Below are 922746 nucleotides of genomic sequence, written 5' to 3'. Positions count from 1 at the left end.
TGGCCGCACTTTCGGTGGAGTTTTTAGGCGGTACGCTAGAGGTGAGTCACGCCTGCGTAAGCCACCTAAGCCGCCTTGGCGAGTACCGTTATAATGTGGTGGTCGGTGAGCAGCGCCATTTCCGTTGGGCCGAGTGGCAAACGCCACAGGCGGTTAGCGAGTGGCTGAGCGCAGGGGCCGAAGGACTGCCATCTGGGGACCTTTACGCCTGCCGCTCAGACCATCCGCTACTGCTGAGTTCACTTTAATTTTTAAATATCCTACAGGCACGTCACACAATGATTCACCACTGGCAAACACTTACCGCTCCACAGTTAGCCGAGTTCGCTCAGCTCGACCCAGTCGCGGTGTTGGTACTCGGGGCCATTGAACAGCACGGCACTCACCTTCCTTTAGCCACCGATCTCACCATTGGCGAGGGTCTCCAGGCCGCTATGCTGGAGCAACTAGATCCCTCACTTAACGTGATCTGCCTACCGCCAATTGCGGTAGGCGCTAGCGATGAGCACGCCAGCTTCCCCGGCACGCTCAGCCTGCCCGCTTCGCTTTCGATTGCCACCCTGGAAGCCTACGGCGACAGCTTAGCTCGCGCTGGTATTCGCCGCTTGGTACTGCTTAACAGCCACGGTGGAAATAAAGCGGTGATGGATTTGGCCGGACTAACACTGCGGCGACGCCACGGGATGCGTGTAGTCAAAGCCACTTACACGCGACTACCCGCACTGGAAGGGGCCATTGAGCCTGATGAGCTACGTCATGGGTTACACGGCGGGCTACTCGAAACCGCGATGATGCGCTATTTAGCGCCAGCGCTGGTACAGCTAGATGACTATCAGGCCACCCCGCCTGCAGCGCCCCAAGGCGACGCATTAGTGAGCGCAGAAGGTGCTGCAGCGTTTGCCTGGCTGGCAGAAGACTTAAGCACCCAAGGCGTAGCGGGCGATGCCAGCAAAGCCAGCGCTGAACTAGGCGAGCAGCTGGTTCAACACTATGCCCGCCATCTGGCGGCCGTAGTGACGGAAACCGCCCACCTACCACCGCTAACCCAAGCTCGCTGCACCAGTGGGAGGCAGCTTTAGCTCGCGACCGTTGTGCGTTTAACGCTGGCCACTGAGCACATCTTCCAACAAGTGCCCGCCACGGGTTGCCTTGGCGTTGAGGTAGCGCTGGTTGTGGTCGGTAACGCTGCCGTACAGCGCCTGGCGTGAGACCACCTCGATACCGCCCTGACGCAACGCCTCCATCTTCAAGGGATTATTGGTCAGCAACTGCACCTGATCAATGTTAAGCGCGTTAAGCATGTCGACCGCCACCGCATACTGGCGCTCATCGTCACCAAAACCAAGCACTTGATCGGCATCCACGGTATCCAGGCCACCATCCTGTAAAGTGTAGGCGCGCAGCTTATTGGCCAGACCAATGCCTCGGCCTTCCTGTGCCAGATAGAGCAACACGCCGCCGCCCATGGCCTGAATATCCGCCACGGCGTTGCGCAACTGCTCGCCGCAGTCGCAGCGCAGACTACCGAACAGGTCGCCGGTTAAACACGCCGAGTGCAGGCGTAGCGGCACCGCGCCTTCCCAGCGTTCCGGCTTACCGATCACCACCGCAACGTGCTCGCGCAGGCCGTCCGGCTCACGGAAGAGGACAAAGCGGCTGTCGGCAGCATCCTCGAGGGGAATATTTGCCTCGCTCACCCGTTTGAGCATACCCGGCGCCCCGGCAAGGCACTGCGTAGCGTCTTCAGCGCTGACCTGCAGCAGGCGTCCTTCAGCCAGTTGCTGCTCAATAGCCGCTGTGGCCTCTTCGCTAACAAAAGCGCAAAGCGCTGCGGGAATCAGCAGGGCGCGGCGCATCAGCGTCACCGCGCCTAGTTCGGCTATTCCGGCGGGCTTTAAACCGCTAAGCAATCCACCCGCGGGTTGTGAAAGCGTTTCCGCCGTGGCCAAGCCATGCAGCTCATTGGTGCTAATGTGGGCAGCCAACGGCAGGCTGGCCGCCTCGGTGGATAGGCTCATGCCCATCGCCGCCAGCCGGTGACGGGTAAGCACCAGCGAAGGCCGATCACCCGCTAGCAGAGCCAGCGCTTCGACCGATTCACTGCCTTCCAGCGCCTGCACGAGCAAACGTTGCTCACCGGCATTGACCACTACGGGTAATCCACGACGGATATCGAAAATAGCGCGTTCAATCTGGTACATGTAGGCCTCCTGGCTTCCTTACGAGGGGGATGGCGCACGCTTGCGCTGAGCTATTTGCTCTGAACTGAATGAATGGCTGCCCCGAACGGCTTGCTCTCAACCAAGAAGCGCCCGCATGATGAAGCGAATCTTTAAGCGCGGAGGCGTCATGCCCGAATCTCATGTCAACACGATTGCACTGGCCGATGCCTGGAATTGGCTGTTGGCACTGCGTCATCGGCGTTCTTGCGATGTGGCGATTAACGTGTCGCCAACCGGTGAGTGGCAAACGGCCAAAGCGGTCACCGCTGAGGCGCGAGAGCTGCTCGACTGCCTGACCCCGCTGGCCAGTCGAGCGGCGTGGGTAGTGGCGCAGTTGGGGCAAAGTATGGATGGCCGCATCGCGACGGAAAGCGGCCACTCCCACTACATCAACGGCCATGAAAGCTTGGTTCACCTGCACCGCCTGCGTGCATTGGTCGACGCGGTGGTGGTCGGTGCGGGCACCGCCAGCGCCGATAACCCGCAGTTGACCGTGCGCCACGTTAGCGGCACCAACCCGACGCGGGTGGTGCTGGATCCACGCGGTCGCATTCCCAACGACTTGGCGCTGCTGAACACCGATAGCGCCCCGACGCTGCATATCGTGGGGCCTGACGTAAGGTCTGAGCTGCAGGCAACGACGAGCCTGGCCCACGTTGAACGCTGCGTACTGCCCCTGAACGCCAGCGGTCAGTTCGCTCCCCATGATGTTGTCACCCTGCTGGCCGAGAAGGGCCTGCCGCGGGTGTTGATAGAAGGCGGCGGCATTACGGTGTCTCAGTTTATCGAAGCGGGAACCGTTGATCGACTGCATCTGCTGGTCGCCCCGCTGCTGATCGGCTCCGGTAGGCCAGGGCTGCAAATGACGCCCATCGAGACCCTTGAGAGTGCGCTGCGCCCGCCCGCGCGAACTTTCCGCTGCGGTGACGACACGCTGTTCGACCTGCGACTGAGGGATACCACCGCCTGAAGGCTGCGCTTTTTCACGACGACTCAGCGCCACCCAGATGCCCGGTAGGCTCGCCAGCAACACCAGCACCCCGTAAGCCAATGACACCGCCACCCCTTGGGCGGGCGGCAGGCCGACCAAGGCCCAAACACCGGCAGCGGCGCCTTCACGCAATCCCCATCCGGCTACCGAAAACGGGATCAGCATAGCCAGTAGCAGTACCGGTGTCAGCGCCAGCACTTGCAGCGACGGTAGCTCAACGCCAATCGCCCGAGCCGCACAGACCATTACCAGACCATAGCTCAACACAATCACCAGAGACGAAAGCAATTGCTGGGGCCACACGCCGTGCCGCAACAAACCACGCCTTACATCGCGCGCCAGGGCTTGGCACCAGCTCGGCAGCCTTGTCAGCCCATGGCTAAAACGTTGGCGCAGCAGCAGGCCGCTGGCGATGAGCGCCGCAAGAGCGGCGAATGCGCTTAACCCTACCGCTGTGATCACTGACTCACCCAGCGCGGCATGCCAGAGCGGTGAGAACAGCAGCGCGTTTAGTGTTAACACCACCACGGCGACCTGCCCTGAGGCGCGCTCGATAATTACCGCTCGCCAGGCGCGCCCCCTAGACTGCGCTTGGGTGGCATGGCGGTGCGCCCGCCCGGCGTCGCCTAATACACCGCCGGGCAACAGTTGATTGACCAGCAGAGCCAGGTAGTACTCCCGTAGCGCGTATGTAAACCGCAGCGGTACATCAATAAGCCCCGCGGTAAACTGCCAACGCCAGGCACAAAGCATGATCTGTAGCGTGCTGATGGCTAACGCCAGCACGACCCACTCAGCGGAGAAGCGCTGAACCTCAGCCACAATCGCCTGGGGCTCTACCCACAGCGCCACCGCACTCAGCAACGCTATGCTAATCACCACGCGGCGAAGCCATGGGTTTCGCCACGCTAGCTTTTTAGAACAAGCACTTAGCCGAGTGAACATCCCCTTAACAGGCCCCATAGGCTTAGGCCTCTACCCTGGGCGTGGAAAGCAGGCGCGTGGCAAACAGATCGCGGTGCGCCACCCAAATACCCAGCTCGCCATTAGCCACCGCTTGCTGACGCTGCTGTAGCCAGATGGCAGTGCGCGCCGCCGCTTCCGGAGCTTGCTCGGTGGCGGCTTCAGCCCAGCCTTCGAGTAGCGCCATCATTAACGGCTGCTGTTGTTGACTACCCGCAGCAAGCTGCCACGGTGTTTCAGCTTGTTCAATGCGGTAATCAGCATGCTCTAACGCAGCAACTAATGCCTCGTGCGCCTGTCCACCCAGCGCATCACCCAAACCTTTATCACGCTGCTGGTGAGCCATAAACATCGCCAGCAGCCAGCGGTCTTCGTCATCCAGCACCGGCGCGCCTTGAGGGTCAATAAAGTGCCACTCACCGGTCACGCTTAGCGCTATCAACAACGCCTGTTGCTGCCCGGCAATGCGAGCCACCAAAGCATCGATCCACTGCTGGGAGACCAGATCCAGCAGCGCCGATGCGGTGACGAGGTGCGCGCCGTCGAGCGGCACCTCAGCAAGCGGTTCCAACGATACGCAGTGCGTCTCAACGGCCACGGGCTGCCCTTGGCTATTGCTTAATCCGGCAGCACGCTGGCGCGCCTGGGCTAACAAAATGGCGTCGTGATCGATCAGCTTCCAGCGCTGGTGACCATTCAGGCGCGGCGCCAGAAAGCGCATATTACTACCCCGGCCGCAGCCAAGATCCGCTATCAGCGGCGCCTGCGTACGCGCGCTCAGCCACTCCGCGGCAAGCTCAGCCAAGGGCTGGCTACGGGAATCGATATCAGCCGCCTCTCGCAGCGTCAGCCAGTCGGACGCAAACTGGCTGCCTGGGCGTAAATTGGGAGAGTCGGCGGGCGCAGTTAACGCCGCAGCAAACTTTGCTCCCGCTTCTTGCCAGTCGCTTAACGCTTCCCGGGCCAGGGCGGCTCCCTGGCGCAGTTGATGGCGTAGCTCGTCGTCATGGCAAAAACGGCTTAGAGCACCTTGCAGCGCATCAACGTCACCCGGTTCAACGCTCAAACCGGCGCCTGCTGGCAAGGTATCGCGAAGCGCACCACCGGTGGTGGTAATTACCGGCAGGCCGTGAGCCAGGGCTTCGGTGACCACCATGCCGTAGCCTTCATACCAGGAGGGCAGTACCAGCGCGTGGGCGCTGCGATAGGCCGATTCCAGGGTCTCGCTATCGCACTCGCCGTGGAGGTGTACGCTGCCCTGCAAGCCGTTTTGATCAATCAGTTGTTGCACGCGCTGGGTGAAGGCGGCATCCCGCGCGCCGCCGTAGCAGTCGCACTGCCAGTGATCACCGGCAACGCCCGACAACGCTTGAACAAGAATATCCTGTCCTTTGCGCGGCGTTAGCGTTGCCACACATAGCAAACGTAGTGTCTCAGCCGATTCTGCTGCGGGGCTGATCGACGCCTGGGCAACGCCCGGTTCGACCACAGTGACACGGGGAATGAGTGGCATTTCATAGTGGGCCGCCAGCTCCAGTAAGCGCCGAGCGGTAAAGTGACTGGTGACGATAATCCGCGCCACGTGGGCAAGCGCGTTTAACTCACTGCGATGAAAGCGCTGCTGATCGGCATCGTTAAGGCCCTGTTCATCGCCTAAGGGGTGGTGCAGCAACGCTGTGATTTGCAGCCGCTGGGCATGCTGGGCCACCACCTCCGGCAGCGCTCCCATGGCAAGGCCATCAATCACCACCTCCGCCTGATCGGGAAGCAACGCTAGGGCCTGAGTGAGCGCTTCTGCCGCCTCGGCATCCGCATCAGGAAACGTGCCTGCCAAGCCGACGACGTCAATTTCCCATCCCTGGACACGTAAGGCCGAGACAATTTGTGCATCATAGATATAGCCGCCGGTGCGCTGAGCAGGATCACCAGCAACGACAAGGGTAAACCGCTTACTCATAGCGCGCCTTCGTAGCTGGCCCAGGCCACATGGGATTCATGTAGCTTAATCTCCATATGGGTAATCCCTTTGGCGGTGATGCCCATTTTGCCCTCACCAATCGCCTTGGCGAGCTGGTCAAAGATCACCTTGGCCATAAACTCGGTGGTGGTGTTTTTACCGGCAAATTCAGGCACTTCATCCAAATTACAGAAGTTGTATCCCGCTAGTACCGATTTAACTGTTTCACTGGCAAGGCCGATATCGATCACCAGGCCGTCCTCATCCAGCTCGGGGCGCTGAAAAACTACATCGACAACATAGGTAGCCCCGTGGGTACGCTGGGCAGGGCCAAAGATCTCACCATTAAAGCTATGGGCAATCATAAAGTGGTCACGAACACATAAACGGAACATAAAAACTCCAATGATAAGTAAATAGGTTATGAGGAGTAGCGCAGGCGGTGGCAGAGCTCAGCGCTACCGCGGCCAAACAGCTTAGGGGCCAGCGTGGGCAGCTGATCAAAATCGCTTTCACCGCTGATTAGCGCATCCAATCGCTCGTCTGCCAGCAGGTTCAGCGCTAATTGAAGGCGGCGCTGGTAGTCCCAGCGGGGACGAAGCCTGGGTGGCAGCTGGCCTACCTGGCTAGCCTTAAGCGTTAACCGCTGGGAGTGAAAAGCACCGCCTAACGGTATCGCAATATCCCCCTCGCCAAACCAGCTCATTTCGATAATGCGACCTTCGCTGCCCACTAACGCCAGTGCTTGGCGCAAGCCGGCAGACTGGCCGCTGGCGTGAATCACGCAATCTTGATCATGGAGAGCTTGTTCGGGAGTGCAGAATGCCACGCCTAACTGTTCGGCCAGTTGGCGACGCTCTGGGTTGATATCGACCAACTGGACGGTAACGCCGGGCACCTGAGCGCATAGATACGCCACCAACGCGCCCACCACACCGGCGCCAATCACACTGATTCGCTCACCCAGCATCGGCTCGGCGTCCCACACGCCGTTAATAGCCGTTTCCATATTGGCAGCTAATACAGCGCGTTTAGCGGGCACGTTGGTAGGCACTTCCAGCACTGCCGAAGCAGGCACGATGTAGTGATCCTGATGGGGAAACAGGCAAAAAACGGTTTTATTTAACAGCGCGTCTGGCCCTTGTTCAACGCGGCCAACACTGCAGTAGCCGTACTTGACCGGAGCAGGAAACTCGCCCGCCTGAAAGGGCGCACGCATGCGCGAAAATTCGCTCTCAGGGACGCGACCATTGAACACCAACGATTCTGTGCCGCGACTGATACCGCTGTACAAGGTACGTACACGCACCTCATCCTGAGCAGGAGAGTCAAGTGGTTCTCGCCGCAGCTCGCCTTGTGCTGGGTTAGCCACCCAAAAGGCTGTGGCCCAGGTTTTTTTAGCGGCATTAGGGGCATTGCCAACATCGTTAGGCGCCGACATGAGCGTTCCTTTTCGTTACGAGCCCACTTGAACCGGGCTCTTTTTCATTCCGTTGAATGTGGCTTGGCACCATTGCGCTGCAAGTTAGGAATAAGAGACACGCCGTGTGACTCAGCCCCCTAGCGTAATATGTGACCATGCTTTGCATGGCCCTAGGCAGAACAGTTTTCAATGGTTCACCATCTTCAGCGTAGCGGGTGAAAAGAAAATATTCGATTAACCATTTGGAACAATTGAAACTAACCCGTCTATTTCTTGATCTTATGGACAACCCTACCTTCTTCTACAAGAATGGTACATATAAAAATAGTTGCATCATTTATTTCAACTGCGGACAGCGACGCCGCTTCGTGAGCCACCATGCCGCTTTTTTCCAACGCTTCTTCGTACACCCTGCCTAAACGTCTCTATGGCGCTTTAGAACTACTGCTAGGCGGCTTGCTGCTAATTGCCGTAGGCAAAGGCTTACCACTCTTAATGGCCACCCCGGCTAATTGGTGGGTGTCCTTTGCCTTCTATACGTTTATTTCCACCTTGGTCATCATCTTCTGGCCCTACGGCGCTCTGGGTTGGGCTAACCGAGTTACGTTGGTTCGTGCGGTTTTGGTTGCAATAGTGGCAGGTGCGCTCGCCGCCAATGCCTTTGTAGGAGCCATTTGGCAGTGGTTGGCGATCGCGGTGATCGCCCTACTGCTGGATGGCGTTGACGGCTGGATTGCCAGGCGCACGCAAAGCCACACCCGGTTCGGTGCTCGCTTTGATATGGAGTTGGATGCCCTGCTGATATTGCTGCTTTGCGCGGGATTGCTGAGGTTGGAGTCTTTAGGTCTTTGGGTGCTGATGATTGGCGGCATGCGCTATCTATTTGTGGCCGCCAGTTGGCCGTTCCCCTGGCTTTCAGAACCGCTGTTCGAAAGTCTTCGTCGTAAGGCCGTATGTGTCTGGCAGGTAGTGGCGCTGCTATTGGCGCTAACGCCACTGACCTCGCATCTTGTGGCCAGCCTTTTGGCCATTAGTGCGCTGACCTCTTTAATCTATTCGTTTGGGTTTGATGTATGGTGGCTATACCGAAATGCCAAACAGAGCAAGAGGCATTAACGCTCTAACCCCAGGCGCTGATGCCACTCGGCCAGGCTTTCATCCGGGTACTCATCGAAGCATTTGTCTTGAAACTGAGCATTAACCTCGACCCAGTCGGCCCGGCTTCCCAGCATCATGTGCGTTTTCCGGGGTGGGGTCGGTAAGTCCGAATCAATCGCCGAGGCGAAGGGGTGCACCAGCTCGGGCCAATCGGGGTCGTAAACCCACAGTGAGGTGGCGCAGTGCTTGCAGAAATGCCGCTCTCCCGTGCTTTGCACGCCGTTGATGACTGCACGATAGATGGAGATATGCTCATCACCACTTACATTGAGCGTTTTGCTTTCTCCGCTGAGGTTGATGGCGTAACCTCCACCGCCGGCCGTTTTGCGGCACACAGAGCAGTAACAGCGATTGAAAGGATAGGGATGGTGAGACTTCACACTGAACGACACCGCCTGACAGTGGCATGATCCTTTGAGCAGCATAGTTACCTCCCTTTGCAGCGGTTACTCAAAATGAGTATTGAAACGCGGCTGCATAAACCGAGTGCAGTCTTAAGCTCTCTCTTAAGTACGCTCTTAAGTTCTCTCTCAAGCCCTCTCTTAATATCTTAGCTTAGCGCATAGGATCTAGACCGCTTTCAACGGGGATAATTGACGCTGGTTTTAAGTCAATGCCTAAGCGTTCAGTCTCTAAAGCCTGAAGCAATTCAGCCACGGCCATCTCACCTTCAGGCTCGTCAAACGCTTGGGCCAGCGAACCTTGTACATAGCTCAAAAAACGAATGGCGGCGGGGGGTAAGCGGCGTTGCCGTCTGACCACAAAGTGCCAACGACTTTTCAGCGGAAAGCCCTGCAACGGCAGCTCTTGAACGCCATTGGGCGAATCCGCAACAACGTGGCGAGACAGCACCGCTAGGCCCATGTTTGACGCCACCGCTAGCCGAATCGCCTCATTACTGGCGATCTGCTGGGTAGAGCGTAGCTCAATACCCGCACTGTAGAGCCAGGCATCAAAGGTATGCCGAGTTGCAGAGCCCGGTTCGCGCAGCAAAAATCGCTCCTCTTTGAGTGCGTCCATGCTGAGACCTTCTACGCTTGCCCAACGGCAATGCTGCGGCCCTACCACTACCAGTGGATTACTCAGAAAAGGGGCGGCTAATACATCGTCATCAATGGGCGGGTGGCTAAATACGTAGATATCGTCCTCATGGCGCTCAAAACGATTGAGCATCTGTTGGCGATTACCTATCTCCACCGTGACATCTACCTGGGGATTAGCCTGACCAAACGGCCCTAATAGCCGTGGCAGTACATATTGTGCGGTGTTCACCAAGCCGATGCTGAAGTGCCCGCGCCCTCCGCGGTTGTACTCTTCCAGGTACTGACTAAACACATCGGCACGGCTAAGCAAGTCCTGACTGAGTTGATAAAGCGCCTGGCCGACCTCAGTGGGCACCAAGCGCCCTTCCTCGTGGCGCACAATTGATTCACCGACAATCTCTCTCAAGCGCTTTAGCTGCTGTGACACCGTGGGTTGGGTCAGGTGGAGTCGATTTGCCGTGGCCGTCAGTGAGCCTGTGCGAACCACGTCGGCATAGACCTGTAGCAAGCGAAAAGTGAGTTGTCGTACTTTCATAACCAGCACCATAGATAATCACCTATGACTGTATAAAGTTTATTTGTTTTCATCAATCTCTTTGAATCGCTAAAGTAGCTGCTTTAAAACCCATCAAGGAGATTGGCCGTGCCGGATATTGTGGTGATGTTTTTTGTACTAGGTGTGGTTGCCGGTGTGGTGCGCTCCGATCTCAGTATTCCCAAAGCCGCTTATGACATATTGAGCCTGCTGCTGATGCTGACCATTGGCCTTAAAGGTGGCATGGCGCTGCATGGTAGTTTGAGCATATCGCTGCTGGTCGAGTTAGCGGGTGTCACTCTGCTGGGGGTCATCATTCCACTGATTATCTTTCCGGTGGTTCACTATTTGGTGAGGCTATCCATTGCCGACAGTGCCAGCCTTGCGGCCCACTACGGCTCCGTTAGCGCCGGTACGTTCGCCGTGGCGCTGGCGTATACCGAAGCGCATAGCCTAATAACCGGTGGCCAGGTGACACTTTACCTGGTACTGCTCGAACTACCGGCCATCATGCTGGGCCTGTTGCTCTACCGGCGCTTCAGCCGTCAAAAGGCCTCTGACACAACATCGGAGCCGATCAAAACTTCCGGACTGTGGCACGAAACTCTGACCAATCGCGGCGTGATCCTGTTGGTGGGCGGTGTCCTTATTGGCTGGCTATACGGCCCCGATGCGGGTGAGTCGGTGACTGGCCTGTATACCAAAGCCTTCCATGGCATTCTGGCGCTGTTCCTGTTGGAGATGGGCCTGGTCGCGGCAGAAACACTGCGCAGCCTGCGGTGGGGGCACAGCCGTCTGATTATATTCGCGCTAACGGCACCTATCGTGCTCTCTTGCTTCGGCCTAGGAATGGCTTACTGGCTGGGGCTACCCGCTGGTTCGGCGGTTATTCTGGCGAGTCTTACCGCCAGTGCCTCTTACATTGCCGCCCCCGTTGCCATTCGCGCCGCTATCCCAGACGCCAACATTGGCCTGGCCATGTTGGCGTCATTAGGACTTACCTTCCCCTTTAACGTGCTAATCGGCATTCCGCTCTATCATCAACTTTGGGCATGGCTGGTAGGGTGAGATGAAGTATCCAACGTAGCGCTGTGATGGCTGACCAATGGGCCAGACAGTTTACGCAGCGCCACGTAGAACACCGGCGTGAGGAACAAGCCAAACAGGGTGACGCCAATCATGCCGGCAAACACCGCAGTTCCCAGCGCCGCCCGTACCTCGGCGCCTGCGCCGGTGGCAACTACCGAAGGCAGCACCGCCGCCGTGAAGGCGATCGAGGTCATGATGATCGGCCGCAGCCGCAGCCGGCAGGCCTCCAGGGCCGCTTCCACTACTCCCTTGCCCTGCAGTTCCAGCTCCCGGGCGAACTCCACAATCAGGATGGCGTTCTTACAGGCCAGGCCAATCAGCACCACCAGCCCCACCTGCACGAAGATGTTGTTATCACCCCCGCCAAACCAGACACCGATCAGCGCCGCGAGCATCGACATGGGCACGATCAGAATTACCGCCAGCGGTAGCGTCCAACTCTCGTAAAGGGCCGCCAACACTAGGAATACCAGCAGGATCGACAGCGGGAAGACCACCAGCGCCGCATTACCCTGGGTGGATTGTTGATAGCTCAGGTCGGTCCACTCCAGCGCCATGCCCGGGGGCAGCACCTCTTCCGCCAGAGCGTTGATGGCGTCCATCGCCTGGGCGGAAGAAAGTACGCGGGGGTCAAATTCGCCGGCCAGGTCTGCCGCCGGGTAGCCGTTGTAGCGCAGCACCGGGTCTGGCCCGAAGGTTTGCGTGATGTTCACCATCGTGCCGATGGGTACCATTTCCCCCTGGTCGTTGCGGGTGCGCAGGCGGGCGATGTCCTCCACGCTGGCCCGGAAGGGGGCGTCCGCCTGGGCGATCACCTGCCAGGTGCGGCCAAAGCGGTTGAAGTCATTCACATAGGTCGAGCCAAGGTAGGTTTGCAGGGTGTCGAACAGTTCGGTCAACGGCACACCCTGGGCTTTGGCCCTCAGCCGATCCACCTCGGCATCCAGCTGCGGCACGTTGGCCTGGTAGCTACTGATCGGAAAACCCATTCCCGGCGTTTGCGCAATCGCCCCCTGGAGTTGGTTCACCGCCTGCTGCAGCGCCCCATAGCCAAGATTGCCGCGATCCTCGATGAACAGCTGGAAGCCCGACCCATTGCCTAGCCCCAGAATAGGGGGTGGCATGAAGGAGAACGCAAAGCCCTCTTTCAAGCCGCCAATGCCCTGGTTTATTCGCGCATTTATTTCCGCAGCGCTAAGGCTGCGCTCACCAAAGGCGCTGAGGGTAAGAAACGCCACCCCGGTGTTGGAGGTGTTAGTGAACTGCAGCGCGTTCAGACCGGGAAAGGCAATGGCGTGCTCCACGCCCTCGGTCTCCATGGCGATGTCCACCACGTCCTGAAGCATCTGGTCGGTTCGCTCCAGAGACGCCCCTTCCGGCAGGATGACCCCGGCAATCAGGTAAAGCTTGTCCTGCACAGGAATAAACCCAGGTGGCACCGCCTTGAACATCACCCCGGTTCCCAGCAGCAACAGCGCGTAGACCACAAACACCGCGCCACGATGCTTCAGGGAGCGGGCCACGCCGCCCTGGTACTTGTTGGAGCTGGCGTTAAAGAAACGGTTGAAGGGCCGGAAAATCCAGCCGAACAGCGTATCGATCACGCGGGTGAGTCGATCTTTGGGCGCGTCATGGGGCTTGAGCAGCATTGCGGCCAGCGCCGGCGACAGGGTCAGCGAGTTGATGGTGGAGATCACCGTGGAGATGGCAATCGTCACCGCGAACTGGCTATAGAATTGACCGGTCACCCCCGACAGGAAGGCCATGGGAATAAACACCGCACACAGCACCAGCCCCACGGCGATGATAGGGCCTGATACTTCCCGCATGGCCTGATGAGCAGCAGCCTGGGGTTTTAAGCCCTCCTCGATATTGCGTTCCACGTTTTCCACCACCACGATGGCGTCATCCACCACGATACCGATGGCCAGCACCAGCCCAAACAGAGTGAGCGTGTTGATGGAGTAACCCAGCAGGTAGAGCGCGCCAAAGGTGCCGATCACCGATACCGGCACCGCCAGCAGCGGAATAATGGAGGCACGCCAGGTCTGCAGAAATAGCGTGACCACCAGTACTACCAGCAGCACGGCTTCCAGCAGAGTGGCTATTACTGACTTTATAGAGTCATTGACGAAAATCGTGGTGTCGTAGACCGCTTCATACTCCACGCCTTCCGGGAACTGCTCGGACAGCTCGTCCATGGTGGCGACGACCTGCTCGCGAATCTCCAGCGCATTGGCACCCGGTGCCTGGAAGATCCCCACACCCACCGCGTTGTTGCTATCCAACTGCGAGCGCAGCGTATAGTCCCCGGCGCCCATTTCCAGCCGGGCCACATCTGCAAGCCTGAGTATCTCGCCGCTCTCGCCGCGCTTTAGCACGATGTCACCAAACTCCTCCACCGTTTCCAGCCGCCCTTGGGCATTGATCAGGGTGAGAAAGTCACTATCCTCAATGGGTTCGGCCCCCAACTGCCCGGCGGAGACCTGCACGTTCTGTTCGCGCATGGCGCCGACCACATCACTGGCCGTCAGGCCACGGGCGGCTATCCGATCAGGATCGAGCCACGCCCGCATGGCGTAGTCACCCCCACCGAAGATTTGCGCGTCCCCGATCCCTTCGAGCCGGGCCAGACGATCGCGGACATTCAGCCGCACATAGTTGCGTAGGTAGAGGGTGTCGTATTCGCCGCTGGGAGAGGTCAGGTGAACGACCATCAGAAACGTAGGCGACTGTTTCTGGGTGGTAACGCCTTGACGACGCACGGCTTCCGGCAGCCGGGCCTCGGCCTGACTGACCCGGTTCTGCACCCGGACGGCAGCCTGCTCAGCATCGGTACCAGGGCGGAAGGTAACGGTCATTTGCAGCACGCCATCAGAGCCCGCGACGGACTTGAGGTACATCATGTCCTCGACACCATTGATGGCTTCTTCCAACGGCGTCGCCACGGTCTCGGCGATCTCCTTCGGGTTGGCGCCGGGGTAAACCGTGCGCACCACCACGGAGGGCGGCACCACGTCCGGGTACTCGCTGATGGGCAGGTTGGGAATGGAGATCAGCCCCACCGCCAGAATAATAATCGACAGCACCGCCGCAAAAATTGGTCGGTCAACGAAGAAACGCGAAAAATTCATGGCAGATTAGTCCTCTCTGGCAGCAATGGCGGGTTGAGCATCAGCCGCCGGTGCTGCTGGCACCGTTTGAGGGCTCACTTCCATGCCCGGCATAAAGACTTTTTGCACCCCGTTGACGATCACCCGGTCGCCGGCAGCGACCCCTTCGCTGATGACCGTGCGCTCATCCACCTGGCGCCCTGTGTTGACCTGACGCCGCTGGGCCAGGTTGTTATCATCCACTACATAGACGTAGCGGCGATCCTGGTCGGTCAGGATCGCCTTGCCATCCACCAGTAGCGCTTGCGCCAACCGAGCGACCGGCATTTCGACCCGCGCAAACTCACCTGGCCGAATGCGGCCATCAGGGTTGGCCAGCACCGCCCGGAATTGCAGGGTGCCCGTATTGGGGTTCAAGCGATTGTCGATAAAGTCCAGGGTGCCAGTGAACTGCCGCGTGGCGTCACCACCCAGTTCGATCTGCAGACTGTTCGGCTCCTCTCCACTCAGTAATGCATGGCTGGCAAACGCAGCCTGCTCGTCCGCTTCGAAGTAGACATGAATCGGATCGATGGTGACCAGCGTGGTCAATAGACTCTGGTCGGCGTTGGCTAAGTTACCGCGAGTGACCATCGCCCGACCGACGCGGCCACTGACCGGCGCTGTAATGCGGGTGTATTCAAGATCAAGCTCGGCGGTCTGCAACGCTGCCTCGGCGGCATCGACCATGGCACGAGCGTTACTCAGGGCTGATTGACGCTGGTCATGCACTTCCTGGGAAATGGCCTGACGCCCTAGCAACACCCGGGCGCGTTCAGCTTCACTGCCAGCCTGAGCCTGCTGGCTCCTGGCCTGGGCAAGATCCGCTTGGGCGGCGTTAACACGGGCCTGGTATGGACGTGGATCGATCAAGAAAAGCAGATCTCCCTGCTCTACCAGCTCTCCCTCCTCGAAGGCGACTTCCTGGATATAGCCGCTGACTCGCGACCTTAGTTCAACCGTTTCCGCGGCTTCCACCCGCCCGGTGAAAGACTCACTCAGCACTATCGGCTGAGCCACCATACTCACCACCTCCACTTCTGGCGGGGGTGGTGGCGCAGCCGCTGCTGCTTCCTCGCTCTTGGCTTCGCAACCGGTAAGCAAAGCCGCTATTAGCAGTCCCAGGAGGATTCCCCGACTGCTTGCCGAAAGCATGGTGTGAGCCCCCCTTCTTCTAGGGGCATCTTCTCGAGAGATAGCTCTTCGAGAGAGAGTATTTGGAAAAAGAGTACTTGCAGCGAGTACTCTTTGAGACAGGTTTCCCATGATGAATTGCTCCAATGGCTACCGGAAACCGATAGCCACATTGGTTATATAATTTTCGCCTCACGTTGGCGATTGGCGTTTAACTAGACGGTTCAGCAGCGCCAAATTCGACATCACCCTGGAATCTCGAACGCAATTGAAAGCAACCGATCAACAGTAGGTGTTGTCATTAGGGAGGGTTAAATAGATTGGCCATACCGAGCAGCGCGCTGACTGTCTACCAGATGCTGCTTACAATAGGGCGTGCAAAGGCGGTGGGGGTAGCGGGTTTCTGCAGCAAGATTGCCTAATTCTGTCGTGGAAGTGGAAGACTCAGCTAGGTAAGGTGATCAAAAGACCGCCCTGCTTCAGTGTTTAAGCATAATGACCGTTTAATGACACACGGCGCGGGTTGCCGGTTCCTGCGCAGTGCTTGCCCAATCCTGCAAAACGCACTGAAAAAGCCTTCGCTCCACGAAACGAAGGCATATACTGCGAGCTGTTAGGGAGGAGAGCCTTTGAACGATATCGTGCCTGAGCAGGTCACTCATTTGAGCGACAGCCTGCCGCAACAATTGAGCAAAGTCGCCCGCCGTTGGGCACTCTTGGAAGAGCTTCAGGACACAGCGATTGCTGAGGTTCAACTGATACGCGCAGATTCCGCGACTAGCTTTCACTGTGCCGTATATGAGCCGTGCCTATGCTTTGTCATTCAGGGCAGCAAGACCGTCCAATTGGGTGACAAGGAGATCGCTTACAGCAGCCTAAGCTACATGGCAAGCGCCGTGCATCTGCCGGTGGTGGGCAGGATAGATCATGCCACTCCAGAGCAGCCCTATCTGGCGGTGAAGGTTTCAGTAGATCCTCAAGAGGTCGCCGGGCTGATACTGGAACTGGGCGACAAGGCACCGGCAGCAGGCCAGGATGCTATCTGCCCCGATATGGACTGCGGACTTTGCTCTGCGCCCATGAATACGCGAATGCAGGGCGCGCTTTATCGGCTGCTGAGCCTACTCGACTCACCGGAAGATATTCCAATACTTTCGCCCCTAGCTAGGCGCGAGCTAATCTACCGGGCACTGATGGGAGAAATGGGGCCTCAAATGCGCCGGTTTGCCGCCTCGGACTCTCAGGCGAATCGGATTGCGCGGGTGATTTACGCCCTTAAAGAGCGCTACGCCCAACCGCTTAAGATCCGTGATCTGGCAGATGCCGCCAATATGAGCGAGTCGACGCTTTATCACAGCTTCCGCCAAGTCACTCGCATGTCGCCTCTGCAGTATCAAAAGAAGCTTCGCCTACATGAGGCCCGGCGGCTGATGCTGGCAGAAGGACTGGAAGCGGCCACCGCCAGCTATCGTGTGGGTTACGAAAGCCCTTCACACTTTAGCCGCGAATATAGCCGCATGTTCGGCGCGCCACCTCGCGCTGACGTCAGCCAATTGAGAGGGCAACACGCGGTACCCCAGCCCGCCTAAACAACAGCGTGGTCTGCAGCAGTTGCAACCGGGCAGAAACGCCTTAGTAGACAAAGAAAATTTAGAACAAAGCTGCGTCTGTCTTATCAAAGGAATCGTAAAAACACATCTGGTTTGAGCCGAATTTCTTGGCTCTATACATGGCCTGATCCGCCGCTTCTAGCAGCGCACCTGGGGAGCATGCGCCCTGGGGATACGATGCAATTCCAATGCTGACAGAAACCAGGACAGGTTTGGGCGCCAAGTAAAAAGGCAACGCTAGTGTATCCACAATGCTCTGGGCTACACGTTCAACATCCTCATGGTGTTCAGTACCGGTAAGCATGACGGTAAATTCATCCCCACCTAAACGAGCCACCGTATCGCTTTCCCGGACACATTCAGTTAGACGTCCAGCAACCGCTGAAAGTAACCGATCCCCCGTTTCATGACCAAGTGAATCATTGACTTTCTTAAAGCCATCAAGATCCATGAAAAGTAGCGTAAGAGGCTGGCTACTGCGTTTGGCATGCTTAATTTCCTGCTCCAGACGATCCAGGAATAAACGCCGATTCGGCAGCCCGGTGAGAAGATCGTGGTGAGCGTTATGCCATATTTTCTCTTCAGCGAGTGCCTGCTCGGTAATATCTCGGAGCATACAAACGGTTGCTTCGGTATTTAAATGCTCGTCCAACACGGGCGCAAGTAGATACTCAAACCTTTCACCCTGGTCTGAAGCAAAGGTATGAACGAACTTACCTCGGAAACTGGACTGCTCAGCAATCACCTTCTCCAAGTTGCGCTGGAACTCTGAGGCAAACGGAAATTCGAGGTCAAAGTTGGACTTTCCTATGATCTCCTCTGGCTTGATAGCGAAAAGATCGGCAGTGGCCTTGTTGGCATACGTAAATCTACCGTTGAGATCCAACACATAAATCGGATCCGGCGAGGCAACCAGAATGGCGCCGAACAGCCGGGTTTCCATCTCTTTGATGGTGGCATAGTGCTCCAGCGATTCGGCAACGGCCTGATCTATCGCTTCATGAAACCGGGTAATATCTTCAAGCTGAGGGCCGGTAACCGCGGGATGCGCTTTAGTCCAGAGCGACATGACGCTCGCGCGCAGGGCTCGAAACTCGGAAACGGTCTCCATAACACTGAAGCCGCTACCCAGTCGATCGGCACCGTGCACTTCCGCCCAGGTCTCGTTACCATCGTCAGGCCCACAGCCTTTTGATTTTGCGGCCTGTTCGAACTCGTTTTGGTCGGAATCAATATCGTCAGTAATCACCAGAAGCATGTTTCTGGCGTGGTCGCGCAGACCGGACGTATCCATATGGTTAGCATGAAGGATGGTTTTGGCGAACTCTTCCCAATCCTGAAGAATCGGTTCTATTTCAGCGCGAATAAACGCCGCTAAGCGTATATTTTTCGACATTGCTTTGGCTCCCAATAGCAGAAAGGATCAAGGGAGACGTACGCCATGCGCGACTTTTCACTTTTAATCCCTGTGATAGTCATGCTCAGCATGCTGACGCAAATCATCAGAAATCCATTGCGCCACACCTTAGCACGAGTGCTGAAGGGCCAAGCATGGCTTCTCCAACGCACATAGCTTCAATCCAGCGGCTAAATGGCTGCCCTGACACATTGCCATTATCAATCCTCAGCTTTAAAAAACTAAAAAAGCCATCTCAAACAGATGAATAAAAAAACTATTGAAACATTAAAAACCAAAAAATAAGCTAACATAAAGATTTTTAGCCAAGGCTACATTAATTCACCACTACAAACTTTATTCTTAATTTTTTAGCTTATTTAAGCATTAAAGCATGCTAGGATTCGCTCTATTAAACGCTCTATATTTACACTCAGACATGGTTTTTTATTGCCATGCTTTTGGGTTTATATACGCGGTACTTTTTCAGCGAGAGCATGCATATTTCATGACACCCATCACCCTACTATTCCTAGCTGTTTCCATGTCAGCGGATGCTTTCGCCGCCTCCATCAGTAAAGGTGCTGAGCTGCAAAAGCCCCGGTTCCGCCATGCTATCGGTATTGGCTTGGTATTTGGCGTAATCGAAGCCATCACGCCTTTACTCGGCTGGGCGGCTGGGATGGTATCGCAACAGTATGTGCAGGCCTGGGATCACTGGGTAGCCTTTACCCTGTTGTCGGTGATTGGCTCGCATATGATTTATACCGGGCTCAAGAAAGAGCACAAGATAGAGCACCGTAAACAAACACTCTGGCTATTAATCCTAACCGCCACTGCTACCAGCATTGATGCCATGGCCGTCGGTGCTAGCCTTGCCTTTATCGATGCCAGTATCATCGCCACCAGCTTGGCTATCGGCCTCGCCACCACCGTCATGGCCTCCATCGGCACACTGCTTGGTCATAAGCTCGGTAAGTTTGTTGGCCACTGGGCGGAGCTTATCGGTGGTGTTGTGCTAATCGGAATTGGCTTGGCAGTATTGGCGGAGCACACAGCTTTTTTTAATGCTTAACTATCAGCCTATAGTCGTGAACCCTTTCAAAACTGGAGGCCCTCCTTGTTAAGCGGTTGAGCTGGTTAATTGGCCCACTCGACCCTGTTTCGGCCTGCGGTCTTGGCTGCATAGAGTGCCTTGTCAGCGCGCTGAATAAAGTCAATTTCGTTCTCTTCACCCGCCAGTTCAGCGACGCCGAAGCTCGCCGTCACATGGCCAACGGTGGGATGTTGGCGATCGGCAAGCGTCTTGCGTAGGCGCTCAGCCAGTTTCTCAGCCTCGTCCAGCGTCGTTTCTGGCGCTAGTATGGCAAACTCCTCACCACCCCAGCGGCAAACAACATCGCTTTCACGAACTGCTTCGCACAGCTCGTGCGATACAGCAGTGAGAACGTTGTCGCCCACCGAGTGGCCGTAGCGATCATTGATGCTCTTAAAGTGGTCGATATCCAGGAAAATCAGCGCTACTGGCCGTCTATAACGCTTGGCGGTGGCGCACACCACCTCCAAGCGTTCGTCGAAGCCGCGCCGATTGAGAGTACCGGTTAAGTGATCCCGCTCAGCACGCTTGAGGTCGCTAATATCCCGCACCAAGGCATAGAACCCTTTAATATCCCCCTGGGCTCCGCGCTCTGGCGTGTAGTCCACCACCACCGGGATGACCCGGCCGTTCGGGTGCGGGAAGAGGCTCTCGAAAGTAACGTGCTCGCCGGCCAGCGCCGCTAGTATATACGGGCGAATATTATTGTATGCCGCCTGACCCATTACGTCGGCCACCGGCCTGCCCAAAATTTGATCGGCGGGGCGATCGTACCAGCGGGTGTAGGTGGCGTTGATTTCGCGGTAGCGCACCTTTTGGTCGATGAACGCAATGAGTATCGGCAAAGAGTCCACCAGCAGGCGGCGCCGGTCACGCTCGCCTTTAAACAGCCGGGCATCGGCGAGTGACGAAGCCAACACTTGGCTAGCCATACTGAGCACTTCCATATCGCTTTCACTGAAAGCGTTGACGCGTGCAGCGTAAACTTTAAGTACCCCAAAACATTGATCTGCGTAGATTAAGGGCACTAACAGGCCCGAGCGAAAGCCTACCCGATCGGCAGCCTCGCGAGCTACGCGCGGCTCGATATGGGTATCGCGACAATGGATTGGCTTTTGAGTACGGTAACAAACGCCCGAAAGGCTAGCACTCACCGGTAGCCGCATGCCAACAGAGCTCAGCGCTGTCCCTGCCGTTGCGGTATAGATCATTTCCTCCCCCATGGCCTCTTCCACTGCGGCGCCATCAGCACCGGTGACGACGAGCCCGATTTGCGCTACTTGCTCGCGCAGGGTTTGCAAATCTAGGCCAGCGGTACCCACCCGAGTCTGTATATCAACCAACCGTTGCAGTTGTCGGCGATGCTGTTCAAGGTCACGTAAAGCAGTGACATCGCGCTGTACCGCGATAAAATATGCTGGCTCTGCATCGTCGGGATAAGGTCGAATCGACCATTGCATCCGAAAGGCAGTGCCATCCTTGCGGTAGTTCACTGTCTCTCCGCGGAACGTCTCGGCGGCCCGAAGCTGGTTTTTTAGCCTCTCTAACAGTTCACGATCAGTGTCAGGGCCCTGGAGTATACGGGGCGTCTGGCCCTCAAGTTCGGCGGCGGTATAGCCGCTCAGTTCGCAAAAAGCAGGATTAGCGTAAACGATCGTGGGGCCGGGCAGATCCAATCGAGCATCGGTGATCAGTACGGCATCCGAGATGGCTTCAAGCGAGGCTTTTAGCAGGTCATTGTCAGAAAAGGGCAAGCTCATGGGCGATCGCCACCATCAAAACGCGTCAGTGGGTTTAACGAGGCTTTTTTGCTTAAACACCTCTGGGCTGACAAAGCCCTAAGTACTATGTCTTTTAATGCAATAATAGCCGACCTTGGAGTACCCGAACACCCGATGTTGCCTAGGCTCTCTGTCTGAAAACTGGCTGCGCTCGATCATACGGCGTTAAAAACCGGCTCAAAGTACTCATTCACACCACGAAAACTCCGTCTTTTCGTCGATTTTTCAGACAGAGCCTAAGAGAGAACATTAATTAGGCCGATTTTGGCGGGGGCTCATCACTTACAAGCCTTCCATATAGTGCGGAATCTGAGACAACACCATCGATTTCCCAGCGCTGCCTTAGCAAGCCCTCTTGTGAAAACCCAAGCTTTTACAGTGCTTGCGCAGAGGAGTGGTTATCTGGGTCAATCTCAGCGCGTCTGGAGTCGCTGTCATAGCTGAACAGCATGCACTTCCCGGCCAACTCACCTGTCGATTTCAGGCCCTGAATTCAAGTATTAAGCCCAGCACCAGTAATTCTTGGCGTCGCATTGAGTCATTGCGGCTATTAACGAAATCCAGGGCATCTTGCATTCCCATCCAGGGTGCTGTGTTCCAGTACTTCATCACCTACGGAGTTGATTGATTGCCACGACCCAAACACCTCGCTGCTTGGCTGGGCGAAGAAGCGCTGCTTTAAGCTGAGATGTCATAGGCTGTTGTGCCATAGCTTTAACCTGGCAATTAACAGCACTCCAGTTAAAAGGAGCAACCCTCTCTCTCCGAGTGGGCTGCCTGTCGCCATGTGCTAATGCTAAGCATACCTATGGCCTTTTCAGGACACGGCGTAGCTGCCCCGCCTGCTGATTCCCAGCGTGCCGGGCTTCAACCTGTACTGTTCGCGCTTAAGGGAGTAGGGTAGCCCTCCGGATCGACTCCCCGAGCGCTTTGTTGCGATTCACTGTGGAAGTCCATCTGCCTCCCTATTTAAGGCGCTTCCAACGCCTGACACTTGCACGACCTGATCGCCAACCGCGATCTCACCTCGCTACAGACATACCTAGAAAGATGTTCTGTTTTTTGCTTACGTCCTGTCGCGGCCACTCCTTTAAGGGAACTGTGGTTGCTATTTAGGATGCTAGGGCTGCAAAGCCTATGGGTATTCAATGAACGAAGAAAATTTCTATCAATTCTCGACCGTGACTGTGCTCGCCTTGTTGGCGTTTTTTTACGGCGGCACTTATCTGCTGACCCTGCTGATCAAGAAGAAAAAGGAAAATACTGACGCCTTTATGGTGTCTAATCACCAGATCGGCTTTGGCCTTGGCGCTGCCAGCATGACCGCCACCTGGATCTGGGCAGCCTCATTCTACGGCGCCGCCACCTCGGGTTATACCTACGGCATTTCCGGCCCTTTGCATTACGGGCTGTGGGGCGCGCTGATGATTCTATTCATCTACCCCTTTGGCCGCCGCTTTCGCAAACTGGCGCCCAATGCGCACACCCTGGGTGAGCTTATCCATGCCCGCCATGGCTCTTCCAGCCAGCTGATTCTTGCCTCCTCCAACATCCTGGGCAGCATCATTAGCCTGATGGTCAACTTCACGGCCTCCGGTGCACTGGTCTCGGTACTCTCGCCACTCTCCTTCCAGGCCGGAGTAATCATCGCTGGGGTCGGGGTACTCGGCTACACGCTGTGGTCAGGCTTCCGCGCCTCGGTACTCACTGACTTTGCTCAGCTAATGGCAATGATGGCGGTCGCGATTCTGATAATTCCAGCGGTGATGTTCGCCCTTGGCGGCCCGCAAACGCTGTCCGACGGCATGAGTCTACTGACGCCCGAACAGGCGAATCTGTTCTCAATGGACGCTATCCTCAACCAAGGTGCGCCCTTCTTTGTGGCGGTGCTGGCCTACGCCATTGGCAACCAGACTATTTCCCAGCGGCTATTCGCCGTGCGTGAAGACCACATCAAGCCGACCTTTATCACCGCCACCATTGGTTACGGTGCGATCGTTATCGGCCTGGGCATGATTGGTTTGATGGCGTTGATGACTGGCATGGAACCCATCGGTGGCGATATGAATAACCTGATTCCGCAGATGGTTTCCATGTACCTCTCGCCGGTGTTTATCGGGCTGTTCTTTATTCTGGTCATCGGTTCGCTCTCTTCTACCGCCGACTCGGATCTCTCCGCCATGTCAGCGATTGTGATGGCCGATGTATATGGCAAGAACATCGCTAAAAACAAACCTAATCCCACCAAGATGTTATTTATCGGCAGGCTGACCATGGTCGTCGCGACACTGATTGGGGTGATTCTCGCCAGCTTCTCCATGGATATTCTGATCATGCTGGTCTTTGTTGGCGCACTTTGGGGCGCAATTGTGTTCCCGGTCATCGCCAGCTGTTTCTGGGATCGTGTTACTAATACGGCCTTCACCTCGGCGGTGATCGCAGGCCTGGTGATGTTCTGCGTCGCACGATTTGAGCTCCTGCCCTTGATCGGTATGGTCGGCGGGCTATTCGAATTACTCGCCGCCGTAGGTGGTGGTGTGGTGCTCGGCTTGATGGCCTTCGGATTCTGTGGGCGTAGAGTCGGTGTGATCTTCGGCGCACTCAGCGCCATCGTGCTGGCCTACTTCAGCATTGGCTTCCTGCGCGACTACACAGTGCTGCTGGCATCACTGATGGCCTACGGCGTCAGCACCATCGTCTGCATCGCAATCAGCCTGATGAGTTCAAACAAGTTCGACTTCTCGCAGATCGATCAGAAAGTAATCAACTACGACCCGGCCAAACCTGCTCCCCAGGCCTAAGCCCTGTGAAAGCTCTTTGAAATAAGCCGAAATAACTTCATCAACTGGTGCGCCATCACGCACCAGCGAGACAATAGGAGAGCATATGCAAACCTTTATATTGGCGGTATATGTACTGATCTGGCCGCTGATCTCACTTGTCATCTTCGCGGTGATTGGCATTGCCACCGTCAAAGATATTCGCGTGGCTAAGCGCGAGAAGCGTGAGCTGGTTTGAAACAGCTGTTAATAGACGGATAGTAACGGTGCCAATTGGAAGAAGTCTGGACGCGGCAAAGGATTGCCGTGGTTTAACGAGGATGGTCTAACCGTCCCCTGTCCTCTTGGCGAGCGCCAGTATTCTTAAACATCATACTCATCATGGCGGCGGTTCCATTCATATGGCTTCGTCTGAGGCCAGCCTTCCGGAGAATCCTCCCACGTTTCCTGGCGACCATAAGGTGTTAAATCCAAGTACGTCCAGAAGCTACCTAAATATTCGACCCCACGCGCCCCGGTAAAATAGGTGCGATATATGTCGTTTCCGTCGCGGAGAAACACACTGGCTCCGTGCCTTTCTCTATCCGCTGTCGTCACCCCAAAATCATAGTTAAAGTCACTCTCAAACGACGAGTACCAGGGAATCGTCCAACCCATACGTGTTTTGTACTGGTTGATTTTCTCTAGAGGAGCCCGTGAAACCATTACCAGCGAAGTATCACGAGCATGTAAATGGGCCGGGTGAGTCATGGCATCGGCAACCCACGAGCACCCGTCACACCCCGCTTTCCAATCAGGCGCGTACATAAAATGATAAACAATGAGTTGCCGACGCCCACCGAACAATTCGAGTAAGGATATGGGGCCTTCGTCGCCATGGAATTCGTAGTTTTTGTCTACTTTTACCATGGGTAGCTTTCTACGCTCAGCGCTCAAGGCATCGCGTGCTCGGGTCAGCGCTTTCTCTTTTATAAGAAGCTGATCCAGCGCTAACTTCCACTCTTCTGAAGATACGATACTTGGTAGCGGCTGTTTAGTGGTTGCCATTGCCCCACCCTCCTATGTATTTCATGGGTGACTTTGAGTTGCGCCAGCACTGACAAACTTCGCCAAGCGGCGATTGTACACATCGAGGCATTTATGCCACGCTGGTCGGTCGTGGCAGCGCGTTAAGCCGGAAATCACATTCGGGAACATATCTAGAAGGTTTGTATGCGGTACCTGACTTAATGCAGCAACCATGAGAATGTCTGCATAGGTGAACTGGTCGCCAAGTAAATAACGATGGCGCCTAATTCGAAAATAATAACGCTGTGATAAGTGAACTGCTTTCAGCAATATTCATTCTGATCGTCAGAACCTTCTCGCTGCCAGATACCAAGACACGCCTCAATAGATTTTCGCAGACACCAGGTGGGCGCCTTGACCTCCCCCTGCTTCTCGTCTCATCGATCCTCTATATTCCCTAGGTAACCTTGCTTAGCGTAGTCCAATAAAGCTGCGTGTTCCTTTGCTAGTTGGCCTTTTGCCCACACCACCGCGACATCTTTTGAAGCAATTTCACCCGTTGCTGCCGTTAGCCCCATACAACAGCAGGCTCTTAACGACCATCTTTTCATAACAATCGCTAGGTAGGGTTCAGCCGACCTCATAACGCCCAATGAAACGCGCAACGCGTTGTAGCCATTGGCAGGGATTATTCAGCATGATCGTAACCGCCTTCAGCAAACACTAGTAGGCAGAACCCATTGCCAAATGGATCACTCATTGTCGCAAGCCTCCCCCAATCAAAAGATTTGATTCCTCCTTCCTGGACAGCACCCACCGAAACTGCCTGTTCGACTGCTGCGTCAATATCTTCAACAATGAAATCCAGATGTACTGGCGTCCAGTGCCGTCTGTAATCACGTTGGAGAGAGGTATCTGGGGCCGCAACGCTCGCATTAGGCTGCTCAATCAGGTAAATGGAGGCAGGCCCTCCCCCCATTTCTGCAACCGTACCGTCAAATAGCCGCCGAATGAGCTGCAAACCGAGCCCGTGCTCGTAGAAGGTAATTGCTTTCCCCATATCCTCTACATCGATGTTTACGATGAATTGCATTCTCCCCCCTCAACTATCTGTACGATTCTTGAATTCACCAATGTCCATCAACACCATGTTACCCAGCGAAAACCCGTAGGTACCCCGCAACGTCAAGTCAATGGCGCCCACATATTAGCGAACCAAGCTAGCCTAATAATGGCCCGGCCAAGCGTTGTTTCTGTTCACGAACAGCTTCTGTTAGAAAGTCCATAAAAGCATGAATCCTCACTACACCACGTAGATCCGGGTGCATCAGAAACCACAAGCCGTATTCCAGCTCGGGGATGGGATCAGTGAGCTGGATAATGTTGGGGTCTTCGTAGGCAAGATAACAGGGCAGAACGGCCAATCCCATACCAGAACGAACAGCGCTGAGTATATTGACCAGGGTATCCACACGGTAGACACAGGCCTTTTTCAGCGCGTGCTTAGCCATCCACTGATCCAGTGCTGAGTCCTGCAATCGTGATCCGGAACCAATCCAAGGTTGGCTAGCAAGAGCCTTGATGGAAGCCCCTGGTGTCACATTGAGGCTCCGGTGTGCGTAGACAGCTTGCCCAATAGCGGTCAGCGGTCGCCCAATCAGATTTTCAGGGGGAGCGTTGGATGGACGGATGGCGACGTCAGCTTCTCGGCGTGTCAGATTGAACAGCTGGTTGGATACGGCGACATCCAACACGATGCCTGGATATTTATGCTGAAACTGCGTGAACAGAGGTGAGAGCAGTCCCATCAACAAAGAGTCCGTTGTGGTAGCCCAAATTTCCCCACTCGGCGCCAAGTCGCGCCCGGCGACTTTACGTTCGGCGTCCAAGGCGGCTTCATCCATTATTCTGGCGGTGCCGGCAAGCTCTTCTCCAGCAAGCGTTGGCCGATAGCCGGTTCGGCTTCTTTCAAAAAGAGACACTCCCAGACGCTGTTCGATATCACCCAGCCGTCGAAAAACCGTGGCGTGACTGACACCCAGAGCGCGTGAAGCACCCGACAGCGACCCTGCGTTCGCGATTGCCAGGACGACCTCAAAGTCATTCCACGCCAAGTGACTTCTTGTTTTCTGTGTCATGGCAGAAGGCTGCCCGAGACTCTTGCCTGTTCGTTTTTGCAAAGTTAATGCTCACTTTTATGGAATACCTTGCAGTTTAGAACAAGACTAGCATGAACTTGAACCTATGAGAGCACGCAATCATCCCGTCACCAGTGACGACGCAATAGAGGCCAGGAACATGTTGAACTCAAGAAAAGAGCAGAACTTTCAACTCCGCGACTTGTTACCCCGGAGCGATAACGATGACATGCCAAAAGGAAGTGCCGACGACTCGCTCAAGGAAAGCATCCCTTCCAGATACCGCGATGGGCGGGGAGGCGTTGATCTTGAGCGGGTGAGGCTGGATCAGCACGAGGCTAAGCGACGGTTCATTCAGTCGATGATACGACGTATCCAACAGTTATGGTCTCGCTGACGAGACACTGCATGGGCAAGTTCGTCAGCCAATGGGTCGAACTTGTCGACAGCGTTATGGTGAGCCATCTCCCCCGCCACCCGAGCAATCCATACTAGACGTATCACCTCCAAAACTCGCTGACGCTGTTATTACGCTTGAACAGTTGAACTCAGTGCTACCCGAAAAGTAAGCACCGCCGACCTCTTCACGCAGCTCTTCATAGCTGAAATTTTCATGTATCTCGCTCTGATAAGCGACAAACTCTGGACGATTAGCATACATCGCCAGCGCGTAGTGCTGATGCTGGCTATTAAGCCCAGCGCGCTCAATACTCCGCCTTACCTGAAGCTGTGTGTAATATTCCTGGCGGCCATAATCGTTGACCAAAACGTTAGGCAATTTCTCTATGTAGCTTTTAATAGCACGCTTCTTCTTAAAGTTATCGAGTAGTCCCACCCTTAACCTCCGTTCTTTAATAAATACCAGGAAACCTCTGGTTAACTATTACGCTTGGCCATACTCTATTAAGAATCAGCTCGTGCACGAGTCCAATCAGAGTACTCATTTACAACCCGTAAATTCGCACGCGAATCCGATTCTTTTTTGTAGATTGTGGCCTTGCATGACCTGCGCACGCCGACTGTTCAAAAAAAAGTCTAGGCATTAGTCTGACTCTATAGGCAGCTGTTTTTAAACTTCCCCTGTGAGCTCGTTAAGACGCTCTGTTTACTCATGGCCCAAGCAAACCCTGTGACACCACAAAGAGTGCGAAGAGAGGAATTGCCACGACCGTTGCGGCCGCATCAAATGTAATGGCAACAGGCGTTGCGATAACACGCCCGGCTGTATCGATGGGGCCCCTGGGCATGCTCATACTGACTTGATACTCGTTTTCTAGCTTTTCAAGCGGCAAACTTCCCTCAATGGTATATCGCTCACCCCTAATCTCGCGTATCAACAGGAAGTCATTCGTGACAGGATTTTTCGTAAAGCCCAATGCGGTTAATTGACTGACAAGCTCGGCTGAAGGGTTCTGTTCATGCAGTGTGAGCTTAATGCTGCCACTCACCACATTGGAGCTAGAGAGCGAGAAGCCGCTAAATTCGGGAAGAAACTCAACTTCTCGGCTAAGCATCAGCGCCTGGCCAAGTTGCTGCTGAGAGGGAAACAAAAAAGCTTCACTCCGCGTGGTAACCACTAAATCGTTCGTTTCTTTATTAACGTAGAAGCCGTTAACAGCCAACAATCTCTCTGGCTTGGGCTCCCATAGTTTTGTGGTGCAGCCCGCTAAAAAAATACATAGAACGATCACTACTCGATACATGCTTCCCTCCTGGTTATGGCTCATGGCAGTCCAAGTAAACTTTACCTGACCAGAGCTTTAAAAAACCAGGTTTTTTATAAGTATAATTTCATATAAACCTGAAATGGGAGGAGAACGACTCTTCATCGCTATGATCAATCCTACGGCGCACCAGCTCATCGCTATGTTTCAACTGCCGACAACCGCACATACTCCGGAACCCTTTCCTTGAGCAAGGTGATGAGTTCAGGCTGCATTAACTCGTAGTGATCGGGAATATCCAGGCAGACGAATCTCTTCCCCTTGAGTAACTCCCCGTACGTCTTGGCGACTTCATCCCGGTGGCTCTTTTCCATCACCAGGACGATGTCAGCCCACTCAATTAAGCGCCAAGAAACGGGCGTTTTAGCACTCGAACTTGTCCCAGCTCCGATTGCTTGAATACCGGGGTAAGCTGAAAAGACACGTTCAGCCGTCGGACTGCGGAGTCTATTTGCGCTGCATATAAACAGAAGATTCAAAGCTCCTCCCTGGCCCGGCTTTACGACGTGCCTAAAGCACAGCATAATTAATTAGCAGTATTTCGAGCCATCTATCTTTGCACTTTGCAACCTTTGTAACTTTCTCACGTTATTATAGTTGCTTAGGGCTAGTTAATTACTTAGGGCCAGCTAATTACTTAGAGCCCGTTAGCTGCTTAGAAGAATTACGGCCCCCACGCCGCCACTCAACCGTAGAAGAGCTGTCATGGACGATAATCGCCTAAATACCCTGGACCGGGCCACCAGTCTGGGCTTGATTTTTCTCGCCTTTGTACAGGGCTGTGCGCTCTATGCGCTGCATTTGGCTATCGACCATGAGTACTGGCTGGTCGCCGACCAGCGCTGGCTTAAGGCGCTCTACACCGTCGCGGTCGCCTTGCCAGCTTTCTATCTGATCAGCATCGTGCGACTGCGTGATCGTATCAACCTCCTACCGCTGCTGCTGGCTCCCCTACTGTTTTTGCTGGGCTGGCACCTTGGCTGGGTTGAGCAGGTGCCCGAGCCGCAGCAGTGGGGAGGTCACCCGTTTACCTTTGCCTTTTGCATGGCCGTAGGAGTTGCCTTGTTTATTCTTGCGCTGTTCTTTCGTAGCAGCGCCGCCAGTGGGACTTGGCCAAAAACCTATCAGCCCATGCTGGATTACTCATGGGAGCACGCCCTGACAATCGCCCAGCTAGGCCTGTTCATTGGCGTTTTTTGGAGCTTGCTATCTTTGTGGGCAGCCCTCTTTTCAGCCATTGGCTTAGACTTTTTCAAAACATTGTTCCAAACACCCGCTTTTTTCTATCCAGACACCTGGCTGGTGATTGGCATGGGGCTGGTGATGATCCGCAATCGCTTTCGCTTTATCGCGAGCGTAAGACTGATGTGCGAAGCGCTTATCAAGGCGCTACTGCCGCTGGTCGCCCTAATCGTATTGATGTTCTTTGCCGTGCTGCCCTGGACCGGGCTACAGCCGATATGGGATACCGGCAGAGCCGCGCAAATACTTATGGCCCTGATGCTGACCCTGCTGCTGTTCTTCAACGCCGTTTTCTATCAAACCGATAACAAGCTGCCCTACCCTATCTGGTTACGCAGCGCCGTTATGCTCGCCGTCGTATTGCTGCCGATAGGTAGCCTGCTGGCTGCCTGGGCGCTCTGGCTACGAATCGACCAATATGGACTCAGCTTGGATAGGCTCTGGGCGGCACTGCTGCAGGCACTGACGGCAGCGTTTACCTTCAGCTACAGCCTGCTTCTGCTCTGGCGGAGACAGGCGGCGCTCCCCAGTATACAGCGCGCCAATATTGTCCTGGCCCTGCTGGTGGCCGGGGCCCTGATCGTAGTTAATACGCCACTGGCGGATATGCGCCACTGGGTGGCCCAGCATCAGGTCAAGCGGTTGATAGACGGACGCACCACTGTGGATGCTTTCGACTACCGCTATCTACGCTTTCACCTCGGCCAGCCGGGCAGTTTGGCATTACAAGCACTCGCTGACAGCGATTTTTCCCAATCGCGACCTGAGCTGACACGGCGTATTGATCTCTCGCTAAAGCAAACCAAGCGCTGGAACCAGGATCCACTAGTGGATACCCACAACCTGGATGATGTCGCCCAGCAGTTTAGCGTGAACCCTGAAGACGCCACGCTACCCGAGCCACTGCTCGCCTTGTTAATTGAGCAGGGCTCAGCCTGCCTAAGCCAGGTTGAACCCTGTCAAGCGTTTCAGGTAAGCAATGAGCATGAATTACAATGGTTTATCTACGCGCCCTACAGCTCGCATGGACAGGTCTATACCAAGCGCAATGCCGAGCAAAATACCGACTGGCTGCAAACGGGCACGCTGACGAGGCTGGGCGCCATGCAGGAACAATATGATGAGGAGTGCCAAGCGACTCGCCCCACCATAGATCTACAGCGCCTACCGGGGCTTGAAAATGCCTACCAGAGTGGCAACTGCCTATACAGCCTGCGGCCCACCCTCGAAAGCGTCAGGCAACAAATACAAGCCCGCGCAGAGGCAAGCGATGTTCGGATTAATTAAGGTGCCGGCTCCCCGCATTGTCGAGGGTTTACGCGGGGGGCTAAAGCCTTACCTCAACGGCTGGATCAGTGCCGGGCTCTAACTGCTCACCGATCCAGAGGCGATGTAGTCGAGTTTTGAGAATATCGCCAGGCCCAGAGATGAATTTAGGCTGGCCGAAGTGAGTCATCACTTTGTGCTGGCGCTCTAATGCGCGACGATCCTGCGAGACCACTGGGGCCAGGAACAACCGAATGGCCGCCTGCTTGAGCCAGCTTGGCGCCAACCCCTTGGGTGTCGAAAAGCGCGCGAAAGGCGTGAAACTGTTTCCCGTCGCTGGCGTGAAAATGGCGGTGACACACAGGGTTAGCTTGGTCTCGCCTTCCCACCGTGCTTGCACCGTGGTGGGCGGATAGTAGCGCGAGACGCTGCGCGAGCGGTCGCGCTCCAAAAAGCGCGACATCAGGCCATAATCGGGCTGGGTTTGCTCGATGGCCATATCGATCCCGTCGCCGTGGCTGGTAACAATCAGCTCCACTGGCAAGCGTCGATCCCGGCGGCGAATAAAACCATGATGGAGGTGATTGGTGTGGAACGGATCCATCACGTTTTCAACCGCATCGTAGGCACGCCCCACCCAGGTACCTTGTTGCCACCAGAAATGATCGAGTTCAGGGTTGCCAAAATCAGGCGGTAATACAGGCTCGGGCGGTGCCGCGTCAGAAAGCGCCACAAAGATCCCTCCGTGCCGCTCAACCACGCGCAGTGCCTCAGCCTTCAGCCGTTGTTCATGGGTAGTATCGACCAGACAACCGGGCACTTCGGCACAGGTTCCATCGCTTGCGAAGCGCCAGCCGTGGTAAGGGCACTCAAGTGCCCCTTTGTGCACACGCCCTTCAGAAAGTGGGTAATTGCGGTGCGGACAGCGATCGACCAAGGCGCCAATTCCCTCTTCGCTGCGGAAGAGTGCAATCGGTGTATCGCAACACATAACCTTTTGCGCTTTGCCGCGTTTCAGGTCTTTCGATAAGGCAACCATGTGCCAAGCATCACAGACTGACTGGGGAAATGTCATTAAGGCAGCTCCTCACCATTCCACTCGAGATCGTAAGTGGCGGCGGCATTAGTCGAGATATTGTGTTTGAAACCCGTCAGGGAGAAGGAGGCGGCGTCGCAAAGCGCACCAAGCAAAGGCCAGCGATCGCCAGGCCGAGACACCACGTCGCGCCCGGTAGCAACGCAGCGCCACCAATCGCGCATACGCGCACCACGCACCGCCTGTGGCAGGCCAAATACGACCATCGCCGGGCCAAGATAAAGAGTGCGTGGCACGGCTTCAGGTGCGGCGATCCCGTCACCGATTGCATGGGCCAGATGACCGGCACCAGTGAGCAGATGCACACCGCTGGTCGCGCGCGGATTGCATTCAAGCAAGTAGGCAACGCCAGCTTCATCGAACATTGCATCGCAGGCGAACTGCCCGTGAATGACAGCACACTGCGCCAGGCGAGCAGCTATTTTGCGTAGCGCTTCGCGATGCTGATCAGCGGCAGGTTCGAAAGAATAGCCAGCTCCCCCGCCCAGGCGCCAGCTGGAACGGTAGGCAGCAAAGGCAACCAACTCTCCCCGATGCGCCACGCAATGAAAGCAGACTTCCTCGCCGTGGATACGCGCCTGTGCCATCCAGGGTGCGTCGTGGCTGGGTGTAATAGCGGCCAACGCACGCCGGTCAGGGGCGACCAGTGCGCTATCACCAAATCGGCTGAAGCGCGGTTTGAATACCCACTTGCGACTTGTGCTAGCGAAGCGTTCCAGCTCTTCTATGCAATCTATCGGATGGCTTTCCGGCATAGGTAGGCCCCATTCGCCGCAGTGGCGTGCAAAGGCGAACTTGTCGTGCAGTTGGCGCAACGTGGCAAGGTTAGGCACAAACAGGCGCTCACCCAATCGGCGTTGAAGGGCGGGCGCCGCAAGATGGAAAACCTCTTCACAGGTCGGCACCACCCGCTCGAAACCGAAGGTATCGACTAGCTCGACAATACGCGCGCGGAAGGCTGCGCCCTGCTGCCGGGGCGCGGGATAGCGGTGAACCTGCGCAGGGGCTTTCGACCAGCTCGCCATACGCACCGGTACACTGTCAGCAAGATGCGGCACCCATCCGGCCGCGGCGAAATCCCGGGCAATATCCAGCGCGGCAACTGCCCGGGCGCCGGTGATAAGCACGCGTCTAGCCATCGCGCCACACCACCTTACGGCGCTTGGGGCCGCTCCACGCGCTTAGATCATGAACGACCTCAACCGGCACCGGCAAATCGCATGCCTGGCTCAATGCCCGTGCAGCAGTCGTTGCGCTTGGGGTGGAAACCGGGGTGGAATTAGCATCTGGGCAAGGCGGCGACAAATGCAGCACGACGCGCTCAGGCGCCGCTTCAGCCTGCCAGATCTTGTCGCCCCCCAGCACCGTCTCAAGCGCGGCTACCACTTGAGGTGGCGTAACGGTGCGACCCTCAAAGCGCCAGATATCGTTCACCCGGCCTTGAGGCGCATGGATGACGCGACCCGCAAAACCGCACGGGCAGGGACAAGCGTCGAGCTCAAGATAATCGTCACCGCGAATGCGGACAATCGGTTGGCTGGTGCGGCGAAGGTCGGTAATGATCGGTCGATAGCCGGGCGTGCCGGGAACCGGCTCAAGCTCGATAGCCATCGCATGATCATTAAGATGCAGCCGGCCGTTCGCACACTCAGCGGCCAAAAACCCTTCGGTCGCTTGGTATATTTGGCGTGGCTTTACCCCCAGCCGCTCAGTAAAGAAGTGGCGCTCCGCGTCACCGGCCGGTTCGCTGCCGCAAAACAGGTATTGCAGCGAGGAGAAATGCGCCCCTGCTTGGGCAAAGGCTGCCAGCCGATGGGGCGGTGCGATCAGGATCGTCGACTCGAACTGCGCCAATTCTGCAACGCTCTGTTCAATCGACGCTTCGAGGGGGAAATGGGCAAACGTAAACCGCCCTCGCCCCACATCGCTGTAGAGCGCATTACTGGCGCGCAAATGCAGAGCGAGCCGCTGGCGCTTGAACAAGGCACGCGCCGGTAGCAGCCGAGCCAGGCTCTGGCCGATGTAGTCGGCACGCTCTGCGGGGCTGGCGAGGAACAGCCCTCGCGCACCGCCTCCCGTTCCGGTCGACCAGCCTGCCGACAGTTCGCCAACGGCTGTGCCTTGCTCTGCGGCGGCGGCCAACCCGCGCAGCTCCCCATCGCTCATACCTAGGCTGTTCCAGGCACCGTAATCAGCACGAAGATCCGCGATGTCAGTGACCGGAAACTCAGCCAGATCGCGCCCAGCATAGTGTGCCAGTGCGGGCGTACGAGCGATGACAGGCTGCAGCTTGCGCCACATGCTTGTTCGTCGCGCAGCCAGTTGCACCGGCGACAGGCTCAGCGCACGCCGCGTTCGTAGCCACGCGGCTAAGACCCGGTCAGTTCGCATCATGGCCGCCAAAGCGCTTGGCACTGGCAGCGCAATGCGAAGGTAGGATGACCAAGTCGCCATTGCAGCACGCCGCCTCGCTCAACAGGTTTAGCGTAGCGCGATAACGCCGGGTATCGCCGAGAAGTGCGGTGGTCAGCCGCGGCGGCGGTCGGCGCTGCGTGATTGACTTGCCAAGCCACACCGCATCGGCAGCCAGCAAGACCTGGCGATCGTCGGTGGTGCGCAGTGCCAGCCCCCAGTGGCCGACGCAATGACCGGGTAGTTCGACGGCGATCAGACTACCGTCACCCAGAATGTCACGACCTTCGCTAAAGGGCGCAAATCCACTGGGTAGCGCCACTGCTGGCGCATCTTCGAAAAAGCGAGCGTTAGCATCGGCCGCCTGGGGAACCAGTGCAGGCAGCATGCCCTGGCGCACGCGGCCAAAGCGACCCGGCCGACGCAATTCGGATAGGCCCGCACGGGCGCAGTAGACCGGCCGCTGGGCAAGGTGGGTCATTCCCGCGACGTGGTCGCCATGAAAATGCGAGATAATGGTGCCAACAATCGCGCTGTCTTCAATCCCATGGGTAGCGAGCCAGGCGCTCCACGCCTGCTGCGCATCGATGTTGACCGGCGTTGTCCAGCGATAGAACCGCTCGGGAAACGTCTCGGTTGCATCAATAAAAGCAGGATCATAGCCAGTATCGAACAACAAAATACCCCGCGTCGGGTGATCAATCACACCCACCATGGCGGGAAAATCAACCGCACATAGGCTCCCACCCGAGAGAGTGGCGATCTCTGGATGGCAGCATAAACCGCGTTCAAGCCAACGGAATCCGACGCGGATCATGACAGCCTTTCCTGCGTGGCAAGCTGCCGCGCTTCGGCCAGCAGGGTCGCCAGCGCATCATGCTGGGGTCGGTAGCCGAGTAATCGTTGAGCAGGCTCGAGATCAAAGGTCTGAGAGTAGGCCAGCGTCGCCAGCTTGTAGCGTGTCAGCATCGGCTCGCGGGTGGAGCGCATCAGCAGCGCAGCGTTTTCACTGAGCACAGCAATAGCGCGCGCCAAACCAACCGGCAGCGAGACAAGCTGCGTTGTTTTTCCCAACGCCTTGGCGAGCTTACCAGCCACTTCACGTACCGCAATAGGGCTACCTCCCGATATGTTGATTTCCTTCCCGACAAGCCCAACCGCCCACTCTTCAGCGGCGCAGATGGCCCATGCGGCGTCGCGCAGATCGGTCAACTCAATCAACGCCCTGCCGCCACGCGGAAGCGGCATCCGCTCACGCCCCGCCAGTTCGGCCAGCTTGGGCAAGATCACCCGGTCGCCCGGCCCCACCAGTGCGCGCGGGCGAATGGCGCAGCAGGCCATGGCGTCTTCCCGCTGTGCAAGCACGCTGCGTTCCGCCGCGAGCTTGGTACGTGCGTAGTGGTTAAGTGGCTGAGGCGCGGGGCCGTCATATTCGCCGATGGCTATCCGGTCACGATACGCAGCAAAAATTGACGGCGAAGAAACAAACACGAAACGCCCAACGCCCGAGCGGCTGGCCGCTTCAAGCAGGCGTTCGGTCAGTTGAATATTGTGGATCTCAAATGCCCGCCGTGGGCCCCAACTGGCCGATAAGGCGGCGGCATGAATCACGCTCTCGACATCCTTTAAGAGCCCGCGAAAATCAGCTTTTGGGTGGGTAAGATCCGCCCTAACGAACTGCGCGCCGAGTGACGTAAGCGCCTCGCCCGCCGCCTGCGAACGCCCTGTGGCTCGCACAGCATGCCCGCGTTTTAGCGCCTCGCGCACCAGCGCCATGCCCAGCCCGCCGGTCGCCCCGGTGATAAGGATGCGTCGTTGACTCATAGCTTGAGCACCATAGCACTGGCACTGATCCCCGCTGCGGTGCCCAGCAGCAGGATATAGTCACCCGGCTTGGCGACACCCGTCGTAAGTGCGTGGGCGAGCACGGACGGGATTGAGGCGGCGATCTGGTTACCGGTCGTTGGAAAGATATTGACCACGCGGTCACTGTTGGGCGCGAAAAGCCGCTTGATATGCTCGACCCCAGGTGCACTGGCCTGGTGGCAAATTACGCAGGCAAGATCATCCTTGCTTATTTCCGCCTGTGTGAGTGCACGCTCGATGACGCCAGGCAACGCTTTGGCAGCGGCCTTGAAGATGCCAAAGGCGTCCATCTCGAAATAGGAACCGGCGACCAGCGCCGGGTAACCTTCAGCGATGCGCAACTTTGTGCCGCCCGCGCGAAGCTGCGCTAGCGCGTGGTGAGCACCATGGGTAACTGTAACGCTTGAGCGCATTCCGCAGGTAGGGTCTGACGTCGCCTCAATCGCCAGTGCCGCTGCGCCATCGCCAAAGATGGAACGCGTTTTCGGTTCATCGGGGTTAAGCCCTGCCGACGCGATATCGCTCGCAAATACAAGCGCTCGCCGCCAGCGCCCGCAGGCAATTCCCATGGCGGCGATATCCAGCGCCACCATAAAGGATAAACAGGTCTGGTTAACGTCAAAGCTAGGCACGCCGGACTGGCCAAAGCCGAGACGGTTCTGGACTAAAGCGGCTGTAGACGGAATCGGTTGCTCCATAACGCCACAACCGCCAATGATGACGTCGGGAGGCGAGTTGCCCCAGCCTGCGCGGTTCAGCGCCTCGCGTGCGGCCTCAGTCGCCATCATTGAGGTTGTCTCATCCCCGCTCGCGACATAGCGCGCGGCAATGCCAAACTGGCATTCAGTCCAGCCAGGCGGATGACCTTGGCGCTCGTCCAGGCTGCGCGAAGTTAGCAGGATACGGGGGCGATAACTGCCCCACCCGGCAATCGTGAAGTTGCTAATCATATGTCCAATTCTAACCGATTCGCTCTCATACTCTAATAAAGCTTAATATCAATCAATTAGAAATTAGATGATGTTCATTTTATGGTTAACCTGGCGGAGCCTGTAAAGGAGATCCAATCACACGCTAAAAGAAACTCGTTGTTTGCGGATAGATGTCTGCTGCTTACGTTTGTTAAATTCCGATTGCACCAACTGTGGCTAAACCCAGGTAGAGAACCAACACTGCTAACAACCTAACCCACCACAGCGTAAACTGCCTGCGAAACAGGTTTATAACAAACAGCATACTTCCTACCATCCCAACTAAAACACCTAATCCAACAACTATCGCCCCTGGCTCGCCACCGAGAAAGTAGGCGCGCATTATTTCGGGAAACAAGCTCCAGGCAAATGGGATGAGCAAAGCAATTACAATACTTGCTAAACCAGTAACTAATGCTGTGAGTTCGATCCTAAACATGGGACTCCAATACGCATTTAACGACGCTTATCTCCGGTGACAAAACCGCCGAGAAGTAGGGTAACAAACAGCACTTCCTCAAGCTGCACAACGCTCTATCAATAGCGATAGCAGGTTTGCGTAAGGTGCTGGTTTTGATCCATGAACTGCAATGGCGAGGGGAAGTCAGAGCCAGTATCACAGCAGTCAATACAGGAGGAGACAGCGGTATGCAGATGATTGAGCTAGGTGGAAAAAGCATACCCCGTATAGGCCAGGGCACCTGGCATATGGGCGAGAATGCCGGGCAGCGGCAGGCTGAGGTCAAGGCGCTGCGTGAAGGCCTGGATCTGGGTATGACGCTGATCGATACCGCCGAGATGTATGCGGAAGGCGGCGCAGAAGAGGTCGTTGGCCAAGCCATCCGCGGTCGGCGCGATGAGGTGTATCTGGTCAGCAAGGTCTACCCCCACAACGCCAGCACCAAGGGTGTTCAAGCCGCCTGCGAGCGCAGCCTGCGCCGGTTGGGCACAGACACTATCGACCTGTACCTGCTGCACTGGCGCGGCCAGTACCCGCTGAGCGAAACAGTGGAAGCGTTTGAGCGGCTGCGCGAGCAGGGCAAGATCCTGCGCTGGGGCGTGTCGAACTTCGACAGTAACGACTTGGCAGAGCTCGACGCGCCAGCTTGCGCCACCAATCAAGTGCTCTACAACCCCGAAGCACGGGGCATTGAATACGACCTGCTGCCCTGGCAAGCACAACACAACATGCCGCTCATGGCCTATTGCCCCATCAGCCAAGGCGGCGCGCTACTGCATGATGCCACACTCCAACACATAGCCGACAAACACCGCGCCACCACCGCGCAAGTCGCCCTCGCCTGGGCACTGCGCCACCCCGGCGTGATAGCAATTCCTAAGGCCGTGAATCTGGATCACCTCAAACAGAACGCCGGGGCAGATAACGTCAGACTCGACGGCGATGATCTGGCACAAATCGACGCCGCCTATCCCCCGCCAACGCGCAAGCAGCCTTTGCAGATGGTGTGAGGACGCGCCATTAACGGATCAGGATTAACGGACTAGGACAGGAGCGCTGTCATGTCACTGCCCGCCCCAAAACCCAATGGCTGGAGCCGCTTCCTCGCCCACCTGCTGTTTATCCTTGCCGCGTGGACGCTGTTCATCAAATACCTGTTTCCCGTTGGTTACGCGCTGGCATACGGCGAGCCCTGGGCACGCTATATCTATTGGGATCTATGGCCATTAGCGCACGTCTGGCTAGGCTGGGCGCTGCTCGAACGGCCTCGCTATACGCGTGCCTTGGCGGTGGGCATGTCCGTCATTGAAATCCTCATCATCGGCACGCTTTTCGCCCGTTTTCTCGCCGACCCTGAGTGGTCGATCTGGCGCACCAACTGGTTTGTGAATAAGGTATTTGTACTGACCTGCTTTGTGCTGGTGTTGGCTGCCACGGTGCCGATTCAACAAAACCTGAAGGAGCGACCGCTATGAACTATCACATCAGGCATCGCATCAAGCATGGCATCACGCGCAGACAAAGCCTTACGCTCATCGGCGCCACGCTCGCCGCCATGGCGCTCCCCACCGCATCGCTTTTTGCCAACACGGGAGGGATGCGCCACAAGACTTTTGCGGGCACGGACAAAACGCTGCCCGTGATTGGCATGGGCACCTGGCGCACATTCAACGTTGGCAGCGACCCTGAGCTGCTCGATGCGCGTACCGAGGTGGTTAAGGCATTCTTCGAGTATGGCGGCGGCCTCATAGACTCTTCGCCCATGTATGGCTCGGCGCCGGATGTGATGGGCTATGCCCTGCAACAGCTCGGCACGCCCGAAAGTCTGTTTTCCGCAGAGAAAGTCTGGAGCCCCGCCGGTGGTTCTGCCGGTGAACAGGTGGCCGAGCTGAAAGAGCGCTGGAAGGTGGAACACTTCGACCTGGTACAGGTGCATAATCTGACCGACTGGCGGGAGCACTTAGCAGCGCTGCAGGAGATGAAAGCCGAAGGCATCATCCGCCATGTCGGTATCACTACCTCCCACAGTCGCCGCCACCGCGAGATCGAGCAGATCATGACGTCAGAGGATATCGACTTCGTTCAGCTGACCTACAACATCACCCACCGCGAGGCTGAAAACCGGCTACTGCCCCTGGCAGAAGAACGGGGCATCGGCGTGATCGCCAACCGCCCTTACGATGGCGGCAGCCTGATCCAGAACCTCAAACGGCGTGACGCGCCATTGCCCGAGTGGGCCAACGAGGAATGTGGCTGCACAACCTGGGCGGACTTTCTGCTGAAATTTATCGTCAGCCACCCAGCCGTAACTTGCGCGATACCCGCCACCACCCAGGTAGAGCACCTGCGCGAGAATATGCGCGCTGGCCACGACCCAATGCCTTCGGCCAATGCCCGGCAACGGATGGCCGCCTATATCGAGTCGCTATGAACGCGTGGACAAGCTACCAGCTACAGGACTTTATTCCCTTCACAGCGGAGGTTTACTTTCGCTTACTGGAGCGAATGGGCGAAACCTTCTGGCCGCTGCACCTGCTGACCTTTGCAATGGGCGCCACCACCCTTTTTCTGGCGCTGAGATACCGCACGCGACTCGCCCGCCTGCTACCCGCCCCACTCTGGGCCTTCGTCGCCGTCGCGTTTTTCATTCAGCGCTATGCAGAACTTAACTGGGCGGGGGGCTATGTTGGATACGCTTTCATCGTCCAGACCGTTCTGTTGGTAGTGATGGCGTTAACGGGCTGGGGAATGGATAAAACTTCGAGCCGCACCAGCCTACCCGTCGTTATGGGCACCGCCATCACCCTCTTCGGCCTGATCATCATGCCGCTGATGGCGCCCCTGAGCGGCGGCTCCTGGTACCAGGCAGAAGTGTTCGGCATTCATGCCGACCCCACGGCGGTGACCACGCTGGGCCTGATGCTTATTATGTTGCGGGGCTTCGCCCTCTGGATCGCCGTCATTATTCCAGCGCTCTGGCTGGTCGTGTCTGGACTGACGTTGCAGGTTCTAGAGTCGACGGGTGCCGCTGTGCTGTTCGCCGTACTGGTGATTGCGCTGGTTGGGCTTGTTTGGAAGAGCATTGCGTCCAAGCGATAGCGACTCAGCACCAGTACTTTCGACACTGAGGCACGAGGACTACCCTATGGGTCTGGATCGTTGTCACTGTAGTTAACTTGGCTACTTTTCAACCGTCGATAATCGTACATACTCTGGCACCCTTTCCTTGAGCAAGTTGATGAGTTCCGGCTCCATGAACTCATAGTGATCAGGAATATCCAGGCAGACCAGCAGCTTCTCCTTCAACACGTCCTTGTACGTCCTGGCGACCTCATCCTGGTGGTGCTTTTCCATCACCAGGACGATATCCGCCCACTCAATCAAACCCCGGGAAACGGGCGTTTGAGCATGTACCCCTGTACCAGCGCCGATTGCCTTGATGCCGGGATAAGCGGCAAAGACACTTTCCGCCGTCGGACTGCGCAGCCTGTTTTCGCTGCATATGAATAGAAGGTTCATAGATGCTCCCTTGTTTACTGTATGTTCCAGCGACAATTTGCCAGAGACGTTGGCATCCATAACAGCACGATCAGTGCAAGTTGCATCGTAACGCGGCCGATCATGATTATGAGCCGAAGCTAGCCCAGCGCCTTAACGCGCTGACAGCGTACCGCCTGGAAGTATGGGAGAGTTGCGTGAGATAAAACGACAGCGCCGGGGCAAGCCCCGGCGCTGATATCGTACATGGCAAAACAGATTGACGGTTAGAAGCGGATACCGGCTGACGCGGTAAAGGTGTCGATCCTGTAGTCGCTGTCAAAGTCGTAGCGCTCGTATTCAGCACGAACCAGGAAGGGGTCGAAGTTGAACTGCGCGCCGACACCGTAGACCGGGTCAGTGCCGTCCTGATCTTCAAGATCAACGCTAGCACCGCCAAGGTTACCGTCGACGTCGGTTTCCCACTTGGCCACACCGGCCTTGGCGAAAGCGGTAAACCAGGAGGTGACGGGCAATTGACCGACCAAGCTCGCCCCGTAGGCGTTGGATTCCAAATCGGTATTGGCGCCGCTGTTACCCTCTAGGCGCGTACGACCCAGATCGGCATAGAAGATTTCGGTAGCGAAATAAGGATTGATTTCGTAGCCGACGAAACCTTTGAAGACGTTGTCTTCGTCATCATCCAGATCAAAATCTTCAGCGCCATCGGAGATGAAATTGTCGACTTCGTCGTCGTCATTCTCCAGCGAGCTGAAACCGGTACCGATGCCCAGATAGAGTCCATCAGCATTGGGTGCGGCGAATGCCGACGGTGCCGCGGCGAGCAGCGCGGTAGAGGCAAACGAGGCGGTAAGTAGGGTTCTGAGTTTCACGTGTCTTCTCCTTGTGACGACTTGCTATGAAAGATTCTATGAATCGTCATGGTATTGAAAGGCGATCCTGCCTTGGTTCACATAATGTGACAGTCGTTTGATTCACACGTATCAAATATAGGAAAAACACTGTTCGATAACAAGGAGGATTCGATTGCGATAGGTAAGTTTTTGTTACAAAAGCGCCTCTACCGGGAAAGTAGAGGCGCTTCGATAATCGACTCAGAGCTGAAAAAAGTTCATCAAAGAGACCCAGCGAGAGCCGTTTGAAGGGGTCGGCAAACCAGCGCCTCTCAAACACAGCCTCGCCGGTTACTCGTCTCGGCGAATCAACGAAGAACCCCGAATGGTTTACAAGTCACGGATGAAGCTTTGCTTATTGCTCAACTTAGGTACCACTACTGATTTAACGCAGACAGCACCTGCGGCTGCGCCATGGAGACGAAGCCCCTATGGAGTAGACGTACCGTGCCTGTGATTGTTAGGAACTGCCCATTCCTGTCATAGTGGGATCATGTCCGCTACGCCACAGGCAACGATTCACTGCTGCCCCATTCGGCCCAAGAACCATCGTACAGCGACAGCTGAGTATACCCGGCCAGCTCGGCCGCCAGTAGGATGATGCAGGCGGTGATGCCAGAACCACAGGAAAACACCAGTTGGTGCCCGTTGCTGGGCTGAAGGGAGGGAGCGAGGCGGGCAAACGTTGACGCCAGCTGGCTGGCTGGCTTGAACCGATAGCCCTCCAGCACCTCTGTAAACGGTAGGTTAAGGGAGTTGGGGATGTGGCCACCGCGCACACCAGGTCTGGGTTCTGGCGCTTGCGCCAGGAAACGTGCCTGTGATCGCGCATCGATGACAGTTACTCGCTCGTCCTCCAGATGCTGGAAAACATAGGCAGCATCTCGAACCAGAGTGTGGTCGAGTTTGCCAACCACGCTGCCATGCTTGGCCGCATCTGCCACCGAAGCAGAATCGACCTCCCGCCCTTCGGCCAACCACAGCGGCAGGCCGCCATCCAGAACAAACACCTGTTTGAGGCCCATAGCCCGCAGAATCCACCAGGCGCGTGGTGCCGAGTAGATCCCCTGATCGTCGTACAACACCACCAGGCTCTCGGGCTCGATGCCCAATCTACGGATCTCCGCAGTGAACTGCTCTTCCGTCGGGAAGGCGTGAATTTGAGAAGCTCCGGTATCGCAAAGCGTTCCTTCCAGGTCGATCCGGAAACTTCCCGGGATCAACATCGGACGGTCATAAACGATCGGCTCCTTGCCAACGACATTGGCGATGCTAGCGTCGATCAGTACCAAATGTTCGTTATCCAGGTTGTCCTGCAGCCAGTCGGTGGTCACAAGGGGGGAAGACATGGCGTTCTCCGGTCTAGGTCGAGAGGTAACAGTACACGATCGCGGACAGGCGCCACCAGCAAGTTGACGCTGCCCACATAATCCACAGCATGCTGATCGACGAACGGCAGAGCGCCGGGCGTGTCGAGCGGATCGGGAGCCGTGTTCATATCGCCTTTTTCTCCAGTGGTGGCGGCTCTTCCATTGAAGTTCTATCAACTCTAGCTTGACTCTACTCCACTCTTTCACAACCAAGCAAAGCCTAATTCGGCAGTCCCCCCTTGCATCTCCCCCACCCGCCTCCTACACTCCACCCACGAACAGCTTGACGGGGTGCCGGTGATATCCGGCTGAGATGGCGCAGGGCGTAGCAATTAATGCTGCCAAGCGCTGGTCCCGCTGAACCTGATCCGGCTAATGCACTGCTACTTACACAAGTCGCAGCGCGGGTACCGGCGTAGGGATCAAGCGATGGCCACGGCTTCATTTCACGCCACCTTTCACGCCATTTCCTCGATCTTTTTCGCCCACCCTCCGGATCATTACCACCGGAGAAGTCATGGGCTACCGCTTTACTGATCTCACCACCGCCTCTCATGAAGATTGGCGCGCCTATATTGAGCACGATTTTGTGCGCCAATTGGGCACTGCCACGCTGCCTGAGGCGTCGTTTCGCCACTATTTAAAACAGGACTACCTGTTTTTGATTCACTTCGCTCGCGCCTACGCGCTGGCTGCCTATAAAAGCCCCACCCTTGCCGACCTTCGCCAGGCCCATGAAGGCTTAAAAGCCATTGTGGATGTGGAGTTGGGCCTGCACGTGGGCTTTTGCCAAGAGTGGGGGATTTCCGAGCAGGAGCTGGAAGCGCTCCCCGAAGCCAGGGCCACCCTGGCCTACACCCGCTATGTATTGGATACCGGCAACCGCGGCGATCTGCTCGATCTGCACGTAGCGTTGGCCCCCTGCCTAGTGGGCTATGGCGAAATCGCCAACTGGTTGAACGCCCAGCCCTCTACCCTACGCGGTAGCCAAAACCCTTTTGACGCCTGGATTGCCATGTACGAAGGCGAGGAGTTTCAGGCCGCCATGCAGGCAGAGCTTGAATGGCTCAATACCCGCTTAGCCGATGTCCCCCCCGCCCGCTTCGCCGAACTCAGCAAGATCTTCCGCGATGCCACCCGCCTGGAAATCGATTTCTGGCAGATGGGCTTAGCGCTGATAGACCAAGACCTGACAGCTTAATACAGCACAACAACAAACTATGGAGACCGTAATGACTAAGTCCGTCAACAATAGAACCAGTCACTTTTTAGCCGAAACCGCCCAGGTCGATGCCGCCGCCATTGCGCCACTGCCCGGCTCGCGCAAGGTTTACGTGGAAGGCTCACGACCCGATATTCGCGTGCCGTTCCGGGAAATTTCGCTTTCACCTACCAAAACCACCGGCATTGATGAAGAGAACCCGCCACTGCTGGTGTATGACACTTCTGGCCCCTACACCGACCCAGAGGCTATCAACGATTTACGCAAAGGCTTACCCGCCCTACGCCGGGCCTGGATTGAAGAGCGCGACGACACCGAATTCCTAACCGGGCCCACGTCAGATTACGGCAACCGCCGCGCCAATGACCCCACCCTTGCCCAACTGCGCTTTGATTTAACCCGCACCCCACGTCGCGCGAAAGCGGGTAAAAACGTGACTCAGCTGCACTACGCCCGCCAAGGCATTATCACCCCGGAAATGGAGTTTATTGCCATCCGCGAAAACCAACGTCGCCAGGCGTTAGGTACGGCAGAAGTAGAGCGTATTCTGGGCCACCAGCACCCCGGCCAGAGCTTTGGCGCCAGCCTACCGGAAGAAATTACGCCAGAGTTCGTGCGCCATGAAGTGGCCCGCGGACGGGCGATTATTCCCAATAACATCAACCACCCGGAAAGCGAGCCGATGATTATTGGCCGTAACTTTCTGGTCAAGATTAACGGCAACCTGGGCAATTCCGCGGTGACGTCTTCAATTGAAGAAGAGGTGGATAAGATGACCTGGGGCATCCGCTGGGGCGCGGACACCATTATGGATCTCTCCACTGGGCAGAACATCCACGAAACCCGCGAGTGGATTCTGCGCAACTCGCCGGTGCCCATTGGTACGGTGCCTATTTATCAGGCGCTGGAAAAGGTTAAAGGCGTGGCCGAAGACCTCACCTGGGAAGTCTTCCGCGATACGCTGATCGAGCAGGCCGAACAGGGCGTGGACTACTTCACCATTCACGCGGGCGTACTGCTGCGCTATGTGCCGCTCACCGCCAAGCGGGTCACCGGTATTGTTAGCCGCGGCGGCTCGATCATGGCCAAGTGGTGTTTGTACCATCACCAGGAGAGCTTCCTGTATACCCACTTCGAGGAGATCTGCGAGATCTGCAAGCAGTACGACGTGGCGTTCTCCCTCGGCGATGGCCTGCGCCCTGGCTCGGTGGCGGATGCCAACGACGAAGCGCAAATGGCGGAGCTGAAAACCCTCGGCGAGCTGACCCATATCGCCTGGAAGCACGACGTGCAGGTAATGATCGAAGGCCCCGGCCACGTGCCCATGCACCTGGTGAAAGAGAACATGGATAAACAGTTGGAGTACTGCGACGAGGCGCCCTTCTACACCCTCGGCCCGCTGGTGACGGATATCGCCCCCGGCTACGACCACATTACCTCAGGCATTGGCGCAGCAATGATTGGCTGGTTTGGCTGCGCCATGCTCTGCTACGTCACGCCCAAGGAACATCTGGGCCTGCCCAATAAAGACGATGTCAAAACCGGCATCATCACCTACAAGATTGCTGCCCACGCGGCGGACTTGGCCAAAGGCCACCCTGCCGCACAGCGGCGCGACAATGCCCTTTCCAAGGCGCGGTTCGAGTTCCGTTGGGAAGACCAGTTCAACTTGGGGCTAGACCCGGATACCGCCCGGGAATACCACGACGAAACCCTGCCCAAAGACTCCGCCAAGGTGGCCCACTTCTGCTCCATGTGCGGGCCAAAGTTCTGCTCCATGAAGATCAGCCAGGAGGTGCGTGACTACGCCAATGAGCACGGCCTCAACGGTGATCAGGAAGCGGTGATGAAAGGCATGGAAGAGCAGGCAGAGAAGTTCCGCAACAAAGGCAGTGAGCTATATCAGGAAGTTTAAAATAGCGACTTACTGAACAGTGTCGTGACTATATGTGGCTCTTGAGTCTTAGCAAAACTCAAGGGCCACTTTACATATCTACTTGCAACGGATCAGACACTGCATGTTTCTCTGGCTTTGCAATTCCTTATAGAGCTCCCGTTCAGCGACCTCAACTGTTGGCGCGATCAGGCTTCTAAGTACAAATAACCATTTACTGAATTTTCTCTAAAAGTATTTATCGCTCAAGTAGATTAATTATACATTGCTCGTGTATGATTATCATTTACGTCGCGCTCTGTTCATAGCGTTCTATTTAAAACCAACACCATTCAAAGAACTGATTCCAGATGAAAACCAAACTTTCCTTGGCGGTAACCGCGGCTCTGCTCAGCGCAGGCCTGTTAACCGGCTGCAGTGATGATAACGAATCAACGTCAGCAGCCACACAGGAGGAAGCGCCGAAAAATAACGCAGCCCCCATACTGAAATATATTCCGGCTGACTCTCCTTACTTTATGGCCTCGCGCGACTCATTTCCGGAACAAGATGTCTTTGATCTTTATCAGCGCACGCAGCCCATAGCTAACCTTGAGTCTGATCTAGATGAATTGCGCGCCTCGCTGGCCGATGTCGATGATGAAGCCCTTCGCTCGATGATGACGTTGTTAATCGCAACGGGTGAAGAACTACTCGATGTTGAAACTCTGGATGATGTCCATGCACTGGGCCTGAAAATAAGCCCCCAAATCGCTATTTACGGGCTAGGTATTTTGCCTGTTATGCGCATACAGTTGCACGATGAAGATGCTTTTCGCGAAACGCTGCAGCGTATCCTGACCAAGGCCGATATCACTCCAAACGAGGCCTCCACCAACGGCACCAACTACTGGGTGTTGACGCCTGAGGCTCCGGTCAAGGCGATCCTCGCTATCGAAGATCAACAACTAGTGCTATCGATGGTGCCACAGGATGCCAGCGACGAGCTGCTCACGCAGGTGCTGGGTAACACGCTGCCCGAAAGTAGCATCGGAGATACCGGCTCGCTGGCAGAACTTGAACAGCGCCATGGCTTCACCCCTTACGGTGCTGGCCAGCTCTCGTTTGCACGTCTGCTTAATGAGTTGAGTAACCCCACTCATACAGGGACTCAGGCAATGCTGGAAGCGACTGATACTGAGCAATTGGATCTGTCCAGCTGCCAGGCAGACATCGACCGTATTACCAGCCGTTTCCCCGGCGTTGTTATGGGGACGCGCGAGAACGATCTCGAAAATATGGAAATGAATCTCATTCTGGAGACCGATGAGGAGATTGTCAGCGACCTCCGTGCCCTGATCACTCAGGTTCCAGGTCTTGGCAATACAGAGGGCATGGCCAGCATTGGTTTGGGCCTGAACCTGCCGGTACTAGTTCAGACCGTACAGAAATATGCTCAGCAAGTGCGCGAAAACCCCTTCAGCTGTGATGAGCTGCAGGAACTAAACAGCGCCTGGAACGAGGCTAACCTAGCGATCAATAATCCGATCATGATGATGATGGGCCCATCGCTGTCTGGCTTCAACGCGCGTATTAACAGCCTGACAATGAAAAACGGCGAACCCTTTGCGACCGGCATCCTCACACTCGCCTCACAAAACCCGCTAACACTGCTATCTACAGCAAGTTCCTTCGCGCCTGAGTTAGGGGCGCTTGGACTGGAACCCGGCGGAGAAGCCAAGCAAGTCGAGAGTACGATGCTGCCACCAGACACACCGGAGCTCTACGTCGCCATGTCGGACACGGCTATTGCACTGAGTGCAGGCATCAGCGATTCGTCGGTACTACAGAAAGAGCTGGAAGCTCCTGCTTCAGAGCGTGACCTGCTGCTTCATGGCCACATGACAGGCGAGTTTTATCAATCAATGGTTAAAGTGATGGAGCAGATGCCAGCAAATGATGCGTCAGAGTTCGATATTGAAATGCTCAAGCAATATGGCGACGTCTACAAGAACATGGAGTACTGGTTCAGAGTGGATGACGCAGGCATCGAAATGAGTTTCTCGCTGGAATTAAACTGATACCTAGCTGTTCTGTCATTTGAAAACCCCGCTACCTCTGGTAGTGGGGTTTTCGCTCATAGCATCGCATTAGACACTATCTGCAAAAGGCAGAAGCTGGCATTAACAAACCCTCAATAAAGCTAATAGCAAGCCATACATACAGAGCAAAACAACAGTTCAAAGCCATTCAAACGCCAACAGGGGGCCGAAGCCCCCTGTTGGTATCTGTGTTACATGATTAGCGCTGTTTTTTCTGGCTCTCCTTGGCGTCGCCTTTGCCTTTTTGCAGTTCGCCTTTCGCCTGCTGGGCCTTACCTTTGGCTTCAGTTTTGGTGCTACCGGTTGCCTTGCCCGCGGCTTCTTTCACTTTACCTGCTGCTTTGTTGGCCGTTCCTTTAGCTTTATCATCTTTACCAGTTGTCATGACGAACACCTCTAATCCGTTAGTAGGGAAAACGCCGTATGTGAAAGGTGCGAATGGCACTGCTGATCACACATCGACACATTCATCAGAGTAGCCTTTATTAAAAAAGTTGCGCTACTTAATTTATGGCGGGTTTATTTGGGGTTGATCGCGGGTAAACGCGTTGGTGCCCAGCGGTTCAAGACGAAGTGCAGGCAAGCCATAGCCAGCAGCGTAAGGATCAGTGCCACACTCATGGAAGAGAAGCGATAGAGCGCGCTGTAAACCAGATCCTGCTGCGGGCCTAGCGACTGGCCGAACAGAATTCCCAAGGTGGTAAGCCCACCAAAGCCAATCCCTGATCCGCCCCCTTCATGAATATGCTCCCGAGCGAAGAGTATTAGCCCCAGCCAGTAGAGCATCACCACCAGCAAAAAATGGTGACTCTGGGTATACAGGAGTAGCTGCATTAGTAGTGCCAAATTACACCCCAGCAGCGTTCCTATAGCTCGCTTACCGGCTGATACTTTCGCGCCAGAGTATCCCAGCGTAAATAGCACCAGGATGGTAGCCATCTGCGCCGAGAGCGACCCCTGCAAGTCGAACACCTGAAACACCACAAACGAGAGCGTGGCGGTTAATCCACCGATTAAGGTTTCATGACGAATTTGCGAGGATGTTTTGGTGGCTCTGGGCGGCGGTTTGCGGGCTTCCACGTCAGGAAACAGCGTATGCATCAGCATGGCAATAAACACCGCCAAACCACTGGCGACGAGATTACAGGCCAGTAAATCGCTCAAGTCTACATTGGGGTAGCTGGCAAAGTGGAGCAGGATGCTGAGCGTCAGCACGCCGTTTGCGCCAAACAGAAACAGGGGGCCTTTCGCCATCAGGTTAAAGCGAAACAGAAACATGCCCATCACCACCAGGGTCATCACTGGCGGCATATGTTTAAGCAGCCCCACCACCAGGCTGACTTCAAGCACGTTAAGCGATACGTTGGCTAAAAACTGGCGAATAATATGGCCATTAAGAATCGGCACCATGCCCAGCAAGAACATTGGAAAAACGGTAAAAAACACCCCGTAGTTCCAGCCCATCAGTTGGCTGACCACAAACCCCAACGTGCCGCCGCCAGCTACCCGCAGGCACTGACGCAGGCCGTTTTGGGTTAACGCCGGGCGAGCAGTTCCCTTGACATTAGCCTCACCGCGCCTCCCCCACCAACCTTTAAACGGGGTCAACAACATGCGCTTAATATACGGGCTGTTAATAAACATAGTGCAGCCAGCTGATGAGATGCGCCTGTAACCATGCAAAAGGCTTGGCCAAAGCAGCATCGCCAGGCTGAAGCTGCACCGTGGCGCGGGCGCCGCTGGGTAACAAATTCTCGATTGGCTGAGTTAACGCTAGGTGTACGCGCATACGCTGGGCATCGCGCACCCAACGGTCGGTGGTGGGAATATCGGCCAGTTGACCATCGGCGGCCAGCTGGCCTTCGCGAACACCGGCATCCATGTTGATTACTTGCGCATCAAATACTTGTCCCGGCCAGGCATCAAACACTACCTGCGCTGAATCACCAGGGGCCGCATGGCGAAGGCTCTTTTCACGAAAATCGGCAATAATATCCATCCCATCGGTCACTATCGCTACTGCTGGCTGCCCCGCCTGAACGTAGTCACCCACCTCTAGCTGCAGATTGGCAACACGACCGGCTTGCGCGGCGCGCACCTGAGTACGGGCAAGATCCAGCTGCGCCTGGGAGAGCGCATTGCCTGCTTGACGCAAACGCAGATTTGTCTCGCCAGCATCGCCCAACTGCACTTCCAGGCTGACGATTTTAGCCCTGGCTGCTGCTACGCTAGCCTGAGCGGTGCGCTCAGCGGCCACCTGCTGTTCGTACTGTTGGCGCGATACGCTCTGCTGCGCCACAAGAGTTTCAGCACGCTGCAGTTCACCCCGCCGCTCGGCAGCCGTCGCCTCAGCAGACGCCAGCTCCGCTTGTGCAGAGGTTAGCTCTGCTTCCAGCTGGGCATTCTCTCGCCCGGCCTGTTCGCGGTTAAGCTCCGCCTGCTCAACGGCTAAGCGAAACGGCGCCGGGTCTATCTGAAACAGCACGTCACCTTTGGCCACATGTTGATGATCACTCACCAGCACCTCACTCACTGGGCCGCTGAGTTCGGGCGCTATACGCGTTACCGGCCGCATCACCCTCGCCTCCGGCGTCATGGGCATAAAGCTATCGGCTAACAGAAAATAGATAAAAAGCAGTACAAAGGCAGCAAGGGCTACCTTCACCCAGCGGGCAAATGTTTGATCAGGGGTCATGCAGAGCTCACTTGTTAGCCACCAGGCAACTACCTGGCCAGCGCCTCTCAACGGGCACGTATCGTGTAGGGAATCGCATAGGGGACTTTAGTCTAACAATTAATTAGCGCGCTAACAATATAGGTGTTGTAATGATGAAAATAAAAACCCCATAGCCAATTTTTAGCTACAGGGCTTTATATCGAATAAATCTCACGGTGATATTTACCGCCCCTTGGATAAACTCAGCACGACAATGCCGCCAACCACGACTGCCCCACCTACCAACTGGCCGGGGCTAAGCATTTGCCCCAACACAAAGTAACCCAGCACCAGGGAGGCAACCGGCTCGATATTCATCACCGGTGCGTTGCGTGCCATATCGAGTCGCGGCACAAAAATAAACAGCGTCGAAAACGCCGAGCCATACAGCAGACCAAGCAGCGTCAGCCCTAGCCAGCCGGTACTGTTATCCGGCAGGCTCATACCCCCTGGCACCACACCGGCGATGCCGCCAATGATCATGACAATAAACACGGTCTGCATGGTCAACAGGCTGCGCAGGGTGCTGCCCACTCCTGCAAGGCGGTGCTCGGTAACCCACAGCGCGCAGGCAAATACGAAGGCCGCCATTAATCCAAAACCAATGCCTGCTATCCACCCCGGCCCCATGCCATCGGCGCTGGCAATCCATGAGGGAATATCCAGCACCACCAGTAAGCCGATTAAAATCGTGCCCATAATCAGACAGCTACGCAGAGTAGGACGCGGGCCGCCCAACGCCCAACTGAGCAGCGCCAGCTGAATAGGAAAGGTATTGACCAATAGCAGTGCGATCACCACCGGCAGTCTGGCCACCGCCGAGTAGAGACTAACGCTCTGGATCGCGATCAACAGCCCCACGGCGAGTTGCCACGGCCAAGAGCCTGCGGGCAGCCACAGTCGCTTTCTCTGTACGATGACTAATGCCACTAAAATCAGGCAGGCCACCCCCGAGCGGGTTAATACCGCCAGTAACAGCCCGGTGCCATTATCAAACGCAAGCCGCGCCGAGACATGATTGGCGGCGAACATAGTGGCCACGGTCATCATTAACAGAATGGCCAAATGGCGCGGCAGTAGTTTAGGCAAAGGGGACGCTGACATAAGAACAGAACGGCTCATTAAGGGAGTTAAGAAAGAGTAAGGCGAAGATCGGGCGTGTAGCCATCGATAGCTCAGCATGCCTCGCAGTTACATAGTAGGCTAACGAATTCCAGGCGCTGCTTTTCCGCAGCGCAGCATGTTAAACTAAAGTCTATCTCTTTGCTCACTAACCTCCTAGCGAAAAGGTTTTTATGAATGCACCGGTGCTGGTAATTAACTGCGGTTCCTCCTCTATTAAATACGCGTTGATTGACTCAGACCCTCAGGCACCACGTCTTGAAGGCATAGCTGAGCGCCTGGGTAGCGATGAGGCTGGCTTAAAGGGCAAAAACAGTACCGGTGAACGTTTTACTCAGCCACTTCCTGGTGCTGACCATACCCAAGCACTGAATGCCATACTTGAGCGTATGGAGGGCCGATTACCCGTGGCAGTGGGCCATCGCATCGTGCATGGAGGCGAGCATTTCACCCAGGCTGCACTCATTGACGACAGCGTCATCGCCGCTATCCAAACTACCGCAGCGCTTGCCCCCCTGCATAACCCCGCGAATTTGGCCGGCATTGCTGCGACCCAAAACGTCTTTCCTGAACTGCCCCAAGTGGCCGTGTTCGATACCGCTTTCCACCAAACCATGCCGCCGCGTGCCTACCGTTACGCCCTGCCAGAAAGCCTCTACGTTGAGCATGGCATTCGCCGCTACGGCTTTCATGGCACCAGCCACGCTTACGTTAGCCAGCGGGCGGGCGAACTGAGTAGCCGTGGCGCAGGCGGCTGGCTGACCGCCCACTTGGGCAATGGTTGCTCCACCAGCGCGGTTTGGAACAATCAAAGCCAGGATACCAGCATGGGCCTTACCCCACTGGAAGGCTTGGTGATGGGCACCCGCAGTGGCGACGTCGACCCCGGCCTGCACGCCCATCTACACCGCCAACTGGGCTGGTCGTTAGACAAAATCGACAACGTGCTCAATAAAGAGAGCGGCCTACTGGGCCTTTCAGGCTTAACCAACGACATGCGCGAAATTGAGGAGGCGGCTGAACAAGGGCACGCCACCGCACAGTTAGCCATGGAGGTGTTCTGTTACCGTATCGCCAAATCGTTAGCGGCACTCTCCTGCGCACTACCCCAATTAGACGGGGTTATTTTTACCGGTGGCATCGGCGAGAACTCGCCTATTGTGCGCCTTCATGTGCTGTCACTTATGCCCCACTTCGGCTTTGCGTTGGATAAAGATGCTAACGAAACGACTATTCGCGGCAAAGAGGGCAAGCTGGATAGCGCTGGTCATGAAGGCCCCCAGGTGTGGGTGATCCCTACCGATGAAGAGGGTCGCATAGCCCTGGAAACCCGTCACTGCTTAGAGACACGTGTATGACTCCCCACCCCGATCAGCCACAAGCGATTCTGTTAGTGCCTACCAGCCAGGGCGTCGGGCTTACCTCCGCCTGTCTGGGTTTAATTCAAGCGCTGGATACCATCGGCCTGAAAGCCGGATTTTTAAAGCCGTTTATGCAGAACGAGCTGAACGGCCCAGGTTTGGATCGTTCCACCGCGTTGGTCTCCCGGGCCCTAAACCAACGCCCGCCGTCGCCGATTTCCCAGGCGCGGCTGGAGCGCTTGCTGCGCGACGACCAAACCGATGAGCTAATGGAAAACGCCGTTGAGCTCTATGAGCAGGTTGTCCAGCAGGCCCACCGCGATGGCAGCACCTTAGACCTTGTCGTGGTAGAGGGCGTGGTGCCCACCCAGCACACCACCTATGCGACTCAAACCAATGCCCAACTCGCCAACGCGCTGAATGCGCGGATTATTCTTGTCGGATCTGGTGACTTAAACGAGCCCCAGGCACTGGCCGAACAGCTTGATATGCACGCACGCAGCTTTGGCGGAGTTAGCTCCAGCCGCACCCTGGGCGGCATTTTGATGCGCATGAAGAACCTGCCTTACGCTCAGGAAGACGATCTTTCTGCCGCGCCGGGCACCTTCAAACCGCAGCTGGAAGAGTCGGTACTCACTGAGCTACGCCAGTACTCCCCTGCCCTGGCAACCGATAAATTCCATCTGATTGGCGTGGTGCCTTACAGCAAAACCCTTAGCGCCTTGCGCACCCTGGATGTGGCCCGAGCGCTTAACGCCAAGCTGCTGAACGAAGGCGAGGCAGCCAGCCGCCGGGTGCTCTCCACCAGCCTCTGCGCACGCAGTGCTGCCAACGCCCTGCATATTTTCACCCCTGGCAGCTTGGTAGTCGCCTCAGGTGACCGCGACGATGTGGTACTGGCCTCAGCGCTAGCGACCATGAACGGTATTCAGCTAGCGGGCGTACTGCTGACCAACGGCTTTATGCCTAACGACAGCATGATTGAAATGTGCCGCCCCGCGCTCAAAACGGGCCTACCGGTATTGGCGGTAGAGACCGACAGCCTGACCACGGCACAGAACCTCAGCCAGTTAAGCAGCGAAATCCCTATGGACGATTTCGAGCGCGCCGAACAGGTGGCTCGTTACGTCGCCGCCCATATAGATCTTGAGTGGTTGAAAGCCCACCTGAGCAGCGGTTATACCCGCCGCCTTTCGCCTTCAGCGTTTCGCCATCAGTTGGTTAAACTCGCTCAATTGGCTAAAAAGCGCGTGGTGCTACCAGAGGGTGATGAGCCACGTACTGTAGAAGCGGCCATTATCTGCCAGCGCCGCGGCATTGCCGACTGTGTGCTGCTGGGTAAGCGTGACGATATCGAAAACGTAGCGCGTAACCGCGGACTCACGCTGCCCAAAGCGCTGACGATCATCGATCCCGAAAGCAGCCGCGCGCGCTATATTGGCCCGATGGTCGAGCGTCGTCGTGGCAAGCTCAACGAGCTAACCGCCGAAGCGCAGCTGCAAGACAACGTAGTGCTCGGCACCATGATGCTGCAGCTGGATGAAGTCGACGGGCTGGTTTCCGGCGCCGTACACACCACCGCCAACACCGTGCGGCCCGCCTTTCAGTTGATTAAAACCGCGCCGGAGTATAACCAAGTCTCGTCGATCTTCTTTATGCTGCTGCCCGAGCAGGTGGTGGTCTACGGCGACTGCGCGGTTAATCCCGACCCGGACGCTGAAACCCTGGCGGAAATCGCCCTGCAAAGCGCCCGCTCCGCTGAAGCCTTCGGTATTGAGCCACGCGTCGCCATGATCAGCTACTCCACCGGTGACTCCGGCACCGGTGCGGATGTAGATAAAGTCCGCGAAGCCACCCGCATTGCTAAAGAACGCGCGCCGCACTTGGCCATCGACGGCCCGCTACAGTACGACGCCGCCGCCATCGAGAGCGTGGGCAAGCAGAAAGCCCCCGACTCGCCGGTGGCAGGTAAAGCCACCGTGTTTGTGTTCCCCGACCTCAACACCGGCAATACCACCTACAAAGCGGTGCAGCGTAGCGCCCGCGTAGTAAGCGTTGGCCCCATGCTGCAAGGGTTGAACAAGCCGGTGAACGACCTTTCCCGCGGCGCATTGGTCGACGATATCGTTTATACCATTGCCCTCACCGCCATTCAGGCCAGCCAGCGGGAAAGCTGAGTTACAGAAACTTTTCCTTAGCCAATAAAAACGCCCCAAGCAGACAACTGCTTGGGGCGTTTTTATTAACAACTTAAAGGTATGAGAGGGCTAGACCCACATCGGCACCATCGATTCCAACACCATGACTAAACTCATCGCGGTGATGGTAAGGATAGAGACGCCAAACACCTTTTTGGCCCAGCGCACATCGTCGTCTAAACGGTAGCCGCGCAGTGCCAAGTAGAGCCAGTAACCGCCCATAGTCAGCGCCACGCACAGATACCCCGCGCCCGCCTGGCTGGCCAGCCCTAGCGCCAGCGAAGCAGGTATAAACGCCACGATATAGCCGAGGATATGGTGTTTCGCCATTTTGACCCCGCGCACCACCGGCAGCACCGGAATCGAGGCGCGGCGGTAATCGGCGTAGCGGAAAATAGCAATGGCGTAGGAGTGCGGCATCTGCCACAGGCAGAAAATAACCAGCAGCATAATGGCACCGCTGTCGAACTGCCCCGTCACGGCGCAGTAGCCCACCACCGGCGGCATCGCGCCGGAAAGGCTGCCCACCAAGGTGCCATACTCTGAGCGGCGCTTCATATAGAGGCTATAAAGCCCCACATACACGCCCCAGCCAATGACTGCCAAGGCAACGGTTAGCCCGTTGGTGCCCAGCGCCAGACACACCACCCCCGACACACCCAGCAGCGCCGAAACGCCCAGCGCTTGGGTGATGGAAATGCTGCCCCTGACCAGGGGGCGATGGCGCGTACGCGCCATCAATGCATCAATATCGCGGTCAATGACGTTGTTACACGCACAGCCCGACGCAATGATTAATGCAATCCCCACCATGACCGCGACAAAGCTGAGCCACTCGAACTGCCCCTGGGCGGCCAGGGAATAGCCGCCTAGAGTAGCAATCAGGTTGCCCCCGATAATGCCCGGTTTGGTCAGCTCAAGCAGATCCCGCCAGCGGCTAGGTGCTGAAATCAGCCGATCATCATGTTGAGATGCAGATGCTGCATGATCCACAGCGAGCCTCCTACCACTAAGACGAGAATCGTCAGTGTGAAGACGAAGGACATCAGATTCCAGCCCTCGTCGGCTTTGGTATTCATATGCATGAACATAACCAGCTGTACCAATATCTGCAGCACAGCGGTCACCACGACCACGATGACGGTAGCCAGTGTGCTGAGTGCGCCACTCATCACTACCGCAAAGGGGATGATGGTCAGTATCAGCGACAATACCAGTCCTGTCACATACGACTTAACGCTGCCATGGGCATTGGGTGAACTAGACGAAGAATGACTCATCTCACAGCACTCCCATCAGATAGACGAATGAGAAGACACAGATCCAGACAATATCCAGGAAGTGCCAGAACAGACTTAGGCACAAAATCCTCGGCCGGGTCATATCGTTCAACCCTTTGGTGTACAGCTGTACCAGCATCACCAAAATCCAGATCAAACCAAAGGTCACGTGTAGCCCGTGGGTGCCCACCAGAGTGAAGAACGACGACAAAAATGCACTTTTATCCGGCCCATAGCCTTCATGAATCAGATGCTGAAATTCGTAGATCTCCATGCCCACGAACCCCGCTCCCAGTAGGAAAGTCACGGCGAGCCACGCTTTTACCTGACCAAGGCGTTCGGCGTTCATCGCCAGCACACCCATGCCGAAAGTAAAACTACTGAACAACAGCAGAAACGTTTCGACCAGTACAAACGGCAGCTCGAAAATTTCCGCCGCTGAGGGGCCTGCTGCCGTGCCCTTCATCAACACGGCGTAGGTGGCGAAGAGCGATCCGAAGATCACCAAATCGCTCATTAAGTAGACCCAGAACCCGAACAATTTCGTGCCCGTGGCATCGTGATGCTCTTCCTCGTGCTCTACCGGGTGGTGTGAGCTATGATTTAGCGTATCAGTCGACATTACGCTTGCGCCTCCACGCCTAGTTTTTGTTCACATTTGAGTTGATGCTCACGTTCGATGCGCTCAACTTCTGCGGCGGGAACGTAGTAATCGATATCGTCGTTAAATACCCGTGCCATAAAGCTCACAAATACACCTACGGCACCTACACCCGCTAACCACCAGATATGCCATACCAGCGCGAAACCAATCACGAGTGCGAACAGGCTAATCACCGGACCTGCCACCGTGTTACGCGGCATGTGAATATCGGTGTAAGGGGCTTCTTCAAGCTGCTCTTCGCCGCGCTGTTTCTGCGACCAGAAGCTGTCGATATCGCCCACTTCCGGCAAACGCGCAAAGTTGTAGAACGGCGCAGGGGAGGAGGTTGACCACTCCAAAGTGCGACCATCCCAGGGATCGCCAGTGACATCCGCATTTTGTTTACGGTCACGGATGCTGACCCAGAACTGAATAACGGTGCAGGCAATACCCATCATGATGATCACCGCGCCTACCCAAGCCAGAATCATCCACGGCTGCCATTCGGGGTTGGCGTATGACTGCATGCGGCGCACGGCGCCAAAGAAGGCCAGCACGTAAAGCGGCATAAAGGCGACGTAGAAGCCGATAAACCAGCACCAGAACGAACGCTTGCCCCACTTTTCGCTCAGCGTGAAACCGAACGCTTTGGGGAACCAGAAGGTCAGACCCGCCATCATGCCGAACACCACGCCACCGATAATGACGTTATGGAAGTGGGCAATAACGAACAGGCTGTTATGCAGTACAAAGTTGGCTGCGGGCACCGCCAGCATAACGCCGGTCATACCGCCCAGGGTAAAGGTGATAATAAAGCCCAGCGTCCACAGCACCGGCGAAGTGAGTTCTAAGCTGCCGCGGAACATGGTGAACAGCCAGTTGAAGACTTTCACCCCGGTAGGTATGGCGATGATCATCGTCATAATGCCGAAGAAGGCGTTGACGTTGGCCCCTGCTCCCATGGTGAAAAAGTGGTGTAGCCAAACAATAAACGACAGCAAGGTGATCGCAATGGTCGCCCATACCATGGTGGCGTAGCCGAATAGGCGCTTACGGGCAAAGGTCGAAATAACTTCAGAGAACACGCCAAAGGCGGGCAGAATCAGGATATAGACTTCCGGGTGGCCCCAAGCCCAGATGAGATTGACGTACATCATCATGTTGCCGCCAAAATCATTGGTAAAGAAGTGCATACCCAAATAGCGATCCAGGGTGAGCAGTGCGATGGTCGCGGTTAAAATCGGGAAGGAAGCGATGATCAGCACGTTGGCGCACAGCGATGTCCAGGTGAAGATCGGCATGCGGAACATCGTCATGCCCTTGGTGCGCATTTTAATAATGGTCACGAAGAAGTTGATACCGGTGAGCGTCGTACCTATCCCGGATATCTGCAACGCCCATATCCAGTAATCGACCCCCACCCCGGGACTAAACTCGATCCCCGATAAAGGCGCATAGGCAAGCCAGCCGGTTTTGGCGAATTCGCCCACCACCAGCGAGATATTGACCAGTATCGCCGCTACGGCAAACAGCCAAAAACTTAAGTTATTCAGGAAAGGGAAGGCGACGTCGCGGGCGCCAATTTGCAGCGGCACCACCAGGTTCATCAGGCCGATGACCATGGGCATGGCGACAAAGAAGATCATAATAACGCCGTGGGCGGTAAAGATCTGGTCGTAGTGTTCAGGGGGCAAATAGCCCGCTGCATCCCCGGCGGCCATAGCCAACTGGGTACGCATCATTATCGCATCCGAGAAGCCACGCAGCAGCATGACCAGGGCAACAATGAAATACATAATGCCGAGCTTTTTATGGTCAACGGAGGTAAACCACTCGTTCCACAGCCAGCCCCATTTACGGTAGTAAGTTATCAAACCAAACAGTGCGATCCCGCCAATGGCCATAAAGGCTGCGACGACCATGATGATCGGCTCATGATAGGGAATTGACTCTAAACTGAGTTTTCCAAACACGGCTTAACCTCCCGCTTCTACGCTAGAGGAGTGGCTGCGCATGGCATGATCCTGACTAGCATGGTTGTTGGTGACATGACCTGATTCGGCCGCGTGATCGGTAGCGTGAGCGCTTTCACCATCGTGCGAGTCAGCATGATCGCCGCTCAGCTGGTGGTCGCCGCCCATAGAGTGTTCACCGCCGGTGTGGAAGCTTTTCAAAATGCTTTCATACAGCGACGGCGAAACGGCCGAGAAGTACTCCACCGGATTCGATTCGCTGGGTTCAGCCAACGCTTCATAACCTTCGGGGTAGGTCAGCGTTTGTGGGGCGCCGCGCACAGTTTCCACCCAGGCATCAAAATCGGCGGGCGTGGTCACCTTGGCGTCAAAGGTCATGCCGGAGAAGCCTGCCCCACTGTAGTTGGTGGAGCGGCCAGGGTAGCTACCCGTTTCATCGGCGATAAGATGAACATCGTTATCCATACCCGCCATGGCGTAGATCTGACTGCCAAGGTGAGGGATAAAGAAGGCATTCATCACCGAGCCGGAGCTCACCCGAAAGCGCACCGGGGTATCCACCGGGAAGGCCACTTCATTAACGCTGGCCACGCCCTGCTCGGGGTAGATAAACAACCACTTCCAATCCAGCGCTACGGCCTGTATTTCGATCGGCGCCACGTCGCTTTCCAGCGGCTTGTGAGGGTCAAGGCTATGGGAGGTTTTCCAGGTCAACAGGGCGAGTACAGCGATAATCGCACAGGGTACGATCCACACCACTGCCTCGATCACATTGGAGTGCGCCCAGTCAGGCATGTAATTAGCTACGCTATTACTGCGCCGGTAGCGCCAGCCAAACAGCAGCGTCATGACAATAACAGGAATAACCACAATCAACATGAGGCCAAAGGCGGTCAGAATCAGCGTTCGCTGTTCAGCGCCAACCTGGCCTTTTGGGTCTAGCAGCGCTGAACTACAGCCTGCTAGAAACAGACACAGCGCAAGGAGCACCAAGGTGCCTCGCCTGCGCCAAAGAGAGCGTCGTTGCATGGTGTGATCTCGTCCAGGTTTTAAAAGTAAGGTTTTAAAAACAACAGGTTGATTAGAAACTAGCCAGCCACGCCATTTATATAAATAGCAGGCTAACTACCACCCCATACTCTTCCCAAAACATGCTCGTAAGCACACAGCTAAAAACGTTGCTAAAAACAATGCGTATCGCAGTGAGCGTCATTGCTCCGGGAAAAATATGCGTCGCCGGATGGGAATTGGCGACGAGCCAAGCTGGCCCAATCACGAAAGATTAGATCAACTAAGACTAAAGTATTTTCTATTGATCGAGATCATGAAAGAAGTGGCGCATTGCCGCACCCAAGGTATTGACTACCATCAACAACGCCCCACTCTCTTAGGCTACCGTCACTTTTGGCACATCACTTCCATGGCCATCTAATAGTTGCGGTGCGCCCTCTTCGTCGGTGACCACCACATCAAAATCGTCCAGTGCGGCGAAATAGGCAGGCCGAACCACACCGAACTTGCTGGCATCTACCACCAACAGCCGCTGTATGGCGGTGGCAATGGCAGCCTGTTTAGGGGCCACTTCGTGAAAGTGAAAGCAACTTACTCCGCGCTCTAAATCCACCCCTGCAGCGGAGATCAGCGCTTTATTAATGCCTAGCCGTTCGACAGCGGCGGCCATATTATCGCTGCCAAAGGATTGAGAGGCGGCATAAAACAGCCCGCCTAATAGTACCAAGCGAACATTGGGGAGCGCGGCGACAGCGTTGGCAACGTTAAGCGCATAGGTGACTACCGTTAGCTCATGAAAATGGCTTAACTGGCTCAGCAACGGCATCAGCGTTGAGCCGCAATCAATAAACAGCGTATCGCCCTCTTCTATATAGGCTAACGCACGCTGGCAGAGCCGATGCTTGGCTTGATAGTGGCTGGCCTGCTGTTCATTCAAGTCATAAATAGGGGTTACGCCTGGGTAATTTGCCATCACTAACCGCCCCCCCAGCAGGCTAATAGTGTTCTTCTGGGTACTCAGATCGCGGCGGATAGTCATTTCTGAAACATCGCACAACTCTGCGGCATCGCGCAGGTGCAGAGTGCCGCCACTGGCAAGCGCTTCCTGAAGTTTGGCAAGGCGCAGCGCGCTTCGGCCATTGGTAGTGGGCATCTCCTTGCAAACCCCTCTTGTTGTGTGAAGCTAAACGTAAATATCGTGTCGATGTCTTGGCGATGCTGCCTTCATAAATAGTCAGCGTTCATTTCTATGCTGCGTGAGCAACGGCGGAATTTCCACTGCTATATCATCATGCGATGTCTCTATGGCCATGTCTCCACGGCTATCACAACCCTTGAACCATCCAGTCTCTGCCTGATTCCCGTGAGAGCTATATGACATTTAAATAGCGTTGATGTGACAATACTTGCAAATCAACGTTAGAAAAATAACACTGAATGTTATAATTTTAACATTAACGCCAGCCCGCACGACTATAACCTCGGATAGCCACACCCAAATGGCTCCGCGACAACCCTTGTTGAGGCTCTCATGACTGCTCGTACACACTCTCGCACCCCTTCGTCTAAGACCGCGCTTGGCGCTGGCGTATTAGGGGCAATGCTGACTACGCCGCTAATGGCAGACGAGGCTGCTCAGCCGCATCCCCTTGATCGGCTATGGTCATTCGCCAACGTTTCAGTTAACTACCTGGATTGGTCAAACGGCACCGAGGCGCGCACCGCGTCCAACGCGGCGAAAAGCGACTTTATGTTTCTCGAAATCGAAGGCGGCGCTGGCTTTAGCTGGGGCGAATTTTACGGCTTCTTTGATTTCGAGAACCCCACCAACGACCAGTTCGATGAGCCCAGCGGTGGTAAAGACAACTTCCGCACCGCGGGTAAAGTGACCTCTCACATTTACCTGGGTGATAGCCCGCTATCGATTTACGCCCACCTGTATGACTTCCGCGATTACGGTTATAACAGCCGCGAGCAGGATCAGATTCTGGGTTTGGGTTACCGTACCACCTTTGATAACGGCCTATGGTTTAAACCCTTTATTGGCGCGGCGCGGGTGCAAAGTAATAGCTATACCGGCATGAACGGCTATATGGCAGGCTGGGTCGCGGGTTATGATTTCAACGCGCTCAACCAGAACTTCAGCGTCACCAACTGGCACGAACAGACGTTTGGCCGTGACGATGAATACCTGGAGCAGAACTACGTGGGCGACACGGCAGGTAGTGTGGGCACCAACGGTGCACTGAGCCTATGGTGGCATCCGAGCGATTTGATCACCACCGGCATTCAGTACCGTTACTCTGAGAATAAGTTGGGCACCCCCAACGATTATCAGAATGCGATGATCTACTCCGTCAAGCTCAACTTACTATAAACGCGCTTCTTACTCGCGGACTCGAAGGATCTCCTTATGACACTCCTTATGAGCTTGGTGGGCATGGTCACTCTGGTGGCCATTGCCCTGATCTTCTCCTACGACCGTAAATCTATCCGGCTGCGTACCGTGCTGGGCGCCTTTGCTATTCAAGCGGGGATTGGTGCCTTTGTACTCTATGTGCCGTTTGGCCAAGCGGTACTACAGGCCATCTCCTCCGGCGTTAGCCAAATTTTGGTGTATGCCAACGACGGTATCGGCTTTCTGTTCGGCGGCTTAGCCGATGTGGATAATGTCGGCTTTGTATTTGCGATCAAAGTACTCCCCGTCATTATCTTCTTCTCCTCGCTGATCGCCGTGCTCTACTACATCGGCATTATGCAGTGGGTGATTCGTATTCTGGGCGGCGCTCTGCAGAAAGCCTTGGGCACCTCACGCACGGAGTCGCTTTCCGCAACCGCCAATATTTTCGTCGGCCAAACCGAAGCACCGTTGGTGGTGCGTCCGTTTATCGCCCGAATGACGCCTTCGCAGCTGTTTGCCGTTATGTGTGGTGGTCTGGCGTCGGTCGCCGGTTCAGTATTGGCGGGCTACGCCGCGCTGGGTATTCCCATGGAGTACTTGGTGGCAGCCTCCTTTATGGCGGCGCCGGGCGGGTTGCTGTTCGCCAAGCTGATCATGCCGGAAACCCAAGACGTTACCGACAGCGACAGCGTTTCCAAGGTGGAAGAAGAGATTGAAGCCCAGGAAGATAAACCTGCCAACGTCTTGGATGCGGCGGCATCGGGTGCCACCTCGGGTCTAATGCTGGCCGCCAACGTGGGCGCCATGCTACTCGCCTTTATCGCCCTGATTGCGTTAGTTAACGGCATTCTAGGCGGCGTTGGCGGCTGGGTGGGCTTTGACTCGCTGAGTCTGGAGCTGATCTTGGGCTGGCTGTTTGCCCCGCTGGCCTTCCTCTTGGGTGTACCTTGGGAAGAGGCTACTCTGGCTGGGTCCTTCATCGGCCAAAAATTAGTGGTCAACGAATTCGTCGCCTATATCAACCTTGCGCCCTACATTGATGGGGAACAGGTGGTGGCTGCGACGGGTCAAATGATGACACCGCACACCATGGCGATCCTCTCTTTTGCGCTGTGTGGCTTTGCGAACCTCTCCTCCATTGCGATTCTGCTGGGTGGTCTGGGTAGCATTGCCCCTACCCGCCGCAAAGAGATTGCTCGTTTTGGCGTCAAAGCCGTGTTGGCCGGTACACTGTCCAACTTGATGTCGGCCTCGATTGCTGGCTTCTTTATCGCCCTAAGTAACGCCACTGCTTAATGCAGCGGGCTTACTGAAGGTGACGGGCACTGCGGCTTTATCCGCAGTGCCCGTTTTTATCTTTTACTGATTTGTGAGAATTCCATGACTGCGACTGCTTCCCCCCATATCGTCCAAGCCGCCCGCCAAGCGCTTACCCTCATGGATCTGACGAGCCTGAACGACAGCGATACTGACAGCACCATTGAAGCGCTCTGCCAGCAGGTAAAGACACCCTTTGGCACCCCGGCTGCAGTCTGTGTCTACCCCCAGTTTATTGTCACGGCCCAGCGTGCGCTCACTGCTCACACACTCAATGACCAGGTCAAGATCGCCACGGTCACCAATTTTCCAGATGGTGGTGATGACATCATGGGCGCTGCTCGGGAAACCCGTGACGCCGTTGCCTCCGGTGCCCACGAAGTCGATGTCGTCTTTCCCTACCGCGCGCTGATGGCAGGCGACGAAGAGACCGGCCTTGAGTTGGTTGAAATGTGCAAAGCCGCCTGCGCTGGCCAAGCACTGCTCAAAGTGATCATTGAGTCCGGCGAACTCAAAGAGCCTGCACTGATCAAACGCGCTAGCGAACTGGCTATTGAAGGCGGCGCGGATTTCATTAAAACATCGACAGGTAAAGTTGCCGTTAACGCTACGCTGGAAGCCGCTGAAATTATGCTCAAAGCCATCAAGGCCAGTGGCCAAGACGTTGGTTTTAAAGCAGCAGGTGGCGTTAAAACCGCTGAAGACGCAGCGGAATATTTGGCTCTTGCCAACGACATCATGGGTCCAGGCTGGGTAACCCCAGCTCACTTCCGCTTTGGTGCCTCTAGCCTGCTGGGTAATCTGCTGGCGACGCTGACCGGCAACACCAACGCGGCCACCACTGACGGAGGTTACTAATGTCTGCCAAACACACCCTACTCCCCCAGGAACTGATTCGCCTAAAGCGTGACAACCAGCCGCTGCCCGCGGAAGAGATTAAAGCCTTTGTGCAGGGCATTGCCGATGATCGCATCAGCGACGCTCAGATTGGCGCCTTCACCATGGCAGTATTTCTCAACGGCATGAGCCGTGAAGAAGTCGTAGCGCTGACCACCGCTACCCGCGACTCCGGCCACGTGATGCAGTGGAGCGACCTCAACCTGCCCGGCCCGATTGTCGATAAGCACTCCACCGGCGGCGTGGGTGACTTGGTTTCACTGGTACTCGGCCCATGGGTCGCTGCCTGCGGCGCCTTTGTACCGATGATCTCAGGTCGTGGCCTGGGCCACACCGGCGGCACCCTGGATAAGCTCGAATCGATCCCCGGCTACGACCCCTACCCCGCACCAGAGCGTTTCCGCGAGGTGGTTAAATCCACCGGTGTGGCGATTATCGGCCAAACGGGTGATCTCGCCCCCGCCGACAAGCGCATCTACGGCGTGCGTGATGTGACCGCCACGGTGGAATCGATTCCGCTGATTACCGCCTCTATTCTAGGCAAGAAGCTGGCTTCCGGACTGGATGCGCTGGTGATGGACGTTAAAGTCGGCAGCGGCGCCTTTATGCCCACGCCGGAAAAATCCCGCGAGCTGGCTAAAAGTATCGCCAATGTGGCCACCCAAGCGGGTACGCCCACGACTGCTCTGCTTACCGACATGAGCCAGCCGCTGGCTCCCTGCGCCGGTAACGCCGTTGAAATCGTCGAGACCCTGGCACTACTGCGCGGAGACCGCCCCAACAGTCGCGTGATGCAAGTCACCCGAGAACTGGCAGTGGAAATGCTGATTGCCGGCAAGCTCGCAGGCTCACGTGAAGAAGCGCTTACTCAGCTTGAGAAGGCGCTAACTTCTGGCGCGGCCGCTGAAGTATTCGCCCGCATGGTGCGCGAACTCGGCGGCCCCAGCGACTTTATTGAGCGCTCGGAGCACTACTTGGCCAAAGCCGAGGTGATTAAGCCCGTGTATGCCGAAAAACCAGGTGTCGTCCAGCGTATCGACACCCGAGCGGTGGGCATGAGCGTGGTGGAACTGGGCGGCGGCCGCCTGCGTAACGACGCCAGCGTCGATCACAGCGTCGGCTTTACGGCTATCGTCGAAATCGGCGAGAGCGTGGATAGCCAGCGCCCCATTGCCATGGTACACGCCCGCAGTGAAGCCGCCGCCGACCGTGCCGCCGAGCAGTTGCGCGCGGCGTTTACGATTGGCGAAGGTACCGCCAGCGCCGATACCCTGCTACAAGACACTTTCCGTGGAGAAGCCTTATGAGCCGCGCGATTGTCCTGGTACTTGACTCCTTTGGGATTGGCGCCGCCCCGGATGCCGCCACCTTCGGCGATGAAGGTTCCGACACCCTGGGTCATATTGCCGCCGCCTGCGCCCGTGGCGAGGCGGATAACGCCAACCGCTCAGGCCCGCTCAAGCTGCCCAACATGGCCAAGCTGGGGCTATTTCACGCCCACCGCGATGCCACGGGAAGCGTTGCCGAAGGCGTCACGCTGCCGGAAAACCTGGAAGGCGCGTACGCCCATGCCAAAGAAATTTCCAGCGGCAAAGACACCCCCTCCGGCCACTGGGAAATTGCCGGCGTTCCGGTACGCTTCGAGTGGGGCTACTTTCTGGATAAAACTGACAGTTTCCCCCTTGAGCTGCTCGATGCCATCGTGCAAGAAGCCGACCTCACCGGGGTCATTGGCAACTGCCATGCGTCAGGCACCGAGATCATCGCCCGCCTGGGTGAAGAGCACATAGCCACCGGCAAGCCCATCGTTTATACCTCGGCGGATTCGGTGTTCCAAATTGCCGCCCACGAAGAGCATTTCGGCCTTGAACGGCTTTATAAGCTGTGCGAAACCGTCCGCGAGCTGCTGGAGCCTTATAACATTGGCCGCGTCATTGCGCGTCCGTTTATCGGCGAAGACAGCAACACCTTCGCCCGCACCGGCAACCGTCGCGACTACAGCGTAGAGCCGCCCTCACCCACCGTGCTGCAGAAGCTTGATGATGCCGGCGGCGAAGTGGTCTCGATTGGTAAAATTGCCGATATCTACGCCCACTGCGGCATTACCCACAAGGTAAAAGCCAGCGGTCACGATGCATTGATGGACGCCACGCTCAAAGAGATCGAGCGCACCAGCCAACGCGACGAAGGCGAGCGCGCCATGATCATGACCAACTTTGTCGATTTTGACTCGGTCTATGGCCATCGCCGCGACGTGGCGGGCTATGCCGCCGCACTGGAAGATTTCGACGCCAAGCTGCCTAAGCTGCTGGCTGCGCTAAGCGAAGATGACCTGCTGATTCTCACCGCTGATCACGGCTGCGACCCCAGCTGGCACGGCACCGAGCACACCCGCGAGTACATACCCATTCTGGTACACGGCCCCGGCTTTACCCCCGGCCCGCTGGGCGAGCGCGGCACCTTTGCCGATATTGGCCAAACCCTGGCCGACTTTTTCCTGCTACCGGCCATGGCCGATGGCAAAAGCTTTCTTCCTGAAGCCGCTTAAAGGAGATATTTGATGGCTACCCCGCATATTAACGCTGCCCCCGGCGATTTCGCTGATACCGTCCTGATGCCCGGCGACCCGCTGCGCGCCAAATACATCGCCGACACCTACCTGGAGAACGTTCGCCAGGTCAATGACGTGCGCAATATGTTCGGCTACACCGGCACCTACAAAGGCCGCGAGATTTCCGTGATGGGCCACGGCATGGGCATTCCATCGGTCTCCATCTACGCCAAAGAGCTAATCACCGACTACGGCGTTAAATCGCTCATTCGCGTGGGCTCCTGCGGCGCGGTGCGCGACGATGTCAACGTGCGCGATGTGGTCATCGGCATGGGTGCCAGTACCGACTCCAAAGTCAATCGTATGCGCTTTAACGATCACGACTTCGCCGCGATTGCGGATTTTGAGCTGACTCAGCACGCGGTGGCTGCCGCCAAGGCCAAGGGCGTGCCGGTCAAAGTGGGCAACATCTTCTCAGCGGACTTGTTCTACAACCCGCAAACCGAAATGGCTGAAATGCTCAAGCGCTACGGCATTGTCGGCGTTGAGATGGAAGCCGCTGGCCTGTACGGCGTCGCCGCCGAGTTTGGTGCCCGCGCCATGACCATCTGCACCGTGTCGGATCACATCCTGAAAGGCGACTCGCTCTCCAGCGCCGATCGTCAAACCACTTTCGACGATATGATGCTGATTGCACTGGACACCGTTCTACGCGACGACGCTGCCCGCGCTTGAAGCGCTGACATGGCCTAAAGCAAGGTTCTTCTTCGCTCAGTATGGAATTATCTCTACCAGCCTGATAGTTGCACCCGTGGGAGATGACGAAGAACCAAAAGGAAAAATGATGGAACAGGTATCGGAAGAGATCGTTCAGAAGTTATTCAGCGCCCGGGCTAACGCCTATGTGCCCTACTCTAATCACCCGGTGGCGTCGGTGATGGTGACCCCTGACGGTCAGCAGTTTGCCGGCACCAACGTGGAGGTGGCGCACTACAAAGGCTTGTGTGCTGAAGCCTCGGCCATTTCCGCCATGGTAACCGCAGGCCAACGCCAGCTGGCGACCGTATTCGTCATGGGCCCAGCTGATCACTTGTGCACGCCCTGCGGCGATTGTCGTCAGCGAATTCGTGAGTTCGCCACGCCAGAAACGCAGATCAAGGTGCTTTCCGGCAGCGGCGAAATGATGAAAACCTACACCATGGAAACGCTGCTGCCCGACGCCTTCGGGCCTGAGCAATTGCCACCGCGTTAACTACCCAGTTTCGCGCACCACCAGCGTCACCGGCAGCGATACGTGCCGGGACGCTTCCCCCGCCCTCGCTTCTGCCAGTAGTGCCATGCTCGTCTCGGCTATCTCGGCAATATCCTGCCGTACGGTGGTGAGCCCAGTGGCGAGGGTGGGCAGGTCATCAAAGCCTGTTACCGCGACCTGAAAAGGCACTTCAATCCCGCGGTCTTCCAGCGCGGCCACACAGCCCAACGCTAGTTCGTCGGTGGCGCATACCAGCGCATCAAAAGGCAGTGGTTGGGCGCCCTCTTCGTCTAAATAGCGATTTAGATAGCGATAGCTGTTAAGGGAGTCTGACGCCAAGCGGTGCGGTAGGCTGATCAAGCGTTCGGCGAGCCCCGCCTCTGCCAACGCCCGCCGGTAGCCCTCCAAGCGGCTATGGGGACGCGGCACCTCTAGCTCGCCGCCCATAAAGGCCAGCCGTTGGCGCCCGTGAGTAATGAGGTGGTGGGTCATCTCATACAGACCCTGCCTATCATCCGGGGCGACAGAAAAGCCTTCCCCGGCGTCACCTATGCGTACAAAAGGAATCGCAGCGGCCTTAAGCAGCGCCGGGCGCTCATCGTCTGGGGCTTCACCAAGCAAAATAGCAGCCCCCGCGCGTTCGGGTAATTCGGCGGTTTGCTGGTGATTAAAGAACACCGGCACCATACCCTGCTGATGAAGGGCCACGGTAAGGTGTTGGTAGAGCAAGATATAGTAAGGGCGCAGCTCGATATCCTGACGTCCGAGAGAGATGCCTACCACCGCCGTTTTACCACTTATTAGCTGACGAGCCGCGGCGCTGGGCTGGTAGGCCACTTCTTGGCTAATCGCCAAAATTTTCTCACGCAGGGCGTCACTGAGCCCTGGTTTGCCGTTCAGGGCCCGGCTGACCGAGGCAATCGATACTTCGGCCCGCCGGGCAATTTCTCGGATGGTGGCCGTTTGGGCGCTTTGATTGCTCTTTATCACCGAATCTCTCACCGGCTATTTCCCGCCCTATTTTTCACCTGGAATGCCTCCAGTGTGCCGAAAAACGCCCGGCGTTGCGACGCTGATTACACTGCAATTTCCAGACTGCGGTCTTCCTGACTGGAGATAACGCAGGCATCAAGCACAGTTTGGATCGCTGCCCCTCGGGCAAAGTCCGGCTGGTCGTTTTCACCACTGCGGATGCTTTCCACAAACCGCTGATAGATACTGGGCGTTGGCGGTGCCTTCACTGTGCCCCAACGCGCTGGGTGAACGTCATCGTCCAAACACACCTGCACGTCGTCTTTTGAGGCGTCTAAATCGACGCGAATAGCACCTTTATCGCCGTGCACGCTCAGGGTTAGCGAGTTATGGTGTCCGGTCGCCCAACGGGTGGCTTGAATGGTGCCCTTGGCCCCATTGGCAAAAGTCACTCGCATTAGCGCGGTATCGTTGGCATCCAGTAGATAGTCGCCGATGCGGTTATTCGGGGCTTTTTCAAAGCAGGTCAGTTCGCAGTTCACGCGACTAATATCGCCCACCGGGAAGCTGGCGAAATCGACAATATGCACGCCTACATCGCCCAATACGCCTTTGCTACCGTGGGCTTCCGAAAGCCGCCAAAGCCACTGACTCTCCTGATCCCAGCGTCCCCACTCATTGCTGACCAACCAACTTTGCCGATAGCTGGCATCTACATGGCGAACCTGACCAATCGCCCCAGCGGTAATCAGCGCACGAGCGTGCTGAATGGCCGGGGCATCGCGATAGCTAAAATTGACCATATTGATGACCTTGGCGGCCTGCGCCGCTTGGGCCATTTCATGAGCATCATCTGCATTCGTCGCCAGCGGCTTTTCGCACAGAATGTGCTTGCCTGCGGCGATCGCGGCCAGTGACGTTAGCTTATGAACGCCATCCGGCGTGACGTTGCTCACAGCTTGAATATCCGTCCGCGCTAGCATGACCCCCAGGTCGTCATACGCATCTGCAATACCGTGACGGCCAGCAAAGTCGCGGGCCTTGGCCAGCTCCATATCGCACACCGCCACCACTTCCACTCCCTCGATCCGGCTAAAGTGCTTGGCGTGCTCACCAGCCATACTGCCAGCGCCAATTATCGCTAAACGGATCATTTGAAGCCCTCCTCGCCGGGTTTATGCAGCCCTTCGCCTTTGATTTCCACCGGGTTGGGTGCCTGGTCAGCAGGAATATTAGGGCAACTGTCGATCCAGCGAGAGCCTTCCGGGCGCGCCCATTTCACAGCGTTCTTCAGTACCGTTTTCACCTGTGCGTCGTAGTAGATTGGGTAGGTTTCGTGACCAGGGCGGAAGTAAAAAATCTTGCCATTGCCGCGTTTGTAGGTCAGCCCTGAGCGGAATACCTCACCGCCCTCAAAGGCGCTGATAAAGATCACTTCATCGGGGTTGGGTACCGCAAACGGCTCGCCGTACATTTCGGTATGCGGCAATTCGATATAGTCGCCCAGGCCCTGAACGATAGGGTGACCAGGGTTAACGACCCATAGCCGCTCGCGCTCTCCCGCTTCCCTCCACTTGAGTGAGCAGGTCGTGCCCATCAGGCGTTTGAAGATCTTTGCGTAGTGCCCAGAGTGCAGCACTATAAGCCCCATCCCCTGTAACACACGCGCCTGAACTCGGTCGACGGTCTCTTCAAGCACATCGCCGTGGGCGGCGTGGCCCCACCACAGCAGCACATCGGTATTTTCGAGAGTATCTTTACTTAAACCCTGCTCGGGATCTTGCAAGGTAACCGCGTTGGCGTGGATACCCTTCGCTTCGTTTAAACCTTCTGCGATGCAGTGATGCATACCTTCTGGATAAATTCTGGCTACAACTTCATTGGTTTGCTCGTGAACGTTTTCACCCCACACGGTGACGTTAATAGTCATATTTTCTCCTTAGCCATGACGGCCTAACAGCGTAAAAGCGGCTTAAAAGTGACACCCAATACATAAAGTAAACGTTTACCTTAATGACGTAAACGTTTACTTACATGCAACTTTAGTCGCCGCCCTCGCCTCTACTGTGGAGGCCATCACTATTGGCATCGCGCCGAGGTTATCCGTATTCTGAAACGCTACCTCACGCTTTAGCGTGGCTAACGATGCGTGTTTAATTATTTGCTTCTAACAACAGGCTGTTCCTAACGACAGGCTGTTTCTAAAAACAGGAGAACGCCATGGCTGGTTTACTGCCAAACGTCGACCCCGAGGGTCTGCTTGAATACTCGGTGGTCTACACAGACCGCTCACTGAATCACATGTCGCAGCAGTTTCAAGGTGTAATGCGGGATATTTCCGCCACGCTGAAAGAGGTGTACAACGCCCATGCAGCGGTGATTGTGCCCGGCAGCGGCACCTTTGGCATGGAAGCGGTGGCGCGCCAGTTTGCCGTTGACCAGAAAACCATGGTTATTCGCAACGGCTGGTTCAGCTACCGCTGGACGCAAATTATTGAGATGGGTCGCTTAACCGACCAGCACTCAGTGCTGAAAGCAAGGCGTCTGAAGGCCAATGACCCGCGTTCGCCTTTTCAGCCGGTGCCCATTGATGAGGCCGTGGCGCAAATTCGTAGCGAGAAACCTGCCGTAGTGTTTGCCCCGCAAGTGGAGACCTCCGCTGGCTTGCTGCTCCCGGACGACTATATTCAGGCGCTTGCCGAAGCAACTCATGAGGTAGGTGGTCTGTTCGTGCTGGACGCTATTGCGGCGGGCACCCTGTGGGTGGATATGCAGGCGCTAGGCATTGATGTGGTGGTCAGCGCACCGCAGAAAGGCTGGAGCGGCTCGCCCTGCTGCGCCATGGTGATGCTCTCAGAGCGTGCCACCCAGCGTTTGAGCGAGACCCAGAGCAACAGTTTTGCCTGCGATTTGGGCAAGTGGCACAGCATTATGCAGGCCTATGAAAATGGCGGGCACGCCTACCACGCCACCATGCCTACCGATGCACTGCGGCAGTTACGAGATATCATGCAGGAGACCCGCGCTTATGGCTTTGCCAAGGTAAAAGAGGAGCAGCAAGCGATTGGCCGGGAAGTCCGCGCCATGCTTAATCGCCACGGTTTTGTGAGCGTTGCTGCGGAAGGCTTTGAAGCCCCGGGTGTGGTGGTATGTTATAGCGACGATAGCAGCTTGGTGGGCAAACTTGCCCAAGCGGGCGTACAAGTGGCGGGCGGCGTACCGCTAATGTGCGATGAAGGCGATAACTTCCAAACCTTCCGCATAGGTCTATTTGGCCTCGATAAACTGCATCACACAGAGCGCAGCGTAAACAGCTTGGAGCAGGCGATTAAAGCAGTGGTTTAAGACAGAGCTTAAGAGAGTAAGGAAGGAAAAGCCCGCTATTTTAGTAGCGGGCCAGATTAATGCCAAACCCATCAACACCTATTTGCTAAGGTCTGCATCAACCCGTAGCGGGGGTTATTCGGCCAGGGATGGCGAATTTAGCGCCCATGGATGGGTCTACAGCGCCCCCGCATAGGGTTGATCAGACCGTTGGGGATGCGCTGTAAAAGGCTACATATAGCCTACGCCTCGCGGCATCATGCCCAGGTGGTTTTCGACTTGGGTGACCCCAGGCACGTTTTCCGCAGCAACGGTTACCGCCTGCTTCTGTTCAAGGGATTCGACCAGCCCCCAGACCTCCACAGTACCGCCATCCACAATCACGCTAATACCTTCAACCTGTACGCCGGTATTATGCTCAACCTCGTTGAGAATAGCCTCGCGAATTTGCCGATCATCCGTGGGTGACTGGGTCGGCGCCACCGCCGCATTGGCAATACCTTGTAGCAGGTTTGCACGGCTCACGATGCCCACCAGTTTACCTTCACGCAACACAGGCACCCGCTTGATATGGTGTTTTTCCAACATGCGCGCAATGGTATGCAGCGGCGTGTTCTCTTCGACGGTCATTGGATTCGGGGTCATGACCTCGTGGGCTTTACGGCCATGGGACTTAACATAGTCCCCAGCATCCTTGCCGCCGGTAAACAGCGATAACCACCAGGAGTCGCGATGGTCACCGTCGCCTTTTACCCGGCGCATTAAATCGCCTTCACTGACAATGCCAATCACCTGGTGAGCCTCATCCACTACGGGAACCGCACTGATACGGTGACTGAGCAACAGCTGGGCAATTTCTCGCACTTCAGTGTCAGGCCCCACACTCACCACTTTGGGCGTCATAATATCGATAGCTTGCATGGTTCTCCTCCTTACGCTCAACCTTTAAAGACTGAGCCGCAGATGCAGGTTAGTCTGCCTGTACTTTGAGACTAGTTCGCTGCTGGAAATTTGCCCATGCCGAGAGGCGATATCAAAGAACGCATTGAGGCTGCGTTGATCTGGCGCAGTTTATTTGCCCCTTTCTTATTTTTGCTCCTTCACCACACTACTCTCTTCGACTTTCTCAACATCGACAATACCCGAGCGGCTAACGACCACCTTCCAACGGGCGAGGTAGGGCGTATCCTCACTCCCTGTCTCCCTAATCACCAAGTTGAACAGATGGCGGCGCTCGACGCCCTCACGCACCGCTTGGCCATCTTTTAAACGGTAGATATGATGCTTGCCCTTACTCATTAACCGCGTCAGCATGGAGATATCCAGATTGAGCGTTTCGCGGGTATGCTCGTAGCCGCTTAAAAAACGCGTGGGCGACATACGTGAACTTGAACGGTAGTGCAGCACCACTTCTTCTCGCTGAGCTACCGTTCGGCGGCGCATCTGTTGAATATCTTCGCCCAGCGATGCAAAGCGCTTGTAGTCAAACCACTCCAATTGGCGTCCCACAACGGCATTGCGAGTGGGGTCTAAATACTGGCGGCGCCACTTGGGGCGGCCTTTACGCAACCAGCGCCAAAGGGTATTGCGTAAATCATCCTTAAACACCTCACGCATGGCGTAGAGCAGCGCCATGGCTAATACGAACAGTGCGGTGATATCTCCCAACGCATTACGCAACTGCAGCACACCTAACGATACAAAAGCCATTACCACTGCCGTGGCTAGCGCTTTAACCGCTTTCTGCTCGCCGCCCCCCAGCTCCAATGCCTCCTGTTTCAGGGTAATCGGGTGCTCAATCAGGCGCCGAAGTAAACGCATTTTATTCGACATTCGCGTCGGGTCGGCCATGACCCGTTCGGCGTTGTACTGCTGTTCCCGTCGATACTCCCCCTCTCGGTGACATACGCTAATAAAGCGTCGACGAATATCGGTAAACTCACCGCCACGGGGCATGTGCGCCACCAGCGCCAGCAACTGCTGTTCGGTAAACCAGGAGAGGTAGTTATCAATATTGGCAAAGTACTTATTAAAGCTTTCATCATCGGGCTGGTGCCGTCTCAACCGCTTAAGAATACCGTCGCTTAGGTCGATCATTTCATGCAGTTGATCGCGCAGGCCGGCGGCACTCTCCTGTACCTCACTGTTCTCTTCCCGCTCCTCTTGGCGAGCATGGCGCAGTTTATTGGCACTCACTAGCATTGACCGGGTAGTGCGCTCCATCGCTTCCACGTATTGGTAGGCATAGAGGCTCAGACTCAATCGATACGAGTCGCTGCCGAGCCGATTACGACTGGCCAGTCGACTATGCACCAGCGGCAGGAGGTACTCGTCACTGTAGTAGGTGCGCGAGACATTAATAGCAGCATGATAAAAGGCTTCTTCTGAGATAAGCTGGGTGCTTAAACCCAAATCGCCAGGCACAAAAAGATAGACGTCAAGGTTATGCGATGTCTCTTCCTTGAGTCGCCGGGTAAGACGCAGCTGAAAGCTGTTTTTACGCTCAACGTTGATCAACTCATCAATCTCCTACTCCTTTGCCTAACGTGATGATATACCATGGCTAAAATGATCATGGTGCCGCATAAAGCCACCGCCCTGTGTTCACCTCTTCATCTGTGGAGCTAGGAAATGTCCATTGCCCGTTTTTCACCCTTTGAGCTGCTGCTGTTAAAGAGCCGCAGCCAAGTGGATACGGCAACCCTGCTGCTGTTGGCCTGGGTGCTGGTGCACCGCCAACACGTCTCGGAAGGTCAGCGGCGGCGCCGTTTGGCCCAGGTGACCGCGCAGTTTCGCCACGGGCATGAGCTTGGCCCGGTGATGAGCATTGCCCATAGCCAAGACCTGCAGGCGATCCAACTAGCCGCAGAGGTCGTTCGCAAAGAGTGCGGCACAGAACGTAGCCTGAGCGTTATTCATCAAGCCATTACCGTCGCCACCGATGACGGCGAGCTGTCGCTGGCCAACCACTATATTTTGCGCTTTTTGGCTGATTTGCTCGGCGTTACACCGATGACCTTAAACACCCTGTTTAAGGAACTCACCGGCACCCCGCTTGGCAACCCCGAAGACCCTAGCCGCGATGTCTACTGGCAAACTCACGATCCAGATTACCATGCTCGCAAAGCACGCGAGGCTGAAGCCGCTGAGCAGCAGCACCAACAGGCCAACGCACGGGCCGAACAACAGCAGCGAAAGAAAGAGCAGCGCCACAAACAGAAGCAGCAAAAACAGCAGGAGAAGCAGCAGCGCCAGGAGCAGGCTCGCCAGGCGCGAGAACAGGAACAGCAGCGCCAGCGGGAACAGACACGCCAACAGGAGCAGGAACGGCAAAGGCAGCAACAGCAGCGCGAACAGGCCGAACGCGAACAACGCCGCTCTCGCGATCACTCTTCTCAGCAACGTTCTCGCCAGCAAGACTCTCGTCAACAGCATCGCCAACAGCGCGCTTCACCGCCACCACCCGACCGCACCACGCGTGCGCTTTCGGTGCTGGGTCTCACCCCAGGAGCTACCCGGATAGAGGTTCGCCACGCTTATCGGCGGATGGCGCAGCTCCACCATCCGGATCGCTTCTATTCGGAAAGCGAACAACAGGTCGCCTTGGCTTCAGCGCGATTTCAGCGTATTAAAAACGCCTATGATTATTTGATGCAAACTTACTAAGAGCATGTAAAGCTAGAGGTTTCGCGCTATGCGCTGGGCCACGAGAATCAAGCCCTATGAGAATCAAGTCCTATGAGCAACAAGTCCCAAGAGAAACAATAGCCCCTTATGCGCGATTTGTACCAGCGCCTCGCGGTTTCCCCCGAGGCCAACGAACAAGAAATAAGTCAAGCCGTTGCTAGCTGCCAGCATAGCGCGCTACGTCAGGATGCCGAGGCGGTTTTCACGGTTGCCGAACGCCGCGAAACCTACGACACGCTGCATGACACCGTCAGCGATATCGGCAAGCTACGAGCGCGCCTGGGACTCAGCCACGGTGCCCACTGGCAGGGCGATGTCGCCAACGACTTTTCGCTGCCTCCGGATCACGCCATTTCCCGTCACGACGAACTGGTCGACCGCGTTAGCCACGCGGTCTCACTGTATAACCGCTGGCGTCGTTTACGCGGGCCATGGCTACTCATCGCCGTGTTCGCCGCCGGTGCTGGCATAGGAATCGCTCTGGGGCTTGCCCTGTGCCTGGGGCTTTTGCCGATGTGACGCAGCACGATTAGCCGTCTCATCATGCTTACGCGTCTGCTCATCCTGGCGAATCTCGGCTTTTGTCGGGCGCGGTGCGGGCTTCGGCGGTGCAGGTTTCTTATGATCTTCGGGGTTTGCATCACCTGTTTGCGTCACCTCCCCCTTGCCCTGCTCATTCTCAGACGAGCCATTTTCTTGCCCGGCTTGCTCTTGCGAGCCCTCTTCTAAAGAGAACGAAGTACCCGCGGTGGCCTCCATGAGGTCTTCGGCACGCGCTTCCATACTGACACTCAGACGCGGCACGCCCAGGTCAATCTCTTGTGCTTCCATACGCTGCTTCAGCAATAGGTTAAACGCCCGCGAGACATCCCACTGCATCTCCGGCGCGGTGCGAAAGCGCATGCGTAAAATGGGGCAGCCATCTTCAAAGCCCTGAACGCCCTGCATTTCCAGCGGCGACCAGATGTAGTGGCGCATCATCGGGTCGCGGCGCAGTTCCTGGGCGGTCTCCTGCATCAGCGTAATCGCATCGTCGATTTTCATATCAAACGGAATGCGGATACGCATCAGCGCAATGCCGAACTGGCGGGACATGTTATGAATCGACTGAATACGACTGAAGGTGATGATATGCACAATCCCATCCAAATCGCGCAGCCGCACGGTGCGCAACGTCAGCCCCTCGACCGTGCCCATATGGTTATTGATCTGTACAAAGTCATCTACCGCTAGCGAATCTTCGATCAAAATAAAAATACCGGTAATCAAATCCTGCACTAACGTTTGCGCACCAAAGCCAATCGCCAAACCGATCACACCGGCACCGGCCAGCAATGGTGTAACGTTGACGCCCAAATTGGCCAACCCGGCGATAACGGCAATAATCAGGATTGTGACAAAAATCACGTTACGAATCATCGGCGTAATAGTTTGCGCTCGAGCCTGATTGACCCGTCGCCCGCGTGAGCGTGCCGACGATGTAAGCGCCCGCTGAATAGCAGTGTCCGCAAAAATCCACACCAGCCACGCCAACAACACTGTGGCGCCAAGACTGACTAGCGCTTGCCCAATACGGGCACTAGCGACTGCTTGCTGACCCAGGCCAAAGAACGAACTGCCCCACACTTGCATCGAGAGCTCGGCAAACACCATCCATGCGAAAATATGCGCGAGAACAAAGCCGAAACGCTCCAAACGTTTACGGTACTGGCTCTGGCGGTGTCGGTGGCGACGCTTGCCCATCCGTTCAGCCTGGCGGCGCAACAATCCAGTGACCACCAGCGTTAGCACCAGCAGGCTGGCTGAAATAATCGAGCGCGCCAGGGCGGTGCCCACATCACCGACAGTAATAAATATCGCCAGCAGCGAACCACTCACCAGAAGCAGCGCGGGTATGTGCCATAGCCCCCCCAGCGAGCGAATCATCTCGACGGCAGTACTGGCATCACGGCGCTGCTTAAACGGCCGGTTGCAAATCAAATGGCGTACGGGCCGTTTGAATTTGATAATAAACCGCGCCGCGAGCAGCGCTGCTAGCATATTTGAAAGCACCGACACTAGGCTCGATAGCTCGCTGCCGAGCATTTCGACCAAGCGTGAGGAGTTGACCGCATCGCCAAGTGCAATCAAGGCACCAATCACAAACAGCCCGCGCAGCGCGCGCTGTTGAAGCAGTTGAACCGCGGTAAAACGGTGGCCACGGCTAAAGAACGCGATGACCGTTTCAAACACCACCGAGAGCGCACGACCACACACGCAAATGTAGGCCACCACCAGTACCAGCGTTCGCCCAGGGCTATCGGGCAGCACTTGTCCGATACCCAACGTAATGGCAAACGACAATGCCCAGGGCAACATACGGCGCAAGAAGTGCACCGCCATCAACCAGCCCTTTGGATCCCTGGGTAGATCCAGCGGCCACTCCCGTCGAGTGGCCACCATACGTCCAAAGGCAATCATTACTACCAGCAGCACGCCCCAAATAAAGGCCAGCACGGCGCCCTCGGCAACTGCCCGCACCGCCTCGCCCTGGTCGGCATCATCGTTAAGCGCGCGCATATCCTCTACGCCCTGAACCAATTGACGTGACCACTGATCAACTGGCGAGTCGCCGGATTGGGCCTGATCCCCCAAGTCACTTAACGTATCGGCGAGTGCGCCCAGCAGCCCTTGATGCACGACCCCTTCATCTTCGCTGGCAGCGCCGGCAGTGACCTGCAACTCACGTAGCGATTTAAGCAACTCGGTGCGCTGCTGCTCATTTTCGAGCATGGTGATGACGTCATTTAGCGACTGCTGAAACTCTTCGCCACTGACCTCGGCCGTTTGCTCTTCGGAACTGCTGCTCAGCCCGGGTAGCGACACCGTTTGCGCCTGAGCCTGGGTTATTGCCATGCTCGTCACTGCTAGGCTTGCCAAGACAAGCAAGACAAAACCTATGAACGATTTAATTAACCAGTGCTGTCGCACGCCTCACTCCTGAAAATTAGCTTTGATGGCGTCCTGCATATCGTTTGCCGCCGCTACGGTTTACTGAAACCACTGATACGCTCAGTCTCAACGCGTGACTATGATAGGCTGGTGGCTTAAACGTTCACCTCAAGGATGCCGAGATGACGCTTCAAGCTCCACCTAATCGCTTAAATAGCCACGGGAAAATCCGGCAAGTTGGCGTCGAAATTGAATTCGCTGGCCTGCCGCCCCGAGACACGGCAATGATCGTACGTGAGCTGTTTGGCGGGGAGCTTAACGTGGTAAGCCCCCATCGGCTACTAGTTGAAGATACCCGTTGGGGTGAATTTGGGATTGAGCTGGACACCCAGTACGCGCACCCCGACAAGTCGCTGGTCGATGACCTTCACGCAGAAGACAGCGAGTGGGCGCGACATCAGCATCAACGGCGAATCGAGTTTCACCAAAAAACCCGCGAACTGATTGGTGATATGGTCACCGGCCTGGTACCTACCGAAATTGTTTGCCCACCGATACCTTGGAATGAGCTGGAAGATTTAGACGCGCTGTTTGAAGCACTGCGTAAGCGTGGCGCTAAGGGCACCGATGCCAGCCTGTTGTATGGGTTTGGGTTGCACCTAAACCCTGAAGCGGAGCGCTTTGACGTTGACTACTTACTCGCCATGCTGCGCGCTTACCTGCTACTGGCTGGCTGGCTGCGCGACGAAATCAAAGTCGATATTACCCGTGAGATGCTGCCCCATGCCAATCCATTCCATAAAGCTTATGCGCTAAAAGTACTGGATAGCCGCTATTCGCCTGATCTGGATACACTGATTGACGACTACTTGCACCACAATCCGACGCGCAATCGCGAGCTGGATATGCTGCCGCTATTTGCCTATCTACGTCCCGACCACTCTCATGAATTGCTGCATACGCAGCTTACCAAGCCGCGCCCCACCTTTCACTACCGCTTACCCAATGCTCAGCTTTCCCAGCCGGGGTGGGGCTCAGTGACTGAGTGGAATCGCTGGGTGGAAGTTGAGAAACTTGCCGCTAATTCTGAGGTGTTGCTTGCTCGCTGCGCTAAGTATATCGCCGACCATAACCGACCGATGCTGACCCGGGTAAAAGAGAAGCTGGTTCGCTGGCTTCGTCGTAAGCGCTAATTTTTAAAGCGCCCAATGTTGCATCTTTCATTTTCTGTCACAGTGAGTAACTACCCGCATGACTCGGCCGCTTATCGGAATTACTACCTCTGACAAAAAAAGCCACTTAGCGTGGTGGTTTGATTGGTTCGCCGTCTGGCGGCATGGCGGCAAACCGTTGCGTTTATCACCTTCGCGCGCGCAGCCGGAAAGTCTGGACGGCTTGATCATTGGCGGCGGCGACGATATCCAGGCCCACCTATACGGGGGCGAAGTGCAGCTGGATGTTCGTTTAGACCCCGCACGGGATGAGCTGGAGCTAGCCCTACTTGAACGCTTTATTCCTCTACATACACCGGTGCTGGGTATTTGCCGGGGGGCGCAATTAATCAATGTGCATCTTGGTGGCACTCTGGATCCGGATATCTACACCACCCATGAAGGGCTAAAACGGCGACGCACCGTTCTGCCGCGCAAAACCGTTGATATCGTGGGAGCGAGTAAGCTGCACCGCCTGCTAGGGGTTACCTGGTGCCGAGTTAACAGCCTGCATCATCAAGCCGTTTATCAGGCGGGCAGAGGGATTGAAATCGTTGCACGCGACAGAGATGGATTAGTGCAGGGCATTGAGTCACGGGAGCACGACTTCTTGATTGGCGTGCAGTGGCATCCGGAGTGGCTGATTTTCAATCGCCCCCAGCAGCGCTTGATTCGCGCGCTGGTGAGGGCGTCAAAACGACATGCTAAACGGCGAGGCTAGCAGTACGAATTAGCCCAACACCGCTAAGGCAGCTTCGTAATCAGGCTCGTTCTTCAACTCGCTCACCAGCTCGCTGTGCAGCACCCGGTTGTCGGCATCCAGCACGACGACTGCACGGGCGCAAAGGCCTTCCATAGGGTTGTTGCACAATGCCACGCCCCAGGCTTCACGAAACTCGGGGTGGCGGAAAGTAGACAGTGTTTCGACGTTATCCAACCCTTCGGCGCCACAAAAGCGTTTGGCCGCAAAGGGTAAGTCCGCTGAGACAACCAATACCACGGTATCAGCAAGGTTAGACGCCAGCTCGTTGAAGTGGCGCGTGGACATGGCACAGGTGGGCGTATCCACACTGGGGATGATATTGAGCACCTTACGCTTGCCTGCGTACGTGTCGAGGGTAACGTCTTGCAAATCGGTGTTGGTCAGCGTCATTTCAGGTGCCGCCTGCCCTTTTGCGGGCAAAGTGCCAGCCACATCCAGCGGTTCGCCTGCGCGGGTAATCTGTTGCATTATTGTCTCCTTATGACGTTAATAATTGATGCGTTCTTACCAGCTCGTTCTTACCAACTCGTTCTTACCAACTGAGAAGCCATGGTAGGCTATCTTCACGCCTTTGCGCTCTTCCTGAAAGGCCTTTGTTCAATGTTTGCGTTTCATCCTACCGAGGGAGTGATATGGCCTGCGTATTAATCGTTAAAACCGGCGACGCTTTTCCGGAAGTTGCCGACCAGCATGGTGATTTTGAAACGCTATTTATAAAGCAGCTTAGCACTGCGCTACCTGCGCATTTAGAATTACAGGTGTGGGATGCGACCCGGCAACCCAGCGCTCCTGAGCTTAATACACTCGCGGGTATTGTGATTACGGGCTCGCACAGCATGGTCAGCGAGGCCGAACCCTGGAGCGAAGCGCTTAAGCCGTGGCTGCAAGATGCATTGGCAAGCGACACGCCGATGCTAGGCGTTTGCTATGGTCACCAGTTAATGGCCGCCGCTTTTGGTGGCGTGAGCGACTACCATCCGGCGGGCCGCGAATCCGGCACACGCACCGTGCGGCTAACTCAAGCAGGCCAAAAAGACCCGCTGTTTAGCCAACTACCGGAAAGCTTTGCCGCCCACCTGACCCACGCCCAGTCGGTGATGCAGGCGCCTCAAGGTTGCACGGTGCTGGCCCATAACAGCCACGACGCCCATCAGGCGCTGCGCTACGGCCCGCGTCAGTGGAGCGTGCAGTTTCACCCCGAGTTTACTGCGCCGGTGATGCGTGCATACCTTGAACGCCAACGCGTTGCCCTACGCGACCAAGGCGAAGAGCCGGATACCCTACTGGCAAACATTGCCGACTGCCACGATGCCTCGAGCATACTGCGGCGCTTTTTGGCGTTTTTATAGCCGACTACCTCCGCTGATCGCGCCGCGAGGCTAAGCGATCCGCCAGGCGCGTTGGCTCAGGTAGCTTAGTACGCCCTAAGCAGCGCAGCACCCAGGTCAGCGAGGTTTCAAGCGTGATGCGGTGCCCAGGCGATACGTACACAGGTTTGACCTTGGTGCGGGAGCGCAAAACGGCACCAATGGTTTCCTGCCCCGCGTAGAGCGGCACCCAGTCGCCACGCTGCTCACCCACCTCAGCATGCTGGCCATATAGGCGTGACTTGGCAATGCCAATGGTGGGCAAATCCAGCCATAGCCCTAGGTGAGCCGCCACGCCTAACCGGCGTGGGTGCGCAATCCCCTGACCATCGACCATCACCAGCTCAGGCATCACGCTGAGTTTTTCAAACGCTTCAAGCGCAGCGGGGATTTCTCGAAACGAAAGCAAACCGGGAATGTACGGCATTCGGGTGGGCTCGCGATGAACCACCTGCTCCACCACGCTTAAATCAGGTGCAGTGGCAGAGTCCCATTTCAATACCACCACCGCTGCCCGGGTGATTTCACCGCCCTCTTCGAACCCAATATCCACCCCGGCGATATGCGTTATCGGCGCCAGGCGATCAGTTAGCTCCAAGCGCTTTGCCAGTTGCGACTGCAGCATCCTCGCCTCTCGCGGAGCCAAACTCCATTCGTGCAGTGGTGCGGACATGGTTTCCTCCTTGAAACGGTTAATGATGAATAAGGTAGCAAAAAAACGCCCCCGCACCAGTAAAGGTGCGGGGGCGTTGAGATGTCCTCAGTTGCCGCTTGGCGGCAGCTGATTAATCCTTATGCGCGTTCGCGACGACGAACCGGCGCATCGCCTTCGTCACGACGACGGCGCGGGGCGCGCTCAGCCGGTGCGCTGTCTTCGCTGATTTCCAGCGGACGGCCAGCCACACGGGCACGGGCCATCTTGGTCAGAATCGTCGAGGGCAAGCCGCTCGGCAGTTCGACCACAGAGAAAGCGTTGCGAATATCGATACGACCGATACGCGCGCCTTCAATGCCCCCTTCGTTGGCGAGGGCACCAACTAGTTGACCAGGCTTGACGCCATCTTTATGGCCAACCGATACGCGGTAGCGTGTCATGCCTTCAGTCGGCGCGCCAGTGCGTTCGCGGCGTGCACCCGGTTTACCACCAGACGCACCTTCACGCATGGGCTTCTCTTTGCGCGGCGCCTGTAGGCGACCGATAGGCGCTTCGTCAGCGCGAGCCATCGCGGCAAACGCACAGGTCAGCTCGATCGGGTCATGGCCCTCTTCGATCAGACGCTCAATCAGCGCACGCTGCTCTTCTGCACCCTTGGTCAGGGAGGCAGTGACACGCTGATAGAAGACGTCATCGCGGTGGGCACGAATAGCGGCTTCGTCAGGCAGCGGCATTTCGGTCATTTTCTGACCAGTCGCCTGCTCCATCCAGCCGACTTTGCGGCCTTCACGGAAGCCAGCAAAGGTAATCGCGATACCGCTACGACCCGCACGACCGGTACGACCGATACGGTGCGTGTAAGCTTCTGCATCCTGAGGCAGATCGTAGTTGATAACGTGAGTGATGCGCGACACGTCAAGACCACGGGCAGCTACATCGGTAGCGATCAGCACGTCTACTTTGCCGCGCTTCAAGCGTGTAATAGTGCGCTCACGCAGGCTCTGATCAAGATCACCCGATAGGCCAGCGGCGTTAACGCCACGAGCAGTCAACTGCTCAACGAGCGTGGTACAAGCTGCACGGGTACGCACAAAGACGATGGCCCCATCGACCGGCTCGACCTCAAGAATGCGCGAAAGCGCTTCAAGCTTAGCGCCGCCATCAACGCGCACGATGCGCTGTTCGATGTTTTCGCCGGTCGTGGTGCCCGACTCAATCGCGACTTTCACCGGGTTAACCAAGTAGCGGTTAACGATGCGCTCGATTTCAGTCGGCAGTGTTGCCGAGAAGAACACACGCTGAGCATCTTTCGGGGTATCGGCAACCACGCGTTTTACGTCGTCGATAAAGCCCATGCGCAACATTTCATCAGCTTCGTCCAGCACCAGGGCGGAGAGGCCATCAAGCTTCAGACTACCGCGATCCAGGTGATCGATAATACGGCCTGGGGTACCGACAACCACTTGCGCACCACGCTTCAGGGCACCTAGCTGTTCACGGTACTCTTGGCCGCCACATAGGGTCGCAACTTCGATACCTTTGAGGTTTTGGCCATACTTACTAAACGAGGCAGCTACTTGCTGAGCAAGCTCGCGGGTTGGTGCCATTACCAACACCTGCGGCTCGCGGCGAGTTAGTTCTAAACGTGACAGTAACGGTAATGCAAACGCTGCGGTTTTGCCGGTACCCGTCTGGGCCTGGCCCAGCATATCGCGGCCTTCAAGCAGCGCAGGAATGGTTTGCGCCTGAATCGGCGAGGGAACTAGGTAGCCCTGTGATTCAACAGCAGACAGAACGGCAGGCAAAAGAGCCAGATCGCCGAAGCTCGGCGAGGCGACAGAAGTCGAGGTCATTAATCACACCTTGGTAGGCCGGCAAGTACCGGCAAAAAACATCATAAGCGTCTCTGACTCAGTCATCGTACAACGACATAAAGTGTGGTCATCGTCGATAACAGGCACCGCCATAGCGGTCAAAGCCATCAGTGGAGTCGGAGACGCCGGTCGCACCTAGCATCCGGTTGGCAAACAACGCATTAGCGGGCCAACCGTTGTGGCGACCTTCTGCGCCGATTTCACCCGTGTGGTGAAATACTGGAGGCGCGCCATCTACACAGCAATGAACATCTAGCAATTGGCGAGATGTTCCCGCAAGCGACACTACATATAACTATCAACATCTACTCATTAATAACTATGCAGTTAAACGCTTACCGTCGTGATGGAGGGGTCAACACATGCGAGGAGGGCGCATCCTACCATTGCATTTGGCGTCTGACCAGTACTTTTAACTTACACCACATTGGAACAAGGACTTGCACTCATGCACATATGGTCTAACCTGGAAAGTGCCTAATCAAGTTCACTATTCTCAAGGAGCGACGCAATGAACTGGGATCAAATCGAAGGCAAATGGAAAGAGATGAAGGGCAAAGCACGTTCTAGCTGGGGCGAGCTTACCGACGATGAATTGGATCAGATCGGTGGTAAGAAAGATCAGCTGGTGGGCAAGCTTCAGCAAAAGTATGGCCTTGAGCGCGAAGAAGCAGAGCGCCAAGCCGATGACTGGGCTGACAAGCAGTAGCATTTTTACTGCACCTTCAATGCTCTGTTTCCGTTTTAAGTAGGTCGGCGATTTTATCCGCACTCAATAGGCGGCCTACCCTCTATCGTAGCCACATGGAGAGATGCTATGCGTAAGACGACTTTAACAAAGACGATCCTGACTAACGCTATCGGCACGGCCTTACTGGGCAGCGTCGCCATGAGCGCCAATGCATCCAACGAACCCCAAGGCATGTATTCTGCCGATGATATTCTCGATGCAGAAGTCTATTTTGCCGGCGGTTCCGGTGAAGAGATTGGCGACGTCGATGACATCCTGTTTGATGAAGAGATGCGCATTACCGCGATTGTGATCGAAAGCGGTTCAGTATTGGGCCTCGGTGGTCGCGAGATCGTTGTGGATACCGATTACTTCACCCTCGAAACCGAAACGGAAGCCGACGGTGATACAGAACATCGCATCATGGTCGAAGCCAGCCAGGAAGAGGTAGAAGGTTTCCCCGCTTATAACAACGAGTGGTGGGAACAGACCAAAGCGAACGCTCGCGACGCTTGGCAAACCACACAAGAAGGCGCTGAAAGCGCTTGGCAGCGTACCCGTGAAGCGTTAGATATCGATGATAATGGTTAACGATGATTTGCAGCGTTTAGGAATATCCTAGCGCTAGCCAAAAATCGTAACGCTATTAAAAAGGGCCACCCAATTGGGCGGCCCTTTTTTGATGGGCTTATTTGATGGGCATCGCTTGGCGATACCCGACCTATTTATACCTCTCTACTAGCCTGTTTACGCCGTACCCCCTTGCCCGGCAAACGCTCGCGGTCATGGGGCCGCTGAAAATCGAGCAGTGGACCTGCTGGCACAATCCGCGTCGGGTTAATTGTGTCGTGGCTATAATAGTAGTGGCGTTTGATGTGATCCATATTGACGGTCTCAGCCACCCCGGGCCACTGATAGATTTCCCTCACGTAATTGGCAAGGTTGGGATAATCCTCAATGCGCTTAAAATTGCATTTGAAATGACCATAGTAAACCGCATCAAAACGGATCAGCGTCGTAAACAGACGGATATCTGCTTCGGTTAACCACTCTCCTGCTAGGTAACGATGTTCGGCCAAACGCGCTTCCATACGCTCTAGCGCGTCAAACAGTGCCTTCACATGCTTCTCATAAACCGCCTGCTCAGTGGCAAAGCCTGATTTATAGACACCGTTATTAATATGGTCGTAGACATCGGCGTTTACATCATCAATGACGCCACGCAGGTCTTCTGGGTAAAAATCCAAATCATTGCCGGTCAACTCATCAAACGCATGGTTAAACATACGCAATAGATCCGCAGACTCATTATTTACGATGGCGCTGCGCTGCTTGTCCCATAGCACGGGCACGGTGACACGACCGGTATAGTGTGGGTCGGTCATGGTATACAGCTGGTGGTGAAAGTCGACGCCGTTAATGGGGTCGCCGCTGGCACCTTCGTCCTGGTTGTACGTCCAGCCTTGGTCGAGCATTAAGGGGCTAACATGGGAAGTGCCGATCATTGGCTCCAGCCCTTTCAGCTTACGCATAATCAGCGCTCGATGCGCCCAGGGGCAGGCGAGCGAGACATATAAATGGTAACGCTCTTTTTCCGCTGGGTAGCAGTCACCCTCTGTTTCGGGCTGGTCACCCACCCAATCGCGTAACTGAGCGGATTCGCGTACAAACTCGCCGCCGTGTTTTTTGGTGTCATACCACTGATCTTGCCATTTGCCGTTTACAAGCAATCCCATGAGGCGTCTCCTGAAAAGTCTTTTGGGGTCTTATATCGCGTTACTTTTTTCAGCATACGCCCGCTTTAGGGAGGCTCAAGCGGATGTTTTACGGCCTTTCATTCGAGTCAGTCGAATCATGCAGCGCGCACTCGCTTACCACAGCTTGTTTCAGAGCGGCGGCCATCGCATGGGCCGCAGGCCCTGCCCGATCACGGTCGCGAAATATCATCTGAATCGGCACTTCACGAATACCGCCCGCTGGCAGGGGCAGCGGCTTTAATTGACCGCTTTTTAACTCATCAGCAATGCGGGTTTCCGGCATCCAGGCAAAGCCTAGACCACGCCTTAGCATATCCAGCGAGGTGTTTAGGTGACTGACGGTCCAGCGTTGTTCAGCTTTTAACCAGCCAGCGTTAGTTGATTGGCGCAGTGCTGAATCACGCACTACCAGCTGCCGATGCTGGGCCAAATCGCGCAGATCCAACGAGCGACCCAACTGGTGCAGCGCATGCTGGGGATGCGCCACCGCAACAAAACGCACGGTTACTAACGGCTCGCCCAAGAAGCCCTGCGCCTCAATCCCGGAGACCACCAAGTCTGCGCGGCCATCGTAAAGCATTTCAATGCCACCATTGAGCACACTTTCGTGTAACTGAACACGTACCTGGGGGAATGTCTCAGAAAAGCGTTCTAACGCTTTGGCTTGGGCGGCGGCAGGAAACACCTGATCGATTGCCAACACCACTTCTGCTTCTAAGCCCGCGGCCAGCCGGGTAGCGACATCTTCCAGTGACGCCGCGCTCTCTATTAATTGACGCGCACGCCGAAGCAGCAGCTCGCCCGCTTCAGTTAAACGCACTTGTCGGCCAATGGGCTCCAACACCTGGACACCTAACTGCTCTTCTAACTTATGAACGGCATGGTTCAATGTGGAGGGGCTTTTATGTACCGCCTCTGCCGCACGCGCAAACCCACCGTGGTCAACCACGGCAGCCAGCATTTGCCATTGTGAAAGTGTTACCCGGGACATTTCGATTTCCTCAACGCAATACAGCGAAACAATGCGCTTAATGTTCGAAAAAACTTGTGTTCGAAAACATGGCTAGGATGCCAGGAAACAGCCAACACTTCCGCCCATGCTTGTAAAATGCTTAAGATTAGCGGCTAGCGGCAGAAAAATATTCGACACAGGTTATATTTGAGTTTTTAAAAACATAGTTTTCGTCTATAGTGCACTCAGAATATTTAGTTAGCACGCTCTATTGGTTACATTTGTTAGCAAACGGTGTTTATAAATAGTAATCTCTATCTATTGTTACCATTTTTGTATTTAATTACATTTTATGTATAGATATACAGTCTATGCACTCCTGCCTTCATGGGGTATGGTTTCCGGGTTTATTCACTTTATAGTTACTTTTAATCACGAACTCGGCGGTCCATTTACCCATGTTGCGAATCCTCCATTCGCTGCCCCGTACGCATAAATTATTACTGTTACCCGTGGCCACAATGGTCACAGTGCTGGGCACACAAAAATTATTGACGACATACCAAGATTTAAATCAAATAAACACACCGCTTGAAAGCGTGCTGGTACCGCTTCCAAGCGACTCTACTCCGGGTGTTCCTTCCCTGCGTCAGGAACGCACTCCGGTGGCAGAAGCGATCGACCGCGCCTCACGTGCCCTCGACGCTACCCGCGAAAATATCCCCCTCAGTGAACTCACCGCAACCGAGATCGTTGATCTTGACGTCATTTCTAGTGCGGAAGCCGATATATCTAGTGCGGAAGTCGATATAGCAGACCAACCTGTTTTGGGCAGCGATACCGCAGTACTGAACACCACAACGCTAGCCAGTAGCGGTATTGATGACGGCGCGCTGCATATGGCGATTGTACTGGGAACGATATCCAGTGGCATGCTGGATGTAGATGACTCCTCCTCCGTGGAAATAGCCGATGCCACTTCTTATGAGGACTACGGGGTTGAGCTATTTGATGATATCTCTTTCCTGGAATTAGAGCTGGCGGCAGAAGAGCCGTTTGTACCTGAATGGGAAACACATATTGTCGAATCCGGCGAAACGTTTGCCGTACTGGCGCAGAATGAACTAGGCCTTGGCTACAGCGAAGTGATGGCCCTACTGGAAGATTTACCCGACCAGCGCATGTTAACTAATTGGCGCGCCGGGCATAGTTTCGATTACCAGTTAGATGAAGATGGGCGCTTGCTATCGCTGCGGATGATGAAAAACACCCGCGATGGCATTTTGTTGGAGAAAGATGCAGACCACTTTGCCATTACCACTATAGAGCGCCAGGGCGAACCTGTTCAGCGTCTCTATGCAGGTAGCGTCAGCGGTAGTTTTGCACGCTCCGCCCAGGCAACAGGCTTGAACAGCGGCTCGGTAACGGAACTAACAAAGCTGCTCGAAAAGAAACTCGATTTTAGGCGTGACAGCCGCCGCGGTGATCGCTTCCAGGTTCTAGTCGAATCAGACATGATCGATGGGGAAACGCTTGATTCTCGCGTACTCGCGGTGCAATACGACGGCGAACGCATGGACTTAACCGTAGTGCGCAATGCCAACGACGATAATTTCTATACCCCTGAGGGCGGAAGTTTGGATCCCGCCTTTGCCCGCCACCCGTTTGAAGGCAGCTATCGGTTAAGCTCAGGTTTCAATCCACGCCGGAAGCACCCGGTGACTGGCCGCATTAGCCCCCATAACGGCACCGACTTTGCTATGCCCATTGGCACGCCGGTAACGGCTCCCGCCAATGGTGTTGTTGAGCGCGTCAGCAACCATCACGCCGCAGGACGCTATATTGTCGTCCGTCATGACAATGGCTACCGGACGCGCTACCTGCACCTCTCCCGCCCGCTGGTGAAGCAAGGTGAACACGTGACCATGGGAGAGCGTATTGCCTTGTCAGGTAACACAGGCCGGAGCACCGGTCCACATCTGCATTATGAAGTCATCGTTAACAATTCGCCGGTGAATGCGATGACCGTTCCCTTACCCGAGAACACCAGTTTGAGCGGCGACACGCTTATTGCGTTCCAGAACCAAGCAGCGCCAATATTAGCCACACTGGAAAGCGGCGAAACAGGGCCGGTTAGCGTGGCTAATTATCAGCAGGAAAGCGACGACTAGCGACCGCTTTATAGCCACCGGAAACTCAAACGCAAAACACCGCCACTAGGCGGTGTTTTGCATTGGCTTACGATGGTTATTCGTCATCTACAGTGGATTTAGTATTAACCAGCACATTTCTCACGGTTCAGACACAAACCACCAAGCCAACTGTCTGTTGTGGGAGGCCGCTTACAGCGGTAGTCCGACACTTCGGCGAAGGGTACCGAAGGTACCCCGATGTTGTCAGGCTGGCAGCCTAAACGGTCGCGAGCTAAAGCACCCTCCCACAGGTTAACTGTCAGGCTGTCAGAAATAATTCCACACTGAATGACGAAGAACCCTTACGATATTTTCACCTATCTAAACTGACCGCTGCAGTGCGGCCAGTAGCGCTGCATCACGGCGGTAGATATCAGGCCTAAACTCCACTTCACCTTCCGCATTCGGCCACGCGGTTAAATAATGCAGTGCAATGGGTATACGCTGGGATAAGTTCACATTACGATCACTCCCCCCATTTAACAGCGAACTCATTTGGTAACGACTGCCGGTATCTTGCAGCAGCATTTGCGCCAGCTCAGCCACACCTTCAACCCGAATACAACCTGAACTGAGTGCACGCTGATCGCGCCGGAACAAGCCACGCGCAGGGGTGTCGTGCAAATAGATCATGTCATCGTTGGGAAACCGCACCACGACGCGACCTAGCGGATTACCCGCACCCGCCACTTGGCGCAACATAACGCCGCCAGGGCGCTGCCAGTCGATCTCCTCTGCAGCGAGCGGTTCGCCCATGGGACTAATCACCTGGATATTTTTACGCGCCAAGTAGTCGATATCGGCACGCACCTGGGGCAATACATCCTCGCGCATAATCGTCGGTGGGATTGTCCAGGAAGGATTAATGGTTAAATGGCTGATCGTGGAATGGATAATCGGCGTCTCACGACGCGGCGTTCCTACCACTACACGGGCATCCCAGTGCTGTCCGTTAGGACGCACGTAGTGCATCCGGTAGCCTGCAATATCAACCCATACCCGTGGCTCGGAAGACTGCATCGGGCGGATCCACCGCGCGCGTTCTAAATTGACCCGCAGCTGATCGATTCGCGACGCCACCGAGGTATTCAACGCCAGGCGAGTTTGTTCGCCTACCACACCATCCTCCTGCAGCAGATGACGGCGCTGAAAACGTCTCACAGCGGCTTCCAGCGGTGCGTCAAAGGTGCGCCGATTAGACGCCGCCTGTACCCCAATCATGGGATAAGCACTGCTGTCAGCTACCTGTAAATCAGCCTCACCCCACAGCGCTAACCGTTGACGCAGCACGCTCACATCGTCGTCTTCATCCCCAGGCCGAAGCGACTCATCCCGCGCGTCCAGGTAGGGCACGCTCCCCAAGTTAACTAGCTGATAATGCTGCTTCAAAGCGTCGCGCAACTGTTGATATGCCGCTGATGAAGGCCGGGCCAGCGCGATAGCGTTATCAAGCGCATAATCATCGACGGCATGCACAACGCGCATCAGAGAGTAGCTACGTTCAGGGCGTGGCGCATCCCACTGGGGCTCAACATCTCTCGGGTTCACCTTGCCGCGCTCTAGATGATCCAGCGCCAGCAGTAGCGACCGCGTCGCTTTAATATCAAACGCCGCCTGGGCGGATTCACTGCTTGCCTGACTGCGCTGAAACTCATCAAGCAGCCTGTCAGCATGGTAATCCTCGGGCGTTAAACCGTCGGTTTCCAAGCTGTTGAGTGCGGCAACCAGTGATTCCACCGCCCTGACTGCCTGCCAAGCGGGCTGACCGTCGCGCAGTTGGTAAAATTCAGCAATGGGTAACGGGTGCGCTTCCACCGCGCTTACTTGTTGATTCAGCGCCTGTTGCAATGGCGCTGAATCCGCATACGCATGGCTAATGCCTAAAGGGCTGTGGGTAAGCGTGAGACATAGAGCGACCCCTATCGCCCATTGTCTTAGTGGCTGTATCTCGTTCATCGCCCTCTCCTTGCGTTACTATAGTCTTCCACATCACCGACCCTGTTTTTTTATCTTAGTCGGCTAATCTTCATAATGACTGATATTGCTTTAAGGATCGACTTTTATGGCTCTGCGTTTAAATGTTGCCACGTTATTATTTTCTCTACCTTTTACATTATTTACATTACCGCTACACGCTGCCAGTTTCTTTGCCCAAGTTGATTCAACGCCGCCCCGCGGCATACTGCCTTTACACCATCAGCTGCAGCAGCTCGCCCCTCAGGCGTCTCCCGATGCGCTGCGTTTAGCCGCTCAAGCCCTTAACTGCGCAGAACCCAATGCCGAGCGCTTGGCGGTGATCGATTACTCCTTACCGTCTACCGAGCCGCGCATGTGGGTATTTGATTTGCACCAGCATAAGTTACTCTTCGAAGAGCTTGTCTCCCACGGCCAAGGTTCCGGCGACGCCCAAGCAGAGACGTTTTCCAACACCCCCGACAGCCACCAATCCAGCATCGGCCTATTTCGCACCATGAACAGCTATTACGGCCGCAACGGCTATTCGCTTCGCTTGGAGGGGCTTGAACCTAACGTTAATGACTTGGCGTTTGAGCGCGCTATTGTGATCCACGGCGCTGACTATGTAAGCGATGCCTTTATCACCCAAACGGGAAGACTCGGACGCAGCCATGGCTGCCCAGCAGTGCGTGAAGACGTCACGTACCCGCTAATAAACAGCTTGAAAGAAGATCAGTACGTTTTCGCTTATTATCCCGATGCCGAGTGGCTGGCCACTTCCGCATTTTTAGGCTGCACGGCCGCCGCGGCACAGCTTGCCCAGCGCTAATGTGGGGCTTTTAGTCAAGGTGAGCGTTAACAACCTCAGTCTCGCAGGCAATTGACAGCTCAATTTCATCATTTACGGCCGTTAGATCAAGCGTAGAGGGGAACCCTCTGCAATACTTCGTGACAAATTAACACAAAGCATTGCTATCTGCCGTAGGTGTCTCTGCCATGTTCACCTTTATTCACCCGTATCAAAAAATTCGTCGCCTGGAGCAGGAAGTTGCCGAGTTACGCACTCAGCTTGACGCTGCCACCCCCAGTTGCCGCCTGTTAAGCCTGATGAAACCAGCACAATCCATTGGCATGCTTCAGGCGAGAGGCGCGGATATGCTGGCTGCGCTAAACAGCGGCATTCAGGAATACGCCGACCAGCTTGCCGGTGAGCGCGCGACCCTGACGGAGACTAGTAATTTAATCGCCGCTGCTGAACTAGCAGTTAATACCCTTGATCAGCGCTGCCTCGACACTACGCATGCCGAAGCATTGCCCCCGTTAGTGCTAGCCAAAACCTTACATACCCTAAGCCAATTGCAGGTTGCCCTCGCACGTAATGCGGGCCACGCCCAAGCGTTAGCAGTTAGCACGGCGCTTGAAACGGCCCATAGCCAAGGTCTACTGGGTAGCGCTGACGCCGCTGCCCAGGAAGCGCCAGGGTTGGCAGCCATTGCTGACGACGTTCACCGCTTAGCACTTAATATGCACCAATTGAGCCACCAGCTCAGTCTTCTGATGGAGCAAATTAATAGCCAGGTAAGAGAGCACTCCCAAGCCGTATTGAAAAAGCGTTTGGCCGACGATGAGATTGCCCACTCGGCACAAACAGCTAAACAGACAGTGGGCCAGCTTGCTGACCAGGCTCAGCATATGCATAAGGTCATTCATCACAGCGCCACCGCTGCTTTTTTACACTCGGCTAAGCTTGATCATGCGGTGTGGAAATGCCGACTTTATAAGCAGCTACTGTCTGCTAATACAGACACCCTGCTAGAAGATCATCACCAATGCCGTTTGGGCCGTTGGCATCAACACGGTGAAGGCCACCAACGCTATGCTCGCACCGATGCTTATCGAGCGCTGGCCGCACCCCATCGCCGCATGCACGAAAGCGGTGCCGAAGCACTGAAGTTTGCCCGCTTGGGCGACCGCAATGGCCAACTGGCTGCCTTAGGTGTAATGGAAGAAGCCAGCCAGCAGCTCGCCCTGCAGTTGGACAACCTCATGGAGCACGCCATATTTGAGGCGCCATACTCAACCAACCATCACTCACCGCTCGCGGGTGCGCCTTAAATAAACCCAGTGCGCTAAATAGCCTTTCGTCTTATCTCGCCGCCTATGCCATGCTGGTGTCACTGGAACCGATTTCCTCACCAGCTGCAATGGGAAAAGCATATGGCAAAGGTCAAAAAGCTAGACCTCGCGTTACAAGGCGGCGGCGCCCACGGGGCTTATACCTGGGGTGTCATTGACTGCCTGCTGGCAGATGACCGAATTGAAATTGAGGGTATCAGTGGTACCAGCGCCGGTGCGATGAACGGCGTAGTAATGGCCGATGCACTAACAAGAGGCGATAAAGAGACCGCACGGCAAGCACTGCACGAATTTTGGCAAGCGGTAAGTCGTGCGGGTATGGCCAGCCCTATCCGCCGTTCCCCCATGGATATATTAACCGGCAACTGGAGCCTGGATCACTCGCCCGGTTTTATTGCGATGGATCTGTTAAGCCGGGTGGCCTCCCCCTATCAACTCAACCCGCTCAACATAAATCCGCTGCGCGATATCGTGGCCGATCACATTGATTTTGAGCGAGTGAGACAATGCCAACAACTTAAGCTGTTTGTGGCGGCGACTAACGTACGCACGGGGAAACAGCGGGTGTTCCGCCGTGAAGAGATGAGCGTTGAAGCGGTAATGGCCTCCGCTTGCTTGCCCTTTATGTTTCAAGCGGTGGAGATCGACGGCGAAGCGTATTGGGATGGTGGCTACATGGGTAATCCGGCGCTATTCCCACTCATGGAGGAGTGCAGCGCAAGGGATATTCTGCTGATACAAATCAACCCGATCAGCCGTAACGAAGTCCCCACTTCAGCCTCGGCCATTATGAACCGCCTCAACGAGATAACCTTTAATTCAGCACTGATTAAAGAGATCCGCATGATAGCCCTGCTAAAGCACGCCCTCGATGAACAAGGCATCGAAAACTGCTACCAACAGGCGTTGTTCCACCGCATCAGCGGCGAGCAGGCGCTTGAGGGGCTCTCTGTCTCGAGTAAATCCAATTCCGAGTGGCCTTTTCTATGCCATCTATTTGAACAGGGCCAAGCCGCCGCTGAACGCTGGCTAAGCGAGCACTTTGAGGCCATCGGTAACCACTCCACCCTTGATATTGATGCCGTCTATTTACATGAATAATAGCTACATGATCGGCTCACGCATCACACCCCTCTAGCACCAAGATGCCGCAAAACAGTCGCTGCATGCCCAATCATGCAGCATAGCCTTGATCACTTGTCGCTAAAACTCACAACAAAAATAAATTAAGATGCTGATTTTTAGAAATAAATATTCAATTGGCAAACTACCTGCATAACTCCTACCAGTGGTGGTAGGCGTGGACCAGGCCCAGCTGGGTACGAGTGCGTCGAACCTGACCTTCAACGATGAAGGCATGTTCTCGTCAATTGTTTGCGTAACGCGCTAACTCGTTTGCGTTGCGTAGCGATCAACTCGTTTTATGCCCCGTGAGGCCATCCCATGGACATACGCAATAAAGCCAACCGCATTCGGTTATTTAACTTCTCTACCCCTCAGATGCGAGCTTTCCACTTCTCATGGTTCGCGTTTCATATCTGTTTCTTCGGCTGGTTCGGCATCGCCCCCCTCATGGCGATCGTTCGTGAAGATCTTTCACTAACCCAAACACAAATCGGCAATACGATTATTGCTTCGGTGGCGATCACGGTGATTGTGCGCCTAGCGATTGGCGTGCTATGTGACCGTATCGGTCCGCGTAAAACCTATACCGGGCTACTGCTGCTGGGCGCTATCCCGGTGATGGGCATTGGCTTGGCCGACAGTTTTGAAACCTTTCTATTGGCGCGCCTGGCCATTGGAGCTATTGGCGCCTCCTTCGTGATTACCCAGTACCACACGTCGATGATGTTCGCCCCCAATGTGGTCGGCACCGCCAATGCAACTAGCGCGGGTTGGGGCAACTTGGGTGGCGGCACGACGCAAATTCTGATGCCCCTGATCTTCTCTGGCATGCTGATGCTGGGCGTTAATGAAGCCTTTGGCTGGCGCTTGGCGATGATGGTGCCTGGCGTAGTGATGTTCTTCACCGGCATTGGCTACTGGTTCTTCACCCAGGATGCGCCCAACGGTAATTTCAGCGATCTACGTGCACGGGGTGAACTGCCTGAAGCTTCAGGCGAAAATGGTGCCGCGCAAAGCTTTCTAGCCGCCGCCAAGGATATTCGTGTTTGGGCGCTGTTCGTTGTCTATGGTCTCTGCTTTGGCGTGGAACTGACGATCAACAATATCGCCGCCATCTACTTCTTCGATAAATTTGACCTTACCCTGGCCACAGCGGGTCTGATCGCTGGTTTGTTCGGGTTAATGAACATTTTTGCGCGTACTCTTGGCGGCGTCTTCTCGGATCTTTTCGCTAAGCAAGGGGGGCTAAAAGGTCGCGTTCGCTGGCTGTTTATTGCCTTGGTTTGCGAAGGTATTGCGCTGGTGGCGTTCTCGCAGATGCACGTCTTGAGCCTCGCAATTGGCATCATGCTAGTGTTCAGTCTATTTGTGCAGATGGCTGAAGGCGCTACCTACGGTGTTGTCCCCTTTATTAACAAAAAAGCTTTGGGAGCTGTCGCAGGGATTGTTGGCGCTGGCGGTAACGTGGGCGCTGTAGGCGCAGCCTTTCTGTTCCGCAGCGAAAGCCTGACCTATCAGCAAGGTCTGTTCTATTTAGGCCTTACGGTACTGATCCTGGCTTCATGTGTGTTGCTGGTACGCTTTAGCGATGCTACCGAAGCAGAAGAGGCTAAAGCGTATAGCGACGCAGTAGGTGATGATGTAGGCGCGGGCGCTCTGTCGTTACGTTAAACGCTTTCCAGTACACTCGCGTACACTCCCATCCAGCTACTTAGCAGTATGGGAGTGTATTCATTTAGGGTTATTCGTCATCTAATGTGGATTTAATAGTAACCGGCACATTTTGTGCTTCACGGTTCAGACAGAAACCACCAAGCCAACTGTCTGTTGTGGGAGGCCGCTTCCAGCGGTGGTCCGACACTTCGGCGAAGGGTACCGAAGGTACCCCGGTGTTGTCAGGCTGGCAGCCTAAACGGTCGCGAGCTAAAGCTACCTCCCACAGGTCAGCTGTCAGGCTGACAGAAATAATTCCATACCGAATGACGAAGAGCCTCATTTAGGTGGCAAGCCACTAAGGAACTTTCTATGTCTTCAGCGCAGCAACTGCTCTTAACCGCCATTCGTTGCGATATCGACAACCTTACTCACCTTGCCACCACCGTCGATATTGTTGGCGACATCAGTCGCTTTATTCATATGCTCCAGCGTGAACGGGGCGCATCGACGATTTACCTGGTTTCCCAGGGGCAACGTTTCAAAACCCGCCGCGATACCTACCGGCAGCACAGCCAGCAAGCCGAAACATTAATGCGCCAACGGCTGGAAGCGCTCAGCGAGGAGGCCCGTCCCCAGGCCGCCGCGCGCTTACTGCGCCGGATCGCCGCCGTTTGGTATGCGCTTGACGAACTTGGCGCCCTTCGCCAAGCCATTGACACCTTTGCAATCACGCCCGATGCGGCGACTCAGGCCTTTAACCAGCTGACCAGCGGACTGCTATCCATTGTATTTGAGGCCGCTGACACCTCTATCGATCCCGACATCACCCGTACGCTAGTAGCCATTTTCCACTTGATGCAGGGCAAAGAGTTGGCGGGTCAGGAGCGCGCCTGCGGCGCCTTTGGCTTCACCCATGGTCACTTCGACGAGCCCCACCGCGCCTTGCTAAACCAGCTAATGACGGATCAACAGCGCTGCTTTGACACTTTTGTAGAGTTTGCGACCCCCGAAGCGCAGCAGGCATGGCAAAAAGAGCTGTCAACGCGCACGCTCTCAGGTATTTGCCACCTGCGTGATATCGCCTGCCAGCGCTCGTCGGCAACGCAATCCCCGCCCAAAGAGACACCTGATAAGCTGGGTGAAACCTGGTACGAATTGACGACTCTGCGTATCGACTCAATGAAAATGGTGGAAGATGCGCTAATCTCACAGCTGAGCGTGCTTTGCCACCGCAAAATTGCTCAAGCCGAGGATGCTTTAGAGAAAGCTAAAACGCAGCCTTATACGTATGCACCGGCTCCGTGCGAACAGCTGCTGGCGCTTAATGATGGGCAACCGTTAGGTGATTTGACCGCCAACGCCTTAACCTCACCATTAGGTCGCTCTCTGATTGAGCTCACCCAGGCACAGGCCAGTCGCTTACAGGGGCTTAGCGATGAACTCGAAAATACCCGCAAAGCGCTAAGAGAACGCAAACTGATTGAACGCGCCAAGGGCCTGATCATGGCTCATCAGGAAATGAGCGAAGAGGAGGCCTACCGCTTTCTGCGTAAAACCTCGATGGATCAAAGCAAAAGCATGGCGGATATGGCCCAAGCTATTCTCGATCTCTCCGCAATGCTAAAACGTAAAGATGCTAAAGCGTAAAGTAGATGGGGTTCCCGTTAGCCGTCAGTTAGCAGCACAGTATCAAGCTGGTTAAGCCTATATTTGCAGTATGCTGTCACCTTAGCCATGCTAAAAGCTCACTTGACTGACCAAGCAAGGAGCGCACCCCCATGCAACACCGCGTGCTATTAATCACCGGCGCATCTAGCGGTATTGGCGCAGCCACCGCCCGTGCAGCCGCGCGTGAAGGCTATAAGTTAGTACTCGCTGCACGTTCTAGCGACAAGCTCACCGCACTGGCGCAAGAGCTAGGGCCGGAAAACGTGCTGACCTGCGGGCTGGACGTGACCAATATGGAACAGCAGCAGGCCATGGTTGAGCAAGCACTGGAAACCTTTGGCCGTCTGGATGGCATTTTTGCCAACGCTGGTCGTGGTGGCTCGCCCGGCGGCTTTAGTGAAGCCGACCACGAAGCATGGCGTGAGATGATTCTCACCAATATCTATGGGGTGGGCCTCACTATTCAAGCTTGTTTGCCCGCCCTTAAACGCAGCAAAGGCCATGTATTGCTCACCGGCTCAGCGGCAGGCCGCACGACCATCCCAGGCTCTATGTATAGCGCGACCAAATGGGCGGTAACGGGCATCGGCTATAACCTTCGTGAAGAACTCCGTGGCACTGGCATGCGCGTGACGCTGATTGAACCAGGGATGGTCGACACCCCCTTTTTTGATGAACCGCCGGCCCATGCCCTCGAAGATCGCGACATCGCCAATGCAGTGGTGTATGCGCTTGCTCAGCCTGCCCATGTAGACGTCAATGAAATCCTTATTCGCCCCACACCGCCGCTTGAGTGAGGATTAGCACTACTCCAATGTACACCTAAGCAGGCAACACCTTGCAATTCATCTGCACTGGCCGCATAACGTGTAATTACCAAGCGCGCTAAGTAATTTTTCACGCTACGCGCCCACGAATTAATTTGCAGGTGACCCATGAGCCAACTAGCTTCCACGGCACTTTCCGTCCTCGATCTGGCACCTATTCGCCAGGGCGGCAGTGCCGCAGAGACCTTCCGGGATAGTGTCGCCTTGGCGCAATTAACCGAGCGGCTAGGCTATACCCGTTACTGGCTCGCCGAACACCACAATATTGCCGGCATTGCCAGTGCAGCCACCGCTGTTCTGATTGGCCACATAGCGGGGCAAACATCCACCATCCGCGTGGGCAGCGGTGGGATTATGCTGCCTAACCACCCGCCGCTAGTGATTGCTGAGCAGTTCGGCACCCTGGAAACGCTCTATCCTGGTCGTATTGATCTGGGCTTAGGCCGTGCGCCTGGCTCAGACGGTGCCACCATGCAGGCCATGCGCCGCAACGCCCACGCAGGGGTCGATGATTTTCCACAGCTGCTGAATGAGCTGCGCAGCTACTTAGCCGATGCAGAGCCCCAACAGCGCGTAAAAGCGGTGCCTGGCCAAGGTACCCATGTGCCTATTTGGTTGCTGGGTTCCAGCGGCTACAGCGCGCAGCTGGCGGCTAAACTGGGCTTGCCGTTTGCGTTTGCCGCGCAGTTTGCACCGGGCTATTTATTCGAGGCCCTGCGCTTATACCGTGACAATTTCCGCCCCTCGGAACACCTCGACAAGCCCCACGCCATGGTCGGACTACCCGTGATGGCCGCCGAGAACGACGCGATGGCCCATTACCTGGCCACAACAGCGCAGCAGAAGTTTTTAAACCTTATTCGCGGCAAGCCGACTCAGTCACAGCCGCCGGTTGAGCAGCTCGATTGGTCGCCGATGGAACAGGCCCAAGTCAGCCAATTTTTAGGCGCAGCCATCATTGGCGGGCCAGAGACAGTTAAAGCAGAGCTTGAGGAGTTCCAGGCACGCACGGGTGCCGATGAACTGATGATTAATAGCGATTTTTACAACCACGCCGACCGTCTACGCAGCTACGAGATTGTGGCTGAGGTCGCCCGATAAGCGCTTAGCTGCACAGGATAGTTATGACCACACTCACGTTTTCCCCAGTAACGGATGACGATTTTGCTGCTTTCTGGCCTACGTTCCAGGCCATTGTTGCAGCACAAGAGACCTATGCGTTTGCTCCGGATATCAGCTTTGAAGCCGCCCGCGATCTATGGTGTAAAACGCCAAACGCCAGTGTGGTTGCCAAAGATGAAAATGGCCAACTGCTGGGCGCTTACTACCTAAAAGCTAACGCGGCTGGCCCCGGCGATCATATATGTAACTGTGGTTATATGGTGACCCCCGCCGCACGGGGCAAAGGCGTAGCGCGTGCCATGTGTGAGCACTCCCAGCAGCAGGCCCGTGAACTTGGGTTTTTAGCCATGCAGTACAACGCCGTAGTGGCCACCAATGAAGTGGCCGTCGCCTTATGGCAAAAGCTTGGCTTTAGCATTGTGGGTACCGTGCCTAACGCTTACCGCCATGCGCGCCATGGCTTTGTTGACACCTATGTGATGTATAAGGCGCTTTAGCGGCAATACACTTACCAAACAGATCTTTACCAAAGAACTGTTTATCAAAGATATTCCACAGCAAGTTAAAAAAAACATTTAACTATACGACTTTATCGTGATTGAGCATTTTTTAATATCACAAACTAAAGATAAGTTAATCAAGCCGCTGTTGTTAACGGTCAATTGATACCTTTTAAAACTCCCCTAAGCACCAATTCAGGTGCGGGGAGTATTAGGAGAAGTATCAATGCGAAACATATCCGTTAAGAGAGTGATTGCTGGGGCACTGATTGTGCTTTTAGCCATGCTTATCCTTTTGGGTGGCATGGGCGCCATGGCGGAACGCGAAGCTGCAAAGCTGCTGGCAGAAATCAATGAGATCAGCGCTCAACAAGCGAGTGCTGCTAACCGTGCAGAAACAAACCTAATGGAAGTACGGGTAAGGCTAGAGCGTATGTCACAGCACTACCGCAATGGCAACGAAAACTATGCTGAGCGTGCGCTAGGAGAAGCACTGGTGGGTTTGGAGAACTCCGACCAACGTATCGCAGAACTTACTCGCCTTGAGCTCCCAAGTGATTCTGATCGTCGCCCACTAATCGATGAAATTGTCGATAGTTACAACCTTATTGTCACTGACACCTTACGAAGTGATTTAGCCAATGAGCGTTATGAGGCACTGGATGAATACCGTGACCCCATTAATCAGAAGTTCTCCAGCTTTAGCACTGCGATCAGTCATTTTAATGATTATGCACTGAGTAGAGGTAACCAAGTTCACTCTGAAGCACAGCGCGAAAGCGTCATTTTTGGCATTACCGTAGGCGTTCTCATCTTAACCGCGATTGTGCTCTACGTTGTTGTGCAAATAGTAATTAATCGGCTTGTTATTAACCCTCTCCAGCGGGCCGTCAGAATATGCGAAAACATTGCAAAGGGAGATTTGACAAGTCATATCGACGTCCTAGGGCGTAACGAGATTGGCCGTCTTTATAGTGCCATGGAAGATATGCAGGAGCGCCTGGAAGAGATGATCGGTACGCTTAATCAAAGTAGCGAGGCCGTCGCCTCTAGCTCGAAGCAAATTGCTAGCGGCAGCCAAGACCTCGCCTCACGCACAGAGCAACAAGCCGCAGCTTTGCAGCAAACCGCCGCAAGTATGGATGAAATTTCATCAATTGTGCGGCAGAACGCTGACACTGCCAGTCAAGCACAGCAATTGACCCAGGACGCCGCGCAACAGGCGAATAGTGGTAAGCAGGCATCTGAACGCACCAGCCTACTGATGCGGGAATTAGAAGAAACCTCGCACAAAGTCCATGACATTGTTCAGGTGATTGACTCTATCGCCTTTCAAACCAATATTTTGGCACTGAATGCCTCGGTAGAAGCTGCTCGTGCAGGTGAACATGGCAGGGGGTTTGCGGTGGTCGCCAGTGAAGTGCGCTCATTAGCAACAAAGACCTCCACCTCGTCAAAAGAGATACGCACTATGATTGAAGATATCTCACAGCGAATTGTCGTCGGCGCAGAGCAAGCAGCGAAAAATGGCCATGATATGGCAGATATCAACGAAGCTATTCGCAAAGTGACGGAAATGATGCAAGAGCTTGCTCTAGCTGCAAAGGAGCAGGAGTCGGGCATTAGCCAAGTCAGCACCGCGGTATCCCAGATGGACTCCGCGACCCAGGAAAATGTATCGCTGGTTGAAGAAACCAGCACCGCGTCAGCCTCACTCCAGGATGAAGCTACTCGTTTGGCCGAGTTAGTCACGACCTTCAAACTGAAGCGAGCAGCTAATAAGGGTACGATCCCCACCGTGACTACTTCACAGCATGCCTTTGCAGCAGCTCACTCTTATCCATCTAAAAAGTTGCCTAGTGCCACGCCAGATTGGGAAGAGTTTTAGTTCCTCCATTTGGGCCAGCAATGCTGGCCCTTTTCTCATTGAAGCACCGCTTAAGTTAATAAAAATTCACAATCAGTTAAATGCAAAAGCCTCCAGGATAAGGTACTTTCCTTCACCTAATCACAATACGCTATTAAGCAACTCCCCTTATCGGTGATGGCTAATTATGTCTGTGCATGCTTGGTTGTTCTCGCGCTTCTCGCTGCGCTCGCGGTTTATCGCTTTGATTGCCACACTGGTGTTTGCCACGACTCTGCTACTTGGCTGGGTGGCGTCGCGAGAGTCGGCTCAGCAAATGGAAGCCAATATTGGTAATGCCGCCTCAGAAGCAGCTTACCAAATGGTGGATAAGCTGGATCGCAACATGGACGCACGCATAAAAGAGGTAAAACTACTGTTGGGTATGCAGGCGCTCACTACTGATACGAACCCTAGCGCGCTGAGGGAACAGCTGGAGCGTTTACAAGACAACTATAACGTTGTGTCGTGGATCGGATTTACTGACCCCGAAGGTACTGTTCAAGCAGCTACTGGGGGAATTTTAGAAGGCGTTTCAATCGCGCAAAGGCCCGTGTTTATTGAAGGACGCGAGTCGCTCTGGATAGGCGATGTTCATGAGGCAGTGCTACTCGCTCAACTGCTGCCTAACCCTAGCGGTGAAGAGCTCCAGTTTGTCGATATTGCGACCCCGGTATATGACCGCAACGAGGAACTACAGGGCGTTCTGGCAGTACACCTGAGTTGGGAGTGGGCCGAATATATCCAGCAATCCATTTTTTCGCCCGCGAAGAAGCGGCAAAATAACGAAATACTACTCCTTTCAGCCGGTGGTACCGTACTGCTAGGGCCAAAGGCGCTGATGGGAAAATCGTTAGACAGCCTTAGGCACATACCTGGCCCCACCAATATATCGCCACAATGGGCCATTGAAACCTGGCCCAATGGCGAACAATTTGTCACCGGCTATGCGCGCAGCAGTGGCTTTGAGGACTTTCCTGGATTGGGGTGGATAGCGATTACCCGTAATCCCATTGCGTCGGCCTTTGCCCCCGTGGAGCAACTGCAGACAGCCATTATGGGCATCGGCACTCTCCTGGCGCTGCTATTTGCAATGATTGGTTGGAAGATTGCCTCTCGAATGGTAACTCCCCTCACCCGCTTAGCCAGCGCCGCCGATCAAATACAGGATGGCGAGCATGCCGACTGTATTCCTCTTGAAAACGGCTCTCCAGAAATGAAGCGCCTATCGACCTCTATGCGTAACATGGTTAGCCGACTACTGGATCAACGTCAAACGATCAACCGTTTAGAGGATCTAGCCAATACCGACCCGCTAACGGGGCTTCCTAATCGCGCCTTTCTTAATCAATACCTGCAGTTGGCCATTCCGGAAGCGGAAAGAAACCAGCAAAGCATGGTGGTCATGTATATCGATCTGGATGGTTTCAAACGGGTCAACGATGAACTGGGCCACCATGCAGGGGATCTGCTACTTATTGAGATCACCCAGCGCCTGAAAAACGCCTTGCGCAGTGGCGATGTTGTGGCGCGCCTGGGTGGTGATGAATTCGTAATGGTGCTCAAAACCAAGCAGGAGTACCTGGAAATGCTTACCCACGAAGTGAGTAGGCGTTTACTTACGGCTATCGCCCAACCGATTTTATTACCCGAAAATAAACGCGCCCACGTGGGCTGTAGTTTGGGCGCCGCTTGGTGGCCGCACCACGGCCTGCATATTGAAACGGTGCTAAAACTTGCAGATAGCGCTCTGTATGCGGCTAAAAGCAAAGGTAAACATCAGCTCGTGATTCACAAGCCTTAGTCGCTTACGTCAAAACAGTGCTGCAACTGCTGCTCCGCGGCGGCACTGCCCATCGCCGTTAACTTAGCGATATTGCGCTCAGGTATCGCGTCGGTATCGCCGTAAAACTCGATCGCCTTTTCGACGCTCTCTTCGCGCAACAGATGCACCATGGCGTAGGGAGAGCGGTTGGTATAGTTAGAGGCGTCATCGAGCTCAGCACCGTCGAAGCAGTAATCGGGATGAAAAGTGGCGAGCTGATAGACCCCTTCATACCCCTGGTCGACAAAAATGCTTTCTGCCAGCTCAACAAAATCCAGGTAGTAATCAAAGCTTTTAAAGAGCGTTGGGAATACCAGCAGCGTCGTTTCTGTTTCTGGATGCTCATCCAGCCACTGGACTTCCACCATCAGCTCCTCAAGTGCCACTTCGATCTTCTTGGAGCGCACTACTTCAACGCGGATGGTGTCACGCGCTAGCTCACGTTGAGCGAACGGGCAAATGTCGTGGGCGACAATGAAGGTGCGCACCCAGTTCAGCGTTTGCGCGGCTACTCGGTAATCTGCGTGTTGGTTATCTGCGTGCATAGCACCCTCTTTACTCATCTGGTCGGCGATGACCGACACACTGTGCGCAGCAGTTTACCAACTGTTCATACCCAACTACACATGCTCTTGGTAGCGCTTCAGAGCGACTTCATAGGATTTATGGATATGGTCGTCCATTAATTCACGTGCTGCTTTAGCCTCGCGCTGTAGCGCCAGCTCCACCAGTTGATGATGCTGCTCGTCCAGCTCTTGACGTATCATCGGCATTTTGGGCCCCAAACGGCGGTAGCGATCGAACTGGTCGTGTAACTGCTCAATAAAACGCAATAACCAGACTGACCCACACGGCGCCACCAGGGTACGGTGAAACTGTGTATGCAGATGCTCCCACTCTTCGCCTTTATCCAGGGTTATATCGGCTCGTTTCAGGCGATGCGCGGCGGCAAGCAAATCAGCCTCCCAAAGCGAGTCACCGTTAGCAATAGCTCGCTCTAGCGCCATCCCCTCCATTTCCAGACGCATTTGGGTAATATCGTCCAGCTCATCCCGCGACAACTTCGGCACCCGAAAGCCGCGCTGATTCTCCTGCACCAGCAACCCATAAGCTGCCAATCTATTGAGCGCTTCTCGTAGCGGGCTCAAGCCGACTTGATAGCGCTCTTTGAGCGCATTGATAGCGAGCTTTTCACCGGCCACAAAACGCCCGCCCACCAAATCCTTGCGTAAATGATCAAACACGCGACTTGATGCGGTACCCGCTGGCCCCACTGGCCCTAGCGACTTGGCTGACGTAGGTAGAGAATTATTCATCACGATGTCCTTTGTTTACCTTAGCTCCCGCTGTCCATTCTGTTTTGAGTGTTGACGTTGGGTCGGGCACTACCTATATTCTATTTTAGACAAGATAATCGATTTTTTAACCTACAAACGATAAATAAGGTCTGGGTATGCTTCTGATCTCCTCGTCGACTTTGCGGGATATGCATTCATGAAACCACCCACTGTCTCCTGGCAACTATTCTGGGCCTTTTTCCGCGTCGGCATCTTTGGTTTCGGTGGTGGGCCCGCCATGATTCCCTTAGTGCGCGCCGAGGTCGTCACCCGCTACCGCTGGCTAACCGATGAAGAGTTTGCCGATGTGCTGGCAATTGGCAATACCTTACCTGGCCCCATTGCCACCAAGATGCCCGGCTATATTGGCTATCGTGTAGGTGGAGTCGTCGGCTGTATCGCTGCCGTAATTGCCATCATCGTACCAATGATTGTGGCGATGATTGTCATGTTAGGCATTTTCAGCCGTTACCGCGATGTGGCATGGATTCGCGGTATGGGCCAAGCGGTAGTGCCCGTCGTCATGGTGATGATGGCGCAACTCACCTGGGACTTTTTTGATAAATCCCAGGCTGCCCTTGGCTGGCTGGTCAGTATAGCCATGGCCATCATTGCCGCCGGGCTGATCTACTGGCTTGGCATTCACCCTGGCTGGGTGATTGGCGCCATTCTAATTGCCGCTCTCCTGCGCCCTGCCGGTAACAAAAAAGCGGAGAGGACGACATGATTTATTGGGATCTCTTCCTGGCGTTTTTTATCCCAAACATTATCGGCTATGGCGGCGGCCCAGCCATTATCCCACTAATCGAAGCCGAAGTGGTTGGCCGGTATGGCTGGATGACCGCGCAAACCTTCGCGGAAACATTAGCCTTGGGTAACGCGCTGCCTAGCCCTATCGCCACCAAAATGGCTGGCTATGTAGGCTATGAAGTAGCAGGCATTGGCGGCGCTTTCATCGCTGTGGCCGCTACCGTGATCCCCACCCTGCTGTTGATGTTAGGCGCGCTAGGATTGCTATACCGTCACCGAGATTCCCCCCGGGTTAAGCGCATGAGCCAGTGGGTGCGCCCTGTCATCGCCATGATGATGGCCTGGCTGACCTTGGGGTTTCTGCTCGAGAGCCTTAACACCAGCGGCACGATTCACACCCTGATCATTGGCATAGTCGCCGCTATTGCACTGATTCGCTTCAAAACGCACCCCGCCTTTGTGGTTATGGGCGCACTGGTTTATGGCGCACTTTTCATCAGTTGAGCGTGAATATAAGCCGAGTCTTAAACCGCTAACCAAAATGCAAGGATTCACATGCACCAGGATGCTCTCTATTACCCCAGCGCCTCGCGCCGGATGGCAACGTTCGGTAAACGCGGCATGGTCGCCACCTCACAACCGCTAGCTGCGCAGGTAGGTATTAGCATTTTGCAGCAAGGTGGCAATGCGATTGATGCAGCCATTGCCACGGCAGCTGCATTAACGGTGGTGGAGCCCACCTCGAATGGGATCGGCAGCGACGCCTTTGCCATTGTGTGGGTCGATGGCAAACTGCATGGCCTTAATGCCAGTGGCCCTGCTCCACAAGCGGCAACCATTGAAGCGCTAAAAGCCCTCGGCCATGACACAATGCCCAACCACGGCATGCTTCCTGTAACGGTACCCGGTGCGCCCGCTGCCTGGGCGGCGCTATCTGAGCGCTTCGGCAAACTTCCGTTCTCAGAGTTGCTGGCGCCTGCGATTGCACTGGCCGATGAAGGGTTCCCGGTTTCTCCCGTCATTCATCAAATGTGGAAAGAAGCCTTCAACACCTACTCGGCTTACGATGAGGCTTCTTTCAAACCCTGGTTTGATACGTTTGCTCCCGAAGGGCGTGCGCCGGAGCCCGGTGAGCTGTGGCGCTCCGAAGGCCATGCGAAAAGCCTAAAAGCGATTGCTGACAGCCGCGCCAAAGCATTCTATGAGGGCGAACTGGCCGAGGCCATTGATGCCTTTTCCCGCGAACACGGTGGCCTATTATGCAAAGAAGACCTAGCAGCTTACCAGCCAGAGTGGGTCGACCCGATTAGCGTGCGCTACAAAGGCCATGATATTTGGGAAATTCCTCCCAACGGGAGCGGTATGATTGTGCTGCAAGCCCTAGGCATGTTGGAACATCTAGGCGAAGAGGGGCGAGATCGAGTCGAAACGCTGCACCGTCGTATTGAAGCCACCAAACTTGCCTACGTTGATGGCTTTGCTCATATCACCGACCTCGACGCTATGCGCCCCAGCATTGCACAGATGCTAAACGATGATTATTTGAAATCGCGTGCCGAACTGATTGGCGAACAGGCCGTTGATCCCGTCCACGGTAACCCTATTAAGGGCGGCACGGTGTACCTGGCAACGGCTGACAACGATGGCAATATGGTGTCGCTGATTCAAAGTAATTTTAAAGGCTTTGGCTCGGGAATGGTCGTTCCTGGCACCGGTATTAGCCTACAAAACCGTGGCTGGTCGTTCTCCCTCGACCCCCAGCACCCCAATGCGCTAGCCCCCGGCAAGCGCACCTATCACACCATCATCCCAGGCTTTATTACTAAAGATAACCAAGCCGTTGGGCCGTTTGGCGTGATGGGCGGCTATATGCAGCCCCAAGGCCATGTACAGGTGGTAACAGCGATGCTTGAGGATCAACTGAATCCTCAGGCGGCGCTGGATATGCCGCGTTGGAAATGGACCAAAGGCAAAACCATCGAAGTGGAAGCCGACTTCCCCAACCACTTAGCGCTTGCCCTGGCACGCCGCGGCCACGACATCGTCAAAGTCGCCGATTCAATCAGCTTTGGCCGTGGCCAAATCATTCTGCGCGATCCTGACACCGGTGTACTCCAAGGGGGTACCGAGCCACGCACCGATGGAGCTGTGCTCCCCTGGTAACAGCTCACCACTGAACTGCGTCTCCGCCGTGTTGCCGTTGAAGGCAACCGGCGGTTGTTAGCTAGCTATCTCCTCTCAATCACAGCATTATGGCTGCTCTTTTTTATTAGAGTTTTGCCTTTTTCACTATGTCACCGCCACCCTCTTCTCAAACCTCCTCCGCCTCACCACTAAGCGGCTTTTTTGGCGTATTTCGCTATAGCCGTCGTGCACTTGGCTTAGTCTGGGAAACCTCCCGTTGGATGATGCTCGGGCTGGCGCTGTGCACGCTGGTGGCGGGGGTTCTGCCTGCCGTGGCCGCCTGGGTCGGCCAACTGATTGTGGACGGGGTGGTAAGTGCGATGGAGTCTCATCAAGCAGCCTCAGATCCCGACCTGCTAGCGTCCATCACACCGGTACTAACGCTGGTGGGGATTGAAGCCGTGATTATTGCGCTCATTGCCCTGGCCCAGCGCGGCCTCTCAGCCCAACAGTCACTGCTGCGTGCGCTGCTGGGACAGAAGGTCAATGTGATGATTCTGGAGAAAGCGGGACAACTGTCACTTAGCCAGTTTGAAGATTCAGAGCTTTACGACCAGCTCACGCGAGCGCGGCGTGAAGCGTCTACGCGCCCCCTTGCACTGGTGAATAAAACCTTTGGCCTGCTGCAAAACGCTATATCGCTGGGCAGCTTTGGTGTGCTGCTGGTGCAGTTCTCCCCTTGGGCGCTACTGATTTTGGTGGCAGGCGCCCTACCGGTATTTATTTCAGAGGCCAAATTCTCGGGCGATGCCTTTCGGCTGTTTCGTTGGCGCTCACCGCAAACCCGTATGCAGATCTATTTAGAGACGGTGCTGGCACGGGAAGACAGCATTAAAGAGGTCAAGCTGTTTGGCCTTGAAGGACTCTTTCTTAAGCGCTACCGGGATATTTTTACCCAGCTGTTTGCTGAGGACAGGCGCTTAACGCTGCGCAGAGAGAGCTGGGGGTTTCTGCTCGGCTTGCTTGGCACCTTAACCTTTTATGCCGCCTACGCCTGGGTGGTCATTGAAACGATTGCCGGGGCGCTTACCCTCGGCCAGATGACCATGTACCTGATGGTCTTCAAGCAGGGACAGGCCGCGCTCTCCGCCAGCCTGACCGCGATCAGCGGCATGTATGAGGACAACCTTTACCTCTCCAATCTTTATGAGTATCTGGAACAACCAGTGGAGGAAGAGAACGGCACACTCACTCAGGGTGCACTGCCCGGAGACGGGCTACGCTTTGAACACGTTAGCTTCTCCTACCCTGGCGGCGACGCTTCTCTCCAAGAGCCGGTTCTCCACGATATATCGCTGCACCTCTGCCCTGGACAGAGCCTGGCTTTAGTAGGTGAAAACGGCTCGGGCAAGACCACTCTGATCAAGCTACTCACGCGACTCTATCACCCAACTCAAGGCCGAATTCTTTTAGATGGTAGCGATCTGCGGGATTGGAGCACTCAGGCGCTACGTGAGCGCACCGGCGTGATTTTTCAGGACTTCGTGCGCTATCAGTTGCAGGTGGGCGAAAACCTGGGCGTCGGCGATACCCATGCCTTTAACGACCAAGAACGTTGGCAGAACGCCGCTCGTCACGGTATGGCGGATGAGTTTATTACCCGCATGGCTAGCGGCTACAAAACCCAGCTTGGCCGTTGGTTTAAAAATGGCCAGGAGCTCTCCGGCGGCCAGTGGCAAAAAATTGCCCTCTCAAGAGCTTATATGCGCGAAAACGCTGACATATTGGTGCTGGATGAACCCACCGCCGCCATGGATGCAGCTGCAGAAGCCGAAATATTCGCCCGCTTTCGCGAACACAGCCGCGATAAAATGGCGATATTGATCTCCCATCGTTTTTCCACAGTGCGCAGCGCTGATCTCATTCTAGTTATTGATCAAGGACATATTATTGAACGTGGCACCCATGAAGAGCTCCTTGCCATGGCCGGCCGTTATGCAAAACTATTCCAACTACAAGCAGCAGGTTATAAATAACCACTTAAACATAAACAATTCTTATTACAATTATGATTAAATCGTTACAACGCTAATTAAAATCTGGAACGTGAACAAAAGTCACAAGCGTTACAAGGCTATCGACCTCTCTAATACTTTAAAGGTAATGTGCTCTCATGGTTTGACACTACAGGAGTGGCACATATGAACCGTCTTCATCAGATAAAAGTTAAGTATGCTCTTGCGTTTATTAGCGTTGCCTTAGCACTACTGGCTATCGTGATAGCCGATGCGCTACTCGTTAATATGGTGAAGGGTCGTTTAGACACTTTCATTAAAAATTATATTCCTGCTAGCTCCACCGTACTCAATGCCGATAGAGACCTGTACCAAGCCCGGGTAGCTGAGATCGAGTATCTGTTAGCAGACCCAGGCACAGAGCGTGCATCGGCGCTAATTGCCGAATTCGAAGAGAATTCACAGCAAGCTTATGATCGTATGCAGGGCTATGCCGAATATATGCAGGACTACCCAGAGTTAACCGCACAACTAGCCAACTTTGAAACGCTGTATAGCGATTGGCAACAAGAGGCAACACGTGTGTTTGAGTTGCATCAAAGCGGCAATAGCGCTGCAGCATTCACAATGCTTTCCGGCTCATCACTAGATAACTTTAATGCTTTACGCGATGTATATGATGTATCAGGAATGAATATTGACACGGCTATTAATCAAGCAGAAGCAGCCGTTGTTGATAGAATCAAAGTACAGCAAACCTCTACTATCATCATTGCTTTAATCATTTTTATAGCGGCAACCCTTATTGCACTATTAGGGCCACTAATGATGTCGCGGGCTATCCGTCAAATCAGTGGGCGTATTAAGGAGATCACCGAAGGTGATGGCGATTTAACCGCGCGGATTGAGAGCCAACGCCGTGATGAAATTGGTGAGTTAGCACAACAGTTCGACGCCTTCATTAAACGTATTGACGATACGCTACAGTCAGTTAGCAGCAGTACTATTAGTCTACAGCATGCCTCGAATGAAATTGCTAAAGGCAGTCAGGAGCTTGCAACACGCACAGAACAAGCTGCCGCGAATTTACAGCAGACCTCTGCTTCAATGGAGGAAATTGCGGCGGTGGTCAACAACGCCTCTGACTCTGCCCAGCAAGCTGACCAGCTGGCACTTTCAACCCGCGACCTCGCTCAGCAGGGCTTGCACTCCATGCACAGCGTTGAGCAGACCATGGATACGATCAACGACTCTTCCTCTGAAATCAGTAACATTGTCAGCCTAATTGATAGCATCGCTTTTCAAACCAACATCCTGGCGCTGAACGCGTCGGTAGAAGCCGCCCGCGCGGGTGAGCATGGCCGAGGCTTTGCAGTGGTCGCCCAAGAGGTTCGGATATTAGCCAGCCGCTCCAGTGATGCATCCAAAAACATTGCCACTCTGATCAATACGTCGTTAAGCCGCACAAAGGCGGGCGTTGACCAAGTGAAACAAACCGGAGCCACCATGCAGGAGATGGTAAAAAGCATCGAGCGTGTGGCCGACGTAATAGCTGAAATTAGCGCCGGAGCTAAGGAGCAGAGTGTGGGTATTGGCCAAGTCAACGACGCGGTCAACGAACTGGATAGCATGACCCAACACAATGCCTCCATGGTGGAAGAGTCCAGCGCTGCGGCGGCGGAGCTAAGGGAGCAAGCTGACCGGCTGGGCGTGCTAGTGGGCGCATTCAAACTCAGCAATGCTAGTGAGCAACCTGCTCTTGTCAAACCAGCTCTTGCCTCTACGATGAAGAAGCCCTCGCCTACGCCTGCTGCCCCGCGTCGTATGCCAAGCTCACAGCAACCTGAGTGGGAGTCGTTCTAAGCAACCTCCTTTAGTTTTCTATGCTTCCTTGGACTTACGCTGAGCCCAAGGAAGTTTTATTACCGGCTTATATAATGTGTATCCATTTCAGCAAGCGCTTTGTCTAACCACAGCCGCTCATCGTAATCGTCAAAGGTACGCGTATGCTGTCTGATGCTTTAATTATTGATGATGATTGTAACGTCCAACTCTTGGGCAGAATGCTATTACGCCAACACGGTTATCAGGTGATGACGGCAAGTAGTTTTGGCGAGCTGGTGCGCCAACCTGACCTGCTCAATGTCGAGCTGATCTTGCTTGATATCGGGCTAGGTGAGTTTACCAGCCTTGATATTCTGGAATATCTGTATGATTTACGCTTAAACGCTTCAATTTTATTAATTAGTAGTTGCACGGAAGAAACTGCCGCGCATGCTCTTGCAGCAGGTGAAGCAAAAGGCTTGAAAATGCTCGGTTTCCTATCTAAATCCAAGCTGCTCACCGGCCTAGCGACATTCCTTGGGCCATTAAAAAAAGCGCCCAAAACGCCTACGGGCGATGAATTGGCGAAGGCCATACGTGAACAACAGCTATTTCTAGCTTTTCAACCCCAAATAAACCTCCAGCAAGGCACACAACACGGTCAGGTTATTGGCGTTGAAGCGCTGGTACGCTGGCAAGACCCTCAACGCGGCGTGCTATACCCCGACAGTTTTATTCCTCTAGCAGAGCAAAACGGCCTGATGCTTCCACTCACTTGGTACGTTATTGAGCTTGCCATCAAGCAGCAAGCCCAATGGCTGTCACTAGGGTGGGATTTAAACGTCTCAATTAATATACCGGCGGCCTTTATTCAAGCAGAAGGCGTACTCGAAGCATTTGATCGACTCACCCAAGAGCATCATGCTGTTATTAGCAAGATCACCCTGGAACTCACTGAAACGGCGGGGGTTGAGTGTTTGGGTTACGCTTGCTACGTGCTCAAAGCATTGCGACAACGGGGCTGCAAACTGGCGCTAGATGATTTTGGTACCGGTCACTCTTCGCTGACACAGCTCTATCGGTTGCCTTTCAGCGAGCTCAAAATTGACCGCAGCTTTGTCTCACTGATCGATCAGGACAAAGAAGCACTGGTAATAACAGAGTCGATTATCGACTTAGGCAAACGCCTGGCGCTGACTGTAGTCGCCGAAGGCATCGAAACATCGGCACAGTTCACCCAGCTTGTTGAAGCTGGATGCACGGTTGGACAAGGCTACTGTATCTCTCATCCGTTGACCGCGGATGCTTTCAACACTTGGTTGCGCGAATACTCACCTTCCGCACCAACAACCCATCAAACGAGCATACTTTCTTGCTCCAAAGCCAGCTGAGTAATGGCCTCAAGAGCAACTAAACGCTCCAGATAGACGGTCAATTCGCTAAGTGGAGCTTTTAGCGCTGCTTGCTCCAATTGGCTTGCTTGCTCAGCAATCGCGGCACAGCCTAGAGAGGAAGCGGCTCCTTTTAGTGAATGGGCTTCTTGGCACAAGGCCTGTCGATCCTCTAACTGCCAGTAGGCATTCAGGCGAGCGATACGCTCACCAAACCGTTTTAAAAACGTGGTTAGCAGCGCATCCAGTGCCTTGGGTTCAAAGGTACTTTGCAGCTCTTCGCAGAGACGCTTATCGAGTACTTGCACTGCCCCAGCGCTATCGCCCAGCGATTCAGTTTTTTTAGCAGGAGCAGCAGCAGCGCGAATGCTGTCAGAATCAACGCTTTCGTCGTTTGAGAGATAGCGGCAGATCACCTGATGCAACTCATCGCGGGTAAAAGGCTTATGGATCATATCGTCCATACCGCTTTGCATGCAGCGCTCGCGGTGCTCAGGCATCACATTGGCGGTCATCGCCACTATGGGCAGCTTGGGCAGTTGATGCACAGTTTCATAATCACGCCAGCGTTGGGTGGTTTCCGTGCCATCCAGCTTGGGCATCTGCATATCCATTAACACCAAATCAAATCGACCATGGTCAGCTTTCAACTGATCGAGCGCCTCCTGACCGTTATCTGCAACTGTTACCTGCTGACCAAGGCGCTCAAGCATGACGCGTGCCACCGTTTGATTTAGCGGATTATCTTCTACCACCAAGATATGGTGATGGGGGGGCATTGCTGGCGGGTGTTCACCGCTTTGGTAAATGGTCAAAGGTTCGGTTTCCGGTAGGCTGACGGTGAACCAGAATCGACTGCCGAGTCCCTGCTGGCTATTAACACCTATCTCGCCCTGCATGGCATCGACCAAGCGCTTACAGATTGCGAGCCCAAGCCCGGTGCCTTCATGACGACGCGCCATGGAGGTATCCACTTGGGAGAACGCCGAGAAGAGCTGCGCTTGATCCGCTTCCGTGATACCACAGCCAGTATCGTGCACCTCCACTAAAATATTATCGTCTCCAAGTGGTTTTACCTGGCACTTAACGAACCCCTCTTCCGTGAACTTCAAGGCATTATTGATTAAGTTCATCATGACTTGGCGTAGCCGCGCGATGTCTCCCAACACATAGCGGGGCAGCGCCGGGTCGATAGCATAACTAAAGGTGACCTTCGCCTTCGGTTCGCGAAGAGCGTAGCTTTCACAAAGCTGGTCAATGCATTGGTGAAGATCAAAAGGCTGGATATTCAGGTCGAGGCGACCCGACTCAATTTTGGTGTAGTCGAGAATATCGTTGATCACCGCGCGTAGGCTCTCTGCACTGCGCTTAAGCGCCGCGAGATAAGTCTTCGCACTTGTTGTTTTAACCTCCTCGCTTAACAAATCCGCCATACCTACGACGCCATTTAATGGGGTTCTAATTTCATGGCTCATCACCGCCATAAACTCAGATTTTGCCAAGCTCGCTTTCTCTGCTTGCTTGGCGGCCTCGTTCAGCTCTTTTCCCTTGGCTTCTAATGCTTGTGCCTTGTGATCACTTGAACGGCTTTCCAGAATCAGCGCACGAACCAGCATGCCACCAGAAAACATTAACAGGACAATAAGCAACAGCACCAATCCGTAGAGACGCGTCAATGCGCGGTGTTCTTCACTATGTAGATGGGAAACATGGGCGTTGGTTTCGATCAAAATGTTACCGGTGAGTTGCTGTAGCTCCGCCGTTTGCTGTAGGAGGGTAGCCGTTAACTCGCTATTTAACTGGGTAGGGCTGTCCCAAACCGTTTCGAGTAGGGTATCCATCTCTAAAATACGGATTTGAGTTTGTTTAATGACCGCCTCAATATCCTCAAGTTTCGCCACGATTTTTCCTATTTCACCTTGAAAAAAAAGTGACTGTCGGCTGAAGAGAATTTCAAAACGCAGCAACACGTCATCAACCGTAGCGTTCCCTGCACTCGTTTCGAATAGCGAGAGGCGCAATTCGCGCACCTCTCGATCAAACTGATACCCGGCCCATAATAAGTTTTCGAGCAGGCGGTTCTCCAACGCATGCTGACGGTTATAAATAACCCCGCCGGTGGTTAGCGCTGAAAGAAAAAAAAGGATCGCTGAGAATGTAGCGACCCTGGTGCTGCGGGAAAAATAGAACTTCAATAAGGCCAGCATGGCAATTGTCCGATTATTTTATTCAACGTCGATGCGCGCCACCTGCCACACAGAGCGCGAAAATATCTCTTCATCTAGCAGCTCGGGATGCTGGTCAAAAGGGTAAATGACAAACAGCGGTCCCTGGTCGCGAATTCGCAGCGCTTTACCGTTTGCCTGCATGGCAAGAATGACATCGTAATTCTCAAAATTACTGATGGGCACTGTCGCGGCGTACTCATTCAACGCTACTACACGAATATCCTCCCCCTCAGCATCGACGGTTTCCAGAATAGTTCGCACCAAGGGGCCAGAGAAGCCAATCACGCCGTCGTGCCAGGGCGTACGCGTAATCGTTTCGTGCTGCCCTAAGCTTTCTAACATCGCTTTATCAAAATGGGCTTCGTCACCGACATTAGTCTGCCCAACCTTTCCACTCACTACCAATATCACCGGGCCTTCAGGTACTTCCAAGGCAATAGCCTGGGATGACAGCAAGGCCATACCCAACGCGACGATGCCCTCCCTGAATTTAAGAACCAAAGAACGACGCATTGGGCTGCACCTCGGTATTAGCGATTAATAGTGCGATGAGTATATATCGGCCGTCTGCGGATAAACTGTGAACCTTTGTGTCAACGCATCATCATCAACTAAACTTAACGTATGAGTTTGCCGCTTCGACGGGTGTGACATTTATAAGACGATAATACGGGAAATCAGCATGCATATTGGCGTACTTGAAGATGACCTCGACCAGCAGGCTTTTATTGAGCAGTGTCTACTTACGGCAGAACACCAAGTTTCGCTGTTTAGTCGCTCCAGCGAGCTTCGCCGCGCGACGCAGCAGCACACCTTTGACCTGCTGATTATCGACTGGCGACTCCCCGACAGCGACGGCATGGATGTCGTTGCCCACCTGCGCCAACACGACAGTTGGCGTGGCCCAATTTTATTTATTACCGCCAGCCAAGGCGAAGACGACGTCGTTAAAGCACTCGAACAGGGCGCAGACGATTTTCTTGCCAAACCCCTTCGCCCCAGTGAGCTCATTGCCAGGGTAAGCGCATTAGGTAGACGGTCAGGGTATGCCACACCGCGCCCAGCATCGACTTGCCCTGAGACCTTTACACTGCACACCGAAGAGCACTATATCAGCGTCGCGGGCAACGCCATTGATTTAACCGAGCGAGAGTATCGGTTAGCCACCCTCTTCTTCTCAAAAATTGGTGAGCTCATTACCCGTGCCCACTTACTAGAGCTGGTATGGGGTATTAAAGGGGATGTTTCGACGCGTACCGTTGACACCCACGTTAGCCGCCTACGCCGCAAGCTGGAGCTGGATGGCCGTCATGGCCTGCGTCTACGCAGCGTTTACCAATCAGGGTATCGCATGGAGACTTGCCAAACATCCCACCTACGACAAGTCGCCGAATAGGTTGACGCTCATATAAGCATCGGTTAAAAGATAAGAGCTGCCTTGTAAAGGCAGTTTGGTTTTATTAACGAGACGTTCTTAAAGTAAGACTTTTCAGAGACCTCATCATGCGCTGGCAAATCCCCGCGACCCGAATGAATAAGCTGCATCGCATTATCAATAATGCGGTATCGGCTAATTATTGTCGCGCGCCAGAGATGTAGAGAGGAAATTGGCCGCGGCAGGTGTCGCGGCCATGTTGTTTTATCGTTACATTTGATACTTACTGCCTGATCGCGATGTTGCCCGGCCTCCTAACCCAGGAGACCGCCCTATGGCAGTAGCAACGATTACCCGCAAACTACTCAACGCCCTACAACACTCGCGCACTCAGCGCCGTCTGTACGAAGACCCGCGCTTTCATGACCCGCACCTGTTAAAAGATATCGGCTTACGCTGGGAGCAGGGCCAGCTGATATCCATTCACGGCGTAGAGGAACCAAGTCAACGCAACCAACGCCATCAAGCTGAAACCCGCGACGCCCACGAAAAATGTCCACACTGCGGGAGTAGTTTGGCATAGCCAACGCCCCGGCCACAGGAAGTGGCCGGGGCCTTTTCACTTTATAAATCCCACAAACGCTCATTTTTACGTGCCAGCCAAGAGCCAGTCTGGTTCTTGGCATTGAAAAAAAATAGAGGTCTTGTTATTTTGAACCGTCATTTCTTTTTTTAGAGAACATCGATTCGGAGTATCTATGGAATTTCGGCAAGCTATCCACAGTGAACATGCGAAGCAACTAGACACCCAAGGGCTTCGCGACCAATTCTTAATCGAAGAGTTATTCGTAAAAAATCAGTTGACGCTGGTATATAGCCACCTTGATAGGCTCATCGTTGGTGGTGTAATTCCGGTCGACCAGCCCGTCCCTATATCTACGTCCATGTGCAAGCATACAGGCACCGATTATTTCCTCGAGCGCCGAGAGCTCGGTACTATTAATATCGGTGGGCCTGGGAAGATTACCGTGGATGGTACGCAGCATTCTGTGAATACCCATGAAGCACTTTATATTGGAAAGGGAGGCCGTGAAGTGCAGTTTGAAAGCACTAACACTTCCAATCCTGCCGCTTTTTATATCTGCTGCACCCCAGCCCATCAGACTTACCCCACACGCAAAGTCACGCTAGATGAAGCATCCCCCCAAACACTAGGCAATGCCGCGAATAGTAACGAGCGCACCATTTATAAATACTTGGTACCCGACGTGCTGCCAACCTGCCAGTTACTCATGGGCATGACGCGTCTGGAAGAAGGCAGTCTCTGGAATACCATGCCTTGCCACACCCATGAGCGTCGTATGGAGGCATACCTCTATTTCGATATGGCTGATGATAGCGTGGTCTTCCATATGATGGGCGAGCCACAAGAAACGCGACACTTGATCGTCCGCAACCGACAGGTGGCCCTTTCACCTAGTTGGTCTGTTCATACGGGTGTTGGCACAGGTAGATATACGTTTATCTGGGCAATGGCGGGTGAAAACCAGACTTTCTCCGATATGGATCATATTGCGATGGATGACCTGCGCTAACGTACAAGGAGCCATAATGAGTAATGCTTTATTCAATCTAAGTGGCAAAACAGCCATTATAACCGGCTGCAATACTGGACTTGGCCAAGGTATGGCCTTAGGGCTCGCGGAGGCGGGCTGTAATATTGTTGGAGTTAATCGACGTTCACCTGCAGAAACCCAGCAACGCGTCGAAGCAATGGGAGTGCAATTCCTGGCGATTGAAGCCGACTTGGGGTGTACCACGCCTATCGCTGAGATCATGCACAAAACCGAGCAGCAATTTGGCACTGCTGACATCTTAATCAATAACGCTGGCATTATACGCCGCGCTGATGCATTGGAGTTTACTGAGAAAGACTGGGACGATGTTCTAGACGTGAATCTCAAGAGCCTGTTCTTTCTTTCACAAGCCTTCGCTCGAGCCTGCATTAATCGCCAAGGCCGAGGAAAGATTATCAACATAGCATCAATGCTATCTTTTCAGGGCGGCATACGGGTGCCATCCTACACCGCCTCAAAAAGTGGTGTACTAGGTCTTACTCGGCTAATGGCAAATGAGTGGGCTCATCTAGGCATAAACGTTAATGCTATTGCCCCTGGTTATATGGCTACGAACAATACGGAAGCGTTAAGAAATGACCCAGAGCGCAGTAAGGAGATTCTAAAACGTATTCCAGCTGGACAATGGGGAGCGCCCGAAGATCTTGCTGGTGCTGCGGTGTTTCTTGCCTCTAACGCATCCAATTATGTACACGGTCATACTCTGGCTGTCGATGGCGGTTGGCTTGCCCGTTAGCCACAGTTTTTCTTCAAACAAAAGGCGCCCACTATTAAGTCGGCGCCTACTTATTTTGAGGCTAGATGCTCTGAGCCCCACATTCTAAATTTAAGAAGCGTCTAACGGGTCAGCAAATTTGTACTCATGAAAACCCAGTCCAGAAGAAACACGCTGCCCAGCCTTAAACAGTAGCTGGACGTACTCGTCACGTTTTTGTTCATCATAACGGACAATAGGGAAAGACAAGCTCAGCGCCGCCACCGCCTTGCCAAACCTATCAAATACAGGCACTGAAAGGCAGCGTACCCCTAATTCAGCCTCTTCTCGATCTTCAGCAACACCCGTTCTACGAATTTCAGGCAATTCATTCATGACAGCTTCAGTGCTAGTCAGCGTATGTGGAGTACGTGCTATGAACTCTGTAGTTTCAAGAATCTGGCGTGCTTTACTTTCATCTATCCACGCTAATAAGGTTTTACCCATGGCCGTTGAGTAAACAGGGCTGCGTCTGCCAATACGTGAATTCATGCACAGGTTGAAATGGGAATCATATTTATGCAGATACACTATATGCTGCCCATCTTCATCCAGGGCACCTAAATGAATAGCCTCATGAGTATTTTCAGACAGCGCCCGCATTTCAGTATTCGCCAGCTGGATCATATCTACGTTTTCGAGAGCCGCCCCTCCCAGTTCAAATAGCTTCAGCGTAAGGGCATATTTTTCCGTCTCCTCTTCCTGCACCACATAGCCTAGCTCTTTCATGGTTTGCAGAAAGCGATACGCCGTGCTTTTGGAAGTAAAAGATCGCTGCGAAAGCTCAGAAAGGCCTATGCTCGGCTGCTCAGCCAGCCCCTCAAGAATAGCGAACACCTTCATGACGGCTGCCACATTATCGGGCTTTTGCGAAGCGACCATATATCTCATACCTCGTTTCATAAAAATTGGACTATTGGTCTGAATTTACATCAAAAAACATCTAATTGCCATCTTCAAACATGAGCGGCCCGATCATAATCAAACAAAAACTCGACCAAAGTATAAAAGAAACGGCGTTTCAATTTTAAAGATACGCTGATACATTTAATACGAACCCGCGGGCCATTAAATGGAATTGTCAGTAATACGTTTGGATTCGCCACGGGATCGGACACTATCTAATAACACTAACAACGGAGAAAATATGACTATATTTCGCCAGGGGAAATGGGTAACAGGCATAGCGGCAACCTGTACTGCACTGACGCTTTCTAGCACCGCATGGTCGGCAGAAAACATTCTGACCATGAAGCTGGAGCAAACCACCAATGACCATGCTTTAACGCTTCCAAAAATTGCAATCACCCGGATATTTGAAGACTCCTCATCGTTAATGTTCGAAAAATCTTGGTTCTGGCAAGATGGCGTCCATGAAAGCGGCTGGCCAAAACACGATGAAGCATTCGTTAATTACTCTTTTCCTTCGTTTCAGCTAGACCAACAAAATCAATGGTCTTTGACACCGCAGGTTGGAGCAAAATTCAGATCTAACGTAACTCGAGCCCTTGCAGGATTGAGGATAGGCTACAAAGGAGATGGCTGGGGATTAGCAGGACGATACCGTTACGAACATGACACTAGTCATGAAACTGCGATAGAAAGCCGTGCGGGGCGGATCGATCTATATGCTACCTATAACGTAAATGACGACTGGATGCTGCTTTACAATCCCCATTACCATTTCAAACATGAAAGCAGCTCTCCAAACTTCGGCACTGGCGACCGCGACTACGTAGAACATGAATTCCTTGTCTTCAATAGCTTGAACGCTAATAACACTATCTTCGGCGGGTATGTTCATAGAGATCGCAATAGCTCAGATGCTGGCATGGATCCTGGGCAACGTAACAGTTCTTTTCTAATTGGTTATCAGTATAAATTTTAGTGTATAAAAAGGTAGGAGGAATTAATTTCTCCTACCAACTATCATCTCTGGACTAGGCAAACTGATAGCTAATTAGCAAACAAAAAGCACTTAAAGCTAAGAGAGAAATTACAATGCTAACAATACACGCCGCCATGGACAAAATATTAAAGCTCACATGCTGCCTACTTTTTATATCGATGGTGGGTGTCGCTAGTTGGCAAGTAATAGCTCGTTATGTACTCAACACACCTAGCACGATATCAGAAGCCCTGCTCAGATTCTCACTGGTATGGTTATCAATGCTAGCAATTGCTTACGTTACCGGGCAACGAGAGCATGTCAGCTTAACGTTACTCACCGACAAATTAACAGGAAAATGGAAAATTGGCTGCGACTTTTTAATGGAGTTTTTATTTATTGGATTCTCTGCCGTAGTACTTATTTATGGAGGCATGCAAGCGACCTCAAATAGCATGAGCCAAATTTACCCAATGCTTAATATACCCAAAGGTCTTCTCTACCTATCACTTCCTGTATCTGGAGCAATTATTATTGTTTACTGCCTTAATAATTGCTGCCTTATTTATAAAAATATATTTTTAACCAGGAGTCAGGCGTCATGATGTTAGATGCTGGCATTATATTAATAGCAGCATTTCTTGGCCTGCTTATCATTGGCGTGCCGATTGGCATTTGTATTGCTGTCTCTTCAATGGCAACCATACTGATAGCCCTACCGCCTGAAATTGCTATTTTCACGACTGCTCAAAAAATGGTATCAAGCTTGGATAGCTTTACACTTTTGGCGGTACCCTTTTTTATTCTTTCCGGGGTTTTGATGAATCATGGGGGGATCGCTTTAAGATTGGTTAACTTTGCCAAGTTGTTCAGCGGCCGGATCCCTGGCTCGCTAGCACATACCAATATCATGGGTAATATGATGTTTGGTGCTATTTCCGGATCCGCGATTGCTGCCTCTACCTCCATCGGTGGTGTGATGGTGCCCATGAGTGAAAAGGAAGGCTATAGTCGCCCTTTTTCTGCAGCTGCCAATATCGCTTCCGCTCCAACGGGTATGCTGATCCCCCCAACTACTGCTTTCATCCTTTACGCGCTAGCAAGCGGAGGTACATCTATTTCAGCGCTCTTTGCTGGCGGCTTGGTCGCTGGCTGCTTGTGGGGGCTAGGCTGTATGCTAGTTGCCTATATGACGGCGAAGTCTCGTGGCTACACCACAAAAATTGATTTACGGAACTCATCAGTGTGGAAGGTAATAACAGATGCCCTTCCAAGCCTGTTTTTGATTGTAATCATTATTGGTGGGATCGTACTTGGCGTTTTCACAGCCGTAGAAGCATCTGCTATTTCAGTTATATATACGATGCTGCTAACTATCTGCTTTTATAGAACTATTAATTTTTCGATGTTTCAGGCAGCGCTTATAAAAGCACTTGAAACGACGGGTGTTATTATGTTTTTGCTAGCAGCCTCTGCTGCAATGTCATTCGCCATGTCGATTACCGGGCTGCCCTCTGCCTTAAGCAGCATTATTCTTGGACTGTCTGACAACCCTGTCATTGTATTGCTAGTCATCACTGTGATGCTGTTAGCTATCGGCTGTTTCATGGATATCGGTCCAGCCATCTTGATTTTCACACCAATACTATTGCCCATCACTAATCAGATAGGGCTTGATCCCGTCCATTTTGGGATCGTGATGGTATTCAATCTTTGTATTGGTACCATTACCCCGCCTGTTGGAACCGGTTTATTTGTAGGCGCTGGCATAGCAAAAGAGAAGGTTGAAAACTTGCTTCTCCCACTATTACCTTTTTATATTATCATTATGTTTACGCTGCTTTTGATCACCTACATCCCACAAATAACGCTATTCCTACCCAGACTCATGGGCCTTTAATCTCATAATCATAAATGGAGCATATCCACATGCAAGTATTTAGTGTAAAGCACAGCGCTCTTTTAAGGCAGGATGAGCGGTTTATTGAAAAAAATGAAGTAACTGATCTGATCAATAAAACCATTCACAACCTGATTAATATACAGGATGAAACGGGTGAATTTCTGCTGCACCTCGATGATGGGAGAACCATAGATACTAAGGGCTGGGCCGGCTGGGAATGGACACATGGCATTGGCCTCTACGGCATTTATAAGTACTACGAACAAACTGGTGATAGCAACGCTTTGGCCATTATTGACAAATGGTTCAAAGAGCGATTCAACGAACGCTTAGCAACAAAAAACGTAAATACAGTATGCCCTTTTCTAACCCTTGCCTACCGCTATGAAGAGACTGGTCGTAAGGAGTGGCTCCCCTACCTTCAAGCTTGGGCCGAGTGGGTGATGTATGACATGCCCCGTACAGAAAAAGGGGGCTTACAGCATATTGTTTATAACAATGAGAACCATCAGCAAATCTGGGATGACACATTAATGATGAGTGTTCTTCCGCTAGCTAAGATTGGTCTCTTGCTAAATAAACCTGAGTACGTAGAGGAAGCCAAATACCAGTTCTTAATTCACATCCAATACTTAATGGATAGACAAACCGGTGCCTGGTTTCATGGCTGGACATTTGACGGCAACCATAATTACGCCAACGCTCTTTGGGCTAGAGGTAATAGCTGGCTCACCATTGTTATCCCTGAGTTTTTAGAACTATTGGATTTACCCGACAGCGATTCTTTCAGACGTTTCCTTATCCATGCGCTTGAGTCCCAGGTAGAGGCACTGGGCAAATGGCAATCAGACTCTGGCCTTTGGCATACCCTGCTGGATGACTCTGACTCTTATCTTGAGGCGTCAGCAACAGCGGGATTTGCTTATGGCCTTTTAAAGGCAGTAAGACTGCGTTATATCGATGCTGCATATTTCCCTATGGCTGAAAAAGCCGTCAAGGGTGTTATCGAAAACATCAATTCAGAAGGTGAACTTGAACAGGTTTCTTTCGGAACAGCGATGGGAGAGAACCTCGATTACTACAGAAATATCCCTTTAACTTCGATGCCTTATGGCCAGGCTATGGCTATTTTGTGCTTATCTGAATACATGCGGACATATCTGTAACTGCAGTAAGTCCATAGGACGCTCTACACCAATAATATAAAACCAAGGAGTTGATCATGATCACGCCACATTACGCAAAAACACTTTTAACTGCTGCGATTGCTGCACTCTCACTAGGTACTGGGGCTGTTCACGCCCAGGACAATATCAATCTTAAGCTAGCCTATGCGCAAAATTCACAACCGGTAAAAGACGCGTTAGCCCTCTTTGGAGAGCTTGTTGAAGAGAAAACGAATGGCTCCATCAGCGTATCTTATTTTCCCGATAGCCAATTAGGGGGCGAAAGCGAACTGGTTGAATTACTCCAAGCCGGCGCTATTGATATGACCAAGGTTTCGGGCGGGCTAATGGGAAGCTTTTCGCCTCTTTATGATGTTTTTTCAATGCCTTATCTATTCGACGACCAAGAACATTTTTATCAAGTCATGAACGATGAAGAAATCATGCAAAATGTTTATCACTCAACAGAAGACCAAGGTTTTGTTGGCGTTGGCTGGTACGACTCAGGCCAGCGTAACTTTTATACTACCGGCGACCCAATAGAGAGCGTTGAGGATCTATCGGGTAAAAAAATCCGCGTAATGCAAAGCCAAACCGCCATTGATACGATGGAGTTACTCGGAGCGTCCCCTGTAGTTATGGCCCAAGAAGAAGTTTACACCGCTTTACAACAAGGCGTTTTAGACGGTGCGGAAAACAATGAATTCGCCCTTACCACCGCCCGCCATGGAGAAGTTGTTGATCATTACACTCTTGATGGCCATACGCGTATTCCCGATATTATCCTCATTAGCAACAGAGTGCTTGAGTCGCTCTCTGAGGAACAGCGTAATGCTGTTACGGAGGCCATCCAGGAATCGACTGAATTCCAGAATGAGCAGTGGCTGGAAGCTATAGCTAGCGCTAGAACTCAAATTAGAGATGAGTTCGGCGTTGAAATTAACGAAGTAGACATCGCTCCTTTCCAGGAAGCTGTACAGCCCATGTATGAAGAACTTGAAAACATGCCAGAGCAGTACGCTATATATCAGCAAATTAAATCGGTGAATACGCAGTAACCATATAGGGCTAAGAGGTGTGGCGCGAATCATCACGTCATACCTCGTCCACTTTTATTACCCTCCTCTCACGATAAACTTCAGCAAACTGGGTCAAAAGTTCGCCATTTCGAGCGTGCTTGTATTTTGGAGATTTTATGAATATTGGCATTAGAGCCCATGACCTGCCTATGCAGTCACTAGAAAGCCTTGTGGAAGATATTTTGCATAGAGATATCAGCTCAGTACAATTAGCGCTAAATAAATCATTTGACTTTAGAACTGACCCCGGCTTTTTAACGCCGGGTTTGGCAAACCATATTAACAACGCTTTTCGCCAAGCTAATATTCAAATTGCTGTCCTTGGCTGCTATGTCAATATCATACACCCAGATATCAACCAAAGGCGGCAAGCCTTAAATCGTTTTAAAGAACACCTGCGATATGTGCGCGACTTTGGCTGCAGCATAGTTGGCACTGAAACGGGTAACATAAACGCTGACATTATATATACGGAAGAAAATTTTGCAGAGGCACCTTTTCTAGCAATGGTGGATAGCGTTAAGGAGCTGGTAGCGGAGGCAGAAAAATTTGGTGCTATCGTGGGTATAGAGCCTGGCGTTAACCACCCGCTTCATAGCCCGGAGAAAGTAAGACGTCTACTTGAAGAGGTAAAATCTAACAATTTACAGATAATCTTTGATCCCGCTAACTTTTTAACAAGTGATAATTATCTTAACCAGAATGAGATACTTCAGGAAGCCATCGACTCATGGGGCGATAGAGTAGTTGTTCTTCATGCCAAAGATTTCATTGTGGAAGAAGGGAATTTACGCTTTGTTCCTCTGGGTCAAGGCTGGCTGGATTACGACCTTATCTTTGAGAAACTAGTTTCCCGAAAGCCACACATAAGTATCATTATGGATGAAATCGATCAAGATGATATAAAGAAAAGCTCTGAATTTATTGCCAAAACAAACAATAAATTCATTTAAATCATTGACAGCTAGAAAAGCGACGGAATAAATCCGTCGCTAATCAAATGACAATATAAGAAAATGCTAAAAAACTATCTTAGTCTGCTGAGTCTTGGCCTTCCCATTTCATCCATAAGGGCGTTGCTACAAACCAAACGACCGTAACTACTAGGATAGCTCCTTTCATTGTTGTTTCATTCACTGCATCAAACAGGTACAGCAGTGGAAACATTACCGTTAAAATGAGCATTGAAAATGAAATAATTTGCAGTAGCGAGCGCATTAGGTTGACTCCTGTGTTGATACAGAAGATGCCATGCCTGTGGATCGGCCGGCCTTTGCCGATGATCGAATACCTTGCTCAGTCCGTTGGCGCTGTGTAATAAAGCTAAGCACAATAAAAAGTGCCGCTGCGATAAACCACCCAGGCAAGGCTACAAAAAATATTTCAATACCGGCAAATTTCGCCATAAACAAGCAAATAACCAAGGTAATTAACCAAGTCCCTATCACCGGCACAGTGAACTTATTTCCAGCATGCTCTGCATAAAAGCTTTTTAACCCAAGCCTTGGTAATACCCAATAGTCGATAAAGATCACGGCGCCAATGGGCATTAGCAACAAACCGTAAAGAGCAACAAAACCCAAGAGCTGCATTGCAACACCAGGGAACAGCGCCACAAAGGTGGTGAGAAGCCCCGTCCCAATCGTGACTTTAAAGCGTGAAACAGTGGGGATAATCGCCTGGAATGCCAGCCCCGCCCGGTAAATAGTGGGGTTAGCCGTTGTCCAGCCGGCAATGATGACGCAGATTAATCCAGCCACCCCGAGCGCTTGGTCAGCAAGTGGCCCTGGCAAGGGGTTGGGGATCTGGCCAGCTTCAGAGGCTGCAATAACCGCAGTATCACTAGTTAGTCCTGCCTCGTACATTTGAAAGGCAAAGAGCATAGAAGCCGACAACCAAGCCATAAAGTGGCCCACATACATTCCTGCGGCCGAGGCTATGCTATACCAACTCTTGCGAGCAAAGCGCAGTATCGTTAAATCAGCCATCCCCACGTGCATGGCCATATTGGCAAACCAAGCAAAGAAAATAACGTGCCAAATTGAAAAACTGGGCTGACCGGGTACTTCAACCCCCGTCCAGATAGCCGTCTCCGCCAGCATCCATAAGTCGCTTGCCGAGCTTGCTTCTGCGCCGGTGGCATCAATAAACCACTTCAAGGAAACAATGCCAAAAGCCAAAAACATCAGCACCATCCAGGGGGCAGCTATGTTGGCAAACCAGGAAACAAAGCGATAACCATAGGCAGCGACCAACGTAATCACGATGCCAACACCGATAACACTAAGTACCCAGCCAAGACTATTGGGCAACAAATCGGCAAGGGTTGGCAGAGGAAAACCAAACCATACGCCGACGGCCGTGGCAGATACGGTAATCATTGCGCCAGCAAGAAAGCAGAAGGCCAGCCCGTTAGCTAAGTTATAGAGTATGACGGTATAGCGACCAGCAATTTTTTCCAGATGACAATACAGTGTTAACCGAACCCGCGTTGCAATCGGTGCAGTGAGTAACAGCCAGCTCAATACCGCTAGTAAGTTACCTATTAAAAGCCCTACTACTACATCGAAAGCGGCGACCCCTGCTAATACAAAGAGCGGACCAATCATTAACTCTGTACCTGCAGTGTGCTCACCTGCATACATACCGATAAAACTTTTGAAGCCCAGCCGAGCCTTTTCTGGCACCGGCGAACGCTCATACTCCCCACCCCCAACAGCAGGCTTTGCTGCTGGGGCTGAGTAATTTGCATTACTCATGGCGTGTACCTCTATTGTTGTTAGCGTTGCGTATCAAGCCTCCAGATACACCACATGGCTATGGGTATATTCATAAAGACCGTGCTTACCATCCGCCCCGCCGATACCTGACTTTCGTACGCCGGCATGGAAGCCTTGCATTGCTTCAAAGTTCTCTCGGTTGATATAGGTCTCGCCAAAATCAAGCTCGCGACAAGCCTGCATAGCGTTATTAAGACTCCGGGTATAAATCGATGAGGTAAGGCCGTATTCACAGTCATTGGCCAGTGCTATAGCTTCATCAAGGTTATCGATGATTTGGATGGGTAGAACCGGCCCAAAAATCTCCTGGCGCATAATGGCCATGTCTTGGCGACAGCCCGCCAGCACCGTCGGCTGATAGTGGAAGCCAGCCCCCAGATCCGCGACATTACCGCCGGTAATCAACTCAGCCCCATTCCCACGAGCGGTTTCTACCATTTGGGCCACTTTATCCAGGCCCGCTCGGTTGATCATGGGCCCCATCTCAACATCGCTATCCACTAGCGGATCACCATAGCGGGTGGATTCCATCGCTTTAGCAATGCGCGCAATAAACTCATCTGCAACGCCACGCTGAACGTAAACGCGTTCGGCGCAATTACATACCTGGCCGGTATTGATAATCCGTGAGCTGCGGATCGCATTCACCGCCAGGTCGAGATCCGCATCATCCAGCACAATAGCTGGTGCCTTACCACCCAACTCCAGATTGAGCTTAGTGATGTTGTTAGCCGCATTGGCCATAATGCGTGATCCCGTTTCCACGCTGCCCGTAAAGCTAATCATATCGACCTGCTGGCTAGCGGTAAGGGCGTTACCCGCTTCAGCACCCGTGCCGCTCACCACGTTGAACACACCTTTTGGCAACCCCACTTCATCTAGCAGACGGGCGAACTCAAAACAGTTATTGGGTGTTTCTTCGCTGGGCTTAATTACGATGGTATTGCCCGTGACTAATGCCGGCGCCATCTTGCGTGCGATCAAGAAAAACGGGAAATTCCAAGGCAAAATGCCCGCTACCACCCCAAGTGGCTTACGGAAAAGGAAAATGTTCTCCTTAGGGCGATCGCTTTGAATGATTTCACCTTCAATGCGGCGCCCCCATTCGGCCATATAATCCAAATAGTCGGCGGTAAAGTTAACTTCTACTTCCGCCAACCCACTGATTTTGCCCTGCTCTTCCGTGATGGTACGTGCCAAATGGGCAACGTTATCGCGCAGCTTATTGGCTAAACGGTGTAGAAATGCAGCACGCTCAACGGCTGGCGTCGCGGCCCAGCCCTTTTGCGCTGCACGCGCGGCATCTAACGCTCGCTCGACATCGTCAGCATTGGAAGCGGGAACACGCGATAGTAATGCCTGGTTGGCGGGGTTAAATACCTCCAAGTGCTGCTGGGCCGCTTCAAATGCGCCGTTGATATAGTTTTGATAAATGGTTGGCTGTGTCATTCTGGCTCTCCTATTGTGATTATATTGGCCTTAATCAGACCATCTGCTGGTAAGTGCTAAATTGATCGGTGCTGATTAAGAAGTGCTTACTAACAAGCACTGAGTTAATAAGTGCTGGAAGAGTGATCCGCGGCTTGCCCCTTGTAGCGTGCAACGGTTGCAAGCGCGCCCTGGCGCAGAAAGCTAATATCGATTCCCACCGCAATAAACTGGCAGCCAAGCGCCTGGTAGCGGCGTGCGTCCTCTTCAAGCGGCGCCAGGATCCCCACCGGCATACCCACCGCCTGTACCGTTTTAATCACCTTCTCAATAGCTTTTTGAACGTCCGGATGCCCTGGATTGCCTGGATGCCCCATTCCTACCGAGAGATCTGCCGGGCCAATAAAAACCGCATCAACGCCATCGGTTGTCGCAATCGCTTCCGCCTGTTCAACGCCTTTGGGTGATTCAACCTGTACGATTAGACAGAGCGACTCATGCGCCTTAGTTAGGTAGTCATCCACGCCATCCCAGCGTGTTGCACGCACTAAGCCCCCGCCGACACCGCGTATGCCATGGGGTGGATAGCGAGTAGCACGCACCAGGGCCGCGGCTTGCTCAGCACTTTCCACCATTGGCACCATCAGTGTCTGAACGCCAATGTCGAGTAGTTGTTTGATCAACGCAGCGTCCTGGTTAACGCTGCGTACCACCGGCGCCGCTGAATAGGGCGCCACTGCCTGTAGTTGAGCCAAAATAGTCGGCACCGTATTGGGAGCATGCTCACCATCAATCAGCAGCCAATCAAAACCAGTGCTCGCCACAATTTCAGCGGCATAACCAGTCGCAAAACCAGCCCAGCACCCCCAAATGGGATCACTTTTAGCCAGCGCGCTTTTAAATGTATTAACGGGCATTTGCATGCAGTAGCTCCTTGAAAAGCGATAAATACCGTTTACTGCAGATTGACGTACATGCCCCCATCAACCAGCAGCGAAGCACCGGTGACGTACTGCGCCATTTCTGAGGCAAGGAAAACGATAGGGCCTGCAAGATCCTCCGGACGCCCTAATCGGCCCAATGGAGTACGGCTTGCCATGTAATCGCGTTTATCCTGATCGGCAAGGTCATCTTTGTTGATATCTGTTTCGATAGTTCCAGGCAGGAGTGCGTTACAACGAATGCCATAGGGGCCTAACGCAATAGCGCAAGATTGCATTAGTGATAACAGCCCGGCTTTTGTGGGGGTGTAGTGGGTTTGCATGCCGCCGCCCACCAGAGCGCTAATAGAGCTGACCGCAATGATGGCGCCACCACGGCCCTGGCGTTTCATCTGATTCGCTGCCGCCTGCACAGCGAAAAAGGCGCCGTTAAGATTGGTATTGACCGTTTCAAGGTACAATTCGCGTGGCATATCGAGAAAACTGTGGAAGGGACAAATACCCGCGTTATTGACGAAAACATCGACGCCGCCAAAATTGCTGACGGCGGCTTCTACCAGTAATTCACCGGTCTCCGGGTCTCCCGCAGGGGCGCCAACGGCCACCGCTTTCTGGCCTAATGCTTCAATTTCTCTAATTAGCTCCTCAACCGCTGAGCGGCTGGAGGGGCTCCCGCTATAGCCAATGACGACATTGGCCCCTTGTCGCGCGCATTCTAGAGCGGCGGCGCGGCCAATGCCCCGGGAGGCACCGGTAATAATGACGTTTTTATCAGTCAGCAGCATAGTCAATTCCTTTTCAGTGATAGGTTCTGTTTACAGGCGGTAAATACGCTGCGCGTTCCCCACAAACAGCGCGTGCTGTTCCTTTTTATTGGCATCGGCGATCACCTCGGCATAGGCGTGCCAAATATCCGCATAGCGCGCGTAGAGCCCGTCGACGGGGTAATTGGAGGCGAACAGGCAGCGTTTTGTACCGAAAGCGTCCAGCGACTCAAGAATTAGCGGGCGAATACTGCCCATCGTCCAGTGATGATCCAGCATCCCAAAGCCACTCAGCTTAACGGCGATATTGTTTTGGGCGGCCAACAAGCGCATACCATCCCGCCAAGCCCGCCAGCCCTCAACCCCTTGGCGGTCGACGTACATGCCAGCATGGTTGAGCACAAACTGTGTCTCAGGATGGCGAGCAGCCAAAGCGGAGGCCTGAGCCATTTGCGAGGGATAAATCTGTAAATCAAACGAGAGCCCTAGGCGCGCGAGCTGGGCGAAATTCTCTCTCCATAGGGGCTCTTGCATATAGTGCCGACCGACGTAGTCATACAGCGGGTCGCTGTGCACATTAAGAATTTGGCGAACGCCACGCACACGCTCTGAAAGGGCACACTGCTTCTCCAACTGCACTTGGGCATCGGGTTGAGAAAGATCCACACCGACGACTAGCGCCCAGTTAAGCTTATCGTGTTCAGCCAGTTCACCGGTTAGCCACTGGGTTTCGGCGATAGGGTTAACGGCATCGGCTTCGACATGAACCAGCCCTAGCAGCTCTATATCACCACGCTCTTCAAGCAATGTCTGTGGCCCAAAATCGCGGGCCATTGGGGTATAGTCACCCAACAAATTAGCGGCTGGGTGTTCAAGCCATGGCTGATTGCCTTGACCAAGTGCCCAGAAATGTAAGTGCGGATCGACTACTTGCACGGCTGCTCTCCTGGGAAAAATTTGAACACTTCATCAAGAGGTACGCTGACCGGCGAATGATCGTGCTCCGTCTCCATGATGTCAGCCATATAGGCCCACCAGCGCTGCATTACCGGTAGTTCAGAAAGCTGATCTACCTGGTGATCATCACGCACGACCATAATCGCAAACAGGTGGTGACTGAGCGGATCAAGGAAAATGCGGTACTCCTCAATGCCGGCATCGGCCAAAGCTTTTGAAAGCTCCGGCCAGAGCGCATCATGCCTGCGCCGGTATTCATCTGCTTGGCCAGGGTAGAGGGTCATTCGCAGCGCCTTGATTAGCATCAGTAACTCCTTTAGTAGCTAATCAATGAGTATACGGGCGGGCTAACTCGCAGTCAGGATTAAGGCGTACACCAAACCCTGGCTTGTCGAGTTTAGAAGCCGCCATACGGCCATTTTCAGGCACCGGCTCATCCAGCAGCAACGGATTAAACATGGGTACGACTTCATCGGCTTTCGGCGCCATCATCAAGAACTCAGCGAACGGGCTGTTATGGCGTGTGATTACAAAGTGGTAGCTGTAAACCGACGAACCGTGGGGTACAACCAGCTTGTTGTGCGCATCGGCCAGCGCTGAAATCTTGATCAGCTCTGTAATCCCACCGCACCACCCCACATCCGGTTGGATAACGTCGCAGCACTCCATTTCCAGCAGCATACGGAAACCCCAACGGGTGGCCTCGTGCTCACCGGTATTTACCAGCATGCCTTTGGGCACATCGCGCTTGAGCTGCGCGTAGCCCCAGTAGTCATCGGGCGGAAGCGCCTCTTCGATCCACTTCAGGTCGTACGCCTGGGCTCCCTGAGCTAGCCGAGTGGCGTAATTGACATCGAGACTCATCCAGCAGTCATACATCAGCCAAAAGTCATCGCCGACGGCGCTACGCATCTTCGCCAGGTGCTCTAGGTTCTTTCTCAGCCCCTCATCGCCTTCAGCTGGCCCATGAACGAGGGGCATTTTGCCGCCAATAAAGCCCATTTTCTTAGCGAGGTCAGGGCGTGCGCCAGTGGCGTAAAATACCAGTTCATCGCGAACCGGGCCACCTAATAGCTGATGCACCGGCAGTTGCCGCACCTTACCCAGCAGATCCCAAAGCGCCAGATCAACGCAGGAAATCGTATTAATCACCACCCCTTTACGACCGTAATAGAGCGTGGCGTTAAACATCTGATCCCAAATTTTTTCGATTTCAGTGACCTGTTTACCCTCAATAAAGCGGGCAAGATGCTTTTCGACAATCCAGGCACCAATTTCGCCACCGGTGGTTACAGCAAACCCTACGGTTCCATCGCTTGCCTCTACCTCAACCACCAAGGTGCCCAGAACATTGAGCCCAAAGCTTCGACGTGTCATGCGATACTCTGGGTACTTGCTCATGGGCGTCGCGATCTGGGAATCAATCCAGTGGCCTTCGGCTTGGTCATGGTAGTCAGCACCACCACCCCGGACGGTGTAGGCGCGTACCTGCTTGATGGTGGGTTCGCTCATAAACACTCCTCGTTCTGTTTGTTAACGTCATTTTCTTGAGGAAGTTGTAAGTAAAAGCGGGCAAGGTAGCTAATGATTATCTGGCTCGCCTCGATACCTTTAAGTTATCGAAGAGCGCTAAGCCAGTAATGACGCCAGATTGTGCTAGGCCTGTTAATAACAGGAGACCGAATAACTAGACTAATGTCGCACAGCCAAATTAAGCGTTAACACCATACCGTTTGGGTATCGATTTAAAAGTGAGATGAGAATGGATAGCTTTCAAGCATTGGTAGCAAGACTGCGTTATAAGCACCTTCTTATGCTCTCGACGCTAGGCAAAGTCGGCAACCTACACCAGACTGCCGTGGTCATGCATATGTCGCAGCCTGCCGCGACACGTATGTTGAGTGAAATTGAGCGGGTGTTTGCGTGCCAGTTATTCGAACGCATGGCAAAGGGAATGCGCCCGACCAAAGTGGGCGAAATGCTGGTGGAGTTTGCCGATAACGCGCTAACTCGTTTGGATCGATGCGCCGAAGAGGTTCACCGCTACCAGCTGGGTGGACGCGGACAATTAACCGTTGGCGCCATTATGGGGGCAGCGCCTGACTTGGTAGCTCAAGCGATTATTGAGATGAAGCGCCAGCGCCCCATGCTACAAATTCGTTTGATGGGTGAGACTAGCGATCAATTAGTGGCGCTACTCGAACAGGGTAAAGTGGATATAGCAATCGCTCGCTATGCGACTTCCATCCAACATAATCAATTCGATTTTGAGCCATTGGGCAACGAAAACATGATCACTGTGGTACGCCGTGGTCATCCATTAACCGATGAGCCTTTGCCGTCTCTTGAGCAGCTACTAGAGCACTGGCCCTGGATACTTCAACCAATAACCACACCAGCACGCCAAGCGCTAGAGAAAGAGTTGGAGATGGAAGGCTTAATGTCGCCACGCGATATTATCGAATGCGGTTCAATCTTTGCTGCCTTACAGCTAGTGCAAAAAAGCGATGCCCTGCTGGTAATGGCTGAATCCGTTCTTAGAGACCATCTCAATATAGGGCTTATTGAAATGCTGCCGCTCACCCTTGGACGAACGCTTTCTCCGTTTGGGTTATTGACTCGAAAAGATACTTTCTATGGTGAACCGGTTACCGGCTTTTGCGACATTTTGCGCCGTAACGCCGTGCAGTGGGAGTAAATAAAAAAGCCGACCCATTGGATCGGCCAAACTGATGGGACATTGCACAGCATGGGGGATGCTGCACACGATGCCTGGGGAAGGCATCGCCAAAACGCCAGATTAAGCGGCTTGGCGATGCCCTCTCAGAGAGTTGCTTCCTTTACGGGAGTAGCTGCCTTTACCTTTTTTCGGAGTTTGCCGCTGCATTTTAAACATTGGCGTTCGCAGTTGCGCTTTTAACGCGTTGTCTTTTATCTTGCGCTGTTTCATCGTTTTCTCCGTTCTTTTAAAGATGCCTGCCTGGGCAGGCATCTCCTACGACACATACTATCAATTGAAGTTCATCTATTAGCGTCCATTGCTTAGCGTTTCAAGCCCTGCTTATTAGTCCCCTTACTCATCCCAGGCGGGAGCAAAGTCGGGGTTGGCAATACGCTCCTGGCGATCCAACATGGCAATCTCTGCTATTTCACTATCGCTTAGCACTATATCAAAGGCGGCAATATTGCTTTGGATATTACGCGCTTTGGTCGATGAAGGGATGGTAATCATATTGCGCTGTTTCACCCAAGCAAGGGCAATTTGCGCGGGCGTGGCTTGATGCGCGTCGGCAATCTGCTTAAGGGTCGGGTCGTCCATGACCTTGCCCACAGCTAGCGGCATAAAAGCAGTAATCTGAATACCATGCTGCTCGCAGTGCTCGACCAGTTTGCGGTTCTGTAAGAAAGGATGAACCTCGATCTGATTGGTCAGAATTTCACCTTTACCCAGAATACTAACCGCTTCATCCACTTGTTCGCAGGTGAAATTGGAAATACCAATATGGCGCGCTTTACCTTCTGCTTTGACCTCTTTAAGAGCCGTCAAATAATCTGCCATCGGCACTTCATTGTTGGGCGACGGCCAGTGAATTAACAGCAGATCAACGTAACCTGTGCCCAGTTTCTGGAGACTTTCATTTACGCTGGCCTTCAGCGTGGCAGGCTCCAGGTTATCAAACCATACCTTAGTGGTGAGGAAAATATCGCTGCGGTGCACCTCGCTGTCACGAATTGCTGCACCGACATCCGCTTCGTTGCCATAAAACTGTGCCGTGTCGATATGCCGATACCCCGCTTCAAGCGCCGCATGAATGCTCTGCTTGAGCGTATCGCCTTCCAGGCGAAAGGTACCGAAACCGGGGTTAGGCATCACATTTTGCATCATTAACGTCCTTTTCTATTGATAGCGTGTTAACTAACATGGGGTGGAGACCGCCCCACTTCAACCCCGTTGTTTATTGTTTCCTGATCAGAGACCGCGACATCACCGCAATAACAGCGCGATAACCACTAGCGCCAATACTAGTGAAACGCCCTTCCAGAACAGCACTGGGTCGCGCTCTAGTAGCGGTAATTGAGCACGTTTCAGCATTTCTTGACTGGGCGAGCGTAGTTCGAAGATAAACTCCGAAAGAGCTGGAAAGCGTTTGTGTGGATTAGGATGAAGAGCCTTTTTGAGCACCTCATCTACCCAGGCGGGCAGCTCACGGTTCTCGCTAAGCGCCGATTGATAGGCAAGCTTATGCTGCGCTGCCCGAGTGCGGGTTTTGGCCACCTCAGTGCCATAAGGCAGCGTGCCGGTTAGCATCTGATAGGTGATCACCGCCAGGGAGTACTGATCCGAACGGGACGTACCACCTTCACCCAGAAAATACTCCGGCGCGGTGTACTGGGCGGTGCCTAGAATATCGTCGCTAGCCGCATTGACCTCATCAGCAAGACCCGCCACCTTGGCAGCGCCAAAATCAATCAGCTTCACCGTTCCGTGGCTATCGATCATGACGTTATCGGGGCGCAAATCTTGATGCAGCATTTCCAGGCGATGAAAGGCGCGCAGCCCCTTGGCGATCTGCTCGACGATGGGGCGTACGCTAGCTAATTCGGCGTTGGGGTGGTCGCGCATCCACTGGGTCAGGGTTTGCCCTTCGATATAGGCCAACACGGTGTAAAGGTAGTGGCGCGGCCGCTCTTGGACGGGGGCTTTAAGCACGTGCTGATTATCGATACGCCGTGCAATCCACTCTTCACGCACGAACCGCTCGATACTCGCCGGGTCTTGGCTTAGCTCGGTTGAGAGGGTTTTGAGTGCCACCTTCTCGCCACTTTCTAACTCTTCCGCAAGGTAAACATGGCTGCGGCTGCTGGCATGCAGTTGACGCACAATGCGGTAGCCGTCCAGCTCGCTTCCTGCGCGCAGTTCAGACGGTGACGGCAGTGTACTCAGCGCCGCGTAGAGCTCATTAGCGTGGCGCTCAGGCAGCGAATCAATGCGCACAATTTGCACGGTGAGATTGTCATCGCTGCCATTATCGATTGCGGCAGCGATTAGCGCCTCAGCCGCCGCGTCGAGATCGCCCCAATGGGCGTGAATCAGCGCGACCATTTCGGTGCCGGTTAGCCACTCATAAACACCGTCGGTGGTGAGTACAAACACATCGCCGACACTCAGCGATACCGAGGAATAATCCAGCTCCAGGTGCTGGCTGGCCCCCATGGCGCGGCTTAAATGACTGACTTCCCGGGAGGCCCAGAAGCGGTGATCCTCGGTCAGCGGCTCCAGCGTATTGCCGGCGAGCTGATAGATACGGCTATCGCCAACGTGAAACAGATGCGCAGTGGTGGACTTAATCACCATCGCGCTGAGGGTACACACATAGCCGCGATCCAGGTTGTAGCGGTACTGGCTTTGCCGGGTTTGGGCATAAAGCCATGCATTGGTGGCCTGCAGTACCCGTTGGGCGGAGGTCTTAACCGCCCAGGTAGCCGGGGTGGCGTAGTAGTCTGTTAAAAACCCGCCTACTGCTGCTTCACTCGCTTCCCGGCTCACTTCGCTGCTGCTGATCCCATCCGCTAACGCGATCGCAATGCCTTTGGTGGCGCGCTGGAGGTCGCTGGGTAGATAAGCGCCGTAAAAATCCTGATTGCTTGGCTTGCGCCCTTTATCAGAGTGCTGGCCAAGCGAAATGGTCAGCGCTGCCATTATACTTCCCCTAAAAAACCTCCGCCGGAGCGAACATTGCAAACGGTCGGAACAACCCTACGCGGAGGCGCTGTAGACCCATCCATGGGCGCTACTTTCGCCATCCATGGCGAAAGCCCCCCGCTACGGGTTGATTCCGACCTCGGCTAAGCTCCGATGTTTATCATCAACCTAGGGCTTCACAGTAGCGAAAGCTTGGCATTTAATTTCTTCATCTATAAAGCTTTCTGGGGCGCGGTACGCACGTGAGTGGTGTAGAGCGTGAGCCCCGTTAATGCCAAGCCACCGATCAAGTTACCCAGCACTACCGGAATTTCGTTCCAGATCAGGTAATCCATAATCGAGAAGTTACCGCCCATCATCAGCCCAGATGGGAACAGGAACATGTTGACCACCGAGTGCTCAAAGCCCATACCGAAGAACAGCATAATCGGCATCCACATGGCAATAACCTTACCGCTCACCGTGGTTGAGATCATTGCCCCCACTACCCCTAGCGACACCATCCAGTTGCACAGTATGCCGCGGATAAAAATCGTCGCCATGCCGCCAGCACCATACTCTTTATAACCCACGGTGCGCCCTTCGCCTACTTCACCAATGACCCGCCCCACTTCGCTGGGTTCGGTGCTAAAGCCGTAGGTAAAGACAATTGCCATAAGAAAGGCGACCGTTAATGCCCCACCAAAATTACCGATAAACACAATGCCCCAGTGCTTGAGAATACGATTAATCGTTACCCCAGGTCGTTTATCCAGCCACGCCAGCGGCGTTAACACAAATACCCCGGTCAACAGATCAAAGCCCATTAGATAGAGTATCGAGAAGCCGACCGGAAACAGGATGGCGCCGATAATCGGGTAGCCGGTTTGCACCGCTACGGTCACCGCAAACACCGCCGCGATGGCCAATATAGCCCCCGCCATAAAAGCGCGAATCAGCGCATCACGGGTAGACATATGCAGCTTGGCTTCACCAGCATCGACCATCTTGGTAGCAAATTCGGCAGGCAATAAGTAGGACATAGAGAGCGTTTCCGTTGTTGTGGGTTTTAAGGAATAGAAGGGTCAGAAACATAAAACGCGCACCGCAAACCCTGCCGCTAAGGCACGGTTTGCGGTGCAGAGCAGAAATTGGAGGCTAGGGCAGCGGGCGTCGTGGCGACTCTTTGCACGACGCTGCCCACCACAATCAAACAGGGTGACGGTAAGGGTGTGGCGGCGAGTTTTTCGGGCATATCCGCCAGCGAGCCCACCAGCGACTGCTGCTCACGCTGGCTGGCGTTAGCCACTAGCATGATCGGCCACTCATCCGGCAGGCCTGCCTGGCGCAGGCCATGACAAATTGCGCTCACTTTTGAAAGCCCCATATAAAACACCAGGGTTTCATCCTTGCGCGCCAGCGATGCCCAATCCGGCGTGCCGTCTTCGCGGCAGAGCTGGGCAGTCACAAAGCGTAGTTGCTGGGCATGGCCACGGTCGGTGAGCGGAATACCCATGCAGGCAGCGGCGGCAGAGGCCGCGGTAATCCCTGGCACAATGGCAGCGGGGATCTCGGCAGCGGCCAGGGCATCCAGCTCTTCGCCCATCCGCGCAAACACCGCCGGGTCGCCGCCTTTCAAGCGCACCACCGATTTACCTTCCCGGGCGAGTTTTACCATCAGCTCACCGATCTCAGCTTGGGGTACGCTGTGATGACCGCGGGCTTTGCCCACGTAGTAGCGCTCGCTGCCGCTAGGAATCAGCGACAGCACGTCATCACCTACCAAGCGGTCATACACCACGGCGTCCGCCTGCATAAGTAAGCGTGCAGCCTTGAGGGTTAACAGCTCTGCATCGCCGCTGCCTGCGCCGACCAAGTAAACCTGCCCGGCGCGGCACTCGCCACGCAGTGGCAAACGTATGTCTGCAGCCTGCTGAACCAACGGCGTTAGCGCGCGGTGCGATAACCGCATAAAGGCGTTAAACCACTTCTGTAGCAAGGGGTTGCTTAGTGCGGGCATTGGGCCGCTCCTCTTCAATAAGTGATTTCAATTCGGGAATACAGCTACCGCACTGGGTGCCGCAAGCGAGTCTGGCGCCCAACGCTTCTACGCTGGTGTCGCCCTCGCGGATAGCGTTGACGATGGTGGTTTGGCCCACTTGGTGGCAACTGCATACCACCGGGCCGGTATCCGCCGCGCCGTCGTCGCAGCCTGCCAATAGTCGACGGCGGTGGGTATCGCTCAGTGCCGTCTCGTTAAAACGCGCTTCCAGCCACGCTAGCCCTGGCAACTCTTTGGGCGGGCCGACCATCAGCCACCAGCGCAACTGACCGTTTTCTACGCAGGCGGCACGCAGACGTCCGTTAGTCGGATCCTGGCTGACAACCGATACGTCGCCGGGCAGCCACGTTTTCAACTGCGCCAACCAATCATTAACCGACTGCGTATTGGCAAGCTGCCAGCGCTGGCAGCCGCGCATGGGAATACGTGTCCAGTAGGCACTGGTGCACCAAGGCGTTAATTCCGTTGCCCCATCGGCGACCAATAGGGTGGCCTGCCAATCGGTAGCAAGCGGCGCCAGCGCCACGGCACCGTGCTTCGATTCAGGCTGCCCAGAGAGCGGATCAGTAATGCTGTCAATTAGCGCGCTGCTTCTGGCCTGCTGGGTAAAGCAGTCAGTCCAGTGGATGGGTACGAAGATCTCTCCGCGGCGTTGGGCGTTGGACACGCGCACCCGGGCGCGAAATTCGCCTTTCGCGGCGGTTAACACTGCCAGCCCTTGATCCATAACACCGGCGGCGTGGGCGTCCTCCGGATGCACATCCATAAAGGGTTCGGCGCGGTGATTCATTAACCGCGGTGAGCGCGCAGTGCGGGTCATGGTGTGCCATTGATCACGAATCCGGCCGGTGTTCAAACGCAGCGGGTAGGCGGCACTCAGCGCCTGTTCAGGCCCTTGGGGATGTATCGCCAGCAGCTTGGCGCGGCCGTTTGCGGTGGCAAACTCGCCATCTTCAAACAGCCGAGCAGTGCCATGGGGTGCGGCCTTTGTGACCGGCCATTGGATGGGAGATAAGGCGTCATAGCCATCCCGGCCCAGGCCCACCAAACCCGATATATCAAACAACCGCTGCGGGCTGCCGGACACCGAGTTGTTATCAACACTGTTTTCAAGTCCGTTCTCAAACCCAGAGAGACGAGCGTGCTCGTCGAAAATCTCCCAGGGGTGCGCGTAGTTAAACGCCTCGGCAAACCCCAAACGTTTCGCCACTTCACACATTATCCACCAGTCGTGGCGGGCTTCACCTGGGGGCGGCAGCATGCCCCGCTGGCGAGAAATACGCCGCTCGGAGTTAGTCACGGTGCCATCTTTTTCCGACCACCCAGAGGCAGGTAAAACGATATCGGCATAGGGCAGCAGATCGGTATGGGCAGCGCACTCGGAAACAATCACCAGCGGACATTTTTCCAGCGCAGCACGCACCCGCGCAGCATCGGGAAGGCTAATGGCGGGATTGGTAGCCATCACCCACAGCGCTTTTATCTCGCCACGCTCAATGGCCTCAAACAGCTCCACTGCTTTATAACCTGGCCCTTCCGGCAGGATAGGCGTCAAGCTGTCGGTGGCCCAGAAGCGGCTGACCAGATCCAGGGCGCCTGGGGTGTGGTAATCCATATGCGCGGCTAGCTGGTTGGCCAGCCCGCCTACTTCGCGGCCACCCATGGCGTTGGGCTGGCCGGTAATCGAGAACGGCCCCGCCCCCGGCAAGCCGATTTTGCCGCCCGCCAAGTGGCAGTTAATAATCGCGTTACACTTATCGGTACCGCTGGCGGATTGATTAACGCCCTGGGAATAGAGCGTGACCACATGTAGCTGACTGGCGAACCAGTAATAGAAGGTTTCCAGGCGCTCGGGGTCGACATCGCAAGCCGCCGCTACCTCCGCCACCGAGCCCGCGGTTTGCTGGGCCGCCGCCAGGGCATCGTCAAACCCTTCGGTGTGGCGCTCAAGGTAGAGGGTATCGAGCCTGCGGCGCTGCGCCATCCACGCCAGCAGACCGTTAAACAGGTAAGCATCGCTGCCTGGTTTAATCCCTAGGTAGAGGTCGGCGATTTCGCAGCTGTCGGTGACGCGCGGGTCGATCACCACCAAACGCATCAATGGATTGCGCTCTTTAGCGACTTTAATACGCTGATAGAGCACCGGGTGATTCCAGGCCAGGTTGGAACCCACCAACACGATCAATTCCGCCTCTTCCAAATCCTCGTAATTACACGGCACCGCATCGGCACCGAAGGCGCGCTTGTAGCCAACCACCGCTGAGGCCATGCACAGCCTCGAGTTAGTATCTAAATGAGGCGTACCCAAAAAGCCTTTAAACAGCTTATTGGCCACATAGTAATCTTCGGTAAGCAGTTGGCCGGAGAGATACGCGGCCACGCTGTGATTGCCATGCTCGGCCCGCAGGGTGTTTAAGCGTTCGGCAGTAGTGCTTAAGGCGGTGGCCCAGGAGACCTCAACACCATCAACGCGAGGGTGAGTCAGCCGTCCTTGACTCCCCAAGGTTTCGTGTAGCGCAGAACCTTTGACACACAGCCGCCCGAAGTTCGCCGGATGCTCGCGGTCGCCCTCGACAGCGCTCAGCGTGCCCGCCTCAACGGTTGCCGTCACGCCACAGCCAACGCCACAGTATGGGCATGTGGTTTTGGCTTGCTGCGTCGTTTTGGTCTGCTGCTCTGCTTTTGCCCCTCGCATAACTACTCCTCGGGTCTTACCTGAACGCCGTATATACGTATATAAATGCCAGGCATAAAAAAACGCCCAGTCCCTTTCTCTAATGCGCTATATAAACGCATTGAAAGAAGAGGGCTGGACGTCGTTGCCACAGCGCACCTTCATCGGTGCATTACTCTTTACAGTAGTCTCTTCAAACAAATGAAGATTTACTAACAGCTACACATTTTCTAACGGCTACTTATTTTTCTAACGGCTTTGGAATTGTTCGCTGCCATCGCCAAACAATGAGCGCTTATCCCTTGTTAACTTACTTATTGCCTAGGGAACTGCAAGAGCCAAGCCGACAACCGGCTATATGAAATTTAGTTATTTAAAAACAGATAGTTAAAAAATTAAAAATCATCACACAACGCTCTTTTACGCACTGTGCACACGCTGAATGGTGCTTGAGAGTGCAGGCCACCTCTCTTTTCGCACCATCACCGTGCAGTCTATCCGAAGAGCCTGGCCACCGCTTACCCACCACCTAAACATAAGCAACTGAAGTTATTTAAAAAAATATTTCAGACGGCCAGTTGGCTAGCTCCTTGCTTGTTACCGAGTAAGGTTTTTAATCAGCTGACAGCCAATGGAGGTTGTCGCGCGTTTAAAAAGACGCTATCGGGCAACGACGCCCCTGTTACGCACGCTTTTGCGATTCTTTGCAAAGAGGTGCGAGACAGGGGCGTTTTTTGTTTGGTGCTCAAGCAGCCGCAAAGACACAGAGGAGCCACCCATGGAAACCACTTCCCGGTGCTCGCCCAACGACCATCAAAACGACCATCTGGTGATCATTGGCAATGGTATGGCAAGCCACCGCCTAATCGAGGGGCTAGTAAAACAGCCCACACGCCCCCAGCGCATCACGGTGATAGGTGCAGAGCCAACCCCTGCCTATAACCGTATTCTGCTTTCGCCACTGCTGGCCGGTGAAATGCAGCAGGATGCACTTACGCTGCGCGACACCGCGTGGTACGCCGAACAGGGCGTCACGCTGATACTGGATGAAAAGGTCGAGACGCTTGATCGCGCAAGCCAAACGTTGGCCACCGATAGCGGCCGATCGCTTGATTACGATCATCTGATCATCGCCACCGGCTCGCGCCCAGCACTGCCCGACGTTCCCGGGATTGAACTTGAGGGCGTACACGGCTTTCGCGACCTGCAAGATGCCGAAGCACTTGAGGCCATTGCTCAGCGCGGCGGTGATGCTGTCGTGATTGGTGGCGGCCTCCTCGGTCTTGAAGCGGCTGAAGGGCTGCGTAAGCGTGGCAACGATATCAACGTTAGCGTGCTCCAGCGCAGCGAGCGGTTGATGAACCGCCAGTTAGATACGACCGCAGCACACCTGCTCAAAGACACCCTGACGCAACGCGGCTTGAACATCATCACCGGTGCCCAGCTAGAACGGCTAGAAAGTGACGCACAGGGCCGAGTCGCCAAGGTGCATCTTGCCGATGGCCGCCAGTTGAACGCCTCCAGCGTGATCGTTGCCGCGGGCATTACCCCTAATGCGGAACTTGGCCGCCAAGCAGGTCTGCGCACGGATCGAGCTATTGTGGTGGACGAATGGCTCACCACCAGCGACACGGCGGTCTCAGCGCTGGGCGAGTGCTGCCAGTTCGAGGGCACCACCTACGGCCTGGTGGAACCAATCTGGCGACAGGTAGAGGTGCTCGCCGCGACGCTGTGCGGCACGCATACCCAAGGCTACGCGGATACCCCCAGCGCCACCAAACTCAAAATCAGTGGTGTAGCGCTCTACGCTTTTGGCCCCACCGAGGCCAGCGCGGAGCATGAAGTGCTGAATTACCACGACCTTGAACGCGGCGACTACCGCCGCCTGCTGCTTCGCGACGGCCAGATTGAAGGCGCGGTGCTTTACGGCGACACCAGCCAAGGGCCCTGGTACTTCGAGCAGGCGCTCGCGGGCACTGATCTCAACGCTTACCGCCAAGCCTTGTTGTTTGGTGGTGCTGATGTCGAGGTGCTACGCGAAGCGGCATCTCTACACAGCCCTGATTCTTCTGAACTCTCTTCAAAACAATCTTCTTCAAAACAATCTTCTTCAAAACACTCTTCTCATACAACGTCGGAGGCGGCTTAAATGTCTACCCAACAGCAGCTTATTATTATTGGTAATGGCATGGTCGGCCACCACCTGGTCGAGCAGCTCGTCGATAACGGCGCCCTCGAACGCTATCAGGTCACCGTGTTTGGCGAAGAGCGCCACCGCGCCTACGACCGGGTGCATCTGTCTGAATACTTCAGCGGCCGCGATGCCAATTCGCTCGCGCTTTGCGAAGCTGATTACTACGCCACCAGCGGCGTTGAACTGCGCACAGGCGAGGCCGTGATTGAGATCGACCGCAACTCACAAGAGGTGGTCACCGACCAGAGCCGCTACCCGTATGACCGCGTAGTGCTGGCCACCGGCTCCTTCCCCTTCGTGCCGCCAATTCCCGGTAATGACCGCGATGGTTGTTTGGTGTACCGCACCTTGGACGACCTAGACGCCATTCAGGCCGCCGCCGAAAACGCCACCACCGGCGTGGTCGTGGGCGGTGGCCTGCTGGGCTTAGAGGCCGCTAACGCCCTGCGCGGCCTGAACCTGGATACTGCCGTTGTAGAGTTCGCTGCACGCCTGATGCCGATGCAGGTGGATACCGAGGGCGGCGAGTTGCTGCGGGAAAAAATTGAAGCTCTTGGGGTACAGGTACTCACCGAGCGCGCCACCCAGCGCATTGAAGATGGCGAGGCGAGCCGCCATCGCATGGTCTTCCAAGACGACAAAGTGTTGGAAACCGACCTGATTGTGTTCTCAGCAGGCATCCGCCCCCGCGACCAGTTGGCCCGTGATTGCGGCCTGGAAATTGGTGAGCGCGGCGGCGTGGTGGTAGATAACCAGTGCCTCACCAGCGACCCGGCCATTCTGGCGATTGGTGAAGTGGCGCTGTGGAACCAAAGCATTTTTGGCCTGGTCGCCCCCGGTTATCAAATGGCCAAGGCGGCGTTTTCGACACTAACCGAAGGCAACACCCAGTTTGGCGGCGCGGATATGAGCACCAAGCTTAAGCTAATGGGTGTCGACGTAGGCTCAATTGGTGATGCCCATGGTAATCAGAACCCCGGCGCGCGGATGTTCCGCTACCTGGATCCCATCAAGCAGGAGTATCGCAAGCTGGTGGTTTCCAGCGATGGTAAAAAGCTGCTCGGCGCGATGCTGGTGGGCGACAACGGCGTTTATGACACGCTGCTACAGTACTACTCCAACGGCATTGAGTTGCCCGACGAGCCCGCCTCATTGATTCTGCCCCAAAGCAGCGGCGCCGCGCCCACTCTCGGCCCCGGTGCGCTGCCGGAAACCGCCTCCATCTGCTCTTGCCACAACGTCACTAAAGGCGACATTTGCGCCACTATTGACGCTGGCGCGGTAGATCTAGGCGGTGTCAAAGCGGCCACCAAAGCCAGCACCGGCTGCGGCGGCTGTACCGCGCTGCTCAAAAGCGTAGTTGACCATGAGCTGGAAGCCCGCGGCGTCGAAGTCGATAAATCGATTTGCGAGCACTTCGCCCATACCCGCCAAGAGCTTTACGATATTGTGCGCGTTGAAGGCATCAAAACCTTCACTGACTTGATCGAAAAACACGGCAACGCCGACACCCATCGCCTTGGCTGCGACATCTGCAAACCCGCCGTGGCGTCCATTCTGGCCTCCTGCTTCAATGAGCCAATCACCGACGCGGCGCATATCCCATTGCAGGACACCAACGACACCTTTATGGCCAACATGCAGAAAAACGGCACCTACTCGGTAGTGCCGCGTGTGGCCGGTGGCGAGATCACCCCAGACAAACTCATCGTGCTGGGCGAAGTGGCCAAAAAATACAGCCTCTACTCCAAGGTCACCGGCGGCCAGCGTATCGATCTGTTCGGCGCCCGCCTGGAAGACCTGCCGGATATCTGGAGTGAGCTGATTGCCGCAGGCTTCGAGACCGGCCACGCCTACGGCAAATCGCTGCGCACGGTGAAATCCTGCGTAGGCAGCACCTGGTGCCGCTACGGTGTGCAGGACAGCGTCGGCATGGCGATTCAGTTAGAGAACCGCTACAAGGGCCTGCGCTCACCGCACAAGATCAAGTTTGGCGTTTCCGGCTGCACCCGCGAGTGCGCCGAAGCCCAGAGCAAAGACATCGGCATTATCGCTACCGAAAACGGCTGGAACCTCTACGTGTGCGGTAACGGCGGCATGCGCCCCCGCCACGCCGAACTGTTCGCCACCGATCTGGACGACGAGCAGCTCTACCGCACCATTGATCGCTTCTTGATGTTCTACGTGCGCACTGCCGACCGCCTGCAACGCACTTCGGTGTGGCGCGAAAACCTCGACGGCGGCCTGGAGTACCTCAAAGAGGTGATTCTGGAAGACAGCTTAGGCATCAACGACGAGCTGGAGCGCCAAATGCAAACCGTGGTGGATACCTACCAGTGCGAATGGGCAGACGCGATCAGCGACCCGGAGAAACTCAAGCGCTTCCGCAGCTTCGTCAACGACGACCGCCCGGATCCGTCAATCATTATGACCTCCGAGCGCGGCCAGCCACGGCCTGCCCAATCCACTGCTCACTGACGCTTTAAAATAGCTATAAAAGAGGTTTCCAATGACCGCAACTGCATTGAAAAAAGAGATGGATACGACAGGGGCTAACAACACGATGGCATGGCAAAAAGTGTGTACCAAAGCTGACCTGGTCGAATTCTCCGGCGTCGCCGCCTGGCTTGAAACCGCAAAAGGCCCTGCTCAGGTAGCTATTTTCTACTTGCCTGGACAAGGAGTGAGCGGTGAGCTTTTCGCCCTTGATCACTTTGACCCTTTCTCTAACGCCAATGTCATCGCCCGGGGCATCGTCGGCGACCTTAAAGGCGCCCCTGTGGTCGCCTCGCCTATCTACAAGCAACACTTCCGCCTTGAAGACGGCCAGTGTTTAGAGGATGAGGATGTTAAGTTACGTACCTGGAAGGTTGAATTTAAAGGTGATGAGGTGTGGGTTGAGGAGTAACCACATTAATTAGCCTTGAAAAATCGACAACGCCGCCATTAGGGCGGCGTTGTTGTTAGCAGCCGTTACTCTCAAACGTTATTCATTCAAAAAGCTAATCAGTGCCTGATTGAACTCATCAGGATGGGTAGCATTGAGACCATGGGGCCCGCCCTTGATCACTTGCGTTTGCGCATTGGGCAGTAGCTCCTGAGCCCGCTTACCGCTGACTTCAAAGGGCACGATACCATCTGCATCACCGTGGAGGACTAGCGTGGGGATATCGATGCTAGGTAGATCTTCACGGAAATCGGTATAGCTAAACGCCTTGATACAGTCGTAGGTCGCCTGGGGTGACGCAAAGGCGGCAATATCGCGATGGTACTGGCGGTTCGGCTCGCTAACTAAGTCGCTGCGTTCACCTGCCGTAAAGAAGCTCTTGGTAAACTCTTCCAGAAAGGCAAGGCGGTCATCTTTTACGCCCTCAAGGAACTGATTAATGGTGGCATCATCAAGACCACCTTCGGGGTTATCATCGGCTTTATAAAGGTAAGGCGGCACCGCTGCGGCAAAAACGGCTTTATGAACACGGCTGGTGCCATAGCTGGAGAGGTAGCGCGCCACTTCACCGCCGCCCATGGAAAAGCCCACCAGGGTAGCATCGTGCAAATCCAGCGCCTCAATCAGTTTCTTGAGGTCTGACGCTAGGGTGTCGTAGTCGTAGCCGCCATCAGCCTGGGTTGACCCGCCAAAGCCCCGGCGGTCATAGGTAATCACCTTATAGCCCGCCTCGACTAACGCAGGCACCTGCTTTTCCCACGAGCGGCCACTCAGCGGCCAACCATGAATCAGCACCACGGGCTTGCCCGCCCCGCGCACTTCGTAATAAAGCTCAACCGGCGTGCCCTGTTCCGTTCCTACGCTCAGCATTGGCATCGTCTCACCCTCCTGTTTGGCTTAACGTGAAGCATTTATGTGCCACATAAGGCTAGTACAACCCTTTCGGACTTACCAAAGTGGGCTGTTAGTAGCTCTTTATACGTTCGTTAGAAGCAGAGGCATTACTGTTCGCCCCTGGCTTTCGCGTTCCTGTGTGCATGGGGGCAGAGCTGCTGGGATTGGTGTTAACAATTACCGTGAACTACCACGCCTAAAGGGAAAGGTAGGGTAAGCCTGTTGTCTTGCAGCGGGTACCACCACCCCAAAGCGTTTTTCGATGTCGCCCATTTCAATAAATTTCTCGCCGCGATGGTAAGCCGCGCGCAGGTGTTTGCTAAGTTCATTAACAGCCGCCGAAGGCTTGGCCCATTGGGATTCGGGTAAGGGCTTAGACCATTCGGCCAGCCAGTCGCTGGGTACTGCTTTGGGCAGAATATGCTTCATGCGGTATTCGGTGTACCAGTGGGCAAAGCGGGCATGTTCCCATAGGCGCTTGCGCCGAAAGCGCCTCCACCGGGCGGGGTCGTTGGTGCGTTCGCACTCGGCTTTTTCACGCGCCACATAGGCGTTGTACCACTCGACGCCCCACTCTCTGGCGGAAGGAGTAATCGCCTCGGCACCCTCTTCCATAAAGCGGCGAATATACTCCCACTGGGCCAGTGCCCCCGGCAGGCCACCCACACTGACGATGATGCCCGCCCCTGGCAGCGTGTAGCCTGGCCGCTGCGGGTCGGGCGGCAACAGCGCATAGTTCCAGCTAAAGCCGGTGACCGCCCCTGGCCCGAGGCCCGGGTTAAAGGCACACATCGCGACCACCTCTTCCCAGGGTACCAATACCGTGCGCCGTTCACGTTTGAAAAGCCGACAGAGGGCGTCATAAACAGGCGGATAAACAAAGAAAAAGGCCAGGGCGCCGATATGCAGTAGCGTCAATCCGACAGGGAAACTCTCCTGGGCACCGCGCAGCCATTCACCCACTTCGATCACACCCATAAACCCCCCAGCCGCTGCGGCTAAGCCCGCTGTAGACATTAACCACAGGTTTTGAGGCGCGGGAAGCCAGAAGCGACCTGGGGGTTCTACCACAAAAGCAACTTCACGGCGCTGACGGTTTAGGCGAATAGGGGGTATGCGCTTATGCAGCGTATTGATCCAAATAATGCCTAGAATAAAGATATACAAAAAAACAAAGTACAGCCCCCCCCCCCAGAATGCTAGTACTTGGCTATACGCGGTGTTTTTTATGATTGCCATACAAAACACCACTAAAAAAAAGCCGTTCATAAATAACGCTAACCCACTTAGCACATGCCCCGCTGTCATCAAGGTGTCGGGGCTCGCGCCCTGGCGAAGATCCATAATGACGTCATCGTGGTGTACATCGATATTCGCCACATCCACCGCGTACTCGCTATCTGTGGGTAGGGGTAGCGGACTCAAACAATATTGTTCACCCCCGGCACGGCTTTCCCGTTCGCCCGCGCGCATGGGGGGTAAAGCATCTTTGGGGTTGGTGTTAAACATTATTCGTCCTTGTTCAGGGTGCCCAGGGCGTGAGTGGCATACCAGGCCAGGTGCCTATTTTTACGCTGCTGAAAAAGCTATCCGTCAGGGCACTCACCTCACGCCACTCACTTGGGAGTGAACGGCCACGGCGGTATAGTTCATAGACTTGCGTTGTGGATTCACCGTTGAGGCGCGAGCGCACCACCAGCCGTACAAAGTAGAACTGACTTAGCGCCTCTGGCGCAAAGTGATAGGTGACATCTACTCGAGAGCTTTCTGTTCTACTATGGGCATACGCCAGCACATCACGGGTCAGCTCTTGATGGCCCCCACGCATGGGAACACCCCATACACCGAAAAAGAGCGTCTCGTCACTCGGGGGCTGACCACCGGGCATGGTCAGACGGAAGGCTAGATCGCTAGCGGCAGGGCCAGGCCCGGGGCCGGCATGGGGTGCTGCCACGCCTTGGCGCTCCACGCTAACCTCGCTGCCACTTAGTTTGCCCAGTTCCTGCTCGTGCTTTTCAAGATTCCACTGTTTGCTGCGCTGTCCCCAGTAGCTGCGCTGGCACCAGCGCTGTACCGGGCTTAGCGAAAAACGGCTGGCTAATAAGTCGCCCATCACCAATAACAGCGTACTGGCCGCAACGAACCAGCCCACCGGCCCGGCAAACTGCAACATCAAAAGCCGCAACTGCGCAGCAGGCGTGCCTAATAGTCTACCCACAAGCCACCTGCCAGCTAAGGCAAAGCCCCCGCCTGCTGTACCAGTAGCCCCCACAAGTGCCACCTGAGTGGCTAAACGCTCCGCCTGCGTCTCTGCACGCCCTAGCTTCTGCCCTTGCCTAATCATCTCAAAAACACCAGCCACACCACCCAGACCAGCAACAAAAACCATGGCTTTATTGGCTGCCCTGGCCCAAAGCTCCAACTGAACAGGGCTACCCGCTGCTGCTTTTAATTCAGCCTGGGCGACTTGTTGAAAGGCGCGCCCTTCATAGAGCTTGCGATGGCGGACATCGACAATCATTTCTCTAATCGCCATAAGTGCTGCCGCAGTTGCCGCTGTCTGAGAACCTGCGTTACCTAGACTTTCAGAAAATCTCTCTGCTCCAAAACTTTCAAACAGATCTTTCATGGCCACGCAGGCCGTGATGGCCCCCATCGCCGACAAACTACCGTTCACTAATACCCCCAGCGCGCGGGATACCGACACCTCATTCTGTTCGTTACGGATGAGTGTATCGAGCGTGTTCCGCATCGTTTCACGGGGCTGGTTGGCCAATTGTTTGAAGGCGTTGCGCTCAGCGAGCGCTGCGCGGGTAGCGGCTTGGCTTAGGCCGCCTATTTTAAGGGCGTGAGTGCCATTTTCATTAGCGGGAAAACTATGATCTGCCAGCTCTTCTAATGCCTCACCCAGCAACTGCTGCTGTTGCCTTATCTCTAACTCTTTAGCTCGGATTTTTCTCGCGTTGAACTGGTCAGCAGCGCGGCGATGGGCCTGGCTTGTGCCCCGACGAGAAGCACGCTTTATTTCCGCATCCCGCTCTTGGTAATAGCGCTCCATATCCTGTTCCAACCGCTGGAGCAGTGATGACGAGCGTTGTGCCTTGGTAGTGGCCTGCTGCAACCTCCCTAGCACCGCTTGGTCGGGGATATCCCAGCCCATTTCCGGCAGCCCCAGGCGCTCAAGAAACATTAGTCGTTGCCCTTCCGGCAGCATGCCCGCCAGGTTGGCAAAGCGCTGGGGAACATCCAACTGCGGCGCGTCATCTAGCAGTGTTTTAATTACCGCTTCACCCAGCATTTTCTCTTTGTAACTGACTTCCCCGGCGATATCCGCCACCACATCATCGGCGAGGCCCTCAATGCTGCGAAAGCGCAGGCCTATTTGCTCATCAATAGTGCTCTGCCACGTTTGGTAATTACTTAGTGCGCCTGAGGCGGTCATCAATGCCGCCGCCTGTGTTAAGGCTTTTTGCGGGCCATCCAACTCGGATAGGAAAGTGTCAATAAAGCTTTCAGTAGGAATAAAGTGAAGCAAGTGGGCCGTGTTGGGGGTATCGCCCATATAATACTGAGCAAGAAAATCGCTTTGCCCACACAATGCCAGCGTTTCGAAAGCGTACTTCTCGATTTTACTCGTCAGTTTTATATGTAGTGCTTCTTCCCGATCCAGCACCAGAGCATAGTCGTGCCATACAGGCGCTAGCCGCGCCATATCCTGTCCTATTGCTAGGTAAGCCGATTGCCAATCCTCCTCAAGGCCGTTGGCGTAGGCTAGGAAATTTTCCATATCCTGCTGACGAATGACATCTACAATGCCATTGGGTGCCAGCGCGTAGTTGCCGCCAATCACTTCATTAAAGTGGGCCTGCTCGGTTTCCTCGACAAACTCTTTTACTGACTCAGCATCCGTACCTAGGTTTTCAGCGATATGCTGGCTGAGTTCATCGATATCCCGGTTAATAGGCGCCAAGGCGCTACCGACCACTCCAGTGTGAGCAGTATGGATAGCCTCACGCCTTTCGCGTCGCTGCTCGTAAAGGTCTGCCAGTTCGCGTAGATCGGCCTGATCATCGCTGCCAGCATCGCCTAGCCATTCGGGAATATTGCCCTGGCCCGCATTAGCGGCATGCGGAGCAAAGTTAAGGGTCATCAGCCCATCAGTCGTTCTCGCCGCGAAGTTCTCCGTTTGATACTTATCCTGCCAATTGCCCTGTTGTTCAGCTAGTTGCTTCCAAAGTTGCGCCCAGTCTTTTACTCGTGCGGGAATATCTTCTACCACGAGAATGGCGCTGTCGTTTTGGTAGCTGCCGTTGATGCTGCCCACAATGTCGCCAGCGCTGGCCGCTTGCCAATCAATAGGCGTCGCTTCAAGGTCACACCAGACATAACTTCCCGGGTCGATTTCAGCATCAGCGCCTGCCTCTTGGTCAGGCGCTTCTGGGGTTGCACGATATTCACCGTGGTCATCTGCCAGTGCGTCAGGCAAGTCATTGGGGTCAAGTAAATGGGCGGTGCCATGGCAGAATCCGCCTATGCCTACTCGGGTCATTACCTGGCGACGGAAGGAGGGGATCAGTAGCATGGACTGATGGCGCTCAGTTAGCTCCACCATGCTGTGCAGTACTTCGATGCTCCCTTTGCGTTCAAGAATAATCTCATCGCCACTGCCATCGGGCTCTACTTTGAATATCAGGAGTTCATCGGGCGTTAAGCTATGCACAATATATAACCACCCCGAGCGTATCGGCCGAATTCCGGAACGACGAAAACGACCGCCGTGCACGGGGGCAAAGCCGTTCACCGCCTCTGCACGTTCAGCTTCGGGCTCTTCGACCATGGCGTAACGCACGGGAACTAACTGCATGTCCTTTTGTGTTAGCGTACACTGGCCGCTTTCATCGCTGGGGTCGTTATCTGGCTGGTTATCGGCAACGCGATTAGCGGCCGCTATATCCATGCTCATACCATGTCATCCTGTTCTAACGCTTGCTGGGCAAGACTGACTGCCGCTTTTAGCCGTTCCATTGGTGCTTGATGGTTGGGATGGAGAAGCAATTTAGCTAATGCAGGGTACTGATCAACATCCAATGCGGCGTTACCGTGGGCGCCTAATATATTTGCCATGTAAAAGTGCGCTCGTTGCCCCACAAATCCCAGCCGAGCTGTCGTTGCGATGACCTGCTCAGCCGCTTTCATCGTAGAGCCGTGGTGACTGATTAACGGGCCTGATGGGAAGTAATGATGTAAATGTTTAGCTAGCGAGACTTGAAAACGCTGCCAGTTAACGTGTGCCAGGGCGGAAAGGTGCGCCTCTTGCAATGTTAGGGGAGACGCTGAAGTAGGTACGCCAGTCTCTTGCAATGAGTCGCTTTGGTTAACCTGCCACCATGTCATGGAGGTGCTGTCTTTGACCGGTAACCAGGCACGTTCAATAACGCTACCAAACAAACTTGTGTAGCTCCCTCCCCCCTTGATATTGAGCAGGCTATGCATAACGGCAGGGGAAGCAAGACGCAGCACCTGCTCCCCATGGACAGGGTGATGCACCATCAGCAGCCAGCGTAGGCGGGCTAAAAGCTCTTGGCGGGAGGTGCGGCTGTAAAGCAGCCATCCCCACTCCTGATTAGCCCCCTGTTTTAAGAATGCCTCCCACAGCGCAGGCTCTCCTTTAATCGCTACAAGGCAAGGTGAAACTTCACAGCACTCTTTCAGGGGCGTTTTCAAATACAGTAATTCATAATCAGGCGCTTCCAATGTTTCGTATAGCCAGCGCTCTAGGTTTGGCCGCGTTAACGCATCCAACAACACGTAGTAGCCAGGTTGATTCACCACATCGCTACTTTTAGGCGGCGAGCCCGGCGAATATTGTCGCAATCCTTCGCTGGTGAGGTTACTCATCTTCATGCCCCCCTAATGAAGCGTCATCGGGTGGCTCGCATATATTAGTCAGGGCACTACCTCGCTTTAGAGCCGCTAACTGACGCGATGGCTCAATATCACTACTTAATAACGGCGAGTGCCCTATCGCTTCTGCCCGGTCATGATCTTTACCTTCTAGCACCGGCGGCAGCTTGGGCGGCTCGGCCGCTTGCCCGGTGCCATTACCGGGGCTGCCACCGGCATTGACTTTGACTTGAGGGCCGACGATGGTGATACCGCTGGCGTCGAGCTTGATAAAGCTGCCGCCTACCTTGAGGGTGATTTCGCTACCGGCTTCGAGCACCGCTTTTTGGCCCGACTTGATATGCAGCTCCCGACCGCTTTCACTTAGCCAAGCCTCACCGGCGCGCATATGCATAGTGCCTTCAACATTTAAATGCTGGGCGCCTTCGGTGTGCTCAAAGCGGTGGCGGTGCACCGTGTGGTGCTCGTCGTTGTCGATCTCGCTGATACGGTCGTTGTGCACTTTGAGATGGCTGTCGCGCTTGATCTCCTCGGTGCGATCATTAAGCGTCAGCAGCTCTAGATCTTTTTGGGCATGCAGCCAGATCTGCTCTTCGCCGGTGGCGTCCTCAAAGCGCAGTTCGTTAAAGCCTTCCGATTTGTGGCTCTGGGTGCGGATCACCGTGCGGGTCTTGTTGGCCGGCAGCGGGTAGGGCGGGATATTCACCGCATGGTAGGTGCGCCCGGTGACCAACGGTTGATCGGGGTCGCCCTCTAAAAACGAGACAATGACCTCATGGCCGATCCGCGGGATCGCCATGCTGCCATAGCCACCGCCTGCCCAACCCTGGGCCACCCGCACCCAACAGCTGGCGGTCTCGTTGGGTTCGGCGTAACGATCCCAGGGAAACTGCACCTTGACCCGGCCGTGCTCGTCGCAGTAGATCTCTTCGCCTTCCGGCCCCACCACAAAGGCCACTTGGGGGCCATCGACCCGCGGCTTGGGGTTGGGCACCGGGCGGAAGGTCTGATCCTTCGGCATGATCACCACGTCATTGTGGTAGCGGGTCATCAGCTCGCCGGCTTGCGCGGCGCTGGCTCCCCCATTGTTACTGTCATAGCCGCCCCGGGCCATGCCGTCCTCTTCCAGGGCCTGGGGCTGTTCGCCGTAGTGCACCACCGAGACCACCTGCCAGGAACGGTTAAAGCTATCAATATCGTGGTCGGTGAGGGTAAAGCAGATGCCGGGGGCGAGTTCCGGCAGGTCACTCTCGGCCTCGGCGGTGGTGGCGTCGGCGCGCAAGGACTCTAACCGGTGGCGGGTAAACGGCTTGCCGGAGGCGTCCTTCTTGTAGCGGCCGGGGTAATCGAAATGCTCGTAATCCTCCCGCTGGGCATGCTCCCCCAGGTTGGGAGCGAGGTGCTCGTGGATCTGCGCGTAGGGCGGGTTTTTAAAAGTGTAATCTTTGAGCATCGCCGAGGCGGGGCGCACCCGGCTGGCCTGACGCAATTTGCGTACATGGCGTCGGGGCGGGGTGCCCCCGGCGCGGCCGTGGTAGACGCGCTCGCCGACGCTGGGCAGCACCACGGTGGCGTCGGCAAACACTAATTGGTGCTTGCCGCCTTCGGCGTTCTCAAACTCATGGAAATAGAAGCAGCCCTCTTCGGCAGCTAAACGCTCGATAAAGGCCAGATCGGTCTCGCGGTACTGAACCAGAAACTCCCGATCAAGGGGTGTGCGAGTGGTGGCAAAGCCGATATCGGTGAGGCTGCGCTCGTTAGCGAGCGTCGTGATGGCATCATAGGGGGACGTATCCTGAAAGATACGCGAATTATGGCGTAGCGATAACCGCCACAGCGCGGGACGAATCTCCACCCGATAGAAGCTGCGCCGGTGTCCCCTGTCGCCACGGTGCAGCTCTGAAATCATCCCATGCACCCGGCGTAGCGGCTCACCGTCCTGCCAAATGGTCAGGGTGGCGTTTTGATCCAAGCAGTCGCTGGGCGACAGGTCGTGGGTGCGGCTGGCAAACTCAACCGAGAGCGCAAACGGCTCAGACAGCGCCTCACGATGGGTAAAGCACACCACGGCGGTGTCATCGGCCCCGGGTAGGGACAGGGTAAATTGTAGGCCCGTGCTATCCGCCATCGCTCCGCTCCTTGGATCATCAGCTGCTAATGAGAGGCAATCAGGATAGCGAGCCCGTGGCAGAGGGCAACCCCTTGAGGGCACGAAGCGTCAATGTCTTACACGCTTGTAAGAGATCTCTTACAAAATAGGGCCTAAGACTCATTAAACAGGCAGCCAGCGTTCGATAAGCCACTGACGTTGTGGCCAACAAAGTTGCTATGCTTATTGGCTATTTTGACTATGCATACCGGAAGAAACCTTTGTGAAGACAGAATCAAGCACTTTGGCATTCTCAGCCTTTATGGCGCTGCTGATTGGCTGTGCAGGCATCGTGGCCACACTCGCCTCCAACTCCCAAGCGATCCTGCTGGATGGGCTGTTCAATCTGATCTATTTCAGCGTTGCTCTGGTAACGATCAAGGTGAGCAAGTTAGCCAGCCGCCCTGATAGCGAATCCTACCCGTTCGGCTATAGCTACTTTGAGTCGCTGGTGAACCTGTGCAAAGGGCTGCTTATTTTAGGCGTGTCTATTTTTGCCTTGGTCGATGCCATTGCCGCCCTGCTCACCGGCGGCCGAGTGATCGCGGCGGGTTTGGCAGTCCTATATGCCCTGTTTGCTACCTTTGCCTGTTCACTGACAGCCTGGGTGATGCACCGTAGCCAGCGTCACGTAAGCAGCCCTTTGATAGCGGCAGACAAACTCAACTGGGTGGTCAACAGCGTTATCTCTGCCGCCGTGTTAGCCGCTTTCTTCCTGGTGATGCTGTTTGAGCGCTTAGGCTGGCAGACGATTCTGCCCTACGTGGATTCGGTGTTGGTCATTGCGGTGGTGGTGCTCTGCCTGGGCGTGCCGGTGCGTATGGCTTCCCAGGCACTCAAGGAACTGCTCAACAAAACTCCGGAAGAGGCTATCGCGGTGCCCATTCGCCAAGCCGTGGCGAATGCCCTGGCGGATACCGACACTCAAGAGGTGCGGGTGCGCATGGTTCGCCCTGGGCGCCTGCTGTATGTGATGGTGCATGTGGTACTGCCCGACGCATCCGATGTTTCGGTCTCCACCCAGGATTTACTCAGGGCACGCGTCGATGACGAAGTGCGCCGCTATTACTCCCCCGTGGTGTGTGACGTGGTGTTTACTGCCGACACCCGCTGGGCAGCGCCCTCCTGTGGGCTCTTGGTAGAGAAGCACACATAAATAGGCTTTGCTAATTAGCGAGCCTTGCGCAATAGAACTAGCGTGGCGATCACGCTAACCAGTAGCGCAAGGCCAAATAGCGTTAACGCCAAGGTATGCCCTACGGCATCAATAAGTACCCCAGTAGTGATGACCGGGATGCTAAAGCCCAGATAGGCCATCAGGAAATAGCCCGCGCTGGCTTGGGTGGCTTGTTGGCTAGCCGAGCCGTCCGCAATCGCCAACACGCCGCTTAATCCCCCCAGGTAGATAAACCCATAGCAAGCGCTACTGGCTGCTACCGTGCCCAGCAGTACCGCCGCAAGATAACCTTGAACCGCTCCCCAGGCGATCAACCCGTAGGCAATCGGCAAAATCACCAGACCCAGTCGAGTAGCGCTGCGCGGCGCAAGTCTTCTCGCCCAGGGCTGAAACAGCACCCCGCAGCTGCAGATACCGAAGGTGGCGAAGCCACTCCAGGCGGATAAACCGTGTTGGCTTAATGCAGAAGGCAGGATGGCTATCACTAGCCCCACCATCGCCCAGGCCAACAAAATCGCCAGCCCATAGGAGAGAGCCCCTTTAGGATAGCTGGGCAAACGCAGCATAGGACTTTTAGTGGGATTCGGAGTGCGATCCTTAAGTGTGGTGACCACCACCAGCGCCAGCGAAGCGATCGCGAGATAAATCCACAGGCTGGGTGGCGATACGCTTGGGGTGTGGAAAACAAACAGGCTCGTCACCGCGGCCCCTAGCCCAAACCCGAGTGCGGTACTGGCCGTTACGTAGTTGGTCGCCACACGGTTATCCTCACCACCCAACAGCAACTGCATATAAGCGGGAGCTACCGCAGACGTTAACCCCGTGCTGATACCCAGCAGAAATCGAGCAATGCCCAGCGCCAGCAAACCGGGCGCTATCAGGGTAATCCCTGTCGCCAAGAGACATAACAACAGCGCAGTCATAATTAATGGCTTGCGCCCTACCCGATCGGCCAAGCCATTTAACCCCAGCAGCACCGGTATAATGCCCACCACATAGCAGGCAAAAGCGATGCTAGTGGCACCAACGCCTAAACCATCCCGCGCCGCCAGCGCATCGTAAAGTGGGGCCTGTAAATTAACCGCCGTGGTAATCGTACATAGCGCAAACGCCAGGCAGGCTGCGCTCCTTTTATTGATAGCGCGATTGGCAGTGCGGCTCATAGCTAAGTCCTAAATAAGTAAGTCATTGAACCGCTAAGCTCGCACGCTTACCGCTCAGCGGTAAGGTACACTTAACCTCCACTTTCCAGACACTGTTCCGCCTTTTTAGGGAACAGTTGAAAGCCATAGGCCACGTTATGAAACTAGAGGTTAATCGGCACGCCACGACGCCCATCGCCCAGCAGCTCGAAGCAGGCATTCGCGCTTGGATTACCGCGCACGGTGCAGGCGGTGGCCGTCGCTTACCCTCTATTCGTCGCTTAGCCGCCACCCACCACATCAGCCGTAATGCGGTGATTGAAGCTTACGAACGGCTTGTCGCTTCTGGCTTAGTGCGCTCACGACCCGGTTCGGGTTTTTATGTGGCGGATAACGCAGCAGCACTGGTATCACAACCCGAAGCTACGAGCGGATTGGAAGAGGTCACCAACGGGCTATGGGGGCTTTTCAGTGCCAATGAGCACACGCTCAAGCTGGGCTGCGGCTGGCTGCCCAGCGACTGGCGAGAAGGCGATGACCTCACTCACGCCATTCGCCAAGTGGCGCGTAAAAGCCGTTCGGGGATTTTCGAGTACAGCACACCTCAAGGGCCGCAGGATTTACGCGGTTTAATCCAGGAACGCCTGCGCCCACTGGCGATTACTGCGGACGCCCAGCAGATCGTGATGACCGGAGGCGGCAGCCATTCGCTGGATCTGCTGGTGCGGATGCTGCTAGAGCCTGGCGATGTGGTCTTCGTGGAATCACCGGGCTATTACAATCTGTTCGGCCTGCTGCACTTACAGCGAATACGCGTGATTGGCGTGCCGCGATTAGCCGATGGGCCTGATATCGAGCGCTTGGAGGTGTTGTTGGCCCAGCACCGCCCAAAGCTGTTCTACATCAACAGCGTTTTTCACAACCCCACGGGCAGCACGCTCATCCCGGCAGTAGCGCATCGAGTGTTACAGCTCGCCGAGCAACACGATTTTCAGATTATTGAAGACGATATCTACGCGGATTTTCAGCACACTCCCACCACCCGCTTGGCAGCGTTAGATGGATTGAGCCGGGTATTCTACCTGGGTAGCTTTTCGAAGAGCCTCTCCTCTTCACTGCGAGTAGGCTTTGTCGCCGCGCCCATGGCTTGGGTACAGCGCTTTGTGGACATCAAGATGTTAACCAGCATCTCAGCTTCGCGGTTTGCTGAGCAGGTCGTCACCACCCTGCTGCAAAACGGCAGCTACCGAAAGCTTACCGAACGGCTGCGCATTAAGCTCGCCAATCAAATGGCAATAGCGCTAACGATGCTGAAAAATGCCGGTTGGGAGGTGTATACCCAACCGGCTGGCGGGATGTTTGTGTGGTCGAAACCACCGGTGGCCATTACTCCTGAAACCCTCAGTGAACTGGCTAACCGGTGGGAAATCACGCTATCGCCGGGGCATCTGTTTTTTGCCGATCACCAGCCAACGCCCTGGCTCCGGCTCAACGTCGCCTATATACAAGACCCAAGGGCGAAAGCGTTTATTGAAGCAGCGAGTTAATCCCCTACCCTTCTTTTGCCTCTTTCACTGGCCACACATCAGCATCTACCAGCTCGGGGCGTTTAAGAATGGCCGGATCAAATATCGGCTCTTTAATACCGTCGCGGCGCTGACGCTCATAATCTTTCAGCACGGCTACGGCAATTGGCCCCATGATCAAAATGGCAAAAAGGTTAGTAGTTGCCATTAGCCCCATGGCCAGGTCAGCAAAGTCCCATACCACGCTCAGTTCAGCGACGGAACCCAGCAGCACCATGGCGATAATAATCACCTTGAATACGCTTACCGCCTTTGCGGCGTGACGACGAAATAGAAATTCGATATTCACCGATGAGAACGAGAAGTTGGCCAAAATGGAGGTGAACGCAAAAAACAGAATCGCCAAGGCGATAAATATTTCCCCAAAGCCACCTAGATGGTCGACCATGGCATCCTGAGTAAGCTGAATACCTTCGATGCTGTCTCCAGGAGACTCCGACATTAGTCGCTCGTAAACGCCGGAGAGCAGAATCACCACCGCCGTGCAGCTACAGATAACGATGGTATCGACAAATACCCCAAAGGATTGCACCAGCCCCTGGGCTGCTGGGTGTTTGACCGTTGCTTGGGCCGCCGCATTAGGCGTTGACCCCATGCCCGCCTCATTGGAAAACAGACCGCGCTTGACGCCATTTTCCATCGCCGCTTTAATCGCGTAGCCCGCAGCGCCCCCCACCGCAGGGCCAAGGCCAAAGGCGCTCATCACTATCAGCGAGAGCATATCGGGCACTGCTGGCAGATTGGTCAACAGGATCCATAGCGCAACGAGCAGATACGCAATCGCCATTGCCGGGACGATCTTCTCGGCGGTGCGCGCCACCGATTTGAGGCCGCCATAAATAACCGCGCCTGCCAGGATGGCAATCACCACGCCGGTAATCCAATTGGGTATGCCAAAGGCGCCGTTCATACCTTGAGCGATGGTATTGGACTGGGCGGCGTTAAACGCTAAGCCGTAAGCAATGATCAGAAATACCGCGAACAGCGCACCGAGCCAGCGCCACCCCAGGCAGCGTTCGATGTAGTAGGCTGGCCCGCCACGAAATACGCCATCTTCATTGCGATGCTTATAGACCTGGGCCAGGGTTGATTCGATAAACGCCGTGGCGAAACCCAGTAGCGCAGTGACCCACATCCAGAAAATTGCCCCCGGTCCGCCAATCCATAGCGCCAGCGCCACACCGGCTAGATTACCGGTGCCGACCCGTGCCGCCATGGAGGTGGCAAATGCCTGAAAGCCGCTAATGCCATCCCCGGCACCGCGGGCAGTGAACGTCACATAAGCCATATGCCTGAACATACGGAACTGCATGCCCCGAGTCATAATGGTAAACAGCAGGCCAGCGCCTAGCAGCAGATAGACAAGAATATAGCTCCAGATAAAGTTACTGACCGGCATCATGATGGCATAAAGACCATCGCGAAGGGGGGCAATGAGTAGTTCAAGGGTCTCCATGGGCATGCTCTCCAATTGGTTTCTTGTTTACACGTGAGTATTTGCCCTGACCCGACGTGCTAAGTTGGCTCCCTAAGGGTTAGAACCCTGCCAACCAGTCTAGACAGTTTTTGAATTAGCCCCCAAGCAAAGGCGAAAAATCGGCATTAAGCAAGCAGACCGAAATAGCTCATTAACCCAATCACCACACTGAACGTCACAAAAGACGCAAGGGTAGCGGCCATTAAGGCGCCTGCGGCAACGTCTGCCATACCATAACGAAAACCTAACAGCGGATAGATACTCGCCATAGGCGCAGCAGCAAACAAAATTGCACCCACGAGAAGCAGTGGATCTGACGTAGGCAAAAGTAAAAAAGCCAGCACAATGGCCAATGGATGGACAATAAGCTTACCCACCACGATTTGACTGACATCCATGATCACGCCGCGCACGCGAAGGCCGTAGATCGCGCCCCCGATGACAAACAACGCTGCGGGGCCCGCTGCGTTCGCCACCATATCAATCGCCTTGGTGGCTGGGCCCGGCAAGCTTATCCCCGACATAGCGATCAAGACTCCGATGAAAATGGCCATCAAGACAGGATTTTTTATCAGCCTGCTAGCCGTTTGCTTAAGTGTACTAGACAGACCACCACCCGACTGTCGCCCCATCTCCGCCAGTATCAACGCACCAGGTATGATCAGCAGGTTCTCAATAATCATACTTAAGGTCATAAAGGTGACTGCTGGCGGCCCCAACACCATCGCTGCGACAGGATAGCCGGTGAAGGCGCTATTGGAGGCCGACATCCCAAGGGCAAACATAGCCCCGTTTTGCAGGGATTTTTTCTGGATAAAAACGGCTAGCCATAAGGCCAGTGAGAAGATGATCACCGACCCTAATCCATAGGCCAATAAATAATCTACGTTAAAGACCTCCTCGAGCGGATTTTGTGTCAGGGCGCGAATCACTAGGGCAGGTAGCGCAAAGTACATTACGAAGCTGCCGACACCCTGCATCTGCTCTCGGCTAACGATCCTCAAGCGCATAGCCACAAAGCCCATACCAATAATTAAAAAGATCGGCGTAGTGATGGCTAATATTTCAAGCATGGAAGTTCCCTCTCACCTACGATCCCATCGGCAGACTCAACAGCAGACTAAAAAAACACGCTCCACGACGGTGGCTCACGGTTTTGGTACCGCTATGGGTATTGTTGTACCGCTATGATTATGTGATAAGTGCGCTAAGCTCGTCATAAAGTGCTTTGGGGAAAGTAATGCCATTAACCCGGCTTCTCTCCCTCGCTTCAAAGCGGCGCTGGGAAGGCAAGCGCGCACCTTGGCCCAGAATACCCTCGAAAAGGACTTCAGCATGCTCGAGGTGACTCGCTGCGTCCTTACCTAGAAAAACCTCAGGCGATATCGCGATAATTAGCTCGCCATGAAACGGCTTACCAGTTTTCTCAGCATTCGCGGCCTGGGTTTCATGGCCAAGCAGGTCGCCAATCAGCGGGCCCGCCAGCAGTTCCACCATGGTAGAAAGCGCAGAGCCTTTATAGCTGCCAAAGGGCAGCATAGCGCCAGCGAGTGCTGCCACTGGGTCAGTCGTTGAGTTCCCCTCTTTATCAATCGCCCATCCTTCGGGAATCGATTTACCCGCCCGCCGATGTAGTTCTATCTCGCCACGGGCGACCACGCTGGTGGCAAAATCAAACGTATAGGGCGTATTCCCTGGGCGTGGCCAAGAGAAAGCGATGGGGTTGGTACCAAAAAGGGGCGAAGTACCGCCCGCCGGGGCCACAAAAGCGTGGCTGGGTGTCATCGCTAACGCCACCAGTCCCTCTGCTGAAAGCGCTTCGACTTCGGGCCACAGCGCTGAAAAGTGGAAGCTGTTATTAATCGCAAGCGCCGCAATCCCACTGCGTTTAGCTTTCTCGATCAAATGCGGCTTACCCATTTCAAACGACAGCAGCGAGCAGCCCTTATTCGCATTAACTTTGACCACACTTGCGGCCTGGTCAGTGATGGTCGGCTCGGCTTGGGTATCAACACCGCCGTTCAATGCGGTTTGGACACATCCAATCAGCCGGTATAAACCGTGGGAGTGGCACTCATCACGCTGTGCCGCCATGACGCTGCGCGTAATCGCGTCGGCGTGGGGCTGGCTAAAACCATTATGGGTGAGCACTTGGTTACTCAGCGCTGCGGCTTCTTGTAGAGAAATAGTAATATCATCACTCATTAAATTACCTTCCCAACTCTCGTTATTACTTGTATTTAAAAGACGTATTTAAAAACGAACTAAAAAAAGCAGGCAATCAATGCCTGCTTTTGAACCGCAATAGTGGCAGTTATCTTTTAAACTTCGCGTTTGCCGTCAACTAACCGCGATACCTTCAGCGGGTTGCCCTCTTTAAGCGCCTCGGGCAACAAGCCTTCAGGCAGGGACTGGTAACAGACCGGCCGTAAGAAGCGGTGAATAGCCGCCGAACCGACAGAGGTCGTGCGCGAATCAGACGTAGCCGGGAACGGTCCACCGTGTACCATGGCATGACACACCTCGACACCCGTGGGCCACCCATTGGCGAGGATACGTCCTGCTTTACGCTCAAGCGTTGGCATCAGCGCTTTAGCGGCATTCAGGTCGGCGTCGTCCATATGCAGCGTTGCAGTGAGCTGGCCTTCAAGTTGCTCAGCAACACGTTTTACTTCCGCCGCATCTTCGCACTCGACAATCAGCGAGGTAGCCCCGAACACTTCTGCTTGCAGCGCTTCAGAAGCAAGGAAATCGCTCGCTGAGGCAGCAAACAGGCCTGTCTGGCACTGATAGTCGCTGCCGGTTTGGCCTCGAGCAATTTCACGCACTTTACCTGCGCCGCTCAAGCTGGTCACACCCTCTTGATAGGCCTTGTGAATACCCGGCGTTAGCATGGTCTGCGCGCCGCTGGCTTCTACTGCACCACGTGCCGCCTCAATGAAGGCATTCAACTCCGGGCCTTTTACCGCAATAACCAGACCGGGGTTGGTGCAGAACTGGCCTGCGCCCATATTGAGTGAGCCGACAAAGGCTTCGCCCAGCTCTTTACCGCGCGCTTTCAGCGCTGCTGGTAGCACGAAGACTGGGTTAATGCTGCTCATCTCGGCGTAAACCGGGATCGGCTGAGGCCGAGCTTGCGCAGTTTTCATCAGCGCCATACCGCCACTGCGCGAACCGGTGAAACCAACCGCTTGAATACGCGGATCATCGACCAGCGCCTGGCCAATTTCGTTACCGGCACCAAATAGCAGCGAGAAAACGCCTTCGGGTAACTGGCAGGCTTTTACGGCTTTTTGAATCGCCTTGCCGACAAGCTCGGAGGTGCCTGGGTGCGCAGAGTGGCCTTTTACCACTACCGGGCAGCCAGCAGCCAGGGCTGAAGCGGTATCACCACCCGCTACCGAAAATGCTAGCGGGAAGTTACTGGCACCAAAAACAGCCACGGGGCCTAGGGCAATATGGCGCTGTCGTAAGTCGGCACGTGGCAAAGGCTGGCGATCAGGCATGGCTGGGTCGATGCGAACATCAAGCCACTCCCCGGCACGCACTACTGAAGCGAATAAGCGCAGTTGCCCGCAGGTTCGGCCCCGCTCGCCCTCAATGCGTGCTTGAGGCAGGCCCGTTTCGGCCATGGCGCGTTCAATCAGTTCACCGCCGATGGCTTCTATTTCACTGGCGATGGTTTCAAGAAACGTAGCGCGCTCTTCGGGCGACGTTTCGCGATAGGTAACATAGGCCTCTTCAGCCAGTTCGCAGGCTTGCTCAACGTGCACACGACTGCCGCCGATATAAATGGGCTCTAGCTTTTCGCCGGTAGCAGGGTTAACCGCTTGAATGTTGGCTTGAGTACCGGTCACTGATTGTTGACCAATCAGCATTTCGCCTCGCATTGTCATACGTCGCTCCTCATATAGTCAGTGATATCACTGGTCGCAATATCACTTGTCACGTTGCTACGGCCCGCGATGCTACTTTTCAAGATACTGGGCATAGGTGTTACGTGCCCGGTTAAGGTGCTGAAACATCGTTTCACGGGCAGCCTGCGCATCGCGGGAAAGAATAGCTTCGAGAATATAGCTGTGCTCTTCCTGAACCCGCTCTAAATAGCGTTCAGAAGAGACCGGGTTAATATCAATACTCAGCAGCTTTGCACGGGGAATCACACTCTGGCTCCACTGCTTGTAAAATGACTGGAAAAAGGGATTTTTGGTCGCCGTGGCAATCGCAAAGTGAAACAAATAGTCCTCTTCGCGAGCTTGAGTTTTTGCAGTATAAGCATTGCTAAAGGCAAGGTGCTGCGCCTCAAGCCGCTGACGGTCTTCATCATCATAGCGTGAGGCAGCCAGTTCAGCCGCCGCTGGTTCTAAGGTTAGCCGCAGTTCCAGCAGGTGCAAGATGTCTTCCACGGTAGTGGGATTTATGCGCTCTGCAGGCCGCGCCTCTACCGTGGAAGAGCGCAGTACCGAGGTGCCTACACCTCGTCGGGTCTCAACCAGCCCTAGGGATTTAAGATGCGTAATCGCCTCTCGGATCACCGTGCGGCTAACGCCAAAGGCGTCACACAGGCTGTTCTCAGTGGGCAATTTCTCTCCCACCTCGACTTTCCCCTGAGTAATCAACGCTTCCAATTGGTCAGCCACGTGCACGGACAAGCTTCCCTGCTGCGTTACTTTACTTACTTGAAGCGGTTTTAGGGCAGATGCCGTTGCGCTAGGTTTGGCCATGAAAGCTATCCTTCGTTAAAGTCTAAGTTGTATTATATCGTACAACTTAGCTCTTTTAAGTACCATCAAACGTCGTCAGGGTGGCCTGATTTGGTGAACTTACCACCCTGGTAACGCACGGCTAAATCATTGCCATCAATATCACGATCCAACTGCTCGGTCTCTTCCCGCCAAGGCTCTGAGCTGTCTTTAGGTACCCAGCCTAAGAAGCTGGCATGGGAATTATCCCACCACTTTTCAGCATTATCCGACGCACCGTAGATAACCGTATACCCTAAGCGCGGTGTTACAAAAGCACGCTGCAATAGACTGACAAAATCCTCCAGACTCAGCCAAGTGGCCATCATGCGGGTATCGGCTGGCTTATCGAAGCAGGAGCCAATTCTAACGCTCAGGGTCTCTACCCCAAATTTGTCGTGATACAGACTAGCGAGGTTTTCACCAAAGCATTTTGACACGCCATACAATGAGTCAGGCTTCTGCACTACCTGATTGTCTATAAGTTGATTACGCTCATAAAAACCGATGGTGTGGTTGGAACTAGCAAACACTATCCGCGGCTTACCCTGTTTTCGGGCCGCTTCATAAAGGTGATAAGTCCCCATGATATTGGCCTGCAAAATTGACTCCCAGGGGCTCTCTACCGACATCCCACCAAGGTGCACGATACCGTCGCAATCGCGCACTAGATCAGCAACGGCTTGCATATCACTAAGATCAGCTTGAACTAATTCCTCGCCTTCGCCTGCGGTGCCTAAATCGGCAATATCGGAGAGCCGAACATGCTTGGCGAGTTTAGATAGATGAGGCCGCAGGCTTTTGCCCAGACCTCCAGCCGCGCCGGTAACTAAGATTCGATTTAACATATAAACTCCTTACTATCTTGTAAAAGTCTTAAAATGACGAGCTGTATTAGAAGCCGTACAACGAGGCAGGGTTATCAACTAAAACCTTTTGACGGGTGCTCTCGTCTGCCCAATGCAGCAATACATCAAGCTGTTCGGTATCGTCAGGATACTGCTCTCTGGGTACCCCAACATGCGGCCAATTTGAACCCCAAATCACCCGTTCAGGAGCGTGCTGGATAAGTCGCTTGGCGATGGGGCCGACATCGCCATATTCAGGGCCGCCGTTTAGGCTAGTTTCATAACCACCGCAAATTTTTATCCATGCATTACCGTGATCCAGCAGGCTGAGTATTTGATCAACGCGGGGATCATCAGCGGCCACAGGTGGCATAAACTTGCCAATATGATCGATGATGTAATCGGTTTTAATAGCTTTCAACGCGGCCATGTAATCGTCTATCTCACGCCCATTAAACTGCACCATTAAGTGCCAGCCGAACGCACGTATACGCTCCTCAACCGCAGCCATCCCAGCTATTCCCACGGCGCCACCGGGTAGCTGCATAATCCTGGCGCCACGAGCGCCTTGAGAGTGCATTGCTTCGATCTCTGATTCAGAGGCATCCGGCGATACCGCCACAATCGCCCTGGCGCTATCCTGTCCGATTTCCGCCACGCCTTGTAAAATCGCGCGATTATCAAACTGGTAGGCATTGGGTTGAGTCACCACTACACGCTCTAGCGAGAGCCACTTTTGAAGGGCTTGGTAATCGGCAACCGTTGCCAGTTCAGGAATTTTGGGGCCGCCTGGCTGCGCTTCATAACCGGGTAGGTACAAGTGAACGTGGCAATCGGTTGCCCCTGCGGGTGCCTTCAAGCGTGGTGGCGTACCTGTTAATGGACGTGTATTAGCGGGGATAGACAACGTTATTTCTCCCTAAGGGCATAGGTGGATAGCGCATCGCGGTTAATTTCAATTCCCAACCCCGGGCCATCAGGAATCGTCATCACGCCCTGGTTATGTTCGAGGGGCGTTTGAACAATAGCCTGTCGGAAGGGGTTCTCGGTGCGGTCGAATTCCATAATGGGCTCGATAGGCTTGCGGCGCGGCGGGTTGGGCGGCAGCGCCGCCATAAACTGTAAGCTGGCTGCCAAACATACCGCGGTACCCCATACGTGGGGCACCAAACGCACGCCGTGCATGGCCGCCATATCGGCTACCCGGCGCATTTCGCTAAAACCACCCACACCACAAATATCCGGTTGCACAATATCTACCGCGCGACGGGTCAACGGCTCCTGCATGGCATAGCGACCGTGCCAGTTTTCACCGCTGGCGACAGGAATCGGTTGACCGGCGCGGACGGCTTCGTAGGTAGAAATTTGCTCTGGCAACACAGGTTCTTCGAACCAGTCGATACCAAACGGCGCGGCGCGATGACCTACCTCAATCGCCTCCAGGTAGTCGTAACCGTGATTGGCGTCAATCATCATACGCATATCGGGGCCGATGGCATCACGTACGGCGGCAATCACTTCCAGATCTTCCTCGATATCGAAACCGATTTTGATCTTAACGGCGTGAAAGCCTTCACGGCGATAGCCTGCCACTTCGGCGGCGATACCGGTTACCCGGTCAACGCCTGCCCGGGCGAACGAACCGGTTGCGTAAGCACGCACACTCTCGCGAAAACGCCCGCCTAGCAGCGTTGAGATCGGCACGCCAAAGTGCTTGCCTTTGATATCCCACAGAGCAATATCAATGCCGCTCAAAGCAGTCACGGTTAAGCCGCGCTGGCCTTGGTCGCGCAAACGGTTATAAAGCGTTAACCACACTTTTTCCGTTTGCAGCGGATCTTCACCGACTAGCGATTGCGCGTAGACCTCGACAATCGCTGCATTAGGCTTAGCCGGCCCTAAGCACTCGCCCCAGCCGATGGTGCCATCATCGCAGACGATTTCGACCAGACAGTGTTGGCGACGCGAAAAGTGCATTGAGGCACTCTCAAACGCCGTCTCAAGTTGGTAATCGAGAATGTGGGTATTTACGGCGACGACTTTCATAATTGAAGTATCCTTTTTGCGGCTTTATTCAAAGCACCCTTATTGGAAAAAGCCAGGCAGCGTTAAAGAGATAGCGGGGACATAAGTCACCAGCATCAAGGCCGCAAACAGCGCTAAGAAGAACGGCCAGATCGTGCGCACCGCCTCCTCGATTTTAATTTTGCCAATCACACAGCCGACAAACAGACAGGCACCTACGGGTGGTGTACATAGCCCTAGCCCAAGGTTCATCATCAAAATAATACCGAACTGGATCGGATCCATGCCGAACTGCATGGCTACGGGCAGAAAAATAGGCGTACAAATAAGAATTAACGCCGCCATGTCCATAATCATGCCTAAAATCAACAGGATGATATTAAGCATAAGGAAAATAACCAGCGGCTTATCGGAAATAGCCATCAGGCCCGTCGTCAGCATTTCCGGAACATTGTAGAGCGCCAACAGGTAAGAGAATGCCGATGCACATCCGACTAAAATCATCACCAATGAGGTGGTTTTAACCGACTGAACAACAGCGGCTTTGAAAGAGGCCCAGGTCAATTCACGATAAACCAGACCGGTCACTACAATAGCGTAGATAGCCCCGAAGGCACCGGATTCTGTCACGGTCAGAATGCCCGAAAGCACCCCGCCGACGATAATCACTGCGGTCATCAGGCCAGGCAAGGAGGCGAAAAAACTGACCATCAACGCATACCAGCCAGGGAAAGCTTCACCCTTATAACCACGCTTCACTGCTACAATATATGCCGCAACGGCTAAGCTAAGGCACATCAAAATGCCAGGAACAATACCGGCAATAAACAGTTGGGTAACGGAAATACCCCCGCCCGCCGCGACTGCGTAAAGAATCATGTTGTGACTAGGGGGGATCACCACACCCGCGATCGATGAGGTTACGGTCACGTTGACGGCATAGTCAGCGTCATAACCTTTCTCTTTCATCACCGGGATTAGGATAGAACCTAACGCCGATGTGTCCGCCACTGCCGAACCGGAGATTCCCCCGAACAGCATGGAAGAGCTGATGTTGACCATGCCCAAACCGCCACGCACCTTGCCTACCATCGCTGAAGCCAAGCGTACAAGGCGAGTGGAGATACCGCCGTGCATCATTAACTCACCGGCAAAGATAAAGAAGGGAATCGCAAGCAGTGAAAAAACGGAAATACCGGATAGGATACGTTGAAAGGCAACAAATAGCGGCAAACCTTCATAAAGGAAGGTAACAACGGCGGCCAATCCGACAGCAAAAGCAACCGGCGCGCCGACTATAAGGCCTAAGAAAAAGATCCCGAAAAGAATAATCAGACCCATCGTTTATACCCTCTTGTCTTTTCGAGACATTAAGCGCTGCGCTATATCAGCGGCTGCAAAAAGCATGATCAACACACCACAAATTACCAGGGGAGCCGCCCGCCAACTCTCCGAGAGACCTATCATGGGAATAGCTCTTTCCAAGTTTGACATCACTAAGATCCAGCCTTGGAAGGCCATAAAACCACCAAAAGATAGGATAAAAAGATCAGAAAGGTGGTGCATTAATCCGCGCAATGGGCCAGCGAAGCTTTCACGGATAAAGTCAATATTTAAATGGCTATGGTGCCTGACCCCTGCCGCTGCGCCTAAACAGGTGATATAAACAACCAGTACTAACGAGGCTTGCTCAACCCAAGTAGGGGTATTGTTAAGCACGTACCGGCCGAAAACTAACCACCCAAATATTAAAATCAGGGTGACTAATAATATCCCCGCAACAAGAATACATAAGCTGGCAACACCATCTAAGATTCGATTCAGCGAGCCGCTTTCTTCCGCGTCTTCCTTATCGACCTGCGATTCAAGTTCGATACTCACGGCACATTTCCTTTTCAACTTCCGGCAGCGATTAGCTGCCGGAAGCGTGTGGGTTACAAATATTACTCGGTGGCGCGAATTTCCTCGATCAGCTCACCCGTACCTGGATTATTAGCGATGAACTCTTCATACATAGGTTCCATAAGCTCCTGGAAGGCGGCTTTATCGTCTACTTCGTTAATTTCGACGCCGTAATCGAGAACGATCTGACGGCTCTCTTCAGAGCTTTCCACCCATAGTTCACGCTGACGTTTGGAAGCTTCTTCGGCTACTTCACGTACAATTTCCTGGTCTTCTTGTGAGAGTTCTTCCCAGCTGGATTTAGCCACACATAAGCACTCTGGGATAATCAAGTGCTCTGTTAACGAGTAGTAACCCGTTGTTTCATAATGGTTGCTTGACTCAAAAGAAGGGTAGTTGTTTTCAGCGCCATCAAGTACGCCGGTGGTTAAGCTTTGATACACCTCGCCATAAGACATCGGCGTGGCATTACCCCCCATGGCGGCGATCATATCGACGTAAAGATCGTTATTCATTACCCGGATCTTTAAGCCTTCAACATCTTCAGGGGTTCTGATGGGGCGTTGGGTGTTATAAATGCTGCGTGCGCCTGAATCGAACCACGAAAGCACCACCAAACCTTTATCTTCTAAAGCATCGGCAAAGCGCTCGCCAATTTCGCCGTCCATTACCGTATGCATGTGTTCAACGTCATTGAACAGGAAGGGTAACGAGAACACGTTGGTTTCTGGCACAATGGGCCCCATCGGCCCCATGTTAAAATTGGCAAAGTCCAGCGCCCCATTACGGGTCTGCTCAATGGCGTCTGACTGATCACCCAGCACTGCGTTGTTATAAACGCGTGGCTCAACGCGCCCTTCCGTTTGCTCCGCCACAGCGTCAGCAAACTCTTCTAACGCCACCGTATTAGGATAGCCGTCAGGATGGATGTTCCAACCACGCCAGTTATCTGCTTGAGCAGGCAGTGCAAAGGCGATGAGTGCCATTACGCTAGCGGTGGGCAGCAATGCTTTTACAGAGCTGGTTTTTAAAGAGCGGATTTTCATGGCGCTGTCGCTCATGCAATTATTGTGTGTGCGCATGTCTAACGTCCTCTTATTATTGGTAATAGTTAGTAGTGGATTAATACTTCTTTGCTACATCGATAAGAGCTTCAAGCTGCTTGCACTCATCACTGTTAGGCATTGCCAGCGGCGCGCGGACACTACCTGCAGGCCTACCTACGATTTCAGCACCTGCTTTGATGAGGCTTACGGCATAGCCTGCTTTTCGATCCCTGAGATCCACGAAAGGAATAAAGAAGTCATTGGTGATCTGTTTCACGACCTCTTTATTTCCTTTGCGTAACTCCTTGTAAAACGTTACGGCCATTTCCGGTACGAAGTTGAAAACGGCAGAAGAGTATGTGTTCACCCCAATGGAAACGTAAGCTTCAGCAAAAATCTCTGCCGTGGGCACGCCGCCGATGTAAACCAATCGGTCGCCAACGGTTTTGACGATTTTGTTGAGTGCCTGGATATCGCCCTTGCCATCTTTTAGCCCCACCAAGTTAGAGCAGTGGTCGGCGAGTTGCTGAACCGATGAGGCATTCAAAATGCCATTGCCGCGGTTGTAATAAATCACATTGATTGAGGTGGCATCACAGATTTGGCGGGCATACTCAACCAAGCCATCCTGGGGGCATTCGGTGAGGTAAGGTGGCATCAACAGAATGCCATCGGCGCCCGCCTCTTCAGCCGCTTTTGCAAAGGCTTTGCCTGTTTCCACGCTTAAGCCAGCACTGGCGATCACCGGCAAACGTCCGTCAATCACCTCGACCGCCACGCGAACAATTTCGCGATATTCCTCTAGCGAAAGACTGAAAAACTCTCCCGTACCGCCCGCGACAAAGACCGCGGAAATCTCGTGGCTAATGAACCATTCTAGCCGCTTGCGATAGCTCGCCTCATCAAAACGGCCCTGGCTATCGAAGTCTGTGATGGGGAACGATAGCAAGCCATCGCCAATGGCATTGGTTACTGCTTCTCTTGAAAACGTCACGTTGCGCCCTCTTTGTGAATGCGTTGACCATTGAGTGAGCAGACATCAGCCGGCCAACATCCTATGTAATACATCATACAACTAGAAAGATAAGTATCGGCGAAGCATGGCGCAAGCAGAACTATCAAAATGTAAACCAAAGTAGCAGTATCAAGCTAATAAGCAACAATCAGCTTAAGACTAAAGTTTATAGCTATTAAATCGAGACCTATTGTTAATTCTCCTACCTGCTATCAGTCAAAACACATGCTAGCAGCAGGTAGGTTTTGGATAGAGTGCTATTAAAACGCCTCAGCCAATCGAAATTAGTAGATGCACGATGAAAGATTAGCGAACCAGAGCAGGCCTTTTCGGATCGAACTCCCACCCAGGAATCAAAAATTGCATCGCCATGGCGTCATTTCGCTGTGTGGTATCCAACGACTTGTAAAGGTTGTGTGCCTCCATGAGCTTGTCTTCATCCAATTCAACGCCTAGCCCTGGCGTGGTGGGCACTTTGAGTTTGCCATCGCGAATGAGCAAAGGGTTCTTAGTGATTCGCTGTCCATCTTGCCAGATCCAGTGCGTATCGATTGCGGTAATATCGCCCGGGCAGGCAGCGGCAACGTGGGTCATCATCGCTAGCGAAATATCAAAGTGGTTGTTGCTGTGAGAGCCCCAGGTCATGCCCCACTCGTTGCAAAGCTCACCCACTTTTACCGCGCCTTGCATGGTCCAGAAATGACAGTCTGCCAAAGGTATATCAACGGAATTGAGCTGGACGGCGTACTGCAGCTGTTTAAAATCTGTCGCGATCATATTGGTAGCCGTAGGCAGGCCGGTGCGCTTCTTAAACTCAGCCATGGTCTCGCGTCCTGAGTAGCTCTCTTCCTGGCCACAGGGGTCTTCGGCGTAGCTAAGCAGGTGCTTGATCGGCTCCAGTACTCGCACCGCCTCATCGAGCGTCCAGGCACCGTTAGGATCAAGCGTTAGTCGTGCCTCCGGGAACGCTTCATGGAGCGCCCGTATGCAATCAGCCTCCTCATCCCCACGTAATACACCGCCCTTGAGCTTGAAGTCTTTAAACCCATAACGCTCATAGGCGGCTTTAGCTAAATTAGCCACCGCTTCGGGTGTCAAGGCCTCTTGGTAGCGGATTTCGTCCCAGGCATCTTGAGGGTTCTGCGCTTGAGGGTACGGTAGGTCTGTCTTGCCAGGATCCCCCAATAAAAACAGGTAGCCCAACGCCTCGACTTCATCGCGTTGACGGCCATATTGACCGAGCAAGTCGGCTACGGGCATGTGTAGTGCCTGCCCATAGAGGTCTAACAGCGCGGACTCAATGCCTGTGATCACGTGAACAGCGACACGCAGATCAAACGTCTGTCGGCCTCGTTCTTCGCGTCCGTTTTGGGCTAAACGCAGGCGAACCTGATTGAGGGTGTGCTTAATATTATTGATCTGCGAGCCTTCTACCAGCTCACGGCACTGTTCCAGTCCTTTAAGAATACCGCCGCTGGAAGGAATCTCACCAACGCCCTGGTTACCCGCATCATCTTCAAGGATAACCACACAGCGAATAAACCAGGGTGCATGACCGCCGCTGAGGTTCAGCAAAAAGCCGTCGTAACCAGCGACGGGAACCACTTTCATTGATTTAATCTTCGGAAACATATGTCGTAAACCTCTATTATTATTGACCCAAGTTGAAAAATTATTTTAAGGAATTAAGTCACTGGCGCAGGATTAAACAACACCAAGTCGTTATGAATACCTAGCCGATCGGCGGCAGCCTGTTGGCGCCCGCTGGCCACCTCAAGAATCAGGTGGAAAAGCTCCCAGCCCACCTCTTCAATGCTGGCATCGCCTGTGGCAATGCGGCCTGCATCCAGGTCGATAATGTCGTGCCAGCGTTTTCCCAGCGTGGAGTTAGAGGAGACCTTGAGCACAGGCACCATGGCCAGGCCATATGGTGTCCCACGCCCAGTGGTAAACACTTGTAAGTTCATACCTGCCGCTAACTGAAGCGTGCCGCAAATAAAATCGCTGGCCGGAGTGGCAGCAAAGGTCAGGCCCTTCCGGCGCAGCCGTTCACCGGGGCCAATAACATCAACAATGGGTGAGTTGCCCGACTTAATCACCGACCCCAGCGCCTTCTCAACCACATTGCTGAGCCCGCCTTTCTTGTTGCCTGGGGAGGGGTTGGCGCTACGATCCGCCTGCCCTTGAGACAGGTAGTCGTCGTACCAGGCCATCTGCTCGATCAACGCCCTGCCCACCTGCTCATCAATTGCCCTGGGCGTCAGCAGATGGATGGCGTCTCGCACCTCGGTGACCTCCGAAAACATCACGCTGCCACCCGCCCGTACGATCAAATCGGTCGCAAAGCCCACCGCAGGGTTAGCCGTTACTCCGGAAAAAGCATCGCTACCGCCACACTGCATACCGACCACTAGCTCGGACGCCGGGCAGGTTTCGCGCTGACGTCGATTGAGTCGCTCAAGATGGCGTTCGGCCATGGCCAGAATACCCTCGACCATCTCACCGAAGCCTTGAAAGGAGTCATCCTGAAGGCTCAGCACGTTGGCTTCTGGGTCGGCCGCCTGGGTGTTTTCGTAAACTCTTACTGGCCGGTCAGTCAGCAGTGTCGAGGGTTGCAACTTTTCACAACCCAGCCCGATCACCATTATCTCGTTGCCGAAGTTTGGATTCAGGGCGATGTTTTTAAGCGTTCGAATCGGCACAATCGCCGCAGGTGCATTAATGGCAACGCCACAGCCATAAGAGTGATTAAGCCCCACAACATCGTCGACGTTGGGGAAGCGCGGCAGCAGCTCGCGTTTGATGCGCTGTACTACATAATCGACAGTACCGGCAACACACTGAACGCTGGTGGTGATACCCAAGACGTTCTTGGTACCCACGCTGCCATCCGGATTGCGGAAGCCTTCAAAGGTGTACCCTTCCAGAGGCTCCATCGCGGGGATCTCACGTGTGGCCAAGGGTAACTCACCCAGCGCCGGTGCCGTGGGAAGGCGAACATTCGTCTCGTTCACGTGACTGCCACAGGCAATGGCCGTTAACGCCTGACCAATGATCTCGCCATAACGAACAACCTGAGCCCCTTCAGCGATGTCCTCTAGCGCCACCTTGTGGCCTTGCGGAATAGGCATCGTGGTGGTGATGCTGCCCTCAATGACGGTGCCTTCAGCGAGGCCGCCCTGCTCGACCACAATGGCAACGTTATCGCTGGGGTGTACGCGAATCACACGCGTATTAGTCGTTATCTGTGTCATGACCCTTTCCTGAGGCTGTGTGTGTACTGCCAGTCACCTGGGTCAGCTCCATTTTTTGTCTGGCGCGAGACTTAACCCCCATAACGATCGCAAACATTATCGAGGCTGCAATCAATCCCCACAGCACCATGGCAATGGGGCTTTTGGTGAAAAAGATCGAGTAAGTGCCAAACGATTCCAGACTCTTGACGAAGTAGACCTCGGCCTGGCTCCCCAAGATGAAACCAATAATGAGCGGAGCCACTTCCAGACCAATCTTCTGCACCAGATAGCCTAAAACACCGAAAATCAGCAGCGTCCAAACATCAAACATGATTCCGTAGTTGATGGCATAGGCACCCACTACACACATCATCACAATGATGGGAAACAGGATGTGCTTGGGAACCATCACCACTTTGGCGATGTACTTAATGGCATAAAACATTAAGAAGAACATCACGATGTTGGCGAACACCAGGGCAGTCATCATGACGTACCAAGTGTCGGTATTCTCAGGAATAAATAGCGGCCCTACCTGGATGCCCTGCAGCGTGAATGCACCGATCAACACAGCCGTAGTTGAGTCACCGGGGATACCCAGCGACAGCAGTGGGATCAATGCACCGCCGGTCAAGGCATTGTTGGCTGACTCCGAGGCAATAAGTCCCTGGGGTGCCCCTTTACCCATTTGCGATGAATCCCGCGTTAAGTTTTTTTCTTGGGTATAAGCCAGCACGGAAGCGGCGCTGCCACCGACCCCAGGCAGCATGCCGACGAAGGTGCCGATAAAGGATGAGCGCACCAGATTGGTCACACGTCCTCTAAAGATCGAAAGCGAAAAGCCACCTCCTTTGCTGATCTTTATGCGTTCGCTGACCAGCCCACTCTTTGCGCCCTTTTCCGCTTCAAGCAAAATGGTGGAAATACCAAAGACCCCTATCAACACCGGCAATAGCGAAAACCCTTCAAATAAGTAGGGTTCCATGAAATCGAACATCAGTCGGGTCTTGCCATTGCCACCATCCGAGATACTGTAGTCACCGATCAGGCTCAGCCAGATGCCGATGACGCCGCTAAAGATGCCAATCAGCATGCTGCTGGAGAGCGAAGCAATGACACTTAACGCTAACAAAATGATCAAAAACTTCTCCACATAGGAGAACTTGATCGAGAAATCGGCCAATAGTGGCGCAAACAGGAAGAGTATAGCGGCGCTGATAAGCCCCCCGACGACGGATGCGATAACGCATATCTTCAACGCTTTCTCACCCTCGCCCTTTTGGGCCATCGGGTAGCCATCAAAGGTAGTGGTGATTGAAGACGGTGTGCCGGGAATATTGAGCAGCACCGCCGGCACCATTCCACCGGAAATCCCCCCTACATAAAGCCCCAGCAACAGCGCCAGGCCATGGTGTAATCCAAGGGCATAGGTGAGCGGCAGGCAAACAGCCACCGCCATGGTGGCGGTCATACCGGGTATAGCGCCGAAGATGATGCCTATCAGAGCACCGAACCCGGCGAGTAAAAAAAACGTTATATCGAGAAGTGAGAGAAATTCCATGGTGGCACTCGCTTCGGTCACGGTAAGGTGATAGTGAAAAGCTTGGCGAGAATAAACCAGGCCAGACTAGGTGCGACGATGGCATTGACCACCACGATGGTAAGGGCCTTTTTCGTCCAGTCATGCAAATAGAGCAGTGACATAAGGAATACGAAAGCTATCGAAACCATCAGAAAGCCATAGCCGGTGTAGGGGAATAGGTCACCCACAACTGCCATTAAATAAAAATACGCCGCGATCAAGACGAGCGTGCCGAAGAAACGGAAATTATCCCTAGCTTCACCCACAATGGGCAGTGTGCGCTCTCCTCGTTTCACTGATGCCATGAAGGGAGCTACCTTTGTCGTTAAAATCAAGACAAAGAGTCCCGCCATGATCCAGTGAATAATCCTCGGGAAAAACAGGTGGGAGGTCTCGAAATCGATTGAGACACTAAGCAGACTTGACAGACCTGATTCCATAACGGCTCCGGGCATAAGCAGCAGGGTATCCTGCTTACCATTGTTCTTTCTATAGCGGCTCACGCATAGGTGAGACACCCGCCGCCCACGCAGCGAGTGCCATACCCTTTACTGGATGTTGCTGATGATTTCTTCGTAGCGAGCCATCTTATCGGCGAGATACTCAGAGGCTTCATCAGAAGGCTTGAAGTTGGGGATAAAGAAAGCGTTCTTCTGAGTCTCCTGTATTTCACCTTCCGCATAGATATCCGCTAGCGCTTCATCGATTTGCTCAACAATCGCTGGATCCATGTCTTTGTTGTAGAGGAAGAAGAACTCCTTATCGAATGTAAAACTCTCGTCATCGCCCATTGTGACGTGCACGTTTGGCTCTACATACTCCAACAGTTGCTCACGAGACGTTTGGCCAAGCCCCTCTTCCGGAGCCTGTTCAATGGTATCTTGACGGGCCGTCAACCAGACAAAACGCATTGCTTTCTGATCGTCCTCAGGTAACCGCGTGTACTGCTCGTTAGCCTGCACGGTGCCATTAATCACATCGGCTTGGCCGTCAAAAAGTTGCTGGTTTTTGTCGGATTGAGAACCGGTATTGACAGCAACCAGGTTGTCTTCCTGCCCAGGATGCTCAATAGCGATGGCATTTTTCAGGGCACTGAAACCAATCTCCGATACGCCACCCGGCTGGATAGCGACCCGCACAGTCTCACCATTGCCTACTGCAGCAATGATGTCATCAAGGGTCTGGTAAGGTGAATCTTTAGGCACCAAGTAGGCATTGCCTGGGTTGATTGCAAGCGTTGGTCCGACGGTATATTTCTCAAAAATATCGTCGTAACCTTCTACGCCATACAGATGGCCAAGGTAGGACTGATCATGGAAGATCATCAGCGTATTGCCGCGAGAGTCCCGGTCAAGTGTGCGGAAAGCAGAGCTTGCGCCAACGGCATCTACCTTCATGTTGAGATCCAGCCTTTCAGCTAGCTCATCCACCACAATAGTAGAGTTTTGATACGTATCCCCGCCTGTGGACGTTGAACCGATGACAACACGAATATTGCCCCGCAATGGGCCATCTTGGGCCATGGCTACGCCAGCGCTGACACTCAATGCTGCTATCAGCGCTGCGGAACCGACACTTGTCATTAATTTATTAGAAACGATCATACTTTCACCTCTTTCGCTCGTTGTTAAATTGTTATAGCTCAGTGGTTTAACGAGTTGGCGCTTTATTACGATTAAACGCTTTCAATCAGTTTTTTAAGCTCCTCATTCCCTCTGTATACATGTATTGGTCACTGGGGTAGCAGACACCTTTGACGATACTAATAATCAAATACTATGTAATACATCATACAACATTGAAGATATGTAGACGTCCGGAATGGTGCAAGCAGAACCAGAAGAATTTAAACCAAAGTAGCAGGCCCAAAATTGCTATTAATAACGTTTAAATGACGTAAAGAAGACGCCATGTTTTTGAAAAAAAAGCCATTATTACACCTCAACCACCCAATCAGGCTTAAATAGCAGCGGATTGAACTCGTAGGGATAGCCACCGGGATTGGCAATGATACGCGTGCCATTCCGCAAAATATCCACGGGTTCGTGAACATGCCCATGCACCCATACATCCATATTGCCCATTAAATGAGGCAAATGGGAGGCAAACGCGGGGGATAACGCGTCGCCCAGATATTGATCAGGAATACAGTCATGCAGCGGAGCATGATGACTAATCACTACCTTAGGGCCAGCAAACGACTGGGACAGTTCTTTTTCGAGCCAAGCGAGTGCTTCAGCGTGTACCTGCTGGCTCGCCTGAGGTGTGAACGTAACGCCAGGCGAGGCTTGAACGATTTTAAAATCGGGCATGTAGCGCAGCGCCTTAGACTCAGTATCGGCGGGATTTTGAGTTGGGTCACCGGCGTATAACGCAAAGTCAGTCCATAGCGTAGTACCGTAAAAGCGTACGCCATTGAGGGTAATGGCACGATTATCCAGCAGTTCAATGTCGAGCCGCTCGGCTTCGAGTGCCAGCTCATCACGCAGCAGCGGCAGGCAGGTACCGTAGAACTCATGGTTGCCTGGCACATAGATAATTGGGGTGTCTGGAAACTGAAGGCGCGCCCAGGAAAGGCCTTCGCACTTACGGTGAATGTCCCCCGCCAGAACCACCACATCGGCCTCCACCTCCGGCAGCTCGCGGTTTCCGTCAAAAAATTCCAGGTGCAGGTCAGACAAAATACGCAGACGCATCGGGCTCTCCATAGCAAATACCTATTTAAACTACCTTAGCCAATCTTACCCAGCCTAGGGCACTTTGTCGCAGGGCATCGGTGTCACGCCAAGATATGCTGCACTGCAACAAAAATAGGCTATAATAACGATGTCGTCCCAATAGGAGGACCGCACAATGACTTTTTTAATAACCCCCCCTGCACGCGATAATGAAGTTCTAGAGTTCTGGAGCTTGAATGCTCAGTGGCATCGTGCCGCAGTTGAAGCGCTGAAAGCCTATTTAGGCTAATTCAGGTGCTTTTGCACCCTTTAGACCAAAGATAATCACCGAAGCCGGAATATTTTCCGGCTTTTTTATGGCTATGAAAACCTTTTCCATTCAACGACCTAATATCGTCATTTCAGCATTTGTAAGCCATGGCTTACGAAAAATGGCAAATCACCTACATCGTTAGGACTAGCCCTTCGCAAAAAAAGCTCTTAATATCTTACCGCAGCTAAATTGCTGCTTCGCACAACACAAGCTGTGTACAACGTGCGCTTTTACTGCATGAGTTTTTACAACATCATTTTTTTACAACAAGGTCTCAACAAATTTCTGCCCCCTGAAAGAGGAATAAACGCCATGCAACACTTAATCACCCCAGCACAAGCGTTGGAAGCTGATGTTATGGAAGTGTGGGCGAAACGCGCTCTGCAGCAGCGCGCGGCACTTGACGCTATTAAGGCTTATCTGCGTTAAGCATATAGAACCCGCATGCTGTTTCAGCTCCATACAACGCCTCGTTTACACGAGGCGTTTTTTTAGCCTTACAGCCAGATGATTTGGCAATTTCGGCCTTAAATCAAGCGGCGCTCCTCGTAAAGACGCATCGCTTTAATGTTTCCTACCGCTACGATTAATAACACTTTGTGCATTTTTAAAGCGGTAACAATCAGCGCAATGTCTAGCGAAGCATTGACTTTAAGTGCAACGTTTCGATGTTCTTAGCCAATCCCTATAAGTCAATTTTCGATAAGGTATGGAGTTACATAAAGGATTAGTCTAATATTAGTTCGGCTAATAAAGGCGCAATACTCAACGTGCAAACTCTTCTTGTTATGCACGTACATTGACGAAGGAACGGACGATGCAAAAACCTTTTTTGGTTCGCAAAACATCTTATGTATTAGGTTTAGCGGCGACTCTCGCTCTTAGCGGCTGTCAATCTGGCGCTGATCTCGGCGGCTTAATGTCTGCGGGCTCCAGCTTAGCCGGCGCTGCCACGATGTCGGATCAGCAAATGCAACAACTAGGCGATCAAACCATCGCTCAGCTTGATTCCCAGAACCACCTTGTTGCAGACGATAGCCAGTATGCACAACGCTTGGCCAAGTTAACCCAAGGCTGGGAAACAGTCGACGGCCATACGCTTGACTATAACGTTTATCGAATAGAAGAAATGAATGCTTTTGCGGTACCCAACGGATCCATTCGGCTGCATAGCGGGCTGATGGATGAGATGACCGACGATGAAGTGCGTTACGTTATCGCCCACGAGATCGGCCACGTCGCATTAGGACACTCCAAGCGTGCTTTCCAGGTTGCCTATGCGGCTTCCGCTGCACGTGAAGCAGCTGCGGCCAGCGGTAGCACTACCGCCGCCGCACTATCAAGCTCTGAGCTTGGTGACTTGGGCGAAAAACTGATCAATGCTCAGTTCTCTCAAAGCCAAGAGAGTGCAGCTGATGACTATGCCATTGAGCTAATGCAGCGCCACGACATGAATGCAGAGGCTTCAGTTGCAGCTCTACGTAAAATGGAAGCCAAATACGGCAACAACAGCAGCGTCTTCTCCAGCCACCCAGCCGCGGGTGACCGTGCAGAGCGCCTAGAAGCTTCGTTCCAGTAAAGCTCAGGCACCGGTACTCCTGCCAAGTTAGTCTTGATAATGAATGGCAGGAGTATTGGTTGCTAGGGTTTAAAGATTTTTTCTTACCCCCACTAAGCCCATTCGCCACCCTCTTCTTGCTGCTCGGAGAGTTGCGCTAGGTAAGTGCCCTGCAAGATATACATCCGCTTTACATCGCGGTACTTGCCATTGATAAAGAACTCCTGCACCAAGTGGCCCTCTTCTATAAAGCCACTCTCCTCGTAAAGATGAATCGCTTTAACGTTCTCCACCGCCACAATGAGGTATACCTTGTGCAGGTTTAAAATGGTAAACGAGTAATGCAGCGCTTGGCGAATTAACGTTCGGGCAAACCCTTTGCCCTGATGCTCTGGGGTAATAATGATTTGAAATTCGCCGCTGCGATGGATGTAGTCGATCTCAATCAGTTCTACCAGACCAATGGCATTTCCATGGCTATCTTCCGCGACAAAGCGCCGTTCGGCGTTGTCATGGATATGCTTGTTATACAGCTCCTCCAGCTCATCGAATGACTCGTAAGGCTCTTCAAACCAGTACGACATAATGCTCTGGTTGTTATTTAGTTCATGAACAAAGCGCAGGTCGTTGCGCTCCAGTGCACGCAAATAAAGTGTGTGGCCCATTGCCCGCTATCCTTATGAATATCCACTCAGGATACTCGTTTTAAGCTTGTTCGCTATCCGGTTCTTGCATTTAAGTTAGGCTATTTTGGCAGTCGCCTAAAGGAAAACAGCTCTGCCAAAGGGTGTTCTCTACCCTCTATAAGCGCTCGCAGCAGTTTGGCACCTATCATGCTATAGCTGATGCCGTTGCCGCCGTAGGCCATGGCAAAATGCACGCGTGAACCTAGGGCGTCATGCGGGCCGAAAAAAGGTAGGCCGTCGTCGGTTTCAGCAAAGGTGCCACCCCAAGAGAATGTTGGGTTGATATCGAGTTTAGGCCATAGCGTTTCTATTTTAGCTGTTAACCCTTCGGCCTTCTCTTCTACCCGCGCATCACGGCGCTTGGGAATATCTTCATCGTCGTCGTCTCCCCCTACGAGAAGTCGCCCATCACAGGTAGTGCGCATATATAGGTAGGGGCGCGATGATTCCCAAATCATCGTGTGGCGCAGTTTGCCCAATGCCTCTGGCGGTAGTGGGTCGGTGATCAGCGCATAGCTGCTGCGATTGACGGCCACCTTTTCTGGCAGCCAGGCTTGCGACTCATACCCTGCGGCCATCACCACGTACTGACAACGCAGCTTGGCACCATTAGCGAGCGTGAGCGTGACGCCTTGATAATCCGGCGTCATCGTCTCCATTTGTGTGCGGTCATATACTTCTCCTCCACGCTCGACCACCCTGGAAAACAGCTGATATGCCATGCGATAAGGATCAATAGTGGCGGCTAGCTGAGTAAGAATAGCGCCGGGTGCCTCAAAACCGTACTCCGCCAAAATAGCCTCGCGTTCAATCCACTCGGCTTCAAAACCGTGTTTTTGGCGCAGCGCCAACTCCTCCTGAAGCGATGCGACATCCTCTTCGCTACTGGCATAGTAAAGGCTTTGCTGACGCTCAAAGTCCACATCGCCCAGCCCTGCCGCCAGGGACTCAAGCTCGCCAATCGCCTCTGCACAGGCGCGGTAAGCACGCACTGCATCGGCTTCCCCGTAGCGCTCGGCTAGCTCTGTCATATGGGTGTCAATTTCGTACTGCAGCAAAGCAGTGCTGGCGGCTGAACTGCCCCACCCCACATCCCGGCGTTCAAGCACCACCACATGGTGACCGTTGCGGCTTAGCTCATCAGCAATCAATGCACCCGTAATACCGCCACCAATCACAACAACCTCGCATTGGTGATCGCGAGTCAGCTGAGGAAAGGTTTTCAACAGGCCATTTTTGACTGCCCAAAAGGGATAACCACTTTTCAGATCCATCTGTTTGCCTTTGCTTGAGAGACTTGCAGTATGCTGTTAACCATAGATGGTTCCCCAGAACTTGCTTGAGAAAACGCTTCCGAGTGATTACTCCACACAATAAAGGAGATGCGCATGATTGATTTACGCAGTGATACGGTGACCCGTCCGACCTCTGCCATGAAAGACGCCATGATGGCCGCCCCGGTTGGCGATGATGTGTGGGGCGATGACCCAACGGTCAACGCGTTTCAAGCAAATCTGGCCGAGCAGGCAGGCAAAGACGCGGCGCTGCTGTTTCCTAGCGGCACACAAAGCAACCTAGTGGCGCTAATGGCCCATTGCGAGCGTGGCGATGAGTACATTGTTGGGCAGTCGGCCCACACTTATCGTTATGAAGGCGGTGGCGCAGCGGTGTTAGGCAGCATTCAGCCACAGCCTATTGAGAATGACGCCGATGGCACGCTGCCACTGGAAAAAATCAGTGCCGCGATTAAAGCCGACGATTTTCACTTTGCGCGTACTAAGCTGCTGGCATTAGAAAACACCATTGGCGGCAAAGTGCTGTCCACAGACTACGTTTTAAGAGCCACTGAGCTTGCCCGCGAGCGTGGCCTGGCAACGCATTTAGACGGCGCGCGCTTATTCAATGCCGCTGTCGCAACCGACACCTCGCTCAAGCAGCTCTGCCTGCCGTTCGATAGCGTGTCGCTGTGCTTCTCAAAAGGCCTGGGTACGCCATTAGGGTCGGCACTGGTGGGCTCACAAGCATTGATCGACCGCGCTCGGCGCTGGCGTAAAGTTGTGGGTGGTGGCATGCGCCAGTCAGGCATTATCGCCGCCGCCTGCCAGTATGCGTTAGATAATCACGTGGCGGACTTAGCTGACGACCACCGTCGTGCAGAGCGCCTTGCAGGGGGCTTAGCAAAGCTGCCAGGGGTCGAGATCACTGCTCAAGCAACTAATATGGTGTTCGCGCATTTCCCCGATGAGCATGTAAAGCCACTCTCCGCCTGGCTAAAAGAGCACGGCATATTGATTGAGCTGCTTTACGCTACGCGGTTCGTTACGCATCGCGATGTTAATGACGCGGATATCGACAAAGTCATCGCGGTGATGGAGGCCTATTTTAGTCGCCATTAAAAACGAGTCGTCATTAACCAGTAAATAGCTTAGCTAAGAGATGACGCCCCTAAAGCAAGATGCACGGCGATGCCTGCCATCATCAAGCCAATCAGGCCATCGATAATGCGCCATGCGATGGGTTTTGAAAGCCAAGGCGAAAGCGCAGCGCCGCCCCAGGCCAGCAGGCTGAACCAGAGGACGGAGGCAGTCGAGGCTCCCGCCACAAAAACACCGGCGCTCTCCTGCTGGGAGCCAATGGCGGGTATCAGCAGCAGCGTATCCAGATATACCTGGGGGTTAAGCACGGTGACGGCAAGAGTGGCGAAAATCACTTTGGTTAAGCTGCGCGCTTTTCCGGCTTCAGCGCTTAACCCTTGCCGTCCGCTACAGGCTCTAAATAATGCCTGGGCCGCCAGCCAGCTTAAAAACACTACGCCTATCCAGCGCATAGCCTCCAACGCACTGGGCATCGTCAGCAGAAAAGCACTTACTCCAAACATCCCCGCAGTGAGCAGTATAATATCCGCACTCATGCACAGACCTGCCGACCACCAGTGGTACTCACGACGAATAGCCAGCCCTAGGATGTAGGCGTTTTGCGCCCCAATCGCCATGATAATTCCGCCGCACACCACCAGCCCGGTAATATAACTTTCCCACATTGCCCTGCCCTCATTGCCGGAATTAGCGTCGCGTTAATCAAACAACGCACTCATAAAACATCGCGCTAAGATAACGGGTAGTCTTGATAACTAAAAATCATCCTGCTAATGGGGTATTAATTTTTCTTATAAGAGGCCATTGATTGGATTTAGTAAAAAAGCATGAAAATTCTAGACGACTCCCCAACACTCCCTGGGAGCATAAGAGTTAGCGGTGACGCTTTGCTTGACAATTCTCAGGTTTCAAAGGGCAGGCGCCGCACAGCGGCTCATCTGGGAGGCGATACTTGATACAGCACAAGCGTCGTACGCGATTGGGAGTATCGCCACCCAATTCAAGATAACGCACTGGTTGATAGAGTGGATTACGCCGCCCATCCGGTAACATGGGTGTATCAAGAAAGCGAAGTAGCGGTTCACCGGCATTGAGAAAAGCTGAATGTCGCGAACAAGACTGGCCCAAAATTTCCACGTAATGGCCAAGATTACTCCAGTACACTTTGGGTGAAAGCCCCGATAGCTCAGCTAGCACATCGACTAACGGAGCGCACAGCCCCTCAAAAAGCGGCGCAAAGCGTTCATGAAGAGCCTGAGATGCCAGAGGTTGCCCTCCATCACGTAGCCACAGCCGTTTCACTTGGCTTCGCTCACCCAGTTCCACTCGCAACTGATCTGGCTGTAACGGAAACCCTTGCCCCAATAGGAGGTTAGCTACCAATGTAGGCGACGATACCAAACTAAAAAAATGCTTTGACCATATTGATGCTGCAGCCTTGCAATCGGCACTTTCGCCATAACTTGCAGTATGCTGTCGCAGCAACCTATCCATAGTTTTACGTTTAAAGAGCGCCGTGATCGGAAGCGTCGCAGCATCCGGTCGGCCAAAACCAGGTGCCTTCATTTTATCCATGGGCGGTTGGCGATAGAGCGCCAAAAGGGCCTCAATCGGATCACCAAGCCGAATGGAGTCTTCATTCATTTCCATCATCGACACTCCTGCTGGCTTACCAAAGAATCGTTAGTCACGCATGGACTACTGATCTGTTCACCGACCTCATCAGCGGCTAAGGCATTAACCAAGGATTCGGCGACCCCTAGAGCAGAAGGAAGAGCACCGAAATGGTTAAAGGTCGCCGGTAGGAAAATGACATCACCGCGTTTTATAATGGGCAAATGTTGCCACATACCATTTGCAGCGAATTGCTCACGACTGGGATTATTAGAGTAAGGACTTTCTAATATTACTAAGCGAGCATTGATATCCACTAAGGAGTCGATACTAACCATTGTGATTCCAAAGTGACTCTCAGGGCCTTGCCAAGCATTTGACAGCCCCAGCTGTTCAAGGGAACCTTGGAAAAGACTGTTACGACCAAACACCCTGGCATGTTTATGATCCATCAAGCGAACAATCAATAAAGGTGGGATTTGATCACCAGCTATCCTGCTTCTCAATGATTGGAAATGCGACTCGGTTTCTTTAATCATGTCCTCCGCAAGATCCGTAGATCCGATGGCCTCTCCCACCCGTCTTGTGAAAGAGATCATTCGTTGCCAGCTACTTGCTCCGCTTTCTGAGTTATAAGGAGCTAGGCTTTTTACCTTGGCAATACCTGACAGTCGAGGGACTATGTGCGTGAATTCCGGCGATGTCAGAACCAGCTCGGGTGAGACTTGATCAAGAAGTTCAAGGTTGGGCTGGATAATGGTTCCGAGATTGATGGCTTGCGCCGCTCCCTCTAGAGTGGAGTATGGAGTGTCCGGATCTATGACGGCGCTAGGTACTATTCCCATCGACAATAATGTTTCAGTACAGCGATAATCAAGAGAACCAATGGAGCGTATGTCACGGGAAGCAATTGCCAAGTCAGGAATAGAAAGTGCAAGGCACGCAGTTGGGATCATTATTACCATGCAGCGATATAGAAGCATACGTACAATACAGATACGGAGCATGACAGTCCTTGCTTGATCTTAGTAAAGCAACTGTAGTCTTTATGCTGCTGAAAGCGGCCTATCTAAGCCCATCAAGGGTAGGCACCACTTATTGTTATAGCAGCAATATCTAAGAATTATTAATGACTCACCACCCCGCCGCCATCAGCGGGGTAGCGACTTAAAACTAAAATTCCATAGTTGCAGACAGCACCACACTTCTTGGCTCGCTGAGGCGAAGCCTTCCGCCGCTCCCACCAGCAGATTCCCAGTAATCCTTACCTAAGAGATTATTTACATTAGCTCTCACTATTATAGGTTGATCATCAAATTGGTAACCTGCCCCAATATCCCAACGTGTCCACCCTGGAATCTCTTGAGCGTTGCTGGCATCAATATATTGCGAACTGCTGCTAACTACACTTGAATTTAGAGACAATCCTGAAATAGGGGCATCCCACTCAACGCTAATATTACCTATCCATCGTGAAATTCCCGGCGCTTGATTACCGTCATTAACGCCATCTTGTGTTTCAGTTAGAGTTGGCTGTAGATAAGCTATACCACCTAAAAGTTTTAAGGTTGATGTGGGTTGGCCAAAGACATTTATTTCGACGCCACGATTACGCTGCTCACCATCTTGAGTCGATATAAATGCTCCATCAGTGGAGCCTGGAAGAGTGATTGTGCTCGGCTGTCGAATCTCGAAGGCGCTCACGGATCCCCCAAATTTGCCATGATCTAGTTTTACACCCGCTTCTAGTTGTTGAGTTTTGGATGGAGGAAATGTCTCACCAGCATTTTCTGCTGTCGCTGGGGCAGTATAACCGAGATCAAGTCCTTCAATATAATTACCATAGATGGAAATGTTGTCAGTGGGTTTTACCGTTACTCCTACTGCGGGTGCTATAGCACTCTCATCATAAAGAGAAGTTCTACTTCCATTTTCAGTGTCAAAATTCTCAATTTTTACATTCTGATGACGCGCACCTAATGTAATAAGTAACTGCTCATCAAACAATCCCACTACGTTTGCTGCTGCTATAGATGTTAACTCTCTTTCAAATGACTTTGGGATATCTCTGGAGAGCTCGAATTGATTAGGAAGAGCAATCACACCCACACTGTGAAGGCTGGAAAGGCTTACATCGCTGCTCTCGTATAGATACCCACCTTCCTCCCTTAGCTTCGAGACGTTTATATTGAAGTTATGGGTAATATCACCCGTTGTTACAAGACCACGAACCCCTGATGTGGCACTCCTTGTGTCAACATAATCCGGATAATAAACGGGAAATGAGGCCAAAGGGTTTGGCGCATCTATCAGTGCATGGTTGGTTCTAAGATTGTAGCGCGTATTGTTACGCCCCCCTAATCCACCATAAAAAGTCCAATTAGAAGATAGGTCATATTCACCTTGGATAGCGGCATAAGTATCCTCGTTCTCTATTTCTTCCCATGATTGCGCTGTTTGCTTGCTTGCATCGGGTGCAGAAGGGACTTCTACTCCTTGTCGGAGCTGAAGCCCTGAGCCAAAGCCGCTCCCAGCATCTGTTCTATCTTTTTGATAGCCTAGGTCAGCCGATAAACGATAGTTATCCTCTTGGTAATCAAGGCCAAGACTAGCAACGCCTAACGTTGAGGATTGACCATCGACCTCCGTATCCCCTTCTCTGAAGACCCCATTAAAACGTACGCCAAGTTGATTGGACTCTCCAAATCGGCGGCCAGTGTCTATGTGAGTGCCTAACTGAGAGTCGCTTTGATAAACGGCTGCGATTTTTGTCAGAGGAGTATCGCTTGCTCGCTTAGGGACAATATTGATTGCGCCACCAACTCTGCCACCGGGTGAGACTCCGCCCAATAAGGTGTTGGGCCCTTTAATGATCTCCACACGCTCTACGGTTTCCATGGATATAGTGTTTAGCGGCATCACACCATAGAGACCATTAAGAGAAATATCACTGTTGAAGAGAGTGAAGCCACGAATTTGAAAGGTATCACCTCCCGTGTTGGTGCCTCTTCCGCGCGTGCTAATCTGGATTGAGGGATCATTATCAGTAAGATCGGCTATGCTTCTGGCTTGCTGGCTTTCAATGAGCTCGGAGGTATAACTGGTGATGTTAAAGGGCGTATCCATGATGTCCATGTTGCCCAGCAAACCAAGGCGCCCGCCAGTTGCCACTTGCCCACCAAAATAAGTAACGGGTAAGGCTTGGCTTGAAAATCGAGAGCCTGTGACTTCCATTAATGATAGTTCCACATCCGTTGCCTGCTCTTCCAACCGATAACTACCCTCAGCGCTGCGCACTGGTACAAGGCCGGTACCTGCCAACAAGCGCTCCAAACCTTCGTTTACTCCATAGTTGCCCTGCAGCCCAACGGTCTGCTTGCCAGCGGTCAAAGTGGCATCGAAGGCAATCTCGATGCCTGCGCTGACCGCGAAACGATTTAAAGCCGTATCGAGCTGTCCTGCTTCAATGGAATAGCGTTGCTGAGCGGCGGCACTCTGCCCTGCTGCTTGCTGGGCAAGCGACGTTGCGGGTAGGCCAGCCAAACAACTGGCGAGCAGACCGTATTTAATAGCTTGCGGAATGGCACGGGCCAAAGGCGTTCGAATAAAGCGTGAGTGCGCTTGCTGCGTCGTCATGAAGATCCCCGTTGATTTTTATGTCTACATCTTCTATTCCGAACGAGAACGAGAATCCCTCAATGTTTTCTGAAATTTTTCTTTCTAGCTTTCGTTAGTGTTACGCGACGCGACCGTAACCCATAATGGCGTTCGGTAGACCACCTTTAACGACAGCGCATCGGCCAGGCTGGCCAGAGCGCGATCGGTATCTTGCAACGAGAACACCCCGCTCACCCGTCGGTCGGCCACCTCTGGTGCGCAGCGCACCACGCCATGGCGATAGCGGCTCAATATTTCGACCACGTCAGCAACCCGCATGCTCTCGGCCACCAGCCGCCCCTGAAAGCGGGCCTCTCCAGCAGGTTCCAAGGGCTCAGGTGTCGATACCTCATCGGCGCTCATATCAGCCTGCTGGCCAGCATCCAGCGTCGTCCGCTCATCACATCCACGCCGCTCAAGGGCCACTCGTCCCTCATAAACGGCCACTTGGGTGCTGTCAGTATGCTGCTGCACGCTGAAGCGGGTTCCCAGCGGATAAGAAAGCCCTTCCTGGGTCATAACGCTGAACGCCCGGGCGTCCGGTGTTTTTGCCGTGGTAATCAGCACTCCGCCACGTAGCAGGTGGAGTCGCCGCTGGTGGGCATCGAACCTTACGTCGATGGCGGTATCGGTATCTAACACCAGATGCGTACCATCGCTCAGCGTCACTTCGCGGCTCTCGCCAATACCGGTGGCGTAGTCGGCGAACTGGCGCTGCCACTGGGGCGTGCGCGGTAGCCCAAACCCCAGCCCGCCCAACAATACAGCCAGGCCGCCCCACTGCAGCAAACCCCGCCGCGAAACGGCTTGGGAAGACGAAAACAGCTCGCTACGGGCAGCGTGACGCGGCAGCGCAGCTAACCGGCCATCAATCGCCTGCAACTGCTGCCAGGCGCGCTCATGTTCCGGCGATGCTTGTCGCCAGGCCAGGCAAGCCTCGCGCTGGGCCTCGCTGATGTCGTCGCTCCATAGGCGCGCCATCCACAGGCTGGCCTGCTCTAGAACGGCAGGATCGATGGTCTCTTGAGAGGTGTCGGCGGACGTGCGGCTCATGGTATTCACTTAGGGTTGAGATTCACTTATCGCGCGGTGGCAGGTCAGCAGCGCCCGGGCGATATATTTCTCTACCGAAGAGACCGAGACACTCAGCGACTCGGCGATGTCTTGATAGCTCAGGCCGTCCAGGCGACACATAAGGAAGGCCCGGCGAGGCTTGTCGGGAAGCTCATGGAGCAGCGTATCGATCTCTACCAGCGCCTCGATAGTGAGTGCTTGCTCCTCGGGAGAAGGCGCGTGTGACTCAGGAAGCAGGCTGAGGGTTTCCAAATAGGCGGTTTCGATTCGCCGACGGCGGTAATGGTCGACGACCAAGCCTTTGGCGATCTGGGTCAGAAAACGACGTGACTGTTCGGGCGCGGGTGTAGTGCCCCGCACCAGTATGCGTAGGTAGGTATCGTGCGCGAGATCGGCTGCGGTATGGGAACAGCCCAGCTTGGCGCTCAACCAGCGCCGCAGCCAGCTATGATGATTGTGATAGAGGGCGTCGAAAGGAACCTCGTTTCCGCCCTGTTGCTTTATCGATAACATCGCCCGCTGCCATTGATCGCCCGTGCCAAATGCCCAAAAAAAAGGGGCAAAACCAGACGCAAACAATAAGTGATAATACTTATCATTACAAATAATATGGTGATGTAAAGCACCTGCAGATGACAGATCGGTGCTAGGGGGTGGTTGGCTCCTCAAGTGCTTCGACAAGAGCGTCGGCAAAGCGGAGGGCGGAAGGGTGAACGCCACCAATCCAAAAAGTAGATGGCAAAACCACAAAGTCTCCCCGCTGAACGCTAGGAAGGTAACGCCACATACCGCTATTTTCGATATTGTTTTCTATACCTATGGGGAATGCACTTTCCATAACGACTAATCTCGCGTCTTCGAGATGAACATCGAAGAGCTCTCTGATACTTACTAGTGAGCGCCCCCATGTATCAGTATCTCTTTTCCACGCATTTTGAAGGCCTAACCGATCTAGAGCTCCCTGAAACACACTTCTATCACCATATACTCGCACGTATTGTTCAGTTATGAACTGCACAACTAATAAGGGTGGCTGTGGCTCCAAATCATCTTTCAGCGATGCTAAGTGAGATTGAGTATTTTTAATCAGTTGCTCTGCTGCAACTCTTCGCCCTGAAAGATCACCTACTTCCAGAATAAAGGCATCAAATTTTGACCATAGATCGTTGTTACTATTATTAGTATATGGATAAGATTGGACTATGTCAGACGTTGAAATTTCAGCTAGAACCGTTTTCAATCGAGTCTGACGAGGCACAAGAAATAGGTTCTTCGTCACTTCATGTGGATTTAGCCTGATCGAACAGGCGGCCCACCGGGCTGCCAATCAGGTAGATCATGGCGATGAAGTTAGCCTCGTTCCGATAGCCACGTGCGCGTGACCGAGCTGCCTGAAATAGGCCGTTCATCCCTTCCAGTCTTGCGTTCGTCAGTCCCGAGTGCCAGCGCCTGACCACTGCTTCCGCGTGCCGCTCAAGTGTCGCCAAGGCCTTTCCCATCGGCTTCAGTAGTGGCTTTTCAGAAACCGCCGATTGCATGACCTTGAGGTAGTTCGTGATGCGCCACCGAGCCGCTCTGGGCGTTGGGGCCTTCTGGATCCAGCGTAGCTTTTCCTTGATTATCCAGGCATCGGCCGTGGCGCTCTGATCAGCTACTAACTCCTGGAGCGCCGCCAACTGTTTAGGCCTCAGGTTCTCGTTGTCCAGATTTTTCAGCAGTGCCCAGCGCAGCGATTTAGGGTGTTCCTGCTCGCGGCGCTCTTTCTTGCGTACCTCGTCCAGCCGCTTGGTAAAGGTCTGCACGATATGGAACCAGTCGACCGTTACCTCGGCCTTGGGAAGGTGCTTGGTGATGCCGCTAAGGAAGGCGGGCGACATGTCGCAGACTACCTCGACCACATTGTCCGTATCGCCCCCATGGGCTGTCAGGAAGGCGCTAAATGCTTGGATGGCATCCTTGCCGCAGCCTGGAACAGCGAAGATCACCGGTTCCTGCTTGCGCTTCATGTCGAGGAACACTGTGACGTAGTGATGGCCGCGCCGGGACGCGGTTTCGTCCACGCCGACCGTCGCCACCTTGGACAGATCCAGTTCCCCTAGCATTCGGCCTACGTAGTGATGCACGATGCGCCATAGTCGTTTGTCGGAAATCTCCAACTGGCGGGAGACGGCCAGCACCGGCATCTCCTTGACCAGTGACATAGCCGCTTGCTCAAACAGCAGGGTGAAGTCGCTGCCCGGCCGCGCCCAGGGCACCTCTATGCGTTTGACGCCATGTTCAGGACACTTCGTGCGAGGCACGCGAGCATGCAGGTAACAGTGGTGCTGAAAGAAGTTCAGATGCCGCCAGGTTTTGTCGGCAAAATCGTGAGCTTGGCAGGTCTTACCGCACTCTGGACAGGGATAGAGACTGCCTCGCTCCGCCTCGACATAGAGATCCAGGCGGTGGGGCGACACAGAGGTATCCAGGTGCTGGTTCTTGAGGATCCAGGGCGCTTCTAGGCCCAGGCCGAGCGCCAGAATTTGGGTGCCGTCCATGTCATACCTACTGCCGTTGTAAAGACTATATTCTGGCCTAGCTCAGGGCATGAATTCCACACTCAGCGTCGAAGAGCCAAGAAATATATGTTCGGGGGCAATGCTACTGAGCAACTCCATATTAGGAAATAGTTGGGTACCAATATCCGTGATATCCGCGTCGGCGTAATCATTGCCTGTCCAGTTATCGAAAGCAGCAACATTGCCCATAAGAACAGATGGAGCGTCAAGCGAAAGCAGTGCTTCTGCGATAGTCCATTCAAAAACGGCAATGGATGAGGATGCTTTAGCATCCATCACTGGACTGGCGGTAAAGGAAAGTCCTAGAAATAAAAAAAAAGTACGCCAAAATCTAGGCAGCGATTGAAAAAAGCGCATATTGATGCTCCCGTGATATAGCAGCAGACAGGCCATTATTTAAAAATAATTAACACAAAGATATTATTAATATTTTAATTTAATAAAAATCAGCCTCTTACAGAGGCTGATTCCAATATCATTCATTGCTATAAAAACTCTAAAAGTCATATTTCATCGTCATCATAAAGTTGCGTGGTGCGCCGTAATAATTATGCTTGGTTTCCGACTGAACTGTAGAGTAATACTCTTTATCAGTCAGATTGTTGCCATTTAATGAAATATCTAAGTTCTCATTGACGCGATAGCCGACCATCGCAGAAACGGTGGTATAGCCTCCCTGCTCGATACGCGTATCAGCACTTTCGGCATAAACACTGCTGACCGTACTAACGCCAGCACCAAGGCGCAATCCCTGATTAGGATCGTCGCTAAAGTGATAACGAGACCACAGATTGAAGCTATGCTCCGGCGTGTCCGGCGAGAGAGTAAGACCTTCTGAGCTAGGATCTCTTACGAACTCAGTTTGCGTATAGGCGTAACCTGCGCTGAGATCCCAGCGAGGCAGTAACTGACCGCTGACTTCAAGCTCGAAACCCTCACTCTTTGCTTCGCCGATGGGAATTGAGAAGCCAGGGTTATTAGGGTCTGTATAGGCTCGGTTAGTGTCTTCAATACGGAAAACTGCGGCATGCCAGTTCAAGTCCCCCAGAGCATGTGAGCCCTTAATGCCAGCTTCGTACTGCTCGCCCTCTCGCGGATCAATGGGGTCACCATTTTTACCCACAGCTGTTTGCGGCTGAAATATGCCTGTGTAACTGGTGTATAGATTGAGTTCTTCGTTGAGCCGATAGATCAAACCAGCATAAGGGATAAATTCAGTGCCATCATCACTAGACGCTTCTCCACCGAGAAAGTTATTGGTTTCCCACCAATTGATACGGCTACCAAGCGCAGCGGTGAAATCATCGGCGATGTTGAAGCGCAACTGGCCGTATGTGGAATATTGCTCGGTGTTGAACTCAGTTCTGCCGGGGGTACCGTCGAAATTTGACTCAGTGCGGTCATTTTTTGGATTAAGCAGGTTTTGGGGCACATATTGTGGATCACCGTAAGACCATTCATTACTTAGCTCACTGCTCTGATAGATGGCACCAAATACGGCTTCATGAGTTTTTCCAGCTAGTTGGAATGGGGAACTAAGCTGTGTCTCTATATATTCATCCTGCTTCTCCAAATCCCAAGCAATCTGACGAATCGCAAAATCGCCGCTATCTCTTTCGACGGTAAGAACCCCTTCACTGCTTTTTCTCAGACTAGCGTCTCGATCCAGACGATTCGCTTTAAATGTTATCTCGCCACCGTTGGTAAGTAGATGTTCAAGTTCCAGGAAATAGCGCTGCGCGTCTCCTGCCTGCTTGTCCCAGTTAGATCCGAGATAGGTGGAACGGTCAACATTGGGCAGTGCGCCATCACTGTAGGCCGGTAATCCAGAGTGTGGTCGGAACTCTTCATCTTGTACAGTAACGCCCATTGACAGCGTCGTTTCGGGAGACAAGTCAAACTCGAGCGTTCCATAGCCGACTTGGTTCTCTGAGTAAACGTGGTCAATAAAAGAATCTCTATCATCGTAGACGCCAACTAAACGCCCCCGCACTCGTCCTTCGCTGTCTAGTGCGCCGGTAACGTCCACAACGCTTCGGTAGGCATCATCCGTACCCGCAGAAAGAGAGATGGAGGCTTGGCTTTCGGTTAAGGCACGCTTGCGAACCAGATTGATGGTGCCGCTGGGTTCACCAGAACCTTGAAGGATACCCGCAGGGCCTCGCAGCACTTCAATACGATCGAGCAATGCTGTGTCGAATACTCCTGCGCTTTCCCAAGCGCTACCTGTGTCCTGAATTGGGCTACCATCCATGAGAAAGGAGTCAATATCATAGCCTCGTGCCTTAATCACGTACTGATTGGGCCCGTACTCACTCACGGTTATACCAGTGACGTTGCGCATGGCCTCAGACAAGGAGGTAGTTCCCTGGTCATCCAAGCGTTCTCGGGTCACAACGCTGACGGATTGAGGCGTTTCCTTAATTGATTGTGAAACTAAGCCAATGCTAGCGCTTTCGCTTGTGTAAGAGTTGCTGTTCTCGGTCATGCCGTAGGGAAGGCTCTCACCGGTTACCGCTACAACCGACAACGCCACATCAGCCGCCCGTTCTTCCAACCGATAACTACCATCACTCTGCCGGGCTGCCGTTAAACCCGTTCCATCCAATAGCCGCTCCAGTCCTTCATCGACTCGATACTGGCCTTGCAGGCCGGGGCTTTGGCGCCCTTCCCCCAGCTCGCCTGCGCCGCTGATAAAAACTCCCGACTCGGCGGCAAAGCGGTTGATGACGCTGCTTACCGGGCCGCTGGCAATGTCATAGTGGCGTGCTTGCTGCTGGGTGACTTGTGCCATGGCGGGCTGCGATAGCAGCGGTACGGCCAATAGTCCGGCGGCGGCGAGATGAACCGCCAGCGCCAAGGCGCGGCGGTTAAGCGTCGGTCTGTGCTTGGCAGTCAGCGGTTGAAGTGCAGTGCGCTGTTGGAGCATATCGGTTCCCCTTGCAGATACGTTTTAAGTGCTTATAAAGGGGAATCGAACCAGCGCGAAAAAGGGGAACCAGAAAAACCAATTTTTGCTCTTTTTTATTCCTCGCTGGAGCTTGCTTTGCCTGCCTCGATTTTGATCCACCAGGGCATTACTTGGCGCACTTTCACCGGCAGCGTGGTCTCGACCATGTTAAGGGTGCGCTCTAGATCATCGAGCGGGAAAGCGCCGAACAGGGTGAGATCTGCCACCGCCGGGTCGACTTCAAGGCGGCCACGGTGATGGCGGCTAAGCGCCGCGGCGAAGGCTTTAAGCGACATGCTCTCGGCCAGTAGAATGCCGTTGGCCCAGGCTTCCCGGCGGCCTTCGGCGGGGGTGAGCTCACCGATGCGGTCAGCGGCGTAGCGGGCCTGCTGCCCGGCAGTGACCACCTGCCGCTGGCTCGCATGCTGAGCATCGCCCAGGGTCTGGATGGCCACGGCACCGTCAAACACCGCTAGCAGTTCGCCTGATGACTGCTCACCCACGCTAAAACGCGTGCCCAAGGGCGTGAGGCGCGCACTGCGGGTATCCAGGTAAAACGGCCGCTCGGCGGCGTCTTTGCCGGTCTCTATCAGTATCTCGCCGGTCACCAGCGCCAAACGGCGCTGCTCTTGGTCGTAATCGACATTCAGCGCCGAGGCGCTGCTCAGCCAGACCTGGGTGCCATCCTCCAGCACGATGTGAGTGATTTCGCCAGTGGCGGTGTGATAATCAGCGCCCCACTGCTGTACTAGTCGTGTCAGCGGTGTGGTTTGCCAGAGCGCTGCGGTGAGTACAGAGACCAGCGCTAGGCTTGCCAGCCCACCCAGCAAGTGACGCCGCCCCTGCCGCCGTTGGCGCGCGATGCCAATCACGCTGTCAGCGGTTTGCCTCTCATCCTTGCCTAGATTGTCAGTGAAGCGGCGGCTAACGCCTTCCACCTGTTGCCAGGCCCAGCGATGGGTGTCGTTAGCATCCCGCCATGCCTGCCAGCGTTGACGCTCCGTTGCCGACATCTCTCCCGCTTGCCACTCGGCAAACCATTCGGCGGCCTCCGCCAACGCACGACGTTTGGCGGCTTCATCGGCGCTAGCCGCAGAAACCATTTAGAGGCTCGCCTCGAAGCCTGCTTCGATCAACGCGCACTGCAGCATGGCCTGGGCCATATATTTTTTAACCATGCGTTCGGAAACCCCCAGCTCCTCAGCAATCTGACGGTAGGGTTTACCGTGTAGCTGGGAGGCCAAAAAGGCGCTAGCGACTTTCTCGGGCAGCCGCGCCAGCATGCGGTCGATCTCGCACAGCGTCTCGATAACGATCTGCTGCTGTTCGGCAGAGGGCAAATGCACCTCGGCGCTGGCCGCCAGGGCTTGCTGCCAGGCGCGCTCGATATCCTGGCGGCGCCAATGATCCACGCATAGCCCTTTGGCCATACGGCTGAGATAGGCTCTGGCACCTTCGAAACTATCCAGGTGGCGGGGCGTTTTCAGCAACCGCACAAACGCATCCTGCGCCAGATCCGCCGCCGACTCACTGCACCCCAACCGATGGCTGAGCAACTGCTGCAGCCAGGGCTGGTGGTGGTGATACAGCTCACCGAGGGAGTCTCGGCAGCCGGTATGGTAAGCCGCAGGCTCGGCTGATCGGGGTGCCGCCGCCATATAAAAAGTGCCTCACTGCTTCGAAAATGATTCTTATTCTTTTTCAATTCACAGACAGTGTCAATGCACGGTGCTCAACGAACCTCTCCACTTTTTGATATAACACCCTGCAAAATCCTACCCCCCAGCAGCGCCGTCACTGTCACCGCCGCCATGCCTAGCGCCAGCGCCGTAAACATAGCCGGGTAGCCCAGTCGGTCTAGCAAAATACCAGCGAGCACAGGCACAGCTAAACGCGACAGAGTAAACAGGCTCGCCTGTAGACCGTAATCCAACGCCTGATACCCAGACCGGGCGAAGTGCATCATCAGGCCGAACATAACGCCCGAAAGCGCGCCCATAGCACAGGCCAACAGTCCTGCGCCCACCAGCCAAAAGCTATGCCCCGCAGCCATGTAACCCACTCCCCCCAGGGTCGCCAGAGCCAGCGTTGCCAAAGCGGCTAGCAGCGGCAAGGCTCGGCCAAGCCCAATACTCCGTGCCAGGCGTTGCCCCGCCAGACTCGCCAGAGCGCCCGCTATACCACCACCAACCCCCACCCACCAGGCGACTTGCTCCGCCGGCATCCCCAGGTCGAGCAACAGCGGTTTTAGATAGACCCAACCAGCGCCAACGAAGGGAAAGAGCAGCATCAGCAGAACTACCCAGATGCCTGCGGCAGGTTGACGGACAAAGCCCATTGCCCCCTTATGGTTCAGAGACTCAACCGCCCCCTCTGCCGAGACATACGGCTGCCTGCCAGCCTCTGACGGTACCGATATCCAGCGTAATAGGAGTCCTCCCACGGCCAATAGCAGTGCCATCAGCACGAAGGGCACTGCTCCCCCTGCACGCTCGTGCACGACCAGCAGCAGGCCACCGCCCACCACCGCAGCCAGAAACAGTGCCGCCGAACGAATTCCCCCGGCGCGTAGTCGCTCTTCGGCAGGCAGGCAGCGAATCGCCTGTGCGTTCACGGGCACATCAGCCCAAGTCGCCAACCAACTGATCAGCAGCACCCAGGCATAGAAACGCGGCGGCTGCGCCAGGGGGAAGTCGTACGCTAACCCTAGCAACGCCAAGCCCAACAGTAATCCGAGCAGGCCAGCCCAGGCGCGATAGCCTCCGCCCCCCAGGCGGCAGCGCTCAACGGGAACTGCCATCACCAGTTTGAGCACCGCTGGCAGGCCCGCCAGTTGCAGTAGGCCAATCTGGGTACCGCTCCAGCCCTGCTCGCGCAGTATCAGCGGCATTCCCAACAGCAGATAGATACTGGGCAGCGCCAGAGCGAAATGGAGCCAGCCGAACGCCAGCTGCCGGGCGGTCAGGGCGCGCATCATTTCGTCCTCCTACGCGCCACCAGAGCCGTGGCAGGCGCCATGGGAAGCGCAATCGGCTGCGCCTCACACACCTCGAAACCCTGCGCCAACAGTGCCTGACGCAGCTCACCGGCCTGGGTCACCCGGCGGCCCTGCCACAGCAGCGGCAGGTAATAGGACAGCATGCGGCGGGCCGCCTCGGGTTCTGCGGGGATTTCAGCGTGCACGCAGATCAACTCGCCGCCGGGCTTTAGTGCGGCATGCAATTTGTCTAGGCAGGCCGAAAGCTCGGGCACGAAATGCAGTACCGAGGAGCACCAGATCAGATCGTACCCGGTACCGATGTCATCCCTCACCAGATCGCCACCCCGAGCCTCAAGACGCGAGGCCAGGCCGGCTTCGGCAATATGTTGCGCCGCCACATCGGCAGCTTCGGGCAGCTCAAAGACCACGCCCTGCATATGTGGAAATGCCTTCGCCAGGGCGACGGCGACCAGCCCCGGGCCACCGCCTAGATCCAGCAGCCGCCAGGCTGCTTCAGCCACCCTCCGTTGTGCCACCAATTCACAGGCGGCAGGTGCCGTTACCGCCGCCTGCTCACGAGCCAGATGGCCGCGCGCTGCCACGGCCCAGCGCTCACCGTTGGCCAGCGGTGCTGGCCGGTTTTTCCCGCGCAAGCCATTGGCTAGCCCGGCACCGAAATCGCGCAGTGAAGCAAGTCGAAAGCACCAGGCATCACCACAGTCTAACGCTGAGGAAGACGCCAGATAGCGCCGCGCCACCTCGCTGCTGGCGTAGTGCCACTCACCCGCCGAATCACGGCTCCGGTCGAGCAGTTGCATGCTCCACAACAGCGTCAACCAGTGGCGCGTGGCTTCAGGCTGCCATGCGTGCATTTGCGCCAGATCCTCAGGGGTGCAGGGTGACGCCAGCGTCTCAAACAGATCCTCTGCTAAGGCAAGCTGTAGAGCCTCGGCCTGCACAGCGGCCAGCGTTAGATCCCAATAGGGTTGCAGCGCATGGGGAAGCGCATCCAAGGGCCGGTTCATAACGACACCCCCACACGCAAGCCAATCTCACGGGGTGGGCTGTACTCCCGTACCGTGCCGTTGAGCAGGCCCACTGCATCGTACTGTTGGTCAGCGGCGTTGTTCACATAGACCCCCAGTTGCCATGGCCCCTGTTGATAGCCGCCGGCCAGATCCAGCAGGGCATGACTGGGGCGGCTAAAGCGGTTGGCCGCATCCAGGTAGGTCTTACTCATGCCACTCAGGTTGGCCTGGGCATACCAGCCCTGGGGTGAGTCGTAGCGCAGCCCCAACCGACCGCTGATATCGGGCGCAAAGGGGTTGTGGTGACCGGCGTGGTCACCGCTCAGATCGTTGAACTCGCGAAACCGGGTACGATTGAGCGCCAGGCCCGCCTGAAGCGTCCAATGTCCGCCCAGCAGGTAGTCAATATCCAGTTCTACGCCCTGGGAACGCGCCGCGGCAGCATTGGTGATCTGCACACTACCGGGCTGAATAACTTGCTGGACTTGCATGTCGTCAATGGTCATCCAGTAGCTGGCTAACCCATAGCGGAGCCGTTGCGAAAACGCTGTTCCCTTGATGCCCAGCTCGTAGGAAGCCACTTGCTCAGGCTCGTAGCCGGGATAGTCACTCTGAGCAGAGAAGGCGTTGAAGCCACCGGCGCGAAACCCTTCGGCATAGCGGGCATACAACCAGTCGTCGTCGCCCCATCGGTACTGCAGAGCCAACTGCGAGGTAACATCACCCCAGCGCTCGCTGCGCTGGACGGCTCCCCGGGGCGTCAACGCCACCCGGCTCTGCTCTAAGCGCAGGCCTGGTGTGAGGCGCCAACGCTCGCCCAGCAGCAACGTCCACTGCCCGAACAGCGCGAGGTTCTCAGCCTCCAGCGTCGCCTCACTGCGCTGGGTGCCCATCGGGTTGCGTTGCTCGAACTGCAGTTGATGATCATCACGGTCGCCATAAAGGCCCAGCACCCAACTGCTCTGCCCTTCATCGCCCTGGCGCTCCAAGCGAAGCTCCTGAGACAAGGTGGTCAAACGCTGGTCGCGCCCAACGGCAAAGCGCTGAGCTGGCGTTAAATCGGTATCCTGGGTGACGCGATCACGGATCTCCCGCCGCGCTGTGATGGATCGCAGCGTCAAATCAGGCGCTAAGGCATGACGCGCATCCAGGGAAATATCCCGCCCGCTGGAGCGGTTACTGCCGGGACTGGGGGAGTCAATGCGACGCGAAGCGTGACCGTTTGCCCCGACAGGCCCCCAGGGAGCCGCACCGTCTTGGTAGTGTAACTGCCCATAGCGCAGAGTAACGTCCGTATCCGCGGTCGGCATCCAGAGTAGACGTAGCCGCCCGCTCTTGCGCTGGCGGTCATCTGCCTCACCCGCACGCGCCAGGTTATCCACGAGGCCATCCTGCTGGCGCCACTCCCCGCTGACCCCAAAATAGAGCTGCTCGGGTACGAGTGCCTGAGCGGCATCGAGGCGTAGCGCGTTCAGCTCACGGCTGCCCAGCGTAGCCTCCAGTTCGGCATAGGGGCCTTCATCCGGCTGTCGGGTATGCAGGCTGACTACGCCGGCCTCGGCATTGCGGCCATACAGCGTCGACTGGGGCCCGCGCAGCACCTCAACCCGTTCCACGCCCTGCAGGTTGTGATCGAACCCTTGGCCAGCCACGACGGGCACCCCATCCACCAGCATGAGTACTGATGAGGAGAAAGCGGTGGCACCTGAGGTCAGCCCACGCATTACCGGCAGGGCGGTACCCGACTGGCCAAAGGGCTGAAAACTCAACCCAGGCGCGTAGCGTGCCAAGTCGCCAATATTGGAAGCGCCGGCATCCGCCAGCGTCTCGCCGGAGATGACCACCAGGCTCGCCGGCACCTCTTGCTCAGTCTGCGCGACCTTGTTAGCCGTTACCTTTACCACGGGTAGTGCTTCCCCTTGAGCGATGCTGCCCACGCCGCATCCCCCCAGCAGAAGCACCACCGCTGCATTTCTTTTCAACCCCTTGCTCTGCATCGCCCACCCCCTTAGCGCTGTTTCTGGCTCCCCGACTAGCGCGGGAACCTTCAAGGGAGTAGGCTAGCCATAAACGATAGCAATTATCATACTCATTCATATGCAAACCGATTCACTTCTTATGCGTAGCGATGCTTCACCTCCCATTGGCGACTCTCTGCAAGATTCTCAATGCTGCGTGCTGGATGATGGCCTCTCGGTAGTGTTAACCCGCTACCGTGCTAAACAAGCGCTCGTCGAAGAGAGCCACACCCCCCATACGGGCGCAGGCGTGATTGTCACCTTTGGTCTACAAGGCCGCTCTGATTACCGAGAGCGCTGGGGGCCGCGCATCGATTTCGGTCACGGTCACACCACCGTAACTACCTTTGACCACAGCCAGGGGGAACGCCATATACCGGAAGGGGAAACAGTGCTTCAGTTACGCCTTGTCGCCAGCACCGGCTGGCTAGCGCGCTACCTGGGCGAGCGATATCAAGCAGCACTCCCCGCCTCTGGGGGTATTCGACCGCTGGCTTTTCAGCCTACGACACCAGCCAGCCATGCACATCTGCAGGCGCTCCAGGTAGGCCTCCAAACAGGCAGCGCTCGGCTCCAGCAACACATTCACGCCTTGAGCTTATTGGGGGAACAACTCGATACGCTGCTGCCGGAACCCAGCCCTACACAGAACATCGCCAGCGCAGACGCCGAGCGCATCGTTCAGGCTCGTGAGATCCTTCTCAACGAACTGGATCGCCCCTTGACCCTTGCCTATCTGGGAGCACGGGTGGGGCTAGGAGAGCAGAAGCTTAAGCAGGGTTTTCGTCGCATGTTTGGCACGACGCCTCAACACTTTCTTCATCAACAGCGCATGCGCCACGCACATACGCTGCTGGAGAGCGGCCAACAGGTCGCTCAGGCCGCCTACGCCACGGGCTATCGGCACCCAAGTAACTTCAGCGCTGCCTTCACGCGCTTCTTCGGTTATGCCCCTAAAGCCATTAAACAGTGCAAAAGTTGATAACAAGTATTGCGAGTGGTGATGCAGCTATCCGAGCGAGTCTCGGCATAATTGCACACTGTCGCGCGACACACTACAATAGATGAAAGCCAGTTAGGCATAAGCCGGTACGATGGATGATTAAAAGCATCAAACATAAGGGACTAAAGCTGTTTTTCGAGAAAGGAAGCACCAAGGGCGTCCGTGCCGATCATGTCGACCGTCTCCGTGATCGTCTGACCGTACTGGACGCAGCCACGAGTTTAGACGATATAGCTGCTGGCAACTGGGGCCTTCACCCTCTAACTGGAAAACTGGACGGCCAGTATGCCATCAAGGTATCGGGTAACTGGCGACTGTTCTTTGAGTTCCGAGACGGTAATGTTTACCTGCTGAACTATGACGATTATCACTGATGGGAGAAGAAACAATGGCCATGTGTAACCCCTCACACCCGGGTCGCATTATCCGGCAACGTCTGATTGAGGACGAAGACGGCCAAAAGATTGGCAGCGTGGCATCGGTCGCCGAACAGCTCGGTTGCCACCGCAATACCCTGAACCGGGTAATTAATGGCAGCGCCTCCGTCACACCTGAAATGGCATTGGCTCTAGAAAAATTGCATGCCGGAAGCGCCGAATTCTGGCTATCCATGCAAACCAATTATGACCTATTTCAGCTTCGCCATAACCAGGGCGCAGCTTAGCTAAGCGATACCGCGCTCCCCGCTAGTACCAATCTTCAACCGCTAGCTTTTTAATGCGTTTAAATTCCCCAGTATTGTGGGTGACTAATGTACCTTGGTTGGCGAGCGCGGTACCGGCGATCAACGTATCGTAGGGGCCGATAGGGGTTCCCTGCTTTTCCAGGGTTGCGCGAATTTGCGCTGAGGCTTTGGCTTCAGGTGTGGAAAACCCAAGAATCTGTACAGTGTCGATCAGTTTGTCGAGCTGCATCGCTCTCTTTTTGGGAGCAGCCGATTTTGCAATACCCAGCTCCAACTCGTACAACACAATTGCAGGTATGCCAATATCGGCGGGCTTTTTTGACAAGAGGTTATCGGCGACACTGCCCATGCCTTTGAAGAAGTAGATGAGCGTATTGGTATCAAGCACATACATCAAAGTGGTTCCCGCTGATTATCGGTGCCGGTTCCTGCCCGAATCTCCTCCAGGGACGGAAACTCATCCCAAGCCCCAGCCAGTTCGACCACCGCCTGTGGCCACTCATTGGCAACCTCTTCTTTGATCAGATTAGTAATCCATTTGCTCTTGGAGACATTCATCGACTTGGCCGCCGCCGTCATCTTCTTCTCGGTATCATCATCGATATAAATCGTAACTTGGCCCATGACACACCTCTTGCCAGCAAGTATATGTTGGAATATATGTCCCTGTGATAAAAGCGTCAAGGCCGCTGGCGGTGCAAGTGCTGGCAACGGGGCCTTCATTCTCTAACTAGAAAACGGGACACTCCGCCATCACCAGAGCATGGCTTAGACAAGCGATATCACTCGCCATCACTAATTATTCTAAGCCACTCACAGCAATGACTACCCACTCACCCGGGCTACTGCGTCGCGGCTGGCGGCTTCTCGCTGTTCGCCGGTGAGCTCTACCAACTGCCCCTGGCGCATTTCCAGCAGCCGGTCGGCCTGGTCGAAGTAGTGGTCGTCGTGGCTGATCACCACCAGCGTCTTACCCAGCGCTCGCAACTGCGGCAATAGCTCACGATAAAAGACCCGCCGGAACTGCGGGTCTTGGTCGGCAGCCCACTCGTCTAGCAGCAATAGGTCGCGCTGTTCAGCGACCGCCAGCAGCATCGCCAGGCGTTTGCGCTGGCCCTGGGAGAGGTTGACGTTGGTGATGCGATCGCCGTCGAAAACGAGCTTGCTGCGCATGCCCAGCGCGGCAAGCCACTCCTCCACCAGCCCCGAGTCCGGTGACTCGCCCGCAGGGCCCATCAAACGATCAAAAAGATGCAGGTCGGTGTAAATGGCCGAGAAATGCTGGCGATAGCGTGTCCAGTCTTCCTCCTGCAGCGGCCTGCCATCGACCCGAACACAGCCGCTTTGAGGCTGGTAAAGCCCGGTCAACAGTCTCGCCAGGGTCGATTTCCCGCTACCGTTACCGCCAATCAGAAACACCACCTCGCCACGCTTCAAGGTCAGGTCGATAGGGCCGATGGCAAAGCCTGATCGAGATTCCTCATCCGGGTAGCGATAGCTGACCTGCTCCAGGGTTAGTTCCTGCCAGTCGTGGCGCAGCGCAGAGTGGCCGAACGCCTCGCGGTGCTCGGCCAGGTCTAAACTGCTGATTTTTTCAAACGCCACTCGGGCGTTAATCAGCGTCGGAAAGGCGCCAATGGCCTGCATAAGCGGCGCACGCAGAAACAGCAGCGTGAGTGAAAAAGTAGTAGCTACCTGAACCGATGCCCAACCCAGGCCGTTGGCCAAAAAGAACGCGACGCCGATGGCACCCAGCATCATGATGTTGAACCAGTTCACCGCGCTGAGATGGTAGGTATCACCAAGAATAAAATGGCGTCGGCAATCCTGTGCGTTAGGCGTATAAACATCGCGATACAGCCATTCGGCGCGGTCACGGTTGAGCGCCAGCTCCTTGCGCCCCTCGATCACCGACTGGTAATCCGCGTAAAGACGATCCTGTATTTCGCGCAGTTTGGCCATATGCCCATAGACCCGAGCCACCAAACGCATGCCAATCAACACCGTCACGATCACCCAGAGCGCGGTGACGCCCAGCATGGCAGGCGAAAGCCACGCCAGGTAAAGCGTGGCGCCTATCGTCAGCACCCCGCCCTGCACCAGCTCCGGCAAGCGTATAAAAGCAACGGTCACTGAACTCACGTCGGTGGAGAGGCTCGCCAGCAGACGCGCACTGCCAATCTGCTCGGCGCGTTCGATATTGGTATCCAGAATTCGCTTGATCAACTGCCCCCGCAGCCGATAGACGAAATGGTGACCCAAGGTAGTTAGCGCCAACTGTGACGCCAGGGTAATGACCAGCAGCAGCGCGATCAGCCCTAGAAACTCGGGCAGGATGCGCCAGGGGTCAGTGAAGGTACCCAGCAGCCGTTGATTGATAAAGGCGATAACACCGATGCCCAAGCCAGCGCTTGTCAGGCTAAGCAGTACCACGGCCACAAACGGCCAACGATAATCACGCCATACAATCCTCAACAGCTCCATAACCACAACTCCCTGGCATTCTGTTTTCTTTAACAGCTAAAAGCGCTGGTGATTACAAACGCCGCAGCCCCCACATAAAGTAGGCACCGCCAATCAGTGAAGCGACCAAGCCCGCCGGTATCTCATAGGGGAAAATAATCTGACGCCCCACCCAGTCGGCCAGCACCATCAATAGCATGCCGATCAACGCAGCACCCAGCAGGTGCTGACCCGCCCGGGAGAAGCCCACCAGGCGTGCCATATGCGGCGCCAGCAGGCCAATAAACGAAAGCGGCCCCACCACTAGAGTGGCGCAGGCGGTTAGCAGCGCCACCAGTAGCAGCAGCGCCAAGCGGGCACGGTTAAGCGTTACCCCAAGGGCTTTGGCCGTCGGCGCACCTAACGGCAAGATATCCAGCCATCGGGTGAAGGGCAGCGTGACCAGCGCCAGCACGGCGGCAATGCCCCCGACCACCACCGCATTGGTGATATCCACGTAGTAGGTGGAGCCCGCCAGCCAGGCAATCACCTGCTGGCCACGAGGATCGCCGCCCGCCAGCATCACGCTGCGCACTGCATCAAACAGCGCACTGACCGCCACCCCGGTGAGCAGCAAGCGCTCGGGGAGATAACCGCTCTTGCGGTTGATACCCACCAACACCAGCAGCGTCGCGAAAGCCCCCAGGGTACCCACGCCAATCAGCATCATATTGGTGGGCGCGGGCAGCAGGAAAATCCCCAGAATCAGCGCAATGGCACAGCCACCGCTGATACCCAGCACTTCAGGGCTGGCCATGGGATTGGCAGAAAGCCGCTGGAGTATCGTCCCGGCAATCGCCAGCATCAACCCGCTGGCGGCGGCCGCCATCACCCGGGGCATGCGCCACTGCATCACATTCCAGTTATCCGGCGACAGCAAGTACCAGCCATCAACCCCCTGACCAACGAGCAGCCCAAGCAGCGTGGCGCCCAGTAGCGCAAGGATTAAACCGGTAGCCAAACGGGAAGGCGCAGGATGACGATGGGCGAAAACACCCGCCCCCTTCGGCGGCTGGTCGCCCTGCAGTTTTAGGCGCGGAATCAGCCACATTAACAGCGGTGCCCCCAGGGCACCGGTAATCGCCCCGGTAGGGATAAAGGCCGCCACCATGCCACCGAACTGCTGCAGCAGCAGATCCGTGGTGGCCAACAGCACGGCCCCTAATAGCGTCGACCAGATTAGCCGCGGCCCTAAGCGGCGCGCACCGGCCATGCGCACGATATTGGGCGCTGCCAAGCCGATAAAACCGATGATGCCCACCACGCTGACAATGCTGCCGGTAATAAACACCGCCAGCCCCATGCCCGCAAAGCGCAGATAAGTCAGCGAGACTCCCAGGCTCTTGGCGCTGGCATCGTCCAGTTCCAACACCGCCAGAGGGCGCAGCAAGAACCACGCGGCCACGCAGCTAATCACCAGCCGAGGCCAGAGGATTGCAACGCCGTCCCAACCGTTTTGCGCCAGCGAGCCCGCGCCCCAAATCAGTAGCCCGGAGAGCGCCTCGTGGTTGAACAGCAGTAGCGCGGTGGAGAGTGCCCCTAGGTACAGATTGACCACCAGGCCCGCCAGCACTACCACGATCGGCGCCAGCCCGCGCCGCCAGGAGAGCAGAAACACTAATCCAACCGCTAGCGCGCCACCCAATAAGGCGACCCATTCGCGCCCGGCGACAAGCAGCCCCGGCGCCAGCAAGGTGGCGGTCATCAACGCCAGGTTAGCGCCCGACGCCACACCCAGGGTGGTGGGCGATGCCAAGGGGTTGCGCAGAACCTGCTGCATAAGTACCCCCGCTAGCCCTAAACCACCCCCGGCTAACAGCGCAATCGAGAGGCGCGGCCACCACGCGTAATAAAGCAGCAACTCGTCAACGTTTTCAAAAGAGGGCGCCACTAACGCCTGCAATCCCAGAGTAAAACCACCCTGCCCCTGCAGGCCTACCCAAAACAGCACGACCATCGGCAGGCTCAGCAACAGGCAGGCTTTCGCGGGCGACATTCCTCCCACTCGTTGGGCAACTTGTGAGGCGCCTAGCATAGCGAGCACCCTTTTGTGATCACCGAACAGCTCGCCACGCGTGGCGTAATAGGCAGCAGCGTCATTGTCTAAGCCTTAATCGTTCTGGAAGTTAATAGTTAAATTATTGACAACGATTCTAAATGATAATAATTAGCACTACAATTGACTCCTTAATTGATACATAAGTAACGGAGCCTCCTTATGGCAGCCAAACCGAGCTACCAGCTTTTCGATATCACCCTCGCCCGGCGCACCCAAGTCAGCGCCTCATTAGTCAGGTTTACTTTCACTGGCCCGGAAGTCAGCCGAATGGCGACCTACGCGCCGGATCAGCGCGTCAAGCTATTCTTTCCCGAAGGCGGTGGCAGTCTCGACCCGCTGTTTGAGATTGCCAAGCTGGAAGAGCACGACTGGTACGGAGCCTACCGCGCACTGCCGGATGCGCAGCGCCCCTCTGCGCGCACCTACACCATCCGTGCCCTGCGCCCGGAGCAGGCCGAGGTGGACGTAGAATTTGTACTCCATGGCGACAATGGCCCCGCATCGCGCTGGGCGATGCACGCCCGCCCAGGTGACCGCCTTGCCATGACAGCCCCCGACGCTAACGCGGAAGGCCCAAAGCTGGGCTACGAGTGGAAGCCGCCCCAAGGTGTACGCCGTATTCTGATCATCGCCGATGAAACCGCCCTCCCCGCCGCCGCAGGCATTCTTGAAACTCTTGATGACCTGCCGCTCAAACCCAGGGTCGAAGCGCTGTTCGAAGTGCCTCGCAGTGACGACGTTCAGCCGCTGCCCCAAGCCGCTAAGCTGCACTGGCTGGCCCGCGATGCTGAACCCGGCTGCCAACACGGTGAGCTGCTGATGAGAGCAGTGCGCGATATTGATTTACATAAGGAAATTCAAGCGCTAGGCGGCGTGCCTACGGCAGCCACTAGCAACGACGAAAGCGACGATGAGGACGGCCCACTCTGGGAACCCGCCACCCTGGATGACAGCGCGCCCTTCTACGCTTGGATAGCTGCTGAAACCAAGGTCGCCATGAAGTTGCGCCGCTACCTGGTTAACGAGTGCGGGCTACCCAAACAGTACGTCACCAGCATGGGCTACTGGCGCCAGGGCAAGGCCAATGGTTAAAGGCATGGCAAACAGCACGGCATTAAACAGTGATCTCACAAGCAAGCCAGCTCAAACGCCTATTGGCTGGCGAGACAGCCCCAACTGCTATGGGCGGATCAGCCGTACACTTCACTGGTTGACCGCCGCGCTGGTCACGCTGCAATTTACCGTGTTGCTGGCCTGGAGAGGAATGGGCGAAAACGCTATCACGCTGTTCTTGGCGAGCATCGGGCCTCACGGCTCATTAGGATTTATGATTCTGATCGTGACGCTGGCGCGCCTTGGCTGGGCATGGATAAATCGCAAACAACGCCCGCCCCACACGCCAGGGCTAGGTGGACGCTTGGCGCGCTTTGTCCATATCACCTTTTATGGGCTACTAATGTGGCTGCCCGCTTTCGCTATTTTGCGCCAGTATGGCCGCGGTGGAGCGCTGCGCTTTTATGGCATGGAGCTGCTACCCGAAGCGGAACGCGACATCACCTGGATGGTCGCCCCCGCCGAGCTCCTTCACGGCCCGCTCTCGTGGCTGCTATGTGGATTAGTCATCGGCCATATCGCGATGGCGCTGATGCACCGCTTCTGGCTCAAAGACCGGGTACTGGCGCGTATGGTGGGGGCAAGGGGCCGGTGAAGCGTTGAAAAAAGCCGCCGCACAGCTTTCGAGTAGCGCACAGCGCAACACTGCCGCCTACTCATCCCCTCGCAAACGGCTGCGTGGTTGGCTGGGGTGGCAAGCGCGGCCTAAGGTCAGGCATAATCCAACGAATCTCAATCCAACTGTTCAAGGCTCCCTAGTTCCCCCTGTGCGGCCTGGACATGGGTGGGTATTCACAGAGCATGATTCGACCGCATGGACTACGACTACCTCGCCAGTCTACGTAAATACCATCCCGCTTGGCGGCTGCTGCTAGCCGACCACGCGCCGCTGATCATTGCCTTCGTGCATCGCAGTTTTATCGAGCCCAATGTGCGCAGCCTGCCGGAACAGGAGCTGGCGGCGACGCTGGAAGACTATCTGTTCCACCTTCGCCTGGGGCTGGGCGAAGGACACTTTCCCAAACCCGCGCGGGAGTATCTGAATACCTGGGCCAGCGATGAGCGCGGCTGGCTGCGGCGCTATTTTCCCGCCGATTCGGACGAGCCGCATTACGATCTGGTACCTGCCGTCGAGCAAGCCGTGCAGTGGCTGGCAGGGCTTGAACAGCGCACCTTCGTGGGAGCTGAGTCGCGGCTGAAGCTGGTCTTCGATCTGCTGCGGGACATCTCCCAGAACAGCGAAACGGATCCAGAGACGCGAATTACGGAACTGAGCCGCCGCCGCGCCGCCATTGACGCAAAGATTGAGGAGATTCGCGCCGGCCATATGGCGTTTATGGATCCCACGCGGCTACGCGAGCGCTTTCTTCAGGCCACCGACACGGCTCGGGCGTTACTCGCCGACTTTCGCCAGGTGGAGCAGAATTTTCGCGACCTGGACCGCCAGGTACGCGAGCGGATCGCCACCTGGGAGGGCGGCAAGGCCGCGATACTCGAGGAGGTACTCGGCCAGCGTGATGCCATTACCGATTCCGACCAGGGCCGCAGTTTTCGTGCCTTCTGGGACTTCCTGATGTCCGCCGACCGCCAGCAGGAGCTCACCGAACTGCTGGAGTCGATCCTGGCGCTGAAGCCGGTCGCTGAACTGAACCCCGACCCGAGACTGCGCCGCATCCACTACGACTGGCTGACCGCCGGGGAGGCGACCCAGCGCACCGTGGCCCGGCTCTCCGAGCAGCTGCGACGCTATCTGGACGACCAGGCCTGGCTGGAGAACCGGCGTATCATGGATTTGCTGCGTGGGCTGGAGCAGCACGCCCTGGCGGTGCGCGAGGCCATACCAACCACCCCTTTCATGGCCGTGGAGGCACCGGCCCCCGACGTCCAGTTGCCCATGGATCGGCCGCTGTTCAGCCCTCCCATCAAGCCGCGTATCGAGCAGGCCCCGCTCGAGGAGGGAACCGCGGACATCACCGCCGACCCACTGTTCGAACAGGTTTACGTGGACAAGGAGCGGCTGCGGGCCCGGCTACGCCAGGCGCTGCAGACCCAGCGCCAGATCAGCCTGGAGGCGCTGCTGCAGCGGCATCCGCTGCGGCAGGGGCTGGCGGAACTGGTGACCTGGCTCAGCTTGGCCACCGGGGAGGGGCTGGGCCTCGTCGATGAGACACAGGAGCAGGTCGTGTATTGGATCGATGACCAGGGTCAGCAGCGCCGCGCCACTCTGCCCGCGGTGATCTTCGTCAGTGGCCATCAGGGAGCCCACCCATGAGCGAGACCGGCACCCCAGCCAACGAGCGCGAACCGGCGCTCTCTCCGGTGCTGATCCTGCTGTTCAAAGGCGTCCTCTACCGGGACGAGCAGCCAGCGGCATGGCAGGATCTGTTGCGACTCCAGGCGCAGGTACGCGACCATACTGGCGTATTCGGGCTGGAGCTGATTCTGGATGAAGCCGAGGGCTACGCCTACCTGCGCCAGCGCCCGGCCGAGGAGGGCGAGGAGGAGCTGCCCCGCCTGGTACCACGCCGCCAGCTCAGCTATCCGGTCAGCCTGCTGCTGGCACTGCTGCGCAAGAAGCTGGCCGAGCACGACGCCACCGGCGGTGATCCGCGGCTGATTCTCTCCAGTGAGCAGATCACCGACATGGTGCGCCTGTTCCTGCCCGAAACCGGTGACGAAGTGCGCCTGATGAACCGCATGGACGGCCATATCAAGCGTGTCGTGGAGCTGGGGTTCCTGCGCCGGCTGCGCGGTCAGGAGGAACGCTTCGAGGTGCGCCGCATTCTCGCCGCCTTCGTCGACGCCCAGTGGCTCGCCGAGTTCGACCAACGCCTGGCAGACTACCGCCAGCACCTGGATGACAAAGATGACGGATAACCCGCAGAACGCGCTGTTCGACTTCGCCGGCGACGACTCGCACACCGGGTTTCGGCTCCAGCGCCTGGAGGTCTACAACTGGGGCACCTTTCACCAGCGGGTATGGCATCTGGCGCCGAGCGGCGAGACCAGCCTGCTCACCGGCGACATCGGCTCCGGCAAGTCGACGCTGGTGGATGCCATCACTACCCTGCTGGTACCAGCCCAGCGCATCACCTACAACAAGGCTGCCGGCGCCGAACAGCGCGAGCGTAGCCTGCGCTCCTATGTGCTTGGCTACTACAAGACGGAGCGCGGCGATGGCGCCCTGGCCGCCAAGCCCGTCGCCCTGCGCGACTTCAATAGCTACTCGGTGATTCTCGCGCAGTTCTACCATGCCGGCTACGACCAGCACGTCACCCTGGCCCAGGTATTCTGGCTGCGCGACAGCCAAGGGCAGCCCGCTCGCAGCTATGTGGTCGCCGACCGGCCGCTGACCATCACCGAAGACTTCGCCAACTTCGGCAGCGACCTCAATGCCCTGCGCAAACGCCTGCGCCAGCTGCCCCAGTTGGAGCTGTTCGACCACTTCCCGCCCTATGGGGCGGCGTTCCGCCGGCGCTTTGGTCTCGACAGCGAGCAGGCACTGGAGCTGTTCAACCAGACGGTCTCCATGAAATCGGTCGGCAATCTCACCGAGTTCGTGCGTGGGCATATGCTGGAGGCCTTCGCGGTGGAGGAGCGCATCGACGCCCTGATCCGCCACTTCGAGGATCTTGACCGCGCCCACCAGGCGGTGCTCAAGGCGAAGGCGCAGATCGATGCCCTGCGGCCGCTGGTCGACAACCTGAACCGCCACGCCGAGGCCAGTGACCAGGCCCGGGAGCTCACCGCCTGCCGTGAGGCGCTGCAACCCTGGTTCGCCGGGATCAAGGCGCAACTGCTGGAGCAGCGGCGGGAGAAGCTGGAACGGGAGCTGGAGCGGCTGGCCACCCGGATCGAGGCGCTGGAGAGCGAGCAACAGCAGAACCAGGCCAAGCGCGACGAGCTGAAACAGGCCATTGCCGACAACGGCGGCGACCGCCTGGAGCAACTCAAGCGGCAGATCAAGGAACAGGGCGAGAGAGCCGATGAGCGCCGCCGGCGGGCCGAGGAGTACCAGGAGCTGACCCAACACCTGGCGCTGGATCCGCTGGGCGACGAAACCGTGTTTCAGGATAACCGGCAACGGGTGGAGCAAGCCCTCGATACCCTGGAAGATCGCAAGGCCGAGGCCCAGAACGCGGTGACCGAGGCGGCGGTCGCCTTCCGCGATGGCCGCGTGGGTGTCGAGGAGGTCGAGCGTGAGCTGGACTCCCTGCGCCAGCGGCGCTCCAACATCCCCGCCGCCATGTTGGCACTGCGCGAAAGGCTGTGCGAGAGCACCGGGCTGCCAGCCGAGTCGCTGCCCTTTGCCGGCGAGTTGATCCAGGTACGTGACGAAGAGCGCGACTGGGAGGGCGCCATCGAGCGCGTGCTACACAATTTCGGCCTGTCGCTGCTGGTGCCGGATGCGCACTATCAGGAGGTCGCGGAGTGGGTGGACCGCACCCACCTGCGCGGCCGCCTGGTCTACTACCGGGTGCGCGAGCCGAAAGGCGCCGCCCTGCCGCAGCTGCACCCGGACTCCCTGGTGCGCAAACTCGCCGTACGACCGGACTCCGACTTCTACGCCTGGCTGGAACAGGAGCTCGCCCGCCGCTTCGACTACGCCTGCTGCCACGACCTGGCGCAGTTGCGTCGCGAGCAGCGCGCCATCACCCGCAGCGGCCAGATCAAGGCCAAAGGCGAGCGCCACGAGAAGGACGACCGCCACGCCATCAATGACCGGGCCCGCTTCGTGCTGGGCTGGAGCAACGAGGCCAAGATCGCCGCCCTGGAGCAGCAGCAATATCAGTTGCAACAGCGGCTACAGCACCTGGCCGACACCCTGAGCCGGGCGCAAGAGACCCAGAAGCAACTGGAAACCCGCGGCACTCTGCTCCATCGGATCGATGTCTACCGCCATTTTCAGGAGCTGGACTGGCACACCCCGACACTGCTCATCCAGCGCCTCGAGGAGGAGCGCCAGGCGTTAGAGGCGACCTCGGATACGCTGCGTCTGTTACAGCAGCAACTCGGCGACTTGGAAGCAGAACTGAAGGCACAGGGCACGCGTCTGACCGGGCTGCGCGACGAGAGCACCACCGCGCGACTCAAGTACCAGCAGGCCGGTGACGCCCAGGCCGAGGCCGAAGCCCTGGTGGAGCGCACCGACGCCACGGTGCGCGAAAACGACTTCCCCCGCCTCGACGCGCTACACCCCGAGGCCCTGCCCGAGCGGCGCTTGACCGTGGAGTCCTGTGACAATGCCGAGCGGGAGATGCGCACCTGGCTGCAGGGGCGCATCGACGCCGAGGAGAGACGCCTCAAGCGCCTGGGCGAGCGCATCATCGACGCCATGCGCAGCTACCAGACCGCGTGGCCACTGGAGACCCGCGAGGTGGACGTCAGCATCGCCGCCGGCGACGAGTACCGCGGCATGCTCCAACAACTGGTCAGCGACGACCTGCCGCGCTTCGAAGCGGACTTCCGCAAGCTGCTCAAGGAGAACACCATCCGCGAGGTGGCCGGTTTCCAGGCCAAGCTCAACCAGGAGCGCGAACTGATCCGCGAGCGCATCGATACCATCAACCGCTCGCTGCACGCCATCGACTACAACCCCAACCGCTATATCCGCCTGCAGGCCGAACCGACTCCGGATCCCGAGGTACGCGAGTTCCGCGAGGAGCTGCGCGCCTGCACCGAAGGGGCCCTGACCGGCTCGGAAACCGAGGAGTACTCCGAAGCCAAATTCCTGCAGGTGAAAGCCATCATCGAGCGCCTGCGCGGGCGGGAGGGCCAGACCGAGCTCGACAAGCGCTGGACACGCAAGGTGACCGATGTGCGCAACTGGTTCGTCTTCTCCGCCTCGGAGCGCTGGCGAGAGGACGACGCCGAGCACGAGCACTACACCGATGCCGGCGGCAAGTCCGGTGGCCAGAAGGAGAAGCTCGCCTACACCGTGCTGGCCGCCAGCCTGGCCTATCAGTTCGGCCTTGAAGCGGGTGAGCAGCGCTCGCGCTCATTCCGCTTCGTGGTCATCGACGAAGCCTTCGGCCGCGGCTCCGACGAGTCCGCCCGCTACGGTCTGGAGCTGTTCCAGCGGCTCAATCTGCAGCTGCTGATCATCACCCCGCTGCAGAAGATCCATATCATCGAGCCCTTCGTCGCCAACGTGGGCTATGTGCACAACGACGGCGGCCAGCACTCCATGGTGCGCAATCTCAGCATCGAGGAGTATCGCGCCGAGCGTGCCGCCCGCAGCATGATCAGCGTGTCATGAGCTGGAGCACCCCTGCCACCATCCGCGCGCAGGTGGAAAAGGCCTGGGACAGTGGCCGCCTTCTCGCCGCCCGGGTGTCCGGCGAATCGCCGTTCCCCCTGGAGATCCGCCTGCGCTGCCCCAGCGCCCGGGACATCACCGAGCGCTTCGGCGCGGTGATGGACTGGGTGAACGCGCTGCGGGAGCAGAGCCGGGAGAGACGCGGCTACGGCTACGAGCTGCGCTGGCAGCAGGTCAACAACCGGGTTCACGGCAGCAACGCCATTCCGGTGGCAGCGATCATCGCCGATGAAACCCAGGCCCTGCAGCTGATCCGTCGCCAGCAGGATGCCCAGCGCTTCCAGGCCCTGGCCGACACCCTGCTTCACCACCACCTCGAACTGCAGGATTGGATAGCGCGCCACCCCCTCGCCGTGCTCCGCCATGCCCACGACTGGCCCCGCCTGCTGGCCGTACTGGCGTGGTTCCTGGCCCACCCGCGGCCAGGGCTCTACCTGCGCCAACTGGACATTCCCGGCGTCGACACCAAGTTCATCGAAACCCGCCGGGGCCTGCTCGCCGAGCTGCTGGATGTGGTGCTACCGGCGACCGCCATCCACCGCGATGCCCGCGGCGTTAAGGGCTTCGCGCGCCGCTATGGCCTGCGCACGGAAGCGCCGCAGATCCGCTTCCGTCTGCTCGACCCGGCGCTGTCCATTCAGGGCCTGCGCGATATCGCGGTTCCGCCGGAGGAGTTCGCCGGGCTGAGCCTGCCGGTACAGCGTGTGTTTATCACCGAGAACCGCACCAACGGCCTGGCCTTCCCCGAGACATCCGCCAGCCTGGTGATCTTCGGCTTGGGCTATGGCCTGGAGAGGCTGAGAGAGATCCCCTGGCTGCACGATAGCGCGCTCTGGTACTGGGGCGACATCGACACCCACGGCTTCGGCATCCTCAACCGCCTGCGCGCCAGCTTGCCCCATGCCCGCTCCCTGCTGATGAACCGTCCCACTCTGATGGGCCACCACCCCCTGTGGGGCCAGGAACCCGAGGAGAAGCGCTACACCGGCCACCCCACCAGGCTCACCGCCGACGAGCAGGCACTGTTCGAAGAACTGCGCGCAGACCGTTTGGGCGCGCGGGTGCGACTGGAGCAGGAGCGCATCTCCTTCAGCGCCGTCGAGCGTGCGGTGGCGGCGACCGAGGTCATTACACAAGGGCGTTAATGCGCACCGCTATCGCGATGCTACGCATGACCTAACGCTGCATCGACTATCGGTAACGAGCTGCGGGTAATTGAATCAGCCCAGAGTTGAGAAGTGCAAGGAGGTCAAGCACGGGAGAGAGAAGCAACGATTCTCGTTTACTCTATGGAGATCGACTACCTGTAAGATAAACTCCTTGCACAAGGAAACCAGCATGTTCGAGGTCAAGGGTGCCACTTTCGTTTCGAGATCAACGGCAAATGCCTGCTGCATTCTGTGGAGCACCGTTTCAAAGAGGGCAAGATCTACGGGTTGATCGGCCATAACAGCTCGGGAAAGCCAGATCAATAGGGTCAGATCTATTGATCTGACTCGCCCAGTCACTCGGACTGCGACCGCGGTTCGCAACAACCGCCAATTTTGCAGCCTCAGAGCAAACAGTTGACACCTACTCTCTAGCTTAGTCGTTTGCACTATCGTCGCTATGCTGATTGTCAGCACCTCTCCTGTCCCTAAGTAAAATGTAAGGAGCCCCTCGGATGAGCGAGACTGACGAGCAGCGTCCCACCGACCATGGAGGCCCTTGGAAAATCGCCCTGGGATGCTATTTTGCCGTTTTTTTGGCTTTACTGTTCCCATCTATTGATCAGCAGGTGGATTGGTCGAAAGGGTATCCCCCATGGATAAAGAGCTTCAGCAAATCACCGCGGATACCAATACCGGTCGCTGCTATGCCGATAAGCTGCTGAAGGTATATGCCCACGACAGCACTGGGGAGGGCAGGGAAACCTGGGTATTGATCCACGCAGAAGTCCAGGGCGAACCAGAAGACGCCTTTGCCGAACGGATGTATACTTATCACTACCGCTTGCGGGATCGTTACCGCGAGGATGTGGTCAGTATGGCAGTGCTACAAGCCGACCATGATCAGTTGAAAGACTGATTGTGAGAGGTACTGTTCGCCGCTAGCCTGGACGATATGTTTAAGCGCTGACAGCGCCATACGGCTATTTGCCGACCCGCCTGATCTACTCGTCGATTTGATCAATGATCTACACCCAAACTTACCGGATATTGCCTCGGTAGACATACTCAACCCGACGAGGCTGCTCCGCGATGTGGTACGCGTCACGCCAAGCCGCTGGGCATGCTAAACTGCTATTCGTATCGCTGTTTTTTGCTCTGGAGACCGCCGTGACGGATTCCCACCGCCGTAAGTTACCCATCGGGATTCAGACGTTCTCGGATATCCGCGAGGGCAACTATTACTACGTCGATAAAACCCCGCATATCGAGCGTTTGGTTAACCAGAACAAATACTATTTCCTATCGCGGCCGCGCCGCTTCGGCAAAAGCCTGTTGCTGGATACCCTGCGCTGCCTGTTTGAAGGCCGCCAAGCGCTATTTGAAGGGCTCTATATTCATGATAGGTGGGACTGGCAGCAGCGCTACCCGGTGATTCGTATTAGCTTTGCCGATGGAGTGATGCAGAGCCGTGAGGGGCTGGACGAGCGTATTCGTGAGCAGTTAAGGGTTCAACGCGAGCAGCTCGGCATTACTCAGCATCATAAAACCGATATACCGGGTGAATTTTCTGCCCTGATCCGCGCCGCCCACCAGCAGAGCGGCCAGCGGGTGGTTGTGCTGATCGATGAGTACGACAAACCGATTCTGGATAATATCCTGGTGTCGGAGCGCGCCCGAGAACTACGCGAGGGCCTGAAAAACCTTTACAGCGTTATCAAAGACGCCGACCCGCACTTGCACTTTGTGCTGCTTACCGGTGTTTCCAAGTTCAGCAAGGTCAGTCTGTTTTCGGGCTTGAACAATCTGCGCGACATTACCCTGTCGCCCGACTATGCGACCCTTTGTGGCTATACCGATGACGACATTGATACAGTATTTGAACCCGAACTGTCTGGGTTAGACCGTCAGGAAATCAAACAGTGGTATAACGGCTATCGTTGGGGTGGCCGAGAGGTTACGTCTGTCTACAATCCCTTCGATGTACTGTTGCTGTTCCAAGAACAAGAGTTCGGCCCATACTGGTTTGAGTCTGCGACGCCGACGTTTTTGGTCGATATCCTCAAGCAGCGGGGAGTATTTACCCCTCGATTGGAGACCTTACAGGCAAAAGCGCAGCTGCTAGGGCGCTTTGATGTGGATGACATCACCACCGAAGGGCTACTTTTTCAAACGGGTTATATCACCATTAAGGACGTGCAGGAGCCCATGCTGGGCTATCGCCTCTATACGCTAGGCTTTCCGAATCGAGAGGTGGAAAGCAGTCTCAACGATTTATTGCTACCGGTACTGGGTATCAACGCAAGCGAGGCACAAACCCATCAACTGGCGTTATTCGATATTTTTCAGCGCCATGATCTGGCTGCTTTGGAAGCTCACCTCAAAGCCCTTTATGCAGGACTCCCCCACGACTGGTACCGCAACAATCCCATTGCCCAATATGAAGGCCACTATGCCAGTGTCTTCTATAGCCACTTTGCCGCTCTAGGGCTGGATGTGACGGTGGAAGATGCCAGCCACCACGGCAAGGTGGATATGAGTGTGGACGTTGGTGGGCATATTTACCTGTTTGAGTTTAAGGTGGTCGAACAACTGCCAGAAGGTAAAGCGCTGACGCAAATCAAACACAAGGGCTATGCCGATAAGCACCGCGCCTCCAGCAAACCCATACACCTGATCGGCGTGGAGTTTTCCAGCACCCAGCGCCAGATTGTAGCTTTTGAGGTGGAGACCTTGGTTAAAAGCTCTTGAACCGTCCCTGGCTCAACAACCCTACGACGGTTCGATTGCCTCCACTTCCACACTAGTCGGCTGCTCACCATCTAGCTGTTCTGGCGCCAACAGCTTGCCGCTCTCCAGCCGCACCAACCGATCCGCGAGGTGGAAATAGCGGTCATCGTGGGTGATGACCAGCACCGCTTTACCCATGCGTTTTAGCTCGGGCAACACCTCGCAGTAAAACACCTCTTTGAATAACGGATCCTGATCCGCCGCCCACTCGTCAAACACCAAGAAGGGCCGATCCTCAAGGTAGGACACCACCAGCGCCAGACGCTTACGCTGGCCCTGGGAGAGTGCTTGGGTGGTGAACGCACCGTTTTCAACCCGCACCTTGTGCTGCAGGTGCAACTTGGCCAGCAGGCGATTACCCTCCTCGTCCAGGCCATCACGCGGTGCCTCTAACAGGCGCTCAAAGAGATGGAAGTCTGAGAACACCACCGAGAAAAGCTGCCGGTAGGCATCCCAGCCATCCGCTTCCACCCGCTCGCCATTGAGCAATACCTCGCCACCTTCCGGCGGGTAAAGCCCCACCACTACTTTGGCCAGCGTGGTCTTACCGCTACCGTTGCCCCCCACCAGAAACACCACTTCCCCCGGCGTAAAGCTCAGATTAATCGGCCCCAGCTCAAAGAAGTCATCGCTCTGCTCGTGGTAGTACTGATGGGTGACTTCGCGCAACTCAAGATGCTGCAAAGCAGGCATCTGGGTAGTCTGGGTAGTCGCTTGTCTCTCCTGCCCCTGGGGCATCTCTCGTGCGATGTCATCAATTCGGCTAGCGGCTACCCGCGCCATATTGATTCGCGGAATATTGATCAGCAAGCCTTCAAGGGGGGTCACCATAAATACAAACACCAGGGCAAAACCGGTCATTACCTGGGTTTGATTAGGCCCATCGCCCGCCAACACAAACAGCACCAGACCGATAAAGGCGTACATCAGGAACTGCCCCCAACTGGTCGAGATCACGAACAGCGACATGCCATAGGTACGCAGCCGCCGCACGCCTTCAACCGACTCCCCCAGTATCTGATCCATAAAGACCCGGCTCTTGCGTTGGTGTAGCCGCAACTCTTTTGCACCATCGGTCAGCGCGCGGAAATGTCCAAACAGACGATCCTGCTCGGATGAAGCGGACTGTAGGTAATGAATAGCGCGTAAGTGCACCAGGTGGTAGCCGACAGCGCCCAGCCCAATCACCCCAAGTGCAAATAAAAACACCTGCCATGAAAGCATTGCCAGGTAGCCCAAGCACCCCACCACGATGACCGTATTGGTCAAAATCACCGGCAAGCTAACGAACAGCACCGCCACGTTGTTGCTGTGCTCGGTGAGTGCTGACTGGATCCGCGCACTGCCCACACGCTCGAACTGAGCAAAGGAGGTCTCGGCCACACACTGGGCGACAAAACTGCGTAACTCGGCCAGAGCACGCTGCCCCAACCGCTCAAACAGCGCCGTCGACACCATCCGACAGACCATTAGGGCCACGGCGATACCCGCGAAGGCCCAGGCAGCATTGGCGCGGCTGGCGGAGTCGCTGGTTAACGCCGCATTAATTTGGGCAATCAGCAGCACGCTGAAAAGCCCCGAGAGAATGCTGGCCAGCGCAGCAGCGGTCATCAACCCGCGAGTTCGACGAAACAGATAGGAAAGCACATTCACCTCGTTGGAAAGCGACACCTATCCATACAGACGAACAGCTCACGCAAAAAGTTAAGCAATTTTTATGTAAACAAGCCTTATTCTCATTCGTCCTTAGATAAGGAAGCCAGTAACGCCGCCCCTCCGGCGGAGTGATTTTTTATTGGCTCGTCAGCCACGAGGACTCTTATGCATATTCACGACTTGATCGGCATCGGCTTCGGCCCCTCCAATATTGCCCTGGCCATTGCGCTCGACGAACAGCGCCAGGCAGGGCGAGCGAAGGATGCCTTGTTTATTGAGCGTCAGCCCTACTTTGCCTGGCACCCGCATATGTTGCTGGAAAATGCCCATATGCAGATTTCTTTCCTCAAAGATCTGGTCACGCCGCGTAACCCTGGGAGCCGTTTCAGCTTCCTCAATTATCTTCACAGCAAAGGCCGCTTGCAGGACTTTATCAACCTGCAGACCTTCTTCCCCAGCCGTCATGAGTTCAATGATTACCTAAGCTGGACTGCCAGCCACTTTGAACACCAGTGCACCTATGGAGAGGATGTGTTTGAAGTGCTGCCCGAAACTGATAACGACGAGGTCGCCTACCTCCGCGTGCGTTCACGGGATGAGAGTGGCGCGGTGCAGGAAAGGCTCACCCGTTCATTGGTAATCAGCGTGGGGGGTGCGCCCAATGTGCCTGAATGCTTCGCCGGGCTAAAAGACGACCCACGGGTCTTCCACTCCAGCCACTATCTGAGAGAGCTGGCGAAGCAAGACGCCCCCAAACGCATCGCCGTGATCGGTGCCGGCCAGAGCGCCGCTGAGATATTCCTTGACCTGCATGGCCGTGAAGGCATTCAGGTGGATCTGATTAGCCGGGCATGGGCCTTTAAACCCTCCGACGATAGCCCCTTCGTCAACGAGATTTTCAACCCCGAATACACCGACTACGTGTTCAACAACCCCACCGGCCAGCGGGAAGCACTGCTGCAGGAGTACAAAAGCACCAACTACTCAGCCCCTGACTTGGCGTTGATTCAGGAGATTTACGATGTGTTCTATCAGCAAAAAGTAACCGGCCAGGCCCGCCACCGCTTCCGTCGCCGCCATGAGGTTATCGGCAGTGAAGCAGGCCCTGAAGGCGTTGAGCTAAACGTGCGTGATTTAGAGACTGGTCATACGGATATCACCCGCTACGACGCAGTAGTGTTAGCCACCGGCTATGTACGCGACACCCATAAACAGCTACTGGCCCCCGTCGCGGACTACCTGCCTGAGTTTGCTGTCAATCGCCACTATCAGCTTTACACCAAGCCTGAGTTCAAACCGGCTATTTTCCTGCAAGGCAGCTGCGAGCCCACCCATGGTTTAAGCGATACCCTGCTGTCGATTTTGGCGGCACGAACAAGCGAGATATGCGATGCATTAGATCATGCAGCAGCTTTTTATGCCCCTTCACCCTGCAAGGAGGCAGCTACTACACCTTAGTTTTCACCAACTCACTTTCATAAATCGTACCAGTGGTCAGGCCACCTCTTGGCCACTGGACTTAGCAACTAGATGCCGTTCTTCAATACGTTCTCGGTTAGAGCACAGGCGTTGAAGCAGCATGACTGATGCACCTTAAGACCACCATCTACTATTAAAAAGCATGGGTAAAACATGTCTAAATTAAAACTAGCTTATATCCTGTCACTGAGAAATGCTGCAGCCGATAAAGCTGGGCAATACATTGAGTATAAGGGGGAGAAACAGTACATGATGTCCCCTCTTGAGTATCTGGTGACATCTCTCAACGAGACTCCGCTAGGCGATGCCTACTCTCTGGAAACAGTGATTTATGATGACGATGAAGGCTCAATAAAAGACCAAGAGAAGCTCAAAGACTATGGTTTCTGTCGTCATCCTGGAAGGCCATGGATATTGCCACAAGAGCTCTTAGTGTCGGGGCGCCACATTGACGACCTCTTTTGCTCTATACCATCCACTTACCGACGCTTACCAAGCGACTCACCCGATAGACTCCCTGCGAAGTCGACGTTTGAAAAAAGCTTGCTAGAGAAGTTAGTGGCAATCGAAGCAGACGTCGTCGTCCTTGACGGACTATTAGTTATTCTAGACGAGCTCATCCGCCCCCAGAGTCCTTTTTATCGCAAGATCGTCAATATCCATCCCGGTATTACGCGCCAAGACTCTCCCTATCAAAGACGAGGTGCCTCGGCAACACTTGATGCACTGTACGGGGCTCAAGGAAAAAAAGTTATCAACTGGCAGACAATGGAGACCGAAAGCACTCCTGCTATCAACAAGACCGGCGCCTCACTCCACTTTGTCGACAGCGGAATTGATTCTGGCGAAGTCATCTACGATCTATTAGAAACTCATATCGAACCCGATGACTCCATCATTGAATTACGGTGGAGAAACTTCAATAAAAGCCTCTTTCCCACGCTTCACGAGGGGCTGGAAACTCTAAAAAACAACATCACAGCTTCTCAGCATGCTGAATTAATTGAATAGCCGCAGCGCTAACCCAGGCAACGACACTTTTGCCCCCCCCCCTCGCCGAGGTCGTCTACTGACATCACTACCGGGTAGTTAGTGCGACCTCGATTGCCCAATGCCTTCCCAGCTATGAGCGGCGTGCCCCCCTCTTGTTGAGGTGAACTATATCGATAATTCAGCAAGCTCGTGAATAGCGGGGCTCCCCCAGGCAAAGCACTGCAACGCTGGGCTAGACCTAGATTGACATGCTCGTGGTGCAGCAGTTCGGCCAACTCGTTATGAGTTTCGCTTAAGCCATCGGCCACACTTTTAGTACCCAGCCTGATGCGGATAGGTAACGTATTAATAAACATACCCAATGCCCGTTCGGCGCCCTCAATACCTTGCCTGCGCTACGAAGTATCGGAATGGCAGCGGTTTGGGTGACTCGCCTTTTCGTCCTTGCTGGATGAGGACAATCTCGTCCACTAGCAGATCAAGTGTGGTGTAATCCAGCATCAGGTGGTGGCTGGGCAGCTGCAGCAGCCAACGCCCGCAAGCAAGAAGCCACTGTGCCAAAATATTCTGTCGACCCGACGCCCTGATGCTTACTCAACGTTGACATCAGGGCAGAGCTATTCATAATATGAAAATAATAATTATTTACACAAAATACAGAGTATTTGTGAGCTGACCATACTCTGACGTATTTAGTTATTTAACACTCAGCATAACGCCGATTTATATGAAAAACACAGGCATAATCGTGAAATATCAAAATGGTACTTTTTATCGTTCTATACGCCATAAAAGAATTGCTTTGTCAGCGACGTTGCTAATCGGTTTGTTGATTAGCAATCTTTTGATGGCCAGCGATGAAAACAGCGAAGTCCCCTTGGCAACGTTTGACTTCGCAATTGCTGAAACACTCAACGCAATTGGACATCCACCTATGTTTCTAGCAGGGCTCAAGGGCTACGAGACGTACTCACGTCAAAGTGACGTTATCCCCAATACGACCAACCTAGGTTATCGTCACTTACCTAATCTTGAATTACTTGCAGGCCATCCACCAGAAAATATCCTGATTTCACCACCTGCTCATACTAGTTTATTACCAAGACTCAGCGAAATTGCTGATGTTAAAGAATATCTCCTGTATAACTTTTCTAAAAGCGATGACGCACTGAACCACTGGGAAGTGGTGGAAGAGTTAACTCGACAGCTTGGCACTCTCGTCAATGACTCTGCCGCATCGGAGCAGTACATTGAGAAAACCAACAACCATTTTGACGATTTAAAAAGGAAACTCAACAACACAGACCCTTCTTTATTAATAGTGCAATTAATGGATGAACGCCATGCTCGTGTTTTTGGCAAGGGAAGTGTTGAGGGCATGGTGTTAAATCGCCTTGGTCTTCAGAACGCTTGGCAGGGAGATTTAGGCCAATGGGGAATGACCACGGTTAGCGCAACATCTCTGTTTAGCATCAATACTAAAATGATATTTCTTGAAACGCCCTACGACCCACCTGGGGGCCAGAGAAAACTACTCACTGATGGTCAATGGAGACACTTACCAAGCGTGAGAGAAGGCAACTATAAGATTATTCCTACTAACTACTGGTCTTGGGGAGGACTACCTGCCGCCCAGCAATTCGCAGACAGTCTAGCAAACCAGCTCATCGGCAACGAAGTCGACGCACAAGTTGCATATTCCGTTCAAAACCATCACGAAGAAAATGCTGATATTCACTAAGACTCCAGCACCCACAGAATCATGGGCTCTAAAGACCGTTGTCACGACTTTATGCTCCTGACAACGGTTGTGATCACTGCTTCTCTAACAAGGTTCGATGCCCCGTCAGCTTCAGGGCTCCCTCTCAATCATGGCTTACCATTTATACGAAACGGTACCAATAACGGAGCGCTCACTACCCCAGTAGCACCTTCCAGCGTTATTACATTCTGCGATGTAGTCTTTGCCCAAAAGATTACGAGCATTCACGCTCGCACGCCAATTTGGATTGAACTGATACCCTAGCGTCATATCCACCAATGTTGTCGACTCGGTTTTTACGGTACCATAGGTGCTTTCAGGGTACCCATAAGAACTGCCGAGATAGCGAACTCCCAATCCCGTCTCCAGACCATCCAACAAGCTATCCCCATGGAACTGATAATTCGCCCATACAGCTCCTTGGTGGCGTGGGATCGACACCATCTGTTTGCCTTCCACATAGGAGCCCGCGTCTTCGGTTATTCTAGCATCTGTATAGGCATAGGAAGCACTGACGCTGAGATTATCCGTCACATCCCCTCGGGCTTCCAATTCCACGCCTTTTGACTCGGTTTCACCTATTTGCCGAGCAACACCTCCATCGGAATATGTGACATCATTCTCTTTCTGCAGCTCATAGTAAGCCAGAGTGTACATTACATCATGGTTTTCAGGTTCATACTTAAAGCCCGCTTCAACCTGCTGACCGGTAATGGGTTCGAAAGGTGAGTTCGACTCACTCTGTACCTGCTGCACAGGAACGAAAGAAGTGGCATAACTCATATAGGGCGACACGCCATTATCGAATTGGTACATCACTCCAGCTTGCCAAGTAAATTCCCGGTCGGTCACTTCAAAACTTCCATCGCGGTTGACACGATCATCTATTTGGCTTTCTGCCCAGTCATAACGCCCCCCTAACATTCCGATCCAACCATCTCTCTTGGCCTGAATTTGTGAATATACCCCGGCCAGATCTTGCTTCAGTTCTGCATCGGTTGCCCTGGTTGACGTCTTTGGTGGGCTTGTCCACTCTGGATCAAAAATGTCGATCATCACGAACTCGTCCGGGCGTTGGCTGATAAACTGCTGAGCATCGTATGAACTCCTATCATAGCCAGCCCCAAACAGAACCGTATTCTCCCAGCCGCCTGCATCAAAATGGCCCACGAGTTGGTTATCGATTGACGCCATATAGGTGTTATCGTCACGGTCTCGTCCATAGGCAGCCAAAAAGCTGTCATAGCCATCACCAGCGGCCCCTGCAAAGCCGGCAGGAGGGAAGGACCACCAGATTTCTTTGCGTATTGTACTCGCACTCAGATAGCGGGCATTCTGGCGGAAAGACCATTGCTCATTGAACAAGTGCTCATACTCATAACCGGCCGACCAGAATTCCCGATCGAATACGTCCCAGTCTGGATGCCCCAGTGAGTGGCTGGTATCCAGCTGCCCATTGGGGTGCTTCAGCAGGGTGCCCGCGGCAGGAAGCCCCGTCTGGAGCTCCGTATCATCCTTCTGATATTGGGCAAGTAGCGTCAGTGTATCGCGATCCGATAGATCAAAGGCAATAGAAGGTGCTAGGTAAATGCGATCGTCCGAGACATTGTCAGTCTGAGTATCGGCATCGCGCACCAGAACCACCATCCTCCCCCGAACCGAGCCATCGTCGGTCAATGGGCCAGACACGTCCATGGAGGCCTGTCGGCGGTCATGGGAACCATACGACAGATTGACCTCTCCTTGTGGGGTATCCGTGGGTCGCTTGCTGACTAGATTCACCAAGCCTCCGGGGACATTCTCCCCATACAGTACCGAAGTCGGCCCCTTGATCACCTCGACCCGCTCCAGCCCGTATGGCTCCGCCGAAGTGGTGTAAGCATTGGGCTGTACCCTCAGGCCATCGCGATAAGTACCGTAACCATAATCGCGCGCATTGACGCCGCGGATACGAAAGATATCGCCAGCCAAGGCATCATGAACGCCATAGGAGACGGGAGAGACGCCCGGTATATACATCAGGATGTCAGATAGAGTCTGCGCCCCCTGATCCTCAATCATGTTACGGGTGACCGAGGAAACGGATCGAGGGGTCTCAGATATAGGAGTATCGGTCTTGGTACCCGTCATACTCCGATTCGCTCGGTATCCGGCATCGGGCCCAAGGGGGCCTTCCCTTTCTGCCGTGACCAGAATCTCGTTCAGTTCGGTGGCCTGCTCCTCTTCCTCAGCAACCGCATGACCCGATGTCGCGGTTACCAAGGCAACAACCAAGCTTCCCCGGCAGACCAACACACATTTTTCTTTATAGTTCATAACTACTTTCCCATTGAATGACAAAATTCAAAAGCATTACGATAAAACGCAATCTAAATGATAATTATTTTTATATAAAAAGCAACTCGATTACTGCTATTTTCAACCGTGCCACGACCGTGACTACTCCAATATTTTATTTTCCTTGCCTTCTGAAGCACGTGCATCGCCCAACAGATAACCTGCTTGCCGTGCCAGTTGCTCTAGGAAGACGGGGTGCCGAACAATACCCATATGATCCGTATCCAACCAGACAGAACTTGAGAGAGAATGTCCGATCGCCTGGGCCAGCAACACTTCGGCATTCTCGTTGCTTTCTGGTGATTGAGACGCCCACCAGGCATGCACAGGTGCGTGCAACAGGCGAAGCCGATCATGCCCAAGGGCGAGATGGCGCAAGTGCTGTTCCACGGCAAGAAGCTGTTGCCAATCGTCCTGTTGCTGACCGTCCGGTATATTGCCCGATTCCGCATAGGCCTCGTCCTGTCCTGCACCGGGTACGTAGCCATCGATCAATCCGACGAAGGCCACGGTTTTACCCAGCCGCTCCAACAACGCGGCCATTTCCAGCGCAAGGGTACCGCCCATGGACCACCCCAGCAGGTAGTACGGCCCTTTAGGCTGCTGTTCCAGCACTGCCCGAACATAGTCCCGCGCCATATCCACCAGGGAGGTATCGCGCCAACTCGGCTCCTGAACCTGCCGGTTCTGCAATCCCCAGATGGCCCACTCCGGCACAAGCTTCGCGGCTAAAGGGTAATAACCAACCACTGTGCCGCTCACCGGATGAGGGCAAAATATGGCTGGCCCCCTGTCGTTACCTTCCGCCAAACGAAGTAATGGATTGAGCCTTCCCTTGTCTTGCTCTGTTTCTCGCTGAAGGGAAACAGGCACCTTCCTTTGATGTGAAGGTGCCGGTGTGGCAGCGATCAGCGCTTCCAGCGATCGACCAATTGCCTCCATCAATCGCTGCACAGTATGTGCATGATATCGCTTGCCACTATAGCGACAGGTGAGAGACAGCTCTCCCCGATGAATCTGGCCATTGATTTCTAGTTCCCAATTCAATGGACTCCATGGATCCACCAGTTTTCCTGGGGACTCCGGGGCAAGCTGGAATCTGCTGTCCGCCAAGCTCTCATCCAGTTGCCCCAGATAGTTGAAGGCCAGCCGAGGGGTGGGAGCCCGTGATAGCCGTGCGCGAACCTCAGGTTTACCGAGATAGCGCAGTGCACCAAAGCCTATTCCTTTTCCGGGCACTGCCGCCCTCCGTTGGCGAATGAGTTCCAGAGTATCTGCAGGGCTACCGGTAGCTCTGAGCCGCAGAGGATAGAGGCAGGTAAACCACCCCAGGGTTCGACTCAAATAGAGAGTGTCATCCAAGGGTTCCCTGCCATGCCCTTCGACGGCTACCAGCGGTTGCTCCAGGCCGCCCCAGTCTCTTAGCCCTTCGGCCAGCGCCGTCAGGAGCATGTCATCGATTCCAGCCTTGTGGATAGCCAGAGTTTCCCGCAACAATCGGCGAGTTGGATCCGCTGACAGCCGCCATTCACACTCACCGACATCGATCGCGGCATTGCGCCCCTGTGGATCATCGACAGGCCAGGAGTCATCGCCCGAGACAATTTCCAACCAGTCATCCAGCTCCTGATCCCACGCCCCCTTGGCTGCTCGATCAGAAAGATGGTTCGCCCATTGCTGGTAACTAGCACAGGGTAGTCCAGGTTCGGGATCGAGCCCTGCCTCGATCTGGCGATAAATTCGATCCAGATCTTCCAGGAGAATGCGCCAGGACACCCCATCCACAATCAGGTGATGGATGCTCAGCAGTAGTCTCTGCTCGCCCCCAGGCAGGTTCATCAACAGCAGGCCAGCTAGTGGTCCGTGCGACAGCTCGAAACTCCCGTGAACCTCATCACAGACCGCAGGCACCTGCTCAACACTTTCTAGCTCAACCACCCGCAAGATCCGTTCCGCCGATTCAGTCTCGCGATAGAAGGCCATCCACTGTTCATCTTGCTGATAGAATCCGAGTCGTAACCCATCGTGATGGTCGATCAGGGCCTGGACGGCCTGGAACAAACACCGCGGATCCAAGGAGCGCTTGACCCTTAGCAACAGTGCTTGGTTCCAGTGAGAACGATTGGACATCGGCTGATCGAAGAAATGAGCTTGGATCGGCGTCAGCGGCAAGTCGCCACCCACTGGCTCGACTCGTGCCGGAATAACGTCCAGCGGCTCCAAAGCCGTTGCCATCTCGACCAAGCGGGGTTTGAGGAATACATCCTTGGGTGCCAAATGCCAACCAACCCGACGCAGGCGAGTAATCAACCCCAGGGACTGAATGGAATCACCTCCCAGCTCGAAGAAACTATCATTACGGCTAATATCATCGTGACCAAGCACCATTTGCCACAGCTCCGCCAGTGCCACTTCCACTTCCCCCTGTGGAGGTGCGTACCTCGGACTGCTAACAGGTTCCGGCTCAGGCAAGGCCTTGCGGTCTACCTTACCGTTGGCATTCAGCGGCAGTTCCTCAAGCATCACCACGACTCCCGGCACCATATAATCCGGCAACTTTTGCCCTAGTCGCTCACGCAGTAAAGCGGTATCAAGCTCACTGTTAGCCTGGGGAACCACATAGGCTACCAGCCTAGAACCACCGGGGCCTTCGTGGGCGACCACCACCGTCTCGCGAACCTCCGGCTGAGAGAGCAGTTCGGCTTCGATCTCGCCCAGTTCGATACGCAGGCCGCGGATTTTCACCTGGTGATCGAGGCGGCCGAGATATTCGAGCTGGCCATCCTCCCGCCAGCGCACCAGATCGCCGGTACGGTAAAGGCGTTCGCCCTCTGTGAACGGATCAGCGACAAAGCGCTCCGCCGTAAGATCACTGCGATTGAGATATCCACGGGCCAGGCTTACCCCGCCCAGGTACAACTCTCCTGCGACACCCTGTGGTACCAGATTGAGTTCCCCATCCAAGACGTAGGTACGGGTCCCGCTAATGGGTCGCCCAATGGGGATCTGTCGGTGGGCGTCATCACGGCACCACCAGTGAGTGACATGAATGGTGGTTTCGGTGGGGCCATAAAGGTCGTGCAGGTTGGCACCGTCGAGACATTCAGCCACATCCTGCTGCAGCGTGGCTGGAACGGCCTCGCCACCGCACATAATATGCTTGAGTCGCGTCTTGGCCTTCACATCAGGATAGGTCAGGAAGGCCTTGAGCATTGAGGGCACAAAGTTGAGCGTGGTGACGCCGTGCCGCTGAATCAGCCCGATGATGCGCTCTGGATCTCGATGGTCGCCTGGTTGGGCGATCACCAAACGTGACCCGACACTTAGTGGCCAGAAAATCTCCCACACAGAGACATCAAAGCCGAACGGCGCCTTGTGCAGTACGGCATCGGTATCGGTGAGTTGGTAGGTCTCCTGCATCCAGACCATGCAGTTGGTCAGGGCATCATGGCGGATGGCGGCCCCCTTGGGCCGCCCGGTGGAGCCCGAGGTGTAAATCACGTAGGCGAGGTGCTCGCCGTGCAGCGCCACCGCGGGATTGGTAGAGGCGTGATGTGCCACGTCCAGCCGATCCAACTCCACAACGCTGAGTCCATCCGCTACCGGCAATGATTCGCGCAAGTGGTGCTGAGTCAGCAGCAGCTCGATGCCACTATCTTCGGCGATGAACGCCAACCGCTCCGAGGGATACTCAGGATCCAGCGGCACATAGGCACCACCCGCCTTAAGAATCGCCAGCAGCCCCACCACCATATTGATGGAACGCTCCACGGCGATACCCACTCGGGTCTCAGGTTTTACGCCTAGGCCGATCAGATAGTGGGCCAACTGGTTGGCGCGGGCATTGAGTTCAGCATAGGAAATCTGTCGATCATCGAAGATCAGTGCCGTGGCCTTGGGCTTCGCCGCTGCCTGGCGCTCGATCAAGCAGTGTATCGGTTCGTCTTGCGAGTGACATTCTTCGTTTACCCCCCATTGTTGTAACTGGCCGCGCTCTCGGTCACTCAGCAAATCTATATCGCACAACAACCGTTGCGGGCACTCGGCCAAGGCCTTTAACAACACCAACAATTGATCCGCCATCCGCACGACAGTTTCTGAATTGAAGATATCAGTCGCATAGTTTAGATGGCCTGTAATGTGACCGTTCTCATCTTCCTGAGTCCCCAGCACCAGATCAAAATGGGCATTCTCCACGGGTGCAGCCAATGGCTCGCAACACACGCTACCCATTCGATCCAACGGACGATGGTCGAAGACCTGATGGTTGTAGCCCACCTGGAACAGCGGGTTATGGCTAAGGCTACGTTCGGGCTGTAAGGCCTCCACCAACTGCTCGAACGGTAGGTCAGCGTGCGCATGCACTTCACGGGTACGCTTGCACACATGGGCCAGCAGATCGCTGATCCGGTCACCAGGCTCGGTCTCTGCGCGCAGTACCAGAGTATTGACAAAAAAACCGATTATCCCCTCGGTGCCAGGCTGATGACGCCCAGCCACGGGGACCCCGATGCGCAAGTCTCGCTGACCACTGAGGCGATGTAACAGGGCTGCGAAGCCGGTCAGGATCAGCATAAACAGGGATGCCTGCTGATCCCTGGCTGATTGGCGCAGTTGATCGACCAGTTCTGGGGGAAAGTTGAAGGTATGCTGAGCCCCACTACCATACCGCTGGGCCGGGCGCGAGCGATCGGCAGGCAGATCCAGGGGGGGGTGCTCATCGCCTAGCTGTGCCTTCCACCAGGCCAATTGACGTTCCAACTCTGCACCCGACAACTGTTCTCGCTGCCAAATGGCATAGTCGGCATACTGGGTCGCCAAGGGTTCGGCTTGCACCGGCTCCCCGAGCGATTCGCTGCGATAGAACGCGACCAGTTCCTCCAGCAGCACCTGCATGGACCAGCCATCGGAGATGATATGATGCATACATATCAGCAGACACCATTCACGCTCGCCCACCTGAACCAAGGCCCCCCTCCAAGGCGGCAAGGCTTCCAGATCGAAAGGGCGCCGACTGACATCCCGGAACCGCGCTTCAACGACGGCCTCCGTATCGCCGGCAAAGCGGAGATCATGCCGCTCGATGGGCACGTCTATCGTCTCCAGTACCCGCTGCTGCGGAGTCCCGTCCTCGCCATGGCAGAAACAGGTGCGCAGGGACTCATGCCGCACGATCATCTTCTCGAACGCCGCAATCAGGGCCTCTTCATCCAAGTCTCCCTGCAGCCTCATGCCGGAAGGCAGATGGTAGGCACAACTATCAGGTTCCAATTGCGCCAGGAACCACAGGCGCTGTTGCGCAAAGGACTGAGGCGCCAGTTGGCCGCGTACAGCAGGTTGCAAGGCAGGAGTTTCCTCCACCGGCACTCGCTCCAGCATCGCGGCTAATGTCGCCAAAGTTGCTGACTCGAACAGTACGTTCAAAGGCAAGGTCTTCTTCAAGACCTTCTGAATACGATGAACCAGATGTACTCCGAGTAGAGAGTGGCCACCAAGGCTGAAGAAGTTGTCACGACGCCCGACCCGCTCAACTTCCAACACCTCCTGCCAGAGCTCGACAAGCCGGCACTCGGTCTGCGTTTGCGGTGCCTCGTAATCGGCCCCTTCCATTGCGGGGATGGGCAGAGCCTTGCGATCCAGTTTACCGTTGGCCGACAAAGGGAATGTCTCCAACGTGACGATATGCGCTGGCACCATATAATCTGGCAGATAGTGCCTGAGTTCGGCTTGCAGGGCATCGAGATCCACATCCGAGCCCTGCGCATAGCCCACCAGCTGTCCCTGGTGCGCCACCACCACGGCCTCGCCAACATCAGGTCGAGAACGCATCACGACCTCTATTTCTCCCAACTCGATCCGTAGGCCCCGTAGCTTGATCTGGTAATCCAGCCGTCCCAGATATTCGAGTGTACCGTCGCGACACCAGCGGGCTAGGTCACCACTGCGATAGAGGCGTTTGCCCTTTTCAAAAGGACTCGGAATGAAGCGCTCCGCAGTCAGTTCCGGCCGACCGTGGTATCCCTCGGCCAACCCTGCACCTCCGATGTAAAGCTCGCCAGCTACGCCGATCGGCTGAGGCGCCAAGCGGCTGTCCAGAATATGAATCTGCAGGTTGCCGATGGGCCTGCCGATTGGAACGGTAGTGCGCTCATCTTGACCGCAGATCCAATGCGTGACATCGATGGCCGCCTCAGTCGGACCATAGAGGTTATAGAGTTCCGCCTGCGGCAAATCCTCCAGCGTTCGATCCTGCACGTCTTTCGGCAAAGCCTCACCACTACAGACGATGCGGCGCAGGGAATCGCAACCGGACAGATCCTCCTGGGCCAGGAACACCGCCAGCATTGACGGCACGAAATGAAGCGTGGTCACCGACTCCTGGCGAATCAACTCCATCAATTTCTTCGGCTCCTGGTGGACGCCAGGCTGGGCAACGACTAGGCGTGCTCCCACCATCAATGGCCAGAAGAATTCCCACACCGACACATCGAAACTGTACGGAGTCTTCTGCAGTATGCTGTCGTATTCCTTCAGCGAATAGGCTGACTGCATCCACTGCAACCGGTTGTATAGAGCCCCATGGGTGTTCGCCACCCCCTTCGGCTTGCCGGTGGAACCAGAAGTATAGATCACATAGGCACGCTGCTCAGCGGACAAAGGGACATCGGGCGCAGTTGTCGGCCGATCGGACAGATCGATTCGATCCAGGTTGATGGTCATCAGACCATGCGAGACCGGTAACCGATCCAGCACGGCATCGTGGGTCAGCAACAGCGCGACACCGGCATCGGTCAGTACCTGTTGCTGCCGAGTTTCAGGATGATCCGGATCGATGGGAACATAGGCGGCCCCCGCCTTGTGGATGGCATACAGGGCAACCACCATCTCGATGGAGCGCTCGGCGGCAAGGCCCACCAGCGCCTGGCGACCTATCCCCTGTGCCAGCAGGTAATGGGCGAGCCGGTTTGCCGCCCTGTCCAGTTCGGCATAGCTCAGACGTTGCCCACCGCAGACCAGGGCTTCGCGCCCCGGATGGAGCATCGCCTGCCGTTCGAACAGGCGATGCACCGGCTGCGGCTTACCGTAATCCACGCCGGTATGGTTCCAAGCGCTCAGTTGCTGACGCTGATCCTCGTCGAGCAGATCGTAATCGCAGACGATGCGTTCCGGAGCCACCACCACTTGCTCCAGCAGACACTCGAACTGCACGTGAAAATACTCGATGGTCTCGCTGTCGAACAGGTCGGTGGCATAGTTCCAACTGCCCGTCAGCACGCCGTCGCCGTCTTCCTGGGTGTTGAGCGCCAGATCGAACTGGGTCGTGCCGTTCTCCAGCTCTAGCACCTCTGCAACTAGTCCAGGCAGATGCACCTGATAGTCGTCGTCATGACGCTGATGATCAAAGAGTACCTGGAATAATGGGTTATGACTGAGGCTACGCTCCGGTTGCAACGCCTCCACCAGTTGTTCGAACGGCAGATCCTGATGAGCCTGGGCGTCGATGGCAGCCTCACGGACGGACTCGAGTACCCGCCCAAAGGTCGAGGTGGTATCCATCTCGCAACGCAGCACCTGGGTGTTGACGAAGAAACCGATCAAGTCCTCGGTTTCATGGCGGTTACGCCCGGCGATAGGCACGCCCACTCGCAGGTCGGACTGTCCGCTCAGGCGATACAACAAGACCTGATAGGTGGCCAGCAAAACCATGAATGGTGTCGCATTATGGGCAGCGGCAAGCGCATGCACCTGCTCCGCCAAGGGCCCGTTCAGCGTGAAACGATGACGAGCGCCCAGGAAACTCTGGCGTGCCGGTCGCGGCCGATCCGTTGGCAATTCCAGTACCGGATGCTCATCGCCCAGTTGATGACACCAGTAATTCAGTTGCCGATCACCTTCCCCCCCGGCAAGCCACTCCCGCTGCCAGATGGCAAAATCCGCATACTGGATCAGCAATGCACCCAGAGGCGACTCTTCGCCCCGACAGGCCGCCCCATACAAGGCACTGAAATCTCTCAGCAATACCGATACGGACCAGCCATCGGAAATGGCGTGGTGCATGCAAATCAACAGTCGCCATTCCTGTTCACCCGTCTTGACCAGCCCCACCCGCCACAGGCACTCCTCCGCCAGGAGGAAGGGTCGGCCCATGAATTCCTGGGCATGGAGACGCAAGGCTTTTTCGATATCGCCGGATTCACTCAAGTCAGCTCGTTCGATGTTCACCGGTGCGGGGGCATCAATCACCTGCCGGGGCACCGCCATGTCCTCGGGAGGCGCCACCAGGCGCGTCCGCAACACGGCATGGCGTCGCGCTAGATCATCGAAAGCCTGCTGGAGCGCTTGCTCATCCAGCGCTCCTTTCAAACGCAGCATACCCGGCAGATGATACGCCGAGGAATTTGGCTCGAGCTGATTCAAGAACCAGAGGCGCTGCTGGGCAAAGGACTGCGGCGCCTGGTTCAGCCCAAGATTACTCAGCCTATTCTCGCCCTGCAGTGTTTCTAGCTTGCCAAGACAAGTGGCAAGATCTTTCAGTATTGGCGTGTCAAAAACACTACGCACAGGTAATTCAATATTTTGCTCTCTACGAACACGCGAGGTCAGTCGAACCACCAATAGCGAATGACCACCTAACTCAAAGAAGTTATCGTGACGACCCACTCGCTCGACGCCAAGCATTCCAGACCAGATTTGCGCCAGAGTCTCTTCCATTTCACCCTGAGGTGGTTCGTACTTCGGACTGCTGACAGGTTCCGGCTCAGGCAAGGCCTTGCGGTCTACCTTACCGTTGGCATTCAGCGGCAGTTCCTCAAGCGTCACCACGATTCCCGGCACCATATAGTCCGGTAACTTTTGCCCTAGTCGCTCACGCAGTAAAGCGGTATCAAGCTCACCGTTAGCCTGGAGAACCACATAGGCTACCAGCCTAGAACCACCGGGGCCTTCGTGGGCGACCACCACCGTCTCGCGAACCTCCGGCTGAGAGAGCAGTTCGGCTTCGATCTCGCCCAGTTCGATACGCAGGCCGCGGATTTTCACCTGGTGATCGAGGCGGCCGAGATATTCGAGCTGGCCATCCTCCCGCCAGCGCACCAGATCGCCGGTACGGTAAAGGCGTTCGCCCTCTGTGAACGGATCAGCGACAAAGCGCTCCGCCGTAAGATCACTGCGATTGAGATATCCACGAGCCAGGCTTACCCCGCCCAGGTACAACTCTCCTGCGACACCCTGTGGTACCAGGTTGAGCTCACCATCCAAGACGTAGGTACGGGTCCCGCTAATGGGTCGCCCAATGGGGATCTGTCGGTGGGCGTCATCACGGCACCACCAGTGAGTGACATGAATGGTGGTTTCGGTGGGGCCATAAAGGTCGTGCAGGTTGGCACCGTCGAGACATTCAGCCACATCCTGCTGCAGCGTGGCTGGAACGGCCTCGCCACCGCACATAATATGCTTGAGTCGCGTCTTGGCCTTCACATCAGGATAGGTCAGGAAGGCCTTGAGCATTGAGGGCACAAAGTTGAGCGTGGTGACGCCGTGCCGCTGAATCAGCCCGATGATGCGCTCTGGATCTCGATGGTCGCCTGGTTGGGCGATCACCAAACGTGACCCGACACTTAGTGGCCAGAAAATCTCCCACACAGAGACATCAAAGCCGAACGGCGCCTTGTGCAGTACGGCATCGGTATCGGTGAGTTGGTAGGTCTCCTGCATCCAGACCATGCAGTTGGTCAGGGCATCATGGCGGATGGCGGCCCCCTTGGGCCGCCCGGTGGAGCCCGAGGTGTAAATCACGTAGGCGAGGTGCTCGCCGTGCAGCGCCACCGCGGGATTGGTAGAGGCGTGATGTGCCACGTCCAGCCGATCCAACTCAACAACGCTGAGGCTATCCGCTACCGGCAATGATTCGCGCAAGTGGTGCTGAGTCAGCAGCAACTCAATGCCACTATCTTCGGCGATGAATGCCAGCCGCTCCGTGGGATACTCCGGATCTAGCGGCACATAGGCGCCACCCGCCTTGAGAATCGCCAGCAACCCCACCACCATCTCGATGGAACGCTCCATGGCGATACCCACTCGGGTCTCAGGTTTTACGCCTAGGCCGATAAGGTAGTGAGCCAACTGGTTGGCGCGGGTATTGAGTTCGGCGTAGCTGAGTGACTGATCGTCAAATACTAGCGCCGAGGCCTCTGGGGTTGCCTCAGCCTGCCGTTCAATTAGGTGATGGATTGGCTGGGCAGCGGGATGCCGTTGTGTGTTTACACCCCATTCCTGTAATTTTAACCGTTCAGCTTTATCTAGCAGTTCGATATCACTCAACGCGCGTTCAGGCATCTCTGCCAGCGCCTGAAGGATGACCGTATAGTGCTGAGCTAAACGCTCAATAGTGGTTGCATCAAACAGCTCTTCTGCATAAACGAAGCTTGCCTCCAGGCAACCATCCATGCGCTCTACCACATTTAGCGTCAGTTCTAGCTGTGCTCTTCCCTGTTCCAGCGGCCAGGTGCTGAGTTCCAGTCCTGGTAACGACTGCAGCGATCCATGATCTTGCTGTTGATAGTTGAACATTACCTGGAACAGCGGTGTGTGACTCAAACTACGCTCTGGCTGCAGTGCTTCCACTAATTGCTCGAACGGCAGATCCTGATGCTCTTGTGCCCCCAGTGCTGCGCGTTTGCCCTGTTCCAGCGCCTCGGTCAAGCTCAGGCGACCATATAACGTATTGCGCAGTACCTGGGTGTTGACGAAAAGCCCCACCACTCCTTGGGCTTCCGTCCGGTGGCGGTTGGCGATTGGCACACCGACCCGGATATCTTCCTGCCCGGTATAGCGATACAGTAACGCCTGGAAGCCTGTCAGTAGTGTCATAAACAGGGTGGCACCCTGCGACTGGGTTCGCTTGCGCAGCCCATTTATCAGTGACTCTGGGAGCACCATGTGGTGGCGCGCAGCGTGATAATACCCATCGTTGCGGCGCGGACGATCGGTCGGTAACTGCAGTACCGGGTGTTCGTCGCCAAGTTCCCTCTGCCAGTAGTCGAGCTGGCGCTCTTTCTCGCCAGCCTCCATCCATTGACGCTGCCAGAGTGCATAATCAGCGTACTGAATCGGCAGGACTGGCGGCTGCCATGTCTCACCTGTTACCCGAGCGGAGTAGTCCGCAGCAAACTCATCGATGATCAACTGCATCGACCAGCCATCGGAGATGATGTGGTGCATTACCACCACCAACAGGTGCTCCTCTTCAGCTAAACGCAGTATCCCCACGCGCAAAAGTGGCCCCTGCTCCAAATCGAAAGGATCATTGCAAAGCAGAGCAACCTGATTCTCTATCGCCACTTCGCGTTCAGCCTTCGGCATGTTAACTAAGTCAACTTCATGACATGCGAAGCTGCTCTCGGCCTGCACCACTTGCATCACCTCGCCTGCACCATCATCACGAAACACCGTGCGCAATGCTTCATGACGAGATATCAAAGCGGCGAAGCTACCCCACAGTGCGTCAGAGTCAAGCCCCCCCTTAAGAGACAGAGCTCCCGTAATGTGGTAAGCGCTGCTTTGGGGATCCAAGCGCCACAGAAACCACTGGCGAAGTTGGGCATAAGAGGGTGAGCAAGTTGTCTGTTGTGATACAGGGCGAGAAAGAATTGGGAACTGGCCAATGCCAAAGCCCTGAGAACGTATCTTTTCGTAAACTACTCGGCGCTGCTCGGCATGCAATCCGGCAAAACGTTCCGCAATACGATGTGTATCGATGTTACTCATTGAACGGTATCCATGCTGTCGATAAAGGAATTAATATCGGAGAGCGACTGCTCTAAGGAGTACCCGCTGCTTAGCGTAGCAATACACTCTGCTAGATCGCGCAACAGTGGTTTCTTAAACACCTCGGATAGCTGGAGCTCAACTTGCATATCAGCTTGAACACGAGCCACCATCTGCGCAGCCAACAGCGAGTGCCCACCGTGATCGAAGAAGTTGTCATAACGACCCACCCGTTCGACACCAAGGACTTCAGCCCAGACCATCGCCAATGCTTCTTCCACCTCGCCTTGAGGAGGTTCGTACTGCGATCCAATGTCTAAGCTCAACTCGGGTAGCGCCTTACGATCTACCTTACCGTTCGGGGTTAGCGGCAGTGCATCCAGAGTGACTATCACCCCAGGCACCATATAATCTGGTAACTTTTGCCCTAGCGTTTCGCGTAGAAAGGTGGTATCGAGTTCAACGTCGGCTTGGGGAACCACATAAGCCACCAACCTAGAACCGCCTGGCCCCTCTTGGGCAACCACCACTGCCTCGCGTATCTCCAACAGGGCTAGCAGTTGAGCTTCGATATCGCCTAGCTCAATACGGAAACCGCGCACTTTGATCTGATGGTCAATTCGTCCCAAGTACTCAAGCTGACCATCCTCCCGCCAACGCACTAGATCACCGGTTCGATAGACTCGTTCGCCCGCAATAAAGGGGTCGGCCACGAAGCGTTCCGCCGTCAGCTCAGCACGGCCTAAGTAACCCCGCGCCATGCCCACGCCGCCTAGATACAATTCCCCCGCTACTCCGGGTGGAGCGAAGTTGAGCGCACCATCCAGAACGTACAATTGCGTCGCGGCGATAGCGCTTCCCAGGAAAACCTGACTGTCTTTCACTCGATCCGTTGCTGACCAAATCGTGGTTTCAGTGGGGCCGTACATGTTCCACAATTCGATCCCCTGAGCTTGCAGATCCTCAGCCAAATCAGGTGGCAAAGCCTCACCACCGCATAGCCCCTTAAAACCTTCCGATAGCGGAGCCGTCGTCCATGGCCAGCCTGACGAACGTAGCAACCGCCAGCCGGAGGGTGTCGCCTGCAGAACCGTCGCTTTTTCCTGGTTGAGTAATTCACCCAAGGCTCTGCCATCTCGAGTCGTCTCGCGGCTCGCCAGTACAACCCTTGCTCCGCTGATCAATGGCAGATACAGCTCAAGGGCGGCAATATCGAACGACAGTGAGGTCACCGCCACCAGGATATCGTCTGGGCTTAGGCCTGGGGTTTCCTGCATGCTGAATAAGAAATGGCTAAGCGCATGATGGCGCACCATCACTCCCTTGGGCCGTCCGGTGGAGCCTGAGGTGTAAATGACATAGGCGAGGTGCTCACCATGGAGGGCTACTTCAGGATTATTCGAGGCATGGTGCGCTACTTCTAGACGATCCAGCTCGATAACACTCAGACTCTCAGCTACCGGCAACGTATCGCGAAGATGCTGCTGGGTGAGCAGCAGCTCGATGCCGCTGTCTTCGACCATATAGGCAAGTCGCTCGGCGGGGTAATCCGGATCCAGCGGCACATAGGTGCCCCCGGCCTTAAGAATCGCCAGCAGCCCTACCACCATCTCGATGGAGCGCTCCACTGCGATGCCCACTCGGGTTTCGGGGCGCCCCCCCAGGTCGATTAGATAGTGCGCGAGGCGATTGGCGCGGGTATTGAGTTCGACATAGCTGAGTGACTGCTCTTCAAATACTAATGCAGTAGCCCCGGGCGTTACTTCGGCCTGGCGTTCGATCAACTGATGGATTGGCTGGGCATCGGGATACTGCTGTGTGTTTACGCCCCATGCCTGTAATTGAAACCTCTCGTCGTCATCAAGCAGCTCGATATCTCTCAACACACGCTCCGGCATCTCTGCCAGCGCCTGTAGAATGACGATATAGTGCTGTGCCAAACGCCCAATGGAGTTGGAATCAAACAGCTCTTCTGCATAAACAAAACTTGCTTCCAGGCAACCGTCCGTACGCTCTATCACATTTAGCGTCAGTTCGAACTGCGCCTCTCCCTTCTCAATTGGCCAGATGCTCAGTTCCATCCCTGGTAGTGTCTGCAGCGCGCCATGATCCTGTTGTTGATGATTGAACATCACCTGGAACAGAGGAGGGTGGCTCAAGCTACGCTCAGGCTGCAGCGCTTCGACCAGTTGCTCAAATGGCAGATCTTGGTGGTCTTGTGCGCCCAGCGCTGCGCGCTTGCTTTTCTCTAGAGCATCAACCAAGCTCGAATGATCACTCAATTGGTTACGCAGCACCTGGGTATTAACAAAGAACCCAACTACCCTTTGAGTTTCCCTGCGATGGCGGTTAGCGGTCGGCACACCTACCCGGATATCTTCCTGCCCGGTATGACGATACAACAGTGCCTGGAAGCCCGTGAGTAATGCCATGAAAAGGGTAGCCCCCATCTCCTGTGACCGCTGACGTAATCCACTCACTATCGACTCAGGAAGCATTATTTCGTGGCGTGCTGCGTGATAGTGCCCATCGTTGCGACGTAGGCGGTCGGTCGGCAACTGAAGCACCGGGTGCTCATCTCCCAGCTCCGCCTGCCAATAGGCCAGTTGACGCTCTTTTTCACCCGCCTCCATCCACTGACGCTGCCATAGTGCATAATCGGCATACTGGATCGGCAAGGCGGCTGGCTGCCAGGCCTCTCCTGTCACCCGAGCACAGTAGCCTGCAGAAAACTCATCAATGATCAACTGCATCGACCATCCGTCGGAGACGATGTGGTGCATCACCACCACCAGCAAGTGCTCCTCATTGGCCAAGCGCAGGAGCCCCACCCGCAAGAGCGGCCCCTGCTCTAAATTGAAAGGTTCATTGCAAAGCCGAGCAACCTGATTCTCTATTGCCGTTTCACGCTTATCCTTCGGCATATGACTTAGATCAATCTCGTGCCATGCAAAATTACTCTCTGCCAGCACCACTTGCATCACCCCACCCTTACCATCATCACGAAACACCGTGCGAAGTGCCTCATGACGGGACACTATGTCGGTGAAACTATCTCTCAAGGCTTCAGGGCTAGGCGTTCCTTTGAGGGTCAGAGCACCATTAATATGGTAAGCGCTACTTTGAGGATCCATGCGCCAGAGAAACCATTGGCGCATTTGCGCGTAGGAAAGCTCGCTACTCTCCTGCTCCTTTCTCGGCACGATTGGTAACGTCGAAAAGTCGATACTCTGTTGTCGTAAAGCCTCAAGAAATACGCTCTGCTTGTCTCGTGGCAGGTTTGCGAAGCGCTCAGCAATCGTGTGTTTATTGAGTTCCATATCAGCTCTCCATTCCATCTAGTAGCGCTGCCATCTTTTCGAGCTGTGCGTTTTCCTCCTCTTTCGCACCTCCCCTGCTTTCCTGAATGGGCTCACACATAGAGGCCAATGTAGCGTGTTCGAAATAGCTGCGGAGAGGGAGACGTATATCGAAATGTTCTTCCACTTTAGATTGCACTTTAAGAGCCAACAGCGAGTGCCCCCCTAGCTCGAAGAAATTGTCGTGACGCCCTACCCGCTCGACACTCAGCACCTCGCTCCAAATCGCCGCTAGCGTCTCTTCCGTCTCACCTTGGGGTGGCTCATATTGCGCGCTACTGGCGAAGTCCGGCTCGGGCAATGCCTTGCGATCCACCTTGCCGTTGGGCGTTAGTGGTAAGGCATCGAGCATTACCACTAAACTTGGCACCATATAGTCGGGCAATACCTGCCCTAGACGCTCGCGTAGCTCTGCCGTATCGATCGACTCATGTGGCTGGGCGACGGCATAAGCCACTAACCTGGCGCCTCCTGGCCCTTCCTGGGCCACCACTACCGCTTCTCGTATAACATCGAATTCCACCAGCCGGGACTCTATCTCTCCCAGCTCAATGCGCTGGCCCCGTATCTTGACCTGCTGATCGGTGCGGCCGATGTACTCCAGCACACCATCAGTGCGATAGCGGGCCAGATCACCCGTCCGATAGAGCCGTTCTCCGGGCACTTCAGCATACGGGTTGGGCACGAAGCGATCCGCCGTCAGCTTCGGCTGATTCAGGTACCCCCGCCCAACACCGACACCGGCGACATATAGTTCGCCGCTCACCCCCATAGGTAATAGGTTTAATTGACTGTCGAGAACGAGTAGCTGGGTGTTATCAGCCGGTTTGCCGATCGGCACCACGGCTAAGTGCTCGTCATCGCCGCTTCGCAGCAAGTGCAGGGATACGTCATCGGCGCATTCTGCAGGGCCGTACGCATTGACCAATGGGATCGCCGGGTAGCGTGCGAACCATTGGCGGACTAGCTCAGACGTGGAGGCTTCGCCCGTGGGCAGCAGCCAGCGCAGTGCTAGCAGGTCGACTGGGGCAGTGTTCAACATTCCCTGGATCAGTGCTGGTACGCTTTGCAGTATCGTGACGCCGTTGTCGTGCGCATAAGGAAGCAACGCACTGGGGTCGCGTGCAATCTCATCAGGCACGATCTCGATGCTGGCGCCACACAACAGCCCCGCCAACGTTTGCCAGACGGAGATATCGAAACTCAGCGCTGCGGTCTGGGCAATGACATCGCTGGCCGACAGATCCAGGTAGGGAACCTTGCTCAATTGGTTGTTGAGCATGCCACGATGGCTAACGACGACACCCTTGGGTTCACCGGTCGAACCGGAGGTATAGATGATATAGGCGGCCTGATCAGGGTGAGCCGTTACAGCGGCATCCCCCTCTAGTCTTTCCGCCGTGACGAGATCCTCGAACACTATCATCCGCGGTGGGTTGGGCATGGATTCAAGCACAGTTTCGAGACGCGGTGTTTGCTCAGCAGTGGCGACTAGAACCGATGCATGGCTGGACGCCAGCATATCGGCGATACGCTGATCAGGAAGTCGGGTATCCAGCGCTAGATACGCACCGCCAGCCTTAAACGTACCCAGAATCATGCTTGGCAACGCTAGGCCGCGCTCGGCATGCAGGGCTACGACATTATCCTTCTTCACCCCTGCTTGCCGCAGTGCTTGGGCAATGCGATTGGAGGTGTCCTCTAGCTGATCATAAGTGAGTGTCTCTCCCTGATGGCGAACGGCAACTTGGCGTGGATGCTGTCGTACCTGCTCACGGAACAGGTCGATATAACCTCGCTCAAAGGGATAAGCAACCGACTGCCCTCTACATTGCGCCCGCTGTGTCTCCATCTCATTAACAGGCAATACGTCCAATTCATGATAGGGAGCATCAGGCCTGTCAATAATGTGCAAGAGAATTTGACGGAAGCCCGAGAGCAGCCTCTCGACCTCGGAATCGTCAAACTTACGGGCGTCGTAGGAGAGCTGCAGCATCAATTGCTCGCCAGGCACCACCACTACGGTCAAGGGGTAATTGGTGTGGGTGCGGTTGCCCTTGATAGACACATGAAGATCATGGATTTTCTCCGTTATGCTGGCATCTATCGGCGCATTTTCGAATACAAAGAGGCTATCGAATAGACTGCGTCCTTGTGACTGCTCTCCCAACGATTGAATTTCGACTAACGGTAGATGCTCGTATTGACGCATCTCCAGGTTTTTCGCCAATAGCCCATGCAGCCAATCAAGGACAGATGTTTGCGGCGAAGGGGCTGACACACGCAGAGGAATCGTGTTGATAAACAGCCCCATCGTCTCCTGTATGCCCTCCAGTTCTAGCGGGCGCCCAGCCACTGTCACGCCGAATAGGATGTCATCTACCTGGGAAAGCCGCCCTAACAGCAGTGCCCATGCCCCTTGTACGATCGTATTGACAGTCAATTGATGCTGTCGGGCAACGTTCTGTAGCTCTGCACTCTCATCGTGGGAGAGCGAGGAGAATACATCAGCCACCGTGGCAACACTGTCGTGCGAACCGTGCGGCTTAAGATAAGGAATCGGCGTTATCTCATCGAAACCTTCAAGCTCATGTTGCCAATAGTTGCGTAGCACATTGGCATCCTGCTGCTGCAACCAAGCGATAAAATCACGATACGGCCTTGGTTGCGTCAACTCGTGACTCGTCCCGAGACGATAGGCATCGTAGTAGTGGAAAAAATCGCTGAGCAACAGGGAGCGGCACCAGGCATCCATCAGAATATGGTGGAAACTCTGTACGACGTAGAACAGGTTCTCCGCCAGTTGAATAAGGCGTACCTTTAGCAATGGTGGCCGTTCCAGGTCGAAGCCATCATCAAGCTCCTGACGCAATAACACCGCCAAGCGCCGATCGGCCTCATCCTCGTCAATACCGCGCCAATCGATATATTCCACAGGTGAAGGAATTTGCCGATACACCACCTGCAACTGTATCTCTTCGGTTCGCCATACGAACCCTGTACGTAGAACCTCATACCGTTCGCCGACTCGCTGCCAGGCTTTCTCGAAAGCATTGACGTCGATAGGCGAAGCAAACCGGTAGCGATCCTGCATCATGTACATACCAGCGCCTGGATTGAGCAGGGTATGCAATAGCAGCCCTTGCTGCATCGGCGCCAACGGGTAGATGTCCTCAACATTGGCGACATCCAATCGCAAGCCGTCCAGTTGCCCTTGACTCAGCCCCGCCAGCGGGAAGTCCGAAGGCGTAGCACCACGAACACCACTAGCACAGTGCTCAATCAATGCCTCTAGCTGCATCTGGAAGCTTGCTTGCAAGGCACGCATCGTTGCCTCGCTGTGAATCTCACGACTGTAATTCCAGTCGAAGCGCAGTTGGCCATCTTGAACCCAGGCCACCACCTCAATCCAGGTACGGCGCTTGCTTTCCGGCGCGCGAGCCTGCCCTGCATTCTCTTTGGCGAGCCGCCAGGCCCCATCGCCCTGTAGGGAGCGATCCAACTGGCCTAGATAATTGAAGGTGACCTGGGGGTAGGCACCACTAACCAGCGCGGGCTCTTCTTTCAAATAGCGCAGCACGCCGTAGCCGAGCCCCTTTTCAGGCACTTGGCGAAGTTGTTCCTTGATGGCTTTTAGGCTTGTACCGGGCTCCGCATTACCTGGGCTCAGGCGAACCGGGTAGAGGGAGGTGAACCAACCTACGCTGCGACTGAGATCGACACCGTCGAACAGGTCTTCGCGACCATGACCTTCCAGTTCAATCAGTACGCTATCTCTCTCTGCCCATTGGCACAGGGCGCTCGATAGTGCAGTGAGGAGCAGGTCATCCACCTGGGTGCGGTAGGCTTTATGCACCGGCCCCAGCAGTTGCGTGGTCGCTTCGGTAGGCAAACTGCCAACGAGCGATGCGGTATCGGCGACGGTGTTGCTGCCATGTGGATTATGTGCGGGTAGGCTGGGCTCGGGCTCTTTGACAAGACTCTCCCAATAGGAGCATTGCTCAGCCAAAGCCTGCGATTTGGCATAGTCGGCCAGGGCACGCGCCCACTCATCTAGCGAGGTGGTGGCTGGTGGTAGATCGACTGTCTTGGCTGCACTTAACTGCGTGTAGGCCGTTTGCAGGTCATCGAGAATCACACGCCACGAGACGCCGTCTACCACCAGGTGGTGAGCCACTAGCAGCAATCGCCCGCCGCGCTCGCCTCCCAGTGCCATCCAGATGGCTCGGAACGGCCGCTCCAGGCTTAGGCTGTGTTGTGCAGCATCGGCGGCCTGGGTAATGGCCTGCGCCGGATCCGCATGGTCACTCAGATCCAGGTGCTCGAAGAGGTCATCGGCTAGCTTGCCATAGGCTTGTTGCCAGCGATCGTCGATGCGCTCAAAGCGCAGCCGCAAAGCGCCATGATGATCGACCACTGCCTCAATGGCACGCCGTAGCAGCGCGGCATCTACATCACTGGCCGCTTCCAGCATCAACGACTGATTCCAGTGGTGTGGCTCGGCAAAGTTCTGCTCGAAGAACCAGCGCTGTACCGGCAGCAGCGCAAAGGAAGCAGCCTTATTGGGCGCAGCCACTTGTTTAGGAGCGGTAGCAGCTAGAGGCGTGGCCATCGCCGCCACTGCGGCAATGGTCTGCCCTTCCATCAACTGCTTGGGCGTTACCTTGTAGCCACGCTTACGCGAGCGCGCGACGATCTGCAGGCTGAGGATGGAGTCACCACCCAACTCAAAGAAGTTGTCGTTACGCCCCACCTGCTCGCAGCCGATCACGTCAGCCCAGACCTCTGCCAACGTCTCCTCCGCTTCTCCTTGGGGCGCTTCAAAGGTTTTTCCACTACCGGCTTGCACTGGCTCGGGTAATGCCTTGCGATCCAGCTTGCCATTGGCGGTTAGCGGCAGAGCCTCCAGCCGTACCAGGGCGCTGGGCACCATATAGTCCGGCACGCGCTCGCCAAGCTGCGCGAGTAACGCGTCGTCATCGACGTCGCTCCCGGCTGCCATCACCACATAGGCGTACAGTTGCGCGCGTCCTTCCTCATTTTCCCGCGCTACCACTTCGGCCTCCGAGACCCCTGGCTGGTCGCGCAGCAGGGCAGCGATCTCGCTCGGCTCCACCCGATAACCGCGAATCTTGACCTGATCATCCACACGGCCAAGGAACTCCAGGCTACCGTCGGCCAATTGGCGCACACGGTCACCGCTGCGATAGAGTCGCTCCCCCGCATGGAAGGGGCTGGCGACGAAACGTTCCGCTGTTTGTCCCAGCCGCTGTAGATAACCTTGAGCCAACCCAGGGCCACCCAAGTAGAGCTCGCCGGCAACGCCCTTCGGCACCGGATTAAGCCAGGGGTCGAGCACATAGGCCTGAGCATTGGCCAGCGGTTTGCCGATCGGCAGGGTGCTGGCAGCTCGATCGGCTATGTCGGCTTGCTGGGTGAGAATACCGACCGTGGTTTCCGTAGGGCCGTAGTGATTAAGCACCTGGCATTTTGGCTTGAGTTCGGCGATACGCGCCAGTAGCGCCCAGTCGGTCGCTTCTCCGCCCAGGATAAGGCGCTCGTGGGGAAGTACATCGGCCGGAGTTGCCGCACTCAGCAGCGCCCGCAGGTGGCTAGGCACAATTTTGAGCACATCCACCTGCTGTTCGCGCATATAAGCCGCAAAGGCATCTGGGTCGAAGGCGCAGTCGGGGGAAATAAGATGCAAGGTACGCCCGGTGCACAAGGCGCCAAACAGCACGGTATGGCCCAGATCCGCCGCTACCGTCGACACCATTGCCATGTTGCGGGCACCTTCTGGTAGCGCCAGAGCTTCCAGAACGCCCTGCACGTAATTGGCCAGCGCAGCGTAACTCACCGCCACTCCCTTGGGCTTGCCCGTGGAGCCAGAGGTATAGATCACATAGGCCGTCTGCTGGGGATGGATAACGGGTGGTTCGTGCTCTACTGCAACTGGAATATCATCGGCAAACGCCAGCTCCATTACCGGAATGTCATCGCTCCAGTCGCAAGCCATACTGCTCAGCATTAAGCGAGCGCCACTGTCAGCCAGTTGATAGGCCAAGCGCTCCGCTGGCAGTTGCGGATCAAGCGGCACGAAAGCCCCGCCCGCTTTGATTACGGCGAGGATACCGAGCACGTACTCGCACGAACGCTCAGCGTGAATGGCAACACGCACCTCGGAACCAACGCCTTTTGCGATTAGTGCCTGTGCCAGACTCTGGGCTTGGGCATCCAGGCTGGCATAGGTATAACGGTACTGCCCGTCGTTTACGGCTAGCTCATCAGCATGAGCTGCCACCACTTTCGACAGCAGGGTGGGTATAGCCTGAGTGAGAATCTCGCTTTGGTTTCCTTCCAACACGGAGATAGGCTCAGGTAGCGACTGCATCGCTATGTGAGACCGTGGATCAGCTACGACCTGCTCGGCCAGGAATCGGAATGCCTGGCAAAAACGCTCGATCGTGGTGGCATCGAATAGCTCTGCGGAGTAAGCGAATAGACCTGCTATTCCCTCGGGCTCATCGCAAAAATCGAGACTCAGGTCGAAGTGGGCAATGCCCGTGAATACCTGCTCAGCTTGAACGGTCAGGCCAGCCACGTGGCGATCCGCCTGCCACATTTCCTGCTGAGTGCACTTCACCTGGAACAGTGGATGTACACCCGGTTGCCGTTCGAGTTGGAGCGCTTCGACTAACTGATCGAAAGGGACATCCTGATGCAGTTGGGCATCAATCAGGGTAGCGTTCACCTCATCTAACAAACGTTCGAAATTTCCAGTGGGATCAATCTGAGTGCGCAACACAACGACATTGATAAGGTACCCAATTAAGCCCTGAAGCTCGGTTTTATGCCGATTGGCAATCGGCGCCCCTACCTTGATATCTGTCTCACCGCTAAAGCGATGCAGGGTCAGCTTTAGTAGTGCCAAGATCACGGTGTAGAGCGAAACGCTTCGTTCACGAGCTAGGCTACGTAGCCGCTCGCTCAACTCATCGGTAAGCGTAAAGCGCAATCGGCCTTCACTCGGTGCGGACAGCGCTTGGCGTGGGCGATCCAAGGGCAATGCTAGCGGGGGATGATCCCCGGAGAGGCGTTCACACCAGTGGGCTAGTTGGCTCTGTCGCTCACTACTATGTCTCTCACTACTGTGCTGCTGACGCTGCTGCCAAACCGCATAATCTGCGAACTGTATTGGCAGTGGTGCAAGCTTGGCTTCTTGCTGTGTACACACACCTTCATAAAATGCGCATAGATCATCGATGAGCACCTGTACTGACCATCCATCCCCAGCAATGTGGTGCTGCACGACAGCTAACACATGGTGCTCCGTGGACAAGCGGTAGAGGGCGGCGGTTAAGGGAGGTGCCTGATCCAGGTCAAAAGGCTGCCGCGCCAGTTTAGTGAGTGCGTCATGCAGTGCCTGCTCCTGCTCAACCACGGTATCACCGGGCATCTCGTTACAGATCAACTCAGGATGCCAATCCTGCGCTAGCCGCTGAACAGGTTCTCCCGTCTCACTCAAGGGGTAGTAAGTACGTAAAATGTCATGCCGTTGCACCAGAGCCTCAATCGCAGCATTGAGCGCTGTTGGATCCAATACTCCCTTGAGGTGCAGTGCACCTGCCATATTGTAACCAGCGCTCTGGGGATCGAGTTGCCACGTCAGCCATAGGCTGCGCTGTCCTTCCGACAGCGGTATGTCGCCTTGACGCTGATCATCTTCAAGACGGGAGATGGCCATCCCTCGTTGATCCGATGGTGCCGCCAAACGTGCTTCGATAGCGTTAGCCATGGCAGACAAGCGCGGTTGCTCGAACAGCGCGTGCAGAGATAGCTCGACGCCCCAGTGATCACTGATGGCGGCGGCTAGGCGCACCGCCGCCAGAGAATTACCCCCGCTAGCAAAGAAGTGGGCATCTTTTCCCAACGGCTTTTCCTTGCCGTCCCCCAGCACCTGGTGCCAGAGCTTCGCCAACGCCTGCTCCGTTTCGCTTCCAGCTTCCGCAGTAGAGTGCGATGACTTTCCTCCGCCCTCAGCGTCACCACCGCTGACAAAACGCCCAAAGGCGTGAATGGCGTAGGCATCCAGGCTACCCGCTTCCCAGCCTTGGCGGCAGGCACTGCGCTGCAGTTTGCCGCTGGAGGTTTTGGGGAGGCCACCTGGGTTGAGCAGTAGCACTACAGAAAGTGGCTCGTGGCAAGCGCTCCCCACCGTCTCGCTTAGCGCTTCGACCAACTTCTCGGCGGGCACTAGTTTCTGTATGCCGCGGGAGACCTCTGCCGCGACGCCAATCCCCTCGGCGCCTTCAGGGGTGGTCACTGCAAAGGCCGCCACGCGCCCTTTGCGCACTGCTTCCACTTCCGCCTCGATAGCGCTCTCGATATCATGGGGGTAGACGTTATGGCCGCGCAGAATGATCAAATCCTTAATACGCCCGGCAATATACAGCTGCCCTTCGTGCAGAAAGCCCAGATCGCCGGTGCGCAGCCAGCGATCATCGCGAGCATCGTGGTTCTGTGCATCAGTATCATCGGTGCGCTGCCAACTGACCCCATCGCGGGTGACAAAGGCTTTCGCTGTTGCTTCTGGGTTCTGCCAATACCCGTGCGCCACGCTGGGCCCGTTGACCCAGATCTCGCCGACGTCACCACTGGGCAGCGAGTGAAGCCCCTCAGGATCGACAATATCGATTGCGTGACCGGGTTCCGGTGTACCGCAGCCCACCAGGGTGTTGCCTTCAACCGCTGAGGCAGCCTTTCCCTCGGCCAGAGACTGTTGAGAAAAAGCCGTGCCCACCACGCCCGTACCGCGCGAATTACAGCTAACCAATAGCGTCGCTTCGGCCAAGCCATAACAGGGTGCTGCGGTGTCAGCGGCAAAGCCCGCCGGGCGGAAGCGTTCGATAAAGCCAGTGAGGGTATCGTGGCGTACCGGCTCGGCGCCTGAGAACGCGACCCGCCAGCTGGATAAGTCGAGCGCCTCAAGCTGCTCGTCGCGGATACGCTCAAGACACAGCCGGTAGGCAAAATCGGGGCCACCGCTAATGGTACCCCGGTGGCGGGAGATCGCTTCCAGCCAGCGTACCGGCCGCTGTAAAAAGAAGGTGGGGCTCATCAATACCGCGGGAATGCCGCGATAGATGGGCTGCAGCAGGCCACCGATCAGCCCCATGTCGTGGTAAAGCGGCAGCCAACTGACGAAAACATCGTCGGCACCAATCGAGAAGCCTGTCTCGATAGCACGCTCGTTCGCCATCAGGTTGCCATGGCTGACCATCACCCCTTTGGGCGTGGCCGTGGAGCCTGAGGTGTACTGTAAAAAGGCGATATCACCACGCTTTGGGTGATGCTCGACCCAGTGTTCAGCGCGGCTCTCATCTACGGCATCCACAGGGATCAATTCCGCACTACCGAAGCCTTCGCTTGCAGATGCGACCACATCGATAATCGTTGTAGAGGTAAGCACACAGGCGGCCTGGGAGTCGGCGGCAATGGCGAGCAGGCGCGCCAGGTGCTGCTGCTTGGCCGACTCTGGAGGGAAGACCGGCACAGCAATCACCCCGGCATATAGGCAGGCGAAGAACGCCACCACATAGTGCTCATCGTTATCCAGCAGAATCAAGGCACGCTCACCAGCCGGGAACCGCTGCTGGAGTTCGCTGGCCAGGGCGCGGGAACGCCGCTCCAGGGTGGCGTAGTCAAGGGTGATCTCACCTTGAGCGTTCACTACAATCAGCGCCCTGTCACTGGGCCTTTCCCGGGCCAGACGACTTAAATGCTCGACATAGCTTCTAAAAACGTCGCTGTGGTTAGCAACGTTATGGGACGGGTGGCTGTTCATTGTCTGGGCGTGCCTTATATTCATATGCGTACCTGCTGGAACTCCTGGCCGTGGCGTGGGATTGAGCCGTTGTATTCAGTCTTTGGAGAGGTTGCCGTGGCCTTCCGCCATGGCGACGACGACTTTGCGCGGCCCTTTGAACGGCGTGCGTGCATGGGCGACCAGCATGTTGTCGAGCATCAGCACATCGCCTGCCTGCCAGGGGAACATCACCGTTTCGTCGGCCAGTACGCCGCGGATCTCATCGAAGATGGCATCGTCAATGGGGCTACCATCGGCAAAGAAGACGTTACGCGGCATGTCTTCAGGGTCGAGCAGCTCTTCCAGCGACTCTCGTACCTCTGGCTGCAGGTTGGAGACATGGAAAAGATGGCCTTGGTTGAACCACACCTGCTCACCGGTGACCGGGTGAGTCTCTATGCTTTGGCACAGTTGGGTGGTACGCAGGTCGCCATCGGGCTTCCACTCACAGCGAATCCCCGCACGCTGGCAGAATGCCTCCACTTCGGCGCGGTCTTCGGTGTTAAACACCTTTTGCCAAGGCATATCGAAATCGCCGTAGTTGCGTACGTAGAGAATGCCGGGGGCAAAGCGCTCGCGGATCTCTGCGGGCATACGGCGGTAAATAGCGCGGCTATCAGCTATCGGCGTCTCTCCGCCTTCGGGGGAAGCGGTGACACAGTGGAACCAGATTTTCATCGGCCACTCGCGGGTGTAGGCCTGCTCATTGTGGAGGGGAATATGTTGATGAGCGGGATACTCGGTCGAGGTATAAATGCCTGACGAAACCGCTGAACGCGGTGTTGAGGCAAACTCATAACTCAGCAGCGGATGACCAAAGGCGGCAGCAAACTGCTGAAAATCGTCCACGGAGGGAACATCGAAGCCTCTTAGCAACACCCCGCCGACTCTGGCCACCAGCGCCTCAATATCCCCACGCAACTCGCCAAAGGCTTCCAGCAGTGGCTGCCCTGGGTAGGAGGGAGAAATCATAATGGGCAGCTCCGAATCAGCAGGCCCCTGACGTTTGGATATGGTGTTGGTTTGTTGCGTTGGTGTTGCGCTTTGGCTGTCCATTATTGATCTCCTAAAAATTCGTTGAGTAGCGTTTACCCTGAGCGTTTGCGTGGGAATAGCCTGAATCGATATAGCCCAGGGCAGCGGCATAGCCACTCGGCGCTGGCAGCGGCCATGCTTGCAAAGGTGATGAAACGGGAAGCGAGTGCTCAAGGTGATAGGTGTCTGGCGGCCCTAAAGAGGAAGTGATCGAGAGCGATCGCAAATGATCAGCAATGCCCAGGCCCAGGGCTTTGAGCACCGCCTCTTTAACCACCCAGCGCTCCATAAAGGGCAGTGCGTGGTCGAGCTGCTCACTCGGCGATAGCACCAGCCCTTGCAGCGGCGCCAGTTCGGCCTCGGATCGGCAGCGCTCAATATCGACCCCCACCGCGCCGCCGGGAACAATCGCGATCAGGGCGACATGGCCAGAGTGGGAGACATTGAAAGCAGGCCCACCAGCGTTTTCCAACGCTGGTTTTCCGTAAGCGTTCTGAGTGAACGCCAACTTTTCTGGCGCTATACCGGTGTGCGCTGATAGCAGTCGCCGCAGGGCCGCGCGAGTCGCCACGGCGCGTACGATGTCGGCGTGACGGTGAAGCCGCTGGGCACGCTGCCACTCGGCTCGACTCAGCAACCGATCATCTTCGTCAGCCACCGGGGCGTTCAGATCGAGCGCTAAGCGCCATACCTCAAGCCCCTCGGGCACCCCTTCAGCTAACTGCAGGCGCTGCATGGGGCACCTCCTCAAGCCGTCGAGTCAGCGCCCGTTCGATAGTCTCCAGCACTTGTGCTTGCTGCTGGCGAATAAAGAAGTGCCCTCCTTCGAACCAGTTCAAAGAGAACACCCCGCCCGCTTCCCGCTGCCACGCCTCTAGACGCTCTCTTTCGATATCGTCATCGCGCCCGGCGAGTACCTGTAGGGGGTAAGCAAGCGGCGACCCGCCGCGATAGCGGAAACTGCGACAGAGGCGGTAGTCCGACATCAAGATATCGAGGGTAAGGCGCAGCAGCTCAGGGCTTTCGAAGACCTCCCCTGGAGTGCCGCCCTGTTGGCGAAGATCCGCCATCAGGGCTTTGTCGTTATCAAGGCCCGCCAAGCGGTCTGAGTCGCGCATTGAGGGCGCCGCGCTGCCTGAGGCGAACAGCATCCGCGGCTGAGGCCGCCCGACATCGCGCAAGCGAGCTGCCATGCCGTAGGCCAACAACGCCCCCATGCTGTGACCGAACAGAGCAAAGTCACCGCGCATCCGCGTTGCCTGCTCTTCACACAGCCGCACGACCTGGGTCTCGAAGTCATCGATAAGCGGCTCACCCAGGCGCTCACCACGCCCAGGCAATTCGACGGGATACACCTCGACCCAGGCGGGCAACTGGCGCTTCCAGCGTAGATACATGGTGGCGCTGGCCCCGGCGCAGGGCAGGCAGAGCAGTCTTAAACGCTTAACCTGCATTCACCTGCTCCGCCTCAGCGCCGGCCTGCTCATCCATCCACTGGCGCAGCGAGAGTGGCCGCATATCGGTCCAGGTTTTTTCGACGTAGTCGAGACAGGTTGGTTTATCGCCGAGCACGCCGGTATCGGTCCAGCCCGCGGGAATCGCTTTCCATTCTGGCCAGAGGGAGTACTGCTCTTCGTGGTTGACTAATACGCGGAAGACACCATCTTCACGATCAAAACAGCTTGTCATGGAATTAACCTCATCGTTGCCAAAGGAATGAGAAGTAAAACGCAATTGCTTCTCATTACTTAATGACGAGTGAGGAACCAGAAAATTTAATGTTGGAAAGGAAGAAAGTAGAAAAAATAGGGGGAGGGGGCGCTAGGGCGTCGACATAGCATTACCCTTGCCAAGCTAAAAATTGCTCCAGTGGGCGGCAGCGTTAGCTCGCGACCATTGAGTTAGCCTGAAGATCGAAGAAGGAGGTAAAAAAACAGTGACTTATCAGTTGCGCTCATCACCGCTTGGGATCAGCCCTGTTAGCATCCAGAGCTGTTCTGCTTCATGAAAGACTCGACGGTGCAGGGAAGAAGCCGCTAACCAAGCATGCAGCGTTTCGCGATCAGCGTCGCTCAACGTCTCTTCATGCTCGCGCATCAGCCAATCTAGCGCTGTTTGCCAAACGGCATCGTCGCCGCTGTCGTTATCCATCGTTACTGTCAAACCTCGCTATTGCGGCCTGCTCATTACCTGCCTATGGAAGCGTCTGATATTCTCAACGCTATTGGCTGACAGTGTAACAAAGCGACAACAAAGAGGGGACGGAACGCCGATTTACTTATCTGGCAACGACCGACCTTGTAGCGACTGGTGGCAATGAGTCAACGCATCGCGAATCATAAAGTTAACTGACGTGGTAGAAACACCTAGCTGTAACGCCACTTCCCGCTGGGTATGGTTTCCCGAACGATAAAGTTCAAAGGCGCGTCGCGTACGCTCGGGCAGCTCGTCCAACGCGTCCACCACCTGTGCCAAGGCCTGGCGATCAATGGCAATCACCTCAGGTGAGTGTGACGCACAAGAGGCGTTATCCACCTCCTCTGCTTTTGCAAACAGCGCTGACTCAAACGCCGAACGGCGGCAACGGTCAATGGCGAGATTGCGCACCACTCGTGACACGTAGGATATGGGCTGCTTTACCTCAAAAAGCGTGGTTGCCTCTGAAATTTTCAGATAGGCGTCTTGCACGACATCATCGGCTTGATCAGCATTGCCCAAGACTTTTGCGGCGACACAACAGAGCCGGGGCCGCTGATTAACGAAGATATCTTCTAACTCAGCGCTCCAGGTCTGGGTATCCACAGCTCGGCCTCCTGCCTTGATTAACACCACGGAATAAATGGCAATAATTATTATTTGCGTTAGAGCCTGGTAAGTCAACGGGTGAGAGCTAACTCACTTTTTATAACGATATGCTGGTTGACTCAGTTAATAGCGACATGTGGCGGGGGCATCTCTCAGACGCCAAATGCATAGATGATCTACCATTAAACCAAATTTACTCCTGTCATCTCCGCGTCATGAATGGCTAGTTACATTGAAGGCATACAGTTTTTGCCATTCACTAAGACACGATGCATGCCCAGGGGAAATACAATGCTCGATAGCAGTAATGACCTACTCGAAACGGTGAAGCAGGCGGCGTACGAGGCAGGTGCGCTGTTACGCGAGGGATATTCGCTAAAGGGCAGAATCGCCTTTGAGCAAAAGGGGGCGTCAGACTTTGTCAGCTACTACGATACGGCCGCCGAGAATATCATTATCGACTGTATCAACAGCGCTTTTCCCGATATCGCTTTCCTTGGTGAAGAGAGCGGGCTTACACCCACCGATAGTGACTATACCGTCATCATTGACCCTCTCGATGGCACTAGCAACTTTCTGCATGGGGTGCCCCACTTCTCGGTCTCCATCGCGGTCACCAAGGGTGATGAGCTGATCATCGGCGTTGTCTATCAACCGCTGCTTGATGAAATGCTTTGGGCCAGCCTTGGCACCGGCGTCTTCCTCAACGACACGCCGCTCACGACGCCTGAACCGCGCCCACTGAACGAGATGCTGATAAGCACCTGCCTGCCGTACCACGCTAAAGGCGACTGCTCGACGGCCCTAAATCAACTCGCTGCTCTAATGCCCCAGGTGGCCGGTATCCGCAGCCCGGGCTCCGCGGCGCTGGAGATCGCCTACACCAGCCTGGGCCGGTTTGATGCTTTTTGGTCTCAAGGCGCTAAGCTCGACTTTTGGGATATCGCCGCCGGCATTGTGATTGCCCGAGAGGCGGGCTACACCGTCACGGATCTCACTGGCGAGCCGCATCCCGCTCAATGGAACAGCCTAATTGCAGCGCACCCCGAGCGGCATAGCCAACTGTTAGCGTGTTTAAATGCCTGTTGATAAACGATCAATACCACCTCTAATCACATCGGTTAGCCACTCAAGCGGAGGCTAGCTGATGCAGACCTACTACCCCCGACCTGCTTTCCCCAAGCGGCGTTTGCCATCTATCACGTAAATCTTTTCATTTTTTTGTTAAAAATGAGAACCATTAGCACTAGAATGGAGGCATTATCATCAACCCTATCGCTAGGAGTCATTCATGTTCGAGGTCAAAGGCGCCACCTTTGAAATCAATGGTAAGCAGATTTTAAATCCCATTGACCACAGCTTTCATGAGGGCAAGGTTTATGGCCTGATTGGTCATAACGGCTCGGGCAAGTCGACGCTGATCAAGCTCATGGCCCAGCAGCAGCCGGTAAGCCAGGGGGAGATTCACTTTGATCAGCGCCCGCTGAGTGACTGGGGAAATCGTGAGTTCGCTCGTCAGGTGGCTTACCTGCCCCAGCATTTACCCAGTGCAGAAAGTCTTACCGGACGCGAGCTAGTCGCCTTTGGCCGCTACCCATGGCACGGGCTGCTGGGCCGCCATACCCAGAAAGACAAAGATGCCATTGATCGCGCCATTGCCCTGACCCACACAGAGACCTTTGCCGACCGCTTGGTCGACACGCTCTCTGGTGGTGAACGCCAAAGGGTATGGCTGGCGATGCTACTCGCCCAGGGCAGCCGATTCCTGCTGTTGGATGAGCCGCTAGCGGCGCTGGATATCGCCCACCAAATCGAAGTGCTGGCGCTGATCCGTAAGCTGTGCGATGAGCTAAATCTTGGGGTGATTATTGTACTGCACGATATCAACATGGCCTCGCGCTACTGCGACGAGCTAATGGCGCTGCACAGCGGTCGCTTGCTGGCCCATGGCAGCCCGGATAATTTGATGTGCGGCAGCACCTTAGAGGCTATTTATGGCTTACCGATGCAGGTCATGAAGCACCCCAACGGAGAGCACAATATCGCCGTGGCTCAATAGCGCTATTCTCCGAGGTCAGACACTTTTAAAAGCACTCATTCGCAATCAAACGCTTCAACTGATACGCATTATCGATTAAGCTGAATGCCATATTTTACCTGTGTGCTGTGTCAAAACCTTGTGTTAAAGCCCTGTGATGGAGCCCGCGATGCCCTCTGCTCTGCGTCAGCCACAACTGTTCGAGCCTTCGTTGGCCGCCTGCTACACCGGGCCGTTGGCGAACTTTACGCCGCCGTTAATAGGTGGAACGCCACCGCTGGAAGCGTTCAAAACAGCCCGTTGGCGGGATGCTGATTGGCTCAAGGAGGATCTCTCTCGTTTCGCTGCACAGTACCCAGGCGGTGACCAGCGGGCAGTGGTATCGATCTGGTCGAAGTGGCACTTAAGTGCGCTAACCGTTCCCACACTGACAGCTAATCTGCTGCTCAACCGTGACTTGCCGGTGGGGCTGGACGACATGCAGGTTATCTTCAACGACAAGGGCGCCACCTCGCGGCTATGGTTGCCCCACGAAGGCACGCCGATAACCACTCAAGATCCGTTTGAGCGTTTTGCTACCCTGATTGAGCAGCACTGGGCACCGTTGATTGAGCAATTAGCGGCTATCTCCGGCGCTGCACAGCGGGTGTTCTGGAGCAATGCCGGTGGCTACCTGGACTTTTACGTCAACGCACTAGGCGAGCACCCGCTTGCTAATCAGCAGGCGTTTGAGGCCGCCAAGGCGTTGCTGGAAGCGCGCAACCTGCCCAACGGCAAGCGCAACCCGCTGTTTCAGCCGGTGCGTTACTTTACGCCCAAAGGGAGTGAGGAAGTTAAGCGGGTGCGCAAGCTTTGCTGCCTGCGCTATTTACTGGATGAGTTTGATACCTGCGGCACCTGCCCGCTAGAGGGCTGCGACCTGGAAGCACGAAAGCGCGCCAAGCAGGTCGCCCGTTAAAACGTTAGCTATTTTTAACACGGTTTAGATATTAATTTGCGCAACAGCGTCCTCACTCGCTCGTGCACGCTGCTCGCCTTTCAGCTCGCTTAGCTGTCCCTTCGACATCTCCAGCAACCGATCAGCGTGGACGAAGTAGCTGTCGTCATGGCTGATAGCAAACACGGTTTTACCCATTGCTTTTAAGTGCGGTAACAGCTCGCGGTAGAACAGCCGGCGGAACTGCGGGTCTTGATCCGCCGCCCACTCGTCGAGGAGCAAAATATCGCGTTTTTCGGCAATCGCTAATAGCAGTGCCAGGCGCTTACGCTGCCCTTGGGAGAGCTGGGTGTTGATGACACGATCACCCTCCCACTGCAATTTATGCTGCATCTGCAGTCGCTCAAGCCAGGTATCAACGACCTGCGGGTCAGCAGGCAGGCCTTCCGGCCCCATGGTCTGATCAAACTGATGGAAATCGGTAAACACACTGGCAAAGCGAGCGCGGAACGCTTCCCACTGAGCAGCAGTGACCACCTGCCCGTCAATCTTAATAGTGCCGCTTTGGGGGCGGTATAACCCCGAGAGCAGCCTTGCCAGGGTCGACTTACCGCTGCCGTTGCCGCCGATCAGAAACACCTGCTCACCGCGCTCTAGGGTCATATTGAGCGGCCCCACCTGAAAGCCCTCGCCCTGGGCAGTGTTCGGGTAGTGGTAGGTGACTTCTTCCAGTTCAAGGCGCTGCCAATCGGACAGCGTATCGTCGACGGCAAAGCTTGACTGGTACTCGGCTAGCTCCAGGCTACTCAATTTATCAAACGCGACCTGGGCGCTGATCAGCGTTGGCCAAGCGCCCACCGCCTGGATCAGCGGCGTGCGCAGAAACAGCAGCGTCAGCGCAAAGGTGGAGGCCACCGTGGTATTCGCCCAGCCCAACCCATTAGAGAGGAAAAACACCACCCCGATGGCGCCCAACATCATAATGTTAGACCAGTTGTTAGCGCTTAAATGGTAGGTATCGGCGCGAATAATGTGGTGACGGTAGTCGCGGGCATTGGCGATATAGCGCTCATCATAAAAGCGCCGGGCACGGTCGCGGTTGAGCGCCAGCTCTTTGCGCCCTTCAATGGCCGCCTGGAAATCTTTATACAGACTGTCTTCGCTTTCACGCACGAGGCGAAAATGGCGATACACCCGCGACACCAGCACCCAACCCACGCCCATGGTGAACGCGATCCATAGAACGGTGATCACCACCATTTGCGGCGAGAGCCATGCCAAATAGGCCACCGAGGCGAGCGTTAGCACCACGCCCTGAATCAGTTCCGGCAGACGCACAAAGCCAATAGTGATGTTACGCACATCGCTGGACAAACTGGCCAGCAAGGTGGCGTTGCCCAACTGCTCCAAGCGCTCAATATCGGTGTCGAGAATCCGCTTCACCAGCCGCGAGCGTAGATCAAACACAAAGTGATGCCCCAGCACGGTCAGCGCCAATTGCGTACTGAGTGTGACCGCCAGGAGCACCGCCAGCAGGCCGAGAAATTGCGGCAGCGCCGCCATACTGCCTACTTCAATAAGCCGCTGGTTGATAAAGGCAATTACCCCGACCCCTAAGCCAGCGCTCAATAGGCTCAAAGCAATGGCGCCTAAAAAGGGCCAGCGGTAGTGATGAAATACTAAGCGCAGCAGTTCCATGGGGCTCCTTGCCTTCCTGTCAAGAGCGCTGAAGTCTACCAGCAGCACCTCTCACCAAGAAGGCGTCATTTATATTGGATAGTAAACCGTTGGCCTGACAGTTCGTATCGACGGGCTATTACTAATAACTATTTAAAGTCTTTTATGTCAGATGGTTATCCCAGCGAATTTCCAGGCTGGCGAGCAGCTCGGGCGTTGCCGAGTCAGGCGTTACAAGGTAAAGCCCGCCCTGGCCGGAGGAGACCAGAAAGCCGCCGTTGCCGTCGCAGCGGGCGCCAGCGGCGTCGGGCAGCGCCAAGCTGGCAACAAGTTTGCCTTGCTCGGCATCCAGCAGCAGTGCCCGATTGCCGCGAGGGGCAGTCACCAGAACATTGCCAGAAACACGGCTAAACGCCACGCTGGCAGTGTAGTGCTTCAGACTGGCGGTGACTTCATCGGCCAGTGACAGTTCAGAGAAGTGGCCGTTGATATCCAGGCGACAGATTAACGGGTGAGCCTCCCACTCGGGGCCTTCAAACTGGTAGCCAGCGATCACGGTACCGTCCGCCGCTACATCAAGATGACGGCAGCTTAGCTGGTGATGGGAGGGTTTGTGACGGGCCAAGACCTCACCGCTGTGGCGATCCAGCAGCATCAGCGCTGGTGCCATGGTGTCCAGGTTGAGCTTAACCCGACCATAGTCAGGGTGAGTCTGGATACCCCCCAAACCAATCACCAGGGTATCACCATCCGGCATCAGCCTAAGCTCATGGGGCCCAATACCGTCCAGCAGCATATCGCGCACATGGGCGTAGTCGTTGGCAGCGTCATAAACGCGCACTAGCCCGGCGCTGTCCTCCAAACGATTGGCGGTGACATACAGATAGCGCCCGCTCAGGTCGAAAACGCCATGCCCGTAGAAGTGGTAGCCCTCCCCGGCCGCAATGGTGTGGGCTAATTGGCGGCTGTCCCCATCGATCACATGCATCCGTGTGCCAGGGCGGCGAGCAAACAATACCGCCTGGCGAGAGTCGGGCCGCAGACAGCCTCCATGGCAGCGCTCGGGTACTTCGATCATAAAGCGGGTCTGACCATCCAATGCCACCCCGGCGATGTAATGCCCTCCGCTGGGGTCGTCTACCGCGCTGAACAGCCAAGCGGCTTCCTCCCGCGCGGGCAGCGCCCAGCTCAGCGGAGTCAGCGCCATGGCGACGCTGCCCAACCCTACTTTGAGTACTTGGCGTCGCTGCATGGTTCAATCCCCATCGCTGGAGTTAAAGCCTCGTACCAGCCCCAGTTCACCAGCGATCTCGTTACCCAGTAGATGGCGTAGCTGGCTGATGTCGAGGTAGAGCGACTGCAGACCGCGAAACGCCTCTTCGTCTTCAAGGGAAGGCACCAAGCCCGGTGGCAGTTCGCTGGCCTGAACGAGTGTCTTATCCAACTGGTCACGAAACGCCTCGGCAAGCGGTAGCGCATCGGCCTCGCGCAGCAGAGCGGTAAGGCCCGGCAGGAGGCCGGTACGCAGGCCCTCCAGGCTGCTCTCTACCAACCGAACCGTTTGCCCGCTACGCCAGGCTTCCGCCAAGTAGCCGTTGGCGGGTGCGCCTTTGAGGCCCATGGGCTCACCGAGCCGTTTATCTTCGAGTATTTCGAGGGCCTGGATGGCGCTGGCCAGTGTGGTTTCGGTGTAGTCGGCAGTATCAAGATAGTGCTCGCCAAAGGCCTGCCAGTCGCGATGCAGAGCGCTCGTGGTATCCGCAAGATAAGTGGCGATGGCATGCATCAGCGTGCAGGCTTTAGGATCGCTCAGGGCCTGTTCGTCCATGGCGTCGTCATAAAGCAAGTATTCAAGGGCGGGAAAGCCTTGGATCGCCACGCTGTCACTGGCGATATCTTGGGCATCCGGCGCTTCGGCTGCCTTCAGCCAGCCGCGCACCTTGCTGCCCACCAGGTTTTTTCGATCCGGCCAGAACTGCAGTTGCCAGCCCCGGCTATTCTGCTCGACGGGCCCAAACTGTATAAAGCGCACCGCCTGCCAGGCTTGGTAGGCGCTCAGCCAGTCATTTTCCAGCCGCTGCCTGAGGGCCTCGTCTGAGCCCTGGCAAAAGCGCGCGGCGCTGGCTTCCAGGCGCTCGGAGGCGGCACTCAACTCAGCATACTGAAGTTCCACCGCGCCGTGCCACATTTCCCGCGGCGTAGGGGTGTCCGTAGCAAAAGAGAGCGGCGTCGCGAGTAGCGCGCAGGCCAGCAAACTCAGGCGGCGAAGAGATGCGATCACGGTAACTCCTTAACAGAATGACTTACAGGGATTCAAGGAAACGTATAAGTTCCGCGCGCTGGTCGGCGGGCAATGCTCGATAGCCCTGGGTGGCGCTTTCTGCCTCACCACCGTGCCAGAGTATCGCCTCTTCCAGGGTGCGGGCGCGACCATCGTGGAGAAATCCCGCCCGGGGGTTAACCGTTTGCGCCAAGCCGATGCCCCACAGCGGCGGGGTGCGCCATTCGCGGCCATCGGCCTGGAACTCACTGCGATGATCAGCCAGGGCATCGCCCAGATCGTGGAGCAGTAAGTCGCTATAGGGCCATATTTCCTGATTGGCTAACGCCGGACGGGCAGTATCCGCAGCGGTGCGCTGGCGCGGTGTGTGGCAGCTCGCGCAGCCCAGGGCGTTAAATCTCTCAGCCCCCTGCTTTACCGCTGGTTCATCCATATCGCGGCGCATCGGTACCGCCAAGCTGGAAGCGTAGAAGGTCACGAAGTCGGCCACGTCATCGCTGACTTCGGGCGTGCCACCGTTAGGAAACTCATCGCACCCTTGGCTCTCCATGCAGTCGGTTTGTGGCACCAGACTGGAGGTTAGCCCCATATCCCCGGCAAAGGCGTGCAGGCCCTGCTGCTCAATGCTGGGCTCGCCGGCTTTCCAACCAAAACGCCCCATTACCGTGGCTCCACTGCGCACATCCCACACCTGGTTATAGCGGCCGGAAATCCCGTCGTTATCAGCATCATCAGGGTCTGCGGCAGCGATAAGGTCAGCTTCAGGAATCGCTTCCAGCAGGCCCAGGCCAATCATTGGCGGTGCCAGCCGTGGCGAGGTTTGCAGTGACTCCGGCAGCTCTCCGTAGGCGGGTTCGGCAATCGAGTAGATCGGCTCCTGCAAAGTGACGCTAGTACCATCGGCGAAGCTCACTTCCCGAGGACGATACTCAATCACCAGCTTGGCCTCGGGCTTGGCACCGCTAATCGCCGCGGTTTGTAGCTGCAAACCGTAGTTAGGTACCGGAAGCGCGCCCCGCTGCTCCAGTGTCTCTGGATCCGCTTGGCTAGCGGGTAAAGAGAGGCGCAGAAACAGCGCGATGGGGTTTTCGTCGCCGGTGGGTGGGTGCCCCCGACCATCTTTAAGGTGGCAACCCTGGCAGCTATTGGTGTTGAGCAGCGGCCCCAGGCCATCCCGGGCCTCGGTGCTGGCGGGCGCCGCCACCCAGGGGTTACGAAAGAAGCTGTTGCCGACACTGAAATCCAGCCGCTTGGTCATCGACATATTACCCAGCGGCAGCGAATAGGCGTTATGGTCAAACTGCTCTACCGAGCCATCGCCGCCACTCATGGGCGTCGTTTGAATGGGATAATCTTGGCTAGGTGGCACATTTTGTATAGGTGATTCGGCTGCCTGTAAGGGCGCGGTCAGCAAGAACAGTAAGAAACTGCTGTGGGCTAATGTGCTGGGCACCCACTTGGCTAGGACGATAAACCGGGGTAAGCGGTACATGGTGATACCTTGAGAAGGAGGATACTGACAAAACCAACAGAGCCGCGCGATAGCAACACTATCGGCGGCTCATGGTAAACGCTAGTCGAGTCTAGAACCGATGACCGGCATCATCAGGCTGTAGGGAGGTCACGCCCAGTTCACCTGCGGCCTGTTCAATAGACCCTGTTTGCGCCACCAGGGTGAGAATCGCCTCGTTGATCAATTCACTGCCCTGCTCGTTACCCGGCGCAATCATCATATCGAATGCCATCGGGGAGCTTTCCGCCTCAGCCGCCTGCTTGATAGCATCAAGCCGCGTCATGGTGGCTTCAAGCTGCTCACCAAGGGTGTCGGCTAGCTCGCTATCTGCCTGAGACAGTAAGTCTTGTAGCGAAGGCCCCTCTACCACACTGCCATCAAGACGCTGATAGCTGCCGGTGTAGATATTCTGAACACCCTGACCGTTGTAGTAGTGGGAGTTGTGGGTATTGTCGCTGAAGCAGTCGTGCTCATCCTCAAAAGAGTTGGCTTCCAGGGCGACCTTTAAGCGCTCACCTGCCAGCTCACCCAGGGAGAGCGAGCCCATACCGAACAGCATACGACGCAGGCCCTCCTGATCGCTTTCGGCGAGCAGTTCCTGGCGGTAGTTACCCTCGGTTTCCGGCGCCCACTGGGCCACCATCCACTCAAGGTCGTCAACGAGCAGGTCGGACACTGCGTCCAGGTAGCTGCGGCGGCGATCGCAGTGGCCATGGGTGCAGTCGTCGCCGGTTTGGTAATCACTTACCGGTCGTTCGCCGTTGCCTTCCTCAAAGCCATGCAGATCCTGCCCCCAGAGCAGAAACTCGATGGCGTGATAGCCGCTGGCGACGTTGGCTTCCGAGCCGCCGATTTCGTTCAGATCAGCAAGGAGTTCCGGGGTAATGTCGCTGACGTCCAGAGATTCGCCGCCGACAGAGATTTGCTCGTTGGCGATAATATTGGCGGTGGCGCCTTCGTTACCCAGCTCATGCTGGTAGTCGTCACCTTCGACGTAATCGATCATGCCTTCGTCCAGGGGCCAGGCGTTGAGCTGCCCTTCCCAGTCGTCCACCACCGCATTACCGAAACGAAATACTTCGCTCTGCTGATAAGGCACCCGCGCCTGCAGCCAGGCTTGCTTGGCTGCGCTCAAGGTTTCGGCCGTGGGATTGGCGAGCAATTCGTCGATACGCTCGTTCAATGCTTGGGCAGCATTCAGTGCATCGGCGTAATTGGCATGAGCCAGATCGGCGTAGTGTTTAACCACGGCGTCAGCGCTAACGGTGCCGTCAGCAGCAGCGGTGTCGACAGCAACTGGGGCAAAAGGCATCAGCGCGCTAAGCGCAACGATGCCAGCAAGAGGGCGACGGAGCATGATGGCGGGCATTACAGTGTCCTTTAGGCTGTGGCATTACAGAAACTACTCACATAAAGTGCTAGGCGACCCCTGAGGGTTTGGTGCTCTAGCTCCATTGAAATGTAATTCATTGACCTATGAGATTCAATCCTATTTAAACCTAAATAAACAGCACTACGCCGTTTCATAACCATTTTTTGCTCTGTGTCACTTTTTTGCTGCCTTGGGAAAACCGACATGCTGGATTATAAACTGCTTCATGCCTTGGCGATCGTGGTGGAGTGCGACGGTTTTGAGCGCGCAGGCGATGTGCTGGGGCTTTCGCAGTCAGCTGTCTCCCAGCGCATTAAGGCACTGGAGGTTCGCCTTGGGCAGCCGGTGCTTATACGCTCTCCTCATTTAGCTCCCACCCCTGCGGGCCAGCGGTTGTTGACCCATTACCAGCAGGTACAGCTTTTAGAGCGCGACCTCCGCGGTTCTCTACCCACGCTGGATGACCAGGCACCGCGCCTGCGGATCGCCATCAATGCGGATAGTTTGGTCACCTGGTGGGCTGAGGCCGTTGCCGCTATCTGCCAAGAGGAGGGTCTACTGCTGGATCTAGTGATTGAAGACCAGGATGTGGGACTCAAGCGCTTGCGCGATGGCGATGTGGTGGCCTGCCTATGCGCCACACCACAACCAATAGCCGGTGCACGCAGTGTTGCGCTGGGAGAAATGCGCTACCACCCTTTGGCGACACCGGCTTATATCGAACGCTACTTTCCAGAAGGCCCTTGCAAAGAGAGCTTTCAATCCGCGCCAGCCATCGTCTTCGGCCCTCACGATCAGTTGCAGCACCGCTTTCTTGCTCAGTGCGGCTACCACGGCCACTTTCCTTATCACCTCTGCCCATCTTCAGAGGGGTTTGTGCGCTTAGCTGCAGCCGGGATCGGCTACGGCATGATGCCTCAGTTGCAGGTCGGCGAATTAATGGCCAGTGGCCAACTAGCCAGTGTTGCCCCCGGTCATTTTTTAGCAGTGCCCTTGTACTGGCATTTCTGGCGGCATAGCGGAGAGTTAATTCAACGACTTACGCAACATTTTTGTGGTATCGTTCAACAACAATAAGGCTTTTAAATGTTACAAACCTTAAAAGCCGACTACACTCAGATAACTTATCGTACGACACAAGGAAATTTGCTTGCGCTGTCAGTTTTCTGCTTATGAGCAAGACGGCATGCAAACCGTGCATCAGCACTTTGTCGGCGAAAGAAAGACCCCGATGGGCAAGGGAACCCAGGAAATAAAGAACGGGGGAGAAAACTAAAAATAGCGGTACCCTATGCATGTACGATATTTAACGGCGTTTTTTTATACCGGCCTATTGTTGCTATTGAGCGTTTGTTTGGCTTCTTGGGCGCAAGCGAACACCATTTTGCTAGCATCACCTAACCAAGAGAGCTACCCCCTCGCCTCTAATAGCGTGTTTTGGCACGCCAGTGGGCAAAACGTAACGCTTAATGAATTACTCGTCCAACCTCCTGTTTTTGAGCCCAGTTCCCACGCTGAGGATTTAAACCTAGGCTACACCCAGCACGATGTATGGCTGCGAACCCAGGTACGCAATGATTCATCGGAAGCTCAGCGCTGGATGGTACAGTTTGAGTATCCGTTTCTGGATCACGTTACCCTCTACACGCTTCGTCAGACATCGATTGAGGCGCAGCAGAGTGGCAGCGCGCTTCCCGTTGACCAGCGCGCCCTCGCCCATCGTCAGGCAGTTTTCCCAATCGAAATGGCCGCTCAAGAAACCATTACCCTCTACACTCATGTCGCCGCCTCTGGCAGCAAGATGTTGAACTACAACTTAATGACACCAGAGGCATTTTACGCTCAGAATGATCGGCACAACTTTTGGTTAGCCACTTACTTCGGCATACTCCTCGCTCTTGGACTTTACAATTTAATGCTGTTCTTCGGTTTAAAAGAGCGTGTCTTCCTCTATTACTCTCTATTCACATTAGGTTTTACCGTTGCGATTTTGACATTTAACGGCACTGGCACCCTGATGTTTTGGAGTGCCTTGGGTGATAATACCTCACGACTGGTCGCCATCGGATTTACATTTGCTTCCACCATGGCCACACTCTTCACCCAAAGTTTTCTTAATACAAAAGGCTATACTCCTCGCTGGCATCGTGTACTGAGCTATTTTCGTATTTACTGCTCGCTTGCTCTAATAGCAACCCTGCTGCTGCCCATCCAGCCCGCCTTACGACTCATGGACGTAACAGGCTTTATGGCAGCGCTACTCATGCTGATCTGTGGAATTTACTGCGTGACACAGCGCGTACCTAGCTCCCGTCTTTTTGTGGTGGCTTGGTCGCTATTCTTAGTCGGGGCTTGTGTGTTTGCGCTGCGTAATTTAGGCATTTTACCGGCTAACTTTATTACCCTACACGGTATTCAAATTGGTTCTGCCCTGGAAATGCTACTGCTGTCGTTTGCACTCGCAGCCCGATTCAACAAGTTAAAACGTCAGAAAGAGCGCGCCCAGGCCGACATGGTGATGACGCTTAAAAAACAGGAAACCGTTCTGGAACAAAAAGTCGCTGCCCGCACTAAAGCGCTAGAGCATTTAGCCAATTATGATGTGCTCACGGGTTTATTAAATCGCCATGGGCTAGCGCGCTCCGCAGCAGGAGCCTTGGAACGGACTCGTCAGCATAATCACCGGCTGGCATTACTGATGCTCGACCTGGATCGATTCAAACCCATCAACGATGACTACGGCCATGAAGCAGGCGACTTCGTGTTACAAAAAGTGGCCAAACGTATTTCCAACCTAGCCCGTAAGCGAGACCACTGCGCACGGTTCGGCGGTGATGAGTTCATCATCATTATGGAGAACATCGGGCACGACGATACTCTCGCGACGATCGAGGCACGGATTGGGGAGGCCATTCATTCACCGATCGAGCTACCCTGCGGCAAGCGTGTCAGCGTTAGCGTCAGCGTTGGTATAAGTACCTGCCAGGGAGCTGAATGCGCCACCCTTGAAAGTCTTCTGCGTGAAGCTGATAGCCAAATGTACGCCGTTAAATCACGCCGAGCCACAGGTTGTTGCCGTTACGGCTCAGCTAATCCCTAGTTTTCTGGTAGCCACACGTTTTTTTAACCAATTGCTTGTTCATTAATCAAACAGGCTCATACGCTTCATAACGTTATCGCGTTTGATTTTCCAATGGAACATAGCACCGGCGACGTGCAGTACCACCAAGCCTAGAATGGCCCACCCCAGGCGCCCATGCCACATAAAGAGTTGTTCAGACAGTTGCTCGCGCTCGCCAATCAAACCGGGTAAATGCCAGTGGAAAAACTCCACTGGAAAGCCGCCGCTTGCGGTAGCCGCCCAGCCCAATAAAGGCATAACAATCAACGCCAAGTAGAGCAAATGGTGAACGCTGGTACTCACCACCCTCTCGAAGGCATTTAGGGGCGGTTCATGGTCAGGCACCACAAAGGCCAGACGGGTAATGATACGTAGCGTCATTAGCAACAGGATCAGCACACCCAGCGTCTTATGGCTGGTATACAGCAAGTTTGTCAACATATTGCCGACTAAAGCGACGGTGCGTTCATAGCCCAAAAAGCCTAACGTTAAACCGCTGGCTAAGGAGAGCAACACAGCGCCAGCCACCAGCCAGTGCAGCACCCGATGCGGGTAGATATAGTGATCCAATTCGTGCATGCAGTGCTCCTAACAGCCAATTCATTTGCTTTTCATTCTAGTCAGTAACGCTCCCTTACGCTGATTAAAGCACTACACGGCCATCAACGCTAAGCATTACTTAGGCTCTACTTGAGATATAAAACCACGACTCTTCGTCATTCGGTATGGAATTATTTCTGACAGTTGACCTGTGGGAGGTAGCTTTAGCTCGCGACCGTTTAGGCTGCCAGCCTGACAACACCGGGGGTACCTTTGGTACCCTTCGCCCGCTCGAAGCGGCCTCCCACAACAGACAGTTGGCTTGGTGGTTCTGTCTGAACCGTGAGGCACAAAATGTGCCGGTTAATATTAAATCCACATTAGATGACGAATAACCAAAACCACGTTATAGCGCTTGTTCGGGCACTGCTAGCTGCTCGCGGATTAACTCTGCCAAGCGGCGCGCAGGCTCCGAAGGTCGGTGCGGCGCCCGGTGCAGCGCCAACTCGATCATCGGTAGAGCAGGCAGCCCACTGCTCTCATCCAGCGGTCTAAGCGCAGGGGTTAGCATGCTGCGAGTCACCACTACGATAGCCAGCCCAGCGGTAACGATCGGCGCCAGCCCCGCCATGGATTGACTGGTATAGGCAACGCGCCAGCTGCGCCCCGCCGATTGCAAGGCCTGCTCGGCCACTTCACGGAATACGTCAGCCCCCGGGGAGTAGAGCGCCAACGGCAACGGGTCGCTTAGCAGCGGCTGCTGGTTCATACCGACCGCCCACAATAGCGGTTCCCGACGAATCACATCCCCGCCCGGCGAGTTACGCTGCCGAGTCACCAGGGCGAGATCCAGCTCTTTAGCTTTAACCTGCTCAACGAGATGCGCGCTGGTGCCGCAGATCACCTTTAACCCCACGGCGGGGTAGAGCTGATGAAAATAGGCAAACACCGAGGGCAGCAGCGAGGCGTAATCTTCAGGTATGCCGAGGGTAAGATCGCCTGTTACCTGGCGCGCCTGCATATCGCTCCACGCTTCATCGTTAAGCGCTAATAGCCGACGGGCGTGGTTAAGCAAGCGTTCGCCTTCTGAGGTAAAGCGTATTCGCCGCCCTTCCCGCTCGTGCAGCGTGAGCGATAACTGCGCTTCTAGCCGCTGGAGCTGCATGCTCACAGTGGACTGGGTATACGCCAGCCGTTTAGCGGCTGCGGTCACACTGCCGGTATCCGCAATAGCCACCAGAGTGCGTAGCAGGGTTAGGTCTAACGTAGGGGCACGCATATATCACCAAGCTTGATGAAATCGATCATAAAAGATCGATATTGTGATGCATTGATGATGAGTATGCTGCTCGGCACATGCTCAAATCAAGGAGAACTCTTATGCATCCCGTTCACTCCCCCGCGTTATTCCCACGTTGGTACAGTGTTGGTGCGGCGCTAGTGGCCGTGATGCTTTGGAGTGCGGCACCGCTGCTGGCTGAGTTTGCCAAAGCGACACCGCCCTTGCAGCTAACTGCAGTGACCCTGTTAGCGGGATCATTGGCGACGCTACCGTTAAGCCGCCGCGTAAACGTCGCTGCCAGCGGCGCGGGTTGGCAGCTCAGCGTTTGGGTGGGTATCCCGCTGCTTATCTTTGGCGCCGTCAGCACCTACTTTATTGGCATGCGTTTAGCGCCCGCCGCCGAAGCGGCGCTCATTACCTACACTTGGCCGGTGCTGTTTGTACTACTCAGCCAATGGAGCCGTTTTGGCCGCCTGCAGATTGCGGGGGTTGTCGGCGCACTGATTGCGTTTTCGGGTGCGGCGCTGCTGCTGGTTCCTCAAGCCATCAGTGGAGGGTTCGGTGGCGCCACCACGGGCTACGCGCTAGCACTGCTGGCCGCCTGTTGCTGGGCAATATATTCATGGCTAAGCCAAGCAGCACCGGTGGCCTTAACGCCGCTACTGCCGCGACTACTGCTCATCGCCTGTGCTATTGCCTTGACCGCGAGCCTGGCACTGGAAGGCACGCTAGCTTTTCCCAGCGGGGAGGCATTGCTGGCAGGTATCGCCCTGGGGTTAGGGCCGTACGGAGTAGCCATGGTGGCCTGGGATAAAGCATTGCGCTGGGGGCACGCGAGCCTGGTGGGCAGCTTGGCCTATGGCGTGCCGATTCTGGCCGCTCTGCTGTTGGTGCTGGCAGGCATGAGCGTACTCGACTGGCGTTTACCCGCCGCAGCAGTGCTGGTAGTAGTAGGCTGCCTAAAAGCGAGCCGTTAACCTCCTCACGCCTAACTATTTACGCCTCACCATCGACCAATAAACCAACGCCCCTATCGCGTAAGCGAAAGGGGCGTTGGGTATTATCGATTTGCGCTAACCATTAAAGCTCTGGTGGGATTTCCGTCGGCTCCATTTCGAGGCTTAGTTCAAATAAGCCGCTACCGGTAGCGCTAAACCCGCGTGCGCTTACGGTATAAGTGCCGGGCAGCAACTGCTCTTGAAGCCGTGAGTCGGTACCGCCCGCGCCGTCGTCATCGCTGGCGGCAAAGCCCTGACCACTAACCTCAATAAAGGTATCAAAATCGGCAGAGCGCATCTCCAACGTCACTAACGAGCTCTCTTCTACCTCCAACTGATACGTCAGCGGTTCACCGCTATACCAGCCGTTAAGCGCTTCGCCAGGGGTCAGTGTGCCTTCATTACGCAGATCGACATCTGGCATATCACGCGGCTCCATGGAGAGAGTGAACATGCCACTGCTCTCGCCATAGGCAGTACGTGCCGTTAACTGATACTCACCGGGAGCAAGAAAATCAGCGATGCTCGCATCCAGGTTGCCAGCACTGTCATCATCTTCACGGTAGTAACCGTTGGGCCCCTCGAGCACCAGGTAGGAGTCGATGTCGCTGGCGCGCATATCAATTTGGTACATGCCCGCTTCTTCTACCTCTATTTGGTAACTAAGCTCCTGGCCGCTGTACCAGCCGTTGAGAGAGTCACCGGGAGTAAGCGCTCCATCATTACGCAGCTCACCATCACCCGGTAACTCGTGAGGCTCTACTGAAAGCGTATAAACGCCATTGCCATCCCCGTAGGCGCTGCGGGCCGTTAGCGTATATTCACCGGGCTCCAGGAAATCAGCAATACGCGCGTCTAGATCACCGGCACTGTCGTCGTCTTCACGAGCGTAGCCGTTCGGCCCCTCAATCTCTAGATAGGCGTCGAAGTCGTCAGAACGCATTTCCAGTTGGTAGAGGCCCGCCTCTTCTATGTTCAAGGTGATTTCACGGGCATCCCCTTGCAGCCAACTATCAATGGGTTCACCCACTGCCACTGTATCAACATCCGACAGCTCAACGGTACGACTATCAACCGTAAACGGGCCATAGCTATGCGCATCGGCACCGCTAACCACCACTACATAGTCGCCACTCTCTTCAATACGGTGACGAACGATAGGGGCATTATCGAGCAGTTGGAGCTGGTCGTCGAAAAGCGCTACCACGCCTTGCAAAGCGCCTTCTAAAGAAATCTCGACGATTTCTCCCTCCTCTAATGAAATCACATAGCGGTTGAAGCGGCTGCCGTCGTTACCGTTAAGCTCACTCGCCGTAGTGATCTCACCGCGGGTCTCCTCGCCTAGCGTTAAACTATCCAATTCCGCTAATTCCTCCGCGGTAGACGAAGCGTGCGCCTGAACAGCTATGGCACCAACAGCCATACCACCAGTGACTAGAATGACGCGAGCGAGAGGGGAAGATTTAGCCATGAGCATTTCCTTGTTCAGCCGTAATGATAAACATTAATAAACTATGCCTATTATAAGGCATTAACCAATTAAAGTGAGCGTTTCATAAAAAAAGCTGCATTGCACAAAGTGCTTTCTCTATTCATTTAACACCTGGGCTGATAAGTCACTGAAACCCAAGGCCACATCAGTAGAGATTAAAAATCTTGAAATTGAACCTATTTGCATCGATCTTCTCAAAGCTTGCTGACTCGTTGCGACAAGGGTAGTATCGACAAGCCTATCAGGCACCTCATCAGAGTGCGAGATTCGTAACACGCAAAACCGAGGTACTCCTATGGGAGCCCAAAAACGACTGATCCGAACGATATGTTTGGCAGCGGTAATAGCGAGTAGCGCTGCCAATAGTGCTTTTGCACACGAAACAGAAACACAGGAAGGCGTCGCATCTTTTTACAGTGACCGCTTTCAAGGAGCGCCCACTGCCAGTGGAGAGCCCTTTGACCAACAGGCGCTGACCGCCGCCCACCCGAGTTTGCCGTTTGGAACCAAGGTGTTGGTGACTCGCCCGGACACGGGGCAAGAGGTAGAAGTACTGATCAATGACCGCGGCCCTTTCATTCAAGGACGCATTATTGATTTATCTAAACGCGCGGCAGCGAAGCTTGGCATGATTCGCCGCGGTACAGCTCCAGTGATGGTAACGCTGTTGGATTAACGGATAACACATCCTTGATTATTGTGTGATACCCCTTAGCCTAATCAATGCGACAGCACACGAAGCACCGTTATCTCAAAGCAGTCAACAGACAGGGCGGCCAGCAATGGTCGCCCTGTTTCTTTATGTGGCTACTTCCCAATACATTAACGGCTCTTCGTCATTCGGTATGGAATTATTTCTGACAGTCTGACAGTTGACCTGTGGGAGGTAGCTTAAGCTCGTGACCGTTTAGGCTGCCAAACTGATAACTGCCCCCGTGGGAGGGAGCTTCAGCTCGCGATTGCTTATGCTTCCAATCCGATAATACCGGGGTGCCTACGGCACACTTCGCGCGCTGAAGCGCCCTCCCACAACAGATAGTTGGCTTAGTGGTTACAATCAGAATTATGAGACTCAAAATGGTCGATTAATATTAAATCCACATTAGATGACGAATAACCACATTAACGAACTTGCAAGCAGGCTAATGGTCTCTATGCTGCAAGGAGTTCGATACACGCTAAGTATTCGCAGGAGGCACACCAATGCAGTCACAATTTTATACGCTTACCGATTATCCCAACGGCCTACCCGACCGCGCGCTCTTTAAGCTGGAAACACAAACCCTACCCGACCTAGCCGAAGGTGAAGTACGTATTCGTAACCGCTGGCTTTCCGTCGACCCCTATATGCGCGGCCGCATGAGCGGCATTCGCACCTACGTGGAGCCGTTTGAGCTCGGCAAGCCAATGGAAGGTGGCGCCATTGGCGAGGTAATCGAGTCCAATGATTCAAGCCTAAAAGTGGGCGATAAAGTCAGTCATATGGGCGGTTGGCGGGATATTGCCCAACTACCTGCAAAGGGCGTCACGGCATTACCCGATATCGACGTTCCCGAGCAAGCTTACCTGGGTGTACTGGGCATGCCCGGCATGACTGCCTGGACTGGCCTAAACCTGATTGCCGAATGCAAACCAGGTGACAATGTGTTGGTTAGCGCGGCTAGCGGTGCTGTAGGCTCTCTGGCAGTGCAGTTGGCCAAAGCCAAGGGCTGCCATGTGGTCGGTATTGCCGGTGCTGCGCATAAGCTGGCCTGGCTTGAGTCATTGGGGGTTGAACCGGTTAGCTATCGCGACCGCACCGCACAGGAATTAAGCGACGCCATTAAGCTTGCCAGCCCCAATGGCATCGATGTGTATTACGAAAACGTTGGTGGCATCTGCTTGGAAGCGGCATTGAGCCAGCTTAATGAAGGCGCGCGGATTGCTGTATGCGGCATGATCGATAGCTACAATGCAAAAGAACCCACTCCCGGCCCGAGCAATCTCGCTCAGCTGGTCGTGCGCAAAGCCAAAATGCAGGGCTTTATTGTGGCTGACCACTGGTCTAGCTATCCCTATTTCCTGAACGAAGTAGCCCCTCAGGTAGCGGAAGGTAAGCTGGTATATAAAGAGACAGTGAAAGAAGGCCTTGAGAGTACGCCCGATGCCTTCCTGGCCCTGTTTGACGGAGGCAATACCGGTAAAATGCTGGTCAAGCTATAACCCTCACGTCTTCGAGCCAACCCTACCGCAACGTCAACGATATGGCGGTAGGGTGCCCACCTTAGAAAAAACATCAAATCGTTAGACCAATAGCGAATTGATTATTAAAATCATTCATAATAGCGGTGTGTTTTAACCCATCGGCGCCGCCGATGGGTTAAAGCGCGTTGTGGGTTCGTCGCTTGGCACTTATTGCTGGAATTTAGGGTTTAAGCGGCATGCATTAACGTATTAAGTACGCTTCACTAGGGGACATCTCATGGAAGAAAGCACGCGCGATCACAGTAAATGGCCAGCGATTATCGTTGGCCTGCTACTATCTATTATCGGCTTGGTACTTGCTTTTGGCGGCAGCAAGCTCGTTAGCGTAGGCGGCAGCGCCTACTACTTAATTGCCGGGCTTAGTATTATTGCCTGCGGCGTTCTATTTGCCCTGCGCAAAGGCGCCGCTCTGTGGCTCTACGCGCTGATTCTTTTTGCCACATTAATGTGGGCGCTGTGGGAGGTGGGTCTCGACTGGTGGCAGTTAGTACCCCGTGTTGCCATTCTCTGTTTAATAGGTATTCTGCTGCTCCTGCCCTGGTGGCGTAAGCCACTACGTTCAAAAGGCGGCAGCCTGGCGCTTGTTGGCAGCATTGCTGCCGCCGTTATCGTGGCCATTGCCAGCCAGTTTAACGATCCCGGCACTATCGAAGGCTCGCTAGCCACTAATAACCAATCAACGGCCGATAGCGTTAACCCAGCCCAAGTGGCGGGCGATGACTGGCCTGCCTATGGCGGCACCAACGCGGGCACCCACTACTCCTCGCTCGATCAGATCACGCCGGACAACATCGGCGAGCTTGAAGAGGTATGGCGCATTCAAACCGGTGATGAGGCGGGCCCGAATGCGCCCCCGGAGATCACCAACCAGAATACCCCGTTAAAAGTGAACGACAGCCTGTATATCTGTACCTCTCACAGTCGGGCGATGTCTCTCTCCCCTGAAACCGGCGAAACCCTGTGGGCGTTTGACCCTGAAATCAGCACCATGGGTGCAGATGACTTCTCCGGCTGGGCGCACATGACCTGCCGTGGCCTCGCCTATTACGATGCGGCCAGTTATTCAGCTGCTGAGAGCACACCTAACGACCAAGCGGCGAACAGCGACGCTGCGCCGAGTAGTGCTACCGCACTCTCTTTCGATATCTTCGATGACAGCGATATTTTCAGCCTGGATCTCTCCTTCTTGTCACTACTGCTCGGTGCCGAAGAAGACAACGGCGCCCCGCAGCAATCCATGCTCAGCGAGACCGACGTCATGTGCCCACGCAGGCTCTACCTGCCCACGGCAGATGCCCGCTTGATTGCGCTAAATGCGGATACGGGTGAGCGGTGTGCCAACTTTGGCAATAACGGCGAAATTGATCTCACCAACAATATTGGCGATTTCTCACCTGGCGGTTACTACTCCACTTCCCCTGCGACGGTAACCGAAAATCTGGTCATTCTGGGTGGCCATGTCACCGACAACAGCTCCATTGACGAGCCCTCAGGCGTTATTCGTGCCTTTGATGTGCATACCGGCGAGCTGGTGTGGAACTGGGATAGCGGCAATCCTGACAACACCGACCCGTTACCAGAAGGCGAAACCTACACCCGCGGCTCTCCTAATGTCTGGGCACCGATCAGCGTTGATGAAGAACTGGGTATGGTTTACCTGCCGATGGGCAACGCCACGCCTGACCAGTATGGCGCTGACCGCACCGAGAACGATGAAACCTACAGCGCGGGTCTAGTGGCACTCAACCTGGAAGATGGTCAGGTTGAGTGGGTTTACCAGTTCGTACACCACGACCTCTGGGATATGGACTCACCTGCGCAACCGATACTGATTGACCTAGCCACGAGTGATGGCACCCAGCCCGCGGTTATTCAGCCGACCAAGCAGGGCAGCCTCTATGTACTGAACCGCGAAACCGGTGAGCCGATTGTGCCCATTGAAGAGGTGCCTGCACCTCAGGGCGCCGTGGAAGGCGACTGGACAGCCGAGACTCAGCCGCGTTCAGCGCTTAACCTGCTGCCACCGCCGCTCACCGAGCGCGACATGTGGGGCGCCTCGCCGTTTGATCAAATGATGTGCCGCATTCAGTTCAACTCTTTGCGCTATGAAGGCCAGTACACTCCGCCTTCGTTGGAAGGCAGCATTGTTTATCCGGGTAATGTGGGCGTGATGAACTGGGGCGGTGTCGCCGTTGATCCCGAACGCCAAGCACTCTTCACCGGCGCTAAATATTTAGCGTTTGTATCCACGCTAATCCCTCGTGAAGAAGTAGAAGAGGGCCAGGGCTCGGCCAGCGAACAAGGACTCCAAGCCAATGAAGGCGCCCCCTATGCTGTTGAGCTTGGCCCACTACTATCAGTACTTGGCCTGCCCTGCCAAGCGCCCTCCTGGGGCGATGTAGCCGGTATTGACCTGCAAAGTGCCGAGGTGGTATGGAAGCACCGCAATGGCACTACCCGTGACAGCATGCCGTTTGATCTACCGATTGGCTTGAACGTCGGCGTTCCTGCGCTAGGCGGCCCGCTGACGACTGCTGGCGGGGTGTCGTTCTTAAGCGGCACCCTGGATCAGTACCTGCGTGGTTACGACATCACTACCGGCGAGGAGCTGTATAAAGCGCGCCTGCCAGCAGGTGGCCAAGCCACGCCGATGACCTATACAGGCCAGGATGGCCGCCAGTATGTGGTCGTCACGGCGGGGGGCCACGGCACCTTTGGTACCAAGATGGGCGATTACGTGATTGGTTACGCGCTACCGGAAGAATAATAGCGCCAGCACACCACTAACGTAACGAAAAACGGGCGGCCTCAAGCAAGAGCGCCGCCCGTTCTACATCTGGACGCTGGATGTCTGAGCCGCTAGAACAACCCTCAGTGGATGCGCTGTATTGTGGGAGGGAGCTTCAGCTCGCGAATATTTGAGCTCATAGCCCGCCCGCTTAGTCTAAGGGGTGCCTGCGGCACCCTTCGCGAGCTGAAGCTCCCTCCCACAGGTTTAGTTTTCCGCCTAGTGGAGTTAATTCAACATTGAGTGACTAAGAGCCAGTTTTAAAGTCTTAGAAACTAACTTCTACGCCACCATAAACACTGCGATCCGGCGCAGGTTCGTAGAAACGGCCAAAGGTGCCGTTCAAGCGTACGTTAGCGTAGTGTTCTTCATCGAAGAGATTGCGCACGCCCACATACGCATTTAGCCGCGTATCGCTTCCCAACTGCCAACCATCACCCACCCGCAGGTTCACCAGCCAATAGCTATCGACTTCTGTCTCATTGGCGTTGTCCGCCACCATATCGCCTACGTACTGGGTCTCCAGCGTGGCAAAGCGCTCATCCAGGCCCTGCCAAGTTAGCTGATTGACCCAGGTCTGCTCGGGTAAGCCAGGTATGCGGTTACCGCCAAAACTCTCTGACGGTGTAGTAAATCGATCAAACTCGTAGCTTGCCAGCGTCAGGGCACTATCCAACCGCCACTGGTCAGCAAGCTGCCAACCCAGCGCCAGCTCAATGCCGTCGCGGTCGGTGTCGCCTGCGTTTTGGTAGAAGGTGCGACCGCCGTCATCATAAGGCACCAGCTCGTCACGCACGCGTACCGAAAACAGCGTTAAATCGTAGTCCATGGCAAGCGGTGCAATGTAGCCACGCGTGCCAACTTCACGGTTCCAGGCTTTTTGCGGCGACACGGACGGGTTGAAACCGCCCCCCACTGGATTGGCAAACTCTGAGAACGTCGGCGTTTCAAACGCCGTACCGGTATTCACGTAGACCTGGTGCTGAGGGCGGTAACGGTAGCTAAGCCCCGCTGAACCGCTCCACTCATTGAAGGTTTGTTCACCGCTCTGATCACCATCGCTCAGGTAACGATCGTCTACCTCTAACTCCACGCTATCGAAGCGCGCGCCAAGCGAGAGCGTTACCTGCTCAGTCAGCGCTAAATCGCCCTGGGCAAATACCCCGGCGGAGGTTGCCCTCTGGGTCTCTTCCGCCAACTGCTCGCCGACCACACCTTGGCCATTTACCGCATTACGAAAGCGCTCGTCGTCTTGGCGGGCCACATCAACACCGGTGATGTAGCTCAGCGGCAGGCTGCCCAAGCTGACTTCATGGTGATACTCAGCGCTCGCGCCCAGATAGTCACGCTGGTAGCCGATACGGCTATCGCCCACATAGGGTAGCTGCTGCTCAAAATCGCGCTGGGCAACAAAGCCTTTTAAATAGAGCGCTCCAGGGCCGGCAGACAGATCTTCGTACTGTAGCCCGATAAGCTGCTGATCTACGTTCTGTCCGGCATTCAACGCTAATGAGTTCGGCGCCGCTTGATCGCGGCCACGGGCCACTTCACCGGCGTTCAGCGCGCCGGGGTCTTCGGAACGGGGGTTTTCAAGCAGGTTGATAATCGCGGTTAACGCCCGATCGCTGCCTAATTCGCGGCGCAGTTTGGCATTCAACAGGTATTTCTCTGTAGAGCTCTGCTCCCGGTAACCATCCACATTAAGAGCAGAGAAGCTGACATGGTGCGACCAGTCCCCCTGGGCTCCACCGGTTTGTACGACTGCCTTACGGTAGCCATCGCTGCCCACCTCGGTGCGCACGCTTGAGCCTGGGTTATCGCGCCCATCGGCGGTGGTGATATCAATCACCCCACCCGCCGCGTTGCCGTAAAGTACCGAAGAGGGCCCGCGGATCACTTCGATGCGCTCAGCGCTGTCCAGATCAATGGCATCTAACTGGGCTTGGCCATCGGGTAGCGTATAGGGAATGCCATCCACCATGACGGTAATACCGCGAACGCCAAACGGCGCCCGAGCGCCAAAACCGCGAATAGAGATTCGCTGGCCTTGGGCGAAATTATCGCGGTTCTGTAAAAACATGCCAGGCACGCGCACTAACGCCTCATCCAGACGCGTGCGCTGCTGCCCCTGAGCAATCGCCTCACGGTCGAGCGCTGAAACCGCAGCGGGCGTGGCGTAAAGCTCTCGCGACAGGCGTGGCGCTGTCACTTCCAGCGTAGCCATTGTGCTATCACTCGCCGGACTCTCTTGAGCCCAACTTTGGCCTGCGCCAAGACAGCTTAATAAGCAAAAAGACGTGGTGGTTACTTTTAACGGCACTTTGATGAACACGGGGTCCCTCCCAAACAGCGTAGAGCGGAAATAAATGGCGGAATTGAACGATTGCCTACTCGGCTAGTCACAAAGGGTTCGCCAAGGCATGGATAAATAGGTTGATCGTGCCTACACTTGTACAAGTTACACTAATGAAAGCAAAGGAGGCTTCATGGCGTTTACAGCGACTGATCCAATCAAGATGATTTTTGCCGTAATACTTCCCCCACTCGGCGTATTTTTTGAGGTCGGTTTTAAAGGGCATTTCTGGCTGAATATTATTCTAACGCTATTTGGCTTCGTACCGGGCATCATTCATGCGTTTTATGTGATATTGAAGCACTAGGTTTTAATAGCTGGATTTTAATAACTAGGCTTCAATAACTAGGTTTAGCGAATACGACGCCGCCTAAGCTAACGCTTAGGCGGCTTTTTTAGGCCTTTAAAGCAGGGCTGGCATGGCGCCGTTTATGTAAAGCGTGAACCCGTTCATCCAGCTCAGCTACCGGGCCTTCTACCTTGAGCCCTGGCACAATCTGTTGAATAGGCAAGGTCGCAACTGGGGAAGGCGCCACGTCTAAATCTGCAAGCCAACGACCCAACTGTTCAGACGAGCTGGCGTAGACAATTCGCCCTAGCCCTACCCAGCCATGGGCAGCGGCACACATCGGGCAATGCTCGCCTGAAGTGTAAACGGTCGCCTTTACTCGCGCCTCCGGCGTCATATTCTGAGCAGCCCAGCGCGCCAGGAAGAACTCCGGGTGCTGAGTAGAATCCCCACCGGCAATGCGGTTACGGTCTTCGGCCAAGATATCTCCTTCGGCACTTACCAGTACGCTACCAAAAGGTTCATCACCCGCCTCAAGGGCTTCTTCGGCTAACTCAACGGCACGCGTTAAGTAAGCGAGTTCTCGATCATTCAACATGTGCTTTCCTTTTAGTCGTCAATGGCCCTACTGTTTTTACCCCTTTACCGTCGCTGGTGCTTCTTCGACAAACTCCTCTTGCAACTCCTCGCCTTCACTACGGGCTATCACAGAGGTGCCGACCAAGTCGCCTGTCACGTTCAGCGCCGTACAGCCCATTCCCACCAGCGCATCGATAGCGGTGAGCAACGCGACGGTTTCAATTGGCAAGCCCACTTGAGCAAACACCGTGGCAATCATTATGATTCCCGCCCCCGGCACCCCAGCCGTGCCCACCGACACTAGTGTGCCGATCAACACGATTTGCACCATGCTGATGAAATCCAGCGGTGCACCAATCACGTTGGCGGCAAACACCGCCGAGATGGCGATACGAATCGCCGCCCCATCCATATTTAAAGTAGCCCCTAACGGCAGACTAAAAGCATAGATGCTTTTGGGAATTCCTAAGCGATGGGCAGCATTAATCGTTAGCGGTAACGTACCCGAGCTACTTTGGGTGGCAAACGCCGTGGCCATCGGCGTACGGGCCTCGCGGAAGAAGGTGCGCAGCTTCACGCCAAACAACCGCATGATGACGCAATAAATCAGCAGTTGGGTTGCCAGCGCGATATACAGAACAACCACCATATCGCCCAGTGAGAGCAGCGTTTCCAACCCCTGCTGACTCACCGTTTCGGCGACAATCGCAAACACGCCGATAGGCACGTAGTGCAATACACCCGACATCACTTTTAGAGTGACCTCGTTTAGCGCTTCAATCACCCCATAAAGACGCTCCCCCATGGCATGCTGACGCTCTGACTGGCGCATTTTTAGCAGGGCGATGCCAAACACCAGCGCCGTAAAAATAATGCCCAACATGTTGAGTTCGGCAAACGCACCAATAATATTATCCGGCACTATATTCAGCAGCGTATCGACAACACCGGGATTCTCGGGCACCGAGAAACTGGCGCTCTCATCCAACGTCATACCGCTGCCAGGGCTAAACAGCGTGGCAACCGCTAAGCCCACCATGATCGCCAGCGCAGAAGAGGTAAGGTAATAGCCAAACACCTTGCCGCCTACGCGGCCAGCGCTTCCCTCCCGGGACTGATTCACCCCTACCATCAGCGTAAACAGCACAATGGGGACAATCAGAAAAGTAAGCAGCCGTAGCAGCAGGTCACCCAACGGCGCTAGCCAAACAGCGACTGTTTCACCGCCAATCAGCCCGACGATAACGCCCAGTACTAGCGCAACAGTGACGCGTAAAATCAACGATGCCTGAGCATAGGCCTTCCATACACGAGTCATTTGCATCCCTACAGATTTGAAGAAGTTGGTCGGTCTAATTTGATAAGCAACCATCACACTCTATTAGTGTGGCACAGCGATATCCACCAAGTGAGTAGGTGGCAATAAATCAAGGCTTGCCTTCATGGTGCGTACCTCCTCCGCTGGCGGGCGGCCAAAGAAGCGCTTGAATTCACGACTAAACTGGGAGGGGCTTTCATAGCCCACTCGGCTCGCGGCTGCGGCAGCCGTTAACCCATCACGTATCATTAACAGCCGAGCATGGTGCAAGCGGGTGGATTTAATGTACTGGATAGGAGAGGTCTGGGTGATTGCCTTGAAGTGTACGTGAAAGGCGGGCGCACTCATGCCGGCTTCACTCGCCAGGCTGCCTACTTCCAGCGCATCGGCATAGTTAGCATGGATACGGTTGAGCGCTTTAGCAATTTTACCAAATTGCCCATAATGGGAGAGTGCTGTTCGAACACTGCCGCCCTGCTCTCCCGTCAATACCCGGTAGCAGATCTCCCTGACGATAAAAGGGGCGAGAATATGCGCATCCGTTGGTGAAGAAAGGGCTCTCAGTAAACGTAATGTCGCATCTGCCAGCGGCTCTTCCAGCGGGCTTGAAAGCATGCCGCGCGGCGCCTCAAACCCATACTCGCCTGACGCCTCCAACATCGTCACCAACTCGGCGATTACCAACGCATCCAGGCGGATAGCAATACCCAGCATTGGCTTGTCAGGGCTGGCTTCTGTTTCCGAAGTAAACGGCAGGGGCACAGATAACACCAAATAGCGCTGTGCATCGTAGATATACACCTCATCACCCAAATAGCCACGCTTTCGGCCTTGGCAGATGATGACGATACTCGGCTCGTAGAGCACAGAGGTGTTTTTGAGCGGGCGGTTAGAGCGCATAAAGCGTACGCCGTCCAATAGCGACTGGGTATACCCTTCGTGTGGTGCGAGTTGGTATAAGCATTCGGCGATATTGCTGTAAACCATAGAATCGCTCTTCAGTATCATGTTAACCACCTCGGTAATACGTGTCGGCACCTCAACCAATCCCTAAGAGCCAATAACGCCATAAGAGCCAATAACACCATAAGAGCAATATACATACTTTGTTGCTTGTCTCGCCGCCCTCCTTTAACAATCAAATAGGATTAGGCAAGCATGCAATAGGATTGCCTATACAGATGCCAGCCGCAGCAGCCTAATCTTCTCTGGGTACCCACCACCCTGAGGATTATCCAATGACTGCTTTAACAACCCCATCTTCCAAAGTCGTTTTACTGACCGGTGCCAGCAGCGGCATCGGTGAAGCCACTGCTCGCTGGCTTGCAGGTCAAGGGCACCATTTGATTATTGGCGCACGCCGAACTGATCGGTTGGAAGCATTGGCCCACTCCCTTCGCGAAGAGGGCGGCAGCGTGGATTTCCAGGCACTGGATGTCACCGACCTTAAAGACATGCAGGCGTTTGCGGATTTCGCGATCAAAACCCACGGCCGCATAGATGTCATCGTCAACAACGCGGGCGTCATGCCCCTATCGCCTTTGGCAGCGCTCAAAGTAGATGAGTGGAACCGCATGATCGATGTCAACATTCGCGGCGTACTCAATGGTATCGCCGCTGTTCTGCCTACTATGCAGGCCCAGGAAAGTGGCCAGGTGATCAACATCTCCTCCATCGGTGGCCTCACGGTTATGCCCACCGCAGCAGTCTACTGCGCCACTAAATATGCGGTGCGCGCTATTTCCGATGGGCTACGCCAGGAAACCGACAAGATCCGCGTGACCTGTGTCTACCCAGGGGTAGTGGAATCAGAGCTGGCTCATACCATCACCGATGCTGAAACCGCCAAGGCAATCGACCTTTTCCGCCAAATTACACTCAAGCCCGAGGCTATCGCCTCCGCCATTGCGCATGCCATCAACCAGCCCGATGACGTAGATACCAGCGATATCGTCGTACGGCCTACGGCGAGTCACTAACTGCGCGTCAGGTGCTGTGCGAGCTTTTGGCCGAACGTAAACATTAGCGCGAGCGATATTCATGCAAGAAAACAAGCTTCCCATTTACTGGAAACGTGCCCTGGTGGTCGCAGGCATTATCACTATTTTTCCAACGACCACCTCTGCTCAACCTATCCTAAACGAAGGAAATGACGCCATGGCAGACCATCCTTATGTTGGAACGTGGGTAACCAAAGACGGTTATATACGTCATGAGCTTCTAGCCAACAACCGCTACGATGAAGCCCGTGGCGAGCGTGAAAGCGCTTATCAGGGGCGCTATAAAGTGACGGGTAACCACATCGAATACTGGGACGACACCGGCTTTACCGCTGACGGTGAATTCATTGACGATGTGCTTTACCACGCTGGAATGGTGTTATATCGCCAACAGAATATGTCCACGGATTAACCAAGAGGATTAAGGGAGGGGACGGGGCAGAGCTGCGTACTGAAGAATGGGCTGGCAATAGAGGCTCTCACTGCCCCATAGGCAAGATAATCCAGAAAGGCTTTGACACATCGAGCAATCCGTGACACTGTAGCGTCAGTTGGTTAGCAAGCAAGCATGGTTTCAGAAGTGTACGAAAAAGATTTGGAAATGTACGAGATAGACGTGTACGAGATCTTTCGGCAAGCCTGTAATTGTATTCCTTGTTTTATCCGCTATTAATCTGGGTGATACCAGGAACTTTACTAAGCGCTTTGCGCGAAAGGATTTTTACTATGTCTACTGGCACAGTTAAGTGGTTCAACGATACTAAAGGCTTCGGTTTTATTGCTCCTTCTGACGGCGGCGATGACCTGTTTGCCCATTTCTCTGAAATTCAAGCAGACGGCTTCAAAACCCTGCAAGAAGGCGCTAACGTTTCTTTTGACGTTACCCAGGGTAAGAAAGGCCTTCAAGCTTCAAACATCAAGCAAATTTCCTAAGTCTAAGTCTCTAAGACATAGCGCTTAAGAATTTGCTCGAACCTTTCGAGGTTCGGATAACAAGGCCCGCTTATGCGGGCCTTGTTGCGTTTGGAGCATACTAAAACGGCGTTTACACTACCCTTTTATATTGGCTATTCGTCATTCAGTATAAAATTATTTCTGCCAGACTGATAGTTGACCTGTGGGAGGTAGCTTTAGCTCGCGACCAATTAGGCTGACAGCCATAAGACACAAAATGGCCGATTAATCTTAAATCCGCATCAGATGACGAATAACCCTTATACTTTCGTATAGATCACCAGCCGCACATCCACCGTTACGGACAACATTTCAAGAGCCGCTGCGCGTGCACGCCCCTCAGCGCTGGCCCGGTAAAGATGCGGCGTCATCGCCAACAGATCGGCAATTTCGTCACTGCCGTTTAGCGCAAGCGAGTAGCTTACTCTCTCGCTGCTATGGTGAGTAAAGCCTTCCAGCACCTCTATCTCAGTCGAGCGTTCAGGCTTTAACGTGGGATAGATAACCTCCCGCAGCTCCCTCAAGTGATTGGGCCCCGCCTCGACCTGCAGTAGTACGCCTCCGGTTCTCAACACACGGGCAAACTCGCTTAATACCGGAAAGCCAAACATACACAGCACGCAATCCAGCGTTTCCGTCTGCACGGGCAAGTGCGCATTACTGCCCACCACCCAACTACTTAACGGTGCCTGTTTATTGTCTTGCTTTGCAGCGGCCAATACCGCCCATTTAGAGATATCCAGCCCCATCAGCGAAAGTGGATGCGTGTTAGTCGCTGCATCAGCTAATTGGCGAAGGTAGTAACCTTCACCGCAGCCCGCATCCAGGCAGCTAAAAGGCTGGCTGGCTGCCTTTTGAACCTCGGCATGGCCCAACACAGCATGACTAACCGCCTCCGCAATAGCTTGGTAATGCCCAGCACCAAGAAAACGCTGGCGAGCGGCCACCATCGCCTTGCTATCCCCCGGATCGTGGGAACGTTTTTGCTGCACCGGCAGTAAATTAACGTAGCCCTGCTTAGCAATATCAAAGCTGTGACCATCAGAGCATCGCCAAACGCTATCCGACCAACTGAGTGGTTTTCCGTCTAGCGGGCACGCCAGTGCTTGAAAAGGGGTAATGCTCATATCGGTGTCTTCGCAGAGATAGATGGGTGCATGCGTTTAGCGAGTCACCAGAATGATGCCAACTAAAATAACGCCACCGCCGATTACAAAATTAATGCTCAGCGGCTCATTGAGCAGCAGTGTACCAAACAGAATACCGAAAAGCGGCGCCAAGAAAGAAAACACGCCTAACTGCGAAGCGCGGTAGCGGCGCAACAAGGTAAACCATAACAGCAGCGCAGCAAACGAAATGATCAGCGTCTGAAAGCCAAGGCTGGCTATCGCCATCGGGGTAAACTGCGCGCTCATTAGCTGTCCGGATATAGCCGCCACCGGCAGGAGCAACAACGCCGTCACACTCAGTTGATAGCTCAGAGTGAGCTCTGCTGGCGCTTCGGAAAGCGATGTTCTGCGGATCACAACGGTCGTGGCTGCCCATGAGAGACCTGCGAGCAAGCCCAGTGCATCACCGATGACAATCTCGATGCTATAGGCGCCGCTTGGCGCCATGGCAATCACCATTCCCAGAAATGCCAAGCCGACGCCCCACCACTGGCGAATGGAGAGTTGCTCGCCAGGTACCCAAAGATGTAAACCCAGGGCAGCGAAGATAGGCGCAGTATACAGAAACACCGACATGTGGGACGCCAAGGTATAGGTTAACCCCCAGGCGATAAAAGCGAACTCAGCAGCAAACCCGAGGCCCACCAGTAACCCAGGGCTCCAATGGTGACCCACATCCGCCCACCGAATGCCTCGCCAATAAGCCAGCCCGCCGACCAGGCAAACCGCCATAATGGAGCGCAGGGCCATCTGTACCATGGGTGATATATCCTCAGCCACACCTTTAATGGCCACTTGCTGAAAACCCAACACTAGGCAAAATAGCAGCATCAGCGATGCTGCCGTTGCGTCCACTGTCTTTCGCTGTGCACGACCAATTATGCAGTCAGAATGGGGATTTGAGACTACTCTTTGATTACTCATTGCGGGCTCCTATAACCTATAGGTGCCCATTGCAACAGTAAGCATCTGTGCGTACAAACGATTACTTATCGGGTCTAGGCTTAGGAAAACTCACGCTATGAGAATAGAAAGGCTACCGCTGAATGCCCTGCGCGCGTTTGCCGAGGCCGTGCGCGAAAATAGCTTCAAAGCCGCCGCTTATCGTCTCGGGGTGACGCCTGGCGCCGTTAGCCGACAGGTCAAACAGTTGGAAGATCACTTAGGCGTGGTACTTTTTGAACGTCATGCCAATGGAGTTTTTGCCACCGAGGCAGGCCGGGTACTGGCTGAAGATGTTCAAGCGGGCCTTTTGCGTATCGCCAACGGCATACAGAACGTCACCGAGCGCTCAGAAGAGGCTTTTCGCTTGCTACTGAGTGCACCGCCCTCTTTTCTACAACTCTGGCTGCTCCCCCGCTTACCCCGCTTTGAAGCTAATGAGCGGCAAATAGAAATCTCTCTGGATGCCGAGGCGCGCTTAACGCCACCGCTGTGGTTGCCCAACAGGGCACGCTTATCACTTCGCTACGGCCGGGGCCCTTGGCCCGGCGTCACCAGCCAGCGTCTGTTTGAAGACACGCTATTTCCGGTTTGCTCGCCCTCCCTATTAGCGCAGGCAAGCATACAAACCCCCAACGATTTGCTGGCACAGACGCTGCTCACCGTGGAATGGTGCAGCCACGCAGGCCACCATATCCCAGGCTGGAGTGATTGGTTTAAAAGCGCCGGGGTAGCGCTCACCAAGATGCCCAACCAGCGGCAATACTCGCTTTACAGCCTGGCTCTGGATCAGGCCATTGCCGGCCAAGGCGTGGTACTCGCCAGCTACCCTCTGGTAGCTGACCGGCTAGCGAGCGGTGTTCTGGTACGCCCTTTTGCGGAGCAATATCCACTCGCTTCTCCATTCGCCTACGAACTGATTCTACCTAGTAATGGAGAAGCGCCACCGGCGGTAGCTAGATTCACGGAGTGGCTTGAACACGAAGCTGCCAGCTTTCGTGATACATCACTATAGCGGTGGCAGTCTCAACCTTTATTTCATCTACCTTCTTACTTAACCCTCACGCTTATAGCCTTGGAACAGCCCATACTGCCACTGCCGTACCGCCAGCACCGAGGTCGTGCCAAACCGCTGATGAATGGGTAGCCCGCTCTCTCGTTCGCATAGCGCATGAAACTCTTTTGCCAAGCGCTGCATGGTCTGCTGCCATTCAGCATTTCCCGCAGGGGATAATAGCCCGTTAAGGACGATGAGTTTTTCGCTGTCACTATCAAAACGGGAGCGGAAAAATTCGTTGGCGATATGCTGCTGAAAGAAACGCTGGATTGGCCCGTCCGCTCGCCAGCGGAAATTGGCGGCTACCCGACGTCTGATCCGGTTATCGGGGAGTAGATCAATAAGCTTAAGCCGCTCAAGCTTCAGTAACTGCCGGATACACTCTGCTTCACTTAGCTGGTACTGGTGATGAATTTCGTCGAAGCTATAGCCATTGATGACGCAGACAGCCACCAGAAACAGCTCACGATCATCCACAATACTCTGCTCTTGGGCATGGGTTAGCTCCTGCAAGCGCTGCTCGTCCGCTTGCATGGTCTGCACCAGCTCGGCGAATTCGATATTCAGCTGATCACAGATGCACTCCAGCCGCGATAGCGTAAAGTGTTTTTCAGCAAACAGGCGCTTCACGGAAGCTTCGCTCAACGCCAGCCACTGAGCGACATCGGCATAGGTTTTACCCTGAGCGCGAAGCTGGCGCTTTAGCGTTTCAATCAGTGAATCGGCTTGGGACATTGAAATCTCATCAGTGAAATGAAAGACCAGACAATATAAAAGTAGCAAATAATGATACCAAACAGCACCCATGACACAACTTTGTGCAAATGAGTTGCAACCAGTAAGCCTCACAGAGAAAGTGCTACGACTTCCAGGGATTAATAAGGCTAAACAACGATGCATCGACTACTGCACTTGAAGGGCGCTTGGCCCTATTTGATCGCTATTTTCCTCAATGCCTTTGTGGATCTAGGCCACAAGATCGTCATTCAGAACACGATCTTCAAAAGTTACGATGGCGAAGCACAGGTCGTGCTCACCGCACTGGTCAACGGACTTATCCTGCTGCCGTTTATTTTACTGTTTAGCCCGGCAGGCCATGTGGCTGACAGTTACCCCAAGGTGCGCATTCTGCGCACATCGGCTTGGGCCGCCGTCGTGGTCTCACTGGGCATCACCGCTGCCTACTACCAAGGCTGGTTCTGGCTGGCCTTTTCCATGACGCTACTGCTGGCGATTCAATCGGCCTTTTACTCACCGGCCAAATACGGCTTGGTAAAAGGGCTCTTCGGCAAGCCGCATTTGGCGGAAGCCAACGGGCTGATCCAGGCGGTTACGATTGGCGCCATTCTGGCAGGCACCGTGGCGTTTACCGCGCTATTTGAAACCTGGGTCTCACCAGACGATCAAACCCCAGCGCAGCTGTTGCGCCAAATAGCCCCTCTGGGCTGGCTGCTGGTGCTCAATAGTGCCCTCCAGGTGGTGGCGCTCTACCGCCTTCCGCTTGATCACACCACTCGGTCAGACACACCGCTGACCTGGCAGCGCTACATCAAGGGCACTGCCCTAAAAGACAATCTGCGGATTATCGCTCACCAGCCCGTCATCAGGCTCTCCATTATCGGCCTGGCCACCTTTTGGTCAGTGGGCCAAGTACTGCTGGCGGCTTTTCCCGCATATGCCAAAGATGCCCTGAGTATCGATAACACCTTAGTGCTCCAGGGTATTCTCGCCGCTAGCGGCATCGGGATTGCGCTGGGTTCCCTATTCGCCAGCAAACTTTCCCACAACCGTATTGAAACCGGCTTGATTCCCGTTGGCGCCGGTGGGGTGGCTGTGGGTTTATGGTGCTTGCCGCTGTTAACCACGCCCGGAAGCCAGGCGCTGAACTTTGTTTTTATCGGCATAATGGGCGGGCTTTTCATTGTGCCGCTTAACGCGCTGATTCAGTTTCACGCCGCCGACAACGAACTAGGCACCGTGCTGGCCGCTAATAACTGGATTCAAAACATCGCCATGATGGGCTTTTTGGTGCTCACGGCGCTATTCGCGTTGGCGGGAGTGAATAGCCACTATCTGCTGCTACTGATCGCTACCGTGGCCATGGTGGGCGGTGGTTACACTATTGTTAAGCTGCCCCAAAGCTTGGTGCGCTTTCTGTTGAGCTTCCTGCTGACACGCCGCTACCGTGTAGACGTCCATGGCTTGCAGAACCTGCCCGCCCAGGGCGGCGTGCTGCTATTGGGCAACCATATCAGTTGGGTGGATTGGGCCATGGTCCAGATCGCCAGCCCCCGCCCAGTGCGCTTTGTAATGCTCAGATCGGTTTACCAGCGTTGGTACCTGCGCTGGTTCTTCAAAGCCTTGGGCTGTATTCCCATCGAGCGCGGCAGCGGTGCCGAAAAGGCCTTGGCCGATGTCGCTGAACAGCTCAATGCAGGCGAGGTGGTGTGCATCTTTCCTGAAGGGGCGATCAGCCGCACTGGTCAACTAGGCGAATTCCGTCGTGGTTACGAGCGCGCCTGTGAAATGGCGAATCCAGATGTCAAAATTGTGCCTTTCTATCTACGTGGCCTGTGGGGCAGTCAGTTCTCCCGCTCATCCAGCAAGCTTAAAGAGCTGCGCAATTCGCCATTCCACCGCTCGGTAGTGGTCGCTTTTGGCAAGCCGCTGCCCAAAGACACCTCTGCCGATGTGCTTAAACGGCGTATTTTTGAGCAGGCTACCCGCTCTTGGCAGCGGGCCATGGGCGAGCTACCTACCCTGCCTAACGCCTGGATTCAGAGCGTTAAGCGCCGCCCTAGCGATCTGGCCCTGGCCGATACCCTGGGCCGCCCACTCAACGCAAGCCAAGCGCTCACCGCCAGCCTGCTGATGGCAAAACGACTTCGCAAGCTCAACCCAGGACAGAACGTTGGCCTACTGCTACCTACCAGCAGCGCCGGGGTGATCGCCAATATGGCCACGCTGCTGGCGGGCAAAACGGTGGTGAATCTTAATTACACCGCCGACCATGAGGCGCTTGCCTCTGCCCTTTCCCAGGCGGAAATCGCTACCGTCTTCACCTCACAGCGCTTTGTGAAGAAGCTTGAGCAGCGCGGGCTCGACGTTAGCCGATTGCTTTGCGAGAAGCAGGTGGTCTTTTTAGAAAACCTGCAAACCACGATTGGCCGCGCTGAGCGCTTGAGTACCTGGCTGGCGGTAAGACTACTGCCGACTTGGATACTACAGCGCTGCTTCTGCCACGGCCAAGATGCCGATGCCACTGCCGCCATCCTGTTCTCCAGCGGAAGCGAAGGCGAACCCAAGGGCGTGATGCTCAGTCACCGCAACCTGATGGCCAATATCAAGCAGACCTCCGATGTACTCAACACTCAGAGCAACGACGTAGTAATGGGTTCACTACCGCTGTTCCACGCCTTTGGCCTCACGGTCACCCAGCTGCTACCGCTAATTGAAGGGCTACCGCTGGTGTGCCACGCCGACCCCACCGATGCCCCCGGCATTGCAGGCGCTATTGCCAAGCACAAAGCCACTATCATGTTCGGCACCTCCAGCTTTTTAAGGCTGTTTGTGCGCAGCTCAAAAGTGCATCCGTTAATGCTGGAAAGCTTGAGGGTGGTGGTTGCCGGGGCTGAAAAGCTCGACGAAAACGTGCGTAATAGCTTTGCGCTGAAATTCCACAAGCCTGTGTATGAAGGCTACGGTGCCACGGAAATCGCCCCAGTCGCCTCAGTGAACCTGCCCGACGCCATGGGCGTTCACTATCAGCAGGTGCAGCGGGGCAGCAAGGTAGGCACCGTCGGTATGCCGCTGCCCGGCACCAGCTTCAAAATCGTCGACCCGGAGAGCTTTGAAGAGCTGCCCACCGGCGAGGCAGGCATGATATTGATTAGCGGCCCGCAGATAATGCAGGGCTACCTCAATGACCCCAACCGCACGGCCAAGGCGCTTCATGTGATCGATGGCCACCGCTGGTACATAACGGGGGATAAAGGCTTTATCGATGAAGACGGCTTCTTAACCCTGATTGACCGCTACGCCCGCTTTGCCAAAATCGGCGGTGAAATGATCAGTCTCAGCGTCGTTGAAACGGCGGTTCAGGCGGCTCTGGAGGATATAGACACCGCACTGATGGCGGTGAATATTCCCGATAGCCGCAAAGGTGAGCGCATTGTGCTGCTCTCAGAAACAGCGTTAGACGCCAAAACTGTTAAGGCCACTATGCTCGCTAACGGTACGCCACCCATGATGATCCCCAGCCATTGGTTTACGGTAGAGACCATCCCTCACCTTGGCTCTGGAAAAGCGGACTTTGCAGGGGCGAAACGTTTGGCTCAAGCACTGATAGAGGAAGAACTGAAGCATTAAAAGGTGATGCCTACAGCTACCAAGGTGGGCTTTTGGATGGGAAAATAGTGAACCTTTGTTCAATTAACTCTGGATTTAAAGGTGTTTTGAAAAGAAGTCTAGCAGCAGCTCATGATGTTTATTCTGCCCTGAGCTGCTAGGTATATGATCCTCACCTTCGTAGTAGTGCACTTCCGGGGAGCGGCCATGCTCGAGCAGGTGCGCTTCCAAACGTTTGGTCATTTCCACCGACCACATTCGGTCTTTGGTGCCATGGGAAAGCAGTAGCGGCCCTGGGTAGCGTTCGATTTCTATCGGCGTGGTCGGCAGCAAGTCTTCGTGACTACCACACCATGTCCAGGCGCGTTTGCTGACATCCCAGGCTTGCCAGCCCGGGTCACCCGCATCGCGAAAGCTACGTGCATCAAAGGCACCGCACACCACATCGGGCGGGCTATGGGCGGCGATGGCATCAGGCATACCTTCGATCTTATCTCTTGCCATCAGTGAGCCGAGCAATAATGCATGCTCGGCGCCGCGTGAGATGCCATAGAGCCCTACTCGCTCATCAGCGAACTGGAATTCCCGTAGGGCTTTAAATGCCTCTACGCTGCGATCCAGTGGGTAATCGATAATATGCCCCGCGCTCCAGGCATTACCGCCGCTTGAGTAGCCATAAGGGAACGCCAAGAAGCCATGGGCGGCGAATAGCATCGCGTCACGATGACTCCACCCCGCCCATGCGCCTTCAGAACCATGCAGCAGCATGACAGCTGGAAAAGGCCCATCGCCTGGTGGGCCATAGGTAACGCCCCAGCCGGTTATCAAACGCTGCACGATATTTAAAGGCATCTAGCCACCCCCTCTTTCACCGTAAACTTCTCTTTCCTCACCATGATACTTACCAAGCACAGTAAAAAGAGTGAAAGTCATGTAGAAAGCGGTCACTTCTTGTACCTAGGTACTCTCAGCGCCATAAGGCTTTATCAGGTCAAAACGCGTAGCTTTTCCCTGGGTTCTTTAAACGAGTCGGTTGCGATGCCAAACCGCTCCGAAAGCTCGCAGATTTGGCGCCAGTTAAGCTTGCGGCGCCCACTGAGAACTTCAGACACCACCGATTGAGCGCCAACTTCAGGTAGCTCGCTCTGCGCTATCCCATGCTCTTGCATAAGGTAGCGAAGTACCTCACTTCCAGACACCTCCGGCATCGGGCGATGTACTTCATCATAGGACTCAATGATATCACCCAAGCGATTCGCCAGGCCGGCAAGTGGGTGTGTCTCATCGTCACCGACAAGATCAAGAATTTCATCAAGCGCCTCGACCCGGGCATCGTATTCAGCTTCGGTATGTGGATCGCTAAGAAGAGGGGCAAGATAAACCCAGTGTTCCGTCGCTTGCTCAACGAGTGTGTGCATGGTCACTCCTTTTTCCACTTACCCTTTTCATACTCTTTGTGATCAAGGATATGGCGGATAAATACTTTTTTACTCTGATAGTGAACAACAGCGATTAACCTCAGCTTGTTGCCACCTATGTCAAAAACGTGAAAGTTTCCCACTTTATCAGTGGCTGGGAATAGCGCTTTCATGGCATTGAAATCTTTTGGGTCATTAGACTTCATCAGCCGATACCATGCTTCTAGGGCAGTGGCAGTATTCGGGTTTGCTTTTATAGCTTCCCAAATACGCTTCTGTGTGATGACGTGCACTAGCTAAACCCTCATTTATATGACCACATTATAGCAAAATGCGATAAATAGCAAATTGCTATACACGAGAAAGCAGCGCTGCTTAGCGGCCACCTACTCTGATGGCTTCACCTCAACACTATCCACTTCCCCCGAGTTCTTCCCTTGCGTCCCACGAGCGATGTCATTGTGACTGATGACCACGATCTCTCTAGGCCACCACTTGGGATAATTATCGCGAATAAAGGCCAACAGTTTTTCTCTTACACTCATTTCGGCTGCCCAGCCTGCCATGGGGTCTGAGGTCATTAAGTAGCAAGTGACGGTTTGTGCCGTGCCCGTTTGTGCGGTCACGTAGCATAGCAACTTGTGGTGCTCGATAACGCTGTCTTCTTCTTTAGCGAACTCGATGAATTTATTCCTTAATACATCAATATCTGCGCTCAAATGAAGGCTCACCTCCAAGAACCGGTACATCTTGGAACTCTTGACCGACAGGTTCTCGAAAGGCTTGGACGTAAAGTAGGTGACTGGCACGATTAAACGCCGCTCGTCCCATGTCCTTAAGCGAATAAAGGTATAAAAAATGCCTTCTACATAACACCACTGGCCTTCAAAAATCACCAGATCCCCTATGCGAATCGGCTTGGCAAACGACAGCTGAAATGAAGAAAGGATATTGCCTAACACCGCTTGCCCCGCGACACCGACCAGCACCGCCAGCACACTGGCAGAAGCCAGAATGGATAAGCCCAGTGATTCAAAGAGCTGAATTTGCCCAAGAATATAAATTGAAACACCGGTTACGGTAATCAAAATAATAAGACGACGCAGCGCATACAGGGAGGTCAACAGCCTACGCTGATCCCTGGGCTTCGTATCATCGATTTCACCGACAATACGTCGCGTCAAACGCAGCATGATGGTATCCACCAAGCGCAATGAAATGGTGCCGACAGCCCAAGCCAAAATACTGATCAATAACACCCGGAAAGTGGTCGTGGCCACGGCCGAAAACGAAACCACGTAATCCAGCAACATTTGGGTGACTAGAGACATCGCAATAAGCGCGGCGGGAGTACCAATTTGGCTGGCAAAAATGCTCGACATCCCTGAAGGCAGCCACTTCGACATCAACCCAATCAGCCGGTGAACTCCCCACCCAAACATAACCACGAAAACCAGAAAGAGTGGAATCGCAATCCATTCCCAAATTCTAAGAATGCCAAACGATGCCTGAAAACGTTTGGGGATATAGTTTTCCAACATTGAAGGGCCGTATTGCTCATAAAGCACCGGGATGTAAGACACGCTGATCGGCATAATGAGCCAGACAGGCTCCTGATCGCCCACCCGGTACCTGCCCAGGCGAATATCGTAAGTTTCTCCATTGGCTTGCATGGATGACACTTCGACATTACGGCGAGTCTCTCCCACGCGAGGATTTTGTCCAGAAGAGTCTTCAATAACGGCGTCCTCTCGACCTGGCAGATCAGAAACACTCAGCCACTCACCGCGTTGGAAAATCTCTGCCAGTTGGCGAGCGAGCTCGCTCCCCCGCTCGCGCTGTTCGCCTTCTGAAAAATCAGCAAGGTTGAGCATGTGAGCGGCAGCCTCATACTCTTCCTGCCCTGTCAGATCCAGAAAACTTCTGATCGACTCCCTTGGTGTTACTCGATTTGCTTCTTCGGGGGCTTCACCCAGCCCCGTATTTAATGCATCGACCGTAAACCATCGCTCACTTTCGCTCTCTCCTCCCTGAGTTTGTGCCGCGCATAGGTTGGAAAAGGTCATTGCCATCACCAACAAACCCCATGCGAGCCACGAGCTGTTTGCTTTCATAAATGCCTTATTCATTGAAGTGGGTGAGTTTGACTACCCACCGACCGGCCCTGTCGAGCCAGTCCAGCGTCATTACTGGACTATCCATGTCAGTGGAGGAACAAAGTACAGCCTACCTTACTGAATGAAGCAAGACAGAATGCAATAGTGAGAAATGGAGTGAGAAGAGCTCGCCATATAAAGTAAATTTTACTTAACGCTTTCTCCTAACTTAGTTAATTCCGCATTGTATAAAGCCACCAGCAAGGGCTCGCCCTTGGTATTCACCCTCAACTGGCCATAACGTGCTGGCTCATAGCGTTCCCCATGGCCCTCCTGAAAGAAGAACGCATCCGTGGTGAAGCGTACTTGACTATTGCGCAAACGGTAGCGAAGGCGCCGTTCGTCGTCGCGTAAAGAGGAGCCATCATCCAACCTCTGGAAGTGGGCGATACGCTTTTCATCCAAACGCACCACTACATAACCGTTACGAGCTTTCAGCGAGTCTTCATAACGCTCACTTTGATGAAGCGCGCTTTGAATTTGATCACTCAGTGCAAAATTTAGCGCCATATAGTCGCCCTGCATCAATGAGCGCGGATCGACAGGCGCCAGCTCCAGGTAAACAATTTCTCCCTCGGATAAATGACGCTCTTTCTGCCAAACGGCCCAGTTCACCGCCATTAGCACAACGACGGTGGTTAACACTATGATCCAGCGATTTCGCTTGGCTTTCAGCATCATTTCCCGTGTCCTCCTACAGAGGTCGACGGACTATTTTCCGCTTCGCTCATCCACTTGTGCAGCGCCCAACGCAGCGCCAGCAGCCCACCCCCCAACACCAACAGCGTGAGTGCCTTGGTAAACAGCGTTGCCTCCAGCCAGTAGTAATAGCTGCCAATGCCCGTCAGCAGAGAAAGCACTCCAAGTCCCATCACTCGACGATGCCCCATAGCAAACCCTAACAGTACGACGAACAAGCCTTGGCCCACACCCGGTGCATAAAATGAGACCAGCAACAGCGCGAAAGGACTAAGATATAAACCCCAATGGGTTTTGGAATGAGGAATTTTATAGAGCAGCACCGCCAGAGAGAGTGCCACTAACACGGCGTTCAACCAGGGTGCTGACCATGCAAAAGCGTTAGTGCTCTGTGCGTCAAACCAGAAGGCAAAGGAGTGGCCGCTATGCGCTAATCCCTGGATCACCAAGAGGCCTATCAACAGCCCGTAGCCCCATGCTTGCACATCATGAATACGACCAGGCCAGCGAAACTCATTCAGCCAGAGCAGCGCCAAAGCCAACAGCATCAATCCACCCGCTACAGGCGCCATAGCATTCACTGCCAAAGCCATATAGAGCGTCAAGCTGGCGGCAAACGCTGAAAACGTACGATGAACCTGGCTCGGCATCACCAACGTCAATGCGCACTGCAAAGCCAGCAGCGACCACCACAAATAAGTGGACGAATTCCAGAACTCGACCAGCGCCCACGCTATTAGCAGCTGCCCGGCTAAGCTAACCGCAAGCGCCAAGTGTTCGAGCACATCACCGCGAGCTTTGCATAACAACCCAAAAGCCGCGCCGATCATCACAAGTCCCAGGCCTAACGACGCCGCGGGGCTCTCCACCACAAACACCACCCCCATGGCGATAAAGCCGAGCAAGAACAGCGCCGCCAACCAGCCGGAAAAGGCCTGCAGCGCACGTACAAACCAAGGCGTTTGCAACTGCGCTGGCGTAGTAGGCTCGTTTAACGGAATGCCTGCTTGGCTCAACCGAACGCTTAAATCATTAACGTTGTTCGTCACTGGGAAATCTCCCGATGTAGCCGCTTTAGCCATACCACGGCCCCGGCGCCCATCGCCAGCACTGCGATGGTGATCAGCAGCAGACTTCCCTCCTGCCAATCACCTTCCCAGAGCAACAGCCTGGCAAGCAGCAGCGTGGTCACCGTTAACGCCGAGACACAGCCACCCGCGATCATAAACAGGTCAGGCCGCCAATAGCGGTAAATGCTATACAGCACCGCCAGCCAGAGTGAGTAAATCACCAGCACAGGTGACCATACGAGGCCTACATCGACGATCGACACTATCATTAACAGCGTTATCGGCATCCCGCTGCCCACCGCGAGCAAGCGTACCGCCCACTGCCGTGGCCAGTCCCGGTAACGGGCACCCCACTCCCAGGTTATTAATGCCAGGGTGTTTAGCCCAAACAGCCCCCAAAGCGCAGCATCGCTACTGGTCAAAACACCAAACGGCCCGCCCCAGGTACGAAAATAGAGCCCGACGGCCAAATTAAGTAACCCCAGCCACAGCACCCAGAGCAGCTCAAAGCGCGCCACCCAGACCCAGGGCAGAGCAAGCAGTGCCCAGGTAAAAAACAGCTGCCAGGGGTCGGCACCGGTTTGGTACACCTGCCCGAACAGCGCCAACAGCACACCCACCAATAAAGTGACCGAGGTTAACGCCACACGCTGAACCATCGGGCTGGCCTTGGGCCAAACAGCGATGCCTACCGCCAGCACCATCGCTGCCTGCACCACGCCAAAGCGCAGCCAACGGCCCATCTCGGCCCAGTTATAAGCGATGAAAAACAGCACCGCGAAGACCAGCGCCAGCCCGCCTAGCCACAGCAGTAGGCGATCAATAAACAGCGCCCAAGCGCGAGGCGAAGGGAGCAGGCCAGAAGCTTGCACTGCGCGCGTCACCTGTTCAGGCGGTATCACACCCTGCTCAATCAGTGATATCAGTTCACGGCGGGTAGATGCCATGGGGGCTCCTTGTTGAAACTAACTTGTTGAATCCAACTTTTTTGACATATAGGAGTTGATACTTTTGCCATCGCACTATCATTCGTCCACCTGTGACACTTTTGTGAGATTTGCGCGATACACTCTTTAACACCGCGTGACCCTACTGTGATGGTGAGCAACGAGGATGGTTTTAAGCCTGCCAACCCGGCAGACTTAAAATCCAGGGGAAATCACCATGAACAAGTTCACTACCTTCGCTGCCATCTGCCTGCTCAGCCTAATGGCAACGGCCAGCCATGCCGATGAGAAAATGTCCGAAGAGGGCATGATGGAAGACGACATGCATGAGTCAATGGAGCATGAGTCCATGGATAATGATGACATGAAGATGGACGATATGTCCGACTCTATGGATGACGCCATGGGCGATTCCATGACCGATTCAATGGACAGTGATATGCAAGATGACAGCATGTCTGAAGGTGATATGGAAATGGAAGAGGATATGGAAAGCGAGGGCATGTAAGCCTCAGCACACAAACTTATCGCGAACATTGAAAAGCCAGGCAGCTATGACACGAAACGTACTGATTATTGAGGACAACCCGGGTATTGGTGAGCTCGTCCGTATACACGTGGCCGAACTCGGCATGAACCCCGTTCTTTGTGAGCGTGGGGATACTGGGCTTGCGCGTTTTCGTGAAGGAGGAATCGACCTGGTGATTCTCGACCTGATGTTGCCCGGTATGGACGGGCTTTCCGTATGCCGCGAAATCCGCTCCGGCCCAGGCTATGTTCCCGTACTCATGCTCACGGCTAAAAGCACTGAGCTGGATCGGGTTCTAGGCCTGGAAATGGGAGCGGACGATTACCTCACCAAACCCTTTAGCGTGGCCGAACTCTCTGCCCGGGTGAAGGCCTTGTTCCGACGCGTGGATGCCATGGCGTCCGCGCCTGCAGTAGAAACCAACAATGAAGCGCTAACCGCCGATGGGCTGCGTATTGACCCCGCTCGTCGGCGTGTATTTATACACGAGCATGTCGTCGAACTCACCGCCCGAGAGTTTGACCTGCTCTGGCACTTTGCCAGCCATCCGGGGCGGGTATTTAGCCGTGTTCAACTACTCGACGCTGTATGGGGCTACAGCCATGAAGGCTACGAGCATACCGTCAACACCCATATCAATCGGCTGCGCGGCAAGATCGAAACGGATCCCGCGCACCCGGCATTTATCCAGACGGTTTGGGGGGTGGGCTATCGCTTCCGCGAATAAACCATGCTGAAAACACTCTACACCCGGCTCGCCCTCGGCCTATTTCTGCTGTTGCTGGCCGTCGGCCTGCTTTACACCTTTATTAGCCTGTATTCGCTGCGTGAATACAGTGCTTCAGTCAACCAGGCACTGCATCAGGATCTGGCCCAGAACCTAGTGTCTGACAGGAACCTAGTCCGTGACGGTGAACTTGACCGTAGCGCCCTGGAAGAACTGTTCGCCCTTTACATGGCCATTAACCCCAGCATCGAGATCTATCTGCTGGATCTCGATGGCACTATCCTCTCCTATTCGGCAGACCCAGCGAAGATCAAACGCAACCAGGTCTCTCTGGGGCCCATACACAAGCTAATGGATGACATGAGCCTTTACCCGCTGCTCGGCGACGACCCCCGCAGCCATGACCGGCAGAAAGTCTTTTCCGTTACCCCGGTGCCCTCCGCAGACAACCCGGAAGGGTATCTTTATGTGGTGCTGCGGGGAGAAGAGTATGACGCGGCGGAGACCATGGCCCGTGGTGGCCGTATTCTGGAGATGAGCGCCTGGGCATTGCTGGTTAGCTTGGCAGTGGCAATGGTCGCGGGGCTGACTATTTTCCACCTACTGACCCGCCGACTGAGGTCATTAACGCGACTGGTAGCAGAATTTGAAAACAGCGATATGAGCCAGAATTCGCCCAGCGCTGGTTTTCACACGACAAGATGGCGCGACAGACGGCCCGTGGTGCGCGACGAGATCGACTACCTAGGGGCTTCCTTCGACGATATGGCTAGCCGGATTGTCACTCAGATTGAACAACTGAAGGAAAAGGACGCCCAGCGTCGCCGCTTGGTTGCCCAGGTATCCCATGATCTGCGCACGCCGCTGGCTTCCATACAGGGCTATATCGAAAGTCTGAAATTAAGACGTGACCGCCTCAGCCCCCAAGAACAGGATCGCTTTCTGGATATCGCCCTCAAAGAGGGCCGCCGCCTAAGTCGCTTGGTGGATGAGCTCTTTGAGCTTGCTGCGCTTGAGGCGCAGGAAAAACAGCCGGTGCCGGAGCCCTTCCCGCTGGCCGAGCTAGTTCACGATGTAGTGCAGAAACACGGCCAGTCCGCACAGGAAAGCCAGCTAACGCTCAGCCTCAGTGGTGATCCGGCATTGCCCACCGCCTACGCCGATCTGGCCATGACCGAACGAGTGTTGGACAACCTGATCAGCAACGCTATTGCCTACAGTCCGCCGGGCAGTCGTATTGACGTTATTGTCGGCCAGGCGGAGGGTAAACCCGAGGTTTACGTGCAGGATAGCGGCCCCGGCATTGCAGAGCAGGATCTGCCGCATATTTTTGATCCCTTCTATCGTGGTGAAGCTACTGACGGCTCTGGCCATGCAGGGCTAGGGCTGGCCATTGCGCGCAGAATCATGACCCTTCAGGGGGGTGATATCCGTGTGGAAAACCGTGCTTCAGGCGGCGCGTCCTTCTGCATACGTTTGCCGATATACACGTCCTTATGAAGCGACGTTTAAAAAACGTAATAACTTTGCGAATTTTCTGTGATAAATCTTGTACAAGATGGTCACAGCTATAACATCTTATCCATCGCGAGTGGAGGCACCCAATGCTCATTAAGATTGCCAAACCCAGTGACTTACACGAATCCGATGTCACACCGGAATCCATCTACCTCTCCCGGCGGCGCTTTATGGGCGGCATGGCAGGCCTAGGCGCAGGGCTCGCCCTATCCGGCCACGTGCACGCCAATGAAGACTACTCCGATGTACCCGAAGGCGATGCACCCGCGTGGCTAAAGGAGAAAATCAGCGAGACCGAGTGGCGCGCCATCACTCCTAGTAACCCTGACAAGGACAAAATCGCCCCCTTTGACGACGCCAGTGGCTACAACAACTTTTTCGAGTTCGGCACCGACAAGGGCGACCCTGCACGCCATGCTGGCAGTCTGGAAACCCAACCCTGGAGCGTGGTGGTCGATGGCGAAGTCAATAACGGCGGGCGCTTTGCCCTGGAGGACTTCGCCAAGCCCTCACAGTTTGAAGAGCGCATTTACCGCTTGCGCTGCGTTGAGGCATGGTCGATGGTGATTCCCTGGCTGGGTATTCCGCTGGCCGATATCATCAAACGCGCCGACCCTACCAGCAAAGCCAAATACGTACGCTTTGAAACCCTGGTGGATCCAGAGCAAATGCGCGGGCAGCGCTCCTCGTTTTCGATCATCGACTGGCCCTATGTGGAAGGCCTACGCCTGGACGAAGCCATGCACCCGCTGACGATACTGGCTATGGGCATGTATGGCCGCGAGCTACCCAACCAAAACGGCGCCCCCCTGCGGCTAGTCGTACCCTGGAAATACGGCTTCAAAAGCATCAAGTCGATTGTGCGGATATCGCTGGTGGAAGAGCAGCCGGTTAACTCCTGGCAGGCAATTGCTGCCAACGAGTACGGCTTCTACGCCAACGTGAATCCCAACGTCGACCACCCCCGCTGGAGCCAAGCCACCGAGCGGCGCCTGCCCAACAGCCTGTTCAACCCCAACACCATCGACACTCTAATGTTTAATGGTTACGCCGATGAAGTCGCCGAGCTCTATGCGGGTATGGATTTGAAGGAAAATTACTAATGGCCAGCCCACGTATATGGTTAGCATGGCGCGTGGGCGTGTTTCTGGCCGCGCTAGCACCGCTGCTGTTCTGGAGTTGGCAGGTAGCCAATAACGCCGCCGGCCCCGAACCGGGGCGTTACCTGCTACTGAATATCGGCATCGGCGGACTGTGGTTGCTGCTGCTCACGCTCAGCCTTACCCCACTGACCAAGCTCACCCGCTGGAAAGGCTTTGCGCTGATCCGACGCCAACTGGGCCTATGGACGCTCGCCTACGCCACCCTGCATATGCTCAGCTACGCGCTGTTTATTCTCGGGCTTAACTGGGCGCTGCTTGGCAGCGAGATCGTCAAACGACCCTACATCATCGTCGGCATGATCGCGCTGATCGGCCTTGCCGTGCTGGGCGCCACATCCAACCGCTGGGCAATGAAGCGCCTGGGCAAACGCTGGAAGCCGCTGCACAAATTCTCCTACGCCATTTTGGGTCTGGTACTGCTGCACTTCTTCTGGGTAGTGCGCGCGGATATGCAGGAGTGGGCCATGTATGCCGCTATTTCGGCGCTCATCATGTCCACTCGCCTGCCCCCAATTGCCCGTACACTGCCTAAACTTCGCCATCGATTGAGTCGTACTTAGGGCTTGTAAGAAAAATCAACCGACGGAACCTAACCAAGTACGCAGTGAAGATGCTTACGATAAGCCGCTTTATCGTGATCGACATCCGGCATCTTCATTACATCGTTGGCGATAAAGGTCGGCAACGCTTCTAAGCCAATAAATTCCTGAGACTTATGGAAAGAGAAGTAGACACCATCCACACCGCGCCCTTCGAAGAAGTTGTCAGGCTCATTGAACGCTTCCAAAGGCGCGTTCCATGTCAGCGATAGCATATAGCGACGGCCCTGCAGCAGGCCACCACTGCCGTACTGCTTGGTCGGGTCTTGGCGGCTGCGGCCATCGCTGGCGTAGAGCGAACCGTGGCCTTCTGTAAACACCTCATCGATGTAGCGCTTCACAATCCAGGGTGCGCCCATCCACCAACCAGGCATTTGATACACAATGGTGTCCGCCCATAGGTAGTTCTGCACCTCGGTATCAAGATCATAACCCTGATCAATCACCGTTTCGCGCAATTCATAGCCCATTTCCTGCAACGTACTCACCGCCACACCGTGCAACGTATTGTTGAGTTCACCGCCAGAGTGGGCAAATGCCTTGCCGCCGTTAATCAGCAGAATTTTCATCAATAAAACCTCTAAAGACAGCCTAATATCCATGCTTATATTCTTTGGCATGGCGTTTAATGAGCGGTATTGTGAGTTCAAGGCATGCGAAAGAATAGCGACGCTTCAGCAAGACACTTTTGATTTAAAATCAACAGTTCTGATATTTACTATTAAGGCAGCCAGTAAGTTTATGAAAAGCACTCTATGAAAAGCACCCTTGAAGAACAGCAAGCATTTGTGACGGTGGTCGATAGCGGCTCAATCACCGGTGCCGCCGAACGGCTTGGCATTACCGTTTCTGGGGTTAGCCGTGCGCTCAACCGCCTGGAGCAAAAACTCGGCGCTACCCTGCTGCGCCGAACTACTCGTCGCTTGGAGCTGACCGAGGAGGGAGAGACGTTTCTTGGTCACTGCCGCCGTATTTTAGCCGCCGTGAATGAAGCCGAAGAGGCAATGCTGAATCGCCATAATCAGCCTCAAGGCAGGCTACGGATCAACGCCGCACCCAGCTTTATGCAATTCGTGATTGTGCCGGTGATTGGCGAGTTCCGCGCCCGCTACCCGGGTATTACGCTGGAACTCGACACCCACGACCGCTTTGTCGACCTGTTGGAACAGCGGGTTGATTTGGCCATCCGCATTGGCAAGCTTGAAGATTCGTCGCTGCACGCCCGCCTCCTTGGCTACAGCCCGCTGCGCCTTCTGGCCAGCCCCGCCTACCTTGAACGCCACGGCGCACCGCAAAGCATCGACGACCTTCAACAGCACAGCCTGCTAGGCTTCAGTCAGCTCGATCATCTCAACCGTTGGCCACTGTGCCGCGCCGATGGCCAACCCTTACATATCACCCCAACCCTGGCGGCCTCCAGCGGAAGTACGCTAATAGAGCTGGCCATTGCCGGAGAAGGCATCGTTTGCCTGGCCGACTTTATGACCATCACTCCCCGTCACAACGGCACACTGGTGGATGTACTACCCGGCTGTACAGAAATACAGACCCAAGCTGTGAACGCCGTGTATTACCGCCAAACCACGCTTTCACAGCGCACCCGACTGTTTATGGAGTTTCTAGCAGAACAGTTGCCGGGTAGGTATTTGCAAGGGTGACCTCCAAGATCAATCAGCTCACTACCCACTCATTAAAGACCTGCCTCTCGGAGTCGCTCCCTTTATGGGCATAATAGACCAGCCGTAGGTGGCGCTCTTCATCGAAGGTGAGAGTGGTGTGCTCAAACGCCACCTCACCCAGCCCCTCAAGATAAAGATGACGCACACCTTGGCAAGGCGCGTTGACCTCTTGGGTTTTCCACAACTGCTTAAACTCAGGCGATACCTTGGATAACTCTTCAACCAGCTCATCAATGGCGGGATCTTGCGCCGCTCGGGCAAAGTCGCGCCGAAAGCTGGATAGCATTTGGCTGACTTGCGCTTCCCAGGGTGACAAGCGCTGACGCATGGCAGGGTCGGTAAATAACAGCCACAGCATATTGCGGCGCTCTGGTGCATGGTAAGAGAAGCTGAACAGCTTATTGGCTGCGCTATTCCACGCCAGCACATCCCAGCGCAAGTTCAGGATATACGCAGGTCGCGTAGGCAGGTCGTCCATCAATGTTTGAACCAGCGGTGGCACGCTGCACCAGGTTTTACCTAGCTCAGAGGGTAAGCGCTGATGAGTGAGCAAGAATAGATGTCGGCGCTCAGCAGCATCCAGCTTGAGCGCTTTAGATAGATTGTCCAGAAACGTGGCCGATACGCTGATATCGCGGCCCTGCTCCAACCAGGTATACCAAGTAAGCCCCACACCTGCTAACGCAGCGACTTCTTCACGCCTTAACCCCGGCGTACGCCTTCGGCGGCCACGAGGAAGCCCCACCTCTTCTGGGGCGATTTTCTCTCGGTGCATGCGTAGAAACGCAGCCAAGTCTTCCCGCTTTCGAGTCAGCGTCCGGGGAGCAGTCATCCTGTTACCTTTAAATAACTCATCACTTTTAGTAATAGCATAAACGGTTAAATTGTACCCCCTTAAAAGCCTCTCCAGAATAGCCCTTCGCTGGCAAAACAGCGCTGGCGGATTCTTTTCTACTGCTTATGTCTGGAGAGCGTTATGGCTAACCAATCTCGTTTATCGGTATATCTCGTGGCACTGGGTGCGTTTGCACTTGGGATGGCCTCTTATGTCACTGCGGGGCTAATTCCACTCATAGAAGGCGCCTTTAGTGTCTCTGCGGCCACGGCTGCTCAGTTAGTCACGGCATTCACCTTAGCCTATGGCTTAGGTTCGCCTGTCGTCGTTGCGCTACTACCTGGCACGTACCAACGCCTGAGTTTACTACTAGCGTTAGCCGTTTTTATTGTGGCTAATATCGCCAGCGCCCTAGCTACCAGTTTTATATCACTCGCGCTATGGCGGGCGGTCGCTGGCGTTGGCGCAGGGGTTTACCTTGCCATGGGCATTGCCGCCTCAGCCGCTATAACGGCTGAGGCTCACCGTGGTAAAGCGATTGCCATCATTATGGGTGGTATGGCGAGCGGCACGGTACTGGGGGTTCCTATCAGCCTGTTACTGGCAGAGCGTTTAGGCTGGGAATCAGCGATGTGGCTTATTTCAGCACTCGGTTTAATCGCCTACGCGGGGCTACAGGTAAAACTACCTGCGCTTCCATCCGCACCAACGCTTTCACTTGTTCGCAAGCTCGCTATTTTGCGAAGCCCTTATGCCATGGCCATTCTGGCGGTTTCCTTATTGGCGGCCATTGCCAGCCTGGGCATGTACACCTTTATCGCCCCCTTTATGGCAGCCGCCGATTCAGGCACAGTGCGCTCCATTACCGGCTATTTATGGGTATGGGGGATTGGTGGCGTACTGGGTAGCTTTTTGGTTGGCCCCTTGGTGGACAAATTTATCGGGCCCGTTATTACCTTGGCAATTATGCTGCTGCTTTCTATAGCGCTCATCTCGCTGCCCTTTGCAGCGTCAATTCATCCTCTGCTGACGTTACTGCCGATTGCGCTTTGGGGCGCCGTGGGCTGGGCGCTGCAAGTGCCACAAAACAACGAGTTGGTTCGCACCCGCCAAGCCCATGGCGACGGCAATTTGGCAGTCGCGCTCAATGAATCGGCTCTCTATCTGGGCAGCGCGATAGGCGCGGCGAGCGGGGGTATTGTGCTTGCTCTCCACTTGCCGGCTTCGACATTAGCGGTAGGCGCCGGTGCTATCGCCGCCATTGGAGCGGCAACACAGTTCATCATCATGGTACGCACTCGCTAGCTCTGTTTGCAGCACGCCAAGGGGCACTCTTTACGCCGCTTGGCGATTATAGGACAAGTGGTACTTTCACTCTCTATACTGATGGCTGGCTTATTTGCAGGTGGCAATTAAACATCTGACTCGTTGTCAGATAGCCAAACCCACCTTCCCATTGTCGTTACTTCCAGGCCACTTAAGGATGTTATGGGTGTTCAAGAAATTGCTGTCGGTGGCATCTACTTAAGCCCTCTGTTGATCTACGCGCTGATCGGCTTTGTGGCTACGCTGACCGTTCGTTCACTACTGCACTGGGTGGTCGGCGAGTACGCGCTCTGGTACGAGGCGTGGTTCGACATTTCATTGTTTGTCATCCTCACCGCTGCCACCACGTTCATTTTTACTGTTTTGCTTCAAAGCCCTTAAGACAGCCCCTTGAGAGAATCGCCGATGCGCCCTTCGCTCCGTATTTTGCTCACCCTTGTTATTGTCGCCATTGCCGTTGCCGCCGGCGCATGGTTATGGCGCTACTACCTCTATACCCCCTGGACGCGCGACGCTCGGGTTCATGCGGAAGTGGTGACGGTTGCCCCCGATGTATCTGGCTGGGTACGCACGCTTGAAGTGGCGGATACTGATTATGTCGCCCAAGGCGACACGTTGTTTGAGATCGATAACACGCGTTACCAAGCAGCGGTGGACAGCGCCCAGGCCACGGTTGACCATCGTCAGGCAACCCTGGAGCTAAACCGCGCCGAGGAGGGTCGACGTAACCAGTTGAGTAACAATCGTGCGATTAGCGTAGAAAACCAGCAGATTGCCCAGATCAACTCGCGCATTGCCGCCGCTGATTTACAGCAGGCTCAGGCGGAGCTGGCCAGCGCCCAGCTTGATTTAGCCCGCACTCAAATAACCGCGCCGGTCAGCGGCCATATCCTCAATGTCCATCTTACCGCTGGCACTTACGCTAATCGGGGCACGCCGGTGATGGCGCTGATCGCGGATAACTCCTTCTATGTCGTGGGTTACTTCGAAGAGACCAAAATGACGTCGATCAACGTGGGCGATCCGGTGGATGTGATTCTGATGAACGGCGACACCCATCTGGAGGGCCGAGTGGCGGGTATTGGCCGAGGCATTGCCGATAGCAACACAACCCTTAACCAGCAGTTGCTACCGCAAGTGGAGCCCACCTTTAGCTGGGTGCGCCTGGCTCAGCGTATTCCGGTGCGCATTTCACTGGAAGACGTCCCTGATGACACCCTACTGAGCGTCGGCATGACAGCAACCGTGCGTGTCCGCCCTGCCGAAAACGCTGCCGATCAGCCTGAGTAACCCATGTCGCCGTTTGTTAGCACCTATCTGACGCCTAACGCCACGGCGGTCAAGTTTGCCATCAAGACCGCTCTGGCAATGATGCTCGCTCTCTATATCGCGTTGATGTTCGACTTGGAGCGCCCCTACTGGGCGCTGATGTCGGCGGCGTTTCTGCAGATCCGCCCCATGAGTGGCATGGTGGTAGAGAAAGGCATCTGCCAGCTTGTCGGCACCTTTATTGGTGCCGTTGCGGGCATCGCGATCATGGCCCTATTCGCTCAGGCCCGCGTACCTGCGCTTATCGTGCTGACCGCTTGGATTATGCTGTGCACCTACGTGGGCTCGCTGTGGCGTAATAACTACACTTACGGCTGCCTGATGGCCTCCGTAACGGCCATGCTGATCGTGGTCATCTCCAGCGGCAGTTCGCCCGCCGGAATATTCGATATCGCCGTGGCGCGCCTTACCGAGCTGGGGCTAGGCGCTATCTGTGCCATGCTGGTTAGCTCACTGCTCTGGCCATCCCATGTGGGCACGCACCTGGCTACTCAGGCCGACAGCGTGATCAACGAAGCCTTCGAGCATGCCGCCCTGCGTTTAGAAGCCAGCGACGATATTCCAGCGATGCAGAAAGCCCTGCGCAGCAGCCTCGTGCCGTTAACCCTGCTGGAAACCGACAGCCAGGCCGCCCGCTTTGAAGGCCCGGTAGGCCCCGGCCGAGTGCGCGCAACCCACGTGCTAACCCGCCGCACGCTGCGCTTTTTCGCCAACCTGCAAGCGCTGCACCAACTGATGCACGACCACGCTGACCGGCTAGCTCCGCAAAGTATCGAACTCGCGGGCAAGATCGCAAAAGGCTTTCGCGATGCCGAACACGTCAAAGGGGTCGTTGAGGCCAGAAAAGCCCTCCAGTCGCTACGCCACCGGGTTCATGAAAGCGAAGAAGAGAACAGCTTAGCACCCCTCGATCGGCGTCTGCGGTTGGGGCTACGTGAATCGATCGGCCACGCCATGATCATGCTTGATGCCCGGGAAGCGATTGCCTCCCCGGAGAGCCATAAACTGCGCTCATCACCGCTGGCCTGGCACCGCGATCACCTCGCCGCCGGTATTAACGCCATTCGCTCAGGGCTAGTATTTTCGCTACTGGCGACTTTCTGGATCGTCACCGCCTGGCAGAGCGCCATGATCGCGATGATGCTGGGCACACTGTTTTCCGCCTTTTTCGCCAGCCGCGACAATCCCATCGCCATTACCATGATGTTTTATAAGGGTATGCTGGCGGCGATTCCCAGTGCTTTTCTGTTCGGCCATGTGCTGCTCTCCCAGGCCAATGGCTTCCCGATGCTGGCCATGCTGTTTGGCACGCCGCTGTTTTTAGGCCTGCTGGGCGCCACTAACCCGGCGACCATGGGTTACTGCCTGGCATTTACCATTTTCAATATTCTGCTCACCATGCCCGGAAACGGCATGGACTTCTCGTTCGATAGTTTTGCCAACCGGGTGGTGGCCGTAGTAATCGGGCTAAGCTGTGTGGTCATGGGCTTTCGCCTGCTGCCGGGGCTGGGTACTCGACTTCGGCGGCGGCGTTTAATCAAGGCGATTTCCACCGATATCCATGAGCTAAGCCAGCGCTCGATTCGCGACGCCGAAACCCGCTTCAGCGGCCACATGGCGGATCGACTGCTGCAACTGGCGCAGCATGACGACATGCTGCCTGAAGACCAGCGCCACCTATTTATTCTAGGCCTGACCGGGCTGGATGTTGGCACCGCTACCCTACGCCTGCGTGATCGGCTTGATGATGCACCTCACCCGCGCATCCGCAAGGCGCATCGCCACCTACTAGGCACGCTAGCTAGCGGGTTTGAAGAGAGCGCCAACGGGCGGCCGCCCCAAGGGATTCGTGAAGCAGGTAAACAGCTGGACGAAGCGATTATGGCCTATGGCGATGTCCCCGCCGACCGCCGGGTACTGCTGGAAGGCTTGATTGAGCGGCTCGAACTAGCCCTAGAGCGCCTTGCACGCATTATGGCGGAGCGGCCACAGATTAAGTCTATGCCTAAAGCCACGAGCGCTCCCGTGCTAAAAAAATAAGTGTCCTCTCATGGAATTACCAGAGTAAAGCGCGAGTGAACTAGTTACTTGTATCGCGGTTGCTCCCGTCGATCCACCATGGGCGCATGCTGAGCCATCAACTCTACGATCCAATCGATAAACACGCGCAGCTTGGCGCTTACGTGCCGATTCGGTGGGAAAGCGACGTACATCGGCATTGGGTCGAGATGCCAGCCATCAAATAGGCGAACCAGCTCCCCGCGAGATACGTGCTCACTGGCCATGTAGTCAGGAAGCCAAACTACGCCGAGCCCCGCTATGCCTGCTGCAAGACCAGCATTTCCGTCATCAACCGAAATCACATAGCGCCCTTGTACAGTGACCCGCTCTCCGCTGCGGTACATGGCGTAGGGAGAATTCACCCCGGCACGGGCCCATCGGAGCCCTACAATGTAGTGAGGCGGAGCTGAGAGTTCTTGCGGGTGCGAAGGCAAACCAGCACTTTCCAGATAGCTCGGCGCTGCGTAAATACCGATCTTCAGGTCGCCTACGCGGCGCGCCACTAACGATAAATCCGTGAGTTCTCCGCCACGCACCACACAATCCACGCTTTCACCTATCAGATCCACCATGCGATCACTCGCCCCCATATCGATTTGAATATCGGGATATTGAGCGTGGAAAGCAGGCAACGCTGGTATCAAGATCATCCGCGCGAACGGGCTGGGCACGTCCACCCTTAGTCGGCCGCGAGGCAACACCGAGGCGTTGGACAGGCTCGTTTCAGCATCATCCATATCGGCTAATAGCTTTATAACGCGCTCGTAATAGGCAGCACCGTCAGCCGTGACGTTAACCTTACGCGTGGTGCGGTTGAGCAGCTTTACCCGCAGCCTTGCCTCTAATTGTTGCACCAGTTGCGTCACACTGGTTTTGCTCATGTGCAGTGTTTCAGCTGCTTTGGTAAAGCTGCCCGTCTCTACCACCCGAGCAAATGCCTGCATGGCGTTAAAGCGATCCATGGCTATACCAGTCCTTGTGATTGTTTGAAAACTACAAACAATGTTGAACAGAATTCGCCGTTTATCCACCAAAAATGGAGGGCTAAAGTGACTTCATCGTAAACAACGGGTCGGTTTTGACCTACTGATGGAGATTCACATGGCTAAGCGTGACGCTGTTTTCCCCTCGGGCCGCCAGGCACTTTATGACCAGAATACCTATTCCGCCGCCGTTCGCTCGGGCGATTTTCTGTTTGTCTCGGGCCAAGTCGGCAGTCGTGAAGACGGCTCCCCCGAGCCAGATTTTGCTGCTCAGGTGCAGCTTGCTTTCGACAACCTACAAAGAGTACTGGAAGCAGCGGGCGCAAGCTTTGACGATATCGTCGATGTGACGAGCTTTCATACTGACCCGGAGGCCCAATTCCCTATCTGGCTGGAAGCCAAGGCGCGTGCGTTTCCAGAAAAACCCTACCCAAACTGGACGGCGGTCGGCGTGACATGGCTGGCGGGTTTCGATTTTGAAATCAAGGTCATTGCCAGACTACCCGAGTAATCAAGTGCCATGTGGCACAAGCGCCTATTCGCAGGGACATCGCTGCATGGTTACTGGCTGCCTCGATAGTTTTCTGACAGCGCAGCCTGTTTAGCTGCGCTTGGCATACGTCCGGGTGGCCTATTTGAGTGGATTCGTCTGATTTTCTCCCGCCTTTCAACTCAACGTTAGCAAGATGCTGAAGGTATTCACCCGCCCCTGCAGGATCAGGCAAGTTTTGCGCAAGGGTTGGCAAGCCCTGCCGCCGTGGAATTGTTAAAAAGTAAAGGTAAGCGCAGCCGTTCAGGGGCCTCACCAACGAAGCGGTTCGAGCAGCGCGACTATCGATATTGATGGCATTGAATCCTAATGATAGGCGGAGTGTATAACAGTGAAAACATCAGGAAACACCATTCTCATCACCGGCGGTGGCTCCGGCATTGGCCGTGAGCTTGCTCTACGCTTTAACGCGCTGGGCAACACCGTCATCGTCGCTGGACGGCGCATGGAAACGCTGGAGGAAACCATTGCCGGTCAGCAGAACATGCACGCGATGGTCGTCGATGTAGAGGATCCGCGAGCAATTGTGGCCTTTGCTGAGCGTGTTATCGCCGAGCACCCCCGCCTTAACATTCTGATCAACAATGCGGGTATCATGCGCCGCGAGGACTTGACCAGTACCCATGACCTCATTGATGCCGAACAGACGGTCGTCACCAATCTGCTAGGGCCTATCCGGCTGACCAACGCACTGACCGACCACTTGGTAAGCCAGCCAGACGCGACGATCGTGAACGTATCCTCCGGGTTGGCGTTTGTGCCGTTAAGCGGCACGCCTACCTACAACGCCACCAAGGCGGCCATTCACTCCTATACGATTTCGCTCCGCGAACAGCTCAAGGGCAAGGTCGAGCTCATTGAGCTGGCGCCCCCCGCCGTGCAGACGGAACTGACACCCGGCCAGTCGACTCGCGAAGGCTATATGCCGCTTGATGACTTTATCGACGAAGTCATGACGCTGTTCCACGAAAAACCCACGCCCAAGGAAATACTGGTGGAAAACGTCAACTTCCTGCGCTGGGCTGAGCGCGACGGCCACTTCGATGAAGCAGTGGAGATGCTCAACAAGATGTGAGTTCTTTGTATTTCATCACGGGTAGGTAGTAATTGACTATGTAAAGTGATCGTTTTACACTGCTCGCATGGATACTAAAACAAAGCTTATTTCAGCAGCAGAGCAGCTTTTCGACCGGCACGGCTTTACCGCCACCGGGATGGACAAGCTAACCAAGGCGGCTGGCATGTCTAGCCGAACGCTCTACAAGCATGCGGGTAGTAAAACGGCGTTGATAACAGAGGTGCTCAAAGAGCGCCATCGACGGTTCCAGCCACACATCGAAGTGGGCAGCGTTGATGCACTCTTCGACGCGTTGGAAGAATGGATAAGGAGCGAGAGCGCAAGAGGATGCCTTTTTCTGCGTGCCTACGGCGAAACCGGCGGAGACATACCGGCAATCACTGAGGCCGTGCTGGCTCACAAGGCAAGGCTTTATGACAAGATCCAGGACATTGTCGCGATAGAAACCGATGGCCAGGCGATGCCGGAACTCGCCGAGCAGATCCTTATCCTGTACGAAGGCGCCACCGCGGCCGCGATTTACCGTGGCCCGGAGGCGGTAGTCTCGGCACACAAAGCCGCATCAGCACTGCTCCAGCAGGCACGATCATGAGCCCCAGCGTGTACCTTGGTGCGGCGGGGTTCGGCCTAATCGCAGTGTGCTATGGCTTTGCACGCTTCGCCTTCGGGCTCTTTCTGCCCCAGATCGACACTGACCTTGCTCTCACGCCCACCTTGAGTGGCTTCATATCGGGCGGGGCTTTTCTGGGCTACTGTGTCGCCATCATCCTATCGGCCTTCCTGACCGAACGGATCGGCGCCCGCGCCGTCGCCATTGGCGCGGCACTGGTCGCGGCAGTCGGCATGGCAGGCATCGCCATGGCACCCTCCCCCCTATTGCTCGCCAGCGCGGTCATGCTGGCAGGCTCAAGTACGGGGCTAGCATCGCCGCCCATGGCGGCAGCGGTGGCCACTGCCGTGCGACGTGATCGGCAAAGTGCCACCAACACGATCATTAATGCCGGAACGAGTGCCGGTGTGGTGCTGTCAGGGCCGGTCGCGTTACTGATGGGAGGTCAATGGCGGCTGGCTTTCGCTTGTTTTGCCGTGGCCGCTTTTGTGATGGCGGTAGTTGCCGCGCTCAGCGTACCAGGCGGCACCAAGGCGACCCAGCTCTCGGGCGGCTTGCCCCCCTTTAACAGCGTTATTATGCGCTTGATCGCCGCTGCTTTTCTGATGGGCGCGTCCAGCACCGCTATTTGGTCTTTTGGCGGCAAACTCGTCGCGCTGCAGCTTGGCTGGGGCAATACCGGCGCCGGGCTGCTTTGGATCGCTATCGGCACCGCCGGAATTATGGGCGCCGGCGCAGGCACGTTAGTGACGCGCTTCGGGATCGACCGGGTGCATTGGCTCTTTCTGGGCGTATTGGCAGCAGGCATTATTTTGGTTGGTACCAGCGCCACCACTCCCCTACTGGCAATTGTCGGCGGCATGCTGTTCGGCGCGGCTTACATCATGGTGACAGGTGTCTATCTGGTATGGGGCGTCACGGCATTGCCCGACCGGCCCGCCACAGGCCTGATGATCGGCTTCCTGACCATCGCGATCGGCCAGACGGCTGGCGCCCCACTCTTTGGCTTTTTGATGGATCGGCTGACCCCCGACTATGCCGTGCTGGGCTTTGCATGCCTTGCCTTGACCGCGGGGCTGGCAAGGGCCGGCAGCGCCATACCCAAGCTCGCCCCAAAAGCCATCTAGTCAGCACAAGAGGTCAGTCACCTAACTAGTGGTCTTATTGGCAATACATCGATAATAACGAGGCAGCGTTACCGCTCCTGACACTACACGCTGAAGCGGCCATAACGACATAGGAGCGGCACCAGGCTGCGCCGTGGCAGTCGGCATCAGCTACACCGCCATAAAGATGATGGGCAACCGTCATATCGAAGACAGCTATCAAGTTGCCCTGGCGACACTGGAAAATGACCGAGAACTCGTTGTCGTTGCCGACTACCCGACAAACCCTCCGGGTCACCATGCTAGCCCTCCAGCGTCATGACGCTTCCACCGGCTTGCTTCAAGCGGTCAAAATAGGAAGAAGCTTCTAGCAGCTGGTAGGGAAAGTAGAGGCCAGGTGGAGTCGCCGGGTTACCATCCAATCCGGTGAGCCTCTCAAGAACCAGGGCCACACCGAGCCCTGTCAGAGGCATCTGCCCTTGCGGATGAACGATGGCATGGCGAGTACGCAGCACTTGACCGTCATGATCCTCACCCTCAAGTTCGATAATAATCTCGGTCGATATCGGCTCGCCGCGACGGCGACTGGAGCTCTCTCCAATCGCGAGGTTGAATTGCACATTGGGTGTATCGAGTACAGTCGCCAAGCCGACAACATCATTCGGCGATAGCGCAGACGCTTCCATTTCTGTGCCATCCACAGCACGGAAACGGGCCATGGCATCAGCATCTCTGCGCCAGTAAAAGACGCCGTCACGACGGGCAAGCGCGACGGGCATCGCTTTCGTTTGCCGCTCCAGATCAACTTCTGCGGCCGGACCAAAATCATCTCGCTCATCAAGCAGTGCGCCAATAACGACGTTATGGACACGGCGGAACCTCTTGGCAAATTCGAGCGTAGGCACGGAGGTCGCCCCCACCAGCCACTCGGTACCGAGAACCACAGGAGCAGCGTTTGGGTTGTGCATATAGGCGGCGACTTCGGGGCCTAACTCAAAGATACCCGGTGAAATGCTAATATGCGGCGCACAGCGTGACTGGGCGAAACGAAGTGTGGCAACCCGGTCATCCATAAAAAGCGTAGCAACAGCACTGATGTTGTGATCCCCCAGCCCAAGATCAGAAGTGGAAAAATCAACTTCCAAGCCCTGCGCATTGCCTAATTCGGCCGCCCACTCCTGGGCCTTGGCAAGGTTGCGTCCGCCAATCAGTAACGGTACATCAGGGTAAGCAGAGCGCAGAAAGTGCGACGTCCACCGACCGACAATGCCATAACCGCCTATAAGCAAAATAGAATCCTGCAGCATGATTACACTCCCCAGCATTAACCTACCATTAGTAGGTTATACCTACTAATGGTAGGCTTCAACAAAAATCAATACAGAGAACCTCGTTATGCAAGGCAAATCAGGCGAAACAAAAACACGTAGACTTTCCAAGGCAGAGCGTCGGCACCAGTTGCTCGACACGGCGATCACGATTGTTCGTGAAGAAGGCGCTGATAGCTTGACGTTGGGGCATTTGGCCAAGCGAGCCGGCATCTCCAAGCCTGTCGCTTACGAGCATTTCGGTACACGGTCAACGCTTTTGATTGAACTCTACAGATCAATCGACGCAGAGCAGGCAAACGCGCTCCGCGCCGCGTTGACTACCGGTGAGAGAAGCTTTGCAGAAACAGCTGACGTGCTGGCAAGCACCTACATCCATTGCTATGCCGACACCAGCGGTGAATGGCACGCAGTGGGAGCCGCATTGGCAGGTAGTGAGGAAAAGGAAGCCGTGTACCAGGAACTGCTCGACGGGTATGTTCAGCTATTCGCCGCTGTACTCAAGCCACACAGTGCTTTACCGCTAGAAACGTTAAAACAACGCTGCATTGGACTGATCGGCGCAGGCGAGGCCCTTTCGTCAGCCATGGTTCGCGGCAAATGCAGCGAAGCTGAAGCGGCCCAGACGTTCGCTGCGCTTATTCAAGGTGGATTGCACTAATAGAGACTAAGCTCGCAACTCTCGCAGCAGGTCGATAAAAGCCCGCAGGCTGGGCGGCACATGCCGATTGTTGGGGTAGTATAGAAACAGCCCAGGGATGCGGGGACACCACTCTTCTAGCACGGTGACCAGCCTCCCATCGTCCAAATAGGCGTGTGCATATGACTCTGGCACGTAGGCGATGCCTAAACCATCGGCGGCCGCTTCCACCATCAGTTGGCTACTGTCCAAGGTCAACGCACCTGGCACATCAACCGCCATGTCCTGACCGTGCCGCTGAAACTCCCAGCGGTAGAGTTTACCGCTCGGCAGTCTTTGCCGTATGCATTGGTGAGAGGCCAGATCATCCGGCGTCTTTGGTGCCGTTCGGCCGTGCAGGTAGTCAGGAGAGGCAACGGCAAGAAAACGCAGTTCATTACCCACAGGGATGGCAATCATATCCTGGGGAACCGCCTCTCTAAGCCTTACACCGGCATCAAACCCCTGCTCAACAATATCAACCAGTCGCCCCTCTGCCACGAGATCAAGCTCTACGTCATCATGAAGGGCGAGAAAACGCGGTACCACGTTTTGCAGTAACAGTCGTACGGCTCCCTCGCTCCCATTGATACGCAGCCGCCCAGTGATCTTGCCTTCGGCGCTGGAGGCATCCTCCAGGATCGCGTCCAAGTCACTCAATAGCGGGCTCAGCCGCAAGAGCAACTGCTCGCCGCTCTCGGTCAGTGAGACGCTACGTGTGGTTCGGTGCAGCAGCCGGGTACCCAGCCGTTGTTCCAGCGTACGCACGGTGTGGCTGAGGGAAGAGCGGCTGACTCCCATCAGGTCGGCTGCTCGACGAAAGCTACGGTGTTCTGCCACGGCCTGAAACGCCTTCAGGTCGGTCAACGTTGGCTTGCTCATTGGTGAATTACTTTCACCTCCTCGTGCCAATTGATGAGTATTCTCTTACTAGTGTTACTGCCCTAGCCTTTGTCTTGCAACACTTGATGAATGACTTAGGAGAGATCTCATGGCTAAAACTTGGCTTATCACAGGCACATCCACCGGCCTCGGCCGACTACTTACTGAACGGCTACTGGAACGCGGCGATCGCGTTATAGCAACGCTACGCCGCAAGGGTTCTCTGGACGACTTGCTCGCCTTGCATGGCGATCGCTTGCAGATACTTACCTTCGACGTGACGGATACACCAACGATGAGAGATGCCGTTTCGCAAGCGTTCACGACGTTCGGGCGAGTCGATGTGGTCGTCAGCAATGCAGGGTATGGTCTCTTTGGCGCTGCCGAAGAGGCCAGTGATGAACAGATTGAGCGGCAAATCGCGACTAACCTCACAGGCTCCATCCAGTTCCTTCGCGCCGTACTACCACATTTACGCGAACAAGGGGGCGGCCGCATCGTTCAGGTATCGTCGGAGGGCGGCCAGATCGCCTATCCAAGCTTCAGCCTTTATCACGCCACAAAGTGGGGCATCGAGGGGTTCGTCGAATCCGTAGCGAAGGAAGTCTCGCCTTTTGGTATTGATTTCATTATCGCCGAGCCGGGGCCCACTGCGACCCACTTTGCTGAAGGACTGGATCGCACACCCACGACGCCGATCTATGAAGACACCCCAGCAGGCGATCTACGTAGGGCCCTGGCGTCAGGTGACCTAGCCATTAAAGGCGATGCAGGCAACACCGTTGATGCCATCATCAACATAACGGACATGCCGAACCCACCACTGCGTATTACGTTAGGCAGCACGGCCTATGACTCCATTAGCAATGCGCTTAAAGAGCGCCTTGAGTCGCTCGAAGCGTATAAGGAGGTAGCTCTATCCGCGGACAGGGATGAAACACGTCGATAGGCGTTTCTCCGTAGGATCCAACCAAGCCGAATCAAAAGTAGATACACGCCCCTTTCTTGCCAACGCTGAGCCTATTGCACGCCTGCAGTGTCGGTGGCTTCGTAAAGTGGGCGTAATGCCTCTTCCCGGGCGACACCTCCTACACCGTCATCCACCAAGGTTTCGGCATTATTTTCAAGATATTGTTTAACTCCTTCGCTTTCAGCAACACGCTCGAAGTCGCGAAGTGAAGCCATCAGTTGTGGTGTCAATTGGTCAAGTTGGGGGCGAATATCTTCGGCAAGGTCTGGTGGGGATTCAAAAGGAGGCTGCTCTGTTTGCCTCCATTGTTCATGGAGCCGGTGCTGGATAACCTTGCTTGCCTCAAACTGATGTTTGAAAAACGTCTGGGCAAAGGCCTCATTGATACCCGCCCGCGTGGCTTCAGCCACGACCCTCTCTAGAATTTGCGCTTCTCGTGCGGGAGCATCAATAGGAGCACCAGAGTTCCATTTAGCCTTTGCAACATCGGGTGCAATAGCAAGCCGCTCATCAACCAACCGAAGCAGCTGATCCACCGTCTGTCTGACGTCATTGGAAGGCTCGGCGGCACGGGCCTGATATCCAACACCGAGCGCCAGCGCCACCAGGAGAATGGCGCACAACATGACACGCAGGGAAGCAAGAGAGATCGTTCTTGAAGTGTCCATCATGACCGTCCATAGCTAGTTAGAGTGAATTCAATTTTTCTGTTTGCGACGCGCCAAAGTTTAGCAAAAGGCATAGCGGTCAACACGCTTACGCATTCAATGGGATGCAAAGGTCACGCTGTGCTAACCGTTAACGGCGATACCCTTTGTTCGATAGATCTCCGAGCTAGCAGAGCGTCCTGTTTCGGTGGTTTCTGAAACAGCCGCCCATATTCGCGGGTAAATTGGGGCACGCTCTCGTAGCCCACTTCAAAAGCAGCGCTGCTCGCTGAGAATCCTTCATTGAGCATCAAGCGGCGCGCTTCAATCAGGCGAAGTCGCTTCTGGTACTGCCCCGGCGTGAGCGACGTCATGTGCTTAAAGTGCTTATGAAACGAGGTGCTACTCATTCCCGCTTCTGCCGCAAGTCGCTCAACGGGCACACGCGACTGATACTCAGCTCTGAGTACCGTAATGGCGGCGGCAAGACGGCTCGCATGGCTGTCCGGGTCTGCCAGCGCCCGCAAAGCATCGCTGTGAGGCCCTGATAGGAGCCAGTAGTGCAGCTCCCGCATGATTCCTGGGCTCAAGAGCGGCGCCGCTTCTGGGCGATCCAACAGGTGCATCAGCCGTGATGCGCAATCGAGCAGTGCGGCTTCGGTGTCGACGGCGAATAGCGTAGGCATCTCTGAAGTGCGCTGCGGGCGGGGGGTATCGATATGGGCGGTGAGCTCCCGTAACAGCGCCACCTCCAGTTCGACAGCGATCGCCAGATAGGGCTCGCTCTGGCTTGCTTGCACGACCCGTCCGGTGACCGGCATGTCAGCACTAACGAGGACGGACTGCCCGCTAGAAAAAAACCGTTCCTCATTCCCCACTATCAAGCGCTTCGCCCCCTGCAGAACCAGGCATATCAGCGGCCTGTACACCGAATGCAGGTCGCCGGATGGCGCCTTGAGGCACATCATTCGTAAACCCGGCACCGGGGTTAGCGCCATACCACGGTTGTCGGCGTAGCGGCTGGTATAAGCCTGAACAGCCTGTTTGAGCGAGTTCATAGATTTCCTCCCGCATTTCAGCTGGAACTTATCATGAAGGGATGGCATGAGGGGATGGTTTCAAACAGCGGTCTCACCCCACCCGGCTTTGCGCTCGCGAAGCATCAAAGCTCCAAGCGCCTGGGCCTGCGGCACTAATATAGAGAAAAATGAAGCAATAAAGCATGGCCGCTTCACCGTGGTTGAGAACAGGAAAAAAACTGTTTGAGCTGTGCGCGATAAAGTAGGCAAATGCCATTAAACCAGAAAGTAAGAAAGCCGTTGGTCGCGAGAACAGACCCATTAATAGCAATAAACCGCCCACTACCTCCAGGATGCCAGCGGTATAAAGCATGGGGTTAAGGGGATACTCGAAAGGGGCGGGCCAGCTGAAAAGCTTCATCGTCCCATGTGTCAGGAAAGACCCAGCGGCAAAAATTCGCAGAACGCTGAGAAAGTAGGGAGCCAATTTGCTCAAGCGGTGCATTGGTAGTGTCGGCATGTTGTCCTCGCTCTATGCTAGAGATTACGGTGCCGGGCGAACTAAGCTCTACGGCGACAACGAGGATGATAGGTGATGGTTGTGTCCATAATATGCCGTAGTTTTGGTTATTTTGTAGCAAACTGTGCCACTAACGCTAAATCATAATAAACAATGTGATGAGGTTGCCTTGCAACATCGGGCAGGGGTTATTGGAGTGGTCAGAACAGAGCCGAGCTATTCCGGTAAGTGAGCATTTTGCACGGCTCGTGACGTTTTTGTGAGTCGCCAGATACGCTCTTTTCGCACCGGCGCTGCGTCTACACTGCCTTCTCTCGGAAGCGAGATGATCGCTTGCATACCGGCTTCGCCGTTGAAAAAAGAGATATCTCCCCCGTGCTGCCGTGCAACTGCGCGCACTATCGAGAGGCCGAGACCGATGCCCCCGGTCTGTCTGTTTCGCGACGTTTCAAGCCGGACAAAGGGTGCGAAAACCTTCTCTTTCATGTCGTCCGGAATCCCTGGCCCACGGTCTTCAACGACGATATCAACCGAAGAAGGAGTCTCCCGAAGAGACACTTTTGCCTCTCCCCCATAACGCACCGCGTTCTCGACCAGATTTCTTAACGCGCGGCGAAGGCTATCTGGTCGGCAACGGTACTTCATCTTAACGCTCTCGACATGAGTGACTGGATGTCCCAGATCAGCCTGGTCGTCACAAATACTCCCCACAAGCGCTTCCAGATCAATGGTACGTGTTTCCTCTTGAATCGACTCTCCACGTGCGAACGAAATCGCGGCTTCCGTCATCGACTGTAGCTCGTCAATTGTCGCTATCATCTTACGCTGGATATCTTCATCGTTGACGAATTCGGCTCTCAGCCGAAGCGAGGTTAGCGGCGTCCGTAAATCATGGCCAATCGCTGCCAGCATCTTCGTCCGATCCTCTACGAAACGATGTAGACGGCTTTGCATCTTATTGAAGGATTGAGCTGTTCGCCTGATCTCTTCTGGCCCATCTTCCAACAATGGCGGCAGGTTTTGTCCTCGACCCAGCGCTTCAGCGGATGTTGCCAGGTTTCGCAGTGGTCGCGCGATGCGGCTCGCGATGAAGGCGCCGATCAACGCAAGCATGAGGGCGGTAAACCCAATCGACATCAGTGGTTCTGATGTCCACAAGCTTCCCTTATCGTGCTGGTAAAAGGCAGCGTTCAACCAGCGACCGTCGTCGAGTTGCGTCTTGTACCCATACCCCAGACTGCCTGAAAACTGGAGCACCTTGGTTGGCTGTGACAGCATCCACAAATAGGGCGTTGGCGTCCACCATGGGTCATCGGCGTTTGCAGTGGCCACTTCGTCGACGTTCGGTAATTTCGGATGGGGAGACCCAGCCCATCCTAATGTTCCGTTTGGATCGACGGCGCTATCCAAAGGCCGGGAAAGCTGGGAAAGGGCCGCTAATCTCCAGGCATTAGGATCCGCAGGATCGCTGTCGGTCAACCAGTATCTTAAATAACTGCCTTCACTTGCGCGCAGAGCCTGCTCTCTCAGTGGCGGCGATAGCGATTCCACCAAGCGGGTCACTGATGACGCTCGGCTGATAAATTCAGCTTTTACCCCTGCATCGAACTTTTTGGTGTACTCATCCGAGGATATGAGGAAGGTAATTGCCTGTGAGAGGATCAATGCAACGAGCGTCAGCCCGATGAATTGTATAGCCAGGCTCTTTCGCCAAAGACGGATCATTCGAAAATAACCTCAGTACATAGGCTGTAGCCGCCCCCCCAGTGGGTTTTGATGATCGACGGATTCTTGGGGTTCTCCTCAATCTTCTTCCGTAGGCGGCTCACTTGGTTATCAATGCTGCGGTCAAAGATGTCGGCTGTCCTCCCAACCGTCAGATCAAGAAGCTGCTCTCGGCTGAGTATTAACCCAGGTCGCTCAATGAAAACCTTGAGAAGACGAAATTCCGCTGTACTGAGAGGAATGCCAACACCATCGTCACCGAAGATCTCCTGGCGCCCTAAATCGAGTTTCCAATGTCCGATGCGCACTGTCCTACGATTGAGAATTGTACCCACCGGCGTAGAACTGGTAGCACGACGGAGGACGGCTCTAATTCGAGCAAGAAGCTCACGCGGATTGAATGGTTTAATCAGGTAATCGTCCGCGCCGAGTTCGAGACCGACGATGCGGTCGGTATCTTCGGCCATGGCAGTCAGAAATATGATAGGAATATCTCCAGACGCCCGAATCTCTCGGCATAGCGTAATACCGTCCTCACCAGGCATCATGACATCGAGAATGATGAGATCCACACTCTGCCGCTCTAGGATTCGTCGCAGAGCCGCCCCACCTTCAGCAACGCTGATTTTGTAACCCTGCTGCTCAAGATACTCCCGCACCAAATCCCGTATATCATTATTATCGTCAACGACGACTACATGTGTGGCCTCGTGCATTGCCCTAACCTCCGCCGTAAAGCTGAAACTCTCGTATGACTTCAGAATCGACCAAATAGAGCGAACCTATCTGTTTCCCCCTCCCGTATTCAGGTTGAACTTAGCATGATGTCAAAGGCCTTCGTTGCCCCCTGCAGGAAAAGGCAAGGTTTGCGTAGGTGCTGGCAAGCCTTGTCTCCATCAAGTTGTTAAAAAAGATAACGCAGCCTTGGCCGAAGCCAACTGCTGCCTCTACGGCAATCGAGAAGAGCCAACAACCCTGCCATGTTACGACCCGAAATGAGGCCAAGGAGAAACACCCATGACAGCATTTACGATCAACGGACGCGCGGTAGACGTTACCGCCGAGCCGGGTACCCCGCTTCTCTGGGTGATCCGGGAGCAACTGAAACTCACCGGCACCAAGTTCGGTTGCGGCATCGCGCAATGCGGTGCGTGCATGCTGCATGTGGATGGCGAGCCGGTGCGTGCCTGTGTTTTCCCGTTATCTGGCGCCGAAGGCAGATCCATCACCACGATCGAAGGGTTGTCCGAAGACGGCACGCACCCCGTCCAGCAGGCCTGGGTGGAGCTGGACGTCCCGCAATGCGGTTACTGCCAGTCGGGTCAGATCATGAGCGCCGCTGCGCTTCTGGCGCGCAATCCGCGCCCTACCGATGCGCAGATCGATGACGCAATGAGCGGCAACCTTTGCCGCTGCGGCACCTATGTGCGCATCCGGGCGGCCATACACCGTGTTGCCGAAAGCTAACCGGCACCGTGTCACCCTCATGGAAAGGACAGGTCAACAATGAAAACACATCATGTATCCTTTAGCCGTCGCGCCTTTCTAGGCGGCACCTTAGTGGCGGGCGCCGCGCTCATCATTCCCCTTCGTCTACCCACAGCCTGGGCACGAGAGGAAGAGGATCCACTCCTTTCGCACGCTTATATCCGCATCGACACGAGCGGCCAGGTGACCTTCCTGCTACCCACGAGCGAAATGGGCCAGGGCACCCACACGGGCCAGGCCCAGATTCTCGCCGAGGAGCTGGGCGCCGATTGGTCGCGCATTACTGTCGGCATGCCGAATCAGCTCTCCGACGACTACCGGATTCCGTTCATCGGCCAGATGCGCTCTGTGGGCTCGTTCGGCATCCGTTTCTGGCACGACCCGCTGCGCCGCGCGGCCGCCCAGGCACGGGAAATGCTGACCCAGGCGGCGGCGGAGCGGCTGGACGTAGCAGCGGCGGCCTTGCACGCCGAGAACGGCTTCATTGTTCACGCCGACAGCGGCCGAAGGATTCCCTTCGGTGACCTGGTGGAAGACGCCATGGCGCTGCCGATGCCCGAGGAACCGACCCTGCGGCCCGATAGCGAACGCACGCTGACCGGGCGCAAGGTAGCGCGACTCGATACCCCAGCAAAGGTGACAGGCAAAGCCGTATATGGGATAGACGTCGAGCGCGAAGGCATGCTGTATGGCGCCGTCCGACTCGCCCCGGTCTTTTCCGCCGACGTCGAGACATTCGATGAGAGCAGCGTCTCCGGGATACCGGGCGTTGTCGCCGTGGTTCGCGTGCCGCGCGGCGTAGTAGTGGTTGCCGACTCTTGGTGGCAGGCCAAGCAAGCCGCCAACGCCCTGGAGATCACCTTCACACGAACACCGGCGGACACGCTTTCCACCGATGAGATAAATGCAATGCTGCGCGAGGGACTGGATCGAACCGATGTCCCCGTCACCACGCTGCTTGGCGAGGCCGAGGCAACCCTGTCGGACGACGGCCAGGTCGTCGAGGCCGAATACTCGGTGCCGCTTCTGACTCATGCCAGCATGGAACCGATCAACTGCACGGCCGAGTCCACCGAGGAGCGAACAGAACTATGGATCGGCACGCAGGGCCAGGACGTCGTACGTATGACGCTCGAGAATGCGATGCAGATACCGGCTGACCGGTTTTTTATCAATACCACCTATTTGGGGGGAGGCTTCGGGCGCAAGACCCACGGCGAGATAGCCCTTCAGGCAGCGCTTGCCAGCCGTGCCGTCGATGGTCGGCCGGTCAAAGTGCTATGGGCGCGCGAGGATGACGTTCAGCAGGGCCAGTATCGCCAGACGATGATGTGTCGCTTCCGGGCGGTTCTGAACGAGGCCGGCCAGATCACCGGCATGCGCATTCGCGTCGCCGGGCCGCAAATGGGCCGCGAATACGGCATCGATCCGGAGCAGCGGGCGCAGTCGACGGGCAATCTCGCCAACTTCGACCCCTTCTCGCTCGGCGGCCTGTCGGACATGCGCTACGCCATCCCCAACTTTGTCGTGGATCACGCCGTGGTCGACCTGCCGATCCCGCTTTGCCCCTGGCGTTCGATCGCTCACTCCTTCAACGGCTTCTTCTTTGAAAGCTTTATGGACGAATGCGCGGCGGCAGCGGGCCGCGATCCGCTGGAGTTTCGCAGAAGCCACTGCACCGATCAGGCGAGGATGCTGGCCGTCCTCGACCGGGTCGCCGAGATGTCGCATTGGCAAGAGCCTGCGGCAGAGGGAATCTCGCGCGGCTTGGCCGTGGTAGAAAGCTACGGCTCCTATGTTGCCCAGGTAGTCGAGGCTCGGGCTGACGATGAAGGTATTCAGGTGGAACGTGTCCATGCCGCTATCGACTGCGGACGCGCGATTAATCCGGGCCAGGTGGAAGCGCAACTGCAGGGCGCCGTCATCGATGCACTCGGAGCCGCCATGGGGCAGAAGGTGACGATCCGTGACGGCCACGCCGAGCAGTCGAACTTTCACGACTATCCCTTACTGCGCATCGGGGAAGCGCCAGAGGTAGCGGTGAGCATCGTCGATATCGGCTCGCCGCTAGGCGGCGTGGGTGAGCCGGGCATTCCCCCGCTCGCCCCGGCGCTGGCCAACGCGCTATTTGCCGCTACGCAGCAACGAATCCGCCACCTGCCGTTGGCCGATCATGTTCAGGGTTAACGCAGCCGACCACAGATTGACGAGGCCTAACATGTATCTGGAACACGCACAGGATGTCCTTGGACAGTGGCTCGACTGGCGCAGAGAAAGCAAGACCGCTCTCGTTATCGTAACCGCGACGGAAGGTGGTGCCGTGCGCATGCCGGGCGCCCTGATGGCCGTGTCTGCCTCTGGTGATCGTTGCGGCTACATTTCAGGCGGGTGCATCGACGCGGATGTGGCCCATCATGCGCGGCAAGCGCTTAGCACGGGGCGGATCAAGCGCCTGAGGTACGGCAAGGGCTCACCGTTCATCGATTTGCCGCTACCCTGCGGTGGGGCCATTGACGTTTGCGTACTGCCCAACGCCCAGACCAGTGTTCTGCGTGCCTGCCATGATCAGCTCGCCTCGCGCCAGAAAGCAATACTCAGTCTCACGGCATCCGGCGATCTCGGATTCGAGCACCCACTGATGGCCAGCGCCCTTCACTTCCGGTATGCGCCTAAACTCCGACTGCGCATCGCCGGGCGCGGCGCAGACAGTCTGGCGCTTGCCAGGCTGGCGACGGCAAGCGGCACCCACACCGAGCTGCAACTACGCGACGCTGCCGACGCCCTGGATGCCCAACGGTTAGGAATCGAACGCGTTACGACACTGACAGTTCCTTCGGCGCTTCCCAAGCTGGACGATGATCCATGGACGGCGTTTCTGCTCGCCTTCCATGACGTGGACTGGGAGGAAGCCCTCCTCGCCCAGGCGCTTAAAGGCGCCGCCTTCTATATCGGCGCCATTGGCAGCAAAGCTACCCATGCGCGGCGCTGTGAGAGGCTTCAGTCAATCGGTTTTACCGAGAGAGAGACTCACCGCATCCGCGGGCCCGTCGGATTGATACCTTCCATGCGCGACGCTTCATCGCTTGCCGTGTCCGTGCTCGCCGAGATCGTAGAAGTCTATCAACGCAAGGTGCGATCTCCCTTAAGTTCGACCGCCCGCGATTGCTTGAGAGTTTAGGCTCAAGCAATGGATCCGGTCTCCGGTGAGCTATCGGCTTCGGTCTGTAACACCCTGTCAAACGAAGCCCCCCGAGCATAACGGGCAGGCGGAAGCCCGACATGACGGCCGAAGGCGACACTAAAGGTGCTGGCGGAGCTGTAGCCAACCCGTTCGGCGACGTCAGCGATACTGGCTTTTTCTCTGCGCAGCAAATCCTTGGCCAAGGCCATCCGCCAGGCGAGCAGGTACTCCATTGGCGCCATGCCCACCGCGCGACCAAACCGCTCGTAAAACGCGGAGCGGGAGAGAGTCGCTTCGTTTGCAAGCTGTGCAACCGTCCAGGGCTGCTCGGGACTCTCATGTATCCGGCGGATTGCGATCGCAATCCGCTCGTCGGTCAGGCCACGCAGTAGCCCGGGCGAGGTGTTCGTCTTTCCGTCAGAGCGAAGGGCCTCGATGAGCAGGACTTCCAGCAGACGTTCCAGAACCACATCCCGCGCCGGCCGTTGCGCACGCGCTTCATCGCCGACGAGTTGCATGAGAGTGGCCAGCCGATCCACTCCCCGAACGTGTACAAGCTTGGGGAGCAGCGACGAGAGCAGAGCCGCATCCGGGGAGCGAAAGACACAGTAACCCACCAGAAAGCGGACATCGGGAGAGTCGTTTGGGTTGCCGACCCTGTGTTCGCCATCGGGTAACACGATGGAGGTATGAACGATGTCTTCGGGGGTCGTGGGCGAGTAGCTCGACATTGAAAAGTTATACGCGGAGGGGAGGAGCACGAAATCCCCCTCTTCGAGGATGATCTCGTCGTACCCATCGGCTTTGAGACGGCATGCTCCCTCAAGAATGGCGCAATAGAAAGGGCGCCCGACCTCTGTGCGGAGAACTCTCCAACGACCGGCACCGCTACCCCGTTTCGAAAACGGGGTAGCGGGTTGGAGGAGCGTGACTACCTGGTCAAGCGGATCGAGCAAAACAGGACACCTGCAAACTAAATACGGACGATTTATTGTAGTGCATCCTTTTTCGGCTTGCCATACTCGATTTATGGCAGATGCCAGAGGCGCTCTGCAGCGGGGATCTCTCCCGCGACTGTTGTGAACATAATTCACCTACACCGTTGCCATCATACGAGGAGAGCACCATGCAATATCGTCAACTTGGCCGTACCGGCATCCAGGTCAGCCCCTACTGCCTGGGCACGATGATGTTTGGGAGAATCGCCAATGCTGATCACAATGAATGCGTCGGCATGATCCACAAGGCACTGGATTTCGGCATCAACTTCATTGATACCGCCGATGCCTACAGCCAGGGCGAATCTGAAGAGATCGTTGGCAAGGCACTGAAGGGGCGGCGGGACGATGTCGTCCTTGCCACCAAGGCTTCTCTCCCAATGGGGGACGACCCTAACCGCCGGGGTGGGTCGCGGCGTTGGCTGACCCGCGCGGTCGAAGACTCGCTGCGCCGCTTGCAGACCGACCACATCGACCTTTATCAGATTCATCGGCTGGCGGCGGATACCGACATCGAGGAAACCCTGTCGGTTCTCACCGACCTGATGCGCGAGGGCAAGGTGCGCGCCATCGGTGCCTCGACCGTTCCTGCTTCCGCCATCGTCGAGGCGCAATGGGTCGCCGAGCGACGCGGGCTGGCCCGTTTCCGCACAGAACAACCGCCCTACTCTATTCTCAACCGTTCGATCGAGCGGGAGGTGCTGCCCACCTGTCAGCGTTATGGCATGGGAGCGATGGCGTGGAGCCCGCTGGCTAAGGGTATGCTCACAGGCAAATACCGCAAGGGCGGAGAGCAACCGGACTCGCTGCGCGCGAAATATTTCCCCAAGGCAATGTCCGACGAAGCCAGCCTCGACGCTGTCGAGCGGCTCATCCCGCTGGCCGAAAATGCGGGCCTGTCGTTGACCCACATGGCACTGGCCTTCGTCGTGACGCATCCGGCGATTACATCCGCCCTCATCGGCCCCCGCACGCCCAAGCAACTCGACGATCTGCTCGCTGGCGCGGAGGTGCAGTTAAGCAATGAAATCCTCGACCGGATCGACGAGATCGTCCCGCCGGGCGTTGATGTGGCGCCGCTGGAAGGAGCGGCCTATGTCCCGCCGGCGATCGCCCAGTCATCCCTGCGGCGGCGTCCTCTCACTGAGCGGGCGGCCGTTGTGGATAGCGAGCAGCGGGAGAACTGAAGGCAAGGCCAAATCCAGTGCAAGATCGTGCTCACTGCCCAATGAAAGCAGCGGCGGATAGCTTCACCAATGGATAGCTAGGTGTTTGTCGGCCAGGTTGACAGGGCTTGGTCGGCGTCCGCTTCAAATGCGGCGTATAGCACCACGCCCATAATTAAAGAAGTTCCTATGCAAATACCACCCCCTATACGAGAAGATGTTTCTGACAATAATCTGAAGCACAGAAGGAAACACCATGAGCGCACACAAGACAATCCTCGTGACCGGCTCAACCGATGGACTTGGCCGTCGGGTCGTCGAACAGGCTGGAGGAACCGTCCGGTTCTTTGAGGCGGACTTCGCCTATCTTGGCGACGTGCATAGACTCGCTGATGCGGTTCATGTGGAATGCTCCCATCTTGACGCTCTGTCAATAATGCCGGAATCTCGAAGCCCGATGGATCGCGCCGAGAAAGCGCGGATGGCTATGAACGACATTCGCAATCAACTACCTCGCGACCTTCCTACTGACGGAACGCTTGTTGCCCTTGCTCAAAGCGGGCGGTGGCGAGAATCCTTCGCGCATTGTGACCGTCGCTTCAGCAGCTCAGAGCGCTATCGACTTCGACGATGTGATGCTCAAGCACGGTTACCAGGGTTATCGCGCTTATGGGCAAAGCAAGGTCGCACAGATCATGTACACGATCGACCTGGCAGAGAGGCTGGACGCAAGAAAGATCATCGCCAATTCCCTCCACCCCGGCACTCACATGGATACGACTATGGTGCGGCAGGCCGGCATCACGCCGAGCACATCTGTTGATGTGGGGGCGGCCGCTGTGATCGCCCTTACAACCGGAAGGGATCGCGCGGCGACAACCGGCCGATATTTCGACGGTTGTCGCCGCGCGACATCACAAGTATATGATGCATCGGCGCGCCGCACACTGCGGGCCCTCAGCGAGGACTTAACAGGACTGAACCGGTAAATACCGCAATCTCGGAGGTATTCAATATCTCCCTCATGCTCATCCAGTGCTTTGTCCGTCTGGTGCAATGCCACGGCAATCCCAGCTAGAACCACCAGCTTCAACAGATCGCGTCTGGTTGTTTCGCTAGTTGCCTGCATAACAACTCGGTCACTTCGATGAAGCGGTGAAGATACTCAGCAGAATGTGAGCACCCCTTATCCCAGAGCGAAAAAGAGGCCTCATGACAGCATTCACAATCAGCGGAGCGCGGTAGACGTGCCCGTCGAGCCTACTGCCCCACCTCTGTGAGTGATGTTCCGGGGAGTCGCCAATGTCGTTCGCGCGAACTGGCTCGGTGGCTGCCCAACGTGCCTACTGAAAGCGACGCTGAATGTGCTACTGGAACCGTACCCAACGCGTTCGGCAACCTCGGAAACCGTCAGGTCGCTGTTCTGCAGCAGTTCCTTCGCGATCTCCATGCGCCACGCAAGCAGATACTCCATCGGCGCCATTCCTACCATGCGCGTGAAGCGCTCAAAGAACGCAGAACGAGAAAGGGCGGCAATTCTTGCAAGCTGAGCAACGGTCCAGGAACGCTCGATTTGTTCATGCATCTGCTTAAGGGAGCGTGCCAGCCGCTCATCGCCCAGACCTCGTAATAGCCCCGGCGGAGCGCTTCCGGCCGATGCCGAGCGCATCGCTTCAACGAGCAGCAACTCAACCAACCGGGAGAGCATGAACTCGCTGCCCGGCTTCTGGTCGGAGGATTCCTCAGCCACCATCTGCACCAGCTGTGACAGTCGCATCGAACCCGGAACGTGCACGACTTTCGGCAGCAGGGAAACCAGCAGTTCTGGGTTAGCGCAGTCAAATAAAAACGCCCCGCCTAATGAGCGCATGTCAGGGTGGCCTTGCTGTTCACCGTAGCGCAGTTCGGCAGTGCTACCTGCAACTCGATGGGGGTTCATATGAACCGGTGTCGCTGGCGTGAAGCTGGATATCGTAAAGGCTGGCGTCGTCGGTAACAGTACGAAGTCGCCAGCGCTGATGGTGATTGCCTCGTTCCCGTCGACGCTCAGCAGGGCTTTTCCTTCCAGCACGATGCAAAAACTGGGTTTTCCGTATTCGGAATAGTGCACAGCCCAGCTTCCTTTGCCGCTGATGATATTGGCAAAGGCTGCGCGAGGAGTCAGGAGCCTAACTACTTCGGAAAGTGGGTCGCTCATATGGACTCTCGCTAAATAAATACGGATTTTTTGCCATCGTAAATCCAGCTATACCCATCTAATGTTCTCTCCGAGTCAACTCAACCCTTTGGAGATACAAAATGAAAACAGTACTGATCACTGGCTGCTCCTCCGGCTACGGGCTAGAAACCGCTCGCTACTTCCTCGCACAAGACTGGAAGGTCATCGCCACAATGCGCACGCCGCGGGCAAAGCTGCTCCCCGACGCTGAAAATCTCCACGTTCTGGCGCTGGACGTTACCCAGCCAGAGAGCATCACGCTTGCTCTGAAGGCCGCCGGCCCCATCGACGTGTTGGTTAACAATGCGGGAATCGGCTTGTTGGGTGCGTTCGAAGCCACCCCCATGTCTACGGTTCGAGAGATATTCGAAACCAATACCTTTGGTGTCATGGCCATGTGCCAAGCTGTCATCCCACAATTCCGTGCTCGTCGGGCAGGCACCATCGTAAACGTTACCTCGAGCACGACTCTGGCCCCGTTCCCGCTTGTTGCAACCTATACGGCCAGCAAGACGGCCATCGAAGGGTTCACTGCTTCCCTGGAACACGAACTCAACGCCTTCGGCGTGCGAGCCAAGCTGGTGGTTCCCGGGTACGGCCCTTCGACCAGCTTTGCAGCCAACGGCCAGCAGCGTATGCAAGGATTGATCCCTGCGGCTTACGAATCATTCGCTCACCGCGTTTTCTCCGGCTTCGACAAAGTATCAGAGGTGACCAAGCCAGCTGACGTGGCCGAAGGTATCTGGCAAGCAGCCAACGACACATCAGACCAGCTGCGCTTCCCGGTTGGCGCTGACGCCATAGCGCTGGCGTAACAGTGCGTAGGATAGCGAAATACACTTAAATCAGACGTATAAGAACCCGCAACGCGGGCTCTTATTATGCATGCCGGCTTCGCCGTTGGAAAACGCCGCCACCCACATGGCTGCCGCAACCGCACAGGTTTGCAGTGTGTCTCACTGTCCGGTTAGGCGTTGATGCGATGTGCATCCTTATAACCGTAGCTTTATACCACAGGGATGACGAGCAGGCGCTTCGGAGGAAGTCATCAGCTCGCCAATTACGGCATACCCTCACTCAGCCTGCAGTGACGGTCATGCCTCCGTCGGCCATGACGACAGAGCCGACCATGAAGCTCGCGCGCTCCGACGCCAGGAAGGCGGCCACTTCGGCAATCTCTTCCGGTTGTGCCGCGCGGCCAATGGACGCGCCCTTCGTTGGCGCAGGTGCAGGCGGGGGACTTCTTTCTGACCAGCACTGCATTACCGTATGAGATGCGCTGGCAGGCCAGAGAAGGCAACACTTTCGAAGTGATGCATCTGTATCTCACCCATTCGCTGATCGACCACGCATCCCGCCATCTGCTGGGCAGCCAGGTCGGCCCGATCAGTTTTCTCGGCATTTCCGGCGAACAAGATGACTTGGTCCGGATGCTGCTCGAGCAGATGTGGCGGGAACTGGTCGCACGGTGCGAGCCCAGTTCATTTTTCGTCAGCAGTCTTGCCCAGGCATTGGCCGTTCATCTTATCCGGACTTACCGCGATCCAAAGGTCACGTGCAGACTTAACAACGCGCTGCAAGCTTACAAACTACGTCGCGTCATCGACTCTATGAACCAGCGCCTGGCCGAAGCCTTCTCCCTGTCGGACTTGGCTGATACGGCACAGTTGAGCGAATACCATTTCAGTCGGCTGTTTAAGCAGGCGACGGGGCTGTCGCCATCGCAATACTTCATCCGTCTGCGCATGGATCGCGCGCGTCATCTGCTGTTGCACACCGACCGTAGCATCATTGATATCGGAATGGAGGTTGGTTATTCGAATCCTAGCCACTTCTCGCAGGTATTCCGACACAAAGTCGGCATCGCCCCAAGCGCCTAATGGTTTACTGCGCTCCCTTTTGCAACCCCGCTGTACACCATCGGAATGACGAGCAGACTCAGCAGACACGGTGTCATCAGCCCGCTGTTCACGGCAAAGGCCATCGGCGCGCGAAAGCTTGGATCAATGCCCTAGCCGAGCGCAATCATTGTCATGCCGGCCCTCATAGCGAGAGTGGTCATCATGATAGGAAGGAGACGCTGGCGACAGGCATTGATGATCTCAACCCAGCGACTCATGCAGTGACTGGCCCACCGCGCCCAGAGACTATTCCTGAACGACAAATGATCCATTGGGGTAATAGTGGCAGATGAACTCCACAAAGGCCCGGACTTTGGGGCTCTGCAAACGTCGGGACGTATGCAGAACCCAAAGCTCAACTTCATTGCCGGCGGCGCCCCACGACACCAGCTCACCTCTTTCCAACAGGCCTCCGATGATGGATTGCGGCAGCATGGCCGCTCCTGCACCCGCCACAGCGGCATCTCGAACCGTCAGGAGCGAGGACAGCCGTAAGACAGGCTGTGGTTCGACGGTTAGTTGGCCATCCTGGACAGCCCAGACCTCACCTTCTCGATACGTCGGCATGACGATCGCCGGAATGCGGAGCGGCTCATCCCCGCTCTGCTTTGGTAGCTGAACCGAGGGAGCTGCCACTAAGACAAGTCTGTCTCGGGCAAAACACCTGCCCACCAGCATGCTGTCCTTGTGCGGATTGATGCGGATGGCGACATCGAAATGCTCTTCGACGAGATCGGCAAGCCGGTCTTCGGCCACCGCTTCTATCTGCACGTCGGGATGGATCGCCTGGAAGGCGGCAGCCAGTCGCCCGAGCGCCACCTGCGAAAACAACAACGGTGCCGCTACGCGCAGCCTTCCTCTCGGGGTATCAAGGCCATCTCGCGCCGCCGCTACTGCTTCAGCCACCTCACGCATTGGCCCCTCAATTCGTGCGAGCAGCAGTTGGCCAGCTTCGGTCAGCTCGAGGCTGCGGTCACTTCGTTCGAAGAGTCGAACGCCTAGGCTTTCTTCCAGCTCAGCCACCCGGCGCGACAGGGTTGCCTTGGATCTGCCGCTGGCCCGGCTTGCACGTCCAAAACCGCCGTGGACGGCCACCAGTTGGAAATCATTCAGAGCGTTTAGATCCATGATGTCTCAAATTTGATACGAACTGTCTCTAATTTAGCGTCTTTGTTTTGAATATGAAACCACCTATTGTTCGGTCATACGCAACCCGAACCAAAGGAGTTCTTATGAAAAGCACTAAGACACTAATCCTGACTTCCCTGGCCGACGAGTCGCGCGATAACCATTCGGATGGGAATAGTGGTGACCCTGCTGCCCATCGCGCCGCACGGCCGGGAATCGCCGTCACGCTAGAGTGCTTTATTCCTGGCGAAATCAAAGACGTTTTCGACTTCGTTGCTGCACAGGACGTACTGCCAAAGATACTCACGGGTTACGGGCTCGTGCCAGCTGTGGCGTCAACGTCAGATGTCTCTGGTCCGTGGAACCGGCCCGGCTCGACACGCACCGTGCACCTTCTCGATGGTAGTACCGTGCGCGAGAGCCTCACGCATTACGACCGCCCAGCTTTTTTCGCCTACCGCGTCAGCGACCCGAGCTTTTCGTTGAAGCACCTGATGTCGCATGCATGCGGCCAGTGGTGGTTCGTGGCCGTAGAAGGCGGAACGCAGGCTAAGTGGGCCTATACGTTTCACGCAAGAAACGGTCTGGCGGCGATTCCGCTCAGGCTTTTCGTGGGCACCCAGTGGAAGGGATACATGAAGGTCTGCTTGAACAACATCGTCGACCATTTCAACGCCGCGTGACGTCTTCACGCCCAAACCAGTATCAGTCAACAACCCGCAACCCAAGGAAATCATCATGACCATTCTCGTTACCGGCGCAACCGGCACTGTCGGTCGCCACGTTGTCGAACAACTCATCAAGCGCGATGCCGATGTCCACGTGCTCGTCCGCGATACCTCGAAAGCCAACTTTCCGGCGAGTGTTGGCGTCGTCCAGGGTGATCTGCTCGACGTGGACTCGCTACGCAATGCCTTCTCCGGCGTCTCGACGCTCTTTTTGCTCAACGCGGTGGTGCCCGACGAGTACACCCAGGCGCTGATCGCGCTTAATCTCGCCCGTGAGGCCGGCATTGAGCGAATTGTCTACCTCTCGGTCATCCACTGCGATCTGTACGTCAATGTGCCGCACTTTGCCGGCAAGTATGGTGTGGAGCGCATGATCGAGCAGATGGGCTTTAACGCCACCATCCTGCGACCCGCTTATTTCATCGAGAACGATCTGACCATCAAGGAGGTAATCACCGGGTACGGCATTTACCCAATGCCGATCGGCAGTAAGGGCCTTGCGATGGTCGACACGCGTGACATCGGCGAGGTCGCCGCCCTTGAGCTCCTGCGCCGCGAACAGTCAGCCGTACCGCTACCGGTCGAGCGAATCAATCTCGTTGGCCCCGACACACTAACCGGTCAGGAAATTGCCGCTATTTGGACTGATGTACTTGGTCGCCCCATCGCCTATCCGGGTGAGGATACCGCCGCGTTCGAACAGAACCTATTGCAGCACATGCCGAGTTGGATGGCTTACGACATGCGCCTGATGAGTGAGCGTTTCATCACCGAGGGGATGCTCCCCGATACCGGTGACGTTGACCGGCTGACTGCACTTCTGGGTCGCCCCCTTCACTCTTATCGCGAATTCGCCACCCAGGTCGCGGCCTCAGTCTGACGGCAGCGCACTCCCAATCAACATAAGGAAACTCACCATGATCTACTCGACCGCTACTGTCCCGGTGAACCCGCCAGGGGAAACCACTCTGACCCGCACGCAGGCCTGGCAAGGCCTGGTGCTCAAGGCCCGCGACGCCCGCCTATTCTTGCCCGAAGGCCTATGCACCCGTTGCGACGTCGTAGAGGAAAGCGCGACGCACTTCGTGCGAGAAGCCACCATCGCCGGCACTAATCTGCGCGAGATCATCACCCTGGAGCCGGAAGGCAAGGTCACTTTCTTCCAGGCCACGGGCCCCCGCGAAGGCGCGATCATCAACGAACTGTTCGAGGACGAGGCGGGGGCGCTCCAGCTTCGCTTTTACTGCTACCTCGGCCTGCGCGGTAAAGAGCCGGGCGGCACTGAGGAACAGGCCGAACAGGCCCAGTTCGACAGCGACAAGGGCTACAAGGCCGCCTTGCTATCGACGCTCAAACGCACCCGCGAATTGATCGTGGACGGCAAGCTCTGAAACGGGCGTCTGCCTTTTATTACCGACGTATCGAAGGAAATCGCAGCAGGGCTACGCCCAACTGTTCGCCGTGGTGTTAGCCATACTGCGAACTGGCCTATGCCGAACTCGAACGACGCTGCGTTGGCCTGATTGGCGCGGGAGATGCACTCACGGCGGCGAGGGTGCGCGGCCACTGCAGCGAGGCAGACGCGGCAAAGACGTTTGCCTCGCTGATCCAGGGTGGGTTGCTCGCCACTGCGCCATGATGTGTTGGCTCAAGTGGCTACGAGGTGGGACGCCTCCCTCAGCCTGCCATGACGGTCATGCCGCCGTCGGTCATGACGACAGAGCCGACCATGAAGCTCGCGCGCTCTGACGCCAGGAAGGCGACTACTTCAGCGATCTCTTCCGGTTGTGCCGCACGACCAATGGGTGCGCCCTCACCGTGTTGGGCCAGAAAGCCAGGGCCGTCTTCCATGACATCGTTGAGGATATTGGTAACGACATCGCCCACCCCGACGGCGTTCACACGGATACCGTGCTCAATGACTTCAAGCGCCAGCGTGCGGGTCAACTGGGCTAGAGCGCCCTTCGATGCGGTGTATGCCGCAATGGTCGGGAAGGCAAAGTAAGAGGCATAAGAGGCGATATTGACGATCGCGCCGGACTTGTTCGGCTTCATCGCTTTCACGGCTTCGCGGCAATGCAGAAACGCCGCCGTCGCGTTCACGGCCTGAATACGCTCCCAGTCTTCCCGCGTCATGTCCTGCACCAGCTTGTTAATGATGATACCAGCGTTGTTCACCAGAATATCGAGTCGGCCGAACTGCTCCACCGCCAGAGCCACTGCCGACTCAGCGGCACCGTCTTGGGTGATGTCGGCCACTAGAGGCATCAGCCCCGGCCAGGCCAGTTCTCTGACAGAGGGGTTGATATCCTCAGCGATGACCTTAGCGCCACGTGCATTCAGCAGCAGAGCAATGGCTTTGCCGATACCGCTGGCAGCACCCGTTACCAGCGCGACCTTGCCTTCAACTTCCTGCGGGACAACGTTTATGCTGTAAGTCATGGTTTTTCTCCAAATCGGGGCCAAGCGAGGTATTCGCCGGCCAGCCCCCATGGGGAGCTTTCGTTGATGACGGAGTGACTATCGCGCAGGCAGGTGGAAGCGGCTTTAGGAGACTTGCGCCGGCTATCGCAGTTTTGCGCTAAGCTGTCGATTGACGCTCTCACTCGAGTGGATCGCTGATGGATAGATCTTCGTGACTAAGCCCGAGCCTATCGTTTCTCCTGGGAATACCCTGCGAATCCCAGCAGAGGCCATGTTGGAATGCATGCCGAGCGAGCATCTGGCACTGCCGCAGCGAGCTGAGTTACAGGAAGTGGTACTGCAACTATTCACGCATCACAGCATCACGGAACCGCTGCTGGTTCCAGCCGTAGCCGAGCCGCTCTTGGTGATGGTGCTGTCCGGTTCCGCCATCGTCGAGGAACGCTCTTTGGGCGGCAATTGGGAAATGGCGCAGGTACAGGCGGGGGATTTCTACCTGACCAGCACTGCATCACCGTATGAGATGCGCTGGCAGGCCAGAGAAGGCGACACTTTCGAAGTGATGCATCTGTATCTCGCTCATTCGCTGGTCGATAAAGCATACCGTCACTTACTGGGCAGCCAGGCCAGCCCGATCAGCTTTCTAGACATCTCCGCCGGACAAGATGATCTGGTGCGGATGTTGCTCGAACAGATGCGGCGGGAGCTGGTCGATAGGCGCGAGCCCAGCTCACTTTTCGTCAGCAGTCTTGCCCAGGCACTGGCTGTTCATCTTGTCCGCACTTATCGCGCCCCAAAGATCACGGGTAGGCGTAACAACGCGCTGCAGGCCTACAAACTGCGCCGTGTCATCGACCGTATGAACCAGCGCTTGGCCGAAGCCTTCTCCCTGGCGGACTTGGCTGATGCGGCGCAGTTGAGCGAATACCATTTCAGTCGGCTGTTTAAACAGGCGATGGGGCTGTCGCCGTCGCAATACTTCATCCGTCTGCGCATGGGCCGCGCGCGTCACCTGCTGTTGCACACCGACCGTAGCATCATCGATATCGGGATGGAGGTTGGTTATTCGAACCCTAGCCACTTCTCGCAGGTATTCCGCCACAAAGTCGGCATCTCCCCAAGCGCCTATCGCCGTCCGCCGGAGCACTGTTAGAGCTTATGTGATTTGAAGTAAAGATCTGGTCATATATTTATGCGGCGGGTAGATCTTGGGAATACTCCTTCCATCCGTGAGAGCGTATAACCAAGCCATTGATAAGACAGGCTATCAACGCATACGCCTAACTATCGGATTCCTTTAGCGCTTGACGCATTGAGGATGGCTGCCCATATTAATAGACAGACCTGTCTGTTCAGAGATTTTTACAATGACGATGGATCCATTGCCGGCCTCCCGGCCACGCGAGCGTATTATTGAGACCGCTAGCCGATTGTTTTTCCGTCAGGGCTATTGCTCGACGGGCATCAATCAGATTATTAGTGAGTCCGGCGTCGCTAAGGCCAGCTTTTATAGCCATTTCCCGAGCAAAGAGACCCTCGCTATCGCCTGGCTAAAACAACGCGAAGAAGTTTGGATACGCCAGCTCAAGGAGCGAATTGCCCAGCATGCATCGGCCGATAGGCGTATCGCCGCTATGTATAGCATGTGGTACGACCAGATCCGCGAAGAAGGTTATCGTGGTTGTGGGTTTATCAATATGGCCGGTGAGTTCAGCAATGAGGAAAGCCCGATTAGAGCCGTCGTGCGTGACCACAAGAATCGCGTACGACAACTTATCGCCAATTATGTGCTGAATGAATATCGGGCAGTGATGAAGCCTAGTGAATTCGAAGAGTTAGTGACGGTTATCTATTCGCTTTTTGATGGCGCCATTATACAAGCACAGAATTTTATGCAGGATTGGCCTATTGAGGCTGCATTGAAGGCTTCCATCAAAATGCTTGCTCAGTATCGTGCGCTATGAGCAGGTACCTGCCCAGCTTACTCAAGCGAAACTCACCCTTTAATGTTATCGGCGCTGGTCTCTTGATTGTGGCTTCTACTTACGGACTGTCACGCTATACCTATGGCCTGTTTGTGCCTGCCATAAGAGACGATTTTAATTTAGACCAAGCAACAGTGGGCGCGATCGGTAGTGCCTCCTATTTGGGGTATCTACTGGCAACGCTGGTCAGCCCAATACTGGTGCGCCGTTTTAGTCCCCGCCTGCCGATTATATTGGGGGGGATGACGGCGACGCTGGGTATGCTGTTAGTCGCACTGGCAGGCAACCCGCTGTGGTTAGCACTGGGGGTGACACTTGCCGGCTGTAGTCCAGGGCTGGCCTATCCACCGCTTTCCGATGCCATCAAGCAACTGTGCCGCGCTGACAAACGGAGTCGCTACTACGCCATCATTAATTCAGGAACCAGTTTTGGGGTAATGGTATCTGGCCCCCTGGCACTCATTGCCGGCTCTCGCTGGCAACTGGCTTGGCTGTGTTTTGCGTTTATCGCGCTGACAGCCACGCTATGGAACCTGTTGATAATGCCGGGCTCTACGCGCGGCACTGCTCACCATCCATCCTCCCTTGAAGAACACTCAGATAGGTTGCCTGCTTGCCAGGAGCCCATGCTGATGCTGCTGAGACGCAAATTGAAGGATAAATTGGTGCGTCGCTTACTACTGGGCGCGCTGTTATTTGGGCTGGTAACCTCCGTTTACTGGACATTTTCTGTTGAATTGATTGCAGGAAACAATCGCCTTTCTGAAACAAGCAGCGTGATCTTTTGGATGATTGTCGGCATTGCCGGTGTGGCGGGTGGATTGGCCGGCGACCTGGTAACTCGTTTTGGGTTGGCTAGGATATTGAAATGGGCAACGCTGGCCATTGCTACCTCAATAGCCTCACTTACCGTTGCGAGTGAAGGCATGCTGATGCTCACCATATCGGCAGTGGTGTTTGGCGCCACGTTCATATTAATCACCGCGCTATACGGCATTTGGAGTGTCTATTGCTTTCCTGAAGCCCCCTCTCTAGGTTTTGGTCTAACCTTCTTTCTTATTTCCGCAGGTCAACTGGTATCGCCTTCCCTCGCCGGGGTGGGAGCAGACCTTTGGAAAATGACAGGTGTGTTCCAGGTGACCGCCATCGTCTGTCTCGGGATCTTGCTGTTACTGCCCACCCAGGACGTTCGGAGTATTTGAGAAATAGATTACTGTTATATAGTAACACTATGCCAAAAAGGTTGTAGATGAAGGGATTTGCGAACGTCTCAACCCTGCAACCTGGTAGCCGCCAAGATACTTTTGCTATTCCACTTTCTCAATATCGCCGCAACTAAAAGTGTCTGGCTTGCTGCCTGACCATCTCCCCCTTCTCCTGCCGTTATCGATTGCGGGCGGCTGCCTGTCCTACTCGCAGCAAATAATGCTATTCGAGCCTCTAGCATCTCATGCACAAAACATGCTAAAAAATGCACAAACCTGCATAAAAATGCAAAATAACGTATAGGAGATATAATGCTTAACGTTCCCGAAACCCGGCAGCAGCAGTTATTGGCCAGGCTTGCCAACGGCGAACAACTGATCGCGCAAGACCTTGCGGTTGAGTTCGAAGTGTCGCTGGACACCATTCGCCGAGACATCATTGCACTTGAACAGCAAGGCAAAGCACAACGGGTTCGAGGCGGCGCGGTTGCAACTGCGCCAGCTTCACCTCCCTTGCAGTATCGGGTTGAGGCCCCGTCACAGGCCATTGATGCCATTGCCGCCCGGGCTTCGAACTTCATTAACCACGCCGATACCCTACTGCTTGATGGCGGCGCCACGGTACTCGCGCTCGCCGAGAGACTACAGCCAAAATCGGGGCTGCTGGTAATGACGCCCTCCCCTTGGGTCGCGGTGGCCTGCCAAAAAAATGGCGTCGAGGTCTTTATGCTGGGGGGGCAGTTGGGCGTGCGCGGCGGGGTCAATGTCGGTGATACTGCGCTACTTGCCGCTGCCAACCTCTATGCGGATATCGCCATACTCGGCGCCTGCGGTCTGGATGCCGAATTTGGACTCAGCGCTGACGACCTGCAGGAAGCGTACCTCAAACACGCCATGTCCCGGGCGGCGAAGAGCACCCTGGTGCTGGCCTCTCGTGAGAAAATTGGACGACGCGCACGGCATAGAGCAGTCGCTATCGAAGATATTGATTGCCTGATCACTGATGCAGAGGCGGTAGAAGTGAAGGAGTTTGGTAGCTCAGCCATGGAGGTTGTGCATGCCTAGTCCTCGACGCGTCTGGCTCGCTGTCGCCGCCATGTTCTTTCTCAACGGTGGCCTGTTCGGTACCTGGGCTTCGCGCATTCCCACGGTGGCGGAGCACCACAACCTGGATGGCGGCTGGCTCGGCCTACTGCTGCTCGTGCTTGCTTCCGGCGCTCTGATTTCGTTTCCGCTGGCTGGCAGGGCGTCGGATACTTTTGGCGCCGCGCGCGCGACACTCGCCATTGCGGTCGCCTATACCCTTGCCTTAGTGATGATCGCTTGCGCTTTCAATCTCTGGTTGACGGCTGCTGCACTGTTTCTCTTCGGTGCCGGCCATGGTGCCATGGATGTCACCATGAACAGTTGGGCCGGCGAGGCGGAGCGTTTCATCGCAAAGCCGGTCATGTCATCGTTTCACGCCATGTGGAGTTTGGGGGCGGGAGTCGGCGCCGCTGCGGGCTATATGGCAGTCAGCCTGGATCTGTCGCTGCTTACGCACTTTTCGCTCATCGGCATCACAATGTACGTAAGCACGATTTTGCTGGGGAGCATCGGCTGGCAGTCTGAAACGAGGCCGCGCGCGGCGGGTGCGAAGCGCTTTCCGTTACCCCATGGGGTGCTACTTTGGGTCGGCATCATCGCCCTTTGCGCCTCTCTGGGCGAAGGCGCCATTGCCGATTGGAGTGCTCTGTTTCTGGTCACCGTCACCTCGGCGACCACAGCCCAGGGAGCCATAGGCTACGCGGTATTCTCGCTGGCAATGGTCATCATGCGTTTGATCGGGGGCGGCGTAATTTCCCGGTTAGGCCCGGCGACCGCTGCACGCTTCGCCGGGTGTTCGGCCGCCCTTGGCGTACTGCTTGCCGTGCTTCCCGCCAATTTCATGGCAGCGCTGCTTGGCTTTTTCTTCCTCGGTATCGGCTACGCACTCATCATGCCCTTGGCCTTTTCGCGGGCAGCGAACGATCCCGACACACCCCCCGGCGTTGCTATCGCCAGTGTGGCGACCTTGGGCTATGGCGGCATGCTTCTCGGGCCGCCGTTGATTGGCTTTACCGCCCACTTTGTCACTCTGCACTATGCCTTCGGGATACTTGGCTTTCTGGCGCTGTTCATCGTATTCATTGCGCCATCTCTTGAGCGCTTCTAGTAGATGCTTTCCTACAAGCGCTAGTTTGCTATTAAGCGCAAATACGGCCAACAACCCTCTTTCAAGGAATCAATACCAAGCTCGCGGGAGAAGATCATGAAAGCCTGCAATGCACCATCCTTGGTGTCTTAGCGATAGAACCTCGACAGCGCCCTGAGTACCTCGTTCGACACCCGGGGCTGGAGCTTGATATCGTCGAGTTCGTTCATGCGGTAGTCATAGACCTCGAAGGCCCCAGTGGGATGCACGGCCACCTGGTAGTCGGGCATCAGGATGCCATAACCCATGTAGCTGCCCGAAAGCATCCAGTCGCGATGGGGGTCGGCGTCCAACAGGCTTTGCCCCAGGGTGTAGTGTTGAGGAGCCGATTCACAGTCGAGCAGTTCCTCGAGCAGCGTCGGGGCGATATCGGCGTGGTGCGTTCGCCGCTCCAGCGCCCCACCGGATAGTCCCGGCAAATGCATCACCAGCGGAACCTGAACCTGCTCCGGCGTGTAGTTGCTGCCATGTCCCCAGTAGTTCTTGCCATGTTCGTTGAAGGACTCTCCGTGGTCGGCAGTAATCACTATCGCAGTATCCTCAAGCCGCCCACGGCGCTCCAGGTCATCGAGTACGCGTCCCAATTGCTGATCCACATAGCGTGCTGCCGTGCGATAGCGGTTCCAGTAAGGTTCGGGATCAAAGCCAGGCCCCAGGCTCATGTGGTTGATATGTTCCCAATAGGGCGTGAACCGCGGAAAGTCTGGCGGATGGCTGTAGCCATGCACGGCGTCATAGAACAGGAAACCAAAAAACGGCCGCTCATCTGACCTTGCCTCTTCTTTGTCCATCCAGGCTAGCCAATCATCGGTGATCTGCTGGTCGCGTTCCCAGGGCTCGCCCTTTGCTGGCTTCAGCGAGACATCCTTGAGACCGGCAAAAACGTTACGGTCAAAGGCAGGGCTCACCAGTGTCGCCGAAGAGAGAACCTGAAAGCGGTAATCGGCAGCCTCGAATTGCTCCATCAGCACCGGGGGCGTCTGGCTGGCAGTAAATGCATCCCAGTAGGTGACTGGCAGGCCATAGAAGAGGCTGAAGACGCCTGCCTTGGTGGAGTTACCACCACTGATATGCTCACGCGCCCTGAACCAACCGGGTTGACTGGCGTACCGGTAAAGATTCGGCATCACTTCAGGAGTGAGCATGTCGTGACGCAGGGCATCTACCAGCACCAGCAGCAGGTTGTCGGAAGACACCGATGGCGAGCAGCTCAGCGGCGCGGAGGGGTAGACCAGGCCCTGCGCCTTTCCCTCCGTCGCCTTGAGATCCACCCGATCGCGCACCGCCTGGGGGTCGACCCACCCCTGTTTGGCGAAGAAGCGCTTGGCAGTGGCCGGATAGAAGACCGGCACATGACGCGTCATGCCGGTGATATCGCGGTCGTAGTGGGCATCCGCCCAGGCATGCCAACCGTGCACCCCCAGCAGGGCCAACAAGCTCACTACCAGCATTGCGCCCACCGGCCGTGAAGGTGGACGTCGCCTGAACAGCAGCCCGAGACCTCCCTGCACCGCCAACATACCCAGCACGCCACCGACGGTTAGTGCCCAGGCGACCCATGAGAAGCTGAACACATCTCCCCCGGCGTTGAGCAGCAGGTCGAGGATAAAGCCGCTCAGGTGGAAGCGATACTGAGCGTAGACGAAGGTATCAAGCAGCAGCAACAGCTGCAGGCCACTCGCCCACAGGGTGGTCATCAGCCATAGCCCGATGCCGCGCAACAGCGTGGCCAGCAGGAACATCGGCAAAGCTCCCAGCCATACCAGCAGCGAGAGATGGCCGAGGAAAACCATCAGCAGGTAGCCCCACTGCTCGGCCCCCTCGGGCTGGATATAGCCGACATAACGCAGCGAGATCATCCAGGTAAGCAGCAGGTTGGCCAGTGTCCAGGCGCCAAGCCAGCGCCACCGGTGCAGGAGTCGATAGAGCATGCGCGAATTCTTCAAAGATCAGAGGCCCTTCAGTCAACGTTGGATGGAAAGCGTGTTGACTGTCACAGCCGCTCACTTACTGAAAACTTACGCAATACTTCTTGATCGTTCCGATCCCCCGCTAAGACTTCTGAAAGACGCATTACCGGGCAGCCCCGTCCCATGAGCTGGAGCCCGATTAAAAGGTCAGAAAAGCTGTAGAAGAAGCCGATACCGTCCTATTCGCATTTGCTAGTATCAGTAGATTGTCGCTTTCACATTTCAGCGACGTTTTAGTCACATCGGCTTTGCTAACCTCCCAGAGTTTCATCCAGACAGCGAGGCCGAGTCACTAATGGGTCTGCAACTGGGTTATGCCTGAAAAGGGAGATCAGCTGATGGGAAACGTGCTTGGAGCGGCACCGGTTAGAGTGTTGATTGTCGAAGACAACCGCGACATTTGCGAGAACATTGCTGAGTATCTTGAAAAGCATAGCTATGTTGTGGATTTTGCCTTCGACGGTATAAGCGCGATGTACTTGGCACTGACAAATCCGTTCGACGCTATCGTTCTGGATCTGATGCTTCCAGGGATGGATGGCCTAAGTTTCTGCAAGAAGCTGCGAGCTGATGCCAAAGTAGAAACGCCTGTGCTCATGCTAACGGCGAGAGACACCCTTGACGATAAACTTAAGGGGTTCGAGGCGGGAGCCGATGACTATTTGGTCAAGCCATTCGCACTGCAAGAACTACATGCGCGACTGCAGGCGCTGTACAAACGTAGCCACGGAAAAACCGACAACCTGTTAACGGTTGGTGATCTGACTATGAATAGGTCCACGCTGCAAGTGCATCGTGCGGGGCAGCGCATCAATCTCACCCCTACCGGCATGAGACTACTGCAACGATTGATGGAAGAGGCGCCGTCTGTTGTGGCTCGCGATGATCTCGAAACGTTGTTGTGGGCTGACGAGCGTCCCGATGGCGATGCGCTTCGTTCCCACTTATACAAGCTGCGCCAGGCTATCGATAGGCCGTTTGATAGCCCGTTAATTCATACCGTGCATCGCATCGGGTACCGAATTGCAGAGGATGCTCAGTAATGTACCGGCACAGTTTACGCACGCGTGTCGCCATTGCATTTGCAGTGTGCGTTGCTGTATTGAGCGTGGCCTGGGGGTTCGCCTTCTTCGCTGCGATCAGGTTTACCGAAGACCGGGTGCTCCAGCATCAGTTGCAGCGTGCCGCAGAGAGCTACCCCTCTATGCCGATGAACCTTCGCGGGTACGATGAAATCGGTAGCTTGCCTGAATCATTGAGGGAATGGGCACAAACCAATCCCGATGAGGGCTTGTACGAATTCGAGAATATAGAACTGCATGTCGCGGTAGTAGCTACTGGCGATGAACAGCAACACGGCTTTGTGGTGTTCGATGTTACCGGGATTGAAGCTGCATCGTCAGAGGATTGGTGGTGGCTGCTCTTTATCACCGGTGCCGTGGGTGCGCTCGCTACTCTTGGTTTCGGGCTGGGCGTGGTTGTTATGCGTAAAGCCGTCGCCCCTGTGGCGCAACTCGCCAAAGCGGTCGCAGACATCGACCCGGAACAACTAACGGCCGAAGATCATAAACGCATAGATTCCAGCCGCTTCGGCGATGATGAGGTTGGCGTGCTCGCCAGAACCATAGAGAAAACTCTAGAGCGTATCAGCGCATTTGTTGAAAGGGAGCGATTCTTTACAAGTTCAGCCAGTCATGAGTTACGGACGCCGATCACGGTCATAACAGGCGCACTTGAGCTGCTTGAACAAAGTGATTTGTCAGCGGCCGATGTGAAGGTGGTAGATCGAGTGAGGCGCGCTACGCTCGATATGAAAACCACGATTGAAATGTTCTTGTGCCTCGCTCGCGAAACCGACGACGGATTGTATGACGAGCAGTTTTTAGTGATGCCGCTGGTGAGCAAAGCGATAGATCAGCAGCGCTACCTGCTGACCCGCAAACTCATCGATGTTGATATCGACGAACTCGCAAAACCCAGGGTCAACGGACATCCACAGGCTTTTTCTATTGCGGTCAATAATCTGGTGCGAAATGCGTTCGAACATACGCTCCACGCGCATGGGCCGATCACGATTCGTGTTAAAGAGCATGAGCTCTTAGTCACCAATCAGGTGAGCAGTGACGCTGATAATCGGCACACGCCGACTGAGGCACCGCCGTCTCAAGGGTATGGTCTTGGTCTGGGTATCGTGCAACGGCTGTGTGAGCGCAATGGCTGGTCGTTTTCGCTACTCGCTGATGAGAAGCGTGTAGTCGCCCGTCTTTCGTGGTGATCCAAAAAGACTAGGTCAGTACCATTTTCAAATGGCGGTTCAATGGAGTCAGCTCTGACTTTATTACGGCCGCATCGGTAGGCAATCGGGGGTACAGGGTGACCTTTACACGCAAGCCGCAAGCGTCCGCCGCAAAGTGCGCGTCTGTCGCGTCCCAAGGTAGAAAGAGACAGGCTCCAATGACTCCACCGATGGATGTTGTCCATCTAAAGAGCATGGTAAACGCAACTTTGCTGAACCTTCTGCCAGCTCAGGAAACATCGCCCACGCATCTGCATCAAGCCATGCATTACGCCTTATTGGGTTCAGGCAAGCGCTTGCGCCCACTTCTTACGCTTCTGGCTGCGAACGTGGCCACTGACAGCCGCACCCTCCGTATGGCCTGCGTATCGGAACTGGTGCATACCGCTTCGCTGATTCTCGACGACCTGCCCTGCATGGACGATGCGACTATGCGCCGCGATCGCCCCTGCACGCACATACGCTTTTCCGAAAGCACAGCCATTCTTGCCTCAACCAACTTCCTCAACCTCGCGTACGGGGTTATCGCCGATTGCCCCAACGTGGATGCTTCCACCAAAGTCGCCGTGAGCGCTCATCTCAGCCATGTTATTGGTTCTATGGGATTAGTTGGCGGGCAGATCGCTGATTTACAAAATCAGCCCGTGGGCTCCAAGAGCGCCATTGAGCAACTCTACCACCAGAAAACAGGTTGCCTGTTTGAGTTTGCTGTCGTCACCGGTGCACGACTTAGGGGGGTGGATGCAGAAGTGATAGACGCATTGACGCGCTTTGCCCGTGCCTTTGGTCTGCTGTTTCAGCTTTACGATGATATGTTGGATCACAGTACCTTTGTGCAGGAGACCGGTAAGGACGTGCAGCAGGATACGGCGAAAACCACTTTGCTTTCTCTTTATACACCGGAAGAAGTTCGCGGCGCATTGAGCAATGCACAAGCCATGGCAAGAGAGCAATTGAGTAGAGCAGGATACGATGAATCCTTACTCGCAGCGCTCGTGGAACAACAGTTCGTTACCTTTAACGTTGCGGCACAAAGGCTTGGGGTTTAGACCTTGCGAATGACGACGACTGCAGCACTCACCATTGATCGACTACGGGTTGTCTACGGCAGCCACAGCGCCTTAGACGACGTTTCTTTACAGGTACGTCCAGGCGAAATACTCGGCATCCTCGGGCCTAACGGTGCCGGAAAATCGACATTGTTGCGCGCCATCACCGGCAAGCTGCGCCCCACCTCTGGGCAAATATTCATTGCAGGAAAAGCGCTTTCTCCAGGTAAGGCCTATCAGCATTCCATCGGTTTCACCCCCCAGTTCCTGGGTTTATACCGGCACCTGACGGGGCGGGAGAACCTGGAGTTTTTCGCGCGCTGCGCAGGTGTCAGCCGCCACCAGGTGCCCACACGGGTCAGCCAAGCGCTGGAAGAAATCGAGTTAACAGACAAAGCCCATGTGCGGGTGGATCACTTGTCTGGTGGTATGCAACGACGCTTACACTTGGCAGCCACCCTGGTCTCCCACCCCTCTCTACTCGTGCTGGACGAACCCACGGCCGGGGTCGATCTGAGTGCGCGCATGTCAATCCACGACCTTATTCGCCGCCGCGCCGAGCAAGGGGCGGCCATGGTCGTCGTGACTCATGAGTTAGATGAAGCTGAAGCGCTATCCCACCGCGTCGCCCTTCTTCATCAAGGCCAACTAAAAGCCTTGGCCGAGCCCCAGACGTTAATACAGGAGACCTTCGGCAACCGTCAGCTGTTCGTTGTGCGTACGGTTCACATGCTCTTCCCGGCACTCTGTGAGCGGCTGCAGGAGATTGGTTTTCGCCCTCGCAGTGATGAGAGCAGTGAATGGTGGCTCCAAAGTGACCTACCGCTGGATAGGGTGATCAATCACCTCTACCGCGGCTTGGGCGACGCACGTGATGCCATTGCCGAGGTTTCGGTACGCCGACCTGGATTAAAAAACGTGATGCAGCACTTTACCGGTGCCCGAACTGATTCTGCAGCGGAGACTGTGCCATGAGGGCAATTTTCCGAGTGATGACCCTAGGCCTGTTGCGTGACCGCGGAGCGTTACTCCTGGCATTCGCTTTGCCCAGCCTGGTATTCGCCATATTTGCCAGCATCTTCTCCGGCGCCACGGAAGGCGACCTGCACTTGCGGGTAGGGCTAGTGGTGGAAACAGAAGATCCGGTATTGCAAGACTTCGCACAGCACCTGACACAGTCCCAAGACGTGGAGATGACGGCTCTGCCCGATTCGAGCCGTGCTCAACTGCTGGAAGAGGTGCGACAAGGCAATTTCGACACAGCGGTGATCATCCACGGGCAATCAGACAATAACAACCGTCCGCTGTTTACCATCGTCAGCGAGCCCACCCGTGAAATTGCCGCCCTCTCTTTACAAGGCTGGCTGCGACAAAGCCTGGCCTCTCAACAACCACAGGTTCTGGCCCAACGTCTTGCGCAAAGCACAGAAGCTTTGGTTGATGGCTTCTCGCCCGAACAACAGGCGCGCTTGGACGCCGCTTTAGAAGCAATGGCCCGAGAATCGGACAGCGCAGCCGCCGAAGACGCGCTTATCGAGTTTCAACCAGTTTATGGCCAGGCGCCAGCGTCTATATCTGGGCTTAGCGGCATTGCTTACTATGCGGGTGCCACCACTATTTTGTTCTTGTTATTGTCCGCCGTGAACGCGGGCATGGTCAGTTTGGAAGAGCGCCAAAACGGTATCTCCGAACGCCTTCTACTGAGCAAAGCGGCGCATTCACGGTTACTGCTGGGACGGTTTCTGTTTTTGTTAAGTCTGGGATTTTTGCAGGCTAGCGCTATATTCCTGGTTGCCAGGTTCGGTTTTGGACTACAGATAGAGAGCGCTTTGGCGAAAGTCATTGTCATGGCACTTGCCTGCGCCGCCGCTAGTGCCGGACTGGCACTTTTACTCCTGTCGCTGTGTCGAACAACGCAACAGGCGACAACCTTTTCTTCGTTTTTTGTGCTCATTATTTCCAGCGTCGGCGGCTCAATGGTGCCACGTTTTATGATGCCTGACTGGTTACAGACGGTGAGCTTGTTCACGCCGAATGCCTGGGCTATTGAAGGTTTTTATGGGGCGTTGATTCGCGGCGATAGCTGGTCTCAGCTAGCCCAGCCCAGCGGCATCTTGGCTGCCGTGGCACTGGTGTGCCTGCTTTTAGCTGCCCTCCCCTTATTCAAGACGCCGGCCTAAGAGAGGTTGTAAAACATGATGGACTGGTTCTGGACTCTTCTGCTTGTGATAGCGGCTTTCCTGGGCATGGAAGTGTTCGCCTGGTACGCCCATAAGTACATTATGCACGGCTGGGGCTGGCGCTGGCACAAATCCCATCACGAACCCACTGAGGGCGTGTTCGAGAAAAACGACCTGTATGTTGTTGTGTTTTCGCTGGTGGTGGTCGGCATGTTTGCTGTGGGGGATCTTTACTGGAAGCCTCTCATGGCCATCGCATCAGGCATTACGCTGTACGGCGTCGCTTACTCTCTGTTTCACGACGGTATGGTTCACCAACGCTGGCCGATTCGCTGGCAGCCGAAGAGCGGCTACTTGAAGCGTCTGGTTCAAGCTCACCGCATACATCATGCCGTACGTACTCGAGAGGGTGCTGTGTCCTTCGGCTTCCTTTACGCGCCAGATGTCAGAAAACTCAAAAAACGCCTAAAGCAGCAACGGGCTGCATCTCCAGCAGGAGCGCGACATGACCGATGACAGTATGGTGAAACGCAAGAATGATCATCTCGACATCGTGCTGGACGCCCGTCGGGCTAACACGTCGACCCTTACGGGATTCGCCGACTATCGCTTCGCCCATTGCGCCTTGCCACAGTTGCACTTGGACGATATCGATCTAAGCACACGATTTTTCCATAAACCCGTGAACGCGCCGCTGTTGATCAGTTCCATGACCGGCGGTGCCGAGCGGGCCAAAACGATCAATCATCACCTGGCAGAAGCCGCCCAACACCTGGGTATCGCCCTGGCCATCGGTTCCCAGCGAGTCGCCCTGCAGTCTGGCAGCGATCATGGCCTGACTAAGCAGTTACGCCGCATCGCTCCGGATATTCCCCTGCTTGGCAATATCGGCGCGGGTCAGCTACGGGAGCCCCAGGGAATCGACTGGGCGCGCCGGGCGGTTGAGATGATCGAGGCGGATGCATTGATCGTTCATCTCAACCCCCTGCAGGAAGCGGTGCAACAGGGCGGCGACCGGGACTGGCGTGGCGTGCTTCAGGCCATCGGCACGCTGGTCACGTCGCTCGAGGTGCCGGTGGTGGTCAAGGAAGTCGGCGCGGGTATCTCCCCCGAGGTGGCCCGGGCGCTGGTGGAAGAAGGCGTGGCGATGATCGACGTGGCCGGCGCCGGCGGCACCAGTTGGGCGGCGGTGGAGGCGGAACGCGCGAAAGATGAGACTCAGCGACGGGTCGCCATGGCCTTCGCCGGCTGGGGCACCCCCACCGCCCAGGCCATTCAAGCGGTGCGCCAAACCCTGCCGGAGACGCCGCTGATTGCTTCCGGCGGCATTCGCGATGGGGTGGACGCCGCTAAGGCCATACGCTTGGGCGCGGATCTGGTGGGCCAGGCCGCGGCAGTGCTCGAGAGTGCCACCGAATCCAGTCAGGCGGTGATCGAGCACTTCGAGGTGGTCATCCAGCAACTGCGTATCGCCTGTTTTTGTACCGGCAGCGCCGATCTGCATGCCTTGCGTGCGGCGGTGCTGCTGGATGATCGCGGCGTCCCTCTGGAAGCGCCCCATGGCTAGGTATATCGCCGTCATCGCCCCTGTCCTGCCGCGCCGGTCGCTGGCGACGAGGTCTGACTCATGAACGCGCCAAGATATGACCTTGTACTGGTGGGGGGCGGTCTGGCCAACGGCCTGATCGCCCTGCGTTTGATACAGGCGCAGCCAGGGTTGCGCCTGCTGATGTTGGAAAGCGAAAGTCGCCCCGGTGGTCATCACACCTGGTCGTTTCACGATGGCGATCTCTCCGCAGACCAGCATGCCTGGCTGGCGCCCATGGTGGGCTGCCGCTGGCCGCGGCACCGGGTGATTTTCCCGCACCGCGAGCGCCTGTTGAACGGAGGCTATGCCAGCATTTTCTCCCGGGATTTCGCCCGCGTTCTGGAAGAGGCCCTGGGCGACAGCCTGTGGGTCGACACGCGCGTGGCCCGCCTTTCCACGGATAGCGTGGAGCTCGAGGATGGCCGGGTGCTGCACGCGAACGCAGTAATCGACGGTCGGGGCCCCACCGACAGTGCTCACCTGACCCTGGGCTATCAGGCATTTCTCGGCCGGGAAGTCCGCCTGGACAAGCCCCACGGCCTGGAAGAACCGATCCTCATGGACGCCAGCGTGCCCCAGCAGGACGGCTACCGCTTCGTCTACCTGCTGCCCTTCAGCCACGATACCCTGCTGATCGAGGATACCCACTACGTGGACCACCCGGAGGCAGACGCGGCCCGACTGCGAGAGCATATCGACGCCTACGCGCGGGATCGCGACTGGCGGGTCGTCGAAACCCTGCGGGAGGAGAGCGGCGTGCTGCCGATCATCCTGGCGGGTGAGTTCGATGCCTTCTGGCAGAACGCCCAAGGCCAGCCGCGAAGCGGCCTGCGCGCCGGTCTGTTCCATCCCACCACTGGGTACTCCCTCCCCCAGGCCATGGGTCTGGCGGAGCGCATCGCCGAGCTTGGCAAGCTCGATGGGGCGTCGCTGTTCCAGGCCATCCATGCCTTCGCCGCCCGGGAATGGCGACATCAGGGCTACTTTCGCCTGCTCAATCGCATGCTGTTCCTGGCGGGCCGCCCGGAGCAGCGCTGGCAGGTCATGCAACGCTTCTATGGTCTGTCGGAACCGCTGATCGAACGCTTCTACGCCGGACGCCTGAACCGTGCCGACAAGGTGCGCATCCTGATGGGCAAGCCGCCGGTGCCGCTTGGCGAAGCGCTCAAGGCAGTGCGGGCGAATTCCCCACAAAAGATTTCATCCACCTTCTTCGGAATACGCTCATGACCCAGCCTCAACGTGCCCTGGTGATCGGCGCTGGCTTCGGCGGCCTGGCCCTGGCGATTCGCCTGCAGTCCGGCGGCTACCAGACCACCCTGCTGGAAAAGCGCGACAAGCCCGGTGGCCGTGCCTATGTCTATGAAGACCAGGGGTTCACCTTCGATGCCGGTCCGACGGTGATTACCGACCCTTCCGCCCTGGAAGAGCTCTTTCGTCTGGCAGACAAACACATGGCAGATTATGTCGAACTGCTGCCGGTCACGCCCTTCTACCGGCTATGCTGGGAAGATGCTCCTGCCTTCGATTATGTCAACGATCAGGCCGCCCTGGAGCGACAGATCGCCGAGCGCAATCCCCGGGACGTGGAGGGCTATCGGCACTTCCTGAGCTATTCGCAGGCGGTGTTCGAAGAGGGCTATCGCAAGCTCGGCGCCGTGCCCTTTCTGGCCTTTCGCGACATGCTCGCCGCCGGGCCGCAGTTGGCGAAACTTCAGGCCTGGCGCAGCGTCTACTCCATGGTCTCGAAATTCATCGAGGATCCGCACCTGCGCCAAGTCTTCTCCTTTCATTCCCTGCTGGTAGGGGGCAACCCTTTCGCCACTTCTTCCATATATACCCTGATCCATGCCCTGGAACGGGAGTGGGGCGTATGGTTTCCCCGGGGTGGCACCGGGGCCCTGGTAAAGGGCCTGGTTCAGCTGTTCAGGGATCTCGGCGGCACCCTCGAACTGAACGCGGAAGTGGCATGCATCGAAACCGCAGGGGATCGGGTGAACGGCGTCACCCTGACGGATGGCCGGCATTTCCCGACGGATGCACTGGCCTCCAACGCGGACGTGATGCATACCTACAGCAAGTTGTTGAGTGGGCATTCCCGTGGCACCCGCCAAGCCAGGGCCCTGGGCCGCAAGCGCTTCAGCATGTCGCTGTTCGTGATCTATTTCGGCCTGGATCGTCCACCGCAAGGCCTGGAGCACCATACGGTGTGCTTTGGCCCCCGCTACAAGGAATTGATCGACGAGATCTTCAACGCGGACACCCTGGCGGAGGATTTTTCCCTCTACCTGCACTCCCCCTGTGTCACCGACCCGAGCCTGGCACCGGAAGGCTGTAGCGCTCACTATGTCCTGGCACCGGTGCCGCACCTGGGCAAGGCGAACATCGACTGGGAAACCCAGGGGCCGATATACCGCGACCGCATCCTCGACTATCTGGAGCGCCACTATATTCCCGGGCTTCGGGAGCACCTGGTGACCTGTCGGCACTTCACGCCCCTGGATTTTCGCGAGGAGCTCAACGCTCACCTGGGTTCCGCCTTCTCCCTGGAGCCGATTCTCACCCAGAGTGCCTGGTTCCGGCCTCACAACCGGGATGCCAAGATCGACAACCTCTATCTCGTGGGGGCCGGCACCCATCCCGGCGCTGGGGTGCCCGGAGTGATCGGTTCCGCCAAGGCCACTGCGGGCCTGATGCTGGAGCGACTCGATGACCGATAAGCTAGGACAGCATGCCGCGCAGACGATCGCCGTGGGCTCCAAGAGTTTTGCCACCGCCGCCAAGCTGTTCGATCCGGCCACTCGTCGCAGCGCCCTGATGCTTTATGCCTGGTGCCGCCACTGCGACGACGTGATCGACGACCAGCAGTTGGGCTTTCGTGCTCAGGAAACCACGGGCAAAAGCAGCGAGACGCGCCTGAACGAGCTGCGACACCTGACGCGTCGCGCCTATGCCGGGGAGCCCATGCAAAACCCGGCCTTCGCCGCCTTTCAGGAGGTGGCGCTCGGCCACGGAATTCCCGAGCGCTATCCCCTGGCTCACCTGGACGGCTTCGCCATGGACGTGGCACAGCGGCGCTATGTCACCCTCGACGACACCCTGGACTACTGCTATCACGTGGCCGGCGTGGTGGGCATCATGATGGCCTGGATCATGGGCGCGAGGGATGAGGCGACCCTGGATCGCGCCTGCGACCTGGGGCTGGCCTTTCAACTAACCAATATCGCCCGGGACATTATCGAGGATGCACACATCGGTCGCTGCTATCTGCCGGCACAGTGGCTGGAGGAAGCCGGCATTCCACGCCAGGAGATGACCGCGCCAAGGCATCGTGAGGCCCTGGCAGGCCTGGCCCGACAACTGATCGAGCGGGCGGAACCCTACTATGACTCCGCCCGCGGTGGATTGACGGCCTTGCCGCCTCGCTGCGCCTGGGCCATCGGCACCGCCCACGGCGTCTATCGGGAAATCGGGATCAAGGTGAAAGCGCACGGTGCTCGGGCCTGGGACACGCGCATCTCGACCGGCAAGGTGGACAAGGCGCGCCTGCTGGGTCTGGGACTCGCTCACGCGGTGGCATCCCGCTGGCAAAAGCCAGCGCCAAGGCCTAGCGGTCTCTGGCAACGTCCAGCGTAGCGGCTTTCTTCATGGAACCCCCTTGCTTTTCCAGCAGTTGGCGCTGATACAGACACAGTGATCTCCGGTTATGCCCCCGCTGACACCAAAACCAATCGGCATCATTCGATCCCGGGCGGATGCGTCAGACCTTTATTCCGAACAGCTTTTCTGCATTTCGGAACGCAATCTTTTCCTTGGCTTCACGGGGCAGATCCACCGCCCGAAACCAGTCGGTTCCTTGCTTCATGTCTGCAAACGGGTAATCCGTTCCAAACATCACCCGATCCACACTGATGTACCTCAGCAAAAGATGAAGCAGTTCATCCTGGAAGAATGCGCTGGTTGTGTACCAGAAATTGTCACTGAAATATTGCCCGATAGGCTTGTTCAGCGAGTCTTCCGTCGACTCGCTCATATCTCCCACGATACGCTCGTAGTAGAACGGAAGGCCCTCTCCCATATGGCCGATAATCATCTGCAGTTTAGGAAATTTATCGAACACCCCAGTGATGATCAGGCGAAGACATTGAGTCAGCACCTCCTGGTGCCATCCATATCCTGAACCGCTGAAAATGTAGTTCTGGAACAATTGGTCATACCCTGGCCGCACGGTGTTGTAATAAATATTGAACACGTCTTCCGGGGGGAAGCCTGGATGCAGGTATATCGGCACATCAAGCGCCTCGGCGCGCGCCAGAATGGGCTCGAAATCCGGGTGGTCGAGGAATTTGTTGCCAATGAACCCATTGGTCATGGCCCCCACAAAGCCATCTTCCCGAACGGCGCGTTCCAGTTCGTCCGCTGATGCTTCCGGGTTCTGCAGAGGCAAGGTTGCATAGGCCTGGTACCGCCCAGGATGGGTGGCCATCGGGCCATCGGCAATCATCTTGTTGAGACGATAGGCAAAATCGATGCCCTCCTGACCGGGGACATTCTGCACGCCCGGCGTATGCGCGGAGAGGATTTGAACATTGATCCCCGCCTTATCCATTGCGCCGATGCGGCCAGGGCCGAGTTCGGCAAGACCCGTTTCCCTGAGGTACTCTACGTGTTGATCGTTAATCGCGTTCAGCGCGATCAGTTCCTCGGTGGTATAGGTCTCTTCCGTGGCGATAAAGGGCAGATCCTGGTCTCGCAACGCGATGACCGATTTCTCTGTCGCGGCAGCACTGGAGATAATGGCAGGCGCGGACAACCCGGCACCAACACCAAGTGCCGCCGCGCCAGTTAGAAAACTACGGCGTCCCATTGTCAGGCTCTCTAGGGTTTTTTCGATCTGTTTCATGACAATTTCTACTCCGATGTTTGCGTTGCGTGGTTTGGGGGCAGCTTGAACCGCCCCAGGATATTGCCGATGTCATCCACGTAGCTGTACACCACCGGGATAACCAGCAAGCTCAGAAGCGTTGAAGTGAGCAGCCCACCAATGACGACAAAGGCCATGGGAGCCCGGAAGCTGGGATCGCCAGCCCATCCTAGGGCGATCGGCATCATGCCCGCCCCCATGGCAATGGTGGTCATCACGATGGGCCGGACACGTTTTTTGCAGGCATCCACAATGGCGTCCACACGTTCCAACCCATGCACCCGACGGGCGATGATGATGTAGTCCACCAGCAGGATTGAGTTCTTGGTGGCGATGCCCATCAGCATGATCAATCCGATCATGGCGGGCAGCGACACGGGCGTCTGCGTGAGGAACAGCGCCAGGAAAGCCCCTGGTACGGAGAGCACCAGCGCCACCAGAATAGTGACCGGCTGCATGAAATCCTTGAGCAGCAGCACCAGCAACATATAGATACACAGCACGCCGGTCAGCATGGCAATCCCGAAGCTTGAGGCAAGCTCCTCCATTTCCTCTGCATCGCCTTCTGCTGTCTGAAACACGCCGCGTGGCAACTGACGTAAACTGGGCAGTGCCTGCACGGCCTGTTCAATTTCCCCCAAAGGCTGCCCTTGCAGGCTCACCTCGAAATTGACGTTGCGCAGACGGTCATGCCGGGTGATTTCCGAAGGTCCGCTGCTCCACTCGAAGGAGGCAACACTCTCGAGTGGCACCCTCCTCCCATTAACACCCGGCACAGGCAGCCGTTTAAGGGTCGCCATATCCTCCCGCGCGGCATCCGCCAGCCGAACCATCACCGGCACCTGACGCGAGCTGAAATTCAACTTAGGAAGATCCTCGGCGTTATCGCCCACGGTCGCGATGCGCAGCGTATCGGCGATGGCCTGAGCCGAGACCCCAAGGTCGGCGGCGCGGGCAAAATCAGGGCGTACAATGAGCTCAGGCCTGACCAGGCTGGCCGTCGAACTCACCGCGCCGATGCCCGGAATGGCGCGCATCTCCCGCTCGACTTGGCGAGCATGCAGTTCAAGCACCCGGCTATCCTTACCGGCAAGCACCAACTCATAGCCATCCCCCTCATCACCTACGCGAGTTCGCACGCCGGGAAGCGTGGCGAGTGCAATACGTAACTGCTGCTCTATGTCTTGCTGCGTAACGCCCGCGCGGGTTGCGCGATCCGCCAAACCCACGGTCAGTTCCACCGAGGTCACATCAGAGTCACTGCTGCCGGAGTTCTCACCGATGGCCGCAAAAACGCTGACTACATGCCGTTGCGTCACCAGTCGTGAGCGTGCCTGCTCGGCAAGCACCTCCGCTTCAGACAAGGTGCTACCGGGCGGCAAGGTGAGCGTCGCCTGCGTCTGGGAATTATCATCGGGGGGTATGAAGGTTCCCGGCAGGGTCGAGGCCAGCCAGATACCTCCTGCAAAGCAGGCCGCCGCCGCGAGGAGCGTCGTCTTACGGTGGCGCAGGCACCAACGGGCGACGACAAGATAGACGTTAATCCACGTTGGATCGCGCGAGGGATGTTGTGGTTTGCGCAGCAGATACGCAGCCAGCATGGGCGTGAGAAGGCGCGCCACCAGCAGCGAAAACAGCACCGCTACCGAGGCCGTCCAACCGAACTGAACGAAGAATTGCCCGACGGTGCCGCTCATAAAGGCTGTGGGCAGAAAAACGGCAATCAATGTAAAGGTGGTAGCGACAACGGCCAGGCCAATTTCCGCCGCCGCGTCCATTGCAGCCTGGCGCGGGGGCTTGCCCATTAGCAGGTGCCGTTCGATATTTTCAATCTCGACAATGGCATCGTCCACCAGCACCCCGATCACCAGCGAGAGCGCCAGCAACGTCACCACATTGAGCGAGAAGCCCATCAGGTGCATGAAAGCGAAGGTGGGGATGATCGAGAGGGGAAGCGTGACCGCAGCAATCAGCGTGGCCCGCCAATTGCGTAGAAAGCAGAACACCACCAGCACCGCCAGCGCCATCCCCTCGAATAGCATATGCATGGAGCCCTGATAGTTCTCCAGCACCGGCCCAACAAAATTGAAGGCTTCTTCGACCTCGACATGGGGATATTGCGCCTGCAAGTCGGCAACAGCAGCCTGCACCCCCTCGGCCACATCCACCTCGCCGTACCCCTCGGCACGGGTCATCTCGACGCCGACGACGGGCGCACCATCAAGCAATGCCATCGAGCGTCGCTCGGCCACGGTATCGGTAACCGTCGCCACCTCATCAAGGCGAATACGGCGGCCATCGCTGAGTGCCAGCTCCATCGTCGCCAGCTCAGCTGCGGATGCAGCGTTGGCGATGATGCGCACAGCCTGTTCGGCTCCGCCGACGTCCACGCGCCCACCGGGCGCCTCCAACTGCGCCTGGCGCAGCTGGCGCGAGATATCCAACGCTGTCGTGTTCATCGCCAGCAGGCGGTCCGGATCCAATGCCACGCGGACTTCGCGATCGACCCCGCCGATACGCCGAACCGAGCCAACGCCTGGCACCGACAAGACGGCCTTGGTCATTTTGTCATCGACGAACCAGGAGAGTGCCTCATCGTCTAGATCGGAGGAGCTCACCGCGTAGCGTACAATCGGCTCACTGAAAAACTCACCCTTCCGAATCACTGGATCACGCAGGTCGGCGGGTAGATCCGAGCGGATGCGAGCAACAGCGTCGCGCACATCCTCAAGAGCCTCTTGCAAGGACTTTTCCAGCCTGAATTCAATAGCAATGTCGGCATTGCCATCCGTCAGCGTTGTAGAGATGTTTTTGACGCCGGAGACGGTAGCGATGGAGTCCTCGATCTTGCGGGCAACCTCGTTCTCCATTAAGGCGGGAGCCGCCCCCGGCAATGAGGCGGATACCTCCACGAGGGGCAGCTGTACATCCGGCAAGTCCTGAATAAACAAGCCTCGGAAGGAGATGAGCCCCCAGAAGGTCAATAGGATGAAGAGCAGAACAACCGGAATAGGATTGCGAATCGCCCAGGATGAGGTATTGAGCGTCATACCCCCTCCTCGGCGTCGGTCTCAACCACCCGCACCTGATCACCGTTGCCAAGAAAAGCACCGCCCGAGGCGACCACTCGGGCATCGGGTTCAAGCCCGGCGCGAATTTCGATTCGATCCTCCGTGTGCTGGCCCAGGGAAACTTTCTGCTCCGTTATCTGGCCTTCATCGCTGACGCGATGGACGTAGCCAAAGCCATCGCGAAGCTGCACCGCGGCGCGGGGTAGCGTCATCACTTGTCGGCTGCCCAGCTCAAATTCCCCCCGGGCAAACATTCCCGACCGAGCGATATCGCTTAACGGTAGGTCGACATAAACCAGACCATTGCGTGTAGCGGTGTCCACTAGCGGCGCAATGGTGCGCAAGCGCCCTTCGAGCTCATATCCACCGGGCACGGTGACCCTGGCAGCCTGGCCCGGTCGCAGCTCATTCAGATCAGACGCGGCGACCTCTGCCCGCCACTCCAGGCGACCATGGCGCGTCAACCGGAACAGCTCCTGATCAGTGCCGGTGACAGCACCAACAGTGGCCGTGCGGGAGGTAATCAAACCGTCGTCCGGGGCAACCACCTGCGTCTGAGCCAAGCGTAGCTCTTGGGCTTCATTCTGCGCTTGCGCAACGCCTAGCCGCGCACGGGCGGTAAGTTCGGCGGTTTCGTATTGCTGAATCTGCTGCTCTGAAAGCGATCCCGTGGTTTTCAAACTTCGGGCACGCTGGGCATTGGCATTCGCTTCCGCAAGCGTTGCCTCGGCTTCCGCCACGGCGGCGCGGCTCCTAGCCAGCTCTGCGCGCACCGTGGTGTCGTTATAAACGGCCAGCACCTGCCCTTCCGTGACCTCATCACCCACGTCTACCTTCACATCTACCAACCGCAGGCCACCGATTTCGGTACCGATAATGATCTCCTGCCAAGCAGCGATATCACCATTAGCCGCAATCGTCGTCGGAAGCGTCTGAGGTTCTAATGTCGTCACGTTGACGGATAGTGAGGGCTGCGCCGTCGGTTCGGCGACGGCATCGCTTTCCGACGACACCGCCTGCATACATGCCAGGGCGGCGGCGCTAGCGATCACGGCAATCGTAATACCGAGATACATTTTTCCGGTTGGAGATGACATAATTCAGGCCTGTTTCAAATTGTTCAGTTCGTTGATGAAAAACGACATCAAGCATTTCTGTTGAACAACTATCGGCCTGTATTCCTTTCTCGTTTCTTACTGACGTAGCGCTTGATCAAAACCGTTTTCAGTAAGAAACGCGTAAGACAATCCTCCTGATGATGGCACCGTCATACCACTCTAACTTTCACACCATGCTAGGAGTGCAACCATGGGTTCTCATCAGTCGCTATTGCTGGACGGCCGTCTCACCACTATAAGATTGGCGACAGCCGCATTTATCGGTGGTCTTGTTATTGCCTCTCCGTTGGCGTTCGCCGACGAAGAACATTCAGACGAAACCACTTGGGGATTGGGCGTAGGTGCAATGAGCGACCAGGATCCCTATGCCGGTATCGACAGGGAAACCACCCCATTTCCCTTGCTCCTGATCGAAAACCGGTACATTAGTGTCTTCGGATCGGAAATCGAATTTAAACTGCCGAGTCTTGTCATCAGCGACTCTCAACAGCTCAATTTCGGTATCGTCGCCCAGTATGATGAGAGCGGCTACGAGCAAAGCGATGCCCCGATTCTCAACGGCATGAGCGAGCGCAAAGGGGGCTTCTGGGCGGGGGCAAAAGTGGAGTGGGAAAGCGAGCTGTTCGAGGTCAGCGCCGAATGGCTCACCGACGTCTCCGGCAACAGCGACGGGCAGCGCTTCGATCTTGGCCTGGAGAGAACGTGGGATTTCGGCGAACATATAATGCTAACCCCATACTTAGGGGCGTCCTGGCAGGACGACAAGAACGTCGATTACTACTTCGGTGTTCGCGATAGTGAGGTTCGCTTCGATCGCCCCGCCTATAAGGGAGAGTCGGCTACCAATATCGAGGCGGGGGTGCGCGGCGTGTACCAGTTTGACCAGCATCACTCTGTGCTGGTAGGTGTTGAGGTCACGAGCTTGGCGAACGAAATCAAAGATAGCCCGCTGGTGGATCGCTCGACCCAAAACGCCGTGTTAGTTGGCTATCTTTACACATTCTGATGAGCCGCATACTGCTGATCGAGGATCATGACCGGCTAGCCCACTTGATGTGCAAAGGGCTGGTGGGCGCCGGTATCGCCGTTGATGTGGTCGACCGCATCGATTCGGCATGGGCTGCCGTTCAGCAGATGCCCTACCAGGCACTGGTACTCGATCGTGGCTTGCCGGATGGCGATGGGCTGCTATTGCTCAAGAAGTTGCGCAACGCGGGCCGTAGCGTGCCCTGCCTGGTGTTAACGGCTCGCGATGCGCTGCATGACAGGCTAGAAGGCCTCGAAGCCGGTGCCGACGACTACCTCCCCAAGCCGTTTGCCATGGATGAGATGGTGGCGCGTGTCCGTGCCTTGCTGCGCCGCCCTGCGGAATTCCATTCAATCGACCCCATTCACGGCGACCTGAGGCTGCATACTGAAAGCGGCGTTCTGTTTAGCGGCGACAAGAGCATTACTCTTGCCCCGGCGGAGCTGCATATTATGCAGCTACTTCTCTACAAGCACGATGAAGTAGTCCGCCGCAGCGCGCTAGAGGCGGCGGCCTGGGGGCTAAGCGAGGCGGTGACACCGAACGCCCTGGATGTCGCCCTGCACCGTTTACGCCGCAAGCTGCTTGCCATCGGTTCGCACCAGCGGATCGCCAACGTCAGAGGGATGGGATATGCGCTTCGTCAAGCGGATGACGCTCAATAGCCTGAGGCTGAAGGTGCTGCTGGCCTATTTGGCGGGTATGGTGCTGAGTATCACACTGCTGGTAATTGCCGCAGCAGTGGTGCTTCAGAGCGATCTACTGCCTCGTATGGATATGGCCGACGCGGCCGATGGGCTGGTGGACAATGTCGAGTTCGACAGTCGTGGCTGGCCCGTTGGTTTCGACGCCAGCATGGACGACCGCGCTTGGCTATACGAAGGCCCACAGCGCGAGACGGCGTACCGGATTCTGGATGATGCCGGGAACGTGGCGGTGGCCTCGAGTGCCGGAGAAGCTTTCTGGCCAGCCGACGGCGAAGTTTTACGTTTGGCGCGTGGCACCTTTTCCTTTGAGTATGATGACAGAACTTTCTACGGAGCCACGGAGCCCTTTGAGCACGGTGGAAGAACGTGGTATCTGCAGTTCGTCGCCAGTTCAAGATTCGTTGATGTTCTCTATCTCGTAGCCTTTCCACTAGTGGTAGCGGGCGTACTGGTGTTTGGCTTTGTCATGTTCGTTGCCTTCGGTTTATGCGCCTACATTACCTTGCGCTTAACCCTCAAGCCGCTGCGCGATGTTTCCAAATCGGCGGCGGCTATCTCGCCGCGCTCTATAGACGCCCGGCTCGATACGGACGCAGTGCCTGTGGAAATTGCCCCGCTGGTACATAGCTTCAATCACGCCCTGGAACGCCTTGAGCGGGGTTATCGCCTGCAGCAGGAGTTTCTCGGCCACGCGGCCCACGAGTTAAAAACGCCACTGGCGCTGATCCGCGGGCAGGTTGAGTTGCTTGAGGAAGGGCGAAATGACCGCAAGGCGCTATTGAGCGATGTCGAATACATGACACGCCAGGTGCAACAACTGCTACTTCTGGCCGAAGCGAGCGAGGCGCACAACTACCATTTTAGCGTTGTTCGAATGCACGACATCGCCCACGAAGCTTCCACCTACTTGCAGCGCATGGCTGAATCCGCCGACGTGCATTTAACGGTGCTTGCCGCGGATCAAGGGGTGACATGGGAGGCTGATCGCGGGGCATGCTTCACTCTGCTCAAGAACTTGCTTGAGAACGCTATTCAGCACGCCCCCGAGCAGACTCTCGTCAGCATGGAAATCCAGGAAAATATAATAACTGTGCGTGACCGTGGCCCAGGCGTCGAACCAGAGCAATTGGCCCTGCTGTTCTCACGCTTCTGGCGTGGGGCGCATCGGCGCGACCATGGAGCAGGCTTGGGGCTGGCCATCTGCCAAGAGATTGCCATGGCGCACGGTTGGGAGCTTTCGGCCCATAACGCCCATCCCGGGTTGATCATGACCTTATGCAGAGAAAACGAGGCCAGTGAAAGCGATTCCCGCGAAAATATTACCAGCGAACGAGCGTACCACCGTCAAGGTGAACGCCCACCCCAAGGTCATTTGAAAAGGCAGTGACATGGGTGGTTCCTCGTCTCAGTAATCGCCAGCCATCCCAGGAGTGGTCAGCCAAGACAACGTCTCCAGGCTGGTTATCAATGGTGCGAGAAATAAAGAAACCGCCCGCGTTCTGGGTATCAGCCTCAGCACCGTTGGTACTCATGTTGAGAGCATTTTCCGAAAACCAAACTGTGCCACACGTGCTGCGGCAACACTCAAGGCGCTCACGGCAGGCCTGCTTTAAATGGTTGGTCTTACGAATTGCAGTGTGTTTGGTGCAAACGCAATGTCAGTAAGAAACGAGAAAGAAAAGTTGGCCGATAGTGGAACCATAGGCTCGTCGAACACAGAAGCTCTTAACCAGAACACAAATTAGCGACGACGTTGACTGCATGTATTGAAAACATGCTGACAACCAGCGGCCATTGCTCATTCAACAGAGTATCAGGCGCGATTGAGTGGTCATCCTTACAAGCAACCCTATGAACTTACTAAGGAGGTGGTCATGCAAATTTTAAGACGCAAACCGTTAAACCCGCCCAATCTGCCCAATACGTTGACCGAAGGTCATAGCCAAGCGGTATTAGTTCAGGGAGGCACCCGGGTGCTGATGTCTAGCCAGGTAGGGGTGGATACCACAGGAGAGCTGGCGGGCCCCGAACTTCCCGAGCAGACTGAGGCGGCGCTGGACAATATCGAACGATTGCTATCAAGCCTTGGTGGAGATCTATTTCGGGTAGTGATGTTGAGGATCTACTTAGCCGAATCCGCTCGCTACGACCAGCAAGTAGTAATGGAGGCGCTGAAGCATCGTTTCCCCATCGCCCCGCCGGCGGCTACTTGGTTGATTGTGTACGGCCTTGCCGAACCAGAATGGTTAATCGCTATAGAGGCCGAGGCAGTGCTGCCGGGGTTTGCCTTAAACAGTTAAATGACCGTAACCGTCGAAATAATAACGCTGCTCGTTAACCACTACATAGCCCGCCTGCCCGACCATTTTAAGGAAGAGGGAGCACATTTGTGACTCTTTGTTAGAGGCAAGCACCTACAGAGAGGGTTCTATGATTAGCCGCCTTAGCGTTCTACTTTTCACACTTTTCCTGCTGACCTCCTGCGCCGTGCCGCCGGACTCCACTGGTTTTCAACCCTCAGAAAACCTGCCTCGCTATGATCAGGAGAGTTTCGATCAATATGTGCGCGAAACACGTGCATGGATTGCGGATAACCGCGCTTTCATCAGTGACGACCGCGACCTTGAAATACAGCTCAATACGCCGTTCGAACTCCGCCCTGATAAACCGGCCAAACGCGGTATCCTGTTAGTGCATGGACTGGGCGCAAGCCCGTGGTATTTCATCGATATCGCCACCGCCATGGCGAATGACGGCTGGCTGGTTCGCTCAATCCTTCTGCCCGGCCACGGCACACGCCCCGCCGATCTGATGCTGCCTGATAATGATGATTGGGAAAAAATAATTGCCCATCACGCCAAACTGCTTGCAGCCGAGGTCGATGAACTTTGGCTTGGCGGTTTCTCCACCGGAGGTAACCTAGTCACCTCCCATGCGTTCACAGACGACAATGTCGATGGCTTGTTGCTGTTTTCTCCTGGATTTTACCCCGATACCCACTATCTATTTCTCGCCCCGACCATTGCTTATTTATGGGACTGGCTCGATATCGATGATGAAGACAATATTGTCACTTACCAGTCACTTCCAGTACGCGGGGCCTCTCTCTATTATCACTCGGTCAGTACCGTGCAGAAAAATCTCGAAACCGCACGCTTTAATAAACCTGTCCTGATGACGATGAGTCAACATGATAGCGTCCTTGACCCCAACGCGACGCTCACGGCCTTTCAAAACCGCTTTCCCAACCCACAATCGCACTTCATCTGGTACGGCGACCCACCCCAGCACCGTGAAGATTCCCGCGTCACCGCCCTTACCAGCCACCTTCCCGATCGGCGAATCAGCAACTTTTCCCACATGAATGTGCTGTTTGCGCCAGAGAATACCTATTACGGTCAAGCGGGCAGCTACCTCATGCTGGAAAACGGCCAGGACGGTCTCGCGCCACCCGATGACCCTAACACCCTCTGGTTCGGCGCATGGGGTCAGAGAGACGCGGAAAAATACCACGCCCGCCTGACCTGGAATCCCTACTTTGACGACCTCCTCGATGATATCCGCGAGGTAACAGGAGACTAATCGACGTTCCCCCGACTGAGCTTTTCGGGGCTCATGGAGAATAGGTGCAATAAAATGGTTATCTCTATACTTTCACTATCCAAGCGTTTTTTTGTAACGCTATGCATGAAAGAGAAAACGTCATTCTCAAATGTTTGGTTCCCGGAATCCCCTGGAACATTAAGCCATTCACAGTGCTTTGCTTTACGCATTACAATAACTTTAACCGCTTTTTTAGCTTTACCCATGATGCTTCTTAATTCAGGATCAATTGAAAGCGTCATTGCCATCTTCAGCGTTGAAGCTAGCACTACAGCCTTAATATTTTCCAAAATAAAATCAAAAAGCACTACAGCTTGGCTACCAAATGATACAGAGGATGAAATAGTAGAGTTCACCAACATAATAGGAGTGGCAGGCGTAGGGACTCTTTTAGTTATATTCTTGCTGACCTAAACCACTTCTTAATTGCTGTGCTAAAAATCAAACGGCGAAATAACCATCAATAACGACTCGACCGCAGAATCTGAGAAAAGCAGCCCCCGAATATACTTGCTGGAAGAGACAGGTAGCAGCACCGTATCACTCGCAAGACGGAGGACGCCCAATCGGTAAGCCTCAGAAACTCCCCCCGACCGCCAATCAGCATTTGCCTGAAACCACTGCTTAGCATTCGATGAGTTTGACCTCGACCATTCGCAATAGAAACCTCCTCCGATGGATAAATAGCTGCGTAGCTTCAGCAAGATTTATCGCGCTTTAGCTACCTTGATGCACCTTGCTACAAAATAACCAATCTTTGACACACTGTGGGTACAACCATGGCTTACTTTTTCATTCCCAGCGAAAAGTTTTGTTAGTCCGGCTCGGTAAGCAGAGATAATCACATATAGAGAGCAGCGAAGTATTAATAGTAGGCAGGGCCTTGTTAACAATCGATAGCCTTAGCAGATGCTGCCGTCTTCGATCCTTTGGAAGAGTTTAGAAAAGCTATGGAACCTAGAAACCTGTCCGATATATTTTTATTCTTCAAGGCTTGGCTATTTAACCCACTGAGTATTGGTGCGCTCATGCCTTCCGGTCGAGCTTTGGCCAACCTTATCACCTCGGAAATATCTACGGATACGGGCCTGATCATCGAGCTTGGGCCGGGGACGGGTGTCTTTACACACGCACTCATTGAGCGTGGTATCGACCAGAAAAACATAGCATTAATCGAGAATGACGCGGCATTCGTTACCAAGCTACAGCATCGCTTCGGGCATGCCCACACGTTTTTTATTGATGCTTCACGGCTACACGAAGTTAAGTTTTTCGACGGGGCACATGCCGGTGCTGTCGTCAGTGGGTTGCCCATGCTGTCAATGTCTCCACGCAAGATGATCGCCATTCTGGACGGTGCTTTTGCCAAAATGCGGCCCGAAGGATCTTTCTATCAGTTCACTTATGGCCCCCGTTGCCCGATCCCCCGAGCGCTGCTCGATCGCCTTGGGCTGAAGGCAATACGTGTCGGTCGCATACTCGTAAACGTCCCTCCCGCCACCGTCTACCGCATCGTCCGACGCAAGCCTCGGCCTGCCGCTAGCGGTGAGCGCATCGGCGTGCGATGACGGAGTGGCACCTGCACTACTCCATTCACAGTAATCGAAACCCACTGATGGCTTTCTCCTAGCAGAGGATGGCCGGAGAGGATGACTATGACCATCAAATTCTGGCTTTCTGGATTCGCCTGTTTTCTTCTGACCGCCTGTGGCACCCCTGCTGAAGATAATATAAGTGACAATGAGCGTGCTGCCGTACCTGTCTCAGCGATACCAGCGGAACTGGCGACGTTAGGCGAGCAGTTGTCACTTACGGGCACCCTAACCGCTGAGCGCCAGACACGCCTCTCCCCTCGCGCGGACGGGCTCGTGGCACACGTGCATGTTGAAGCGGGTGATCATGTTGAGACCGGACAGCGACTCCTCGAACTCGACCCGGCCCTTGCACAACAGGCGCTCATGCGTGCTCGCGCTCAGGAGGAAGAGGCAAACGCCTCGGTACGTGAGGCCGAGCGCTTGGTTAATGAGGCACAGCGGCTTGCTGAACGCCAAGCCATCCCCGCAACAGAGGTCGCATCGCGTGTTGCCGCGCTAAATCTAGCACGTGCATCGGCAGCCTCCGCTCAGGCAGCCACACGAGAGCAGGAAGAACTGGTTGAACGGCACAGTTTGCCAGCCCCTTTCCCAGGCGTCGTCGCCGAAAAACTCACCGAAGTTGGCGAATGGGTGCAACGGGGAGCGCCGGTGTTATCGTTAGTCGCGATTGATCGTGTACGTCTGGATGTGCAAGTGCCCCAAGAGCGATTTGAGCAGTTGGATAATCAGACACAAGCGCAGGTATTTGCCGATACGCTGGGTGACACTCCATTGCCAGCGCAGATCATTGCGCGGGTTCCCGTCACCGACCCCGAGGCGAGAACCTTTCTACTTCGACTACTGGTAAACGATCCACAGGGTCGATTACTTCCTGGCACCTCCGCCCGAGCAGAAATTTCTTTACCCCCGCAAGCAACCGATACGTTGGCCATCAGTCGCGATGCGTTGCTGCGCCAACCGGATGGCAGTCACAGCGTCTACATCGTCGATAACACAAACAATGAACGCATCGCCCGCCGGCGCCAGGTGCAAATTCTGTATGAACAGGGCGGTCAGGTCGCCGTTGCAGGCGACACCCTGCGCCAGGGCGATCCGGTCGTCACCCGAGGCAACGAGGCCCTGACCGATGGTCAGCCCGTGGAAGTGGTGGAGCGCTAACACATGGATTTCGGACGCGTTATTCATCACAGCACCCTGATTGCCGTCGCGGTTCTGATCCTGTGCTTACTGGGGATCACTGCTGCGCTGCGGGTACCGGTTCAGATGATTCCCGACCTGGAAGTACGCACCATCAGCGTGGAGACAAGCTGGCCCGGGGCATCTCCCCGTGACGTGGAGCAAGAGATCCTTATCGAGCAGGAACAATACCTCCGCACCTTGCCCAATCTCCAACGAATGGTTTCCACCGCCAGCATCGGCCAAGCCAGTATCGAGCTGGAGTTTCCCTTCGGCGTCGACATTAATGAAGCGCTGATACGCACCAACAACGCGCTTAGCCAAGTATCCAGCTACCCTGGAAATGTCGATGCCCCCGCCCTGACGACTGTCTCTTCCTCGGACGAACCCTTCATGTATTTCCGCATCGGGCCACGAGCGGAAAGTGGGGAAAATCTCGATTTGGCGATGATGCGCAACTTTCTGGAGGATGAGGTTCGCCCCCGTCTGGAGCGCGTCAATGGTGTTTCGCTCGTGGAAATATGGGGTGCGGAAGCACGGCAGGTGCGCGTAGAAATCGATCCGTACCGTTTGGCCGAACGCGGGCTCGACATGACCGATGTGCGCAATGCACTTCAGACCCGTAACGTCGACAGTTCAGCGGGCGACCTGGACAGTGGAAAGCGCAGTGTTATGGCACGCACGATCGGCCGCTTCCGTGAGCCCACCGATATGGGCGAGTTGATCATTGCCGAGCGCCGTGGCGCCTTGATGCGGCTCTCCGAATTGGCCGATATCCGGCTCAGTCACCATGAAATGCGTACCCGGGCATTCTATAACGGCCTACCTTCACTGATCCTGGCGGTGCGCCGCGAAACGGGATCGAATGTCGTCCAGACCAAGTATGCCGTACTGCCGGCAGTCGAGGCGATCAGCAACGAGATTCTGGCGCCGCTGGGTCTTGAAATGACGCTGATCAACGAAGATGCGCGCTACGTTGAGGACTCGGTCGCCAACGTCTGGAATAACCTTTTGCTCGGGACATTGCTGGCAACACTGATAATGTTTGCCTTCCTGCGTTCGGCGCGCAGCACCTTTGTCGGGGTGATTGCCATACCGGTCTGTACGATCGCCGCTTTTATAGGCCTGTTACTCGCAGGCCGGACGCTGAACGTTATCTCATTGGCCGGCGTAGCGTTTGCCATCGGCATGACACTGGATAACACCATCGTCGTCCTCGAAAGCATCGACCAGGCACGGCGACGTGGCCTGAAACCCTTCGATGCCGCAGTGGCGGGTGTGCGCCGGGTCTGGACGGCGGTCATGGCGAGCACGCTTACGTCAGTCCTGGTATTTGCCCCCACACTGTTCATTCAGGAGGAAGCCGGACAGCTCTATTCGGATATCGCGATTGCGATTTCCTCTTCTATCCTTGCGTCGATGGCCGTTGCGGTAACCGTGCTACCGGCGATGGCGGCACGACTGCTACCGGCAATCCAGCCAGGAGTTACCTTCGAGGACGGCGCCTTTGACCGCATCGGCCGTTGGATCACCCGCGCCTATCGCCGTCCGATACGGCGAATAGCGATTCTACTCGGCACGCTTGGCTTGTCGGCATGGGTCGTGGTGTGGCTAACCCCTCCGGCAGAGTACTTGCCGGAAGGCGAAGAGGCGCGCATCTTCTCTAACATGATCGCACCGCCGGGCTACAATCTGACGGAGATGGAATCCATCGCACAGGAGCTAATCCCGGAGCTGCAGCAGCGTCTTGATGACGAACCGGCACGCTTCCACCGTGGCGAAACGAATATGCCCGCACTGCGCTTCTTCGCCATGTTCGTCGACGCCCAGGGCATTCGTGTTATTACCGACCCGAAAGATCCCACCGATCTGGAGGCGTTAATGGGCGCCCTCGAGGCGCGCTTTACGGCCTGGCCGGGCATGCGCGCATTCGCCTCACGGGGCTCCATCATCTCCACCAACGATGGCGGTACGCGCAGTATCAACATGGACATTTCCGGCTCTGATCTTGCCGAGATCTATCAGGTTGCGAGCCTTGCCTATGCCCGTGCAGGAGCACTGTTCGACGATGCGCAGATTGGTTCAGAACCCAGCTCACTCAGCCTGGATCAATTATTGCTGGAGATCCAGCCTCGGTGGGAGCGACTGGTGGAAGTCGGGCTCGATGCGGAACGCTTTGGCTATTCCGTGGCGGCGCTAAGCGATGGTGCGTTCGCCGACCAGATGATCCTCGATGACCGCCGGGTCGACATCTACCTGTTCAGCAGCGCGGGTAGCGAGCAGCGGGCGGAGCGCCTAGGTGACCTGCCCATTGCCACACCGTCTGGCGACGTGCTGCCACTTTCCGCATTGGCCGATTTGAACGAGTCCGTCGATACGGACAGCATTCGGCGGTTGGACGGGCGCCGTACGATGACGCTGAATATCGTGCCGCCGCGCTCGGTGGCGCTGGAAACGGGCGTCGAACGCGTGGAAAACGAGTTGATTGAGGCCATGCGTGTCGCTGGCGAGATCCCTCACGGAGTATCGATAGATATCACCGGCGCCAGCGATCAGTTACAGGCTACTCGTGAAGCGGTCTCGGGTAATTTCATGATTGCGGTGTTGTTGTGCTATCTGATGCTGGTGGCGATTTTCCGCCACTGGGGGCGGCCATTATTCGTTATGGCCACAATCCCACTGGGACTCGCGGGCGGGATTCTTGGCTTGGCGATACTCAACGGCGTCGGCGCTCCGTTTGGCATCCACCAGCCTTTCGATATGATCACACTTCTCGGCTTCCTGGTATTGCTCGGTTCCGTCGTCAACAATCCGATACTGATCGTTCAGGAAACCTACAAGCGGCTGGAAGAAGGCGCGGAATCCATCGTCGCGGCCGTCGATGATGCGGTCAATATCCGTCTGCGCGCGATCCTGATGTCCAGCCTGACCACCATCTTCGGTATCGCCCCACTGGTTCTTATCCCCGGGGCAGGCACTGAACTCTACCGTGGCCTCGGCGCCATCGTGATGTTCGGTATCGCGTTTTCCACGGTCATCACGCTGACCTTCCTGCCCAGTTTGATGGTAGCTGCCATGAGCGGACAACAGCGTATTGCAAGGTGGGTATCATTGCGTAGGGATCAATCTTACTGAATCGAATGGAAGCCTGAAAATAAACGGGCGGGCCTAAAACGACTAGGCCCGCCCGGCATTGTTTTCTAAATCAAAATCAATAGTTCGCTTAAAGGTTTATAACCAGCGTTTCAGATAATGAAAAACTCCTTTCGCTTGCTGCGAAGACATTGACTCGAGGCAAGCAACCTCCGTATCTTCATCGGAACCTCTCTCAACGGATTTTGTTACCTTAGAAAAGTACTGATATAACCATTTAGGCTGCAATTAATATCTTCATAATTTACTCCTTATCCTAAATAACCATCCATCATTCGACCAACTCTGCGACATGTGATTAATTTAAAATCCACAAGCCACCGAGCAGTTTCAATGACTTTAAGTTACTTCAAAAAAAACTACCTACAACTGAGCTATTTAGCTCGATTTAAGGGTTGTCAGAAAGCACCTGGGAGGCCGGAATGTCCTGGTTACCGCTATCTGTAGATGTCGATTCAGCATAAACAATCCTGTTATCTTCATCCGAGCCTCTTTCAGCAAGTGCTACGCCTGAAGAAAGCAGTAACGCAATGATTAAGGCCGCATTTAAAAGCTTCATGATTCACTCCTTACGTTTAACTATTCGATCAACCTACTGAGCTAAAAGCAACCTCATGGATCGCTTCCCCCTCTAATCTCCTACATGTGAGTTAATTAGCTCTTTTAGAGAAGAAGGCTTGGTTTGCTAGTCGCTTCATCAGCATATGAATGATAGATTCAAAATGAACGGATCAGAATGCCAAATACTCTTTCGTTCTTGCCTGATCCAGTCTTTCGGTATATTTCCGAGAATCTTTTAATACTGAGAAGAAGTGATGCCCGCATGAAACTCTCGTCAGACAGCTAGTACAGAATAAAGGCAACTGCCGACCAAAACCCTCACCGAAATCGAGAATATGAACATTCCACCTCTCAATTGGCACTTAAGATCTCCAGCTATCGATGTCTTCTAGTGAGGGGGCACTTAGGGCTAAACTGTTATTTTCACGCTGCTCAGAGCAGCCAGCCCCCAACGCCGCAGAGCCTATGATCAACACCTTTGCCGTATCCAACTACCGCAGCCTGAAAAAAATTGTTTCTCCCCTGTCGAGTCTCAATGTAGTGACGGGGCCCAACGGGTGCGGCAAGTCCAACCTATACAAAGCGCTGCGATTATTGGCAGAAACAGCCAAAGGCAATCTTATCTCATCGATTGCTCAAGAGGGCGGGCTTGATTACACCTTCTGGGCTGGCCCGGAAAAACTCACCAAAGACATGCGAGAGGGCTCCGCTGCCATTGAGGGATCTGCTAAGAAAAACAGCCCCCGGCTTAGGCTGGGTTTTGTGGGTGAAGATTTCGGCTACGCCATTTCATTGGGGATGCCCGCCTCTCAGGGCTTTGCGGGCTACCAAGATCCGTCCATGTTCCAGTTCGACCCCGAGATAAAACGGGAATGCATTTGGGCAGGCGATGTCTGCCGACCCAGTAACTGTTTGATTGACCGCGTTGGGTCTGTGGTCAAAGTGCGTGCAGGTCGTAAATGGCAGGTTTACGATGCCCACCTTAATAGCTACGAAAGCATTTTGAACGAAATCAGTGACCCGGTCGCCGTGCCTGAAGTCCACGCTGTTCGGCAAGCCATTCGTCATTGGCGCTTCTACGATCAGTTCCGAACCGATCCAAATTCCCTCATCCGCACACCGCAAATCGGCACCCGCACCACGGTGCTGGATCACGATGGCCTCAGTCTAGTGGCCGCATTGCGAACTATCCACGAGATCGGCGACCGAGAGGCGTTGTACGAGGCGATTGAAGATGCCTTTCCCGGCGCCACCATTAATTTTGAAGCCGACGCTGGTAATCGCTTTCTACTGCAGTTTCTACAAAAGGGGCTGTTGCGCCCCTTAAACCAGTCCGAACTATCAGACGGGACGCTTCGCTATCTGTTGCTGGTGGCGGCGCTGCTCACCCCCAGGCCGCCTTCCTTGCTAGTGTTGAATGAGCCAGAAACCAGTCTACATCCGGATTTGCTTCCCGCCTTGGGCCGCCTGATTATCCGTGCATCGCGGGAAACCCAGGTGTGGGTGGTCTCCCACGCGCCACGCTTAGTGGCGACACTGGAACAAGATCAGGCCTGTAACTCTATCGCGCTGGATAAAGAGTTTGGTGAGACCGTTATCCTAGGCCAGGGGTGGCTAGATGAACCGCCCTGGCAGTGGGCGGATTAAACAGAGCATCCCCCTGGCGTATCGGCTTCTAAGCGCATTGGCTTACTTAAATATCAATCTTAAGCGCCTGCAGCCTCTCGTCATCGATTTCGATACCCAGCCCTGGAGCGCTGGGCAGTGCAAGACGCCCATGGTCAAGGCTTAACGGCGACGTTAAAAGTGCTTCACGCAGGGGGTTATTGGCCGATACGTCAAACTCGACCCAGGTAGGCGTATGGTTACGGTCGGGATGCGGATGCGGCGGCAGCGCGGCGGCGAAGTGGGCGGCGGCCATAATGCCCACTGCGCTTCCCCATACGTGAGGCGAGATTCTCAAGCCGTTTAACTGGGCCATGTCTGCAATGCGCAGCGCTTCTACATAGCCGCCACATAGGTTGAGATCCGGCATCAGCACATCCACACCACCGGTGGCGGCCAGCTCACGAAACTCGACAGCATTGACCGAAGCCTCGCCCGCAGCAATACGCCCCTCTCGGCGCGAGGCAAGGCGGCGGAAACCCGGAAGATCTTCAGGTGCCACCGGCTCCTCGATCCAGTAAGGGCGCAGCGGCGCCAAAGCGGCCATGGATTCCAGCGCGATGTCCGCCGTGTAGGCCCCGTTGATATCGGCCATGATGGCCACGTCATCGCCCAGAATCCGCCGTGCGCTCTGCATCCGCTCAAGGTCGCTTCTGATGCCGTGACCAATTTTGATCTTGTAGCCATCAAACTGCCCCGCCACGCGCTCAAGCTGCGCTTCCAGAGGCAGCGCCGCCGGTTCATGAAAATAGCCACCGGAGGCGTAGACCTGCACGGAGTCCTGCTCTTCCCCGCCCAGCAGCCGGTAAACCGGCAGACCCAGCAGCTTGCCAAGGCCGTCGTGCAGTGCAATATCCAGCCCGCTGACTGCCGCGGCGAGCTGGCTCTGGGCGCGCACGTGGTAGAGCACATTGGTCATTCGCCGCCAGATCACACGGTGGTCGAAGGCGCTTTGCCCCACATAGGCTTCGCGCAGAATGTCCAAATAGGCCAGCGTGGTCTTGGGCGGGCCATAGCACTCGCCAATACCGACAATACCTGCCGAAAAACGTACAAACACCAGGGTGGCCATGCGTGCGTGGCCGATTTCCCGCGCGCTTCCATAGCCGCCGTTAGCCGGCAAATAGCTGCCGATGGGCACCATATCGATGGCCTCGATAATCGCATCACGGGCCACAGAAGGATTACTATGCAGATGATTCATGCAACTGAGTCTCCAAACTAGATCAGGCTAGGCAGCCATAGCGTCAAAGCGGGAATAAAGGTGATCAGCAAAAGCGACACTAACAGTGCCGCGATAAAGGGCAGCGTGGCCTTAACCGCACGGGGGAAAGAGATATCGGCAATCCGCGCCAGAATAAACAGGACCAGCCCCACCGGCGGTGTCAAAAGCCCGATCATCAGGTTGAGCACCATGATGATGCCGAACTGAACAGGATCGACCCCTGCCTGGACGGCCAGCGGCAGCAGTACAGGTGTCAGGATGGTGATCGCTGCCACGGTTTCCATGAAGCAGCCAACGATCAAGAGAATCAGGTTGATCAGCAGAAGAATGACAATCGGGTTATCGGCCACCGCCATTACCGATTCTGCGAACGCCGCTGGCACGCCTTCGCGGGTAAGAATCCAGGCAAAAATTGACGAGGCGGCAACGATCAACAGCACCACTGAGGTCATTTCGATGGTTTCACGAAATACCGTAATGATCTGGCGCCAGCCAGCGCTACGGTATACCAGCGTTGCCAATACCAGCACATAAGCCACAGCGGCAATAGCGCTCTCGGTCGGGGTGAATATCCCCAGAACGATGCCTCCCACGATGATCACCGGGATCATGAGCGAAAGGGCCGCATGCATAAATGACGACAGCAGGCGCGCCACAGAAAAGCGCTCACCCACCGGGTAACCGCGTCGGTGCGAGATAACCGCGACCATCAGCATCAACATTGCCGCAATCAGCAGGCCAGGCACAATGCCTGCAATGAATAACTGGCCAATCGATGCAGAGGCCACCACCCCGTAAACCACCAGCGGAAGCGACGGCGGAATGATGGGGCCCACGGTTGAGGATGCCCCGGTGATCCCAACGGCAAAATCAACGTCATAGCCCTTATCACGCATCGCCTTTATTTCAACGGCACCCAAGCCGCCAGCGTCAGCAATGGCCGCGCCCGACATGCCGGCAAAGATGACCGAAGCGCCTACATTAACGTGGCCCAGGCCGCCGCGGGTCCATCCCACCATTGAATCAGCGAAGCGGAAGATACGCTCGGTCACACCGCAAACATTCATCAGGTTGCCAGCCAGGATAAAGAACGGCACCGCCAGTAGTGGGAAGCTGTCCACCCCACCCACCATGCGCTGAATCAGAATAATGTCCGGAATCTTGCCGGAGGCGAGCAGATAAACCAGCGACGACCCGGCCAGCGCGACCGCGACGGGGGCCCCAATCAACAGCAGGCACGCCAGCGCTACAAATAGCAGAATGATCATTTCTCCTCCTTGCCACGCCAGCAGGCGATGGCCTGGCGGGCCATACGCAATGCCATTGCCGCACAGGCCGCGGCAATCACGGTGTAAAGCCAACCTTTCGAGATCGGCAGCGTGCTCATGCTGGAATTCCATACCCGCTGTCCAACCTGCCAGGCAAGCCAGGCCACATAAACGAAGAACCCAGCGCTAAGCAGGTTATTGAATCCACGCAGCCAACGTTTTGCCTTTGCAGGCACGATTAGCTCAAGAATCTCAACGTTGATGTGAGTCCCTCGCGAGGCAGCACCAGCCGCGCCGATAAACACCAGCAGCACCAGCAGCATGCGGGCACCCTCTTCAGTCCAGCCGATCGAATGATTGAACACATAGCGCGACAGGAACTGCGCAAAGACCACGCTTCCCAGCAGGATCATGATCCCAAGCGCTACATGGTCTTCGAAGACCCATTTCGGCGGTGGTGTCGCTGTCACAGTATTGTGCGATAGCCCAGATTCACCTCCGGCCGCACTTTCGCGGCCGGGCTCTACTGACATCGCCGTCACCTCACCTTGACGAGTGTCTTTATCCCCTTGCATCACTCAATCGCCTCCAAGCGCTCGTATTGCTCAGCCGTCCAACCTACGTCTTCACCCGTAAGGCTCGGCCTTACCGCTTCGGCAAACGCCTCACGATCTACCTCGTGTACCTGGGTTCCCTGCTCCTGGAACCAGGGCACCAGATCCTGCTCCTGCTGTTGGATATCCAGGCTCCCCTGTTCAGCAGCCTCCTGAAAGACGTCCCGGAAAAGTGCCTGATCCTCGGCGGAAAGACTCGACCAGGCATTGCTACTCATAATGATCGGCTGGCTGTCATAGATATGGCCGGTCAGCGAGATGTCCGACTGCACTTCTTCAAACTTCATCGCGCGAATGATCGGCAGCGGATTTTCCTGGCCATCCACTACGCCCTGCTGAAGCGCCAGATAGACCTCCGAGAAGGCAATCGGAGTAGGGTTGGCACCAACGGCTCTTGGGAACATCAGCAGCAGCGGCGCATCAGGCACGCGAATTTTCATGCCCTGCATGTCTTCGGGAGTAAGCACCGGCTTGTTGGCAGTCACATGGCGTTGGCCAAAATAGATCAAACCAAGCGGCACATGCCCAGTGCTCTCTTCGTAGCCTTGGGAAAGCTCTTTGAAGAGATCGCTTTTTGAATAGGCGATCCAGTGATCAAAGTCTCGGAAAACGAAAGGAGCGCTGCCTAGCGCAATCGGTGGATAAGCGTTTCCAGCGAAAGCATTACCGGTATAGATAATATCCAGCGTGCCTAAGCCGAGGCCTTCATTGAGTTCAACCTCATTACCTAGCTGGGAGGAAGGGAACACTTCAATGTGATGGCGACCTTCACTACGTTTTTCAATTTCATCAGCTGCCCACTCGGCCCATTTGTGGTGACTGTGGCTCGCTTCGTATACATGGCCAAAAACGAAATCATTCGCTTGAGTGAAAGGCGCTATAGATAGTGCTAAAAGCAGTGTTGTAAGTTGATGACGTGCACGCATTGTTGTCTCCTTATTTATGGCTTGAATCACCAACCTCAGTACACTCTGGCTAAACAAATTTATCAATTTGTTTATAATCAACTTTTAAAAATACATGTAAATATATGTTTTTAAATAAAAACAGCCAAAGTAAGGAGTTTTACAACGTGACAACAAAGACAAAAGTCGAAAAGACTAAAGACTTATACGAAGATATGCGCAACTGGATACTTCGCGGGCAATATCTGCGTGGAGCGCGCCTGCCAACAGAGGCCGAACTGGCAAGCCGCTATGAACTTAGCCGTAGCGCCACGCGACAAGTGATTGCGCAACTTAAAAACGAAGGTCTTGTCGCCTCTCGTCAAGGGTCAGGCCTGTTTGTTGTCGCCCGGCCCACAACAGCGCTCGATGCGCCAAACTTTGTTAATAACTTCAGCGACCTTATTGCGCTGTTTGACTTCCGGCTACTAATTGAAACGGAATCAGCGGCCCTGGCCGCCTCAAAGCGTAACGATAGTGATATTGAGCGCATTGAGGAAAAGAGCCGTATTTTAAGAAGAGTCAATCAAAACGGGGGCCAAGGCACTCAGGAAGACTTCGACTTTCACGTACAGATAGCTAAAACGTCCGGCAATAAATTTTTACTTAGCTCGGTGCTAGCTCTACAAACGGGGGTTATCTTCTCCGTCAAACTCGGGCAAAAAACGTCCGATCTTCCGCGAATATTGCAATCCAAGCAGGTCACAGAAGAGCATAACGACATCATCGAAGCGATTCGCCAAGCAGACGAGGCAAAGGCACGAGCGGCAATGCAACGCCATATAGAGTCCTCACTCTCACGAATTCTGCATGGACAGCCGTGAAGCGATTGCACTGGTTAGGTGACAAAGCTTGGCGTTGATACCATGCTGATTCTCACGATGAGCTCGTCATCAAGGAATGGCGCAATACTTGTGAAAAAAGGATCTTATATGATCGAGTCACTGGAAGAGCTAGAAGCCATTAAACAGTCATGCCGTTCGATGGTGACAAAGAGTTCAAGCCTGTCAGCTGGCACTGCGGTTATACCCATACCGGGCTTAGACATTGGTTCAGACGTCGCCATATTGATGCGTTTAATCCCCAAAATTAATGAAAAATTTGGCTTAACGCCTGAACAGATCGACAGCCTGGATACAGAATCCAAGCTATTTGTGATGACGGTCATTTCCAATACCGGCAGTAAGATGGCGGGCAAATACATCACCAGAAAGCTTATCGTGGTATTGCTGAATAAGATGGCTGGCAAGGTAGCAGCAAAGGGTGTTGCTAAGTTCGTACCCTTCGTAGGCAGCGCCGTGGCAGGCAGTATTAGCTTTACAGCCATGAAGTACATGGGTAACAGCCATATCGACGATTGTTATGAAATCGCCTTGGCGGCACTGGAAAAAAACCGGCTGGAAACCGCAGCTGTGGTAGTACCCGCGACTGAACAAACGCTAAGTATCGCTGCCAATGGCCCTACAAAAGCCGAGTAATGGTCGATTGTGCTTTTCTCATGCAGCCCAGTTTTGGGCTAATGATATGCTATCGCTGCTTTTTAATGGTTACGTAAGGAGAATTTAATGCCCGCTTATGTCGTACTGACTCGAGAACACACTCACGACGCCCAGGAAATGGAGCGCTACGGTGAGAAGGCAAAAGCCGCCCGTGAAGGCCACGACCCACAGCCGCTAGCTTTTTATGGCGATTTTGAAGTACTGGAAGGCAGCGCAATGGAAGGAGCGGTCATTCTACGCTTCCCCGACATGGCTGCCGCCCGTGCCTGGTATCAAAGCCCCGCCTACCAGGAAGCCCGCAAGCACCGTTTCCAAGGTGCCGACTACCGCGTTTTTATCGTTGATGGCCTAACAGAAGCCTAAATACCAAAAACGCCCCGCTTTGAATGTTCAAGTCGGGGCGTTTTGACGTTGCTTTACCTCTGGGATATAGGCGGAATTACATCACCAGCGATAGCTCACTTTCGCACTGATTTCGCGACCCGGATTATAGTAATCGGCGGTGCTTGAACCGACCACGTGCTGCTCGTCGAGCAAGTTGCTGACATTGACGGCTAGATCGGCGTCTTTGGTGAGCTGATAGCTGAAGGCTGCATCGAAGAGCGTTGCCGCACTGCTTTTTGACGTATTGGCGACATCAAAGTAGTAGGAGCCGATGTAACGGGCGCCGAGGCCAACACTCAACTCCTGGCTTGGCAAGGTATAGTAGCCCCACAGCGACGCCGTATGTTTGGGTGCTGCAGTGAACTCGTTACCCTCTCTGGCTGTGTTACTGTCGCGTACCACTTCCGACTCCATATAGGAGTAACCACCGGCCACGCTAAAGCTATCGGTCAACTCAGCTTTCGCTTCCAGATCAAGACCCCGTACGCGGGACTCACCCACGGTTTCCCGCTCGATAACGCCATTGTCCTGTACAACCGAGATGGTGACGTCGTCCCTGGTTAGGTCATAGATGGCCGCCGAAAACAGCGCATTCGTACCAAAGGGAGAATATTTCGCACCAATTTCGTATTGCTCGCCCCTTTCGGGCTCGACGCCAATCGTGGGCGGTGCGACCGACTCCACCATGCTGACATAGGTGGAAATTTCGTCGGTGACGCGATAGGTCAGCGCACCGCGAAATGAGGTCTCAGAGAAGTCATCGGAATCGCGAACGCCATCCATATTGGTGCTTGAGACATCCATCGAGTCGTTACGCACACCCGCTGTCACAATGAATCGGTCATAAAAGGACAAATTCTGAGTCAGGAAAACCGACTCGGTGGTGAAGTCCTGCTTATTGCTGCTATAAACGTTCAGGCTACTCGGGGCACCGCTAAAGACGGGATTTGCGATATCAATGGAGGTCGCATCGCCATAAAACGAACTATCTTCGGTGGAAGCATCGCGATACTCGACACCCACCAACGTGCTGCTATCAACCCGGTCAAAGCGGGCGTCGTATTGCAGGATAGCGTTGCCGATCAACTCCTGAGCTTCGTTGTCGGTACCAAAATAGTCGCGATCCACCACGCTGCCAACTCGCGCCGCAGAGTCAGTGATATAGACGTATCCGAAATCGTCGGTCAGGTCGCTATAGCGCAGATTACCCCGCAGCGTCAGGCCGTTGTTGAAATCATGGGTGAGCTGCCCGGTGAGGCTGGTACGCTCGACATCGTGATAGTTGAAGCCAGGCTCGCCGAAGAAGTCGCTGCGGTCGTACTCCCGGTCAAGCGGATAACCACCGCTATTGGGGGTGTCGTCACGCTTCAAGTAATCGAAGATCACGCTTGCTGAGGTGTACTCCGTCGGCTCCCAGGCCAATCCCCCCATCAAGAAACCATTGTTGTCTTTGGAGTGATCGTATTCGCGGTCGCTGTCCCGGAGGGTGCCGGTAAAGCGGTAGGCCACTGTCTCGTCAGCGTTCAGCGTGTCACCCACATCAACACCGGCCTCTTTCGCGTCGAATGAACCGTAGGAGAGATAGCCCTCGCCAAACCGCTCAAAGCGTGGCCGCTTGCTTACGAAGTTGACCGAACCACCGGGATCAGCCGGGCCAAACAGCGTCGAGTTGGCACCGCGCAACACTTCAACGCGCTCGTAGGCGTAAGGCTCTTCGCGTACACCGCGCATTGAGCCTAGCGTCAGCCCGTCACGGTAGGTAGTCGCCTGGAATCCGCGAATTTTAAAATAGTCATTACGGTCATCGGTGCCGTAATAATCGGTGAGGACGCCGGGGGTATATTGCAGCACTTCCTCAGTGGTAGAGGCGTTGCGCTGCTCAATCTCTTTCTCAGTAATGACCGACACTGAGGCAGGTGTATCAAGAATACTGGTGGCGACCTTACCACCCACCCAAAGCTCCTGAGCTACTATCGAATTGGCATCATCATCAGCGTAGGCCTGGGCGTTGACGATAATGGGGGCGAGGCGATATCCCTCGTTATCGTCACTGCCTTCGCCGGTTTCCTGAGCGTTCCCGAGCATGGGAATAGTCACCAGCGTTGTGCCGCACAGAATGGCGGTAGTGGTCTGCTGCCACCGTACCCGACTTGCGTTGCGCCGGACTGTGCTGTTGCTATCAGTCATGTTGAAGATCCCTTGAAATGAATAAACCTACCCTCGCGCCTTGTGATTCTCTTTTGAAAGGCCGGCAGAGTATCCAAAGCTAGCATCCCCGAGTCAAGAGTGATAATGTCAATCACAATCATTTAGTTGAACTTTTGATAATAATTACAATACACCGTGACGTCATGCATCACCCGGACTACCCGTCATATATCTAGGCGCTGCGTGCTTACCACGCAGTGAGGATTATTCGTCATTTACGTCTTAAGCTTTTGGAGAAGGCTATGGCTCTGTTCCATAGAAGTCTGAGTGCTTACGTGGCGCTTATCGCTGCGTGCAGCCTCGGCGCTTTGCCCGTTGGCGCGCAGCAATATCCCCTTGAAATCGAACATGCCCTGGGCACCACCGTGCTTTCCGAGAAGCCCGAGCGGGTAGCGACCGTGGCCTGGGCCAATCACGAAGTGCCGCTGGCCCTTGGCGTGGTACCGGTCGGCTTCGCGGCCGCCAACTTTGGTGACGACAACGACAACGGGCTACTGCCCTGGGTGGAAGCCCGGCTTGACGAGCTGGATGCCACGCCCCCCGCCCTGTTCGACGAAGGCGACGGGATTGATTTTGAAGCCGTGGCTGCCAGCCAGCCCGATGTGATTCTGGCGGCCTACTCAGGGCTTAGCCAGGCGGACTACACCACCCTGAGCCAGATTGCCCCGGTGGTAGCCTACCCCCAAGGCTCTTGGGCAACCAACTGGCGCGCTATGATTCAACTGAACAGCGCAGGGCTCGGCATGGCGGAGGATGGCCAGGCGCTCATCGAGCAAATCGAGACACAGATTGCCGATACCGCCGCCGACCATCCTAACCTTGCGGGCAAGACAGCCATGTTCGTGACCCACCTTGACCCCACCAACCTAGGGCGCATTTCGTTCTACACCGACAACGACGCGCGGGTGCGGTTTTTCCATGACCTGGGGCTGGCCTCGCCTGAAGTCGTCAAACAGCACTCTCCCCCCGGTAAATTTGCTGGCGAAATCAGCTCTGAATTGATCGATGAGCTCAACGATGTGGATATTCTCGTCACCTACGGCGGTCAGCCGCTGATCGATCAGCTCAACGCGCACCCGCTTACCTCCCGCCTGCCTGTAGTAGAAAACGGCGCCATTGTCATGCTCGGCAATACCCCGCTGGGCACAGCGGCCAACCCTACCCCCATGTCGATCTCATGGTTACTGGACGATTATGCAGACCTGCTCTCAGAAGCCGCACGCAAGTCACAACGGTAGCGGCCCGGCGTCTGGCTCAAGCGTTAATCGCTCGGTCGCTCTTCGTATCAAACGCAACGCTGCCCGTCGGTTGTCTGGCGGCGCAGCGCTGCTTGTTCTGCTCGGGCTTGCCGCCATGCTCTCTGTGGCGTTTGGGGCCCGGGAAGTGGGCTGGCCGGAAATCGCCGCTGCGCTGAGCGGCCAGGTAGCAACCGTTGGTGACGCTGCCGTAGCCAGCCGCCTGCCGCGCACGTTGCTTGCCATGCTGGCCGGAGCCGCCCTGGGGATTTCCGGTGGGGTCATGCAGGGCCTGACCCGCAACCCGCTGGCCGACCCCGGCCTTCTGGGCGTTAACGCCGGGGCGGCGCTGGCGGTGGTGATTGGCATTGCCTGGTTCGGTATTGACGATACGACCAGCTACATCTGGACAGCCATTGCAGGCGCCGCTATCTCTGCCTGCGCGGTTTACGCCATAGCCAGCCTCGGCCAGGGCGGCGCCACGCCGCTCAGGCTGGCATTGGCAGGGGCGGCCATCACCGCCGCGCTTAGCTCGCTTGCTACCGCCGTGGTGCTGCCACGGGGTGATATCAGCGGGTTAGTGCAATCCTGGTTAGTGGGTGGTGTGGGTGGCGCGACCTATGAGCAGCTTCTTCCGGTGCTGCCCTTTCTAGTGACGGGTTTTGTGATCACCCTGCTCGCCGCGCGCAAACTCAATATGCTGGCCCTGGGCGATGACACTGCAGCGGGGTTGGGGGAAAAAGTAGCCGTGGCCAGGGCCATGTCGGCAGTGGGGGCGGTACTGCTGTGCGGCCCGATTACGGCGGTGTGCGGCCCGATTGGTTTTGTAGGGCTGGTCGTACCCCACGCCTGCCGCCTGCTAGCGGGCGGCGATTATCGCTGGTTACTGCCCTTCTCTGCCCTGGGTGGTGCGGTACTGCTGACGTTGTCAGACGTGGCCGGGCGGCTGATCGCCCATCCTTCGGAGTTGGACGTGGGTATAGTGACAGCCTTTATCGGCGCACCGGTGTTTATCTGGATTGTGCGCAACCGCAAGGTAGGCTCGCTATGAACCAGCCGCCTCTTAGCGCGATCAGCCATTTCCGACATATTAGAAGGGCGAGCGCTAGGCACCGCGCTCGCATGATTGCAGTGCTTAGCGCTTGCCTACTGGCAGGCGTACTGTTAACCCTGATGGTGGGGCAGTCCTTCACGCCGCTAACCACGGTGGTACGCATACTTGGCGGCGCCGAGGTGCCGGGCGCTGGTTTCACCGTGCGTGAGCTGCGCCTGCCCAGAGCGGTGGTTTCAGTATTAGTGGGCGCCTGCTTCGGCCTGGGCGGCATCGCCTTTCAGACCCTGCTGTGCAACCCGCTGGCAAGCCCGGATATGATTGGTATCAGCACCGGCGCCAGCACTGGGGCGGTGTTTGCCATCGTGGTGCTCTCGCTAAGCGGCCCGGCGGTTTCGATGGTGGCGATTGCTGCGGGGCTGGGCGTGGCGATGTTGATCTACACGCTCTCCTGGCGCCAGGGCGTGACCGGCGGACGGCTGATTCTGATCGGCATTGGCCTGGCCGCGATGCTGCAAAGTATTACCGCCTATCTTTTAATGCGCGCACCCAGTTGGACACTGCAAGAAGCCCTGCGCTGGCTCACTGGCAGCGTCAACGGCGTTCAGCTGGATCAAGCGCTGCCGCTGTTGATCGCCCTGCTCCTGTTCGGCGGGCTGCTATTGAGCCGCCACCGCGACCTTGAAACCCTACGCATGGGTGACGACCTTGCCGCCGGGCTGGGGGTTCGCCTGGCTATTACGCGGGTTGTCGTGGTCATCACCGCTGTGGCACTGGTGGCGTTTGCCACCGCCGTTTCCGGCCCGGTGGCATTTGTGGCGTTCCTTTCCGGTCCCATTGCGGCCCGCCTGATGGGCCGCAACGCCTCACTGCTGATCCCTTCCGCGCTGGTGGGCGCTCTACTGGTGCTGTTAGGCGACTATGCGGGCCAGTTTCTGCTCCCCGCCCGCTACCCGGTCGGCATCGTGACCGGCGTATTAGGCGCGCCCTATCTCGTTTATCTGATACTTCGCGACAACAAAACCCGAGGCACTCTATGAGCGCTTGCTCACTACTCGCCCAGGGCCTGGTGGCAGGCTATGGGGAACGCACCATTCTGGACGACGTTAACCTGACGGTGCCTGCCGGCCAGACCACCGCCATTGTGGGCGCCAACGCCTGCGGAAAATCGACGCTTTTACGCGTGCTTTCACGGCTGCTGACGCCCGCGCAGGGCAGCGTGCTGCTGGAGGGTAACGCCATTCACCAACTGCCCACCCGCCGGCTGGCACAACAACTTGGGTTTCTGCCGCAATCGCCCATCGCCCCGGAAGGCATTAGCGTGCTCGAGCTGGTCAGCCGGGGCCGCCACCCGCACCAGGGGCTTTTCAAACGCTGGAGCGCGGCCGATGAAGTAGCCGTCGCCGACGCCCTGGCCGCCACCCACCTGAGCGAGCTGGCCGAACGCCACGTGGACGAGCTTTCCGGCGGGCAGCGCCAGCGGGTATGGATAGCCATGGCGCTGGCCCAACAAACCAAGGTGCTGCTGCTGGATGAGCCCACCACCTTTCTGGATATCAACCACCAGGTCGATGTACTCGACCTGCTCACCGACCTAAACCGACAGCGCGGCACCACTATCGTGATGGTGCTCCACGAACTCAACTTGGCCGCTCGCTACGCCGACCAACTGGTTGCCATGGCTAAAGGCAAGGTTTACGCGGCAGGCCCACCGGGGGAGATTCTGACCGAGCAGATGGTGCGCGAGGTATTTGGCCTGGAAAGCCGGGTTATCGAAGACCCCGTCACCGGCAAACCGATGATGATACCGCTCGGGCGGCATGGGAGGCCTGACTCAGTGTGCCTCGACAGCGGCGCGCCCCTTGATGATTGAGCGGGCAAGCATCAGATACCCCACCGAACCACAGGCGGCCATGGCCAAAATGACCGCTTCAAGCGTATGCGGTAGCAGTGCAGACAATCCACTCAGAATCCCAGCGATGCCGAACTGTGCGGCACCCAGCAGCGCTGCGGCCGTCCCACTGCTGGTGGGAAAGAACTCCAAAAAGCAGGCCTGAATATTCGGCGAGATCGCCCCCACCGCGCCGATTGTCAGCATCATGGCGGCGAGGAAGGCGTAAAGCGACCAATCCATAAAGGCAGCCATCACCAGCAATAGTATGCCCACTGCCTGACAGCCCGTTGCCAACTGCAGGATACGCAGTGACGGTAGCCTGGAAAGCAGCACTCGATTGAGAATGTTGAAGATAAGCATCGCGACGATATTCGCCGCAAACAGCATTGAAAAGCTTGAAGGCGACTGGCCGAAATGCCCCTGATAGATAAATGACGCATAGGTGATGAACATCATCAGGGTAGAAAAAGAGGCGGCCTGCCAAACGATGAACGGCAGGGCCGGCTTTGTCGTCAGCACCAGTTTATAGCGCGCCAGCAAGCTCATCTTAGGGCTCTTCGCGCGGGACACCTTGCCCGTGCCGGTAAAAATCACCCGCACCAGCAACGGCACCAGCAGCACCGCGTATACCGCCAAGGCGAAAAAGATATAGTGCCAGGAACCCAGCGCCAGAATCGCGCTGCCTACGCTCGGAGCGATTCCAGGCGCCAGCACCATGATAAAGCCCATCATCGAGAACAGCTTCGCGGCGTCGCGGCCCGCCACCCGGTCGCGCACTAACGCCGGTACCGACACCAGAGTCAAACCAGCGCCAATGGCCTGAATTGCCCGCCCGCCGAGCAGGGTGTTCAAGGAATCCGCCATACCAATGACAATGCTTGAGAGCGCAAAAATCGCCAGTCCGCTCATCAGCACCCGCTGGCGCCCGAAGCGGTCGGAAAGCGCACCGCCGATCAACTGACCCAACGCCAACGCAAATACATACACCGAAACACTCAACGATACCGCCTGCTGAGAAATCCCCAGCGATTCACCGATGACCGGGAAGGCTGGCAGATACGTATCCATGGAAAACGGGCCCAGCATCATGGTCATTGCCAGGCTCAGCACCACAATGAAAGGCGTTTTAGATTGGGTCATAGAAGCTCGCGGTAATAAGGGCGTAATGATGGACAACACCCACGATATGATACCGACTGATGCCATCATGGCAATCGAATAGAAAATGAGTAGGTAGGCTGCTGGGCGGTAATCGACTAAACACCTAGCCAGTTTGTTATCGGTTTGCTCGACCATGCATTAAAAACTATTCTTAAAAACGTGCTTAAAACCGTTCTTAAAACCAAGCTTAAAAACCATGCTGAAAGCACACCCCCAACGAGAAATGAGGAGGCAAGGATGTCTATCCCCCAGCCAGAGCGACTTCATCTCGACAGCGATGCAGCGACCGGCTACCCCAACTCCCCTCTACCGGTGCTGATTTATCGTCAAGTTCTCGACATCAGCAATGCAGAGGAGCGGGCCGATACCTTTGAAAGCATGTTCAAACAGCACGGCTGGCCACCTGCGTGGCGCTACCACCTGTATGACTTTGACCACTTTCACTCCACCGCCCATGAAGCACTGGGCATCTTCCGCGGGCAGGCCCGGGCACGGCTGGGTGGCCCAAACGGCCAGGAGCTGATGCTTTACCCAGGCGATGTGCTGGTGCTGCCAGCAGGCGTTGGGCATGCCAGCCTGGAGGCGGACGACGATTTCTGCATGGTCGGCGCCTATCCACCAGGCCAAAAGCCGGAAATAGAGCGCGGCGACCCCGCACAGCTTGCGGCGGCACAAGAACGAGTGGCTGCTGTGGACTTACCCGAGGATTCTCCGGTAGGTGGGTCTCTGGCAGGGCTGTGGGGGGAAGCCACTTAGAATAGGCAATGCCCTGCAGACAAGTACCCACAGAACCGTCATTTATCGCCCCCTCTGCTGTCCGGCATACGGCCGTTGCCTAGGCAGAGCGATGCCTCACAGCGTGGGTACTACAGCTCACGGCTCCACACCTGACCGACAAGATCCTTACCGAAGCTGTGATGGGGCGTTTCCTCAACCAGTTCGAAACCCGCCCTTTCATAGATTTTTCGCGCCCCAATAAGAACGCTGTTGGTCCACAAGATGATTTTTTTGTAGCCAGCTTGGCGGGCGAATCTTAGGCATTCATCGACGAGGCGGCCACCTATTCCAAGGCCTCGGGCGCAGGGATCGACATAGAGTAACCGCAGCTTTGCGGTCGCTTCGTCCTCCCTAACGACGAACACGGAGCCAACGATGCTTCCCTGCTTCTCGACGACCCAACACCGTTCCCATTGCGGGTCATAATCACGCAGATACTTGGCTACGATGTCTGCTGTCAGTGCTTCATATTCACTGTTCCAGCCGTACTCCTGGGCATAAAGAACCGCCTGTCGATGGACGATCCATCCCATATCGCCCGGCTGCGGATCGCGCAGCATGTAGTTCGAATCTGTATCGCCAAGCAGGCTCTCGATTTGATGCATAGCCTCGATCAACTGATGTTGCTCAGGCTCCGAAAGCCGCTTGAGCATGGCAACAACTTCCCGCTGCGATGCGTCACCCAACGGTAGGTAAGTTTCCCGCCCAAGATCAGTCAATTGCAGTTGCGCCGCCCGGCGATCAGAGGGCAAGGGAACCCTGGTGATGAGACCCTTCTTCTCGAAGCCTTTCAGCACCCGGCTCACGTAACCGGCGTTGAGCCCCAGCTCCCGGCAAATATCCGAGCTGGTAAGCATCGGCCGATGCGCCAGCTCATACAGAATGCGAACTTCCGTTAGCGAGAATGGGCTTTCCAGCAGATGCTCGTGCAGCACACCGATCTGACGTGTGTAGAAACGGTTGAAGCTTCGCACAGTTCCGGCTCGCTCATGCAAGCATTGTACTACGGCCATGGAAGAGGCCTCGAGTTAGTTGCCTTAAGCACATAATTAATTGCTTTTGGCAACTATGTCAACAAGATCTCATAAGAAATTACTGACAAAATAAACGAAGCTCACTCGACTGCGCGACGACCTGAATATTAAGCGCCACACATCTCCCAAACAGGCATCTCCCAAGCAAGCAACACTCAATGAACAAAAAACATCACCACAAGCACCATGGTCAGCAATAGCAAGTTGCTCGGCCAATCAATCTTCAACGGCCTTCGTTCGAGCGGCTAGTCGCCAAAAGGAATAACTGCCTCAACATACCTAGCTTTTTCACTTACTCTTGGGCAATGTGATTACCCCTTTCAGATAAGGGGCCACGCGGCCTTTGATAATCACGCGCTCGCCTTCCACGATGCAGCTGAGCGCGCCTTTTCGGGCGCCGCCCTGGCGTGCGGTTAGGGTTTGCTTGCCTAACCGCTTAGCCCAATAAGGTGCAAGCGACGTATGGGCCGAGCCTGTCACCGGGTCTTCTTCAACGCCCACCTTGGGGCCAAACCAGCGGGAAACAATGTCTACTTCATCGCCTTTAGCGGTGACTACCACACCCCGCCCCGGCAGTTGTTTAAGCTGCTGCATATCCGGCGCTAACGACTCAATCAATCGCGCATCATTCACCACCACCACGATATCGTCAGAGATCAGCAGTTCCTCAATGTCGATACCGCCGAACGCTGCCGCTACCTCAGCGTGCATTGCCAAGGGTTCTAGCGTTTTCGCGGGAAAATCCATCGCCAGCTCGTCACCTTCACGCTTTACCAATAACTGCCCACTGCGGGTCTGAAATTGCAGAGTTTCTGAGCTATCACCTAGGGCATTAAAAATTACCCACGCCGCAGCTAAGGTGGCGTGACCGCACAGATCCACTTCTACCGAAGGGGTAAACCAGCGCAGATGGTAGCCTGCCTCCGTGGGTACAAAAAACGCTGTCTCGGAAAGGTTATTCTCCGACGCAATTGCTTGCAGCAGCGCATCATCCAGCCACGCTTCCAGCGGACAAACCGCCGCGGGATTGCCCTCAAAGGGCTTAGAGGCAAACGCATCTACTTGGTAAAGATCAATGTTCATCACAGATAGCCTTTTCTAACTCAAGAGGGCACTTCGGAGGCGGCTCTAAGCACATCAACGTCCACAATCAACTTTCCTTCAGCAGTATAAAATGCTCAATCAACCGTATCATTAGCGTTTTCTGATCAGGCAAGCTTTCCGCCACTAACAGCGCTAGCGCCACCAGAGTGTTGTCGTTGATCAGTTGCTCGACGGGCCGGGCCAGCAGTGCCGCGTTGCGGCGTAAGTACCACAGAAACAGAAACGAGCCACAACGCTTATTCCCATCGGCCAGTGGATGGTTTTTAATTACAAAATAAAGTAAGTGTGCCGCTCGGGTGGCCACATTGGGGTAAAACAATTCGTCGCCAAAGCCCTGTTCAATGGTGGCCAAGGCTGATGTCAAACCGTCACCCCGCACCTGCCCAAACAGTTCAGTTGCTTCGCCTTTAGCGATTAAGGTTTGTTTTAACTCGCCAATGGCTTTCAAGGCTTCTTCCAACTCAAGTGAGTGCATACCGGGCTGTTTGATGTTTAGCTCGGTTAATTGCTGCTCGTCGTAGCCTTGCAGCAGGCTCCATGAGCGTGCGTAGTCGCTAATCACACTCGCTACGGCCTCGCCTTCTGAGGATACCAAGCCTTGATTGGTCAAGGTTCGGCTGAGCAGTGTTAACGCCTGTTCGAACTCTATGCCACGCTCGGTCAAGCGCCGCTGGTTCAGGGTGTAGCCTCGAACTAAGTGGTCTTTTAGCACCTGAGTAGCCCACTTGCGGAACTGGGTAGCCCGCTTTGAACTAACCCGATAACCAACGGAAATAATTGCATCGAGGTTGTAGTGTTTGGTGCGGTATCGCTGACCATGCTCAGCCATATGTTCCAAAATGGAACATGTGCTGTCTTCATCCAGCTCCCCACTCTTATAAATATTACTTAAGTGTTTGGTGATTGCAGGGCGCTTGGTGCTGAACAACTCGGCCATCTGCGCTTGGCTTAACCAAACGGTCTCCTGCTCCAGCGTCACTTCTAGATGTGCTTGCCCATCTTCGCTGGTGAATATCTGTATTTGCTGGTTATTCATAAGTGTTGCCTCCAGGCTTACATCGAGTCTTATGCATCCCTAAAGCAAGCATCACTTAATGCAGCAACATTCACCTTTGCATCCCAGAGCAAATACTCAAGCGCGCTTATCATTAGAGATTAAGTAAACCTTAGCATAAAAACTGTTCATTTATACAGCTTAAAATCTCAGTATCCCATGCTATTAACCGTTGCCCCTTAAAGGATTGTGTTAAGAGTGCAAACGCCGCCTGAGATCATCCGGCAACCACTGGCCAGCCCAACCCTCCCCATGCTTTACGGTAGGCTTTATGCTTCGGGATATCTGGCAGATACCATTCACTGGCTACAAGCCAAGGAAAGCCTTCAAGCGGGACATGGTACTTGGTTATCACTCACTTAATCATCTGGGGCTTAACGCATAGATAGGAAAGTATTACCTCGACCGCATGGGCACGCCGCTCAATCAACCAATCCGGGTCAGCCAGATCCTGCTCGAAGATGATGGATAGCGTGTCGCGTTGATTGATGTGAATGATGGATAGCGAAAGAATAGAAATGTAGAGCTGGGTAGGGTCTACAGCCGAGCGAAATACCCCTGCTGCTTCCCCTCGCTTTAGGGTATCCCGGATCATGCCTACGAGCGGCGTCGTTTGCTGGACGACTTTGCTCGATTTGCGCAGCATGCGCCCACCCAGCAAGTTCTCATTGCGCACCAGGCTGGTGAACTCGGGATGCTCGGCCATATGATCGAAGGTGAATTCGACCAGCGCGCGCATACCTGCAACGGGCTCGAGATAGCTTAAATTGAGTGCCTGCTCCTTGGCGCGCAACTCCTCATAGACTCGTTCGAGAACAGTCAGGTAAAGACCTTCCTTGTCATCGAAGTAGTGATACACCATGCGCACATTACAATCGGCTGCACGCACGATACGTTCCATGCGAGCACCATCGTAGCCGCGCTCGGAAAACTCTTGAGTCGCCGCTTGAAGCAGGCGCTCGCGTGTTTCATGAGCATTACGGCGGGTTTTTCCCCGGGCACGGGCACTCTCTTTCACATCGAGCGTATCGCTTTTTGTCATGTACACATCCTTGTTTCTATTGGTGCTATAGCCCTAACGCGATGCCATCGCTGCGAGGGTCATGAGCGGCGTAAAAGCCTTTCGCCGGGTCGATAACGACCGCGCCGGGGTGGCCAGCCAGGGCACTCTGTGCGGGCAGCAGGCTCATCTGATGACCACGCCGGGTCAATTCAGCGAAGACCGCCTCTCCCGCATCCTGCTCAAGTTTTAGCGTGTCACGGCCATCGGAAAAGGTTCGCCCCAGTAGAAAGCGCGGCGCTTTAAGCGCACTGAGTGGATTCATGCCATAGTCTATCAAGCGCGTCAGTACGGCAGCGAGGGTTTGCGGCTGTCCATCTGCTCCTTGAGTACCGTAAAGTAAACGCGGCTTTCCATCGACACGATACATACCCGGGTTAAGGGTATGAAAAGGACGCTTTCCGGGGGCAAGCGCATTCGGATGAGCAGGATCAAGACTGAACGCGGCACCACGGTTGTGCCACAAAATCCCCGTATCACCGACACTGACACCACTGCCCCAGTCGTAATAAATCGTCTGCAGCATGGAGACGGCATTACCGAAACGATCAGCGGCCGCTAGATAAACCGTATCGCCATGCTGATAAGCGAAGGGCCAATCCAATGCTTTCCCCGCCTCCACTTTTGCCGCTTCAGCATCAAGATGGGCAGGCGATAACAACCTTTCACAAGGCACCGACGCGAAATCGGGATCAGCCAGGTAGCTATTACGATCCAGGAAAGCGCGCTTTACCGCCTCCACTAGCAGATGGTAATAATCGGCGCTGCCCTCTTCGATCCTGGAGAGGTCAAAACGCGCCAGGATACCCATTATCTCTAGTGTCGTCATACCCTGGGTTGGGGGGCGATGGGCCAGCAGCTCGCCACCCCGGTAGGGCACCGACAGCGGCGTTTCTATTCGTGCTCGGGTAGCCGCCAGATCAGCGCCGGTAAGCGGAGACCCTGCCGCTGCCAGACCAGCGGCGATTTTCGCCCCCAACTGCCCTTCATAAAAGTCCCGGTAGCCGTGGGTCGCAATGGACTGCAGTGAAGCGGCCAGCTGTGGCTGGTACAGTTTTTCACCTTCACAGAGGATCTTCCCGCCTGGCATAAAGTGCTCTCGCACGCCTGGCATCATCGACAGCTCATCGCTACGAAAATCAAGCCAGAAGCGCTGCGATGGCGTTATCGGGAAACCTTCCCTCGCTAGCTGTATCGCAGGTTCCATCAGCGCTGCCCAGCCCATTTGGCCGCCACAGTTCTGACGGGAAATCTCATGCGCCTGCCCCCAGGTATCGACCGTGGCAGCTGTGGTTAACATGGAACCAGCGCCCCTCGCAGGCAATTGGCCAGACAGTTCCAACTTAGCCTGTGGCGCCTGGCCAATGCCTGACAGGGTTTGCACACCACCGTTTGCATCCGCGATGATCATGAAGGCATCGCCGCCAAGGCCGGTAAAATGCGGATACGTCACTGACAGGCAGGCCCCCATGGTGATGGCAGCTTCGACCGCGTTGCCCCCTTCACGAAGTACCTTAAGACCCGCTTCTGTTGCCAGTGTATGTGGGCTGGTCACCACCCCCTCATGGGAATGCGCCAACGCTGATGAAGTGATGCTAATAGACATTGCTACCCTCCTTATTCGGGCTGTTTAACCGCCATACACCATATTGGGTAGCCACATGCTGATCGCAGGAATATAGGTCAGCAGTATCAAGGCAAACAGAGCAATGCCAATAAAGGGCAACGCACCACGTACCGCCTGGACGTAATCGACGCCGTTGATAGTGCCCGCCACAAACAGGTTGAGGCCAAATGGCGGCGTGAACATGCCAATCGCCCCATTCACGGTCAGCACTGCCCCCAGGTGGACAGGGTCAATACCCACGCGAATGCCCACGGTGTAAAACAGGGGAGCGAGAATCACCATGATGGAAGAAGCATCTAGGAACATACCGGCAATCAGTACCGTCACATTGATCAGCAGGAAGATATGGTACGGATTTTCGGATAACGACAGGATAGCGTTGGCCAACATCGCCGCTAACCCATTACTGGAAAGAAACCACGCCAGCACCGATGCAGCAGCGAGAATAATCATTACCTGAGCCGTTGTCGTCGCCGCTTCAATCATGCTCTGGAATAACTCTGCAAAGCTTTTCTCACGATAAATCAGCGCTGAGACCAACAAGGCATATATCACTGATACAGCGGCGGCTTCAGTGGGCGTAAAGATACCCAAATAAATCCCACCCAAGACGACGAGAGGAACCCCTAACCCCCACGAAGCATCTTTGAATCCTGTTAAAACCTCGCCCCAACTGGGCGGCTCCACGGGAGTGACACCGTCTTTTTTGGCGCGGTACCAACAGTAAGGCAATAAGCATGCTGCATATAATAAACCGGCGCCCACCCCCGCCATGAACAGCGCACCCACCGACACCCCAGTGACAGCCGCGTAGACGATCATTACTACTGAAGGAGGAATGATGATGCCCAATGAACCGGCAGACACCAGCACGCCAATCGAAAATTGACCGGAATAACCCTCCTTACGCATGGCTGGATAGAGAAGTGAGCCCACCGACACCACCGTGGCCGGGCTCGATCCGGAAATAGCACCAAAAAACATACTCGCGGATACCGCCGTCATCCCCATGCCACCGGTAAAACGACCCACCAACAAGTTGGCCAAGCGGATGATCCGCTGCGATAACCCACCCGCACTCATCAAACTACCGGTAAGAATAAAAAAGGGTATCGCCATCAATGGGAACTTATCCAACCCAGCAAACAAGCGCTCAGCCACGATCGCCAATGGAATATGGCTAAAGCTTCCCATCGCCACCGTGACGGAACCCGCCAATGCAATAAAGATGGGCGTTCCCACTAACATCAAAACAGCTAATAGCACCAGGAATGTGATGACCATGTTCTTATCCAATTTGATCAAGGTAGGCAGAGGCTTGCTCTCGACCAAGCAACGTCCGGAAGAAATGCTGGGTAAAGCGAATACCCATTAAGAGCGCGCCCACCGGAATGGCCAACTGAACGATCCACATGGGCGCTTGTAGAGCAGAGCTAACCTGACCAAAGCGATGGGTTTGCTCGGTTAACTGGAAACCATAAACAACCAGGAAAAGGCAAAAAGCGATAGAAACCGCATGAACGAGCAACCCTATCCATTTCGCTAACAGTGGAGGACAAAACCTTTGCAGAATATCGATGCCGATATGAATCCCTTGCCGCGCCGCGACACTAGCGCCAAGTAGCACCATCCATACAATTTGGTAACGCACCAACTCCTCAGCCCATGAAAAACCATCGTTGAACACGTAGCGGGCAATGACGTTGGCGAAAAGAATGAAAGAGGCAGATAAAATCAGCAGGCCAATCAAAACCTCCTCGGCACGCGATATGAGGCGATCAAGTTTGCGCATAGCGGTCTCCACCAGCAATGAAAAACAACGAGGAAGAAAGGGCTACCGGGATCACCGACCAGCCCTTTAATGGGTGACGCGCTACTATTCGGTATCAGCAATGGCTTGCTGGAATTCCGCCATTAGATCTGCGCCAATTTCATTGGCAAACTCATCGTGCACCGACGCTGTCGACTCTCTGAAAGCCATCAGTTGGGCATCATCCAGCGTGCTCACGTGAGTGCCACTGGCTTCGATAGTGGCAATGTAGCCCGTTTCACGGCGAGCGGTTTCTTCACGCTGGAATGCAGTAGTTTCACGTGCAGCGTCCGTTAATAGCGCTTGGTTTTCACGGCTTAAGCTATCGAACCAACTCTGACTAAACAGAAATGCATAGGCCAGATAAGCGTGGTTGCTGATGACCACATCCGACTGCACTTCATAAAATTTCATTTGTGTAATCGATACCAGCGGATTTTCCTGGCAGTCGACAATGCGCTGTTGCAGCGCGTTGTAGGTTTCGCCGAAGGCAATCGGTACCGGGTTAGCGCCCATCGCTTTAAACTGTTCCATGATGATAGGGCTTTGCATCACGCGTACCTTTTGGCCTGCGAAGTCTTCCGGGCCATTAACAGGCTGGTCACAGGTAAATTGCTTAAAACCACTTTCCCAAAAAGTAACCCCCTTCAGCCCCACCTGCTCTACCGTCGCCAAGAGATCATCACCGGCCTGCCCATCAAGAACGGTATGGGCAACATCAGGCGAAGGGAACAAGAAAGGCAGGTCGACGATCTGCATGGCGGGAACGAAGCCCGATAGCTTGGCGGTCGGAATAATGGCAGCTTCCACAGCCCCCAACTGCAACTGTTGAGTGACTTCGACATCATCACCGAGAGTGTTATTGGGGAAAATTTCGACTGAAATCTCACCGCCGCTACGCTCAGCTACCATGTCCCTGAAGCGCTCAGCCGCCAAGTGTTGCGCACTATCTTCAGGCAAATCATGGTGAAACTTGATATTAATATCGGCGCTTGCCATACCAGTATGTGCCAAAGCGCCCAACGCAAAACTACAAGCGAGAGCCTTCAGCTTCATATTCTTAAATTGCTTTTTCATGGTGTGATCCTTGCCATTGCGCCCATTCAGAAAACACTCTTCATGGAGCGAGTTAAGTAACTATTTACTTACTTAAAGAATTAGCAATTATCATGCCACTTTGAAAAATGAGGGATTCTGCGGGTTGTTGAACGTATCTATGCCTAAATTCGCACCAACTTTGTGCTGAAGGGCTCAATATGGTGCGCATTTATTCGGGGCCTGATGCCCCCCATCAAACCATCGTACTCTTAGTCAATTCTTGGCAGGATCGGGCCGGCGGCTCTTTGCCGCCCGGCAGTTTTGAACAGCTTTTGCATCGAGGGCTTGGGGGTCGAACATAGCGCGCTACTTGAAGGCTTTGAGGCAGCGCGCAGTTACTCCGTTAACAAGACGGCCAGTGGTGCTATCCCCAAATATACATGAGCCGATTGCATAATCTATTCAGATCATCTTATGAGTCGAATAAGGGTTATATTCGGCTCATGGGCCTGTGAGGTGGATTCTTAAAATAGAAAAGAAAAGGGCTCAGTAGCGTAAAACACCTAAATTGAGCGCTTCGGCAGTTGTTGCAAATACAGAAACAGAAAGGGGAGTCACTTGGACTGCCCTTTCGTTTTATGTGTGAAGCGGGAATACATAAATGAAAGCAAGGATCAGCGCTTACCTTCAGTGCGCAGCTTAGCCACATCGTCTAACGCCAAGTCTGTCGCTTCAACAATCTGCTCATCACTCAGCACTCCCAGCTTGAGCAGATTACGGGCTGTTTTCTCGATGCCCAGCTTTTCGCCTTCCTTGCGTTCTTGCTGAGCCCAGTTTTCCAAATTTTCTGCCAACATGTCTTTATCCTCCACCAAACTGTTGAGCTGTTGGCTACGCGGTCAGCAACTCCATTTCCTCGCGGCTACTAACCGGATGGCGGATCGCCTCTTTGGCTATATTCACTTCTAATGCTACTTTCGCAATATCCAGCACGCCAACATCAATTTGGTAACCCCCTCGGGTCATCAACCAGTCAAGCACCTCCGCCAGGTGCCAGATTGAGGCACTGCCTTCGTGAACCGGCACAGGAAACGTCGCTCGGTGGGTGAGCATCAGCTTTCGCATTGCCTGTCGCGAAACGCCCACAACGTCTGCTACATCCGTCAAGCCAACAAGATCCGGCGAAGCCTCGATCAGCCGCGCGGAGGGGATCGCTTTTTTTAAGTCAACCAGGGCACTGTGAACCGCTTCCGCGGCGCTGCCCGCTTCACGAGAGAATTCCAGCGCCAAGCGGCCCGGCTGCCCCACGCCCACCAGAGCATCATCGCAACCGGCGGCGCCCAAACGCTCCACTAGCGCATCTAGGTCGGAGTCACTATCAGCCAGTTGGTATTTCAGCGTAAAAATATATTCCATTCTTCAATCCTCCGGCTCCGCTTCGTCTCGACGCTTGTGGGTCGAGCACTTGTCCACCACTCTCCGAATTGCCCGGGCGTGGCTGCCGGGATTTTTCGGTGTACTCCACACGCTCGTGATACAAAACTCACCGCAGCGGCATTCATCATCATTATAGGGACAGTAAATCTTGCCCCAGGCGTGACTACCGCCGACTTCAACTCGCCAGCCCTCCGCTTCCGCATGTTTGAGGGCAGTTTCGATCTCTTTTTTCGGATGTGATGGACGAGTCATTATTTGCCTCTGAGTATGAAGCCCCCTTCAATGGTTGTCAATTGACAACCATTGAAGCAGCAATTCATATGCTTGCCGACGTTCATCTAAATAGATAGACCCAAGTGTCTCTTTTAACTCCCTAATAAAAATTTAAGAAAGAATATGGCTCTTCGACGCTGAGTGTGGAATTCATGCCCTGAGCTAGGCCAGAATATAGTCTTTACAACGGCAGTAGGTATGACATGGACGGCACCCAAATTCTGGCGCTCGGCCTGGGCCTAGAAGCGCCCTGGATCCTCAAGAACCAGCACCTGGATACCTCTGTGTCGCCCCACCGCCTGGATCTCTATGTCGAGGCGGAGCGAGGCAGTCTCTATCCCTGTCCAGAGTGCGGTAAGACCTGCCAAGCTCACGATTTTGCCGACAAAACCTGGCGGCATCTGAACTTCTTTCAGCACCACTGTTACCTGCATGCTCGCGTGCCTCGCACGAAGTGTCCTGAACATGGCGTCAAACGCATAGAGGTGCCCTGGGCGCGGCCGGGCAGCGACTTCACCCTGCTGTTTGAGCAAGCGGCTATGTCACTGGTCAAGGAGATGCCGGTGCTGGCCGTCTCCCGCCAGTTGGAGATTTCCGACAAACGACTATGGCGCATCGTGCATCACTACGTAGGCCGAATGCTAGGGGAACTGGATCTGTCCAAGGTGGCGACGGTCGGCGTGGACGAAACCGCGTCCCGGCGCGGCCATCACTACGTCACAGTGTTCCTCGACATGAAGCGCAAGCAGGAACCGGTGATCTTCGCTGTTCCAGGCTGCGGCAAGGATGCCATCCAAGCATTTAGCGCCTTCCTGACAGCCCATGGGGGCGATACGGACAATGTGGTCGAGGTAGTCTGCGACATGTCGCCCGCCTTCCTTAGCGGCATCACCAAGCACCTTCCCAAGGCCGAGGTAACGGTCGACTGGTTCCATATCGTGCAGACCTTTACCAAGCGGCTGGACGAGGTACGCAAGAAAGAGCGCCGCGAGCAGGAACACCCTAAATCGCTGCGCTGGGCACTGCTGAAAAATCTGGACAACGAGAACCTGAGGCCTAAACAGTTGGCGGCGCTCCAGGAGTTAGTAGCTGATCAGAGCGCCACGGCCGATGCCTGGATAATCAAGGAAAAGCTACGCTGGATCCAGAAGGCCCCAACGCCCAGAGCGGCTCGGTGGCGCATCACGAACTACCTCAAGGTCATGCAATCGGCGGTTTCTGAAAAGCCACTACTGAAGCCGATGGGAAAGGCCTTGGCGACACTTGAGCGGCACGCGGAAGCAGTGGTCAGGCGCTGGCACTCGGGACTGACGAACGCAAGACTGGAAGGGATGAACGGCCTATTTCAGGCAGCTCGGTCACGCGCACGTGGCTATCGGAACGAGGCTAACTTCATCGCCATGATCTACCTGATTGGCAGCCCGGTGGGCCGCCTGTTCGATCAGGCTAAATCCACATGAAGTGACGAAGAACCAAGAATATCAGTAGGTGCAACACTTAACCTGACGCTGGGGGCTTTCATGGCATGGGGAATGTCTACCATCCTCAGCAACCAAATACAGAAAGGGCAGCCAATTGGACTGCCCTTTCGTTTTATGTGTGAAGTGGGAATACGTAAATGAAAGCAAGGATCAGCGCTGGCCTTCAGTGCGCAGCTTAGCCACATCCTCTAACGCCAGGCCTGTCGCTTCAGCAACCGGCTCATCACCCAACACCTCACGCAGCCAACCCAATAACGCTTCGCTGCCTGCCCGTTGAGGCGCGCCCTGGCGTGTATATAAGGCGATAGCATCGTGCCGGGGCAAGCTCTCTGTCACCGGGCGGATCAGTTCGCCATTTTCAATTAAGCGTTGCGTTGTGCGCCGCCAGCCCAAGGCAATACCGTGCCCCGCGACAGCCGCTTGCAGTAGCAGTGGATAACTGTCGAACACAGCACTCTCCGCTGATGAGAGTTCAAAGTGCCCCATGGCACGAAACCATTCGTCCCACTCCAACCAATCTGCCGGGTCAGCATGGTGGTGCAGTAGCCGCTGGTTCAGCAAAGCGTTGAGACTCAACGGCGTAGTGACCCCTTTCAGGTAAGCAGGGCTGCAGACCGGAAATATCTCGTCCTCGGCGGTAAACACCAATCGATGGCTGCCGCTAGGTCGTCCGTTGGTTTGCAGCGCAATGTCGAAGCTGCCATTAAATTCAGTAACCGGCCTTGTCGACGTCGCCAGTTGTATCTCAATTTCAGGATAGCGACGATTAAAGTCAGCCAACTGTGGCATCAGCCAATAGAACGCTTCGCATAACTGGCAGAACATCACGACGCGCTTATCATCCGGGTCGCCGCGCAGCGCCTGAGCCCCCGTGGCGATACTTTCCAGCGCCTGGGAGACCGTACGGCCAAATTCGCGCCCTTCACGGGTAAGAAACACACTGCGATTACGGCGTTCGAAAAGCATCACGCCAAGGTCATCCTCCAGCGCACGGATCTGTCGGCTGATAGCCGCCTGGGTCAGGTGAAGTTCATCGGCCGCGCGCGAAAAGCTTTCAAGCCTGGCGGCTGCCTCAAAGGGGCGCAGCGTCGCCAGCGGCGGAAGAGACTTGATGAAGTTATCCATAATCTGAGCTCATGCATTGTGACGCAGAAGTCGTTTGAAGCGCTGCTAGAGACAGCGGCATTCTAGAGCGGAATTCATACCTGGAATGCTGCAATGAAGGCCACCGCTGAACCACAAGATAATATCCTACAGGGCATAAGCCTTATCGTGGGGGCTGTCTTTCTGCTGGCGTTGACCGACGCCCTGGTTAAGTATCTAAGTGCCAGTATGTCGCTATGGCAACTCTATGTCATCGCCTCAACACTATCGCTGCCGATACTCTTTGGATTGATCATTAGCCATTCAGGCCCCCGTCCCAAGGTAAAATCACGCCGCTGGGTGGCGATTAGAAGCCTGCTTCTGTTGCTGATGTGGATCGCCTACTACGCAGCACTGCCGCTGATTCCACTCTCGGTGGCAGCGGTCGCCATTTACACCACGCCGCTGTTTATTGCCGTACTGGCTGCTTTTGGGGCGGGCGAGCATCTTTCACGCCAGGCTTGGCTGGGCATTCTCTGCGGTTTCCTGGGCGTGGTGGTGGTGTTGCGCCCTGGCGGCGACACCTTCACTCCTGCCACACTGCTACCCGTGCTTGCCGCCCTCTTTTATGCGCTAGCCATGCTGGTCACTCGCCACCACTGCCAAAAAGAGCATCCCTTACTTCTCACCCTGGGATTAAATCTAGCCTTCCTGGCAGCAGGCGGTTTCTTCAGCGTGCTGGTGGCAATCAACAGCACGGCAACACTCGCTGAACGCGCGCCTTTCCTGTTCGCCGGTTGGCAACCGCTAGACGCCACAGCGTTATTGATCGTGGGCGCCTACGCCCTACTGCTGATCATTGTGAATACCGGGGTGGCAAGGGCTTATCAAATTGCTCCTTCGGCGTTGATCGGCACCTTTGATTACGCCTACCTCATCTTTGCCAGCCTTTGGGGCTACTTGCTCTTCAGCGAAGTACCCGATGCCATGACTTGGCTGGGTATGGGCATGATCTTAATCGCGGGAGTGATGGTGTTACGGCAACGGCGGAGCTAATCGATATTTCTGCTTACTTCGTCGCAGCCCACACCTACTCGGCATGGGCCTTCTTATTAGGAATGAGGTGCAGCATACCCACCACCACCGAGCCCACCAAAAAGCCAATCACCGCAGAGCACAGCGTATTGAAGCTCCAGCCCAGCGCACCGCCCAAGGCACCGGTTGCCTCGCTAATGCCATGCTCAATATGGTGTACCCACTCATAGGGCGCGTTGAACCAACCCGTGCCATCAGCACCCAGATTGGCCATCAGGATATGCCCACCCACCCAGAGCATGGCGACGGTGCCCACAACCGAGATGGTCGTTAGCACCTTGGGCATGGCAATCACCAGACCACGGCCCAGGGTCTGAACTCCCGAATTATCCCGCTGAGCAAGCTTCATGCCGATATCATCCATCTTGACCAACAGCGCCACCACGCCATACACCAGAATAGTGATGACAAACGCGACTACCACCAGGCTCGCCATCTGTGACCAGAATCCCTGATGGGAGACAGTGGCCAGCGCGATCACCATGATTTCGGCGGACAGAATCAGGTCGGTGCGAATGGCACCACTCACGATCTTTTTCTCGGCTTCCGGCCCCTTTTCTACCGCTGGCTTGTCATCGTCATGCTTGCCGGAAAGCTTGTGCCAGACTTTCTCCGCCCCCTCAAAGGCCAGATAGGTGCCGCCCACCATCAGGATGATCGGCAATAGCATGGGCAAAAAGTGATTCAGCAGCAGAGCCGCAGGCAGGATAAAAATCAGCTTGTTGCGGATGGAGCCCAGCGCGATCTGCTTCACAAGCGACAGTTCACGCTCTGCTGCCACCCCCTGCAAATATTGCGGCGTCACCGCCGTATCATCGACCACCACCCCGGCCGCCTTCGCCGTCGCACGCCCAGCGGCGGCACTCACATCGTCCAGTGATGCTGCAGTCAACTTCGCCAATGCGGCAATGTCATCCAGTAATCCTATCAAGCCACCTATGGCCATGGATGCTTCCTCCGTGAATAACAAGTGCAGATAGTAAAGCACACAGCGACTTGGGCGCATCGCCTCTTTTGCCGCAAGTGCAGTGTTGTTTCAGTCTCCCTCTCAATTAACTGTCACCCGCTGAGTATGCTCAAAAGCGGCATCAGGTGGAGGATTGTATTGAGCCTGAGGGAAGCACGGTAAGCACATATTAAATACTCGCCAAGCTCTCATCCTGAATGGCTTTCAAGATTTTACCGCTAGCATCTTTCCAAGCCAGCCGACCATTGGCGCTGCCGCCTACCAATATGTCAGCTGCTGTTGAGGGGAGGGAAAACGAAAACCCTGCGTGAATACTCGTTTTACATCCAACGGAGCCAATATGCATCGCTCTTGGAAAAGCTGGCGTTGCTCACTCATGCAGTAGTGAATAGACACAGCTCCTTCAGCGCGGGACAGTGAGCCTTTTAGCACCACAAAGCCATCCGCTACGCCGATACCCTCTTCTGCCCCATGCTCATTAAGATAAAGCGTGAGAGGAGACAGTAAAGCCAATAGCCATGCCAACAGCTCATAGATGTAAGTTATTTCTTACATGTGTAAGTTATTTCTTACGAAATGCATCAGATTTTCCTTACAAGAAATGTCAGCTTTTTCTTACATAATAGAGTCAAAAAAATTGCTATACCTTTCTTGGCGTTTAACAAAATAAGCGCCATTGGTAAAACCTAAATCACTTAAAACGAGGTGTAACATGTCACAAGAAACTCTTTGCCAAATCAACTTGGACACTATTGCCGGCTCGCTCGATGCTTGCCTGCAATCCCCCGAATGCACAGACGGTGGAGGTGGAAATCTGGGTTAATCTATCACGTTATAGTAGCCCTCCGTCCATACGGCGGAGGGCTAATTTCCATAGGAGGATCAAACATGTATCAATATATCACAAACAGTAATGACGCTAACATCGAAGCGCCATTATTAAACGTATCCTTGAATGCTTGCAAAGATTTCATAAAATCTTTGCAAAAGGATAGCATAAATCCAAGCTCTCTAGACATATTCAAGTCGGCTAGCATTATTAAAGAGATAGAGCATTTATCCTCCAATATCGTAGAAGACATACATACTGATATAAGTACTGCACTGAATGATACATCTTGCGGCATAGTGGCACTTGACATTCCACAAGGAGTGAATAGCAATCCTACGCAGGATACACTTCTAGGCGCTATCATTGCTCAAGCAATAGTTAATAAATTTGGCTCTTCGACGCTGAGTGTGGAATTCATGCCCTGAGCTAGGCCAGAATATAGTCTTTACAACGGCAGTAGGTATGACATGGACGGCACCCAAATTCTGGCGCTCGGCCTGGGCCTAGAAGCGCCCTGGATCCTCAAGAACCAGCACCTGGATACCTCTGTGTCGCCCCACCGCCTGGATCTCTATGTCGAGGCGGAGCGAGGCAGTCTCTATCCCTGTCCAGAGTGCGGTAAGACCTGCCAAGCTCACGATTTTGCCGACAAAACCTGGCGGCATCTGAACTTCTTTCAGCACCACTGTTACCTGCATGCTCGCGTGCCTCGCACGAAGTGTCCTGAACATGGCGTCAAACGCATAGAGGTGCCCTGGGCGCGGCCGGGCAGCGACTTCACCCTGCTGTTTGAGCAAGCGGCTATGTCACTGGTCAAGGAGATGCCGGTGCTGGCCGTCTCCCGCCAGTTGGAGATTTCCGACAAACGACTATGGCGCATCGTGCATCACTACGTAGGCCGAATGCTAGGGGAACTGGATCTGTCCAAGGTGGCGACGGTCGGCGTGGACGAAACCGCGTCCCGGCGCGGCCATCACTACGTCACAGTGTTCCTCGACATGAAGCGCAAGCAGGAACCGGTGATCTTCGCTGTTCCAGGCTGCGGCAAGGATGCCATCCAAGCATTTAGCGCCTTCCTGACAGCCCATGGGGGCGATACGGACAATGTGGTCGAGGTAGTCTGCGACATGTCGCCCGCCTTCCTTAGCGGCATCACCAAGCACCTTCCCAAGGCCGAGGTAACGGTCGACTGGTTCCATATCGTGCAGACCTTTACCAAGCGGCTGGACGAGGTACGCAAGAAAGAGCGCCGCGAGCAGGAACACTCTAAATCGCTGCGCTGGGCACTGCTGAAAAATCTGGACAACGAGAACCTGAGGCCTAAACAGTTGGCGGCGCTCCAGGAGTTAGTAGCTGATCAGAGCGCCACGGCCGATGCCTGGATAATCAAGGAAAAGCTACGCTGGATCCAGAAGGCCCCAACGCCCAGAGCGGCTCGGTGGCGCATCACGAACTACCTCAAGGTCATGCAATCGGCGGTTTCTGAAAAGCCACTACTGAAGCCGATGGGAAAGGCCTTGGCGACACTTGAGCGGCACGCGGAAGCAGTGGTCAGGCGCTGGCACTCGGGACTGACGAACGCAAGACTGGAAGGGATGAACGGCCTATTTCAGGCAGCTCGGTCACGCGCACGTGGCTATCGGAACGAGGCTAACTTCATCGCCATGATCTACCTGATTGGCAGCCCGGTGGGCCGCCTGTTCGATCAGGCTAAATCCACATGAAGTGACGAAGAACCATAAATTTATGTCCCCTGCGATGGACAGAAGAAACCATACTCCTTTCACTCTCTATAATGCCTCTAAGGAAGGAGAAAGAAAATTAAAAGAAGCAGGGTTAAAATTCTACTCACCTGAAGAAAAGCTCGGATTTCACACAGATGGAAGAATTGACAACTCAAACGTCTATCTACCTGATTTATTATCCATTTACAGCCTATTCATAGCATATAAAAAAACCGGAAACTTTTATTGGCTTCCCTTTACCTTATGGAATGAATTTGAAAGTTACGCAGAAGCCATCGGCTGGAACGTACCCTATAAAACTGAATTGACACCAATTGTTTATCCTGGAAAAGATGGTGAGGTTGAAAACTTAGGGCAGTCGTTTGTTAAAGCACCAATCTTCTTTAACGAGGGCAATAATAAAAGCATGTTTTTAAATGGAGAAATAACTAAGAACGAAAGTGAAATTGACATAAAAAAACTAATTAATGCGTTAAAAGAATCTATGCAGAAAAACCCCAATCGCTATTATATCCCTCAAAAGGCAAGAAGAATAATCCTTATGAAGAACTCTGCTGGTGCTCATTCACGAGATATTTTCAACGATTACATTCCTGGAACGCGCTATACACGCTCCTTTATGCGATCAATATCTCTAGAGGGGAAGCAAATAGGTATAACTTATCAAAGTTAACAACCTACCATTGACCGAACAAGGACGTCAACAAAGGGAATTATCAACATGTCATCAAGAAAGCTGGACTTATATTTCTATGTAGCGTTCTTGTTTTTAACTTTTATGTCTATTGGCAGTAGTTTCGTCACAATTTCATGGATAGCGGTTGAAGACGGCTCGATATCAGTATTAGGTAGAATATTTCTTTTGTCTAGCGTTACTGGTATAGTTATTTCAATCATAGGAGGAATACTAACGGACAGCTGGAACAGAAAAATCGTTGTTAGACTAGGGTTAGTTACTCAAATCACTGCCTTGGCAATCCTACTCTTCGGCATAACTCAAAGACATAGTTTGCCTCCCTTTCTTTATATATTCAGCATACTAAACACTGCCAGCATGGCAGTAAAAGCAGGTTCGATAGACGGCATTTTTCAATCGATTATTTGCAAAGAAAAAAGAATTTCAATGTCTGTAAGAGTCTCTATCATACGCCAATTAGGACTAGCCATTGGAATGGGAGGTAGTGGTTTTTTATTAGAACAAACCAGTGCCAGCATTTGCGTATTACTGTTGCTCTTAGTATCTATCATACGTTTTTTTATTAGCGAAGCATTTCTGAAAAACTTGAAACAAATAAAGCAAAGCATCTCCCCCAATGCCTTACAACTTTGGAAAGAAGGGTTTGAATATGCAATCAGTGACAAAAAATTATATATTGCAATATTTGGAGTATCATTAACTTTTTCAGTGGCACAAATGACAAATGTGCTTATTCCTGGATTCGTACAAAATGAGCTCTCCGCTAGCAGCAATGTATATGGCTTATTAGAAATGGCTTGGTCTATCGGAGGAGGGTCTATACTCCTTATTGCCGCCTTCAAAAGCTACCCCACTTCTCTAAATAATTTTGAAGCACTTCTTTTGTGCTTGCTTGGCAGTACAATGATTATTTTCTCTTTTCTACGCTTCATTCCTGCACTGATACTGCTTTACGCAATTATGGGAGGACTTTTTTCCATTACTAGAGCGAGGTTCGACGGAAAATTATTAACGTTCTGTTCTGAAGACATGATTGGTAGGATTCGAGCTACTACCTCAGTTCTAACAAATCTGGGGGGTATGATCATATATCTTATACCAACTATCTTCCCCATTACTTCTATTTCCATCCTCTACACAACTTGGGGAGCTATTATCGTATGCGCAGGCTTAATAATATGGGTTTTAAAGCCGACACAATAAATTTATAAGCTGCATAAGCGCATCGGCTTCGCAGACTAGCGCCGCGACGGGAGTTGCATCGCACTGCTCCAGTATCTGTCAACGCCAATAAAGGTTGTTCGCATTTCATCACTCTAGACTGTCCCGTTTTTATCAGCGCTCTTTTATTGGCCGTCGGCCCCTTCTCTACCGCTGGCTTGTTGCCGGAGAGCTTGTGCCAGACCTTCTCCGCACCTTCAAAGGCCAGATAGGTGCCGCCCACCATCAGGATGATCGGCAATAGCGCGGGCAAAAAGTGATTCAGCAGCAGCGCTGCCGGCAGGATAAAAATCAGCTTGTTGCGGATCGACCCCAGCGCGATCTGCTTCACAATCGACAGTTCACGTTCCGCTGTCACTCCCTGCAAATATTGCGGCGTCACCGCCGTATCATCCACCACCACCCCGGCCGCCTTCGCCGTCGCACGCCCAGCGGCGGCGCTCACATCGTCCAGTGATGCTGCGGTCAACTTCGCCAATGCGGCAATGTCATCCAGTAATCCTATTAAGCCGCCAATGGCCATGGATGCTTTCTCCGTGAATAACAGGTGCAGATAGTAGAGCACAAAGCGGGGCGGTCGAGCCGCATCTTTTACCTCAAAGGCAGCGCTAAAAATGCCTCGCCAGTTTTTTATGGTCAAGGCAGGGGAGTCATTGTGCTAGACAACGTCAGTATGGATACACTTTATCTCAAGCTTAGCGGGACTGTTACAATTAAGTTCACCCTATAGCACTCTCAATCCCGTTGAGTATGTTTAAAGAGCGGCATTATATGAAGTATCTTATTGAGCGAGAGGTGCTAATCTAGGAGGGAATGTCATCAGGTATACATGAGCCGCTTGTACCACCTATTCAGATCATATTATGATCCAATCATGACTTATCTTCTGTTTATGGGCTCGGTAGAGAGCTGATTCGAACGGGAAAGAGGATGAATAAAAGAGAGAACATTAAGCCTGAACGAATAACCCCTCATTTATTAGAAATCGTCAATACTAAACTTTCTTTAGAGTACAAGATACTTAGTCGCTCATGACATTAAAATTAAATTTTTAAAAGAAGAAACTACAACCTAATTTAAGGTAATCGTCAACATCACTTTCCTAAAAAACTTTTTAATAATATGAAAAGGTTAAAATCCAGACTTTTTATTTACTCATAATTCTTTATAACTCACATTAAACTATTGTTAATACGATAAATACAAAGGATCTTTATTTTCAAAAAAACCATTTTCACCATCAGAAGCATTTAAATAAGAAATAACTTTACAATGACCATGATTATCATCTAATTTTGAATAATATCTATCGAACTTTTCAGTAGCACGAATACTCTCAAAGCTCTCTGAGCATAAATCACCTAAAACAAAGTCATTATTTATCGGCGTGCCATTCTCACCATTACCCCAAGCGCTAACTAATAACTTACCCTGATAGTTGATGCCGAATGACTTACGCATCATGTCACATGGGTTTTCTATAGGAATATTTCTTTCAACGAGATGCTTTAACGCACACTGAAGTCTAACATCAGTTACACCTTCATCAGAAAGCTCTAAAAATTTATTAATTGCTACAACCAACTCTTCTTTGCTTGGGAAACTACCTTTATTACTTAAGCTAGCACCCCTACCAACAGGGAAAAGTCGCATCAAAAGTATTTCCGTGGCACCAATTTCATTAAGTTCTTTATAAATCTTTTCTATCCGATCAATCTTCACATTTGCTGCATGCAAAGGTATTTGAGCTTTAGTTTTTACACCAGCTTTTGAAAAATTACGTGCAACTTTTATATTAGAGCTATTATATCCTAAGGGACGATTATCGCATACTGACTTAGGCTCATCATACGTAAACTCGTAAATACCTATTAGATTGGCTAAATCTGAAACTCCATATCGTTGAACCCCTACTCCAGTAGAAGTTACTGATATTCTAGGCGCACCAAAGATTCGTGCGGCTTCTTTAATAACCAAATAATTTTCGTAACAAACTAGTGGTTCACCACCAGCAAAATCAATTTTTATCTTATATCCTTTGAATCGTTCAAGAATTTTCATTTTACTATCTAATGTTGGCTCAAGTCCTAGCTCAATTCTTTTTAATAAAGAAAGGTCAAACTTATTTGGCTTTATACCTGGATATTTTTTAATAAAAACGGATCTCAAACGTAATTGCTCGTCTGGTAAAAAGCTCCCCTCATAGCCATTACTAGACATAATTATATTATTTCCTCTCTTAGAAACTTGGACTGCATCTGTACAGCAGAACTCGCAATCCCAAGGACAAACCAATGAGATATTCCATATTAAATCAAGATCTACTTGCATGATAACTCTCCACATCAACTACTAACTCAGCGTAATACTCTCTCAAATGTGACAAAATATCTTTATTGTTTTTAAACGTTAAGGCATCTGACTCCAGGTCATTTAAACTTTTCCAGAAGTATTTCCTATTGCCTACCAAAAACTCATCCTCATCCAACTTAACCGAAGTGGTTAAGCAGTAAAACTCAAACTTAAACTCTTTAACCACTTTTTGCGGAGGATCGTATTTCTCTGATATTAAGCTTAATCCTTGAATGAAATCAATATTTGTTACATTATCGTTCAATCCTATTTTGTCTGAAATTGCTTTTTTTATTGAAGCAGTATCTAGAAAATCTTTTTCCGTAACTTCCTTCTTAACATAAGGCAAAAAATAGCAATCCCAAGAAACTTTTTTTTCAACCAATAACTTCAAGTCATCATCCAGTTCATTTTTAATGATGAAAACTCTAGTAAAATCTGGAACATTTAGTATCCGGCAATGAAGGTTTGCTAGAAAAATCTCATCAGTTCGGAAAATACGGATGCTTTGAACTATCCTAAGCAAACCCCATAATAAAAAAATAACGTTTATTGTCCAAGCAACTATAGATATGTTCTCAGGAATAGCCAAGCTGTGAGAAGTAAATGGTACAACTACTTCTGCTTCAAACCTAGTTGTTAGCAGCGCAAGCGTCAAAGTAAAAAACAAAGTAAGAGGCAAATGCCACCTCTTCCTCTTTTCATAATCAGAGGCGTACTTTTCTAGGCACAGATCAAGATCAACTCTATCAATTGTAATTTTCTTACAATTGATAGAGCTATAATTGTAAGCACAAAAGCATATTTTAGATTTAAGCATTTTTCGCCAACTCATAATCTTAACCTCTTGATTTTAACTTTACACAAACCGCTAAAAAATTGAGCTTTAAAAAATAAAAAGCTAGCACAAGCTGGCTATTTTTAATAGCTATTTGTAAAGAGTTAAAATTTTCTTAATAGCCATTTTAGCTAAAAACAAAGTAATAACTACTGAAACTGAAGTAGATAACGAAATAAACAACATCAAACCTTTTAATGAATCGTCGAACAAAAAAGGGTCAGCAAACAATACAAACCCAATGCTAGTACAGACTAAGCATAAAAACATAGACCAGTAAACCCTAAATTCAAGCGCACGATAAAAAGGCCATTGATATAATATTTTATTCTCCGCATCATCACCAGGCCTTAAAACAATAACGCCTATTTTATAGCTAGCTATCAATACACTAACTGGAAGAGCTGTAAAGAAATAATCAGCCCCCTCTCGACTTGACATTGCAAGCCCTAGCCTTATAAAGAATGATTCATAAAACTGATATAACCATATCCCTAGACAGAGAAACAAAAACTCAGGTGATAGGAATATAGTTTTAAGGCAGTCCTTTAAGTACTTCATTTAATGTCTCATGTGCCTTTCCAGCCGAACATACTCAAATATTTCTACTGCTTTTTCATAAAGCTCTTGTGGCTCTGGATCTCGCGAAAAACTAAAATTCATTGCTGTTTCCGATGTTTTTATCATTATAACTACCCCATCCTTTTTTCCTCTTACTGTGCCTTTTCCATATCCATCTGCTGCCATTAAAATAGCAGCATCACCAATTGGAAGAGGCTCAGGTAAGTAAGGCATTTCTTCTGTTTGTTCAAGCACTGCTTGTACATGCTTAGGAAGATCAGTTTGTAATGGTTTAGCAAACTCGCCATCTTCTTCAATTTTCATACGTTCAGTTTTTCTTTGAATCAAATAACTTTTTAAATTCTCCCATAAAGGTCCAAACATGGGATTTGGAGGAGAAACAGAAGCAGAAAGAAAGTATATTGAATCCAAAGAATTTAATTTTTTTGAAAAAGAACTTAGGTCTGCTATAGGCTCAACAATACATTCAGACAAAATTTCATGATGCGAAACGTTGACTACAGAACTCCACCTAGACATGAAAATTTCATAATCTATCTGCCCAGAAACATGTAAAAAAGCTAATCCAGAATGATCAGGTATATATACAAATGGGCTAGAAGCAATCGTCATATTAGGTTCTCTCTGTATGACCTCTCTCCTTGCTTTGGGATCAACGATAGTTACTTCACCTTCAGGGTCATATTTGACTAAACGACCAAAAAAATATGAGGTTCTCCCGTCGGAAAATTCTTTTATATCTAGGAAAGTCCAAGCACTACCATAGCTTGTAAAAGCTTCAGGGGATCGAAGAGCAGCCATTATATGCTTAGTTTCTAATGCACCTGTTTTTATAATTCGCCCTAGGTAATACGTTCCATTTTTTGCCATTCTCCGCCCCCCAATTATAGCCTATGTATAAATTCTTAAACATTTACTTTTACATTACTATTCTTAATTAAAATATACTACAAATAACCTATGTACAAAAAAGCCCGCATTTACGCGGGCTTAAGGAGCTGAAGCTTTTTGGCGGCAATCCATTACGGACGCGAACTTCACTCCCACTCAATAGTAGCAGGCGGCTTGCTGCTCACATCATAAGTCACCCGAGAAACCCCTTCCAACTCATTGATAATCCTATTGGAAACCTTCTCCAGCAGCTCGTAAGGCAGGTGCGCCCAGCGGGCGGTCATGAAGTCGATGGTTTCTACCGCGCGTAGCGCGATGACCCATTCGTAGCGGCGGCCGTCGCCGACTACGCCTACGGATTTCACCGGTAGGAACACGGCGAAGGCTTGGCTGGTTTTTTCGTACCAGCCGGAGGCGCGTAGCTCTTCGATGAAGATGGCGTCGGCGTCGCGCAAGATGTCGGCGTACTCTTTCTTCACTTCGCCAAGAATACGCACGCCCAGGCCGGGGCCAGGGAACGGGTGGCGATAGACCATATCGTAGGGCAGGCCGAGTTCCAGGCCGAGTTTGCGCACTTCGTCTTTAAACAGTTCGCGCAGCGGCTCGACCAGCTTGAGCTTCATGGTTTCGGGCAGACCACCGACGTTGTGGTGGGATTTGATCACGTGCGCTTTGCCGGTTTTAGAGGCGGCGGATTCGATCACGTCCGGGTAGATGGTGCCCTGGGCCAGGAACTCGACGCCGTCGATCTTGCTGGCTTCTTCATCGAATACGTCGATGAATGTATTGCCGATGATCTTGCGCTTGGCTTCCGGGTCTTTCTCGCCCTTCAGCTTGCCGAGGAACAGGTCTTCGGCGTCTACGCGGATCACTTTCACGCCCATATGCTTGGCGAAGGTTTCCATGACCTGGTCGCCTTCCGCTTTACGCAGCAGGCCGTTATCGACGAACACGCAGGTCAGCTGGGTGCCAATGGCTTTGTGTAGCAGCGCGGCAACCACAGAGGAATCCACGCCGCCGGAAAGGCCGAGCAGTACGTGGCGGTCGCCTACTTGCTCGCGCACGCGCTGAACCTGATCTTCGATGATTTGCGCGGGAGTCCACAGCTTTTCGGCTTTACAGATATCCAGCACGAAGTGCTCAAGAATGCGCTGGCCCTGCAGGGTGTGGGTCACTTCCGGGTGGAACTGTACGCCGTAAAACTGTTTCTCTTCCCAGGCCATGGCGGCAATCGGGCAGCTCGGTGTGGAGGCGGTCACGGTGAACTCGGCGGGCGCTTCGGCCACCTTGTCGCCGTGGCTCATCCATACGTCCAGCAGGGTTTTACCGCTTTTAGCGTCTACGTGGTCTTTGATATCTTTGAACAGCGCGTTGTCTTCGTCGATCTGAATCTGCGCGTAGCCGAATTCGCGCTGGTTGGAGCCTTCTACCTTACCGCCCAACTGCTCGGCCATGGTCTGCATGCCGTAGCAGATACCAAACACCGGCAGACCCATTTCAAACACGCACTGGGGCGCACGCGGGGAGTCCAGTTCCGTCACGGATTCCGGGCCACCGGCCATGATAATGCCGTTGGGGTTGTACTCGCGGATCTCTTCTTCGGTGATATCAAACGCGCGGACTTCGGAATAAACGCCGATCTCGCGGACGCGGCGGGCGATCAGTTGGGTGTACTGCGAGCCGAAGTCGAGAATCAAAATCTTATGGGCGTGAATGTCACTCATGGCGGGGTCTCGGTTAAGCGGTGTGGGTGCCGCTGGTAAGGCCAAAAAGCAAGCGGCGGGGCAATGCCCGCCGCGCCATATAACTAATCTTGCTGGTTAGCTCACCCGGTAGTTGGGAGCTTCTTTGGTGATCTGCACGTTGTGGACGTGGGATTCGTTAAAGCCAGCGCCGGTAATCTGTACAAACTCCGGCTTGGTGCGCATTTCCTGAATATCGCGGCAGCCGGTGTAGCCCATGGAAGCGCGTAGCCCGCCCATCAGCTGGTGAACGATAGCGCTCATCATGCCTTTATAGGGAACACGGCCTTCGATGCCTTCCGGCACCAGCTTCTCGGCGCCTTCGCTCTTATCCTGGAAGTAGCGGTCGGCGCTGCCCTGGCTCTGGGACATGGCGCCCATGGAGCCCATGCCCCGGTAGGCTTTGTAGGTACGGCCCTGGTAGAGCTCGACTTCGCCTGGAGCTTCTTCGGTACCGGCCAGCAGGCCGCCGACCATCACGGCGCTGGCGCCAGCGGCAATCGCCTTGGCCAAATCACCGGAGTAACGCACGCCGCCATCGGCAATCAGCGGAATGTCGTACTCTTTGAGCGCTTCGGCCACATTGGAAACCGCGGTGATTTGCGGTACGCCAACGCCAGCAACAATGCGCGTGGTGCAGATCGAGCCAGGGCCAATACCGACTTTAACGGCATCCGCGCCTGCTTCGGCCAGCGCCCGGGCAGCACCGGCGGTGGCGATGTTGCCGCCAATCACTTGAATCTGCGGGAAGTGCTCTTTGATCCAGCGAACGCGGTCGAGAACGCCTTGGGAGTGGCCGTGGGCGGTATCGACAATGATCACGTCCACGCCTGCTTCAGCTAGCGCCGCGACGCGATCCGGGGTTTCCGGGCCGGTGCCGACCGCTGCGCCGACTAACAAACGGCCGTCGCTGTCTTTAGCGGCCATCGGGTAGGTGCGGGCTTTTTCGATATCCTGGAAGGTGACCAGGCCACGCAGGTGGAACTCGTCATCAACGATCAGCATTTTCTCGATGCGGTGTTCGCGCATTTTGGCTTTGCTGGTTTCGAGGTCGGTACCTTCTTTAACGGTAACCAGTCGGTCGCGCGGTGTCATGATCGCTTCGACGCTGTCACCGTGGTTAGGCTGGAAGCGCATGTCACGCTCGGTCACGATACCCACCAGGGTTTCGCCTTCTACCACGGGGAAACCGGAGAAGCCGTATTCACGGGCCATGGCGAGCAGGTCTTCGAGCTTGGCTTTCGGGCTAACGGTGACCGGGTCTTTTACAATCACGCTTTCGTGCTTTTTGACCTTGCGCACCTCAGCGGCTTGCTGGGTCATGGCCATGCTCTTATGGATGATGCCGATGCCGCCTTCCTGGGCCATCGCAATCGCTAGACGCGCTTCGGTAACGGTGTCCATCGCGGCAGAGAGGAGCGGGATATTGAGCGAAAGATTGCGGGTCAGGCGGGTTTTGAGGCTGACATCCTTGGGGAGGACATCGGAGAAGCCGGGAACGAGGAGAACGTCATCGAACGTTAGTGCTTCTTGGGCCATACGTAGCATAGCGGCAACACCCTGATTGAGAGGAAGTGGGGCGTGAAAGGTTAATCGCCTATTATAGCGTTTTGAGGGCCATCCCAGCAATGCAGTCAGGCTGTTGTGCTTATACCAAATGCTAATGACGTATGCTGGTAGGCTGTTAGTGGGTTATTTTTTTTATTTAAAGGGGGCCTTTTGTCTCAACAGATTATTGTCTACACCGATTACGTTTGCCCCTTCTGCCTGCTGGCCGAAGAGGCCATTGTTCAGGCAACCGAGGGTATGGATGTGGAAATCCGTTGGAGGCCCTTTGAGCTGCGCCCTGCCCCGGTGCCCACGCTGAAGGTGGAAGACCCTTACTTGCCTAAAATATGGCAGGATTCGGTTTATCCCATGGCCAAAAAGCTCGGCGTGCCCATTACGCTGCCCAATATCTCGCCGCAGCCGCGCACCGACAAAGCCTTTGAAGTGTTTGCCATGGCCGAAGAGCAGGGCCTGGGCCACGCCTACTCCATGGCGACTTTAAAAGCGTTCTTCCAGCAGGAGCGCGATATCGGCGACCCGGAAGTGCTGGCGGATATTGGCGAGTCGGTGGGCCTGGAGCGCCAAGCGGTGCTTGATGCGCTGGCCCAAGGCCGCTACCGCGAGCAGCACCAGATGGCTCAGCGCCACGCGGTAGAAGAAGCGCTTATTCAGTCGGTGCCTACCTTGGTCATTGATGGCGAAGTGATTCAGGGCGTGCCTGATCCTGCTGCTCTCAAACGTTTTCTTATTGAGCGCGGTTAGCCATATGGCCTCTCCCCAAACGTTCGTTAGTCAGCCTAGGTAACAGTGCAAAATGCTCTGCGACCTATAGGGCTTCTTGCCAACGTTCGGGGTAGGTCATGAGCGTTTGGATCTCTTCGGGTGCAGGCGCATCACAAATCACTTGATCAAACTCATCAAGATGAGCAACACGCTGGATACCGCGCTGACATAATTTCGCTGACCCCATCAGCAGCACTTTACGGCCAGCGTGGCGCATCATAGTCTGCTTTACTTGTATTTTTTCACTGTCGAAATCGAGCAGATAGCCCTCAGCATCTATGCCCGAAACAGCAATCATCGCCACATCCAGCCGGTAGCTGGTCAATTCTTTGATGGTGCGCGACCCAGTCAACGCGCCATCCCGGCCCGCTACCTTGCCGCCCACCACATGGATATCCAACGACTGATGCTGGGCAGCGAGCGTCAGCGCAGCCGTTAGATTATGGGTGACCACGTGCAGCCTTTTACGGTAGTTCAACAGCTCGCGGGCAACGTGATCGCAGGTTGTGCCCGTATCCAGAAATAGCGCTTCACCTTCCTGCAATTGCGACACCGCTAATGCCGCCATACGCCCCTTCTCTACTTGCTGCACATCCTGCTTGGTGGCGTAGCCGAGCCTCACCTGGGGTTTTTCGATCCGGGCCCCGCCCCGAAAACGCTGCAGCACATTAGCGTCACAGAGTTTACGAATATCGCGCCGCACGGTTTGAGCGGAGCAGTTGAGTCGCTGGGCAAGAAATTCGATCGAGGCATGCCCATGCAATTCAACCAAGGCAATTAGCTCGCGATGGCGTGGGTTCAAATGCGCTAGGTCAGTCATCGGTAACAAACAATCCCCTGATAAAAAAAACCGGCCTTGCGACCGTCCGTCATCAAATTGACACAGCGGGGCGCGACCATAACGATCAAATTCTTACATTTTGATCAAAACATGACTCAAACATTACAAATTTATCTTGATGAATGCCAGCGTATCATGACCCACGCAGGTGAGCCTCTGTTGCCTAAAATGCGTCCGCTTGGTGAGGCCGACTGGCCTGCCGTACTGCAATCCCCGTGCCAGCCCCGCGAAGCGCTGATTGCATTAAAGCGCAGTAACACGCCGATGCAGCGCCCACCGGTAGGCGTTATTGGCCCCCGCGAGGCCACTCAGCAACAGCTTGAAATAGCCTATGCCTTAGGCGCAGGGCTGGCCGAGCTGGGCATTCCACTGTTATGTGGCGGCCGGGGCGGCGTTATGGAAGCGGCCAGCAAAGGGGCCGCGCTCAAGGGAGGTGAGGTCATCGGTCTGCTTCCCGATACTAGCGCAGAAGCCGCCAATCCCTGGGTCACACTGCCTATTGCCAGCGGTTTAGGCGAAGCACGCAATGTGCTTATAGCCCGAGCCAGTGTGGTGCTGGTCGCCGTGGGCGGCAGCTTGGGCACGCACACCGAGGTAGCCTTTGGCCGTCATTTTAATAAGCCTGTACTCACCTTCCCAGATGCCCCTAATGCCGAAGGCACTACGCCTATCTGCAGCGTGGAAGAAGCCTTAGCGCTAACGGCCGCACACCTATGGGGAGTCACACAACCATCATGAACACATCAACAAACGATCAAATTCTTACATTATGGTCATTTATCTCTATTAACAGTTAGGGGCCAGATATGCGACTGATCACTTATTGCTACTTGGTTTACCTGTTGGCCCCTATCGTCCTACTGCTCGTAGGCGCTTTCGGCGACCAGTGGAGCAACACGCTGCTACCTGAGGGGTTAACTTGGCGTTGGTTTATCAGTGTATGGGAAGAAACCACCTATCGAAACGCCATGTTGACGACGCTCAAACTGGCCTTAACCACCTGTCTGATCAATATATTTCTCGTCGTACCGCTGGTATATGGCGTAACGCTTAAATTCCCTGCTGTAGCACAGAGCATCACGCGTCTTTTGGTCATGCTGCCGGTAGCAGTCCCTCAATTGGTCATTGGTTTTGCTTTCATTCTGGCCTTTAGCACGGCCATGCTGCCGTGGCTGGGTAGCCCCTGGCTGTTAGTAGCCGGACATGTGGTGGTGACGTTTCCCTACCTTTTTTACACCGTGTATACCGATATTGAAGCCTCTCCCCTCAAAGCCTATGAACGTATGGCTAAATCCCTTGGGGCGGCTGAATGGCAACGCTTTTTGCATCTCTATTTGCCGTTGGTATACCGCTCGGTATTTACCGGCAGCTTAACGGTTGCGGCACTGTCCATTGGCGAGTTTGAGCTGAGCAACCTGATTTCCGGCTTCATGACCCAGCCCTATCCAGTGGTACTGATTCAAGCATTTTACCGCACCACGGGCTTCGCCTGCGCCGCAACGCTTTTTCTGCTCTCTCTCGCACTGCTGTTTTCACTGTTTTCCACCCTGGTGCAGTGGCGGCTGGGCCGAACCTCCTCCCAGGAGTTACCGCAATGATTGCGCTTGAAAACATTCAGTTCCACTACCCCCACAGCAGCGTGGGTGTTCACAACATCAATCTGCGGGTAGAAACGGGCGAATTTCTGGTGGTGGTGGGTGCCAGCGGCTCGGGAAAAAGTACGCTTTTACAGCTTATCGCGGGCTTTCTCACCCCACTGCAAGGACGCGTTCTGCTTGATCACCAAGATGTTACTCAGCTCACTTGCGGCGAGCGCGCGTTGGGAATTGTGCTTCAGGACTATGTGCTCTTTAACCATATGACGGTACTCGGCAACGTGGCCTACCCGCTTAAGGTCAAAGGCGTTCGCCAGGGAGAGCGCCACCGACGCGCCCGCAAGATCCTCCACGATGTGGGGCTTGAGGCGCTGGAACATTACTACCCTTCCCAGCTTTCCGGTGGTCAGCAGCAGCGAGTGGCCATTGCCCGCGCGTTGGTATTCGAGCCCCGCGCCCTTCTGCTCGACGAACCGTTTTCAGCGCTCGACGCCTCCCGCCGCGAGTCGATGCGCCAGGAGCTTAAGCATTTACAGCGTCAATTCGGCGTCACCACGCTAATGATCACCCATGATCAAGAAGAAGCGCTGATGCTGGGAGATCACGTCGCCATTCTTGAGCAGGGCAAGCTCCTGCAGCACAGTTCGCCGCACCAGCTTTATACGCAACCAGTGAATGAGGCCGTTGCACGTTTCATTGGCCGTACCAACTTTATCGACGCCCATGTGCTCGATTCGCAGCGGATTGAAACCGCCGACCTGGGCATCTTAGAAGTGGCGCCACACGCCTTCACGACGGGGCAAACCGTACGCGCCATGATTCGCCCTGAAGCCATTGTTGCCAACCCGGCTAGCGATGCCGCTAACCAGATCCCTACCACGCTGATAGAGCACCAGTTCCTGGGTGCCCAGCAACGCCTTCACCTTCTCTGCGGCACTACCACGTTGTCGCTTGAGTCGGCCTCACCGCCGGAAATCATCACTCACGTGGCGCTTCCTTCCACACATATTCACCTGTTCAATCGCTGAGGTACTACCATGCAACGCTCTTTTGCTTACTGCCTACTCTCCGCCCTTAGCCTGCTGCCTTTATCGGCGTATGCGGCCAACACGCTTGACGCTGAGCTCTACGACGGCGAACAAGCCCTCTACGATGCCGCCCAGGAAGAGGGGCTGGTTGTATCGTTTGATACCGGCCCCACCTGGGCCAATTGGCAAAGCCAGTTCAACCGCTTCACGGAACGCTACCCTGGTGTTCAAATTGTTTTTAACGACCTGGGCTCGGGTGCCACCGTGGTTGCTTTGGAGCAGGCCCGCAACCGCCCCCAGGCCGATACCGCTTACTACTACGCTTCTTCCGCCATTAATGCACATGAGAAAGAGCTGTTAAGCCCATTTACCCCCATCAATTTCGATAGTATTCCAGATGTCTTCAAAGCAGACGCGGGTGAGTGGTTCACGATCCACTCCTTGAACGTAGCCTTTATCGTTAATACCCAGTTAGTTGATGAAGTGCCGCAAAGCTGGGAAGACCTGCTCGATGAACAGTACCGAAACAGTATCGTCTACCTTGACCCGCGCTCGACCGGGCAAGGCCAAGTCCTCACTCTGGCGGCCAATTATGCGATGGGGGGCGATCTCGATAATTTATCGCCAGGCATCGATTATCTTGCTGAATTGAGCCGCGTCGGCAATGTTGCCCGTGTGGTCGGCACCACGCCCTACGCGCAATTCGTACGTGGAGAGATCCCTATCTGGATTGGCTATGAAAACGACGGCCTAAAAGCCAGCATTACCGACGGCATGGGCGACAACGCTGCAGTGGTGATCCCTGAAGAGGCTTCAGTGGCAGCGCCGTATGCTATTTCGCTTGTTAAGAACGGGCCAAACCCTAATGCCGGGCGCTTGTGGCTGAACTATGTGATGTCGGACGAAGGTCAACGTACCTTTGCGGAAGGATTTGTGCGCCCTGTCAACGGAGATATCGAGCTGCCCGACACGCTGGTAGATGCGCCGCAGATTCGCCCGTTGGATGTACAAAAAGCGTCGAGCATTAGCGCTGACCTAAGCCACCAGTGGACTCAGCACGTTCTTAATCAATAAGGCTACGCCATGCCTCGTCTGCGCTTTTTTACTGTTTTGCCGCTGGTTCTACCCAGCGGCATTATCTATACGCTGTTTTTTATTGTGCCGCTGGCGCTCCTGGTCGTCGCAGCACTTGACTCGCTTATCACCACCGGTGCCCGTCTGCTCAGTGAGGGGCTGGTGCTTAAAAGCCTGATGACGAGCGTCGCCTTATCCGCCAGCACCGCGCTGTTGTCAGTCGTCGTAGGCGTTGTGATTGCCGAGTTTCTTTACCATCAGCCAGAGCGCAGGCGCTTTTTCCTGTTATGGCTGATCTCACTCCCGCTAGTGTTCAGCGGTCTGATTGTGGCGTATGGCTTTATTCTGCTATTGGGTCGAGCGGGCTTTATCACGCTGTCCCTGGCATCGCTGGGAGTCGACCCCGCGTGGTTTGGCCGCTTTGTGTATACCCCTCAGGGGCTGGTATTGGTGTATGCCTACTTCTTAGTGCCCCGCGTGGTTCTAGTGATGCTGCCAGTGGTACAAGGACTCAACCGCCGCCAGTTAGTAATGGCCGAAAGCTTTGGCGCTACTCGTTGGCAGCAGATTCGTGACGTTTACCTACCGCCGTTAAGGCCCGCGTTAGTCTCCTCATGGAGCCTATGCGCAGCCGTTGCCTTCGGCGCCTATGGTACCGCTCTGGCGCTTACCGGCTCGCAGATCAATCTGCTGCCACTACTGCTTTACAGCAATATTTCCGACGCAGGGTCTGATATGGCCTCTGTTGCTCTTCTTGCGCTGCTAATGATGTGTTGCTGCTTGTTGCTAACCCTTCCCGGCGAGTGGATTCGTCGACGTTCTCAGCATCGATAGCGCTTGCGGGGCAACGAATTTGCCCCGCTCTATATTCGATGAGCGCTAGTATTTGATGCTAGGCTACAGTGCCCTGCATTCAGATATCCGCCATGACCCAAACACCCGCCCAAACACCCGCCCAAACACTCTCCGTCAGCCAACTCAACCAGCGCGCCAAGCAGACCCTTGAGCGCGATGTGGGCGAGGTGTGGGTGGAGGGCGAGCTCTCTAACGTTTCCCGCCCGGCGTCGGGGCATGTCTATTTCACCCTGAAGGATGACCGGGCGCAGATCCGCTGTGCGCTGTTTCGTCAGCGGGCGCGGTTTGTCTCGGCGCCGATGCGCGATGGCGATCAGGTCAAGCTGCGTGGGCGGGTGTCGCTGTTCGAGCCGCGGGGCGATTACCAGCTAATTGCTGACGCCGTTCAGGCGGCAGGCCTGGGCGAGCTGTTGGCGGCGTTTGAACGCTTAAAAGCGCAGTTGGAAGGCGAAGGCGTGTTTGCCAACGCCCGGCCGCTGCCCTTCCCGCCCCGCAAGCTGCTGATTTTGAGCTCTGCCACCGGGGCGGCGATTCGCGATGTGCTGGCGGTGCTGGAAGCGCGCTGGCCGCTGGCGGACGTGACACTGATACCGGTGCCCGTGCAAGGCGCCGAGGCGGCACCTGCGATGATATCGGCGCTGGCGCTGCTTAACCGTCAGGCGCGACTAGATCCAGAGCGGGACGTGATTCTGATCACTCGCGGTGGCGGTAGCCTGGAAGACCTCTGGGCGTTTAATAACGAGCATCTGGCGCGGGCGATTTTTCACTCCCGGCTGCCGGTGATGTCGGCGGTGGGCCACGAGGTGGACGTCACCCTGGCGGATTTTGCCGCCGATATGCGCGCCCCTACCCCTTCAGCCGCCGCCGAGCGCCTGGTGCCGGATCAGAACACCCTTAAGCGCCAGCTGGAGCATCAACACAGCCGCTTGCAGCGGGCCATGCAGGCCCGCCTGGAGCGCGACAGCCAGCGGCTGGATACCCTGCGCGCCAAGCTGCGCCACCCCGGCGAACAGCTCAACCGTCAGCGCCAGCACTTAACCGCCCTCAATCAGCGCTTGAATCGCGCCATGCAGTTAACGCTTAGCCAACAAAAAGCCCAGGTGACACAGCTGAGCAGGCGCTTGGCCAGCCAGGATATGGCGCGGTTGCATCGCGCAGAAAGCGAACGGGTGAGCCAGTTACAGCGCCGTTTGGGCAGTGCCATACAGCGCCAGCTCGAAAGCCGACAGGCACGGTTAACCAGCGCCGCCCGTGAGCTAAACGCGGTCAGCCCATTGGCGGTGCTGGGGCGCGGCTATGCGATTGCCCAGGATGAACAGGGCCAGGTCATTCGCCGCGCGGAAGATACCCAGCCCGGCCAGAAGCTGAAACTGAAGCTTGGCGAAGGCAGGCTAAGCGTGGAAGTTAAGCGACGTATAAAGTCCGGGGGTTAAAGGCCGGGGGTTAAAGACCGAAGCTAAATGGTCGATATCTTCTAACAATGAGGAGAGGATACCGCCATGAAGATTGGATTTTCGTCTTTTACACTGATTAATCAGCGCCAGGATAAGCCGCAGTTTTTAACGCCCACCCGCGTCGCTCCCCAAAAGAGCGAGCCAGCTGAAGACGACCCGTTCACAAAGCGTCTTAAAAAGCAGCAGGAAGCGCTGGAGAAATTAGCGTCGCTACCCACGCCAAAGGAAGCCGCCCAGCAGCAGGCCACCGATAAAGTGGGTTTCCTGCGCCAGCGGATTGAAATGCTGAAAGCCATGATGGCCTTCGCCTCTCCTGAACAGCTTAAAAACATGGCCAAGGAGCTCAAGAGCATTGCCCGCGAGCTTGCCGGTGCGGCTAAGCTGTTGAACAATCAAGGTGGCGGTGGTGCAGGCATGACCGCTATCCCGTCCGTGGTTGCAACGCCAGCAGTTCCCACAACAGCCGTTCAAACGACAGCAGCTCAACCAGCCGTCGCTCAAACCAGCGGAGCCGAATCCGCCGGGGCTCAGACGGGTGGCGATGAAAGCACCCAGGCAACGGTTTCCAGTGACGCGCAGCAAGCCGAAGCGAATGCGGAAACAGCCGAAGACGATGCTGAAAAGGCTGCTGAACAAGAGGCCGAAAAAGCAGCGGGCGAGTCTGACGGTGATGGATCCACCGAGCTCGGCGTATTACCTAGTCTGCCCAACCTCATTCAGAATGAAGACAACCGCTCAAAATCCAATGGCCCCAGCGCTAGTGAACACGCACTCCGCGGCGTACTGACTGACGCGCAGAAAGCGTTGCGCGAAGCGGTTAACGAACTCAAGATTCGGCTGAATGAAGAAGATAAAGAAGCTCGTCGTGAGCTAAAGAAAGCTGAAGAAGCCATGGATAAGACGGATCGGGTGGTTGCAGCATCCACTTCTGAAGCCCTCTACTCCTCACTGGGGCAGTTGCTGCCTACCTCCCTAGATGACGTTTCCGTATCAACGACCTCTATCAACATAGAAGTTTAGCGCTAATAGAAAAGGCGCTACCGGAAGTAGCGCCTTTGTTGTTTAGCGTTGGCCTAAACAATGTTGTATAGCTTACTTCTTGGAATCCATACCTGACTTTTTATCGTCATCAGACTCCGGGTTTACATGATGGGTATCCGGCATAGGGTTGGCCTCATCGTGATGGTCATCCTTCTCTTTAGGGGCCTTCTTATCGTTCTCGGGAACTTGAGTCATCGCTTCTTCCTTACCATTATGGGTGAGCGAAAGGGTGGGAGGCATTTGTGCTGCCTCCTATCCTGGCTGACTTAACTGTAGTGTTTACTCTTCAACTTGCAATTCCCCTCCGTGCTGACCCGACAACACTGCCAGCCCCACCATCAATTAAAAAATAATTAAAACAAAAACTTAAAATTAAAAAAGACGTCACACCAAGTATATGAGCAAACTTGATAGCATTAATAACCTGTCGCTATCAGGCCTATGGATGACCAACCGTTTTATTGCTCAGCATTCGCTTCCTGGTTTGCCGATGTTACTACCCTGGTCTACGTTAACAGCGTGAAGGCACTCGAGGATACGAGGGCCAGAGCAGCGGTTAATCCGTGATGTTTTACGATGACTAACCGTATGTGCAAACCAAATTGTGCCAACAATGGAGTGACCGCACATGAGTGATCAACACCAACCTCCCCAGCATCAGGATAAACAGCCGGGTGATGAATACGCCATGCGCCCAGAGCCCGAATACATCCGTGAAAGCTACCGGGGCGCCGATAAGTTACTGGACAAAGTCGCGATTATTACCGGTGGCGACAGCGGCATAGGGCGTTCAGTCGCCGTTCACTATGCCCGCGAAGGTGCCGATAGCGTGATCGTGCACCTTAAAGAAACCAAAGATGCGGAAGAGACCAAGCGGCTGGTGGAAGCCGAAGGTCGTCGCTGCTTGGTTTTGAAAGGCGATGTGGCAGCGCCAGCGTTTTGCCGTGAGATCGTCAAGCGCACCCTCGACCACTTCGGCAAGATCAATATCGTCATCAATAACGCCGCAGAGCAGTACGATTGGGACGACATTACCGAGATCCCTGATGATCAGCTGCTGCGCACCTTCCAGACCAATATCTTCAGCCACTTCTATCTCACCAAATCAGCCCTGCCGCATCTCAGTGAAGGCGACACCATTATTGCCACCTCATCAATCAATGCCTTTAAGGGCAACGATACGCTGATCGATTACACCGCCACCAAGGGCGCCATTCAGGGGCTGGTGCGCTCGCTGGCGATGTCACTGATGGATCGCGGTATCCGCGTGAACGCCGTAGCGCCGGGGCCGGTATGGACGCCGCTGATTCCGGCAAGCTTTGAGGATGAGAAAGTGGCTTCATTCGGTGGCCAGGTACCCATGAAGCGCGCCGGGCAGCCTAGCGAAATGGGGCCTGCGTATGTTTACTTGGCCAGCGAGGAGTCCTCCTACATGAGTGGCCAGACCATGCACCTGAATGGTGGCGTTATCTTAAATACCTAAGCGTTTCTTATATAAGATATAGCGCGCATTTCCAGGGTGGCTTTAAGCCACCCTTTTGTTAGAACACGGTGCATAAAAGCACTGCACTACTACAATATTCCCGCTCGGGAATATTTCCTTCCAGAAAGCCTCTCCAATCACTGAAAATTACCGATCGGGAATAATCATAGCGCTTTGATCACTAATTTGGTCTATCATTACCGTACGGTAATTTTATCGGACAGTCGCTATGACCTCCCAAATAGAGAGTGCAAAACGTATTCGCAGCAGTGAAGAGCTGGGCAAGCTAGTTCAACAAACCCGGCGTGATCAATCACTGCTGCAAAGTGATATTGCCGGGCTTGCGGGTACAGGCAACCGCTTTATCGTCGATCTTGAGCGCGGCAAGCCAACCCTGCAGCTACAAAAAGTACTCGATGTGTTGGATCTAATGGGATTGGAAGTGGTTATACAGCGCAAAGGGAATCACCATGGCCGCCCATAGCGAAGCGCTTGACCTGTTCTGGGGGGAACTGCATGTCGGGCGTTTGTATAACACTCAGCCATTGCGATTTGACTATACCCAGGAGTGGCTAGCCAATAATCAAGCGAATAGCCTTTCGCCCCAGCTACCGCTGACTCAACAACGGCATAGCGGCGATAGTGTGCTGGCATACTTCGAAAACCTACTGCCTGAGGGCGAACTACGTCGCTATATTGAGCTACGCCACCACACCACCACTGTTTTTGGTCTTTTAAAGTCGATTGGCGGTGATACGGCGAGTGGCTACACCCTACTCCCGCAAGGTGAAACGCCTCGACCAGCCAGCTATCGCAAGACGAACTGGGAAGCTATAAACGACTTTCTGCATAATGAAACCCAGGGTGAATTAACCGGGCAGCTTGCTCCCCAAGCGCGAATTTCATTAGCGGGCACTCAAAATAAACTGCTACTAATGGTACTCGATGATGGCAGCCCGGCGCTGCCTGAAGGGGCCGCGCCTTCAAGCCATATTTTGAAACCGGATATCCGGGGTTTGAAAGGCGTTTGGTGTTCTGCGCTAAATGAAACGCTCTGTATGCAACTAGCCGCCGCATTAGCGCTAGGAGTAGCTGAAACGACCTTCCAGCCTCAAACACGCGCCTGTTTAGTTAAGCGCTATGACCGTTTTTACGATGAGCACGGCAACTTACAGCGTTATCACCAGCTAGATATTTGCCAATTAGCAGGGACACCTTCCACCCTCAAATACGAAAGCGACGGAGGGCCTGGTCTCATTGAGTGTCGGCAGTTACTTCAGGCGGCGGGCGTACCCGCAAAAGACCTGCTGCGTTTTTCTCAGTGGTTTTTTTTCAACCTGTTTATTGGTAACAATGACAGCCACGCCAAAAACCTCTCTATATTGCAAACGCCGCAGGGCGTTCAACTAGCCCCGTTTTACGATCTCATGTGCACGACGCTCTATAGCGGTCTCTCGAACCGCTTTGCATTTCGAGTGTCAGGCATTGATCAGCCCGGCAGTATCGAACGCTCACACCTTGCTTCTCTCGCCCAGGCGTTGGGATTTAAACCTGCTTACTTCATGAGTTTAGGCGCACGTCTCGCCGATGAGATACTCAGCGTTTTACCCGCTGTGATAGAGGCCCTGCAGGAGGTCGCAACGCCAGGTACAGAGCATGTATTGTTAGAGCGCCTGTCTCGGCGCATTAAACAAAACTGCCAAAAAATGACAAAACGCTGGTCGGCTTAAGTAATGTTCTATCCGGATCAATATGACTGACTGGCCTCGCGTCTCACCGCCGCCTGGGGATAGCCGCCGAATAGGTATTGAGCTGCAAGAGGTGTTCATCCGCTTGCTGCAAAGCCTCTAGCGTCTTAGGCCGGTCGAATTCCGCTAATAAGCTGCACAGCACTTCTGAGACCGCTAATGCCGGGGTTAGCGTATGGAAAAAGCTATCGCTTTCCGTGGGGCAAAAAACAGCCTGCTCTGACAGCGCTACCAGCGGCGACACCTCGCTATCGGTGATCGAAACAATCCCCACTCCCTGCTCTTTTGCCAGCTGGGCCAGTTCCAGCGTCCCTGTGGCATATGGTTTGATGGAGATAACGAGCATGACATCCTCAGGAGTAGCGCGAATTAACGCGTCTCCGCCGGTTCCTCCAGGCCCATCCAGGTGAACAGAGCGCTCGCCCAGTAGGGTCATCACGTAATGGAAGTGCCAGGCAACGGCATGGCTGGAACGTAATCCCAGCACGTACACCTTTCTCGCTGACCTCAACCTAGCGGCTGTGGCTTCCAGCCGCCGCAGCGAATCGGGCTCACAGAGCTTGGCAAGCTGGGCACTCAGCCCTTCAAGCATACGCGATGCCGTATCGCTGGCTCCCCTTTCACTGCCCTCATCGGCCCGCTGGCGAACCTTCGCCGCAAAGCCATCGCTGCCCTGACGCAGCGCCGCCGCATGCTGCGCCCGGATATCGTCGTACCCTGCTAACCCCAAAAACTTGGCCAACCGGGTCATGGTGGCGGGTTGCACGCAGGCATTGCGCGCTACCTCGCGCATGGACACCAGGGCCACTTCCTCCGGGTGCTCCAACACGTAGCGAGCGGCCTGTTGCAGCTGCGCAGACATGGCATCGTACTGGGCAATAATCTGCTCTCTTAGCGAATCGCTTGGCGGCATAGTGGCTGGCTCGGTGAAGAAATGATCTATGTGTTTCACACTATATTAAAATGATTTATTTGTTGCAAATATCTTTATGAGTGTGCCAATCTTCTTACTGTGTGAATTTCTCACCGTTTAATAATGAGGGTCAGTGGCTATGACGCGTATTCTTCACCGCGGTATCGGCGGGGCACTGCCTCATGCAGCATCGGCACAGGGTGTCTATATCACCGATACCACGGGGCGTCGCTACCTGGATGGGTCGGGAGGCGCTGCGGTCACCAGCGTCGGGCACGCCCACCCGGAAGTACTGGCCGCCATGCGCGCGCAGATCGATAGCCTCTGTTACGCCCACACTTCATTTTTCACTACCGATGCCGCCGAAGCGCTTGCGGAAAAGCTCGTGGATTTAGCTCCCAAAGGGCTGGATTACGTCTATTTGGTGTCGGGCGGTTCAGAAGCCGTTGAAGCGGCGCTGAAAATGGCCCGGCAGTACTTTGTAGAGATTCATCAGCCCCAGCGGCGACATATCATTGCCAGACGCCAGAGCTACCACGGCAATACCATCGGCGCCTTGGCCACCGGTGGCAATGCCATGCGGCGCCAGCAGTTTCAGCCCATTTTGCCAGAAACCCACCATGTATCGCCCTGCTATGCTTATCGTGACAAGGCCATCAATGAGACGCCCGAGGCCTATGCTGCACGGCTTGCCGAGGAGCTTGAGGCGAAGATTCTGGAACTTGGCCCTGAAGAGGTCATGGCCTTCGTTGCCGAACCCGTCGTCGGCGCCACCTTAGGGGCAGTTGCCTCTGAGGCGGATTACTTCAAGCGCGTGCGTGCCATTTGCGATAAGTACGGCGTACTGCTGATTCTCGACGAAGTGATGTGCGGCATGGGAAGAACCGGCACCGTCTTCGCCTGCGAACAAGATGGAGTAACGCCGGATATCGTTACGATCGCCAAAGGTTTGGGCGGCGGCTATCAGCCTATCGGCGCGGTGATGCTATCGGCCAACATCTACGCCAGTTTCGCCAATGGGTCTGGGCTGTTTCAGCATGGCCATACCTATCTTGGTCACCCTGTGGCCGCCGCTGCCGCTAACAAAGTGGTTGAGATCATCGCACGGCCGGAGACGCTGGCTAACGTCAATGCCATGGGCATGAGATTGCAGAGCGGCCTTGAAGCAGCGCTCGGCGAATCGCCTCATGTGGGCGATATTCGCGGCAGGGGCTTGTTTCGCGGTATCGAGCTGGTGGCGGATAGGGAAAGCAAAACGCCTTTCGATCCGACTAGAAAGATATACGCCAAGATCAAGCGGCAGGCCATGGCGCGTGGCCTGATCAGCTACCCGATGGGCGGCACCATTGATGGCATTAACGGTGACCATATCTTGCTGGCTCCGCCCTATATCATCGAGCCTGGCGAAGTAGACCTGATCATTGAGCGTATTGCCGAGGCCATAGACGCTGCTATCGCAGAGTGATGACACACTGAATAACGATTTGAATAACCATTCTGAAAGGAGATCATCCATGCCCTCTTCTCCCTGCCCACCTATTTCCGACGCCGACTGGCCTGAGGAGATCACTGATTTACGCGAGGGCTTTGCTGGCGCACTCAACGTTTATCGCACCATGGCCCATCACCCGGCCTTGCTTGAGGCGTGGGCACCCTTGCGCCAACACGTTGTTAAGGAGAATGCGTTAGGCCCGGAACTGACCGAAGTGGTGATTTTACGTGCGGGTTTGCGTATGGGCTCAGCCTACGAATGGGCCCATCATGTTAGTCGTGCACTCGCGCTGGGATTCTCCGAACAGCGGATCACTGCTATTCGCGGTACTCCCGAAGGCATTGACGGTCTTATCGTCAACGCCGTGGATGCGTTATTCGATGAGCGCATGCTGGCCCAGGAGCAGGAAGCAGAACTTGCTGAGGCGATCGGGCGTAAGGCAGTGATCGACCTGATCGCCATGGTGGGTTTCTATTCGGTGCTGGGCTATCTACTCAAAACCTACAACACTCCGATAGATGACACTATTCAACAAGAAGCACAAAAACAGCCGGCGCTGTTTTCAATAGCACCGGGAGCCACCTCATAAACCAGCGGTGCTAACGGTTGCCTCTTTTAAAGGGCTCTACGTCACTCAGTGTGGAATTAACTCTGCCAGCCTGATGGTTAGCTCCCGTGGGAGGGCGCTTCAGCGCGCGAAGGGTGCCGCACAGGCACCCCCTTGGCTTCATCATGTTAGGAGCTCAAATATTCGTGAACTGAAGTTCCCTCCCACAAAATAGCTAATGCGTAGTAAATACGACGGAGAGCCTTTTAAAAAGCGGGTTAGGTTAGTTGCTTGACCAGCACCTTCGATTTGCGGGCGTGGTTGTAGGTTTCACGCCTTAGCGTAGGTAGGTCTTCCAGGCTGGCGGCGCGGAAGCCGTGCTCCACAAACCAGTGGGCGGTGTGAGTCGTCAGCACGAATATTTCAGTTAAGCCACGCTGGCGGGCGCGGCGCTCCATGGCCTCCACCAGGCGCTCGCCCCGCTCGCCGCCGCGGTAGCTGTCGTGCACTGCCACGCAGGCGAGTTCGGCAATGGTGGTATCCGTAAATACATGCAGCGCGGCGCAGCCAATCACCATACCGTCACGCTCGATCACCATGTAGTCATCAATTTCGTGCTCCAGGCGTTCCCGGGAGCGCGCCACCAGCATGCCCCGCCGCTCTAGCGGTTCCAGCAGCTCCAGCAGACCCGCTACATCGTTGAGCGTGGCTGGGCGCAACTGCTCGTAGCGGTGCTGGGTAATCATGGTGCCCACGCCATCGCGGGTGAACAACTCACCCAGCAGGGCATCGTGGTTGTGCCAGGAGAGCAGGTGGGTGCGCGCCACGCCTTCCCGTGCGGCAGTGCAGGCGGCCTGTAAATGGCGGGCGAGCTCGCTGCCTGGCACTGCGGCACTTAAACGCGGTTCGGCTTCCGCTGGCGAAAGCTGACGCAAAAGCGCGCCCTGTTCATCTTCCAAACCTTCCGACTCACCAAGCAGAATCAGCTTGTCGGCCTTTAGCGCCACGGCGGCGTGCTGGGCGACTTCCGAGGCATCCAGATCGAATACTTCGCCTGTACTGGAGAAGCCCAGCGGCGGCAGTAGTACCAGCGAGCCTTTTTCCAGCAGGCCTTCAATGGCGCTGGCGCGCACCCGGCGCACTTCACCGCTGTGGTCGAAATCCACCCCTTCGCGCACACCTAGGGGCTTGGCGGTCACCAGGTTGCCAGAGATGACGCTCAGTTCCACACCGTGCAGCGGTGTGCTGGGCAAGCCCAGCGAAAGCCGCGCTTCCAGCCATAGCCGCTGATGGGCGGCGACCTGCTCCACATGGGCCATTACCGCACGGTCGGCGACCCAGCGGCCATCGATACGCGTGGGCTCTACGCCTGCGGCCGTTAGCGCTTCATGCACCTGGGGGCGAATGCCGAACACGACGACCAGGCGAACACCCAGAGTATGCAGCAGCGCCAAATCCTGAATCAGCTGTTCCCCTCGGCCAGACGCCATGGCTTCGCCTTCAATTAAGATGACAAAGGTTCGCCCCCGGTGGGCATTGATATAGGGGGAAGCGTTACGAAACCAATCAACAAAGGGGAAGCGCGTATCCAAGGGCCGCTCTCCGGCAGCAGGTGAAAGAAAAATCCAACGTTTACTACGTCCAATGGAGTACTTTACCAGAGCACAAAAAACAGCGGCACCTTCAAATGCAAATCTGCTCAATCTAATGCAGATAAACATGAAGATGCCGCTGTGATGGTATTGCTTATCGGTGTCTAAAAGCGTTCGAGCCTAACTTTAGCCGAACATGCCTTTGAACATAAAGAAAAACAGAATCGCGAGACCTGCCCCTGCGGGCAGTGTAATCAGCCACGACGCTGCAATTGTACCGATAACCCTTAGGTTCAACGCCGCCATGCCGCGTGCAAGGCCAACACCTAAAATCGCGCCGACCAGGGTGTGGGTGGTGGAAATCGGCAGACCAGTGCCCGAGGCCAGCACCACCGTAGTAGCGGCCGCCAAGGTAGCGGCAAAGCCACGGCTGGGGGTCAGCTCCGTAATCCCGGTACCCACGGTAGCGATGACCTTATGACCGTAGGTGACCAGACCCACTACAATGCCGCCGCCGCCAAGTACCAGCACCCACCAGGGCACCAGTGCAGAGCCGCCAATTTCACCGCCGGTTTGCACCACGCTGATGACTGCCGCCAGCGGGCCAACCGCATTTGCCACGTCGTTGGAGCCGTGGGCAAAGGCCATGGCGCAGGCGGTGAAGATCATCAACACGCCGAACACGCGCTCAACGTTGGCATAGCCGAAGTGGTCGTTGGCATTGTGCTCAAACTTGATACGCCGCTGCATGATCAGGCCAATGCCCATAATCACCAGACCCAGCAGAATTGATAGCAGCAAGCTCTGATTAAAGGTTAGATCCAGCCCCACGTGGGACAACCCTTTGGTCAGCGTGACCATCGAGACGATGAAACCTACCAGAAACACATAGCCAGGTACGTAGCGTTTGGCGGCCGTGAATGGGTTGGCGTCCTCGAAAATCAGGTGGTGTACCGATTTAAACAGCACGAAACCGATGGTGCCTGCCAACAAAGGGGAGACCACCCAACTGGCGGCAATCTTGCCTACCGCTCCCCAGTCCACGGTGGCAGGGCCTAACCCTGCCACCGCAAAGCCGACGATCGCACCAACAATCGAGTGCGTCGTGGAAACCGGCCAGCCTTTCATGGAGGCCACTAGCAACCATGTTCCCGCCGCCAGCAGTGCAGCCAGCATGCCGTAGACTAGCAATTGCGGGTCACCCTGTAGCAGCTCGGGGTCGATGATACCTTTACGAATCGTATTGGTAACTTCGCCACCGGCTAGCCAGGCACCCAGGAATTCAAAAATGACCGCAATCAGGATGGCCTGCTTGATAGTGATCGCTTTCGACCCTACCGAGGTTCCCATGGCATTGGCGACGTCGTTGGCGCCAACGCCCCAGGCCATAAAAAAGCCAAACAAACAGGCCAGGATGATAAAAATTTCACCGTGCTGGGCAATAATCAGCATGAAAGTCCCCTTAGCGGGCAGTCAGGATCTGCAGACGGCTACCAACGCGCTCGGCGCGGTCGGATAGTTCGCCAACCCATTCAATGATCTTGTAAAGAAAGATCACATCCACTGGTGGTAGCTGGCTTTCAAGCGAAAACAGCTGGCGGCGAATGGTGATTTGCTGGTCGTCGGCTTGGTGTTCGAGGGTGTGCAGCTCACGGATCATCTTCTGCATCACATCCGAGACGTTTTTGCCAAAGCCGGACTCAAGTAGATCCTTGAGCTCTTCCAGCGCTTGACGCGCTTGTGCCACGCAAGCAACGCTGGTTCGGATGTAGTTGCGCATTGGCTCGGCCAATTCATCCGGCACGCGCATTTTACGTCCCAGCATAATGCCGGTAATGTCACGCACCTTGTTGGCGATCTTGTCTTGTACGCTGATCAGATCAAGCAGATCAGAGCGCGACACCGGAAGAAACATGGTGTTGGGCAGGTTCAGACGCAGCTCTGTTTTAAGCGTATCGGCGTCATGCTCTAAACGGGTGACGTTTTCGCGCAGCTCAGCTGCTTTGTCCCAGTCATCAGCCAGGGTCGCTTCAAAAAACGGCAACAGCTGATCGGCACACTCATTCGCCTTGACGATATGGGCCAATAGCGGCTGGAATGGCGAGCGGCCAAACATCGAAGAAAAAGGATTGGAGGTAACCATAATGCCTTTTAGCCTATTTTCGGGGAGCCGGGAAATGGCGGCGCCAGTATAAAGAGTGCGCCCGCCGCCGTCATGAAAAGTTCACAAATGTAATCAAATATTCATCTAAATGTCACGATAACGAGGTGGCGAGCATCATGAAAAGCCCAAACCCCATGGAAGTGGAACTTAAGCTGGCCCTTGCCCCCACAGGCCCTGCGGCGCTTACTCAACACCCGTATCTCGCTTCCCACGCCGCTCATAAACAATCGCTGACCAATACCTACTTTGATACCCCTCAGGGTGATTTGGCCAAGGCTCGCATTGCGCTGCGTCTTCGCCAAGTAGACGGCCAGGTGCTGCAAACGGTAAAAACCGCAGGCCAGGGTGGTGGCGGTCTTTCCCAGCGCGAAGAGTGGGAGTGGCAGGTGGCTGGCCCGCAGTTGGATCTCGCTTCCATTGCCAAACTCCCTCCTTTTCAAGGCGAGCTTAGCGGCGTGCTAGATGCCCTCGTTCCCCAACTCAGCACCGATTTCACACGGCATAGCTGGCAGCTAAAAGAGGGCGTACAAGGTCAGGAGAGCCATATCGAGCTGGTATTGGATGAAGGCGAAATTATTAGCGGTGGCTACCGCACGCCGATACGCGAAGCAGAGCTCGAATTAAAAGGCGGCGAGCCTGAAGCACTGTGGGCGCTGGCATTAACCCTGGCTGAACAGGTGCCGCTACGGCCCTCGGACAGTAGCAAAGCGGCCCGTGGTAACGCGCTTAGCACCCGACACTGGCCTCTCCCCGAAGCGCACTCCCCGGCGGAGTGGCTCCACCGTGCCACGCTGGCGCTGGACGCCTACCACGACAGCCAACAAGCCAGTTTTCTAAACGATGCTCAGCAGGCGCTGGCCACCCTCGCCGAGCACCCCGAACTGGATGCCACCGCACGCGCTTATGCTCAGGCGCTTCCTGGCGCGCTCGATGCGCACGGCCAGCCCAAGGAGGCCTACGGTAAAGCGGCATTGGCACTCGCCCATCGCTTGGCGTACCAAACCGCGCTACGCTAGCGTTTAACACCCTTTTTAGAACAGCATTGAGGCTCACTTCAGGATGATGCGATGAATTTTCACCCAACACCCGGTGCAGAAGGCCTACGCACCCGCCTATTTCATATCATCTTTGAGTCTGACACGCCGGGGGCAAAAGCGTTTGATATCGCCTTGATCGTGGCCATTCTGATGAGTGTCACGGTCATAATGTTGGACAGTATCAAGAGTTATGACGAACGCTATGGTGAAGTGTTTTTCTACCTTGAATGGACGTTTACGCTGCTTTTCACCATTGAACTGGCGCTACGTATCTACTGCCTGGAAAAGCCAACGCTCTATTTAAGAAGCTTTTACGGGATCGTCGATCTGATTGCCGTGCTGCCCACATGGCTAGTGCTTTTGGTACCCGGTGCCCACGGACTGGTGATTGTTCGTCTGCTGCGGGTACTGCGTATTTTTCGTATTCTGCGCCTGATGGAGTTTGTCGGCGAAGCGCGACTGCTGCTGGATGCACTCAAACGGAGTCTGCGTCAGATTCTGCTATTCTTTAGCGCCATCTTGATGGTCATCACGCTTTTCGCAGCCTTGATGTACACCATAGAGTCTCCCGAGGCGGGCTTTACCAGTATTCCCATGTCCATGTACTGGGCTATCGTCAGCATGACCACCGTCGGCTACGGCGACATTGTGCCTGCTACCTCGCTGGGCAAATCCATTACCGTGATTCTGATGCTGCTCGGCTACTCAATCATTGCCGTGCCTACGGGGGTATTCTCCGCTCAGGTGATTCGCTCGATCCGTGAAGAGCGTTACTCAGAAGAAGCCTGCCCCGGCTGCGGTCACGAACGCCATGAAAAACGCGCCCGCTACTGCCTGCGCTGCGGCACTTGGTTAGACGAAGACAGCGAAGACCCGCGCAAAAAAGACGTCGACAAAAATGCGCCCCAGGACAGCTAAACTAGATAGCCAAACCAGGGGCGCGGAACGGAGTAGTTACTTAATCGATCACTCCACTTCGTGCGGGGCTTCCCAGGCGTCTAACTCAGCCTCGCTCCAGGCGCCATAGGTAGCGTTGGGGAACACGATCCAGTCGTTGCCAAAACGCTCGGCATTCTCTTCCACAAGCGCATGCTGCTGGTCAAGGTCGGCGCCCGCGAAGTCACCTGCGAAATCGTGAAGGGAATCACCCAGCTGCATCACCAGCGTGTGGTTATCCACCACTTCCGCGCGGCGCTCCGCCTTGGCAGGCCCCAGCAACATCACGCTCTGTTCAGAGACCTGGGGCAGCTCTAGCGCTTCCAAGGTGGCGATAGTGTCGGCCTCGTTCTCCTGGTAGCGATCAGAGACATAAAAAATGGCCACGCCCTGCTCATCCGCGTAATCCAGGAACGCTTTAGCCCCCGGCATTAAACGCGGCTCGCCTTCACGTTCCCAATGCTTCCATGTATCCCAGGTGGTGTAGTCGTGGCATGCCTGCATGTCGCGAACCAACAGCGGGCTATTGTCCAGCACCGTTTCATCCAGGTCGGTAATGATCGCCAAGTCGTCACTGCCGCCATGCGCCTCAATCTGATCTTCAAGCCGGTAGGTGGCGAGGGCAAAACCCTGACGCTGCAGAGCAGCGGCTTCAGCAGACTGCTGTTGATAGCGCAGGCCCATTGCATAGGCTTCCTGGGCACACATTTCTGCGTCATCGCTATCCGCGTGGCTGGTCAGCGGTAAAGCGGCAAGGCTGGCTAGGGCTGCAAGGGTGCAGAGGCGAGAAGGGAATGGCATCGTCATTGAATGATCTCCTGGGCTGGGCAATCTCAAAAAGACGAGGCGATTCCTCGCCTTAAATGATCACGATTTATTATCGAAAAGAACCGTTAGGATCATATTTTATTTTCATTGAACAATCAAATAACTAAAACGTCAGAAAATCCCCCGTTCGCTAATACTAGGAACCGGGGATTTGCCTTGAAGTGTGCTTTTAGACGACGAAAGGAGAAATATCGCCGCGCCCTTCACGAATGATTTTCGGCGGCAGTTCGCGCAGGTCGATGACGCTGGTGGGGTCTAAATGGCAGGCGCCGCCGTCGATAATCGCATCCAGGTGGGCGCCAAAACGTTCGCGGATCTCTTCCGGATCGTTCATGGGCAGGTCATCGCCTACCGGAATCAACGTTACGCTCATCAACGGCTCGCCTAAGGCGGCCAGTAACGCGTGGGTAATGCGATGATCCGGTACACGCACGCCAATGGAGCGACGCTTGGGATGCAGCAGCAGGCGCGGTACTTCTGATGTAGCATCCAGAATATAGGTGTAAGGGCCTGGGGTATGGGCTTTCAGCAACCGGAACACATCGTTATCCACCTTGGCGTAGGTGCCAATTTCCGAAAGATCTGAGCACACCAGGGTGAAGTTGTGCTTGTCGTCCAGCGAACGTATCCACTTAATCTTCTCAATGGCTTTTTTCTCACCCAGGTGGCAGCCAAGGGCATAGCCAGAATCGGTGGGGTACGCGACCACACCGCCTTTACGAATGATCGCAATCGCCTGGTCGATGAGGCGTTTCTGGGGGTTTTCCGGGTGAATCTGAAAATATTGACTCATTACTTACTCCTATCCGTAGGCATTATTCATACAGCATAGCTTAAGCGCTAAGCGAATCATTCCGCTTCCAGCCTACCTGGCGGAGCATCGCGCAGGTGAACCAACCGGGGATGCTGCCATATGGGTGGCGCCGCCGTGCGCGGCACTAGGCTCATGCTACCGGGGGCCACATGACTGCCAGGGAAGTGAAAATCGCTGCCCATGGAGGCGTAAAGGTCGCGCTCCACTAGCTGACGCGCCAGGTCGCGGGTGCTATCCGGGTTCTGCTGGCCGCTGACCAGTTCGACCGCTTGGCCGCCCGCCGCCTGGAAGGTATCCATCAACAGGCCACGCTTACGCCGGGTTAAACCGTGGCGCAGTGGATGGGCAATGACCGCGACGCCTCCGGAATCGACAATCCAGCCCACCGCTTCGCTGATTTCCGGCCAGTGAGCTTTAACATCGCCCTTTTTGCCACTGCCCAAATAGCGCTTGAAGGCGCTGGCCCAGTCCGGCACCACGCCTTCTGCCACCAGCGCGCGGGCAAAGTCCGGGCGGCCTAGCGGGCGGTCGCTGCCTGCGTGCAGGCGCGCTTTTTCCAGCGCGTCGGATAAACCGACTTTTTCCAGCCTTTCGGCAATCACAACTGCACGCTGTATCCGCGCTTCACGCTGCTTAATCAGGCCTTCTACCATTGGCCTCTGTAAGCCACCGGGCATCAGCGCCACAACATGGATATTGACGCCCTGCCAGCGTGTGGATAACTCACAGCCGGGGATAAGACACAGCCCTGCTTGCTCCGCCGCGTGGCCCGCTTCTTCAATGCCGTCCATGGTATCGTGATCGGTGAGCGACATGTGCGTCAGCCCGCGTTCAGCACACAGGGTTACCAGCTCGGTGGGCGATAACGCACCATCGGAAGCGGTTGAGTGCATGTGCAAATCAACTGGGTAGCGCTGATCGGCATCAAAGGTAGTGGGAAGTCGAGGCATAAGCATGACGCCGTGTGGCCAGTTTGTCAGAATGCGCTTTTCAGCTGTGAATAACCCCTTCGCAATGGGTAAGATATGGTGCGCGCTTATGCCAGTGCGGTCAATTAACGGTTACGTTGCATCCTCGTCTAATCAAGGAGTTAACCCTAAATGCTGTATGCCATTATGAGTGAAGATGTACCCAATAGCTTAGAGCGTCGCTTGGCGGCTCGACCCGACCACTTGGCGCGCCTGGAAGCACTGCGCGCTGAAGGCCGCGTGGTATTGGCGGGCCCCCACCCTGCCATCGACGCTGAAAACCCTGGCGATGCAGGGTTTTCCGGCAGCTTGGTAGTGGCGGAATTCGACAGCCTGGAAGACGCCAAGGCCTGGGCCGACGCCGACCCATACATGATTGCAGGGGTGTATGCCAAGGTAATTGTTAAGCCGTTCAAGAAAGTTATGCCTTGACGCCAATAGGCGAGTGTGGAGGGTTCGTCGGCTTTTTCACAGAGCCTGTGGAAAACTCTGTGCAAACCCGGCGGACGCTTTGCGCTAAGCCAGAGATAACGCCAGCGCTGACAAATTGATCATTTTTTAACCACCTGTTCATCAATACGGATACCTGCGTGACCCAACGTTCAAACGCTTTGCCACCGCTTGCGACATTAACGACGCCAACCCTTACCTGGAACGAGGGCGCCCCCCACGCAACGGCGTTTGATGACATCTATTTCACCCGTGGTGATGGGCGCGCAGAGACTGAGCATGTTTTTCTAGGTGCCAACCAACTCCCCGAACGCTTTGCCGCCTGGGAAGCCGCGCGGCCTTTTGTGATTGGCGAAACCGGCTTTGGCACCGGGCTCAATATGCTCTGCGCCTGGGCCTGTTTTGAGCAACATGCGCCACCCAGTGCACGGCTGCATCTGTTATCCACAGAGAAGTTTCCCCTTGATCTAGCTGCCCTTGAACAAGCATTGGCGAGCTGGCCCTCGCTGGCGACTTATACACAGGCGCTGTGCGCCCAGTGGCCCGCTGCCGTGAGCGGCATTCACCGCCTGCACTTAACCGATCGCGTTACCCTTGATCTGCATTTCGGCGATACTACCGAGCGCCTGGAGCAGTTGGATGGCCAGGTCGATGCCTGGTTTTTAGACGGCTTTGCGCCGTCTAAAAACCCCGATATGTGGCAGCCCGAGCTGTTTAACGCCATGGCCGCCCGTTCACGCCCCGGCGCAACTTTCGCCACCTTTACCTGCGCTGGCATCGTTAAGCGGGGCCTTAAAGCGGCGGGCTTTAGCTGGAAGAAAGTGCCGGGCTATGGTCGCAAGCGGGAAATGCTGGCGGGCAGTATCGAAACCCCGCCAGCGGATCAGCGTCGTCAGGCCACGCCCTGGTTTACCCCACCGCCTGCGGCACCGGCCAAGCACGTTGTGATAGTCGGCGCCGGGTTGGCGGGAAGCAGCGTGGCGGCAGCGCTGGCACGGCGGGGCGTTAAAGTGACAGTGCTGGAGCGCGAAGCCCCCGGTGCGGGCGGTTCGGGTAATCGCCAGGGCGCGCTATATGTAAAGCTCGCCGCCGAAACCAATCACCAAAGCCGGGTTTATCTCGCTGGGCTGCTGTATAGCCAGCGCTGGCTGGCGCAACAACACGCTAATCAAACCTTATGGCAGCCCTGCGGCGTGGTGCAGCTAGCAAGCAGCGATAAAGAGGCGCGCCGCCAGCAGCGCTTTATCGAGCAACACCCGCTGCCACCTGAAGTCGTCACGGGCATGGATAACCCGACATTAACCGAGACGGCGGCAATCACCGTTAGCGCACCCCACGGGCTTTATTATCCACAGGCAGGCTGGGTAAGGCCCAAGGCGCTGTGTGAGCACTTGCTTAGCCAACCAGGCATTAGCTTGCAGCAAGGTGAGATTAGCTCCCTTACCCAGCGAGAGACCGGCTGGCAGCTCAACTTGGCCGATGGCAGCACGTTAGAGGCGGATCAGGTGGTGATTGCCAGCGCCCATTTGGCTAACCGCTTTGCGCAAACGGCGGAGTTACCGCTGCAGTCGGTGCGTGGCCAGATTAGCGAGCTAACGCTACCCGATGCAGTGGAGGGCCCTAAACGCGTGGTGTGTGCCGGGGGCTATGTGGCACCTGCGTTGGATGGCGTCCTGACCTTCGGCGCTAGCTTCGTACCCAACAATGCGACAACTGATGTGACGAATGACGACCATCAGCGCAATATCGATGAGCTGCGCCAAACGCTGCCGGCGCTGGTAGAAGAATTGGAACAGGCAGGGATTGAGCTAACGCCGGAACACCTTAAGGGTCGCGCCGCCGTGCGTGCAGCAAGCCCCGACAAAACTCCTTACGCAGGGCAGGTGCCGGTAGCAGAAGCGTGGCGAACGGATTATTCGCTGCTGAGCAAGGATGCCACCCGCGTGGCGGAGACACCTGGCAGGCACTATCCCGGCCTGTGGATATCCACCGCCCACGGCTCGCGAGGGCTCGCCAGCGCGCCGCTCTGTGCCGAGGTAATCGCCTCACGAATCTGCGATGAGCCAATGCCGCTAGAGGCACCGTTGGTAGACCATTTACACCCAGGGCGGCGGATTATTAGTGCGATTATTCGCGGTGAGAATGCTTAATCAACAAATCTGCTAATAGCTATGGTGGGAAGCAGCTTTAGCTCGCAACCATTTTCGCGCGCTGAAGCGCCCTCCCACAATTAGCTGCTAGCCTGATAACTGCACCCGTGAAAGGTAGCTTTAGCTCGCGACCGTTTAGACTGCCAGCCTGATAACGGCACCCGTGGGAGGTAGCTTTAGCTCGCGACCGTTTAGACTGCCAGCCTGATAACGGCACCCGTGAGAGGCAGCTTTAGCTCGCGACCGTTTAGACTGCCAGCCTGATAACGGCACCCGTGGGAGGTAGCTTTAGCTCGCGACCGTTTAGGCTGCCAGCCTTACAACACTAGGGTGTCTTCGACACCCTTCGCGCGCTGAAGCGCCCTCCCACAATTAGCTGCCAGCCTGATAACGGCACTCGTGGGAGGTAGCTTTAGCTCGCGACCATTTAGACTGCCAGCCTTACAACGCTGTAGCGCCCTCCCACAAAAAAATAGATAGCTTAGTGGCTTCATCCTGAACCGTGAGACACAAAATAGCTGATTACTATTAAATATCGCCCTCTTCCTCGTCGTCGGCGATATCGCGCCCAAACGAACGCCACTGAGCCAGGGTCATCACTTCGGTCATTTCTAGCTCAAGGTCGTGGGCGATAATCAGCTCATTGCGCTCAAGCTGCTTTTTCAGCTCAACTACCCAGCCGTGCATGCCCTCGCCCGTTGTATCGGTGGTGTCGTAGCCCTGGCGGGTCACAAACGCCTCCAGCAGGGCATTGAGGGTGTCCGGTGGCAGCATTCGGGCGGGTACTTCAATAAAACGGCTCATTAACGCTGCTCCCACTCTGCCAAACGTTCGATAAAGGTGGCTTCGTCCACCACTTCCACGCCCATCTGTTCAGCTTTGGTAAGTTTACTGCCCGCCGCTTCGCCTGCGACCAGACAGGTAGTCTTCTTCGATACACTGCCCGCCACCTTAGCACCCAACGCCTGCAAGCGTGCTTTGCCATCATCCCGGGTCATACTCTCAAGAGAGCCGGTAAGCACCCAGGTCTGGCCTTCCAACGGCGTGGGGCCTTGGGTGACTTCCGCCTCCTGCCAGGTAATGCCCGCCTCAATCAAGGCGGCAATGGTTTCCTGGTTGTGCGGTTGGCGAAAGAAAGTGTGCACATGGGCGGCTACAATCGGGCCGACATCGTTGACCGCTTCCAGCGCTTCCAACTCAGCGGCTTGAATGGCGTCAAGGGTGCCAAAGTGGTTGGCGAGATTGGCCGCCGTTGCCTCGCCTACTTCACGAATACCTAACGCATAAATAAACCGCGCCAAGGTGGTCGACTTAGCAGTTTCTAGAGCGTTGACCAAGTTGGTGGCTGACTTCTCACCCATACGCGGCAGGCTTTTAAGCTGTTCTACTGTAAGGTGAAACAGCGCCGCCGGGGATTCCACCCAATCCAAATCCACTAACTGCACGATCAGCTTTTCACCCAAGCCGTCAATATCCAGCGCTTTGCGACTGGCGAAATGCTTGAGCGCTTCTTTACGCTGCGCCGCGCAGTAAAGGCCGCCAGAGCAGCGCGCCACCGCTTCGCCTTCAATACGCTCGATATCCGAACCGCACACCGGGCAGTGTTCGGGAAAAATGATCTTCCTGGCATCCGCTGGTCGCAGCTCGGTATGCACGCTCACCACTTGGGGAATCACATCACCGGCCCGGCGTATTGACACCGTATCGCCGATCATTACATCCAAACGTTTGATCTCATCAGCGTTGTGTAGTGTCGCGTTAGACACCGTCACACCGGCTACGGTGACCGGTTCCAGGCGGGCCACGGGCGTAATCGCCCCGGTACGGCCGACCTGGAACTCCACATCGTTAAGCGTGGTGACTTCTTCCTGAGCCGGATACTTGAACGCCACCGCCCAGCGCGGCGCGCGGGCAACAAAGCCAAGTTCACGCTGGTGGCGCAGGTCGTTCACCTTGATCACCACGCCGTCGATATCAAAACCTAAGCCGTCGCGCTTTTCGCCCAACTGTTCACAGTAATCGGCAACCGCCTGCGGGCCTTTGACCACCTTCAATTCTGCACTGGCGCGAAAACCTAAAGTGGACAAACGCTGCATTAATTCGCTGTGCGCAGTATCACCTAAATCCGGCTCCAGGCGTGCAGCCTGATAGGCGTGAAACTCTAGCGGGCGTTTTGCCGTGATGCGTGGATCCAACTGGCGCAGGCTGCCTGCCGCCGCGTTGCGCGGATTGGCAAAGACCTTGCTGCCCTCTTCCCGGGCGCGCTCGTTCAGCGCTTCAAAGCCCGCATGGCGCATTATGACCTCGCCCCGCACCTCTAACAGCGCGGGCACGTTTTTACCCATCAGCTTGAGCGGTACCGAGCGCAGCGTGCGCAGGTTAGAGGTAATACCTTCGCCGGTGCGGCCATCACCGCGAGTCGCGCCGCTCACCAGCATGCCCTGTTCATACACCAGCGAAACGGCCGCGCCGTCCAACTTGGGCTCGCAGGTAAACTCAAGGTCGTCCGCCGTGCATTCAAGGCGTTCGGCCACCCGTTCAGCAAAAGCGAAGATATCGTCACGGCTAAAGGCGTTATCCAGCGACAGCATGGGGATAGCGTGGGCCACCGACGGAAAGCCATCCGCGGGGGCAGCGCCCACACGCTGGGTGGGAGAATCGGGAGTGACCAACTCCGGGTTCTCAGTCTCCAACTGCTGTAAGCGCTGAAACTTGCGATCGTAGTCGGCATCCGTCAGCGTCGGTTCATCCAGCACGTAGTAACGGTAGTTGGCCTCGTCCAGGGCGGCCCGCAGTTGGGTAATCTCTTCCAGAGATTGAGAATCAGACTGACTCATTAAATGGGTTCCAGTACTAGCTAAAAGCGGCAGCGAAAACGCAAAAGCTAAATTCAAAAGTTAAATTTCAAAAGTTAAATTTCAAAAACATAAAAAATGACAAAACGTCTGCGTATTGAACAGAAACACCCGCCTTCTGGCAAGAAGGCGGGTGTTACACAGCAAGTGCGGCTTCGTCGGTTAGTGGGCGACGATTAGCGGGCTTGCAGTTGACGATGCAGGCGGTGGCGACGCTCAAACTCACGTACCCGCTGGCGGGCAAATTCGATCGTTTGTGCGGTCATTACGCTGCGGTTTTCGTCTTTTAGCTCACCGCCCATATGGCGTACCACCACCATGGCGGTTTCTACCATCGCCTCAAAGGCAGCGGCGCTATCAATGGCGCCAGGCAGCGGCATCAACAGCGTGATACCGGGCGTCATAAACTCACCCATCTCTTCAATGGGGAATGTACCCGGTTTAACCACATTCACCATCGAGAACTGAAGCTCGCTATCGTCGCTCTCGGTTTCAAAGCGGTGGAAAACACCCATTTCACTGCTGTAGCGCAAACCACACACCATCATCAGCTCAAGCAGCTTGGTGCCATCGAAGCCTTCTGGATCACGGGAAAGAACGCTAATCACCACGACTTCGTCGGCATTGGACAGCGTTTCTTTGGCGTGTTCACCGTTCACATCATGGCGCAGCGCTTTCTCTAACGTTGGATGTACGCGGACTCGCTCGTTCACCCCACGCTCGCCAGCGGGTTGGTCATCATAATCGTCAGCCTCGAAGCTTTCTTCATAACCCTCTTCGTGGGCTGCGTACTCATGGCTTGCGTAGCGACGCGCCTCTTCGTCAGCAGCATGCTGCTGGGCGGCTAGCCTGTCGGCGGCAGCCGCACTGGCCGCAGCTTCTTCACGAGCTTGGGCCTGCTCTTGAGCAAGGCGGGCACGCTCAGCGTCAGCGGCTTCTTTAGCTTCACGCTTCTGCTCTGCTTCCAAAGCCTTGCGCTCGGCCTTCTGCTTGGCCAAGGCTTGATCACGCACCGCTTTTTCAGCTTTCTTGCGCTGCTTCTCTTTACGCCGCGCAATCAAACGACGCTTCAGCGAGCGCCCCATGCCTTCAAAGTCGACCAAGCGATACTCATCAACTTCGTCATCATCCAAGTCGTCGTATTCGCCCACTGTATCAGAACGCAACTGACGCCGTTTCGGCGAATGTTCATTGGCGTGCTTAGCAAATACGGCATCTTCTGGCTCAGCCCGCAGCACAGGCTCTTGGGTATGCTCTGGCTCCTGCTGAGGCTGGGTCGACACTTCGCTGTCTTTTTCATTGGCAGTGAGCGAGATAGCATCTGAAGCAGCAGGTTGAGACGCTTCAAGGTTCTCTTCTGCCACCGGAGAGCTAGGCGTTACAGCAGAATACGTAGGCTGCTCGATTTTTGGTTCAGGCTGCGCGGACTCTGCTGCCTTGAACTGTGGGCTCTCTGTTAGAGACGAGTCAGCTTGAGTAGAGTTAGTTTGAGCAGAACCAGCTTGTGAAGAGTCAGTCATTGAGATACTGGGCTCACGGCGCTCATGTTCTGTGGGCGCATGGTGGGTAGCATAGCTAGCAGAAGACGTCGCCGCAGAAGTGACTGGCGGCTCTGACTTAACGGCTACGCTTGGTGCGGACTTAGCAGCTGATGCCGCTTTATCGAGTTTATCTGCCTTATCAGCTTTGCGCTTGGCGGCTTTAGCAGAGGCGGAACGTCTAAACTCTGAAAGCACCCTAGAGGGCCCAGGATGCTCTTGACGTTCTAACTTTGGTTTATTTCCTAAGCCACTATAGTCTGCGGGTTTAACAACTCGAGCACCGCCATTTGGAAGTTCCCAATTGATCTCCGCGGCTTTAGCAGCCTCCTCGGGATCATCTAGCGAACTGCCGGAAAGGTCTTTCTCCGCCTGATCCAGACGGGGTACACGTCGCTGTCGTTGAAGTCTTCGCGCACCGTCAATAACGATGAGCGATACCAACGCCAGCCCTAAAATGATTAGCCACTCTCTTAGTTCCATGTCGAACGTTCCATGGTCGTCTTGCCGGTTGCTAAGGCACGGTGTCTAAAATGTCATGCCTGAATATAGGTAACGGCTATTGAATAATTACCTGCTATCAATAAAGCCAAGCATAGCGCGATTACTACCAAAAGGGCCAATTTTTGCTGCATTTAACGCGATTTTCACGCCATGGCAGAATTTTGCCTCTCTTTAAGCCAGAGAAATCTGACCTTAACTTCAAACAAAAGTGCCACGATCATTAGACCTAACATCTATAAATAGCTTTATAAAGGAATCCAAGAAGCAAGAAAAGCCGTTTTGACAACCGACACACCCGCCATTGCGGATTCCCTCTATAAGCCGTTTAACCATCTCAAGCGCGCTATTAGTAGGGGTAATATAGTTAAGAAGAGCGCTTTAGGACATTTTTTTACGCGTTTTGCCAACAAAAGTTTATCTACATGGCATTTGTCGCTTCAGCTTTGCTCACTCTACTATCGTCAATAGTGCTAACGCCAAAACTGCGTTCGACAATAGCCTTCTTGATAAAATGCCCTCAACTGAAGTTCTCTTCCGAGAGCTCTGCTGCTTAAGCTAGATCCTTCCTGGACCCAGTCAGAAGGCATTCACTTCTGCTTGGTAGGTGGACAAGTTAGTTTAATCGACCAGCGCCGCCGCTTCTTCAATACCCACCGAGACTAATCGCGAAACACCGGGCTCTTGCATGGTGACCCCCATCAAGCGCTCGGCGGCTTCCATGGCAATTTTGTTGTGGGTGATATAGATAAACTGAACGTTTTCAGACATCTCTTTGACCAGCCTGGCGTAACGGCCCACGTTGGCGTCATCCAAGGGGGCATCGACTTCATCCAGCATACAGAACGGCGCGGGGTTAAGCTGAAAGATCGCAAATACCAGCGACAGCGCAGTCAGCGCCTTCTCGCCGCCCGAGAGCAGATGAATGGTGCTGTTCTTCTTACCCGGCGGGCGGGCCATAATCGCCACGCCGGTTTCCAACAGATCATCACCGGTTAGCGTTAGCCAGGCGGCGCCGCCGCCGAATACCCGCGGGAACAGGGTTTGTAGTCCCGTATTCACCTGATCAAAGGTTTCGCGGAAACGCACGCGGGTTTCTTGATCGATACGCTTAATCGCCCGTTCTAGGGTTTCCAGCGCTTCGGTCAGCTCAGCGTGCTGCGCTTCCAGATAATTGCGTCGCTCGGCCTGCTGGTCGTACTCCTCAATGGCAGCGAGGTTGATCGCCCCCAAGCGGCGAATTTTGTCCGTGGTACTTTCAAGGCGCTCCTGCCAACGGGTCTCGGTCGCTTCCTGGGGCAACTGTTCGGCGAGAGTTTCGACGTTATGGCCAAGCTCAGCTAGCTGCTCATCTTGAGTAGCGGCTTTGAGCGCCAGCGCCTGCACGTCCATACGCCGCTGTTGTAGCTGCTCGCGACTCTGCTCCAGGTTGCGCTCGTGCTGCTGGCGGGCAAGTTCGTCATTGCGCAGCTGTTCTGCCAGCGTCTGAGCCTGCTGACGAGTGGCGTTCAAGCGCCCTTCCTGCTGCTCGCGCTGATGAAGCAGCTCTTCGAGTTCTTCCCCGGCCAGCTCGTCGGGTTCGATCAGCATTTCCCGTGACTCTTCCAGCTCAGCAATACGCAGCGAGAGTCGCTCTTCAGAGTCACTCGAACGCGCCTGCTGTGAGCGCAGGCTATCGCGCTCGGCGCTTAAGCGTTCGCGTTCCAGCGCCAACGCCTGCTGCTGCGCTTTGAGCGGGGCGTGTTGCTGGGTCAACTGGTCACGCGCTTCACGCTGCCGGTTGCGCTGCTCAGCGCTGGTTTCCCGCGCTTGCGCCGCGCTTTCCAACTGTTCCATCGCCACATGCCAGCGGGCACGCTGCTCGTCGATGGTAAGCGCTAACTCCGCCTCATCCTCTTGCAGTTGGGCAAGCTCTTCATCGAGTTCAGTGGCGCGACTTTCAAGATGCTCCAGCCGCTGGGCCAGGCTGCGCTCTTTTACCGCCAGCTGTTGCAGGGTGGCGGCGTGGGCGCGTTCCTGTTCGGCCTGCTGCTCACGGGACTGCTCCAGCGTTTCAATGGTCTCACTGGCCGCTTCACACTGCGCTTCTGCCAGCGCCAGCGCCTCTTCTTCACTTTCGCGTTGGGCGGTCAGTTCGGCGTAGCGGCGGCGCGTTAATAGCAGCCCATCGATACCTTCGCCGTTGGCCTGCTGGTTCAGCCAGCCGCGGCCCAGCCAAACGCCATCCTGGCTCACTACGCTTTCACCGGGTGCGAGGTGCGCGACCTGCGCCTTCGCTTCTTCTGCTGTTTGCGTATAGTGAATGCTTGCTAACCATTCGCCCAGCGCGCCTGCGCCTTTGACTAACTGATCAAGACGCTTTCCTGATGAGGGAGCCTCAGGCGATGTCTTATCGATCAAACGCCACTCCGTCGCCAAAGCTTCAGGCAAAGCAGCCAACTGATCGCGAGCGACTAGGCGAGCATTGAGCCAGGGCGCGAGCAACCAGGAAGTAAGTGCTTCCCAACCGGGCTCAACCTGCAGCACTTCACCCAGCTGCGGGGCATCCGCTAAACCATACGCTGCTAAGGTTGTGCCAATAGCAGGATCGTGATCCACCAGGGCAGCGTCAATCAACGCCTGAAGTGAGGCCAACTCACCCTGGCGCTGACTGAGTTCGGCGCGCTGATTGTCCCGCGTCTGAGTGGCCTGCTGGTAGGCTGCTTTAGCATCGCCGTAGCGCTGCTGCCATTGATCGCGCTGGGTTTGAAAACCTTCCGCCTGCTCTTCGGCCTCAGTCAACTGCGCCTGGCACACAGCGTGCTCTTCGCGCAGCGCGGTGAGATCGGCTACCTCGCTACGCTGCTGACGGCGGCGCTGATTTTCAGCCTGTAAACGCTGAATACGTTGCTCAAGGTCGCGCAGCTGATCCTGGCTGCGATCTGCATCGCGGCTGGCATCCCGCCAGCGGGTTTCGGCATCGGCCCACTGCTGCTCGGCGGTTTCCATCGCGGGAGACGCGTCGGCTAACGCCTGCTCCAGGCTTTCGAGCTGTTCCTCCAGTGCTTCGTGTTCGGGGAGCAGGTCGTCAAAGCGCTCATCAATCGCGGCTAAACGCTCCTGATCGCCTTCGCTAACGCGGCGCTGTTCGTCCAACTCGCGCCGAGCCGTGGCGATGTCGCTGGCCAACTGGGTTTCACGGCTGCGCCGATGAGCCTGATCCTGCTCTAAACGGGCGATGCGCGTGGTGGTTTCGAAGAACTGCTGCTGGTGGCGGTCAAGCACCTCAGAGAGTTCGTCATGCTGCTCCCGGGCCTGCTCCAAGCGGGTTTCACACTGGCGTACGCCGAAGACATCCTTTTCTACCGCGATTTCCAACTCGCGGACGCGGCTCTCTTGATGCGATTGCTCGGCACGCAAGGTGCGCCCACGCAACAGCGCCAACTCGCCCTTGAGCCGATACTCCTGCTCCTTGAGATCTTGATAGCGCTTGGCGGCTTCGGCCTGACGTTTGAGGCGTTCTAGCTGTTTATCCAGCTCTTCGCGAATATCGTCCAGGCGCTCCAGGTTCTCCTGGGTTCGCCGCATGCGGTTTTCGGTTTCCCGACGACGCTCCTTGTACTTGGAGATGCCCGCGGCCTCTTCAAGCGTCGAACGCAGGTCGTCGGGGCGAGCTTCGATCAGCCGCGAGATCATCCCCTGGCCGATAATCGCGTAGGAGCGCGGCCCCAGGCCGGTACCCATAAACAGGTCGGCGATATCACGCCGACGGCATTTCTGGCCGTTAAAGAAGTAGTTGGATTGTCCGTCGCGGGTGACCAAGCGCTTAACGGCAATTTCCGCGTACTGGGCGTAAACGCCGCCCATGCCGCCGTCGCGGTTGTCGAATTTGAGTTCGATGGATGCCTGGCTGATCGGTTTACGGCCGGTGGAGCCGTTAAAGATAACGTCGGCCATGGATTCGCCGCGCAGGGTTTTGGCCGAGGACTCCCCCATCACCCAGCGCACGGCGTCAATAATGTTGGATTTACCGCAGCCATTGGGGCCTACGATAGCGGTCATATTGCCATCGAAAGGCACCGTGACGGGGTCTACAAAGGACTTAAATCCGACTAAGCGAATCGACGTTAAGCGCATACCGAGACGGCGTTCCCGTTGCGATTATTCAAAAACACGGTTAATCACCACTTCAACCGCCTCCGCGTCATCAATAGACCCGACGCTGACGTTCTCCAGGTCACCGAACAGATCCCCCGGCTGGGGCATTGCTTGGCCAGAGGGTGAAACACGCACCACTAAACGGGCTTCCTGCACCTGGGAGATTTGCGCCTGTGGCGACATCGCGGCACTGTTATCGAGCGTCACGGTCATGGGCAGCTCGGATACTTGCGCCCGCACCACGGCCAGGGGCGGTAACTCGCCTTCAATATCGCGGGCAGTGATAAAGACGCTGTCATCGCCATCTACGCGCCCGACAAGCTCTTCATCCAGCGAGACACTTACACGAATGCCGGTGCCCTCGGCGACGGTTTCTTCAGGTTCAACGCCCAAGCGCTCCTGAGCCACGCGAATGCCGTCGCGCAGAGAGGAGACGGTGTTGGGATCCTCGATATTGGCAATCGCCCGGCGCCAGTGATCAATGGCCTGCTCGTAATCGCCGCTATCAAAGGCATTAATGCCCAGTAAGCCCAGCACGGTGGGCTGGCGAGGATCCTGCTCCAACGTCTCATCGACCAACGCCTGCACGTCGTCGGTAAGCTGGCGCTCGGCCATAAAGAAACGAATTTGCGCCAACTGGGCGAGCAGCGGTGGAATGCGGCCTTCAATCTCGATCAGGCGCTCCAGGGCGTCCACCGCCTTGGGCATTTGTCCGGTTTCACGGTAGAGCGGAAACAGCTCGCTCCACACATTGGGATTATCAGGCTGGCGTTCGGCCTGCTCCTCCATGCGCTCGATGTACATGGCAAGCGAGCCATCAGGGTCATTCTGAACTTCTTGCTGCACGGCCAGTAGCACCAGGTCGCCCTCAGCGCCCTTTTGCTGATACCAAATGACGCTAACAGCGACAACAGCGAGCATCACCACAGGCACGACAATACGGCCGGCGCTGGCAGCCTTTAGCGGCCGACGCTCGCGAAAAGCAGTGTCTTCCAGCAGACTGCGCTCAAGTTCCAGCCGGTCTTCCTCAAAGCGTGCGGCATCTATGTCCCCGCGTTCAAGAGCCGCTTCCAGTGATGCCAAGCGGCGCTTGAAAATCGCCACGTTCTGCTCGGCGGAGGTGTCGTTGGCTTCAAAATCACGCTGCTGGCCATGCAGTGCACGCGCCTTTCTTAGCGGTGAAACCAGCAGCCACAGCGCGGGGAGCAGTAGAATGGCAATGGCTATCCAGAGCAGCGTCATGAAGACCTCTTACGGTTAGTCAGCGCGTCTATACGCTGGCGCTCTTCGGCGCTCAACGCTTTAGCAGAGGCGTTGCGGCGGGCGCGCACCATCAGTACGACCACAATAACGCCTAGCAGCACCAGGGCGATGGGCAAGCCCCAAAGCAGATAAGTACGGCTCTCTAAACGCGGGTTGTAGAGAATATATTCGCCAAACCGCTGCACCATATGGTTGATAATTTCGATATCCGACTGCCCGTCTTGCAGCAGTTGATAAACCCGGTCGCGCATATCTGCCGAAATGGGAGCGTCGGAATCGTCAATGGCTTGGTTTTCACACAGCGGACAGCGCATGGAGGCGGTTAAATCGTGATAGCGCTTCTCCATGACCGGGTCGTCGAATTCGCGCAGTTCGATACCACCCGCCGCTGCGCCAAACGCTATGACCAGCAGTAGTAGCGCTGCCATGGTTCGCATTAGCGCCATTTTTCCACCTCCGGAAGAATTCGCTCGCGCACGTCTTGCGGAGATATGTAGCCTTTATGGTGATAGCGAATGACCCCGTCAGCATCGACCAGGAACGTCTCCGGGGCGCCGTAGACGCCAAGATCAAACCCTAGCTCGCCTTCCGGATCAAAAATATTAACTTCAAACGGATCGCCAAATTCACTGAGAAACTGCATGCCTTTCTCGCGGGTATCCCGGTAGTTAACCCCGACCATGCGAATGCCGTTATCTGCCAGTTCAAGCAGTTGCGGCATCTCCTGCTTACAGGCGGGGCACCACTCGCCCCACACATTCACCAGGGTCACTTCGCCCTCTAACAGCGTTTGGTCAACGCGGCGATTTTCATCACGCAGCGTGGTGGCTTCAAAGGTTGGGAACTCCCGCGCCATCAGCGCTGAATCTCGCTGGGAGGGATCCAGCGAGAGGCCTTGGTAAAAGAACAGCGCCAGACCTAAAAAGCACACCGGCAGCAGTAATAGCAGTAGCCGTCGCTTCATACCGTGGCCTCCTGTGCGCTATTTTGAGCACTGTTCTGAGCACTATCGCCTTGGCTGGCCACTTTGGGCGCTTCACGGCTGGCTGCGGTGCGGCGGTAGCGCTTGTCGAGCACCGCCAATACACCGCCGAACGCCATTAGCAGTGCGCCCAGCCAGAGCCATCGGACGAACGGCTTATACTGTACCCGCATTGCCCAACTGCCATCGCCGAGGTTCTCACCCATGGCTACATAGAGGTCGCGAAACAGCCCTGGACGCAGGGCCACTTGCGTCATCGGCATACCGGTGGCCAGGTAGAGGCGCTTTTCGGGCCGCATGGTAAAGCTGCGGCCTGAGTCGCCGCGCTGTACTTGTAGAATCGAGGTGTCCGCCAGGAAGTTAGCGCCGCGACGCTCGGTTAACTCGGTCATGGTGAACTGATAGCCCGCGACTTCGACCGTGGTGCCCGGCGACATGCGCACATTGCGCTCAATATTATAGTTGGACACTACGGTCACGCCGACGATAGTGACCGCAACACCTACGTGCCCCAGCACCATGCCCCAGTAAGCCAGGGAGAGCTTACGTACACCGGCCAAAAACGAGCTGGCGTGGCGGGTTTTATCGAACACATCCCGCATCATTGGCAGCACAATCCAGAGCGCAGAGACAATGCCCAGGGAGACAAACAGGTTCCACTCGCCGCGGTAGAGCAGCGGCATTAATATACCGATCACCAATGCGGCCACACCTGCTAGCCACAGTTTCCGAATCAGATCCCTTGCCGCCATGCTCTTCCAGCGTGTTACCGAGCCGAGCCCCATAAAGATACACATCAACACGGTAAGCGGCACAAACAGGGCATTAAAGTAAGGCGGGCCCACGCTGATTTTCCCCAGTCCCAGAGAATCCAGAATCAGCGGATAGACGGTACCCAGTAGCACGGTGACGGTCATAATCACCAGAAAGATATTATTAACCAGAAGCAGCGCATCCCGGGAGAGCCAGTTAAAGCCTACTTTATGACTCACCCGCGGTGCGCGTAGGGCAAACACCAGCAACGACAGCGTTACCGTAATGGCCAGCAGCATCAGGATAAAGAAACCGCGGGCCGGGTCGTTGGCAAACGCATGCACCGAGGTCAGCACCCCAGAGCGCACCAGGAAAGTGCCCATTAGCGACAGTGAGAAGGTCGAGATCGCCAGCAGTACGGTCCAGCTTTTAAACGAGCCGCGCTTCTCGGTGACCGCTAGCGAGTGAACCAGCGCGGTTCCCGTCAGCCAGGGCAGCAGTGAAGCGTTTTCGACCGGATCCCAGAACCACCAGCCACCCCAGCCAAGCTCGTAATAGGCCCACCAGCTGCCCAGCGCGATACCCACGGTCAGGAACGCCCAGGCCAGATTCGTCCAAGGTCTTGCCCAGCGAGTCCAGGCTGCATCTAAACGCCCGCCCATTAGCGCCGCAATGGCAAACGCAAAGACCACGGAAAAGCCCACATAGCCCATGTAGAGCATCGGCGGATGAACTACTAGCCCGAAGTCTTGCAGCAATGGGTTAAGGTCGGCGCCATCCTGGGGCATATCGGGCAGTAGCCGCTCGAAGGGATTCGATGTCATCAGAATAAACAGTAAGAAGCCGACACAAACCATGCCCATCACGCCCATTACCCGCGCGACCATATCCCGCGGCAGATTGCCGGTAAATAGGCTGGCCGCAAACCCCCAGCCCGCGAGCATAAAGCTCCACAGCAGCACCGACCCTTCATGGTTGCCCCACACCGCGCTGAACTTGTAGTACCAGGGCAGCAGCGAGTTGGAGTTGTTGGCCACGTTCGCCACGCTAAAGTCGTCCAGCATATAGCTGGCGGTCAAACAGGCGTAGGCAATGGCAATAAACACAAACTGCCCCACCGCCATGGGCTGACCATAGGCCATCCACAGTGGGCGTCGAGTCGCCGCACCGGCCAGGGGCATTACCGCCTGCACTGCCGCCATCAGCAGCGCAATAATCAGGGCGAAGTGGCCAATTTCAGGGATTAATTTAATAAGCATGTGTGCTCCGGCTTTGTTGCCAACCCTGAGGGACGGAAACTAGTATTCACTTGCTTGGGGTACGCCTTCTTCGTCCAGGCGTTTACCCACCTCGGCAGCTTTGGCCTGATAGTCGGCTGGCGAATAGCCTGCCTCTTCAAGCGCCTGGGCGACTTCAGGGGGCATATAGTTCTCGTCGTGGCGCGCAAGCACCTTATCGGCGTACAGACGCCCATCGGCCTGAAGCTCACCAACTACCACCACGCCTTGGCCTTCGCGGAACAGGTCGGGCAAGATGCCGCTGTAGTAGACCTCCAGGTCATCGACGTAATCGGTGACGACAAACTCGACGTCCAGGCTTTCGGGGTCACGGGAGACCGAGCCCTCTTTCACCATGCCACCGGCGCGAATCTGCCGCTCCATTGGCGCGTCACCCTGGGCGATCTGTACCGGGCTAAAAAACAAATTGATGTTAGCGCGCAGCGCGTACAAGGTCAGCCCCACAGCGATCGCGGCCAGCGACACAAGCCCCAGAATAATAAAGAGTTTCTGTTTACGTTTAGGCGTCATTGGGCGTTCCCCCTTGCGCTATTTGCGCGTCTTGCACGGCGTTTCAAGCCTTTGATCAGTTGGCGCTGTTCAGCACGCGCATGCCATACGGTGACGAGCAGCAGTAGCGCAGTCACGCCCCAGGCAGACCATACATAAGGCGCGTGACCACCCATGGCGAGAAATTCGGAAAATGAGTCAAATGCCATTAGCGGATCTCCTCTGCCGGTACTTTCACCACTTGGCCGGTCACCAGTTCCTGTACCCAGCGTTTGTTAGCTTCGCGGCGCAAAATTTCACTGCGTGTGCGCATTAGCGTTAAGGCAATGAAAAAGCAGTAGAAACCCAGCACCATAATGACCAGAGGCAGCCACATTTCAGTAGGCATGGCCGGGCGCGAGGTCAGCGTAAACGAAGCGGGCTGGTGCAGGGTGTACCACCAGTCCACCGAGTATTTGATGATGGGAATATTGATCACACCCACCATGGCCAGCACCGAGGCTGCCCGTGAGGCGCTATCGCGGCTGGTAAAAGCCCCACGCAGCGCAATGACACCCAAGTACAAAAACAGCAGAATCAGCATTGACGTCAGTCGTGCATCCCACATCCACCAGGTTCCCCAAGTGGGCACGCCCCATACGGCGCCGGAAAATAGCGCGACAAAGGTCATGGCCGCGCCAAGAGGCGCCATCACCGCCGCAGCCATATCGGCAATTTTGATTTTCCAGACCATAAACACCAGGCCGGAAACCGCCATGGCAATAAAAATAGACTGAGCCAAAAAAGCCGCTGGCACATGGACGTAAATAATTCGGAAGCTATTACCCTGCTGGTAATCTGCAGGGGCAAACGCCAACCCCCACAGCGAGCCAGTGACGATCAACAGCGCCGCCGCGATCCAAAACCAGGGCTGTAATTTGGCACTAATGCCGTAGAACCACTTGGGTGATCCCAGCTTATGTATAAAGGCCCACATAGCGTGTCCCGTCCTTAACCGTTAATACTGATACGCAACGATGCGGCAATCGCCCACGGCGCCAACATGAGTGAGGCGGCGAGCAGCGCGCCCAGGATAGCCAGGTGTGCGGAGACACCCTCTCCGAAAATGGCCGCCTGCACCGCACCTGCGCCAAAAATAAGTACCGGGATGTACAGCGGTAGCACCAGTAGCGAGAGCAGCACTCCGCCCCGTGCCAGGCCAACGGTTAGCGCTGCACCGATGGCACCAATCAAACTCAAGCTTGCCGTACCCAGTGCAAGCGACAGCGCCAGCACGGCGTAGCTGCCCGCCGGCAGCGCCAGCATAATACCCAATATCGGCGCCATCAGCGCCAACGGTAGACCCGTGAGCAGCCAGTGCACGGCCACTTTGGCCAAACTTAGCGCGACTAACGGCTGCGGCGCCAATAGCAGTTGCTCCAAACTGCCATCGTCATAATCGCTACGAAACAGGCTATCCAGTGAAAGCAGCGCGGCTAACAAAGCTGCGACCCACAGCAAACCTGGAGCAATCACCGCTAACAGCTCAGGGTCGGGCGAAATAGCGATCGGGAACAGCGTGATCACCAGGGCAAAAAACACCAGCGGGTTGAGCACTTCGCCACGGCGTCTTAGCAATAGCGTTAAGTCACGCACAAGCGTGGCCTTCACTGCGGTCATTAGCCCACCATTATGCTCACGCAGTGGCACTGCTGAAACCTGTTGAGGGGTCTCCGAGCTTTGTGAAGAGCCATGTGAAGAGCTATTTGAAGCGCCATGTAAAGAGCTGTGCAACCCTCTCTCCTCTCCCCTAGATAAGCATCGGTACCAGTGAAGGTTTCCGCGAGGGCGCTGTAAACCCCTCCTTGGGCGCTACTTTTGTCGTCCATGACAAAAGACCCTCGCTTCAACCTCCCCTGGCACCACGTTGTTGAGAGTTATTTAAGCCGCTATTTCCAACTGAGATAGTCCTGCTTTCTACCCTAGGGATATCCGTCTGAGCAACGGTGAAGCGGTTAACTCGTGGTGTGTCGTTACCAGCACGCAGCCCCCTGCCTGAGCATGGGCAACCAGCTGTTCCTCTAGATCAGCGACGCCGTGTCGATCTATCGCGGTAAAGGGTTCATCCAGTACCCATAGGGCGCGCGGCGTTAACGTTAAGCGCGCCAGGGCAACACGGCGCTGTTGGCCTGCCGAGAGCTGCCCTGCGGGCACATCTTCAAAGCCTGCCAATCCAACCCGCTCAAGGGCTTCTAAGCGCTGCTCTTCATTACTGCTCTCTCCGCTTAGGGCCTGATACCAGGCTAGATTTTCTAACGGGGAAAGCCCTGATTTAACGCCCGGTGCATGTCCTAAATAGAGTAAATTCGCGAGAAAATGTTCACGCGCTTCTTTCATCGCAGCGCCATTCCAGAACAATTCGCCCTGGTAGTCACTGAGCTGCCCGGAGAGAATTTTCAGCAGGCTGGTTTTACCACTGCCATTGGGCCCTTCAATTCGCACTATTTGACCGCTGCGAATCTCCAAATCCAACCCTTGAAACAGCCAGCGGTCGTCGCGTTCACAGGCAAGCTGTCGGGCTTGTAGACACAGGCTCAAGCGTCTCTCCTGGCATATTGATTTCGCGTCGAACTCTACACGTAAAGCCCCTTTCTCGCCACTCACACAATGCGGCGCTGGGTCGCAGCGTGATCTCCGTCAAGATGCCTTAAGACCAATTACCTCTAGCACTGTATGCAAAAACAGGTCTACAATGAAAACCACTGTATGAAAGAACATGCAATGGAGATTTCATAATGACCCTATCGATGGCAGCACCTACCGCTACGTTCGGCCGTAGACAACCTGCACCGCGCCCTTACGCGATGGCACCTAGCGTTACCCGACGCAACACCTATGCACTCAAAGTGCGTGGCAATGCACTGTGTGATTGCAACTTGTTCGATGGCGATGTCATTATTATCCGGCGATATCAACACGATACCCAGACAGAAACTGCCGTTGCCGAAATAAACCAGCAAACAATCGCCTTGAGACAGCTCACTATCAGCCGCTTTGGCGTAGAGCTATGGCCAGAAGATACTTTGCAGCCAGCGCTATTTTTGCACAACCGGGATATTCAGGTACTCGGCATGGTAATGGGTGTGAAAAGTGAGACTACCTTCACGGAGCATTAATGCGCTATCGGGTTCCCGAGCTACCCACAGAGTCATGGCATACGGCCGACATCGAAGTCGAAAAAAGCCAATTTATCACCTGGATCTGCCACGCTCCCGATATTAACGCATTCACTAATCTGCTGAATGCGGCAAAAACCGCGCACCCTAATGCCAGCCACCACTGCACTGCCTACATTGCCGGGCCACCCGGCGAGCAAAACCTGATTGGCTTTTCCGATGATGGCGAGCCTGGCGGCACCGCTGGCCGCCCCATGTATCAGGTACTCCAGGGGAGCCAACTGGGCCAGATCGGCTGTGTGGTCATTCGTTATTTTGGCGGCACCAAGCTCGGCACCGGCGGCTTAGCCCGCGCCTACGCTCAGGCAGTTAGCCATGCCCTTGAGACACTTGCTACCCGGGAAGTGGTTGAGCGCGACACCTACACTCTGCGCCTTACCTTTGCCAATGAAGCGATTGCCCGCGCCTGGTGCGAAGAGCACGACATCCCTATTGAGCAAGCCAACTACGATGGTGATGGCGTTCGCCTGACCATAGGCTGGCCAAGGGACTGTCCGCTTGATCTTGCCCCGTTAGAAAACCGCCTGAAGAGCGCTATCGACATTCTCACTCACTAGATAGCCCATCGAAATAACCCATCGAAATAGCCCATCAAAAAAACGCGGCATACTGAAAGTGTCAGTACGCCGCGCTCATTTGGTCACTCGTTAAGCATTAGCCCATTAAGTATTAACCCAGGTATTTAATCATTACCCCGGCTGCGACTGCCGAGCCAATAACACCGGCCACATTGGGGCCCATGGCGTGCATCAGCAGGAAATTATGCGGGTTGGACTCCAACCCCACCTTATTCGCCACCCGCGCCGCCATAGGCACGGCGGAAACGCCCGCGGCACCGATCAATGGGTTGATGGGCATTTTGCTCACCAGGTTCATCAACTTGGCCATCAATACTCCGGCAGCCGTGCCGATACCAAAGGCGACAATGCCCAGACCTAATATCCCCAGCGTCTCAAACGCCAGAAAGCTCTCGGCCATCAGCTTGGAGCCTACCGACAGCCCCAGAATAATCGTCACGATATTGATCAAGGCGTTTTGCGCAGTATCCGACAAGCGTTCGACTACGCCGCACTCACGCATCAGATTACCGAAGCAGAACATACCCAGCAGCGGTGCTGCATCGGGCAGAAACAGCGCGACCAAAATCAACAGCATCAGCGGGAAGACCACTTTTTCCAGCTTGGAAACAGGACGCAGCTGGGTCATCTTGATTTGACGTTCTTTGTCGGTGGTCAGCAGACGCATGATGGGTGGCTGTATCAGCGGCACCAAGGCCATATAGGCGTAGGCAGCCACCGCGATAGCACCCAGCAGCTCCGGCGCCAGCACGCTGGAGACGTAGATGGAGGTCGGCCCATCGGCACCGCCAATAATACCAATGGCGGCGGCCTGATTGAGCGAAAAATCCATGATGCCCATCGAGGTTAGCGCCACGGCACCAAACAGCGTGGCAAAAATACCAAACTGAGCAGCCGCACCTAAAAACAGCGTGCGCGGATTGGCCAACAGCGGGCCGAAGTCGGTCATGGCACCCACGCCCATAAAGATAATCAGCGGGGCAATACCCGAGCCAATCGCTACTTTATAGAAGTTGTAAAGCATGCCATCGCTATAGCCGACGCCCACGGCAATGTCACGTGCGGCGCGCACCTGATCCGGTGCAACGCCGTCGTGGGCAATCGCTTTTAACGATTCACGCCAGGCTTCCGCGTTCGCTAGCGGATCCAACGTCGCGCCCAGCGCTGCCGCTATCTGCTGTAGCACCGCGGGCTTCGCCACCTCAATCGCTTGATCGAGCGCTGAAATCGCTAGCCCCGCCTCTGGGATATTGGCCAGAATGCCACCAAAGCCAATCGGCACCAGCAGCAGCGGCTCAAACTTCTTATAGATGGCCAGGTAGAGCAGCAGTAGCCCCACCATAATCATCACGGCTTGGCCAAGCTCAAGGTTATACAGCCCAGAGCCTTCCCATAACGTTACTAATTTATCCATTACTTTTTATCCAGTACTGGGGGCCCTTAGAGCTCGATCAGCGCATCGCCTACGGCTACGCTGTCGCCCTCGCTGACGTTAACCTTAGACACAGTGCCTGCGATACTGGCACGCACTTCGGTTTCCATTTTCATCGCTTCAAGAATGATCACCACATCCCCTTCAGCGACTTTATCGCCAGGGCGTACATTAACCTTGAAGATATTACCGGCCAGCGGCGCATCGATGCTCTCACCAGTGGGTGCAGATACTTCCTCTTTGGGGGCGCTAGTAGTGGCTGCCGTTTGCTCCTGCACTTCGCCCAGTTCACCACCTTCAGACACTTCCACCACGAAGGCTTTACCGTTGAGCTTAACGGTGTAGGTTTCCGGGCCACTGCTAGCCACGGGTGCCTTGCTCTCTACCTTAGCGAGGGGCTTTTCAGCATTGACTTCAGCGGCCTGGGGAACGGGCTCAAAGGCGTCTGGATTGTCGCGATTTTTCAGGAATTTCAAGCCGATCTGCGGGAATAGCGCGTAGGTTAGAACGTCATCCACTTCGCGCTTGCCTTCGGCCAAACGAATGCCTTCAGCACTGGCCTTCTCTTTCAGCTCGGCGGCCAGTTTATCCATCTCTGGCGAGAGGTTATCCGCCGGGCGACAGGTAATTGGCTCGCCGCCTTCTAGCACGCGCTTCTGCAGTTCGGCGTTATAGGGGGCAGGGGCAGCGCCATATTCGCCTTTGAGTAGTGCCTGGACTTCCTTGGAGATCGACTTGTAGCGCTCCCCCATCATCACATTCATTACCGCCTGGGTGCCGACGATTTGCGACGTCGGCGTCACCAGCGGAATAAAGCCAAGATCTTCGCGCACGCGGGGAATCTCGCTTAGCACGTCGTCCAGCTTATCGCCCGCGCCCTGCTCTTTCAGTTGGCCTTCCATATTGGTCAGCATGCCGCCGGGCACCTGAGCAATCAGGATGCGCGAATCAATACCGCGCAGCGAGCCTTCAAAGGCGGCGTACTTCTTACGTACTTCGCGGAAGTAACCGGCAATATCTTCCAGCAGGTCAAGATCCAGGCCGGTATCGCGGCCGGTGTCCTTCAACATCGCGACCACGGACTCGGTGGGACTGTGACCGTAGGTCATCGACATGGACGAGATCGAGGTATCGACGTTATCGATACCCGCTTCTACCGCCTTCAAAATAGTCGACGTAGAAAGACCGGTGGTGGCGTGGCAGTGTAGGTGCACCGGTATCGATAGTTCTTTCTTGAGCCTTGTGACCAAATCAAATGCCGTGTAGGGCGTCAATAGCCCCGCCATATCCTTGATAGCCAATGAATCCGCGCCCAAACCGGCAATGGTTTTAGCCAGATCGACCCAGCTATCCAGGGTATGCACCGGGCTCACTGTATAAGAGATAGTGCCCTGGGCATGGCCTTCCACGTTACGCACTGCCTGGATGGCGCGTTCGAGATTGCGCGGATCATTCATCGCATCAAAAACGCGGAAGACATCAACGCCGTTGGTTTTCGCCCGCTCGACAAATTTATCGACAACGTCATCGGCGTAGTGACGGTAGCCCAGCAGGTTCTGTCCACGTAGCAGCATGGCCTGGGGCGTATTGGGCATGGCTTCTTTCAAAGCACGAATGCGTTCCCACGGATCTTCTCCCAAATAGCGGATACAGGCGTCGTAAGTGGCGCCACCCCAAGTTTCCAACGACCAGTAGCCAACGCGATCCAGCTTTTCGGCGATCGGTAGCATATCGTCCAACCGCATGCGCGTGGCAAATAGCGATTGATGGGCATCGCGCAGCACGACATCAGTAATGCCTAGTGGGCGTTTTTGTTCGTTCATGGTCTTGGCTCACAGTAGTAGAATTGTAAGTTTGTAGTAAAAATAACAAAAAAATAGCCACAAGAGGGCCAAAATGAAAAAAATTGAGAAAGTTAACGACGCCGCGTTGAGCGATAACGATGCACTGCAGCACTGATCACTGCCATAACCTCGTCGCTTTGGGCAGAGGGAGCCGAAGCTGGCATCGGTTTTTTACCCGTATCAACCGCGGCGGGAGCGGGTTGAAAACGCCCAATAAGCTTCGACATCAGCGTAACGCTAATGACCAAAATAGTAAGAAAAACAAACACTACGCCCATACCGAGCGCCATCAATGCCAACCCATCTTGCAATAACTCTAGATCCTGCATAAGGCGCTCTCCTATGTTTTCAAAACTGTCTTTAGCTACCGTTCAAGTGCATTCTTACGCACATCATTATGCCAATACGAAGAAAGGCGCTTGGCGCAGTAAGGGGAATACACTAACCTGCCACACCCAGAATAGAATGCAATGGCGCGATAGTGGAAGTCATGGTTGTTAATTTACTACATAACGGCAGAATCGGCCTAGCCCCGATGGAAGGTGTGATCGACGCACTGACTCGTGACCTGCTTACCCGACATGCCGGGTTCGACTGGACGGTCACCGAGTTTGTCCGCGTTGTTGATGCCCGCCTGCCACCAAGAGTGTTTTATAAGCACTGTCCCGAGCTTAAGCAACCGCCTGTGGCCACACCGAGCGGCATTCCCGTACATTTACAGCTACTAGGCTCTGACCCAGTCGCCCTGGCGGCTAATGCGCGTCAGGCGCTTAGCTTAGGCGCGGTAAGCATCGACCTTAATTTCGGCTGCCCTGCCAAACTGGTTAACCGGCACGATGGCGGCGCCTCGCTGTTACGCCAGCCTGATCGCGTCTATAAGGCGGTTAAAGCCGTTCACGACGCTTTAGAGGGTGAAATCCCGGTGACCGCCAAGATTCGTCTGGGCTTCGCTAACCGCCGCTTAGCAGTTGCCTGCGCTCAGGCCACAGAAGCGGGCGGTGCAGCCCAGCTGGTCGTTCATGCGCGCACCCGAGACGAGGGCTACCGACCACCGGCACACTGGGAGTGGATCGGCAAAATTCGCCGCCAGGTGAGCATTCCGGTGGTCGCTAACGGCGATATCTGGACACTGGAAGATTACTGGAAAGCCCGCACGCTTTCAGGCTGCAGTGATGTGATGCTAGGGCGTAGCGCGCTGGCCGATCCTTGGTTGGCGCCACGCATTCGCCACTGGCTGCAAACCGGCGAGCGGCTCCCCGAAAGCAGCTGGGCGATGCGTGCCAACGTGCTCAAAGAGTACGCCGCCCTTCAGCGCCAACAGCTTCCAGACCGCGTTGTGGTCTCTCTGGTAAAGCAGTGGCTCGCCCAAATGCGCCAAGGCAGCAGTGCAGCCGAACACAATTTTCAGCGTGTAAAGCGCCTCACCGAGTTAGATCAACTGCTCGACAGCCTTGTCGTCAGCGAACAGCACGCCGAACCGGCCTAACCCCCTCTCGATCGCACCTACCCAATCAACAGGCAAAAAAAAACGCCCTACCGCAAAGCGGGGGCGCTACACACGATCGCAAGACCGGGGCGCGAGCTACTTCCGGTCAGGCTAGAAACTAGCGGTCAGGCTGGAAACAGAAAACCCGCTCTCAATAAGAGAGCGGGTTTTGGAATCTGGCGCGCCCGGGAGGATTCGAACCTCCGACCCCCTGATTCGTAGTCAGGTACTCTATCCAGCTGAGCTACGGGCGCGTAATGTTGCGTCTAACGTTTTTAGCGCTTACATTTTCAATGTGCTGTTCGCACTTTTAATGCTTTAACTAACAGATGGCTAACACCTGTTTTTATCGAACATCTGCTTCTATAGCAAGGTGGCGCGCCCGGGAGGATTCGAACCTCCGACCCCCTGATTCGTAGTCAGGTACTCTATCCAGCTGAGCTACGGGCGCATACCTTGTGACCATATACTTACTAAATACTACTTGCTAGCTAAGTACTGGCCATGCGGTTGGCGGAGAGAGAGGGATTCGAACCCTCGATAGGGCTATAAACCCTATACTCCCTTAGCAGGGGAGCGCCTTCAGCCACTCGGCCACCTCTCCTTAACGGCACGGCGCGAATATTACCGATTTAGCCTACTTGTGTCTAGTCCTATACGGATTTTTTTCGCACCGGCCATATCTTACATATAATCTTACGCCTTGAGCATTGAGTCATTATGCAAGCCCGCAAGTCTTATTCCACTTCGTTTTCACTGTTTCGTTCACGCTGAATACGCTGGTAAATCTCTTCACGGTGAACTGCCACATCTTTGGGCGCATTAACGCCAATACGTACTTGATTGCCTTTCACACCTAGCACGGTGACGGTGATTTCATCACCGATCATCAGGGTTTCGCCAACACGGCGAGTTAGGATGAGCATGGCTGATCTCCTTTTCAGACGTTTTATGCAACGGGATATGTCAGCCGGGGGCAACACTACGCCATTATGCGGCATAGCGTTGCCTATCACCAAAGACTCCGGCTCCATGACACCTTATACCTCCCGTTGAAAGAAAGCTCACCACCACACGGCAGCAAGTACCCCTTCAGCGTAGAAGGTTTAAGGCATAAATGTTATTCAGATTCGATATCTGCCTTATCTAAACCAAAAGCTTTGTGTAATGCGTTAACAGCCAGCTCCATATGCTTCTCATCAATAACGACCGAGATTTTAATCTCAGAGGTGGAGACCATACGGATATTGACGTTTTCGTCGGCGAGAACGCGGAACATTTTTGACGCCACGCCAGCGTGAGAACGCATACCCACACCCACTAAAGAAACCTTAGCAATATTGTCATCGCCACGCAGCTCACCGCCACCTAAATCAGGGATCACCGTCTCTTCAAGCAGCTTTTTAGTGGCCTTATAGTCGCCCTTAGCAACCGTAAAGGTAAAGTCGGTATAGTCACCGGCCGGCGCCACGTTCTGCACAATCATATCAACTTCGATATTGGCATCGGCAATAGGACCTAGGATGCGCGATGCGACACCCGGCACGTCCGGGGTATTGAGCAGGGTTAATTTTGCTTCATTTTTGGTAAAAGCGATACCGGAGATCAGTGGTTCTTCCATAGCGTCCTCGTCTTGGTCTGCTTCTGCAACAATTAGGGTACCGGGGCCATCTTCAAAGCTCGACAGCACCCGCAGGGGCACGTTGTATTTACCCGCAAACTCTACCGCGCGAATCTGCAGCACTTTAGAGCCGAGGCTGGCCAGCTCCAGCATCTCTTCCACGGTAATGCTCGATAAACGCTGGGCTTTGGAGCAGACACGGGGGTCTGTGGTGTATACCCCATCCACATCGGTGTAAATCTGGCACTCATCGGCACCTAACGCGGCAGCAAGGGCTACCCCAGTAGTGTCGGAACCACCGCGACCCAGGGTAGTGATATTGCCGTCTTCATCGACCCCTTGGAAACCGGCTACAACCACTACCTGCCCTGCTTCCAGGTCGGCCTTTAGGTCTTCGGTTTCAATGCGCTGGATACGCGCTTTGGTATAGGCGCTATCGGTATGAATACCTACCTGGGCGCCTGTGTGCGAAGTGGCTGGCACACCGATTTGCTGAAGCGCCATGGCGAGCAGTGAAATAGTGACCTGCTCGCCGGTCGACAGCAGCATGTCCATCTCGCGCGGTGCGGGATCGTCGTTAAGCGCCTGGGCCATATCGGTAAGGCGGTTAGTTTCGCCGCTCATGGCGGAGACCACGACCACTACCTGGTGGCCTTGATCGCGGAAACCCTTAACCTTTTCCGCTACGGCCTTGATACGCTCGACAGAGCCCACCGAAGTGCCGCCGAACTTCTGTACGTATAGTGCCATATGCCGTTTTTCCTATGCGTTCGGGAATGGAGGGTGAAAGTGTCATCAGTTTTAAATAAATAATAAGGCCGGTAGCAATAATGCCACCGGCCTTAAGGTTTAGCTAAGAACGTTTTCCAACCATACCGGTACGCTCTTCAACGCATCCGGCAGGGCGTCGGGTTGACTACCTCCCGCTTGGGCCATGTCGGGGCGGCCGCCGCCCTTCCCTCCCACCTGGGAAGCAACATGGTTAACCAGCTCACCGGCTTTCACTCGGCCGGTCAGATCCTGGGTCACCCCAGCAATCAGGCTCACTTTGCCCGCCGCCTGATCGGCAACGCCGAGGATAATCACCCCAGAGCTTAGCTTGTTCTTAAGCTGATCAAGGACGCCGCGCAGATCTTTGCCTGATACGCCATCCAGCTGCGTCGCCAGCAGCTTAACGCCGTTGATCTCCTGCACCTGGCTGAGCATATCGCTACCTGCCGCGCTGGCTAGCTTGGCCTTGAGCTGCTCAAGCTCTTTTTCCAGGCTACGGTTGCGCTCAACCAGTGATTCTACCCGCGCTTCAACCTGTTCGGGCTTGGTCTTCAAGCGTTCGCCCAAGCGTTCGAGGCGGGCTTCCTGCTCGCGGAAGTAGGCCAGCGCATTTTCGCCGGTAATCGCTTCGATGCGGCGCACACCGGAAGCAATGCCCACTTCGCTCATCACATGGCAGCAGCCAATATCACCGCTGCGTGCCACATGGGTACCACCGCACAATTCGATAGAGAAGTCGTCGGCGCCAATGGTCAGTACCCGCACGTTCTCGGCGTACTTGGCCTCAAACAGCGCTGCTGCGCCCTTGGCCTTGGCTTGATCCAGGCTCATCTGTTCGATCTTGGTCGGCGCGTTGGCCAAGATCTGTTCGTTGACCAGCCGCTCGACTTCCGCCAACTGCTCGGGGGTCATCGGCTCGAAGTGGCTAAAGTCAAAGCGCAGGCGCTCGGCGTTAACCAGCGAGCCTTTTTGCTGCACGTGATCACCCAACACCATGCGCAGCGCTTGATGCAGCAGGTGGGTGGCCGAGTGATTGCGAAGGGTGGCTGTACGCAGGCTGGCGTCCACTTCACCGCGAACACTGGCACCGACGCTTAGCGAGCCTTCCACCATCATGCCCTGGTGAAGATGATGGCCGCTCTGCTTTTGAGTATCGGTGACCTGGAAACGGCCGCCGTCAACGTACAGGTAGCCGGTATCGCCCACCTGGCCGCCCGACTCGCCGTAAAATGGCGTACGGTCTAGCACCACGACGCCCTTCTGCCCCGCTTCCAGCGCGGCCAGTGCATTGCCTTCACTGTCGACCAGCGCGGTTATCTTGGCCTGGTCTTCCAAGCGGTCGTAGCCGGTAAAGGCCGTTTCACCCTCCAGCTCGATAGAGGCGCTGTAGTCAGCGCCAAACTGGCTGGCCGCCCGTGCGCGTTCACGCTGGGCCTCTAACGCCTGCTGAAAGCCCTCTTCGTCCAGGCTAACGCCGCGCTCACGACAAACATCGGCGGTGAGATCGAAGGGAAAGCCGTAGGTGTCGTAAAGCTTAAACACCGTCTCACCGGGCAGCACCTTGCCATCCAGCTCGGCCAGAGCCGCATTTAAGAGCCCCATACCGTGATCCAGGGTGCGTGCAAACTGCTCTTCTTCTTTTAGCAGTACACGGGCAATTTGATCACTCGCTTCACGTAGCTCCGGATAGGCATCGCCCATCTCCGCATCCAGCGCCTCAACCAGCTTGTGGAAGAACGGCTCTACTGCGCCCAGCTTATGGCCGTGCCGAATCGCGCGGCGAATGATTCGACGCAGTACATAGCCGCGCCCTTCGTTGGAAGGCAGCACGCCATCGGCAATCAGGAAGGCACAGGAGCGGATATGATCGGCAATCACGCGCAGCGAGGGCGTAGCAGTATCAGGGTGTCCGGTCGCTTTAGCTGCAGCCTGCAGCAGGTTCTGGAACAGGTCGATCTCATAGTTGGAGTGCACGCCCTGCATCACGGCAGCAACACGCTCCAGCCCCATACCAGTATCGATGGAGGGCTTGGGCAGCGGGTTGAGCGTGCCCTGGGCATCGCGATCAAACTGCATGAACACCAGGTTCCAGATTTCGATGTAGCGGTCGCCGTCTTCTTCCGGGCTGCCCGGCGGGCCGCCCCAAACCTCAGGGCCGTGATCAAAGAAGATTTCCGAACTGGGGCCACAGGGGCCGGTGTCGCCCATCTGCCAGAAATTATCTTCATCCAGCTTGGAGAAGCGCTCAGGGTCGATGCCGATCTCATCTTTCCAGATGCGCTCAGCTTCGTCATCGCTGATGTGTACCGTTACCCACAGCTTGTCTTTGGGGAGCCCCAGCGTTTCGGTTAAAAACACCCAGGCAAAGCGAATGGCGTCGCGCTTGAAGTAGTCGCCAAAGCTGAAGTTACCCAGCATCTCAAAGAAGGTGTGGTGGCGCGCGGTATAGCCGACGTTGTCTAAATCATTATGCTTACCGCCTGCACGAACGCAGCGCTGCGCAGAGGTGGCGCGCACGTAAGGACGCGGGTCGCGGCCTAGAAACACATCTTTAAACGGCACCATACCGGCATTGGTAAACAGCAGCGTCGGGTCGTTGCCCGGCACTAAGGAGCTGGTGGGTACAATCGTGTGCCCCTGCTCTTCGAAGAAGGAAAGAAAGGCCTGTCTAATCTCTGCGCTTTTCATAGGGTATCCGTAACAAGAAAGCGTGATGTCCCAGGGCGCTGTTGCCGCTACCCTCAGGGGTCGCAAAGCAGCCATTATAGCGCAGTTGTCAAACGACTAAAGCCGCACTTAGTGGCAGAAAGGAAATCAGCGGTGTGGTCAACCAGGTGAACAAGCGTATTAGAGCGCCATTAGAAATGTAAGAGGGGGATTTTTACAGGCTGGGGAAAACGTATTAAAGACAGGAGAGCGCGTAGCGAATTTGTTCGAAATCGAAGCCGCGACTGGCGAGAAAGCGTTCGCGCCTAGCGCGCTCTTTCGGCGTCTCGCCGGGGCTATCAAACCGCCGCGCCAGGGTTTCCCTGGCCAGCTCAAACCAGTCGACCTGCTCGCCCTCCTCCACCTCTTCAAAAGCGGCAGTAAGGGTTTCCTGGTCAACACCGCGTTGGCGCAACTCGCCTTTAATACGAATCACGCCCTGGCCACGCAGAATGCGCGAGCGCACGAAACTGGCCGCAAAGCGCGCGTCAGACTGCAGCCCTTGCTCAACCAAGGCATCCAAGCATTCATCAATAGCGGCATCGTCGAAGGATTTTTTCTTCAGGCGCTGGGCGAGCTCGGCGCGGGAGTATTCGCGCCGAGCCAGTAAGCCAATAGCGATATCACGGGGCGTGGCATCACGCTGGGAGGTGAATGCCATCAGTTTGTCTTGGACATCGTCGGCTTGGGTAGAATCGGCTTAAAGCAGATCGTCATCACCCGCATCCAGCTCTGCCGCTGCTTCGGCAGGTGCATCTTCCTTCTCCTTTTTAGGATCGGGCTTGGCCAGGAGCTGTTCACGAATCTGTGTTTCGATTTCGAGCATGATCTCCGGGTGCTCTTCCAGATAGAGCGCTGAATTGGCTTTACCCTGACCGATTTTCTTACCTTTATAGCTGTACCAGGCACCGGCTTTGTCGACCAGGTTGCACTGCACGCCCAGGTCGATGACCTCACCGGCGTGGTAGATACCCTTACCGTAAAGAATCTGGAATTCAGCTTGACGGAACGGCGGCGCCACCTTGTTTTTGACTACTTTCACGCGGGTTTCGTTACCGGTGACTTCATCACCCACTTTCACCGAGCCGGTACGACGAATATCCAGACGCACGCTGGCATAGAACTTCAGCGCGTTACCGCCGGTAGTGGTTTCGGGGCTACCAAACATGACGCCGATCTTCATGCGGATCTGGTTGATGAAGATCACCAAACAGTTGGCGTTTTTGATATTACCGGTGATTTTACGCAGCGCCTGAGACATCAAACGCGCCTGCAGGCCAACGTGGGAATCACCCATTTCGCCTTCGATTTCAGCCCGCGGCGTTAGAGCTGCGACCGAGTCGATAACGATCACATCAACACCGCCGGAGCGAACCAGCATGTCGGTAATTTCCAGCGCCTGCTCGCCGGTATCCGGCTGGGAAACCAGCAGGTCATCCAGATTAACACCCAGTTTTTCTGCGTAGCTGGGGTCAAGGGCGTGTTCGGCATCCACGAAGGCACACACTTTGCCCTGCTTCTGCGCCTGAGCAATCACCGAAAGGGTCAGGGTCGTTTTACCCGACGACTCCGGGCCGAAGATCTCACACACACGGCCAAACGGCAGGCCGCCGATGCCGAGGGCGATATCCAGACCCAATGAACCGGTGGAAACCGACGGCATGACGACACGCGGCGCGTCGCCTAGACGCATGACGGTGCCCTTGCCGAACTGACGGTCGATTTGGGTGAGTGCAGCGTTTAGCGCTTTAGTGCGGTTGTCATCCTGAGCCATTCAGAGATTCCTCATAACAAGCTGTATAATTAGCCAGTAGTATGCCAAAGATTACGCCGTAAACAAATCCTTGATCGCGCTTTCTCTCATCTATTTTCTTAACACTCTTTTTTGCCTAAGCACCTTTTTCTTACGATTAGTTCGTCTTGCTCGCTTTTTCACTCGCATTCAGGCGTGCCACCAGCCCTACCAAGGCCTGACGCACGGCTTGCTCCCGAACTGCCGAGCGATCTCCAGGAAAGTGGAAGCACTCAGCTTCCTGGGAAGCGGTATCTCCCCAGGCCAGCCACACCGTCCCCACCGGCTTCGCATCGCTACCGCCATCTGGGCCAGCCACACCGCTAACGGCAACGGCTAGTCCTGCACCACTTTCACGGCATGCGCCTATCACCATGGCTTTAACGACCTCTTTGCTGACGGCACCGTGCTCGGCCAGCGTGGTCTCGGGCACACCCAGTAAGCGAGTTTTAGCGGCATTCGCATAGGTTACATAGCCCGTCGTGAAATAAGCTGAGCTACCCGCCACCTCGGTAATGGCGCTGGCAATACCGCCCCCCGTGCATGATTCCGCAGCGGTCACTTCCACATCCTGCTGCTTACACAGCCGCCCCAGCCGCTGAGCTAACAGGGTTAAATCGAGATTTTTCAGGCTAGTTTCGCTGGGCACTATGGTCGCTCCTTCAAGTGAGTCGTCTGTTCAGCGTAGAATACTGCGTTTAGCTTTCTCAAAGAAATTGCTCAATCAGGACGCCCATGTCACAGGCCATTCCCCCTAACACGCCCATGATCACGCAATATTTAAAGATCAAGCGCGAGCACCCCGAGGTACTGCTGTTCTACCGCATGGGGGATTTTTACGAACTGTTTTTCGACGACGCCAAGCGCGCCGCCGCGCTGCTGGATATTACCCTCACCCAGCGCGGGCAGTCTGGCGGCAAGCCGATCCCGATGGCGGGCGTACCCTACCACAGTGCTGAGGGCTATCTAGCGCGCTTGGTCGCCGGCGGCGAGTCGGTGGCTATTTGTGAGCAAATTGGCGACCCTGCTACCAGCAAAGGGCCTGTTGACCGCCAGGTGGTGCGTATTGTCACTCCCGGTACGCTCCACGATGAAGCGCTGCTCGATGCGCGCCGCGACAACGTACTGGTATCCGTTTCGCCCGGAAAAGAGAGCTGGGGCCTTGCCTGGCTGGAACTCTCCAGCGGCCGCTTCAATGTGCTGGAAGTAGACAGCGAAGCCGAAATGCTCGCCGAGCTGACGCGCCTCTCCCCGGCCGAGCTGCTGGTGCCCGAAAGCCTAACGCTACCCGATGCCTGGTCACAAAAGCGCAGCCTGCGCCGCCAGGGCGAGTGGCTGTTTGATTTGGAAAGCGCCACCCGCAGCCTGTGTGATCAGTTTGAAGTACAGGATTTACGCGGCTTTGGCTGTGCACACTTAACCACCGCGCTGATTGCTGCCGGGGTATTAATCGATTACGCCCGTGACACTCAGCGCTCGCGCCTGCCCCACGTAACCGCGATCAGCGTTGAAAACCGCGACGACGCGGTGGTGATCGACGCCGCCAGCCGCCGCAATCTGGAAATTGATATCAACTTGGGCGGCAGTAGCGACAACACCCTGGCCAGCGTGCTGGACACCTGTACCACAGCCATGGGTTCGCGGCTGCTCAAACGCTGGCTTAACCGCCCGCTGCGTCAACGCGAGATTGTCCAGGCCCGTCATGCGGGGGTAGCGCTGCTAAGTCTGGACGCTGCCTATATGCCGCTGCGCGAGACGTTGAGCGCAGTGGGCGACGTGGAGCGCATTTTGGCCCGGGTGGCGCTATATAGTGCCCGTCCACGCGATTTGGCGCGGCTGCGGGATGCACTGGTAACACTCCCGGAACTGGAGCAGCAGCTTAGCGAGGTTGAGAGCGGCAGCGCGCTGGATAACCTGCGCCCGCATATTCGCCCCTACCCAGAAATGGCCGATATGCTCAGCCGCGCGCTGGTAGAAAATCCGCCGGTGGTGATCCGCGATGGTGGCGTAATTGCCGACGGCTTTGATGCCGAGCTGGATGAGCATCGCGGCATGGCAGAGAACGCCGGCGACTACCTGATTCAGCTAGAGATTCGCGAGCGTGAGCGCACGGGGCTAGCCAATCTCAAAGTGGGCTACAACCGGGTGCACGGCTACTTCATTGAACTACCGCGTTCACAAGCCCAGCAGGCGCCTGCCGACTATATTCGACGCCAAACGCTGAAAAATGCCGAACGGTTTATTATTCCTGAGCTTAAAGAGTTTGAGGATAGGGCGCTATCGGCCAAATCTCGTGCGCTCACTCGCGAAAAATGGCTTTACGACCAACTGCTGGGCGACCTTAACAACAGCCTTCACGCGCTACAAAGCACCTCTCAAGCGCTAGCCGAGCTGGACGTGCTGTGCGCCTTTGCCGAACGCGCCGAGGCGTTGAACTGGGTACGCCCAACGCTAAGTGAATCCACCGGCATTCAAATTGATGCGGGGCGCCACCCGGTAGTCGAGCAGGTCAGCGAGACGCCCTTTGTACCCAACGACGTGACGCTTAACCCTGACCAGCATATGTTGATTATTACCGGCCCCAATATGGGCGGTAAATCAACCTATATGCGCCAGACGGCGCTCATCGCCCTACTGGCACATTGCGGTAGCTTTGTGCCCGCCGACGCCGCCGAGATCGGCCCGCTGGATCGAATATTCACCCGCATTGGCTCATCGGATGACTTGGCGGGCGGGCGCTCTACCTTTATGGTCGAGATGACCGAAACAGCTAATATTCTCCATAATGCCACCCAGCAAAGCTTGATCCTGATGGATGAGATTGGCCGCGGCACCAGCACCTTTGACGGCTTGTCGCTGGCTTGGGCAAGCGCTGAACATTTGGCCAAAGGGCGTGCGCTAACGCTGTTTGCGACCCACTACTTTGAAATGACGGCGCTGCCTGAGCATATGGAAGGGGTGGCCAATATCCACCTAACGGCGACCGAGCATGGCGACAGCATTGTGTTTATGCACCGCATCGAAGCAGGCCCGGCCAGCCAGAGCTATGGTTTGCAGGTGGCGCAATTGGCGGGTGTACCCAACCATGTGATTAAGCGTGCCCGCGAGAAACTGATAAGTTTGGAGCAGCGCGATGTGGATAATACGGCGCAGGCACCGCGAACAGCACCGCAGCAAAACGATCTGTTCGCCGCTGCACCACACCCGGTGGTCGAGGCGTTGGAAAACGTCGATATGGATGACTTAACGCCGCGGGAAGCGCTATCGCTGTTGTATCAGTGGCGAGACCTGATCTAATGGTGCTTATAGCATGAAAGGCGATAAGTGAGATTCAGGTGTCAGGGCAGGTTGAAGCGAGGGTCTTTCGACAGAGCCGTTTAAAGTAGCGCCCACGGTGGGGCTCACGGCGCCCTCGCGGAAACCTGTACTGGTATCGCTATCAACTGGATTCAGATGGCGCTTGCCGCCAGGTAGGCGCACCTCTAGAATGTCGCTCAAACTTTTAGCTTATAAAAAACGGCTGATTTATAACCATTCACGATTGACCATGGCTGGGAGTTACCCGGCCCTGCAAGAGGGATAGCAAGATGACGTTTGTCGTTACCGAGAACTGCATCCAGTGCAAATACACCGACTGTGTGGAAGTCTGCCCGGTCGACTGTTTCTACGAGGGCCCGAACTTCCTGGTCATTCATCCTGACGAGTGTATCGACTGCGCGCTGTGTGAGCCCGAGTGCCCCGCCGAGGCGATATTCTCCGAGGATGAGCTGCCGGATGGGCAGGAGGCCTTTATCGAGATTAACGCTGAGATGGCCGAAGTATGGCCGAACATAGCCGAGCGAAAAGATCCGCTGCCAGACGCCGAAGAGTGGGATGGCAAGCCCGGGAAGCTTGAGAAATTAGAGCGCTAAACGCTGCGACGATTTAAAATCAGCACATCGCTCTTTTTAAAGGCTCTCTTTAAAAACCACCTTTAAAACCAACGCTTGTTGTTAAAAACTGCGTTGGTTTTTTTGTGGCATCGAAAGTACCGCGTCAAAGATGTGCCGCCAAATTACGGACAAAAAAAGGCGGCCCGTAGGCCGCCCGCTCCAAGCACTTCCTCTGACCACTCCCTGGATCAACCTCCTCAGATGACTTCCTTGCCGGGGCTTACCTCACTGTATCACCCGGCGCATCTGCCTACATCCCGCTGCATCCTGACTGAAGCGTCCTTGCCTCCCCTTGTCCTGTGTATATTGTGGCATATCACAGCGGCTTCTCAACAAAGCCAAAATGCAAAAAGGCGAGTCTAGGCGACTCGCCAATTTTCAAAAAGTACTTTAAAAACAATAAATTAAATTTAAATTAGTGGTAAATTAGGCTATTTCTTACCCCAAACCGAGCGAATCTCGTCGGCATTTGTAAGATATCTCTTACAAAATTTTGAGACATCTCTTACAAGCGCCTCTAAAAATTCGCTCGATATCGACGTTTTACTGCCCTTTGATGGCTTTCAAACCGGGGTAGGTCACATCACCCAGCTCCGCTTCAATCACCAACAGACGGTTGTACTTGGCAACCCGGTCAGAGCGGCACAGTGAGCCCGTTTTGATCTGACCGGCACAGGTGCCCACTGCCAAATCCGCAATGGTGGTGTCTTCGGTTTCACCGGAGCGGTGAGAAATAACCGCCGTGAAGCCTGCATCCTGAGCCATCTTGATCGCATCCAACGTCTCGGAGAGCGAGCCGATCTGGTTGAACTTGATCAGGATAGAGTTACCGATCTGCTCATCAATACCACGCTTGAGAATCTTGGTATTGGTGACGAATAGATCATCACCCACCAGCTGCACTTTATCGCCCAGCTTGTCGGTTAGCGCTTTCCAACCTGCCCAATCGGATTCATCCATGCCGTCTTCGATAGAGACGATCGGGTAATCGGCGCACAGGCCTGCCAGGTAATCAGTAAAGCCTTGGGCGTCGTAGCTTTTGCCTTCACCGGAAAGGTTGTATTGACCGTCTTTGTAGAATTCGGAAGACGCGCAGTCCAGCGCTAGCGTTACGTCTTTACCCAGCTCGTAGCCTGCATCGGCAACGGCCTGTTTAATCACCGCTAGCGCATCAGCGTTGGACGCCAGGTTAGGTGCAAAACCACCCTCGTCACCGACGGAGGTAGAGAGCCCTTTGGCCGAGAGCACTTTCTTCAGCGCGTGGAAAATTTCCGCGCCCATGCGCAGCCCTTCGCGGAAGTTAGGGGCGCCCACTGGCTGCACCATAAATTCCTGGATATCGACGTTGTTATCCGCGTGCTCGCCGCCGTTGATGATGTTCATCATTGGTACCGGCATGCTGTACTGGCCAGGTTGGCCGTAGAGCTCGGCAATATGGGCGTAGAGCGGTACACCTTTGGCGTTAGCAGCTGCTTTAGCCGCCGCCAGGGAAACGGCTAGAATGGCATTCGCACCCAGGTTCGCCTTGTTCTCAGTGCCGTCCAGCGCCAGCATGGCATCGTCCAGGCCACGCTGATCACGCGCGTCCATACCCAGCAGCGCATCACGAATTTTGCCATTGACCGCATCGACTGCTTTCAGCACGCCCTTGCCCAGGTAGCGCGACTTATCGCCGTCGCGCAGCTCTAACGCTTCCCGGGAGCCAGTTGAGGCACCGCTGGGAGCACAGGCTTCACCGACAGCACCGCTAGCTAGACGGACGTGCGCTTGCACGGTCGGGTTACCACGGGAATCCAGCACTTCCAACGCACTGATAGCAACAATTTTGGTCATGGCAGTATCCTTTCCTGTTAGTCAGATAAAATTATTAATATAACGCCCTAGCGAATCGTTAGCGGCTCAAACCCTTTAACCAGCGCATCTAACTGCACAAGTTGAGTCAAGAACGGCTCTAATTGATCCAACGGCAGCGCACAGGGCCCATCGCATTTGGCGTTGTCTGGGTCAGGGTGGGCTTCCAAAAACAGCCCTGCAAGGCCGACAGCCACACCTGCTCGGGCCAATTCGGCCACCTGTGCCCTACGACCGTCAGCACTGTCGGCACGCCCACCGGGGCGCTGCAGCGCATGGGTCACATCGAAAACTACCGGATAGCCGGTTTGCTTCATATCACCAAAGCCCAGCATATCAACAATCAGGTTGTTGTAACCAAAGCTTGAGCCGCGCTCGCAGAGCATCAGCCGGTCGTTACCGGCTTCCTGGAACTTGCTGAGGATATGGCGCATTTCATGGGGCGCCAAAAACTGCGGCTTTTTGATATTGATGACCGCACCGGTTTTGGCCATGGCGACCACCAAATCGGTTTGGCGAGCCAAAAAGGCCGGCAGTTGGATAATGTCAGCCACTTCAGCGGCTGCTTGCGCCTGCCAGGGCTCGTGCACGTCGGTGATGACCGGCACGTTGTGGCGAGCTTTGATATCGGCCAGGATCTGCAACCCTTTCTCGATACCCGGGCCGCGGTAGGAGTGAATCGAACTGCGATTGGCTTTATCGAAGCTGGCCTTGAACACGTAGGGCATACCCAGCTTCTGGGTCACCGTGACGTAAGCTTGGGCAACTTCGTCGGCAAGCTCGGCAGACTCCAGCACGTTCATGCCACCCAGCAGCATTAGCGGCAATGAATTGCCGGCAGTTAAGCCGGCAACATTAATATGACGCTCTTGCGATCCATCTTGAGAAGCCATGCTTTTGCCCTCTTATTCCTGCGCATTCGCATGGGCACGACTACGCGCTGTTTTGTGATCCAGGGCGGCGTTAACAAAGCCCGAGAACAGTGGGTGTCCATCACGGGGCGTCGACGTGAACTCTGGATGGAACTGACAGGCCACGTACCAGGGGTGATCCGCCAACTCGACCATTTCCACCAGCGACTGATCAACGCTCTTACCCGAGATAACCAGCCCGGCTTTTTCAAGTTCATCGATAAACTGATTATTGACCTCGAAGCGGTGACGATGACGCTCAACAATCTCGTCGGAACCATAGGCTTCGCGCGCTTTAGAACCCGACGCCAAATGACATACCTGGCCACCTAAGCGCATAGTGCCGCCCAGATCGGACGCCGCATCGCGCAGTTCGATTTTGCCTTCCGGGCTTAGCCATTCGGTGATCAAACCGACTACCGGGTGCTGGGTGTCGTGGGTGAACTCAGTAGAGTTGGCGTCGTTCCAGCCTGCCACATTACGGGCAAACTCAATCACCGCTACCTGCATACCCAGGCAAATCCCCAGATACGGTACGCTGTTTTCCCGGGCGAATTGAGCGGTCATAATTTTGCCCTCTACGCCGCGTTCGCCAAAGCCGCCGGGCACCAGAATGGCGTCTTTACCTGCCAGGCGCTCAGTGCCATGACGCTCGATATCTTCGGAATCGATATAGTCGACGTTGACCTTGATACGACCCTGGATACCGGCGTGAATCAGCGCTTCGTTGAGCGACTTGTAAGCATCCAGCAGTTCCATGTACTTACCGACCATGGCGATGCTGACGGATTTGAGCGGGTTGAGCTTGGCATCCAGCACCTTCACCCATTCAGATAAATCGGCTTCAGGCGCTTCAAGGCGCAGCTTATCGCAAACGATCTCGTCTAAGCCGTGTTCGTGGAGCATCAACGGAATGCGATAAATCGTATCGGCATCCTGCAGCGGCACCACGGCACGCTCTTCGACGTTGGTGAACAGGGCGATTTTGCGGCGCTCGCTCTCTTCCAGCTCCACTTCGCTGCGGCAAATCAGAATATCCGGCTGGATACCGATAGAGCGCAGCTCTTTAACGCTGTGCTGGGTCGGTTTGGTTTTGGTCTCACCTGCCGTTTTGATGTAGGGCACCAGGGTCAGGTGCATAAACAGCGCGCGGTTGGCACCCTGCTCACTACGGATTTGGCGGATCGACTCCAGGAAGGGCAGCGATTCGATATCACCGACCGTTCCTCCAATCTCTACCAGCGCCACATCAAAACCTTCACCGCCCGCGTAAACGCGCTGTTTAATCTCATCGGTGATATGCGGAATGACCTGAACGGTGCCACCAAGATAGTCGCCACGGCGCTCTTTACGCAGTACGTGCTCGTAAACACGGCCGGTCGTAAAGTTGTTGCGCTGGGTCATTTTGGTGCGAATAAAGCGCTCGTAATGCCCGAGATCAAGATCGGTTTCGGCGCCATCTTCTGTGACGAACACCTCACCGTGCTGGAAGGGGCTCATGGTGCCCGGATCCACGTTGATGTACGGGTCGAGCTTGAGCATGGTGACCTTAAGGCCGCGGGCCTCTAAAATCGCCGCAAGCGAGGCGGAGGCGATGCCCTTGCCAAGAGAGGACACAACGCCGCCGGTCACGAAGATATATCGTGTCATGGATAACCTGTCGAAACGTGATCAGAAGGCACGGCAGAAAGCCACGCCAGGATGGGTCGACAGACTAGCAGATTACGACCTAAGGCTCAATTTGAACTACTCTTCGATTGGCTCGCCTGTATAAAAGGTCAATCGCGAGCTAAAGCTCCCTCCCACAATAGTTCCGAGCCTGATGAGAGTAAGGAGTGCTTGCAGCCCTTGTGGGAGCTTCAGTTCGAATCCTGATGGGACTCAGGTGGTGCTTGTTGCCCTTGTGGGAGGGAGCTTCAGCGTGGTTCGACATTTCGGCGAAGGGTGCCGCAGGCACCCCATTGCTCCGATTTACACTCCCAGGTAATCCAGAATACCTTCGGCTGCCTGGCGGCCTTCGTAAATCGCTGTGACCACCAAATCAGAGCCGCGCACCATATCGCCACCGGCAAAGATTTTTTCGTTGCTGGTTTGGAACGCGTACTGGCCGTGCTCCGGCGCGGTGACGCGATCTCGCTCGTCGACCTGAATATTGGCGCTATCGAACCACGGTGCCGGGCTTGCCTGGAAGCCGAAAGCGATAACCACAGCATCCGCCGCAATGATCTCTTCAGAGCCCGGTACCACTTCAGGACGCTGACGGCCGTTTTCATCCGGCTCACCCAAGCGTGTGCGCACAACTTTCACGCCTTCGACCTTCTCTTCACCGACGACCGCCACCGGCTGACGGTTGAACAGAAACTCAACGCCCTCTTCACGAGCATTGGAGACTTCACGGCGCGACCCCGGCATGTTGCCTTCGTCACGACGGTACGCACAGGTCACGCTGGTGGCGTTCTGGCGGATGGAAGTACGGTTACAGTCCATCGCCGTGTCACCGCCGCCCAGCACTACCACGCGCTTACCTTCCATAGAGATATAGTCGTCGGGGTCTTTTTCAAAGCCCAGGCAGCGGTTGACGTTGGCAATCAGAAAATCGAGGGCTTTGTAAACGCCCGGCAGATCTTCACCAGGGAATCCGCCTTCCATGTATTTATAAGTCCCCATACCCAGGAACACGGCGTCGTACTCCTGCATCAAGGTCTCAAACTCGATATCGGTACCAATCTCGGTATTCAGGCGGAACTCGACGCCCATCTCTTCAAAGACCGCGCGGCGGCGCTCCATCACGCTCTTTTCCAGCTTGAACTCGGGAATACCAAAGGTCAGCAGGCCACCGATTTCCGGGTACTTGTCGAACACCACCGGCTTAACGCCGTTACGGGCCAGAATATCCGCACAGCCCAGGCCCGCAGGGCCTGCGCCAATGATGGCGACTTTTTTATCTGTCCAGGTAACGTGGGACATGTCCGGGCGCCAGCCCATGGCGAACGCCGTATCGGTGATGTACTTCTCCACCGAACCGATAGTCACCGCGCCGAAACCATCATTCAGCGTGCAGTCGCCTTCGCACAGGCGATCCTGCGGGCACACGCGACCACACACTTCGGGCAGCGAGTTGGTTTTGTGCGACAGCTCAGCGGCCTCAATGATGTTGCCTTCCACCACCAGCTGTAGCCAGTTGGGAATATAGTTGTGCACCGGGCACTTCCACTCGCAGTACGGGTTACCGCAGTGCAGGCAGCGATGCGCCTGACTGGCCGCATCGGTGGGTTTGAACGGTTCGTAAATTTCCGCAAACTCTTTGGCACGGGCGCGGGCGTCTTTCTTTTCCGGGTCTTTACGACCCACATCAACAAACTGAAAATCGTTATTTAAACGGTTAGCCATGATCTCTCTCCTGTCAGCGTGAGGGGCATAAGCGGGTTATTCCGGCTGACGCCGAGACTGATCCAGCAAACTACCCAAGCTGGCCGCTTTTGGCTTAACCAGCCAGAAGTGGCGCGCATAGTCGCTGAAGTCTTCCAAAATAGCCGCCCCACGCGCGGAACCCGTCGCGGCCACATAGGCTTCGATCATTTCACGCAGGTGACGACGATACGCCTCCATTGCCTCCGTGTTAACGCGGTGGATCTCGACCAGCTCATGGTTGTACTTGTCCACGAAGGTGCGCTCTTCATCCAACACATAGGCAAACCCACCGGTCATGCCCGCGCCGAAGTTGACTCCGGTCTCTCCCAGCACACAGACCAAGCCGCCGGTCATATATTCGCAGCAGTGGTCGCCTGCGCCTTCAATCACCGCTGAAGCGCCCGAGTTACGTACCGCAAAGCGCTCACCCGCAGTACCGGCGGCGAACAGCGTCCCGCCGGTGGCACCGTACAGACAGGTGTTGCCGATAATGGCCGTTTTATGGCTCTCGAACTGACTCACTTTGGGCGGCACAATCACGATACTGCCGCCGTTCATGCCCTTGCCGACGTAGTCGTTGGCGTCGCCTTCCAGGAAAAGATTCAGACCCCGAGCATTCCATACCCCGAAGCTCTGCCCCGCCACGCCGACGAAATTAGCCGTGAGCGGCGCCGCTTCCAGCCCCTCTTCACCGTAGCGTTTGGCAATGGCACCCGAGGTGAGTGCGCCCACGCTGCGGTCACAGTTGGTGATGGTGAAATCAAACTCACCGCCCGACTGGCTTTCGATAGCGTCTTTCAGCGCCGCCAGCACTTCTTTGTTTTTAGCGCCCGGGTCGTGAGGCACATTACGGCTGACCTTGCAGAACTGCGGCGCATCTTTAGGTACAAAGTCATTAGCCAGCAGCGGCGTTAGATCGAGCTTGCGCTGGGAAGCGGTATTGCCTTCCAGCACTTCCAGCAGATCGGTACGCCCGATCAGGTCGGTGAGTTTGCGCACACCCAGCGCCGCCATCAGCTCACGCACTTCTTCGGCGATAAAACGGAAGTAGTTTTTGACCATGTCCACCGTACCGCGGAAGTGCTCGCCGCGCAGGAAGTCGTCCTGAGTGGCGACACCGGTGGCACAGTTGTTGAGGTGACAGATACGCAGGTACTTACAGCCCAATGCCACCATGGGCGCGGTGCCGAAGCCGAAGCTTTCAGCGCCCAGAATAGCCGCTTTCACTACATCCAGGCCGGTTTTCAGACCGCCGTCGGTCTGCAGGCGAATTTTGTCGCGCAGGCCGTTGATACGCAGCGCCTGGTGCACTTCCGGCAGCCCCAACTCCCAGGGCGAACCGGCGTGCTTGATCGAGGTCAGCGGGCTCGCCGCGGTGCCGCCATCGTAGCCAGAGACGGTAATCAGATCCGCGTAGGCCTTGGCCACACCAGTAGCGATCGTGCCGATCCCCGGCTCAGAGACCAGCTTCACCGACACCTGGGCATCCGGATTGACCTGTTTAAGGTCAAAAATCAGCTGAGCCAAATCCTCGATAGAGTAAATATCGTGGTGCGGCGGCGGTGAAATCAGCGTCACACCGGGTACCGCGTAGCGCAGCCGGGCAATCAGCTGGTTTACCTTACCGCCGGGCAACTGACCGCCTTCGCCGGGTTTAGCACCCTGGGCGACCTTGATCTGCAGCACTTCCGCATTGACCAAGTACGCCGGGGTGACGCCAAAGCGGCCGGAGGCAATCTGCTTGATTTTCGAGCTACGGATAGTGCCGTAGCGCGACGGGTCTTCGCCGCCTTCACCAGAGTTTGAGCGGCCGCCAGCTTCGTTCATGGCCTGGGCCAGCGCTTCGTGGGCTTCTGGCGATAGCGCGCCCAAGGACATACCGGCGCTATCAAAGCGCGGCAGCAGATCTTCAACCGGCTCTACTTCATCCAGCGCAATCGGTGTCTCAGCAGGCTTGAGCTTGAGCAAGTCACGAATGGTGGCCACCGGACGCTCGTTCACCAGCTGGGCAAACTTCTTCCACTTGGTATAGCTGCCTTCCTGAACCGCCGCCTGCAGCGACATCACTACATCGGGGTTGTAGGCGTGGTACTCGTGGCCGTGAACATACTTGAACATGCCGCCCTGGGAGATGCCTTTACGGGGAATCCAGGCATCTTTAGCCAGCAGCGCCTGCTGCATCTGAAGCTCGGCAAAACCGGCGCCCTGAATGCGCGAAGCCATACCGACAAAGCACAGATCCATCACTTCATCTGCCAAGCCCACGGCTTCAAACAGCATCGACCCGCGATAAGAAGCCAGCGTCGAGATACCCATTTTAGACAGGATCTTGAACAGGCCTTTCTGCAGGCCTTTACGGTAGTTCTCACGACCGTCCGCCGGGTTACCGGTCAGTTCGCCTGTGCGGTGCATATCCGCCATGACCTGATAGGCGAGCCACGGATAAACCGCCGTGGCGCCCACGCCAAACAGCACGGCCATTTGGTGTGCATCACGAGCGTAGCCGGTTTCCACCACAATGTTGGCGTTGGGGCGAAGCGCCAACCGGCCCAAGTGAGAGTGCACGGCGCCCACGGCCAGGGCGGCCTGAATGGGAATCAGCCCTTTCGTCAGTTCAGCATCAGTGAGCACCAGAATGACTTTACCGGCGCGCACCTGAGCTTCGGCTTCTTCACACAGCGCTTTTAGCGCTTGATGCAGACTCTGCTGCTCAGGGTCGTATCCCAACGACAGCGTATAGCTGGCAAACGCCGGATCGTCCTGGCTAACCAGGGCGGTAAATTTGCGTGGCGACAGTACCGGCGTGGTCAAGATCAAGCGGTGGGCGTGCTCAGGCGTCGCTTTAAAGACGTTAAGCTCGGCGCCACAGCAGGTTTCCAGCGACATAACGATCGCTTCACGCAGCGGGTCAATGGGCGGGTTAGTGACCTGGGCAAACTTCTGACGGAAGAAGTCCGTCAGCAGGCGCGGACGGCTTGAAAGCACCGCCATGGGCGTATCATCGCCCATGGAGCCAACGGCTTCCTGGCCGCTTTCCGCCAGCGGACGCAGCACCTGGTCACGCTCTTCGAAGCTAACCTGGAACAATTTCTGCTGCACGTTGAGCGAATCGGTATCCATGGTTTGGAAACGCGCCAGCTCGGTCAGTGCCGACTCTAAATAGTTCGCCTCCTGCTTCAACCAACGCTTATAGGGATAAGCAGACTTCAGCCGTTCATCTATATCGGTGGTGTGCAGCACTTCGCCGGTTTCGGTATCCACGGCGAGCATTTGGCCAGGACCTACACGGCCTTTGGCGACTACGTCTTCCGGCTTATAGCCGTAGGTGCCGATTTCAGAGGCAAGGGTAATGTAGCCATTCTTGGTAATTACCCAGCGTGCCGGGCGTAGGCCGTTACGGTCGAGCATACACACCGCTTGACGGCCGTCGGTCATCACCACGCCCGCGGGGCCATCCCACGGTTCCATATGCATGGAGTTATATTCGTAGAAGGCGCGTAGCTCGGCGTCCATGGTTTCGACGTTCTGCCAGGCGGGCGGCACCATCATGCGTACCGCGCGGTGCAGCTCCATACCGCCGGTCAGCAGCACTTCCAGCATGTTGTCCATACTGGAGGAGTCGGAGCCAGTGGTATTGACGATTTCATCCAGCTCAGCGATGTCCGGCAGGCGGTCGTTAACGAAATTGGCTTTACGCGAGTTCGCCCAGCCGCGGTTGGCTTCAATGGTGTTGATCTCACCGTTGTGGGCCAAAAGGCGGAACGGCTGCGCCAACGGCCAGCGCGGCGCGGTATTGGTCGAGAAGCGCTGGTGGAACACGCAAATAGCGGTTTCCAGGCGCGGGTCATTCAAGTCCTGATAAAACGCCGGCAGGTCTTCCGGCATCACCAGACCTTTATAAGAGACCACTTCTGACGACAGTGAGGCGACGTAGAAGTCTTCTTCATCGCGCAGCGCCTGCTCGGCGCGGCGGCGGGCCATAAACAGGTCAACATCGAAGTGTTCGCCCTGACCTGGCTGCACAAACAGTTGGCGAATACGCGGCAGGCAGTCCAGCGCCATGGGGCCGCACACGCTGGAATCGGTGGGCACATCACGCCAGCCAACCACGTTCAGCCCACGTGCTTCCAGCTCACCCGTCAGGATATCGCGGGCATGCACTTCACGGGCATCATCGTTGGGTAGAAACACCACACCCACAGCAAAGCGTTCGCCAAGCTCAGCATCAAACGCCTCTTTGGCCAGCGCCTGCATAAACGGGGTGGGCATTTTCAACAGCAGACCGCAGCCATCGCCGGTTTTGCCGTCGGCAGCGATACCACCCCGGTGGGTCATGCAGGTCAGGGATTCAATGGCAGTTTTCAGCAAATCGTGGCTAGCCTGGCCTTCCATATGGGCAATCAGGCCAAAACCACAGTTATCGCGAAACTCGCCAGGCTGGTGAAGACCTCTATTCATGGGCGTGCCTCTACTAGTCAGCGTATTTTTTTAGCAGCGTGCTTATGGTATAAAGGACGGTTTCGCTTTTTTTATAGTGCTTATAACCTGCCCAGAATGGGGTACTTCCCACGTTCGCTGCCGCAACAAAATGGCCGGTCAGCATAGCGATTGCTAACCACTTTGCGCAATCTCTTGGCGCCCACATCGTTAGAGAAACTCTTTTCAAATCCTGTATTTGCACCCTCACCCAAGGAAAAAATATATATACTTCAACCACTTGTAGCATGGTAAAACGCTATTTTAACGCTTTTTATTTTCCATTGAACTTTAGTCTAAATGGCGCCCGCAAACCCATGCCGATAGCGCATAAGGCATACGGATTATATAGAACAGTGTTCGACAAATGGGCTCACGATGTAGCCGAGCGAATAAAAAAACCGCCCAATGAAACCACTCAACGTAAGAAGCGGTTTCTTGGACGGTATCGCTGACTAGGTTTTGCTGACGGGGTTTGCAATAACCGAGCCTGATGAAGAGATTTTTGAAAGGATTAGGTTGCCACTCAGCAGCGCGGATAATCGTTAAGCAACGTGCGAAGAACACTAACGGGCGTTGCATCGCTGACGCAGGCATCACCCAGGGCGGTAAGCAGCACTAGGCGCAGCCGAGTACCGGTATTTTTTTTATCCAGCCGCATGCGGGTTAAAAAGTCATCGCTGGTCATATTCGCAGGTGCCGCTAGCGGCAGCTCGGCGCTCTCGATCACCGCCAGGCTACGTGCTAGCGCTGCATCGGTGAGCCAGCCCAAGCGCCGGGAAAGCGTTGCCGCCATGGCCATGCCAGCACCCACGGCTTCGCCGTGTAGCCAGTTGCCGTAACCCTGGTGGGCTTCAATGGCATGGCCAAAAGTGTGCCCCAGGTTAAGCAGCGCACGCACGCCCTGCTCGGTCTCATCTTCGGTGACAATGTCAGCTTTGATTTGGCAACTGCGCGCAATGGCTTCTGCGACGACTTCAGGCTCCACGTTGAGCAGTGCCGCCATGTTGGCTTCCAGCCAGCTTAGAAACGCTTCGTCGCGGATCAAGCCGTACTTTATGACCTCGGCCAGCCCGGCGGAGAGCTCGCGACGGGGCAGGCTCTTCAGCGTATCAATATCCACCAGCACGGCTTTGGGCTGCCAGAAGGCACCAATCATGTTTTTACCCAGCGGATGGTTAACGCCGGTCTTGCCCCCCACCGACGAATCCACCTGGGAAAGCAGCGTGGTGGGTACTTGGATAAACGCCACGCCGCGCTGATAGGAAGCAGCAGCGTAGCCGACCATATCGCCAATCACCCCGCCGCCTAAGGCGATCAGGGTGCAGCGGCGGTTAAATCCGGCCTCTAGCAGCGCATCCCAAATACGGCTGACCTGCTCGATGGTTTTATACTGCTCGCCATCCGGTAGCACGACGGTGCGCACTTCCAGATGATCCGGCAGGCTGGCGCAGAGCTTTTTCAGGTAGAGCGGTGCGATGGTTTCGTTGGTCACCACCATCACCTGCTGGCCGGCCAGATAAGGCGTCAGCATTTCGGCACGCCCCATTAGCGCGGTGCCAATATGAATCGGGTAGCTGCGCTCGTCTAAAGCAACATGAAGGGTGCGTTGCGCGCTGGCAGTCGAGGTCATTGCGATACCTTATGGTTAAACGTTCCAGCCGATGACGATGAGGGCTCAAGTGGATCCACCAGGCGATGCACCCGGCGCAGAATTTCATTGACCACCGCTCGCGGGCTACGCCGGTCGGTACGCACGGCAATATCCGAGGTGGCGCGATAGAGCGGGTCGCGTTGGGCAAACATATCGTTAAGCACCTGCTCGCGGTTGGCACACTGCAATAGCGGCCGGTTGCGATCTTTCGCTGTCCGTTTGAGCTGTTGGTCGACGGTGGTCAGCAGATACACCACAGTGCCACGCTCGCGCAGTGCGCGGCGATTCTCTTCACGGAGTACCGCACCGCCGCCAGTGGCGACGACGACCGGTGAGAGCCGGGTTAATTCATCAATCATATGAATTTCCCGCAGGCGAAAGCCCTGCTCGCCCTCGACATCAAAAATCCACGGGATATCTGCCCCGCAGCGGTCTTGGATGGCGTGGTCACTGTCGTAAAACGGGCGCGCAAGCTCAGCCGCCAATAGGCGACCAATAGTGCTTTTGCCAGCCCCCATGGGGCCTATGAGAAATAAATTGGGTAAATCCTGCATCAGCGAACCGTTAAGCCATCGTCTAGGAGTCGTGGAGTAATAAAGACTAACAACTCTACCTTTTCATTGCTCTCTTCGGTATAGCGAAACAGTCTACCGAGCAAAGGAATATCACCCAAAAGCGGTGTTTTGGCGATTTGGCGCAGCTCTTCGGTGGTCAAAATTCCGCCTAAAACCACCGTTTGGCCGTTATCTACCAACACCTGGGTCTCAATCTGGTTGGTATCAATCGGCGGTTCACCGCCAAACTCCGATTCACGGAAGCTGTCATTTTTGATCACCAGATCCATAATAATGCGGTTATCCGGGGTAATCTGCGGGGTGACTTCCAACGAAAGTTCGGCCTCTTTGAACTCGGTATCCGGATTGTCGTTGCCATCCACACTCTGGAAGGCGCGCTCTTCACCCTGGCTAATTTTGGCGGTACGTTGATTGGCGGTAATAATTCTAGGCTGAGAAATAGTCTGGCTTTTACCTTCGCTTTCCAGTGCGCGCAGCTCTAAATCCAACAGGATATCGCCGGATAAATAGCCAAAGCTAAAGCCGGTGCCCGGCCCTGTGGCAGCGCCTAAATCCACCGCTAAGCCGCCCTGCGCCCGGTTGATGCCATCGGGGTTGATATCACGTCGGTTGAAGGTGCCGTCTTCCCCCTCCTGAAAGCCGCGAGTACTCGACATACCCCAGTTAATCCCCAGCTCACGGGAAGCAGTGTCCCTCGCAATGACAATGCGTGCCTCAATCTGTACCTGCCGAACGGCAACATCCAGACGGTCAATGGTACGGGCAATATCGCGCACTTGATCAGCGGTATCTTGCACCAGCAACGTATTAGTCCGGTTATCAATGCTGACGCGCCCCCGCTCGGTGAGCAGACCAAAACCGTCACCGTCGCCCCCGCGCAGCAACTGAGCTAAATCTTCAGCCCGCGCATATTTGATCTCGATAAACTCGGTGACCAGGGGCGAGAGCGTCTCACGCTGGTTGCGCGCCTCTAACTCCTGGCGCTCCAACTCGGCCAGCTCACTAGCGGGCGCCACCACAATCACATTGCCCTGCTCTCGACTCGATAGCCCCTGGCTTTGCAGAATCAGCTCAAGCGCCTGATCCCAGGGCACATCATTTAAATTGAGCGTTACACGCCCCGTTACGCTGTCGCTGGCGACTAAATTTAGCCCGGTAAATTCAGCCAGCGTCGCTAGCACCGAGCGTACTTCGATATCCTGAAAATTAAGACTCAGCCGCTCGCCGGTGAAGCGCTCTCCGGTTGCCTGAGAGGGTTGCGCCTCTTGACTGGCGGGCTGCACTTCTACGGTCAGGGTGCGCCCACTTTGCGAGGAGATCATCGCATAAGCGCCCTGGGTAGCGATTGCTAGCTGGGTGGCATCCTGGCTGGCACGGGGCGTAATCCGTGTGATGGGGGTGGCGAAATCGGTGACATCGTAGACTTGGTTAAGCGAGTCTGGAATCGCCACATCGCGCAGATCCACCATCACTTGATCGGGGCCGCCTTCTCGCACGTTCGCCTCGACGCCTTCGCGATCAAAGGTCACTATCAACCGTCCGGCGCCGTCTTCACCACGACGAAAGTCAATATTCTCAATCTGCGGCCCTTCATCGGTTTCAAGTCCCGCTGAAGCGATGCTGGGAGAAGGGCTAAGCGAGCGATTGGCGCCTGAAGCAAAGGTAATACGTAGACGATCACCCAGCACGCTGGATGTGAAGGTCTGCGATTCGCGCAGATTGACCACCAAACGCGTGCGGCCACTGCCCTCCAGAGCGGTAATTTGCTCGATACCGAGGTTGTTAACATTAATGCGCCGATTGGATAGTCCACTTTGGGTTGCTGCCAAATCCAGCGTCACTCGAGGTGGGGAGTCCAATCGGTAGCTGCGTAACTCAGGCACGCCACCGGTGAAACGCAGGTCAAGGTGAGCACCACCGTTCTCGGCGGGCTGAACGCCAATATCTGTCAGCACCGAGGCAGCCGCCATTGAGGGCAACAGTGAGCATAGTGCGGCCATGGCCATGTAGAAAGTGATTCGCCAAGCTGTAACTGCCATGAGCTATTATCCGCTTACTCGTTGTTTTCGTTGATGACTAGCGACACTTGCCGCTCCTGCCACCCTTCAGGCTGGGTGAACACCCGTTCTGTCACGCGTATCTCTTGAGCGCTGATCTGGGCAATACGTCCATAGTCGGTGCCCATATAGTTACCCTCTTTAACGCTGGTCACGCTGCCATCCGGGGATGCAATCAAGGCCACTTGTCGCCCTCCCATACGCATGGTACCGACCAATCGCAGCTCTTGCAGCGAGAAGCGCTCCAGTGGCTCTGGCGTGCGCTGCCGGTCAGGGGCAAGTGACCCTTCGCTTCGATCAGCGCTCCCCTGAGCAATCTCTTCAGGGGGTAAAAAGGGGCTACGTTCGTTGCTATATAAATAGGACAAATCCGCGCTCTCGGGCAGCGCAACAGCCATAACCGGCGGCTGCCCGCCAGGGGACTGACGAATATCGGCCAGCGTGCCTTCAAGTTGTGCCAAATCGGCGTCCACACAGCCTGTAAGCGCCACTGCGGAGACCATGAAAGAGACCGCCCTTACCGCAAAAGGTAGTTGTTTAGCCCTCATGGTTCCCCCGCCCCCTCTGTGGAGGCTTGGTCGCCCTCCTCCACATAGCGATAAGTGCGAGCCAAGAGCGAAAGGCGCAGCGCATCGCCACGGCCATCGACGGGTTCCAGGCTAAAATCGTGCTGGGTCACCATGCGGGGAAGCGAGGCAATGTCGGCACTGAAGCGCGCCAACTGGTGATAGCCGCCCCGCACCTGTATATCCAGCGGTTGCTCGACATAATGGGCCTGGGCTTGCGTTGGACGCAGCCGAATCGTTTCAATGGTTAAGCGGTTATCGACGGCGGCATCGCTAATGCTATCCAGCAGTGACGGGATTTCTGCATCGGTGGGAAGCATGGTGCGAAAACGCCCCATCTGCTCTTCCAGGGTCGCCAACTGCTCACGCATTTCTGGCAGGAATGCCGCTTGTGAAGCTTTGCTGCGGTATTCGCTCAGCAGCCTGGCTTCTTGGCGCTGGGCGGCCATCACGGCTTCGCGCTGTTCGCTCACCACCAGCCACATCATCACACTCAGTGCCGCCAGCAGCGCCAAGCAGCCGCACAATGCTTTTAGTAGCCACGGCCAGCTACCGGCCTCTTTAACGTCGAGATCCCGCCAATCGACATCGCGCAGACGCTGCCATTCAAGCGCCCACCGCTCGCGGTTAAACCTCATGGAAGCGCCTCCTCAACGCCCTGCGACAGTTCGCTGGCGGTCTGTTCCACCTCAAAACGAAATACGCGGCCTGAGCCATTCTGCTCACTCTCCACTGCCGAGAGCGAGGGCACTGCCAAACCAGGTAGATCGGCAATACGGCGCAGTTGTTCGGAAACCTGGCGCTCACTGCCGGCCACTGCCGTTACGCTGACAGTATTACCGTTCTTAGCTAAGCGTTGATAAATGACGCCATTGGCCACGCTCTCCGCCACGTCATTAAATAGCTGCACGGCATCCGTCCTTTCAGACTGCAGCGCCTGAAACACCGCGATCTGCTCACCTAAGCGCTCGGCGTCACTGGCGTAGCGTGATACGCCAGCAATATCGGTATTAAGACGCTCAATGTGGTCACTAATATAAGCATTACGCTGCTGCTGGGCTGCCAGCTTGAGCTGGTAAAAATGCGCGATCAGTAGGCCAAGCACGACACCCACCACCAGCATGGCGGCTACCACGACGTAGAATTTGCGGGTTCGCCGTTCACGCTGCGCTTCCCGCCAGGGCAGAAGATTAATCGTCATGCTCATTGGCTAACCCTCATCGCCAAGCCACCCGCAGTGAGCATCGCCGGGGCATCGTTGGTCAACGCCTGAAGGTTCAAGCGCTTGTTGACCCGCATGCGCTGAAAGGGATTGGCAATGGTCACCGACATACCACTATCTTCCGCAATGCGTTCGGCAAGCCCTGGAATCACACTCGAACCGCCCGCTAATACGATGTGTTTCACCTCTTGCTGACGCCCGGCGGTGTAGTAGAGCTGCAGGGAGCGCCCTACCTGCTGCACCACGGTTTCCAAAAAAGGGTTGAGCACACGCTCATGGTAGTCATCAGGCAGTCCGCCGCGCTTTTTGGCGAACCCCGCCTCCTCCATGCTCAAATCGTAGCGGTCACGAATGGCATCGGTGAGTTGGCGGCCGCCAAAAACCGTGTCGCGGGTATAGACGATATGCCCACCGCGAACGACGTGGAAGGCATTCATATTGGCACCAATATCCACCAGCCCAACGCAGGCGGTAGGATCATTCTCTACGTTTAGCTGGCGGCGCAATTCGGCAAGCGATCGCTCCATGGCAAAGGTTTCCACGTCCACTGCTGCGGGCTCTAAGCCTGCCCGCTCTAGCGTGTCGGTGAGCTGCGTCACATCCTGCTGCCGGCAGGCGACCAGCACCACCTGCTGTTGCTCATCGTCAAAGGGCGCGGGCCCAAGACACTCGAAATCAAACGCCACTTCATTGAACGGAAATGGAATATGGCGGTCGGATTCGGCCACGATGCGCTCTTCAATCTCCTCTTCACTCAGCCCGATAGGGAAGCTCAGCGTTTTAGTGATCGCAGCGCTGGCTGGAACAGCCACCGCTGCTTTGCGGGTAGAGGGTTTGGCATGTTCCACGGCACGGCTAAGCACACTGGCGACGTCATCGATATCGCGGATACGGCGCTCCACCACGGCCCCTTCGCGCAGTGGTCGAACGGCATAGCTTTCTACCTGGTAATTATCGTGGCACTGTTTTAGCTCAAGCAGCTTGACGGTCGCCGAGGTAATATCGACGCCGATCAACCCTTTACCAGATTTAAGAAAGCGCATATTGGGTCTGGCTCCGCCTGATTGTCGCCCGTTTATTACATGTCGTTTGAGGTTACATGATTTTTAGTTGCGTCACACGCGAACCAACTTAGCGCACATCAACACTGGTGGCCGCCGCCTCAGGTTCCTATAATGGCTGCCAATTGCATGATACGGCCGTTTTAGATGCCGATCTTTTCATTCTTCCCAGGGTGCTCTCCGTACATGACGTTTCTTCGAACCCTTATTTTGTCGCTGTTTTTCATGATTGTGTCGTTGGTAGGGGCTAGCGCATTAGCCGTGATTGGCGCCGCCATTTACTTTGCCCCAGGGCTGCCCGACGTTCGCCAGTTGCAAGACTTTGAACTGCACACGCCGCTGCGCATTTTTACCCAGGACGGTAAATTGATTGGTGAGTTTGGTGAAGAGCGCCGCATGGCGATCAATTTTGATGAAGTTCCACAAGATATGATCAACGCCTTGACCGCCGCCGAGGATGCCAGCTATTTCGACCACGCTGGCGTCGACCCCAGAGGCTTGGCGCGGGCTTTAGTTCAACTGACGATGAGTGGTGATATTCAATCAGGCGGCTCGACAATCACCATGCAGGTCGCGCGTAACTATATGCTGACGCTCGATCAGACCTTTACGCGTAAAATTCGTGAGATCCTGCTGGCACTGCAAATGGAGCAGATCCTCAATAAAGAGGAAATCTTCGAGCTTTACGTCAACAAGATTTTCCTGGGCAACCGCGCCTACGGTATCGCTGCCGCCGCCGAAACCTATTACGACAAACCACTCGCCGAGCTTAGCCTGGCACAAACGGCCATGATTGCCGGTTTACCCAAGGCACCTTCTGCCTTTAACCCGCTGGCTAACTCCGAGCGGTCGCTGATTCGTCGCAACTGGATTCTATTCCGTATGCGCGAGCTGGGGCATATCGACGACGCCACCTACCAAGCGGCCGTTCAGGAACCCGTCACGGCCCGTCGTCACTACACCCAAGCCGAAGTCGATGCTGCCTATGTTTCAGAGATGGCGCGTCAGTATGCGGTGGAGCGCTTCGGCGATGAGGCTTACACCGGCGGCTATCGCATTTACACCACTATTGATAGCGAGTTGCAGCCCTTTGCCCGTCAAGCGTTGGCCAATGGGCTAACGGATTATGACTTACGCCACGGTTGGCGCGGGCCAGAACAGCGTGAGATTGCCGCAAGCCTTGTCGAAGCACAGGAGCAAACCGCGACCCAAGGCCTTGAAGAGGAGCTTGCCGAGTCACCCGAGATTCGCGAGACCGCACGGCAAGCCGCCCAGCGCAGTCAAACCCAAGTCGAAGGTATCGATGGCGACGTCAGCAACTGGGTGCAGGTGCTTGAGCGCACGCCCAACTATGGTCTGCTCCAGCCCGCCATCGTGGTAGAGAGCAGCGGCCGCGAAATGCAGGTGCTCACTCGCGACGACGGTCTACAGACGATCGGTTGGGAAGGCCTGAGCTGGGCACGCCCCTATTTGAGCCCGCGGAGCCGCGGAGCCGAGCCCAGCTCGGCGGAGGAGATCGCAGTACGAGGCGATATGATCCGCGTAGTTGAGAATGAAGACGGATCGCTACGCCTCTCTCAACAGCCGGATGCGGAAGGCTCGCTGGTCGCCCAAGACCCACAAACGGGTGCTATCCTGGCACTCCAGGGCGGTTTCGACTTTAACGCCAGTAAGTTCAATCGTGCTGTACAGGCACGACGCCAGTCTGGCTCTATCTTCAAGCCGTTTATTTACTTAGCGGCCCTTGAAGATGGAGAGATGAACGCCGCCAGCGTCGTTAATGATTCCCCCGTGGTTCTTGACGACGGCAGTAACTCATTGTGGCGGCCGGTCAACTCCAGCCGTGACTTCCAGGGCCCTATGCGCTTACGTCCGGCACTTGCCCGTTCGCGCAATCTGGTCACTATTCGCGTTCTACAAACCATGGGGCTGGATTACACGATTAACTTTTTGGAAGGCTTCGGCTTCTCTCCTGCCCAGCTCCCCCGTGGCTTATCATTAGCGCTAGGCAGCGCAAGCTTAACGCCGATGGAGATGACCAATGCCTACGCAGTGCTCGCCAACGGTGGTTTCCAGGTGTCGCCCTGGTTTATTGAGCGGGTTACCCGCGACGACGACAATGAGCTGATCGATGAAGCCACGCCACAGGTTGCCTGCTCCAGCTGTGCCGAAGACCAGGAGACGGTGGAAATTGATGGCCGCGAATACCCGATCGCCAAACGGGTGGCCGACCCGGCCGCTGTCTACATTCTGCGCGATATGCTGCGTGACGTAATCACCTCGGGTACTGGCCGCGGGGCACTGAGCCTTAACCGTGAAGATATCGTCGGCAAGACCGGCACCACGAACAGCCAGCGTGATGCCTGGTTTGCGGGCTTTAACAGCAACCTGGTGACCACGGTATGGGTGGGTAAAGACAGCAACGAGACCATTTCTGAATATGGGGCTCAGGCCGCGCTTCCTATCTGGATAGAGTTCATGGGTGATGCCCTGGAAGGCACCCCGAACGCCGTACCCGAGCGGCCCGCGACGATTGTCACCGCCCGAGTGGATCCGGACACTGGCCAACGCTTAGCGGACGGCCAGTCTGGCGGGATTATCGAGCTGTTCCATCAGGATCACCTGCCGGATTACCAGCAGCGCCGCATTAGCCGCGAGCTGGAAGAAGCCAGTGGTTCTCAGGGGTCAGGTACCGCTGAGTCGATCTTCTAACTCAGTCTTCTAGACCTGCCAATCCCGTAGTACACCAAACGAAAGGCCCGGAGAGATAATCTCCGGGCCTTTTCTGTTGCTGGCTACCTTTGGGTCTGTCTGTAGCGTTTAACCACTAACGGGTGTCGCAGGCGCTTCGCGCTTACTGGCCAACCAGTTAGCCCCTATGGCGACAACCATGACCGCGACACCGGCAATTTCGGTCATCAAATTAGGGTAGAACACCCCAAAAATCGCAGCGGTAATCGCAATGCGTGGTAGCCACGACATTTTGGTAAACAGATACCCTTCCAACGCCGCGGCAAAGGCACCTAATGCCAGAATGGCAATCACTCCATTCCAGATGACCACCGGCACCGGACCACCAATGATAATCTCAGGGTTGAAGACCATAAACAGCGGAATCAGGTAGAGACCTTTGGCAAACTTCCACGCCTGGAAGCTGGTTTCCATTGGCTTACTGCCCGCAATCGCCGCCCCGGCAAAGCCTGCCAAGGCGATGGGAGGCGTCACGTTGGAGTCCTGGGAGTACCAGAACACGACCAAGTGAGCGACCAGCAGCGGCACACCAAACTCGGCTGTCAATGCAGGCCCGACGAGCACAATGAGCACGATATAGCTGGCAGTAACAGGCAGGCCCATCCCCAACACCAAGCTTGCCAACAGCACCATCACCAGCGCCAACACCAGGTTGCCGCCGGAGAAAGCCAGCATCATGGAGGAGAATTTCAGCCCCAGGCCGGTTAACCCCACGACCCCAACGATAATCCCGGCGACAGCACAGGCCATGGAAACCGCTACCGCATTGCGCGCGCCTAGCTCCAGGCCTTCGACCAGCTTGGCAAAGCCTGTACGTACCACGTCTTTAATCGCTGTTGCTGTCACCGGCTGGCCCTGCCTGGGCGCCACAAAGAAGAACCACAGCACATAGCGCAATACCGCTACCGCCAAAATAGTGATCACTGCGTAGTAGCCTACCCGCATGGGCGACATACTCATGGCCAGCAGCCAGACCAGCACCGCCAACGGCAGCAGGAAGTGCCAGCCATCCTTCATGACCTGGCGCATCTGCGGCAGCTCATCCTTGGGTAGCCCCTGCATGCCCTGCTTAAGAGCGATAATATGCACAAAAAGATAGACCGTGGCGAAATACATAATTGCCGGCAGGATGCTGACTTTGACGATATCCAGGTACGGCGTATTGGTGTACTCAGCAATCAGGAACGCCCCGGCCCCCATCAACGGCGGCATGATCTGCCCGCCGGTTGAGGCCGCCGCTTCGATACCGCCTGCCTGCTTGGCTTTGTAGCCCAGTCGCTTCATCAGCGGAATGGTAAAAGCACCGGTGGTGACCACGTTGGCAATCGCGCTGCCAGAAATAGAACCCATGCCTGCCGACGCTAATACCGCCGCCTTGGCTGGCCCGCCACGCTGGCGTCCGGTCGCCGCATAGGCCATATCGATAAAGAACTTACCCGCCCCGGTACACTCCAAAAAAGCACCAAAGAGGACAAAAATAAAGATATAGGTCGCGGCCACGCCCAGCGGCAGCCCGAAAATACCCTCTTGCCCCAGGTAGAGTTGACCAGCGACCCGGTCAATGGTGTATCCGCGGTGCTCAAGAATGCCCGGCATCCACTCACCAAGCCACGGTAGCTCGCCCCGCGGCCCCGCAAAGGCGTACACAATCGCCAATAGGCCAATGACGGTCATACCAAAACCTACCGCGCGGCGGCTGGCTTCCAATACCGTCACCGTGGCAATACAGGCGACCAGAATATCGGTACTGTTCCAAAAACCTGCACGACTAAAAATTTCATCCAGGTTGAGTACCAAGTAACCACCGGTGAGAATAGCCCCGGCGAAAAACAGCAGATCAAGCCCCCAGCCCAATACACCACGCTTGCGGGTGGGGCCGAAGGCTGGAAACATTAAAAATGCCAGCACCATAATCAGTGCCAGGTGAATACTGCGCTGATAAAAAAGCCCTAAGGGCTGAATGCCAGCAGAGTAGAGCTGAAACAGGGAAAGACCCACCGCCACAATGGTGATCGACCACAGCACCATGCGGGGTTGAATCACATTACCGCCCGGCACCACGCTCGACGGTTGATTGGATTCGCTCATGAAGTCCTCGGAAGCGTTAACTAATGTCGTTTTTATTCACGCGGGGATGCGTGAGGGTCTATCAACTGAATGGTCACGCGTTGCCCAGCGGCGTGTTCACTTAGGCTGACTGGCGCATGCTCACCGCCTGGCCACACCACGCGATGATTAACAGCCGGTGAACCTACCCTCAACACATAACGGTTATTGGTGACAGGCTCGTTAATGGCATTAATCCAATAACCGCCTTCACCGTCTGATACCTGCTCACCGCGGCCAAAAATATGCCCAAGCCCTGCGGCGAAATCGGGTTGATGGCTACGCTCCAATTGCATGACACCCGCTACATTACGATAGCAGTCCAGCACCGTGAAATGTTCAACGGAGTGTTGCCACTTGATGCACCAGCGACCGCCAGCAGGTACTGCCTCATCCACTAGCGTGTCGCCCTGTTCGGTCACCACCGCTAGGCGCATAAACGCCGACGCCGAAGCGGGGGAAGCCCCCACTTCGGCGAACGGACAACATGCAATCAGTAGTGCCATCAGTCGTTGCTGCCACTGCATGGCAATATCCTTCAATGCACGTTAGCGATTAAGGACGCAGACGATCCGGGATTTCAGCACCAACTTCTTCGAAATAACGCAGCGCACCGGGGTGCAGCGGCACAGGAGTCGACTCCATAGTGAACTCAATGGTGGTGTCGTTAGCCGCCGGGTGAACGGCAATCAGCTCGTCGGTGTTTTCGAACAGTAGCTGAGTCAACTGATAAGCCAGCTCTTCGTCCATGTCAGAGTTAACGACGAGGACGTTGGGAATACCCAGGGTCTGCACGGCTTCGTCCATACCGTCATACATACCGGCGGCAAGCTTGTAAGGTGCGAAGACTTCTTCTTCTTCCCGAGCATTGGCCACTTCTTCATCGGACAGGCCAATCAGGCGAATATCACGGGTGGCTGCCAGGTTGAGAATCGAGCTGGTGGGCGGCCCAACGCTCCAGAAACCGGCGTCGATATCACCGTCGCGAATGGCATCTGCAGTTTCGTTGAAGTTAAGGCGCTGGGGGGTGAAATCGCTATAGCTAATACCATTGGCTTCAAGCAGAGCACGGGCATTGAGCTCGGTGCCGCTCCCCGGTGCACCGACGGAAACACGCTTGCCCGCTAGATCAGCAATCGATTCAATATCCGACTCGGCCAGCGTTACCAGCTGTACCGCGTTGGGATAAACCGAGGCGAGCGCGCGGATGTTCTCAACCTGACGGCCTTCAAAATCATCCGTGCCGGTATAAGCCTGATAGACCGTATCGGCCAGAGCCAGGGCAAGATCCGCGTCACCGCGCATGATCAGCCCCATATTTTCAACCGAGGCACCGGTCACTTCAGCCGTCGCCTGAGCGCCTTCGATATGGTTGTTGATCATTTCGGCAAAACCACCGCCGATAGGGTAGTAAACGCCACCGGTACCGCCAGTCGCGATTGAGAGTTGTTGAGCGCTTGCTGGAAGCGCGACCGCGAGCATAGAAGCGGCAGCGGCTGTGGCGTATAGAGAGCGTAGAGTTTTCATGAGCATTTCCTCCGTCCTGCTTGGACTTATAGGTATGGTTGACGATAAAAGGAGGTGTTGAAGCCCCAGCTTCTGGCTGCCGTCACGACGAACCGGAAGCGGTGGAAGTGAAGTTAGCACGGCTTATGCGTTAGATGCTAATAGGCGTTATCAGCGCAGCAGCGCCTTTACCTCTACAGCCGTGAGTGCCTAAGAAGGTGTAACCGCCCAGCAGTTAGATCGAATAGCCAAAACTATTAAAATCATGAAATTCAGCATAAATGTCTTATTTTATGCCGAATTGTTATTATTTATTAAAAATGGCCGTTAATTTCGCCCACCCCATCGTTATTGTTGATTCAGGATAGGAGCCACACTGCTATGGAGCCCGGTTTTAAAGAAGAAGGTAGTCGGGAAAAAGACGCGCCGCGGCAAAACCTGGCCATTAGTGCTTACCGCCAACTCAAGCACGACATTATTCGTGGTCGCTATGCGCCAGAGCAGAAACTGCTGATGAGCCGCCTCAAAGAGCAGTACGGCGCCAGCACCGGGCCGCTACGGGAAGCGCTGTCACAGTTAGTTTCTGACCGCCTTGTGGTCGCTATCAGTCAGCGCGGCTACCGGGTAGCTCCCATGTCGCTGGCCGAACTCAACGATATTTACGACGCACGGGCTCAGCTTGAAGGGCTGATCCTGAGATTGGCCATTGAGCGCGGCGACGACGACTGGGAGGCCACCGTACTGGCCACCGCGCATCGGCTGGCCAAGGTCACCGACATCAACACCCCCGATGACCTGCTGGATATCTGGGATCAGCGCCACAAAGCGTTCCACACCGCCATTGCCAGCGGCTGCAACTCCCCTCACCTGCTACAAATGCGCAATACTCTGTTTGATCAGGTAGAGCGCTATCGCCACCTGTGGCTGCAGGAAACCGTGATGTCATCCCAGGCGCTGGAGCTTAAGCGCCAGGAGCACGCCGAATTGGTCGAGGTCATTCTGGCTCGCGATACCGCCGAAGCCGACACCCTGATGCGCGATCACCTGATGACCCCCGTACCGATAATTACCCGCGTCCTTCAAGAGCGCGGCATCAGTTGAGCTTTTCGCTTCGGCTCTTCGCCCCAGACCAAAGTTCTACGTTTTAAAAAAATGTAGATATTTTAAAAAAACGGCGATACATTGACTGCAAGCTATTTTGCATCTATTCCTGCCCACTATCCGAGGAATCTACGCCATGACGCATTTCAACTGGGACGACCCACTACTTCTGGAACAACAGCTCACCGATGAAGAGCGCCAGATTCGTGATGCGGCCTACGACTACTGCCAGGAAAACCTTCAGCCCCGCGTACTGACCGCCTTCCGTGAAGAGCGGTTCGATCGCGAAATCATGACCGAGATGGGCGAGCTTGGTCTGCTGGGTGCTACCGTTTCCCCCGAGTACGGCGGCGCTGGCGTTAACCACGTGGCCTACGGTTTGATTGCCCGCGAAGTAGAGCGCGTAGACTCCGGCTACCGTTCGGCCATGAGCGTGCAGTCCTCGCTGGTGATGTACCCCATCGAGACCTACGGCTCGGAAGAGCAGAAGCAAAAATTCCTACCCAAGCTTGCCAGCGGTGAAATGGTCGGCTGCTTTGGCCTGACCGAACCTGACCACGGCTCTGATCCCGGCAATATGATCACGCGCGCGGAAAAAGTCGATGGCGGCTACCGCCTAACCGGCGCCAAAATGTGGATCACCAACAGCCCGATTGCCGATATCGCGGTGGTATGGGCGAAATCAGCAGCCCACGACAATCAGATTAAAGGCTTTATTGTCGAGCGCGGCACCGAGGGTTTCACCACGCCCAAAATCGAAGGCAAAGTCTCCCTACGCGCCTCGATTACCGGTGAGATCGTGCTGGATAACGCCTTCGTTCCCGAAGAGAACCTGCTGCCTAACGTCAGCGGCTTGAAAGGCCCGTTCGGCTGCTTAAACAAAGCGCGCTATGGCATCGCCTGGGGCGTGATGGGCACGGCCGAGTTCTGCTGGCACGCGGCGCGCCAATACACCCTCGACCGCAAGCAGTTTGGCCGCCCACTGGCCGCCAACCAGCTGATCCAGAAAAAGCTCGCCGATATGCAGACCGAGATCACTCTGGGCTTGCAGGCAGCCCTGCAAGTAGGTCGCCTGATGGATAGCGGCAACTGGGCACCGGAAATGGTCTCGCTGATCAAACGCAACAACTGCGGCAAAGCGCTGGATATCGCTCGCCAGTCCCGCGATATGCACGGCGGTAACGGCGTCTCCGACGAATACGGCGTCATTCGCCATATGGTCAACCTGGAATCGGTAAATACCTACGAAGGCACCCACGATGTGCATGCTCTGATTCTTGGCCGCGCGCAGACGGGTATTCAGTCGTTCTTTTAATCACCGCACCTTGATCACTTGTCACTTATTAACGGAGCCTCTATGAACGAGCTAACCAAACCACTGGCCGGTATAAAAGTACTCGATATTTCCCGCGTACTGGCCGGGCCGTGGTGCGGACAAATGCTCGCGGATATGGGGGCAGATGTGATTAAGGTAGAGCGTCCCGGTAGCGGCGATGACACCCGCCACTGGGGCCCTCCTTGGCTGGCGGGCAGCGAAGAGTCGGCGTACTACCTGTGCGCTAACCGGGGTAAACGCTCGGTGACCGTCGATATGGCCAAACCCGAAGGCCAGGCAGTGATCAAGCAGCTCGTGGCTAACTCCGACGTGTTGATAGAAAACTTCAAGGTCGGCGGCCTGAAACGCTACGGTCTGGATTACGCCAGTTTGAAGGCGCTGAACCCACGACTGATCTACTGCTCCATCACCGGTTTTGGCCAGGAGAGCCCTTACGCTCACCGCGCCGGTTATGACTTTATGATCCAAGCCATGGGCGGGATCATGAGCCTAACTGGCAAGCCCGACAGTGAACCCGGCGGTGGCCCGGTAAAAAGCGGCGTTGCCTTTACCGATATTTTCACGGGGCTCTATGCCGCTAATGCAATTTTAGCGGCGCTTTATCAGCGCCGTGATAGCGGCGAGGGCTGCCATATCGATATGGCACTAATGGATGTCCAGGTAGGCGTGCTCGCCAATCAAGCACTGAATTACCTAACCTCCGGCAATGTGCCCCAGCGGTTGGGTAATGCACACCCCAACATCGTGCCTTATCAGGCGTTTGCTACCCAGGATGGCCATATGATTATGGCTGTCGGCAACGACGAGCAGTTCAAACGCTTTTGCGCGGTGCTTTCGCTACCGGCTTTGGCGGAAGATCCGCGCTTTGCCACCAATGGGGCTAGGGTAAATAACCGCGCGTTACTCGTGCCGCAGTTGGAAGCGGCGTTGGCCCAGCGCAGCACTGATGAATGGCTAGCCGCTTTTGAAGCCGTAGGCGTGCCCTGCGGGCCGATCAATACGCTGGATCGGGTGTTTGACGACCCCCATGTGAAAGCCCGCGGACTTAAGCAGACCCTGCCCCACGACCAAGCGGGTCAGGTGGATCTGGTTGCTAACCCGATTCGTTTTAATGGTGCCCAAATGAGCGCCACTACGGCGCCGCCCCACCTAGGTCAGCATACTGAAAGCGTGCTGGAAGAGCTCGGCATTAGCTTGGAGCAGCGCACTGCGATGCGCGCAGCTGGCATCATTTAATGACCCAAAGGTCAATGCATCCCCCTCTTAGGCGCCTCACCCGGCGCTTTTTTTTAAGCCACAGATACCGGCCAACATGGCAAACCAAGAGGCGAGCAATTGGCTAGTGCTTCGCGATCAAAAGCTGTACAATTCCTATACAAAACATATATCAAGAGCTAAGCTAAATAGCGTTGAATGCTTCAGTGTAGGCTGTAGGCATTATGTTATCTAATGTTAAGGCATTAATAGCCTCATCCAACACCCATCCACAGGAGCAGCTATGAGCCAGTGCGCACGCGTTAATGGCAGTTGCAAACGCTGTGAAGGCGACTTGCCCTTTGAGTTCACCATGGCCTTTCAGCCAATCGTGGATCTATCGCTGGCCCAAATCGTCACCTATGAAGCACTGGTTCGTGGTTTGCGCGGAGAATCCGCCTGGAGCGTTATTTCACAGGTGACTGATGACCTCCTCTACCGTTTTGATCAGGCCTGCCGGGTAAAAGCGATCGAAATGGCCAGCGCACTGGATATGCAAACCGATCTCTCGATCAATTTCTTACCCAACGCCGTTTATGAGCCGAAAGCTTGTATCCAGGCGACGTTAGAAGTTTCCAAGCGCGTGGGCTGGCCAACCCATCGGCTAATTTTTGAAATCACCGAAACCGAACGCGTCCGCGACCGGCAGCACCTATGCAATATCATTGATGCCTACCGCTCCATGGGCTTTAAAACGGCGCTAGATGATTTTGGCAACGGGTACGCCAATTTAGACTTATTGACCGATCTAACGCCGGATAAGCTCAAGATTGACCGCGAACTGGTCATGAATTGCGATAGCGATTTTCGCCGCCAGGCGCTGTTAAACGCGATCATCCTGCTCGCTCAAGAGCTTGATATGACCCTCATCGCCGAAGGTGTGGAGACCCGCGCTGAAGCTTTATGGCTGGGCCGCGCGGGGATTGTTCGTCAACAGGGCTTCTATTTCGCGAAACCCGCAATTAATTCTCTTGGTACCGATATTACCCCTCTGTTGATGGGGTTAAAAAGAGAGCTAACGGAGTTAAAAAGTGACGTAGAGACCAGCACAGGAGCGGTGAATGAAAGAGATTAGCCCTGATCAACTCTACCAGTTGTTTAACCGTTCAAAGCGTAATACCGAAAATGTTATCAAAGCAGCGCCGATTGGGATCTGTATTACGACCCCCTCTGGCCACTTTGAAATGGTCAATCCAGCGTACTGCGAGTTTTATGGCTACCAGCCAGAAGAGCTTTTAGGTCAGCACTTTACTCAAGTAGTACCTGAAGAGAGCCGGGCGGTTTTATCAGCCCTGCATGAAGAGTTTATGCAGGGCAACGAGAACCAGGAACTGCGCCAAGAGTGGGATGTTGTCATTAAAAACGGCGAGAGGCGCACCGTTATTACCGAAGCCGCACGCATTGAAGCTGACGATGGAGAGCCGCGTAAAGTCACTTTTATTATCGACATTACCCAGCGCAAGCGGCTAGAGGAGCGGCTAAAGCAGGCCAATGAACGCCTGGATCACCTGGCCCACCACGATGAGCTAACCGAACTACTCAATCGTCGTGCTGGCTTGCAGCGCCTGGATGAAGAGATTAAGCGCTTTAAGCGTTATGGCACGCCCTTAAGTATCGCCATGTATGACCTGGACGACTTTAAAGCCTTCAACGATACCTACGGGCACAGCGCAGGCGACAGCGTTCTACAACAGATCACAACCTTGATCAGCGAGATACTGCGCGACACAGATTCGCATATCCGCCTAGGCGGCGAAGAGTTTCTCATCATTATGCCAGGCGTAACCGCAGAAGAAGCCTATCAGGGCATGGAGCGTGTGCGTAAAAGCATTGCGCAAAAGTCATTTACCGAACATCAATTAACAGTAACGCTCTCATCGGGGATTGCCAGCTACGCTGAAGGCTCGGGCTCAAGACTCCTCGAACGTGCCGACAAAGCCATGTACCAAGCTAAACAGACTGGGCGTAATCGTGTTGTCATTGCCTAGTCATCAATGTAATCAAAGCTATTAAGCACTATGCTTATAAGTACTATGCTGAAAGAACATTCATCTTCAATTAGGAAGTAAGCCATGAGCAGCAATGCCGAACTGAACGAGCTAAAACATAAATACGTCGCTGCAGGCGCCGCTAGCCCCGCAACGGCGTTTGCCGACCACGCTGAAAATGCTGAAATCTGGGACGCGGACGGCAATCGCTTTATCGACTTCGCGGGCGGCATTGGCGTACTCAACGTAGGTCACCGCCACCCTAAAGTAGTCGCAGCGGTAAAAGCCCAGCTCGATAAGCTGATGCATACCTGCCAAACGGTCATGCCTTATGAAGGCTACGTGAAGGTCGCGGAAAAGCTCAGCCAGATCGTGCCGGTGCGTGGCCATGCCAAAGTCATGCTGGCCAACTCCGGTGCGGAAGCGCTGGAAAACGCGGTCAAGATCGCCCGCGCCGCCACCGGCCGCTCCAACGTTATCTGTTTCGATGGCGGCTACCACGGCCGTACCTTCTTCACCATGGCAATGAACGGCAAGGTGGCGCCTTACCAGAGCGACTTCGGCCCCATGCCGGGCACTGTGTTCCGTGCGCCCTACCCGGTGCCTTACCACGGCGTTAGCGAAGACGAGGCCATTCGTGGTCTGAAGATGACGCTGAAAACCGATGCCAACCCGAAAGATACCGCGGCCATCGTGCTCGAGCCGGTACTCGGTGAAGGCGGTTTCTACCCGGCCTCTACTAGCTTCCTGACCAAAGTTCGCGAAATCTGCGATGAGCACGGCATGCTGATGATCATCGATGAAGTGCAGTCGGGCTTTGGCCGTACTGGCAAAATGTTTGCCATCGAGCATAGCGGCGTTGAGCCGGACATTATGACCATGGCCAAGAGTATGGCCGACGGCATGCCGATCTCCGCCATCGTGGGTACTGACAAGGTGATGGACGCTTCAGGCCCTAACTCCTTGGGCGGTACCTACACCGGCAGCCCCACCGCCTGTGCGGCCGCGTTGGCAGTCATGGAAGTGTTTGAAGAAGAGAACATTCTGGAGAAGAGCCAGGCCCTGGGCGACAAGCTGGCCAAGCGCTTCAATGTGTGGGCAGACAAGTTTGATTGCATCGACCATGTGCGCAACATGGGTGCCATGGCTGCATTTGAGCTAGTGTCGAACAAAGCCGACCACACACCTAACCCGGAACTGGCTGCCGCGCTGTGCAAGAAAGCCCGTGAAGAGGGCTTGATCCTGCTCTCCTGCGGCATGTACGGCAACACCATCCGCTTCCTGATGCCCGTCACCATTCAAGATGATGTGCTCAATGAAGGCCTAGATATTATTGAGTCCTGCCTGGATTCACTGGTGTAACGCCAAGCTAACTGACGTTAGTGCATACGTGAATACGACGCCGCCCAATTTGGGCGGCGTTTTGGTTTAACGAGGCCGACGATCGCCTTCCAAAAAGTTAGCCGTAAAGACCGCTTTGCCATGGGTCTCAAACGACCACTTCATCACCTCGCTTAACGCTGCCATTACTTCGTCGAACTCGCCAAATACCTGGGTGCTCATGCGATTCGGGTGTACTTCCAATCCCGTCGCTTCCAGGCGTTTTACCACCTCTTTGACCACCGGCTTGAAGTCATCGGCCAGTGGGTAGTAGCTAAGCTGTACGGAAAGATACATAACGCCTCCTCACGCTGTGTTTGAGGGCCTGCTGGTTACGGATAATCTTTGCCAGGCAGCCACAATAGCGGCACGGGTCTCGTCCGGATGCTCCATCGGGAACATATGCGTACCGGGAACCTCGCTCACCGTTAACCCCTTGCGCTTCAAGCGCTTTATCCGTGAAGCGGTCAGTAAGTGGGACTCTTTGCCCGCCACCAGCTCTAACGGCACGCCCAGCCGTTGGGGCAGGCGCGAAAGGTGATCCGGCAAATGGCGGAAAATTTCCACCTCAATACTCGGGTCAAAGGTCAGTTCAGCACTGCCGTCATCCAGTAAGCGCGTCCCTGCTTCAATGTAGTCGTTGAGCGCCTCCGGGGTAAAGCGACGAAACAGCCCCCGGCGACCCAGCGAGCTTGCCATCGCTTCGCGACTCGGCCACACGGTGCGCCGACCCAGGGTTTTACCTGCAGGGGTAACCCGATCCACAAAGCCAAACCGCTTGGCGGCTTTCATTGCCCAGGCGTCCGTTCCCAGCATCAAGGGCGGGTCGAGCATGATCACCCCGCAGAAGCGCTCAGGCTGTTTATCCGCGGCCATGGCCATCAAGGTGCCACCCAACGAGTGCCCCACGCCCAGCAGCGGCGTATCGCTCTCAGGTAGGTAGCTCAGCAGCTCATCCACCAGATTGCCCCAGTTGTGGTTTACGGGGTAGTCAGGGTGGTGACCCAGGCGATCCAGAGGATGTAGATCAAAGGTCTCTGCCAGGGGATTCAACAGGCTGCGATAGCTTAGGCCCGGAAAACCATTGGCATGGGCAAACACTAAACGGGGACGTTGGGCAGCATTAGCAGACATGGTAAGGCTCGCGCGTTAAAAAGGCAGGAAGACGGCGAATGTGAAATATGATTATTTACGCCGCCTATCATACATCTGTTTTAACGCGCTACTGAATGAGCGTCAATGAGCATAAGGGTTAACAGGCTAATTAAAACAGCGACAGTTGATGCTCCTGGCTGTTGTCCGCCAGCCGATACCCTACGCCAAGCAGGCGTACGGGACGCTCGCCCCTGGCCCAACCGACGTTAAGCAGAGTTTCAAACTGTTCAAGGTTGGGCGCGGGGTCGGCATGCTCGACGGTGGTTTGGGTAAAGTCGCTAAACTTCACTTTGACGATTAGCCCGCGCACCGCCAGTGGTGGGTCAAGCCGTGCGTAGCGGCGCTCTAAATCTTCGATCAGCGCGGGGAGTTCACGGCGGCAGGCGTCGAGGTCGGGTAAATCCTGAGCGTAGGTCTGTTCGGTGCTGACCGATTTGCGCTCACGGTGGGTTTTTACCGGGCGCTCGTCCCGCCCCCAACTTAGCTCGTGTAGCCGCCGTCCAAAACGGCCGAAATGCTCGACCAGGTCGGTCAGCGTGCGGGTACGCAGGTCGGCGCAGGTGTGGATATCCAGCCCTGCCAACTTCTCGGCCGTGCGCGGCCCTACCCCATGGATTTTCTTGACCGGCAGCTGTTGTACGAAGCTATCGACCTTATCCGGCGTAATTACGCAAAGGCCGTCGGGTTTGTTCCAGTCGCTGGCGATTTTGGCCAGAAACTTATTGGGCGCTACGCCCGCTGAAACAGTAATCCCCACTTCGCGGCTGACCCGTTCGCGGATCGCTTCGGCCATTAGCGTCGCGCTGCCGTGATGCAGGGTGGTCTCCGAGACATCCAGAAAGGCTTCATCCAAGGAGAGCGGTTCAATCAGTTCAGTTACATCGCGATAAATGGCGAAGACCTGGCGGGCGACCTCTTTGTATTTGGCCATCTCACCGCGAATCACGGTGAGATGGGGGCAGCGTTTGAGTGCCTGGGCCATTGGCATCGCTGAATGGATGCCAAACTCGCGGGCAGGATAGTTGCAGGTAGCGACCACCCCACGCTGCTCGACGCTGCCGCCAATGGCAATTGGGATATCCCGCAGCGCGGGGTTATCGCGCATTTCCACTGCTGCATAAAAGCAGTCACAGTCGCAGTGAATGATTTTGCGCACCGGCTACCCTTCTAACTGTAAAAAATCACAGTTTATCACAGGGATTAGCTTTTTATGTTCCGCAGAAGGTTCTTAGCACCTGCTCATTTTCCGTCGCAGGCGCTGCCAAACGACGCGCTTCAACCGACTCATCAAACGGCTTGGTCACCACCGCGAGAAGGGTATGGAAAGGCACAAAATCACCGTCGTAAGCGGCATCAATGACCTCTTGTACCCGGTGGTTACGGGGAATAATCACCGGGTTAGCGTGGCGCATCGCGGCTAATCGCTCGCTGTCTTGATTAGCTGCCTGCTCGACCTGCCACGTATCTAGCCACGCGGTTAGCTCATTGGGCTGGGTCGTTAGCGCCAGCAGGGCCTCGCGGTGTTTATCACTCATTGAGTTAGCGTATTGGGTGAGCGCATCAAAGGTAGCCATCATATCCATTCGCCCCTGGTGCATTTGGCTTTCTAGCCCTTCCATAAGCGGCACTGCCTGATCACTTTCTGGCGTGAGGCCCAACTTATCGGCGTGCAAACGGCGCTGTTCAGCATCAAACAGTGGCTCAAAGCGGCGAATAATCTCGGTGGCCTGCTCTACCAACGCTTCGCCTTCTTCACGCATCAGCGGCAGTAGCGTTTCGGCAAAGCGGGCAAGATTCCACTGGGCAATGGCGGGCTGGTTGTCAAATGCGTAGCGGCGACCTTGATCGATGGAGCTAAACACCTTCTGCGGATTAAATTGCTCCATAAAGGCACAGGGACCGTAATCGATAGTCTCCCCGGCGATGCTGCAGTTATCGGTGTTCATCACCCCGTGGATAAACCCAACGCTCATCCAGCGTGCAATCAGCACCGCTTGGCGGGCAACGACTGCTTCCAGCAGTGCTAAATAAGGATCTTCGGCGTTGGCGGCAACTGGGTAGTGGCGTTCAATGACATGATCCGCCAACGCTTTTAACAATGCTTCATCTCGCCGTGAGGCGGCGAATTGGAAGGTTCCTACGCGGATATGGCTGCTGGCCACGCGGGTAAACACCGCGCCGGGCTCAGCCATCTGCCGTATCACCCGCTCGCCGCTGGTCACCGCTGCCAGAGCGCGGGTGGTGGGAATGCCCATGGCGGCCATAAACTCGCTAACCAAATATTCACGCAGCACCGGCCCTAACGGCGAACGGCCGTCGCCACCACGGGAAAATGGCGTGCGGCCGCTGCCTTTTAGCTGCACATCTCGGCGCACGCCGTTCTGGTCGATCACTTCACCCAGCAGCAGCGCACGGCCATCGCCCAGTTGCGGCACAAAGTTGCCAAACTGGTGGCCTGCATAGCCTAACGCCCCCGGCTTGGCTTCTGGCATGAGCTGGTTGCCGCTAAACCACTGGGCCAGCGTTTCGGAGTCAGGTATCTCTTTGGCGCCTAGCTCATGAGCCAGCGGGGCATTAAACGCGATCAGCTCAGGGCTGGATACAGGCGTTGCCTGGGTGGCAACCCACAGGGGTTCGGGTAAGGTGGAGTAGAGATGTTCGAATGGCAGCACGTTAGGCTCCGCTGTTGATGGCGATATCTACCTAATACCCTAGCACTTTAGTCAAGTTAACGCCGTTGCAAACAGCGAACAGCCTGCTCGAGCACCGGCGTCAACGGCGCCCGCCATTGGTGGGTCAATAGCGCATCTGCCCGGGTGACGCCGAGGGAGAGCGATGCTAGCGGCATGCCCCGCTCATGGGCGGCGCGGCAGAAACGGTAGCCGGAAAACACCATCAACGAAGTGCCCACTGCCAGTACCGCCTCCGACTCTGCCAGCGCCACCTGCGCCGCCAGCCGCCGTTCGGCGGGCACCACATCGCCGTAGAACACTACGTCAGGCTTCAGGATGCCGCTGCAGCGCGGGCAGTCGAAAATACGAAAGGCGCTGAAGTCGGTTTCAAGATCGGCGTCGCCATCCGGGGCGTGCCCTGCCTGCAAACCAGCAAAGCTCGGATTCATGCGCGCCATTTCGGCATGCATGGCGTGGCGCATCATTTGATAGTCGCACACCATGCACTTCACCATGTCCGCCCGACCATGCAGGTCGATCACTCGGCGGGAACCGGCGCGTTGATGCAAACGGTCAACGTTTTGGGTCACCAATTGCTGGATGTAGCCCTGGGATTCCAGCGCGGCGAGCGCACGGTGCGCGCCGCTGGCTTGGGCTTCGCGCATGGCGCTGAAACCGATCAGTGCGCGGGCCCAGTAACGCTGGCGAACGTGATGAGAGCTCATGAAGTCGCCATGCTGCACCGGGGGTGGCCGCTTCCACTGGCCATCCGCATCGCGATAGTCCGGAATACCGCTATCGGTACTCACACCGGCACCGGTAATCACCCACAGTTTTGGGTGCCGCTGAATAAAATCAGCCAGTTCCTCGCCCGCCTGGGCAACGCTTTCTGCAATTTCCACGGCCTGCGTCAATCGTTCACCTCTAGGCAATGTGGCTCGAACTCAACGATACTGTATAGCAACAGCGGGCCATGCAACGCGCCCTTCAACGGTTATTGTGCACCCAGGAGATACTCTTATGCAGCACGATCATGACATTATTATTGTCGGTGGCGGCATGGTGGGCGCCGCCCTGGCCGCGCGGGTGGGTCATGCGGGCTTCTCTGTCGGGCTGGTAGAGAAAGGTGCCGAGCCAAGCGAGCCCTGCGGCGACTATGATCTGCGTATCTCGTCGCTAAACGCGCGTTCGCTCGCTTTTGTAAAGGCCAGCGGCACAGCGCTCCCCGAAGAGCGTAGTTGCCCTTTCCGGCATATCGATGTCGCCAACCAGGACGGCACCGGCCACGCGCTGTTCTCCGCCGCCGATAGCGGCATGGATGACTTCGGCATTTTTATCGAAAACCGCGCTCTGCAGTACGCCCTGTGGCAGCGCTTGGCGCAGCTACCCAGCGTCACTTGTTACACCCACTGTGCGCCACTGAGCACTATTGCGGCAACGTCTGCCCGCCAGCTTGAACTGGATAACGGTCAGACACTGAGCGCACCTCTGGTGGTTGGGGCTGACGGCGCCCGCTCGACCCTGCGCGAGCTGGCCCAGATTTCAGTGGAGAGCTACGATTACCACCAACGCGCCATGATCATTAACGTGGAAACAGAGCTGCCCCAGCAGGATGTCAGCTGGCAAGTGTTCACGCCGACCGGCCCGATTGCCATGCTGCCGCTACCCGGCCACCGCGCATCACTGGTGTGGTACGACCACGAAGACGCCACCCGTGCCCGCGAGGCGATGGATAACGCGACGCTAAAAACCGCTATTGAGGGCGCCTTCCCCCGCCGCCTGGGGAATATCACCCGGGTGGTTGCGCGCGCCAGCTTCCCGATTAAGCGCCAGCACGCCAAGCGCTATATCGGTAAACGTTTAGCGCTAATAGGTGACGCGGCTCACGTGGTGCACCCGCTGGCAGGCCAGGGATTAAATATTGGCCTGCACGACGCCGACACTCTTGCCGAGATTATCATTCAGGGACGCGACCCCGGCGATTACCTCAACCTGCTCCGCTTTGAGTGCCAGCGCCGGGCGGCTAACCAGGCGATGATCGCCGCCACCGACAGCTTTCACCACCTGTTTACCGGCGCCAAACCGCTGCGCCAGTTAGGCGATTTAAGCCTGCAGCTCGCCGAGCGTTTCCCGTTCGCCAAACGCATGATGATGCAACAAGCCAACGGGTTGAATCCGTTTAAAATGCGCTAATGGCGGGCAGTATGCGTTTATTCAGCTAAGGGCCAAACGGTTGAGCCCTGCCCTTAGCTGACTATTAGGGCATCAGCTTTTCGCTCTGAACCGAGCAGTAAGGGTTGCAGAAAGATATAGAGACGCTTGTAGCCTTCACAATGCCCTCTACCCCACAAAACGCTTCGCCATAACCCAGCTTGGCGGTTTTAACAACTTCACAACAAGTCTTAAGTCATCCAACCTATCCCCGTCCGCACTAGCGCAATGCGACTATAAAGCAGCCGTCTTTCAACTCTATTAACCAATTCCTCTTCATAAGGATAAAAATGAGTTTCATTATTCTTTTAACTATTAGCGAATTCTAAAACCTATAACAAGAAACGTTAAAGACAACAGTAGTATTCACTGTGCAAGCGTACTCGTGAGTAGCACCAATCTTATAAACCTTATACATGTCAGCCTAATGGAAGTTTTTTCACTTTAACTCTTTAGCACCAAGCCTTGGTGCCGATAGTAGGAAAGGAGCCTTGGGTGCTCCCCCACCATGCGGTTTACAGGGCTCTTCCCGCAAGCTTCATGACTCCCCTTCCTATATGAGAAAAGATAATGCTGCAGGCACTCCACCGTGTTTCATTAGGGCGTAAATTTATATTAGTTCTAGCCTTACCATTGATAGCCATGACATGGTTAGCCGTGGCGGGTATTTTGGAACGAAAAGAACTTGTCTCTGAAATGAGCCACCTTCAGGAAATGACCGTGCTAAGCCAATATGCCGGTGAATTGGTTCATGAGCTTCAGCGTGAGCGAGGAATGTCAGCAGCATTTCTAGGTAGCAATGGGAATAATTTCCGTGCGGAACTCCCCGACCAGCGCCGAGAAACTGACAAGCGGCTCAACGAGTTCAACACCTATACGGCTAGCCTAGTCTTTACTGACGCTGATGCCGAAGTTCAAGCCCAGGTGAACCAGGCCAACAACCTTTTAGAAGAGTTAACCACCCACCGCCAGCGCGTTGATAGCCAGGATATAGTAGGTGAACAATCTAATGGCTACTACACAAGCATTAATAACTTCTTAATTAGTATTGTTAGCCAATTAACATTCAGCGTCGAACAAGGCGAAGTTATCAGACAGCTCAATGCTTACTACAACTTGTTGAACATTAAAGAGCTGGCTGGCATAGAGCGCGCCATGTTAACCACCGCGTTCAGTACTGATGCCATGTCTAGCGATATGCACTCCAACCTTCTCTCTTTAACGGGCCGGTCTAGCGTATATATCAGCAGTTTTAACAGTTTTGCGAATGAGAGTATTCAAAACGAGCTGGCTGGGGTATTGGCAAGCGACCTTGCCCAAAACCTGTTAGGAATGCGTGGTATCGCCATTGAACAAGGGACAGCGGGCAATTTTAACGTTGACCACCAACAATGGTTTGAACAGCAGACCGCACTCATTGACCGAATCGCAGTGGTTGGACAGAAGGCAGCCGAGGTTTTGCTTGAGACGGCTCAAAACTTGCGTGATAAAGCGGTAAGTGAACTGACGTATTACTTGGTTTTCTCTTTGGCAGCCGCGATTTTAGCCATTGTGCTATCGGTGCTGATTGTCCGTAGTATCGCGCGGCCCTTACAAATAGCACTTAAAAATGTCCAAACACGCGGTGGCGACCTCACTCAGCGCCTAGCCGTGCCTGGTAGCGATGAACTGTCTCAGCTCTATCAAGCCTTCAATGAATCGACGAGTAAAACAGAAGAGTTAGTGGCTGGCATCAAACAGGGCGCTCAATCCGTCGAGCTAGCCAGTAAAGAGATTGCGAATGGCAATGCAGATCTCGCGCAACGCACAGAAGAGCAGTCCGCTTCGCTGGTTGAAACAGCGTCCAGCATGGAACAGATTACGGCGACCGTAAAACAGAGTGCAGATACCGCCCAGGAAGCACGTCGCTCCACACAAGAGATGGCTAATCAGGCCAATGAGGCGAACGTGATAGCCGAACAGGCTCGCGTGGCAATGGAGCAGATCGAAAGAGCCAACGAAAAAGTCACGGCGATCGTTGAAGCCATCGACAACATTGCCTTCCAGACTAACCTGCTTGCCTTGAATGCCTCCGTCGAAGCTGCGCGTGCGGGAGAGCAAGGTCGAGGGTTCGCTGTTGTGGCCTCCGAAGTACGCAATCTCGCCAGCCGCAGTGCAGAAGAAGCCAAGCAAATCCGTAAGCTCATCGAAAACAATGTGGCAAGCATCAAGGAAGGCGGCAACCTTGTAACGTCCACCAGTGAAACGCTAAAAACTATTGCAGAACGCGCGCAGCACACCGCCGCGCTGGTGTCAGAAATATCGTCTGCCACTAACGAACAGTCACACGGTATTGAACAAATCAACCAGGCGTTGACCCAGTTGGAAGAAGTAACCCAGCAAAACGCGGCGCTGGTCGAGCAAGTGGCCACCGCGAGCCGCTCGCTCGACGATCAGGCAGGCGACATGGCCGACATGGTGGGCCGCTTCAAGGTTAGCGAAGGGGATAATTCAATGGCGTTGGCCCATCACGCCTACTAGCACCAAAAACCCTCCTTAAGCAGCCCACCCCTCGGTGGGCTGTTTTGATATAAAAAGCGCTAAACCTGACTATGCTGAGTAAGCGCCGCCCCTGGCGGCCAATAACAATGACAATTTCTCAGTAAAGGACGTCTCATGCGAAGTACACAGCGACACTCTTGCGTAATCACGGGCCTTGGTCTGCTGATGGCCTTCCCCCTTTGGGCTTGGGATGGCGTCGTCGAGAAACAGACCTTCGAAATGGATAGTTTCACTACCCAGGGCGGCGAGACGATTCCCAACGTCACGGTGGGTTGGGAAGCTTACGGCGAACTCAACGACGCCCGCGATAACGTCATTCTAATCACCCACTTCTTCTCAGGCACCAGCCATGCGGCAGGCCGCTATGAGGTAGATGGGCAGCCGACCGGCTACTGGGATGCCATCATTGGCCCCGGCAAGCCACTCGATACCGATGAGTACTACATCATCTCCTCGGACACGCTGGTCAATCTCGGCGCCAATGACCCCAACGTCACCACCACCGGGCCCGCGTCCATTAATCCAGACACCGGCAAACCCTGGGGCATGGACTTCCCGGTCGTCACCATCCGCGATTTTGTCGAGGTACAGCGGGAGCTACTGGAAAGCCAAGGCATTGAATCGCTGCATGCGGTGATGGGCGCCTCGATGGGCGCGCTACAGGCGATTGAGTGGGCCAGCGCCTATCCTGATCGCGTAGAGCGGCTAATCTCGGTGATTGGCGGCGGCGTTGCCGACCCCTGGTTGCTGGCAACGCTAAGCGCCTGGGCCGCGCCGATTAGATTGGATGCCAACTGGAATGAGGGTAACTACTACGACGGCGAGCCGCCCACCGAGGGCCTAAAAGAAGCGCTGAAACTGGTGACGCTCAACGCCAACCACTGGCAGTGGGCCAACGAAACCTTCAACCGCGATTGGGCCGATGAAGAACGCGACCCGGCTGAGGATATCAACGCCCGCTACGCCATCGAGAAAACGCTGGATGACATTGCTGCCGCCCGGGCTGCCACTTCTGACGCCAACCACCTGCTCTACCTGGTGCGCGCCAACCAAACCTTTATAGCGGGCCATGGCGATTCACTAGAGGAAGGACTTGCCGCCATCGAAGCACCGAGCCTGATGCTGTATAGCGAAAACGATCTCGTCTTCGCGCCCCAAGGCGTGCGCCGCACCGCCGAGCTGATTGAAGCAGACGGCACCGACGTGACGCTTGAAACTCTGGAAGGTAATCGCGGCCACTTGGATGGCGTGGTTTCCATCGACCAGGCGAGTGATACGTTGCGGGAGTTTTTACAGTAAGGGGGGAGCGCTGGCTTTTAGACTAAAGCCAGCGCTTAAGAAGTTACGATATGAACCAGACTAACTAGCCGCCAGGCCAGAGCCTCTAAAACATTAGCGGCTAGCGTTTTCCTCGGCCACCTGACGAAGCGCATCGACCAGTACGTCGGCAGGCTGGGCGCCTGAAATCAGGTAGCGGCCATCGAGAATGAAGCCCGGCACGGCGGTGACCCCTGCTTCCATGAATCGCTGTTCTGCTGCGCGCACTTCGTCCGCGTACTGGTCAGAACGGGCGATGGCCTCGGCGGTGTCGCCGTCCAGCCCAACCTGAATGGCCTTCTCGCGTAGAACCTCTGGGTCTGAAGGGTTTTTCGCCTCACCGAAGTAGGCATCGAACAGTGCTAACTGCAGGGGCGTCTCTAGATTTTGCGTTGCGGCCCACGCCAGCACGCGGTGGGCAGCGAAGGTATTGTTCGCCTGACGTTCCTGGGCACCACGAAAATTTAATCCAAGCTCTTCGGCCACCGCCATAATCTCACGCTGGGACTGCTCCATGGTGGCCGCGTCCTTGCCGTACTTGCGGCACAAGTGCTCTAAAATCGGCTCGCCTTCGGGCGGCATATCCGGGTTGAGTTCAAAGGGCTGCCAGGCCAGCTCAACGTCGATCTCGCCATTGAGTGTCTCTAGCGCTTGCTCCAAGCGCCGGTAGCCAATGGCGCACCACGGGCAGGCCACATCGGACACTAGGTCAATTCTCAACTTTTGCATAAGGGCTCTCCTTGCGGGGTTCGGTCATCAGCGCACAAACTGCGTCAGCACCAGATTGGGCAACTGTACCGGTTCGGCAAATGCAACGACAAGCTTGGCGTAGCTATGCCCCATATTCTTCAGCCAGCCTCCCCTAATCCAACGTTTTCTGAATTCGGTAAAGGAGCGCCAACGCCTCGTCTTCTGACAGAGGTGAAACGGCGTTAGCCAGCGCGGCCTCGATTTGTGCCGCGGCCTGTCGGCCTTGCAGCGCCTTAGCTTCACCACTGGGCGTTAATCGAGCGAGCTGACGGCGGCCGTGGCGGTCATCTTGCCGCCTGACGACATACCCTGCTGTCTCTAACCCCGCCAAAACAGATTGCATGGACTGAGGCGTAATAAAGGCTGCATTGGCGAGATCAGCGTTTGTCATGTCCGGTTGGCTCATCAACGCGGAAAGTACGGCATTTTGTGCGGTGGAAAGTCCGCACGCCTTCAGAGCTTCGTCCATGCGACGGCGTAACCGATGCTGAGTTCTTTTTAGGTTATACCCCAAAGACCTCTCCAGACTGTATTGCTTTACCATATAAGCTTCCTTACACTATATCAGGTAGCTGATATTATACATCACTAGGAGAAAAGGGCATGGCGTCTCTCATCGGCATCGATTTTGTGGGCATTCAGGCAGATGACCTGGAAGCCGCCAAGGATTTCTATCATGGCAAGCTCGGCCTGCCCATCATCAAGGGCCCGCCTGACGCCGTGGTATTCGACGGCAAGCCAGCGCCTTTCGCTGTTCGCAAGCCTCTCTCCGATCTGTCAGCCGCCAACGAGTATTTGGGAGCCGGGGTTGCGCTATGGTTTGCCTGCGATGATGCCGATGCTCTTCATGCAGAGCTCGCCAGAGACCAAGTCGCAATTGTATTTCCTCCCAAGGATGGCCCCTTCGGCCGTTACTTCGCTTTCCGCGATCCGTTCGGCTACACAATCACGGCGCACACCGCCATAAGTCAGGATAGCTGACATGACCCGCTACTGGATGGGAGTCGCCTGTGAGCAACATGCGCGGGCAGGCCGTGATGGTGGATTTGCCCAACTGGGTCACGGGAAGCAGTCTGCCATCAAGGGGCTGAAGAAAGGCGACTGGATCGTCTATTATTCCCCACGCGAAAAGATCGATGGCGGCGCTCCTGTGCGGGCGTTCACGACCATCGGCCAAATCACCTCGGAAAGCCCCTACCAAGCGGATCAATCCATGGGGTTTCATCCTCACCGTGTCGATGTGGATTACCTGCTCACCGCAGTACCGGCCCCGATCCAACCACTCCTTGAGGTGCAGGAACTGACACGAGGTCGAAAGGCGAATTGGGGCATCGTCATGCGTGGTGCAAAAAGGGAGCTTTCCGAAACGGATTTTCGAAGCATTGCCGTTGCGATGGGCGTTGATTGGTAATCACCCAACAACCCCTCGCGACCTTTCAATAGCAGCGTTGGAGAATCTCGCAAAGGTTGCGGATGTTAGCGCTGCTAGATACGTGCAAAGCCTGCGCTGGTAGCGAATCACCTGCTTGAAAGCACAGTAGAAAAAAAGGTTATTCGCCCGCCACTTCAGAAAAGTGACCCGCTTTATCCAGGGTGTATTCGGCAAAATCCCGCGCCAGGTAAAGCGAACCCGAGTAGACGCGATGGGCCTCCTTTCGGATATCCTCAATGGACGGCGACGCATGGGGGTTGATCTGGTAACGGGGACTGAAATGCGTCAGCACAAGGTTGGGTAGCTGTACCGATTCGGCAAACGCGGCGACAAGTTTGGCGTAGCTATGCCCGACCTCACCGGCCTTCTGAGCCATCTCTTCGGTATAGGTGGCTTCATGTACCAGCACCTGCGCCCCCGCGCACGCCTCGAACAACAAGTCAGGCTGATCATTGTCCCCAGCGATCACCACTTTTCTCGGCTTGTGCTTGAAGGTCAGGTAGTCATGGCTTTTTAAAAGCTCACCCTCAAACTCAACATCCAACCCTTGCTTCAACTGCCCCCACAACGGCCCTCTTGGAATTCCTTTTTGCGCTAATTTATCCACATCCAAGGCAGCATCGACTTTTGTCTCCGTAAATCCATAAGCATAGGACGGCGCACGGTGTGAAAGCCTGAAGGCGGTAATCGCCATGCTTTCAAACTCAACGCTGGGCAGGTCGTCCGAGTCGATAAACTCCAGGACGAATGGCAAGCATAGCTGCGTGGCCTCGCAGGTGGCCTCCAACCACGCCTTGATGCCTGCAGGCGCCACAATGGTAAGCGGCGCTGTCCGGCCACCCATTCCCGCACTCGCCAGTATGCCTGGCAGCCCATAGCAGTGGTCGCCGTGCACGTGGGTAATCAAGATGGCTTTCAAAGAATAGAACGACAGCTTCGTGTGCAAAACTTGATGCTGGGTGCCCTCACCACAATCGATCAGGTACCAGCCTTTGCCTTTGCTCTCGCGTAAGGCGATGCCGGAGACATTTCTGCTTTTGGTGGGCACGCCTGCGGAGGTGCCTAGGAAGAGTAGGTTCATATCTTTTTCGTGATCTCGTTATACACTCTCTTTGAAAATAAGGTAGTGTATTGTCAGATATCTAAATTTAAACAGAAGCAATTTTTAAATTACTATTAGGAGCATATTAATGTAGTTGGGTCTACCTACGACCGCCAAGCTCGGCCGACGCCACTTGTGGCTTTAGAATTAGCGTACTTAGCTCGTACGCCACATTTAGCGGCTTACGAGTTGCAATATTTTGTCAATTTAATTTTGTATAATGATTATCAAACTCTTTCTGAATATTCGGATTGTAAAAAGTTTTTTTCCCGCCATTTGGGTTTTTCGGATTTAGAAGCCGCTCATAGGCAAACTTTTTATCTTTTTCCAATCTTTTTCTTATTTTGTGATATTTTGCATTCATTTTGAAATCGGAATACCTCTTCGATAGCCGTGTACTAAGAATATCGTAATCCCAAGGATACTTATCAGAAAAATCCTCCTCTGACAGGTAGACGGCAGTGGCGCCTGTATCGTTGGTGATCTGTACAGGAAGGCCAGATGTACTCTTGACCTTTTGAAACTTCACATCAATTCTGAGAGTTAAGTTGTAATCGCCAACATCCTCAACGCCATCATATCCTTCTTCTGATTTTTTGATGTACTCCAAAACTTTCCTTTCGCTGGAATTAAGGGAAACACCGGGGGCTTCACTGAAATTCCTAAAGAAGGATAGCGGCATGAGGTAAAAATTATACCCTGATAGAACATCACCAAACCAAGATGAAACTAAATGGAGATAGTTTTGCAGAGATGCACTACCTAACTCCTGAACCTTCAATGACAATAGCAAATCATCATTTACAAAATGAATTGAATTATCCCTAATCTCAGTAAGAGCAACCAAGTTATCGCTCACCGCTTTATTAATCTTTACTCCATATTCTTCTGTGACAATTCGGTAAGCTTCAAAAAGGTTAATAGAGAGCGGATTACCAGAGCGATTCTTTTTCGGTCTTTTTACGGTGGACTTCTTTCCTGTTTTAAGAGTCCTGTACTCCATCGCGTAGAGTGAGGCCACTTTATTACTTGCTAAGTTCAGAACTTTCGCTTTTAGAAGCAATTCCCAAGAGTTGATGCACAATACTGAGAAAGTTTCCTCTCGATACTTGAAGTCAGGCTTGTTGTATATCTCTATTGCCGAAAGCATTGCAGCAATAGACTTTTCTAGCATTAAGCGAGATCGTGACTTCATGAAGCTGCCTTTGGTAAGTTATCGTTGTAGATCACAGGTTGCAACGGAGCACAGCGGAATTCGCGTCCGAGAGCAGCTAATTGTTAGCAATTGTCAGAAAAATCGCCGTAGATTTTCCATGTTGTAGCTGTATGATCTTCAAATGTTCCTCCGAGGTCTAGGCCAGCCTTCTGTACGCGAACTTTCAGACCTGCATTTACGCCAAAATCATCTTCATAATTGACAATTAGTGAAAATTTCGAGAGCCCAAATTGCATTCGCCCTTTAGATACAGCCTGCCAAGTCGGTTCGTGCGAAAACCATACAAGGTCATTCGGTATTGATGGCTTGTGCTTGTTGTTAAGAGTAGCCTCAAACAAGAGGGATCTCCCGCTTTTGACCGAACCACTTGCGCTTGCTGCTATATCAGCTTCAGGTAATGGAGCAGAGATTTTTGAGGAAAACTCTCGCGACCATCCACGTACATGCTCTACTGTAATCTTACTGGCACCAAGACTCATCAATAAAAGTATTGCCTCGGAGAACTTATGCTCGAACGCCATCCGATGAAAAGCAGCCGTCGTATAATAGACAGATGGCAATGCAGGATGTGCAACATATAAAGTTTGTTCACGAGGATGCCCTGGAGGAAACTGAAGCGCACCTGCTTCAGTTCTACCAATTTGGAGAATGTTTAAGCCGCTTTCTCTAGCCTTTGCCCAAGCATTAATCGCTTCAGTTGCAATCGAAACTATCGGCCCATAAATTGATAAATTTAGCGCCTCCTTCCCAACGCTTGCAGCAATTTTCCTCCAATCGTCAGGCCTTTCATCGGATCTCTGGTTATCAGCTACTCGACGTGCAGAGTCGACCACTTCGTCGGGCTGGACAATTATAAGCTGTCGTTCTGAATACGGAAGATAAAGTAATTTTTGTGCATTTTTGTCAGTCATAATTTTGTAATCCCGTTGAAATGATAGCTTACACTAGCGATCAGCCACGCGCTTCAGCGCGTCGGCTGCACCGCTTTTTAGATGCTGCTTAGCCATCACTAATCGCCTCACAAAGGGCTGAGAACATATCTTCCATCTTAGTATATTCACTCACCATTATCGCCAAGTGCGCAACGACCGTGGCCAATTCGCCAACCGAATTATTTAGTCCTTGATTCTGTACAACCCCTCCGACATACCCATTGTTATTTTCATTATGCGCGTTAGGCTTGGTGCCAGGATGGACATGGGTGTAGCTTTCACAGAAGTTTGAATACCAATCTTTATCCGCGCACAGCAGAGATGGCTCGTGCTTTTCTACGAGCTGTCGGATCTTTGCAGGGCTGAAATATCGAAGCCTAGTTTTTGTATCAGCCCCAATCCATTGCTGCAAAGAGTCTTTATCCACAACAGAGAGAGCGACGAGGTTTGCAACTTCTCCAATTCCCCGAATAAGATTTAGAGCCTCATCGTAAAATCCTCTGCAGATAAGTATGTGGGCGCTACTAGCCAAGTTGTAGGCCCTTCCAGAAAGGGCTTCAAGTATATGGTGCTCGCCAAAACACCTCCGGTGGCACGTACCTGCTTGGTAGAGAATGGATAGCGATATCCCGATGACGTTAAGGTCGCTCTTCACTGAATCCAGCTTTGCAGCGCTGAGCTTTTGGTTTTGCTCGGCGATCTTTGCAAGCATCTCTATGTGGTCAAGGCCGGAAGGAATGTCCATAGGTACGCTCATGCAGCTAATAATGTGTATATGCCCTGCCACATAACCCCAATGAATGAGCGGGCATATTGATAAGGGTTATGCAGCCACCGAAATGACTCTACCCCATTGGTTCTTCTGCCTACAAAGCAAATTTAGGCAGTATATCCAAAAATTCGCGTGCCATCGTGTTTTGCTCCGCCCAATTCTAGCCAACCCCCTCACACCCCATCTCCCCACCAAACCACTGTTGCTTGAGCCCCCGCTGCTTTTCCAACAACAACGTCAGGTACTCACGCAATGGGTGGGCGGATGGCAGCGCGGCAAGATGCTTACGAAGCCTGCGTTGGAAGGGAAACTGTTCAGCGGGCACGTGCAGCGGCGTCGCGTGTTGGGTGAGCCATTCGAGGGTGGGCAGGAGCAAGTGAGTGGCGTTGCTGTCGAGCGCTAGCGTGACGCCTTTTACATCGAAGTCACCGGCGTAGATATGTGTTCGTCTGGTTTTGTGCCACGCCTCGGCCAGTAAGGCAAAGCCGCCGCCGTAGTGGCTGTCGCCGCGGTAGACGACCAGCGGGTTTGCATAGCCGCTTAGTGCGGGTAGTTCCGGCGAAAACTCATAGAAGCTGTCGAGGTTTTCAACCTGGATTAGGGCGCTGAACGCGCTCAGCTTTAGCGCATGCACATCCACATCACGAATAGTGCGTGGTTCGTTGGCAAGACCTGCTATTGGCTGGGGTGGAAAGCTGACGAGCACCCGCCGTGCCCTTGGGCTTTCGCGAGTTGCCTTGTCTTCCTCCACGCCCTCTTTCGCTTGGGCGCTGCTGGTCAGGCCGCCGAGTGAGCGGCCTAGCGGGGCTATGCGGGCGCTTTCTAGTACGTCATTGATCTGTGCCAGCAGGGCGTCGTCAAAACGCAGTGTTTTACCGTTGATTCGCTTGGCCAGGTCAATGTCGTGCTGGTGGCACCAGGCCACTACGTCGTCTACCCACTGGCGGCGCGGCTTCTCCACCGCGGGCTTGCGGAGAAGTTCGCGGGCGACGCCGTTAAGGCCATTGCGTGCACGGCTGGGTAGGTTCATACGGAAAGCTTTAGTTCTACATCGTGGATCAGTCGCAGGTGGTTGAATTGGCTGGCTTGGCTCTCCTGCTGTTTGAGCCGAAACGCCTTCTGATCGCTGCGCGGCAGGCCCTGGTATTCGGAAATTACCTGGAAGAGCCAGATCTCATCCGGCCACTCCAGCGGGCTTTCGCGCAGGTATTCAAGGGCGCTGACCGGCGCCGCATGGGGCTGGTCGATCACGCTCAAATAGAAGTGTTCCACATCCTGCTTGAGCGCCTGCTGGCGGGCGGCGGCAAGGCTGGCTTCTTGAGTTAGGGCGGGAGGTGCTGCTTCAACCGTTTGTGTAGTGTGGCGCGGCTGGGGTAGCTGGTGCAGCAGCTCGGCGAGCAACCGGCTATCCAGGTTGCGATCCAGCGCCGGGGCGGCCGCCGCGCTTAGCGGGGCGGCTTGATTGACCAGTCCTGGCACCTCGCTGCGCCGGGCGTAGTTGCCCGGCACAAAGCCGGGGTGTTCGCGCATAAAGGCGGCCATGCCGCTGATCAGGCGGCTGCGCGCCTGCTGTTTGCGAAAACGCGCCATCAGCTCGATCAAGCGCCGCTGTACTTCGCGCAGGCTGGTGTAGTGGTGGCTTAGCTGCTGCTGCAGTTGGCTGATCAACAGCTTGCGCAGGCTGCCGTCGCTGCCCACCAGCTCGATCAGCTCGTCGAAGTCGATCAGCGCCAGGCCGTCCAGCAGCCTCGCGATCTGCTTCTGGGCGCGGTCGTTTTCGCGGATCTTGTCGTTGAGTTGGCTGACAAAGCCGAAATCACTATTCAGCCGCTGCCATAAGCTGTCGATGGCATCGGCGAAGCGCCCGTTAAGGTCGTCGACTTCCTGGCGCAGGCGCATTAACTGCTGCTCCAGCCGCCAGTGTTCGCCGCGGCTGCGTGCCTCCCGGTAGCTGTGCACCAGGGCACGAATCAGCTCCAGGGTTTCCGCCACGTCGGCATTCACATGGCGGCGGGTCTCGTCGGCAAGCATCTCGGCGATCAGTTCGCGCACCTTGGGCGCCAGCTTCACGCCGCTCTGCTCGTCCGGCCGCCATAGAATGCGCGCCGCCAGCAGCTTGCGTAGCGCGCTATCGCTAAGCGACTCCAGCGGCACTTCATCCCGGGTGTAGGCCTGCATCAACACATCGGCGTGCTTGCCGAGCAGCGCCAGCCGTTCACTGCCGGTTTTCAACAAGCGGCTTTCCAGGGCGTGTTCTCCGTTCGAACTCACAGCAGGGCCTCCTGGGAACCGGAGCCCTCCTCGCTGCCCTCTTCAATGGGCAGGTTCTCTTCATCGCGAATAAAGCGCACCAGATCCACCAGGTAGTCGATCTTGCCGGTGACCACGAATACCTGCCGCTCTGAATGGGGCTGAAGCAGGTAGCCGTGCTCTTTCAGACGCTTGAAGACCTGCTTTACCTGGGCATCGAGCTGGTCACTTTGCGAGCCAAAAAAGCTGTCGGTGGCCAGGCGCTCCAGGCGTTCGCGCAGGCTTTGGTTGTCTTCGCACTTGGCGCTGAACTCGGCGGGTTTGAGCACATCGCCGGGCGCGGCCAACGTATCCCGGCCCAGCGCCTCTTGAACCAGCTGCAGCCACTCCAGCAGCGGCAGCAGGCTATTGAGCGTCTCACCGAGCTGACGGGAGAGCTGATCGCGGGCGTTGTCATTGAGCTGACGCCAGGCCAGAAAGTAGACGCTGCCGTCTTCGTTGCTGGCCAGCCGCCGGTTAAGCGGCCGCAGGTAGGTATCGATCTCTTCCCGGGTCTCTTCATTGGTGAGATGACGATAGCCGCTCTCATCGCTGATCGGGCAAACAAACTCACCCGCCAAAAGGCGCTCTAGCAGTGGGCCATGTTCGATCATACCGTCACCTCCTGCTGACGTTCCTGGAGCCGTTCGGCCAGGCGGCTTAGCCGTGGCTCGATGCGTTTTAACACCCGCTTGTTGGGATTGGTCTCATCGCGGTCGATCAAGTAGCGGTTGGCGAACAGCAACAATACATCGGACTCGGGGTTGGGAAACGCACCGACGATATGAATGCGGTTGCTGTCGCAGGCGTCGAACAGTTTTTCGACGTTGTGGTACGCCAGGGTACCGATCTCATCGATGGGCCAGTGAATTGCGATTTCCGCATCGCCGCGCAGCAGTCGGGTAAAGGCGAGCAGGAACTTGCACAAAATCAAATACGCCATGCCGTGGCTGGAGGACTCCAGCAGTTGTCGGTCGTTTTTGATCACCAGATCCGTGCCGCCTTCGTTCAGGTGCAGTTCCAGGCGCAGCAGGCTTTCGAAGCTGTACTGCTGGTCGCTGCGCAGCAAATCGACCACGTCCGCCAGGGCGTTGAGGTAGTCGTCGCTGGGTAGCGTCTGGCCGGATTCGCGCCACTCTTTGTAGCGCTGGGCGAACAGCTTCAGCGGCTCCCAGAAGCCCAGTTCATCGATAGTGGACTGGATGCGCACTTCGGCCTTGGTGATGCCTTCCAGGCGCAGATCATCGGCGACCTCTTCAGAGAGCCTTCGGCTTTGGGCGCTGATGCGCCGGTTCAAATCCCGGAACACGGTGAAGAACTTATCCAGGTCGTCGCTTAGATTGCGCCCTTCCTGAATCAGCTGCTGCTGTTGATCTTCCAGCAGTTTGAGCATATCGCGCAGAAGCGGCAGCTGTAGGCGCGGGTTGTCGCTTTGCAGCTTGCTCCGCTCGCTCTCCAGCGCTTCGGCGAAGCCGCTGCTGGCGTCCTTGATCAGTTGGCTTTCGACTTCCAGGCAGCCACGGCGCAGCTGTTCGATGAGCTGGTGGCGATTACCCAGCGCCTGACGGGCGCGCTCGATGCGCTCGTCCACATCGCCCAGTGGCGTGCCGGGCGCTTGGCCGTCGGGTTCAATGGCCAAGGTTTCCAGTTGGGCGAGTAGCGGCTTCAAGGCTTCCAGGCAGGCGTACTCGCTCTCCCGCTGGGTTTTCAGCGTGCTAACCGTGCTTTGGTGGGTTTTGCGCGCGGCCTGAAAATCGTTTTTCAGGTGTTCTTTATCGCGCTGGAGCTTTTGCTCCGCCTGTTCCAGCTCGGCTTCTTGAGCGACCAGCTGCGGCTTATGCTGCCCCCACTCGACGCGCATAAAGCGGGTGTATTCGGTGAGTTCATCCTGGCGGGCGGCGGTGACGCGGATGCGTTCATCCTGGCTTGCCAGCCGCTCCTTGGTATCTTTTAGCTTGGCGGGGTCGACGCCCTGCTCGGCCAGCTCCTGGCTAAAGCCCTCTTCCAGTTCCGCGCGCTGGCGTTTGTGTTCGGCATTGGCGTCGCTTAGCTGCTGCTTATACTGGCGCAGCTGGGCCTCCAGGCTATCCACCTGGCTCTGGCCGTCTGCTTTTAGCTCCAGCAACTGGCTTTGGTGGGTCTCGCTAAGGGCGGCAAGCGCCTGCTGCTTCTCTTCGCGCAGCTCCTTTTGCGCCTGCTCCTGGCTGGATAACGCGGCCTGATGCGCTGCGCGGCGCTCCTGCTGACGCTTGGTATGGCGCTCGTGCTGCTGGCGACGGGCCTCTATCGCAAACTCGACTTCCTGCTCGGCGCGCTTGTGGGCCATGCGGCCCTGATCCTGGGCTTCGTCGGCCTGCTGCACCCGCTCGTTATGCTGCTTGAGCGCTTTCTCGGCGGCCTGGCTCTCCGTGTGTACCCGGCGCTTGGCGCCATCGGCTTCTTCGATGGCGGCCAGCAGGCTGGCTTCGTCCTGGGCGTAATCCGGCAGGGCAATGGCGGAAAGATCCAGCGCCAGCCCGAACAGATCATCGCTCGCGCCTTCTGCCAACTGCGGGGCGAGATCACGCCGCTCCAGTAGCTCCGGGGCAATCACCTTGCCTAGCTGCTGCTCCCAGCCGGGGCGGTGGTAGCGCAGGAAGTGGCGCAGGCTGCCCTGCTCCGGGTCGCGCTGCTGGTAGAGCGCAAAGCAGCGCTGCTCGGCGCGCTCCAACTGCTGGCGAAGTTGCACCAGCTGCTGTTCGGCGCTGTCGCGCTCGCGTTTGCGGCTTTCAAACTCCCGGCGCAGGCCATCCAGGGTAGCGGCGGAGGCGTTGCGCTCCTGCTGGGCCTGATCCAGGCGCGCCTGGGCAAGCTCCGCTTCGGATGCCTCTTCGGCGGTCTGGGTCGAAAGCGAGAGCTGCGCTTTTAGTTCGGCTAGCTGCTCGACGCCGAGTTCCAGCTGCGCCTGGTACTCGCCTTCCAGGCGTTGGCGCTCCTGCTGATAGCGTTCGTTGAGCTGCTGTTCGGACTCCCACTGCTGCTCCCGGCGCAGGGCTTTCTCTTCGACCAGGGCGTCGATCAGCTCCTGGGATTCACGGGTCTGGCGGGCCAGTGCTTCGGAAAGCTCGCGCAGGCGGCCGTCGAGACGCGCTTGGCTCTCTTTTACCGCGTCCTGCATCACGTTCAGGTGCTTTTGCAGCTGATCGCGCTGTTCCCGCCACTGGGGCAGCGCGTTGATGTCGCGTTCCAGGGCGGGCATGTCCGCATCGGCGTATTGCTCGTACTGGGTTTGCAGGTCGTTGAGACGGCGCTGGGTCTGCTGTAAATCGCTGACCACTTCGCTGTGGCGGTCGTTCAGCTTATCCCGCGCTTCTGCGTAGTCGCTCTCCCGCTGCTGGAAGTCGCGCTGGTGGCGGGCAAGCTCAGCATCCACATCGGCCATGCGGCGCTCTGCTTGCTGGCGGTCATCTTCCAGCTGGGGCTTCAGTTGCCACAGCGTGGCATCCAGGTCGGCAAGTTCACGATCAATACCGGCGAGCCGGGCCAGCGATGCCTGCAGCGGCTCCAGGCGCATGGATTGGCGCATCTGGGCTATCCACTCCCGGGCCTTGGTGTTGCGAATCCGGGTCACCGGGAGTTCAACGCCATCCTCTTCGAAAATCGCCGCCAGCATGGTTTTGAGGGTGTCCATCTTGCCCTCTTTGGCATGCACCGCCGAGACCAGCTTTTCGATATGGCGGATGCGCCGCTCGGGTTTCACCAGGCTGAACTGCGACGCGATCTGGCGCAGCTTCAGGCCGTCGCGGCTGTTGCCGTGCAGTTGGGTAAAGTCGTTTTGGATCACCGAGCGAAATTCAGAGGTCGCGCCCAGCTTGGGCGACACCGGCGTGCCGTTGCGCCGCAGGCCGCTGGCCCACTGGGTGTAGTCCAGCGCCGCCACACCCGCGTCGCTCTCCACAAGATAGTCTTCCGGCTGGTAGGGCGCGCCGACAAAGCGGTACTCCACCCCGCCCTCGGCCTTGCGGGTCAGCACCGCCTGGCAGATGTTGCCCGCTTCGCGGCGGTATTCGTACACCAGGTAGCTGTTGCGGTGGGGCAGGTAGAACGCATCAAACTTCATGCGCGTTTTGGGCACTACTTTATTGGGTAGCTCACCATAAAACACCGGCACCAGCCGCTGCAGCGTGGTTTTACCGGAGGCGTTGGTGCCACAAATATTGGTGTGACCGTCCACACTCAGTTCGACCACCCCTTCCAGGTGGCCGTGAATCATCACGATGCGTAGCAGGTGGGCCATGCCGTGTCCTTTCGATGACGATTTCAAGGGCGATCAGGATCGTTTTGCTGATCGCTGAAAGCAGCCATTTTGCCAGACACCTTGATGGCTTGTCTTACTCATTACCTATTGGTTAGCAGTCCCTCAAAGAAACTCACTGCATTGGCCTCTAACCCTTCCAAGTAGTAGCCGCCTTCCTGTACCACCAGGGTGGGTACGTTGAGGCCCGCGACCCGGCGGCCCAGTTCACCAAACCCCGGCGTGGAAACAGCCACTTTGGCTTGGGGGTCGCGCTCGTAGATATCAAACCCCAGCGCCAGCACGATGGCGTCAGGCTCGAACAGACGGATGGCCTGGCAGGCCTCCTCCAGGCGATCAAAGAACACCGCTTCTTCTGATCCATGGGGCATTGGCAGGTTGAGGTTATAGCCCAGCCCAGCGCCCTGCCCGCGCTCGTCTTCAAAGCCGGTTACCGCCGGGTAGAAGTTGGTGGTATCGCCGTGGATCGAGATATACATCACATCGTCGCGCTGGTAGAAAATCTCCTGAATGCCCTGGCCATGATGCATATCGGGGTCGAGCACCACGATGCGGGGGTATCGTGAGGTGAGGCGCTGCGCGGCAATGGCGGCATTATTGAGAAAGCAAAAGCCACCGGCGGAATCGATACCTGCGTGGTGGCCCGGCGGGCGCGATAGCGCATAGGCAAATCGCTCCCCGGCTAACAGAGCCTCAGCCCCGGCGACCGCGCTTTGCGCCGACCAATAAGCGGCTTGCCAGGTATGCTGGCCCACTGGCGCACTACCGTCGGCCAGGTAGCGCCCGGCTTCCGCCAATATGCCGTGCAGAGCATTGGGCGAACGCACAAAAATATTGGAGATAACCTCTTCGCCCCAGTCTTCACCAAGGACATGCCAGCGCCGATGGGCACTTTCCAGAAAGCGCAGATAGGCCAGGGAATGCACCGCCCTTAAAGGCGCCACGCCATGATCCGCGGGAGCCTGAATATCAAACCCTAGCTGCTTGGCAGCGGCCAGCAGCTGCGTAGCCCGTTCAGGCACTTCCTGGGGAATGCGCATCTTGCCACGGGAGAAGTAAGTTTGCGGCTGATGAAGCAGTTGGTCAGCGTGGAAGAACGTCTTCATCGGCACTATCTTCATCAGAACTATCTCCGGTTTCGCCCACGCCCTTCACCACGAAATGGCGGGCAACGCCTATGTGGTAGTCAATCGCCTCGCGGCAAGCGGCAGGGCTGCCGCTATCCAGCGCATCTAGCAGTTTAAAGTGGCTGGTCGCGATAGTGTCGGGGGCTTCATGGGTCTTGGTGATTAAAGTGATGCATAGACGCAGTTCATGGGTTAAATCATCAAAGGCGCGCAGCAGCCGCTCGTTGCCCGCGTAGTGAAGCATTAAGCGATGAAACTGCAAATCCTCCTCGATGCGGCGGGTGCCATCGTTACCAACGGCCGCCTCACAAAGTACGTCTACCTGTTGTTTCAAAGCACGTTGGGCCTCTGGCGTATAGCGTTCGGCCAGACGCTGAATAGCGTGACGTTCCAGACACAGTCGCAAATCAAACACGTCTTCGAGTTCAACGGCATTCAACGCGCGAACAAAGAAGCCCCGGCGCGGTTTTGAGATCAATAAGCCACGGCTTTCCAGTAAACGAGCGGCCTCACGAACCGGCGCGCGACTGACCCCCAAGTCGCGGGAAAGCTGCACTTCAGAAAGTCGCTCACCGGGTAAAAAGTGTTGCTGAATAATCGCTTGGGTTAAGTAGTCAGCGACCTGTTCGACGAGGTTTTGCTGCTGGATAAAGGCCCTGGGAGCCGACGTAGAAGAAGCCATCGCATTCACTCATGGGGTATGACGTGTTCTTCCCAGTATGACGAAAAAAAGCCACTTGTCGACGAACGATTGCCGACTGTCGACAGTTTTACCGTGTGCTGCTATGGTCAAAGCAGGCCCCCAAAAAACCTCACAACAGGGCCTGACACATCACGCCTCGCTCGCCTAACGACGACGTAACCTCATTACGTGCTAATAACCGAGGAGCAGGAAACATGAAGAAACCTTTAGCGTTGGCTATTTCCGCTGCAGCACTCGCTTTTACCTCCGCCGCCCTGGCCGATGACCCCAAAGAGGGTGGCGTGGTTAACACCATTATCCAGCCGGAACCGCCCGGCCTGGTGCTGGGCATGGTACAAAATGCCCCAACCCGCACCGTGGCGGGCAATATTTACGAAGGCCTGTTGCGCTATACCACCGACCTAGAACCCATGCCGCAGCTGGCGGAGTCGTGGGAGGTCAGCGACGATGGCCGTACCTACACCTTCCATTTGCGTGAAGGCGTTACCTGGCACGATGGCGAAGCTTTTACCGCCGATGACGTCGTGTTCTCCGCCGATGTCTTCCACCGTGAGTTGAACCCCAGCGCCCGCGCCGTGCTGCAGCACGTGGAGAGCATCGAAGCCACGGACGACCACACCGTCGTATTTACTCTGACTCAACCCTTCGGCCCTTTCCTGCTCTCCTTTGAAGCGGGCACTTTTACCATGGTGCCTGAGCACCTGTATGCGGGTACCGATTTCCGCAATAACGAGCACAATGATCACCCCATCGGCACCGGCCCGTTCAAGTTCGACAACTGGGAACGCGGCACGGTGATCGAACTGGTTAAGAACGAAGAGTATTACGAAGACGGCCTGCCCTACCTGGACGGCGTTAACTGGCACGTCATCCCCGACGGAGCCTCCCGCGCAGTAGCATTCGAGAACGGCACCATTGATGTGCTGCCCAGCGGTACCGTCGAGAACTTCGATATTCCCCGCCTGGCCGAGATGGATAACGTCTGCATGACCGAAGAGGGCCATGAGTACTTCAGCCCCTTCGCCATGCTGTGGATGAATAACCGCGAAGGCCCCACGGCGGATAAACGTTTCCGTCAGGCGGTCATGTACGCCATGGATCGCGAGTTCGCCAAAGATGTGTTGTGGAACGGCCTGGGTAATGTGCCGCTCTCCGCCTTTGGCTCCAATGCGCGCTTCCAGAACGACGACCTGGAACCCTACGATCACAACCCCGAACGCGCCCGTGAGCTACTGGATGAAATGGGCTACGACGGCGAAGAGATCACTATTCTGCCGCTGCCCTATGGGGAAACCTGGACGCGCTGGGCCGAAGCCGTGCAGCAAAACCTGCGCGAAGTGGGTATTAACGTTGAAACCCAAGCCACCGATGTGGGCGGCTGGAACCAGCGCCTGGGCGATTGGGATTACGATCTCGCCTTCACCTATCTCTACCAGTACGGCGACCCGGCACTGGGTATTTCACGCACTTACCTTTCCGACAACATCGCCAAGGGTTCGCCCTGGAATAACGTGGAAGGTTACGAAAACGAGCGTGTCGATGAGCTGTTTAACGAGGCCGCCACGGCATTCCCCGATGCAGAGCGCGAAAAACTCTATCGTGAAGTGCAGGAAATCCTGCACGAAGACGTGCCCGTTGGTTGGCTGATGGAGCTGGGCTTCCCGACGCTCTACCGTTGCGATGTGCAAAACCTGGTCACCTCCGGCGTAGGGGTTAACGACGGCTTTAAAGATGCCTGGCTAGACCGCTAGGGCTTAGCCATACCCAGGCGGTCGACACCGCCTGGGTGTTTCAGCTACATCAGGAAGGTGTCTATGGTTTACGCTCGCTTAATTGCCATGCGGCTTTTTAAAGCCGTTATCGTTCTGTTTTTGATCGTTATTTTCAATTTCCTCCTGATTCAAATGGCCCCCGGCGACCCGGCGGCTATTTTGGCTGGGCAAGCGGGCGCTGCCGATCAGGAGTTCCTCAACCAGTTGCGCGAGCGATTCGGCCTTGATCAGCCAATGTACGTGCAGCTGTGGCGCTATATATCGGGTATTGCCATGCTCGATTTCGGCTACTCCTACCGCTTGGGTGTCCCGGTGTTTGATCTGATCATGGATCGTTTACCTGCCACCCTACTGCTCACCGGCACCGCTTTTGTACTTTCGCTGGTGCTGGGCATCGTGGCGGGTTCCATGGCCGCGGCAAGGGTTAAAAAACCCTCTGGCTCGCTGATTATGGCGCTGGCGCTGGTGTTCTACGCTACCCCGCTGTTCTGGGTAGCCCTGATGTCGGTGGTGGTGTTCTCGGTCTACCTGGGCTGGCTGCCCGCATACGGGCTTTATACCGTCGGGGCCGGTCACACCGGGTTTGCGCTGATGCTCGATGTTGCCCAACACCTGGTGCTCCCGGCAACCACGCTGGCGCTATTCTTTATGGCGATTTACACCCGTATGACGCGCACTTCAATGCTCGATGCCGCTCAGCAGGATTACGTCAAAACCGCCCGTGCCAAAGGCTTGAAGCCCAGCATTATCCAGCGTCGCCATGTGCTGCGTAACGCGCTACTGCCCATTATTACCCTGGCAGGTCTGCAAGCGGGGCAGATGGTCGGCGGGGCCATCCTGACCGAAACCGTGTTTGCCTGGCCGGGCATCGGCCGCCTGATGTTTGAAGCCCTTGAACAACGTGACTACAACCTGCTGCTGGGTATTTTCTTCTTCTCGGCGGCCTTGGTGATTGTCTTCAACATCATCACCGATTTGGTCTACAGCTTGGCTGATCCACGTATCAAGAAGGGGGCCGCATGAGCTTTTTCGCACGCTTCGCGCAAAACCGTGGCGCCCTGGTGGGCCTGATCATTCTGCTGGTCATTATCGCCATGGCGATACTGGCCCCGCTGCTATTTCCTGAGTCGCCCTGGCGCATGGTTCAACGGCCTTTTTTGCCACCGCTCTCCCAGGATGGCTTTCCCCTAGGCACCGACACCATGGGCCGCAACGTGGCATCCGGCTTGATGCACGGCGCCTGGGTATCGCTATTGATCGGGCTGGTATCCACCAGCGTGGCACTGCTGATTGGCGTTCCCTTAGGGGCGATTGCAGGCTACTACGGCGGCATCATTGACGATGTATTGATGCGCTTTACCGAGTTCTTCCAGACCATCCCCAACTTCGCTCTGGCAATTGTGTTGGTGGCGATTATGCAACCCAGCATCACTTCGATTGTACTGGCGATTGCGATTGTCAGTTGGCCGCCGGTGGCCCGCTTGGTTCGCGCCGAGTTTATGTCGCTGCGCAACCGCGAGTATGTCGAAGCAGCGCGCCTGGTCGGCCAGTCCAACACCACGATCATTCTGCGTCAGATTCTGCCCAATACGCTGTCGCCGATTATCGTACTGGCCTCGCTGATGGTCGCCACCGCGATTTTGCTGGAGTCGGCGCTGTCGTTTCTGGGTTTGGGCGATCCTAACGTGATGTCCTGGGGTTATATGATCGGCGCGGCGCGCACGGTGATTCGTCAGGCGTGGTGGCTAAGCTTCTTTCCGGGCGTGGCGATTCTGCTCACCGTGCTGGCGTTAAACCTGGTGGGTGAAGGGCTGGACGACGCTTTGAACCCCAAACTATCCCGCGAGCGCTAAGGACTTTATATGCCTATTACAGAGAATCAATCGGCTGACACCGTCCTCAGCATTCGCAACCTCAACATTGCACTCCCCAAAGGGGCGGATCGCGCCCTGGCGGTGGAGGACGTTAGCTACGACGTGAAGCGCGGCGAAATCATGTGCGTGGTGGGCGAGTCCGGTTCCGGCAAATCGATGGCCGCTAACGCCGTGATGGGGCTGCTGCCCAAGGGCGTGAACGCCACCCAGGGCGAGATACTCTTTGAAGGGCAGGATCTACTTGCCCTGTCGGAAAAACAGCACCGCGCCCTGCGTGGGCTAAAAATCGGCATGATCTTCCAGGAGCCAATGACTGCCCTGAATCCGCTGATGCGGGTAGGCGCACAAATTGCCGAAGTGTTCGAGGCCCACGGCCAGTTCAACCCCAAAGAGCGCCAGGCCCGCGCCCTGGAACTGCTGATCGAAGTGGGAATTCCACAGCCGGAAAAGGCCATTCGAGCCTACCCGTTTGAGCTTTCCGGGGGCCAGCGACAGCGGGTGATGATCGCCATGGCGCTGGCGCTGGAGCCCATTCTGCTCATTGCCGATGAGCCTACCACGGCGCTGGATGTCACCACCCAGGCGCAGATTCTGGAGCTGATTCGCGACCTACAGCAGCGGCGCGGTATGTCGGTGATGTTTATCACCCACGACTTTGGCGTGGTGGCCGAAATCGCCAATCGCGTCTGCGTCATGCGCCACGGCAAGATCGTCGAGCTGGGTGACGCCAAGTCGGTGCTTGAGAACCCGCAAGACGCCTATACCCAAGCGCTGATTGCCGCGATTCCCAGCAATGCGGTGCCGCCTCACCGTGAGACCAGCCAGGTCGCCCCGCTGCTGGAGATCAAGCAGCTCAATAAAGTCTTTCGCTCTCGGGGCGGCTGGCTCAAACCTGCTCGCGAAGTGCATGCGCTTAACGATGTTTCGCTCACCCTGGCGCGGGGAGAAACGGTGGGCATCGTAGGCGAATCCGGCTCGGGCAAGTCCACCCTCGGACGCTGCGTGGTGCGCTTGGAGCACCCCGACAGCGGCGAGCTGCTGCTGGATGGGGTGAATCTTTCCCAGCTCAAAGGCGATGCGCTACGCCGGGAACGCCACCGGGTGCAGATGATATTCCAGGATCCTTACGCCTCGCTCAACCCACGCACCAAAGTGGGCATGGCGATAGCCCAGGGGCCGATTGCCAACGGCACGCCCAAAGCCGCAGCGCTCAAGCAGGCGGGCGAGCTGCTCGACATGGTGGGCTTGGGCGCCAGCGCCGTGGAACGTTTTCCCCACGAGTTTTCCGGCGGCCAGCGTCAGCGTATCGGCATTGCCCGAGCGCTGGCACTCAACCCCGAGCTGATCGTCGCAGACGAAGCCGTTTCAGCGCTGGATGTTTCGATTCAAGCCCAGGTACTGGAACTGCTGGAGGAGCTAAAACAGCGGCTGTCACTTTCTCTGCTGTTCATCACCCACGACCTGCGCGTCGCCGCGCATATCTGCGACCGCATCGTGGTGATGCAGCACGGCCGCATCGTCGAGCAAGGCAGCGCCGAGCAGATTTTTCTTGATCCGCAAGAGACGTATACCCAGGATCTGCTCAGGGCGATTCCCGGCCGTGAGGCCCCCGTGGCGGCCACTGCGTAAATTGTTTAATGGTAAAAAGGATACCCAATGCAAATAACCCTGGAGGCGCTGCGCGCTATTGTGGGCCCGGCCCATGTATTGACCGGCGACGATGTACACAGCCGCCGCGTGGACTGGATGACCGGAGCGCCCTGCCAAGCCGGGGCGATCGTTCGCCCAGCGGATACCGAGCAGGTCGCTGCCGTGATGCAGACTTGCTACGCCGTGCAGCAGCCGGTGGTCACCCACGGCGGCTTAACCGGGTTGGTGCACGGCGCAGAAGCTAGCCCCGATGAGCTAGTGATTTCCCTGGAACGGCTAACCGCGATCGAAGAAATAGATCAAGTGGGCGGCACCCTCACCGTACAGGCAGGCGCTCCGCTGCAGCGGGTTCAAGAAGCGGCGAAAGAGGTTGGCCTACAGTTCCCGCTGGATCTGGGCGCTCGGGGTAGCTGCACCATTGGCGGCAATATCGCCACCAACGCAGGCGGCGTGCGGGTGATTCGGTACGGCATGATGCGCCAGCAAGTGCTCGGCCTGGAGGCGGTGATGGCCGATGGCCGGGTGGTCAGTTCCATGAACCACATGTTGAAAAACAACGCCGGTTTCGATTTAAAGCAGCTTTTTATCGGTAGCGAAGGCACCCTGGGGATTGTGACCCGCGCAGTGCTGCGCCTGCAGCCACCTACCCCAAGCGAGCAAACGGCGATGGTGGCCTGCCCCTCGTTTGAGGCACTTACCGGGCTGCTCAGCCATATGGGCAAAGCGCTTGGCGGAGGCCTCGGCGCTTTTGAGGTGATGTGGCAAAACCACTACCGGCTGCTCACTGAAACCCTGGGCCGCCACACTCCGCCGATTGCCACCGAGCATCCGTTTTATGTGATCATTGATTCCCTGGGCAGCGATGCCGAGCGCAATGCCAACCAGTTTAGCGAAGCATTAGAAAGTGCGTTAGAGAGCGAGCTGATTGTCGATGCGGTGATCGCGCAGTCGACTACCCAACGCGATGGACTATGGGCGATTCGTGAAGATATCGAGGGGCTGGTCAAGGGCCTTGCGCCGGTGCTTACCTTCGATGTCAGCCTGCCGATTGCCGATATGCAGCGTTACACGGATGCCTTGGAAGCGCAGCTAACCCAGCGCTGGGCAGAGGCGAAACTGGTGGTATTTGGCCATCTCGGCGATGGCAACCTGCATATTTCCGTTAGCGTGGGGAGTGCTGAGATCGAAGTTCGGCGAGAGGTTGAAGCCATGGTTTACCAGCCGCTAGCCACACTGGGCGGTTCAGTCTCCGCAGAACACGGCATTGGCCAGGAGAAGCGGCCATGGCTGAGCACCTGTCGCTCCAGCGCCGAGATCGAGCTGATGCATACCCTCAAGCAAGCGCTCGACCCACTTAATCTATTGAACCGCGGTAAAGTACTCCAATAAACATTTTAAGTTAAACATTCATTGTGTTTTCAGGAATCAACATGTCCCGTTACCCCGAGCACTTAACTGGCGAAGGCCCGCATAACCCCTTCCCAGGCATCAAAGTATTAGAGCGCCGCATTGGCAAGGAGATCCCCCACCGGCTGGGCTCAAACGAAGGCCTGGATATGCCCCACCGCGCCCTGCGCGATCACTTTGGCGATGCCCTTGCCGAACACGTTTACTGCTACGGCGATGCCGAAGCGCTGGGCGTGCGCCAGCGCTTGAGTGCTCAGCAAGGTATTCCGCTGGAAACGCTGTTGGTAGACGCCGGCGCTGACAGCTTGATCGCTCTGGCCCTGCGCACTACCTGTATGCCCGGTGAAACGGTGGTCTGCACGGCGGGTACCTACCCCACCTTTGGCTATTTCGCCAAAGGCCAGGGCTGCCGCCTGATCGAGCCCAGCTATTTTGAAGCACCGGGCGTGCTGGCCCCCGATCTGGAAGCCCTGGCAGCAACGGCGCATCAGGAAAGCGCGCGGCTGGTGTATCTGGCCAATCCGGATAACCCCAGCGGTCATCTACATAGCGACAATGCCATCCTCAAGCTGCGCGAAGCGCTGCCCGATACCTGCTGGCTGCTGCTGGACGAAGCCTATGGGGACTTCCGCGACGATGCCAACAGCGAGTTCGCTGGTAAAGCCATACCAGGGGTGATTCGCCTACGCACGCTTTCCAAGGCTCATGGCCTGGCGGGCCTGCGCATTGGCTACGCCATCGCCGCCCCTGAAGTACTGACGATGATGATGAAGGTGCGCATTCACTACGCGGTATCGTCATTGACCCTGGCCGCCGCCGAAGTGGTGCTCGACCACCCTGACGAGGTTCACCAACACGTTACCGATGTAAAAGCCCGCCGTGAGCAGTTGGCGGAGCACTTTCGCGCCCTAGGGGCCGATGTGTTGCCCAGCGCCACCAACTTTATCGGCATTCGCCTGCCCAGCGCCGACCTCGCCGCCGAGGTACACCAGCAGCTACTCGCCGAAGGCGTTTTGGTCGCTCGCCTGGCGCACCCAGAGCTGGCCAATGTAATACGCATTACGGCGGTACAAGCCGCACTGGAACCGGGAAGATTGGCGGCTCTCGAACAGGCGATTAAAGAGCACGCCTGATTAACTTGGTAAATTTGATCACTAGGGGCGAGGGCAGGTTGGAGCGAGGGTCTTTTGTCATGGATGACAAAAGTAGCGCCCATGGACGGGTTCACAGCGCCCTCGCGGAAACCTGCCCTCGCACCGGGGCATGCTGATTGCCCGCCACAATAGCCCTAAGGCGTTAACCAATGCCTGAAATCGTCCAGCTCACCGCGTACCGCCTGGCGATATAAGCCCTGCAGTTGAGCCGTGACACTGTTGGGGCTGATGGGTTCGTTGACGGGCGGTGCGCCAGCACGTCCACCAATACGGCGGCCATCCAGTTCCCGAAGCGGCAGTATTTCGGCGGCGGTGCCGGTTAAAAATGCCTCATCGGCGGTATACAGCTCGTCGCGGGTTATTCGCCGCTCGCGCACTTCAATACCCAGCACCTTTTGCGCCAGCTGAATCACGCTATCCCGGGTGATACCTTGAAGGCAGGAGGTCACTTCCGGGGTATGCAGCACGCCATCGCGGAGCAAGAAGACGTTCGCCGCTGAGGCTTCAGCCACATAGCCTTCCGGATCGAGCATGATGGTTTCATCAAACCCGGCTTTGATCGCCGTATTCAACGCCAGTATCGAGTTGACATAGTGGCCGTTGGTTTTTGCTCGGCACAAGCTGATATTGACGTGATGGCGCGCCCAGGAAGAGGTCAGCGCGCGCAAGCCGTGGGTGGCGGCCTGGGGTGAAATGTAGGGGCCTAGATCCCACGCGGCCACCATCACGTGAGTGGTTAATCCTTGGGCGCGTAGTCCTAAACCTTCTGCACCAAAAAACACGGTAGGTTTCAGGTAGGCATTGCTCAGGCCGTTTTTGGTCAGGCACTCGCGCTGGGCATCGATAAGCTCAGCTTCACTAAACGGCAGCGGCATATCCAGTGAATGAGCGCTCTCTGCCAAGCGGCGGGTATGTTCAGCAGCACGAAATAGATGCGTACCGCTGGGGCCAGCGTAGGCGCGCACGCCCTCAAAACAGCCCATGCCGTAATGTAGCGTATGGGTGAAGACATGCACCTTGGCGTCCCGCCAAGCGCGCCATTCGCCGTCCTGCCAAATCCAGCCGTCGCGATCATAAAGCGGTGTCATTGTTTGCGTTGCTCCCACTGTTGGCACCAGTCATCGATCAACGTCTGCTGGTGCGGTTGCAGGGCCTGGTAGCCCCAAGCGGCAATTTCATCGTTTTGCGGATCGGGCACAGCAATGGCACTGCCCGCCAGGGTTTGGATCACCGCGTGGCCGCAGAGCGGCACATAGCCTTCCGAATAGCCGCCTTCGTGAATAAATACCAGCTTGCCTTCACAGCAACGCTCGGCCAGCGCTTTAAGCTTGGCGGTCATGGTGGCGAACGCCTGGCTATTGAGCAGCATTTTGCCTAAGGGATCCTTAGCGCAGGCGTCGTAACCGCAGGCCACCACGATGAGTTCGGGCTTAAAGGCTTCCAACGCGGGCAGCACCAGTTTTTCCATGGCGTAGGCGTAGGCGCCCAGGCCACAGCCCGGTGGCAGCGGCAGATTGAGATTAGCGCCCAGGCCTGCTCCTTCGCCTTGTTCGTCAAAGCTGCCGGTTTCCAGCGGGTAGTTTGCGGCTTGATGAATTGAAAGGGTCAACACATCGGGCTCGTCATAAAACGCCGCCTGCTGGCCGTTGCCGTGGTGAACATCCCAATCGAGTATCGCCACACGGTTAACCTGCCCCAAGGCCCGAGCGCGCATCACCGCCACGGGGATATTGCCCAGTAGGCAGAACCCACGACCTTGATCGGCTTCGGCATGGTGCCCCGGTGGGCGGCATAGGGCATAGGCGTTGCTCACCTCGCCCTGCGTCACAGCTTCAACGGCGGCAATGGCCAGCCCTGCGGACTGCGTGGCCGCCGCCCAACTGCCGGGCATGTAAGGTGCACAGTCGCCGCCGTTGCCGCCCCGGGCTTTATCCCCTGTCTGCAGTTCATCCAGGTAACGCGGGGTGTGAAAACGCAGCAGGTCAGGAAGCGAAGCGGCGGGTGGTTTCACCACGTTCAGCTCATCAATCAGCCCGCTGACTTCAAGAATGTTCTTCAGCCGTCGTTTGCTTTCCGGGCTTTCCGAGGCGGCCTGGGGCTGTAAAAATTCACCGGGCGCGGAAAATACCCCAATCGCGCCCAAATCGTGCCAAAAGCAGCGTTCATGCCAGTAGAAACCGGTTCTGCTCATGCCGTAAAACCCTGCATAAAGGCGGTCAGATTGGCACTTAGATGCTCAGTGGGGTAACCGCCTTCCTGAACAATCACCGTGGGCAGCGAGAGGGCCGCCAAGAGCTTGCCCACCTCGATAAAAGCCTCGGTTTCCACGGTAAGCCCCGCCAGGGGATCATCTTTATGGGCGTCCAAACCTAGCGCTACCACCACGGCATCGGGCTCGTAGCGCTGCAGGTGATCAATTAGCACTGCCAGGGCGTCGAGATAGACCTCCCCGTCGCTGCCTACCGGCAAGGGCAGATTAACGTTAGCGCCTACCCCCTCTTCATCGCCCTCTTCATCAGCGCCGCCCCAAAAAAACGGATAGAAATCACTGGGGTCGGCGTGCAGCGAGCCTGTCCAGACATCACTGCGGTGATAGAAAATATCTTGGGTGCCGTTGCCGTGATGCAGATCCACATCGATGATCGCTACTTTGGCGAAGCGTTCGCGCAGCACCGTGGCGGCCAGCGCTGAATTGTTCAGCAGGCAAAAGCCCCCGGCGCGCTCAGGCCCGGCATGGTGTCCAGGCGGGCGGCACAGTGCGTAGGCCGTTGGCGCTCCATTCAGCACCTCTTCTGCCGCCGCTTCGGCGCTAGCGGCTGAGGCCAGCGCGCCTTGAAAACTGGTGGCGCTTAGCGGGCAGGCCATATCGTGCAAATGCCAGCCCGCTTGCCCAATCGGGTGGCGCGGGTAGTGGTAGCCACCGCCGCAGGGGTGAATATTGGGCGCCACCACTTCCGCCGCATTGGGCAGCGCCTGCCAGCGAGCGTAAATGGTGTCCAAAAAAGTGAGGTAGCGCGGCGTATGGATCTGTTCCAGGCGCTTGCGCAGCGTAGGCGAATCCGCCTTGTTGGGTGTGGTCAGCGTAAGCCCTGCACTGGCCAAACCTTGGCTAAGCAGCTCGGCGCGCACAGGGCCTTCCGGCGAAGACGCAGGCTGGCCACGCAGCAGAAAGGTCGGCGGCGCATGCAACGCCTGATCAGGGTGATAAAAACACTTCATGGGTCGCAGTCCTTAGCTAAATTACAGCAGTGACGGAATCCAGGTAGAGAGCGCCGGAAACGCCGCCAGCAACACAATCACCACCAGAAACGACACGTAAAACGGCAGCGATGCCACGATTGCCCGTTCATAAGGCACCTCGGCTATTCGCGCGGCGGTCATTAACGTCATCCCCACTGGCGGTGTCACGTTGGAGATATTGAGCACCACGATCATCAGGATCGCGAAGTGGAGCGGGTCAAAGCCCAGCTGGATCATCGCTGGCACCAGCACCGGCGCAATGACTACCAGTGCGGGCAGCACATCCATCACCGTGCCAATCACCAAGAGTAGCAGACACACCAGCATCAGTTGCACAAAGGCCGCATCGCTGAAAGTGGTGATGATACTGGCCGCATCCCTGGCTATCCCTGAACGGGTGACAAACCAGCCCAATACCGCCGAGGTTGCCAGTAGAAAAAACACCACGCCGGAGAAGCGCACCGTGGTCACCAGCGCATCCCATATTTTGCGCCAGGTAAGATTACGGTAGAAGACCACGCCAATCACGATGGCGTAAACCGCCGCAAAGCCCGAGGCTTCGGTAATCGTGGTGAGCCCCGAGAGAATCCCGCCGAGAATAATCAGCGGCACCACCATGGCGGGCAGAGCCATCACAAACGACATCACGGCCATCTTAAACGGCGTCGGCGCCTGTTTCGGGTAGTTGCGCTTCCAGGCTAAAAAGAAGCTGACACCCAGCAGCGCCAGCGCCATCAACAGGCCGGGAATAATGCCACCGGCAAACAGGTCAATCACCGAAATATCGCGCAGCAGCGTGGCGTACACCACCATCACCACGCTCGGGGGAATAATCGGCCCGATGATGGAAGAACAGGCGGTCACCGCAGCGGCGTATTCGGCATCGTAGCCCTGCTTTTTCATCTCAGGAATCATGATCTTACCGATGGCGACGGTATCGGTGACCGCCGCGCCGGTGAGACCTGCAAAGAACACCGAGACCGAAATATTGACGTGGGAGAGTGACCCGCGCACCCTGCCGAACAGCGCATTGTTGAAGGCGATCAGCTTGTGGGTCAGCCCGCCCTGGTTCATCAGCTCAGCGGTGAAAATAAAGTAGGGCACGGCAATCAGCAGAAAGCCCGAAACGCCGGAGAACATGCGATCAGCGATGATGCCGAGCATCCTCTCCCCCCCCATGGCAAAGCCACCCGCCAAACCCGACATGGCCATCACCACGGCTACCGGCGCGCCGATAAACAGCAGCACGACAAACGCAATAATTGCAGGGGTCATGAGCGACGCTCCCCATCAGTGGTGTCGATGAGTTCACCAATCACGTCCTGCTCATCAATGAAGTGTTCCAGCAGAGCAAAGCCTTGCACAAGATGCAGCAGCATCATGACGCCGCTGATGGGCACCACTATTGCGGTGAACTTACTAGGGATTTGGATTTGGTCGGAAACCATGTAGACCTGAGTGGCGCTGGTGAAATAGCCCCAGCCGTACCAAGTGAGCATTAGTGCAAACAGTCCAATGACTGCCAAACACAGCCCGGCAGCCACTTGCACCATCACACGTGGCAAACTGCGAACCAGCAGTGTCATGGCGACATGTTCGCCGTAGCGCAGCGAAATCGTCATGGAGAGAAAGCCGATCCAGGGCAGAAACAGCCGCGCCAGCGAGTAGGTCCAGCTAAGCGTGCTGCCGGTGATCAGCTTGTAGAGAAACGCAGTGAACGAGATGCCCAGCATCGCCAGAATACAGCTCACACACACCACGATAGCCACCTGATTGACGAGGTCGCTCACGCGGCGCAAAGGAGTTAAAACGCCCATGGTTTTTCCTCACGCTGGGGCCTCACATCGCCCCAGCGTTTATCATTCGCTAACCGTTATTGGCCCCGGCTTTATTGACCATAAATGCGGTAGTCGTCTTCTGCCAACTGTTGTCCGACACGTTCAACTTCGTCAAGCAGCCCCTGTACGCGGGCTTCGTCCATGCCAAAGTCATCGACGATCCACTCTTGCCAAGCGGGACGGGCAATTTCCGCCATCCGCTCGCGCTCAGCGTCGGGCATCAGGTAGCACTCTTCAAAGCGTTCACAGGACTCCACCCAACTAGCGGTAGCCAGGGCACCAGACATACCGTGGCTTAACTGGATCGCTTCCCTCGCGGAGCTGATCACCGCCTGCTGATGTTCTTCGGGCAACGATTGGTACCACGACTCGCTGACCACCCAGGGGGCGCTGTTGTACACATGCCCGGTGAGCGTGGTGTAGTCGGTGACCGCATCAAAGTTGAAGGTGGTGTTGAGCACCGGCGCATTGAACTGCCCATCGGCAAGACCGGTTTCCAGCGCTGTGATCAGCTCGCCCCAGGGCAGCGGAGTGGCCGAAGCACCTAACGATTGCATTATCGCCACGTGGGCAGGGTTCTCTTCGGTGCGAATATTCAGACCTTCTAAATCTTCGACGGTTTTTATTAGGCGCACGTTATTGGTGAAGGCGACAAAACCACCGCCATCATCGAAGGTGCCCAAGTAGCGCAAATCGGCGTCTTCGATGGTGCCGGACATAAAGTCGGCGAACCACTCGCTATCAAAGAAGCTCCACGCCTGCCGCCAGTTGGTGAACAGGAACGGTGCCGTGACGACTTGATAGTCTTCGTAGAAGGATGACATCGCCCCCGCAGACATAATCGTCGACTGTAGCGTTCGTCCGCCCTGCACTTCCGAGCCATTCTCCACCTCGGAACCTAGCTGGCCGCCACCGAAAATGGTGACCTCAAGATCCCCGTCGGTGCGCGCCTCTACCAGGTTTTTAAAGTGCACCAGCGCCGGATATATTTCGTTATTGCTCATATCCTCGGGCAGTTGCGTGGCAATCACCATTTCATAGGATTGCGCTTGGGCATTGGCGCTGGCAATCGCCAGTGGGAGTGCCGCCAGGGCGGCGATAAATACGGATTTTTTAGCGTTCATAACACACCTCGTTTTGATTATTGGTCGGTCTTCGTTATGAGTGGCGTTGCTACCCATCGGGTAGGGATGGTGTTGTTTTTATGGCAATCGTTATGACTGTTCTGGCAGCGACTCCCACACTTCAATGGCAGCGGCTAAATCTTCCAGCGAAGCACCTACCGATTTGAATAGCGTGATGGCCTCCGGTGCAGAACGCCCCGGCTTAGCCCCGGTCAGCACTTCAGCAAGCTCCGCCTGAATCTTGTCGAACTGGAATTCACCCTCTTCAATGGCTTGCAGAATGTCGCCCGCTTCGCCCTTGGCACCGGCGTAGGTATCCACAAACACCTCTGAGCGGCGCAGACACAGCGCATCGGTCTCGCGCATTTGCGGCCGAAACGCCCCGATCAAATCCAGGTGAGTGCCAGGTGTCAGCCACTCGCCTTTAATCAGCGGCTGGGTGGAGAGCGTTACGCAGCTGATGATGTCCGCCTCAGCGACAGCATCCGCTAGTTCTTCCACTACGTGAGTTTCGAATCGTTCGGCGTACTCGTCGGCAATCGCCGCCGCTTTGTTGGGATTACGGCCCCATATCAGTACGCGTTTGATGGGGCGTATGCTGGCGTGGGCCTCGATCACCATGGGCGCCAACTTGCCGGTACCCACCACCAGCAGCGTTTCTGCGTTCTCATTGGCCAAAGCCTGAGCGGCCAGCGCGGAGGCTGCCGCCGTGCGACGCCGGGTTAGCTCACTGCCATCGATACACGCCAGCGGCTGGCCGTGTTTGCCCTCGCTGAGCAAATAAAGCCCAGAGATCGCCGGGATACCGTGGTCGGCGTTTTGCGGAAACACGTTGACCATTTTTACGCCGATATAGCCCGCCGCTTCCCAGGCGGGCATTAGCAGCATAGTGGCTTCGCCATCCGGCCGGTGCATCGCGTGGTGATGGCGGGGAGGAGACTCCACGCCGTTCACGAACGTCGTGTGTAGCCGCTTGATCAAGCCATCCCACGTCAGGTGGCGCGTGACCTCTTCGGCAGAAACAACCTGCATATCAGGCCTCCGGCAGCGCGGCTACCACCATAATTTCAACTTTCCACTCGGGCTTGGCGAGCTGGGCTTCAAGCGCGGCACGCACCGGCGGACGACCGGGCACGACCCAGGCATCCCAAGCAGCGTTCATTTGGTCGAACTCCGCCATGCTGGTGACCCAGATTTGCGCTGAGATCAAATGCTCTTTCGAGGTGCCCGCCTGGGCCAGCAGTTGATCGATACGCGCCAGCACCTGCTCGGTTTGGCCGCGCATATCCGCCGTGGCATCAGGTGGAACCTGGCCAGCCAGATAAACGGTGCCGTTGTGAATCGCCACTTGGCTCATACGTGCATTGCTGTCTTGGTAGGTAACGCCCATGGTGTTTTCCTTGAAAGAGGTTGTGTTGATTTAAAAGGGATCATCAAAGACTAGTGCGCTCGCCGACAAATTACTTGCCCGACACTGCGGTAGATTTGCCCGCAAGTCATGCAGGCAGTTTTCAGGAAGAAGCCATTTACTGAAAGCGGCTATCTGGGAGGTATGGCTATCTAAGAGAGGGTCTATCTATCAGACGAAGGAGAGACTTCAAAATAGCGCCGATAAGCGCGGGAGAAACTGCCCTGATCGCGAAAGCCCACCAGCATAGCGATATGCCCCAGGCTCAGCGTGCTATGGCGAACCAGCGTACGGGCGTGCTCTAGGCGCCTGCGCTGTACATACGCCAGCGGCGTCACGCCAGTTAGCTCACGAAAGCAGCTGTGGAAGTGCCCTGGGCTCAAGGCACATAGGGAGGCTAGCTGCTCCACGCGGATCTCATCAGCCAGATGTTGATCCAGCCAGGCATCCAAACGAGCAAGGTCGAGGCGTTCGCTAATACAGTGCTGGCCCAACTGCCCAACCGCTGCGGGAGTCGCGTCATGCAGATACATGGTCAGCGCGCGTAGCAGCAGAATAGCTATTTCATTCTGCAGCCCAGGGCACTGCTCAAGCTGATTGGCCAAGGCGTGAGTGAGCTGGTTTAACGCGGGAGGGACGCTGAAAAAGCGCGGTTTATCGAAGAGGCGCTCAATCTCGCTGCCTTTCTCAAGCGACGCTAACTGGGCAACGGGTATATCCAACACCAAGGTACGGTTGCTGCCATCGCCCTGGTACTCGTGGTGGCGCGACGAAGGAATCAGACACCCACGGCGGGCGGTCACCCTTTCCCCGTGCCCCTCCATCGAGAGCTCCGTAACGCCACAGGTAGCCAGAATAAGTTGATGGAAGTCGTGGGTATGGGCCACCTGTTCTTGGGCTAAGTTGCGGCTGTGCAGCTCAAAAAGGGCCATGGAAGGTTACCGTATTTCGTCGAATGCTGTTTCAGCACTATAAAACGGCTAGGCAACAAAAAGCGAGGGAGCCGTCCACTGTGTACAAACACTCAGCTTGATGGGTGCAAGCTGGGTACTGGCTGTCATCCGCCAGTCATGGACTCAGGTTAGCGTGGCAATAAGCTGCCAAAAGAGTCCAAACAACATGCCACAGCGCCGACGCCCCTCTCTCAGCTCTCCTCTCAGTGACCAGGAAGTCGCGGCCCTAACGCAATTAGCCAACGGCAATGCCCTTCACCTGCAGCGTAAAGCCGACCGCGAGGCACGGCTGGCGTCAGCTTTAACGCTGTTTCACTCAGTGGCGTCAACGGCCGAGACGCCGCTGAGCGGTATGAAGATACTGATGATTTCGGATGTCTACTTCCCTCGCGTTAATGGCGTTTCCACCTCTATCGCCAGTTTTCGCGGTGCCCTTGAGCGTTTGGGCCACTCGGTCACGCTGATCTGTCCCGATTATCCCGTAGGCCAAGTGGACGAGCCGGGCGTACTGCGCATCGACTCGCGCCAGGTACCCGGCGACCCAGAGGATCGCATGATGCGCTATCGGGACTTGATCGCCCTGGCACCGCAGCTTGCCGCCGAAGCCTTTGACCTTATTCATGTCCATACGCCGTTTACCGCTCACTATGCCGGTGTAGCGCTGGGGCGTCGGCTCGGGCTTCCGGTGGTAGCGACCTACCACACCCTGTTTGAGGAGTATGTTCACCACTATATCCGCTGGCTTCCACGACGCTGGCTGCGACTTGCCGCGCGTCGTCTTTCAGTGCACCAGTGCCAGCAGCTCGCCGCCTTGGTCGCTCCTTCACGGGCAATGCAGGAAGCCCTTACCCGCTACGGCGTGACCACGCCCTCCACGGTCATTCCCACCGGTTTGTCGCTGGAGGCGTTCTGCCACCCTCAAGGAGCCCAGGATGATAGCGACTTTCGAGCCCACTACAATCTGCCTACAGATGCGCGCCTGCTGCTCTATGTAGGCCGCGCTGCCTTTGAGAAGAACATCGATTTTCTGATCGATATGCTGCCCAAGGTATTAGCCGAACACCCCACCGCCCGGCTGATCATTACCGGCGAAGGCCCGGCCCATGACTCGCTTGTCCGGCGCGCCCAGGAAGTTGGCGTGGCAGACGCCGTACTTTTCCTTGGCTATCTCGACCGCCACGGCCCACTGCAAGCCGCCTACCGCGCCGCCGACGTTTTTGTATTTGCATCACGCACGGAAACCCAAGGACTGGTGCTGCTGGAAGCAATGGCACTCGGCACACCGGTAGTTTCCACCGCAGCGATGGGCACACTTGATGTGTTAAAAGAGGGAGAAGGCTGCCTGATCGCCGAGGATAACCACGGCAACTTCGCCGCCAAGGTCAACCGCCTGCTAAGCGATAACACCCTGCGCCAACAGCTAGCCGAGCGCGCCCAAACCTACGCCGCTAGTTGGCACGAAGATGCCAAAAGTGCCGAGCTGGTTGCTCTTTATCGAAAGCTTGTGGTTGAGCGTTTGGTTAAGGAGAAAAAGTAAGCGCCGAACTCTCCGTTGACACTTTGTGGGCACAATCAGGGATTTAGGAAGGGAAAAACTCAAATCGCAGACACAAAAAAAGGCACCTAAGTGCCTGATTTTAAAGATGGTGCCGGTAGCCAGACTCGAACTGGCACACCCGTAAAGGCGGCGGATTTTGAATCCGCTGCGTCTACCAATTCCGCCATACCGGCAATGGATGCGCATTATACGTAATTAACGAGGTAGGTCAATCACATTGACTGACTTTATGCAGCCAAAGCGCTATCCTATGCCGCCTGTTTGATCAACGTTAAGAGTTATACGCCATGCAGCGCGCGGATTTTCATTACGAGCTACCCGACGAGTTAATTGCTCGCTACCCTTCTGAGCAGCGTAGCGACTGCCGTTTGCTGTGCGTGGATGGCCAGAGCGGCGCGCTGGAACACCGCCGTTTCCCTGATTTGCTTGAGCTTTTGGAACCGGGCGACCTGCTGGTGTTTAACGACACCCGCGTGATCCCGGCGCGCCTGCACGGTCATAAAGCCAGCGGCGGTAAGGTAGAGATGCTGCTGGAGCGCCCGCTGGATACCCACCGTGGCTTGGCGCATATCCGCTCTAGTAAATCGCCAAAGCCTGGCACCGAGCTAATTTTCGAGGGCGATATTCACGCCATTGTAGAAGGCCGCCGTGATGCGCTGTTCGAGCTGCGCTTTTTAGGCGATACGCCAATGATCGCGCTGCTTGAAGAGCACGGCCATATGCCGCTGCCGCCGTATATTACCCGCGAAGACGAACTCAGCGACCGTGAGCGTTACCAGACCGTCTATGCCCGGCGTGACGGCGCGGTGGCGGCGCCGACCGCCGGGCTGCATTTTGATCAGCCGCTGCTGGATGCCCTTGCCGATAAAGGCATTAACCGTGCCTTTGTAACGCTGCACGTAGGCGCGGGCACCTTTCAGCCGGTGCGCGTCGACAACATCCTTGAACACCATATGCACAGCGAGTGGATTGAGGTCACGGAGGCCACCTGCCAGCAAGTGCGCGAGACCCTGGCAGCAGGTAAGCGCGTGGTGGCAGTGGGCACCACCAGCGTGCGCTGCCTGGAAAGCGCCTGCATGAAAAGTAGCGACGGGCAGATCGCGCCTTATAGTGGCGATACCGACATTTTTATCTACCCCGGTTACCAGTGGCGCTGCGTGGATGCTTTAATTACCAACTTCCATCTACCCGAATCGACGCTGCTGATGCTGGTGTCCTCCTTTGTCGGCTATGACACCATCATGCACGCCTATCAACGGGCAGTGGCCGAGCGCTATGCGTTTTTTAGCTACGGCGATGCCATGTTGTTAACCCGCTAGGTATTGTTGCTGATTGTTGACCCGCTTGCCCTGCACCCGTCGCGCCAAACGAACGAGATTAACGAGTTACTTTATATGCGAAATGAATGCTTTATGCGCTTTGAGCGCCTGGCCGACGATGGCCGCGCCCGCCGTGGCCGCCTCCACTTCCCCCGTGGCACGGTGGAAACACCGGCGTTTATGCCGGTGGGCACTTACGGGACGGTTAAAGGCATGACGCCGGACTCCGTCAAAGAGATCGGCGCCGAAATCATCCTTGGCAACACTTTTCATCTATGGCTACGCCCCGGCACCGAGGTAATTGAAGCTCACGGCGATCTGCACGATTTTGCCCAGTGGGACAAACCGATCCTCACCGACTCCGGCGGTTTTCAGGTCTTTTCCCTGGGCGAGACCCGCAAGATCACTGAGCAGGGTGTGCACTTCCGCTCGCCGGTGGATGGCAGCAAAGTCTTTATGGGCCCGGAAGAGTCCATGGCGGTTCAGCGTTCGCTAGGCTCCGATGTGGTGATGATCTTTGACGAGTGTACGCCCTACCCGGCCACCTTTGACGAAGCCGAGAAGTCCATGGAGCTGTCGCTACGCTGGGCCAAACGCTCGCGGGATGCCCATGGAGACTCGCCTTCCGCGTTGTTCGGCATTATCCAGGGCGGGATGCACCCTGAGCTGCGCGAGCGCTCGCTCAAAGGGCTGTTAGAGATCGGCTTTGACGGACTGGCGATTGGCGGGCTTTCCGTAGGCGAACCTAAAGAAGAAATGATCAAGGTGCTCGACTACCTGCCCACCTGGATGCCGGATGACAAACCACGCTATTTAATGGGTGTCGGCAAACCCGAAGACCTGGTGGAAGGCGTGCGGCGAGGGGTGGATATGTTCGATTGCGTAATGCCCACCCGCAACGCCCGTAATGGCCACCTGTTCACCTCGGATGGCACGGTCAAAATTCGTAACGCCAAGCACCGCTTTGACACCCGCCCGCTTGATGAAGAGTGCGATTGCCATACTTGCCAGAATTTCTCGCGGGGCTACCTGCATCACTTAGACCGCTGCAATGAAATGCTCGGCTCGATGCTCAACACCATCCACAACTTACGTTACTACCAGCGTGTGATGGCTGATTTGCGCGCGGCAATTGAAGCGGGTACATTGACGACCTTTGTAGAAGGCTTCTATGCACGGCGCGGCTTACCAGTCCCCGCCCTTGCTACCTAAAATCTAGCGAATTAATCGCCACGCGCCTTGGCGCGTGGTTTAAACTGTTTGGCCATGCTGTTAAAACCAAGCTTTTAAAAAACTAAGCCTTTAAAAACCTAAGCTTTTTCTAACTCAGGAGTTCTCTGCAATGCTGGATTTCTTCATCTCACCAGCCCATGCCCAAGAAGCCGCCGCTGGCGGTGGTATTGCGCAAATCGTCATGCTGGTCGGCTTCGTGCTGATTTTCTACTTCCTGTTGTGGCGCCCGCAGGCCAAGCGCGCTAAGCAGCACAAGCAGCTGGTATCCAATTTGGACAAAGGCGATGAGATCGTTATTGGCGGCGGTTTGGTAGGTCGTATCACTAAGGTGAGCGACGAATTCCTGACCATCGAGATCTCTGAAGGCACCGAAGTTAACGTGCAGAAGAACGCCGTTGCCGCCGTACTGCCTAAAGGCACCATCAAGTCCATCTAAACCTTGTAACACCCCTGCCGAGCCAGTGCCAGCCACCCCGGCAGGGGTGACATGGTATGAATGATGGTGAACTTTGCTGTGCGCGGCGTGTCCGTGCACAGCATTCCGTTTGTAATTGAAGGCAGGGCTTGCATGCTCAACCGTTACCCCCTGTGGAAGTATCTACTGATACTGGTCGTCCTGGTGGTTGGCCTTATCTACTCGCTTCCCAATCTATTCCCCGAAGATCCCGCCATCCAAATTAGCAGCGCCCAAGGCGATTCGCTGGATGAGCGTCAGATAGACCGTGTTGAAACCGCGCTCAACGAAAACGATATTGAGATCAAAGCCCTCGAAGAAGAGAACGGGCAGTGGCTTATTCGTTTACGCCACGACGACGATCAGCTCTCCGCACGCGACATCGCCTCTGACCTATTGGGCAATGACGCAACGGTAGCCCTCAATCTCGCCGAAGCCACACCCGAATGGCTTCAGGCGTTTTCCGCCTCGCCCATGACATTGGGTCTTGATCTGCGCGGTGGTGTGCACTTCCTGCTCGAAGTGGATATGGAGGCCGCGCTGACCCAGCGCCTGGAAGTCAACGCCAGCGCCATGCGTGAACTGCTACGCGACGAGCGGATTCGCTATCGTAATACCGATATCGAAGAGCGCTCGCTGTCGATCGATTTTGCCAGCGCCGAAGACCGCGACACGGCCCGCAGCCTGATCAGCCGTGACTTTCCTGAGTTTGAATACAGCAGTGAAGGCGATGGCCGCGCTTCAACGCTGGTTATGACCCTTAGCGATCAGTCGGTTAACGAAATTCAGGATTACGCGATCAACCAGAACTTGACCACCCTACGCAACCGGGTCAACGAACTGGGTGTCGCGGAGCCCATGGTGCAGCGCCAAGGCCCCAACCAGATTGTGGTGGAGCTGCCGGGTATCCAGGACACCGTGGCGGCTAAGCGCATTGTTGGCGCAACGGCGAACCTGGAGTTCCGCCTGGAAGCGCGCAACGATACGCCGGATAACGAAACGGAAACCCTCACCTTCCGCAATGAGCCTTCGCGCACTGCGGAACTAATGCGCGATGTGATCATTACCGGCGATAGTGTTTCCAGTGCCAGCAACAGCTTTGATGAGAATGGCCGCCCGCAGGTCAACATTGATCTGGACGGTACCGGTGGCACGCTGATGAACCGCGCCACGCGCACCAATATCGGTCGCAATATGGCGGTGCTGTTCATTGAGCACAAGAGCGAAGACACCGTGGTGACCGACCCGGAAACCGGCGAAGAGACCATCGAGCGCGAGCCCTACGTTGAGCGCGGCCTGATTAGTCTGGCAACGATTCAAAGCGCCCTGGGCAACAGCTTCCGTATCACCGGCTTGGATTCGCCGACAGAAGCGGCTGAACTGGCGCTTCTGCTGCGTTCTGGCTCACTTGCGGCACCCATCTACTTCGTTCAAGAGCGCACCATTGGGCCAAGCCTGGGCGCTGAAAACATCGAGCGGGGCCTGCTCTCGGTACAGATCGGCTTGCTGCTGGTCGTGCTGTTTATGCTGGTGCGCTACAAGGTGTTTGGCGTGTTTGCCAACATTGCCCTGGCGCTGAACTTAACGCTGCTGGTCGCGGTGATGTCGATGCTGGGCGCCACGCTGACGCTGCCGGGCATTGCCGGTATCGTACTGACGCTGGGCATGGCGGTAGATGCCAACGTACTGATTTTCGAGCGAATACGCGAAGAGCTACGCAATGGAATGTCAGTTCAGCAGGCCATTCAAGCCGGCTACGAACGAGCCTTCACCTCCATCGTCGACGCTAACATCACCACACTGCTGGTGGCCGTAATCCTGTTTTCGATTGGCACCGGCCCGGTCAAAGGTTTTGCCGTCACGCTCTCTATCGGTATTTTGACGTCGCTATTCACTGCTCTAATGGTGACTCGCGCCATGGTTAACCTGGTTTATGGCAGCAAACCCGTCAAAAAGCTGTGGATTTGAAATGCACGGATTTGAAATGCATGGATTTGAACTACGTGCCTAGCCCAGAACTTAAGAGGTGGTAATGAAACCCCTATCACATCTGCAAATCGACTTTATGGGGCGACGTAAATTTGCGTATATCGTCTCAGCTGCAATGATAATCGCGTCGATTGCTGCCATCGTTTTTCAACAGCTTAACTTCGGGCTGGATTTTACTGGCGGCACGCTGATTGAGGTGCGCTACGGTGCTGCACCTTCATTAGATGCCATTCGGGTATTGCTCGAGGAGAGCGGCTTCCAGGATGTCTCGGTACAAACCTTTGGGGCATCAACCGAAGTATTGATTCGCCTACAACAGGCATTTGATGCCGACGTAGGCGGCGAGGTCGTTAACCTGCTGCGCTCCAGTGGCGATAGCGTGGATCTTGTTCGCTCCGAGTTTGTTGGCTCCCAGGTGGGTGACCAACTGCGCGACCAGAGCGGACTGGGCATGCTGGTCGCACTCGGCGTGGTCATGCTCTATGTCGCCTTCCGCTTCCAGTACAAGTTTGCGATTGGTGCACTGCTGGCACTGCTACACGATGTACTGATTGTGGTGGGCGTTTTTGCGCTGTTTCAGCTCGATTTCGACCTTACCGTATTGGCGGCCATCCTGGCAGTGATCGGCTACTCGTTGAACGATACGATCGTGGTTTATGATCGCGTCCGCGAAGCCATCCGTACCTCGCGCATCGACGATATGCCGCAGATCTTCAACGAAGCGATTAACGCCACGCTCTCGCGCACTCTGGCCACCTCTGGGACCACTGTCCTGGTACTGCTCGCTCTGCTGCTGCTGGGCGGCGATATGATTGAGAACTTCGCCATTGCACTACTGGTCGGTATCGTAGTGGGCACGTTCTCATCTATCTACATTGCCGCGGCGCTTCTGCTACCGCTAAAACTGTCACGGGAAGATTTGATTCCCACCAAGAAAGAGCTGGACGAAGAAGAGGAAGAGCTGCCTTAACGGCGCATCTCTTTACTCCTCTTATTAAGCCTACAAAAATGCCCCTGCTGGGAAACCCAGCAGGGGCATTTTTTTGTCTTTAAAAACGGTCGTCTTTAACGCTTTTGCCTTTAAAAGCTTAGCATGGCTACTTACTTAAAAGTGCGGCGTTAGCTGCTTGATCAGCGCCTTGTAGAGACGCGGCCCAGCGGCCATTAACTGCCCTTCCACTTTCACCGCAGGCTGGCCGTCCGGCGTGCCCATCAAGGCGCCCGCCTCTTTCAGGAACAGCGTGCCTACCAGCATATCCTGCTCTTCCAAGCCGAGTACAAAAGCGCTATCCACTCGCCCGGTGGCCAACTCACACAAATCCAGCAGCCCACAGCCCGTGGCCAGCAGATTTTCTATCTGCGGAGCAAGTTGCTGTGAAACGGTTAAATAGGCAGGTAAATTGCGCGGGCGTAGCCAGACTTCCGGCAGGCTCATGGCCATACGCGTACCGCTAATGGCGGTAGGCTTGCTAACGCGCATACGCTTGTCGTTGTGCTGGGCGCCGCGGCCGCGGCTGGCGATATATTCATCGTCGGCGAACGGGCAGATAATCACTGCGTGTTCGGGACGACCTTTGATAAGACACACCACTGAGAGTGCAAAGCCCTTACCGGCAACGGCTAAATTGGAGTAGCCGTGCATCGGTTCAATTTTCCAGACGATGTCCGCGCCTTCTCCTTCACCCGCGCGATGCGGGGTAAAGCGGCCGGTAACACCGTGCTGGGGATAACCGCGCTCCAACTGCTGCACAATCGTCGCTTCGGCCTTGCGCGCTGTCTCGTCGAGCAGGCGGTCAAGGTTAAATTCATCGTGCGCATTTTCAATACGTTCGCGTACGCGGAGGAAGTGTTCAACAGCGCCGCGTGCAGCACGCAGCGTAAATTGGACCATCGGATTCATGATCGGGCCTTGTGACAGTGATGTTAAAGAACGTGATGCTAAAGCATAAGTAGGCGCAGGTGCCGCCTTTGGCGCGCAATTCTAGCAGACCGCTCTCGGGCATACCACCGACTCATGCTAGACTGCGCGCTTTACGCGATAATAATCACCCTCTTTATTCACCGAGCCTTATTCATGCTTGAGCGCATCCGTATTATTTTAATCGGCACTAGCCATCCTGGTAACATCGGCGGCGTCGCCCGCGCCATGCACAATATGGGCTTGGCAGATTTGGCCCTGGTCGCCCCCCGCTGTGAGGTGATTACCCAGGACAGCATTTCCCGCGCCTCCGGCGCTGATCACCTGCTTCACCAAGCCCAGGTTCACGCAACCCTGGAAGACGCAGTAGCCGACTGCACCCTGGCCGTGGGTGCCAGTGCACGCTCGCGCACCCTACCCTGGCCGATGATTTCACCGCGGGAATTAGCTGACCGGCTGCCCGACGAGTGCCAGCTCGAAGGCGCCCGGGTGGCACTGGTGTTTGGCCGAGAAGACAGCGGCCTGACCAATGCTGAATTACAACGCTGTCACGCTCACGTGCATATTCCTACCAATGCCGACTTTAGCTCGCTCAATTTGGCCGCAGCGGTGCAGGTGCTTGCCTATGAGTGTCGCATGGCGTGGCTAAGCCAATCAGATGGCCAAGCGGATGCACCTCCAACTGTGCCAAATGATGACGATGACCTGGCCACCCACGCCGAGCTAGAGCGCTACTTTGAGCACTTAGAGCGCACGCTGATTGGTATTGATTTTCACGACCCTGATCAGCCGCGACAGCTAATGGCGAGACTGCGCCGCCTGTACCTGCGCGCCCGCCCAGAGCGCATGGAAATGAATATTTTGCGTGGAATTCTATCGGCCACCGAAAAGGCTGCGAATACCAAGCCACGCAAGCCGTAATTTATTAGACAGGAAACGCTAAACTTGAAGTTGATGCTGCGTGCCCCAACTTCGCTATTCTGCTAACGTGATTTCTCTATTGATATTCCAAGAATCGGCGATATTTCAAGAATCCGTTCTAATAGTTCAATAGCTAGACGCCGCCTTTATAACGCCAAGGAACACCTCATGTTTCAACGTCTACGTGAAGACATCAACAGCGTATTTGACCGCGACCCGGCCGCACGTAACTTTCTTGAGGTGCTGACCAACTACCCTGGCCTGCACGCCCTGCTGCTGCATCGCTGCGGCCACTGGCTGTGGAAAAAAAACCTCAAGTGGCTAGCGCGGACGCTATCGACGTTTTCACGCTGGCTCACCGGTATTGAAATCCACCCGGGCGCCACGATTGGTCGGCGGTTTTTTATTGATCACGGCATGGGGGTGGTGATTGGCGAAACGGCGCTGGTGGGCGATAACGTCACGCTCTATCAAGGGGTCACCCTGGGCGGCACCAGCTGGAGCAAAGGCAAGCGTCACCCCACTTTGGGCGATGGCGTGATTGTGGGCGCAGGTGCCAAAATACTGGGGCCCTTTACGGTCGGCGCTGGGGCGAAAATTGGCTCTAATGCCGTGGTCACAAAAGAAGTGCCCCCCGGCGCCACGGTGGTGGGCATACCCGGCAAAATCGTTAAACGCGCCGACCCCGATGTGGAAGAAGCACTGGATGTGGATCCCGCCCGCCGCGAAGCCATCTGCCAAAAATTTGGCTTTGATGCCTACGGCGTCAGCCAGGATATGCCCGACCCCGTAGCCCGTTCGATGCAGGCGATGCTCGACCATATGCACGCCGTGGATGAGCGCATTGAGCGCATGTGCTCTACCCTGCGTAAGCTAGATGACAACTACCGCGACGGCCAGCTACCGGCGCTGCGCGATGAAGATTTTGCCGACGTTCTGGACGAGAACGATACCGGCTGCCCCGGTGTTGGCAAGCACTCGGCCACTCCGCCATCAGCCGAGCAAGAAACACTGCCGCCGCGTAATGGTTGACCAAAGCACTCAGGTTTTCCCATAATGGCAGCACATTTGCCGTTAGTGCGCTGAGTTTTCAGCGTCGAGGGGCTTGCCATGCGCTTGACCACTAAAGGCCGTTACGCCGTTACTGCCATGCTCGATTTAGCCTTGCATGCCCACAACGGCCCGACCAGCCTAAGCGATATCTCCCAGCGTCAAGAGATATCGCTCTCCTATTTAGAGCAGCTTTTTGCTCGCCTGCGCCGTGCAGGCTTGGTCAACAGCGTGCGCGGCCCGGGCGGTGGCTACCTGCTTTCGCAGCCTGCAGACGCGATTAGCGTCTCAAAAGTGATAGACGCGGTGAACGAAAGCGTAGATGCCACCCGTTGCCAGGGGCTCTCTGACTGCCAACAGGGCGATACTTGCCTGACGCATCATTTGTGGTGCGAGCTCTCCGTACAGATACGCCATTTTCTTGACGATATGACCCTGGCACAACTGATGCTGCGTCCTGATGTCATACGTATTGCGTCGCGACAGAAACAGCGTGCAGAGGCAGGCATTCTCGCCTCTTCACCCTGACTCCAAGACACAATCCCGATTGCCCTGACCGATCAACCGCTGGAACGTAACGATGACCACACCCACGCTGCCCATTTACCTGGATTACGCCGCCACCGCGCCGGCGGATGCCCGCGTGGTTGAGGTGATGCAACGCTACCTGACGGTTGATCAGCTATTTGCCAACCCGGCTTCACGCAGCCATATGCTGGGCTGGCAGGCAGAGCAGGTGGTGGAGCAGGCACGCCGCCAGGTGGCCGATGTGATTGGCGCCGACCCGCGAGAAATCGTCTGGACCAGCGGCGCCACCGAAGCAGACAACCTGGCGCTGACAGGCTTTATGCGCGCCAACCGCGAGCACGGCCTACACTTGGTTACCTCGACGATTGAGCATAAAGCTATCGTTGACACTGCCCATGCGCTGGAGAAAGAGGGCTTTGAGGTCACTTGGCTAACGCCGGGCCGGGATGGCTGCATTGAACCCGAACAGCTGCGCGCAGCGATGCGCGACGACACCGCGCTGGTCTCACTGATGGCGGTTAACAACGAACTGGGCAGCATCAACGATATTGCGGCTCTGGCGGCCGTTGCCCATGAGTTTGGCGCGGCCTTTCATACCGATGCCGCCCAGGCGGTGGGGCGTATTCCCTTAGACGTAGTGGCCCAGCAGATTGACCTTATGTCGCTATCTGGCCATAAAACCTACGGCCCTAAAGGCGTCGGAGCGCTGTATGTGAAGCGCCATCCGGACATTCGCGTTGAGGCGCTGATTCATGGCGGTGGCCACGAGCGCGGTATGCGCTCCGGCACCCTACCGACACACCAGATCGCAGGCATGGGTGAAGCCTTTGCGCTGATGCAGCAGCAGTACGACGAAGACAACGCCCATATAACGGCCTTGCAACAGCGCTTTCTACGCGGCCTTGAAGGCGTCGACGGTGTGTTTTCCAACACGCCATTGGGTGACAAAGAGCAGCGCTCAGTGCCCAACATTCTCAACTTGGCGTTTGAAGGCGTCGACGGTGAATCGCTGCTGATGGCTCTGCGCGATGTGGCGGTGTCTACCGGTTCGGCGTGCAACTCGGCCAGCGTCGATCCGTCCTATGTGCTGCTCGGCATCGGCACGCCACGCTCGCTGGCGCTCTCATCGCTGCGTTTTAGCTTCGGGCGCTTTACCACCGAAGCCGACATTGATTATGCGCTAACGCTCATACGCCATGCGGTGAGCGGTTTACGTACACCGCCCCGTCAAGCGGCTGACTAGCTGACTATTTTTAAGGAGGACGCCTCATGGCAACACTCAATATTACCCCGGCTGCCGCACAACAGATTCGCCACGCGCTCGACGAGCGCGGGCAAGGCCTTGGCCTGCGCGTCTCGGTCAAGCCAAGCGGCTGCTCTGGCTATAGCTACGTGCTCGATTTTGCTGACACCGTCAGCGACGAAGAGATCCATTTTGAAGCCCACGGTGCCAGCGTCTATGTTGCTCCCGATGCGGTGGAGATGCTTAACGGCAGCGAAGTGGATTACGTCAGCGAAGGGCTGAACCGCTTTTTCCGCTTTAACAACCCTAACGTCAAAGATGAGTGCGGCTGCGGAGAGAGCTTTACCGTCTAAGCATTGCTTGGTCAGCTTCATCGCCGGTATTCATCCCCCGGCTTAAGCGCTATAATCGCGCACCTGGATACATAAGCTCAGGCAGCCGGGGTATGCCCGCATACTTTTTTGACGCATTAGTGTTTAAAAACGCTAGCTGCCGAAGCGCTATTAACTGAATCATCTTCTGGGCCGCCCTGGCCTTCTAGGGCGGCACTTTTTGCTTAAGCCTTTTTGAGGAGACCATTTACATGGCTACTGAACGCACTCTTTCTATTATCAAGCCTGACGCCGTTGCTAAAAATGCCATCGGTGACATCATTGCTCGCTTCGAAAAAGCGGGTTTAAAAGTCGTCGCTGCCAAAATGGTACATCTCTCAGAAGAGAAGGCTGGCGGCTTCTACGCAGAGCACAAAGAGCGTCCGTTCTTTAAAGACCTGGTTGGCTTCATGACCTCTGGCCCGGTGGTTGTACAAGTGCTTGAAGGTGAAGGCGCTATTGCTAAAAACCGCGATCTGATGGGTGCAACTAACCCTAAAGAAGCAGCACCCGGCACTATTCGCGCCGATTTTGCGGAAACAATCGACGCCAATGCTGTCCATGGTTCTGATTCTCCAGAAAGCGCTGAGCGCGAAATTAGCTACTTCTTTGGCAACGACGAAATCTGCCCGCGCTAAGCCTTTAAGGTAGCGCCGCCGAAACAACTTTCGTTGCCGGCCATTTTGCGGGGGCTAGTCCCCCGCCCCTTTCTATAACGCTGACCGCCATGACCACCACTGTAGCCCAACATACGCCCGCCCCCCGTCCAGGCGCCGACAGTACTGAAGCTGATCGTACTGAAGCCGATAGTACTGGCGCCGCCAGCAAATCTGCTGAAAAAGCGACGCCTGAGCGGCAAAACCTGCTTGGCATGTCCCGCGAGCAAATGGAAGCTTTCTTTTTGTCGATCGGCGAAAAGAAGTTCCGTGCCGCACAGCTAATGAAGTGGATTCACCAGGAAGGCAGTGATGACTTTGCTGCCATGACGAACCTCTCCAAAGCGCTGCGTGAAAAACTGGCCCGGCTGGCAGAAATTCGTGGCCCAGGGGTGATTTATGAAGGTACTTCCAGCGATGGTACCCGTAAGTGGGTGCTGGAAGTGGAGGACGGCAGCTATGTGGAAACGGTGCTGATTCCGGCTGAGAACGGTAAACGCCGCACGCTATGCGTTTCCTCTCAAGTCGGCTGCTCGCTGGACTGCAGCTTTTGCTCCACCGGCAAGCAGGGTTTTCAGCGCAACCTAACCGCTGCTGAAATTATCGGCCAGGTATGGGTTGCCCAGCGCAGCGTTGGCCCGCGGCGGGATACGGCAAACCGACCGGTGACCAACGTGGTGATGATGGGCATGGGCGAGCCGTTGCTCAACTTCGATAACGTTGTGCCCGCCATGAAGCTGATGTTGGATGACAACGGCTATGGCCTGTCCAAGCGCCGCGTGACACTGTCGACCTCTGGCGTGGTGCCAATGATCGACAAGCTTGGCGACGAAATGGACGTTAGCTTGGCAATTTCGCTGCATGCCTCTACGGACGAATTGCGCAATGAGCTGGTGCCCATCAACCGTAAGTACAATATCCGTGCGCTGTTGGATGCCTGCCACAGGTACCTTGCCAAGTGCCCGGATAATCGTCAGGTCACTATTGAGTACACGCTGATCAAGGACGTCAACGATCAGCAGGAGCACGCCGAGCAGCTTGCTGCACTGCTGAAAGAGTTGCCGTGTAAGATCAACCTGATTCCGTTTAACCCGTTCCCCAATTCGGGTTACGAAAAACCGTCACGCAACCAGGTTATGCGCTTCCAGCAGTGGTTGTATGATTTAGGCTACAACGCCACGGTTAGAACAACCCGAGGTGAAGATATCGATGCTGCCTGTGGCCAGCTCGTTGGTCGCGTGAAAGACCGCACCAAACGCAGCGCGCGCTATATTCAGTCAGTCCAGCTCGATGCTGACTAGGGTTTGTACGAAAAGTCGGCGAACGAAGGCAGTTTGCGTACTAAGCCTAAGGTGGGAGTGTAGAAAACCGGGCTTATCTTGACTTCCGCTTGGCACGGCGCTTTGATGGTCACGGTTTTTATTTAGATTAGCACTGCTGTTTGTCAGTATTGCCTTACTAGCAGTTGGACGTTCACCACACGAGGATTTACATGATCGCTCACCGCAGGCGCCAACACCCATCGCGGGTGCCCATGCTCACCGTGCTTATCGGTAGCTTGTGGCTAGCCGGCTGTGCCTCGTCCAACAACCTTACACCGCAAGCCAACCCCGCGGCGGCAGAAGCCTATACCCAGCTTGGCGTCGCCTATCTAGAGCGCGATAATCTTCCCCGCGCTCTCAACGCACTGGATCGGGCACTTGAAATTGCCCCTCACCATGCAGAAGCGCTGCAAGCACTGGCACTGGTTTATCAACGCCAGGGCGAAAGTGCACTTGCCAACGACTATTTTCAACAGGCGGTGAATGCCGAACCTGACTTCACCCGCGCCCGCAACAACTATGCGGCGTTCTTATACGGTCAGGGTCAGTTCAATGCCGCCTGTGAGCAGTTAGAAACCGCATCACAGGATGCCCAGTACGCCAACCGTGCCCAGCTATTTACTAATTTAGGGCAGTGTTACATGGCGCTGGAAGAATTTGATAAGGCGCGCGCTCGATTGGAGCGCGCGCAAAGTATTGATCCGCGTAATTCACGCGGCTATTTAATGTTAGCTGAACTCGAATATTCGCAGGGCAATTACTCTCAGGCCTGGGCACCACTGCAAACCTATTTGCAGCTCGCCGAGCCCGACCAAGCAGCGCTAAGAATGGCGGTTGATATCGCACAGAAGCGCGGCGAGCATAGCGTCGCCGCTGAATACCAGCGCCTGCTTGGCAACGACTGACTGATTGACGCCCTGATCACCGCTTATTTAATGAAGGATGCTCAGCCATGAGCGATACACAGTCACAAGAAAACGTCATTGATAGCCCTAGCACTAGCGCCTCTCCTGGCGAACTTCTTGCTCGCCAGCGCGAGCAGCTTGGTATTCCGCTTGCCGATGCGGCCCGGGCGCTCAACCTGCGTCCCGCCGTCGTGGGAGGTCTTGAGCAGGATGACTATCAAGAGATTCCTGTCGCCGCTTATCGACGCGGCTACCTGCGCTCTTACGCCAAATACCTGGGCATGGATGACCGGCTAGTGCTTGAGGCTTATCAAGCCCGCAGTGGCGGTACCGACACCGAACGCAAAGTGACCCCGGTCTCTACGGCTAGGCCGCCCTCCCGGGTTGGCGCGTGGCTGTTTAAGCTGGTTACCCTGCTGGTGATTGTGGGACTTATCGCTGTAACCGTGATGTGGTGGCAAAGCCGGGGTGGCAACGAGCCACCGGGCTTTGGCTCAACCTCTACGGAAGAGACCGCTACCGCCCCAGCAGAGCCGACCAGTGAGCCCGATGACACTGCAGCGAGTACGGATTCAAGCTTCACCAGTGGCGATGAAAGCGCGACGTTGCCCAGCAATGGCACCAACGTCGCGCCTTCACCGACGGCTGCGCAAGAACAAGTGCCCAGCGTTCAAGATAATGTTGACGCGATTACAGGCCTTGACGAATCCGCACTGGATAGCACCACCGATACGGCCAGCACCGCGGAGGATAGCGATGAGCCGAGCGAGCCTGAGCCAAGCAGTGTTGAAGAGAACGACACTGATAGCGAACAAACCGCTGCCGCCGAGCAGACCGCCAATGCCAACGTCCTTGAGCTAACGTTTAACGAGCAGTCGTGGACGGAGATTTTTGACGCCACCAACCAGCGCGTCTTCGTTGGCCTGCAAACACCCGGCACCTCGACAACCGTCGAAGGCGAGCCCCCGTTTCGCTTAACCGTAGGCAATGCCACCGGCGTCGAGCTGCGCTACCAAGGCGAGGAAGTTGACCTTCCCGCCCGCGCAGGCGCCAACAATGTTGCCCGATTCACCTTGGGAGAGTGACCCGTCTTATGCACGCCCCTTCTCCGATAAAGCGCCGCCATTCCCGCCAGATTCAGGTTGGAAACGTCGCGGTGGGCGGTGATGCCCCCATTGCCGTTCAAAGCATGACCAATACCAACACACTGGATGTCGCCGCGACCGTGGCCCAGATCCAGCAGTTGGAAAAAGCCGGTGCGGATATCGTACGCGTTTCAGTACCCGATATGGACGCCGCCGAAACCTTTGGTCAAATCAAAAAGCTCGTCAATGTACCGCTCGTTGCCGATATCCATTTTGATTACAAAATAGCTCTACGTGTCGCCGAACTCGGCGTCGACTGCCTGCGTATCAACCCAGGCAATATCGGCCGTGAAGACCGGGTACGCGCGGTGGTTAGCGCCGCCCGTGACCATGGCATTCCGATCCGGATTGGTGTCAACGCAGGGTCGTTGGAAAAAGACCTGCAGAAGAAGTATGGCGAGCCTACCCCGGCGGCATTGGTGGAGTCCGCCATGCGCCATATTGATTACCTGGATCGGCTCGACTTCCCCGACTTCAAAGTCAGCGTCAAAGCCTCGGATGTGTTTATGGCCGTGGCCGCCTATCGCGACCTGGCCGCGCGCATCGAGCAACCGCTGCACTTAGGGATTACCGAAGCCGGTGGTCTGCGCTCGGGCACGGTCAAGTCATCGATTGGTCTGGGCATGCTGCTGATGGACGGCATCGGTGACACGATCCGTGTCTCGTTGGCGGCAGACCCGGTGGAAGAGATCAAGGTCGGCTTTGATATGCTCCGCAGCCTCAAACTGCGCTCTAAAGGTATTAACTTTATTGCCTGCCCCAGCTGCTCGCGCCAGAACTTCGACGTCATTGACACAATGAACCAGCTCGAAGAGCGGCTGGAAGACGTGATGACGCCGCTTAACGTCTCGGTGATCGGCTGCGTGGTCAATGGCCCCGGCGAAGCCAAAGAGACCGATATCGGCCTGACCGGCGGCAGCCCCGCCAACTTGGTGTATATCGACGGCAAGCCCGCCAGCAAGCTGCGCAACGACCACTTGGTAGATGACCTGGAGCAACTGATTCGCGAAAAAGTGCGCGAAAAACAGCAGCAGCAAGACGATATGATTGCCCGCAGCGTTTAACCGCTGGGGCTGGCTGCCAGCCTGGGTGAACCACGCCTGATGGCAGAATAAGGAGTTTTCTTTGAGCAAGTCCGCCGTTAAAAAAATTCAAGCCATTCGTGGTATGAACGACCTACTGCCCAGCGACAGCCCACGCTGGCAATTTTTTGAAGCCAAAGTACGCCAGCTAATGCTGCGTTACGGCTTTAATGAAATCCGCACGCCTATCGTTGAGCAAACCGCGCTGTTTGCACGCTCTATCGGTGAAGTTACCGATATCGTCGAAAAAGAGATGTATACCTTCGACGATCGCAACAGCGAGAGTTTGACTCTACGCCCCGAAGGCACCGCAAGCTGCGTGCGCGCGGCCATGGAGCACGGCCTGCTGTATAACCAAACTCAGCGGTTGTGGTACCAGGGGCCGATGTTTCGCTATGAGCGTCCGCAAAAAGGCCGCTACCGCCAGTTCCACCAGATCGGCGTCGAGACCTTCGGTTTTGATGGCCCGGATATCGACGCCGAGGTGATCCTGCTTTCGGCACGCCTATGGCAAGAACTCGGCTTGATGGAGCACGTCACCCTGGAGCTCAACTCACTGGGTTCGTCTGAGGCGCGGGCAGCCTACCGGGATACGCTGGTGGCCTACTTTGAGCAGCACCTAGACGTCCTCGATGAAGACTCCAAGCGCCGTTTGACCAGCAACCCGCTGCGTATTCTCGACTCCAAAAATCCGGCCATGGCTGAGATGCTCGACGGCGCGCCGCAGTTGATGGATCACCTGGATGCCGAATCCCAGGAACACTTTGAGCAGCTCACCAGAATGCTTGAAGCAGCAGGCATTGCCTATGTGATCAACCCGCGCTTAGTGCGGGGGCTCGACTACTACTGCCGTACCGTGTTCGAGTGGACCACGACTGCGCTGGGCAGCCAGGGCACCGTGTGTGCCGGCGGACGCTACGACGGCCTGGTCGAACAGCTGGGCGGCAAGCCTACCCCAGCGGTGGGCTTTGCCATGGGCATTGAGCGGCTGATTCTACTGCTCGAAACGCTTGAGCTGATCCCTGAGAACGCCCTTGGCGGCTGCGATGTCTATTTACTGCCCATGGATGATAGCGCCACCACAGCAGCCATTACCCTGGCCGAGCAACTGCGTGGCGAGCTGCCTGAACTGCGTCTGCAGCTTCATTGCGGCGGCGGCAGCTTTAAAAGCCGAATCAAAAAAGCCGACAAGAGCGCTGCTACGATAGCCATACTGATCGGTGAAGATGAAATCGCAGCGCGGTCGGCAACGGTCAAGTTTCTGCGCGATGACCGCGAACAGCAAAGCGTTCCTCAAGCCGCATTAGGCCGCACGCTGGGCGAGCTTTTAACGGCTAACGCATAAGCCCTGCAGGCAGCCTGCTTGCATGCGACGGTCTAAACATACGACTTTAGAAGAAAGGAGCCCGCCCGTGGTGGAGCTGAGAAGCGAAGAAGAGCAGCTAGACGCCGTTAAGCGCTGGTGGAAAGAGAACGGCATGTCGTTGATTGCAGGCGCTGTTCTGGCGGCGGCTGGAGTATTCGGCTGGAATGCCTGGCAGAACTATCAACAGGGCCAAGCTGAAGCGGCCTCCATGCGCTATCAGCAGCTGGTTAATATGACCGCTGGCAACGAGCTTAACGAGGAGCAAATAGCAAGCGCGCGGGAAATGGTCAGCGAGCTGACCAACGAGCATGGCGATACGCTCTACGCCGAACTCGCCCTTCTGCTCGACGCCCGCTTGGCTGTTCAGCAAGGCGACTTGGAAGCAGCACGTACCGCACTGGAAAGCGCGGCCGACTCCTCGCGCCGCTATGTACAAAGCTTGGCATGGCTACGCTTAGCCCGTATCGAGCTTGCCGACGGTAATCCTAAACAGGCGCACGCACTGTTAGACGAGCCAATTAGCGATGCACTGGCGGCTCAAAGAGCAAACGTGCGCGGCGATGCATTCGCCGCCCAAGGTGACACCGAGGCGGCCCGAGATGCATGGGAAACCGCTCTAGAAGTGTCTCAAACCAAAGACCAGCCGCTTTACGGCGTGCAGTTCAAGCTTGACGATCTCGGCGCTGAGGAGGCGACACAATGACTTTTGGTATCCCAACAAAACAGCTAGTACGCGCAAGCTTGGGCGCCCTGTCGCTGGCACTGCTGGTCGGTTGCGCTAGTAAAGGCGAGCCTGCCTATACCCCCAAAGAGCTGCGCAGCTTCGACGAGACCTCCTCGCTGGAAACTCAGTGGCGGCGCAACGTGGGCGATGGTCTGGGCCGTGCCCGTTATCCCATCGCTCCTTCCCGTGAAGGCAACACCGTGTTTGCGGCCGATGTTGATGGCGTGGTGATGGCGATGGATGCCAATAGCGGCGACGTCAAGTGGGAAATTGACCTTGATACGACTATTTCCAGCGCGCTAACGGCGATTGCCGGTCAGGTCTATCTGGCTACTGGCAACGGCGAAGTGATCGCGTTGGATCAAGGTGACGGCAGCGAAGAGTGGCGTTCGCGGGTATCCAGCGAAGTGCTGGCCGCGCCCCAGGCCAACCGGCAGTTGCTAATTGTGCAAAGTGTCGATGGCCGTGTCACGGCTTTGGATCGCGCCACGGGTGCAGAACGCTGGGTATACACCAGTTCGCAGCCGTCACTCACCCTGCGCGGCACCGGCACGCCAATGGTGATTGATCCAGTCAGCTTTGTTGGCCTAGCCAATGGCCGCCTGGCCACGCTGGATAACCGTAGCGGCCAGCCTCTATGGGAAATGCAGATCGCCACTCCGCAAGGGCGTAGCGAAGTGGAACGCCTGGTCGATCTTTCCGGCCAGCCGGTCATCAGCCCCGATGGCCGCCTGTTTGTGACCAGCTATAACGGCCGGGTGGTGGCGCTGGAAGCAACCCAAGGCGACGTACTTTGGGAAGCGGATCTCTCCAGCCGCCATACCCCGATTCTGGTCGGTGACTTCCTATTTGTGGTCACCGATGACAGCCAAGTCGTCGCCCTCGACGCTAACAGCGGCCGCGAAATTTGGCGCAACGACGATTTAGAAGATCGTTGGTTAACCGCCCCCGCCTTCGCCGATGGGCGTTTAGTATTCGGCGATTTTGACGGTTATCTTCACCTGATCGACGCTCGCGAAGGCGATATCGTGGGTCGCACTCGCGTGCACAGCTCGGGCATCAGCGTACGCCCGGTCACTGAAGGCAGCACCATTCATGTCCAGGCCAACAATGGTCGCCTGGAAACCCTGGAAGTAACTCCATGACACCCGTCATTGCTTTAGTCGGTCGCCCCAATGTGGGCAAATCGACGTTGTTTAACCGCCTAACGCGCTCGCGTGATGCACTGGTGGCCGACTTTCCTGGCCTCACCCGCGACCGTAAGTACGGTAATGGCATGCTGGGCGATAAGGTCTATACCGTGATTGATACCGGCGGTATCAGCGGTGACGAAGAAGGCATCGACGCTGCCATGGCGGAGCAGTCACTCGCCGCCATTGATGAAGCCGATATTGTGCTGTTTATGGTCGACGCTCGCGCCGGCCTTATCGCCGCTGACCAGGCGATTGCCAACCACCTGCGGGTCAATCAGAAAAAAACCTGGCTGGTGGTGAATAAAACCGATGGGCTGGAAGAGCATTCGGCCATGGGCGACTTCTGGTCGCTCGGCCTCGGCGATCCCTGGCCGATTGCTGCCGCCCACGGGCGCAACGTTTCCACCCTGATTGATGTGGTACTCGAACCGTTTCCCGAGCGTGACGCCAGCATTCCTGCCGACACCGGCAGCAAAGGCGTTCGCATCGGCGTGATTGGCCGCCCCAACGTGGGAAAATCGACCCTGGTCAATCGCCTGCTAGGCGAAGATCGGGTCGTCGTGTTTGATGAAGCGGGCACCACCCGCGATGCCATCGAGATTCCTTTTGAGCGCCGCGGCAAGCCCTATGTACTGATTGACACCGCGGGTATTAGGCGGCGCAAGAACGTGCGCGAAATCGCCGAGAAATTTTCCATCATCAAGACCCTGGATGCGATCAAAGAGTCCCATGTGGTAATCATGGTACTGGATGGCTCCAGCGGCCTGGTGGAGCAGGACTTGCACCTGCTGGACTATGTGTTGACCACCGGTCGTGCACTGGTGCTGGCAGTCAACAAGTGGGACGGCCTGGAGACCGAAGCCAAGGATAAAATGCGCACTGAAGTGAAGCGCCGCCTAGGCTTTGCGGATTATGCCGAACTGCACTTTATCTCTGCCCTGCACGGCACGGCGGTGGGTGATCTCTACCCCTCGATTGATCGCGCCTTTGACGCCGCTAACGCCCACTGGTCGACCAACCGCCTCACCACCCTGCTCCAGGACGCGGTCAGCCAAAACCCACCGCCGATGGTGCACGGACGGCGTATCAAGCTGCGTATGGCTCACCAGGGTGGAAGCAACCCGCCGATTATCGTCGTCCACGGCAACCAAACCGAGTCGCTACCCGAAGCCTACCGCCGCTATTTGACCAACACTTTCCGCAAGGTGCTCAAGGTGCGCGGCACGCCGATTCGCTTTGAGTTTCGCTCCGGCAGTAACCCGTTTGATGACATGGCGGGCGCCAGCGACAAAGAGAAGGCCAAAAAGCGCGAGCTTAACCGCACCAAAGAGGCGCGCAAAAGCCGTCGCTAATCATTTTAGTAGCTGCCTTTTGAACCCGCCCGTTTGCATCGCCAAGCGGGCGTTTTGGTTCTAGCCTTCAATAAGCACCTGAACACGCAAATTGTCTTGACAGAATATGGCTTCAGCCCTCAAATAGCCGCGCTTATTAGCCTGAACCTAGTAAGTGCGCAACAACACCTTACTCTTAGCATTGCTACCCCACTACTTACTTACGCCCTATTGAAGGGGACTCTTATGCTTTATATTGCTCGCTATTGGCGATGGCTGACTCTGTTTGGCTTTGCCAGCCTACTCACGGGTTGTCTCGCCCTCCCCCAAACCGGCCTGTTTGCGTTTCGTTTGGCAGTAACCTCCCTGGGGGTCGAGGATGTTCGCATTGGGCCTTACAGTATCAATGCGGGGCTAGATACAAGTGATCTAACCAGCCTGATTGCGTCTAGCCTCGGCGCGGGCAGTCTGCCCGTTCAGGCCACCATTGCCATGGGGCTGGGCTTACCCGCAGGTATGCCACCGGTGGAGATGTCAGGCTTTCGCTGGGCGCTGGATATGCCGGGCATTGACCCTGTGCAGGGGAACTATGAGCAGGACGTCACGCTGACCTCTGGTGATGATGCTAACTTACGCCTACCGGTTGCCTTTGATGTCCTCGCCACCGACACCCAACGCATGGCCCCCATGCTGGAACTTGCCAGTCAGTTGGCGTCCCAAGGCGAGCTACCGCCCGGCAGTCAACTGGCCATCACACCAGGGGATCTGCGCGGTTTAGGTATGCGGTTACCTGCCGGTTTGTTGACGCCCACTATTCGCCTCAGTGTAGGCGCCGATGGGCAGTTAGTACCCCAGCGCTGAAGGGTTATGTCTAGGAGCTCGCAGCCAACGGTCTGGTGCCTAGCATTGGGTCAGAAAAGGATGGTTAATTCAGCATCCATACTCACCCTCTAGGTGGGTTATGATGGGGGATTGATTTACTGCTATCAGCGGTTATCTTGTGTCCAAGAAACCCATTCGTCTATAAGGAAACCGTCTCATGCGCTGGCTTCGCCCCCTTGCTATTACCGCGCTATGCGCGTCCATCGCCGCTTGCTCCACCTCGCCTACCGGACGCTCGCAACTACTGTTGCTCTCCGATAGCGAACTCAATGAGATGGGCCGCCAGGCGTTCACTCAATATCAGCAGAAACTGCCTACCGCCGGCCAAGCCAGTCATCGCTATGTCCAGTGTATTGCCGATGCCATCGTGGCGGAGCTCCCCGCCCAGCAGCAACAGCTAGATTGGCAAATCCGCGTGTTTGAGTCCGAACAGCCCAACGCCTTCGCGCTTCCCGGCGGCTATATGGGCGTGAATACCGGTATGCTGGATATTGCTACAAATCAGGATCAGCTTGCTTCCGTTATCGGCCACGAAATTGGTCACGTACTGGCCAACCATGCCAATGAGCGCGCCTCAACCGAGAGCGCCACCTCGTTAGGCCTGTCGGTAATTTCCAGCACCTCGGGCATGCAGTCTGCCGGTGGCCAGCAACTCATGGGCGTGCTCGGCATGGGCGCGCAGTACGGCATCGTACTGCCTTTTTCCCGGGCTCATGAGAGCGAAGCTGACGTGATTGGCCTGGATCTTATGGCCCAAGCCGGTTTCAATCCCCGTGAAAGCGTGACCCTTTGGGAAAATATGCAGGCGGCCACAGGTGGCGGTGCGCCCCCCGAGTGGATGTCGACTCACCCTGGCCAAGGCCAGCGCATTGAAGGCCTGCAAGCCAATATGGATCATGCCCTGGCACGCTACCAACAAGCACGCAGCAATGGTCGCACCCCCAACTGCCCACGCCCTTAACGGCTCTTGAGGTTTAGATGATCAAGTTAGGTTTACTGCTGCTAGTGCTGCCGCTGTTTGTGCTGATGGGTGTGTATTTCTGGGAGCTCAACGACGTCCGTGCTTGTCAGCTTGATGGCGGCCATTGGGACTATATTGAGAGTGTTTGTAGAGACGCACCGCAACCGTTCGTCTCCTGGCTGCAGCGCTCGCCGCTGTTAGTCAATGGCGGCATGCTGCTTTCGGTGGTGGGGCTGGTAATGTGCATGGTGGGTTTGTACGTCAAGCGCGCTAAGTAAAGCGTTATTAGCGGCACACATAAAAAGCGGGGGCGGATACGGTATCCGCCCCCGCTTTTTAAGTAGCGTTAACTGGATGCGGCTATGAATAGTTAAGCGATTGGCGCAGCATTTCGCGCACGGGTGCCGTTTCGGGCCGCACATTGCGCCACAGAAAGAACGACTCAGCGGCCTGCTCGACCAGCATGCCTAAGCCGTCGAGCAGTTTCGCGCCACGCGGGCCTGCCCACTGTAAAAATACCGTCGGCTCGGCCCCGTACATCATGTCGTAGGCCCAGGCATTAGTATTGAACAACGTATCAGGCAACGGCGGTAAATCGCCTGAGAGGCTGGCGCTGGTGCCGTTAATCACCACATCAAAAGTTCCGTCAAGAGTGTCAAAACCGCCGCCAGTGACAGGCCCCAGATCAGCAAAATCGCTGGCCAGCTGCTCGGCCTTGGCGGCGGTGCGGTTGACCACGACGACTTTACTGGGCTGCTCGGCAAGCAGGGGCTCCAGAATGCCGCGCACGGCGCCGCCTGCGCCTACCACCAAAATGCGCTTTCCCGCTAACGCCACGCGGTGATAGGCCAAATCACGCACTAGGCCAATGCCATCGGTAGTATCGCCGTAGGTACGGCCATTCCCCCCCAGGATCAGCGTATTCACCGCCCCTGCACGACGGGCGCGGTGGCTCAAGGTGTCGCAAAGCGCAAAGGCATCACCCTTGAACGGCACGGTAACATTGGCGCCACGCCCGCCCGCGTCGATAAATGCCCGCCAGGCACCGGCAAAGCCATCCACCGGTGCTTCTTCAGCGGTGTACTCAAGAGCCTGTTGGGTTTGATGGGCAAACTCAGAGTGGATCTGCGGGGATTTAGAGTGTTTGACCGGGTTGCCAAACACGCAGTAGCGATCAGTCATGAGAGCTCTCCGCTTTTTCTTTGGCCTGCATCCTCAGCGAATTCGCCGAGCCAGTCCCGGGGGTATAAGAAATCCTGCAAGCGCGCTTCGGCACTGCCGGGCTCTGGCTCAAAGGCGTATTCCCAGCGCGCCATTGGCGGCATAGACATCAAAATTGACTCCGTACGCCCGCCACTTTGTAAGCCAAACAGTGTGCCGCGATCCCACACCAGGTTGAACTCCACGTAGCGGCCACGGCGGTAAAGCTGGAAATCGCGCTCCCGCTCGCCCCAGGCGTCATTTTTGCGGCGCTCAACGATGGGTAAATAAGCCTCTAGGAAGCTGTCGCCCACCGCCCGTTGCATGGCAAAGCAGTCGGCAAACTCGCCTTCATTTAGGTCATCGAAAAACAACCCGCCGACACCGCGGGTTTCATCGCGGTGCTTAAGGTAGAAGTACTCGTCGCACCAGGCCTTATAGCGCGCATAAACATCGTCCCCAAAGGGGTCGCAGGCGGCTTTGGCCACCCGATGCCAGTGCACCACGTCTTCCAACACGGGATAAAACGGCGTTAAGTCAAAGCCGCCGCCAAACCACCATACCGACGGCTCACCGACTTTTTCGGCAATAAAGAAGCGCACGTTGCCATGACTGGTGGGTACATGGGGGTTTTCCGGGTGCAGCACCCAGGAGACCCCCACCGCATGAAAACTGCGTCCGGTCAGTTCAGGGCGCGCGGCGGTGGCCGAAGGCGGCAGTTGGGTGCCATAAACATGGGAGAAGTTGACGCCGCCCTTTTCAAACACGCCGCCATGGGTCATCACCCGTGATCGACCACCGCCCCCCTCTGCACGCTCCCAACTATCTTCCTGGAACTGTGCAGCCCCATCGGCTTTCGCCAATCCGGCGCAGAGCCGATCCTGCAAATCAAGAAGGTAGCGTTTAACGTCATCAAGGTGCTCGTGGGCCACGGTAACTCCTGGGGCATCGGTGAGTAGTAATAGGTGAGTGGTGGATAGTAAGTAGTTGGAGAGCCGGTTAAGAACGCATGATTTTACCGGTGGCTAGGTCTCTAATGGTGCTGGGTTTGGCATTGCCACCCAGCTCGCCTTGCACCACATGGGCCACTTCATCAGCAAAGATTTCCTTGATCTCGGCGGCGCTCATCGCAGGCGGTTCCCCCGAACGGTTGGCCGAGGTGGATACCAACGGGCCACCAAAGGCTTCGCACAGGGCTTTCATCACCGGGTGATCGGTCACCCGCAGCGCTACGCACTCGTGGGCGCCACGCACCAGACCATGACTGCGACCATAATCAGGCACTAGCCAGGTATTGGGCCCCGGCCAGCTGGCCGCTAAGGGAGCGTGCATCGCTAATGGGAGCTGGCTCAGCCAGGGTTGGAACTGTTCGATATTCGCGGCAACAAGGATCACGCCCTTGGCAGGGTCGCGCTCTTTCATACGCATTAGATGGGCTAAGGCTGCGTCGTTTTCGGGGTCACAGCTAAGCCCCCACACCGCTTCAGTGGGACAGGCAATCACTCCCCCACTACGCAGCGCGCTAATCGCAGGGGCTAGATCGGTCGCCAAACTCATGCTCTCTCCTCACGGCTAACAGGCCTTTAAGGGTTTTATCCTATCATGGCCGCGGCAGCCGCACCCAGCCTCCCGCCTGCTGAGCAACCCAGCCTTCCAACTCCAGCATCAGCAGGCGCTGCTGGCAGTCGCTGACCGTCGCACCGGTGGCGTGTACCAAGAGATCAATAGGCGTTGGCGTGGCGGATAAAGACGCTAATAATGAATCTGGCAAGCTATCGCCAGACACGCCATCAGGCAGCGATTCTTGCTCAGGTGGTTTTTCTGCAGACGTTAGTAAGGTTTGCTGCATGGCGTCATCGGCCGGGATAAATTCACTGGCCCAGTGGCCAAGGTCGCTAATAATATCGTCGACGCTACAGGCTAGATGGGCACTGCCCTGGCGCAGTAGTGCCAAACAGCCGCGGGCCTGTACGTTGTTTAGCGAACCGGGCAGCACAAACAGTTCGCGATTTTGCTCTAAAGTGAGCCGTGCACTGACCAGCGAACCGCTTTTTTCGGTGGCTTCGACCACTAATGTACCGAGCGAGAGACCGGTAACGATGCGGTTGCGCCGCGGGAAAAATGCCGGGCGGGCCAGCGTACCTGGTGGATGTTCAGACACCACTAGGCCACCGGGTAGAGAACTAAGCTGCTCGTGAAGATCACGGTGGGAGGCGGGGTAGATCACATCCACGCCGCAGCCGAGTACAGCGATCGTGCGTCCACCGGCATTTAGCGCTGCGCGCTGGGCTACGCCATCAACGCCCAAGGCCATACCGCTGACCACGCACCAGCCACGGCGGGCTAGATCGCGAGCGAAGGTTTGGGCGTTATGGGTACCTTCGCCGGTGGGGCGTCGGGTGCCTACCATGGCAAGTTTGGGGCCCTCCAGGGCGCTAAGATCTCCCTGGGCCCAGAGCACTACGGGCGGGTCGGGCAACTCATTTAACAGTGCAGGCCAGGCGGGGTGGTCGCGATGCAGCACATGGCGACTAGGCCCGCTCTGCTGCCACGCCAGGGTCTCATCAACCACATTTTGCAACGGGCTGCGCGTGGGATGCTCAAGCCACAGGCGCAACTCGCTGGCTGCACGACTGGGCAGCGCTGCCAGCCACCCTTCCGGCCACTGCGGCTGACGGGCTAATAATTGCGCGATACGCAGCGCCCCCATACCCGGCAACGCATTGACCACCAGCCACGCCTGGGCGTCCATACTCCCTCCTATCTTTAAACGTCTTTATTTACCGGCCGCTAGTTCGTCGCTGACCCAACCTCATCGCCCACTTCCAGCACCCGAGAGGCCTGCATCACCAGGGCGTAGCTGACGCGATCATAGGGCTTGAAAACCATTACATTGCCCGCTTCTGTGCTGGGCAGTTGCACTAGCTCCTGGGTACGTGGGTCGTTGATCAGCTCACCCTGCTGATTGACTCGCAGGACATGTCCCGCCTGTAAACCATCCAGGGTGCCAAGATCCAACGCAACGATCTGAAAACGGCCAATAAAACGCACGCCACCTGGCACGGCAATAATATGTCCTTCAACCGCATTGAGCGGCGCGCGGGGCATAAACTCACGGTTTAACTCATGCTCCTCCAAGGGCAGTACAATATCGTTAACCCTTACTTCCTGATGGGAGCTAACGATTTCAAGCTGCGCAATATCGCCTTCACTGCTGACGTGGCGAGCGATGCCAACGTTAATCAGCTCTAAGCCCAGCGGCATGCCATCCATCGCCAGGTAGGGCTCCGACTGCCGATAGATGCCCAACTGACCATGGCGTGGCACATCACCACGCACGTATAACCGATCTCCCGCGCCGCTGATCAAACGGCGATCGTCTCCCGCCACTACGTAAGCCAGTTCCTGCAACGCCTCGGCATCATCGACAACCCGGTGCTCGCGCAAAAAGGCCTGGGCTTCCTCCAAGGCGATAGGCTCGATCGCTTCACGATGGGGTAAGGTACGCACCTGCGGCGAGAGTTTAATCACTGCCTGATCACGCTCCCAAGCGGTGGCATTGTTACTCACCAGCACCACTGCACTCAGCAGCAAACCACTCAAAACCCTCCTGTAGGCGTATTGTTTTGCCGCCATCCTGCTCTCCCCAATAAAATGCATCACTCTTAGTTCCATGTCGAAACACTGCATAAGCGCAGTCATTATGTTGCTGCTGGAACCTTTGCGCATAGGGCGCCCATGCCCAGAAACGTTGACAGCATGATATAGTGACCCATCATAAAGTACCTAGGTTAGAAGACGCTCGTCACTGCCTAGCTTGACTTAATTTAGACTCAGCATAACGGTGATTGTAACGCCATGGCCAAACTTCCTATTCTTGAATTCCCCGATGAGCGCCTGCGCACCAAGGCCGCTGCGGTGGAAACCGTCGACGATGAGGTACGCCAGCTCGTCGACGATATGCTGGAGACCATGTATGACGCCCGTGGTATCGGTCTAGCCGCGACCCAGATCGATGTCCATCGCCGTGTTGTCGTCATGGATGTCAGCGACGATAACTCCCAGCCGCTGGTACTTATCAACCCGCGCTACACCCCGATTGGCGACGAGAAAGAGCTGCTTTCGGAGGGCTGCCTGTCGATTCCCGAGCACTATGCAGAAGTGCCGCGCTACCTTAAGGTGCAGCTCAACGCGCTGGATCGTAATGGCGATGCCTATGAGTTAGAGGCAGAGGGTCTGCTGGCACACTGTATTCAGCACGAGTACGACCACCTTGAGGGCGTGCTGTTTGTTGACTACTTGTCGCCGCTAAAACGTGACCGGATCCGCAAGAAAATGCAGAAACGCCATAAGCAGATGCAGGACGCCTAACACTTCTCTTACTCAAGCCAGGTAGCCCTCTTTATATGTCACGATTGCGCGTTGTTTTTGCTGGCACGCCTGAATTCGCCGCCTCTAGTCTTGCCGCGCTACTGGAAAGTCAGCACGAAGTGGTGGCGGTGTATACCCAGCCAGACCGCCCTGCGGGTCGCGGTCGTAAGCTAACGCCCAGCCCGGTCAAACAGCTGGCTCTGGAACACAGCCTGCCTGTCTATCAGCCTCAGACGCTAAAGCAGCCCGAGGCTCAAGCCGAGCTGGCCGCGCTCAAGGCCGACATCATGGTCGTTGTGGCCTACGGGCTGCTGCTTCCTCAGGCCGTGTTGGACATACCGCGTCTCGGCTGCGTTAACGTTCACGCTTCGCTGCTGCCCCGTTGGCGCGGCGCTGCCCCTATTCAGCGGGCGATCGAAGCAGGTGATCGCGTATCGGGTGTGACCATCATGCAGATGGATGCTGGCCTGGATACCGGTGCGATGCTCACGGAAGTGCGCACACCCATTACCGCCCGCACCACCGGCGGCGATTTGCATGACCGCCTCGCAATTCAAGGTGCCAATGCGCTGATCAACACGCTGGATGCCCTGGCCACCGGCACCGCGCAGGCAACGCCTCAGCCCGAAGAGGGCGTAACCTATGCCGCCAAACTGAGCAAAGCGGAAGCCGAGCTCGACTTTGCCCAGCCCGCTCAGCAGTTAGCCAGTAAAATTCGCGCCTTTAACCCCTGGCCGGTGGCCTGGTGCGCGTTAGGTGAGGAGCGCCTACGTTTGCTCATGGCGCACGTAGAAGAGGGCGAGCAGCCACCCTGCGAGCCCGGCACGCTACTCGATCACGGCGACGATTATCTGCGGATTGCCTGTGGCCCAAACGGCCGCGAGGTACTTTGTGTGACCAGAGCACAGCTGCCCGGCGGTAAAGCCATGGACGTACGTGACTTACTGAATGCGCGCCACGCGCGCCTTGCTACCGGCACACGTCTTGGTGCTCGTTTTGATGCTCGTTTTAAAAATTCTGCGGCGCAAGCCAGCGAAGGAGAAACACCATGAGCCAAAAGCGCTCCCCCCAAGGCGGCAGTGGTCAGGAAGTCCGCGCCGCTGCGGCCCGCGCGCTGGCCCCGGTGCTCAGCGACCAGGGCTCCCTGGCGGGGCTGGATGAGCACAGCGTGGTGGCTCGCGACCGCGGACTTCTCAAAGAGCTCTGCTTCGGCACCTGCCGTCGCTTGCCGCGTCTGGAAGCTTTAGCGGGCGTGCTGCTTAAGCAGCCGTTTAAAAAGCGCGATAGCGATGTTCAGGCGCTTCTGTTGCTGGGTATTTACCAGCTGCTCTACATGCGCATTCCCGCCCACGCGGCGGTAGGCGAAACCGCTGGCGCTGCGCGCTTACTGAATAAGGAGTGGGCTACCCGCGTCTTAAATGGTTGCTTGCGGCGGCTACAGCGCGAATCCGAGGCGCTCCAGGCCCAGGTAGACCGGGATGAAAGCGTCGCGTTAGAGCATCCGCCCTGGCTGCTTAACGCCTTGCGCCAGGCGTGGCCAGAGCAGTGGCGCGATATTGTTGAAGCCAACAATCACGCCGGCCCCATGACGTTAAGGGTGAATCAGCACCACAACGACCGTGAAGCCTATTTGGGTATGCTCACCGAACAGGGCTTGAACGGCCACTTATGCCCCCATGCCCCAGACGCTATCACCCTGGAAACACCCTGCGATGTGACCGCGCTGCCCGGCTTTGAAGAGGGCCACGTTAGCGTTCAGGATGAAGCCGCCCAACTCTCTGCGGCACTACTTGGCCCCGCACTGGCGCCACGACCAGGTGCACGTGTACTCGATGCCTGCTGCGCCCCCGGCGGTAAAACGGCTCATTTGCTAGAGCAGTTTGATATTGCCCTAACGGCTATCGATAGCGATAACCAGCGCTTAGCGCGGGTGGAGGACACCCTTAGCCGTCTCGGCGTTGAGGCGGTACTCGAACACGCCGATGCCACCGAGCGCGACTGGTGGAGCGGCACACCGTTTGATGCCATCCTGCTCGACGCCCCTTGCTCTGGCACCGGCGTTATCCGCCGCCACCCGGATATCAAGAAGCTGCGGCGCAAAGACGATATCCGGCCGCTGGCCAAGCTTCAACGCCAGCTGTTAGACAATCTTTGGCCGATGCTGCGCGAGGGCGGTACCCTGCTGTATGCCACCTGTTCGGTACTGCCGGAGGAGAACAGTGAGCAGATTGAGGCGTTTCTCGCCCGCACCCCTGACGCCCATGTCACCACGCCTAACGACGTTGCCTGGGGCATTGCCAGCGGTGCAGGTCGCCAGCTGTTTCCGGCCCAGAGCAGTCACGATGGCTTTTTTTATGCCAGACTAGAGAAGCGCACTGCCTAGGCGCTCACTGATGCCGAGGCAGTGAATTTATGACAAGGAAGGAGGTACTATGAGTCATCATACTTATAAGCACGTGGAACTGACCGGCTCTTCCGAGAAGGGTATTGAAGAAGCGGTTCAGAACGCTCTGGCCAAGGCGTCAGAGACTATTAAGCACATGCGCTGGCTGGAAGTTGTCGATACCCGTGGTCATATTGAAGATGGCCAGGTGGCCCACTGGCAGGTCACGGTTAAAGTCGGCTTTACGCTAGAGTAATCCTCACCTGCTTTTCGACGGCGGCTGGTTTACACTGGCCGCCGTCTTTATTGCAGCGCATGATAGACCGTCCCGGTCTCAGGGTATGGTCTCAACAACATCGCGCGCTGGCGCTTTTAATGGAACCGATGCTCAGCAATGAAAATCATCATTCTCGGCGCCGGCCAGGTCGGCGGCACACTGGCTGAACACCTCGCCCGCGAGGAGAACGACATCACCGTCGTTGATACTGACGCCAAAAAACTGCGCGAGCTGCACACCAAAATCGATATCCGCACCGTCACCGGGGCGGGTTCCTACCCGATAGTGTTGCGCCAAGCGGGCTGCGAAGACGCCGATATGTTGATCGCTGTCACCAATAGCGACGAGATCAATATGATCGCCTGCCAGGTCGCCCATACGCTGTTTCGCACGCCGACCAAAATTGCCCGGGTGCGCGCCACGGCGTATTTGACCCGTAAAGGCCTTTTTGCCCACGAAGCGATCCCCATTGATGTACTGATCAGCCCCGAGCAGGTGGTTACCGACCACGTGCGCCGCCTGATCGAGCACCCCGGTGCCCTGCAGGTGCTGGAGTTTGCCGGTGGCCTGGTACAGCTGGTCGCGGTGAAAGCGTTCTACGGCGGCCCGCTGGTGGGCCAGGATTTGGCTTTTCTGCGCCGCCATATGCCCAACGTGGACACCCGCGTAGCCGCCATTTACCGCCGTAACCGACCGATTATTCCCCGTGGTGATACGGTCATCGAAGCCGACGACGAGGTGTTCTTCCTCGCCGCCCGCCGGGATATTCGTGCGGTAATGAGCGAGCTACGGAGGGTCGAGCGGGACTTCCGCCGCGTGGTGATCGCCGGGGGTGGCAATATCGGCGAGCGCCTGGCCGAACACCTGGAGCATAGCCACCAGGTCAAGATCATCGAGCACAGCCTGGAGCGCTGCACCACCCTCTCCGAGCGGCTGGATCGCACCGTGGTGCTCCACGGCAGCGCCACCAGCAAGCGTCTGCTGGAAGAGGAGAATATCGAAGAGTGCGATATCTTCTGCGCGCTGACCAACGACGACGAGGTCAATATCATGTCGTCGCTGCTCGCCAAGCGTTTAGGTGCGAAGAAGGTGCTGACGCTGATCAACAACGCCGCCTATGTGGACTTGGTGCAGGGGGGCGAGATCGATATCGCTATTTCTCCCCAACAGGCGACCATTGGCAGCCTGCTGACCCACGTACGCCGGGGCGATATCGTCAACGTCCACTCGCTGCGCCGGGGCGCCGCCGAGGCCATTGAAGCCATCGCCCACGGCGATAAGCAGTCATCAAAAGTGGTGGGCCGTACCATCCGCGATATCGCACTGCCCGACGGCACCACCATCGGTGCGATTGTGCGCGGCAAAGAGGTCATCATCGCCCACGGCGATGTGATGGTTGAGAGCGGTGACCACGTGATTCTATTCGTGATCGACAAGCGCCGCATTCGCGACGTGGAGCGCCTGTTCCAGGTCGGCTTGACGTTCTTTTGATAACCCTCGCGCCACGACCACTGGCTGCAAATAACAGGAGCATGCGACAACCATGAGTCTGCGGGTTATTTTGCGCATTTTGGGGCTGTTGCTGATGCTGTTCAGCCTTACCATGCTCCCCCCAACGCTGATTTCACTCTGGTTTCGCGACGGCGTGTGGAGCGCCTTTATTAGCGGCATTGCGATTTCGGTAGCAACGGGATTACTGCTTTACCTTCCCAATCGACGCTCGCAAAAAGAGCTGCGCATCCGCGACGGCTTTATTATTGCCGCAATGTTCTGGACCGTGCTGGCGCTGTTCGGCTCGCTGCCGCTGATGCTATTCGGCGAAGGCTCGCTGGGCATCACCGATGCGGTATTCGAGTCGTTTTCCGGATTAACCACTACCGGCGCCACGGTGATTACCGGCATCGACTTTTTACCCGAATCGATTCTCTACTATCGCCAGCAGCTCCAGTGGCTGGGCGGCATGGGGATCGTGGTGCTAGCCGTTGCCATTTTGCCCACCCTTGGCGTGGGCGGTATGGCGCTGTATCGCACCGAGATCCCTGGGCCACTAAAAGACTCCAAGCTAACACCGCGTATCACCGAAACCGCCAAGGCGCTGTGGTACATCTACGCCACGCTCACCCTGGCCTGCATGATCGCCTATATGTTAGCGGGCATGAGCTGGTTCGATGCCTTGAGCCATAGCTTTTCGACTGTCGCTATCGGTGGCTTCTCCACATACGACGCCAGCATCGGTTATTTCGATAGCGCTACCATCGAGATGATATGCGTAGGCTTTATGTTGATTTCAGCGTTCAGCTTTAGCCTGCACTTTATCGCTTGGCGTGAAAAAAGCCTGATGCACTATTTTCACGACCCCGAAGCGCGCTTTTTGATGCTATTTCTGCTCGCCCTGAGTGTGATCACCGTGCTTTCACTCTGGCTGACAGACACCTATGACACCGTGCGCGGCCTTCGCCACGGCGTTTTCCAGGTGGTCTCTGTGGCCACCACCGCAGGCTTTAGCGTCGCCGACTTCTCCATGTGGCCCGGTGCGCTGCCCTTTCTACTGTTTGTGGCCGCGTTCGTTGGGGGCTGTTCCGGCTCGACCGGTGGCGGCATGAAGGTGATTCGTATTATTTTGATCATAAAACAGGGCATGCGCGAAATCATGCGGCTGATCCACCCTAATGCGGTGATTGCGGTCAAAGTGGGCAAGGTCAGCGTTCCCGACAGCATTGCTCAAGCGGTCTGGGGGTTCTTTTCGGTTTACGTAATGCTGTTCTTTTTAATGCTGGTGGGAGTGATGGCGACCGGGGTTGATCAGGTGACCGCGTGGTCGACGGTGGGCTCTGCCCTCAACAACTTAGGCCCTGCACTGGGTGAATCCCACACCCATTACGGCGACATGCCCAGTATAGCGAAATGGATCCTGGTACTCGCCATGCTGCTTGGACGCCTGGAAATTTTTACGGTTCTAGTGCTGTTTACCCCCGCTTTCTGGCGGCGTTAAGCGCTTCACGCCTGCCCCTTATTGACCGATTTGAGAGCTGTTAATGAACCACGAAGATACATCTCACGACGAAACGCCCAACGCTGAAGCGGAGTCGCTGGCTGAAAACCCGACTTCGCTGCCAGCTACCAGTGGGCCGTTAAAAACGTTCACTGTTGGCGAAACACGCTACACCCTGCTGGGCACGGCTCATGTGTCGGCGGAAAGCGCCGACGATGTGCGAGCCCTACTCGATAGCGGGGCTTTTGATGCAGTGGCGATTGAGCTCTGCGACGCTCGCCATCACAGCATGTCCAACCCGGATGCCATGGGCGAGCAGGATCTGTTTCAGGTGTTCAGAGAAGGCAAAGCGGGCATGGTCGCTGCGAGCCTGGCACTGGGTGCCTTTCAGCAACGGATTGCCGATCAGTCCGGCATCCAGCCGGGGGCCGAAATGCGTGCGGCAGTTGAGGAAGCTAACCGACTGAAGCTGCCGCTGATGCTCGTCGACCGTGATGTCGGCATAACGCTAAAACGCATTTACAGCAATGTACCCTGGTGGCAGCGCTTCTCGCTGTTTTCAGGCCTTATCGGCAGCGTGCTCTCTCGACAGGATGTCTCTAAAGAAGATATCGAAAAACTCAAAGAAGGCGATATGCTGGAAGCCACCTTCAACGAGTTTGCCGCTGAGTCGGAAGCGCTGTATACCCCACTGATTCGCGAGCGTGACCGCTATATGGCGTTACGCTTAGCTGAAGAGGCGCCACCGGGGCGTTACCAACACGTGCTAATAGTGCTCGGCGCAGGCCATCTCAAAGGCACCGGCGAGCACCTTGAAGCCCCGCTGCCCGCCGAGCCAAAGGTAGAGCGCGAATCGCTTGAGGCCACCCCGCCGCCATCCAAGCTTTGGAAAGCACTGCCGTGGCTGATTACCGCGTTGGTGCTTACCGGCTTTGCGATTGGTTTTTCGCGAAACACTGATCTTGGCTGGCAACTGGTGCTTGAGTGGTTCTTGATTAACGGCATTCTCTCGGGCGGTGCAACGATTATCGCCATGGCCCACCCGGTGACAGTGATTGCTACCTTCTTTGCCGCACCGCTCACCTCGCTGAACCCCACCATCGGCGCTGGCTTTGTGGCCGCCGGGGTTGAGCTCTATATGCGCAAACCCAAAGTGCGCGATTTTTCATCGCTACGCCACGATGTCACGCAGTTGAAAGGCTGGTGGCAAAACCGCGTATCGCGCACTCTGCTGGTGTTTATTCTCGCCACGCTAGGCTCCGCGGTGGGCACTTGGGTGGCCGGATTCCGAATTGCCGGCGCTCTATTTGGCGGCTAGGCGCCGCATCGCTGCAGTAGGCGGGTCGATTTTATGATGCAATCGGCTCGCCGCGTAACTATCGTTAAACACCTCAAAGTAGTCATCCAGCACGTCCGCAGCAACCGTATCCCCGCCCTGGCGCAGCAGCTCGATAGCCACTTCCGCAGTACAAAGGTGTGCTTTTGACGCCGGTTTGCGCAGCCGGTAGCGCGTCTCGCGCTCGGTTCGCAATGGCAGCACAGGCAACGCATCCAGATAGGCGCTTTTACGGAACATACGCCGCGCCTGGCGCCAAGTGCCATCCAGAATGATAAACACCGGAATGCGCGCCTGCTCTTTCGCCGAGTGAACCGCGTCGATACCCACCACCCGATCCGCGTAATCGGGCTGATCATCCGGAAAGATCACAAAGGGCGCGTAACGCGGGTCTTTTAGCAACTCAGCTAACTGAGCATCCGGCGCCGTGCGGTACCAAGTAAACACCTGGGTCGTCGTGATCACATCGCGAATCAAGCGCCCGGTATTGGTCGGCTTAAAGTGCTCTATCGGATGCGTTATTAGCCAGACCTGAGCATGGCTCTCCGCCTTCACCTGATAGGGGCACAGGCAATTCAGTATGGGTAGCTGGCAGTGATCGCAGCGGGTGACAAAACTGCCCCGCGCCTTGAACTCGCGGCGCGGCGGACGCGGATACTCGGTGGCTGAATTATCTCCCGAGCCAACAACAGAGCGATCATTCACAGCGCTTTTATCGACAGAGCTTTCAAAAACAGACATCCGCGCTCCAGAGGGTGAAAAAGCCAAGAGTGAAAAAGTTAAAACAAGAACTAACGAGAATGGAAAAGGGCGCAGAGTATAAAGCAGGGTAGCGCTGATCAGCTAGGCACTTTGTCATAAGAGCAGAGCCATAAGAACAGGGCTATAAGGAAATGATTACGCGATAGAAGAAAGCGCAAGCTTTTGGTCAATGCGCTCCAGAATAGAACCCAAACTGGCTACTGACTCAATCGCCAACATCAGGATCGCCGCATTTTTATCGGGGTCATCTGGATATTCATGGGCGAAGCGATTGCGCAGTATTCTAAGCGTTTGCCATTGCTCACTGTTTTCGATGTAGCCCAGCTTTTCCAAGCGGTGAAGCTTATCTAGCATGGGGCGATCCTCATAAGGCTCCTGTAAATACAGCAGCACAGAAGGGAGCAATCGCGTACCAATAGCATCCTGCAATTTGCCAAACCGAAGCACGAATTGATCCAGGCTTTGGATCTCTGCATCACTTAGTCGCGTAAGGCGCTCGCCGGTAATAGGTAGCGACGCTTGCAAAGACGACAACGCATAGTCAATGAAATGCCGATGACGCTGACACTCGCGCCAAGCATCAAGTAAACGCTGTTGCGAAATATCTTGAGTCATAACGCAATACCTGATTGTTCGGCTATGCGGAAAATGGCTGGGTAGTGACCTCTATTGTGGTAGTCGATCAACATATCGATTTTTTGTTCGCCCAGCGCCTGCTGAAGTTGCACCTGACACCGCATTTCAGCCCGGACGATATCATTAACATCCTCCATGTCCGTGGTGATCAGTAAGTCGATATCACCACCACGGCGACCATCATCGGTACGCGAGCCAAACAGCTTTACACGCGCCTCGGGGCCGAAGCAGCTTTTTACTGACTGGACGATCATTTGGCGCTGATAGTCACTCAAACGCATAGTAGCTCACCTGAGGTTTGGTTATGCAAAGGCTAGCATATTTCCTCGCCACCACCGTAAACCTAAAAAATATCCAACGTTGACACCCAAAGCGCAACGCCGCTAAAGTCTCGTCAACTATTAAAGTTAAAAAGGTTTACACCATGACCGTGCCCCACGAGCGATTTCACGAACAGCGCCACGATTGGACGCTAGAAGAGATCAACGCGCTGTTCGCGCTGCCGTTCAATGATCTGCTGTTCCAAGCCCAGAAGGTTCACCGGGCCCACTTTGATGCTAACGCGGTGCAGGTCTCTACCCTGCTGTCGATCAAGACCGGCGCCTGCCCGGAAGACTGCAAATACTGTCCCCAATCCGGCCACTACAACACCCAGCTAGAAAAAGAGAAGCTGCTGGAAATTGAAAAAGTGGTCGAGCAAGCCAAGGCAGCGAAAGAAGCCGGTGCCAGCCGCTTTTGCATGGGTGCCGCCTGGCGCAGCCCACGGGATAAGGATCTACTGCTGGTCGAAGAGATGGTTCGTCAGGTGAAAGCCCTAGGTCTGGAAACCTGTATGACGCTGGGGATGGTCGACGGCGAGCAAGCCAGCCGACTGGCCACTGCGGGGCTCGATTACTACAACCATAACCTGGATACCTCGCCAGATTACTACGGCGAAATCATCACCACCCGCACCTACAGCGACCGGCTGGAAACGCTCTCCAACGTGCGCGATGCGGGCATGAAGGTCTGCTCTGGCGGGATTCTCGGTATGGGCGAAGATGCCCAGGATCGTAGCGCCCTGCTGCAACAGCTGGCCAAGCTATCGCCGCACCCTGAATCCGTGCCGATCAATATGCTGGTGAAAGTGCCCGGCACACCGCTGGAAAATGTCGAAGATTTAGACCCCATTGAGTTCATACGCGCCATTGCGGTCGCCCGCATCATGATGCCGCAAAGCCATGTGCGTCTCTCCGCTGGCCGTGAGCAGATGAACGAATCGACCCAGGCGCTGGCGTTTTTGGCAGGTGCCAATTCGATCTTCTACGGCGACAAGCTGCTGACCACCGGCAATCCCCAAGTGGATCGTGACCGTGCGCTGTTTGCCAAGCTGGGCCTGCACCCTGAAAAGCGCGAAACCTGCGAGAGCGAAGATACCCAAGCGGCACGCCTTGCCCAACAGGCACAGCAGCAGGTGCACGCCGAACGGGTTGCCGAGCTGGCGGTAGACGCCAGTGTCTAAAGCGTGGCAACAGCGCCTGGCCGACGCCCGCGCTCATCGTCAACAGACGGAGCGCTGGCGCACTCGACAGGTAGCCAAAAGCAATACCCTCGACTTTGCCGGTAACGACTACCTGGGTCTTTCCCAAGACCCACGCGTTAGTGAGGCCCAGGCAGCGGGCGCTCGCCGTTACGGTGCAGGTGCAGGCGCTTCGCATTTGGTCAATGGCCATCTGGAGGTTCACGACGCCCTGGAAGAAGCATTAGCACGCTGGACAGGCCGCGAACGTGCGCTGCTGTTTTCTACCGGCTATATGGCCAATCTCGGCGTGCTGCAAGCATTGGCTGATCGCCATACGGCTATTTTCCAGGATCGCCTCAACCACGCATCGCTAATTGATGGCGCTGCGTTAAGCGGTGCCCGCTCGCGGCGTTTTCATCACCGCAATACCCGTGACTTGGAAAACTTACTGGCGCGTAGTGAGTGCGCGCACAAACTCGTGGTCAGCGATGGCGTTTTTAGTATGGATGGCGATATCGCCGATATTGCCACGCTTGTCGAAGTGAGTCAGCAGCACAACGCCTGGCTGATGATCGATGATGCCCACGGCGTTGGCGTGCTTGGCGATAATGGTAGCGGCTGCGTGGGCAGCACCTGGAATAGCGTCGAGGTGCCGATTTTGGTCGGAACCTTAGGCAAAGCGTTAGGCACCGGCGGAGCGTTTGTTGCCGGGGATGCCGAGCTAATTGAGCACCTGATTCAGTTTTCACGCAGCTATGTCTATACCACCGCCCAGCCCCCGGCGATTGCCGCCGCGACTTTAAAAGCGCTGGAGATCGTTCAGGGAGAACCGGAACGCCGCGCCCAGCTAAACGCCAATATCGCTTACTTTCGCAATGAGGCGCTGCACCTGGGGCTACCTCTCAGCGATTCGGCCACCCCCATTCAGCCGCTGATCCTGGGGGAGGAAGCGCGCACCCTCAGTTGGGCAGTACAGCTCCAGCAACAGGGTATACAAGTGGGGGCGATTAGACCGCCAACGGTGCCCAAGGGTGAAGCCCGTCTGCGTGTGACGTTAAGCGCTCGCCATCAGCACAACGATATTGACCAGCTATTAGCCGCGCTCCACCACTGCCAACATCAAGAGGCGTTATGCAGCCCCTGCGCTTAATCCTGCTCTCTGGCTGGGGAGTCGACCAGCGTATTTGGCAGCCGCTTGAGGCGCATTGGCCCACACACCTAGCAGCCCAGGAGGTGGAGTGGCCTGGCTACGGCGATGCGCCCCCGCTAGGGACCAACGCGACGCTGGAAGAGCTGTCAGGCGCTATGGCCGAGCCGTTAGCTAGCGATGCAGTCTGGGTCGGCTGGTCATTGGGCGGACTACTCGCTACGGCGCTACTGGCATACCTCCCCCCACCTAGGGGCCTGATTCTGCTTGGTGCGGGTGATGCTTTCTGTGTCAAAGACGAGGTCAGCGCCAAAGGAGGCGTCACTAGCGCCGAGCTGCACGCCTTCCAACGCGCCTTTCAGCGCGATCCCACCGCGACGTGGCAACACTTCTTGCGCTGGCAGACCCAAGGGGAGCCCACCCCCCGGCAGGCTCACCGGCAACTACGTGATTTATTAGGCGATACCCCGCCCGCCGACAGCATCACCTTGGCTACCGGCCTGCAGTGGCTGGGGTCGATTGATAATCGCCCACGCCTAGTGGCTTCCCCTTGCCCGGTGGTACGTCTCACCGGCGAACATGATCCATTAATCAGCCCCGCCCAGCGCCGCATAAGCGAAAACTTAAACGGTGTCGGCCACTGCCCGATGCTCTCGCAGCCCCAAGCACTCGCCACCACGATTGGCCATCATGCCCACCAGATGGCTAACGCCACCATGGCGGTTTTATGAGCGACCTAACGCTGAACAGTGAGGCCAACTGGCAGGCACTGGTCGCCCACGCCTTTTCCCGGGCTGCTCCCCGCTATGATGTGCTCGCCACTGCCCAGCGCCAAATAGGCGAGAAGCTTTGGGGTTCGCTACCTCCACACGCTTTTAACGTGTTGGATATGGGGTGCGGTACCGGTTACTGGACTCAGCGGTTGGATGAACGTTACCCGAATGCTCGTATAACGGGGTTAGATTTAGCCCCCGGCATGCTAGAACAGGCCCGCCAGCGCCATGGTGAAAGCATTTATTGGCAGCCGGGCGACGCTGCGGCACTGCCGTTTGGTAAGCATGCATTTGATCTGGTGTTTTCCAACTTGGCGGTGCAGTGGTGCCCCGACATTGGCGCGGTGATGGAGGAGCTTTACCGGGTTCTCACACCCGGCGGGCAGGCGCATATTACGACGCTGCTGCCCGGCACCCTGGAGGAGATCGCCTTTGCCTGGCAGCGCCCGGAGGCGCTGCTGCAAACACCTGATCGCGCCAGCGTCGAGAGAGCCATCGGTGAAAGCGGCTTAACCATTGCCCGCCAGGCGGCCACCGTTGAGCGCTTCTATTACCCTGACTTGAAGGCGGTGATGGCATCTATCAAAGGTGTCGGCGCCCAGATTGCCCGGCCACAGGCCAGCCTTAGCCGAAATGACGTCGCCGCCGCACAAGCGCGCTTTGAACAACTCCGCCAGCCGGAAGGCCTCCCCGTGAGCTACCACTGCTTAACGCTGCACTTGGAAAAATCGCTATGAACGTCTGGTTTGTGACTGGCACCGATACCGATGCGGGTAAAACATTGGTGACCAGCGGATTGCTATATGTCGCCCGCCAACAGCAGTTGAGCACGCTGGGCTTAAAACCTATCGCTTCGGGCAGCCAAGCGACGCCTGAAGGCCTGCACAATAGCGATGCTCTCGCCCTTCAGCATCAAAGCGTGCCGCCGGTCGACTACACCACGGTTAATCCCATCACCTTTGCCCCCGCCATCGCGCCTCATCTTGCCGCGTTAGAGGCGGGACAACCGCTCGAGATTAGCGCCATCGTTAGCTTGCTGCGCGAAACACTTGCCCAAACACCCAGAGACGTCACCCTGATTGAAGGCGCCGGTGGCTGGCGGGTACCGTTAAACGCACAGGAAGATTTCGCCGACCTGGCGATGGCGCTTGAGCTACCGGTGATTCTGGTGGTTGGCCTAAAGCTAGGCTGCTTGAATCATGCCCGCTTAACGGCAGAAGCCATTCGCGCCGACGGCTTGGTAGTAGCAGGATGGGCAGGCAGCGTGGTAGATCCCGCTTTTGCGGCTGACACAGCCCGCTTTGAGGCCAATATTGCCCATCTAAACGCCAAACTCGCGGCCCCCTGTTTAGGCATTATTCCCCATCTTGATGCCCCCGACGCCGCGAATGCCGCCCCCTATCTCTCCCTGGAGCCGTTATGAAGTCACCGGTTTGGCACCCCTATGCCCACTTAAAAACCCAGACGCCCGCGCCCAAAGTGGTTGGCGGTGACGGCGCTCACTTTATGCTTGAGAGTGGCGAGCGCTTATTGGATGCCACCTGCTCCTGGTGGTGCATGATCCACGGTTACGGCCACCCGCGCTTGGTGGCGGCCATTCGCGAGCAGGCAGGCGAGCTGTGCCATGTGATGCTTGGCGGCTTGACGCATGAGCCCGCCGATCAATTAGCTCGTGAACTGGTGCGCATTACCCCGGACGGGCTGAATCATGTGTTCTATTCAGACAGCGGTTCGGTGGGTATGGAAGTGGCGATGAAAATGGCCCTCCAGTACCAGGTACTCACCGGCAACCCCGGTAAGCACAAGATGCTCTCGCTGATGAAGGCCTACCACGGTGACACCACCGGCTGCATGGCAGTGTGCGACCCTGAAGAAGGCATGCACAGTCTGTTTGCCAGCCTACTGCCCCAGCACCATTTCGCCCCGGCCCCCACGGCCCCATTTGATGCCACCGCTGAGCAGGTCGAGCACGATCTTAGCGCCCTGCGTTGCGTACTTGAGCGCCACCATGATGAGATAGCCGCGCTGCTCATGGAGCCGCTTTTACAGGCAGCGGGCGGACTCAATATGACCTCCCCGAGCTATGTTACTGGCGCCAGGGAACTGTGCGATGAGTTTGGAGTGCTGCTAATTTTTGACGAAGTCGCCACTGGCTTTGGCCGCACAGGAAAACTGTTTGCCGCCGACCACGCGGGCGTCACGCCGGATATTCTGGTGCTTTCCAAAGGCTTGACCGGCGGCTATTTGGGCCACGCCGCAACGCTCGCCACGGATCGCGTCCACGACGCCTTTATCGGCAATACTCCCCACCACGCCTTTATGCACGGGCCTACCTTTATGGGCAACCCGTTGGCCTGCAGGGTGGCGCTGGAAAGCCTGCGCGTCTTCGAGGAAGAGAATTATCTAGGTAAGATTGCGAAGCTCAGCCAGCAGCTGCAGCGTGAGCTACTTGAAGACCAAGCGCTGAATACACATCCGGCAGTGGCCGACGTTCGAGTCCTTGGCGCCACCGCGGTGATCGAAGCGCACTCCGCCGAGGCGCTAAAAGGCGTAGCAGACTTCGCCCGGGAGCGCGGCGTGTGGCTGCGCCCCATTGGCCGCTGGCTGTATACCATGCCCGCCTATATCGCCTCGGAAGCGGAAATTACCCAGATTACCGAGGTGATGAAGGCGTGGTTTAGCCACAGCTAAAAGACAGTGCCATTAGGCTACGAGCCAGGATGGTCGCGAGCTAAAGCTGCCTCCCACGGGTGCCATTTGCAGTGCCCGAAGAGCACTAAGACAACAGCAAATTACCCTGCTGCTTCCAGCGATTGACCAACGCCGGAACGCCTTCTCCAGCGGTGGTATTGATTGCCAGCACACCCGGCGGGCTGAGGCTGTCCGCCTCTGGGTCGACCAGTGCGCAGGGCGTGTCGTAGTCAATGTACGAGAGCAGCGAAGCGGCGGGCATGACTGCCAGCGATGTGCCGACGACCAGCAGAAAGTCAGCCTGACTGACAAGCTCACAGGCATCTTCAAACAGCGGCACCGACTCGCCAAACCAGACCACGTCGGGTCGAAGTTGGCTGCCCTTGTCGCACACATTGCCCAGTTCGATGCCACCTTTCGGCAGCGGGTAGCGCATGCGTCCATCGATTGACGAACGTGCTTTTAAAATCTCGCCGTGTAGATGTAATACATGGCGAGAGCCTGCACGTTCATGCAGGTCATCAATATTTTGGGTAATGATACTGACGCTAAAGCCAGCTTGCTCTAGTGCAGCCAGCGCTTTATGGGCGGCGTTGGGCTTTGCACGACGGATCTGCTCGCGGCGCTGATTATAGAAATCCAACACCTGCTGCGGATTGCGCTGCCACGCCTGGGGGGTCGCCACATCCTCGACCGGATGGTTTTCCCACAGGCCATCGCTAGCACGAAAGGTTTTAATCCCGCTCTCGGCGCTAATCCCCGAGCCGGTAAATACCACCAAATGCGGGCTTGCTGCCATGTTTACCTCGTCGTTTATGTTCCACTCTTTCTTAAGTAAAACACTAATATACTAGCTGGCCGATGCTGCCCGCAAAACGCTGCTTGTTACGGTAAGGATAAACGTCGATGACGCGACCATCGATGATGGCCTGCTGCAGTTCCAGCCAGTACTCCGGATCAAATAGCTCGGGGTGCTGGGCCGTGAACATATCCCGCAGCGCCTTATTAGCGAACATGAAAGGACCAAACTCCTCTGGAAAAATATCGTTAGGGCCGATGGACAACGTATCCCCCCCCTGGAAGTCATTACCCTGGGATTTGGGTATATGCCGAAAACGACACTCGGTGAGGTAGCAGACTTCATCGTAGTCGTAGAAGATCACCCTTCCATGGCGTGTCACGCCAAAATTTTTCAGCAGCATATCACCGGGAAAGATATTCGCAGCCGCCATTTGCTTAATGGCATTGCCGTAATCCTTAAGCACCATCTCCTTCTCTGGGTCGCTACACTGTTCCAGGTAGATGTTCAGCGGCGTCATCATACGCTCGGTGTAGCAGTGTTTGATAATCACCTTATCGTCTTTCAACACAACGGTTGAGGGAGCCACTTCCAGTAAGTGCTCCAGACACTCCGGTGCAAAATGATCCTGGCGGACAATAAAATTGGAGAATTCTTGAGTATCGGCCATGCGCCCTACCCGGTCGTGGCGCTTTACTAGCCGATACTTTTCGCGCACTACGGCGTGGGTCACGTCTTTGGCCGGATCAAATTTATCTTTAATGATCTTAAATACGGTGCGAAAGCTGGGCAGTACAAACACCGCCATCACCATGCCGCGCACGCCTGGGGCGATAATAAACTGATCCTCGCGCTTCGCCACCTGACGATTCAGTGCCCGGAAAAACTCGGTTTTACCATGTTTGAAGAAGCCGATGGCAGCGTAGAGTTCGCCTTCCGGTTTGTGCGGCATCAGCTGCTGCAGGTAATCGACAAACTCCCTGGGTACCGCTACCTCAACCTGGAAGTAGGCGCGGGTGAAGGAGAAAATAATCGACACCTCGTCGGTTTCGATCAGTACCGTATCCAGGTGTAGGCAAGGGTCGCCCCCCTGCTGCTCACCAAACCCTTCGCCATGGAGTACCGGCAGTACCAGCGGCACCTGCTCGCCGCCGCCCAGGATTCGCCCCACCAAATAGGCACCTTTATTGCGATAAAAGACGCTATTCAGCAACTCGATTTCAGCATCACCGGCGTTCAAAATCGCCGTGGGTAAGTGCTGCTGTAAGAAGGTGGCGCCGAGATGAGTATCCTGATCTATTTCCGCAAAGCGATTTTCGAAGGGGGCATCGATAAGCACCCATTTGAGGGCAGCCTGCCAGTCGCCATTAACCTGTTTGCGACGGCATAGGTCAATTCCCGAGCGGTGAGCGGCATCCTCCCGGGAGCTATACACAAACATCCAGTCGTTGCGGATATGGCGATGATGGAAAATAGCGCAGAACAGCGAGTTAAAGAAGGTTTCAGCGAGCTCATAATCGAGTCGGTGGCTGATCAACTCAGCGTAGTGGTTGCGCGCCTCGCGCCAGCACTCGCAGTGAGACACCACCTCGGGATCAAAGGTACGCTTTAAGCGCCCCAGAGTGTCATCAATCTTTTCCTTATAGAGATTGATGCGCTCGGCGGATGCCTGCTGCGTTTCGCGCCACGCCGCGTCACGGAAACGACGGCTGGCATCGGCAGTGATCTCTTTAAAACGCGCGCGATACTCATCGAAGCCATGCAAAATCGTCGTCGCTAAGCGGTATGCAGGTGAGTGCTTCACTGGCCGAACTCCTGTTAAGTCGCACTAGCGTTGCCTAACGGCAAACTACATGCGAGACGACCTTGGTTGTGTAGCCCCCTTCTTAGCGCACTGACGCAATACGTTTGAGCCGTAAGCAAAAAGGCCCCGCAGTGCGGTCAGCAATCAGAAAGCCGAGTTGGTGAATCTCGCTTGGCGTTACTGCTGGGGCGTCACTCAGTATCGTTCCCCGCCGCACCGCTTCAAAAGCATCCCATGAGAAGTGCAGCGTCTCCCAGGCATCTTGAGAAGGCGTAAACTTCACTCGGTACGCTGAGGCATTGCCAAGGGAGGTGCTTTTCAGGCGCAGTTGATAGGTACGTCCATCGCCGCGCACGGTCAGCGCTATACCCTGGGCATCCGCCAGGGTGGGTTCAAAACCGTTGGGCTCGCGACGAACGGAGGCAAAGCCACCGCCGTTTTCCAGTGACACCTCGCCATGAAAATGTCCTTCGTCATCAGTAACGCGAAAAGCGCTCCTTGAAACGCCTCCCATTACGTCATCATCAACGGCATACCAGCGCTGCTGCTCGCTGGGACGATCAAATGTCAACGTCATGACGACTCCTTTATCATTAGCCAAAAAAGCCTCTTTGCCGCAGGGCAAAGAGGCTTGTTTAGCCTAGGCGATTAACCTCGCAAATTACAGCTTCGCTGTCGTGACAGCTGGGTCTGAATCACTACCTTCCAGATCTTCAGGTGAAGCGACCACCAGCGCAAACTCCTCCTCGGCGGTTTTCGCTACGAGGTGATGCTTGCTGTAGAGGAAGAAGTAGGCTGCGCCAACAATGAACAGCACGATGGTGTAGTTAAAGGCGCGTGGGTCGAAGGCGTATACCCCGGTGAGCGCAACCAGGGAAAGCACCAGTGCAATCCCTGAGGTGACGACACCGCCAGGGGTTTTATACGGGCGCGGCAGGTCGGGTTGTTTTACCCGCAGTAGAATATGGCTGAGTGCCATGAGCGCATAAGAGATCGTCGCACCAACCACGGCCATGCCCAGCATCAGGTCGCCTTCACCGCTCAACGACACCAGAAAGCCAAACACGCCGGGCACGATCAGGGCCAGATAGGGCACTTTACGGCCACTGGTCAGCGACAGTGCCTTGGGGAGGTACCCCGCCCGTGAGAGCGCAAACACCAACCGGCTGTAGCCATAAATAATCGAGAAGAAGGAAGCAATTAGCCCCGCCAGGCCCAGCACGTTCACCACGGTTGCCAGGGTCGGATTGCCCGCTGCGTTCAACGCATCCACCAGCGGCACGCCGCTTTGACCGATCATCTCGGCACCCGCCGCACCGGCCAGCAGCACCACCACTAACAGTGCGGTGAATAGCAGAAACAACATCGCGCCGATAATGCCTTTGGGCATGTCCCGAGCAGGATCTTTCGCTTCTTCGGCAGCAAGCGGTACGCCTTCCACAGCTAGAAACAGCCACATACCAAAGGGTAGTGCCGCCCAGACGCCGTACCAGCCAAACGGCATAAAGGTGCTCGCACCCGCCGCATCGGTGGGGGCAATATCGAACAAGTTGGCGGCATCAAAATCTCCGATCAGTGCGACGGCGGTGGCCAGGATAGCAAACACTGCTAAGCCACTGATGACCATCATGACTTTTAGCGCTTCCCCCACACCCGCCAGGTGAATGCCGATAAACAATGCGTAGAAAATGAGGTAGACCAGCGGGCCGTTGATACCCAGCAACGACTCTACGGCGGCACCAATGAAGATCACAATGGCCGCCGGTGCCAGGGCATACTCAATCAATACGGCCAGCCCAGTTAGATAGCCGCCAGCAGGCCCCATTGCTTGACGGGCAAAGCTGTAGCCGCCCCCAGCCGCGGGTATCGCCGCCGACATTTCGGCAAGTGACAGCACCAGCGCCAGATACATTAACGCCATCAGACACGCGGCTATCGCAAAGCCACCCCAGCCAGCTTCAGCAATACCAAAGTTCCACCCGGCGAAATCACCGGAAATTACGTAGGAAACCCCGAGGCCCGCCAGCAACATCCAGCCAGCGGTGCCTTTGCGCAGTTGGCGTTTTGCCAGATACGCTTGATCTATCGTTGGTTGTGTCATCGTTTTGCCCTTTAAGTGTGGAACGAAATCGTCGTCAGCGGCGTGCTGTTGTTTACCAACGTTGTTCCGTTTTGTTGTGTGATCGTTGTTATAGGGTGTCGCTTGTTGGGTGACGTTAGTCCGCCACCAGGAAGTTACGCGTCGAGCCTGATGCGGAGTCTCCTTCCAGCACATCGTCTTCACTGCGGTCTTTCAACTTAACGCCCGACAACTTGAGCTGGCGGGCCTCTTTTAACAGCAGAAAGAAGCGTCTGGCGGCCTCCTCCACTTGCAAACCCGCCGGACGCACATTGGAAATGCAGTTGCGCCGATCGTCCCTTAATCCAGGTTCGGGCGCCCAGGTCATGTAAAGCCCCAGGCTATCCGGCGAGCTTAGCCCCGGTCGTTCGCCGATCATGACGAGCACGGCGTCGGCATTGAGCAGGGCGCCAATTTCGTCGCCAATCGCTACTCGCCCCTGCTCGACAATAGTCAGCGGCGCTAGCTGCCAGTCGACGGCATCGCTGCTCAGCATCTGGTAAAGCGCGCCAAGAAATGGGGCACTGTTTTGCTGTACAGCCAACGCCGAAAGCCCATCGACCACGACAATCGCAAGGTCATAGCGCTGCTGAGACGCGGCGGCTTTCTGTAGGTGCTCACGGGTTTCGTCGTTAAGGCGACGGCCATAGTCGGGCCGCTGCAGGTACATAGCGCGATCCTGGGCATGGCTGTGCAGACGAATCGGAGCCCCAGATAAACTCAGGGCCTGGGTCAGCTCTGCGGAGAGCGCTTCCACATCAAGCGGACAGTGAACCGCATCCTGTGCTTGGGCGTGAGCCAACTGAAATGCCAGCAGCTTGCTGGTCGGCAGGCTGACCCCAGCACGCCCCAGGCCAATTCGCGCGTCGGTAAAGGCATTCAGCCGCTCCCAAGGGTTCTCCACTACGATGGGGGATGATGGATCATGTGCCATGGCGCGGCTCCTTAGGCAGGTGGCGCAGGCTGTTGGCAAAGGCGGCGGGCAACTGGTCATTGAGCCGGTGGGTGCTGACATCCTGGAAAATCTGCATCTCTTCGAGCCAGCGCTCAAACTCCGGCGCGGCCTTGAGCCCCAGTACCCGCCGTGCATAGAGCGCGTCGTGAAAGGAAGTCGTCTGGTAATTGAGCATGATGTCGTCAGAGCCGGGGATACCCATAATGAAGTTGCAGCCCGCCACGCCCAGCAGCGTGAGCAGATTATCCATATCATTCTGGTCGGCTTCGGCGTGGTTGGTGTAGCAGACATCGCAGCCCATGGGCACGCCCAGCAGCTTGCCGCAGAAATGGTCTTCGAGCCCGGCGCGGGTGATTTCCTTGCCGTCGAACAGGTACTCGGGGCCGATAAACCCCACCACGGTATTGACCAGCAGCGGATTGAACTTGCGCGCCACAGCGTATGCGCGGGCTTCGCAGGTTTGCTGGTCGAGCCCGTGGTGAGCGTCGGCAGAGAGCGAGCTACCCTGGCCGGTTTCGAAATACATCACGTTGCTCCCCACCGTACCGCGATTGAGCGACTGGGCCGCCGCTTCGGCTTCGGCGAGAGTGCTCAAGTCAAAGCCAAAACTGCGGTTAGTGGCCTCGGTGCCGCCGATCGACTGGAATACCAGATCCACCGGGGCGCCCTGCTCGATCGCTTCCAGCGTATTCGTTACGTGGGTAAGCACACAGGACTGGGTGGGGATTTGATACTTCTGGATCACTTCATCCATCAAGCGCATCAGCTTGACACTCTGGGCAACGTTATCCGTCGCGGGATTGATGCCAATCACCGCGTCGCCGCTGCCGTAGAGCAGGCCATCCAGAATACTGGCCGCAATGCCGGTCACATCATCGGTGGGGTGATTGGGCTGAAGCCGGGTGGAAAGCCGCCCCGGCAGGCCAATCGTATTGCGAAAGGCGGTGGTGACCCGACACTTTTTGGCCACCAGAATCAAATCCTGATTGCGCATCAGCTTGCTGACGGCAGCGGCCATTTCGGGGGTAATCCCCGCTTTTACTTCTGCTAACACCTCACTGGTAGCGTGATCGGAGAGCAGCCAGTTACGAAAATCGCCGACGGTGAGGTGACGGAGGGGAGCGAAAGCGTCGGCGTCATGGTCATCGATAATCAGCCGAGTGATTTCATCCTCTTCGTAGGGGATCAAGACCTCGTTCAAAAAGGTGGTGAGCGGGAGTTCAGCCAATACCATCTGAGCGACCACGCGCTCTTCGGCGCTCTCCGCCATTACCCCGGCCAAACGGTCGCCGGAACGGGGCGGTGTGGCTTTAGCCATTAGCTCTGCCAGGCTTGCAAAGCGATAGCTGCGGCTCCCCACCGTCGTGTGATAGGTCTGCGTCATGGGGCCTTCCTTTTTTATATTTCAATTTCTACGTATATTTCAGACACAGCGTCACGGCATGCGCGTTGAGGTATAAAACTTGCTTGTTTCTACCATAGCGCTATCACTAGAAAGGGAGTATCGAGTTTTGGCAAACCCTTCAATATTTAATAAATTCAAATAAATACAAAAAGTTAAGGCGTTAACCAGGCAGTATTGGGCGCGTATTACGTCTCGAGGAGATACCCATGACCACGCTCGACAGCGCATTTGCACCAAAAAGATGCGTCCAGGAAGCGTTTGATGCTGATGAGCACGCGCAAAACCTGACGCGTTGGCAGCAGGAGTACGACCAGCTCAGTCCTGGCAGTTTCTATGGTCGCCTGGATGAAGTGGCATTAGAGACGATGCAGGTGTTTAAGGAGTACACCGGGCAAGCGCTACGCCAGGACTGTCGGGTATGGCCAAATTCGCTGTGGATTGGGATTCCCACTACTCGTCAAGGCGCACGTATCAATGGTCAAACGCTTAGCGCGGGCGAGGTGATGTGCCGCCCCGGCGGTCGGGATTTTGAACTGGTTACCCCACAGACCTTCGATATCTATGGGCTGGTGATCCAGTTGCCCGCATTGACCGCGGCGGCTAAACGGCAGGGGGTGCGCCTGGATAAACGCTGGCAAGTAAAGCCGCGTCGGCAAGCGGCTGGCGAAACGCTCAATGCGGTGTCATTTCTTATTGAACGTCTCCTCACCAGCCAGACCCTGGCGATCGCTAGCCATATTCATCAAGACATTCTGCTGATGGCGTTGCTCGAACTGCTGCAGGGGGAGCAGTCTGGGGCAGAGCTGCCACCCAGTTACACTCATCGTAAGGAAGTGGTAGACCGGGTTAAACGCTATGTTGATGAGCACTTGGATGGCCCGGTGACGATGGAGGAGCTTTGTCAACTCACTCACGTTAGCCGCCGCACCCTGCAATACAGCTTTACCACCATCCTGGGCATCAGCCCGCTGCAGTTTTTACGCCTGACCCGGTTGAACCGCGTGCGTCGGGCGCTGCGTGCCGCATCACCCGAGCAGTCGGTAACAGAAATAGCCACCTACTGGGGATTTTGGCACTTGGGTCAGTTCGCCCACGACTACAAGCAGCAGTTCGGGGAGAGCCCGTCGCAAACGCTCAGTGCAAAAACGTTCTGAGCGAGTCAGCGAGCGGCAATATAAGCCAGCCTCTCAGCCGGCCTGATTAAATACGAGAGTAGCTAAAAAACAGTCAGCTTACAGCTTAGTTGAAGGTTGGGAGATGCTTGGATTCACGGCCTGGCAGACCACAGTCAAACCAACTGTGATGCGCCTTGCTGTCTTCCCAAACGTGATAGTGCAGTTGCGACATCATCACCGGGTCATCTAGAAAATCCAAACGCTCCAGCTTACTCATTGCCGCAGGCCCCATCCTGGCTCCGCGTGCAACCCGCTCGGCCCGACGTTTGCGTATTGGCTCAGCATCGGTATGCCGTGATGTCCCTAAAGCAGTGGCCAACGCATTCGGTACAGGATCTACCACCATTTGGGCAAAAGACGGTGCCGCCATTCCAGTATTCATGCGGGTGAGCAATCTCACCATGCGCCGCAAAACACTGGGCGGCTGTGTTTCTTCGGGAATCCGAAACAGTCGCTTTTGAAAACTGAGCTGCCCTAGTGAGACACGGCTCGACAGGGCCGATACCGGGATAGACAGCATCAAAGCGAAGACGATGGGCGAGAGCCACCAAAGAAATGTAGGCTCCATAACGTAAACACCCGCTGCCCAAACCGCCCCTATTAGGGTTTGACTCCAATGTGCGCGGAAAGCATCCCCCCACGTCGTGTCGCTATTTTCACGTGATGGTGAGCGCCATTGAACCGCCCACCCCATTAATGACGTCAGCACAAAGCGGGTGTGAAACATCATCCTTACTGGCGCTAATAGCATCGAGAATAGCGACTCGAGAATCATACTTTCCAATACCTTGAGTGGCCCGCCAAATTGACGACTCCCCTGTATCCACACCAGCAACACGCTGAGCAGCTTAGGCAAGAAAAGAAGTAACGCCGTAACACCGAACAACCCCACCGCTAAGGTTGGATTCCACTGTGGCCAAACAGGAAACAACATTCCCGGCTCAGGAAAGTAGTCGGGCGTGCTAAAGGTATGCACTGCTAAAAGTGCGGTAGAAAGCACTAAAAAAAGACACCATAGCGGCGCTGAAAGATAAGACATTAAACCGGTCAGGAAAACGGCACGATGGACGGGGTGGATGCCTTGTGAGAAAAACAGCCGGAAGTTCATCAAATTTCCGTGGCACCAGCGTCTGTCGCGATTGAGCTCATCCAGCAGATTAGGCGGCATTTCTTCAAAGCTGCCTTCCAATTTGTAGGCAATCCATACCCCCCAACCGGCGCGCCGCATCAGCGCCGCCTCGACAAAATCATGGGATAGTATCTCACCCGACATCGAGCCTTTACCGGGCAGTGGCGCCAGTATGCAGTGCTGCATAAACGGGGCGAGGCGAATGATCGCGTTATGGCCCCAGTAATGCGACTCACCCAATTGCCAAAAATGGAGCCCGGCAGTAAACAGCGGTCCGTACACCCGTGTCGCAAACTGTTGCATCCGAGCGTACAGATTGAGGCGCCCCGAAGCGCGTGGTGCTGTTTGGATAATGCCGACTCTGGCGTGCACCTCCATCATTTGCACCAGTCGCGTCAGGCATTTGCCGCTCATGACACTATCGGCGTCCAACACCACCATATAACGATAGAGCGCCCCCCAGCGGCGGCAAAAATCGTCGAGATTACCGCTCTTGCGTTTGACTCGACGCTGTCGACGACGATAAAAAACCTGACCGAAAGCCCCAAGATCACGACATAACACCAGCCAGGCATAGGTTTCTTGAATGGCAATATCGGGATCGGACGTATCGCTCAGAATGAAGATGTCGAAATGCCGGTCATTGCCCGTACTGCGCAGGGATTCCAGGGTGGCGCGCACCCCGGCAAAAACCCTGGCAACGTCCTCGTTACAGATTGGCACCAATAGCGCTGTGCGTGCCTCATCATCAATCGGCTCGTCGCCCACCTCGCTGTCAATGGCGTAGCGATCATGGCTTCGTAATAGCTGGAAAAACCCCATCAAGGCGGTCCAAAATCCGGCGGATACCCAGGCGAATAGCAACACAAACAGCGACAGGATAGTTATCTCAAGCCACTGAAGGCCCTGGCCAGGGAGGACGGTACGCATCTGATTGGCGGCGATGATACTTTGACCGAAAATAAGCACCAGCAAAACCCAACGACGCCTGGTGGCGACCCACTTCCAGGAGGCGGAGGGTGACTCTCTTCTGCGCCGACGAAAATCACCATTTGCCCAGCGCTTAAAGCGGCGACCAATATTCACGAAAGGATTGGTCGACCACTGCTGGGGTGCCAACGGCGTTCGCTTCATAGGTGGCGCAGTTTGCAGGCGGGTAGTGCCGGCGGTGTCCGTAGACAGCACGTCTGGCGGCGCTAGCGGCGGCTCTGCATAGGCAAGCGCCAGGCGTCGACCTACTGACAGCGCTGCCGGATCACTATTGCCATCACTCTGCCCATTGCTTTGCCAATTTCTATCCCCCTCACCATGCCCATCACTATCCTCGCTCAACGCAGCGTGTAGCGACGCCATGTCGTGCTTATCTAGATCACCGACCAGTAACTTGTAGCGCTCCTTACGATCCTGGGTTTCCAACGCCAAGCGCTCTAAATAAATATCCGTTGGCGTTGCCTGCGATGAAGACATCATTTCAGCCATTAGCGGGCAGCCTGTAGTACCAGGTTTCGGACATTTGCTTGCCATCGAGCATTAGCTTGGCCCTGATATCCAAAGGCTGGCTGCCATTGCTGCGTGTTACGTTGACAAATACACGCCAACCGTTCGTGGCCGGGTTATAAACAACGCGACTATTGGCTAATGCGCCATTATCGCCAACGCTTGCCTCAACACTCATCTTTGCATCGCTGCCGATACCGGCAAGCGAGGGCCCGATAAAATCGAGGACAAAAGCGAGTGTCCCGTCAGGCTCGCGCACCAGGTTATCGCGGATCACTTCTCCCCGTGAGCGACGCGTTTCTTCAACCCACGCAAGCTGAGGATCAAGGTGACGGCTTTCATCGGTTGTGAAGGTAATACGGTAATCGAATGCCAGCGGTGTTCCCGGTTCATACGCTTCATCGGCCAGCCACATCGATACGATGTTGTCGTTGGTCTCGTTGTCTGTCGGAATCTGAATCAGCTCAACACTACCGGCCCCCCATTCGTTTTGTGGCTCGACCCAGGCGCTTGGGCGCAGATCATAGCGTGAGGCAATATCCTGATAATCGCTAAAATTGTGACCACGTTGCATCAAGCCATAACCGCGTAACTGAGGCGTTGCCTGTCTATTCATCATCAATCTGGCTGGATTGGCCAGCGGGCGCCACAGCCAGCCATTCTCGGCATCATTGATCAAAAGGCCATTAGAGTCGTGGATTGCTGGGATGTAGTGTTGTGTCGAAGAGGGCTGCTCTGGGCCGTAAAGGTACATGCTGGTTAGCGGCGCTATCCCAAGTTTCTCGACAGCCCGGCGCAAATATAGGCGCGACTGTACGTCTACCAGGGTGTCGTCTCCTGGACGCAGCACGAAGCGGTAGGCACCGGTCACGCTGGGCGAGTCAAGCAGTGCGAAAATAGTCAAGTACTGGCTTTCCGGGCCAGGCTCGACGACCCATATTTCCGTGAAGCGAGGGAACTCCTCGCCCGAAGGTAGCCCTGTATCAACGGCAAGTCCTCGCCCTGAAAGCCCATAAACCTGCCCTTCGCCAATAGCGCGAAAATAGCTAGCCCCCAGAAAGACCATCACCTCATCGTTGCACTCACCTTCATTGAATGCATGGTTGATCCTGACACCGGCAATACCAATGCCATCGCTATTCGTCACTTCGTCGGAGATGCCTAAGTCACCGTAGGTAAAGTCATCGGGATTATAGGCAAAGCCATGAACCTCGCCTTCCTGATCAATGCTGTTTAATTGGATTGCACTGTCATAATGCATTCCCTCATGGATAAAGCTCAGTGTGAACGGTGCGCCTTTACCGCTCCACACATCGCGATCTCGCTTGAACTGTATTTGCGAATACTCCGTATAACTGAGTTCACGCAGCTCATCAGGCAGAGATGTTTCCGGGGCTCGGTAGCCCTGCTGTGCTAGCTCCTCTGCCTTTCTAGCGACATCATCGAAGCCAAATGCAAAAGCCTCAAGAGGAATGCTTCCAACCAGCAGGCCACCCAGAACGGCGGCTGAACAAAAACCTTTGCAGCTTGAAATCTTACTTAACCGGGTCGATCCACTCATTTAGCGTCATGCTCCTGTGCAATCCTTTGACTAAATTCAAATTCGCTTATTTGTCGAATCGACATACGATAGAGTCCATTCGATCAGCTAAATGCGTCCTTTTGATTTTCTCACCATCGCTAAAGCGCGCACCTTGAGCATTTATGAAGATGCGGTTCCGTTTAGGTATAGCATGAGTCTAGACTACTTGGCACCCTGACTAACCGGGCTTTTCGAAAGGACTGAGAAAAAATTAGACCTTGCTCAACATGTTGAGCAAGTGTGATTAGGCGCTATAGTAAGCGGGTCGTCTACAGACTTAAGCCTTTTCTCTGAAAACGACTGTAAGTGGCAGTAGCCATATTGGCATGCATAATCGTTTATGGCCTAGCTGCCCAGGCTAACTGAGCCAACGCTGGGCAAACTTTGCAGCTGCCAATGGCCGATCAAAGTAGTAGCCTTGGCCCTGGGCACAGCCCATTGCGAGCAATGCGTTAATCTGATTTTGGTTCTCAATCCCTTCCGCAATGGTTTCAAGGCCCAGCGTGTTCGCCATGGCAATGATGGTTGCCACAATGACACGATCGTTATCGCTGGTAAGCATATCGCGGACAAAAGAGATATCGATTTTAATTTTATCGGCGGCGAAGCGCTTTAGGTAGGCCAGCGACGAGTACCCGGTGCCAAAGTCATCGATGGAAAGCCCTAACCCTTTGCTCTTTAACACTTCGGTCATAGCAATCGCTTTTTCAGGATTCTCCATGATACCGCTTTCGGTAATTTCCAGGCTAAGTTGTTTCGCCTCAACGCCGAAGTGGGCACAGCAACCGAGCAGCCCAGTCACCAAGTCATCCTCTTCAAACTGCTGGGCGGCAATATTAATCGCTAACTGGCCAGGCATAGAGCGCCCCTGCTCTCGCCATGCGGCAAGCTGCCTGCAGGCTTCCTCTATCACCCAACTGCCGAGCGCAACGATCATGCCGCGCTCCTCGGCAATAGGAATAAATTTACCCGGTGAAACGTCACCCAGCTCCTCGTCGTGCCACCGACACAGCGCCTCAGCGCCAATCAACTGGCCGCTGTGCAAATCTACCTGGGGCTGAAAGTGTAGACTCAGCTGTTTTGCTGCAATGGCGGACGCCAGGCGTTTGGCGATATGCAGCTGTTCGGCCACAACGCGCCCCATCCAGGGCTCAAATACACATGCGGGAAGCTTCTGCCGCTTGGCTTGATACATGGCAATGTCAGCGTGCTTCAAAAGCTCTAAGGGCGTTGCCGCATGCTGAGGATAAAGCGCGAGGCCGATGCCCACGGAAAGCTCGAAAGAGTGTTGCTCAACAATAAACGGCTGCGCGATGCTGTCGCACAGCTGCTGAGCCGTGGCTAAGGCGCGGTTTGCCTCAACACCAGGGCATACCACCACAAACTCATCGCCACCTAAGCGTGCTAAATACTGTCCCTCCGTCAACGAAGCTGCAAAGCGCTTGGCTACTGCCTTAAGAACTAAATCGCCCAGATCGTGCCCAGCGGTATCATTGATCTCTTTAAAATGATTGAGATCCAGTAGCAATAGTGCCAACTCAGTAGTGTGCTTATCCGCGACCACTCGCTCTAAGTGGCGCATAAAGGCAGCACGGTTGGGCAATTGAGTTCCCGAATCACAAAAAGCCAATTGCCGAATGCGCACTTCGTCTTGTTGGCGTTCAAGCTCTGAAGCGGCCCGCGCAGCGAATATCCGCAGTACATTGCGCACCACATCCACATCGTCCAGCGGCTTCTTAAACATGACGCCAATAAGCCCCATCGGCTGACCATGGCTATCATCCAGCCGGCGCCCAACATAGCCGTTTACCCACGAAAGTGCCCCGTTGGTTTCAGTAGGCAGCATAATGGCGGCGCCCTCGTGAACGATACACTCTTGCTCCACCATCACCTTATGGCAAGGAACACCGGGGAGATAATAAGCAAAATTATCCTGGCACTGACCATGTACATACAGCGTTAAGGTATGGGCGATATCGGCATCCTGCTCGTCCAGTAGCGCTATAAACCCCACTTCAGCGGATAACGCTTCGGCCATATGGGCGGTTAGCTGGTGCAGAAACGCTTCGCCATTCTCAGCCGAAACGGCGGTCGCCACGCTAACAACAGCGTGTTGAAAACGTTGCTGCTCATGAATGGTGTTGATCAAGGCGGTGTTGTGTTGCCCAATGCGTTTCAACGCCTGCTGTTTATATAACAGACGTTCGCGCGTTTGGCTTTCCGCCAACTGACGCGCCAACTCTGCGCCAGCCAAGGCCGCGGAGATACGCAACACTTCATCGGCATAAGGAGGAAGCTCCAAGGCAGAGGAGTGCATTAGCGCAATAGCCCCCAAAAAGCCGCCGCCAGGCGCTGCGATGGAGATCCCCAAATACCCCTCAACGCTCAGGGCGTCCAGTCGCTGATCATCCGGGAACTGCTGACGAGCAGAAGCCAACACAAACAGCCGGGAGTGTTCCGCGACCTGTTGGCATGGCGTGCTTTGTAGCGAATAGGGAGCTGTCTCAATGAATTCACCCTGAGACCACGCTGCCAATGTGCTCACAGTGCCCTGGTGGCTATCAACATATTCAATAGCAGCATGATCAACGCCAAGGATACCCGCCAGGGATCGCACAAGGTGTTGAAAAAAGCCCTCTTCACTGACGCAGGACAACTTGTCCGCCAACTGTCGAAAAATCTCTGGTGCAGAAGTAGGGAGCATGTTATCAAGCGCCTTCGGATTTACACATCAAGCTTCTCTCCCGCTCTTGTTGAACAAGTATAAAAAAACGCGCCGATCCGCCGCATAAACGCCATTCGGTAGCCGGTCAACGCCTAAAGCTTATAAAAGAAAAACAATTCAGCACTTAACACCCCACAATCTTCTTTTATAGCCTTTTAAACAACCTGCAAAAAACAATCAAAGCAACTTGAACATTAAGATCGAAAACATACTGACAACTTATATTCCTAAAACCGCCCACAGCTATATATTTTTTAGCTTCGGGCATTTCCACCTACGCACCTATGCTTTTTATATTTTTTTGGATACTCAATCAAACTATTACCTTTTAATTACACATTTCAAGACGTAACCAAACGAAACAAAAAGTAACTAAAAGCATCCAAATCAACCTTAGAAGATGATATTCAACCTAAACAGTCCTTCATGTCAATAGGTCGTTCCCCAACCATCTAGGTCTAATGGAGGGCATTGTGAATAAAACAGAACAGAAACGGCTCGCGGGCAGTATCGGCCGGGCGATTGCCAAGCAGCGGGTTCGCAGCCAATTGACCCAAGAGGAAGTTGCTGAGCGCCTAGGTGTTGGGAACGAAGCCGTTTCGCGCATTGAGCGCGGGCGGGTGATCCCCAATATTGTGCGCCTAATAGAGCTTGCTGAAATTTTCAACTGCGAAGCAGCTGAGTTATTTGGGCAAGCCAGCTCTCATATCGATGATCAGTCAAGCAGAATGAAGCAGCTTTTAGAGCCTTTAAATCAAAATGATCGCCAGCTAGTCATCGATATTGTTGAAAACTTAACTACACGCCTACAAAAAGGGTAATTGTGTTCAATGACAACACCTTATATTTATAAGTTTAAGAATGACCAAAAATCACTACAAAAACTAACCAGAGGATCACTATTACGTTTACTATTTTATAAACCCTATACAGACAATCTAATAGGTAATAATAGTAGCCATATAAAATCAGCGGTACGCCATGGGCACACTTCATTGGTTGAATGATTGCTTTCATGCTATAGGTAGTCTGATGTAAACAGTCGACACCCGCCGTTCAGCAATCGCAGCGTTGAGCTGCAAAGAGGTGTTATGCTCAACACCACCGCGTGGAACCGCCTGCGCTACACCGTGTACGCACCTTTCTACGATGCGGTCGCCACCCGTGCGTTTCGTAGACCAAGGCGTATTGCGCTTGGGCAGGTGGATTGGGAGCCTGGTATGCGGGTGCTGCTGATAGGGGCTGGCACAGGGTTAGACCTGCCTTTTCTGCCTCATGACATCGAATTGCATGCTACCGATATCGCTCCGGCCATGGTAAAGCGCACGGCAAAAAGAGCCGAGGCGCTTCGCCACGACGTGGAGTGTCGTGTGATGGATGCCGAGGCGCTCAGCTATCCAGATGAGCACTTTGAAGCCGTTATCATGCATCTGATTATTGCGGTAATGCCTGACCCACAGCGTGGACTTGCCGAAGCGTACCGCGTGCTAAAACCCGGTGGGCAGCTGTGCGTAATGGATAAGTTTCAGCCAGACGGCCAACCTGCGGGGGCGGGGCGACGTCTTCTGAATGGAGTCACCTCAGCACTTGCCACCGACATTACCCGCCAAGCACAGCCACTGCTCAGCGAAGCTGGGTTTCAGATTCGCCACGACGAACCGGTGCTCATGAATGGTCTATTCCGTGCATTACTAGCCGTCAAGATCGCTCCTTAGCCGCTAAGCGTGTGACTTTTTACCGCTACACACAGGCTAGCGGTTGCTAATTAAACTATCTAAGCTGTCTAACTATTTTACCGATACCACTCGGATTCAAGCCAATGACAGCCCACTCCTCTAACCGCACCGGCAAACTGCTTTTTGCCATGCTTAGCCGCTTACACCTGTATATTGGTCTCTTCGTCGGCCCTTTTATTCTTATCGCGGCACTGTCTGGTATCGCTTACTTACTCAGCCCGCCACTTGAAGAGTGGTTCTACCATGACACCCTATATGGCGTTACTCAGGGCGAACCTCATTCCCTTGCCGAACAGATTACTACGGCCCAGCACTACCTGGACGCCCCAATCCTGCCCAGCGCGGTGCGCCCTGCACCGGCGTTAGGCGACACCACACGGCTAATGTTTAGCGAATCAGAACTGGGCCCTTCTGAACATCGGGCGCTGTTTGTCGATCCCATTACCCTGAAAGTGACCGGTGATACGACGGTTTACGGTACCAGCGGTATTTTACCGCTGCGCACAGCGATCGATCATTTTCACCGCCAGCTGTTATTGGGCGAGGTGGGACGTCTCTATAGTGAGCTGGCTGCCTCATGGCTTTGGCTTGCCGCGCTGGGTGGCGTAACGCTGTGGATTCGCCAACGCCGCGCGCTGAAAGCCCTTTCAGGCACCTACACCACACGCCGACGCCACGCAACACTCGGCGTAGCGCTTTCCCTCGGGCTGCTGTTCTTTTCGGCAACGGGGCTCACTTGGTCACAGTGGGCGGGAAGCAATATTGCCGAACTTCGTCATGCCTGGGGCTGGGGCACGCCAAGCGCCTCAACAGCACTGATCGATACCGATAGCCAGGTAGCCGATGAACATGCTGAGCATCACGGCCATATGGCCATGGTGGCCACGTCTATCACGCCAGAAGATTTTGACCGAGCGCTGAGCGCTGCTCGTGATGCGGGACTCAGCGCAGCGCGACTCCAACTAACGCCCCCGAGCAGCCCCCAACAGGCGTGGCGGGTAGCGGAAATTGACCGCCAGTGGCCTACGCAGGTAGACCAGGTGGCGCTGCATCCGCGTAGCATGACAGTGACCGATCAAACCGACTTTACCACCTTTCCACTGGCCGCCAAGCTCACTCGCTGGGGGGTGGATCTGCATATGGGCGTACTGTTTGGTATCGCTAATCAAATAGTACTGGCGTTGATCGCCGCTGGGCTTGTGACACTTATGGTGTGGGGTTACGTAATGGCGTGGCGGCGACTGCGCACGGCGAGTGGTCAGCGCTTTCCAACGGTAACCGAGCCCTGGCTAATGCTCCCGCTTACAGCCCAATTCAGCGTGCTGATCGTCGCTGTCGCGCTTGGCGTAGCGCTACCCATACTGGGTGTAAGCCTGGCGTGTTTCGTCGTGATCGATGCGCTGCGCTGGTCTATTAAAAAGCGCTACACTGCCCGCAGACTTAATGCCCACCAATAACATACCTTGAGGTGAACGATGCCAAAAGCACCCGTTAAGCGCTTTCGCCGCTTACCCGATGACGAACAGTCACGCGTTATAGAAATGGCCTGGGAAGACCGCACGCCGTTTGAAGCGATAGAAACGCTGTTTGGCATGAGCGAGCCGGATGTGATTGAGGTGATGCGCCACCAGCTTAAACCCGCCTCGTTTCGCCTCTGGCGCAAGCGTGTCACCGGCCGCGCCACCAAACACCAAGCTCTGCGCTCGCCGGATGTTCTACGTGGATATTGCCCGACGCAATATAAGCGTTAGATGGCAGCTCAACCGGAACCCATAATTATGAATGGGCGCCTTCTTTCAGCATCACTAGCTGGCAGACTTTAATTGGATAGAGTTAAGCTGGCTAAGCGCTAATTCGACATTGGGGCGATCAAACAATTTGAGTTTACGCTGTGCTGAGTGCTTACCTCCCGGCCAGCGGCTTACACCTTCCATTAACGATGCAGGGTCTGGCGCTGCCTGGGATTGGGACAACAACCAATCCACCGTGGCTAGTAGCTCCATCCCAAAAGGTGACTCAAATCCGTCAATCAACTCGGCCGTTTTCTCCAGCGCGGGCAGATAAGCTTTTGCCTCGGTTTTGAGATACAGCGCCACTTTTTCCCGTTTATCATCATTAAACCAGATAGTATCCAGCGGATCGCAATCGTTGATGCGTTTCTCGCTTTTGAGATAGCTACCATCCAGTCCATTGAGCAAATGGCGCAACCGATCGGCATAGGGGCCGTAGCTGTTGGCCTCGAACCGAAGATCCAGCGGATTATCTATGCCTTCTGCTTCAATTGCTCTCTCAAGAAACCAAGCCAACTTTTGAATTTCCAACAAACTACATTCCATGCCTAGCACCCAGTAACGGCGTACCAATTCAGCGATCAAGGCACGCGCAGGCGTTAACTGTTCAACGCCCTGGCGTTTTGCAACATTTTGATATTTGGCCGTCGGCTCAAAGACGATAATCTCGACACCTTGCAAATCACCCAGTGCTTGCTCGATATGAGGCTTAATCTCAGCCCAATCCAGCCCACCATTACCAGCCCCCAACGGTGGAATAGCAATTGAGCGCACTTGATTGCGCTCAATAAAACCGCGCAGATCAGCTAAACCGTCAATAATCCACTGTAGTTGGGACTTCGCTCGCCAGTGCTGTTTGGTTGGAAAATTGACGATCCAGCGGGGCCCCATCAACTCATCGGTTTCAGTCACGAACATGTGACCCGTTTGCACTTTTCCAGCTTTGCAGGCTTGCGCATAGGCCGCCATATTGGCAGGGAAGCGTTCTTTGAACATCAGCGCGATTCCCTTGCCCATCACACCCACCGTATTAACGGTATTGACCAGGGCCTCAACCTCGGCATCCAGCAAGTTGCCTGTTGTATAAGTGATCATGACTGACTCCTTAAAAATACCAGCTGGGCCGACAGTGAATATCCAACGCGCTACCCAGCTCAGCGGACTGCTGCTGTAATTCTAGCTGCAACTGCGGGGTGTAACATATTGCTCCCAGCAATGCCTGTATAGGTACATATTTGTGAATTAGCGCTTCTGCTTGATAACGCTCAACTTTCTCAGGATCATCCGGATCACGCTGAAAGTTGCGTTGCTGCAGAAGCGGCCAGTCAATGGCGCTCAGGTTGTCTAGGCCATTGAAATAATTGGCAGTGACTGGGTAAGCATGGCGATCGGTGAAGACAAACGGCAAACTCAGTTCCGCAGCTTTATACAGGCTGGACACCAGAATCACGATATCTTCGTTAGCCACCGTCTTCACGCCGCCACGGCCAGTATGGATGTTGTACAACATTGGCGAAAAAGGGGTGAAGTAAAAGGGCACATAATCATTCAGTACGCCACCGGGTGCCAGCGGTACATGGCGATGCGCACGGCGGCTAATTAACTCTTCATTGCCAATCACCACCCATTCCGGCGCACGCCTGCTACCATGACCCGCATGCAGGCCATTGGTTAGAATCCAGGGCAGGTTCTGACGATGAGTAATCCGCCAGATTAGAGCTTTTCCTGGATTGAGATTTTTATAAACCATCAATAAAACATACCTTTATTGACTGAGCTTGCACAGGCTGGTCGCACTAATTTTTAAGAAGGTATTCATTGGCTGCGCTGACATCGCCGATTGTAGCCTAGTTCGGTGAGATTAAAGGTGGTGTCTCTACAAAGAATTAGTGAATCCCATTCTTGCTACATCAAGCGAATACGCACCCACTTAAATACCCTCAAAGCAGGTCTTTCTCTAAACGCCCTTATTGTTATATTATCACATAACACAAACCCGTTTAGAGGTGTACTAGCAATGACTGCGTTTTCCCCCCTGCCCGTCACCGTGCTGTCGGGCTTTCTAGGTGCTGGTAAGACCACCGTCCTCAATCATATCCTCGCCAACCGTGAAGGCCGCCGGGTGGCGGTCATCGTTAACGATATGAGCGAGGTGAATATCGACGGTGCACTGGTGCGGGGTGGCCCTGGTGAGTCGACGCTGGATGGCGATGTTGCTCTGAACCGCTCTGAAGAGCGCTTGGTAGAGATGAGCAATGGCTGCATCTGCTGCACCCTGCGCGAAGACTTGCTAGTGGAAGTCAGCCAGTTGGCTCGAGAGGGCAAGTTCGATTACCTGGTCATTGAATCCACCGGGATTTCCGAGCCGCTGCCCGTGGCTGAAACCTTCTCCTTTGAAGATGAAAGCGGCCAGAGTCTCTCCCACGTCGCCCGGCTGGATACGCTAGTGACCGTAGTGGATGGCGCCAACTTTCTTGAACAGTACCGCGAAGCGCAAAGCCTAGCCGAAGCGGGCGAAAGCTTAGGCGAAGACGACGAGCGCAATATCGCCGACCTGCTGGTCGATCAAATCGAGTTTTGCGACGTGCTGTTGATCAGCAAGACTGACCTGATCAGTGAGAATGAGTTAGCAGCGCTGAAGGCTATCCTGCATTCGCTGAACCCCGACGCGGAGCTGGTACCAATCACTCAAGGCGGCGTGCCGCTCGATAAAGTACTGGATACCGGCAAGTTCAATTTCGAGCGTGCCCAGTTGGCACCGGGCTGGCTAAAAGAGATGCGCGGCGAGCATGTACCAGAAACCGAAGAGTACGGGATTGGCAGCTTTGCTTATCATGCCCGTCGCCCATTCCATCCGCAGAAATTCCACGATCTGCTGAACCAGGAGTGGTTTGGTAAGGGCCTGTTGCGCTCGAAAGGCTTTTTCTGGCTCGCCACTCGCCCCCAGGCCGCTGGTCAGTGGAGCCAGGCAGGCGGCATCGCCCACCACGGCCCAGCCGGGGTATTCTGGAAGGCGATTCCCGAAGAACGCTGGCCGACGGATCCTGAAACGCGCCAGTTTATTATGGAGAAGTGGCAGGAGCCGTTCGGGGATATGCGCCAGGAACTGGTGTTTATCGGTCAGAACCTGGATCAAGCTAAAATGCGTGAAGCGCTGGATGGCTGCCTGCTAAGCGAAGCGGAACTACTGGAAGGCATGACCGCGTGGAAGAAACTGCCTGATCCATTCCCGTCCTGGGAATAAGTAAGAGCTAATAACGCTTAAATGCAAAGAGAGAGGCCGCAGCCTCTCCCTTTTTTATTGCCTGCATTTTTTCTTGCTAAAAGCTCTATTGCAGCATACTGGGCAACCAAGTAGCGAGGCCCGGAAACACGATCAGCACCGCGACCAGCAGCATCGAACAGAGGATGTAGGGAATCGCCGCCGAGTAAATTTCACTCATGGTAGTACCCGCAGGCGCGACACCTTTCATCACAAAAAGCAGCAGCCCTAATGGTGGCGTTGAGAAACTGATTTCAAGCGCTAGCAAAACAACGATCCCGAACCACACTAGATCAAACCCCAGCGCCTGGGCGAGTGGGAAAAAGATCGGCACGGTTAGCATCATGATAGAGATCTGCTCCATAAAGGTTCCCAGCACCAGTAGCACCGCGAACATTGCCAGGAGCATAAGAATCGGCGACAGATCAAAACTGGTCGCCCAGCCGATCAAGCCACCCGAAGCGCCAGAGAAGCCGAGCAGCTGACTGAAGGTAGCCGAGCCAAACACGATCAGGTAGGCCATCAGCGTGACTTTAAGTGCCCCGGTGACCGAAAGCTTAAACGCCTCCCAGGTCATGCAGCGGAAAATAAACGCCAGAATAATCACGCCTAGCGCACCAAAGGCTGCGGCTTCTGAGGGCGTGGCAAACCCAATCAGCATCAGCGTGACGATAATCACCATCACGCTGAGCATGGGTAGAATATCGGTCACGATCAGTTTGAGCTTCGCGCTCAGCGGCACCGGCTCAAGCTCATAATTCGGGGCGGCCAAAGGATCCAGCTTAGTCTGAATAAAGATGGTCGCGATATAGAACCCCGCCAGCGTTAGCCCCGGCAGAATACCAGCGATAAGCAGTGCGCCAATATCCACTTTCGCTAAGGTTGCTAACAGCACTGCCAGCGCGGAGGGCGGAATAATAATTGCCAGGCCCCCAGTGCCCAGAATCGGGCCAATCGCCATTTTCTTTTTATAGCCCCGCCGCTCCATTTCCGGCACCAATAGCGAACCCATTAATGCCGTAGATCCCATGGAGGAGCCACTCAGAGTTGAGAACGCCGTACCCCCCACCACTGTGACGTAAGATAAACGCCCTGGCACCTTGCCCATTAGCTGATCCACAGCGTTGAACATTTTCATGCCCAGCCCGGTGCGAAAAAACAGTTCGCCCATCAACAAGAACAGCGGAATGGGCACCAAGTTAAAGCTGGAGAGTGCGCCGAAACCGTTGTTGAGCATCTGTAAGATGCCGGTTTGGCCACCCATAAAGTGCCAGGCGCCAATCACGTTGGCGGCCAAAAACGCCAAAGCAATGGGGGTGCCAATGGCCATGAACAGGAGAATCAGCGAGAGTAGGAAAGCGAGCGCAAAGTACCATTCCATTATTCTTTAATCCCCGCTTCGCCGCTGTGAAGAATTTCATGGCCCACCACAAAGCGGCCAAATTCGATCGCCATCAGGGAAAAACTGATGGGGAAGACGATGGTTAGTATCCATTTCGGCACAAAGAAAGCCCGCACGTCATAGTCAGTGCGCTCGATATTGAGCAGCACCAGATCAAGCCCCTTCCACGCCAGCACGCCGCACACCACGACACAGAGCAGCGACACCCCACGGCTGAGGATATTCAGCGCTGCTGGTGGCAACACCGAGGTCAGCAGCTCGATATGCACATGCCCTTTTTGGCGCACCAGCCAGGGAGCTCCGAGCAGAGTGAGGTAGAACATGGCGTATTCAGTGGAGAGGAAAAACCACGCAGAAGGCTGAAGCCCTAAGTTACGAATCACCACCGAAAGCACCACGGCCACCATCAACCAGACCAGCATGATGGCGGCCAGCAGTGCCATGCCGTTGAGCAGCAGCAGATAGCCGCGTTGTGCGTAGCGCATAAAAAACCCTAGAAAATAAGCCACACAAATAGGGCGCTCGATCGCTCGGCGCCCCTACGTTTCTATAGATCGTTGAATTTTTCGATCAACGTATCGTAATGCTCAAGCCCCATGGGGTGGCGCTCCATCTGGCCGCGCATACGCTCCCAGGTGGCATCCCGGGCAGCGTCTGAGAAGCGCTGTGCTGCTTCGCCTTCCAGGGTAATGACCTGCATGCCATCAGCCTCAAGCTCGGCTTGCTGCTCTTTGGCTAATTCAGCCAGTTGTTCGGCGCTGTCGCGCTCATGCTCAATGGCGACTTCCTGAAGAATTTGCTGCGACTCTTCGCTGAGCTGGTTCCACTTATCCAGGTTAACGATCACCCCCATATCGGTAGAGAAGAAGGCAGGGTCAACCCGGTAGTTAAGGAAACGATCCCAATTGAGGTCTTTCAGGCCAATTTGAGTCCAGCCGGTCGCGTTCACTACGCCTCGCTCCAGGGCCGCATAAACATCGGTGGTCGGCAAGCTGATTGGCTGCGCGCCCAGGTAGTCCTGGAAGAAGGCGTCATACACCGGGTTACTGCGTAGACGTAGGCCCGAAACGTTTAGATTACCTTCGTCATCAATAGTGGGCTCATCAATGGTGTAGAAGTTGTAGCTGACCCCGCTGTCGAACCAGCCCAGGTAGTAAGTGCCCATCTTCTCCTGATGAATTTCATTCAGCAGATCGATGCCGCCATTTTCACGGGCGAAAATAGCGTTGGTGTTAGAAGCCACCATGGCATCGCGCTCTGGCACGGTACCTGCGTAGAAGCTCGCGGCGGTGTAGGCCATATCCACCACGCCGTTGCGCACTGCGTCGGGCTGCTCGGAAAGACCAATCACTTCAGGGCCGCCGCGCACGTTAATTTGCACCACACCTTCACCGCGCTCGTTAACCTTATCGACGAACTCTAAAAAGCTCTGGGTATAGATCAGCGAGGGAGGAAACGCATGCACCGCGTTAATTTGATCCAATGCTAGGGTCTGAGTGGACGCCAGGGCTGTTAGCATGCCCAGGGTAAGGGTTACTTTTTTCATGAGTTAGTCTCCTGCACAAGGTGGTTTTTTATAGCGGTTGTTGTGTTGATATTTTTTGTGAACCCTTCTTAAAACATCTGATGCAAGCGTGCACATTGTTGTAATGAGAATGTTTGGCAATATTGTTTTAGCCTTGGCATTACCCTTTACTAATAATCTCGGTCTCAGGAAGCCTGGGCGCTGTCCAAGGGAACTGCCTGGCGTAGTTCGCTGCGAAATCGGTAATGGTGTTAGCGTGCTGGCGGGTCATATCAATATCATCCCAACCGTTCAGCAGCTTGGTGCGCCAAACGGTGCTAATTGAAAAACTGACCTCTACTTCAGCGACACGAATTAATTGCTTCTCCAAATCAACGTAAATGGCCGCCGGTGTATCACCAAGGGCTGCTAGCAAACGCTCGGCGTCATCCTCTTCCACCACTGCGGGCAATAAGCCGTTATTGACGGCGTTAGACGCAAAAATATCGCCAAAGCTTGGCGCCACCACGCAGCGAAAGCCGTAATCGACCAGTGCATAGACTGCCGCTTCCCGCGATGACCCCGCGCCAAAGTTGCGGCGACTGACCATCACTTCAGCGTCGGCAGCATTAGGGCGATGAAGAATAAACTCGGCGTCCGGTGTGCCCTGTTCGTTGTGGCGAACGTCATAAAGTAAAAACTGACCGTAGCCGACGCTGCGCGGCTCTTTCATAAAGCGCGCGGGAATCAACTGATCGGTATCCACGTTAGCCGCGGCAAGGGCAACGCCAAGGGTGTCTAGTACGGTAATAGGTTGCATTAGCGAGCTCCTGTAGCCTGAACGGATGAATCAACGCCCGCTGTTAACGTACGCACATCGGTTAGCCGCCCACTCACCGCCGCGGCGGCCACCATAGCGGGTGACATCAGATGAGTGCGTGCCCCCGGCCCTTGGCGGCCCTTGAAGTTGCGATTGGTCGTCGAAGCGCAGCGCTCGCCGCTGGCCACTAAATCACCGTTCATGCCTACGCACATGGAGCAGCCGGAGTGTCGCCACTCAAGCCCTGCGTCGATAAAGATACGGTCTAATCCTTCAGCTTCGGCCTGGGTTTTCACCAGCGTTGATCCGGGCGAGACCATGCCGGGCACACGACTTTTTTGCCCAACCAGCACGGCGGCAGCGGCGCGTAAATCTTCAATACGCGCGTTGGTACAAGAGCCGATAAAGACCCGATCAATGTTGATATCGGTGAGTTTTTGGCCCGCCGTTAAGCCCATATAGGCCAAGCTCTCCCGAGCCTGGCGCGCTTTCGCGGGATCGCTCAGTTGCTCTGGGTCGGGCACAGCGCGGTCAATCGGCAGTGCCTCTTCAGGCGAGACGCCCCAGGTCACCGTGGGAGCGATTTCGTCCGCATGCAGCGTCACTTCAAGATCAAAACGGGCGCCTGGGTCGCTGTAGAGCGTGGCCCAGTAGGCGCAGGCTTGTTTGAAAGCTTCCCCTTGCGGAATCCAGGGACGGTCACGCAGATAGTCGAAGGTGGTTTGGTCTGGGGCAATCATGCCGCAGCGACCGCCGCCCTCAATGGAGAGATTACACAGCGTAAGCCGCGCTTCCATGGAGAGCGAGCGGATCGCCTCGCCAGCGTACTCAATGGCATAGCCGCGAGCACCGTCGGCGCCCAGGCGCGCAATCCAGGTCAGCGCAATATCCTTGGCGGTGATGCCCTCGGCCAATTGGCCTTCCACCGTAATCCGCATCACCTTGGGCTTGCTCTGCCACAGGGTTTGCGTAGCCAGCACATGGGCTACTTCCGAGGCACCAATACCAAAGGCAATGCTGCCAAAGGCGCCGTGGGTGGCGGTGTGGCTATCGCCGCAGACCATCACCATGCCGGGCTGAGTGAGTCCCTGTTCGGGCCCCAGCACATGCACAATGCCCTGGCGGGGGTCATCAAGACCAAACAGCGCCACCCCATGCTGCTGGGTATTGCGGGAGAGCTGCTCAATCATTGAGCGCACTTTGGGATCGACAACACCTGCCAGGTCGCGGGTCAGCGTTGGTACGTAGTGGTCAGCAATACCGAAGGTTAAATCGGGCCGGGCAACGGGCAACTGGCGTTCAGCCAGCTTATTGAACGCATGGAAGGAGCCTTCATGGACAAAGTGGCGGTCAATCCACAGCAGGCTCTGACCGCTTTCACTACGGTGAACCTCGTGGGCGCGCCAAACTTTGTCAAACAGCGTTGTTGGGGTACTCATGGTCGTCGCTCGTTGCCTCGGCCTTCGTTAGACTTATCGTTCTCACCCAATACAACTAGCGCAATTTCACAACACAGGTCAAATGTATTTTTTGTAATTTTAAATCTGTATTAAATTTAATACATTAAAAAACACCCCAATGACCCTACTCAGCCTTCCCCCCGGTAGGCATTCCGCCTACCTTCGGCTCCCAGTAGCGAGAGTCATCATCGCCGTTTCGCTCTAGATCAATCTGGAAACGATAGCGGTCAGGACGGTAGAGCGCATCCAAATGTTCGACACCTCGACCCTGCTCATCAAACACCACGCGGGTCAGTGAAATCAGCGGGGAACCCACGGCCACATCCAGCGCTTCCGCCACTTCGTGGCTGGCCAGAGTGGCGGAAATCGATTGGGAGGCGTGATCAACTTTCACGCCGCTGCGCTCCAGCAGCACAAATAGCGGTGTATTGGCTAAATCCATCTCGTTGTAGTGCAGGGCAATCGATTCAGGCACATGGGTTACCAAATGGGAAAACGGCTTGTCGTCGACCATACGCACCCGCACCGAGCGCTGCACCTTCCCACTCGGCCCCATGCCTAACCGCTCGCGAATCATTTCCGGTGGCAGCACATAGGCAAACTCCAACAGCCGCACCTGAGAAGCCTGGCTCATCTTGACCATATTGGGCATGAGGTTTGAGACGCTGGCGGTCATCACCGTGGCATCCAGCGGCTGCTCCAGCACCACCGTGCCCACGCCTGCTTTACGCTCTACCATGCCCGTCGCTTGCAGCGCTTCCATGGCACGCCGAACGGTGACTCGCGACACCCCATGCTGCTCCGCCAGTTTATTTTCGCCGGGCAATTTACTGCCCGCAGGCAGCCGCCCGCTCAAGATTGCATCTTTCAGTAACAGGTAAATACGGTGGGATTTGGTGCCGCCCACCGCAGAGGATTGTGCCTCACTCATCCACGCCTCTCCTCAGGATGTTGTTCAAAAAATTTATGTCGGGCTTGACGTAGGGATAATAATAGACATAAAAATGTATTACATATAATACATATCGACAGCTAATCAATAACACAATTACTGCCGCTTGAAAGCCATTATCACAGAACCAGCGCTGTTTCGTATCGCTAACGATGGGGCCTCACGTGAGCAGCTAGTTGCAAGAGAGTCGAAATGCCTAACGCAGAGATGACTGACCCAGACAGCCGCAGTGTAAAGCAGGTGCGCGCTTTTCTAAGCGCCATGGAGGCCCGCGACCTGGCCTGCGCAGAGCGCTACCTGGCGGTTAACGTGGTGATGCAGTTCCCTGGCGCTGCACCTATGCAGCGATTAAGTGAAGTCGTTGAGTGGGCCAAAACCCGCTACCGCCGGGTGAGCAAAACCTTTTACGCCGTCGATCTCTGCAGTCATCCAAAACAAGGCACTTCCACTTCCCACAGCGTGGTGGTCTGCCATGGCGAGCTGGCAGTGGAGTGGTTGGATGGGAGCACATCCACCGGCGTGCGCTTTATCGACCGCTTTGAATTAACCGATGGCTTGATTACCCGCCAGGACGTTTGGAATGACTTGGCGCTAGCCGCGAGAACAAGCAGCTAACGCCTACCCTACTTTTCGCTTACCTTACAATGACGAGATAGCTATGACACGCCAACAGCACGCTACAGGCCAGCCCGCCCAACTTAAACAGCAGTTGCAAGACAGCTCCATTGTGGTCGCCCCTGGCGTGTTTGACGCCCTTGGTGCGTCCCTTGCTGAGCAAGCGGGCTTCGATACGGTCTACCTTTCCGGCGCCAGCCTGGCCTATACCCAATTGGGGCGGCCGGATATTGGCCTGCTTAGCATTACCGAAATTTGCACTGCCATGTCGCATATTCGTGAGCGCACCCACTTATCCGTGGTCGTGGATTGCGATACCGGCTTTGGCAACGCCATGAACGTGATGCGCAGCGTGCGCCTGCTGGAGCGCGCTGGCGCCAACGCTATTCAGCTTGAAGACCAAACCTACCCGAAGCGCTGCGGCCACCTGCGCGGTAAAACCCTGGTCTCCAAAAGCGAAATGGTCGGTAAATTGCACGCCGCACTGGACGCCCGAGAAAATGACAGCACGCTTATTATTGGCCGCACCGATGCGCTGGGCGTGGAAGGCACCGACAGCGCCATTGAGCGTGCCCAGGCCTATTATGAAGCTGGCGTGGATATGCTGTTTATCGAAGGCATCCGTAGCGACGAAGATATCCGCAAGATCATGACCCAGTTCAAAGGCAAGGTGCCGATCATGGCCAATATGGTCGAAGGCGGCGACACGCCGCTGCAGAACGCCCAGGCGCTTGAAGACCTTGGCTTCTCGCTGGTGATTTTTCCCGGCGCACTGGTGCGGGCGATTACCCATATGGCCAGCCGTTTCTTTGCCACGCTAAAACGGGACGGCACTACCGACGCCTTCCGCGACCAGATGCTCGATTTCAAACAGCTTAACGACTATTTAGGCACCCAGGCGATGCTGGAGCTGGGCGAGCAGTACGACAATCGCTAGCCCTCGCTCACCAAACCATGCCCATTATTTATAAGTGCGAATAAATAACTATTCAGGAGACGACGATGCAGACCACTGACAAAACGGCGAAAGAGATTTTTAACGATGTCATGGCTAACCCTCAGCGGGTGCCGTTTGGTTTTGGCAACAAAGCGGTGCTGGTTAACGTCGATCCGCAAAAGGCCTACACCCGCACCGATCTCTTCAACACTGCCTACGAAACCGACCCCAAGCAGTTGGAGTACACCAACCAGCTGGCACGCGGTTTTCGGGAGAAAGGTTGGCCGGTGGTCTGGACTCACGTCGCTTTTCTAGACTCCGCCGAAGACGCAGGTGTTTGGGGTACGCGTACCGATACGCCTGATTCGCTGCAAAACATTAAGTATGGCTCTGAGCGGGCCGAATTCGACGAGCGCTGCGAGATCGACCGCAGCCGCGACGTGATCTACACCAAGCGCATGCCTTCAGCCTTTTTCGAAACGCCGCTGCAGTCGCTGCTGGTATGGCACCAGGTCGATACGGTGATCATCACCGGCGGCTCCACCTCCGGCTGCATCCGCGCCACCGCCGTGGAGAGCCTCTCCCGGGGCTACCGCACCATCGTGCCCATGGAGTGCGTGGCAGACAAGCACGAGAGCTACCACTACGCCAACCTGACCGACCTGCACCTCAAGTACGCCGATGTTCTGCCGGTTGCCGATGTACTCGAATGGCTGAGTGGCAGCGCCTAAGGCCTACCAAGTTTCAAAGGAGCCGGTTATGAAAGAGTCACTAGGCGTTTACGACTACTGGGCCTACGACCAACGCCCTAAAATCGAGTGGCCAGGAGGCGCCAAGGTGGCCTTCTGGGTCGCCCCCAATATTGAGTATTACGAACTCGACCCGCCGCTGAACCCCCAGCGCAACCCTTGGCCGCATCCGCACCCTTCGGTGCCCGGCTACAGCATTCGGGACTACGGCAACCGGGTTGGCCACCAGCGTCAAATGGCCCTGCTGGAGAAGTACGGCATTCGCGGCTCGGTGTCGCTGTCGGTGGCGCTCTGCGAGCACCACCCTGAGATTATCCAGATGTGCCGCGAGCGTGACTGGGAGTTCTTTAGCCACGGCATCTACAACACACGCTACACCTACGGCCTGAGCGAAGCCCAGGAGCGGGCGATGATCCGCGACAGCATGGAAACCATTCACCGCCATACCGGCCAAGCTTGCGCGGGCTATCTGGCGCCTGCGCTCTCCCACTCAGAGCGCACCCTGGATCTATTTGCTGAAGTGGGCGAAGAGCTATTCGGCGAGAAAGGCGGGCTTTATACCTGCGACCTGTTCCACGATGACCAGCCGACGCCGATCAGCGTTCGCTCCGGTAAGCGGTTTATCTCCATGCCCTACTCGCTGGAGATGAACGACACCATTGTCTATGCAGTGAACAAAGTAGAGCCACGCCAGTACACCACCATGCTCAAGCGCCACTTTGACCGCCTATATGCCGAGGGCGCGGAGTCTGGCACGGTGATGTGCATTCCCACCCACAACTATCAGGTGAGCTGCCCACACCGTATCAAGGCGTTTGAAGAGGCGCTGGAGTACATCACCGGCCACCCGGATGTATGGGTCGCCACCGGGCGCGAGATTGCTGATTACTACTTGGCCAACTATTACGATGCCGCCCTCGACAGTATGGCGGCCCAGGCCACCACTGCAGGCAAACAGGGGTAACGCTATGGCGCTTAACGACGACTATCTCGACTACCCTTACCGCCGCCACGGCTACGACCACGAGCGCTACACATGGTCGATGCTGAGCGAACGCGCACCGGTCACCTGGCCCGAAGGCAAAACCCTGGCGGTGTGGGTCAATATTTCGCTGCAGTTCTACCCGCTAAACCAGCGCGGCAAGCCATTTAAAGTACCTAACGGCATGACCATGCCCTATCCCGATCTACGCCACTTCTCGCTGCGGGATTACGGTAACCGGGTGGGCATCTATCGGGTGCTCAAAGCGCTGGCGGCGAACAACATCACCCCCACCTTTGCCATCAACGCACAGTTGGCGGAGCAGACACCCTATTTGGTGCAGCGCTTGAAAGAGCATGGCGGTGAATTTATCGCTCACGGCTGGAACATGGATCACCTGCACTACGGCGGCCAGCCGATCGAGGAGGAGGCCGAGCTGGTCAAGCGCTCTGTGGACACTCTGCGCCGCGTCACCGGTCAACCTATTCGCGGCTGGCTAAGCCCCGCCAAGCACCAAAGCTTCAACACCCCCGACCTGCTGGCAGACAACGGCATTGAATACTGCGCCGACTGGGTGAACGACGATATGCCTTACTCTTGTGAAACCAAGACAGGCAGTTTGACCATGATGCCGCTGGCCACAGAGATCGAAGACCAGTTTGTGATGAGCCAGAACCTGCACTCGGAAGATTCCTGGGTGACCCAGGTGAAAGACGCTTTCGATTTTCTGTTGGAAGAGTCTCGCGAGCAGGGCGGTCGTTTATTCGCCTTAAACCTCCACCCTTGGCTGGTGGGCCAGCCCCATCGCATTGCCTGCTTAGAAGAAGTGCTGGCCCATATTAACGGGCATCCGGAAGTGTGGCAGGCCCCGGCGGGTGAGATTCTGGATGCCTTCCACCATGCTGCGGAGCAGGCGTAATGGCGGTACTTCCCTACACACACGACGGATTTGATGCCCACCTTCCGCTGCTGATTATCGGCGCAGGGGCCTGCGGCCTGGTAGCGGCGTTAGCCGCCCAGGAAGCGGGCGTTGAGCTTGCTGTTTTAGAGCGCGACACCCTGCCCCGTGGCAGCACGGCGATGTCGTCGGGCTTTATTCCTGCTGCCAATACGCGCTTTCAGCACGATTTGGGCGTCACTGACTCTGCTGAAGCCATGGCGGAAGATATTCAAAAGAAGAACGGCTTTGAGGCAGACCCAGCTATTGTCGAACTCCTCGCTACTCAATCAGGCCAAACCATCGAGTGGCTGGCTGATCAGCACGGCGTGCCCTTTGAACTGGTGGAGGGCTTTCTCTACCCTGGGCACCGCCACCTGCGCATGCACGCTACCCCAAGGCGAACCGGCGAAGAGCTGATGGGCGCGCTGCTCAATGCCGCTGAAGCGGCGGGGGTTGATATTCTGACCCAGGCGCGGGTAGTAGATTTGCACGTTGATGACACTCAGCGGGTGCGGGGCGTAACCCTTGAGCGCCCGGACGGCAGCCGCGAAAGCATTGGCTGCGACGCGCTGATTTTGGCCTGCAACGGCTATGGCGGTAACGCTGAGCTGGTTGATCGCTATCTACCCACGCTCAAACACGCGCTCTACTACGGCCATGAAGGCAACCAGGGCGATGCGCTGCTGTGGGGTCAGGCCATGGGCGCTAGCACCAAAGACTTGGGCGCCTGCCAGGGCCACGGGTCGCTGGCGACACCTCACCAGATTCTGATTAGCTGGGCACTGATGATGCAGGGCGGCATTCAGGTCAATCTAAACGGCGAGCGCTTCTCCAACGAGCACGGCGGCTACTCCGAACAGGCGGCCAAAGTGCTTGCCCAGCCGGAGAAAATTGCCTGGAATCTTTATGACGCCCGTATTCATGAATCGGCTCAGGCGTTTGAAGATTATCGTAATGCCCAGGAGAGCGGCGCGGTGCGCAGCTTTGCCAGCCTTGAAGAGATGGCCGCTGGTTTGAACTTGCCGCTAACAGCGCTGCAGGCCACCTTTGCGGAGATGCAGCAGCATGCCGAACAGCAAACGGAAGATACGTTTGGTCGCCGTTTTGACTCAGTGAACCTACTCGAGCCACCCTATTACGCCATTCGCGTGACCGGTGCGCTGTTTCATACCCAGGGCGGTTTAGAAGTGAATCGCACTGCACGCGTGCTCAATACCCAAGGCCAAGCGCTACCCAACCTGTTCGCCGCAGGCGGTGCCGCCCGCGGTGTTTCAGGCTCCAACGATAGCGGCTATCTTTCTGGCAATGGGCTGCTGAGTGCTGTGGTGCTGGGGGCTGTAGCGGGCAGAAGTGCCGCTGAGCTGCTTCATTTGAAGCTCAGTTCAGCAGTATTGCCCTAGGGCTACTCGCTACAGCATTGCCTCCGCCCATTGGCGCACTTCAGGATAGGAGCGCTGCTCAAAGATCGCGAAGCCATTAAGGCTGCGGGCTTTGAGTGGGGTGAAGATCGGCATGGTTAAGCCGCACAGGAAGTGCGCCAGCCGCTGTGCATTGGGTAGCTGGCCAAACTGGTCGGTGTGACGCTCAATCAGCGGCGTTGCGTAGCGCTGAAAATCAGCCGCCGTTAATTCGGGTTGTGGAGGTGCATCCGGTAGTTTTACCGGGTGGCCATAACACACCGAGCAGTGACCACAGCGCCCCTGCTCGGTGTCGGATGGCGTATCAAAAGTGCTATCGCCAAAATGCTCGGCCAGGCGTCGTGTTAGGCAGCTCTCCGACTCAAACAGCGCCAGCATGGCCTGAAGCCGCTCGATCTCGATATGTTCACGCTTGAGGCAGTCTTCATACAGCTGGCTCGCCAGCGTTTCAATGGCAAAACTGGGCTGACATACCTCGTAAACATCGGTCATCCGCTTGCCTTCCAGGGTCAGCCAGCCTTTATCTTGAAAGTACTCAAGGGCGGTAATGACGCGAGCACGGGAAGCGTCAATCTGCTGCGCCTGCCCCGCCTGATGTAGGCGCTCAAAATCCACCGTACCCCAGGTGCGGGCGATGAGAATATTATCGACTAAAAGTCGCACAAACGCCGCCCTCTCGCCTTCAAATCGATTTACCAATTCACTAGGCTCAAGATGGTAGCGCAGCCGATACTCGGCGAGAAACGCAAAGCGCGGGGCAATAATGCCGTGCATCTCCAGCCGTACCAGCAGTGTTTTCAGCGGCAGCGGGCGGATATTGGTATCCTGGGAAAGCGTATTGAGTAGCACCTCCCACTGTCGGTCTGCCGATTGGCCTGCCGCAGCGATCTCTTCCAACAGGCGGTAGATGCCCGCGTATTCGGGTGTATCGCCGTAAACGAAGTTCTCCAGCACCCGCAGGCCATCCCGCCCGGCCATGGTCAGGCAGGTGGAAGACAGGCCATCACGCCCCGCCCGACCAATCTCCTGGCTGTAGTTCTCGATGGATTTGGGTAGGTCATAGTGCACCACGTTGCGAATATCGCCCTTGTCGATGCCCATGCCAAAAGCAATGGTGGCCACAATACAGGGCGACTCACCGCCCATAAACTGGCGCTGAATTTCATCCCGCCGCTGGGAATCTAGTCCCGCGTGGTACGCCTGGGCGGCAATGCCCTGGGCTGTCAGTGCGTTCGCCACCCGTTCGGCGGTTTGTTGCAGGGTGACGTAAATAATCGTTGGCGCTTCGCTGCCCGGCTGCATCTGGGGTTTAAGCCACTCAATCAACTGCTGCTGACGATCCTCCATAGCGGGTGCCACCAGCAGTTCGAGATTGGGGCGGTAAAAGCCGGTGGTGATGACGTTCTCTGGCGCGATAGCAAACTTCTCGCTCATATCGGCAATCACCGTGGGTGTCGCAGTGGCGGTAAGCAGCAGCACCTGGGGAATGGCAAAATCGCGCTGGTAATCCGGCAGCTTCAAATAATCAGGGCGAAAGTTATGCCCCCACTCGGAAAGACAGTGGGCTTCATCGACCACCAGCAGCGAGATCTTCACTTGGCGCAGAAAGTGGCGAAAGCGCTCGTTCTTAAGCCGCTCCACCGAGATCATCAGGATTTTCAGCTCACCGCTTTTGGCGCGATCCATGACATCGCGCGTCGTTTCGCGGTCTTGAGTGGAATCAATGCTGGCAGCGGCAACACCATGGCGGGTTAGAAAAGAGAGCTGATCCTGCATCAGCGCCAGCAGCGGCGACACCACCAGGGTTAGATGTGGCAGATGCAGCGCCGGGAGCTGGTAACAAAGCGACTTTCCCGCACCGGTGGCGAAAATCGCCGCCGTGGAGTGGCCATCCAACACCCTTGACACCACCGCCTGCTGGCCGCCGCGAAAGTCGTCAAAACCAAATACGTCTTTCAGCGTTTGCTGGGGTGATGTGGGGGACATAGGCTCTCCGTGTTAACGAAACTCAGTTTAAAATGCCTTCTCCAACGCAAAGCGCGGCTGAGTGAGCCCCTCTTTAGTGACCGTCTCAACGAACATGTCGAGCGGGCGCACCCAGAGGCCGTACTCACCGTAGAGAGCGCGATAAACCACCAGCAGCTCTTCACTTTCGCTGTGTTGGGCGGTGCCAAGCACCTCGTAGAGGCTGCCTTTGTAGTGGCGGTAAATACCGGGAACGGGGGCGGTCATTGGCTCTCCTCTTGAGGTGCGTTTGTGGCGGCTGGCTGGTTGGCTTTTTTGGCGAGTCGCTCGAGCACCTTTGAAGCGGCGACAAAGCCAAAGGTGCCAGTCAGGAAAGTGGCAGCCCCGAAGCCTGAAGCGCAATCCAAGCGCGTGGCGTCACCGCTGCCGGGCTTTTGCAGGCAGACTTCACCGTCGGCGCCGGGATAGATCAACTGCTCGTCGGAGTAGACGCACTCCACTGAGAAGCGCCGTTTGGGATTGCGGGAGAAGCCGTAATCCCGACGCAGCCGCGAGCGCACTTTGGAGAGCAGCGGGTCGTGCTCGGTACGGGTGAGATCCGCGACTTGAATACGCGTGGGATCGGTTTGCCCACCGGCCGCACCGGTCACCGTGATGGGAATTTTGCGTCGCTTGCACCAGGCGATCAGCGCGGCCTTAGCAATCACGCTGTCGATGGCATCCACCACGTGATCGGCGTCATCGGGAATCCGCTCAGCCAGGTTGGTGGGTGTCACGAAGGCAGTGTCCGCCATAATCTCGATTTCCGGGGCAATCAAACGGCAGCGGTCGGCCAGCACATTAACCTTAGGCTGACCAATGGTGCCATCCAGCGCGTGGAGCTGGCGATTGACGTTAGACACACAGACGTCGTCCAGATCGATCAACGTCAGTTTGCCAATGCCCGAGCGTGCTAGTGCTTCTACTGTCCAGCTTCCCACCCCTCCGACACCGACCACCACCACGTGGGCATGACGAAACGCCTTCGCAGCACGCTGACCGTAGAGGCGACGAATCCCACCAAAGCGAAAATCATAATCCCCCGAGGCTGAATCAGCAGAGGCGGCTGGGCTGGCTGTTGGGATAGCTGAGGACATCGCAGACTCACTCATAGCGCTTGAAGGGCGGAAGGTGTGGCATGTGGCGGCGTGCGTAAGCTATCCAGCGGCAAGTGCCCTGCCCAGCCAAAATGATTAAAGAGCGCTATCATGGTGTCATCCAGAGCGCAGCTCAATTGTACACGCTTGTCTAACAACGGATGATCAAAGGCCAAGTAGGTCGCCGCGAGCAGTAAGCGTGGTGCGCCCAGCTGCTCGGCAAAAAAGCGGTTGTGGACACTTTTACCATGCTTGGCATCGCCAATAATTGGATAACCACGCCGGGAAAGGTGGCGACGAATCTGATGGCGGCGCCCGGTCAGCGGCCGTGCCTCCACCAGTGAGTAGCGAGCGACTTGGTAGCGATCAACTTGAACCGGCAGCTCAACGCTATCCAGGCGGCGAATATCGGTCATTGCAGGCATGGCGGGCATTTCGGCCTTGGGTCGCGTACCGTCCTCTTCCCGTAGCGGGTAATCCAAGCGTTCACTCTCCGGCGCTTTACCGCGCACCACCGCCAGGTAGCGCTTCTCTACCTGACGCTCGCTAAACGCTTCGCTGAGCAATCCGGCAACCGTTGAAGAGAGCGCAAAAACGATCACTCCAGAAGTAGGTCGATCCAGCCGATGAACTGGGTATACCCGTTTGCCAAGCTGGTCGCGTAAGCGCTGAAGCAGAAATTCGGTTTCACCACGCGCCAACGCCGAGCGATGCACCAGAAGCCCTGACGGCTTATGCACCGCAACGAGATACTCATCCTGATAGAGGATGTTGAGTGGCGTCATATGACTCCCCGATAACACAGTGACTAGAGCTATCTTACAATCTGTCTTAAAAGCTGTTTTTAACGACTGCTTTAACAACGAATGGCAACAAGGCGCCATTGTCGCGGCTAAGCAGTGCGATGTCATCCGCCTTATACGGTAATGTTTCTCATCAACCAACGAGATGTGATGAGATAATGTCAATAGTTAATAAGGAGTCTCTGATGAAACGCTTTTATGCTGCGTGTCTCGCCATCCTAACGTCTTTGAATACCTGGGCATCGGAACGCAGCCTGGATATTGTGGCTCCCTGGGGCATCGAAAAGATGGATCCGGCAGTATCTGGGTATGTGTTCAGCCGCATGCGGGTAGCCGAAACGCTCGTGGACACCGACAACCAGGGGCAATTGGCGCCGGGGCTGGCGATCAGTTGGGAGGTTTCTGCTGATGGTCTTAACTGGCGTTTTACCCTCCGCGAGAACACCCTCTTTCATAACGGCACAGAGGTCACTGTGGAGGCGGTCATCAACAGTTTAGAGGCTTCCATGGCCAAACCCGGCATGCTGAATACAGCCCCCATCACCCACCTGGAAGCCGATGGAAATAGTGTCGTGATTGAGTTGGAGAGCGCGTTTGCTCCCCTTCCAGCACTGCTGGCACACTCTTCAACGCTGATTCTTGCCGAGGCATCATTTGCCAAGAATGGAGACGTTACCCAGGTGATCGGCAGCGGGCCCTATCAGGTTGACGAAATTAGTCTGCCCCAGTTTATGACCGTGACTCGCTTCGACGATTATTGGGGTGACGCCCCCTCCATTAAAGCGGCTAGCTATTTAGCGGTGAGCCGCGGTGAAACTCGAGCCCTAATGGCGGAAAGCGGCGATGCGGATATCGTTTTCACTCTTGACCTCGCCAGCCAGGCACGCCTAAGCCGCAACGCCAACCTTTCCATACTCAGTGAGCCGCTGCCGCGCACCATTTTGCTCAAACTCAATGCTGGCCACCCGTTTCTTGAGGATAAACGCGCCCGCCAAGCTCTTAGCTTGGCTATTGACCGGGCAGACATTGCCAGCGAATTGCTGCGTATGCCAGAGGCAGCGGCGGCAGAACTATTCCCTGAGAGCCTGGGTATCTGGCATATAGGCGTTGCCCCTTCCAGTGCCCAGAATATTGAAAAGGCGCGAGCGCTACTGCTCGAACTAGGTTGGCAGATAGGAGAGGATGGCTTTCTTACGCGCGACGGTCAGCCGTTTAAACTGACCCTGCGCACCTTAGCTGATCGGCCCGAGCTGCCGCTGGTGGCGACCGCCCTTCAGCGCCAGTGGCAAAGGCTGGGGGTTGATCTTGAAGTTGTCGTAAGCAATGCCAGCGCGATCCCTTCAGGCCACCATGATGGCAGTTTAGAGGTGGGGTTAATTGGGCGTAATTACGGCTTGGTGCCCAACCCCCTTGTCTCTCTTCTCGATGATATTGGTGGTAAGCCCGAGGAGATGGGCGGGGCCTGGGGCACCATGAATTGGCGTGATGACGAGGTTGCCGAATGGCTAGATACATTGCGTCAATCTACTGATGAGCAGGAACTCAACAATTTGGCTTCACTGATAGCCGAGCGTTTACATCAAGAAATGCCACTTATCCCGGTGGCGTGGTACCCGCAGACCGCCGTCGTCAGCAATGAAGTGGTGGGCTTTAGCATGGATCCGCTAGAGCGCAGCTACCGCATTGATCAGATGGAGTGGGCCAAATGACGCGTGCATGCGCGGATCATGGCTCCCTCACGTTATGGCAAAGGTGCGTGATCGGCAGTTGGTGCTTGCTGAGTAGGAAAAAGCGGCAGTTGCCCTGGCGGAATATGCTCTTTTAGAAACGCTAAAAACGCCTGTGTCGCCGTCGGTAATGTGCGTTTGGCAAGTGTCTGGACTTCAATAAAGCGGGAATCCATACCCTGGTCTCGAATAGGAATCGCCACTAAGCGCTGTTGCTGAATGCGGTAGCGCACCGATATTTCCCCCGCCAGCGCCACACCGCCCCCGAGCATCGCGAAGTTAATCAAAGCCTCGGTGTAATCGCTGCTAAAAATGGATTCAAACGCCAGATTTTGTCGGCTACAGCAAATATCAAACAGCTGGCGCAGGGTCGTGTCTGGCGAGGACAACGCCAGTGGATAGCGCTGAAGCTGCGCCAGCGAGATATGTTTTTTAACGGCAAGCTCATGGTGTGGAGAAACCAGCGCCATAATTGGCGCTGGCTGCCTAAGGGCAACATTAATGTCCGCCTCGGGCTTGAGGCTAAAGGTAATGCCGATATCTGCATCGCCTTCCCTGACATACCGGGTCGCTTGGGCGGGCGCCCCCACCATCAGGTGGAAATGAATACCGCTGTAACGCTTGCGAAAAGCCGCGATTGCCGCGGGTAAAAAATCCACGGCAAAACCTTCCGAACTAGCCAAACGTACCTGACCCCGCTGCAAACCACGCAGCGCCATTATTTCGCTGCCAATACGGTCTGCCTCAAGCTGCATGTGGCGGGCATGTACCGCCAGCAACTCTCCTGCGGCGCTGGGCACCATACCCCGCGCACGGCGCTCAAACAGTAGCGTATCCAACTCGCTTTCCAACCGGGCAATCTGACGGCTAATGGCGGAGGGCGCCACATTCAGCTTCCCGGAGGCTTCACTAATGGAGCCACAGCGAACCACCTCGAGAAAGTAACGTAACGCCGTTTCTTGTAATACGCGTGGATTCATAGTGGCTCCCCTCGCCATAAGCATTGCCAAAACGGCAATGATAAATTCTAAACATTGCACTGGTAGCATGGCTGATTAATAGCTTAGTTTTAATTCAAGGTGACGGCTCATCTAAAAAACAACAAGCCTCGCTGGTACGCCAAACGCTCATAACCTTCCCTTATTAAAAAACGAGGTATGGCATGCAAACACCTAGAACTCTCTACTGCGTTACATCACTTGCTTTACTCAGCATCGCGACACCCGCATTAGCTGGCAAGGCCAACGATACGCTGGTCTATGCCTCTGACAGCGAACCTGAAAATGTCAGCCCCTACCACAACAACCTGCGTGAAGGGGTTATCCTCGCCCATTTGGCCTGGGACACGCTGATCTATCGCAACCCGCAAACCAACGAGTACGAACCGCGTTTGGCCACCGAGTGGGAGTGGGCCGATGACAAAACCCTGGATCTTGTACTCCGCGAAGGCGTGACCTTTCACAACGGCGAAGCTTTCAACGCTGACGATGTAGCCTTCACTTTCAACTATGCAGTGTCCCCCGAATCACGGGTGGTGACGCGCCAAAATGTTGACTGGATCGAAAGCGTTGAGAAGCTTGATGACTACCAAGTCCGCATTCACCTCAAAGAGCCTTTCCCGGCAGCCCTTGAGTACCTTTCCGGCCCAATGCCGATTTACCCCGATGAGTATTTCCAGGAAGTGGGTATTGAAGGCTTCAGCCGTGAGCCCGTAGGTACCGGCCCTTACCGGATAACCAACGTCCGCCCTGGGGACGGCGTCAGCCTGAGACGCTTTGATGACTACTTTGCCGACAGCCCGATTGGCCAGCCGGAAATAGCGAGCATCGAGTTCAAAGCGATTGCCGATGCGGACTCACGCATGGCGCAGTTAATGTCGGGGCAAGTCGACTGGATTTGGCGCGTGCCGTCGGATCAAGCTGAATCGCTGGGGAGCATGCCACAGCTTAGCGTGTTAGGCGGCGAAACCATGCGGGTCGGTTATATCGGCCTGGATGCCGCCATGCGGGAAGAGTCGCCGTTAAATGATATCCGCGTGCGTCAGGCCATTAACCACGCCATGAACCGGGAAGGCCTCGCTAACGATCTAGTGCGCGGTGGCAGCCAGCCTCTTTATGCCCCCTGCTTTCCCACCCAGTTCGGCTGTGAAACGCAGAACGTCATCGAGTATGAGTACGACCCCGAAAAAGCCCGCGAACTACTCGCCGAGGCCGGTTACGCTGATGGCTTCGAGATTGACCTGCACGCCTACCGTGAACGGGATTACGCCGAAGCGATGATTGGCGACCTGCGTGCAGTGGGCATTAATGCCAACCTGCGTTTTATGACCTCCCCCGCGTTACTGGAGCTTCAGCGCAACGGCCAAACCGATATGGCTTTCAAAGCCTGGGGTTCCTTCTCTATTAACGATGTCTCGGCTTTCGTTAGCGTCTATTTCACAGGCGGCATTGACGATCTCTGGCAGGACACTCAGGTGCAGGAGTGGCTACAAGTCGCCGATACCTCGGTAGATCCTGATGTGCGCTTAGAGCACTACCAAAAAGCTTTCGCCCGCATTTCCGAGCAAGCGTACTGGGCGCCGCTGTTCTCCTACTCCACCTACTACGCTCACACCGCTGATCTCGACTTCACCGCCTACCCTGACGAACTCCCCCGTTTCTACGAGGCGAGCTGGAAGTAACGGCGCCTGATCGACTTGACGGCAGCCGTGGCAATCTCGCCACGGCTCGCTTTCCGCAGCGAGGGAGTGATGCTTTATGCGGGCATTTGTTTTCAAGCGCACGCTGATAGCCCTTAGCGTCGCGTTCACCATTTCGGTGCTCTGTTTTAGTCTGCTGCAGCTCTCAGGGGACTTGGCGCTCTCCATTGGCGGCCCAGAGGCCACCGCTGAACAGGTTGAGCAAATCCGCGTTGAATACGGCCTGGATCGCCCGGTGCTTGAGCAATTTACCACCTGGCTATGGGGAGCGGTGCAGCTCGACTTTGGGCGCTCTTACTACTACCAGAGCGATGTCATGGATCTGGTGGTCGAGCGCCTACCGGTGACCATGACCCTTGGAATAATGTCGCTGGCGATTGCCCTGGGTGTGTCTATACCCCTCGGCGTAGTAGCTGCCCTCAAGCGGGGCAGTTGGATAGACCGCATGGCCATGGCGATTGCGGTGACTGGCCAGGCCATGCCCAATTTCTGGTTTGGCTTAACGCTGATCATTGTATTTGCCGTCAAGCTGCAGTGTTTTCCCGCCGCAGGTAGCGATAGCTGGCAAGGCTTTGTACTGCCCGCCATTGCACTGGGCTACTACGCCACCCCCGCCATGATGCGCCTCACCCGCAGCGGCATGCTGGAAGTACTCGAGGCAGACTATATCCGCACCGCCCGGGCCAAAGGGCTGCGCACCGGTACGGTGATCTTCAAACACGCGCTACGCAATGCGGTGATTCCGGTAGTGGCGCTGGCCGCCGTGGAGCTGGGATTTATGCTCGGCGGTTCGGTGGTGATAGAGACCGTGTTCTCACTGCGTGGGCTGGGGCAACTGGCCTGGAACGCGATTTCCCGCAATGACTACCCGGTGGTTCAAGCCATCGTTTTGATCATTGCGCTGTTCTATATCGTGCTAACGCTGCTTGCCGACATTCTCAACGCAGTTTTAGACCCACGCCTACGCGCGCGCTAACGGAGAACACCATGGCACACACCCTTTCCCCACCGGTGGCGGCAGAGCAACACTTAGTCGGTAGTTGGCAGTCGCGCTTCCTGCGCAGCACGCTTAACAACCGCAGTTTAGCTATCGGTTTATTGATCATTACGACCCTAGGGGTGGTAGCGCTTCTGGCGCCATGGCTAGCCCCCCATGACCCCTATTTACAGGACACCGCCAATCGCATGGTGCCGCCGATTTGGCATGAAACCGGAAGCTGGACGCACCCCTTAGGCACCGACCGCCTCGGCCGCGACTACCTGAGCCGTCTGATTTATGGCTCCCGGATTTCACTCTTTATCGGGCTGGTGGTGGCGCTGATTTCAGGGCTGATTGGTACCACCTTAGGCGTGCTGGCAGGCTACTTCGGCGGTCGCGTTGATGCCGTAGTGAGCTACCTACTAACCACTCGCCTTGCTATGCCCGTGGTATTGGTAGCCCTGGCCATGGCGTCGCTGATGGGTGGGTCGATGCTCTCGGTAACACTATTGCTAGGGCTGCTGCTGTGGGATCGTTTTGCCGTCGTTGCCCGCTCGGCTACCCAGCAATTGCGCGATGCTGAGTATGTGCAAGCCGCTCAGGCGCTAGGCTGTCCGCTGCCGTATATTTTGCTGCGCGAAGTGCTCCCCAATATTGCCGGTGCCCTCATCGTGGTGGCCACACTCGAAGTCGCCAACGCCATTTTGCTCGAAGCAACGCTATCGTTTTTGGGGATGGGCGTGCAGCCCCCCTCGCCCTCCTGGGGGCTGATGATCGCCGAAGGCAAAGCCTATATGTTCTTTCAGCCCTGGGTGATTACGATTCCCGGCAGCGCGCTATTTATTTTGGTGCTGGCGATTAACTTGCTAGGCGATGGATTGCGCGATTTAAGCGCACCGGGAGGCCGCAATGAGTAATCCCTCTTCAGCGGAGCGTTCAACAGCGCCCGCCTCACCGCTGCTCACCGTTAAACAGCTGCGTGTCGACTTGCCGATAGCAAAAGGCACCCTACACGCCGTGCGGGGAATCGACTTTCACGTTGAGCGGGGTGAAATGCTCTGCCTGGTGGGCGAATCGGGATGTGGTAAATCGATGACTTCGCTGGCATTAATGGGCCTACTGCCGCGCAAGGCGCAGGTAAACGCCGACTGCCTCAACTTTGACGGCGTTGATCTGCTTACGGTGTCTGAGCGTGAGCGCAGCAACCTGCGCGGTGCGCGCATGGCGATGATTTTTCAAGAGCCCATGACCGCCCTCAACCCCGCCTATACCCTAGGCAATCAGCTATGTGAAGCCCTGCGCCGCCACCAACGGGTATCGCGTAAAGCAGCCCACGACCGCGCCCTCTATTTGCTCGAGCGGGTAGGTATCAGCGCCGCCGAAGAGCGTATGCGCCAATACCCCCACCAGCTTTCGGGCGGGCTGCGTCAACGGGTAATGATCGCCATGGCGCTAATGTGCGAACCCGATTTGATTATTGCCGATGAGCCCACCACGGCCCTGGACGTCACCATTCAGGCACAAATTCTGCACCTGCTGCGCGACTTACAGCAGGAGTTTGGCACGGCGGTTATCTTCATCACCCACGACCTGGGCGTCGTTGCCCGCATCGCCGACCGAGTCGCCGTGATGTATGCCGGCGAGGTCATTGAAACCGCCTCTGCCCAGTCGCTCTTTCAAGCCCCTAGCCACCCCTACACCCAAGGATTACTGCGCTGCATACCGACACCGGGCAAAACACTGCCGGGCAGCCGCTTGCAGGCTATTCCAGGGGTAGTGCCCAACTTGGTAGAGAAAGTTGACGGCTGCGCCTTTTGTAATCGCTGCGACCAAGCGGATGCACTTTGTCACACCACACCGCCCTTGCAAACCGTCGCAGATAGGCACTTGTCGCGCTGCCACTTTGCTCATCAGCTATCAAACCCAGCGCAGCTAAACACTCAGGAGGTAACGCTATGAACAGTGCCGTCAGTAGTCGTACCCCTCTCGCTCTGGAACTCTGCGGGCTATCCAAAACTTTCAAGCTGGGCGGCGGCATGCTACATAAGAGTCAAACCTTAACAGCCGTCAACGATGTATCGCTACGCGTGCCCCGCGGCCAGGTAATGGGGCTGGTGGGCGAGTCGGGCTGTGGCAAAAGCACCCTAGCCAAAATACTGCTAGGGCTAACACCCCCTAGCGCGGGTGATGTATTGATCAACGGCAAAGCGATCGTTAACGCTAACCAAAAGGCACTTGCCCGGCATATACAGCCGATTTTCCAAGACCCTTACTCGTCGCTTAACCCGCGCCAACGGATTGCCCAAATCGTTGGCTTACCGCTGCGGATTCACGCCATTGGCACGCCTAAGGAGCAGGCAGCCAAGGTGGATGAGATGCTCGAGTTGGTCGGGCTGCCCAAACGCGCCGCACAGCAATACCCAGGGCAAATGTCCGGCGGGCAGCGTCAGCGGGTGGCGATTGCCCGGGCGCTGATTATGCGCCCCGACCTGGTGATTTGTGATGAGCCCACCTCAGCGTTGGATGTGTCGGTTCAGGCCCAGATACTCAATCTCCTGCTCGACCTGAAAGAGGAGTTTGGCCTTACCTACCTTTTTATCAGCCATGATCTTGCTGTAGTGGAACATCTCGCAGATCGGCTCGCGGTGATGTACCTGGGGCGGATTGTAGAAGAGGGCACCCGTGAACAAATCTTCACATCGCCCCGCCACCCTTATACCCAAGCACTGCTGGCTTCCGCGCTAACCCCTGAACCTGGCTTAGGCGTGCCTGATATCGGACTCGGGGCAGGCCAACCCGACCCCACGCAGCCACCGTCAGGCTGCGCCTTCCATCCCCGCTGCCCGATGGCGCAGCCAGAGTGTGCTCAGCAAGCGCCCTCCCTGAGCGCTATTGCTCAGAGTACCGCTCCAGGTACTTCTCAAGGCACTTATCAAGACAACCCGGCGCGGGTGGCCTGCCACTTCGCCTAAATACGGTGACCTAATACCTAACGTTAAAAGGAATGCTTATGACGCGCCAACACGCCCTGGATAATGCCAAAGCCTACTTTGATAGCGGCGAGTTTTATCATCAGCTTGCACCGCGTATTGCCATCCGCAGCGAAAGCCAGGAATCGAATAGGCAGGAGGAACTGCACGCTTATCTGACGGAACAGATTATCCCAGACATTGAGCAGCTCGGTTTTACATGGGAAATTGTCGATAACCCGGTGGCAGGGTTTGGGCCTTTTCTTCTCGCTGAACGCCTTGAACCTGAGGCTACGTTCAGCGTATTGACCTACGGCCATGGCGATGTGATACGCGGCTATGACGACCAGTGGGCCGAAGGGCTGTCGCCATGGCAAATCACCCAGCGGGGGGATCGCTGGTATGGGCGCGGCACCGCGGATAACAAAGGCCAGCACACCATCAATTTAGCCGCGCTCGGCTGCGTGCTGAAAGCCAGCGGCGGGCACCTGGGCTATAACGTTAAGCTGGTGCTGGAGATGGGCGAAGAAACCGGATCGCCGGGGCTAAAAGAGGTCTGCCACCGCTATCGCGAGCGCTTGGCAGCTGATGTATTTATTGGTTCTGACGGACCCCGTTTAGACGCCGAATCGCCAACGCTATTTTTAGGCTCGCGGGGATCGTTCAACTTCGACCTTAAGCTACAGGCCCGGGAAGGTGCCCACCACTCAGGCAACTGGGGCGGGGTATTAAAAAACCCGGCGGTGCGATTAACCAATGCCTTGGCTACCCTGGTGGATGCCAACGGCGTGATCCAGATTCAGGGGTTACGCCCAGAGCCGATTCCTGATGCCGTGCGCAGCGCCCTAGCCTTACTCAAAGTAGGTGTCGGTGATAATGCCCCCTCCATCGATAGCGACTGGGGTGAGCCAGGGTTGTCCCCCGCTGAACGTCTATTCGGCTGGAACACACTCGAAGTGCTCGCCATGAAAGCCGGCAACCCTGACGCCCCGGCCAATGCGATTCCCCCCCATGCCTACGCCCACTGCCAGCTGCGCTATGTGGTCGGCAGCGATCAGGATAACTTTCTTGCCCATTTACGCCGCCATCTGGATCAACGCGGCTATAGCGATATTGAAGTGAGCGCGGCGCGCATGTCACAGATGAATGCTACGCGGCTTGACCCTGAAGACCCTTGGGTGAGCTGGGCATTAACCTCGATGCAACTGTCGACGAATAAAACGCCCACACTGTTACCTAACCTAGGCGGTTCACTACCTAACGATGTTTTTGCCGAAACGCTGGGCTTACCGACGCTATGGGTGCCGCACTCCTACCCCGCCTGTTCGCAACACGCCCCCGATGAACATCTGCTGGGGAGTATCGCTTCAGAAGCGCTTATATTAATGGCGGGGCTTTTCTGGGATTTGAGTGTCCAAGGTGCAGAGATTTACAAGGAGCGAGCGTTATGCAAGAGCCTCTAATACAGCAAGCCTATGACTGGCTGGAGGGGCAGCAGCTGGCAATGGTTGACTGCTTAGCGGCCCTGGTCAATATCGACTCCAATAGCTACGACAAAGCGGGCAACGATGAGGTGGCCGACCTGATTACCCAGTGGCTTGAGCAGGATGGCATCACGGTGATACGCCACCCGCGCCCTGAGTCAGGGGATATTTTAGAAGCGCAATTGGGCGGAGATGGCCAAGGCCATGTGCTGTTAATGGGCCATCGCGATACGGTTTTTCCCAACGGCACCGTGGCTAACCGAGGCTACACCCAGCAAGACAACGTTGGCTTTGGCCCTGGCGTTGCCGATATGAAAAGCGGCCTGGTGATGAACTGCTTTGTGCTGCGCGCATTAAGCCGCCTGCCCAACTGCCCGCTTCCCGTTCGCGCTCTGTTTACCGCTGATGAGGAGATTGGCTCGCCAGATGGGCGAGCGTTTATCGAAGCGGCCGCCCAGGGGGCACGCGCCGCCTTAAATGTTGAGCCAGGGCGGGTCAGCGGCAATGTGGTGACGGGCCGCAAAGGGGGCGCTGGTTTCTTAATCGAAGTCACCGGCAAGGCCGCTCACTCGGGGGTTAGCCATGCCGATGGCGCCAGCGCGATAGAAGCACTCGCTCAAAAAATCATCAAGCTGCATGCGTTAACCGACTATGAGGCAGGCATCACCACCAATGTGGGCACCATCACCGGCGGAGTATCACGTAACACCGTCGCGCCTTTCGCGTCGGCACAGTTGGACACTCGTTTTGTAACCACTGCCCAGCGTGATCAGCTTTATAAAGCCATTGAGGCGATTATCGCTGAACCCGACATTCCCGGCACTCTTGCGACCATAGAACAAACCTCTGAATTTTATCCTCTCGAAGCGCGTATGAGCAGTGCGCTGTTTGAGCTTTATCAGGTTCAGGCTAAGGTGATCGGGTTTGCTGTTGACGGCGAATTCACTGGCGGCTGTTCTGATGCGGGCTGGACGGCCAGCCTGGGCATTCCCACTCTGTGCGGTCTTGGCCCTGTCGGCGCAAAAATGCACACTGACGAAGAGTACTGTTTGCTGGACACACTGGTGCCGCGCACTCAGGCACTCGCTGCTACGTTATTGAATTTGCACGATGTATCCTTTGCTTCGGCACGTTAAATTGGCAATGTAACTGCTAGCCAACTACCTTGAGTAGGCAACGCTGCTACAGCGTTTCCATGGATTCGGAAGGAGATCAACATGCGCTATTCAACTATACGTTTCTCAACACCGCTTACCGCTATTGCCGCCTCGCTGCTGCTCGCTACCTCAGCGGCACAAGCCAATGAAACGCTTGATGTCGAGATGCATAAAGTCAGCACCGAGGGTAATGAAGAGTCAATCGGTACCGTATCCCTTGAGCATACGGATCACGGCTTACTGTTGACACCCTCGCTGACGGATCTTGAGCCCGGTGTTTACGGTTTTCACGTCCACCAGAACGCCAGCTGTGACCCTGCCGAGAATGATGAAGGCGAAATGACCGCTGCACTGTCCGCAGGTGGTCACTATGACCCCGAAGAAACCGGCACGCACCAAGGCCCCTATGGAGAAGGTCATTTAGGCGACCTGCCGGTGCTAACCGTTAATGAAGAGGGCGAAGCTAACCTGCCAGTTCTAGCCCCTCGCCTAAGCATGGAAGATATGCCAGGACGCAGCCTGATGATCCATGAAGGTGGCGACACCTACAAAGATGAACCCCACTTGGGCGGCGGCGGCACCCGGATGGCCTGCGGCGTCGTTGAGTCTTAAGCTTTACCGTTGTTGTTAATCGACAAAATGGGCAGCCACGTGGCTGTCCATTTTTTTGCTTACGGCCCACTAAAGTCTAACTGTGATTTTATAGTGGTTATCTGTACATTCAGCCCTGCTAAAAAAGTGCCTGCTTGTATGCTCTCCGGCATGCTCGCCCACCCCCCTCACTGCTCTAGGTACCTTAGATGATCACCTTTATCGTATCGATCCTGCTGCTGATAGCGGGCTACTTTACCTATGGGAAATTCGTTGAGCGTGTGTTTGTCACTGACCGCAAGCGTCAGACGCCTGCTTTCAGCATGCGCGACAACATCGACTATGTGCCGATGAACACTACGCGCAATTCGCTTATTCAGTTATTAAACATTGCCGGTGTCGGCCCTATTTTTGGCCCGATTCTCGGCGCGCTGTATGGACCGGTGGCATTTGTGTGGATTGTGATTGGCTGTATCTTTGCCGGTGCTGTTCACGATTACCTGACCGGCATGATCTCGATCCGAAACCACGGCGCTCACTTGCCGCAACTAGCCGGCAAGTTCCTGGGTAAAGCGATGAAGCATGTGGTCAATGGCTTCGCGATTCTGCTACTGCTTTTAGTCGGTACGGTATTCGTCACCTCGCCCGCGGCGCTGCTGGCCAATATGACCTCGCTGTCGTTAACGCTGATCATCGTCGCTATCTTTATTTATTATTTGATTGCCACCCTGCTGCCGATCGATAAAGTCATCGGTCGCATCTACCCTTACTTTGGTGCCCTGCTACTGTTCAGCGCAGCGGGTATCGGTATCGGCTTAATCGTTACTGGCGCTCCGATTCCCGAGCTCTCGTTCCAGAACATGCACCCTGACGCCGCACCAATTTTCCCGCTGCTGTTTTTAACCATCTCCTGCGGCGCGCTTTCCGGTTTTCATGCTACCCAAACGCCGATTATTTCGCGCACCACCCAAAACGAAACCAATGGTCGCAAAATCTTCTACGGCATGATGATCACCGAAGGCATTATCGCGATGATCTGGGCAGCCGCTGCCATGAGCCTGTTTTATGGAGACCAGTCGCTTTCCGATGTGCTGGCGGCCGGTGGCCCTGCCGCGGTGGTAAGCGAAGTGTCTACCACCATGCTCGGCGCTGTAGGCGGCACCCTGGCGGTACTCGGCGTTATTGTGCTGCCGATTACGTCTGGCGATACCGCTTTCCGCAGCGCGCGGATGATCATCGCCGACTACCTTAAAATCAATCAAAAGCCGATCATCAAACGTATCATGGTCGCTCTACCGCTGTTTGTGGTGTCTTACGCGTTAACGCACATGGACTTCACACTGCTGTGGCGCTACTTCTCCTGGGCCAACCAAACCACCGCTGTGATCGCGCTTTGGGTAGGCACCATGTACCTGGTGCTGTCACGTAAGCCTCACTGGATTACCTCGATCCCCGCCACCTTTATGACCATGGCCACGTTTACCTACTTAGCCTACGCGCCGATCGGTTTTGGTCTACCGCTACAGCTAAGCTATGTGGTGGCCGCGCTAGGCACGCTTCTTTGCATTGCGCTGTTTATGAAGCGTGTCCGTCGCCTAAGCCGGGCAACTTTTGCCGTTGATGAGCCGGTACTGAGCCAGTCTGTGGATAACGGTGAGGCGATTTCAGCTAAATAGTTAGGCGGCTCCAGAACGTTACCGCCACACTCTTTTCACAGAACGCTCTTCACAAGGCACTCTCCACACAAGAGCCACGCCACAAAAAAAGGCACACATCATCCACATAACCGTGTTTGATGCGTGCCCTCGCTTTTTCTCCTATCTCTTTTATCCTATCTTTTCTCCCCTAATCCTCATGTTTATCGCTTCCATACTACTGTGGTATAGACGAATACAGGCAGGGACTACTCTAGCGGTATTGACCAGAAGTAGGTCTCGCCGGAGCTATCGTCCACACCGTCGTTGTCGCTGACCAGCCAGGCGTTGCCAGTATCGTTAATCGCCATTCCTTCAATCTTGTCCACCACAAAGCCGTTGTAGCTGGCTAGGTCGGGAATCAGGTCGCGTACTAGCTGTTTCTCAACCACCGGCAGCTCACCGCCCAGCGGGGCGGGTTCCAAGCCATCCAGTGCAATGCGGGTCACTTGCTTGACCTTCGCCTCGGCGCCGATTTGGTTGTCGCGCTCGATCAAATACAGCCAATCGCCATGGGCGGTGATTTCGGAGAGGCCAATCCAACCCTGTTCCACGTTATCCAGCGGGTAATGAACAGCGCCCCACTCGCCACTGTCGATATCAAAACGCAGTAGCTTGACCATGCCTTCGGGGTCATCCTTCCAAGGGCGCTGCACCGCCAGCCAGAGCTGATCATCAATGCGCGTAACGCCTTCTAATCCCCACTTCAATGCCTGTTGAGCGAGCACCTCGGGCAGTTCAATTCCTTGGATAATTTCGCCGTCGGAACCCACATGATAAAGGGTGTTGGCAAGGCCTTTGTCGTTACCTTCGGAAGCGACCCAGAAGCCACCTTCACCATCGGTGGTAATGCCTTCCATATCCAGCCCTAGCGCAGGCTCACCGTTGCGGGTCACGTCCAGCGCTGCAGTAATCCGCGCCGGGGAGGCTGAGGGGTCTATGGTAAAGATGCGCGGCTGGGCGCTGTAGAAGCTGTCGTTGACCGCATAAAGTACGTCGTCAGCGGCGACCAAACCAGAAAGTGCGCCCCAGCCTATCAGTTCATCGGCGCCCGCCGAGGTCAGGGTGGGATAGACCGCTGGCGCATCCTGATATTGATAAATCATTACATGGGCGCGGGGGCCGCCGTCTTCGCCCAGATCCCCTTCATTGGCGGTGGCTAACAGGCCACGGCTGGGAATCGCCACGGCGCCTTCGGGAGACAGGCCCGAGGGCAATAGCTGGGTGAGCTGCGGTTCGGCCAGGTTGCTAACGTCATAAACGCCCACGAGCGAGCCGCGCTCGGAAAGCAGGAAGACATAGGGCGTATCTTCGAACACCGCAAACTCCATCCCCTCCGGCTCGCTGCCCTTGGCATCCGAACGCTTATCGGGGTAGTGCCCCGCTTCAATCACCGCGCGCTCGAATGAAGTACCTGACTCGTATACCACCTCGCCGCGCTTGTTGAAGATTGTCCAGCCGCGCGCGCCGCCATCCATATCGCCTTCGTTGGCAATAGCGAAGTGGTCGTCGTCGATCCACTGCAAAGCGTCCGGCTCACGCAGGCGCTCGGCTTGCTGCTCGTTGAAAATCAGCGCACCGTCATCGCTGGCGTCAATGCCGTCCAGGTCGACAGTCCCGGCACTGAAATCCGCCACCACCTTTCCTGCGTAGTCGAGCACCACAAGGTGGTTGTTCTCCTGGACGGTGACGACGATCTCACCCAGGGTGTTGATATCGACAAACTCCGGCTCGGGATCCTCGGGGGCGATCTCGGCGAGCCCGGTTACGTCGGCGTAGAGCAGGCTGTCGCAGTTAATCAGCCCTTCTGCATTGATCCTCACCAGTGCCACGGAACCGCCGGGCATCTGCGGTACACGTCCATCGCCGGCCTCTTCGTCGCGTTCGTTCTCAATGGCGACAGCGACAAAGCGCCCATCGGGTGCCACAGCGGAAGCCACACTATCGGGCTGCCCGTTCAGCGGGCAGGAGGAGAGTATCTCGCCACTGGTTAAATCGACCGTGCGCAACTCACCGGAAGGTTCGCTGTAGGAAGCCGATGTATTCACTCCGACATAGGCAATATTGCCGAGCACCGATACGGCCGTAGGCTCGCCGTCCATAACGATATTACCCAGCGGTTGCGGATGAGCCGGGTCGCTGATATCGATGCGCCCGATCACGCCCAGCGGGCTATCGGTATACACCAACGTCATGCCATCACCGGAGGCAGCAATGATTTCAGGCGCGGTCTCGCGTGTACGATCTTCGCCCTCGGCCATATTATCGGGAACCGCGAAGCTGGCGATGCGGTTGAAATATTTATCTGCCGCACCTGCCGCTTGCGTGGCGACCAGCATAGCAGCCAGCGCCAACAGTATTGGTCTGCGTTTGAGTATCATGATTGAGTTAATCCCTTGCTTAAGCTTCAGAAACGACTGACTGATTAGGTTATGAAACTTGCTTTGTCCGATTAACTATCCAACACCATGACGATGTCAGGCTTATGACACTCACTGGCTAAGTTAGCACCGCTGGCTATCGGCACACCTCAGCGCTAAACGCGGGTTGCCGCGAAAATGTTAGATGGATAAGTAGTGAAGGAAGATATAGGGGAAAAGGGAAGCGGGAAAATCGATAGGTTAAAGGAGACTTTAGAACGAAAGCAGCCAGTCAGTTAGCCCTGACTGGCTGCTTTTAGCTAGTTTTGGTTGCTAGCTTGTTTCTATACATACGCGCGATAGCGTTTTACTCGTCGCCTGCCATCTGCATTTGACGCTGCATATAGTTCTGGATACCCACCTTGTCGATCAAACCAAGTTCCGTTTCGATGTGGTCGATATGGTCTTCTTCATCAGCAAGCAGGTCACGCAGCATATCGCGAGTCACGTAATCTTTAACGCTCTCGCAATAGGTGATCGCTTCAATGTAGTCGTTGCGGCCATCGTGCTCGATTTTTAGATCGCTTTCGAGCATCTCTTTGACGTTTTCACCGATGTGCAGCTTGCCCAGGTCTTGCAGGTTGGGAATGCCTTCCAGGAATAGAATGCGCTCGATAATCTTGTCAGCGTGCTGCATCTCTTCGATGGACTCATCATATTCCCACTTGGCGAGTGCTTTTAGGCCCCAGTCTTTGTACATCTTGGCGTGCAAAAAGTACTGATTGATCGCAACGAGTTCGTTGCCGAGCGCCTTATTGAGATGCTCAATAACTTTCGTATCACCTTTCATAACGTCACCTTTTCTACTGTAATGCTGATGTTTAATCTAGTTTAGACAATACGATCAAGCAGTTACGTTTGGAGAGAAGTATAGACGTGCATCGCTATACTCCCAGCTTTCCTGAGAGTATAGATAAGGTGTTTAAAAGTTCAAGCAAATCATATATTTGCTAAAGATAACCCTAACAATAGTGATTCGCGTCACACGGCGTAGGCAAGCCCCATATCGGCTTCTTGGCGTGCTTCCTGAACGGCATCGCGGGTAATTGATTTAGCGAAGCACGCGCACTTACCGCACTGCGTTGCGCAGCCGGTTGCCTCGCGTACTTCTCGCCAACTGCGCGCTCCGTCGCTAACGTGCTGGCGAATCTGATGATCGGTTACTCCCTTGCACACGCAAACGTACATGGCAACACCTCATAAAAGTCATGAGATGAATGTAAATGATTCGCATACATCTTATCAAGTAGAAATGACTGCTTTTTGCTATCCATTCGTCTTAATAAGCAAGAGCAGCAAAATAACGTACTGGCGCAAAAGCACTTTTTACCCCATGCCAGCTGAAATTATTTTTTCGGCAAAACCACCGTTTGCGTGTTGGAAGCAATATCCGGCCAGCTACGTCGCTGTTGATCAAACAGCACCCATAAGTAGCCCAAACCAAATGCCAGTAGCGAGAGCCACGCCACCGCGCAGCGGATAAGGCACTGCTTCAAGCTCAGTGAATACCCGTCTACCGTTTGCACCCGTAAACGCCACGCCTGCATCCCCAAGGTCATCCCCCCGCGCGACCAGGAGAAAACAAAAAACAGCGTGACAAAAAACACCAGCAAGAGCTGCAAACTCAAAACATCGCTGGCCGTCGTGCCAATCTCTTCGGGCTGTTGACCAAGCACATAGCGGAAAAACAGCATATGCACGACGGTCACCGCAATCCAAATCGCGGTGACCAAAAAGCCGTCATACAGCATGGCGCCCAGTCGTCGGCCAAGGCCGGCGGGCCATACGCTGTCCAACTGGGTAAAGCGTCGTGTTTGCATAGTTCTCTCGTGGTTTCTGGCTGTTTCTGGGCGATAAGAGGCAGAGCTGGCTAACCATGGCGGTATTAACCATTGCGACGTAGAAAGTAGATCCCGACCCCGGCGCAGGCCAGAGTCGGCACCAGTACGGCCCAGACGGGTGAAAAGCCAAATATCGTCGAGGCGGGCGCCAATAGATCCTGAACGTACTTAAAGCTCAGCCCGGTGATAACGCCGTAAAACACCCGTGTGCCAGCAGCCACGGTGCGCAGCGGGCCAAATACAAAGGAGGCAGCAATCAGCACCAGCGAGCCCATGGTGAGCGGCATCAGCATCTTCTGCCAAAAATACAGCAACGCCTGATCATTCTGTAGGTTCTGCTCTTCAAGGAACTGGGCATAGGCCCAAAGCTCGCTGGGCGCCTGACTCTCAATATCGCGAAGCAGCCTCTCTAGCTGGGTGGGAGTGAAAGAGGTGTCCCAGCCCATGCTTGCCGTCTGGTCAGACTCGGTATGGTCGGCGAAAATGCGCGTGGTAGCGACATTTTCCAAACGCCAGGCATCGTCTTCCCAGCGTGCGCGCTGAGCGTAAGTGGCTTCGACTAGCTGGCGGTCATCAAAGCGATAGCGGGTTAAATCAAGCACGACGTCATCCGCACGAATCGCCCCAAAACGGTAGACGCTGTCGCCCTCGATCTGCCAGCCGCTGCGACTGGTCAGCATGGCGCCTTCCCCCTGGAGTTTTTCCAGCCGCCACGCCTCGGCATACTGCTCGGTGCGCGGGCTGACATACTCGGCGACTAACAGCACTACAACGACCACCACCAGCACTGGCTTCATCACCCCCCATACAATGCGCGCCAGGGATCGCCCAGCGGCGCGCATAACGGTGAGCTCATTGCTGGAGGCCATGCTGCCTAAACCAATCAGCGCGCCAATTAATACCGCCACAGGGGCGTATTGATAGAATCGCCAAGGCGTGCGCATTAGCAAGTAAAGCAGTGCATCGAAGGCGGTATAGCCCGCCTGCACATCGCCTAAATCATCGATATAGGCGATGGTAATATCCAACCCCAGCAGCACGAACTGAACGACAACAATGGCCGCCAGCACGTTGCGGGCAATATAACGATCGAGACGATCAAGCAGCATTAACGCATCCCCTTGCGTTGCGAGCGCCATAGCAATAATAGACCCAGGCCTAAAAACAGCCCATGTACGGGCCACACACCCAGCGTGGTGGGCCAAGTGCCACTGCCAATCGCATCGACAACCGCGAGCAGCAGACTGAGATAGGCGACGTATAAAAATACCGCGGGCAGCAGTTTACCAAAGCGCCCCTGGCGGGGATTAACCCGGGAAAGCGGCTGCGCCATCAAGGCCAGCACAAACACCATAAGCGGGAGTCCTGCCCGCCACTGCCACTGTGCTTGGGCACGGGGGCTTGGATTATTCCACAGCGCAGGCGTGGTGGCGTATTCCAATGAATCCAGCTCCTGCCGATCGCGATTCAACCCCAATCGTAACGTGTAGCGCTCAAAAGTGAGTCGCTCGGCGCTTTTATCGCCCGGCGTCACCCCATAGCGCTCACCGTCATCCAACACCAGAAAACGGCTACCCGTTTCGAGGCGGGTTTCCTGGTAGCCCGATGCCGCCCGGGTAACGTAGTCGTGGGTACCTTCATCACCCGGCTGGTTCTGCTCGTGCACCAGCACATCCTGCATTTCTGTGCCGTCGCTAGAGAAGCTACCGATATAGGCGGTACGGCCACCGCCAAACTCTTGGAAGCGCCCTGGGGCCAATACGGAAACATCCAGGCGACTACGCTGCTCTTCCAGTGCGGTCTCGGTTTGCAGCGCCCCAAAAGGCGTCAGCCAAAGGCTACAGATGCCCACTAGTACCGCAACGACACTGGCGGGCAGTAGGGTCACTTTCAACAGCCGCGTGGGACTCATCCCGCAGGCAACCATAACGGTGATTTCGCTGTTCATATAGAGCTGCCCATAGGCGAGCAGAATGCCTAGAAAAAAAGACAGCGGTAGAATGAGTTCCATAAAGCCAGGCAGGTGAAACATCATCAGACTGCCGAGCATGGTGACAGGAATATCGCCCTCTGCCGCGTCCGAAAAATAGCGGATAAAGCGGCTGCCCATGATCACCAGCAGCAGAATGCCAGCGACCGCCGACATGGTGAGTAACACTTCGCGAGTTAGATATCGAAATAAAATCAACGCGCTCTCCGGCTAGTCGTGCAGGATGCCATGCAATAAGCGTATGGCTTGGGTACACTAATCAAACTATTTACAGTCCCTTTTCAAAATCAAAAGCAACGGGGCATTATCCCGAATCCCTCGATGCTTGTCTTGTTGGAGACGTCATGGAATTTTCCGTTCAGACCGCGAACCCAGCCAAAGCTGAAACACCCTGCCTCTTGGTGCCGGTTTTTAAAGGGGGCGACCTCCTGCCCACCGTCGCCAAACTGGACGACGCCAGCGAGCGCCTGATCGGTCAATTGCTGGAGCGAGGTGATTTTGATGCCGCGCTGGGTAACGTGCAAATGGTACCCTTTGCGCCGGGCCTGGGCGCCGAACGCATCTTGCTGGTGGGCTTGGGAGAGCGTGAAAAATGCCAGGAAGCGGCTTTTATCAAGGCGCTGGATGCAGCCATGACGGCGCTAGTGAAACTGCCGATCGACGAAGCCAGCGTGGTATTTGGCGATGTTCCGTTGGCTGACCGCGACCCGGCCTGGAAAGCGCGCAAAGTAATGGAAGCCGCTGAACGGGCGATTTATCGCTTTGACCAGTTCAAATCTTCCCCTGCGCCAGCTCCCAGCCTTGCCAAGCTAACGTTAATTATCAGCGATGCCGACGCGGTTCCGCAGGTTAAGCAGGGTGCGTTAGTGGGCAACGCTATTGGTCGAGGCATCAACTATACCCGCACCCTGGGTAACCTGCCCGGCAACGTGTGCACGCCCAGCTATTTAGCCGAGCAGGCAGAACAGCTGGGGCGCGACTCACAAGGCGCGCTCGAGGTCGATATTCTCGATGAAGAAGCGCTGGAAGCCCTGGGTGCAGGCTCGCTGCTATCCGTAGGCCGCGGCAGCAAAGAACCCACACGCCTGATCGTGATGAAGTACCAAGGCGCCGAAGAGAGTGAAGAAGCGCCCCACGTGCTGATCGGCAAAGGCATTACCTTTGATACCGGCGGTATTTCGCTCAAGCCGGGCGAAGGCATGGATGAAATGAAGTTCGACATGTGCGGCGCCGCCAGCGTGTTTGGCACCGTCAAAGCCGTGCTGGAGATCAAGCCCAAACTCAACCTGGTGTTTATCGTCGCCGCGGCGGAAAACATGCCCGACGGCCACGCCACCAAGCCCGGCGATATTATTAAAACGCTGAAAGGCCTCACCGTTGAAGTACTTAACACCGACGCGGAAGGCCGCCTGGTGCTGTGCGATGCACTCACCTACGCCGAGCGCTTTACCCCGGCCAGCGTCGTAGATATCGCCACCCTCACCGGCGCGGTGATTATAGGCCTGGGCCATCACGCCACCGGCCTGCTCTCCAACGACGATGACTTGGCGCTGGATCTGCTCGATGCGGGCGAAGCCGCCTGGGATCGCGCCTGGCACCTGCCGCTGTGGGATGAGTATCAAGAGCAGCTTGAGTCCAACTTTGCCGACCTGGCCAATATTGGTGGCCGCCCCGCTGGCACGATTACCGCTGCGTGCTTCTTGTCACGCTTTGCCGACCACTTCCCCTGGGCGCACCTGGATATCGCCGGTACTGCCTGGCACTCCGGCAAGCAAAAAGGCGCCACCGGTCGCCCCGTTGGGCTGTTAACCCAGTACCTGCTTGACCGTGAAGCAGACGCCCAAGTAGAAAATAGCGACGTCTAAGACCACAATCAGGCAATCAACGGTTGCCTTTATTTGACGCAACCGTTACACCTAAACCCATTAGCGTGTGCCTTATCTCAAGGCACACGCTACACCCATTATGACGCCTATATTTGCCCTTCAGGGCTTGGATCAAGTAGAGAGAACATGCCGTGCCCACTAACTTTGAGATTTTGCCATCCAACCAGCCGATAGCCGATGAGATCCGTGACAACATTCTCAAAAACCCCGGCTTTGGCAAACACTTTACCGATCACATGGCCCATGTGCGCTGGACTGTTGACGCCGACTGGCACGGCCACCAAGTGCGCCCTTACGGCCCGCTAACGCTGGATCCCGCCGCCTCTGTGCTGCATTATGGCCAGGAGATTTTTGAAGGCATTAAAGCCTATCGCCATGCCGACGGCTCTATCTGGACATTCCGCCCCGAGAAAAATGCCGAGCGCTTCCGCCGCAGTGCTCGCCGATTAGCGCTGCCGGAACTTTCCGATGAAGACTTTATTGGTTCGCTGAAAGCGCTGCTGGCCCAAGACCAAGCCTGGGTGCCCACGCCTGCCAGCGCTTCTGATGAGTGCAGCCTCTATCTGCGACCATTCATGATCGCTTCAGAAGCCTTCTTAGGCGTTCGCCCCGCCCATGAGGTCGACTACTACGTAATCGCCTCCCCCGCGGCGGCGTACTTTAAAGGCGGCATTGCCCCGGTATCGATCTGGCTCTCGTCTAACTACAAGCGCGCTGCCCCCGGCGGCACCGGCTTTGCCAAGTGTGGCGGCAACTACGCCGCTTCTTTGGCTGCGCAGAAAGAAGCCGAAGCCCACCAGTGTGGTCAGGTCGCGTTCCTCGATGCTGCTGAAAACAAATGGGTGGAAGAGCTGGGCGGTATGAACCTGTTCTTCGTCTTCAAAGACGGCCGCTTGGTGACCCCGCGCCTGACCGACACCATTTTGGAAGGCGTGACCCGCAACTCAGTACTGACCCTGGCCAAAGATGAAGGCCTAACGCCGGAAGAGCGCCCGATTAGCATTGATGAATGGCGCGAAGGCGCGGCGTCCGGCGAGATCACCGAAGTATTTGCCTGCGGCACCGCCGCCGTGATTACCCCGGTGGGTGAACTGGTTTCCGAAAACGAGCGTATCCGTCTGCAGTCCGAGGGTAATAATGAGATCGCCATGCGCATCCGTACCAAGCTGCTCGACCTGCAGTACGGTCGCAGCGAGGATAAGTACGGCTGGCTAACTCAGTTGGTTTAAGCGGTTTTAAAACCAGCGCTTCTCCTTTCAGCACCGCCGCACTCTTGCGGCGGTGCTGTTTGCAATCGACGTATCTGCAATCGTTTTACCTGGAACCGCTATGGCGCGCATTGATTTCTACATTCTGCCCGATACCACCCTGGAGGCGCGCTTGCAGTTCGCTTGCAAACTGGCCGAGACCATCTGGCGCAAAGGCTACCGCCTGCATCTCCACTGTGAAGACAAAGCCCTCGCCGAGCAGGCCGATAACGCGCTATGGAATTTCCGCCCGGACGCCTATTTACCCCATGCCCTGGAAGATAGCGAGATGGCCGCCAGCGTCCCCATCACGCTAGGCTGGCAGCAGTTACCGGTGCCCACGGAAGAGGCCGCACTGCTTAATTTACACCCCGAAATACCCGAAGGCGTAGAGCGCTACGCGCGAATTGCCGAGATCATCAATCAGCACCAGCAAGTCCTGATCGCCAAACGCGCCTGCTGGCAGCGCTATAAAGAAATGGGCCACGAGGTTGTGCCGCATAAGCTCGGTTAACTCATTATTTGACAACAATAACTCAACGAACGAGAGTGCCGATGCTGTCCCACGCCATTTTAGCCCGTACCCCATTGGCCGTTATCGTTATCGCCCAGCTGTTCGGCACCTCGCTGTGGTTTAGCGTTAATGGCGTTGGCTTGGCGCTTCAGAAGGCCGTGGGCCTTAGCGAAAGTGATTTGGGCCTGTTAACCATCGCCGTTCAGGCCGGGTTTATTAGCGGCACGCTGCTGATCGCCACCACCGGTCTTGCTGACCGCATTCGTGCCAGCCACCTGTTCGCGATCTCCGCTGTTCTCGGCGCGTTGATCAACGCCGCCTTTATCGGCGTGGCTGAGAGCGTAACGCTCGCCACTGTAGCGCGCTTTGCGACCGGGCTTTGCCTGGCGGGGATTTATCCGCTAGGCATGAAGCTGGTGGTGAGCTGGACACCCAGCCACGCCGGCGCCGCGCTGGGCTGGTTGGTGGGCATGCTCACCCTGGGCATTGCCTCCCCGCATCTGCTGCGCGGCTTAACGCTGCATTTACCCTGGCAGTGGCCGCTGCTGCTGGCTTCACTGCTGGCATTGGTCGCCGCGCTAATGATTTTTCGTTTGGGCGTTGGGCCGCACTTGCCTGCCACCGCCAAAAGCGGACGGCCTTGGGCGGGGTTAGCAGCGTTCAGGCAGCCCCGCTTTCGTGCCGCCGCACTGGGCTATTTTGGCCACTGCTGGGAACTGTATGCGCTGTGGGCGCTGGTGCCGTTTCTGGTCGCCCGGGAGCTGGAGCGCTTGGGCGCTTCAAGCAGCGCTCAACCGTGGCTAAGTTTTGCGGTGATCGCGTTGGGCCTGCCGGGCTGCGTGCTGGCGGGCAAATGGAGCCGCCAGATTGGCAGCGATCGAGTAGCCTGCGTGGCATTGGCAACCTCAGGCGCGCTCTGTTTGGTTTATCCCCTGTTGGGCAGCGCCTCGCCCTGGCTGCTGTTGGCGCTTCTCGGCTTATGGGGCGTTAACGTGATTGCCGACTCCGCGCAGTTTTCTGCGCTGGCCAGCGCCACGGCTCCACCCGAGCGGCTAGGAGCGGCGCTAGCGATGATGAACGCTATTGGCTTTGGGCTGACCATTCCTTCCATCGCGCTGGTCACCGCGCTGTGGTCGAGCCAGTCGCTGGCAGTGATCTGGTGGCTATTGCCGGGCCCCATCCTCGGGCTAATCGCCATGCGCGGGTTTTCTGCCCATACGGTCAGTGTCGATAATCGAGCATGAGTAGCCCCTGACGATCAAGGCGCTATCGCGGTATACTCTTGCACTATATATTTTCAAACTTTGCACATTTCTCGCCAGCCGTGAGCCAACTCTCCATGGAAAAGACCTACCAACCTGAACAGATCGAAACCCGCTGGTACGAGCGCTGGGAAGCTGACAACCGTTTTGCCCCCTCCGGCCAGGGCACGCCTTTTTCGATCATGATTCCACCGCCCAATGTGACCGGCAGCCTGCACATGGGCCACGCGTTCCAGGACACCATTATGGATACCCTGACGCGCTGGAAACGGATGCAGGGCAATAACACCCTGTGGCAGGTAGGCACCGACCACGCCGGTATCGCCACGCAGATGCTGGTGGAGCGCAAGATTGCGACTGAAGAGGGCAAGACCCGCCACGACCTGGGCCGCGATGCGTTTATCGACAAGGTGTGGGAGTGGAAACACGAATCCGGCGGCCATATTACCCGTCAGCTGCGCCGCATGGGCGCCAGCGTCGACTGGTCTCGCGAACGCTTCACCATGGACGACGGCTTCTACAAAGCAGTGCAGGAAGTGTTTGTTCGCCTGCACGAAGAGAAGCTGATCTATCGTGGCAAACGCTTGGTCAACTGGGATCCGACGTTACACACCGCCATTTCTGACCTGGAAGTGGAAAACAAAGAGCAGCAAGGCAGCTTCTGGCACTTCCGCTACCCGTTAGCGGACGGCGTTAAAACCGATGACGGCAAGGATTATTTGGTGGTTGCCACCACCCGCCCAGAGACCCTGCTGGGCGATACCGGTGTGGCAGTTAACCCGGAAGACGAGCGTTACGCATCACTGGTCGGCAAATTTATCGAACTGCCGTTGGTCGGCCGCCGCATCCCGGTGGTCGCCGACGAGCACGCCGATATGGAGAAAGGCTCCGGCTGTGTGAAGATCACCCCCGCCCACGACTTCAACGACTACGAAGTCGGCAAGCGCCAGAACCATCTGCTGATCAACGTCTTCTCCAAAAACGCGACGATTCTTGAGCAAGCCGAGATCTTCGACCTGAAAGGCCAGCCCCAGCCGGACGAAGATGCCAGCCTGCCCGCCAAGTACGCGGGGCTTGATCGCTTTGAAGCGCGCCAGCAGATCGTTGCCGATATGGATGCCCTGGGCCTGCTGGAGCAAGTCGAAGCCGTTAACAACACCCTGCCCTACGGTGACCGTTCGGGCGATGTGATTGAGCCGCTGCTTACCGACCAATGGTTTGTAGCCGTGGAGTCCCTCGCCAAGCCTGCTATCGAAGCGGTGGAAAATGGCGATATCCAGTTCGTGCCCAAGAACTACGAGAACATGTACTTCGCCTGGATGCGCGACCTGCAGGATTGGTGTATCTCCCGGCAGCTGTGGTGGGGCCACCGCATCCCGGCCTGGTACGACGAGGAAGGCAATGTCTACGTTGCCCGTACGGAGATTGAAGCTCGCGAGAAGCATGAGCTCGGCCCCGACGTAACCTTGACGCAAGACGAAGACGTGCTCGATACCTGGTTCAGCTCGGGCCTGTGGACGTTCGGCACCCTCGGCTGGCCGGAAGAGACGCCAGAGCTGGAGACCTTCCACCCATCCAGCGTTCTGGTGACCGGTTTTGACATCATCTTCTTCTGGGTTGCCCGGATGATCATGATGACGCTGAAGTTCACCAAGCAAGTGCCGTTCAAGACGGTTTACGTGCACGGCTTGGTGCGCGATGGGCAAGGGCAGAAGATGTCCAAGTCCAAAGGCAACGTACTCGACCCCATCGACCTGATCGACGGCATTACGCTGGATGAGCTGCTCGAAAAGCGCACCGGCAATATGATGCAGCCAAAACAGGCCAAGGCGATTGCCAAAGCCACCAAGGACGAGTTTAAAGACGGCATTGAAGCCCACGGCACCGATGCGCTGCGCTTTACGTTCCTCTCCCAAGCCACCACCGGGCGTGATATCAAGTTTGATATGAGCCGCCTGGACGGCTACCGCAACTTCTGCAACAAGCTGTGGAACGCTTCGCGCTACGTGCTGATGAACGCCGAAGGCGAAGATTGCGGCACCCGCGGTGAAGAGGTTGAGCTTTCATTGGCCGACCGTTGGATTATCTCGCAGCTACAGAAAACCGAAGCCCAGGTCACCAAGGCGATGGACGAGTACCGCTTTGACCACGCCTCTCAGGCGCTGTATGAATTCGTCTGGAACGAGTACTGCGACTGGTACCTGGAGCTTTCCAAGCCGGTACTGTGGGACGAAAACGCCACGGCAGAAGCAAAAAGAGGAACGCGCCGCACGCTGGTACGCGTACTCGAAGCCATTCTGCGCCTTGCCCACCCAATGATGCCTTATATCACCGAAGAGATCTGGCAGCGCGTCTCGCCGCTGGCGGGCGTATATATGGGTGAAAATGCGTCGATCATGCTGCAGGCGTGGCCAGAAGCCGACGAGAGCAAAATCGACGACCAGGCCAGCCTGGATATCGAGTGGCTGAAAGGCGTTATCATCGCCGTGCGTAACATCCGCGCCGAGATGAACATCGCCCCCGGCAAGCCGCTTGACGTGCTGCTCACCAAAGGCAAGCCCGAAGACGCCGAGCGCTTGGAGAGCAACCGTCGCTTCCTTTCCAAACTCGCCAAGCTGGAAAGCGTTACCTGGCTTGAAAATCCAGACGACGCCCCGCTCTCAGCCACGCAGTTGGTGGGTGATATGGAAGTGCTGGTGCCAATGGCAGATCTCATCGACAAAGACGCCGAAATCGCCCGCCTCAGCAAAGAGATCGAGAAGCAGGACAAACTGATCGGCGGGATCGAGAAGAAGCTTGGCAACGACGGCTTTATCGCCAAAGCCCCGGTAGCAGTGGTGGATAAAGAGCGCGGCAAGCTGGCTGAATTCCAAGCCACCAAGCAGTTACTGGAAGAGCAAAAGGCGAAGATTGAAGCCTTGTAAGACTGGTTAGTAAGCAATAGCTCAAACGAAACGACACCCATTTGGTGTCGTTTTTGTTTTCGGCAACCGGCACGTGAGCTTACTCTGGCGTTAAGGTTTACACCTCATCAGCCTGACAAGGCCCTGGCTCAAGATTCAACAAAGTGCGAACCTGATTCGTATCAGAGGGGAGAAACGGTGGATAAATGAGCGTTTATGGAATGCTTTTCATCGCCTGGGGCGCCGGTCTTATGGCACTTTTCGGCGGTTTTCTAGCACACGTTGAGGGAACCGCAAATACGATTGCCAAGCAAGAGCTTGTGCATGGAATCACAGCGTTTGGTGGCGGCATTTTAGTGGCTGCAGTGGCCTTTGCGCTGGTGCCAGAGGGAATGCATGAGTTAAACACTCGGCAATTGACGGGATTGTTTGCCGCAGGTGGCGTTACGTTTTGTGTTTTGGATGCCTGGTTACAAAACAATGAAGGCAATGTCGCACAGTTTATGGCGATGTTATTAGACTTTGTGCCGGAAGCGGTTTCACTTGGCGCAGTGTTTGCTGCTAACCCGCAAATGGGTGTCTTACTGGCTCTTTTTATCGCTGCGCAAAATTTCCCCGAAGGATTTAACGCCTATCGTGAATTAAGAGCCGCGAAATTAACGACTAAAACAGCATTATGGGGACTCTTGGGCGTGTCATTTTTCGGCCCGCTATCTGCAATAATGGGGTATTGGTGGTTAAGTGAGGCGCCACAAATTACGGCTATGATCATGAGCTTCGCAGCAGGCGGTATTCTGTATCTGGTATTTCAGGATATTGCGCCGCAAGCGCGAATGCGGCGCCATTGGACACCCTCACTGGGTGCTGTACTTGGCTTTATCATTGGCATGCTGAGTAAGCAACTTTTAGGCTAGCCTTCAGTTTATAAAATCACTTTTTCTTATAAAACGTGTAAGGTTGGTACAAGAGTCGCCACTAAGTGGCATCGCTGATTCAGCAACGACACGGACTGCTCTATGCCGACACCAACCGAAGCGCGTTTACAGGCGCTGGCAACCGAATTAAAGCGGGCCGGAATTACCTACCATGAGCTTACGCCGATGGCGGATACCGGGCTGGCCCATGATCATGTGTGGATTCATCGCGGCGAGGGCGATGACTGGGTGGCGCGGCTGCCTAAACAAAGCCAGATGAACCTGCCGCCTGAAGAGAACCTGGCCTATCAGACCGCCTGCTATCAGCGCGCAAGCCAAGGCGGACACACGCCAACACTTTACGACACCTTGGCGCCGAGCGAGGCACTGCCCCGGGGCGGGCTACTGGTTGAAGCTATTCGGGGCCGCTTGGCTAAACTCCCGGAAGATCTACACGCCATTGCCGATGCCCTGGCGAGCCTACACTGCCAACCGCTGCCCAGCGAAGCACTGAGGGCGCCGCTGCTTGCCCCTGAAGACCCGTGGCAAGCGATGAAAGATGAAGTGCGCCAGCAGGCTAACTGGTTGGGCGATGCGCAACTTTCGAGCAAAGTCACCCAGCGCATTAAGCAGGAGCTGGATTTACTTCCGCCTCGCTTAAGCGAGGCCACGCCGAGACTAATTAGCTTTGACACCCACCCTGGCAACTTTTTAATCCGTGACGATGGCCGCGCGGTGTTGGTGGATTTAGAGAAATGCCGTTACGGCCTACCGGGTATCGATCTCGCCCACACCAGTCTCTACACCTCAACTACCTGGGACGTCAGCAGTCAGGCGGTGCTATCGCTAAGTGACGTGATTCGCTTTTATCGCCGCTGGCAAACCACCATGGGTGAAACGCCGGATATCGACACCCTCATTGCCTGTCGCCGCGCTACCTGGCTCTGGTCGTTAACCTGGTGTGCCAAGTGGCGCGCCCAGCACTTAAACGCCGTAGATGCCCAGCAGCGTGGGGAAGACTGGTCCGCGGAGCTCACTGACCCCGCCGTGATCGACCACGTGCGCGACCGCGTTGAGCACTACTTATCGTTAAACATTATTGATCACGTGCACAGCGAGCTACAGTGTTTGCAGGTTTCCCTATAACATCTAATTTTACTAATCTTTCTTAGCTGTGCTTACGCTTCTAACAAAAGGGATATTCGATGCCTACTCGCCACCCTCTTCGCTTCGCTATTGCCATCACAATGCTTGCCTTCACGGTTCCGGCATCAGCCAACCCCGACCCTAGTGATTGGCAAAGCGTCGTGGCACAGGCAGAAGACCAAACCGTTTACTGGAATGCCTGGGGCGGTGATACGCGCACCAATCGCTACATCGACTGGGTGGCGAAGCAGATGCAGGCACAGTACGACGTTGAGGTTGAGCATGTAAAACTGGACGATACGGGGAGTGCAGTAGCGCGGGTACTGGCGGAAAAACAGGCGGGCAATAACGACGATGGCAGCATCGATCTCATTTGGATCAACGGCGAGAACTTCGCTGCGATGCGCGAAAGCGACCTGCTGTTTGGCCCATTCGCTGAATCGCTGCCCCATTTTGCGCTCACCAATGCCACCGATAACCCTGAGGTGGTGACCGACTTCACGCTGCCTACAGAAGGCTATGAATCGCCCTGGGGTAAGGCGCAAATCACCTTTTATTACGACAGCGCTCAAACCGAGACACCACCCCAGGATATGCAGGCACTACTCGCCTGGGCCAAAGATAATCCCGGTCAGTTCAGCTATCCGCGTATCCCCGATTTCACCGGCAGCACCTTTTTAAAGCAGGCGCTGATCGAGCTCACCGATCAGGAGAAGGCACTTTACCAGCCGGTTTCAGAAAGCGATTTTGAGGCTGTCACAGAACCTCTATGGGCCTATTTAGATGCGTTGCACCCGCACCTGTGGCGCAGTGGTCGTGCCTTTCCCGACTCTGGCCCCAACCTGCGCACGTTGATGAGCGACGGCGAGATAAGTTTGGCGTTTTCGTTTTACCCCACCGATGCCGCCGTGGCGGTCATGGAGTATGAGCTGCCTGAAAGCGTGCGCAGCTACGTGCTGGAAGGCGGCACGTTGGGTAACGTTCACTTCGTGGCAATTCCTTATAATTCGCCGCATAAAGCTGGGGCCATGGTGCTCGCCAATTTTCTGCTTTCACCGGAAGCTCAGGCGCAAAAGCAGTCGCTGGCGATGTGGGGCGACCGCAGCGTACTGGATATCGAGCAGCTCGACGCCGAGAACCAGGCGCTGTTCGAACAGGGTGATCGCCATCCTTCCGAGCTACCGGCGGACGCGCTGTCGAACACCCTGCCTGAACCACACCCCAGCTGGATGACCGCGCTTCAAGACGCCTGGCTTGAGCGTTACGGCGTTAACTAACGATGCTGCGACTGGCTCCAGCCCTCATTATTGCCCTATTAGTATTCCCCGTAGGGGCGGGTCTTATGATGGTTCTGCTGCCTGCGTTTGGCTACTTGCCAGCACTAGGCGGCTATGGCGCTAGTTTAGCCCCCTGGCAAATGCTGTTCGACCAGCCGGGGCTAGGACGTTCAGTGATGGTTAGCTTTGCCAGCGGGTTAGTCAGCACAGCCGTAGCGCTGGTGATTGTGGTGCTGTTTTTGGCCGCCAGTCGAGGCACTTGGTTAGATCGCGGCATACGACGTTTGGTATCACCGTTGCTCGCTATCCCTCACGCCGCTATCGCCTTTGGGTTTGCCTTTTTGATTGCCCCTTCGGGTTTGGTGGCGCGGCTGATATCGCCGTCGCTGACGGGCTGGGAGCGCCCCCTGGACACGCTGATTATCAACGATCCCTGGGGATTCTCCCTAATGGCGGGGTTGGTACTAAAAGAAGTACCGTTTTTGCTGCTGATGAGCTTGGCGGCACTGCCGCAGTTAGCGCCGGAAAAGCGCCTGATGCTGGCGAGGTCACTAGGCTATTCCCCCACCATTGGCTGGTTAAAAACGGTGCTTCCCTCCCTCTATCCACTAATTCGCCTGCCGGTTTATGCCGTGATCGCCTACGCTACCTCGGTTGTCGATATGGCGCTGATTCTTGGCCCGAAACTGCCCCCCACGCTGAGCGTGTCTATCTTGAGTTGGTTCAACGACCCGGATGTCAGTCATCGTTTTATGGCTTCGGCGGCGGCGGTACTGCAAATCGGCGTCACTGTCGCTGCGCTGCTGTGCTGGTGGCTGCTAGAACAGCTGATCCGCAGGCTGACGCGGTACTGGCTGACCAATGGCAGCCGCCAACGCGGCGAAATCATCCTGCGCCTCGTTGGCCGCTCGGCATTACTGCTTTCGAGTATCACAGCGCTGGCGGCCTTGGTTGGACTGGGGCTATTTTCACTGGCTGGTTTCTGGCGCTTTCCAGAAGTGTTACCGCAGATGCTAACGCTGGATCACTGGCAACGCAGCGGCTCTATGCTGGTCACGCCACTCGTCAATACGGCGTTGATTGGACTTATTTCTACCGCCTTGGCCACGGCGCTCGTGCTGGCAACGCTGGAAAATGAACACCGTCAGCACATTCAACCCAAGCGCGCGTTATGGTTACTCTATTTTCCCCTATTAGTGCCGCAAATCGCCTTCCTGTTTGGACTGGTCGTGGCGGCGGAAAGCCTGGGTATTCGCCCTCAGCTTGGTTTGGTAATCGCGGGTCACCTGCTGTTTGTGCTGCCCTATGTATACCTCTCCTTGGCCGAAACCTATCGCCGCTTGGATCCGCGTTGGCTAAAGGTAGCGCGTTCACTGGGGGTGTCACGAAGTGCCGCTTTTTGGCGGGTTCGCCTGCCGCTTTTGCTCGCGCCGCTGTTAACGGCGTTTGCCGTAGGCTTGGCAGTGAGTATTGGCCAATACTTACCCACCCAGTTACTCGGTGCGGGCCGCGTGACCACCGTGACGACCGAAGCCGTCGCGCTTGCCTCTGGCAGTAATCGACGTTTAATCGGCGTCTGGGCATTAGTGCAGGCGGGCCTGCCTTTGATTGGCTTTATACTCGCGCTAGGACTGCCCCGTTTATTGGGTACCCACCGCCGTGATTTAGCTACCTAGGAGGGACAATGTGACAGCTTCTTTTTGCGCGCCGCTACGCCTTGAGCAAATTAGCATCGCCCTGGCCGGCCGTGAGTTACTGGCAGTGGATGCCACTATTAGCCCCGGGGAGGTACTCACGGTAATGGGGCCTTCGGGGTCGGGAAAATCCACCTTATTGGCGTATATTGCAGGCTTCCTTGATCGCGAATTCACCGCCAGCGGCGGCGTATGGCTGGGCGAGCGCAGTTTGCTCAACCTTCCCGCCGAGCAGCGCAACATCGGGCTTTTGTTTCAGGATCCGCTGCTATTTCCGCACTTAAGCGTGGGCAGCAACTTGCGCTTCGGACTGCCTCGCTATCTAAATGACAAGCGCCAGCAAGTTACTCAGGCACTTGAACAGGTTGGGCTAGCAGGCTTTGAGTCCCGCGACCCCGCCACCCTTTCCGGCGGCCAGCAATCACGCGTGGCGTTGATGCGTCTATTGCTTTCCAAGCCCCGAGCCGTTCTGCTGGATGAGCCGTTTTCCAAACTGGATACGGCGCTGCGCCAGGAGATGCGCACGCTGGTGTTTAGCCAGCTGCGCGAGGCTGGCCTGCCTGCGCTACTGGTCACCCACGACCACGAGGACGCCAATGCAGCAGGAGGGCCGGTTATTGAACTCGGCTGAACAACCACCTCGGCTGAGCATTGTGATCCCGGTGCTCAACGAGGCCGCGGGGATTGAGGCGGCCCTGACGCCGCTGCAACCGCTGCGCATTTCCATGCCCATCGAAGTCATTGTGGTGGATGGCGGGAGTGATGATGACAGCGCTTGCATTGCTGCACCGCTGGCGGATCGAGTGCTCAGCAGCCCAGCCGGTCGGGCACTGCAAATGAACCTGGGCGCACAGCATGGCAAGGCACCTGCGCTGTTATTTTTGCATGCCGATACCATTCTGCCCGATGGCGCCATTGAACAGATAACCCAAGCGCTTTACCGCCACGCCTGGGGGCGCTTTGATATTAAGCTTGCGGGCCGCAGCGGCTGGCTACCCATGGTGAGCTGGATGATGAATCAGCGCTCCCGGCTTACCGGCATCGCCACCGGCGATCAGGGCATGTTTATGCGCGCGAGCACCTTCAAGGCAGTCGGTGGCTTTCCCGAACAGCCACTGATGGAAGACATTGAGCTGTCTAAACGGCTCAAGCGGTTGTCTCGGCCCGCCTGTTTGAAGGCGAAAGTGGTAAGCTCGGGCAGACGCTGGGATGAGTTTGGCGCGTGGAAAACCATCCGCCTCATGTGGCGGCTGCGCTACCGCTACTGGCGCGGCTTTAGCGCAACCCAACTCGCCAAGGAGTATCGCGATGCCCGCTGAAACGCCCCACATGCACCTGCTAGCCAAAGCACCGCTGGCGGGGCAAGCTAAAACGCGCCTGTCGCCCCTACTCGGTTTGGAAGGTGCTGCCAACGCCCACGCGGAGCTGGTACGCCACTGCGTCGCTAATGCCTGCAAAGCGCTGCCTGCCGCAAATGTCACACTATGGACAGCGCTTGATCACGCGCACCCGCTGTTTATCGAACTTCGCGAGGCGTTTGGTGTGACGCTAAGCGCCCAGCCAGAAGGTGACTTAGGCGCAAGGGTTCGCCACGCCCTGAACAGCATCCCAGGGCCTGCCATGCTAATGGGCAGCGACTGCCCGAGCATCACCAGCGCGCTGATTGCCACCTGTGCGCAGCAGCTGGCCAGCTTTGAGGTGGTGATGTTACCCGCCGAAGATGGCGGCTACGGTTTTGTGGGCACCCAGCAGGACTACCCCGCACTGTTTGAAGGGATCCCCTGGGGCACCCAACGCGTGCTAGCGACCACTCAGCAGCGCATTGAGGCGTTAGGCCTGCGCGCCGCCTACCCCGCGACTATTTGGGACGTGGATCGCCCCGAAGACTGGCAGCGCTGGAAAGGATTGCCTGCATCAATGTAAGGAAGTGGGCACTCCCTTCACACAGCAAACACTGATACTTATCTTAATAGCGCTGGAGCGTTTATTGTGACCCGACAACGTTTGATTATTGCAGCGTTACTGATTCTTGCCATTGGGGTGTTTTTTCTGAGCGGCGCCCACCAGTGGTTCACGCTAGAGACCCTCAAGGCTTATCAAAGCGACTTCCAAGCGGCGTTTAATCAAAACCCTTGGCAGGTAGCGGGGATCTTTTTTGCCGTTTATGTGGTGATCACTGCGCTCTCACTGCCAGGCGCCACGCTGATGACCCTACTTGGCGGTACGCTATTTGGTTTAGGTTGGGGTCTGCTGATTATCTCCTTCGCCAGCACCATGGGAGCTACGCTGGCCTTTCTACTTTCACGATTTCTTTTCCGTGGCCCTATCGAAAAACGCTTTCCGCGCCAGTTTTCCTCGGTCAATCGCGGCGTAGAGCGTGATGGCGCTCTTTATCTATTTACCCTGCGTTTAGTGCCGGTATTCCCGTTTTTTATGATCAACCTGGTCATGGGCCTAACGCGCATTAAAACCGTCACGTTTTACTGGGTAAGCCAGATCGCGATGCTCCCCGGCACCGCTATTTATGTGAATGCGGGCGGGCAACTGGGTGATTTGGAAAGTATGGGGGGTATCCTTTCCCCCACGCTTATCGCCTCGTTTTTACTGCTGGCCATCTTCCCCTGGATCGCCCGGCGCATCGTGCTATTAGTACAGAAACGTAACGCCTATAAAGGTTTTACCCGGCCAGCGCGATTTGATTACGACATTGTGGTGATCGGCGGCGGCTCCGCCGGGTTGGTCACCAGCTATATCGCCAGCGCAGTGAAGGCTAAGGTGGCACTGGTGGAAAAACACAAGATGGGCGGCGACTGCCTGAATACCGGCTGTGTACCGTCTAAAGCGTTAATTCGTGCCGCCCGCGCCGCCCACGAGATTCGCACCGCCCACCGGTTCGGAGTGACTGCCAGCGAGCCGCAGGTCGACTTTGCCAAAGTAATGGGCCATGTGCATCAGGCGATTAGCGATATCGAGCCCCACGACAGCGTGGAGCGCTATAACGGCCTCGGCGTCGAGGTGTACCAGGAGCACGCCAAGCTGATCTCGCCCTGGGAAATACAGGTCGGCGATAAAATCCTCACCGCACGGCATATCGTGCTGGCCACCGGCGCACGTCCCCGGGTGCCGTCGCTACCGGGTATTGAGAGCGCCCCTGTTTTAACGTCCGAGAACCTCTGGTCGCTCACTGAGTTGCCCAAACGCTTAGTGGTATTGGGCGGCGGCGCCATTGGCTGCGAGCTGAGCCAGAGTTTTGCCCGCCTGGGTAGCCAGGTCACCCTGGTAGAAGGCGTTTCCCAACTGCTGGGCCGTGAAGATCCAGAGGTCGGTGAGCTAGTCGAAAGCACCCTGGCGGGCGAAGGCGTGTCGGTGATGACCGATGCCAGGGCGTTGGAAGTTCTCAACGGAGAGATAGGCTATCAGCTAGTGGTGGAGCATGACGGCGATCGCAAGCTGCTAGCGTTTGACTACCTGCTGGTGAGTGCCGGTCGCCAAGCCAACGTGGAGGGCTTAGGGTTAGAAGCGCTGGGAATCACGACCACAAAAGCGGGCACCCTTGAAATTAACGAACGCCTGCAAACCCACCTACCCAATATCTGGGCCTGCGGTGATTTAGCCGGGCCTTACCAACTCACCCATGCCGCCGCCCACCAGGCGTGGCACGCGGCCGTCAATGCGCTGTTCGGAGAGCTGAAAAGCTTTACGGTGGATTACCGCTATATGCCTGCGGTCACCTATCTGCAGCCGGAAGTAGCGCGGGTGGGTTTAAACGAAAAAGAGGCTAACGCACAGGGCATTGCCTTTGAGGTTACTCGCTACGCCATGGGCGAAAGCGACCGTGCCATTGCCGAAGGCGCGACCCAGGGATTTATCAAAGTGCTCACTGTGCCCGGCAGAGACAAGATTCTAGGTGCGACCATCGTCGCGGAAAACGCCGGTGAATGGCTGGGTGAATTTACCCTCGCCATGAAGCACGGCCTGGGCCTCAACAAACTACTGGGCACCATCCACCCCTACCCCACGTTAGGCGAAGCGGCCAAGGCCACTGCGGGGGTGTGGAAAAACGCCCACAAACCCGAACGAGTGCTGGCTTTATTGAAGCACTACTTCAATTGGCGACGCGGTGATAGTTCAGCTAAGAAAATTGACACCTAGCACATCGAATTGAAAGATAATTAGAAAAAATGAGTGGACCTAATCGTTTCGCCCGTTGCCAGGCGGGTGCACTTTAGCGAATGTTTCAATAATTTCGCGCACCACTTTACGCTGGGCAGCGGGAAGCTCCCGGTAGAGTGACAGCAATTGGCGCTCTTCATTGGTGGATGAAACATCCCAACTTGGGGAAGGTTCGCTGACCGTATAAGCGGTGCTAGCGCCGTAGCGCAAGTGGTGTGGATCGACTAACAACCAGCGCGCCAAAACCTGGAGCTTATCCTGGCTGGGGATCGAATCACCGCGCAGCCAACGCCGAACAGCCTGAAAAGTGATCGGCTTTCCCCAGTAACGCAGGTTAAATTCCCGCTCAAGCACTGACGGTCGCGCTTCGTAACCGGCTGCTTCTAATGCCGCTTTCAGACGCTCGGCGAACATGATTTTTTCATTCATGCCGCCAATGTGAAGCGATTGTTCAATAACAGTTGAATAACGGTTCACCTTTTGATTGAATCATTAATTCAATTTCGAGTTTTCGCTTAGGCGAGTTGCTATGCTAAGCGCTGAGAAGCGGCGCTTGAGGAGTCATTCAGGATGAGTGGCACACTATCTCCATCGGTGCAAAATCTCGACAATCTGTGTCATAAGCTGGCCTTGCTATGCGGCTCGAAAACCCCTCTTGAGCTTTTTGAACTGCTGGCTAAAACGCTGCATGCGCTTACACAGGGTCAACCAGTGGTACTTTATCGCCGCTTGAGCACAGGCAACCTTCGTTTGGCCTACTGCTACCCGCTGGAAAGCACACTCGCCTCTCATCACGCGCTGCTCGCTATTCATTGTTACGACGACCTAGCCGCCTCAGAGCTGCAACTGTATGAGCTAAAGGGCGAACATGAAGTGTGGGGGTATATTGGGCATCCACCTGCCGCCTACGCAGGGCCTGGCAAGTGGATCCAACTACTCATCGATATTGCTTCCCAACGCTTACGCTTGTTAAAAGCGGAGCGTATGGCCACTCGCCAGCTAGGTTTAAAGTCGCGTCGCAGATTGCTATCCAGAGATATTAAACGACTGGCTTCCATTGATGATATTTTGCAGCATCATGGCGCTAGCTGGTGCGATATTTTTCAGGCCGAAGGCATTGCGCTGGCTTATCAGGGCGACCTTCACTGCTTTGGCGAATGCCCCTCCAGGCACCAGCTATTTCATCAGTTACAGCAGTTGAACCAGTACAACGCTCAGGATGAGATTGCCGAGCTGAACGGCAGTTGCCAAGGCGGTTTGGCGGCCCAGCTCAGCGTCGCGAATGCCTCGTTAGGCTGGTTAGTGCTGTTTCGCCAACAGCCACTCCTCCCCGCTCTGGTGGCTGATACGACGCTTCAAGACGTCTTGAGTTATTGGCTGCCGCAGGAAGCCTCCATGATGATTGAGCTGGCCGACGATTTAGCCGTGGCCATAACTGCCCAGGAGGTCGTTCACCTCAACCGCCAGCTAACCAAGACCAATCAACGCCTCGAGGGCCTGGCCCATACCGACCCCTTAACAAAATGCTGGAACCGCTACTACACAGAGCTGGTGATTGAAGATTTGATCCATTCGTCAGTCAGTTTTGCCATGTTGATGTTTGATATCGATGATTTTAAAAATATTAACGATACCTATGGGCACGCAACCGGCGATGATATCTTGCGTGATATAGCGAAGTTAGTTCAGGAAACGCTGAGAGATGATGACCACCTTGGGCGTTGGGGAGGCGAAGAGTTCGTCATCATATCCAAGGGGCTTGACCAAGACGCCAGTCTAAAGCTGGCTAACCGGCTCTGCCGTAACGTGGAGCAATACACCTTCAACATCGCGGGCCCATTAACAGTTAGTATCGGCCTGACCCTTTTCCAACCGGGCGACCGGCCCCGCCAGCTATTTGAGCGGGCGGATCAAGGCATGTATCTGGCTAAAATGGCGGGTAAAAACCAAGTCTTTGTCTGTTAATCCCCAACAGCACCTTGCTTCTTCTATAGGCGATGTCCATGCAGCAATTATTACTCATGGGTGCGGGCCACGCCCACGCCTTTGTACTCGAAGCCTTTGCCAAACAGCCTGAACCAGGCATCGCCATTACCGTGGTGAGCGATAGTCCTTTAGCAGCTTACTCCGGCAGCGTACCCGCATGGCTAGCGGGAGAGTGTACGCTGCGCGAGACCCAGATCGACATAGCGGCATTGTGCCAAAGGGCCAACGCCCGGCTAATTCTTTCCCCTGCGAACACGGTCAACACCCGGGAACGTAACGTAGCGCTGGCGAATGGCGAGCGCGTTAATTTTGACGTGGCTTCCGTCAACATCGGTTCGACTCTGGCATCACCCCAGCAGCATGGGGAGAACCTCCCCATGCTGCTGGCCATGCGTCCACTGGGTAGTCTGCACCAGCGCTGGCAGGCGCTACAAAATGACATTCGCCACTTACCCAGCGGTGGCGCCCAACGGGTGGTGGGCGTTGGCGGGGGCGCGGCTGGCTGCGAGACACTGATGAGCGTGCTGGCCCAACTGCGCAAACAGCGGCCCGATATTGACTGGCAGGGACATTTGCTCAGCGCCTCTAACGCACTTTTGCCCGATGCCGGTCGCTTGCCACGCTGGCTAACTCGGCGTGCGCTGTCACAGGCAGGCATTACCGTTCACAGTCAGCAACGCGGCGAAACGCTGGTTGAAGGCGGGGTAACCACCCAGGACGGTAAAGGCATCGATGCAGACATCGTGCTCTGGGCAACGGGAGCTGTCGGCCACCCATGGCTGGTGAGCACTGAGCTGCCGTTGGATCAACACGGTTTTATCCGCGTAGACAACACGCTGGAGGTCACCGGCCAGCCGAATATATTTGCCGCTGGCGACTGCGCAGCGTTTACCCCAGCACTGCCCAACGCGGGTGTATACGCAGTGCGCATGGGGCCACACTTAGCGGACAATCTCCGCCACGCCTACCATGGCGAACCGTTACGCCCCTGGCAGCCGCCCAAACGGGTGTTGTCACTCATTGGCACTGGCGACGGCCGCGCGATTGCCAGCCGCGGTGGCTTTGGGGTATCCGGAAAGTGGGTATGGCAATGGAAAAAGCGAATTGATGCGCGCTTTATCGCTCGCTTCAATCCGCCTTTTGAGAACTAACTGACTGTATTAGTTGCCTTCGCGCCAGCCGCCTAGCACCCGACTATCCGGGCCAAAGAAGACCAGCCGGTCATGGTCAATCAAATACCGATAGGCGGTCTCCAGCATATCCGTGACCCGCTTGGCATCGCCCATTTGCGGGCACGCCATACGGGGGGTGGCCAGTTGGCTAAACTCAATGCGCTGGTTTTCACCGAGTGTTACTTCACCAGTAAAGCGGTTACAGCCGTCGTGGCCGCTAACTTTGCCCTCGTTTGAAATCTGGAAAAAAGGCGTTTCCGGCATGGAGAGCCGCTCATCGGTGCCCACCAACAGTAGGTTCCAACGCTGTTCAACAATGGCGCCCGAAAGCGATGAGTCACTCGTCCCTGATTGCGGCGCAGTGCTTGGCCCTGGCGAACTGCTACACGCACTTAGCAGTAGCACAGCGGAAGCGAGCAATGGCAGTAAACGCCAACCTTTGATGGTCATGGTGAACTTTCCTTGTGTCATAGCCTTTGTGGAATAGCCTTTGTGGAATAGTCTTTGTGGAATAGCTATTTGTGTAATAGCTCTTTGTGTAATAGCTACCAGCTGCCGGTGTTTTCCATGGAGGCCCAAGGCTCTTGTGGCGCCAGGGCATCGCCCTTCTGCAGCAACTCCACAGAGATTCCGTCCGGTGATTTAACAAACGCCATATGGCCATCACGGGGCGGGCGGTTAATCGTCACGCCATTGTCCTGAAGATGTTGGCAGAGCGCATAGATATCATCCACCCGGTAAGCTAGGTGGCCAAAATTACGCCCGCCGGTGTACTCTTCGGGATCCCAGTTATACGTCAGCTCAAGCTCCGGAGCCGTCAAACGCTCTGAGCGTGACTCATCTTCGGGTGCAGCCAGAAACACCAGCGTGAAGCGCCCTTTCTCATTCTCTTTTCGGCGAACTTCTTTAAGACCCAGCAGATCGCAGTAAAAACGCAGCGAAGCATCTAGGTCACTAACACGCACCATGGTATGTAGATATTGCATATCGACTCCTGATAAAAATGGCCTTGGCCATACTTTACAAAAACGTGACAGCGGAAATAAATCACTACAACGCTGTATAATTAAATCATAACGTTTATCTTAGCTGGCTTTACCCGTCGGAGAAACCTGTGGATTCAGTCACTCAAGCCGCGCTTGGCGCAACCATTGGCGGTGCCGTACTGGGCCGACGCTTAGGCCGTAAGGCCATCCTCATCGGTGCCGTACTCGGCACCCTGCCCGATCTTGATGTAGCGTTGGATTATGGCGACGCCGTCGCCAATGTCACCGAGCATCGCGGTTTTAGTCATTCGCTTTTTGTACTCACCGGGTTAGCCACCCTGTTGGCGCTGCTGAGCGCGCGATTTGCTCCTGCAAAAGGTATTAGCCTGCCCCACTGGTGGTGCTTTTTTGCGCTTATTCTGATTACCCATCCGCTACTTGATGCGCTGACCACTTACGGCACCCAGTTACTTTGGCCACTTGACCTCGTTCCCGCCGCGTGGCCAATTATTTTTATTATCGATCCCCTTTATACGCTGCCGTTGTTACTCACTCTGGGAATCGCTCTCTTCTCTAAACGGGTACGTAAAGCCTGTACCTGGGGGCTGACCATCACGAGTGTTTACCTAATGATGGCAGCGGGTGCGAAATTGCTGGTAGAACAACGTCTTGCCCCAGCCCTGGCGGAGCAGGGGCTGGAAGAAGCTCCGCTGCTGTTACAGCCAACGCCGTTCAACATTGTGCTATGGCGCGCCACGGTGATTGATGGTGACCGCTATTATGAAAGCCTGATCAGTGTGTTTGACGGCGACCGTCAGCCGCGTCTTGAGCCGCTGGTTCGTAACACTGAACTAGAGGAGTTCGCCCTGGCCAGCCAACATGGAGAGCGTTTAACGTGGTTTGCGGGTTCTTTTTTACGCTATGAAACTCGGCTACTGGATGGAAAAGAGACGCTGGTCGCCACCGATATTCGACTCGGCTTCCCGGGCTTTCATCCGTTTAGTTTTACCCTGGCCACGTTAGAGGGCGAGCTTTGGGTACCGCTTGCGGTAAGCGAACAGTTGGAAAGTACCCGTGACATTCAGATAGAAACGCTATCGCGTCTCGCCGCTCGTGCCGCAGGCAACACCTCGGCCCTGTGCGCCAGCGATTTCGAGGCGCAAGAATGGCGAGCTGAGCGTGTGGTTTATCGCTGCTGAGCTAGCGCTTTATTAGGGTGCAATACCTTGGCCACAGCCGCTATATTGCTCCCCACCATAGGTCAGCGTAACGCGAGCGGGGAAAGGTTTGCCGCTCATGTTATCGAAACAGGCTCCAGCGTCGATACGCACGCGGAAAAAGGGCTCCACGTCAGCGTTTTCAATCACGACCCGACCCGCTTCATTGTCCATCACACTAACCATATAAGGTAGTTGAAGGCGCTCTTCCCCATAGTTCGTCTGCATCGTCAACGTTGGCGTGTCATTCGCTAACGCCACCGTCCAGCCCGGTTCGTTACCCTGGCCAAAGAACATCACGCCGGGCTTCGCAGCTCGGGTTAAGGCGTCACGCTGCTCGGCCAGCGAGCACTGCAGCTGCCCTCTTGGCGTTTCCACTAACGCCTTGTCGCCCCGGTTCCAGAAACTGATCTCACCATCTTGGTAGCGGGCGCCGCTGGCTACGACGGCTTGGGGCAGCCGCCATGCGCCATGCAGCGACCATAGGCGCAAATCGTTGGCATTGGTGGCAGTCACTAAGTGCTGCTGAGCGGGCTCGCAGTGCCACGCATCAAAACGCTGGGCAGAGCCAGGAAAAAGCGCCGAAGGCAGAAAGGGCGCCCGGTTATCCAACGTTGCTTGGTTAGCGGCGTTCGTTTCTGTGGAGGGCGTCGCTGCACACCCCCCAAGCACCACTATTAAACCGGCAGCGGCGATGGCCCCACCCCATGCTTTTAACGTATTCATACGTCATGCTCCCTGTATAACTAACTCTATTGCTTGCTGAACTTCTTACCCGCGTTTGAACGCCTGCAGATCGTGCGTATCGATACTTTGCACCTGCGGGGGCAACCCTAGCTCTTCGCGTTTGATTTTAACCTGCATTTTTTCCGCTAGCCGTTCTGCGTCGTCGTCGGTGGTGCGCCCGTTAAGCTCTGCCAACTGCGCCATGCCCTGGTGATAGAAAGTGAGAAGATCCAGCGCCGTGCGATTGTTCTCTTCCACCGCTTTACGCAGTTGCGAAAGATAACCACTGACTTGCGACAAATGATGTTTGAGCTGCCAGACGTAGCGCACCTCCGTCATCCAGGGGCGCTCACGCAGCACGGCAAACAGCGCGCTGGTAGCCAATAACCCCAGTAGCACGCCCAGGGCATTGAGCCATAGGCTGCTGCCAAAGGTGGAGGTAAGGAGCATTGAGAACAGGAGGCCGAAAATAATCAGTTGCCCCGCCATGGCAAAGCTGATCATGCGGGCTTTGCGGCGGTAGGTCTCGGGGTCGTGATGTTCTAGGGTAAATACCATGGCCAGCCTCATTATCGCTGCAAACGCCCTATGATACGGGGCTGGCCAGGGCAAACAAGTAATAGCGTTTACAAACGCAATTACGCCAAACGCTCTGCAGCCGTTTTGAGTAAGTGTTCGGTCGTTTCCCAGCCCACGCAGGCGTCGGTGACCGATACGCCGTAGCGCATGGCGCCAGGCTTGAGCGGCTGCTTGCCTTCGAACAGGTGGCTTTCCAGCATCAGCGCAACCAGGTTGGCTTCGCCTGCTTGACGCTGCGCCAATACATCCAGCATCACTTCACTCTGGCGACGATGGTCTTTACGCGCATTGGCATGGCTGCAATCAACCATGAGCCGTGGGTTTTGCCCGGCATTACGCAGCGCAGTGGTTGCAGCACGTACGTGTTGTGCCTGATAGTTCGGCTCGCCGTGCCCGCCACGCAGCACCACGTGGGTGTGCGGGTTGCCTGCAGTTTGCTGGACGATTGGGTAACCTTGCGGGTCTACCGCGAAACGCTGGTGCGGGTGGGCCGCCGCACTCATGGCATCGATAGCCACTTGTACATCGCCACTGGTGGCATTTTTGAACCCCACCGCCGCTGACAAATCACTGGCCAGCTCACGGTGCAGCTGAGATTCGGTGGTGCGTGCGCCAATCGCCACCCAGCTTAGTAAGTCGTCTACGTAGGGCGCCAGCATCGGTTGTAAAAGCTCGGTAGCCACCGGCAGGCCGCGAGCAGCGACGGCATGCATTAGTTCACGAGATAGCGCCAACCCACGGGGCATATCACCGCTGCCATCCAAGCCAGGGTCGTAGGCCAGCCCTTTCCAGCCCACGGTAGTACGCGGTTTTTCAACGTAGACGCGCATTACCGGTAAAATACGTTCGCTGATCTCTTCGCTTAGCGCAGCCAGGCGGTCGGCGTATTCCAGCGCTGCATCTGGGTCGTGAACGGAGCAAGGGCCAACGACAACCAGCAGGCGGTCATCGTGACCACTCAAAATTTGCTGTACGGCGTGGCGCTGACGGGCAATTTGTTCCGTTAGCGGGTCGCTTAACGAGATACGTTGCCTGAGTTCGGCGGGAGTAGGCAGCCGCTTGGCAGTGGGCTCAGGCGCTGAAGGCGTTAGTCGAGCAGTAGCGTGGGCAGTGGTTACAACGGTTTTATTAATAACAGGGCTGACAGGCGCATTCATGATTAACTCTCCGCGATCGTGTGACATCGTATGGCTGTGTGACCACCCAAGTGAACACGGTCGGAGGTGGCAGCTAGCACCGACCGCGCGTCGCTAAATCGCCAGCTATAGCCATAATCCACAAAATAGGTAGCGAAAGCGTTAGTCAGTGCGCGATAGATCATGATGCTGCTCCTTGATGAAATAATAATGAAAACTCACTAAGCCCAACAATAGCCATGTTTCACAATACAAGGCCCAAAAACGCCAAAAGCCCCGGCGGGGTTACCGACCGGGGCTTCTGTGCTTGCGGCAGGCAACCGAGTGGTGTGCCTGGTGGCGCGACGTTAGGCGTCGGCCAGGGGCACACCGTGGCTAAACCAATACCCATAAAACGCAAAGCCGCCAGCCAATTCTGGCTGCGGGTTCACTGTATGAGGGTTGGTTAGTCGCTGCATGCCCATATTCCGTTAGATTCTGTTAGTTTCGCTGGCAATCACTAGCCCCAGTAAATCGTATGATAGGGCTGCCGCCATGGCGTAGAGGTTTTATCCTGCCTGCAAGCGCTGCAAATGGCAACACTCAACCGCTAAAAGCTTGCACCCAACCAATAGTAGCGGGCAGCGCGCTCATACTTACCAGCACCACCAAGCCTAGAAAGATGGACAGGAAACCAGAATCGTCTTTAAAGTTTTCGTCGTGATGGGCCATGTTAGCCTCCTTTTTTGACAACGCTATATCAGGGGGAGCGTTACAACGCTGCGGTCATATTAAGTAGAACGGGGTGCATAGGCAAACACATCCGAAAACACCCGCTCAAGCTTGATGCCTTTCGTGTCGAGCACATCCAGGCAGGCGTAGACCATGTTGGGCGAACCCGAGATATAAACATCGTGGGTGTCTGGCGTGATATCTGCGGTTTTCAACACCTGATCAATACGCCCCAGGTGATGGGCAATCCGCTCGCCCGCTGCTAACGGCTCTTCCAAGGGCGATTCGGTTACCGCATGAAAGCAGACATTGGCGTGGGTTTGCGCCCACTGGCTGGCCAACTGCTCCAAATAGAGGTCGCGGTGTTCCCGGGCGGCCCACCACAGCGAAATTTCTCGTTCGGGCTGTTCATGCAGTGCCGCTTCGACAATGGCTTTCATCTGGGAAAAACCGGTGCCTGCCGCTATCAACAGCAGCGGCCTTTCGCTCTCGCGGTCAAGCACGCACTCACCGCCGGGCAAACGCAGCGTGAGCTGGTTGGCTACCTGCAGCAGTTCACGCAGCCGTGCTGAGTTATCCCGCTCCGGCCAGTGCTGAATATGCAGCTCGATAACACCATCGCTGCGATCGGCACTGGCGATCGAAAACGGCACCCAGGTGGTGTCGTCCAGCTTAAGCTCTAAATATTGCCCCGGCGCATGCTGCATGGCTTCGGCGCGTCCGGCTAGCGTCACACCAAACACATCGGGGCTTAAGTTCTCAACCTCGGTGACTTGGCAAGTCAACGTCCTTGCACTCATGAAAGCCTCTTTATACAAATTTGGTCAGCGATACATCGCATTCAGCGGCGGGAGGGCGGTAATTCAAGGCCAATCCCCAGCGCTTCCCAGCGTTCATCCACGCGCGCTTTAACGGCATCGTCCATCACAATCGGGGTGCCCCATTCGCGGTCAGTTTCTCCCGGCCACTTATTGGTGGCATCGAGTCCCATTTTCGAGCCAAGGCCTGAGACCGGTGAGGCGAAATCGAGGTAATCGATCGGCGTATTCTCGACCATCACGGTGTCGCGTGCGGGATCCATCCGGGTGGTGATCGCCCAGATAACATCTTCCCAATTGCGTGCGTCCACGTCGTCATCCAGCACAATCACAAACTTGGTGTACATAAACTGACGCAGAAAGCTCCATACCCCCATCATTACGCGCTTGGCGTGGCCGGGGTACTGCTTTTTCATGGTGACCACCGCCATGCGGTAAGAACAGCCTTCCGGAGGTAGGTAGAAGTCGACAATTTCGGGAAACTGCTTACACAGGATGGGCACGAAGACTTCGTTGAGCGCCACGCCGAGAATCGCCGGCTCATCCGGTGGACGTCCCGTATAGGTCGAGTGATAGATCGCATCACGGCGCATGGTCATCCGCGTGATGGTAAACACCGGGAAGTGGTCGACCTCATTGTAGTAACCGGTGTGGTCACCAAAGGGGCCTTCCGCCGCCATGTCATCCGGATAGATAAAGCCTTCGAGGATAATCTCGCTGGACGCGGGTACATCAAGGTCGGCGTGTCCGCACTTCACCAGCTCGGTACGCGAACCGCGCAGCAGGCCTGCAAAGGCATATTCTGAGAGGGAATCTGGCACCGGGGTCACGGCGCCCAAAATCGTCGCTGGGTCGGCGCCAAGCGCCACTGCGACTGGAAAGGGCTCGCCAGGATGGGCCTTTTGAAACTCCAGAAAATCCAGCGCGCCGCCGCGGTGGGAGAGCCAACGCATGATCAGGCGGTTCTTACCAATCTTCTGCTGACGGTAAATACCTAGGTTCTGGCGCTTCTTGAGCGGCCCCTTGGTGATCACCAGTGGCCAGGTGACCAGCGGTGCTGCATCTCCGGGCCAGCAGTGCTGAATCGGCAGCAGGCCAAGATCGACCTCGTCATCTTCATACACCACCTCTTGCACCGGTGCATGCTTGACGTTTTTTGGCCCCATGCTGAGCACTTGCTTGAAGATCGGCAGCTTGTCCCAGGCGTCTTTCAAGCCTTTGGGCGGGTCAGGCTCTTTGAGAAACGCCAACAGCTTGCCTACTTCTCTGAGCGCTTCTACCGAGTCCTGGCCCATGCCTAGCGCAACCCGTTTGGGGGTGCCAAACAAGTTACCGAGCAGCGGCATGTCGTGGCCTTTGACGTTTTCAAACAGCAACGCCGGGCCACCGGCACGCAGCGTGCGGTCGCAAATTTCGGTGATTTCCAGGTAAGGGTCGACTTCGACGTGGATACGTTTGAGTTCACCCTGGGCTTCAAGCGCCGCGATGAACTCACGCAAGTCTTTGTACTTCAAGGCACGCTCCCTGGCTGGCGAATACGCCGCGTTAGCGGCGCTCTTTTTGACTACAAGCTAGCGGCGCTTATCCCTTCAACAAGCTAGCGGCGCTCTTTCTAAGACCAGCTAGCGGCGCTTCATCGCTTCAAAGAACTCAAGATTGGTCTTGGTATCTTTCAGACGGTCAATCAGGAATTCAGTGGCGGCGGTGTCTTCCATCGGATTGAGCAGCTTACGCAGAATCCACATGCGCTGCATTTCATCTTCAGAGGCCAGCAGGTCTTCACGACGGGTGCCACTGCGGCGGATATTGATCGCCGGGAATACGCGGCGCTCAGCCAGCTTGCGATCCAGATGGGCTTCCATGTTACCGGTACCCTTGAACTCTTCGAAGATGACTTCGTCCATCTTGGAGCCAGTGTCGACCAGCGCCGTGGCGATAATCGTCAGGCTGCCGCCCTCTTCGATGTTACGCGCCGCACCGAAGAAGCGTTTCGGCTTCTCAAGGGCGTGAGCATCTACACCACCGGTGAGCACTTTACCAGAGCTCGGCACCACGGTGTTGTAAGCACGCGCTAAGCGAGTAATCGAGTCGAGCAGAATGACCACATCTTTCTTGTGCTCAACCAAACGCTTGGCTTTCTCGATAACCATTTCAGCCACTTGCACGTGGCGCGCCGGCGGCTCATCGAAGGTCGACGCCACCACTTCGCCACGCACGGTGCGCGACATTTCGGTCACTTCCTCAGGGCGCTCATCGATCAGCAGTACGATCAGATGGCACTCTGGGTTGTTGCGCGTGATGGAGGTCGCGATGTTCTGCAACATCAGCGTTTTACCCGCTTTAGGCGGCGATACCAGCAAACCACGTTGGCCTTTACCGATTGGCGCGGTTAGATCAATGATCCGAGCGGTAAGGTCTTCCGTGGAGCCGTTACCGATCTCCATACGCATACGATCGTCTGGGAACAGCGGCGTTAAGTTCTCAAACAGGATCTTGTGCTTGGCATTTTCCGGACGGTCAAAGTTGATTTGACTGACCTTCAGCAGGGCGAAATAGCGCTCACCCTCCTTCGGCGGACGGATTTTGCCGGAAATGGAGTCACCCTTACGCAGATTGAAACGGCGGATCTGTGAAGGCGATATGTAAATATCGTCGGGACCGGCGAGATAGGAGCTGTCTGCGCTACGCAGGAAGCCGAAGCCATCCTGAAGAATTTCCAGCACACCGTCGCCATAGATATCCTCGCCACTTTTGGCGTGTTTCTTGAGGATGGCGAAAATGATGTCCTGCTTGCGCGAACGGGCCAAGTTATCAATACCCATTTCACGGGCGATATCGAGGAGCTCGGGAACGGTTTTTTGCTTGAGTTCAGTGAGATTCATCGGTGTGTTAGAAAGTTGCTCATGGAAGCTGGGCGCCAGGCGCCGGGAGTAAGACAGGAGGCGTGAAAGTGACGCCGTGTGATGCGTTCAGATCCCGGTAAAGGCACGCGCTCGAAGATGAAAGGAACGGCGTTGACCCTCACTAACAACGCTGCTGCTTGTTGTTATTAAGACTCAACTCGAGGGTGCTAACACTTGTTTAATCTGGTTCCCACAGGAGAGTGGTTGAACCAGTGGGCTATCTGACGACTTGGAATTCTGGCTGACGCTAACGGGATAAACAGTGAATAACGTCTGGGGCGACCAAGATGCCGTACTTGAACGACGCATGCAAGACTATTTAGCTAAGCAATTTATTATCTAAGCAATTTATCTACACCATTGCTCTGTCTTAACTCTCCATCTCTACAGCGACGCACTTATGGACACACTAACTAACCAGGTCAGATCAGGCCAGTAGCTCGATGTTAGTCAAGCGCCGCGATAAACGCAAGCCTTTGGCAATTGACAATAGATAAAGGTCACCGCAACCTTGGCACAGCCAACACGAAGGAATGCTCATGCCCACGGATATTTCGCTACCCATTGCCACCTCTGCCACTGAGGCAGACAGCGGTGCACCGCAGCGCTTCGCCGCTATAGACCTGGGCTCCAACAGCTTTCACCTACTGGTGGCCAACTACCAACACGAACGCCTACAGGTGGTCGCTCGCTTGGGTGAAAAAGTGCAGCTCGCCGCGGGTTTAGACGATGACGGCCTGCTCAGCGAAGAGGCGATGCAGCGCGCGTTGGACTGTTTGGGCCGCTTCGCGCCGTTTTTGAACGACATTACCGATGCCAATTTGCGCATTGTGGGCACTAACGCGCTGCGCGATGCCGACAATAGCCAAGCGTTTATCGAGCGCGCCGAGGCACAGCTAGGTCACGCCATCGAAATTATTGCCGGCCGCGAAGAGGCCCGGCTGATTTATTTAGGTGCCGCCCACGCGCTGGCCGAAAATGGCCGCCGATTAATCATCGATATTGGCGGCGGTTCAACCGAATTTATCATTGGCGAAGCCTTTGAGCCCAAAGCACTGGAAAGCCTGCGCATGGGCTGCGTGACCTTCTCTCGACGCTTCTTCCCCGACGGTGAATTAAACGAAAAGCGCATGCGCCGCGCCGAGCTAGCCGCCCTTTCGGAGCTTGCCAATATTCAACGTCCTTACCAGCGCCTGGGCTGGGACGACCCGGTCGGTTCAAGCGGCACGATCAAGGCCGCCGCCAGCGTGTTGCATGCCTATGGCGATACGCCCCACGAGGGCGTTATCACGCGTGGCGGTTTGAAGAAGCTGCGCGAAAGGCTGCTAAAGTGCAAGCAGCTGGATAAAGTCGTGCTCGATGGCCTCAAAGCTGACCGTGCCAAAGTCTTCCCGGCGGGTATTGCCATTCTTGGGGCGATTTTTGAAGCCTTTGATTTAACCCAGATGCGCTTTGCCGATGGAGCGCTGCGCGAAGGCGTACTCTATGACATGGCCGGGCGCAATACCGCAGAAGACTCGCGCTCGAAGAGCCTGGAGTCGCTAAAGCGCACTTACGATGTTGATACCCGCCAAGGACTTAACGTCGCCGACACCGCCGAGCGTTTGTTTAATCAGGTACGCCATGCCTGGTCCCTAAACCTTGATCAAGGCCGCTATTTACAGTGGGCCAGCCACGTGCACGAAATCGGCTTGGCGATCTCCCACAGCCAGTTCCACCGCCACGGCGCTTACCTGCTGGAGCACTCGGATCTAGCGGGTTTTTCACGCCCTGAACAGCGCCAGCTGGCGTTTTTAGTGCGCGCACACCGGCGTAAATTTCCGCTCAAGGAGTGGCAGGCCCTGCCGGAAGCGCAACAGGAGACTACCCAGAAGCTCGCCCGGCTGCTGCGTTTAGCCGTTTTGCTCAACCATTCCCGCCCGGAAAGCGCGCCCTCGCTACCGGAAATAAGCGCTGACAGCGATAGCTTGACGATCACGCTACCTGCCAGCGATGAACCCACCCTGCTGAGTACCGACCTGGAGCAGGAGCAGGCGTTTATGGAAGCCGCCGGTTTTAAGCTGATCGTTAAGCAGGTGAAGTCAGACGGGTAAAGCGAACGCCCTCTGCCTGCCATAGCAGCTGAGCAGGGGGACAAATCACCCCGATACACGCCTCACCCTGCATGATAACCACCAGCCGCTCTCGCTCCCAGGGCGGCATATCCGCCTCTTGTAGCAACCGCTTGAGATCGCGCCGCCCTCGTTTAGGCAGTTGAATAACCTCCCCACCTTGTCGCCAGGTCGCTCTCAGCGGTTGAGACGGCTCTTTTAATGAGGCCACCTGCCACCCTAGCGGCCCGATAGGCGTTTCCAGTAGCGTTTGACCATCCCAGCTAACCTCCCAAGCCGGTAGGGGCTCATACGGCACCATCAAATAGAGCCGCTGACGCCATAGGCGCGCCTGGGCGCCCGGCCACTCAACGCATACCTCGGCATCCGCCTTGGCATTCAATTGATTCAGCAGGCTCTCTAAACGCTTCTGGGGCGGTGTTGGCAGGCCTAGCTGTTGGCAAAACGTGCGCACCAGCAGCCGCTGACGGGGGAGGGAACACTCGCCTAGCGCGACAGCATCGATGTAATGACTATCGACCAGTAAACGTTGCAGCTCTTGTTGAGCGTATTCGCACAGCAACGCATCTGCTTCGCCAGCATGGGCAGCGCTGTTCGCTAGCGCGCGTTCTGCCTCAGGCCAGCGCTCGCGCATCGCAGGCAGCACCCGGTGACGCAGGCGATTGCGGTCAAGGCTTATATCGCTATTGGTTGGATCTTCACACCAGGTCACGGCGAGTGAATGCGCGGTTTCCTCTAACGCTGCCCGGCGCACCGTTAGCCAGGGGCGCACCAGGGTAATACCCTGAGCGTCGCGTCGATAGGGCATGCTCGCTAGCCCGCGCAACCCGCTGCCGCGCAGGGCGGCAAGCAGGAAGGTTTCCGCCTGATCGTCCTGGTGCTGGGCCAGCCAGAGCGTATCCCCCGTGGGAATGGTGGCAAAAAAAGCCTCATAGCGGGCGTTGCGAGCGGCACCTTCGATGCCTTCGCCTTGTGCATCTACCGCCACATTGACCACGGATAGCGGCACGTTCAAACGCACACACATATCTCGGCAGTGCGCTTCAAATGTCTGCGCTGCTGCCTGCAAGCCGTGGTTGATATGGATGGCCCGCAAAGAGCTGCCTGCTTGTTCGCAGACCTGTGCGGCTAACGCGAGCAGCAGACAGGAGTCCAAACCACCCGAGAGTGCCACCCAAATAGAGCGCCCCGGCGGGGTTTCCGCCAGGGCGTCGTTGAGTAAGCTTGGCAGCGTTTTAAGCGGCTGGGGCGCCATAGCTCATTAAACGCTTATAGCGACGCTCCAGCAGTGCGTCGGTGTCCATCGCCTGCAGACGCTCCAAGCTGGCGGTCAGCGCCTCTTTGACCCGCTCAGCGGTGGTTAGTGGGTGGCGGTGGGAGCCACCGAGCGGCTCTTTGATCAGCGAATCGACAAAGCCCAGCTCTTTCAGTCGCTCGGCGGTAATGCCCATGGCCTGAGCGGCATCGGAGGCTTTTTCAGCGCTTTTCCATAAAATCGATGCGCAGCCTTCCGGTGAAATAACCGAGTAGGTGGAGTACTGCAGCATTTGCAGCTCGTCGCATACCCCAATCGCCAACGCGCCGCCGGAGCCACCTTCGCCCACCACGGTGGAAATAATCGGCGTTTTCAGCCGCGACATGACGGCGAGGTTATAGGCGATGGCCTCTGACTGACCGCGCTCTTCCGCGTCGATACCGGGGTAAGCGCCCGGCGTGTCGATAAACGTCACAATGGGCATTTTAAAGCGCTCAGCCATTTCCATCAGGCGGCACGCTTTGCGGTAGCCTTCTGGGCGCGGCATACCGAAGTTGCGGCGTACTTTCTCTTTTACATCGCGGCCTTTTTGATGGCCAATCACCATCACCGGCGCATCGTTTAATCGCGCAATGCCACCTACCAGCGCAGCATCATCAGCGAAGTTACGATCACCGTGCAGCTCGTCAAAGTCGGTGAAGATGTGCTCGAGGTAGTCCAACGTGTAGGGACGCTGAGGGTGCCGTGATAGCTGAGAAACCTGCCAGGGAGTCAAATCCTTGAAGATCGATTCCGTCAGCTTGCGGCTCTTCTCTTCCAGCCGAGCAATCTCGTCGGAAAGGTTGACTTGGCTATCGGAGCTGACTAACCGCAGCTCCTCAATTTTTGCCTGAAGTTCGGCAATCGGCTGTTCAAAATCGAGATAATTAGGATTCATCGGCTCTGCCTGTAAGCTGCCTGTCAAAAACAAGCCTGATCAAAATAAGTATTATCGCACCCTGACCCTGCCACGCAAGGTGGGCTCACTTATGCACTGAGTGCAATCTTACGAGAGCAGGTCTCCGCGAGGGCGCTGTGAACCCATCCGTGGGCGCTACTTTCGCCATCTGACCGCCATGGATGGCGGAAATGCCGGAATTGTCAGGAACATTTTCCGGCCATGGCCGAAAGACCCTCGCTTCAACCTGCCCTCTCCCGAGAGTTTAGTGGCGCATTGTCAGCTATCGATAGCGTAGCTGTACGCCTGTCTGGCCCTGAACATCCTGCAGCGCCAGCAGTAAGTCGTCGCTCGGTGCGACTTTCCACTCATCGGCGAGTTCCAGCCAAGCCACTGCCGCTGGGTGACGGTACTGCAGGCGCACCGGCAAACCCTCTTGATCGCGATACGGCGTCAGGCTGTCGCGCAGGGTTTCAATTAAGCGGCCATTGATCTGCCCCGCGTCCAGTGCCAGTTCCACGGCTTGGCCGTAGCGAATGCGCGCCGTCACCATCGGTGTAACATCTTTACCGCGTAGGCGCAGGCCACCAGAGTATTCGTCGCTGGAGACCTCGCCCTCAACGATGAGTACCTGATCAGCCTCAATCTGACCGCGCAACTGCTCGAATAGCTCCCCAAACAGCGAAGCTTCAATACGCCCGGTGCGGTCATCCAGGGTGATAAACGCCATGGTATCACCACGTTTGGACTTCATGGTGCGCACGCCGACCACTAACCCAGCAACGCGCTGGGGGTCGCGAGAAGGCTTTAAATCGCTGATCCGCGTGGAGACAAAGCGCTTTAACTCCCGTTCGTACTCATCGATGGGGTGCCCCGTCAGGTAAAGCCCCAGGGTATCTTTCTCCCCTGAGAGCCGCTCACGATCAGTCCACTCACGGGCGTTGATGTATTCGGCGTAAACGTTGCTGTCACCGTCACTTTCATCGGCCGCGGCGAACGCATCACCAAACATATCCAGCATGCCCAGATTCTGATTGGCGTGGTTTTGGGCAGCGGCTTTTAGTGCGTCCTCCATCGCTGCGAACAGTACCGCACGATTTGGGCCTAAAGTATCCAGCGCACCGGAGCGAATCAGCGCCTCCAGGGTGCGTTTATTCATCCGTTTGGGATCAATGCGGCGACAGAAATCAAAGATATCTTTGAAAGGGCCATCTGCCTCACGGGCTTCGACAATGGCGCCAATGGGGCCTTCGCCGACGCCGCGAATGGCGCCTAGCCCGTAGACCACACGTGCATCGGTATCGACGGTGAACTTGTAGCCACCAACGTTGACGTTCGGGGGGGTAACGGTGAGCCGGAGGTTGCGACACTCCTCGATCAGCGGTACCACTTTATCCAGGTTGTCCATTTCCGTGGACATCACCGCGGCCATAAAGGGCCCCGGATAGTGGGCTTTCAGCCACGCGGTTTGGTAAGAGACCAGCGCGTAGGCAGCCGAGTGCGACTTGTTAAAGCCGTAACCGGCGAATTTCTCTACCAGGTCAAAGATATTACCGGCCAGGTCTTTATCGATACCGTTGGCGGCACAGCCCTCCATAAAGCCATCGCGCTGCTTGGCCATCTCTTCAGGCTTTTTCTTACCCATCGCACGGCGCAGCATATCGGCCTGGCCGAGGCTGTAGCCTGCCATGACCTGCGCGATCTGCATGACCTGCTCTTGGTAGAGAATGATGCCGTAGGTGGGCGCCAAGACAGGTTTCAACAGCTCGTGCTGGTAATCCGGGTGTGGATAAGAGACTTCAGCCCGGCCGTGCTTACGGTTGATAAAGTCGTCGACCATGCCCGACTGCAGTGGGCCGGGGCGGAACAGTGCCACCAGGGCGATCATGTCGTCCAGGGAGTCGGGCAACAGGCGCTTGATCAGCTCCTTCATGCCGCGGGACTCAAGCTGGAACACCGCCGTGGTTTCGGCGCGCTTGAGCATCTCGAAGGTGGGCGCATCGTCCAGCGGGATGCTGTCGATGTTGAGCGGATCCTGGCCGTTAACGCTGCGCACCTTATCGACCATCTCCAGCGCCCAGTCGATAATCGTCAGCGTCCGCAGGCCCAGAAAGTCGAACTTGACCAGCCCCGCCTCTTCAATATCGTTTTTATCGAACTGTACCACCAAGCCGGAGCCATCTTCATCGCAGAGCAGCGGTGAGAAATCGGTCAGTTTGGTGGGGGCGATGACCACGCCACCGGCGTGCTTGCCGGTGCCCCGGGTGGTGCCCTCAAGCTTGAGCGCCATCTCCCAAATCTCTTCGGCCTCTTCATCGTTGCCGATAAACTCTTTGAGCGCGGGCTCCTGCTCAATCGCCTTGGACAGGGTCATGCCCACTTCAAAGGGAATCAGCTTGGAGAGCTTATCCCCCAGCGAGTAGGGACGCCCTTGAGCACGGGCCACGTCGCGTACCACGGCCTTCGCCGCCATGGTGCCAAAGGTGACAATCTGAGAAACCGCGTTGCGCCCGTAGCGCTCGGCCACGTACTCGATTACCTTGTCGCGTTTTTCCATGCAGAAGTCGACGTCAAAGTCGGGCATGGAGACACGCTCAGGGTTAAGAAAGCGCTCGAACAGCAGGTCGTAGCCAATCGGATCCAGATCGGTAATCTTTTGCGCGTAGGCCACCAGCGAACCAGCACCGGAACCACGCCCCGGGCCTACCGGCACGCTGTTGTCCTTGGCCCACTGGATAAAGTCCATCACGATCAGGAAGTAGCCTGGGAAGCCCATCTGGATAATAACGTTGAGCTCGAACTCCAACCGGTCGCGGTAGCGCTGGTCGATCGCCTGGTACTCTTCGCTGTCACGAGGATAGCGTTCAGCGGGAAACAGAAAATCCAACCGCTCGGTTAAACCATCATGGGAGACCTTGCGGAAGAACTCATCCTGGGTCATGCCTTCGGGAATGCCGAACTCGGGCAGGAAAATCTCGCCCAGGCGCACATCCACGCTGCAGCGCTCGGCAATCATCACGCTGTTTTCCAGCGCTTCGGGGATATCGGCAAACAGTGCCGCCATCTCGTCGGGGCTTTTTAAGTACTGCTCTTCGGTATAGCGGCGTTCCCGGCGCGGGTCGTCCAGCGCTTTACCTTCACCGATGGCGACGCGGGTTTCATGTGCCCAATAATCTTCGCGCTCAAGAAAACGAACGTCATTGGTCGCCACCACTGGCGTGCCTGTTTCAATGGCCAGCTTGACGCTGGCGTGAACGCAGGCCTCTTCCAGCGGGCGCCCGGTGCGAATCAGCTCTAGATAAAAGCGCTCAGGAAATGCCGCCTGCCACTCTTCGAGCAGCACCCGGGCATCCTGTTCGTGATCAGATAGCAGGTGGCGGCCAATCTCGCCCTCCCGGGCGCCGGAGAGCGCAATCAAGCCTTCGCTCTGCTCCAGCACCCACTGTTTATCGAGAATGGCGCGCCCCTGACGTTGACCATGCGTCCAACCTTTCGAGATCAACTCAGTCAGGTTGCGATAGCCCACATCGTTCATCGCCAGCAGCGTTAGCCGGTAAGGGTGGGACTCGTCATGGGGATTCTGGAGCCACAAGTCGCTGCCAATAATCGGCTTCAGCCCCGCGCCTTGGGCGGCTTTGTAGAACTTCACCAGGCCGAACAGGTTGGTTTCATCGGTCAAGGCCAGCGCTGGCATCGCCCGTTCAGCCGTGGTGCTGACCAGCGACTTTAGCTTCACTAAGCCATCGACCAGGGAGTATTCACTGTGCAAACGTAAATGAACGAACGGAACCGTCATGGGACTCTCAGCAAAACGCTAGGTGAAGATAAAAGTTAAAGCAGCGCCAACTGGCGTTGCACAGGCGCGAAGCTACGACGATGTTCGGCCAGTGGCCCGTGAGCTGCAAGCGCCGTCAGGTGCTCTTTTGTCGGGTAGCCTTTATGGCGCGCAAAACCATACTCAGGATAGCACTCATCCAAGGCGACCATCTGCGCGTCACGAGCGACCTTGGCCAAAATCGACGCCGCGGCAATGGCACAGTGGCGTGAATCGCCCTTCACCACGGCCTGGCCGGGCAGCCGATGGCCAGGTAATTTGTTGCCATCCACGAGTAGATATTCCGCCGACGGTGCCAGCGCATCAATGGCGCGACGCATGGCCAAGTGGGTGGCGTGGTAAATATTCAGCGCATCCACTTCCGCTGCGCTGGCTTCTGCCACAGCAAAGGCCAGCGCCCGCTCGCGAATTTGTGTATCAAGCGCTTCACGCCTGCGCGCCGTCAACTTTTTAGAGTCAGTAAGACCGTCAATCGGCTGCGCGGGGTCGAGAATAACCGCCGCGGCCACCACGCTACCGATCAGTGGCCCTCGGCCTACTTCATCGACCCCCGCCAGCCGCTCGCCGCTGTAAGAAATATCTAATAGTGGAAAATCCTTGTGCTCGATCAACCAGTGCGCTGTCACCCTATCTTTAATGGCCATCAACACTCTCCAGCGGCTGCCCCGCGATCAACAGGCTTACTGCCTCGGCCGCGCGACGGCTGGCGTTGCGCTGGAGGGTGGCGTGCATCTGGGCAAAGCGCGCTTCCAGGGCGTGGCGGCTATCTTCGTCCGCCAGCATGGCGCTGAGCTGGTCGGCAATCGCCTCCGGCGAGGCAGCGTCTTGAATGAGTTCGGGCACCAGCGTTTCCTGGGCAATCAAATTGGGCAGCGATACCCACTGGGTTTTCACCATTCGTTTAGCCAGCCAGTGGGTGGCTGGGGCCATTTTGTAGGCTACTAGCATGGTGCGGTGGCACAGCATGGCTTCCAGCGCGGCGGTGCCTGAGGCCAGCAGTACCACATCGCTCGCCACCATCGCCTCACGGGCCTGACCATCCAGCAGCGTAATCCGCTCCGCCAGTAGCGGGTAGTTGGCAAGCAGTGCGCTAATTTCCCGGCGGCGATCAGCGGTGGCCGCTGGAATCACCACCTGCAGCGCGGGGTGGCGCTGGCAGAGCTGTTCGGCCGCGTTGAGAAAAGCATCACCCAAAAAGCGAATTTCATTGGCCCGGGAACCGGGCAACAGCGCTAACACCTGGCTATCAGGCGCCAGCTCCAGCGCTTGGCGGGTCGCAGCACGGTCATTTTCCAGCGGCATTTCGTCAGCCAAGGGGTGACCCACAAAGGCGACGGGGACACGGTGTTCGCGATAGAAGGCGGCTTCAAAAGGGAGCAGTGTTAGCATGCCGTCTACCGATTTAGCGATGCCTTTTACCCGCCCCTGGCGCCACGCCCATACGGAAGGGCTTACGTAGTGGGCGGTGGTAATGCCCGCTTCACGGAGCTGGCGTTCCAGGCCTAAATTGAAGTCAGGCGCATCGATGCCGAGCATAATATCCGGCTGCCAGGCCAGCGCTTCGGCTTTTAGGGTGCGCCGTACACGGATCAGCTCGGGGAGGTGCTTAAGCACCTCAACCAGCCCCATTACCGCGAGGGTCTCTAAAGGGAAGCGGCTCTCCATGCCTTCCGCCTGCATCCGTGGCCCGCCGATACCACGAAACTCGACGCCAGGGTGGCGTGCTTTAAGTTCGCGCATCAGCCCAGCGCCGAGGATATCGCCGGAGAGCTCCCCAGCCACGAGATAGACACGTTGCAGGGTCATAAAATGATTAGCATGGGTTAACGGGTGATTCCGCGGGTAGAACGCTCAATGGAGGCGGCAAAGTGCTCGACTTCGGGTAGCTCAAAGCGGCTGCGCATTTCGGCAAGCGCTTGCTCAGTGGTCAGCCCTTGGCGATAGACCATTTTATAGGCGGCGGTTAAGGCATTAATCGCTTCGCGGCTAAAACCTCGTCGCTTTAACCCCACCAGGTTGAGGCCACGCGCTTCGGCAGGGTTGCCGTTAATCATGATATAGGCAGGCGTGTCCTTGGTGATAATCGAGCCACCACCGGCCATGGCGTGATCGCCAAAATGACAGAACTGGTGCACTGCGGCCAAACCACCCAGAATGGCATGATCACCGACGGTGACGTGCCCTGCCAAGGTAACCTGATTGGCTAAAATGCAGTCGTTACCAATCACGCAGTCATGGCCCACATGTACATAGGCCATAAACAGGTTGCGCGAACCAACGGTGGTCTCGCTGCGATCCTGAACGGTGCCTCGGTGAATCGTGGCGCCTTCGCGAATTACATTATCGTCCCCCATCACTAACCGAGTGGGCTCACCTGCGTACTTTTTGTCCTGACAGTCTTCGCCTACCGAGGCGAACTGAAAGATACGCGTGCGCTCACCCAGCGTGGTGGGGCCTTTAACCACCACATGGGGGCCAATTACCGAGCCCGCGCCGATCGTGACGCCGGGGCCGATAATGCTAAAAGGGCCTACCTCAACGTCGTCGGCAAGGCGCGCCGTCGGGTCGACCAGTGCAGTAGGATGTATCAAGCCACCTTCCTCTCGGCACAAATAATTTCCGCTTCGCAGGCCAGCTCACCGTCAACCGAGGCACGGCATGCAAATTTCCAAATACCGCGTTTACCTTTAATCACGTCGGCCTCTAAGGTGAGCTTGTCACCCGGCATTACCGGGCGCTTAAAGCGCACCTTGTCACTGCCTACCAGGTAGTATACATAGCCATCGGCGGGCAGTTTATTGACCGTTTTAAAGCCGAGAATACCGCAAACTTGGGCCAGTGCTTCAATCACCAGCACGCCAGGCATAATCGGGTGATGCGGAAAATGGCCGTTGAAAAACGGCTCGTTGATGCTGACATTCTTGTACGCAACGATGGATTCACCGATGGCTAGTTCCGTTACTCGATCCACCAGCAAAAAAGGGTAGCGGTGGGGCAAGTACTCGCGAATTTCATTGATATCCATAACCATCGTAGCGACCTCTAAAATAACAAAACGCCTAATGACTCTCAGGCAAATACCAGCACCCCTGCTGGCCAAAAAGCAGTGGATTATAACCTGCTGCTATTCAGCCTCAAGTCAGTGGCAGGTAAATTTCATTCAGCATAAATCAATCACGCTGTTTTTTTTCCAATCTTGCTAGGCGCTTAGCGATATCATCGAGCTGTTTAAAACGCACCGCGTTTTTACGCCACTGGGTATTGGCCATAGCGCCGGTACCTGAGGAGTAGACCCCGGGTTCATGGATTGAGTTTGTCACCAAGCTCATTCCCGTCACCTGAACGCCATCGCAAATCGTTAGATGGCCGGACAAACCAACGCCGCCACCCAGCATGCAGTGTTTACCGACCTTGGTAGAGCCGGCAATGCCCACACAGCCCGCTAAGGCGCTGTGATCGCCAATGATGACGTTATGAGCAATTTGTACCTGACTATCGATTTTGACGTCATCACCAATCACCGTATCACCCAGTGCGCCCCGATCGATGCTGGAGCAACTGCCCACCTCAACGTCATCGCCCAGCACAACGCCTCCCAGCTGGGCAATTTTATGCCAGCCAGCACCGTCGTGGGCGAAACCAAATCCGTCACCGCCGATAACACAACCACTTTGCAGGATGACTCGCTTACCTACCACCACACCATGACACACCGTGACATTGGCATGCAGTCGTGTTGCTTCGCCGATAATGCTGTCGGCCCCAACCACGCTCCCTGCTCCAATCGCTACGCGGTCGCCCAGCACCACACCCGCTTCAATCACAGCGTGAGCCTGAATACAGACATCGGCGCCTATCTGAGCATCTTCCGCTACGACTGCGGTAGGGTGAATACCAACAATATCGCGGGCGGGCAATGGGTCAAACAGCTGCGATAGCTTGGCATAGCCTAGGTAAGGATTATCAATTTCCAGACGCGCTACCGGGCAGTGTTTACCGTGCTCAGGGTGCAGTAATACAGCGGCCGCCTTGGTCGTCGCCAGATCTTTCAGATAGGCGCGATTGGCCAGAAAAGCCACTTGATCCGGCTGCGCTTCTTTTAACGTCGCCAAGCCACGTATCGGCTGCTGGGCGTTGCCGCTAACGGCAATGTCCAATTGGCGCGCAATGTCTGCGAGGGTTAGGTGATGAGAAGCGTGCGTCATGGGAGCCCAGGGAAGCTTTGGTGTGGTCAAGCCACACCAATCATCGTTTAAATTTAGTTCAGGGTATCAAAAATCTGCGTGACTTCGTCGGTCACATTGGGCAGATCCACACCTGAGTGCAGTACGCCCTGGGGCTCAACCAGTACATCAATACCGTGGCGTTCCAGTACCTGTGCGACGGCTTGCTCCAACTTCGGTTCAGCGCTTTCTAAAAACTGCTGCTCAGAGCTCTGCTGGGCCTGCATGACTTCCCGGCGAAGCTGCTCAAAACGACTGCCCTTCTCTTGTAGTTCGCTAATCAGCGACTCACGCTGAGACTGGGCCATGGTTTCGCCTTCGTTCTGCAAACGCTGCTGTAATTGCTGTAGCTCATTACCCAGGTTCTGTGCTTCACGCTGCTGATTGCCGATCTGCCCTTCCAGAGTACTCATTGAGGCCTGTGCCGACTGGGTATTCATCAATGCTGCTCGCCAGTCTAATACCGCTACTTCTGCCGCATGAGCGGGCAAAATCATCGCGCCCAACAGGCATACCACCGCTGTTAGTCTACGCATCATGTTATCTCCTTAGGTCACGCCAGCCGCGCGCCGCCATGGCACGCGGTCTAGCAAAATTAGAACGATTGGCCGAGTGAGAACTGGAAGAATTGGGTATCGTCACCGCTCTCATCGTTCAATGGTTCGGCAACGCTGAAGGTCAGCGGCCCCACCGGCGTTAGCCAAGAAAGGCCGATACCGGCACTGTAGCGCAAATCGCCTAGATCAACGCCGGAGTTGCACTGCTGACGACCTGCGTCTTCTGCAAGCACATCGTAGCAAGAGGTCAGGAAGGTATTACCGCCATCCAGGAATAGCGATGTTTGCAGCGCACGCTGATCTTCAACAAAGGGCAGCGGGAAAATGATCTCGGCGCTACCTTCTACTGAAACGTTACCGCCCAGGGTGCGGTCACGGCCGCCTTCTGTTGCTGGCGTGGTGCGCTGCCCAAGCGTATTCGAGGTGAAGCCACGTACCGAGCCTAGACCGCCGGCGTAGAAGTTTTCATAGAAGGGGTAAGGATCGTTGCCGCCCAGCGTATCGGCATAGCCGACGTTGCCGGTAAATTTGAACGCCCAGGACTCGTCATCGTTAATCGGGAAGAGCTGTTGAGCTCGCGCGCGCAGCTTGTAGTACTCCGAATCACTGCCCGGCACGCCGGTTTCCAGCGACAGGCGCTGATAGCTGCCATCGGTAGGCATAATACCGCGGTTAAGATTATTGCGTGTCCAGCTGGCGGTCAGCTTCAGGCTTTGCGCATCTTCGCCCTGATCTTCCACGTAGCGACGAATTTCTGAGGCCGTGTCGAAGTAGGTTTTCACCGTTAGGTCTTCAACGCTGGCCCCAAAGTTAAGCCGCGACAGCTCACTGACGGGATAACCAAAGTTAATCCCTGCACCGTAGGCATCTGTCGAGAACGTCGAAATATCCGAATCGGCATAGTCGGTTTCGCGGTAGAACAGGTTATAGCCGCGGGAAATACCATCCAAGGTCCAGTAAGGATCTGTGAAGCCAAAGTTAACGCTGGTGAAAGTGTCGCTGCGCTGAGCACCTACGTTGACGCGATTGCCCGTACCCAGGAAGTTATTCTGCGACAGCCCTACCCCGTAAATAACCCCGGCACTCTGGGAGAAACCAACGCTTGCCGAGACCGAGCCTGAAGGCTGCTCTTCGACAGTATAAGTAACGTCGAGCAAATCCGGCTCACCGGGCACAGGCTGAGTATCCACCTCTACTTGGCTAAAGAAGCCCAGGCGTTCAAGACGCTGACGCGATTGCGTAATGGCGTCGGTGGAAGCGGGTGCGCCCTCCAACTGAATCATTTCACGTCGCAGCACTTCATCCTGGGTAGTGGTATTACCGTAGAACTCGATACGGCGAACGTAGGCACGTTCACCGGGATTGACGGCAATCACCAGATCGACCGTTTCCCCGTCCTCTGCCATTTCAGGCACGCCTTGAATATCAGCAAATGCGAAGCCTTCGGCACCCAAACGCTGGCGCAAGGCTTCGGTGGAGGCATTCACATCGCCGCGGGAGAAAATCTCACCCTCTTTAACGGTGAGCAGCTGGCGAGCTTCGTTCTCGCTGATCTGTAGGTCACCCGCGAAACGAATATCACCTACCCGGTACTGGGCGCCTTCATCGACGTTGAGGGTGATAAAGATTTCGGATTTTTCCGGGCCAATCGACACCTGGGTCGAGGTGACATCGAAGTTGACGTAGCCGCGATCGAGGTAGAACGAACGTAGCCGCTCAATATCACCGGCAAGCGCTTCACGGGAGTACTCGTCGCTTGAGAACCAGCCGAAAAGGCGTCCTGGCCGATCATTGAGCTCAAACACCTCGCGCAGCGTTTCGTCATCAAAAGCTTCATTACCAACGATGTTGATTTGACGAATCTTAGCGACTTCGCCTTCATTGATATTGATATTGACCTGTACCCGCCCCTCATCCACCTCTTCAACTTCGGTATCGATGCTGGCGCTGTAGCGGCCCTGTGACTGGTAAACACCTTCCAGTTCACGCTGAATCTCTTCCAGCGTGGAAAGCTCCAGTACCTGGCCTTCCGAGAGTCCTGATTCACGCAAACCATTGCGCAAATCTTCTTCGGAGATCTGATCGTTGCCACTGATCTGTAGCCGCGCAATGGTCGGGCGCTCGACGACCTGAATAACCAGTACATCACCCTCGCGTGCCAGGGAGACGTCGTCAAAGAGCCCTGTGGCAAATAGTTCACGGGCCGCGGAGGCCAACTGCGCCTCGCTGACACGCTCATTGGCGCTCACCGGAAATGCATTGAAGACCGAGGCGGCGGATACCCGCTGCAGTCCTTCCACTCGAATGTCTGAAACATCAAAGGATTGTGCTTGGGCGCCGCTGGCGCCTGCCAGCAAGAGTGCCGCCATTCCAAGGGTCTTGATTTTCATGCAGTCAATTCGCTCGCGTTGGTCTGCCTATCATTCCAGAAAGGCACCATATACATTTGTGCAGGCAGATGACAAGGCATCCTGCGCGCTACACGCGTCATTACCACAGGCGCATCAGATCAAAATAGAGGGCCATCAACATCAGGGTGCCGACCATGGCAAGCCCTATGCGCAATCCTACGGCTTGGGTTTTTTCAGATACTGGCCGTCCACGCACGACCTCCATAAAGTAATAGAGCAAGTGGCCACCATCGAGCACCGGGATAGGTAGTAAGTTTAATACCCCAAGGCTGATAGAAAGATACGCTAGAAAGCCAATAAACGCTTCCATCCCCGCACGAGCTGAATCACCTGAGACCTGCGCAATGGTGATTGGCCCGGACAAATTGGAAGGCGAGATCAGCCCTACAAACATTTTGCGTATGGCATCTAAGGTCAAGAGCGTCATCGCTCCAGTGCGCGAAACAGCCTGGCCTACCGCTTCAATAGGGCCGTAACGGATTTCACGCTGGAACTCTGCTGGCCACTCGACCTGCTCGGCGCCTGCACCGATATAACCAATTTCAACCCCAGTGTCCAAGCGGTTACGCCCGGGGGTTAAATCAACACTCGACTGCTCGCCATTACGTTCATAGGTGAGCTGCAGCGTTTCACCTGGACTACCTCGCACCATATTAACGAAGTGCATCCAATCATCTACTGGTTCACCATTAACCGCCACCATCCTATCGCCAGCTTCTAGACCTGCCTGTTCGGCGGCCTCCCCGCTCACGACCTGGCCTAAAACAGCCGGAAATTCCGGCTGCCATGGGGTAATGCCCAGTGTTTGCAACGGCTGTGGCGGATCTTGGCGAACCAAATAATCAGCCACCGACAACCCAAAGCGCTGTGGATCACTCGCGCCTTCAGGGCGGGCGTCGATATCCAACTCACCGCTGAAGCCAATAATCGACACCAGCTTGAGGTTAACATCTTCCCAAGAGCGCATCTCGTCGCCCTGGATAGCGACAATCTCATCGCCATTGGCAAGCCCTGCTTCGGCGGCGGGCGAGTCAGGCGCAACGCTGCCGACCATCGGTGATACCACCGTTGTGCCCGCCACGAACAGAGCCCAGTAAGCCACGATCGCTAATAAGAAGTTGGCGATAGGCCCTGCCGCCACAATCGCAATGCGCTGCCACACGGTCTTGCGGTTAAATGCTTGGTCAAGCTGCTCTTCCGGAACCGGTGCCTCACGTTCATCGAGCATTTTGACATAGCCACCCAGCGGGATGGCGGCTATTGCGAACTCGGTGCCGTGGCGGTCAACCCGCGACCATAGCGGTTTACCAAAGCCTACCGAAAAACGCAGCACTTTGACTCCACAGCGTCTCGCCACCCAAAAATGACCAAACTCGTGGAAGGTCACTAACAGGCCCAGCACCACAATGACCGCTAAAATATTCTGTATCAGGCCCACACTGAACTCCTTAATGCCCCGCTCTAACGACCAGCCCAGCGAATGCTTAAGCGGACCACCTTGTTACCAGTTCCAACGCCTGCTGCCGTGCCCATTGATCCGTTGCTAATACGCTATCAAGGCTATCAACATGGCCTTGGTAGGGACGCGACAAGACGTCGGCGACCAGTTGCCCAATGGCTGTAAAGCCGATCCGACGCTGGAGGAATGCCTCAACCGCCACTTCATTGGCAGCGTTGAGTACAACGGGTGCCATGCCACCTTGCCGCATCGCTTCACGGGCAAGCCCTAAACAGGGGAAGCGAGTTTCATCGGGGGCTTCAAAATCAAGCCGCGCCACCTGAAAAAGATCCAATGTTTCGACCCCGGCGTCAATTCGCTCCGGCCACGCTAACCCGTAGGCGATGGGGATGCGCATATCGGGATTACCCAACTGTGCAATCACCGAACCATCTTGATACGCCGCCATGGAGTGAATCACGCTTTGCGGGTGCACCACCACCTGGATTTGTTCGGGCGTGGCATCAAATAGCCAGCAGGCTTCAATAAGCTCTAACCCTTTATTCATCAGCGTGGCGCTATCCACTGATATCTTACGCCCCATCGACCAGTTCGGGTGAGCGCAGGCCTGTTCGGGGGTGACATTGTTGATGTCGGCCTGGCTCCAGGTACGAAACGGCCCTCCCGAGGCGGTTAGCAGCAGCTGACGAACGCCGTGCTTGGCAAGCCCGCCACGATGCTCCGCAGGTAGACACTGGTAAATGGCATTATGTTCGGAATCAATCGGCAGTAATGTTGCGCCAGAGCGCGAAACGGCTTCCATAAACAACGCGCCGCTCATCACCAGCGCCTCTTTATTGGCCAGTAGCACACGCTTGCCTGCCTCCGCGGCGGCTAGCGCCGGCAGCAAACCTGCCGATCCTACAATGGCCGCCATGACGCAGTCGACGCTGGCGTCCCGGGCAACGTCACACAGCGCCTGCGAACCTGCGTTCACTTCAGTTGACTGCCCAGCCCGCTGAAGCGCTTGGCGCAGCCAAGCGGCATCGGCTTCATCATCCAATACGGCGACCGCGGGGCGGTGCGCCAGGCACTGCGCTAGCAGAGCCTCTTTTGAGGTGTGCGCGGTCAGGGCATGGACACAATAGCGGTCGGGGTGGCGACTAATCACATCCAGCGTGCTGGTGCCCACAGAGCCTGTAGACCCAAGCACGGTCACGCGTTGCTTATTAGCGAGCTGACTCATAGTGGCGGCACCCGAGCAAACACCTCAACCAGGACTTCCACATAGAACAGCGCGAACAGCGGAATCGCCGCAGTAAGACTATCAATGCGATCCAGCACCCCGCCGTGACCCGGGAGCAACTGGCTCGAATCTTTGATATTGCGATGGCGCTTGAGCATGCTTTCCAGAAGATCCCCTAGCACAGAGGCCAAGGTGACGACGGCGGTGATGAGTATCAGAGCAATAGCGCCAGCCAGGCCCAGCGGCAACCAAAGTGCAAAGAGCATGGCCAGGATAGTGGTCGCGGCTAAGCCACCGAACACGCCCTCCCATGATTTGCCAGGACTTACGTGGGGAGCTAATTTACGCTTACCCCAATTACGCCCCACAAAGTAGGCGCCAATATCCGCGCACCAGACCAACAGCAGCACAAACAAAAGCCAAGCCATACCAACATCACGCAGAACGTTAAAGCCCACCCAGCAGGGCAACAGCACCCATAGGCCCATCGCCAACCGCCGCCCCGTGGCCTGCCACTGGCCACCTGCAGCAGGGTAGCGGGTTACCCAGTAGAGGTTCACCAGCCAGCCAACGGCGGAGAGCCACAGCGGCCATATCGATGTGGCCGCCCCGGTCAGCCACATGATCAGCATCAGCGCCGCCATCACGGCCACTAGCTGGGCACGCTGCGCCGTAACGGTAACGCCCGCCAGATTGGCCCACTCCCAGGTAGCAAGCAGCACCATCAGCGCCGTAAATAGCGCGAAAGCGCCGCCGTCTAAACCAAACAGGCCAACCAGCACCAGGGGTGCTAGCCAGGCTGCGGTGATAATCCGCTGTTTAAGCACCCTGCGCCTCTATTTGTTCGTCCGTCATGCCAAAGCGACGACGGCGCTGACAGAAGTCGTTTAATGCCGCATCAAACGCATCCGCACCGAAATCCGGCCATAGCAACGGGGAAAAATGCAGCTCGGCATAGGCCAACTGCCAGAGCATAAAGTTGGATAGCCGCTGCTCACCACTGGTACGTATGCACAGATCTACCGGCGGCACATCATCAACCCCCATTGCAGCGTCGAAGCACGTTTCATCGATTTCCGCAGGTGACAACACCCCTGCCGCCACCTGTTCGGCCAAAGTGCGCGCCGCTCGTGCGATATCCCACTGCCCCCCATAGTTGGCGGCAATCACCAAATGCATACCCGTGTTGTCCGCGGTTAACGCTTCAGCACGCTGAATATGCTTTTGGATGGCGTGAGAAAAGCCCCGCTGTTCACCAATAATCGAGAGGCGCACATTGCGCTCATTGAGCTTTTTGACTTCACGCTTAAGCGCCATCAAAAACAGCTCCATCAAGGCGTTGACCTCTGCGGCCGGACGTTTCCAGTTTTCACTGGAGAAGGCAAACAGGCTGAGGGTTTGCACCTCGCGCTCGGCGGCCCGCTGAATCACCGCACGGACGGTTTCCACCCCGGCTCGGTGCCCGCGCACCCCCGAAAGCCCCCGCGCGCGCGCCCAGCGATTATTGCCGTCCATAATGATGGCAACGTGAGACGGCGGGGCCTCCCCTGCCAGAGAAGACACGCTGGCGTCGTCCGGCTGTTTTTCAGGAAGCTGCGGTGACGTCATGGATTCTCGCACCAAAGGTCAGTCATAAAAAAACCAGCCAGAGTGTGGCAAAACGGGCAGCCAAAGCTGCCCGCGGCTGAATAAAGCACAGATTTATACCTGCATGAGATCCTGCTCTTTTGCAGTCAGCGCTTTATCGATCTCAGCGATATACTTATCGGTCAGCTTTTGAATCGCATCTTCGCCTTCACGCTGATCGTCTTCGGTGATCTCTTTATCTTTTAGCAATGATTTGAAATCACCGTTAGCATCGCGGCGCACGTTGCGTACGGCAACGCGGGCGTTTTCAGCTTCGCTACGCGCCTGCTTGATATACCCTTTGCGGGTCTCTTCGGTGAGCATCGGCATCGGCACACGGATCACGTTGCCGGCACTGGCCGGGTTCAAACCAAGATCAGAGGTCATGATGGCCTTTTCGATCTTCTGCACCATGCCCTGCTCCCACGGCGCAATCGTCAGCGTGCGGGCGTCCTCAACGTTGACCGATGCCACTTGGCTAAGCGGTACCTGGCTGCCGTAATAGTCCACGGTAACAGCGTCTAAAATGCTCGGGTGAGCACGACCGGTACGAATTTTATTGAAGTTGCTATGCAGCGCCTCAACGCTTTTTTGCATGCGCGAATCGGCATCTTTCTTAATATCGTTGATCACGTCATTACCCTCTGTATATCAGCGTGCCTTCCTTGCCCCCTACGACCATATTCAGTAGGGCACCAGGCTTATTCATATCAAATACCCGCACCGGCATATTATGGTCACGTACCAGGCAGATAGCGGTCAAATCCATAACGCCCAATTTCTGATCCAGGGCGTCGTCGTAAGAGAGCTGGTCGTACTTCACCGCATCCGGATGTTTTACCGGGTCTTTATTGTAGACGCCATCGACTTTGGTCGCTTTGATCACGACGTCAGCGTCTACCTCAATACCGCGCAAACAGGCAGCAGAGTCGGTGGTGAAGAAGGGATTGCCTGTGCCTGCAGAAAACAGCACTACGTCCCCTGAGGTTAAGTAGCGAATGGCGGTACGCCGGTCATAGTGCTCTACTACGCCGCTCATCGGGATGGCAGACATCACGCGCGAGCGGATATTGGAGCGCTCTAACGCATCACGCATCGCCAGCGCATTCATTACGGTCGCCAGCATGCCCATGTGGTCACCGGTGACACGATCCATGCCAGCTTCATTGAGCGCCGCGCCACGGAACAAGTTACCACCGCCAATCACGATGCCCACCTGCACCCCGATGCCGACGAGCTGGCCAATTTCCAGCGCCATGCGGTCGAGCACCTTAGGGTCAATACCAAAATCGTGCTCACCCATCAGCGCTTCGCCAGAAAGCTTGAGCAAAATACGTTTGTATTTTGACTTCGAACCCTCAGCCTTGCTGGGTGCTACATGGGGGGTAGGTTCTTGAACATCACGCGACATGGCATCTCTCCTGAGGCAGACCTGTAAACAGGCAGGCGGGTCAGCCCCTTGGTATAAAACCAGTGTATAAAACCAGCTATCTTAGGGCCGATTATACTAGCATTAATTATACAGGGGCCGGATACGCGAAGGCGTGCGCTCACGCGCACGCCATCTTTTTTCTGAAACCTCTGACCTTAGCGACGGCCAGCCTGTTCCATAACTTCTTTAGCGAAGTCGACTTCTTCTTTCTCGATACCTTCGCCAACTTCAAAGCGCGTAAAGCCAACCACTTCGCCGCCAGCAGCTTTGACGAACTCAGCAACCGTCTGGTTGGGATCTTTTACAAACGGCTGCTCGGTCAGGCTGTTTTCTGCCAGGTACTTTTTCAAGCGGCCCTGAACCATTTTCTCAGCGATCTGCTCCGGCTTACCAGCCATATCCGGCTGGGCCAGAATAATCGCTTTTTCCTGATCCAGCTGCTCTTGGGGCATATCGGCAGGGTGCGCAACCGCAGGGTTTATCGCCGCAACGTGCATCGCGACGTCTTTCGCGACTTGCGAAGTACCGCCAGTTAGCACGGTCAGAACGCCAATACGGCCACCGTGGACGTATTCACCTACTAAACCACCGTCAGCAGCGTTTACAACGATGGCACGACGTACACCGATGTTCTCGCCGATTTTCTGAACTAGTTGCTCGCGAGCAGTTTCCAGCTCGCCAGCCATAACGGCAGCGACATCTTCACTTTTGGCAGTAAAGAAAGCCGCAGCGATTTTGTCGGCAAACGCGATGAAGTTGTCATCACGAGCAACAAAGTCGGTCTCGGAGTTGATTTCAACCATTACGCCGTAGCTGCCATCTTCCGCTACACGCGTAACCACTACACCTTCTGCGGCGATACGATCGGCTTTCTTCGCCGCTTTTAGGCCGGAGCTTTTGCGCAGGTTTTCAATCGCAACTTCGATATCACCGTCGGTTTCGGTGAGTGCTTTTTTACACTCCATCATGCCGAGACCGGTACGTTCGCGAAGTTCCTTGACCTGAGAGGCGCTGATAGCTGCCATGAGAATTCACCTCTGAAATGGTTCTATGAGAGTTAGACGCAACACAGAGTATAGGCATGATAAATGACCATCATGTATCACGCTGCCCTATGTCTCTCTGTATTGCGAGGCCGGTATTGAGTGCCGGCAAATTCGTCCGCCCAGACAGTTCATCTGTAGCGGGAAAAAGGGGGCAAAGCCCCCTTTATCTTGATGCGGCATACCTGCTCGCCGCATCCACTGCTGCGATTACTCGGCGGCAGTGTTGTCTTCAGCTGCAGCGGCCTCTTCGGTCACTTCAACGAACTCTTCAGCGTTGGCTTCTTTGGCACGGCCACACGCATCCGCAATCGCTTTTACGTAGATCTGGATAGCGCGGATAGAGTCATCGTTGCCGGGGATTACGTAGTCAACGCCATCGGGGTTGGAGTTAGTATCCACCACGCCGATAACCGGGATGCCCAGTTTGTTGGCTTCGTTGATCGCGATGCGCTCGTGGTCAACGTCGATCACGAACAGTGCGTCCGGTAGGCCGCCCATGTTCTTGATACCGCCGATAGAGCGCTCAAGCTTTTCCTGCTCGCGAGTTGCTACCAAAACTTCTTTCTTGGTCAGCTTCTCAAAGGTGCCGTCTTCGCGCATGGTTTCAAGATCACGCAGACGCTTAATGGACTGACGGATGGTCTTGAAGTTAGTCAACATGCCGCCCAACCAGCGATGGTTGACGAAGTGCTGGCCAGCACGATTGGCTTCTTCTTTAATTACCTTGCTAGCGCTGCGCTTGGTGCCAACAAACAAAATTTTGTTGTTGGATGCCGCCATCTTCTCGACCACATCGATCGCTTCGTTCAGCGCCGGAAGGGTGTGCTCAAGGTTGATGATGTGAATCTTGTTGCGCGCGCCGAAGATAAATTTGCTCATCTTCGGGTTCCAGTACTTGGTCTGGTGACCGAAGTGAGCGCCTGCTTTCAGCAGGTCACGCATATTAACGTGAGACATGATAGAACTCCTAAAACTCGGGTTAGGCCTCCACGCACCCCATGGATCCGACCGTTGACCACGTTAGACGCTGCCAGCGGCACCCGGGACCATGTGCCGGTGCATGTGTGTTTTTAAGGCTTGATAGTAAGCATCGCGCCCGAATGTCGAGCACGCTGCGGATTCATCGCCCTGCCCTACTGCGTCCTTCCCAGCCAAGAAGCTCGGAATCACGATTGCAGGAAAGCGCGCGGCTTTATACCATAGATCATTGCCAAGATGAAGTCGCACCCCGTTTGACGGTCTTAAATTGCGCCATTCAATTTTCCATTCTGCATTCATATCGAGCATTCATGAACGTTCCTATCAAGACGCCTTCTGAAATCGAACACATGCGCGAAGCCGGGCGCCAAGCGGCTAGCGTGATTGAAATGATCACCCCCCATATCCAGGCAGGCATTAGCACGGGGGAAATTGACCGTCTCTGTCATGAGTATATTGTTAACGAGCTGGGCTCGACCCCTGCACCGCTGAACTACCATGGTTTTCCCAAAGCGACCTGCACGTCGATCAACCATGTGGTGTGCCACGGCATCCCCGACGACGCCAAGAAGCTCAAAAATGGCGACATCATGAACCTGGATATCACCGTTAAGACCACCGACGGCTACCACGGCGACTCCAGCGTAATGTTCGTTGTGGGTGAGACCATCCAGGGCGAAAGGCTGTGCCGCATTACTCAGGAGTGCCTGTATAAAAGTATCGAGCTGGTGAAGCCTGGCGTGCGCCTCTCAGAGCTTGCCCGCGTGATTCAAAAACATGCCGAAAGCAACGGCTACTCCGTCGTTCGGGACTTCTGCGGCCACGGCATCGGCGCCGAATTCCACGAAGAGCCGCAGTTTTTACACTACGACGGCTACGCACCGGATGCCGACATTAAGCTCGCCGCAGGCATGTGCTTTACCATCGAGCCGATGATTAACGTTGGCGGGTATAAAACCAAGGTGCTACGCGATGGCTGGACCGCCGTCACCAAAGATCGCAGCCTTTCAGCGCAGTGGGAACATACGCTGCTAGTGACCGAGGGCGGTGTAGAAGTACTGACCGCGCGTGGCGATGAAGACTTCAGTTTTCTAACCAACTGATGCTATTACACCACCACCGGTTTGAGCCGGACACCACGCTTTTCGACCTGGATCTTTTCCGTACCGAGCTTGCCGGCTCACGTTCGCCGGTAGCGCCCTTCAAGGCCGCGCTGCGCGAGCTACAGGCGCGCCTGGACGACCAGTTCCGCGCCGGTGCGGACATCCGCGACCTTGTGCGCGGCCGCGCCTGGTACCTGGATCAGCTACTGGCGATTGCCTGGGCGCAGCATGAGTGGCCCGATGATGGCATTGCGCTGGTGGCGGTCGGCGGCTATGGCCGTGGTGAGCTACACCCCCATTCGGATATCGATCTGCTGCTACTGCTGGAGCAGGACGACGACACCGCCTATCGCGAACCGCTGACCGCCTTTATCACCTTCTTGTGGGATATTGGCCTGGAAATTGGTCACAGCGTTCGCTCACTTAGCGACTGTGAGCGGGAAGCCGAAGCGGATGTCACGGTGATCACCAACCTGCTCGAATCTCGCCTGATTGCGGGGCCAGAAAGCCTGCGCGAAGCGATGCGTGAACGCCTCAGCGCCGAACACATTTGGCCCGCGGATCGCTTTTTTGAAGCCAAGTGGCAGGAGCAGATTTCGCGCCACTACCGCTACAACAACTCCGAGTACCACTTAGAACCGAACCTCAAAAGCTCCCCTGGCGGACTACGGGATATCCAGATGATCGGCTGGGTGGCCAAGCGCCACTTCGGTACCGAGCAGTACACCGACATCGTCGCCAACGGCTTTATGAATGATGCCGAACTGCGCATTTTAAGCCAGGGGCAGGCGTTCTTGTGGCAGGTGCGCTATGCCCTGCATATGATTACCGACCGCGCCGAAGACCGCCTGCTGTTTGACCACCAGCGCACCATCGCCGAAATGTTTGGCTTCCGCGATACGCCGGAACGTCTGGCGGTTGAGCAGTTTATGAAGCGCTACTACCGGCACGTCACCGCGCTGGCAGGACTTAACGATATGCTGCTGCAGCACTTTGACGAGGTCATCCTGCGCGGCAAAGAGGCGCTGGAAACCGTCAAACTCAACGAGCGTTTTGAGACCAAAGGCGGCTATATCCAGGTGCGCTCGCGGACGCTTTTCCGCGAGCGCCCTGCGGCGATGCTAGAGCTATTCCTGTTGATGGCCAAGCACCCCGAAATCGAAGGAGTGCGGGCAGACACTATCCGGTTAATTCGCGATCATCGCCACCAGATCGACGACCACTACCGGGAAGATCCGCGCCATCAGCGACTATTTATGGCCATTATGCGCGCCCCCGGCAACGTGCCCCGCCAGCTGCGGCGCATGAACCGTTACGGCATTCTGGGCAAATACCTGCCTGAATTTGGCCGCGCCATAGGGCTGATGCAGCACGACCTGTTTCACATCTACACGGTCGATGCTCACACCCTGCTGCTGCTCAAATTTCTGCACAATTTCCGCAAACCGGAAGCGAAAGGTGACTTTCCTGTGGCAGTGGCCTTGATGCAGCAGTTGCCCAAACTCGACCTGTTATGGATTGCTGGGCTGTTTCACGACATTGGCAAGGGCCGCGGCGGCGACCACTCGGAAATCGGCGCCCGGGACGTTGAGCATTTTTGCCAGCGCCACCACGTCTCGCCCCACGACACTAATCTGGTCAGTTGGCTGGTTGAGCACCATCTATTGATGTCGATGACCGCGCAAAAGCGCGACATCAGCGACCCCGATGTGATTCGTGATTTTGCCCTGATCGTGCGTAACGAAACGCGGCTGGACTACCTTTACGTGCTCACCGTGGCCGACATTAATGCCACCAACCCCACGCTGTGGAACGGCTGGCGGGCATCGCTGCTGCGCCAACTACACGCTGAAACCAAGCGCGCCCTGCGCCGCGGCCTGAACAATCCGCCCGACCGCGACGACTGGGTGCGGGAAACGCGCACCGAAGCACGCTCTTTGCTGCAGACCATCGGCGTTAATCGTGAGCAAATCGATCATCTTTGGGAATCGCTAGGGGAAGACTACTTCCTGCAGTACGCGCCCAGCGAAATCGTTTGGCAGACCCAGGGCATTCTCAATCACAACCAGTCACCGCTGCCGCTGGTGTTGATCAGCGCACCGACTGCGGACATGTCCGAAGGTGGCACCAAAGTGTTTATCCATACCCGCTCGGTGGATGACCTTTTCGCGGCTACCGCCGCTGCCATGGAGCAGTTGGGGCTCTCGATTCACGATGCGCGCATTGCGACCTCCCACAACGATTGGACGCTGAATACCTTTATCGTGCTCGACAACCATGGCCAGCCCATTCGTGACCCAAGCCACATCGAAGAGATGCGCCAACATCTGGTGGAAGAGCTTGATGACCCGGACGACTATCCGGACATCGTCACCCGCCACACGCCGCGCCAGCTCAAGCACTTCAAGGTGCCCACGGAGGTGCTAATTGAGCAGGATCCGGCCAATGAGCGCACGCTGCTAGAGCTAACGGCTCCCGACCGTCCCGGCCTGCTGGCCCGGGTGGGACGTATCTTTATGGAGCAGGACATCTCGCTGTCCGCGGCAAAAATCGCCACCCTCGGTGAACGGGTAGAAGACGTCTTTTTCATTACCACCAAAGCAGGCGAACCGCTGACCGACCCCGAGCGCCAGCAGCAGCTGCGCGAACGTCTGATTGAGGTATTGGGGGTTTAAGAAACAACTGCGTTTAAGAGTGCAGGTAACTAGGTGCCAAGGGCAGGTTGGAGCGAGGGTCTTTCGACATGGCCGGAAATTGTTCCCGACAATTCCGGCATTTCCGCCATCCATGGCGGTCAGATGTCGAAAGTAGCGCCCACGGACGGGATCACAGCGCCCTCGCGGAAACCTGCCCTCGGCACCGACAAGCCTGCTCGAGAACTCTGATCGCCCGGTTAGGTTTGAGCCTGCACCTGGGCTTGCCTATAATCGACGGTTTACGCCGCCAGCCATCAACGGACACATCATGAACGCCGACCTCGACGCCCTGCATCCCTACCCGTTTGAAAAGCTGGCTGCGCTGAAAGCCGACCTAACGCCTCCAGCCAACCTGGCGCATATCCCGCTGACCATTGGCGAACCCCAGCACGCGCCCTACCCAGCGGCGCTTGAAGCGCTGGTGGCGCACCAACTGGAAATGGCCCGTTATCCTGCGACCAATGGCCTGCCAGCGCTCCGACAAACCATCGCCAGCTGGGCAAGCCAACGCTTTCAACTGCGCGAACTCGACAGCGAACGCCACGTGGTGCCCGTTAACGGCACTCGGGAAGCCATTTTTGCCTTTGTACAGGCGGCGCTGGATCGCAGCCGCCCGGCGAAAGTCGCGGTGCCCAATCCGTTTTATCAAATCTACGAAGGTGCGACGCTGCTGGCAGGCGGCGAGCCGCTCTATTTAGACTGTACCGCTGAGAATAATTTTCGGCCCGACGTTAGCGCCGTGCCTGCCGCTACGTGGCGCGATGTGCAAATCGTCTTTATCTGCTCGCCGGGCAACCCCACCGGTGCGGTCACGCCCCTTGATGAATTTAAGCAGCTGATTGCCCTCGCCGACGCACACGACTTTATTATCGCCTCGGACGAGTGCTACTCGGAGCTCTACCTCGACGAAACAGCCCCACCGCCTGGGCTGCTGCAAGCTTGTGCCGAGCTGGGTCGTGATGATTACCGGCGCTGCGTGGTCTTTCACTCGCTCTCCAAGCGCTCCAACCTGCCGGGCCTGCGCTCGGGCTTTGTGGCGGGGGATGCGGCACTGCTCACCCCGTTTAAGCGTTACCGCACTTACCACGGCTGTGCTATGTCGCTACCGCTTCAGCACGCCTCCATCGCCGCATGGCAGGATGAGCAGCACGTGCGCGCCAACCGCGACGCCTACCGCGAAAAATTTAGCGCGGTCACGGAGGTGCTCGCCCCGATCATGGATTTTCCCGCGCCACAAGCTAGCTTTTACCTATGGCCTGCGGTGCCCGGTGGTGACGATATTGCCTTTACTCAGAGGCTGTTTGCCGAGCAGCACGTTAGCGTACTGCCCGGCAGCCTAATGGGACGCACGGGTGAAAATGGCGTTAACCCCGGCGCAGGACGTTTGCGCCTAGCGCTGGTGGCTGAATTAGCGCCCACCCTTGAAGCCGCCCAACGAATTCGCCATCTCGTCGAGCGCGGTTAACAACATTTTCTGGTTCAACATTCTCAGGAGGTCGTATGCTGACGCTGTATATCATCGATAACTGCGATACCTGCCGCAAAGCGCGTAAAGCGTTGGATGAAAAAGCGCTGCTGTATAAAACCCACGATCTGCGCAAAGATGGTCTCTCTGCGGCGCTACTAGAACACATTTTACATCGTGTACCGCTTGTGGAAGTCATTAATAAACGCAGCAAAACCTGGCGCGAACTTTCCGATGAGGAAAAAGATTACGACGCCAACTCGGCTCGCCAACTAATGATGAAATACCCCACGCTGCTGAAGCGGCCGCTGCTGGAAGTAGACGACTCCACTATCTTGGTCGGCTACAGCGAGGGCGATTACGACCAGCTCGGCTAAGTACTCAAGTGGCCAAGCGCTTAAGCAGCTAGATACATGAGCAACTAAGTACTTTAGCACCTAGGTACCTTGGCTTTACCCACTCCTCTTCACTACTTATCACTACAGGACAACTTCTTATGCTGAGCTTTGCGCTTGGAATCGGCACTCAAAACACCCAGGGCGACTGGCTGGAAATCTACTATCCGGCGCCGCTGCTCAACCCACCAGCCAGCCTGGTGGAAGCCGCTAAACAGGCTCTGGACGCCCCCCAAGGCAACGCCGCCATCAGCTTTTTGCCCGAAGACTGCACACGCTTGGCTAAAGCGTTAGAAGCCGCGGGGCACTCAGCCCAGGCAGAGCTTGCCGAAGCGCTCTCTGCCAGCCAGCGCCCGCTGGTCGCGATGTTCCTGGAGAGCGACGAAGCGCCACAAACCGCGCCAGAGGTGTATTTAAAGCTCCACCTGCTGTCCCACCGATTGGTCAAACCTCATGGTCTCGATCTTACCGGCATGTTTGGCCTGCTGCGCAATATTGCCTGGACCAACGAAGGCGCCATCGACATTGAAGAGCTGCCTACACGCCGCCTGAAGGCGCGTATGGCGGGCCGCGCGCTGTCTGTCGACTGTGTGGATAAATTCCCCAAAATGACTGACTACGTGGTGCCTACCGGCATCCGCATTGCAGACACCGCCCGCGTACGCCTCGGCGCTTATCTGGGCGAAGGCACGACTGTCATGCACGAAGGCTTCGTCAACTTCAACGCAGGCGCCGAAGGCCCCGGCATGATCGAAGGTCGCATCTCAGCCGGCGTAATGGTCGGCAAAGGCTCCGACTTGGGCGGCGGCTGCTCCACCATGGGTACTCTCTCAGGTGGTGGCAATATCGTCATTAAGGTCGGGGAAGGCTGCCTGATCGGTGCTAATGCGGGCATTGGCATTCCGCTGGGTGACCGCTGCACGGTAGAAGCTGGTCTGTACATCACCGCTGGTTCCAAAGTGACCTTACTGGATGATCAGGGCCAGGAAGTGAGCACCGTTGCCGCCCGCGAGCTGGCCGGACAAGACGACCAGCTGTGGCGCCGCAACTCCCAGAATGGCCGCATTGAGTGCTTGACCAATAAAAGTGCTATCGCCCTGAACGAGGCACTGCATGCCCACAACTAAGCCTGAAGGACTGTCGCCGACGCTCACGCTCGCCTTTGAGCTGCTCAGCCGAGCCTCGGTAACACCGGATGACGAGGGCTGCCAGGAACTCATGATCGAGCGCTTAGCAGCGCTCGGTTTTCATATTGAGCGGTTACCGTTTGGCGACGTAAAGAATTTCTGGGCGGTGCGCGGCCATCACGGCCCGGTGGTGGCTTTCGCGGGCCATACCGACGTGGTGCCCAGCGGCCCCTACACCAACTGGCAGTACCCACCGTTCGAGCCCTGCATTGATGACGAGGGCATGCTGTGCGGGCGCGGCGCGGCTGATATGAAAGGCAGCCTGGCCTCAATGCTGACCGCCGTTGAGCGCTTTGTGACCCACCACCCGGATCACGATGGCCGTATTGCTTTTCTGATCACCTCCGATGAAGAGGGCCCGGCAGTCGACGGCACTCGCGCGGTGGTCGAGCACCTGCGCGAGCGTAATGAACGCCTCGACTACTGCATTGTCGGCGAACCATCCTCGACCACACGACTGGGCGATGTGATAAAAAACGGGCGCCGCGGCTCACTGGGCGCCACGCTGCACATTAAAGGCGTGCAGGGTCACGTGGCCTATCCGCATTTAGCGCGCAACCCCATTCACCAGGCCATGCCAGCGCTGGATGCGCTAGTCAACGAACATTGGGACGCGGGCAACGACTTTTTCCCCGCCACCAGTTTTCAGATTTCCAATCTGCGCGCAGGCACCGGGGCCACCAACGTGATCCCTGGCGATGTGGAAGTGGTGTTTAACTTTCGCTTCTCCACCGAGGTGACCTCTGATGAGCTCAAAGCGCGCACGGAAACCATTCTCGACCAGCATGGATTGGAATATCAGATAGACTGGACGCTCAACGGCGAGCCGTTTTTAACCGCGGAAGGCGCGCTGGTTGACGCCGCCATTAAAGGCGTTGAAGCGGTGACCGGCGAGCGCCCGGCGCTCTCTACCAGCGGCGGCACCTCGGATGGCCGCTTTATCGCCACCCTTGGCGCTCAAGTGGTAGAGCTAGGCCCGCTCAACGACACCATCCACAAGGTCAATGAGCGCGTTCGCGCCAGCGATCTGGACGACTTAAGCCGGATTTACGAAGCGACGCTGCAAGCGCTGCTCTCCTCCGGCGAGGTAAACCTATGATGGAGCGTTACCCCGATATAGAGATTTACCTGGCCAGCGTGTCGCTTGATGCACTCAATGAGTGGTTGAAAAACACACTAATAGCGCCACCGCTGAGTCCTGCAGGCAAAGGCCAATGGAAAACCCGCGGCCAATACCAGGGCGACTGCGTGCCGGTATTGCTGGTAGACAAAGCCGCTGATGGCTTTGCCAGCCTATGGTTTGATAGCAACCACACGCCGTGGATGACCGACCAGGAGTGTGCCCAGCAGGCCGCAGAAGCGCTGCAAACCGAAATACGTTGTTCACTGGGCGGCTGGCACCCCGGCGATGATCCTGACCGTTTCTGGCAAGTGCTGCCCGGTGGCAAAGAAGGGGCAATAGAGTGGCCCGACTCAGGGCGTTAATCGAGCTCTTTAAACGTAAACGACCCCGCCAAGGCGGGGTCGTTTGCTAACCAACTTTCAATTTAGCCAGCCGTAAGGCTCACTCAATAATACTGACATCGTCGGCCTGCAAACCACGCTCATTTTTAATCACGTGATAACGCACGATTTGGCCTTCTGCCAGCATACGCGGGCCACGACCACGAATGGCACGGAAGTGTACAAACACATCTTCGCCATTATCGCGGGTAATAAAACCGTAGCCTTTGTTGGTATTGAACCACTTCACTTCACCCTCTTCGCGGCCATCGTTAGGATCAATGATGTCTTCCTCTTCATCATCCTCCATAGGGGCGGCCGCTTGGGGTTGGCGCGGTGCTGGCTTGGGACGAACCACAGCATCGGACGCCACCACGATTGAGGGCGCAAAAGCGGCAGACGCTAATGTGCCAATACACAGAACAATAAAACTACCTATCGCAACGGCAATATAGACACCGCTAACTCCACTGATTGCCAGCTCGGCCATCCACAGCTCGGCGAGGGCACTATCGGTTAAATGAACAATCCCCGCCAGCAAAAGTGGCGTGGGGGCGGCAAGTAATACACTGATTAAGAAACAGCGAAACACAACTTTTGGGTTCATAGAAAAAAAAAGCTCTCTTGTTGTATGGGTAACAGACGAAGGACAATACCCGCACTATCAGGCCCATTCCCAATAGCACCGGCATACTACTACATAAGGCTGCAATGTTATCATGACCCACGAATTATCGCCTGTTGACCTGGCTCAACGTCTTGAATCTTTAGAGAGTCGCATAGCCCACCAAGAGCACTGGCTGGATACCCTGGATCAAGCGGTGGTACAACAGGAGCGCCGTCTGGAGAAACTGGAGCAGCTCAGCGGGCTAATGCGCGAACGCCTGCGTGAGCAGCACCAGGCACTCCAGGCAAGCGAACCCCAGGGCGACCAGCGCCCCGAGGATGAACTTCCGCCCCACTACTGAGCTAACGCCAGCCCCGGATGCGACTAATTAATTAGCCGCCGGCAGCTAGCGCTCAACAGCTTAGCGGCCAACAACGCTCGCAGGGTCAATACTTTCCAGCCCAAAGGCATCCGCTACGGCCTGGTAGGTGACTTGCCCCGCGTGCACGTTAAGGCCCGGCAGGAAGTGCGGGTCGTCACGCAGCGCCTGCTGCCAGCCCTTATCTGCCAGGGCGAGTACAAAGGGCAGCGTGGCGTTGGTCAGCCCCTGGGTGGAGGTACGTGCTACCGCGCCGGGCATATTGGCCACGCAGTAGTGCACCACCCCATCGACGATATAGGTCGGCTCGGCATGAGTGGTGGGCTTGCTGGTTTCAAAACAGCCACCCTGATCGATCGCAACATCGACCAGCACGCTGCCGGGCTTCATATCGGCCAGCATACTGCGAGTGATTAGTTTTGGTGCAGCGGCGCCGGGCACCAGCACCGCACCAATGATCATGTCAGACTCACGGGTGGCCGTTTCCAGTGCGTCTGCGGTGGAGTAAACCGTTTTGATGCGGCCCTGATAACGATCATCGAGTACTTCAAGCCGCGCTAACGACTTATCCAGAATGGTAACCTCCGCGCCTAACCCTAACGCCATGCGCGCAGCGTTTTCGCCTACCACGCCACCCCCGATCACGGTTACCTTACCTGGCGCCACGCCCGGCACACCGGGCAGCAGCACGCCCGCACCGCCCTGGGCCTTCTCCAGGCTATGGGCCCCCGCCTGCACTGCCATGCGACCCGCTACGGTGCTCATTGGCGCCAGCAGCGGCAGGCCACCGCGGGTATCGGTAATGGTTTCATAGGCAATACAGGTGGCACCGCTCTCCATCAGTCCACGGGTAAGGGGCTCTTCAGCGGCCAGGTGCAGATAGGTGAACAGCGTATGCTGTGGGGTGAGTCGCGCCACTTCGTCCGGCTGCGGCTCTTTCACCTTGAGAATCAGCTCAGCGTTGCGCCACAAAGCGTCCACATCCGCTTCTATTTGTGCGCCGGCGGCTTGAAAATCAGCATCGCTAAAGCCTGCACCTTCTCCAGCACCGGCCTGAACGCTCACCTGATGGCCGCGCCCGGCTAATTCCCGCGCGCCGGTAGGGGTTAAGGCCACGCGATACTCGTGATTTTTGATCTCTTTGGGGACGGCAATTTTCATTGGATTTTTCCTGTGCTTTTAAAGGTGAGTCATGTTGTTAAGCAAATTACAGCACAGCTAACGTTGATCACCACCCCAGGAACACAAAACAAAAAAAACGCCGGTTAAGGCGTTTTTTAGGAGAAAAATCTAGCGATTGCCGGTTCTACACGAAAAAATCCACTTCTTTCTTAGTCACTCCACAATAACTGCGTTGCCGTAGATACGTCGATACTCCTCAGGCAGCCGTTTGGGCCGCCCCGTTGAAAGCGCCACGCAGGCAAAGCGTGTACGGGCGTATAGCAGTGTTTTCGCATCGTTGACACGCACCAGCTGAAAACGGCGCGTGAGACTGAAGCGCTCGTCACAATCGACAATCCAGGTAGCCAGCTGTAGCTCATCACCTGCAAAGGCAGGCGCGAGGTAATCCAGCTCGTGGCGGTGAACCACCATGGCCCGGTCAAGCTCTCGGTAACGCTCGATAGAGAGGCCGAGCGCGACCGAGTGAGCCCAGCTAATCTGCTCAACCCAGCGCAGGTATTCACTGTTGTTGACGTGCTGATAAGCATCGATTGCCTCATCGGCCACGCGAATATCGATCACAAAAGGATCGGGCAGCGCCCACTCCATCGGCTAACTCCTGTGTACCTTGACTCCCCTGTACTCGGGCTTCGCTTACTCCTAGCCGCCTGAACTAGTCGCGGAACACACGCACACCCAGCGCCTTCAGGTAAGACGTTTCGGGAATAGCCGGATGCACCGGGTGATCAGGCCCTTGGTGACCTTGGAAAATCACCTGCCCGTGACGATCCTGATGGCGAACCGCCCCACGCACGACGTCCATTAAACGCTCGGGCGCCAGGTGCATGGAGCAGGACGCAGACAACAGCAGACCATCGCGACCCAGCAGGCGCATGGCCTCGCGGTTCAAGCGGGCGTAGGCGCGCTCACCGTTGGGAATGTCCTTGCGCTTTTTGATAAACGCCGGCGGGTCAAGAATGACCACGTCAAACTCCTCACCGTCTGCCTTCAACGCCGCTAACGCTTCAAACGCATCTCCCTCACTGACAGCTACCTTCTCCTGCACGCCGTTCAGCTCGGCGTTGCGGGCGACTTGATCCAGCGCCGGGCCTGAAGAGTCCAGGCACAGCACCTCTTTCGCACCATGAACGGCCGCCTGCACGCCCCAACCACCTACGTAGCTGAATACGTCCAGCACGCGCTTACCTTCCACATTGCGATTGATCCATTCGCGATTAACCCGGTGATCAAAAAACCAGCCGGTCTTTTGACCGTTCAGCACCGGCACCACAAAGCGGGCACCGTTCTCTTCGAGCACCACTTCGTCAGGCAGCGTGCCTTTGATGACGTCAACATGGGCCTCAAGACCTTCCTGACGACGGCCGCCTGTATCGTTACGGAAGACGATCACCTCGGGTTTGATGACTTTTTCCAGCGCATCGACAATCTCATCCGCCAGCGCCTGCATACCCGCGGTATTGAGCTGCACGACGAGGACATCACCAAAGCGATCGATCACCAAGCCTGGCAGCAGGTCACCTTCGCCGTGAACCAAGCGGTAGAACGGCTGCGCATACAGGCGCTGACGCAGTGCCAACGCTTGATTAAAGCGGTGTACAAACAGCGAACGATCCAAGCGCATCTCGGGGTCACGAGACATTATCCGGGCAGCAATTAACGAATGGGGATTCACATAAGCGACGGCCATCACTTTGCCATTGGAGGCTTCTACCAGTGCGGTTTCGCCTGCCGCAAAGTTTTTCAGCGGCGTCTCTTTGATATCCACCTCATTGGAGTAGATCCAAAGATGGCCCGCTTTCAGGCGGCGGTCGGCATTTTTATTCAGTCGCAGGCGTTGGGTCACAGCAATCTCCAAAAAACGTAAGCAAAGCAATACTTAAATAAAACGTAACTATTCAGTAGGTTTCAGGCTGTACTCGCCAACCTGCTGTTTCATCAGGCATAGATAGCTGCCCCCGTGGGAGGCAGCTTTAGCTCGCGACCCTCCAAGCTTCCAGCCGGAAGACACCAAGGGGTGCCTTCGGCACCCTTCGTCGACGTGTCGAACCAACGATAAATCGCCCTCCCACAAATAGCTTCTGGCTTAGTGCTGGCTATAGGGTGTTGTGGGAAGCAGCTTTAGCTCGCGACCCTTTAGGCTGCCAGCATGAGCTGAACAGTTACAATAAAACAGTAGCACTGATAGGTAGGCATTAGCGCTGACAGCCGGGGCAGAACACACTAGCACGCTGGCCAAGCGTAATGCGCCTAAGCTCAGCGCCACAGCGCAAACAAGGCTGACCGTGGCGACCATAAACATTAAGGCGCTGGGCAAAGTAGCCGGGCTCCCCCTGGCCACTGACAAAATCCCGCAGCGTGGTGCCGCCCTGGGTAATTGCCGCCGCCAGCACTTCTTTCACGGCCAGGGCCAAGGCGTCATAGCGAGCACGGGAAACTCTTCCCGCCGCACGGCGCGGATCAATACCGGCCATAAAGAGCGCTTCAGCCGCATAGATATTGCCAGCACCAACCACCACTTGGTTATCCATCAGAAACGGCTTTACCGCCACGCGCTTGTTACGCGAAAGCGTGTAGAGCCATTTGCCGTTAAACGCATCAGACAGGGGCTCCGGGCCCAAGTGAGCAAGCCGCTTATCCTGCGCTGCGTCTGTGGCCTGCCAATCCACAAAGCCAAACCGACGGGGATCATGATAGCGCAGCACGTAGCCGCTGGCAGTCACGACGTCCACGTGGTCATGCTTTTTAGGCAAGTCCCCCACCCGGGCAATCCGCAGACTGCCCGACATACCCAAATGCCATAGCAGCGTCGCGCTAGCGTCTCCTTCAAGCGCGCCACCCACCTGGATAGGAATCTGCAGGTATTTTGCCCGCCGCATCAACACTCCAATGCGCGCACCGACCAGCCGCTCGGCCAGATCATCGGGCACGGGCACACGCAGCCGCGGCTGACGAACCAGCACTTCGGTGACTTCCTGACCTTCAATATAGGGAGCAATCCCGCGCCGGGTGGTTTCAACTTCAGGAAGTTCGGGCATATTTAGATATCGTACCTGCCTGTAGTGACAGCCTAATGAAGGTGGTTTAGCGAAGCATGCGATACACGAAAGACATGCATGCAAAAACCCGGCTTGAGGCCGGGTTTTTGAACAGGCGCTCGCCTGCAGTGGAAGCTGATCAACATCGCAAAAGCGATTACTTGATCTTGGCTTCCTTGTAGATCACGTGCTTACGGATGACCGGATCGAATTTCTTGAACTCGAATTTATCCGGAGTGTTTCGCTTGTTCTTATCAGTGGTGTAGAAGTGGCCTGTACCGGCACTGGACACCAACTTGATTTTATCGCGCATGGTTTAACTCTCCCAAAATGCTTGGCCCAAAATACCTGGCCCAAAGGGCTTTGTATAATAAAGCTGGCTTAGATAGCGTCGCCACGCTTACGAATAGCAACCAAAACTGTGTCGATACCTTTCTTGTCGATGATGCGCATTCCTTTAGTGGAAACGCGCAGCTTGACGAAGCGGTTCTCAGACTCAACCCAAAAACGATGGGTGTGCAGGTTCGGCAAGAAACGACGACGTGTCTTACGCTGGGAGTGTGAAACGTTATTTCCAGTTACCGGACGCTTGCCGGTAACCTGACATACTTTGGACATTAGAGCCTCCAACTGCTTGGCCAGGATATAATAACCTGAGTGTTCAAAACTGTCGGGCAAACCGGAGCAGGGAAGGTGTCGACGCCGTTAACCGCCAAGCTTTATCCAAATCCGTTATTCAACCCAAGTTTAAAGGTGGCACTTTATACCAGAGCACCCGACTTACAGCAAGCAAAACCCACAAAAAAGGCTGAAAAGGCACTTTTTTGCTCATTTTACTTAGCCAATATTGCATAGAGCACTGCATACTGACGCTGCCTATAGCCAGCCGCGCTCGGCAAAAGAGATCACTTCTCCATCCCCCACCACGAAATGATCCAACACGCGCACGTCAAAAAGTGCCAACGCGTCTTTTAGCCGTTCCGTGATACGTCGATCAGCATCGCTTGGCTCCGCCACACCGGAAGGGTGGTTATGCGCCAGGATAACAGCGCCAGCGCTAAGTTCTAACGCGCGCTTGGCAACTTCGCGGGGGTAAACAGATGCGCTGTCTAGGGTACCGCGAAACAGCGATTCATAGCGAATAATTCGGTGCTGAGTATCCAAAAAAAGTACCGCAAACTCCTCATGCCCTAAATGGCGTAGCTGCGAACTCAGGTAGTGACGCACCAAGGCAGGTGATGTCAGCGCATTGCCTCGCGCCAACTGGCTGGCTAAATGGCGCCGCGACAGCTCAAGCGTCGCCTGGAGCTGAGCGTACTTGGCGCTACCTAAGCCACGGGCAGCACAAAAACTTTCCTGATCGGCCTCTAGCAGTTGGCGCAAACCACCGAAGCTGCTGAGTAAATCCCGCGCTAAATCGACCGCCGAACGCCCCTGCACGCCAACGCGCAAAAAAATTGCCAGCAGCTCGGCATCTGAGAGCGCCTGGGCGCCACTGTTTAATAGCTTTTCCCGGGGCCGCTCACCTTCCGGCCAGTGATTGATTCCCATAGCACCTCACCCGTGCTGCCCATCTCTGTCCATCGAAGCCAGCCTCAACACGCATCGCTTTACAGCCATAAGCCTCATTAAACCTAGCCTAACCTTGTTTGTGCCCAATATGCCAAATTGTTGGTGCCAATGGTATGGTAAGCCTCCTTACGAACGCGGATATGGATCACTGACCATGGCCTCTGCTGTTAACTCGACAAGCGCGTCGACGCTCGCCGGCAAACGCGTACTGCTCGGCGTCAGTGCGGGTATCGCTGCCTACAAAAGCGCGTTGCTTGTGCGCCTGCTCAAGCAGGTGGGCTGCGAGGTGCGCGTGGTGATGACCAACGGGGCCCAGGCCTTTATTACCCCGCTCACGCTGCAGGCGCTCTCCGGTGAGCCCGTGCGCACCTCTTTACTCGACCCCGAAGCCGAGGCAGGGATGGGGCATATTGAGCTGGCCCGCTGGGCGGATGTCGTGCTGATCGCTCCGGCGACTGCCGACCTTATCGCCCGCTTGGTGCACGGCATGGCAGACGACCTGCTCACCACACTCTGCTTGGCCTCAGAAGCGCCCAAATTGATTGCCCCGGCGATGAACCAGGCGATGTGGCGCCACCCCGCTACCCAGCGCAACGTAGCGCAGCTTGAGCATGATGGCTGGCAACTGATCGGCCCCGCCGCCGGTGACCAAGCCTGTGGCGATGTGGGGCCGGGGCGCATGAGCGAGCCTGAAGAGATTTTTAGCGCAGTTACGGCGCTGCTTGCAGCCCCTATCACCACAGTGCCTCACTCACATGCCCCCCATATTGTGATTACCGCTGGCCCTACCCGTGAGCCGCTGGATCCCGTGCGCTACATCTCCAATCACAGCTCGGGGAAAATGGGCTTTTCCCTGGCCGCAGCGGCAGTGAAGGAAGGGGCCAAGGTAACGCTGATTAGCGGGCCGGTTAACCTACCCACCCCCCAGGGCGTCACGCGGATTGACGTTGAGTCAGCCGAGCAGATGCACGCTGAAGCTCAGCGGCTAGCGCCTCAAGCGGCGCTGTTTATCGGCTGCGCAGCTGTCGCCGACTATCGCGCGGCAGCCCCTGCCGAGCATAAGCTTAAAAAGCAGGATGATAGCGACACACTCACCCTGACCCTGGTTAAAAATCCCGACATTATCGCCGGCGTGGCGGCACTGCCCGCCAAACAGCGCCCGCTGGTGATCGGTTTTGCCGCCGAAACCCAGGAGGTTGAGCGCTACGCACGGGATAAATTACAGCGCAAAGGGCTGGATATGATCGTCGCCAACGACGTCTCCCAGGCTGGCCTGGGCTTTGGCAGCGACCAGAACGCCGCATGGTTACTCTGGCGCACTCCACAAGGCGTCGAGAGCCGCTCAGAAGCTGCACAGCCGAAGACCCAGCTGGCCACCACCATCATCCGTCAAGCGCTCGCCCTACTACCCACAACAGCCCCTACGAAAACATCTGGAGAATCCCCATGAGTGCCCGCCCCCGCCTACAGTGCAAAGTATTAGATGAGCGTTTGCACGACTACCTCCCTGCCTACGCGACATCTGGCTCGGCGGGAATGGATCTGCGCGCCCTACTGGATGAGCCGTTAATATTAGCCCCCGGTGATTGTCAGCTCGTACGCACCGGCATTGCCATCTATATTGAAGATCCGGGTTTGGCAGGCATGATCCTTCCGCGCTCCGGATTGGGGCATAAACATGGCATCGTGCTAGGCAATTTAGTGGGTTTAATCGACTCTGATTACCAAGGCGAACTGATGATTTCGGTCTGGAACCGTGGTCAGAGCTCGTTTACGCTAACCCCCTTCGATCGGCTGGCACAGTACGTGCTTGTGCCTGTGGTACAGGCCGAACTCTCCTTGGTGGACGCGTTTGAAGACTCCTCAAGGGGCAGCGGCGGGTTTGGCAGCACGGGCAGTCAGTAACGAGTGGTCGCGCCTGTTTAGGAACCCTTTTAAGGAAACGTCTGTTTAGCTGGGAAGCCCTATGAACGCACAGTCTGTACCCGCTTCGATTTTTCGCGCCTACGATATTCGCGGTATCGTTGACGACACGCTCACTGAAGAGACGGTCGAAATGATCGGGCGAGCTGTCGGCTCTGAAGCCGCCGCGCGGGGCGAATCCAGCGTGGTAGTTGCCCGCGACGGTCGCCTTTCAGGCGCTCGGCTGCAAGCGGCGCTGATGCGTGGCCTGAACGCCGCAGGGCGTGACGTGATCGATATTGGCATGGTGCCCACACCGGTACTTTATTTTGCCACTCACATACTGGAAGGCACCCACTCAGGCGTAATGGTCACCGGTAGCCACAATCCGCCTGACTATAACGGCTTTAAAATTGTGCTGAGCGGCGAGACGCTCTCTGGCGATGCGATTACCGCCCTTTTCGAGCGCATTCAAACTGGCGATATGGAGAGCGGGCAAGGCAGCATCACCCAGCAGGATGTTCGTGAACACTACTTAGCGCGCATCTTAGGCGACGTTAAGATCAATCGGCCGATCAAGGCCGTGGTCGACTGCGGCAACGGCGTTGCCGGTGAGCTCGGCCCGCAGCTGCTGGCACGGTTAGGCATTGAGACCATCCCGCTGTTTGCGGAAATTGATGGCCATTTCCCCAATCACCACCCTGATCCGGGCAAGCCAGAAAATGTCCAGGATCTGATCCGCAAAGTGCACGAAACCAGAGCCGATATCGGCCTTGCCTTCGATGGAGATGGCGACCGTCTGGGCGTGGTTACGCCCTCTGGCAAGCTGATTTATCCCGACCACCTGCTCATGGTGTTTGCCACCGATATGCTAGCGCGCCAACCTGGGGCCAAGGTTATTTTCGACATTAAGTGCACCGGCAATTTGGTCAAAGTCATCAGCGAGGCCGGCGGCGAACCGGAAATGTGGCGTACCGGGCACTCGATGATCAAGGCGCGTATGCAGGAAACCGGCGCTCAGCTTGGGGGAGAGATGAGCGGGCACATTTTCTTCAAAGAGCGCTGGTATGGCTTTGACGATGGCCTCTATGCCGCCGCTCGGCTGGTGGAGATTCTCGCCAATCAAGCCGACGATGCTGATACTTTTTTTGCCAACTTCCCCCAAGATGTTGCCACACCGGAAATTAATATAGCGGTTACCGACGATAACAAATTTTCTCTGGTAGATAAGCTTGCTCGCGAGGGCGACTTCGGCGAAGGTATAAAAACAACTTTGGACGGCATTCGCGTGGACTACCAGGATGGCTGGGGGCTGTGCCGCCCCTCGAACACCACGCCTGCCCTGGTCATGCGCTTTGAAGGTAAAGACGAGGCCGCGCTAGCACGCATCAAAGCAATTTTTAATGACGCGCTTCTGCGCGTCGCGCCAGACATTGAGCTCCCCCAGTAGACAGATAGCTCTTCAAATAGCTTTTCAAATAACTCGGGGCTGGAGGGATCGCGACCACCTAGAAAGCGCGGCCCTCATCACTTAATCAGCATAAACGTTAGCAACATAATAAACGTTCGCAAGGGACAACCTCATGAGTTCAGCCAGTCGCGATCCCCAGGTCGTTGTGGAGGTGCTTTCCGAAGCCCTCCCGTATATACAGCAGTTCTCCGGCAAAACCGTGGTGGTCAAATATGGCGGTAACGCCATGACCGAAAGCACTCTAATCGACTCCTTTGCCCGCGATATCGTGTTAATGAAGGAAGTCGGCATCAACCCGGTGGTGGTGCATGGCGGCGGGCCGCAGATCGGAGACCTGCTCAAAAAGCTCAACATTGAGTCGCGCTTCGTCAACGGCATGCGCGTTACCGACTCGCAAACCATGGACGTGGTCGAGATGGTGCTGGGCGGCTTGGTCAACAAAAGCATCGTCAACCTGATCAACCAAAGCGGCGGTAAAGCGATTGGTTTGACCGGTAAAGATGGCTCACAAATTCGTGCCCGCCAGCTCAAGGTTGAGCACCAAAGCCCCGAAATGACGGCGCCCGAGATCATCGATATTGGCCATGTGGGCGAAGTGGAGTCGATCTCAACCGAGCTTATCGAGATGCTGGCAGCGCGTGATTTTATTCCGGTGATTGCACCGATTGGCGTCGACGCCGCAGGCCACAGCTACAATATCAACGCTGACCTGGTGGCGGGCAAGATTGCCGAAGCGCTCAATGCAGAAAAGCTGATGCTGCTCACCAATGTCGCCGGTTTAATGAACACCGAAGGTGAAGTGCTCACCGGTTTAAGCACCGCTCAGGTGGATGAGCTGATCGCCGATGGCACGATTTATGGCGGCATGCTGCCGAAAATCCGCTGCGCGCTGGATGCAGTGAAGGGCGGCGTGAACAGCTCGCACATTATTGATGGCCGTGTCCCCCACGCGGTGTTACTGGAAATTTTCACCAACGCTGGGGTAGGCACTCAAATCAAGGACGCGAGCTAACCGCGACGGAGGTCACATTATGAGCGAAGATCAAAAACCTCGCCGCCGCGAGCAGATTCTCCAAGCCCTGGCGCTGATGCTTGAGGAAGATAGCGGCAAGCGCATTACCACAGCCGCCCTCGCCCGCCAGGTTGGCGTTTCAGAAGCGGCGCTCTACCGCCACTTCCCCAGCAAAGCGCGAATGTTTGAGGGGCTGATCGACTTTATTGAAGAGAGCATTTTTGCCCGCATCACGCGTATTTTAGAAGACGTTCCCGACGCTACCTCCCGCTGCGGCACCATACTTGCGCTGCTGCTGGGCTTTGCTGAGAAAAACCCTGGCCTGGCGCGGGTGATGGGCGGCGACGTGCTCACCGGCGAAACCGCCCGGCTACGCCAGCGGGTCAACCAGCTGTTTGAACGCCTGGAAATGCAGCTTAAACAGATCCTGCGCGAAGCCGAACTGCGTGAAGGTCTACGCCCCACGATTCCAGCCTCTGCCGCTGCCAATTTGTTAGCGGCCCAGGCGGAGGGACGCATTTCCCAGTATGTGCGTAGCGACTTTAAGCGCCTGCCCACCGAACACTGGGAAGATCAGTGGTCGCTGCTGTCGGCCCACTTACTGCGCGCCACGGCACAACCAGCTTAGGCTCGCGTGCTGGCTGCACAACAAAAACCGGCTCCCTTTCTTTTAAAGGGGCCGGTTTTTTTAATGCAGAAAAGCCACAAATGGAGCGTTCAGTCTGGTCTTAGGCGACCATCTCTTCACCCATTTTCTGACGCAGCTTTTTCATGGCATTCTTTTCAAGCTGACGGATTCGCTCTGCACTGACGCCGTACACATCGGCCAGATCATGCAGCGTCTCTTTGCTATCAGCCAACCAGCGACGCTGAAGAATATCCCGCGAGCGCTCATCAAGCCCTTCGAGGGCAAGCTGTAAACGGCGCGTCGAGTCTTCCTCGAAGTTGCTATCTTCCAACTGCGTGGCAGGGTCGGAAGCGGCGTCGTCTAAGAAGTGAACAGGCGCTTGATAGGTGCTCTCTTCATCATCACCTGCCGGGGCATCATAGCCGGAATCGTAAGACGACAAGCGCCCTTCCATATCGCGCACAATCTCAGGCTTAACGTCGAGATCCTTGGCGATGGCGTCCACTTCGTCGTTGTTCAACCACGCCAAACGCTTCTTCGCACTACGCAGGTTAAAGAACAGTTTGCGCTGGGCTTTGGTGGTGGCAATCTTAACGATCCGCCAGTTGCGCAGCACAAATTCGTGAATTTCCGCTTTAATCCAGTGCACGGCAAACGAAACCAGACGAACGCCCTGGTTCGGATCGAAACGTTTGACGGCTTTCATCAAGCCAACGTTACCTTCTTGAATCAGATCCGCTTGAGCCAACCCATAACCCGAATAGCTACGCGCGATATGCACCACAAAGCGCAAATGCGACAGTACCAAACGACGAGCGGCTTCCAGATCGCCTTCATCATAGAGGCGATAAGCGAGTTCGCGCTCTTCATCGGCCGTTAATACCGAAATTCCATTGACTGCGCGGATGTAACCGCCCAGATCGCCGCCGGGCGAAAGCTGCCCCACCGGTAGAAGACTAGTGCTCATGTGCAGGTGGTCTCCCCTGTAACCCATCGTGGTTGACGTAGCACGTTATCAATAACCTATTACAAAACCGTGATACTAATTCAGTCATGCGCATTCAGCCATACGAATGTCTGCGCTAGTGAGACCTTAATGCAAGCATAAAGTTCGCAGGTTAAGCATCACCAGCAGTATCGCATCAACTGCCTAAAATCTATCAATTATCTTGGCCGAATGCTCGAAAGGTGACGAGTCACCGCCAACCAGGCACCCAACCAGCCTAGTAGTGTACTGCAAGATAGCAGAATTGTAGAGCCTGTCACGTCGAGTTGGGGTAAAGAAAAACTCGCCCCGTAACTGGCTGCCAGAGCGGATACCGGCAGGGAAAGCCAGTGATTGCCCAGGCCTAACAAACCCAGCGCCAGCAGCCCACCGCCTAAGCCGTACCAAGCACCGCTGTATAGGAACGGCCGTCGCACAAAGGCATGCGTGGCGCCAATGAGCATCACGACTTCAATTTCCCGGCGGCGACTCTCCACCGAGAGGCGAATGGTATTGCCGACCACCAGCAGCACGCCTAAACCAAACAGCGCCCCTAGCGCCAGTGCCACACGGCGGCCTAGCTCGGCCAGGTTTCTCAGCCGCTCCACCCAGGCCAGATCAAGTCGCACCTCATCAACGCCAGAGAGCGCTTCAAGGCGGGCGGCCAACTGCTGCATGGCAACCGGGTCAACGCTTTCCGGGCGCACCACCATGCTGATAGGCAGCGGGTTACTCTCCAGCCCTGCCAAGGCATCATCGAGCCCCAGCGACTGCTGGAACTCCGCCATCCCTTGTTCGGCGCTGATCAGCTGAGTTTCGAGCACGTCCGGTTCCGCGTTGACCGCCTCTTCGATACGCAGCGACTGGGCATCATCGGCACTCAACTCCAGGTAAACCGTTAGGGTGGCGCTCTCATCAAGCTCTGCATCCAGCAACCGCGCACTGTCAAGGGTTAGCCACAGCGCCGCAGGCAGCACTAGCGCAATAGCAATCGCCAGCATGGTCAGGAGGTTACCCAGCGGGTAGCGTATCAAGCGCTGAAAGCTATCCCACGCCATGCTGCGGTGATGGCGACCCCATGCCCGCAGGCGGCTGGAAAAGCGCGTTTGCTGCGACCTGGCGCCCCGCTGGGGTGCTTGGGCTTTCTCAACCGCTGGTTTAACAGCGGCTTTGCGCGGCGTTTTTAATGCTGCTCCCTGACGACGCTTGGGCGTCGCGGATGACTTCATAGCGCCCCCTCATCGGCTACCAGCCTGCCGTCGCTTAAGCGCAGGATGCGGTGGCGCAGTCGGGCAATCAGGGCCAAATCGTGGCTGGCGATCATCACCGTGGTACCAATCCGATTAAAGTCCTCAAACAGCGCCATGATATCCGCCGAGAGCTGGGGATCCAGGTTGCCCGTCGGTTCATCAGCAAGCAGCAACGCGGGCTTATTAACCACCGCCCGGGCAATGCCTACCCGCTGCTGCTCGCCCCCGGAGAGCTCTATGGGCAACGCCTTTTCACGATGCAGCAGCCCCACCTTATCTAACGCGGCACGCACACGGCGGGCGGCCTCCCGAGGTTCAACCCCTTGAATCTCCAGCGGTAGAGAAACATTATGAAAAATGCTGCGATCAAAGAGCAACTGATGATCCTGGAAAACCACGCCAATTTGGCGACGATAGAATGGCACTTGGCTGGCATGTAGCTGGGCGATATCGTGCCCCGCTACGACGACGCGCCCACGGCTAGGTTTCTCTAGGCGCATCACTAAGCGTAGTAGCGAGCTTTTACCGGCACCGGAGTGGCCGGTAAGAAACACCATCTCGCCCCGGGCAACCCGAAAGTTAAGATGCGCCAGTGCTTCAAATCGCCCGCCGTAGCGTTTTCCCACATGCTCAAAAGCGATCATGCGCTGGCATCGTCCCCTTGGCGGTCAAACAGCGCTTGGACAAAATCATTGGCCTCGAATGGGCGCAGATCGTCGATTCCCTCCCCCACACCAATAAAGCGAATCGGCGTTTCCAGCTGTTTGGCCAGCGCGAAAATAATCCCGCCTTTGGCGGTGCCGTCCAGTTTGGTTAGCGTGATCCCGCTGACCGGCACGGCGTCGTTAAAGGTGCTGGCCTGGGAAATTGCGTTTTGCCCGGTGCCCGCATCCAGCACCAGCATCACCTCGTGAGGCGCGGTGTCATCTAACTTCTGCATCACTCGATGAACCTTTTTTAGCTCTTCCATCAGGTGGCTTTTGTTATGCAGTCGACCGGCGGTATCGGCGATCAGTACATCAACCCCTCGCGCAGTGGCAGCCGCTACCGCATCGTAAATCACCGAGGCGCTGTCCGCGCCGGTGTGTTGGGCGATTACCGGCACTTTGTTGCGCTCGCCCCAGACTTTGAGCTGCTCAACAGCCGCCGCGCGGAAGGTATCGCCCGCTGCCAACATAACGCTTTTGCCTTCGCGCTGAAAACGCTGGGTAAGTTTACCGATGGTGGTGGTTTTACCCACGCCGTTAACGCCTACCACTAAAATCACAAACGGTCCCTTGCCCGCCTTTTCCAGTACAAGCGGTTTGGCCACCGGCGCCAGCATGGTGGACAGCTCTTCTTGCAGGCCACGGTAGAGGGCTTCTGGGTTGTTCAACTCTTTGCGCGAGACGCGCGCTTCCAGGCGGCCAATAATCTCGGTCGTCGCTTCAATGCCCACGTCGGCCATTAACAGCTGCGTTTCCAGATCTTCGAGCAGTTCGTCATCGATCTGTTTTTTACCTAAAAACAGGTCGGCGATGCCGTCGGTTAAATTGGCGCGGGTTTTACCCAGGCCTGACTTGATACGCGCAAACCAGCCTTTCTGGTCACTTTTGGCAGCCACCGGTTTGTCTTGCAAGGCGGGTGGAAGCGATGTCTCACGGGTTGGCTCTGGCTCTGGCTCTGGCTCTGGCTCTGGCTCTGGCTCTGGCTCTGGCTCTGGCTCTGGCTCTGGCTCTGGCTCTGGCTCTGGCTCTGGCTCTGGCTCTGGCTCTGGCTCTGGCTCTGGCTCTGGCAAAGTTTCAGGCGCTTTTGAGGTCTCTTCAACAATGTCAGTGGAAGTCTCGGGCGTCGCAATGTCCAGCTCATCGGCTTGTTCTTGAGGCTGCTCCTTTAACTGCTCCTCCTGCGCCTGCTTGTCTTGAGACGCCTGTTGCGGATCTTGCTTATTCTTGCGTTTAAAAAAACCAAACATGAGTGTTACCCGACATAAATAGTGGACATTAAGGTTATGCTAACACCGTAACCCAAGACTTTGGATAAACAGCCCGCTACAATCCGCTCTATGACACGACAACGCCCCCCTCGATCCTCTGCATCCCGCCGCACATCTGCGCAGCGGGGTGGTCAACAACCCGGCAAACCCGTTGGTAAGCCACTGGGTAAGTTACGCATCATCGGCGGTGAGTTCCGCCGCCGTCAGTTGCCGGTGTTGGATAGCCCCGGCTTGCGTCCAACCCCAGACCGGGTGCGTGAAACGCTGTTCAACTGGCTCGGCCAACAGCTTTACGGCCAGCAGGTACTTGACCTATTTGCAGGTACCGGTGCGCTAGGCATTGAAGCGGTGTCGCGCGGCGCCTCCTGGGTCGATTTTGTCGAGCGCGACCCGCGGGTAGCGTCGCAGCTGTCGACCAATCTGGCATCGCTCAATATTACCGCAAGCGCGGTGCATGTTAACGATGTTCAGGCTTACCTGATGCGCCCAGCCAAACCCTATACGCTGGTCTTTCTTGACCCGCCTTTCCATCAGCAGCTGGCCGCGCCCTGCTGCTCGGCATTGGAAAATAGCGGCTGGCTGGATAACGAGGCCATGATTTACCTGGAAACCGAGACGTCGCTGGCTCCCAAGGTGCCCGCTAACTGGCTATTGCACCGCGAAACCCAGGCGGGCGAAAGCACGGCAAGGCTCTATCAACGTCAAGCACCGTAAACAGCGCTTGCCGCCACGCGGCGGTGGCGTTACGCTCGCCTCATTCGTCCCTACTGACAAGCTTTGTGCTTGTTTATTTGGGTGCCTTTTTATGACCTGTTTTGGGTTTTCGTTTTTACGCTAGGGAGAGATACATGAGTCTGGAGCTATTTAATCAGCTTGAACAGAAAGTCACCGACACTGTTGATGCACTGGAGATGATGAAACTGGAAAATGAAGAGCTGCGCGGCGAAAACGCCAAGCTGAAAGAGGAGCGCGAAGAGTGGGAGCGTCGCCTCAACAGTCTACTTAGCAAGTTCGACAGCCTAGAAACAACTAGCGCTTCGTAACTAGCTTTGCGCTACTTAGATGATCTGAGACATGAGTAGCGCGTCTTCTCGCCCAGCGGCCCCGTTGGCCGCTGGGTAGTAGCCTTTGCGCCGCCCGTCTTCGCTAAACCCGCAGCGCTGGTAGAGTCGGATTGCGCTAAGATTCCCCGCTCGCACCTCTAGCAGCAGTCGCTCACTCAGCCAGCCGCGTGCGGTGGACAGCACGACCTCCATCAACGCCCGACCTCCTCCACTGCAACGCTGCTCTGGATGCACCCCAATGGCTTGCAGTTCCGCCTCAAACGGCAGTCGCGCCACAATGGCGTATCCTAACAGCTGCTCAGCCTGCCACCAGCCCAGTACACAGGTATCCTGGCTGCCCAATGCTGCCAGCATTTGCGTCTCAGAAGTGCCGCTCTGCGCCCGCTGCTCAAGCGCAATCAGCAGGGCCAGGTGCTCAACGTTGAGTTCAGTGACCATCAGCAGTCTGCTTAGCGCCAGCCGCCCATAGCTGGCCTAGCGCCTGCAGCGCTGGCCAGAGGTCACGCTTGCTATGGCTACCGTCGAGAAGCGACCCAAGTGAAGGGCCCTGCCATAAGGGCAGCGAAAGCGTTTGGCTGTGGCCTTCAGTTACGTTCAGTATGCGCTCCAGCGGCGCTTGTTCAGCCCCAGATTCAGCATCAGGCTTGGCTTCCAACTCACCCCACCAGAGTAATCGCTCTAACCGCCACCCCTGTCGGCTCGCGCTTCCAGCAATAAACGCCGCCAAGCCCTCCCGGGCTTCGTCCAGAGGATCCTCCACCGCAAAGGCGTTGGCCATTTGCGGCCAGGTGAAGTGGCTCACTTCCGGCAACGCTCCACGCTGAATGCCTGCGGCCTGTAACAGGTTAGCCAATAGCTGCTGTTCAAGAGGACTCATCTCCCCCGCCTGCAGCACCATCCAGCGGCCCTCAAGACACACGCAGGAGAGCGCGAACTTAAGAGGTTTGGCTGGCCGCGCTGCCTCCGCGCGGGGCCCTGCGGTATCCGGGTTGGCAATCGCCGGCTTATGTTGGCCCGGCTTGTCCGCACGCTGCTTGTCTTGATCCAGCAGTGCCCGCACCGCCGAGGGTGAGGCAATGGCTTCGCCTGAGGCCAAGGGATCGGGCGATTGAGACTCGGGCGTATGGGGTTTGGACGTTTGCCGCTTGGGCGCCGGGGCGTCGTCCAGCAATGCCTGTAGCCGCTCCCGAGGCGGCGTAGGAGCAGGCGTCGAATCCTCCCACTCACAGGCCTCGGTGGGCAGCGCATTAGGCAACTGGTATTTAGCGGCCCAAGCGGTAATCCCCATGGCATCCAGGTAGTGGCGCCGTGTAACTTCTTGATTCACTTCCCGCCGCCGCGACAGTTGGGTGAATTCGGGCGTTCACCGCCGCGTGCCTGCCACTCGCTGGGGGTATAAAGATGCAGCGCTAAGGCGTGCACCGGCCCGGAAAGCTCATCGGCCAACAGCGCATAAATTTGCTGGTGACGCTTCACCGGCATCATGCCGTCGAAGGAGTCACTTACTAGCGTCACTTTGAAGTGGGTTTCAGAGTTCGCGGGCACGTTGTGCATGTGGCTTTCGTTTTCAACCTGCAGCACGTCCGGCGCGAGTGCCGTTAACTTCTGCTCAATCTGTGTCTGCAGCGTCATAAGGTTCTCCTTGAGAGATCACAAACCGTTTTATTGTACGCGCTTACTGGCCCGCAGACGATGCCCGTCGAGCGTGTAACGCACGCCTTGCCAGCGGCATACGCGCCACGCTTGCCACAAGCGCCAGCAGCGTGGTCGCCGCGCCCAGCCAGAGCGTTACCTGTACCGGCCAGCCTAGCGCCAACGCAGCACCGACTAGAGCCACGCCAAACGACTGCCCGACGGTTCGAGTGGTGCTCATGACGCCCGAGACGTTGGAACTGCGCTCCGGTGGCAGGCTGCCCATCATTTCGCGGTTGTTGGGCGGCTGGAACAGGCCAAAACCAACACCGCATAGCGCAGTGCGCCATAGACTTCCCGCCACGCCGGTCGACTCATCGACCAGCGCCAGTGCAATCAGGCCAATGATAAGTAGGCCAAGCCCTGCGCTGGAGAGAATACTGGGATTAATACGGTCGGCTAAGCGCCCCGCTACAGGGCCAACGAACATGATAGCCAGTGGCCAAGGCGTAAACAGCCAAGCGGTTTCCAGTGGCGAAAACCCCATCTGCTCCTGGTAGAAAAACGACAGGGCTACAAACGTAAGGCCCTGACCTATAAATGCAAGCCCAGAGGCAGATACCGCCAGTGTAAAGCGCAGCTCGGCAAACACGCTAAGCGGCAGCAATGGATACGGTGCGCGACGCTGACGCGCAATAAACCCAGCACAGGCCAGTACCGCCAATAGCACCCAGCCACCGCTTTGCCAAAGCGGCGCGGCGTGGCTCACGGCGTCCATGGCAATAAAGAAGCTGGCCAGCATAACGATTGAGAGCAGCGCCCCAGCCACATCAAAACTGCCTTTGCGTGGCTCTTCTCGGGGCAACGCACGCTTGGCGAGCCACAGCGAGCAGAGGCCCAGCGGCACATTCAGCGCAAATAGCCAGGGCCAGTCGGCAAAGGACAGGATTACCCCACTCAGCGTGGGCCCTGCCGCGTAGCCACCGGCCACCACCAAGGCACTCAAGCCAAGGGCGCTGCCCAAGAGGCGCGAGGGAAAAATGGCGCGATAAAGCGATGGGCCAATCGATAGCGTGGCCGCAGCGCCTAGCCCCTGAAAGGCACGAAACACCAGCAACGTTTCTAAATTGCGCGATAACGCTGCCCCCAGCGCGGCAGCGACAAAGGTGGCCAGCCCAAACAGGTAGAGCCTGCGACGTGTGATCAATTCACTAATGCCCGCAAACACGAGCAAAAAAGCCGCACAAACGACCTGAAACAGGTTGGTAATCCATACCGCCCGGGACGCCGACACATTCAAGTCGGCGGCGATAGTGGGCAGCGCCAGATTGATCATGGTGGTGTCGACCACCGCCATCAAGGTGCCGGTCACCAGCGCCAGCACGGCAAGGGCGCGTTCAGGCCCAGGCAGGCCATCATCGCCGGGGCGGGTTTCAAACAGTCGCATGCAAGCGTTCCTAGGCAGGAGAGATCTTAAACGAAACGGCCAACGCGAAACGATTAAAGACACTGCTTTAAAAGCCACTGCTTCTAAAGACACAGCATTAGAAACGATGAAACCGGCCTAAGCCGGTTCCGAAGTACGCTACTTAACAGTGTGCTATCTAGCTGCTACCAGCCAAACGCGTAGGCAAACACTGGGCTTACGTAGTACTGGGCTCACGTAGTACTAGGCTTGCCTAAATACTAGCACGCTAACGGCTAGTCCTGCTCACTATCGAGCAGTAGCGCATCATCAACTTCTGAAATCTCTAACGCCGTTTCGTCATCCAGGTCTATTGCCAGGTAGCTGTGCTCGACGCGCACAAACTCCTGGAACAGTGCCCAGTCGAGTTTATCCGGCCACTGCCGTTCGTCCTCTTCCCAAGCGCGCAGCTCAGTCTCGAGAATTTCCACGTAGCGGTCGCGCACAAAAGTTTCCAGCGCTTCCGGGGTATCCATCTCTGGAATCAGGTAAATGGTACTTTCACGTTCGACGTCGTCCAGGGTCAGGTCGTCGTCTCCCATGGTGGGTTCCAGCGCGTTGATCCAGTCCACAAAGGGCTGGGTCGGCCTGACGCTCAGTGCGGAGCGGTTAAGCAGTTTCATGGGATTCTCCTCGCCGTCGAAACGTTGACCATTATGGGCGCTATAACGCGCCCTTACCAACTTTTCATCCGTTATCGTAGCGTGTTAGTCCACTTCAGGACGCATCGCAGGGAACAGCAGTACATCGCGAATGGAGGCGCTATCGGTGAACAGCATCACCAGGCGGTCGATACCGATACCTTCGCCCGCGGTGGGCGGCATGCCGTACTCCAGTGCACGCACGTAATCTGCATCGTAGTACATCGCTTCCAGGTCGCCGGCATCTTTTTCCGCTGACTGGGCACGGAAGCGCTCAGCCTGATCTTCGGCATCGTTGAGCTCGGAGAAGCCGTTGGCGATTTCGCGACCACCCACAAAGAACTCAAAGCGGTCGGTGACGAAGGGATTGGCGTCATTACGCCGCGCCAGCGGACTCACTTCCGCCGGGTATTCGGTGATAAAGGTCGGCTGGTCGAGCTTGTGCTCGGCAACCTCTTCAAATATTTCCGTTTGCACCTTACCCAGCCCCCAGCTCTCCTTGACCTTGATGCCGAGCTTTTCAGCGGTTGCCCGCGCCGCCTCCAACGAATCCAAGTCGCTGTCGGCAATGCCGTCACCGTGATCAAGAATCGCCTGACGCAGCGTTAAGCGGGCAAAAGGTTTGCCGAAATCGTAGCTTGCCCCTTGATATTCAATCACTGCGTTACCGAGCACTTCTTCAGCCGCGGTGCGCAGCATCGCTTCGGTCATATCCAGCAGGTCGCGGTAATCCGCGTACGCCCAGTAGAACTCCACCATGGTGAATTCTGGGTTGTGGCGCGTTGATAACCCTTCGTTGCGGAAGTTGCGGTTAATCTCGAACACTTTTTCAAAACCGCCCACCACCAGACGCTTGAGGTAAAGCTCCGGCGCAATACGCAGATACATATCGATATCCAGCGCATTGTGGTGGGTAATGAACGGCCGTGCCGCCGCACCGCCAGGAATGGGCTGGAGCATCGGCGTTTCCACTTCCATAAAACCGCGCGCTTCAAAGAAGCGGCGCATGGAGCTGATAACCGCTGCGCGGGTTTCAAACACCTTACGCGACTGCGGGTTCATGATCAGATCCACATAGCGCTGGCGATAGCGGGCTTCCATATCGGTGAGGCCGTGAAACTTATCCGGCAGCGGGCGCAGGCTCTTGGTGAGCAGCTGCGCCTCTTTCATCATCACGTACAGATCGCCCTTGCCGGATTTATGCACCGGCCCGTGCGCAGCGACGATGTCACCGATATCCCAGCTTTTAACGTCTTCAAGCACATCGGCGGGCAGGCCCTTTTTATCCACGTAGAGCTGGATTTGCCCGGCCACGTCCTGAATGACGATGAAGGGGCCACGTTGACGCATCACACGACCAGCCACAGCGGCGTGGTGATCCAGCGCTTCAAGCTCGGCCTTGTCTTTATCGCCGAAGGCATTTTGCAGCTCGACGGTTAAGCTGTCGCGGCGAAAATCATTGGGAAATGCACTCTTTCCCTGCTCAGCGGCGCGCTCACGGCGAGCAGTCAGCTTGGCACGGCGCTCGGCGATCAGGTGGTTTTCGTTGTCTGCAGGAGACGCGTCTTGGTTAGCCATGGGGCACCCTGTTCATGTTCAAACGCTAAAAAAATTACAAACCTTGCTTCAAGCTGGCGACGATAAATTGATCAATATCCCCGTCGAGCACTTTATCGCAGTTGCTGGACTGCACGCTGGTGCGCAAATCCTTGATGCGCTGATCATCCAACACGTAAGAGCGAATCTGGCTGCCCCAGCCGATATCAGCCTTGGAGTCCTCGGCCTCCTGCTTGGCGGCGTTGCGCTTTTGCATCTCGTGTTCCCACAGACGCGCTTTCAGCTGCTTCATGGCAAAATCACGGTTGGCGTGCTGGCTGCGTTGCCCCTGACAGGCCACGACGATACCGGTCGGTTCGTGGGTAATCCGCACGGCCGAATCGGTGGTGTTTACGTGCTGACCGCCCGCGCCGCTGGAGCGGTAGGTATCGACGCGCAAGTCCGAGGGATTAATCTCTACCTCGAAACTGTCGTCAATTTCCGGGGACAGGAATACCGAGGCAAAGGAGGTATGCCGACGGCCACCGGAATCAAACGGGCTTTTACGCACTAGGCGGTGCACGCCGGTTTCAGTACGCAGCCAGCCGAAAGCGTAATCGCCCTGGATATGCACCGTGGCCGACTTAATGCCCGCCACTTCGCCAGCAGAGATTTCGGTGATATCGGCTTTGAAGCCGTGGCTCTCCGCCCAGCGCAGGTACATGCGCAGTAAAATATTGGCCCAATCCTGGGCTTCGGTGCCACCAGAGCCGGACTGAATTTCCAGGTAGGCGTTGTTCTGATCCATTTCACCGGAGAACATGCGCCGAAATTCCAGCTTTTCTAACGCCGCCTGCATGCTGTCCAGCTCTTTGCACACTTCTTCGACGGTGCCTTCGTCCTCTTCCATTTCGGCAAGCTCTAGCAGATCCCGGCTATCGCCAAGTCCCTGCTCAAGTTCATCGATGGTGGCCACTATGGCTTCGAGGGAGGCGCGCTCTTTGCCTAACTTCTGCGCGTAGTCTGGATCGTTCCAGACATTGGGGTCTTCCAGTTCGCGGGTGACCTCTTCTAGCCGATCTTTCTTCTCGGCATAGTCAAAGATACCCCCTAAGAACGTCTGTCCGCTCAGACAGGTTCTTGAGCTGGTTGTGAATCGGATTGGTTTCCAACATGGGATCGCCCTAGCTTGGTCTACTCGGATCGTACAGAGGTGTATCGATCAGAAAAGCGCATAGTGTAACGAAAGCCGACACGCCCCGCATCCAATGGCCTGCCACTAGGTAATAAAAAACCCGGCCTGCGCCGGGTTTCATTGGGGTTTGGCTCTCTAGGGCTTAAAAGCGGTAGGTTAACTGAGCACCAAAACCGTGAGCTTCGTTTTTGTAGTCGGCTGAGTAGGAGGCTCCGCCTACCGGCTGGCCACCCGTCGCTTGGCTGGCCAATAGGTCGCTACGATCCTGCTCAACAAAGGTGCCGCGCTCTGACAGATAGGAGTAAGCCACATCGACAGTCAGGTCAGGTGTGGGACTCCAGCCTGCCCCCAGCGAGAAAATACGTCGATCATCGGAAGGAATACGTACGCTACGATCCTCATCATTGGTCGGCGTCATGTCTAACGTTACCCCAGCACGAAGCGCTAATGTTTTCGTTAACTGGTACTCGCCGCCAGTGGCAAATGCCCAGGCGTTTGAGTAGTTCTGAACTTCCTGGGTAATCGTATTACCCTGACTACCGGTAACCAAAATTTGATCAAAGTGGCTCCAACGCACCCAGGAAGCCCCGAACATCAGCTTGAGACGGTCGGTCATCTGCTGGGTGAGCGAGAAGTTAACTGTCTCTGGGGTGGTCAAATCCAGGTTAGCGGTATCTGAGCGCAGAACATTACCCATGGGATCAGTCGCGCTAAAATCGCCTTCCAGGGTGTAGTCTACTTTCGAGCGGTAGGTCAGACCCAAGGTGGTTTCAGGGGCCGGGCGATAGATAACACCCAAGTTGTAGCCCCACGCTTCGTCTTCACCGTCAACCCGCGAGTCGATATCGTTCGCTGCATTAAAGGTTGGCTCAGAGGGGAGCTGGCGGCGTAGCTCACCTTCTATACGGTTATAAGTAACTCCCGCGCCTACTGACCATTGGTCATTAAAGCGGTAAGAAACCGTCGGCTGTGCACTGACCACTTTGACTTCGGTGTAGTCGCCAAAATAGCGCCCTTGAAAATCATCTTCATAATCAGTTTTTGAGCCAAAGGGTGCATACACCCCAAACCCGAACGCCAGTTGATCGGTCACTGGGTGCGCATAGAAAGCAAAGGGGATCGGCGTACCTGGCACCATATCGCCATCATTCCCTCCGGGAATGCTACCGACCGGGATCTGATTGCCATTTGGGGCGCCGCCAAGCGCGACTCCAGAGTCGATATAGCGGGAAGCTTCGACATTAGAGATGTCAGTATTCACATTTAGATACGTACCACCAGCAGTCACCTGGGCACGGTCTAAAAACGACATCCCCGCCGGGTTACCGTACACAATGGTTGCATCATGGATGTTAGAGCTTCGCCCGGCATGGCCATAGCCCTGCCCACTCACGCTCTGCTCGTTAATTTGATACCCGCCCGCGTGGGCTTGGCTGGCGAAAGCGGCCGTAATGGCAGCAGCCAGGGTGAGCTTATTAAACTTATTATTCATAGTGGGCCTCTCTTCCCGATGATCCAGTGGATACCGACGATCCACCCTCTTTATTTTTACATGACTGTTTTCTCGCAACTGAGCCAAAGGTTCAAGGGCAAACGCTCGTTTTATTTTATTTTTGGCTTATACATTAGTCGCACGGTCGTTTTAAATCAGTGTTTTAGTCATTTCAGCTTACAGAGCCAAGAGGCCTTGACCTATGGGTTACCCATAGGTTCTACACTGAATAACCACTACTTGACCGGTCGGGAGAACAGGCCATGAAAGTGAACGAGCTTGCCAAAAGGGGCGGCGTTACCGCTGAGACCGTGCGCCACTACGCTCGTGAGCAGCTACTTGCCCCCCAGCGCCATCCAGATAACGGCTATCAGCTATTTTCAGATACCGACCTAGAGCGTCTGCGGTTTATTCAGCGGGCGCGCAAATTAGGTTTTAGCGTGGCGGAGATTCGCGACATTCTGACCCACGCCGACCAAGGTGACTCACCCTGCCCATTGGTACGCGACTTACTCGCCAGCCGCCTGCCGCAAATTCGGGCACGCATTGCCGAGTTGGAAGCGCTAGCCGAACGCATGGAACAGGCCATGGAGAGCTGGCAGCAAATGCCCGACGGCTCCCCCGACGGCCACAGCGTGTGCCGCCTGATTGAGAGTTTTCCTGACGCCACGTCTACCAAGGAGACCCCATGAGCGACGCCTCTACCGAAGCCGCCTCAAGCGTAAGCCCTGCCAATGGGGCCACCACGCGAACCATTCCTGGCATGAATTGCCAGGGCTGCGTCAAGCGTATGCGCGAGGCAGTGCAAAGCGTTGACCCAAGCGCCGATGTCGTCGGCACGCCTAGCGAAAAACGCCTTGAGGTTGTTTCATCGCTAACCGACGCCGAGCTTGATCAACGCTTGACCGAGGCGGGCTACCCGCCAGGCGAAGCAGCTCTGGAGGAAACAGCCCCAGACGATGCTGATAAGCAGCCAGAAACCGCGGCACCCGCTGATGCCGAAGCTGAAAAAACCGCAAGTGCTCACTCCCAGCCTCAAGGGCAAGGCAAGAAACAGCGCCTGGCGATTAGCGGGATGACCTGCGCCAGCTGCGTTAAGAGCGTGCAGAAAGCACTAGAGCGCACGGAGGGAGTCGACACCGCCAGCGTCAATTTTGGCACCCACTCCGCCCAGGTGTTTGGCAGTGCCGAGACCCAAGCGTTAATCGCCGCCGTTGAGTCAGCCGGCTATGGCGCCGAACCGATTGTGGATATGCGGGAAGCAGAACGCACTCGTGAAGAGCAGGATGCCAAGACGTACCAAAAACGGCTGCGCGGAAGTGCGATCTCGCTGGCACTGGCGGTTCCGCTGATGATGAGCATGTTTTTTTTCCACCCCCACCCGATGGGCATGGGGCGTCTCTACTGGCTGGTGATCGGCTTATTAACCTTGGGCATTCTGGCCTTCCCAGGACGCCACTTTTTCGTCAACGCCTGGAAGCAGTTCAAGCACCACCAGGCCAATATGGATACCTTGGTTGCCATGGGCACTGGCGCCGCCTGGCTATATTCCATGGCCGTGGTGCTGTTTGCGCCGTGGTTGCCCGAGGTTGCCCAGGGCATCTACTTTGAAGCCTCAGCGATGGTGATCGGGCTGATTCTGCTCGGCAATGCCATGGAGCTACGCGCCCGGGGCCGCACCAGCGATGCGCTAAAGCGTCTGCTCGATCTGCAGAGCCGTACGGCGCGGGTGATTCGCGACGGACACGAGCAGGAGATTGAGATTGACGCGGTGCGTGCTGGCGACCATGTACGGGTGCGCCCCGGTGAGCGTTTGCCGGTGGATGGTGACGTTGTTGAAGGCCAAAGCCATATCGATGAATCGATGCTTACCGGTGAGCCACTGCCGATCGCCAAAAGCGCGGGAGATGAAGTCAGCGCGGGCACGGTGAATGGCAAAGGCGGCTTGATCTATCGCGCCACGCGGGTGGGCACCGACACTCGCCTGGGGCAGATTACCGAACAGGTAGCGAGCGCCCAAAACTCGCGCCCACCGATTGGCGAGCTAGCCGACCAGGTCTCCAGCGTTTTTGTGCCTGCGGTAATGATCATTGCCGTATTGACTGCCCTGGCGTGGTTCAACCTAGGGCCCGCCCCCCAAGTAATCCATATGCTGGTGACGGCGACCACCGTGCTGATTATTGCCTGCCCCTGTGCGCTCGGCTTGGCGACGCCGATCTCTACCATGATCGGAGTCGGTAAAGCAGCGGAGCAAGGGGTGCTGGTGCGCAGCGGCGAAGCGCTGCAAACCGCCAGCAAGCTGACCACGCTAGTGGTCGATAAGACCGGCACGCTCACCCAGGGCAAGCCCAGCGTCACCGATGCGCAGATGTTTGGCGTGGAACAATCCACGGCACTCGCGCTGGTGAACGCGCTGGAGCGCGGCTCCGAACACCCACTGGCGGCGGCGTTAATGACCTACGCGGAGGAACACAACGCCAACCCTGCCGAGATTAATGGTTTCGATAGCGTGACCGGTGGCGGGGTAAAAGCGCAAACTGCTGACGGCAAAGTGCTGCTGCTGGGCAATGCACGTCTATTGAGCGAGGCAGGGGTGGATCTCAAGGCAGGTGAAGAGCAAGCACGCGCCCTAGAAGAGCAGGCCCGCACGCTGGTGTACTTGGCGGTAGATGGCAAATTGGCCGCCCTGTTTGGCATCAGCGACCCGCTTCGCCACGACACCGTGGCCGCGATCAAGCGCCTGCAAAAAGACGGCTTAACCATCGTTATGCTGACAGGCGATAACGAGCACACCGCCAAGGCCATTGCCCAGGAAGTGGGCATTGATGAGTTTCGGGCAGGGCTGTTACCCGAGGACAAGCACGCCGAGATAGAACGTCGTCAGAAGGCAGGAGAAATCGTTGGCATGGTAGGCGATGGCATCAATGATGCCCCGGCGCTGGCCCGGGCGAACGTGGGCTTTGCCATTGGCCAAGGCACCGATGTGGCCATTGAGAGCGCGGGTATCACGCTAATGCGCGGCTCGCTGCATGGGGTGGCATCAGCGATAGAGATCAGCCGCGCCACGCTGCTCAATATCAAACAGAACCTGGTGGGCGCCTTTGGCTACAACCTACTGTGTATTCCCATCGCGGCGGGGGTGCTCTACCCGCTCACCGGCATGCTGCTTTCGCCGATGATTGCGGGTGCTGCCATGTCACTCTCGTCCATCACCGTGGTGAGTAACGCCAACCGCTTGCGGCTATGGAAAGCTAGCCAGGAGGAATCCTCATGAGCTTATTGATCAACTTGGCAGGCCTGGGGCTTATCGGGCTAATCGTGTGGTGGTTCTGGCTTGGCTAAACGTGTTTAGGTCACTCCGATATATCGCCCTGGCTTATGGTTCAGGGCGATAATCAGGTTTAGCGTCAGCGCCCCTAGTACCGAATAACCCACACGATCCAGCGGCAGTTGGGTCAGCGCAATTAGCAGGATAACGCCATCAATCGCCAGTTGAACGTAGCCTGCGCGCAGGCCATGTTTATCCTGTAAGTAGAGCGCGAGGATATTGATACCGCCCAGGCTGGTGCGGTGGCGAAATAGCATCAGCATACCGATGCCCATCAGCGCGCCGCCCATCAAGGCGGCGTAGATCGAGGGCACGCTGGCAAACTGCACCCAGCCTTGGGTTAACTCTGAAAACAGCGATACCAAGCCGATGGCGGCAAAGGTGCGAAGGGTAAAGCTCCAGCCCATGCGCTTCACCGCCAAGTAGTAAAACGGCAGGTTAATGGCAAAAAAGTACACCCCAAAACCCCAGCCGGTCACACTGCTGGTCATATAGCTAAGCAGCAACGCCAAGCCTGCCGTACTACCGGTTAATAGCACCGCATGGGTGTAAAAGGTTACCCCCAGCGCAACAAAGAAAGTGCCCAGCAGCATTGCCATCATATCTTCATAGGGGCGATGCTGATCCTGGGGTAAATCTTCTACGCGCATGGGGCGTCCTTACTTAAATTATTAAGGATGTGAAATGGTTATTCGGCACCTCATGCTGGCTAAATATTTTTAGCCAGACAGCGATTCACTGCATAGGCTAATACCACTCAGCTAGCTATTTATAGGCTGCTTCAGCTCGCGACTGGTTTGGCACCGGGATATCCATGGCCTGCAGAGCCAAGTTAGCTTACATCCAGCCATGTTACGGCTTGAACATTTTATCCAGGCTATCGACAAACAGGATCTTGTCCATCCAGGCTTTCAGCTGTGCGTGGTCGGCCTGCTCTACACGCAGCTCTACCCATTGAGGCACTTCGCCAAATTTCAGCCTGATTAGAGAGCACAGGTTATCGCGGGCTTCACTCATACGACCCTTCTCTTCCCAACGCTCAGGCCATTGTTTGATTCGTTCTGCCAGCATGTCATGCACCTCGTGTAACTCTTGTAAATCCGAGAATTCAGGTAACTCCACCACAGCTGCCCGACTAGGCAATAGCACTCGGCGTATCCACACCACAAACGCACGCCTCAAACCAGTTTGCTCAGGCGCCTTGAGCCACTCAACCAAGGCTCCGAGCACCTCCAGCATGTCTTGCTCGTCACGATTGTGCTCTAACCGAAAGAGCGCAGCCGCCACGTTTCGCATTTGATCCGACCACGCAGGGTCATTGACGATAGCACCTTCGTCGAGAAGCAGATACGCCAAGTCTGGTCGATAGCGCTCAAGCCCTCCCGGTACACGTTCGACTAGCTCCGCCACGTTTTGTGCCGCTGTCCAACGTTTCTCACCATTGTAGAGGACTATCGGCAAGACCGGTGGCAGCTTTCCGCTCGGCGTAAAAGCTTCCTGACGAATCAGATCCTGATACAGCAGCCCCTGATACGTCATTATGCGCACAGCCATATGTTTGTCTTCGGAAGACTGGAACTCCAGCAGTAGATAGACGTAGAGCCAATCATCGCCCCAGCGCACTCGCCAAATGACGTCATCCTCACGATCACGCAGATCCTCGGTGACGTAGGAGCCGCTAACCTTTTCCAGCGTCGAGAAGTCCAACTGCTCGACCCAGGCTTCCTTAACAAAGCCAGTCAGTAAGTCTCTGACCATTTCGGGGTAAGAGAAGAGTAATTTGTAGCTATGATCGTGGCGATTGTGGACTTTGCTGACCATGCACGCTCCTATCTACGTGTCCTAATTTTACCACAGCACTGCTAGGGTAATGTGCCGATCGGCATCATTAGGAACACATCAACAAGGGCTGGCGTGTTCGACCATCAACTGCAGCGTCTCGCGGCCGCGCCAGCGGTTGCGGTTAAGCTTGTAAGCACAGTGCAGCGTATCGCCCACGTTAAACCCAGGTAGTTCTCCCGGCGTTAAGGCGCGAAACCAAATCGCTTTGCAGGTCACAGGGCCAGTGGAAAGCTCCAGCATCAGGTGTGCGCCGTCGGCACCCACCGGGCGCAGCGCCTCGACAATAAAGCGGCCTTCAAACAGCGGCGGATCGAATTCCCGTCCGTAGGGGCCGAGCGTTTCGATCTCTTGCAAGGTGGTCAGGGAAAGCTGCGCCGTAGAAAGCTCACCATCCGTCCATAGGCGCGGATAGAGCGTTCGTCCCTCTAACTGCTCACCCACTGCCTGCAGGAAAGCCGCTTTAAAGGCGTCAAGCTGATCCCTGGGCACGCCCACCCCTGCTGCGCCACTGTGGCCGCCAAAGCGCGGTAACGCCTGGGGAGCAAGCTCAAAGGTACGCTGTAGGGCATCACGCAGGTGCAGCCCATCAATCGAGCGGCCGGAGCCGGTTAGCATGCCCGGTGCCGAGGCTTGTGTTAGCACCAGCGCCGGGCGCCCGTAGGCCTGCACCAATCGCGAGGCGACGATACCCTGTACGCCAGGGTGCCCGTCTTCCAACAGCACCACCACGGCGGCCTCATCGGCGTCAAGCGCTGCCGTAGCAAGAGTGCGCGCCTCGGCGGCCATATCGGCCTCAATCGCTTTGCGGGACTGGTTATCCTGATCCAGCACGTCGAGCTGACGATTGGCGACCCCATCGTTCTCGGCCAGCATAAAGTGCAGCGCCGCGTAGGGGTCGTCCAGCCGCGAGCGGGCATTGATGCGCGGCCCCATCTGAAACGCTAACGTCTCGGCGTTAAACGGCACGCTGTCAGCGCCTAAGCGCGTGGCCATCGCCCGCCAGCACGCCGCATCCATACGATTGATCAGTTTTAACCCTTGATTGACCACCGCGCGGTTGGCGGGGCTGCCGCCCAGGGAGACACAGTCAGCCACGGTGCCCAAAGCTACGTAGGAGAGCCAGGGCGACAGCTTGGGCGTCGACTCTGATAGCGCCCCCCACTCAATCAGCACGCCGCGGGCGAGTGACATCAATAGCCACGCCACCATACAGCCGGCAATGGTTTTGTCGGGATACTCACAGTCATCACGGGTAGGGTTAACACAGGCGAATGCCGAGTTTGGCGGCCCCTCAACGGGCAGAGCGTGGTGGTCGCTGACCACCACGTCGATACCCGCCGCTTTTAAACGCGCGATACGCGGCTCATCGGAACTGCCGCAATCGGCGGTAATCACCAAGGTGGGAAACGGCTTTTGCGCCAAGGTGCGCTCTACCAGCGGCAGGCTAATCCCGTAGCCATCATGAATCCGATGGCCAATCAGGCTGTGCAGCTTGCCTTCCGGGACTCCAAACAGCTCCACCAGCGTGCGCCGGATCACCACATGGGAGGTAATGCCATCCACGTCGTAGTCGGTGAGAATGCCGATAGCCTCACCCTCTGCCACTGCCTGAGCGATGCGCTCAGCGGCGCGGCGACCGTCAGCCAGTTTCTCCGGGTGGGCCAAATAACGCAGGCTAGGTGCGATTAACGGTAGCAACTCACCGCTGTAGCCCGGTAAGCGCGAGGCCAGCAAACGCGCTTGCAGTTCGCTTAGCCCCTCCGCCTGGGCACGGGCATAGAGCGCCTCGTCCACTGGACGAGGCTCTAAGCGCGGCTCGCTCTTGCTAGACGACAGCGTGCGATGGGGTAAATCAGTCACTGAGGCCATTAATTCGTTAACGCCGGTTTTCCGCAACGAACTGCTGCACGGCGGCAAGTTCCGCAGGGAGTACCGTATAGCGCTCTTCGCGCTCAATCAGGTCTTCCATATGCGGCGGCAGTGGCACGCCCAGGAAGCCCGCTTTCACTACGGCCTCGGCAAATTTAGCCGGGTGCGCAGTGGCAAGGGTAATCATCGGCGTTGACTGATCTGCCCGGGCCCGCTCGGCGGCGCGATAGCCGGTAGCGGTATGCGGATCTAGCATCTCACCGGTGCGTTTATGGGCGTCGCGAATCACTTCCAGAATCGTCGCATCGTCCACGCTGTAGCTGGAGAACTTCTCGCGCAGCTTGGCCAGCGGCGCATCGGCCAAGGCCGTGGGTTCCTGCTGGAAGCGCTCAAGCAGCGCCGCCACGGCCAAGCCATCGCGATCGTAGGCGTCAAACAGCAGGCGCTCAAAGTTAGACGACACCACGATATCCATCGATGGAGCCAGCGTCGCCGCCAGCTCTTTTTTGGAGAAGTCGTTGGCGGTCAGCGTACGATGCAGAATATCGTTGGCGTTGGTAGCGATGATGAACTGCTTCACCGGCAGACCCATTTTATAGGCCATATAGCCGGCAAACACGTTGCCGAAGTTAGCCGACGGCACGCAGAAGCTCACTTCACGGTGCGGCGCGCCCAGGGCAACGCCGGAGGCAATGTAGTAAACGATCTGCGCCATAATGCGCGCCCAGTTGATCGAGTTCACCGCCACCAAGCGAGTACCGTTGAGGAACGACTGATCAGCAAAGCTGGCTTTGACCATCGCCTGGGCGTCGTCAAAATTACCCTCAATGGCAATATTGAAGACATTGTTGGCCAATACCGAGGTCATTTGGCGGCGCTGTACTTCCGAGACCCGGTTGTGCGGGTGCAGGATAAAGATATCCAGGTTGTCGCAGTGGCGACAGCCTTCAATCGCCGCCGAGCCGGTATCGCCAGAGGTCGCGCCCATGATCACCGCACGCTCGCCGCGCTTTTTCAGGAAGTGGTCGAGCAGGCGGCCGAGCAGCTGTAGCGCTACATCTTTAAACGCCAGCGTCGGGCCGTGGAACTGCTCAAGCAGGAAGTGATTGGCATCCAGCTGTTTGAGCGGCAGCACGGCGTCGTGATTAAAGGTCGCATAGGCCTCGGTCACGATGTTGCGGAAGGTCGCATCGTCGATCTCACCGTTCACAAACGGCTTCATCACCCGAAAGGCGATTTCCGCGTAGGAGAGCCCGGCCATGTCGGCCAGCTCTTCCCGGGAGAACTCAGGCAGTGTTTCCGGCACATAGAGGCCGCCGTCGCTGGCCATACCGGTGAGCACTACTTCTTCAAAGGAGAGCGCGGGCGCCTGCCCGCGCGTGCTGATATAGCGCATCTAGGCTTACTCCCCTTCGCTCAAGCTTTCCACGCGAATACGCGTGACGGGGCCCGCAATATCGGCCATGGATTCGATTTCGCGAATCGCTGCGTTCATCTGCTTCTCTTTGGTGCGATGCGTGAGCAGAATGATTGGCACCAGTTCGCCTTCGGTGGCCTCTTTCTGGATCAGCGCTTCAATCGAGATGCCCTGCTCAGATAGAATCGTGGCCACCCGCGCCAACACGCCGGGGCGGTCCACCGCCAGCAGGCGCAGATAGTAGGCCGTGGTGATGTCTTCCATCGGCATGATGGGCAGTTGGCTGACGTCTTCGTCGATACCACTGAAGGCCAGGTATGGCACCCGGTAGCGGTGCTCGGTGGAGATATCACGGGCAACGTCGAGCAGATCAGCTACCACCGCTGACGCGGTGGGCTCGGCACCCGCACCTGCGCCATAATAAAGCGTGGGCCCAACCGCATCGCCCATCACCGCAATAGCGTTTTTAACCCCATGGACACTGGCTAGCAGGCGCTCTTTGGGAATCAAGGTGGGATGCACCCGCAACTCCAGGCCTTGGTCGGTGCGCTTGGAGATACCTAAATGCTTGATCACGTAACCGAGGTTGTCGGCTTGCTCAACATCTTCGGCGGTGATCCGTGAAATGCCTTCGGTGAAGGCTTTCTCGAACTGCAGCGGTACGCCGTAGGCAATCGAGGCCAAAATCGTCAGTTTATGCGCGGCGTCGATGCCTTCCACATCAAAGGTGGGGTCAGATTCGGCGTAGCCTAGCGCCTGGGCTTCCGCGAGCACGTCTTCAAACGCCCGGCCCTCATCGCGCATATGGGTAAGGATGTAGTTGCCGGTACCGTTGATAATGCCCGCTACCCATTCGATACGGTTGGCGCCCAGACCTTCGCGTAGCGACTTGATGACAGGGATGCCGCCAGCGACCGCCGCTTCGAAGGCTACGATCACGCCTTTCTCGTGAGCGGCCCTGAAAATTTCATTACCGTGAACGGCAATCAGCGCCTTGTTGGCGGTAACCACGTGCTTGCCGTTTTCAATGGCGGTGAGCACCAGCTCGCGGGCGATATCGTAACCGCCAATGAGCTCCACCAGGACATCCACATTGGGATTGGTCGCAACTTCGAACACATCAGTGGTAGCGTTGATGCCGGTAATATCGCAGTCAGGATGAATACTGCGGTGAGCAACCTGCTCAATCACAATAGGACGGCCGGCACGACGCGCAATATCATCAGCGTTGCGAGTCAATACGTTAAAGGTGCCGCCACCGACAGTGCCTAGACCACAAATACCTACTCTTACCGGTTTCAAAATACTTCCCCTTTCGTGTCGTGCACCTGGTGGTGCTAGTCTTAAATTCAGTCTTAAAGGCGGTTTTAAAAGCGCTCTTCAAGACAGTATCTCAGCGTTGTGCGCCGTCTAATTTACGCGGCACTCTTCTTTGTTTCCGTTCTTTGTTCCAGTGCTTTGATTCAGCCGTTTTCCAAGCCTAACATGGCGGAGAGTCGCTCGGGGGGCACAAAACCCGGCACTAGCTGCCCGTTGGGCAAAATAATCGCGGGTGTGCCCTGTACGCCCAGCGCCTTACCCAGATCATACTGCCCCGCCACCGGATTGTCGCAGTCTGCTGCGCTGGAAATGCTCTTGCCTTCTTTGGCTTGTGTCATCGCTTCGCTGCGATTATCCGAGCACCAAACCTGCTGCAGCGTGGTGGCAGCTTGGCTGGCCATGCCCGCGCGGGGAAACGCCATATAGTGAACGGCAATGCCGCGTTCATTCAACTCCGGAATGGTGTCGTGTAACCGCGCGCAGTAGGGACATGTGGGATCGGTAAACACCGTTATGGTAGCTTTCGGCTCATCGGCACCGCGGAAGATCACTAACTCACTTTCAGGCACTGCCGCCAGCGCATCGGCACGCTCTTGGTTCTGCTCTTGCTCGGTTAAGTTGACCAACCCGTCGGGCGCATTTTCATACAGGTCGCCGACCAGGAAGTGGCTACCGTCTGCATTGGAGTAGAACGATTCGCCGCTCTCCAGCCGCACGTGATAAACGCCATCCATAGGCGTTTCGGTGACAGCTTTCACGGGCATAGACTGGCCATTGACGCTCAGTGATTCAGCCAAACGATCTCCCACGTCGTCAGCCTGTGCAGCGGAAGATAGTAGGCTGGCAGTTAGCAAACACGCCAGCATCGAGGAAGTTGTCAGTAAAGGTAGTGCTACAAAACGGCGTTGACGCATCATCAATTCAGCCTCTTGGGTGATGTTCAGCATGTAGGCTTTCCAAGCGCGCCTGGGCTACATGGGTATAAATTTGGGTCGTCGACAGGTCGCTATGACCCAGCAGCAGCTGTACGACCCGCAAATTGGCCCCATGATTCAATAAATGGGTGGCAAATGCATGGCGAAGCGTATGCGGAGACAGTGGCCGGGTAATCCCTGCGGTGATGGCATGCACTTTAATCCGGTGCCAAAAGGTTTGTCGGGTCATGGCTTTGTCGCCCCGCCCAGGAAACAGCGCTGGGCGTGTGGGGTCGCTCATAAGCGCCAGCCGTGCGGTCTGCATATAGTGCGCCAGCCAATCTGCGGCCTCTTCACCCATGGGTACCAGGCGGTCTTTATCGCCTTTACCGCGCACCCTAACCACGTTTTGGCGCAGATTGACCGCATCGCCGGTGAGCCCGACCAATTCAGATACCCGCAAGCCGCAGGCGTACAGCAGCTCCAGCATGGCACGGTCACGGATCCCCAAAGGAGTCTCGGTATCCGGCGCCAAGAGCAGACGCTCGACTTCCTCCTCTTCCAAGGTATTGGGCAAGCCGGGTATGACCCGCGGCAGCTTGATATCGGTGAGGGGGTCGCTTTCCACTTGGTTGTTCAAACGCCCCCAGCGGTAGAAGCTGCGTAGCGTCGACAGCAGCCGGGCATTACTGCGCAACTGATAGCCTTCCTCCCGGCGGCTGGCCAGCCATTCACTGAGGCGCTCCGGTGGCGGCGCCAAAAGGGCTTCGCCGAGGCTCTCCAAGTGGGTTTGCCAAGCGGTTAAATCACGCCGATAGGCGGCTAACGTATGATCGCTGGCGCCCTGCTCAAGCCAGAGAGCATCTAAAAATGCATCGATAACGCTCATACGTTAGTCACCTCCCGCCGCTTTTATTGAGCGACATAAACAAAACCCCGCCCCGCAAAGCGGTGACGGGGTCTTGGTATCTGGGCGCGACGCCTGTTCGAGAACAGCGTGCGCCCGAGGAACAGTGGCGTTTAAGCCAGCTTTTCCTTGATACGTGCAGAACGACCACTGCGCTCGCGCAGGTAGTAAAGCTTGGCTTGACGCACGTCACCGCGACGCTTGACTTCGATAGAGTCAACCAGCGGGCTGTAGGTCTGGAAGGTACGCTCAACGCCAACGCCGTGAGAAATTTTACGCACGGTGAAAGCGGAGTTCAGGCCACGGTTACGCTTACCGATGACCACACCTTCAAACGCCTGCAGACGCTCGCGAGTACCTTCTTTTACTTTTACCTGAACGACAATGGTGTCGCCGGGGGCAAAGGGAGGAATTTCTTTGCCCATTTGCTCAGATTCGATCGCCTGGATCACTTTGCTTTTGCTGCTCATCATCATACTCCTGAATAACGTGTTGGCTTGTCCGCTCAATCATGGGTGGCGGGTGCCGTGATCCCGGCGCTCGAAACGAGCTACGCGGGAGTCGTTATGGGTGACACAGGTGCGCATGTCCCGCCCTGCACCGCCGCTCTGTCCTACTCAGCTTTAGCTGACAGAGCGTGTTCTTCGATAAACTCGTTCAACAGCTTACGCTGTTCGGCATCTAACGGCCGCCCTTCCAACAGGTCGGGACGACGCTGCCATGTACGGCCTAGTGACTGCTTTAACCGCCAGCGCTTGATGGCTGCATGATTGCCGCTTAACAGCACATCCGGCACTTGGCGCCCGTCGATGACTTCTGGACGGGTATAGTGCGGGCAGTCTAACAGACCGTCATTAAACGAGTCTTCGACAGCGGAATCCTGATGACCCAGTACACCGGGAATCAGCCTTGCCGCTGCATCAATCAGCACCATCGCTGGCAGCTCACCGCCGCTCAACACATAGTCGCCAATCGACCACTCTTCATCGATGTCACTCTCCACCACGCGTTCATCAATGCCTTCATAGCGCCCTGCCACGACCACTAAAGGCCCGGCGGAAGCCAGTGCTTGAACGCCCTGCTGATCCAGCTTACGCCCCTGGGGCGAAAGGTAGATCACCGTCGGCACTAAGCCGGTGGCTTGCTGCGCCCGTTCCCGGGCAGCAAAGATCGCTGCGCGCAGGGTGTCGACTTTCATCAACATGCCTGGACCACCACCATAGGGGCGGTCATCAACGCTGCGGTGGCGGTCAGTGGCGTAATCCCGTGGATTCCAAAACTCCAGTGCAATACGCTGTTTCTCTACCGCTCTGCCGATCACGCCCTGCTGCGTTAGCGCATCGAACATCTCGGGAAACAACGAGACGACACCGATCCACATCGCTGGACCAATCCGCATGGCAGGCGCTGCTGCTTCACTCGCCGTTTCCGGCGCGTTGCCACTATCCGGCTCTGGTGAGTCGGTAGCTGCATCATTGCTCAAACTGTTCATAAGTTCGGTCAAAACTCAGGATCCCAGTCGACGACCATACGGCCCTCTTGGGAACTGATTTCGATAATGACGTCGTCTGGCAAAAACGGCAGCAGTCGCTCGCGCTTGTCGATTGAGTCTGAATCGCCGCGAACCACCATGACATCGTTGGCGCCGGTTTCAAACAGGTAGCTTACCCGTCCTAGCCGTTCGCCGGCCTGAGTGAAGACCGCCATGCCTTCAAGCTCATGCCAATAATACTCATCGTCGGAAAGCTCAGGCAGCGCCTCTTTGGGCATCAAGATATCCGTTTGGGCTAATGCTTCCGCCGCACTACGGTCATCGACCCCTTCAAGCTGCACCACAAGTCCTTTGCCCTGCCGACGCCCTTGAACAATGCTTATGCGCTTCAGTATTTCACCTTGGCGCACCCACCATTCCGGGTACTCAAGAATGCTGTCTATTGGGCTAGTGTAGGAGTACACCTTGAGCCAACCTTTCACCCCATAAGGGCTAGTCAGCTTGCCTAGCACCACATGCGTGTCGTCAGTTTGGCTTATTTCAAAACGCGTCATCGACGACCTCAGCTACCCAGCACTCACTTTCTTTCTCACACAACAAGTCTCGGACAACAAGACTCAACAGCAGGCTTAAGCCTGTTTGCGTGCTTCTTTAACCAGCTCAGCAACACGACCAGACAGCTGGGCGCCTTGGCTCTGCCAGTGAACAACGCGGTCTAGGTCAACGCGCAGACGCTCTTCCTGACCACGGGCAACCGGGTTGAAGAAGCCGATACGCTCGATGAAACGACCGTCGCGAGCGTTACGCGAGTCGGTAACGGTCAGGTGGTAAAAGGGACGCTTCTTGGCGCCACCACGGGCCAAACGAATGGTAACCATACGATAACTATCCTTCGGTTGAGGTTACGAGAGTGTGTTTATAGCGCTAACCGCTATCGGAACACTCGTCGTGCTGTTTGCTTGGCGCTAAACTGGCATACAGCCACATAAAAGCGGCTTGCACGACCTTTTTTAGCACCATAAAGGCCTTCATTGAGCGCTGCTACTGCTACGTTTTGACGTATTTGGGCAACACCCACGCATGAAGAGGCCGCATTCTACGCAAATGCGCACGACTTGGAAAGCCTGACAGCCAGAAAACTCACAACGCGTCAACCGCTGCATTAAGCACTACTGCGCGGGACAAGGGTAACGCCGACCCTGATGACCTGATTGTCGCAGGTTGGATTGTGAACCCGGGTTTCGAGCAGGCGCAGCGCCTCAAGCGCCGTCTCATTGACAGGATTACGCACAGTGGTCAGCGGGCAGCGCCCCCAGGCAGCCCCAGGCACATCGTCGAACCCAGTAATAGCCACGTCATCCGGCACCTTGATTCCGCGCTGCGCTGCAGCTTCAACAACCCCCAATGCCATGGCGTCGTTCGCACACATAATGGCATCGAGTGCCAAACGGGAATCCAACAGCGCCAGCCCTTCGCTTACCCCGCTCGATAGCGAGAAATCCCCCCGGCGCTGTACCTGCAGTGACAAGCCGTAATGGGCCAATGCCTCTTCAACGCCCTGACGGCGCTCTTGATCCGAAAAGGTATCTGCCGTGCCACCCAGCCAAGCAATACGCCGTCGCCCCTGCTTGACCAGACGTTCCACCAACTGCCACATGCCCTTAATATTGTCGCAACACACCGCATCGGCGCCGTTTTTTTCCAGAACCCGACCGATCAGCACCAGCGGCGCTCCCGATGCCTGGCAGCGATCAGCAATATCACGACTGACCGACCCTGCGGCGACAATGGCCCCCTCCACCTGGTAGGCCAGCGCATGGTCAATCATCTCGGTCATGTTGGCATCCCGAAACGCGGGCAAAAGCAACGGCTGATAACCATTGGCACTCAGCACTCGAACGATGTGTTCCAGCAACCAAGCCTCATAGGGCCGGGATATCTCACCCGCCACTACGGCCACCAAGCCAGTACGCTGACCTGTTAGACCGCGGGCAATCAAGTTGGGGCGATAGCCCAGAGTTTGAGCCACGCGCAGCACGTGCTCTCGCTTCCGGACGGCCACCGACGCTCCCGGGGTAAACGCCCGCGACACCATTGCCCGGGATACACCGGCCGCTTTGGCGACATCATCTGCGGTTACACGCACCGGCATAACCCACCGCATTTAACTATTCCAGGCACGCTTTTACCGCCCTATCAACGAGATAACACCGGCCATTTTAGCATTAGTGGGCAGACATCGGAGTGTTTTAAAAGCTACATCAAAGCGTCACAGATGCACGGTAGTTTTGTTTTATCGCAATTTTGCACGCGCGTTCAAAAGCATTTTTTAACATTACTCTCAAAGCGGAGGCTGACCGATGCGTACCGAAGCGCTGGCACTCAGTGACGTGACAATTGACCTCAGGCAGCAGCGCATTCTGGAAAGCATCCACCTTGATGTGGAGCCGGGCAGCTTCACCTGCCTGCTAGGACCTTCCGGCTGCGGCAAGACAACGCTATTGCGCGCTATTGCCGGCTTTACGCCCTTGAGTCGCGGCGATATTCGTCTCGGCTCAAAATCGATTACCCATTTGCCGCCCGAAAAGCGCCAGACCGCGATGGTATTTCAATCCTATGCCCTGTGGCCCCACATGAGCGTTGGCGACAACCTGGGCTACCCATTAAAGCTGCGAGGCGTTCCTCGACCAGAACGCCAGCAGCGGGTGGCCGAGATATTAGCCAGACTCGAATTGAGCGGCTTTGAGAGCCGTGCGGTAACACAGCTTTCCGGCGGACAGCGGCAACGAGTCGCCCTTGGTCGTGCACTGATCATTGACCCACCGCTGCTGTTGCTTGACGAGCCACTCTCCAACTTGGATGCCGCTATTCGACGCAGCTTGCGCGGTGAGTTGCGCCGCCTGCAAAAGTCGCTGGGTATCACCACCATCATGGTGACTCACGATCAGGAGGAAGCCCTCCAGATGGCTGACCAGATCGTACTAATGCGCGCGGGTGAGATCGTACAAATTGCCTCACCTCAACATCTCTATCAGCACCCCGCCGACCTCAACGCCGCACGTTTTCTTGGCGTGGATAACACGGTGACCGGAGGAGAGCATGACCCGCTCAGCGCCAAAGGCGCCGCCAGGTTCGGCTTCCGGACGCGTGATGCGCGGATCAATCCTCCTCTTAACAACGCCGCTCTTACCCGTAAAGGGCGCGTGACTGACTGTGTTTACACCGGCGATGGCTATCAGGTCTCGCTGACGGCCGATGGCGAAGAACTCTGCGCCATGGCCGCCTCCCCTATTGCTCTAGGCACTTTCGCAACGCTTCAGGTGCCTGAGTCGGCTCTGATTCCCTTCGGGCCGGATGACCGGCAACTGCCGCCACTTGATCGACATGAGGATATCGCATGAAACCCTTAACGCTTACGCTCGGCCTTATAACCGCCACCCTCGCCGTCCCCGCCATGGCCAACACAACGCTTAACGTGTTTACCGCGGGTGATGACAACATGGTTGAGTACATCAACGAGTTTCTCGCCCCACGATTCGAGGCCACGCACCCCGACGTTACCGTGCGCGCAATGGGTACCGGCCCTGGTGATGCTGGTAGTCAAGCTATCTATGAAACCCTTAGCGCCCAGCGCGACCAGGCAACCTGGGGCGTCGACGTGGCGGTTGTCCACCAGCGCATGGCCGGGCAAATGGTTCAAGAAGGTCTGCTCGCCAATTACGTTGATGACATTTCCACCGGCGCTTTAGCCAACTCGGAAAGCGCGCGCAATGCATTAGGCGTCGATGTCGAAGGTCACGTGATGCCGATGTTCCAAAGCCAGATCGCCATCGCCTATAACCCTGACCTTTTAGAACAGCCGCCTGAAAGCTACGCAGCGCTAGCCAACTGGGTTGAAGAGCATCCAGGCGAGTTCGGCTATAACGGCATTACCGGTGGCATGGCGGGGGTCGGCTTTGTGTTCGGCTGGATGTACGCCTTTACCGACATGGCCGACACGCTGCAAAACGGCCCTTGGGAGGAGGATGCGCCAGCACGCTGGGAGTCAGCGCTAGACCAGCTGAGCACATTTAATCAACACGTCACCATGACGCCCGGCAATGCGGGCACCCTGGATGCCATGAACCGCGGCGAAATCGCCATGGGGCCCGTGTGGATGGATATGTACTACACCTGGAAGGCCGATGGCCGCCTCAACCCCAACTTCCGCTTGCTGCTGCTCGAACCCGGCATGCCCGGCCAACCGATGTACTACACGATTCCCGAGCGCGCCGCTGAACCTGACCTGGCCGCCGAGTTCATTGCCCTGGCAACCAGCCCAGAGGTTCAGGCCGAAGGCATCGTTGGTCAGTTCAACTGGTTCCCTGGCATCGACGCTGAGCATGTTCGCGGCGAGCTAAGCGACGCTCAGTGGGAACAGCTCTACGCGGACGTGTCACCCGAGACCCTCGCCGCCCGCGGCTTTTCGATGCCCCAGGCTGACTACTTTCGCGCCATCCTTGAAGCCTACGAAAGCCACGTTAGTCGTTAACGTTTAGGCCGCCCATTACCAAGGGGGCGTTTGCCCCCTTCTTCGTAGAACGCTTTTATGACCACTTCATCCTCTATAGCAGTTTCAGCTATCGCACCGCGAAAGCCATTTAGCCAATCAGCCCTGGGCACGCTGCTGGTTCTGCCAGCGTTGACAGCCATTGCGTTGCTCTATGCGCTGCCCTTGGCCCGCTCGCTCATCACTGCGTTTCGTGACAGCGACGGCACCTGGACAAGCGAGCATATTGCCCGGGCATTTTCACTCTATGGCCGCGACGTACTGTTCTCTATCGGCGTTGTATCGGCATCCCTTACGCTAATCGCGCTGGTCTCCATCGCCATTGCTGGCTATCTCGTACTGGGCACCACGCCCTGGGCAGTGCGCATGCTGCGTTGGCTCTACCGCTGGCCGCTATTTATTCCTTTCGTGGTGTCCGGTCAGCTCGCGCGCTCGTTTCTGTCCACTAACGGCATGATGAACGGGGTGCTGGTGGAATCGGGCTTGATGGCGGCAGACAGCGCCCAGAGTTTCCTCGACTGGCGGGGACTGGTACTCACCTTCGCCTGGAAGCAGATCCCGTTCGTTACGCTGCTGCTCGCGGGCGCCATGGCAGCAATCGACCGCAGTCATATTGAAGCCGCCCGTAATCTGGGCGCGGGGCGGTTGCGCTGCCTTTTCAACATTCTATTGCCGCAAGCGGCGCCAACGCTGTGGGTAGGACTGATTCTCTCGCTGGTCGCTATGCTCTCGGTGCTATCCGTGCCACTTATGCTGATCGCCGGCAACCCCACCATGATGACCTCGATGATGGCCCACCGCATTACCTACTACGGTGATTACGGCATCGCCAACGCCTTAGGGCTTTTCTCCTATGCGCTAACCGCCATGACCGCCTGGGTGTATCTGCGTCTAACGCTACGCCGGGAGGCAACCGCATGAGGGTATCTAAACGACTTGCGCAGATCGGGCTTGGTTTGATGCTGGGCTTGGTGGCTTTTATTGTCTTTGGCCCACTACTGAATCTTGCCATGTGGGCATTTGCCGAGCAGTGGTTCTACCCGAACCGCTTTCCGACCGACTGGGGCTTCGCCTTCTGGGAACGCGTATTTCGCCCTCGCGCAGGGGCCTGGGTATCGCTGTTTAACACGGTGGTCGTTGCACTGCTGGCGGTACTGCTTTCGATGGCGCTGGCGATACCCGCGGGTTATGCGTTGGCACGCCAAGCACTGCCTGCGCGTAATGTCATCATGCTGCTTTTTTTGTTGCCGCAAGCGTTTCCCAACCTGCCGATCTTCGTCAACATCGCGGCCATCTTCTACCAGTGGGGGCTCAACGGCACCCTGGTCGGCGTGGTGCTGGTGCACTCTTTGCCTGGGCTCGTCTATGCGGTTTGGATTGCGACAGCCACCTTTGCAACGGTGGATCGCTCGCTGGAGGAGGCCGCACGCAACCTCGGTGCCTCACCGCTACGCTGTTTCGCCGACATCACTCTGCCCCAGGCCCTACCTGGACTACTAGCAGCCTCGATCTTCGTATTTCTCGACAGTATCGATGAGTTCACCGGTACGTTTTTTGTCGGTGCGCCGGAAATCACCACGCTTCCGCTTCTCATGTTCAACGCCTCAATGGGCGGCAACTATCAGGTCGCTGCTATTACCGCGCTAATACTGCTGATCCCCTCTGTCGGCTTCATGCTGATTATCGAGCGCTTTTTGAAAGCCGATGTATTGGCCCGCATTGGCCGCTAGCCGTTGCCGGCCTCTTAACAAACTTTTTGCCAGGTTTTACCTAAATGCTGATTGCCCATTTATCTGATTTACATCTTTTCACCGAGTGCTCCGAAACGGGTGAAGCCCGTGCCGATATCGCGCAGATTGTCGAAAGCATCATCGCTGACCTGCTTACACTGAACCCTTTACCGGATATTGTAGCTATCAGTGGCGATTTGGCCGACGGCGGCAGTGATGAGGACTATCAATTGATACGCCACCTGCTTGCGCCACTCCCCATGCCCATTCTGGCAGTGCCTGGCAATCACGATAGACGCGAAGCGATGCGGCGAGTGCTGGGCAATCGTTTGGCGGGGCTTGAAGCAGGCGAGTTTATGCAATCTAGAATCGACACCCCTGGCGTCACCCTGCTGGGCCTGGATTCGGTGGTAAAGGGAGACGCACGGGGGGCGCTGTGCAATACGCGACTGGTGTGGTTAGAAAAGCAGCTTCAGCACACCCAGCCAGTCACTTTTCTGGTTCTGCATCATCCGCCCTTTAAGACGGGGAACCCGCACTGGGATCCTTATAGCCTGATCGAAGGAAGGGAGCACTTTATGGAGATCATTAGCGGCTCACCCAAACGCATTTTGTGCGGGCACATCCATCAGCCTTTGCATACCTACTGGGACGGACATTATGGCGGAATCGCCGGGAGCCCGGCGTTTCAATACAATTTAGTGCCGGGCAGTGTCAACGTACCGACTGCCTGCAAGGTACCTTACAGCTACCCCTTGCACGACTGTCGACCAGACGGCAGTGTGATCGTACACCTGCGTCATGTGGCTCAGGCTTAGAGCTGGACTTAGGGGCTCAGGTTACCTGAGCCCGCAGAAGCTTAGCGCCGCGGCAGTCCGCCGGGGCCGCCCATGCCACCGGGGCCTCCCATTCCGCCAGGCCCACCTGGGCCTCCGCCGCCCATCATGCCGGACATGCCACGCATCATTTTCTGCATGCCGCCCTTCTGGCCCGCTTTCTTCATCATCTTCTGCATCTGCTTATGCTGCTTGAGCAGGCGATTCAAGTCAGGCACTTGCAGGCCGGCACCGGTGGCAATGCGGCGTTTGCGCGAGCCGTTGATAATATCGGGCTTGCGGCGCTCTTTAGGGGTCATTGAGTTAATCAACGCTTCCAGCTTGCCCAGCTCTTTCTCAGGGCCGGGGCCTTGGGCCATCTCGGCCATCTGCCCCATACCCGGCAACTTGCCCATCAGACCGCCCATACCGCCCATTTTCTTGAGCTGCTGGAGCTGGTCGCGAAAATCTTCCAGGTCAAATCCGTCACCCTTCTTGACCTTTTTAGCCAACTTCTCGGCTTTGGACTTATCGACGGTGCGTTCGGCTTCCTCGATCAGCGACAGCATGTCGCCCATCCCCAGGATGCGCGAGGCGACACGGTCTGGGTGGAACGGCTCTAGGGCATCGACTTTTTCACCGACGCCCATAAATTTGATCGGTTTGCCGGTAATGTGACGTACTGATAGCGCCGCACCGCCGCGGGCATCACCGTCCGCTTTGGTCAGGATCACACCGGTTAGCGGCAGCGCTTCGCTGAACGCCTTGGCGGTATTGGCAGCATCCTGACCGGTCATGGCGTCGACGACAAACAACGTTTCCTGAGGCGAGACCGCTTTATGCAGCGCCTGGATCTCCGCCATCATGGCTTCATCAATCGCCAGACGACCGGCGGTATCGATCAGCACCACATCGTGAAACTGGATCTTGGCGTGCTTGATAGCCGCTTCGGCAATCGCTACCGGCTGCTGGTCAGAGCGCGAGGGGAAGAAGTCCACTTCGACTTCTTTGGCCAGGGTTTCAAGCTGGTCGATGGCTGCCGGGCGATAAACGTCGGCAGACACTACCAAGACTTTCTTCTTCTCGCGTTCGCGCAGGTAGCGGGCCAGCTTGGCCACAGAGGTGGTTTTACCCGCACCCTGTAAGCCAGCCATCAATACAACGGCGGGGGAACCCTTAAGCACAAAGCCGTCGTTGGCTTCCCCCATAATCGCTTCCAGCTCCTGCTGGACGATTTTGACGAACTGCTGGCCTGGCGACAGGCTTTTGGATACTTCCTGCCCAACCGCCCGCTCGCGCACGCGTTCAATAAACGCCTTGATGACCGGCAGTGCTACGTCGGCCTCAAGCAGTGCGCGGCGTACTTCGCGCAGGGTATCTTTAATATTGTCGTCGGTCAGGCGAGCCTGACCCTTGATCGACTTTAACGTCTGGGAAAGACGCTCACTTAGATTCTGGAACATGGGGCCTCTCTGCCTCCGTCACTGCCGTCGGCGCGCACGCCCTGGACTAATTAGTAAAAAGATTATACGCGCTCATGCTTTGAGTCTCCATGGGCAAGTGCCAGCGTTCCTATTGCAAACGACCAGCGCAAGTCGCCATCTGACCGCCATGGATGGCGGAAATGCCGGAATTGTCGGGAACATTTTTCCGGCCATGGCGAAAGACCCTTGCTTACAGCTTTCGCTGGCATTCATGCATACTTACTCCGAGTCTTTAGCTATTTTCATGCGTTTGCCCCGCTGGGCGACGCCGCTTGGATTAGTTATAGTAGTTGGATAGATTCTCATCGTAATCACACTTAATTCGTTTATTTATTCACAGCAACGCGCTGCAAGGCGCACGGATAGCATCATGCAGGCGCTCCCTTTCGCCACGATTGCTTTTGTTCTTTATGTTGCCGCTGCCATTTGGCAGGGCATGACGCTGTTCCGGCGAGTGCCTCCGCGCCAGGGCATGGTTCGCCTGTTCGCCGTACTGGGCCTACTGTTACACATCCCTGTGGTGGTCCAATTAGTCGGCCAATCCCCTGGCCTACTGCCCGGCTTTACCACCAGCGCCACATTGCTGATGGCGGTCGCGGTCAACGTCGTGCTAGTTGCCAGCCTGTTTAAACCGGTGCTTAACGCCGGGATTGCACTCTTCCCACTGGCGGGTATTGCGCTACTCGCCGCCACTTGGCTGCCGAATCAAGGTGGTCATACCGGGCTTACACCGGGCATTTTGTTGCATGCGATAAGTTCAGCGCTGGCGTTTGCCGTGTTGGCCATTGCCGCCGTCCAAGCGGTGCTGGTCGGTCTACAGAACCAGGCGCTACGCCACCATCATATCCGCGGCATTGTGCAGTCGTTACCGCCGCTCACCACCATGGAGCGGGTACTTTTTGAGCTGGTGTGGGCGGGCATTATTTTATTGACGCTGTCCATCGCGAGCGGGCTTATTTTTCTGGACAACTTCTTTGCCCAGCATTTGGCGCACAAAACCGTACTTTCGCTACTGGCCTGGGTAATCTTCACGACCCTGTTGGTTGGTCGATATCGCTTTGGCTGGCGCGGCATGCGTGCCGTGCGCTGGACACTGGGCGGTTGCGGTCTGCTGGTGTTGGCCTACTTTGGCAGTAAGTTTGTACTTGAGATACTGCTCAATCGATAACGGCTCAACCGCTAACGGGGCGCAACCACGCCTTTGGTTGTCTTGACACACTACTCGCTACCTTCTACAAATCGAGCCTAATTCGCCACAAAGGACTTTTCGACTTGAGCGACGACTTCCCCCTGGGGTTACTGTTCGGCCTGCTAGCCTTACTGATACTGCTTTCTGCGTTTTTCTCCAGCTCTGAAACCGGCATGATGTCGATTAACCGCTACCGCTTGAGCCATCAGGCCAACAGCGGTGACCGCAGAGCCAAACGGGTCATGCGCCTGCTCACCCGTCCAGACCGCCTGATTGGCGTTATCCTGATCGGTAACAACTTCGTCAACAACCTGGCGGCCTCAATTGCGACCATTATCGCCATTCACTTCTTCGGCGACGTATCTGGGCCTGCAATCTCTACCGCTCTGTTGACCATCACGATTCTTATTTTTGCCGAAGTCACGCCGAAGACCTACGCCGCGATTAAACCCGAGCGGATCGCCTACCCGACATCCTACGCCCTTGAGCCGCTGCTCAAGCTGCTTTACCCACTCGTATGGCTGGTTAACGTGATGTCTAACGGCCTGCTCCGGTTGGTAGGCGTTAAAAGCGTTGATAACGGGGGCGACAGCCTGACCCGCGACGAATTACGCACGGTGGTTCACGAGGCGGGTACACTAATCCCCTATCGTCACCGGGCGATGCTGCTGTCGATTCTTGATCTTGAGAACGTCACCGTGAACGACATCATGGTGCCACGCCACGAGGTGCTGGGTATCGACCTGGATGATACGCTCGAAGATATTTTGACTCAGATCCGTACCAGCCAACACACCCGGCTGCCGGTCTATAAAGGCGATATCAATAACATTATCGGCATGCTGCATCTGCGTAACGCGGCACGCTTTCTCTCCCGGGACGAAGTCACCAAAGCGTCTATCGTGCAGGAAGCTCGTGAGCCCTACTTCATTCCCGAATCCACACCGCTACATACCCAACTGCTCAACTTTCAAAAGCAGAAACGGCGCATCGGCATTGTGGTGGATGAGTACGGCGACGTAGAGGGCTTGGTTACGCTGGAAGATATTCTGGAAGAGATCGTGGGCGAGTTCACCACCGATGTCTCTGAGGATGAAGAAATTCACCAGCAGGACGACGGCAGTCACGTGATTGAAGGCACCGCCAATATTCGTGAGATTAACAAGATGCTCGGCTGGCAGCTGCCTACCGATGGCCCCAAAACGCTCAACGGGTTAATTCTTGAGCACCTTGAAGCCTTTCCAGAAGGCCCGGCATGCCTACAGATCGGCAATATGCGCATGGAGATTCTGGAGATCCGCGATAATCTCATTACCTCGGCGCGCTGCTGGCAAAAGTTGCGGGCGCCACGGCGCTAGTCAGTCATAAACGAATTAACGGCGGTTGGCTAAATCTTGGTCAGCCGCCGCCTTTAGCGCCCTAACCCGCGCTTCGAGAAACCGCCGCAGCGCTATGCCATCGGCGTCCAGGCGGTTGAGCGGGGGCCCAAAGTGCAGGCTCACCGGCGCCCGAAAACGCTTAGGCCACTTCTTTAGCGCCTTGCCATCATGGTGAGAGGTCCACGACCCCCACAAGCCTGCCAGGCCCGCCGGAATCACCGGCACATCGTCGCGAGCGAGAATAGCCTCCAGGCCACGCCGGAAGGCGTGAATCTCGCCATCCGGGGTCAATCGCCCTTCAGGAAAGACCATTACGACCTGCCCCTTTCGCAGCGCTGCGCTCACGTCATCCAGGGCGCGCCTAAGAGCGCCGGGGCTGCGGCGTTCAGACTCAATGGGAATTGCGCCAACCAGCTGGAACCACCACTTAAGCCAAGGCGAGTCAAAAATCGGCTGATCCATCACAAAGCGTAGCGGCCGGGGGCTAGCGCCTCCAAGCACCAAGGCATCCATAAAACTGACGTGGTTACACACCACCAGCGCGGGCCCCTGCTTGGGGATATGGGTACGCCCATGCACCTGCAGCCGGTAGCAGAGGCGCATTGAGACAAAAATCAGCCAGCGCAGCGCCTGACGTCCCGCATTGACACACCAAGTCACGTCGCCGCCTCACGATGGCGTAGGCCCGCCAAAATGGTACTCATCAGTTGATCCAGCAGCTCATCTACTTTTAATTGCTGCCCCTGCCAATAGCCCAACCGCTCATTCAGCCCCAGCTGGACTAACCCATGAACGCTGCCCCACAGTGTGCGACCCAAACGGCGAGCTTCAAGATCATCCAGCGCCGGCTGGTAGGCTTTAAGCGATGCTTCTACTTGGGTAAACAGCGCTTCGATCAAATCGCTCTGGCGCTGATCAAGCTCGCCCTCTTGGGCCAGCGGGTAATCAAACAGCAACTGCCAGCGGTAACAATCCTGCTCTGCGAAATGCCAGTAGGCACGCGCCAGCGAACGTAACCAGGGTTCAGGGGCATCGTCGCTCAGGCTGGTAATGGTGTGCTGTAAACGCGCCAACGTTTCTACATTGACGTGCTGCAATAAGTTATTGAAGCTGCCATATAGCTTCAGTAGGGTGCTGGGGGCGCAGCCGACCTCTCTAGCCAGGGCACGCAGCGAGAGACCATGGACTGGCTGCTCAGCCAACCACTCATCGCAAGCGTGCATGACCTGCGCGTGGAGGGCATCGGGCGCATGCTGTCTAGGACGGGCCATGGCGATCTCTTAAGGTCAACGGCAAACAAGGAGGAAGCCTCACTGCGCTTTAGCGGGAGCAAGGGATACGATAGGATACCTTACATCGAACACTGTTTTCGACACTAAAACGCTACATTTCGTGCTTTATTGCGCGAAGTCCCCCGCCATCCAGGTACACTTCCACGACGATTCTGCTTAAGGAGATAGCTATGACGGGGCGATTGCACGTGCAAAATTTACCGCTGACCCGCTTATTGCCAACGCTAGCCACTCCTGAACCATTGATTGAGTCGCCCAACCTAGCGCCTCGTCGGCCAATCTCTGCTATTCGCTTAGAGCAGGGGCAGTACCGGCTCTCATCGATTTTCTGGGGCCTGACGCCGCCCTGGCTGGAGGTGCTGGATCACGCCCCCCACTGCGCACGGGCGGAAACCCTTGAATCACGGGCGATGTTTCGCGATGCCTTTAGCGCGCGCCGCTGCGTTATCCCGGTGAGCGGTTTCTATGTATGGAAAACCCAGCCACGCAGCAAGCAACCCTATTTAGTGACCCAGGTATCCCGGGCGCCGCTGCTGCTGGGTGCACTCTGGTGCCGCTACCACACCACGTTAACGGCGTTTACCGACTCGGCTGCACTGATCACCGTGCCCGCCAACCTGCTGTTGTCGCCGTTAACCGACCGCTTGCCGGTCACTATACCCAGCCATGCGTTATCCGCCTGGCTCAACCCAGACACCGATACCGAAACGCTTAATTCACTGTTAGCACCCGCACCATTGGAACTGTTGGGCGCTTTTCCGGTATCTAAACATGTCAATAATCCCGCCTACCAGTCACCGGCCTGTGCCCATCCTACCGGGTCGATGCTGCGTTGGGCTGTGTCACAGGAGCTGTAATGTTGCGATCCACTTGCATAACCCGCTGGCGTGTTTTCCCGCAGTGCGCAGTGATTGGCGTTATCGCCAGCATGGCGTTAACGCCGCTGGCCTTCGCGGCCACCGATGACGCCGTTGGCGATGCCATTGCTGACACGGTCACCCCGATCATTAGCTCCTATGACAGCCGCGATTACCGGGTCTTAACGCTCGATAACGGCCTCAATGTGCTGCTAGTCAGCGACCCGGAAGCGGACAAGGCGGCAGCGTCGATGAATGTGCGGGTAGGCAGCGCCCAAGATCCTGATGATCTTAAGGGGTTAGCACACTTCCTAGAGCATATGCTGTTCTTAGGCACCGAGCCCTACCCGGAATCTGATGCTTACCAACGCTATATTTCCAATAACGCGGGCTCTCACAACGCCTTTACCGCGCAGCAGGATACCAATTACTTTTTTGATATTGAGCCCTCGGCACTGCCGGGCGCGCTTGACCGTTTCAGCGAATTTTTCCTCTCGCCGCGGTTTAACGCCGACCACCTGGAGAGCGAGCGCAGTATCGTTCACTCGGAGTACATGGCGCGTATTCGTGATGAGTCCCGGCGCGAAAACGATGTGCTCAACCAACTGCTCAACCCTGACAACCCCACCACCGGCTTTGCCGTGGGTAGCCGGGAAACCTTAGCCAGCCCGCCGGAAGGCGAGGCAACGCTACGCGAGCGGGTGATCGATTTTTATCACCAGCATTACGACGCCAATGTTATGAACCTCGCGATCGTGGCGCCCCAGCCGTTGGATCAGCTGGAGGAGTGGGTAGCCGAGCGCTTTGCCGATATTCCCGACAACGACTTAAGCGTGCCGACGATTGACGCGCCGCTGGTTGATTCAGACACGCTACCCCGCTATATCGAGCGGCAGTCGCTACAGGATCGTCGTCAATTACGCTTCTACTTCCCAGTACCCGACCCCACTGACGACTACCGTACAAAGCCGACCCAGGTAATCGCCCACCTGCTTGGCGATGAAGGTGAAGGTAGCCTGTTAGCGGTACTGCGCGATGCAGGTCTGGCCGACGGGCTTTCCGCCGGTGTAGGCCGCGGCGATGGCAACGAAGCGCTATTCACTATCTCCATCAGCCTGACGCCCGCAGGCGCCGAACGCTTGGACGATATTGAAGCCACCCTGTTTGCCGCCATTGAGCAACTGCACAATGAAGGCCTCGCCGGATGGCGCTACGAAGAGCAGGCAAAACTCAATGAGCAGGCCTTCCGCTTTCAGCAGTATGGCGCCCCGCAGCAGGAAGCCACTCGCCTTTCCATGAGCCTATCCCGCTACCCAGTAGAGGACGTGCAGTACGCGGCCTACCGCATGGATGGCCCCGATGCAGAGCGTCAGCAGGCTTATCTTGACGCGCTAACGCCGGATAACATGCTGCGCTTCTACTCAGCACCGGATATCGAAAGCAACACCGTCTCACCTTGGTTCAACACCCAATGGGACGAGCAAGTGCCCGAACAGCCGGGCCAGCCCCTGAGCGGTTTGGCACTTCCGGGGCCCAATCCCTTTATCGCCAGTGACCTGACGCTGCTTGAAGGCCAGGATGAGCGCCCCAGCCTGCTAGTCGAAACACCATCATTTACCGCCTGGCATATGCAGGATGATCGTTTTAACACTCCCAAAGTTGAGTGGCGGGTCAGCCTACAAAGCCCCACCGCCAGCTACTCAGCTCATGAAGCAGTGCTCACTCGGCTGCTCGCCAGTTGGCTCAACGACAGTTTGAATGAATCCCTCTACCCAGCGTGGCTGGCCGGGCAATCGTTTAGCGCTTATCCCCACGCCAGGGGCATGACGCTATCGTTCTCAGGCTGGCGTGATGGCCAAACCCCGCTGATTGAACAAGCCCTTGAGCAATTAGAGAGCGCCGAAATCACCGACAGTGCCTTCGAGCGCGTGCGTTATCAGCTGCAGCGTGAGTGGCGCAACGCGCCCCAGGCGTCGCTCTACGGTCAAGCCAGCCGCACGCTGGGCGAAGCGTTACTCACACCACAATGGTCTACCGCTGAGCTTCTCGCTGCCAGCGAGCGCTTTGACCGCAGCCACCTGGAAGATTTTCGCCAGCGCTTTCTAGATGACCTGTACGTCGATGCCATGGCGGTGGGCAACCTGGACGCTGACCTGGCGCGTGAACAGACACAGCTGATGCGTGCCAGGCTAAAACCGCGGTTAAAGCGCGACGATATTGCCAACCTCACCCCGCTTGCAGCGAGTGAAGAGCACAGCGTGCTGCACCCTCACAGCTCTCGGGATGAGTCCTTGGTACTGCGCTATCTGCAAGGCCGCGATCAGACGCCAGAGGAGCAAGCCACCACCATGGTGATCGCTCAGTGGCTGGAGACACCGTTCTACCAACAGCTGCGCACCGAGCAGCAGCTCGGCTACATCGTGAACGCTGGCTATTCGCCGCTGCTCGAAGCGCCAGGGATTGCCCTTATGGTGCAATCACCCGACGTGGAGAGCGGCACCATTGCCGAGCGTATGGATGTGTTTCTGGATGAGGCTAACCAGCGTCTTGAGCAACTCAGCGACGCTGACTTAGCGCCTTATCGCCAGGCTGTTCACGACCAGTTGCGCCAGCGCGATACCAGCCTTGCGGGCATGGCTAACCGCTACTGGCAAGCCACCGCGTTGGAAGACGTGCGCTTTGATCGACGCGACCAACTGGCCGAGCTGGTGCTGAACGTTAGCCTTGAGGATATTAAGGCCCTATGGCCATCGCTGCGCGAACACAGCCTGGACATACGCTTTAATCCGGGCGACGAACCTAGTGATGTCAGCGACTATCGTGAGAAGCGCTCGCCCCTGCCCAAAACTAAATAAGAGCTCGTGAAGCTAGCAAACGGAATCAGCTTGAAGCGGGGGTTATTCGCCATGGATGGCGAATTTAGCGCCCCCGCAGAGAGCTGTTTCGTTTTTTTTACTCAGCACCTCAGGCGTCAAACGCTTGAGCCGGCATCATGGCTTCCACAAACATCACCAGTTCTTCCAGAATCTGGCGCTCACGATCAGTGAGGGTTTGCTGATTGTACTGAGCAATTTCCCGCGCAAACGCCTTAAGCGTAAAGCCCGCCAAGGCCGGATCATTGATCCGCATCCAGCGAAATGCTTCCCACTGCTCGCGCTCTTCACCTTCCAACGTGTCGGGGTAACTGCGCGCACGAAAGCGAAACAGCATCTCTTCCAAGCGCGGATCCTGAAACGCAAAGCGCTGCCCCACCAAATCCCACGGCTCCATCTCTCGCACTCGCTCCATCTGCTGACGGTCGGCGGCGGAGAAGAAGCTGCCCGAATAGAGCATTAGATCCGGGTCTTGCGGCGCATCGTCGTAACCTGCACTAAACACCTCGGCGACCTTGGCGGCAACACCGCTGGCATCGCGCAGGGTTTTCCAGTGCTGCCGACAGGCCGCCACATCCAAGCCTAAGCGCGCAACGATGGCGCCATACTCACCCTGCTGAGGCCCCTCAACGTCTTTCAAGGCACTGGCGGGAAACACCACCGGGCAGCGGTTGATATGGATCACCTTCAGCGGAATACGCGCCTCGCCTTCGGTTAAATCCTGCTGGCTGACAAACACGCGCTCACGAATCTGCTCCGCCGACATACTCAACATATCGCTGGGATCAACGCTCAAATCGTAAACGATCACCCCATTAGGGTTGGTTGGATGTTCGGCCAGCGGCATGACCAACGCACTACAGCCCCGGCTGGCGGGATAACGGCGGGAGATATGCAGCAGCGGTTTGGCGTTGGGTAGGTCGAGCTGCTTGGCCACCGCACGTTTACCGCGCAGACCGAGTAGATAGTCGAACAGCTTCGCATTGCGCGCTTTGAGCAAACGGGCCAAGGCGATGGTGGCACGCACGTCGGCTACCGCATCGTGGGCACCCTCATGGGCAATGCCGTTCGCCGCGGTTAAGTGCTCAAGCTTGAAGCTGGGCGCGCCGTCTTCGCGCAGCGGCCACTCAATGCCATCCGGGCGCAGTGCATAAAAGGCGCGCACAACATCGATTAAATCCCAGCGGGAATTGCCGTTTTGCCACTCACGGGAATAAGGGTCGAGCAGATTGCGGTAAAACAGATGGCGGGAGACTTCGTCATCAAAACGCAGGCTGTTATAGCCCACCACGCAGGTGCCCGGCTCACTCATATGGCGCTGAATCTCGCCAGCGAACTCTGCCTCGGGTAGACCATGGCGTTGAGCTTTTTGAGGGGTAATACCGGTAATCAAACAGGCGGCAGGATGAGGCAAGTAATCATCGGCGGGTTTGCAGTAGAGCTCGATCGGCTCACCGATCTCGTTCAGATCGGCATCAGTGCGCAGGGCAGCGAACTGAGCGGGCCGGTCGCGACGCGGATCCGCCCCGAAGGTTTCATAGTCATGCCATAGAAAACTGGCAGGGGCAGCATTGGGTGGCGCCATGAACAATCACTCCGCTGGGCAGTTAAAAGCCCAAGCCTAGCACACCCGCCGCCCCTTTCGCCCCGTCTTCAGTTCTTGCACTTAGGCGAAGGCTCAGCTCTTGGGAAGCGTAACGTTAAGCTCCAGCACCGAGCAGTTGTCTTCACTGTCCAAGGAAATTTGAATGGCGTCGTCATCCACGTGGACGTAGCGACGGATCACCTCAAGCAGTTCGCGCTCCAGCATCGGCATATAGTCGGGCTGGCCGCGCTGGCTACGCTGATGCGCCACAATAATTTGCAAACGTTCTTTGGCTACTGAGGCAGACTTCCTGCGCTCACGCTTCAAGAACTCCAGTAATTTCATCGGCGCGCCCCCCCAAACATACGGCTCAGCAGGCCTTTGCGCTGCAATTCGTGAAAACGCAGCGGCATGTCCTCACCGAGCAGGCGCGATACCGTATCGCTATAGGCTTGGCCCGCGTCGCTGGAGATATCGTGGGTTACCGGCACCCCCTGGTTAGAAGCACGCAGTACGGCTTCCGATTCAGGAATTAAGCCCAGCAAATTAATCGCTAAAATCTCGCGAATATCGTCAAGCGTCAGCATATCGCCAGAGGTAACTCGCTCTGGGTTATAGCGGGTCACCAACAGGTGCTCTTTGATAGGGTCATCGCCCTGCTCTGCACGCCGGGTTTTCGAGGCTAGTAGCCCCAAAATACGGTCAGAGTCACGCACTGACGATACTTCAGGGTTGGTAACCACAATCGCCTCGTCGGCAAAGTACATGGCCAACTGCGCACCACGCTCTATACCAGCGGGAGAGTCACAAAGAATGAAGTCGAAATCTTCTCTCAATTTCTCCAGGATCTCCGCGACCCCCTCTTGGGTCAGGGCATCCTTATCGCGGGTCTGGGAAGCTGGCAAAATAAACAGATTCTCGACACGCTTATCGCGAATCAGCGCCTGGTTAAGCCCCGCTTCACCTTGAATCACGTTGACTAAGTCATATACCACGCGTCGTTCGCAGCCCATGATCAGGTCGAGATTCCGCAGGCCCACATCAAAATCGATGACGACTGTTTTTTTACCGCGCAACGCAAGCCCCGTTGAGATGGCTGCCGCGCTAGTGGTTTTACCGACCCCTCCTTTACCAGAGGTCACTACAATTATCTTGGCCAAGAGTCACTTCCTTCTTGAAGTCGTTCGTCGCGAGCGCGAGTCAGTCAGCGCTCTGCGCATAACGGGAACGTCAATGTCATCAACATGCCATACTGTAACGGATAGCGCCTTCGGCGTCGCTAGGCATGAAGCACCAACGCAGCCTCATACAAATACCTTAGCTCAGTGGCTTAATTTCAAGCTGTTCTTTTGTAAAGTGAACTTCTGCGGGCCGCCTCAGAAGCTGTGCATCAATATCTTCCGAGCGCTTGTAGTTGCCTGCCACAGAAAGCAGTTCAGCCTCCAATTCTCGGCAGTAGATACCCGCTTGGGTATTACCATGAATGCCCGCCAGCGCACGGCCACGCAACGCGCCATAAACATGAATACTTCCAGCGGCCAGCACTTCTGCCCCGGCATTCACCGCCCCAATCACCACTAAATCTCCATCAGAGGCGCTTACTTGCTGCCCCGACCGCACGGTACCGCGATAAAGCCGCGTGGCAAGCGAAGGCGCTTCCGCCTCGCTCACTGCCTCCTCACGGGTGACTTCTTGCACTGGCGAGTTACTGACACTTTCCAGCACCCGGGCGCGGCCCTCTGCCACCGGAGGAAACCAACCCAACCCCAGCGCCCAGGCCGATTGGCGAACCGGCTCAGTGCCGCCGCGCACGGCTACCGGCAACAGCTTATGGTCACGGCACACGGCACAAATGCGCTCAAGGGCTAAGTGGGGTTCATCGAGTTTTTCCACGCTGAGGACAACCGGTGTATGCTGAAAGAAAGCAGGGGACTGGGAGAATTTGCCAGCCAACTGTTGCCGGATTTGCTCCGGATCAGCGCTACTTAGCTCCATGACGGTCATCGGCAGCATGCCGCCTTTGAAGGTAAAGGCCACTGCGGCACTATCCACGTTAAGGCTCATGGCCGAACTCCCCGTCATGTTCAGATAAGATAAAGGTAGCGTACTATCACGCATTTCGTCGTCTAGAAACACTGTAGTCTAAAAACAGTGTGGTCTAGAAGCAGTGTGGCCTAGAAATTAGACGTCTGTCACACCATAGTAAGGCCAAGCTAAGCGACAGCGCCGGTGACTGCAACCACCGAGCCGTTTTTTTCATGCTACGCATTTCATATTGGCAGGATGATCCATGCACGGACTGTTAAGACGCCTGTTTGCCCCTCGGTGGCAGCACCCTGACCCCGAGGTACGCCGTCAGGCCCTCCAACGACTGAACCCCGAGCAAGCAGAGCAGCGACAAGCGCTGCAGTCGCTCACTCAAGATAGCGACAGCCAGATTCGCCTTGCCGCTCTGTTGGCCCTGGATGACTGCGTAGGCCTGGTCGACGCTTACCCACACCATCAGCAGGATGAAGCCTGGTTCAATGCCATTTGCCAACGGCTCAGCGGGCGTGAAGGACATACCGACCTTCACCAACGCCAAACATTGGTCGAGCAGATAGAAGAGCCACGGGTGCTGAGCGCGGTCGCCCTCCAGGGCGACAACCTTAATCTACGCTTGACCGCCCTGAGCAAGCTGAATGATGAGAATGACCTAATTCATCAAGCTTGCCACAACGGTGTGGCCGCCGTTCGCCATCAGGCCGCCGAGCGCATTGAGGACGAGGAGGGGCTTAAGCGATTATTGAAAGAGGCACGCCGTGACCGCCAGGTGGTTCGTCTGGCACGGGAACGCCTCAACCGCTTGCGCAGCGACGCCCAGTGGCTGGAAGCGGAAGAGCAGCAGCGCGAAACGCTTTTGAATCAGCTAGAACAGCATGCCCGCGCGCCCTGGGAGCCCCTTTACGGTGGCCGTTTTCGCCACCTTGAACGGCAGTGGGAGCAACTGACTCAGCCGCCAAGCGTGGAGCAGGAGCAGCGTTTTCATCAAGCCCTACTCGCTTGCCGCAAGACGCTTCACGACCACGAAACCCAGGAGCAGGCTCGCCAGCAGAGCGACGAGCGCCGTGAAGAAGCCGAAAACACTCGCGAGCAGCTGCTCGAAGGCATCGAAGAAACCCTTGATGGTCTGCGCCACGCCTCAGCCATGACCGTGCAGGATATCGACAGCCTGCGCGCCCAGCGCCAACTGCTAGGCCAACGCTGGCAGGCGCTATCTGATATCCATCCGCCCAGCGAGACTATGCGCCAGCGCTACACGTTGGCGATTCAGCACTACGACCAGTGCTTAGAGGCATGGCAGCGCTGGTGCTCGGTCAGCACCGACATCGAAACCGCACTGACCGGTGGCGACCACGCTACCCTGGCTACATTGATTAGCGAATGCCAATGGCCGGAGGCCCTAACGCCGCCCGCGCTGCTCGGCCGTGCCAAAGCGGCTCTCAACGCTGAAAACACCGCACCCTCGCAGCCGAAGCCGACAGAAGACAACGTCACACTGGAGGCCCATGGCGCGGAACTCGACACCTTTGAGCACTTGTTAGAGCGCGGCGCCTTTAAAAGCGCCAGCCGCCTGCATCAGCGGCTAAAACAACGCATTGAAGCGCTGGAAAGCCCCGCTGCTCAACCGCTCAAAACACGCTTGAAGCACTTAGCTGCCCGGCTTGCAGAATTACGCGACTGGCGGGGGTTTGTCGCAGGTCCAAAGCGCGAACAGCTATGTGAAAGCATCGAAACTCTCGCTAACGACCTCCACATGGAGGAAGAAGCGCTTGACCGCCACCATCGCCAACTGGTCAAAGAGTGGAAAGCGCTGGGCGATGCAGCGGCTAACCGCGAGCAGTCTGCTCGCTTTCGCAACGCCTCGGATCGCATCCACGAGCGCCTCGCCCCCTGGCGAGACCAGCTCAGCGAAGAGCGTGAGACCAACCTTCAAGCCCGCGAAGCGCTATGCGATCAGTTGGAAAGCCTGCTAGCCCAGCCTGCCGAAGACGCCGATCCCGATGTGCTAAGGCAAATCCGCGACAAAGCGCGCCACCAGTGGCGACATTATAGCCCCGTTCCCCGTGAACGCTCCGAGGCCGTTGGCCGGCGCTTTGGTACCATTCGTCATCAGCTACAGGCGCTGATCGATCAGCGTGCTGAAACGATCGCCGCGCAAAAACGGGATCTGATCAGCCAAGTGAGCGCGCTGCGCAGCGACACAAGCCAGCCTCTTGCCCAGCGCATTCACCTGACCAAACAGCTGCAGCAGCAGTGGCGAGCGCTAGGCCGGGCGCCCAAAGGTGAAGAGCAAACGCTGTGGAAAACCTTCCGCCACGAGTGTGATCAACTCTTTGCCCAGCGCGATGCGCATAAAAATGAGCAGGCGGCGCGCCAGCAACAGCAGCTTGATGAGATGCAAACCCTCATCGACGCAATGGATAGCTGGCAGCCTATTGAAGCGAGTGAGTCGGCCACCTTGGAGCGCTTTATCGAACAGGCCAATCAGCTTGAGCCGTTGCCCCGCAATCGGCGCAGCGATGGCATGCAGAAGCGGATGAGCGGCATCGTGCGTGCGCGCAGAGAACGCTTAAACCGTCTGGCGGTTGCCAATACGGTTCAACAGTGGCACTCGATAATGCCGTTAGTGAACGCACACTTGGCTGCTGACCAGCGCTACCTCAGCGAGGGAACCCCAAGCGATGTGGAAGCGCAAACGGTTCTCGGCAGCTCACTCCCTACCGCCTTTAATGAGGCGCATAACGCGCGCAATCAACAGCGCCATAGCGTCGCGGTACCGCTATCAGACGCTGATCGCGCTCGCATCGCCGATTCCCTTGCCAGGCTGAGAGTGCACCTATCGATGCTGGCCGTGGGTAGTGTGCGGCAAAGCGATGAGCCACTGCGCCTGGCGATTCAGGTAGAGCGTTTGAATGAAGGCTTCAACCAAGAGCGCAGCCGTGATCAAGAAGTGATCGACATCTTGATTGCACTATTGGCGCTAGGGCCAATGCCAGCCACGCTATGGGATGCTGAAGTGGAAGAGTTGGATAACCTGCTCAGCCGACTGGCGCGCGTCCCGCTACCTTAGGCATTAGCAAGAAAACGGGAGGCTTATAGCCTCCCGCTTGCCTTCTCTTCTTGGGCTAACCACTAGCCCATGAACTGACCACCGTTGATGTCGATGTTCGCACCGGTGATAAAACCTGACTCCTTATCGGCTAAGAAGGTGACCAATCGGCCAATCTCCTCTGGCGTGCCATAGCGCTTCACTGGGATTGTTTCCCGGATAGCCTCGCGCACTTTTTCAGGAATATTCATGATCATATCGGTGGCGATATAGCCAGGCGATACGGTATTGACGGTAATCCCTTTGGTCGCTGTTTCCTGTGCCAGCGACATGGTCAAGCCATGCATACCGGCTTTCGCCGCCGCGTAGTTGACCTGACCAAACTGACCTTTACGGCCATTGATGGATGAAATATTGATAATCCGGCCATAGCCATTCTCAAGCATCATCTCAATGACGCTACGGCAGGTGTTAAACACGCTATTGAGGTTGGTGTCGAGCACTTCGTACCACTGCTCATAGGTCATTTTCTTCATGGTGCCATCACGGGTAATCCCCGCACAGTTCACCAGCACACTAATGGGGCCATACTTGTCATGGATTTCGCGGGCACCTTCCAGGCAGGCGTTGTGGTCAGCAAGATCGACACCCGACAATTCGATATTGTTATAGCCGTCAGCGTGCTGCGTTTCTAGCCAGGATTTAGCCTTGTCTGGGTTGCGATAACCCGCCACGACTAAATATCCCGCATCTGCCAACGAACGACAAATTGCCGTACCGATACCACCAGTTCCACCAGTTACCCAGGCGACGGGGGCTTGATTGGCCATTGACTACCTCCCTGAAATGACAAATGACTTGAGCCTAAAAACACGTACGCTGCGCCACAAGCCATTGTGAAAAAGCGCGATTGCGCCTGTATTACCCTAGTGCATTATTTGCTTGAGTAATGCACCAACGTAAGCTTTTTGTTATGGCTATTTAAAGCATAGCTGCACTGTCTCCATGTTGCAGCAGGATGCGCGCCACCGCTATACGCCGAACGTGTTAATACCGCTATTGACTTCGCCTAAAACTTCTGTAGAATACGCCACACGTTGATGCGGGGTGGAGCAGTCTGGTAGCTCGTCGGGCTCATAACCCGAAGGTCATCGGTTCAAATCCGGTCCCCGCTACCAATATTTTGAAAGGCAGATCAGTTACTTACTGATCTGCCTTTTTTATTTCTGTTCGTCTGCAAACTTCCTGTGACACATCTGTGACGTATATGTGACACATTCGCTCCGTTGCTTACGTGCGTAATTTATTCTTGCGACCTTCAGTCAACTACTGGCAGTATTAATCAACTCTCATTTTTCTCATGGTTTTTTTGAATTTCTAGCAAATCACCCACCTCACAACTGAAAAGCTTGCATAGCTTATCCAGTGCATCCAGCTCGATTCGCTGAGCGGTTTCTTTATAAAGAAGCGTAACAGTATTGCGGTTAAGACCTGTTTCACGCGCAACATCCACGATCTTCATTTTGTGCTCACCCATCAAGCGCGCGAGATGACAACGAACCATCAAAATCTCCTGTAAATGCTTTTTGTCATCCTGAATGGCAAAAAATGCTTGCAAATGGTATTTTGCTGTCTAAAATGTCATTCAGGATGACATTCTGATACTTGGAATGCCTTTTAGTCACGCAGAATACCACTCCTTCTGGAGGTTTTCGATGGATTCATCTTATACCTATCTCACGACCGAAGAGCTTGCCCAGCGCATCAAGTACGACTGCCGCACTATCCGACAGCAGCTAAAAGACAGCGTCCTTATCGAGGGCACCCACTACATCAAGCCATTTGGCCGACGGAAAATTTTGTTCTTGTGGGAAGCCGTTGAAAAAGAAATGCTGAAAGCCGCTCATGGCAACATTTCGATTCCGATGGCAAATGGAGGCTATAGCCATGGGTAAGGTTCGCCAACGAAAAGAGACGGGTAAGCTCTATCTGGATTTTTTCTACCAAGGCCTGCGGTTACGTGAGCAAACTGCACTGAAAGACACGCCTACTAACAGAAAAAAAGTGGAGCAATTACTGGCAAAGGTAGAAGCAAAGATTTTGCTAGATGATCTCGACTATGCTGAGTTTTTCCCTGGCAGTAAAAATTTGCAGAAGCTGGGGTTAAATAACGCCGCTAAAAACCAAGCTCTTCAACCTGCACAGATCGAGAACACTCAACCGGCTGTGGAGACACCACTCTTCAACGATTTTTCTGATCAGTGGTTCGACGAGAGCAAAATCCAATGGCGTGCCTCTCACGTACGCAATGTGAGTTCGATCTTGGATAGCTCTCTTAAACCAGCGTTTGGGAAAAAACACATCGGAGATATCACCAAGGCGGACATCCTGGCGTTCCGCACCAAACTAGCCAAGCGCAGGGGCCGTGGTGCCACGGGGCTGGTATCGCCTAAAACGATCAACAGCCATATGTCCATTTTGCGTATGGTGCTCGATGAGGCGGCCGAGCGTTTCGACTTTGAGACGCCGTACAAAAACATCAAGCCGTTAAAGCTACAGAAGACGCATATCGAGCCGTTTTCTCTACACGAGGTGCAACGCATCATCGACAATGTACGCCCAGACTATTGCAACTATTACACCGTGCGGTTCTTTACCGGCCTGCGTACTGGTGAAGTCGATGGATTGAAGTGGAAAAACATTGATTTTGCTAAGCGAGAAATCTTAGTACGCGAAACATTGATCAATGGTGAAACGGAATACACCAAGACCGATGGATCGCAACGAGAAATACCCATGTTCGGGCAGGTGTATGACGCCCTCAAAACGCAGTACGCCGCCACTGGGCACATGAGTAAGTACGTGTTCTGCAATCAGATGGGACAGCCGCTTGATCACAATAACGTGACAAAGCGCGTGTGGTACCCCTTACTCAAGTCTCTTGGGCTGACCAAACGCCGTCCTTATCAAACACGCCATACTGCCGCGACACTCTTTTTGGCTTCTGGCGAAAATCCAGAGTGGGTGGCGCGAATGCTGGGCCATAGTTCAACCGAGATGCTGTTCAAGGTTTATTCACGTTACGTCCCCAATGCCACCCGTATGGATGGCTCTGCCTTTGAGCGTTTGTTAGGCAACACCACGCCCACTAAGCCCCAGAAGGAGCAGCATCATGAAACGGCTTGATAACGCCCCTACTCATCTGTCTCGTACCTTCACGGGCACTTATCGCCTTACTGGACGCGTGGTGGAGTTCGACAACGCGAAAACGCCTTTCTTAAAGCTGCGGCTAAGCGATTGTGTGGGGAATCAAATCGCGATGCTCAACTTGAGCAAAACAACAGTACCTGAGCGCATCGGCCATCTGGACTTTGTTACCGCCTCCGGCGTGAAGTGTTTGTCAGGCCAATTCATTCTCGATGAGTTCCGCAGGGCGTCTCGGGATGAAGTGACCTCTATGGATACCCTGCAATCGTTGCCACGGGTGTACTCCCCGATGCCAGAGGTATTCGACAAGTTAATCGCGACCGTACAGTCGCTTCAATCAGACTGCCTTCGAGTGTTTTTGACACGGGTACTGGAACGGAAGGATCGTCTTGAAGCTTTTTTGAATGCGCCCGCCAGCGCCAATTATCACCATGCGTATCCAGGTGGTTTGCTAAAACACTCGCTGGAAGTTGCCAATCACTCAGTGGCTATGCTGCGCCTTAACGAGCCAACCATGCCTCGACTCATGCAGGAAGCCTGTTTCGTGGGAGGACTATTGCACGACATTGGTAAGACATATACTTATGACTCCAAGGGCAAGCCAAATGCCGCCTGGAAACTCTGCAGCCATGACGTGTTTACGCTAGAGGCTTGTGCCTACGGGCTTACATACTTGGATGCACATGAACCCGACATTGCGATGACATTACGCCATGTTTGGACATGTGCTTCGCCAGGCGCTCGCTACGGACAACCCGCAGCAATGACGTTGGCCCGTTATATTCGTGACGCGGATGGGCAAAGCGCGATGGCCGATAACCAACAGCGGGCTTTTCGCCGTCAAACTAACGTGGGATTTGGCCGACTCGGACAAAACCTTTTTTGGCAACCTCAACTACCTGCCGCAGCATCTCATTGATGCCGTCTTCTACTCATCGACTTGAGCCGTCAGCTTTTGGTGTGGCGTTTCTATCAAAGCAAAAGAAAAATTTTATGACCATGCCAAGTGAACGCACGCGCTCGGTCATCCAGACCCGAGAGTTCTTGATCGAGCTAAGCCGTAACACTGACTTTCCAGAAACCATCCGCAGGCAAGCAAAGCAGCTATTAAGGCATTACCCGTCACAGATAGAGATGCTAGACGCTGGCCAACTGGAAGAGCACCTTACTGATGGGACTATATTCCAGCCTATTTTTAGCTCTGTTATTGAGGGACTCTAAAGTGTAGCACTACTCAAGCAGGGGGTGACGTCGCAAGCTGCAAGTTAATCAATTAAGGCCACTAACGAACACTTTACGCTAGTACAAAGTACGCCTCTAGCACTCAAGAGAACACTAGGGGCTAATCCGTTACAGGGCCTTCACTAACTCGCCGTAATCTCCTCCCACACGCAAGACAATGGTCACGTCGTTGTCATTACGGTTGCGGAAGAACCAGCCATGATTGCCGGTGAAAGCAGCTTCAAGCTCACCTTCATCCTCGGGCACGCCACGGCCTTTCTCATAGCTAATGGAGCTCCCATTGCCATCACCGTGCGTGTCAAAGTTGACGGGGCCACCTTCGGAGACCCAGGCAAAGGTAGCAACTGCCCCTTCTTGCATGGTGAGTTTGTACTCCGTGCCTTCCCCTGGCGTCAGGGTAAAGCTCACCTCATCACTCCATGGAGACGCTTCTTCCGCTTGCGCCATCTGGGAAGCGGCTTCCTCGGAAGCCAATGCTTCCGCCAGCGCCACGCTGGCGTCGGTCATCACCCTTTCAGAATCGGCCGGTGAAGGTGCGACTGGATCACTTGCTGAGGGAGAATTGGCTGTTTGGGGAGCGATCTCTGTCTTGGGCGTCGCAGTCTGAGCATCAGCACCGTTTACCGTTGCAGGCTGACTATCACTGACGATCTCTTGAGATGCAGTGGGTTGAGACGCCTGCTGGGCACTGGCTTGATCGTTGGCCTGGTCAAGCTCGGCTTCCTCAGCCAGCTGGGTTTTGATTTCTCCCATCTCAGTCAGCCCCAACATGCGCCCAGCGCCGGTGGGGTCAATGACATACTCAGCAGGGCAGCACGACGGTGATCAGCAAAGCGACGGCAATAACGGCGGCCATCAACGTAGAGCGAAGTAACTTACCCGTTGACGGCAGTTCGGCACGGGTTGGAAGATCAGTGTTATACATCGGGGACTCCCCTTAATTAAGCAATGAAATAGCCGGTCAGTTGATAACCCACCAGCATAAAACCAGCACACATCATGGCGACGTTGGCGGTATACGCGTGGCGTAAGAAGCCAGTAGTACGTCGCCAGAAGCCCATCACAATGAGAATGGCGCTCAATGCCAGTAGCTGGCCGATCTCTACGCCTACGTTGAATGCCAGGAGGTTAGGGACGAGACCATCGGGCGAGATATCGTATTCAATGATCTTGCTCGACAGGCCAAAGCCATGAAACAGACCAAAAACCAACGTGGCTACCTTAGTGTTGGGCTGAAAGCCGAACCAACGCTGATACGCACCGATGTTATCGAGCGCCTTATAAACAACGGAGAGTCCGATGATGGCGTCGATCAGATAGCTATTGATGCCGATATTGAAGTACACCCCTAACAGCATGGTTGCCGAGTGACCGATGGCAAAGAGGCTGACGTAAATGGCGATATGCTGCATTCGGTAGAGGAAAAAGATGATCCCTAACAAAAACAGGATGTGGTCATACCCCGTCACCATGTGCTTGGCACCGAGATACATAAACGAGAGCAGATGAACGCCATAGATCTCCTGGATATAGCCCTTGTCACCTTCAGCCACCGCGTGAGCAAGCGCCTCGCCACTGGCGCCCAGTAGCATTAACAGCAGGGTTAGAAAGGCTAAGGCGTGGCGTCGGTTCATCATAGGCAAGCCGAGCACACCCCTTACTTGGGATGGAAACATGCAACCTCTACGGGTCTGTCGTTAGTCTTGGCCATCCGATGGATGGCCCCAGTCATCAAGCGACGACTGGCCGTGGAGGCCGCTCCAAGCGGTAGACTCGACGCAGGGGAAAAGCGCGTCGTTCGCCTAGCCGCAGGGCATGACGGACGTTGAGTGCGATGGCAATGCTCGCCCCCAACCGGTCCGCTTGTTCGTGGAAGTGACTGCCGCTCTCATGAGGGAGTTGGCGACCGTCTTCATGCATGTGGCCATGGGTATGCCCATGGCCATTCTGCACACTCTCATGGTGAGATGACTCAACGCCAACCATGCTCATTGCGCCATGTGCACTCGCTTCGCCCACACTGGTAAGAAGTAGGCTAGGCAAAAACAGCAATAGCAGGGTCAGATAGCGAAGACGGTGGCGCAGCCGATTGGGCATTTAAAGCGCCCAGGACAAAAATTGACGGTAAAAATGTAAATAACAGTTTGCTTACGCTGTAGCGCCGCGTAGCGGCAATAGATTAACATCCCCTCCAGGGGGATAGGAATAAAATAAGGGAAAGAAATGACAATACATACACACCAGTCACATCCCGATATCATCAAGCGCTTAAACCGGGCTCGGGGGCACCTTTCGAGCGTGACGCAGATGATAGAGGGTGGTCGCCACTGTCTGGAAATTGCCCAGCAGCTTCATGCGGTTGAGAAAGCTATTCAACAGGCCAAACGTGCCTTGGTTTTAGATCATATCGATCACTGTCTAGAGAATGCCTTGGGCTCTCAGGATCAAACGCAGCGGGCGCGGGCTGAAGAGTTCAAGGCCATTGCCCGCTACCTGTAAATACATCCAAGCCCCCCCTCACTTGCTTGAGGAACGCTCTATGCTCGATGTACTCGCCCATCGCGTCTATCGCCATCTCTTTTTCGCTCAGGTCATTGCAATGATTGGCACCGGTCTGACCACCGTTGCCCTAGCGTTACTGGTTCATGATTTTACTGAGGGGCAGGCGGGTGTCGTACTAGGCACAGCGCTGGCGATTAAGATGGTCGCCTACGTGGGCATTGCTCCACTGGTGGTGCTTACGCCTCACGCCTACCTCGACACACGTTGTTGGTTAGCCTCGACTTGCTGCGAGCATCCGTGGTTTGCGCACTGCCTTTCGTTACAGAAGTGTGGCAAATCTATGTGCTGATCTTTCTACTCAATGCTTGCTCAGCAGGCTTCACACCCGTTTTCCAGGCGACAATACCGGACATCCTAGAAAACGAGGAGCAATACACGCGAGCATTATCCCTGTCACGCCTTGCCTACGACTTAGAGAACCTTCTTAGCCCGATGGTGGCAGCAGCATCGCTGATGGTGATGAGTTTTGATGTCCTGTTTGTACTCAACGCCCTGGCGTTCATGATCTCTGCCTCCCTGGTTATATCGGTGATGTTGCCTGAGTCACTATCACTAGAAGAAATTTCCGGCGTTTAGCGTCGCGTTTCTCACGGCATACGGATTTATCTTAAAACACCTCGTCTGCGGGGTCTGTTGGCGTTGAACTTTGCGGTCTCAGCCGCCGGAGCGATGCAGATCGTCAATACGGTAGTGCTTGTTCGCTCTATGTTGGGGCTTGGCGAGAAAGAAGTAGCTTTGGCATTTGCGGCTGCAGGCGGGGGCTCCATGCTGGTGGCCTTACTGCTACCCAAGGTACTGGATCGATTGCCTGAACGACCAGTCATGATGCTTGGTGGCATTATCATGGCGTTCGGTCTCTACTTGAGGCACATCGTTTGCGGGACTTGTCGGGCTATGGTTGCTACTGGGTGCAGGCGCTTCGATGGTCATGCCCCCTGCAGGGCGCTTGCTCAAGCGTTCTTGCCAGCCTGAGGATCGCCCAGTGCTATTTGCTGCCCAATTCTCATTGTCCCACTGTTGCTGGTTGATCACCTATCTGTTGGCAGGCTGGCTGGGGGTAAAACTGGGGCTGACGGGAACGTTCGCTTTGCACGGGACAGTAGCTTTAACGGCGACAGGGCTTGCGATGCTTGCTTGGCCTCGTCGAGATACAAGAGAGATTGCGCACGAGCACTCGCCTATACGTCATAGCCATCTTCGCTATCACGATGAACACCATCAACACGAGCATGAAGGGTGGGAGGGGCCGGAACCTCATAGCCATTCCCACCATCATCTCAAAAATGTGCATCGGCACATATTTGTCATTGATAACCACTATATACGATGGCCTTCGTGACACATTAAGGCTGACAAATTAATAGATGCCTATTAGGTTAAATCACCACGAGTAATGCCTACTTTACTGCATTCATCACAGAAGCTTCGCAGGGAACATTTTCCTTCTTAGGCTTAGTGTGCTTGAACGTATGGGCCTCTCTGGACAGTGACCAGCTAATTTTTGAATGAAATATGCTCAATCATCGTGTCAATTTAAGGTTTAGAAGGACGGCATCATAGCTGAGTGAGACGGAACGCCTAATCTGGAAAATGCACCTTACGAAAAGCACAAGTTGAAATGAGTCTCCCCATCTTATTAGCAGGGGGCTGCCTTCCCCAACCTGCATGTCAGCGCTCAATGGGCTTTTTGTGTGAATGTCATGATCGTTGAGATGACGTCAAAACCAGTTCTTCATAAATGCCCTCGATAGCCTTCTCTTCGGGGCTGTGACGCTGTGGCTCCTGTTCCGGGTTAGGATGTAGGAGGGTTATAAGCCCGCTGGAGAATGACAGGACGTCGCTGAGCTGCTCGTAATCGACGTTTACGTTATCGACATTGTATTGGTTGAGGCGTGTCACGGTCTCTGAGAGTGCCGCCATACTATGCTCTTCTTCTCCAAGCGATGGAAATGCCTGTACCAGCGGCTGTCCGTTGTCCCAACCGATTTTAATAGGTTGGTTGATGATATTGACCTGGGTGCCCGCCGGTATGCGGTCAAAAATTGATTCAATATCGTCAGGCAACATGCGTATACAGCCACGGCTTGCACGCATGCCAATGCCATCGGGCTGGTTGGTACCGTGAATCAAATAGCCATCGAAGCCTAAGATAATGGCGTGGTCTCCCAGCGGGTTATCGGGGCCGGGCGGGACAACACTTGGCGCGGTTTCGCCGCGTGCTTCAGCTTCACGTTTTACCGACTCAGGCGGGTACCATGCGGGGTTTTTAATGTTCATGGTGGTCTCGGTCACACCGAGAGGGGTATCAAACCCTTCGCGACCGATGCCGATAGGATAGGTCTCAACGCGCGGTGTCTCACCGTTTTTGACATCTGGGTAGTAGTAAAGCCGCAGCTCGGCGATATTGATGACGACCCCAGTACGCTCGACATTCGGCAGGATGAAACGTCCTGGAATAGTTACTTCCGTGCCCACCCCTGGGACCCAGATGCTGACCTCTGGATTTGCACGGGTCATCTCCAAATAGCCAAGGTTGTGACGCTTGGCAATATCTATCAAGGTATCGTCGTAATCCTTCACGATGAAGGTGTCAGCCTCTCCGATAATATTGCCTTCTTCAGGTAGCGGGTAATGCCCCTTGGGCCATTCCGTCTCCTGGGTAGTGGAAGGTTGTGCCGCCATGGCGACAGGGAGCCATGCCAGAGACGAAACCATCACACTCATTATGAAGCCCATCTGCATTGGCCATGGGAGGAGTCTCTTAAGTATTGCTGCGTTATTTACAGAGAGCATCGCTAGGTTCCTTTTTCATCTAATGCGTCGTTTTTTGATCGAGATAAGTTGAGTTGTAATCCGAGCAGCGTCAGCAAGGCAGCGAGTATCCAAGCGGGGCCACTACCGGTGCGTGTGAAAGGAGTTAGGCCCTGCATCGGGGTCACCTCGCCAGTTAAACTGGCCTGTTCAAACTGTGGGGCACGGGCTGTGACGTGACCTTGTGAATCGATGATGGCCGTCACGCCATTACTGGTAGCTCGAAGTAGGTGACGACCATTTTCTAAGGCACGTAGACGCGCCATTTGAAGATGTTGGTGTGGGCCAATGGAACGCCCAAACCACGTATCGTTGGAAACCGTGAATAGCAGCTCGGCATTACGCGCCTGTTGGGCGACATGGTCGGCGAAAATGATCTCGTAACAGATGGCAGTGCCAATGGTGGTTCCAGCCACGTGTAACGGAGCCTGTCCGTCTGACCCTGGGGTCAGGCGGGGTGCTGGCAAGTCGAAAAAAGCAAGGGTGTCAGCGAGGAGGCTTTGGAATGGCAAATACTCGCCAAAGGGTACTAAGTGCGCTTTCTGGTATTCGCCCTGCACATCATTTAGCCCTATGACGCTGTTATAAGAGCGCCCTTCACTGTCGCGTTGCAAAATGCCGGTCAACAAGGCGGTGTTAGGCCCCAGGTCGGACGCTACTTGCTCCAGTATTCGCTGTGCTTCCTGCTCAAGCATGGGAAGGGCTGCCTCGGGCCAAACGATGAGATCAATGTCCCTTGCTTGCTCTTGTGTCATTGTTGTGTAGATATTGACCGCCTCGCGCTGCCCTTGGGCAGTCCACTTAATGCGCTGATCAAGATTCCCTTGCAGCAATGCCACCCGGATGGGCTTGCCAGCAGGGGTTGTCCATTGGGCGGGCAATAGGAATGGAACGATCCACAAGGCGGCGATTGGGACGAGGAAAACCCAGCGGCGACGCAGTACCTCTACCCCTAACGTACCTGTCAGCGCGGTCATGAGTGACAGCAAGTACACACCACCAACGGGCGCCCATGGGGCTAATGGAGAATCTATCTGAGAGGTGCCTAACAATAACCAGGGAAAGCCGGTGAGCAACCAGGTGCGTAGCCATTCGCTCATCACCCACATACCGGCAAAGCTAAGAAAGGCGAACCGTGGCCCCGCGATGCGTCGATAGAGCCCAAAGGGGATTGCAAAGAAGAGCGCCAGAGCGCTGACAAAAAGAGTGGTGAGGAGCATCGCCACCAAGGCCCCGGTGCCACCGAAATCGTGAATAGCAACGAAGACCCATGATGTGCCAGAACCGAACAGGCCTACCCCATAGCACCACCCACGCAGGGTGGCCATGGCGGGCGTTAGCGACTGTATCTTCCAATAGACCAGTGCCACGGCCACTAGACCAAGCCACCATAGAGAAAAGGGGGCGGCACTCAAGGTGGTCAATACCCCAGCGGCTAGCGCTACAACGCAATCGACTATTGGTGAGGGTCGCCCAGCAAAAAGCGTATATTTTTTTTCTTGATCGACCGAATCCATACCGTTACTCAGCGCGCTTAAAAGCAGGACTTTCACGCCATAACGCCACTGCGAACATCAATACACCTGCAAACAGCGCGATATCGGCCATGTTAAAGGCGGGCCAATGCCATTCGCCCCAGTAAACATCCAGGTAGTCGACGACGTACCCACGCGCTAAGCGATCAACGGTATTACCGAGTGCGCCGCCAAGAATCAGACTGTACGCACAGGCTTCCAAGCGCGGCTTGGGTTTGCATAGCTGCACGAGCAATACGACGACCACCACCAACGCTAAACCAAGAAAGAGGTAGCGCTGCCAACCACCTGCCTCCGCGAGAAAGCTGAAAGCGGCCCCTGTATTACCGGTGTAAACCCAGTTAAAAAACGGTGTTAGCGGAATGACTTGGCCAAACGACATCTGGGCATGCACGATTTCTTTGACCAGTTGATCGGCTAGAGCCAACACGCAAGCAAATGTGAACCATGGCCAACGTCGTGAAGGGCTGTCGTGTTGCGCTGTTCTCATGACGTTGTTTTTCCTTGTGACAGGCCTGTCAATGCGGTACTGGGCGAAAAGCGATAACCCAGCAGTCGCATGGCGTTCAACGTCACCAGGACGGTAGCACCGGTATCGGCCATCACCGCAATCCACATACCGGTAATACCCAGCGCTGTGGTGACCAGGAAAATGGCTTTTAAGCCAAGGGCGAGAACAACGTTGGTTTTCACATTGCGTAGCGTGGCACGAGAGAGGTCTATCAGCTCAGCGATGCCGGTAACGCGGTTCTTGAGCAAGGCTGCATCGGCGGTTTCCAACGCCACATCCGTGCCGCCACCCATCGCGATACCCACATCGGCTGCCGCGAGTGCCGGTGCATCGTTGATGCCATCGCCTACTTTACCGATGGGGCCACGACCTGTCGCTTGCCAGTCTCGAACATACGCTGCCTTGTCTTCAGGCATTAGTTCGCCGTACGCTTCAATGCCTAAGCGACCCCCAGTGGCAGCGACGGTGCGGGCATTATCACCGCTGAGCATGACCGCCTGTACGCCTAAACGGGATAGCGCCGCTAGGCCTTCAAGGGCATCTTCGCGTGGCTCATCGCGAACAGCGATCAAGCCCAACAAACGCTCGCCTTCGACGAGGAGAGCGAGGCTCTTACCGGCTTCTTCTAACGCGATAATCCGAGCACTGAGACTTTCCTCCAGGATGACTTTCTCGTGAAGGTGACGAGGCGTCATTAAGCTCAGCTCGCGACCCTCCACCTGGCCTGAGACACCGCGCCCCGCCAGAGCGCGGCTGCCGGTGGCGGTGGGGAGGTTTAGGCCCGATTGTCGGGCATGCTCAACGATAGCCGTGGCGATAGGGTGACTGGAATCTCGCTCTATCGCAGCGGCGAGCCGCAATACGCTGTTATCGTCTTCCTCAGCGATCCAAGACTCCACATCTGTGACTCTTGGGGTACCCGCAGTGAGGGTGCCCGTTTTATCTAATGCCACCAAGCGAAGCTTACCTAACTGTTCAAGAACGGCTCCCCCTTTGATCAGTAGGCCGCGCCGAGCGCCCGCCGAGAGGCCTGCGGCGATGGCGGCTGGGGTGGAAATGACTAATGCGCAGGGGCATGCGATTAACAGCAATGCTAACGCACGGTAAATCGACTCCGACCATGCCATGGTCGATACCAGCGGTGGCACTATCGCCATCAGGAGGGCGAGTAAGACGACGGCGGGCATATAGTAATACGCAAAACGATCAATAAAGCGTGCTATCGGTGCCTTGGCGGCCTGTGCTTCTTCAACCAGGCGAATAACGCGTGCGATCGTATTGTCATCAGCGCCTCGTGTTACCTCCACCTCCAGGGCGGCATCAAGATTCACTGTGCCAGCAAAAATGTCATCACCAGGCGCTCGCGAACGGGGTATGGACTCGCCGTTTACCGGCGACTCGTCAATGTCGGAGGTGCCCACCAGGATGCGTCCATCGCAGGGAACGCGATCACCGGGCCGCACCAGCACACGCTGGCCGGGTTTAAGTGACTCCGCCGAGACGTCACGCAGATGGCCATTGTCCATCAGCCTCGCCGTTGAGGGTGTTAAATTTGCCAAGGCTGAGATACTGCGGCGCGCCCGTGAAGCAGCTACCCCTTCGAGTAGCTCACCTACGGCGAACAAGAACACGACCATCGCAGCTTCAGCGGCAGCATTGATGGCCAATGCGCCAAGCGCAGCGATGCACATCAGCATCTCGATGGTAAAGGGGTTGCGCATCTTGAGGGCGCCCCAGGCACTCTGCGCAATGGGCATTAAGCCGACCAGCGTGGCCAGAATGAAAGGCACATTGCCCAGCGCAGGCCATGCTAAACGAAGCGCGAAGGCCACTATCAGCAGATTTCCTGTGATAATGACCAAGCGCCCTTTAGCGGTTTGCCACCAAGGGGATGCAGAGCCAGATGCGTGTGTTTGGTCATCATGGGAAGCCACTTGATAGCCTAGTTCGTTCAGGATGCCCTCAATGGTCTTCCGCGAGGGGGCCCCGTGATCGTGGTGATGAATCTTCACCGATCCCGTGATCGAGCTTGCCGTGACTTCCTCAATGCCGTCCAGCCGCTCTAGCGCCGACACGACCTTGCGCTCACAACCGCCGCAGTCCATGCCTTCAACACGCAGCGTCAAAAAGGTAGGCGCTGTCGCCTGCGTTGATGTTTTCATGGTGCCTCTTCTCCCAATGGGCTATGGTTTCGCAGTGTAAACCTTGTAGCAACTATAGCTTCAAGCCCTGCGTAAGGAGTTTTACCATGTCGATGATGGGGCAAAGTATCAGCATTGGTGAGTTAGCACGACGAGCCGACTGCAAACCAGAAACGGTTCGCTATTACGAGCGTATTGGGCTGTTGCGCGATGCGACACGAACCGGTGGGGGGCAGCGCCGCTATGGAGACGACGCTGTGCGGCGCTTGACCTTTATTCGTCATGCCCGCGACTTTGGCTTTTCGGTAGAGTCAGTGCGAGAGCTTTTGGCCATGTCAGATCAACCTGATATGCCTTGCCAAGAAGTTGATGCCATCGCCACACATCACCTAAAGAAAGTGGAGTCCCGCCTTCAGCGACTGTCCGCACTGCGTGAGGAGCTTCAACGGATGGTCACGCAGTGTGCCGGTGGCAAAGTGGGAAGCTGCCGAATCATTGAGGTCATCAGTGATCATCAGCTCTGTATCACTGAAAAATCGCACAGAGGGGCTCACGACTTGGGTTAGAACTAACGCTACGCCCCACGCCCAATGGTTAGCCCAGAGAAACATCCAAAAACAGCATGAGTACCAATCCGATGGAAAGGCCCAGCGTGGCCTTTTTTTGTGCCCGCTCCGATGAGTTCCGGGAATAATCTCATGACTGATCACATACAGCATCGCTCCCGCCGCAAAGGCCAATCCCCAGGGAAGCAACGCTTGTGACATGCTGACGACCCCAGCGCCTAATAAGCCACCCAATGGCTCAACAAGCCCCGTAAGGGTGGCAATCGTCCATGACCGCCAACGTGAATAGCCCACGCTTGGCATTCTTGCACATCAACCCATTCGGCGGGACTGACCTGGGGGGAAAGTGAATATTTCTGTCCACGATTAGGTGCACCGTAAACAGGGGCTGCTTCGTGGGTCAGCACGACAGGGGCTTTATTGGAGAGCTGTACATTAGCCTTGTGACACAACCCCTTCCAAGCCTGCCGATACCAGAACGAACAGGACAAAGCCGCCTATGAAGGCCAGCGGCGAGACGTGGGTATCTTCTCCGCTCTCATGAGCCTCGGATATCATGTCCTCGATGGCAGCGACCGTGAGAAGGCCTGCCGTGAACGTCAATGCCGCTAGCTTGAACGCTTCCGGTAGGTCCCTGAGCACGAAATAAGCGAAGATGGCTGCCGAGAGTACGGGAACCGCCAAGGAGGCAGAGATCAGCAAGCGCTTGCTGCGGGGAATTCCTTTGTCTTTCATGTTGGCGATCATCGCGAACCCCTCAGGGCCATCCGCGAGCACCTGCCCCGCCGCCAGTATTATCGCGACCGACGGTGAGACCGCCGACCCCGCCCCGATCAGGAGGCCATCGCTGAACAGGTCGATGGACACGGCGATATAGATCATCCAGACACTCGTCTGACTGCCTTCTTTCTGCTGACCTTGCCGCTTCTGGAGACTCTCAACGAGCTTCTCAAGGCCTACGTAAACAATGCCACCCAGCGCGAAAGCGAGGGCGATTAGCCAGGCTGAAAGGCTCTCCAGCACACGTGGCATGATTTCCACCGCCACCACCGCAATGACGAGGCCGGCAGCACCGTGAAGGGCGTAATTGAGACGGCGCCCTGTCGTTCGGGAGGCCTCCGCAGCAAGCCCGCCACTGAAGTTTCCCAACGCGGGCAACAGCGCCAAGCCGAGTACCAGCCAAATACTATCCATCATCTTCCTTCCTTGGTAGATTCCTAGATACGCTGCCTTACTAGTTCCGGACCTCACGCTACTCGTAGTCGTTCAGGCCTAGCGCACTTATACAGCCACTTCGATTAAGTGTCCCAGGCATCGATAGCTGCATACCGTGCAGCCTTATGCCTTGAGCGCTAGGATGCGCCGGGCGCCGTTGAGGACGATTAGGCCCACGATGGTACCGATAATCAGGTCAGGGTAGCTAGACCCCGTCCAGGCGACCAAGGCACCGGCGGTGATGACGCCCATATTGATCAACACATCATTGGCCGAGAATATCCAGCTTGCCTTCATATGCGCGCCGCCCTCGCGGTGCTTGTATATCAACAGCAGACAACCGGTATTGGCGATCAACGCGACGAAGGCGATGGCCATCATCATCAGTGATTCAGGCTCACTACCGAATACAAAACGTCGCAACACTTCGACGAGCACGCCGATAGCCAAAATCAGTTGCAGTACCCCAGCCAGATGCGCGGCACGTATCTGCATCTTCGCACTGTGCCCTACGGCATAGAGGGCCAGGCCATAGACAGCTGCATCGGCAAACATGTCCAAGGAATCAGCGATCAAGCCGGTAGACTGGGCGATCAGGCCAGCAGTCATTTCCACCACGAACATGAGCGCATTGATGCCGAGCAACACGCGCAGGGTGCCAGACTCCTGCGTCGCAGAAGCCGCCGAGCTCTCAGCGGCCCTAATTGTCTCTGGGTCGGCAATGACAGTTTCCTGAAGAGAAGCACCTAGCCCCAAGGTTGCCAGTTTCGCGGTAATGGGCTCAGCCTCACCATCATGCAAGACCTCCAACCGGCGGTTCGACAAGTCAAATGACAGCGTTTGAATCTCATCAAAGCCATTCAGCGCCAAGCGGATCATCCGTTCTTCTGAAGGACAATCCATCTTCGGCACGGCATACACACTGACATACTTCCCTGACGCTTCGGAGAAGACCGGCATATCGGTATCCGTTGCAGACGTTGCGTCGCAGCCACATGGGCCTCCACCGGTTTTACGCACGGTACGGCTCCAGTTAGCCAACATAGTTTGTCATCATTTAAAACTATATAGTTACTATAAGGTCAATAGGACAGATGATCCGTTAAGGAGTAAGCCTGATGCGCATTGGTCAGTTAGCCCAGATAGCGGGTATCGACACGCAGACGATCCGCTTCTATGAAAAACAGGGCCTGTTGCCGCTGCCAGACCGCCAGCAGAATGGTTACCGCATTTATAACGAGAAGCATGGTGAGCGGCTTGCCTTTATCCGTCACTGTCGAATCCTTGATCTGTCACTGACAGAGATTCGCGAGCTACAACGCTATCAGGACGACCCTCACCAGCCGTGTACTGCCGTCAACGCAATGCTTGATGAGCACATCTCTCATGTGCAATCGCAGATAACCGCTCTGCAAACGCTTGAGAAACATCTCGTTTCACTGCGAGCATGTTGCAATGATGATCGAGAAATTGAAGCGTGTGGCGTTCTTGCCGGAATTAGCGAAGGAAATATGTACTCACAGTAGGCTCAAGCATCAACCAGATATTCCGATGAGAGGTCGGTTTGCCTCACTCTCATGCAACGGTGACACCCACCATTTAATCCACTTATCTAAATTTTATTGCTCGTTAAGTGAAATCAGATCGTAAATAGAAGCCGTACCGATAGCTTGTTCTAAGCGATCTCTTGCCTCGTAAAGTGACGCTTGATATTCACTTTGAGTCGACTGTTCGCCCAACATGATGCGTTGACCTTGATCAAGGGGGTCAACAGGCTGGTTATTGACTCTCACTTCGTAATGTAGGTTGGGCCCCGTGGCGACCCCGGACGAACCTACCTCTCCGAGCGGCTCCCCAGCGTTGACTAAATTCCCAACCACTAACTGTGGGGAAAATCGGCTAAGGTGTGTGTAGCGACTAACTGCCCCTGTATCGTGCTCCACCTCGATCACCTGCCCATATCCTCCTTGGCGACCCATAAAGGATACGCGCCCAGGTGCGGTGGCAATGACCGGCGTTCCTGTCGGCGCAGCCAAGTCAATCCCATTATGAGGACGCATCCCTCCATACACAGGATGTCGCCGATTTCCAAAGCGAGACGTTAAGCGAGCACTAAGAACGGGCAACCGCAACGTGCCTAGCAGGGTGTCGCTTTTGAAAAGAGCAACGTCCCCCTTTGGAGTGACCGGCCATATAACCTCTAAGGGCTCTGTCTGGTCAGGCAGAGCGGCATAACTGAGGCGTGGTGGCCCAACTCGGGTGCCGTCCTGGCGTCGATCTTCCTCCCACACTAATTGAATACGCTCTTTGCCTGAGAACTCCAATGGTGCTGCGATAAACTCGCTGAGCAGTGTTTCCAGTTTAGTGGCGAAACGCGTTGGTACACCTTCTGCTGCCAAGGCCTCGTAGAGGGTGGTATCAATGACGACATCACGCCCAAAGGTTAGGGTATCAACGCTATCGAGCGGTAATGTGCCTTCTTGCTCGCTAGCCGCCTGTAACCTGACAGGGCTAAGTTCAGACGGCGGCAATAACAGATGCGTTTGCCAATTGGCTTCGGCTAGCAAGGGGTAAAAGCCCATCAAGCCTAGTAACCACCAGCGCTGCATCACTGGCCATCCTCTTCCCCAGAGATCTCCGCTACTTCACTCTCAACGGCATCAATCAGCTCTTGCATACCAAAGGGATCTAAAGGCTCGCCATTGACAAAAAAGGTGGGTGTTTGGCGAATCTGATTGGCTCTGACATCCTCCATGTCTTGGTCAATCACCGCCTGCACCTCAGCAGAAGTCAGTTGCTCTTCAGCAGTCGCTAAATCAAGGCCCCCTTGGCTCGCGATATCGAGGATAGCGGATTCATCAAAACTGCCATGTGAGGCCCATTGATCCTGGCGAGCCAGCAGCCTCTCCAGTACCGGTTCAAAGACGCCCTGACGACGAGCGACTTCTAATACCCGAATGGCCTTATCAGATACGTCGCCGTGGAAAGGAGTGTAGCGCACGATGAGCCGCACTTTTTCTGGGTAGGTTTCCAGAATACTTTTTGTCAGGGGATAGAAAGCACGGCAGGCTTCGCAAGCCGGATCGAAGAATTCCACAATCGTTACCGGCGCGTCTTCTCGCCCCAAGATGGGGGAGTGTGAACGCACCAAGGAGTCCTCAGCCTGGACACCGCTCTCCTTTGCTGCCTGAGCTTGCATATCTAAGAGGGCAGGTTTTGATACGGCGACGATTGCAGCGGTTAGCATTAACGTACCGGCTAATATAAAAGACGCTTTTTTGAACATGTTTCTCTCTCTGTCTCAACGATGGGGTGGAAAAGTAGGGTGGAAAAATAAGCCAATCGCTATGGGAGTAAGTCGCTCGCTACCTACCTGAGCCGGGAGTCGGCCTCGGTCTGTCACTCGTGCCCATATAGATTGGCATTTTGATGCGCGTGATCACTATGCTCAAACTCTAGGCTGGAATGAGCAATACTGAAGCGCATTTTAAGCTGCTCCTTGATCTCTGCTTTGACGGATTCAAGCTGCTGCCAGCCGGTTTCTGTCAGAACCACGTGGCAGTCAAGGGCTGCCATGTTTTCCTGCATCTGCCATAGATGCACATGGTGAATATCCTGGACTCCCTCGATATTTCGGACGGTCTCAATGACTGCCTGCCCGTCAATGTCCGGTGGAGATCCCAGCATTAGCGTACGGATAGGGCCACCAATTTCAGAGAAGGCAAGGTAAAGAATATATAGCGCAATCCCTATCGTGATGGCGGGGTCTACCCAGCGCATGTCGTACAGTAAAATAAGCGAACCACCGATAATCACAGCGATGGAGGCAAACGCATCCGATAAGTTATGCAGAAAAAGGGCGCGGATATTGACACTCTCTTTTTGCATTGACCACGTGAGCACGGCGGTAAGGGCATCGACGACAAGCGCGACGCCACCAATAATCACGATCGTCCATCCCTCTATCTCAGGGGGATCGATCATCCGCATAGCGCCTTCGTAAATCAGGTAGACGCCGACAATAATGAGGGTGGTGTAGTTGATGAGTGCTGCCACTATCTCGATGCGGCCATAGCCAAAGGTCATGTGCGCATCGGCGGGCCGTCTGGCGATTTTACGAGCAGCAAAGGCAATGACTAACGCTGCCATGTCTGAAAAGTTATGTAATGCATCAGCGATCAGCGATAAGCTTCCCGCCATAATGCCACCGACGATTTGAGCGATGGTTAAGAGCCCATTGGCCCAAATGGAGATGCTGACGCGCCGGTCGCCAGAGGCAGGATCAATGTGGGGATGATCATGATGATGTCCCATCTGTTACCCTCTCACGAATTATCTGTTCTTGGTACTATAAAACCTCTAGCAACTAAAGCTTCAACCCTTGAGCATTGTCTATTTGCATCGCTGGATTGGGAAGAGCGTCCCTTGCTCCCAAGCAAGTCATGGCGTGCTGGGCCGAAGTGATCATGTTTTAGATACGGAGCTCAATCCACTTCAACCGGTAACGTCCAATCCACCATGAGTAGATTCATTTATTTTGTCGAGGCGCACCTTGTCTGGTTTGTGATGTTCGTCGCGGGGGTAGGCTTACTCTTTCCGGCCACCGGAATAATACTTGAGTTCGCGATTGGGCCATTACTGGCATTACTGATGTTGATCATCAGCCTCACATTCGATGCGCATGCAGTGCGCATCGTGTTCCGTAAGCCGTCACGGCAGTTGTTGGCATTGGGGCTGGTCTATGGGCCGATGTCGATTGCCGGGTGGCTGACGGGCCGTCTATTTTTTGGAAGCGGCCCGCTGGCTGCTGGCCAAACTTTGCTCGGCACTCTGCCGACGGATGTGTCCTCTCCTCTTTTGGCACTAATGGCGAAAGGCAATGTGGCGCTTGCCGCTGTTTTCAACGCAGTCAATACCGCGTTATGCCCGTTTATTGTGCCCTTCCTGTTTTTATGGCTCACCGGCCTCCAGTTAGACGTACCGCTTGGATCAATTATTCTTGAATTAACACTGATCGTGCTTGTCCCTACCGTGATTGGGGTCACCTTGCGGACAAAGTTTTCGGCTTTCTTTGCACGGCATGATTCAGCGTATGCAGGGATAGGGTCAATTCTGTATCTGCTGATCCTACTCGCCGTGGTCGGGCCGAATGCCTCCACGATCATTGGCTATGGTTGGTATGCGTTTGTGATTGCGGGGGCGGCCCTGTGCCTCAATTTGATTGGATACCTGGTAGGTATGTCCTCACGGTTACTCACCTCCGATCGCAAAGAGGTGATTACCTATCTTTTCACGGTCAGTAAAAAGGAATTCAGCATTGCCGCAGCGTTTGTCGCTGCTTCCGGTTTGCCATCAGAAATCGCGATTCCAGCCGCTTTTTTTGCCGTGATTCAAATGATCACTTCGCCCATCGCAGCGAAGATTCTCGCCCGCCACTGAAGGTTGGCAGTATCGGTTCTCCGTCAGAAAAGGAGACTATTGATAGGCTTCTGCTTAATGATCAGAGTTCCGTCTGGGGATGTACACAAAATTCGTGAAGCCGAGATTATCGACGAGTTCGTTGGGCTGCTTTCGGTGAGACCAGAGGCAAAATCGGTTGTGGACTATCCCTTGCCAGGCCGCTGCATGACAGTTCTAGACGCGATTACTTGGGCAAAATGTAGAGCGGAGGATGCTAGCCAGCTTCTCGAGCTTGGCTCAGAAGCTCTTACTATGTTCACAGTTTTCAACTGTTTGAGTAGGTCAACACTTCGCAGAACTTTATCGAATGGCTAGGCTACCCCAGTGTCGCCAGGGAAGGAAAAAGGTCGACCATGATACTGGAAAGCCGCGTCATGCTACCTGAGACGATGGCGATACCCATCAGAATCACAACCGTGCCCGCGACGGGGCGAGCATAGGCGCTCCACCTTCCTAGGCTTTTCCGGTGCAGAGCGAATCGGTTAATCAGTAAAGTGCTGGCAAGAAAAGGCAGCGCTAGGCCAGCCGAGTAGGCACTGAGATAAATCATTCCAGACTGGGCACTAGCAGCGTTAGACGTGGCCATCAGAATAGCGCCCAGTATAGGACCGATACACGGTGTCCAACCGATGGCGAAAGATACCCCGAATACAGTCGCCGACAAAGGGGAGCCACCCTGGACACTGGGAGTGAACTGAAGGGTACGCTGGAAAAGCGGCAACCGGAACACGCCGGTCATGAAGAGGCCCAGCACGATCACCGCTGAGCCGGCAACCCAGTTGAATTCTTGGCGATACCCTCGCATCAGTTGCCCGATACTACTGGCGCCGAGCCCGAGTAGGATGAACACGATGCTGAAGCCGAAGACGAAGAAGGCACTGAGGGTCAATGCCTCTAACCGCCTGTCGGCTTTACCGGCACTACCACCTGTGACCACCGAGAGGTAGGCCGGTAACAGGGGCAGCGTGCAGGGCGAAAAGAAGGAGACCAATCCGCCGATAAAGGCACCGACCAAGCCGATGGAAGAGAGAGATTCCAATGTGTTATCGCAACTTAAGTTATGGAGACAGACAACAAGGGTATTGATACCAATCCCATGGTGCTACCTCATATCATGTCCATTTTAGCGCCATAATAATTTTAAGGCTTACAGCTGCTTTAAGGTCAACCTTTATTGGCAAATTATTTGTCTCCTACCGAACTGCAAATATTACACATCACGCTTGACCTTAAAGTTGACTTCAAAGTTATGGTGGCCACTCAATGAATGACATGAGGACATTTCCATGACGCTACAACTGGGCGAGACAGCACCAAACTTCACGATCGAATCTACGCAAGGTACGGTCAACTTTCACCAATGGCTTGACGACAGCTGGGCGGTGCTGTTCTCGCACCCCGCTGATTTTACGCCAGTATGCACCACAGAACTGGGCGCGTTTGCCAAGCGAAAGCTCGAATTCACCCAGCGGGGAGCCAAGCTGGTTGGGGTTTCGGTGGATCCACTTAGCTCTCACCACGACTGGGCGAGGGATATTGAACAGACTCAGGGCGCAGCTCTGAACTACCCCTTGCTGGCTGACGAAGATCAGGTGGTGGCGAAGCTGTATGGAATGATTCACCCGAAAGCCGATCCTAAACTGACGGTGCGTACGGTCTTCATCATCGATTCTGACAAGAAAATTCGTCTCACTTTGACGTATCCGCCCAGCACTGGACGTAATGTCGACGAGATACTGCGTGTTCTTGATTCGCTGCAGTTAACCGACAAACACAAAGTGGCCACGCCCGTTAACTGGCAAAACGGTGACGATGTCATCATCTCGCCATCGCTATCAAATGATGACGCCAAGCAACACTTTCCCGAAGGTTGGAACACTAAGACGCCCTACCTTAGGGTCGTGCGCCAACCGAATCAATAGGAGCCTCGGCCGGTGTAGGAGGCATATCAACTGAGTCAGGTTATTGGACGTTCAGACTAGCAATGTCGTGAGGTAACGTCATGCAAACACTAAGTATCGGCGAGCTTGCCGAACGAAGTGGAGTCGCTAGCCAGGCGATTCGATTCTACGAAAAAGAGAAACTTATGCCTCCTCCGAGGAGGACCGATGCCAACTATCGGCGTTACCCATTAGAAGCCGTGGATCGGTTGCAGTTTATCGTTCATGCCAAGCAGTGGGGCTTCACGCTACAAGAGATTCGGGAGCTGTTAATGCTTCAGGATGCTAATGGCGACCGGGCACAAGCTAAACGCATCGCCGGCGAGAAGCTGCATAAAGTGCGCGAGCAGATCAAACACCTCACGCGGATTGAAGCCGTATTATCGAAAACATTGAGTGAGTGTGCAGGCGAAGGGCCTATGCAGGAAGGCTGCCCGATTGTTGAAGCTATCGCTGAGCAGACTGAATGATTGGGCATTTTCTCGACAGCGAACATGGGAATCAAGTTTGCCTATCGGGTCGTCGATAAATTAACAGGGAGATCGTCATTATGACGCAACACGTCGACATCGAGATTCGTGGTATGTCCTGTGCTTCCTGTGTTGGGCGTGTGGAGCGTGCACTCAGCCAGCAGCCAGGAGTGATCAACGCTCAAGTAAACCTCGCCACACAGAAGGCGGCTATCCAGGTCGAAGCAGGTACCGCAACCGCTAACCTACTCAATGCCATTGAAACGGCGGGCTATCAACCGGTGGTAGAAAGCCTCGACATACCCGTCACCGGCATGAGTTGCGGATCTTGTGTCTCTCGGATTGAGCGAACGCTAACGAAGCTGCCCGGCATAGTGGAGGTGAGTGTTAACCTCGCCACCCAGAAAGCCTTCGTTCGTTTCCTGCCGGGAGTCGTTTCTCTACCGCGTATTCAGCATGCCATCCGCGAGGCAGGCTATGAACCACAGGATACCGATACGCCGCCACCGACGGACAGCGAGGACCGGGAGAGAGCTGAGCTTCGCCGCCGAGTCGTGCTCGCGGCAATATTCACGATTCCGGTGGTCATTATCGCCATGGGGAAAATGATTCCCGCTTTTGACACGCTGTTAACAAGTCTAATGCCGCATCGCGCCTGGATGGGCGTCGAGTGGTTATTGGCGACACCGGTGCAGTTTTATGCAGGTGCACGCTTCTATCGTGCCGGCTTCGCCGAACTCCGGCATTTTAATCCGGGCATGAACAGCCTCGTCATGATCGGCTCGAGCGCTGCCTACTTCTATTCAGTCGCCGCCTTGCTGGCGCCCGCGCTCTTCCCCGTCGGAACAGCCGTGAGCTATTTCGAAGCGGCAGCGGTCATTGTGACGCTAATTCTGCTCGGTCGCTATTTTGAACACATTGCCAAAGGTCGCACTTCCGAGGCGATCAAGAAGCTTCTGCAATTACAGGCGAAAACTGCCCGTGTCATCCGCGAGGATGAAACCGTCGAGCTGCCTATCGACGCCGTCGTCACGGGCGATCGTATTTTGGTTCGCCCAGGGGAGCGTGTTCCAGTCGATGGCATCGTTGAGGAGGGTCACTCCTACATTGATGAGTCGATGATCAGCGGTGAGCCAGTGCCGGTCGTCAAACAGAAGGGTTCCGAAGTCGTCGGTGGCACTATCAACAAGAACGGTGCACTTACCTTTCGGGCCACGCGAGTCGGTGCCGACACCGTCTTGTCGCAGATCGTCAAGATGGTGGAAACGGCCCAAGCGGAGAAGCCCCCCATTCAGCAATTAGCCGACAAGGTTGCTGGTGTGTTTGTTCCTGTGGTCATCGTTATTGCCGCGATTACCTTTGCACTCTGGTTCGCTTTCGGACCGGCGCCGTCTTTGTCCTTTGCCTTCGTCACTACCGTTAGCGTGCTGCTAATTGCCTGCCCCTGTGCGATGGGTCTGGCCACCCCAACGGCCATCATGGTCAGTACCGGGAAAGGGGCCGAGATGGGAGTGCTATTTCGTAAAGGGGCGGCGCTTGAGACGCTGGCCAAGATGAATACGGTGGTACTGGACAAGACCGGCACTTTGACCCAAGGGCGCCCCGAACTGACCGACTTCGAAGCGATCAACGGCCATGAAAACGAAGTGCTGCGACTGGTCGCGGCGGTGGAAGCTCAAAGCGAGCACCCCATCGCCGAGGCTATTGTACAGGGCGCCAAGGCCCGTGGGCTGGAATTACCCCCGGTCAGTCGCTTTAGTGCCGAGCCTGGCTACGGCATTGAAGCCGAGGTCGACGGCCACTTGGTGCAAGTAGGAGCTGATCGTTACATGCGTCGGCTGGAAATCAACCTCGGCCAGGCAGAAACACGCGCCAAGGTGTTGGCCGAGAACGCCAAGAGCCCACTCTATGCCGCGGTAGACGGTCAGCTTGCTGCAGTCATCGCGGTGGCGGATCCCCTTAAAGAAGGCTCTGCCGAGGCTATCGCAGCACTCAAAGCGCAAGGGCTGGACGTGGCCATGCTCACCGGCGATAACCGTGCTACTGCCGATGCTATCGCACGGCAGGTTGGCATCCAGCAGGTTCTCGCCGAGGTGCTGCCCGACCAGAAAGCGGCAGAGATCCGGCGTCTCCAAGCGGAGGGCAAGCGTGTCGCTTTTGTGGGAGATGGAATCAATGATGCTCCCGCGTTAGCGCAGGCCGACGTGGGCATTGCGATCGGCACTGGTACCGATATCGCCATCGAGTCTGGCGATGTGGTGCTGATGAGTGGCGATTTGCGAGGCATCGTCAATGCCACAGCGCTCTCCAAGCGTACCCACCGGACCATTATCGGCAATTTCGTTTGGGCCTATGGCTACAACGTAGCACTAATCCCCGTAGCGGCGGGCGTGCTCTATCCGTTCATCGGCGTATTGCTCAGCCCCATGCTGGCGGCGGCGGCCATGAGCATTTCCAGTGTTTTTGTGCTGACTAACTCGTTGCGGCTACGCCGTTTCACATCGGATACCGGCAATGCCACACCACGTCCAAACGATGCTGTTCATCGCGCCTAAACCAAACAATGTCGTGTTAACGAGGAATTCAAAATGATGGGAAGTGAAAGCTGCATGTGGGGTATGGCAGGGATGGGCCTAATAGCGATCTTGTTGATTATTGCGCTGGGGCTTGGTGTTGCTGCGCTCATCAAATACCTGTTTTTTAATAAGAAGTGATGAAGCTGGCAACCGAATACAATCGTCCCCCTTGGGTAGATCAGAAACTAATAAAGAGAGCATCCATGAGATATATCCTACCTATCACTTATTGCCTAGCTGCTGCAGGTCTGTTAGGTCTTATAACGTTGCCTGCGTTGGCGCAGGAAGCAAGTACTGATGCCACTGAGAGTCGTCAGGCCAGCAGTGCCACGAATACTGAGTCTCCCTTGCCCAAATCGATTACCGCATTGGTGGATCAAGGGTTCACCTTCCATGGCAGCTTCGAAGCGCCTGACGGTCTCCAAGGCTATGCCTTGTCTTATGATAATGAGCCTATGGCAGCTTATATCTCCTCCTCTTCCGACTACGCCGTCATTGGTACGTTAATCGACCCGCAGGGCAATGCCGTTATGGAAAGCCAGCTTCAGGCTCTGGTGCTGGACCCCATGCTGGAAGCTACCTGGAGTGCGTTTGAAAACACTCGTTTTATCTCGGAGGGGAATGATGATGCTTCGCATATTGTGTACACACTAACAGACCCCAACTGCCCCTACTGCAATGCACTCTGGAAAAATTCGCGCCCGCTCATTGAGCAAGGCGTGTTACAGCTTCGTCACGTGCTGGTCGGCGTGCTATCAGAGGACAGTCTTCGCAAAGCTGCTGCAATCCTTGAATCCGACAATCCGGCCAGTGCTCTCGAAACTCATGAACTGGAATTTCGCAATGGCGGCATAAGGCCGGTGGAGCCGTCGGAGGAGAGTCAAGCGCTTCTTAGAAATCACGCCCAGATCATGCGTGAGGCCGGTGCTACGGGAACGCCGACCAGCTACTACCGTGATGAAGCCGGGAAAGTTCAGCGTATCAATGGCGCAGTGTCGACCGACCAGTTTCGCGAAATATTGGGCGTTGAATGATACACCATAACGGTACAGGGCTGAGATGCGAGTCTCCCCAATCACGACCACTGAGATGCACATGGCAACCAAGCTTAGCGTAAAGCAAACGCTCTTTTTGGGGCTCACTCTATTGATGGGCTTGGCGGCCCTTTATTGGATTCTGATGGAGACCGGCGCCTTGTCGGTCTTGACCGACAAGCAGGCCTTGCGTGAGTGGCTTGATAGGCTGGGCGTCTGGGGGCCGTTGGCCATCATCTTTATGATGATGGCGGCCATTGTCATGAGCCCGATTCCCAGTGGCCCAATTGCGATGGTGGCTGGTGCGCTTTACGGCCCAGTTTGGGGGACGATCTATGTCGTTATCGGTGCCGAAGCCGGTGCTCTGCTCGCTTTCTGCATTGCTCGTTTGCTCGGCTATGAAGTGATGCAACGCTGGCCGCGTACGCGGCCCATCTTCAACTGGCTGGGAAAGGAGCGCTCTCAGACAGGCTTGATGCTCATCGTTTTTGCATCCCGATTGGTGCCCTTCCTTTCGTTTGATGCCGTCAGCTATGCGGCAGGTATCACCCCCCTGTCCTTCTGGCGCTTTTTGATCGCCACACTGGCCGGCGTGATCCCCACGGCATATCTAATTGTCATGTTCGGCGAAGTGCTGATTACGGCCGACTCCCGTGGTCTCACAATCGCGCTGATTCTCATCAGTGGCATTACATTGCTGCCGCTGCTGGCGAAACGCTTATGGGCTCGACAGCCATGACCGATAGCAACCGAGTGCTCTAAATCAACTTTCGTAAGCATTAACAATGCTCAGCAGGCATTTACCCGCTACTACCTGTGAGACGTACACGTGAAATTTCGGACATTGCTATTTTTACCCCTATTGGGCTTTTTTGGTTTGAGCTTTTTCTTTTATCAGGGCTTATCAATGGATCCTAGCGCCAGAGATTCACCCTTGTTAGCTCAGCCGTTTCCGCCATTCAGCCTGACAACGCTGGAAGACCCCTCAAGGCTCGTTGATGAATCTCTTTTTAAAGGAAAGGTGACATTAGTCAATGTGTGGGGAGAGTGGTGTCCGACTTGCAAACATGAAATGCCGCAGTTATTGGATTTAGCCGCGCGAGGCGTCCGCTTGGTTGGGATCAACTACAAGGATACCCAGGCAAAGGGGCTCGAGTTTCTTGACGAGTTCGGGAACCCTTTTGAAGTCAACATCTTTGATCCAGAGGGTAACCTAGGTTTTGAGCTAGGTGTGTATGGCGCCCCAGAAAGCTATCTGGTCGATACCGAAGGCACTATTCGTTACAAACATACAGGTTACATAACGTCTGAAGATGTTGAGCGAGTCATCCAAGAAGTCGAGAAGTGGAAACGATAAAACGGTTATGAAAACGCATTATTTTTTTATTAATGACTCCATCTGTAACGCTAAGTTAAGGAAGGTATATGTTGCAATACCCTCAAATTGATCCGATCGCCATCGCCATAGGCCCTCTTCAGATCCACTGGTATGGCTTAATGTATGTCATCGGGCTAGTCGCTGCTTGGTGGTTGGGTCGGCGTCGCGCCCACCGACTCGGCCTAAGCCACGATGATATGGGCGACCTGATCTTCTACGGCGCCATCGGCATCATCGTTGGCGGCCGTCTTGGCTATGCGCTGTTTTACGGGCTCGAACAACTGCAAGCAAACCCCCTTTGGTTATTAAAAATCTGGGAAGGAGGCATGAGCTTTCATGGCGGCCTTGCCGGTGTATTAGTGGCTGCCTGGCTGTTTGCTCGCAAACATCAACTGGCTTTTATTCAACTGACTGACTTCATTGCTCCGTTAGTCCCGATCGGCCTGGGAGCGGGTCGCCTCGGTAACTTCATCAATCACGAGTTACCGGGAAGAGTTAGTGATGTACCTTGGGCAATGGTGTTTCCATCCATGATGGAGCTGGGCCCAGAGCCACGCCATCCTTCGGCTCTCTACGAGTTTGCCCTTGAAGGTGTCGTGTTGTTTGCCGTGCTGTGGTGGCTATCGCGCCGACCGCGTCAGCGAGGCCTCATCTCTGGGTTGTTCCTGCTTCTGTACGGAGCCTTTCGCTTCATCGTGGAGTTCGTGCGCCTCCCAGACCCTCAGTTGGGATTCATCGCTTTTGGCTGGTTGACCATGGGGCAGCTGTTGACACTACCGATGCTCATAGCGGGTTTTGCTCTGGTCGCTTGGTCCAGACGTCAGCCAGTGGATAAGCCAAAGGCGGCGTTAAACTCATGAAACAAGTCTTCGCTTTTCTAATGGTGGCACTCTTTATAGTCACACCGGTAGCGGCACGTGAAGAGATATTTGGGGTTGGTGACAAAAGCTCCCCTTTTAACCGTTCGACGCAACGTGACTTTCTACCGGCTACAGAAGCCTTCCGAACCACCGCTTGGCGAGACGATGATCGGGTTTATGTCGGTTTCACCGTCGCCGAAGACTATTACCTTCATCGGCATCAGTTTGCGATTGAGAGTCTCTCTCGAAGTATCAATTTCGGAGAGCTGGCTTTGCCACCTGGTGAGCCAATGTCGCACGCATCTTTGGGGGACATTAATGTTTTCTACAATCAGGTGTTGGTGAGTGCGCCCATCGAGGCGAGCGAGACCGTGATCGGACCGTTGGCCGTCGTGGTGACCTTTCAGGGCTGTTCCGATCAAGGACTTTGCTATCCACCCGAACAGGTCGAACTTATCTCACCGTACGGCTCCCCTCCGGCGACCTTCGCCACCAGCCCCTCCCTTGGTACGGCGGATAGCACCAAAGGCGCTCCTTAAATGAATCCCGCCGACCTGAGCCTGCCGCCGCTGGCGGCGGCCTTCGTCTTCGGCTTGCTGGGAGGCGCGCACTGTATCGGCATGTGTGGCGGCATCATGAGTGCCCTGACCTTTGCTGTGCCCCCCAGCATGCGACAACCTAGCCGTTTAGCAGCTCTGTTGCTCGGCTATAATTTAGGCCGTATCAGCAGCTACATGATCGCGGGTGCCTTGGTGGCCCTGCTCGGTTCCGTGCTCAACCATGCATTGGACAGCTTCGCCCTGGTATTGCGTATCCTGGCGGCGGTCATGTTGATACTGATGGCGCTTTATATCGCCAACTGGTGGAAGGGCTTGCTACGTATCGAGGCACTAGGGCGCGTTCTGTGGCGCCGCATCGAACCAATAGGACGTCGCTTGATGCCTGTTGTAAAAGTGCCCCAAGCGTTCGCACTTGGCTCGCTATGGGGCTGGATGCCTTGTGGGCTAATCTATTCGATGCTGGCCTGGAGTCTGGCCGTAGCCGAGCCATTGCGTGCCGCCGCGATGATGGGGGCCTTCGGGCTCGGCACCCTGCCTGCCGTCCTAGCGACCGGTGTGGCAGCGCGCCGCGTCTCAATATGGATACGTAGTCCTGCGACTCGTACGCTAGCAGCGCTGCTAATTATTGCGTTTGCCGTCTGGCAACTCTGGTATTTGGAATCCATGATAGGGATGGTGGATACGCACGGTGCCATGACCCCATCGCAACATTAATGATGACCTCGCTTATCATTAATCTCGACGTCTGATTTTCTAGATCCAAGCGATTCGATGAGCTCCTTCAGGCTGAAACTTTCAGTCATCTTGTCTTGATTCATATTATCTATCCAGCGCGCTATCACCTGGAACTCTTGAGCCCGCAAGTAAAGACGTCCCCTTTGAGTGGCGAGTGGTACTGGTTCAATAAACTCTGCAGTGCCTTGATCCGCCCAAGATAATATTTGCTTGATCTCTGGAAGACTAACACCCAGCGAACGCAGGCAATCGATAAAACGTAGGCGCCCCAAGGACTCTGCATCGTAGAGTTGATAACCGTTGCGCGGGTCGCGGTGCGGTTGCAATAACCCTTCCCTTGTATAGTGGCGTACCGTTTCTGCCGTTACTCCTCCCGTCTGAGCCAGCTCTGAGACTCGCATTGGCTTATCCTCATTCGTTTATTCGTAGCCAGCTTACAACCGTTAGGCTGCCCAAAGGTCAAGTCTTCAGCTGAGCGCTCATGACAAACATTTAGGTTGTATAACGAAATTTAAAATGAGGCCTTGACCTTAAAGTCTGCTTTAAGGATATCTTAAAAAAGCACTTCTGCCACAGGATAAAAAACCGTAATCAAGTCCTACCACCAGCGCGTTTGGCAGAGTGACTCACACACAGAGGAGAGTGTCATGCGTAAACGTAATACTGCGATCCTGTTTACTGCCATTGTTGCTGCCAGCAGCTTCGGAGCTAGCTCGCTTCTTGCCCAAGAAGAGAATCAACAGAAGCCGATGGAGGGCAACGCCATGCATAGCAATATGATGCAAGCAGGGGGTATGCACGACATGATGGGCGATATGAAGTCCATGATGGAAAAATGTAACGCCATGATGGAAAACATGCAGCATGAGAACGACGACGCTTAAAGCGGCTCGGATAGGGTTGCTTGTACGCAAGCAACCTTTTCATCATGCGGATAGCGTCGCTTGGACCTTCCTCTCTGATATCTAACCGGACACACAACATATGAAACATTGGAAAGCGCTTGCCGTTACGTCTTTGCTGGCTTTTCCCGTATCGGGATTGGCGGCTGATATATCAGCGACTCTCTACAAAAATCCCAATTGCGGGTGTTGTGCCGAATATGCCAAGTATTTGGAACAAAACGGCTTCGACGTGGAGACGATCGACACCCATGATCTTGTTAAAATGAAAGCCGAGTATAACGTCCCTGAAGAACTGCAGGGCTGCCATACCACGGTCGTAGGGGACTATCTCTTCGAAGGGCATGTGCCTGTTGAGAGCGTGACCCAAGTGCTTGATGAAAAGCCCTCTATCATAGGGCTGAGTGTGCCGGGAATGCCGCTTGGCTCACCGGGCATGTCGGGAGAAAAGCGTGGCCCGTTGGAAGTCTATGCCATCGCCTCGCAACCGACTGAGAGCCCCGACATTTACGCGACTCACTAAAGGATAGTGCGGCGATGAAACTCCCCATCCTGGCAGGATATCTCGTAGCTGTATTTCTGATGACTGCCACATCCCTTGCCATGGCCACCCCGTCAGAAAGCTCAGGGCCACAGGGGTTTCTTCTCTGGGCTACCCCCAACGACGTGGCACAAATCAGCTTCGAGGATAGCGACGGTACCCCTTTCACGTTGGCTGACTTTGAAGGAAAGCTGATTCTACTAAACATCTGGGCAACATGGTGCGGGCCTTGCCGAGAGGAAATGCCCACTTTAGATGCCCTGCAAGATGAGCTTGGCAGCGATGATTTTGAGGTGGTCGCCTTATCGATCGACCGTAAGGGGGTCGAGATTGTTAATGAATTCTATCAAGAGATAGGCATTGAACATCTGGCTCCCTATATAGATAAAACCGGAATGGCTAGCGCAGATCTTGGGGCCGTAGGTATTCCCACGACGCTTCTACTTGACCGCCAAGGCAAAGAAATTGGGCGCCTCGTGGGGGAAGCCGAGTGGAACACTCAAGACATGATCGACTTTCTTGCCGAAATGATTGCAACCAGATAATGAGGTAGCACCATGAGTTGTTGTGACGACAAAACCCAACAGAACAAACAAAAATCGGGGCTACAAGGCCGGTTGACAGGGCAACGCGGCCTGATGTTGCTGGGTGGCGTGGCAGTGGCTGGCGGCCTTGCTTTTGGCTGGGATAACCTGGTTTTGCTGGGCATCGCGCCTATACTATTGAGCCTATTGCCATGTCTCATTATGTGCGGATTAGGCCTATGCATGATGAAGTGCAAAGACAAAAAAGGTGAAGCGACCGAGCAAAGCGACGCTACCAATGTTCAGGCTCGGGTAGAAGACGCTTCAGAAGTGCATGCCGGAACAGCGCCTACCACTCGCCAACTAGTCGATCAAAGCGAGTCAATCAAGCAGTCCTCATCAAAATTCCAAGCCTAGCCATGGGTAAAGGGTAATGCTTGAAGTAGCCAATATAGGACTGGTCACTGCCTTTCTGGCAGGCCTGATCTCGTTCATTTCGCCCTGTGTTTTGCCACTTGTGCCTGGCTATCTTTCTTTCATGACCGGCCGCTCGCTCGGACAATTACAGGAAGCGGATAGACGAGAACGTCTGCGGGTGTTAACCCAGTCGATATGGTTCGTGCTCGGTTTTTCAACCGTTTTTTTGTTGCTGGGAGCCAGCTCCACTGCCATTGGTCGTCTGCTGCTGGTGTATCGCCAAGAAGCAAACCTAGTCGGTGGCCTTATCGTCGTCCTGTTTGGCGCCTTCATGACCGGGCTCATGCCATGGCGCTGGTTTCATCAAGAATGGCGGTTTATGGGTCGACTGAAGGACGTCGGTGGAACCCGCAGTGCAGCTTACTTACTTGGTTTAGCGTTTGCATTTGGCTGGACCCCCTGCATTGGCCCAATTCTGGGTGCCATTCTTACCGTCAGCGCCTCCACGGCCAACGCCTGGAGCGGGATGGCGTTGCTCGGCGTTTATTCTTTGGGTCTGGGCGTGCCCTTCATGCTAAGTGCCCTTTCACTTGATCGCTTCATAAAGCACCAGCAGTTCTTGCGCCGCTGGGGGCGCTTTATACATATCGCGGCTGGATTGATCATGATTCTGATGGGTAGCTTAATGATCACTGGCAAACTATCCGAGCTGTCATATTGGTTATTGCGCACTTTCCCTGCCCTCGGTGTTATCGGTTAATGGTTATTTAAGGAAATATTGAAATGTACAACATCAAGAGTCGTTTTTTACGTGTCTTCTTGCTGGCAGGTTTGGTCGCAGTCAGCCTTGGCAGCACCAGTACGGCCTTGGCAACCGAAGAAGGGTTGCTTTCATTGCATTATGACGTAACAGGCAAACGCCTGTTTAAGATTGAGGCCAACCAGCTATTTCAGCGTACCGACGAAGGCATGGCTTGGAATGCGATTCCCTTGCCCGAAGACGTGACTGAAGGCCAGTTGCTAGCGGTATCGGTTCCCTATACTGACTCGCAAACGCTCTATATTGCAGGCACCTCAATTGGGGTGCAGCGTAGCACCGACAATGGAGAAACCTGGCAAGAGCTCAGCGCTAACCTACCTAGCCGGGAGGTGACTGCGCTAACCGTGCATCGCCGCCAGGACGAAACACTTTATGCGGTGATTGCCGAAAACGGCATCTACCAAAGCGAGGATGCTGGCAACACCTGGAAGAAAATGGACAGCGGCCCTTCACAAAAGGTTAACCGACTCGTTCACTCGGACATGGAAGGCAGCATGCAGACCGGCTGGCTTTACGCGGTATCTGACGATGCGGTGCGTCTATCGATGGACTGCTTTTGCGGCTGGAGACCGACCGGAGAACTTGATGCTGGCAGCGTCTATGATGTGGCATATAGCCTTGACAACCCAAAGCGAGTCTATGTGGCTACTCAGCAGGGCCTATGGCGTAGCGAAACGGGTGGACAAGAGTGGCAACAAGTAACTGGTGACGGCACAGTGCTCGTTGCGCTCACCCTCTCTCCCAAAGGCACGCTCTATGGTTTAAATCAGAAAGGGGAGCTTTTGCACAGTGAAGACGAAGGCCAATCCTGGGCTTATCCCGATGCGTAAGCGCTGGTTTTTCATTGCCTCATGGCTGACGTTAAATATTGCAGGGCACGCCATGGCTGAGGACCGCCCTTCTTCAAGTGATGCGTCTCGGTTGGAAGACGGAAAAAAAGTTTACCGACAATACTGTGCCAGTTGCCACGGTATACAAGGCGAAGGCATGCCCAATTGGGAAGGGCAAAATGCTCTAGGTGAGTTGCCAGCTCCACCGCATGGGCCAGAGGGCCATACCTGGAAACACTCTGATGCCATGCTCTACCGAATTATTGCTGAAGGTTGGCGCGACCCCTGGAATAAAACTGATAGGCTAACAATGCCAGCGTACCAGGAGATTTTGGCTCCCACCGAGATCCGCGATGTGGTGAATTATCTCAAGACCTTATGGACGCAAGAGCAAAGGCGTCACCAAGCAGACGAAAGCGAGCAAGCTCCATTCCCTGAGTCATCTGTAGCAACGCCCGAATAATGGCACATATGAGGCTGTTGTTCTCTTCATATTTACAATTCAGCCTATGTCACGCCAGCTAACCAAAGCCCCTGTCATGCACTTTTTTTACGGTGGTGCGTTGCTTTCGAAAGACTTACATCATGCGCTTCAGTTCACCTTAATTGCTGGTGATACGCAGCGTTAAGGTCACCCCTTGGTCATTACGATTGGAGAAGTTAAAGCCATGATTGCCCGAAAAGGCGGTCTAGCCACCTCTCATCTTCAGAGACAGCACCCCTTTTCATTTCTAATGGAATTGCCAACACCCGGTACCCCTATGCCGATTTTAAAAAGGACGGGAAGCGCATGCCCTGAATGCAGCGGGGTTGCCCATAAGGTACTCATCTGCTACAGGCGGTCTTTGGTGCCGAAGTCACAAACCTTCTGCCTTAGGCGCAGTTAGTAAATGTCAGTAATGATGCTTGGTTCGGCAGATCGCTCCGCCCTCACCAGCTCTTTCAGCGGGAACGCATGCGTGCCATCAAACCGACCGAGACCTGCTAAGTGCCACGACCACCGGCATCACTGCAGCTATCTGCTACGAAGGAATGGTCCTTAAGCGCGCCCCTCAATTCAAGGTGGCTACCCTCAGCGCCGAAGTGACATCGCGAACTGGCGCGACCCCTTATGTGTGCTTCCGGGATTGGCCTGTTCTTGGCCTTCCCTATCAGCGCTTAATGTGGAGTTGTAGTGGTCGCGCTATCAGTGTCCCCTAGGCACGCGTCAGGTAGTGGACGCTAAACAAGCTATTCGCATCGGTCCAGGACGAGAGCGCCTCAAATCCCGCACGACCCGCCAACGCCTGAAACCCCTCGACCGTATATTTATACGAGTTTTCAGTGTGGATTGTCTCGCCTTCCAGAAAACTGAAACGCTCCCCTTCAATAGTGACGACTTGAGATAACTGACTGACCAGATGCATCTCAATACGAGAGTGTGCTTCGTTGAAGAATGCCTGATGGACAAAATTGGCGGGATCGATTTTAGCGTGCAGCTCATGCCGTAGTCGTTCCAATAGATTTAGGTTGAATGCTGCCGTCACACCAGCTGCATCGTTGTAGGCGGCTTCAAGGGTCGGCTTATCCTTAACCAAGTCGACTCCTACCAACAATCCGCTGCCGGTGGGTAACAAAGAATGCAGCCCGCAAAGAAAATCTTCAGCGGCTTGGGGGTCGAAATTACCGATACTTGAACCAGGAAAAAAACCGACCGGTCTTTCGCAGCATAGCCCGTCCGGTAAGGCCATATTGCAACAGAAATCGGCACAGGCGGCATGAACTTCAAGCCATGGGTAATCCGCTGCTAGTCGTCGTGTACTGTCGAGCAGAAAATCCCGCGAGATGTCGATTCCCAGGTAACTGCTAGGACGCATGGCTTCCAGTAGAAGTCGTACCTTACGGCTCGCCCCGCTGCCAAGCTCGATCAACGTCGCTTCATGCCCGGCTATCTCGGCTATATCATCGGCGGCCTCCGCGAGGATCGCCTCCTCGGTCCGTGTCGGGTAGTATTCTGGCTGCTCACAAATTTGATCAAATAACTCAGAACCACGCTGATCATAAAAGAACTTTGGCGAGGCGAACTTTTGATCGGCTCTGAATCCCGTCAGTATCTCATCGCGAAGCGATGTTGAGGCTGGGGTCGGGTGCAAGTCGTGGAATTGTACGGCCAGGCTCATGATTAGCTCTCCTTAGCAAGACGGAATCCGGAAAAAGCCCAACGGGCATGAGGTGGGAAAAAATTACGATAGGTCGTGCGGATATGGTCTTCCGGGGTGGCACAACAGCCACCTCGAAGCACCATCTGCCCCGACATAAACTTGCCGTTGTATTCACCTAAGCTGCCCGGCAACTTGCGAAACCCTGGATAGGGCCGATAGGCGCTTCCGGTCCACTCCCAAACATCACCGAACATCTGCCTCGGCCCCTCGCTGGAGCCGACCGGGGCAGCCGCGACCGGCTGAAGATGGCCTTTTTCGACGAAGTTGCCCTGCAGGGGGACATGTTGAGCCACCGCCTCCCACTCGGCCTCAGTAGGTAGGCGTGCACCGGCCCATTGGGCAAAGGCATCGGCCTCGTAGAAGCTGACATGGCAAACCGGCGCATTCACGTCCACTGGCACCAGCCCGCCTAACGTATAGTGATGCCAGATGCCATCCCGCTCGACCCAGTAAAGTGGCGCCTTCCAGCCTTCCGCCTTGACCGTGGCCCAGCCATCCGACAGCCAATAGTCAGGTTTGTCGTATCCCCCCGCCTGCATGAACGTGAGAAATTCACCATTGGTAACCGGACGGTCAGCGATCTGGAAAGCCTCAATGAATTGACGATGACGCCCCATTTCGTTGTCGTAGGCAAAACGGCTATCGTCGGCATCATGACCTATCTGCCGCACTCCGGCTGGATAAGCGTGCCAACCGAGTTCACCGACCTCATGGGCGGGTGCCGACACAAGATCACCTCGATAGACTGGGCAGAGCGGGTTCTGGGCCAGGATATGCTTGATGTCCATGAACAGCAGTTCCTGATGTTGCTGCTCGTGAGGCAACCCAAGCTCCAGACGATGGAGTATCTCCTGCAGGTGTTCTTGCGGAGGGTCGTTGAGCAATTCTTCCATGGCCTGATTAATATGCGCGCGATAGCGATAGACGTCATCCACTGTGGGGCGCGAAATCATGCCGCGCTCAGGACGAGGAAACGGCGTACCGTGGGTCTCATAGTAAGAGTTGAAAAGGTAATCGTATGCGGGGTCGAGGGTCAGGTAGCTGGGGTGAAACGGCTTGAGGATGAAGGCTTCGAAGAACCAACTAACATGAGCAATGTGCCATTTGGGGGGACTGACGTCTGGCATGCTCTGCACCATGTAGTCTTCCTTATACAGAGGCTCACATATTGCCTCGGTAGCGGCACGGACCCGCTGGTACGCACGCAGCCACTCCTTGGTATGAATGCTATCGATTGTTTCGATAGTTAAATCTTGAATAGGTGACATAAATAACTCCCTCTAAGTATTACTCCGTTTAGCTAGATTCGGCAGGCCAGGCCTAACGCACAAAGCCTATCGAATCCGTGAACTCCATTAGCATTTCTGCACCAAGCCCACCGACAATCAACAGCAAGCCAGACACGATCATGGTGGTTCGTGCCCACTGGCCCACCAGTACATGCACAGTGGGTCGGGTATCGCTAAACATCATCCGCGCCACGATGCGCAGGTAATAGAACAGCGAGACAACGGTGTTGGCGGCAGCCACGAATGCCAGCCAAGCGTATCCCCCCTCGATCGTGACGCTGAACAACATGAGCTTGCCAAAAAAACCGATCAGCGGCGGGATACCCACTAAAGAAAGTAGCGAAGCGATTAATATCGTTGTGGCAATAGGGGCTTGTCTGGCTAGCCCCTGATAGCTCTCCAGTGCGGTGCGCCCTCTCAGATAGGTGACCACAGCGAAAGCCGCCAAGTTAGCAATGGCGTAGCTGGCCAAAAAGAACACCAGCGCCGGTAGGGCCTGGTCGCTTGTTCCCATTACCACGATCGCCATCAAGGCATAGCCGGACTGGGAAACCGATGACCAACCCAGCAGGCGCCGTACATCTGTCTGTCGAAGGGCAGCCACGTTACCCAGCGTCATGGTCGTGACCGAGATCAGAGCCACGATCGCTCGCCAGGCGACATCCGGCGGCATTAATGACACGAAACGGGCCAATGCGACGGCAGCGCCAATCTTGGGAATTACGGTCAAGAAGGCTGCCACCGGTGCCGGGGAACCTTGGGCTACATCCGGCATCCAGGCGTGGGCCGGAAAAGCCGCCAGCTTGAAGGACAAGCCCAGTATGATAGAGGCAGTGGCGATGGTTAGCGCCAGGCTGTCGTGACCCACGGAAAGTCCTTGTGCGATTTCTGGATAGCCTGTGTTACCAGTCAGGCCGAACAACACGACAACGCCTATCGCCAGTAAAGTGTTGGTCAAGGCTCCCATCAGAAAATACTTCATGCCAGCTTCCAGGGCGGGTGCCCAGGTGCGGTGATAGGCAGCCAGCGGATAGCTGGCCACCGACGACAGCAACACACCGACGACCAGTTCCATGGTGTCACTGGCTGACGCCATCATGATCACACCCAACAACGCGAACAACATCAATGCGTAATACTCGGCATGGCGGCGATCGGTCTGCATCCACTCAGGGGACATGGCAATAACCAGCGCGCCGGCAATCAACACGACTAGTTTGCTGGAGAGTGCCATGCCGTCCAGGGCCCACACACCCGAGAACGTCAGCCGCGGCGGTCCATCCCACTGAGTAAAGGTCAACCCAATACAAAGCCCAATCGTGAGCAACGCCAGTACAGCCGCCCAGACATGCTGATGTTGTCGGGCGAAAGCCGCGAACAATACGATAATCACAGCACCGAGCGTCAGGCTGATTTCCGGCAACACATCACCAATAGGCATCAGCGGGCTCCTACCAACAGCGTTGCTGAAGCCTCTATGAGGGTCAGCAGGAACTGCGGCGCAATACCGATGATCACGAAGCTTGCCGACAGCACCCCGAGCACACCCCACTCAGCTGGGCGCAGATCGTCAAACTTCGCCCATCGCTGCGGCATCGCCCCGAAGAACAGTTTTTGCAGCATCTGCAGAAACAACGCTGCCGTGATCAGAATGCCCAGCACACCAATGACAGCGAGCCAAGGGTAGACGGCAAAGGTGCCGGCAAAGATATGGAACTCCGCCACGAAGCCGGCCAGACCAGGAAGCCCCAGGCTGGCAAACGAGGCGAGTATGGCGAACGTTGCCAATAGCGGTGCCTGTCGGAGCAGCCCACCATAGCTATCCAAATCGTATTCCTCGGTGCGCTGCCAGAACGAGCCGCAGATCAGAAACAGCGCCCCGGTAATCAGTCCGTGTGCCACCATCTCTACCGTGGCCCCTATCAGTGCCATCTCGCGGGCATATACCGCATCCTGGAACAAGGCGCCAGCCACGGCGATCCCTAGCACCGTGTAGCCCATATGATTGATAGAGGTATAGGCAATGCGTCGTTTCAAATTTCCCTGGCCAAATGCCACGAGGGCACCATAGAGAATAGAAACCACAGCAAAGAGAGCGATAATCAGAGCGTAGCGGGCAAAGGTCTCCCCCATCATTGAGTACGGAATCCTCAGAATCCCGTAGGTGCCCATCTTGAGCAGCACCCCGGCGAGAACTGCCGAGGCCGGTCCGGGAGCGTCGACATGCGCTTGGGGCAACCAGGTATGCACGGGCACGATGGGAGCCTTGATGGCGAAGCCGAGCATGAGGGCGAGAAATATCAGGCCAGCAGACACACCCGCTCCCGCCAATGGCTGCTGCTCGATCAGCACTCGCATGTCAAAGGTGTGTGGCTCGACTGATAGATAAAGCCCGATGAATGCCAGCAACAACAGTAGCGAACCACAGAAAGTGTAAAGAAAGAACTTGAATGCTGAATGCTGGGCCTGACCGTGCCCCCAGCGGCCGATCAGGAAAAACATCCCCACCAGGCTCAGGTCGAAAAAGACATAGAAGAGCAGCAGGTCCAACGCGAGGAAGACGCCAAGCGACACGGACTGCAGAAAGAGCATCCAAGCGTAGTACTGCCGAGGCTGGTTCTGCGTGTTAATGGGATAGGCAATACTGGCAGCGAAGACCAAGGCACTCATCGTCGCGATAGCCAGCGCGATGCCGTCTACGCCTAGCCGGTATGCCATGCCCAGGCTGGGTACCCAAGGCACCTCTTCGACAAATTGAAATAGTGCGCCTTGGGTATCGAACTGCAGCCAAGCCCAGGCCAGCAGTAATACAGGTAATAGGGAAACCCCCACAGCAAACAGGCGAGCCGTGGTCTCTGTCCAACGGCGTGAAACGGCGAGTACGAGAGCCCCCAGCATGGGGAGGCCCAAGGTTGCGGTGAGAATCAAAGGAGTGCTCCTATGCCCAAGATTATAAAAATTACGGCGAACCCTGCCGCGATACCGGTGTAGTAATGATGCGTCTGTCCGGTATGGACCTGCCGCGCTACTTGGCCCGCCCAGTCAATGCCTCTCGCTAGTAGGCTCGTTGCGCCATCGAATGCCCCTTCGCCACGTCGATCACTGACCTTGGCCAGCCACACGCCAAAACGGGCGCTGGTGCGGATGCCAGCATCTACAGCTCGATCGTCGAAGCGTGCCAGACCATGGCTGAAGGATATCGCAGCGCTTACTCCGCGGCCCCGTAATCCAGTATCCACTACGCGATCATCGAAACGTGCCAAGCCATGGCTGAACCTCATGAAGGTAGCAATCCCCCGCTCTGCCAGAGCTGGTAGGCCAAACCAGTTCGCCATAGCAGCATGCGTCTCGCTCTGTCGGCTCTGATTCGACCCCTCACAGCGCACCGCCCAAAACCCAGCGCCAATGCCTAGCGTCACCAGCAGTAGCGACAGGATCAGTTCCCACAGTTTGGTTTGGGGAAGCTGGATCGATAGCAGGTTAGCAAGATCGTTTCCCACACCGGGCCACCAGAGCAGAGATAGCACTAGCGTGCCTGCCGAAAGCAGGTAGAGCGAGCCGGCCTCAACCGAGGAGTGCCCTGGCTGTGATGGGGCCGTTTTCGTGGGGCCATGCAGACCTTGTCCAAATGCGAGCAACTGAAAGCGTGTTGCATACAACGCGCTGAGCCCACCAGCGATGGCGGCGATCACGGCCAGCCAGGACGCCTGATGACCAGCAGCAGTGATGATCTCCTCCTTGCTCCAGGATGCCCCCAGCGGGATAACCCCTGCCAGCGCCAGACTGGCGACCATGGTCGCCACTGCAATCCCCGGAAGCAGTCGCCCAAGGCGCATCGTATTTAGCGAGTAGCTGCCGGCATGACGTTCGGCAATGCCGGCAGCTAGGAACAAAGCCGCTTTCGTGAAGGCGTGTGTGACGAAGTGCACCAGGGCGACACCGGGAAAGCCTGCCCCAACCGCTAACCACATCAAGCCATACTGAGCGGATGTCGAGGCGGCCAGCAGCTTCTTGGCATGCCTTTGCAGATAGGCCACGACGCCCCCTGCCAGGGCGGTGGCCAAGCCTAACGTGATGGCAACCGGCCCAAACCAGGCAACGGCAGCCATCTCCGCATGCAGCCGAATCACCAGATAGATACCTGCGGCGACCATGGTCGCCGCGTGGAGCAATGCCGACACCGGTGTTGGCCCGGACATGGCGGCAAACAACCATGGCGAGAAGGGAATCTGGGCGGACTTGGCCGCTGCAGCCAACACGGCGCCGGCAACAAACACATCCAGTAGCCACCCATCGAGTTGGGACAGGTCAGCAAAGGCAAACGAGCCAGTGCCGGCAAACGCTGCCGCCGCTGCAATGTACAGCCCCAGATCCCCGAAGCGAGTGACCAGGAACGCCCAGGCGGCATCCCGCAGGTTGTCGGCCTCTTGCCACTCGTGGGCAATCAGTGCCCATGAACAGGCCCCGACCAGCTCCCAGGCGATCAGCAGGGTTACCAGATCCTCAGCCAGCACGAGAAGCTCCATCGCCCCGACAAATGCCGTCAGCAGAGCGACCAACCTGACGGGTGGACGCGTTGGCACGCCCTCACTGAGGGGCTCAGACTCATGGTAGGCGCTATAGGCTATGATCAGTGTAGCGATCAGTGGCACGACGATGGCAAATACAGCGCTCGCTGGTGTCATCCCAACCGACAGGACGATCCGTGAGCTCCAGCGATAGGCACCACCCCAGTCCCCCATGAGCGCCACACTCGCGAGCAGCAGGGTAACGACAGCGACTGCCGCCCCCATCAGGCCCAACACGGCTCGACCACTATCCCTAGCGGACAAGCGCTTGCCAAGCCAATACATCCCGGGGGCGGCAAGCATTGGGAAAAGAGGAACAAACCACAACATCAGTGCTTCAACCCGGTCAGTGACTCGGTCATGTCGGCCTGCTTACCGCGGAAGACGGCTACTACCAAGGCAAATCCCATGGCCATCTCAATGGCCATCACCGCCATAACAATGATCGTTAGCAGTTGCCCTTCTGGCGCCCCAGCCCCGCTAAAGGCCCAGAACGCCACCGCGGCGAGCATGACGCCATTGAGGATCAGTTCTAGTCCCATCATCAGCATCACGAACGATTGCTGGGAAAGCGCACCATAGATCCCGATACCAATCAGTGCCGCTGCCAATAGCAAAAGTGTGGTTAGTGTCATGCAAGCCTCCCTGCTTTGCTGTCCTTGTCAGTGGTGGTGATGTCCGCCACCCTCTTCGTCTTCGTCCTTTTCCTCGGGCTTACCCGCCGGATCGCCACCCGGCTCCAGCCCCGGCGGTAGCGAGCCCACTGCAGCCGCCCCATAGCGGCCCCGATGACTCGACAACACCACCACGCCGATCATGGTGGTTAAAAGCACGATGCCCGCCGACTCGAAGATCAGCATCGAGTCACCAAGCATCTCATTACCTAGGGATCTAACTGGCTCAAGGTCTGCCGAGACTGGCTGGTCAGGAAAGGCAGCCAATAGCGCCATGGCGCCCAATACCAGGAAGCCGACAATCCCCGCCCCGATAGAGATACGCTCCTGGTGAACCATATTCATCGGGTTAAGGCCGGCAGGATTCATCATGAACATGACCATGAACAGCGCCATGACCGTCATCTCCACAGCCATCATGAAGAACATCGCCACGCCCAGGTATTCCGCTGCCAGCAGAATCATGATCACGCCTACGGCGATGAACGACACCAGCAGGAAAAAGGAGGCGCGTACCATGGAATCGGTACGAAACACTCGCCATCCGGTGACCACCGCGAGCGTGGCCAATGACAGAAACGTGATATCAATGCCAATGCCGTGATTCATAGCAGCGCCCCTATGCCAGCCCACACCAGGTCGATAAACGACAGTGGTAACAGCACCACCCACATCAAGGTGACGCAGCGCTCAGGGGCAATACGCGGCAGTACCCGTCCAAGCAATAGCAACACGAGTAGCACTGCCAGCATCTTGATGGCCACCCATAACGGACCGGGTAGCCAAGGTCCCATCCAGCCACCTAAAAAAGCACTTGCTGCCACACCACTGAAAGCAACCAACATGGCCGCCCGAGCCACATCCCAGACCAGCCGAGGTGGCCCAGAGATCTCAGAAGCCGTTCCTCCAGCCAGGTCCTTCGAATCAGCAAGGTTGAGCGGGCCCCAGAAGGTCATGCCTAGGCCGACAATCAGAAACAATGGCAACCCCAGCGGTTGGCGTATGACATTCCACAGCGCTTCTTGCGAGGCGACCACTTGGGTGAACTGTAGCGATTCGGCCGGCAATGCCACGCCAATTAGCACAAACATGCTGATCAGGATGTAAGAGAGCCCTAGCGCCACATAACGGTAGCCGCCGATGAGTGCCAGCAGCGCGTTTGCCGACCAGCCATGCAAGAAGATAACCACTGTCGCTAATGCTTCCACGCTGCCCCACAGCACCACGCTGGTGACCAAGTCAGTGGCGACCAGCGACTCCGACCACGGCACCACGGCCAGTCCGATAGCAGCCAACGCCAAATACAGTGCCGGCGCCAGCCGCCAGGCCTGCCAGTCCGGTGCTTCGGTGGCATTGGCGTGTTGGGTCATCAGCCAAGCCCCCCGGGCCATGGGAGCAAGCCAGACACGGCCTGCCTGAGGGGCGCCGAATGCACCGGCAATAAGCCGATCAAGCACCGCTACGACGTAGGCGCCGACAGTCAGCATGAACATCACCATCAGTACTGGCAGGATCAGCTCACTTAACAACATTACCCGAACCTCCCGGCACTGCCCGTGACTCACCAGGCGACTGTGTTCCGCCCCCTCCATCGGCTACCGCCGCTATATCCAGACTAGCAATAGTAGCCAGTGCATCGCCCCACTCCAGGCCTGGTAAGACCTCGTCAAGAATCGCGCTAGCATCTTCGGGAGGCTGTTCGTCCCACGGCCCCCGTGGCGTCTCGATGCAATCCACATCGTTCGTGTACACCTCATCCCGTTCGGCCTGGCGTGCCAACATTAAGGATTGTTCGACTTCGTCCAAGATTTGCTTCCAACGGGCCGAGACTCCTCCTCCGTCCTGGCATACGGGGGAAAACCCTAGACGGCGATAACCGGCATCGTGTGAACGCAAATCATCAGCCAGCCCGGCAGCACGAGCGGCAGGCCCGCCAAACTGTCGGGCCTGCTCTGTATTGAGCACACCACCGCCTACAGCAGCCAGATGAAAGAAGCCACTGCGAACCAGGCGTCGACGTAGCCCATCTAGCGTGCTTGATGTCGACAAACCGTATGCCAGGCGCAAGGAACTTAGGCTGAGTGCTTCCAGCCCAGCAAGATGCAGCGCATGGTACAGGCGCTGCAGATGATGACGGGCCCGTGCGAGCTCAATCTCGGCGATGGGGACGGGGTGCTTCCGAGCGTTGAAAAACACCGCGTCGAGGCGTTGCGGATACGGCTCCAACTGCGTTTCCCATGACTGAACCAGATCCCCCTGCAACGTAACCTCCGCTGCCATGCCGGGCGGAAATGCCATGAAGAACGGCCCGAGCCGAAAAGTCAGCGAATCCAGCGTCAAACCATCGCTGATATCGTCCTGCATATTCATGGCCATGGGCCGCCCGTAGGGCACTCCACCCATCATGCCTTCGCCACCTTGGCCGAAGTCTCCTTCACCTTTCCAAGGATTGGGCGGTCTATCCGACAAGATGCGGCATCCACTGTCACGCTGGCCTGTCATCAGTTCACGATGTGCTTTGGTTAGAGCCGCAGGTAAATCGGTGAGATCATCGATCCGATCCACGTTTTCAAGATGAGGCCACGGTTCGTTACGAAACCACAGCGTAGTGAAAGGATCAGGCAACTGATCGTGAACACGACGTAGAGGCTCTAATCTATCAGCCGGAACCTCCCCCGCAATCAGCAACACACTGGCGTGGCGTGGCGAATCGACCAGTTCGATTTCCGGCGATAGCGCGAGGTACCGCAGCGCTTTATCGCCCTGCTTGCCCAGCACAGGAAATACGGGAGCCCGCTTATGCGAAGCGAGTTTCCGTAGCCAGTTCACTGCCACTTGAATACCCCCTCACGCCAGGCGTAAACAATGCCAACCGACAGGATGGCCAGGAACATGCCCATCTCCATTACTGCCATCATGCCCTTCTCTACGAAGACAACCGCCCATGGATACATGAACATCATCTCCATTTCGAAGGCGATCAGCAGCAGCGTCATGGGATAATAGCGGACGTGATAGCGGCTCCAGGCGTGGCTATCTGGCGTACCACCGCCTAGAAAAGGCGCGCGCTGCGGGTAGGTGGCTATCGGCTGGTGGCGCATAGGCAGCCACTGCACTAGCAGGCCGGCGCCTAAGCTCAGTAATAAAACAATAAGCAGAGTCAACAGTTCCATGCGAATCCCTCGCGTCATTAGCCAGCAGATCCTTGCCGTAAATTACAAAGTAGTAGATTTGACCTGCACATATGTACGAGCGTAGATAACAATCTTGAATGTAGACTGAATATGCTGTCTAAAACTTGGTACAAAAAGTAATAAACCGCAAGGTGGGTGCAGTCTCTGAGTGCAACACTACCTAATAGATGGCGGGCGGACTTTCATGATGCTTTGCCAATACTGAACCGCTCCGGCTTTACTGGAGACTCCTTTTCAGATCATTTTTTCCGCCATTTTCAGCTCTGTTTCAGGTTGGCACGCTATAACACCGACTCAGTTCCATGAAGAAGAGCGCGTACAAATGCTGCTCAAATACATCTTCACCCAATAAGCGAAAACCCAGCAGCCAAAGAATCCATGAATGCTCTCTTGGTTCTTTAAGAGCAAGATGCCATGTGCCTTGTTCGTCAAATAGGGCAAATGAACGATGTCTGAAGGCTCAACCGAATCAGATTTGAAGCCTCCGCGACGAACCATTCAAGCCTAAAAAAATATAAGGAAACGGTATGCAAAAGAAGACGACTTCGCTCCCTATTATTCACGCTACCTTAGCAACGCTGTTGCTGTCGCTCGCAAGCCCAGTGTTGGCCCATGAAGGGGGCGCAAGCACTTCGCCTAAGGATGGCGTCACCATTCAGGATTCCCCAGCAGAGATTGGCATCGAGTTTGGTGGCATGATGCGCATCACCCAGTTTGAAGTGGCAGGCCCGGACGGCCCCGTTCCTCTTGATGGTCAGCCAGGCAGTGAACAGGTCGATCGCTACTTCGTAAAGCCCAGTGACATTCTTTCGGCTGGGGATTACCAGGTGCGCTGGCGTGGCCTATCGGATGACGGGCACATGATGTCTGACGGTTTTAACTTCTCGGTCGAGCCTTGACCCGTGGTCTGGTGGCCCTCAGTAAATAGCCTTGATGTCTGGACCGTCGCGATGATTCTCGTGGCGGCCGGGATTTACCTTAGTGCCCTAGTCGCGACGGGGGCCGTGTTGTTTCGTCTAGCGTTTCCCCGACTCCCTGATCACGACCGGAGGCGCGTCGCCCGCATGGGCATCTTTGCTGCCTGGGCGGGGGTCATTCTGATTCTGTTCCAGTGGCCTTTAGAAGCTGGTTACCTTGGGGGCGGCAATATCGCTGCTGCAACCAACCCAATGCTGCTCGGAATCGTGTTCGAGGGTGCGCCCGGGGTCCGACTAATACTGGCGGTAACTGGCTTGCTGCTGGTCCAGGCGATTCAGCTTAATAACTTAGCGCTCTCGAAATCAGCCAACAGCTTGAGCCTAGTAGGCGTGTTACTGGTGATGCTGGCTTTCGTGCAGGTGGGGCATACAGTAAACACCCCACGCCTCGTTCTAGCTGGCTTGCTGATCGTTCACCTGATGGCGGCAGCATTCTGGGTGGCCTCGCTGTGGCCGCTGTTCCATTTAGTGGGACGGGGTCACAACCAGGACAATACCGCCCACATTCTGACCCGTTTCGGGAAACTCGCTATAAGCGGAGTCGGCTTGTTGGTACTGGCGGGCGTCACGTTGGCCACGCTACTAGCAGGCGGTCTCACGCCACTGCTCACCACGGCATATGGACAGTTCTTGATTGGCAAGGTATTGATTGTGGCGGTGCTACTGTTATTTGCTGCCGCGAACAAGTGGCGGCTTGTTCCGGCCTTTGAGAACGGCGACGCAACAGCCCCAAGACGGTTACAGAGAAGTATTGCACTGGAGATGGTGCTGGTCGCGGTTATCTTGTTGATCACGGCGGTGCTGACAAGAGTGTCATCACCGAATGGGTGACTAACAGGTCAACCACCTTGTTGAGCCATTCCAGAGATCGACCATTAACGTCGCCTTCTTGTGGGCCGTACTCTGAGGTTTAGGCGGAGGCTGCCATAGGCAATTGCACCAAAAAGACGAAAAGTCATTGCTGCAGCGTTGACTCTAATCAGGGGGTCAGGATCCATCATCATGTTAGCAATGCTTTTGGGTAGCAGATCATATTTTTACGTTAGGTTCAGGCTCGTTTCAGGTTAACACCGTATAAAGAACAAGTGACACTAACCTCTGAGGTAAATGACCATGCGCAAAATCTCCTTAACAACGCCTTTGTTTGCCCTTTCACTAAGCTTGATAACGAGTGCGGCATGGGCTTCGCCCGGCCAAGGCAGTGGTGACAATGGCCTAACCGAGGCTGACGTTGACCGCACGATCAGCCTTGAAGCTGGCGATATGTGGTTCGACCCTGAAGCGCTAGAAATGGCGGCAGGGGAGGTGGTTAAATTTGAAATTACTAACACCGGCAATCTAGAACACGAATTTGTGATTGGTAGCAAAGAAGCCCAAGAAGAACATCGCCAGATGATGCTAAACATGGCCAATGGCGGAGGCCATGACATGTCGAATATGGCACACGGTGAAGGCCACGATATGTCCAATATGTCAAACGGCGATGGTCACGATATGGCCAATATGAGCATGGAAGGCGTCACCATTGCGCCTGGTGAGATTGGGTCTCTATTATGGCGTGTTCCTGATAATGTTAACGAGCTAGAGTATGCCTGTAACATTCCCGGCCATTACGAATCCGGCATGTACGGCAATTTTTCTCTCTAATCTGACGTATATCCATGAAACTGTTGCTACTTGAAGATGATGACTTGCTAGCGGAAAGCTTAGCAGAGAGTCTCAAAGACAACGGTTACCTAGTTGATTTGGCCGCTTCCTTGAAAGCGGCCAAGTCGCTGATGGCAACCGAGCATTATGAACTGGCGATCTTAGATGTCGGTTTGCCCGACGGCTCAGGGCTGGATCTGCTCGCCCAGTGGCGCAGGCAAAAACGCGACACGCCTATTTTGATCCTGACGGCCCGCGATACCTGGGAAGATAAAGTTGTCGGCCTTGAGACGGGGGCCGATGACTATCTTACCAAGCCCTTCCACGAAGCCGAACTGATGGCCCGGCTGAAGGCCTTGCTACGTAGGCAGTCTGGTCAGTTATCTCAAGTGATCACGCTTAACGGCGTTTCGTTGGATGAAGCGGGTCAACGAGTGTGCTTAGAAGGTGAAACGTGGCGTTCGCTCACAGCGACCGAGTTTCGGTTACTGCGCTACTTAATGCTGCATCCTGATCGCATTCACTCGAAAGAGCAGCTACTAGAGCAGCTCTATGCATTGGAGCAGGATGCCGCCGCGCCTAACTTGGTCGAAGTCTATGTCGCTCGTCTGCGCCGTTATCTAGGCAAATCAATTATCCAAACTCGCCGCGGCCAGGGGTATTTCTTTGCTTCACATTGATCGGCGTAGTTTACGTATTCGACTACTCGCCTGGCTAGGCGGCGTGGCGCTATTCGTGGTGGTGACGACCTGGCTACTGCATGGCATATTGTTACAGAATCTTGCTCGGGATTTTTTGGGTGAGCGTCTTCAGCGCGAAGCCAATCATGCGGTCGCACAGCTAGAGCAGGACCAAACGGCTGTCCCGACTGCGCTAGACTCGGTTAGCCAAGGCTATCAAGTCTTTCATCATCTCTACGTACTCCGCTTTAACGACTTGATCAGCGCTTCTGACCCACAGTGGCAACAACAGCTAGCACCTTTGCTAAATGAAAGCGGCGATGCCCTAATAGACGTGAATCGCGGAACGCAGCACATGCTCGTCTACCGACGTCATTTTGAGTGGCAGGGCACACAGGGTGTGCTGCTAGTGGGTGAGGATTTTTCTCAAGTAGAAGCAGGGCTTGCAACTTTGCACTGGTGGGTAGGTGGGATTGCCGCTGTGCTTTTAGGGATGCTCATCATACTCAATATGCTAGCGGTTAACCGTGGACTCACGCCACTTTGGCAACTGCGTCAACAACTTGAAGCCTTGCGATCAGGCAAACGTGATCGCTTGTTATTAGTAGCCCCTTCCGAGCTAGATGAATTAGTCGACCAGCTGAACTGGTTTATGGATGATATCGATCATCGATTACAACGCTCGCGGGAATCAGTCGCCAATCTTTCTCATGCTTTAAAAACCCCGCTGGCAGCAATTACCCAAGTACTGCGCGGCAATCGGCCCATTGATGAAAACCGACGGCATAAACTGCTCAGCCGTATTGAAGATATTAACGCTCAGTTAGCTGCAGAGCTGCGTCGTTCGCGTATTGCAGGGCCTAACGCGGGTCGAATGGCGAACGTCACGCGAGATAGTTCACGGCTCATAGAGATGTTCCGCAGCCTTTACCCTGAGCGTATCTTCAACCTCACCCACTCGGCAGGCGAGAAAGACCTAGTGCCTATTGAGGCTCACGACTTTTCTGAAATATTAGGCATCGTGCTCGATAACGCTGGCAAATGGGCGAATAGGTGCGTTAATTGCGATATTGCCGTCTCCGCTACCACACTCACGCTCACCATTGATGATGACGGTTTCGGCGTTGCAGAAGAAGATTTTTCGCGCTTGGGAGAGCGTGGCACACGATTGGATGAACGCCGTCCCGGCTACGGCTTAGGCCTGTCGATTCTTGCGCAGTTAATTGCCCGCTACTCAGGGCACTCGCGTTTTGAGCGTAGTCCACTGGGTGGACTGCGCGTTACGGTTACGTTGCCTCTTGCAGTTGAAGTGATTAATTAATCACTTTTCAGCTTTGATTCAGCTTCTTCCATCAAGATGGTGCCATTCATCATTGATGGGAGTTACACATGGCACGCTCAAGCATCATTTCTCACCCGCTTTCTCGCCGGCAGGTCCTAAAAGGCGGCGCTGCCCTAGGAATAGGTTCCGCTGCCGCAATGGGACTAACCCCCGCCTGGGCAAACCCCTGGGGCCGCAGCAATGTCTACGCGCAGGGCGTCGAAGAAGGCCCCGAAGTATCACTGGCCATCCGTCGCGAATCACACCCGATTGATGGTCAGGAGGCAACCCCCATTACCATCAATGGCACCAGCCCAGGCCCGATGATTCGCTTACAAGAAGGGCAGGACGCGGTGCTTCGCGTCACTAACCTGCTTGATGAACCTACTTCTATCCATTGGCATGGCCTCATCCTACCGCCGGAAATGGATGGTGTGCCTGGTGTCAGCTTTGCCGGTATCGCCCCTGGTGAAACCTTTACCTATCGTTTCCCTGTCCGGCAGAACGGCACCTACTGGTACCACAGCCACTCAGGTCTGCAGGAACAGCTAGGCCATGCGGGGCCGCTGATTATCGACGCCGCCGAGCGCGAGCCTATCCGTTACGACCGTGAGCATGTGTTACTGCTCACCGACTGGACCTTTGAAGAACCGATGTCGGTGTTCCGTAATCTGAAAACCATGGAAGGCTATTACAACTTCCAAGAACGCACGATTGCTGATTTTTTCGCCGATGTTCGCGAAAAGGGTTTCTCACAAACCGCCGAGATGCGCGGTATGTGGGCCCAAATGCGTATGAGCTCGCGGGATATCGCCGATGTCACCGGCAGCACTTATACCTACCTGCTCAACGGCCACTCCCCCCAGGAAAACTGGAACGCGCTGTTCAAAGCCGGTGAGCGGGTACGGCTACGCGTGATTAACGGTTCGGCCATGTCTTACTTCGATGTCCGTATACCTGGCTTGAAGATGACCGTGGTAGCCGCTGATGGCCAGCCGGTGCAACCCGTTCCTGTTGATGAATTCCGTATTGGCGTGGCGGAAACCTACGATGTGCTGGTTTCACCTGAAGACGACCGGGCATACACCATCTTCGCCGAAGCCATGGATCGCAGCGGCTATGCTCGCGCCACGCTAGCCCCACGTGAAGGCATGCAGGCGGAGATTCCTGAACGCCGTCAAATTGCCGACCGCGGTATGGAAGCCATGGGTGCCCACGGTATGGGCGGGATGGATCATTCTGGCATGTCAAATATGGCGGGGATGGACCACTCCGGCATGTCGAATATGGAAGGTATGGATCATTCCAACATGTCGGAAATGGATCGCTCAAACATGTCGAATATGGAAGGCATGGATCATTCCAGCATGGCGGGGATGGACCACTCCAGCATGTCCAACATGCAAGGCATGGATCACTCTAATATGGGTGGCATGGCGGGTGAACAGGCGAAAATCGGCGAAAATGGCTTGCTCGTTGCCGGTGAAGCCCAGCCCGGCTCTCGATACGACCAGGCGGGCATCGGCATCGACCCTGATGAACGTCGTGTTTTAGTCTACCGCGATTTAAAAGCCTTCACGCCATGGCCTGACCGCCGTGAACCAGGCCGTGAGCTTGAGCTGCACCTGACCGGTAATATGGAACGTTATATGTGGTCGTTCGACGGTAAGAAGTTTAGCGAAGTGACCGGCCCCATTCATTTTGAGAAAGATGAGCGACTGCGCCTTATCCTCATTAACGACACCATGATGGAGCATCCTATCCACCTCCACGGCATGTGGATGGAGCTGGAAAACGGCCAGGGTGAATTGATTCCGCGCAAACACACCCTGAATGTGAAGCCCGGCGAACGCGTGTCTGCGCTGATCACCGCTGACGCCGAGGGCAGCTGGGCGTTCCACTGCCACCTTCTCTATCACATGGATGCCGGCATGTTCCGCGTTGTTCAGGTTTCTTAAGGAGGCAGTATGAAAACCAAGCACTACGTAACCCTCGCCAGCGCCGCCCTCGGCATGGCCGCCGCCCCTACCGCTTTTGCCGAAGATGGCTATGCGGCTCCAGATCACTGGCCAGCGCCCACGATGGAACACAACATGGGCATGGGGCTGTTCGACCGGCTTGAATACACCGTTCCCGACAAAGGCCAAGACGCCGTGGTATGGGACTTTCAAGGCTGGTACGGCGGTGATATCAACCGCGTTTACCTAAAGTCAGAAGGCGAGAATGTCCAGGGCGATGGGGAAGATGCTGAGTTTGAGTCCTTGGAACTACTTTATAGTCAATTAGTGGCTGATTTTTGGGAGCTACAGGGGGGTATCGGTTACCAAGGGGGGGTATTCTCCGATGATCACGCCGAACGCACCTATGGGGTTATCGGCCTACAAGGGGTGATGCCCTATGGCATTGAAACCGACGTTGCTATGCAAGTGAGTGAAGATGGTGATGTCGCCGCCAGTTTTGAGGGTGAATATGATCTGCGCCTGACTCAGCGGCTCTACCTACAGCCGCGCACCGAAATTGCCGTGGCCGCCAGTGAGGTGGAAGAATTTGGCGTGGGCGAAGGGCTTAACTCCGTTCGTGCTGGCCTGAGGCTAGGCTATGAAGTCACCCGCCGCTTCGCCCCCTATATCGGTGCTTATTGGGAGAAAGAGTACGGCGACACTGCAGATCTCACCCGCGCAAGTGGCGACAACACGGAAGACACTGGAGTTGTTGCAGGTGTTAGACTGATGTTCTAACAACTCTGGTAATGGATAACTTTTAACGTCACCAAATGGTGGCGTTTTTTTTATTTTTAAATTCAGCTTCATTTCAAAAACCACAGCTAATATAAACAAGTCATCAACCACTGGAGTAATTATCATGAAAGTTAAATCAATTATCTTTGGAACGCTTGTAGCCAGCATTCTTTCAACACCTGCATTGGCTAACTATGGGACGACTACCCAGGATCTGCCCCTACTTGAAAGAGGCGTCTCTTCTACACAAGTGCTTGCCCAGGGCCAATCAAAGCGTTTCAATATTAACATTGAACAAGCGACTACGCTGAAGGTGGCAAGCGAGCACTTTCCAGGCGCAACCAGCACTGGCAACCGTATCTCTGCTGTGCTTTATAATGCAGCGGGACAGCAGGTAGCAGAAGCATCCAACCCACGTGGTCATTTTGAAATGGTCCGCCAACTGCAGCCAGGCAATTATCAACTTGAAGTGACAGGCAATGCACTTGGAGGTACTAAAGAAAATGACAATAACCGATATGAGTTACATGTTGACTATTAATATGTAGTCACTATTTAAGATATTGGGCCAGCCTTTATGCTGGCCCTTTTATTTAACATATATTTCTATCGTTGAAGAAACCTATTCGTAACCCGACGTTACCCCCCGATTGAGTAGCGCTACACTTTAGAGTCCGATCCTATGCGTAAGGAGATTGGACATGAAGAAGCGTTTCAGCGAAGAACAGATCATTGGTTTCCTGGGCGAAGCCGAAGCGTGACTGCCCATCAAGGAGCTATGCCGTAGGCACCGTTTCTCAGAAGCCACTTACGATCTATGGCGCAGCAAGTTTGGCGGCATGAGCGTACCCGATGCCAAGCGACTCAAAGAGCTCGAAGCCGAAAATGGACGCTTGAAAAAAGCTGCTCGCGGAGTTATTACTAGAGATGGAGGTCACTCGCGAGGCGCGGAGAAAAAAGTGGTGAGTGCCCCTGCTCGCCGAGATGTGTTGCGCTTTATGGTGATAAGTGGCCTCAGTGAGCGCCGAGCGCTCCTTGTCATCCGTGTGAGTGCCAGTGCATTACGCTATCAATCGGCTCCTGACCGTAATGAGGCATTGCGTGAACGCATTGTTGCCTTGGCGCATCGGCATCGTCGCTATAGCGCTGGCATGATCTACCTGAAGCTGCGTTAAGCCGGTGAACAGGTCAATTATAAGCGCGTCGAGCGCCTCTACGCGGCGGCTCGGTTGCAGGTAAAACGACGCAAGCGCAAGAAGGTGCCCACCCATTGGGTCGTCCTGGCGCCGCCAATCAGGTCTGGTCAATGGATTTTGTGTTTGACCGTACCGCAGACGGGCGAGTGATAAAGCACCTCACCGTTGTCGACGACGCTACCCATGAAGCCGTGACTATTGTGCCTGAACGTGCCATTGACGTGCTGTCGTTAACACGGCTTCTGGATCATCTGGCTTTATAACGTGGCCTACCTAGCGCCATTCGCACGGATAATGGAAAAGAATTTTGTGGGCGCGCCATACTGTCGTTGGCGCATCTACGTGGCGTTGCACTGTTTTAATCGAGCCTGGAAAACCCAATCAAAACGCCTATATCGAATCATTCAATGGGCGCTTTCGAGATGAATGTCTGAATGAGCATTGGTTCATCAGTATTCACCACGCCAAGGTTGTCATCAAAGCATTGCGGCGGGAGTACAACGAAGAAAGACCGAAGAAGAGTCTTGGAGGGCTAACTCCTTCCGCCTATGCCGAGCAACTGGTGGTAAAACACGATAAAGTTACTTCTAACTCTAAACCTGGGTGCTACTGAAGATGGGGTGACATCGCTAGAATATGTAAGACCTTTCAAAACAATTCAATAGAAAAATCAAACATGAGCCATATCTTAATCTAAGGAATGGTCATTTAACGGAGGAAAAATGGGAACAACGAAAGATATAGGCCAAGCAATTTTCGCGTACCGTGCTTTCGATTTGCGCGACCATTTTCCTCAACCTTTAGAGACCTTTCGTGAAGCCCTGGAGTGTTTACAAAGCGATGTTGCCTATATGGCCGCAATGAGCGGAGAGATCATAGCGTACTTGCGGGGCGGAGGGTCGATAAAGATTCCTGATGACTTTTTCATTTATCGTTCAGACAATAGTATTGATCTCTTGGGCAAAGAAGAGAACGATGCTATTTGCCTAGCAGTGGAAGCTTGGCTCCTTGAAAGGTTGGCTCAAATTAGTGCTGATTTATCACCACCCGAACCATCACGTTTAAGGCCCTACAAGCTTGAGCTACTTCTCGACCAATGTGACGCGAATGCTGATGAAACAGATGACGTATGCGCTTGGCGTGATCTAACTGAAGTAGGACGGGAGCAGCTTGATGAATGCGCTGCACCTAAAAAGCTGTTATAAATATTGTTTGTCATCTGACAATCGAATTGTTTGGGCACATTAACTAACGCTGGCAATCATGATCAAATGATCTGAAAAATGGCTAAGAAGTAAATTTCTACCCTACTCTGAGAAAGAGCTGGTGGCCAACCTCACACCACAATCCGCCCATGCTGATGAAATAGCCTTACTCGCACCTAGAGAACTTGAACCTAGAATTAGTACGGCTGTGGGTAAAACGTCCTCAAGAGATGCACGAATGGATGCATGGTGAGGTCTAAAATCGAGTGACTGCATTGCCAGCAGGAAAAATGAATGGCAATGGAGCAAAATGCCAAGAAATATGCCTTTACCATGGTTATAATTCATGAATATTTTGAAGGAGGTACGACTGATGGCAGCAAAAGACGTTGATCACTCCCCCGGTGCAGCATCTCGTCCTCTTCGCATCACCACTCCTTCCGGGGAAACGTATGTACTGGGCAAAACGACAAGACCCGAGAAAGAACAGAATAAAGAAGCATTGCTACAAGCAAGGCGTAGAGCGCATGAGCGTGCACGCGATGTTATTTTCGAACATAGAAATGAGCTGCTAAAAAAAACCTAGCAGACATCGAAAAACAAGAGCTAATTGCTTTAGCCCTAACGAAAATCGACGAGATTCTCCTGTTCGAGAGGCATTTACCAGACATCCGCCAATTGGTGAGCATGGCCCAGACACACATAGCCGAGGCGGAGACATCAAACAAGCCTCTATGGCCAGTCTATAGAAAATTGGCTAAAAACCCAGATTAAGCTCTATCAAACGCTAATTGAGGCACTTAGGATCCAACCGGCAAGGAGTTGTTGATCTTCTTCTTGGGCCCAATTCTATAAGATCCTCAGCAGTACGATGGCCTCTCTGTTAAGAGTTGTTTAATGGTGTCGTTTTTAAATTTCAGCGCTACGAGAATGATTCTCGAAATCCATGGCTATGGAGTAATTCAAGCCAATCCAACTTTCCGTTGGGCGTCAAGATAGTCTCGAAGAGAGCGCAAAGCCGATAAGCCACCGCGATTCATCAGCTCCATGGGAGAGAGACCACTAAAAGGGGCGTTATCGTTCAAGTCATGAAGCCACCGTTGCCGGTCTTCTACTTGAGGAAATAGCAATGTTAACGACCGATAGATCCCTAGGAGGTTGGATGCACGTTCAAGCTGCTCAGCTGATAAGTTTGTCTGTAAAGGCGTAGCTGCCCACTCACGATAACTATCGATATTAATTTTTAGAAGCGCTGCCATGTCTGTATCAGACAGCCCCCATTCATGAGCAATCGTTGGGAACGTACGCATCACTGCAACACTTGTTTCCGTACTATTATGCGCCGCAATACGATCAGGACGGCGGTGCTGACGCCATTCTATCCAATCGATCTCATAAGCCAGTGGGCCATCCTCGTTTTCAACCACTGGGCACCCGGCACCAGTGAGATAGCTTATAAAACCGTCTTGGAGCTTTGGTGGTACCTCATGAACTCTGATATAGCGAGTGCCCGTCGGGGCAATGTGTGTAGGAACTTCTCCTGGCCTCACGGCATTGGTTGGCTCCAGGAGATCGGCTTCCCAGTGCTCACTGTCCACCGGCTCAAACGGCTTATCGTAATGCTGAACAGATCCGTTTAAACGCTCAAAAGAACTTCTAGCATTGCCTTCGACAGTAGGTCTTTGCGGATCGTATTTTTGCGACATAGTGATTTTCTCCTCCCAACAAACCTACCCATCTTATCCTCTCAAACGCTTACGCGGTTTCTTGAAAGTAGACGGTCTGGCATTACCCTTCGACAGCGGTATGTTAACGGTAAGCGCTTAAAAATATGTCCGGAAGACTGTTGCTAAATCAGTGCTGTGACAGCATAGGCACACAATGTGATCCTAGGGATATCAACAACAAAAAACTACCGGTTTCCAAAGAGCAATCTATAAAACATACATCGTGGCGCTTCACGTAGTACCGGGCGCTTGGCCATATTCTCGACTATGGAGAGCCATGTAAGCCAGCATATGCTTCAAGGAGGAAGCCACGAATCGCTACTTGGCCGGTGCCATCGGCGGCCTGCTCGCCACCATTCCCATGACCCTTGCCATGGAGGCACTCTATCGGCGACTCCAACGAGAAGAGCGCTACCCGTTGCTGCCGCGTGAGATAATCCAGAATCTTCTGCAGAAGGTGGAGGCGGATGGGCTATTGGACGAAGAGCAGCATGTCGAGCTAAGCCTTGTCAGCCACTTTTGCTATGGTGCTTTCGCTGGGGCGCTATACCCCGCCACACGCCAATGAATCGCACATCCTTTGGTCTACGGCAGCGGCTACGGCGTGGCGATATGGGCAGCGAGCTATTTCGTCTGGTTTCCGGTGCTGCATATCCTCTCGCCGCCTCACCTTCATCCAGCCAATCGCCGCCGGCTAATGATGCCGTTCATCTGATGTGGGGGGCCAGCACCGTATGGATTTACGAATGTCTGGCGAACCGACTGGATGCCTCCCCTCAACAACAGCTGATTTAGCCACGCACAACTTGCAGGCTAGGGACGCTACAGCCAAGATTCTCCTGCATCTGCTCGCTGCCCCAGTTGATGAAGTCGATCACCCCGAACTCGTAGGCTTCGGAGTATTAGCCCGGGTCGTAGCCTTCGAGTTGATGCCGCGTGGGTTCTCCTCGGCTAGCCGCTACGTGTATCGCACTCTTCGACGCTGGAGCGAATAAAATGTCGAAGTGCAGACGTTCTTTTTCGAGGACTTGCTGCATCGCATTGCGTCCGGGATCTTCCATTGCCATGTCAACGAGCTTGGCAAAACCCTCAGGCTCAATCCTGGCCATGGATCATCTCCACATCTACTAAATAGGTATTTCGGCCCACACGTTTGAGATCTGCCCAGGCAGCGTCAGGCGTCGCCATCTTGAGCGGCCGCCCAATGTCACGCATGCGCGGCAGCAGCTCGATGATGGGCCTGCTTGTATGCGTGAACTCAATGGTTCCATAAGGGGTGCGGTGCGTCCCTTTACGGCCTGTTGTCATAATGGTTAGGCGATCGACGGGGATTTGTGAGATGGCCCCATACTCTGACAGGGCTGACTCTAGCGAGACGTAGCTGTACTCCCCTCGGCGCATGGACCGAGCGATTCGTTCCAGCCGATAGGAGTCGGGAGTACGCGAAAGGGAGTAGCAATAGACTCCCCTGGCTACGCCTTCGAGAATGCCATGCTTACGCAGTCGGTTGATCCCTTCCTGAAGGGTTTTTGGGCTGTCTTCATGAAATATCTTTGCCAGGTCATTTCGCGTGAATACGCTTCGCCCGGTTTTGTCCCAGCTGTCCAGTCGCTGCAGAGCTGTCATCTGTTTCACAGGTGTACACCAACACTATATATTTATAGTCTAGGCGTACAGAAGTGTACGCGCAAAACTGACCATGATTCCTAAACTACCGACATCTAGCGATTGCTCCGATCCAGTACCAAGAAAGCGATTCACACCAACCTCTCAGGCCGGTTTGAGCCCAGTGCATCAACGATTACTAAAGCGTGCGTCTTAGGAATTTGGATATGACGTAGGATACAGCGACTCCCAATAATATCAGAAACACCACCTCCAGCAGCGCTGTTGCCGTAAGGCAAACAGCAATGCCGATTAGCCTGTGCAATGGGGGATGCGCCAAAATAGGGGTATGACGGTTCTGCCCCATAAATATAATAATAAGGAAAAGAGGTGGTTGTCGCGAAGGATAGGATTTTGCTAGGCGCCGTTTGTCTCACCGGCTTGGTAGCGATGATTATTCTGGCTTTCTGAATGACTTGTGAGTGGTGGTAGGACAAGCCTGCTGTTGATTCGGGTGTAGCTGGCTTAATGAGGTATCAAGTTGGCGCGTTCTTGCAGGTGTGTGCGGTTTTATTTTGGCTTGGCTTCCACCTATTTGGTAGTAAACCTCACCACAAAACTTCCAATACAGATTGATCGAGGGAAAGTACCCTGAGTAACACCGACCCCAGTGAAAGCATAGTCCTATGGGCTTATAGCGGCTGCCCTATCACACAAGACAGACCTCACTTGCTGCGGGAAGCTTTTTCCATCCCGTTAAGGACAGAGACCTCATTACCTTGTTGGATCGATTGAGGCGTGTCGATCGTTGTTGCCAATATTCCTGATCGTTGTACTCACTACCCGTGCAAGATTTCTTGAACCTCATCAAGAGCGGCGTCGATAACGAGATCAGGATCTGTGGCTATCAGATTCTGAGGTTTTAGCCCGCCAAGATAGCTATTTGCCGACTGGAACCAAAAGGCCATTCCCCACCCGCTTTTATCATCTTTGAAGATGTCGATGATTTTCGACATGACGCGGTATGGTCGGTAGCCAGCATCTTTCTCAAGCCCAAACGCAGGATAGTATTCGGTACCATGGTCGTTAATCGTAAAAATGTCACCTTGTTGTTTCCACTGCGCAGGATGAACACAGTCACTACGTGAGCTGACGCCTGGCAAATGCAATATCTCATCGACAGTTAACCAATCGCCGCTTTCCGTCACGGCTCGACGCGATCTTGCTTCCATCTCTGCTTCACGCAAACTAGTTGGTGTGGTCATATGCTTAGGCACCCTTATCTTGGGTATATGTTCTGGTCCATTATTCTGGGGATTTTGCAAATAAGCTAGTCATCGCGTAATTGACAGTCGTGGTAATCGAGGCTAACCATGCACAAGCGGCCGATGATGGAGAACGACTAACACCTTACTGAGTTCAACCTACTCGTGAGAAAGTGATGGCTAACGGCAACCATCGCACGCTCAATTGACAAAAAGAGACTACCAGCTACACAACCACTCATCTTAAGGGTTATAGCTGCAACTTATCTATTAAATGAGACTTGCCGCTGCCGTAGTACGGCCCATCTGATCAAGCAATACTTTGGCATTGCTAATCAATTGATAGTGAACATCTATCAATGGCATTGCCCAAGCTTTGCTAAGCAGACTGGACGTGATTTCGAAATCCCATGGCATCACGGGTTGATCATCTAACTGTGCAAAGGGACCATCACTTTCAGGAACGACCTTTTCCTTCGGAAGCTTTTTGGCCAATGCCTTCCCGGCCGCAGAATGGAAAGCTGCTGGGCCAATGCTGAACCAGCAGCCTTGCGCCGCGGCGGCTTTAAGCTCCGATACCGTTCCGGTGAACCAATGCAAAACCGGGATACCGTGGTCAGGGAACTCTCTAAGTAGCGTTAACACGTCTGGAACCGCCTGCCTCGAATGGATACTGAGCGCTCGCCCACCCAAGTCATGACATCGCTTCACGGCAGTAGCAAAAACTTGCTTCTGCTTTAGGTAGCTAGAGGCAAACCTCTTGGAGCCATCCAAACCGATCTCACCGACAGCATTGGCACCATCAATCAGCTCTATGAGAATATCCAACTCCTGAAAACGATCGCCAGCGATCTCAGGGTGCAGGCCGGGGCTGATCAACATTGACTCGTGATGACTGAGCACCGAGCTCGTTGCCTGGAAGGCTTTCGGGCTCGTAGTTACTAGCCAAGTGAATAAGTTACGACGCAGTGCCTCGGCATGCACTTCTCTAGCTTTGGGATAGAGATCTACGTGACAATGAAAGTCAATCAAAGCAACTGATCCTGAGCAAGAACGGCTTCCAATTCAGCAAGCCCCTGCTTGAGGACTCGGCGATAGCCTGGACGCTCCTCAATTGATGCAAAAGTCAGTGTGCCCCCCAGGAATCGATCCAGTCCTCTCTGCTTGGCATCAAGCACAGCCAGAGCTACTGCCATAGGGTCATCGGGGCCACCGGACTTATCGCTGCCTACTACGGATGGAAAACGATAGTCGGTGGTATCGGATTCTGGTTCCCAAGCCAAGAACGCAGCGCGACGAATCAGGCAAGGTACACAACGACCACAGTGCTGACGATTATAAGTCCTGAACCGCCCGCAGCTTGTGGAGTCTGAAGCCAACTCTCTCAACTTCTCTGGATCGAGGCAGCCTCGCATCATCTCGCCTTTGGTTTGCAAGCGATAAGGCAATACCAGCTCCACAGATATCCCCAGTTCATCAAGCACATTCTGGAGCATGCCAATGAAGAGCGGGTGAGTTGTGCGTGTACTCAGGCTCGACACTCGTCCAGGTACCAACGGAGGATTAATACAGATAAAGCCATTTTCAGGAATGTAGATCTGCGGCTTAGGCAAATTGATCTTTGTAGAGGCGAGCACGGCAAACGCGTAGAAAGCCAAGGACCGGGCACGAGTTGACGATTCCCGCACACCTTTGAAACTTATGCCGTGGCTCCACTGATAATGTGAGCCAGTGCCTGCCAGCAATTTAGCATAGCGTCGCTGCCGCTCCGAGTCCTTATGCGCAAGCTGGGAAACGAACAAAGGGCGCTTTTCTTCAGTCACTAAATTGATGCCCCCAATCAGGCTATCGAGCCCACCTGATAGCAAAGAAACGCAGTCGTTCTGGAGATAGTCACCATCTCCCTGAGGAGGCTTAGCCCCTGCATCATTAAAAATTAGGGTCCAGTAGTCGCCAGTCAAAATCTTTAGCATTTCCTCAAGATGTTGCTTGAGTGGTACCCACCGCAGCGGTTCACAAAGCCCTACAGTGAGTTGGATCGTGCGCGTCCACCCGTCTGCACTGGTATTTCTGGGGCTGGCCAAGTCAGCACTACAGACCGCAAGACAAAACTGAACAAAGTCCCAAACTACCGGTGATGGCCGGAATCCCGCTCGCTTCAGTGTTCCATGCCAACGGTTGGCAATTGCGCCAACATCATTGCGTTTGGCTCCTTTAAAATACGAGAAAACTCTCTCACCTGCTTGCAGCTGCTGCGGTATTCGATCCACGGTGGAGCATAAAATCTTGTTCATTCGGCAAATACCTGCAAAGCAGATTGAAGGACTGATTGCGCCAAGTTCTTAGGGTCTGTATGTGAGGCTTTTTTCTCCTCCAGGGTCACCCGTACCTCTGCCCAGACCCACTCTCTTATGTCCGTTCGGCGCTCTTGGATCTGGGCTGGGTCATGCTTAAGTTTTTCGTAGGTCTGCCCGAGCTGCATATCGATGCGCTGACAGATTTGATTAGCAATTGTCAGACCAATCACTTCGGCAATTTGAGCATCTGTTAAATCAAAAATATCGACGTTCGGGTGGTTCTCGTAGAGCTTGGCTAGCGCATTAGTACCTGCGTCACGCAAAGATTCTTCGTCAATACTACCCGAATCTGAGATAACCTCTTTTAAGACCTCAAGCGCCAAGTCAGAAGCGGAAAGATTGGCCGCCCTACAGCGTGCGACCCAGTCCGTTACTCGCGGATCCGTACCATCTCGAACTGCTTCGAGGAACTGGCCGAGAGCCCCGGCTCCTTTTGCTGTGCTACGCATAGTGGAAGCAGCACGGCTTGCTCCTCCCATTCCTTTTGACACCATGCTCCGGATAGCACCACGAAGATTGTCGCGATTGCCATTTTTTAGGTAAGAACCCATTTGCGATCGCGCAGGACCAAAGCGACGATCTGGAGCAATAACATTCTCGCCTGCCACAGGCGAATCACTGTCAGGCGCCCCCTCGCCAATGCCTTGTTCAGGATCTGACTGTGTTTCACCATCAGGATTGCTTGGTGCCGCTCCATCTGGAGCGAGCCATTCTGGGTCAAAAGGAGATCCTGCACGGCCACCACTACTAGATGTTGAAGTCCCCATCAGCGCTTCGCCTTCAAGTTCACAATCGCATTCTTAGTTGTCTTAGGCAGTTCGTTAAGATCCTTCCAACGATCTAAGACCTCGTGCGCCCATGGTTGGGCACCTAGGGTGGGAATAATGCCGGGCCCGACTTGCTTTAGAGGGGCTTGTTCTAACAAACTGGCTGCTTTTTTTCCAATTTCCGGAAAAACCTTGCAGCACTCAATAAGCATCACAATTTCATCATTGCGCTTCCAATTGCGAGTGGTGCTACAGCTCAGCCATGCTTTGGACATCGCCAGTTCGGTCTGATCAGGCCCAATCTTGTTCATAAGGTCTGTGAGGGATTTATGCCCACTAGTGGCAGTCTTTAGAGCATCACGAAGTTTTCTTGAGTCAGGCGTCATGTTGTCATCGCCAAAGTCACGCGTGCCCGAGTCACGGCTCAGGTGAAGCAATGGGCGTAAATCTTCAGTACCAAGTGCAGGTGGCAAATCGAGCCACTGACGAGTAAAAGGGTTGTCCTTGAAAGGCTCGGGCAACCGAGCCTGGCTTGCAGCAGCACTCTCTGCTTCAGCAAGAACCTCTACTCGACCGTCATTGTCCGAATGCACCTGTCCAGCCAACGCTTCAGCTAGAGTTTCATCACAACGCTCAATAAGGTGCCATTTCGCCAATGCAGCGATATCTAGCTTGATTCCCTGCGGCGCAGAAAGAGCCTCTCGTAGATAAACTGTGTTTAGGAAGCGCTTCATAAGCCGAGGGTTAGCATTGACTGCTGATGAGCGATGAAGCAGAGACGCCAATCCCTCTGCGAGATTCATCAAGCTTCTCAATGTTTCGTCTGTTCCGACTAGTTCATAGAGAAACTCTTGATTGATCGTATCGCCTCTCCAGCTGTTTCTCAGTCTTTCGGGAATAAGCTTGAGCGCGCTTTCGAACTTCTCTTTAGTGAAAGTACCAGCCTTGGCCTCTCGCTCGAGCAAGAGCAGTGCCAGGTAGGCTTTTGCCTCATTGAGACCAAGCCGCGGAACGTGAAGTGGAACCTGGATGAGCTTGTCAAAGTAATTGGTGGCGACGTCACTCGAAATCCCAGCCCCATCGAAATGAACTTTTACCGCTGCCTTAATAAAGTCGTTATCGGCAGCAACGACGAATGCGCTGCGGGGGATAAATAGCAGCAGGCGAATAGACTCCAGCGTTGAAATAGCAGTTTGTGGAAGGCACCGATCCAAATCATCGACAAAAATGACCAAGGTGACTTTTAGGTCGTCGAGAAGGCTTTCCAGCGTGTCACGGAAGGCTTGGATATGAGCCGGCATGGAAAACGGCTCACTCGGTCTCAATAAACCCGCCGCCGCAGCCGCGATACCCTCAGCATCCACGTCTACCTCTTGTGTTTTTCTTGCGTCCGTAGAAAGGAAGTTAACGATGGAATTGAACGTTTTGCCGAGTGCTCCAGCCGGAATGCCAGTCGTTAATGTCAGTGCGGCTTCACCGCTCAACTGAGCAATCCTGAGGAGGTTGATACGACGCCATAGCTCATCAACCTTATCTGCTATGGTCTCGTTTTCTTTCGCAAGCCGAACAATCTCGTCACCTACGATTTGAAGCAGAGCACTTCGCGCAGATTCAAAATCCTGATACAGCCACGGATTGAAAGTTAGCACGACGAAGGTATTATCTGGTTTTTCGCTTCCATCTGATTCGGATAGTGTGTGCAACCGTGCAGCAACCATCTTTATCAAAGATGACTTACCTGCTCCCCATCCCCCAGACACTCCAATGGAAATAGGAGCGCCATTTGCGCGCTTAAGCATACTCGCACAAGCATCAGCCACTACGCCAAAATTCAGGTAATCAATAGCCGTCTCATTGTCATGCCACATGGCTGAACATCCGTTATCCAAGATGCGTAGCAGGCAAAAATTTCTCGCCACCAAGGGATCAAACGTAACCGGAGCAGCTGCTAATTTCCATTAAAAAGTCTTAGGAATTTCCAACCTAATGTTCGAATGGGTTCCTCTTGCGTATATTAAAAGCCCAGTTAGCCTTAGATTCACACCAAACTCGCCTGCGCAATCCTCTCGCTTCATTTAGCCTTACACCAAAGCGATAAGCGCACGGCAATACAAACTGAAGTAAACATGCAATATCAGGGTCTCGTTGAGATGTTTCTATCCGTTGTTCCGGGAGCATCTCAGCTCTCACGTGCCGTCCTTGTTCTGCAACGGGAAGCTCATCCCAGTCAGGCTCTTCAATACCTTGTAAAGCGGCTACGCTATGAAAAATGGCTAAAATAGCTCATATCTCTTAACTGGATTTTTTGCTAGTCAAACAAACCTGCATAAAAACGGTGGCCTCTTTGCTACCTAGTACCATCAGATCGACATCGTACGCCAGCTCCTCAAAAGCTTACACAATACCCCCCAGTAGTTATGAATATTACTGTTTTCGAACGACTTAGAGCGCCTTCCTGTCCTTCCTTTGCCCATCCGGATAACCGACACAATCCAGATCACCAACAGCGTGATGGCACTACTTAACTTACCGCTTCGCTGTGTTACCAGTTGCTCCATTGATTTTGCCGTTACCCTGGCTTGCGGCTTGGTATAGTCATCCAGTATCTGTTTTAACTCTTTGAAAAGAAAAAGAGCCTGCTGATGCAGGTCATGTTTCTCATCACGAGCTCTTAAAATAGCAGGCAGCGTTGTGGTAACCATCGAATGAACGGTGATGACTGGCGGCTGTGGAAAAATTAGCGATTTGCCGTGCACAATATGAATTTGAGCTTGTATGAGAAGGCTGGTGGCCACTGTCCGTCCTGCTAACGCGCCAGACACAACGCCCGGCAACCCTAGAAGATTTGCTTGATCGACAATATTGGCCGTTTGCTAGCCCGGATTTCATATAGCTCCTCAGCAAGTAACGCACTCAGGACGCAATACCACTAAAAATCTATTGGCTCTGCTTAAATCACCTACTTTTTACCACTTCCTTTCGTTCAGACACACCTTACCCCTACAGCGCCGGGCCGGGGCGACAACTCCCCCTTGATCAACCAGCCTAACGATCATAGATAGCAGTCCATGTTATTAATGGCTTACTTGTCTGACTCTTCCATTTCGGATTCTGCACTTATAAGCTCCGAATACGCTTTTTTTCTTGCAAGGGCTTATTCTGCTGTTCATGCCTGGCCACTGCAGCCATCACGATACATGCCAACACCAACACATAGCGCGCAGGGTACCCACTATGAGAACGCTTATTTTGGTTAACAACATAGAACTTCACATTCCCCGTACCAAGCGGCTTGTTGAAGCGGGATCCCATTGACTTTAATTGCCACTCGACCTTGTGATAATGCGACGGCAGTCGTTTCTTCCATTCACTGAGCTGCTTTTTTGCAGGAAGAGATGATAGAGCACTAGGTATCACCTCAATGACAGCTTTGACGCCAGCATCTAAACTCACCACCCAACTCACAAAGTCCAAACCGTCATCGACATCACGAATCCATACATGCCCGTCGGTGGCACGGTGGTAGCGATAGAAGAAGCGAAGATGTTTACGAAGTACATCGGGGTGATGCTCAAACCATTGCGACCAGATCGCTTGGTACATCGCATACGCCACCGGACGTTCTGCAAGCGAGTGCGGCATTGGAAACCGGGGAGGTGCACTATTACTCGCCGCTGGCTGCTTGCCTTTGGTGAGCCGATAGTGGCGAAAGGCACTCTTCCCTTGTCGTGTGCGTGCGGTCAGCACTCGTACCGCGCATGAAATTAACCCTTCTGCCTCGCCGTCACGAAGATTAAAGATACGCTCAACGTCTTCAAAACTCCTCTTATGCAAGAGGTCTAAAGCGGCTGCAATTTGTTCCAGCGAGAGCTCGCTCAGGCCTTGGCGTTCAAGGAGAACCTTATCTGGTAGTGCCGGATAGGGCATAACATCCTGCTGCTCTACATCAATCAACGGGCACATCGGAAAGGCCTTCTGGAGCCATAGAGGCGGCCGCTCACCGAAGCGCTCTTGCCATTTACGTAGGGTCGCCGATTTAACCTCAATCAATCTATCCAAGGCTTCCAATTGAGCAATCGCATGGCTGGGAAGGCTGCCCTCTACCGAGTTAGATTTTTGGTGGCAATAATGATCAGACAATAGGCAGTTAAAATGTAAATAGCTACGAAGAGTTACTTCGGGGGATGCATGCCCCATCACTTGGGCTATGAAATACAGCCCTGAGCGGGATGGGCCATTAACCACTTTCTCCCATAGAGCTGCATGATGTTGAGGCACTGGCCACGGAACCTCAACACCATGAAAAGAGAGCAGCAAATAGTTAGCCAGCGAGTGGCGCAAATGATGAAAGCGCAGGCTTGGATCACCGGTGATACGCCGCATGCCTGTATGAATTTCCGTCTGCACTATGTCATCTCGCAATGGAGATACAGAATTACCCCCCTCGCCGAACAGCATGACACGACCATGTGTTGCCACGCTGTGCCGTTTGATGACAAAGGCCTTAAAGTCATCTAACTCAGTCTCTGTCAGCAAGTAGTGCAAGGGCAGCTGTCGGCGTGAATCATGACTCTTGATGGCAACATAGGCGTTATTGCGAATTAGAAGGGTAACGTCGGTATGTTCCAGCATCTGATTCAGCAAGATGTCATCTAGCTGGATAGAAAGAGCCTCACCTATCCTAAGTCCTGCGCGAAAACCGAGTACAAATATCCAGTAACGAATAGCACCCATCGCACTGGCCGCCTGGGAGGCCAGGTAACCCGACACTTGACGGTACTCTTCTTCCGATAAGCAGTTGGCATCGGCATGATGTGACACCGCCGCGCCGTCTCCGCTGAACTCCATGTACACGTTGGCCAAGCCAAGATCAGCGACAAGAAACGTATGAAACGAGCGCAACACTGTCCAACGATAGCTGCGATTTTTCTCGGTCTTCGCCTGCTCCACCACGCACTGATAGGCTTCGACTAAGATAGCAAGCCGATCCTGATCGACTAATGTGTCCCCCATTGCCTGTAAAAGCGGCATGCTGATACCGAGATATTTATACAGGGTCGACTGCTTGCGTTTTTTTGTGCGGTGCAGAAAAAGCAACCAACGGCAGAGACATTCGACAATGGGCGCCATCTGTTGAGAGGCGGTAACGGCATTCTCTAGTTCTCGGGCAAGCTGCCCATAGCCTAGGCGTTTCTCTTCCCTGCGTTTGTAGAGGATGTCATGCAGCAACTTAAGCAGCTTGCGTCCCTCATATAACGGCTGATCACGGCCAAGTTGCTTCGTCGCCATCGGTGGGAGCCCGGTTTCAACTACTGTGGCCTCATCGCTTACCTGATTAGCTTCCTGTTTCGCGTGTACTCTGTACCCACCGCAGAGCAACTGCTGCCAACGGGCCTCGGCAAGCGAAGTACCCTGCTGCTTGCCAAGCGCACTATTGACCAGATAAGCAGGTACATGCAGTCGAAAAGCGGTAGCAGCATGCTCCTGACACTCTGAAAGTGTCAGCGCCTTCGCCCCTATAGCACGACAAAAATGGAGCCATGATGTCTTTGTCAGCATCTTGGCCTGCTGATAGCCATTTACCTTCTCACCAGGATGGCCAAATTGCTCGATATGACGCATCAAGACGGCTAATGTCGACACACCCAAGTGCCAGCGACTGCGTGGAGGTACTTTGCCAGGCATGTCACCCGGCACCATCTCATGCAAAACCAGCCAGGCAAACGACTTATACACGGCTAATGTAGAGGTGGCTAAAGGCAGTGAATTCAAAAACTTGGTACCCAGCAAACTATCACGCGTCATAACACAATAAAGAAACAGCCCCCAGCTGATCATTTCGGGTTCGAACCTACGGTGTCCTTGGTCCGCGTTGTCGTGCAAAAGAAGTGCCTGAAAATCTGCTTGTTGAATCGCGTAGTCGGCATATCGGCACCAGTCACGGTAATAGCTCATTGCTTCAAAGGATGAGGGCGTAAAGACACTTGCCGCGGGCCTGACCAAGTGCAGCGGTGCTGGAACGACCACTTCCCACCCTAGTTCCTGCTGCCCACGCCGCAACCCAAGTGACAAGAAGTTGATCTTGTTCCGCATTTCCACGACAGAACCACTGTCGGTTGTTTGCAGGGTCTCCTCCCACTGCTGGGTGGTCTCGGGCAGCACCTTGACACCATACTGACCTCGAACCAGGCCGGGATGCGCTTTCTGTAGCAGTTCAAGTACTGCCATTTGGTGGCGACGCCTATTTATTAAATGCTGTCTGTGACGCGCCTCGGCACCGCCGGCTCCTTCTGGAACTTTTATCAACTTCCAGCCGCTCCAAACCTCCTCGACCTGATCAGACATCCGCTAGCCCCTGCTGAACCGTCCACCCTGCTTCGCGGCGCATTTTGCTTAGAACCGGCGCTAATTCTCGAAACATCTCAACGGGAGACAATGTGGAGAATCCACCAAACGGCTCCTGACCTTGCTGGGCATGCCCCAAGAAAGCGTTGACCAGCTCACCACGGACGCCTTCGGCGCGAAGGGTGCTGCGCAGATAGTGCCGACTGGCGTTGATTGGTAATGTAAAAATAGGTACTTGCTGCCTCAGATTCTCCGGTGAAAGCTGCACCACCTGCCAGCTGTCACTAATAAAGAACATCAGCGGTACGTTCGGCCGTGGCTCGCTCAGCACCGCATCTAGGTGCTCATAAAGGGAGTTACGCTGATACAGACGGGCCTGCAAAACTTCCAAGTGATAGGCATAACAACGTAGCTGCTCAAGCACCTCCGGCAACAACCAGACCACCCTCGCTTGGCTCATCGCTTCGTCGTCTTTGTCGGAGATCACCAGAAAACCTGTATCAAAGTCGATTTCCCGCCAACGAAAAACCAGGTCATTGACAGCCCTGTAACCGGTCGCAAAAAGAATCCAGAAAGCCATATAGGCCACGTAATGATTGTGCACCTGCCGCCAGCTCTCCTCGCCGGGTGCCAGACGCTTTGCTGCCCGCAGATCATTCTTAAGATGTTTGACCAAACGAGTCAGCAACATCGGCTTGAGGTTCAACTTACTGCCGTGGTCGCCACTGTTCGAAACGGGTTGCTGAAAGGCATAATAGTGTTTCTCTTCGACGCTCAGGTACTTATAGATACTATTGCGTAGCGATACGGCCGCTTCATGATAAAGGGCCTCAAGGTAGCCAGCTGGAACGCTGTAATAATGGGCGGCCACATCAGCGATGGTGAAACGTTGCCCGGTCAGCAGGTAAGCGTCTACCCAGTCGCTGGAGTGACCAACAATCTCATCGAACAGGGCCTGACTGATCCGCAGCGGTGTTAGCCGCATACGATGGGCACGGTTGGCTTTCGACACCGCCGCACGCATTGCACCTTCAATCGCTTCACGGCGGTGTTCGGGAAACAATCCACGGTATTTTGCTCGCCCCTTTCGCGCTAACCCAAGGTTTGAGATAAACTTGCCAATCCGCACGGGGCTTGCGACCACTACCACGTCATCTACCAATGCAGGCGTGCTAGCACCGGCCGTATAGAGCAGCGTTTTCGCGTCGTCCTGAAGGCTGTTGCGCCACTCCGGCGTGGGAATCGGCAACACGAAAGCGTGCTCGTCAATCAGAAAAGCGAGCACTTCCTTGCGGTGTTTCGGCAGCTCACCTTGATGGTTGTAGACGCGCATTCCCAGTAGTTGCTCGACGGGTCGCCCAAGCCAGATCATCAGCAACAGTAGCAGGCCAGCATAAACACCTTCTGCATCACGTTGCTCAAAACGTCCTCGCCCAGTAAATAGCTGAAAGGCGAGTTCCGCCGCCGTCGCCAACTCGACCCGACCGAGACTCGCATAGCGATAGAAAAGGCGCTGATTAGACTGACTGATATGCTTGATTCGGCTTTTCTGGCGCCTGATCAAATCCCTAAGATCAAAGCCTAACGTAGGTGATGCTTTACTCTCCGTAAAGGAAACGGCGCGCAGCTTCTGGGTCTCTTTAGGATGTAGCCCCGCTGTGCGCTGGCGCCCCTGAGACTGTTCGTCGCCGATCGACTCCGAGAACTGAACCGATACCTCAGGTCCTTCTCTATCCTCATCATCACCGTCCGGCAACACCACCTGCCGTTCAACTAGTCGACCTGATCGGCCACCTCCTCCTCCACCTTCCCGTGTTTTGCCTTTAAGGCTGAGCACCTTACGAACGAGCAGTTCAATGCCAGCCAGGGATTCACGAACCTCATCACCTTCACCTACTCCTTCAAGCAGATGTTTCTGATAATAGCCTTTAAGAGTGGTATCAGTATCTACTTGCTCCAGTAGCGAAAGGGCCTTCTTGCCTTGACCAATTGTGCGGATATCTCGGCAGGCGGCAGTTATCTCAGAACCAATACGTTCTTGATGCCGCCTTCGCTGAATGGCCGAGCACGCCATGACAACACCAGTATGCTGCCAGTAACCACCATGGTCGTAGCATTCAGAGCCAGGCGTCAGAATCAGCATGGCCCATTCGGGATGGTCATTAATAATGCCTCGCTGTTTGCCTGATCGATCCAGCCACTCGTCTGGACAGCTATAGGGATTTGATGCTTCCACTGAAGTAACAAGCTGACCTATCAGCGGCAGATAGTTTAAAAGACTCGCCTGCCCTTCTACCTCATCTCCTTCCTCAAGGTTCTCCCGTAAGCCCTCGATCTCCTGAATCGCTTTCAGTGCACGCTGCAGGTTGCTCATGACTAATACCAGATGGGTCAAACTGGCAGGCGCTTTTAAAAGGGAAAGCAGGTCCTCTACGCGGTCTGCCGAAGTACCACTCAATTTTGCTAGTTGCTCTAGGCCAGTATCGCTCATATCACCGAGATTCCATGATTCGTTGCAGCTCAGACTTCCGCTGTCTTGAAACGGTAATACGCCGCCCTTTGAGACCCAGCAAGGTCTTGAGTTTACGTCGAGAAAGTTTGTTCGGCATTTCGATGCCATAGGTTTTACGCAGAGTGGTGGAGAGTTTATTTAGTTGACGATAAACATGCTCTCTCGCCTCAATGGCATCTGGACAGTGCATCAAGCTGTGGGTAATGAGTTCGAAGAGTGCGCCTTTCACCAAATGAATTTCATCATCGTTCGTGACCCGCACTGGAATAACTTCTTCGCTTTCCAGCAGGGCATTGGCAGCATGAAACGCTCGAAATCCACTGACCACTTCATAGTGTCTGGACACTTTTCGAACCGAAACAGGATGGTAGGCTAGCAAAGAATCGACCAATTCAGCATCGAGCCATGACGATAAAGGCATCTGATTAGTGACGGCAAGGTTGCCACGTTCGATCTCACCAAGCGCACCGGAAGGAGATTTGATCTTAGAGATTACTAACTTCGTCACAGCATGCCTCAATGGTTATGATTGTTGATGAACCATCATTTTATCAAAATGTGCACCCGTAAGGTTTTAAGGGCCACGAGGGAGGCTTTCAATGCGAGTGCTAGCAATAAGCTAGAATATGAGTGAGTTTTTCAAACCCGTTAATTCATGGGATCCGAACGGCTTCATGAAGCGCGAAGTAGGTATCCGAGTAGATCAAGAGCTCGCTGCTATTGAGCTGAGACTATCAGTGCTTGAGAAGGAAAAGGCTGACCTCCTTTCTCGGAAGGAAGAGCTGTATAGCTCTGCACACCGATGCGCTATACCTCCAGTAACTCCCGGCCAGAAAGTCGACGTATTCCGTAAGCTCTTTCGTGGCAGACAAGATGTCTATGCAAATCGCTGGCAGAGTTCTGGCGGCCGTTCCGGCTATGCTGTCGCCTGTGCGAATGAGTGGATGCCGGGCATCTGTCAGAAACCACGGATCAAGTGCGAAGAATGTCGACACAAAAATTTCAAGCCCCTCTATTTTGATGCAGTTTATGACCACCTGTCTGGCAAACATGTGACCGGCCTTTACCCTTTACTGCCGGATAGCTCTTGTTACTTGCTGGCGGCGGATTTTGATAAGGGGGACTGGAAAGCGGATGTTCGTGCACTAGCCCAGGTTTGTCGTGGTGAAAGCGTACCCTATCTTGTGGAGGTTTCTCGGTCCGGTGCGGGTGCCCATCTATGGGTTTTCTTTTCAGAAGCTGTTCAAGCTTCGTCAGCGAGGAGGTTGGGATTCAAATTGCTGGATAAGGCCATGGAGCTTCATCCAGGCTTATCCTTCGACTCTTATGACCGGCTATTTCCTAACCAAGACACCATGCCTGATGGTGGGTTTGGCAATCTGATTGCCCTGCCGCTTCAACACGAGGCGCGAAGTCGCGGATGCACCTTCTTCGTCGACGACAACTTTACGCCATACCCGGATCAATGGGCACTGCTCAGTCAGCAACAGACACTTTCATCAGCTCAGCTTGAAGAGCTGATCGGCAAGGAGGCTAATTCCGGTGTGACTGCAGATACTGTGTTGCCGTGGGAGTCAACGTTACCGGTTGATACAGGGAAGCTTTCTGGATGTCCTGAAAGCATCATGCTCATCCTGACCAGTCACATTTATATAAAGTTATCAGGCATTCCAGGAACATTGGCGGCACGAATAAAGCGAATGGCCAGCTTTGCTAATCCTGTATTTTTCAAAACACAGTCGCTTCGTTTCTCGACGCATGGCATCCCTCGCTACATATTATGCGCACATATTGAGCAAGGTTATCTTTCTATTCCCAGAGGCTGCTTGGATGAGCTTCAAGATCTGCTGCTGGAACAGGGAATCACGGTGGACATTGATGACCTTAGAGTATCAGGCCAGTTTTTACCTGAAGTCAGCCTAAAAGCAACGCTGCGTGGCGACCAGGACAAGGCGGTGCAGGCACTTGTCCAACACGATACCGGAATACTTCATGCGCCGACCGCTTTCGGTAAAACCGTAACGGCTATTGGCGTGATAACCAGGCGGCAAGTCAACACACTGATCCTCACGCACAGTCGTCAGCTACTTGATCAATGGAAGGAGCGACTCGACACCTTCCTTGAGGGGGCGCCCATCGGTGTAATTGGCGGCGGTAAAAAGAAACCTACTGGGCAGGTCGACGTTGCCACTTACCAAAGCTTGATCAATAAGAAAGACAATACGGTCTCGAAGCTGGTTAAGGAGTACGGGCAAGTCATCATCGATGAATGCCATCATATCTCAGCGCCACGTTACGAGATGTTGCTTAATGAGGTCAGCGCTCGATACGTCATTGGTTTGACAGCAACGCCTGATCGTCAGGATGGCCACCAAAAAATCATGTTGATGGTTGCAGGGCCCATTCGTCACAAAGCCCAGGCGCAACATAGTAACCGATTTATCCAACGCGTCATTGTTCGAGAGCATCACGAAACGCCACCCACCCACATCTGCCAGCCTAGTGAGCGGCCCCATATCGCATCGGTTTACCTTTGGCTTGCCCAGAGCAGCGCCCGAAATGAGGCCATTGTTCAGGATGTTGCAAGCTGTGCGCACAACCAAGCAAATTGCCTTGTGCTGACGTAACGACGAGAACATGCCGAGTCCTTGGCGACACTGTTGGATGCTGAATCCATATCGTCAGTTATCTTACGTGGTGGGATACGCGTCAAAGAGCGCCAGTCGGCAGAAAAAGAGTTGCATAGGGTTCAAGTCATCGTTGCAACCGGGAAATACATTGGAGAAGGCTTTGACTTGCCTCGACTGGACACCCTGTTTTTAGCTCTGCCCATCGCATGGAAAGGAACGCTGTCACAGTATGCAGGCAGACTCCATCGAGATACCGAAGGCAAACTAGAAGTAACTGTCTATGATTACTTGGATACTGGCCTGCCTATGCTTGAGCGAATGTTCCGAAAGCGTGAGAAAGGCTATAAGGCTATGGGGTATAAATTTATCGCTTCCGGGCAAACCAGATTGCTTTAGCCTTTGAGAGGCAGTCAGTCGTTAAAAGCTCATCAAGTGAACTGAGGCCAAGGATTTCTTCACTTGTCTAGCTGAACCCAGTTTATCTGGTCACTCTCAGGCGGCTACTTCCTTCTCGTCTTCAATCTCCAGTTCGAGATGGAAGTTAGCTGGCCCCGTCAGGTTGACCAAAGCATCGAGACTGAACTTATTAATCTGGCCGTTCAGCAAGTCGTTGAGGCGGGGTTGGGTGATTCCCAGACGATGTGCAGCCTCTTTCTGAGTAATATCCCACTCCCTTACACGGCCAGCAATCCTCGCCATGAGTTCGGAGCGCAGCCGCATGTTCAGCGCCTCTTCAGGAGTGTCCTCGATGGCGTCCCACACACTGTCGTAATACTCGATGGTCATTTTCTAACCTCGCTTGGTGGTTGGGCTCAGGGCAGCTCCTTGTATCGCTGCTTGCCCAAGTCGATGTCTTTTTTGGCGGTCTGCTGGGTTTTCTTCTGGAAGCAGTGGAGCACAAATACCGCGTCGCCCCGGTTGGCCACGTAGAAGACCCGAAAGGCGCCGTTGTGTTCCCGAATGCGGATTTCCATGACACCAGGGCCAACGCTTGGCATTGGGCGGAAATCGTCCGGCTGGCCTCCAGCCTGAATTTTGTCTATCTGAAACCCCGCTTATCGCTTGGCGTCCAGAGAGAAATCGCGCAGCCGATCCTTCGAGTCTCCAACGAATGCAACAGGTTTCTTGCGCGCCACGCTGGCTCCTTGACTGCCATAAACTTATATCAGTTCAGATATAATAAACTCATCAATCGAATGCTTCAAGCTGCTTCCACTGTAGCCGTATCACCAATAAGAGGCCGTTGACTATTCGCACCTGGGTTGGCGGTCTCAATGACCAAATACAATATCTGAACCTCCGGTATGGTTTTGCCACGACTCACTGCTATTGCGACCTCTCTACTGAAGCCCGAGCCGCCATCATGCAGATGCGGGTTCACTACTAAATCCGAACCATCGCCCGACAATTGGAACATCCGCCCAGCGCCATCTCACGGGAACTGGCATACCAAACAATCCTTCTGACAAAACTTATGATGCCAGTCTCGCCGGTTTCAGAGTCCGGCTAACCCGCTGCCGACCTCAGAAGCAGCCTAACGGTCATTTATGCTGTAAATTTTACTTTTTATTTTGTGACACTCTTTAGCGTGCGAAATTGACCTTAAATTACCTAAATAGCATTTCAAAAACCGACGAAAACTCTTATATAGCAGCTACTTTGAACAAATAACAACAAATAAAGCAATGCTAAGAAAATCAAATCAATCCGGCTCATAACCCGAAGGTCATCGGTTCAAATCCGGTCCCCGCTACCAATATTTTGAAAGGCAGATCAGTTACTTACTGATCTGCCTTTTTTTATTGCCTGAAGTTTGACGGTTGCGCTCAGTAGAGCTGTTGGGTTCAACGCCTTATCACCCCAGAAGGCCATAGATAGGTTCTCTCTTATTTTAAAATCAGCGACCCTCACCACCCAACATTGGGAAAGCCGTTATCGAAAGGTAGCGGCTTTTTTCGTGCCTGAACACTTACACCGTCTGCTGCTCACGCCAGCGATCCCATCTCGGCATAGGCCCCACCATCTCAAACAGATGATCCAGAAAAGCGCTTACCTTGCGAGTGTGCAGCCGACGCTGGGCGTAGAGCACGTGGATATCGCGCCTGCCTGGCACGACTTCACAACGCCACGCTTCGAGCAGGGGCAGCAATTTGCCCGAGGCTAGCTCATCAGCGATCAGCCAGGTAGGGAACATCACCAGCCCCTGCCCCATTAGCGCTGCTCTCACCAGACTCTCTGCATCGTTGCTATACAGGCTGCCGTCGACATTGTAAGCGAAGGCTTGCGGCTGATCGGCATGATGGAAGTACCAGCGCTGGCGGCCCATTTCACCCTGGTAGAGCAGGCAGTCGTGGTGTTGAAGGTCATCTGGGCTGTTGGGCCTACCGCAGCGCTGTATATAGGCGGGGGCAGCGGCTACCACGTAGTTCATCGACGCTAGGCGGCGTGCGACCAGCGTGGAGTCGGCCAATTCTCCGACACGAAAGGTGATGTCGATGCCCTCGCGCACCGGGTCGGTCAGTTGATCGGTCAGCATCAGTTCGGCTTTGATTGCCGGGTAGCGGCGCTGGAAGTGATGCAGAATCGGCACGATTTGGCGCTGGCCGAAAGCCACGGGAGCATTGAGGCGCAGCACGCCGCTAGGCGCTGCATTAGGAGCCGTTAGTGCTTCAGTCGCCAGGTCGAGCCGTTCAAGTATCTCGCGAACTTCCTGATAGTAGCGCCAGCCCGCCTCGGTCAGCGTTACGGCGCGTGTGTGGCGATAGAACAGCTGCTGGCCAAGCGCCTCCTCTAAAGAGGCAATCTGACGCGAGACAGAGGACACAGCCCGATGAAAGTGACGTGCGGTGGCGGTAAAACTTCCTGTCGCGGCGACGCGTTCAAAGATGCGTAGCGCATTGAGATCCATCAAGTTGCTCCTAGCGCAATAAAGATTTGCGATTTTTCCAATTGTAGCAATGATACTTGGCGATCAGACTGCTTTTCATCGAGCACAAAGCACATTTCCACTGCCCGTTCCGAAAATCTTGTCTGCAAAAGGAGTTAATCATGCGCAAAGGCACCGCATTAGTCGTCGGCGCTACCGGTATTACCGGCGGCAACTTAGCCAGCTACCTCACCGCTAGCGGGTGGAGTGTCTATGGATTATCTCGTCGCCCTTCTGAACAAGCAGGGGTCATTCCCGTCGCTGCCGATCTGCTAGATCGCGAGGCCACCGCTGAAGCACTGGCGGGGCTACCCATCACCCACGTGTTTTATTGCACTTGGGTGCGGCGCGAAAATGAAAAAGCCAACGTCGAGGCCAACGGCGCGATGATGCATAACCTGCTCGACGCTCTGCAGGGCGCAAACTTGGCGCACGTCTCGTTGGTGACCGGCACCAAGCAGTACCTGGGTGCCTTTGAGAACTACGGTAGCGGCAAGACCGAGACGCCCTTTCGTGAATCAGCGCCCCGCGTACCTGGCGAGAACTTTTACTACACCCTCGAAGACATCATGTTCGCGACGGCGGAGCGGGACGACTTTAGCTGGAACGTGCACCGCCCGCACACGGTGATCGGCTATGCCCGCGGGAACGCGATGAACATGGGCGTGACGCTGGCGGTTTACGCCTCTATCTGCAAGGCAACGGGTCAACCGTTCACCTTCCCTGGCTCGCAGATGCAGTGGAACGCCTTGACCGATCTAACCGATTCGCTGGTGTTGGCGCGGCAGATGGAGTGGGCGGCGACCACGCCCGGTACCCACAATGAAGCCTTTAACACAGTCAATGGCGATGTGTTCCGCTGGCGTCGACTGTGGCATGAGATTGGCGAGTTCTTCGAGCTCGAAGTCGCTGACTGCCCGGAAACACCGCAGCCGCTAGAGAAGCAAATGGCCGATATTGCGCCTACCTGGGCCGAGATTGCCAAACAAAACGAGCTCGTTGAAGCCGATGTCACCCAACTGGCTTCCTGGTGGCACACCGATGCCGACCTGGGGCGCGAGCTTGAGTGCGTCAACGATGTCACCAAGTCCCGTGACTTCGGCTTTGACCACTTCCGCGAAACACGCGCAGCGTTTTTCGACCTGTTCGCCCGCCTACGCGCGGAGCGCATCATTCCTTAAACAATTTCAGAAACGATTTCAGAAACAATCTCAGAAGCAGTGCCAGTAGCTCCACCAGGGCGCCTAACCGCGCCCTGTTTCTGTTTTATCAGGTTCACGCCGCTTGAAACCCACTAGCAGTGAGTTTTATTTCCCTCCTTTTCCTTGAATCTACCGGCATATGCCTGCATATCATGGGGAAATATTGTTCATTTTTTGATGCCGAGTCTACCCATGCAGATTATTGATCCCCGCTCAGGTAAGCCGCTTACCGCGGATACCGGAAGTGCTGACGCTACCGCGCCTAACGCTGAACAGGCGGCGGTGCGCCCTGAAGATGTCATTATCGAGCTCAATGCTGGCAATATTCAGCAGGTGCTGGAAGCGTCCATGCAGGTGCCGGTGCTATTGGGCTGCTACTCGCCTTCCAACGCAGGCAGCAGCACTCTCCTCTCAGTGCTGGATAAACTGGTGGTTGAGTACGCGGGCGCTTTCCTGCTCGGCAAGCTCGATATCGAAGCGAACCCTGAAATCGGCGGCCAATTGGGCGTGCGTTCGGTGCCCGATGTGAAGCTGATTAGCCAGGGTGGTTTGGTGGATGGATTCCAGGGTGCGCTGCCGGAAAAAGAGGTGCGCGAGTGGCTCAATCGCTACTTCCCAGCCCCCGGCGAAGCGCCGCCCACTCCTGAAGAGCAGGCGGAAGAAGCACTTAAAGCAGGAGACACCGCCGCTGCCCGTGAGATTTATCAAACCCTGATGGGCCAGTACCCCGAACACTACGCTTACCAGATAGCCTTCGCTCGGGTATTGGTGGCCGAAGGGCGCGGCAGCGAAGCCCGTGAAGTACTCGACAATCTGCCCCCGGAAGAGCGCGATGCGGCTCCCGCTCGTGGCGTACGCGCCAGCATTGAGTTTAGCGAGCAGGCACTCTCAGCCGAGGAGATTGCGGCCCTGGGCGATCGTACCGATAGCGAAGCGCAGTATCAGCGCGCCCTGCGCCAAGTGGCCGACGGTCATTACGATGAAGGGCTGGAAGCGCTGCTGGCGCTGATGAAGCAGGATCGCGCCTATAACGATGACGCGGCGCGTAAAACGCTGCTGCAGGTGTTCGACGCACTGGGCGCCGACCACCCGCTGACCGTTGCTTACCGCCGCAAACTCTTTGCGATGCTGTACTAAGGTCTTCTGAAGGCTTTCAATCCCGCTTCAGCAGGGAATCCATACGAGACAGCGCCGCTTCCAGCTGGGAAGCGGTAGTACCAAAGTTAAGCCGTACAAAGCCGGGGCAGCCAAAGGCCGCTCCGTCCGAAAGCGCGACTCCCGCTTCTTTCAGCAGCGTCTTGTAGGGCGCATCGCCTAACCCTGCCTCGCGCATATCCAGCCAGGCTAGATAGGTGGACTCCGGCGCACTCCAGCGCACGCCCGGCCAAGCCGCTACGCGCGCCTGCAGCGTCTCACGATGCTCACGTAACACGCTTAACAGCTCCTGGCGCCAAGGCTCGCCGTGTCGATACGCTGCTTCCGCCGCAACCAAGCCGAGCACGTTGCCATCGGGCAGTAACCCTTTGGTAGCCGCCGCAAAGCGCTCACGCAGTGCAGGATCGGGAATCACCGCGCAGGCGCTGGTTAAGCCCGCCAGGTTAAAGGTTTTCGACGGTGCCCATAGCGTAATGGTGCGCTTCGCTAATTCAGGAAATGCCGCGGCTAACGGGCGGTGCTGGGCGCCTTCGTCCAATAACAGGTCGCAGTGCAACTCATCGGAGACCACCCACAGGTCGTGGCGCTCCACTAACTCAGCCAGCGCTGCAAGCTCTTCATGGCGCCACACACGCCCCGTAGGGTTGTGGGGCTGACACCACAGCAGCAAGCGCGTACGTGGCGTAATAGCGGCCTCCAAGGCGGCAATATCGAGCTGCCAAGGCTCATTGGGTGTTGAGGGCGCTGCCAGCATCGCCTGCTGGGGCAATCGGCCTGTACGCTTTGCAACCTCTAAAAATGGCGGGTAGATCGGCGCCACCGTCAACACACCGTCGCCTGGTTCGGTCAGCGCTAACGCGGCCAGATGCAAAGCCGGCACGACGCCCGGTAGCCACTGCTGCCACTCCGGCTGAATGGGCCAGTCGTAGTGGTGGGCGCTCCACTGGCACAGGGTTTCTGTTAACGTAGCGGGCACTTCGCCATAGCCATATACACCGTGGGCCACCCGCGCCTGCAGTGCATCAATCACCGCAGGCGGGGAGCGAAAATCCATATCGGCGACCCAAAGAGGCAGTACGTCGTCGCCGTAGCGGTGCCATTTTTGCGATGCCCAGCCACCTTCAGGGTGGCGTCGCTCCACAGGCGTGGCAAAATCGTAGGCCATGAAACATCTCACTCATTCAATAGGGGTTGTGCCAAGCATGCCGCAAGATGACTTTTATACCAAGATGCGGGCGGGGCTATCGGCGCTGTTGCGGCAATGGCGCTCGCTTGGGCAAGCGAATACGGATCAGCTAGCGCTCATTTTGGCCGAAACAGCACGGGTAGCTAAATTAGGCACCCCCGACGCCACGCCCAGCGGCGCTACCCTGGAGCAGTGGAGCCAGGATGAGCTAGGTGAAATGCCGCTATGGGCGCCGCGCACGGCGGTCTTTCTGCTCAATCAAATGCCCGCTCGCCCGACCCCCGATAGCGACGCCGAAGCCTGCGCCTGGGCGTACTGCTGGCTGCGCAACCGCTCGTTTGATTCACTGCAAGCGGCTCATGAGGCGCTCCCAGCGCACTTGAAAGCGCCCCTACAAGATGCCCTTGAAGCCGCCTGGCGTGACCAGCAAGGCCTGCGCTTGGTTTAATTAAAAGCGCGCGCTGACAATACCCAAACAAAAACAGCAAGGAAAACCCCGCATGATTGAAGTCCCTCTCACTTGGCAGCTAGCGAAATTAGGGCTCTCGATCAGCATGGTGCTGGGGCTAGGCGCGATTGCCGTACGCGCTAGCCCGCGCTTGGCGGGCCTGCTGGCGGGCTACCCATTAGGCACGGCGTTGGCGCTATTTTTTATCGGCTTGGAAATTTCCCCTCAGTTTGCGACCCAAAGTGCGGTGCATACCCTGGCGGGCTTTACGGCCACAATGGCGCTAGGGGCCGGTTATTGGATGGCAGGACGACAGCCGGGCGTTAAAGGTGTCATTGGCGGCGTGGCGGGCGGATTGGTTGCTTGGCTCGCCGTTAGCACCCTGCTCGCTCAGTTTAACTTCACACGTTTGAGCGGCACGCTGGTGACGCTATGCGCCATTGCTCTGTTCAGCGGTTTATTTCGCAGCATTGCTGATGTCAGGATACCCGCCAGCCGAACGTTTTCGTTACCGGCGCTTGCCGCCCGCGCCGCACTTGCCACCGTGATCATATTTACCATTACCAGCCTGGCCCACTGGCTGCCGCCCGCCTGGGCGGGAACGTTGGCCGCCTTTCCCGTCACAATGCTGCCTTTTTTGCTGATCCTACACCTGAACCATGGGGCAGCGCCGGTGGCCACGGTCATCAAACACTACCCCATGGGACTTGGCTCGCTACTGAGTTACACGCTATGTGTCTCCTATACTTACAGCACGCTGGGGTTGCTATGGGGAACATTGGCTGGCTTCGCAGCTGCCACGCTATGGCTGTTGGGGTGGATGCAACTCACTGCGTGGTATCAACGCCGCACCGCTTGACCAAGACCTCTTGACCAAGCGCTTGCTTGGGTTAATCCTAACCGTTGCCGTTGCGATTAACCGTACTAATAGCTGTTTTTTAATAACAAGGACAAGCCATGTTTACCCGTACCATTGAACCCGCCTTTTACGATACCGACGCCTTAGGGCACATTAACAACACCCGCCTGCCAGCGTGGTTTGAGCTTGCCCGAAATGACTTGTTCAAACTCTTTACCCCTGACTTAAACCCTAAGCAGTGGCGCTTGATTATGGCGCGCATGGAAGTCGACTACCGGGCTGAACTGTTTTACGGTCACGATATCGAAATACGTACTTACTTAACGCGGTTAGGCAATAGCTCGTTTACAGTGACCCAAGAGGCGCGGCAGCACGGCAAGCTCACTAACCTGGGACATACCGTTATGGTGCAGTATGACCACCAGGCCAAGTGCGCCATGCCCATTGAGGGTGACCTGCGCGAGGCGCTAACGTCGCACTTACAAGACGCGCCTGAGCCCGCCTGATTGACGCTGCCCCGCGCTGCCGGGGCAACAGGAGCCTTATAATGGCAATCCGCTACAACCTCTGGATAGACCCTGACAACGTCGCCCAGCATCGCGCCGTGGAGGCAGACCTTGAGCGCTACTTCATTGAGCGCTTTGCCGACTATCCGCATATCCGCTTGTTTGGTGCCGACCCCTACGATTATGATGCCCCCTTCAATCGCCTTTATGACGTGCTAATGGCACGAGCCGCTGAATACTGTGAGCGGACGTGGTGCTATGTCGCGTCGCCTGAACAGCTCAATCGCTGTTTTTTCCGTGCCGTTGGCCGCTCGACTAAATTTGTTCAAGACGACCGTTCGTGAGAGACCAACCCAATGGTGATACGCACCAACCAAGCGCCTGACGAACGTCAGCTCGCCATTATTGCCCAGCAGCTTGGCCGCGCACCGCGTGGTATCGAAGCGGTAGCCGCCACCGACGGTGAAGGTACACCGCTAGTACTGCGTATGGCGCCGATTGTCGACGGCAAACCCTTCCCCACCCTGTATTGGCTCTGCTCCGACGTGCTGAAAGTTGAGATTTCCCGCATCGAAGCCGTTGGGGTTATCAAAGCGCTCGAACAACGCCTACAGGAAGAACCTGAGTTTCTTGAGGCTTATCAACAGAGCCATCGCGACTATGTGACCGCTCGCTGGGACGCTATGAGCGATGCTCAGCGTGAAGAAGTCGCTAAATTGGGTTATACCGACGTGATGACCAAACGCGGTATTGGCGGCATTAGCAACTGGCACCAGATACGCTGCCTGCATACCCAGTACGCCCATCACCTGTGCGGTGACAATGTGATTGGGCAGTGGATGGATGAGCACTACCAGGTAGACCGCTATTTACCCTAAGCCCCTTTTAACCTAAGCCTCGTAGTAATCTCGCGTTCTTTTTGACTACGGTTTTAGTCACGTTCATTTTTTAACGACAGGGAATAAACGAATGGCTCGAATTTGCGTTTATCTTGGCTCCCGTGAAGGTAACAGCCCTGCCTTCCGCCAAGCGACCAATCAACTGGGACGCACGCTCGCTGAACGCGGCCACACGTTGGTTTACGGTGGGGCACGCGTTGGCCTGATGGGCGAGCTGGCTAACGCAGCACTTGAGGCCGGTGGTGAAGTCATTGGTGTCATGCCCGACCACCTGGTGGAGCGGGAACAGGCCCACTTTGGCTTAAGCGAGCTGATTAGGGTGCGCAATATGCACGAACGCAAAGCCACTATGGCGGCCAACGCCGACGCTTTTATTGCCTTACCCGGCGGGATTGGCACCTTGGAAGAGCTGTTTGAAATATGGACGTGGGGCTATCTAGGCTTGCATGAAAAACCCATGGGGTTGTTGAACATCGACGAGTTCTATTCACCGCTGCTGACATTTTTAGACAGCACGGTCAGCCATGGCTTTTTGGCGTCTCCCACCCGGGAGATGCTGTTCGACGCACCGTCACCCAATGAGTTGCTCGAGGTGCTGGAAGCCCAGCTATAAAACTGGAGAGGGAAGAGTGGCTAACGTCCCGGGTGCTCGGTGAGCTTGCGGGTATGCTGATAGGTCAGCTGCAGTAAGCGGGCATCTTCACCTGCCCGATGGCGGTGAATCCCCTGTTCGGCGATCAGCGCTTCTTTGGTGTCGCTCCACACTGCCTGCTGCTCTTCGCTAAGCAAAATCCTTAGCGCCTCAAGGCGAAAACGCGGCAGCATGCCCGCGTGATGAAAAAGCAGCGACAGCCAGGTATTGTCGTACCCCCAACTATCGCTGTACGCCTTACCCAGCTCGCGTAGTTCATCGTTCAGCCAGTGGGCGACCTGGCGTACCGGGTAGCCCTCCTGAATAAGGCGTTCACGGGAGATACCATGCAGCAGTTCGGCCTTGGGATCCCAGTGCGTCCACTCTTCCAGCGGTTGAATGAGAAAAGCACAGCAGCTTCCATCGGCACGGGCGATGCCTACTTCAATGGGGTAGCTGCCGCGCCCAAATCCGGACGCTTCAATATCTAGCACTGTGGGTAGCGTCTCGGACACAACCTTCCTCACTCAATTAGAACGCGGTAACGCTTCACGCAGCGGCCACGTTATTTAGTGTCGGCTGATCCGCCTGTCGCTGCCAGTAAGCCGCACGCTCGCCATCTACCGCCAAGCCTAATTCACCCAGGCGATAAGCGCGAGCGAGCCGCTCCGCAGCTAGATAGTGCCCAGACTGGGCGGCGCGTGCGTACCAGGTCACCGCGTAATCTTCACGGCGCGGGTACTGAGCACAGCCGTGCTCGTGGATTTGTGCCACCTGGTACTGTGACTTTACATCTCCGGCATGCGCAGCTTCCAGAACGTACCGCGCTCCGCGCGCCTTGTCCTGGGGCGTCTGGCTGCGATGAAACAGCATATGGCCGTAAACGGAGAGCGCGTCAGGGTGACCCGCTTCCGCACAGCGCTTAAACAAGCGCATCGTTAAACGCTGGGTGCGCGGTGAACGCGGCAACAGCCAGTGATTATGAAACAGCCGTTCAGCTAGGCGAAATTCTAGCCGAGTAAACAACGTTGATGCCTGCAGCATGGCAAACCACCCTGCCTGTCTGTTGGAACCTTGGGCTAGCAGTCACAAAATAGCTACCAACCACACGAGAAACCGGCCTTTAGCCGGTCGATGGGCTGGCAAGCATACGCCTGCCTTTGCGACGACTCAACCCTATTAATTTGCTGCTTGCAATAAGCCTCGCTAACATGCCATTCATACGCCGTTTACCAGCCTGGTAATGGTGGCTTATCTTGTGGCAATTCCGCCTTAGTAAGGAGATAAAAATGCAAACGCGCCCACTTGGCAGAACCGGCTTGGAGGTAAGTCGACTCTGTTTAGGCACGATGACGTTTGGCGAGCAGAATAGCGAAGCTGAAGCCCACGAACAGCTTGATAGAGCCGTGGCGTTTGGCATCAATTTTATTGATACCGCAGAAATGTACCCCGTTCCCCCCATGGCCAAGACCCAGGGCTTAACTGAACGCTATATCGGCAGTTGGCTAAAGCAGCGTGGCGCCAGGGACGATCTGATCATAGCCACCAAGGCAGCAGGCCCAGGGCTTGACCATATACGAGGTGGGCCGCGTTTAACCCGTGAGCATATTCATCAGGCCATCGACACAAGCCTGGAGAGATTGAATACCGATTACGTTGACCTTTACCAACTGCACTGGCCCGACCGTCAAACCAATTTCTTTGGCAAGCTAGGCTACGTTCATAGCGAAAACGAAGATGCGACGCCGCTAGAAGAGACGCTTGATGCGCTGAAAGAGCTGGTTGATGCAGGCAAAGTACGTGCTATTGGGCTCTCTAATGACACGCCCTGGGGTGTGATGCGCTCACTGCAGCTTGCCGATAAGCTGGATTTACCGCGCGTGGCGTCTATTCAAAACCCCTATAACCTTCTTAACCGCTCTTTTGAAGTCGGCTTGGCGGAAATTGCCCACCGTGAAGATGTCGGCCTACTTGCCTATTCACCGCTAGGGTTTGGGGTACTCTCAGGTAAATACCTGAATGGCGCGCAGCCACCTAAAGGTCGTTTGACGCTGTATGAGCGCTTCAAGCGTTACACTTCGCCCGAAGCCGAAGCGGCCACCCAGGCTTACGTTGCGCTTGCTGAAAAGCACGAGCTGGATCCTGCACAAATGGCGCTGGCGTTTGTTAACTCACGCAGCTTCTTGACCAGCAATATCATTGGTGCGACCACCATGGAGCAGTTGGAAAGCAATCTTGCCAGCGAGAGCCTCAAGCTGGACAACGAAGTGCTAGAGGCAATCGAAGATATTCACCGCCGTATGCCCAATCCCTGTCCTTAAAACAAACACCCCTTAAAAACAGCCAACTCTCATAAGGCTATCACCGCTATAGCCTCGGCCTTTGCCGAGGCTTGGTATACTGAGCCCACTTATATCAGGCTTTTATTTATCAGGGCACGACCAGGAGCATGCGATGCTGAGCGTTATCTCTCCCGCCAAAACGCTGGACTTTGAAACCCCACCGACCACAGAGCAAGTGTCACAACCCGACTTTCTGAAACACAGCCAAGCGCTTATCACTATTTTGCGTGACTACTCGCCGCAGCAAATCAGCGAACTCATGGGTATCAGCGATAAATTGGCGGGCCTGAATGCGGCGCGTTTTGAGGAGTGGTGCCCTCCTTTCACTCTGAGCAATGCCAAACCTGCTGCACAGGCTTTTCAGGGCGACGTTTATAGCGGCCTGCAAGCGGAAAGCTTCAGCGAAGCGGAGAACCGTTACGCACAGTCGCATCTGCGCATACTTTCTGGCCTATATGGCCTGCTACGGCCCCTGGATTTAATTCAGGCCTACCGGCTGGAGATGGGTACCAAGCTGCCTAACAGTGCGGGTAAGGATCTGTATGCCTATTGGAAGCCCATCCTGGCACCTGCACTTAATGAAGCCATTGCTGAAAGCGGCTCCAACGTGTTGGTTAATCTCGCCTCCAATGAGTACTTCAAAGCGGTAGATACCAAGCAGCTTAATACCCGGATCATTACGCCGGTGTTTAAAGATGAGAAAAACGGCACCTTTAAAATCATCAGCTTCTATGCCAAAAAAGCACGTGGACTGATGAGCGCCTGGCTTATCCAGGAACAGGTGAACGATCCTGATAAACTCAAGGCGTTCGATGTGGCAGGCTATCGTTTTGATGCAGCGGCATCCCAGGGTGATACCTTTGTTTTCACCCGTAAAGAAGCCGATCGCTAAAGCGAACGGCCTAGAAGAAACGTACGGGGCGTGACGCGCGCGGTTTTAAAAAACGTTGGTGCGCCTCTTTGAACAGCGCTGTATCGCAGCGGTGAAGCCACTCATAAGCCACCATATCCGCCGTTACCGCCACAGCACCGCTCGCGCAGGCGCGCTCACGGGCAAACGCAGCCTCTTGCGGGCGGCGGCTGGCAGAGGCGTCACTCAGCCAGTACAGCTCGTAGCCTGCGTCTAATAGCCCTAATCCCGTTTGCAGCACGCAGATATGCGCTTCTGTTCCACACAGTACAATCTGTGTTTTACCCGTTGCGTTTAGCGCTTCACGAAATTCAGTTTCCGCCATGGCCCCAAAATGCTGTTTCTGCCAGAGCTGATAGTCATTTAGGCAGGCGAGCAGTGACGCCGAGGATCCCCCCAGTTTTTCTGGAGACTGCTCGGTTAACCAAACCGGCACCTCAAGCAGGCACGCCATTTCGCCTAGCCAAGCAGCCTCGTTAACGGCTTCTTGACCACCATCAATCACAGGCAGTAACCCCGCTTGGAAATCGACCATTAACAGCAAACTTTTATCGCGTTGTAGTAGCACGTTGCCTCCGCCTTTTTATCGTTATTTAGGCAACCATAATAGACGCGATACAAACAATAAAGCAGCCGCTTTTCAGCGACTGCTTCGGTTAACTCATCAAACAACCACTCGGCTTAGTTCTCGGCCGCATCTTCCATATCTTCGCCGAGCTCTTCCATGCTCTCACCGGCATCTTCTACGGCGTTATCAATGTTTTCACCCGCTTCTTCAGCAGGGCCTTGATCGTCACAAGCGATCAGTCCGCCCGCCATCAAAGCCATAAATAGAGCGATTGCTAACTTCTTGGCTACTTGCGTCGTCATACCGTTTCTCCTCCTGAGAATTTACTTCTGGGTACGTGCAGCATAATACTAGATGCTGCGTGGCAACAATACCATGCCGAATGCACAAGCTATTGTTATATATGGCATAAAATATCAGAAAATCGCGCGTTAGTATGAGATGCTTTTCTTCTGCGCAAACAAAAAACCCAGCCGATGGGCTGGGTTTCTTGTTAAATAAGTGCCTGACGATGACCTACTCTCGCATGGGGAGACCCCACACTACCATCGGCGCTAAGCGGTTTCACTTCTGAGTTCGGCAAGGGATCAGGTGGTTCACGCATGCTATGGTCGTCAGGCGTAACTGTTAATGTACATCATGCTGACTGTTTTTAACTAAATTGTGAGCGTCTTATCGCCTGCCGCCCTGGCAGTCTGTTGCCTGGGCCACACGCTGCGTATCCGGCATTCATTCACGTCATCATCACGACCAGACCCCTTGGGTGTTATAGGGTCAAGCCTCACGGGCCATTAGTACACGTTAGCTCAACGCCTTGCAGCGCTTCCACACCGTGCCTATCAACCAGCTGGTCTCGCTGGGCCCTTCAGGAGGCTCTAGGCCTCAGGGATGTCTCATCTTGAAGGGGGCTTCCCGCTTAGATGCTTTCAGCGGTTATCCCGTCCGACCATAGCTACCCGGCAATGCCACTGGCGTGACAACCGGAACACCAGAGGGTCGTCCACTCCGGTCCTCTCGTACTAGGAGCAGCCCTTCTCAAACATCCAACGCCCACGGCAGATAGGGACCGAACTGTCTCACGACGTTCTAAACCCAGCTCGCGTACCACTTTAAATGGCGAACAGCCATACCCTTGGAATCGACTTCAGCCCCAGGATGTGATGAGCCGACATCGAGGTGCCAAACACCGCCGTCGATGTGAACTCTTGGGCGGTATCAGCCTGTTATCCCCGGAGTACCTTTTATCCGTTGAGCGATGGCCCTTCCATACAGAACCACCGGATCACTAGAACCTGCTTTCGCACCTGCTCGACGTGTCTGTCTCGCAGTCAAGCACCCTTATGCTCTTGCACTCAATGCACGATGTCCGACCGTGCTGAGGGTACCTTCGTGCTCCTCCGTTACTCTTTAGGAGGAGACCGCCCCAGTCAAACTACCCACCACACACTGTCCTCGATCCGGATAACGGACCTGAGTGAGAACGCCAATGATGCCAGGCTGGTATTTCAAGGTTGGCTCCGCCCGAACTGGCGTCCGAGTTTCAAAGCCTCCCAGCTATCCTACACAGGCAACATCAGCGTCCAGTGTGAAGCTATAGTAAAGGTTCACGGGGTCTTTCCGTCTAGCCGCGGGTACACCGCATCTTCACGGCGATTTCAATTTCACTGAGTCTCGGGTGGAGACAGCGTGGCCATCATTACGCCATTCGTGCAGGTCGGAACTTACCCGACAAGGAATTTCGCTACCTTAGGATCGTTATAGTTACGGCCGCCGTTTACCGGGGCTTCAATCAAGAGCTTCGCCTTGCGGCTAACACCATCATTTAACCTTCCGGCACCGGGCAGGCGTCACACCCTATACGTCCGCTTGCGCGTTAGCAGAGTGCTGTGTTTTTAATAAACAGTTGCAGCCACCTGGTATCTTCGACCGGTTCGGGCTTAGAGAGCAAGTCTCATCACCCTACGCCGGCGTGCCTTCTCCCGAAGTTACGGCACCATTTTGCCTAGTTCCTTCACCCGAGTTCTCTCAAGCGCCTTGGGATTCTCACCCTGACCACCTGTGTCGGTTTGGGGTACGGTCGCACATGATCTGAAGCTTAGAGGCTTTTCCTGGAAGCGTGGCATCAGTGACTTCCTGACCGTGGTCAGTTCATCTCGTGTCTCGGCCTTAAAGGATCCCGGATTTACCTAAGATCCAAGCCTACTCACTTTCACCAGGACAACCAACGCCTGGCTCACCTAGCCTTCTTCGTCCCCCCATCGCAACCATGTCCGGTACGGGAATATTGACCCGTTTCCCATCGACTACGCCTTTCGGCCTCGCCTTAGGGGCCGACTCACTCTGCTCCGATTAGCGTCGAACAGAAACCCTTGGTCTTCCGGCGAGGGAGTTTTTCACTCCCTTTATCGTTACTCATGTCAGCATTCGCACTCGTGATACCTCCAGCGAACTTCTCAATTCACCTTCATTGGCTTACACGACGCTCCTCTACCGCGAATCCATATCGAAATATGAACTCACCCGTAGCTTCGGTACCTGGTTTAGCCCCGTTACATCTTCCGCGCAGGCCGACTCGACTAGTGAGCTATTACGCTTTCTTTAAAGGATGGCTGCTTCTAAGCCAACCTCCTAGCTGTCTGAGCCTTCCCACATCGTTTCCCACTTAACCAGGATTTCGGGACCTTAGCTGACGGTCTGGGTTGTTTCCCTTTTCACGACGGACGTTAGCACCCGCCGTGTGTCTCCCACGCTCTACTCACCGGTATTCGGAGTTTGCCTCGGGTTGGTAAGTCGGGATGACCCCCTAGCCGAAACAGTGCTCTACCCCCGGCGGTAATACGTGAGGCGCTACCTAAATAGCTTTCGAGGAGAACCAGCTATCTCCGAGCTTGATTAGCCTTTCACTCCGATCCACAAGTCATCCAAATCTTTTTCAACAGATCCTGGTTCGGGCCTCCAGTTGATGTTACTCAACCTTCACCCTGCTCATGGATAGATCGCTCGGTTTCGGGTCTATATCCAGCGACTGTGTCGCCCAGTTAAGACTCGGTTTCCCTACGGCTCCCCTATACGGTTAACCTCGCCACTGAATATAAGTCGCTGACCCATTATACAAAAGGTACGCAGTCACAGAACAAGTCTGCTCCTACTGCTTGTACGCACACGGTTTCAGGATCTATTTCACTCCCCTCTCCGGGGTTCTTTTCGCCTTTCCCTCACGGTACTGGTTCACTATCGGTCAGTCAGGAGTATTTAGCCTTGGAGGATGGTCCCCCCGTCTTCAGTCAAGGTTTCTCGTGCCCCGACCTACTCGATTTCACATGATCAGATTTTCGACTACGGGGCTATCACCCGCTACGGCCAGACTTCCCAATCTGTTCGCCTAATCATTCACATGCTTAAGGGCTGGTCCCCGTTCGCTCGCCGCTACTAGGGGAATCTCGGTTGATTTCTTTTCCTCAGGGTACTTAGATGTTTCAGTTCCCCTGGTTCGCCTCTTACACCTATGTATTCAGTGTAAGATACTGACCTTATGGCCAGTGGGTTTCCCCATTCAGAAATGTCCGGGTCACAGGTTGTTGCCACCTCACCGAACCTTATCGCAGGCTACCACGTCTTTCATCGCCTCTGACTGCCTAGGCATCCACCGTGTGCGCTTAATTGCTTGACCCTATAACCCGAAGGAGTCTGGGGTTCGCAATAATCACGTTTCATTTTGCCGGATACGCTGACGCGTATCACAATTTAAGAAGCACTTCTTGCGAAGTGTTCTTGTCAGCATGATATACATTGTTAAAGAGCGACTGCTATAAGCAGTGATAAGCGTTTTTTCACTTTAAAAAAAGAAGACCTTTTTCTTTTTCTAAGCTAGAAAAGCATTCGCTTATCACTGCTCATACAACAGCTATCTGATCAGGTAATTCATTGTGGACGCTTACCGACTGTGACGCATCGGTTAAGGAGGTGATCCAGCCGCAGGTTCCCCTACGGCTACCTTGTTACGACTTCACCCCAGTCATGAACCACACCGTGGTGATCGCCCTCTTGCGTTAGGCTAACCACTTCTGGTGCAGTCCACTCCCATGGTGTGACGGGCGGTGTGTACAAGGCCCGGGAACGTATTCACCGTGACATTCTGATTCACGATTACTAGCGATTCCGACTTCACGGAGTCGAGTTGCAGACTCCGATCCGGACTGAGACCGGCTTTAAGGGATTCGCTGACTCTCGCGAGCTCGCAGCCCTTTGTACCGGCCATTGTAGCACGTGTGTAGCCCTACCCGTAAGGGCCATGATGACTTGACGTCGTCCCCACCTTCCTCCGGTTTGTCACCGGCAGTCTCCTTAGAGTTCCCGACATTACTCGCTGGCAAATAAGGACAAGGGTTGCGCTCGTTACGGGACTTAACCCAACATTTCACAACACGAGCTGACGACAGCCATGCAGCACCTGTCTTACAGTTCCCGAAGGCACACCAGAATCTCTTCCGGCTTCTGTAGATGTCAAGGGTAGGTAAGGTTCTTCGCGTTGCATCGAATTAAACCACATGCTCCACCGCTTGTGCGGGCCCCGTCAATTCATTTGAGTTTTAACCTTGCGGCCGTACTCCCCAGGCGGTCGACTTATCGCGTTAACTTCGCCACAAAGTGCTCTAGGCACCCAACGGCTGGTCGACATCGTTTACGGCGTGGACTACCAGGGTATCTAATCCTGTTTGCTACCCACGCTTTCGCACCTCAGTGTCAGTGTCAGTCCAGAAGGCCGCCTTCGCCACTGGTATTCCTCCCGATCTCTACGCATTTCACCGCTACACCGGGAATTCTACCTTCCTCTCCTGCACTCTAGCCTGACAGTTCCGGATGCCGTTCCCAGGTTGAGCCCGGGCTTTCACAACCGGCTTATCAAGCCACCTACGCGCGCTTTACGCCCAGTAATTCCGATTAACGCTTGCACCCTCCGTATTACCGCGGCTGCTGGCACGGAGTTAGCCGGTGCTTCTTCTGCGAGTGATGTCTTTCCTAATGGGTATTAACCACTAGGCGTTCTTCCTCGCTGAAAGTGCTTTACAACCCGAGGGCCTTCTTCACACACGCGGCATGGCTGGATCAGGGTTCCCCCCATTGTCCAATATTCCCCACTGCTGCCTCCCGTAGGAGTTCGGGCCGTGTCTCAGTCCCGATGTGGCTGATCATCCTCTCAGACCAGCTACGGATCGTTGCCTTGGTGAGCCATTACCTCACCAACTAGCTAATCCGACATAGGCTCATCCAATAGCGGGAGCCGGAGCCCCCTTTCTCCCGTAGGACGTATGCGGTATTAGCCTGGGTTTCCCCAGGTTATCCCCCACTACCGGGCAGATTCCTATGCATTACTCACCCGTCCGCCGCTCGTCAGCATCTAGCAAGCTAGATCTGTTACCGCTCGACTTGCATGTGTTAGGCCTGCCGCCAGCGTTCAATCTGAGCCATGATCAAACTCTTCAGTTTAAGATCTATGCGGTTCTTACCCGCCACTCGAAAGTGACAGAAGCGAACCAAACTTGGCTCAAGGTTCAAACGAATTCATTCAAAACATATCCCAAAGGACGAATCCTTTAAAATATTATTGCTTGAGTCGCTTGCCTTGATATTTGGTGATTTGTCACCAACATCAGCAAGCGCCCACATGAATTACCTGATCAAATTGTTAAAGAGCTGTTTCGCTGTTAGGTTGCTATGAAAGCAACCGGGCTGCCGTTGACTTGGCTTGCCTCAGCGAGGAAGGCGTATTCTACGCATTTCCTGGTGTTTGTCAACCGCTGTTTTTAGCGAGTGAAGCGAGCGATGGAACCGGCTCTAACTTCCTGACAAACCAAGGCTTTTACACCTTATTCACCGCTGGTAACGCTTGGCGTCCCCGGCAGCGGATGCGTACTTTACGGATTCGCTGCCGAGTTGGCAAGGGCTTTTTGACAGAAAGTTCAAATAAGCGTCACACGGGCGTAACGTTTCTTACCCGCCTGGATAACATAGCTCTTACCTGTCGCCAGCATGGTGTCTTTGGCAACGACGTCGCCGTCGACTTTTACCCGGCCATTACCCAGCATATCTTTGGCTTGGGCGCTGTTGTTCGCGAGCTCTGCTCGATTGAGCACTGCCGCAATGGGCGCTTGCTCGCTGCCTTCGAAATCGACCGTGACTTCGGGCAGGTCTTCCGGAAGTTCGCCATCGGCCAGTTGATTACCCGCAGACTTGTGCGCATTGGCGGCTGCTTCATCGCCGTGGTACCGGGCAATCAGCTCACGGGCCAGCTCCATTTTGATATCCCGCGGGTTCGCACCCTGCTCAACGCTCTGCTTGAGCGCGTCAATCTCTTCGTTCGATTTCAAAGAGAGCAGCTCAAAATAGCGCCACATTAAGCTATCCGGCATAGAGACCAGCTTATTGAACATCGATCCCGGCGCTTCATCGACACCAATGTAGTTGCCCAGGGACTTCGACATCTTCTGCACGCCGTCTAACCCTTCCAACAGCGGCATGGTAATTACTACCTGGGGCTCCTGACCGAAGTGCTTTTGAATCTCACGCCCCATCAGCAGGTTGAACTTCTGGTCGGTACCGCCCAGCTCCACATCCGCTTCAAGGGCTACCGAGTCATAGCCTTGTACCAGCGGGTAGAGAAATTCGTGGATAGCAATAGATTGATTGGCTTTATAGCGCTTTTCAAAGTCATCCCGTTCCAGCATACGGGCAACGGTGCTTTGGGCAGCCAGCTCAATCATTTTGGCAGCGGAGAGTTCGCCAAACCATTCGGCGTTAAAGCGCACCTCGGTCTTTTCAGGGTCGAGAATTTTAAATACCTGCTCTTTATAAGTTTCGGCGTTGGCTTTCACGTCCTCTTCGGTGAGCGGCTTGCGCGTCACGTTCTTACCGGTAGGGTCTCCAATACGCCCGGTAAAGTCACCGATCAAAAAGATAACCGTGTGCCCCAAGTCCTGAAACTGGCGCATTTTGGTCAGCAACACGCTGTGACCCAGGTGCAGATCAGGGGCCGTGGGATCAAAACCCGCTTTAATACGCAGTTTGCGGCCTGAAGCCAGCTTCTTTTTTAACTCATCCTCTACCAGGATTTCATGCGTACCCCGCGACAGCAGCGCTAAAGCCTGATCCACCTCACTCATTGCCTCTCTCCACTATAAAGAACCGCCCTTACCGGGCTCAGGTGATAAATAGCCGACGATGTTACCATGCTCGCTCGCCTTGGTTTAGCTCTCACCCTGGTTTAGTCTCAGCCCAGCTTTGTACGAGTTCGCTTATGAAAACGCCTACCGCTTCGCCGCTTTACTATATTGGCCTGATGTCTGGCACTAGTCTGGACGGTATTGATGCGGCACTTATCGCCATCGAAACAGATTCGCCGCCGCGACTGTTGGCGACCCACGCCGAACCGATGCCGGACGAGCTTCATCGCCTACTCCTTAAGCTGTGTCATGCGGATCAGGTCAGTTTTGCGCAACTCGCAGCAGCCGAGCACGCGTTCTGCCAATGCCAGGCCCAAGCCGTGCAGCACTTATTAGCACCACTTTCAGTAGGCGTAGAGCAAATCAGTGCCATCGGCAGCCACGGCCAAACCATTGAACACGCACCCGTAGGCTACGACGGCGGCCCTGCGTATACGCTTCAGTTGGATAATCCTAGCCTGCTGGCAGAATTCACTGGTTGCACGGTGGTCGCCGATTTTCGCCGCCGAGACTTAGCCGCTGGGGGTCAAGCCGCACCACTGGCACCAGCCTTTCATCAAGCGCTGTTTGGTCGAGCAGACGCGCATCAACTGGTGCTCAATCTAGGTGGCTTTGCTAATCTAACTTGGCTGTCTAGTCAGCCAAGCGACCCCGTGATTGGTTTCGATACCGGGCCCGCGAATGTTTTATTGGATGGCTGGTTTGCCTTGCACCTGGGCGGCCGCTTTGACCAGGACGGCGATTGGGCCGCTAGCGGCAATGTAGATGAAGCGCTCTTAGCCCGGTTGTTATCAGAACCGTTTTTCCAGCAGCCACCGCCGAGAAGCACAGGGCGTGAACTCTTTCATCTGGATTGGCTTCAAAAACATCTCAGCGGCCAGGAGGCCGCCGCCGATGTTCAGGCGACGCTGGCTGAACTCACCGCTGTCAGTGTCGCCCAGGGGATTGAACAGCTCCGGATCGATAGTGGCCCGCTCGCGCTGATTACTGCTGGCGGCGGCGCCCACAACGGCTACTTAATGCAGCGCCTTGCCCATCACCTGCCTCGCGCCACGCTCACTTCGCCAGCGGCGTACGGCTGGCCTGAAGACTGGATTGAAGCGGGCGCCTTTGCCTGGTTGGCTCACCAGCGGTTGAATCATCTGCCTGGCAACTTGCCCTCGGTCACTGGCGCGCAGGGCCCCCGGGTATTGGGCGGCATTTATGCTGCATAGCTTTTGCTGAATTGCTTATGCTGAGTTGCTTAGAACTGCACTCAGAGTCGCTCAATAATCATCGCCATCGCGCAGCCCTAGATGGCTAGGCACCTGCTCGTCTAGTGAGAGGTTACGCCCCTTGGCGTCGCTGTAATTGAGCAGCATACGCAGGTCGTTAGCCGAGTCAGCGTGGGCCATGGCCACCTCTCTACTGATATGCCCCGCCTGATGCAGGTCATGCAGCGCCTGATCAAAGGTCTGCATCCCGGCATCGCGAGACTTGGCCATTGCTGCTTTAATCTCGGCGACCTCTCCTTTACGGATCAAGTCGGCAATGCGCGGCGACTGCAGCATGATCTCAATGGCCGCACGGCGCCCACCCGCAAGCGTGGGCAGCAGCTGCTGGGCGACGACCGCACGCAGATTCAGCGAAAGATCCATCCATATCTGCTCATGGCGTTCATGGGGAAAGAAGTGAATGATGCGCTCCAGCGCCTGGTTAGCGTTATTGGCATGCAGTGTCGCCAAACAGAGGTGACCGGTTTCAGCAAATGTCAGCGCGTGTTCCATGGTCTCCCGAGTGCGGATTTCACCAATCAGAATCACATCCGGCGCCTGGCGCAGGGTGTTTTTAAGCGCAACCTCAAACGACTCGGTATCAATCCCCACTTCGCGCTGATTCACAATCGCACGCTTGTGCGGGTGCAGGTACTCAATCGGGTCTTCGATACTGATGATATGGCCGCCGACGGTTTCGTTGCGCTGCTGAATCATCGCCGCCAGGGTCGTTGATTTACCCGTTCCCGTGCCGCCCACCACCAGTACCAGCCCGCGCTTAGCTTGTGCTAATTCAGCCAACTGCTCCGGTACGCCTAGCGCCTCCAAGCGAGGAATTTCAATCGCGATGCTGCGCACCACCATCGCCATCTGATTGCGCTGCTGGAAGGCACTGACCCGAAAACGCCCTTTGCCCTCGCGGCTAAGGGCAAAATTCGCCTCTCGCTCATTGGCAAAACGTTCACGCAACCCTTCCGGCAGCGTATGGGTAACCAGTTCGTTAACCTGATGGGGGGTTAAACGCTGCTGACCCAGCGGCACCAGGCCATCGGGCATTTTTAGGCTTGGCGGCGCGCCTACCGAGATAAGCAGATCGGAAGCGTCCTGCTCAACCATAATGTCGAGCAGCTCATGCAGCCATTGAGTAGGCGAAAGCTCGACAGACGGCGCCTGAATTGAACTGTCTTTATTCATCTTTTATCGCCAGCGTCCCCTTCGCACTCAGCTGCGCCTCTTCTAAGCTTACGGTGCCTTCTTTCACTAACCGCGACAGCGCGGAATCCAGGGTTTGCATGCCCAGGCTGCCGCCGGTTTGAATGGCCGAGTACATCTGCGCCACTTTGTCTTCACGGATCAAGTTGCGCACTGCAGAAGTGGCAATGAGGATCTCATGGGCCGCTACTCGCCCGCCGCCCTGGCGTTTAAGCAGCGATTGCGACACCACTGCCTGGAGCGATTCCGACAGCATGGAGCGCACCATGGCTTTCTCGTCGCCGGGGAAAACATCAATAATCCGGTCGATTGTCTTGGCAGCAGAAGTGGTATGCAGCGTTCCCAGCACCAGGTGACCGGTTTCAGCAGCGGTCAGCGCCAAACGGATGGTCTCCAAATCGCGCAGCTCGCCGACCAGGATCACATCCGGGTCTTCACGCAGCGCGCTACGCAGCGCATCAGCAAAGCTATGGGTGTCGCGATGCACTTCGCGTTGGTTAATCAAACAGCGCTTGCTGGCGTGGACAAATTCAACGGGATCTTCAATGGTGAGAATATGCTCGTAACGATGATCGTTAATGTAATCGATCATCGCGGCCAGCGTGGTGCTCTTGCCCGACCCCGTTGGCCCAGTCACCAGCACCAGGCCCCGCGGCAACATCGCCAGGCGCTCGAACACCTCACCGAGCCCCAGGGTCTGCATGGAGAGCACCTGATTAGGAATGGTGCGAAACACGGCCCCCGCCCCGCGCGCTTGCGTAAAGGCGTTAACGCGGAAGCGGGCGATCCCCGGCACTTCAAAGGAAAAATCAATTTCCAGGTGCTCTTCGTAGTCGCGCCGCTGACGATCATTCATGATGTCGTAGATCAATTTGCGCACATCATTATTATCGATAGCGGGCACATTGAGCCGACGAATGTCACCATCAACACGTATCATGGGCGGCAAACCGGCCGAAAGGTGCAAGTCAGAGGCATTCTGCTTTGCCGAGAATGCTAGCAGTTCGGTAATATCCATCTCTCTTCCCAGCTGCGGTAAGGTGCTTGAGTATGACAGACATCGCGCTTCACGAGTCACTCGGCCATTCATATGCTCAGGCGCTTGAACGCCTGCATAACGCATTAGAAAACGCGGGGCGCACCCAGGATGCAGCCAAGCTACTGGCGGTCAGCAAAACCAAGCCTGCGGCGATGATTCGTCAGGTTTGGCAGTTGGGTCAGCGTGAATTCGGTGAAAACTATTTGCAAGAAGCGCTGGAAAAGCAGACCGAGCTTACTGACCTTGAGGGTATTGTATGGCATTTCATTGGCCCCCTGCAGTCCAACAAAACCCGCTCTGTGGCCGAGCATTTTGACTGGGTGCACAGCGTCGACCGGCTAAAAATAGCCAAACGCCTTAGCGAACAGCGCCCAACGCACCTTGCGCCACTTAATATCTGCCTGCAGGTTAATATCAGCCGCGAAGAGAGCAAAGCCGGTGTGCTGCCCGAGGCGTTAGAAGAATTGGCCAGGGAAGTCGCCACGCTGCCAAATTTGCACCTGCGCGGCTTGATGGCGATCCCCGCACCGGCAAAGGATATAAGCGCTCAGCGCCAGCCCTTGGCAGCGCTGCGCGAGGCGTTCACCGCCTTACAAAGCAGCTTGCCAGACGCGCCCCTTGATACGCTCTCGATGGGCATGAGCGACGATTTAGAAGCGGCGGTGCTGGAAGGCGCCACGCTGGTGCGTTTGGGCACCGCGATTTTCGGCGCTCGCCCATCGGCTTAAACGACAAGTAGCTTACTTTTTTACGTAGAACACTTTTACTAAAGGGACACCTACCATGGCGAATAAGATTACCTTCATTGGGGCCGGCAATATGGCCAGCGCCATTATCGGCGGCCTAATCGACAGCGGCGTCGCGCCTTCTACTATTACCGCCACCGCGCCGAATGACAGCGAACTGGCAGCAATTAAACAGCGCTTAGGCATCAATACCCACACCGACAACAATGCGGCGGTGGCTGATGCCGATGTGGTGGTACTCGCGGTGAAGCCGCAAATCATGCGCAGCGTATGCGAAGCGCTGCGCGACAGCGTTCAGCGCCAGCAGCCGCTAGTGATCTCGATTGCCGCAGGGCTAGATGCCGATACGATCGACCAGTGGCTAGGTGGCCAAAATGCCATGGTTCGCTGCATGCCCAACACGCCCTCGCTGGTCGGGTATGGCGCCAGCGGGCTCTACGCCAATGCCAACGTCAGCGACGCCCAGCGGGAAGTGGCCACCCAGCTAATGGAGGCAGTCGGCATTGTCGAATGGGTGGAAGAAGAAACCCTGTTAGATGCCGTCACCGCTGTTTCTGGTAGTGCCCCGGCCTACTTCTTTCTGATGTTCGAAGCCATGGAAGAAGCCGCAGTTAAACTCGGCCTACCTGCCGCCACCGCGCGACGCCTGGCTATTCAAACCGCACTGGGTGCCGCCACCATGGCACAGCAGAGCGATAAAGACCCCGCCACGCTAAAACAGAACGTCATGTCGCCGGGCGGCACCACCGAACGTGCCATTCAACATATGGAAGAGGCACAATTGCGCACCACAATTGCCGACGCCATGCAGGCCTGCGCCGACCGCGCCCAGGCAATGGCCAAGGAACTAAGCGGCAGCTAACACAGCCATTCGGCTAACAAAGCCGTTAAGCTACCGGATCATCAAGGAGACATAATAATGGGCAATGAATTGGGCAGTGCAGGGTTAATGCTGGTAAATACCCTCATCAATATTTACCTCTTTTTACTCATGCTGCGCTTCCTGCTGCAGGCGTCGCGGGCGGATTACTACAACCCGTTAAGCCAATCGGTGGTCAAAATCACCCAGCCGGTAGTCGGGCTATTTCAAGGCTTTTTAGGCCCGGTGGCTGGCCGCTTCGACCTCGCCACCTTAGCGGCAGGTTTTGTATTGAAGGTGGTTAGCATCATCGCCATCTTTATGGTCATTGGCGTTGGCATGCCGCCCATTGCTGGACTGCTGATTGCCGGTGTGGCGGCGTTGGCAAATGCGATTTTAAAAATCTACTTCTTCGCCTTGATTGTGATGATTATTTTGAGCTGGGTAGCGCCCAACGCCAGCCATCCAGGCGCTCTTCTCGTCATGCAGTTGGTGGAGCCGATTATGGCACCAGTGCGCAAGGTGATCCCTGCGCTGGGCATGATCGATTTATCGCCTATCGTGGTGTTTATCGCCATTAACCTGATCGATGGTTTGGTGGTCGGCTCCCTGATTCGTGCGGCGGGCATTTCAGGCGCGCTGGTCGGGCTGTGATGGCGACTGCCAACCCCGCACTCCAAGAGCTAATTCAGTCGCCCTCTTTCAGCAGGACTAGCACCTTCAATGCCTGACTCAGATACGCTTGCATTTGCAGACCGACCGGCGGGCTCCGTCGGCGTGGTCACCCCGCACGTGGCACGCTTCGACACGCCGCTCGCTCTCGCCTGCGGCAAAGTGCTGCCTGCCTACGAGCTGATTTACGAAACCTATGGCACATTGAATGCCGATCGCAGTAACGCGGTACTGATTTGCCACGCGCTCTCAGGTCACCACCATGCCGCGGGCTACCACAGCGAAGAAGACCGCAAGCCCGGCTGGTGGGATGCCCATATTGGCCCCGGTAAAGCGATCGACACCAACCGTTTTTTTGTTGTGTCGCTCAATAACCTGGGGGGCTGCCATGGCAGCACCGGGCCGGTCAGCCACAACCCCGACACCGGCCGCCAGTGGGGGCCTGAGTTCCCCATGGTCACGGTGAGCGATTGGGTGGCCAGCCAGGCGCGGCTTGCCGACCACCTGGGTATTGAGCGCTGGGCCGCCGCGGTGGGCGGCAGTCTGGGCGGCATGCAGGTCATGCAGTGGACAATGACTTACCCGGAGCGGGTAGCCAACGCGGTGGTAATTGCCGCCACGCCGCGGCTCTCGGCACAAAATATCGCTTTTAACGAGGTGGCTCGCCAGGCAATTCGCTCTGATCCTGAGTTCTTTGACGGCTGGTACGCTGAACACGACACCGTGCCCAAACGCGGGCTAAAGCTGGCGCGCATGGTAGGCCATATTACCTACCTGTCAGAAGACGCCATGGGCAGCAAGTTTGGCCGCGATTTGCGTAGCGACGACCTCAACTTTGGCTTTGACGTTGAGTTCCAGGTGGAGTCCTACTTGCGCTATCAGGGCGATACCTTCTCCACGGCCTTTGATGCCAATACCTACCTGCTGATGACCAAGGCGCTGGACTACTTTGACCCTTCCGCCACCCAAGGGGGCGACTTAGCCAAAGCCCTGGCCCCAGCGCAGTGCCCGTTTTTGATAGTTAGCTTTACCACCGACTGGCGCTTTCCGCCCTCGCGCTCCCGCGAGCTGGTCGATGCGCTCACCCGCGCGGGCAAAGCGGTTAGCTACGCCAACATCGATTCCCCCCATGGGCACGATGCTTTCTTACTCTCAGAGCCGCGCTACGACGCCATCTTCAGCGCCTTTATGAGCCGCGCTGCCCGCGAGCTTAATCTCGCCGAAACGGGCGGAGATGAAGCGGGTAAAGATAAAGCGAGCCCGGAGGAGACGCCATGATGCGCGCCGATCTTGAACTGATTTATGACTGGGTGCCCGAAGGGGCGCACGTGCTCGACCTCGCCTGCGGCGACGGCGAACTGCTGGAGACGCTGGCGAACAATAAAGGCGTGACCGGCTATGGCTTAGAGATCGACCACGACGGCATTAATGCCTGCGTCGCCCGTGGCGTCAGCGTGATTGAGCACAACCTGGATGACGGCTTAAGCAGCTTCTGCGATAACAGCTATGATCAGGTGATCATGACCCAGGCCCTGCAGGCGCTGCGCCGGCCCGACAAGATGCTTGATGAAATGCTGCGCGTCGCCGAAGAGGGCATCATTACCTTCCCCAACTTCGCCTACTGGCGTCACCGCGTTCATTTGGGTCTGCGCGGCTATATGCCGGTATCCAAATCGCTGCCCCACGCCTGGTACGACACGCCCAACATCCACCTTTCAACGTTCAACGACTTTGAGCATCTGTGCCGCGAGAAGGGTCTGATGATTGTTGATCGCGCGGTGGGCGTGGGAGATCATCAAGGTCACTGGAAATCGCGGCTTTGGCCCAATCTATTTGGTGAAATTGCCATTTTCCGCGTTCGCCGACGCTAGGCTTAAACATTCAACTTATCGATCATCCAAGGAGCCACGCCATGTTACGCAGATTAATGATCGGTGCCGCCCTTGTCGGCACGCTCTTAGCCGCCGCTGGGGCCAACGCTGAGCAGTTCGTCAGCGTGGGCGATTACGAGATTCACTACAGCGCGGTGAACAGCAGCTTTTTGACCCCGGAAGTGGCCCAGGCGAACAACCTCCAGCGCAGCGCTAACCGCGGCCTGGTGAATGTTAGCGTTCGCGAGCGCCAGGACGATGGCACTACCCGCCCCGTTAACGCCAGCGTACAGGGTCACGTTAGCGGCTTGACGGGCGTTCAGGAGTCGCTCAGCTTTCGCACCGTGCATGACGGCGATGCGACCTACCACCTGGCGCCTTTTACCATGCGCGAAGATGAAAGCATGCGCTTTGAGCTAAGCGTGCGCTACGACCGCAACGCCGCCCCCGAGCCGGTGAACTTTATTCAGCGTTTTTATATTGATCGCTAAGTCGTACCTAGAAACATGTAAATTAGCATCCAAAGCGCCGAGGGTTGGTGTAAGCAAGGGTCTTTCGCCATGGATGGCGAAAGTAGCGCCCAGGGAAGGGTTCACAGCGCCCTTGCGTCACCTGCCCTCGGCAAGCTCATGCCACCTTAAAGACGGACAGGCAGGCTACGGTTTAACCGCACGCCAGAGGGGCGCTCTTGCTCCCGCACCACCTCAATACCATAGGCCAGCACTTCCACCCCGCTGGCCGAGGCCTCCGCGAGAGCTGCTGCGTAAGTCGCGTCGATATGGGCTGCGGCGGCCACGTCAGCAATGCCTTCGTGGGCAACACAAAACAGCAGCACCGCCCGTTCGCCCTGCTCTGCCAGCACTCGCAGCGAATGCAGATGCTTGGTGCCGCGCACGCTTACTGAATCCGGAAAGTAGCCGTGGCCGTTCTGCTCTTTGAGGGTGACCTGCTTCACCTCGATATACGCCCGCCCCCGTTCTGGGTCGTCCAGCCTAAAATCCAGGCGGGCGTCGGCTACTTTCACCTCCCGACGCAAAGTGGCGTAGCCCGCCAAGGGTGCCAACTCCCCCGCCTCCAGCGCCGCTTCCACGATGCGATTAGCGCGGCCGGTATGCACCGAGGCGAGCGCCACCTGCCCACTGGCTTGGGGCAGCTCGATAAACTCCCACGTCCAGGCAAGCTTGCGCTTGGGGTTATCGCTGGGTGACAGCCACACCCGGCACCCTGGCACGTTCACCGCCTTCATTGAGCCGGTATTGGGGCAGTGGGCGACGACTTCGCGACCATCATCCAAACGCACATCGGCGAGAAAGCGCTTATAACGCTTGATCAGCGTGCCCGGCACCAGTGCCGGATAGGCCAGCATCACAGCCTGCCCACAAAGCGTGTAATCCGCGCCACCGCCTCTTCCAGGCGGGCCACATCATTGGTAAACGCAATGCGCACATGGTGTTCGCCGCCACGTACGGCAAAATCAATACCCGGGGTAATCGCCACGTTCTCTTCCTGCAGCAGGCGCTCGCAGAAGGCCTGGCTATCATGGCTGTAGCGGGAGATATCCAGCCATAGATAAAACGCCCCCTGGGGTGGGAGATCCGGTGCCAGCCCCAAGCCTGCAAGGCCCTCCAGCAGCACCTGGCGGCGCTCTTTCAGGGTTTCACGGCGCTGTTCAAGAATACCCCGGCACTCGGGCGTAAACGCCGCCAGGGCGGCATGCTGCGACGGCGTCGCCGCGGCCAGAAACATGTTTTGCGCCAGCCGCGTTAATGGCTCTACCGCATGCTCCGGCGCCACCAGCCAGCCCAAGCGCCAGCCGGTCATACCAAAATATTTTGAGAAGCTGTTGACCACAAAGGCGTTGGCCGAGAGCGACGTCGCCGACAGCGGCGCATCGTCGTAGTTAAGGCCCTGATAGATCTCATCGACAATCACTTCGCCTTCACGTTCAGCAACTGCATCAAGCACGGCGGAAAGCTGCTGAGCGCTCAACGTGTGGCCGGTGGGGTTGGAGGGCGACGCCAACATTGCCAGGCTCGTATCGTCACGCCAATGCTGGGCAACCAGGGTAGCGTCCAACTGCCAACCGCTATCACGCCCCACGGAGATCGCATCAATCTCAGCGCCCGCCAGGGCCATAAAGTGGCGGTTGCAGGGGTAGTTAGGGTCAGCCATCAACACCCGCGAGCCGCTTTCAACTAATAGCTGGCTGGCCAGCAGCAGTGCCCCCGACGCCCCTGGGGTTACCAAAATACGCGCTGGATCTACCGTAGCATTAAAGTGCTCAGCGTAATGCCCGGCGATCGCCTCGCGCAGCGCGGGGAGCCCCGCCGCTGGGGTATAGCGGGTATGGCCACTGACCAACGCCTGCTGCCCGGCAGCGATAATCGGCTCGGGGGTAGCAAAATCCGGCTCGCCTACTTCCAGGTGAATCACATCAAAGCCGGCGGCTTCCCGCGCCTGGGCCATTTCCAGCAGATGCATGACCCGAAAAGGGGCAACGTGATCGACACGCGAATTCCAGGCCATAACGGCTCCTTCATCTAATCATTTTTGAAACTGGACAAATATTGAAAAACTAACTAAAACATGGCGCTAGTCATATTCAAGGCCAAACATTCGTCGAAAGCTCACCATTATGCTTGCAACCCAGTCATTTTTCAGCTAAACAAGCATCCCTTTGGCGTGAGATCGTGACAATCGCTCATGGTCGATCAGTAGTCACATATGTAAGGGGCAGTCCCATGCCAGTAGCAGAAAAGAAACCGGAAGCGTCCAAGTCCTTCACCCCGTATGAGCCAGCGCCGGGTGAAGAGTATATGAACGAGCAGCAGCTAGCGCACTTCCGTCAGCTGCTGCTGGATTGGAAACAGGATCTCATGGAAGAGGTGGATCGTACTGTACGCCACCTGCAGGAAGATGCGAACAACTACGCCGACCCCGCCGACCGTGCTACCCAGGAAGAGGGCTTTAGCCTGGAGCTGCGTACCCGGGATCGCGAGCGTAAGCTGCTCAAGAAAATTAACGAGACGCTAGATAACATCGATGATGACGATTACGGCTTCTGCGAAGCCTGCGGCGTTGAAATCGGCATTCGTCGTTTAGAAGCTCGCCCCACCGCCACCCTTTGCGTGGATTGCAAAACCCTGGCGGAACTCAAAGAGAAACAGCTAGGCGGCTGAGCGCTAAAAGACCGTGCTACTCGAACGCGGGCACCTTAGGGTGCCCGTTTTTGTGAATGGCTTTTTGTGAATGATCAGCCCCTCTCAACAATGACGCTACCATGATTGATTTTGCTCGCTACCGGGGGCGCTTTGCCCCTACGCCCTCTGGCCCGCTGCACTTTGGCTCTTTGGTCGCCGCCTTAGGCAGCTATTTAGACGCCCGCGCAGCGGATGGGCAGTGGCTGGTGCGCATTGAAGATATCGACCCACCGCGCTGCCCTGAAGGCGCGGCGAGCACTATCCTGCGCCAGCTGGAATCCTTCGGCCTGGAGTGGAACGAAGCGATAATGTGGCAGCACAACCGCGGCGATGCTTACCAGCTGGCGCTTGACCAACTTATCCAACTCGGCCTTGCCTATCCCTGCAGCTGTTCGCGTAAGCAGTGGCAGGCGTTTGATATTTACCCCGGCTGGTGCCGCGATGGCGTTTGCGACGCGAACAAACCGCTGGCCTGGCGGCTGCGCAGCGACCGTGGCGAAAGCCCTATTCGCTGGCAAGACCGACTGTTTGGCGATCAGCAGTTTGACCCGGCTGAACTGGGCGATGTGGTATTAAAGCGTAAAGATGGCCTATGGGCGTATCAGCTCGCCGTGGTAGTGGATGACGCCGAGCAGCAGATTACCGATGTGGTACGCGGGCTCGATTTGCTCGATAACACCCCTTGGCAGCGCCAACTGCAGAGCGCGCTTCAATTGCCGCAGCCACGGTACCTGCATCTGCCACTCATTGTGACCGCGGAAGGGCAAAAGCTCTCCAAGCAAAACCTGGCCCCGCCTCTGGCAGAAGACGAGCAGGGGATACGCCAGCAGCTCTTTCAGGCGCTGGAAGCGCTTGATCAGGCACCACCCCAAGAACTTGCCTCAGAGCCCCCCGCGACTCAGCTACACTGGGCGGTAGCGAACTGGTCGTTGTTACGCTTAAGCCCAACGACACACCGTTTAAATCCCCCCTCACCTCCTGCAGGAGATTGATATGTACGTCTACCGCATCATGCTGTTTTTGGTGTTTGGCGGTTACCTGCTCTCTCCGCTACTGATGAATGGCTGGAGCGATCCTGAGGCTGCCTGGTACCGACCGTTTGCGATTTGGGGTGGCTTGATTGCGCTTACCCTCTGGCTGGAGCAGAAGAGAAAGCTTGATGAACGTTGAGATGAACGTCGAGATAGTCGGCGTCCTACTGCTTGGGCTGGGCTACCTGGCACTGCTGTTTGGCTGCGGTTTTGCGGTGGAGCGCGGCTGGGTGCCGGTGCGCATTACCCGCCACCCGATTGTTTACATCCTTGCCCTGGGTGTTTATGCCAGCGCCTGGGCGATTTACGGCAGCGTGGAAATGGCGGCCAACGCGGGGTTTGGCTACCTCGCCTACTACCTGGGCGCAGCGGGCGCCTTCTTACTCGCCCCTGTGCTGCTGGTGCCCATCCAGCGCATCACCCGCACCTATCAACTAACGTCGCTGGCGGATCTGTTTGCCTTCCGCTTTCGCTCCCGCTGGGCAGGTACGCTGGTCACCCTCGTCAGTCTACTGGCGGTGCTGCCACTGCTCGGCATTCAAGTACAAACCCTGAGCGAAGCCATCAATATCATCACCGCCAGCCAAGCGGGCGGTAGCGTTGCACTGCTGTTTTGCGCCGTTATTGCCGCCTTTGCGGTCATTTTCGGTGCCCGCCACAGTCAGTCTCATGGCCGCCACGACACCCTACTTAGCGTCATTGCATTTGAATCCATTGTTAAACTGCTGGCCATGCTGGGGCTGGGTGCGGTGGCGCTATGGATAGTGTTTGACGGCCCAGGCGATCTGCAGCTGTGGCTGGAAGGCCCCGGGGCTCTCCTCCAGCAACAGACACCCAAACTTGATCCGGCCCAGTGGCGCACCCTCCTGCTGCTGTTTTTTGTGGCGGCGTTTATGATGCCGCATCTGTTTCATATCAGTTTTGCAGAAAGTCTATCGCGACATACCCTGCTACAAGCGAGCTGGGCACTGCCGCTGTTTCTGCTGCTAATGGCGCTGCCTGTACCACTGATCTGGTGGGCCGCGCAGTCGGTTAATCCCGACATACCCATCACCGCCTATGCCGCCTACCTAATGACCGAACACTGGTGGGTGGGCGCACTGGCGTTTATCGGTGGGCTAGCCGCCGCCAGCGGCACCATGATTATGATTGCCCTGGCACTTTCAGGCATGGTGCTTAATCATATTGTGCTGGTAGCGAGGCCCCCTGAGGCACGCAGTGATCTCTACGGCTGGCTGCTGTGGCTGCGCCGAGGCTTAGTGGTCGCGGTGATTATCGGCGGCTGGGTGTTTTACCAGTGGGTAGGGCGCCACCATGGTCTCATCGGCTTGGGATTAGCCGCATTTGTCGGCATGGCCCAGTGCCTGCCCGGCATGTTGGCGCTGCTCTACTGGCCAGGCGCTAACCGTAAAGGCATGATTATTGGCCTCATCGCAGGCGTCGGCGTATGGCTATGGGGGCTATGGCTGCCGCTCATGCTCTCGTTACCGGCACCACAACTCCCCTTTACGCCATTTACCGCCGCTGATGCGCCGCTGTGGTACAACGTCACGCTGCTCTCGTTGGCGGTCAATATTCTGCTGCTGATAGTGATATCGCTGTTCACGCGTATTTCTGAGGGGGAGCAGTCCGCCGCAGAAGCGTGCTCCGTCGATGCGGTTATCCGCTCCAAGCGCTTTCCACTGGAAGCCGCGACGGCGAGCGACTTTTCTACTCACTTAGCCCACGCCCTCGGCGATGAGGCGGCTAGCCGTGAAGTTAACCGGGCCCTGAAAGCGCTCAACTTTACACCCCAGGAGCGCCGACCTTACGCGCTGCGTCGCTTGCGTGACCGTATTCAGGCCAATCTCTCGGGCCTAATGGGGCCATCGGTGGCGCGAGACATTGTTGATCGCTACCTTCCCTACCGCCACGACGACGCCCCGGAAACCGACGATATTCACTTCGTTGAAAGCCGCCTGGAAGCCTACCGCTCACGGCTGACAGGGTTAGCCCGTGAACTCGATGGTTTGCGCCGCCACCACCGCCAAACCCTGGCCTATTTACCAGTGGGGCTGTGTGTTCTGGGCGATGATGATGAGCTGCTAATGTGGAATCAGGCGCTCTCCCTACTCTCGGGCATTAGCGGTGAAAGCGTGATCGGCTCACGCCGTGACAGCCTACCCGCCCCTTGGCCCAGCCTACTCGGCGGGGTGCTAGAGACCACCTCAACCCCGCTCTACAAACAGGCGGTCACGCTGCACGGTAAAGACTATTTTTTGACCCTGCACAAAGCGATTCTCAGTGGCAATGACAGCCGTGGCGGCAGCGTTATTCTGATTGAAGACCATACCGAAATGAAGTGGTTGGAAGATGAGTTGGTGCATGCCGCGCGCCTAGCCTCTATCGGCCAGCTAGCGGCTGGAGTCGCCCACGAAATTGGCAACCCGATTACCGGCATCTCGTCGCTGGCGCAAAATCTACGCTACGACACCAACGACCCGGCCTTGCTGGAGACCGCCGATCAAATCCAGCAGCTAACCCAACGGGTCACCAAAATCGTTAACTCACTGGTTGGTTTTGCCCATGGGGGGCGCCAAACGGTACCGCTCCCTGCCTCACCCGTGGCACTTGCATCAATTAGCGAAGATGCACTGCACTTGATCCACCTCGCCCGCTCGGGAGAGGATGTTACCTTAACCAATGAAACGCCCGACGATGTGGTGGTGCGCGGCGATGCCCAGCGATTAACGCAAGTGATGGTCAACCTGCTGAGCAATGCCCGGGATGCCTGCGGCAATGGGGGAGAAGTGCACATGACCGCAGGACGCCACGAGCAGCTTGCCTGGTGGCGGATAACCGATAACGGTCAGGGCATCGATCCACGCGTGCGTGAGCACCTATTCGAGCCCTTTACCACCACCAAACCCGCCGGCGAGGGCACCGGTCTGGGCCTTTCATTGGCCTACCAGATTATCAATGAGCACCAGGGTAAAATAGACGTGGCTTCGCCACCCCCCGGACAGCCTCGCGGCACGGCCATTACGTTATGGCTGCCGCTTTACCAACAGGATGATCAGCCAACCCATGCCCAGGATTCTGATTGTTGAAGATGAAGCGATTATTCGCAGCGCGTTAAAGCGCCTTCTGGAACGCCACGACTATACGGTCAGCGAAGCAGGCAGCGCTGAGGAGGCCAGCCAGCTTGAACTCACTGGGTTCGACCTCATCATCAGCGACCTGCGGCTGCCGGGCGAGCCGGGTACCACACTAATTACCGCCGCAGCCCCCGTACCGGTATTGATCATGACCAGCTACGCCAGCATGCGCTCTGCGGTGGAAGCGCTCAAACAGGGGGCCGTGGACTACGTGGCCAAGCCCTTTGACCACGCGGAGCTACTGGAGACCGTTGAGCGGATACTACACAAGCAGTCGATGCAGCAGAGCCCACCGCCGGATATCACCGATGCAGGCGGCAGCCGACAAACCATGATCGGCAACTGCGTTGCCATGCAGCAGGTCTACACCCGCATTAGTAAAACCGCCCCCGCCGATGTCACCGTATTGATTCTTGGTGAGTCGGGCACCGGTAAAGAGCTGGTAGCACGGGCCATTCACCAGCAGAGCAAGCGCGCCAAGGCACCGCTGATCTGCGTCAACTGCGCAGCGATTCCTGAAACGCTGATCGAGTCCGAGCTGTTTGGCCATGAGAAAGGCGCTTTTACCGGCGCCAGCGCAGCGCGCACCGGGTTAGTCGAAGCCGCCGATGGCGGTACGCTATTTTTGGATGAGATTGGCGAGCTGCCGCTGGATGCCCAGGCGCGTCTGCTGCGCGTTCTTCAAGAGGGTGAAATCCGTAAAATTGGCTCGGTGGAAACCCGCCACGTCAATGTCCGCCTGATTGCGGCCACCCATCGTGACCTGCGCGCGCTGTCAAAAACCGGCGAGTTCCGCCTTGACCTTTACTACCGGCTGAACGTGATGCAGATCGAGCTGCCGCCGCTGCGCGAACGCGAGGACGACGTGCTTGAAATCGCCGACATTCTGCTCGACAAGGCGTGTAAACGCCACGAACGCACGGGGCTGCGTTTGTCCCGCGCAGCCCGCCAGGATCTGCGCGACTACCCTTGGCCGGGTAACGTTCGCGAGCTGGAGAATGCCCTTGAGCGCGGCGTGATTCTGGCCGAGGGGCATCTGATCCACCCGGATGACCTGGGTCTAGCGCCGACCACCCCACGCCCGCATCCGCCCTCTGGCTCGTCCGGCACATCTGCTGTCAGTGGTAGCGGTGATAAAAGTGCTGAAGAGAATGAAGATGATCTCTCTCTAGAAGATTATTTTCAGCATTTTGTCCTCGAACACCAAGACCAGATGAGTGAAACCGAACTGGCACAAAAACTGGGCATTAGCCGTAAAAACCTTTGGGAGAGGCGTCAGCGGCTTGGCATACCGCGCAAAAAAACCGCCCGGCGCCCAGGTTAAGCACCTGGGCACTACTATCCTTTCGCGCCTCCACAGCGAACCTACGACCATCGTCTAATATACTGATTTAAATAAGAAATATTCTGCCTTTCGCTACCCAGGCATTGTTACCTTCCCACACAACGCCGCGCACAAACTGACGCAAAAGGGGTAACACTTTTCGCGCCGCAAAGTTCCGCAGCGACTTAAAAAACTCCAACCTTCTGAAATTTATAATTTATTAAATAGGTGGCACAGGGTCTGCAGTATTACTGGGTAAGAAAAACAAACTGGGCATAGCGCCAGGTCGCCAACAAAAACAACATGACCTCGCCAGAACCTGAGCCACAACAAAAACAACAGGGCCAGGTAGAGATAACGGCACTAACAAGAACAATAGGCTTGAGTCTCATTACTTGCTTGCGCAGGCAACACAGGCGCAGCGAACAACAATAAGAGTTAGCAAGTGGCCCGAAAGGACGCGACGTACAACGTGACTTGGCATCCTAATAACAACAATAGCTGTCAGCGTGTACACCCCGGCGCCAATAATAATTCCCCGGGGGGAGAAAAGTTCGCGGTTGGATTATTGTTTTGAATACGAGGCGGTCGGAACCATCGTTATCCTTACGCCTACCGACTGCGGTGCGTATTCAGGGCGATGTGCCATCATGAAGAAAAATAGCAGCACGGAAGCTGATTAATTGCTTGACAGGGGAGGCTCTCTTAGCCTCCCCTTTCCGTGTTTAAAGCCTGGGCTTAAAACCTGTGTTAGCCTCCGCCAGCGTCAAATGCTTTGCAAGCCGCTCTTTGCAAGCCATAGAGGGTCGGCTACACTCAGCCATTCGTGGTTTATGTTCAGTACTCGTTTGACGTGTTTTCTAACGACTATTTTTACGGCCATTTTTTCGTACCTGCGAGTTGAAATCGTCGCATGTTTAAAGGATTTACCCGTTTCCTACACAGCCCGGGGGAGCAATTGAAAACCTTGCTTGATCCCCAAGAGAGCACCACCAACGCCCTCACTCCGCGCAACATCCCTCGGTCCGAGCACCCTGTTTCTCGCCAGCACATCAGCGATGCCGCGTTAAAAGTGCTTTATCGCCTTAGCGGCGCGGGTTTCGACGCCTATTTGGTGGGCGGCTGCATTCGTGATGCGCTGCTTGGCAAGATGCCCAAAGATTTTGATGTCGCCACCAACGCCACGCCAGAGCAGGTTCGCGATCTATTTCGTAACTCGCGCCTGATCGGCCGCCGTTTTCGGATTGTCCATGTTCGCTTTGGCCGCGAGGTCATTGAGGTCACCACCTTCCGTGGCAAACCCCAAGACGAGCATGGCGACCACATTGCCCACCAGTCCGATGAAGGGTTACTGCTGCGCGACAATGTGTGGGGCAATATTGAAGAAGACGCGCTGCGCCGCGACTTTACCGTTAATGCGCTCTACTACAATATCGCCGACTTCAGCATCACTGATTTTGCCAATGGTGCCGAGGATATTAAGACCCGCACCCTGCGCCTGATTGGCGACCCGGCGACACGCTACCGCGAAGACCCGGTACGCATGCTGCGGGCGGTGCGCTTTGCGGCTAAGCTCGACTTCACGCTAGACCCCGCCACCGAAGCGCCGATGTACGATCAGGCACCGCTGCTGCTGCAGATTCCACCAGCACGGCTATTCGATGAAGTCCTCAAGCTGTTTATGTCGGGCCACGGTTTGGTCACCTTCCGGCTACTCAGCCACTACGGCCTGTTCGGCATGCTGTTCCCCGAGGCCGAAGAAGCCATGGCCGATGCCGCCTGGGCCGAAGAGCTGATTGAGCAGGCGCTGACCAACACCGATAAACGTATTGCCGAAGAGCGCCCCGTCACCCCGGCCTTCCTGCTGGCAGCGTTTTTATGGGCCCCGGTCAAGCATCGCCAGGAAGCGCTGGAGCAAGAGGGCATGCCGCCCATTCCGGCGCTTCAAGCAGCCGCTCAGCAGGTGGTATCCCGGCAGTTAGAGTTCACCTCGATTCCCAAGCGCTTTGGCATCCCCATGCGGGAAATTTGGGAATTACAGCAGCGCCTACCCCAGCGGCGCGGTAAAAAGGCCTTTCAAACCCGCGAACATTCGCGTTTCAGAGCGGGCTATGACCTGCTGCTGCTGCGCGAACAGGCGGGCGAGATACCCAGTGGTTTAGGCGAATGGTGGACGGCGTTTCAGCGCGGCGATGAGCACGAACAGCGTCGCCTGCTGCAAAAAGTTGGCGGCGACCCCGCCAGCCAGGGCGACCGTCGTCGCAAACGGCGCCGTAAGCCGAGCGCGCCGGAGTAGTGGGTGCTCCTCCCCAACTCGCCTATGTCGGCTTGGGTAGCAATCTGGAGTCGCCTATCGAGCAGGTTCGCGAGGCCCTCAACGAGCTGGCAATGCTACCGCTAAGTCGATTGGTGGCAGCATCATCGCTTTACGCCAGCCGCCCGGTGGGGCCGCAGGATCAGCCGGACTTTATCAACGCGGTGGCAGCGCTGGAGACCCGGCTCTCGCCGCTGGCGCTACTCGACCAGCTTCAGGCGTTAGAGCAGCAGCATCGCCGCCGCCGCCAGCGCCACTGGGGGCCCCGCACGCTCGATCTTGACCTGCTGCTCTACGCTGATGACCATATCAACTCCCCGCGTTTACGCGTACCGCACCCGCAAATGACTGCCCGGGCCTTTGTATTGCTCCCCCTCGCAGAGATCGCCCCCTCTCTAGACCTCCTCCAACAGCCGCTATCCACGTGGCTTGAGCAAGTTGAGAACCAAGGTTTGGAACGCTTACCCTGCGCCTAGTTGCGGCTAACGCTACCATTTGACACAAATCTCGACACCGACACCCCATTCAGGTAACAATTGCCGGTTACGCCACTTCGCGCATGCAGGGATGCAGCATCAATAATGGTCGGCTGCCTATGTCGCAGCGGCCTCACGTAAAACATGAGAGCACGCCATGAAAACCGTCACCCTAAGCACGCTGCAGGCCTATAAGCAGGCTGGCGAGACGTTCAGTTGCCTAACCGCTTACGACGCCTCCTTTGCCCATGCGGCAAGCCAGGCAGGCATTGATGTCCTGCTCGTCGGTGATTCGCTGGGCATGGTGCTACAGGGCCATAACAGCACCCTCCCCGTCACCATTGACGACATCGTTTACCACACCCGCTGCGCGGCACGTGGTAAAGGCCATAGCCTGCTGATGGTGGATCTACCCTTTATGAGCAACGCCACCACCGAGCGCCTGTTGGAAGATGCCGGTGCCGTGATGCGCGCGGGAGCGGAACTGGTCAAGCTGGAAGGCGAAGCGTGGATGGCCGATGGCATTCGTGAACTCACCCGCCGCGGCGTACCGGTATGTGCCCACCTAGGCTTAACCCCGCAAACCGTGCATCAGCTAGGCGGCTATAAAGTGCAGGGGCGCGACGCCGCTCAAGCGGAACGCATCATTAATGACGCAAAAGTACTTGTCGAGGCGGGCGCTTCGGTGATTCTGCTCGAGTGCGTTCCTGCCAGTCTGGGCAAAGCGGTCACCGCTGCGCTGGATGTGCCGGTGATTGGCATTGGCGCAGGGCCAGATACCGATGGCCAGATTCTGGTGATGCACGATGTGCTCGGTATCACCCATGGCCGCACACCCCGCTTTGTAAAAAACTTCATGGCCGAGGCTGATAGCATTCAAGCTGCTTTTCAGGACTACCATGAAGCGGTCAAAACCCGCGCCTTCCCGGCTCAAGAGCACTGTTTTTAATCGGTTTTTCGTCGCTCAGTGTGGAATTAACTCTGCCAGCATGAAGATAGTTCCTGTGGGAGGGAGCTTCAGCTCGCGAATGTTTGGGCTATTAGCATGATGAAGCCAAGGGGGTGCCTGCGGCACCCTTCGTCGAAGTGTCGAACCACCGCTGAAGCGGCCTCCCACAACAGATAGCTGGCTTAGTGGTTGCGATCTGAATCGTGAGATACAAAATAGCCAACCAATATTAAATCTACATTTGATGACGAATAGCCTTTAATCACTGTTTTTAAGCGCCGTTTTTAAAAGACGCCTTAACTATCGCCCCACTTTGTTACTAATGCGAAACGACTATGCGCACTTTGCGAGACATTGATCAGCTACGCAGCACGCTGCGAGATTACCGCCAACGCGGCCAGCGTATTGCCCTGGTACCCACCATGGGCAACCTACATGCCGGGCACCTAGCGCTGGTCGCCTGCGCGCGCCAGCACGCCGATATCGTGGTCGCAAGCCTGTTCGTCAATCCGATGCAGTTTGGCCCAGGCGAAGATTTAGACGGCTACCCGCGTACCTTTGATGCCGATCAAGCGCAGCTTATCGAGGCTGGCTGCGACGTGCTGTTCGCCCCGGCGGTGAGCTCGCTCTACCCCAACGGCTTGGACGCCCAGACCCGCGTGCATGTGCCCGTGGTGGGCGAAGGGCTGTGCGGCGGCTCACGCCCCGGCCATTTCGACGGTGTCTCCACCGTGGTCAGCATGCTGTTTAATCTGGTACAGCCAGACGTTGCCTGCTTTGGGGAGAAGGATTACCAGCAGCTGGCGGTGATTAGGAAGCTGGTGTGCGACCTGCACATGCCTATCGAGATTATCGGCGTGCCCATCGTGCGCGCAGAAGATGGCTTGGCACTGTCATCACGCAACGGCTATTTGAGTAGCGAGGAGCGTGCAATCGCCCCTGCGCTTTATCGCACGCTGTGTACGCTTCGCGATGCGTTAGAGCGAGGAGAACCTATCGAAAAGGTACTACACCAGGGCCACACCGCGCTGTATGATGCGGGCTTTACGCTGGACTACCTGGAACTGCGCGATGCCACGCTAGGCCCCATTAACCTAGCGACCCGCCATGCGGTACTGCTGGCCGCCGCCAAGCTGGGCCCGGCGCGATTAATCGACAACCTCACTGTTCGACTCCCGGCCAGCGCTGCCAGAGAATAAACAAACAACGGGTAAAAATAGGAACTCACATGCATACCATCATGCTCAAAGCCAAGCTGCACATGGCACGCGTCACTCACGCGGTACTCAACTACGAAGGCTCCTGCGCCATCGACGGCGACCTGCTGGATATGGCGGGCATTCGTGAAAATGAGCAGATCCAGATTTACAACGTCGAGAACGGCGAACGCTTCACCACTTACGCTATCCGCGGTGAGGAAGGCTCCAAGCTTATCTCGATCAACGGCGCTGCGGCCCACCTCGCCGCCCCTGGCCACCGGATCATTATCTGCAGCTACGCCCACTACTCCGAAGCAGAACTGGAAAATCACCAGCCTGCGCTGGTGTATCTGCAGGAAGGTAACCACGTCAGCCACACCAGCAATATTATTCCAGTGCAGCTAGCCTAATCAAAATTTGGCTAATCATAGCGCTTCTAACGCTTTCTCCTGACGGGCCACATGTTGGCCCGTTTTTATTTGCCTATAAATGCGTATTGCCGCCATGCACCACCTTCCCCTATGCTGAAGAGACGGCTGACAGAGTACGAATAAAAGAGTACGGCTGACAGAGCACGCCTATCGGGCATCTGGCTTCAGACTGTCTGTTAATTACTCGAGGAGTCATTTTATGCAAGAAGTAGTCATTGTTGCGGCACGCCGCACCGCTGTAGGCGCTTTCGGTGGTTCCCTGGCAGGTATTGCCGCGAGCGACCTGGGCGCCTTGGTAATCAAAGATATACTCGCCTCCACCGGCGTTTCTCCCGATCAAGTTGACGAAGTATTGCTGGGCCAGGTGCTCACCGCGGGCGTTGGCCAAAATCCGGCGCGCCAAGCGGCTATCAAAGGCGGCCTACCGGATTCGGTACCGGCCATGACCATCAACAAAGTGTGTGGCTCAGGCCTTAAAGCGCTGCATCTCGCGACTCAGGCAATTCGCTGCGGCGATGCCGAGCTGATTCTGGCCGGCGGCCAGGAAAATATGTCCGCCTCTCCACACGTGCTGCCCAACTCCCGCAACGGCCAGCGCATGGGTGATTGGAAGGCAATTGATTCCATGGTGCACGACGGCTTATGGGACGCTTTCAACAACTACCATATGGGCATTACCGCCGAGAACTTAGCCGAGAAGTACGGTATCACCCGCGAAGCGATGGACGAGTTCGCCGCAGCGTCACAGCAGAAAGCCGCTGCCGCCATCAAAGAAGGTAAGTTCAAAGGTCAGATCGTGCCGGTGGAAATTCCCCAGCGCAAAGGCGACCCGGTGGTGTTTGATACCGACGAGAACCCACGGGAAGTTACCGCGGAGAAGCTCGGCGGCATGCGCCCTGCGTTTAAGAAAGACGGTACCGTTACCGCCGGTAACGCCTCGGCGCTCAACGACGGCGCGGCGGTGGTGATGCTCTGCTCCGCCGAAAAAGCTAAGCAGTTGGGGCTAGAGCCACTGGCACGTATAGCGGCTTACTCCAATGCAGGCGTTGACCCTGCCATTATGGGTATCGGCCCCGCACCGGCCACTCGCCGCTGCTTGGAAAAAGCGGGCTGGAGCCTGGACGACCTGGACTTGGTGGAAGCCAACGAAGCGTTTGCCGCTCAAGCGCTATCCGTCAACAAAGAGCTCGGCTGGGATACGTCTAAAGTGAACGTCAACGGCGGCGCGATTGCCCTAGGCCACCCCATTGGTGCCTCCGGCTGCCGCGTACTGGTCACGCTGCTCCACGAAATGATCGCCCGCGACGCCAAGAAAGGCCTCGCGACGCTGTGTATCGGCGGCGGTCAGGGCGTAGCACTGGCTATCGAGCGTCCTTGATTATTGTTTGAGGTAAGCGCTTAGCCAATGCCCCCGCTGATCGCGGGGGCATTTTTTTTGCGCCTCTTGGCTCAACGTGTTTTCTGGCCAACGACCTTGGCTGGCGTGCTTAGTACCAGTAGCGCGCCTAGCAGGAATAATCCGGATGCGGCCCACATGGCAATGGGCAAGCTAGTGCCATCGACGATACGCCCACCCAGCATGGCGCCCAGGCCAATAGACATATTGAAGGTAAACGCCATCAATGCCGTGGCGGCTTCGGTGTTGGGTGCTGTGCGTATAATCCAGGTTTGAATGCTGACCGATACGCTGCCAAACACCGCGCCCCACATCATGAGCAACATGACGCCGCTGCTCGGCTGAACACCCAGCAGCGGGAACACGGCGACAACGATAAGCAGCAGGCTGGGAATCGCCAGCACAGCGCGGTAGGGGTGGCGTCCGGCAAACATGCCTGCCGCAATATTGCCCATAATGCCCGCCGCCCCATAAAGCAGCAGCAGGCTGCTCACATGGCGTTGGGAAATACCGCTGATCTCTTGCAGGATAGGGCTAATAAAGGTATAGGCAGCAAAGTGGCCAACCACTACAAAGGCGGTGGTTAACACCGCGACTCGCACACCGCGATTGCTAAACTGCTGCGCCAATACCCGCAAACGCACAGGTTCTCGCGGTGGTAGCGGCGGTAGCCAACACCACAGCGCAACGGCCGTTAACAGGCTTAGCCCTCCCAGCGCCCCAAAGGCGACCCGCCAGTTGCTTAGATCCCCCAGCAGCGTACCCAACGGCACACCCAGCACCGAGGCTGCCGCGACGCCACCAAAAATCATCGTCATCGCTTTTGGCACTTGGGCTTCAGGCACCAGCCGTGGGGCAATACTGCCCGCCACCGCCCAAAATCCACCAATACTAAGCCCCACTAATACCCGAGCGGCGAGCAGCAGGATAAAGCTGCCGGCCAATGCTGAAAGCACACTCCCTGCCACCATCACGGCCATCAATACAGTGAGCATAATGCGCCGATCCAAGCGCCCCACCGCTACCGGCAGCAGCGGGGCTGAAAAGGCAGCGACCACGCCGGGCACGGTGACCATTAAGCCTGCCATGCCGGGGGTAACGCCCATGCTCGATGCCACCTGGGAAAGCAACCCAATCGGCAGCTGCTCAGCGGTCACCAATAAAAAAATGCCGATCATCACGGCCACCACCGCCCACCAGCGCGGCGCTTGTTCCTGCTCCATCTACTGCTCCCTGATTCTTTAAATCCCGGCGAACAAAGCTATAGCTAACAGCAAAACCAGATCTAGCAAAAAGTGCTTAGCTAAAACGGTACCTAGCAAAAACAGTACTTAGTAAAAACAGTACTTAGTAAAAACACCGCCCCCGCAGCCAGAGGCTACGAGGGCGGTGTCAGAAACCTAGCCAGCGATTTAAATCGTCGCTTCGGTTTCCGCTGCTTCCGCTGCAAAAGCGGCTTTCTCTTCTTCGGTGATCTCTTTCATCGACAGCTTAACGCGGTTGCGGTTGTCGATATCCAGCACCTTAACGATCACGTCATCGCCTTCGTTCAAGAAGTCGCGCACGTTATTAACGCGCTCGGCTACGATCTGCGAGATGTGAACCAAACCATCGGTACCCGGCATGATGTTAACGAACGCACCGAAGTCGGCAATACGCACGACCTTGCCGTGATACAGCTTGCCGATTTCCGCTTCAGCGGTAATCGCCAGTACGGTGTCGATGGCGCGCTTGGCGGCGGCTTTATCTTCCGCGTAGATACGCACGGTGCCATCGTCGTCGAGGTCAATAGAGGCGCCGGTGTCTTCGCAGATTTTGCGAATGGTTGCGCCACCTTTACCGATTACGTCGCGGATTTTGTCTGGATCGATTTTAATCGTTGCCATGGACGGCGCGTTGTCGGAGACATCGCTACGGCTCTGGCTGATCACGACATTCATTTGCTCGAGAATACTCAGTCGCGCGGTCAGTGCTTGCTGCAGCGCGAGCTCCATAATCTCTTCGTTGATGCCTTCGATCTTGATGTCCATCTGCAGGGCGGTGACGCCCTCTTCGGAACCGGCAACTTTAAAGTCCATATCGCCGAGGTGATCTTCGTCACCCAGGATATCGGTCAATACCGCAAAACCGTCCGGGTCTTTTACCAAGCCCATGGCAATACCGGCGACCGGTGCTTTTAACGGCACGCCTGCGTCCATCAGGGCCAGCGAAGAGCCACATACAGAGGCCATGGAGCTGGAACCGTTAGACTCGGTAATTTCAGACACCACACGAATGGTGTAAGGGAAGACGTCTTCTGACGGCAGCATTGCCTGCACGCCACGACGTGCTAAGCGGCCATGGCCGATTTCGCGACGCTTCGGGCCACCCATAAAGCCGGCTTCACCCACCGAGTAGGGAGGGAAGTTGTAGTGCAGCATAAAGCGGTCTTTACGCTCACCTTCCAGTGATTCGATTAGCTGTGAATCACGCAGCGTGCCCAGCGTTGCTACGGCAATCGCCTGGGTCTCACCACGCGTAAAGACGGCAGAGCCGTGCGCTTTTGGCAGCACACCGACTTCGATGGCCAGCGGACGAACGGTTTGATTGTCACGACCGTCAATACGCGGCTCGCCTTTGACCACCCGTGAACGCACAACGCGTTTTTCCAGGCTAGCAAAAGCACCTTTGACGTCATCTTTACTGAACTTGTCGTTAACCGGTTCGCCTTCATCGGCTGCCAGCTGTTCAATCGCCTGGTCTTTCAACTCAGCCAGTGCATCCTGGCGCTGCATTTTGTCGGTGATGCGGTAAGCGTCGCCCACTTTAGCTTCAAAGGCATCGGCCATGGCGGCTTTGAGCGCCTGGTTCTCTTCGGCGGCCTGCCACTCCCAGCGCGGTTTGCCCGCTTCAGCGACCAGTTCGTTAATGGCACTGATCGCGACCTGCATTTCCTGGTGACCGAACAGAACGGCGCCCAGCATTTCATCTTCGAGCAGCTCTTTTGCTTCAGACTCAACCATCAGCACGGCTTTTTCAGTACCGGCAACGACCATGTCGAGCTCAGAGGAGGCCAGTTCTTCAACCGTTGGGTTGAGGAAGTAGCCTTTCTCTTCGTTAAAACCAACCCGGGCTGCGCCAATCGGGCCACTAAAAGGCACGCCAGAGATGCTCAGCGCCGCGGAGGTGCCAAGCAGTGCGGCGATATCCGGATCGTGGTTACGGTCGGTAGAGAGAACGGTACACACGACCTGCACTTCGTTCATGAAGCCTTTGGGAAACAGCGGACGGATCGGGCGATCAATCAGCCGCGAGGTCAGCGTCTCTTTCTCGGTGGGACGACCTTCGCGCTTGAAGAAGCCGCCAGGAATCTTGCCCACTGCGTAGGTTTTCTCTTGGTAGTGTACCGAGAGGGGGAAAAAGGGTTGGCTCGGATTTGCCTCTTTACGAGCAACAACGGTACACAGCACGACGGTGTCATCCATGGTAACCATGACAGCGCCGGTAGCTTGGCGGGCAATACGCCCGGTTTCGAGCGTGACGGTGCTACGACCGTACTGGAACGTTTTCTTTACCGGATTCACAGCGACTTCCTTCAGCATTATCAATATCTACTTGTCTATTCGTTTAGGTCGTTTTGACTCGTTACCATTCTAGGCGCTGGAGCGCGATAGGGCTACCAGTTCCCTACTTGCCGTAAACACGAAACATAAAAAAACGGGCAGCTCACAAGGAGCTGCCCGTTTCTAATCGTTGCCGTTAAGGCTTAACGACGCAGACCTAAACGCTGAATCAGAGACTGATAGCGTTCGAAATCTTTACGCTTTAGGTAGTCCAGCAGCTTACGACGCTGGTTAACCATGCGGATCAGACCACGACGCGAGTGGTGATCCTGTTTGTTGGTCTTGAAGTGATCCTGCAGGCCATTAATGTTGGCGCTCAGCAGTGCAACCTGCACTTCAGGGGAACCGGTATCGTTGTCGCCGCGGCCGTATTCAGTGACGATCTCGGCCTTCTTCTCAGCGGTTAAAGCCATCTGTCTCTCCAGTAAGCAATATGCCTAAAAATGAATGGTTGAGACCACGCATATTTGCAGTCTCAGGCTACTGTTTTCTACGTACACGTTTCGACGTGCACGTCGGATCTTGCAATTTTCACGTAGACGGCCGCCTCCTTGCAACGCTGTTTACGAGATAGCGACGGTACTTAACAGTCGCTTAGGCGCCACTTCCTGAGCACCTTTCACTACGCCAAGGCCGATAAACGTCTCGGCGTAATAAAGTCGGGCTACTTCGTCCGGGGCTAATGCGCCGGTTTCGAGAGCAGCGGGCTGGCCATGGGCCAAACGTGAATGGGCGGTGTCGTCTACCGTCAGTAACGGTAAATGGTTCACCAACACATCCACGGGCATCAGCTCAGCTTCCAGTGCCGCTTGGTCGGCCAATGCTTCCAAGGCCTCTAGCGTCCACATCGCGTCGGCTAAAAAAGGTCCCGTTTTGAGCCTTCTTAGTTGACTGATGTGTGCACCACAGCCAAGCGCTTGGCCAATATCTTCGGCTAACGTGCGGATGTAAGTGCCTTTACTGCAGCTTACTTCCAGTTCAAAAGCAGTGCCTTCAAACGATAGCAGGCGCGCATCATACACGCTTACGCGCCGGGCTGCACGCTCTACCTGCTTGCCTTCACGGGCCAACTCGTAAAGTTTTTTGCCCTGATGCTTGAGGGCAGAATACATGGGCGGCACTTGGTCAATCTCACCGCGAAAACGGGTGAGCACAGCTTCCACGTCATCGGCGCTTAGGCTGGGAACCTCATGCTGCTCAATAATCGTGCCTTCTGCATCGCCGGTATCGGTGATCAACCCTAGCTCTACCCGGGTGCGATACACCTTGTCGGCTTCCAGCAAGTGCGATGAAAACTTGGTCGCTTCGCCTAGACAAATCGGCAATAACCCGGTTGCCATCGGGTCTAGCGTGCCGGTGTGCCCGGCTTTTTGAGCCTGGAACAACCGACGCACACGCTGCAGCGCATGGTTGCTGGAAACGCCCTTGGGCTTATCCAGCAGTAGTACGCCATTAACCGGCAAACCGCGACGTTGACGCGCCACTAGCGAGTTTCCTCACTTTGCTGGGCGTCGCCGTCTGAGGCACTGTCTTGGCCAGCGTCTTGATAATCGTCATCATCATCGTTTTGATAGCGTGCACGATCCGTCGTCACCGCTTCATCAATCAATGAAGAAAGTTGCTGACCGCGCACCACGCTCTCATCGAAATGAAAACGCAGCTCCGGTACGTGACGTAGCTTGATGCGCTTGGCAATCTGGCTTCTTAGAAAACCGGCAGCGCGCTTAAGCACCTGCAGATTCTCTTTAATACGCTCGGGCTCTTGTTCACCCAACAGAGTGACGTAGACGTCGGAGTAGCCAAGGTCACGGCTAACGGTGACACCGCTGACCGTGACCATGCCCAAACGCGGGTCTTTCACTTCTCGTTGGATCAACACCGCCAGCTCCTTTTGGAGCTGGTCGGCTACCCGGTCGGTACGCTTAAATTCGCGCATGTTTAGCTCCTCGCAGCCTTACAGGCTACGCTCGACCTTCACTTGGTCGAAGACTTCGATCTTATCGCCGACTTGGACATCGTTGTAGTTCTTCACGCCGATGCCACACTCCATGCCGTTGCGCACTTCCTGCACATCGTCTTTGAAGCGGCGCAGCGATTCGAGTTCGCCTTCGTAGATCACCACGTCATCACGCAACACGCGGATCTTCTTATTACGGTGCACGCTGCCTTCAACCACCATACAGCCGGCGATGGCACCAATCTTCGGCGCCCGGAATACATCGCGCACTTCAGCAATACCGACGATCTCTTCTTTCCACTCAGGTGCGAGCATACCGCTCATCGCCTGTTTGACCTCGTCGATCAGCTGGTAAATAACGCTGTAGTAGCGCAGATCCAGACCTTCACGTTCGATGATCTCACGGGCAGCGGCGTCAGCACGGACGTTAAAGCCGACCACGATGGCTTCAGAAGCAAGCGCCAGGTTAGCATCGGTACCGGTGATACCACCGACACCCGAGGACACCACCGCCACTTCGACTTCATCGGTGGAAAGCTCTTCCAAGGCACCTTTGATCGCTTCCAGCGAGCCTTGCACATCGGCTTTGAGGACGATGTTGACCTTGGCCACTTCGTCTTGGCCCATCTGGCTGAACATGTTCTCCAGCTTGGCCTTCTGCTGACGCGCCAGGCGCACTTCACGGTATTTGCCTTGACGGAAGTTAGCCACTTCGCGGGCTTTCTTCTCGTCAGCGACAACCATAAAGTCATCACCGGCATCCGGCGTACCGCCCAAGCCTTGAATCTCTACCGGCATGGCCGGGCCAACCGAATCAACCTGCTGGGCAAGTTCGTTAGTCAGCGCACGTACGCGACCGTAGTGCAGACCTGCCAGGACGATATCGCCCTTTTTCAGCGTACCGTTCTGAACCAGTACGGTAGCCACAGGACCACGACCCTTATCAAGACGTGATTCAACCACCACGCCTTTACCCGGCGCAGAAGGAACCGCTTTAAGCTCGAGCACTTCAGAGGCCAGCTGGATCGCTTCCAGCAGCTCTTCCATACCTTCGCCGGTCTTGGCGGAGACGTGAACAAACTGCGTATCACCGCCCCACTCTTCGGAGATCACGCCGTGCTGCGAAAGCTCATTCTTGATGCGATCAAGATCGATACCATCTTTGTCGATCTTGTTGACCGCGACCACCATGGGCACTTCAGCAGCTTTGGAGTGTTCAATCGCCTCAATCGTCTGAGGCATCACGCCATCGTCGGCAGCCACAACCAGAATAACCACGTCTGTCGCCTTGGCACCACGGGCACGCATGGCGGTAAACGCCGCGTGGCCTGGGGTATCCAGGAAGGTCACGCCACCGTGGTTATCTTCCACGTGGTAGGCACCGATATGCTGGGTAATACCACCCGCTTCACCGGTCGCCACTTTCGCTTTACGGATGTAATCCAGCAGCGAGGTTTTACCGTGGTCAACGTGACCCATCACCGTCACAACGGGTGAGCGCGTGATCTCTTCGCCTTCATAGGAGATGCCTTCAAGCATTTCCGTTTCCAGCGCGTCATCTTTCACCAGCTTCGGCGTATGACCCATCTCTTCCACCACGATCGCAGCCGTATCCTGATCGATGGTTTGGTTGATGGTCACCGCAGCGCCCATGTTAAACATGGCCTTGATCACTTCGTTGGCCTTGATCGACATCTTGTCGGCCAATTCCGCTACGCTGATCGATTCAGGGATCGATACTTCACGCACGATCGGCTGAGTCGGCTTCTGGAAAGCGTGCTTGCCATTGCCGGTCTGATTGCCACCACGGCGACCACCGCGACGCTGTTCGGCACGTTTTACCTTCTTACCGCCGCCACCGCGCTTGCGCTCTTCGCGATCACCACGATCTTCATCGTCACGGCGACCTTTGTTCTTCGCTGCCGTTTTCTTAGGCGGAGCGGTACGACGGTCAGTGCGGCCCTCTTTCGGCGGCGCTGGCGGCATATCGTCACCGGACGGCGTATCGTCGATTTCAAGATTCGGCACCGGAATGTCGGGCGTAGCCGGTGCTTTGGCTGCAGCAGGCGCTTTCGGCTTGGCTTCAGACTCTTTACTGCGAGCCGTCGCTTCAGCTTCTTTATTACTACGCGCGGTGGCTTCCGCTACCTGTGCAGCGCGGGCTTTCTTAGCAGCGGCTTTTTCTTCGGCTTCACGCGCATCAGACACTTTGCGCTCAGCTTCGGCTTCCGCCATATCGCCCACTAGCTGGCGCGGGCCGGTATAGCTAGGCTCCGGCGCTTTCGGCTTTTCATCTTCAGCGCTTTTGACGTAGGTTTTTTTCTTACGTACCTGCACTTCAATGGTTTTGCCGCGCTCGCCGGTATTGATACGGCTACGGGTTTTGCGCGTCAGCGTGATGCGGTTTTTGCCCGCTTCAGGGGTGTCGCTACCGCCGTGGCTCTTCTTCAAGAAACTCAGTAGCTTCTGCTTATCTTCTTCAGACACAGCATCGCTTTCAGAAGCGTGTTTCAAACCCGCTTCTTTCATTTGCTCTAGTAGGCGAGGCACATCACGGCCCACCTTTCCTGCGAAATCTTTAACTGTCATATCTGACATATTGACCCTCCTCAGCCCGTGACCTGTTTACTGTGTGTTCGAATCCGATGCGTCATCGACTTCAAACCAGGGCGCACGGGCAGTCATGATCAGTGCCGCTGCGCGCGCTTCGTCCAACTCCTCGATATCGACCAGATCGTCGACAGACTGCTCGGCGAGATCTTCCATGGTAACGATGCCGCGACTGGCCAGAATGAAGGCCAGGTGGCGCTCCATGCCATCCATCTCCAGCAGATCTGCTGCTGGCTGGGCACCGTCTAGCGCTTCTTCCGTGGCAATGGCCATCGTCAGCAGCTCGTCTTTCGCACGTGCACGAAGCGCTTCGACTAAATCTTCATCGAACTCTTCGATTTCGAGCATCTCTTCCATCGGCACGTAGGCGACTTCTTCCAGGGTAGTGAACCCCTCATCCACCAATAGGCGAGCGACATCTTCATCAACATCGAGATGCTGGATAAAAGAGTCCACCAGGCTATCAATCTCTTGATCGCGCTTAGACTCCGCTTCCTCTTCGGTCATGACATTAATGCGCCAGCCGGTAAGTTCAGAAGCCAAACGCACGTTCTGACCGCTCCGGCCAATGGCCTGAGCAAGGTTATCCTGCGCCACCGCCACATCCATTGCGTGAGCGTCTTCGTCCACAAGGATAGACCCCACATCGGCAGGCGCCATGGCGTTAATCACCAATTGGGCGGGATTGTCATCCCACAGCACGATATCAACGCGTTCGTTTTGCAGCTCCGAAGAGACCGCTTGAACGCGTGAACCGCGCATACCCACACAGGCACCGACCGGGTCGATGCGGCGATCATTGGTTTTTACCGCAATTTTGGCCCGTGAACCGGGGTCACGCGCAGCACCTTTGATCTCAATCAACTGCTCTGCAATCTCTGGCACTTCAATTTTGAACAGTTCGATGATCAGCTCGGGGCAAGTCCGCGATAGCTGAAGCTGGGCACCGCGTGCATCGGGATCCACTTTGACTAACAGAGCGCGCACCCGCTCGTTCATGCGGTAACGCTCGCCGTGAATCATCTCATTGCGCGGCAAAAACGCCTCGGCGTTTTCACCCAAATCAATGATCAGGCCATCACGTGTGGTCTTTTTAACGATGCCCGCAACCAGTTCACCTTCGCGATCGGCATACTGGCGCACGACTTCGGCCCGCTCGGCTTCGCGTACTTTCTGCACGATCACCTGCTTGGCGGTTTGTGCAGCAATACGGCCAAACGACGCATTTTCGATGCTTTTTTCGACAACATCGCCTAATTTCAGCGGCGGATCGCGCTGTTCGGCGATGCTCTCTTTAATTTCGTAATCTGGCGTTTCGAATTCGTCATCTTCCACAACGGTCCAGGTGCGGAAGGTTTCGTATTCGCCAGTGCGACGGTCAATATGCACGCGCACATTGGCTTCTTCTCTTTCAAAACGCTTGCGTGACGCGCTCGCAAGAGCGGCTTCTACCGCCTCGAAGATGACATCACGCGGGACGCCCTTCTCATTGGAGATCGCGTCAACGACCATTAAAATTTCTTTACTCATGCGTATGCCTCGCCAGAAAACCTATCCTTATGTGCATCACCCCGGCAGCCTGCCGGCAGCGCCGCCACCCGGTCAATCGTCGAACTGCGGTACAATGTGAGCAGAATCAATACTCTCAATTGGAAAGCAGTACTCTTCGCCATCCAGTTGTAGCAGTACTTCATCCCCCTCAACACCGACCAAAAGCCCTTGATACTTGCGCCGCCCGTCAAAGGCAGTGCGCAGTTTCAGCGCGACGTGATGACCTTGAAAGCGGGCAAACTGATCCAGGGAATACAAGGGACGTGCCATGCCTGGCGAGGAGACTTCCAACCGGTACTCACCGGCAATGGGGTCTTCTACATCCATAACGGCACTGACTTGGCGGCTAATATCTGCGCAGTCTTCCACGCTGACACCACTCTCGCGCTCGATATAGATCACCAGCCGCGAATTTTTGCCCTGGGAAAGATGGTCGATGCCCCATAGCTCAAAGCCCATGGCAGCAACAACAGGTTCGATTAGCGCGTGAAGCGCAGCGTGTTTAGTGGCCACAGACAAAGCTCCTATAGCCGTTGCATCAGGCACCTGGCCAGGAGTTATTAGAAAAGCTAGGTGGCTGATTGGCGTTACTCGGGAATGTGTCTCCGGTTTTCCGGACGACATCCGCTATTAAGATATTCGTGCTAACGATATTCTGGCTAACAAAGCGGGAGCGCCAATAAAACAGCGACCAAGCGCGCTTGCTAGCCAAAAGCTGCTAACAAAAAGCCCCTTCACTGGAAGGGGCTTTTTGAAAGAAACCTTGTGTACCATTTCTTAAGTACTACTTCCAGTACCGTCTTAGCAACATGTAACAGGCTTTGCCTGAGATGACCGTTACTTCCAATACGTCTTAGAAATAACAATCTAGAACATGCTACTAGAAAATGGTAGCGGGGACCGGATTTGAACCGATGACCTTCGGGTTATGAGCCCGACGAGCTACCAGACTGCTCCACCCCGCATCAATCTAGGTCGACGATAATAGACACTAAAGCCACTTACGTCAAGAACTACTTGCTTCAAGAACCACTTACTTAAAGCTGTCTTTTTCGCCTCAGGTGCCAACAGGCAATCTGGTAACAAAAGAAACGTTCTGGGAAGCTGGCGTGCCAGCAAAACAGATGGTGCCGAAGGCGGGACTTGAACCCGCACGACCATACGGTCACTACCCCCTCAAGATAGCGTGTCTACCAATTCCACCACTTCGGCAACAGGGGAGGCTAAAGAAACGTTATCTGTCTAACAGCGAAACTACTTACTCGCTGCTTTCCTCTAGCACTGGCGCGGTATTATCCACGTCCGCAGGCCTGTCGTCAAGCGTCGGAACGCTTTGCTGCTGTTCGATCAAACGCGAATCGGGAATGCCCGCTTCCGGTGCCTGGCCCGCCTGGGTGGCAAAGTACGCTAGCGCCATTGAAGTGGCGAAGAAGCCCGCCGCCAAAATGCCGGTGGTGCGCGACAAAAAGTTACCGCTGCCCCGTGAACCAAACACGGTCTGTGATGCACCACCCCCGAAAGCCGCACCAGCTTCGGCACCTTTACCCTGCTGAAGCAGAATGAGTACCACCAGGGCGACCGCAATCACCACATGAATCATAAGAATTGCAACTTGCATGGCGTTATCCTGCTGACTGACAAATGGCATAAAAATCATCGATCTTGAGTGAGGCTCCGCCCACTAGACCGCCGTCGATATCTGGCTGAGCAAGCAGCTCAGCCGCATTGCTTGCGTTCATACTGCCGCCGTAAAGCAAACGCAGTTGCTCGGCGAGGCCCTTATCGAAACCCGCCTGGTAGGCACGGATGCCTGCCATAACGTCCTGGGCTTGCTCAGGCGTTGCCGTGCGCCCAGTGCCAATGGCCCAAACAGGCTCATAGGCAATGACCACCTGCTTACGCTGTTCAGGCTCTAGGCGGGACATCGCATGCCCTACCTGGCGAAGCACCACATCCATCGTGCGCCCTGCGTCGCGCTCCTCCAGGGACTCTCCCACACAGAGGATCGGCGTGATATCCACACTCAATGCTGCGAGCAGGCGTGCAAAGATCTGTTCATCGCTCTCTTTATAGAGCTGACGCCGCTCCGAGTGCCCCACCAACACATGGGAAACTGCAAACTCTTTCAGCATGCGGCCACTTACTTCGCCGGTATGCGCCCCAGAGTGAATGGGATTCAACGTTTGCGCGCCCAATGACAGCACCGTACCTTCAAACGCATGGCGCGCCGCATCCAAATATGGGAACGGCGGAATAATAACCACATCCACACTGCTTGGCGATACGGCGGCGGAGAAGGCCTGGCCGAACTCATTGATCAACGCCACGGAACCATTCATTTTCCAGTTGCCGGCAATTAAAGGCGTACGCATCGACTCTCCTCACTCAAGGTGGAGCGAAATGGTATAGGAGCGGCCTTGTCAAGACAACCGCTGTTATAACCACAAGCTGGGTTTACCAAACCAGTTTACCGAACCGGTTAGCTGAACACATTTAATTAAGTAGCGCTTGAACCTGATCGGCCAAGCTATGCGCCAATTGATCGACATCTAAATGAGCGCGTCCTTCCACCATTACTCGAATAAGCGGCTCAGTACCGGACGGACGTAGCAACACTCGCCCCTCATCGCCCAATTCATGCTCTAACGCAGCCACCGCCTGCTGAAGTGGCGCAGATGCCATGACCTCTTTGGCGTTGGCATGAGCGGGTAAACGTACATTGACCAGTGCCTGGGGTACTTTTTCCAGCTCTTTTAACAGTGTCGGCAGGCTCTTCTGCTCGCGCATCATCAGTGCCAGCACCTGCAGCGCAGAGACGACTCCGTCGCCGGTGGTCTGCACATGACCGCACACAATATGCCCCGAGGACTCACCGCCCAGCTCCCAACCATTGGCGGCCATACGCTCCATCACAAAGCGGTCACCCACTTTAGCCCGCTCAAAGGGAATTCCCAGCTTGTCCAGCGCCATCGCCAGGCCAAAGTTTGACATCAAGGTGCCTACCACGCCGCCCTGCAGCAAACCACGCTCGTGGCGATCACGGGCAATCAGGTAGAGGATATCGTCGCCGTCGATTTCGCGCCCGTCGCCATCTACCAGCAGCACGCGGTCGCCATCGCCATCAAAGGCGATCCCCAAATCCGCGCTTTGCTGAATAACGGCAGCACGCAGAGCCGCGGGATGCGTTGAGCCAACCTGCTGGTTAATGTTTAACCCGTCAGGCGCAGAGCCAATGGTGGTGACATCAGCCCCCAGCTCACGGAACACATTGGGCGCGATATGGTAAGTGGCACCATGAGCACAGTCTAAGACGATTTTCAGACCGTGCAGGCTAAGCCGGTCAGGCAAGGTCGATTTACAAAATTCGATGTAACGGCCTGCGGCGTCGTCGATACGCGTTGCCTTACCCAACTGCGCGGCCTCGGCCGTGGTCAGCGGCGCTTCCAGCATCGCTTCGATACGATCTTCAGTGTCATCGGGAAGCTTCTTACCCTCTGCGGAGAAGAACTTGATGCCGTTATCATCAAAAGGGTTATGCGATGCCGAAATGACGATGCCCGCATCGGCACGGAAGGTGCGCGTTAAATAGGCAATACCCGGCGTGGGCATTGGACCCAGCAGTGATACATCGACGCCCGCTGCCGAGAGCCCCGCCTCAAGGGCGGATTCGAACATATAGCCGGAAATCCGCGTATCTTTGCCGATCAGAACCCGCGTTCGCCCTTTATCACGGCGCAGCACCTGACCCGCTGCCCAGCCCAACTTGAGCATAAAGTCAGCGGTAATCGGTGATTTACCCACCGTACCGCGGATACCGTCCGTCCCAAAATAGCGCCTTGTCATGCGTCAAACTCCTTGTTTAGCGGCGGCTCGCAGCCTTCTTGTAGTACCGCCCACGCCATATTGACTGCGTCAACCGTTGCAGCCACGTCATGCACGCGCAAAATATTTGCCCCACGCTCAACCGCCATGGCAGCAAGCGCCAGACCACCGGAGAGACGCTCCTCCACTGGGCGGCCCAACACTTTTCCAATCATACTTTTGCGTGACATACCCACTAGCAGCGGGAGCTCCAGCGATTGCAGAGACTCCATGTATTTGAGTAAGCGTAGATTGTGTTCGACGGTTTTGCCGAAGCCAAAACCAGGGTCAACCAATAGACGATTGCGGCGCAGACCGGCCGCCTCGCACTCAGCAATCCGACGGGCCAAATAATCCGCCACCTCTTCTTCAATCGGGCGCTGATAAGTGGGCGACTGCTGCATATCCTGCGGCTCGCCCTGGCGGTGCATCAAACAGACGGGCAGCCCGCTACCCACCGCGGCCAGCAGGGCTCCCTCGCGCTCTAACGCACGCACATCGTTAATCATACCAGCGCCCAGTTCGCTTGCCTCACGTATAACCGTCGGGCAGCTGGTATCCACCGACACCAACGCATCCAGTTCGCGCACCAGGACTTCCACCACCGGCGCCACCCGATCCAACTCTTCCTGGGGGCTAACAGGGGTTGCCCCGGGGCGGGTCGACTCGCCACCCACATCTATCATCGCTGCCCCTTCGGCCAACATCCGCTCGGCGTGGCGCAAAGCGTCATCCAATGCCACGTGCTGGCCTCCGTCAGAAAAAGAGTCTGGGGTGACATTAAGAATCCCCATTACCCTGGGAAAGGAGAGATCCAGCAGATGACGCCCGCAACGCAGTTGGCGAGCATTTTCTACGTTTCGTGAAGAGGACGTGTCCAGAATTGATTTCATGCTGCAGCCTGATCAAGAAATGAAACATTGCCGTTATGTGCACAGCATATCAAAAAAGGCGCCCCATGACGGGGCGCCTTTTGCTCATACGGCAGTGCTGGCTATTATGGGCCTGCAGGGCCGCCTAGCGGATCTGAGGGACGGCGACGCGGCCCGTCGTCATCCTCTTCACTGTCACCACCAGACGAATCGCCTCCAGACGCATTTGAAGAAGCATCGTCTTCAGCCTTCGCTTGCGGCTTGTCATCGTTGATAGGCGTACCGCCACCGGACGAGTCACCGTCATCCCAGCCTTCCGGCGGGCGCGGCTCGCGACCTTCCATGATGTCCTTCAACTGCGTGGCATCAATGGTCTCGTACTTCATCAACGCTTCGGCCATGGCATCCAGCTTATCGCGATTATCGGTCAGGATTTGGCGTGCCTGCTCGTAGCAATCGTCGATGATTTTGCGGACTTCCTTATCAAGACGCGTGGTGGTGTCACCAGACTTCATCTTGCCACCACCCTGACCCGGGCCACCGAGGAACTGATGCGATTCATCCTCGTCGTACATAATCGGGCCCATTTCGTCCGACAAGCCCCACTTGGCAACCATGTTATGGGCCAGCTCAGTCGCACGCTTGATGTCGTTTGAGGCGCCGGTGGTTACACCGTTCGGGCCTAACGTCATCTCTTCGGCAATACGGCCACCAAACAGCGAGCAGATCTGCCCCAGAATTTGCTGACGGGAGAGGCTGTAGCGATCCTCTTCCGGCAGGAACATGGTGACACCCAGCGCACGGCCACGGGGAATAATCGTTACCTTATAGACCGGGTCATGGGAAGGCACGACCAGACCGATAATGGCGTGACCCGACTCATGATAAGCGGTATTGAGCTTCTCTTTGTCGGTCATGACCATCGATTTGCGCTCAGCGCCCATCATGATCTTGTCCTTCGCGAGCTCAAGCTCTTCCATGCTGACCAGACGCTTATTGCGGCGCGCAGCAAACAGGGCGGCTTCGTTGACCAGGTTGGCCAAATCCGCACCAGAGAAACCAGGTGTACCACGGGCGATCAGCTGCGGTTTTACGTCATCACCCAGCGGCACTTTACGCAGGTGAACGCCCAGAATGTGTTCACGGCCACGGATGTCCGGCAAACCGACCGTAACCTGGCGGTCAAAGCGGCCTGGGCGCATTAACGCAGGGTCAAGTACGTCAGGACGGTTGGTCGCGGCAATAACGATGATGCCTTCGTTGGCTTCAAAACCATCCATCTCGACCAGCAGCTGGTTCAACGTCTGCTCACGCTCGTCGTTACCACCCCCCATACCGGTGCCACGTGAACGGCCCACGGCGTCAATCTCATCGATAAAGATAATGCAAGGCGCCTGCTTCTTGGCCTGTTCGAACATATCCCGCACACGGGATGCACCGACACCGACAAACATTTCAACGAAGTCAGAACCCGAGATAGAGAAGAACGGTACTTTGGCTTCGCCCGCAATGGACTTCGCCAGCAGCGTTTTACCGGTACCTGGAGGGCCTACCATCAGCACGCCACGGGGAATCATACCGCCCAGGCGCTGGAATTTGGTTGGGTCACGCAGGAAGTCGACCAGCTCTTCTACTTCCTCCTTAGCTTCATCACAGCCCGCCACGTCGGCAAAGGTTGTCTTGATCTGATCTTGAGAGAGCAGCTTGGCCTTCGATTTACCAAAGCTCATCGGGCCGCCTTTACCACCACCGGCTCCGCCCTGCATTTGGCGCATGAAGAACATAAAGATGCCCAAAATCAGCAGAATCGGGAAGCTGGCGATAAGTAGCCGCGTCCAGATACTTTGCTGTTCTGGCTCTTTGCCCACCACCGTCACATTGTTGCTCAGCAGGTCGTCCATCAGCTTCGGATCTTCCGCCGCCGGGCGGATCGTCTGGAACTGAGAGCCGTCCGTGCGCTCACCGCTGATGGTGTAACCATCAATCGTTACGCTACGTACCTGCTGATTTTGCACCTGCTGCACAAACTGAGAATAGTTCGTGTTTTGCGGTGCGCTTTCCGTACTGAAATTGTTGAACACTGTCAGTAGGACGGCCGCGATGACCAACCACAGAATCAGGTTCTTCGCCATATCGTTCAAGGGGCTACCCTCATTACAAGAATCCGTCAGTTAAACCCTGATGCTTAATAAAGCCTTCTACCAATAAGCCTAGTAATACGACATTACATCAGCATCAAGCGTTCAACCATTGCCAAAGCGTCTTATGCCTCGGGCCATCTGTGTCACGCGCACTTATGGCGACTAATGTGACACACGTTGCGCTTGCCTGTCTGGCAATCGCGCTGATAAATCTTGGCTATGAACCACACGGGCAGCCTCTCATGTTAAGCAGAGTCACCCGCGAAACCCCTCGGCCAGAAAATAGACTTCACGGGAACGCGCCCGGGAGGCGTCTGGCTTACGGGTTACTACCTTGTTAAAGCTGCCGCGCAGCTCTTTCAAATAGGCGTCAAACCCTTCCCCCTGGAATACTTTAGCTAAAAACCGGCCACCAGGTGACAATGTTTCGCGGGCAAGTTCTAACGCTAGCTCCACTAAATACATCGCCTGGGGCTGATCAATCGCCGCCATACCACTCATATTGGGGGCCATATCCGACATCACAAGGTCTACACGGCGATTATCCAGGCGTTTTAGTATCGCCTCTAGCACCACCTCTTCAGTGAAATCACCTTGGATAAAATCCACCCCGGCCAGTGCATCCATCTCCAGAATATCAGAGGCAATCACCACACCTTCAGGCCCGACCCTTTCCGCTGCAATTTGACTCCACCCGCCGGGGGCGGCGCCCAGGTCAATCACCGTCATACCAGGACGCAGCAGTTTATCCTTTTCATCCAACTCAATCAGCTTATAGCTGGCACGGGAACGGTAGCCATCTTGCCAGCTCTGCTTCACGTACTGGTCGTCAAAATGCTCCTTCTTCCAGTTATTGCTGGTCTTGCTAACGGAATGTTTTCGGTTCGGGGGCTTTTGCTGCATGTGGGAATCTAACACTGGAATAAGAGATGGGCGCATTCACGCGATCGCTTTCACTCGGTGGCGTTTCACCGTAAGATGGAGCGTTAAGCGCTAACCGGGATACCGCAAGATACCATGAGCTTGTCACAGGCACAAAAGAAAGCATTTCGTAGCATTGGCCACCATCTTAACCCAGTGGTCACCGTTTCTGAGAACGGCGTCTCCGAAAATTTGCTCGCAGAACTTAACCGCGCACTCACTGATCACGAACTGATCAAAGTGAAGCTTGCCCTTCCTGAGCGGGATGATCGTGCTGCCATGATAGCCGAACTGATCGCCAACAGCCGTGCCGATTTGGTGCAAACCATTGGCAAAATGGCACTGCTCTATCGCAGAAACCCGCAGGTGAACCCGAAGCTGTCTAACGTTACCCGCTTTGAGAATCACCACGGACGGCATTAACCGTTAGTTTGAACCTGCGCTAAACGCCCGCTTTAGGCACTGACTTAAGACTATTCTCACTTAAGATCACTCTCACTTGAGAAAAAGCGCCGCTACACCAAAACGCCCCTTCGACCGGCCTAATGCAGGCCAATCGAAGGGGCGTTTTGTATCATACGTGTTCGACGCTACCTACTTCGTACTCCACGTCACCGCCGGGGGTTTTGACCACCACGACATCACCCTCTTCCTTGCCGATCAGGGCACGGGCAATCGGTGAAGTAACCGAGATACGACCAGACTTAATGTCCGCCTCATCTTCGCCGACGATACGGTAAGTGACTTCCGCATCAGTATCCAGATTCATTAGCGATACGGTTACGCCGAAAATCACTTTGCCGGTTTTGGGCAGCTTGGTGACATCAATCACTTGAGCGACGGAGAGCTTACTTTCGATCTCCTGAATCCGCCCTTCGATAAACCCCTGCTGCTCGCGAGCGGCGTGATACTCAGCGTTCTCTTTAAGATCACCGTGTTCACGCGCTTCGGCGATGGCCGCGATCACCTGCGGACGAGCTTCGCTTTTCAGGTGGTCGAGCTCTTCACGAAGGCTTCTTTCTCCCGCAACTGTCATCGGGACCTTGTTCATTGACTTGCTCCTGCATGCAGATCCTGAAGGCGCCGCACCGTAATCTCCCTACCGTACTCAAGCGCCATGCAAACAGCATTAGCGCCCGCCAAGGTGGTCGCATAGGGCACCTTGCGCGAGAGAGCAGTACGGCGAATGACCGAAGAGTCGTTAATAGCCTGACGACCTTCAGTAGTGTTCACAATGTAGGCGATTTCGTCGTTCTTAAGCAGATCGACGATATGGGGACGACCTTCGTAGACTTTATTGACGTGTTCCACGGCAAGCCCGGCAGCTTCCAAAGCAGCCGCTGTTCCCCGTGTTGCACATAGCGTAAAGCCTAATGCTAACAGAGAACGAGCCACTTCGATAATCCCCGCCTTGTCCGGTTCGCGTACGGAAAGGAACGCTTTACGCTCACCGGTCAGCCCAGGAATGGCCTCGCCTGCCCCCAACTGCGCCTTGAAGAAGGCCTCTGCAAAGGTATCGCCAGAGCCCATCACTTCGCCGGTGGACTTCATTTCCGGTGACAGAATCGGGTCGACACCGGGGAATTTGTTGAACGGGAAAACGGCCTCTTTAACACTATAGAAGTGCGGCACGATTTCCTTCTCAAAGCCCTGCTCAGCCAGGGTTTTACCGGCCATGCAGCGGGCCGCAATCTGCGCCAGCGAGGTGCCGATGCACTTGGACACAAAGGGCACTGTACGAGAAGCACGGGGATTAACCTCGATCACATAGATCTCGCCATCCTGCCAGGCCAGCTGCACGTTCATTAAGCCTTTAACGCCCAGCTCAACCGCCATCTGCTTAACCTGATGGCGCATCTCGTCCTGCACATCCGTAGGCAGGGAGTATGGTGGCAGCGCGCAGGCAGAGTCGCCGGAGTGAACGCCCGCTTGCTCTACGTGCTGCATGATGCCGCCGATCACCACCTGCTGACCGTCCGACACCGCATCGATATCGATCTCGATTGCGGCACTCAAAAAGTGATCCAGCAGCACCGGCGAGTCGTTGGAGACTTTCACCGCGTGGGTCATGTAATTTTCAAGCTCGGAGGCGTCGTAGACGATCTCCATGGCCCGGCCGCCCAGCACGTAGCTGGGGCGCACCACCAGCGGGTAGCCAATCGCTTCGGCTTTATCGAAGGCTTCCGCAAAGCTGCGCGCCGTGGCATTGGGCGGCTGCTTCAGGCCCAGCTTGTCGATCATCACCTGGAAGCGTTCACGGTCTTCGGCGCGGTCGATGGCATCCGGCGTGGTACCAATGATCGGCACACCGGCAGCCTCTAGCTCACGGGCCAGTTTGAGCGGCGTCTGACCACCGAACTGGACGATCACGCCCACCGGCTTCTCTTTATCGGCGATTTCGAGCACATCTTCCAGCGTTACCGGCTCAAAGTAGAGACGATCAGAGGTGTCGTAATCGGTAGAGACGGTTTCCGGGTTGCAGTTGACCATGATGGTCTCATAGCCATCGTCGCGCATGGCGAAGGCGGCGTGAACGCAGCAGTAGTCAAACTCGATACCCTGGCCGATCCGGTTAGGACCACCACCCAGCACCATGATCTTCTGACGGTCAGAAACATCCGCCTCGCACTCCTCTTCGTAGGTGGAGTACATATAGGCGGTGTCCGAGGCAAACTCGGCGGCACAGGTATCGACACGCTTATAAACCGGGCGAATACCGGCGGCCTGGCGGGTTTGACGGAACTCTTTTTCGCTGACATTCAGCAATTTGGCCAGGCGTGCATCGCCGAAACCTTTGCGCTTGAGCTGATAGAGTTCACGGGCCGAGAAGTCAGCCAGCGTGCGTTTGGCGACGGCGTTTTCAGTCAGCACCAGATCTTCCAACTGCACCAGGAACCAAGGGTCGATATTGGTCAGGGCAAAGACGTCGTCGACGCTCATACCTGAGCGCATGGCGTCCGCCACGTAGAAAATACGCTCTGCGCCGGCGGCCTGCAGCTCGCCCTGGATAATCGCCATGTTGTCCGGCGTAAAATCGGTAATGATTGGATCGAGACCATCGTTACCGGTTTCCAGACCGCGCAACGCTTTCTGCAGCGACTCCTGGAAAGTACGCCCAATCGCCATCACTTCACCCACTGACTTCATCTGCGTCGTCAGGCGATCGTTGGCCTGGGGGAATTTCTCGAAGGTGAAGCGCGGAATCTTGGTGACCACGTAATCGATAGACGGCTCGAACGATGCCGGCGTTTGACCACCGGTAATATCGTTCTGCAGCTCGTCCAGGGTATAGCCGATCGCCAATTTCGCGGCGATTTTAGCAATCGGGAAACCGGTCGCTTTAGAGGCCAGCGCCGAAGAGCGCGACACCCGCGGGTTCATCTCGATAACCACCAAACGGCCAGTTTTGGGATCCATACCAAACTGGACGTTAGAGCCACCGGTCTCTACGCCAATCTCGCGCAGCACCGCGAGGCTGGCGTCACGCATGATCTGATACTCTTTATCAGTCAGCGTTTGCGCCGGTGCCACGGTGATGGAGTCACCGGTGTGCACACCCATAGGGTCGAAGTTCTCAATCGCGCAGACGATGATGCAGTTGTCGTTTTTGTCACGCACAACTTCCATCTCGTACTCTTTCCAACCCAGCAGCGACTCATCGATGAGCAACTCGTGGTTGTTGGAAAGCTCAAAACCGCGGGTACAGATCTCTTCGAACTCTTCCTTGTTATACGCCACGCCGCCGCCGGAGCCGCCCATGGTGTAAGAAGGACGAATAATGGTCGGGAAACCCAGCTCAGCCTGAATCTCCCAGGCTTCATCCATGGTGTGGGCGACTTTCGCTTTCGGGCACTCCAAGCCAATGCGCTTCATAGCCTGATCGAACAGATCGCGGTCTTCGGCCATGTTAATCGCATCGGCGTTGGCACCGATCATCTCGACACCGAACTTCTCCAGCACACCGTGCTTTTCCAGCTCGAGGGCGCAGTTCAGCGCCGTCTGACCACCCATCGTCGGCAGAATGGCATCAGGGCGCTCGGCTTCGATGATCTTCTCCACCGTCTGCCAGGTAATTGGCTCGATGTAAGTAGCATCGGCCATGGCCGGGTCAGTCATGATGGTGGCGGGGTTGGAGTTAACCAAAATAACCCGGTAACCCTCCTCGCGCAGCGCTTTACACGCCTGGGCGCCGGAGTAGTCGAATTCGCAGGCCTGGCCGATCACAATCGGGCCAGCGCCAATGATCAAAATACTGTTGATGTCGGTACGCTTAGGCATAACGGTTCCCGCAAAAAATGGTGACGATGAGCGACAAAAGACGGCGATACGGTGATGCTAGGGGCGCGTTAACGGCGTGCCTGCATCATAGCCACGAAGCGATCAAACAGCGGCGCCACATCACGCGGGCCGGGGCTCGCTTCCGGGTGGCCTTGAAAGCTGAACGCCGGTCGGTCGGTAAGCTCAATTCCCTGCAAGGTGCCGTCGAACAGCGAACGGTGCGTTGCGCGCACGTTAGCAGGCAGGGTCGCTTCATCCGCCGCAAAGCCGTGGTTCTGGCTGGTGATCATCACGGTGCCGCTATCCAGATCCTGCACCGGATGGTTGGCACCGTGGTGGCCGTGGCTCATTTTGACCGTTTTGGCACCGGCGGCGAGCGCCAGCAGCTGGTGGCCCAGGCAGATACCAAACACCGGAATATCGGTTTCCAGCACGTCCTGAATCGCCTTAATGGCGTAATCGCAGGGTTCCGGGTCACCCGGGCCGTTGGCTAAAAATACGCCATCCGGATTCATCGCCAGCACTTCAGCGGCAGGCGTTTGCGCGGGCACCACCGTCAGGCGGCAGCCGCGGGCGGCCAGCATGCGCAGGATGTTGAATTTAACGCCGTAGTCGTACGCCACCACATGATAGGGGCGCTCGCTTTTGGAAGCATCAGCGTAGCCTTCACCCAGCGTCCACTCACCTTCCGACCACTCGTAGGCCTCTTTACACGACACCTCTTTGGCCAGATCCATCCCTTTCAGGCCAGGGAAAGCCTTGGCGGCTTCCAGCGCCCGCGTAACCGCGTCATCACCTTCCGCATCAGCGCCCGCCAAAATCGCCCCGTTCTGCGCACCTTTGTCACGCAAAATACGCGTTAGGCGGCGGGTATCGATATCGGCAATGCCCAGCACGTTCTGGCTTTTAAGGTAGTCTGAGAGCGACTGCTCAGAGCGGAAGCTGCTGGCCATTAGCGGTAGATCGCGAATCACCAAGCCTGCTGCGGCAATAGACGCTGACTCAATGTCTTCAGCGTTAATGCCAGTATTGCCGATATGGGGATAGGTGAGGGTTACGATTTGGCGGGTGTAGGAGGGGTCGGTGAGGATTTCTTGATAGCCGGTCATGGCCGTATTGAACACCACCTCACCGCTTGTTAATCCGTCCGCGCCAATGGCGATGCCGTGGAACACGCTGCCATCTTCCAGGGCCAATATTGCGGGTTTGCTCAATGCGGGGTTATTCAAAACAAGATCCTCCCATGCTGGTGGGAGCCTGTGGGGCGCAGGCTCAGCAATTTCTTGATTATCCGCGACGTAACACTATCGCTAATAAAAACTATCACTAGTAAAACTGGGGTCGTAAAAAAGCGGGACGAAGCCGATAAAAAGAATCGGTTTCATCCCGCTTGTTGTTCGATGCCTTTCTGAGTTGCTTAGCTTCTGGCGTTACGCTTTACAGCACCGCCACTTTATAGCAGCAAACCCTGAGGAGGCAGGCTTTGGGTTGGCCAACGCAACAAGCGCGCCGTTTAAGATTTCCAGGCCACCCGGCCAAAATTTTTGAAATGTTACAGGAATTCTTGACCCAAGACCACCCCCTTAAGCGCACATTGACACTAACCCGCTAGGCGTCGACCATAGGTACCTGCCTCAGGTTTCGCAAAGGAAACAAGATTGAGTACCCACATCAGCATTGAAGATGCCGCGTTAACGCTTGGGGTAAGCCCTCAGCATGCAAGATCCCTGTGTCGGAAACAGGTGCTAAAGGCAGAAAGAATCGGCAGCACTTGGGTGGTCGATGCCGAAAGCGTCAAACATTACCAGCAAGCAGCAGAGCAGCATATCGCAAAAGATCACCCGGCCTATTTTGACGCTGCCGGCGATACGGACAAGCCCATTGCCTTGAGTTTTTTTTCAGGCGCGATGGGGCTTGACCTGGGCATCGAAGCAGCCGGGTTCGATATCCGCCTAGCCTGCGAATTCGACAAATATTGCCGCCAAACGATTCTACTTAACCGCCCCAAGACCGCCTTGCTCGGCGATATTAATGACTACTCAGCCGCGCAAATTTTAGCAGCGGCGCAGTTAAAGGCAGAGGAGGTCGACTTGATGGTCGGCGGCCCGCCCTGCCAAGCGTTCAGCACTGCGGGCAAGCGCAAGGCGTTCAATGATGATCGCGGCAACGCCTTTCTAAAGTTTATCGATCTGGCGATTGAGATACAGCCACGCTTTCTGGTCATTGAGAACGTACGCGGGCTGCTTTCATGCCCTATGGATCACAGGCCACATAGCCAACGTGGCCCTGGCTTCCCTGACCTCTCGCTAGACGAGATGAAAGGCGGGGCACTTAATTTTGTGCTGTGCCTACTCAGAAAAGCCGGTTACTCGTGCACCTTCAATCTGTATAACTCGGCGAATTTTGGCACCCCGCAAACCCGTGAAAGAGTCATCATCATCTGCTCACGTGATGGCAGCGCGGCACCCTTTTTGCAGCCAACCCACTCTGAGCACGGCAGCCATGGGCTACCCAGGTGGAAAACCTTTAAAGACGCGGTCGCTGGCCTGGAAAGCCACACCCACCTTAACTTTCCAGAAAAACGCTTGAAGTATTATCGGCAGCTAAAGGCCGGGCAGAACTGGCGCGCGTTACCCACCGCCATGCAGCAAGAAGCATTGGGAAAGTCTTATTTTTCCGGCGGCGGCAAAACAGGCTTTTTGAGGCGCCTAAGCTGGGACAAACCCTCTCCCACCCTGGTTACCCACCCCGCCATGCCCGCCACAGACCTGGCACATCCAGAAGAAGACCGGCCCTTATCCATAGAAGAGTACAAACGAATCCAGGAATTTCCCGATGGCTGGCAGCTCGCGGGGCCGCTAGTGCAGCAATATAAACAGGTGGGCAACGCCGTACCGGCCAGCTTGGGTTACGCGGTAGGCAAGCTGATCAAAGACCTGCTCGACAACAGAGCAACGGCGCCGCCTGAAGATTTTAAATTCTCACGCTACCGGGAGACCTCTCACTACGAGTGGAGCCAAGCCTTCGAGCGACAGCAAAAGGTACCGCAGCCCAGCCTCAGCCTATTTTAAAGCTCGCTGTTTAGATGCCCAGAAGGGGCTCTCCCCCCTTCTCGCCCAGGCTAGCTTAGTTCCAACACATCCTGCATATCGTAACGACCGCTCTGTTTGCCAGCGACCCAGCGCGCCGCACGCACAGCGCCTTTGGCAAAGGTCATTCGGCTGGAGGCCTTGTGAGTGATTTCGATGCGCTCGCCTTCGGTGGCAAACATTACCGTGTGTTCACCCACGATATCGCCCGCACGCACGGTGGCAAAGCCGATCTCTTTGTCGGTGCGTGGGCCGCACTGCCCGACTCGCTCGAACACGCCGTGCTCT

The 922746-nt window shown here is 55.7% G+C and carries 818 protein-coding genes, 7 tRNA genes, 3 rRNA genes, 5 pseudogenes and 1 riboswitch (2 of these 834 only partly in view); of the genes and pseudogenes, 379 read left to right on the top strand and 454 right to left on the bottom strand.

Annotated features, from left to right (window positions below; translation table 11 throughout):
• Both KF947_RS17430 and KF947_RS17425 read left to right on the top strand, forming a co-directional pair.
• Window positions 1-248 carry the final stretch of an FkbM family methyltransferase gene (locus KF947_RS17430; RefSeq protein WP_227404641.1) on the top strand. Its footprint begins 535 nt before the window's first position, so the window shows 248 of its 783 coding nt (coding positions 536-783); the start codon falls outside the window, past its left edge; it ends in the stop codon at window positions 246-248.
• 30 nt (window positions 249-278) lie between these two features.
• Window positions 279-1079 carry a creatininase family protein gene (locus KF947_RS17425; protein WP_227404640.1) on the top strand — a complete coding sequence of 267 codons (801 nt, stop codon included), beginning with the start codon at window positions 279-281 and terminating at the stop codon, window positions 1077-1079.
• Between the two features lie 18 nt (window positions 1080-1097).
• Here the strand turns inward: KF947_RS17425 and ribA are convergent, their stop codons facing one another.
• Complete coding sequence (gene ribA, locus KF947_RS17420; RefSeq protein ID WP_133731243.1) at window positions 1098-2201, bottom strand: GTP cyclohydrolase II RibA; 1104 nt, start codon at window positions 2199-2201, stop codon at window positions 1098-1100.
• Window positions 2202-2316: 115 nt separating this feature from the next.
• Between ribA and KF947_RS17415 the strand changes: the two genes are divergently transcribed.
• Window positions 2317-3192: a RibD family protein gene (locus KF947_RS17415; RefSeq protein WP_319796394.1), complete on the top strand. Its 876-nt coding sequence runs from the start codon at window positions 2317-2319 to the stop codon at window positions 3190-3192.
• Between the two features lie 57 nt (window positions 3193-3249).
• Here the strand turns inward: KF947_RS17415 and KF947_RS17410 are convergent.
• The 4 genes and pseudogenes from KF947_RS17410 to KF947_RS17395 all read right to left on the bottom strand — a co-directional run.
• Window positions 3250-4158 (bottom strand): annotated as a pseudogene (locus tag KF947_RS17410) (lysylphosphatidylglycerol synthase transmembrane domain-containing protein); the annotation flags it as partial.
• A 22-nt stretch (window positions 4159-4180) separates the two neighbouring features.
• On the bottom strand, window positions 4181-6133 hold the full coding sequence (locus KF947_RS17405; RefSeq protein ID WP_227404639.1) for a glycosyltransferase: 1953 nt from the start codon (window positions 6131-6133) through the stop codon (window positions 4181-4183).
• Window positions 6130-6528: a 6-pyruvoyl trahydropterin synthase family protein gene (locus KF947_RS17400; RefSeq protein ID WP_027959807.1), complete on the bottom strand. Its 399-nt coding sequence runs from the start codon at window positions 6526-6528 to the stop codon at window positions 6130-6132. The genes KF947_RS17405 and KF947_RS17400 overlap by 4 nt, the downstream gene beginning before the upstream one ends.
• Before the next feature lie 26 nt (window positions 6529-6554).
• Window positions 6555-7574 (bottom strand): zinc-dependent alcohol dehydrogenase, encoded by a 1020-nt coding sequence (locus KF947_RS17395; RefSeq protein WP_227404638.1) that lies wholly within the window; start codon window positions 7572-7574, stop codon window positions 6555-6557.
• A gap of 360 nt (window positions 7575-7934) precedes the next feature.
• On the opposite strand from KF947_RS17395, the gene KF947_RS17390 reads away from it, so the two are divergent.
• The gene (locus KF947_RS17390) at window positions 7935-8672 is read left to right on the top strand and encodes a CDP-alcohol phosphatidyltransferase family protein (RefSeq protein WP_133731248.1); all 738 of its coding nucleotides are present in this window, start codon (window positions 7935-7937) and stop codon (window positions 8670-8672) included.
• Here KF947_RS17390 and KF947_RS17385 read toward each other — a convergent pair.
• Together KF947_RS17385 and KF947_RS17380 are read right to left on the bottom strand one after the other, a co-directional pair.
• Window positions 8669-9139, bottom strand: a complete 471-nt coding sequence (locus tag KF947_RS17385; RefSeq protein WP_133731249.1) for a GFA family protein — start codon at window positions 9137-9139, stop codon at window positions 8669-8671. The genes KF947_RS17390 and KF947_RS17385 overlap by 4 nt on opposite strands.
• Before the next feature lie 130 nt (window positions 9140-9269).
• Window positions 9270-10292 (bottom strand): LysR family transcriptional regulator, encoded by a 1023-nt coding sequence (locus tag KF947_RS17380; protein ID WP_227404637.1) that lies wholly within the window; start codon window positions 10290-10292, stop codon window positions 9270-9272.
• A 108-nt stretch (window positions 10293-10400) separates the two neighbouring features.
• Here KF947_RS17380 and KF947_RS17375 point away from each other — a divergent pair, with 108 nt between their 5' ends.
• A complete protein-coding gene (locus KF947_RS17375; protein ID WP_227404636.1) occupies window positions 10401-11360 on the top strand; it encodes a sodium-dependent bicarbonate transport family permease in 960 nt (319 codons plus the stop codon).
• Here KF947_RS17375 and KF947_RS17370 read toward each other — a convergent pair.
• Together KF947_RS17370 and KF947_RS17365 are read right to left on the bottom strand one after the other, a co-directional pair.
• Window positions 11333-14515 carry an efflux RND transporter permease subunit gene (locus KF947_RS17370; RefSeq protein WP_227404635.1) on the bottom strand — a complete coding sequence of 1061 codons (3183 nt, stop codon included), beginning with the start codon at window positions 14513-14515 and terminating at the stop codon, window positions 11333-11335. The two genes, KF947_RS17375 and KF947_RS17370, sit on opposite strands and share 28 nt — an antisense overlap.
• A 6-nt stretch (window positions 14516-14521) precedes the next feature.
• Entirely contained in the window at window positions 14522-15688 is a 1167-nt protein-coding gene (locus KF947_RS17365) for an efflux RND transporter periplasmic adaptor subunit (protein WP_133731252.1), read from the bottom strand.
• Window positions 15689-16296: 608 nt separating this feature from the next.
• Between KF947_RS17365 and KF947_RS17360 the strand changes: the two genes are divergently transcribed.
• Window positions 16297-17256 (top strand): AraC family transcriptional regulator, encoded by a 960-nt coding sequence (locus KF947_RS17360; RefSeq protein ID WP_133731253.1) that lies wholly within the window; start codon window positions 16297-16299, stop codon window positions 17254-17256.
• 61 nt (window positions 17257-17317) lie between these two features.
• On the opposite strand, the gene KF947_RS17355 is transcribed toward KF947_RS17360, so the two are convergent.
• Window positions 17318-18673 carry a diguanylate cyclase domain-containing protein gene (locus KF947_RS17355; RefSeq protein WP_227404634.1) on the bottom strand — a complete coding sequence of 452 codons (1356 nt, stop codon included), beginning with the start codon at window positions 18671-18673 and terminating at the stop codon, window positions 17318-17320.
• A gap of 508 nt (window positions 18674-19181) precedes the next feature.
• On the opposite strand from KF947_RS17355, the gene KF947_RS17350 reads away from it, so the two are divergent.
• On the top strand, window positions 19182-19748 hold the full coding sequence (locus tag KF947_RS17350) for a manganese efflux pump MntP family protein (RefSeq protein WP_133731255.1): 567 nt from the start codon (window positions 19182-19184) through the stop codon (window positions 19746-19748).
• Window positions 19749-19813: 65 nt separating this feature from the next.
• Here the strand turns inward: KF947_RS17350 and KF947_RS17345 are convergent, their stop codons facing one another.
• Window positions 19814-21529: a sensor domain-containing diguanylate cyclase gene (locus tag KF947_RS17345; RefSeq protein WP_227404633.1), complete on the bottom strand. Its 1716-nt coding sequence runs from the start codon at window positions 21527-21529 to the stop codon at window positions 19814-19816.
• 1169 nt (window positions 21530-22698) lie between these two features.
• Between KF947_RS17345 and KF947_RS17340 the strand changes: the two genes are divergently transcribed.
• On the top strand, window positions 22699-24351 hold the full coding sequence (locus KF947_RS17340) for a sodium:solute symporter family protein (RefSeq protein ID WP_227404632.1): 1653 nt from the start codon (window positions 22699-22701) through the stop codon (window positions 24349-24351).
• An 85-nt stretch (window positions 24352-24436) separates the two neighbouring features.
• Window positions 24437-24568, top strand: coding sequence for a putative transporter small subunit (locus tag KF947_RS17335; RefSeq protein ID WP_208862668.1), 132 nt, complete (start codon window positions 24437-24439; stop codon window positions 24566-24568).
• A 125-nt stretch (window positions 24569-24693) separates the two neighbouring features.
• On the opposite strand, the gene KF947_RS17330 is transcribed toward KF947_RS17335, so the two are convergent.
• The 8 genes from KF947_RS17330 to KF947_RS17295 form a co-directional block, all read right to left on the bottom strand.
• Window positions 24694-25377, bottom strand: coding sequence for a DUF899 domain-containing protein (locus KF947_RS17330; RefSeq protein WP_227404631.1), 684 nt, complete (start codon window positions 25375-25377; stop codon window positions 24694-24696).
• Between the two features lie 21 nt (window positions 25378-25398).
• On the bottom strand, window positions 25399-25668 hold the full coding sequence (locus KF947_RS22240) for a glutathione S-transferase family protein (protein ID WP_227404630.1): 270 nt from the start codon (window positions 25666-25668) through the stop codon (window positions 25399-25401).
• Window positions 25669-25775: 107 nt separating this feature from the next.
• Complete coding sequence (locus KF947_RS22235; RefSeq protein WP_227404629.1) at window positions 25776-25916, bottom strand: aminoglycoside adenylyltransferase domain-containing protein; 141 nt, start codon at window positions 25914-25916, stop codon at window positions 25776-25778.
• Window positions 25917-26026: 110 nt separating this feature from the next.
• On the bottom strand, window positions 26027-26431 hold the full coding sequence (locus KF947_RS17315; protein ID WP_227404628.1) for a VOC family protein: 405 nt from the start codon (window positions 26429-26431) through the stop codon (window positions 26027-26029).
• A gap of 127 nt (window positions 26432-26558) precedes the next feature.
• Window positions 26559-27476: a LysR family transcriptional regulator gene (locus KF947_RS17310; protein WP_227404627.1), complete on the bottom strand. Its 918-nt coding sequence runs from the start codon at window positions 27474-27476 to the stop codon at window positions 26559-26561.
• Between the two features lie 451 nt (window positions 27477-27927).
• Window positions 27928-28311, bottom strand: coding sequence for a DUF6559 family protein (locus KF947_RS17305; protein ID WP_227404626.1), 384 nt, complete (start codon window positions 28309-28311; stop codon window positions 27928-27930).
• A 274-nt stretch (window positions 28312-28585) separates the two neighbouring features.
• Window positions 28586-29179 (bottom strand): hypothetical protein, encoded by a 594-nt coding sequence (locus KF947_RS17300; RefSeq protein WP_227404625.1) that lies wholly within the window; start codon window positions 29177-29179, stop codon window positions 28586-28588.
• Window positions 29180-29340: 161 nt separating this feature from the next.
• Window positions 29341-29679 (bottom strand): low molecular weight protein tyrosine phosphatase family protein, encoded by a 339-nt coding sequence (locus tag KF947_RS17295; protein WP_227404624.1) that lies wholly within the window; start codon window positions 29677-29679, stop codon window positions 29341-29343.
• Window positions 29680-29905: 226 nt separating this feature from the next.
• Here KF947_RS17295 and KF947_RS17290 point away from each other — a divergent pair, with 226 nt between their 5' ends.
• Window positions 29906-31729 carry a DUF4153 domain-containing protein gene (locus tag KF947_RS17290; protein ID WP_227404623.1) on the top strand — a complete coding sequence of 608 codons (1824 nt, stop codon included), beginning with the start codon at window positions 29906-29908 and terminating at the stop codon, window positions 31727-31729.
• A gap of 40 nt (window positions 31730-31769) precedes the next feature.
• On the opposite strand, the gene KF947_RS17285 is transcribed toward KF947_RS17290, so the two are convergent.
• The 7 genes from KF947_RS17285 to KF947_RS17255 all read right to left on the bottom strand — a co-directional run bounded on the left by KF947_RS17285 (window position 31770) and on the right by KF947_RS17255 (window position 38492).
• Entirely contained in the window at window positions 31770-32783 is a 1014-nt protein-coding gene (locus tag KF947_RS17285) for an aromatic ring-hydroxylating oxygenase subunit alpha (protein WP_227404622.1), read from the bottom strand.
• Window positions 32783-33943 carry an ATP-grasp domain-containing protein gene (locus tag KF947_RS17280; protein ID WP_227404621.1) on the bottom strand — a complete coding sequence of 387 codons (1161 nt, stop codon included), beginning with the start codon at window positions 33941-33943 and terminating at the stop codon, window positions 32783-32785. Before KF947_RS17280 ends, KF947_RS17285 begins: the two co-directional genes overlap by 1 nt.
• A complete protein-coding gene (locus tag KF947_RS17275) occupies window positions 33936-35258 on the bottom strand; it encodes a hypothetical protein (protein ID WP_227404620.1) in 1323 nt (440 codons plus the stop codon). Before KF947_RS17275 ends, KF947_RS17280 begins: the two co-directional genes overlap by 8 nt.
• Window positions 35185-36033, bottom strand: coding sequence for an MBL fold metallo-hydrolase (locus tag KF947_RS17270; RefSeq protein ID WP_227404619.1), 849 nt, complete (start codon window positions 36031-36033; stop codon window positions 35185-35187). Before KF947_RS17270 ends, KF947_RS17275 begins: the two co-directional genes overlap by 74 nt.
• Entirely contained in the window at window positions 36030-37040 is a 1011-nt protein-coding gene (locus KF947_RS17265) for an NAD-dependent epimerase/dehydratase family protein (RefSeq protein WP_227404618.1), read from the bottom strand. Before KF947_RS17265 ends, KF947_RS17270 begins: the two co-directional genes overlap by 4 nt.
• Window positions 37037-38032, bottom strand: coding sequence for a 3-oxoacyl-[acyl-carrier-protein] synthase III C-terminal domain-containing protein (locus KF947_RS17260; protein WP_227404617.1), 996 nt, complete (start codon window positions 38030-38032; stop codon window positions 37037-37039). The genes KF947_RS17265 and KF947_RS17260 overlap by 4 nt, the downstream gene beginning before the upstream one ends.
• A gap of 172 nt (window positions 38033-38204) precedes the next feature.
• Window positions 38205-38492, bottom strand: a complete 288-nt coding sequence (locus KF947_RS17255; protein ID WP_227404616.1) for a hypothetical protein — start codon at window positions 38490-38492, stop codon at window positions 38205-38207.
• Between the two features lie 209 nt (window positions 38493-38701).
• Here KF947_RS17255 and KF947_RS17250 point away from each other — a divergent pair, with 209 nt between their 5' ends.
• From KF947_RS17250 to KF947_RS17235, 4 genes are read left to right on the top strand one after another with little or no spacing between them, the layout of a single operon-like run.
• Complete coding sequence (locus KF947_RS17250) at window positions 38702-39523, top strand: aldo/keto reductase (RefSeq protein WP_227404615.1); 822 nt, start codon at window positions 38702-38704, stop codon at window positions 39521-39523.
• Between the two features lie 51 nt (window positions 39524-39574).
• A complete protein-coding gene (locus tag KF947_RS17245) occupies window positions 39575-39988 on the top strand; it encodes a hypothetical protein (RefSeq protein ID WP_227404614.1) in 414 nt (137 codons plus the stop codon).
• Window positions 39985-40944: an aldo/keto reductase gene (locus tag KF947_RS17240; RefSeq protein WP_133731271.1), complete on the top strand. Its 960-nt coding sequence runs from the start codon at window positions 39985-39987 to the stop codon at window positions 40942-40944. Before KF947_RS17245 ends, KF947_RS17240 begins: the two co-directional genes overlap by 4 nt.
• Window positions 40941-41612 carry an MFS transporter permease gene (locus KF947_RS17235; protein ID WP_133731272.1) on the top strand — a complete coding sequence of 224 codons (672 nt, stop codon included), beginning with the start codon at window positions 40941-40943 and terminating at the stop codon, window positions 41610-41612. Before KF947_RS17240 ends, KF947_RS17235 begins: the two co-directional genes overlap by 4 nt.
• Window positions 41613-41693: 81 nt before the next feature.
• On the opposite strand, the gene KF947_RS17230 is transcribed toward KF947_RS17235, so the two are convergent.
• Together KF947_RS17230 and KF947_RS17225 are read right to left on the bottom strand one after the other, a co-directional pair.
• Window positions 41694-42032, bottom strand: coding sequence for a low molecular weight protein tyrosine phosphatase family protein (locus tag KF947_RS17230; protein WP_227404613.1), 339 nt, complete (start codon window positions 42030-42032; stop codon window positions 41694-41696).
• A gap of 245 nt (window positions 42033-42277) precedes the next feature.
• On the bottom strand, window positions 42278-42883 hold the full coding sequence (locus KF947_RS17225; protein ID WP_133731274.1) for a porin family protein: 606 nt from the start codon (window positions 42881-42883) through the stop codon (window positions 42278-42280).
• A gap of 235 nt (window positions 42884-43118) precedes the next feature.
• On the opposite strand from KF947_RS17225, the pseudogene KF947_RS17220 reads away from it, so the two are divergent.
• Window positions 43119-43288 (top strand): annotated as a pseudogene (locus tag KF947_RS17220) (Txe/YoeB family addiction module toxin); the annotation flags it as partial.
• Window positions 43289-43404: 116 nt separating this feature from the next.
• On the opposite strand, the gene KF947_RS17215 reads toward KF947_RS17220, so the two are convergent.
• The gene (locus KF947_RS17215; RefSeq protein WP_227404612.1) at window positions 43405-44253 is read right to left on the bottom strand and encodes a sulfurtransferase; all 849 of its coding nucleotides are present in this window, start codon (window positions 44251-44253) and stop codon (window positions 43405-43407) included.
• A gap of 298 nt (window positions 44254-44551) precedes the next feature.
• Window positions 44552-44713, top strand: a riboswitch (TPP riboswitch).
• A 78-nt stretch (window positions 44714-44791) separates the two neighbouring features.
• On the opposite strand from KF947_RS17215, the gene tenA reads away from it, so the two are divergent.
• The 3 genes from tenA (at window position 44792) to KF947_RS17200 (ending at window position 49450) form a co-directional block, all read left to right on the top strand.
• Window positions 44792-45475, top strand: a complete 684-nt coding sequence (tenA, locus tag KF947_RS17210; RefSeq protein WP_133731276.1) for a thiaminase II — start codon at window positions 44792-44794, stop codon at window positions 45473-45475.
• Between the two features lie 31 nt (window positions 45476-45506).
• Complete coding sequence (gene thiC / locus KF947_RS17205) at window positions 45507-47411, top strand: phosphomethylpyrimidine synthase ThiC (RefSeq protein ID WP_133731277.1); 1905 nt, start codon at window positions 45507-45509, stop codon at window positions 47409-47411.
• Between the two features lie 329 nt (window positions 47412-47740).
• A complete protein-coding gene (locus KF947_RS17200; RefSeq protein ID WP_223287813.1) occupies window positions 47741-49450 on the top strand; it encodes a hypothetical protein in 1710 nt (569 codons plus the stop codon).
• A gap of 220 nt (window positions 49451-49670) precedes the next feature.
• On the opposite strand, the gene KF947_RS17195 is transcribed toward KF947_RS17200, so the two are convergent.
• The 4 genes from KF947_RS17195 to KF947_RS17180 form a co-directional block, all read right to left on the bottom strand.
• Window positions 49671-49856 carry a CsbD family protein gene (locus KF947_RS17195; protein ID WP_101145912.1) on the bottom strand — a complete coding sequence of 62 codons (186 nt, stop codon included), beginning with the start codon at window positions 49854-49856 and terminating at the stop codon, window positions 49671-49673.
• A gap of 134 nt (window positions 49857-49990) precedes the next feature.
• The gene (locus KF947_RS17190) at window positions 49991-51115 is read right to left on the bottom strand and encodes a DUF2955 domain-containing protein (RefSeq protein WP_133731279.1); all 1125 of its coding nucleotides are present in this window, start codon (window positions 51113-51115) and stop codon (window positions 49991-49993) included.
• A complete protein-coding gene (locus tag KF947_RS17185; protein WP_133731280.1) occupies window positions 51105-52166 on the bottom strand; it encodes an HlyD family secretion protein in 1062 nt (353 codons plus the stop codon). The genes KF947_RS17190 and KF947_RS17185 overlap by 11 nt, the downstream gene beginning before the upstream one ends.
• Window positions 52167-52370: 204 nt before the next feature.
• Window positions 52371-53291 (bottom strand): EamA family transporter, encoded by a 921-nt coding sequence (locus tag KF947_RS17180; protein ID WP_133731281.1) that lies wholly within the window; start codon window positions 53289-53291, stop codon window positions 52371-52373.
• 191 nt (window positions 53292-53482) lie between these two features.
• Here KF947_RS17180 and KF947_RS17175 point away from each other — a divergent pair, with 191 nt between their 5' ends.
• Together KF947_RS17175 and pta are read left to right on the top strand one after the other, a co-directional pair.
• Window positions 53483-54667, top strand: a complete 1185-nt coding sequence (locus KF947_RS17175) for an acetate/propionate family kinase (RefSeq protein WP_133731282.1) — start codon at window positions 53483-53485, stop codon at window positions 54665-54667.
• Entirely contained in the window at window positions 54664-56847 is a 2184-nt protein-coding gene (gene pta, locus KF947_RS17170; protein ID WP_133731283.1) for a phosphate acetyltransferase, read from the top strand. The genes KF947_RS17175 and pta overlap by 4 nt, the downstream gene beginning before the upstream one ends.
• Window positions 56848-56937: 90 nt before the next feature.
• On the opposite strand, the gene cyoE is transcribed toward pta, so the two are convergent.
• The 6 genes from cyoE to KF947_RS17140 form a co-directional block, all read right to left on the bottom strand.
• Window positions 56938-57861 carry a heme o synthase gene (gene cyoE, locus KF947_RS17165; RefSeq protein WP_227404611.1) on the bottom strand — a complete coding sequence of 308 codons (924 nt, stop codon included), beginning with the start codon at window positions 57859-57861 and terminating at the stop codon, window positions 56938-56940.
• Window positions 57819-58148: a cytochrome o ubiquinol oxidase subunit IV gene (gene cyoD / locus KF947_RS17160; RefSeq protein ID WP_133731285.1), complete on the bottom strand. Its 330-nt coding sequence runs from the start codon at window positions 58146-58148 to the stop codon at window positions 57819-57821. The genes cyoE and cyoD overlap by 43 nt, the downstream gene beginning before the upstream one ends.
• A 1-nt stretch (window position 58149) precedes the next feature.
• Window positions 58150-58770, bottom strand: coding sequence for a cytochrome o ubiquinol oxidase subunit III (cyoC, locus tag KF947_RS17155; RefSeq protein ID WP_133731286.1), 621 nt, complete (start codon window positions 58768-58770; stop codon window positions 58150-58152).
• Window positions 58770-60764, bottom strand: coding sequence for a cytochrome o ubiquinol oxidase subunit I (gene cyoB / locus KF947_RS17150; protein ID WP_227404610.1), 1995 nt, complete (start codon window positions 60762-60764; stop codon window positions 58770-58772). Before cyoB ends, cyoC begins: the two co-directional genes overlap by 1 nt.
• Window positions 60765-60767: 3 nt before the next feature.
• Window positions 60768-61793, bottom strand: a complete 1026-nt coding sequence (cyoA, locus tag KF947_RS17145) for a ubiquinol oxidase subunit II (RefSeq protein ID WP_227404609.1) — start codon at window positions 61791-61793, stop codon at window positions 60768-60770.
• Window positions 61794-62151: 358 nt separating this feature from the next.
• Window positions 62152-62928, bottom strand: a complete 777-nt coding sequence (locus tag KF947_RS17140) for a DeoR/GlpR family DNA-binding transcription regulator (protein ID WP_227404608.1) — start codon at window positions 62926-62928, stop codon at window positions 62152-62154.
• A gap of 378 nt (window positions 62929-63306) precedes the next feature.
• Here KF947_RS17140 and KF947_RS17135 point away from each other — a divergent pair, with 378 nt between their 5' ends.
• The 7 genes from KF947_RS17135 (at window position 63307) to cdd (ending at window position 70193) form a co-directional block, all read left to right on the top strand.
• Entirely contained in the window at window positions 63307-64152 is an 846-nt protein-coding gene (locus KF947_RS17135; protein WP_227404607.1) for an outer membrane protein OmpK, read from the top strand.
• A 36-nt stretch (window positions 64153-64188) separates the two neighbouring features.
• Window positions 64189-65472: a NupC/NupG family nucleoside CNT transporter gene (locus KF947_RS17130; protein ID WP_227404606.1), complete on the top strand. Its 1284-nt coding sequence runs from the start codon at window positions 64189-64191 to the stop codon at window positions 65470-65472.
• A gap of 84 nt (window positions 65473-65556) precedes the next feature.
• The gene (deoC, locus tag KF947_RS17125; RefSeq protein WP_133731291.1) at window positions 65557-66351 is read left to right on the top strand and encodes a deoxyribose-phosphate aldolase; all 795 of its coding nucleotides are present in this window, start codon (window positions 65557-65559) and stop codon (window positions 66349-66351) included.
• The gene (gene deoA, locus KF947_RS17120) at window positions 66351-67697 is read left to right on the top strand and encodes a thymidine phosphorylase (RefSeq protein WP_227404605.1); all 1347 of its coding nucleotides are present in this window, start codon (window positions 66351-66353) and stop codon (window positions 67695-67697) included. The genes deoC and deoA overlap by 1 nt, the downstream gene beginning before the upstream one ends.
• On the top strand, window positions 67694-68938 hold the full coding sequence (locus KF947_RS17115) for a phosphopentomutase (protein WP_227404604.1): 1245 nt from the start codon (window positions 67694-67696) through the stop codon (window positions 68936-68938). The genes deoA and KF947_RS17115 overlap by 4 nt, the downstream gene beginning before the upstream one ends.
• 12 nt (window positions 68939-68950) lie before the next feature.
• Window positions 68951-69676, top strand: coding sequence for a purine-nucleoside phosphorylase (gene deoD, locus KF947_RS17110; protein WP_227404603.1), 726 nt, complete (start codon window positions 68951-68953; stop codon window positions 69674-69676).
• A gap of 109 nt (window positions 69677-69785) precedes the next feature.
• Window positions 69786-70193: a cytidine deaminase gene (gene cdd / locus KF947_RS17105; RefSeq protein ID WP_227404602.1), complete on the top strand. Its 408-nt coding sequence runs from the start codon at window positions 69786-69788 to the stop codon at window positions 70191-70193.
• Here the strand turns inward: cdd and KF947_RS17100 are convergent, their stop codons facing one another.
• The 3 genes from KF947_RS17100 to KF947_RS17090 all read right to left on the bottom strand — a co-directional run bounded on the left by KF947_RS17100 (window position 70194) and on the right by KF947_RS17090 (window position 73095).
• On the bottom strand, window positions 70194-71183 hold the full coding sequence (locus KF947_RS17100; protein WP_227404601.1) for a LacI family DNA-binding transcriptional regulator: 990 nt from the start codon (window positions 71181-71183) through the stop codon (window positions 70194-70196).
• Window positions 71184-71269: 86 nt separating this feature from the next.
• On the bottom strand, window positions 71270-72319 hold the full coding sequence (locus tag KF947_RS17095) for a Gfo/Idh/MocA family protein (RefSeq protein ID WP_227404600.1): 1050 nt from the start codon (window positions 72317-72319) through the stop codon (window positions 71270-71272).
• The gene (locus tag KF947_RS17090) at window positions 72316-73095 is read right to left on the bottom strand and encodes a ThuA domain-containing protein (protein ID WP_227404599.1); all 780 of its coding nucleotides are present in this window, start codon (window positions 73093-73095) and stop codon (window positions 72316-72318) included. The genes KF947_RS17095 and KF947_RS17090 overlap by 4 nt, the downstream gene beginning before the upstream one ends.
• 290 nt (window positions 73096-73385) lie before the next feature.
• Here KF947_RS17090 and KF947_RS17085 point away from each other — a divergent pair, with 290 nt between their 5' ends.
• Entirely contained in the window at window positions 73386-74510 is a 1125-nt protein-coding gene (locus tag KF947_RS17085) for an aminotransferase class V-fold PLP-dependent enzyme (RefSeq protein WP_133731298.1), read from the top strand.
• A 210-nt stretch (window positions 74511-74720) separates the two neighbouring features.
• Here KF947_RS17085 and KF947_RS17080 read toward each other — a convergent pair whose 3' ends face one another.
• Both KF947_RS17080 and KF947_RS17075 read right to left on the bottom strand, forming a co-directional pair.
• The gene (locus KF947_RS17080) at window positions 74721-75410 is read right to left on the bottom strand and encodes a CBS domain-containing protein (protein ID WP_133731299.1); all 690 of its coding nucleotides are present in this window, start codon (window positions 75408-75410) and stop codon (window positions 74721-74723) included.
• Between the two features lie 165 nt (window positions 75411-75575).
• Complete coding sequence (locus KF947_RS17075) at window positions 75576-77006, bottom strand: hypothetical protein (RefSeq protein WP_227404598.1); 1431 nt, start codon at window positions 77004-77006, stop codon at window positions 75576-75578.
• Between the two features lie 114 nt (window positions 77007-77120).
• On the opposite strand from KF947_RS17075, the gene KF947_RS17070 reads away from it, so the two are divergent.
• Entirely contained in the window at window positions 77121-78155 is a 1035-nt protein-coding gene (locus KF947_RS17070; protein WP_133731301.1) for a J domain-containing protein, read from the top strand.
• 108 nt (window positions 78156-78263) lie between these two features.
• Window positions 78264-78695, top strand: coding sequence for a hypothetical protein (locus KF947_RS17065; RefSeq protein ID WP_133731302.1), 432 nt, complete (start codon window positions 78264-78266; stop codon window positions 78693-78695).
• On the opposite strand, the gene KF947_RS17060 is transcribed toward KF947_RS17065, so the two are convergent.
• A complete protein-coding gene (locus KF947_RS17060) occupies window positions 78612-81146 on the bottom strand; it encodes a mechanosensitive ion channel family protein (protein ID WP_227404597.1) in 2535 nt (844 codons plus the stop codon). The two genes, KF947_RS17065 and KF947_RS17060, sit on opposite strands and share 84 nt — an antisense overlap.
• A gap of 143 nt (window positions 81147-81289) precedes the next feature.
• Here KF947_RS17060 and KF947_RS17055 point away from each other — a divergent pair, with 143 nt between their 5' ends.
• Both KF947_RS17055 and KF947_RS17050 read left to right on the top strand, forming a co-directional pair.
• Entirely contained in the window at window positions 81290-82300 is a 1011-nt protein-coding gene (locus KF947_RS17055; protein ID WP_227404596.1) for an amidoligase family protein, read from the top strand.
• Window positions 82301-82358: 58 nt separating this feature from the next.
• On the top strand, window positions 82359-83039 hold the full coding sequence (locus KF947_RS17050) for a gamma-glutamyl-gamma-aminobutyrate hydrolase family protein (protein ID WP_227404595.1): 681 nt from the start codon (window positions 82359-82361) through the stop codon (window positions 83037-83039).
• Between the two features lie 9 nt (window positions 83040-83048).
• Here KF947_RS17050 and tpx read toward each other — a convergent pair whose 3' ends face one another.
• On the bottom strand, window positions 83049-83549 hold the full coding sequence (gene tpx, locus KF947_RS17045; protein WP_133731306.1) for a thiol peroxidase: 501 nt from the start codon (window positions 83547-83549) through the stop codon (window positions 83049-83051).
• Window positions 83550-83713: 164 nt separating this feature from the next.
• On the opposite strand from tpx, the gene KF947_RS17040 reads away from it, so the two are divergent.
• The gene (locus KF947_RS17040; protein ID WP_227404594.1) at window positions 83714-84430 is read left to right on the top strand and encodes a glutamine amidotransferase; all 717 of its coding nucleotides are present in this window, start codon (window positions 83714-83716) and stop codon (window positions 84428-84430) included.
• Window positions 84431-84434: 4 nt separating this feature from the next.
• Here the strand turns inward: KF947_RS17040 and nfi are convergent, their stop codons facing one another.
• The 3 genes from nfi to KF947_RS17025 form a co-directional block, all read right to left on the bottom strand.
• Window positions 84435-85121 carry a deoxyribonuclease V gene (nfi, locus tag KF947_RS17035; protein ID WP_227404593.1) on the bottom strand — a complete coding sequence of 229 codons (687 nt, stop codon included), beginning with the start codon at window positions 85119-85121 and terminating at the stop codon, window positions 84435-84437.
• Between the two features lie 119 nt (window positions 85122-85240).
• Entirely contained in the window at window positions 85241-86956 is a 1716-nt protein-coding gene (locus KF947_RS17030; protein ID WP_227404592.1) for a DEAD/DEAH box helicase, read from the bottom strand.
• Window positions 86957-87044: 88 nt separating this feature from the next.
• On the bottom strand, window positions 87045-87236 hold the full coding sequence (locus tag KF947_RS17025; RefSeq protein WP_133731310.1) for a hypothetical protein: 192 nt from the start codon (window positions 87234-87236) through the stop codon (window positions 87045-87047).
• 252 nt (window positions 87237-87488) lie between these two features.
• Between KF947_RS17025 and KF947_RS17020 the strand changes: the two genes are divergently transcribed.
• Both KF947_RS17020 and KF947_RS17015 read left to right on the top strand, forming a co-directional pair.
• Window positions 87489-87686, top strand: coding sequence for a CsbD family protein (locus tag KF947_RS17020; protein WP_027959898.1), 198 nt, complete (start codon window positions 87489-87491; stop codon window positions 87684-87686).
• Between the two features lie 180 nt (window positions 87687-87866).
• Window positions 87867-88298 carry a PRC-barrel domain-containing protein gene (locus KF947_RS17015; protein WP_133731357.1) on the top strand — a complete coding sequence of 144 codons (432 nt, stop codon included), beginning with the start codon at window positions 87867-87869 and terminating at the stop codon, window positions 88296-88298.
• A gap of 134 nt (window positions 88299-88432) precedes the next feature.
• Here KF947_RS17015 and KF947_RS17010 read toward each other — a convergent pair whose 3' ends face one another.
• Complete coding sequence (locus tag KF947_RS17010; RefSeq protein WP_133731311.1) at window positions 88433-89443, bottom strand: glutathione S-transferase family protein; 1011 nt, start codon at window positions 89441-89443, stop codon at window positions 88433-88435.
• 88 nt (window positions 89444-89531) lie between these two features.
• Window positions 89532-90455, bottom strand: a complete 924-nt coding sequence (locus KF947_RS17005; RefSeq protein ID WP_133731312.1) for a LysR family transcriptional regulator — start codon at window positions 90453-90455, stop codon at window positions 89532-89534.
• A 419-nt stretch (window positions 90456-90874) separates the two neighbouring features.
• Here KF947_RS17005 and KF947_RS17000 point away from each other — a divergent pair, with 419 nt between their 5' ends.
• On the top strand, window positions 90875-92587 hold the full coding sequence (locus KF947_RS17000; RefSeq protein ID WP_227404591.1) for a peptidoglycan DD-metalloendopeptidase family protein: 1713 nt from the start codon (window positions 90875-90877) through the stop codon (window positions 92585-92587).
• Between the two features lie 342 nt (window positions 92588-92929).
• Here the strand turns inward: KF947_RS17000 and KF947_RS16995 are convergent, their stop codons facing one another.
• Window positions 92930-94564 (bottom strand): L,D-transpeptidase family protein, encoded by a 1635-nt coding sequence (locus KF947_RS16995; protein ID WP_227404590.1) that lies wholly within the window; start codon window positions 94562-94564, stop codon window positions 92930-92932.
• Window positions 94565-94670: 106 nt separating this feature from the next.
• On the opposite strand from KF947_RS16995, the gene KF947_RS16990 reads away from it, so the two are divergent.
• The 10 genes from KF947_RS16990 (at window position 94671) to KF947_RS16945 (ending at window position 107308) form a co-directional block, all read left to right on the top strand.
• Complete coding sequence (locus KF947_RS16990; RefSeq protein ID WP_133731315.1) at window positions 94671-95393, top strand: murein L,D-transpeptidase catalytic domain family protein; 723 nt, start codon at window positions 94671-94673, stop codon at window positions 95391-95393.
• A 167-nt stretch (window positions 95394-95560) separates the two neighbouring features.
• A complete protein-coding gene (locus KF947_RS16985; RefSeq protein ID WP_166650357.1) occupies window positions 95561-96679 on the top strand; it encodes a CZB domain-containing protein in 1119 nt (372 codons plus the stop codon).
• A gap of 102 nt (window positions 96680-96781) precedes the next feature.
• Complete coding sequence (locus tag KF947_RS16980; RefSeq protein ID WP_227404589.1) at window positions 96782-97801, top strand: patatin-like phospholipase family protein; 1020 nt, start codon at window positions 96782-96784, stop codon at window positions 97799-97801.
• A gap of 342 nt (window positions 97802-98143) precedes the next feature.
• A complete protein-coding gene (locus tag KF947_RS16975) occupies window positions 98144-99496 on the top strand; it encodes a NarK family nitrate/nitrite MFS transporter (RefSeq protein ID WP_223287823.1) in 1353 nt (450 codons plus the stop codon).
• Window positions 99497-99850: 354 nt separating this feature from the next.
• Entirely contained in the window at window positions 99851-101128 is a 1278-nt protein-coding gene (locus KF947_RS16970; RefSeq protein WP_227404588.1) for a nitrate regulatory protein, read from the top strand.
• A gap of 131 nt (window positions 101129-101259) precedes the next feature.
• A complete protein-coding gene (locus KF947_RS16965; RefSeq protein ID WP_133731320.1) occupies window positions 101260-101946 on the top strand; it encodes an SDR family oxidoreductase in 687 nt (228 codons plus the stop codon).
• Window positions 101947-102084: 138 nt separating this feature from the next.
• The gene (locus KF947_RS16960) at window positions 102085-103077 is read left to right on the top strand and encodes an LLM class flavin-dependent oxidoreductase (protein WP_227404587.1); all 993 of its coding nucleotides are present in this window, start codon (window positions 102085-102087) and stop codon (window positions 103075-103077) included.
• Window positions 103078-103100: 23 nt separating this feature from the next.
• Entirely contained in the window at window positions 103101-103595 is a 495-nt protein-coding gene (locus tag KF947_RS16955; protein ID WP_223287826.1) for a GNAT family N-acetyltransferase, read from the top strand.
• Window positions 103596-103824: 229 nt separating this feature from the next.
• The gene (locus KF947_RS16950; protein WP_227404586.1) at window positions 103825-105486 is read left to right on the top strand and encodes a methyl-accepting chemotaxis protein; all 1662 of its coding nucleotides are present in this window, start codon (window positions 103825-103827) and stop codon (window positions 105484-105486) included.
• Window positions 105487-105652: 166 nt separating this feature from the next.
• Window positions 105653-107308, top strand: coding sequence for a sensor domain-containing diguanylate cyclase (locus KF947_RS16945; protein ID WP_227404585.1), 1656 nt, complete (start codon window positions 105653-105655; stop codon window positions 107306-107308).
• Here KF947_RS16945 and KF947_RS16940 read toward each other — a convergent pair.
• Both KF947_RS16940 and KF947_RS16935 read right to left on the bottom strand, forming a co-directional pair.
• Entirely contained in the window at window positions 107305-107874 is a 570-nt protein-coding gene (locus tag KF947_RS16940) for a DUF1415 domain-containing protein (protein WP_227404584.1), read from the bottom strand. The two genes, KF947_RS16945 and KF947_RS16940, sit on opposite strands and share 4 nt — an antisense overlap.
• A gap of 75 nt (window positions 107875-107949) precedes the next feature.
• Window positions 107950-108645: a GntR family transcriptional regulator gene (locus tag KF947_RS16935; RefSeq protein ID WP_227404583.1), complete on the bottom strand. Its 696-nt coding sequence runs from the start codon at window positions 108643-108645 to the stop codon at window positions 107950-107952.
• Window positions 108646-108823: 178 nt separating this feature from the next.
• Here KF947_RS16935 and KF947_RS16930 point away from each other — a divergent pair, with 178 nt between their 5' ends.
• The 6 genes from KF947_RS16930 (at window position 108824) to KF947_RS16905 (ending at window position 116770) form a co-directional block, all read left to right on the top strand.
• Entirely contained in the window at window positions 108824-109393 is a 570-nt protein-coding gene (locus tag KF947_RS16930; RefSeq protein WP_227404582.1) for a chromate transporter, read from the top strand.
• Entirely contained in the window at window positions 109390-109920 is a 531-nt protein-coding gene (locus tag KF947_RS16925; RefSeq protein ID WP_227404581.1) for a chromate transporter, read from the top strand. Before KF947_RS16930 ends, KF947_RS16925 begins: the two co-directional genes overlap by 4 nt.
• 51 nt (window positions 109921-109971) lie before the next feature.
• A complete protein-coding gene (locus KF947_RS16920; RefSeq protein WP_227404580.1) occupies window positions 109972-111579 on the top strand; it encodes a gamma-glutamyltransferase family protein in 1608 nt (535 codons plus the stop codon).
• A 128-nt stretch (window positions 111580-111707) separates the two neighbouring features.
• Window positions 111708-113576 carry an ABC transporter ATP-binding protein gene (locus KF947_RS16915; RefSeq protein WP_227404579.1) on the top strand — a complete coding sequence of 623 codons (1869 nt, stop codon included), beginning with the start codon at window positions 111708-111710 and terminating at the stop codon, window positions 113574-113576.
• Between the two features lie 165 nt (window positions 113577-113741).
• The gene (locus tag KF947_RS16910) at window positions 113742-115418 is read left to right on the top strand and encodes a methyl-accepting chemotaxis protein (RefSeq protein ID WP_227404578.1); all 1677 of its coding nucleotides are present in this window, start codon (window positions 113742-113744) and stop codon (window positions 115416-115418) included.
• A 143-nt stretch (window positions 115419-115561) separates the two neighbouring features.
• On the top strand, window positions 115562-116770 hold the full coding sequence (locus tag KF947_RS16905) for an EAL domain-containing response regulator (RefSeq protein WP_227404577.1): 1209 nt from the start codon (window positions 115562-115564) through the stop codon (window positions 116768-116770).
• Here KF947_RS16905 and KF947_RS16900 read toward each other — a convergent pair.
• Complete coding sequence (locus KF947_RS16900) at window positions 116734-118977, bottom strand: ATP-binding protein (RefSeq protein WP_227404576.1); 2244 nt, start codon at window positions 118975-118977, stop codon at window positions 116734-116736. The two genes, KF947_RS16905 and KF947_RS16900, sit on opposite strands and share 37 nt — an antisense overlap.
• An 18-nt stretch (window positions 118978-118995) precedes the next feature.
• Window positions 118996-119511 carry a molybdopterin-dependent oxidoreductase gene (locus tag KF947_RS16895; protein ID WP_166650359.1) on the bottom strand — a complete coding sequence of 172 codons (516 nt, stop codon included), beginning with the start codon at window positions 119509-119511 and terminating at the stop codon, window positions 118996-118998.
• Between the two features lie 169 nt (window positions 119512-119680).
• On the opposite strand from KF947_RS16895, the gene KF947_RS16890 reads away from it, so the two are divergent.
• The 4 genes from KF947_RS16890 (at window position 119681) to kduD (ending at window position 122746) form a co-directional block, all read left to right on the top strand.
• Window positions 119681-120394 carry a response regulator transcription factor gene (locus KF947_RS16890; RefSeq protein ID WP_227404575.1) on the top strand — a complete coding sequence of 238 codons (714 nt, stop codon included), beginning with the start codon at window positions 119681-119683 and terminating at the stop codon, window positions 120392-120394.
• Between the two features lie 313 nt (window positions 120395-120707).
• Window positions 120708-120956 carry a hypothetical protein gene (locus tag KF947_RS16885; protein ID WP_227404574.1) on the top strand — a complete coding sequence of 83 codons (249 nt, stop codon included), beginning with the start codon at window positions 120708-120710 and terminating at the stop codon, window positions 120954-120956.
• 175 nt (window positions 120957-121131) lie between these two features.
• Window positions 121132-121968, top strand: coding sequence for a 5-dehydro-4-deoxy-D-glucuronate isomerase (kduI, locus tag KF947_RS16880; protein WP_227404573.1), 837 nt, complete (start codon window positions 121132-121134; stop codon window positions 121966-121968).
• A 16-nt stretch (window positions 121969-121984) separates the two neighbouring features.
• Window positions 121985-122746: a 2-dehydro-3-deoxy-D-gluconate 5-dehydrogenase KduD gene (gene kduD, locus KF947_RS16875; protein ID WP_227404572.1), complete on the top strand. Its 762-nt coding sequence runs from the start codon at window positions 121985-121987 to the stop codon at window positions 122744-122746.
• 90 nt (window positions 122747-122836) lie between these two features.
• On the opposite strand, the gene kdgR is transcribed toward kduD, so the two are convergent.
• Window positions 122837-123646, bottom strand: coding sequence for a DNA-binding transcriptional regulator KdgR (kdgR, locus tag KF947_RS16870; RefSeq protein ID WP_227404571.1), 810 nt, complete (start codon window positions 123644-123646; stop codon window positions 122837-122839).
• Between the two features lie 265 nt (window positions 123647-123911).
• Between kdgR and KF947_RS16865 the strand changes: the two genes are divergently transcribed.
• The 6 genes from KF947_RS16865 to KF947_RS16840 all read left to right on the top strand — a co-directional run bounded on the left by KF947_RS16865 (window position 123912) and on the right by KF947_RS16840 (window position 129753).
• Window positions 123912-124652: an oligogalacturonate-specific porin KdgM family protein gene (locus tag KF947_RS16865; protein WP_227404570.1), complete on the top strand. Its 741-nt coding sequence runs from the start codon at window positions 123912-123914 to the stop codon at window positions 124650-124652.
• Between the two features lie 113 nt (window positions 124653-124765).
• The gene (locus tag KF947_RS16860; protein ID WP_227404569.1) at window positions 124766-125257 is read left to right on the top strand and encodes a TRAP transporter small permease; all 492 of its coding nucleotides are present in this window, start codon (window positions 124766-124768) and stop codon (window positions 125255-125257) included.
• The gene (locus KF947_RS16855) at window positions 125254-126552 is read left to right on the top strand and encodes a TRAP transporter large permease (protein ID WP_227404568.1); all 1299 of its coding nucleotides are present in this window, start codon (window positions 125254-125256) and stop codon (window positions 126550-126552) included. Before KF947_RS16860 ends, KF947_RS16855 begins: the two co-directional genes overlap by 4 nt.
• 29 nt (window positions 126553-126581) lie before the next feature.
• Window positions 126582-127721: a glycoside hydrolase family 105 protein gene (locus tag KF947_RS16850; RefSeq protein WP_227404567.1), complete on the top strand. Its 1140-nt coding sequence runs from the start codon at window positions 126582-126584 to the stop codon at window positions 127719-127721.
• Between the two features lie 56 nt (window positions 127722-127777).
• Window positions 127778-128779: a TRAP transporter substrate-binding protein gene (locus KF947_RS16845; protein ID WP_227404566.1), complete on the top strand. Its 1002-nt coding sequence runs from the start codon at window positions 127778-127780 to the stop codon at window positions 128777-128779.
• Between the two features lie 137 nt (window positions 128780-128916).
• Window positions 128917-129753, top strand: a complete 837-nt coding sequence (locus KF947_RS16840; RefSeq protein ID WP_227404565.1) for a sugar phosphate isomerase/epimerase family protein — start codon at window positions 128917-128919, stop codon at window positions 129751-129753.
• Window positions 129754-129832: 79 nt separating this feature from the next.
• Here KF947_RS16840 and KF947_RS16835 read toward each other — a convergent pair whose 3' ends face one another.
• The 8 genes from KF947_RS16835 to rhmD form a co-directional block, all read right to left on the bottom strand.
• Window positions 129833-130018 (bottom strand): hypothetical protein, encoded by a 186-nt coding sequence (locus KF947_RS16835; RefSeq protein WP_227404564.1) that lies wholly within the window; start codon window positions 130016-130018, stop codon window positions 129833-129835.
• Window positions 130018-131559: a purine-cytosine permease family protein gene (locus KF947_RS16830; RefSeq protein ID WP_227404563.1), complete on the bottom strand. Its 1542-nt coding sequence runs from the start codon at window positions 131557-131559 to the stop codon at window positions 130018-130020. The genes KF947_RS16835 and KF947_RS16830 overlap by 1 nt, the downstream gene beginning before the upstream one ends.
• A gap of 33 nt (window positions 131560-131592) precedes the next feature.
• Complete coding sequence (aldA, locus tag KF947_RS16825) at window positions 131593-133029, bottom strand: aldehyde dehydrogenase (RefSeq protein WP_227404562.1); 1437 nt, start codon at window positions 133027-133029, stop codon at window positions 131593-131595.
• A gap of 104 nt (window positions 133030-133133) precedes the next feature.
• On the bottom strand, window positions 133134-133931 hold the full coding sequence (locus tag KF947_RS16820) for an HpcH/HpaI aldolase family protein (protein ID WP_227404561.1): 798 nt from the start codon (window positions 133929-133931) through the stop codon (window positions 133134-133136).
• A 32-nt stretch (window positions 133932-133963) separates the two neighbouring features.
• Window positions 133964-134734 (bottom strand): SDR family NAD(P)-dependent oxidoreductase, encoded by a 771-nt coding sequence (locus tag KF947_RS16815; RefSeq protein WP_227404560.1) that lies wholly within the window; start codon window positions 134732-134734, stop codon window positions 133964-133966.
• A 30-nt stretch (window positions 134735-134764) separates the two neighbouring features.
• Window positions 134765-135649: an amidohydrolase family protein gene (locus tag KF947_RS16810; protein WP_227404559.1), complete on the bottom strand. Its 885-nt coding sequence runs from the start codon at window positions 135647-135649 to the stop codon at window positions 134765-134767.
• Window positions 135640-135975: an L-rhamnose mutarotase gene (gene rhaM, locus KF947_RS16805; RefSeq protein WP_227404558.1), complete on the bottom strand. Its 336-nt coding sequence runs from the start codon at window positions 135973-135975 to the stop codon at window positions 135640-135642. Before rhaM ends, KF947_RS16810 begins: the two co-directional genes overlap by 10 nt.
• 22 nt (window positions 135976-135997) lie before the next feature.
• Entirely contained in the window at window positions 135998-137182 is a 1185-nt protein-coding gene (gene rhmD, locus KF947_RS16800; protein ID WP_227404557.1) for an L-rhamnonate dehydratase, read from the bottom strand.
• Window positions 137183-137432: 250 nt separating this feature from the next.
• Between rhmD and KF947_RS16795 the strand changes: the two genes are divergently transcribed.
• Complete coding sequence (locus tag KF947_RS16795) at window positions 137433-138368, top strand: LysR family transcriptional regulator (RefSeq protein WP_227404556.1); 936 nt, start codon at window positions 137433-137435, stop codon at window positions 138366-138368.
• Between the two features lie 102 nt (window positions 138369-138470).
• Here the strand turns inward: KF947_RS16795 and arfA are convergent, their stop codons facing one another.
• The 6 genes from arfA to KF947_RS16765 all read right to left on the bottom strand — a co-directional run bounded on the left by arfA (window position 138471) and on the right by KF947_RS16765 (window position 146110).
• Window positions 138471-138620 carry an alternative ribosome rescue factor ArfA gene (gene arfA / locus KF947_RS16790; RefSeq protein ID WP_227404555.1) on the bottom strand — a complete coding sequence of 50 codons (150 nt, stop codon included), beginning with the start codon at window positions 138618-138620 and terminating at the stop codon, window positions 138471-138473.
• A 123-nt stretch (window positions 138621-138743) separates the two neighbouring features.
• A complete protein-coding gene (gene dkgB, locus KF947_RS16785) occupies window positions 138744-139553 on the bottom strand; it encodes a 2,5-didehydrogluconate reductase DkgB (protein ID WP_227404554.1) in 810 nt (269 codons plus the stop codon).
• A gap of 102 nt (window positions 139554-139655) precedes the next feature.
• Window positions 139656-141371: a bifunctional protein-serine/threonine kinase/phosphatase gene (locus tag KF947_RS16780; RefSeq protein WP_227404553.1), complete on the bottom strand. Its 1716-nt coding sequence runs from the start codon at window positions 141369-141371 to the stop codon at window positions 139656-139658.
• A 215-nt stretch (window positions 141372-141586) separates the two neighbouring features.
• Window positions 141587-142396 (bottom strand): formate/nitrite transporter family protein, encoded by an 810-nt coding sequence (locus tag KF947_RS16775; RefSeq protein WP_008957727.1) that lies wholly within the window; start codon window positions 142394-142396, stop codon window positions 141587-141589.
• A 77-nt stretch (window positions 142397-142473) separates the two neighbouring features.
• Window positions 142474-143373, bottom strand: a complete 900-nt coding sequence (gene cobA, locus KF947_RS16770) for a uroporphyrinogen-III C-methyltransferase (protein WP_133731341.1) — start codon at window positions 143371-143373, stop codon at window positions 142474-142476.
• Complete coding sequence (locus KF947_RS16765) at window positions 143333-146110, bottom strand: nitrate reductase (RefSeq protein ID WP_227404552.1); 2778 nt, start codon at window positions 146108-146110, stop codon at window positions 143333-143335. Before KF947_RS16765 ends, cobA begins: the two co-directional genes overlap by 41 nt.
• Window positions 146111-146867: 757 nt before the next feature.
• Between KF947_RS16765 and KF947_RS16760 the strand changes: the two genes are divergently transcribed.
• From KF947_RS16760 to nirD, 3 genes are read left to right on the top strand one after another with little or no spacing between them, the layout of a single operon-like run.
• Window positions 146868-148238: an NAD(P)/FAD-dependent oxidoreductase gene (locus KF947_RS16760; protein ID WP_227404551.1), complete on the top strand. Its 1371-nt coding sequence runs from the start codon at window positions 146868-146870 to the stop codon at window positions 148236-148238.
• Window positions 148239-150761, top strand: a complete 2523-nt coding sequence (gene nirB, locus KF947_RS16755) for a nitrite reductase large subunit NirB (protein ID WP_227404550.1) — start codon at window positions 148239-148241, stop codon at window positions 150759-150761. It begins immediately after the preceding gene.
• 31 nt (window positions 150762-150792) lie between these two features.
• The gene (nirD, locus tag KF947_RS16750) at window positions 150793-151191 is read left to right on the top strand and encodes a nitrite reductase small subunit NirD (RefSeq protein WP_133731345.1); all 399 of its coding nucleotides are present in this window, start codon (window positions 150793-150795) and stop codon (window positions 151189-151191) included.
• 78 nt (window positions 151192-151269) lie between these two features.
• On the opposite strand, the gene KF947_RS16745 is transcribed toward nirD, so the two are convergent.
• The 5 genes from KF947_RS16745 to KF947_RS16725 form a co-directional block, all read right to left on the bottom strand.
• A complete protein-coding gene (locus tag KF947_RS16745; RefSeq protein WP_227404549.1) occupies window positions 151270-152106 on the bottom strand; it encodes an alpha/beta fold hydrolase in 837 nt (278 codons plus the stop codon).
• Window positions 152107-152301: 195 nt separating this feature from the next.
• Window positions 152302-153633 carry a hypothetical protein gene (locus KF947_RS16740; protein ID WP_227404548.1) on the bottom strand — a complete coding sequence of 444 codons (1332 nt, stop codon included), beginning with the start codon at window positions 153631-153633 and terminating at the stop codon, window positions 152302-152304.
• A gap of 13 nt (window positions 153634-153646) precedes the next feature.
• Window positions 153647-157087, bottom strand: a complete 3441-nt coding sequence (locus KF947_RS16735) for a toxin VasX (RefSeq protein WP_227404547.1) — start codon at window positions 157085-157087, stop codon at window positions 153647-153649.
• Complete coding sequence (locus tag KF947_RS16730; protein ID WP_227404546.1) at window positions 157084-158022, bottom strand: DUF4123 domain-containing protein; 939 nt, start codon at window positions 158020-158022, stop codon at window positions 157084-157086. The genes KF947_RS16735 and KF947_RS16730 overlap by 4 nt, the downstream gene beginning before the upstream one ends.
• A complete protein-coding gene (locus KF947_RS16725; protein WP_227404545.1) occupies window positions 158015-160156 on the bottom strand; it encodes a type VI secretion system Vgr family protein in 2142 nt (713 codons plus the stop codon). Before KF947_RS16725 ends, KF947_RS16730 begins: the two co-directional genes overlap by 8 nt.
• A 244-nt stretch (window positions 160157-160400) precedes the next feature.
• Between KF947_RS16725 and KF947_RS16720 the strand changes: the two genes are divergently transcribed.
• Complete coding sequence (locus KF947_RS16720) at window positions 160401-161333, top strand: cation diffusion facilitator family transporter (protein ID WP_227404544.1); 933 nt, start codon at window positions 160401-160403, stop codon at window positions 161331-161333.
• A 14-nt stretch (window positions 161334-161347) separates the two neighbouring features.
• Here the strand turns inward: KF947_RS16720 and KF947_RS16715 are convergent, their stop codons facing one another.
• Window positions 161348-162517: an MFS transporter gene (locus KF947_RS16715; RefSeq protein ID WP_227404543.1), complete on the bottom strand. Its 1170-nt coding sequence runs from the start codon at window positions 162515-162517 to the stop codon at window positions 161348-161350.
• Window positions 162518-162654: 137 nt separating this feature from the next.
• Between KF947_RS16715 and KF947_RS16710 the strand changes: the two genes are divergently transcribed.
• The gene (locus KF947_RS16710) at window positions 162655-164043 is read left to right on the top strand and encodes a PLP-dependent aminotransferase family protein (protein WP_227404542.1); all 1389 of its coding nucleotides are present in this window, start codon (window positions 162655-162657) and stop codon (window positions 164041-164043) included.
• Window positions 164044-164047: 4 nt separating this feature from the next.
• Here the strand turns inward: KF947_RS16710 and KF947_RS16705 are convergent, their stop codons facing one another.
• The 18 genes from KF947_RS16705 to KF947_RS16620 all read right to left on the bottom strand — a co-directional run bounded on the left by KF947_RS16705 (window position 164048) and on the right by KF947_RS16620 (window position 184651).
• Window positions 164048-165538 carry an alanine/glycine:cation symporter family protein gene (locus KF947_RS16705; RefSeq protein WP_133731350.1) on the bottom strand — a complete coding sequence of 497 codons (1491 nt, stop codon included), beginning with the start codon at window positions 165536-165538 and terminating at the stop codon, window positions 164048-164050.
• 146 nt (window positions 165539-165684) lie between these two features.
• Complete coding sequence (locus KF947_RS16700) at window positions 165685-166632, bottom strand: AEC family transporter (protein ID WP_227404541.1); 948 nt, start codon at window positions 166630-166632, stop codon at window positions 165685-165687.
• Window positions 166633-166750: 118 nt separating this feature from the next.
• On the bottom strand, window positions 166751-167764 hold the full coding sequence (locus tag KF947_RS16695; RefSeq protein ID WP_227404540.1) for an Ldh family oxidoreductase: 1014 nt from the start codon (window positions 167762-167764) through the stop codon (window positions 166751-166753).
• 116 nt (window positions 167765-167880) lie between these two features.
• Window positions 167881-169455, bottom strand: coding sequence for an aldehyde dehydrogenase (NADP(+)) (locus tag KF947_RS16690; protein ID WP_227404539.1), 1575 nt, complete (start codon window positions 169453-169455; stop codon window positions 167881-167883).
• Between the two features lie 72 nt (window positions 169456-169527).
• Window positions 169528-170283 (bottom strand): FadR/GntR family transcriptional regulator, encoded by a 756-nt coding sequence (locus tag KF947_RS16685; protein WP_227404538.1) that lies wholly within the window; start codon window positions 170281-170283, stop codon window positions 169528-169530.
• 65 nt (window positions 170284-170348) lie between these two features.
• Window positions 170349-171149, bottom strand: a complete 801-nt coding sequence (locus tag KF947_RS16680; protein ID WP_227404537.1) for an NAD-dependent epimerase/dehydratase family protein — start codon at window positions 171147-171149, stop codon at window positions 170349-170351.
• A gap of 46 nt (window positions 171150-171195) precedes the next feature.
• The gene (locus KF947_RS16675; protein WP_227404536.1) at window positions 171196-172056 is read right to left on the bottom strand and encodes an amidohydrolase family protein; all 861 of its coding nucleotides are present in this window, start codon (window positions 172054-172056) and stop codon (window positions 171196-171198) included.
• A gap of 2 nt (window positions 172057-172058) precedes the next feature.
• On the bottom strand, window positions 172059-173195 hold the full coding sequence (locus tag KF947_RS16670) for a mandelate racemase/muconate lactonizing enzyme family protein (protein ID WP_227404535.1): 1137 nt from the start codon (window positions 173193-173195) through the stop codon (window positions 172059-172061).
• Window positions 173196-173234: 39 nt separating this feature from the next.
• The gene (locus KF947_RS16665; protein ID WP_227404534.1) at window positions 173235-174515 is read right to left on the bottom strand and encodes a TRAP transporter large permease; all 1281 of its coding nucleotides are present in this window, start codon (window positions 174513-174515) and stop codon (window positions 173235-173237) included.
• Between the two features lie 3 nt (window positions 174516-174518).
• Window positions 174519-175055, bottom strand: a complete 537-nt coding sequence (locus KF947_RS16660) for a TRAP transporter small permease (RefSeq protein ID WP_227404533.1) — start codon at window positions 175053-175055, stop codon at window positions 174519-174521.
• 62 nt (window positions 175056-175117) lie between these two features.
• Window positions 175118-176158 carry a TRAP transporter substrate-binding protein gene (locus KF947_RS16655; RefSeq protein WP_227404532.1) on the bottom strand — a complete coding sequence of 347 codons (1041 nt, stop codon included), beginning with the start codon at window positions 176156-176158 and terminating at the stop codon, window positions 175118-175120.
• Between the two features lie 40 nt (window positions 176159-176198).
• Window positions 176199-177116, bottom strand: a complete 918-nt coding sequence (gene kdgD, locus KF947_RS16650; protein WP_227404531.1) for a 5-dehydro-4-deoxyglucarate dehydratase — start codon at window positions 177114-177116, stop codon at window positions 176199-176201.
• A gap of 327 nt (window positions 177117-177443) precedes the next feature.
• Window positions 177444-178769, bottom strand: coding sequence for a glucarate dehydratase family protein (locus tag KF947_RS16645; protein WP_227404530.1), 1326 nt, complete (start codon window positions 178767-178769; stop codon window positions 177444-177446).
• Between the two features lie 53 nt (window positions 178770-178822).
• Window positions 178823-180391, bottom strand: coding sequence for a galactarate dehydratase (gene garD, locus KF947_RS16640; protein WP_133732928.1), 1569 nt, complete (start codon window positions 180389-180391; stop codon window positions 178823-178825).
• Window positions 180372-181934: a tripartite tricarboxylate transporter permease gene (locus tag KF947_RS16635; protein WP_133732929.1), complete on the bottom strand. Its 1563-nt coding sequence runs from the start codon at window positions 181932-181934 to the stop codon at window positions 180372-180374. The genes garD and KF947_RS16635 overlap by 20 nt, the downstream gene beginning before the upstream one ends.
• A 17-nt stretch (window positions 181935-181951) precedes the next feature.
• On the bottom strand, window positions 181952-182395 hold the full coding sequence (locus KF947_RS16630) for a tripartite tricarboxylate transporter (protein WP_133732930.1): 444 nt from the start codon (window positions 182393-182395) through the stop codon (window positions 181952-181954).
• 108 nt (window positions 182396-182503) lie between these two features.
• On the bottom strand, window positions 182504-183559 hold the full coding sequence (locus KF947_RS16625) for an ABC transporter substrate-binding protein (RefSeq protein WP_133732931.1): 1056 nt from the start codon (window positions 183557-183559) through the stop codon (window positions 182504-182506).
• Window positions 183560-183889: 330 nt separating this feature from the next.
• Window positions 183890-184651 (bottom strand): metallophosphoesterase, encoded by a 762-nt coding sequence (locus KF947_RS16620; protein WP_227404529.1) that lies wholly within the window; start codon window positions 184649-184651, stop codon window positions 183890-183892.
• 1112 nt (window positions 184652-185763) lie between these two features.
• On the opposite strand from KF947_RS16620, the gene KF947_RS16615 reads away from it, so the two are divergent.
• Window positions 185764-186525 (top strand): M48 family metalloprotease, encoded by a 762-nt coding sequence (locus tag KF947_RS16615; protein WP_133732939.1) that lies wholly within the window; start codon window positions 185764-185766, stop codon window positions 186523-186525.
• Window positions 186526-186617: 92 nt separating this feature from the next.
• Here KF947_RS16615 and speG read toward each other — a convergent pair whose 3' ends face one another.
• A complete protein-coding gene (gene speG, locus KF947_RS16610) occupies window positions 186618-187169 on the bottom strand; it encodes a spermidine N1-acetyltransferase (RefSeq protein WP_227404528.1) in 552 nt (183 codons plus the stop codon).
• Between the two features lie 80 nt (window positions 187170-187249).
• The gene (locus KF947_RS16605; protein ID WP_227404527.1) at window positions 187250-188464 is read right to left on the bottom strand and encodes an NAD(P)/FAD-dependent oxidoreductase; all 1215 of its coding nucleotides are present in this window, start codon (window positions 188462-188464) and stop codon (window positions 187250-187252) included.
• A gap of 114 nt (window positions 188465-188578) precedes the next feature.
• Here KF947_RS16605 and ltaE point away from each other — a divergent pair, with 114 nt between their 5' ends.
• Window positions 188579-189586, top strand: a complete 1008-nt coding sequence (gene ltaE / locus KF947_RS16600; RefSeq protein WP_227404526.1) for a low-specificity L-threonine aldolase — start codon at window positions 188579-188581, stop codon at window positions 189584-189586.
• A gap of 29 nt (window positions 189587-189615) precedes the next feature.
• Here ltaE and KF947_RS16595 read toward each other — a convergent pair whose 3' ends face one another.
• From KF947_RS16595 to KF947_RS16525, 15 genes are all read right to left on the bottom strand, one after another.
• Complete coding sequence (locus KF947_RS16595; RefSeq protein ID WP_227404525.1) at window positions 189616-190230, bottom strand: LysE/ArgO family amino acid transporter; 615 nt, start codon at window positions 190228-190230, stop codon at window positions 189616-189618.
• Window positions 190231-190438: 208 nt separating this feature from the next.
• Complete coding sequence (fhuF, locus tag KF947_RS16590) at window positions 190439-191218, bottom strand: siderophore-iron reductase FhuF (protein WP_227404524.1); 780 nt, start codon at window positions 191216-191218, stop codon at window positions 190439-190441.
• A complete protein-coding gene (locus tag KF947_RS16585; protein WP_227404523.1) occupies window positions 191215-192186 on the bottom strand; it encodes an ABC transporter substrate-binding protein in 972 nt (323 codons plus the stop codon). Before KF947_RS16585 ends, fhuF (KF947_RS16590) begins: the two co-directional genes overlap by 4 nt.
• A gap of 166 nt (window positions 192187-192352) precedes the next feature.
• Complete coding sequence (locus KF947_RS16580) at window positions 192353-194815, bottom strand: TonB-dependent receptor (protein ID WP_227404522.1); 2463 nt, start codon at window positions 194813-194815, stop codon at window positions 192353-192355.
• An 84-nt stretch (window positions 194816-194899) separates the two neighbouring features.
• Entirely contained in the window at window positions 194900-195889 is a 990-nt protein-coding gene (locus tag KF947_RS16575; protein ID WP_227404521.1) for a FecR domain-containing protein, read from the bottom strand.
• A 9-nt stretch (window positions 195890-195898) separates the two neighbouring features.
• Window positions 195899-196423: a sigma-70 family RNA polymerase sigma factor gene (locus KF947_RS16570; protein ID WP_227404520.1), complete on the bottom strand. Its 525-nt coding sequence runs from the start codon at window positions 196421-196423 to the stop codon at window positions 195899-195901.
• 133 nt (window positions 196424-196556) lie between these two features.
• Entirely contained in the window at window positions 196557-197150 is a 594-nt protein-coding gene (locus tag KF947_RS16565; protein WP_227404519.1) for an ABC transporter substrate-binding protein, read from the bottom strand.
• Window positions 197151-197190: 40 nt separating this feature from the next.
• Window positions 197191-198447 (bottom strand): ISL3 family transposase, encoded by a 1257-nt coding sequence (locus KF947_RS16560; RefSeq protein ID WP_227404396.1) that lies wholly within the window; start codon window positions 198445-198447, stop codon window positions 197191-197193.
• 42 nt (window positions 198448-198489) lie between these two features.
• Window positions 198490-198825, bottom strand: a complete 336-nt coding sequence (locus KF947_RS16555) for a hypothetical protein (protein ID WP_227404518.1) — start codon at window positions 198823-198825, stop codon at window positions 198490-198492.
• A gap of 139 nt (window positions 198826-198964) precedes the next feature.
• Complete coding sequence (locus tag KF947_RS16550; RefSeq protein ID WP_227404517.1) at window positions 198965-201397, bottom strand: TonB-dependent siderophore receptor; 2433 nt, start codon at window positions 201395-201397, stop codon at window positions 198965-198967.
• A 95-nt stretch (window positions 201398-201492) separates the two neighbouring features.
• The gene (locus KF947_RS16545) at window positions 201493-202521 is read right to left on the bottom strand and encodes a FecR domain-containing protein (RefSeq protein WP_227404516.1); all 1029 of its coding nucleotides are present in this window, start codon (window positions 202519-202521) and stop codon (window positions 201493-201495) included.
• Window positions 202522-203076 carry a sigma-70 family RNA polymerase sigma factor gene (locus KF947_RS16540; protein WP_227404515.1) on the bottom strand — a complete coding sequence of 185 codons (555 nt, stop codon included), beginning with the start codon at window positions 203074-203076 and terminating at the stop codon, window positions 202522-202524.
• 74 nt (window positions 203077-203150) lie between these two features.
• Entirely contained in the window at window positions 203151-204395 is a 1245-nt protein-coding gene (locus tag KF947_RS16535) for an MFS transporter (protein ID WP_227404514.1), read from the bottom strand.
• Window positions 204392-205423, bottom strand: a complete 1032-nt coding sequence (locus KF947_RS16530; RefSeq protein ID WP_227404513.1) for a methyltransferase — start codon at window positions 205421-205423, stop codon at window positions 204392-204394. The genes KF947_RS16535 and KF947_RS16530 overlap by 4 nt, the downstream gene beginning before the upstream one ends.
• Window positions 205420-207423, bottom strand: a complete 2004-nt coding sequence (locus KF947_RS16525) for a TonB-dependent receptor (protein WP_227404512.1) — start codon at window positions 207421-207423, stop codon at window positions 205420-205422. Before KF947_RS16525 ends, KF947_RS16530 begins: the two co-directional genes overlap by 4 nt.
• Window positions 207424-207544: 121 nt before the next feature.
• On the opposite strand from KF947_RS16525, the gene KF947_RS16520 reads away from it, so the two are divergent.
• From KF947_RS16520 to KF947_RS16510, 3 genes are all read left to right on the top strand, one after another.
• A complete protein-coding gene (locus KF947_RS16520) occupies window positions 207545-208426 on the top strand; it encodes a helix-turn-helix domain-containing protein (RefSeq protein WP_227404511.1) in 882 nt (293 codons plus the stop codon).
• 116 nt (window positions 208427-208542) lie between these two features.
• A complete protein-coding gene (locus tag KF947_RS16515) occupies window positions 208543-208821 on the top strand; it encodes a type II toxin-antitoxin system RelE/ParE family toxin (RefSeq protein WP_022522148.1) in 279 nt (92 codons plus the stop codon).
• 14 nt (window positions 208822-208835) lie between these two features.
• Entirely contained in the window at window positions 208836-209111 is a 276-nt protein-coding gene (locus tag KF947_RS16510) for a HigA family addiction module antitoxin (protein ID WP_053856865.1), read from the top strand.
• A gap of 22 nt (window positions 209112-209133) precedes the next feature.
• On the opposite strand, the gene KF947_RS16505 is transcribed toward KF947_RS16510, so the two are convergent.
• The 4 genes from KF947_RS16505 to fhuB form a co-directional block, all read right to left on the bottom strand.
• Window positions 209134-209526, bottom strand: coding sequence for a type II toxin-antitoxin system VapC family toxin (locus tag KF947_RS16505; protein ID WP_211593078.1), 393 nt, complete (start codon window positions 209524-209526; stop codon window positions 209134-209136).
• Window positions 209526-209756, bottom strand: coding sequence for a CopG family transcriptional regulator (locus KF947_RS16500; protein ID WP_088700822.1), 231 nt, complete (start codon window positions 209754-209756; stop codon window positions 209526-209528). Before KF947_RS16500 ends, KF947_RS16505 begins: the two co-directional genes overlap by 1 nt.
• A 201-nt stretch (window positions 209757-209957) precedes the next feature.
• Window positions 209958-211616 carry a multidrug ABC transporter permease/ATP-binding protein gene (locus KF947_RS16495; RefSeq protein ID WP_227404510.1) on the bottom strand — a complete coding sequence of 553 codons (1659 nt, stop codon included), beginning with the start codon at window positions 211614-211616 and terminating at the stop codon, window positions 209958-209960.
• A 52-nt stretch (window positions 211617-211668) separates the two neighbouring features.
• A complete protein-coding gene (fhuB, locus tag KF947_RS16490) occupies window positions 211669-213669 on the bottom strand; it encodes a Fe(3+)-hydroxamate ABC transporter permease FhuB (protein ID WP_227404509.1) in 2001 nt (666 codons plus the stop codon).
• Window positions 213670-213852: 183 nt separating this feature from the next.
• On the opposite strand from fhuB, the gene KF947_RS16485 reads away from it, so the two are divergent.
• The 8 genes from KF947_RS16485 (at window position 213853) to KF947_RS16450 (ending at window position 225024) form a co-directional block, all read left to right on the top strand.
• Window positions 213853-214785 (top strand): siderophore-interacting protein, encoded by a 933-nt coding sequence (locus KF947_RS16485; protein WP_227404508.1) that lies wholly within the window; start codon window positions 213853-213855, stop codon window positions 214783-214785.
• 4 nt (window positions 214786-214789) lie between these two features.
• Entirely contained in the window at window positions 214790-215401 is a 612-nt protein-coding gene (locus KF947_RS16480; RefSeq protein ID WP_227404507.1) for a cytochrome b, read from the top strand.
• A gap of 219 nt (window positions 215402-215620) precedes the next feature.
• Window positions 215621-217078: a DUF3375 domain-containing protein gene (locus tag KF947_RS16475; protein ID WP_227404506.1), complete on the top strand. Its 1458-nt coding sequence runs from the start codon at window positions 215621-215623 to the stop codon at window positions 217076-217078.
• Window positions 217075-217683 (top strand): DUF4194 domain-containing protein, encoded by a 609-nt coding sequence (locus KF947_RS16470; RefSeq protein ID WP_227404505.1) that lies wholly within the window; start codon window positions 217075-217077, stop codon window positions 217681-217683. The genes KF947_RS16475 and KF947_RS16470 overlap by 4 nt, the downstream gene beginning before the upstream one ends.
• Window positions 217673-221065, top strand: a complete 3393-nt coding sequence (locus KF947_RS16465) for an ATP-binding protein (RefSeq protein ID WP_227404504.1) — start codon at window positions 217673-217675, stop codon at window positions 221063-221065. The genes KF947_RS16470 and KF947_RS16465 overlap by 11 nt, the downstream gene beginning before the upstream one ends.
• Complete coding sequence (locus KF947_RS16460; RefSeq protein WP_227404503.1) at window positions 221062-222270, top strand: DUF3322 domain-containing protein; 1209 nt, start codon at window positions 221062-221064, stop codon at window positions 222268-222270. Before KF947_RS16465 ends, KF947_RS16460 begins: the two co-directional genes overlap by 4 nt.
• 658 nt (window positions 222271-222928) lie before the next feature.
• Window positions 222929-223192, top strand: a complete 264-nt coding sequence (locus tag KF947_RS16455) for a hypothetical protein (RefSeq protein WP_227404502.1) — start codon at window positions 222929-222931, stop codon at window positions 223190-223192.
• 173 nt (window positions 223193-223365) lie between these two features.
• On the top strand, window positions 223366-225024 hold the full coding sequence (locus KF947_RS16450; RefSeq protein WP_227404501.1) for an ATP-binding protein: 1659 nt from the start codon (window positions 223366-223368) through the stop codon (window positions 225022-225024).
• A 21-nt stretch (window positions 225025-225045) separates the two neighbouring features.
• On the opposite strand, the gene KF947_RS16445 is transcribed toward KF947_RS16450, so the two are convergent.
• Window positions 225046-226710 carry a cyclic peptide export ABC transporter gene (locus KF947_RS16445; RefSeq protein WP_227404500.1) on the bottom strand — a complete coding sequence of 555 codons (1665 nt, stop codon included), beginning with the start codon at window positions 226708-226710 and terminating at the stop codon, window positions 225046-225048.
• A gap of 174 nt (window positions 226711-226884) precedes the next feature.
• On the opposite strand from KF947_RS16445, the gene KF947_RS16440 reads away from it, so the two are divergent.
• Window positions 226885-228177 carry a lysine N(6)-hydroxylase/L-ornithine N(5)-oxygenase family protein gene (locus tag KF947_RS16440; protein ID WP_133732956.1) on the top strand — a complete coding sequence of 431 codons (1293 nt, stop codon included), beginning with the start codon at window positions 226885-226887 and terminating at the stop codon, window positions 228175-228177.
• Window positions 228178-228351: 174 nt separating this feature from the next.
• Window positions 228352-229209, top strand: a complete 858-nt coding sequence (locus KF947_RS16435; protein ID WP_133732957.1) for a formyltransferase family protein — start codon at window positions 228352-228354, stop codon at window positions 229207-229209.
• Window positions 229210-229217: 8 nt separating this feature from the next.
• On the opposite strand, the gene KF947_RS22230 is transcribed toward KF947_RS16435, so the two are convergent.
• The gene (locus tag KF947_RS22230) at window positions 229218-229547 is read right to left on the bottom strand and encodes a hypothetical protein (RefSeq protein WP_413614107.1); all 330 of its coding nucleotides are present in this window, start codon (window positions 229545-229547) and stop codon (window positions 229218-229220) included.
• A 392-nt stretch (window positions 229548-229939) separates the two neighbouring features.
• Between KF947_RS22230 and KF947_RS16425 the strand changes: the two genes are divergently transcribed.
• A complete protein-coding gene (locus KF947_RS16425) occupies window positions 229940-230932 on the top strand; it encodes an ABC transporter substrate-binding protein (protein ID WP_166650419.1) in 993 nt (330 codons plus the stop codon).
• A gap of 135 nt (window positions 230933-231067) precedes the next feature.
• Here KF947_RS16425 and KF947_RS16420 read toward each other — a convergent pair whose 3' ends face one another.
• The 10 genes from KF947_RS16420 to KF947_RS16375 form a co-directional block, all read right to left on the bottom strand.
• Entirely contained in the window at window positions 231068-233269 is a 2202-nt protein-coding gene (locus KF947_RS16420; RefSeq protein WP_133732959.1) for a TonB-dependent siderophore receptor, read from the bottom strand.
• Window positions 233270-233392: 123 nt separating this feature from the next.
• The gene (locus KF947_RS16415) at window positions 233393-245056 is read right to left on the bottom strand and encodes a non-ribosomal peptide synthetase (RefSeq protein ID WP_227404499.1); all 11664 of its coding nucleotides are present in this window, start codon (window positions 245054-245056) and stop codon (window positions 233393-233395) included.
• A complete protein-coding gene (locus tag KF947_RS16410) occupies window positions 245053-248376 on the bottom strand; it encodes a non-ribosomal peptide synthetase (protein WP_133732961.1) in 3324 nt (1107 codons plus the stop codon). The genes KF947_RS16415 and KF947_RS16410 overlap by 4 nt, the downstream gene beginning before the upstream one ends.
• Window position 248377: 1 nt before the next feature.
• Window positions 248378-258259, bottom strand: coding sequence for a non-ribosomal peptide synthetase (locus tag KF947_RS16405; protein ID WP_227404498.1), 9882 nt, complete (start codon window positions 258257-258259; stop codon window positions 248378-248380).
• Window positions 258260-258334: 75 nt separating this feature from the next.
• A complete protein-coding gene (locus tag KF947_RS16400) occupies window positions 258335-259336 on the bottom strand; it encodes a TauD/TfdA family dioxygenase (RefSeq protein ID WP_227404497.1) in 1002 nt (333 codons plus the stop codon).
• Between the two features lie 10 nt (window positions 259337-259346).
• Window positions 259347-260051, bottom strand: coding sequence for a 4'-phosphopantetheinyl transferase family protein (locus KF947_RS16395; protein ID WP_133732964.1), 705 nt, complete (start codon window positions 260049-260051; stop codon window positions 259347-259349).
• On the bottom strand, window positions 260029-260769 hold the full coding sequence (locus tag KF947_RS16390) for a thioesterase II family protein (protein WP_133732965.1): 741 nt from the start codon (window positions 260767-260769) through the stop codon (window positions 260029-260031). Before KF947_RS16390 ends, KF947_RS16395 begins: the two co-directional genes overlap by 23 nt.
• Window positions 260759-261004, bottom strand: coding sequence for an MbtH family protein (locus KF947_RS16385; RefSeq protein WP_133732966.1), 246 nt, complete (start codon window positions 261002-261004; stop codon window positions 260759-260761). Before KF947_RS16385 ends, KF947_RS16390 begins: the two co-directional genes overlap by 11 nt.
• A gap of 255 nt (window positions 261005-261259) precedes the next feature.
• Window positions 261260-261466, bottom strand: a complete 207-nt coding sequence (locus KF947_RS16380; RefSeq protein WP_227404496.1) for a FecR/PupR family sigma factor regulator — start codon at window positions 261464-261466, stop codon at window positions 261260-261262.
• A gap of 123 nt (window positions 261467-261589) precedes the next feature.
• Window positions 261590-262117, bottom strand: a complete 528-nt coding sequence (locus KF947_RS16375; RefSeq protein WP_227404495.1) for an RNA polymerase factor sigma-70 — start codon at window positions 262115-262117, stop codon at window positions 261590-261592.
• A 294-nt stretch (window positions 262118-262411) separates the two neighbouring features.
• Between KF947_RS16375 and KF947_RS16370 the strand changes: the two genes are divergently transcribed.
• The 3 genes from KF947_RS16370 (at window position 262412) to fhuF (KF947_RS16360) (ending at window position 265116) form a co-directional block, all read left to right on the top strand.
• Complete coding sequence (locus KF947_RS16370; protein ID WP_133732969.1) at window positions 262412-263209, top strand: inositol monophosphatase family protein; 798 nt, start codon at window positions 262412-262414, stop codon at window positions 263207-263209.
• A 202-nt stretch (window positions 263210-263411) separates the two neighbouring features.
• Window positions 263412-264179 carry an ATP-binding cassette domain-containing protein gene (locus tag KF947_RS16365; RefSeq protein ID WP_227404494.1) on the top strand — a complete coding sequence of 256 codons (768 nt, stop codon included), beginning with the start codon at window positions 263412-263414 and terminating at the stop codon, window positions 264177-264179.
• A 148-nt stretch (window positions 264180-264327) separates the two neighbouring features.
• Complete coding sequence (gene fhuF, locus KF947_RS16360) at window positions 264328-265116, top strand: siderophore-iron reductase FhuF (protein WP_227404493.1); 789 nt, start codon at window positions 264328-264330, stop codon at window positions 265114-265116.
• A gap of 24 nt (window positions 265117-265140) precedes the next feature.
• On the opposite strand, the gene KF947_RS16355 is transcribed toward fhuF (KF947_RS16360), so the two are convergent.
• The 5 genes from KF947_RS16355 to KF947_RS16335 all read right to left on the bottom strand — a co-directional run bounded on the left by KF947_RS16355 (window position 265141) and on the right by KF947_RS16335 (window position 271935).
• On the bottom strand, window positions 265141-266793 hold the full coding sequence (locus KF947_RS16355) for a multidrug ABC transporter permease/ATP-binding protein (protein ID WP_133732972.1): 1653 nt from the start codon (window positions 266791-266793) through the stop codon (window positions 265141-265143).
• A gap of 142 nt (window positions 266794-266935) precedes the next feature.
• Window positions 266936-268024, bottom strand: a complete 1089-nt coding sequence (locus KF947_RS16350) for a DUF1513 domain-containing protein (protein ID WP_133732973.1) — start codon at window positions 268022-268024, stop codon at window positions 266936-266938.
• Between the two features lie 3 nt (window positions 268025-268027).
• Window positions 268028-269053 carry an imelysin family protein gene (locus tag KF947_RS16345; RefSeq protein ID WP_133732974.1) on the bottom strand — a complete coding sequence of 342 codons (1026 nt, stop codon included), beginning with the start codon at window positions 269051-269053 and terminating at the stop codon, window positions 268028-268030.
• A 22-nt stretch (window positions 269054-269075) separates the two neighbouring features.
• Complete coding sequence (locus tag KF947_RS16340) at window positions 269076-270545, bottom strand: di-heme oxidoredictase family protein (protein ID WP_133732975.1); 1470 nt, start codon at window positions 270543-270545, stop codon at window positions 269076-269078.
• Between the two features lie 91 nt (window positions 270546-270636).
• On the bottom strand, window positions 270637-271935 hold the full coding sequence (locus KF947_RS16335) for an imelysin family protein (protein ID WP_227404492.1): 1299 nt from the start codon (window positions 271933-271935) through the stop codon (window positions 270637-270639).
• Between the two features lie 207 nt (window positions 271936-272142).
• Between KF947_RS16335 and KF947_RS16330 the strand changes: the two genes are divergently transcribed.
• A complete protein-coding gene (locus tag KF947_RS16330; protein ID WP_133732976.1) occupies window positions 272143-273015 on the top strand; it encodes a LysR family transcriptional regulator ArgP in 873 nt (290 codons plus the stop codon).
• Window positions 273016-273322: 307 nt separating this feature from the next.
• Window positions 273323-275038, top strand: a complete 1716-nt coding sequence (locus KF947_RS16325; protein ID WP_227404491.1) for a diguanylate cyclase — start codon at window positions 273323-273325, stop codon at window positions 275036-275038.
• 42 nt (window positions 275039-275080) lie between these two features.
• On the opposite strand, the gene KF947_RS16320 is transcribed toward KF947_RS16325, so the two are convergent.
• Window positions 275081-275638: a cytochrome b gene (locus KF947_RS16320; RefSeq protein ID WP_133732978.1), complete on the bottom strand. Its 558-nt coding sequence runs from the start codon at window positions 275636-275638 to the stop codon at window positions 275081-275083.
• Window positions 275639-276005: 367 nt separating this feature from the next.
• The gene (locus tag KF947_RS16315) at window positions 276006-276878 is read right to left on the bottom strand and encodes a LysR substrate-binding domain-containing protein (protein ID WP_227404490.1); all 873 of its coding nucleotides are present in this window, start codon (window positions 276876-276878) and stop codon (window positions 276006-276008) included.
• A 101-nt stretch (window positions 276879-276979) separates the two neighbouring features.
• Between KF947_RS16315 and KF947_RS16310 the strand changes: the two genes are divergently transcribed.
• Window positions 276980-277858, top strand: a complete 879-nt coding sequence (locus tag KF947_RS16310) for a DMT family transporter (RefSeq protein ID WP_227404489.1) — start codon at window positions 276980-276982, stop codon at window positions 277856-277858.
• Window positions 277859-277961: 103 nt separating this feature from the next.
• On the opposite strand, the gene KF947_RS16305 is transcribed toward KF947_RS16310, so the two are convergent.
• Window positions 277962-279350: a hypothetical protein gene (locus KF947_RS16305; RefSeq protein WP_133732981.1), complete on the bottom strand. Its 1389-nt coding sequence runs from the start codon at window positions 279348-279350 to the stop codon at window positions 277962-277964.
• A 316-nt stretch (window positions 279351-279666) separates the two neighbouring features.
• Here KF947_RS16305 and KF947_RS16300 point away from each other — a divergent pair, with 316 nt between their 5' ends.
• From KF947_RS16300 to KF947_RS16290, 3 genes are all read left to right on the top strand, one after another.
• On the top strand, window positions 279667-280047 hold the full coding sequence (locus tag KF947_RS16300) for a septal ring lytic transglycosylase RlpA family protein (RefSeq protein WP_133732982.1): 381 nt from the start codon (window positions 279667-279669) through the stop codon (window positions 280045-280047).
• A gap of 527 nt (window positions 280048-280574) precedes the next feature.
• On the top strand, window positions 280575-281573 hold the full coding sequence (locus tag KF947_RS16295) for an NADP-dependent oxidoreductase (protein WP_227404488.1): 999 nt from the start codon (window positions 280575-280577) through the stop codon (window positions 281571-281573).
• A gap of 259 nt (window positions 281574-281832) precedes the next feature.
• Window positions 281833-284382 carry a glucose/quinate/shikimate family membrane-bound PQQ-dependent dehydrogenase gene (locus tag KF947_RS16290; RefSeq protein ID WP_227404487.1) on the top strand — a complete coding sequence of 850 codons (2550 nt, stop codon included), beginning with the start codon at window positions 281833-281835 and terminating at the stop codon, window positions 284380-284382.
• Window positions 284383-284671: 289 nt separating this feature from the next.
• Here the strand turns inward: KF947_RS16290 and KF947_RS16285 are convergent, their stop codons facing one another.
• Window positions 284672-286627 (bottom strand): TonB-dependent receptor family protein, encoded by a 1956-nt coding sequence (locus KF947_RS16285; RefSeq protein ID WP_227404486.1) that lies wholly within the window; start codon window positions 286625-286627, stop codon window positions 284672-284674.
• A gap of 262 nt (window positions 286628-286889) precedes the next feature.
• Between KF947_RS16285 and KF947_RS16280 the strand changes: the two genes are divergently transcribed.
• On the top strand, window positions 286890-287063 hold the full coding sequence (locus tag KF947_RS16280) for a YqaE/Pmp3 family membrane protein (RefSeq protein WP_009722289.1): 174 nt from the start codon (window positions 286890-286892) through the stop codon (window positions 287061-287063).
• An 88-nt stretch (window positions 287064-287151) separates the two neighbouring features.
• Here the strand turns inward: KF947_RS16280 and KF947_RS16275 are convergent, their stop codons facing one another.
• The 3 genes from KF947_RS16275 to KF947_RS16265 all read right to left on the bottom strand — a co-directional run bounded on the left by KF947_RS16275 (window position 287152) and on the right by KF947_RS16265 (window position 289980).
• A complete protein-coding gene (locus KF947_RS16275; protein ID WP_227404485.1) occupies window positions 287152-287643 on the bottom strand; it encodes a nucleoside deaminase in 492 nt (163 codons plus the stop codon).
• Between the two features lie 36 nt (window positions 287644-287679).
• Entirely contained in the window at window positions 287680-288942 is a 1263-nt protein-coding gene (locus tag KF947_RS16270) for a dicarboxylate/amino acid:cation symporter (protein ID WP_227404484.1), read from the bottom strand.
• Between the two features lie 63 nt (window positions 288943-289005).
• Entirely contained in the window at window positions 289006-289980 is a 975-nt protein-coding gene (locus KF947_RS16265; RefSeq protein WP_227404483.1) for an AraC family transcriptional regulator, read from the bottom strand.
• A 200-nt stretch (window positions 289981-290180) separates the two neighbouring features.
• On the opposite strand from KF947_RS16265, the gene KF947_RS16260 reads away from it, so the two are divergent.
• From KF947_RS16260 to KF947_RS16250, 3 genes are all read left to right on the top strand, one after another.
• The gene (locus KF947_RS16260) at window positions 290181-290921 is read left to right on the top strand and encodes an SDR family oxidoreductase (RefSeq protein ID WP_227404482.1); all 741 of its coding nucleotides are present in this window, start codon (window positions 290181-290183) and stop codon (window positions 290919-290921) included.
• A gap of 61 nt (window positions 290922-290982) precedes the next feature.
• The gene (locus KF947_RS16255) at window positions 290983-291354 is read left to right on the top strand and encodes an Atu4866 domain-containing protein (protein WP_133732990.1); all 372 of its coding nucleotides are present in this window, start codon (window positions 290983-290985) and stop codon (window positions 291352-291354) included.
• Window positions 291355-291668: 314 nt separating this feature from the next.
• Window positions 291669-291875 (top strand): cold-shock protein, encoded by a 207-nt coding sequence (locus tag KF947_RS16250; protein ID WP_007111402.1) that lies wholly within the window; start codon window positions 291669-291671, stop codon window positions 291873-291875.
• A 281-nt stretch (window positions 291876-292156) separates the two neighbouring features.
• Here KF947_RS16250 and KF947_RS16245 read toward each other — a convergent pair whose 3' ends face one another.
• Window positions 292157-293023, bottom strand: coding sequence for a putative RNA methyltransferase (locus tag KF947_RS16245; RefSeq protein ID WP_227404481.1), 867 nt, complete (start codon window positions 293021-293023; stop codon window positions 292157-292159).
• A gap of 36 nt (window positions 293024-293059) precedes the next feature.
• Window positions 293060-293989: a DMT family transporter gene (locus KF947_RS16240; protein WP_227404480.1), complete on the bottom strand. Its 930-nt coding sequence runs from the start codon at window positions 293987-293989 to the stop codon at window positions 293060-293062.
• 97 nt (window positions 293990-294086) lie between these two features.
• On the opposite strand from KF947_RS16240, the gene KF947_RS16235 reads away from it, so the two are divergent.
• Window positions 294087-295022: a LysR substrate-binding domain-containing protein gene (locus KF947_RS16235; protein WP_133732993.1), complete on the top strand. Its 936-nt coding sequence runs from the start codon at window positions 294087-294089 to the stop codon at window positions 295020-295022.
• Between the two features lie 39 nt (window positions 295023-295061).
• Here KF947_RS16235 and KF947_RS16230 read toward each other — a convergent pair whose 3' ends face one another.
• On the bottom strand, window positions 295062-295799 hold the full coding sequence (locus KF947_RS16230) for a helix-turn-helix domain-containing protein (RefSeq protein WP_223287857.1): 738 nt from the start codon (window positions 295797-295799) through the stop codon (window positions 295062-295064).
• Window positions 295800-295958: 159 nt separating this feature from the next.
• Between KF947_RS16230 and KF947_RS16225 the strand changes: the two genes are divergently transcribed.
• The gene (locus KF947_RS16225) at window positions 295959-299432 is read left to right on the top strand and encodes an acyl-[ACP]--phospholipid O-acyltransferase (protein WP_227404479.1); all 3474 of its coding nucleotides are present in this window, start codon (window positions 295959-295961) and stop codon (window positions 299430-299432) included.
• 75 nt (window positions 299433-299507) lie between these two features.
• Here the strand turns inward: KF947_RS16225 and KF947_RS16220 are convergent, their stop codons facing one another.
• The 7 genes from KF947_RS16220 to KF947_RS16190 all read right to left on the bottom strand — a co-directional run bounded on the left by KF947_RS16220 (window position 299508) and on the right by KF947_RS16190 (window position 305701).
• Window positions 299508-300263 (bottom strand): alpha/beta hydrolase family protein, encoded by a 756-nt coding sequence (locus tag KF947_RS16220; RefSeq protein ID WP_133733088.1) that lies wholly within the window; start codon window positions 300261-300263, stop codon window positions 299508-299510.
• Between the two features lie 134 nt (window positions 300264-300397).
• Window positions 300398-300829, bottom strand: a complete 432-nt coding sequence (locus KF947_RS16215; RefSeq protein WP_133733087.1) for a helix-turn-helix domain-containing protein — start codon at window positions 300827-300829, stop codon at window positions 300398-300400.
• A gap of 2 nt (window positions 300830-300831) precedes the next feature.
• On the bottom strand, window positions 300832-301122 hold the full coding sequence (locus tag KF947_RS16210; RefSeq protein WP_227404478.1) for a type II toxin-antitoxin system HigB family toxin: 291 nt from the start codon (window positions 301120-301122) through the stop codon (window positions 300832-300834).
• Window positions 301123-301215: 93 nt separating this feature from the next.
• Entirely contained in the window at window positions 301216-302943 is a 1728-nt protein-coding gene (locus KF947_RS16205) for a mechanosensitive ion channel family protein (protein WP_227404477.1), read from the bottom strand.
• A 189-nt stretch (window positions 302944-303132) separates the two neighbouring features.
• The gene (locus tag KF947_RS16200; protein ID WP_227404476.1) at window positions 303133-303666 is read right to left on the bottom strand and encodes a GDYXXLXY domain-containing protein; all 534 of its coding nucleotides are present in this window, start codon (window positions 303664-303666) and stop codon (window positions 303133-303135) included.
• Window positions 303663-304733, bottom strand: a complete 1071-nt coding sequence (locus tag KF947_RS16195; RefSeq protein ID WP_227404475.1) for a DUF4401 domain-containing protein — start codon at window positions 304731-304733, stop codon at window positions 303663-303665. Before KF947_RS16195 ends, KF947_RS16200 begins: the two co-directional genes overlap by 4 nt.
• A complete protein-coding gene (locus tag KF947_RS16190) occupies window positions 304730-305701 on the bottom strand; it encodes a DUF2157 domain-containing protein (protein ID WP_133733082.1) in 972 nt (323 codons plus the stop codon). The genes KF947_RS16195 and KF947_RS16190 overlap by 4 nt, the downstream gene beginning before the upstream one ends.
• A gap of 217 nt (window positions 305702-305918) precedes the next feature.
• Between KF947_RS16190 and KF947_RS16185 the strand changes: the two genes are divergently transcribed.
• The 5 genes from KF947_RS16185 (at window position 305919) to msrQ (ending at window position 310198) form a co-directional block, all read left to right on the top strand.
• Window positions 305919-306209, top strand: a complete 291-nt coding sequence (locus KF947_RS16185) for a hypothetical protein (protein ID WP_133733081.1) — start codon at window positions 305919-305921, stop codon at window positions 306207-306209.
• 46 nt (window positions 306210-306255) lie between these two features.
• Window positions 306256-306957, top strand: a complete 702-nt coding sequence (locus KF947_RS16180) for a response regulator transcription factor (RefSeq protein ID WP_133733080.1) — start codon at window positions 306256-306258, stop codon at window positions 306955-306957.
• A 3-nt stretch (window positions 306958-306960) separates the two neighbouring features.
• Window positions 306961-308457, top strand: a complete 1497-nt coding sequence (locus KF947_RS16175; protein WP_227404474.1) for a sensor histidine kinase — start codon at window positions 306961-306963, stop codon at window positions 308455-308457.
• 104 nt (window positions 308458-308561) lie between these two features.
• Window positions 308562-309578: a protein-methionine-sulfoxide reductase catalytic subunit MsrP gene (msrP, locus tag KF947_RS16170; RefSeq protein WP_133733078.1), complete on the top strand. Its 1017-nt coding sequence runs from the start codon at window positions 308562-308564 to the stop codon at window positions 309576-309578.
• The gene (gene msrQ, locus KF947_RS16165) at window positions 309578-310198 is read left to right on the top strand and encodes a protein-methionine-sulfoxide reductase heme-binding subunit MsrQ (protein ID WP_133733077.1); all 621 of its coding nucleotides are present in this window, start codon (window positions 309578-309580) and stop codon (window positions 310196-310198) included. The genes msrP and msrQ overlap by 1 nt, the downstream gene beginning before the upstream one ends.
• Before the next feature lie 29 nt (window positions 310199-310227).
• Here the strand turns inward: msrQ and KF947_RS16160 are convergent, their stop codons facing one another.
• Window positions 310228-310806 (bottom strand): NAD(P)H-dependent oxidoreductase, encoded by a 579-nt coding sequence (locus tag KF947_RS16160; protein ID WP_133733093.1) that lies wholly within the window; start codon window positions 310804-310806, stop codon window positions 310228-310230.
• Between the two features lie 186 nt (window positions 310807-310992).
• On the opposite strand from KF947_RS16160, the gene KF947_RS16155 reads away from it, so the two are divergent.
• On the top strand, window positions 310993-311895 hold the full coding sequence (locus KF947_RS16155) for a LysR substrate-binding domain-containing protein (protein WP_223287859.1): 903 nt from the start codon (window positions 310993-310995) through the stop codon (window positions 311893-311895).
• A 13-nt stretch (window positions 311896-311908) separates the two neighbouring features.
• Here KF947_RS16155 and KF947_RS16150 read toward each other — a convergent pair whose 3' ends face one another.
• Complete coding sequence (locus tag KF947_RS16150; RefSeq protein ID WP_227404473.1) at window positions 311909-312748, bottom strand: helix-turn-helix transcriptional regulator; 840 nt, start codon at window positions 312746-312748, stop codon at window positions 311909-311911.
• A 144-nt stretch (window positions 312749-312892) separates the two neighbouring features.
• Between KF947_RS16150 and KF947_RS16145 the strand changes: the two genes are divergently transcribed.
• From KF947_RS16145 to KF947_RS16130, 4 genes are all read left to right on the top strand, one after another.
• Complete coding sequence (locus KF947_RS16145; RefSeq protein ID WP_227404472.1) at window positions 312893-314056, top strand: MFS transporter; 1164 nt, start codon at window positions 312893-312895, stop codon at window positions 314054-314056.
• Between the two features lie 183 nt (window positions 314057-314239).
• Window positions 314240-314458, top strand: coding sequence for a DUF1656 domain-containing protein (locus tag KF947_RS16140; RefSeq protein WP_227404471.1), 219 nt, complete (start codon window positions 314240-314242; stop codon window positions 314456-314458).
• A gap of 24 nt (window positions 314459-314482) precedes the next feature.
• Window positions 314483-315367: an HlyD family secretion protein gene (locus tag KF947_RS16135; RefSeq protein WP_227404470.1), complete on the top strand. Its 885-nt coding sequence runs from the start codon at window positions 314483-314485 to the stop codon at window positions 315365-315367.
• Between the two features lie 3 nt (window positions 315368-315370).
• Complete coding sequence (locus KF947_RS16130) at window positions 315371-317446, top strand: FUSC family protein (RefSeq protein ID WP_227404469.1); 2076 nt, start codon at window positions 315371-315373, stop codon at window positions 317444-317446.
• Between the two features lie 44 nt (window positions 317447-317490).
• Here KF947_RS16130 and KF947_RS16125 read toward each other — a convergent pair whose 3' ends face one another.
• Window positions 317491-318429 carry a LysR family transcriptional regulator gene (locus KF947_RS16125; RefSeq protein WP_227404468.1) on the bottom strand — a complete coding sequence of 313 codons (939 nt, stop codon included), beginning with the start codon at window positions 318427-318429 and terminating at the stop codon, window positions 317491-317493.
• A gap of 139 nt (window positions 318430-318568) precedes the next feature.
• On the opposite strand from KF947_RS16125, the gene KF947_RS16120 reads away from it, so the two are divergent.
• The 4 genes from KF947_RS16120 to KF947_RS16105 all read left to right on the top strand — a co-directional run bounded on the left by KF947_RS16120 (window position 318569) and on the right by KF947_RS16105 (window position 321815).
• Entirely contained in the window at window positions 318569-318961 is a 393-nt protein-coding gene (locus tag KF947_RS16120) for a RidA family protein (RefSeq protein ID WP_022519639.1), read from the top strand.
• A gap of 370 nt (window positions 318962-319331) precedes the next feature.
• Window positions 319332-320075: an SDR family oxidoreductase gene (locus KF947_RS16115; RefSeq protein WP_227404467.1), complete on the top strand. Its 744-nt coding sequence runs from the start codon at window positions 319332-319334 to the stop codon at window positions 320073-320075.
• 67 nt (window positions 320076-320142) lie between these two features.
• Entirely contained in the window at window positions 320143-320670 is a 528-nt protein-coding gene (locus KF947_RS16110; protein WP_227404466.1) for a TetR/AcrR family transcriptional regulator, read from the top strand.
• Window positions 320667-321815 (top strand): MFS transporter, encoded by a 1149-nt coding sequence (locus tag KF947_RS16105; protein WP_227404465.1) that lies wholly within the window; start codon window positions 320667-320669, stop codon window positions 321813-321815. The genes KF947_RS16110 and KF947_RS16105 overlap by 4 nt, the downstream gene beginning before the upstream one ends.
• 34 nt (window positions 321816-321849) lie before the next feature.
• Here KF947_RS16105 and KF947_RS16100 read toward each other — a convergent pair whose 3' ends face one another.
• The gene (locus KF947_RS16100; RefSeq protein WP_227404464.1) at window positions 321850-322095 is read right to left on the bottom strand and encodes a hypothetical protein; all 246 of its coding nucleotides are present in this window, start codon (window positions 322093-322095) and stop codon (window positions 321850-321852) included.
• A 1-nt stretch (window position 322096) separates the two neighbouring features.
• Complete coding sequence (locus KF947_RS16095) at window positions 322097-323101, bottom strand: NAD(P)-dependent oxidoreductase (RefSeq protein ID WP_227404463.1); 1005 nt, start codon at window positions 323099-323101, stop codon at window positions 322097-322099.
• A gap of 88 nt (window positions 323102-323189) precedes the next feature.
• Between KF947_RS16095 and KF947_RS16090 the strand changes: the two genes are divergently transcribed.
• Window positions 323190-323783: a TetR/AcrR family transcriptional regulator gene (locus tag KF947_RS16090; RefSeq protein ID WP_227404462.1), complete on the top strand. Its 594-nt coding sequence runs from the start codon at window positions 323190-323192 to the stop codon at window positions 323781-323783.
• Between the two features lie 6 nt (window positions 323784-323789).
• Here the strand turns inward: KF947_RS16090 and KF947_RS16085 are convergent, their stop codons facing one another.
• Window positions 323790-324683, bottom strand: coding sequence for a LysR family transcriptional regulator (locus KF947_RS16085; RefSeq protein ID WP_227404461.1), 894 nt, complete (start codon window positions 324681-324683; stop codon window positions 323790-323792).
• Window positions 324684-324792: 109 nt separating this feature from the next.
• Between KF947_RS16085 and KF947_RS16080 the strand changes: the two genes are divergently transcribed.
• The gene (locus tag KF947_RS16080) at window positions 324793-325632 is read left to right on the top strand and encodes an SDR family oxidoreductase (RefSeq protein WP_227404460.1); all 840 of its coding nucleotides are present in this window, start codon (window positions 324793-324795) and stop codon (window positions 325630-325632) included.
• Between the two features lie 71 nt (window positions 325633-325703).
• On the opposite strand, the gene aroQ is transcribed toward KF947_RS16080, so the two are convergent.
• The 5 genes from aroQ to KF947_RS16055 all read right to left on the bottom strand — a co-directional run bounded on the left by aroQ (window position 325704) and on the right by KF947_RS16055 (window position 330280).
• Entirely contained in the window at window positions 325704-326324 is a 621-nt protein-coding gene (aroQ, locus tag KF947_RS16075; RefSeq protein ID WP_227404459.1) for a gamma subclass chorismate mutase AroQ, read from the bottom strand.
• A gap of 110 nt (window positions 326325-326434) precedes the next feature.
• Window positions 326435-327358 (bottom strand): AraC family transcriptional regulator, encoded by a 924-nt coding sequence (locus KF947_RS16070; protein ID WP_227404458.1) that lies wholly within the window; start codon window positions 327356-327358, stop codon window positions 326435-326437.
• A gap of 73 nt (window positions 327359-327431) precedes the next feature.
• Complete coding sequence (locus KF947_RS16065; protein ID WP_227404457.1) at window positions 327432-327839, bottom strand: DoxX family protein; 408 nt, start codon at window positions 327837-327839, stop codon at window positions 327432-327434.
• A 216-nt stretch (window positions 327840-328055) separates the two neighbouring features.
• Window positions 328056-329564, bottom strand: coding sequence for an ATP-binding protein (locus tag KF947_RS16060; protein WP_227404456.1), 1509 nt, complete (start codon window positions 329562-329564; stop codon window positions 328056-328058).
• Entirely contained in the window at window positions 329561-330280 is a 720-nt protein-coding gene (locus tag KF947_RS16055) for a response regulator (RefSeq protein WP_227404455.1), read from the bottom strand. Before KF947_RS16055 ends, KF947_RS16060 begins: the two co-directional genes overlap by 4 nt.
• A 301-nt stretch (window positions 330281-330581) precedes the next feature.
• Between KF947_RS16055 and KF947_RS16050 the strand changes: the two genes are divergently transcribed.
• The 3 genes from KF947_RS16050 to KF947_RS16040 are packed head-to-tail and all read left to right on the top strand — an operon-like array spanning window position 330582 to window position 334230.
• A complete protein-coding gene (locus KF947_RS16050; protein WP_133733058.1) occupies window positions 330582-331031 on the top strand; it encodes a (2Fe-2S)-binding protein in 450 nt (149 codons plus the stop codon).
• 39 nt (window positions 331032-331070) lie between these two features.
• Complete coding sequence (locus tag KF947_RS16045; protein WP_133733057.1) at window positions 331071-333239, top strand: xanthine dehydrogenase family protein molybdopterin-binding subunit; 2169 nt, start codon at window positions 331071-331073, stop codon at window positions 333237-333239.
• Window positions 333226-334230, top strand: a complete 1005-nt coding sequence (locus tag KF947_RS16040) for an XdhC family protein (RefSeq protein WP_319796380.1) — start codon at window positions 333226-333228, stop codon at window positions 334228-334230. Before KF947_RS16045 ends, KF947_RS16040 begins: the two co-directional genes overlap by 14 nt.
• Before the next feature lie 2 nt (window positions 334231-334232).
• On the opposite strand, the gene KF947_RS16035 is transcribed toward KF947_RS16040, so the two are convergent.
• Window positions 334233-335189 carry an AraC family transcriptional regulator gene (locus KF947_RS16035; RefSeq protein ID WP_227404453.1) on the bottom strand — a complete coding sequence of 319 codons (957 nt, stop codon included), beginning with the start codon at window positions 335187-335189 and terminating at the stop codon, window positions 334233-334235.
• A gap of 170 nt (window positions 335190-335359) precedes the next feature.
• Between KF947_RS16035 and KF947_RS16030 the strand changes: the two genes are divergently transcribed.
• The gene (locus KF947_RS16030; protein ID WP_227404452.1) at window positions 335360-336418 is read left to right on the top strand and encodes an aldo/keto reductase; all 1059 of its coding nucleotides are present in this window, start codon (window positions 335360-335362) and stop codon (window positions 336416-336418) included.
• A gap of 482 nt (window positions 336419-336900) precedes the next feature.
• A complete protein-coding gene (locus KF947_RS16025) occupies window positions 336901-337386 on the top strand; it encodes an SDR family NAD(P)-dependent oxidoreductase (protein ID WP_227406309.1) in 486 nt (161 codons plus the stop codon).
• 239 nt (window positions 337387-337625) lie between these two features.
• Here KF947_RS16025 and KF947_RS16020 read toward each other — a convergent pair whose 3' ends face one another.
• The gene (locus KF947_RS16020; protein ID WP_227404451.1) at window positions 337626-338594 is read right to left on the bottom strand and encodes an AraC family transcriptional regulator; all 969 of its coding nucleotides are present in this window, start codon (window positions 338592-338594) and stop codon (window positions 337626-337628) included.
• A gap of 101 nt (window positions 338595-338695) precedes the next feature.
• On the opposite strand from KF947_RS16020, the gene KF947_RS16015 reads away from it, so the two are divergent.
• The gene (locus KF947_RS16015; RefSeq protein WP_227404450.1) at window positions 338696-339430 is read left to right on the top strand and encodes an SDR family oxidoreductase; all 735 of its coding nucleotides are present in this window, start codon (window positions 338696-338698) and stop codon (window positions 339428-339430) included.
• Window positions 339431-339692: 262 nt separating this feature from the next.
• On the opposite strand, the gene KF947_RS16010 is transcribed toward KF947_RS16015, so the two are convergent.
• Window positions 339693-339878 (bottom strand): SDR family oxidoreductase, encoded by a 186-nt coding sequence (locus KF947_RS16010; protein ID WP_275951290.1) that lies wholly within the window; start codon window positions 339876-339878, stop codon window positions 339693-339695.
• Here KF947_RS16010 and KF947_RS16005 point away from each other — a divergent pair.
• Complete coding sequence (locus tag KF947_RS16005; RefSeq protein WP_227406308.1) at window positions 339842-340495, top strand: AraC family transcriptional regulator; 654 nt, start codon at window positions 339842-339844, stop codon at window positions 340493-340495. The two genes, KF947_RS16010 and KF947_RS16005, sit on opposite strands and share 37 nt — an antisense overlap.
• 267 nt (window positions 340496-340762) lie before the next feature.
• Here KF947_RS16005 and KF947_RS16000 read toward each other — a convergent pair whose 3' ends face one another.
• Window positions 340763-341644 carry a LysR family transcriptional regulator gene (locus KF947_RS16000; protein WP_227404449.1) on the bottom strand — a complete coding sequence of 294 codons (882 nt, stop codon included), beginning with the start codon at window positions 341642-341644 and terminating at the stop codon, window positions 340763-340765.
• 104 nt (window positions 341645-341748) lie between these two features.
• Between KF947_RS16000 and KF947_RS15995 the strand changes: the two genes are divergently transcribed.
• Genes KF947_RS15995 through KF947_RS15985 form a run of 3 tightly spaced genes read left to right on the top strand, consistent with a single transcriptional unit; the run spans window position 341749 to window position 343763 of the window.
• A complete protein-coding gene (locus KF947_RS15995) occupies window positions 341749-342327 on the top strand; it encodes an SRPBCC family protein (RefSeq protein WP_227404448.1) in 579 nt (192 codons plus the stop codon).
• A gap of 55 nt (window positions 342328-342382) precedes the next feature.
• Window positions 342383-343252, top strand: coding sequence for an SDR family oxidoreductase (locus tag KF947_RS15990; RefSeq protein ID WP_227404447.1), 870 nt, complete (start codon window positions 342383-342385; stop codon window positions 343250-343252).
• A 37-nt stretch (window positions 343253-343289) separates the two neighbouring features.
• Window positions 343290-343763 (top strand): SRPBCC family protein, encoded by a 474-nt coding sequence (locus tag KF947_RS15985; protein WP_227404446.1) that lies wholly within the window; start codon window positions 343290-343292, stop codon window positions 343761-343763.
• A 286-nt stretch (window positions 343764-344049) separates the two neighbouring features.
• Here KF947_RS15985 and KF947_RS15980 read toward each other — a convergent pair whose 3' ends face one another.
• Complete coding sequence (locus KF947_RS15980) at window positions 344050-344814, bottom strand: SDR family NAD(P)-dependent oxidoreductase (protein WP_227404445.1); 765 nt, start codon at window positions 344812-344814, stop codon at window positions 344050-344052.
• Between the two features lie 253 nt (window positions 344815-345067).
• Between KF947_RS15980 and KF947_RS15975 the strand changes: the two genes are divergently transcribed.
• The 5 genes from KF947_RS15975 (at window position 345068) to KF947_RS15955 (ending at window position 350180) form a co-directional block, all read left to right on the top strand.
• Window positions 345068-345949: a helix-turn-helix domain-containing protein gene (locus KF947_RS15975; protein WP_227404444.1), complete on the top strand. Its 882-nt coding sequence runs from the start codon at window positions 345068-345070 to the stop codon at window positions 345947-345949.
• A gap of 214 nt (window positions 345950-346163) precedes the next feature.
• Window positions 346164-346760: a TetR/AcrR family transcriptional regulator gene (locus KF947_RS15970; protein WP_227404443.1), complete on the top strand. Its 597-nt coding sequence runs from the start codon at window positions 346164-346166 to the stop codon at window positions 346758-346760.
• Window positions 346757-347983: an MFS transporter gene (locus tag KF947_RS15965; protein ID WP_227404442.1), complete on the top strand. Its 1227-nt coding sequence runs from the start codon at window positions 346757-346759 to the stop codon at window positions 347981-347983. Before KF947_RS15970 ends, KF947_RS15965 begins: the two co-directional genes overlap by 4 nt.
• A 315-nt stretch (window positions 347984-348298) precedes the next feature.
• Window positions 348299-349051 carry a DeoR/GlpR family DNA-binding transcription regulator gene (locus tag KF947_RS15960; RefSeq protein ID WP_133733043.1) on the top strand — a complete coding sequence of 251 codons (753 nt, stop codon included), beginning with the start codon at window positions 348299-348301 and terminating at the stop codon, window positions 349049-349051.
• Window positions 349044-350180 carry an MFS transporter gene (locus KF947_RS15955; protein ID WP_088700750.1) on the top strand — a complete coding sequence of 379 codons (1137 nt, stop codon included), beginning with the start codon at window positions 349044-349046 and terminating at the stop codon, window positions 350178-350180. The genes KF947_RS15960 and KF947_RS15955 overlap by 8 nt, the downstream gene beginning before the upstream one ends.
• A 128-nt stretch (window positions 350181-350308) precedes the next feature.
• On the opposite strand, the gene KF947_RS15950 is transcribed toward KF947_RS15955, so the two are convergent.
• A complete protein-coding gene (locus KF947_RS15950) occupies window positions 350309-352150 on the bottom strand; it encodes a DUF3413 domain-containing protein (protein ID WP_227404441.1) in 1842 nt (613 codons plus the stop codon).
• Window positions 352151-352527: 377 nt separating this feature from the next.
• Here KF947_RS15950 and KF947_RS15945 point away from each other — a divergent pair, with 377 nt between their 5' ends.
• The 10 genes from KF947_RS15945 (at window position 352528) to crtB (ending at window position 362938) form a co-directional block, all read left to right on the top strand.
• A complete protein-coding gene (locus KF947_RS15945) occupies window positions 352528-353232 on the top strand; it encodes a response regulator transcription factor (protein WP_227404440.1) in 705 nt (234 codons plus the stop codon).
• On the top strand, window positions 353232-354464 hold the full coding sequence (locus KF947_RS15940) for a sensor histidine kinase (RefSeq protein WP_088700746.1): 1233 nt from the start codon (window positions 353232-353234) through the stop codon (window positions 354462-354464). Before KF947_RS15945 ends, KF947_RS15940 begins: the two co-directional genes overlap by 1 nt.
• A gap of 179 nt (window positions 354465-354643) precedes the next feature.
• Window positions 354644-355534, top strand: coding sequence for a polyprenyl synthetase family protein (locus KF947_RS15935; RefSeq protein ID WP_227404439.1), 891 nt, complete (start codon window positions 354644-354646; stop codon window positions 355532-355534).
• Between the two features lie 9 nt (window positions 355535-355543).
• A complete protein-coding gene (ccmA, locus tag KF947_RS15930) occupies window positions 355544-356509 on the top strand; it encodes a heme ABC exporter ATP-binding protein CcmA (RefSeq protein WP_227404438.1) in 966 nt (321 codons plus the stop codon).
• Window positions 356506-357714: an ABC transporter permease gene (locus KF947_RS15925; protein ID WP_227404437.1), complete on the top strand. Its 1209-nt coding sequence runs from the start codon at window positions 356506-356508 to the stop codon at window positions 357712-357714. The genes ccmA (KF947_RS15930) and KF947_RS15925 overlap by 4 nt, the downstream gene beginning before the upstream one ends.
• A gap of 15 nt (window positions 357715-357729) precedes the next feature.
• Window positions 357730-358230, top strand: coding sequence for a sterol desaturase family protein (locus KF947_RS15920; protein WP_227404436.1), 501 nt, complete (start codon window positions 357730-357732; stop codon window positions 358228-358230).
• Window positions 358220-359281, top strand: a complete 1062-nt coding sequence (gene fni / locus KF947_RS15915; RefSeq protein WP_227404435.1) for a type 2 isopentenyl-diphosphate Delta-isomerase — start codon at window positions 358220-358222, stop codon at window positions 359279-359281. Before KF947_RS15920 ends, fni begins: the two co-directional genes overlap by 11 nt.
• A 60-nt stretch (window positions 359282-359341) precedes the next feature.
• Window positions 359342-360532, top strand: coding sequence for a lycopene beta-cyclase CrtY (gene crtY, locus KF947_RS15910; RefSeq protein WP_227404434.1), 1191 nt, complete (start codon window positions 359342-359344; stop codon window positions 360530-360532).
• Window positions 360529-362022 (top strand): phytoene desaturase, encoded by a 1494-nt coding sequence (locus KF947_RS15905; protein ID WP_227404433.1) that lies wholly within the window; start codon window positions 360529-360531, stop codon window positions 362020-362022. The genes crtY and KF947_RS15905 overlap by 4 nt, the downstream gene beginning before the upstream one ends.
• Complete coding sequence (crtB, locus tag KF947_RS15900; protein WP_227404432.1) at window positions 362012-362938, top strand: 15-cis-phytoene synthase CrtB; 927 nt, start codon at window positions 362012-362014, stop codon at window positions 362936-362938. Before KF947_RS15905 ends, crtB begins: the two co-directional genes overlap by 11 nt.
• A 124-nt stretch (window positions 362939-363062) precedes the next feature.
• Here the strand turns inward: crtB and KF947_RS15895 are convergent, their stop codons facing one another.
• Genes KF947_RS15895 through KF947_RS15885 form a run of 3 tightly spaced genes read right to left on the bottom strand, consistent with a single transcriptional unit; the run spans window position 363063 to window position 368394 of the window.
• A complete protein-coding gene (locus KF947_RS15895) occupies window positions 363063-364205 on the bottom strand; it encodes an amidohydrolase family protein (RefSeq protein ID WP_088700738.1) in 1143 nt (380 codons plus the stop codon).
• Window positions 364206-364213: 8 nt separating this feature from the next.
• Window positions 364214-367276, bottom strand: a complete 3063-nt coding sequence (locus tag KF947_RS15890) for an efflux RND transporter permease subunit (RefSeq protein ID WP_227404431.1) — start codon at window positions 367274-367276, stop codon at window positions 364214-364216.
• A complete protein-coding gene (locus KF947_RS15885; protein ID WP_227404430.1) occupies window positions 367273-368394 on the bottom strand; it encodes an efflux RND transporter periplasmic adaptor subunit in 1122 nt (373 codons plus the stop codon). The genes KF947_RS15890 and KF947_RS15885 overlap by 4 nt, the downstream gene beginning before the upstream one ends.
• A gap of 211 nt (window positions 368395-368605) precedes the next feature.
• Between KF947_RS15885 and KF947_RS15880 the strand changes: the two genes are divergently transcribed.
• The 10 genes from KF947_RS15880 (at window position 368606) to KF947_RS15835 (ending at window position 379658) form a co-directional block, all read left to right on the top strand.
• Window positions 368606-369421 (top strand): MipA/OmpV family protein, encoded by an 816-nt coding sequence (locus tag KF947_RS15880; protein ID WP_227404429.1) that lies wholly within the window; start codon window positions 368606-368608, stop codon window positions 369419-369421.
• On the top strand, window positions 369421-370107 hold the full coding sequence (locus KF947_RS15875; protein ID WP_227404428.1) for a response regulator transcription factor: 687 nt from the start codon (window positions 369421-369423) through the stop codon (window positions 370105-370107). Before KF947_RS15880 ends, KF947_RS15875 begins: the two co-directional genes overlap by 1 nt.
• Window positions 370076-371536 carry an ATP-binding protein gene (locus tag KF947_RS15870; RefSeq protein WP_227404427.1) on the top strand — a complete coding sequence of 487 codons (1461 nt, stop codon included), beginning with the start codon at window positions 370076-370078 and terminating at the stop codon, window positions 371534-371536. Before KF947_RS15875 ends, KF947_RS15870 begins: the two co-directional genes overlap by 32 nt.
• Window positions 371537-371579: 43 nt before the next feature.
• Window positions 371580-371762, top strand: a complete 183-nt coding sequence (locus KF947_RS22225; RefSeq protein WP_227404426.1) for a LuxR C-terminal-related transcriptional regulator — start codon at window positions 371580-371582, stop codon at window positions 371760-371762.
• A gap of 261 nt (window positions 371763-372023) precedes the next feature.
• On the top strand, window positions 372024-372449 hold the full coding sequence (locus KF947_RS15860) for a Rid family hydrolase (protein WP_227404425.1): 426 nt from the start codon (window positions 372024-372026) through the stop codon (window positions 372447-372449).
• A 130-nt stretch (window positions 372450-372579) separates the two neighbouring features.
• Window positions 372580-373731, top strand: a complete 1152-nt coding sequence (locus KF947_RS15855) for an alpha/beta hydrolase (protein WP_227404424.1) — start codon at window positions 372580-372582, stop codon at window positions 373729-373731.
• Window positions 373732-373785: 54 nt separating this feature from the next.
• The gene (locus tag KF947_RS15850) at window positions 373786-374166 is read left to right on the top strand and encodes a hypothetical protein (RefSeq protein WP_227404423.1); all 381 of its coding nucleotides are present in this window, start codon (window positions 373786-373788) and stop codon (window positions 374164-374166) included.
• Window positions 374167-374780: 614 nt separating this feature from the next.
• Window positions 374781-375320: a class I SAM-dependent methyltransferase gene (locus KF947_RS15845; RefSeq protein ID WP_227404422.1), complete on the top strand. Its 540-nt coding sequence runs from the start codon at window positions 374781-374783 to the stop codon at window positions 375318-375320.
• 87 nt (window positions 375321-375407) lie between these two features.
• Complete coding sequence (locus KF947_RS15840) at window positions 375408-376505, top strand: efflux RND transporter periplasmic adaptor subunit (RefSeq protein ID WP_227404421.1); 1098 nt, start codon at window positions 375408-375410, stop codon at window positions 376503-376505.
• 3 nt (window positions 376506-376508) lie between these two features.
• Window positions 376509-379658 carry an efflux RND transporter permease subunit gene (locus KF947_RS15835; protein WP_227404420.1) on the top strand — a complete coding sequence of 1050 codons (3150 nt, stop codon included), beginning with the start codon at window positions 376509-376511 and terminating at the stop codon, window positions 379656-379658.
• A 406-nt stretch (window positions 379659-380064) separates the two neighbouring features.
• Here KF947_RS15835 and KF947_RS15830 read toward each other — a convergent pair whose 3' ends face one another.
• Window positions 380065-380235, bottom strand: a complete 171-nt coding sequence (locus KF947_RS15830; RefSeq protein ID WP_227404419.1) for a hypothetical protein — start codon at window positions 380233-380235, stop codon at window positions 380065-380067.
• Window positions 380236-380702: 467 nt separating this feature from the next.
• On the opposite strand from KF947_RS15830, the gene KF947_RS15825 reads away from it, so the two are divergent.
• Complete coding sequence (locus tag KF947_RS15825) at window positions 380703-381884, top strand: AAA family ATPase (RefSeq protein WP_227404418.1); 1182 nt, start codon at window positions 380703-380705, stop codon at window positions 381882-381884.
• 46 nt (window positions 381885-381930) lie between these two features.
• Here KF947_RS15825 and KF947_RS15820 read toward each other — a convergent pair whose 3' ends face one another.
• The 4 genes from KF947_RS15820 to KF947_RS15805 are packed head-to-tail and all read right to left on the bottom strand — an operon-like array spanning window position 381931 to window position 385935.
• Complete coding sequence (locus KF947_RS15820) at window positions 381931-383106, bottom strand: mandelate racemase/muconate lactonizing enzyme family protein (RefSeq protein ID WP_227404417.1); 1176 nt, start codon at window positions 383104-383106, stop codon at window positions 381931-381933.
• Between the two features lie 17 nt (window positions 383107-383123).
• Window positions 383124-384395 carry a TRAP transporter large permease gene (locus KF947_RS15815; RefSeq protein WP_133733018.1) on the bottom strand — a complete coding sequence of 424 codons (1272 nt, stop codon included), beginning with the start codon at window positions 384393-384395 and terminating at the stop codon, window positions 383124-383126.
• Window positions 384392-384970 carry a TRAP transporter small permease gene (locus KF947_RS15810; RefSeq protein WP_227404416.1) on the bottom strand — a complete coding sequence of 193 codons (579 nt, stop codon included), beginning with the start codon at window positions 384968-384970 and terminating at the stop codon, window positions 384392-384394. The genes KF947_RS15815 and KF947_RS15810 overlap by 4 nt, the downstream gene beginning before the upstream one ends.
• Entirely contained in the window at window positions 384970-385935 is a 966-nt protein-coding gene (locus KF947_RS15805) for a sialic acid TRAP transporter substrate-binding protein SiaP (RefSeq protein ID WP_227404415.1), read from the bottom strand. Before KF947_RS15805 ends, KF947_RS15810 begins: the two co-directional genes overlap by 1 nt.
• Window positions 385936-386039: 104 nt before the next feature.
• On the opposite strand from KF947_RS15805, the gene KF947_RS15800 reads away from it, so the two are divergent.
• The 3 genes from KF947_RS15800 to KF947_RS15790 all read left to right on the top strand — a co-directional run bounded on the left by KF947_RS15800 (window position 386040) and on the right by KF947_RS15790 (window position 387815).
• On the top strand, window positions 386040-386777 hold the full coding sequence (locus tag KF947_RS15800) for a FadR/GntR family transcriptional regulator (protein WP_227404414.1): 738 nt from the start codon (window positions 386040-386042) through the stop codon (window positions 386775-386777).
• Window positions 386778-386885: 108 nt separating this feature from the next.
• Window positions 386886-387431 carry a hypothetical protein gene (locus tag KF947_RS15795; RefSeq protein ID WP_227406307.1) on the top strand — a complete coding sequence of 182 codons (546 nt, stop codon included), beginning with the start codon at window positions 386886-386888 and terminating at the stop codon, window positions 387429-387431.
• Window positions 387432-387518: 87 nt separating this feature from the next.
• On the top strand, window positions 387519-387815 hold the full coding sequence (locus KF947_RS15790; RefSeq protein WP_133733013.1) for a DUF1330 domain-containing protein: 297 nt from the start codon (window positions 387519-387521) through the stop codon (window positions 387813-387815).
• Between the two features lie 81 nt (window positions 387816-387896).
• Here the strand turns inward: KF947_RS15790 and KF947_RS15785 are convergent, their stop codons facing one another.
• The gene (locus KF947_RS15785) at window positions 387897-390023 is read right to left on the bottom strand and encodes a TonB-dependent siderophore receptor (protein WP_227404413.1); all 2127 of its coding nucleotides are present in this window, start codon (window positions 390021-390023) and stop codon (window positions 387897-387899) included.
• 263 nt (window positions 390024-390286) lie between these two features.
• Between KF947_RS15785 and KF947_RS15780 the strand changes: the two genes are divergently transcribed.
• The 4 genes from KF947_RS15780 to KF947_RS15765 all read left to right on the top strand — a co-directional run bounded on the left by KF947_RS15780 (window position 390287) and on the right by KF947_RS15765 (window position 394203).
• Window positions 390287-391282, top strand: coding sequence for an iron-siderophore ABC transporter substrate-binding protein (locus tag KF947_RS15780; protein WP_227404412.1), 996 nt, complete (start codon window positions 390287-390289; stop codon window positions 391280-391282).
• Window positions 391239-392330, top strand: a complete 1092-nt coding sequence (locus KF947_RS15775) for a FecCD family ABC transporter permease (RefSeq protein WP_227404411.1) — start codon at window positions 391239-391241, stop codon at window positions 392328-392330. The genes KF947_RS15780 and KF947_RS15775 overlap by 44 nt, the downstream gene beginning before the upstream one ends.
• 71 nt (window positions 392331-392401) lie before the next feature.
• Window positions 392402-393370 (top strand): FecCD family ABC transporter permease, encoded by a 969-nt coding sequence (locus KF947_RS15770; RefSeq protein ID WP_227404410.1) that lies wholly within the window; start codon window positions 392402-392404, stop codon window positions 393368-393370.
• Entirely contained in the window at window positions 393367-394203 is an 837-nt protein-coding gene (locus tag KF947_RS15765; protein ID WP_227404409.1) for an ABC transporter ATP-binding protein, read from the top strand. The genes KF947_RS15770 and KF947_RS15765 overlap by 4 nt, the downstream gene beginning before the upstream one ends.
• Here KF947_RS15765 and KF947_RS15760 read toward each other — a convergent pair.
• Window positions 394165-395364 carry a multidrug effflux MFS transporter gene (locus KF947_RS15760; protein WP_227404408.1) on the bottom strand — a complete coding sequence of 400 codons (1200 nt, stop codon included), beginning with the start codon at window positions 395362-395364 and terminating at the stop codon, window positions 394165-394167. The genes KF947_RS15765 and KF947_RS15760 overlap by 39 nt on opposite strands.
• 258 nt (window positions 395365-395622) lie before the next feature.
• Between KF947_RS15760 and KF947_RS15755 the strand changes: the two genes are divergently transcribed.
• Window positions 395623-396141 carry a cupin domain-containing protein gene (locus KF947_RS15755; protein ID WP_227404407.1) on the top strand — a complete coding sequence of 173 codons (519 nt, stop codon included), beginning with the start codon at window positions 395623-395625 and terminating at the stop codon, window positions 396139-396141.
• Between the two features lie 110 nt (window positions 396142-396251).
• Here the strand turns inward: KF947_RS15755 and KF947_RS15750 are convergent, their stop codons facing one another.
• From KF947_RS15750 to KF947_RS15705, 10 genes are all read right to left on the bottom strand, one after another.
• Window positions 396252-397175, bottom strand: a complete 924-nt coding sequence (locus KF947_RS15750; protein WP_227404406.1) for a bifunctional helix-turn-helix transcriptional regulator/GNAT family N-acetyltransferase — start codon at window positions 397173-397175, stop codon at window positions 396252-396254.
• Window positions 397176-397484: 309 nt separating this feature from the next.
• On the bottom strand, window positions 397485-398279 hold the full coding sequence (locus tag KF947_RS15745) for a PhzF family phenazine biosynthesis protein (protein ID WP_227404405.1): 795 nt from the start codon (window positions 398277-398279) through the stop codon (window positions 397485-397487).
• 67 nt (window positions 398280-398346) lie between these two features.
• Window positions 398347-399336, bottom strand: a complete 990-nt coding sequence (rhuM, locus tag KF947_RS15740) for a virulence protein RhuM/Fic/DOC family protein (RefSeq protein ID WP_227404404.1) — start codon at window positions 399334-399336, stop codon at window positions 398347-398349.
• A gap of 373 nt (window positions 399337-399709) precedes the next feature.
• The gene (locus KF947_RS15735; RefSeq protein ID WP_227404403.1) at window positions 399710-400396 is read right to left on the bottom strand and encodes a TetR/AcrR family transcriptional regulator; all 687 of its coding nucleotides are present in this window, start codon (window positions 400394-400396) and stop codon (window positions 399710-399712) included.
• 25 nt (window positions 400397-400421) lie between these two features.
• A complete protein-coding gene (ggt, locus tag KF947_RS15730) occupies window positions 400422-402020 on the bottom strand; it encodes a gamma-glutamyltransferase (RefSeq protein ID WP_227404402.1) in 1599 nt (532 codons plus the stop codon).
• 24 nt (window positions 402021-402044) lie between these two features.
• Window positions 402045-403325 (bottom strand): TRAP transporter large permease, encoded by a 1281-nt coding sequence (locus tag KF947_RS15725; protein ID WP_227404401.1) that lies wholly within the window; start codon window positions 403323-403325, stop codon window positions 402045-402047.
• 4 nt (window positions 403326-403329) lie between these two features.
• Window positions 403330-403833 carry a TRAP transporter small permease gene (locus tag KF947_RS15720; RefSeq protein WP_227404400.1) on the bottom strand — a complete coding sequence of 168 codons (504 nt, stop codon included), beginning with the start codon at window positions 403831-403833 and terminating at the stop codon, window positions 403330-403332.
• Window positions 403834-403917: 84 nt separating this feature from the next.
• On the bottom strand, window positions 403918-404928 hold the full coding sequence (locus KF947_RS15715; RefSeq protein ID WP_227404399.1) for a TRAP transporter substrate-binding protein: 1011 nt from the start codon (window positions 404926-404928) through the stop codon (window positions 403918-403920).
• 635 nt (window positions 404929-405563) lie between these two features.
• On the bottom strand, window positions 405564-405746 hold the full coding sequence (locus KF947_RS15710) for a hypothetical protein (RefSeq protein ID WP_227404398.1): 183 nt from the start codon (window positions 405744-405746) through the stop codon (window positions 405564-405566).
• Window positions 405747-405780: 34 nt separating this feature from the next.
• Window positions 405781-406305, bottom strand: a complete 525-nt coding sequence (locus KF947_RS15705) for a helix-turn-helix transcriptional regulator (protein ID WP_227404397.1) — start codon at window positions 406303-406305, stop codon at window positions 405781-405783.
• Window positions 406306-406802: 497 nt separating this feature from the next.
• Between KF947_RS15705 and KF947_RS15700 the strand changes: the two genes are divergently transcribed.
• Window positions 406803-408059, top strand: a complete 1257-nt coding sequence (locus KF947_RS15700; protein WP_227404396.1) for an ISL3 family transposase — start codon at window positions 406803-406805, stop codon at window positions 408057-408059.
• 171 nt (window positions 408060-408230) lie between these two features.
• Here the strand turns inward: KF947_RS15700 and KF947_RS15695 are convergent, their stop codons facing one another.
• On the bottom strand, window positions 408231-409205 hold the full coding sequence (locus KF947_RS15695) for a LysR substrate-binding domain-containing protein (RefSeq protein ID WP_227404395.1): 975 nt from the start codon (window positions 409203-409205) through the stop codon (window positions 408231-408233).
• Between the two features lie 93 nt (window positions 409206-409298).
• Here KF947_RS15695 and KF947_RS15690 point away from each other — a divergent pair, with 93 nt between their 5' ends.
• Window positions 409299-410219 carry a DMT family transporter gene (locus KF947_RS15690; protein WP_227404394.1) on the top strand — a complete coding sequence of 307 codons (921 nt, stop codon included), beginning with the start codon at window positions 409299-409301 and terminating at the stop codon, window positions 410217-410219.
• A 34-nt stretch (window positions 410220-410253) separates the two neighbouring features.
• Here KF947_RS15690 and KF947_RS15685 read toward each other — a convergent pair whose 3' ends face one another.
• Together KF947_RS15685 and KF947_RS22220 are read right to left on the bottom strand one after the other, a co-directional pair.
• The gene (locus tag KF947_RS15685; RefSeq protein ID WP_227404393.1) at window positions 410254-411204 is read right to left on the bottom strand and encodes a DUF808 domain-containing protein; all 951 of its coding nucleotides are present in this window, start codon (window positions 411202-411204) and stop codon (window positions 410254-410256) included.
• Window positions 411205-411394: 190 nt separating this feature from the next.
• Complete coding sequence (locus tag KF947_RS22220) at window positions 411395-411571, bottom strand: DUF4357 domain-containing protein (RefSeq protein ID WP_223287870.1); 177 nt, start codon at window positions 411569-411571, stop codon at window positions 411395-411397.
• 542 nt (window positions 411572-412113) lie between these two features.
• Between KF947_RS22220 and KF947_RS15675 the strand changes: the two genes are divergently transcribed.
• The 4 genes from KF947_RS15675 to KF947_RS15660 are packed head-to-tail and all read left to right on the top strand — an operon-like array spanning window position 412114 to window position 415702.
• Window positions 412114-412482: a hypothetical protein gene (locus KF947_RS15675; RefSeq protein WP_227404392.1), complete on the top strand. Its 369-nt coding sequence runs from the start codon at window positions 412114-412116 to the stop codon at window positions 412480-412482.
• A gap of 42 nt (window positions 412483-412524) precedes the next feature.
• Window positions 412525-413781, top strand: a complete 1257-nt coding sequence (locus KF947_RS15670; RefSeq protein WP_227404391.1) for an ISL3 family transposase — start codon at window positions 412525-412527, stop codon at window positions 413779-413781.
• Between the two features lie 22 nt (window positions 413782-413803).
• Window positions 413804-414475, top strand: coding sequence for a hypothetical protein (locus KF947_RS15665; RefSeq protein WP_227404390.1), 672 nt, complete (start codon window positions 413804-413806; stop codon window positions 414473-414475).
• Between the two features lie 48 nt (window positions 414476-414523).
• Window positions 414524-415702 carry an MFS transporter gene (locus KF947_RS15660; RefSeq protein ID WP_227404389.1) on the top strand — a complete coding sequence of 393 codons (1179 nt, stop codon included), beginning with the start codon at window positions 414524-414526 and terminating at the stop codon, window positions 415700-415702.
• On the opposite strand, the gene KF947_RS15655 is transcribed toward KF947_RS15660, so the two are convergent.
• From KF947_RS15655 to guaB, 7 genes are all read right to left on the bottom strand, one after another.
• Window positions 415653-416360, bottom strand: a complete 708-nt coding sequence (locus KF947_RS15655; RefSeq protein ID WP_227404388.1) for a DUF808 family protein — start codon at window positions 416358-416360, stop codon at window positions 415653-415655. The genes KF947_RS15660 and KF947_RS15655 overlap by 50 nt on opposite strands.
• Window positions 416361-416908: 548 nt before the next feature.
• On the bottom strand, window positions 416909-418051 hold the full coding sequence (locus KF947_RS15650; RefSeq protein ID WP_227404387.1) for a hypothetical protein: 1143 nt from the start codon (window positions 418049-418051) through the stop codon (window positions 416909-416911).
• Entirely contained in the window at window positions 418035-418907 is an 873-nt protein-coding gene (locus tag KF947_RS15645; protein ID WP_227404386.1) for a hypothetical protein, read from the bottom strand. The genes KF947_RS15650 and KF947_RS15645 overlap by 17 nt, the downstream gene beginning before the upstream one ends.
• Window positions 418908-419000: 93 nt before the next feature.
• Window positions 419001-419471 carry a hypothetical protein gene (locus KF947_RS15640; RefSeq protein ID WP_227404385.1) on the bottom strand — a complete coding sequence of 157 codons (471 nt, stop codon included), beginning with the start codon at window positions 419469-419471 and terminating at the stop codon, window positions 419001-419003.
• Window positions 419472-420362, bottom strand: a complete 891-nt coding sequence (locus tag KF947_RS15635) for a hypothetical protein (protein WP_227404384.1) — start codon at window positions 420360-420362, stop codon at window positions 419472-419474.
• 167 nt (window positions 420363-420529) lie between these two features.
• On the bottom strand, window positions 420530-422107 hold the full coding sequence (guaA, locus tag KF947_RS15630) for a glutamine-hydrolyzing GMP synthase (protein ID WP_133730748.1): 1578 nt from the start codon (window positions 422105-422107) through the stop codon (window positions 420530-420532).
• Window positions 422108-422203: 96 nt separating this feature from the next.
• Window positions 422204-423673: an IMP dehydrogenase gene (guaB, locus tag KF947_RS15625; RefSeq protein ID WP_022519926.1), complete on the bottom strand. Its 1470-nt coding sequence runs from the start codon at window positions 423671-423673 to the stop codon at window positions 422204-422206.
• A gap of 171 nt (window positions 423674-423844) precedes the next feature.
• On the opposite strand from guaB, the gene KF947_RS15620 reads away from it, so the two are divergent.
• Window positions 423845-424435 carry a DsbA family protein gene (locus tag KF947_RS15620; protein WP_227404383.1) on the top strand — a complete coding sequence of 197 codons (591 nt, stop codon included), beginning with the start codon at window positions 423845-423847 and terminating at the stop codon, window positions 424433-424435.
• A gap of 64 nt (window positions 424436-424499) precedes the next feature.
• Here KF947_RS15620 and KF947_RS15615 read toward each other — a convergent pair whose 3' ends face one another.
• On the bottom strand, window positions 424500-425276 hold the full coding sequence (locus KF947_RS15615; protein WP_227404382.1) for a DeoR/GlpR family DNA-binding transcription regulator: 777 nt from the start codon (window positions 425274-425276) through the stop codon (window positions 424500-424502).
• Window positions 425277-425387: 111 nt separating this feature from the next.
• Between KF947_RS15615 and KF947_RS15610 the strand changes: the two genes are divergently transcribed.
• From KF947_RS15610 to KF947_RS15580, 7 genes are all read left to right on the top strand, one after another.
• Window positions 425388-426035 carry a TIGR00725 family protein gene (locus tag KF947_RS15610; RefSeq protein WP_227404381.1) on the top strand — a complete coding sequence of 216 codons (648 nt, stop codon included), beginning with the start codon at window positions 425388-425390 and terminating at the stop codon, window positions 426033-426035.
• A 68-nt stretch (window positions 426036-426103) separates the two neighbouring features.
• Complete coding sequence (locus KF947_RS15605; protein ID WP_227404380.1) at window positions 426104-426895, top strand: ABC transporter permease; 792 nt, start codon at window positions 426104-426106, stop codon at window positions 426893-426895.
• On the top strand, window positions 426892-427920 hold the full coding sequence (locus tag KF947_RS15600) for an ABC transporter ATP-binding protein (protein ID WP_227404379.1): 1029 nt from the start codon (window positions 426892-426894) through the stop codon (window positions 427918-427920). Before KF947_RS15605 ends, KF947_RS15600 begins: the two co-directional genes overlap by 4 nt.
• A gap of 9 nt (window positions 427921-427929) precedes the next feature.
• On the top strand, window positions 427930-428994 hold the full coding sequence (locus KF947_RS15595) for an extracellular solute-binding protein (protein ID WP_227404378.1): 1065 nt from the start codon (window positions 427930-427932) through the stop codon (window positions 428992-428994).
• A 9-nt stretch (window positions 428995-429003) separates the two neighbouring features.
• Complete coding sequence (locus tag KF947_RS15590) at window positions 429004-429828, top strand: ABC transporter permease (protein ID WP_227404377.1); 825 nt, start codon at window positions 429004-429006, stop codon at window positions 429826-429828.
• A gap of 92 nt (window positions 429829-429920) precedes the next feature.
• Complete coding sequence (xseA, locus tag KF947_RS15585; RefSeq protein ID WP_227404376.1) at window positions 429921-431282, top strand: exodeoxyribonuclease VII large subunit; 1362 nt, start codon at window positions 429921-429923, stop codon at window positions 431280-431282.
• A gap of 66 nt (window positions 431283-431348) precedes the next feature.
• Window positions 431349-432323, top strand: a complete 975-nt coding sequence (locus KF947_RS15580) for a hypothetical protein (RefSeq protein ID WP_227404375.1) — start codon at window positions 431349-431351, stop codon at window positions 432321-432323.
• Between the two features lie 72 nt (window positions 432324-432395).
• Here KF947_RS15580 and KF947_RS15575 read toward each other — a convergent pair whose 3' ends face one another.
• A complete protein-coding gene (locus KF947_RS15575; protein WP_227404374.1) occupies window positions 432396-432584 on the bottom strand; it encodes a hypothetical protein in 189 nt (62 codons plus the stop codon).
• A gap of 388 nt (window positions 432585-432972) precedes the next feature.
• Here KF947_RS15575 and KF947_RS15570 point away from each other — a divergent pair, with 388 nt between their 5' ends.
• From KF947_RS15570 to KF947_RS15560, 3 genes are all read left to right on the top strand, one after another.
• The gene (locus KF947_RS15570) at window positions 432973-433827 is read left to right on the top strand and encodes an SDR family oxidoreductase (protein ID WP_088700682.1); all 855 of its coding nucleotides are present in this window, start codon (window positions 432973-432975) and stop codon (window positions 433825-433827) included.
• A 229-nt stretch (window positions 433828-434056) separates the two neighbouring features.
• On the top strand, window positions 434057-434311 hold the full coding sequence (locus KF947_RS15565) for a helix-turn-helix transcriptional regulator (protein WP_088700681.1): 255 nt from the start codon (window positions 434057-434059) through the stop codon (window positions 434309-434311).
• Window positions 434298-435557, top strand: coding sequence for a type II toxin-antitoxin system HipA family toxin (locus KF947_RS15560; protein ID WP_227404373.1), 1260 nt, complete (start codon window positions 434298-434300; stop codon window positions 435555-435557). The genes KF947_RS15565 and KF947_RS15560 overlap by 14 nt, the downstream gene beginning before the upstream one ends.
• 43 nt (window positions 435558-435600) lie before the next feature.
• Here the strand turns inward: KF947_RS15560 and KF947_RS22145 are convergent, their stop codons facing one another.
• Window positions 435601-436488 carry a MurR/RpiR family transcriptional regulator gene (locus tag KF947_RS22145; RefSeq protein WP_264478603.1) on the bottom strand — a complete coding sequence of 296 codons (888 nt, stop codon included), beginning with the start codon at window positions 436486-436488 and terminating at the stop codon, window positions 435601-435603.
• A 139-nt stretch (window positions 436489-436627) separates the two neighbouring features.
• Between KF947_RS22145 and KF947_RS15540 the strand changes: the two genes are divergently transcribed.
• Window positions 436628-437953 carry an aspartate aminotransferase family protein gene (locus KF947_RS15540; protein WP_227404372.1) on the top strand — a complete coding sequence of 442 codons (1326 nt, stop codon included), beginning with the start codon at window positions 436628-436630 and terminating at the stop codon, window positions 437951-437953.
• Between the two features lie 49 nt (window positions 437954-438002).
• On the top strand, window positions 438003-438569 hold the full coding sequence (locus KF947_RS15535) for a carboxymuconolactone decarboxylase family protein (protein ID WP_223287884.1): 567 nt from the start codon (window positions 438003-438005) through the stop codon (window positions 438567-438569).
• 236 nt (window positions 438570-438805) lie between these two features.
• Here KF947_RS15535 and argA read toward each other — a convergent pair whose 3' ends face one another.
• The 3 genes from argA to KF947_RS15520 all read right to left on the bottom strand — a co-directional run bounded on the left by argA (window position 438806) and on the right by KF947_RS15520 (window position 442262).
• Complete coding sequence (argA, locus tag KF947_RS15530) at window positions 438806-440119, bottom strand: amino-acid N-acetyltransferase (protein ID WP_133730757.1); 1314 nt, start codon at window positions 440117-440119, stop codon at window positions 438806-438808.
• Window positions 440120-440305: 186 nt separating this feature from the next.
• Window positions 440306-441571, bottom strand: a complete 1266-nt coding sequence (locus KF947_RS15525) for an inorganic phosphate transporter (protein WP_133730758.1) — start codon at window positions 441569-441571, stop codon at window positions 440306-440308.
• Window positions 441572-441581: 10 nt separating this feature from the next.
• Complete coding sequence (locus KF947_RS15520; RefSeq protein ID WP_133730759.1) at window positions 441582-442262, bottom strand: TIGR00153 family protein; 681 nt, start codon at window positions 442260-442262, stop codon at window positions 441582-441584.
• A 137-nt stretch (window positions 442263-442399) separates the two neighbouring features.
• On the opposite strand from KF947_RS15520, the gene KF947_RS15515 reads away from it, so the two are divergent.
• Window positions 442400-443299, top strand: coding sequence for a CYTH domain-containing protein (locus KF947_RS15515; protein WP_211595815.1), 900 nt, complete (start codon window positions 442400-442402; stop codon window positions 443297-443299).
• Between the two features lie 51 nt (window positions 443300-443350).
• Window positions 443351-444238 (top strand): ion transporter, encoded by an 888-nt coding sequence (locus KF947_RS15510; RefSeq protein ID WP_133730761.1) that lies wholly within the window; start codon window positions 443351-443353, stop codon window positions 444236-444238.
• Window positions 444239-444286: 48 nt separating this feature from the next.
• On the opposite strand, the gene KF947_RS15505 is transcribed toward KF947_RS15510, so the two are convergent.
• From KF947_RS15505 to KF947_RS15495, 3 genes are all read right to left on the bottom strand, one after another.
• The gene (locus KF947_RS15505; protein WP_133730762.1) at window positions 444287-445063 is read right to left on the bottom strand and encodes a 5'-nucleotidase, lipoprotein e(P4) family; all 777 of its coding nucleotides are present in this window, start codon (window positions 445061-445063) and stop codon (window positions 444287-444289) included.
• Between the two features lie 190 nt (window positions 445064-445253).
• Complete coding sequence (locus KF947_RS15500) at window positions 445254-445877, bottom strand: L-threonylcarbamoyladenylate synthase (protein ID WP_035576837.1); 624 nt, start codon at window positions 445875-445877, stop codon at window positions 445254-445256.
• Window positions 445878-445933: 56 nt separating this feature from the next.
• On the bottom strand, window positions 445934-446854 hold the full coding sequence (locus KF947_RS15495) for a PHP domain-containing protein (RefSeq protein WP_227404371.1): 921 nt from the start codon (window positions 446852-446854) through the stop codon (window positions 445934-445936).
• Between the two features lie 144 nt (window positions 446855-446998).
• On the opposite strand from KF947_RS15495, the gene KF947_RS15490 reads away from it, so the two are divergent.
• Together KF947_RS15490 and mnmC are read left to right on the top strand one after the other, a co-directional pair.
• Window positions 446999-447298, top strand: a complete 300-nt coding sequence (locus tag KF947_RS15490; protein WP_227404370.1) for a YciI family protein — start codon at window positions 446999-447001, stop codon at window positions 447296-447298.
• Window positions 447299-447456: 158 nt separating this feature from the next.
• Window positions 447457-449466 (top strand): bifunctional tRNA (5-methylaminomethyl-2-thiouridine)(34)-methyltransferase MnmD/FAD-dependent 5-carboxymethylaminomethyl-2-thiouridine(34) oxidoreductase MnmC, encoded by a 2010-nt coding sequence (gene mnmC, locus KF947_RS15485; protein ID WP_227404369.1) that lies wholly within the window; start codon window positions 447457-447459, stop codon window positions 449464-449466.
• A gap of 528 nt (window positions 449467-449994) precedes the next feature.
• Here the strand turns inward: mnmC and KF947_RS15480 are convergent.
• The 13 genes from KF947_RS15480 to ccmA (KF947_RS15420) all read right to left on the bottom strand — a co-directional run bounded on the left by KF947_RS15480 (window position 449995) and on the right by ccmA (KF947_RS15420) (window position 465859).
• Entirely contained in the window at window positions 449995-450270 is a 276-nt protein-coding gene (locus tag KF947_RS15480; RefSeq protein WP_035576829.1) for a YheU family protein, read from the bottom strand.
• A complete protein-coding gene (gene ligA / locus KF947_RS15475; protein ID WP_227404368.1) occupies window positions 450270-452303 on the bottom strand; it encodes an NAD-dependent DNA ligase LigA in 2034 nt (677 codons plus the stop codon). Before ligA ends, KF947_RS15480 begins: the two co-directional genes overlap by 1 nt.
• A gap of 194 nt (window positions 452304-452497) precedes the next feature.
• A complete protein-coding gene (gene zipA, locus KF947_RS15470) occupies window positions 452498-454342 on the bottom strand; it encodes a cell division protein ZipA (RefSeq protein WP_227404367.1) in 1845 nt (614 codons plus the stop codon).
• 639 nt (window positions 454343-454981) lie between these two features.
• Window positions 454982-458476, bottom strand: a complete 3495-nt coding sequence (gene smc, locus KF947_RS15465) for a chromosome segregation protein SMC (protein ID WP_227404366.1) — start codon at window positions 458474-458476, stop codon at window positions 454982-454984.
• Window positions 458477-458500: 24 nt separating this feature from the next.
• Window positions 458501-459739: a c-type cytochrome biogenesis protein CcmI gene (ccmI, locus tag KF947_RS15460; RefSeq protein ID WP_227404365.1), complete on the bottom strand. Its 1239-nt coding sequence runs from the start codon at window positions 459737-459739 to the stop codon at window positions 458501-458503.
• Window positions 459736-460206 (bottom strand): cytochrome c-type biogenesis protein, encoded by a 471-nt coding sequence (locus KF947_RS15455; RefSeq protein ID WP_227404364.1) that lies wholly within the window; start codon window positions 460204-460206, stop codon window positions 459736-459738. Before KF947_RS15455 ends, ccmI begins: the two co-directional genes overlap by 4 nt.
• Window positions 460197-460724: a DsbE family thiol:disulfide interchange protein gene (locus KF947_RS15450; RefSeq protein ID WP_223287889.1), complete on the bottom strand. Its 528-nt coding sequence runs from the start codon at window positions 460722-460724 to the stop codon at window positions 460197-460199. Before KF947_RS15450 ends, KF947_RS15455 begins: the two co-directional genes overlap by 10 nt.
• The gene (locus KF947_RS15445; RefSeq protein ID WP_223287890.1) at window positions 460721-462754 is read right to left on the bottom strand and encodes a heme lyase CcmF/NrfE family subunit; all 2034 of its coding nucleotides are present in this window, start codon (window positions 462752-462754) and stop codon (window positions 460721-460723) included. The genes KF947_RS15450 and KF947_RS15445 overlap by 4 nt, the downstream gene beginning before the upstream one ends.
• Before the next feature lie 39 nt (window positions 462755-462793).
• On the bottom strand, window positions 462794-463303 hold the full coding sequence (ccmE, locus tag KF947_RS15440) for a cytochrome c maturation protein CcmE (protein WP_133730773.1): 510 nt from the start codon (window positions 463301-463303) through the stop codon (window positions 462794-462796).
• A complete protein-coding gene (gene ccmD / locus KF947_RS15435; protein ID WP_133730774.1) occupies window positions 463300-463491 on the bottom strand; it encodes a heme exporter protein CcmD in 192 nt (63 codons plus the stop codon). Before ccmD ends, ccmE begins: the two co-directional genes overlap by 4 nt.
• On the bottom strand, window positions 463491-464258 hold the full coding sequence (locus tag KF947_RS15430) for a heme ABC transporter permease (protein WP_133730775.1): 768 nt from the start codon (window positions 464256-464258) through the stop codon (window positions 463491-463493). Before KF947_RS15430 ends, ccmD begins: the two co-directional genes overlap by 1 nt.
• A gap of 14 nt (window positions 464259-464272) precedes the next feature.
• Window positions 464273-464941: a heme exporter protein CcmB gene (gene ccmB, locus KF947_RS15425; protein WP_223828158.1), complete on the bottom strand. Its 669-nt coding sequence runs from the start codon at window positions 464939-464941 to the stop codon at window positions 464273-464275.
• A 297-nt stretch (window positions 464942-465238) separates the two neighbouring features.
• On the bottom strand, window positions 465239-465859 hold the full coding sequence (gene ccmA / locus KF947_RS15420; protein WP_227404363.1) for a cytochrome c biogenesis heme-transporting ATPase CcmA: 621 nt from the start codon (window positions 465857-465859) through the stop codon (window positions 465239-465241).
• Between the two features lie 197 nt (window positions 465860-466056).
• Between ccmA (KF947_RS15420) and KF947_RS15415 the strand changes: the two genes are divergently transcribed.
• Window positions 466057-466437 carry a LexA family protein gene (locus KF947_RS15415; protein WP_227404362.1) on the top strand — a complete coding sequence of 127 codons (381 nt, stop codon included), beginning with the start codon at window positions 466057-466059 and terminating at the stop codon, window positions 466435-466437.
• Window positions 466437-467054 carry an IMPACT family protein gene (locus KF947_RS15410; RefSeq protein ID WP_227404361.1) on the top strand — a complete coding sequence of 206 codons (618 nt, stop codon included), beginning with the start codon at window positions 466437-466439 and terminating at the stop codon, window positions 467052-467054. The genes KF947_RS15415 and KF947_RS15410 overlap by 1 nt, the downstream gene beginning before the upstream one ends.
• Window positions 467055-467166: 112 nt before the next feature.
• Here KF947_RS15410 and KF947_RS15405 read toward each other — a convergent pair whose 3' ends face one another.
• The 3 genes from KF947_RS15405 to KF947_RS15395 all read right to left on the bottom strand — a co-directional run bounded on the left by KF947_RS15405 (window position 467167) and on the right by KF947_RS15395 (window position 470680).
• Window positions 467167-468489 carry a sodium ion-translocating decarboxylase subunit beta gene (locus KF947_RS15405; protein WP_227404360.1) on the bottom strand — a complete coding sequence of 441 codons (1323 nt, stop codon included), beginning with the start codon at window positions 468487-468489 and terminating at the stop codon, window positions 467167-467169.
• A 26-nt stretch (window positions 468490-468515) separates the two neighbouring features.
• Complete coding sequence (oadA, locus tag KF947_RS15400; protein ID WP_227404359.1) at window positions 468516-470330, bottom strand: sodium-extruding oxaloacetate decarboxylase subunit alpha; 1815 nt, start codon at window positions 470328-470330, stop codon at window positions 468516-468518.
• A 92-nt stretch (window positions 470331-470422) separates the two neighbouring features.
• The gene (locus KF947_RS15395; RefSeq protein ID WP_227404358.1) at window positions 470423-470680 is read right to left on the bottom strand and encodes an OadG family protein; all 258 of its coding nucleotides are present in this window, start codon (window positions 470678-470680) and stop codon (window positions 470423-470425) included.
• A gap of 161 nt (window positions 470681-470841) precedes the next feature.
• Here KF947_RS15395 and KF947_RS15390 point away from each other — a divergent pair, with 161 nt between their 5' ends.
• Entirely contained in the window at window positions 470842-471837 is a 996-nt protein-coding gene (locus KF947_RS15390) for a tRNA dihydrouridine synthase (protein ID WP_227404357.1), read from the top strand.
• A 177-nt stretch (window positions 471838-472014) separates the two neighbouring features.
• Here the strand turns inward: KF947_RS15390 and KF947_RS15385 are convergent.
• The 9 genes from KF947_RS15385 to KF947_RS15345 all read right to left on the bottom strand — a co-directional run bounded on the left by KF947_RS15385 (window position 472015) and on the right by KF947_RS15345 (window position 479379).
• Window positions 472015-472091 (bottom strand) — tRNA-Arg (locus KF947_RS15385).
• A 120-nt stretch (window positions 472092-472211) separates the two neighbouring features.
• A tRNA-Arg gene (locus KF947_RS15380) sits at window positions 472212-472288 on the bottom strand.
• A gap of 60 nt (window positions 472289-472348) precedes the next feature.
• A tRNA-Ser gene (locus KF947_RS15375) sits at window positions 472349-472441 on the bottom strand.
• Window positions 472442-472574: 133 nt separating this feature from the next.
• Window positions 472575-472763 carry a carbon storage regulator CsrA gene (gene csrA, locus KF947_RS15370; protein WP_007111501.1) on the bottom strand — a complete coding sequence of 63 codons (189 nt, stop codon included), beginning with the start codon at window positions 472761-472763 and terminating at the stop codon, window positions 472575-472577.
• A 194-nt stretch (window positions 472764-472957) separates the two neighbouring features.
• Window positions 472958-474208: an aspartate kinase gene (locus tag KF947_RS15365; RefSeq protein WP_133730780.1), complete on the bottom strand. Its 1251-nt coding sequence runs from the start codon at window positions 474206-474208 to the stop codon at window positions 472958-472960.
• Between the two features lie 99 nt (window positions 474209-474307).
• Complete coding sequence (gene alaS / locus KF947_RS15360) at window positions 474308-476917, bottom strand: alanine--tRNA ligase (RefSeq protein ID WP_227404356.1); 2610 nt, start codon at window positions 476915-476917, stop codon at window positions 474308-474310.
• Window positions 476918-477131: 214 nt separating this feature from the next.
• A complete protein-coding gene (locus KF947_RS15355) occupies window positions 477132-477596 on the bottom strand; it encodes a regulatory protein RecX (protein ID WP_133730782.1) in 465 nt (154 codons plus the stop codon).
• Window positions 477597-477635: 39 nt separating this feature from the next.
• The gene (gene recA / locus KF947_RS15350) at window positions 477636-478709 is read right to left on the bottom strand and encodes a recombinase RecA (RefSeq protein WP_133730783.1); all 1074 of its coding nucleotides are present in this window, start codon (window positions 478707-478709) and stop codon (window positions 477636-477638) included.
• A 136-nt stretch (window positions 478710-478845) separates the two neighbouring features.
• On the bottom strand, window positions 478846-479379 hold the full coding sequence (locus tag KF947_RS15345; RefSeq protein ID WP_227406304.1) for a CinA family protein: 534 nt from the start codon (window positions 479377-479379) through the stop codon (window positions 478846-478848).
• A gap of 83 nt (window positions 479380-479462) precedes the next feature.
• Between KF947_RS15345 and mutS the strand changes: the two genes are divergently transcribed.
• Together mutS and fdxA are read left to right on the top strand one after the other, a co-directional pair.
• Entirely contained in the window at window positions 479463-482024 is a 2562-nt protein-coding gene (gene mutS, locus KF947_RS15340; RefSeq protein ID WP_227404355.1) for a DNA mismatch repair protein MutS, read from the top strand.
• Between the two features lie 290 nt (window positions 482025-482314).
• Window positions 482315-482638, top strand: coding sequence for a ferredoxin FdxA (fdxA, locus tag KF947_RS15335; RefSeq protein ID WP_007111508.1), 324 nt, complete (start codon window positions 482315-482317; stop codon window positions 482636-482638).
• 564 nt (window positions 482639-483202) lie between these two features.
• Here the strand turns inward: fdxA and eno are convergent.
• From eno to pilM, 12 genes are all read right to left on the bottom strand, one after another.
• Window positions 483203-484492 carry a phosphopyruvate hydratase gene (gene eno, locus KF947_RS15330; RefSeq protein ID WP_227404354.1) on the bottom strand — a complete coding sequence of 430 codons (1290 nt, stop codon included), beginning with the start codon at window positions 484490-484492 and terminating at the stop codon, window positions 483203-483205.
• Window positions 484493-484539: 47 nt separating this feature from the next.
• Entirely contained in the window at window positions 484540-485403 is an 864-nt protein-coding gene (gene kdsA / locus KF947_RS15325) for a 3-deoxy-8-phosphooctulonate synthase (protein ID WP_133730787.1), read from the bottom strand.
• Between the two features lie 12 nt (window positions 485404-485415).
• On the bottom strand, window positions 485416-487071 hold the full coding sequence (locus KF947_RS15320) for a CTP synthase (RefSeq protein ID WP_133730788.1): 1656 nt from the start codon (window positions 487069-487071) through the stop codon (window positions 485416-485418).
• 321 nt (window positions 487072-487392) lie between these two features.
• Entirely contained in the window at window positions 487393-488811 is a 1419-nt protein-coding gene (locus KF947_RS15315) for an FAD-dependent oxidoreductase (RefSeq protein WP_133730789.1), read from the bottom strand.
• A 36-nt stretch (window positions 488812-488847) separates the two neighbouring features.
• Window positions 488848-493290 carry a glutamate synthase large subunit gene (gltB, locus tag KF947_RS15310; RefSeq protein ID WP_227404353.1) on the bottom strand — a complete coding sequence of 1481 codons (4443 nt, stop codon included), beginning with the start codon at window positions 493288-493290 and terminating at the stop codon, window positions 488848-488850.
• A gap of 544 nt (window positions 493291-493834) precedes the next feature.
• Complete coding sequence (aroB, locus tag KF947_RS15305; protein ID WP_227404352.1) at window positions 493835-494941, bottom strand: 3-dehydroquinate synthase; 1107 nt, start codon at window positions 494939-494941, stop codon at window positions 493835-493837.
• Window positions 494938-495516 (bottom strand): shikimate kinase AroK, encoded by a 579-nt coding sequence (gene aroK, locus KF947_RS15300; RefSeq protein WP_133730792.1) that lies wholly within the window; start codon window positions 495514-495516, stop codon window positions 494938-494940. Before aroK ends, aroB begins: the two co-directional genes overlap by 4 nt.
• Window positions 495516-497576, bottom strand: a complete 2061-nt coding sequence (gene pilQ / locus KF947_RS15295) for a type IV pilus secretin PilQ (protein ID WP_227404351.1) — start codon at window positions 497574-497576, stop codon at window positions 495516-495518. Before pilQ ends, aroK begins: the two co-directional genes overlap by 1 nt.
• 14 nt (window positions 497577-497590) lie before the next feature.
• A complete protein-coding gene (locus KF947_RS15290; RefSeq protein WP_227404350.1) occupies window positions 497591-498142 on the bottom strand; it encodes a pilus assembly protein PilP in 552 nt (183 codons plus the stop codon).
• On the bottom strand, window positions 498139-498798 hold the full coding sequence (locus tag KF947_RS15285) for a type 4a pilus biogenesis protein PilO (protein ID WP_133730795.1): 660 nt from the start codon (window positions 498796-498798) through the stop codon (window positions 498139-498141). Before KF947_RS15285 ends, KF947_RS15290 begins: the two co-directional genes overlap by 4 nt.
• Entirely contained in the window at window positions 498795-499367 is a 573-nt protein-coding gene (locus KF947_RS15280; RefSeq protein ID WP_133730796.1) for a PilN domain-containing protein, read from the bottom strand. The genes KF947_RS15285 and KF947_RS15280 overlap by 4 nt, the downstream gene beginning before the upstream one ends.
• Complete coding sequence (pilM, locus tag KF947_RS15275) at window positions 499364-500425, bottom strand: type IV pilus assembly protein PilM (RefSeq protein WP_133730797.1); 1062 nt, start codon at window positions 500423-500425, stop codon at window positions 499364-499366. Before pilM ends, KF947_RS15280 begins: the two co-directional genes overlap by 4 nt.
• Before the next feature lie 204 nt (window positions 500426-500629).
• Between pilM and KF947_RS15270 the strand changes: the two genes are divergently transcribed.
• Window positions 500630-503155, top strand: coding sequence for a penicillin-binding protein 1A (locus KF947_RS15270; RefSeq protein ID WP_227404349.1), 2526 nt, complete (start codon window positions 500630-500632; stop codon window positions 503153-503155).
• A 108-nt stretch (window positions 503156-503263) separates the two neighbouring features.
• Here KF947_RS15270 and KF947_RS15265 read toward each other — a convergent pair whose 3' ends face one another.
• The 3 genes from KF947_RS15265 to KF947_RS15255 are packed head-to-tail and all read right to left on the bottom strand — an operon-like array spanning window position 503264 to window position 506827.
• On the bottom strand, window positions 503264-505282 hold the full coding sequence (locus KF947_RS15265) for a TRAP transporter permease (RefSeq protein WP_227404348.1): 2019 nt from the start codon (window positions 505280-505282) through the stop codon (window positions 503264-503266).
• 32 nt (window positions 505283-505314) lie between these two features.
• Window positions 505315-505827, bottom strand: a complete 513-nt coding sequence (locus KF947_RS15260) for a DUF1850 domain-containing protein (protein ID WP_223287907.1) — start codon at window positions 505825-505827, stop codon at window positions 505315-505317.
• Window positions 505828-505855: 28 nt separating this feature from the next.
• Complete coding sequence (locus tag KF947_RS15255) at window positions 505856-506827, bottom strand: TAXI family TRAP transporter solute-binding subunit (RefSeq protein WP_133730801.1); 972 nt, start codon at window positions 506825-506827, stop codon at window positions 505856-505858.
• A 360-nt stretch (window positions 506828-507187) separates the two neighbouring features.
• On the opposite strand from KF947_RS15255, the gene csiR reads away from it, so the two are divergent.
• The 6 genes from csiR to gabT all read left to right on the top strand — a co-directional run bounded on the left by csiR (window position 507188) and on the right by gabT (window position 513847).
• Window positions 507188-507907, top strand: coding sequence for a DNA-binding transcriptional regulator CsiR (gene csiR / locus KF947_RS15250; protein WP_133730802.1), 720 nt, complete (start codon window positions 507188-507190; stop codon window positions 507905-507907).
• Window positions 507908-508043: 136 nt separating this feature from the next.
• Window positions 508044-509222, top strand: coding sequence for an acyl-CoA dehydrogenase (locus KF947_RS15245; protein ID WP_035576748.1), 1179 nt, complete (start codon window positions 508044-508046; stop codon window positions 509220-509222).
• 42 nt (window positions 509223-509264) lie between these two features.
• Entirely contained in the window at window positions 509265-510479 is a 1215-nt protein-coding gene (locus KF947_RS15240) for a CaiB/BaiF CoA transferase family protein (protein ID WP_227404347.1), read from the top strand.
• Window positions 510480-510741: 262 nt separating this feature from the next.
• Complete coding sequence (locus tag KF947_RS15235; protein WP_227404346.1) at window positions 510742-511572, top strand: EAL domain-containing protein; 831 nt, start codon at window positions 510742-510744, stop codon at window positions 511570-511572.
• A complete protein-coding gene (locus tag KF947_RS15230; protein ID WP_227404345.1) occupies window positions 511559-512485 on the top strand; it encodes a sensor domain-containing diguanylate cyclase in 927 nt (308 codons plus the stop codon). Before KF947_RS15235 ends, KF947_RS15230 begins: the two co-directional genes overlap by 14 nt.
• Window positions 512486-512569: 84 nt before the next feature.
• Window positions 512570-513847 carry a 4-aminobutyrate--2-oxoglutarate transaminase gene (gene gabT, locus KF947_RS15225; RefSeq protein ID WP_227404344.1) on the top strand — a complete coding sequence of 426 codons (1278 nt, stop codon included), beginning with the start codon at window positions 512570-512572 and terminating at the stop codon, window positions 513845-513847.
• 66 nt (window positions 513848-513913) lie between these two features.
• Here the strand turns inward: gabT and KF947_RS15220 are convergent, their stop codons facing one another.
• The 5 genes from KF947_RS15220 to KF947_RS15200 form a co-directional block, all read right to left on the bottom strand.
• Complete coding sequence (locus KF947_RS15220; RefSeq protein WP_133730807.1) at window positions 513914-514162, bottom strand: YkoF family thiamine/hydroxymethylpyrimidine-binding protein; 249 nt, start codon at window positions 514160-514162, stop codon at window positions 513914-513916.
• A 9-nt stretch (window positions 514163-514171) separates the two neighbouring features.
• Window positions 514172-514999 carry an alpha/beta fold hydrolase gene (locus KF947_RS15215; protein WP_133730808.1) on the bottom strand — a complete coding sequence of 276 codons (828 nt, stop codon included), beginning with the start codon at window positions 514997-514999 and terminating at the stop codon, window positions 514172-514174.
• A 130-nt stretch (window positions 515000-515129) separates the two neighbouring features.
• Window positions 515130-516176, bottom strand: a complete 1047-nt coding sequence (gene dinB, locus KF947_RS15210; protein ID WP_133730809.1) for a DNA polymerase IV — start codon at window positions 516174-516176, stop codon at window positions 515130-515132.
• A 52-nt stretch (window positions 516177-516228) separates the two neighbouring features.
• Window positions 516229-517692 (bottom strand): protein adenylyltransferase SelO, encoded by a 1464-nt coding sequence (locus KF947_RS15205; protein ID WP_227404343.1) that lies wholly within the window; start codon window positions 517690-517692, stop codon window positions 516229-516231.
• Between the two features lie 56 nt (window positions 517693-517748).
• Complete coding sequence (locus tag KF947_RS15200) at window positions 517749-518606, bottom strand: NAD-dependent protein deacetylase (protein WP_227404342.1); 858 nt, start codon at window positions 518604-518606, stop codon at window positions 517749-517751.
• A gap of 106 nt (window positions 518607-518712) precedes the next feature.
• Between KF947_RS15200 and KF947_RS15195 the strand changes: the two genes are divergently transcribed.
• The 3 genes from KF947_RS15195 (at window position 518713) to KF947_RS15185 (ending at window position 523743) form a co-directional block, all read left to right on the top strand.
• A complete protein-coding gene (locus KF947_RS15195; RefSeq protein ID WP_227404341.1) occupies window positions 518713-519885 on the top strand; it encodes a UbiH/UbiF/VisC/COQ6 family ubiquinone biosynthesis hydroxylase in 1173 nt (390 codons plus the stop codon).
• A 660-nt stretch (window positions 519886-520545) separates the two neighbouring features.
• Window positions 520546-522423, top strand: a complete 1878-nt coding sequence (locus tag KF947_RS15190; protein ID WP_227404340.1) for a methyl-accepting chemotaxis protein — start codon at window positions 520546-520548, stop codon at window positions 522421-522423.
• A gap of 135 nt (window positions 522424-522558) precedes the next feature.
• Window positions 522559-523743, top strand: a complete 1185-nt coding sequence (locus KF947_RS15185) for an E22 family MetX-like putative esterase (protein WP_227404339.1) — start codon at window positions 522559-522561, stop codon at window positions 523741-523743.
• Between the two features lie 93 nt (window positions 523744-523836).
• Here KF947_RS15185 and KF947_RS15180 read toward each other — a convergent pair whose 3' ends face one another.
• Window positions 523837-524490 carry a DsbA family oxidoreductase gene (locus tag KF947_RS15180; RefSeq protein WP_227404338.1) on the bottom strand — a complete coding sequence of 218 codons (654 nt, stop codon included), beginning with the start codon at window positions 524488-524490 and terminating at the stop codon, window positions 523837-523839.
• Window positions 524491-524623: 133 nt separating this feature from the next.
• A complete protein-coding gene (locus tag KF947_RS15175) occupies window positions 524624-524980 on the bottom strand; it encodes a MarR family winged helix-turn-helix transcriptional regulator (protein WP_227404337.1) in 357 nt (118 codons plus the stop codon).
• 134 nt (window positions 524981-525114) lie between these two features.
• Between KF947_RS15175 and KF947_RS15170 the strand changes: the two genes are divergently transcribed.
• Complete coding sequence (locus KF947_RS15170) at window positions 525115-525492, top strand: VOC family protein (protein WP_227404336.1); 378 nt, start codon at window positions 525115-525117, stop codon at window positions 525490-525492.
• 1 nt (window position 525493) lies between these two features.
• Window positions 525494-525922, top strand: a complete 429-nt coding sequence (locus KF947_RS15165) for an EVE domain-containing protein (RefSeq protein ID WP_227404335.1) — start codon at window positions 525494-525496, stop codon at window positions 525920-525922.
• 139 nt (window positions 525923-526061) lie between these two features.
• Here KF947_RS15165 and KF947_RS15160 read toward each other — a convergent pair whose 3' ends face one another.
• The 10 genes from KF947_RS15160 to KF947_RS15115 all read right to left on the bottom strand — a co-directional run bounded on the left by KF947_RS15160 (window position 526062) and on the right by KF947_RS15115 (window position 538357).
• Window positions 526062-527024 carry a ribonuclease Z gene (locus tag KF947_RS15160; RefSeq protein ID WP_227404334.1) on the bottom strand — a complete coding sequence of 321 codons (963 nt, stop codon included), beginning with the start codon at window positions 527022-527024 and terminating at the stop codon, window positions 526062-526064.
• A 223-nt stretch (window positions 527025-527247) separates the two neighbouring features.
• On the bottom strand, window positions 527248-528240 hold the full coding sequence (locus KF947_RS15155; RefSeq protein WP_227404333.1) for a DUF3644 domain-containing protein: 993 nt from the start codon (window positions 528238-528240) through the stop codon (window positions 527248-527250).
• A gap of 83 nt (window positions 528241-528323) precedes the next feature.
• A complete protein-coding gene (locus KF947_RS15150) occupies window positions 528324-529172 on the bottom strand; it encodes a hypothetical protein (RefSeq protein WP_227404332.1) in 849 nt (282 codons plus the stop codon).
• Between the two features lie 88 nt (window positions 529173-529260).
• A complete protein-coding gene (locus tag KF947_RS15145; protein WP_227404331.1) occupies window positions 529261-529938 on the bottom strand; it encodes a hypothetical protein in 678 nt (225 codons plus the stop codon).
• Window positions 529939-530125: 187 nt separating this feature from the next.
• Window positions 530126-530995 (bottom strand): hypothetical protein, encoded by an 870-nt coding sequence (locus KF947_RS15140; RefSeq protein WP_227404330.1) that lies wholly within the window; start codon window positions 530993-530995, stop codon window positions 530126-530128.
• Window positions 530992-532236 carry a hypothetical protein gene (locus KF947_RS15135; RefSeq protein WP_227404329.1) on the bottom strand — a complete coding sequence of 415 codons (1245 nt, stop codon included), beginning with the start codon at window positions 532234-532236 and terminating at the stop codon, window positions 530992-530994. Before KF947_RS15135 ends, KF947_RS15140 begins: the two co-directional genes overlap by 4 nt.
• On the bottom strand, window positions 532233-532868 hold the full coding sequence (locus KF947_RS15130) for a condensin complex protein MksE (RefSeq protein ID WP_227404328.1): 636 nt from the start codon (window positions 532866-532868) through the stop codon (window positions 532233-532235). Before KF947_RS15130 ends, KF947_RS15135 begins: the two co-directional genes overlap by 4 nt.
• Complete coding sequence (locus tag KF947_RS15125) at window positions 532865-536530, bottom strand: ATP-binding protein (protein WP_227404327.1); 3666 nt, start codon at window positions 536528-536530, stop codon at window positions 532865-532867. The genes KF947_RS15130 and KF947_RS15125 overlap by 4 nt, the downstream gene beginning before the upstream one ends.
• 101 nt (window positions 536531-536631) lie before the next feature.
• A complete protein-coding gene (locus tag KF947_RS15120; protein ID WP_133731088.1) occupies window positions 536632-537654 on the bottom strand; it encodes a histone deacetylase family protein in 1023 nt (340 codons plus the stop codon).
• Entirely contained in the window at window positions 537632-538357 is a 726-nt protein-coding gene (locus tag KF947_RS15115) for a GntR family transcriptional regulator (RefSeq protein WP_133730827.1), read from the bottom strand. Before KF947_RS15115 ends, KF947_RS15120 begins: the two co-directional genes overlap by 23 nt.
• Before the next feature lie 215 nt (window positions 538358-538572).
• Here KF947_RS15115 and KF947_RS15110 point away from each other — a divergent pair, with 215 nt between their 5' ends.
• The 6 genes from KF947_RS15110 (at window position 538573) to KF947_RS15085 (ending at window position 546214) form a co-directional block, all read left to right on the top strand.
• Complete coding sequence (locus tag KF947_RS15110; RefSeq protein ID WP_133730828.1) at window positions 538573-540129, top strand: ABC transporter substrate-binding protein; 1557 nt, start codon at window positions 538573-538575, stop codon at window positions 540127-540129.
• A 63-nt stretch (window positions 540130-540192) separates the two neighbouring features.
• Entirely contained in the window at window positions 540193-541173 is a 981-nt protein-coding gene (locus KF947_RS15105; protein WP_227404326.1) for an ABC transporter permease, read from the top strand.
• A complete protein-coding gene (locus KF947_RS15100; protein WP_146876019.1) occupies window positions 541170-542003 on the top strand; it encodes an ABC transporter permease in 834 nt (277 codons plus the stop codon). Before KF947_RS15105 ends, KF947_RS15100 begins: the two co-directional genes overlap by 4 nt.
• 9 nt (window positions 542004-542012) lie before the next feature.
• Window positions 542013-543653, top strand: coding sequence for an ABC transporter ATP-binding protein (locus KF947_RS15095; RefSeq protein ID WP_211595761.1), 1641 nt, complete (start codon window positions 542013-542015; stop codon window positions 543651-543653).
• A 27-nt stretch (window positions 543654-543680) separates the two neighbouring features.
• Complete coding sequence (locus tag KF947_RS15090) at window positions 543681-545063, top strand: FAD-binding oxidoreductase (RefSeq protein ID WP_227404325.1); 1383 nt, start codon at window positions 543681-543683, stop codon at window positions 545061-545063.
• Window positions 545064-545104: 41 nt separating this feature from the next.
• Window positions 545105-546214 (top strand): pyridoxal phosphate-dependent aminotransferase, encoded by a 1110-nt coding sequence (locus tag KF947_RS15085; protein ID WP_227404324.1) that lies wholly within the window; start codon window positions 545105-545107, stop codon window positions 546212-546214.
• Between the two features lie 155 nt (window positions 546215-546369).
• Here the strand turns inward: KF947_RS15085 and KF947_RS15080 are convergent, their stop codons facing one another.
• The 9 genes from KF947_RS15080 to KF947_RS15040 form a co-directional block, all read right to left on the bottom strand.
• Entirely contained in the window at window positions 546370-547323 is a 954-nt protein-coding gene (locus tag KF947_RS15080) for a branched-chain amino acid transaminase (protein ID WP_227404323.1), read from the bottom strand.
• Window positions 547320-548426 (bottom strand): class II histone deacetylase, encoded by a 1107-nt coding sequence (locus tag KF947_RS15075; RefSeq protein WP_227404322.1) that lies wholly within the window; start codon window positions 548424-548426, stop codon window positions 547320-547322. Before KF947_RS15075 ends, KF947_RS15080 begins: the two co-directional genes overlap by 4 nt.
• Window positions 548423-549454, bottom strand: a complete 1032-nt coding sequence (locus tag KF947_RS15070) for a histone deacetylase family protein (protein WP_227404321.1) — start codon at window positions 549452-549454, stop codon at window positions 548423-548425. The genes KF947_RS15075 and KF947_RS15070 overlap by 4 nt, the downstream gene beginning before the upstream one ends.
• A gap of 21 nt (window positions 549455-549475) precedes the next feature.
• Window positions 549476-550750, bottom strand: coding sequence for a TRAP transporter large permease (locus tag KF947_RS15065; protein ID WP_133730836.1), 1275 nt, complete (start codon window positions 550748-550750; stop codon window positions 549476-549478).
• Window positions 550747-551292 (bottom strand): TRAP transporter small permease, encoded by a 546-nt coding sequence (locus tag KF947_RS15060; protein ID WP_227404320.1) that lies wholly within the window; start codon window positions 551290-551292, stop codon window positions 550747-550749. Before KF947_RS15060 ends, KF947_RS15065 begins: the two co-directional genes overlap by 4 nt.
• 71 nt (window positions 551293-551363) lie before the next feature.
• Entirely contained in the window at window positions 551364-552437 is a 1074-nt protein-coding gene (dctP, locus tag KF947_RS15055) for a TRAP transporter substrate-binding protein DctP (protein WP_223287933.1), read from the bottom strand.
• Between the two features lie 90 nt (window positions 552438-552527).
• The gene (locus tag KF947_RS15050) at window positions 552528-553469 is read right to left on the bottom strand and encodes an ornithine cyclodeaminase family protein (RefSeq protein WP_227404319.1); all 942 of its coding nucleotides are present in this window, start codon (window positions 553467-553469) and stop codon (window positions 552528-552530) included.
• A 1-nt stretch (window position 553470) separates the two neighbouring features.
• Window positions 553471-553827 (bottom strand): RidA family protein, encoded by a 357-nt coding sequence (locus KF947_RS15045; RefSeq protein ID WP_008959745.1) that lies wholly within the window; start codon window positions 553825-553827, stop codon window positions 553471-553473.
• A gap of 182 nt (window positions 553828-554009) precedes the next feature.
• Entirely contained in the window at window positions 554010-554777 is a 768-nt protein-coding gene (locus KF947_RS15040; RefSeq protein ID WP_133730840.1) for a helix-turn-helix transcriptional regulator, read from the bottom strand.
• 187 nt (window positions 554778-554964) lie between these two features.
• Between KF947_RS15040 and KF947_RS15035 the strand changes: the two genes are divergently transcribed.
• Window positions 554965-556335: a glycosyltransferase gene (locus KF947_RS15035; protein WP_227404318.1), complete on the top strand. Its 1371-nt coding sequence runs from the start codon at window positions 554965-554967 to the stop codon at window positions 556333-556335.
• A 107-nt stretch (window positions 556336-556442) separates the two neighbouring features.
• Here the strand turns inward: KF947_RS15035 and KF947_RS15030 are convergent.
• Window positions 556443-556529, bottom strand: a tRNA-Leu gene (locus KF947_RS15030).
• 114 nt (window positions 556530-556643) lie between these two features.
• On the opposite strand from KF947_RS15030, the gene queA reads away from it, so the two are divergent.
• The 5 genes from queA (at window position 556644) to secF (ending at window position 562321) form a co-directional block, all read left to right on the top strand.
• A complete protein-coding gene (gene queA, locus KF947_RS15025) occupies window positions 556644-557675 on the top strand; it encodes a tRNA preQ1(34) S-adenosylmethionine ribosyltransferase-isomerase QueA (RefSeq protein ID WP_227404317.1) in 1032 nt (343 codons plus the stop codon).
• A gap of 75 nt (window positions 557676-557750) precedes the next feature.
• Window positions 557751-558887 (top strand): tRNA guanosine(34) transglycosylase Tgt, encoded by a 1137-nt coding sequence (tgt, locus tag KF947_RS15020; RefSeq protein ID WP_166650343.1) that lies wholly within the window; start codon window positions 557751-557753, stop codon window positions 558885-558887.
• A gap of 130 nt (window positions 558888-559017) precedes the next feature.
• Complete coding sequence (gene yajC / locus KF947_RS15015) at window positions 559018-559344, top strand: preprotein translocase subunit YajC (protein WP_071695382.1); 327 nt, start codon at window positions 559018-559020, stop codon at window positions 559342-559344.
• Window positions 559345-559476: 132 nt separating this feature from the next.
• On the top strand, window positions 559477-561330 hold the full coding sequence (gene secD / locus KF947_RS15010; RefSeq protein ID WP_227404316.1) for a protein translocase subunit SecD: 1854 nt from the start codon (window positions 559477-559479) through the stop codon (window positions 561328-561330).
• Window positions 561331-561394: 64 nt separating this feature from the next.
• The gene (secF, locus tag KF947_RS15005) at window positions 561395-562321 is read left to right on the top strand and encodes a protein translocase subunit SecF (protein ID WP_133730843.1); all 927 of its coding nucleotides are present in this window, start codon (window positions 561395-561397) and stop codon (window positions 562319-562321) included.
• Window positions 562322-562456: 135 nt separating this feature from the next.
• On the opposite strand, the gene KF947_RS15000 is transcribed toward secF, so the two are convergent.
• Window positions 562457-563251 carry an inositol monophosphatase family protein gene (locus KF947_RS15000; protein WP_133730844.1) on the bottom strand — a complete coding sequence of 265 codons (795 nt, stop codon included), beginning with the start codon at window positions 563249-563251 and terminating at the stop codon, window positions 562457-562459.
• 174 nt (window positions 563252-563425) lie between these two features.
• On the opposite strand from KF947_RS15000, the gene KF947_RS14995 reads away from it, so the two are divergent.
• The 17 genes from KF947_RS14995 to KF947_RS14915 all read left to right on the top strand — a co-directional run bounded on the left by KF947_RS14995 (window position 563426) and on the right by KF947_RS14915 (window position 579227).
• Window positions 563426-564190 (top strand): RNA methyltransferase, encoded by a 765-nt coding sequence (locus tag KF947_RS14995; protein ID WP_133730845.1) that lies wholly within the window; start codon window positions 563426-563428, stop codon window positions 564188-564190.
• A 168-nt stretch (window positions 564191-564358) separates the two neighbouring features.
• Window positions 564359-565222 carry a serine O-acetyltransferase gene (cysE, locus tag KF947_RS14990; RefSeq protein WP_133730846.1) on the top strand — a complete coding sequence of 288 codons (864 nt, stop codon included), beginning with the start codon at window positions 564359-564361 and terminating at the stop codon, window positions 565220-565222.
• Between the two features lie 78 nt (window positions 565223-565300).
• Entirely contained in the window at window positions 565301-565768 is a 468-nt protein-coding gene (iscR, locus tag KF947_RS14985; RefSeq protein WP_022520074.1) for a Fe-S cluster assembly transcriptional regulator IscR, read from the top strand.
• A 52-nt stretch (window positions 565769-565820) separates the two neighbouring features.
• Complete coding sequence (locus KF947_RS14980) at window positions 565821-567011, top strand: aminotransferase class V-fold PLP-dependent enzyme (protein ID WP_223287941.1); 1191 nt, start codon at window positions 565821-565823, stop codon at window positions 567009-567011.
• Between the two features lie 26 nt (window positions 567012-567037).
• On the top strand, window positions 567038-567364 hold the full coding sequence (locus KF947_RS14975; RefSeq protein WP_133730848.1) for a HesB/IscA family protein: 327 nt from the start codon (window positions 567038-567040) through the stop codon (window positions 567362-567364).
• A gap of 230 nt (window positions 567365-567594) precedes the next feature.
• Window positions 567595-568020 carry a nucleoside-diphosphate kinase gene (ndk, locus tag KF947_RS14970; RefSeq protein ID WP_022520077.1) on the top strand — a complete coding sequence of 142 codons (426 nt, stop codon included), beginning with the start codon at window positions 567595-567597 and terminating at the stop codon, window positions 568018-568020.
• Between the two features lie 89 nt (window positions 568021-568109).
• A complete protein-coding gene (gene rlmN, locus KF947_RS14965; RefSeq protein ID WP_227404315.1) occupies window positions 568110-569339 on the top strand; it encodes a 23S rRNA (adenine(2503)-C(2))-methyltransferase RlmN in 1230 nt (409 codons plus the stop codon).
• Window positions 569340-569530: 191 nt separating this feature from the next.
• Window positions 569531-570265 carry a type IV pilus biogenesis/stability protein PilW gene (gene pilW / locus KF947_RS14960; protein ID WP_133730850.1) on the top strand — a complete coding sequence of 245 codons (735 nt, stop codon included), beginning with the start codon at window positions 569531-569533 and terminating at the stop codon, window positions 570263-570265.
• Window positions 570266-570312: 47 nt separating this feature from the next.
• Window positions 570313-571350 (top strand): RodZ domain-containing protein, encoded by a 1038-nt coding sequence (locus KF947_RS14955; RefSeq protein WP_227404314.1) that lies wholly within the window; start codon window positions 570313-570315, stop codon window positions 571348-571350.
• 8 nt (window positions 571351-571358) lie between these two features.
• Window positions 571359-572474: a flavodoxin-dependent (E)-4-hydroxy-3-methylbut-2-enyl-diphosphate synthase gene (gene ispG, locus KF947_RS14950; protein WP_039860545.1), complete on the top strand. Its 1116-nt coding sequence runs from the start codon at window positions 571359-571361 to the stop codon at window positions 572472-572474.
• A gap of 61 nt (window positions 572475-572535) precedes the next feature.
• Window positions 572536-573837: a histidine--tRNA ligase gene (gene hisS, locus KF947_RS14945; RefSeq protein WP_133730852.1), complete on the top strand. Its 1302-nt coding sequence runs from the start codon at window positions 572536-572538 to the stop codon at window positions 573835-573837.
• Window positions 573838-573904: 67 nt separating this feature from the next.
• Window positions 573905-574561, top strand: a complete 657-nt coding sequence (locus KF947_RS14940) for a YfgM family protein (RefSeq protein WP_227404313.1) — start codon at window positions 573905-573907, stop codon at window positions 574559-574561.
• The gene (gene bamB / locus KF947_RS14935) at window positions 574558-575727 is read left to right on the top strand and encodes an outer membrane protein assembly factor BamB (protein WP_133730854.1); all 1170 of its coding nucleotides are present in this window, start codon (window positions 574558-574560) and stop codon (window positions 575725-575727) included. Before KF947_RS14940 ends, bamB begins: the two co-directional genes overlap by 4 nt.
• Window positions 575724-577127, top strand: coding sequence for a ribosome biogenesis GTPase Der (gene der, locus KF947_RS14930; RefSeq protein WP_071695367.1), 1404 nt, complete (start codon window positions 575724-575726; stop codon window positions 577125-577127). The genes bamB and der overlap by 4 nt, the downstream gene beginning before the upstream one ends.
• Window positions 577128-577352: 225 nt before the next feature.
• Window positions 577353-577967 carry a hypothetical protein gene (locus KF947_RS14925; protein WP_133730855.1) on the top strand — a complete coding sequence of 205 codons (615 nt, stop codon included), beginning with the start codon at window positions 577353-577355 and terminating at the stop codon, window positions 577965-577967.
• 178 nt (window positions 577968-578145) lie between these two features.
• Window positions 578146-578949: a M48 family metallopeptidase gene (locus KF947_RS14920; RefSeq protein ID WP_133730856.1), complete on the top strand. Its 804-nt coding sequence runs from the start codon at window positions 578146-578148 to the stop codon at window positions 578947-578949.
• Between the two features lie 17 nt (window positions 578950-578966).
• Window positions 578967-579227, top strand: coding sequence for a hypothetical protein (locus KF947_RS14915; RefSeq protein ID WP_133730857.1), 261 nt, complete (start codon window positions 578967-578969; stop codon window positions 579225-579227).
• 82 nt (window positions 579228-579309) lie between these two features.
• On the opposite strand, the gene aroE is transcribed toward KF947_RS14915, so the two are convergent.
• The 5 genes from aroE to KF947_RS14890 all read right to left on the bottom strand — a co-directional run bounded on the left by aroE (window position 579310) and on the right by KF947_RS14890 (window position 583785).
• Window positions 579310-580131, bottom strand: a complete 822-nt coding sequence (gene aroE / locus KF947_RS14910) for a shikimate dehydrogenase (RefSeq protein ID WP_227404312.1) — start codon at window positions 580129-580131, stop codon at window positions 579310-579312.
• Window positions 580128-581081, bottom strand: a complete 954-nt coding sequence (gene hemF, locus KF947_RS14905; protein ID WP_227404311.1) for an oxygen-dependent coproporphyrinogen oxidase — start codon at window positions 581079-581081, stop codon at window positions 580128-580130. The genes aroE and hemF overlap by 4 nt, the downstream gene beginning before the upstream one ends.
• Window positions 581082-581148: 67 nt before the next feature.
• Complete coding sequence (locus KF947_RS14900; protein ID WP_227404310.1) at window positions 581149-581706, bottom strand: L-threonylcarbamoyladenylate synthase; 558 nt, start codon at window positions 581704-581706, stop codon at window positions 581149-581151.
• A 43-nt stretch (window positions 581707-581749) separates the two neighbouring features.
• On the bottom strand, window positions 581750-582901 hold the full coding sequence (gene dprA / locus KF947_RS14895) for a DNA-processing protein DprA (protein WP_227404309.1): 1152 nt from the start codon (window positions 582899-582901) through the stop codon (window positions 581750-581752).
• Window positions 582902-582939: 38 nt separating this feature from the next.
• Window positions 582940-583785, bottom strand: coding sequence for a peptidoglycan-binding protein (locus tag KF947_RS14890; protein WP_223287950.1), 846 nt, complete (start codon window positions 583783-583785; stop codon window positions 582940-582942).
• 222 nt (window positions 583786-584007) lie between these two features.
• On the opposite strand from KF947_RS14890, the gene def reads away from it, so the two are divergent.
• The 7 genes from def (at window position 584008) to KF947_RS14855 (ending at window position 591490) form a co-directional block, all read left to right on the top strand.
• Window positions 584008-584520 (top strand): peptide deformylase, encoded by a 513-nt coding sequence (gene def / locus KF947_RS14885; protein WP_133730863.1) that lies wholly within the window; start codon window positions 584008-584010, stop codon window positions 584518-584520.
• Between the two features lie 35 nt (window positions 584521-584555).
• The gene (fmt, locus tag KF947_RS14880) at window positions 584556-585572 is read left to right on the top strand and encodes a methionyl-tRNA formyltransferase (protein WP_133730864.1); all 1017 of its coding nucleotides are present in this window, start codon (window positions 584556-584558) and stop codon (window positions 585570-585572) included.
• The gene (rsmB, locus tag KF947_RS14875; RefSeq protein ID WP_227404308.1) at window positions 585569-586903 is read left to right on the top strand and encodes a 16S rRNA (cytosine(967)-C(5))-methyltransferase RsmB; all 1335 of its coding nucleotides are present in this window, start codon (window positions 585569-585571) and stop codon (window positions 586901-586903) included. Before fmt ends, rsmB begins: the two co-directional genes overlap by 4 nt.
• A 49-nt stretch (window positions 586904-586952) precedes the next feature.
• The gene (locus KF947_RS14870; RefSeq protein ID WP_008959783.1) at window positions 586953-587159 is read left to right on the top strand and encodes a dodecin; all 207 of its coding nucleotides are present in this window, start codon (window positions 586953-586955) and stop codon (window positions 587157-587159) included.
• A gap of 138 nt (window positions 587160-587297) precedes the next feature.
• Window positions 587298-588671 (top strand): Trk system potassium transporter TrkA, encoded by a 1374-nt coding sequence (gene trkA / locus KF947_RS14865; RefSeq protein WP_022523027.1) that lies wholly within the window; start codon window positions 587298-587300, stop codon window positions 588669-588671.
• A 52-nt stretch (window positions 588672-588723) separates the two neighbouring features.
• Window positions 588724-590172 (top strand): TrkH family potassium uptake protein, encoded by a 1449-nt coding sequence (locus KF947_RS14860; protein ID WP_223287953.1) that lies wholly within the window; start codon window positions 588724-588726, stop codon window positions 590170-590172.
• A gap of 43 nt (window positions 590173-590215) precedes the next feature.
• Window positions 590216-591490 carry a TraB/GumN family protein gene (locus KF947_RS14855; RefSeq protein ID WP_227404307.1) on the top strand — a complete coding sequence of 425 codons (1275 nt, stop codon included), beginning with the start codon at window positions 590216-590218 and terminating at the stop codon, window positions 591488-591490.
• On the opposite strand, the gene KF947_RS14850 is transcribed toward KF947_RS14855, so the two are convergent.
• From KF947_RS14850 to KF947_RS14840, 3 genes are all read right to left on the bottom strand, one after another.
• Window positions 591476-592249 carry a tRNA-uridine aminocarboxypropyltransferase gene (locus KF947_RS14850; protein ID WP_227404306.1) on the bottom strand — a complete coding sequence of 258 codons (774 nt, stop codon included), beginning with the start codon at window positions 592247-592249 and terminating at the stop codon, window positions 591476-591478. The genes KF947_RS14855 and KF947_RS14850 overlap by 15 nt on opposite strands.
• A gap of 156 nt (window positions 592250-592405) precedes the next feature.
• The gene (locus KF947_RS14845; RefSeq protein WP_223287956.1) at window positions 592406-592885 is read right to left on the bottom strand and encodes a hypothetical protein; all 480 of its coding nucleotides are present in this window, start codon (window positions 592883-592885) and stop codon (window positions 592406-592408) included.
• The gene (locus KF947_RS14840) at window positions 592882-593187 is read right to left on the bottom strand and encodes a nucleotidyltransferase domain-containing protein (RefSeq protein WP_227404305.1); all 306 of its coding nucleotides are present in this window, start codon (window positions 593185-593187) and stop codon (window positions 592882-592884) included. Before KF947_RS14840 ends, KF947_RS14845 begins: the two co-directional genes overlap by 4 nt.
• Before the next feature lie 143 nt (window positions 593188-593330).
• Between KF947_RS14840 and bioB the strand changes: the two genes are divergently transcribed.
• From bioB to bioA, 6 genes are read left to right on the top strand one after another with little or no spacing between them, the layout of a single operon-like run.
• On the top strand, window positions 593331-594407 hold the full coding sequence (gene bioB / locus KF947_RS14835; protein WP_133730869.1) for a biotin synthase BioB: 1077 nt from the start codon (window positions 593331-593333) through the stop codon (window positions 594405-594407).
• A complete protein-coding gene (gene bioF / locus KF947_RS14830) occupies window positions 594400-595557 on the top strand; it encodes an 8-amino-7-oxononanoate synthase (protein WP_133730870.1) in 1158 nt (385 codons plus the stop codon). The genes bioB and bioF overlap by 8 nt, the downstream gene beginning before the upstream one ends.
• A complete protein-coding gene (locus KF947_RS14825; protein ID WP_133730871.1) occupies window positions 595539-596285 on the top strand; it encodes an alpha/beta fold hydrolase in 747 nt (248 codons plus the stop codon). The genes bioF and KF947_RS14825 overlap by 19 nt, the downstream gene beginning before the upstream one ends.
• Window positions 596282-597064, top strand: coding sequence for a methyltransferase domain-containing protein (locus KF947_RS14820; RefSeq protein WP_133730872.1), 783 nt, complete (start codon window positions 596282-596284; stop codon window positions 597062-597064). The genes KF947_RS14825 and KF947_RS14820 overlap by 4 nt, the downstream gene beginning before the upstream one ends.
• Window positions 597061-597750 (top strand): dethiobiotin synthase, encoded by a 690-nt coding sequence (gene bioD / locus KF947_RS14815; protein ID WP_227404304.1) that lies wholly within the window; start codon window positions 597061-597063, stop codon window positions 597748-597750. Before KF947_RS14820 ends, bioD begins: the two co-directional genes overlap by 4 nt.
• Window positions 597747-599018: an adenosylmethionine--8-amino-7-oxononanoate transaminase gene (bioA, locus tag KF947_RS14810; RefSeq protein ID WP_227404303.1), complete on the top strand. Its 1272-nt coding sequence runs from the start codon at window positions 597747-597749 to the stop codon at window positions 599016-599018. Before bioD ends, bioA begins: the two co-directional genes overlap by 4 nt.
• Before the next feature lie 85 nt (window positions 599019-599103).
• Here the strand turns inward: bioA and KF947_RS14805 are convergent, their stop codons facing one another.
• From KF947_RS14805 to KF947_RS14780, 6 genes are all read right to left on the bottom strand, one after another.
• The gene (locus KF947_RS14805; protein ID WP_227404302.1) at window positions 599104-599817 is read right to left on the bottom strand and encodes an SIR2 family NAD-dependent protein deacylase; all 714 of its coding nucleotides are present in this window, start codon (window positions 599815-599817) and stop codon (window positions 599104-599106) included.
• Between the two features lie 43 nt (window positions 599818-599860).
• Window positions 599861-601621: a bifunctional isocitrate dehydrogenase kinase/phosphatase gene (gene aceK, locus KF947_RS14800; protein WP_227404301.1), complete on the bottom strand. Its 1761-nt coding sequence runs from the start codon at window positions 601619-601621 to the stop codon at window positions 599861-599863.
• Between the two features lie 82 nt (window positions 601622-601703).
• A complete protein-coding gene (locus KF947_RS14795; RefSeq protein WP_227404300.1) occupies window positions 601704-602198 on the bottom strand; it encodes a CIA30 family protein in 495 nt (164 codons plus the stop codon).
• An 84-nt stretch (window positions 602199-602282) separates the two neighbouring features.
• Entirely contained in the window at window positions 602283-603722 is a 1440-nt protein-coding gene (eat, locus tag KF947_RS14790) for an ethanolamine permease (RefSeq protein WP_223287963.1), read from the bottom strand.
• A gap of 115 nt (window positions 603723-603837) precedes the next feature.
• Window positions 603838-604674, bottom strand: coding sequence for an ethanolamine ammonia-lyase subunit EutC (gene eutC / locus KF947_RS14785; RefSeq protein WP_133730879.1), 837 nt, complete (start codon window positions 604672-604674; stop codon window positions 603838-603840).
• The gene (locus tag KF947_RS14780) at window positions 604664-606079 is read right to left on the bottom strand and encodes an ethanolamine ammonia-lyase subunit EutB (protein ID WP_223287965.1); all 1416 of its coding nucleotides are present in this window, start codon (window positions 606077-606079) and stop codon (window positions 604664-604666) included. Before KF947_RS14780 ends, eutC begins: the two co-directional genes overlap by 11 nt.
• Window positions 606080-606306: 227 nt before the next feature.
• Between KF947_RS14780 and KF947_RS14775 the strand changes: the two genes are divergently transcribed.
• The gene (locus KF947_RS14775; protein ID WP_227404299.1) at window positions 606307-607254 is read left to right on the top strand and encodes a helix-turn-helix domain-containing protein; all 948 of its coding nucleotides are present in this window, start codon (window positions 606307-606309) and stop codon (window positions 607252-607254) included.
• Between the two features lie 85 nt (window positions 607255-607339).
• On the opposite strand, the gene mdoH is transcribed toward KF947_RS14775, so the two are convergent.
• The 3 genes from mdoH to KF947_RS14760 all read right to left on the bottom strand — a co-directional run bounded on the left by mdoH (window position 607340) and on the right by KF947_RS14760 (window position 614187).
• The gene (gene mdoH / locus KF947_RS14770) at window positions 607340-609883 is read right to left on the bottom strand and encodes a glucans biosynthesis glucosyltransferase MdoH (RefSeq protein ID WP_227404298.1); all 2544 of its coding nucleotides are present in this window, start codon (window positions 609881-609883) and stop codon (window positions 607340-607342) included.
• On the bottom strand, window positions 609876-611462 hold the full coding sequence (locus KF947_RS14765) for a glucan biosynthesis protein G (protein WP_227404297.1): 1587 nt from the start codon (window positions 611460-611462) through the stop codon (window positions 609876-609878). Before KF947_RS14765 ends, mdoH begins: the two co-directional genes overlap by 8 nt.
• 379 nt (window positions 611463-611841) lie before the next feature.
• Window positions 611842-614187, bottom strand: a complete 2346-nt coding sequence (locus KF947_RS14760) for a putative bifunctional diguanylate cyclase/phosphodiesterase (protein ID WP_227404296.1) — start codon at window positions 614185-614187, stop codon at window positions 611842-611844.
• 494 nt (window positions 614188-614681) lie between these two features.
• Here KF947_RS14760 and KF947_RS14755 point away from each other — a divergent pair, with 494 nt between their 5' ends.
• From KF947_RS14755 to KF947_RS14740, 4 genes are all read left to right on the top strand, one after another.
• Window positions 614682-615029 (top strand): helix-turn-helix domain-containing protein, encoded by a 348-nt coding sequence (locus KF947_RS14755; protein ID WP_227404295.1) that lies wholly within the window; start codon window positions 614682-614684, stop codon window positions 615027-615029.
• A 270-nt stretch (window positions 615030-615299) separates the two neighbouring features.
• Entirely contained in the window at window positions 615300-615923 is a 624-nt protein-coding gene (locus KF947_RS14750; RefSeq protein ID WP_227404294.1) for a class I SAM-dependent methyltransferase, read from the top strand.
• Between the two features lie 104 nt (window positions 615924-616027).
• Entirely contained in the window at window positions 616028-617401 is a 1374-nt protein-coding gene (locus KF947_RS14745; RefSeq protein WP_227404293.1) for a PepSY-associated TM helix domain-containing protein, read from the top strand.
• Window positions 617402-617419: 18 nt separating this feature from the next.
• A complete protein-coding gene (locus tag KF947_RS14740) occupies window positions 617420-617695 on the top strand; it encodes a TIGR03643 family protein (RefSeq protein WP_133730888.1) in 276 nt (91 codons plus the stop codon).
• A 54-nt stretch (window positions 617696-617749) separates the two neighbouring features.
• On the opposite strand, the gene KF947_RS14735 is transcribed toward KF947_RS14740, so the two are convergent.
• On the bottom strand, window positions 617750-618829 hold the full coding sequence (locus KF947_RS14735; RefSeq protein WP_133730889.1) for a macro domain-containing protein: 1080 nt from the start codon (window positions 618827-618829) through the stop codon (window positions 617750-617752).
• A gap of 10 nt (window positions 618830-618839) precedes the next feature.
• Window positions 618840-619484 (bottom strand): DUF4433 domain-containing protein, encoded by a 645-nt coding sequence (locus KF947_RS14730; RefSeq protein WP_133730890.1) that lies wholly within the window; start codon window positions 619482-619484, stop codon window positions 618840-618842.
• A gap of 267 nt (window positions 619485-619751) precedes the next feature.
• On the opposite strand from KF947_RS14730, the gene zigA reads away from it, so the two are divergent.
• The gene (zigA, locus tag KF947_RS14725; protein ID WP_227404292.1) at window positions 619752-620978 is read left to right on the top strand and encodes a zinc metallochaperone GTPase ZigA; all 1227 of its coding nucleotides are present in this window, start codon (window positions 619752-619754) and stop codon (window positions 620976-620978) included.
• Between the two features lie 85 nt (window positions 620979-621063).
• On the opposite strand, the gene KF947_RS14720 is transcribed toward zigA, so the two are convergent.
• The 6 genes from KF947_RS14720 to KF947_RS14695 all read right to left on the bottom strand — a co-directional run bounded on the left by KF947_RS14720 (window position 621064) and on the right by KF947_RS14695 (window position 627113).
• Window positions 621064-622377 carry a TRAP transporter large permease gene (locus KF947_RS14720; protein ID WP_088698368.1) on the bottom strand — a complete coding sequence of 438 codons (1314 nt, stop codon included), beginning with the start codon at window positions 622375-622377 and terminating at the stop codon, window positions 621064-621066.
• The gene (locus KF947_RS14715; protein WP_035576621.1) at window positions 622377-622883 is read right to left on the bottom strand and encodes a TRAP transporter small permease; all 507 of its coding nucleotides are present in this window, start codon (window positions 622881-622883) and stop codon (window positions 622377-622379) included. Before KF947_RS14715 ends, KF947_RS14720 begins: the two co-directional genes overlap by 1 nt.
• A gap of 62 nt (window positions 622884-622945) precedes the next feature.
• Window positions 622946-623944, bottom strand: a complete 999-nt coding sequence (gene dctP, locus KF947_RS14710) for a TRAP transporter substrate-binding protein DctP (RefSeq protein WP_088698369.1) — start codon at window positions 623942-623944, stop codon at window positions 622946-622948.
• Between the two features lie 139 nt (window positions 623945-624083).
• On the bottom strand, window positions 624084-624722 hold the full coding sequence (leuD, locus tag KF947_RS14705) for a 3-isopropylmalate dehydratase small subunit (RefSeq protein ID WP_227404291.1): 639 nt from the start codon (window positions 624720-624722) through the stop codon (window positions 624084-624086).
• Window positions 624722-626161 (bottom strand): 3-isopropylmalate dehydratase large subunit, encoded by a 1440-nt coding sequence (leuC, locus tag KF947_RS14700; protein ID WP_227404290.1) that lies wholly within the window; start codon window positions 626159-626161, stop codon window positions 624722-624724. Before leuC ends, leuD begins: the two co-directional genes overlap by 1 nt.
• 145 nt (window positions 626162-626306) lie before the next feature.
• Window positions 626307-627113, bottom strand: a complete 807-nt coding sequence (locus KF947_RS14695) for a GntR family transcriptional regulator (protein WP_088698372.1) — start codon at window positions 627111-627113, stop codon at window positions 626307-626309.
• A gap of 213 nt (window positions 627114-627326) precedes the next feature.
• Here KF947_RS14695 and KF947_RS14690 point away from each other — a divergent pair, with 213 nt between their 5' ends.
• The 6 genes from KF947_RS14690 to KF947_RS14665 all read left to right on the top strand — a co-directional run bounded on the left by KF947_RS14690 (window position 627327) and on the right by KF947_RS14665 (window position 632757).
• Window positions 627327-627749 carry a nuclear transport factor 2 family protein gene (locus KF947_RS14690; RefSeq protein WP_227404289.1) on the top strand — a complete coding sequence of 141 codons (423 nt, stop codon included), beginning with the start codon at window positions 627327-627329 and terminating at the stop codon, window positions 627747-627749.
• Window positions 627750-627792: 43 nt separating this feature from the next.
• Window positions 627793-628686 carry an isocitrate lyase/PEP mutase family protein gene (locus KF947_RS14685; RefSeq protein ID WP_227404288.1) on the top strand — a complete coding sequence of 298 codons (894 nt, stop codon included), beginning with the start codon at window positions 627793-627795 and terminating at the stop codon, window positions 628684-628686.
• A 65-nt stretch (window positions 628687-628751) separates the two neighbouring features.
• Entirely contained in the window at window positions 628752-629417 is a 666-nt protein-coding gene (locus tag KF947_RS14680) for an isochorismatase family protein (RefSeq protein ID WP_227404287.1), read from the top strand.
• A 28-nt stretch (window positions 629418-629445) separates the two neighbouring features.
• Window positions 629446-630399 (top strand): polysaccharide deacetylase family protein, encoded by a 954-nt coding sequence (locus KF947_RS14675; protein ID WP_227404286.1) that lies wholly within the window; start codon window positions 629446-629448, stop codon window positions 630397-630399.
• A 4-nt stretch (window positions 630400-630403) separates the two neighbouring features.
• Entirely contained in the window at window positions 630404-631336 is a 933-nt protein-coding gene (locus KF947_RS14670; RefSeq protein WP_227404285.1) for a polysaccharide deacetylase family protein, read from the top strand.
• Window positions 631336-632757 (top strand): FAD-dependent oxidoreductase, encoded by a 1422-nt coding sequence (locus KF947_RS14665; protein ID WP_227404284.1) that lies wholly within the window; start codon window positions 631336-631338, stop codon window positions 632755-632757. Before KF947_RS14670 ends, KF947_RS14665 begins: the two co-directional genes overlap by 1 nt.
• A 9-nt stretch (window positions 632758-632766) precedes the next feature.
• On the opposite strand, the gene KF947_RS14660 is transcribed toward KF947_RS14665, so the two are convergent.
• From KF947_RS14660 to KF947_RS14645, 4 genes are read right to left on the bottom strand one after another with little or no spacing between them, the layout of a single operon-like run.
• Window positions 632767-634761 carry an ATP-dependent DNA helicase RecQ gene (locus KF947_RS14660; RefSeq protein ID WP_227404283.1) on the bottom strand — a complete coding sequence of 665 codons (1995 nt, stop codon included), beginning with the start codon at window positions 634759-634761 and terminating at the stop codon, window positions 632767-632769.
• 27 nt (window positions 634762-634788) lie between these two features.
• On the bottom strand, window positions 634789-635007 hold the full coding sequence (locus tag KF947_RS14655) for a DUF1653 domain-containing protein (RefSeq protein WP_133730905.1): 219 nt from the start codon (window positions 635005-635007) through the stop codon (window positions 634789-634791).
• Window positions 635004-635876 (bottom strand): tRNA cyclic N6-threonylcarbamoyladenosine(37) synthase TcdA, encoded by an 873-nt coding sequence (gene tcdA / locus KF947_RS14650; RefSeq protein WP_133730906.1) that lies wholly within the window; start codon window positions 635874-635876, stop codon window positions 635004-635006. The genes KF947_RS14655 and tcdA overlap by 4 nt, the downstream gene beginning before the upstream one ends.
• A gap of 11 nt (window positions 635877-635887) precedes the next feature.
• Window positions 635888-636661 carry a pseudouridine synthase gene (locus KF947_RS14645; RefSeq protein WP_133730907.1) on the bottom strand — a complete coding sequence of 258 codons (774 nt, stop codon included), beginning with the start codon at window positions 636659-636661 and terminating at the stop codon, window positions 635888-635890.
• Between the two features lie 203 nt (window positions 636662-636864).
• On the opposite strand from KF947_RS14645, the gene KF947_RS14640 reads away from it, so the two are divergent.
• Window positions 636865-638388: an ABC transporter substrate-binding protein gene (locus KF947_RS14640; RefSeq protein ID WP_133730908.1), complete on the top strand. Its 1524-nt coding sequence runs from the start codon at window positions 636865-636867 to the stop codon at window positions 638386-638388.
• A gap of 32 nt (window positions 638389-638420) precedes the next feature.
• Here the strand turns inward: KF947_RS14640 and KF947_RS14635 are convergent, their stop codons facing one another.
• Complete coding sequence (locus KF947_RS14635) at window positions 638421-639386, bottom strand: LysR family transcriptional regulator (protein WP_227404282.1); 966 nt, start codon at window positions 639384-639386, stop codon at window positions 638421-638423.
• Window positions 639387-639568: 182 nt separating this feature from the next.
• Between KF947_RS14635 and KF947_RS14630 the strand changes: the two genes are divergently transcribed.
• From KF947_RS14630 to KF947_RS14590, 9 genes are all read left to right on the top strand, one after another.
• Entirely contained in the window at window positions 639569-641086 is a 1518-nt protein-coding gene (locus tag KF947_RS14630; protein WP_227404281.1) for an ABC transporter substrate-binding protein, read from the top strand.
• A 76-nt stretch (window positions 641087-641162) separates the two neighbouring features.
• Window positions 641163-642080, top strand: a complete 918-nt coding sequence (locus KF947_RS14625; RefSeq protein WP_227404280.1) for an ABC transporter permease — start codon at window positions 641163-641165, stop codon at window positions 642078-642080.
• A gap of 11 nt (window positions 642081-642091) precedes the next feature.
• On the top strand, window positions 642092-643000 hold the full coding sequence (locus tag KF947_RS14620; RefSeq protein ID WP_227404279.1) for an ABC transporter permease: 909 nt from the start codon (window positions 642092-642094) through the stop codon (window positions 642998-643000).
• Window positions 642993-644042 (top strand): ABC transporter ATP-binding protein, encoded by a 1050-nt coding sequence (locus tag KF947_RS14615; protein WP_227404278.1) that lies wholly within the window; start codon window positions 642993-642995, stop codon window positions 644040-644042. The genes KF947_RS14620 and KF947_RS14615 overlap by 8 nt, the downstream gene beginning before the upstream one ends.
• Window positions 644039-645055 carry an ABC transporter ATP-binding protein gene (locus tag KF947_RS14610; RefSeq protein ID WP_227404277.1) on the top strand — a complete coding sequence of 339 codons (1017 nt, stop codon included), beginning with the start codon at window positions 644039-644041 and terminating at the stop codon, window positions 645053-645055. Before KF947_RS14615 ends, KF947_RS14610 begins: the two co-directional genes overlap by 4 nt.
• A 38-nt stretch (window positions 645056-645093) precedes the next feature.
• Window positions 645094-646515, top strand: a complete 1422-nt coding sequence (locus KF947_RS14605) for a M20 family metallopeptidase (protein WP_227404276.1) — start codon at window positions 645094-645096, stop codon at window positions 646513-646515.
• Window positions 646500-647672, top strand: coding sequence for a M20 family metallopeptidase (locus KF947_RS14600; RefSeq protein WP_227404275.1), 1173 nt, complete (start codon window positions 646500-646502; stop codon window positions 647670-647672). The genes KF947_RS14605 and KF947_RS14600 overlap by 16 nt, the downstream gene beginning before the upstream one ends.
• An 81-nt stretch (window positions 647673-647753) precedes the next feature.
• Window positions 647754-648305: a superoxide dismutase family protein gene (gene sodC / locus KF947_RS14595; protein WP_227404274.1), complete on the top strand. Its 552-nt coding sequence runs from the start codon at window positions 647754-647756 to the stop codon at window positions 648303-648305.
• A 188-nt stretch (window positions 648306-648493) separates the two neighbouring features.
• Window positions 648494-649960, top strand: a complete 1467-nt coding sequence (locus tag KF947_RS14590) for a carbon starvation protein A (RefSeq protein ID WP_227404273.1) — start codon at window positions 648494-648496, stop codon at window positions 649958-649960.
• Window positions 649961-650187: 227 nt separating this feature from the next.
• Here KF947_RS14590 and KF947_RS14585 read toward each other — a convergent pair whose 3' ends face one another.
• From KF947_RS14585 to lptF, 6 genes are all read right to left on the bottom strand, one after another.
• Complete coding sequence (locus KF947_RS14585; protein WP_227404272.1) at window positions 650188-652359, bottom strand: esterase-like activity of phytase family protein; 2172 nt, start codon at window positions 652357-652359, stop codon at window positions 650188-650190.
• Window positions 652360-652705: 346 nt separating this feature from the next.
• A complete protein-coding gene (bfr, locus tag KF947_RS14580; RefSeq protein WP_009288515.1) occupies window positions 652706-653188 on the bottom strand; it encodes a bacterioferritin in 483 nt (160 codons plus the stop codon).
• A gap of 191 nt (window positions 653189-653379) precedes the next feature.
• Window positions 653380-653586: a (2Fe-2S)-binding protein gene (locus KF947_RS14575; RefSeq protein WP_133730912.1), complete on the bottom strand. Its 207-nt coding sequence runs from the start codon at window positions 653584-653586 to the stop codon at window positions 653380-653382.
• A 158-nt stretch (window positions 653587-653744) separates the two neighbouring features.
• Complete coding sequence (locus KF947_RS14570; protein ID WP_133730913.1) at window positions 653745-654218, bottom strand: RDD family protein; 474 nt, start codon at window positions 654216-654218, stop codon at window positions 653745-653747.
• A 65-nt stretch (window positions 654219-654283) separates the two neighbouring features.
• Window positions 654284-655348, bottom strand: coding sequence for an LPS export ABC transporter permease LptG (gene lptG / locus KF947_RS14565; RefSeq protein ID WP_133730914.1), 1065 nt, complete (start codon window positions 655346-655348; stop codon window positions 654284-654286).
• The gene (lptF, locus tag KF947_RS14560; RefSeq protein WP_133730915.1) at window positions 655348-656427 is read right to left on the bottom strand and encodes an LPS export ABC transporter permease LptF; all 1080 of its coding nucleotides are present in this window, start codon (window positions 656425-656427) and stop codon (window positions 655348-655350) included. Before lptF ends, lptG begins: the two co-directional genes overlap by 1 nt.
• Window positions 656428-656573: 146 nt before the next feature.
• Here lptF and KF947_RS14555 point away from each other — a divergent pair, with 146 nt between their 5' ends.
• From KF947_RS14555 to KF947_RS14495, 13 genes are all read left to right on the top strand, one after another.
• On the top strand, window positions 656574-658094 hold the full coding sequence (locus KF947_RS14555) for a leucyl aminopeptidase (RefSeq protein WP_133730916.1): 1521 nt from the start codon (window positions 656574-656576) through the stop codon (window positions 658092-658094).
• 152 nt (window positions 658095-658246) lie between these two features.
• Window positions 658247-659344, top strand: coding sequence for a branched-chain amino acid aminotransferase (locus KF947_RS14550; protein ID WP_133730917.1), 1098 nt, complete (start codon window positions 658247-658249; stop codon window positions 659342-659344).
• Window positions 659345-659444: 100 nt separating this feature from the next.
• Window positions 659445-659876, top strand: coding sequence for a DNA polymerase III subunit chi (locus tag KF947_RS14545; protein WP_133730918.1), 432 nt, complete (start codon window positions 659445-659447; stop codon window positions 659874-659876).
• A 41-nt stretch (window positions 659877-659917) separates the two neighbouring features.
• Window positions 659918-661120, top strand: coding sequence for an MFS transporter (locus KF947_RS14540; protein WP_227404271.1), 1203 nt, complete (start codon window positions 659918-659920; stop codon window positions 661118-661120).
• A 95-nt stretch (window positions 661121-661215) separates the two neighbouring features.
• On the top strand, window positions 661216-664062 hold the full coding sequence (locus tag KF947_RS14535; RefSeq protein ID WP_227404270.1) for a valine--tRNA ligase: 2847 nt from the start codon (window positions 661216-661218) through the stop codon (window positions 664060-664062).
• A gap of 185 nt (window positions 664063-664247) precedes the next feature.
• On the top strand, window positions 664248-664955 hold the full coding sequence (locus KF947_RS14530; protein WP_227404269.1) for a ZIP family metal transporter: 708 nt from the start codon (window positions 664248-664250) through the stop codon (window positions 664953-664955).
• A gap of 102 nt (window positions 664956-665057) precedes the next feature.
• Complete coding sequence (locus KF947_RS14525) at window positions 665058-666101, top strand: aminoglycoside phosphotransferase family protein (RefSeq protein ID WP_227404268.1); 1044 nt, start codon at window positions 665058-665060, stop codon at window positions 666099-666101.
• A 59-nt stretch (window positions 666102-666160) separates the two neighbouring features.
• Window positions 666161-667378, top strand: a complete 1218-nt coding sequence (locus KF947_RS14520; RefSeq protein WP_227404267.1) for an ABC transporter substrate-binding protein — start codon at window positions 666161-666163, stop codon at window positions 667376-667378.
• A 2-nt stretch (window positions 667379-667380) separates the two neighbouring features.
• Window positions 667381-669054 (top strand): ABC transporter permease, encoded by a 1674-nt coding sequence (locus KF947_RS14515; protein ID WP_227404266.1) that lies wholly within the window; start codon window positions 667381-667383, stop codon window positions 669052-669054.
• 10 nt (window positions 669055-669064) lie between these two features.
• On the top strand, window positions 669065-669703 hold the full coding sequence (locus KF947_RS14510; protein ID WP_227404265.1) for an ATP-binding cassette domain-containing protein: 639 nt from the start codon (window positions 669065-669067) through the stop codon (window positions 669701-669703).
• Complete coding sequence (locus tag KF947_RS14505) at window positions 669669-670391, top strand: TIGR04283 family arsenosugar biosynthesis glycosyltransferase (protein ID WP_227404264.1); 723 nt, start codon at window positions 669669-669671, stop codon at window positions 670389-670391. Before KF947_RS14510 ends, KF947_RS14505 begins: the two co-directional genes overlap by 35 nt.
• Window positions 670381-670995: a TIGR04282 family arsenosugar biosynthesis glycosyltransferase gene (locus KF947_RS14500; RefSeq protein ID WP_227404263.1), complete on the top strand. Its 615-nt coding sequence runs from the start codon at window positions 670381-670383 to the stop codon at window positions 670993-670995. The genes KF947_RS14505 and KF947_RS14500 overlap by 11 nt, the downstream gene beginning before the upstream one ends.
• 66 nt (window positions 670996-671061) lie before the next feature.
• The gene (locus KF947_RS14495; RefSeq protein WP_227404262.1) at window positions 671062-673224 is read left to right on the top strand and encodes an FAD-dependent oxidoreductase; all 2163 of its coding nucleotides are present in this window, start codon (window positions 671062-671064) and stop codon (window positions 673222-673224) included.
• 39 nt (window positions 673225-673263) lie between these two features.
• Here KF947_RS14495 and KF947_RS14490 read toward each other — a convergent pair whose 3' ends face one another.
• Window positions 673264-673659, bottom strand: a complete 396-nt coding sequence (locus KF947_RS14490) for a transcriptional regulator (RefSeq protein ID WP_275951291.1) — start codon at window positions 673657-673659, stop codon at window positions 673264-673266.
• A gap of 156 nt (window positions 673660-673815) precedes the next feature.
• On the opposite strand from KF947_RS14490, the gene KF947_RS14485 reads away from it, so the two are divergent.
• On the top strand, window positions 673816-675210 hold the full coding sequence (locus KF947_RS14485; RefSeq protein WP_227404261.1) for a GGDEF domain-containing protein: 1395 nt from the start codon (window positions 673816-673818) through the stop codon (window positions 675208-675210).
• A 32-nt stretch (window positions 675211-675242) separates the two neighbouring features.
• Entirely contained in the window at window positions 675243-676382 is a 1140-nt protein-coding gene (locus KF947_RS14480; RefSeq protein WP_227404260.1) for an FAD-dependent oxidoreductase, read from the top strand.
• Between the two features lie 9 nt (window positions 676383-676391).
• On the opposite strand, the gene KF947_RS14475 is transcribed toward KF947_RS14480, so the two are convergent.
• On the bottom strand, window positions 676392-676853 hold the full coding sequence (locus KF947_RS14475) for an META domain-containing protein (protein ID WP_227404259.1): 462 nt from the start codon (window positions 676851-676853) through the stop codon (window positions 676392-676394).
• Between the two features lie 95 nt (window positions 676854-676948).
• On the bottom strand, window positions 676949-677389 hold the full coding sequence (gene gloA, locus KF947_RS14470; protein WP_133730937.1) for a lactoylglutathione lyase: 441 nt from the start codon (window positions 677387-677389) through the stop codon (window positions 676949-676951).
• Between the two features lie 128 nt (window positions 677390-677517).
• Between gloA and KF947_RS14465 the strand changes: the two genes are divergently transcribed.
• Window positions 677518-678588, top strand: a complete 1071-nt coding sequence (locus tag KF947_RS14465) for a metal-dependent hydrolase (RefSeq protein ID WP_133730938.1) — start codon at window positions 677518-677520, stop codon at window positions 678586-678588.
• Between the two features lie 12 nt (window positions 678589-678600).
• Here KF947_RS14465 and KF947_RS14460 read toward each other — a convergent pair whose 3' ends face one another.
• The 7 genes from KF947_RS14460 to rho all read right to left on the bottom strand — a co-directional run bounded on the left by KF947_RS14460 (window position 678601) and on the right by rho (window position 685458).
• A complete protein-coding gene (locus tag KF947_RS14460) occupies window positions 678601-679332 on the bottom strand; it encodes an MliC family protein (protein ID WP_227404258.1) in 732 nt (243 codons plus the stop codon).
• 45 nt (window positions 679333-679377) lie between these two features.
• Complete coding sequence (locus KF947_RS14455; protein ID WP_227404257.1) at window positions 679378-679890, bottom strand: DUF3087 family protein; 513 nt, start codon at window positions 679888-679890, stop codon at window positions 679378-679380.
• Between the two features lie 80 nt (window positions 679891-679970).
• Entirely contained in the window at window positions 679971-681068 is a 1098-nt protein-coding gene (locus tag KF947_RS14450) for a 3-deoxy-7-phosphoheptulonate synthase (RefSeq protein WP_227404256.1), read from the bottom strand.
• 561 nt (window positions 681069-681629) lie between these two features.
• Complete coding sequence (locus tag KF947_RS22140) at window positions 681630-681758, bottom strand: hypothetical protein (RefSeq protein ID WP_007111697.1); 129 nt, start codon at window positions 681756-681758, stop codon at window positions 681630-681632.
• Window positions 681759-681817: 59 nt separating this feature from the next.
• Window positions 681818-682558, bottom strand: coding sequence for an FAD-binding oxidoreductase (locus KF947_RS14445; protein ID WP_227404255.1), 741 nt, complete (start codon window positions 682556-682558; stop codon window positions 681818-681820).
• Between the two features lie 41 nt (window positions 682559-682599).
• The gene (gene ubiD, locus KF947_RS14440; protein ID WP_227404254.1) at window positions 682600-684090 is read right to left on the bottom strand and encodes a 4-hydroxy-3-polyprenylbenzoate decarboxylase; all 1491 of its coding nucleotides are present in this window, start codon (window positions 684088-684090) and stop codon (window positions 682600-682602) included.
• Window positions 684091-684198: 108 nt separating this feature from the next.
• On the bottom strand, window positions 684199-685458 hold the full coding sequence (gene rho / locus KF947_RS14435; protein ID WP_007111700.1) for a transcription termination factor Rho: 1260 nt from the start codon (window positions 685456-685458) through the stop codon (window positions 684199-684201).
• Between the two features lie 560 nt (window positions 685459-686018).
• On the opposite strand from rho, the gene ppx reads away from it, so the two are divergent.
• A complete protein-coding gene (gene ppx, locus KF947_RS14430) occupies window positions 686019-687572 on the top strand; it encodes an exopolyphosphatase (RefSeq protein WP_227404253.1) in 1554 nt (517 codons plus the stop codon).
• On the opposite strand, the gene tilS is transcribed toward ppx, so the two are convergent.
• The 19 genes from tilS to KF947_RS14335 form a co-directional block, all read right to left on the bottom strand.
• Entirely contained in the window at window positions 687547-688845 is a 1299-nt protein-coding gene (gene tilS, locus KF947_RS14425; protein ID WP_227404252.1) for a tRNA lysidine(34) synthetase TilS, read from the bottom strand. The genes ppx and tilS overlap by 26 nt on opposite strands.
• The gene (gene accA / locus KF947_RS14420) at window positions 688826-689782 is read right to left on the bottom strand and encodes an acetyl-CoA carboxylase carboxyl transferase subunit alpha (protein WP_133730946.1); all 957 of its coding nucleotides are present in this window, start codon (window positions 689780-689782) and stop codon (window positions 688826-688828) included. The genes tilS and accA overlap by 20 nt, the downstream gene beginning before the upstream one ends.
• A 283-nt stretch (window positions 689783-690065) precedes the next feature.
• Window positions 690066-693578 carry a DNA polymerase III subunit alpha gene (dnaE, locus tag KF947_RS14415; RefSeq protein WP_227404251.1) on the bottom strand — a complete coding sequence of 1171 codons (3513 nt, stop codon included), beginning with the start codon at window positions 693576-693578 and terminating at the stop codon, window positions 690066-690068.
• Window positions 693579-693613: 35 nt separating this feature from the next.
• Window positions 693614-694261: a ribonuclease HII gene (gene rnhB, locus KF947_RS14410; protein ID WP_227404250.1), complete on the bottom strand. Its 648-nt coding sequence runs from the start codon at window positions 694259-694261 to the stop codon at window positions 693614-693616.
• Window positions 694251-695423 (bottom strand): lipid-A-disaccharide synthase, encoded by a 1173-nt coding sequence (gene lpxB, locus KF947_RS14405; RefSeq protein WP_227404249.1) that lies wholly within the window; start codon window positions 695421-695423, stop codon window positions 694251-694253. The genes rnhB and lpxB overlap by 11 nt, the downstream gene beginning before the upstream one ends.
• Window positions 695424-695440: 17 nt before the next feature.
• Window positions 695441-696208: an acyl-ACP--UDP-N-acetylglucosamine O-acyltransferase gene (gene lpxA, locus KF947_RS14400; RefSeq protein WP_133730949.1), complete on the bottom strand. Its 768-nt coding sequence runs from the start codon at window positions 696206-696208 to the stop codon at window positions 695441-695443.
• On the bottom strand, window positions 696205-696648 hold the full coding sequence (gene fabZ / locus KF947_RS14395; protein WP_133730950.1) for a 3-hydroxyacyl-ACP dehydratase FabZ: 444 nt from the start codon (window positions 696646-696648) through the stop codon (window positions 696205-696207). Before fabZ ends, lpxA begins: the two co-directional genes overlap by 4 nt.
• Window positions 696649-696787: 139 nt before the next feature.
• Window positions 696788-697822 carry a UDP-3-O-(3-hydroxymyristoyl)glucosamine N-acyltransferase gene (lpxD, locus tag KF947_RS14390; RefSeq protein ID WP_179915345.1) on the bottom strand — a complete coding sequence of 345 codons (1035 nt, stop codon included), beginning with the start codon at window positions 697820-697822 and terminating at the stop codon, window positions 696788-696790.
• A 53-nt stretch (window positions 697823-697875) separates the two neighbouring features.
• Window positions 697876-698376 carry an OmpH family outer membrane protein gene (locus KF947_RS14385; RefSeq protein ID WP_133731095.1) on the bottom strand — a complete coding sequence of 167 codons (501 nt, stop codon included), beginning with the start codon at window positions 698374-698376 and terminating at the stop codon, window positions 697876-697878.
• Between the two features lie 59 nt (window positions 698377-698435).
• Window positions 698436-700787 (bottom strand): outer membrane protein assembly factor BamA, encoded by a 2352-nt coding sequence (gene bamA / locus KF947_RS14380; protein WP_413614106.1) that lies wholly within the window; start codon window positions 700785-700787, stop codon window positions 698436-698438.
• Window positions 700788-700887: 100 nt separating this feature from the next.
• Window positions 700888-702246, bottom strand: a complete 1359-nt coding sequence (gene rseP, locus KF947_RS14375) for an RIP metalloprotease RseP (protein WP_133730952.1) — start codon at window positions 702244-702246, stop codon at window positions 700888-700890.
• Between the two features lie 46 nt (window positions 702247-702292).
• The gene (ispC, locus tag KF947_RS14370; protein WP_133730953.1) at window positions 702293-703492 is read right to left on the bottom strand and encodes a 1-deoxy-D-xylulose-5-phosphate reductoisomerase; all 1200 of its coding nucleotides are present in this window, start codon (window positions 703490-703492) and stop codon (window positions 702293-702295) included.
• Window positions 703489-704319, bottom strand: coding sequence for a phosphatidate cytidylyltransferase (locus KF947_RS14365; protein ID WP_227404248.1), 831 nt, complete (start codon window positions 704317-704319; stop codon window positions 703489-703491). The genes ispC and KF947_RS14365 overlap by 4 nt, the downstream gene beginning before the upstream one ends.
• Window positions 704312-705100 (bottom strand): polyprenyl diphosphate synthase, encoded by a 789-nt coding sequence (gene uppS / locus KF947_RS14360; protein WP_227404247.1) that lies wholly within the window; start codon window positions 705098-705100, stop codon window positions 704312-704314. Before uppS ends, KF947_RS14365 begins: the two co-directional genes overlap by 8 nt.
• Before the next feature lie 93 nt (window positions 705101-705193).
• Window positions 705194-705751 carry a ribosome recycling factor gene (gene frr, locus KF947_RS14355; RefSeq protein WP_009288629.1) on the bottom strand — a complete coding sequence of 186 codons (558 nt, stop codon included), beginning with the start codon at window positions 705749-705751 and terminating at the stop codon, window positions 705194-705196.
• Between the two features lie 4 nt (window positions 705752-705755).
• Window positions 705756-706529 carry a UMP kinase gene (gene pyrH, locus KF947_RS14350; RefSeq protein WP_007111718.1) on the bottom strand — a complete coding sequence of 258 codons (774 nt, stop codon included), beginning with the start codon at window positions 706527-706529 and terminating at the stop codon, window positions 705756-705758.
• A gap of 176 nt (window positions 706530-706705) precedes the next feature.
• Entirely contained in the window at window positions 706706-707575 is an 870-nt protein-coding gene (gene tsf, locus KF947_RS14345; protein WP_133730957.1) for a translation elongation factor Ts, read from the bottom strand.
• 228 nt (window positions 707576-707803) lie between these two features.
• Window positions 707804-708553, bottom strand: coding sequence for a 30S ribosomal protein S2 (gene rpsB, locus KF947_RS14340; protein ID WP_133730958.1), 750 nt, complete (start codon window positions 708551-708553; stop codon window positions 707804-707806).
• A gap of 63 nt (window positions 708554-708616) precedes the next feature.
• Window positions 708617-708883 (bottom strand): hypothetical protein, encoded by a 267-nt coding sequence (locus KF947_RS14335; RefSeq protein WP_133730959.1) that lies wholly within the window; start codon window positions 708881-708883, stop codon window positions 708617-708619.
• 2 nt (window positions 708884-708885) lie between these two features.
• Here KF947_RS14335 and map point away from each other — a divergent pair, with 2 nt between their 5' ends.
• The 7 genes from map to KF947_RS14300 all read left to right on the top strand — a co-directional run bounded on the left by map (window position 708886) and on the right by KF947_RS14300 (window position 716905).
• Window positions 708886-709677, top strand: a complete 792-nt coding sequence (map, locus tag KF947_RS14330) for a type I methionyl aminopeptidase (protein ID WP_133730960.1) — start codon at window positions 708886-708888, stop codon at window positions 709675-709677.
• Window positions 709677-712352, top strand: a complete 2676-nt coding sequence (locus tag KF947_RS14325; RefSeq protein ID WP_133730961.1) for a [protein-PII] uridylyltransferase — start codon at window positions 709677-709679, stop codon at window positions 712350-712352. Before map ends, KF947_RS14325 begins: the two co-directional genes overlap by 1 nt.
• 289 nt (window positions 712353-712641) lie before the next feature.
• Entirely contained in the window at window positions 712642-713838 is a 1197-nt protein-coding gene (gene dapC / locus KF947_RS14320) for a succinyldiaminopimelate transaminase (protein ID WP_133730962.1), read from the top strand.
• A 35-nt stretch (window positions 713839-713873) separates the two neighbouring features.
• A complete protein-coding gene (locus KF947_RS14315; protein WP_227404246.1) occupies window positions 713874-714215 on the top strand; it encodes a Spx/MgsR family RNA polymerase-binding regulatory protein in 342 nt (113 codons plus the stop codon).
• Window positions 714216-714334: 119 nt separating this feature from the next.
• Window positions 714335-715360, top strand: coding sequence for a 2,3,4,5-tetrahydropyridine-2,6-dicarboxylate N-succinyltransferase (gene dapD / locus KF947_RS14310; protein WP_227404245.1), 1026 nt, complete (start codon window positions 714335-714337; stop codon window positions 715358-715360).
• Window positions 715347-716519 (top strand): succinyl-diaminopimelate desuccinylase, encoded by a 1173-nt coding sequence (gene dapE / locus KF947_RS14305; protein ID WP_133730965.1) that lies wholly within the window; start codon window positions 715347-715349, stop codon window positions 716517-716519. Before dapD ends, dapE begins: the two co-directional genes overlap by 14 nt.
• Window positions 716516-716905, top strand: coding sequence for a hypothetical protein (locus KF947_RS14300; protein WP_133730966.1), 390 nt, complete (start codon window positions 716516-716518; stop codon window positions 716903-716905). The genes dapE and KF947_RS14300 overlap by 4 nt, the downstream gene beginning before the upstream one ends.
• Window positions 716906-716984: 79 nt before the next feature.
• Here KF947_RS14300 and KF947_RS22190 read toward each other — a convergent pair whose 3' ends face one another.
• Window positions 716985-717530, bottom strand: a complete 546-nt coding sequence (locus KF947_RS22190) for a cold-shock protein (protein ID WP_133730967.1) — start codon at window positions 717528-717530, stop codon at window positions 716985-716987.
• Between the two features lie 112 nt (window positions 717531-717642).
• Here KF947_RS22190 and KF947_RS14290 point away from each other — a divergent pair, with 112 nt between their 5' ends.
• Window positions 717643-717891, top strand: a complete 249-nt coding sequence (locus tag KF947_RS14290) for a SlyX family protein (RefSeq protein WP_133730968.1) — start codon at window positions 717643-717645, stop codon at window positions 717889-717891.
• Window positions 717892-717951: 60 nt separating this feature from the next.
• On the opposite strand, the gene ald is transcribed toward KF947_RS14290, so the two are convergent.
• From ald to radC, 7 genes are all read right to left on the bottom strand, one after another.
• Window positions 717952-719070 (bottom strand): alanine dehydrogenase, encoded by a 1119-nt coding sequence (ald, locus tag KF947_RS14285; RefSeq protein ID WP_227404244.1) that lies wholly within the window; start codon window positions 719068-719070, stop codon window positions 717952-717954.
• 174 nt (window positions 719071-719244) lie between these two features.
• Complete coding sequence (locus tag KF947_RS14280; RefSeq protein ID WP_133730970.1) at window positions 719245-719679, bottom strand: acyl-CoA thioesterase; 435 nt, start codon at window positions 719677-719679, stop codon at window positions 719245-719247.
• A gap of 64 nt (window positions 719680-719743) precedes the next feature.
• Window positions 719744-720934, bottom strand: coding sequence for a class I SAM-dependent rRNA methyltransferase (locus KF947_RS14275; protein ID WP_227404243.1), 1191 nt, complete (start codon window positions 720932-720934; stop codon window positions 719744-719746).
• Window positions 720935-721283: 349 nt separating this feature from the next.
• On the bottom strand, window positions 721284-722126 hold the full coding sequence (gene mutM, locus KF947_RS14270) for a bifunctional DNA-formamidopyrimidine glycosylase/DNA-(apurinic or apyrimidinic site) lyase (protein WP_133730972.1): 843 nt from the start codon (window positions 722124-722126) through the stop codon (window positions 721284-721286).
• A 157-nt stretch (window positions 722127-722283) separates the two neighbouring features.
• Window positions 722284-722439: a 50S ribosomal protein L33 gene (gene rpmG, locus KF947_RS14265; RefSeq protein WP_022520204.1), complete on the bottom strand. Its 156-nt coding sequence runs from the start codon at window positions 722437-722439 to the stop codon at window positions 722284-722286.
• Window positions 722440-722507: 68 nt separating this feature from the next.
• Window positions 722508-722744: a 50S ribosomal protein L28 gene (gene rpmB, locus KF947_RS14260; protein ID WP_022520205.1), complete on the bottom strand. Its 237-nt coding sequence runs from the start codon at window positions 722742-722744 to the stop codon at window positions 722508-722510.
• Between the two features lie 258 nt (window positions 722745-723002).
• A complete protein-coding gene (radC, locus tag KF947_RS14255; RefSeq protein WP_227404242.1) occupies window positions 723003-723677 on the bottom strand; it encodes a RadC family protein in 675 nt (224 codons plus the stop codon).
• 175 nt (window positions 723678-723852) lie between these two features.
• On the opposite strand from radC, the gene coaBC reads away from it, so the two are divergent.
• From coaBC to slmA, 5 genes are all read left to right on the top strand, one after another.
• Window positions 723853-725148 carry a bifunctional phosphopantothenoylcysteine decarboxylase/phosphopantothenate--cysteine ligase CoaBC gene (gene coaBC, locus KF947_RS14250; RefSeq protein ID WP_227404241.1) on the top strand — a complete coding sequence of 432 codons (1296 nt, stop codon included), beginning with the start codon at window positions 723853-723855 and terminating at the stop codon, window positions 725146-725148.
• Window positions 725145-725603 carry a dUTP diphosphatase gene (gene dut, locus KF947_RS14245; RefSeq protein ID WP_133730975.1) on the top strand — a complete coding sequence of 153 codons (459 nt, stop codon included), beginning with the start codon at window positions 725145-725147 and terminating at the stop codon, window positions 725601-725603. Before coaBC ends, dut begins: the two co-directional genes overlap by 4 nt.
• 61 nt (window positions 725604-725664) lie before the next feature.
• Window positions 725665-727050 carry a phosphomannomutase/phosphoglucomutase gene (locus KF947_RS14240; RefSeq protein ID WP_227404240.1) on the top strand — a complete coding sequence of 462 codons (1386 nt, stop codon included), beginning with the start codon at window positions 725665-725667 and terminating at the stop codon, window positions 727048-727050.
• A 133-nt stretch (window positions 727051-727183) separates the two neighbouring features.
• Entirely contained in the window at window positions 727184-728083 is a 900-nt protein-coding gene (gene argB / locus KF947_RS14235; RefSeq protein WP_133730977.1) for an acetylglutamate kinase, read from the top strand.
• Window positions 728084-728102: 19 nt separating this feature from the next.
• A complete protein-coding gene (gene slmA, locus KF947_RS14230) occupies window positions 728103-728711 on the top strand; it encodes a nucleoid occlusion factor SlmA (protein ID WP_022520209.1) in 609 nt (202 codons plus the stop codon).
• A 100-nt stretch (window positions 728712-728811) separates the two neighbouring features.
• On the opposite strand, the gene rpoH is transcribed toward slmA, so the two are convergent.
• The 4 genes from rpoH to ftsY all read right to left on the bottom strand — a co-directional run bounded on the left by rpoH (window position 728812) and on the right by ftsY (window position 732900).
• Complete coding sequence (rpoH, locus tag KF947_RS14225) at window positions 728812-729678, bottom strand: RNA polymerase sigma factor RpoH (protein WP_227404239.1); 867 nt, start codon at window positions 729676-729678, stop codon at window positions 728812-728814.
• Between the two features lie 197 nt (window positions 729679-729875).
• A complete protein-coding gene (gene ftsX / locus KF947_RS14220; protein WP_227404238.1) occupies window positions 729876-730925 on the bottom strand; it encodes a permease-like cell division protein FtsX in 1050 nt (349 codons plus the stop codon).
• Window positions 730922-731590 (bottom strand): cell division ATP-binding protein FtsE, encoded by a 669-nt coding sequence (gene ftsE, locus KF947_RS14215; RefSeq protein WP_133730980.1) that lies wholly within the window; start codon window positions 731588-731590, stop codon window positions 730922-730924. The genes ftsX and ftsE overlap by 4 nt, the downstream gene beginning before the upstream one ends.
• Window positions 731587-732900 carry a signal recognition particle-docking protein FtsY gene (ftsY, locus tag KF947_RS14210; RefSeq protein WP_227404237.1) on the bottom strand — a complete coding sequence of 438 codons (1314 nt, stop codon included), beginning with the start codon at window positions 732898-732900 and terminating at the stop codon, window positions 731587-731589. The genes ftsE and ftsY overlap by 4 nt, the downstream gene beginning before the upstream one ends.
• Before the next feature lie 90 nt (window positions 732901-732990).
• On the opposite strand from ftsY, the gene rsmD reads away from it, so the two are divergent.
• Both rsmD and zapB read left to right on the top strand, forming a co-directional pair.
• On the top strand, window positions 732991-733635 hold the full coding sequence (gene rsmD, locus KF947_RS14205) for a 16S rRNA (guanine(966)-N(2))-methyltransferase RsmD (protein ID WP_227404236.1): 645 nt from the start codon (window positions 732991-732993) through the stop codon (window positions 733633-733635).
• A 134-nt stretch (window positions 733636-733769) separates the two neighbouring features.
• Entirely contained in the window at window positions 733770-733964 is a 195-nt protein-coding gene (gene zapB, locus KF947_RS14200) for a cell division protein ZapB (protein ID WP_133730983.1), read from the top strand.
• Window positions 733965-733979: 15 nt separating this feature from the next.
• Here zapB and KF947_RS14195 read toward each other — a convergent pair whose 3' ends face one another.
• The 8 genes from KF947_RS14195 to KF947_RS14160 all read right to left on the bottom strand — a co-directional run bounded on the left by KF947_RS14195 (window position 733980) and on the right by KF947_RS14160 (window position 741946).
• Window positions 733980-734423: a GNAT family N-acetyltransferase gene (locus KF947_RS14195; protein WP_133730984.1), complete on the bottom strand. Its 444-nt coding sequence runs from the start codon at window positions 734421-734423 to the stop codon at window positions 733980-733982.
• Window positions 734413-735312, bottom strand: a complete 900-nt coding sequence (locus KF947_RS14190; RefSeq protein ID WP_133730985.1) for a hypothetical protein — start codon at window positions 735310-735312, stop codon at window positions 734413-734415. The genes KF947_RS14195 and KF947_RS14190 overlap by 11 nt, the downstream gene beginning before the upstream one ends.
• The gene (locus KF947_RS14185; RefSeq protein WP_022520218.1) at window positions 735309-735617 is read right to left on the bottom strand and encodes a BolA family protein; all 309 of its coding nucleotides are present in this window, start codon (window positions 735615-735617) and stop codon (window positions 735309-735311) included. Before KF947_RS14185 ends, KF947_RS14190 begins: the two co-directional genes overlap by 4 nt.
• A gap of 43 nt (window positions 735618-735660) precedes the next feature.
• Window positions 735661-737064 (bottom strand): MFS transporter, encoded by a 1404-nt coding sequence (locus tag KF947_RS14180; protein WP_227404235.1) that lies wholly within the window; start codon window positions 737062-737064, stop codon window positions 735661-735663.
• 254 nt (window positions 737065-737318) lie between these two features.
• Window positions 737319-737705: a hypothetical protein gene (locus KF947_RS14175; protein WP_022520220.1), complete on the bottom strand. Its 387-nt coding sequence runs from the start codon at window positions 737703-737705 to the stop codon at window positions 737319-737321.
• An 84-nt stretch (window positions 737706-737789) separates the two neighbouring features.
• Window positions 737790-739301, bottom strand: coding sequence for a lysine--tRNA ligase (gene lysS, locus KF947_RS14170; protein WP_039860384.1), 1512 nt, complete (start codon window positions 739299-739301; stop codon window positions 737790-737792).
• A 34-nt stretch (window positions 739302-739335) separates the two neighbouring features.
• Window positions 739336-740434, bottom strand: a protein-coding gene (prfB, locus tag KF947_RS14165) for a peptide chain release factor 2 (RefSeq protein WP_133730987.1) whose coding sequence is annotated in 2 segments (ribosomal slippage) — window positions 739336-740358 and window positions 740360-740434 — 1098 coding nt in all. Because the reading frame shifts where the segments join, the coding sequence is not laid out codon by codon here.
• Between the two features lie 162 nt (window positions 740435-740596).
• The gene (locus KF947_RS14160) at window positions 740597-741946 is read right to left on the bottom strand and encodes an OmpP1/FadL family transporter (protein ID WP_133730988.1); all 1350 of its coding nucleotides are present in this window, start codon (window positions 741944-741946) and stop codon (window positions 740597-740599) included.
• Window positions 741947-742209: 263 nt separating this feature from the next.
• Here KF947_RS14160 and KF947_RS14155 point away from each other — a divergent pair, with 263 nt between their 5' ends.
• Both KF947_RS14155 and KF947_RS14150 read left to right on the top strand, forming a co-directional pair.
• Window positions 742210-742638: a MerR family transcriptional regulator gene (locus tag KF947_RS14155; protein WP_223287974.1), complete on the top strand. Its 429-nt coding sequence runs from the start codon at window positions 742210-742212 to the stop codon at window positions 742636-742638.
• A complete protein-coding gene (locus KF947_RS14150; protein WP_227404234.1) occupies window positions 742635-745220 on the top strand; it encodes a heavy metal translocating P-type ATPase in 2586 nt (861 codons plus the stop codon). Before KF947_RS14155 ends, KF947_RS14150 begins: the two co-directional genes overlap by 4 nt.
• 74 nt (window positions 745221-745294) lie before the next feature.
• Here the strand turns inward: KF947_RS14150 and KF947_RS14145 are convergent, their stop codons facing one another.
• The 12 genes from KF947_RS14145 to KF947_RS14090 form a co-directional block, all read right to left on the bottom strand.
• Entirely contained in the window at window positions 745295-745924 is a 630-nt protein-coding gene (locus KF947_RS14145; protein ID WP_133730991.1) for a YitT family protein, read from the bottom strand.
• A gap of 202 nt (window positions 745925-746126) precedes the next feature.
• Entirely contained in the window at window positions 746127-747095 is a 969-nt protein-coding gene (locus tag KF947_RS14140; protein WP_133730992.1) for an Rpn family recombination-promoting nuclease/putative transposase, read from the bottom strand.
• Window positions 747096-747173: 78 nt separating this feature from the next.
• A complete protein-coding gene (locus KF947_RS14135; RefSeq protein WP_227404233.1) occupies window positions 747174-748985 on the bottom strand; it encodes a single-stranded-DNA-specific exonuclease RecJ in 1812 nt (603 codons plus the stop codon).
• Between the two features lie 7 nt (window positions 748986-748992).
• Window positions 748993-750381 carry a threonine synthase gene (gene thrC / locus KF947_RS14130; protein WP_133730994.1) on the bottom strand — a complete coding sequence of 463 codons (1389 nt, stop codon included), beginning with the start codon at window positions 750379-750381 and terminating at the stop codon, window positions 748993-748995.
• 6 nt (window positions 750382-750387) lie between these two features.
• A complete protein-coding gene (locus KF947_RS14125; RefSeq protein WP_133730995.1) occupies window positions 750388-751704 on the bottom strand; it encodes a homoserine dehydrogenase in 1317 nt (438 codons plus the stop codon).
• 161 nt (window positions 751705-751865) lie between these two features.
• Window positions 751866-752669: a DsbC family protein gene (locus tag KF947_RS14120; RefSeq protein ID WP_133730996.1), complete on the bottom strand. Its 804-nt coding sequence runs from the start codon at window positions 752667-752669 to the stop codon at window positions 751866-751868.
• Window positions 752644-753525, bottom strand: coding sequence for a site-specific tyrosine recombinase XerD (gene xerD, locus KF947_RS14115; protein WP_133730997.1), 882 nt, complete (start codon window positions 753523-753525; stop codon window positions 752644-752646). Before xerD ends, KF947_RS14120 begins: the two co-directional genes overlap by 26 nt.
• 131 nt (window positions 753526-753656) lie before the next feature.
• Window positions 753657-754013 (bottom strand): 50S ribosomal protein L19, encoded by a 357-nt coding sequence (gene rplS, locus KF947_RS14110; RefSeq protein WP_027957738.1) that lies wholly within the window; start codon window positions 754011-754013, stop codon window positions 753657-753659.
• A gap of 143 nt (window positions 754014-754156) precedes the next feature.
• Window positions 754157-754924 (bottom strand): tRNA (guanosine(37)-N1)-methyltransferase TrmD, encoded by a 768-nt coding sequence (gene trmD / locus KF947_RS14105; RefSeq protein ID WP_227406301.1) that lies wholly within the window; start codon window positions 754922-754924, stop codon window positions 754157-754159.
• 119 nt (window positions 754925-755043) lie between these two features.
• On the bottom strand, window positions 755044-755589 hold the full coding sequence (gene rimM, locus KF947_RS14100) for a ribosome maturation factor RimM (RefSeq protein ID WP_227404232.1): 546 nt from the start codon (window positions 755587-755589) through the stop codon (window positions 755044-755046).
• Window positions 755590-755664: 75 nt separating this feature from the next.
• A complete protein-coding gene (gene rpsP / locus KF947_RS14095; RefSeq protein WP_007111767.1) occupies window positions 755665-755913 on the bottom strand; it encodes a 30S ribosomal protein S16 in 249 nt (82 codons plus the stop codon).
• Between the two features lie 284 nt (window positions 755914-756197).
• Window positions 756198-757199 (bottom strand): LacI family DNA-binding transcriptional regulator, encoded by a 1002-nt coding sequence (locus tag KF947_RS14090; protein ID WP_227404231.1) that lies wholly within the window; start codon window positions 757197-757199, stop codon window positions 756198-756200.
• A gap of 196 nt (window positions 757200-757395) precedes the next feature.
• On the opposite strand from KF947_RS14090, the gene KF947_RS14085 reads away from it, so the two are divergent.
• The 5 genes from KF947_RS14085 to KF947_RS14065 are packed head-to-tail and all read left to right on the top strand — an operon-like array spanning window position 757396 to window position 762132.
• Window positions 757396-758436 (top strand): ABC transporter ATP-binding protein, encoded by a 1041-nt coding sequence (locus tag KF947_RS14085; protein WP_227404230.1) that lies wholly within the window; start codon window positions 757396-757398, stop codon window positions 758434-758436.
• Window positions 758433-759566: an extracellular solute-binding protein gene (locus KF947_RS14080; RefSeq protein WP_227404229.1), complete on the top strand. Its 1134-nt coding sequence runs from the start codon at window positions 758433-758435 to the stop codon at window positions 759564-759566. Before KF947_RS14085 ends, KF947_RS14080 begins: the two co-directional genes overlap by 4 nt.
• A gap of 57 nt (window positions 759567-759623) precedes the next feature.
• Window positions 759624-760505, top strand: a complete 882-nt coding sequence (locus tag KF947_RS14075) for an ABC transporter permease (RefSeq protein WP_133731002.1) — start codon at window positions 759624-759626, stop codon at window positions 760503-760505.
• The gene (locus KF947_RS14070; protein ID WP_133731003.1) at window positions 760502-761314 is read left to right on the top strand and encodes an ABC transporter permease; all 813 of its coding nucleotides are present in this window, start codon (window positions 760502-760504) and stop codon (window positions 761312-761314) included. Before KF947_RS14075 ends, KF947_RS14070 begins: the two co-directional genes overlap by 4 nt.
• Before the next feature lie 44 nt (window positions 761315-761358).
• Complete coding sequence (locus KF947_RS14065; protein ID WP_227404228.1) at window positions 761359-762132, top strand: metallophosphoesterase; 774 nt, start codon at window positions 761359-761361, stop codon at window positions 762130-762132.
• A 41-nt stretch (window positions 762133-762173) separates the two neighbouring features.
• Here the strand turns inward: KF947_RS14065 and ffh are convergent, their stop codons facing one another.
• Window positions 762174-763592, bottom strand: coding sequence for a signal recognition particle protein (gene ffh, locus KF947_RS14060; protein WP_133731005.1), 1419 nt, complete (start codon window positions 763590-763592; stop codon window positions 762174-762176).
• Window positions 763593-763983: 391 nt separating this feature from the next.
• Between ffh and KF947_RS14055 the strand changes: the two genes are divergently transcribed.
• Together KF947_RS14055 and KF947_RS14050 are read left to right on the top strand one after the other, a co-directional pair.
• On the top strand, window positions 763984-764781 hold the full coding sequence (locus tag KF947_RS14055) for an inner membrane protein YpjD (RefSeq protein ID WP_227404227.1): 798 nt from the start codon (window positions 763984-763986) through the stop codon (window positions 764779-764781).
• Window positions 764782-764885: 104 nt separating this feature from the next.
• Window positions 764886-766160: an HlyC/CorC family transporter gene (locus tag KF947_RS14050; RefSeq protein ID WP_133731007.1), complete on the top strand. Its 1275-nt coding sequence runs from the start codon at window positions 764886-764888 to the stop codon at window positions 766158-766160.
• A 15-nt stretch (window positions 766161-766175) separates the two neighbouring features.
• Here the strand turns inward: KF947_RS14050 and KF947_RS14045 are convergent, their stop codons facing one another.
• Window positions 766176-766841, bottom strand: a complete 666-nt coding sequence (locus tag KF947_RS14045) for a 1-acyl-sn-glycerol-3-phosphate acyltransferase (protein WP_227404226.1) — start codon at window positions 766839-766841, stop codon at window positions 766176-766178.
• Entirely contained in the window at window positions 766838-767452 is a 615-nt protein-coding gene (locus KF947_RS14040) for a TetR/AcrR family transcriptional regulator (protein WP_133731009.1), read from the bottom strand. Before KF947_RS14040 ends, KF947_RS14045 begins: the two co-directional genes overlap by 4 nt.
• A 191-nt stretch (window positions 767453-767643) precedes the next feature.
• On the opposite strand from KF947_RS14040, the gene KF947_RS14035 reads away from it, so the two are divergent.
• Together KF947_RS14035 and KF947_RS14030 are read left to right on the top strand one after the other, a co-directional pair.
• Window positions 767644-768330: an SOS response-associated peptidase gene (locus KF947_RS14035; RefSeq protein WP_227404225.1), complete on the top strand. Its 687-nt coding sequence runs from the start codon at window positions 767644-767646 to the stop codon at window positions 768328-768330.
• Window positions 768330-771185: an insulinase family protein gene (locus tag KF947_RS14030; RefSeq protein WP_227404224.1), complete on the top strand. Its 2856-nt coding sequence runs from the start codon at window positions 768330-768332 to the stop codon at window positions 771183-771185. The genes KF947_RS14035 and KF947_RS14030 overlap by 1 nt, the downstream gene beginning before the upstream one ends.
• 109 nt (window positions 771186-771294) lie before the next feature.
• On the opposite strand, the gene sbcB is transcribed toward KF947_RS14030, so the two are convergent.
• From sbcB to minC, 4 genes are all read right to left on the bottom strand, one after another.
• Window positions 771295-772788: an exodeoxyribonuclease I gene (sbcB, locus tag KF947_RS14025; RefSeq protein ID WP_133731012.1), complete on the bottom strand. Its 1494-nt coding sequence runs from the start codon at window positions 772786-772788 to the stop codon at window positions 771295-771297.
• Between the two features lie 93 nt (window positions 772789-772881).
• Window positions 772882-773133: a cell division topological specificity factor MinE gene (gene minE, locus KF947_RS14020; RefSeq protein ID WP_007111776.1), complete on the bottom strand. Its 252-nt coding sequence runs from the start codon at window positions 773131-773133 to the stop codon at window positions 772882-772884.
• Complete coding sequence (gene minD, locus KF947_RS14015) at window positions 773130-773948, bottom strand: septum site-determining protein MinD (RefSeq protein WP_133731013.1); 819 nt, start codon at window positions 773946-773948, stop codon at window positions 773130-773132. The genes minE and minD overlap by 4 nt, the downstream gene beginning before the upstream one ends.
• A 157-nt stretch (window positions 773949-774105) precedes the next feature.
• Entirely contained in the window at window positions 774106-774852 is a 747-nt protein-coding gene (minC, locus tag KF947_RS14010) for a septum site-determining protein MinC (RefSeq protein ID WP_227404223.1), read from the bottom strand.
• Between the two features lie 226 nt (window positions 774853-775078).
• Between minC and KF947_RS14005 the strand changes: the two genes are divergently transcribed.
• Window positions 775079-777901, top strand: coding sequence for a DUF349 domain-containing protein (locus KF947_RS14005; RefSeq protein ID WP_227404222.1), 2823 nt, complete (start codon window positions 775079-775081; stop codon window positions 777899-777901).
• 62 nt (window positions 777902-777963) lie between these two features.
• On the opposite strand, the gene phbB is transcribed toward KF947_RS14005, so the two are convergent.
• Window positions 777964-778710: an acetoacetyl-CoA reductase gene (gene phbB / locus KF947_RS14000; protein WP_035576493.1), complete on the bottom strand. Its 747-nt coding sequence runs from the start codon at window positions 778708-778710 to the stop codon at window positions 777964-777966.
• Window positions 778711-778981: 271 nt separating this feature from the next.
• Here phbB and KF947_RS13995 point away from each other — a divergent pair.
• Window positions 778982-779058, top strand: a tRNA-Met gene (locus KF947_RS13995).
• Window positions 779059-779222: 164 nt separating this feature from the next.
• Here KF947_RS13995 and KF947_RS13990 read toward each other — a convergent pair.
• Window positions 779223-779444 (bottom strand): helix-turn-helix domain-containing protein, encoded by a 222-nt coding sequence (locus KF947_RS13990; protein WP_159340904.1) that lies wholly within the window; start codon window positions 779442-779444, stop codon window positions 779223-779225.
• Window positions 779445-779595: 151 nt separating this feature from the next.
• On the opposite strand from KF947_RS13990, the gene KF947_RS13985 reads away from it, so the two are divergent.
• From KF947_RS13985 to KF947_RS13970, 4 genes are all read left to right on the top strand, one after another.
• Window positions 779596-779835, top strand: coding sequence for a hypothetical protein (locus tag KF947_RS13985; RefSeq protein ID WP_008958743.1), 240 nt, complete (start codon window positions 779596-779598; stop codon window positions 779833-779835).
• A complete protein-coding gene (locus tag KF947_RS13980; protein WP_227404221.1) occupies window positions 779828-781066 on the top strand; it encodes a tyrosine-type recombinase/integrase in 1239 nt (412 codons plus the stop codon). The genes KF947_RS13985 and KF947_RS13980 overlap by 8 nt, the downstream gene beginning before the upstream one ends.
• Window positions 781053-782006: a TraI domain-containing protein gene (locus KF947_RS13975; RefSeq protein ID WP_227404220.1), complete on the top strand. Its 954-nt coding sequence runs from the start codon at window positions 781053-781055 to the stop codon at window positions 782004-782006. Before KF947_RS13980 ends, KF947_RS13975 begins: the two co-directional genes overlap by 14 nt.
• A 74-nt stretch (window positions 782007-782080) precedes the next feature.
• Window positions 782081-782308 (top strand): BPSL0761 family protein, encoded by a 228-nt coding sequence (locus tag KF947_RS13970; RefSeq protein WP_227404219.1) that lies wholly within the window; start codon window positions 782081-782083, stop codon window positions 782306-782308.
• A 129-nt stretch (window positions 782309-782437) separates the two neighbouring features.
• Here KF947_RS13970 and KF947_RS13965 read toward each other — a convergent pair whose 3' ends face one another.
• From KF947_RS13965 to KF947_RS13955, 4 genes are all read right to left on the bottom strand, one after another.
• Window positions 782438-783100, bottom strand: coding sequence for a hypothetical protein (locus KF947_RS13965; RefSeq protein ID WP_227404218.1), 663 nt, complete (start codon window positions 783098-783100; stop codon window positions 782438-782440).
• Window positions 783101-783131: 31 nt separating this feature from the next.
• Complete coding sequence (locus KF947_RS22135) at window positions 783132-783254, bottom strand: hypothetical protein (RefSeq protein ID WP_264478602.1); 123 nt, start codon at window positions 783252-783254, stop codon at window positions 783132-783134.
• A 16-nt stretch (window positions 783255-783270) separates the two neighbouring features.
• Window positions 783271-783966 carry a HupE/UreJ family protein gene (locus tag KF947_RS13960; protein ID WP_159343692.1) on the bottom strand — a complete coding sequence of 232 codons (696 nt, stop codon included), beginning with the start codon at window positions 783964-783966 and terminating at the stop codon, window positions 783271-783273.
• 94 nt (window positions 783967-784060) lie between these two features.
• Entirely contained in the window at window positions 784061-784426 is a 366-nt protein-coding gene (locus KF947_RS13955; protein WP_159340888.1) for a hypothetical protein, read from the bottom strand.
• A gap of 126 nt (window positions 784427-784552) precedes the next feature.
• On the opposite strand from KF947_RS13955, the gene KF947_RS13950 reads away from it, so the two are divergent.
• Window positions 784553-784828, top strand: a complete 276-nt coding sequence (locus tag KF947_RS13950; protein WP_159340886.1) for a metal-sensing transcriptional repressor — start codon at window positions 784553-784555, stop codon at window positions 784826-784828.
• 40 nt (window positions 784829-784868) lie between these two features.
• A pseudogene (locus KF947_RS13945) lies at window positions 784869-786230 on the top strand (MFS transporter).
• Window positions 786231-786589: 359 nt separating this feature from the next.
• Here the strand turns inward: KF947_RS13945 and KF947_RS13940 are convergent.
• From KF947_RS13940 to KF947_RS13925, 4 genes are read right to left on the bottom strand one after another with little or no spacing between them, the layout of a single operon-like run.
• A complete protein-coding gene (locus tag KF947_RS13940) occupies window positions 786590-787633 on the bottom strand; it encodes a L,D-transpeptidase family protein (RefSeq protein WP_227404217.1) in 1044 nt (347 codons plus the stop codon).
• Between the two features lie 53 nt (window positions 787634-787686).
• Complete coding sequence (gene lnt / locus KF947_RS13935) at window positions 787687-789219, bottom strand: apolipoprotein N-acyltransferase (protein ID WP_159343690.1); 1533 nt, start codon at window positions 789217-789219, stop codon at window positions 787687-787689.
• A gap of 4 nt (window positions 789220-789223) precedes the next feature.
• Window positions 789224-789727: a signal peptidase II gene (gene lspA, locus KF947_RS13930; protein WP_159340881.1), complete on the bottom strand. Its 504-nt coding sequence runs from the start codon at window positions 789725-789727 to the stop codon at window positions 789224-789226.
• Entirely contained in the window at window positions 789724-791910 is a 2187-nt protein-coding gene (locus KF947_RS13925) for a heavy metal translocating P-type ATPase (protein WP_227404216.1), read from the bottom strand. Before KF947_RS13925 ends, lspA begins: the two co-directional genes overlap by 4 nt.
• A gap of 86 nt (window positions 791911-791996) precedes the next feature.
• Between KF947_RS13925 and KF947_RS13920 the strand changes: the two genes are divergently transcribed.
• Window positions 791997-792455 carry a MerR family transcriptional regulator gene (locus tag KF947_RS13920; RefSeq protein WP_227404215.1) on the top strand — a complete coding sequence of 153 codons (459 nt, stop codon included), beginning with the start codon at window positions 791997-791999 and terminating at the stop codon, window positions 792453-792455.
• A 28-nt stretch (window positions 792456-792483) separates the two neighbouring features.
• Here KF947_RS13920 and KF947_RS22185 read toward each other — a convergent pair.
• The 3 genes and pseudogenes from KF947_RS22185 to KF947_RS13905 form a co-directional block, all read right to left on the bottom strand.
• Window positions 792484-792746 (bottom strand): annotated as a pseudogene (locus tag KF947_RS22185) (ZIP family metal transporter); the annotation flags it as partial.
• Window positions 792747-792890: 144 nt separating this feature from the next.
• Window positions 792891-793706, bottom strand: a complete 816-nt coding sequence (locus KF947_RS13910; RefSeq protein WP_227404214.1) for a ZIP family metal transporter — start codon at window positions 793704-793706, stop codon at window positions 792891-792893.
• Window positions 793707-793793: 87 nt separating this feature from the next.
• Window positions 793794-794690, bottom strand: coding sequence for a cation transporter (locus KF947_RS13905; RefSeq protein ID WP_159343689.1), 897 nt, complete (start codon window positions 794688-794690; stop codon window positions 793794-793796).
• Window positions 794691-794788: 98 nt separating this feature from the next.
• Between KF947_RS13905 and cadR the strand changes: the two genes are divergently transcribed.
• Complete coding sequence (cadR, locus tag KF947_RS13900) at window positions 794789-795196, top strand: Cd(II)/Pb(II)-responsive transcriptional regulator (protein ID WP_101146561.1); 408 nt, start codon at window positions 794789-794791, stop codon at window positions 795194-795196.
• A gap of 93 nt (window positions 795197-795289) precedes the next feature.
• Here cadR and KF947_RS13895 read toward each other — a convergent pair whose 3' ends face one another.
• From KF947_RS13895 to KF947_RS13885, 3 genes are all read right to left on the bottom strand, one after another.
• Window positions 795290-796279 (bottom strand): M23 family metallopeptidase, encoded by a 990-nt coding sequence (locus KF947_RS13895; RefSeq protein WP_227404213.1) that lies wholly within the window; start codon window positions 796277-796279, stop codon window positions 795290-795292.
• Window positions 796279-796956, bottom strand: a complete 678-nt coding sequence (locus KF947_RS13890; protein WP_159340875.1) for a thioredoxin domain-containing protein — start codon at window positions 796954-796956, stop codon at window positions 796279-796281. The genes KF947_RS13895 and KF947_RS13890 overlap by 1 nt, the downstream gene beginning before the upstream one ends.
• A 113-nt stretch (window positions 796957-797069) precedes the next feature.
• On the bottom strand, window positions 797070-797984 hold the full coding sequence (locus KF947_RS13885; protein WP_159340873.1) for a cation diffusion facilitator family transporter: 915 nt from the start codon (window positions 797982-797984) through the stop codon (window positions 797070-797072).
• Window positions 797985-798188: 204 nt separating this feature from the next.
• Between KF947_RS13885 and KF947_RS13880 the strand changes: the two genes are divergently transcribed.
• Window positions 798189-799109 (top strand): bile acid:sodium symporter family protein, encoded by a 921-nt coding sequence (locus KF947_RS13880; RefSeq protein ID WP_159340872.1) that lies wholly within the window; start codon window positions 798189-798191, stop codon window positions 799107-799109.
• Between the two features lie 337 nt (window positions 799110-799446).
• Here the strand turns inward: KF947_RS13880 and KF947_RS13875 are convergent, their stop codons facing one another.
• Window positions 799447-800169 (bottom strand): cytochrome c biogenesis CcdA family protein, encoded by a 723-nt coding sequence (locus KF947_RS13875; RefSeq protein ID WP_159340871.1) that lies wholly within the window; start codon window positions 800167-800169, stop codon window positions 799447-799449.
• A gap of 247 nt (window positions 800170-800416) precedes the next feature.
• On the opposite strand from KF947_RS13875, the gene KF947_RS13870 reads away from it, so the two are divergent.
• The 10 genes from KF947_RS13870 (at window position 800417) to KF947_RS13830 (ending at window position 808662) form a co-directional block, all read left to right on the top strand.
• Window positions 800417-801052 carry a peroxiredoxin gene (locus KF947_RS13870; protein WP_159340870.1) on the top strand — a complete coding sequence of 212 codons (636 nt, stop codon included), beginning with the start codon at window positions 800417-800419 and terminating at the stop codon, window positions 801050-801052.
• Window positions 801053-801132: 80 nt separating this feature from the next.
• Window positions 801133-801540 (top strand): heavy metal-responsive transcriptional regulator, encoded by a 408-nt coding sequence (locus KF947_RS13865; protein WP_035563017.1) that lies wholly within the window; start codon window positions 801133-801135, stop codon window positions 801538-801540.
• Window positions 801541-801620: 80 nt separating this feature from the next.
• Window positions 801621-804095 (top strand): heavy metal translocating P-type ATPase, encoded by a 2475-nt coding sequence (locus KF947_RS13860; RefSeq protein WP_227404212.1) that lies wholly within the window; start codon window positions 801621-801623, stop codon window positions 804093-804095.
• 33 nt (window positions 804096-804128) lie between these two features.
• Window positions 804129-804254, top strand: coding sequence for a hypothetical protein (locus tag KF947_RS22130; RefSeq protein ID WP_258955997.1), 126 nt, complete (start codon window positions 804129-804131; stop codon window positions 804252-804254).
• 65 nt (window positions 804255-804319) lie between these two features.
• Window positions 804320-805150 (top strand): thiol:disulfide interchange protein DsbG, encoded by an 831-nt coding sequence (gene dsbG / locus KF947_RS13855; protein ID WP_022522190.1) that lies wholly within the window; start codon window positions 804320-804322, stop codon window positions 805148-805150.
• A gap of 61 nt (window positions 805151-805211) precedes the next feature.
• Window positions 805212-805889 (top strand): TVP38/TMEM64 family protein, encoded by a 678-nt coding sequence (locus KF947_RS13850; protein WP_227404211.1) that lies wholly within the window; start codon window positions 805212-805214, stop codon window positions 805887-805889.
• 90 nt (window positions 805890-805979) lie between these two features.
• Window positions 805980-806507 carry a DsbE family thiol:disulfide interchange protein gene (locus tag KF947_RS13845; protein ID WP_053856991.1) on the top strand — a complete coding sequence of 176 codons (528 nt, stop codon included), beginning with the start codon at window positions 805980-805982 and terminating at the stop codon, window positions 806505-806507.
• A gap of 68 nt (window positions 806508-806575) precedes the next feature.
• On the top strand, window positions 806576-807388 hold the full coding sequence (lgt, locus tag KF947_RS13840) for a prolipoprotein diacylglyceryl transferase (RefSeq protein ID WP_035563007.1): 813 nt from the start codon (window positions 806576-806578) through the stop codon (window positions 807386-807388).
• Window positions 807385-807927 (top strand): protein-disulfide reductase DsbD domain-containing protein, encoded by a 543-nt coding sequence (locus KF947_RS13835; protein WP_022522186.1) that lies wholly within the window; start codon window positions 807385-807387, stop codon window positions 807925-807927. The genes lgt and KF947_RS13835 overlap by 4 nt, the downstream gene beginning before the upstream one ends.
• On the top strand, window positions 807928-808662 hold the full coding sequence (locus KF947_RS13830; RefSeq protein WP_113271216.1) for a sulfite exporter TauE/SafE family protein: 735 nt from the start codon (window positions 807928-807930) through the stop codon (window positions 808660-808662).
• On the opposite strand, the gene KF947_RS13825 is transcribed toward KF947_RS13830, so the two are convergent.
• Complete coding sequence (locus tag KF947_RS13825) at window positions 808659-809084, bottom strand: MerR family transcriptional regulator (RefSeq protein ID WP_035563000.1); 426 nt, start codon at window positions 809082-809084, stop codon at window positions 808659-808661. The genes KF947_RS13830 and KF947_RS13825 overlap by 4 nt on opposite strands.
• 246 nt (window positions 809085-809330) lie before the next feature.
• Here KF947_RS13825 and KF947_RS13820 point away from each other — a divergent pair, with 246 nt between their 5' ends.
• From KF947_RS13820 to KF947_RS13790, 7 genes are all read left to right on the top strand, one after another.
• Window positions 809331-809567 carry a hypothetical protein gene (locus tag KF947_RS13820; protein WP_035562998.1) on the top strand — a complete coding sequence of 79 codons (237 nt, stop codon included), beginning with the start codon at window positions 809331-809333 and terminating at the stop codon, window positions 809565-809567.
• A gap of 100 nt (window positions 809568-809667) precedes the next feature.
• On the top strand, window positions 809668-810108 hold the full coding sequence (locus tag KF947_RS13815) for a DUF411 domain-containing protein (protein WP_227404210.1): 441 nt from the start codon (window positions 809668-809670) through the stop codon (window positions 810106-810108).
• A 14-nt stretch (window positions 810109-810122) separates the two neighbouring features.
• Window positions 810123-810671, top strand: coding sequence for a TlpA family protein disulfide reductase (locus KF947_RS13810; protein WP_174788515.1), 549 nt, complete (start codon window positions 810123-810125; stop codon window positions 810669-810671).
• Window positions 810672-810683: 12 nt separating this feature from the next.
• Window positions 810684-811067: a hypothetical protein gene (locus tag KF947_RS13805; RefSeq protein ID WP_159340867.1), complete on the top strand. Its 384-nt coding sequence runs from the start codon at window positions 810684-810686 to the stop codon at window positions 811065-811067.
• A gap of 16 nt (window positions 811068-811083) precedes the next feature.
• A complete protein-coding gene (locus tag KF947_RS13800) occupies window positions 811084-811827 on the top strand; it encodes a cytochrome c biogenesis CcdA family protein (RefSeq protein WP_113271214.1) in 744 nt (247 codons plus the stop codon).
• 23 nt (window positions 811828-811850) lie between these two features.
• Window positions 811851-812717, top strand: coding sequence for a WD40/YVTN/BNR-like repeat-containing protein (locus KF947_RS13795; protein WP_159340866.1), 867 nt, complete (start codon window positions 811851-811853; stop codon window positions 812715-812717).
• A complete protein-coding gene (locus KF947_RS13790; protein ID WP_227404209.1) occupies window positions 812677-813180 on the top strand; it encodes a c-type cytochrome in 504 nt (167 codons plus the stop codon). Before KF947_RS13795 ends, KF947_RS13790 begins: the two co-directional genes overlap by 41 nt.
• 733 nt (window positions 813181-813913) lie before the next feature.
• On the opposite strand, the gene egtD is transcribed toward KF947_RS13790, so the two are convergent.
• The 10 genes from egtD to KF947_RS13740 are packed head-to-tail and all read right to left on the bottom strand — an operon-like array spanning window position 813914 to window position 824622.
• Window positions 813914-814876 (bottom strand): L-histidine N(alpha)-methyltransferase, encoded by a 963-nt coding sequence (gene egtD / locus KF947_RS13785; protein ID WP_159340865.1) that lies wholly within the window; start codon window positions 814874-814876, stop codon window positions 813914-813916.
• A 2-nt stretch (window positions 814877-814878) separates the two neighbouring features.
• Window positions 814879-816186 carry an ergothioneine biosynthesis protein EgtB gene (egtB, locus tag KF947_RS13780; RefSeq protein ID WP_159340864.1) on the bottom strand — a complete coding sequence of 436 codons (1308 nt, stop codon included), beginning with the start codon at window positions 816184-816186 and terminating at the stop codon, window positions 814879-814881.
• A 52-nt stretch (window positions 816187-816238) separates the two neighbouring features.
• On the bottom strand, window positions 816239-817648 hold the full coding sequence (locus KF947_RS13775; RefSeq protein ID WP_159340863.1) for an NADH-quinone oxidoreductase subunit N: 1410 nt from the start codon (window positions 817646-817648) through the stop codon (window positions 816239-816241).
• Entirely contained in the window at window positions 817648-819117 is a 1470-nt protein-coding gene (locus KF947_RS13770; RefSeq protein WP_227406300.1) for a complex I subunit 4 family protein, read from the bottom strand. The genes KF947_RS13775 and KF947_RS13770 overlap by 1 nt, the downstream gene beginning before the upstream one ends.
• A gap of 14 nt (window positions 819118-819131) precedes the next feature.
• Entirely contained in the window at window positions 819132-821105 is a 1974-nt protein-coding gene (locus KF947_RS13765) for an NADH-quinone oxidoreductase subunit L (RefSeq protein WP_159340862.1), read from the bottom strand.
• Window positions 821105-821410: an NADH-quinone oxidoreductase subunit NuoK gene (gene nuoK, locus KF947_RS13760; protein WP_035413666.1), complete on the bottom strand. Its 306-nt coding sequence runs from the start codon at window positions 821408-821410 to the stop codon at window positions 821105-821107. The genes KF947_RS13765 and nuoK overlap by 1 nt, the downstream gene beginning before the upstream one ends.
• Before the next feature lie 27 nt (window positions 821411-821437).
• Complete coding sequence (locus tag KF947_RS13755) at window positions 821438-822058, bottom strand: NADH-quinone oxidoreductase subunit J (protein ID WP_159340861.1); 621 nt, start codon at window positions 822056-822058, stop codon at window positions 821438-821440.
• Complete coding sequence (locus tag KF947_RS13750; protein WP_159340860.1) at window positions 822055-822981, bottom strand: NADH-quinone oxidoreductase subunit H; 927 nt, start codon at window positions 822979-822981, stop codon at window positions 822055-822057. Before KF947_RS13750 ends, KF947_RS13755 begins: the two co-directional genes overlap by 4 nt.
• Window positions 822968-824284, bottom strand: a complete 1317-nt coding sequence (locus KF947_RS13745; protein WP_227404208.1) for a hypothetical protein — start codon at window positions 824282-824284, stop codon at window positions 822968-822970. Before KF947_RS13745 ends, KF947_RS13750 begins: the two co-directional genes overlap by 14 nt.
• Window positions 824275-824622, bottom strand: coding sequence for an NADH-quinone oxidoreductase subunit A (locus tag KF947_RS13740; RefSeq protein ID WP_035556078.1), 348 nt, complete (start codon window positions 824620-824622; stop codon window positions 824275-824277). The genes KF947_RS13745 and KF947_RS13740 overlap by 10 nt, the downstream gene beginning before the upstream one ends.
• Before the next feature lie 548 nt (window positions 824623-825170).
• Between KF947_RS13740 and KF947_RS13735 the strand changes: the two genes are divergently transcribed.
• The 11 genes and pseudogenes from KF947_RS13735 to KF947_RS13685 all read left to right on the top strand — a co-directional run bounded on the left by KF947_RS13735 (window position 825171) and on the right by KF947_RS13685 (window position 834993).
• Window positions 825171-825542: a copper resistance protein CopC gene (locus KF947_RS13735; protein WP_159340858.1), complete on the top strand. Its 372-nt coding sequence runs from the start codon at window positions 825171-825173 to the stop codon at window positions 825540-825542.
• Between the two features lie 105 nt (window positions 825543-825647).
• A complete protein-coding gene (locus tag KF947_RS13730; protein WP_227404207.1) occupies window positions 825648-826451 on the top strand; it encodes a copper resistance D family protein in 804 nt (267 codons plus the stop codon).
• 282 nt (window positions 826452-826733) lie between these two features.
• Window positions 826734-827267, top strand: coding sequence for a plastocyanin/azurin family copper-binding protein (locus KF947_RS13725; protein WP_159340856.1), 534 nt, complete (start codon window positions 826734-826736; stop codon window positions 827265-827267).
• Between the two features lie 14 nt (window positions 827268-827281).
• Window positions 827282-827947 (top strand): response regulator transcription factor, encoded by a 666-nt coding sequence (locus KF947_RS13720; protein WP_227404206.1) that lies wholly within the window; start codon window positions 827282-827284, stop codon window positions 827945-827947.
• On the top strand, window positions 827934-829268 hold the full coding sequence (locus KF947_RS13715) for an ATP-binding protein (RefSeq protein WP_227404205.1): 1335 nt from the start codon (window positions 827934-827936) through the stop codon (window positions 829266-829268). The genes KF947_RS13720 and KF947_RS13715 overlap by 14 nt, the downstream gene beginning before the upstream one ends.
• Before the next feature lie 68 nt (window positions 829269-829336).
• A complete protein-coding gene (locus tag KF947_RS13710) occupies window positions 829337-831226 on the top strand; it encodes a copper resistance system multicopper oxidase (protein WP_227404204.1) in 1890 nt (629 codons plus the stop codon).
• 9 nt (window positions 831227-831235) lie between these two features.
• Complete coding sequence (locus tag KF947_RS13705; protein ID WP_227404203.1) at window positions 831236-832006, top strand: copper resistance protein B; 771 nt, start codon at window positions 831236-831238, stop codon at window positions 832004-832006.
• 124 nt (window positions 832007-832130) lie between these two features.
• Entirely contained in the window at window positions 832131-832547 is a 417-nt protein-coding gene (locus KF947_RS13700; RefSeq protein ID WP_159340851.1) for a hypothetical protein, read from the top strand.
• 220 nt (window positions 832548-832767) lie between these two features.
• Window positions 832768-833815 (top strand): annotated as a pseudogene (locus KF947_RS13695) (IS3 family transposase).
• Window positions 833816-833924: 109 nt separating this feature from the next.
• Window positions 833925-834407, top strand: a complete 483-nt coding sequence (locus tag KF947_RS13690) for a hypothetical protein (RefSeq protein ID WP_227404202.1) — start codon at window positions 833925-833927, stop codon at window positions 834405-834407.
• Between the two features lie 373 nt (window positions 834408-834780).
• Window positions 834781-834993, top strand: a complete 213-nt coding sequence (locus KF947_RS13685; RefSeq protein WP_227404201.1) for a hypothetical protein — start codon at window positions 834781-834783, stop codon at window positions 834991-834993.
• Window positions 834994-835369: 376 nt separating this feature from the next.
• Here KF947_RS13685 and KF947_RS13680 read toward each other — a convergent pair whose 3' ends face one another.
• Window positions 835370-836113 carry an antitoxin Xre-like helix-turn-helix domain-containing protein gene (locus KF947_RS13680; RefSeq protein WP_227404200.1) on the bottom strand — a complete coding sequence of 248 codons (744 nt, stop codon included), beginning with the start codon at window positions 836111-836113 and terminating at the stop codon, window positions 835370-835372.
• A gap of 343 nt (window positions 836114-836456) precedes the next feature.
• Here KF947_RS13680 and KF947_RS13675 point away from each other — a divergent pair, with 343 nt between their 5' ends.
• Window positions 836457-836702, top strand: a complete 246-nt coding sequence (locus KF947_RS13675) for a hypothetical protein (RefSeq protein ID WP_227404199.1) — start codon at window positions 836457-836459, stop codon at window positions 836700-836702.
• Entirely contained in the window at window positions 836699-836929 is a 231-nt protein-coding gene (locus tag KF947_RS13670; protein ID WP_227404198.1) for a hypothetical protein, read from the top strand. The genes KF947_RS13675 and KF947_RS13670 overlap by 4 nt, the downstream gene beginning before the upstream one ends.
• Window positions 836930-837036: 107 nt before the next feature.
• Here the strand turns inward: KF947_RS13670 and KF947_RS22215 are convergent, their stop codons facing one another.
• The 11 genes from KF947_RS22215 to KF947_RS13615 all read right to left on the bottom strand — a co-directional run bounded on the left by KF947_RS22215 (window position 837037) and on the right by KF947_RS13615 (window position 851493).
• The gene (locus tag KF947_RS22215) at window positions 837037-837243 is read right to left on the bottom strand and encodes a hypothetical protein (RefSeq protein WP_162527870.1); all 207 of its coding nucleotides are present in this window, start codon (window positions 837241-837243) and stop codon (window positions 837037-837039) included.
• Window positions 837230-837760 (bottom strand): type IV toxin-antitoxin system AbiEi family antitoxin, encoded by a 531-nt coding sequence (abiEi, locus tag KF947_RS13660; RefSeq protein WP_227406299.1) that lies wholly within the window; start codon window positions 837758-837760, stop codon window positions 837230-837232. Before abiEi ends, KF947_RS22215 begins: the two co-directional genes overlap by 14 nt.
• 818 nt (window positions 837761-838578) lie before the next feature.
• Window positions 838579-839004: a hypothetical protein gene (locus tag KF947_RS13655; RefSeq protein WP_227404197.1), complete on the bottom strand. Its 426-nt coding sequence runs from the start codon at window positions 839002-839004 to the stop codon at window positions 838579-838581.
• Window positions 839005-839274: 270 nt separating this feature from the next.
• Window positions 839275-840036: a Qat anti-phage system TatD family nuclease QatD gene (gene qatD, locus KF947_RS13650; protein ID WP_159340845.1), complete on the bottom strand. Its 762-nt coding sequence runs from the start codon at window positions 840034-840036 to the stop codon at window positions 839275-839277.
• Window positions 840033-841298: a Qat anti-phage system QueC-like protein QatC gene (gene qatC, locus KF947_RS13645; protein ID WP_227404196.1), complete on the bottom strand. Its 1266-nt coding sequence runs from the start codon at window positions 841296-841298 to the stop codon at window positions 840033-840035. Before qatC ends, qatD begins: the two co-directional genes overlap by 4 nt.
• The gene (qatB, locus tag KF947_RS13640; RefSeq protein WP_159340844.1) at window positions 841295-842128 is read right to left on the bottom strand and encodes a Qat anti-phage system associated protein QatB; all 834 of its coding nucleotides are present in this window, start codon (window positions 842126-842128) and stop codon (window positions 841295-841297) included. The genes qatC and qatB overlap by 4 nt, the downstream gene beginning before the upstream one ends.
• Window positions 842128-843996, bottom strand: a complete 1869-nt coding sequence (locus KF947_RS13635) for a P-loop NTPase fold protein (protein WP_159340843.1) — start codon at window positions 843994-843996, stop codon at window positions 842128-842130. The genes qatB and KF947_RS13635 overlap by 1 nt, the downstream gene beginning before the upstream one ends.
• Window positions 843997-844488: 492 nt before the next feature.
• Window positions 844489-844923 carry a hypothetical protein gene (locus KF947_RS13630; protein WP_227404195.1) on the bottom strand — a complete coding sequence of 145 codons (435 nt, stop codon included), beginning with the start codon at window positions 844921-844923 and terminating at the stop codon, window positions 844489-844491.
• Window positions 844924-845245: 322 nt separating this feature from the next.
• On the bottom strand, window positions 845246-848473 hold the full coding sequence (locus tag KF947_RS13625) for a DNA breaking-rejoining enzyme, catalytic core (RefSeq protein ID WP_159340841.1): 3228 nt from the start codon (window positions 848471-848473) through the stop codon (window positions 845246-845248).
• Window positions 848466-850964: a hypothetical protein gene (locus KF947_RS13620; protein WP_227404194.1), complete on the bottom strand. Its 2499-nt coding sequence runs from the start codon at window positions 850962-850964 to the stop codon at window positions 848466-848468. The genes KF947_RS13625 and KF947_RS13620 overlap by 8 nt, the downstream gene beginning before the upstream one ends.
• Before the next feature lies 1 nt (window position 850965).
• A complete protein-coding gene (locus tag KF947_RS13615; protein ID WP_227404193.1) occupies window positions 850966-851493 on the bottom strand; it encodes a hypothetical protein in 528 nt (175 codons plus the stop codon).
• Between the two features lie 118 nt (window positions 851494-851611).
• Between KF947_RS13615 and KF947_RS13610 the strand changes: the two genes are divergently transcribed.
• Complete coding sequence (locus tag KF947_RS13610) at window positions 851612-853612, top strand: TOTE conflict system archaeo-eukaryotic primase domain-containing protein (RefSeq protein ID WP_227404192.1); 2001 nt, start codon at window positions 851612-851614, stop codon at window positions 853610-853612.
• Between the two features lie 21 nt (window positions 853613-853633).
• Window positions 853634-854011 (top strand): DEAD/DEAH box helicase, encoded by a 378-nt coding sequence (locus KF947_RS13605; protein ID WP_413614105.1) that lies wholly within the window; start codon window positions 853634-853636, stop codon window positions 854009-854011.
• 96 nt (window positions 854012-854107) lie between these two features.
• On the opposite strand, the gene KF947_RS13600 is transcribed toward KF947_RS13605, so the two are convergent.
• From KF947_RS13600 to KF947_RS13590, 3 genes are all read right to left on the bottom strand, one after another.
• Window positions 854108-854401: a helix-turn-helix domain-containing protein gene (locus KF947_RS13600; RefSeq protein ID WP_159340838.1), complete on the bottom strand. Its 294-nt coding sequence runs from the start codon at window positions 854399-854401 to the stop codon at window positions 854108-854110.
• Window positions 854402-854427: 26 nt separating this feature from the next.
• Complete coding sequence (locus tag KF947_RS13595) at window positions 854428-854658, bottom strand: type II toxin-antitoxin system RelE/ParE family toxin (protein WP_264478772.1); 231 nt, start codon at window positions 854656-854658, stop codon at window positions 854428-854430.
• Window positions 854659-855584: 926 nt separating this feature from the next.
• Entirely contained in the window at window positions 855585-856523 is a 939-nt protein-coding gene (locus KF947_RS13590) for a LysR family transcriptional regulator (protein WP_227404190.1), read from the bottom strand.
• A 140-nt stretch (window positions 856524-856663) separates the two neighbouring features.
• On the opposite strand from KF947_RS13590, the gene KF947_RS13585 reads away from it, so the two are divergent.
• Window positions 856664-857722 carry an SDR family oxidoreductase gene (locus KF947_RS13585; protein WP_227404189.1) on the top strand — a complete coding sequence of 353 codons (1059 nt, stop codon included), beginning with the start codon at window positions 856664-856666 and terminating at the stop codon, window positions 857720-857722.
• A 213-nt stretch (window positions 857723-857935) separates the two neighbouring features.
• Window positions 857936-858880: a co-chaperone YbbN gene (locus tag KF947_RS13580; RefSeq protein ID WP_133731077.1), complete on the top strand. Its 945-nt coding sequence runs from the start codon at window positions 857936-857938 to the stop codon at window positions 858878-858880.
• Between the two features lie 16 nt (window positions 858881-858896).
• Here the strand turns inward: KF947_RS13580 and KF947_RS13575 are convergent, their stop codons facing one another.
• Complete coding sequence (locus KF947_RS13575) at window positions 858897-860063, bottom strand: MalY/PatB family protein (RefSeq protein WP_133731078.1); 1167 nt, start codon at window positions 860061-860063, stop codon at window positions 858897-858899.
• Window positions 860064-860100: 37 nt separating this feature from the next.
• Between KF947_RS13575 and KF947_RS13570 the strand changes: the two genes are divergently transcribed.
• From KF947_RS13570 to KF947_RS13545, 6 genes are all read left to right on the top strand, one after another.
• A complete protein-coding gene (locus KF947_RS13570; RefSeq protein WP_133731079.1) occupies window positions 860101-860532 on the top strand; it encodes a hypothetical protein in 432 nt (143 codons plus the stop codon).
• Window positions 860533-860584: 52 nt separating this feature from the next.
• Window positions 860585-861391 carry a hypothetical protein gene (locus KF947_RS13565; RefSeq protein WP_227404188.1) on the top strand — a complete coding sequence of 269 codons (807 nt, stop codon included), beginning with the start codon at window positions 860585-860587 and terminating at the stop codon, window positions 861389-861391.
• A 98-nt stretch (window positions 861392-861489) separates the two neighbouring features.
• On the top strand, window positions 861490-861897 hold the full coding sequence (locus KF947_RS13560; protein ID WP_035576454.1) for an acyl-CoA thioesterase: 408 nt from the start codon (window positions 861490-861492) through the stop codon (window positions 861895-861897).
• A 41-nt stretch (window positions 861898-861938) separates the two neighbouring features.
• Entirely contained in the window at window positions 861939-862241 is a 303-nt protein-coding gene (locus tag KF947_RS13555) for a hypothetical protein (RefSeq protein WP_007111787.1), read from the top strand.
• A 12-nt stretch (window positions 862242-862253) separates the two neighbouring features.
• The gene (locus KF947_RS13550; RefSeq protein ID WP_133731081.1) at window positions 862254-862775 is read left to right on the top strand and encodes a DUF501 domain-containing protein; all 522 of its coding nucleotides are present in this window, start codon (window positions 862254-862256) and stop codon (window positions 862773-862775) included.
• 91 nt (window positions 862776-862866) lie between these two features.
• Complete coding sequence (locus tag KF947_RS13545; RefSeq protein ID WP_088698781.1) at window positions 862867-863409, top strand: TIGR00730 family Rossman fold protein; 543 nt, start codon at window positions 862867-862869, stop codon at window positions 863407-863409.
• A gap of 20 nt (window positions 863410-863429) precedes the next feature.
• Here the strand turns inward: KF947_RS13545 and KF947_RS13540 are convergent, their stop codons facing one another.
• Both KF947_RS13540 and KF947_RS13535 read right to left on the bottom strand, forming a co-directional pair.
• Complete coding sequence (locus KF947_RS13540; protein WP_227404187.1) at window positions 863430-863942, bottom strand: hypothetical protein; 513 nt, start codon at window positions 863940-863942, stop codon at window positions 863430-863432.
• 34 nt (window positions 863943-863976) lie between these two features.
• The gene (locus KF947_RS13535; RefSeq protein ID WP_071695160.1) at window positions 863977-864471 is read right to left on the bottom strand and encodes a tetratricopeptide repeat protein; all 495 of its coding nucleotides are present in this window, start codon (window positions 864469-864471) and stop codon (window positions 863977-863979) included.
• A gap of 245 nt (window positions 864472-864716) precedes the next feature.
• Between KF947_RS13535 and KF947_RS13530 the strand changes: the two genes are divergently transcribed.
• Both KF947_RS13530 and yaaA read left to right on the top strand, forming a co-directional pair.
• On the top strand, window positions 864717-865748 hold the full coding sequence (locus KF947_RS13530; protein ID WP_133731082.1) for an NADP(H)-dependent aldo-keto reductase: 1032 nt from the start codon (window positions 864717-864719) through the stop codon (window positions 865746-865748).
• A 133-nt stretch (window positions 865749-865881) separates the two neighbouring features.
• Window positions 865882-866661, top strand: coding sequence for a peroxide stress protein YaaA (yaaA, locus tag KF947_RS13525; RefSeq protein ID WP_133731083.1), 780 nt, complete (start codon window positions 865882-865884; stop codon window positions 866659-866661).
• 10 nt (window positions 866662-866671) lie between these two features.
• Here the strand turns inward: yaaA and KF947_RS13520 are convergent, their stop codons facing one another.
• The 6 genes from KF947_RS13520 to tyrS all read right to left on the bottom strand — a co-directional run bounded on the left by KF947_RS13520 (window position 866672) and on the right by tyrS (window position 874407).
• The gene (locus KF947_RS13520; RefSeq protein ID WP_133731084.1) at window positions 866672-867247 is read right to left on the bottom strand and encodes an isochorismatase family protein; all 576 of its coding nucleotides are present in this window, start codon (window positions 867245-867247) and stop codon (window positions 866672-866674) included.
• Window positions 867248-867360: 113 nt separating this feature from the next.
• Window positions 867361-867549: a hypothetical protein gene (locus KF947_RS13515; protein ID WP_133731085.1), complete on the bottom strand. Its 189-nt coding sequence runs from the start codon at window positions 867547-867549 to the stop codon at window positions 867361-867363.
• A 201-nt stretch (window positions 867550-867750) separates the two neighbouring features.
• Window positions 867751-867866: ribosomal RNA gene (gene rrf, locus KF947_RS13510) — 5S ribosomal RNA — on the bottom strand.
• Window positions 867867-868017: 151 nt separating this feature from the next.
• Window positions 868018-870917 (bottom strand): 23S ribosomal RNA (locus KF947_RS13505).
• A gap of 286 nt (window positions 870918-871203) precedes the next feature.
• A 16S ribosomal RNA gene (locus tag KF947_RS13500) occupies window positions 871204-872734 on the bottom strand.
• The 16S, 23S and 5S rRNA genes sit together here, the layout of an rRNA operon.
• 473 nt (window positions 872735-873207) lie before the next feature.
• Window positions 873208-874407 (bottom strand): tyrosine--tRNA ligase, encoded by a 1200-nt coding sequence (gene tyrS / locus KF947_RS13495; RefSeq protein ID WP_035582992.1) that lies wholly within the window; start codon window positions 874405-874407, stop codon window positions 873208-873210.
• Window positions 874408-874541: 134 nt separating this feature from the next.
• Between tyrS and KF947_RS13490 the strand changes: the two genes are divergently transcribed.
• Complete coding sequence (locus KF947_RS13490) at window positions 874542-875681, top strand: anhydro-N-acetylmuramic acid kinase (protein WP_227404186.1); 1140 nt, start codon at window positions 874542-874544, stop codon at window positions 875679-875681.
• Window positions 875682-875732: 51 nt separating this feature from the next.
• On the opposite strand, the gene KF947_RS13485 is transcribed toward KF947_RS13490, so the two are convergent.
• Together KF947_RS13485 and KF947_RS13480 are read right to left on the bottom strand one after the other, a co-directional pair.
• A complete protein-coding gene (locus KF947_RS13485) occupies window positions 875733-876914 on the bottom strand; it encodes a PilT/PilU family type 4a pilus ATPase (protein WP_227404185.1) in 1182 nt (393 codons plus the stop codon).
• Window positions 876907-877950, bottom strand: coding sequence for a type IV pilus twitching motility protein PilT (locus KF947_RS13480; RefSeq protein WP_227404184.1), 1044 nt, complete (start codon window positions 877948-877950; stop codon window positions 876907-876909). The genes KF947_RS13485 and KF947_RS13480 overlap by 8 nt, the downstream gene beginning before the upstream one ends.
• A 32-nt stretch (window positions 877951-877982) precedes the next feature.
• On the opposite strand from KF947_RS13480, the gene KF947_RS13475 reads away from it, so the two are divergent.
• The 6 genes from KF947_RS13475 to KF947_RS13450 all read left to right on the top strand — a co-directional run bounded on the left by KF947_RS13475 (window position 877983) and on the right by KF947_RS13450 (window position 882610).
• Window positions 877983-878699 (top strand): YggS family pyridoxal phosphate-dependent enzyme, encoded by a 717-nt coding sequence (locus KF947_RS13475; protein WP_227404183.1) that lies wholly within the window; start codon window positions 877983-877985, stop codon window positions 878697-878699.
• Window positions 878700-878754: 55 nt separating this feature from the next.
• Window positions 878755-879579 carry a pyrroline-5-carboxylate reductase gene (gene proC, locus KF947_RS13470; protein WP_227404182.1) on the top strand — a complete coding sequence of 275 codons (825 nt, stop codon included), beginning with the start codon at window positions 878755-878757 and terminating at the stop codon, window positions 879577-879579.
• 57 nt (window positions 879580-879636) lie between these two features.
• The gene (locus KF947_RS13465; RefSeq protein WP_133731570.1) at window positions 879637-880230 is read left to right on the top strand and encodes a YggT family protein; all 594 of its coding nucleotides are present in this window, start codon (window positions 879637-879639) and stop codon (window positions 880228-880230) included.
• A 69-nt stretch (window positions 880231-880299) separates the two neighbouring features.
• Window positions 880300-881526, top strand: a complete 1227-nt coding sequence (gene metX / locus KF947_RS13460) for a homoserine O-succinyltransferase MetX (protein WP_227404181.1) — start codon at window positions 880300-880302, stop codon at window positions 881524-881526.
• Window positions 881526-882119, top strand: coding sequence for a methionine biosynthesis protein MetW (gene metW, locus KF947_RS13455; RefSeq protein WP_027958266.1), 594 nt, complete (start codon window positions 881526-881528; stop codon window positions 882117-882119). Before metX ends, metW begins: the two co-directional genes overlap by 1 nt.
• A 41-nt stretch (window positions 882120-882160) precedes the next feature.
• Complete coding sequence (locus tag KF947_RS13450; protein ID WP_227404180.1) at window positions 882161-882610, top strand: DUF4426 domain-containing protein; 450 nt, start codon at window positions 882161-882163, stop codon at window positions 882608-882610.
• 146 nt (window positions 882611-882756) lie between these two features.
• Here the strand turns inward: KF947_RS13450 and sfsA are convergent, their stop codons facing one another.
• Together sfsA and KF947_RS13440 are read right to left on the bottom strand one after the other, a co-directional pair.
• On the bottom strand, window positions 882757-883485 hold the full coding sequence (gene sfsA / locus KF947_RS13445; protein ID WP_227404179.1) for a DNA/RNA nuclease SfsA: 729 nt from the start codon (window positions 883483-883485) through the stop codon (window positions 882757-882759).
• Window positions 883485-884645 carry an aminotransferase class I/II-fold pyridoxal phosphate-dependent enzyme gene (locus KF947_RS13440; RefSeq protein ID WP_227404178.1) on the bottom strand — a complete coding sequence of 387 codons (1161 nt, stop codon included), beginning with the start codon at window positions 884643-884645 and terminating at the stop codon, window positions 883485-883487. The genes sfsA and KF947_RS13440 overlap by 1 nt, the downstream gene beginning before the upstream one ends.
• 215 nt (window positions 884646-884860) lie before the next feature.
• Between KF947_RS13440 and dksA the strand changes: the two genes are divergently transcribed.
• The 11 genes from dksA (at window position 884861) to KF947_RS13385 (ending at window position 897558) form a co-directional block, all read left to right on the top strand.
• Window positions 884861-885298 carry an RNA polymerase-binding protein DksA gene (dksA, locus tag KF947_RS13435; RefSeq protein ID WP_007111809.1) on the top strand — a complete coding sequence of 146 codons (438 nt, stop codon included), beginning with the start codon at window positions 884861-884863 and terminating at the stop codon, window positions 885296-885298.
• 101 nt (window positions 885299-885399) lie between these two features.
• Complete coding sequence (gene gluQRS / locus KF947_RS13430; protein ID WP_227404177.1) at window positions 885400-886311, top strand: tRNA glutamyl-Q(34) synthetase GluQRS; 912 nt, start codon at window positions 885400-885402, stop codon at window positions 886309-886311.
• Between the two features lies 1 nt (window position 886312).
• Complete coding sequence (locus tag KF947_RS13425) at window positions 886313-886489, top strand: hypothetical protein (RefSeq protein WP_007111811.1); 177 nt, start codon at window positions 886313-886315, stop codon at window positions 886487-886489.
• 1 nt (window position 886490) lies between these two features.
• A complete protein-coding gene (locus tag KF947_RS13420) occupies window positions 886491-889439 on the top strand; it encodes an ATP-binding protein (RefSeq protein WP_227406297.1) in 2949 nt (982 codons plus the stop codon).
• Entirely contained in the window at window positions 889417-890811 is a 1395-nt protein-coding gene (locus tag KF947_RS13415; protein WP_133731576.1) for a sigma-54-dependent transcriptional regulator, read from the top strand. The genes KF947_RS13420 and KF947_RS13415 overlap by 23 nt, the downstream gene beginning before the upstream one ends.
• Before the next feature lie 913 nt (window positions 890812-891724).
• Window positions 891725-893107, top strand: a complete 1383-nt coding sequence (pcnB, locus tag KF947_RS13410) for a polynucleotide adenylyltransferase PcnB (protein WP_133731577.1) — start codon at window positions 891725-891727, stop codon at window positions 893105-893107.
• Entirely contained in the window at window positions 893107-893601 is a 495-nt protein-coding gene (gene folK, locus KF947_RS13405) for a 2-amino-4-hydroxy-6-hydroxymethyldihydropteridine diphosphokinase (RefSeq protein WP_227404176.1), read from the top strand. The genes pcnB and folK overlap by 1 nt, the downstream gene beginning before the upstream one ends.
• A 157-nt stretch (window positions 893602-893758) precedes the next feature.
• On the top strand, window positions 893759-894550 hold the full coding sequence (gene panB, locus KF947_RS13400; RefSeq protein WP_133731579.1) for a 3-methyl-2-oxobutanoate hydroxymethyltransferase: 792 nt from the start codon (window positions 893759-893761) through the stop codon (window positions 894548-894550).
• A gap of 335 nt (window positions 894551-894885) precedes the next feature.
• Window positions 894886-895749 carry a pantoate--beta-alanine ligase gene (panC, locus tag KF947_RS13395; RefSeq protein WP_133731580.1) on the top strand — a complete coding sequence of 288 codons (864 nt, stop codon included), beginning with the start codon at window positions 894886-894888 and terminating at the stop codon, window positions 895747-895749.
• Window positions 895750-895778: 29 nt separating this feature from the next.
• Window positions 895779-896159, top strand: a complete 381-nt coding sequence (panD, locus tag KF947_RS13390) for an aspartate 1-decarboxylase (RefSeq protein ID WP_007111819.1) — start codon at window positions 895779-895781, stop codon at window positions 896157-896159.
• A gap of 220 nt (window positions 896160-896379) precedes the next feature.
• The gene (locus KF947_RS13385; RefSeq protein ID WP_133731581.1) at window positions 896380-897558 is read left to right on the top strand and encodes an acetyl-CoA C-acetyltransferase; all 1179 of its coding nucleotides are present in this window, start codon (window positions 896380-896382) and stop codon (window positions 897556-897558) included.
• A gap of 71 nt (window positions 897559-897629) precedes the next feature.
• On the opposite strand, the gene KF947_RS13380 is transcribed toward KF947_RS13385, so the two are convergent.
• The 16 genes from KF947_RS13380 to rlmE form a co-directional block, all read right to left on the bottom strand.
• Window positions 897630-898799, bottom strand: coding sequence for an MFS transporter (locus KF947_RS13380; RefSeq protein WP_227404175.1), 1170 nt, complete (start codon window positions 898797-898799; stop codon window positions 897630-897632).
• A 189-nt stretch (window positions 898800-898988) separates the two neighbouring features.
• Window positions 898989-901157: a polyribonucleotide nucleotidyltransferase gene (pnp, locus tag KF947_RS13375; RefSeq protein ID WP_133731583.1), complete on the bottom strand. Its 2169-nt coding sequence runs from the start codon at window positions 901155-901157 to the stop codon at window positions 898989-898991.
• Between the two features lie 164 nt (window positions 901158-901321).
• Complete coding sequence (gene rpsO, locus KF947_RS13370) at window positions 901322-901591, bottom strand: 30S ribosomal protein S15 (RefSeq protein WP_007111823.1); 270 nt, start codon at window positions 901589-901591, stop codon at window positions 901322-901324.
• Window positions 901592-901741: 150 nt separating this feature from the next.
• On the bottom strand, window positions 901742-902662 hold the full coding sequence (truB, locus tag KF947_RS13365) for a tRNA pseudouridine(55) synthase TruB (protein ID WP_227404174.1): 921 nt from the start codon (window positions 902660-902662) through the stop codon (window positions 901742-901744).
• Complete coding sequence (rbfA, locus tag KF947_RS13360) at window positions 902662-903114, bottom strand: 30S ribosome-binding factor RbfA (RefSeq protein ID WP_133731585.1); 453 nt, start codon at window positions 903112-903114, stop codon at window positions 902662-902664. Before rbfA ends, truB begins: the two co-directional genes overlap by 1 nt.
• Before the next feature lie 18 nt (window positions 903115-903132).
• Window positions 903133-905733, bottom strand: a complete 2601-nt coding sequence (gene infB / locus KF947_RS13355) for a translation initiation factor IF-2 (RefSeq protein WP_133731586.1) — start codon at window positions 905731-905733, stop codon at window positions 903133-903135.
• A 27-nt stretch (window positions 905734-905760) separates the two neighbouring features.
• Complete coding sequence (nusA, locus tag KF947_RS13350) at window positions 905761-907275, bottom strand: transcription termination factor NusA (RefSeq protein WP_009287927.1); 1515 nt, start codon at window positions 907273-907275, stop codon at window positions 905761-905763.
• A 72-nt stretch (window positions 907276-907347) separates the two neighbouring features.
• Window positions 907348-907809, bottom strand: coding sequence for a ribosome maturation factor RimP (rimP, locus tag KF947_RS13345; protein ID WP_133731588.1), 462 nt, complete (start codon window positions 907807-907809; stop codon window positions 907348-907350).
• A 375-nt stretch (window positions 907810-908184) separates the two neighbouring features.
• Window positions 908185-908261: transfer RNA gene (locus KF947_RS13340), tRNA-Met, on the bottom strand.
• Window positions 908262-908421: 160 nt separating this feature from the next.
• A tRNA-Leu gene (locus KF947_RS13335) sits at window positions 908422-908508 on the bottom strand.
• A gap of 46 nt (window positions 908509-908554) precedes the next feature.
• Window positions 908555-908914, bottom strand: a complete 360-nt coding sequence (secG, locus tag KF947_RS13330) for a preprotein translocase subunit SecG (protein WP_133731589.1) — start codon at window positions 908912-908914, stop codon at window positions 908555-908557.
• 4 nt (window positions 908915-908918) lie between these two features.
• On the bottom strand, window positions 908919-909668 hold the full coding sequence (tpiA, locus tag KF947_RS13325; RefSeq protein WP_133731590.1) for a triose-phosphate isomerase: 750 nt from the start codon (window positions 909666-909668) through the stop codon (window positions 908919-908921).
• Between the two features lie 121 nt (window positions 909669-909789).
• On the bottom strand, window positions 909790-911139 hold the full coding sequence (glmM, locus tag KF947_RS13320) for a phosphoglucosamine mutase (protein WP_227404173.1): 1350 nt from the start codon (window positions 911137-911139) through the stop codon (window positions 909790-909792).
• Window positions 911136-912050 carry a dihydropteroate synthase gene (folP, locus tag KF947_RS13315; protein ID WP_133731592.1) on the bottom strand — a complete coding sequence of 305 codons (915 nt, stop codon included), beginning with the start codon at window positions 912048-912050 and terminating at the stop codon, window positions 911136-911138. The genes glmM and folP overlap by 4 nt, the downstream gene beginning before the upstream one ends.
• Window positions 912051-912154: 104 nt before the next feature.
• Entirely contained in the window at window positions 912155-914170 is a 2016-nt protein-coding gene (ftsH, locus tag KF947_RS13310) for an ATP-dependent zinc metalloprotease FtsH (protein WP_227404172.1), read from the bottom strand.
• Between the two features lie 255 nt (window positions 914171-914425).
• A complete protein-coding gene (rlmE, locus tag KF947_RS13305; protein WP_133731594.1) occupies window positions 914426-915073 on the bottom strand; it encodes a 23S rRNA (uridine(2552)-2'-O)-methyltransferase RlmE in 648 nt (215 codons plus the stop codon).
• A gap of 114 nt (window positions 915074-915187) precedes the next feature.
• On the opposite strand from rlmE, the gene yhbY reads away from it, so the two are divergent.
• Window positions 915188-915514, top strand: coding sequence for a ribosome assembly RNA-binding protein YhbY (yhbY, locus tag KF947_RS13300; protein ID WP_022520713.1), 327 nt, complete (start codon window positions 915188-915190; stop codon window positions 915512-915514).
• A 151-nt stretch (window positions 915515-915665) separates the two neighbouring features.
• Here yhbY and greA read toward each other — a convergent pair whose 3' ends face one another.
• The 3 genes from greA to carA all read right to left on the bottom strand — a co-directional run bounded on the left by greA (window position 915666) and on the right by carA (window position 920583).
• On the bottom strand, window positions 915666-916142 hold the full coding sequence (gene greA, locus KF947_RS13295) for a transcription elongation factor GreA (RefSeq protein ID WP_009287920.1): 477 nt from the start codon (window positions 916140-916142) through the stop codon (window positions 915666-915668).
• A complete protein-coding gene (gene carB / locus KF947_RS13290; RefSeq protein ID WP_227404171.1) occupies window positions 916139-919369 on the bottom strand; it encodes a carbamoyl-phosphate synthase large subunit in 3231 nt (1076 codons plus the stop codon). Before carB ends, greA begins: the two co-directional genes overlap by 4 nt.
• 68 nt (window positions 919370-919437) lie before the next feature.
• Window positions 919438-920583 carry a glutamine-hydrolyzing carbamoyl-phosphate synthase small subunit gene (carA, locus tag KF947_RS13285; protein ID WP_227406296.1) on the bottom strand — a complete coding sequence of 382 codons (1146 nt, stop codon included), beginning with the start codon at window positions 920581-920583 and terminating at the stop codon, window positions 919438-919440.
• Between the two features lie 444 nt (window positions 920584-921027).
• Between carA and KF947_RS13280 the strand changes: the two genes are divergently transcribed.
• Window positions 921028-922440, top strand: coding sequence for a DNA cytosine methyltransferase (locus tag KF947_RS13280; protein ID WP_227404170.1), 1413 nt, complete (start codon window positions 921028-921030; stop codon window positions 922438-922440).
• Window positions 922441-922490: 50 nt separating this feature from the next.
• Here the strand turns inward: KF947_RS13280 and dapB are convergent, their stop codons facing one another.
• On the bottom strand, window positions 922491-922746 hold the 3' portion of the coding sequence (gene dapB / locus KF947_RS13275) for a 4-hydroxy-tetrahydrodipicolinate reductase (protein WP_133731598.1). It continues 551 nt past the right edge of the window; the window shows 256 of its 807 coding nt (coding positions 552-807); the start codon falls outside the window, past its right edge; the stop codon is at window positions 922491-922493.

It is taken from the genome of Halomonas sp. FeN2, assembly GCF_020595105.1.
Classification (GTDB): Bacteria; Pseudomonadota; Gammaproteobacteria; order Pseudomonadales; family Halomonadaceae; genus Vreelandella; species Vreelandella neptunia.
The sequence above is the reverse complement of the archived record's forward strand: the minus strand, read 5'-3'. Positions and strand labels throughout refer to the sequence as shown.

Bases quoted from the DNA above. Each gene is read 5' to 3' on its own strand.
- KF947_RS17425 (WP_227404640.1), top strand. From the start codon at position 279: ATGATTCACCACTGGCAAACACTTACCGCTCCACAGTTAGCCGAGTTC.
- ribA (WP_133731243.1), bottom strand. From the start codon at position 2,201: ATGTACCAGATTGAACGCGCTATTTTCGATATCCGTCGTGGATTACCC.
- KF947_RS17415 (WP_319796394.1), top strand. From the start codon at position 2,317: ATGATGAAGCGAATCTTTAAGCGCGGAGGCGTCATGCCCGAATCTCAT.
- KF947_RS17405 (WP_227404639.1), bottom strand. From the start codon at position 6,133: ATGAGTAAGCGGTTTACCCTTGTCGTTGCTGGTGATCCTGCTCAGCGC.
- KF947_RS17400 (WP_027959807.1), bottom strand. From the start codon at position 6,528: ATGTTCCGTTTATGTGTTCGTGACCACTTTATGATTGCCCATAGCTTT.
- KF947_RS17395 (WP_227404638.1), bottom strand. From the start codon at position 7,574: ATGTCGGCGCCTAACGATGTTGGCAATGCCCCTAATGCCGCTAAAAAA.
- KF947_RS17390 (WP_133731248.1), top strand. From the start codon at position 7,935: ATGCCGCTTTTTTCCAACGCTTCTTCGTACACCCTGCCTAAACGTCTC.
- KF947_RS17385 (WP_133731249.1), bottom strand. From the start codon at position 9,139: ATGCTGCTCAAAGGATCATGCCACTGTCAGGCGGTGTCGTTCAGTGTG.
- KF947_RS17380 (WP_227404637.1), bottom strand. From the start codon at position 10,292: ATGAAAGTACGACAACTCACTTTTCGCTTGCTACAGGTCTATGCCGAC.
- KF947_RS17370 (WP_227404635.1), bottom strand. From the start codon at position 14,515: ATGAATTTTTCGCGTTTCTTCGTTGACCGACCAATTTTTGCGGCGGTG.
- KF947_RS17365 (WP_133731252.1), bottom strand. From the start codon at position 15,688: ATGCTTTCGGCAAGCAGTCGGGGAATCCTCCTGGGACTGCTAATAGCG.
- KF947_RS17355 (WP_227404634.1), bottom strand. From the start codon at position 18,673: ATGTCGAAAAATATACGCTTAGCGGCGTTTATTCGCGCTGAAATAGAA.
- KF947_RS17350 (WP_133731255.1), top strand. From the start codon at position 19,182: ATGACACCCATCACCCTACTATTCCTAGCTGTTTCCATGTCAGCGGAT.
- KF947_RS17345 (WP_227404633.1), bottom strand. From the start codon at position 21,529: ATGAGCTTGCCCTTTTCTGACAATGACCTGCTAAAAGCCTCGCTTGAA.
- KF947_RS17340 (WP_227404632.1), top strand. From the start codon at position 22,699: ATGAACGAAGAAAATTTCTATCAATTCTCGACCGTGACTGTGCTCGCC.
- KF947_RS17335 (WP_208862668.1), top strand. From the start codon at position 24,437: ATGCAAACCTTTATATTGGCGGTATATGTACTGATCTGGCCGCTGATC.
- KF947_RS17330 (WP_227404631.1), bottom strand. From the start codon at position 25,377: ATGGCAACCACTAAACAGCCGCTACCAAGTATCGTATCTTCAGAAGAG.
- KF947_RS22235 (WP_227404629.1), bottom strand. From the start codon at position 25,916: ATGGGGCTAACGGCAGCAACGGGTGAAATTGCTTCAAAAGATGTCGCG.
- KF947_RS17315 (WP_227404628.1), bottom strand. From the start codon at position 26,431: ATGCAATTCATCGTAAACATCGATGTAGAGGATATGGGGAAAGCAATT.
- KF947_RS17310 (WP_227404627.1), bottom strand. From the start codon at position 27,476: ATGACACAGAAAACAAGAAGTCACTTGGCGTGGAATGACTTTGAGGTC.
- KF947_RS17300 (WP_227404625.1), bottom strand. From the start codon at position 29,179: ATGTATCGAGTAGTGATCGTTCTATGTATTTTTTTAGCGGGCTGCACC.
- KF947_RS17290 (WP_227404623.1), top strand. From the start codon at position 29,906: ATGGACGATAATCGCCTAAATACCCTGGACCGGGCCACCAGTCTGGGC.
- KF947_RS17285 (WP_227404622.1), bottom strand. From the start codon at position 32,783: ATGACATTTCCCCAGTCAGTCTGTGATGCTTGGCACATGGTTGCCTTA.
- KF947_RS17280 (WP_227404621.1), bottom strand. From the start codon at position 33,943: ATGGCTAGACGCGTGCTTATCACCGGCGCCCGGGCAGTTGCCGCGCTG.
- KF947_RS17275 (WP_227404620.1), bottom strand. From the start codon at position 35,258: ATGGCGACTTGGTCATCCTACCTTCGCATTGCGCTGCCAGTGCCAAGC.
- KF947_RS17270 (WP_227404619.1), bottom strand. From the start codon at position 36,033: ATGATCCGCGTCGGATTCCGTTGGCTTGAACGCGGTTTATGCTGCCAT.
- KF947_RS17265 (WP_227404618.1), bottom strand. From the start codon at position 37,040: ATGAGTCAACGACGCATCCTTATCACCGGGGCGACCGGCGGGCTGGGC.
- KF947_RS17260 (WP_227404617.1), bottom strand. From the start codon at position 38,032: ATGATTAGCAACTTCACGATTGCCGGGTGGGGCAGTTATCGCCCCCGT.
- KF947_RS17255 (WP_227404616.1), bottom strand. From the start codon at position 38,492: ATGTTTAGGATCGAACTCACAGCATTAGTTACTGGTTTAGCAAGTATT.
- KF947_RS17250 (WP_227404615.1), top strand. From the start codon at position 38,702: ATGCAGATGATTGAGCTAGGTGGAAAAAGCATACCCCGTATAGGCCAG.
- KF947_RS17245 (WP_227404614.1), top strand. From the start codon at position 39,575: ATGTCACTGCCCGCCCCAAAACCCAATGGCTGGAGCCGCTTCCTCGCC.
- KF947_RS17240 (WP_133731271.1), top strand. From the start codon at position 39,985: ATGAACTATCACATCAGGCATCGCATCAAGCATGGCATCACGCGCAGA.
- KF947_RS17235 (WP_133731272.1), top strand. From the start codon at position 40,941: ATGAACGCGTGGACAAGCTACCAGCTACAGGACTTTATTCCCTTCACA.
- KF947_RS17230 (WP_227404613.1), bottom strand. From the start codon at position 42,032: ATGAACCTTCTATTCATATGCAGCGAAAACAGGCTGCGCAGTCCGACG.
- KF947_RS17215 (WP_227404612.1), bottom strand. From the start codon at position 44,253: ATGTCTTCCCCCCTTGTGACCACCGACTGGCTGCAGGACAACCTGGAT.
- tenA (WP_133731276.1), top strand. From the start codon at position 44,792: ATGGGCTACCGCTTTACTGATCTCACCACCGCCTCTCATGAAGATTGG.
- thiC (WP_133731277.1), top strand. From the start codon at position 45,507: ATGACTAAGTCCGTCAACAATAGAACCAGTCACTTTTTAGCCGAAACC.
- KF947_RS17200 (WP_223287813.1), top strand. From the start codon at position 47,741: ATGAAAACCAAACTTTCCTTGGCGGTAACCGCGGCTCTGCTCAGCGCA.
- KF947_RS17195 (WP_101145912.1), bottom strand. From the start codon at position 49,856: ATGACAACTGGTAAAGATGATAAAGCTAAAGGAACGGCCAACAAAGCA.
- KF947_RS17190 (WP_133731279.1), bottom strand. From the start codon at position 51,115: ATGTTTATTAACAGCCCGTATATTAAGCGCATGTTGTTGACCCCGTTT.
- KF947_RS17185 (WP_133731280.1), bottom strand. From the start codon at position 52,166: ATGACCCCTGATCAAACATTTGCCCGCTGGGTGAAGGTAGCCCTTGCT.
- KF947_RS17180 (WP_133731281.1), bottom strand. From the start codon at position 53,291: ATGTCAGCGTCCCCTTTGCCTAAACTACTGCCGCGCCATTTGGCCATT.
- KF947_RS17175 (WP_133731282.1), top strand. From the start codon at position 53,483: ATGAATGCACCGGTGCTGGTAATTAACTGCGGTTCCTCCTCTATTAAA.
- pta (WP_133731283.1), top strand. From the start codon at position 54,664: ATGACTCCCCACCCCGATCAGCCACAAGCGATTCTGTTAGTGCCTACC.
- cyoD (WP_133731285.1), bottom strand. From the start codon at position 58,148: ATGAGTCATTCTTCGTCTAGTTCACCCAATGCCCATGGCAGCGTTAAG.
- cyoC (WP_133731286.1), bottom strand. From the start codon at position 58,770: ATGTCGACTGATACGCTAAATCATAGCTCACACCACCCGGTAGAGCAC.
- cyoA (WP_227404609.1), bottom strand. From the start codon at position 61,793: ATGCAACGACGCTCTCTTTGGCGCAGGCGAGGCACCTTGGTGCTCCTT.
- KF947_RS17140 (WP_227404608.1), bottom strand. From the start codon at position 62,928: ATGCCCACTACCAATGGCCGAAGCGCGCTGCGCCTTGCCAAACTTCAG.
- KF947_RS17135 (WP_227404607.1), top strand. From the start codon at position 63,307: ATGACTGCTCGTACACACTCTCGCACCCCTTCGTCTAAGACCGCGCTT.
- KF947_RS17130 (WP_227404606.1), top strand. From the start codon at position 64,189: ATGACACTCCTTATGAGCTTGGTGGGCATGGTCACTCTGGTGGCCATT.
- deoC (WP_133731291.1), top strand. From the start codon at position 65,557: ATGACTGCGACTGCTTCCCCCCATATCGTCCAAGCCGCCCGCCAAGCG.
- deoA (WP_227404605.1), top strand. From the start codon at position 66,351: ATGTCTGCCAAACACACCCTACTCCCCCAGGAACTGATTCGCCTAAAG.
- KF947_RS17115 (WP_227404604.1), top strand. From the start codon at position 67,694: ATGAGCCGCGCGATTGTCCTGGTACTTGACTCCTTTGGGATTGGCGCC.
- deoD (WP_227404603.1), top strand. From the start codon at position 68,951: ATGGCTACCCCGCATATTAACGCTGCCCCCGGCGATTTCGCTGATACC.
- cdd (WP_227404602.1), top strand. From the start codon at position 69,786: ATGGAACAGGTATCGGAAGAGATCGTTCAGAAGTTATTCAGCGCCCGG.
- KF947_RS17095 (WP_227404600.1), bottom strand. From the start codon at position 72,319: ATGATCCGTTTAGCGATAATTGGCGCTGGCAGTATGGCTGGTGAGCAC.
- KF947_RS17090 (WP_227404599.1), bottom strand. From the start codon at position 73,095: ATGACTATTAACGTCACCGTGTGGGGTGAAAACGTTCACGAGCAAACC.
- KF947_RS17085 (WP_133731298.1), top strand. From the start codon at position 73,386: ATGGCTGGTTTACTGCCAAACGTCGACCCCGAGGGTCTGCTTGAATAC.
- KF947_RS17080 (WP_133731299.1), bottom strand. From the start codon at position 75,410: ATGCAAGCTATCGATATTATGACGCCCAAAGTGGTGAGTGTGGGGCCT.
- KF947_RS17070 (WP_133731301.1), top strand. From the start codon at position 77,121: ATGTCCATTGCCCGTTTTTCACCCTTTGAGCTGCTGCTGTTAAAGAGC.
- KF947_RS17065 (WP_133731302.1), top strand. From the start codon at position 78,264: ATGCGCGATTTGTACCAGCGCCTCGCGGTTTCCCCCGAGGCCAACGAA.
- KF947_RS17055 (WP_227404596.1), top strand. From the start codon at position 81,290: ATGACGCTTCAAGCTCCACCTAATCGCTTAAATAGCCACGGGAAAATC.
- KF947_RS17050 (WP_227404595.1), top strand. From the start codon at position 82,359: ATGACTCGGCCGCTTATCGGAATTACTACCTCTGACAAAAAAAGCCAC.
- tpx (WP_133731306.1), bottom strand. From the start codon at position 83,549: ATGCAACAGATTACCCGCGCAGGCGAACCGCTGGATGTGGCTGGCACT.
- KF947_RS17040 (WP_227404594.1), top strand. From the start codon at position 83,714: ATGGCCTGCGTATTAATCGTTAAAACCGGCGACGCTTTTCCGGAAGTT.
- nfi (WP_227404593.1), bottom strand. From the start codon at position 85,121: ATGTCCGCACCACTGCACGAATGGAGTTTGGCTCCGCGAGAGGCGAGG.
- KF947_RS17030 (WP_227404592.1), bottom strand. From the start codon at position 86,956: ATGACCTCGACTTCTGTCGCCTCGCCGAGCTTCGGCGATCTGGCTCTT.
- KF947_RS17020 (WP_027959898.1), top strand. From the start codon at position 87,489: ATGAACTGGGATCAAATCGAAGGCAAATGGAAAGAGATGAAGGGCAAA.
- KF947_RS17015 (WP_133731357.1), top strand. From the start codon at position 87,867: ATGAGCGCCAATGCATCCAACGAACCCCAAGGCATGTATTCTGCCGAT.
- KF947_RS17010 (WP_133731311.1), bottom strand. From the start codon at position 89,443: ATGGGATTGCTTGTAAACGGCAAATGGCAAGATCAGTGGTATGACACC.
- KF947_RS17005 (WP_133731312.1), bottom strand. From the start codon at position 90,455: ATGTCCCGGGTAACACTTTCACAATGGCAAATGCTGGCTGCCGTGGTT.
- KF947_RS17000 (WP_227404591.1), top strand. From the start codon at position 90,875: ATGTTGCGAATCCTCCATTCGCTGCCCCGTACGCATAAATTATTACTG.
- KF947_RS16995 (WP_227404590.1), bottom strand. From the start codon at position 94,564: ATGAACGAGATACAGCCACTAAGACAATGGGCGATAGGGGTCGCTCTA.
- KF947_RS16990 (WP_133731315.1), top strand. From the start codon at position 94,671: ATGGCTCTGCGTTTAAATGTTGCCACGTTATTATTTTCTCTACCTTTT.
- KF947_RS16985 (WP_166650357.1), top strand. From the start codon at position 95,561: ATGTTCACCTTTATTCACCCGTATCAAAAAATTCGTCGCCTGGAGCAG.
- KF947_RS16980 (WP_227404589.1), top strand. From the start codon at position 96,782: ATGGCAAAGGTCAAAAAGCTAGACCTCGCGTTACAAGGCGGCGGCGCC.
- KF947_RS16975 (WP_223287823.1), top strand. From the start codon at position 98,144: ATGGACATACGCAATAAAGCCAACCGCATTCGGTTATTTAACTTCTCT.
- KF947_RS16970 (WP_227404588.1), top strand. From the start codon at position 99,851: ATGTCTTCAGCGCAGCAACTGCTCTTAACCGCCATTCGTTGCGATATC.
- KF947_RS16965 (WP_133731320.1), top strand. From the start codon at position 101,260: ATGCAACACCGCGTGCTATTAATCACCGGCGCATCTAGCGGTATTGGC.
- KF947_RS16960 (WP_227404587.1), top strand. From the start codon at position 102,085: ATGAGCCAACTAGCTTCCACGGCACTTTCCGTCCTCGATCTGGCACCT.
- KF947_RS16955 (WP_223287826.1), top strand. From the start codon at position 103,101: ATGACCACACTCACGTTTTCCCCAGTAACGGATGACGATTTTGCTGCT.
- KF947_RS16950 (WP_227404586.1), top strand. From the start codon at position 103,825: ATGCGAAACATATCCGTTAAGAGAGTGATTGCTGGGGCACTGATTGTG.
- KF947_RS16945 (WP_227404585.1), top strand. From the start codon at position 105,653: ATGTCTGTGCATGCTTGGTTGTTCTCGCGCTTCTCGCTGCGCTCGCGG.
- KF947_RS16940 (WP_227404584.1), bottom strand. From the start codon at position 107,874: ATGCACGCAGATAACCAACACGCAGATTACCGAGTAGCCGCGCAAACG.
- KF947_RS16935 (WP_227404583.1), bottom strand. From the start codon at position 108,645: ATGAATAATTCTCTACCTACGTCAGCCAAGTCGCTAGGGCCAGTGGGG.
- KF947_RS16930 (WP_227404582.1), top strand. From the start codon at position 108,824: ATGAAACCACCCACTGTCTCCTGGCAACTATTCTGGGCCTTTTTCCGC.
- KF947_RS16925 (WP_227404581.1), top strand. From the start codon at position 109,390: ATGATTTATTGGGATCTCTTCCTGGCGTTTTTTATCCCAAACATTATC.
- KF947_RS16920 (WP_227404580.1), top strand. From the start codon at position 109,972: ATGCACCAGGATGCTCTCTATTACCCCAGCGCCTCGCGCCGGATGGCA.
- KF947_RS16915 (WP_227404579.1), top strand. From the start codon at position 111,708: ATGTCACCGCCACCCTCTTCTCAAACCTCCTCCGCCTCACCACTAAGC.
- KF947_RS16910 (WP_227404578.1), top strand. From the start codon at position 113,742: ATGAACCGTCTTCATCAGATAAAAGTTAAGTATGCTCTTGCGTTTATT.
- KF947_RS16905 (WP_227404577.1), top strand. From the start codon at position 115,562: ATGCTGTCTGATGCTTTAATTATTGATGATGATTGTAACGTCCAACTC.
- KF947_RS16900 (WP_227404576.1), bottom strand. From the start codon at position 118,977: ATGCTGGCCTTATTGAAGTTCTATTTTTCCCGCAGCACCAGGGTCGCT.
- KF947_RS16895 (WP_166650359.1), bottom strand. From the start codon at position 119,511: ATGCGTCGTTCTTTGGTTCTTAAATTCAGGGAGGGCATCGTCGCGTTG.
- KF947_RS16890 (WP_227404575.1), top strand. From the start codon at position 119,681: ATGCATATTGGCGTACTTGAAGATGACCTCGACCAGCAGGCTTTTATT.
- KF947_RS16885 (WP_227404574.1), top strand. From the start codon at position 120,708: ATGGCAGTAGCAACGATTACCCGCAAACTACTCAACGCCCTACAACAC.
- kduI (WP_227404573.1), top strand. From the start codon at position 121,132: ATGGAATTTCGGCAAGCTATCCACAGTGAACATGCGAAGCAACTAGAC.
- kduD (WP_227404572.1), top strand. From the start codon at position 121,985: ATGAGTAATGCTTTATTCAATCTAAGTGGCAAAACAGCCATTATAACC.
- kdgR (WP_227404571.1), bottom strand. From the start codon at position 123,646: ATGGTCGCTTCGCAAAAGCCCGATAATGTGGCAGCCGTCATGAAGGTG.
- KF947_RS16865 (WP_227404570.1), top strand. From the start codon at position 123,912: ATGACTATATTTCGCCAGGGGAAATGGGTAACAGGCATAGCGGCAACC.
- KF947_RS16860 (WP_227404569.1), top strand. From the start codon at position 124,766: ATGCTAACAATACACGCCGCCATGGACAAAATATTAAAGCTCACATGC.
- KF947_RS16855 (WP_227404568.1), top strand. From the start codon at position 125,254: ATGATGTTAGATGCTGGCATTATATTAATAGCAGCATTTCTTGGCCTG.
- KF947_RS16850 (WP_227404567.1), top strand. From the start codon at position 126,582: ATGCAAGTATTTAGTGTAAAGCACAGCGCTCTTTTAAGGCAGGATGAG.
- KF947_RS16845 (WP_227404566.1), top strand. From the start codon at position 127,778: ATGATCACGCCACATTACGCAAAAACACTTTTAACTGCTGCGATTGCT.
- KF947_RS16840 (WP_227404565.1), top strand. From the start codon at position 128,917: ATGAATATTGGCATTAGAGCCCATGACCTGCCTATGCAGTCACTAGAA.
- KF947_RS16835 (WP_227404564.1), bottom strand. From the start codon at position 130,018: ATGCGCTCGCTACTGCAAATTATTTCATTTTCAATGCTCATTTTAACG.
- KF947_RS16830 (WP_227404563.1), bottom strand. From the start codon at position 131,559: ATGAGTAATGCAAATTACTCAGCCCCAGCAGCAAAGCCTGCTGTTGGG.
- aldA (WP_227404562.1), bottom strand. From the start codon at position 133,029: ATGACACAGCCAACCATTTATCAAAACTATATCAACGGCGCATTTGAA.
- KF947_RS16820 (WP_227404561.1), bottom strand. From the start codon at position 133,931: ATGCAAATGCCCGTTAATACATTTAAAAGCGCGCTGGCTAAAAGTGAT.
- KF947_RS16815 (WP_227404560.1), bottom strand. From the start codon at position 134,734: ATGCTGCTGACTGATAAAAACGTCATTATTACCGGTGCCTCCCGGGGC.
- rhaM (WP_227404558.1), bottom strand. From the start codon at position 135,975: ATGCTAATCAAGGCGCTGCGAATGACCCTCTACCCTGGCCAAGCAGAT.
- rhmD (WP_227404557.1), bottom strand. From the start codon at position 137,182: ATGAGCGAACCCACCATCAAGCAGGTACGCGCCTACACCGTCCGGGGT.
- KF947_RS16795 (WP_227404556.1), top strand. From the start codon at position 137,433: ATGGATAGCTTTCAAGCATTGGTAGCAAGACTGCGTTATAAGCACCTT.
- arfA (WP_227404555.1), bottom strand. From the start codon at position 138,620: ATGAAACAGCGCAAGATAAAAGACAACGCGTTAAAAGCGCAACTGCGA.
- dkgB (WP_227404554.1), bottom strand. From the start codon at position 139,553: ATGCAAAATGTGATGCCTAACCCCGGTTTCGGTACCTTTCGCCTGGAA.
- KF947_RS16780 (WP_227404553.1), bottom strand. From the start codon at position 141,371: ATGGCAGCGCTGACCATTTCGCTTGGCCAGCACTCTGATAAAGGGCGC.
- KF947_RS16775 (WP_008957727.1), bottom strand. From the start codon at position 142,396: ATGTCCTACTTATTGCCTGCCGAATTTGCTACCAAGATGGTCGATGCT.
- cobA (WP_133731341.1), bottom strand. From the start codon at position 143,373: ATGCCCGCACTAAGCAACCCCTTGCTACAGAAGTGGTTTAACGCCTTT.
- KF947_RS16765 (WP_227404552.1), bottom strand. From the start codon at position 146,110: ATGCGAGGGGCAAAAGCAGAGCAGCAGACCAAAACGACGCAGCAAGCC.
- KF947_RS16760 (WP_227404551.1), top strand. From the start codon at position 146,868: ATGGAAACCACTTCCCGGTGCTCGCCCAACGACCATCAAAACGACCAT.
- nirB (WP_227404550.1), top strand. From the start codon at position 148,239: ATGTCTACCCAACAGCAGCTTATTATTATTGGTAATGGCATGGTCGGC.
- nirD (WP_133731345.1), top strand. From the start codon at position 150,793: ATGACCGCAACTGCATTGAAAAAAGAGATGGATACGACAGGGGCTAAC.
- KF947_RS16745 (WP_227404549.1), bottom strand. From the start codon at position 152,106: ATGCCAATGCTGAGCGTAGGAACGGAACAGGGCACGCCGGTTGAGCTT.
- KF947_RS16740 (WP_227404548.1), bottom strand. From the start codon at position 153,633: ATGTTTAACACCAACCCCAAAGATGCTTTACCCCCCATGCGCGCGGGC.
- KF947_RS16735 (WP_227404547.1), bottom strand. From the start codon at position 157,087: ATGAGCATGGATATAGCGGCCGCTAATCGCGTTGCCGATAACCAGCCA.
- KF947_RS16730 (WP_227404546.1), bottom strand. From the start codon at position 158,022: ATGAGTAACCTCACCAGCGAAGGATTGCGACAATATTCGCCGGGCTCG.
- KF947_RS16725 (WP_227404545.1), bottom strand. From the start codon at position 160,156: ATGGCGGATAGCACGGGCCTACAATTTACCCTGTCCCTACCCGGGGCC.
- KF947_RS16715 (WP_227404543.1), bottom strand. From the start codon at position 162,517: ATGAGCCGCACTGCCAATCGCGCTATCAATAAAAGGAGCGCAGCCTGC.
- KF947_RS16710 (WP_227404542.1), top strand. From the start codon at position 162,655: ATGAAACTAGAGGTTAATCGGCACGCCACGACGCCCATCGCCCAGCAG.
- KF947_RS16705 (WP_133731350.1), bottom strand. From the start codon at position 165,538: ATGGAGACCCTTGAACTACTCATTGCCCCCCTTCGCGATGGTCTTTAT.
- KF947_RS16700 (WP_227404541.1), bottom strand. From the start codon at position 166,632: ATGCTTGAAATATTAGCCATCACTACGCCGATCTTTTTAATTATTGGT.
- KF947_RS16695 (WP_227404540.1), bottom strand. From the start codon at position 167,764: ATGAGTGATGATATTACTATTTCTCTACAAGAAGCCGCAGCGCTGAGT.
- KF947_RS16690 (WP_227404539.1), bottom strand. From the start codon at position 169,455: ATGACAATGCGAGGCGAAATGCTGATTGGTCAACAATCAGTGACCGGT.
- KF947_RS16685 (WP_227404538.1), bottom strand. From the start codon at position 170,283: ATGGCCAAACCTAGCGCAACGGCATCTGCCCTAAAACCGCTTCAAGTA.
- KF947_RS16680 (WP_227404537.1), bottom strand. From the start codon at position 171,149: ATGTTAAATCGAATCTTAGTTACCGGCGCGGCTGGAGGTCTGGGCAAA.
- KF947_RS16670 (WP_227404535.1), bottom strand. From the start codon at position 173,195: ATGAAAGTCGTCGCCGTAAATACCCACATTCTCGATTACCAACTTGAG.
- KF947_RS16665 (WP_227404534.1), bottom strand. From the start codon at position 174,515: ATGGGTCTGATTATTCTTTTCGGGATCTTTTTCTTAGGCCTTATAGTC.
- KF947_RS16655 (WP_227404532.1), bottom strand. From the start codon at position 176,158: ATGCGCACACACAATAATTGCATGAGCGACAGCGCCATGAAAATCCGC.
- KF947_RS16645 (WP_227404530.1), bottom strand. From the start codon at position 178,769: ATGTTTCCGAAGATTAAATCAATGAAAGTGGTTCCCGTCGCTGGTTAC.
- garD (WP_133732928.1), bottom strand. From the start codon at position 180,391: ATGACACAGATAACGACTAATACGCGTGTGATTCGCGTACACCCCAGC.
- KF947_RS16635 (WP_133732929.1), bottom strand. From the start codon at position 181,934: ATGGAATTTCTCTCACTTCTCGATATAACGTTTTTTTTACTCGCCGGG.
- KF947_RS16630 (WP_133732930.1), bottom strand. From the start codon at position 182,395: ATGGAATCAGGTCTGTCAAGTCTGCTTAGTGTCTCAATCGATTTCGAG.
- KF947_RS16625 (WP_133732931.1), bottom strand. From the start codon at position 183,559: ATGATCGTTTCTAATAAATTAATGACAAGTGTCGGTTCCGCAGCGCTG.
- KF947_RS16620 (WP_227404529.1), bottom strand. From the start codon at position 184,651: ATGCGTCTGCGTATTTTGTCTGACCTGCACCTGGAATTTTTTGACGGA.
- KF947_RS16615 (WP_133732939.1), top strand. From the start codon at position 185,764: ATGCAAAAACCTTTTTTGGTTCGCAAAACATCTTATGTATTAGGTTTA.
- speG (WP_227404528.1), bottom strand. From the start codon at position 187,169: ATGGGCCACACACTTTATTTGCGTGCACTGGAGCGCAACGACCTGCGC.
- KF947_RS16605 (WP_227404527.1), bottom strand. From the start codon at position 188,464: ATGGATCTGAAAAGTGGTTATCCCTTTTGGGCAGTCAAAAATGGCCTG.
- ltaE (WP_227404526.1), top strand. From the start codon at position 188,579: ATGATTGATTTACGCAGTGATACGGTGACCCGTCCGACCTCTGCCATG.
- KF947_RS16595 (WP_227404525.1), bottom strand. From the start codon at position 190,230: ATGTGGGAAAGTTATATTACCGGGCTGGTGGTGTGCGGCGGAATTATC.
- fhuF (WP_227404524.1), bottom strand. From the start codon at position 191,218: ATGATGGAAATGAATGAAGACTCCATTCGGCTTGGTGATCCGATTGAG.
- KF947_RS16585 (WP_227404523.1), bottom strand. From the start codon at position 192,186: ATGCTCCGTATCTGTATTGTACGTATGCTTCTATATCGCTGCATGGTA.
- KF947_RS16580 (WP_227404522.1), bottom strand. From the start codon at position 194,815: ATGACGACGCAGCAAGCGCACTCACGCTTTATTCGAACGCCTTTGGCC.
- KF947_RS16575 (WP_227404521.1), bottom strand. From the start codon at position 195,889: ATGAGCCGCACGTCCGCCGACACCTCTCAAGAGACCATCGATCCTGCC.
- KF947_RS16570 (WP_227404520.1), bottom strand. From the start codon at position 196,423: ATGTTATCGATAAAGCAACAGGGCGGAAACGAGGTTCCTTTCGACGCC.
- KF947_RS16560 (WP_227404396.1), bottom strand. From the start codon at position 198,447: ATGGACGGCACCCAAATTCTGGCGCTCGGCCTGGGCCTAGAAGCGCCC.
- KF947_RS16555 (WP_227404518.1), bottom strand. From the start codon at position 198,825: ATGCGCTTTTTTCAATCGCTGCCTAGATTTTGGCGTACTTTTTTTTTA.
- KF947_RS16550 (WP_227404517.1), bottom strand. From the start codon at position 201,397: ATGCTCCAACAGCGCACTGCACTTCAACCGCTGACTGCCAAGCACAGA.
- KF947_RS16545 (WP_227404516.1), bottom strand. From the start codon at position 202,521: ATGGTTTCTGCGGCTAGCGCCGATGAAGCCGCCAAACGTCGTGCGTTG.
- KF947_RS16540 (WP_227404515.1), bottom strand. From the start codon at position 203,076: ATGGCGGCGGCACCCCGATCAGCCGAGCCTGCGGCTTACCATACCGGC.
- KF947_RS16535 (WP_227404514.1), bottom strand. From the start codon at position 204,395: ATGATGCGCGCCCTGACCGCCCGGCAGCTGGCGTTCGGCTGGCTCCAT.
- KF947_RS16530 (WP_227404513.1), bottom strand. From the start codon at position 205,423: ATGAACCGGCCCTTGGATGCGCTTCCCCATGCGCTGCAACCCTATTGG.
- KF947_RS16525 (WP_227404512.1), bottom strand. From the start codon at position 207,423: ATGCAGAGCAAGGGGTTGAAAAGAAATGCAGCGGTGGTGCTTCTGCTG.
- KF947_RS16520 (WP_227404511.1), top strand. From the start codon at position 207,545: ATGCGTAGCGATGCTTCACCTCCCATTGGCGACTCTCTGCAAGATTCT.
- KF947_RS16515 (WP_022522148.1), top strand. From the start codon at position 208,543: ATGATTAAAAGCATCAAACATAAGGGACTAAAGCTGTTTTTCGAGAAA.
- KF947_RS16510 (WP_053856865.1), top strand. From the start codon at position 208,836: ATGGCCATGTGTAACCCCTCACACCCGGGTCGCATTATCCGGCAACGT.
- KF947_RS16505 (WP_211593078.1), bottom strand. From the start codon at position 209,526: ATGTATGTGCTTGATACCAATACGCTCATCTACTTCTTCAAAGGCATG.
- KF947_RS16500 (WP_088700822.1), bottom strand. From the start codon at position 209,756: ATGGGCCAAGTTACGATTTATATCGATGATGATACCGAGAAGAAGATG.
- KF947_RS16495 (WP_227404510.1), bottom strand. From the start codon at position 211,616: ATGGAGCTGTTGAGGATTGTATGGCGTGATTATCGTTGGCCGTTTGTG.
- fhuB (WP_227404509.1), bottom strand. From the start codon at position 213,669: ATGCTAGGCGCCTCACAAGTTGCCCAACGAGTGGGAGGAATGTCGCCC.
- KF947_RS16485 (WP_227404508.1), top strand. From the start codon at position 213,853: ATGGCAGCCAAACCGAGCTACCAGCTTTTCGATATCACCCTCGCCCGG.
- KF947_RS16480 (WP_227404507.1), top strand. From the start codon at position 214,790: ATGGCAAACAGCACGGCATTAAACAGTGATCTCACAAGCAAGCCAGCT.
- KF947_RS16475 (WP_227404506.1), top strand. From the start codon at position 215,621: ATGGACTACGACTACCTCGCCAGTCTACGTAAATACCATCCCGCTTGG.
- KF947_RS16470 (WP_227404505.1), top strand. From the start codon at position 217,075: ATGAGCGAGACCGGCACCCCAGCCAACGAGCGCGAACCGGCGCTCTCT.
- KF947_RS16465 (WP_227404504.1), top strand. From the start codon at position 217,673: ATGACGGATAACCCGCAGAACGCGCTGTTCGACTTCGCCGGCGACGAC.
- KF947_RS16460 (WP_227404503.1), top strand. From the start codon at position 221,062: ATGAGCTGGAGCACCCCTGCCACCATCCGCGCGCAGGTGGAAAAGGCC.
- KF947_RS16455 (WP_227404502.1), top strand. From the start codon at position 222,929: ATGGATAAAGAGCTTCAGCAAATCACCGCGGATACCAATACCGGTCGC.
- KF947_RS16450 (WP_227404501.1), top strand. From the start codon at position 223,366: ATGTGGTACGCGTCACGCCAAGCCGCTGGGCATGCTAAACTGCTATTC.
- KF947_RS16440 (WP_133732956.1), top strand. From the start codon at position 226,885: ATGCATATTCACGACTTGATCGGCATCGGCTTCGGCCCCTCCAATATT.
- KF947_RS16435 (WP_133732957.1), top strand. From the start codon at position 228,352: ATGTCTAAATTAAAACTAGCTTATATCCTGTCACTGAGAAATGCTGCA.
- KF947_RS22230 (WP_413614107.1), bottom strand. From the start codon at position 229,547: ATGTTTATTAATACGTTACCTATCCGCATCAGGCTGGGTACTAAAAGT.
- KF947_RS16420 (WP_133732959.1), bottom strand. From the start codon at position 233,269: ATGAACTATAAAGAAAAATGTGTGTTGGTCTGCCGGGGAAGCTTGGTT.
- KF947_RS16415 (WP_227404499.1), bottom strand. From the start codon at position 245,056: ATGAGTAACATCGATACACATCGTATTGCGGAACGTTTTGCCGGATTG.
- KF947_RS16410 (WP_133732961.1), bottom strand. From the start codon at position 248,376: ATGGAACTCAATAAACACACGATTGCTGAGCGCTTCGCAAACCTGCCA.
- KF947_RS16405 (WP_227404498.1), bottom strand. From the start codon at position 258,259: ATGAACAGCCACCCGTCCCATAACGTTGCTAACCACAGCGACGTTTTT.
- KF947_RS16400 (WP_227404497.1), bottom strand. From the start codon at position 259,336: ATGGACAGCCAAAGCGCAACACCAACGCAACAAACCAACACCATATCC.
- KF947_RS16395 (WP_133732964.1), bottom strand. From the start codon at position 260,051: ATGCAGCGCCTGCAGTTAGCTGAAGGGGTGCCCGAGGGGCTTGAGGTA.
- KF947_RS16390 (WP_133732965.1), bottom strand. From the start codon at position 260,769: ATGCAGGTTAAGCGTTTAAGACTGCTCTGCCTGCCCTGCGCCGGGGCC.
- KF947_RS16385 (WP_133732966.1), bottom strand. From the start codon at position 261,004: ATGACAAGCTGTTTTGATCGTGAAGATGGTGTCTTCCGCGTATTAGTC.
- KF947_RS16380 (WP_227404496.1), bottom strand. From the start codon at position 261,466: ATGGATAACGACAGCGGCGACGATGCCGTTTGGCAAACAGCGCTAGAT.
- KF947_RS16370 (WP_133732969.1), top strand. From the start codon at position 262,412: ATGCTCGATAGCAGTAATGACCTACTCGAAACGGTGAAGCAGGCGGCG.
- KF947_RS16365 (WP_227404494.1), top strand. From the start codon at position 263,412: ATGTTCGAGGTCAAAGGCGCCACCTTTGAAATCAATGGTAAGCAGATT.
- fhuF (WP_227404493.1), top strand. From the start codon at position 264,328: ATGCCCTCTGCTCTGCGTCAGCCACAACTGTTCGAGCCTTCGTTGGCC.
- KF947_RS16355 (WP_133732972.1), bottom strand. From the start codon at position 266,793: ATGGAACTGCTGCGCTTAGTATTTCATCACTACCGCTGGCCCTTTTTA.
- KF947_RS16350 (WP_133732973.1), bottom strand. From the start codon at position 268,024: ATGCAGCGACGCCAAGTACTCAAAGTAGGGTTGGGCAGCGTCGCCATG.
- KF947_RS16340 (WP_133732975.1), bottom strand. From the start codon at position 270,545: ATGTACCGCTTACCCCGGTTTATCGTCCTAGCCAAGTGGGTGCCCAGC.
- KF947_RS16335 (WP_227404492.1), bottom strand. From the start codon at position 271,935: ATGCCCGCCATCATGCTCCGTCGCCCTCTTGCTGGCATCGTTGCGCTT.
- KF947_RS16330 (WP_133732976.1), top strand. From the start codon at position 272,143: ATGCTGGATTATAAACTGCTTCATGCCTTGGCGATCGTGGTGGAGTGC.
- KF947_RS16320 (WP_133732978.1), bottom strand. From the start codon at position 275,638: ATGCACGAATTGGATCACTATATCTACCCGCATCGGGTGCTGCACTGG.
- KF947_RS16315 (WP_227404490.1), bottom strand. From the start codon at position 276,878: ATGCGTGCCCCTACGTTAGACCTAACCCTGCTACGCACTCTGGTGGCT.
- KF947_RS16310 (WP_227404489.1), top strand. From the start codon at position 276,980: ATGCATCCCGTTCACTCCCCCGCGTTATTCCCACGTTGGTACAGTGTT.
- KF947_RS16305 (WP_133732981.1), bottom strand. From the start codon at position 279,350: ATGGCTAAATCTTCCCCTCTCGCTCGCGTCATTCTAGTCACTGGTGGT.
- KF947_RS16300 (WP_133732982.1), top strand. From the start codon at position 279,667: ATGGGAGCCCAAAAACGACTGATCCGAACGATATGTTTGGCAGCGGTA.
- KF947_RS16295 (WP_227404488.1), top strand. From the start codon at position 280,575: ATGCAGTCACAATTTTATACGCTTACCGATTATCCCAACGGCCTACCC.
- KF947_RS16290 (WP_227404487.1), top strand. From the start codon at position 281,833: ATGGAAGAAAGCACGCGCGATCACAGTAAATGGCCAGCGATTATCGTT.
- KF947_RS16285 (WP_227404486.1), bottom strand. From the start codon at position 286,627: ATGGCTACGCTGGAAGTGACAGCGCCACGCCTGTCGCGAGAGCTTTAC.
- KF947_RS16280 (WP_009722289.1), top strand. From the start codon at position 286,890: ATGGCGTTTACAGCGACTGATCCAATCAAGATGATTTTTGCCGTAATA.
- KF947_RS16275 (WP_227404485.1), bottom strand. From the start codon at position 287,643: ATGTTGAATGATCGAGAACTCGCTTACTTAACGCGTGCCGTTGAGTTA.
- KF947_RS16270 (WP_227404484.1), bottom strand. From the start codon at position 288,942: ATGACTCGTGTATGGAAGGCCTATGCTCAGGCATCGTTGATTTTACGC.
- KF947_RS16260 (WP_227404482.1), top strand. From the start codon at position 290,181: ATGACTGCTTTAACAACCCCATCTTCCAAAGTCGTTTTACTGACCGGT.
- KF947_RS16255 (WP_133732990.1), top strand. From the start codon at position 290,983: ATGCAAGAAAACAAGCTTCCCATTTACTGGAAACGTGCCCTGGTGGTC.
- KF947_RS16250 (WP_007111402.1), top strand. From the start codon at position 291,669: ATGTCTACTGGCACAGTTAAGTGGTTCAACGATACTAAAGGCTTCGGT.
- KF947_RS16245 (WP_227404481.1), bottom strand. From the start codon at position 293,023: ATGAGCATTACCCCTTTTCAAGCACTGGCGTGCCCGCTAGACGGAAAA.
- KF947_RS16240 (WP_227404480.1), bottom strand. From the start codon at position 293,989: ATGAGTAATCAAAGAGTAGTCTCAAATCCCCATTCTGACTGCATAATT.
- KF947_RS16235 (WP_133732993.1), top strand. From the start codon at position 294,087: ATGAGAATAGAAAGGCTACCGCTGAATGCCCTGCGCGCGTTTGCCGAG.
- KF947_RS16230 (WP_223287857.1), bottom strand. From the start codon at position 295,799: ATGTCCCAAGCCGATTCACTGATTGAAACGCTAAAGCGCCAGCTTCGC.
- KF947_RS16225 (WP_227404479.1), top strand. From the start codon at position 295,959: ATGCATCGACTACTGCACTTGAAGGGCGCTTGGCCCTATTTGATCGCT.
- KF947_RS16220 (WP_133733088.1), bottom strand. From the start codon at position 300,263: ATGCCTTTAAATATCGTGCAGCGTTTGATAACCGGCTGGGGCGTTACC.
- KF947_RS16215 (WP_133733087.1), bottom strand. From the start codon at position 300,829: ATGCACACACTCGTTGAGCAAGCGACGGAACACTGGGTTTATCTTGCC.
- KF947_RS16205 (WP_227404477.1), bottom strand. From the start codon at position 302,943: ATGAAAGCAAACAGCTCGTGGCTCGCATGGGGTTTGTTGGTGATGGCA.
- KF947_RS16200 (WP_227404476.1), bottom strand. From the start codon at position 303,666: ATGATGCTGAAAGCCAAGCGAAATCGCTGGATCATAGTGTTAACCACC.
- KF947_RS16190 (WP_133733082.1), bottom strand. From the start codon at position 305,701: ATGGCATCTACCCGCCGTGAACTGATATCACTGATTGAGCAGGGTGTG.
- KF947_RS16185 (WP_133733081.1), top strand. From the start codon at position 305,919: ATGAACAAGTTCACTACCTTCGCTGCCATCTGCCTGCTCAGCCTAATG.
- KF947_RS16180 (WP_133733080.1), top strand. From the start codon at position 306,256: ATGACACGAAACGTACTGATTATTGAGGACAACCCGGGTATTGGTGAG.
- KF947_RS16175 (WP_227404474.1), top strand. From the start codon at position 306,961: ATGCTGAAAACACTCTACACCCGGCTCGCCCTCGGCCTATTTCTGCTG.
- msrP (WP_133733078.1), top strand. From the start codon at position 308,562: ATGCTCATTAAGATTGCCAAACCCAGTGACTTACACGAATCCGATGTC.
- msrQ (WP_133733077.1), top strand. From the start codon at position 309,578: ATGGCCAGCCCACGTATATGGTTAGCATGGCGCGTGGGCGTGTTTCTG.
- KF947_RS16160 (WP_133733093.1), bottom strand. From the start codon at position 310,806: ATGAAAATTCTGCTGATTAACGGCGGCAAGGCATTTGCCCACTCTGGC.
- KF947_RS16155 (WP_223287859.1), top strand. From the start codon at position 310,993: ATGAAAAGCACCCTTGAAGAACAGCAAGCATTTGTGACGGTGGTCGAT.
- KF947_RS16150 (WP_227404473.1), bottom strand. From the start codon at position 312,748: ATGACTGCTCCCCGGACGCTGACTCGAAAGCGGGAAGACTTGGCTGCG.
- KF947_RS16145 (WP_227404472.1), top strand. From the start codon at position 312,893: ATGGCTAACCAATCTCGTTTATCGGTATATCTCGTGGCACTGGGTGCG.
- KF947_RS16140 (WP_227404471.1), top strand. From the start codon at position 314,240: ATGGGTGTTCAAGAAATTGCTGTCGGTGGCATCTACTTAAGCCCTCTG.
- KF947_RS16135 (WP_227404470.1), top strand. From the start codon at position 314,483: ATGCGCCCTTCGCTCCGTATTTTGCTCACCCTTGTTATTGTCGCCATT.
- KF947_RS16130 (WP_227404469.1), top strand. From the start codon at position 315,371: ATGTCGCCGTTTGTTAGCACCTATCTGACGCCTAACGCCACGGCGGTC.
- KF947_RS16125 (WP_227404468.1), bottom strand. From the start codon at position 318,429: ATGGATCGCTTTAACGCCATGCAGGCATTTGCTCGGGTGGTAGAGACG.
- KF947_RS16120 (WP_022519639.1), top strand. From the start codon at position 318,569: ATGGCTAAGCGTGACGCTGTTTTCCCCTCGGGCCGCCAGGCACTTTAT.
- KF947_RS16110 (WP_227404466.1), top strand. From the start codon at position 320,143: ATGGATACTAAAACAAAGCTTATTTCAGCAGCAGAGCAGCTTTTCGAC.
- KF947_RS16105 (WP_227404465.1), top strand. From the start codon at position 320,667: ATGAGCCCCAGCGTGTACCTTGGTGCGGCGGGGTTCGGCCTAATCGCA.
- KF947_RS16100 (WP_227404464.1), bottom strand. From the start codon at position 322,095: ATGGTGACCCGGAGGGTTTGTCGGGTAGTCGGCAACGACAACGAGTTC.
- KF947_RS16095 (WP_227404463.1), bottom strand. From the start codon at position 323,101: ATGCTGCAGGATTCTATTTTGCTTATAGGCGGTTATGGCATTGTCGGT.
- KF947_RS16090 (WP_227404462.1), top strand. From the start codon at position 323,190: ATGCAAGGCAAATCAGGCGAAACAAAAACACGTAGACTTTCCAAGGCA.
- KF947_RS16085 (WP_227404461.1), bottom strand. From the start codon at position 324,683: ATGAGCAAGCCAACGTTGACCGACCTGAAGGCGTTTCAGGCCGTGGCA.
- KF947_RS16080 (WP_227404460.1), top strand. From the start codon at position 324,793: ATGGCTAAAACTTGGCTTATCACAGGCACATCCACCGGCCTCGGCCGA.
- aroQ (WP_227404459.1), bottom strand. From the start codon at position 326,324: ATGATGGACACTTCAAGAACGATCTCTCTTGCTTCCCTGCGTGTCATG.
- KF947_RS16070 (WP_227404458.1), bottom strand. From the start codon at position 327,358: ATGAACTCGCTCAAACAGGCTGTTCAGGCTTATACCAGCCGCTACGCC.
- KF947_RS16065 (WP_227404457.1), bottom strand. From the start codon at position 327,839: ATGCCGACACTACCAATGCACCGCTTGAGCAAATTGGCTCCCTACTTT.
- KF947_RS16060 (WP_227404456.1), bottom strand. From the start codon at position 329,564: ATGATCCGTCTTTGGCGAAAGAGCCTGGCTATACAATTCATCGGGCTG.
- KF947_RS16055 (WP_227404455.1), bottom strand. From the start codon at position 330,280: ATGCACGAGGCCACACATGTAGTCGTCGTTGACGATAATAATGATATA.
- KF947_RS16050 (WP_133733058.1), top strand. From the start codon at position 330,582: ATGACAGCATTTACGATCAACGGACGCGCGGTAGACGTTACCGCCGAG.
- KF947_RS16045 (WP_133733057.1), top strand. From the start codon at position 331,071: ATGAAAACACATCATGTATCCTTTAGCCGTCGCGCCTTTCTAGGCGGC.
- KF947_RS16040 (WP_319796380.1), top strand. From the start codon at position 333,226: ATGTTCAGGGTTAACGCAGCCGACCACAGATTGACGAGGCCTAACATG.
- KF947_RS16030 (WP_227404452.1), top strand. From the start codon at position 335,360: ATGCAATATCGTCAACTTGGCCGTACCGGCATCCAGGTCAGCCCCTAC.
- KF947_RS16020 (WP_227404451.1), bottom strand. From the start codon at position 338,594: ATGAGCGACCCACTTTCCGAAGTAGTTAGGCTCCTGACTCCTCGCGCA.
- KF947_RS16015 (WP_227404450.1), top strand. From the start codon at position 338,696: ATGAAAACAGTACTGATCACTGGCTGCTCCTCCGGCTACGGGCTAGAA.
- KF947_RS16010 (WP_275951290.1), bottom strand. From the start codon at position 339,878: ATGCAGTGCTGGTCAGAAAGAAGTCCCCCGCCTGCACCTGCGCCAACG.
- KF947_RS16000 (WP_227404449.1), bottom strand. From the start codon at position 341,644: ATGGATCTAAACGCTCTGAATGATTTCCAACTGGTGGCCGTCCACGGC.
- KF947_RS15995 (WP_227404448.1), top strand. From the start codon at position 341,749: ATGAAAAGCACTAAGACACTAATCCTGACTTCCCTGGCCGACGAGTCG.
- KF947_RS15990 (WP_227404447.1), top strand. From the start codon at position 342,383: ATGACCATTCTCGTTACCGGCGCAACCGGCACTGTCGGTCGCCACGTT.
- KF947_RS15985 (WP_227404446.1), top strand. From the start codon at position 343,290: ATGATCTACTCGACCGCTACTGTCCCGGTGAACCCGCCAGGGGAAACC.
- KF947_RS15980 (WP_227404445.1), bottom strand. From the start codon at position 344,814: ATGACTTACAGCATAAACGTTGTCCCGCAGGAAGTTGAAGGCAAGGTC.
- KF947_RS15975 (WP_227404444.1), top strand. From the start codon at position 345,068: ATGTTGGAATGCATGCCGAGCGAGCATCTGGCACTGCCGCAGCGAGCT.
- KF947_RS15970 (WP_227404443.1), top strand. From the start codon at position 346,164: ATGACGATGGATCCATTGCCGGCCTCCCGGCCACGCGAGCGTATTATT.
- KF947_RS15965 (WP_227404442.1), top strand. From the start codon at position 346,757: ATGAGCAGGTACCTGCCCAGCTTACTCAAGCGAAACTCACCCTTTAAT.
- KF947_RS15960 (WP_133733043.1), top strand. From the start codon at position 348,299: ATGCTTAACGTTCCCGAAACCCGGCAGCAGCAGTTATTGGCCAGGCTT.
- KF947_RS15955 (WP_088700750.1), top strand. From the start codon at position 349,044: ATGCCTAGTCCTCGACGCGTCTGGCTCGCTGTCGCCGCCATGTTCTTT.
- KF947_RS15950 (WP_227404441.1), bottom strand. From the start codon at position 352,150: ATGCTCTATCGACTCCTGCACCGGTGGCGCTGGCTTGGCGCCTGGACA.
- KF947_RS15945 (WP_227404440.1), top strand. From the start codon at position 352,528: ATGGGAAACGTGCTTGGAGCGGCACCGGTTAGAGTGTTGATTGTCGAA.
- KF947_RS15940 (WP_088700746.1), top strand. From the start codon at position 353,232: ATGTACCGGCACAGTTTACGCACGCGTGTCGCCATTGCATTTGCAGTG.
- KF947_RS15935 (WP_227404439.1), top strand. From the start codon at position 354,644: ATGACTCCACCGATGGATGTTGTCCATCTAAAGAGCATGGTAAACGCA.
- ccmA (WP_227404438.1), top strand. From the start codon at position 355,544: ATGACGACGACTGCAGCACTCACCATTGATCGACTACGGGTTGTCTAC.
- KF947_RS15925 (WP_227404437.1), top strand. From the start codon at position 356,506: ATGAGGGCAATTTTCCGAGTGATGACCCTAGGCCTGTTGCGTGACCGC.
- KF947_RS15920 (WP_227404436.1), top strand. From the start codon at position 357,730: ATGATGGACTGGTTCTGGACTCTTCTGCTTGTGATAGCGGCTTTCCTG.
- fni (WP_227404435.1), top strand. From the start codon at position 358,220: ATGACCGATGACAGTATGGTGAAACGCAAGAATGATCATCTCGACATC.
- crtY (WP_227404434.1), top strand. From the start codon at position 359,342: ATGAACGCGCCAAGATATGACCTTGTACTGGTGGGGGGCGGTCTGGCC.
- KF947_RS15905 (WP_227404433.1), top strand. From the start codon at position 360,529: ATGACCCAGCCTCAACGTGCCCTGGTGATCGGCGCTGGCTTCGGCGGC.
- crtB (WP_227404432.1), top strand. From the start codon at position 362,012: ATGACCGATAAGCTAGGACAGCATGCCGCGCAGACGATCGCCGTGGGC.
- KF947_RS15895 (WP_088700738.1), bottom strand. From the start codon at position 364,205: ATGAAACAGATCGAAAAAACCCTAGAGAGCCTGACAATGGGACGCCGT.
- KF947_RS15890 (WP_227404431.1), bottom strand. From the start codon at position 367,276: ATGACGCTCAATACCTCATCCTGGGCGATTCGCAATCCTATTCCGGTT.
- KF947_RS15885 (WP_227404430.1), bottom strand. From the start codon at position 368,394: ATGTCATCTCCAACCGGAAAAATGTATCTCGGTATTACGATTGCCGTG.
- KF947_RS15880 (WP_227404429.1), top strand. From the start codon at position 368,606: ATGGGTTCTCATCAGTCGCTATTGCTGGACGGCCGTCTCACCACTATA.
- KF947_RS15875 (WP_227404428.1), top strand. From the start codon at position 369,421: ATGAGCCGCATACTGCTGATCGAGGATCATGACCGGCTAGCCCACTTG.
- KF947_RS15870 (WP_227404427.1), top strand. From the start codon at position 370,076: ATGCGCTTCGTCAAGCGGATGACGCTCAATAGCCTGAGGCTGAAGGTG.
- KF947_RS15860 (WP_227404425.1), top strand. From the start codon at position 372,024: ATGCAAATTTTAAGACGCAAACCGTTAAACCCGCCCAATCTGCCCAAT.
- KF947_RS15855 (WP_227404424.1), top strand. From the start codon at position 372,580: ATGATTAGCCGCCTTAGCGTTCTACTTTTCACACTTTTCCTGCTGACC.
- KF947_RS15850 (WP_227404423.1), top strand. From the start codon at position 373,786: ATGGTTATCTCTATACTTTCACTATCCAAGCGTTTTTTTGTAACGCTA.
- KF947_RS15845 (WP_227404422.1), top strand. From the start codon at position 374,781: ATGCCTTCCGGTCGAGCTTTGGCCAACCTTATCACCTCGGAAATATCT.
- KF947_RS15840 (WP_227404421.1), top strand. From the start codon at position 375,408: ATGACCATCAAATTCTGGCTTTCTGGATTCGCCTGTTTTCTTCTGACC.
- KF947_RS15835 (WP_227404420.1), top strand. From the start codon at position 376,509: ATGGATTTCGGACGCGTTATTCATCACAGCACCCTGATTGCCGTCGCG.
- KF947_RS15830 (WP_227404419.1), bottom strand. From the start codon at position 380,235: ATGAAGCTTTTAAATGCGGCCTTAATCATTGCGTTACTGCTTTCTTCA.
- KF947_RS15825 (WP_227404418.1), top strand. From the start codon at position 380,703: ATGATCAACACCTTTGCCGTATCCAACTACCGCAGCCTGAAAAAAATT.
- KF947_RS15820 (WP_227404417.1), bottom strand. From the start codon at position 383,106: ATGAATCATCTGCATAGTAATCCTTCTGTGGCCCGTGATGCGATTATC.
- KF947_RS15815 (WP_133733018.1), bottom strand. From the start codon at position 384,395: ATGATCATTCTGCTATTTGTAGCGCTGGCGTGCCTGCTGTTGATTGGG.
- KF947_RS15810 (WP_227404416.1), bottom strand. From the start codon at position 384,970: ATGCAAGGGGATAAAGACACTCGTCAAGGTGAGGTGACGGCGATGTCA.
- KF947_RS15805 (WP_227404415.1), bottom strand. From the start codon at position 385,935: ATGCGTGCACGTCATCAACTTACAACACTGCTTTTAGCACTATCTATA.
- KF947_RS15800 (WP_227404414.1), top strand. From the start codon at position 386,040: ATGTTTTTAAATAAAAACAGCCAAAGTAAGGAGTTTTACAACGTGACA.
- KF947_RS15795 (WP_227406307.1), top strand. From the start codon at position 386,886: ATGATCGAGTCACTGGAAGAGCTAGAAGCCATTAAACAGTCATGCCGT.
- KF947_RS15790 (WP_133733013.1), top strand. From the start codon at position 387,519: ATGCCCGCTTATGTCGTACTGACTCGAGAACACACTCACGACGCCCAG.
- KF947_RS15785 (WP_227404413.1), bottom strand. From the start codon at position 390,023: ATGACTGATAGCAACAGCACAGTCCGGCGCAACGCAAGTCGGGTACGG.
- KF947_RS15780 (WP_227404412.1), top strand. From the start codon at position 390,287: ATGGCTCTGTTCCATAGAAGTCTGAGTGCTTACGTGGCGCTTATCGCT.
- KF947_RS15775 (WP_227404411.1), top strand. From the start codon at position 391,239: ATGCAGACCTGCTCTCAGAAGCCGCACGCAAGTCACAACGGTAGCGGC.
- KF947_RS15770 (WP_227404410.1), top strand. From the start codon at position 392,402: ATGATTGCAGTGCTTAGCGCTTGCCTACTGGCAGGCGTACTGTTAACC.
- KF947_RS15765 (WP_227404409.1), top strand. From the start codon at position 393,367: ATGAGCGCTTGCTCACTACTCGCCCAGGGCCTGGTGGCAGGCTATGGG.
- KF947_RS15760 (WP_227404408.1), bottom strand. From the start codon at position 395,364: ATGACCCAATCTAAAACGCCTTTCATTGTGGTGCTGAGCCTGGCAATG.
- KF947_RS15755 (WP_227404407.1), top strand. From the start codon at position 395,623: ATGTCTATCCCCCAGCCAGAGCGACTTCATCTCGACAGCGATGCAGCG.
- KF947_RS15750 (WP_227404406.1), bottom strand. From the start codon at position 397,175: ATGGCCGTAGTACAATGCTTGCATGAGCGAGCCGGAACTGTGCGAAGC.
- KF947_RS15745 (WP_227404405.1), bottom strand. From the start codon at position 398,279: ATGAACATTGATCTTTACCAAGTAGATGCGTTTGCCTCTAAGCCCTTT.
- rhuM (WP_227404404.1), bottom strand. From the start codon at position 399,336: ATGAATAACCAGCAAATACAGATATTCACCAGCGAAGATGGGCAAGCA.
- KF947_RS15735 (WP_227404403.1), bottom strand. From the start codon at position 400,396: ATGACAAAAAGCGATACGCTCGATGTGAAAGAGAGTGCCCGTGCCCGG.
- ggt (WP_227404402.1), bottom strand. From the start codon at position 402,020: ATGTCTATTAGCATCACTTCATCAGCGTTGGCGCATTCCCATGAGGGG.
- KF947_RS15725 (WP_227404401.1), bottom strand. From the start codon at position 403,325: ATGGTCATCACATTCCTGGTGCTATTAGCTGTTTTGATGTTAGTGGGA.
- KF947_RS15720 (WP_227404400.1), bottom strand. From the start codon at position 403,833: ATGCGCAAACTTGATCGCCTCATATCGCGTGCCGAGGAGGTTTTGATT.
- KF947_RS15715 (WP_227404399.1), bottom strand. From the start codon at position 404,928: ATGAAAAAGCAATTTAAGAATATGAAGCTGAAGGCTCTCGCTTGTAGT.
- KF947_RS15710 (WP_227404398.1), bottom strand. From the start codon at position 405,746: ATGTTGGCAGAAAATTTGGAAAACTGGGCTCAGCAAGAACGCAAGGAA.
- KF947_RS15705 (WP_227404397.1), bottom strand. From the start codon at position 406,305: ATGGAATATATTTTTACGCTGAAATACCAACTGGCTGATAGTGACTCC.
- KF947_RS15700 (WP_227404396.1), top strand. From the start codon at position 406,803: ATGGACGGCACCCAAATTCTGGCGCTCGGCCTGGGCCTAGAAGCGCCC.
- KF947_RS15695 (WP_227404395.1), bottom strand. From the start codon at position 409,205: ATGGATAACTTCATCAAGTCTCTTCCGCCGCTGGCGACGCTGCGCCCC.
- KF947_RS15690 (WP_227404394.1), top strand. From the start codon at position 409,299: ATGAAGGCCACCGCTGAACCACAAGATAATATCCTACAGGGCATAAGC.
- KF947_RS15685 (WP_227404393.1), bottom strand. From the start codon at position 411,204: ATGGCCATAGGTGGCTTGATAGGATTACTGGATGACATTGCCGCATTG.
- KF947_RS22220 (WP_223287870.1), bottom strand. From the start codon at position 411,571: ATGCATATTGGCTCCGTTGGATGTAAAACGAGTATTCACGCAGGGTTT.
- KF947_RS15675 (WP_227404392.1), top strand. From the start codon at position 412,114: ATGTATCAATATATCACAAACAGTAATGACGCTAACATCGAAGCGCCA.
- KF947_RS15670 (WP_227404391.1), top strand. From the start codon at position 412,525: ATGGACGGCACCCAAATTCTGGCGCTCGGCCTGGGCCTAGAAGCGCCC.
- KF947_RS15665 (WP_227404390.1), top strand. From the start codon at position 413,804: ATGTCCCCTGCGATGGACAGAAGAAACCATACTCCTTTCACTCTCTAT.
- KF947_RS15660 (WP_227404389.1), top strand. From the start codon at position 414,524: ATGTCATCAAGAAAGCTGGACTTATATTTCTATGTAGCGTTCTTGTTT.
- KF947_RS15650 (WP_227404387.1), bottom strand. From the start codon at position 418,051: ATGCAAGTAGATCTTGATTTAATATGGAATATCTCATTGGTTTGTCCT.
- KF947_RS15645 (WP_227404386.1), bottom strand. From the start codon at position 418,907: ATGAGTTGGCGAAAAATGCTTAAATCTAAAATATGCTTTTGTGCTTAC.
- KF947_RS15640 (WP_227404385.1), bottom strand. From the start codon at position 419,471: ATGAAGTACTTAAAGGACTGCCTTAAAACTATATTCCTATCACCTGAG.
- KF947_RS15635 (WP_227404384.1), bottom strand. From the start codon at position 420,362: ATGGCAAAAAATGGAACGTATTACCTAGGGCGAATTATAAAAACAGGT.
- guaA (WP_133730748.1), bottom strand. From the start codon at position 422,107: ATGAGTGACATTCACGCCCATAAGATTTTGATTCTCGACTTCGGCTCG.
- guaB (WP_022519926.1), bottom strand. From the start codon at position 423,673: ATGCTACGTATGGCCCAAGAAGCACTAACGTTCGATGACGTTCTCCTC.
- KF947_RS15615 (WP_227404382.1), bottom strand. From the start codon at position 425,276: ATGACTGACCTAGCGCATTTGAACCCACGCCATCGCGAGCTAATTGCC.
- KF947_RS15610 (WP_227404381.1), top strand. From the start codon at position 425,388: ATGACTCAAACATTACAAATTTATCTTGATGAATGCCAGCGTATCATG.
- KF947_RS15605 (WP_227404380.1), top strand. From the start codon at position 426,104: ATGCGACTGATCACTTATTGCTACTTGGTTTACCTGTTGGCCCCTATC.
- KF947_RS15600 (WP_227404379.1), top strand. From the start codon at position 426,892: ATGATTGCGCTTGAAAACATTCAGTTCCACTACCCCCACAGCAGCGTG.
- KF947_RS15595 (WP_227404378.1), top strand. From the start codon at position 427,930: ATGCAACGCTCTTTTGCTTACTGCCTACTCTCCGCCCTTAGCCTGCTG.
- KF947_RS15590 (WP_227404377.1), top strand. From the start codon at position 429,004: ATGCCTCGTCTGCGCTTTTTTACTGTTTTGCCGCTGGTTCTACCCAGC.
- xseA (WP_227404376.1), top strand. From the start codon at position 429,921: ATGACCCAAACACCCGCCCAAACACCCGCCCAAACACTCTCCGTCAGC.
- KF947_RS15580 (WP_227404375.1), top strand. From the start codon at position 431,349: ATGAAGATTGGATTTTCGTCTTTTACACTGATTAATCAGCGCCAGGAT.
- KF947_RS15575 (WP_227404374.1), bottom strand. From the start codon at position 432,584: ATGCCTCCCACCCTTTCGCTCACCCATAATGGTAAGGAAGAAGCGATG.
- KF947_RS15570 (WP_088700682.1), top strand. From the start codon at position 432,973: ATGAGTGATCAACACCAACCTCCCCAGCATCAGGATAAACAGCCGGGT.
- KF947_RS15565 (WP_088700681.1), top strand. From the start codon at position 434,057: ATGACCTCCCAAATAGAGAGTGCAAAACGTATTCGCAGCAGTGAAGAG.
- KF947_RS15560 (WP_227404373.1), top strand. From the start codon at position 434,298: ATGGCCGCCCATAGCGAAGCGCTTGACCTGTTCTGGGGGGAACTGCAT.
- KF947_RS22145 (WP_264478603.1), bottom strand. From the start codon at position 436,488: ATGCCGCCAAGCGATTCGCTAAGAGAGCAGATTATTGCCCAGTACGAT.
- KF947_RS15540 (WP_227404372.1), top strand. From the start codon at position 436,628: ATGACGCGTATTCTTCACCGCGGTATCGGCGGGGCACTGCCTCATGCA.
- KF947_RS15535 (WP_223287884.1), top strand. From the start codon at position 438,003: ATGCCCTCTTCTCCCTGCCCACCTATTTCCGACGCCGACTGGCCTGAG.
- KF947_RS15525 (WP_133730758.1), bottom strand. From the start codon at position 441,571: ATGCTGATTATTGCCCAGCACGGTGAAATTTTTATCATCCTGGCCTGT.
- KF947_RS15520 (WP_133730759.1), bottom strand. From the start codon at position 442,262: ATGGTTACCTCCAATCCTTTTTCTTCGATGTTTGGCCGCTCGCCATTC.
- KF947_RS15515 (WP_211595815.1), top strand. From the start codon at position 442,400: ATGAAAAGCCCAAACCCCATGGAAGTGGAACTTAAGCTGGCCCTTGCC.
- KF947_RS15510 (WP_133730761.1), top strand. From the start codon at position 443,351: ATGAATTTTCACCCAACACCCGGTGCAGAAGGCCTACGCACCCGCCTA.
- KF947_RS15505 (WP_133730762.1), bottom strand. From the start codon at position 445,063: ATGACGATGCCATTCCCTTCTCGCCTCTGCACCCTTGCAGCCCTAGCC.
- KF947_RS15500 (WP_035576837.1), bottom strand. From the start codon at position 445,877: ATGAGTCAATATTTTCAGATTCACCCGGAAAACCCCCAGAAACGCCTC.
- KF947_RS15495 (WP_227404371.1), bottom strand. From the start codon at position 446,854: ATGCTTATGCCTCGACTTCCCACTACCTTTGATGCCGATCAGCGCTAC.
- KF947_RS15490 (WP_227404370.1), top strand. From the start codon at position 446,999: ATGCTGTATGCCATTATGAGTGAAGATGTACCCAATAGCTTAGAGCGT.
- KF947_RS15480 (WP_035576829.1), bottom strand. From the start codon at position 450,270: ATGAGCCGTTTTATTGAAGTACCCGCCCGAATGCTGCCACCGGACACC.
- ligA (WP_227404368.1), bottom strand. From the start codon at position 452,303: ATGAGTCAGTCTGATTCTCAATCTCTGGAAGAGATTACCCAACTGCGG.
- zipA (WP_227404367.1), bottom strand. From the start codon at position 454,342: ATGGAACTAAGAGAGTGGCTAATCATTTTAGGGCTGGCGTTGGTATCG.
- smc (WP_227404366.1), bottom strand. From the start codon at position 458,476: ATGCGCTTAACGTCGATTCGCTTAGTCGGATTTAAGTCCTTTGTAGAC.
- ccmI (WP_227404365.1), bottom strand. From the start codon at position 459,739: ATGACGCTGCTCTGGATAGCCATTGCCATTCTACTGCTCCCCGCGCTG.
- KF947_RS15455 (WP_227404364.1), bottom strand. From the start codon at position 460,206: ATGGCGCTAATGCGAACCATGGCAGCGCTACTACTGCTGGTCATAGCG.
- KF947_RS15450 (WP_223287889.1), bottom strand. From the start codon at position 460,724: ATGAAGCGACGGCTACTGCTATTACTGCTGCCGGTGTGCTTTTTAGGT.
- KF947_RS15445 (WP_223287890.1), bottom strand. From the start codon at position 462,754: ATGCTTATTAAATTAATCCCTGAAATTGGCCACTTCGCCCTGATTATT.
- ccmE (WP_133730773.1), bottom strand. From the start codon at position 463,303: ATGACGCCTAAACGTAAACAGAAACTCTTTATTATTCTGGGGCTTGTG.
- ccmD (WP_133730774.1), bottom strand. From the start codon at position 463,491: ATGGCATTTGACTCATTTTCCGAATTTCTCGCCATGGGTGGTCACGCG.
- KF947_RS15430 (WP_133730775.1), bottom strand. From the start codon at position 464,258: ATGTGGGCCTTTATACATAAGCTGGGATCACCCAAGTGGTTCTACGGC.
- ccmB (WP_223828158.1), bottom strand. From the start codon at position 464,941: ATGACCGCAGTGAAGGCCACGCTTGTGCGTGACTTAACGCTATTGCTA.
- KF947_RS15415 (WP_227404362.1), top strand. From the start codon at position 466,057: ATGACCCTATCGATGGCAGCACCTACCGCTACGTTCGGCCGTAGACAA.
- KF947_RS15410 (WP_227404361.1), top strand. From the start codon at position 466,437: ATGCGCTATCGGGTTCCCGAGCTACCCACAGAGTCATGGCATACGGCC.
- KF947_RS15405 (WP_227404360.1), bottom strand. From the start codon at position 468,489: ATGGATAAATTAGTAACGTTATGGGAAGGCTCTGGGCTGTATAACCTT.
- oadA (WP_227404359.1), bottom strand. From the start codon at position 470,330: ATGAACGAACAAAAACGCCCACTAGGCATTACTGATGTCGTGCTGCGC.
- KF947_RS15395 (WP_227404358.1), bottom strand. From the start codon at position 470,680: ATGCAGGATCTAGAGTTATTGCAAGATGGGTTGGCATTGATGGCGCTC.
- KF947_RS15390 (WP_227404357.1), top strand. From the start codon at position 470,842: ATGGTTGTTAATTTACTACATAACGGCAGAATCGGCCTAGCCCCGATG.
- csrA (WP_007111501.1), bottom strand. From the start codon at position 472,763: ATGCTCATCCTAACTCGCCGTGTTGGCGAAACCCTGATGATCGGTGAT.
- KF947_RS15365 (WP_133730780.1), bottom strand. From the start codon at position 474,208: ATGGCACTATACGTACAGAAGTTCGGCGGCACTTCGGTGGGCTCTGTC.
- alaS (WP_227404356.1), bottom strand. From the start codon at position 476,917: ATGAAAAGCGCAGAGATTAGACAGGCCTTTCTTTCCTTCTTCGAAGAG.
- KF947_RS15355 (WP_133730782.1), bottom strand. From the start codon at position 477,596: ATGGCATTCACCTCCCAGCGTGATGCCACGCCCCGTGATATCGCTATT.
- recA (WP_133730783.1), bottom strand. From the start codon at position 478,709: ATGGCTCAGGATGACAACCGCACTAAAGCGCTAAACGCTGCACTCACC.
- mutS (WP_227404355.1), top strand. From the start codon at position 479,463: ATGTCACAGGCCATTCCCCCTAACACGCCCATGATCACGCAATATTTA.
- fdxA (WP_007111508.1), top strand. From the start codon at position 482,315: ATGACGTTTGTCGTTACCGAGAACTGCATCCAGTGCAAATACACCGAC.
- eno (WP_227404354.1), bottom strand. From the start codon at position 484,492: ATGACCAAAATTGTTGCTATCAGTGCGTTGGAAGTGCTGGATTCCCGT.
- kdsA (WP_133730787.1), bottom strand. From the start codon at position 485,403: ATGGCTTCTCAAGATGGATCGCAAGAGCGTCATATTAATGTTGCCGGC.
- KF947_RS15320 (WP_133730788.1), bottom strand. From the start codon at position 487,071: ATGACACGATATATCTTCGTGACCGGCGGCGTTGTGTCCTCTCTTGGC.
- KF947_RS15315 (WP_133730789.1), bottom strand. From the start codon at position 488,811: ATGGCTAACCGTTTAAATAACGATTTTCAGTTTGTTGATGTGGGTCGT.
- gltB (WP_227404353.1), bottom strand. From the start codon at position 493,290: ATGAATAGAGGTCTTCACCAGCCTGGCGAGTTTCGCGATAACTGTGGT.
- aroB (WP_227404352.1), bottom strand. From the start codon at position 494,941: ATGACCTCGACTGCCAGCGCGCAACGCACCCTTCATGTTGCTTTAGAC.
- aroK (WP_133730792.1), bottom strand. From the start codon at position 495,516: ATGCAGGATTTACCCAATTTATTTCTCATAGGCCCCATGGGGGCTGGC.
- pilQ (WP_227404351.1), bottom strand. From the start codon at position 497,576: ATGGCAGTTACAGCTTGGCGAATCACTTTCTACATGGCCATGGCCGCA.
- KF947_RS15290 (WP_227404350.1), bottom strand. From the start codon at position 498,142: ATGAGGGCTAAACAACTACCTTTTGCGGTAAGGGCGGTCTCTTTCATG.
- KF947_RS15285 (WP_133730795.1), bottom strand. From the start codon at position 498,798: ATGAGGTTTAACCGCGAGCGGTGGGCGCTTGAATGGCAGCGTCTGCGC.
- KF947_RS15280 (WP_133730796.1), bottom strand. From the start codon at position 499,367: ATGAGCATGACGATTAATCTTCTGCCCTGGCGGGAAGCGCAGCGTGAA.
- pilM (WP_133730797.1), bottom strand. From the start codon at position 500,425: ATGCGCTTTCTTAAATCTGGTAAAGGGTTGATCGGCGTCGATATTACC.
- KF947_RS15270 (WP_227404349.1), top strand. From the start codon at position 500,630: ATGACGTTTCTTCGAACCCTTATTTTGTCGCTGTTTTTCATGATTGTG.
- KF947_RS15265 (WP_227404348.1), bottom strand. From the start codon at position 505,282: ATGAGCGAATCCAATCAACCGTCGAGCGTGGTGCCGGGCGGTAATGTG.
- KF947_RS15260 (WP_223287907.1), bottom strand. From the start codon at position 505,827: ATGCAGTGGCAGCAACGACTGATGGCACTACTGATTGCATGTTGTCCG.
- KF947_RS15255 (WP_133730801.1), bottom strand. From the start codon at position 506,827: ATGAAAACTCTACGCTCTCTATACGCCACAGCCGCTGCCGCTTCTATG.
- csiR (WP_133730802.1), top strand. From the start codon at position 507,188: ATGGAGCCCGGTTTTAAAGAAGAAGGTAGTCGGGAAAAAGACGCGCCG.
- KF947_RS15245 (WP_035576748.1), top strand. From the start codon at position 508,044: ATGACGCATTTCAACTGGGACGACCCACTACTTCTGGAACAACAGCTC.
- KF947_RS15240 (WP_227404347.1), top strand. From the start codon at position 509,265: ATGAACGAGCTAACCAAACCACTGGCCGGTATAAAAGTACTCGATATT.
- KF947_RS15235 (WP_227404346.1), top strand. From the start codon at position 510,742: ATGAGCCAGTGCGCACGCGTTAATGGCAGTTGCAAACGCTGTGAAGGC.
- KF947_RS15230 (WP_227404345.1), top strand. From the start codon at position 511,559: ATGAAAGAGATTAGCCCTGATCAACTCTACCAGTTGTTTAACCGTTCA.
- gabT (WP_227404344.1), top strand. From the start codon at position 512,570: ATGAGCAGCAATGCCGAACTGAACGAGCTAAAACATAAATACGTCGCT.
- KF947_RS15220 (WP_133730807.1), bottom strand. From the start codon at position 514,162: ATGTATCTTTCCGTACAGCTTAGCTACTACCCACTGGCCGATGACTTC.
- KF947_RS15215 (WP_133730808.1), bottom strand. From the start codon at position 514,999: ATGTCTGCTAATGCTGCCCAACGTCCCCGTTTAGTGTTTGCCCATGCC.
- KF947_RS15195 (WP_227404341.1), top strand. From the start codon at position 518,713: ATGCAGCACGATCATGACATTATTATTGTCGGTGGCGGCATGGTGGGC.
- KF947_RS15190 (WP_227404340.1), top strand. From the start codon at position 520,546: ATGACATGGTTAGCCGTGGCGGGTATTTTGGAACGAAAAGAACTTGTC.
- KF947_RS15185 (WP_227404339.1), top strand. From the start codon at position 522,559: ATGCGAAGTACACAGCGACACTCTTGCGTAATCACGGGCCTTGGTCTG.
- KF947_RS15180 (WP_227404338.1), bottom strand. From the start codon at position 524,490: ATGCAAAAGTTGAGAATTGACCTAGTGTCCGATGTGGCCTGCCCGTGG.
- KF947_RS15175 (WP_227404337.1), bottom strand. From the start codon at position 524,980: ATGGACGAAGCTCTGAAGGCGTGCGGACTTTCCACCGCACAAAATGCC.
- KF947_RS15170 (WP_227404336.1), top strand. From the start codon at position 525,115: ATGGCGTCTCTCATCGGCATCGATTTTGTGGGCATTCAGGCAGATGAC.
- KF947_RS15165 (WP_227404335.1), top strand. From the start codon at position 525,494: ATGACCCGCTACTGGATGGGAGTCGCCTGTGAGCAACATGCGCGGGCA.
- KF947_RS15160 (WP_227404334.1), bottom strand. From the start codon at position 527,024: ATGAACCTACTCTTCCTAGGCACCTCCGCAGGCGTGCCCACCAAAAGC.
- KF947_RS15155 (WP_227404333.1), bottom strand. From the start codon at position 528,240: ATGAAGTCACGATCTCGCTTAATGCTAGAAAAGTCTATTGCTGCAATG.
- KF947_RS15150 (WP_227404332.1), bottom strand. From the start codon at position 529,172: ATGACTGACAAAAATGCACAAAAATTACTTTATCTTCCGTATTCAGAA.
- KF947_RS15145 (WP_227404331.1), bottom strand. From the start codon at position 529,938: ATGGACATTCCTTCCGGCCTTGACCACATAGAGATGCTTGCAAAGATC.
- KF947_RS15140 (WP_227404330.1), bottom strand. From the start codon at position 530,995: ATGAACCTACCCAGCCGTGCACGCAATGGCCTTAACGGCGTCGCCCGC.
- KF947_RS15130 (WP_227404328.1), bottom strand. From the start codon at position 532,868: ATGATCGAACATGGCCCACTGCTAGAGCGCCTTTTGGCGGGTGAGTTT.
- KF947_RS15125 (WP_227404327.1), bottom strand. From the start codon at position 536,530: ATGGCCCACCTGCTACGCATCGTGATGATTCACGGCCACCTGGAAGGG.
- KF947_RS15120 (WP_133731088.1), bottom strand. From the start codon at position 537,654: ATGAAGACGTTCTTCCACGCTGACCAACTGCTTCATCAGCCGCAAACT.
- KF947_RS15115 (WP_133730827.1), bottom strand. From the start codon at position 538,357: ATGGCTTCTTCTACGTCGGCTCCCAGGGCCTTTATCCAGCAGCAAAAC.
- KF947_RS15110 (WP_133730828.1), top strand. From the start codon at position 538,573: ATGAAGAAACCTTTAGCGTTGGCTATTTCCGCTGCAGCACTCGCTTTT.
- KF947_RS15105 (WP_227404326.1), top strand. From the start codon at position 540,193: ATGGTTTACGCTCGCTTAATTGCCATGCGGCTTTTTAAAGCCGTTATC.
- KF947_RS15100 (WP_146876019.1), top strand. From the start codon at position 541,170: ATGAGCTTTTTCGCACGCTTCGCGCAAAACCGTGGCGCCCTGGTGGGC.
- KF947_RS15095 (WP_211595761.1), top strand. From the start codon at position 542,013: ATGCCTATTACAGAGAATCAATCGGCTGACACCGTCCTCAGCATTCGC.
- KF947_RS15090 (WP_227404325.1), top strand. From the start codon at position 543,681: ATGCAAATAACCCTGGAGGCGCTGCGCGCTATTGTGGGCCCGGCCCAT.
- KF947_RS15085 (WP_227404324.1), top strand. From the start codon at position 545,105: ATGTCCCGTTACCCCGAGCACTTAACTGGCGAAGGCCCGCATAACCCC.
- KF947_RS15080 (WP_227404323.1), bottom strand. From the start codon at position 547,323: ATGACACCGCTTTATGATCGCGACGGCTGGATTTGGCAGGACGGCGAA.
- KF947_RS15075 (WP_227404322.1), bottom strand. From the start codon at position 548,426: ATGAGCAGAACCGGTTTCTACTGGCATGAACGCTGCTTTTGGCACGAT.
- KF947_RS15070 (WP_227404321.1), bottom strand. From the start codon at position 549,454: ATGAAGTGTTTTTATCACCCTGATCAGGCGTTGCATGCGCCGCCGACC.
- KF947_RS15065 (WP_133730836.1), bottom strand. From the start codon at position 550,750: ATGACCCCTGCAATTATTGCGTTTGTCGTGCTGCTGTTTATCGGCGCG.
- KF947_RS15060 (WP_227404320.1), bottom strand. From the start codon at position 551,292: ATGGGCGTTTTAACTCCTTTGCGCCGCGTGAGCGACCTCGTCAATCAG.
- dctP (WP_223287933.1), bottom strand. From the start codon at position 552,437: ATGAACGCTAAAAAATCCGTATTTATCGCCGCCCTGGCGGCACTCCCA.
- KF947_RS15050 (WP_227404319.1), bottom strand. From the start codon at position 553,469: ATGCAGGTTGTTTCTGCCGAAGAGGTCACGCGCCACCTGACGTGGGAT.
- KF947_RS15045 (WP_008959745.1), bottom strand. From the start codon at position 553,827: ATGGGCGTTACCTACCAAGACAGCAATGCACGTATGAGCCAAGTGGCG.
- KF947_RS15040 (WP_133730840.1), bottom strand. From the start codon at position 554,777: ATGGCCCTTTTTGAGCTGCACAGCCGCAACTTAGCCCAAGAACAGGTG.
- KF947_RS15035 (WP_227404318.1), top strand. From the start codon at position 554,965: ATGCCACAGCGCCGACGCCCCTCTCTCAGCTCTCCTCTCAGTGACCAG.
- queA (WP_227404317.1), top strand. From the start codon at position 556,644: ATGCAGCGCGCGGATTTTCATTACGAGCTACCCGACGAGTTAATTGCT.
- tgt (WP_166650343.1), top strand. From the start codon at position 557,751: ATGCGAAATGAATGCTTTATGCGCTTTGAGCGCCTGGCCGACGATGGC.
- yajC (WP_071695382.1), top strand. From the start codon at position 559,018: ATGCTGGATTTCTTCATCTCACCAGCCCATGCCCAAGAAGCCGCCGCT.
- secD (WP_227404316.1), top strand. From the start codon at position 559,477: ATGCTCAACCGTTACCCCCTGTGGAAGTATCTACTGATACTGGTCGTC.
- secF (WP_133730843.1), top strand. From the start codon at position 561,395: ATGAAACCCCTATCACATCTGCAAATCGACTTTATGGGGCGACGTAAA.
- KF947_RS15000 (WP_133730844.1), bottom strand. From the start codon at position 563,251: ATGAATCCGATGGTCCAATTTACGCTGCGTGCTGCACGCGGCGCTGTT.
- KF947_RS14995 (WP_133730845.1), top strand. From the start codon at position 563,426: ATGCTTGAGCGCATCCGTATTATTTTAATCGGCACTAGCCATCCTGGT.
- cysE (WP_133730846.1), top strand. From the start codon at position 564,359: ATGTTTCAACGTCTACGTGAAGACATCAACAGCGTATTTGACCGCGAC.
- iscR (WP_022520074.1), top strand. From the start codon at position 565,301: ATGCGCTTGACCACTAAAGGCCGTTACGCCGTTACTGCCATGCTCGAT.
- KF947_RS14980 (WP_223287941.1), top strand. From the start codon at position 565,821: ATGACCACACCCACGCTGCCCATTTACCTGGATTACGCCGCCACCGCG.
- KF947_RS14975 (WP_133730848.1), top strand. From the start codon at position 567,038: ATGGCAACACTCAATATTACCCCGGCTGCCGCACAACAGATTCGCCAC.
- ndk (WP_022520077.1), top strand. From the start codon at position 567,595: ATGGCTACTGAACGCACTCTTTCTATTATCAAGCCTGACGCCGTTGCT.
- rlmN (WP_227404315.1), top strand. From the start codon at position 568,110: ATGACCACCACTGTAGCCCAACATACGCCCGCCCCCCGTCCAGGCGCC.
- pilW (WP_133730850.1), top strand. From the start codon at position 569,531: ATGATCGCTCACCGCAGGCGCCAACACCCATCGCGGGTGCCCATGCTC.
- KF947_RS14955 (WP_227404314.1), top strand. From the start codon at position 570,313: ATGAGCGATACACAGTCACAAGAAAACGTCATTGATAGCCCTAGCACT.
- ispG (WP_039860545.1), top strand. From the start codon at position 571,359: ATGCACGCCCCTTCTCCGATAAAGCGCCGCCATTCCCGCCAGATTCAG.
- bamB (WP_133730854.1), top strand. From the start codon at position 574,558: ATGACTTTTGGTATCCCAACAAAACAGCTAGTACGCGCAAGCTTGGGC.
- der (WP_071695367.1), top strand. From the start codon at position 575,724: ATGACACCCGTCATTGCTTTAGTCGGTCGCCCCAATGTGGGCAAATCG.
- KF947_RS14925 (WP_133730855.1), top strand. From the start codon at position 577,353: ATGCTTTATATTGCTCGCTATTGGCGATGGCTGACTCTGTTTGGCTTT.
- KF947_RS14920 (WP_133730856.1), top strand. From the start codon at position 578,146: ATGCGCTGGCTTCGCCCCCTTGCTATTACCGCGCTATGCGCGTCCATC.
- KF947_RS14915 (WP_133730857.1), top strand. From the start codon at position 578,967: ATGATCAAGTTAGGTTTACTGCTGCTAGTGCTGCCGCTGTTTGTGCTG.
- aroE (WP_227404312.1), bottom strand. From the start codon at position 580,131: ATGACTGATCGCTACTGCGTGTTTGGCAACCCGGTCAAACACTCTAAA.
- KF947_RS14900 (WP_227404310.1), bottom strand. From the start codon at position 581,706: ATGAGTTTGGCGACCGATCTAGCCCCTGCGATTAGCGCGCTGCGTAGT.
- dprA (WP_227404309.1), bottom strand. From the start codon at position 582,901: ATGGACGCCCAGGCGTGGCTGGTGGTCAATGCGTTGCCGGGTATGGGG.
- KF947_RS14890 (WP_223287950.1), bottom strand. From the start codon at position 583,785: ATGGCGGCAAAACAATACGCCTACAGGAGGGTTTTGAGTGGTTTGCTG.
- def (WP_133730863.1), top strand. From the start codon at position 584,008: ATGGCCAAACTTCCTATTCTTGAATTCCCCGATGAGCGCCTGCGCACC.
- fmt (WP_133730864.1), top strand. From the start codon at position 584,556: ATGTCACGATTGCGCGTTGTTTTTGCTGGCACGCCTGAATTCGCCGCC.
- rsmB (WP_227404308.1), top strand. From the start codon at position 585,569: ATGAGCCAAAAGCGCTCCCCCCAAGGCGGCAGTGGTCAGGAAGTCCGC.
- KF947_RS14870 (WP_008959783.1), top strand. From the start codon at position 586,953: ATGAGTCATCATACTTATAAGCACGTGGAACTGACCGGCTCTTCCGAG.
- trkA (WP_022523027.1), top strand. From the start codon at position 587,298: ATGAAAATCATCATTCTCGGCGCCGGCCAGGTCGGCGGCACACTGGCT.
- KF947_RS14860 (WP_223287953.1), top strand. From the start codon at position 588,724: ATGAGTCTGCGGGTTATTTTGCGCATTTTGGGGCTGTTGCTGATGCTG.
- KF947_RS14855 (WP_227404307.1), top strand. From the start codon at position 590,216: ATGAACCACGAAGATACATCTCACGACGAAACGCCCAACGCTGAAGCG.
- KF947_RS14850 (WP_227404306.1), bottom strand. From the start codon at position 592,249: ATGTCTGTTTTTGAAAGCTCTGTCGATAAAAGCGCTGTGAATGATCGC.
- KF947_RS14845 (WP_223287956.1), bottom strand. From the start codon at position 592,885: ATGACTCAAGATATTTCGCAACAGCGTTTACTTGATGCTTGGCGCGAG.
- KF947_RS14840 (WP_227404305.1), bottom strand. From the start codon at position 593,187: ATGCGTTTGAGTGACTATCAGCGCCAAATGATCGTCCAGTCAGTAAAA.
- bioB (WP_133730869.1), top strand. From the start codon at position 593,331: ATGACCGTGCCCCACGAGCGATTTCACGAACAGCGCCACGATTGGACG.
- KF947_RS14825 (WP_133730871.1), top strand. From the start codon at position 595,539: ATGCAGCCCCTGCGCTTAATCCTGCTCTCTGGCTGGGGAGTCGACCAG.
- KF947_RS14820 (WP_133730872.1), top strand. From the start codon at position 596,282: ATGAGCGACCTAACGCTGAACAGTGAGGCCAACTGGCAGGCACTGGTC.
- bioD (WP_227404304.1), top strand. From the start codon at position 597,061: ATGAACGTCTGGTTTGTGACTGGCACCGATACCGATGCGGGTAAAACA.
- bioA (WP_227404303.1), top strand. From the start codon at position 597,747: ATGAAGTCACCGGTTTGGCACCCCTATGCCCACTTAAAAACCCAGACG.
- KF947_RS14805 (WP_227404302.1), bottom strand. From the start codon at position 599,817: ATGGCAGCAAGCCCGCATTTGGTGGTATTTACCGGCTCGGGGATTAGC.
- KF947_RS14795 (WP_227404300.1), bottom strand. From the start codon at position 602,198: ATGACGTTGACATTTGATCGTCCCAGCGAGCAGCAGCGCTGGTATGCC.
- eat (WP_223287963.1), bottom strand. From the start codon at position 603,722: ATGACACAACCAACGATAGATCAAGCGTATCTGGCAAAACGCCAACTG.
- eutC (WP_133730879.1), bottom strand. From the start codon at position 604,674: ATGGCACATGATCCATCATCCCCCATCGTAGTGGAGAACCCTTGGGAG.
- KF947_RS14780 (WP_223287965.1), bottom strand. From the start codon at position 606,079: ATGACGCAGACCTATCACACGACGGTGGGGAGCCGCAGCTATCGCTTT.
- KF947_RS14775 (WP_227404299.1), top strand. From the start codon at position 606,307: ATGACCACGCTCGACAGCGCATTTGCACCAAAAAGATGCGTCCAGGAA.
- mdoH (WP_227404298.1), bottom strand. From the start codon at position 609,883: ATGGCTGAAATGATGTCTTCATCGCAGGCAACGCCAACGGATATTTAT.
- KF947_RS14765 (WP_227404297.1), bottom strand. From the start codon at position 611,462: ATGAGTGGATCGACCCGGTTAAGTAAGATTTCAAGCTGCAAAGGTTTT.
- KF947_RS14760 (WP_227404296.1), bottom strand. From the start codon at position 614,187: ATGCTCCCTACTTCTGCACCAGAGATTTTTCGACAGTTGGCGGACAAG.
- KF947_RS14750 (WP_227404294.1), top strand. From the start codon at position 615,300: ATGCTCAACACCACCGCGTGGAACCGCCTGCGCTACACCGTGTACGCA.
- KF947_RS14745 (WP_227404293.1), top strand. From the start codon at position 616,028: ATGACAGCCCACTCCTCTAACCGCACCGGCAAACTGCTTTTTGCCATG.
- KF947_RS14740 (WP_133730888.1), top strand. From the start codon at position 617,420: ATGCCAAAAGCACCCGTTAAGCGCTTTCGCCGCTTACCCGATGACGAA.
- KF947_RS14735 (WP_133730889.1), bottom strand. From the start codon at position 618,829: ATGATCACTTATACAACAGGCAACTTGCTGGATGCCGAGGTTGAGGCC.
- KF947_RS14730 (WP_133730890.1), bottom strand. From the start codon at position 619,484: ATGGTTTATAAAAATCTCAATCCAGGAAAAGCTCTAATCTGGCGGATT.
- zigA (WP_227404292.1), top strand. From the start codon at position 619,752: ATGACTGCGTTTTCCCCCCTGCCCGTCACCGTGCTGTCGGGCTTTCTA.
- KF947_RS14720 (WP_088698368.1), bottom strand. From the start codon at position 622,377: ATGGAATGGTACTTTGCGCTCGCTTTCCTACTCTCGCTGATTCTCCTG.
- KF947_RS14715 (WP_035576621.1), bottom strand. From the start codon at position 622,883: ATGCGCTACGCACAACGCGGCTATCTGCTGCTGCTCAACGGCATGGCA.
- dctP (WP_088698369.1), bottom strand. From the start codon at position 623,944: ATGAAAAAAGTAACCCTTACCCTGGGCATGCTAACAGCCCTGGCGTCC.
- leuD (WP_227404291.1), bottom strand. From the start codon at position 624,722: ATGCAACCTATTACCGTACTAGACACCCTTGGCGTTGCCCTTGCCGCG.
- leuC (WP_227404290.1), bottom strand. From the start codon at position 626,161: ATGAGTACCCCAACAACGCTGTTTGACAAAGTTTGGCGCGCCCACGAG.
- KF947_RS14695 (WP_088698372.1), bottom strand. From the start codon at position 627,113: ATGAGTGAGGCACAATCCTCTGCGGTGGGCGGCACCAAATCCCACCGT.
- KF947_RS14690 (WP_227404289.1), top strand. From the start codon at position 627,327: ATGCCTAACGCAGAGATGACTGACCCAGACAGCCGCAGTGTAAAGCAG.
- KF947_RS14685 (WP_227404288.1), top strand. From the start codon at position 627,793: ATGACACGCCAACAGCACGCTACAGGCCAGCCCGCCCAACTTAAACAG.
- KF947_RS14680 (WP_227404287.1), top strand. From the start codon at position 628,752: ATGCAGACCACTGACAAAACGGCGAAAGAGATTTTTAACGATGTCATG.
- KF947_RS14675 (WP_227404286.1), top strand. From the start codon at position 629,446: ATGAAAGAGTCACTAGGCGTTTACGACTACTGGGCCTACGACCAACGC.
- KF947_RS14670 (WP_227404285.1), top strand. From the start codon at position 630,404: ATGGCGCTTAACGACGACTATCTCGACTACCCTTACCGCCGCCACGGC.
- KF947_RS14665 (WP_227404284.1), top strand. From the start codon at position 631,336: ATGGCGGTACTTCCCTACACACACGACGGATTTGATGCCCACCTTCCG.
- KF947_RS14660 (WP_227404283.1), bottom strand. From the start codon at position 634,761: ATGTCCCCCACATCACCCCAGCAAACGCTGAAAGACGTATTTGGTTTT.
- KF947_RS14655 (WP_133730905.1), bottom strand. From the start codon at position 635,007: ATGACCGCCCCCGTTCCCGGTATTTACCGCCACTACAAAGGCAGCCTC.
- tcdA (WP_133730906.1), bottom strand. From the start codon at position 635,876: ATGTCCTCAGCTATCCCAACAGCCAGCCCAGCCGCCTCTGCTGATTCA.
- KF947_RS14645 (WP_133730907.1), bottom strand. From the start codon at position 636,661: ATGACGCCACTCAACATCCTCTATCAGGATGAGTATCTCGTTGCGGTG.
- KF947_RS14640 (WP_133730908.1), top strand. From the start codon at position 636,865: ATGAAACGCTTTTATGCTGCGTGTCTCGCCATCCTAACGTCTTTGAAT.
- KF947_RS14635 (WP_227404282.1), bottom strand. From the start codon at position 639,386: ATGAATCCACGCGTATTACAAGAAACGGCGTTACGTTACTTTCTCGAG.
- KF947_RS14630 (WP_227404281.1), top strand. From the start codon at position 639,569: ATGCAAACACCTAGAACTCTCTACTGCGTTACATCACTTGCTTTACTC.
- KF947_RS14625 (WP_227404280.1), top strand. From the start codon at position 641,163: ATGCGGGCATTTGTTTTCAAGCGCACGCTGATAGCCCTTAGCGTCGCG.
- KF947_RS14620 (WP_227404279.1), top strand. From the start codon at position 642,092: ATGGCACACACCCTTTCCCCACCGGTGGCGGCAGAGCAACACTTAGTC.
- KF947_RS14615 (WP_227404278.1), top strand. From the start codon at position 642,993: ATGAGTAATCCCTCTTCAGCGGAGCGTTCAACAGCGCCCGCCTCACCG.
- KF947_RS14610 (WP_227404277.1), top strand. From the start codon at position 644,039: ATGAACAGTGCCGTCAGTAGTCGTACCCCTCTCGCTCTGGAACTCTGC.
- KF947_RS14605 (WP_227404276.1), top strand. From the start codon at position 645,094: ATGACGCGCCAACACGCCCTGGATAATGCCAAAGCCTACTTTGATAGC.
- KF947_RS14600 (WP_227404275.1), top strand. From the start codon at position 646,500: ATGCAAGAGCCTCTAATACAGCAAGCCTATGACTGGCTGGAGGGGCAG.
- sodC (WP_227404274.1), top strand. From the start codon at position 647,754: ATGCGCTATTCAACTATACGTTTCTCAACACCGCTTACCGCTATTGCC.
- KF947_RS14590 (WP_227404273.1), top strand. From the start codon at position 648,494: ATGATCACCTTTATCGTATCGATCCTGCTGCTGATAGCGGGCTACTTT.
- KF947_RS14585 (WP_227404272.1), bottom strand. From the start codon at position 652,359: ATGATACTCAAACGCAGACCAATACTGTTGGCGCTGGCTGCTATGCTG.
- bfr (WP_009288515.1), bottom strand. From the start codon at position 653,188: ATGAAAGGTGATACGAAAGTTATTGAGCATCTCAATAAGGCGCTCGGC.
- KF947_RS14575 (WP_133730912.1), bottom strand. From the start codon at position 653,586: ATGTACGTTTGCGTGTGCAAGGGAGTAACCGATCATCAGATTCGCCAG.
- KF947_RS14570 (WP_133730913.1), bottom strand. From the start codon at position 654,218: ATGCAAACACGACGCTTTACCCAGTTGGACAGCGTATGGCCCGCCGGC.
- lptG (WP_133730914.1), bottom strand. From the start codon at position 655,348: ATGCTGCTTGATCGTCTCGATCGTTATATTGCCCGCAACGTGCTGGCG.
- KF947_RS14555 (WP_133730916.1), top strand. From the start codon at position 656,574: ATGGAATTTTCCGTTCAGACCGCGAACCCAGCCAAAGCTGAAACACCC.
- KF947_RS14545 (WP_133730918.1), top strand. From the start codon at position 659,445: ATGGCGCGCATTGATTTCTACATTCTGCCCGATACCACCCTGGAGGCG.
- KF947_RS14540 (WP_227404271.1), top strand. From the start codon at position 659,918: ATGCTGTCCCACGCCATTTTAGCCCGTACCCCATTGGCCGTTATCGTT.
- KF947_RS14535 (WP_227404270.1), top strand. From the start codon at position 661,216: ATGGAAAAGACCTACCAACCTGAACAGATCGAAACCCGCTGGTACGAG.
- KF947_RS14530 (WP_227404269.1), top strand. From the start codon at position 664,248: ATGAGCGTTTATGGAATGCTTTTCATCGCCTGGGGCGCCGGTCTTATG.
- KF947_RS14525 (WP_227404268.1), top strand. From the start codon at position 665,058: ATGCCGACACCAACCGAAGCGCGTTTACAGGCGCTGGCAACCGAATTA.
- KF947_RS14520 (WP_227404267.1), top strand. From the start codon at position 666,161: ATGCCTACTCGCCACCCTCTTCGCTTCGCTATTGCCATCACAATGCTT.
- KF947_RS14515 (WP_227404266.1), top strand. From the start codon at position 667,381: ATGCTGCGACTGGCTCCAGCCCTCATTATTGCCCTATTAGTATTCCCC.
- KF947_RS14505 (WP_227404264.1), top strand. From the start codon at position 669,669: ATGCAGCAGGAGGGCCGGTTATTGAACTCGGCTGAACAACCACCTCGG.
- KF947_RS14500 (WP_227404263.1), top strand. From the start codon at position 670,381: ATGCCCGCTGAAACGCCCCACATGCACCTGCTAGCCAAAGCACCGCTG.
- KF947_RS14490 (WP_275951291.1), bottom strand. From the start codon at position 673,659: ATGTTCGCCGAGCGTCTGAAAGCGGCATTAGAAGCAGCCGGTTACGAA.
- KF947_RS14485 (WP_227404261.1), top strand. From the start codon at position 673,816: ATGAGTGGCACACTATCTCCATCGGTGCAAAATCTCGACAATCTGTGT.
- KF947_RS14480 (WP_227404260.1), top strand. From the start codon at position 675,243: ATGTCCATGCAGCAATTATTACTCATGGGTGCGGGCCACGCCCACGCC.
- KF947_RS14475 (WP_227404259.1), bottom strand. From the start codon at position 676,853: ATGACCATCAAAGGTTGGCGTTTACTGCCATTGCTCGCTTCCGCTGTG.
- gloA (WP_133730937.1), bottom strand. From the start codon at position 677,389: ATGCAATATCTACATACCATGGTGCGTGTTAGTGACCTAGATGCTTCG.
- KF947_RS14460 (WP_227404258.1), bottom strand. From the start codon at position 679,332: ATGAATACGTTAAAAGCATGGGGTGGGGCCATCGCCGCTGCCGGTTTA.
- KF947_RS14455 (WP_227404257.1), bottom strand. From the start codon at position 679,890: ATGGTATTTACCCTAGAACATCACGACCCCGAGACCTACCGCCGCAAA.
- KF947_RS14450 (WP_227404256.1), bottom strand. From the start codon at position 681,068: ATGAATGCGCCTGTCAGCCCTGTTATTAATAAAACCGTTGTAACCACT.
- KF947_RS22140 (WP_007111697.1), bottom strand. From the start codon at position 681,758: ATGGCCCATCACGACGAAAACTTTAAAGACGATTCTGGTTTCCTGTCC.
- KF947_RS14445 (WP_227404255.1), bottom strand. From the start codon at position 682,558: ATGAGTGCAAGGACGTTGACTTGCCAAGTCACCGAGGTTGAGAACTTA.
- rho (WP_007111700.1), bottom strand. From the start codon at position 685,458: ATGAATCTCACTGAACTCAAGCAAAAAACCGTTCCCGAGCTCCTCGAT.
- ppx (WP_227404253.1), top strand. From the start codon at position 686,019: ATGCCCACGGATATTTCGCTACCCATTGCCACCTCTGCCACTGAGGCA.
- tilS (WP_227404252.1), bottom strand. From the start codon at position 688,845: ATGGCGCCCCAGCCGCTTAAAACGCTGCCAAGCTTACTCAACGACGCC.
- accA (WP_133730946.1), bottom strand. From the start codon at position 689,782: ATGAATCCTAATTATCTCGATTTTGAACAGCCGATTGCCGAACTTCAG.
- dnaE (WP_227404251.1), bottom strand. From the start codon at position 693,578: ATGACGGTTCCGTTCGTTCATTTACGTTTGCACAGTGAATACTCCCTG.
- rnhB (WP_227404250.1), bottom strand. From the start codon at position 694,261: ATGGCCATTAAAGATAGGGTGACAGCGCACTGGTTGATCGAGCACAAG.
- lpxB (WP_227404249.1), bottom strand. From the start codon at position 695,423: ATGACCCTGCAACGTGTCTATCTCGTGGCTGGGGAGCTCTCCGGCGAT.
- fabZ (WP_133730950.1), bottom strand. From the start codon at position 696,648: ATGGTTATGGATATCAATGAAATTCGCGAGTACTTGCCCCACCGCTAC.
- lpxD (WP_179915345.1), bottom strand. From the start codon at position 697,822: ATGACGCACGCTTCTCATCACCTAACCCTCGCAGACATTGCGCGCCAA.
- KF947_RS14385 (WP_133731095.1), bottom strand. From the start codon at position 698,376: ATGCGTAGACTAACAGCGGTGGTATGCCTGTTGGGCGCGATGATTTTG.
- bamA (WP_413614106.1), bottom strand. From the start codon at position 700,787: ATGAAAATCAAGACCCTTGGAATGGCGGCACTCTTGCTGGCAGGCGCC.
- ispC (WP_133730953.1), bottom strand. From the start codon at position 703,492: ATGAGTCAGCTCGCTAATAAGCAACGCGTGACCGTGCTTGGGTCTACA.
- uppS (WP_227404247.1), bottom strand. From the start codon at position 705,100: ATGACGTCACCGCAGCTTCCTGAAAAACAGCCGGACGACGCCAGCGTG.
- pyrH (WP_007111718.1), bottom strand. From the start codon at position 706,529: ATGTCGCGTGATGTTCAAGAACCTACCCCCCATGTAGCACCCAGCAAG.
- tsf (WP_133730957.1), bottom strand. From the start codon at position 707,575: ATGGCAGCTATCAGCGCCTCTCAGGTCAAGGAACTTCGCGAACGTACC.
- rpsB (WP_133730958.1), bottom strand. From the start codon at position 708,553: ATGTCTCACGTTAATATGCGTGACCTGCTGAAAGCAGGCGCTCACTTC.
- KF947_RS14335 (WP_133730959.1), bottom strand. From the start codon at position 708,883: ATGCTCGATATGAATGCAGAATGGAAAATTGAATGGCGCAATTTAAGA.
- map (WP_133730960.1), top strand. From the start codon at position 708,886: ATGAACGTTCCTATCAAGACGCCTTCTGAAATCGAACACATGCGCGAA.
- KF947_RS14325 (WP_133730961.1), top strand. From the start codon at position 709,677: ATGCTATTACACCACCACCGGTTTGAGCCGGACACCACGCTTTTCGAC.
- dapC (WP_133730962.1), top strand. From the start codon at position 712,642: ATGAACGCCGACCTCGACGCCCTGCATCCCTACCCGTTTGAAAAGCTG.
- KF947_RS14315 (WP_227404246.1), top strand. From the start codon at position 713,874: ATGCTGACGCTGTATATCATCGATAACTGCGATACCTGCCGCAAAGCG.
- dapD (WP_227404245.1), top strand. From the start codon at position 714,335: ATGCTGAGCTTTGCGCTTGGAATCGGCACTCAAAACACCCAGGGCGAC.
- dapE (WP_133730965.1), top strand. From the start codon at position 715,347: ATGCCCACAACTAAGCCTGAAGGACTGTCGCCGACGCTCACGCTCGCC.
- KF947_RS14300 (WP_133730966.1), top strand. From the start codon at position 716,516: ATGATGGAGCGTTACCCCGATATAGAGATTTACCTGGCCAGCGTGTCG.
- KF947_RS22190 (WP_133730967.1), bottom strand. From the start codon at position 717,530: ATGAACCCAAAAGTTGTGTTTCGCTGTTTCTTAATCAGTGTATTACTT.
- KF947_RS14290 (WP_133730968.1), top strand. From the start codon at position 717,643: ATGACCCACGAATTATCGCCTGTTGACCTGGCTCAACGTCTTGAATCT.
- ald (WP_227404244.1), bottom strand. From the start codon at position 719,070: ATGAAAATTGCCGTCCCCAAAGAGATCAAAAATCACGAGTATCGCGTG.
- KF947_RS14280 (WP_133730970.1), bottom strand. From the start codon at position 719,679: ATGGAGTGGGCGCTGCCCGATCCTTTTGTGATCGATATTCGCGTGGCC.
- mutM (WP_133730972.1), bottom strand. From the start codon at position 722,126: ATGCCCGAACTTCCTGAAGTTGAAACCACCCGGCGCGGGATTGCTCCC.
- rpmG (WP_022520204.1), bottom strand. From the start codon at position 722,439: ATGCGCGATAAAATCAAGTTGGTGTCCAGTGCCGGTACAGGCCACTTC.
- rpmB (WP_022520205.1), bottom strand. From the start codon at position 722,744: ATGTCCAAAGTATGTCAGGTTACCGGCAAGCGTCCGGTAACTGGAAAT.
- radC (WP_227404242.1), bottom strand. From the start codon at position 723,677: ATGGGAATCAATCACTGGCCGGAAGGTGAGCGGCCCCGGGAAAAGCTA.
- coaBC (WP_227404241.1), top strand. From the start codon at position 723,853: ATGGCCTCTGCTGTTAACTCGACAAGCGCGTCGACGCTCGCCGGCAAA.
- dut (WP_133730975.1), top strand. From the start codon at position 725,145: ATGAGTGCCCGCCCCCGCCTACAGTGCAAAGTATTAGATGAGCGTTTG.
- KF947_RS14240 (WP_227404240.1), top strand. From the start codon at position 725,665: ATGAACGCACAGTCTGTACCCGCTTCGATTTTTCGCGCCTACGATATT.
- argB (WP_133730977.1), top strand. From the start codon at position 727,184: ATGAGTTCAGCCAGTCGCGATCCCCAGGTCGTTGTGGAGGTGCTTTCC.
- slmA (WP_022520209.1), top strand. From the start codon at position 728,103: ATGAGCGAAGATCAAAAACCTCGCCGCCGCGAGCAGATTCTCCAAGCC.
- rpoH (WP_227404239.1), bottom strand. From the start codon at position 729,678: ATGAGCACTAGTCTTCTACCGGTGGGGCAGCTTTCGCCCGGCGGCGAT.
- ftsX (WP_227404238.1), bottom strand. From the start codon at position 730,925: ATGAAGTCATCCGCGACGCCCAAGCGTCGTCAGGGAGCAGCATTAAAA.
- ftsE (WP_133730980.1), bottom strand. From the start codon at position 731,590: ATGATCGCTTTTGAGCATGTGGGAAAACGCTACGGCGGGCGATTTGAA.
- ftsY (WP_227404237.1), bottom strand. From the start codon at position 732,900: ATGTTTGGTTTTTTTAAACGCAAGAATAAGCAAGATCCGCAACAGGCG.
- rsmD (WP_227404236.1), top strand. From the start codon at position 732,991: ATGACACGACAACGCCCCCCTCGATCCTCTGCATCCCGCCGCACATCT.
- zapB (WP_133730983.1), top strand. From the start codon at position 733,770: ATGAGTCTGGAGCTATTTAATCAGCTTGAACAGAAAGTCACCGACACT.
- KF947_RS14195 (WP_133730984.1), bottom strand. From the start codon at position 734,423: ATGGTCACTGAACTCAACGTTGAGCACCTGGCCCTGCTGATTGCGCTT.
- KF947_RS14185 (WP_022520218.1), bottom strand. From the start codon at position 735,617: ATGACGCTGCAGACACAGATTGAGCAGAAGTTAACGGCACTCGCGCCG.
- KF947_RS14180 (WP_227404235.1), bottom strand. From the start codon at position 737,064: ATGCGACTGTTTGAAACCCGCCCCGGCGATGATGGCCTGCCTGGGCCT.
- KF947_RS14175 (WP_022520220.1), bottom strand. From the start codon at position 737,705: ATGAAACTGCTTAACCGCTCCGCACTGAGCGTCAGGCCGACCCAGCCC.
- lysS (WP_039860384.1), bottom strand. From the start codon at position 739,301: ATGGCTAACCAAGACGCGTCTCCTGCAGACAACGAAAACCACCTGATC.
- KF947_RS14160 (WP_133730988.1), bottom strand. From the start codon at position 741,946: ATGAATAATAAGTTTAATAAGCTCACCCTGGCTGCTGCCATTACGGCC.
- KF947_RS14155 (WP_223287974.1), top strand. From the start codon at position 742,210: ATGAAAGTGAACGAGCTTGCCAAAAGGGGCGGCGTTACCGCTGAGACC.
- KF947_RS14150 (WP_227404234.1), top strand. From the start codon at position 742,635: ATGAGCGACGCCTCTACCGAAGCCGCCTCAAGCGTAAGCCCTGCCAAT.
- KF947_RS14145 (WP_133730991.1), bottom strand. From the start codon at position 745,924: ATGCGCGTAGAAGATTTACCCCAGGATCAGCATCGCCCCTATGAAGAT.
- KF947_RS14140 (WP_133730992.1), bottom strand. From the start codon at position 747,095: ATGGTCAGCAAAGTCCACAATCGCCACGATCATAGCTACAAATTACTC.
- KF947_RS14135 (WP_227404233.1), bottom strand. From the start codon at position 748,985: ATGGCCTCAGTGACTGATTTACCCCATCGCACGCTGTCGTCTAGCAAG.
- thrC (WP_133730994.1), bottom strand. From the start codon at position 750,381: ATGCGCTATATCAGCACGCGCGGGCAGGCGCCCGCGCTCTCCTTTGAA.
- KF947_RS14120 (WP_133730996.1), bottom strand. From the start codon at position 752,669: ATGCTGAACATCACCCAAGAGGCTGAATTGATGATGCGTCAACGCCGT.
- xerD (WP_133730997.1), bottom strand. From the start codon at position 753,525: ATGAGCGTTATCGATGCATTTTTAGATGCTCTCTGGCTTGAGCAGGGC.
- rplS (WP_027957738.1), bottom strand. From the start codon at position 754,013: ATGAGCAGCAAAAGCAAAGTGATCCAGGCGATCGAATCTGAGCAAATG.
- trmD (WP_227406301.1), bottom strand. From the start codon at position 754,924: ATGTGGATCGGTGTCGTCTCGTTGTTTCCCGAGATGTTCGATGCGCTA.
- rimM (WP_227404232.1), bottom strand. From the start codon at position 755,589: ATGACGCGTTTTGAAATAAGCCAAACTGACGACACGCATGTGGTGCTA.
- rpsP (WP_007111767.1), bottom strand. From the start codon at position 755,913: ATGGTTACCATTCGTTTGGCCCGTGGTGGCGCCAAGAAGCGTCCCTTT.
- KF947_RS14090 (WP_227404231.1), bottom strand. From the start codon at position 757,199: ATGCGGTGGGTTATGCCGGTGCGTGTAACCGCAGATGATGTCGCCAAA.
- KF947_RS14085 (WP_227404230.1), top strand. From the start codon at position 757,396: ATGCGTACCGAAGCGCTGGCACTCAGTGACGTGACAATTGACCTCAGG.
- KF947_RS14080 (WP_227404229.1), top strand. From the start codon at position 758,433: ATGAAACCCTTAACGCTTACGCTCGGCCTTATAACCGCCACCCTCGCC.
- KF947_RS14075 (WP_133731002.1), top strand. From the start codon at position 759,624: ATGACCACTTCATCCTCTATAGCAGTTTCAGCTATCGCACCGCGAAAG.
- KF947_RS14070 (WP_133731003.1), top strand. From the start codon at position 760,502: ATGAGGGTATCTAAACGACTTGCGCAGATCGGGCTTGGTTTGATGCTG.
- KF947_RS14065 (WP_227404228.1), top strand. From the start codon at position 761,359: ATGCTGATTGCCCATTTATCTGATTTACATCTTTTCACCGAGTGCTCC.
- ffh (WP_133731005.1), bottom strand. From the start codon at position 763,592: ATGTTCCAGAATCTAAGTGAGCGTCTTTCCCAGACGTTAAAGTCGATC.
- KF947_RS14055 (WP_227404227.1), top strand. From the start codon at position 763,984: ATGCAGGCGCTCCCTTTCGCCACGATTGCTTTTGTTCTTTATGTTGCC.
- KF947_RS14040 (WP_133731009.1), bottom strand. From the start codon at position 767,452: ATGGCCCGTCCTAGACAGCATGCGCCCGATGCCCTCCACGCGCAGGTC.
- KF947_RS14035 (WP_227404225.1), top strand. From the start codon at position 767,644: ATGACGGGGCGATTGCACGTGCAAAATTTACCGCTGACCCGCTTATTG.
- KF947_RS14030 (WP_227404224.1), top strand. From the start codon at position 768,330: ATGTTGCGATCCACTTGCATAACCCGCTGGCGTGTTTTCCCGCAGTGC.
- sbcB (WP_133731012.1), bottom strand. From the start codon at position 772,788: ATGGCGCCACCCAATGCTGCCCCTGCCAGTTTTCTATGGCATGACTAT.
- minE (WP_007111776.1), bottom strand. From the start codon at position 773,133: ATGAAATTACTGGAGTTCTTGAAGCGTGAGCGCAGGAAGTCTGCCTCA.
- minC (WP_227404223.1), bottom strand. From the start codon at position 774,852: ATGAGCCTTAACGTGGATAGTGCCGCAGTGGCCTTTACCTTCAAAGGC.
- KF947_RS14005 (WP_227404222.1), top strand. From the start codon at position 775,079: ATGCACGGACTGTTAAGACGCCTGTTTGCCCCTCGGTGGCAGCACCCT.
- phbB (WP_035576493.1), bottom strand. From the start codon at position 778,710: ATGGCCAATCAAGCCCCCGTCGCCTGGGTAACTGGTGGAACTGGTGGT.
- KF947_RS13990 (WP_159340904.1), bottom strand. From the start codon at position 779,444: ATGGTTCGTTGTCATCTCGCGCGCTTGATGGGTGAGCACAAAATGAAG.
- KF947_RS13985 (WP_008958743.1), top strand. From the start codon at position 779,596: ATGGATTCATCTTATACCTATCTCACGACCGAAGAGCTTGCCCAGCGC.
- KF947_RS13980 (WP_227404221.1), top strand. From the start codon at position 779,828: ATGGGTAAGGTTCGCCAACGAAAAGAGACGGGTAAGCTCTATCTGGAT.
- KF947_RS13975 (WP_227404220.1), top strand. From the start codon at position 781,053: ATGAAACGGCTTGATAACGCCCCTACTCATCTGTCTCGTACCTTCACG.
- KF947_RS13970 (WP_227404219.1), top strand. From the start codon at position 782,081: ATGACCATGCCAAGTGAACGCACGCGCTCGGTCATCCAGACCCGAGAG.
- KF947_RS13965 (WP_227404218.1), bottom strand. From the start codon at position 783,100: ATGTTGGGGCTGACTGAGATGGGAGAAATCAAAACCCAGCTGGCTGAG.
- KF947_RS22135 (WP_264478602.1), bottom strand. From the start codon at position 783,254: ATGTATAACACTGATCTTCCAACCCGTGCCGAACTGCCGTCAACGGGT.
- KF947_RS13960 (WP_159343692.1), bottom strand. From the start codon at position 783,966: ATGATGAACCGACGCCACGCCTTAGCCTTTCTAACCCTGCTGTTAATG.
- KF947_RS13955 (WP_159340888.1), bottom strand. From the start codon at position 784,426: ATGCCCAATCGGCTGCGCCACCGTCTTCGCTATCTGACCCTGCTATTG.
- KF947_RS13950 (WP_159340886.1), top strand. From the start codon at position 784,553: ATGACAATACATACACACCAGTCACATCCCGATATCATCAAGCGCTTA.
- KF947_RS13940 (WP_227404217.1), bottom strand. From the start codon at position 787,633: ATGCAGATGGGCTTCATAATGAGTGTGATGGTTTCGTCTCTGGCATGG.
- lnt (WP_159343690.1), bottom strand. From the start codon at position 789,219: ATGGATTCGGTCGATCAAGAAAAAAAATATACGCTTTTTGCTGGGCGA.
- lspA (WP_159340881.1), bottom strand. From the start codon at position 789,727: ATGAGAACAGCGCAACACGACAGCCCTTCACGACGTTGGCCATGGTTC.
- KF947_RS13925 (WP_227404216.1), bottom strand. From the start codon at position 791,910: ATGAAAACATCAACGCAGGCGACAGCGCCTACCTTTTTGACGCTGCGT.
- KF947_RS13920 (WP_227404215.1), top strand. From the start codon at position 791,997: ATGTCGATGATGGGGCAAAGTATCAGCATTGGTGAGTTAGCACGACGA.
- cadR (WP_101146561.1), top strand. From the start codon at position 794,789: ATGCGCATTGGTCAGTTAGCCCAGATAGCGGGTATCGACACGCAGACG.
- KF947_RS13895 (WP_227404213.1), bottom strand. From the start codon at position 796,279: ATGCAGCGCTGGTGGTTACTAGGCTTGATGGGCTTTTACCCCTTGCTA.
- KF947_RS13890 (WP_159340875.1), bottom strand. From the start codon at position 796,956: ATGTTCAAAAAAGCGTCTTTTATATTAGCCGGTACGTTAATGCTAACC.
- KF947_RS13885 (WP_159340873.1), bottom strand. From the start codon at position 797,984: ATGGGACATCATCATGATCATCCCCACATTGATCCTGCCTCTGGCGAC.
- KF947_RS13880 (WP_159340872.1), top strand. From the start codon at position 798,189: ATGAGTAGATTCATTTATTTTGTCGAGGCGCACCTTGTCTGGTTTGTG.
- KF947_RS13870 (WP_159340870.1), top strand. From the start codon at position 800,417: ATGACGCTACAACTGGGCGAGACAGCACCAAACTTCACGATCGAATCT.
- KF947_RS13865 (WP_035563017.1), top strand. From the start codon at position 801,133: ATGCAAACACTAAGTATCGGCGAGCTTGCCGAACGAAGTGGAGTCGCT.
- KF947_RS13860 (WP_227404212.1), top strand. From the start codon at position 801,621: ATGACGCAACACGTCGACATCGAGATTCGTGGTATGTCCTGTGCTTCC.
- KF947_RS22130 (WP_258955997.1), top strand. From the start codon at position 804,129: ATGATGGGAAGTGAAAGCTGCATGTGGGGTATGGCAGGGATGGGCCTA.
- dsbG (WP_022522190.1), top strand. From the start codon at position 804,320: ATGAGATATATCCTACCTATCACTTATTGCCTAGCTGCTGCAGGTCTG.
- KF947_RS13850 (WP_227404211.1), top strand. From the start codon at position 805,212: ATGGCAACCAAGCTTAGCGTAAAGCAAACGCTCTTTTTGGGGCTCACT.
- lgt (WP_035563007.1), top strand. From the start codon at position 806,576: ATGTTGCAATACCCTCAAATTGATCCGATCGCCATCGCCATAGGCCCT.
- KF947_RS13835 (WP_022522186.1), top strand. From the start codon at position 807,385: ATGAAACAAGTCTTCGCTTTTCTAATGGTGGCACTCTTTATAGTCACA.
- KF947_RS13830 (WP_113271216.1), top strand. From the start codon at position 807,928: ATGAATCCCGCCGACCTGAGCCTGCCGCCGCTGGCGGCGGCCTTCGTC.
- KF947_RS13825 (WP_035563000.1), bottom strand. From the start codon at position 809,084: ATGCGAGTCTCAGAGCTGGCTCAGACGGGAGGAGTAACGGCAGAAACG.
- KF947_RS13820 (WP_035562998.1), top strand. From the start codon at position 809,331: ATGCGTAAACGTAATACTGCGATCCTGTTTACTGCCATTGTTGCTGCC.
- KF947_RS13815 (WP_227404210.1), top strand. From the start codon at position 809,668: ATGAAACATTGGAAAGCGCTTGCCGTTACGTCTTTGCTGGCTTTTCCC.
- KF947_RS13810 (WP_174788515.1), top strand. From the start codon at position 810,123: ATGAAACTCCCCATCCTGGCAGGATATCTCGTAGCTGTATTTCTGATG.
- KF947_RS13805 (WP_159340867.1), top strand. From the start codon at position 810,684: ATGAGTTGTTGTGACGACAAAACCCAACAGAACAAACAAAAATCGGGG.
- KF947_RS13800 (WP_113271214.1), top strand. From the start codon at position 811,084: ATGCTTGAAGTAGCCAATATAGGACTGGTCACTGCCTTTCTGGCAGGC.
- KF947_RS13795 (WP_159340866.1), top strand. From the start codon at position 811,851: ATGTACAACATCAAGAGTCGTTTTTTACGTGTCTTCTTGCTGGCAGGT.
- egtD (WP_159340865.1), bottom strand. From the start codon at position 814,876: ATGAGCCTGGCCGTACAATTCCACGACTTGCACCCGACCCCAGCCTCA.
- egtB (WP_159340864.1), bottom strand. From the start codon at position 816,186: ATGTCACCTATTCAAGATTTAACTATCGAAACAATCGATAGCATTCAT.
- KF947_RS13775 (WP_159340863.1), bottom strand. From the start codon at position 817,648: ATGCCTATTGGTGATGTGTTGCCGGAAATCAGCCTGACGCTCGGTGCT.
- KF947_RS13765 (WP_159340862.1), bottom strand. From the start codon at position 821,105: ATGTTGTGGTTTGTTCCTCTTTTCCCAATGCTTGCCGCCCCCGGGATG.
- nuoK (WP_035413666.1), bottom strand. From the start codon at position 821,410: ATGACACTAACCACACTTTTGCTATTGGCAGCGGCACTGATTGGTATC.
- KF947_RS13755 (WP_159340861.1), bottom strand. From the start codon at position 822,058: ATGAATCACGGCATTGGCATTGATATCACGTTTCTGTCATTGGCCACG.
- KF947_RS13750 (WP_159340860.1), bottom strand. From the start codon at position 822,981: ATGTTGTTAAGTGAGCTGATCCTGCCAGTACTGATGGTGATGTTCATG.
- KF947_RS13740 (WP_035556078.1), bottom strand. From the start codon at position 824,622: ATGGAACTGTTGACTCTGCTTATTGTTTTATTACTGAGCTTAGGCGCC.
- KF947_RS13735 (WP_159340858.1), top strand. From the start codon at position 825,171: ATGCAAAAGAAGACGACTTCGCTCCCTATTATTCACGCTACCTTAGCA.
- KF947_RS13725 (WP_159340856.1), top strand. From the start codon at position 826,734: ATGCGCAAAATCTCCTTAACAACGCCTTTGTTTGCCCTTTCACTAAGC.
- KF947_RS13720 (WP_227404206.1), top strand. From the start codon at position 827,282: ATGAAACTGTTGCTACTTGAAGATGATGACTTGCTAGCGGAAAGCTTA.
- KF947_RS13710 (WP_227404204.1), top strand. From the start codon at position 829,337: ATGGCACGCTCAAGCATCATTTCTCACCCGCTTTCTCGCCGGCAGGTC.
- KF947_RS13705 (WP_227404203.1), top strand. From the start codon at position 831,236: ATGAAAACCAAGCACTACGTAACCCTCGCCAGCGCCGCCCTCGGCATG.
- KF947_RS13700 (WP_159340851.1), top strand. From the start codon at position 832,131: ATGAAAGTTAAATCAATTATCTTTGGAACGCTTGTAGCCAGCATTCTT.
- KF947_RS13690 (WP_227404202.1), top strand. From the start codon at position 833,925: ATGGGAACAACGAAAGATATAGGCCAAGCAATTTTCGCGTACCGTGCT.
- KF947_RS13685 (WP_227404201.1), top strand. From the start codon at position 834,781: ATGGCAGCAAAAGACGTTGATCACTCCCCCGGTGCAGCATCTCGTCCT.
- KF947_RS13680 (WP_227404200.1), bottom strand. From the start codon at position 836,113: ATGTCGCAAAAATACGATCCGCAAAGACCTACTGTCGAAGGCAATGCT.
- KF947_RS13670 (WP_227404198.1), top strand. From the start codon at position 836,699: ATGAATCGCACATCCTTTGGTCTACGGCAGCGGCTACGGCGTGGCGAT.
- KF947_RS22215 (WP_162527870.1), bottom strand. From the start codon at position 837,243: ATGGCCAGGATTGAGCCTGAGGGTTTTGCCAAGCTCGTTGACATGGCA.
- abiEi (WP_227406299.1), bottom strand. From the start codon at position 837,760: ATGACAGCTCTGCAGCGACTGGACAGCTGGGACAAAACCGGGCGAAGC.
- KF947_RS13655 (WP_227404197.1), bottom strand. From the start codon at position 839,004: ATGACCACACCAACTAGTTTGCGTGAAGCAGAGATGGAAGCAAGATCG.
- qatC (WP_227404196.1), bottom strand. From the start codon at position 841,298: ATGAACAAGATTTTATGCTCCACCGTGGATCGAATACCGCAGCAGCTG.
- qatB (WP_159340844.1), bottom strand. From the start codon at position 842,128: ATGGGGACTTCAACATCTAGTAGTGGTGGCCGTGCAGGATCTCCTTTT.
- KF947_RS13635 (WP_159340843.1), bottom strand. From the start codon at position 843,996: ATGTGGCATGACAATGAGACGGCTATTGATTACCTGAATTTTGGCGTA.
- KF947_RS13625 (WP_159340841.1), bottom strand. From the start codon at position 848,473: ATGTCTGATCAGGTCGAGGAGGTTTGGAGCGGCTGGAAGTTGATAAAA.
- KF947_RS13620 (WP_227404194.1), bottom strand. From the start codon at position 850,964: ATGAGCGATACTGGCCTAGAGCAACTAGCAAAATTGAGTGGTACTTCG.
- KF947_RS13610 (WP_227404192.1), top strand. From the start codon at position 851,612: ATGAGTGAGTTTTTCAAACCCGTTAATTCATGGGATCCGAACGGCTTC.
- KF947_RS13600 (WP_159340838.1), bottom strand. From the start codon at position 854,401: ATGACCATCGAGTATTACGACAGTGTGTGGGACGCCATCGAGGACACT.
- KF947_RS13590 (WP_227404190.1), bottom strand. From the start codon at position 856,523: ATGGATCTCAATGCGCTACGCATCTTTGAACGCGTCGCCGCGACAGGA.
- KF947_RS13585 (WP_227404189.1), top strand. From the start codon at position 856,664: ATGCGCAAAGGCACCGCATTAGTCGTCGGCGCTACCGGTATTACCGGC.
- KF947_RS13580 (WP_133731077.1), top strand. From the start codon at position 857,936: ATGCAGATTATTGATCCCCGCTCAGGTAAGCCGCTTACCGCGGATACC.
- KF947_RS13575 (WP_133731078.1), bottom strand. From the start codon at position 860,063: ATGGCCTACGATTTTGCCACGCCTGTGGAGCGACGCCACCCTGAAGGT.
- KF947_RS13570 (WP_133731079.1), top strand. From the start codon at position 860,101: ATGCCGCAAGATGACTTTTATACCAAGATGCGGGCGGGGCTATCGGCG.
- KF947_RS13565 (WP_227404188.1), top strand. From the start codon at position 860,585: ATGATTGAAGTCCCTCTCACTTGGCAGCTAGCGAAATTAGGGCTCTCG.
- KF947_RS13560 (WP_035576454.1), top strand. From the start codon at position 861,490: ATGTTTACCCGTACCATTGAACCCGCCTTTTACGATACCGACGCCTTA.
- KF947_RS13555 (WP_007111787.1), top strand. From the start codon at position 861,939: ATGGCAATCCGCTACAACCTCTGGATAGACCCTGACAACGTCGCCCAG.
- KF947_RS13550 (WP_133731081.1), top strand. From the start codon at position 862,254: ATGGTGATACGCACCAACCAAGCGCCTGACGAACGTCAGCTCGCCATT.
- KF947_RS13545 (WP_088698781.1), top strand. From the start codon at position 862,867: ATGGCTCGAATTTGCGTTTATCTTGGCTCCCGTGAAGGTAACAGCCCT.
- KF947_RS13535 (WP_071695160.1), bottom strand. From the start codon at position 864,471: ATGCTGCAGGCATCAACGTTGTTTACTCGGCTAGAATTTCGCCTAGCT.
- KF947_RS13530 (WP_133731082.1), top strand. From the start codon at position 864,717: ATGCAAACGCGCCCACTTGGCAGAACCGGCTTGGAGGTAAGTCGACTC.
- yaaA (WP_133731083.1), top strand. From the start codon at position 865,882: ATGCTGAGCGTTATCTCTCCCGCCAAAACGCTGGACTTTGAAACCCCA.
- KF947_RS13515 (WP_133731085.1), bottom strand. From the start codon at position 867,549: ATGACGACGCAAGTAGCCAAGAAGTTAGCAATCGCTCTATTTATGGCT.
- tyrS (WP_035582992.1), bottom strand. From the start codon at position 874,407: ATGAGTGAGGTGGATCAGGCTTTAGCGCTGCTGTCGCGGGGTACGCAT.
- KF947_RS13490 (WP_227404186.1), top strand. From the start codon at position 874,542: ATGAAAACGCCTACCGCTTCGCCGCTTTACTATATTGGCCTGATGTCT.
- KF947_RS13485 (WP_227404185.1), bottom strand. From the start codon at position 876,914: ATGAATAAAGACAGTTCAATTCAGGCGCCGTCTGTCGAGCTTTCGCCT.
- KF947_RS13480 (WP_227404184.1), bottom strand. From the start codon at position 877,950: ATGGATATTACCGAACTGCTAGCATTCTCGGCAAAGCAGAATGCCTCT.
- KF947_RS13475 (WP_227404183.1), top strand. From the start codon at position 877,983: ATGACAGACATCGCGCTTCACGAGTCACTCGGCCATTCATATGCTCAG.
- proC (WP_227404182.1), top strand. From the start codon at position 878,755: ATGGCGAATAAGATTACCTTCATTGGGGCCGGCAATATGGCCAGCGCC.
- KF947_RS13465 (WP_133731570.1), top strand. From the start codon at position 879,637: ATGGGCAATGAATTGGGCAGTGCAGGGTTAATGCTGGTAAATACCCTC.
- metX (WP_227404181.1), top strand. From the start codon at position 880,300: ATGCCTGACTCAGATACGCTTGCATTTGCAGACCGACCGGCGGGCTCC.
- metW (WP_027958266.1), top strand. From the start codon at position 881,526: ATGCGCGCCGATCTTGAACTGATTTATGACTGGGTGCCCGAAGGGGCG.
- KF947_RS13450 (WP_227404180.1), top strand. From the start codon at position 882,161: ATGTTACGCAGATTAATGATCGGTGCCGCCCTTGTCGGCACGCTCTTA.
- sfsA (WP_227404179.1), bottom strand. From the start codon at position 883,485: ATGCTGGCCTATCCGGCACTGGTGCCGGGCACGCTGATCAAGCGTTAT.
- KF947_RS13440 (WP_227404178.1), bottom strand. From the start codon at position 884,645: ATGGCCTGGAATTCGCGTGTCGATCACGTTGCCCCTTTTCGGGTCATG.
- dksA (WP_007111809.1), top strand. From the start codon at position 884,861: ATGCCAGTAGCAGAAAAGAAACCGGAAGCGTCCAAGTCCTTCACCCCG.
- gluQRS (WP_227404177.1), top strand. From the start codon at position 885,400: ATGATTGATTTTGCTCGCTACCGGGGGCGCTTTGCCCCTACGCCCTCT.
- KF947_RS13425 (WP_007111811.1), top strand. From the start codon at position 886,313: ATGTACGTCTACCGCATCATGCTGTTTTTGGTGTTTGGCGGTTACCTG.
- KF947_RS13420 (WP_227406297.1), top strand. From the start codon at position 886,491: ATGAACGTCGAGATAGTCGGCGTCCTACTGCTTGGGCTGGGCTACCTG.
- KF947_RS13415 (WP_133731576.1), top strand. From the start codon at position 889,417: ATGCCCAGGATTCTGATTGTTGAAGATGAAGCGATTATTCGCAGCGCG.
- pcnB (WP_133731577.1), top strand. From the start codon at position 891,725: ATGTTTAAAGGATTTACCCGTTTCCTACACAGCCCGGGGGAGCAATTG.
- panB (WP_133731579.1), top strand. From the start codon at position 893,759: ATGAAAACCGTCACCCTAAGCACGCTGCAGGCCTATAAGCAGGCTGGC.
- panC (WP_133731580.1), top strand. From the start codon at position 894,886: ATGCGCACTTTGCGAGACATTGATCAGCTACGCAGCACGCTGCGAGAT.
- panD (WP_007111819.1), top strand. From the start codon at position 895,779: ATGCATACCATCATGCTCAAAGCCAAGCTGCACATGGCACGCGTCACT.
- KF947_RS13385 (WP_133731581.1), top strand. From the start codon at position 896,380: ATGCAAGAAGTAGTCATTGTTGCGGCACGCCGCACCGCTGTAGGCGCT.
- KF947_RS13380 (WP_227404175.1), bottom strand. From the start codon at position 898,799: ATGGAGCAGGAACAAGCGCCGCGCTGGTGGGCGGTGGTGGCCGTGATG.
- pnp (WP_133731583.1), bottom strand. From the start codon at position 901,157: ATGCTGAAGGAAGTCGCTGTGAATCCGGTAAAGAAAACGTTCCAGTAC.
- rpsO (WP_007111823.1), bottom strand. From the start codon at position 901,591: ATGGCTTTAACCGCTGAGAAGAAGGCCGAGATCGTCACTGAATACGGC.
- rbfA (WP_133731585.1), bottom strand. From the start codon at position 903,114: ATGCGCGAATTTAAGCGTACCGACCGGGTAGCCGACCAGCTCCAAAAG.
- infB (WP_133731586.1), bottom strand. From the start codon at position 905,733: ATGTCAGATATGACAGTTAAAGATTTCGCAGGAAAGGTGGGCCGTGAT.
- nusA (WP_009287927.1), bottom strand. From the start codon at position 907,275: ATGAGTAAAGAAATTTTAATGGTCGTTGACGCGATCTCCAATGAGAAG.
- secG (WP_133731589.1), bottom strand. From the start codon at position 908,914: ATGCAAGTTGCAATTCTTATGATTCATGTGGTGATTGCGGTCGCCCTG.
- tpiA (WP_133731590.1), bottom strand. From the start codon at position 909,668: ATGCGTACGCCTTTAATTGCCGGCAACTGGAAAATGAATGGTTCCGTG.
- glmM (WP_227404173.1), bottom strand. From the start codon at position 911,139: ATGACAAGGCGCTATTTTGGGACGGACGGTATCCGCGGTACGGTGGGT.
- folP (WP_133731592.1), bottom strand. From the start codon at position 912,050: ATGAAATCAATTCTGGACACGTCCTCTTCACGAAACGTAGAAAATGCT.
- rlmE (WP_133731594.1), bottom strand. From the start codon at position 915,073: ATGCAGCAAAAGCCCCCGAACCGAAAACATTCCGTTAGCAAGACCAGC.
- yhbY (WP_022520713.1), top strand. From the start codon at position 915,188: ATGAGCTTGTCACAGGCACAAAAGAAAGCATTTCGTAGCATTGGCCAC.
- greA (WP_009287920.1), bottom strand. From the start codon at position 916,142: ATGAACAAGGTCCCGATGACAGTTGCGGGAGAAAGAAGCCTTCGTGAA.
- carB (WP_227404171.1), bottom strand. From the start codon at position 919,369: ATGCCTAAGCGTACCGACATCAACAGTATTTTGATCATTGGCGCTGGC.